General features: G+C 75.3%; 804 protein-coding genes, 11 tRNA genes, 3 rRNA genes, 1 other RNA gene, 5 pseudogenes and 1 riboswitch (1 of these 825 only partly in view). Of the genes and pseudogenes, 293 read left to right on the plus strand and 531 right to left on the minus strand.

The features are described 5' to 3' along the window. The first annotated feature begins 193 nt into the window (after positions 1-193). Genes FBY24_RS00005 through FBY24_RS00030 form a run of 6 tightly spaced genes read left to right on the plus strand, consistent with a single transcriptional unit; the run spans position 194 to position 6,900 of the window. Positions 194-1,033, plus strand: coding sequence for an ABC transporter ATP-binding protein (locus tag FBY24_RS00005; protein WP_142156982.1), 840 nt, complete (start codon positions 194-196; stop codon positions 1,031-1,033). Between the two features lie 51 nt (positions 1,034-1,084). After that, entirely contained in the window at positions 1,085-2,116 is a 1,032-nt protein-coding gene (locus tag FBY24_RS00010) for an aliphatic sulfonate ABC transporter substrate-binding protein (RefSeq protein WP_142156984.1), read from the plus strand. Between the two features lie 2 nt (positions 2,117-2,118). After that, a complete protein-coding gene (locus FBY24_RS00015) occupies positions 2,119-3,021 on the plus strand; it encodes an ABC transporter permease (RefSeq protein WP_174243451.1) in 903 nt (300 codons plus the stop codon). After that, complete coding sequence (acs, locus tag FBY24_RS00020) at positions 3,018-5,057, plus strand: acetate--CoA ligase (protein ID WP_142156986.1); 2,040 nt, start codon at positions 3,018-3,020, stop codon at positions 5,055-5,057. Before FBY24_RS00015 ends, acs begins: the two co-directional genes overlap by 4 nt. A 26-nt stretch (positions 5,058-5,083) precedes the next feature. Next, entirely contained in the window at positions 5,084-6,415 is a 1,332-nt protein-coding gene (locus tag FBY24_RS00025) for an O-acetylhomoserine aminocarboxypropyltransferase/cysteine synthase family protein (protein ID WP_142156988.1), read from the plus strand. After that, entirely contained in the window at positions 6,412-6,900 is a 489-nt protein-coding gene (locus FBY24_RS00030) for a CoA-binding protein (protein WP_142156990.1), read from the plus strand. Before FBY24_RS00025 ends, FBY24_RS00030 begins: the two co-directional genes overlap by 4 nt. Before the next feature lie 45 nt (positions 6,901-6,945). On the opposite strand, the gene FBY24_RS00035 is transcribed toward FBY24_RS00030, so the two are convergent. Then, on the minus strand, positions 6,946-7,275 hold the full coding sequence (locus FBY24_RS00035) for an MGMT family protein (RefSeq protein ID WP_142156992.1): 330 nt from the start codon (positions 7,273-7,275) through the stop codon (positions 6,946-6,948). A gap of 3 nt (positions 7,276-7,278) precedes the next feature. After that, a complete protein-coding gene (locus FBY24_RS00040) occupies positions 7,279-8,361 on the minus strand; it encodes a PP2C family protein-serine/threonine phosphatase (RefSeq protein ID WP_255432124.1) in 1,083 nt (360 codons plus the stop codon). Between the two features lie 96 nt (positions 8,362-8,457). Between FBY24_RS00040 and eis the strand changes: the two genes are divergently transcribed. Continuing rightward, positions 8,458-9,711 carry an enhanced intracellular survival protein Eis gene (gene eis / locus FBY24_RS00045; RefSeq protein ID WP_142156997.1) on the plus strand — a complete coding sequence of 418 codons (1,254 nt, stop codon included), beginning with the start codon at positions 8,458-8,460 and terminating at the stop codon, positions 9,709-9,711. A gap of 18 nt (positions 9,712-9,729) precedes the next feature. Here eis and FBY24_RS00050 read toward each other — a convergent pair whose 3' ends face one another. Next, a complete protein-coding gene (locus FBY24_RS00050) occupies positions 9,730-10,179 on the minus strand; it encodes a ribose-5-phosphate isomerase (protein WP_142156999.1) in 450 nt (149 codons plus the stop codon). A gap of 82 nt (positions 10,180-10,261) precedes the next feature. On the opposite strand from FBY24_RS00050, the gene FBY24_RS00055 reads away from it, so the two are divergent. Further along, on the plus strand, positions 10,262-12,241 hold the full coding sequence (locus FBY24_RS00055; protein ID WP_142157001.1) for a M13 family metallopeptidase: 1,980 nt from the start codon (positions 10,262-10,264) through the stop codon (positions 12,239-12,241). 79 nt (positions 12,242-12,320) lie between these two features. On the opposite strand, the gene FBY24_RS00060 is transcribed toward FBY24_RS00055, so the two are convergent. Together FBY24_RS00060 and FBY24_RS00065 are read right to left on the minus strand one after the other, a co-directional pair. Next, on the minus strand, positions 12,321-12,848 hold the full coding sequence (locus FBY24_RS00060) for a hypothetical protein (protein WP_255432125.1): 528 nt from the start codon (positions 12,846-12,848) through the stop codon (positions 12,321-12,323). A 125-nt stretch (positions 12,849-12,973) separates the two neighbouring features. Next, positions 12,974-13,594 carry a DsbA family protein gene (locus FBY24_RS00065; RefSeq protein WP_142157003.1) on the minus strand — a complete coding sequence of 207 codons (621 nt, stop codon included), beginning with the start codon at positions 13,592-13,594 and terminating at the stop codon, positions 12,974-12,976. 131 nt (positions 13,595-13,725) lie between these two features. On the opposite strand from FBY24_RS00065, the gene pepN reads away from it, so the two are divergent. Together pepN and FBY24_RS00075 are read left to right on the plus strand one after the other, a co-directional pair. Continuing rightward, positions 13,726-16,332 carry an aminopeptidase N gene (gene pepN / locus FBY24_RS00070; RefSeq protein ID WP_142157005.1) on the plus strand — a complete coding sequence of 869 codons (2,607 nt, stop codon included), beginning with the start codon at positions 13,726-13,728 and terminating at the stop codon, positions 16,330-16,332. 269 nt (positions 16,333-16,601) lie between these two features. Then, complete coding sequence (locus FBY24_RS00075) at positions 16,602-17,645, plus strand: YhcG family protein (RefSeq protein WP_142157007.1); 1,044 nt, start codon at positions 16,602-16,604, stop codon at positions 17,643-17,645. Between the two features lie 681 nt (positions 17,646-18,326). On the opposite strand, the gene FBY24_RS00080 is transcribed toward FBY24_RS00075, so the two are convergent. Next, positions 18,327-18,875 (minus strand): AAA family ATPase, encoded by a 549-nt coding sequence (locus tag FBY24_RS00080; RefSeq protein WP_142157009.1) that lies wholly within the window; start codon positions 18,873-18,875, stop codon positions 18,327-18,329. Between the two features lie 28 nt (positions 18,876-18,903). Further along, positions 18,904-21,030 (minus strand): 4-alpha-glucanotransferase, encoded by a 2,127-nt coding sequence (gene malQ, locus FBY24_RS00085; RefSeq protein WP_142157011.1) that lies wholly within the window; start codon positions 21,028-21,030, stop codon positions 18,904-18,906. 112 nt (positions 21,031-21,142) lie between these two features. Here malQ and FBY24_RS00090 point away from each other — a divergent pair, with 112 nt between their 5' ends. Continuing rightward, on the plus strand, positions 21,143-23,332 hold the full coding sequence (locus FBY24_RS00090; protein WP_142157013.1) for a prolyl oligopeptidase family protein: 2,190 nt from the start codon (positions 21,143-21,145) through the stop codon (positions 23,330-23,332). Continuing rightward, positions 23,329-24,558: a mechanosensitive ion channel family protein gene (locus FBY24_RS00095; RefSeq protein WP_255432126.1), complete on the plus strand. Its 1,230-nt coding sequence runs from the start codon at positions 23,329-23,331 to the stop codon at positions 24,556-24,558. Before FBY24_RS00090 ends, FBY24_RS00095 begins: the two co-directional genes overlap by 4 nt. Positions 24,559-24,621: 63 nt before the next feature. Here the strand turns inward: FBY24_RS00095 and FBY24_RS00100 are convergent, their stop codons facing one another. Both FBY24_RS00100 and FBY24_RS00105 read right to left on the minus strand, forming a co-directional pair. Beyond that, positions 24,622-25,086: a PTS glucose transporter subunit IIA gene (locus FBY24_RS00100; protein WP_142157016.1), complete on the minus strand. Its 465-nt coding sequence runs from the start codon at positions 25,084-25,086 to the stop codon at positions 24,622-24,624. A gap of 1 nt (position 25,087) precedes the next feature. Next, positions 25,088-25,318: a glucose PTS transporter subunit EIIB gene (locus tag FBY24_RS00105; protein WP_140460252.1), complete on the minus strand. Its 231-nt coding sequence runs from the start codon at positions 25,316-25,318 to the stop codon at positions 25,088-25,090. Positions 25,319-25,575: 257 nt separating this feature from the next. Between FBY24_RS00105 and ptsP the strand changes: the two genes are divergently transcribed. The 6 genes from ptsP to FBY24_RS00135 all read left to right on the plus strand — a co-directional run bounded on the left by ptsP (position 25,576) and on the right by FBY24_RS00135 (position 32,743). Continuing rightward, entirely contained in the window at positions 25,576-27,258 is a 1,683-nt protein-coding gene (ptsP, locus tag FBY24_RS00110; protein ID WP_255432127.1) for a phosphoenolpyruvate--protein phosphotransferase, read from the plus strand. Positions 27,259-27,357: 99 nt separating this feature from the next. Then, the gene (locus tag FBY24_RS00115; RefSeq protein ID WP_140460250.1) at positions 27,358-27,741 is read left to right on the plus strand and encodes a globin; all 384 of its coding nucleotides are present in this window, start codon (positions 27,358-27,360) and stop codon (positions 27,739-27,741) included. A 45-nt stretch (positions 27,742-27,786) separates the two neighbouring features. Continuing rightward, positions 27,787-28,653: an acyl-CoA thioesterase II gene (locus tag FBY24_RS00120; RefSeq protein WP_142157020.1), complete on the plus strand. Its 867-nt coding sequence runs from the start codon at positions 27,787-27,789 to the stop codon at positions 28,651-28,653. A 21-nt stretch (positions 28,654-28,674) separates the two neighbouring features. Further along, entirely contained in the window at positions 28,675-29,955 is a 1,281-nt protein-coding gene (locus tag FBY24_RS00125; RefSeq protein WP_142157022.1) for a HisS family protein, read from the plus strand. Positions 29,956-30,021: 66 nt separating this feature from the next. Then, complete coding sequence (locus FBY24_RS00130) at positions 30,022-31,017, plus strand: DNA topoisomerase IB (protein WP_142157024.1); 996 nt, start codon at positions 30,022-30,024, stop codon at positions 31,015-31,017. Between the two features lie 43 nt (positions 31,018-31,060). Then, on the plus strand, positions 31,061-32,743 hold the full coding sequence (locus FBY24_RS00135; protein WP_255432128.1) for an SDR family oxidoreductase: 1,683 nt from the start codon (positions 31,061-31,063) through the stop codon (positions 32,741-32,743). Positions 32,744-32,762: 19 nt separating this feature from the next. On the opposite strand, the gene FBY24_RS00140 is transcribed toward FBY24_RS00135, so the two are convergent. The 7 genes from FBY24_RS00140 to FBY24_RS00170 all read right to left on the minus strand — a co-directional run bounded on the left by FBY24_RS00140 (position 32,763) and on the right by FBY24_RS00170 (position 43,141). Next, the gene (locus FBY24_RS00140) at positions 32,763-33,263 is read right to left on the minus strand and encodes a thioesterase family protein (RefSeq protein WP_142157026.1); all 501 of its coding nucleotides are present in this window, start codon (positions 33,261-33,263) and stop codon (positions 32,763-32,765) included. 218 nt (positions 33,264-33,481) lie between these two features. Then, a complete protein-coding gene (locus FBY24_RS00145; RefSeq protein WP_142157028.1) occupies positions 33,482-35,140 on the minus strand; it encodes a GTPase in 1,659 nt (552 codons plus the stop codon). Further along, a complete protein-coding gene (locus FBY24_RS00150; RefSeq protein ID WP_142157030.1) occupies positions 35,137-37,185 on the minus strand; it encodes a GTPase domain-containing protein in 2,049 nt (682 codons plus the stop codon). Before FBY24_RS00150 ends, FBY24_RS00145 begins: the two co-directional genes overlap by 4 nt. Before the next feature lie 19 nt (positions 37,186-37,204). Further along, entirely contained in the window at positions 37,205-38,887 is a 1,683-nt protein-coding gene (gene ettA, locus FBY24_RS00155) for an energy-dependent translational throttle protein EttA (RefSeq protein ID WP_142157032.1), read from the minus strand. A 138-nt stretch (positions 38,888-39,025) separates the two neighbouring features. Next, positions 39,026-39,610 carry a single-stranded DNA-binding protein gene (locus FBY24_RS00160; protein WP_142157034.1) on the minus strand — a complete coding sequence of 195 codons (585 nt, stop codon included), beginning with the start codon at positions 39,608-39,610 and terminating at the stop codon, positions 39,026-39,028. Between the two features lie 145 nt (positions 39,611-39,755). After that, entirely contained in the window at positions 39,756-41,417 is a 1,662-nt protein-coding gene (locus tag FBY24_RS00165; RefSeq protein ID WP_255432129.1) for a GTPase, read from the minus strand. Continuing rightward, positions 41,414-43,141: a GTPase domain-containing protein gene (locus tag FBY24_RS00170; RefSeq protein WP_142157036.1), complete on the minus strand. Its 1,728-nt coding sequence runs from the start codon at positions 43,139-43,141 to the stop codon at positions 41,414-41,416. The genes FBY24_RS00165 and FBY24_RS00170 overlap by 4 nt, the downstream gene beginning before the upstream one ends. A 180-nt stretch (positions 43,142-43,321) precedes the next feature. Here FBY24_RS00170 and FBY24_RS00175 point away from each other — a divergent pair. Beyond that, positions 43,322-43,397: transfer RNA gene (locus tag FBY24_RS00175), tRNA-Arg, on the plus strand. Between the two features lie 35 nt (positions 43,398-43,432). Here the strand turns inward: FBY24_RS00175 and FBY24_RS00180 are convergent. Continuing rightward, complete coding sequence (locus FBY24_RS00180; protein WP_160158388.1) at positions 43,433-45,001, minus strand: DUF2079 domain-containing protein; 1,569 nt, start codon at positions 44,999-45,001, stop codon at positions 43,433-43,435. Between the two features lie 473 nt (positions 45,002-45,474). Between FBY24_RS00180 and FBY24_RS00185 the strand changes: the two genes are divergently transcribed. Then, complete coding sequence (locus tag FBY24_RS00185) at positions 45,475-45,756, plus strand: hypothetical protein (RefSeq protein WP_142157040.1); 282 nt, start codon at positions 45,475-45,477, stop codon at positions 45,754-45,756. 94 nt (positions 45,757-45,850) lie between these two features. After that, a complete protein-coding gene (gene orn / locus FBY24_RS00190) occupies positions 45,851-46,444 on the plus strand; it encodes an oligoribonuclease (protein WP_370511017.1) in 594 nt (197 codons plus the stop codon). A gap of 92 nt (positions 46,445-46,536) precedes the next feature. Here the strand turns inward: orn and FBY24_RS00195 are convergent. From FBY24_RS00195 to FBY24_RS00205, 3 genes are all read right to left on the minus strand, one after another. Further along, positions 46,537-46,609, minus strand: a tRNA-His gene (locus tag FBY24_RS00195). Between the two features lie 154 nt (positions 46,610-46,763). Beyond that, the gene (locus FBY24_RS00200; RefSeq protein ID WP_142157044.1) at positions 46,764-47,687 is read right to left on the minus strand and encodes a RimK family alpha-L-glutamate ligase; all 924 of its coding nucleotides are present in this window, start codon (positions 47,685-47,687) and stop codon (positions 46,764-46,766) included. 47 nt (positions 47,688-47,734) lie between these two features. Beyond that, positions 47,735-48,733, minus strand: coding sequence for an ABC transporter ATP-binding protein (locus FBY24_RS00205; protein WP_174243520.1), 999 nt, complete (start codon positions 48,731-48,733; stop codon positions 47,735-47,737). 227 nt (positions 48,734-48,960) lie between these two features. Here FBY24_RS00205 and FBY24_RS00210 point away from each other — a divergent pair, with 227 nt between their 5' ends. Genes FBY24_RS00210 through FBY24_RS00220 form a run of 3 tightly spaced genes read left to right on the plus strand, consistent with a single transcriptional unit; the run spans position 48,961 to position 51,565 of the window. Then, positions 48,961-49,749, plus strand: coding sequence for an ABC transporter permease (locus FBY24_RS00210; RefSeq protein ID WP_142162962.1), 789 nt, complete (start codon positions 48,961-48,963; stop codon positions 49,747-49,749). Further along, positions 49,737-50,516 carry an ABC transporter permease gene (locus FBY24_RS00215; RefSeq protein WP_142157048.1) on the plus strand — a complete coding sequence of 260 codons (780 nt, stop codon included), beginning with the start codon at positions 49,737-49,739 and terminating at the stop codon, positions 50,514-50,516. Before FBY24_RS00210 ends, FBY24_RS00215 begins: the two co-directional genes overlap by 13 nt. Before the next feature lie 38 nt (positions 50,517-50,554). Beyond that, positions 50,555-51,565, plus strand: coding sequence for a glycine betaine ABC transporter substrate-binding protein (locus FBY24_RS00220; RefSeq protein WP_142157050.1), 1,011 nt, complete (start codon positions 50,555-50,557; stop codon positions 51,563-51,565). A 78-nt stretch (positions 51,566-51,643) separates the two neighbouring features. Here the strand turns inward: FBY24_RS00220 and FBY24_RS00225 are convergent, their stop codons facing one another. The 4 genes from FBY24_RS00225 to FBY24_RS00240 form a co-directional block, all read right to left on the minus strand. After that, complete coding sequence (locus tag FBY24_RS00225) at positions 51,644-53,140, minus strand: NAD(P)/FAD-dependent oxidoreductase (protein WP_160158389.1); 1,497 nt, start codon at positions 53,138-53,140, stop codon at positions 51,644-51,646. A gap of 161 nt (positions 53,141-53,301) precedes the next feature. After that, a tRNA-Lys gene (locus FBY24_RS00230) sits at positions 53,302-53,374 on the minus strand. 84 nt (positions 53,375-53,458) lie between these two features. Beyond that, positions 53,459-53,800 carry a hypothetical protein gene (locus FBY24_RS00235; RefSeq protein WP_142157054.1) on the minus strand — a complete coding sequence of 114 codons (342 nt, stop codon included), beginning with the start codon at positions 53,798-53,800 and terminating at the stop codon, positions 53,459-53,461. Positions 53,801-53,905: 105 nt separating this feature from the next. Next, a complete protein-coding gene (locus FBY24_RS00240; protein WP_142162964.1) occupies positions 53,906-54,202 on the minus strand; it encodes a co-chaperone GroES in 297 nt (98 codons plus the stop codon). Between the two features lie 117 nt (positions 54,203-54,319). On the opposite strand from FBY24_RS00240, the gene FBY24_RS00245 reads away from it, so the two are divergent. Both FBY24_RS00245 and FBY24_RS00250 read left to right on the plus strand, forming a co-directional pair. After that, complete coding sequence (locus FBY24_RS00245; protein ID WP_142157056.1) at positions 54,320-54,787, plus strand: peroxiredoxin; 468 nt, start codon at positions 54,320-54,322, stop codon at positions 54,785-54,787. Positions 54,788-54,854: 67 nt separating this feature from the next. Then, positions 54,855-54,940: transfer RNA gene (locus FBY24_RS00250), tRNA-Leu, on the plus strand. A gap of 84 nt (positions 54,941-55,024) precedes the next feature. On the opposite strand, the gene FBY24_RS00255 is transcribed toward FBY24_RS00250, so the two are convergent. Both FBY24_RS00255 and trxA read right to left on the minus strand, forming a co-directional pair. Then, positions 55,025-58,075, minus strand: a complete 3,051-nt coding sequence (locus FBY24_RS00255) for a glycosyl hydrolase (RefSeq protein WP_142157058.1) — start codon at positions 58,073-58,075, stop codon at positions 55,025-55,027. Between the two features lie 341 nt (positions 58,076-58,416). Beyond that, positions 58,417-58,788 carry a thioredoxin gene (gene trxA, locus FBY24_RS00260; RefSeq protein WP_140460229.1) on the minus strand — a complete coding sequence of 124 codons (372 nt, stop codon included), beginning with the start codon at positions 58,786-58,788 and terminating at the stop codon, positions 58,417-58,419. Positions 58,789-58,913: 125 nt separating this feature from the next. On the opposite strand from trxA, the gene FBY24_RS00265 reads away from it, so the two are divergent. Next, positions 58,914-59,468, plus strand: a complete 555-nt coding sequence (locus FBY24_RS00265) for an NUDIX hydrolase family protein (protein WP_142157060.1) — start codon at positions 58,914-58,916, stop codon at positions 59,466-59,468. After that, entirely contained in the window at positions 59,465-60,121 is a 657-nt protein-coding gene (locus tag FBY24_RS00270; RefSeq protein WP_222117185.1) for a Pr6Pr family membrane protein, read from the plus strand. Before FBY24_RS00265 ends, FBY24_RS00270 begins: the two co-directional genes overlap by 4 nt. 24 nt (positions 60,122-60,145) lie before the next feature. Here the strand turns inward: FBY24_RS00270 and FBY24_RS00275 are convergent, their stop codons facing one another. Genes FBY24_RS00275 through clpS form a run of 8 tightly spaced genes read right to left on the minus strand, consistent with a single transcriptional unit; the run spans position 60,146 to position 66,251 of the window. Next, positions 60,146-61,804: an ABC-F family ATP-binding cassette domain-containing protein gene (locus FBY24_RS00275; protein ID WP_142157064.1), complete on the minus strand. Its 1,659-nt coding sequence runs from the start codon at positions 61,802-61,804 to the stop codon at positions 60,146-60,148. Continuing rightward, a complete protein-coding gene (gene rdgB / locus FBY24_RS00280) occupies positions 61,801-62,448 on the minus strand; it encodes an RdgB/HAM1 family non-canonical purine NTP pyrophosphatase (RefSeq protein ID WP_142157066.1) in 648 nt (215 codons plus the stop codon). The genes FBY24_RS00275 and rdgB overlap by 4 nt, the downstream gene beginning before the upstream one ends. Continuing rightward, a complete protein-coding gene (gene rph, locus FBY24_RS00285; protein ID WP_174243452.1) occupies positions 62,445-63,230 on the minus strand; it encodes a ribonuclease PH in 786 nt (261 codons plus the stop codon). The genes rdgB and rph overlap by 4 nt, the downstream gene beginning before the upstream one ends. A gap of 59 nt (positions 63,231-63,289) precedes the next feature. Further along, complete coding sequence (locus FBY24_RS00290) at positions 63,290-63,727, minus strand: hypothetical protein (RefSeq protein ID WP_142157068.1); 438 nt, start codon at positions 63,725-63,727, stop codon at positions 63,290-63,292. Next, positions 63,724-64,512, minus strand: a complete 789-nt coding sequence (locus FBY24_RS00295) for an MBL fold metallo-hydrolase (protein ID WP_142157070.1) — start codon at positions 64,510-64,512, stop codon at positions 63,724-63,726. The genes FBY24_RS00290 and FBY24_RS00295 overlap by 4 nt, the downstream gene beginning before the upstream one ends. After that, complete coding sequence (gene murI / locus FBY24_RS00300; RefSeq protein WP_140460223.1) at positions 64,509-65,321, minus strand: glutamate racemase; 813 nt, start codon at positions 65,319-65,321, stop codon at positions 64,509-64,511. The genes FBY24_RS00295 and murI overlap by 4 nt, the downstream gene beginning before the upstream one ends. Before the next feature lie 10 nt (positions 65,322-65,331). Then, positions 65,332-65,976, minus strand: coding sequence for a DUF2017 domain-containing protein (locus FBY24_RS00305; protein WP_142157072.1), 645 nt, complete (start codon positions 65,974-65,976; stop codon positions 65,332-65,334). Next, positions 65,976-66,251, minus strand: a complete 276-nt coding sequence (clpS, locus tag FBY24_RS00310) for an ATP-dependent Clp protease adapter ClpS (RefSeq protein ID WP_255432485.1) — start codon at positions 66,249-66,251, stop codon at positions 65,976-65,978. The genes FBY24_RS00305 and clpS overlap by 1 nt, the downstream gene beginning before the upstream one ends. Positions 66,252-66,344: 93 nt before the next feature. Between clpS and FBY24_RS00315 the strand changes: the two genes are divergently transcribed. Next, entirely contained in the window at positions 66,345-67,709 is a 1,365-nt protein-coding gene (locus FBY24_RS00315; RefSeq protein ID WP_142157076.1) for a nicotinate phosphoribosyltransferase, read from the plus strand. Between the two features lie 112 nt (positions 67,710-67,821). On the opposite strand, the gene FBY24_RS18855 is transcribed toward FBY24_RS00315, so the two are convergent. From FBY24_RS18855 to FBY24_RS00360, 9 genes are all read right to left on the minus strand, one after another. Further along, entirely contained in the window at positions 67,822-67,977 is a 156-nt protein-coding gene (locus FBY24_RS18855; protein WP_160158390.1) for a hypothetical protein, read from the minus strand. 318 nt (positions 67,978-68,295) lie between these two features. Beyond that, the gene (locus tag FBY24_RS00325) at positions 68,296-70,113 is read right to left on the minus strand and encodes a DEAD/DEAH box helicase (RefSeq protein ID WP_142157080.1); all 1,818 of its coding nucleotides are present in this window, start codon (positions 70,111-70,113) and stop codon (positions 68,296-68,298) included. Continuing rightward, positions 70,110-70,496 (minus strand): DUF3039 domain-containing protein, encoded by a 387-nt coding sequence (locus tag FBY24_RS00330; protein WP_140460218.1) that lies wholly within the window; start codon positions 70,494-70,496, stop codon positions 70,110-70,112. Before FBY24_RS00330 ends, FBY24_RS00325 begins: the two co-directional genes overlap by 4 nt. Positions 70,497-70,601: 105 nt before the next feature. Beyond that, positions 70,602-71,384, minus strand: coding sequence for a glucosamine-6-phosphate deaminase (gene nagB, locus FBY24_RS00335; RefSeq protein WP_142157082.1), 783 nt, complete (start codon positions 71,382-71,384; stop codon positions 70,602-70,604). Then, on the minus strand, positions 71,384-72,376 hold the full coding sequence (locus FBY24_RS00340; protein WP_142157084.1) for an ROK family protein: 993 nt from the start codon (positions 72,374-72,376) through the stop codon (positions 71,384-71,386). The genes nagB and FBY24_RS00340 overlap by 1 nt, the downstream gene beginning before the upstream one ends. A gap of 3 nt (positions 72,377-72,379) precedes the next feature. After that, the gene (locus FBY24_RS00345; RefSeq protein WP_370510947.1) at positions 72,380-73,306 is read right to left on the minus strand and encodes a carbohydrate ABC transporter permease; all 927 of its coding nucleotides are present in this window, start codon (positions 73,304-73,306) and stop codon (positions 72,380-72,382) included. After that, on the minus strand, positions 73,303-74,259 hold the full coding sequence (locus tag FBY24_RS00350; RefSeq protein WP_142157086.1) for a carbohydrate ABC transporter permease: 957 nt from the start codon (positions 74,257-74,259) through the stop codon (positions 73,303-73,305). Before FBY24_RS00350 ends, FBY24_RS00345 begins: the two co-directional genes overlap by 4 nt. 92 nt (positions 74,260-74,351) lie before the next feature. Beyond that, positions 74,352-75,638 carry an extracellular solute-binding protein gene (locus FBY24_RS00355; RefSeq protein ID WP_142157088.1) on the minus strand — a complete coding sequence of 429 codons (1,287 nt, stop codon included), beginning with the start codon at positions 75,636-75,638 and terminating at the stop codon, positions 74,352-74,354. Positions 75,639-75,711: 73 nt separating this feature from the next. After that, positions 75,712-76,887, minus strand: coding sequence for an ROK family transcriptional regulator (locus FBY24_RS00360; RefSeq protein ID WP_142157090.1), 1,176 nt, complete (start codon positions 76,885-76,887; stop codon positions 75,712-75,714). 397 nt (positions 76,888-77,284) lie between these two features. Between FBY24_RS00360 and FBY24_RS00365 the strand changes: the two genes are divergently transcribed. Then, positions 77,285-78,643 carry a pectate lyase gene (locus FBY24_RS00365; RefSeq protein WP_142157092.1) on the plus strand — a complete coding sequence of 453 codons (1,359 nt, stop codon included), beginning with the start codon at positions 77,285-77,287 and terminating at the stop codon, positions 78,641-78,643. Positions 78,644-78,653: 10 nt separating this feature from the next. Here FBY24_RS00365 and FBY24_RS00370 read toward each other — a convergent pair whose 3' ends face one another. Beyond that, positions 78,654-79,592: a PfkB family carbohydrate kinase gene (locus tag FBY24_RS00370; RefSeq protein ID WP_142157094.1), complete on the minus strand. Its 939-nt coding sequence runs from the start codon at positions 79,590-79,592 to the stop codon at positions 78,654-78,656. Between the two features lie 192 nt (positions 79,593-79,784). Between FBY24_RS00370 and FBY24_RS00375 the strand changes: the two genes are divergently transcribed. Beyond that, a complete protein-coding gene (locus tag FBY24_RS00375; protein ID WP_142157096.1) occupies positions 79,785-81,038 on the plus strand; it encodes a pectate lyase in 1,254 nt (417 codons plus the stop codon). On the opposite strand, the gene FBY24_RS00380 is transcribed toward FBY24_RS00375, so the two are convergent. After that, entirely contained in the window at positions 81,025-81,366 is a 342-nt protein-coding gene (locus tag FBY24_RS00380) for a hypothetical protein (protein ID WP_142157098.1), read from the minus strand. The genes FBY24_RS00375 and FBY24_RS00380 overlap by 14 nt on opposite strands. A 101-nt stretch (positions 81,367-81,467) precedes the next feature. On the opposite strand from FBY24_RS00380, the gene pgi reads away from it, so the two are divergent. Continuing rightward, positions 81,468-83,150, plus strand: a complete 1,683-nt coding sequence (pgi, locus tag FBY24_RS00385; RefSeq protein WP_142157100.1) for a glucose-6-phosphate isomerase — start codon at positions 81,468-81,470, stop codon at positions 83,148-83,150. A gap of 60 nt (positions 83,151-83,210) precedes the next feature. Here pgi and FBY24_RS00390 read toward each other — a convergent pair whose 3' ends face one another. Both FBY24_RS00390 and FBY24_RS00395 read right to left on the minus strand, forming a co-directional pair. Next, positions 83,211-84,446 carry an amidohydrolase gene (locus tag FBY24_RS00390; RefSeq protein WP_142157102.1) on the minus strand — a complete coding sequence of 412 codons (1,236 nt, stop codon included), beginning with the start codon at positions 84,444-84,446 and terminating at the stop codon, positions 83,211-83,213. Positions 84,447-84,547: 101 nt separating this feature from the next. Next, the gene (locus tag FBY24_RS00395; RefSeq protein WP_142157105.1) at positions 84,548-85,762 is read right to left on the minus strand and encodes a GDSL-type esterase/lipase family protein; all 1,215 of its coding nucleotides are present in this window, start codon (positions 85,760-85,762) and stop codon (positions 84,548-84,550) included. Between the two features lie 196 nt (positions 85,763-85,958). On the opposite strand from FBY24_RS00395, the gene FBY24_RS00400 reads away from it, so the two are divergent. From FBY24_RS00400 to FBY24_RS00425, 6 genes are all read left to right on the plus strand, one after another. After that, the gene (locus FBY24_RS00400; RefSeq protein WP_140460301.1) at positions 85,959-86,330 is read left to right on the plus strand and encodes an RNA-binding S4 domain-containing protein; all 372 of its coding nucleotides are present in this window, start codon (positions 85,959-85,961) and stop codon (positions 86,328-86,330) included. Between the two features lie 4 nt (positions 86,331-86,334). After that, positions 86,335-87,252 carry a DNA-3-methyladenine glycosylase gene (locus FBY24_RS18860; protein WP_160158391.1) on the plus strand — a complete coding sequence of 306 codons (918 nt, stop codon included), beginning with the start codon at positions 86,335-86,337 and terminating at the stop codon, positions 87,250-87,252. An 80-nt stretch (positions 87,253-87,332) separates the two neighbouring features. Next, complete coding sequence (locus tag FBY24_RS00410; protein ID WP_142157107.1) at positions 87,333-87,572, plus strand: hypothetical protein; 240 nt, start codon at positions 87,333-87,335, stop codon at positions 87,570-87,572. Positions 87,573-87,657: 85 nt separating this feature from the next. Further along, the gene (locus FBY24_RS00415; protein ID WP_142162969.1) at positions 87,658-88,113 is read left to right on the plus strand and encodes an S-ribosylhomocysteine lyase; all 456 of its coding nucleotides are present in this window, start codon (positions 87,658-87,660) and stop codon (positions 88,111-88,113) included. Continuing rightward, on the plus strand, positions 88,110-88,835 hold the full coding sequence (mtnN, locus tag FBY24_RS00420) for a 5'-methylthioadenosine/S-adenosylhomocysteine nucleosidase (RefSeq protein ID WP_142157109.1): 726 nt from the start codon (positions 88,110-88,112) through the stop codon (positions 88,833-88,835). Before FBY24_RS00415 ends, mtnN begins: the two co-directional genes overlap by 4 nt. Positions 88,836-89,016: 181 nt before the next feature. Beyond that, a complete protein-coding gene (locus tag FBY24_RS00425; RefSeq protein ID WP_370510949.1) occupies positions 89,017-90,516 on the plus strand; it encodes a DHA2 family efflux MFS transporter permease subunit in 1,500 nt (499 codons plus the stop codon). 34 nt (positions 90,517-90,550) lie between these two features. On the opposite strand, the gene FBY24_RS00430 is transcribed toward FBY24_RS00425, so the two are convergent. The 4 genes from FBY24_RS00430 to FBY24_RS00445 all read right to left on the minus strand — a co-directional run bounded on the left by FBY24_RS00430 (position 90,551) and on the right by FBY24_RS00445 (position 94,453). After that, entirely contained in the window at positions 90,551-91,291 is a 741-nt protein-coding gene (locus FBY24_RS00430) for a triacylglycerol lipase (protein WP_255432130.1), read from the minus strand. A gap of 77 nt (positions 91,292-91,368) precedes the next feature. Further along, a complete protein-coding gene (locus FBY24_RS00435; protein WP_142157111.1) occupies positions 91,369-92,172 on the minus strand; it encodes an alpha/beta fold hydrolase in 804 nt (267 codons plus the stop codon). A 98-nt stretch (positions 92,173-92,270) separates the two neighbouring features. Next, on the minus strand, positions 92,271-94,187 hold the full coding sequence (locus tag FBY24_RS00440; RefSeq protein WP_142157113.1) for a threonine/serine exporter ThrE family protein: 1,917 nt from the start codon (positions 94,185-94,187) through the stop codon (positions 92,271-92,273). Beyond that, the gene (locus FBY24_RS00445; RefSeq protein ID WP_142157115.1) at positions 94,184-94,453 is read right to left on the minus strand and encodes an acylphosphatase; all 270 of its coding nucleotides are present in this window, start codon (positions 94,451-94,453) and stop codon (positions 94,184-94,186) included. The genes FBY24_RS00440 and FBY24_RS00445 overlap by 4 nt, the downstream gene beginning before the upstream one ends. A gap of 117 nt (positions 94,454-94,570) precedes the next feature. Between FBY24_RS00445 and FBY24_RS19630 the strand changes: the two genes are divergently transcribed. After that, positions 94,571-95,878, plus strand: a complete 1,308-nt coding sequence (locus FBY24_RS19630) for an NYN domain-containing protein (protein WP_160158392.1) — start codon at positions 94,571-94,573, stop codon at positions 95,876-95,878. A 243-nt stretch (positions 95,879-96,121) separates the two neighbouring features. On the opposite strand, the gene FBY24_RS00455 is transcribed toward FBY24_RS19630, so the two are convergent. Further along, the gene (locus FBY24_RS00455; protein WP_142157119.1) at positions 96,122-96,550 is read right to left on the minus strand and encodes a DUF5684 domain-containing protein; all 429 of its coding nucleotides are present in this window, start codon (positions 96,548-96,550) and stop codon (positions 96,122-96,124) included. A gap of 168 nt (positions 96,551-96,718) precedes the next feature. Here FBY24_RS00455 and FBY24_RS00460 point away from each other — a divergent pair, with 168 nt between their 5' ends. Further along, the gene (locus FBY24_RS00460; RefSeq protein ID WP_370510950.1) at positions 96,719-97,756 is read left to right on the plus strand and encodes an LLM class flavin-dependent oxidoreductase; all 1,038 of its coding nucleotides are present in this window, start codon (positions 96,719-96,721) and stop codon (positions 97,754-97,756) included. A 36-nt stretch (positions 97,757-97,792) separates the two neighbouring features. Here the strand turns inward: FBY24_RS00460 and rlmC are convergent, their stop codons facing one another. Both rlmC and FBY24_RS00470 read right to left on the minus strand, forming a co-directional pair. Beyond that, a complete protein-coding gene (rlmC, locus tag FBY24_RS00465) occupies positions 97,793-98,917 on the minus strand; it encodes a 23S rRNA (uracil(747)-C(5))-methyltransferase RlmC (RefSeq protein WP_142157123.1) in 1,125 nt (374 codons plus the stop codon). A gap of 41 nt (positions 98,918-98,958) precedes the next feature. Beyond that, positions 98,959-99,345: a DUF1304 domain-containing protein gene (locus FBY24_RS00470; protein WP_142157125.1), complete on the minus strand. Its 387-nt coding sequence runs from the start codon at positions 99,343-99,345 to the stop codon at positions 98,959-98,961. A gap of 88 nt (positions 99,346-99,433) precedes the next feature. On the opposite strand from FBY24_RS00470, the gene FBY24_RS00475 reads away from it, so the two are divergent. After that, positions 99,434-100,018: a TetR/AcrR family transcriptional regulator gene (locus FBY24_RS00475; protein WP_160158393.1), complete on the plus strand. Its 585-nt coding sequence runs from the start codon at positions 99,434-99,436 to the stop codon at positions 100,016-100,018. Positions 100,019-100,053: 35 nt separating this feature from the next. On the opposite strand, the gene FBY24_RS00480 is transcribed toward FBY24_RS00475, so the two are convergent. After that, a complete protein-coding gene (locus FBY24_RS00480) occupies positions 100,054-101,679 on the minus strand; it encodes a methyl-accepting chemotaxis protein (protein ID WP_142157129.1) in 1,626 nt (541 codons plus the stop codon). 105 nt (positions 101,680-101,784) lie between these two features. Between FBY24_RS00480 and FBY24_RS00485 the strand changes: the two genes are divergently transcribed. The 4 genes from FBY24_RS00485 to FBY24_RS00500 all read left to right on the plus strand — a co-directional run bounded on the left by FBY24_RS00485 (position 101,785) and on the right by FBY24_RS00500 (position 104,238). Then, positions 101,785-102,609, plus strand: a complete 825-nt coding sequence (locus FBY24_RS00485) for an MBL fold metallo-hydrolase (protein ID WP_255432131.1) — start codon at positions 101,785-101,787, stop codon at positions 102,607-102,609. A gap of 104 nt (positions 102,610-102,713) precedes the next feature. Beyond that, positions 102,714-103,151: an organic hydroperoxide resistance protein gene (locus FBY24_RS00490; RefSeq protein ID WP_142157133.1), complete on the plus strand. Its 438-nt coding sequence runs from the start codon at positions 102,714-102,716 to the stop codon at positions 103,149-103,151. Continuing rightward, positions 103,148-103,618, plus strand: coding sequence for a hypothetical protein (locus FBY24_RS00495; protein WP_142157135.1), 471 nt, complete (start codon positions 103,148-103,150; stop codon positions 103,616-103,618). Before FBY24_RS00490 ends, FBY24_RS00495 begins: the two co-directional genes overlap by 4 nt. Beyond that, complete coding sequence (locus FBY24_RS00500; protein WP_142157137.1) at positions 103,615-104,238, plus strand: TetR/AcrR family transcriptional regulator; 624 nt, start codon at positions 103,615-103,617, stop codon at positions 104,236-104,238. The genes FBY24_RS00495 and FBY24_RS00500 overlap by 4 nt, the downstream gene beginning before the upstream one ends. A 22-nt stretch (positions 104,239-104,260) precedes the next feature. Here the strand turns inward: FBY24_RS00500 and FBY24_RS00505 are convergent, their stop codons facing one another. Both FBY24_RS00505 and FBY24_RS00510 read right to left on the minus strand, forming a co-directional pair. Next, positions 104,261-104,749 carry an SRPBCC domain-containing protein gene (locus tag FBY24_RS00505; RefSeq protein WP_142157139.1) on the minus strand — a complete coding sequence of 163 codons (489 nt, stop codon included), beginning with the start codon at positions 104,747-104,749 and terminating at the stop codon, positions 104,261-104,263. Further along, entirely contained in the window at positions 104,746-105,114 is a 369-nt protein-coding gene (locus tag FBY24_RS00510; protein WP_142157141.1) for a metalloregulator ArsR/SmtB family transcription factor, read from the minus strand. The genes FBY24_RS00505 and FBY24_RS00510 overlap by 4 nt, the downstream gene beginning before the upstream one ends. A 58-nt stretch (positions 105,115-105,172) precedes the next feature. Here FBY24_RS00510 and FBY24_RS00515 point away from each other — a divergent pair, with 58 nt between their 5' ends. Together FBY24_RS00515 and dinB are read left to right on the plus strand one after the other, a co-directional pair. After that, positions 105,173-106,150 (plus strand): DUF2891 family protein, encoded by a 978-nt coding sequence (locus FBY24_RS00515; protein WP_160158394.1) that lies wholly within the window; start codon positions 105,173-105,175, stop codon positions 106,148-106,150. An 80-nt stretch (positions 106,151-106,230) separates the two neighbouring features. After that, positions 106,231-107,442 carry a DNA polymerase IV gene (gene dinB / locus FBY24_RS00520; RefSeq protein ID WP_142157145.1) on the plus strand — a complete coding sequence of 404 codons (1,212 nt, stop codon included), beginning with the start codon at positions 106,231-106,233 and terminating at the stop codon, positions 107,440-107,442. Between the two features lie 38 nt (positions 107,443-107,480). Here dinB and FBY24_RS00525 read toward each other — a convergent pair whose 3' ends face one another. The 7 genes from FBY24_RS00525 to FBY24_RS00560 all read right to left on the minus strand — a co-directional run bounded on the left by FBY24_RS00525 (position 107,481) and on the right by FBY24_RS00560 (position 116,536). Beyond that, positions 107,481-108,047, minus strand: a complete 567-nt coding sequence (locus FBY24_RS00525) for a GNAT family N-acetyltransferase (protein WP_142157147.1) — start codon at positions 108,045-108,047, stop codon at positions 107,481-107,483. 126 nt (positions 108,048-108,173) lie between these two features. Further along, positions 108,174-108,923, minus strand: a complete 750-nt coding sequence (locus FBY24_RS00530; RefSeq protein WP_142157149.1) for a VOC family protein — start codon at positions 108,921-108,923, stop codon at positions 108,174-108,176. A gap of 21 nt (positions 108,924-108,944) precedes the next feature. Beyond that, entirely contained in the window at positions 108,945-110,228 is a 1,284-nt protein-coding gene (locus FBY24_RS00535) for a VWA domain-containing protein (RefSeq protein WP_255432133.1), read from the minus strand. Positions 110,229-110,254: 26 nt separating this feature from the next. Beyond that, positions 110,255-112,687 carry a DUF5682 family protein gene (locus FBY24_RS00540; RefSeq protein WP_142157154.1) on the minus strand — a complete coding sequence of 811 codons (2,433 nt, stop codon included), beginning with the start codon at positions 112,685-112,687 and terminating at the stop codon, positions 110,255-110,257. Continuing rightward, positions 112,684-113,775, minus strand: a complete 1,092-nt coding sequence (locus tag FBY24_RS00545) for an AAA family ATPase (RefSeq protein WP_142157156.1) — start codon at positions 113,773-113,775, stop codon at positions 112,684-112,686. Before FBY24_RS00545 ends, FBY24_RS00540 begins: the two co-directional genes overlap by 4 nt. Continuing rightward, entirely contained in the window at positions 113,772-115,220 is a 1,449-nt protein-coding gene (locus FBY24_RS00550) for a DUF5691 domain-containing protein (protein WP_160158395.1), read from the minus strand. The genes FBY24_RS00545 and FBY24_RS00550 overlap by 4 nt, the downstream gene beginning before the upstream one ends. Then, the gene (locus FBY24_RS00560; protein ID WP_255432134.1) at positions 115,217-116,536 is read right to left on the minus strand and encodes an SWIM zinc finger family protein; all 1,320 of its coding nucleotides are present in this window, start codon (positions 116,534-116,536) and stop codon (positions 115,217-115,219) included. The genes FBY24_RS00550 and FBY24_RS00560 overlap by 4 nt, the downstream gene beginning before the upstream one ends. A gap of 166 nt (positions 116,537-116,702) precedes the next feature. On the opposite strand from FBY24_RS00560, the gene FBY24_RS00565 reads away from it, so the two are divergent. From FBY24_RS00565 to FBY24_RS00585, 5 genes are all read left to right on the plus strand, one after another. Further along, complete coding sequence (locus FBY24_RS00565) at positions 116,703-117,065, plus strand: hypothetical protein (protein ID WP_142157164.1); 363 nt, start codon at positions 116,703-116,705, stop codon at positions 117,063-117,065. A 203-nt stretch (positions 117,066-117,268) separates the two neighbouring features. Then, a complete protein-coding gene (locus tag FBY24_RS00570; protein ID WP_142157166.1) occupies positions 117,269-118,222 on the plus strand; it encodes an ABC transporter ATP-binding protein in 954 nt (317 codons plus the stop codon). Continuing rightward, positions 118,219-119,067, plus strand: coding sequence for an ABC transporter permease subunit (locus FBY24_RS00575; RefSeq protein WP_142157168.1), 849 nt, complete (start codon positions 118,219-118,221; stop codon positions 119,065-119,067). The genes FBY24_RS00570 and FBY24_RS00575 overlap by 4 nt, the downstream gene beginning before the upstream one ends. A 30-nt stretch (positions 119,068-119,097) precedes the next feature. Further along, positions 119,098-120,540 carry a sensor histidine kinase gene (locus FBY24_RS00580; RefSeq protein WP_142157170.1) on the plus strand — a complete coding sequence of 481 codons (1,443 nt, stop codon included), beginning with the start codon at positions 119,098-119,100 and terminating at the stop codon, positions 120,538-120,540. Beyond that, positions 120,537-121,205, plus strand: a complete 669-nt coding sequence (locus tag FBY24_RS00585) for a response regulator transcription factor (protein WP_140460296.1) — start codon at positions 120,537-120,539, stop codon at positions 121,203-121,205. The genes FBY24_RS00580 and FBY24_RS00585 overlap by 4 nt, the downstream gene beginning before the upstream one ends. A gap of 18 nt (positions 121,206-121,223) precedes the next feature. Here the strand turns inward: FBY24_RS00585 and FBY24_RS00590 are convergent, their stop codons facing one another. Further along, positions 121,224-121,727, minus strand: a complete 504-nt coding sequence (locus FBY24_RS00590) for a hypothetical protein (protein WP_142157172.1) — start codon at positions 121,725-121,727, stop codon at positions 121,224-121,226. 170 nt (positions 121,728-121,897) lie between these two features. On the opposite strand from FBY24_RS00590, the gene FBY24_RS00595 reads away from it, so the two are divergent. After that, positions 121,898-122,770, plus strand: coding sequence for an alpha/beta fold hydrolase (locus tag FBY24_RS00595; RefSeq protein ID WP_142157174.1), 873 nt, complete (start codon positions 121,898-121,900; stop codon positions 122,768-122,770). 41 nt (positions 122,771-122,811) lie between these two features. Here the strand turns inward: FBY24_RS00595 and FBY24_RS00600 are convergent, their stop codons facing one another. The 10 genes from FBY24_RS00600 to FBY24_RS00645 all read right to left on the minus strand — a co-directional run bounded on the left by FBY24_RS00600 (position 122,812) and on the right by FBY24_RS00645 (position 134,036). Next, positions 122,812-123,321, minus strand: a complete 510-nt coding sequence (locus FBY24_RS00600; RefSeq protein WP_142157176.1) for an FBP domain-containing protein — start codon at positions 123,319-123,321, stop codon at positions 122,812-122,814. 318 nt (positions 123,322-123,639) lie between these two features. Further along, positions 123,640-125,235, minus strand: a complete 1,596-nt coding sequence (locus FBY24_RS00605) for a DEAD/DEAH box helicase (RefSeq protein WP_174243453.1) — start codon at positions 125,233-125,235, stop codon at positions 123,640-123,642. Positions 125,236-125,614: 379 nt separating this feature from the next. Next, on the minus strand, positions 125,615-128,017 hold the full coding sequence (locus FBY24_RS00610; RefSeq protein ID WP_142157180.1) for an excinuclease ABC subunit UvrA: 2,403 nt from the start codon (positions 128,015-128,017) through the stop codon (positions 125,615-125,617). A 108-nt stretch (positions 128,018-128,125) separates the two neighbouring features. Then, positions 128,126-128,533 (minus strand): VOC family protein, encoded by a 408-nt coding sequence (locus tag FBY24_RS00615; protein WP_142157182.1) that lies wholly within the window; start codon positions 128,531-128,533, stop codon positions 128,126-128,128. A gap of 10 nt (positions 128,534-128,543) precedes the next feature. Then, a complete protein-coding gene (locus FBY24_RS00620) occupies positions 128,544-128,978 on the minus strand; it encodes a helix-turn-helix transcriptional regulator (RefSeq protein WP_142157185.1) in 435 nt (144 codons plus the stop codon). After that, entirely contained in the window at positions 128,975-130,144 is a 1,170-nt protein-coding gene (locus tag FBY24_RS00625; RefSeq protein WP_142157187.1) for a class I SAM-dependent methyltransferase, read from the minus strand. Before FBY24_RS00625 ends, FBY24_RS00620 begins: the two co-directional genes overlap by 4 nt. Before the next feature lie 105 nt (positions 130,145-130,249). Next, positions 130,250-130,822: a hypothetical protein gene (locus FBY24_RS00630; RefSeq protein ID WP_142157189.1), complete on the minus strand. Its 573-nt coding sequence runs from the start codon at positions 130,820-130,822 to the stop codon at positions 130,250-130,252. A 206-nt stretch (positions 130,823-131,028) separates the two neighbouring features. Beyond that, positions 131,029-131,577 carry a hypothetical protein gene (locus tag FBY24_RS00635; protein ID WP_142157191.1) on the minus strand — a complete coding sequence of 183 codons (549 nt, stop codon included), beginning with the start codon at positions 131,575-131,577 and terminating at the stop codon, positions 131,029-131,031. 301 nt (positions 131,578-131,878) lie between these two features. Continuing rightward, positions 131,879-132,721, minus strand: a complete 843-nt coding sequence (locus FBY24_RS00640) for an SMP-30/gluconolactonase/LRE family protein (protein ID WP_174243454.1) — start codon at positions 132,719-132,721, stop codon at positions 131,879-131,881. 94 nt (positions 132,722-132,815) lie between these two features. Next, on the minus strand, positions 132,816-134,036 hold the full coding sequence (locus FBY24_RS00645; protein ID WP_142157193.1) for an ROK family transcriptional regulator: 1,221 nt from the start codon (positions 134,034-134,036) through the stop codon (positions 132,816-132,818). Positions 134,037-134,124: 88 nt separating this feature from the next. On the opposite strand from FBY24_RS00645, the gene FBY24_RS00650 reads away from it, so the two are divergent. The 4 genes from FBY24_RS00650 (at position 134,125) to FBY24_RS00665 (ending at position 139,035) form a co-directional block, all read left to right on the plus strand. Next, positions 134,125-135,795: a glycoside hydrolase family 13 protein gene (locus tag FBY24_RS00650; RefSeq protein WP_142157195.1), complete on the plus strand. Its 1,671-nt coding sequence runs from the start codon at positions 134,125-134,127 to the stop codon at positions 135,793-135,795. An 88-nt stretch (positions 135,796-135,883) separates the two neighbouring features. After that, positions 135,884-137,170 (plus strand): ABC transporter substrate-binding protein, encoded by a 1,287-nt coding sequence (locus FBY24_RS00655; RefSeq protein ID WP_142157197.1) that lies wholly within the window; start codon positions 135,884-135,886, stop codon positions 137,168-137,170. 36 nt (positions 137,171-137,206) lie between these two features. After that, positions 137,207-138,142 (plus strand): carbohydrate ABC transporter permease, encoded by a 936-nt coding sequence (locus FBY24_RS00660; RefSeq protein ID WP_255432135.1) that lies wholly within the window; start codon positions 137,207-137,209, stop codon positions 138,140-138,142. After that, positions 138,139-139,035 carry a carbohydrate ABC transporter permease gene (locus tag FBY24_RS00665; protein ID WP_142157199.1) on the plus strand — a complete coding sequence of 299 codons (897 nt, stop codon included), beginning with the start codon at positions 138,139-138,141 and terminating at the stop codon, positions 139,033-139,035. Before FBY24_RS00660 ends, FBY24_RS00665 begins: the two co-directional genes overlap by 4 nt. Here FBY24_RS00665 and FBY24_RS00670 read toward each other — a convergent pair. After that, on the minus strand, positions 139,028-139,984 hold the full coding sequence (locus FBY24_RS00670) for a pseudouridine synthase (RefSeq protein WP_142157201.1): 957 nt from the start codon (positions 139,982-139,984) through the stop codon (positions 139,028-139,030). The genes FBY24_RS00665 and FBY24_RS00670 overlap by 8 nt on opposite strands. A 152-nt stretch (positions 139,985-140,136) precedes the next feature. Here FBY24_RS00670 and FBY24_RS00675 point away from each other — a divergent pair, with 152 nt between their 5' ends. Both FBY24_RS00675 and FBY24_RS00680 read left to right on the plus strand, forming a co-directional pair. Further along, positions 140,137-141,294: a hypothetical protein gene (locus FBY24_RS00675; protein ID WP_142157203.1), complete on the plus strand. Its 1,158-nt coding sequence runs from the start codon at positions 140,137-140,139 to the stop codon at positions 141,292-141,294. A 128-nt stretch (positions 141,295-141,422) separates the two neighbouring features. Continuing rightward, positions 141,423-142,916 carry a cryptochrome/photolyase family protein gene (locus FBY24_RS00680; RefSeq protein ID WP_255432136.1) on the plus strand — a complete coding sequence of 498 codons (1,494 nt, stop codon included), beginning with the start codon at positions 141,423-141,425 and terminating at the stop codon, positions 142,914-142,916. 292 nt (positions 142,917-143,208) lie between these two features. Here the strand turns inward: FBY24_RS00680 and FBY24_RS00685 are convergent, their stop codons facing one another. From FBY24_RS00685 to FBY24_RS00695, 3 genes are all read right to left on the minus strand, one after another. Beyond that, positions 143,209-143,979: a nucleotidyl transferase AbiEii/AbiGii toxin family protein gene (locus FBY24_RS00685; RefSeq protein WP_142157205.1), complete on the minus strand. Its 771-nt coding sequence runs from the start codon at positions 143,977-143,979 to the stop codon at positions 143,209-143,211. Further along, a complete protein-coding gene (locus tag FBY24_RS00690; protein ID WP_142157207.1) occupies positions 143,976-144,602 on the minus strand; it encodes a hypothetical protein in 627 nt (208 codons plus the stop codon). Before FBY24_RS00690 ends, FBY24_RS00685 begins: the two co-directional genes overlap by 4 nt. Positions 144,603-144,700: 98 nt before the next feature. Continuing rightward, complete coding sequence (locus FBY24_RS00695; protein WP_142157209.1) at positions 144,701-145,570, minus strand: ATP-grasp domain-containing protein; 870 nt, start codon at positions 145,568-145,570, stop codon at positions 144,701-144,703. A gap of 89 nt (positions 145,571-145,659) precedes the next feature. Here FBY24_RS00695 and FBY24_RS00700 point away from each other — a divergent pair, with 89 nt between their 5' ends. Next, a complete protein-coding gene (locus FBY24_RS00700; RefSeq protein WP_142157211.1) occupies positions 145,660-145,941 on the plus strand; it encodes a hypothetical protein in 282 nt (93 codons plus the stop codon). Positions 145,942-146,120: 179 nt separating this feature from the next. On the opposite strand, the gene FBY24_RS00705 is transcribed toward FBY24_RS00700, so the two are convergent. The 4 genes from FBY24_RS00705 to ssrA form a co-directional block, all read right to left on the minus strand. After that, complete coding sequence (locus FBY24_RS00705; protein WP_142157213.1) at positions 146,121-146,774, minus strand: hypothetical protein; 654 nt, start codon at positions 146,772-146,774, stop codon at positions 146,121-146,123. 26 nt (positions 146,775-146,800) lie between these two features. Continuing rightward, entirely contained in the window at positions 146,801-148,132 is a 1,332-nt protein-coding gene (locus FBY24_RS00710; protein ID WP_142157215.1) for a hypothetical protein, read from the minus strand. Beyond that, positions 148,125-148,850, minus strand: coding sequence for an ATP-binding cassette domain-containing protein (locus tag FBY24_RS00715; protein ID WP_142157217.1), 726 nt, complete (start codon positions 148,848-148,850; stop codon positions 148,125-148,127). Before FBY24_RS00715 ends, FBY24_RS00710 begins: the two co-directional genes overlap by 8 nt. A 356-nt stretch (positions 148,851-149,206) precedes the next feature. Beyond that, positions 149,207-149,574: a transfer-messenger RNA gene (gene ssrA, locus FBY24_RS00720) on the minus strand. Positions 149,575-149,719: 145 nt separating this feature from the next. Here ssrA and ddaH (FBY24_RS00725) point away from each other — a divergent pair. Then, positions 149,720-150,496, plus strand: a complete 777-nt coding sequence (gene ddaH, locus FBY24_RS00725; RefSeq protein WP_142157219.1) for a dimethylargininase — start codon at positions 149,720-149,722, stop codon at positions 150,494-150,496. A gap of 24 nt (positions 150,497-150,520) precedes the next feature. On the opposite strand, the gene FBY24_RS00730 is transcribed toward ddaH (FBY24_RS00725), so the two are convergent. From FBY24_RS00730 to FBY24_RS00740, 3 genes are all read right to left on the minus strand, one after another. Beyond that, positions 150,521-151,534, minus strand: a complete 1,014-nt coding sequence (locus tag FBY24_RS00730; RefSeq protein ID WP_160158396.1) for a matrixin family metalloprotease — start codon at positions 151,532-151,534, stop codon at positions 150,521-150,523. A 119-nt stretch (positions 151,535-151,653) separates the two neighbouring features. After that, a complete protein-coding gene (locus FBY24_RS00735) occupies positions 151,654-153,015 on the minus strand; it encodes a S1C family serine protease (protein WP_142157223.1) in 1,362 nt (453 codons plus the stop codon). A gap of 177 nt (positions 153,016-153,192) precedes the next feature. Beyond that, on the minus strand, positions 153,193-153,846 hold the full coding sequence (locus FBY24_RS00740) for a hypothetical protein (protein WP_142157225.1): 654 nt from the start codon (positions 153,844-153,846) through the stop codon (positions 153,193-153,195). A gap of 162 nt (positions 153,847-154,008) precedes the next feature. Here FBY24_RS00740 and FBY24_RS00745 point away from each other — a divergent pair, with 162 nt between their 5' ends. The 4 genes from FBY24_RS00745 to FBY24_RS00760 are packed head-to-tail and all read left to right on the plus strand — an operon-like array spanning position 154,009 to position 158,248. Beyond that, positions 154,009-154,536, plus strand: a complete 528-nt coding sequence (locus FBY24_RS00745) for a PadR family transcriptional regulator (protein WP_142157226.1) — start codon at positions 154,009-154,011, stop codon at positions 154,534-154,536. After that, positions 154,533-155,213, plus strand: a complete 681-nt coding sequence (locus tag FBY24_RS00750) for an ABC transporter ATP-binding protein (protein ID WP_142157228.1) — start codon at positions 154,533-154,535, stop codon at positions 155,211-155,213. The genes FBY24_RS00745 and FBY24_RS00750 overlap by 4 nt, the downstream gene beginning before the upstream one ends. After that, positions 155,210-157,132: an FtsX-like permease family protein gene (locus FBY24_RS00755; RefSeq protein ID WP_142157230.1), complete on the plus strand. Its 1,923-nt coding sequence runs from the start codon at positions 155,210-155,212 to the stop codon at positions 157,130-157,132. The genes FBY24_RS00750 and FBY24_RS00755 overlap by 4 nt, the downstream gene beginning before the upstream one ends. Before the next feature lie 57 nt (positions 157,133-157,189). Then, on the plus strand, positions 157,190-158,248 hold the full coding sequence (locus FBY24_RS00760) for an ATP-dependent DNA ligase (protein WP_142157232.1): 1,059 nt from the start codon (positions 157,190-157,192) through the stop codon (positions 158,246-158,248). A 42-nt stretch (positions 158,249-158,290) separates the two neighbouring features. Here the strand turns inward: FBY24_RS00760 and FBY24_RS00765 are convergent, their stop codons facing one another. Further along, the gene (locus FBY24_RS00765) at positions 158,291-159,088 is read right to left on the minus strand and encodes a YwiC-like family protein (RefSeq protein ID WP_255432137.1); all 798 of its coding nucleotides are present in this window, start codon (positions 159,086-159,088) and stop codon (positions 158,291-158,293) included. A 142-nt stretch (positions 159,089-159,230) separates the two neighbouring features. Here FBY24_RS00765 and FBY24_RS00770 point away from each other — a divergent pair, with 142 nt between their 5' ends. After that, positions 159,231-159,533, plus strand: coding sequence for a DUF427 domain-containing protein (locus FBY24_RS00770; protein ID WP_142157234.1), 303 nt, complete (start codon positions 159,231-159,233; stop codon positions 159,531-159,533). 25 nt (positions 159,534-159,558) lie between these two features. On the opposite strand, the gene smpB is transcribed toward FBY24_RS00770, so the two are convergent. The 5 genes from smpB to prfB all read right to left on the minus strand — a co-directional run bounded on the left by smpB (position 159,559) and on the right by prfB (position 164,445). Continuing rightward, positions 159,559-160,035: an SsrA-binding protein SmpB gene (gene smpB, locus FBY24_RS00775; RefSeq protein ID WP_142157236.1), complete on the minus strand. Its 477-nt coding sequence runs from the start codon at positions 160,033-160,035 to the stop codon at positions 159,559-159,561. A 146-nt stretch (positions 160,036-160,181) separates the two neighbouring features. Further along, positions 160,182-161,522 (minus strand): M23 family metallopeptidase, encoded by a 1,341-nt coding sequence (locus FBY24_RS00780; protein WP_142157238.1) that lies wholly within the window; start codon positions 161,520-161,522, stop codon positions 160,182-160,184. 1 nt (position 161,523) lies between these two features. Continuing rightward, positions 161,524-162,438: a permease-like cell division protein FtsX gene (gene ftsX, locus FBY24_RS00785; protein ID WP_142157240.1), complete on the minus strand. Its 915-nt coding sequence runs from the start codon at positions 162,436-162,438 to the stop codon at positions 161,524-161,526. 9 nt (positions 162,439-162,447) lie between these two features. Continuing rightward, positions 162,448-163,137 carry a cell division ATP-binding protein FtsE gene (gene ftsE, locus FBY24_RS00790; RefSeq protein ID WP_140460134.1) on the minus strand — a complete coding sequence of 230 codons (690 nt, stop codon included), beginning with the start codon at positions 163,135-163,137 and terminating at the stop codon, positions 162,448-162,450. Between the two features lie 189 nt (positions 163,138-163,326). Beyond that, positions 163,327-164,445, minus strand: a complete 1,119-nt coding sequence (gene prfB, locus FBY24_RS00795; RefSeq protein ID WP_142157242.1) for a peptide chain release factor 2 — start codon at positions 164,443-164,445, stop codon at positions 163,327-163,329. A gap of 247 nt (positions 164,446-164,692) precedes the next feature. Here prfB and FBY24_RS00800 point away from each other — a divergent pair, with 247 nt between their 5' ends. The 3 genes from FBY24_RS00800 (at position 164,693) to FBY24_RS00810 (ending at position 167,865) form a co-directional block, all read left to right on the plus strand. Beyond that, positions 164,693-164,941: a hypothetical protein gene (locus FBY24_RS00800; RefSeq protein WP_142157244.1), complete on the plus strand. Its 249-nt coding sequence runs from the start codon at positions 164,693-164,695 to the stop codon at positions 164,939-164,941. Positions 164,942-164,997: 56 nt separating this feature from the next. Beyond that, positions 164,998-166,068 carry a LacI family DNA-binding transcriptional regulator gene (locus FBY24_RS00805; protein WP_255432138.1) on the plus strand — a complete coding sequence of 357 codons (1,071 nt, stop codon included), beginning with the start codon at positions 164,998-165,000 and terminating at the stop codon, positions 166,066-166,068. Positions 166,069-166,254: 186 nt separating this feature from the next. After that, positions 166,255-167,865, plus strand: coding sequence for a methyl-accepting chemotaxis protein (locus tag FBY24_RS00810; protein ID WP_142157249.1), 1,611 nt, complete (start codon positions 166,255-166,257; stop codon positions 167,863-167,865). Between the two features lie 55 nt (positions 167,866-167,920). Here FBY24_RS00810 and FBY24_RS00815 read toward each other — a convergent pair whose 3' ends face one another. The 9 genes from FBY24_RS00815 to FBY24_RS00855 all read right to left on the minus strand — a co-directional run bounded on the left by FBY24_RS00815 (position 167,921) and on the right by FBY24_RS00855 (position 176,917). Further along, positions 167,921-171,655, minus strand: a complete 3,735-nt coding sequence (locus tag FBY24_RS00815) for a choice-of-anchor M domain-containing protein (RefSeq protein WP_160158397.1) — start codon at positions 171,653-171,655, stop codon at positions 167,921-167,923. A 292-nt stretch (positions 171,656-171,947) separates the two neighbouring features. Continuing rightward, positions 171,948-172,163, minus strand: coding sequence for an epoxide hydrolase N-terminal domain-containing protein (locus tag FBY24_RS19710; protein WP_222117187.1), 216 nt, complete (start codon positions 172,161-172,163; stop codon positions 171,948-171,950). A gap of 33 nt (positions 172,164-172,196) precedes the next feature. Then, positions 172,197-172,661: a pilus assembly protein TadG-related protein gene (locus FBY24_RS00825; protein ID WP_255432139.1), complete on the minus strand. Its 465-nt coding sequence runs from the start codon at positions 172,659-172,661 to the stop codon at positions 172,197-172,199. Further along, positions 172,658-173,230 carry a pilus assembly protein gene (locus tag FBY24_RS00830; RefSeq protein WP_370510953.1) on the minus strand — a complete coding sequence of 191 codons (573 nt, stop codon included), beginning with the start codon at positions 173,228-173,230 and terminating at the stop codon, positions 172,658-172,660. Before FBY24_RS00830 ends, FBY24_RS00825 begins: the two co-directional genes overlap by 4 nt. Then, positions 173,227-173,613: a TadE/TadG family type IV pilus assembly protein gene (locus tag FBY24_RS00835; RefSeq protein WP_370510954.1), complete on the minus strand. Its 387-nt coding sequence runs from the start codon at positions 173,611-173,613 to the stop codon at positions 173,227-173,229. The genes FBY24_RS00830 and FBY24_RS00835 overlap by 4 nt, the downstream gene beginning before the upstream one ends. A gap of 11 nt (positions 173,614-173,624) precedes the next feature. Beyond that, on the minus strand, positions 173,625-173,834 hold the full coding sequence (locus tag FBY24_RS00840; protein WP_255432140.1) for a hypothetical protein: 210 nt from the start codon (positions 173,832-173,834) through the stop codon (positions 173,625-173,627). A 63-nt stretch (positions 173,835-173,897) separates the two neighbouring features. After that, entirely contained in the window at positions 173,898-174,827 is a 930-nt protein-coding gene (locus tag FBY24_RS00845; RefSeq protein ID WP_142157253.1) for a type II secretion system F family protein, read from the minus strand. Continuing rightward, positions 174,824-175,684, minus strand: coding sequence for a type II secretion system F family protein (locus FBY24_RS00850; protein ID WP_142157255.1), 861 nt, complete (start codon positions 175,682-175,684; stop codon positions 174,824-174,826). The genes FBY24_RS00845 and FBY24_RS00850 overlap by 4 nt, the downstream gene beginning before the upstream one ends. 3 nt (positions 175,685-175,687) lie before the next feature. Next, on the minus strand, positions 175,688-176,917 hold the full coding sequence (locus tag FBY24_RS00855; protein ID WP_142157257.1) for a CpaF family protein: 1,230 nt from the start codon (positions 176,915-176,917) through the stop codon (positions 175,688-175,690). 239 nt (positions 176,918-177,156) lie between these two features. Between FBY24_RS00855 and FBY24_RS00860 the strand changes: the two genes are divergently transcribed. After that, positions 177,157-178,059 (plus strand): aldose 1-epimerase family protein, encoded by a 903-nt coding sequence (locus FBY24_RS00860; RefSeq protein WP_142162987.1) that lies wholly within the window; start codon positions 177,157-177,159, stop codon positions 178,057-178,059. A 136-nt stretch (positions 178,060-178,195) separates the two neighbouring features. On the opposite strand, the gene FBY24_RS19325 is transcribed toward FBY24_RS00860, so the two are convergent. From FBY24_RS19325 to FBY24_RS00875, 3 genes are all read right to left on the minus strand, one after another. Next, the gene (locus FBY24_RS19325) at positions 178,196-179,590 is read right to left on the minus strand and encodes a D-alanyl-D-alanine carboxypeptidase family protein (protein WP_255432141.1); all 1,395 of its coding nucleotides are present in this window, start codon (positions 179,588-179,590) and stop codon (positions 178,196-178,198) included. Positions 179,591-179,830: 240 nt separating this feature from the next. Continuing rightward, on the minus strand, positions 179,831-180,904 hold the full coding sequence (locus tag FBY24_RS00870) for a hemolysin family protein (RefSeq protein ID WP_142157259.1): 1,074 nt from the start codon (positions 180,902-180,904) through the stop codon (positions 179,831-179,833). After that, entirely contained in the window at positions 180,901-182,223 is a 1,323-nt protein-coding gene (locus FBY24_RS00875; protein WP_142157261.1) for a hemolysin family protein, read from the minus strand. Before FBY24_RS00875 ends, FBY24_RS00870 begins: the two co-directional genes overlap by 4 nt. Positions 182,224-182,549: 326 nt before the next feature. On the opposite strand from FBY24_RS00875, the gene FBY24_RS00880 reads away from it, so the two are divergent. The 3 genes from FBY24_RS00880 to FBY24_RS00890 all read left to right on the plus strand — a co-directional run bounded on the left by FBY24_RS00880 (position 182,550) and on the right by FBY24_RS00890 (position 188,470). After that, a complete protein-coding gene (locus FBY24_RS00880) occupies positions 182,550-183,305 on the plus strand; it encodes a response regulator transcription factor (RefSeq protein WP_142157263.1) in 756 nt (251 codons plus the stop codon). Further along, complete coding sequence (locus tag FBY24_RS00885; protein WP_142157265.1) at positions 183,302-184,423, plus strand: HAMP domain-containing sensor histidine kinase; 1,122 nt, start codon at positions 183,302-183,304, stop codon at positions 184,421-184,423. The genes FBY24_RS00880 and FBY24_RS00885 overlap by 4 nt, the downstream gene beginning before the upstream one ends. 285 nt (positions 184,424-184,708) lie before the next feature. After that, the gene (locus FBY24_RS00890) at positions 184,709-188,470 is read left to right on the plus strand and encodes a multifunctional oxoglutarate decarboxylase/oxoglutarate dehydrogenase thiamine pyrophosphate-binding subunit/dihydrolipoyllysine-residue succinyltransferase subunit (RefSeq protein WP_142157267.1); all 3,762 of its coding nucleotides are present in this window, start codon (positions 184,709-184,711) and stop codon (positions 188,468-188,470) included. A gap of 76 nt (positions 188,471-188,546) precedes the next feature. Here the strand turns inward: FBY24_RS00890 and FBY24_RS00895 are convergent, their stop codons facing one another. The 3 genes from FBY24_RS00895 to FBY24_RS00905 all read right to left on the minus strand — a co-directional run bounded on the left by FBY24_RS00895 (position 188,547) and on the right by FBY24_RS00905 (position 191,055). Continuing rightward, positions 188,547-189,446 carry a methyl-accepting chemotaxis protein gene (locus FBY24_RS00895; RefSeq protein WP_160158398.1) on the minus strand — a complete coding sequence of 300 codons (900 nt, stop codon included), beginning with the start codon at positions 189,444-189,446 and terminating at the stop codon, positions 188,547-188,549. Then, on the minus strand, positions 189,446-189,961 hold the full coding sequence (locus FBY24_RS00900; RefSeq protein WP_255432142.1) for a PAS domain-containing protein: 516 nt from the start codon (positions 189,959-189,961) through the stop codon (positions 189,446-189,448). The genes FBY24_RS00895 and FBY24_RS00900 overlap by 1 nt, the downstream gene beginning before the upstream one ends. Positions 189,962-190,083: 122 nt before the next feature. After that, complete coding sequence (locus FBY24_RS00905; protein WP_142157271.1) at positions 190,084-191,055, minus strand: GlxA family transcriptional regulator; 972 nt, start codon at positions 191,053-191,055, stop codon at positions 190,084-190,086. 93 nt (positions 191,056-191,148) lie between these two features. Between FBY24_RS00905 and FBY24_RS19075 the strand changes: the two genes are divergently transcribed. Together FBY24_RS19075 and FBY24_RS00910 are read left to right on the plus strand one after the other, a co-directional pair. Next, positions 191,149-191,289 carry a hypothetical protein gene (locus tag FBY24_RS19075; RefSeq protein ID WP_174243455.1) on the plus strand — a complete coding sequence of 47 codons (141 nt, stop codon included), beginning with the start codon at positions 191,149-191,151 and terminating at the stop codon, positions 191,287-191,289. A gap of 208 nt (positions 191,290-191,497) precedes the next feature. Continuing rightward, a complete protein-coding gene (locus FBY24_RS00910) occupies positions 191,498-192,100 on the plus strand; it encodes a GDSL-type esterase/lipase family protein (RefSeq protein ID WP_140460073.1) in 603 nt (200 codons plus the stop codon). A gap of 6 nt (positions 192,101-192,106) precedes the next feature. Here the strand turns inward: FBY24_RS00910 and FBY24_RS00915 are convergent, their stop codons facing one another. The 5 genes from FBY24_RS00915 to FBY24_RS00935 form a co-directional block, all read right to left on the minus strand. Next, positions 192,107-192,706 carry a PadR family transcriptional regulator gene (locus FBY24_RS00915; protein WP_142157273.1) on the minus strand — a complete coding sequence of 200 codons (600 nt, stop codon included), beginning with the start codon at positions 192,704-192,706 and terminating at the stop codon, positions 192,107-192,109. After that, a complete protein-coding gene (locus FBY24_RS00920) occupies positions 192,706-193,575 on the minus strand; it encodes a DUF4097 family beta strand repeat-containing protein (RefSeq protein WP_142157275.1) in 870 nt (289 codons plus the stop codon). The genes FBY24_RS00915 and FBY24_RS00920 overlap by 1 nt, the downstream gene beginning before the upstream one ends. A 119-nt stretch (positions 193,576-193,694) precedes the next feature. After that, positions 193,695-194,774, minus strand: a complete 1,080-nt coding sequence (locus FBY24_RS00925) for an SDR family NAD(P)-dependent oxidoreductase (protein ID WP_142157277.1) — start codon at positions 194,772-194,774, stop codon at positions 193,695-193,697. A gap of 140 nt (positions 194,775-194,914) precedes the next feature. Beyond that, positions 194,915-195,460 (minus strand): TetR/AcrR family transcriptional regulator, encoded by a 546-nt coding sequence (locus FBY24_RS00930; RefSeq protein WP_142157279.1) that lies wholly within the window; start codon positions 195,458-195,460, stop codon positions 194,915-194,917. A gap of 36 nt (positions 195,461-195,496) precedes the next feature. Then, positions 195,497-196,585: a type IV pilus twitching motility protein PilT gene (locus FBY24_RS00935; RefSeq protein WP_222117188.1), complete on the minus strand. Its 1,089-nt coding sequence runs from the start codon at positions 196,583-196,585 to the stop codon at positions 195,497-195,499. A gap of 164 nt (positions 196,586-196,749) precedes the next feature. Here FBY24_RS00935 and FBY24_RS19715 point away from each other — a divergent pair, with 164 nt between their 5' ends. Continuing rightward, positions 196,750-196,824: a 50S ribosomal protein bL37 gene (locus tag FBY24_RS19715; RefSeq protein ID WP_099052597.1), complete on the plus strand. Its 75-nt coding sequence runs from the start codon at positions 196,750-196,752 to the stop codon at positions 196,822-196,824. 94 nt (positions 196,825-196,918) lie between these two features. On the opposite strand, the gene rsrA is transcribed toward FBY24_RS19715, so the two are convergent. Both rsrA and FBY24_RS00945 read right to left on the minus strand, forming a co-directional pair. Beyond that, the gene (gene rsrA / locus FBY24_RS00940; protein WP_142157283.1) at positions 196,919-197,236 is read right to left on the minus strand and encodes a mycothiol system anti-sigma-R factor; all 318 of its coding nucleotides are present in this window, start codon (positions 197,234-197,236) and stop codon (positions 196,919-196,921) included. Continuing rightward, positions 197,233-198,072: a sigma-70 family RNA polymerase sigma factor gene (locus FBY24_RS00945; protein WP_370510955.1), complete on the minus strand. Its 840-nt coding sequence runs from the start codon at positions 198,070-198,072 to the stop codon at positions 197,233-197,235. The genes rsrA and FBY24_RS00945 overlap by 4 nt, the downstream gene beginning before the upstream one ends. A gap of 125 nt (positions 198,073-198,197) precedes the next feature. Here FBY24_RS00945 and FBY24_RS00950 point away from each other — a divergent pair, with 125 nt between their 5' ends. The 4 genes from FBY24_RS00950 (at position 198,198) to hisN (ending at position 202,023) form a co-directional block, all read left to right on the plus strand. After that, the gene (locus tag FBY24_RS00950; RefSeq protein WP_142157285.1) at positions 198,198-198,734 is read left to right on the plus strand and encodes a DoxX family membrane protein; all 537 of its coding nucleotides are present in this window, start codon (positions 198,198-198,200) and stop codon (positions 198,732-198,734) included. A gap of 28 nt (positions 198,735-198,762) precedes the next feature. Continuing rightward, positions 198,763-200,073, plus strand: a complete 1,311-nt coding sequence (gene aroA / locus FBY24_RS00955) for a 3-phosphoshikimate 1-carboxyvinyltransferase (RefSeq protein WP_142157287.1) — start codon at positions 198,763-198,765, stop codon at positions 200,071-200,073. Next, the gene (gene rsgA, locus FBY24_RS00960; RefSeq protein ID WP_142157289.1) at positions 200,073-201,137 is read left to right on the plus strand and encodes a ribosome small subunit-dependent GTPase A; all 1,065 of its coding nucleotides are present in this window, start codon (positions 200,073-200,075) and stop codon (positions 201,135-201,137) included. The genes aroA and rsgA overlap by 1 nt, the downstream gene beginning before the upstream one ends. A gap of 91 nt (positions 201,138-201,228) precedes the next feature. Next, positions 201,229-202,023 (plus strand): histidinol-phosphatase, encoded by a 795-nt coding sequence (gene hisN / locus FBY24_RS00965; protein ID WP_142157292.1) that lies wholly within the window; start codon positions 201,229-201,231, stop codon positions 202,021-202,023. Positions 202,024-202,056: 33 nt separating this feature from the next. Here hisN and FBY24_RS00970 read toward each other — a convergent pair whose 3' ends face one another. From FBY24_RS00970 to FBY24_RS01005, 8 genes are all read right to left on the minus strand, one after another. Further along, positions 202,057-202,503 carry a hypothetical protein gene (locus FBY24_RS00970; protein ID WP_142157294.1) on the minus strand — a complete coding sequence of 149 codons (447 nt, stop codon included), beginning with the start codon at positions 202,501-202,503 and terminating at the stop codon, positions 202,057-202,059. Positions 202,504-202,563: 60 nt separating this feature from the next. Continuing rightward, a complete protein-coding gene (locus FBY24_RS00975; RefSeq protein ID WP_142157296.1) occupies positions 202,564-202,998 on the minus strand; it encodes a hypothetical protein in 435 nt (144 codons plus the stop codon). Positions 202,999-203,108: 110 nt separating this feature from the next. Further along, on the minus strand, positions 203,109-203,861 hold the full coding sequence (locus FBY24_RS00980; RefSeq protein WP_142157298.1) for an HAD family hydrolase: 753 nt from the start codon (positions 203,859-203,861) through the stop codon (positions 203,109-203,111). Further along, positions 203,858-205,366 carry a glutamate--tRNA ligase gene (gene gltX / locus FBY24_RS00985; RefSeq protein WP_142157300.1) on the minus strand — a complete coding sequence of 503 codons (1,509 nt, stop codon included), beginning with the start codon at positions 205,364-205,366 and terminating at the stop codon, positions 203,858-203,860. The genes FBY24_RS00980 and gltX overlap by 4 nt, the downstream gene beginning before the upstream one ends. Positions 205,367-205,400: 34 nt before the next feature. Beyond that, positions 205,401-206,864 (minus strand): sodium:alanine symporter family protein, encoded by a 1,464-nt coding sequence (locus tag FBY24_RS00990; RefSeq protein ID WP_142157302.1) that lies wholly within the window; start codon positions 206,862-206,864, stop codon positions 205,401-205,403. Positions 206,865-206,937: 73 nt separating this feature from the next. Beyond that, positions 206,938-207,723, minus strand: a complete 786-nt coding sequence (locus FBY24_RS00995; protein WP_142157304.1) for a fumarylacetoacetate hydrolase family protein — start codon at positions 207,721-207,723, stop codon at positions 206,938-206,940. A 29-nt stretch (positions 207,724-207,752) separates the two neighbouring features. After that, positions 207,753-208,028, minus strand: coding sequence for a hypothetical protein (locus FBY24_RS01000; protein WP_142157306.1), 276 nt, complete (start codon positions 208,026-208,028; stop codon positions 207,753-207,755). A gap of 70 nt (positions 208,029-208,098) precedes the next feature. Continuing rightward, positions 208,099-208,914 carry a methyltransferase domain-containing protein gene (locus FBY24_RS01005; RefSeq protein ID WP_142157308.1) on the minus strand — a complete coding sequence of 272 codons (816 nt, stop codon included), beginning with the start codon at positions 208,912-208,914 and terminating at the stop codon, positions 208,099-208,101. Positions 208,915-209,041: 127 nt separating this feature from the next. Here FBY24_RS01005 and FBY24_RS01010 point away from each other — a divergent pair, with 127 nt between their 5' ends. Next, positions 209,042-210,175 carry a heparan-alpha-glucosaminide N-acetyltransferase domain-containing protein gene (locus tag FBY24_RS01010; RefSeq protein WP_174243457.1) on the plus strand — a complete coding sequence of 378 codons (1,134 nt, stop codon included), beginning with the start codon at positions 209,042-209,044 and terminating at the stop codon, positions 210,173-210,175. A gap of 107 nt (positions 210,176-210,282) precedes the next feature. Here FBY24_RS01010 and FBY24_RS01015 read toward each other — a convergent pair whose 3' ends face one another. Beyond that, the gene (locus FBY24_RS01015) at positions 210,283-210,927 is read right to left on the minus strand and encodes a pyridoxal 5'-phosphate synthase (protein ID WP_255432143.1); all 645 of its coding nucleotides are present in this window, start codon (positions 210,925-210,927) and stop codon (positions 210,283-210,285) included. Between the two features lie 140 nt (positions 210,928-211,067). Here FBY24_RS01015 and FBY24_RS01020 point away from each other — a divergent pair, with 140 nt between their 5' ends. After that, positions 211,068-211,961 (plus strand): 3-methyladenine DNA glycosylase, encoded by an 894-nt coding sequence (locus FBY24_RS01020; protein WP_142157312.1) that lies wholly within the window; start codon positions 211,068-211,070, stop codon positions 211,959-211,961. Here the strand turns inward: FBY24_RS01020 and FBY24_RS01025 are convergent. The 3 genes from FBY24_RS01025 to FBY24_RS01035 form a co-directional block, all read right to left on the minus strand. Then, on the minus strand, positions 211,939-212,688 hold the full coding sequence (locus FBY24_RS01025; protein WP_255432144.1) for an alpha/beta hydrolase: 750 nt from the start codon (positions 212,686-212,688) through the stop codon (positions 211,939-211,941). The two genes, FBY24_RS01020 and FBY24_RS01025, sit on opposite strands and share 23 nt — an antisense overlap. Continuing rightward, the gene (gene rnhA / locus FBY24_RS01030; RefSeq protein WP_140460283.1) at positions 212,685-213,116 is read right to left on the minus strand and encodes a ribonuclease HI; all 432 of its coding nucleotides are present in this window, start codon (positions 213,114-213,116) and stop codon (positions 212,685-212,687) included. Before rnhA ends, FBY24_RS01025 begins: the two co-directional genes overlap by 4 nt. 90 nt (positions 213,117-213,206) lie before the next feature. Next, positions 213,207-214,904 (minus strand): AMP-binding protein, encoded by a 1,698-nt coding sequence (locus FBY24_RS01035; RefSeq protein ID WP_370510956.1) that lies wholly within the window; start codon positions 214,902-214,904, stop codon positions 213,207-213,209. A 101-nt stretch (positions 214,905-215,005) separates the two neighbouring features. Between FBY24_RS01035 and FBY24_RS01040 the strand changes: the two genes are divergently transcribed. The 4 genes from FBY24_RS01040 (at position 215,006) to ybaK (ending at position 219,675) form a co-directional block, all read left to right on the plus strand. Beyond that, positions 215,006-215,815 carry an aminoglycoside 3'-phosphotransferase gene (locus tag FBY24_RS01040; protein WP_255432145.1) on the plus strand — a complete coding sequence of 270 codons (810 nt, stop codon included), beginning with the start codon at positions 215,006-215,008 and terminating at the stop codon, positions 215,813-215,815. Next, entirely contained in the window at positions 215,812-218,370 is a 2,559-nt protein-coding gene (locus FBY24_RS01045; protein WP_255432146.1) for an RNA helicase, read from the plus strand. Before FBY24_RS01040 ends, FBY24_RS01045 begins: the two co-directional genes overlap by 4 nt. 139 nt (positions 218,371-218,509) lie before the next feature. After that, the gene (locus tag FBY24_RS01050) at positions 218,510-219,142 is read left to right on the plus strand and encodes a VIT1/CCC1 transporter family protein (RefSeq protein WP_142157319.1); all 633 of its coding nucleotides are present in this window, start codon (positions 218,510-218,512) and stop codon (positions 219,140-219,142) included. Positions 219,143-219,177: 35 nt separating this feature from the next. Further along, positions 219,178-219,675 carry a Cys-tRNA(Pro) deacylase gene (ybaK, locus tag FBY24_RS01055; RefSeq protein ID WP_142157321.1) on the plus strand — a complete coding sequence of 166 codons (498 nt, stop codon included), beginning with the start codon at positions 219,178-219,180 and terminating at the stop codon, positions 219,673-219,675. Between the two features lie 19 nt (positions 219,676-219,694). On the opposite strand, the gene FBY24_RS01060 is transcribed toward ybaK, so the two are convergent. After that, the gene (locus tag FBY24_RS01060; RefSeq protein ID WP_142157323.1) at positions 219,695-220,093 is read right to left on the minus strand and encodes a YccF domain-containing protein; all 399 of its coding nucleotides are present in this window, start codon (positions 220,091-220,093) and stop codon (positions 219,695-219,697) included. Between the two features lie 162 nt (positions 220,094-220,255). Here FBY24_RS01060 and FBY24_RS01065 point away from each other — a divergent pair, with 162 nt between their 5' ends. The 3 genes from FBY24_RS01065 to FBY24_RS01075 all read left to right on the plus strand — a co-directional run bounded on the left by FBY24_RS01065 (position 220,256) and on the right by FBY24_RS01075 (position 221,959). Continuing rightward, complete coding sequence (locus FBY24_RS01065; protein ID WP_142163001.1) at positions 220,256-220,999, plus strand: YggS family pyridoxal phosphate-dependent enzyme; 744 nt, start codon at positions 220,256-220,258, stop codon at positions 220,997-220,999. Between the two features lie 208 nt (positions 221,000-221,207). Further along, positions 221,208-221,594 carry a YidH family protein gene (locus FBY24_RS01070; protein WP_142157325.1) on the plus strand — a complete coding sequence of 129 codons (387 nt, stop codon included), beginning with the start codon at positions 221,208-221,210 and terminating at the stop codon, positions 221,592-221,594. Next, complete coding sequence (locus FBY24_RS01075; protein ID WP_142157327.1) at positions 221,591-221,959, plus strand: DUF202 domain-containing protein; 369 nt, start codon at positions 221,591-221,593, stop codon at positions 221,957-221,959. The genes FBY24_RS01070 and FBY24_RS01075 overlap by 4 nt, the downstream gene beginning before the upstream one ends. Before the next feature lie 31 nt (positions 221,960-221,990). Here FBY24_RS01075 and FBY24_RS01080 read toward each other — a convergent pair whose 3' ends face one another. From FBY24_RS01080 to FBY24_RS01120, 9 genes and pseudogenes are all read right to left on the minus strand, one after another. Beyond that, positions 221,991-223,067, minus strand: coding sequence for a biotin/lipoate A/B protein ligase family protein (locus FBY24_RS01080; RefSeq protein WP_142157329.1), 1,077 nt, complete (start codon positions 223,065-223,067; stop codon positions 221,991-221,993). Positions 223,068-223,114: 47 nt separating this feature from the next. Further along, positions 223,115-224,074 (minus strand): sensor domain-containing protein, encoded by a 960-nt coding sequence (locus FBY24_RS01085; RefSeq protein ID WP_142157331.1) that lies wholly within the window; start codon positions 224,072-224,074, stop codon positions 223,115-223,117. A gap of 78 nt (positions 224,075-224,152) precedes the next feature. After that, entirely contained in the window at positions 224,153-225,766 is a 1,614-nt protein-coding gene (gene cimA, locus FBY24_RS01090; RefSeq protein WP_255432147.1) for a citramalate synthase, read from the minus strand. 302 nt (positions 225,767-226,068) lie between these two features. Continuing rightward, positions 226,069-227,178, minus strand: coding sequence for a branched-chain amino acid aminotransferase (locus FBY24_RS01095; protein WP_142157335.1), 1,110 nt, complete (start codon positions 227,176-227,178; stop codon positions 226,069-226,071). A gap of 86 nt (positions 227,179-227,264) precedes the next feature. After that, positions 227,265-228,329 (minus strand): 3-isopropylmalate dehydrogenase, encoded by a 1,065-nt coding sequence (locus FBY24_RS01100; protein ID WP_142157337.1) that lies wholly within the window; start codon positions 228,327-228,329, stop codon positions 227,265-227,267. Positions 228,330-228,409: 80 nt separating this feature from the next. Then, positions 228,410-228,937, minus strand: a complete 528-nt coding sequence (locus FBY24_RS01105; protein WP_142157339.1) for an ASCH domain-containing protein — start codon at positions 228,935-228,937, stop codon at positions 228,410-228,412. Positions 228,938-229,008: 71 nt separating this feature from the next. Then, positions 229,009-230,058 (minus strand): annotated as a pseudogene (ilvC, locus tag FBY24_RS01110) (ketol-acid reductoisomerase); the annotation flags it as partial. A 36-nt stretch (positions 230,059-230,094) separates the two neighbouring features. Next, on the minus strand, positions 230,095-230,619 hold the full coding sequence (gene ilvN / locus FBY24_RS01115; protein WP_140460039.1) for an acetolactate synthase small subunit: 525 nt from the start codon (positions 230,617-230,619) through the stop codon (positions 230,095-230,097). A 16-nt stretch (positions 230,620-230,635) separates the two neighbouring features. Next, a complete protein-coding gene (locus tag FBY24_RS01120; RefSeq protein ID WP_142157343.1) occupies positions 230,636-232,504 on the minus strand; it encodes an acetolactate synthase large subunit in 1,869 nt (622 codons plus the stop codon). Between the two features lie 451 nt (positions 232,505-232,955). On the opposite strand from FBY24_RS01120, the gene FBY24_RS01125 reads away from it, so the two are divergent. Then, positions 232,956-233,567 carry a hypothetical protein gene (locus FBY24_RS01125; protein WP_142157345.1) on the plus strand — a complete coding sequence of 204 codons (612 nt, stop codon included), beginning with the start codon at positions 232,956-232,958 and terminating at the stop codon, positions 233,565-233,567. 6 nt (positions 233,568-233,573) lie between these two features. Here FBY24_RS01125 and FBY24_RS01130 read toward each other — a convergent pair whose 3' ends face one another. Together FBY24_RS01130 and FBY24_RS01135 are read right to left on the minus strand one after the other, a co-directional pair. After that, the gene (locus FBY24_RS01130) at positions 233,574-235,295 is read right to left on the minus strand and encodes an alpha-glucosidase (protein ID WP_142157347.1); all 1,722 of its coding nucleotides are present in this window, start codon (positions 235,293-235,295) and stop codon (positions 233,574-233,576) included. Positions 235,296-235,384: 89 nt separating this feature from the next. Next, complete coding sequence (locus tag FBY24_RS01135; protein ID WP_142157349.1) at positions 235,385-236,278, minus strand: UbiA family prenyltransferase; 894 nt, start codon at positions 236,276-236,278, stop codon at positions 235,385-235,387. Positions 236,279-236,364: 86 nt separating this feature from the next. Here FBY24_RS01135 and FBY24_RS01140 point away from each other — a divergent pair, with 86 nt between their 5' ends. The 5 genes from FBY24_RS01140 (at position 236,365) to FBY24_RS01160 (ending at position 240,852) form a co-directional block, all read left to right on the plus strand. Next, positions 236,365-237,441 carry a type III polyketide synthase gene (locus tag FBY24_RS01140; RefSeq protein ID WP_142157351.1) on the plus strand — a complete coding sequence of 359 codons (1,077 nt, stop codon included), beginning with the start codon at positions 236,365-236,367 and terminating at the stop codon, positions 237,439-237,441. Continuing rightward, positions 237,438-237,971: an isoprenylcysteine carboxyl methyltransferase family protein gene (locus FBY24_RS01145; protein WP_142157353.1), complete on the plus strand. Its 534-nt coding sequence runs from the start codon at positions 237,438-237,440 to the stop codon at positions 237,969-237,971. The genes FBY24_RS01140 and FBY24_RS01145 overlap by 4 nt, the downstream gene beginning before the upstream one ends. 29 nt (positions 237,972-238,000) lie before the next feature. Next, a complete protein-coding gene (locus FBY24_RS01150) occupies positions 238,001-239,053 on the plus strand; it encodes an NAD(P)/FAD-dependent oxidoreductase (protein WP_255432148.1) in 1,053 nt (350 codons plus the stop codon). Positions 239,054-239,191: 138 nt separating this feature from the next. Continuing rightward, positions 239,192-239,842: a TetR/AcrR family transcriptional regulator gene (locus FBY24_RS01155; RefSeq protein ID WP_142157357.1), complete on the plus strand. Its 651-nt coding sequence runs from the start codon at positions 239,192-239,194 to the stop codon at positions 239,840-239,842. Positions 239,843-239,871: 29 nt separating this feature from the next. Beyond that, positions 239,872-240,852, plus strand: a complete 981-nt coding sequence (locus FBY24_RS01160) for a DUF5692 family protein (protein WP_222117189.1) — start codon at positions 239,872-239,874, stop codon at positions 240,850-240,852. Between the two features lie 56 nt (positions 240,853-240,908). Here the strand turns inward: FBY24_RS01160 and ilvD (FBY24_RS01165) are convergent, their stop codons facing one another. The 6 genes from ilvD (FBY24_RS01165) to FBY24_RS01190 all read right to left on the minus strand — a co-directional run bounded on the left by ilvD (FBY24_RS01165) (position 240,909) and on the right by FBY24_RS01190 (position 250,261). Further along, positions 240,909-242,618 (minus strand): dihydroxy-acid dehydratase, encoded by a 1,710-nt coding sequence (ilvD, locus tag FBY24_RS01165; protein WP_142157359.1) that lies wholly within the window; start codon positions 242,616-242,618, stop codon positions 240,909-240,911. Between the two features lie 67 nt (positions 242,619-242,685). Then, positions 242,686-244,548, minus strand: coding sequence for a dihydroxy-acid dehydratase (ilvD, locus tag FBY24_RS01170; protein ID WP_142157361.1), 1,863 nt, complete (start codon positions 244,546-244,548; stop codon positions 242,686-242,688). Positions 244,549-244,657: 109 nt separating this feature from the next. Further along, positions 244,658-246,874, minus strand: a complete 2,217-nt coding sequence (locus FBY24_RS01175) for a beta-glucosidase (protein WP_142163003.1) — start codon at positions 246,872-246,874, stop codon at positions 244,658-244,660. A gap of 187 nt (positions 246,875-247,061) precedes the next feature. Continuing rightward, entirely contained in the window at positions 247,062-247,940 is an 879-nt protein-coding gene (locus FBY24_RS01180; protein ID WP_142157363.1) for a carbohydrate ABC transporter permease, read from the minus strand. Continuing rightward, entirely contained in the window at positions 247,940-248,962 is a 1,023-nt protein-coding gene (locus FBY24_RS01185; protein WP_142157365.1) for a carbohydrate ABC transporter permease, read from the minus strand. Before FBY24_RS01185 ends, FBY24_RS01180 begins: the two co-directional genes overlap by 1 nt. 9 nt (positions 248,963-248,971) lie before the next feature. After that, positions 248,972-250,261, minus strand: coding sequence for an extracellular solute-binding protein (locus FBY24_RS01190; protein ID WP_142157367.1), 1,290 nt, complete (start codon positions 250,259-250,261; stop codon positions 248,972-248,974). Between the two features lie 281 nt (positions 250,262-250,542). Between FBY24_RS01190 and FBY24_RS01195 the strand changes: the two genes are divergently transcribed. Beyond that, on the plus strand, positions 250,543-251,520 hold the full coding sequence (locus FBY24_RS01195) for a LacI family DNA-binding transcriptional regulator (RefSeq protein WP_142163005.1): 978 nt from the start codon (positions 250,543-250,545) through the stop codon (positions 251,518-251,520). Between the two features lie 6 nt (positions 251,521-251,526). On the opposite strand, the gene FBY24_RS01200 is transcribed toward FBY24_RS01195, so the two are convergent. Next, positions 251,527-252,723 carry an NAD(P)/FAD-dependent oxidoreductase gene (locus tag FBY24_RS01200; RefSeq protein WP_142157370.1) on the minus strand — a complete coding sequence of 399 codons (1,197 nt, stop codon included), beginning with the start codon at positions 252,721-252,723 and terminating at the stop codon, positions 251,527-251,529. Between the two features lie 108 nt (positions 252,724-252,831). Here FBY24_RS01200 and FBY24_RS01205 point away from each other — a divergent pair, with 108 nt between their 5' ends. Continuing rightward, complete coding sequence (locus FBY24_RS01205; protein WP_142157372.1) at positions 252,832-254,214, plus strand: deoxyribodipyrimidine photo-lyase; 1,383 nt, start codon at positions 252,832-252,834, stop codon at positions 254,212-254,214. A 49-nt stretch (positions 254,215-254,263) separates the two neighbouring features. On the opposite strand, the gene FBY24_RS01210 is transcribed toward FBY24_RS01205, so the two are convergent. From FBY24_RS01210 to FBY24_RS01235, 6 genes are all read right to left on the minus strand, one after another. Continuing rightward, positions 254,264-255,205: a 2-hydroxyacid dehydrogenase gene (locus FBY24_RS01210; protein ID WP_142157375.1), complete on the minus strand. Its 942-nt coding sequence runs from the start codon at positions 255,203-255,205 to the stop codon at positions 254,264-254,266. Positions 255,206-255,283: 78 nt separating this feature from the next. Then, positions 255,284-255,829 (minus strand): GNAT family N-acetyltransferase, encoded by a 546-nt coding sequence (locus FBY24_RS01215; protein WP_142157377.1) that lies wholly within the window; start codon positions 255,827-255,829, stop codon positions 255,284-255,286. A 217-nt stretch (positions 255,830-256,046) separates the two neighbouring features. Next, positions 256,047-257,552: an Asp-tRNA(Asn)/Glu-tRNA(Gln) amidotransferase subunit GatB gene (gatB, locus tag FBY24_RS01220; RefSeq protein ID WP_142157379.1), complete on the minus strand. Its 1,506-nt coding sequence runs from the start codon at positions 257,550-257,552 to the stop codon at positions 256,047-256,049. After that, positions 257,549-259,069, minus strand: coding sequence for an Asp-tRNA(Asn)/Glu-tRNA(Gln) amidotransferase subunit GatA (gene gatA / locus FBY24_RS01225; protein ID WP_142157381.1), 1,521 nt, complete (start codon positions 259,067-259,069; stop codon positions 257,549-257,551). Before gatA ends, gatB begins: the two co-directional genes overlap by 4 nt. Further along, positions 259,066-259,365: an Asp-tRNA(Asn)/Glu-tRNA(Gln) amidotransferase subunit GatC gene (gene gatC / locus FBY24_RS01230; RefSeq protein WP_140460021.1), complete on the minus strand. Its 300-nt coding sequence runs from the start codon at positions 259,363-259,365 to the stop codon at positions 259,066-259,068. The genes gatA and gatC overlap by 4 nt, the downstream gene beginning before the upstream one ends. A gap of 63 nt (positions 259,366-259,428) precedes the next feature. Further along, on the minus strand, positions 259,429-260,019 hold the full coding sequence (locus FBY24_RS01235; RefSeq protein ID WP_142157383.1) for a TetR/AcrR family transcriptional regulator: 591 nt from the start codon (positions 260,017-260,019) through the stop codon (positions 259,429-259,431). A gap of 188 nt (positions 260,020-260,207) precedes the next feature. On the opposite strand from FBY24_RS01235, the gene FBY24_RS01240 reads away from it, so the two are divergent. Next, positions 260,208-261,680: an MFS transporter gene (locus FBY24_RS01240; protein ID WP_142157385.1), complete on the plus strand. Its 1,473-nt coding sequence runs from the start codon at positions 260,208-260,210 to the stop codon at positions 261,678-261,680. A gap of 11 nt (positions 261,681-261,691) precedes the next feature. On the opposite strand, the gene FBY24_RS01245 is transcribed toward FBY24_RS01240, so the two are convergent. The 3 genes from FBY24_RS01245 to ligA form a co-directional block, all read right to left on the minus strand. Further along, the gene (locus tag FBY24_RS01245) at positions 261,692-262,138 is read right to left on the minus strand and encodes a pilus assembly protein CpaE (RefSeq protein WP_142157387.1); all 447 of its coding nucleotides are present in this window, start codon (positions 262,136-262,138) and stop codon (positions 261,692-261,694) included. A 100-nt stretch (positions 262,139-262,238) separates the two neighbouring features. Next, positions 262,239-263,501, minus strand: coding sequence for a GNAT family N-acetyltransferase (locus FBY24_RS01250; protein ID WP_142157389.1), 1,263 nt, complete (start codon positions 263,499-263,501; stop codon positions 262,239-262,241). After that, positions 263,498-265,957 (minus strand): NAD-dependent DNA ligase LigA, encoded by a 2,460-nt coding sequence (gene ligA / locus FBY24_RS01255; protein ID WP_142157391.1) that lies wholly within the window; start codon positions 265,955-265,957, stop codon positions 263,498-263,500. Before ligA ends, FBY24_RS01250 begins: the two co-directional genes overlap by 4 nt. A gap of 125 nt (positions 265,958-266,082) precedes the next feature. On the opposite strand from ligA, the gene FBY24_RS01260 reads away from it, so the two are divergent. Genes FBY24_RS01260 through FBY24_RS01270 form a run of 3 tightly spaced genes read left to right on the plus strand, consistent with a single transcriptional unit; the run spans position 266,083 to position 268,003 of the window. Further along, entirely contained in the window at positions 266,083-266,748 is a 666-nt protein-coding gene (locus FBY24_RS01260) for a hypothetical protein (RefSeq protein ID WP_142157393.1), read from the plus strand. Then, positions 266,745-267,341: a hypothetical protein gene (locus FBY24_RS01265; protein WP_142157395.1), complete on the plus strand. Its 597-nt coding sequence runs from the start codon at positions 266,745-266,747 to the stop codon at positions 267,339-267,341. Before FBY24_RS01260 ends, FBY24_RS01265 begins: the two co-directional genes overlap by 4 nt. Beyond that, positions 267,338-268,003 carry a hypothetical protein gene (locus FBY24_RS01270; RefSeq protein ID WP_142157397.1) on the plus strand — a complete coding sequence of 222 codons (666 nt, stop codon included), beginning with the start codon at positions 267,338-267,340 and terminating at the stop codon, positions 268,001-268,003. Before FBY24_RS01265 ends, FBY24_RS01270 begins: the two co-directional genes overlap by 4 nt. On the opposite strand, the gene FBY24_RS01275 is transcribed toward FBY24_RS01270, so the two are convergent. Genes FBY24_RS01275 through FBY24_RS01295 form a run of 5 tightly spaced genes read right to left on the minus strand, consistent with a single transcriptional unit; the run spans position 267,979 to position 273,050 of the window. Then, positions 267,979-269,364: a hypothetical protein gene (locus FBY24_RS01275; protein ID WP_142157399.1), complete on the minus strand. Its 1,386-nt coding sequence runs from the start codon at positions 269,362-269,364 to the stop codon at positions 267,979-267,981. The two genes, FBY24_RS01270 and FBY24_RS01275, sit on opposite strands and share 25 nt — an antisense overlap. After that, entirely contained in the window at positions 269,361-269,759 is a 399-nt protein-coding gene (locus tag FBY24_RS01280) for a hypothetical protein (RefSeq protein ID WP_142157401.1), read from the minus strand. The genes FBY24_RS01275 and FBY24_RS01280 overlap by 4 nt, the downstream gene beginning before the upstream one ends. Next, positions 269,756-270,778: a hypothetical protein gene (locus tag FBY24_RS01285; protein WP_142157403.1), complete on the minus strand. Its 1,023-nt coding sequence runs from the start codon at positions 270,776-270,778 to the stop codon at positions 269,756-269,758. The genes FBY24_RS01280 and FBY24_RS01285 overlap by 4 nt, the downstream gene beginning before the upstream one ends. After that, a complete protein-coding gene (mnmA, locus tag FBY24_RS01290; protein WP_142157405.1) occupies positions 270,775-271,902 on the minus strand; it encodes a tRNA 2-thiouridine(34) synthase MnmA in 1,128 nt (375 codons plus the stop codon). Before mnmA ends, FBY24_RS01285 begins: the two co-directional genes overlap by 4 nt. After that, a complete protein-coding gene (locus FBY24_RS01295) occupies positions 271,902-273,050 on the minus strand; it encodes a cysteine desulfurase family protein (protein ID WP_255432489.1) in 1,149 nt (382 codons plus the stop codon). Before FBY24_RS01295 ends, mnmA begins: the two co-directional genes overlap by 1 nt. Before the next feature lie 132 nt (positions 273,051-273,182). Between FBY24_RS01295 and FBY24_RS01300 the strand changes: the two genes are divergently transcribed. Continuing rightward, positions 273,183-274,181 (plus strand): phosphotransferase, encoded by a 999-nt coding sequence (locus FBY24_RS01300; RefSeq protein ID WP_255432149.1) that lies wholly within the window; start codon positions 273,183-273,185, stop codon positions 274,179-274,181. 24 nt (positions 274,182-274,205) lie between these two features. On the opposite strand, the gene FBY24_RS01305 is transcribed toward FBY24_RS01300, so the two are convergent. After that, on the minus strand, positions 274,206-275,192 hold the full coding sequence (locus tag FBY24_RS01305; RefSeq protein ID WP_142157412.1) for an electron transfer flavoprotein subunit alpha/FixB family protein: 987 nt from the start codon (positions 275,190-275,192) through the stop codon (positions 274,206-274,208). A gap of 48 nt (positions 275,193-275,240) precedes the next feature. Further along, positions 275,241-276,035: an electron transfer flavoprotein subunit beta/FixA family protein gene (locus FBY24_RS01310; RefSeq protein ID WP_142157414.1), complete on the minus strand. Its 795-nt coding sequence runs from the start codon at positions 276,033-276,035 to the stop codon at positions 275,241-275,243. A 103-nt stretch (positions 276,036-276,138) separates the two neighbouring features. On the opposite strand from FBY24_RS01310, the gene glgX reads away from it, so the two are divergent. Then, positions 276,139-278,328 carry a glycogen debranching protein GlgX gene (glgX, locus tag FBY24_RS01315; RefSeq protein ID WP_255432150.1) on the plus strand — a complete coding sequence of 730 codons (2,190 nt, stop codon included), beginning with the start codon at positions 276,139-276,141 and terminating at the stop codon, positions 278,326-278,328. Between the two features lie 53 nt (positions 278,329-278,381). Further along, on the plus strand, positions 278,382-280,034 hold the full coding sequence (locus FBY24_RS01320) for an FAD-binding dehydrogenase (RefSeq protein ID WP_142157418.1): 1,653 nt from the start codon (positions 278,382-278,384) through the stop codon (positions 280,032-280,034). Between the two features lie 63 nt (positions 280,035-280,097). Here FBY24_RS01320 and glgP read toward each other — a convergent pair whose 3' ends face one another. Beyond that, complete coding sequence (glgP, locus tag FBY24_RS01325; RefSeq protein WP_142157420.1) at positions 280,098-282,671, minus strand: alpha-glucan family phosphorylase; 2,574 nt, start codon at positions 282,669-282,671, stop codon at positions 280,098-280,100. Positions 282,672-282,803: 132 nt separating this feature from the next. Between glgP and FBY24_RS01330 the strand changes: the two genes are divergently transcribed. Genes FBY24_RS01330 through FBY24_RS01340 form a run of 3 tightly spaced genes read left to right on the plus strand, consistent with a single transcriptional unit; the run spans position 282,804 to position 288,243 of the window. Continuing rightward, the gene (locus FBY24_RS01330) at positions 282,804-285,137 is read left to right on the plus strand and encodes a maltotransferase domain-containing protein (protein ID WP_370510958.1); all 2,334 of its coding nucleotides are present in this window, start codon (positions 282,804-282,806) and stop codon (positions 285,135-285,137) included. Beyond that, positions 285,134-286,879 (plus strand): maltose alpha-D-glucosyltransferase, encoded by a 1,746-nt coding sequence (treS, locus tag FBY24_RS01335; RefSeq protein WP_142157422.1) that lies wholly within the window; start codon positions 285,134-285,136, stop codon positions 286,877-286,879. Before FBY24_RS01330 ends, treS begins: the two co-directional genes overlap by 4 nt. Beyond that, positions 286,876-288,243: a phosphotransferase gene (locus tag FBY24_RS01340; RefSeq protein ID WP_142157424.1), complete on the plus strand. Its 1,368-nt coding sequence runs from the start codon at positions 286,876-286,878 to the stop codon at positions 288,241-288,243. The genes treS and FBY24_RS01340 overlap by 4 nt, the downstream gene beginning before the upstream one ends. 51 nt (positions 288,244-288,294) lie before the next feature. Here FBY24_RS01340 and FBY24_RS01345 read toward each other — a convergent pair whose 3' ends face one another. Next, entirely contained in the window at positions 288,295-289,542 is a 1,248-nt protein-coding gene (locus FBY24_RS01345) for an ROK family transcriptional regulator (RefSeq protein ID WP_142157426.1), read from the minus strand. 208 nt (positions 289,543-289,750) lie between these two features. Between FBY24_RS01345 and FBY24_RS01350 the strand changes: the two genes are divergently transcribed. The 3 genes from FBY24_RS01350 to FBY24_RS01360 are packed head-to-tail and all read left to right on the plus strand — an operon-like array spanning position 289,751 to position 292,886. Further along, positions 289,751-291,079: an ABC transporter substrate-binding protein gene (locus FBY24_RS01350; RefSeq protein WP_142157428.1), complete on the plus strand. Its 1,329-nt coding sequence runs from the start codon at positions 289,751-289,753 to the stop codon at positions 291,077-291,079. Positions 291,080-291,096: 17 nt separating this feature from the next. After that, positions 291,097-292,065: a carbohydrate ABC transporter permease gene (locus FBY24_RS01355; protein ID WP_142157430.1), complete on the plus strand. Its 969-nt coding sequence runs from the start codon at positions 291,097-291,099 to the stop codon at positions 292,063-292,065. Then, positions 292,062-292,886, plus strand: coding sequence for a carbohydrate ABC transporter permease (locus FBY24_RS01360; RefSeq protein ID WP_142157432.1), 825 nt, complete (start codon positions 292,062-292,064; stop codon positions 292,884-292,886). Before FBY24_RS01355 ends, FBY24_RS01360 begins: the two co-directional genes overlap by 4 nt. 130 nt (positions 292,887-293,016) lie before the next feature. Here FBY24_RS01360 and FBY24_RS01365 read toward each other — a convergent pair whose 3' ends face one another. Then, positions 293,017-295,152 (minus strand): alpha-galactosidase, encoded by a 2,136-nt coding sequence (locus FBY24_RS01365; RefSeq protein ID WP_255432151.1) that lies wholly within the window; start codon positions 295,150-295,152, stop codon positions 293,017-293,019. Positions 295,153-295,350: 198 nt separating this feature from the next. On the opposite strand from FBY24_RS01365, the gene FBY24_RS01370 reads away from it, so the two are divergent. The 3 genes from FBY24_RS01370 (at position 295,351) to glgB (ending at position 301,188) form a co-directional block, all read left to right on the plus strand. Then, on the plus strand, positions 295,351-297,933 hold the full coding sequence (locus FBY24_RS01370; RefSeq protein ID WP_142157436.1) for a glycoside hydrolase family 2 protein: 2,583 nt from the start codon (positions 295,351-295,353) through the stop codon (positions 297,931-297,933). 88 nt (positions 297,934-298,021) lie between these two features. Beyond that, the gene (locus tag FBY24_RS01375; RefSeq protein ID WP_255432152.1) at positions 298,022-298,879 is read left to right on the plus strand and encodes a LacI family DNA-binding transcriptional regulator; all 858 of its coding nucleotides are present in this window, start codon (positions 298,022-298,024) and stop codon (positions 298,877-298,879) included. A 122-nt stretch (positions 298,880-299,001) separates the two neighbouring features. Further along, entirely contained in the window at positions 299,002-301,188 is a 2,187-nt protein-coding gene (gene glgB, locus FBY24_RS01380) for a 1,4-alpha-glucan branching protein GlgB (protein WP_142157438.1), read from the plus strand. 272 nt (positions 301,189-301,460) lie between these two features. Here glgB and rrf read toward each other — a convergent pair. The 6 genes from rrf to FBY24_RS01410 form a co-directional block, all read right to left on the minus strand. Next, positions 301,461-301,577 (minus strand): 5S ribosomal RNA (gene rrf, locus FBY24_RS01385). An 80-nt stretch (positions 301,578-301,657) separates the two neighbouring features. After that, a 23S ribosomal RNA gene (locus FBY24_RS01390) occupies positions 301,658-304,764 on the minus strand. A 399-nt stretch (positions 304,765-305,163) separates the two neighbouring features. After that, positions 305,164-306,684, minus strand: a 16S ribosomal RNA gene (locus tag FBY24_RS01395). Together the 16S, 23S and 5S rRNA genes form the textbook arrangement of a ribosomal RNA operon. Before the next feature lie 730 nt (positions 306,685-307,414). Further along, positions 307,415-308,359: a tetratricopeptide repeat protein gene (locus FBY24_RS01400; protein ID WP_142157441.1), complete on the minus strand. Its 945-nt coding sequence runs from the start codon at positions 308,357-308,359 to the stop codon at positions 307,415-307,417. A gap of 72 nt (positions 308,360-308,431) precedes the next feature. Beyond that, positions 308,432-309,454: a hypothetical protein gene (locus FBY24_RS01405; protein ID WP_142157443.1), complete on the minus strand. Its 1,023-nt coding sequence runs from the start codon at positions 309,452-309,454 to the stop codon at positions 308,432-308,434. Beyond that, a complete protein-coding gene (locus tag FBY24_RS01410; RefSeq protein ID WP_142157446.1) occupies positions 309,451-311,214 on the minus strand; it encodes a hypothetical protein in 1,764 nt (587 codons plus the stop codon). Before FBY24_RS01410 ends, FBY24_RS01405 begins: the two co-directional genes overlap by 4 nt. A 310-nt stretch (positions 311,215-311,524) precedes the next feature. On the opposite strand from FBY24_RS01410, the gene FBY24_RS01415 reads away from it, so the two are divergent. Continuing rightward, the gene (locus FBY24_RS01415; RefSeq protein WP_255432153.1) at positions 311,525-313,885 is read left to right on the plus strand and encodes a hypothetical protein; all 2,361 of its coding nucleotides are present in this window, start codon (positions 311,525-311,527) and stop codon (positions 313,883-313,885) included. Positions 313,886-313,887: 2 nt separating this feature from the next. Beyond that, the gene (locus tag FBY24_RS01420) at positions 313,888-314,307 is read left to right on the plus strand and encodes a hypothetical protein (protein WP_142157448.1); all 420 of its coding nucleotides are present in this window, start codon (positions 313,888-313,890) and stop codon (positions 314,305-314,307) included. A gap of 104 nt (positions 314,308-314,411) precedes the next feature. On the opposite strand, the gene FBY24_RS01425 is transcribed toward FBY24_RS01420, so the two are convergent. The 7 genes from FBY24_RS01425 to FBY24_RS01455 form a co-directional block, all read right to left on the minus strand. After that, complete coding sequence (locus FBY24_RS01425) at positions 314,412-315,164, minus strand: alpha/beta fold hydrolase (RefSeq protein WP_142157450.1); 753 nt, start codon at positions 315,162-315,164, stop codon at positions 314,412-314,414. Continuing rightward, entirely contained in the window at positions 315,161-315,961 is an 801-nt protein-coding gene (locus FBY24_RS01430; RefSeq protein ID WP_142157452.1) for an alpha/beta hydrolase, read from the minus strand. Before FBY24_RS01430 ends, FBY24_RS01425 begins: the two co-directional genes overlap by 4 nt. A gap of 44 nt (positions 315,962-316,005) precedes the next feature. Continuing rightward, on the minus strand, positions 316,006-316,875 hold the full coding sequence (locus FBY24_RS01435) for an HAD family hydrolase (protein WP_255432154.1): 870 nt from the start codon (positions 316,873-316,875) through the stop codon (positions 316,006-316,008). Then, positions 316,872-317,186 (minus strand): hypothetical protein, encoded by a 315-nt coding sequence (locus FBY24_RS01440; protein ID WP_142157454.1) that lies wholly within the window; start codon positions 317,184-317,186, stop codon positions 316,872-316,874. Before FBY24_RS01440 ends, FBY24_RS01435 begins: the two co-directional genes overlap by 4 nt. 62 nt (positions 317,187-317,248) lie before the next feature. After that, entirely contained in the window at positions 317,249-318,694 is a 1,446-nt protein-coding gene (locus FBY24_RS01445; RefSeq protein ID WP_142157456.1) for a GH1 family beta-glucosidase, read from the minus strand. A 146-nt stretch (positions 318,695-318,840) separates the two neighbouring features. Continuing rightward, positions 318,841-321,117, minus strand: coding sequence for an alpha-xylosidase (gene yicI, locus FBY24_RS01450; protein ID WP_142157458.1), 2,277 nt, complete (start codon positions 321,115-321,117; stop codon positions 318,841-318,843). After that, positions 321,114-323,150, minus strand: coding sequence for a beta-galactosidase (locus FBY24_RS01455; protein WP_142157460.1), 2,037 nt, complete (start codon positions 323,148-323,150; stop codon positions 321,114-321,116). The genes yicI and FBY24_RS01455 overlap by 4 nt, the downstream gene beginning before the upstream one ends. Positions 323,151-323,392: 242 nt before the next feature. Between FBY24_RS01455 and FBY24_RS01460 the strand changes: the two genes are divergently transcribed. Further along, a complete protein-coding gene (locus FBY24_RS01460; RefSeq protein ID WP_140459940.1) occupies positions 323,393-324,400 on the plus strand; it encodes a LacI family DNA-binding transcriptional regulator in 1,008 nt (335 codons plus the stop codon). A 21-nt stretch (positions 324,401-324,421) separates the two neighbouring features. Here the strand turns inward: FBY24_RS01460 and FBY24_RS01465 are convergent, their stop codons facing one another. From FBY24_RS01465 to FBY24_RS01475, 3 genes are read right to left on the minus strand one after another with little or no spacing between them, the layout of a single operon-like run. After that, positions 324,422-325,411, minus strand: a complete 990-nt coding sequence (locus FBY24_RS01465) for a carbohydrate ABC transporter permease (protein WP_142157462.1) — start codon at positions 325,409-325,411, stop codon at positions 324,422-324,424. Continuing rightward, positions 325,408-326,427, minus strand: a complete 1,020-nt coding sequence (locus FBY24_RS01470) for a sugar ABC transporter permease (RefSeq protein WP_142157464.1) — start codon at positions 326,425-326,427, stop codon at positions 325,408-325,410. The genes FBY24_RS01465 and FBY24_RS01470 overlap by 4 nt, the downstream gene beginning before the upstream one ends. Next, entirely contained in the window at positions 326,427-328,085 is a 1,659-nt protein-coding gene (locus tag FBY24_RS01475; protein ID WP_140459937.1) for an extracellular solute-binding protein, read from the minus strand. The genes FBY24_RS01470 and FBY24_RS01475 overlap by 1 nt, the downstream gene beginning before the upstream one ends. 413 nt (positions 328,086-328,498) lie before the next feature. Here FBY24_RS01475 and FBY24_RS01480 point away from each other — a divergent pair, with 413 nt between their 5' ends. After that, entirely contained in the window at positions 328,499-331,405 is a 2,907-nt protein-coding gene (locus FBY24_RS01480) for a glycoside hydrolase family 3 C-terminal domain-containing protein (protein WP_255432155.1), read from the plus strand. Positions 331,406-331,483: 78 nt separating this feature from the next. Here the strand turns inward: FBY24_RS01480 and FBY24_RS01485 are convergent, their stop codons facing one another. Further along, positions 331,484-332,719: an N-acetylglucosamine-6-phosphate deacetylase gene (locus FBY24_RS01485; protein WP_142163015.1), complete on the minus strand. Its 1,236-nt coding sequence runs from the start codon at positions 332,717-332,719 to the stop codon at positions 331,484-331,486. Positions 332,720-332,947: 228 nt separating this feature from the next. On the opposite strand from FBY24_RS01485, the gene FBY24_RS01495 reads away from it, so the two are divergent. Continuing rightward, positions 332,948-333,487, plus strand: a complete 540-nt coding sequence (locus tag FBY24_RS01495) for a hypothetical protein (RefSeq protein ID WP_160158399.1) — start codon at positions 332,948-332,950, stop codon at positions 333,485-333,487. Between the two features lie 177 nt (positions 333,488-333,664). On the opposite strand, the gene nucS is transcribed toward FBY24_RS01495, so the two are convergent. The 20 genes from nucS to FBY24_RS01595 form a co-directional block, all read right to left on the minus strand. Continuing rightward, positions 333,665-334,360 (minus strand): endonuclease NucS, encoded by a 696-nt coding sequence (gene nucS / locus FBY24_RS01500; protein WP_142157470.1) that lies wholly within the window; start codon positions 334,358-334,360, stop codon positions 333,665-333,667. Positions 334,361-334,432: 72 nt separating this feature from the next. Continuing rightward, positions 334,433-334,870 carry a DUF2550 domain-containing protein gene (locus FBY24_RS01505; RefSeq protein ID WP_142157472.1) on the minus strand — a complete coding sequence of 146 codons (438 nt, stop codon included), beginning with the start codon at positions 334,868-334,870 and terminating at the stop codon, positions 334,433-334,435. A 27-nt stretch (positions 334,871-334,897) separates the two neighbouring features. Beyond that, entirely contained in the window at positions 334,898-335,179 is a 282-nt protein-coding gene (locus tag FBY24_RS01510) for a F0F1 ATP synthase subunit epsilon (RefSeq protein ID WP_142157474.1), read from the minus strand. A 41-nt stretch (positions 335,180-335,220) separates the two neighbouring features. Further along, positions 335,221-336,702, minus strand: coding sequence for a F0F1 ATP synthase subunit beta (atpD, locus tag FBY24_RS01515; protein WP_140459930.1), 1,482 nt, complete (start codon positions 336,700-336,702; stop codon positions 335,221-335,223). A gap of 68 nt (positions 336,703-336,770) precedes the next feature. Next, positions 336,771-337,667 (minus strand): F0F1 ATP synthase subunit gamma, encoded by an 897-nt coding sequence (locus FBY24_RS01520; RefSeq protein ID WP_142157476.1) that lies wholly within the window; start codon positions 337,665-337,667, stop codon positions 336,771-336,773. A 2-nt stretch (positions 337,668-337,669) separates the two neighbouring features. Continuing rightward, positions 337,670-339,298 carry a F0F1 ATP synthase subunit alpha gene (atpA, locus tag FBY24_RS01525; protein WP_142157478.1) on the minus strand — a complete coding sequence of 543 codons (1,629 nt, stop codon included), beginning with the start codon at positions 339,296-339,298 and terminating at the stop codon, positions 337,670-337,672. A gap of 68 nt (positions 339,299-339,366) precedes the next feature. Continuing rightward, a complete protein-coding gene (locus FBY24_RS01530) occupies positions 339,367-340,179 on the minus strand; it encodes a F0F1 ATP synthase subunit delta (RefSeq protein ID WP_142157480.1) in 813 nt (270 codons plus the stop codon). Then, positions 340,179-340,760, minus strand: a complete 582-nt coding sequence (locus FBY24_RS01535) for a F0F1 ATP synthase subunit B (RefSeq protein ID WP_142157482.1) — start codon at positions 340,758-340,760, stop codon at positions 340,179-340,181. The genes FBY24_RS01530 and FBY24_RS01535 overlap by 1 nt, the downstream gene beginning before the upstream one ends. Continuing rightward, the gene (gene atpE, locus FBY24_RS01540) at positions 340,757-340,987 is read right to left on the minus strand and encodes an ATP synthase F0 subunit C (protein WP_140459991.1); all 231 of its coding nucleotides are present in this window, start codon (positions 340,985-340,987) and stop codon (positions 340,757-340,759) included. The genes FBY24_RS01535 and atpE overlap by 4 nt, the downstream gene beginning before the upstream one ends. Positions 340,988-341,090: 103 nt before the next feature. After that, a complete protein-coding gene (gene atpB, locus FBY24_RS01545; protein WP_142163017.1) occupies positions 341,091-341,876 on the minus strand; it encodes a F0F1 ATP synthase subunit A in 786 nt (261 codons plus the stop codon). 161 nt (positions 341,877-342,037) lie between these two features. Then, positions 342,038-342,520, minus strand: coding sequence for a hypothetical protein (locus FBY24_RS01550; RefSeq protein WP_255432156.1), 483 nt, complete (start codon positions 342,518-342,520; stop codon positions 342,038-342,040). Then, a complete protein-coding gene (locus FBY24_RS01555; RefSeq protein ID WP_142157484.1) occupies positions 342,517-343,629 on the minus strand; it encodes an MraY family glycosyltransferase in 1,113 nt (370 codons plus the stop codon). The genes FBY24_RS01550 and FBY24_RS01555 overlap by 4 nt, the downstream gene beginning before the upstream one ends. After that, positions 343,626-344,441 carry an L-threonylcarbamoyladenylate synthase gene (locus FBY24_RS01560; RefSeq protein ID WP_142157486.1) on the minus strand — a complete coding sequence of 272 codons (816 nt, stop codon included), beginning with the start codon at positions 344,439-344,441 and terminating at the stop codon, positions 343,626-343,628. Before FBY24_RS01560 ends, FBY24_RS01555 begins: the two co-directional genes overlap by 4 nt. Then, a complete protein-coding gene (gene prmC / locus FBY24_RS01565; RefSeq protein WP_255432157.1) occupies positions 344,438-345,376 on the minus strand; it encodes a peptide chain release factor N(5)-glutamine methyltransferase in 939 nt (312 codons plus the stop codon). The genes FBY24_RS01560 and prmC overlap by 4 nt, the downstream gene beginning before the upstream one ends. Before the next feature lies 1 nt (position 345,377). Further along, positions 345,378-346,487 carry a peptide chain release factor 1 gene (gene prfA / locus FBY24_RS01570; RefSeq protein WP_142157488.1) on the minus strand — a complete coding sequence of 370 codons (1,110 nt, stop codon included), beginning with the start codon at positions 346,485-346,487 and terminating at the stop codon, positions 345,378-345,380. Positions 346,488-346,648: 161 nt separating this feature from the next. Beyond that, complete coding sequence (gene rpmE, locus FBY24_RS01575; protein WP_140459921.1) at positions 346,649-346,864, minus strand: 50S ribosomal protein L31; 216 nt, start codon at positions 346,862-346,864, stop codon at positions 346,649-346,651. A 181-nt stretch (positions 346,865-347,045) separates the two neighbouring features. After that, complete coding sequence (gene rho / locus FBY24_RS01580) at positions 347,046-349,043, minus strand: transcription termination factor Rho (RefSeq protein ID WP_142157490.1); 1,998 nt, start codon at positions 349,041-349,043, stop codon at positions 347,046-347,048. A gap of 313 nt (positions 349,044-349,356) precedes the next feature. After that, positions 349,357-350,325 carry a homoserine kinase gene (thrB, locus tag FBY24_RS01585; RefSeq protein ID WP_142157492.1) on the minus strand — a complete coding sequence of 323 codons (969 nt, stop codon included), beginning with the start codon at positions 350,323-350,325 and terminating at the stop codon, positions 349,357-349,359. Between the two features lie 11 nt (positions 350,326-350,336). Beyond that, positions 350,337-351,428, minus strand: a complete 1,092-nt coding sequence (gene thrC, locus FBY24_RS01590) for a threonine synthase (RefSeq protein ID WP_142157494.1) — start codon at positions 351,426-351,428, stop codon at positions 350,337-350,339. A 58-nt stretch (positions 351,429-351,486) separates the two neighbouring features. Further along, the gene (locus tag FBY24_RS01595; RefSeq protein ID WP_142157496.1) at positions 351,487-352,806 is read right to left on the minus strand and encodes a homoserine dehydrogenase; all 1,320 of its coding nucleotides are present in this window, start codon (positions 352,804-352,806) and stop codon (positions 351,487-351,489) included. Between the two features lie 248 nt (positions 352,807-353,054). On the opposite strand from FBY24_RS01595, the gene FBY24_RS01600 reads away from it, so the two are divergent. Beyond that, positions 353,055-353,729: a heme oxygenase (biliverdin-producing) gene (locus FBY24_RS01600; protein ID WP_142157498.1), complete on the plus strand. Its 675-nt coding sequence runs from the start codon at positions 353,055-353,057 to the stop codon at positions 353,727-353,729. Here the strand turns inward: FBY24_RS01600 and FBY24_RS01605 are convergent. From FBY24_RS01605 to argS, 9 genes are all read right to left on the minus strand, one after another. After that, positions 353,698-354,720, minus strand: a complete 1,023-nt coding sequence (locus FBY24_RS01605; RefSeq protein WP_142157500.1) for a WxL protein peptidoglycan domain-containing protein — start codon at positions 354,718-354,720, stop codon at positions 353,698-353,700. The genes FBY24_RS01600 and FBY24_RS01605 overlap by 32 nt on opposite strands. A gap of 115 nt (positions 354,721-354,835) precedes the next feature. Beyond that, complete coding sequence (locus tag FBY24_RS01610; RefSeq protein WP_142157502.1) at positions 354,836-356,617, minus strand: hypothetical protein; 1,782 nt, start codon at positions 356,615-356,617, stop codon at positions 354,836-354,838. A gap of 96 nt (positions 356,618-356,713) precedes the next feature. Continuing rightward, positions 356,714-357,979: a hypothetical protein gene (locus tag FBY24_RS01615; protein WP_142157504.1), complete on the minus strand. Its 1,266-nt coding sequence runs from the start codon at positions 357,977-357,979 to the stop codon at positions 356,714-356,716. Continuing rightward, positions 357,976-359,109: a hypothetical protein gene (locus tag FBY24_RS01620; protein WP_142157506.1), complete on the minus strand. Its 1,134-nt coding sequence runs from the start codon at positions 359,107-359,109 to the stop codon at positions 357,976-357,978. Before FBY24_RS01620 ends, FBY24_RS01615 begins: the two co-directional genes overlap by 4 nt. Next, positions 359,106-360,011 (minus strand): heme ABC transporter ATP-binding protein, encoded by a 906-nt coding sequence (locus FBY24_RS01625; protein WP_222117191.1) that lies wholly within the window; start codon positions 360,009-360,011, stop codon positions 359,106-359,108. Before FBY24_RS01625 ends, FBY24_RS01620 begins: the two co-directional genes overlap by 4 nt. Next, the gene (locus tag FBY24_RS01630) at positions 360,008-361,048 is read right to left on the minus strand and encodes an iron ABC transporter permease (protein ID WP_142157508.1); all 1,041 of its coding nucleotides are present in this window, start codon (positions 361,046-361,048) and stop codon (positions 360,008-360,010) included. Before FBY24_RS01630 ends, FBY24_RS01625 begins: the two co-directional genes overlap by 4 nt. Further along, a complete protein-coding gene (locus FBY24_RS01635; RefSeq protein WP_174243458.1) occupies positions 361,045-362,151 on the minus strand; it encodes a hemin ABC transporter substrate-binding protein in 1,107 nt (368 codons plus the stop codon). The genes FBY24_RS01630 and FBY24_RS01635 overlap by 4 nt, the downstream gene beginning before the upstream one ends. A gap of 239 nt (positions 362,152-362,390) precedes the next feature. Next, the gene (gene lysA, locus FBY24_RS01640; protein ID WP_142157510.1) at positions 362,391-363,803 is read right to left on the minus strand and encodes a diaminopimelate decarboxylase; all 1,413 of its coding nucleotides are present in this window, start codon (positions 363,801-363,803) and stop codon (positions 362,391-362,393) included. Then, entirely contained in the window at positions 363,800-365,482 is a 1,683-nt protein-coding gene (gene argS, locus FBY24_RS01645) for an arginine--tRNA ligase (protein WP_142157512.1), read from the minus strand. Before argS ends, lysA begins: the two co-directional genes overlap by 4 nt. Before the next feature lie 215 nt (positions 365,483-365,697). On the opposite strand from argS, the gene FBY24_RS01650 reads away from it, so the two are divergent. From FBY24_RS01650 to FBY24_RS01680, 7 genes are all read left to right on the plus strand, one after another. Then, complete coding sequence (locus FBY24_RS01650) at positions 365,698-366,348, plus strand: FadR/GntR family transcriptional regulator (RefSeq protein WP_142157514.1); 651 nt, start codon at positions 365,698-365,700, stop codon at positions 366,346-366,348. Positions 366,349-366,448: 100 nt separating this feature from the next. Beyond that, positions 366,449-366,524: transfer RNA gene (locus FBY24_RS01655), tRNA-Arg, on the plus strand. Between the two features lie 229 nt (positions 366,525-366,753). Beyond that, a complete protein-coding gene (locus tag FBY24_RS01660; RefSeq protein ID WP_142157516.1) occupies positions 366,754-368,160 on the plus strand; it encodes a cellulose binding domain-containing protein in 1,407 nt (468 codons plus the stop codon). A 407-nt stretch (positions 368,161-368,567) separates the two neighbouring features. Further along, positions 368,568-371,309: a bifunctional acetaldehyde-CoA/alcohol dehydrogenase gene (adhE, locus tag FBY24_RS01665; protein WP_370510959.1), complete on the plus strand. Its 2,742-nt coding sequence runs from the start codon at positions 368,568-368,570 to the stop codon at positions 371,307-371,309. A gap of 290 nt (positions 371,310-371,599) precedes the next feature. Further along, complete coding sequence (locus tag FBY24_RS01670) at positions 371,600-372,166, plus strand: hypothetical protein (protein ID WP_142157518.1); 567 nt, start codon at positions 371,600-371,602, stop codon at positions 372,164-372,166. A 121-nt stretch (positions 372,167-372,287) separates the two neighbouring features. After that, a complete protein-coding gene (locus FBY24_RS01675; RefSeq protein ID WP_140459904.1) occupies positions 372,288-372,416 on the plus strand; it encodes a molybdopterin oxidoreductase in 129 nt (42 codons plus the stop codon). A gap of 87 nt (positions 372,417-372,503) precedes the next feature. Beyond that, entirely contained in the window at positions 372,504-373,721 is a 1,218-nt protein-coding gene (locus FBY24_RS01680) for a pyridoxal phosphate-dependent aminotransferase (protein ID WP_142157520.1), read from the plus strand. Positions 373,722-373,734: 13 nt separating this feature from the next. Here FBY24_RS01680 and FBY24_RS01685 read toward each other — a convergent pair whose 3' ends face one another. Continuing rightward, positions 373,735-375,042 carry a multidrug effflux MFS transporter gene (locus FBY24_RS01685; protein ID WP_142157522.1) on the minus strand — a complete coding sequence of 436 codons (1,308 nt, stop codon included), beginning with the start codon at positions 375,040-375,042 and terminating at the stop codon, positions 373,735-373,737. 140 nt (positions 375,043-375,182) lie between these two features. On the opposite strand from FBY24_RS01685, the gene FBY24_RS01690 reads away from it, so the two are divergent. Then, positions 375,183-375,950: an SOS response-associated peptidase gene (locus FBY24_RS01690; RefSeq protein ID WP_142157524.1), complete on the plus strand. Its 768-nt coding sequence runs from the start codon at positions 375,183-375,185 to the stop codon at positions 375,948-375,950. Between the two features lie 30 nt (positions 375,951-375,980). Here FBY24_RS01690 and FBY24_RS01695 read toward each other — a convergent pair whose 3' ends face one another. Together FBY24_RS01695 and FBY24_RS01700 are read right to left on the minus strand one after the other, a co-directional pair. Continuing rightward, on the minus strand, positions 375,981-377,153 hold the full coding sequence (locus FBY24_RS01695; protein WP_142157526.1) for an adenylate/guanylate cyclase domain-containing protein: 1,173 nt from the start codon (positions 377,151-377,153) through the stop codon (positions 375,981-375,983). A gap of 25 nt (positions 377,154-377,178) precedes the next feature. Beyond that, positions 377,179-378,090, minus strand: a complete 912-nt coding sequence (locus FBY24_RS01700; protein ID WP_142157528.1) for a biotin--[acetyl-CoA-carboxylase] ligase — start codon at positions 378,088-378,090, stop codon at positions 377,179-377,181. Between the two features lie 106 nt (positions 378,091-378,196). Here FBY24_RS01700 and FBY24_RS01705 point away from each other — a divergent pair, with 106 nt between their 5' ends. The 4 genes from FBY24_RS01705 to FBY24_RS01715 are packed head-to-tail and all read left to right on the plus strand — an operon-like array spanning position 378,197 to position 382,464. Further along, a complete protein-coding gene (locus FBY24_RS01705) occupies positions 378,197-379,816 on the plus strand; it encodes an acyl-CoA carboxylase subunit beta (protein WP_142157531.1) in 1,620 nt (539 codons plus the stop codon). A gap of 34 nt (positions 379,817-379,850) precedes the next feature. Then, the gene (locus FBY24_RS18865) at positions 379,851-380,480 is read left to right on the plus strand and encodes a hypothetical protein (protein ID WP_160158400.1); all 630 of its coding nucleotides are present in this window, start codon (positions 379,851-379,853) and stop codon (positions 380,478-380,480) included. After that, the gene (locus FBY24_RS18870) at positions 380,477-380,704 is read left to right on the plus strand and encodes an acyl-CoA carboxylase epsilon subunit (RefSeq protein ID WP_160158401.1); all 228 of its coding nucleotides are present in this window, start codon (positions 380,477-380,479) and stop codon (positions 380,702-380,704) included. The genes FBY24_RS18865 and FBY24_RS18870 overlap by 4 nt, the downstream gene beginning before the upstream one ends. 59 nt (positions 380,705-380,763) lie before the next feature. Further along, complete coding sequence (locus FBY24_RS01715; protein ID WP_255432160.1) at positions 380,764-382,464, plus strand: DUF885 domain-containing protein; 1,701 nt, start codon at positions 380,764-380,766, stop codon at positions 382,462-382,464. A gap of 55 nt (positions 382,465-382,519) precedes the next feature. Here the strand turns inward: FBY24_RS01715 and FBY24_RS01720 are convergent, their stop codons facing one another. Then, positions 382,520-383,254 (minus strand): vitamin K epoxide reductase family protein, encoded by a 735-nt coding sequence (locus tag FBY24_RS01720; RefSeq protein ID WP_255432161.1) that lies wholly within the window; start codon positions 383,252-383,254, stop codon positions 382,520-382,522. A 198-nt stretch (positions 383,255-383,452) separates the two neighbouring features. On the opposite strand from FBY24_RS01720, the gene FBY24_RS01725 reads away from it, so the two are divergent. The 4 genes from FBY24_RS01725 (at position 383,453) to FBY24_RS01740 (ending at position 388,626) form a co-directional block, all read left to right on the plus strand. After that, a complete protein-coding gene (locus FBY24_RS01725) occupies positions 383,453-385,315 on the plus strand; it encodes a S8 family peptidase (protein ID WP_142157533.1) in 1,863 nt (620 codons plus the stop codon). Between the two features lie 119 nt (positions 385,316-385,434). After that, entirely contained in the window at positions 385,435-386,130 is a 696-nt protein-coding gene (locus FBY24_RS01730) for a nucleoside triphosphate pyrophosphatase (RefSeq protein WP_142157535.1), read from the plus strand. Between the two features lie 205 nt (positions 386,131-386,335). Next, positions 386,336-388,132, plus strand: coding sequence for a biotin carboxylase N-terminal domain-containing protein (locus FBY24_RS01735; RefSeq protein WP_142157537.1), 1,797 nt, complete (start codon positions 386,336-386,338; stop codon positions 388,130-388,132). Between the two features lie 83 nt (positions 388,133-388,215). Then, positions 388,216-388,626, plus strand: coding sequence for an NUDIX domain-containing protein (locus FBY24_RS01740; protein WP_370511018.1), 411 nt, complete (start codon positions 388,216-388,218; stop codon positions 388,624-388,626). A gap of 48 nt (positions 388,627-388,674) precedes the next feature. Here the strand turns inward: FBY24_RS01740 and FBY24_RS01745 are convergent, their stop codons facing one another. Then, the gene (locus FBY24_RS01745; RefSeq protein ID WP_370510961.1) at positions 388,675-390,213 is read right to left on the minus strand and encodes an NAD(P)H-quinone dehydrogenase; all 1,539 of its coding nucleotides are present in this window, start codon (positions 390,211-390,213) and stop codon (positions 388,675-388,677) included. A gap of 110 nt (positions 390,214-390,323) precedes the next feature. Here FBY24_RS01745 and FBY24_RS01750 point away from each other — a divergent pair, with 110 nt between their 5' ends. Together FBY24_RS01750 and FBY24_RS01755 are read left to right on the plus strand one after the other, a co-directional pair. Next, positions 390,324-391,160, plus strand: coding sequence for a purine-nucleoside phosphorylase (locus FBY24_RS01750; protein WP_142157539.1), 837 nt, complete (start codon positions 390,324-390,326; stop codon positions 391,158-391,160). A gap of 127 nt (positions 391,161-391,287) precedes the next feature. Then, positions 391,288-393,183, plus strand: a complete 1,896-nt coding sequence (locus tag FBY24_RS01755) for a phospho-sugar mutase (protein WP_142157541.1) — start codon at positions 391,288-391,290, stop codon at positions 393,181-393,183. A 51-nt stretch (positions 393,184-393,234) separates the two neighbouring features. Here FBY24_RS01755 and FBY24_RS19150 read toward each other — a convergent pair whose 3' ends face one another. From FBY24_RS19150 to FBY24_RS01815, 12 genes are all read right to left on the minus strand, one after another. Then, positions 393,235-395,571 (minus strand): DUF6055 domain-containing protein, encoded by a 2,337-nt coding sequence (locus tag FBY24_RS19150; protein ID WP_186343250.1) that lies wholly within the window; start codon positions 395,569-395,571, stop codon positions 393,235-393,237. Between the two features lie 245 nt (positions 395,572-395,816). Then, complete coding sequence (gene deoC, locus FBY24_RS01765) at positions 395,817-396,527, minus strand: deoxyribose-phosphate aldolase (protein WP_142157543.1); 711 nt, start codon at positions 396,525-396,527, stop codon at positions 395,817-395,819. Beyond that, positions 396,524-397,666 carry an adenosine deaminase gene (locus FBY24_RS01770; RefSeq protein ID WP_142157545.1) on the minus strand — a complete coding sequence of 381 codons (1,143 nt, stop codon included), beginning with the start codon at positions 397,664-397,666 and terminating at the stop codon, positions 396,524-396,526. The genes deoC and FBY24_RS01770 overlap by 4 nt, the downstream gene beginning before the upstream one ends. 7 nt (positions 397,667-397,673) lie before the next feature. Beyond that, a complete protein-coding gene (locus tag FBY24_RS01775; RefSeq protein WP_142157547.1) occupies positions 397,674-397,898 on the minus strand; it encodes a hypothetical protein in 225 nt (74 codons plus the stop codon). A 126-nt stretch (positions 397,899-398,024) separates the two neighbouring features. Continuing rightward, a complete protein-coding gene (locus FBY24_RS01780) occupies positions 398,025-399,317 on the minus strand; it encodes a thymidine phosphorylase (protein WP_142157549.1) in 1,293 nt (430 codons plus the stop codon). Beyond that, complete coding sequence (locus FBY24_RS01785; protein WP_142157551.1) at positions 399,314-399,757, minus strand: cytidine deaminase; 444 nt, start codon at positions 399,755-399,757, stop codon at positions 399,314-399,316. Before FBY24_RS01785 ends, FBY24_RS01780 begins: the two co-directional genes overlap by 4 nt. After that, positions 399,754-401,031: an ABC transporter permease gene (locus tag FBY24_RS01790; RefSeq protein WP_142157553.1), complete on the minus strand. Its 1,278-nt coding sequence runs from the start codon at positions 401,029-401,031 to the stop codon at positions 399,754-399,756. Before FBY24_RS01790 ends, FBY24_RS01785 begins: the two co-directional genes overlap by 4 nt. Next, positions 401,028-402,266: an ABC transporter permease gene (locus FBY24_RS01795; RefSeq protein ID WP_142157555.1), complete on the minus strand. Its 1,239-nt coding sequence runs from the start codon at positions 402,264-402,266 to the stop codon at positions 401,028-401,030. Before FBY24_RS01795 ends, FBY24_RS01790 begins: the two co-directional genes overlap by 4 nt. Next, positions 402,263-403,882 carry an ABC transporter ATP-binding protein gene (locus FBY24_RS01800; RefSeq protein ID WP_142157557.1) on the minus strand — a complete coding sequence of 540 codons (1,620 nt, stop codon included), beginning with the start codon at positions 403,880-403,882 and terminating at the stop codon, positions 402,263-402,265. The genes FBY24_RS01795 and FBY24_RS01800 overlap by 4 nt, the downstream gene beginning before the upstream one ends. A 237-nt stretch (positions 403,883-404,119) precedes the next feature. After that, positions 404,120-405,205: a BMP family protein gene (locus tag FBY24_RS01805; protein ID WP_160158402.1), complete on the minus strand. Its 1,086-nt coding sequence runs from the start codon at positions 405,203-405,205 to the stop codon at positions 404,120-404,122. A gap of 231 nt (positions 405,206-405,436) precedes the next feature. Continuing rightward, positions 405,437-406,693, minus strand: coding sequence for an amidohydrolase (locus FBY24_RS01810; RefSeq protein ID WP_142163044.1), 1,257 nt, complete (start codon positions 406,691-406,693; stop codon positions 405,437-405,439). Positions 406,694-406,804: 111 nt separating this feature from the next. Next, positions 406,805-407,932: a mannose-1-phosphate guanylyltransferase gene (locus FBY24_RS01815; protein ID WP_142157559.1), complete on the minus strand. Its 1,128-nt coding sequence runs from the start codon at positions 407,930-407,932 to the stop codon at positions 406,805-406,807. A 200-nt stretch (positions 407,933-408,132) separates the two neighbouring features. Between FBY24_RS01815 and sdhC the strand changes: the two genes are divergently transcribed. The 4 genes from sdhC (at position 408,133) to FBY24_RS01835 (ending at position 411,671) form a co-directional block, all read left to right on the plus strand. After that, on the plus strand, positions 408,133-408,531 hold the full coding sequence (gene sdhC / locus FBY24_RS01820; protein WP_142157562.1) for a succinate dehydrogenase, cytochrome b556 subunit: 399 nt from the start codon (positions 408,133-408,135) through the stop codon (positions 408,529-408,531). Further along, positions 408,531-408,989, plus strand: a complete 459-nt coding sequence (gene sdhD, locus FBY24_RS01825) for a succinate dehydrogenase, hydrophobic membrane anchor protein (protein WP_142157564.1) — start codon at positions 408,531-408,533, stop codon at positions 408,987-408,989. Before sdhC ends, sdhD begins: the two co-directional genes overlap by 1 nt. Positions 408,990-409,059: 70 nt before the next feature. Then, a complete protein-coding gene (gene sdhA, locus FBY24_RS01830; RefSeq protein WP_142157566.1) occupies positions 409,060-410,886 on the plus strand; it encodes a succinate dehydrogenase flavoprotein subunit in 1,827 nt (608 codons plus the stop codon). Beyond that, complete coding sequence (locus tag FBY24_RS01835; RefSeq protein ID WP_140459878.1) at positions 410,886-411,671, plus strand: succinate dehydrogenase iron-sulfur subunit; 786 nt, start codon at positions 410,886-410,888, stop codon at positions 411,669-411,671. Before sdhA ends, FBY24_RS01835 begins: the two co-directional genes overlap by 1 nt. 113 nt (positions 411,672-411,784) lie before the next feature. Here FBY24_RS01835 and FBY24_RS01840 read toward each other — a convergent pair whose 3' ends face one another. From FBY24_RS01840 to sigE, 7 genes are all read right to left on the minus strand, one after another. Then, on the minus strand, positions 411,785-412,789 hold the full coding sequence (locus FBY24_RS01840) for a YihY/virulence factor BrkB family protein (protein ID WP_142157568.1): 1,005 nt from the start codon (positions 412,787-412,789) through the stop codon (positions 411,785-411,787). A 21-nt stretch (positions 412,790-412,810) separates the two neighbouring features. Beyond that, positions 412,811-413,446, minus strand: coding sequence for a 2'-5' RNA ligase family protein (locus tag FBY24_RS01845; protein WP_142163046.1), 636 nt, complete (start codon positions 413,444-413,446; stop codon positions 412,811-412,813). Next, positions 413,446-414,504 carry a tryptophan--tRNA ligase gene (trpS, locus tag FBY24_RS01850; protein ID WP_142157570.1) on the minus strand — a complete coding sequence of 353 codons (1,059 nt, stop codon included), beginning with the start codon at positions 414,502-414,504 and terminating at the stop codon, positions 413,446-413,448. Before trpS ends, FBY24_RS01845 begins: the two co-directional genes overlap by 1 nt. A gap of 123 nt (positions 414,505-414,627) precedes the next feature. Next, positions 414,628-415,023: a Sec-independent protein translocase TatB gene (locus tag FBY24_RS01855; RefSeq protein ID WP_142157572.1), complete on the minus strand. Its 396-nt coding sequence runs from the start codon at positions 415,021-415,023 to the stop codon at positions 414,628-414,630. A 129-nt stretch (positions 415,024-415,152) separates the two neighbouring features. Beyond that, a complete protein-coding gene (locus FBY24_RS01860) occupies positions 415,153-416,556 on the minus strand; it encodes a S1C family serine protease (protein WP_255432162.1) in 1,404 nt (467 codons plus the stop codon). Then, entirely contained in the window at positions 416,553-417,476 is a 924-nt protein-coding gene (locus FBY24_RS01865; protein WP_142157574.1) for a zf-HC2 domain-containing protein, read from the minus strand. Before FBY24_RS01865 ends, FBY24_RS01860 begins: the two co-directional genes overlap by 4 nt. Next, positions 417,473-418,069, minus strand: a complete 597-nt coding sequence (gene sigE / locus FBY24_RS01870) for an RNA polymerase sigma factor SigE (protein ID WP_142157576.1) — start codon at positions 418,067-418,069, stop codon at positions 417,473-417,475. Before sigE ends, FBY24_RS01865 begins: the two co-directional genes overlap by 4 nt. A 240-nt stretch (positions 418,070-418,309) precedes the next feature. Here sigE and FBY24_RS01875 point away from each other — a divergent pair, with 240 nt between their 5' ends. After that, the gene (locus FBY24_RS01875; protein ID WP_142163050.1) at positions 418,310-418,942 is read left to right on the plus strand and encodes an O-methyltransferase; all 633 of its coding nucleotides are present in this window, start codon (positions 418,310-418,312) and stop codon (positions 418,940-418,942) included. Positions 418,943-419,017: 75 nt separating this feature from the next. Here the strand turns inward: FBY24_RS01875 and FBY24_RS01880 are convergent, their stop codons facing one another. The 6 genes from FBY24_RS01880 to dapE form a co-directional block, all read right to left on the minus strand. After that, on the minus strand, positions 419,018-420,664 hold the full coding sequence (locus tag FBY24_RS01880; RefSeq protein WP_142157578.1) for a M17 family metallopeptidase: 1,647 nt from the start codon (positions 420,662-420,664) through the stop codon (positions 419,018-419,020). Positions 420,665-420,674: 10 nt separating this feature from the next. Beyond that, positions 420,675-420,842, minus strand: a complete 168-nt coding sequence (locus tag FBY24_RS01885; protein ID WP_013116243.1) for a DUF3117 domain-containing protein — start codon at positions 420,840-420,842, stop codon at positions 420,675-420,677. Between the two features lie 194 nt (positions 420,843-421,036). Next, complete coding sequence (locus FBY24_RS01890; RefSeq protein ID WP_186343251.1) at positions 421,037-422,356, minus strand: hypothetical protein; 1,320 nt, start codon at positions 422,354-422,356, stop codon at positions 421,037-421,039. An 11-nt stretch (positions 422,357-422,367) separates the two neighbouring features. Next, complete coding sequence (folP, locus tag FBY24_RS01895; RefSeq protein ID WP_255432163.1) at positions 422,368-423,309, minus strand: dihydropteroate synthase; 942 nt, start codon at positions 423,307-423,309, stop codon at positions 422,368-422,370. Further along, positions 423,303-424,187, minus strand: a complete 885-nt coding sequence (locus FBY24_RS01900; protein ID WP_142157580.1) for a TIGR00730 family Rossman fold protein — start codon at positions 424,185-424,187, stop codon at positions 423,303-423,305. Before FBY24_RS01900 ends, folP (FBY24_RS01895) begins: the two co-directional genes overlap by 7 nt. A gap of 84 nt (positions 424,188-424,271) precedes the next feature. After that, positions 424,272-425,384, minus strand: a complete 1,113-nt coding sequence (gene dapE / locus FBY24_RS01905; RefSeq protein WP_142157582.1) for a succinyl-diaminopimelate desuccinylase — start codon at positions 425,382-425,384, stop codon at positions 424,272-424,274. 120 nt (positions 425,385-425,504) lie between these two features. On the opposite strand from dapE, the gene dapD reads away from it, so the two are divergent. Both dapD and FBY24_RS01915 read left to right on the plus strand, forming a co-directional pair. Then, on the plus strand, positions 425,505-426,452 hold the full coding sequence (gene dapD, locus FBY24_RS01910; RefSeq protein ID WP_142157583.1) for a 2,3,4,5-tetrahydropyridine-2,6-dicarboxylate N-succinyltransferase: 948 nt from the start codon (positions 425,505-425,507) through the stop codon (positions 426,450-426,452). Between the two features lie 10 nt (positions 426,453-426,462). Further along, the gene (locus FBY24_RS01915) at positions 426,463-427,395 is read left to right on the plus strand and encodes a hypothetical protein (RefSeq protein ID WP_255432164.1); all 933 of its coding nucleotides are present in this window, start codon (positions 426,463-426,465) and stop codon (positions 427,393-427,395) included. Positions 427,396-427,431: 36 nt separating this feature from the next. On the opposite strand, the gene FBY24_RS01920 is transcribed toward FBY24_RS01915, so the two are convergent. From FBY24_RS01920 to fdxA, 3 genes are all read right to left on the minus strand, one after another. After that, complete coding sequence (locus tag FBY24_RS01920) at positions 427,432-428,742, minus strand: citrate synthase (RefSeq protein WP_142157585.1); 1,311 nt, start codon at positions 428,740-428,742, stop codon at positions 427,432-427,434. 189 nt (positions 428,743-428,931) lie between these two features. Then, the gene (gene dapC, locus FBY24_RS01925) at positions 428,932-430,080 is read right to left on the minus strand and encodes a succinyldiaminopimelate transaminase (RefSeq protein ID WP_142157587.1); all 1,149 of its coding nucleotides are present in this window, start codon (positions 430,078-430,080) and stop codon (positions 428,932-428,934) included. A gap of 28 nt (positions 430,081-430,108) precedes the next feature. Further along, positions 430,109-430,435, minus strand: coding sequence for a ferredoxin (gene fdxA / locus FBY24_RS01930; protein WP_140459866.1), 327 nt, complete (start codon positions 430,433-430,435; stop codon positions 430,109-430,111). 45 nt (positions 430,436-430,480) lie between these two features. Here fdxA and FBY24_RS01935 point away from each other — a divergent pair, with 45 nt between their 5' ends. Then, complete coding sequence (locus FBY24_RS01935; protein WP_142157589.1) at positions 430,481-430,801, plus strand: hypothetical protein; 321 nt, start codon at positions 430,481-430,483, stop codon at positions 430,799-430,801. A 76-nt stretch (positions 430,802-430,877) separates the two neighbouring features. On the opposite strand, the gene FBY24_RS18875 is transcribed toward FBY24_RS01935, so the two are convergent. From FBY24_RS18875 to FBY24_RS01980, 7 genes are all read right to left on the minus strand, one after another. Then, positions 430,878-434,468, minus strand: a complete 3,591-nt coding sequence (locus FBY24_RS18875) for a VanW family protein (RefSeq protein ID WP_160158403.1) — start codon at positions 434,466-434,468, stop codon at positions 430,878-430,880. A 140-nt stretch (positions 434,469-434,608) separates the two neighbouring features. Continuing rightward, the gene (locus FBY24_RS01955; RefSeq protein ID WP_142157591.1) at positions 434,609-435,103 is read right to left on the minus strand and encodes a flavin reductase family protein; all 495 of its coding nucleotides are present in this window, start codon (positions 435,101-435,103) and stop codon (positions 434,609-434,611) included. Beyond that, on the minus strand, positions 435,100-435,543 hold the full coding sequence (locus FBY24_RS01960; RefSeq protein ID WP_142157593.1) for a hypothetical protein: 444 nt from the start codon (positions 435,541-435,543) through the stop codon (positions 435,100-435,102). Before FBY24_RS01960 ends, FBY24_RS01955 begins: the two co-directional genes overlap by 4 nt. Positions 435,544-435,547: 4 nt before the next feature. Continuing rightward, a complete protein-coding gene (locus tag FBY24_RS01965) occupies positions 435,548-436,492 on the minus strand; it encodes a PIG-L family deacetylase (RefSeq protein WP_142157595.1) in 945 nt (314 codons plus the stop codon). After that, the gene (gene typA, locus FBY24_RS01970) at positions 436,489-438,420 is read right to left on the minus strand and encodes a translational GTPase TypA (protein WP_142157597.1); all 1,932 of its coding nucleotides are present in this window, start codon (positions 438,418-438,420) and stop codon (positions 436,489-436,491) included. The genes FBY24_RS01965 and typA overlap by 4 nt, the downstream gene beginning before the upstream one ends. 90 nt (positions 438,421-438,510) lie before the next feature. Next, positions 438,511-440,502 (minus strand): ABC transporter substrate-binding protein, encoded by a 1,992-nt coding sequence (locus FBY24_RS01975; protein ID WP_142157599.1) that lies wholly within the window; start codon positions 440,500-440,502, stop codon positions 438,511-438,513. Positions 440,503-440,729: 227 nt separating this feature from the next. Then, positions 440,730-442,535: an ABC transporter ATP-binding protein gene (locus FBY24_RS01980; protein ID WP_142157601.1), complete on the minus strand. Its 1,806-nt coding sequence runs from the start codon at positions 442,533-442,535 to the stop codon at positions 440,730-440,732. An 89-nt stretch (positions 442,536-442,624) separates the two neighbouring features. On the opposite strand from FBY24_RS01980, the gene FBY24_RS01985 reads away from it, so the two are divergent. Then, positions 442,625-443,236, plus strand: a complete 612-nt coding sequence (locus FBY24_RS01985; protein WP_140459857.1) for a PH domain-containing protein — start codon at positions 442,625-442,627, stop codon at positions 443,234-443,236. 28 nt (positions 443,237-443,264) lie between these two features. Here the strand turns inward: FBY24_RS01985 and FBY24_RS01990 are convergent, their stop codons facing one another. The 10 genes from FBY24_RS01990 to FBY24_RS02035 all read right to left on the minus strand — a co-directional run bounded on the left by FBY24_RS01990 (position 443,265) and on the right by FBY24_RS02035 (position 456,211). After that, entirely contained in the window at positions 443,265-444,320 is a 1,056-nt protein-coding gene (locus FBY24_RS01990; protein WP_142157603.1) for an ABC transporter permease, read from the minus strand. Continuing rightward, entirely contained in the window at positions 444,317-445,852 is a 1,536-nt protein-coding gene (locus FBY24_RS01995) for an ABC transporter permease subunit (protein WP_142163058.1), read from the minus strand. The genes FBY24_RS01990 and FBY24_RS01995 overlap by 4 nt, the downstream gene beginning before the upstream one ends. A gap of 313 nt (positions 445,853-446,165) precedes the next feature. After that, positions 446,166-448,037, minus strand: coding sequence for an ABC transporter family substrate-binding protein (locus tag FBY24_RS02000; RefSeq protein WP_142157605.1), 1,872 nt, complete (start codon positions 448,035-448,037; stop codon positions 446,166-446,168). A 310-nt stretch (positions 448,038-448,347) separates the two neighbouring features. After that, positions 448,348-449,019, minus strand: coding sequence for a VOC family protein (locus FBY24_RS02005; RefSeq protein WP_142157607.1), 672 nt, complete (start codon positions 449,017-449,019; stop codon positions 448,348-448,350). A gap of 64 nt (positions 449,020-449,083) precedes the next feature. After that, positions 449,084-449,476, minus strand: a complete 393-nt coding sequence (locus tag FBY24_RS02010) for a type II toxin-antitoxin system VapC family toxin (protein WP_222117193.1) — start codon at positions 449,474-449,476, stop codon at positions 449,084-449,086. A gap of 5 nt (positions 449,477-449,481) precedes the next feature. Then, the gene (locus tag FBY24_RS02015) at positions 449,482-450,786 is read right to left on the minus strand and encodes a restriction endonuclease subunit S (RefSeq protein WP_142157611.1); all 1,305 of its coding nucleotides are present in this window, start codon (positions 450,784-450,786) and stop codon (positions 449,482-449,484) included. Further along, complete coding sequence (locus FBY24_RS02020; protein WP_142157613.1) at positions 450,779-452,641, minus strand: class I SAM-dependent DNA methyltransferase; 1,863 nt, start codon at positions 452,639-452,641, stop codon at positions 450,779-450,781. The genes FBY24_RS02015 and FBY24_RS02020 overlap by 8 nt, the downstream gene beginning before the upstream one ends. A gap of 24 nt (positions 452,642-452,665) precedes the next feature. After that, entirely contained in the window at positions 452,666-453,763 is a 1,098-nt protein-coding gene (gene ychF, locus FBY24_RS02025) for a redox-regulated ATPase YchF (RefSeq protein WP_142157616.1), read from the minus strand. An 85-nt stretch (positions 453,764-453,848) separates the two neighbouring features. Continuing rightward, positions 453,849-455,408 (minus strand): hypothetical protein, encoded by a 1,560-nt coding sequence (locus FBY24_RS02030; RefSeq protein WP_142157618.1) that lies wholly within the window; start codon positions 455,406-455,408, stop codon positions 453,849-453,851. Beyond that, positions 455,384-456,211 carry an ABC transporter ATP-binding protein gene (locus FBY24_RS02035; protein ID WP_142157621.1) on the minus strand — a complete coding sequence of 276 codons (828 nt, stop codon included), beginning with the start codon at positions 456,209-456,211 and terminating at the stop codon, positions 455,384-455,386. The genes FBY24_RS02030 and FBY24_RS02035 overlap by 25 nt, the downstream gene beginning before the upstream one ends. 76 nt (positions 456,212-456,287) lie before the next feature. Here FBY24_RS02035 and FBY24_RS02040 point away from each other — a divergent pair, with 76 nt between their 5' ends. Further along, on the plus strand, positions 456,288-457,631 hold the full coding sequence (locus FBY24_RS02040) for a DNA recombination protein RmuC (protein WP_142157623.1): 1,344 nt from the start codon (positions 456,288-456,290) through the stop codon (positions 457,629-457,631). 68 nt (positions 457,632-457,699) lie between these two features. Here FBY24_RS02040 and FBY24_RS02045 read toward each other — a convergent pair whose 3' ends face one another. Next, entirely contained in the window at positions 457,700-458,755 is a 1,056-nt protein-coding gene (locus FBY24_RS02045) for a 4-hydroxy-3-methylbut-2-enyl diphosphate reductase (protein ID WP_255432165.1), read from the minus strand. Between the two features lie 104 nt (positions 458,756-458,859). Here FBY24_RS02045 and xseA point away from each other — a divergent pair, with 104 nt between their 5' ends. From xseA to FBY24_RS02070, 5 genes are all read left to right on the plus strand, one after another. Continuing rightward, positions 458,860-460,098 carry an exodeoxyribonuclease VII large subunit gene (gene xseA, locus FBY24_RS02050; RefSeq protein WP_174243459.1) on the plus strand — a complete coding sequence of 413 codons (1,239 nt, stop codon included), beginning with the start codon at positions 458,860-458,862 and terminating at the stop codon, positions 460,096-460,098. 39 nt (positions 460,099-460,137) lie between these two features. Further along, entirely contained in the window at positions 460,138-460,434 is a 297-nt protein-coding gene (locus FBY24_RS02055; RefSeq protein ID WP_142157627.1) for an exodeoxyribonuclease VII small subunit, read from the plus strand. After that, the gene (locus tag FBY24_RS02060) at positions 460,431-461,489 is read left to right on the plus strand and encodes a carbohydrate kinase (protein WP_142157629.1); all 1,059 of its coding nucleotides are present in this window, start codon (positions 460,431-460,433) and stop codon (positions 461,487-461,489) included. Before FBY24_RS02055 ends, FBY24_RS02060 begins: the two co-directional genes overlap by 4 nt. Beyond that, entirely contained in the window at positions 461,486-462,166 is a 681-nt protein-coding gene (locus FBY24_RS02065; protein ID WP_142157631.1) for a carbonic anhydrase, read from the plus strand. The genes FBY24_RS02060 and FBY24_RS02065 overlap by 4 nt, the downstream gene beginning before the upstream one ends. 91 nt (positions 462,167-462,257) lie before the next feature. Further along, positions 462,258-463,700 carry an aspartate ammonia-lyase gene (locus FBY24_RS02070; protein WP_142157633.1) on the plus strand — a complete coding sequence of 481 codons (1,443 nt, stop codon included), beginning with the start codon at positions 462,258-462,260 and terminating at the stop codon, positions 463,698-463,700. Positions 463,701-463,781: 81 nt separating this feature from the next. Here FBY24_RS02070 and FBY24_RS02075 read toward each other — a convergent pair whose 3' ends face one another. Further along, on the minus strand, positions 463,782-465,947 hold the full coding sequence (locus tag FBY24_RS02075) for a methyl-accepting chemotaxis protein (RefSeq protein ID WP_142157635.1): 2,166 nt from the start codon (positions 465,945-465,947) through the stop codon (positions 463,782-463,784). 263 nt (positions 465,948-466,210) lie between these two features. Between FBY24_RS02075 and FBY24_RS02080 the strand changes: the two genes are divergently transcribed. The 4 genes from FBY24_RS02080 to FBY24_RS02095 all read left to right on the plus strand — a co-directional run bounded on the left by FBY24_RS02080 (position 466,211) and on the right by FBY24_RS02095 (position 473,941). Continuing rightward, on the plus strand, positions 466,211-469,468 hold the full coding sequence (locus FBY24_RS02080; protein ID WP_142157637.1) for a hypothetical protein: 3,258 nt from the start codon (positions 466,211-466,213) through the stop codon (positions 469,466-469,468). Next, positions 469,465-472,233, plus strand: coding sequence for an FtsX-like permease family protein (locus tag FBY24_RS02085; protein ID WP_142157639.1), 2,769 nt, complete (start codon positions 469,465-469,467; stop codon positions 472,231-472,233). Before FBY24_RS02080 ends, FBY24_RS02085 begins: the two co-directional genes overlap by 4 nt. A gap of 65 nt (positions 472,234-472,298) precedes the next feature. Further along, a complete protein-coding gene (locus tag FBY24_RS02090) occupies positions 472,299-473,246 on the plus strand; it encodes an ABC transporter ATP-binding protein (RefSeq protein WP_142157641.1) in 948 nt (315 codons plus the stop codon). Then, on the plus strand, positions 473,243-473,941 hold the full coding sequence (locus FBY24_RS02095) for an ABC transporter ATP-binding protein (protein WP_222117194.1): 699 nt from the start codon (positions 473,243-473,245) through the stop codon (positions 473,939-473,941). Before FBY24_RS02090 ends, FBY24_RS02095 begins: the two co-directional genes overlap by 4 nt. A 45-nt stretch (positions 473,942-473,986) precedes the next feature. On the opposite strand, the gene FBY24_RS02100 is transcribed toward FBY24_RS02095, so the two are convergent. The 3 genes from FBY24_RS02100 to FBY24_RS02110 all read right to left on the minus strand — a co-directional run bounded on the left by FBY24_RS02100 (position 473,987) and on the right by FBY24_RS02110 (position 478,220). Next, complete coding sequence (locus tag FBY24_RS02100; RefSeq protein ID WP_142157643.1) at positions 473,987-475,588, minus strand: glycosyl hydrolase 53 family protein; 1,602 nt, start codon at positions 475,586-475,588, stop codon at positions 473,987-473,989. Positions 475,589-475,784: 196 nt separating this feature from the next. After that, the gene (locus FBY24_RS02105) at positions 475,785-477,161 is read right to left on the minus strand and encodes a PhoH family protein (protein ID WP_370511019.1); all 1,377 of its coding nucleotides are present in this window, start codon (positions 477,159-477,161) and stop codon (positions 475,785-475,787) included. 297 nt (positions 477,162-477,458) lie between these two features. Continuing rightward, complete coding sequence (locus FBY24_RS02110; protein WP_142157645.1) at positions 477,459-478,220, minus strand: isoprenyl transferase; 762 nt, start codon at positions 478,218-478,220, stop codon at positions 477,459-477,461. Between the two features lie 189 nt (positions 478,221-478,409). Between FBY24_RS02110 and FBY24_RS02115 the strand changes: the two genes are divergently transcribed. Then, complete coding sequence (locus FBY24_RS02115; protein ID WP_142157647.1) at positions 478,410-479,156, plus strand: hemolysin III family protein; 747 nt, start codon at positions 478,410-478,412, stop codon at positions 479,154-479,156. A 16-nt stretch (positions 479,157-479,172) separates the two neighbouring features. On the opposite strand, the gene FBY24_RS02120 is transcribed toward FBY24_RS02115, so the two are convergent. From FBY24_RS02120 to mca, 3 genes are read right to left on the minus strand one after another with little or no spacing between them, the layout of a single operon-like run. Further along, positions 479,173-479,997 carry a carbon-nitrogen hydrolase family protein gene (locus FBY24_RS02120; protein WP_255432166.1) on the minus strand — a complete coding sequence of 275 codons (825 nt, stop codon included), beginning with the start codon at positions 479,995-479,997 and terminating at the stop codon, positions 479,173-479,175. A 46-nt stretch (positions 479,998-480,043) separates the two neighbouring features. Next, on the minus strand, positions 480,044-480,472 hold the full coding sequence (locus FBY24_RS02125) for a hypothetical protein (RefSeq protein WP_142157649.1): 429 nt from the start codon (positions 480,470-480,472) through the stop codon (positions 480,044-480,046). Beyond that, complete coding sequence (mca, locus tag FBY24_RS02130) at positions 480,469-481,332, minus strand: mycothiol conjugate amidase Mca (RefSeq protein ID WP_142163069.1); 864 nt, start codon at positions 481,330-481,332, stop codon at positions 480,469-480,471. The genes FBY24_RS02125 and mca overlap by 4 nt, the downstream gene beginning before the upstream one ends. A gap of 95 nt (positions 481,333-481,427) precedes the next feature. On the opposite strand from mca, the gene FBY24_RS02135 reads away from it, so the two are divergent. Then, complete coding sequence (locus tag FBY24_RS02135) at positions 481,428-481,832, plus strand: DUF4307 domain-containing protein (protein WP_142157651.1); 405 nt, start codon at positions 481,428-481,430, stop codon at positions 481,830-481,832. 204 nt (positions 481,833-482,036) lie between these two features. Then, positions 482,037-482,522, plus strand: a complete 486-nt coding sequence (greA, locus tag FBY24_RS02140) for a transcription elongation factor GreA (protein WP_140459832.1) — start codon at positions 482,037-482,039, stop codon at positions 482,520-482,522. Positions 482,523-482,588: 66 nt separating this feature from the next. On the opposite strand, the gene ilvA is transcribed toward greA, so the two are convergent. Genes ilvA through FBY24_RS02155 form a run of 3 tightly spaced genes read right to left on the minus strand, consistent with a single transcriptional unit; the run spans position 482,589 to position 486,339 of the window. Beyond that, complete coding sequence (ilvA, locus tag FBY24_RS02145; RefSeq protein ID WP_140459831.1) at positions 482,589-483,797, minus strand: threonine ammonia-lyase; 1,209 nt, start codon at positions 483,795-483,797, stop codon at positions 482,589-482,591. Continuing rightward, the gene (locus FBY24_RS02150) at positions 483,794-485,044 is read right to left on the minus strand and encodes an AI-2E family transporter (protein WP_142163071.1); all 1,251 of its coding nucleotides are present in this window, start codon (positions 485,042-485,044) and stop codon (positions 483,794-483,796) included. The genes ilvA and FBY24_RS02150 overlap by 4 nt, the downstream gene beginning before the upstream one ends. Positions 485,045-485,103: 59 nt before the next feature. Further along, positions 485,104-486,339 carry a cystathionine gamma-synthase gene (locus FBY24_RS02155; protein WP_142157653.1) on the minus strand — a complete coding sequence of 412 codons (1,236 nt, stop codon included), beginning with the start codon at positions 486,337-486,339 and terminating at the stop codon, positions 485,104-485,106. 105 nt (positions 486,340-486,444) lie between these two features. On the opposite strand from FBY24_RS02155, the gene msrA reads away from it, so the two are divergent. The 6 genes and pseudogenes from msrA to FBY24_RS02180 all read left to right on the plus strand — a co-directional run bounded on the left by msrA (position 486,445) and on the right by FBY24_RS02180 (position 490,578). Next, entirely contained in the window at positions 486,445-487,122 is a 678-nt protein-coding gene (msrA, locus tag FBY24_RS02160; RefSeq protein WP_142157655.1) for a peptide-methionine (S)-S-oxide reductase MsrA, read from the plus strand. Between the two features lie 406 nt (positions 487,123-487,528). Beyond that, a pseudogene (locus tag FBY24_RS19720) lies at positions 487,529-487,624 on the plus strand (AAC(3) family N-acetyltransferase); the annotation flags it as partial. A gap of 26 nt (positions 487,625-487,650) precedes the next feature. Continuing rightward, positions 487,651-487,872 (plus strand): AAC(3) family N-acetyltransferase, encoded by a 222-nt coding sequence (locus tag FBY24_RS19330; RefSeq protein WP_255432168.1) that lies wholly within the window; start codon positions 487,651-487,653, stop codon positions 487,870-487,872. A gap of 34 nt (positions 487,873-487,906) precedes the next feature. Then, positions 487,907-488,437, plus strand: a complete 531-nt coding sequence (locus FBY24_RS02170; RefSeq protein ID WP_140459828.1) for a GNAT family N-acetyltransferase — start codon at positions 487,907-487,909, stop codon at positions 488,435-488,437. 247 nt (positions 488,438-488,684) lie between these two features. Continuing rightward, a complete protein-coding gene (locus FBY24_RS02175; RefSeq protein ID WP_142157657.1) occupies positions 488,685-490,238 on the plus strand; it encodes an ATP-dependent DNA ligase in 1,554 nt (517 codons plus the stop codon). A 55-nt stretch (positions 490,239-490,293) separates the two neighbouring features. Then, the gene (locus tag FBY24_RS02180; RefSeq protein ID WP_222117195.1) at positions 490,294-490,578 is read left to right on the plus strand and encodes a hypothetical protein; all 285 of its coding nucleotides are present in this window, start codon (positions 490,294-490,296) and stop codon (positions 490,576-490,578) included. Between the two features lie 99 nt (positions 490,579-490,677). Here the strand turns inward: FBY24_RS02180 and FBY24_RS02185 are convergent, their stop codons facing one another. Further along, entirely contained in the window at positions 490,678-491,046 is a 369-nt protein-coding gene (locus tag FBY24_RS02185) for a VOC family protein (protein ID WP_142157662.1), read from the minus strand. 60 nt (positions 491,047-491,106) lie between these two features. Between FBY24_RS02185 and FBY24_RS02190 the strand changes: the two genes are divergently transcribed. From FBY24_RS02190 to FBY24_RS02215, 6 genes are all read left to right on the plus strand, one after another. Then, the gene (locus FBY24_RS02190; protein ID WP_142157664.1) at positions 491,107-491,577 is read left to right on the plus strand and encodes a MarR family winged helix-turn-helix transcriptional regulator; all 471 of its coding nucleotides are present in this window, start codon (positions 491,107-491,109) and stop codon (positions 491,575-491,577) included. A 48-nt stretch (positions 491,578-491,625) separates the two neighbouring features. Next, entirely contained in the window at positions 491,626-492,513 is an 888-nt protein-coding gene (locus tag FBY24_RS02195; protein WP_255432169.1) for a type II CAAX prenyl endopeptidase Rce1 family protein, read from the plus strand. Between the two features lie 57 nt (positions 492,514-492,570). Then, positions 492,571-493,842: an FAD-binding protein gene (locus FBY24_RS02200; protein WP_142157667.1), complete on the plus strand. Its 1,272-nt coding sequence runs from the start codon at positions 492,571-492,573 to the stop codon at positions 493,840-493,842. Positions 493,843-493,954: 112 nt separating this feature from the next. After that, positions 493,955-495,391, plus strand: coding sequence for a ferric reductase-like transmembrane domain-containing protein (locus FBY24_RS02205; RefSeq protein WP_142157669.1), 1,437 nt, complete (start codon positions 493,955-493,957; stop codon positions 495,389-495,391). A gap of 6 nt (positions 495,392-495,397) precedes the next feature. Beyond that, positions 495,398-495,943: an FMN-binding protein gene (locus FBY24_RS02210; protein WP_142157671.1), complete on the plus strand. Its 546-nt coding sequence runs from the start codon at positions 495,398-495,400 to the stop codon at positions 495,941-495,943. Beyond that, entirely contained in the window at positions 495,940-496,767 is an 828-nt protein-coding gene (locus tag FBY24_RS02215) for an FAD:protein FMN transferase (protein ID WP_142157673.1), read from the plus strand. Before FBY24_RS02210 ends, FBY24_RS02215 begins: the two co-directional genes overlap by 4 nt. Positions 496,768-496,821: 54 nt before the next feature. Here FBY24_RS02215 and FBY24_RS02220 read toward each other — a convergent pair whose 3' ends face one another. Continuing rightward, the gene (locus FBY24_RS02220) at positions 496,822-497,226 is read right to left on the minus strand and encodes an FKBP-type peptidyl-prolyl cis-trans isomerase (RefSeq protein ID WP_142157675.1); all 405 of its coding nucleotides are present in this window, start codon (positions 497,224-497,226) and stop codon (positions 496,822-496,824) included. Between the two features lie 239 nt (positions 497,227-497,465). Between FBY24_RS02220 and FBY24_RS02225 the strand changes: the two genes are divergently transcribed. After that, entirely contained in the window at positions 497,466-497,807 is a 342-nt protein-coding gene (locus tag FBY24_RS02225; RefSeq protein WP_142157677.1) for a hypothetical protein, read from the plus strand. A 21-nt stretch (positions 497,808-497,828) separates the two neighbouring features. Here FBY24_RS02225 and FBY24_RS02230 read toward each other — a convergent pair whose 3' ends face one another. Further along, on the minus strand, positions 497,829-498,827 hold the full coding sequence (locus FBY24_RS02230; RefSeq protein WP_142157679.1) for an acetylxylan esterase: 999 nt from the start codon (positions 498,825-498,827) through the stop codon (positions 497,829-497,831). Between the two features lie 322 nt (positions 498,828-499,149). Here FBY24_RS02230 and FBY24_RS02235 point away from each other — a divergent pair, with 322 nt between their 5' ends. The 7 genes from FBY24_RS02235 (at position 499,150) to FBY24_RS02265 (ending at position 511,098) form a co-directional block, all read left to right on the plus strand. Then, positions 499,150-499,743 carry a hypothetical protein gene (locus FBY24_RS02235; protein WP_142157682.1) on the plus strand — a complete coding sequence of 198 codons (594 nt, stop codon included), beginning with the start codon at positions 499,150-499,152 and terminating at the stop codon, positions 499,741-499,743. A gap of 125 nt (positions 499,744-499,868) precedes the next feature. Continuing rightward, a complete protein-coding gene (locus FBY24_RS02240; RefSeq protein WP_142157684.1) occupies positions 499,869-505,841 on the plus strand; it encodes a TIGR03773 family transporter-associated surface protein in 5,973 nt (1,990 codons plus the stop codon). Further along, on the plus strand, positions 505,838-507,466 hold the full coding sequence (locus FBY24_RS02245; protein WP_222117196.1) for an anchored repeat ABC transporter, substrate-binding protein: 1,629 nt from the start codon (positions 505,838-505,840) through the stop codon (positions 507,464-507,466). The genes FBY24_RS02240 and FBY24_RS02245 overlap by 4 nt, the downstream gene beginning before the upstream one ends. 11 nt (positions 507,467-507,477) lie before the next feature. Then, positions 507,478-508,518: a choice-of-anchor M domain-containing protein gene (locus FBY24_RS02250; RefSeq protein WP_255432170.1), complete on the plus strand. Its 1,041-nt coding sequence runs from the start codon at positions 507,478-507,480 to the stop codon at positions 508,516-508,518. After that, a complete protein-coding gene (locus tag FBY24_RS02255) occupies positions 508,515-509,339 on the plus strand; it encodes an anchored repeat-type ABC transporter ATP-binding subunit (RefSeq protein WP_142157687.1) in 825 nt (274 codons plus the stop codon). Before FBY24_RS02250 ends, FBY24_RS02255 begins: the two co-directional genes overlap by 4 nt. Continuing rightward, positions 509,336-510,226, plus strand: a complete 891-nt coding sequence (locus tag FBY24_RS02260) for an anchored repeat-type ABC transporter permease subunit (protein ID WP_142157689.1) — start codon at positions 509,336-509,338, stop codon at positions 510,224-510,226. Before FBY24_RS02255 ends, FBY24_RS02260 begins: the two co-directional genes overlap by 4 nt. Then, positions 510,223-511,098 carry a lytic murein transglycosylase gene (locus FBY24_RS02265; RefSeq protein WP_255432171.1) on the plus strand — a complete coding sequence of 292 codons (876 nt, stop codon included), beginning with the start codon at positions 510,223-510,225 and terminating at the stop codon, positions 511,096-511,098. The genes FBY24_RS02260 and FBY24_RS02265 overlap by 4 nt, the downstream gene beginning before the upstream one ends. A gap of 39 nt (positions 511,099-511,137) precedes the next feature. On the opposite strand, the gene FBY24_RS02270 is transcribed toward FBY24_RS02265, so the two are convergent. From FBY24_RS02270 to FBY24_RS02280, 3 genes are all read right to left on the minus strand, one after another. Next, the gene (locus FBY24_RS02270) at positions 511,138-512,544 is read right to left on the minus strand and encodes a cystathionine beta-synthase (RefSeq protein WP_142157692.1); all 1,407 of its coding nucleotides are present in this window, start codon (positions 512,542-512,544) and stop codon (positions 511,138-511,140) included. Between the two features lie 103 nt (positions 512,545-512,647). After that, positions 512,648-513,472, minus strand: a complete 825-nt coding sequence (locus FBY24_RS02275; RefSeq protein ID WP_142157694.1) for a Bax inhibitor-1/YccA family protein — start codon at positions 513,470-513,472, stop codon at positions 512,648-512,650. Between the two features lie 106 nt (positions 513,473-513,578). Beyond that, positions 513,579-516,731 carry an efflux RND transporter permease subunit gene (locus FBY24_RS02280; RefSeq protein WP_142157697.1) on the minus strand — a complete coding sequence of 1,051 codons (3,153 nt, stop codon included), beginning with the start codon at positions 516,729-516,731 and terminating at the stop codon, positions 513,579-513,581. A 193-nt stretch (positions 516,732-516,924) separates the two neighbouring features. On the opposite strand from FBY24_RS02280, the gene FBY24_RS02285 reads away from it, so the two are divergent. Continuing rightward, the gene (locus tag FBY24_RS02285; protein WP_255432172.1) at positions 516,925-517,800 is read left to right on the plus strand and encodes a siderophore-interacting protein; all 876 of its coding nucleotides are present in this window, start codon (positions 516,925-516,927) and stop codon (positions 517,798-517,800) included. A gap of 21 nt (positions 517,801-517,821) precedes the next feature. Here the strand turns inward: FBY24_RS02285 and FBY24_RS02290 are convergent, their stop codons facing one another. Together FBY24_RS02290 and FBY24_RS02295 are read right to left on the minus strand one after the other, a co-directional pair. Further along, positions 517,822-519,219, minus strand: coding sequence for a TrkH family potassium uptake protein (locus FBY24_RS02290; protein ID WP_255432173.1), 1,398 nt, complete (start codon positions 519,217-519,219; stop codon positions 517,822-517,824). 133 nt (positions 519,220-519,352) lie between these two features. Next, entirely contained in the window at positions 519,353-521,719 is a 2,367-nt protein-coding gene (locus FBY24_RS02295) for a metallophosphoesterase (protein ID WP_142157701.1), read from the minus strand. A 156-nt stretch (positions 521,720-521,875) separates the two neighbouring features. Between FBY24_RS02295 and FBY24_RS02300 the strand changes: the two genes are divergently transcribed. After that, positions 521,876-522,283 carry a hypothetical protein gene (locus FBY24_RS02300; protein WP_142157703.1) on the plus strand — a complete coding sequence of 136 codons (408 nt, stop codon included), beginning with the start codon at positions 521,876-521,878 and terminating at the stop codon, positions 522,281-522,283. A gap of 12 nt (positions 522,284-522,295) precedes the next feature. Here the strand turns inward: FBY24_RS02300 and FBY24_RS02305 are convergent. From FBY24_RS02305 to eno, 9 genes are all read right to left on the minus strand, one after another. Further along, positions 522,296-522,369: transfer RNA gene (locus FBY24_RS02305), tRNA-Leu, on the minus strand. 139 nt (positions 522,370-522,508) lie between these two features. Beyond that, positions 522,509-524,032 carry an NAD(P)/FAD-dependent oxidoreductase gene (locus tag FBY24_RS02310; RefSeq protein ID WP_142157705.1) on the minus strand — a complete coding sequence of 508 codons (1,524 nt, stop codon included), beginning with the start codon at positions 524,030-524,032 and terminating at the stop codon, positions 522,509-522,511. A 101-nt stretch (positions 524,033-524,133) separates the two neighbouring features. After that, on the minus strand, positions 524,134-525,600 hold the full coding sequence (locus FBY24_RS02315; RefSeq protein ID WP_142157707.1) for a hemolysin family protein: 1,467 nt from the start codon (positions 525,598-525,600) through the stop codon (positions 524,134-524,136). A 131-nt stretch (positions 525,601-525,731) separates the two neighbouring features. Further along, positions 525,732-526,832, minus strand: coding sequence for a hypothetical protein (locus tag FBY24_RS02320; protein WP_142157710.1), 1,101 nt, complete (start codon positions 526,830-526,832; stop codon positions 525,732-525,734). Next, a complete protein-coding gene (locus tag FBY24_RS02325) occupies positions 526,829-527,158 on the minus strand; it encodes a PadR family transcriptional regulator (protein WP_140459808.1) in 330 nt (109 codons plus the stop codon). The genes FBY24_RS02320 and FBY24_RS02325 overlap by 4 nt, the downstream gene beginning before the upstream one ends. Positions 527,159-527,416: 258 nt before the next feature. Next, the gene (locus FBY24_RS02330) at positions 527,417-528,367 is read right to left on the minus strand and encodes a Ppx/GppA phosphatase family protein (RefSeq protein WP_142157712.1); all 951 of its coding nucleotides are present in this window, start codon (positions 528,365-528,367) and stop codon (positions 527,417-527,419) included. 82 nt (positions 528,368-528,449) lie between these two features. Next, complete coding sequence (locus FBY24_RS02335) at positions 528,450-528,989, minus strand: DUF501 domain-containing protein (RefSeq protein ID WP_142163085.1); 540 nt, start codon at positions 528,987-528,989, stop codon at positions 528,450-528,452. A 138-nt stretch (positions 528,990-529,127) separates the two neighbouring features. Further along, entirely contained in the window at positions 529,128-529,589 is a 462-nt protein-coding gene (locus FBY24_RS02340) for a septum formation initiator family protein (RefSeq protein WP_142157714.1), read from the minus strand. 653 nt (positions 529,590-530,242) lie between these two features. Continuing rightward, positions 530,243-531,523 carry a phosphopyruvate hydratase gene (gene eno, locus FBY24_RS02345; protein ID WP_142157716.1) on the minus strand — a complete coding sequence of 427 codons (1,281 nt, stop codon included), beginning with the start codon at positions 531,521-531,523 and terminating at the stop codon, positions 530,243-530,245. Between the two features lie 171 nt (positions 531,524-531,694). Here eno and FBY24_RS02350 point away from each other — a divergent pair, with 171 nt between their 5' ends. Beyond that, positions 531,695-532,495, plus strand: a complete 801-nt coding sequence (locus FBY24_RS02350; protein ID WP_255432174.1) for a putative protein N(5)-glutamine methyltransferase — start codon at positions 531,695-531,697, stop codon at positions 532,493-532,495. A gap of 100 nt (positions 532,496-532,595) precedes the next feature. Here the strand turns inward: FBY24_RS02350 and FBY24_RS02355 are convergent, their stop codons facing one another. From FBY24_RS02355 to FBY24_RS02385, 7 genes are all read right to left on the minus strand, one after another. Continuing rightward, entirely contained in the window at positions 532,596-534,764 is a 2,169-nt protein-coding gene (locus FBY24_RS02355) for an endo-1,4-beta-xylanase (protein ID WP_142157718.1), read from the minus strand. Positions 534,765-534,969: 205 nt separating this feature from the next. Further along, the gene (pntB, locus tag FBY24_RS02360; protein WP_142157720.1) at positions 534,970-536,358 is read right to left on the minus strand and encodes a Re/Si-specific NAD(P)(+) transhydrogenase subunit beta; all 1,389 of its coding nucleotides are present in this window, start codon (positions 536,356-536,358) and stop codon (positions 534,970-534,972) included. A 3-nt stretch (positions 536,359-536,361) separates the two neighbouring features. Beyond that, positions 536,362-537,915, minus strand: coding sequence for a Re/Si-specific NAD(P)(+) transhydrogenase subunit alpha (locus tag FBY24_RS02365; protein WP_142157722.1), 1,554 nt, complete (start codon positions 537,913-537,915; stop codon positions 536,362-536,364). Between the two features lie 208 nt (positions 537,916-538,123). After that, positions 538,124-538,939: a MazG family protein gene (locus FBY24_RS02370; RefSeq protein ID WP_255432175.1), complete on the minus strand. Its 816-nt coding sequence runs from the start codon at positions 538,937-538,939 to the stop codon at positions 538,124-538,126. Then, complete coding sequence (locus FBY24_RS02375) at positions 538,936-539,517, minus strand: hypothetical protein (RefSeq protein WP_142157724.1); 582 nt, start codon at positions 539,515-539,517, stop codon at positions 538,936-538,938. The genes FBY24_RS02370 and FBY24_RS02375 overlap by 4 nt, the downstream gene beginning before the upstream one ends. Before the next feature lie 80 nt (positions 539,518-539,597). Further along, entirely contained in the window at positions 539,598-543,260 is a 3,663-nt protein-coding gene (gene mfd / locus FBY24_RS02380; protein ID WP_142157726.1) for a transcription-repair coupling factor, read from the minus strand. Between the two features lie 214 nt (positions 543,261-543,474). Then, positions 543,475-543,924: an adenylyltransferase/cytidyltransferase family protein gene (locus FBY24_RS02385; RefSeq protein ID WP_142157728.1), complete on the minus strand. Its 450-nt coding sequence runs from the start codon at positions 543,922-543,924 to the stop codon at positions 543,475-543,477. A gap of 385 nt (positions 543,925-544,309) precedes the next feature. Here FBY24_RS02385 and FBY24_RS02390 point away from each other — a divergent pair, with 385 nt between their 5' ends. Genes FBY24_RS02390 through FBY24_RS02405 form a run of 4 tightly spaced genes read left to right on the plus strand, consistent with a single transcriptional unit; the run spans position 544,310 to position 549,553 of the window. After that, on the plus strand, positions 544,310-546,142 hold the full coding sequence (locus FBY24_RS02390) for a polysaccharide biosynthesis tyrosine autokinase (RefSeq protein ID WP_142157730.1): 1,833 nt from the start codon (positions 544,310-544,312) through the stop codon (positions 546,140-546,142). Continuing rightward, a complete protein-coding gene (locus FBY24_RS02395) occupies positions 546,139-547,452 on the plus strand; it encodes an O-antigen ligase family protein (protein ID WP_142157732.1) in 1,314 nt (437 codons plus the stop codon). Before FBY24_RS02390 ends, FBY24_RS02395 begins: the two co-directional genes overlap by 4 nt. Next, entirely contained in the window at positions 547,449-548,504 is a 1,056-nt protein-coding gene (locus tag FBY24_RS02400) for a glycosyltransferase (RefSeq protein ID WP_142157734.1), read from the plus strand. The genes FBY24_RS02395 and FBY24_RS02400 overlap by 4 nt, the downstream gene beginning before the upstream one ends. Beyond that, positions 548,501-549,553: a glycosyltransferase family 4 protein gene (locus tag FBY24_RS02405; RefSeq protein WP_142157736.1), complete on the plus strand. Its 1,053-nt coding sequence runs from the start codon at positions 548,501-548,503 to the stop codon at positions 549,551-549,553. The genes FBY24_RS02400 and FBY24_RS02405 overlap by 4 nt, the downstream gene beginning before the upstream one ends. 90 nt (positions 549,554-549,643) lie before the next feature. Here the strand turns inward: FBY24_RS02405 and FBY24_RS02410 are convergent, their stop codons facing one another. The 9 genes from FBY24_RS02410 to FBY24_RS02450 all read right to left on the minus strand — a co-directional run bounded on the left by FBY24_RS02410 (position 549,644) and on the right by FBY24_RS02450 (position 566,146). Beyond that, positions 549,644-550,954, minus strand: coding sequence for an oligosaccharide flippase family protein (locus tag FBY24_RS02410; protein WP_142157738.1), 1,311 nt, complete (start codon positions 550,952-550,954; stop codon positions 549,644-549,646). Between the two features lie 29 nt (positions 550,955-550,983). Further along, on the minus strand, positions 550,984-552,045 hold the full coding sequence (locus FBY24_RS02415) for a glycosyltransferase family 2 protein (RefSeq protein ID WP_255432176.1): 1,062 nt from the start codon (positions 552,043-552,045) through the stop codon (positions 550,984-550,986). 64 nt (positions 552,046-552,109) lie between these two features. After that, entirely contained in the window at positions 552,110-556,552 is a 4,443-nt protein-coding gene (locus tag FBY24_RS02420; RefSeq protein WP_142157740.1) for a PKD domain-containing protein, read from the minus strand. 152 nt (positions 556,553-556,704) lie between these two features. Beyond that, on the minus strand, positions 556,705-560,232 hold the full coding sequence (locus FBY24_RS02425; protein ID WP_142157742.1) for a PKD domain-containing protein: 3,528 nt from the start codon (positions 560,230-560,232) through the stop codon (positions 556,705-556,707). Positions 560,233-560,359: 127 nt separating this feature from the next. Continuing rightward, on the minus strand, positions 560,360-561,103 hold the full coding sequence (locus tag FBY24_RS02430) for a ubiquinol-cytochrome c reductase iron-sulfur subunit N-terminal domain-containing protein (RefSeq protein WP_160158404.1): 744 nt from the start codon (positions 561,101-561,103) through the stop codon (positions 560,360-560,362). After that, positions 561,100-561,876: a CDP-alcohol phosphatidyltransferase family protein gene (locus tag FBY24_RS02435; protein ID WP_142157746.1), complete on the minus strand. Its 777-nt coding sequence runs from the start codon at positions 561,874-561,876 to the stop codon at positions 561,100-561,102. Before FBY24_RS02435 ends, FBY24_RS02430 begins: the two co-directional genes overlap by 4 nt. Before the next feature lie 62 nt (positions 561,877-561,938). Continuing rightward, positions 561,939-563,141 carry a DUF1972 domain-containing protein gene (locus FBY24_RS02440; RefSeq protein ID WP_142157748.1) on the minus strand — a complete coding sequence of 401 codons (1,203 nt, stop codon included), beginning with the start codon at positions 563,139-563,141 and terminating at the stop codon, positions 561,939-561,941. Between the two features lie 181 nt (positions 563,142-563,322). Further along, on the minus strand, positions 563,323-564,861 hold the full coding sequence (locus FBY24_RS02445) for a sugar transferase (protein ID WP_142157750.1): 1,539 nt from the start codon (positions 564,859-564,861) through the stop codon (positions 563,323-563,325). A gap of 148 nt (positions 564,862-565,009) precedes the next feature. Next, positions 565,010-566,146 (minus strand): glycosyltransferase, encoded by a 1,137-nt coding sequence (locus FBY24_RS02450; RefSeq protein ID WP_255432177.1) that lies wholly within the window; start codon positions 566,144-566,146, stop codon positions 565,010-565,012. An 81-nt stretch (positions 566,147-566,227) separates the two neighbouring features. Here FBY24_RS02450 and FBY24_RS02455 point away from each other — a divergent pair, with 81 nt between their 5' ends. The 4 genes from FBY24_RS02455 (at position 566,228) to FBY24_RS02470 (ending at position 572,725) form a co-directional block, all read left to right on the plus strand. Beyond that, positions 566,228-567,154: a glycosyltransferase family 2 protein gene (locus FBY24_RS02455; protein WP_142157752.1), complete on the plus strand. Its 927-nt coding sequence runs from the start codon at positions 566,228-566,230 to the stop codon at positions 567,152-567,154. Then, positions 567,151-568,296, plus strand: a complete 1,146-nt coding sequence (locus FBY24_RS02460) for a glycosyltransferase family 1 protein (RefSeq protein ID WP_160158405.1) — start codon at positions 567,151-567,153, stop codon at positions 568,294-568,296. Before FBY24_RS02455 ends, FBY24_RS02460 begins: the two co-directional genes overlap by 4 nt. 235 nt (positions 568,297-568,531) lie before the next feature. Next, on the plus strand, positions 568,532-570,139 hold the full coding sequence (locus FBY24_RS02465; protein ID WP_142157756.1) for a right-handed parallel beta-helix repeat-containing protein: 1,608 nt from the start codon (positions 568,532-568,534) through the stop codon (positions 570,137-570,139). Positions 570,140-570,490: 351 nt separating this feature from the next. Continuing rightward, positions 570,491-572,725 (plus strand): right-handed parallel beta-helix repeat-containing protein, encoded by a 2,235-nt coding sequence (locus FBY24_RS02470; RefSeq protein ID WP_142157758.1) that lies wholly within the window; start codon positions 570,491-570,493, stop codon positions 572,723-572,725. Between the two features lie 77 nt (positions 572,726-572,802). On the opposite strand, the gene pth is transcribed toward FBY24_RS02470, so the two are convergent. The 10 genes from pth to FBY24_RS02520 form a co-directional block, all read right to left on the minus strand. After that, positions 572,803-573,423: an aminoacyl-tRNA hydrolase gene (pth, locus tag FBY24_RS02475; RefSeq protein ID WP_142157760.1), complete on the minus strand. Its 621-nt coding sequence runs from the start codon at positions 573,421-573,423 to the stop codon at positions 572,803-572,805. A gap of 89 nt (positions 573,424-573,512) precedes the next feature. Continuing rightward, positions 573,513-574,094: a 50S ribosomal protein L25/general stress protein Ctc gene (locus FBY24_RS02480; protein WP_142157762.1), complete on the minus strand. Its 582-nt coding sequence runs from the start codon at positions 574,092-574,094 to the stop codon at positions 573,513-573,515. A gap of 286 nt (positions 574,095-574,380) precedes the next feature. Next, positions 574,381-575,016, minus strand: coding sequence for an SIMPL domain-containing protein (locus tag FBY24_RS02485; RefSeq protein WP_142157764.1), 636 nt, complete (start codon positions 575,014-575,016; stop codon positions 574,381-574,383). Position 575,017: 1 nt separating this feature from the next. Next, positions 575,018-576,001: a ribose-phosphate diphosphokinase gene (locus FBY24_RS02490; RefSeq protein ID WP_142157766.1), complete on the minus strand. Its 984-nt coding sequence runs from the start codon at positions 575,999-576,001 to the stop codon at positions 575,018-575,020. Continuing rightward, complete coding sequence (gene glmU / locus FBY24_RS02495) at positions 575,998-577,680, minus strand: bifunctional UDP-N-acetylglucosamine diphosphorylase/glucosamine-1-phosphate N-acetyltransferase GlmU (protein WP_142157768.1); 1,683 nt, start codon at positions 577,678-577,680, stop codon at positions 575,998-576,000. Before glmU ends, FBY24_RS02490 begins: the two co-directional genes overlap by 4 nt. Positions 577,681-577,822: 142 nt before the next feature. Beyond that, the gene (locus tag FBY24_RS02500) at positions 577,823-579,355 is read right to left on the minus strand and encodes a PQQ-binding-like beta-propeller repeat protein (RefSeq protein WP_142157770.1); all 1,533 of its coding nucleotides are present in this window, start codon (positions 579,353-579,355) and stop codon (positions 577,823-577,825) included. A 27-nt stretch (positions 579,356-579,382) separates the two neighbouring features. Then, positions 579,383-580,864, minus strand: a complete 1,482-nt coding sequence (locus FBY24_RS02505) for a hypothetical protein (RefSeq protein WP_142157772.1) — start codon at positions 580,862-580,864, stop codon at positions 579,383-579,385. A 79-nt stretch (positions 580,865-580,943) separates the two neighbouring features. Continuing rightward, positions 580,944-582,533, minus strand: a complete 1,590-nt coding sequence (locus FBY24_RS02510; protein WP_142157774.1) for a PQQ-binding-like beta-propeller repeat protein — start codon at positions 582,531-582,533, stop codon at positions 580,944-580,946. A gap of 9 nt (positions 582,534-582,542) precedes the next feature. Then, complete coding sequence (locus FBY24_RS02515; protein ID WP_142157776.1) at positions 582,543-583,091, minus strand: GNAT family N-acetyltransferase; 549 nt, start codon at positions 583,089-583,091, stop codon at positions 582,543-582,545. 26 nt (positions 583,092-583,117) lie between these two features. Continuing rightward, positions 583,118-583,192: transfer RNA gene (locus tag FBY24_RS02520), tRNA-Gln, on the minus strand. A 145-nt stretch (positions 583,193-583,337) separates the two neighbouring features. Here FBY24_RS02520 and FBY24_RS02525 point away from each other — a divergent pair. Together FBY24_RS02525 and FBY24_RS02530 are read left to right on the plus strand one after the other, a co-directional pair. Further along, positions 583,338-583,979 (plus strand): TetR/AcrR family transcriptional regulator, encoded by a 642-nt coding sequence (locus FBY24_RS02525; protein WP_140459955.1) that lies wholly within the window; start codon positions 583,338-583,340, stop codon positions 583,977-583,979. Between the two features lie 9 nt (positions 583,980-583,988). Further along, positions 583,989-584,510 (plus strand): MarR family winged helix-turn-helix transcriptional regulator, encoded by a 522-nt coding sequence (locus FBY24_RS02530; RefSeq protein ID WP_140459776.1) that lies wholly within the window; start codon positions 583,989-583,991, stop codon positions 584,508-584,510. A gap of 2 nt (positions 584,511-584,512) precedes the next feature. On the opposite strand, the gene FBY24_RS02535 is transcribed toward FBY24_RS02530, so the two are convergent. Then, a complete protein-coding gene (locus FBY24_RS02535; protein WP_142157780.1) occupies positions 584,513-586,309 on the minus strand; it encodes an ABC-F family ATP-binding cassette domain-containing protein in 1,797 nt (598 codons plus the stop codon). Positions 586,310-586,514: 205 nt separating this feature from the next. On the opposite strand from FBY24_RS02535, the gene FBY24_RS02540 reads away from it, so the two are divergent. Then, the gene (locus tag FBY24_RS02540) at positions 586,515-587,348 is read left to right on the plus strand and encodes a carbonic anhydrase (protein ID WP_160158406.1); all 834 of its coding nucleotides are present in this window, start codon (positions 586,515-586,517) and stop codon (positions 587,346-587,348) included. A gap of 111 nt (positions 587,349-587,459) precedes the next feature. On the opposite strand, the gene FBY24_RS02545 is transcribed toward FBY24_RS02540, so the two are convergent. The 3 genes from FBY24_RS02545 to FBY24_RS02555 form a co-directional block, all read right to left on the minus strand. Then, the gene (locus FBY24_RS02545) at positions 587,460-588,593 is read right to left on the minus strand and encodes an ABC transporter permease (protein ID WP_142157784.1); all 1,134 of its coding nucleotides are present in this window, start codon (positions 588,591-588,593) and stop codon (positions 587,460-587,462) included. Further along, complete coding sequence (locus FBY24_RS02550) at positions 588,590-589,522, minus strand: ABC transporter ATP-binding protein (protein ID WP_142157786.1); 933 nt, start codon at positions 589,520-589,522, stop codon at positions 588,590-588,592. Before FBY24_RS02550 ends, FBY24_RS02545 begins: the two co-directional genes overlap by 4 nt. 198 nt (positions 589,523-589,720) lie before the next feature. Next, positions 589,721-590,395, minus strand: a complete 675-nt coding sequence (locus tag FBY24_RS02555; protein WP_142157788.1) for a hypothetical protein — start codon at positions 590,393-590,395, stop codon at positions 589,721-589,723. Between the two features lie 231 nt (positions 590,396-590,626). Between FBY24_RS02555 and FBY24_RS02560 the strand changes: the two genes are divergently transcribed. After that, a complete protein-coding gene (locus FBY24_RS02560) occupies positions 590,627-591,100 on the plus strand; it encodes a hypothetical protein (protein WP_142157790.1) in 474 nt (157 codons plus the stop codon). A 23-nt stretch (positions 591,101-591,123) separates the two neighbouring features. On the opposite strand, the gene FBY24_RS02565 is transcribed toward FBY24_RS02560, so the two are convergent. The 11 genes from FBY24_RS02565 to FBY24_RS02610 all read right to left on the minus strand — a co-directional run bounded on the left by FBY24_RS02565 (position 591,124) and on the right by FBY24_RS02610 (position 603,377). After that, positions 591,124-591,834 (minus strand): response regulator transcription factor, encoded by a 711-nt coding sequence (locus tag FBY24_RS02565; protein ID WP_142157792.1) that lies wholly within the window; start codon positions 591,832-591,834, stop codon positions 591,124-591,126. After that, positions 591,827-593,203, minus strand: a complete 1,377-nt coding sequence (locus FBY24_RS02570; RefSeq protein ID WP_142157793.1) for a sensor histidine kinase — start codon at positions 593,201-593,203, stop codon at positions 591,827-591,829. Before FBY24_RS02570 ends, FBY24_RS02565 begins: the two co-directional genes overlap by 8 nt. Beyond that, positions 593,196-594,137, minus strand: coding sequence for a 4-(cytidine 5'-diphospho)-2-C-methyl-D-erythritol kinase (locus FBY24_RS02575; RefSeq protein WP_142157795.1), 942 nt, complete (start codon positions 594,135-594,137; stop codon positions 593,196-593,198). Before FBY24_RS02575 ends, FBY24_RS02570 begins: the two co-directional genes overlap by 8 nt. Further along, the gene (gene rsmA, locus FBY24_RS02580) at positions 594,134-595,060 is read right to left on the minus strand and encodes a 16S rRNA (adenine(1518)-N(6)/adenine(1519)-N(6))-dimethyltransferase RsmA (protein WP_142157797.1); all 927 of its coding nucleotides are present in this window, start codon (positions 595,058-595,060) and stop codon (positions 594,134-594,136) included. Before rsmA ends, FBY24_RS02575 begins: the two co-directional genes overlap by 4 nt. A gap of 74 nt (positions 595,061-595,134) precedes the next feature. After that, on the minus strand, positions 595,135-596,421 hold the full coding sequence (locus FBY24_RS02585) for a resuscitation-promoting factor (protein ID WP_255432178.1): 1,287 nt from the start codon (positions 596,419-596,421) through the stop codon (positions 595,135-595,137). A gap of 293 nt (positions 596,422-596,714) precedes the next feature. Beyond that, on the minus strand, positions 596,715-597,824 hold the full coding sequence (locus tag FBY24_RS02590; RefSeq protein ID WP_255432179.1) for a ubiquitin-like domain-containing protein: 1,110 nt from the start codon (positions 597,822-597,824) through the stop codon (positions 596,715-596,717). 172 nt (positions 597,825-597,996) lie between these two features. Continuing rightward, the gene (locus FBY24_RS02595; RefSeq protein ID WP_142157801.1) at positions 597,997-598,932 is read right to left on the minus strand and encodes a TatD family hydrolase; all 936 of its coding nucleotides are present in this window, start codon (positions 598,930-598,932) and stop codon (positions 597,997-597,999) included. Next, positions 598,932-600,725, minus strand: coding sequence for a methionine--tRNA ligase (metG, locus tag FBY24_RS02600; RefSeq protein ID WP_142157803.1), 1,794 nt, complete (start codon positions 600,723-600,725; stop codon positions 598,932-598,934). The genes FBY24_RS02595 and metG overlap by 1 nt, the downstream gene beginning before the upstream one ends. A gap of 10 nt (positions 600,726-600,735) precedes the next feature. Then, the gene (locus FBY24_RS02605) at positions 600,736-601,641 is read right to left on the minus strand and encodes a PH domain-containing protein (protein WP_142157805.1); all 906 of its coding nucleotides are present in this window, start codon (positions 601,639-601,641) and stop codon (positions 600,736-600,738) included. 75 nt (positions 601,642-601,716) lie between these two features. Further along, positions 601,717-601,884, minus strand: a complete 168-nt coding sequence (locus FBY24_RS19085; RefSeq protein WP_170209062.1) for a hypothetical protein — start codon at positions 601,882-601,884, stop codon at positions 601,717-601,719. Positions 601,885-602,114: 230 nt separating this feature from the next. Further along, on the minus strand, positions 602,115-603,377 hold the full coding sequence (locus tag FBY24_RS02610; RefSeq protein WP_142157808.1) for a sorbosone dehydrogenase family protein: 1,263 nt from the start codon (positions 603,375-603,377) through the stop codon (positions 602,115-602,117). Positions 603,378-603,513: 136 nt separating this feature from the next. On the opposite strand from FBY24_RS02610, the gene FBY24_RS02615 reads away from it, so the two are divergent. Beyond that, the gene (locus FBY24_RS02615; RefSeq protein WP_142157810.1) at positions 603,514-604,119 is read left to right on the plus strand and encodes an isochorismatase family protein; all 606 of its coding nucleotides are present in this window, start codon (positions 603,514-603,516) and stop codon (positions 604,117-604,119) included. A 7-nt stretch (positions 604,120-604,126) separates the two neighbouring features. Here the strand turns inward: FBY24_RS02615 and rsmI are convergent, their stop codons facing one another. Continuing rightward, entirely contained in the window at positions 604,127-604,978 is an 852-nt protein-coding gene (rsmI, locus tag FBY24_RS02620) for a 16S rRNA (cytidine(1402)-2'-O)-methyltransferase (protein ID WP_222117197.1), read from the minus strand. A 94-nt stretch (positions 604,979-605,072) separates the two neighbouring features. Here rsmI and FBY24_RS02625 point away from each other — a divergent pair, with 94 nt between their 5' ends. Beyond that, positions 605,073-606,899 (plus strand): dolichyl-phosphate-mannose--protein mannosyltransferase, encoded by a 1,827-nt coding sequence (locus FBY24_RS02625; protein ID WP_142157812.1) that lies wholly within the window; start codon positions 605,073-605,075, stop codon positions 606,897-606,899. A 21-nt stretch (positions 606,900-606,920) separates the two neighbouring features. Here the strand turns inward: FBY24_RS02625 and FBY24_RS02630 are convergent, their stop codons facing one another. Further along, entirely contained in the window at positions 606,921-608,381 is a 1,461-nt protein-coding gene (locus FBY24_RS02630; protein WP_142157814.1) for a family 20 glycosylhydrolase, read from the minus strand. Positions 608,382-608,602: 221 nt separating this feature from the next. On the opposite strand from FBY24_RS02630, the gene FBY24_RS02635 reads away from it, so the two are divergent. Beyond that, positions 608,603-608,869, plus strand: coding sequence for a GlsB/YeaQ/YmgE family stress response membrane protein (locus FBY24_RS02635; RefSeq protein WP_140459759.1), 267 nt, complete (start codon positions 608,603-608,605; stop codon positions 608,867-608,869). Between the two features lie 49 nt (positions 608,870-608,918). Here FBY24_RS02635 and FBY24_RS02640 read toward each other — a convergent pair whose 3' ends face one another. The 5 genes from FBY24_RS02640 to glp all read right to left on the minus strand — a co-directional run bounded on the left by FBY24_RS02640 (position 608,919) and on the right by glp (position 613,246). Further along, positions 608,919-609,563 carry a hypothetical protein gene (locus FBY24_RS02640; RefSeq protein WP_142157816.1) on the minus strand — a complete coding sequence of 215 codons (645 nt, stop codon included), beginning with the start codon at positions 609,561-609,563 and terminating at the stop codon, positions 608,919-608,921. A gap of 248 nt (positions 609,564-609,811) precedes the next feature. Continuing rightward, positions 609,812-609,884, minus strand: a tRNA-Ala gene (locus tag FBY24_RS02645). Positions 609,885-609,965: 81 nt separating this feature from the next. Further along, complete coding sequence (locus tag FBY24_RS02650) at positions 609,966-611,237, minus strand: hypothetical protein (RefSeq protein WP_142157818.1); 1,272 nt, start codon at positions 611,235-611,237, stop codon at positions 609,966-609,968. A gap of 137 nt (positions 611,238-611,374) precedes the next feature. Then, entirely contained in the window at positions 611,375-611,977 is a 603-nt protein-coding gene (locus FBY24_RS02655; RefSeq protein WP_142157821.1) for a GNAT family N-acetyltransferase, read from the minus strand. A 33-nt stretch (positions 611,978-612,010) separates the two neighbouring features. Continuing rightward, positions 612,011-613,246, minus strand: coding sequence for a gephyrin-like molybdotransferase Glp (gene glp / locus FBY24_RS02660; protein ID WP_142157823.1), 1,236 nt, complete (start codon positions 613,244-613,246; stop codon positions 612,011-612,013). A 102-nt stretch (positions 613,247-613,348) separates the two neighbouring features. Here glp and FBY24_RS02665 point away from each other — a divergent pair, with 102 nt between their 5' ends. Beyond that, positions 613,349-613,984 (plus strand): 5-formyltetrahydrofolate cyclo-ligase, encoded by a 636-nt coding sequence (locus tag FBY24_RS02665; protein ID WP_142157825.1) that lies wholly within the window; start codon positions 613,349-613,351, stop codon positions 613,982-613,984. Positions 613,985-614,034: 50 nt separating this feature from the next. Here the strand turns inward: FBY24_RS02665 and FBY24_RS02670 are convergent, their stop codons facing one another. Further along, entirely contained in the window at positions 614,035-616,602 is a 2,568-nt protein-coding gene (locus tag FBY24_RS02670; RefSeq protein ID WP_142157827.1) for a penicillin acylase family protein, read from the minus strand. Between the two features lie 232 nt (positions 616,603-616,834). Here FBY24_RS02670 and FBY24_RS02675 point away from each other — a divergent pair, with 232 nt between their 5' ends. From FBY24_RS02675 to mscL, 3 genes are all read left to right on the plus strand, one after another. Further along, positions 616,835-617,173, plus strand: coding sequence for an FmdB family zinc ribbon protein (locus FBY24_RS02675; RefSeq protein ID WP_142157829.1), 339 nt, complete (start codon positions 616,835-616,837; stop codon positions 617,171-617,173). A gap of 96 nt (positions 617,174-617,269) precedes the next feature. Then, positions 617,270-617,950: an SAF domain-containing protein gene (locus FBY24_RS02680; RefSeq protein ID WP_255432180.1), complete on the plus strand. Its 681-nt coding sequence runs from the start codon at positions 617,270-617,272 to the stop codon at positions 617,948-617,950. A gap of 57 nt (positions 617,951-618,007) precedes the next feature. Continuing rightward, positions 618,008-618,625: a large conductance mechanosensitive channel protein MscL gene (mscL, locus tag FBY24_RS02685; protein WP_142157831.1), complete on the plus strand. Its 618-nt coding sequence runs from the start codon at positions 618,008-618,010 to the stop codon at positions 618,623-618,625. A gap of 474 nt (positions 618,626-619,099) precedes the next feature. Here the strand turns inward: mscL and FBY24_RS02695 are convergent, their stop codons facing one another. Next, entirely contained in the window at positions 619,100-623,629 is a 4,530-nt protein-coding gene (locus FBY24_RS02695) for a hypothetical protein (RefSeq protein WP_142157839.1), read from the minus strand. A gap of 371 nt (positions 623,630-624,000) precedes the next feature. On the opposite strand from FBY24_RS02695, the gene FBY24_RS02700 reads away from it, so the two are divergent. Continuing rightward, positions 624,001-625,305 carry a nitrate/nitrite transporter gene (locus FBY24_RS02700; RefSeq protein ID WP_255432181.1) on the plus strand — a complete coding sequence of 435 codons (1,305 nt, stop codon included), beginning with the start codon at positions 624,001-624,003 and terminating at the stop codon, positions 625,303-625,305. Positions 625,306-625,353: 48 nt separating this feature from the next. Here FBY24_RS02700 and nrdG read toward each other — a convergent pair whose 3' ends face one another. Together nrdG and nrdD are read right to left on the minus strand one after the other, a co-directional pair. Then, positions 625,354-625,923 (minus strand): anaerobic ribonucleoside-triphosphate reductase activating protein, encoded by a 570-nt coding sequence (nrdG, locus tag FBY24_RS02705; RefSeq protein ID WP_142157842.1) that lies wholly within the window; start codon positions 625,921-625,923, stop codon positions 625,354-625,356. Between the two features lie 2 nt (positions 625,924-625,925). After that, positions 625,926-628,157, minus strand: a complete 2,232-nt coding sequence (nrdD, locus tag FBY24_RS02710) for an anaerobic ribonucleoside-triphosphate reductase (protein ID WP_142157844.1) — start codon at positions 628,155-628,157, stop codon at positions 625,926-625,928. Positions 628,158-628,402: 245 nt separating this feature from the next. Here nrdD and FBY24_RS02715 point away from each other — a divergent pair, with 245 nt between their 5' ends. From FBY24_RS02715 to FBY24_RS02730, 4 genes are all read left to right on the plus strand, one after another. Then, positions 628,403-629,248: a DUF4397 domain-containing protein gene (locus FBY24_RS02715; protein ID WP_142157846.1), complete on the plus strand. Its 846-nt coding sequence runs from the start codon at positions 628,403-628,405 to the stop codon at positions 629,246-629,248. A gap of 98 nt (positions 629,249-629,346) precedes the next feature. Further along, positions 629,347-630,006 (plus strand): class F sortase, encoded by a 660-nt coding sequence (locus FBY24_RS02720; RefSeq protein WP_255432182.1) that lies wholly within the window; start codon positions 629,347-629,349, stop codon positions 630,004-630,006. Between the two features lie 4 nt (positions 630,007-630,010). After that, positions 630,011-630,715 (plus strand): RNA polymerase sigma factor, encoded by a 705-nt coding sequence (locus tag FBY24_RS02725; RefSeq protein WP_370510964.1) that lies wholly within the window; start codon positions 630,011-630,013, stop codon positions 630,713-630,715. A 1-nt stretch (position 630,716) separates the two neighbouring features. Next, the gene (locus FBY24_RS02730) at positions 630,717-631,487 is read left to right on the plus strand and encodes an anti-sigma factor (RefSeq protein WP_142157853.1); all 771 of its coding nucleotides are present in this window, start codon (positions 630,717-630,719) and stop codon (positions 631,485-631,487) included. A 19-nt stretch (positions 631,488-631,506) separates the two neighbouring features. On the opposite strand, the gene FBY24_RS02735 is transcribed toward FBY24_RS02730, so the two are convergent. Further along, a complete protein-coding gene (locus FBY24_RS02735; RefSeq protein WP_142157855.1) occupies positions 631,507-632,214 on the minus strand; it encodes an NAD(P)H-dependent oxidoreductase in 708 nt (235 codons plus the stop codon). 89 nt (positions 632,215-632,303) lie between these two features. Further along, positions 632,304-632,750, minus strand: coding sequence for a MarR family winged helix-turn-helix transcriptional regulator (locus tag FBY24_RS02740; protein WP_160158407.1), 447 nt, complete (start codon positions 632,748-632,750; stop codon positions 632,304-632,306). 182 nt (positions 632,751-632,932) lie between these two features. Between FBY24_RS02740 and FBY24_RS02745 the strand changes: the two genes are divergently transcribed. Beyond that, the gene (locus FBY24_RS02745; RefSeq protein ID WP_140459727.1) at positions 632,933-633,145 is read left to right on the plus strand and encodes a hypothetical protein; all 213 of its coding nucleotides are present in this window, start codon (positions 632,933-632,935) and stop codon (positions 633,143-633,145) included. Between the two features lie 77 nt (positions 633,146-633,222). After that, complete coding sequence (locus tag FBY24_RS02750; protein ID WP_142157859.1) at positions 633,223-633,606, plus strand: hypothetical protein; 384 nt, start codon at positions 633,223-633,225, stop codon at positions 633,604-633,606. 5 nt (positions 633,607-633,611) lie between these two features. On the opposite strand, the gene FBY24_RS02755 is transcribed toward FBY24_RS02750, so the two are convergent. Further along, positions 633,612-634,355: a sensor domain-containing protein gene (locus tag FBY24_RS02755; RefSeq protein ID WP_160158408.1), complete on the minus strand. Its 744-nt coding sequence runs from the start codon at positions 634,353-634,355 to the stop codon at positions 633,612-633,614. A gap of 203 nt (positions 634,356-634,558) precedes the next feature. Continuing rightward, a complete protein-coding gene (locus FBY24_RS02760; protein ID WP_142157862.1) occupies positions 634,559-638,140 on the minus strand; it encodes an immunoglobulin domain-containing protein in 3,582 nt (1,193 codons plus the stop codon). 180 nt (positions 638,141-638,320) lie between these two features. Here FBY24_RS02760 and FBY24_RS02765 point away from each other — a divergent pair, with 180 nt between their 5' ends. The 5 genes from FBY24_RS02765 (at position 638,321) to FBY24_RS02785 (ending at position 641,849) form a co-directional block, all read left to right on the plus strand. Continuing rightward, positions 638,321-638,713 carry a hypothetical protein gene (locus FBY24_RS02765; protein ID WP_142157864.1) on the plus strand — a complete coding sequence of 131 codons (393 nt, stop codon included), beginning with the start codon at positions 638,321-638,323 and terminating at the stop codon, positions 638,711-638,713. A gap of 37 nt (positions 638,714-638,750) precedes the next feature. Then, positions 638,751-639,266 (plus strand): phage tail protein, encoded by a 516-nt coding sequence (locus FBY24_RS02770; protein ID WP_142157866.1) that lies wholly within the window; start codon positions 638,751-638,753, stop codon positions 639,264-639,266. Positions 639,267-639,275: 9 nt separating this feature from the next. Continuing rightward, positions 639,276-640,301 (plus strand): phage tail protein, encoded by a 1,026-nt coding sequence (locus FBY24_RS19335; RefSeq protein ID WP_255432184.1) that lies wholly within the window; start codon positions 639,276-639,278, stop codon positions 640,299-640,301. A gap of 62 nt (positions 640,302-640,363) precedes the next feature. Then, complete coding sequence (locus tag FBY24_RS02780; RefSeq protein WP_142157868.1) at positions 640,364-640,702, plus strand: hypothetical protein; 339 nt, start codon at positions 640,364-640,366, stop codon at positions 640,700-640,702. Between the two features lie 121 nt (positions 640,703-640,823). Then, on the plus strand, positions 640,824-641,849 hold the full coding sequence (locus FBY24_RS02785) for an arabinan endo-1,5-alpha-L-arabinosidase (protein WP_142157870.1): 1,026 nt from the start codon (positions 640,824-640,826) through the stop codon (positions 641,847-641,849). Positions 641,850-641,909: 60 nt separating this feature from the next. On the opposite strand, the gene FBY24_RS02790 is transcribed toward FBY24_RS02785, so the two are convergent. Beyond that, positions 641,910-642,251 (minus strand): DUF2200 domain-containing protein, encoded by a 342-nt coding sequence (locus FBY24_RS02790; protein WP_142157872.1) that lies wholly within the window; start codon positions 642,249-642,251, stop codon positions 641,910-641,912. A 93-nt stretch (positions 642,252-642,344) separates the two neighbouring features. Here FBY24_RS02790 and FBY24_RS02795 point away from each other — a divergent pair, with 93 nt between their 5' ends. From FBY24_RS02795 to FBY24_RS02815, 5 genes are all read left to right on the plus strand, one after another. Continuing rightward, on the plus strand, positions 642,345-642,725 hold the full coding sequence (locus FBY24_RS02795; RefSeq protein ID WP_142157874.1) for a hypothetical protein: 381 nt from the start codon (positions 642,345-642,347) through the stop codon (positions 642,723-642,725). A 102-nt stretch (positions 642,726-642,827) separates the two neighbouring features. After that, positions 642,828-644,201, plus strand: a complete 1,374-nt coding sequence (locus FBY24_RS02800) for a CotH kinase family protein (protein WP_142157876.1) — start codon at positions 642,828-642,830, stop codon at positions 644,199-644,201. Between the two features lie 66 nt (positions 644,202-644,267). Further along, entirely contained in the window at positions 644,268-645,059 is a 792-nt protein-coding gene (locus FBY24_RS02805; RefSeq protein WP_370510965.1) for an alpha/beta fold hydrolase, read from the plus strand. Positions 645,060-645,065: 6 nt separating this feature from the next. After that, on the plus strand, positions 645,066-646,238 hold the full coding sequence (locus tag FBY24_RS02810; RefSeq protein ID WP_142157880.1) for a PP2C family protein-serine/threonine phosphatase: 1,173 nt from the start codon (positions 645,066-645,068) through the stop codon (positions 646,236-646,238). 120 nt (positions 646,239-646,358) lie between these two features. Continuing rightward, complete coding sequence (locus tag FBY24_RS02815; RefSeq protein ID WP_142157882.1) at positions 646,359-647,165, plus strand: hypothetical protein; 807 nt, start codon at positions 646,359-646,361, stop codon at positions 647,163-647,165. 490 nt (positions 647,166-647,655) lie between these two features. Here the strand turns inward: FBY24_RS02815 and FBY24_RS02820 are convergent, their stop codons facing one another. After that, the gene (locus FBY24_RS02820; protein ID WP_255432186.1) at positions 647,656-648,204 is read right to left on the minus strand and encodes a PIN domain-containing protein; all 549 of its coding nucleotides are present in this window, start codon (positions 648,202-648,204) and stop codon (positions 647,656-647,658) included. An 11-nt stretch (positions 648,205-648,215) separates the two neighbouring features. Then, positions 648,216-648,707, minus strand: coding sequence for a helix-turn-helix domain-containing protein (locus FBY24_RS02825; protein ID WP_142157886.1), 492 nt, complete (start codon positions 648,705-648,707; stop codon positions 648,216-648,218). 169 nt (positions 648,708-648,876) lie between these two features. Between FBY24_RS02825 and FBY24_RS02830 the strand changes: the two genes are divergently transcribed. Then, positions 648,877-649,248, plus strand: a complete 372-nt coding sequence (locus tag FBY24_RS02830; protein ID WP_142157888.1) for a hypothetical protein — start codon at positions 648,877-648,879, stop codon at positions 649,246-649,248. A 482-nt stretch (positions 649,249-649,730) separates the two neighbouring features. Here FBY24_RS02830 and FBY24_RS02835 read toward each other — a convergent pair whose 3' ends face one another. Further along, entirely contained in the window at positions 649,731-650,303 is a 573-nt protein-coding gene (locus tag FBY24_RS02835) for a DUF664 domain-containing protein (protein ID WP_142157890.1), read from the minus strand. Between the two features lie 152 nt (positions 650,304-650,455). On the opposite strand from FBY24_RS02835, the gene FBY24_RS02840 reads away from it, so the two are divergent. Continuing rightward, complete coding sequence (locus tag FBY24_RS02840) at positions 650,456-652,279, plus strand: ABC transporter ATP-binding protein (protein WP_142157892.1); 1,824 nt, start codon at positions 650,456-650,458, stop codon at positions 652,277-652,279. A 34-nt stretch (positions 652,280-652,313) separates the two neighbouring features. On the opposite strand, the gene FBY24_RS02845 is transcribed toward FBY24_RS02840, so the two are convergent. Next, entirely contained in the window at positions 652,314-654,467 is a 2,154-nt protein-coding gene (locus FBY24_RS02845; RefSeq protein WP_255432187.1) for a DEAD/DEAH box helicase, read from the minus strand. 339 nt (positions 654,468-654,806) lie between these two features. Then, on the minus strand, positions 654,807-656,201 hold the full coding sequence (locus tag FBY24_RS02850; RefSeq protein ID WP_142157896.1) for an endo-1,4-beta-xylanase: 1,395 nt from the start codon (positions 656,199-656,201) through the stop codon (positions 654,807-654,809). Positions 656,202-656,670: 469 nt separating this feature from the next. Here FBY24_RS02850 and FBY24_RS02855 point away from each other — a divergent pair, with 469 nt between their 5' ends. After that, on the plus strand, positions 656,671-656,889 hold the full coding sequence (locus FBY24_RS02855; RefSeq protein ID WP_142157898.1) for a hypothetical protein: 219 nt from the start codon (positions 656,671-656,673) through the stop codon (positions 656,887-656,889). Positions 656,890-657,002: 113 nt separating this feature from the next. Then, a complete protein-coding gene (locus tag FBY24_RS02860) occupies positions 657,003-657,449 on the plus strand; it encodes a hypothetical protein (RefSeq protein WP_142157900.1) in 447 nt (148 codons plus the stop codon). Between the two features lie 214 nt (positions 657,450-657,663). Here the strand turns inward: FBY24_RS02860 and FBY24_RS02865 are convergent, their stop codons facing one another. From FBY24_RS02865 to FBY24_RS19735, 9 genes and pseudogenes are all read right to left on the minus strand, one after another. Beyond that, on the minus strand, positions 657,664-658,380 hold the full coding sequence (locus tag FBY24_RS02865; protein ID WP_142157901.1) for a hypothetical protein: 717 nt from the start codon (positions 658,378-658,380) through the stop codon (positions 657,664-657,666). Positions 658,381-658,585: 205 nt separating this feature from the next. After that, positions 658,586-658,804, minus strand: coding sequence for a hypothetical protein (locus FBY24_RS02870; protein ID WP_142157903.1), 219 nt, complete (start codon positions 658,802-658,804; stop codon positions 658,586-658,588). Between the two features lie 130 nt (positions 658,805-658,934). After that, positions 658,935-659,231 (minus strand): hypothetical protein, encoded by a 297-nt coding sequence (locus FBY24_RS02875; RefSeq protein ID WP_142157905.1) that lies wholly within the window; start codon positions 659,229-659,231, stop codon positions 658,935-658,937. A gap of 440 nt (positions 659,232-659,671) precedes the next feature. Beyond that, positions 659,672-660,196 (minus strand): suppressor of fused domain protein, encoded by a 525-nt coding sequence (locus FBY24_RS02880; RefSeq protein WP_160158409.1) that lies wholly within the window; start codon positions 660,194-660,196, stop codon positions 659,672-659,674. 752 nt (positions 660,197-660,948) lie between these two features. Continuing rightward, positions 660,949-661,686, minus strand: coding sequence for a hypothetical protein (locus tag FBY24_RS02885; RefSeq protein ID WP_142157909.1), 738 nt, complete (start codon positions 661,684-661,686; stop codon positions 660,949-660,951). 39 nt (positions 661,687-661,725) lie between these two features. Further along, entirely contained in the window at positions 661,726-663,816 is a 2,091-nt protein-coding gene (locus tag FBY24_RS02890) for a DUF262 domain-containing protein (RefSeq protein ID WP_142157911.1), read from the minus strand. Between the two features lie 374 nt (positions 663,817-664,190). Beyond that, positions 664,191-664,475, minus strand: a complete 285-nt coding sequence (locus FBY24_RS19725; protein ID WP_370510966.1) for a transposase — start codon at positions 664,473-664,475, stop codon at positions 664,191-664,193. A 2-nt stretch (positions 664,476-664,477) separates the two neighbouring features. Continuing rightward, positions 664,478-665,032, minus strand: a pseudogene (locus FBY24_RS19730) (DDE-type integrase/transposase/recombinase); the annotation flags it as partial. An 82-nt stretch (positions 665,033-665,114) separates the two neighbouring features. Continuing rightward, positions 665,115-665,336: pseudogene (locus tag FBY24_RS19735) on the minus strand (transposase); the annotation flags it as partial. A gap of 78 nt (positions 665,337-665,414) precedes the next feature. Between FBY24_RS19735 and FBY24_RS19740 the strand changes: the two are divergent. The 5 genes and pseudogenes from FBY24_RS19740 to FBY24_RS02920 all read left to right on the plus strand — a co-directional run. After that, positions 665,415-665,609, plus strand: a pseudogene (locus tag FBY24_RS19740) (IS30 family transposase); the annotation flags it as partial. Positions 665,610-665,673: 64 nt separating this feature from the next. Further along, entirely contained in the window at positions 665,674-665,916 is a 243-nt protein-coding gene (locus tag FBY24_RS02905) for a hypothetical protein (protein ID WP_142157913.1), read from the plus strand. A gap of 290 nt (positions 665,917-666,206) precedes the next feature. Next, entirely contained in the window at positions 666,207-667,520 is a 1,314-nt protein-coding gene (locus tag FBY24_RS02910) for a hypothetical protein (protein ID WP_142157915.1), read from the plus strand. Next, a complete protein-coding gene (locus FBY24_RS02915; RefSeq protein ID WP_142157917.1) occupies positions 667,517-669,988 on the plus strand; it encodes a ThiF family adenylyltransferase in 2,472 nt (823 codons plus the stop codon). Before FBY24_RS02910 ends, FBY24_RS02915 begins: the two co-directional genes overlap by 4 nt. Then, positions 669,985-671,058, plus strand: coding sequence for a patatin-like phospholipase family protein (locus FBY24_RS02920; protein ID WP_142157919.1), 1,074 nt, complete (start codon positions 669,985-669,987; stop codon positions 671,056-671,058). Before FBY24_RS02915 ends, FBY24_RS02920 begins: the two co-directional genes overlap by 4 nt. A 199-nt stretch (positions 671,059-671,257) precedes the next feature. On the opposite strand, the gene FBY24_RS02925 is transcribed toward FBY24_RS02920, so the two are convergent. The 4 genes from FBY24_RS02925 to FBY24_RS02940 form a co-directional block, all read right to left on the minus strand. Next, a tRNA-Arg gene (locus tag FBY24_RS02925) sits at positions 671,258-671,330 on the minus strand. Positions 671,331-671,447: 117 nt separating this feature from the next. Continuing rightward, positions 671,448-671,933 carry a hypothetical protein gene (locus tag FBY24_RS02930; RefSeq protein WP_142157921.1) on the minus strand — a complete coding sequence of 162 codons (486 nt, stop codon included), beginning with the start codon at positions 671,931-671,933 and terminating at the stop codon, positions 671,448-671,450. Between the two features lie 160 nt (positions 671,934-672,093). Continuing rightward, on the minus strand, positions 672,094-672,324 hold the full coding sequence (locus FBY24_RS02935) for a hypothetical protein (RefSeq protein ID WP_142157923.1): 231 nt from the start codon (positions 672,322-672,324) through the stop codon (positions 672,094-672,096). Between the two features lie 79 nt (positions 672,325-672,403). Then, positions 672,404-673,435 carry an LD-carboxypeptidase gene (locus FBY24_RS02940; RefSeq protein ID WP_142157925.1) on the minus strand — a complete coding sequence of 344 codons (1,032 nt, stop codon included), beginning with the start codon at positions 673,433-673,435 and terminating at the stop codon, positions 672,404-672,406. A gap of 219 nt (positions 673,436-673,654) precedes the next feature. On the opposite strand from FBY24_RS02940, the gene FBY24_RS02945 reads away from it, so the two are divergent. Then, on the plus strand, positions 673,655-674,560 hold the full coding sequence (locus FBY24_RS02945) for a ribonuclease Z (protein ID WP_142157927.1): 906 nt from the start codon (positions 673,655-673,657) through the stop codon (positions 674,558-674,560). Positions 674,561-674,578: 18 nt separating this feature from the next. On the opposite strand, the gene FBY24_RS02950 is transcribed toward FBY24_RS02945, so the two are convergent. The 8 genes from FBY24_RS02950 to FBY24_RS02985 all read right to left on the minus strand — a co-directional run bounded on the left by FBY24_RS02950 (position 674,579) and on the right by FBY24_RS02985 (position 684,607). Beyond that, positions 674,579-675,034, minus strand: a complete 456-nt coding sequence (locus FBY24_RS02950; protein WP_142157929.1) for a cytotoxic translational repressor of toxin-antitoxin stability system — start codon at positions 675,032-675,034, stop codon at positions 674,579-674,581. Next, a complete protein-coding gene (locus FBY24_RS02955) occupies positions 675,031-675,459 on the minus strand; it encodes a prevent-host-death protein (RefSeq protein ID WP_142157931.1) in 429 nt (142 codons plus the stop codon). The genes FBY24_RS02950 and FBY24_RS02955 overlap by 4 nt, the downstream gene beginning before the upstream one ends. 139 nt (positions 675,460-675,598) lie before the next feature. Further along, a complete protein-coding gene (locus FBY24_RS02960; RefSeq protein WP_140460622.1) occupies positions 675,599-676,267 on the minus strand; it encodes an AIM24 family protein in 669 nt (222 codons plus the stop codon). A gap of 136 nt (positions 676,268-676,403) precedes the next feature. Continuing rightward, positions 676,404-676,703, minus strand: a complete 300-nt coding sequence (locus FBY24_RS02965) for a hypothetical protein (protein ID WP_255432188.1) — start codon at positions 676,701-676,703, stop codon at positions 676,404-676,406. An 83-nt stretch (positions 676,704-676,786) separates the two neighbouring features. Beyond that, positions 676,787-677,194, minus strand: coding sequence for a transferase (locus FBY24_RS02970; RefSeq protein WP_142157933.1), 408 nt, complete (start codon positions 677,192-677,194; stop codon positions 676,787-676,789). Positions 677,195-677,356: 162 nt separating this feature from the next. Then, a complete protein-coding gene (locus FBY24_RS02975; RefSeq protein WP_255432189.1) occupies positions 677,357-679,879 on the minus strand; it encodes a beta-galactosidase in 2,523 nt (840 codons plus the stop codon). Beyond that, positions 679,869-681,140, minus strand: a complete 1,272-nt coding sequence (locus tag FBY24_RS02980) for a cellulase-like family protein (RefSeq protein WP_142157935.1) — start codon at positions 681,138-681,140, stop codon at positions 679,869-679,871. The genes FBY24_RS02975 and FBY24_RS02980 overlap by 11 nt, the downstream gene beginning before the upstream one ends. After that, complete coding sequence (locus tag FBY24_RS02985) at positions 681,137-684,607, minus strand: DUF5107 domain-containing protein (RefSeq protein ID WP_142157937.1); 3,471 nt, start codon at positions 684,605-684,607, stop codon at positions 681,137-681,139. Before FBY24_RS02985 ends, FBY24_RS02980 begins: the two co-directional genes overlap by 4 nt. 97 nt (positions 684,608-684,704) lie before the next feature. Here FBY24_RS02985 and FBY24_RS02990 point away from each other — a divergent pair, with 97 nt between their 5' ends. Continuing rightward, on the plus strand, positions 684,705-685,571 hold the full coding sequence (locus FBY24_RS02990) for an AraC family transcriptional regulator (RefSeq protein WP_142157939.1): 867 nt from the start codon (positions 684,705-684,707) through the stop codon (positions 685,569-685,571). A gap of 70 nt (positions 685,572-685,641) precedes the next feature. Here the strand turns inward: FBY24_RS02990 and FBY24_RS02995 are convergent, their stop codons facing one another. From FBY24_RS02995 to FBY24_RS03000, 5 genes are all read right to left on the minus strand, one after another. Further along, complete coding sequence (locus FBY24_RS02995) at positions 685,642-685,923, minus strand: hypothetical protein (protein ID WP_142157941.1); 282 nt, start codon at positions 685,921-685,923, stop codon at positions 685,642-685,644. Next, positions 685,920-686,081 (minus strand): hypothetical protein, encoded by a 162-nt coding sequence (locus FBY24_RS18880; protein WP_160158410.1) that lies wholly within the window; start codon positions 686,079-686,081, stop codon positions 685,920-685,922. The genes FBY24_RS02995 and FBY24_RS18880 overlap by 4 nt, the downstream gene beginning before the upstream one ends. Before the next feature lie 131 nt (positions 686,082-686,212). Then, entirely contained in the window at positions 686,213-686,380 is a 168-nt protein-coding gene (locus FBY24_RS18885) for a hypothetical protein (protein ID WP_160158411.1), read from the minus strand. Positions 686,381-686,451: 71 nt separating this feature from the next. Beyond that, the gene (locus FBY24_RS19340) at positions 686,452-686,577 is read right to left on the minus strand and encodes a hypothetical protein (RefSeq protein WP_255432190.1); all 126 of its coding nucleotides are present in this window, start codon (positions 686,575-686,577) and stop codon (positions 686,452-686,454) included. A gap of 338 nt (positions 686,578-686,915) precedes the next feature. Next, entirely contained in the window at positions 686,916-688,253 is a 1,338-nt protein-coding gene (locus FBY24_RS03000) for a helix-turn-helix transcriptional regulator (RefSeq protein WP_255432191.1), read from the minus strand. 163 nt (positions 688,254-688,416) lie between these two features. Here FBY24_RS03000 and FBY24_RS03005 point away from each other — a divergent pair, with 163 nt between their 5' ends. Then, a complete protein-coding gene (locus tag FBY24_RS03005) occupies positions 688,417-688,926 on the plus strand; it encodes an OsmC family protein (RefSeq protein WP_142157945.1) in 510 nt (169 codons plus the stop codon). Beyond that, positions 688,926-689,636, plus strand: a complete 711-nt coding sequence (locus FBY24_RS03010) for a hypothetical protein (RefSeq protein ID WP_142157947.1) — start codon at positions 688,926-688,928, stop codon at positions 689,634-689,636. Before FBY24_RS03005 ends, FBY24_RS03010 begins: the two co-directional genes overlap by 1 nt. 81 nt (positions 689,637-689,717) lie before the next feature. Here FBY24_RS03010 and FBY24_RS03015 read toward each other — a convergent pair whose 3' ends face one another. Then, a complete protein-coding gene (locus FBY24_RS03015) occupies positions 689,718-690,710 on the minus strand; it encodes an aldo/keto reductase (RefSeq protein WP_142157949.1) in 993 nt (330 codons plus the stop codon). A gap of 33 nt (positions 690,711-690,743) precedes the next feature. Between FBY24_RS03015 and FBY24_RS03020 the strand changes: the two genes are divergently transcribed. The 3 genes from FBY24_RS03020 to rocD all read left to right on the plus strand — a co-directional run bounded on the left by FBY24_RS03020 (position 690,744) and on the right by rocD (position 693,513). Beyond that, positions 690,744-691,271, plus strand: a complete 528-nt coding sequence (locus FBY24_RS03020) for an SRPBCC family protein (RefSeq protein ID WP_222117199.1) — start codon at positions 690,744-690,746, stop codon at positions 691,269-691,271. 236 nt (positions 691,272-691,507) lie between these two features. After that, positions 691,508-692,293, plus strand: a complete 786-nt coding sequence (ddaH, locus tag FBY24_RS03025; protein WP_142163111.1) for a dimethylargininase — start codon at positions 691,508-691,510, stop codon at positions 692,291-692,293. After that, on the plus strand, positions 692,290-693,513 hold the full coding sequence (gene rocD, locus FBY24_RS03030) for an ornithine--oxo-acid transaminase (RefSeq protein ID WP_142157951.1): 1,224 nt from the start codon (positions 692,290-692,292) through the stop codon (positions 693,511-693,513). Before ddaH (FBY24_RS03025) ends, rocD begins: the two co-directional genes overlap by 4 nt. 63 nt (positions 693,514-693,576) lie before the next feature. Here rocD and FBY24_RS03035 read toward each other — a convergent pair whose 3' ends face one another. Further along, on the minus strand, positions 693,577-694,812 hold the full coding sequence (locus FBY24_RS03035; protein WP_142157953.1) for a hypothetical protein: 1,236 nt from the start codon (positions 694,810-694,812) through the stop codon (positions 693,577-693,579). Between the two features lie 172 nt (positions 694,813-694,984). Between FBY24_RS03035 and FBY24_RS03040 the strand changes: the two genes are divergently transcribed. After that, positions 694,985-695,458 carry an Lrp/AsnC family transcriptional regulator gene (locus tag FBY24_RS03040; protein WP_142157955.1) on the plus strand — a complete coding sequence of 158 codons (474 nt, stop codon included), beginning with the start codon at positions 694,985-694,987 and terminating at the stop codon, positions 695,456-695,458. Positions 695,459-695,480: 22 nt separating this feature from the next. Here the strand turns inward: FBY24_RS03040 and FBY24_RS03045 are convergent, their stop codons facing one another. From FBY24_RS03045 to FBY24_RS03060, 4 genes are all read right to left on the minus strand, one after another. After that, positions 695,481-696,407 (minus strand): universal stress protein, encoded by a 927-nt coding sequence (locus FBY24_RS03045; protein ID WP_142157957.1) that lies wholly within the window; start codon positions 696,405-696,407, stop codon positions 695,481-695,483. Between the two features lie 169 nt (positions 696,408-696,576). Next, complete coding sequence (locus FBY24_RS03050; RefSeq protein WP_142163112.1) at positions 696,577-697,083, minus strand: HNH endonuclease; 507 nt, start codon at positions 697,081-697,083, stop codon at positions 696,577-696,579. 227 nt (positions 697,084-697,310) lie between these two features. Continuing rightward, positions 697,311-698,093 carry a C40 family peptidase gene (locus tag FBY24_RS03055; RefSeq protein WP_142157959.1) on the minus strand — a complete coding sequence of 261 codons (783 nt, stop codon included), beginning with the start codon at positions 698,091-698,093 and terminating at the stop codon, positions 697,311-697,313. Positions 698,094-698,096: 3 nt separating this feature from the next. Further along, a riboswitch (cyclic di-AMP (ydaO/yuaA leader) is annotated at positions 698,097-698,325 on the minus strand. Positions 698,326-698,564: 239 nt separating this feature from the next. After that, entirely contained in the window at positions 698,565-699,254 is a 690-nt protein-coding gene (locus FBY24_RS03060; RefSeq protein WP_142157961.1) for a metal-dependent transcriptional regulator, read from the minus strand. Between the two features lie 112 nt (positions 699,255-699,366). On the opposite strand from FBY24_RS03060, the gene serC reads away from it, so the two are divergent. Next, complete coding sequence (gene serC, locus FBY24_RS03065) at positions 699,367-700,506, plus strand: phosphoserine transaminase (RefSeq protein WP_255432192.1); 1,140 nt, start codon at positions 699,367-699,369, stop codon at positions 700,504-700,506. A gap of 76 nt (positions 700,507-700,582) precedes the next feature. Here serC and FBY24_RS03070 read toward each other — a convergent pair whose 3' ends face one another. The 5 genes from FBY24_RS03070 to FBY24_RS03090 all read right to left on the minus strand — a co-directional run bounded on the left by FBY24_RS03070 (position 700,583) and on the right by FBY24_RS03090 (position 706,498). Beyond that, positions 700,583-701,257, minus strand: coding sequence for an LPXTG cell wall anchor domain-containing protein (locus FBY24_RS03070; protein ID WP_142157964.1), 675 nt, complete (start codon positions 701,255-701,257; stop codon positions 700,583-700,585). Between the two features lie 102 nt (positions 701,258-701,359). Next, a complete protein-coding gene (locus FBY24_RS03075) occupies positions 701,360-703,189 on the minus strand; it encodes a DUF4012 domain-containing protein (RefSeq protein ID WP_160158412.1) in 1,830 nt (609 codons plus the stop codon). Between the two features lie 79 nt (positions 703,190-703,268). Continuing rightward, a complete protein-coding gene (locus tag FBY24_RS03080; protein ID WP_142157968.1) occupies positions 703,269-704,633 on the minus strand; it encodes an MFS transporter in 1,365 nt (454 codons plus the stop codon). Next, a complete protein-coding gene (locus FBY24_RS03085) occupies positions 704,630-705,055 on the minus strand; it encodes a MarR family winged helix-turn-helix transcriptional regulator (protein WP_142157970.1) in 426 nt (141 codons plus the stop codon). The genes FBY24_RS03080 and FBY24_RS03085 overlap by 4 nt, the downstream gene beginning before the upstream one ends. Before the next feature lie 117 nt (positions 705,056-705,172). Beyond that, complete coding sequence (locus tag FBY24_RS03090; RefSeq protein ID WP_140460642.1) at positions 705,173-706,498, minus strand: UDP-glucose/GDP-mannose dehydrogenase family protein; 1,326 nt, start codon at positions 706,496-706,498, stop codon at positions 705,173-705,175. A 200-nt stretch (positions 706,499-706,698) separates the two neighbouring features. Here FBY24_RS03090 and FBY24_RS03095 point away from each other — a divergent pair, with 200 nt between their 5' ends. Further along, positions 706,699-708,024, plus strand: a complete 1,326-nt coding sequence (locus FBY24_RS03095) for an EAL domain-containing protein (protein ID WP_142157972.1) — start codon at positions 706,699-706,701, stop codon at positions 708,022-708,024. 18 nt (positions 708,025-708,042) lie between these two features. Further along, complete coding sequence (locus tag FBY24_RS03100) at positions 708,043-708,561, plus strand: VanZ family protein (RefSeq protein ID WP_142157975.1); 519 nt, start codon at positions 708,043-708,045, stop codon at positions 708,559-708,561. Here the strand turns inward: FBY24_RS03100 and FBY24_RS03105 are convergent. Beyond that, positions 708,519-709,994 (minus strand): NCS2 family permease, encoded by a 1,476-nt coding sequence (locus tag FBY24_RS03105; protein WP_142157977.1) that lies wholly within the window; start codon positions 709,992-709,994, stop codon positions 708,519-708,521. The two genes, FBY24_RS03100 and FBY24_RS03105, sit on opposite strands and share 43 nt — an antisense overlap. An 84-nt stretch (positions 709,995-710,078) precedes the next feature. Between FBY24_RS03105 and FBY24_RS03110 the strand changes: the two genes are divergently transcribed. Both FBY24_RS03110 and FBY24_RS03115 read left to right on the plus strand, forming a co-directional pair. Then, the gene (locus FBY24_RS03110; RefSeq protein ID WP_142157979.1) at positions 710,079-710,780 is read left to right on the plus strand and encodes a low molecular weight phosphatase family protein; all 702 of its coding nucleotides are present in this window, start codon (positions 710,079-710,081) and stop codon (positions 710,778-710,780) included. Between the two features lie 14 nt (positions 710,781-710,794). Next, positions 710,795-711,046 (plus strand): DUF2530 domain-containing protein, encoded by a 252-nt coding sequence (locus FBY24_RS03115; protein WP_160158413.1) that lies wholly within the window; start codon positions 710,795-710,797, stop codon positions 711,044-711,046. Positions 711,047-711,073: 27 nt separating this feature from the next. On the opposite strand, the gene FBY24_RS03120 is transcribed toward FBY24_RS03115, so the two are convergent. The 4 genes from FBY24_RS03120 to FBY24_RS03135 form a co-directional block, all read right to left on the minus strand. After that, on the minus strand, positions 711,074-711,874 hold the full coding sequence (locus FBY24_RS03120; RefSeq protein WP_142157982.1) for a CAP domain-containing protein: 801 nt from the start codon (positions 711,872-711,874) through the stop codon (positions 711,074-711,076). 113 nt (positions 711,875-711,987) lie between these two features. After that, entirely contained in the window at positions 711,988-715,104 is a 3,117-nt protein-coding gene (locus FBY24_RS19640) for a sacsin N-terminal ATP-binding-like domain-containing protein (RefSeq protein WP_142157984.1), read from the minus strand. A 93-nt stretch (positions 715,105-715,197) separates the two neighbouring features. Beyond that, on the minus strand, positions 715,198-716,181 hold the full coding sequence (locus FBY24_RS03130) for a DUF3027 domain-containing protein (RefSeq protein WP_142157986.1): 984 nt from the start codon (positions 716,179-716,181) through the stop codon (positions 715,198-715,200). After that, the gene (locus FBY24_RS03135; RefSeq protein ID WP_140460727.1) at positions 716,178-716,561 is read right to left on the minus strand and encodes a cold-shock protein; all 384 of its coding nucleotides are present in this window, start codon (positions 716,559-716,561) and stop codon (positions 716,178-716,180) included. Before FBY24_RS03135 ends, FBY24_RS03130 begins: the two co-directional genes overlap by 4 nt. A gap of 146 nt (positions 716,562-716,707) precedes the next feature. Between FBY24_RS03135 and FBY24_RS03140 the strand changes: the two genes are divergently transcribed. Then, positions 716,708-717,046, plus strand: a complete 339-nt coding sequence (locus FBY24_RS03140; protein ID WP_142157988.1) for a TraR/DksA C4-type zinc finger protein — start codon at positions 716,708-716,710, stop codon at positions 717,044-717,046. A 12-nt stretch (positions 717,047-717,058) separates the two neighbouring features. Here the strand turns inward: FBY24_RS03140 and FBY24_RS03145 are convergent, their stop codons facing one another. Beyond that, complete coding sequence (locus FBY24_RS03145; RefSeq protein ID WP_142163118.1) at positions 717,059-718,225, minus strand: M20 family metallopeptidase; 1,167 nt, start codon at positions 718,223-718,225, stop codon at positions 717,059-717,061. 184 nt (positions 718,226-718,409) lie between these two features. On the opposite strand from FBY24_RS03145, the gene FBY24_RS03150 reads away from it, so the two are divergent. The 4 genes from FBY24_RS03150 to FBY24_RS03165 all read left to right on the plus strand — a co-directional run bounded on the left by FBY24_RS03150 (position 718,410) and on the right by FBY24_RS03165 (position 725,534). After that, positions 718,410-720,818, plus strand: a complete 2,409-nt coding sequence (locus FBY24_RS03150) for a helicase-associated domain-containing protein (RefSeq protein WP_142157990.1) — start codon at positions 718,410-718,412, stop codon at positions 720,816-720,818. A 58-nt stretch (positions 720,819-720,876) separates the two neighbouring features. After that, entirely contained in the window at positions 720,877-722,526 is a 1,650-nt protein-coding gene (locus FBY24_RS03155) for a DNA repair helicase XPB (protein WP_142157992.1), read from the plus strand. 138 nt (positions 722,527-722,664) lie between these two features. Continuing rightward, complete coding sequence (locus FBY24_RS03160; protein ID WP_160158414.1) at positions 722,665-724,680, plus strand: TPM domain-containing protein; 2,016 nt, start codon at positions 722,665-722,667, stop codon at positions 724,678-724,680. An 89-nt stretch (positions 724,681-724,769) separates the two neighbouring features. Next, entirely contained in the window at positions 724,770-725,534 is a 765-nt protein-coding gene (locus tag FBY24_RS03165) for a PspA/IM30 family protein (RefSeq protein WP_142157996.1), read from the plus strand. 98 nt (positions 725,535-725,632) lie between these two features. Here the strand turns inward: FBY24_RS03165 and FBY24_RS03170 are convergent, their stop codons facing one another. Beyond that, entirely contained in the window at positions 725,633-726,406 is a 774-nt protein-coding gene (locus FBY24_RS03170) for a type 1 glutamine amidotransferase (RefSeq protein WP_255432193.1), read from the minus strand. A gap of 152 nt (positions 726,407-726,558) precedes the next feature. On the opposite strand from FBY24_RS03170, the gene FBY24_RS03175 reads away from it, so the two are divergent. From FBY24_RS03175 to FBY24_RS03190, 4 genes are all read left to right on the plus strand, one after another. After that, positions 726,559-727,287 (plus strand): response regulator transcription factor, encoded by a 729-nt coding sequence (locus FBY24_RS03175; RefSeq protein ID WP_140460654.1) that lies wholly within the window; start codon positions 726,559-726,561, stop codon positions 727,285-727,287. Positions 727,288-727,355: 68 nt separating this feature from the next. Then, the gene (locus tag FBY24_RS03180; protein ID WP_142157998.1) at positions 727,356-728,996 is read left to right on the plus strand and encodes a cell wall metabolism sensor histidine kinase WalK; all 1,641 of its coding nucleotides are present in this window, start codon (positions 727,356-727,358) and stop codon (positions 728,994-728,996) included. Positions 728,997-729,090: 94 nt separating this feature from the next. Beyond that, the gene (locus FBY24_RS03185) at positions 729,091-729,813 is read left to right on the plus strand and encodes a hypothetical protein (RefSeq protein WP_142158000.1); all 723 of its coding nucleotides are present in this window, start codon (positions 729,091-729,093) and stop codon (positions 729,811-729,813) included. A 148-nt stretch (positions 729,814-729,961) separates the two neighbouring features. After that, positions 729,962-730,252 (plus strand): WXG100 family type VII secretion target, encoded by a 291-nt coding sequence (locus FBY24_RS03190; protein WP_140460656.1) that lies wholly within the window; start codon positions 729,962-729,964, stop codon positions 730,250-730,252. Here FBY24_RS03190 and FBY24_RS03195 read toward each other — a convergent pair. Then, positions 730,242-730,808, minus strand: coding sequence for a VanZ family protein (locus FBY24_RS03195; RefSeq protein WP_160158415.1), 567 nt, complete (start codon positions 730,806-730,808; stop codon positions 730,242-730,244). The two genes, FBY24_RS03190 and FBY24_RS03195, sit on opposite strands and share 11 nt — an antisense overlap. Before the next feature lie 213 nt (positions 730,809-731,021). Between FBY24_RS03195 and FBY24_RS03200 the strand changes: the two genes are divergently transcribed. Beyond that, entirely contained in the window at positions 731,022-731,315 is a 294-nt protein-coding gene (locus tag FBY24_RS03200; protein WP_142158005.1) for a DUF4031 domain-containing protein, read from the plus strand. On the opposite strand, the gene atzF is transcribed toward FBY24_RS03200, so the two are convergent. The 8 genes from atzF to urtA all read right to left on the minus strand — a co-directional run bounded on the left by atzF (position 731,266) and on the right by urtA (position 742,560). Next, positions 731,266-733,005: an allophanate hydrolase gene (gene atzF / locus FBY24_RS03205; protein ID WP_142158007.1), complete on the minus strand. Its 1,740-nt coding sequence runs from the start codon at positions 733,003-733,005 to the stop codon at positions 731,266-731,268. The genes FBY24_RS03200 and atzF overlap by 50 nt on opposite strands. After that, positions 733,002-736,631: an urea carboxylase gene (uca, locus tag FBY24_RS03210; RefSeq protein ID WP_142158009.1), complete on the minus strand. Its 3,630-nt coding sequence runs from the start codon at positions 736,629-736,631 to the stop codon at positions 733,002-733,004. The genes atzF and uca overlap by 4 nt, the downstream gene beginning before the upstream one ends. A gap of 138 nt (positions 736,632-736,769) precedes the next feature. Then, a complete protein-coding gene (locus tag FBY24_RS03215) occupies positions 736,770-737,507 on the minus strand; it encodes a GntR family transcriptional regulator (RefSeq protein ID WP_142158011.1) in 738 nt (245 codons plus the stop codon). Positions 737,508-737,574: 67 nt separating this feature from the next. Next, entirely contained in the window at positions 737,575-738,267 is a 693-nt protein-coding gene (gene urtE, locus FBY24_RS03220) for an urea ABC transporter ATP-binding subunit UrtE (RefSeq protein ID WP_142158013.1), read from the minus strand. After that, a complete protein-coding gene (gene urtD / locus FBY24_RS03225; protein ID WP_142158016.1) occupies positions 738,267-739,121 on the minus strand; it encodes an urea ABC transporter ATP-binding protein UrtD in 855 nt (284 codons plus the stop codon). The genes urtE and urtD overlap by 1 nt, the downstream gene beginning before the upstream one ends. Continuing rightward, entirely contained in the window at positions 739,118-740,317 is a 1,200-nt protein-coding gene (gene urtC, locus FBY24_RS03230) for an urea ABC transporter permease subunit UrtC (RefSeq protein ID WP_255432194.1), read from the minus strand. Before urtC ends, urtD begins: the two co-directional genes overlap by 4 nt. After that, on the minus strand, positions 740,314-741,198 hold the full coding sequence (urtB, locus tag FBY24_RS03235) for an urea ABC transporter permease subunit UrtB (protein ID WP_142158018.1): 885 nt from the start codon (positions 741,196-741,198) through the stop codon (positions 740,314-740,316). The genes urtC and urtB overlap by 4 nt, the downstream gene beginning before the upstream one ends. Before the next feature lie 87 nt (positions 741,199-741,285). After that, on the minus strand, positions 741,286-742,560 hold the full coding sequence (gene urtA / locus FBY24_RS03240; RefSeq protein ID WP_142158020.1) for an urea ABC transporter substrate-binding protein: 1,275 nt from the start codon (positions 742,558-742,560) through the stop codon (positions 741,286-741,288). A 266-nt stretch (positions 742,561-742,826) separates the two neighbouring features. On the opposite strand from urtA, the gene FBY24_RS03245 reads away from it, so the two are divergent. After that, on the plus strand, positions 742,827-744,062 hold the full coding sequence (locus FBY24_RS03245) for a pyridoxal phosphate-dependent aminotransferase (protein WP_142158023.1): 1,236 nt from the start codon (positions 742,827-742,829) through the stop codon (positions 744,060-744,062). A gap of 111 nt (positions 744,063-744,173) precedes the next feature. On the opposite strand, the gene FBY24_RS03250 is transcribed toward FBY24_RS03245, so the two are convergent. The 8 genes from FBY24_RS03250 to FBY24_RS03285 all read right to left on the minus strand — a co-directional run bounded on the left by FBY24_RS03250 (position 744,174) and on the right by FBY24_RS03285 (position 751,557). Beyond that, the gene (locus FBY24_RS03250; RefSeq protein ID WP_142158025.1) at positions 744,174-744,668 is read right to left on the minus strand and encodes a hypothetical protein; all 495 of its coding nucleotides are present in this window, start codon (positions 744,666-744,668) and stop codon (positions 744,174-744,176) included. Then, the gene (locus FBY24_RS03255) at positions 744,665-745,027 is read right to left on the minus strand and encodes a response regulator (protein ID WP_203793574.1); all 363 of its coding nucleotides are present in this window, start codon (positions 745,025-745,027) and stop codon (positions 744,665-744,667) included. Before FBY24_RS03255 ends, FBY24_RS03250 begins: the two co-directional genes overlap by 4 nt. 58 nt (positions 745,028-745,085) lie before the next feature. Continuing rightward, positions 745,086-745,538 carry a chemotaxis protein CheX gene (locus tag FBY24_RS03260; protein ID WP_142158027.1) on the minus strand — a complete coding sequence of 151 codons (453 nt, stop codon included), beginning with the start codon at positions 745,536-745,538 and terminating at the stop codon, positions 745,086-745,088. After that, positions 745,535-745,918 carry a response regulator gene (locus FBY24_RS03265; RefSeq protein ID WP_142158029.1) on the minus strand — a complete coding sequence of 128 codons (384 nt, stop codon included), beginning with the start codon at positions 745,916-745,918 and terminating at the stop codon, positions 745,535-745,537. Before FBY24_RS03265 ends, FBY24_RS03260 begins: the two co-directional genes overlap by 4 nt. Then, positions 745,915-746,841, minus strand: a complete 927-nt coding sequence (locus tag FBY24_RS03270) for a protein-glutamate O-methyltransferase CheR (RefSeq protein WP_142158031.1) — start codon at positions 746,839-746,841, stop codon at positions 745,915-745,917. The genes FBY24_RS03265 and FBY24_RS03270 overlap by 4 nt, the downstream gene beginning before the upstream one ends. Beyond that, positions 746,838-747,959: a chemotaxis-specific protein-glutamate methyltransferase CheB gene (gene cheB, locus FBY24_RS03275; protein WP_142158033.1), complete on the minus strand. Its 1,122-nt coding sequence runs from the start codon at positions 747,957-747,959 to the stop codon at positions 746,838-746,840. Before cheB ends, FBY24_RS03270 begins: the two co-directional genes overlap by 4 nt. Positions 747,960-748,234: 275 nt before the next feature. Beyond that, positions 748,235-749,833: a methyl-accepting chemotaxis protein gene (locus tag FBY24_RS03280; protein WP_142158035.1), complete on the minus strand. Its 1,599-nt coding sequence runs from the start codon at positions 749,831-749,833 to the stop codon at positions 748,235-748,237. A gap of 119 nt (positions 749,834-749,952) precedes the next feature. Beyond that, positions 749,953-751,557, minus strand: a complete 1,605-nt coding sequence (locus FBY24_RS03285) for a methyl-accepting chemotaxis protein (protein WP_142158037.1) — start codon at positions 751,555-751,557, stop codon at positions 749,953-749,955. A 255-nt stretch (positions 751,558-751,812) separates the two neighbouring features. On the opposite strand from FBY24_RS03285, the gene FBY24_RS03290 reads away from it, so the two are divergent. Next, positions 751,813-752,712: a cation diffusion facilitator family transporter gene (locus FBY24_RS03290; protein WP_142158039.1), complete on the plus strand. Its 900-nt coding sequence runs from the start codon at positions 751,813-751,815 to the stop codon at positions 752,710-752,712. A gap of 24 nt (positions 752,713-752,736) precedes the next feature. On the opposite strand, the gene FBY24_RS03295 is transcribed toward FBY24_RS03290, so the two are convergent. The 38 genes from FBY24_RS03295 to FBY24_RS03480 form a co-directional block, all read right to left on the minus strand. Beyond that, positions 752,737-754,371: a methyl-accepting chemotaxis protein gene (locus FBY24_RS03295; RefSeq protein WP_142158041.1), complete on the minus strand. Its 1,635-nt coding sequence runs from the start codon at positions 754,369-754,371 to the stop codon at positions 752,737-752,739. A gap of 219 nt (positions 754,372-754,590) precedes the next feature. After that, on the minus strand, positions 754,591-756,192 hold the full coding sequence (locus FBY24_RS03300) for a methyl-accepting chemotaxis protein (RefSeq protein WP_142158043.1): 1,602 nt from the start codon (positions 756,190-756,192) through the stop codon (positions 754,591-754,593). After that, the gene (gene chvE, locus FBY24_RS03305) at positions 756,192-757,250 is read right to left on the minus strand and encodes a multiple monosaccharide ABC transporter substrate-binding protein (RefSeq protein ID WP_370510967.1); all 1,059 of its coding nucleotides are present in this window, start codon (positions 757,248-757,250) and stop codon (positions 756,192-756,194) included. The genes FBY24_RS03300 and chvE overlap by 1 nt, the downstream gene beginning before the upstream one ends. An 85-nt stretch (positions 757,251-757,335) precedes the next feature. After that, entirely contained in the window at positions 757,336-758,955 is a 1,620-nt protein-coding gene (locus FBY24_RS03310) for a methyl-accepting chemotaxis protein (RefSeq protein ID WP_142158047.1), read from the minus strand. Positions 758,956-759,084: 129 nt separating this feature from the next. Next, on the minus strand, positions 759,085-759,501 hold the full coding sequence (locus FBY24_RS03315; protein ID WP_142158049.1) for a chemotaxis protein CheW: 417 nt from the start codon (positions 759,499-759,501) through the stop codon (positions 759,085-759,087). Continuing rightward, positions 759,498-761,921: a chemotaxis protein CheA gene (locus tag FBY24_RS03320; RefSeq protein WP_142158052.1), complete on the minus strand. Its 2,424-nt coding sequence runs from the start codon at positions 761,919-761,921 to the stop codon at positions 759,498-759,500. Before FBY24_RS03320 ends, FBY24_RS03315 begins: the two co-directional genes overlap by 4 nt. Before the next feature lie 145 nt (positions 761,922-762,066). After that, a complete protein-coding gene (csrA, locus tag FBY24_RS03325) occupies positions 762,067-762,369 on the minus strand; it encodes a carbon storage regulator CsrA (protein ID WP_142158054.1) in 303 nt (100 codons plus the stop codon). Between the two features lie 36 nt (positions 762,370-762,405). Further along, positions 762,406-763,599 (minus strand): hypothetical protein, encoded by a 1,194-nt coding sequence (locus tag FBY24_RS03330; RefSeq protein ID WP_142158056.1) that lies wholly within the window; start codon positions 763,597-763,599, stop codon positions 762,406-762,408. Next, a complete protein-coding gene (locus FBY24_RS03335) occupies positions 763,577-765,616 on the minus strand; it encodes a flagellar biosynthesis protein FlhA (RefSeq protein WP_370511020.1) in 2,040 nt (679 codons plus the stop codon). The genes FBY24_RS03330 and FBY24_RS03335 overlap by 23 nt, the downstream gene beginning before the upstream one ends. Before the next feature lie 20 nt (positions 765,617-765,636). Then, entirely contained in the window at positions 765,637-766,776 is a 1,140-nt protein-coding gene (locus tag FBY24_RS03340; RefSeq protein ID WP_142158060.1) for a flagellar biosynthesis protein FlhB, read from the minus strand. Continuing rightward, on the minus strand, positions 766,773-767,492 hold the full coding sequence (locus tag FBY24_RS03345; protein ID WP_142163122.1) for a flagellar biosynthetic protein FliR: 720 nt from the start codon (positions 767,490-767,492) through the stop codon (positions 766,773-766,775). Before FBY24_RS03345 ends, FBY24_RS03340 begins: the two co-directional genes overlap by 4 nt. Positions 767,493-767,547: 55 nt before the next feature. Next, positions 767,548-767,820, minus strand: a complete 273-nt coding sequence (fliQ, locus tag FBY24_RS03350; protein WP_140460676.1) for a flagellar biosynthesis protein FliQ — start codon at positions 767,818-767,820, stop codon at positions 767,548-767,550. Beyond that, positions 767,820-768,671 (minus strand): flagellar type III secretion system pore protein FliP, encoded by an 852-nt coding sequence (gene fliP / locus FBY24_RS03355; protein WP_255432195.1) that lies wholly within the window; start codon positions 768,669-768,671, stop codon positions 767,820-767,822. Before fliP ends, fliQ begins: the two co-directional genes overlap by 1 nt. Further along, on the minus strand, positions 768,668-769,150 hold the full coding sequence (locus FBY24_RS03360; protein ID WP_142158062.1) for a flagellar biosynthetic protein FliO: 483 nt from the start codon (positions 769,148-769,150) through the stop codon (positions 768,668-768,670). Before FBY24_RS03360 ends, fliP begins: the two co-directional genes overlap by 4 nt. After that, positions 769,150-769,857 (minus strand): flagellar motor switch protein FliN, encoded by a 708-nt coding sequence (gene fliN / locus FBY24_RS03365; protein WP_142158065.1) that lies wholly within the window; start codon positions 769,855-769,857, stop codon positions 769,150-769,152. The genes FBY24_RS03360 and fliN overlap by 1 nt, the downstream gene beginning before the upstream one ends. After that, positions 769,854-770,804, minus strand: a complete 951-nt coding sequence (locus FBY24_RS03370; RefSeq protein ID WP_255432196.1) for a flagellar motor switch protein FliM — start codon at positions 770,802-770,804, stop codon at positions 769,854-769,856. Before FBY24_RS03370 ends, fliN begins: the two co-directional genes overlap by 4 nt. 202 nt (positions 770,805-771,006) lie before the next feature. Continuing rightward, positions 771,007-771,540 (minus strand): flagellar basal body-associated protein FliL, encoded by a 534-nt coding sequence (fliL, locus tag FBY24_RS03375; RefSeq protein WP_142158067.1) that lies wholly within the window; start codon positions 771,538-771,540, stop codon positions 771,007-771,009. Between the two features lie 94 nt (positions 771,541-771,634). Then, positions 771,635-772,537, minus strand: a complete 903-nt coding sequence (locus FBY24_RS03380) for a flagellar motor protein MotB (protein ID WP_142158069.1) — start codon at positions 772,535-772,537, stop codon at positions 771,635-771,637. Continuing rightward, positions 772,534-773,310 carry a motility protein A gene (locus FBY24_RS03385; RefSeq protein ID WP_142158071.1) on the minus strand — a complete coding sequence of 259 codons (777 nt, stop codon included), beginning with the start codon at positions 773,308-773,310 and terminating at the stop codon, positions 772,534-772,536. The genes FBY24_RS03380 and FBY24_RS03385 overlap by 4 nt, the downstream gene beginning before the upstream one ends. Further along, complete coding sequence (locus FBY24_RS03390; protein ID WP_142158073.1) at positions 773,310-773,594, minus strand: flagellar FlbD family protein; 285 nt, start codon at positions 773,592-773,594, stop codon at positions 773,310-773,312. Before FBY24_RS03390 ends, FBY24_RS03385 begins: the two co-directional genes overlap by 1 nt. A 136-nt stretch (positions 773,595-773,730) precedes the next feature. Continuing rightward, complete coding sequence (locus FBY24_RS03395; protein ID WP_142158075.1) at positions 773,731-774,348, minus strand: D-alanyl-D-alanine carboxypeptidase family protein; 618 nt, start codon at positions 774,346-774,348, stop codon at positions 773,731-773,733. A gap of 24 nt (positions 774,349-774,372) precedes the next feature. After that, complete coding sequence (locus FBY24_RS03400; protein ID WP_142158077.1) at positions 774,373-775,554, minus strand: flagellar hook protein FlgE; 1,182 nt, start codon at positions 775,552-775,554, stop codon at positions 774,373-774,375. A gap of 27 nt (positions 775,555-775,581) precedes the next feature. Further along, complete coding sequence (locus tag FBY24_RS03405; RefSeq protein ID WP_142158079.1) at positions 775,582-776,067, minus strand: flagellar hook capping FlgD N-terminal domain-containing protein; 486 nt, start codon at positions 776,065-776,067, stop codon at positions 775,582-775,584. Positions 776,068-776,080: 13 nt separating this feature from the next. Beyond that, complete coding sequence (locus tag FBY24_RS19350; RefSeq protein ID WP_142158081.1) at positions 776,081-777,454, minus strand: flagellar hook-length control protein FliK; 1,374 nt, start codon at positions 777,452-777,454, stop codon at positions 776,081-776,083. Beyond that, positions 777,451-778,134, minus strand: a complete 684-nt coding sequence (locus FBY24_RS03415; protein WP_142158083.1) for a C40 family peptidase — start codon at positions 778,132-778,134, stop codon at positions 777,451-777,453. The genes FBY24_RS19350 and FBY24_RS03415 overlap by 4 nt, the downstream gene beginning before the upstream one ends. Further along, positions 778,131-778,577, minus strand: coding sequence for a flagellar export protein FliJ (gene fliJ / locus FBY24_RS03420; RefSeq protein WP_142158085.1), 447 nt, complete (start codon positions 778,575-778,577; stop codon positions 778,131-778,133). Before fliJ ends, FBY24_RS03415 begins: the two co-directional genes overlap by 4 nt. After that, entirely contained in the window at positions 778,574-779,911 is a 1,338-nt protein-coding gene (locus FBY24_RS03425) for a FliI/YscN family ATPase (protein WP_255432197.1), read from the minus strand. Before FBY24_RS03425 ends, fliJ begins: the two co-directional genes overlap by 4 nt. Continuing rightward, entirely contained in the window at positions 779,908-780,576 is a 669-nt protein-coding gene (locus FBY24_RS03430; RefSeq protein WP_142158087.1) for a FliH/SctL family protein, read from the minus strand. The genes FBY24_RS03425 and FBY24_RS03430 overlap by 4 nt, the downstream gene beginning before the upstream one ends. Further along, on the minus strand, positions 780,569-781,564 hold the full coding sequence (gene fliG, locus FBY24_RS03435) for a flagellar motor switch protein FliG (protein ID WP_142163128.1): 996 nt from the start codon (positions 781,562-781,564) through the stop codon (positions 780,569-780,571). Before fliG ends, FBY24_RS03430 begins: the two co-directional genes overlap by 8 nt. Next, entirely contained in the window at positions 781,564-783,156 is a 1,593-nt protein-coding gene (fliF, locus tag FBY24_RS03440; RefSeq protein ID WP_142158089.1) for a flagellar basal-body MS-ring/collar protein FliF, read from the minus strand. Before fliF ends, fliG begins: the two co-directional genes overlap by 1 nt. After that, complete coding sequence (gene fliE, locus FBY24_RS03445) at positions 783,156-783,461, minus strand: flagellar hook-basal body complex protein FliE (protein ID WP_142158092.1); 306 nt, start codon at positions 783,459-783,461, stop codon at positions 783,156-783,158. The genes fliF and fliE overlap by 1 nt, the downstream gene beginning before the upstream one ends. Beyond that, positions 783,461-783,859, minus strand: coding sequence for a flagellar basal body rod protein FlgC (gene flgC / locus FBY24_RS03450; protein WP_140460692.1), 399 nt, complete (start codon positions 783,857-783,859; stop codon positions 783,461-783,463). The genes fliE and flgC overlap by 1 nt, the downstream gene beginning before the upstream one ends. Beyond that, positions 783,859-784,200, minus strand: a complete 342-nt coding sequence (gene flgB / locus FBY24_RS03455) for a flagellar basal body rod protein FlgB (protein ID WP_142163130.1) — start codon at positions 784,198-784,200, stop codon at positions 783,859-783,861. Before flgB ends, flgC begins: the two co-directional genes overlap by 1 nt. A gap of 206 nt (positions 784,201-784,406) precedes the next feature. Continuing rightward, a complete protein-coding gene (locus tag FBY24_RS03460; RefSeq protein WP_255432198.1) occupies positions 784,407-784,742 on the minus strand; it encodes a hypothetical protein in 336 nt (111 codons plus the stop codon). Positions 784,743-784,752: 10 nt separating this feature from the next. Next, on the minus strand, positions 784,753-785,202 hold the full coding sequence (gene fliS / locus FBY24_RS03465) for a flagellar export chaperone FliS (RefSeq protein ID WP_142158096.1): 450 nt from the start codon (positions 785,200-785,202) through the stop codon (positions 784,753-784,755). A gap of 53 nt (positions 785,203-785,255) precedes the next feature. Continuing rightward, on the minus strand, positions 785,256-786,656 hold the full coding sequence (fliD, locus tag FBY24_RS03470; protein ID WP_142158098.1) for a flagellar filament capping protein FliD: 1,401 nt from the start codon (positions 786,654-786,656) through the stop codon (positions 785,256-785,258). 230 nt (positions 786,657-786,886) lie between these two features. Beyond that, positions 786,887-788,083, minus strand: a complete 1,197-nt coding sequence (locus FBY24_RS03475; protein ID WP_142158100.1) for a flagellin — start codon at positions 788,081-788,083, stop codon at positions 786,887-786,889. 138 nt (positions 788,084-788,221) lie between these two features. Continuing rightward, the gene (locus FBY24_RS03480) at positions 788,222-789,121 is read right to left on the minus strand and encodes a sigma-70 family RNA polymerase sigma factor (RefSeq protein WP_142158102.1); all 900 of its coding nucleotides are present in this window, start codon (positions 789,119-789,121) and stop codon (positions 788,222-788,224) included. Between the two features lie 382 nt (positions 789,122-789,503). On the opposite strand from FBY24_RS03480, the gene flgN reads away from it, so the two are divergent. The 5 genes from flgN (at position 789,504) to FBY24_RS03505 (ending at position 794,140) form a co-directional block, all read left to right on the plus strand. Next, positions 789,504-789,995 (plus strand): flagellar export chaperone FlgN, encoded by a 492-nt coding sequence (flgN, locus tag FBY24_RS03485; protein WP_140460697.1) that lies wholly within the window; start codon positions 789,504-789,506, stop codon positions 789,993-789,995. Between the two features lie 11 nt (positions 789,996-790,006). Then, positions 790,007-791,437, plus strand: coding sequence for a flagellar hook-associated protein FlgK (gene flgK / locus FBY24_RS03490; RefSeq protein WP_142158104.1), 1,431 nt, complete (start codon positions 790,007-790,009; stop codon positions 791,435-791,437). Beyond that, positions 791,437-792,333 carry a flagellar hook-associated protein FlgL gene (gene flgL / locus FBY24_RS03495; RefSeq protein ID WP_255432199.1) on the plus strand — a complete coding sequence of 299 codons (897 nt, stop codon included), beginning with the start codon at positions 791,437-791,439 and terminating at the stop codon, positions 792,331-792,333. The genes flgK and flgL overlap by 1 nt, the downstream gene beginning before the upstream one ends. Continuing rightward, positions 792,330-792,788 (plus strand): flagellar assembly protein FliW, encoded by a 459-nt coding sequence (locus FBY24_RS03500; protein WP_142158107.1) that lies wholly within the window; start codon positions 792,330-792,332, stop codon positions 792,786-792,788. Before flgL ends, FBY24_RS03500 begins: the two co-directional genes overlap by 4 nt. Positions 792,789-792,919: 131 nt before the next feature. Then, entirely contained in the window at positions 792,920-794,140 is a 1,221-nt protein-coding gene (locus FBY24_RS03505; protein ID WP_142158110.1) for an EAL and HDOD domain-containing protein, read from the plus strand. 157 nt (positions 794,141-794,297) lie between these two features. On the opposite strand, the gene groL is transcribed toward FBY24_RS03505, so the two are convergent. Further along, complete coding sequence (gene groL, locus FBY24_RS03510) at positions 794,298-795,923, minus strand: chaperonin GroEL (RefSeq protein ID WP_140460702.1); 1,626 nt, start codon at positions 795,921-795,923, stop codon at positions 794,298-794,300. A gap of 267 nt (positions 795,924-796,190) precedes the next feature. On the opposite strand from groL, the gene FBY24_RS03515 reads away from it, so the two are divergent. Further along, positions 796,191-797,687, plus strand: a complete 1,497-nt coding sequence (locus FBY24_RS03515; RefSeq protein ID WP_142158112.1) for a glycoside hydrolase family 15 — start codon at positions 796,191-796,193, stop codon at positions 797,685-797,687. 74 nt (positions 797,688-797,761) lie between these two features. Here the strand turns inward: FBY24_RS03515 and FBY24_RS03520 are convergent, their stop codons facing one another. The 3 genes from FBY24_RS03520 to FBY24_RS03530 form a co-directional block, all read right to left on the minus strand. Then, positions 797,762-797,965, minus strand: coding sequence for a cold-shock protein (locus tag FBY24_RS03520; protein WP_142158114.1), 204 nt, complete (start codon positions 797,963-797,965; stop codon positions 797,762-797,764). Positions 797,966-798,092: 127 nt separating this feature from the next. After that, positions 798,093-798,668, minus strand: a complete 576-nt coding sequence (locus FBY24_RS03525) for a LytR C-terminal domain-containing protein (protein ID WP_142158116.1) — start codon at positions 798,666-798,668, stop codon at positions 798,093-798,095. 117 nt (positions 798,669-798,785) lie between these two features. Then, positions 798,786-799,088, minus strand: a complete 303-nt coding sequence (locus FBY24_RS03530) for a DUF3263 domain-containing protein (protein WP_142158118.1) — start codon at positions 799,086-799,088, stop codon at positions 798,786-798,788. Between the two features lie 148 nt (positions 799,089-799,236). Here FBY24_RS03530 and FBY24_RS03535 point away from each other — a divergent pair, with 148 nt between their 5' ends. Both FBY24_RS03535 and FBY24_RS03540 read left to right on the plus strand, forming a co-directional pair. Then, positions 799,237-799,914 (plus strand): uracil-DNA glycosylase, encoded by a 678-nt coding sequence (locus tag FBY24_RS03535; protein ID WP_142158120.1) that lies wholly within the window; start codon positions 799,237-799,239, stop codon positions 799,912-799,914. A 46-nt stretch (positions 799,915-799,960) separates the two neighbouring features. Continuing rightward, complete coding sequence (locus FBY24_RS03540) at positions 799,961-800,761, plus strand: SGNH/GDSL hydrolase family protein (protein WP_370510968.1); 801 nt, start codon at positions 799,961-799,963, stop codon at positions 800,759-800,761. A 37-nt stretch (positions 800,762-800,798) separates the two neighbouring features. On the opposite strand, the gene FBY24_RS03545 is transcribed toward FBY24_RS03540, so the two are convergent. From FBY24_RS03545 to FBY24_RS03560, 4 genes are all read right to left on the minus strand, one after another. Continuing rightward, on the minus strand, positions 800,799-801,242 hold the full coding sequence (locus tag FBY24_RS03545; RefSeq protein WP_142158124.1) for a hypothetical protein: 444 nt from the start codon (positions 801,240-801,242) through the stop codon (positions 800,799-800,801). A 233-nt stretch (positions 801,243-801,475) separates the two neighbouring features. After that, positions 801,476-801,985: a signal peptidase I gene (locus tag FBY24_RS03550; RefSeq protein ID WP_142158126.1), complete on the minus strand. Its 510-nt coding sequence runs from the start codon at positions 801,983-801,985 to the stop codon at positions 801,476-801,478. Between the two features lie 68 nt (positions 801,986-802,053). Then, complete coding sequence (locus tag FBY24_RS03555; RefSeq protein ID WP_142158128.1) at positions 802,054-802,443, minus strand: hypothetical protein; 390 nt, start codon at positions 802,441-802,443, stop codon at positions 802,054-802,056. Between the two features lie 264 nt (positions 802,444-802,707). Then, the gene (locus FBY24_RS03560) at positions 802,708-803,880 is read right to left on the minus strand and encodes a sensor histidine kinase (protein WP_160158416.1); all 1,173 of its coding nucleotides are present in this window, start codon (positions 803,878-803,880) and stop codon (positions 802,708-802,710) included. Positions 803,881-803,958: 78 nt separating this feature from the next. Here FBY24_RS03560 and FBY24_RS03565 point away from each other — a divergent pair, with 78 nt between their 5' ends. From FBY24_RS03565 to FBY24_RS03575, 3 genes are all read left to right on the plus strand, one after another. Further along, positions 803,959-804,630, plus strand: coding sequence for a response regulator transcription factor (locus FBY24_RS03565; RefSeq protein WP_142158130.1), 672 nt, complete (start codon positions 803,959-803,961; stop codon positions 804,628-804,630). A 150-nt stretch (positions 804,631-804,780) separates the two neighbouring features. After that, positions 804,781-805,689 (plus strand): hypothetical protein, encoded by a 909-nt coding sequence (locus FBY24_RS03570; RefSeq protein ID WP_142158132.1) that lies wholly within the window; start codon positions 804,781-804,783, stop codon positions 805,687-805,689. Between the two features lie 50 nt (positions 805,690-805,739). Continuing rightward, on the plus strand, positions 805,740-806,231 hold the full coding sequence (locus FBY24_RS03575; protein WP_142158134.1) for a heme-degrading domain-containing protein: 492 nt from the start codon (positions 805,740-805,742) through the stop codon (positions 806,229-806,231). A gap of 50 nt (positions 806,232-806,281) precedes the next feature. Here FBY24_RS03575 and FBY24_RS03580 read toward each other — a convergent pair. The 4 genes from FBY24_RS03580 to FBY24_RS03595 all read right to left on the minus strand — a co-directional run bounded on the left by FBY24_RS03580 (position 806,282) and on the right by FBY24_RS03595 (position 809,703). Then, positions 806,282-806,355, minus strand: a tRNA-Thr gene (locus FBY24_RS03580). Positions 806,356-806,435: 80 nt separating this feature from the next. Beyond that, positions 806,436-807,344, minus strand: coding sequence for a thioredoxin domain-containing protein (locus tag FBY24_RS03585; protein ID WP_142158137.1), 909 nt, complete (start codon positions 807,342-807,344; stop codon positions 806,436-806,438). Between the two features lie 37 nt (positions 807,345-807,381). Then, the gene (locus tag FBY24_RS03590) at positions 807,382-807,885 is read right to left on the minus strand and encodes a hypothetical protein (RefSeq protein WP_142158139.1); all 504 of its coding nucleotides are present in this window, start codon (positions 807,883-807,885) and stop codon (positions 807,382-807,384) included. Positions 807,886-807,936: 51 nt separating this feature from the next. Continuing rightward, positions 807,937-809,703, minus strand: coding sequence for a serine/threonine-protein kinase (locus tag FBY24_RS03595; RefSeq protein WP_142158141.1), 1,767 nt, complete (start codon positions 809,701-809,703; stop codon positions 807,937-807,939). Between the two features lie 110 nt (positions 809,704-809,813). On the opposite strand from FBY24_RS03595, the gene FBY24_RS03600 reads away from it, so the two are divergent. From FBY24_RS03600 to FBY24_RS03620, 5 genes are all read left to right on the plus strand, one after another. Further along, entirely contained in the window at positions 809,814-811,247 is a 1,434-nt protein-coding gene (locus FBY24_RS03600) for a trehalose-6-phosphate synthase (RefSeq protein ID WP_142158143.1), read from the plus strand. Beyond that, complete coding sequence (gene otsB, locus FBY24_RS03605; protein WP_142158145.1) at positions 811,244-812,041, plus strand: trehalose-phosphatase; 798 nt, start codon at positions 811,244-811,246, stop codon at positions 812,039-812,041. The genes FBY24_RS03600 and otsB overlap by 4 nt, the downstream gene beginning before the upstream one ends. Before the next feature lie 205 nt (positions 812,042-812,246). Then, positions 812,247-813,374, plus strand: coding sequence for an ABC transporter ATP-binding protein (locus FBY24_RS03610; RefSeq protein WP_142158146.1), 1,128 nt, complete (start codon positions 812,247-812,249; stop codon positions 813,372-813,374). Positions 813,375-813,520: 146 nt separating this feature from the next. Further along, positions 813,521-814,798, plus strand: a complete 1,278-nt coding sequence (locus FBY24_RS03615) for a DUF4032 domain-containing protein (RefSeq protein WP_142158148.1) — start codon at positions 813,521-813,523, stop codon at positions 814,796-814,798. A 124-nt stretch (positions 814,799-814,922) separates the two neighbouring features. Continuing rightward, entirely contained in the window at positions 814,923-816,506 is a 1,584-nt protein-coding gene (locus FBY24_RS03620) for a methyl-accepting chemotaxis protein (protein WP_142158150.1), read from the plus strand. An 86-nt stretch (positions 816,507-816,592) separates the two neighbouring features. Here FBY24_RS03620 and rlmB read toward each other — a convergent pair whose 3' ends face one another. From rlmB to FBY24_RS03640, 4 genes are read right to left on the minus strand one after another with little or no spacing between them, the layout of a single operon-like run. Continuing rightward, a complete protein-coding gene (gene rlmB / locus FBY24_RS03625) occupies positions 816,593-817,594 on the minus strand; it encodes a 23S rRNA (guanosine(2251)-2'-O)-methyltransferase RlmB (protein WP_142158152.1) in 1,002 nt (333 codons plus the stop codon). After that, the gene (gene cysS, locus FBY24_RS03630) at positions 817,594-819,036 is read right to left on the minus strand and encodes a cysteine--tRNA ligase (protein WP_142158154.1); all 1,443 of its coding nucleotides are present in this window, start codon (positions 819,034-819,036) and stop codon (positions 817,594-817,596) included. The genes rlmB and cysS overlap by 1 nt, the downstream gene beginning before the upstream one ends. A gap of 40 nt (positions 819,037-819,076) precedes the next feature. After that, positions 819,077-820,291, minus strand: coding sequence for an alanine racemase (locus tag FBY24_RS03635; RefSeq protein ID WP_142158157.1), 1,215 nt, complete (start codon positions 820,289-820,291; stop codon positions 819,077-819,079). 2 nt (positions 820,292-820,293) lie between these two features. After that, entirely contained in the window at positions 820,294-821,004 is a 711-nt protein-coding gene (locus FBY24_RS03640) for a TetR/AcrR family transcriptional regulator (RefSeq protein ID WP_142158159.1), read from the minus strand. A 142-nt stretch (positions 821,005-821,146) separates the two neighbouring features. On the opposite strand from FBY24_RS03640, the gene FBY24_RS03645 reads away from it, so the two are divergent. Both FBY24_RS03645 and FBY24_RS03650 read left to right on the plus strand, forming a co-directional pair. Beyond that, positions 821,147-822,478, plus strand: coding sequence for a D-arabinono-1,4-lactone oxidase (locus tag FBY24_RS03645; protein WP_174243462.1), 1,332 nt, complete (start codon positions 821,147-821,149; stop codon positions 822,476-822,478). A 120-nt stretch (positions 822,479-822,598) separates the two neighbouring features. Then, positions 822,599-823,540: an NADP-dependent oxidoreductase gene (locus FBY24_RS03650; RefSeq protein ID WP_142158161.1), complete on the plus strand. Its 942-nt coding sequence runs from the start codon at positions 822,599-822,601 to the stop codon at positions 823,538-823,540. A gap of 30 nt (positions 823,541-823,570) precedes the next feature. Here the strand turns inward: FBY24_RS03650 and FBY24_RS03655 are convergent, their stop codons facing one another. Together FBY24_RS03655 and FBY24_RS03660 are read right to left on the minus strand one after the other, a co-directional pair. Next, positions 823,571-823,792 carry a hypothetical protein gene (locus FBY24_RS03655; protein ID WP_142158163.1) on the minus strand — a complete coding sequence of 74 codons (222 nt, stop codon included), beginning with the start codon at positions 823,790-823,792 and terminating at the stop codon, positions 823,571-823,573. 131 nt (positions 823,793-823,923) lie between these two features. Further along, the gene (locus tag FBY24_RS03660) at positions 823,924-824,856 is read right to left on the minus strand and encodes a LysR family transcriptional regulator (RefSeq protein WP_142158165.1); all 933 of its coding nucleotides are present in this window, start codon (positions 824,854-824,856) and stop codon (positions 823,924-823,926) included. A gap of 73 nt (positions 824,857-824,929) precedes the next feature. On the opposite strand from FBY24_RS03660, the gene FBY24_RS03665 reads away from it, so the two are divergent. Beyond that, positions 824,930-825,913: an EamA family transporter gene (locus FBY24_RS03665; protein ID WP_142158167.1), complete on the plus strand. Its 984-nt coding sequence runs from the start codon at positions 824,930-824,932 to the stop codon at positions 825,911-825,913. Here FBY24_RS03665 and ispF read toward each other — a convergent pair. The 3 genes from ispF to FBY24_RS03680 all read right to left on the minus strand — a co-directional run bounded on the left by ispF (position 825,897) and on the right by FBY24_RS03680 (position 827,744). Continuing rightward, entirely contained in the window at positions 825,897-826,427 is a 531-nt protein-coding gene (gene ispF / locus FBY24_RS03670) for a 2-C-methyl-D-erythritol 2,4-cyclodiphosphate synthase (protein ID WP_142158169.1), read from the minus strand. The two genes, FBY24_RS03665 and ispF, sit on opposite strands and share 17 nt — an antisense overlap. Next, complete coding sequence (ispD, locus tag FBY24_RS03675) at positions 826,427-827,185, minus strand: 2-C-methyl-D-erythritol 4-phosphate cytidylyltransferase (RefSeq protein WP_142158171.1); 759 nt, start codon at positions 827,183-827,185, stop codon at positions 826,427-826,429. The genes ispF and ispD overlap by 1 nt, the downstream gene beginning before the upstream one ends. A gap of 76 nt (positions 827,186-827,261) precedes the next feature. Then, positions 827,262-827,744, minus strand: a complete 483-nt coding sequence (locus FBY24_RS03680; RefSeq protein ID WP_135973343.1) for a CarD family transcriptional regulator — start codon at positions 827,742-827,744, stop codon at positions 827,262-827,264. A 453-nt stretch (positions 827,745-828,197) separates the two neighbouring features. Between FBY24_RS03680 and FBY24_RS03685 the strand changes: the two genes are divergently transcribed. Beyond that, a complete protein-coding gene (locus FBY24_RS03685) occupies positions 828,198-828,791 on the plus strand; it encodes a hypothetical protein (protein WP_142158173.1) in 594 nt (197 codons plus the stop codon). Positions 828,792-828,917: 126 nt separating this feature from the next. Here FBY24_RS03685 and pstB read toward each other — a convergent pair whose 3' ends face one another. The 6 genes from pstB to FBY24_RS03715 form a co-directional block, all read right to left on the minus strand. After that, positions 828,918-829,697: a phosphate ABC transporter ATP-binding protein PstB gene (gene pstB / locus FBY24_RS03690; RefSeq protein WP_142158175.1), complete on the minus strand. Its 780-nt coding sequence runs from the start codon at positions 829,695-829,697 to the stop codon at positions 828,918-828,920. A gap of 39 nt (positions 829,698-829,736) precedes the next feature. Continuing rightward, entirely contained in the window at positions 829,737-830,798 is a 1,062-nt protein-coding gene (gene pstA, locus FBY24_RS03695) for a phosphate ABC transporter permease PstA (protein WP_142158177.1), read from the minus strand. Then, a complete protein-coding gene (gene pstC / locus FBY24_RS03700; protein ID WP_142158179.1) occupies positions 830,798-831,796 on the minus strand; it encodes a phosphate ABC transporter permease subunit PstC in 999 nt (332 codons plus the stop codon). Before pstC ends, pstA begins: the two co-directional genes overlap by 1 nt. A 140-nt stretch (positions 831,797-831,936) precedes the next feature. After that, complete coding sequence (gene pstS, locus FBY24_RS03705; RefSeq protein ID WP_142158181.1) at positions 831,937-833,058, minus strand: phosphate ABC transporter substrate-binding protein PstS; 1,122 nt, start codon at positions 833,056-833,058, stop codon at positions 831,937-831,939. A gap of 184 nt (positions 833,059-833,242) precedes the next feature. Beyond that, complete coding sequence (locus tag FBY24_RS03710) at positions 833,243-833,953, minus strand: response regulator transcription factor (RefSeq protein ID WP_142158183.1); 711 nt, start codon at positions 833,951-833,953, stop codon at positions 833,243-833,245. After that, positions 833,950-835,239, minus strand: coding sequence for a cell wall metabolism sensor histidine kinase WalK (locus FBY24_RS03715; protein WP_142158185.1), 1,290 nt, complete (start codon positions 835,237-835,239; stop codon positions 833,950-833,952). Before FBY24_RS03715 ends, FBY24_RS03710 begins: the two co-directional genes overlap by 4 nt. A gap of 146 nt (positions 835,240-835,385) precedes the next feature. Here FBY24_RS03715 and phoU point away from each other — a divergent pair, with 146 nt between their 5' ends. Continuing rightward, entirely contained in the window at positions 835,386-836,060 is a 675-nt protein-coding gene (phoU, locus tag FBY24_RS03720; protein WP_142158187.1) for a phosphate signaling complex protein PhoU, read from the plus strand. An 88-nt stretch (positions 836,061-836,148) separates the two neighbouring features. On the opposite strand, the gene FBY24_RS03725 is transcribed toward phoU, so the two are convergent. The 5 genes from FBY24_RS03725 to FBY24_RS03745 all read right to left on the minus strand — a co-directional run bounded on the left by FBY24_RS03725 (position 836,149) and on the right by FBY24_RS03745 (position 846,110). Further along, positions 836,149-836,889: a phosphoglyceromutase gene (locus FBY24_RS03725; RefSeq protein ID WP_142158189.1), complete on the minus strand. Its 741-nt coding sequence runs from the start codon at positions 836,887-836,889 to the stop codon at positions 836,149-836,151. Between the two features lie 92 nt (positions 836,890-836,981). Beyond that, entirely contained in the window at positions 836,982-838,319 is a 1,338-nt protein-coding gene (locus tag FBY24_RS03730; RefSeq protein WP_255432200.1) for a glycosyltransferase, read from the minus strand. Between the two features lie 97 nt (positions 838,320-838,416). Next, positions 838,417-843,618 (minus strand): glycoside hydrolase family 3 N-terminal domain-containing protein, encoded by a 5,202-nt coding sequence (locus FBY24_RS03735; RefSeq protein ID WP_160158417.1) that lies wholly within the window; start codon positions 843,616-843,618, stop codon positions 838,417-838,419. Positions 843,619-843,803: 185 nt separating this feature from the next. Further along, the gene (locus FBY24_RS03740; RefSeq protein ID WP_142158193.1) at positions 843,804-844,862 is read right to left on the minus strand and encodes a beta-propeller fold lactonase family protein; all 1,059 of its coding nucleotides are present in this window, start codon (positions 844,860-844,862) and stop codon (positions 843,804-843,806) included. A gap of 9 nt (positions 844,863-844,871) precedes the next feature. Continuing rightward, complete coding sequence (locus FBY24_RS03745) at positions 844,872-846,110, minus strand: ROK family protein (RefSeq protein WP_255432201.1); 1,239 nt, start codon at positions 846,108-846,110, stop codon at positions 844,872-844,874. Between the two features lie 96 nt (positions 846,111-846,206). Here FBY24_RS03745 and xylA point away from each other — a divergent pair, with 96 nt between their 5' ends. After that, on the plus strand, positions 846,207-847,397 hold the full coding sequence (xylA, locus tag FBY24_RS03750) for a xylose isomerase (protein ID WP_142158197.1): 1,191 nt from the start codon (positions 846,207-846,209) through the stop codon (positions 847,395-847,397). Positions 847,398-847,484: 87 nt separating this feature from the next. After that, positions 847,485-848,918, plus strand: coding sequence for a xylulokinase (locus tag FBY24_RS03755; protein WP_142158199.1), 1,434 nt, complete (start codon positions 847,485-847,487; stop codon positions 848,916-848,918). Positions 848,919-849,050: 132 nt separating this feature from the next. On the opposite strand, the gene FBY24_RS03760 is transcribed toward FBY24_RS03755, so the two are convergent. The 19 genes from FBY24_RS03760 to dacB form a co-directional block, all read right to left on the minus strand. Continuing rightward, the gene (locus FBY24_RS03760) at positions 849,051-849,386 is read right to left on the minus strand and encodes an Lsr2 family protein (protein ID WP_142158201.1); all 336 of its coding nucleotides are present in this window, start codon (positions 849,384-849,386) and stop codon (positions 849,051-849,053) included. Between the two features lie 100 nt (positions 849,387-849,486). Beyond that, positions 849,487-849,645 (minus strand): hypothetical protein, encoded by a 159-nt coding sequence (locus tag FBY24_RS19090; protein WP_174243463.1) that lies wholly within the window; start codon positions 849,643-849,645, stop codon positions 849,487-849,489. A gap of 10 nt (positions 849,646-849,655) precedes the next feature. Then, positions 849,656-851,188, minus strand: a complete 1,533-nt coding sequence (lysS, locus tag FBY24_RS03765; protein ID WP_142158203.1) for a lysine--tRNA ligase — start codon at positions 851,186-851,188, stop codon at positions 849,656-849,658. A 59-nt stretch (positions 851,189-851,247) separates the two neighbouring features. Beyond that, complete coding sequence (nadC, locus tag FBY24_RS03770) at positions 851,248-852,195, minus strand: carboxylating nicotinate-nucleotide diphosphorylase (protein WP_142158206.1); 948 nt, start codon at positions 852,193-852,195, stop codon at positions 851,248-851,250. Positions 852,196-852,250: 55 nt separating this feature from the next. After that, entirely contained in the window at positions 852,251-853,954 is a 1,704-nt protein-coding gene (locus FBY24_RS03775) for an L-aspartate oxidase (RefSeq protein WP_142158208.1), read from the minus strand. Beyond that, positions 853,951-854,415 carry an aspartate 1-decarboxylase gene (panD, locus tag FBY24_RS03780; protein ID WP_140459593.1) on the minus strand — a complete coding sequence of 155 codons (465 nt, stop codon included), beginning with the start codon at positions 854,413-854,415 and terminating at the stop codon, positions 853,951-853,953. The genes FBY24_RS03775 and panD overlap by 4 nt, the downstream gene beginning before the upstream one ends. After that, positions 854,412-855,383, minus strand: coding sequence for a pantoate--beta-alanine ligase (panC, locus tag FBY24_RS03785; RefSeq protein ID WP_142158210.1), 972 nt, complete (start codon positions 855,381-855,383; stop codon positions 854,412-854,414). The genes panD and panC overlap by 4 nt, the downstream gene beginning before the upstream one ends. Beyond that, entirely contained in the window at positions 855,380-856,411 is a 1,032-nt protein-coding gene (locus tag FBY24_RS03790; protein ID WP_142158213.1) for a Rossmann-like and DUF2520 domain-containing protein, read from the minus strand. Before FBY24_RS03790 ends, panC begins: the two co-directional genes overlap by 4 nt. Then, on the minus strand, positions 856,408-858,186 hold the full coding sequence (locus FBY24_RS03795) for a PH domain-containing protein (protein ID WP_255432202.1): 1,779 nt from the start codon (positions 858,184-858,186) through the stop codon (positions 856,408-856,410). Before FBY24_RS03795 ends, FBY24_RS03790 begins: the two co-directional genes overlap by 4 nt. Next, on the minus strand, positions 858,183-858,686 hold the full coding sequence (locus tag FBY24_RS03800; protein WP_142158215.1) for a PH domain-containing protein: 504 nt from the start codon (positions 858,684-858,686) through the stop codon (positions 858,183-858,185). Before FBY24_RS03800 ends, FBY24_RS03795 begins: the two co-directional genes overlap by 4 nt. A gap of 35 nt (positions 858,687-858,721) precedes the next feature. Then, positions 858,722-859,201: a DUF3180 domain-containing protein gene (locus FBY24_RS03805; protein ID WP_142158217.1), complete on the minus strand. Its 480-nt coding sequence runs from the start codon at positions 859,199-859,201 to the stop codon at positions 858,722-858,724. After that, positions 859,198-860,682: a 2-amino-4-hydroxy-6-hydroxymethyldihydropteridine diphosphokinase gene (gene folK, locus FBY24_RS03810; RefSeq protein ID WP_142158219.1), complete on the minus strand. Its 1,485-nt coding sequence runs from the start codon at positions 860,680-860,682 to the stop codon at positions 859,198-859,200. Before folK ends, FBY24_RS03805 begins: the two co-directional genes overlap by 4 nt. Continuing rightward, positions 860,679-861,542: a dihydropteroate synthase gene (folP, locus tag FBY24_RS03815; RefSeq protein ID WP_142163139.1), complete on the minus strand. Its 864-nt coding sequence runs from the start codon at positions 861,540-861,542 to the stop codon at positions 860,679-860,681. Before folP (FBY24_RS03815) ends, folK begins: the two co-directional genes overlap by 4 nt. Before the next feature lie 131 nt (positions 861,543-861,673). Beyond that, positions 861,674-862,243, minus strand: a complete 570-nt coding sequence (folE, locus tag FBY24_RS03820; protein ID WP_142163141.1) for a GTP cyclohydrolase I FolE — start codon at positions 862,241-862,243, stop codon at positions 861,674-861,676. Between the two features lie 277 nt (positions 862,244-862,520). Then, positions 862,521-864,566 carry an ATP-dependent zinc metalloprotease FtsH gene (ftsH, locus tag FBY24_RS03825; RefSeq protein ID WP_142158221.1) on the minus strand — a complete coding sequence of 682 codons (2,046 nt, stop codon included), beginning with the start codon at positions 864,564-864,566 and terminating at the stop codon, positions 862,521-862,523. A 187-nt stretch (positions 864,567-864,753) separates the two neighbouring features. Further along, complete coding sequence (gene hpt, locus FBY24_RS03830; protein ID WP_140459586.1) at positions 864,754-865,308, minus strand: hypoxanthine phosphoribosyltransferase; 555 nt, start codon at positions 865,306-865,308, stop codon at positions 864,754-864,756. 2 nt (positions 865,309-865,310) lie between these two features. Further along, positions 865,311-866,438, minus strand: coding sequence for a tRNA lysidine(34) synthetase TilS (gene tilS, locus FBY24_RS03835; RefSeq protein WP_142158223.1), 1,128 nt, complete (start codon positions 866,436-866,438; stop codon positions 865,311-865,313). 1 nt (position 866,439) lies between these two features. Then, positions 866,440-867,519, minus strand: coding sequence for a zinc-dependent metalloprotease (locus FBY24_RS03840; protein ID WP_142158225.1), 1,080 nt, complete (start codon positions 867,517-867,519; stop codon positions 866,440-866,442). Positions 867,520-867,547: 28 nt separating this feature from the next. Beyond that, positions 867,548-868,966 (minus strand): D-alanyl-D-alanine carboxypeptidase/D-alanyl-D-alanine-endopeptidase, encoded by a 1,419-nt coding sequence (gene dacB / locus FBY24_RS03845; RefSeq protein WP_142158227.1) that lies wholly within the window; start codon positions 868,964-868,966, stop codon positions 867,548-867,550. Between the two features lie 158 nt (positions 868,967-869,124). Here dacB and FBY24_RS03850 point away from each other — a divergent pair, with 158 nt between their 5' ends. Beyond that, a complete protein-coding gene (locus FBY24_RS03850) occupies positions 869,125-869,622 on the plus strand; it encodes an inorganic diphosphatase (RefSeq protein WP_140459582.1) in 498 nt (165 codons plus the stop codon). A 73-nt stretch (positions 869,623-869,695) separates the two neighbouring features. Here the strand turns inward: FBY24_RS03850 and FBY24_RS03855 are convergent, their stop codons facing one another. Continuing rightward, positions 869,696-871,273, minus strand: a complete 1,578-nt coding sequence (locus FBY24_RS03855) for an NlpC/P60 family protein (protein WP_255432203.1) — start codon at positions 871,271-871,273, stop codon at positions 869,696-869,698. A gap of 481 nt (positions 871,274-871,754) precedes the next feature. Between FBY24_RS03855 and FBY24_RS03860 the strand changes: the two genes are divergently transcribed. Both FBY24_RS03860 and FBY24_RS03865 read left to right on the plus strand, forming a co-directional pair. Further along, on the plus strand, positions 871,755-873,074 hold the full coding sequence (locus tag FBY24_RS03860) for a bifunctional o-acetylhomoserine/o-acetylserine sulfhydrylase (protein WP_142158229.1): 1,320 nt from the start codon (positions 871,755-871,757) through the stop codon (positions 873,072-873,074). 46 nt (positions 873,075-873,120) lie between these two features. Beyond that, positions 873,121-874,422 carry a homoserine O-acetyltransferase gene (locus tag FBY24_RS03865; RefSeq protein ID WP_142158231.1) on the plus strand — a complete coding sequence of 434 codons (1,302 nt, stop codon included), beginning with the start codon at positions 873,121-873,123 and terminating at the stop codon, positions 874,420-874,422. 70 nt (positions 874,423-874,492) lie between these two features. On the opposite strand, the gene FBY24_RS03870 is transcribed toward FBY24_RS03865, so the two are convergent. The 3 genes from FBY24_RS03870 to FBY24_RS03880 all read right to left on the minus strand — a co-directional run bounded on the left by FBY24_RS03870 (position 874,493) and on the right by FBY24_RS03880 (position 876,295). After that, complete coding sequence (locus tag FBY24_RS03870) at positions 874,493-874,957, minus strand: hypothetical protein (RefSeq protein WP_142158233.1); 465 nt, start codon at positions 874,955-874,957, stop codon at positions 874,493-874,495. Positions 874,958-875,057: 100 nt separating this feature from the next. Beyond that, positions 875,058-875,609, minus strand: a complete 552-nt coding sequence (locus FBY24_RS03875; RefSeq protein ID WP_142158235.1) for a hypothetical protein — start codon at positions 875,607-875,609, stop codon at positions 875,058-875,060. Next, positions 875,606-876,295, minus strand: coding sequence for a hypothetical protein (locus tag FBY24_RS03880; protein ID WP_142158237.1), 690 nt, complete (start codon positions 876,293-876,295; stop codon positions 875,606-875,608). The genes FBY24_RS03875 and FBY24_RS03880 overlap by 4 nt, the downstream gene beginning before the upstream one ends. A 60-nt stretch (positions 876,296-876,355) precedes the next feature. On the opposite strand from FBY24_RS03880, the gene FBY24_RS03885 reads away from it, so the two are divergent. Further along, positions 876,356-877,081, plus strand: a complete 726-nt coding sequence (locus tag FBY24_RS03885) for a maleylpyruvate isomerase N-terminal domain-containing protein (protein WP_142158239.1) — start codon at positions 876,356-876,358, stop codon at positions 877,079-877,081. Positions 877,082-877,112: 31 nt separating this feature from the next. On the opposite strand, the gene FBY24_RS03890 is transcribed toward FBY24_RS03885, so the two are convergent. Further along, positions 877,113-877,373, minus strand: coding sequence for a hypothetical protein (locus FBY24_RS03890; RefSeq protein WP_142158241.1), 261 nt, complete (start codon positions 877,371-877,373; stop codon positions 877,113-877,115). Positions 877,374-877,426: 53 nt separating this feature from the next. Between FBY24_RS03890 and FBY24_RS03895 the strand changes: the two genes are divergently transcribed. Together FBY24_RS03895 and FBY24_RS03900 are read left to right on the plus strand one after the other, a co-directional pair. Beyond that, positions 877,427-878,395 (plus strand): zinc-binding dehydrogenase, encoded by a 969-nt coding sequence (locus FBY24_RS03895; RefSeq protein WP_142158243.1) that lies wholly within the window; start codon positions 877,427-877,429, stop codon positions 878,393-878,395. A 48-nt stretch (positions 878,396-878,443) separates the two neighbouring features. Continuing rightward, positions 878,444-879,448 carry an alpha/beta hydrolase gene (locus FBY24_RS03900; protein ID WP_255432204.1) on the plus strand — a complete coding sequence of 335 codons (1,005 nt, stop codon included), beginning with the start codon at positions 878,444-878,446 and terminating at the stop codon, positions 879,446-879,448. A gap of 55 nt (positions 879,449-879,503) precedes the next feature. Here the strand turns inward: FBY24_RS03900 and FBY24_RS19355 are convergent, their stop codons facing one another. The 3 genes from FBY24_RS19355 to FBY24_RS03920 all read right to left on the minus strand — a co-directional run bounded on the left by FBY24_RS19355 (position 879,504) and on the right by FBY24_RS03920 (position 883,605). Continuing rightward, positions 879,504-881,489, minus strand: coding sequence for a hypothetical protein (locus tag FBY24_RS19355; protein ID WP_186343253.1), 1,986 nt, complete (start codon positions 881,487-881,489; stop codon positions 879,504-879,506). 150 nt (positions 881,490-881,639) lie between these two features. Then, complete coding sequence (locus tag FBY24_RS03915) at positions 881,640-881,945, minus strand: MTH1187 family thiamine-binding protein (RefSeq protein ID WP_140459573.1); 306 nt, start codon at positions 881,943-881,945, stop codon at positions 881,640-881,642. A 40-nt stretch (positions 881,946-881,985) separates the two neighbouring features. Further along, positions 881,986-883,605: an MFS transporter gene (locus FBY24_RS03920; RefSeq protein WP_255432205.1), complete on the minus strand. Its 1,620-nt coding sequence runs from the start codon at positions 883,603-883,605 to the stop codon at positions 881,986-881,988. Positions 883,606-883,835: 230 nt separating this feature from the next. On the opposite strand from FBY24_RS03920, the gene FBY24_RS03925 reads away from it, so the two are divergent. Next, on the plus strand, positions 883,836-884,351 hold the full coding sequence (locus tag FBY24_RS03925; protein ID WP_142158245.1) for a TetR/AcrR family transcriptional regulator: 516 nt from the start codon (positions 883,836-883,838) through the stop codon (positions 884,349-884,351). Positions 884,352-884,393: 42 nt separating this feature from the next. Here FBY24_RS03925 and FBY24_RS03930 read toward each other — a convergent pair whose 3' ends face one another. Beyond that, complete coding sequence (locus tag FBY24_RS03930; protein WP_255432206.1) at positions 884,394-885,707, minus strand: hypothetical protein; 1,314 nt, start codon at positions 885,705-885,707, stop codon at positions 884,394-884,396. A 187-nt stretch (positions 885,708-885,894) separates the two neighbouring features. Next, a complete protein-coding gene (locus FBY24_RS03935; protein WP_142158247.1) occupies positions 885,895-886,311 on the minus strand; it encodes a hypothetical protein in 417 nt (138 codons plus the stop codon). A 129-nt stretch (positions 886,312-886,440) separates the two neighbouring features. Here FBY24_RS03935 and FBY24_RS03940 point away from each other — a divergent pair, with 129 nt between their 5' ends. Next, complete coding sequence (locus FBY24_RS03940; protein WP_142158249.1) at positions 886,441-886,770, plus strand: hypothetical protein; 330 nt, start codon at positions 886,441-886,443, stop codon at positions 886,768-886,770. A gap of 178 nt (positions 886,771-886,948) precedes the next feature. On the opposite strand, the gene FBY24_RS03945 is transcribed toward FBY24_RS03940, so the two are convergent. The 8 genes from FBY24_RS03945 to FBY24_RS03980 form a co-directional block, all read right to left on the minus strand. Next, the gene (locus FBY24_RS03945) at positions 886,949-887,389 is read right to left on the minus strand and encodes a hypothetical protein (protein ID WP_142158251.1); all 441 of its coding nucleotides are present in this window, start codon (positions 887,387-887,389) and stop codon (positions 886,949-886,951) included. After that, the gene (locus tag FBY24_RS03950) at positions 887,386-890,361 is read right to left on the minus strand and encodes an FAD-binding and (Fe-S)-binding domain-containing protein (RefSeq protein WP_142158253.1); all 2,976 of its coding nucleotides are present in this window, start codon (positions 890,359-890,361) and stop codon (positions 887,386-887,388) included. Before FBY24_RS03950 ends, FBY24_RS03945 begins: the two co-directional genes overlap by 4 nt. 95 nt (positions 890,362-890,456) lie before the next feature. After that, positions 890,457-890,690, minus strand: coding sequence for a hypothetical protein (locus FBY24_RS03955; RefSeq protein WP_142158255.1), 234 nt, complete (start codon positions 890,688-890,690; stop codon positions 890,457-890,459). Then, a complete protein-coding gene (locus tag FBY24_RS03960; protein WP_142158257.1) occupies positions 890,687-892,669 on the minus strand; it encodes a ferrous iron transporter B in 1,983 nt (660 codons plus the stop codon). Before FBY24_RS03960 ends, FBY24_RS03955 begins: the two co-directional genes overlap by 4 nt. After that, on the minus strand, positions 892,666-892,941 hold the full coding sequence (locus FBY24_RS03965; RefSeq protein WP_142158260.1) for a ferrous iron transport protein A: 276 nt from the start codon (positions 892,939-892,941) through the stop codon (positions 892,666-892,668). Before FBY24_RS03965 ends, FBY24_RS03960 begins: the two co-directional genes overlap by 4 nt. An 87-nt stretch (positions 892,942-893,028) precedes the next feature. Then, on the minus strand, positions 893,029-893,469 hold the full coding sequence (locus FBY24_RS03970; RefSeq protein WP_142158262.1) for an OsmC family peroxiredoxin: 441 nt from the start codon (positions 893,467-893,469) through the stop codon (positions 893,029-893,031). A 100-nt stretch (positions 893,470-893,569) separates the two neighbouring features. Then, positions 893,570-894,733, minus strand: coding sequence for an AAA family ATPase (locus FBY24_RS03975; RefSeq protein ID WP_142158264.1), 1,164 nt, complete (start codon positions 894,731-894,733; stop codon positions 893,570-893,572). Positions 894,734-894,812: 79 nt separating this feature from the next. After that, on the minus strand, positions 894,813-895,967 hold the full coding sequence (locus FBY24_RS03980; RefSeq protein WP_142158266.1) for a D-alanyl-D-alanine carboxypeptidase family protein: 1,155 nt from the start codon (positions 895,965-895,967) through the stop codon (positions 894,813-894,815). 225 nt (positions 895,968-896,192) lie between these two features. Between FBY24_RS03980 and FBY24_RS03985 the strand changes: the two genes are divergently transcribed. The 4 genes from FBY24_RS03985 to FBY24_RS04005 all read left to right on the plus strand — a co-directional run bounded on the left by FBY24_RS03985 (position 896,193) and on the right by FBY24_RS04005 (position 902,514). Then, positions 896,193-896,804 (plus strand): hypothetical protein, encoded by a 612-nt coding sequence (locus FBY24_RS03985; RefSeq protein ID WP_142158268.1) that lies wholly within the window; start codon positions 896,193-896,195, stop codon positions 896,802-896,804. A gap of 210 nt (positions 896,805-897,014) precedes the next feature. After that, positions 897,015-901,133 carry a S8 family serine peptidase gene (locus FBY24_RS19645; protein ID WP_142158270.1) on the plus strand — a complete coding sequence of 1,373 codons (4,119 nt, stop codon included), beginning with the start codon at positions 897,015-897,017 and terminating at the stop codon, positions 901,131-901,133. 101 nt (positions 901,134-901,234) lie between these two features. After that, positions 901,235-901,897 carry a DUF3806 domain-containing protein gene (locus FBY24_RS04000; RefSeq protein WP_160158418.1) on the plus strand — a complete coding sequence of 221 codons (663 nt, stop codon included), beginning with the start codon at positions 901,235-901,237 and terminating at the stop codon, positions 901,895-901,897. Positions 901,898-901,974: 77 nt separating this feature from the next. Beyond that, the gene (locus tag FBY24_RS04005) at positions 901,975-902,514 is read left to right on the plus strand and encodes a hypothetical protein (protein WP_142158276.1); all 540 of its coding nucleotides are present in this window, start codon (positions 901,975-901,977) and stop codon (positions 902,512-902,514) included. Positions 902,515-902,559: 45 nt separating this feature from the next. Here FBY24_RS04005 and FBY24_RS04010 read toward each other — a convergent pair whose 3' ends face one another. The 6 genes from FBY24_RS04010 to FBY24_RS04035 form a co-directional block, all read right to left on the minus strand. Further along, positions 902,560-903,516 (minus strand): 5'-3' exonuclease, encoded by a 957-nt coding sequence (locus FBY24_RS04010; RefSeq protein ID WP_142158278.1) that lies wholly within the window; start codon positions 903,514-903,516, stop codon positions 902,560-902,562. Positions 903,517-903,642: 126 nt separating this feature from the next. Further along, positions 903,643-905,100: a hypothetical protein gene (locus FBY24_RS04015; RefSeq protein ID WP_142158280.1), complete on the minus strand. Its 1,458-nt coding sequence runs from the start codon at positions 905,098-905,100 to the stop codon at positions 903,643-903,645. Between the two features lie 72 nt (positions 905,101-905,172). Beyond that, positions 905,173-905,751 (minus strand): RNA polymerase sigma factor, encoded by a 579-nt coding sequence (locus tag FBY24_RS04020; RefSeq protein ID WP_370510969.1) that lies wholly within the window; start codon positions 905,749-905,751, stop codon positions 905,173-905,175. Between the two features lie 121 nt (positions 905,752-905,872). Beyond that, entirely contained in the window at positions 905,873-907,246 is a 1,374-nt protein-coding gene (locus FBY24_RS04025) for a chromosome partitioning protein (protein WP_255432207.1), read from the minus strand. Positions 907,247-907,493: 247 nt separating this feature from the next. Continuing rightward, on the minus strand, positions 907,494-907,865 hold the full coding sequence (locus FBY24_RS04030) for an ATP-binding protein (RefSeq protein WP_140459555.1): 372 nt from the start codon (positions 907,863-907,865) through the stop codon (positions 907,494-907,496). A 162-nt stretch (positions 907,866-908,027) separates the two neighbouring features. After that, positions 908,028-908,258: a PspC domain-containing protein gene (locus FBY24_RS04035; RefSeq protein ID WP_142158282.1), complete on the minus strand. Its 231-nt coding sequence runs from the start codon at positions 908,256-908,258 to the stop codon at positions 908,028-908,030. A gap of 339 nt (positions 908,259-908,597) precedes the next feature. Between FBY24_RS04035 and FBY24_RS04040 the strand changes: the two genes are divergently transcribed. From FBY24_RS04040 to ligD, 3 genes are read left to right on the plus strand one after another with little or no spacing between them, the layout of a single operon-like run. Next, complete coding sequence (locus FBY24_RS04040; RefSeq protein WP_142158283.1) at positions 908,598-908,846, plus strand: hypothetical protein; 249 nt, start codon at positions 908,598-908,600, stop codon at positions 908,844-908,846. Beyond that, positions 908,828-911,860: a helix-turn-helix transcriptional regulator gene (locus FBY24_RS04045; RefSeq protein WP_255432208.1), complete on the plus strand. Its 3,033-nt coding sequence runs from the start codon at positions 908,828-908,830 to the stop codon at positions 911,858-911,860. Before FBY24_RS04040 ends, FBY24_RS04045 begins: the two co-directional genes overlap by 19 nt. A 3-nt stretch (positions 911,861-911,863) precedes the next feature. After that, on the plus strand, positions 911,864-912,931 hold the full coding sequence (gene ligD / locus FBY24_RS04050) for a non-homologous end-joining DNA ligase (protein WP_142158286.1): 1,068 nt from the start codon (positions 911,864-911,866) through the stop codon (positions 912,929-912,931). 94 nt (positions 912,932-913,025) lie between these two features. Here ligD and FBY24_RS04055 read toward each other — a convergent pair whose 3' ends face one another. Continuing rightward, positions 913,026-914,045, minus strand: coding sequence for a D-alanyl-D-alanine carboxypeptidase family protein (locus FBY24_RS04055; protein WP_255432209.1), 1,020 nt, complete (start codon positions 914,043-914,045; stop codon positions 913,026-913,028). Positions 914,046-914,151: 106 nt separating this feature from the next. Here FBY24_RS04055 and FBY24_RS04060 point away from each other — a divergent pair, with 106 nt between their 5' ends. Beyond that, positions 914,152-915,381 carry a hypothetical protein gene (locus FBY24_RS04060; protein ID WP_142158290.1) on the plus strand — a complete coding sequence of 410 codons (1,230 nt, stop codon included), beginning with the start codon at positions 914,152-914,154 and terminating at the stop codon, positions 915,379-915,381. A 49-nt stretch (positions 915,382-915,430) separates the two neighbouring features. Here FBY24_RS04060 and FBY24_RS04065 read toward each other — a convergent pair whose 3' ends face one another. The 6 genes from FBY24_RS04065 to FBY24_RS04090 form a co-directional block, all read right to left on the minus strand. After that, positions 915,431-915,646, minus strand: a complete 216-nt coding sequence (locus tag FBY24_RS04065; RefSeq protein ID WP_140459548.1) for a hypothetical protein — start codon at positions 915,644-915,646, stop codon at positions 915,431-915,433. A gap of 183 nt (positions 915,647-915,829) precedes the next feature. Then, positions 915,830-915,902, minus strand: a tRNA-Thr gene (locus tag FBY24_RS04070). Positions 915,903-915,988: 86 nt separating this feature from the next. Further along, complete coding sequence (locus FBY24_RS04075; protein ID WP_142158292.1) at positions 915,989-917,506, minus strand: alpha/beta hydrolase; 1,518 nt, start codon at positions 917,504-917,506, stop codon at positions 915,989-915,991. A gap of 68 nt (positions 917,507-917,574) precedes the next feature. Then, on the minus strand, positions 917,575-918,711 hold the full coding sequence (locus tag FBY24_RS04080; protein ID WP_142158294.1) for a DNA polymerase III subunit delta': 1,137 nt from the start codon (positions 918,709-918,711) through the stop codon (positions 917,575-917,577). Further along, positions 918,708-919,337, minus strand: coding sequence for a dTMP kinase (gene tmk, locus FBY24_RS04085; protein WP_142158296.1), 630 nt, complete (start codon positions 919,335-919,337; stop codon positions 918,708-918,710). Before tmk ends, FBY24_RS04080 begins: the two co-directional genes overlap by 4 nt. A gap of 61 nt (positions 919,338-919,398) precedes the next feature. Next, a complete protein-coding gene (locus tag FBY24_RS04090; protein ID WP_140459544.1) occupies positions 919,399-920,403 on the minus strand; it encodes a Gfo/Idh/MocA family protein in 1,005 nt (334 codons plus the stop codon). 191 nt (positions 920,404-920,594) lie between these two features. Between FBY24_RS04090 and FBY24_RS04095 the strand changes: the two genes are divergently transcribed. Next, positions 920,595-921,764 carry a glycerol dehydrogenase gene (locus FBY24_RS04095; RefSeq protein WP_142158298.1) on the plus strand — a complete coding sequence of 390 codons (1,170 nt, stop codon included), beginning with the start codon at positions 920,595-920,597 and terminating at the stop codon, positions 921,762-921,764. Between the two features lie 395 nt (positions 921,765-922,159). Beyond that, on the plus strand, positions 922,160-922,746 hold the 5' portion of the coding sequence (locus FBY24_RS04100) for a hypothetical protein (protein WP_142158300.1). The gene runs 373 nt beyond the window's last position; 587 of the gene's 960 nt are visible here — the first part of the coding sequence; its start codon is at positions 922,160-922,162; its stop codon lies beyond the right edge, outside the window.

Below are 922,746 nucleotides of genomic sequence, written 5' to 3' on the forward strand. Positions count from 1 at the left end.
CCGCCGTGCGCACGTCGCCCTCCCCCGCCGTCATGACCCGGTGCTGTCACATGTGCTGCATGTGCCCCTGCACCGGCCCCTGCTGACCCCAGCACGCCGACCCGGTCACCCCGGGTCCCGCCGGTGCCCACCACCCCCGCGTGGTCGACCGGCGCCGCCGGACGCCCGCGCACGACCCCCCGGGACGTCCCCCATGGCCCTCACCAGCCCCGTCGCCACCGACCGCCGCGCGCACACCGTCGCGCTGCGCGACGTGCGGCGCGCGTTCGCGACGCCCGCCGGCCCGCACACGGTGCTGCGGTCCGTCGACGTCGAGCTGCACGCGGGCGAGATCGTCGCCCTCGTCGGCCCGTCCGGCTGCGGCAAGTCGACCCTCCTGCGCCAGGTCAGCGGGCTCGACACCCCGGACGGCGGCCAGATCCTGCTCGACGGCACCCCCGTCACCGGGGTCGACGCCCGCACTGCCGTCGCCTTCCAGGAGCCGCGCCTGCTGCCGTGGCGCACGCTCGCCCAGAACGTCGCCCTCGGCCTGCGGCCCGGCACCGACAAGGCCGCCGGGCGTGCCCGCGTCGCCGAGCTGCTGCACCTGGTCGGCCTGGAGGCCTCGGCGGGGCTGCGACCCCGGCAGGTGTCCGGCGGCATGGCGCAGCGCGCGTCGCTGGCCCGCGCGCTGGCCCGCAACCCCGGCGTGCTGCTGCTCGACGAGCCCTTCGGCGCGCTCGACGCGCTGACGCGCCTGCGCATGCAGGAGCTGCTGCTCGACGTGCACGCCGCCGAGCCGACCACCGTGCTGCTCGTCACGCACGACGTCGAGGAGGCCCTCTACCTGGCCGACCGGGTGCTGCTGCTGCGCACCCTCGCCGGCACCCCGGACGCCACGCCGAGCATCGCCGAGGTCGTCGACGTGCCCGGCGCCCGACCCCGCGACCGCGCCGACCAGCGCCTGGCCGAGCTGCGCGTGCGGCTGCTCGACGGCCTGGGCGTCGCCACCCACCACGCCGCGACCGACCCGGACGCGCACCACTCCATCTGACCCGCCCCACCCCCTCCCCGGGCACCCGCCCGCCGCACCGAAGGACGCACGATGACCCTGCGCACCGCCGCACCCAGCACCGCCCTGGCCCTCGCCACCGCCCTGGTGCTCACCGGCTGCGTCGCCGGTGAGGACGCCGCCGCCGAGCCCGCCGCCTCCGGCGGCACCTGGAGCACCGACACCCTCGAGATCGACTTCGCCACGTACAACCCGCTGAGCCTCGTCATCAAGGAGCAGGGCTGGCTGGAGGAGGAGCTCGGCGACGACGTCACCGTCACGTGGGTGCAGTCCGCCGGGTCGAACAAGGCCAACGAGGCGCTGCGCGCCGGCGCGATCGACGTCGGGTCGACCGCCGGCTCGGCGGCGCTGCTCGCGCGCTCCAACGGCTCGCCGATCCGCACCATCGACATCTACTCCCAGCCCGAGTGGGCCGCGATCGTCGTGCCCGAGGGCTCGGACATCACCTCGGTGGAGGACCTCGCCGGCCGGTCGGTCGCCGCGACGAAGGGCACCGACCCGTACTTCTTCCTGCTGCAGTCGCTCGACGCGGCCGGCGTCCCGCTCGACGAGGTCGAGGTGCAGAACCTCCAGCACGCCGACGGGCGCACGGCCCTCGAGCAGGGGTCGGTCGACGCGTGGGCGGGGCTCGACCCGATCATGGCCGCCAGCCAGGCCGAGTCGGGCACGGAGCTGGTGTACCGGAACATCGACTTCAACACGTACGGGTTCCTCAACGCCACGGAGGAGTTCCTGACGGCCAGCCCGGACGTCGCGCAGGTGGTCGTGGACGCCTACGAGAAGGCCCGCGCGTACGCCCAGGAGAACCCCGAGGAGGTCGTGGAGATCCTCGCGGAGGTCGCCGGCATCGACCCGGCCGTCGCCGAGACGGTGATCGTCGAGCGCACGAACCTCGACGTCGACCCGGTGCCGGGCGAGGCCCAGCGGGCGGTGCTCGAGGTGGTCGGGCCGATCTTCGTCGAGTCCGGCGACGTGGCCGACCAGGCCGCCATCGACGACGCCCTCGACACGCTGTTCGAGCCGACGTTCGCCGAGGCCGCCGACCCGTCGCGCGTGGCGGGCTGACGATGACCCCGCCACCCGTCCTGGGCAGCCCGGGCACCGGTCCCGTCGTCGACCGCGACGGGCGGCCCGCGCGCGGGCTGAACCCGTTCGACAGCGGTCCGCGCCGACCCGTCGCCCCGTCGGGTGGCAGCCGCGGCGGCGCGCCGTTCTGGTCGCGCCGCCCGGTGCGGGTCGTCGGCGGCGCGCTGCTGCCGGTGCTCGTGCTCACCGCGTGGTGGTGGGTCACCGCCTCCGGGCAGGTGCCCGCCTACCAGCTGCCGTCGCCCGCGTCGGTGTGGCAGGCCGGCGTCGACCTGATCGAGCGCGGCGAGCTGGGTGTGCACATCGCCATCTCGGTGCAGCGCGTCGTGCTGGGCTTCGCGATCGGCTCCGCCGTCGCGCTCGTCCTCGGCGCCGTCGTGGGCCTCTCCCGCGCCGGCGACGTGCTGCTGTCCCCCACGCTGGCGGCGGTGCGCGCCGTGCCGTCGCTGGCGTGGGTGCCGCTGCTGATCCTCTGGATGAAGATCGGCGAGGACTCCAAGATCACGCTCATCGCCATCGGCGCGTTCTTCCCGCTGTTCACCACGCTGGCCGCCGCGCTGCGCCACGTGGACCCCCAGCTCGTCGAGGCGGGGCGCGCGTTCGGGCTGCGGGGCGTGCGGCTGCTGACCACCGTGCAGCTGCCGGCCGTGCTGCCCTCGCTCATGGCCGGGCTGCGGCTCGCGCTCGCCCAGGCGTGGCTCTTCCTCGTCGCCGCCGAGCTCATCGCGTCGTCCATGGGCCTGGGCTTCCTGCTCACCGACTCGGCGAACAACGGCCGGCTCGACCGGATCTTCCTGGCCATCGTGCTGCTGGCCCTGCTCGGCAAGCTGTCCGACTCGATCGTGGCGCTCGCCGAGCGTGCGCTGCTGCGGAGGTACGCATGACCACCCTGACGGCCCTGCAGACCGAGACCCGCACCTACCCGCCGTCGCCCGCGTTCGCCGCGCAGGCCAACCTGGGGCCCGAGGCGTGGGCCGCGGCCGACGCCGACCCCGTGGCCTTCTGGGAGGACGCGGCCCGGCGCCTGGAGTGGGACACGCCGTGGACCGTCGCGCACGAGTGGGAGCCGCCCGTGCCCGTCGCCGGCGGCGCCCCCGACGAGCTGACCGTGCCGCAGGCCCGCTGGTTCGTCGGCGGCCGGCTCAACGTGGCCGTCAACTGCGTCGACCGGCACGTCGCGGCCGGGCGCGGCGACAAGGTCGCGCTGCACGTCGAGGGCGAGCGCGGCGACCGCCGCTCGATCACCTACGCCCAGCTGCAGCGCGAGGTCGCGCAGGCCGCGCACGCGCTCACCGAGCTCGGCGTCGGCCCCGGCGACCGCGTCGTGGTGTACCTGCCGGTGATCGCCGAGACCGTCGTCGTGACCCTCGCCATCGCGCGGATCGGCGCCGTGCACTCCCTCGTCTTCGGCGGGTTCTCCGCCGAGGCCGTGCGGTTCCGCGTCCAGGACACCCGCGCCAAGGTGCTCGTCACGAGCGACGGGCAGGTCCGCCGCGGGCAGGACGTCGAGGTCAAGTCCGCCGCCGACGAGGCCGTCGCGGGCCTCGACCACGTCGAGCACGTGCTCGTCGTGCGCCGCACCGGCCAGGACGTGCCCTGGACGCCCGGGCGCGACGTGTGGTGGGACGACGTCGTCGCCCGCCAGCCCGACGTGCACGAGCCGCAGGCGTTCGACGCCGAGCACCCGCTGTTCGTCATCTACACCTCCGGCACCACCGGCAAGCCCAAGGGCCTGGTGCACACCGCGGGCGGGTACCTCACGCACGCCGCCTGGTCCCACTGGGCGGTGTTCGACGCCAAGGACGACGACGTGCACTGGTGCACCGCCGACCTCGCGTGGGTCACCGCGCACACCTACGAGATCTACGGGCCGCTCGCCAACGGCCTCACGCAGGTGATCTACGAGGGCACCCCCGACGCCCCGCACCGCGAGCGCCACCTGGAGGTCATCGAGCGGTACGGCGTGACGACGTACTACACGGCGCCGACGCTGATCCGCACGTTCATGACCTGGTTCGGGGCGGACCTGCCCGGCGGGCACGACCTGTCGAGCATCCGGCTGCTCGGGACCGTCGGGGAGGCCATCAACCCCGAGGCGTGGGTGTGGTTCCGGCGCACGTTCGGCCGCGACGAGGTGCCCGTGGTCGACACGTGGTGGCAGTCGGAGACGGGTGCGGCGATGATCGCGCCGCTGCCCGGCGCGACCACGCTCAAGCCGGGCTCGGCGACGCGCCCGCTGCCGGGCGTGGCGGCGAAGGTCGTCGGCGAGGACGGCGCCGAGGTGGCGCCGGGGCAGGGCGGCTTCCTCGTCGTCGAGCGCCCCTGGCCGGGCATGGCGCGCACGGTGTGGGGCGACCCGCAGCGGTACCTCGACGCGTACTGGCGCCGGTTCGCCGGGCACGGGGAGCACGGCGGGTACTTCCTCGCCGGCGACGGCGCGTCGTACGACGACGACAAGGACGTGTGGCTGCTGGGGCGGATCGACGACGTCATCAACGTCTCGGGGCACCGGCTGTCGACGATCGAGGTGGAGTCGGCGCTCGTCGCGCACCCGGCGGTCGGCGAGGCCGGTGTCGCGGGCGTCGCGGACCCGGTGACGGGGCAGGCCGTCGCGGCGTTCGTCGTGCCGTCGGTGACGCCCGGGCCCGTGGAGGACGTCGCGGCGTGGCTCGCGGCGGGCGCCGCGCTGCGCGAGGACCTGCGCGCGCACGTGGCGCACGCCATCGGCCCGGTCGCCAAGCCGCGGCACGTGCTGCTGGTCCCGGAGGTCCCCAAGACCCGGTCGGGCAAGATCATGCGGCGGCTGCTCACGCAGCTCGTCGAGGGCACGACGCTCGGCGACACGACGTCGCTGCAGAACCCGTGGGCCGTGGAGCAGGTGGGCGCGCTCGTCGTCGCCGCCGGTCTCGACGCCCGCTGACCACCACCGACCACGACAGGAGACCCGTGAGCGACCACCGCTTCGGCTTCCGCACCCGCGCGCTGCACGCGGGCGGCATCCCCGACGCCGCGACCGGCGCCCGGGCGGTGCCGATCTACCAGACGACGTCGTTCGTGTTCCAGGACACCGACGACGCCGCGAACCTCTTCGCGCTGCAGAAGTACGGGAACATCTACTCCCGGATCGGCAACCCCACGGTCGCCGCGCTGGAGGAGCGGATCGCCTCGCTCGAGGGCGGGATCGGCGCGGTCGCGACCGCGTCGGGCATGGCCGCGGAGTTCGTGACGTTCGCCGCGCTCGTCGGCGCCGGTGACCACGTCGTGGCCTCCGCCCAGCTGTACGGCGGCACGGTCACCCAGCTCGACGTGACGCTGCGCCGGTTCGGCGTCGAGACGACGTTCGTGCGCGGCACCGACCCGGCCGACTACGCGGCGGCGATCCGCCCCGAGACGAAGGTCGTCTACACCGAGGTCGTCGCGAACCCGTCGGGCGAGGTCGCGGACCTCGCGGGCCTGGCGGAGGTCGCGCACGCGGCGGGCGTGCCGCTCGTCGTGGACGCGACCCTGTCGACGCCGTACCTCGTGCGCCCCATCGAGCACGGCGCGGACATCGTCATCCACTCGGTGACGAAGTTCCTCGGCGGGCACGGCACCACCCTCGGCGGCGTCGTCGTGGAGTCGGGGCGGTTCGACTGGGGCAACGGGAAGTTCCCGCAGATGACCGAGCCCGTGGCCTCGTACGGCGGCGTGCAGTGGTGGGGCAACTTCGGCGAGTACGGGTTCCTCACCAAGCTGCGCTCGGAGCAGCTGCGCGACATCGGCCCCGCCCTGTCCGCGCAGTCGGCGTTCCAGCTGCTCCAGGGGGTCGAGACCCTCGCGCAGCGCATGGACGCCCACCTGGCGAACGCCCGGGCCGTGGCGCAGTGGCTCGACGAGGACCCGCGCGTCGGGTACGTGCTGTGGGCCGGGCTCCCGTCGCACCCGCACCACGAGCGCGCGCAGCGGTACCTGCCGCTCGGGCCGGGGTCGGTGTTCGCGTTCGGCGTCGCCGGCACCGACGAGCGCCCGGGCCGCGAGGTCGGACGCCGGTTCATCGAGCAGCTCCAGCTCGCCAGCCACCTGGCCAACGTCGGGGACGCGCGCACGCTCGTCATCCACCCCGCCTCGACCACCCACCAGCAGCTCAGCGGCGAGCAGCTCGAGGCCGCGGGCGTGCCCGAGGACCTCGTGCGCATCAGCGTGGGCCTGGAGGACGTCGAGGACATCCTGTGGGACCTCGACCAGGCCCTGACCGCGGCGACGGGCCGCGACCGCACCGGCACGGAGATGGCCCGATGAGCGAGGCACGCACCTGGCAGGGCCCGAGCGCCCCCGAGCGGCTCGCGCTGCTGCGGCGCACCCGGTCGGTCGCGATCGTCGGCGCGTCGGACAACCCGTCGCGCGCGTCGTACTTCGTCGCGACGTACCTGCTGTCGAGCTCGCCGTTCGACGTCTACCTCGTCAACCCCAGGGCCACGACGATCCTCGGGCAGCCGGTGTACCCGTCGCTGGCGGACCTGCCGGTGGTCCCGGACCTGGTCGACGTGTTCCGCCGCCACGACGACCTGCCGACAGTGCTCGACGAGACCCTCGCGGTCGGCGCGAAGGGGCTGTGGCTGCAGCTCGGCTCCTGGCACGAGGACGTGGCGCGGCGCGCGCAGGCCGCCGGGCTGGACGTCGTCATGGACCGGTGCCTGAAGATCGAGCACGCCAGGTTCCACGGCGGCCTGCACCTGGCGGGCTTCGACACCGGGGTCATCAGCTCCCGGCGCGCGTCGTCCTGACCCGCCCCGCCGACGCCCGTGCCCGGCGCGGGCGTCGGCGGCCGCTCAGGCCTCGGGGAACCACACCCCGGCGCGCAGCGCCACGCGTGTGCCGTCCCCGGTCAGCGGCGTGCCCTCGTCCCGCAGGTGCGCCAGCGCCCGCGCCAGGTGACGTGCCGGCGGCCGCCCGGAGGCGTCCACGACCCGCCACCACGGCACGTCCCGCAGGCCCGCCGCCATGACCTGCCCCACCTGGCGCGGCCCGCCACGGGCCGGGCGCCCGGCAGCCCGCGCCCGGTCCACCAGCACCTCCGCGACCAGGCCGTACGTCATCGCCCGCCCGGGCGGGATCTGCTCGACGAGGTCGAGGACCTCGCCCGCGTACGCGTCGTCCACCCGTCAGCCCCGGCGCACCACGACGACGGCCCGGTCGTCGTCGTCCCCCGCGCGCACCCCCGCGAGGACGTCACGCGCACCGCCCGGCCGCGCGGCCACCGCGCTCTCCACGACACCGAGCAGCCGGTCGATGCCCTGGTCCACGTCACGGCCGCGCTGCTCGACGACCCCGTCGGTGTACAGCACCACCGCGTCCCCGGGGTGCAGGCGCCCCGTCGACGGCACCGGGTCGACGTCGTCCAGGACACCCAGCGCCGGCCCGGCCGTGGTGAGGACCTCGATCCGCCCCGACCCCGCGTGCAGCACCGCGGGCGGCGGGTGGCCGGCCGTCGCCACCCGGTAGTCGCCGGTGCGCAGGTCGATCGTCAGGTGCACGGCCGTCGCGAAGCCCTCGTCCCACGCCTGCCCCACGAGGTACGCGTTCGCCGCGGGCAGGAACCGCTCCGGCGGCATCGCCCCGAGCAGCCCGGAGAACGCCCCCGACAGCTGCAGCGACCGCACCCCGGCGTCCTGCCCCTTGCCGGAGACGTCGACGAGCACGACCTCCAGGCGCCGCCCGCCGTCGACGACGCGCGAGACGAGGAAGTCCCCGGAGAACGCGGCCTCGTGCGCCGAGCGGACGTCGGCGTCGACGACCCAGCCCGACGGCAGCGTGGGCATCCGCCCCGCCGCGGCCAGCCGGTCGCGCAGGTCCACGAGCATCAGCGCCCCCGGCGCGCCCTGCAGCCCCAGGCGCTCGCGCTCGCGGGCGAACACCAGCACGGCGACGCACGCCAGCCCGATCACGGTCAGCACCCCGGGCGCCGGGGCGGCGGGGCCGACGAGCACGAGGACGACGACCAGCACGACGACCTCGGCGACCAGGACCACGAGCGCCCGCCAGCGCAGCAGGAACGCTCCCACGAGCAGGAGCAGGACGAACGCCGACGGCACGAACCACAGCGGCTGGGCGGCCACGGCCAGCCCCAGGGCGACGGCGACGACGTACAGGAGCGCCGCGGTGCGCGGCTGCGAGCGCGCCGCCCGCCCGCGCAGCACCGCCCAGGCGCGCTCCGCGCGGCCGGCCTCGTCCTCGGGCGTGCCCACCAGGCGACCCTACGTGCGTCCGGGACGCCTGACCAAGGTGGACGCACCGGGGATATGCGTGTGCACGACCAGCGGCGCCCGGGCCACGATGGGACCATGCCACCGCTGCCCGACGGGTACCGCCCGCTCGCCCTGCCCGCCGACCGTGCCGACGAGATGCGGGCCGTCAGCCGGCTCGCGTTCGCCGGGACCCTCGACCCCGCGGTCGAGGAGGTCGTCCCTTTCAGCGTGCCGACGGACCGGCTCGGCGCGGTGGAGGCGCCCGACGGGACGCTCGCCGGTGCCCACGGGTCGTTCGCGTTCACGATGCCCGTGCCGGGGGGCACGGTGCCGTGCGCGGGGCTGACCTGGGTGGGCGTGCGTCCCGAGCAGCGGCGGCGGGGCGTCCTGACCGCGATGATCGACCACCACCTGGCCCGCTGCGTCGAGCGCGGCGAGCCCGTCTCGGCCCTGTTCGCCGCCGAGACCGCGATCTACGGCCGGTTCGGGTACGGCTGCGCCGCCGACGACGTGCGGCTGACGCTGCCGCGCCGCGCCGCGCTGCGACCCGTGGCGGGCGCCGACGCCCTCACCGTGCGGCTGACCCACCTGGACGCCGAGGAGCACGCCGACCTCGTCGACGACCTGCACCGCCGGGCCGGTGCGGGGCGCCCCGGCTGGATGACGCGGGACTCCGCGGCGCTGCGCCGGCGCATGGTCGTGGACCCGCCCGCGTGGCGGGGCGGCACCGAGGCGATGCTCCTCGCGACCGTCCACGACGCCGCGGGGGCGGCGCGCGGGTACGCGACGTTCGCCCGCAAGGAGGGCTGGGAGCCCACCGGCCCGGCGTACACGGTGCGGGTGCGCGAGGCGCACGCGCTCGACGCGGCGGCCACGCACGCGCTGTGGTCGTTCCTGCTCGACCTCGACCTGACCACGACGGTCGAGTCGCCGATGCTCCCGGCGGACGACCCGCTGCTGCACCTGCTGGTGGACCCCCGGCCCGCGGGCCCGCGCCTCGCGGACAACCTGTGGGTCCGGCTGGTCGACGTGCCGGCGGCGCTCGCGGCGCGCAGCTACGCCGCGGACGTCGACGTGGTGCTCGACGTCCGCGACGACCGGCTGCCGGCGAACGCGGGCACGTGGCGCGTGCGCGCCGCCGCGCACGGCGACGTCGAGGTCACCCGTGCCGACGGCCCGGGCGACGTGCTGCTCGACGTGCGCGAGCTCGGCGCGGCGTACCTGGGCGGCCGCTCGCTGTCCGCGATGGCGCGCGCGGGCCTCGTCCAGGTGCGCGACGGCTACGACGTCACGGGCGCGGCGGCCGCGTTCGGCTGGCCCGTGGCGCCGGTGTGCTCCTGGGTGTTCTGAGGCCCGCGGCGCGGCGGGTCAGCGCGCGGACTCGTACGCCGCAAGCTGGTCGATGCGGCGCTGGTGGCGCGGGTCCCCGCTGAAGGGCTCCGCCACGAACGCGTCGACCAGCTCGAGCGCCTCGTCCACCGAGTGCTGCCGCGCGCCGATCGCCACGACGTTCGCGTCGTTGTGCTGACGGCCCAGGCGGGCGGTTTCCGCGTTCCACGCGAGCGCGGCCCGCACGCCGGCGACCTTGTTCGCGGCGATCTGCTCGCCGTTGCCGGAGCCGCCGATCACGACCCCGAGCGACCCGGGCTCGGCCACCACGGCCTCCCCGGCGGCGAAGCAGAACGACGGGTAGTCGTCCTGGGCGTCGTACTCGTGGGCACCGTGGTCGACGACCTCGTGGTCGGCGGCGCGCAGGTGCTCGACGAGCGCGACCTTGAGCTCGTACCCGGCATGGTCGGCGGCGACGTGGATGCGCATGGCTCCCATCCTGCCGCAGCGCGCGGGGCCCGCCGTCCGCGCGTCCACGCGCCGGGCGCGGGGCTTTCGTAGGCTGTCGGGCATGACCCGCAGCGGACTGGACCTGACCGACCTCGACCCGGGCGTGCGCCCGGGCGACGACCTGTACGCCCACGTCAACGGCCGGTGGCAGGCGGCGCACGTGATCCCCGCCGACCGCAGCGCGGACGGGGCGTTCCGCGAGCTCTACGACCAGGCCGAGCTGCAGGTCCGCGACATCATCACCGGCGCCGACCCGGAGGGCGGCGAGGAGCAGGCCAAGATCGGCGCGCTGTACGCGAGCTTCATGGACGCCGACGCCGTCGAGGCCGCCGGCCTGGAGCCGCTGCGCGCCGACCTCGCGGGCGTCGACGCGGCGACCACCCCCGCGGAGCTCGTCCACGTGCTCGGTGCGCTGCAGCGCACGGGCGGCGCCGACGCGACGGCGTTCTGGGTCGACAACGACGCGAAGGACCCGACGCGCTACGTCGTGCACCTCACGCAGTCCGGCCTGGGCCTGCCCGACGAGGCGTACTACCGCGACGCCCAGTACGCGGCGGTGCTCGAGGCGTACACCCCGCACGTGGCACGGATGCTCGGCCTGGTCGCGGACGTCTCGGGCGTCGTCGCGGCCGGCGACCCGCAGGACCTCGCGCAGCGGGTCGTCGCGCTGGAGACGCGCCTGGCGGCCGCGCACTGGGACCTCGTCAAGGACCGGGACGCGGACCTCACGTACAACCCGACGACGCTCGCGCAGCTGGCCGTCGACGCCCCGCAGTTCGACTGGGTCGCCTGGGCCGACGCGCTGGGCGCCCCCGCGGCCGCCGTCGAGCAGCTCGTCGTGCGTGAGCCGTCCTACCTGCAGGGCTTCGCGCAGGCCTGGGACGAGGTGCCGCTGGACGACTGGCGCGCGTGGCTGACGTACCACGTGGTCTCCGCGCGGGCCCCGTACCTGACCGACGCGCTCGTGCAGGCGAACTTCGACTTCTACGGCCGCACCCTGACCGGCGCGCAGGAGGTCCGCGAGCGCTGGAAGCGGGGCGTCGGGCTGGTGCAGGGCTGCCTCGGCGAGGCGGTCGGCAAGGTCTACGTGGAGCGGCACTTCCCGCCGGGCCACAAGGCCCGCATGGACGAGCTCGTCGCGAACCTCGTCGAGGCGTACCGCCGCTCGATCTCCGCGCTGGACTGGATGGGCGAGGAGACCCGCGCCAAGGCGCTGGCCAAGCTTGAGGCGTTCACGCCGAAGATCGGCTACCCGGTGCGCTGGCGCGACTACTCGGGCCTGGAGGTGCGCGCCGACGACCTGCTCGGCAACGTCCGCCGGGCGCACGCCTTCGAGCAGGACCGCGAGCTGGGCAAGATCGGCCGGCCGATCGACCGCGACGAGTGGTTCATGACCCCGCAGACCGTCAACGCGTACTACAACCCGGGCATGAACGAGATCGTCTTCCCCGCGGCGATCCTGCAGCCGCCGTTCTTCGACGCCGACGCGGACGACGCGGTGAACTACGGCGGCATCGGTGCGGTCATCGGGCACGAGATCGGGCACGGGTTCGACGACCAGGGCAGCAAGTACGACGGCTCGGGCCGGCTCGAGGACTGGTGGACGGCGGAGGACCGTGCGGAGTTCGAGAAGCGCACGACGGCGCTGGTCGAGCAGTACGGCGGGTACTCCCCCGCGCAGCTCTCCGACGAGCACCGCGTCAACGGTGCGCTGACGGTGGGCGAGAACATCGGCGACCTCGGCGGCCTGGCGATCGCGCTGCAGGCGTACGCGATCGCGCTGGGCGGCCCGCTGGAGGACGCACCGGTGATCGACGGGCGCACGGGCGTGCAGCGGGTGCTGCTGAGCTGGGCGCGGGTGTGGCGCACGAAGATGCGCGACGAGGACCTGGTGCGCCGCCTGGCGACCGACCCGCACTCCCCCGACGAGATCCGCTGCAACGGCGTCGTGCGGAACCTGCCGGAGTTCTACGCGGCGTTCGACGTGCAGCCGGGCGACGCCCTGTGGCTGGACCCGGCCGACCGCGTGCGCATCTGGTAGCTCGGGCGCCCACGGACGCGCGCAGCCCCCGACCCGTCCGGGTCGGGGGCTGCGTCGTCACCGTCGGTGTCGTGCCGGGTCAGGGCACCTCGGTCCACTGCGCGCGGGCTAGCCGGAAGCCCACGCCCTCGGCGTCGGTGCACGTGACGCCGTCGGTGCCGGACCCGCAGGTCCAGCCCCCGACGCTCTCCTGCTCGCCGTACTCCAGGACCGGCACGTCCGACGACGCCACGCCGGGGGTGCCGTCCTCGCACGTGAACCGGAAGCCCTCGGCGTCGAGCGCGACCGCGTGCCCCACGGTGCCCGAGCAGCCCGGGACGGTGGGCGGGGAGTAGGTGTAGCTCGCGATCGTGCACCGGACCCCGCCGGCGCCCATCGTGCAGGCGATGTTCCCCGACGGCAGCGCGAACGCGACGTCGTCGACGTCCTGCGGGTCGGCCGACGCGGTGGAGGTCGCCGCCGGCGTCGACGGCTCGTCCGTCGTGCCGCCGCCCGGGTTCACCCCGATCGTGCCCAGCAGGATGAGGAACGTCAGCACGAGCAGCGCGTCGATCACGATGAACAGCAGCATGGGCCTGCTCAGCCCGCCGCGGGCACCCGAGCCCATCGAAGCCTCCCTCGTCCGCCGCACCGGACCTCGGTCACGGCGGTCATGCATCATCCCAGACCAGCGGGGCGATCTGCGCCTTTCGCCCGGTTCGCCCGCCGGTCACGGGCCGGTCGTGGACGCCGTCAGGCCTGCGGGTCGTCGGTGAGCACGGGACCCTGGGTGCGGGTCCGCTTGAGCTCGTAGAACCCCGGCACGCGGGTCATGAGCACGAGCCCGTCGAACAGGTCGAGGGCGGCCTGGCCGCGCGGGGCGGGGGTGACGACGGGGCCGAAGTACCCGACGCCGTCGATCGCGACGACCGGCGTCCCGACCTCGTCGCCGACCAGGTCGATCGCGCGGGCGTGCGAGGCGCGCAGCAGGTCGTCGACCTCGTCGGTGCCGGCCACGTCCGCGAGGGAGGCCGGCAGCCCCACCTCGGCGAGCGACTCCGCGACGATCGCCGCGGTGTCGGTGCGCCCGCCCGGGTGCCGGCGCGTGCCGAGCGCGTCGTACAGCGGCTTGAGCACCTGGTCGCCGTGGTCACGGGCCGCGGCGACGAGGACGCGCACGGGACCCCACGAGTCGTCCATCAGGTCGCGGTACCGCTCCGGCAGGTCCCGGCCCTCGTTGAGGACGGACAGGCTCATGACGTGCCAGCGCACCTCGACGTCCCGGTGGGCGGCGACCTCGTCCATCCACCGTGACGTCATCCACGCCCACGGGCACGCGGGGTCGAACCAGAAGTCCACGACGGGCACGCTCATCGGCAGCTCTCCTCCTCGTACGGCGGGTCCGCGGGGGCGGACGACCCGAGTCTGCCTGCCGATCCGGCGACGGGCGAAACGGGTGGCATGATCGTCGGCGTCGCCCACATCGTGAAACGGAGCTGCCCGTCGTGCCCGGAGAGAACCTCACCCGTGCGGAGGCCGCCGAGCGCGCCTCGCTGGTCACCACCCGCTCCTACGACGTCGCGCTGGACCTGACGACCAGCCCGAAGACGTTCGTCTCCCGCACGGTGGCGCGGTTCTCCGCGACGCCCGGGGCCAGCACGTTCATCGACCTGATCGCACCGGCCGTGCACGAGGTCGTCCTCAACGGGCGCACGCTCGACCCGGCCGACGTCGTCGCCGACTCCCGCATCCGCCTGGACGGCCTGGCCGAGGAGAACGAGCTCCTCGTCGTCGCCGAGTGCGCGTACATGCACACCGGCGAGGGCCTGCACCGGTTCGTCGACCCGGTCGACGACGAGGTCTACCTGTACTCGCAGTTCGAGGTCGCCGACTCCCGGCGCGTGTTCGCGGTGTTCGAGCAGCCCGACCTCAAGGCGACGTTCACGTTCACCGTGACGGCCCCCGCCCACTGGACCGTGGTGTCGAACTACCCGCAGGTCGGGGAGCCCGAGCCCGTCGAGGGCGGGCGCAACCTCAACGGCGGCAAGGACGCCGGCACGGCCGTGTGGCGGTTCGAGACGACGCCGCGCCTGGCCTCCTACGTCACGGCCGTCGTCGCCGGGCCGTACCACGGCGAGCACCGCGAGCTCACGAGCAGCGACGGCCGCACCATCCCGCTGGGCGTGTACTGCCGGGCGTCGCTGGCCCCGCACCTGGACACGGACGAGATCGTCGACGTGACGCGGCGCGGCTTCGCCTTCTTCGAGGAGGCGTTCGACCACCCGTACCCGTTCGCCAAGTACGACCAGCTCTTCGTGCCGGAGTTCAACGCCGGGGCCATGGAGAACGCCGGGGCGGTGACGTTCCTCGAGTCGTACGTGTTCCGGTCCAAGGTGCCCGACGCGACGGTCGAGCGACGTGCGGTGACGATCCTGCACGAGCTCGCGCACATGTGGTTCGGCGACCTCGTGACGATGCGCTGGTGGGACGACCTGTGGCTGAACGAGTCGTTCGCGGAGTACGCCTCCACGCTCGCGGCGGCCGAGGCCACCCGCTGGTCCACCGCGTGGACGACGTTCTCCTCGCTGGAGAAGTCCTGGGCGTACCGCCAGGACCAGCTGCCGTCGACGCACCCGATCGTCGCGGACATGCGCGACCTGGAGGACGTCGAGGTCAACTTCGACGGCATCACGTACGCCAAGGGCGCGTCGGTGCTCAAGCAGCTGGTCTCGTGGGTCGGGCAGGAGCACTTCTTCGCCGGGGTGCGGCAGTACTTCGCCAAGCACGCGTGGGGCAACACCCAGCTGCGCGACCTGCTGACCGAGCTGGAGGCCACGAGCGGGCGCGACCTGTCCGCGTGGTCGGGCCTGTGGCTGGAGAAGGCCGGCGTCACGCTGCTGCGGCCGGAGATCGCCACGGACGACGCGGGCGTCATCACGTCGTTCGCCGTGCTCCAGGAGGTGCCCGCCGAGCACCCCGTGCAGCGCCCGCACCGCCTGGCGGTCGGCGGGTACGACGTGCACGACGTCGACGGCTCCCCGCGTCTGGTGCGCACGTGGCGCGTCGAGCTCGACGTGGACGGCGACCGCACCGAGGTCCCCGAGCTCGTGGGCCGGCCGCGGCCCGCGCTGGTTCTGGTGAACGACGACGACCTCGCCTACGCCAAGGTCCGCCTCGACGACCGCTCCATGGCCACGGCGATCGCCCACCTCGGCGCGTTCACCGACTCCCTGCCCCGCACGCTCGTGTGGGCTGCAGCGTGGGACGCGACCCGCGACGGCGAGACCCCCGGGCGCGACTTCGTCGACCTGGTGCTGGGCAACGTGGCGCACGAGACCGACTCCTCGGTCGTCCTGGTGCTGCTGCGCCAGCTCGCGTCGACCCTGGACCTGTACGTCGCCCCCGAGCACCGCGCGGCCACGCAGGTCGCGGCCGCCGACCGGCTGCTGGAGCTCGCGCAGGCCGCCCCGGCGGGCTCGGACCAGCAGCTGCAGCTGGTCAAGGCGTTCGCGGGCCGCGCCTCCACCGCGGCCCAGCTCGACGCGGTGGCGGACCTGCTCGACGGGCGCACCGTCCTCGACGGTCTCACGGTCGACACCGACCTGCGGTGGGAGCTGCTGACGTCCCTCGTGGCGGGCGGGCGCGCGGACGAGACGCAGATTGCCGCCCAGCTCTCGACGGACGCGACCGCGACCGGTCAGCGGGCCGCCGCCGCGGCCCGTGCGGCCGTCCCGACGCCGGAGGCCAAGGAGCGCGCCTGGGCGCAGGTCGTGACCGGCGACGAGCTGCCGAACGCGCTGCAGGCGGCGACGATCGCGGGCTTCGGCCGCGTGCACGACACGGCGCTGCTCGTGCCGTGGGTCGCGCCGTACTTCGACGCCCTCGAGGACGTGTGGGCCGGCAAGACCAGCGAGATGGCGCAGAACGTCGTCGTCGGGATGTTCCCGACCGACCTGGCCGGGGACGCGTCCGTGGACGTGCTCGCCGCGACGGACGCGTGGCTGGCCGCGCACCCCGACGCCCCGGCCGCGCTGCGCCGCCTGGTCGCCGAGGCCCGTGACGGCGTGCGCCGCGCCGTCGCCGCCCAGGAGGCGGACCGCGCCCGCGCCTGACCCGCACCGCCGCGACCCCTGACCACCCCGCCGGGCGGTCAGGGGTGGCGGCGGGTCAGCGGTCCGCGGAACCGGGCCGCACAGGCGATGAGGGGACTGCTGGTGGTTCGGTTGACACTCGTGGTGACTGGTACTCGGGCCGCCGTCACGGGCCTCGGCCGCCACCACACCAGCGCCTCCACCCATGGCACTCCCGGGAGGCACGGACACCCAGCTCGCATCCAGTGGGCGGGCACCACGCCCACCCCTGCACAGGGGAGGATGGGCCGGTGAGCAGCGAGGTGACGGTGCCGGACGGGTACGCACGGGTCCTGGACGACCTCAAGGAGCGGGTCCGGCGGGCTCAGGTCCGGGCGCGCCGTGTCGTCAACACCGAGCTCTTGACGCTGTACTGGCACATCGGGTCAGCGATCGCCGAACGGCAGGAGCGCGACGGGTGGGGCGCAGGGACCATCGATCGCCTCGCGCAGGACCTGCGGGCCGCGTTCCCGACCATGACCGGCCTGAGCCGGTCGAACCTGTACCGGATGCGTGCGTTCGCCAGCACGTGGGACCTCGCCGAGGTTGTCCCACAGGCCGTGGGACAACTGCCCTGGGGGCACGTGCAGGTCCTGGTCGAGAAGCTCGACGACCGGGCGACGCAGGACTGGTACGCCGCGGCCGCCGTCGAGCACGGCTGGTCACGTGACGTGCTGATCAACCAGATCAAGGCCACGACGCACGCCCGCGTGGGCGCGGCCCCCTCGAACTTCGCCGAGCGCCTGCCTGCACCGCACGGCGAGCTCGCCCAGCAGATCGCCCGCGACCCGTACGTCTTCGACTTCCTCGACCTGTCCGGGCAGGTCGCCGAACGCGACCTCGAGCAGGCGTTGATGGACAAGCTGGTGTCCACCCTGCGCGAGTTCGGAGCAGGGTTCGCGTTCGTCGACCGCCAGGTCCGCTTCGACGTCGACGGCGACGACTACATCCTCGACCTCCTGCTGTTCCACATCCCCCAGCTCAGGTACGTGGTGATCGAACTCAAGATCGGCGCGTTCCGCCCCGAGTACGCCGGCCAGCTCGGCTTCTACGTGACCCTCGTCGACGAACGCCTCCGCGGACCCCAGCACCACGCCACCGTCGGGATCCTGCTGTGCGCCGACCGTCAGGAGTCCACCGTCCGCTATGCACTGCAGTCCACGACCGCACCCATGGCCGTGGCCACCTACACCTACGCCGACCTCCCCCCCGCCGAACGCGCCACCATGCCCGCCGAACGCATCGTGACCCAGGCACTCACCGACGTCCTCACCCACACCACCGACCCGAGCTGACCACCACTCGACCGCGCACCCCGGTCGACCACGTCACGGCGCTGGCCGGCTCAGCCACGACGTCCGACGCGCGACAGCAGCACCCGACTGCCACACAGCTACCAGGGGGCTCAGCAGGGATGGCTGCTCCTGGCAGGGTGCCCGACTACGCGCCGGACTCGCGGGGAGACTGGGGCACCCACCGCATCGAGGCGAGGGGGAACGCCCAAGGGACTCCGAGGTCGTCTTCCCAGTCGCCGTACAGCCCCGTCGTGACGCGCGGGACGAGCACGAGGCAGCTGGGCGGCTCGTGGCGGGCGGGACGGAGCAGCGCACCATCCGCGCCGCGGACCAGGGGTTCGAGGTGGTAAGACGGGCCGATCCCGTCGCTTCCTGCCTCCACGCTCAGGCGCAGCGCGCCGCGGGCATCACGCTCGGTGCAGGCCGGGAGTCGGAAGATGGCCTTGCGCGTGCCGTCGAGCAACGCCGCGCTGGCGTACGGTCCCGCGTCCGCGACGGGCCTAACGGTGACCAGCACACTCCGCCCCTGGCGCTCGATCGTGACCGACCTGCCGTCGTCGGCGCACCACGTCCCCACCCAGCGGCGAGGCCACCGAGGCTTCATCGTCCGCGCTCGGCATCGACCGTCGGCAGATGTCCGTCAACCATGCCCGGCAGTGTGCCGGACCTGGGCCCGGCGCGTCAGTGGTCCGCGGGCACAGGTGCCAGCGTGCGCAGCCAGGCGCGGGCCTCGCGGGGGCTGCGCAGCCGCACGACCGGATCCCCTGCGGCCGCGCGGGCGGCGTACCGGTGGGCGACGCGGGCGTGGGACGTCCAGGACCAGAGCACGACGTTCTCCTCGGGCTCGGGGCGCAGCAGGTTGCGCAGGTCCTCGCGGTTGCCGTTCCACAGCTCGGTGCGCAGCAGGCCGCGCGCGAGGGTGCGGCGCAGCACCCGGGCCATGACGGTGCGCCGCGGGTAGTCCAGCCACACGAGCGCGTCGGGCGCGGGCATGCCGGGGCCGAGCAGGGTCTCCCAGTTGCCGTCGACGACCCAGCCCTGGGGCGACCCGTCGAGGCGGGTACGCAGGTCGGCGAGGGCCTCGACGGCGTCGCGCTTGACCCAGCCGGGCTGCCACACCACCTCGTCGAGCTCGACGTGCAGCACGCCGAGGCGGCGGGCGGCCTCGCGGGCGAGCGTCGTCTTGCCCGAGCCGGACGTGCCGACGACGCGCAGACGCCGTGCGGTCACGACCGCGGGAACGGCGCGCGGGCTCCGCTCACCGCTGCATGACGCGGGCCAGCGAGCGCAGCCGGGCGTTGCTCGCCAGGTCGTCGAGCAGCACCACGTGGCCGGAGCCGTCGGCGAGCGGGATCTTCCAGTTCGGGTACTCCTGGTCGGTGCCCGGCTGGTTCTGGGCGCGTCGCTCGCCGACGGCGTCGGCGAGGGACACCCCGACCAGGCGTGACGGCGTGGCCAGCACCCACCGGTGCAGGGCCTCGACGACCTCCCGCTCGGAGGCGTCCTCGCCGAGCAGCCCCCGTTGGCGCAGCGCGGCGAGCATGCGGTCGCGCTCGGCGAACGCCTCGGCCCGCACCTCGGGCGCCGGGCGGGTGAGCAGGCCGAGGCGCTCGCGCAGCGCGACGTGCTCACCGGCGAGGTACCCGGCGGTCGGCGGCAGGTCGTGCGTGGTCACGGTCGCCAGCACGAGGGGGCGGTAGTGCTCGGGGGGCAGCGGCGCGCCGTGCACGTCCTGCTCGAACCAGAGCACGGACGTGCCGAGCACGCCCCGGTCGGCCAGGTAGTCGCGCACCCACGGCTCGACGGTGCCGAGGTCCTCGCCGATGACGACGGCACCGGCGCGGTGCGCCTCGAGGGCGAGGATGCCGACGAGGGCCTCGTGGTCGTAGCGCACGTACGCGCCGTCGGCGGCGCCGTTGCCCTGGGGGATCCACCACAGCCGGAACAGGCCGATGACGTGGTCGACGCGCACGGCGCCCGCGTGCCGCAGCACGGTGCGCAGCATGTCGCGGTACGGCCGGTACGCGGCGCGGGCCAGCGCGGTGGGGTCCCACGGCGGCTGCGACCAGTCCTGGCCCTGCTGGTTGTACATGTCGGGCGGGGCGCCGACCGACGCACCGGTGGCCAGCACGTCCTGCAGCGCCCACGCGTCGGAGCCCTCGGGGTGCACGCCGACGGCGAGGTCGTGCATCACGCCGATCGCCATGCCGGCGTCCCTGGCGGCCTGCTGGGCGCGCGCGAGCTGCTCGTCGGCGACCCACTGCAACCACGTCCACAGCTCGACCCGGTCGGCGAGCTCCTCGGCGGCCGCCGCGACGGCGGGCGAGGTCGGGTCGCGCAGCTCCGCGGGCCACCCGGCGACGGGGCCGTACCGCTCCAGCAGCGCGCACCACAGCGCGAAGGTGCGCAGCCCCTCGCCCTGCTCCTCGACGAACGCCTCGAACGCGGCCTGCCGCGCCGGCGAGCGCGGGTGCGCGAACACGACCTCGAGCGCCGCCCGCTTGGCCGCCCAGGCGACGTCGCGGTCGATGGGCCCGGGGTCGGAGTCCAGGGGCAGGACGGGCTCGGCGGCCCACTCGACGAGGGAGCGGTCGGCGGCCGAGAGGTAGCCGGCCTCGCGCACGTCCTCGACCCGCACGTACAGGGGGTTCACGAACCGGCGGGTCGTCGGCAGGTACGGGCTCGGTGTGAGCGGCTCGACGGGTTCGGCGGCGTGCAGCGGGTTGATGAGCACGAAGTCCGCACCCATCTGCTCGCCCGCCAGCCAGCACAGCTCGGCGAGATCGGCGAGGTCGCCGACGCCCCAGGACGCCCGCGAGCGCACCGAGTACAGCTGGGCCATCAGGCCCCACGCCCGGTCGTGCTCGACGGCCTCGGGCAGGTGCAGCCGGTCCGGCGTGACGACGACGGGGCTGTGCGCGGACCCGGACGGGCCCATGGCGTGCATCTCGTGCCAGCCGAGCGGCAGGTCCGCGGGCAGCGTGAAGGTCGCGCGGCCGACGAGGCGTCCGTCGACGGTGCGGGGGTCGACGACGACGTCGGCCTGCGGGACCTCGCGGCGCCCGCCGCCGGCCTCGGGGTCGATCTCGACCCACACGCGCACGGGGTCGCCGTGGGTGACGTGCACGGGCACGTGCGCGTGCCGTCCCTGCCGCACGACGACGACGGGCGGCAGGACCCGGCGCCACGGCATGTTCTCGACGTGCGCGAGCGCGACCTGCACACGTTCGGGGGTCGAGGCGTCGACGCCGAGGGCGGCGAGCACCTTGCGCACGGTGTCCGCGGACGCGCGGTGCTGCAGGCCGTCGTGCCCCCGGTAGTCGGGCTCGACCTGGTGGGCCGCGGCCAGCCGCAGCAGGTCGTCGGGGATGTCGGCGTGGGCCACGTCTCGATCCTGCCAGAGACCGGGGTGACCTGCCCGGACACGGGCGCGCGTCTCGCCGCCCGGTGCCGGGGCACGCCGGGTCGCACGGGTGGTCGACGTAGCCTTGGCGACCGTGACGACCGACGCGCCCGCCGCCGCCAGCCCGTACCCGCCCGCCCCGCGCACCGACCTCGTCGAGGACCTGCACGGCCGCGCCGTGCCGGACCCGTACCGGGCCCTGGAGGACGCGGACGCCCCCGTGACGCAGGAGTGGTCGGCCGCGCAGGACGCCCTGTACGCGGCGTACCGGAGCCGTGCGGTGGCCGCCACGGGCCCGTTCGCGACGAACCGGCTGCGCGACCGCCTCGGCGAGCTGCTGGGCGCGGGGTTCGTGGGGGCGCCGGCGTGGCGCGGGGACCGGCGGTTCGTGTCCCGCCGCAGCGGCGACCAGGAGCACGCGGTCGTCGTCGTCGTCGAGCCCGACGGTGCGGGCGGCGAGCGCGAGCGCGTGCTGGTGGACCCGTTGGTGCTCGACCCGGCGGGCACGACGACGCTCGACGCGTGGCAGCCGTCGAAGGAGGGCGAGCTGCTGGCGTACCAGGTCTCGCACGGCGGCACCGAGGAGAGCGTGCTGCACGTGCTCGACGTCGCCACGGGTGACCTGGTCGACGGCCCGGTCGACCGGGCGCGGTACTCCCCCGTGGCGTGGCTGCCCGGCGGCGAGGCGTTCTGCTACGTGCGCCGCCTGCCGCCGGAGGGCCTGCCGGACGACGAGAAGCAGTACCACCGCCGCGTGTGGCTGCACCGCGTGGGCACCCCGGCCGAGCAGGACGTCGAGCTGTTCGGCGCCGGCCTGGACATGACGAACTACTACGGGGTGTCCGTCAGCCGGGACGGGCGGTGGCTGCTGGTCTCGGCGTCCGCGGGCACCGCACCGCGCACCGACGTGTGGATCGCGGACCTGCACGCGCCGGGCGGGATCACGTCGCCGACGTTCGTCGAGGTGGCCGTGGGGCTGGACGCCGAGGTCGCCGCGTGGGTCGGGCGCGACGGGCGCCTGTACGTGCACACGGACCTGGACGCGCCCCGCGGGCGGCTCGCGGTGACGGACCCCACGACGCCGGGTGTCGCGTCGTGGACGACGCTGATTCCCGAGGACCCCGAGGCGGTGCTCGAGGACGTCGCCCTGGTCGACGACGGCGGCGACGCCACGACGCCCACGCACCTGCTCGCGTCGTGGCGGCGGCACGCGGTCAGCGAGGTCACGGTGCACGACCCGGTCACGGGCGAGCGGCGCGCGGGTGACGCGGGCGTCGTGCCGCTGCCCGGGCTGGGCTCGGTGTCCGGCCTCGTCACGCGCCCCGACGGCGGCCCGTCGGTGTGGTTCTCGTACACCGACCACGTGACCGTCCCGCACGTGCACCGCTACGACGCGACCACCGGCCTGGTCGAGGTGTGGGCGAGCCCGCCCGGGCAGGTGCCGGACCTGCCGGCCGTGCGCACGCAGCAGGTCGAGGTCACGTCGGCCGACGGCACGACGGTCCGGGCGTTCGTGCTCGCGCGCGCCGACCGCGTCGACGCCGACGGCCGGCCGCTCGCCCCGGCGCCGACGGTGCTCTACGGGTACGGCGGCTTCCAGGTCTCGCTGGACCCCGCGTACTCGGCGTCCACGCTCGCGTGGGTCGAGGCCGGCGGGGTGTACGTGGTGGCGAACCTGCGCGGGGGTGGCGAGGAGGGCGAGGAGTGGCACCGCGACGGCATGCGCGGCGCCAAGCAGCACGTCTTCGACGACTTCCACGCCGTCGCCGAGCACCTCGTGGCCCAGGGGTGGACGACGCCGCAGCAGCTGGCGTGCTGGGGCGGGTCCAACGGCGGCCTGCTCGTCGGCGCGGCCGTCACGCAGCGCCCGGACCTGTGGGCGGCGGCGGTGTGCTCGGCGCCGCTGCTCGACATGGTGCGGTACCAGCGGTTCGGCCTGGGCGTGACGTGGACCGAGGAGTACGGCGACGCGGGCGTGCCCGAGGAGCTGGACTGGCTGCTGGGCTACTCCCCCTACCACCGCGTCGTCGAGGGCACCGCGTACCCGGCGGTGCTGTTCACCGTGTTCGAGGGCGACACGCGTGTGGACCCGCTGCACGCCCGCAAGCTCGCGGCGGCGCTGCAGCACGCGACGTCGTCCGACCCCACGACCCGCCCGGTGCTGGTGCGCCGCGAGACGGGCGTCGGGCACGGCGGCCGTTCCCTGTCGCGGACGATCGCCCTGTCGGTCGAGCAGCTGCAGTTCGTCGCGGACCGCACGGGCCTGGCCGGGGGCGCCGCGTGAACCACCCGCTCGTCACCGCCCTCGGCGCGTTGGACGAGCCGAGCGCGTCGTCCTCCCCCGACGTGAACCCGCCGTGGTTGAAGGACACGAACGAGACCACCACCGCGTGGCTCGCCGCGTGGTGGGACTGGTTCGTCGGCATCCCCCTGCGGATCCTCCTGATCGTGCTCATCGGGATGGTGTCCCTGGCGCTGCTGCGCCGCGTGATCGGCACGGTCGCGGACCACATCGCCGAGGGCGAGGCGTTCGGCCTCAAGGACACCGGCGAGGGCGGCACGGCCCGCGGCGGGCCGGACGTGCGCACCGTGCTGCTCAAGGCGTCGCCGCTGGCCACCGCGCGCCGCGCCCAGCGGGCCCGGACCATCGGCTCGGTGCTGCGCTCGACGGCGTCGATCCTCGTCGGGTCGATCACCGTGCTGCTCGTGCTGGACACGCTCGGGGTCAACCTGGCGCCGTTCATCGCGTCGGCGGGCATCGTCGGCGTCGCCGTCGGCTTCGGTGCGCAGAGCCTGGTCAAGGACGTGCTGTCCGGCATGTTCATGCTCATGGAGGACCAGTACGGGGTCGGGGACGTCGTCGATGTCGGCCCCGCCACCGGGACCGTCGAGGCCGTGGGGCTGCGCGTGACGCGGCTGCGGGACGGCGACGGGACGCTCTGGTACGTGCCGAACGGGTCGATGCTGCGCGTGGGCAACAAGACGCAGGGCTTCGGCACGGCCGTCGTCGAGCTCGACGTCGACTACTTCGCGGACCTGGACCGGGTGCGCGACCTGCTGGAGATCGCCGCGTCGCAGGTCGCGGCGGACGACTCCCTCGGCGCCGTGCTCGAGGGCGCACCGACCATCACGACCGCCGAGAACCTCACGGCCGAGGCGGTGCGCGTGCGGCTCAAGGTCCGCACGGTCGCCGGGGAGCACTGGCGCGTGGCGCGGGCGCTGCGCGTCGCCGTCCGGCAGGTGCTCGAGGAGGCGGACGTGCCCCTGGCAGGTCAGCGCGACGCGCTGGAGGCGCACCGCGCACGCGCGGCGGGGGCGGACGCCGACGCGACGACCGCCGTGGTCAGTCCCGCGGAGCCGAGCGACGGCACTGCCGAGGACGCCGCCACGAAGGACGTCACGGCGGGCGCCGACGACGCCCAGGTCGACGGCACCGGTGCCGCCGCCGGCACGCGCGACCCGCGGGACACGCCCGTGCACGGGGCCGTGGAGCCGCCGCCGTCGCGATGAGCGGGCCGTCGGCAGGGCTGACGCCACGGCACGTCGGTCCTGCCGGCCGGCTGCGGTGAGCGGTCAGTCCTGCCAGTCGAGCAGGGGGGCGCCGGCGGCGACGTGCTCGCCCTCGGGCGCCAGCGGCACGAGCACGGCGTCGTCGGCCTGGACGGCCACGACGGGGCAGATCGTCGCCAGGCCCGCGGCCGCGACGTCCACGGGCGACCAGGAGAGCATCCGCTGACCGGTGCGCACGGCCTCGCCGCGCTGCACGTGCAGCTCGAAGCCGAGCCCGGCGAGCCGCACCGTGTCGATGCCGGCGTGCACGAGCACCGAGCGGCCGTCGGCCAGCTCGAGGGCGAACGCGTGCGGGTGCAGGGCACCCACGACGCCGTCGCACGGTGCCAGGACGTCCTGGCGGCCGGTGCGGTCGGGCTCCACGGCGATGCCGGGGCCCACGACCGCCTCGGCGAAGACCACGTCGGGGACCTCCGCCAACGGCCGCACCACCCCGGCGACGGGGCTGTGCAGCCGGACGGCGGTCACCTCAGCGCAGGCTGTCGAGCTCGGCGGCGAGGTTGTCGGCCTCGGGGCCGACGATGACCTGCACGATGTGGCCCGACCGCACGACGCCGAACGCGCCGCTCGCCTTCAGCGCGGTCTCGTCGACCAGCTGGGCGTCGCCCACCTCGACCCGCAGCCGCGTGATGCAGGGCTCGAGGTCGACCACGTTGGCCTCCCCGCCCAGCGCGGCCAGGATCTGCTCTGCCTTGCTCAATGGCACTCCCCGAGGTCACGGACGTCGCCTCGCGGGCGCGGGCTGCCGCGCCCGCCGGCGGACGGTACGGCTCAGGCTACCCCGCACCAGGACCCTCGTCCCACCGCGCCCGGGCACCGTCGTGCTCGTCGGCACCCGACCGTCCCGGACGGCGCGCCGAGGCTGGCGGTCGCGGCGGCGGCGGGCCAGACTCGGGGCGTCCCGACGACGTCGTCGGCACCCCGCCGCCCGACGTCACGACCTCGAGGAGGACCTGCGTGACCGCGACGCGGCTGGTGACCGGCATCGGCGTGAGCCCCGGACGCGTGGTCGGGCCCGCAGCCCTGCTGCCCGACCCGGTGCAGGAGCCCCCCGCGGGCGCGCGGCTGCGGCCGGGTGCGGACGTCGAGGCCGCCGCCGGGCGGGTCGCGGACGCCGCCGAGCGGGTGCGGGCCGCGCTGGACGCCGCCGCGGACGCCGCCACCGGCGAGAGCGCCGAGCTGCTGCACGCGACCGCGACCATGGCGGCCGACCCGTCGCTGCTGTCCGACGCCCAGGCCCGCGTCCGCACCGAGCACCTGGTGCCGGAGCGGGCGGTGTGGGAGGCCGCCGACGAGGTCGCCGCGCAGCTCGCCGCCCTCGGCGGGTACCTCGCCGAGCGGGTGCGGGACGTCACCGACGTGCGCGACCGGCTCGTCGCCGAGCTCACGGGGCGGCCCGTGCCCGGTCTGCCGACCCGGGCGGAGCCGTACGTGCTCGTCGCGCACGACCTCGCCCCGGCCCTCACGGCGACGCTCGACCCGGCACGCGTGCTGGCCGTGGTCACCGTGGCCGGCGGGCCGACGTCGCACACGGCGATCCTGGCCCGCGCGCGCGGCATCCCGGCGGTCGTCGCCGCGGACGTCGCGGACGTCGTCGACGGCGTGGTGCTGCTCGTCGACGGCGCGGCCGGCCGCGTGACCGTCGCGCCTGCCGACGAGGACGTGGCCCGCGCCCTCGCCCCGACCTCCGCGGTGCGCACGTTCGACGGCGACGGGCGCACCGCGGACGGCGTGCGCATCGAGCTGCTCGCCAACGTCGGCGACCCGGCCGAGGCCGAGGCCGCCGCGGCCTCCGGCGCCCAGGGCGTCGGCCTGTTCCGCACCGAGTTCGCCTTCCTGGACCGCACCGAGGCCCCCACCGTCGCGGAGCAGGTGGCGGCGTACGGGCGCGTGCTCGCCGCCTTCGACGGGCGCAAGGTCGTGGTCCGCACCCTCGACGCCGGTGCGGACAAGCCGCTGCCGTTCCTGCACGCGGCGCCGGAGACCAACCCGGCGCTGGGCGTGCGCGGCCTGCGCATCGCCGGCGAGCACCCCGACGTCGTCGAGGACCAGCTCACCGCGATCGCCGCCGCGGCCGCCGCGCACCCCGGCACGACCACGTGGGTGATGGCGCCGATGGTCGCGACCGTCGAGGAGGCCGAGGGGTTCGTCGCGGCGTGCGCGCGGCACGGGCTCGGCACCGCGGGCGTCATGGTGGAGGTGCCGTCGGCCGCGCTGCTGGCCGGGCCGGTGCTCGCGCACGCGGCGTTCGCGAGCATCGGCACCAACGACCTCGTGCAGTACACGATGGCCGCCGACCGGCTGCTCGGTGCCGTCGCGCGGCTGTCGGACGCGTGGCAGCCGGCGGTGCTGCGCCTCGTCGAGGCGACGTGCGCGGGGGGTGCGGCGCAGGGCCGCCCTGTCGGGGTGTGCGGCGAGGCCGCGGCCGACCCGGCACTGGCCGTCGTCCTCGTGGGCCTGGGCGTCACGTCGTTGTCGATGACGCCGCGGGCCCTGCCCGACGTCGCGGCGGTGCTCGCCGCCACGTCGTCGGACGTCTGCCGGCGCCTCGCCCGGCTGGCGGTGGAGTCCTCGTGCGCCGACCACGCCCGGGCCGTCATGCGCGACGCGTTGCCCGTGCTCGCCGAGCTCGGGCTCTGAGGCACGTCCCCGCCCCGACGCCGCCCGGCGGACGTGACGTCCCCCACCCGTGCACCGTCCGCGCGGGGCCGCGGGCGTGCCGCGTGTGAGGATGGCGCCGTGAGGAGCGACGCGTTCTACACCGCCGTCGGGGGCCGCGAGACCTTCGCGCGGCTGGTCGAGAAGTTCTACGAGGGCGTCGCGCAGGACGAGGTGCTGCGCCCGATGTACCCCGAGGAGGACCTCGGCCCGGCCGCCGAGCGGCTGACGATGTTCCTCGAGCAGTACTGGGGCGGGCCCACCACCTACTCCGACCAGCGCGGCCACCCGCGCCTGCGGATGCGGCACGCGCCGTACAAGGTGAACCCCGACGCCCGGGACCGCTGGCTCGCGCACATGCGCGCGGCCGTCGACTCCCTGGACCTGGCGCCCCTGCACCGTGCCGAGCTCTGGGACTACCTGGAGCGGGCCGCGCACTCGCTGCTCAACACCTTCGACGACTGAACCGGGCCACGACGGCCCCGGCCCCGACCGGAACGAGGACGGCGCATGACGACGGACGACCCGACGGCGGCGGTGCTGCGCGTGCTCGACGTGCAGCCCGGCGCGGGTGACGACGAGTTCACCGCGACGAGCCTGGCGCAGCCCGGCGGGCGCGTGTTCGGCGGGCAGGTGCTCGCCCAGGCGCTGCTCGCCGCGGGCCGGACGGTGCCCGGCGGACGCCTGCCGCACTCGCTGCACGGGTACTTCCTGCGGGCGGGCGACGTGCGCAAGCCCATCACGCTGGCCGTCGAGCGGCTCCGCGACGGCCGGTCGTTCACCGCGCGCCGCACGCACGCGCTCCAGGACGGGGCGCCGATCCTGTCGATGATCGCCTCGTTCCAGGAGGAGCAGCCCGGCGTCGACTACGCCGAGACGATGCCGCAGGACGTGCCGGGCCCGGACGACGTCGAGTCCGCGCTGGACCACCTCGGCGGCATCGACCACCCGGTCGCGAAGTTCTGGACCCAGGAGGCCGCGTTCGACCTGCGGCACGTCGGCGGGTCGATCTACCTGCGCCCCGACCGCGAGCCCGCGGAGGGCCGCCAGGCCGTGTGGATCCGCTCGCGCTCCCCGCTGCCCGACGACCAGCTGCTGCACCGCGCGCTGCTCGCGTACGCGTGCGACCAGGTGATGCTCGAGCCGGTGCTGCGCCGGGCCGGGTCGTCGTGGGCCACGCCCGGGCTGTCGATCGCGAGCCTCGACCACGCCATGTGGTGGCACCGCGACGTGCGGGTCGACCAGTGGCTGCTGTACGTGCAGTCCACGCCCAGCGCGCAGGGCGGCCGCGGCCTGGGTGCGGCGCGCGTGTTCGCCCAGGACGGCACCCTCGTCGCGTCGATCGCGCAGGAGGGCATGGTCCGGCTCCCGGACTGACCCGCACTAGGATCGACGCCCATGGCCAGCCCCGTGGTGCCCGCGCGCGGCATGCGCGACGTCCTCCCTGCCGACAAGGCCCGCCGTGACGCGGTGCTCGGCACGATCCGCGACACCTACCGCCGGTTCGGGTTCGCCGAGATCGAGACCCCGGCGGTCGAGCCGCTGACGCGTCTGCGCTCGAACCAGGGCGGCGAGAACGAGTCGATGCTGTTCGAGATCCTGCGCCGCGGGCTGCCCGCCGACGAGGCCGTGCTGCCCGCCGACGCGGCGGACCTCGCGCTGCGCTACGACCTCACGGTGCCGCTGACGCGCTTCTACGCCTCGCACGCCGCGACGCTGCCGACCGTGTTCCGGTCGCTGCAGACCGGGCCCGTGTGGCGGGCCGAGCGGCCGCAGAAGGGCCGCTACCGGCAGTTCACGCAGGTCGACATCGACATCATCGGCGAGCCGGGCATGCTCGCGGAGGTCGACCTGCTGGTCGCGACGCTCTCCGCGTTCGCGGACCTCGGCATGGGCGACGACGTGACCCTGCTGGTCAACGACCGGCGGGTGCTGACCGACCTGCTGACCACCGCGGGCGTCGCGCCCGAGCACGGCGGCGAGGTGCTCGTCGCGCTCGACAAGCTCGCGAAGATCGGCCCCGAGGGCGTCGCGGCCGAGATCACCGGCAAGGGCCTGGCCGATGCCGCGGCCGTCGAGCGGCTGCTCGCCACGACCGCCGCGCTGCGCGGGCAGTCCGGCCCGGACGACGCACCGCTGCGCGACGGCCGCATCGACGTCGCCGGTGCCGGCACCGTCGACCTGCGGGACCTGCCCGCCATCGTGCACGCCGTGCGCACGCTGCTGCCGTGGGCGCGCGTGGAGTTCGACGCGACCCTGGTGCGGGGCATGGGGTACTACACGGGCCCGATCTTCGAGGTCGCGCACGCCCGGTCCGGCGGGTCCGTGGCCGGCGGCGGTCGCTACGACGGCGTCGTGGGCAAGTGGCTGGGCCGTGACGTGCCCGCCGCGGGCTTCTCGATCGGCTTCGAGCGGATCGTCGACCTCGTGCAGGTCCCCGCCCCCGGGCGCCGCCGCGTCGCGCTCCTGTACGGGGAGGGCACCGAGCCCGTCGCGCTGCTGCAGCTGCGCCGCGAGCTGCAGGACGACGGCGCCGACGTCACGCTCGTGCGGGCGCCGCGCAAGGTCAGCGGCAAGCTCTTCGAGCAGCTGCTCGCCGACGGGTTCACGCACAGCGTCGAGGGCCGGCCGGGCACCCCGCAGACGGGCACGCTGCGCGCGCTGACCCCGTCCTCCTGACCCGCGCGCCGGGCGCGCGGCCGCGTCCGGCGCGCGGTCCGGGCGCGGCCGGGTGAGACTGCGTCGGTGGTCAGGCTCCGACGCGTCCGTCTCGACCAGCCCGGGTGGACCCGCCGTCGCGCGGGACGCGGCTGGGTGTACCTCGACGACGCCGGCGCCCGCGTCGTCGACGAGCAGCACCTCGAGAGGATCAGCACGCTCGCGATCCCGCCCGCGTGGCAGGAGGTGTGGATCTGCCCGCTGCCGCACGGGCACATCCAGGCCGCCGGGCTCGACGAGGCCCGGCGGCGGCAGTACCTGTACCACCAGCAGTGGACCGCCCGGCGGGCCCGGCTCAAGCACGAGCACGTGCTCGACGTCGCCCGGCGGCTGCCCGCCGCCCGCCGCCGGGTGCGGGCCGACCTGGCGCGCGACGGCTGGCCCCGCGACAAGGCCCTCGCCCTGGCGTTCCGGCTGCTCGACCGCGCGTACCTGCGCATCGGCAGCGAGGGCTACGCCCGCAGGCACGGCTCGTTCGGGCTGGCCACGCTGCGACGCGAGCACGTGCGGGTCCTGACGCCGCGGGACGGCGACGACCCCGGCGCGGTGCACCTGCTGTTCCCCGCCAAGTCCGGCCAGGTGCGTGACACCGTCGTCGAGGACGAGGTCGTCGCCGCGTGCGTGCGCAGCCTGCTGCGGCGCCGCGACGAGAGCCCCGAGCTGCTGGCGTGGCGCGACGACGCCGGGTGGCACGACGTGACCAGCACCGACGTGTCCGGGTACGTCAAGGACCGGCTCGGCGAGGCCACGCCCAAGGACTTCCGCACGTGGCACGCCACCGTCCTGGCGGCCCGCGGCCTCGCGGACGCCGGGGCGCCGCCGCGCAGCGACCGGGCCCGCCGCCGGGTCGTGGCCGCAGTCGTCGCGGACGTGGCCGCCGAGCTCGGCAACACCCCGGCGGTGGCGCGCGCGTCGTACGTCGACCCCCGCGTCGTCGAGCTGTGGGAGCGCGGCGAGCACATCGCACCGACGCGCTCGCAGCAGGTCGCCGAGCGGCGCACCCTGGACCTGCTCACCGGCTGACGCCCGAGGTGCGGGTCGGGCGCCGCACCCGCAGACTGCCACGGTGACCGACCAGCAGCCCCGCGGCGACGTGACCCTCGACGACGGCGACCTCGACCCCCGACCGGTCGCGCAGACCCTCCCCGGGCTCGTGCCGGGCCTCGGTCCCGACGGACGCCCGCGCCCCGACGCACCGCTCGTCGCCGTCACCGGGGTGACCGGGTACGTGGGCGGACGCCTCGTCCCCGAGCTGCTCGCCGCCGGGTACCGGGTGCGCGCGCTGGCCCGCCACCCCGACCGGCTGCGCGGGCGACCCTGGTACGACGACGTCGAGGTCGTCGCCGCCGACGCGTCCGAGCCCGACCAGGCGCGCGCCGCGCTCGAGGGCGTCGCGGTCGCGTACTACCTCATCCACTCCCTCGGCACCGGCCCGGCGTTCGCGGAGACCGACCGGCGCACCGCCGAGGTCTTCGGCACCGCCGCGCGCGACGCCGGCGTCGGGCGGATCGTCTACCTGGGCGGGCTGTTCCCCGAGGGCGAGGAGCTGTCCCCGCACCTGAGCTCGCGTGCCGAGGTCGGCGACGTGCTGCTCGCGTCCGGCGTACCCACCACCGTGCTGCGCGCGGCCGTGATCCTCGGCTCGGGCTCCGCGTCGTTCGAGATGATGCGCTACCTCACCGAGCGGCTGCCCGCGATGACCGTGCCGAAGTGGGTGCGCAACCGGATCCAGCCGATCGCCGTCCGCGACGTGCTGCGCTACCTCGTGGGCTCCGCGTCCATGCCGGCCCACGTGAGCCGGGCCTTCGACATCGGCGGCCCCGAGGTGCTCACCTACGAGCAGATGATGCAGCGGTACGCCGCGATCGCCGGGCTCCCCCGGCGGCTCATCGTGCCCGTGCCCGTGCTCTCCCCGCGCCTGTCGAGCCTGTGGGTGTCGCTGGTGACGCCCGTCCCCGGCGGGCTGGCGCGCCCGCTGGTGGAGTCGCTCGTGCACGAGGTCGTCTGCGACGAGCACGACGTGGCCGAGCTCGTCCCCGACCCGCCCGACGGGCTCATCGGCTTCGACCGTGCCGTCCGCCTTGCCCTCGCCCGCGTCCGGGACGCCGCCGTGACCACACGCTGGTCGTCGGCCGCGGTGCGCGGGGCGCCGAGCGACCCCCTGCCGTCCGACCCGGACTGGGCCGGCGGCTCCCTCTACGTCGACGAGCGGCGCGTGCAGGTCGAGGCGTCACCGGCCGCGACGTGGCGGGTCGTCGAGGCGGTCGGCGGCGAGCGCGGCTGGTACTCCTGGTCGCTGGCGTGGCGCGTGCGCGGGCTCCTCGACCGGGTCGTCGGCGGTCCCGGCCTGCGCCGCGGGCGCCGCGACCCCGGCCGGCTGCTCGTCGACGACGCCGTGGACTTCTGGCGCGTCGAGGCCATCGAGCCCGGGCACCTGCTGCGGCTGCGCGCCGAGATGCGCCTGCCGGGGCTGGCATGGCTCGAGCTGCGCGTCGAGCCCGTCGACTCGGCCGACGACGACGCCGACGCCCGCACCGAGCCGTGGGACGCCGACGCCTGGCGACGCCCGCCCGTGGTCCTCGCCCAGCGGGCGCTGTTCCACCCGCACGGGCTGGCGGGCCAGCTCTACTGGTGGGCGGTCACCCCGTTCCACGGCGTCGTCTTCGGCGGCATGCAGCGCAACATGGCGCGCGCCGCCGAGGCGGCCGAGCGCGCCCGCACCGACACGGGCCGGACGAGGGTCGGATGACCGCAGGAGGGACGAGCCGTCAGGCCTGCGCCCGGCGGCGGTGCACCAGCGGCGCCTCGACGTAGGGCGCCCACACGGTGCGCTCGTGGTCGCCCCAGCGGCGCGGGGCACCCGTGGCCGGGTCGACGAGCACCAGCGTCGTCGTCGCGCGGGCGAACACCTGCGAGGCGGGTGCTGACGCCGGGGCGTCCCGCACCTCGTAGCAGACGTCGATGCTCGCGCCGCCCAGGTGGCCGAGCCACATCTCGACCACCACCGGGGAGCGCCGGTAGCCGAGGGGACGCAGGTACTCGATCTCCTGCCGCGCGACGAGCGTGGAGACCGTCGCCCCTGGCCCGGCGTCCAGCACGGCCGTGGGCAGGGCGCCGTCCGGGCGTGTGCCGTCGGGGCCCAGGGGGTGGCTCCAGAACGCCTCGATGCGCGCCTCCTCCAGCAGGCGGAGCATCTCGACGTTGTTGACGTGCGCGTACGCGTCCATGTCCGACCAGCGCAGCTGGACCGGCACCTCGAGGCGGGCCATCGGTTCCTCTCGTCCGCGGGCCCGGCGGCCCGCCTTCCCTGCGGGACCAGTCTGCCCGGCCCCGCAGGTCGGGTGTGCAGGACCGTGCGCGACGGTGCCGTGCGACGACGTCGCCGTGCGTGGGAGCCGCCGTGCGCGGGTCGTGCCGTGCGTGGGTGCGGGCGGTGGAATCGGACGGTGGGTGCGGACGGTGGGTGCGGACGGTGGGTGCGGACGGGTCAGCGGGCCGCGCGGGCGCGGGACCGGCACCGGTCCCACCGCGCGACCTCGGCGGCGACCGGCTCGACGACGTGCCGTCGCGCGACCTCGCCGACCGCCGCGTGCAGCCGGCGGCGCGCCCGGGCGGCCCGGCCCCGCGCGTGCACCCCCGCCGCGACCCGGCCGACGACCGCGAGGAGCAGCCCCAGCAGCACGCCGCCGACCGCGAGGACCGTCGGCGCCGGCAACGGCCCCCACACCGGGGTGACCGGCTCGGGCAGGCGCAGGTACGCCGCACCCGCGAGCACGGCGAGCCACAGCAGCCCGGCCACCGCCGCGGTGACGAGCACCCGCTGCACCGCGTCGGTCGCCGCGGCCCACCACGGCGCGCGCTCCGCCAGCAACGGGGTCGCGGCGACCGCGCGGTCCAGGTCGGGGGCCCAGGCGTCGGGCCGCAGGGCACCCCGTGCCGCGAGCACCCAGGCGTCCGGCAGGCCCGCGGTGGCGGCGTCGACGTGGCCGCGGGCGGCCAGTGCGGCACGGGCGTGGGCCTGCGGGCCGGGCGGTGGGAGCGAGGTGCGGTCCACGGCGTCGTCGGTCACCGGCCCGGCGTCGCGACGTCCGGCGGCGCGACCACCGGCGGCGCGACCACCGGCGGCGCCCGGTCCGGCCGTGCCGGTCGTGCCGGGGCCGCGCAGGTGCAGGCGCCGCAGCGGGTCGGCGCGCAGGCGCCCGACCAGGCGCAGCGGGGGCCAGCCGGTCCGGGCGCGGACCTGGCGCGCGGCCGACGCCCGCACGGCGGCCACGACCGTCGGCACGCCCGCGGCGTCCGCGAAGGCCCGCTCGACCGCGGCCACGTCCGCACGCGGCACGCGGGCCTCGCCGGTGCGGGCGAGGACGGCGTCGGCGACGGTGCGCACGTCCGCGCGCAGGCGCTGGGTCGCGGCCCGCCGACGCTCCGCGGCCGCCACGAGCAGGGCGCGCAGACCGTCCACGCCCTCGCCGGTGCGCGCCGAGACCGTCAGCACGGGGACGCCGTGCAGGCCGTCGGCGTCGACCAGGCGGCGGGCGTCGGCCAGCCAGGTGCCGCGCTCGGCGGCGGCGAGCCGGTCGACCTGGTTGAGCGCGACCACCATGACGTCGGCGTGCTGCGCGAGCGGCCGCAGGTAGCGGTCGTGCACGGCGGCGTCGGCGTACTTCTGCGGGTCGAGGACCCACACGAGCAGGTCGACGCGCGCGTAGAGCCGCTCGGCCACGGCCCGGTGCTCGGCGACGACCGAGTCGTGGTCGGGCAGGTCGAGCAGCACCAGGCCCGGCGGGAGCGCCGGTACCGCGCCCGCCGGTGCGGGCACGCGGTGGCGGTCGGCGACGTCCAGCCAGTCCAGCAGGGCGTGCGCGTCGGCGTCGCCGTGCACGACCGCGAGCGGCGCCGACGTCGTGGGCCGCAGGGTCCCCGGCCGGGCGACGTCGGTGCCGACGAGGGCGTTGAGCAGCGACGACTTGCCCGAGCCGGTAGCGCCGGCGAGCGCGACGACCGTCACGTCCCCGGACAGGGCGAGGCGGTCGCGGGCGTGCGCGACGACGGCGTCGCCACGGTCCACGAGCGCGTCGGGCAGCCGTCCCCGGCCGGCGTCCAGGGCGTCGGCGAGGGCGTCGACCGCGTCGAGGGGTGCGCTCACGCGCGCGTCCCGTCGCGGCCGGTCAGCCGCTGCCACCAGCCGCGCCGGTGCGGGGGCGCCGTCGCGCCGTCGGCGCCGTCCGCGGCACGACCGCCCGCACGGTCGGGGGGTGGCACGGCGCCCACGCCGCGCAGGCCGCCCGCGGCCGGGGTGGCACCTGCCGGGGCAGGGCCGGTCGGAGCGGGGCCGGTTCGGCCAGGGCCGGTCGGGGCAGGTGCGGCGACGACGCGCGCCGTCGCCGCCCGCAGCGGCTCTCCCGTCGCCGTGGCGGCCCCGAGGGCGTCGAGCTGCGACGTGAAGCGCGCCGCCTCCGTGTCGAGCACCGAGCGCACCCGCGTGCGCAGCAGGTCGTGCGCGGTCGCGGTGAGCCGCCGGACGGCGTCGTCGCCGAAGACGGCCTCGAGCAGACGCTGGGCGAGCAGCGCGGTGCCGCCGGCGATGCCGACCTCGGCGCCGGTGAGCCCGCCCGTCGAGGCGAACACCACGAGCATCAGCGCCGCACCGAGCCCGTTGACCCCGAACGACAACGCGCGCGCCTGCGTGCGCCGGCCCGCTCCCTCGTCACGGACCAGCGCGAGGACGTCGTCCTGCCACGCGCGGACCTCGTCGGCGACCCGCGCGCGGATGCCGGTCGACGCTCGCGAGAGCGCCAAGCCGTCGAGCAGACCCGCCGCGGCGGGGTCGGCGCGCCACGCGGCGTCCGCGTGCTCGGCCGCCCGCTCGGCGGCGTCGACGACCACGGCGTCGAGGCTGCGGCCGATCGCCTCGGCGAGCGCGGGGTCGTCCGCACGGCGGCCGCGCACGTACGCGGTGAGGCGGTCCCGCCACCGGCCGACGTGCTCCTCGACGGACCGCATGAGCTCCCCCGTGCCGACGACGTCCTGCCAGCGGGCCAGGACCTCCCCGCGCAGCAGCCGCCCGTCGGACGTCGCCCGGGCGACGTCGTCCGCGGCCTGGTCGTACGCGTGCGCGACCGTCGCGCGCAGGCGGGCGTCGGCGTCGCGCTGGGCGTCGACGGCATCAGCGACACGGCCCGCTCGGGTCGCGAGGTCGGCGACGAGACCGTCGCGCGTGCGGCCGACGACACCGGCCCGGGCCTGCGGGTCCGCGGCCAGAGCCGTCAGCCACTCGGCCACCGGTGCCACCGCCCAGGCGGGCAGCAGCCCGTCGACGGGCTGCTCCTCCGGCACCAGCAGGACCGGGGTCCCGGGCAGGCCCTGCTCGTCGAGCATCGCGCGCAGGTGGGTGCGGACAGCGTCCTCCTCGCCCGGGTCGACGCGGTCGAGGACGATCGCGAGCGCCGTGCGGCGTGCGGCGGCGTCGTGGAGCAGCTCCCAGGGCACGGCGTCGGCGTACCGGGCGGCCGTGGTGACGAACAGCCACAGGTCGGCGGCGGCGAGGAGCTGCCGCGCCAGGGTGCGGTTCTCCTCGACGACGGAGTCGACGTCGGGGGCGTCGAGGAGCGCCAGGCCCTGCGGGACGGCCTCCGAGGCGACGAGCGTGAGCCCCGCTCCGCGGCGTCCCGCAGCGCCGACCGCAGGCTGCGCGTCCGGCAGCGGTGCCTGCGTGCCCGGTTCGCCGGCAGGCTGAGCGGTGCCGGCCGGTCCGCCGGCCGCCGGGTCGGGGTCCGCGACCCGCGCCGTCAGCCGTGCCAGACCGGGCAGGACCCGGTCGGTGCTGAACCAGCGCCCGTCGAGCGGGTGGTGGACGAGCACGGGCCACCGGGTCGTCGGACGCAGCACCCCCGCCGCTGAGACCCGCGCGCCGAGCAGCGAGTTCACCAGCGTCGACTTGCCGGCACCCGTGGACCCGCCGAGCACGGCCAGCACCGGGGCGGCCGACGCCCGCAGCCGCGGCAGCAGGTAGTCGTCGAGCTGGTCGAGCGCCTGCCGGCGCAGGGCCCGCGCGTCGTCGGCGCCCGGCGCCTGCAGCGGCAGGACCGCCTGGTCGAGCCGCGTGCGCAGCTGCTCGAGCGCGTCGAGCAGGGCTGCGCCGGACGTGCCCGCGCCGCCGCCCTGCCCCGCGGGGCGGTCGGGCGGCGGCACGGGCGCGTCCGTGACCACGTCAGTCGCGACGCAGCTTGCGGTGGGTCACCCGGTGCGGACGGGCCGCGTCGGCGCCCAGGCGCTGGACCTTGTTCTCCTCGTAGGACGCGAAGTTGCCCTCGAACCAGTACCAGGCCGCCGGGTCCTCCTCCGTGCCCTCGTACGCCAGGATGTGCGTGGCGACGCGGTCGAGGAACCACCGGTCGTGGGAGACGACCACGGCGCAGCCGGGGAACTCCAGCAGCGCGTTCTCCAGCGAACCGAGGGTCTCGACGTCGAGGTCGTTGGTCGGCTCGTCGAGGAGCAGCAGGTTGCCGCCCTGCTTGAGGGTGAGCGCGAGGTTCAGGCGGTTGCGCTCACCGCCGGACAGCACGCCCGCGGGCTTCTGCTGGTCCGGCCCCTTGAAGCCGAACGCGGCCACGTAGGCGCGCGACGGCATCTCGACGTTGCCGACCTTGAGGAAGTCCAGGCCGTCGGAGACGACCTCGAACAGGGTCTTCTTGGGGTCGATGCCGCCGCGGGACTGGTCGACGTACGAGATCGACACCGTCTCGCCGACCTTGAGGTCGCCGCCGTCGAGCGGCTCGAGGCCCACGATGGTCTTGAACAGGGTCGTCTTGCCGACGCCGTTGGGGCCGATGACCCCGACGATGCCGTTGCGCGGCAGCGAGAAGCTCAGGCCGTCGATGAGCGTGCGACCGTCGAAGCCCTTGTTCAGGTCCTTCGCCTCGATGACCACGTTGCCCAGGCGGGGGCCCGGCGGGATCTGGATCTCCTCGAAGTCGAGCTTGCGCGTCCGCTCGGCCTCGGCCGCCATCTCCTCGTAGCGCGCCAGTCGCGACTTGGACTTCGTCTGCCGGCCCTTGGCGTTGGACCGCACCCACTCCAGCTCCTCCTTGAGGCGCTTGGCGAGCTTGACGTCCTTCTTGCCCTGGACCTGCAGGCGCTCCTGCTTCTTCTCCAGGTACGTGGAGTAGTTGCCCTCGTACGGGTAGAGGCGGCCGCGGTCGACCTCGCAGATCCACTCGGCGACGTGGTCGAGGAAGTACCGGTCGTGGGTGACCGCGAGGATCGCCCCGGGGTACGCCTGCAGGTGCTGCTCCAGCCACAGCACCGACTCGGCGTCCAGGTGGTTGGTGGGCTCGTCGAGGAGCAGCAGGTCGGGCTTCTCGAGCAGCAGCTTGCACAGCGCGACGCGGCGGCGCTCACCACCGGAGAGCACCGACACGTCGGCGTCCGGCGGCGGGCAGCGCAGCGCGTCCATGGCCTGCTCGAGCTGGGCGTCGAGGTCCCACGCGTCCGCCGCGTCGATGGCCTCCTGGAGCTGGCCCATCTCGGCGAGCAGCGCGTCGAAGTCCGCGTCGGGCTCCGCCATGAGCGCGGAGATCTCGTTGTAGCGGTCGAGCTTGCCCTTGATCTCGGCGACGCCCTCCTCGACGTTGCCGAGGACCGTCTTCTCCTCGTTCAGCGGCGGCTCCTGCTGGAGGATGCCGACGGTGTAGCCGGGCGAGAGCCGCGCCTCGCCGTTGGAGGGCTGGTCGAGGCCCGCCATGATCTTGAGGATCGTCGACTTGCCCGCACCGTTCGGCCCGACGACGCCGATCTTGGCGCCGGGCAGGAAGTTGAGGGAGACGTCGTCGAGGATGACCTTCTCGCCGTGCGCCTTGCGCGCCTTGTACATGGAGTAGATGAACTCAGCCACTGACTGCTCGTCCGCCTCGGGTCGCTCGGGTGGGTGACGCCGCGGGCCGGTGCGCGCGGGCCGCCGGCTGTGCGCCGGGCAGCGCCGGCAGGACCGACCTGCGGCGTCGTCGGGTTGCCGATCCACCAGCCTAGGCGATCACCCGCGTCCGACCAGTGCGGGCTCGACCTCCTCGACGCCCGGGACGCCCCACGGGCCCGTGTCGGCGCCGTCCTCCGGCAGGACCGGGCCCGCGCCGAGGTCGTCCTGCGGGTCCTCGACCAGGTCGGACACGTCGACGGCGGTGTCCCGCTCACCTGCCCGGCCCTCCCCCGCGTCCCCGGCGGCCGTCCCGTCGTCGGTGCTCGACCGGGTCGTCATCGCGCGCCGGAAGTGCGCCGTGCCGTACGTCAGGTCGTGCCCGACGGCCGTGGCCTCGACGACGACGTCGGTGCGCGGCCCGTCCTGGGCGACCCACTCGCTGGTCGCCAGGCGCCCGACGACCACCACCGGGTCGCCCTTGCGCAGCGAGTGCCCCAGGTTCAGGGCCGTCTGCCGCCACGCCTTGACCGTGTACCAGACCGTCGGTCCGTCGCGGAAAGCCCCGCTCTGCCGGTCGAAGTACCGCCGCGTCGCGCCGAGCCGGAACTGCGCGAACGGGACCCCGCCGTCGTCGGTGTGGAACGAGCGGACCTCCGACCCGATCCAGCCGACGACCGTGACGTCAGGGGTGTGCGTCGCCATGGGATGCCTCCCGTGCCTGGCCCCGCTCCTGCAGGGCGTGAGCCGCCAGCGTCGGGCTGCCGCGCCGAGGCCGGGGTCGGCGCGCTCCGCGACCGCGCCCTGACCGGCCTCCGGCCGGGCTGTGGACGGCTCGGAGCTACGCCCGTCAGTCCCCGGACGACGCCCGAGCGACCAGCTCGCGCACCCGGCGGTGCTCGGCCAGCACGTCCTGCGTCGGCGCGAGCAGCCGCGCCCGGGCGGCCGCCTCGATGACGGCCCGCCCCTCGTCGAGCACCCGCTGCGCGGCACGACGCCCTGCCCGGCGGCGCACCAGCACCGACGACGCCGCCAGCGCCGCGGCCGCCGCGAGGACACCCACCGCGACGAGGGCGAGCCAGCCCGGTGCTGCCCACGCCCCCAGCCGGCCGGCCACGTCCGCCGCCCCCGCGAGGACGCCGAGGCCCAGCACCACCATCGCCGCGACACCGAGCCCGGCCCCCAGCTGCGAGCGCCGGCTCGTCACCGTCACCGCGGCGAGCGCCTCGGTGACGCCCTGCCGCAGCTCACCGGCGGTGGCGACGCGCTCGCGCAGGTCCGCCGCCCAGCGCGGGGGCAGCCCCTGCGTCACGGACGTCAGCCACGCGGACCGGGTCAGCCCCACCCCCTCCGCGTGCACCTGCCCGAGCTCGGGCAGGCGCGCCGAGCCGCCGCGGACGACCGCTCCGACCGCGTCGGCGACCGCCACCAGCCCTGCCGCCTGCGCGAGCCGCTCCACGACGTGCCCGATCGCGAGCTGCGTCGGCGCGGGCTCCCGGGTCGCGACCTGGGTGCCCGCGGTCCGGGCGGCCTGCGCGACCTCCGCCTCGGCGTGCACGGCGGCGACCGACCGGCCCGCGACGGCCTCCGCGAGCGCCGCACGCAGCCGCCCCACGCCCTCGCCGGTGCGCGCCGACACCTCGTGCACGGGCACCTCGGGCAGGCCGTCCTCGGCGAGCAGCCGGGCGACGTCGGCGAGCAGCTCGCGGCGCACGGGCGGCGGGACGGTGTCGATCTGGTTGAGCACGAGCAGCATCGACGCCGAGCGGCCCGTCAGCCGGCGCAGGTACCCCGAGTGCAGGGCGTCGTCGGCGTACTTCTGCGGGTCGACGACCCAGACGGCGAGGTCGACCTGCGGCAGCACCCGGTCGACGACGGCCCGGTGCTCGGGGGCGATCGAGTCGTGGTCGGGCAGGTCCAGCAGCACCAGGCCGCGCAGCGCGGCCTCGGCGTCGCCGTCCAGCTCGCTCTCGCGCTCGATCCGGTGGTCCGGGCCCACGCCGATCCAGTCGAGCAGCGGACCGCCGTCGGCGCCCCAGACGCACGCGGTGACGGTCGACGTGGTCGGGCGGCGCACGCCCACGTCGGCGAACTGCAGGCCGCTGACGGCGTTGAACAGGCTCGACTTGCCGGACCCGGTGCCGCCGACGAGGGCGACGACGGTGTGGTCGACGCCCAGGTCGAGGCGCTCGCGCACCTGGTCGAGCGTGTCGCCGACGGCGGCGACGACCGTGGGGTCGAGCCGGGTCCCGCCGACGGCCAGCGCGGCCTCGAGGGCGTCGACGCGGGCGGCGAGCTCGGCGGTGCGGGCGCCGTGGACCGCACCCGCGGGGGCCTCGTCGGGCGCCTCGTCGGGCGCACCGCCACCCAGGTCCGCCAGGACGTCCGCGACAGGGTGCACCGACGCGGCGGGCACGGGCACGGGCGCCGGCACGTGCTGGTCGGGGAGCATCTCCTCGTCCTCGGGCCCCGTGCCGGTGCTGCGACCCTCGCTGTGCGCGCCTGCGCTCATGTCAGCCCCTTGAGGACGGCCAGCCGTAGCCGCAGGCGCGAGGACGCGTCCTCGGCGAGGTCCGGGTCGGACAGCGTGCTGCCCGCGGCGTCGCGCTCGAGGCCCACCTGGTCGCGCGCCCGGTCGGCGAGGTCGTCGCGCAGGTGCTCGACGAGCGGTTCGGCGTGCGTGCCGATCAGGGCCGCAAGGTCGTCGGTGGCACCGGGAACACCCGCGGCGGCGGTCAGCGCGACCGCGGCGAGGGCGTCGGCGCCGACCGCCCGGGCGGCGGCCCGGACGCGGTCGGACTCGAGCTCGGCCCCCTGGTCGGCCGCGGCGAGCAGCGCCCGCACGGCCCGCGCCCCCTCGGCGGTCCACGCACGGGCTGCACGCTCGGCCGCGGTCGTGCGGCCCGACACCCGCGCGGGCCACGCGGCCAGCACGTCGGCGCCCCCGGGCGGGGCCGTCGGCCCGTCGAGCGCGGCGCGCAGCAGGTCCTCGGCGTGCTCGCCCGCCGACGCCAGGACGGCGGCCGCGGAGTCCACGAGGTCGGCGAGCAGCGGGACGACCGCGACCGTGCGGGCGCGGGCGTGCCGCGGCCCTCCCTTGGCGCGGCCCCGACGGTCGGTGAGCCGGGCCAGCGGGGCACCCGCGGCCGTCAGCTCGGCCCACCGGGCCCGCACGGCGCCGTCGGCGACCGTCCCCGCGCGGATCGCGACCTCGGCGTCCGCGACCGGCAGGGCCGCCGCCTCGTCGAGCACCCGTCCGACGTGCGCGGCGGCGTCGGCCTGCGCCTGCACCGCGTCCGCGAGCTCGTCGACCCACGGGCGCAGCGCCGCGAGCGCGCCGCGCAGCGTCCGCCCCACCACCGTGCGGGCACGGTCCGGCCCGGCGAGCATCGCGAGCCACCGGGCGACCGGTGCGACGAGCGGCGCGTCGAGGGGGCCGGAGTGCGGCCCGACGTCGGGCACCACGAACAGCGGCGAGCCGGCGAGCCCGTGCTCGCGCAGCCGGGCGAGCAGGTCGCCGCGCACCGCGGGCAGCGAGCCCTCGGGCACCCGGTTGAGCACCATGGCGATGGACGTGCCGCGCTCCACGGCGGCCTCGAGCACCTGCCACGGCAGCGCGTCGCCGTACCGGGCGGCCGTCGTCACGAACAGCCACAGGTCGGCGGCCTCGAGCAGGCGGTGCGCGGACTCGCGGTTGGAGTCCAGGACGGAGTCGAGGTCGGGGGCGTCGAGCAGCGCGATCCCGCGCGGCACGGCCTCGTCCTGCGCGACCTCGACGCTCTCGAGCACGGGGTGGTGGGAGATGAGGTCGACGTCGAGCGGGTGGTGCACGAGCACCGGGCGGCGCGTGGTGGGTCGCAGCACGCCGGCGGCGGTGACCTCACGGCCGACGATGGAGTTCACGAGCGTCGACTTGCCGGCGCCGGTCGAGCCGGACACGACGACGACGGCGGGTGCGGACAGCTCGGTCAGCCGGGGCACGAGGTGCTCGCCGAGCTGGTCCACGAGCCGGGCCCGCGACGCGCGCGCGGCGTCGACGCCGGCGATGTCCAGCGGGAACGTCGTGGCGTCCACGTCGCGCCGCAGGTCCTTGACGGCGTCCAGCAGCGACGTCTGGGCGAGCGGGCGCACGAGGACGTCACGCGCCACCGCACGGGCGTCGGTGCCAGCGTCGCGGTCCGGGGCGGACGACGACGGCGCGGGGCGCGCGGGCACAGTGCCGGGGTGCGCGCTCACCCCCCCATTGTTGGGTCGAGACCTGACCAGGCCAAACGCGGCACGCGGGTGACGGCCCTCGGATTCACCCCGTCGCGCCCCGCGTCGTGACGCCCGGGCGGGGTCCGACGACGCCTCGTACCCCCGCCGCGCACCCTGCACCCGGCGCGCCCCGCGACCGCACTACGCTGGTGGCGCACCGCCCCCGTAGCTCAACGGATAGAGCAACGGCCTTCTAATCCGCAGGTTCCGGGTTCGAGTCCCGGCGGGGGCACCATCCCTGACCTGGGACGACGCCGCACGCGTACCCGGTCAGCCCGTGACGCGGCGGGCGACCTCGTAGCCGTCGAGCGCGAGCACCGCCTCGAACGTCGCCTCCGGGTGCAGGATCGCGGCGACCTGCAGGACGTCGCCCCACTCCGCGGGCGTGCCGCCGGCCTGCCGGTCGATCACGAGGTAGTCCGGCACCGGGTTGTCGTTGCCGAGGTAGTAGACGTCGGCGGAGTCGACCAGGTACGACATCAGGCCGACGTCGGTCTCGACGACCACACCGTCGGGCACGACCGCGAGGACCTCGCGGGCCGACGCCTCGCGCGGCGCCGCGAACCACCGCCCCGGGTCGGTGAGCTGCCACAGCGGGAGCTGCGGCAGCAGCATGAGCGACGCCGTCAGCGCCACGGCAGGCGCGTACCGGCTGTAGTGGCGCAGCCACCGCACGCGGCCCCGCCGCGCGAGGTCGATCCCGTCGACCATCGCCAGGAACGCCACCGGCATGAGCACCGCGCTGTAGTGCCAGGTCGGCTCCCAGTACCCCGGCTCGCCGGAGAGGAACCGCCAGCCCAGCGTCGGGGCGGCGACCAGCACGAACGGCGAGCGCAGGGCGATGCCCGCCGTCACGGCGACGAGCAGCCACAGCGTGTACCCCTTGGCGGGGGACCACAGCGCGAGGGGGTCGGCCAGGACGGCACCGAGGTCGAGGCGCGAGCCGTACGCCCACGCGCCGTCCGGGTTGAGGGCGGGCAGCACGACCTGCGTGGCGAGCAGGAAGCCCCCGACGCCGACGGCGCTGACCCACAGCAGCGCCGGACGCCGTGCCCGCCACGCGAGCACCGCCCCGAGGACCGCCGTGGTCAGCCCGAGGTCCTCCTTGACGAGCACGAGCAGCGCACCGGCGATAGCAGCCGTGCGCCACCGCTCCTGCAGGGCCGCCGCGAGGCTGACCGCGAGCAGCGGCACCGCGAACGCGACCTCGTGGAACTGCGCCTCCACGGCGTGCTGCAGGCCCCAGCTCAGCCCGAACGCCAGCCCGAGCAGACCCCCGACGAGCGTGCCGGTCACGCGCGCCGCGGCCCGGGTGACGACGGCCGCCGCGACGCCCAGCAGCACGTTCTGCACGACGAGCAGCGTGAAGGCGCTCGGCGCGAGCGCGTAGACGGGACCGAGCAGCACCAGCAGCGGGTGGAAGTGGTCGCCGAGCAGGTGGTACTCGGGTCCCTTGATGTGCACGACCGGCGCCTCGAGGGCCGCGTACCGCTGCGCGAGCTGGGTGAAGATCCCCAGGTCCCACGACTTGACCACGAAGGCGTCCCACTGGGCGGCGGAGTAGACGGTGTACACGACGGCGACCAGCAGCCCGACCGTCGCGGGCAGCGCCCACGGGCGGAGCCGGGTACGCAGGGCGCTCCCGCGGCCGGCGGGCGCCGACCCGTCCGAGGTGGTGCGGGCTCCCCCGGTGGCGCCGTCCGTCGTGGTGTCGCCCGTCGTCCGGTCGTCGATCGGCACGTCGTCGCTCGTCGCCTCGTCGCTCGTCGCCTCGCCCGTCGTCGGGTCGTCCGACCGGGTCTCGTCCTCGCGTGCCGCGGGTCCGGTGCCGGGAGCCACGGAACCTCCTCGTCGCGTCGCTGTCCCGCCCGCACCGGTCGCGGCGCGGGGCCGGCCCGATCCTTCCACGTCACCCTCGGCAGGGCCCCCGACGCCCGGACGACGGACGGAAAAGGGCGTGACCGCGGGGCCGCCCTCTGGTGGAGTCGGAGGCACCACCCCAGCAGCACACCCGTCACCGCGGGTGCGCTGCGCGCTGCCCAGGAGGCCTGCCGTGCACGCCGTCACCACCTTCGAGGTCGCCCGACGCGACCACGCCGACCGGCTCGCCCGATCCGCCCGTGCGCGGGCGCGGGACGACCGCTCCAGACCCGCGGCCGACGCCGCCGGTCGACCGCCCGACCCGCGCACCCCGCGGGGCCGTCACCGCTGGAACCCCCAGGAGTGGACCCTCAGCAGCTGAGGACGTGCCACCATGACGCCATGCGACCGCCCGCCTGCTGCCCTGCCGCAGCCGGCGGGCGGGGCGTCTGATGGGCCGGCGCGCGGCGCGCAAGGCCGCCGCCGAACCCTGGTACCGCCGCGCCGTGCGGGCTGCGGCCCGGTGGACCGGGCGTGCGCTGCTCGCCCTCGGCGCGGGTGCCGTCGCGTTCGTCGTGCTGCGCTGGTCGGGGGTGTCCCCGTCCGCGAGCCGCTGGCTGACGCTGGCGGTGGTCGCTGTCGTGCTCGTCTCCTCGGCGCTCGCCTCGACGCTCCCCGCACCACCGCCGCCCGCCCCACCAGCGACGCGGGGGCCGCGGCCGGACGGTCGCTGACGGTGCCGCGCCCTACGCTGGCCCGGTGAGCACCTCCTCCCCCGCCCCCGCCCCGCAGACGAGCTCCGACCGCATCGTGTGGGTCGACTGCGAGATGACGGGCCTCGACCTGCAGCACGACGCGCTCGTCGAGGTCGCGGCCGTCGTGACCGACTCCGAGCTCAACGTGCTCGGCGAGGGCGTCGACGTGGTCGTCGCCCCGCCCGCCGCGGCGCTGGAGCAGATGAACGACTTCGTCCGCACGATGCACACGACGTCGGGGCTGCTCGACGTGCTGGCGGAGGGCGTCTCGCTCGCCGACGCGCAGGCGCAGGTGCTCGACTACGTGCGCACGTGGGTGCCCGACGCGGGCCGCGCGCCGCTCGCCGGCAACTCCGTCGGCACCGACAAGGCGTTCCTCGAGCGCGACATGCCCGACCTGGTCGGGCACCTGCACTACCGGATCGTCGACGTGTCCTCGATCAAGGAGCTCGCCCGCCGCTGGTACCCGCGCGTGTACTTCGCCGCTCCCGAGAAGAAGGGTGGCCACCGAGCCCTGGCGGACATCCTCGAGAGCATCGACGAGCTGCGGTACTACCGGGCGGCGCTGCTGCCCGCGCAGCCCGGCCCGGACTCCGCGCACGCCCGGGCGCTCGCCGCCGAGGTCGTGCGGACGAGCGTCAAGCGCGGGATGCTCCCGGGCGCCTGAGCGCCACGTCCCGGTCCGCGGCTGCGACGCCGCAGACCGGGCCCGGGTACGACGCAGGGCGCCGACCTGAGGTCGACGCCCTGCGTCCATCGGGTGGCTAACGGGACTTGAACCCGCGACCCCCTGGACCACAACCAGGTGCTCTACCACCTGAGCTATAGCCACCACTGGGCGACCTCCGACTTCTCGGAGGGCCGACGAAGAGTGTACCGGGTGTCCGGGCCACTACTCGCCACCTTTCACGCCACCGGTCGCACCGCCGCTCCCGCGGCGGCGTCCGGCGGGCCCGGGCGCCCGTCGCCGGGCGCCTGCCCGAGGGCTACACGCGGGCCGCGACCGCGTCCGCGAACCGCTCCACCGAGCCGGGCGCGTGCGCGAAGAAGAACGACGGCTCGGCCAGCTCGACCTCGAGGATCACGGGCTTGTGCTCGTCGTCGGGGATGAGGTCGACCCGGGTGTAGAGCAGCGGGGCACGGTCCGGGAAGACCTCGGCGAGCGCGGCGACCACCGCGTCGCCGACGGCCCGCTCCTCGGGGGACGGGTCGCGCGGGGACATGACCTCCTCGCGGAAGAGCACACCTTCCTGCTCGCCGGCACGGTAGGGGCCCTCGAGCAGGGGCTCCTTGCGCACGGCGTGGCTGAACTGCCCGTCCACGTACACCAGCGCCGTCTCGCCCTCGGCGTCGACGTTGGTCAGGTACCGCTGCAGCATGACGCGGCGACCGACGGCGAGCAGGTTCTTGGCGTGCGTGATCGCCAGGGACCGCGAGGGCGTCTCCCCCGCGTCGTAGCGCCCGGTGTCGCGCGAGCCCGCGCTGACGGTCGGCTTGATGACGAAGTCGCCGAACGCCGGGAAACGGGTGTGGATCGCCCGGGCGTTGAGGTTGCGCTCGGGGTCCAGCCAGATCGTCGGGACGATCGGCAGACCGCGCTGCTCGAGGTCGCGCAGGTACGTCTTGTCGATGTTCCACGCGACGACGTCCGCGGGGTTGAGCAGCGTGGAGTACTGCTCGACGCGGCGGGTCCAGTCCGCGAACTGGGCGGGCCGGTCGGTGTAGTCCCACGTGGAGCGGATGAGCACGTGGGGGTAGGCCGACCAGTCGACCGTGGGGTCGTCCCAGACCACGACGTCCGTGGGGATGCCGCGCTCACGCAGGGCGTCGCGCAGCGGCACGTCGTCGGGGTCGAGGTCGGGCAGCTCGGCGCAGGTCGCGAGGGCGAGGCGTGCAGTCGGCTCGGTCACCCGGGCAGCGTAGCCGGGGCAGGTGTCCTGCGGCGTCGGACACCTGCTCAGCTCGCGGCGCGCTCCGCGGTCAGCCGGTGCAGCGCGCGCAGGACCGTCTGCGCCGTGGCGGTGCCGACGGCCCGTCCGTCGTCGTCGAGCACCGGCACCGCGCCGGGCGCCGTCGCGCCGCCGATCTGCTGCGTGAGCGCCCCGACGACGTCGCCGAGCTCGGCCCCGAGCCGCACGACCCTGTCGGCCGGGGCACGCACGGGCGTGCCGGGAGCGGCCGGCGCCGGGTCGAGGTCGGCCCGCTCCAGCCGCCCGAGGGCGAGGAGGCGGGCGGTGCGCCCACGCCCCACGAGGTCGGCGACCGCCTCGGTCGCGGGCCGCGCGACGACCTCCAGCGGTGTGGCGAGCTGCTCGACGCGGGCGCCACGACTGAGCACGACGACGCGGTCGGCCATGCGCACGGCCTCGTCGATGTCGTGCGTGACCATCATCACGGTGGTGCCGAGCTCGCGCTGCAGCCGGATGAACTCCTGCTGCAGCCGCGCGCGGCCCACCGGGTCGACCGCGCCGAACGGCTCGTCCATGAGCAGCACCGGCGGGTCGGTCGCCAGCGCGCGGGCCACCCCGACGCGCTGGCGCTCACCGCCCGACAGCTCGTGCGGCCAGCGGCGGGCGTACCGTGCCGGGTCGAGGCCCACGAGCGCCAGCAGCTCCTCGACCCGGGCGCGCGTGCGGGCCCGGTCCCACCCGAGCAGGCCCGGGACCGTGCCGACGTTCTGCGCGACCGTGCGGTGCGGGAACAGGCCGACGTGCTGGATGACGTAGCCGATGCGCCGGCGCAGCGCGACGGGGTCGACGTCGGTCACGTCCTCCTCGCCCAGCAGGATGCGCCCGGCGGACGGTTCCACGAGCCGGTTGGCCATCCGCAGCGTCGTCGACTTGCCGCAGCCCGAGGGACCGACGAGCACGAGCAGCTCGCCGCGGCGCACCCGCAGCGTGAGGTCGTCCACGGCGACGGCGCCGGCGTACTCCTTGCGCACCCCTTCGAAGGCGATGGCGGGCGGCTCCGCCGCACCGGCGACGTCCGACGGGGCCGCAGCCGGGGACGCGGCCGGGGACCCGGTGGCGGGGGTGACGAGGTGCTCGCTGCTCACGCGCAGCGACGCTAGCGCCGACCACCGACGCCCGCCCGCCGGCCGGCGTCGCCGCGCGGGTGTGGGTGCCCCTGGGTAGCGTCGACCAGGTGCTGCCGCCCTCCCTGCTCGCCGGCGCGCCCGTGGCCCTGCCCGGGGGCGGCCCGGTCCTCGACGTCGCGGCGTCCCCGCCCCCCAACCCGTGGTTCTCCTGGCAGTACCTGGAGCGCAACGGGCCCGACGTGCTGCGGTACCTGGAGCAGCACGCGACCCTGACCGCCCAGGCGGTGCTCCTGGCGCTCGTCGTCGCGCTGCCGCTGGCGGTGCTCGCGCACCTGCGCCCGCGCTGGTCGGCCCCCGTGCTGGCGGGGACGGGGGTGCTCTACACGATCCCGTCGCTCGCGCTGTTCGCCGTGCTGGCGCCCTACACGGGGATCGGCCGCACCACCGTGCTCATCGGCCTGGTCGTGTACGCGCTCCTCGTGCTGGTGCGCAACGTGCTCGTCGGCCTGCAGGGCGTCGACCCCGCGGTGCGCGACGCCGCCCGCGGCATGGGCTACGGGCGGGCCCGCATGCTGCTGGCCGTGGAGCTGCCGCAGGCCGTCCCCGCCGTGATCACGGGTCTGCGGCTGGCGACCGTCAGCACCGTGGCGCTCGTCACCGTCGGCGTGGTGGTCGGGTACGGCGGGCTGGGGCAGCTGATGTTCCGCGGGTTCCGCAGCAACTACCACGCCGAGATCATGACGGCGACGGTCCTGTGCCTGCTGCTCGCGCTCGTCGCGGACCTCCTGCTCCTGCTCCTCGGGCGCCTGCTGACGCCGTGGCAGCGCGGCTCGCGGCGCGCGGCGCGGGCGGCGGCCGACCCCGACAGTCCCTCCGGGGCGGAGGCGCCCGCCCGGCGCACCACGACCGCCGAGGAGGCCGCGTGGACATCCTGACGGAGGCCTTCGTCTGGCTGAACGACCCGCTGAACTGGACCGGGCGCCGCGGCGTCCTCGAGCTCGCCGGCACCCACCTGGCCATCTCGGCCGTGGCGGTGCTGCTCGCGCTCGTCGTGGCGCTGCCGGCCGGGCTCTGGCTCGGCCACCGCGGGCGCGGGGCGACCGTCGGCGTCGTCGTCGCCAACACCACGCGCGCCCTGCCCACGCTGGCCCTGCTCACGCTGCTCGCCGCCGCCGGGTACTTCGGCAACGGCGCGACGGCCGTGGCGTGCGCGGTGTTCGCCGTGCCGCCGATCCTCGCGAACGCCGTCACGGGCGTCGGCGGGGTGGATCCCGACGTGCGCGACGCCGCCCGTGGTCTGGGCCTGTCGGGCAGCACCCGGCTGTGGACGGTCGAGGTGCCCCTCGCGCTGCCGCTGATCGCGGCGGGCATCCGCACGGGCGCCGTCCAGGTCCTGGCGACCGTGCCGCTCGCGGCCCTCGTCGGCGGCACGAGCCTCGGCACGATCGTCGTCACGGGGTTCAGCACCCAGCGGTACGGCCAGGCGCTCGCCGGCGGGCTGCTGGTCGCCGCGCTGTGCCTGCTCGTCGAGGGCGTCCTCGCCCTCGTCGAGAGGGCCGTGACGCCGCCCGGGCTGCGCGCGCGCGACCGGGCCGGGCAGGACGCGGCGGTGCGACGTGCCTCACGTCGGGGCCGCGCAGCCCGTCCACCGCTTGCCCCCGCGACCCCGAGCGGGTCGAATGGGTCGGCGCCACCGCCCTGACCTGCCCCGTCCTGCCCACCGATCGTCAGGAGCCCCTGATGCGCACCACCACGCGCACCCGCCGCACCCTTGCCGCTGCACTCGCCGGCAGCGCCGCCCTCGTCCTCGCCGCGTGCGGCGCTCCCGGCTCCGGCGGCGGCGAGGCGGAGACCACCGCCACGAGCACGTCCGGACTGGCCGTCTGCGAGCCCGTCGCCGGCGAGAGCCTCGTCGTCCTCGACGACGACCTGGGCCTGCAGAACGCCGACAACGTCATCCCCGCGATCAACGCCGACGTCGCCGCCGAGCACCCCGAGGTTGTCGAGCTCCTCGACGCCGTCTCGGCGTCCCTCGACACCGAGGGCCTCATCGCCCTGAACAAGGCCGTCGACATCGACCGCCGCACGTCGAGCGAGGTCGCGGCCGAGTTCGTCGAGGAGCAGGGCCTGGCCGCCGACGAGCAGACCGGCGAGGGCGTCGAGCTCAGCGTCGGCGCCGCGAACTTCTCCGAGAGCCTCACGCTCGCGGAGATCTACGCCGAGGTGCTGCGCAGCGCCGGCTTCGAGGCCCAGGCGCAGAGCATCGGCTCCCGCGAGACCTACCTGCCCGCGCTGCAGGACGGCACGCTCGCCGCGGTCCCCGAGTACGCGGCGACCCTCGCGGACTTCCTCAACTCGCAGATCAACGGCGCGGACGCCGACCCGGTCGCCTCGAGCGACGTCGACGCCACCGTCGAGGCCCTCACGCCGCTCGCCGAGGAGTCGGGTCTGGCCGTCGGCGCCGCCTCGGCCGCGCAGGACCAGAACGCGTTCGCGGTGACGGCCGAGTTCGCCGAGGCCAACGGCGTCGCGACCCTGTCGGAGCTCGCCGAGACCTGTGGCGGTCTCGTCCTCGCCGGTCCGCCCGAGTGCCCCGAGCGCCCGTTCTGCCAGATCGGCCTCGAGGAGACGTACGGCCTGGAGATCGGCGAGTTCCGGTCCTACGAGTTCGCCCTGATCGGCGAGGCCGTGCGCCAGGGCGACGCGGCCCTCGGGCTCGTCCTCTCGTCGGACGGCTCGCTCGCCGGCTGACGCGGCACCCCCACCCCGACAGCGGCCCGGTCGTCCCCGACCGGGCCGCTGTCGCGCGTCCGCAGGTCGCGCGTGCCGTCAGCGCCCCGCCGCCTCCAGGAGGCGCAGCCACACCTCGCTGACCGTCGGGTACGCCGGGACCGCGTGCCAGAGCCGGTCGAGGGGCACCTCCCCGACCACCGCGACGGTCGCCGCGTGCAGCATCTCCGCCACGTCCGGACCGACGAACGTCGCCCCCACGAGCACGTCACGCTCCCGGTCGACCAGCACCTGCGCGCGGCCGCGGTAGGCGGGGTCGGTCACGGACGCGCCCGCGACGTCACCGATCTCGTAGCCGACGACGTCGACGTCGACACCCGCGCGCGCCGCCTCCTCCTGCGTCATCCCGACCCACGCCACCTGCGGACGGCCGAACACCACCTGCGGGACCGCCGCGACGTCGGCCGTCGCCCGGAACCGGCTCCACGCACCGGCCCCCTCCTCGGCCTCGCGCGTCACGCCCCGCGGCACGCGCGCGGCGTCCACCGGCTTCCCGCCCCGCGCGGCGAACCGGGCCGCGATCACGTCGCCGACGACCCGGGCGTCGTACTTGCCCTGGTGGGTCGTGGCGGTCCGGCCCGTGACGTCGCCGGCCGCGAAGAGCCAGCCACCCGGCACGCCCTGCACCTGCAGCGCGTCGTCGACCTCCACCGGCTCCCCCGGGACGAGCCCGACGTGCTCGACGCCGAGGTCGTCGCTGCGCGGCCGACGTCCGGTCGCGACGAGCACCTCGTCGGCGACGACCTCCCGCGGCGCGACCGCACCCTCCCCCGGTCCGCCGCGGTGCTCGACCCTCAGCCGCACCTCGTCGCCGTGCCGCGCCGCCTGCGTCACCGAGGCACCGGTCGACACCCGCACACCCCGGTCCACCAGCGCGGCCAGCACCGCCTCGCCCGCGAAGGGCTCCGCACGGGGCAGCAGCCGGTCGCCGCGCACCAGCACCTCGACCTGCGCACCGAGGTCCGCGTACGCCGTGGCCATCTCCACGGCCACGACCCCGCCGCCCACGACGGCCAGCCGCGCCGGCACCTGCTGCGCCGAGGTCGCCTCCCGGCTGGTCCACGGGCGGACGTCCGCGAAGGCGTCGGGCACCACGGCCGACGAGCCGGTGGCCAGCACCACCGCGCAGCGCGCGACGACCCGGACGTCGCCCGCCGGGCCGGTGACCTGCAGCTCGCGCTCGCCCGTGAGGCGGGCGTGCCCCCGCAGCAGCGTCAGACCGGCGCCCTCCACCCAGGCCACCTGGCCGGAGTCGTCCCAGTGCGCGGCGACCTCGTCGCGCCGGGCCAGCACGGCCGCCACGTCGAGGCCCTCCACGCCGCGCACGCCCGGCACGGCCCGCGCCGCGGCGAGCACGTCTCCCGGCCGCAGCATCGCCTTGGACGGCATGCACGCCCAGTACGAGCACTCCCCGCCGACGAGCTCGGCGTCGACGAGCGCCACGTCCAGCCCCGTCCGCGAGGCCCGGTCGGCGACGTTCTCGCCCACCGCCCCCGCTCCCACCACGACCACGTCGTACTCCTGCACCGGCTGCACAGCCCACCTCCGTCGTCCGTCGCGTCCGACCATCGTGGCGCGGCGGGTGCGTCGGCGCTGGCCGACGGGCGCGCGCGCTCGAGGACGGGGCGCGCTGGCCCGATGGTCGGCGGGAACGACGAAGCCCCCCGTCCGGAACGGACGGAGGGCTTCGTGCGCTGTACGCCCCCTGGGACTCGAACCCAGAACCCGCTGATTAAGAGTCAGCTGCTCTGCCAGTTGAGCTAGAGGCGCGCGGCTGGAAGAGGTTAGCAGCCCGCGGACGGCAGATGCGAACCGGAGTCCCGCCGACGGCCAGGTTGTGAAGAAGGCCACAGATCAGGGCCGCACGGGCACCTCGGGATCCTCGCCGTCGTCGGTCGGGTCGCGCGGCGGGGGCCCCGCCGGGCCCGGACCCCACCAGGGCGTCGCGGGCAGCCCCTCCTCGTCGGCGAGCTCGGCCGACGCCACGACCGGCGCGACCAGGTCGACCAGGAGCGTGAGCGGCACGTGCTCGGCGAGCAGCCCCTCGGCCCGCCGGGCCACGTCCTCGACCAGCGGCCCGTCGGGCGCGTCATCGGCAGCCCTCTCGACGGCGCCGTCGGCGTCGCCGGCAGGGGGCGGAGACCCGGTCGTCCCCTCGGGCGCACCGAGGCCGGGCGACGGCTGCACGTCAGGCACGCGGCACCCCCGTGGTCGACGACCGGCGGACGGTCGCCCGCCCTCCCATCATGGCGCGCCGGCATGCCCGGGGTCGGGCGGCTCGCCCGACCGCCGGGCGGGCCGTCAGAGGTACAGGCCGGTGCCCTCGCCCGTGCTGCCGGGGGCGGCGACCGCGTGCACGTCCTTCTCCCGCAGCAGCAGGTACGTCCGGCCGGTGAGCTCGACCTCCGCACGGTCCTCGGGGTCGAAGAGCACCCGGTCGCCGAGCTCCACCTGGCGCACGTGCTGCCCGACCGCGACGACCTGCGCCCACGCCAGCCGCTTGCCCATGGCAGCGGTCGGCGGGATGAGGATCCCCGCGGACGATCGCCGCTCGGCGTGCTCCGCGTCGAGCGCGACGAGGAGGCGGTCGTTGAGCATGCGGATGGGCAGGTCGCCGGGCGGCGGGGTGGTCGGAGCGCTCACGCCGCCGACCGTACCCCGCCGACGTAGGGTGGCCGGCGTCGTCGTCCACACCTGAGCACCCGAGGAGATCCCGTGCCCCGCCTCGCCGTCGGTGACCCCGCCCCCGCCCTGACCCTGCCGACCGCCGACGGCGGCACGGTCGACCTGGCCGACCTGCGCGGCCGCTCGGTCGTCGTGTACTTCTACCCCGCCGCAGGCACCCCGGGGTGCACCAAGCAGGCGTGCGACTTCCGCGACTCCCTGGCCTCGCTGCAGGGCGCGGGGTACGCGGTGGTCGGGGTCTCGCCGGACCCGGTGGACAAGCTCGCGGCGTTCGCGCAGGCCGAGCAGCTGACGTTCCCGCTCGCCTCGGACCCGGAGCGCACCACCCTGGAGGCGTGGGGCGCCTGGGGCGAGAAGACGATGTACGGGCGCACCGTGACCGGCGTGATCCGCTCGACCGTCGTCGTCGACCCCGAGGGCGTCGTGTCCCTCGCGCAGTACAACGTGCGCGCCACGGGGCACGTCGCCAAGCTGCGCCGCGACCTCGGGATCGACTGACCGCACCCGCCCCGCCCCCGCTGGCGCAGCGGCGCCCGCGGGTGCCGCTGTGCCAGACTCGGCGCGCGCGGGAGTGGTGAAACGGCAGCCACGCCAGGTTTAGGTCCTGGTGCCCGAGAGGGCGTGCGGGTTCGACTCCCGTCTCCCGCACCACGGACCAGCAGCACGGTTGACCAGCAGCACGGCGGCCACGGCACCCCGGGGTGTCGCGGCCGCCGTGCGTCGTGGTGCGGCGCGTCAGCGCATCGGCAGCACCACCCGGGAGGTGGCGGTGCCGACGGCGGTCGTGCCGGTGCCGATCGCGTTCCAGAGCGCCACGCGCACCGTGCCGCCGCGCAGGTCGCCGAGCGTGCCGGTGGCGCGCTCGAGGCCGACGGACGACGTGTAGCGCTCGTACCCCGGCACCGGGTCGGTGGCGAAGTACCGGTAGACCTCGACGCGGTCCCACGTCCCGTCACCGGTGAGGTCGTACGACACCTGCAGGCGGGTGCCGTTGCCGACCACCGTGCCGGCGTCGAGCGCGACGTCGAACGTCGTGGCGGCGCCCGTCGCGGTGCCGGTGAGCCCGCTCGCGGTGAGCACGAGCGCCCCCGCGGGCTCGGTGGCCGTGTCGACGCCACGTGCCGCCGGGACCGTGAGCGTCGCGGGCGACGTCACCGGCGTGGTCACGAGGCGACCGTCACCGCCGAACGCGAACGTGAAGCCGCTCGTGGGCGGCGCCGTCGGGGTCGGCGTGGGCGTCGGCGTGACGGTTGGCGTCGGCGTCGGGGTCGGCGTGGGCGTCGGCGTGGCAGTCGGCGTGGGCGTCTCCGTCGGCGTGGGGGTCGGTGTCGTCGTCGGGCCGCCCGGCGCGCCGCCCCCGCTCCACGTGTACGCACCCGTCGTGGCGGTGCGGCCGGCGGCCACCCGCAGCGTGGTGCCGTCCGAGAACGTCACCGTGCGGGCCGCGCCCGTCGGGTTCGACGCGACGTAGGTGCGGCGTCCGTCGCGGACGAACACCGCGGACAGCGGGTCGTCCCCGTGCACGGTCGCGTCCACGGTCCCCAGGGCGGCGAGGTTGGCCACCCAGTGGAAGGTGTGCGCGCGGGACTCGCCCTCCTCGACCGGGTAGCCCGGCTGGGCACGCAGCAGCTGCAGGGCCCGCGGGCCGTCGCCGAGCGCCAGGTAGCTCCACAGGATGTCCTGCCAGACGGTGGGCGGGCCGCCGTTGGCCTGCTCCAGCTCGGCGTAGTTGGACCGCACGTCCGCCGGACGCAGGCCGAGGTACAGGTGGGAGCCGGTGATGGGCAGGGTGTTGATGCCCTGGATCATCTCCGCCTCGCCGCTGAACCACGTGGCGTAGGCCCCGCCGTCGCCCCAGATCATCCCGACCGTGGTGTGGCCGAACCCGTCGGGGATCGCCCCCGCCCGGTCGAACCAGTACTCCTGGATGGCGGCGGCCTGCGTGGCGTACAGGTACGCGCCCGCGTCACGGACGGCCCGGTCGCCCGTGGCCTCGCCCCACTGCACGAGGGCACCGGCGAAGTTCATGCCCTCCGAGCTGGACTCCTGGTTGTTGCCGGCGGCGAAGGCGCCGTGGCCCGACGCCCAGTCGTGACCGGCGTACACGTCGAAGTCCCGCATGTACGGGAACAGCTCGTCGTCGCGGTCGTAGCCGTTGGCGTCACGGACGAGCAGGTCGACCATGCCGCCGTAGCGGGCGTCGGACGCCCACTGCGGGTCGAACCGGGCCAGGGTCGCGGCGGCCGCGACGAAGTACCCGTAGTGGAAGTGGTGGTCGTTGAGCTCGGTGTCGGAGCCGTACGACCCCGGGTAGCCGATGAGGGTCCCCCAGCGCTCGTCGTACGCGAAGACCTGACCGGTCTTGCCCGGGGTCGCCGTGAACCAGTCGGTCAGGGTGGTGCGCACGCGCGCCAGGATGCGGTCGCGCAGGTCGGTGCGGCCCAGCTGGTCGGCGATCTCGACGAGCCGCGTCGCGCGTCCCAGGGCCTTGCCGGTCCAGTACGTGTCCGCGCGCAGGATGGGCAGCGGGTCGGCCGCGGCCTCCTCGAGCAGCTGCTCCAGGCGGGTGCGGTCGGCGCCGGAGGACGTCGCGACGGCCGGCACCTCGTGCAGCACCCCGGTGAACGGCGTCGCCGTGGTCACCGAGCGCGTGCCCCGGTAGGCCGTCATGGCGCCGCGCGCCGACGGGTAGGTGGACCCGAGGGCGGTGCCACCGCCGGTCGCGGTCACGTACCGCTGCTGGTGGGGGTACAGCGCGACGACGGTGCCGTCGACGGTGCCCTGCAGGCGGCGCGTGGTCAGGCCGTAGGTGGTGCGCACGACGCCGGCGTCCTCGTCGTAGACGTAGTCGGCGCGGGTGCCCGTGACCTCGGCGAACGCGTACCGGCCGAGGTCGCGTGCCGCGGCCGTGCGGGCCGCGTCGTCGGAGCCCGGTCCGGTCGGCAGCGCGGCCACCGCGAGGTAGCCCTTGCCGGCGAGGGTCGAGCGGAGCGCGTTCGTCTCCCCCGTCCAGCGCGCACCCGCCGGGGCGTAGACGCCGTAGTCGTGCCCGTTGGCGGTCAGGCCGAGCCAGGGCCCGTCGCGCCACCAGACGCGCACCTCCTGCGACGAGCGCAGCAGCGCGTCGCCGCCGGCGACGTGGTACCAGCTGATCGGCAGGCCGTGGCCGATCGTGGCCGTGAGGGAGCGCGTCCCGTCCGACCACGACGGCGTGACCGTCCAGTCCGACCAGTCCGCGACCTTCACCGTCGGGGCGTCGAGGCCCGCGACCGTGACCCGCAGGTCCTCGGCGTACGTGTAGTGGAACTCCCCGATGCCGCCCGTGGTCCCCGACCGGGTCGCGGTGCGGGGCGTCGAGAGCCCGAGGCCGTCGGCCGTGGGCTGGTACGACACCGGGTGCGCGTGCAGCGGTGCGCTGAACCGGCAGTCGAGGCGCTTGTAGAGCAACGAGCTCCACCAGTCGTTGGTGGGCAGCGCCCCGTCGGGCGCGTCGGCGGTGAGCGCGCTGCGCGGGTCGGCCTCGACGGACGCGCAGCCCTCCGGCGTCGGTCCGACCGGCGTGGCCGCGTACGAGCCGGCGCCGACGGGCACGACCCCGTCGGCGGCGGCGGCCCCGGGGACGGCGACCGCGGCGAACGTCAGCGGCAGCGCCAGGGCCGCCAGCGCGGCGATGACGCGTGCGGTGCGCCGACGCGCCGGCCGGGACGACGCGGGTGGCGTGCCGGCCGGTGCGGTGCCGGTGGCGTCGGACGACCCGCGGGCGCGGGTGGGTGAGTGGTGTCGCATGTGCTGTGCCCCCTCGGGCGCGCACCAGCGGTCCGCACGGGTCCCCGCCCGCGCACCGCGAGGAGCGGTCGCGCGGACGTGCTGACCCGGCACGGGCATGCGGCCGGCACGCTGCCCCTGCTGCGACGCGCCGCGTCGTTGCGGCGCACCGTGACCTGCCCCCCGCACGACCCCCGTTGGCCGCGCTGCGATGAGAGCGATCTCACACACGGTAGGCACGGGTGATCGCGCACGGCAACCCGACAGGTCAGCGCGTCCCCCGGACGGACGCACCGGACCGGGACGACGAGGCGCCCGCCACCGGCCGGTGACGGGCGCCTCGTGCGTCGGGCGGGGGTCGGTCAGGCCGACGCGCCCTGCTTCGCGGCGATCTGCGCGCGCACGTCGTCCATGTCGAGCGCCTGGATGCCCTCGACGACCTTCGCCAGCGCCGGGCCGGGCAGAGCGCCGGCCTGGTTGAAGACGAGGACGCCGTCCCGGAACGCCATCAGCGTCGGGATCGCGGTGATCTGCAGCTCGGCGGCGAGCTGCTGCTCGGCCTCGGTGTCGACCTTCGCGTGGACGATCTGCGGGTTCTGCTCCGACGACGCCTCGAACACGGGCGCGAAGCTGCGGCACGGGCCGCACCAGGACGCCCAGAAGTCGACGAGGACGATGTCGTTCTCCTCGATCGTCTGGCGGATCGTGTCGGCGGTCAGCGTGGTGGTGGCCATCGGTCTCCTCCTCGGGTGGTCCGGGGTGTGCAGCGTCGGTACCGGCCGGGGTATTCCCGCCCGTCGGCGGACGCCACGCGGCGGTCGGTTCGGCCACGGCGCGTCGGACGCGGTAGAACTGCACGGTGACCGCCTCCGCCGAGTACCCCGTCGGCCCCGAGCGACCCTCCGGCTGGCTCAGCCCGCAGGACATCGCCACCGCGCGCAGCCAGCTGCCGATCCTCTACGTCGACGCCGTCCCCGTGCGCGTCGACGAGTCCGGCGACGTCGTGGCCGTCGGGCTGCTGCTGCGCGTGACGCCCGAGGGCGTGATGTCCCGGGCGCTGGTCTCGGGCCGCGTCATGCACCACGAGCGGGTGCGCGACGCGCTGCTGCGGCACATCGAGAAGGACCTCGGGCCGATGGCCCTGCCGATGGTCCCGCCGTCGCCGCAGCCCTTCACGGTCGCCGAGTACTTCCCGACCCCCGGCGTCACCCCGTACCACGACCCCCGCCAGCACGCGGTGTCGCTGGCGTACGTCGTGCCCGTCGCCGGGGACTGCCGCCCGCAGCAGGACGCCCTGGACCTGGCCTGGCTGACGCCCGAGGAGGCGTGCACCGAGGCCGTGCAGGTCGAGATGAACGGCGGCCAGGGTCTGCTCCTGCGTCAGGCGATGGCGTGGGTGGGCCGCCTGCCGTGAGCACGGCGGCCGCGGTCCCGGTCACGGTCGCCCGTGCCCTGCACGGACTCGTGGCCGCGGCCGCCGGCTGGGGCGTGGGGCGCGAGGTCGCCCGCCTGCTCGTCGAGGGCGCGGGCGACGCGGGCTCGGTGCTGGAGCGGTGGGTGCGGCTGTTCAGCTACTTCACGATCTGGTCGAACGTGCTGGTGCTGGCCGTGTCGCTGCTCCTCGTGGTGCGACCCCGGCACGACGGACCGGTGTTCCGGGTCCTGCGGCTGGACTCCGTGCTGTGCATCGTGGTGACCTTCGCCGTCTACCACACGGTCCTCACCGGGCAGGTTGAGCTGACGCCGTCGGGTGCGCTGACCAACCTGCTGCTGCACACCGCCGTCCCGGTGGGCGCGGTGCTCGCGTGGCTGCTGGCCGGGCCCCGGCCGCGCACCGACCGGTGGACGCCGGCGTGGGCGCTGGTGCTGCCGGCCGTGTGGCTGGCGTGGACGTTCGTCCGGGGCCACGTCGTGGGCTGGTACCCGTACCCGTTCGTCGACGTCACGCAGATCGGCCTGGGCGCCGCGCTCGGCAACGGTGCGGCCGTCCTCGTCGGCGGTGCGCTGCTGGGCGTCGCCGTGGCCTGGCTCGAGCGGCGGCTGCCGGCGGGCCCCGCACCGGCCTGAGCGCCCGCCGCGCCGTCCCGTCGCTCAGCCCAGCTCGAGCTGCGGCCAGTCCGCCAGGTCGGCGCGCAGCTGGCGGTCGTGGGTCGCGACGACGACCGCCGCGGACGTGCCCCGCAGCGCGGTCGTCAGCTCGTCGACCAGGCCCACCGACAGGTGGTTCGTCGGCTCGTCCAGCACGAGGACGTGCGGGGCCGCCAGCAGGGCGCAGGCCAGGTCGAAGCGGCGGCGCTGCCCCACAGACAGCTCGCCCAGCGGGCGGTCGAGGTCGCCCTCCCCGAGCAGGCCGAGGGCCGCGACGGGCACGAGGTTCCCGGGGTCGAGCAGCCCCTGCTCCAGCAGCCGCAGGGCGTGCCGGGCGTAGGCGTCGAACGCCGACGGCGTCGCCCCGGGCCGCGCGACGGGGGCGGCGTGCTCGGCCGGCCCCTCCTGCGCGAGCACGCCGAGCCGGACACCGGGGCCGAGGGTCCGCGTGCCGCGGTCGAGCCCGACGGTGCCGGTGAGCGCGGCCAGGAGCGTCGACTTGCCCGCGCCGTTCGGCCCTGTCACGAGCAGGCGCGAGGCCGGCATCACGTCGACACGGCGCCCGGGCAGGTCGAGCCGACCGTCGACGCGCGGCGCCCGGACCTCCAGCAGCGGTCCGCCGGCGTAGTCGGCCGGCACCGACGGCAGGTCGGGGAACGCGAGGGCCGGTGGCGGGACCGGGACCTCGACCGCCTGCGCCTCCAGCCGCTGCACGAGGCGGTCCGCGGCCTTCACGTGGATGCGCGCCCGCGTCGCCCGGCGGTTCTTCTGCGAGCCCTTCGGCGGCCGCCACTCGTCCGACAGGCCCTCGTAGGACCTGTCGAGGCGGTCCGCGAGCTGCACCGCCCGCTTGCGCTCGGCGCGGTACCGGGCCCGCCAGCGGCGCAGCATCTGGTCGCGGGCGAACCGGTAGTCGGCGTACCGGGCGGCGCCGTAGAGCACGGGCCGCCCGTCCATCGAGGGGTCGAGGTCGAGGATCGCGGTCATGACGTCGTCGAGGAGCCGGCGGTCGTGCGTGACGATGACCAGCCCGCCCGCCCACCCGCGCAGCTGCGCCGTGAGGTGGTCGACGCCCGCGACGTCGAGGTGGTTCGTCGGCTCGTCCAGGAGGAGCAGGTCGGCGCGCTCGGCGAGCCGGCAGGCCAGGCGGACCCGGTACCGCTCGCCGACGCTCAGGGACGCGAGCGTCCGGTCCCGGTCGCGGGGCGCGCCCAGCCGGCTGAGGGACTCGTCGACGCGGCGGTCCACGTCCCACGCCGCGAGGTGCTCGTACCGGGCGATCGCCCCGGTGAGCCACGCGACGTCGCCGGACTCGTGGTCGAACGCGTCGATGGCGCGCGCCAGGTCGTCGGCCGCTGCCCGCGCCCCCGCGCCCGCCTGCTCTGCGAGCGAGCCGACCGTGTCGCCGGGCGCGACCTCGAGGTCCTGCTCGACGACCGCCATCGAGCCGCGCCGGCGCACCTGCCCCCGCTGCGGCACGAGCCGGCCCGCGAGGACCCCGAGCAGCGTGGACTTGCCCGCGCCGTTCTCCCCCACCAGGCCCACACGGTCGCCGGCGGACACCGTCAGGTCGAGCGCGTCCAGCACCGGCCGGCCCGGGTACCCGAAGGTCACGGCGTCGGCGACGAGCTGGACGTCGCCGGGCCTCGGCGCGTCCGTCATCGGCCCAGCGCCGCCACCACGTGCGGCACGAGCGCCCGGAACGCCTGCCCCCGGTGGCTGATCGCGTTCTTCTCCTGCGGCGACAGCTCCGCGCAGGTGCGCTCCTGCCCCTGCGGCACGAGCACCGGGTCGTACCCGAAGCCGTTGCCGCCCCGCGGCGCGGTCGCGAGGGTGCCCTCCAGCGTGCCGCGCACGACGTGCTCGTGCCCGTCGGGCGTCACCAGGGCCGCCGCGCAGACGAACCGCGCACCCCGGTGCGCGGGGGCGATGTCGGCGAGCTGGGCGAGCAGCAGCGCGAGGTTCGCGGCGTCGTCGCCGTGCCGGCCGGCCCAGCGGGCCGAGAAGATCCCCGGGGCGCCGCCGAGCACGTCGACGGCCAGGCCGGAGTCGTCCGCGACCGCGACCAGACCGGTCGCCGCAGCGAGTGCACGGGCCTTGATCAGCGCGTTCTCCTCGAACGTGACGCCGTCCTCGACGGGCTCGGGCGCGTGCACGTCGCGTGCCCCGACGACCGCGGCCGCGGGCAGGTCCGGCAGCGCCGGGTGCAGGATCGCGCGCAGCTCGCCGACCTTGTGCGCGTTGTGCGTCGCCAGCACGAGCCGTGCGCCCGCGGGCACGACGACGTCGCTCGCCGCACCGCTCACGGGGCCGTGACCTGGGCGCGCGTCGCCGTCCCGTCGGACGCCGGGGCCGCGAGCACCTCGGTCTGCAGGCGCGTCAGCTCGGCGGTGCCGGCGAGCGCCAGGTCGAGCAGCGCGTCGAGCTCGGCGCGGTCGAACGGGGTCTGCTCGGCGGTGCCCTGCACCTCGACGAACCGGCCGGAGCCGGTGACGACGACGTTCATGTCCGTCTCGGCGCGCACGTCCTCGACGTACGGCAGGTCGAGCACGGGCACGCCGTCGACGATGCCGACGCTGACGGCCGCGACGGAGTCCCGCAGCACCTGCCGGCCGGGCTTGACGATGCCCGCGCCCTGCGCCCACGCGACCGCGTCGGCGAGCGCGACGTACGCGCCGGTGATCGCCGCGGTGCGCGTGCCGCCGTCGGCCTGGAGCACGTCGCAGTCCAGGACGACGGTGCTCTCGCCGAGCGCGGCGACGTCGACGACCGCGCGCAGCGAGCGCCCGACGAGGCGCGAGATCTCGTGCGTGCGTCCGCCGACCTTGCCGCGCACCGACTCCCGGTCGGAGCGCGAGCTGGTCGCGCGCGGCAGCATCGCGTACTCCGCGGTGACCCAGCCCTGGCCGGAGCCCTTGCGCCAGCGCGGCACGCCCTCGGTGAACGACGCCACGCACAGCACCTTCGTGCCGCCGAACTCGACCAGCACGCTGCCCTCGCCGGCGTCGAGGAACCGACGGGTGATCGTCACGGGCCGCAGCTGGTCAGGACGGCGCCCGTCGGCGCGCGCAGGGGTGCTCAAGGTCATGCCCCGACCCTACGTGCCGGTGCCCGCCCGCCCGGAACGCGTCCGGTCCTGCGGCGCGGTCAGCGCGGGTCGAGGTGGTCCCCGGCCCGCAGGCGCAGGGAGGAGCGGACGAAGGCGACGCCCAGGGCCGCGCTCACCGCGGCGGCGAGCAGGACGGCCCACAGGTCCGGCTGCCCGGGGGCCCGGAGCACGGCCGAGACGGACTCGACGAGGAAGAGCCCGCCGAGGACGAAGCCGGAGGTGGGGCGGGCGGTCATACGCCACGGGGCGCGGGGCGCGACGACGTCCTCGACGTCGGCGTCACGGAAGGTCCGGACGGCGACGCCTACGACGACGAGCTGCAGCACGATCGCCCCGGGCACAAACGCCCACTCCCCGAGGGCGACGCCCAGGAGGACCGCACCGAGCACCGCGGCGACGGGGGCCAGGAGCAGGTAGGCGAGCTTGCCGGAGGGGGTGAGGACGCGCCACGGCACCCGACCGTCGGGCCCGCTCACAGGGCCAGGACCAGGCCGGGGGTGGCGACGACCACGGGCCCGTCGTAGACGGTGCGGGCCTCGGCCGCTGCGGCCTCGGCGTCGTTCCACGCGGGCACGTGCGTGACGACCAGGCGGCCGGAGCGCCCCCGGGCGGCGGCCTCGCCGGCGCGGCGCCCCGTCAGGTGGACGCCGCGGACGGCGTCGTCGCGGCCCTCGACGAACGCGGCCTCGGACAGCAGCAGGTCGGCGCCGGTGGCGAGGTCGTCCAGGCCCGGGCACGCGTCGGTGTCCCCGGTGTACGCGAGGGTCACGCGGCGGTCCGGGTCGGCGTCCGACGGGCCCGTGACCCGCAGCCCGAACGCGGGCACGGGGTGCAGCACGGGCACGGGCGTGATCTCCAGCGGCCCGACCGGCACGGGCGTCCCGGCCCGCCAGGCGTGCACGTCGAAGACCTCGCCGGTGTCGGTCGCCGGGTCGCGGCCGGTGAGCTCGAGCAGGCGGTCGCGCGTGCCCTCGGGGCCGTGGACGGCCAGCGGGGGCAGCGGGCCCTGCGGGCGGTAGCGGCGCAGCACGCCCAGCACCGCCATGTCGGCGACGTGGTCGGCGTGCAGGTGGCTGAGCGCGACGAGGTCGAGCGCGGCGGGGTCGCCGTACCGCTGCAACGGGCCCAGCGCGCCGTTGCCCAGGTCCAGCAGCACCGACCACGTGCGCCCGTCGGCGTCCTCGGCCTGCACGAGGTACGACGACGCGGCGGAGTCCGGCCCCGGGAACGACCCGGAGCACCCGAGGACGGTGAGCCTCACCGCAGCGCTCCCCGCGGCTCCACCGCCTCGACCTCGGGGCCCAGGAACCGACGCGCGAGCGTCGCGAACCCTGCGGGGTCACCCGTGGCGAGGAAGCGGTGGGTCGCCGGCCCGGCGGCCGGGTCGCGCTCGAGGTCGTGCGCGACGAGCGTGCGGTAGACGTCCTTGGCGGTCTCCTCGGCGCTCGACACCAGGGTGACCTCCTCCCCCATGACGTACGAGATGGCACCGGTCAGCAGCGGGTAGTGCGTGCAGCCCAGCACGAGGGTGTCGACGCCGGCGGCGCGCACCGGGTCGAGGTACTCGTGCGCGACCGCGAGCACGTCGGGGCCCGACGTCACCCCGGCCTCGACGAGCTCGACGAACCGCGGGCACGCCTGCGAGACGAGCTCGACGCCCGCCACGGCGAACGCGTCGTCGTACGCCCGGGACTCGACCGTGGCCCGGGTGCCGATGACCCCGATGCGCCCGTTCCGGGTCGCGGCCACGGCGCGCCGGGCCGCGGGCAGGATCACCTCGACCACGGGCAGGCCGCGGCGCAGCGTGTACCGCTCGCGGGCGTCGCGCAGCATCGCCGCCGACGCGCTGTTGCACGCGATGACGAGCATCTTCACGCCCGCGTCGACGAGGTCGTCCATGATCTCGAGCGCGTGCGCGCGCACCGCGGCGAGCGGCTTGGGCCCGTACGGGCTGTTCAGGGTGTCGCCGATGTACAGCGTGGACTCGGCGGGCAGCTGGTCGAGGATCGCCCGCGCCACCGTGAGCCCCCCGACGCCGGAGTCGAAGATGCCGATCGGGGCGTCGTTCACCCGACGCACACTAGCCCGCCGACCGGCCCCGCCCCGGGTGCTCCGGTCCCGGTGCGGCGAGCATCACAGCGACGAGGGACTCCTGCAGCCACGACAGGGCGTCGTACAGCGCCACGAGGTAGGCGCGGGCGTCGTCGCCGTCGGCCGCGTCCGACGCGTGCAGGGCCTGCGCGTCGGCGTCGGTGCGCACGCCCAGCCGGTCGGCGAGCACCAGGCGCACGTCGGTGAGGGTCGCCGCCACGTCACCGGCCCGGGCGGGGTCGACGACCAGCGCGTCGTCCGGCCACCCGGGCTCCCCGTGCGCGACGACCGTCCACAGCGCGCGCAGCCGGGCGATCTTGCGGGCGCGCAGGTCGTCCTCGGTCAGGCGCCGGAACTCGGCGGCGACCTCGTCGTCGTCGCGCGACGCGTCCGGCAGCAGGCGCCGCACCGCCGGGTCCGTGGGCGGCTCGACCGGGGCGATCCGCACGGTCCACAGCGCGGCGTCGGCACCTGCCGGGCCGTCGGGACCCGCGTCGGGCTCGGCCGGACCGTCCTCAAGCCGGCCCGCGCCGAGCAGCTCGGCGACGTCGGCGAGCACCGACGCCACGACCTCGCGCTCGGTGGCGTCGAGCTCGGCGACGTACCGACCCTGCTGCTCCCGGAACGCGCGCATCACTCGCCGCCCCGCTGGAGCGTCGCCCACAGCCCGAACCCGTGCATGGCCTGCACGTCGACCTCCATCTGCTCGCGCGTGCCCGTCGACACCGCGGCCCGGCCCTCCTCGTGCACCTGGCGCATGAGCTTCTCCGCCTTGGGCCGCGGGTAGCCGAAGTACGACTCGAAGACGTAGGTGACGTACGACATGAGGTTCACGGGGTCGTTCCAGACGAGCGTGACCCAGGCGTCGGCGACGCCGGCCTCCTCGTCGGCGGCCTGGTCCGGGAGCACGTCGGCGGGGGCGACGGAGGCGACGGCGAGCACGGGGCCACTGTAGGTGGGCCGGGCACGACCGGTCCGCCCGGCGCCGTCTACCGTGACGCCATGACCGACACGGCCCGCCCGGCCTCGCCCAGCACCGCGCTGCTGACCGACCGCTACGAGCTGACCATGCTGCAGGCCGCCCTGGCCGACGGCACCGCCGACCGGCGCTGCGTGTTCGAGGTGTTCACGCGCCGCCTGCCCGCCGGCCGCCGGTACGGGGTGCTCGCGGGCACCGGGCGGCTGCTGGAGGTGCTCGAGGACTTCCGGTTCGGCGCCGAGGAGCTCGCGTGGCTGGCCGACGAGCGGGTCGTCGACGACCGCACGCTGGACTACCTGGCCGGCTACCGGTTCGGCGGCGACGTCGTCGGGTACGCCGAGGGCGAGGCGTTCTTCCCGCAGTCGCCGGTGCTCGTCGTCGAGGGCACCTTCGCCGAGGCGGTGCTGCTGGAGACCCTCGTGCTGTCGGTGCTGAACTTCGACTCCGCGGTCGCCTCGGCGGCCTCCCGCATGACCAGCGCGGCCGTCGACCGCCCGTGCCTGGAGATGGGCGCCCGGCGCGCGCACGAGCACGCCGCCGTCGCCGCGGCCCGTGCGGCGGTCGTCGCGGGCTTCGCGGGCACGTCGAACCTTGAGGCGGGACGCCGGTGGGGCCTGCCGACGATCGGCACCGCCGCGCACGCCTTCACGCTGCTGCACGACGACGAGGAGCAGGCGTTCGCGTCGCAGGTCCGCTCGTCCGGCGCGGGCACCACGCTGCTCGTCGACACCTACGACGTGCGCCGCGGCGTGGAGCGGGCGCTCGCGGCCGCGGGCACGGGGCTGGGTGCGGTGCGCCTGGACTCCGGCGACCTGGGCGTGCTGGCCCACGAGGTCCGTGCCCAGCTCGACGCGGCGGGCGCCCACGGCACCCGCATCGTCGTGACGTCGGACCTGGACGAGTACGCGATCGCGGCGCTCGCCGTGGCGCCGGTCGACACGTACGGCGTCGGGACCTCGCTGGTCACCGGCTCGGGCTCGCCCACGTGCGGCATGGTCTACAAGCTCGTCGCCCGCGAGGACGACGCCGGCGTCATGCGGCCCGTGGCCAAGGCGTCCCGGGCCAAGACCAGCGTGGGCGGCCGCAAGGCCGCGGCGCGGCGCCTCGACGAGGACGGGCGTGCCGTGGAGGAGGTGCTGGTCACCGGGCCGGACGACCGGGTCGCGCGGTGGTCGCGGGGCGACGGCGCCGTGCCCGCCGACCTGCGCCCCCTGCACGTGGACCTCGTGCGCGACGGCACGGTGGTCGACGGCCGGACCGGACGTGCGGGCGTCGCCGCGGCCGTCGCCCGGCACCGGGCGTCGCGCGACGAGCTGCCGCGCGGTGCCCGCCGGCTGTCCGCCGACGAGGCCGCCGTGCCGACGACGACCTGGCACCTGGACGCCTGAGCGGCCGGACCTCGCCCGGACCTGGCCGGACACGCCGAGGGCCGGGACGCTGTGCGTCCCGGCCCTCGTGGGCGGTCGACGGGGGGGTGGTCGACCGGCGTCCTTGCGGCGACTAGATCCTGGCGCGCCCGCGGCCGACGAGGCCGAGGATCAGGCTGACGACGAGGACGATGACACCGATCCAGATGAGGAACTGGCCGATGTTCGTCGCGACGCCGAGGACGACGAGGACGACGCCGACGAGGATGAGGATGAGCCAGCTGGGCATGTGCACCTCTCAGGCTGTGAGCACCGACCGGGGTCTGGTCGGTGACCGCTTGCGGCGTCCGGGGGAACCCGGAGCCGGTGTTCGTGACGTGGAAGAGCCTGGCAGCGGGAGGGCCCCTCGGCACGCCGAGAGGCCGAATTGCGCGATCGCCGCGCTTTGCTATGTGGTCGCGCGTCCAGGCCTCTGACCTGCGATCTCATCCAGCTCTCATCGTCCGCATGGTGAGACGGGTGCTGTGGTCGCGGCTGGGAGAGCGCACCCACGACGCAGCGCGACCGCCGGACGGGTGACCCGTCCGACGGTCGCGCAGGGCCCGCCTCAGCGGCGCCCGACGAACCAGCCCCGCAGCATGTCGACCCGCTGCTGGATCTCGTCCGGCGCCGCCAGCGCGACCTCCGGGCCACCGCACCGGCGGCGCAGCTCGGCGTGCACGGTCGCGTGCGGCTGACCGCTGCGCCGCGCCCACGCGCCCACCAGCTGGGCCAGCTCCTTGCGCAGCGCCGCCTGCTGGCGGTGGTCCATCTCCGGCTTCGGCGGCGGCTGCTGCGCCGCCCGGCGCGCGCCCTGCTGGTCGGCCTGGCGCTGGCGCAGCAGCGTCGTCACCTGGTCGGCGTCCAGCAGGCCCGGCAGGCCGAGGAAGTCCAGCTCCTCGTCCGAGCCGACCTCGGCGCCCGTGCCGAACTCGCCGCCGTCGAACAGCACGCGGTCGAACGAGGCCTGCGCCTCGAGCGCCTGGAACGCCCCCACCACGCCGTCCGCACCCACCGCGTCGGCCGTGCGCCGCTCGGTCTGCGCGTCGAGCAGCAGCGACGCCTCGAGGTCGTCGCCCTCCTTCGTCGGGCGGTCCAGCGCGTGGTCGCGCTCGACCTCCATCGTCGAGGCCAGCTCGAGCAGCGTGGGCACGCTCGGCAGGAACACCGACGCCGTCTCCCCGCGCCGCCGCGCCCGGACGAAGCGTCCGACCGCCTGCGCGAAGAACAGGGGCGTCGACGTGCTCGTGGCGTACACGCCCACGGCCAGGCGCGGCACGTCCACACCCTCGGACACCATCCGGACCGCCACGAGCCAGCGCGAGTCGCTCGCGGCGAACTCCTCGATCCGGTCGCTGGCCCCGTCGTCGTCCGACAGCACGACCGTCGGGGACGTGCCCGTGATCCGGGCCAGGTGGCCGGCGTAGGCGCGCGCGTCGGTCTGGTCGGTCGCGATGACCATGGCACCCGCGTCGGGCACCGCCCGCCGGACCTCCGTCAGCCGCCGGTCCGCGGCCTGCAGCACCGACGGGATCCACTCCCCCTCGGGGTTGAGCGCCGTGCGCCACGCCTGCGCCGTCATGTCCTTGGTCAGCGGCTCGCCCAGCCGCGCGGCGATCTCGTCGCCCGCCTTGGTCCGCCAGCGCATCGAGCCCGAGTAGGACAGGAAGATCACCGGACGCACGACGTGGTCCCGCAGCGCCTCGCCGTAGCCGTAGGTGTAGTCCGCCACGGAGCGCCGGATGCCCTGGCCGTCCGGCGCGTACTGCACGAACGGGATCGGGGCGGTGTCCGAGCGGAACGGCGTCCCCGTCAGCGCGAGCCGGCGCGTCGCCCCCTCGAACGCCTCCCGGACCGCGTCGCCCCACGAGAGCGCGTCGCCGCCGTGGTGCACCTCGTCGAGGATCACCAGCGTCGGCTCGGCACCGGTGCGCGCCGCGTGCAGCGCCGGCTTGCTCGCCACCTGCGCGTACGTCACCGCGACGCCGTCGTACCCCGCGCCGTGCCGCCCCTGGGCGTTGGTGAACCGCGGGTCCAGGCGGATGCCCACCCGGGCCGCGGCGTCCGCCCACTGCTTCTTCAGGTGCTCCGTCGGGGCCACGACGGTGACGCGGCGCACCACCCGGGCCTCGAGGAGCTCGGTGGCGATGCGCAGCGCGAACGTCGTCTTGCCCGCGCCCGGGGTGGCGACCGCGAGGAAGTCGCGCGGGGCGCGCGTGCGGTACTGCTCGATGGCCTCCGCCTGCCAGGCCCGCAGGCTCCCAGCCGCACCCCAGGGCGCACGCGCCGGGAACGCCGGCGGCAGCTGCGACGCCGCCGACGACGACGGGTGCTGCGGCGTGTGGGTGGGGGTGGGCAGGGACGCGGGGCGGCGTGCCGCGCTCACGCGCCGCCCGAGCCGGAGCCCTTGCCCCGCCCGAAGCCGAAGAAGCCGCGACCGCCGCCGCCACCGCCCGCCCCGTCGGAGCCGCCCTCGCCGTCCTGCGGCTCGCGCAGACCCTCGTAGATCTCCTTGCAGACCGGGCAGACCGGGAACTTGTTCGGGTCGCGGCCGGGCACCCAGACCTTGCCGCAGAGCGCGACGACCGGCTTGCCGGACATCGCGGACTGCATGATCTTCTCCTTGCGCACGTAGTGCGCGAAGCGCTCGTGGTCGCCAGGCTCGACCTGCTCCTCGGACTCCGTGCGCTCGAGGACGGACGTCCCCGAGCGGGTGTCCGGGCCGAACGGGTCGTCGGGCCCGGAGGGCTGCGGGGTCGGCTCGCTCATGGCCGACATGCTACGTCGCGCCCCGCGCCGGGAGGGTCCACGACCCTCCCGGCGCAGAACCCCCGGCAGCCCCCTGCTCCCCCGGGATCCCGGCAGCCTCTCCCCTCAGATCGTCTGCCAGGACGGCTTGTCGGCCCACGTCTGCCGGTAGTGGTCGGCCAGCTGGAGCCGGCTCGCCGCGGCGTCGTCGACCAGGACGGTCACGTGCGGGTGCATCTGCAGCACCGAGCCCGGCCACAGCGCGGTCACCGGCCCCTCGACGAGCTGGTGCACCGCCTGCGCCTTGTGCCGGCCGGTCGCGACGAGCACCAGGTGCCGGGCCTCCAGCACCGTGCCCAGGCCCTGGGTCAGGCAGTGCGTAGGCACGGCCTCGACGTCGCCGTCGAAGAACCGGGCGTTGTCCTCGCGCGTCTGGCGCGTGAGGGTCTTGATGCGCGTGCGCGAGGCCAGCGACGAGCCCGGCTCGTTGAACGCCACGTGCCCGTCCGTGCCCACGCCGAGCACCTGCAGGTCCACGCCTCCGGCGTCGGCGATGGCGCGCTCGTACGCGGCGCAGGCCGCCGGGAGGTCCGCCGCCAGGCCGTCAGGGCCCTGCACGGCCTCCGACGGCAGGTCGACGCGCGAGACGAGCTCGGCCTCGATCACGGTGCGGTACCGCTGCGGGTGGTCCGCGGGCAGGCCCACGTACTCGTCGAGCAGGAACCCGCGCGCACGGGCGAACGACAGCCCCTGCTCGGCGTGCCGCCGCGCGAGCTCGTCGTACACGGCCAGCGGGCTCGAGCCCGTCGCCAGGCCCAGCACGGCGTCCGGGCGCGCCGCCAGCAGCCGCTCGACCGCGTCCGCCGCGAGCTGCGCCAGCCGCGCCACCGGCGCGATGACGACCTCCATCAGTCCACCTCTCCTCGTCCCACCAGGGCGGCGCCGACGGCGCCGACCGGCACGTCCGGCGGCGCCAGGCGCAGCCGGTCGGCCACGCGCAACGACGCCAGGAACGGCGACGCGCGCGACTCGTCCTCCAGCACGGCGCGCACGGCGCCGAGCAGCGGCTCGCCGAGCCGGGCGACCCCGCCGCCCAGCACGACGCGGTCCACGTCGCAGGTCAGCACGAGCACCCGCACCGCCGAGGCGACGGCCCAGGCGAACCGGTCCCGGACGGCGCGGGCCTGCGCGTCACCCGCCGCAGCGGCCTCGAACACCTCCACGGGCGAGGGCCGGCCCGTGCGGGACGGCCAGGCGGCGTCCAGCGCGCTGCCCGACGCGTACTGCTCGACGCACCCGCGCTGCCCGCACTTGCAGGGCAGCCCGTCGGGCACCAGCGTCAGGTGCCCGACCTCGCCGGCGGCGCGGTGCGCCCCGCGGCGCAGCCGACCGTCCAGCAGCAGACCCGCCGCGACGCCGGTGCCCAGGGCGAGGAACGCCAGGTCGCGCCCCGTCCCGGGCGGGGCGGGCACGGCGTGCTCGGCACCCAGGACGGCCACGTTGAGGTCGTTCTCCAGGTGCACGCGCCCCGGCAGGCCGAGGACCTCGGCGACGGCCTCCGCGAGCGCGAACCGGTGCGTGACGCCGACGTTGACGGCGTGCTCGACGCTGCCCGTGACGGGGTCGACGACGCCGGGCACGCCCACCCCGACGCCGACGAGCGCGGCCGGGGGCACGCCGTGGTCGGCGGCGAGGGTCCGGACGGCGGTGGCGACGGCGTCGACGAGCCCGTCGGGCCCGGGGACGGTGGGCGCGCGGTGGGTGCCGACGAGGGTGGCGTGCGGGTCGAGCAGCGCGGCGAGCACCTTGGTGCCGCCGATGTCGACGCCGACGGACCAGCCCGGGGCGACCGCGGCGGGCGCGGCCGGCGCGCCCTCGTCCGCGAGGGTCGTGGTGCGCATCCCTCAGCCCTTGACCGCTCCGGAGACCAGGCCCCCGGTCATCCGACCCTGCACGAGCAGGAAGAACACGATCACCGGGACGGCGACGAGCACCGAGCCGGCCATGAGCGCGCCCCAGTCGGTGGCGCGGGTGGCCTGCTGGAAGGTCCGCAGCCACACGGGCAGGGTCATCGACTCGGGCCGCTGCATGATGATCAGCGCCATCACGAACTCGTTCCAGGCCTGCAGGAAGGCGAAGACGCCGGTGGCGACGAGCCCGGGGGCCAGCAGCGGGAACGTGATCGCCCAGAACGCCCGGCCGCGCGAGCACCCGTCGATCATCGCGGCCTCCTCGAGCTCGACCGGCACGCCCGCGACGAACCCGCGCAGCGTCCAGATCGTGAAGGGCAGCACCCCGGCGAGGTACACCACGCCGAGGCCGAGCGCCGTGTTCAGCAGCCGCCAGCCGTCGACGAGCTGGAAGACCGAGATCATCATGGCCTCGGCCGGGATCATCTGGACGACGAGGATCGACAGCACGAACGCCCGCCGCCCCCGGAACCGGAACCGGGTGACGGCCAGCGCACCGACGAACGCGAACAGCATGGCGGCGACGAGCACGCCGAAGGTGACCGTCAGGGAGTTGCCGAGCGCCGGGAGGAACGGCGACCGCTCCTGCTGGAAGATCGCGGTCCCGTAGTTGCGCAGCGTCAGCTCGTCGGGCCACAGGTGCAGGCGCGGGCCGATGATCTCGCTCGTCGGCAGCAGCGAGGTGTTGACCATCCAGTACACCGGGAAGGCGAAGGCCGCCGAGACGAGGACGGCGACGACGCCCCACCCCCAGGTCGCGGCACGGCGGCGCAGCGGCGGCCGGCGCAGCGCGACCGGTGCGGCCGACCCGCGGCCGCGCGACGTGGCCGCGGGTGCCGGCGCGGCAGGTGCGAGGCTCACAGCTCCCCCTCGTCCTTGATCGTCGCGCGCACGTAGTACGCCGAGATCACGAGCATGATGATGGTGAAGAGCACGGCGATGGCGCTGGCGGCCCCGTAGTGGCCCTGGGCCATGCCCATCTCGTAGATGTAGACGCCGAGCGTGCTCGTCTCGGCCTTGATCCCGCCGATGCCCTGCAGCACGAAGATCTGCGTGAAGACCTTGAGGTCCCAGATCATCGACAGCACGATCAGCACCGTGTAGATCGCCCGCACGAACGGCACCTGGATGCGGAAGAACCGCGCCGGCCCGCTCGCACCGTCCAGCTGGGCGGCCTCGAGGACCTCGCCGGGGATCTGCGTCAGACCGGCGTAGAGCGTGAACGCCACGAACGGGACGGCACCCCAGACGATGACGAGGCTCGCGACGGCGAAGAACTGCAGGGGGTCGATGAGCCAGGAGTGGCCCATCCAGCTCTCCCCGGTGGCGGACGTGAGCAGGTGGTTCACGACGCCGTACTGGGTGTCGAAGATCCAGCCCCAGACGAGCATCGCGGCGAGCGGCGGCATGGCCCAGGCCAGCAGCAGCCCGACGGACAGCACGAGACGCATCACCCGCCCGAGCCGGACGAGCAGCAGCGCGACGAGCGTCCCGACGGTGATCGTGGCGACGACGCAGGTGAGCATCAGGCCGAAGCTGCGGGCCGTGACGTCCCAGAACCGGGCGTCGGTCAGGGTGCTGGTGTAGTTCTCGAGGCCGACGAACTCGGCCGGGACGCCCATGAGCTGGGCGCGCTCGTACTCGTGGACCGAGAGCCAGAGCATGCGCACCAGCGGGTACCCGGTGACGACGAGGAGCGCCGCGAGGCTGGGTGCCAGCAGGAGCCAGGGCAGCAGACGTCCGGTGCCGATCGCGCGCGACGCGCGCGGCGTGGGGGCGGCGCCCGGGGGCGCGGCCAGTGCGGTGGAGCTCATCGGGATCCTTCGCGTGGGGCGGCCGGAGCGCGTCGGGCCCCGCCGCCGGTGGAGGCGGGGCCCGACGCACGCGGTGGGGTGCGTCGGCTGGGTCAGCCGTTGAGGATCGACTCGATGGTCGCGTCGAGCTCCTCGGCGATCTCGGTGACGTCACCGCCCTGCGCGATCTGCACGAGCGCGTCCTGGATGACCTTCTGCGCCTCGACGTCGCCCCACTTGGGCGAGGCCGGGGTCAGCCGCGAGCTGGCGGCGGCGGTCGCCGCGGCCTGCGTGATCTCGTCGTCGGGCAGGGCCGAGGCGAGCGAGACCCTGGCCGGGATCAGGCCGTTCTCCGCGAGGATCGTCTGGTACTCGTCCGAGAGCATGATCTCCAGCGCGGACGTGGCCAGGTCGGGGTGCGCGGACCTGGCCGCGACGGCGACGTTGGAGCCGCCGGCGAAGACCTCGGCCGCACCGCCGTCGGCACCGGGCAGCGCGAACGCGTGCAGGTCGGAGCCGTAGGTCGAGGCGCAGCCGGGGACCTCGGCGTCCTCCTCGGCGACGATGGACCACTTCATCCAGCTGGGCGCCGAGAGGAACGTGGTCGCGCCCTCGCAGAACGGCACCTGCAGGTTGGTCTCGTCACCGTCCTTGGGTGCGAGCGACGCGTTCTCGAAGAGGTCCTGGACCTGCTCGAGCCCGGCGATGCCGCCCTCCGAGGAGAAGCCCGCCTCCCAGGTGCCGTCCGCGCCCTGCTCGGCGACGAAGCCGCCGTTCTCCCAGACGAACGGGAGCATGTTGTACCAGTCCTGGCCGGGGAACCAGACGCCGGAGTGGTCGTCGGTCGTGGCCGCCTTGGCGGCGTCGACGTACTCGTCGAGCGTGGTGGGGACCTCGGCGTCGCCCAGCAGCTGCTCGCTGTAGAACACGACGCGCGAGCCCGCGTAGTACGGCGCCGCGTAGAGCGTGCCGTCCCACGTGCCGACCTCGACGAAGCCGGGCAGCAGGTCGTCGCCGCCGAGGTCCTCGCGGGCGTCGTCCAGGGGGGCGAAGAAACCGGCGGACGTGAACGTCGGCGCCTGGGTGTTGCCGACCTCGACGACGTCGGGGCTGTCCGAGCCGGACAGCGCGGTGGTGAGCTTGTCGACGAGGCCGTCCCAGGCCTGCTCCTCGATGACGAGGGTCGAGCCGGGGTTCTGCTCCTCGAAGGTCTCGACGAGGAGCTCGCGCGCCGCGTCGGGCGTGTCGGTGCCGACGAGCCAGACGCGGATCTCGGCGCCCTCCGCGTCGTCGGTCGCGCCGCCGCCGGTCGAGCCGGACGAGCACGCCGTGAGCACGAGCGCCGCCGCCGCACCGACGGCCGCGAAACGTAGGATCTTCACGTTGGGGTTTCCTCCCATGAGCGAGGCTGCCGTCGCTGCGACGGTGCCGGGGGGTGCACTTCCGACCTGCAGGACGGCCGGCTCGGGGTCGTCACGTGATCCCGAGCTGGCCCTGGAGGACGAGGACCGCGGCACCTGCCAGTGCCGCGTCCTCGTCCGACGCCGCCGCGCGCACCCGCAGGTCGTGCCCGATCACGGGCATGGTGCGGTCGCGCACGGTGGCGAGCGTCGCCTCCCGCAGGGGTCCGTCGAGCAGCTCCGGCGGGCCGGAGAGCAGGACCTCGGCGAGGTTGAGCGCGCTGACGACGGGTGCCAGGGTCCGCCCCAGCATCCGTCCGACCGACGCCAGCGCGGCGTCGGAGTCCTCGGGGGCCAGACCGGCCGTGCGCCGGCGCAGGGCCGGGGCGCTCAGGACGGTCTCGAGGCAGCCGTGGCGCCCGCACGCGCACGGCTGCGGGGTCTCGCCGGGCGTCGTCTCGTCGACCACGGTGACGTGGCCGATCTCGCCGGCGGCGTGGCCGCGTCCGCGCACGAGGGCGCCGTCCACGACGAGCCCGGCGCCGACGCCCTGCCCGACCGTCACCGTCATGGTGCTGGCCGCCGCTCCCCCGTAGGTGTGCTCGCGCAGGGCCCGGGTGTTCGCGTCGTTCGCCACGTGCACGGGCGCGTCGAGGAGGGCGGCGAGGTGGGCGGCCAGGGGCACCCCGGACCAGCCGCGGTTGGGCGCCTCGAGCACGACCCCGGCGTCGTCGATGACGCCCGGCGAGGCGATCCCGACACCGATCACCGGGCGCTCGGCCGCGGCGACGAGCGCGGCGCACAGCCCCTCGACGGTCGCGACGGCGGCGTCGCCGGTCGCCCCCTGCCAGGGTGCCGAGCGACGCGTGACGACGTCGCCGGTCAGCGTCATGACGGCGCCGCGGGCGGTCTCGTCGTCGGTGAGGTCGACGGCGACGACGGCGTGGTCGGTGCTGCGCAGCCCGACGAGGGTGGCGGGCTTGCCGACCTTGCCCTCGGTGCGCACGCCGAGCTCGGCGACGAGGCCCTCGGCGATGAGTGCCGCGACGAGGTCGGACACGGTCACGCGGGTGAGCCCGGAGCTGCGGGCGACGTCGGCGCGCGACGAGGGGCCGTGGTGGAACAGGTGCCCCAGCACGAGCGAACGGTTGTGCGCGCGGGCGTGCTCGGGCAGCACCTTGGTCGTGGGGCGCAGCGCGCGCCCCACCCCCTGCCTCGGCGCCGCGGCCGGTCTCGTCCCTGTCGTCACGTTTGTTAGTAGACCTTCCTTACAAATCCCCGTCAAGAGCAGAACGTGACCGTGATCACCTTGTGACCGGACGTTCACACCGACGAATCGCCGCCGACCACACCGCGTGACGTGCGAGCGTCGTCGCAGGTCAGAGGCCCGCAGACGTCGACGGCGCACGCGTCGGAGGCGCCCGGCAGCACACCCGGGGGCGGCCCCGCGCAGGAGACCGCTCTCCCCGCTCCCCCTGTGCACGTGCACAGGGGCCGGCCGAACCTCACGCAACTCTCATCGCGCGAACCCCCGCGAACCGGACGAACCGCCCTAGGGTCGCTGCTGGTCACGAGGCGCCCGACGGGCGTCACACGGGGCCGTCCCAGTCCGACGGCGCTCGCCGCCCCCTCCGACGAGAGCAGACATGAGCACACCTGTCGCACGTCCCGCCCGGTTCCGCCCGAGCGCACGACGCCTCCCCAAGCCGGTCGCCGTGGCGATCGCCGTGGCGTTCGCGCTCCTGACCACCGTCGCGGTCGCCCGCGTCACGTTCGCGGCCTCCGACCCGGTCGACACCACCTCCTGGTACACGCTCACCAGCCGCAAGAGCGGCCTCGTGCTCCAGGCGCAGGGCACCGCCGCCGGCTCCGGCCTCACGCAGGCCGCCGCCACGGGTGCCACGTCGCAGCAGTTCCGCTTCGCCACCGGCTCGGGCGGCACCTACCGCCTCGTCAACCGCGCGTCGGGCCTCGCGGTCACCGTGCCGTCGGGCTCGACCGTCACGCAGGCCGCGGACACCGGCGCCACCAACCAGCTGTGGAAGACGGTCGTGCAGAGCGACTACGTGCGCCTGGCGACGACCTCGGGCACCGTCCTGCAGATCACCGGCGCCTCGACCAAGGCCGGCGCCGCGATCCAGACCGGCACCGACGGCAAGTCCTACCACCAGCAGTGGGAGATCACGCGCGTCGGCGCGGCGACCGGCGGCACCACGCCGTCCGCGACGCCGTCCGCGTCCGCCACGCCCAAGCCGAGCGCGTCGGCCACCGCGAGCGCCACGCCCAAGCCGACGGCCACCGCGACGCCCGCCCCCAGCACCGGCGCCTTCGCCAAGTGGCCGACCGCCACGGGCGAGCAGAAGGTCACGGCGACCATCAAGATCTCGGGCACGCGCGACCTGGGCATGGTCCGCTACTACGGCCTGTCGTCGGGCGACCAGTCGGAGAGCCAGCCGCCGATGTTCCAGCTCGAGGACGGCGCCGTGCTCAAGAACGTCATCCTCGGCGAGGGCGCGGCCGACGGCGTGCACTGCCTCGGCACCTGCACGCTCGAGAACGTCTGGTGGGAGAACGTCGGCGAGGACGCCGCGACCTTCAAGGGCACCTCGGCGTCGCAGACCATGACGGTCAACGGCGGCGGCGCGCGCTCGGCGTCGGACAAGACGTTCCAGCACAACGGCCCCGGCACGTTCGTCATCAAGAACTTCCAGCTGCAGGACTTCGGCAAGCTCTACCGCTCGTGCGGCAACTGCTCCAAGCAGTACGCCCGCACGGTCAAGGTCGAGAACGTCCTCATCACCGCCCCCGGCAAGTCGCTGGTCGGCATCAACTCCAACCTGGGCGACAAGGCCACGCTCTCCGGCGTGACCATCGTGGGCGACTCGTCGAAGAAGATCGCGATCTGCGAGGAGTACAAGGGCGTGACCTCCGGCGAGCCGAGCAAGGTCTCGTCGGGCCCGAGCGCCGCGTGCGGCTACACCGCCTCCTCGATCACCTACAAGTGATCGACCCCCGTCACCCGGGGGCGTCGGCCCAGCCGAGCGCACCCGGGTGACGGACGGAGCGCGCTGCGGTCAGCACCGCCGACCGCAGCGCCTCCACCGGGCCGGCACCGCCGGCCAGCGCGGCAGCGACCGCTCCGTGCAGCACGTCGCCGGCCCCGAGCGTGTCGACCACCTCGTCCGCCGGTACCAGCGGCGGCTGCACCTCCTCCCGCACGACCCCCGTCGGGCCGGTCCGGCGCACCCGGACCGGCCCGGCGCCGGCGGAGCGCGCCACCGTCACGGGCCCGAGGCCCGCCACGACGTCGAGCAGCGCGTCCACCGCGGCCGCACCCGCACCCGCTCCGAGGGGCCGCTCCCCCGCCGGGACCGTGAAGACCGCCGACAGCACCGCGTGGTCCACGACCCGGAGCAGCCGGTCGAGACCCGGCTTCCAGCTCCCCCCGTCGAGCAGCACCGGCACGTCGCGCTCCTGCGCGGCGCACGCGACCGGCACCGCGGCGCCCAGGTGGTGCCCGTCGACCAGGACGCACGTGGCCCCCGTGAGCACCCCGGGCAGCACGGCGGCGGCCGACCGGGCGAGCACGTCGGGCGGCAGGCCGGCGCCGTTCGCGGAGGCGACCGCCCGCTCCCCCGTGCCGGCCGTCACGAGCACGGTCGAGACGGGCACCTGCCACGCGCCCGCGCCGCCGTCGAGGAGGTCGACGACCTCGACCCCGCGCGCCGCGAGCCCGGCGCGAGCGGCCGCAGCGACCGCGCCCGCGCCCAGCGCGGTGACCAGCGTGGTGGGGACACCGAGCGCGACCGCGGTCGCGGCGGCGTTCGCCGCCGGACCACCGAACGCCACGTGCCCGGCCAGGGCCACGACCTTCTCGTCGGGGCCCGGGACCCGCTCGACCACCTGGACGACGTCCAGCGTCGTCAGCCCGCAGCACACCAGCCTGGGTTCCACGCGGCCATCCTGCCGCGGGGCACCCCGGCGTCGAACCGTTTCACGGGCTCGCCCGCACCCGCGCCCGGCTGGTGCACTGCGAGAGCAGGGCAAGAAAGCGGTTTCCGACGCCGTCCCGCCCGGGTCCCGGTCGTCCGGCGCGCACCGCACCCCGCGGGCACCCGTCCGCGGGCCGACGGGCGAGGAGGAACCATGCAGGAGAACCCGAGACCGCCGCGCCGCTGGCGCGCGGTCGTCGGCGCTGTCGTCGCCGCCGTCCTGGCCGCCGGCGTCGGCGTCGGCACGGCCGCGGGCGCGCAGGCCGCGACCGTCGACACGAGCACCTGGTACGTGCTCGTCAACCGGCAGAGCACCAAGGCGATGGAGGTCGCCGGCTGGTCCACCGCCGACGGCGCCGTGGTCCAGCAGTGGGCGCGCAACGACGGCGCCTGGCAGCAGTGGCGCTTCGTCGCCGCAGGCGACGGCTGGTACCGCCTGGTCAACCGCCACTCCGGCAAGGCGCTCGACCTGTGGGAGTGGAGCACCGCCGACGGTGCGTCGTTCCGCCAGTTCACGGACCTGAACGCCACCAACCAGCACTTCAGGCTCACCGACTCCGAGGGCGGCCGCGTCCGGCTGCTCAACCGGCACTCCGGGAAGGCCGTCACCGTCACCGACCGGTCCACCGCCGACGGCGCCACGGTCACCCAGCTGACCAACCTCAACCAGTACAACCAGCAGTGGCAGCTCGTGCCGGTCGGGTCGGTGGGCTCGAACCCCGGCACCGGCTTCCCCGCGTGGCCGACCACCACCGGGCAGGTCGACGTCTCGGCGACCATCGCGATCTCCGGCACGCGGGACATGGGCATGGTCCGCTACTACGGGCTCGGCGACGAGGGGCAGGACGAGGGGCAGGACCCGATGTTCCGGCTCGCCGACGGTGCGGTCCTGAAGAACGTCATCCTGGGCACGGGCGCCGCCGACGGCATCCACTGCACGGGCACGTGCACGCTGGAGAACGTCTGGTGGGAGGACGTCGGCGAGGACGCCGCCACGTTCCGCGGGAGCAGCGCCTCGCAGACCATGACGGTCGTCGGCGGCGGCGCGCGCTCGGCGTCGGACAAGGTCTTCCAGCACAACGGCCCCGGCACGTTCGTCATCCGGAACTTCCAGGCCTCGGGCTTCGGCAAGCTCTACCGCTCGTGCGGCAACTGCTCCACGCAGCACGCCCGGACGGTCCGGGTGGAGAACGTCCAGGTCACCACGCCGGCGTCGTCCCTCGTCGGGATCAACTCCAACTACGGCGACCGCGCGACCCTCACCGGCGTCATCATCGTCAACGACGCCTCGCGCAAGGTGGCGGTCTGCGAGGAGTACCGCGGCGTGACGTCCGGGGAGCCGACGAAGATCAGCTCGGGGCCCAGCACCGCCTGCGGGTACTCGACGTCCTCGATCACCTACCGGTGACGGCCCCCTGACCGCTGCCACCGACCCGCGGCCGTGCACGGTCGACGACCCACCAGGTCGTCGCCCCGAGCACGGCCGCGGCCGTCAGCACCGACACCCAGGGGCCGGCCAGGTCGGCAGCCACGTGGGACGCGACGAACGCGGCCAGCGCGACCGCCACGACCAGCACCGTGCGCGCCGGGCCGACCCGCGGCCACGCCCGCACGACGCACCACGCCCCGGCCGCGAGCAGCACCGCACCGCCCAGCCACCGCACCCCCGTGACCTGCGCCGCCGCGAAACCCAGCACCAGCCCTGCCGCCGCCACCACCCACACCGGTCCTCGCACGCCCCCACGGTACGGGTGCCCCGACCGACGTCCCGTGCACGGGGTGCCGCCGGGGTCCTACGGTGAGGCCTGACCGACCGCACCGACCCCCGGAGGCACCTGTGCCCACCCCGCCCATCGACCCGACGACCACGTCCGCGTGGCAGGACCTCTCCGAGCACGAGAGCACGCTGACCCCCGACCTGCGGGGCTGGTTCGCCGAGGACCCGGGCCGCGCGCAGCGCCTGACCCACCAGCTCGGCGACCTCACCGTCGACCTGTCGAAGAACCTCGTCACCGACGAGACGCTGGCCCTGCTGGTCCGGCTCGGCGAGGAGGTGCAGCTCGCCGACCGCTACCAGGCCATGATCCGCGGCGAGCACATCAACGTCACCGAGGACCGCGCGGTCCTGCACACGGCGCTGCGGCGCCCCGCGGACGCTCAGCCGCCGCTGCTCGTCGACGGCCAGGACGTCGACGCCGACGTGCAGCGGGTGCTCGGCGAGGTCTTCGCATTCGCCGAGAAGGTCCGCTCCGGCGAGTGGACCGGGGTGACGGGCGAGCGCGTGCGCACCGTCGTCAACATCGGCATCGGCGGCTCCGACCTCGGCCCCGTCATGGTCTACGAGGCCCTAGAGCCGTACGTGCAGGACGGCCTGGAGGTCCGGTTCGTCTCGAACATCGACCCCACGGACCTCGCGCAGAAGACCGCGGACCTCGACCCGACGACGACGCTGTTCATCGTCGCGTCGAAGACGTTCACGACCCTGGAGACCCTCACCAACGCCCGGCTGGCCCGGACGTGGCTGTGGGAGGGCCTGCTCGCGGGCGGGCACATCGCCGACACCGACGCCGACCGGAAGGGCGCGGTCGCCCAGCACTTCGTCGCCGTCTCCACGGCCCTGGACAAGGTCGCGGACTTCGGCATCGACCCGACCAACGCGTTCGGGTTCTGGGACTGGGTCGGCGGGCGCTACTCCGTCGACTCCGCGATCGGCACGTCGCTCGCGATCGCGATCGGCCCCGACGCGTTCGGCGAGCTGCTGGCCGGCTTCCACACGGTCGACGAGCACACCCGCACGACCCCGCTCGCGCAGAACGTGCCCTTCCTCATGGGCCTGCTCAACGTCTGGTACGTGAACTTCCTCGGGGCGCACACGCACGCCGTGCTGCCCTACGCCCAGCAGCTGCACCGCTTCGCCGCGTACCTGCAGCAGCTGACGATGGAGTCCAACGGCAAGTCGGTGCGCTGGGACGGCACGCCCGTCACGACCGCCACCGGCGAGGTGTTCTGGGGCGAGCCCGGCACCAACGGGCAGCACGCGTTCTACCAGCTCATCCACCAGGGCACCCGCCTCATCCCGGCGGACTTCATCGCCGTGGCCAACCCGGCGTACCCGCTGAAGGACGGCGGCACCGACGTGCACGGCCTGTTCCTGGCGAACTTCTTCGCCCAGACCAAGGCCCTCGCGTTCGGCAAGACCGCCGACGAGGTCCGCGCCGAGGGCACGGCCGAGGCGATCGTCCCGGCCCGGGTGTTCTCGGGGAACCGCCCGACGACGTCGATCCTCGCCCCGGCCCTCACGCCGGCGGTCGTGGGCCAGCTCGTCGCGCTGTACGAGCACATCACGTTCGCCCAGGGCGTCGTGTGGGGCATCGACTCGTTCGACCAGTGGGGCGTCGAGCTCGGCAAGAAGCTCGCCATGGAGATCGCCCCGGCGGTCGAGGGCGACGCCGCCGCGCTCGCGGCGCAGGACCCGTCCACGCAGGCGCTGATCCGGCGCTACCTGGAGCTGCGCGGCTGACGCACCACCGACGGCGCCGTCCCCGGCCGGGGGCGGCGCCGTCGTCGCACGTGCCGCCGGTCAGGCGAAGCGGGCGGACCGTTCTACGACGCGCCCGGCACCGGCCTGCGCGTCCCACGTGTAGACGGTCCGGCCCTCGACGAGCACGTGCTCGACCCGGGACATCACGTCCAGCGGGTCGCCGGACCACAGCACGACGTCCCCGTCGCGCCCCGGCTCGAGCGCCCCCACGCGGCCGTCGAGGCCGAAGAACGACGCGGGGTTCACCGTCAGCGCCTCGAGCGCGGTCTGCGGCGGCAGGCCCTCCTTGACGGCCAGCGACGCCTGGTGCACGAGGAAGTTGATCGGCACCACGGGGTGGTCGGTCGTGATCGCGACCCGCACACCGGCCGCCGCGAGCGTCGCCAGGTGCCCGATCGCCCGGTCCCGCAGCTCGACCTTCGACCGGCTGGTGAGCATCGGGCCGAAGACCACGGGCACGTCCCGCTCGGCCAGCACGTCCGCGATCTTGTGCGCCTCGGTGCCGTGGTTCACCACCAGCCGGTACCCGAACTCGTCCGCGAGCCGCAGGGCGGTGGCGATGTCGTCGTGCCGGTGCACGTGCTGGTCCCAGACCAGCTCGCCGTCGAGGACCCGCGCCAGGGTCTCCAGCGCCAGGTCGGGGGCGAACGGCTCGCCCTTCGTGGCGGCCGCGGCCCGCGCGGCCGCGTAGTGCCGGGCACGGGTGAACGCCTCGCGGATCACCAGGGCCGTGCCCAGCCGCGTCGACGGCATCTGCCGGCGCTCGCCGTAGACGCGCTTCGGGTTCTCCCCCAGCGCGGACTTCACCGACACCGACGCCGAGATCACCTGCTCGTCGACCGTGCGCCCGCCCCACGTCTTCATCGCCACCGACTGCCCGCCGATCGGGTTGCCCGACCCGGGCTTGACCACGACCGACGTCACACCCCCGGACAGCGCGTCGCGGAAGCCCTCGTCGTCGACGTTGACCGCGTCGACCGCCCGGACCGCCGCCGCGTTCGGCGTCGTCATCTCGTTGGTGTCGTCGCCCGCCTTGCCCTCGCCCTCCTCGTGCAGGCCCACGTGCCCGTGCGCCTCGACGAAGCCGGGCAGCACCCAGCGACCGGTCGCGTCGACGACCCGGGCACCCGCGGGCACCTCGACGTCCGTACCGACGGCGGTGATGCGCCCGTCGACGACGAGGACGGTGCCGCCCGGCACGGGCGGGGACGAGACGGGGACGACGTGACCGCCGACGACGGCGACGACCGAGGGGCTGGTGGAGGGGGAGGTCATGACCTCCACCGTACGTCGCACGGCCGACCGCCCCGCCGCGGGAGCGGGACGGCCGGCCGGGGCCCGGAGGGCGACCGGTGCAGGTCAGGGGCCCGTGCGGGTCAGGGGCTGGTGCAGCCCACCGACGGGGCGGTCGGGGCGGTGCCCGTGCCCTGGTAGCCGAGCTCGGTGGACGCGCCCGGGGCGAGCGCGCCGTTCCAGGCCGCGTTCGTCAGGCGCACGCCCGTGCCGTCGGCCGTGAGCACCGAGCTCCAGGAGTTCTGGACGGCCGTGGCCGGCACGCCGAGGCGCACGGTCCAGCCCTGCAGCGGCACCGACCCGGCGGTGACCCGCACGGTCGCGACCCAGCCGCCCGGCCATGCGCTGACGACCGTGTGCGTCGCGGTGCACGGCGCGGGCACCGCCGTGGGCGTCGAGGTCGGGGTCGGGGTGGGGCTCGGGGTCGGGGTCGGTGTGGGGGTCACGGTGGGCGTCGGGGTCACGGTGGGCGTGGGCGTCGGCGTGGGCGTCGCCCCGCCGGGCACGAGCGCCAGCGCCTGGGTCGCGGCCGGGTACCAGGTCGCGGCCATCCGCTGCGTCCCGGCGTCGTTCGGGTGCACGCCGTCACCGGTGTCCCGCGCCGGGTCCCACCCGGTCCAGTGGTCGACGACCCGCACCGGGGACGCCGCGGTCGACGTCGCCGCCGCCCACGCCGGGATCGCCGCGTTCAGGGCCTGCGTGCGCGCGGGGCACTCGGCGCACGACGGCGGGGCCACCGGGATGATCTGCGCCACGACCACGACCACCCGCGGGTCGACGGCGCGCATCTGCCCGACGAGCGTGGTGTACGCGGCGAGGATCTGCTGGGGCGTGCGGGCGCTCCACACGTCGTTCGTGCCGAAGTGCATGAGCACGACCTGGGGCCGGGTCGCGGCGAACCAGCCGGCGGCCTCCCCCGACGCCGCGACGTTCGTCACGAGCAGTCCGCCGTGGCCCTCGTTGTCGCCGTCGTGGGCGATGCCGCAGCCCTGCGGGGGCATGGTGCCCACCATGTCGAGCGCGTGCCCGTCGGCCACCAGCCGCTGGTGCAGCAGGGCGCGCCAGCAGCCGGGGTTGCCCGTGATGGAGTCGCCCAGCGCCATGACGCGGACCGGCTCCGCCACCGCGGCCGGCAGCGCCGACGGGACGGTCCCCGCCGAGGCGACCGCGGGCCCGGCCACCCCGGCCAGCAGGGCGAGGACCAGCGCGGCGAGGGTCGCCAGGGCGGCGCCCCGACGGGACGGTGCGGGCGGGCGGGGCGGCACCCGGTCGGGTGCGGGTCGCGCGGCAGGGCGCATGGTGGTCTCTCCTTCGACGACGGGCCCGCGCACGCGGGACGGGCCGAGCGTCCCGCGGGGCGCTCGGGCGCGGGCAGGGCACGAAGCGTTTCGCCCCGCGGCCGCCGCCCCGCCGCAGCAGCCTTCTCCGGGGCCGGGGCGGGCCCGGGGCAGGGCGTGGCAGGCTGTCGGCGTCGGGTCGGACGCAGGAGGTGGCATGGCCGAGGTGGTGCGCGCACGCGTGGACGCGTGGACGTGGGCGGTGCGGCTGTTCCCCACCCGCTCCGCCGCGGGGGCCGCCTGCCGCGCCGGCCACGTGCGCATCAACGGCGAGCGCGCCAAGCCCGCGACCCTCGTCGTCCCCGGCGACGAGGTGCAGGTGCGCGGCGGGGAGCGCGAGCGCCTCGTCGTGGTCCAGCGCCTGCTGGTCAAGCGCGTCTCGGCCGAGGTCGCCCGGGCCTGCTACCTCGACCGCTCCCCCGCGCCGCTGCCGCGCGAGCACGTGGCGATGGCCGGTCAGCGGGACCGGGGCGCGGGCCGACCCACCAAGCGCGAGCGCCGCGACATCGACCGGCTGCGCGGGCGCTGACGCGGTGGACCCGCGCGCGGCGCCGGACGGGGACGCGGGCGTCGTCGTGGCGGCTCCCGCCGTCGCGCTGCGCACGGCGCTGGGTCTGCGCCGCGGTGCGGGCGACCCGACGTGGCACGCGACGCCCGACGCGGTGTGGCACGCGCGCCCCACGCCGGAGGGGCCCGCGACCCTGCGGCTGCGGGCACGCCCGGACGGTGTCGAGGCGCACGCGTGGGGGCCGGGCGCGCGTGCCGCGCTCGCGGACGTGCCCGGGCTGCTGGGACGGCTCGACGACGTCACGGGCTTCGCCGCGCACCTGCACCCGGCGGTGCACGCCGCGGCCCGGGCGCACCCCGACCTGCGGCTGCCGCGCTCGGGCGAGGTCTGGCCGACCCTGGTGACAGCCGTCCTGGAGCAGCGGGTCGTGGGCCTGGACGCGCACGCGTCGTGGCGGCGGCTGGTCCTGCGGCACGGGGAGCCCGCGCCGGGGCCGGCGCCGGCCGGGCTGCGGGTGTGCCCCGCGCCGGGGGTGTGGGCGTCGCTGCCGGTGTGGGAGTGGCGCGGCGCCGGGGTGGACGCCCAGCGCTCGGGCGCGGTGCAGCGTGCGGCGGTCGTCGCGCACCGGTTCACCGCGGACCTGGAGCCCGGCGAGCTGGCCCGGCGGGTGCGGACGGTGGTCGGCATCGGCCCGTGGACGGCGGCCGAGACGACGGCGCGGGCGCTGGGCGACCCGGACGCCGTGCAGGTCGGCGACGCGCACCTGCCCCACCTGGTGGGCTGGGCGCTGACCGGCCGGCGCGCGGACGACGCCGGGATGCTGCACCTGCTGGCGCCGTGGGCGGGCCACCGCCAGCGGGTGATCGTGCTCCTCGAGCGCGCGTACCGCGGCCGGATGCCGACGTACGGCCCGCGCGCCCCGCGGGCACGCCCCCTGCGCTGAGCGGGGCGCCCCGAGGTGTGCCGCCCCCGGGCCTGTCGCATGATGGCCGTCAGGACGACCCCCCGACCGGAGGAGGACCCGTGGACGACGACCGACGCACGACCGACGGCCAGGTGGCACCCGACCCGGGCCGGGTCGTGGGCGCGGTGCTCGCGTTCGCGGCCTTCGTGGGCGCGTTCGCGCTGCTCACGCTCGGCTTCACGCTGGAGGGGACCACGGGCATGGTGGTGGTCGGGGCGGGGATCCTCCTGTTCGGCCTCGCCTACGCGATCCCGATGGGCGTGATGCCCGCGATCGAGGAGCGGGCCGCTCGAGGCTGACGTCCGGGCCTCGCCGCGACGGGCGTCCGGGACCGCGCGCGCGGTCGTCGTCGTGGCGGATGATGGGGGCGTGGACACACCCCGTATGAACGTCGAGTCCTTCAACCTGGACCACCGCACGGTGGACGCGCCGTACATCCGGCTCGCCGACCTCAAGGTGCTGCCCGCCGGTGACGTGCTGAGCAAGTACGACGTCCGGTTCACGCAGCCCAACGCCGCGCACCTGGAGATGCCGACGGTGCACTCCCTCGAGCACCTGTTCGCCGAGCACTCGCGCAACCACTCCGACCGCGTCCTGGACTTCTCGCCCATGGGCTGCCAGACGGGCTTCTACCTCATGCTGCAGGGCCGGTGGGACGACGCCGAGGTCGCCGACCTGGTCGCCGCGACCCTGACCGACGTGCTCGGCGCGACCGAGGTCCCCGCCGCCAACGAGGTGCAGTGCGGGTGGGGCGCCAACCACACCCTCGCCGGTGCGCAGGAGGCGGCCCGCACGTTCCTCGCCGCGCGGGACGGCTGGGCGCAGGTGACGCGCGCATGACCACCGCAGCGGACGCGGCCGGGTCCGTCGACGCGGTCGTGGTCGTCGCGATGACCGAGGAGTGCGCCCCGTTCCTGGCGCTGGCCCGCGAGGTCGGGCCCGAGGAGGTCGTCGGGCACGCCCGGCAGCGCGTCCTCGACCTGGACGGGGTGCGCGTCCTGCTCGTGCAGTGCGGCATCGGCATGGTGAACTCCGCCGCCGCGGCGGCGGTCGCCCTGCAGCGCGTGCGGCCGCGCGTCCTGGTCAGCGCGGGCAGCGCCGGCGGGCTGGGCGTGGGCGTGCACGTCGGCGACGTCGTCGTGGGCCGGACCTGCGTCAACGCGGGCGCCGACGCGCGCGCCTTCGGGTACGAGCTCGGCCAGGTGCCCGGCATGCCCGCGACCTACCCGGGCGACGAGGCCGTCGTCGCGGCCGCCGGCGCGCTCGGGACCGCGGACCAGCGGGTGCTGGTCGGCACGGTCCTGTCGAACGACGCCTTCGTGCACGCCGGCCTCGTCGACGGGCTGCGGACCGCGTTCCCGGAGGCGCTCGCCACCGACATGGAGTCGGCGGCGCTCGCGCAGACCTGCCACCAGTACGCCGTGCCGTTCGTCACGGTCCGCGGGATCTCCGACCTGTGCGGGCCCGCCGCCGACGACGACTTCCTCACGCACGTCGACGACGCCGCGGACCGCTCGGCGGCCGTGGTCGTGGCCGCTCTGCGGGCCGTCGTCGCCGGCTGAGCGACGCACCCGCGCCGTGACCGCCCGACGAGTCCGGGCGGTCACGGCGGTCTGCCCCTGACGTCGTCCGCGGGAATCACCTTGCCCGTCCCCGGGTTGTCGGGACGAGACTGAGGACGCCCCGGCGGCCGCCCGCGCGGGCGGCGTGCCCGCGTCCCGCACGAGCAGACAGGCAGACCCCGTGACCGACGCCACGCGCCCCCTGACCACCGACGCCCCGCCACCCGTGGCGGACGGCCCGGCCCCCGTGGCCCCGACCTCGATGACCCCGGCCCACCGCCTCGCGATCGGCCTGCTGCTGACGTCGACGTTCGTCGTCATCCTCAACGAGACCACCATGGGCGTCGCGCTGCCGTCGCTGATGGACTCCCTCGGCATCACCGCGGCGACCGGGCAGTGGCTGACCACCGGATTCCTGCTGACGATGGCCGTCGTCATCCCCGTCACCGGGTTCCTGCTGCAGCGCGTCACCACGCGCACCGCGTTCCTCACGGCCATGGGCCTGTTCTCGGCCGGGACGCTGGTGTGCGCGCTCGCGCCCGGGTTCGAGGTGCTGCTCGTCGGGCGCGTCGTGCAGGCCGGCGGCACCGCGATCATGCTGCCGCTGCTGATGACCACAGTCATGACCGTGACCCCCGTCGCGGGGCGGGGACGCACGATGGGCAACATCTCCGTCGTCATCTCCGTCGCGCCGGCCCTCGGCCCGACCCTGTCCGGGCTGGTGCTCAGCACCCTCGAGTGGCGGTGGATCTTCGGCCTCGTGCTGCCGATCGCGCTGGGGTCGCTGGTGCTGGGCGCCCTGCGCCTGACCGACGTCACCACCCCCGGGACGGCACGCATCGACGTGCTGTCCGTCGTGCTGTCCGCGCTCGGGTTCGGCGGGCTCGTGTTCGGCCTGTCGCACCTGGGCGAGGCCGCGACGGGCACCGTCCACGCGAGCACCGTCGTGGCGCTCGTCGTCGGCGGGACCGCCCTGACGCTGTTCGTGGCGCGGCAGCTGCGCCTGCAGCGCACCGACGCGGCCCTGCTGGACCTGCGCACCTTCCGCTCGCGGACCTTCGGCTCCGCCGTCGCCACCATGGCGATCATGATGATGTCGCTGTTCGGCGTGATCATCATGATCCCGATCTACGCGCAGCGGGTGCTGGGCCTCGACACGCTGGCCACCGGCCTGCTGCTGCTGCCCGGGGGCCTCGTCATGGGCCTGCTGGCCCCGGTCGTGGGTCGCGGGTACGACCGGTTCGGTCCCCGCCCGCTCCTGGTCCCGGGCACCGTGGCCGTGTCCGCCGCCGTGTGGGGGCTGACGCTGCTGGGCGAGCAGAGCGCACCGTGGATGCTGGTCGCGGCGCACATGACCATGTCGGTCGGGCTCGCGCTGGTGTTCACGCCGCTGTTCACGTCGGCGCTGGGGTCGTTGGCCCCGGGGCTGTACTCGCACGGCAGCGCCATGATCGGCACCGTGCAGCAGGTCGGTGGTGCCGCCGGCACGGCGGTGTTCGTCACGGTGCTCACCGCCGTGAGCACGAGCGCGACCGTCGGCGGCGCCGACCTCGTCGCCTCGACCGCGGCCGGCACGCACGCGGCGTTCCTCGTGGGCGGTGTGCTCACGCTCGTCGCGATCCCGCTGGCGCTGGGCGTGCGCCCGGCGCCGGCCGATGCCCCGGCCGTCGTCGCGCACTGACGGACGCACCGGCCCGCCCCCGACCGGCACGACCTCACCGGTCGGGGGCGGGGTCGCCCGCCGGTCCCCCGAGCTGCTCGACCGCGTCGAGGACGACCGCGTGCACGCGCGGGTCGTCGAGGACGCGGAAGTGGCCGTCGAGCGGCAGCCGCACGTTGACCGCCCCGGCGAGCCACGACCCGTCGGGCACGTGCGGGTCGAACCGTGCGTGCACCGACCAGACGCGGGCGTGCACGGCCACCTCCCGCGCCAGGGCCAGCACCTGCCGGTCGCGCGGGGACAGCGCACGCACGGCCCGCACCGGGAACCACCGGGCGTAGGCGGAGCCGGCGAACGGGGTGTTGACCGCCACGAGGCCCACGGCCCGCCCGGTGCGCGTCCCGACCGCGGCGGGCGGCCCGTCCGGCGCTCCCAGGACGAGCTTGCCGATGAGCCCGCCCTTGGAGTGCGCCACCAGGACGGCCCCGGTCAGGTCGAGCGACGCCAGCCGCCGGGCGACCAGGCGCGCCGACGCGTCGAGCGGCCGGTGGTTGCGCCCCAGCGCCGGCACCACGTGCACGGGGTGGCCGGCGTCGTGCAACGACCGCGCGAGGGTGGCCATCACGGGCCACGTCTCGTAGATCCCCGGCAGCAGCACCACCGGGGCTCGGTGCCCCGTGACCAGCGTGCGCGGGTCGGGCGGGTGCAGCAGCGCGCGGGCCTGCGCCCCGGCGATCCACGCGTAGTCGCGTCCCCAGGCCGCACCCCGCACGGCGACCTCCCGGGCGCGGGCCACGGCCCGTCCCGGCCCCGGCACCCCCCACGTCCCGCCCACCGCGCCTCCCCTGCGCTCCCGGCACCTGCGCCGTGCTGCTACCGGCCGACGTGCTCGAGCACCAGGTCGGCGACCTGGCGCGAGTGCTCGTAGATCACCGCGTGCGACGCGCCGGGCACCTCGACCCAGCGGCCCCGCGGCGCGAGGTCCGCGAGCTCGGCGACCCACGCGCGCGGCGCGACGTGGTCGTGCTCGCCCCGCACCACCACGACGGGCACGTCGACCGCCGGCAGCCGCTCCTCGATCGGGTACCGCAGCATCCGCGGCAGCACCGAGGCGAACCAGTGCGGCCCGCACTCGACGTACCCCTGGAGCGCGACCGCCCGGGTGCGGGCCGACTCGTGCCACGAGCTCTGCAGCAGGCGGGCGGCCTGCAGCGGCACCGACCGCTCACGGGAGTTCACCGGCGGCCCCACCAGCACCGCGTGCGTGGCGATCCCGGGGTGCGAGGCCAGCACCTCGGTGACGATCTGCGACCCCATCGAGTGCCCGACGAAGGTCGGCCGCTCCAGCCCGGCGTGCTCGACCCAGCGGGCGATCAGCTCGGCGAAGTCCGTGATCTCCAGGTGCCCGTGCGGGCGCGGCACGCCCGCGAACCCCGGCAGGTCCAGCAGGTGCACGGCACCGACGCGCCCCAGCACGACCGCGAGCCGCTCGAAGTACTGCGAGCTCACGCCGAGGCCGTGCACGAGCACGATGTCGTGCCGGTCCTCGAGCGGCACGTCGTGCGTCGCGTCGATCCACGTCGTCCACGTGCGCAGCGCCAGCCCGCCGATCCGCACCCGGTCGATGCGGACGTTCAGCCCGCTCGGTGCCTGCGACCCGCGCACCGTCTGCGGCATCGGCCCTCCCGCTCGCACCGCGACGCGCCGCGGACCGGGCGACCCGGGCGGGGCGCCGGGCCTGATGGTGCCACGGCACGCGCCCCCCGCGCCCGCCGTCACAGGATCGCGGGGGCGTCCGGCGCGAGACGACGCTGCAGGCCCGCACCCAGCGCGAGGCCCGCGAGCACGCCGAGGCTGATCGCGACCATGGTGGTGCCCGTCGTGACGATGGTCGTGACCGCCTGCTCCGTGCCCTGGCCGAGCGCCGACGTGACCCCCACCAGCCCGAGGGCCCCGGGCACGAGCACCCAGAACCCCGGCAGGAACGCGACGAGGAACGCCGGCCCGCGCGCCCGCGAGGCGGCGAGCATCGCCACCGGCGTCATCGCGAGGGCACCGACGAACGCGGAGACCACCGCGCCGAGCAGCAGCCCGCCGACGACCTGCCCGGCGTACGCGGTGAGCAGCACCACCGCGATCCACGGCAGCGACGTGCGGCGGGCGTCGTTGTGCAGCACCACCCCGACCGCGTAGACCAGGACCCCGACCCACGGGCCCGCCCAGCCCAGCGGGTGCGCGCTGGCCGTGCCGACCTCGGTGGCCGGGACGCCGACGAGCCCTGCCGCGGCGGTGATGCCGAGCGCGAGGAGCACGAGCTGCATGACGCCCGCAGCCAGGCGCGCGGACCCGGCGATCATCTGCCGCGTGGCCAGGTCGATCACGCCCGTGGTGAGCTGCGCCCCCGGCAGGAACGTCACGAGCGGCGCGACGAGCGGGGCGAGCAGGCCCACCGGCAGCCCGGTGCGCGCGAGCAGCAGCACCGGCACGGACACGAGGAACGCGCACGCCGCGACGAGCAGCCCCTGGTAGGCGCCCGGCACCCGGCCGGTCAGCAGCACGACGGCCGCCACCGCCCCGCCCAGCACGGTCGCGACCAGCACGTCGGCCCACCCGCCGCCGAGGACCATGGACAGGCCCGCGGCGATCGCGAGGTAGCCAACCAGGCGGACCAGCGGGGTCGACGGCGGCGGCGCGGCGAGCGTCGTGGCGAGCGCCCCCAGCCCGTCGCGCGGGCGCACGTCGCCGCGCACCGCACCGTCGGCGAGGTCGAGGACGTCCTGCACCTGGTCCAGCCGCAGGTTCCGTGACCCCGCGCCGGACACCGCCGTGTGCACGCCGCCCTCCCCCGCGACGGACACGAGCAGCGCGGTCGGGAAGGTCACGACCTGCGTGTCCGGCAGGTCGTTGACGGTGGCGACGCGTTCGAGCGTCCGGTTGACCTGGACGATCGGCGCCGCGGAGTCGACGAGCGCCTGGCCGAGCGCCACGAGGAACCGGACGGTCTCCGCCTGGCGTGCGGCGGGGTGCGGGTCGGCGGCCACGGCGTCGACGGGCGCCCCGGGAGCGGCGTCCGCGTCGTGCGGCGGCGCCGGGTCCCCGGCCGTGAGCACGAGCGTGGCCGGGCCGTCGACGTCGGCGGCCTGCGCGCGCGCACCGGGCTCGACGGCCGGGACCGTCGTGGCTGTCCCGTCGGCAGCGGTCCCGTCGGCAGCGCTCCCGTCGCGCGGTCCGGCCGGGACGCTGCCGGCCCGTCGTGTCGACCGCCACAGGGCCACCACCAGCACGGTCACGGCGAGCAGCACGAGCGCGGCGACGACGAGCGCGCCTGCCGGCAGGCCCGACGCCGTCACGGCGGGCGGCGACGTGAAGGCGGGCACCTCGACCGCCGGCGTGGTCGTGGTCGCGCTCGGCGACTGCCCCGGCGGGGTCACCGGGGCCGACGGCACGGCCGGGGCGGTCGTGGCCGGCGACGTCGGGACGGGCGTGGTGGTGGCTGCGGGGTCCGGGCCGGGGGTGGCGTCGTCGGTCGGGGGCGCCGCCGGAGCCGTCGTGGGGACGGCGGTGGGCGCGGTGGTCGTGGTCGGCGCGGGGGTCGCGGTGGCGGTGGCGGCGCCCGGCACGGCCGGTGCCGTGCCGTCCGGTGCGAGGGCGTCGGCCGGGGCCGGGTCGTCGGCCGGGGCTGCGGCCGTCACGGCTCGACCACGAACCCCGTCGCGCCCGTCGGCTCCTCGTCGGCGACGTCGACCGCACGGACCACCGCACCGGCCGGTCCGTGGCCGAACCAGCGCAGCATGGCCTCGACGTCGCCGACCGGCCCTTCGACGGCGGCCTCGACGGTGCCGTCGGGCCGGTTGCGCACCCAGCCGGCCACACCGAGGCGCGCGGCCTCGCGCGCCGCGGACCAGCGGAACCCGACGCCCTGCACGAGCCCGTGGACGACGGCTCGACGACGGATCACGGGCGTGTCCTCCGGGGTGCGCGGGTAGCGGCGGACCGGCGGCCCGTCCGCGTCGAGGCTACCGACGCGCGTCGTCCCCGCACGTCGTCACGGCCACCGGGCGGGCAGGATGGGTCCGTGACCGTCTCCGAGACCCGTGCGCCCCGCCATCTGCGATCGGCGCTGTTCGTCGACTTCGACAACGTCTACATCGGCCTGACCCGGCTGGACGCCGAGGCGGCGGAGGCGTTCGCGACGGACCCGGGCCACTGGCTGGCCGAGCTGGCGCACGGGTCGGGCACGGACGGGGAGATCACGCGCCGGTTCCTCGTGCTGGCGTGCTACCTCAATCCGTCGGTGTACTCCCGGTACCGGCCCAACTTCACGCGCGCCGGCTTCCAGGTGGTGGACTGCCCGTCGCTGACCCAGCAGGGCAAGTCCAGCGCCGACATCAACCTCGTGCTGGACGCGGTCGACGCCCTCGCGGCGCGCACCCGGTACGACGAGTTCGTCATCGTCTCGGCCGACGCGGACTTCACGCCGCTGGCGCAGCGGTGCCGGGCCGACGACCGCCGGGTCACGATCATCACGGCGAGCCCGGCGGCCAGCGCGTACCGCGCGGTCGCGGACCAGGTGATCGGTGCCGACGCCCTGGCCGACCTCGTGAGCCCGTCGGTGACGCCCCTGGACCAGCCGCCGGTCGCGCCCGTGGTGGTGCCCCCGGCGGCCGCACCGGCGGCGCGCACCGCCGAGCTGCCGGCGCAGCGCAGCACGGAGCCGGAGCCGGACGTCGCCGCCGCGGTGCTGGCGACGTCGGACGCCCGGGCCCGCAAGGCGGTGCTGCGCACGGTGCGCCGCGCGGACCGGCCGATGACGCTGGGGGCGGTGGCGCAGGTCGCGCTCGACGCCGACCCCGCGCTCGGCGGCACGGGCTGGGCCGGTGCGGGCGGGTTCGCCGCGTGGCTGGCCCGGGCGGTGCCCGAGGTCGCGGTCTCGACGCGGCCGCCGGGCCACGTGTGGGACCCGCAGCGCTTCGGCGAGGCGGACCTGCCGGGCGCGGTGGCGGACGCCGACCCCACGGCGCTGCAGCGGCAGGTCATCGCGGTGACCGACACCCCCGGGCTCAGCCAGCGGCACTACCGGGTGCTGCTGGAGACGCTCGCCAAGGACGTCGCGGCGCACCCGTTCGACCGGCAGACGACGACGCGACGGGTCTACGAGGCCTGCCAGTCCGCGGGGGCCATGGTGGGCCGGTCGACGGTGAACTTCGTGCTGTCCGGCGTCCTCTACACGGGCCTGTCGCTCGACGCGCGGCCGGGTGTGGGGCCGATCGCGTCGGCGTGGGCGGACAACGTGGTGGGTCTGTGCCGCGGCGCCCGCATGGACCTCACGGCCGGTGACGTGACGGCGATCCGCACCTGGGTCACGGGCGGCCTCCTGGACTGATCCGCCCGCCGGGTGCCCACCCGGCCCCGGCTCCACCCCGCCGACCCCGTCATCGGTGACGTCGTCTCCCACCGACCCGCCACCGATGACGGGGTCGGCGGTGGGTGTGCGAGCCGACCGGGACGACGACGCCCGCCGCCCCCGTCGTCCGTGGCGGCACCGGGAGGGGTGGCGTCACGGACGACGGGGTCGACGGGCGGGGTGGTCGACGAGGGCGACCGGCGGTGCGGTCGACCGGGCCGGTCAGGCCTGGGCGGGTGCCGCCGTGGGGGCGGTGAGGGCGGCCGGACCGCGGTACGTGCTCGAGTCGAGCCACAGGACGTAGAAGAACACGAGCGAGAGCAGCAGCAGGCCCACGGTGAAGCCGGTGCCGTGGCCGAACGACCGCGACAGGTCGTTCATGAGCAGGATCAGCACCACGACGTTGACGACAGGGACGAAGAGGAGCAGGAACCACCACCACGGACGGCCGACGATCTTGAGCATCACGAACGTGTTGTAGAGCGGGACGAAGCCCTGCCAGCGGGCCTCGCCGGCCTTGACGAAGAACCCGCCGACGGGCAGGCCCACGACGACGAGCGCGATGACGATCGAGATGAGCGAGCCGACGAGGGCACCGGCGGCCGCGGCCGGGTCCACCGTCGTGGTGGTCTGGGACAGAAGCGTGAGCATGGCGCGAAACGTAGCGGTGGCAGGTGCGGCGATGTGCCCGGTTCTCACAGATTTCACCCGTTCTGATCACACGGGACGCACAGGTCGCGCGGGCTCCACGCACCGACAGGCTGCGCCCGTGGCTCTCGTCACGGAATGCCCCGGACGCCGCACCCGGTTGGGACCAGGGTGACGACCCTCTCCGTGCTGGACCTCGTGCCCGTCCGATCCGACCAGAGCACCGCCGACGCGCTGGCGGCCACGCTCACGCTGGCCCGCGTCGCGGACGAGGTCGGCGCGCACCGCTACTGGGTCGCCGAGCACCACAACATGCCCGCGGTCGCGGCCACCAACGCACCCCTGCTCATGGCGATGGTCGCGGCGGCGACGACGCGGGTGCGGGTCGGGTCCGGCGGCGTCATGCTGCCGAACCACGCACCCCTGGTCGTCGCGGAGCAGATCGCCCTGCTCGAGGCGGCGCACCCCGGCCGCATCGACGTGGGCCTGGGGCGCGCCCCGGGCTCGGACCCCGTGACGAGCCACGTGCTGCGGCGCGGTCAGTCCGGCGGCGACGGTGTCGACACCTTCGACGAGGACGTCGAGACCCTCCGCTCGCTGGTCCGGCCCGACGGGGTCGTGGTCCGCGTCGGCACCGGGACCTACCCGCTGCGTGCGACGCCCCGCGCGACGACCGTGCCGCAGGTGTGGCTGCTGGGCTCGTCGTCGTACTCCGCGCAGCTCGCCGGGCGGCTCGGCCTGCCGTACGTGTTCGCCCACCACTTCGCCGGGCGCGGCACCGACGAGGCCGTGGCGCTGTACCGCCGCACCTTCGCGCCCTCGGACGAGCTGGCCGCGCCGCGCACGATCGCCGTGGTGAACGCAGCGGTCGCGCCCACCGCCGAGGAGGCCCACCGGCTCGCGCTGCCGCAGGTGCGCACCATGTGGCGGTTGCGGCAGGGCGTGCGGCTGGAGCCGCAGGAGCTCGTCGAGGACGCGGAGGCCGCTCCCCTGCCGGCGTCGGCGGACGCCGCACTGGCGGCGGTCACGGCGTCGTGGGTGGTCGGCGACCCCGCGGGTGCGGCGGCCCAGGTCCGGGAGCTGGCGGAGCGGCTCGGCACGGACGAGGTGATGGTCACCCCGGTCGCCGGTGCGGTGCGGGGCACGCCGGCCGACCGCTCGCCGGCCCGGGAGGCCACCCTCCGCCTCCTCGCGGACGCGCTCGCCTGACGGCACCGCCCGTCCGGGGCGACGGGCGCGGCCGGATCAGCTGCGGGCGAGGTGGGTGAGGACCTCGTAGTGGCTCGTGTGCGGGAACATGTCGAGCAGCTGCGCGCGGCGCGGGCGCAGCGACGGCATGGCCGCCAGGTCGCGGGCGAGCGAGCCCGCGTGGCACGAGGAGTACAGGACGTGCTCGACCCCGGACGCCTCGAGCCAGCCCGCGAGCTCGGGTCCGATCCCCCGGCGCGGCGGGTTCACCACGACGAGGTCCGGCGGCGTCGACGCGCCCAGCGCCGCAGCGGTGGCGTCGCCGGCCTCGAAGCGCACGTCGACGAGGCCGGCGTCGGCCGCGCTGCGGCGGGCACCGACGACCGCCTCGGCGCTGGTCTCGACGCCGAGGACGTGCCGCCCGGGTGCGGCGAGGTGCAGCGCGAACCCGCCGACGCCGCAGTACAGGTCCCACACGCTCGCCGGCGCGAGCTCGTCGGTCCAGGCGGCGGCCTGCCGGTAGAGCGCCGCGGCGACGTCGGCGCTGGTCTGGAAGAAGCTGCGGGGCCGCAGGTGCAGGTCCAGGTGGTTGACCCGCATGCGCAGCGTGTCGTGCACGGTCAGCACGACCTCGTCCGGCCCCTCGAGCACGGCCGCGTGCGCGGGCTGCACGTTGACGGACGCGACGACAAGACGCGGCAGCGCGTCCTGCAGCCACGGCAGGTGCTTGCGGATGCGGGCGAGCGCCTCGGTGCTGCGCAGCACGAGCCGGACCATGAGCTCGTCGTCGGGCGAGACGGTGACGAGCACGTGCTTGAGCTCGCCCCGCCGCGCGGGGACGTCGTAGGGCTCGATCCGCGCGCGCGTCACGAACGCGGCCAGGGGCGCGAGGGCCGCGGTCAGCGCGGGCGGGTAGAGCGGGCAGCCCTGCAGGTCGACCCCGTGGCCGTCGGCGTCGAGGATTCCGAGGGTGGGGGCGTCGACGGTGCCGGCGACGACCATCTTGGCCTTGTTGCGGAACCCGGACTCGGCGCTGGTGACCGGCGGGAGCCAGTGCAGGTCGGGCGGGTCGCCGAGCAGCGTGCGGACCTGCTGCTGCTTGTCGGCGACCTGCGCGGGGTAGGGGCGCTCGAGGAGCGTGCACGAGCGGCACGTCCCCGCGTCGAAGTACCCGCAGCGCACCGCCCCAGCGTACGGGCCGCCCGACGGGTGACGCGCTGGGCTCAGCCGAGCAGCGCGACCGCGAGCGCGGCCAGCCCGAGCGCGGGCAGGGCGGCCTGCGTGAGGCCGGAGCGCAGCCGCGACGGCGTGCGGGCGACGAGGACGACGCCGGCGAGGACCATGGACCCCGCCCCGGCGAGGACGAGGGCGACTCCCGCGGGGCGGTCACCGGTGGCCACGAGGACGACGCCGACGCCGGCGACGACCGCGAGGAACAGGTTGTAGAAGCCCTGGTTCCAGGCCATCTCGACGGTCGCCTCCGCCTGCTCGGGGGTGCCGCCGAAGGTGCGGCGCGCGACGGGCGCCGTCCACAGCAGCGACTCCAGGACGAAGATCCACACGTGCAGCAGCGCGCCGAGCGCGACGAGCACCAGTCCGAGCGTGAGCACGAGGCCCTCCCTTTTCTGAATCGATCGGTCCACAATGTACTGTACCGATCGATCCAGCACCACCCGTCGACCGCAGACCGGAGGAGTCGTGGGCCGCCCACCCTCGTTCGACCACGCCCAGGCCGTGACCGCCGCCCGCGACGTCTTCTGGGCGCGCGGCTACGACGCGACGTCGCTGGCGGACCTCGAGGACGCCACCGGCCTGTCCCGGTCAAGCCTGTACCACGCGTTCACCAGCAAGCACGGGCTCTTCGACGCAGCCGTCGAGGACTACCTCGCGACGGTGGTGGAACCCCTGCTGCGCCCGCTGCGCGACGACCCCGGCAGGGCAACGCTCCCCCGCCACTTCGAACGCCTCGCCCGCACGGTGGCGGCGCGGGCGGCCGAGGACCCGCGGCAGGGCTGCCTGCTGCTGGGCGTCGCGGCCGGTCTCGCGGGCCGCGACCCGCAGGCGAGGGCCACGGTGTCCGCCTACCGCGAGCGCGTGACCGGGGCGATGGACGCCGCGGTCGGGCACCGCTGGCCCGGGCTGGCCGACGACGAGCGCACGCACCGGGCGCGGGTCCTCACCGGCCTGCAGGTCGCCGGCCTCACGCTGGCCCGGGTCGACCCGCGCTCCGCGGCCGACGTGCTGCGCTCGGGAGCCCGGCAGGTGGAGGCCTGGGACTCCTGAGCGGGCCGGCACGCACCGCGTCGGGCGGGCGCCCCTCAGACGTGGAAGCGCGCGACCATCTGCTTGAGGTCGGCCGACATGCGCGCCACCTCGCTGACGGCCTGGGCGGACTCGACCGCGGCACGCGCGGTGAGCTCGGCGGCGATGGTCACGCCCCCGATGTTCTCGGCGATGTTCCCGGACCCGCTCGCCGCCTCAGTCACGGACCGGCTGATCTCGGCCGTGGTCGCCGTCTGCTCCTCGACGGCCGAGGCGATGGTCGACTGGTGGTCGCTGATCGACCCGATGACCTGCTCGATCGAGCCGATGGCGTCCACGGCGGCCCGGGTGTCCACCTGGATCGACTCGACGCGCTGGGCGATCTCGCCGGTCGCCTTGGCCGTCTCCTGGGCGAGCTCCTTGACCTCGCCGGCCACGACCGCGAACCCCTTGCCGGCCTCGCCCGCCCGGGCGGCCTCGATCGTGGCGTTCAGGGCCAGCAGGTTGGTCTGCTCGGCGATCTGCGTGATGAGCTTGACGACGTTGCCGATCTCCTGGCTCGAGACCCCGAGCCGGTCGATCGTCTCCCCGGCCGAGGACGTGGCCCGCACGGCCTCCTCGGCGACGCGCACGGCACCGGCGGCGCTCGAGGAGATCTCGCGGATCGACGCACCCATCTCCTCGACGCCTGCGGCCACGGCCTGCGTGTTCGCAGACACCTGCGACGCAGCGGCGGAGACGGACGCCGCCTGGACGGAGGTCTCCTCCGCCGTCGAACCGGTCTGGGCGCTGACGGTCGCCAGCTGCTCGGCCGCACCGGCGAGCGCCATGGAGGAGGCGTCGATCTCGACGCAGACGCCGCGCAGCGTCACGACGGCCGCGTCGAGGGCCCTGCCCACGTTCCCGGTCTCGTCCCGCGAGGTCAGGGAGGACGACTGCGTCAGGTCGCCGTCGGCCATGGCACGGGCCACGCGCTCGACGTGCCGGAGCCCGCCGACGATGGAGCCCGAGACCACGAGGGCCACCGCGCTCGCGAGCGTGACACCGGCGAGGAGCAGCACGACCACCTGGAGCCGGTTCGCGGCGACGTCGCGCTCGGCGTCGGCCGCGATCTGCGCCGCGCTGGCCTGGGCGTCGTCGACCATCGCGACGAGGGTGTCGGTCATCGCCGTGATCGTCGGCGCCGCGACCTGGTCGCGCGCCTCGATCCACCCGGCGTCGTCGCCCGCGCGGATCAGCGGGAAGAGCGTGTCCTCCGCCAGGCCGAGGTAGGCGTCGAGCTGGGCACGGTAGTCCTCGACGAGGGCGGTGCGCCCAGGGTCTCCCACGGCCCGGGAGGCGTACCGGTCGGCGGCGGTCGCGGCCTCCTGGGCCGCCGCCCGCGCCGCCTCCTCGTAGCGGTCCCACGCCTCCTCGTCGTCCGAGGCCGCCTGGTTGACGACGTTGAGCCGCATCTCGGTCGTCGCCCGGCGCATGACCGCGGCGTCGAGCAGCGACTGGACGCCGTCGTCGTACATCGTGCGCGTGCCCTGGGCGGTGCTCTGGAGGGCGAGCAGCCCGATCACCCCGACCAGCACCGCCACGAGCAGCGCGACGGTGGCGACCGCGAGGACCTGGACGCGGGTGCTGCGATGGCGCAGCACGTTGATCTTCTCGAGCACGGTGGACCCCCTGGGCGGCACGGCGACTTCTCCGACCGATCGGCGCGCCGGTCGCGCGCGCCGGAGGACGTTCGTCCCGGCGGCGGGTGAGGTGCGGACCGCGCCGGTAGCGTCGACGGGGTGCGGATGACCGAGGTGTCCGACGCTGTGCTCGTGGCGACGAGCAGGACAATGTCGACCACGTCCACGCTGCTGGTCGGCGGCGACCGGGGCGTCCTCGTCGACCCGGCGTGGTGGCCCGACGAGCTGGCCGGGATCGCCGACGACCTGGACGCGCTGGGCGTGCGCGTGACCGCGGGGTTCAGCACGCACGCCCATCACGACCACCTGCTGTGGCACCCCGGGTTGGGCGCGGCGCCACGATGGGCGTCGCCCGGCACGTGCGCGGTGGCGGCCCGGGACCGGGCTGCGCTGCTGGCGGACCTGACCGCCGAAGGCCCGTGGCCCGCCGACCTCGTCGAGCGGTTCGGGGACGTGCGGCCGCTGCCGCGCGGCTCCGCGTCGCCGCAGGGCGGGGCGGGCGGGTCGGGCGACGCGGGCACGGTGCTGCGGGTGCCGGAGCCGTTCGGCGCCGACGGGCCGGACGAGGACCTGCTGGCGGTGGTGCACGACGCGCACGCACCGGGGCACGCGGCGCTGTGGGCGCCTGCGCGCGGCGTGCTGCTGGTCGGGGACATGCTCAGCGACGTCGAGGTGCCGCTGCCGTTCGACCCCGACGACGTCCCGGCGTACCTCGCCGGGCTGGACGCGCTCGCACCGTGGGTCGCGCGCGCCGACGTGCTCGTGCCCGGGCACGGTGCACCGACGCACGACCCCGTGGCGCGCCTGGACGCCGACCGCCGGTACCTCGACGCGGTGCTCGGCGGACGCACCCCGGACGACCCGCGACTGGCCGACCCGGCGGCGCGGGCCGACCACGCCCGCCTGGTCGCGATCGTGGCCGGGCGCTGACGGTCGGACCGCTCGGGGCCGGCGGGCCAGGGACCTGCGGCCTGGTCGCGCCCTCCCCGCCGACGTAAGGTAGACGAACTAGTACGTCTACCTCTGGAGGACCCATGCCCGCCGTCTACACCGCCGTCGCCACCGCCACCGGGGAGGGCCGCGCCGGAGGCCGCGCCCAGTCCGACGACGGCCTGCTCGACGTCACCCTCGCCATCCCCGCCGCCATCGGCGGACCGGGCGGCGGGACCAACCCCGAGCAGCTGTTCGCCGCCGGCTGGGCGTCGTGCTTCCACTCCGCCCTGAAGTCCGTCGCCGCCCGCGAGCGCGTCACGCTGCGCGACTCGGCCGTCGTCGCGCAGATCGGCCTGCTGCCCCTGGAGTCCGGCGCCTACACGATCGAGGCGGCGCTCGAGGTGGAGATCGGCGGGCTGGCCCAGGCCGAGGCCGAGCGTCTCGTCGAGCTCGCGCACCAGGTGTGCCCCTACTCCAACGCGACCCGTGGCAACATCGAGGTGCGCCTGACCACGACGACCGACGGGGACGCCGGATGAGCACGACGAGCACGGCCCCGAGCACGCGCGACGGGGTCGCGCGCACCGTCGGCCGGGTGTGGCTCGGGCTGACGCTCGCGTTCGCCGGCACCACGCACCTGACGGTCGCGCGGCAGGAGTTCCAGGCGCAGGTGCCGTCGTGGGTGCCGCTCGACCACGACCTGGTCGTGCTCGCGTCGGGGGTCGTGGAGATCACGCTGGGCCTGGCGCTGACGTTCGCGCCGCGCCGGTGGCGGCCGTGGGTCGGCGCGGCGGCGGCGCTCTTCTTCGTCGCGATCTTCCCCGGCAACGTCGCCCAGTACCTGGAGCAGAAGGACGGGTTCGGGCTGGACACCGACGCCAAGCGTCTGGCCCGCCTGCCGTTCCAGCTGGTGCTGGTGCTGTGGTCGCTGTGGTCGACCGGCGCGTGGCGCGCGTTCCGCGCGCACCGGGCCGCGCTCGCCGCCCGCCCCGGGGACGGGCGATGACCGCTCCGGTCGGGCTCGACCATCCCGCCGCGCCGGTCGTGGGCCGGCCGCGGCGGGACGGCGGGCAGTCGGACACCGCGCGGCGCATCCTGGCCGCCGCGGGCCCCCGGTTCTACCGCGAGGGGATCCGGGCGGTCAGCGCCGACGCGGTGATGGCCGACGCGGGCGTCACCAAGGCGACGTTCTACCGGCACTTCCCGACCAAGGACGACCTCGTGGCGGCGTACCTCGGCACGGTGGCCGCGGCCGAGCGGGCGGCGGTCGAGGACTGGCGGGCGCACCTCGCGCCGGGCCGGGTGCTGGAGGCGTACGCGGAGCACCTGGCCGCGCAGGCGTGCGGCGAGGGGTTCCGGGGCTGCCCGTTCCTCAACGCCGTCGCCGAGTACCCGGACCCGCAGCACGCGGTCCGCCGCGTCGCCGAGGACCACCGGGCGTGGCTGCGCGCCACGGCCGCGGATCTGCTCGCCGCGCTCGGCGTCCGGGCAGCGGCCGACGTCGCGGTCCAGCTGGTCATGCTGCGGGACGGCGCGATGGCCGCCGGGCCCGGCGTGGACCCGGCGACCGTCGGCCGTGCGCTGCGCACCGCCGGTGAGGCGCTCGTGCGGGGGGCACGCGGCTGATCCCCGCAGGCCCGCCCGCGGCTCAGGCTGCGGCGAGCAGCGCGTCGATCTGGCCGACCGCCTCGGCCATCCCCTCGGCCATGCCCATGGCGACGACCTGCTCCATCTGCTCGGCGCTGGCGAAGCGTGACGTGATCGTCATGGTCGTGCCCGAGCCGCCGGCCTCGAGGAGGACGGCCATGCGGGTCACGGGCATCGCCGCGTCGGGCTCGCCGTCGTCGCCGGCGAAGGCGTCGTCGATCTCGATCGCCCGGGGCTCGTCGACGGCCACGAAGCGCCAGTGGCCGCGCGCGACCTCCCCCTCCGGGCCGGTCATGTGGTACTTCGCCGTCCCGCCGGCGCGCAGGTCGTGGGTGTCGAACGTGGCGGGCCACGTCGGCGGGCCCCACCACCGCTCGAGGCGGCGGGCGTCGGCCCACAGCGCCCACGCCCGCGCGGGCGGTGCGGCCAGGTCGGCGACGAGGGTCAGGGTCAGGGCCTGCGGGTCGGGGGTGGTGCTGACGACGCTCATGCTGCTCCTCCGGTGGGTGGGTGCGGGTCGTCGAGATCGGCCAGGACGGCCTCCATGCGGTCGACGCGGCCGCGCCAGAGCTCCTCGAGCTCGGACAGCAGCCGGGTCGCGGTGCGCAGGGCGTCGACGTCCCCGTGGACGACCTGCTCGCGCCCCCGCCGCTGCTTGACGACGAGGTGCGCCCGCTCCAGGACGGCCACGTGCTTCTGGACCGCCGCGAAGCTCATGGCGTAGCGCCGCGCCAGGGACGAGACGGACGCCTCCTGCTGGAGCACGCGCCGCACGATGTCGCGGCGCGTGGCGTCGGCGAGCGCGTGGAAGAGCCGGTCGACGTCGTCGCTGCTCCGCACCTGATCTACAACCATGTGGTTGTACGTTACGCCGGCACCCCGCCTCCGACAACCCCGTGCGAGGCTGGAAGGCGTGAGTGCACCGAGCGTCAGCGCCGCGACCTGCGCGGAGATCGTCCGCACCAACCTCACGACCCGCTGGCCCTACCACCTGGTGCACCTCGCCGACGGGCCCGAGGACGTGCGCACGCCCGCCGAGCTCTACCCCGCGTTCCACACGTCGTTCGACTGGCACTCGTGCGTGCACATGCACTGGCTCGGCGTCGAGGTCCTCGCCTCCGGGCACCAGGACGACGCCCTGCGCGCCCTGCTCGACCGGACCCTCACCCCTGACGCGATCGCCGGCGAGGTGGCGTACCTGCGCGCACACCCCGCGTTCGAGCGGCCCTACGGCTGGGCCTGGGCGGCCCGGCTCGCCGCCGCCTGCCGCACCGCCGCCGACGCGGGCGACCCCGACGCCGCCCGCTGGGCAGACGCCACCGCCCCGCTGGCCGCCACCGTGCTCGACCTCGCCGCCCCGTGGGTCACCCGCGCCGGGATGCCCGTGCGGCACGGCACGCACGCCTCGACGGCGTTCGGGCTCGCGCTGCTCGTCACCGCCGCCGACGACCTCGGCGCCGACGCGCACGCGGCCGCGCTGCGCACGCAGGCCCGGCGGCTCTTCGTCGACGACACCGCCTGGGCGACACGGTGGGAGACCAGCGGCCACGACTTCCTCTCCCCCGGGCTGTGCGAGGCCGACCTCATGGCCCGCACGCTGCCCGCCGACGAGCTGCCTGCCTGGTTCGACGCCTTCCTGCCCGACCCGCTCACCCTCACCACCCCGGCGAGCGTCGTCGACCCCACCGACGGGCACGCCGTGCACCTCGACGGGCTCAACCTCTCCCGCGCGGGCGCGCTGCACCGCCTCGCCCGCGCCCTGGACCGCCCGGCCCTCGCCGAGGCCGCCGACGCCCTCCTCGCGCACGGCCTGCCCGCCCTCGACCGGCCCGACTTCGTGGCCACGCACTGGCTCGCGTCGTTCGCCTGGGACGCCCAGACCAGCCGCTGAGCCACCCGGTCCCGCACCCCGCCCGGACGTCACGAGGACGTCACCCGGACGAGACCTGGCGCCCGCCGCACCGGCACGCGATGATCGAACACGTGTTCGATCCGACCGGACGGTCCGCCGTGCTGCACGCCGACCTCGACGCCTTCTATGCGGCCGTCGAGCAGCGCGACGACCCCCGGCTGCGCGGCCGACCCGTCGCCGTCGGCGGCGGCGTCGTCCTCGCGTGCTCGTACGAGGCCAAGCGGCGCGGCGTCCGCACCGCCATGGGCGGCCGCCAGGCCCGGCGGCTGTGCCCCGACCTCGTCGTCGTGCCCCCGCGGTTCGACGCGTACGTCGAGGCCAGCCGCGCCGTCTTCGCGATCTTCCGCGACCTCACCCCGCAGGTCCAGGGCGTCTCCATCGACGAGGCGTTCCTCGACGTGCGCGGCCTGCACCGCATCGACGCCCCGCCCGTCGAGCTGGCCGCGCGCCTGCGCGCCCGGGTCGCCGACGAGGTCGGCCTGCCCATCACCGTCGGCGTCGCCCGCACCCCCTTCCTCGCCAAGGTCGCCAGCCGTGTCGCCAAGCCCGACGGCCTGCTGCACGTGCCGCCGGACGGCGAGGACGCCTTCCTGCACCCGCTGCCCGTCGAGATGCTCTGGGGCGTCGGCGACGTCACCGCCGCACGCCTGCGCTCCTACGGGCTGACCACCGCCGGCGACGTCGCCGCACTGCCCGAGCACGTGCTCGTCGGCGTCCTCGGGCCCGCCGCGGGCCGGCACCTGCACGCCGTCGTCCACGGCCGCACCCCCGAGCGCGTCGTCACCGACCGTACGCGCACGTCCGTCGGCGCCCAGCGCGCCCTCGGCCCCGGCCCGCACACCCCCGACGACGTGCGCGCCGCGCTGCAAGGGCTCGTCGACCGTGTCTGCCGGCGGCTGCGCGCCGGGCACCGCACCGCCCGCACCGTCGTGCTGCGGCTGCGGTTCGCCGACTACACGCGCGCCACCCGCTCGCACTCCCTGCCGCACGCCACCGCCTCCGGGGCCGACCTCGGCGCCGTCGCGCTGCGGCTGCTCGCCGACGCCGCCCCCCTGGTCGCCGAGCGCGGCCTCACCCTCGTGGGCGTGTCCGTCACGCAGCTCGGGTCCGACGCCGCCGTGCAGCCCACCCTCGCGCTGACCGGTCCCGACCGCGACGGGCTCGACGGCGCCGTCGACGCGGTCGCCGCCCGGTTCGGCAGCGGCACGCTCACGCGCGCGAGCCTGCTGCGCGTCGGCGAGGGCTTCGCCGCCCCCGAAGCACCCGGCTGACGACCCCGACCGACCGCCGAGCCCGGGGGCGAACGGGCTCAGGTGCCCAGGTCGAGGCGCATCAGCCAGCGCTCGCGGTGCCCGCTGTGCGCCCGCGTCGGCGACGCCCGGACGAAGCCCGCCGCCTCGAACAGCTCGACCGTCCCCACGTAGCCGGAGATCGTGTCCACCCTCGTGCCCCCGGCCTCGACCGGGTACCCCTCGACGGCCGGCGCACCGTGCGCGGCGGCGTGCTCGACGGCCCCGGCGAGCAGCACGTGCATGAGCCCGCGGCGCCGGAACGCCGGCCGGACGACGAAGCACACCACGGACCACGCGTCCCGCTCGTCGACGAACGGGATCGTCCGTGACCGCATGAGCCGCCGGTACGTGCTGCGCGGCGCGACCGAGCACCAGCCGGCGGGCTCGTCGTCGACGTACACCAGGACGCCGGGCCCCGGGTCGCTCGCGCACTGCTCCCGCATGTACGCCGGACGCTCGGCGTTCGGCACCGACGAGTTCCGGTACGCCGTGCACCAGCAGCCGCCCGCGTCCGGGCGCTGCGTGCCCACCACGGTCGCGAAGTCCTCGAACCGCCCCGTCGCGGGCCGCACGTCGGTCACCATGCCCTGCACCGTACGCACGGGCCCCGACACGCGCGCGCCCCGCTCCGCAGGACGGCGCCGGAGGGGTCAGGGACGGACGGTTCGGGCGCGGACGGTTCGGGCGCGGACGGTTCAGGGGCGGACGGTTCAGGGGCGGACGAGACCGGTGACCGGGTCGCGCCCCGTCAGGCAGTACGCGGCCCCGGCGGGGTCGCGCAGGACCGTCCACCCGTGCCCGGGGGCGACCCGCGAGGCCCCGAGCGCGACGTGGTGCGCCGCGACCTGCTCCACCGCCGGGCCGCACGCGAGGTCCAGGTGCGCGGTGACGACCTCCCGCGGGTCGTCCTCCCCGAGCTCGTGCAGCATCAGCCGCAGCGGCATCCCCGCCGGTCGCTCGAGGACCGTCATCTCCGGCCGCGAGCCCGTGCGCGCCGGCCAGCGCGTGAACGCCGACCAGAAGTCCAGCTCGCCCGCACGTCCGCCCGCCGGGACGTCGAGGCTCACCTGGTCGACCAGCACCGCACCGTGCCCGACAGGCACCGGCGCCGGACGGGTGCGCTCCCCGCGGTCCGGGACGAGGCAGAGGACGAACCCGCCCGGGGAGCGCAGCACCACGTGGTCGGCGCGCAGCACGACGTCCGCGCCGAGGGCCACGGCCCGGTCCGCCTCGTGCGCGACGTCGTCGACGTGCAGGTCGAGGTGCACGCGCGGCGCGTCCCCCAGCCGCTGCACCGCCAGGTAGGCGTCGCCGTCGGGCGGCAGCAGCGTCGCGAACTGCTCGTCCTCGCCGCGCGACGGCGACACGGTGCCGCCGGTGACGGTCCGCCAGAACTCGGTCGCCGCCGCGTGCACCGGTGCGGGCAGGTCGAGGAACGCGGTCGTCCACACCACAGCCATGCGCGGACCGTACCGCGCGTCTCACCTGGTCAGCGCGCGCCCCTCCTCGTACCGCTCGACCCATCCCGCGACGTCGCCGCGGGCCAGGGCGACGGCGAGCAGGTCGGGGAACACGTCGGGCGTGCACGCGAACGCCGGCACCCCGAGCGCCGCGAGCGCGGCCGCGTTCTCGCGGTCGTAGGCCGGCGCCCCCGAGTCGCTCAGCGCCAGCAGCACCAGCACCTGCACGCCCGAGGCCACCATCTGCGCGACCCGGCGCAGCAGCTCGTCACGGACCCCGCCCTCGTACAGATCGCTGACCAGCACGAACATCGTGTCCGCCGGGCGGGCGACCAACGACTGGCAGTACGCGACCGCGCGGTTGATGTCCGTCCCGCCGCCCAGCTGCGTGGAGAACAGCACGTCGACGGGATCGGTGAGCTGGTCGGTGAGGTCGACGACGCTCGTGTCGAACACCACCAGCGACGTGCGCAACGACCGCATCGACGCCAGGACCGCGCCGAACACCGCCGAGTACACGACCGACTCGCCCATCGACCCGGACTGGTCGACGGCGAGCACCACGTCCCGGGCGACCATGCTCTGCGCCCGCGAGCGCCCCACGAGCCGGTGCGGGACGACCGTGCGGTGCTCGGGCAGCCAGTGCGCCAGGTTGGCGCGGATCGTGGCGTCCCAGTCGATGTCGCGCGGACGCGGGCGGTGCGTGCGGTCCCCGCGCAACGCGCCCGTGACGGCCGACCGGGTCGAGGTCGCGATGCGCCGCTCGATCTCCGCGACGACCTGCGCGACCACGTGCCGCGCGGTGCTTCGCGTCGTCTCCGGCATCGTGCGGTGCAGCTGCAGGAGCGTGGACACCAGCCCGACGTCGGGCTGCACGGCGGCCAGCAGCTCGGGCTCGAGGAGCAGGCGCCGCAGCCCCAGCCGGTCGACGGCGTCACGCTGCATCACCTCGACCACCGTCGACGGGAAGTACGTGCGGATGTCGCCCAGCCACCGCGCGACCCGCGGCGCCGAGCCGCCCAGCCCCGCGCTGCGCTCGCCGCCGCCCGCACCCGCACCCCGCCCGCCGTCGTCGTAGAGCGCGGCGAGCGCCTCGTCCATGGCCCGCTGGGCGTCGCTCAGCGGCACACCGGCCGCGTCGGGGGTGCCGGCCTCGCCGAGCAGCAGCCGCCAGCGCCGCCGCCGGGTGTCCTCGTCGACCGGCCCCGGGCCCGTGCCCCCGTCCGAGCCCGTTCCCCTCCCCGTGCCCGTTCCCCTCCCCGTGCCCGGCTCCAGGCCGTCCGTCTGGTCCTGCGTCGCCTGCACGTGCGTCCCGCCTCCGTCGCCGACCGTCATGACGCCGCCCCCGCCCTCGCTGCCGCCGGGGCCGCCGCCGCGTCCGGGACCGTCCCGCCGAGCAGCCGCGCGACCGTCGCGAGCGGCCCCGCGGCGAGCGTCGCGTCGATGACGACGTCGTCCGCGACGGCCGCCGCACCCCCCGCCGCCGGACGGCGCACCGCGTCGCCCACGGCCCGCCGCTCCCCCACCGGCATGGCCCCGAAGGTGCGGCGCAGCAGCGGCAGCACGTCGGTGAAGTCCTCCTCGCGCAGGTGCGCCACCCACGCGTCGAGCATGCCCAGCAGCGTCCGGTCCCCCGCCAGGAGCAGACCTCCGCCGTCGAGGAAGCCCTCCGCCCAGGCCGCCGTCGTGCGCGCCGGCGTCCCGCGCGAGAGGGCCCGCCCGAACCGTGCCGCGGCGTCCTCGGCGTCCAGCGCCCGCGCGTCGAGCAGCAGCCGGGTCGCCCGGCCGGCGAGCACCCCGGAGACGTCGGTGCGCCCCGAGAGCCGCTCGAGCGTGGCCTGCCACAGGGTCGTGCCGTCGGTGTGGTCGCGCAGCCGCACGGCGTCGTGCGCCGCGTCGAGGTCCTCTCGCAGGGCCCGCGCGGCGTCGTCGTCCAGGCCCGTCACGGCACCGGGCAGCGCGGCGCAGGCGCGCACCACGAGCGCGTCCGCGACCTGCGCGAGCGCGTCGACGCGCGTGCCGCGCACGTCGGAGTACCGGTGCGCGCGCACCAGCGGGGGCAGCGCGCGCAGCAGGTGCGCGACGTCGCCGTCCCGCGCGGCCCGCTCGTCGAGCACGGGCAGCAGGCGGTCGAGGGCGTCGGGCAGGTCCGCGACGAGCGTCGCCTCGACGAGCGCGGTGACCGTCGGCAGACCTGCGACCTGGGCGTCGGCGACGACCCGGGCGCCGGCGGCCTCGGCCACTCCCGTGCCCCACGTGGACGCCTCGACGAGCGCGACCACCAGCTCGGGGGTCCAGCGCAGCACCCACGTTTCCCGGAACGTGCCCGTGCTCCGGGCCGCCGACCGCTCCCGCACCGCCCACGGCACCTGCAGCAGCGCCAGCCGGTGCAGCAGGCGCGAGCGTGCGAGGTCGGTGTCCTTGCGCAGGTCGAGGTCCAGGGTGCGCGGCGCCGCGTCGAACGCGAGCCGCAGCCGCCGCGCGCTCGCGCGCAGGTCGGCCTCGAGCGGCACGGTCGGCACGTCGTCCGGCACGGTGCCCATGCGCTCGCCGACGACGAGCTCGGCGGTCACGTGCGCGACCAGCGCGTCGTCGCCCTCGCAGAGCACGGCGCGGGTGGCCTCGGTGACCTCGGCGAGCCCGGCCGCGGGCCGGCCGCGCACCACCGCGAGCATCTGGGCCAGCCGGGTCGCCTCGATGACGTGCGCCGACGACACGGGCAGGTCGCGGGCGCGCAGCACGGCCGCGACCTGCACGAGCCAACGGGCCACGACGTCGTCCGGGGTGGTGAACAGGTGGTGGTACCAGCCCGGGGAGTCGACGCCAGCGCCGTAGCCGGACGCGGACGCGAGCCGCGACGCCGTCCACGGGGTCCAGGTCAGCGTGACCTTGCGGCGCGGCAGGCCCGTCAGGAGGCGGGCGTCGGGCGCGGCCGGACCGAGCCGGCCGGTGAGCGCGGGCGCGTGCCACGCGCCGCAGACCACGGCGACCCGCTCGTGCCCCTCGCGCAGCGCGGCCCGCACCTGCTGGCGCATGTGCGCCTCGCGGCGGGCCTCGTGCAGCGCGGCGTGCTCCGCCGCACCCGTGAGCGGGCCGTGCGCCGCCGCGTCGTCGGCGGCCTCGCGCAGCGCCTGCATCGCCTCGGTCAGGACGTCGAACGGTGTGGCGCCGTCGGGCCGGTGCTCGACGACGTCCTCCCACCACCGCTCCGGGTCGTCGTACCCGGCGACGCGCGCGAGCGTCGCGACGGGATCGGTGCGCACCGCGTCGAGCTCGGCCCAGGCCGGCGCAGGGGCCTCGTCGGACGCGGGGTCTCCCGTCGGCGCGGGGTCCTCCGCCGGCGCGACGTCCTCCGCCGGCGGGAGATCCTCCGTCGGTGCACGGTCCTCCGTCGGTGCAGCATGCGCCACGGCCAGCGAGACGGCGGCGGGCAGGTCGACGAACCGTGCGGGCACGTCGTGCTCGGCGGCCCACCGCAGCGCCTGCCACTCGGGCGAGAACACGGCGAACGGCCACCACGCGGCGCGCCGGGGCTCGTCGGCGGTCGTCGCGAGGAGGGCCACGGGCGGCTGCATGGCCTCGTGCCCCACGAAGGTCAGCAGCGGGTCCGCGTCGGCCGGGCCCTCGACGAGCACGACGGTCGGCGCCCACGCGTCGAGCTCGGCTGCGACGGCACGCGCGGAGCCGGGCCCGTGGTGCCGCACCCCGAGCACCCGCACGCGCGGCTCGTCCGCCGGGGCGCGGCGGGCCGGGACGGTCGTCATCCGGTGACCTCGCGGCACGCGCCGTAGAAGTCCAGCCACCCGTCGCGCTCGCGCACCACGGACTCGAGGTACTCCACCCACACCGCGGTGTCGGCGACGGGGTCCTTGACGACCGAGCCGAGGATCCCGGCGGCGACGTCCGAAGGGCGCAGGACGCCGTCGCCGAAGTGCGCGGCCAGGGCGATGCCGTGCGCGACGACGGAGATCGCCTCGGCGGTCGACAGCGTCCCCGACGGGGTCTTCAGCGCCTGCCGGCCGTCGACCGTGCGCCCGGAGCGCAGCTCGCGGAACACCGTGACCACGCGGCGGATCTCGTCGGCGGCGGCCGGCACGGGCGGCAGCTCCAGCGCCACCCCGAGCTGCTCGACGCGGCGGGTCACGATCGCGACCTCCTCCTCGTGCGTCGCGGGCAGCGGCAGCACGACCGTGTTGAACCGGCGTCGCAGCGCGGACGACAGCTCGTTGACGCCGCGGTCGCGGTCGTTGGCGGTCGCGATGACGTTGAAGCCCTTGGCGGCCTGCACCTCGGTGCCCAGCTCGGGCACCGGCAGGGACTTCTCCGACAGCACCGTGATGAGCGCGTCCTGCACGTCCGAGGGGATGCGCGTGAGCTCCTCGATCCGCGCGATCGACGCGGTCCGCATCGCAGTCATCACCGGTGACGGCACGAGCGCGCGCTCGCTCGGCCCCTCGGCGAGCAGCCGCGCGTAGTTCCAGCCGTAGCGGATCGCATCCTCCGAGGTGCCCGACGTGCCCTGCACGACGAGGGTCGAGCTGCCCGAGACCGCCGCCGCCAGGTGCTCGCTGACCCACGTCTTGGCCGTGCCGGGCACGCCCAGCAGCAGCAGCGCGCGGTCCGTGGCGAGGGTCGCGACGGCGACCTCGACGACGCGGCGCGGCCCGACGTACTTGGGGGTGACGACCGTGCCGTCGGGCAGCGTGCCGCCGAGCAGGTAGGTGACGACCGCCCAGGGCGACAGCCGCCACGCGGGCGGGCGGGGCCGGTCGTCGGCGGCGTCGAGCGCGGCCAGCTCGTGCGCGAACGCCTGCTCGGCGTGGGGTCGCAGCAGGGTCTCGACGTCGGTCATGCCAGCTCCTCGAGCATCTGTCGGCGGACGAGCAGGGCGTCGGCGACGTCCTGCAGGGTGGCGGTCGTGGTGCGGTCGGTGGTGCGCACCGCGGCGGCTCGCACGCGTGCCTCGGTGGTCGGGTCGGGGCTCAGGGCGACCGCGAGCCGGTCACCGACGCCGGTGTGCCAGAACGACGGCAGCGGCGGCCCGGTGAGCAACCAGTGCAGCGCGGCGTCCACCACGGCGTCGGGCCAGGGCGTGGGCAGCACGTCCCACAGCTCCTCGACGTCCGTGCTGGACATGGCCCGGGCCGAACGCCGCACGTGCAGCCGGGCGACGACCGCCTCGACCTGCCCGGCGAGGGGCAGCACCCGCAGCAGCGCGGGGTCGGCGCCGTGCCGGGCCACGAGCGCGGCGGCCCACCGGGCGTCGCCGGTGCGCACGGCCGCGGCGCGCCAGCCGGCGTGCAGCTCGCGGTCCCGGTCGCCGTCGACCGTCCGGCCGACCAGCTGGGCCGGTGCGGCACCGAGGTGCTCCTCCCACCGGTGCGGCGGGGTCGCGGCGACGAGCGCCTCCAGCAGGGCGGCACGCCGCCCGCCCGTGGTGCCGGGTCCGAGGAGCGGCGAGGCGTCGTCGGGCTCGGGCAGGTCGACGACGAGCACCTGGCGCAGGGCGCGGCGTTCGCTGCGCACCAGGGCCAGCGCACGGTCCTCGCACTGCCGGGCGAACGCCGACCCCGGAAGGTCGACCAGCGCGCGTGCCGCGGCGTGCCGCACGCTCGCGGCGCGGTCCGTCAGCGCCCGCACGAGCAGCTCCTCGTCGTCGGGGCCGGCGCCGCCCTGCACGAGCGCGGCATGCAGGGCGGCGACCTGCGCGGCACGCTCGGGGGCGGGGCGCCGGGCGAACGCGGGGTCGATGATCGCCCCGCGGGCCTCGTCCGGCCCCGGCTCCGCGGCGGCCTGCCGGGCGGTGCGCCGGGCGAGCGCGTCCGACCACCCGGGGTGCGCCGCCGCGAGCCAGCGCCCGCGTGCACCGAGCACAGGCACGACGTCCGCGACCGTACCCTTCGCGGCCGCGACGAGGTCGAGCAGCCCGGGCAGGACCACCGCGGGCGCGACGACACCCCGCTCCGCCGCGGCGGCGAGCCACGCGGTCAGCAGGGCGCGGCCGCGGGTGTCGGTCCGGGCGAGCAGCGCGGTGAGGCGTGCCGTGGCGGCCGGGCCGGCCACGCGGCCGTCCTCGGGCGGAGCCGCGGCGGCGAAGGCTGCGGGCCGGGGCGGCACGGACGCGGCCCGGCGCGCGACGACGCCGACCGCGAGCGCGTCGAGCAGCGCCGCGGCGGGGTCGGCCGCGGGCAGGGAGCGGACCACGTCACCGACGACGCCGGGCATCCCGTCCGTGCTGACGGGGTGCCGGCGCAGCCCGAGCAGCCCGGCGGTGACGAGGTCGTCGCGGGCGCTCACAGGGCCACCAGCCCGGTGCCGTCCCAGGCGGCGAGGGCGTCGAGGCCCGCCGGGCCCCGGTCGCCGACCACCGTGACCGGCCGGCCCCCGCTGACGGCGAGCAGGCGCCACAGCCGGGGTGACGGCACGAGCGGGAGGCTGCCGGCGTCCACGCCCACGACGGACCAGCCGTCCTCGCCGCCGCCGGGTCCGGGCACCGGGACGAGGCCGTCGACGACCACCGGCGCCGCGGTGCACCACGGGTCGGCCGTCAGCGCCTGCGACCAGGCGCGTTCCGCCGTGTCCAGCGGCACGCCCGTCACGGGGCCGAGCGTCTCGGGCTCACCGTGCCGCGCGCCGACGACCGCACGGGTCGGGTCGCCGGGGTGGACGTGCAGGTCGGCGTCGACGGTCGTGCCGACGAGCAGCGGGACCTCCAGCGGCTGGCCGGACGCGGCGAAGGCGACGACGGTGAGGTCGCGGCCGGTGCGCTCGCCGCGCACGTGGACGCGGCGGAACCGCACCCTCCCGTCCGCACCGTCGCGGGTCGCGAGCACCTGCCAGCGGTCCCGCGCGGGCGGTGCCGCGAGCACGTCCTGGGTGCGGGTCGCCTCGCCGACGCGGCGGCGCACGACCGCCGCGAGCCCGGGGTCGAGCGCGTCGAGCCGTCCGTGGGCACGGACGAGCAGGTGCAGCATCGCGAGCTCGTCGAGCAGGCGGGCGGGCCAGCCCTCGCCGCTCGCCGCGACGGCGGGCAGGCGGCGCACGGCCTCGGCCAGGCCGGGTGCCTGCGCATCGACGAGGCGCGCGGCAACCTGCTCGTACGGCCCGTAGCCCCCGCGGTCGGCCCCGGCGACGCCGTGCTCGACCTGGTCGTGCAGCCACCGCTCGAGGTCCGCGACGCCCTCGCCGACACGACGGGCGCGCGCGGCGGCCCGCCGGGCGGCGGCCTGGGGGTCCGACGGGGACTGGGCCGGGGCGGCCGTGGCCCGGTCCGCCCGGTCGGCACGTGCCGCGAGCCAGGCGGCGGCGTGCTCGGCGGGCTCGGCGACGTCGGGCACGTGGCCGGCCGACCAGAGCAGCAGCAGCCCGAGGGCGTGCTTGCACGGGAACTTCCGGCTCGGGCACGAGCACTTGTACGCGGGGGCGGCGAGGTCGACGACCGTCGCGTAGGGCGTCTTGCCCGAGCCCTGGCACAGACCCCACAGCGCGGCCGGGCGGGTGCTCGCCCCGGTGCTCGACCACGGCCCGGGGCTCGCCAGCTTGTGCCCCGCCTTCGCCGACGACGCGTCGGGGGCGAGCGCGACGACCTGCTCGGCCGACCACCTCTGATCCACGAGCCGGGACGGTAGCGTCCGCCACCGACACCCGGCACCCCGTCCGCGTGCTGGTCCGACAGGTTCACCCGCACGTGCCGGGACCAGCGTCCCTGGCCGTCCCGCGCCGCGACGGCCAGGGTGGTCGTCGCGGCGCCGTCGGGCGCGTCCGACGTGAGGTGGTGGCATGGGCCGGGTCGACGCGGTGGTGCGGGCACTCGTCCGGGGACCTCTGCACGTGCTGCTGCCCGGGGTGCACGAGCTCACGTACGTCGGGCCGGTCAGCGGGCGGGTCGTCCGCCTGCCCGTGCAGGCCGTCGCGCACGACGGCGGCCTGGTCGTGCTGGTCGGCGACGCCGACCGCAAGCAGTGGTGGCGCGCCTTCCGCACGCCGCACCCGGTGACGGCCCGACGGGGCAGCACGAACGTCGCCGCCACAGGTGCGGTGCTGTCCGCCGCCGACCCCCGGCGTGCGCCCGCCGCGGCGGCGTACGCGGCGCGCACGCGCGTCCCCGTGCCGGTGGACGCCGTCCTCGTCCTCGTCGCCTGACCGGTCGCCACGCGCGGCCGCGGCCCCGGCGGCGGGGTGCCACGTCCTGCCGCCCCGTCCCGGGGACGACCGCCTCGCCCCCGGGACGGGGACCTCCACCTTGAGGATGACCGGCCCGGGGTCTCGATCTCCGCTCCGCGACGGTGCCGCGGGCACCACCGCGTCCGTAGCGTCGACACCGACACCGGACCGAGGAGGGACCCATGATCGAGGCCCGAGGACTGACCAAGAGGTACGGCAGCACGACCGCCGTCGACGGCATGACGTTCACCGTGCGCCCGGGGGCCGTGACCGGCTTCCTGGGCCCCAACGGCGCCGGCAAGTCCACGACGATGCGCATGATCGTCGGCCTGGACCGGCCCACCGCCGGCTCCGTGGCCGTCAACGGCCGCCCGTACGCCCAGCACCGCGCGCCCCTGCACGAGGTCGGCGCGCTGCTCGACGCGAAGGGCGTGCACACCGGCCGCACGGCGTACGCGCACCTGCGGGCCCTGGCCGCGACGCACGGCATCGCCCGCAGCCGCGTCGACGACGTCATCACCATGACCGGGCTCGACAGCGTCGCCCGTCGCCGCGTCGGCGGGTTCTCCCTCGGCATGGGCCAGCGCCTGGGCATCGCCGCCGCGATGCTCGGCGACCCGCAGACGCTCGTGCTGGACGAGCCCGTCAACGGCCTCGACCCGGAGGGCGTGCTGTGGGTGCGCACGTTCGTGCGCGCGCTCGCCGCCGAGGGCCGCACGGTGCTGCTGTCCTCCCACCTGATGAGCGAGATGGCGCTGACCGCCGACCACGTCATCGTCGTGGGCCGCGGCCGCGTGATCGCCGACGCCCCCGTCAGCGAGCTCGTCGCGCAGGCCAAGGGCGGTGGACTCGTGCGCGTGCGGACCCCGCAGACCGGCACCTTCGAGGAGGCCCTGCGGCGCGCGGGTGCGCAGGTCACCCAGGTCGAGCACGACCTGCTCGAGGTGGTCGGCGTGACCGCCGCGCAGATCGGCGAGCAGGCCGCCGCGCAGGGCGTCGTCCTGCACGAGCTGGCACCGGTGCGCGGCTCCCTGGAGGACGCGTACCTGGCGCTGACGGCCGACGAGGTCGAGTACCGCACCAGCCCCGCGCCCGCCCCCGCGGGCGCCGTCACGTCCGACGGGAGCGTCCGATGACCACGTCCACCCTCACCTCCCCCGCCCGCGTGCGCGCCGGCGCCCCCGCCCGCCCGGGCGTCACGCCGCTGCGCGTGCTGACCTCGGAGTGGATCAAGTTCCGCACCCTCCGCTCGACCGCGTGGACGCTGGCGGGTGCGGTGCTCGCGATGACCGCGATCGCCGTGATGCTGGCCCTGGTGTCGACGTCGGTCCCCGAGGCCGCCGAGACCAGCGGGATGAGCAACCTCGTGGTCCTGACGGGCGGGGTCCAGGTCGCCCAGCTCGCCCTCGTCGTGCTCGGCGTGCTCGTGATCACCGGTGAGTACTCGACCGGGATGGTGCGCTCCACGTTCGCCGCGGTGCCGTCCCGCCTGCCCGTGCTCGGAGCCAAGGCGGTGGTCACCGCGATCGCCGCGGCGGTCGTCACGGTCCTGGGCCTCGCGCTCGCGTGGGTCGCGACGCTGCCGTTCGACGGCGTCGCACCGCTGGACCTCGGCGACGCCGGGACGGTCCGGGTGCTCGGCGGCACCGTGCTCTACCTCGCCACGCTCACGCTCCTGGCGCTGACGGTCGGCGCGCTCGTGCGGCACTCGGCGGGTGCCATCGCCATCGTGATGGGGCTGCTGCTCGTCGTCGAGCCCGTGCTGTACATCGTCCCGAACCGCATCACCGCGACCATCGGGGCGTTCCTGCCGTCGACGGCCGGCTCGCGGATCATGACGGACCCCGACATGCTCGAGGCGACGCGGGGCATGAACGACGCACCGTTCCTCACCGCCTGGCAGGGGTACGGCGTCCTCCTCGCGTGGGTCGTCGTGCTGGGCACGCTCGCCGCGGTCCTGCTCCGACGCCGCGACGCGTGACCCGACGCGCGACCGTGGCAGGGTGACCTCGTGACCCCCGACCCGCCGACGCCCGGCGACGACGCCCGTCCCACGGGGGCGGGCGTCGCGCCGGGTGCGTTCACCGAGCTCCAGGCGCGGCGGCTCGGTCCGCTGCGCCGGTTCCTCGTGCGGCACCCGCGGGTCATGGACGCCGTCGTCGTGGTCGTGTTCCTCGTCCTCGCGCTGCTGTCGGTGCTGACGACCACGGGCATGGTCCTGGACTCGGGCCTGCTCGCCGACGACGACCGCGCGGTCGGCCTGCTCCTCGCGTGCGGCGTCGGCACGAGCGTCCTGGCGGCCGCGGCGCTGGTGTGGCGCCGGGCCGCACCGGTCGTCGTGACGGCCGCGCTCGCGGTCCTGGCCGTGGCCTCGCTGCTGGTCTCGGGCACCCTCGGGGCGCTCGACCTGGCGCTCGCGTGCGGCCTGTACGCGGTCGCGGCGTCCCGCCCGCCGCGCACGGCGTGGCTGACGTTCGGCGGCACGATGCTCGTGGTCGCGGGTGCCGGGTGGGTGTGGGAGCGCACGGACCTGACGAACCCCGACATCACGGTGATCACGCCCGAGGACCCGGGCGGTGTCGCGCCCGTGCTGTCGACGACGCCCTGGCAGTCGCACGTGCTGAGCACGACAGGGCTGCTCGTGGTGCTGCTCGTCGCGCTGTCGATCGGCACGAGCGTGCGCAACCGCCGCCTGCACGTCGCCGACCTCGTCGAGCGCACCAACGCCCTGGCCCGCGACCGCGACCAGCAGGCGCGCCTGGCGCGTGCCGCGGAGCGCACCCGGATCGCGCGCGAGATGCACGACGTCGTCGCGCACTCCATCACCGTGATGGTCGCGCTGTCCGACGGCGCGAGCGCGGCCCTGACCCGCTCCCCCGACGCCGCGCGCACCGCCCTCGACGAGCTGTCGAGCACCGGCCGCGGGGCCCTGGCGGACATGCGCCGCGTGCTCGGGGTGCTGGACGGCCACGACGCACCGCTGGAGCCGCAGCCCGGCCAGGACGACCTGGGCGGCGTCGTCGAGCGGTTCCGCGCGGCGGGGCTGCCCGTGCACGCCCGCGGGCTCGGCACGCCGCTGCCGGAGGAGACGACGTTCCGGCTGGCCGTGCACCGCATCGTCGCCGAGGCCCTGACCAACGCCCTGCGACACGCCCCGGGCACCACGCGCGTCCTGGTCGACCTGCGCCGCACCGACCGGGCCGTGGAGGTCGAGGTCGTCGACGAGGGCACGTCCCTGCCCGTCGCCGACGCCGGCGGCGCGGGGCGCGGCCTGATCGGCATGCGCGAGCGCGCCGCGGTGTACGGCGGCACCGTCGACGCCGGCCCCACCGTGCGCGGCGGCTGGCGCGTGCACGTCACCCTGCCCTGCGACGCACCGACGCACCCCGACGACCGGCCGACGGCCGGCACCGACCCGGGCCCCGCGCCCGACCCCGAGGAGATCCCTGCATGATCCGCGTCCTGCTGGTCGACGACCAGGCCCTGCTGCGCATGGGCTTCCGGCTCGTGCTCGAGGCGGAGGACGACCTGCAGGTCGTCGGCGAGGCCGGTGACGGGCGTGCCGCGCTCGACCAGGTCGCGGCCCTCGCGCCCGACGTCGTGCTGATGGACGTGCGCATGCCCGGCACGAACGGCATCGAGGCGACGCAGCGGGTCGTGGACGCGCACCCGGGCACGCGCGTGCTCATCCTCACCACGTTCGACCTCGACGAGTACGCGTTCGCGGCGCTGCGCGCCGGGGCGAGCGGGTTCCTGCTCAAGGACGCGCACCCCTCGGACCTGGTGGCGGCCATCCGCTCCGTCGCGTCGGGCGACGCCGTGGTCTCCCCGCGCGTGACCCGCCGGATGCTGGAGATGTTCTCCGACCGGCTGCCCGCCGGCGCCCCCGAGCCCGACGGCCTCGACCCGCGGCTGCGCGCCCTGACCCCGCGCGAGCTCGAGGTGCTCGGGCACGTCGCCGAGGGCCTGTCGAACGCGGAGATCGCCCAGCGCCTGTTCCTGTCGGAGGCGACGGTGAAGACCCACGTGGGCGCGATCCTCGCCAAGTGCGCGGTCCGCGACCGCGTCCAGGCCGTCGTCCTCGCCTACGAGACGGGCCTCGCCGGCCGCACCCGCTGAGACCGCGCACCCGCGCCGTCAGGACGCGGCGTCGCCGACCGGTCGGACGCCCGCCGGGCCGCGGCGCGAGGCGACGAGCAGCACGCCGAGCGCCGCCGCCGCGAGCGCCAGCGCGACGAGGACCACGAGCCGGCCGTCCGCTGCGGGCGGGTCGAGGAGGTCGGGGGTGGCGAGCACCGGGGACAGCTGGTCGGCCGCGGACCGTGCAGCGACGATCCCGGCCCCTCCGACGGCGAGGAGCAGCGAGGCGGCTGCGAGCGCCCACGCGGCACCGACCGCGGCACCGGGCACCGGGCGCGTCCCCCGGGCGCCTGCACCGACGACGACGCCGACCACCCCGAGCCCGAGGAACGCCGCTCCGAGGGCCGCCAGCGTCAGCTCCCGCAGGATGTCGTTGTCCGCACCGGGCAGCTCGACCAGCGTCCAGCCCACGGCACCGACCGCCCACGCGACCGACAGGGTCGCCACCCCGGCGACGACGGCGACGGCCACGACACCCATGACTGCTGTCCTCGTCCTCATCCGGCACATCCTGCCGCCCGCCGGCCGCGGCCCGCGCTCGGCGCCCAGGACGGCGGTCGACGTGCTGCCCCGGCACAGCGCCGGAGGGGAGACACGCCGGTGCCGATGAGTCGTGCCCCCGGCGCGGGTCGAGCAGGGTGGACGTTGCACACCGAGGACGGGAGCCGGAGATGACGGGGACGACGCAGCGGAGCCTGGACGTGCCGGGGGCGGTGCTCGCGTACGACGTGCGGGGACCGCTGCCCCCGACGGGCGGGGAGCCGCCGCTGCTGATGGTGGGTCAGCCGATGGACGCGACCGGGTTCGCCACCCTCGCCGGGCTGCTCCCGGAGCGGACGGTCGTGACGTACGACCCGCGGGGTCTGGGGCGCAGCACCCGCACGGACGGGTCGTCGACGCACGACCCCGTGCAGCAGGCCGAGGACCTGCACGCGCTCGTAGGGGCGCTCGGCGGGGGGCCCGTCGACGTCTTCGGCAGCAGCGGCGGGGCGGTGACGTCGCTGGCGCTGGTGGCCGCGCACCCGCACGACGTGCGCACGCTCGTCGCGCACGAGCCGCCGGCGCTGCCCCTGCTGCCCGACGCCGCGGAGGCGGAGGTGGTGTGGCAGCGGGTGCAGGCCGCGTACCAGGAGAAGGGCTGGGGTGCGGGCATGGCGGCGTTCGTCGCCATGACGTCCGTGCCCGGACCGTTCACCGCGGACAGCCTCGCCGAGCTGCCGGACCCGGCGGCGTTCGGCATGCCCGCCGAGGACGACGGCGCGCGCGACGACCCGCTGCTGTCGGGCGCGTCCACGCCCGTGACGGGCTACCGGCCGGACGTGGACGCGCTCCGCACCGCGCCGACCCGGGTCGTGGTGGCGGCGGGCATCGAGAGCAAGGACCTCATGACGTGGCGGACGAGCGCCGCGCTGGCCGACGCCCTCGGGGTCGAGCTGGCGGTGTTCCCCAGCCACCACGGCGGGTTCATGGGCCCCGAGTACGGCATGCCCGGTGCGCCGGAGGCCTTCGCCGGCCGCCTGCGCGAGGTGCTGGCGGCCGGCTGACGCACGGGGTGGGGCCCGGCGCGACCGGGCCCCACCACCGGTCAGCGGGTGCTGAGGACCTCCCGCACGAACCGCTCGGAGCGCTCGCGCAGCCCCGCGACGCGGCGGGCGACGAGCGCGTCGCGCACCTGCTCGGCGTCGGAGCCGGCCTCGGTGCGGGTCGGCGGGCGCCGCACGTTCGCCGAGCACAGGAAGTGCGTGCAGATCAGCGTGCCGATGGTGTTGCCGCGGCGCCCCGACGCCCCGCCGCGACGGGCCACGTAGAGGGTGACGTCGTCGGTGACGACGACGTCCTCGCACCACGCGCAGACGGTGCGGCGGCGGGCGAGGGTGCCGGCGCGGTCACCGGCGCGCAGCAGCACACCGGTCGGGGCGCCGTCGACCTCGAGGACGACGTACGCGGACAGGGGCGCCTTGCGGTCGCGCCAGCCGAGCAGGTCGAGACGGTCCCAGTCCTGGGCGTCGAGGTCGGGGAGGGTGGCCTGGGTGGCCTCGCGGCGGGACGCGTTGACGAAGCAGGCGCGGATGTCGCGCTCGGTCAGGGGGTTCATGGCGGGTCTGCGCTTCCGGTGGGTCGGCAGGCCGCCGCCGGGCGCACGGGAGCGTGCGCGGCTGCGCGGTGCGTCAGCGGGCCGGGGCGGCCGGGAGGGCGGGTGCCCGCGCCGGGGCCCGGCGACCGGTCGTCGGATGCCGCCCGCACGGTGGCGGGCGTGGGTCAGGACGAGGTCAGCGGGGCGCGACGCGGTCGCGCGGCGTGCCTGAGCAGGCCTGTGCGGCCGCCTCGCAGCCTGCGGTCGGGTTCCGCACCACTCGCTCCTCGTCCTGGGCCTCGACCGGCACCGTGAGGTGCCGGTCGAGGCGATGCTACGTCAGCCGCGGCGCTCGCCGCCCGCGGCGGGGGCGCCGCTCGAGCGGCCGGCCCGGCGCGGGCCCTGGCGGCGGCTCGGCGCGCTGGGGGTGCTCTCCGAGGTCCACGCGAGCGCGGGTGCCCCGGACCGGCGCGCTCCGGCGCCCTGGGTGCGTGCCCCGGCGCCCTGACCGCGCGTCGCGGACCCGTCGCGGCGCGTGCCGGCCGACCCGGCGGAGGCACCACCGCGCCCACGGCCGCCGCCCGAGCCCGCGCCGTGCGCCGCGGACGCGTCGCTGCGCGGGGCGCCGCCGCCCTGCCCGCCGCCGGAGCCGCCCCGGCGTCGGCGCGACGGCTGCGAGCCGCCGGCGGAGGTCGACCTGCCGCCGCCCGACCGGGCCGGGGCCGCCGCGGGTGCGACCGCCGTGGGCGCCACGGGCTCGGCGAGGGTGCCGACGAGCGCCTCGAGCGCGGGCGAGCCGAGGCGCACCGGCTGCGGCGTGACCTTGATGCCGGCCTGGCGCGTGAGGTCCCGCACGTCGCCCATCTGCTCGGGCAGGACGAGCGTGACGACGTCGCCGCCCGAGCCGGCACGCGCGGTGCGGCCCGAACGGTGCAGGTACGCCTTGTGCTCGGCCGGCGGGTCGACGTGGACGACCAGCTCGACGTCGTCGACGTGGATGCCGCGCGCCGCGATGTCCGTGGCCACGAGCACCCGCACGCCGCCGTTGGAGAACGCGTCGAGGTTGCGCTCGCGCGCACCCTGGCTGAGGTTGCCGTGCAGGTCGACGGCGGGCACGCCCGCGCTGGTGAGCTGCTTGGCGAGCTTCTTCGCGGCGTGCTTGGTGCGCATGAACAGCACGCGCCGGCCGGTGCCGGAAGCGAGGTGCTGCACGACGTCACGCTTGACGGTCGCGTCGGCGACGGTCAGCACGTGGTGCGTCATCGCCGAGACGGGCGACTGCGCGGTGTCCACGGAGTGCCGCAGCGGGTTGCGCAGGAACGCGGTGACGAGCTTGTCGACGCCGTTGTCCAGCGTGGCGGAGAACAGCATGCGCTGCCCGCCGGCGGGGGTGGCCGCCATGATGCGCTTGACGCCCGGGAGGAACCCGAGGTCGGCCATGTGGTCGGCCTCGTCGAGGACGGTGATCTGCACGTCCGCGAGCGAGATGACCTTCTGCTTCATGAGGTCCTCGAGCCGGCCGGGGCAGGCCACGACGATGTCGATGCCGCCCTTGAGCGCGGACTCCTGCGGGCGCTGCGAGACGCCGCCGAAGATGGTGGTGACGTGCAGCCCGGCGGCCTTGGCCAGCGGTTCGAGCGTCGCGGCGATCTGGGTGGCGAGCTCGCGCGTCGGGGCGAGCACGAGGCCGCGCGGGCGGCTCGGCACGCGCTTCGGCAGGTGGGTCCCGGGCACCAGGCCCGCGAGACGGGCGACGAGCGGGAGGCTGAACGCGAGGGTCTTGCCGGAGCCGGTGCGGCCGCGGCCGAGGACGTCACGGCCGCCGAGGGTGTCGGCCAGCGTCGCGGCCTGGATGGGGAACGCCTCGGTCTTGCCCTGCGCGGTGAGGGCACGGACGAGGACCTCGGGCACGCCGAGGGAGGAGAAGCTGGTCACAGGGTGGTCGCCTTTCGGGGCGTCGTGGGGGCGCCCACCAGGCAGCCATCGCACCCGGGACGCGGGCCCGCGCAGATCCAGAAGTCGCGCAGAGCCACCCCTAGTCTGCCTCATCGCCCGCCCGACGGCGCTGTCACGCTGCTCACAGGCGTCGAGCGGGCTGCGTGGCGTCGCCCGCGCAGCAGCCCGCTGACCGTCGGGGACCTGCGCCACCTGGCCGGCGGCGCCGGCGAGCGCGCCCGTCTCCCTCGACAGGAGCATGTGCGGGGCGCACGTCCCAGCGTGCGGGCGTCCGGAGCCCCCGGTCGAGCACCTCGTCTGCGTTCACGTCCCACCTCTGTTCATTCAGGATGAACAGCGCCAAGAGATGAACAGGGCGTCAGGCGTCGACGTAGGCGGCCAGGTGCTGGCCCGTGAGCGTCGATCGGGACGCGACCAGGTCCGTGGGCGTGCCCTCGAACACCACGGTGCCGCCGTCGTGCCCGGCCCCGGGGCCGAGGTCGATGATCCAGTCGGCGTGCGCCATCACGGCCTGGTGGTGCTCGATCACGATCACCGAGCGGCCGGACTCGACGAGGCGGTCGAGCAGGCCGAGCAGCTGCTCCACGTCCGCGAGGTGCAGACCGGTCGTGGGCTCGTCGAGCACGTACACGGCGCCCTTCTCCCCCATGCGCGTCGCGAGCTTGAGGCGCTGGCGCTCCCCGCCCGACAGGGTGGTCAGCGGCTGGCCGAGCCCGACGTACCCGAGCCCGACGTCGACGAGGCGTTCCAGCACGGCGTGCGCGGCGGGCGTGCGGGCCTCGCCCTCGGCGAAGAACGCGGCAGCCTGCGTGACGGGCATCGCGAGGACCTCGGCGATGTCCTTGCCGCCGAGCCGGTACTCCAGCACGGACGCCTGGAACCGCCGCCCCTCGCACTCCTCGCAGGTGCTGGCGACGCTCGCCATCATGCCGAGGTCGGTGAACGTGACGCCGGCGCCGTTGCAGGTGGGGCACGCGCCCTCGGAGTTGGCGCTGAACAGCGCGGGCTTGACGCCGTTGGCCTTGGCGAACGCCTTGCGCACGGGCTCGAGCACACCGGTGTACGTGGCGGGGTTGGAGCGGCGCGACCCGCGGATCGCGCCCTGGTCGATCGCGACGACCCCCTCGCGGCCGACGACCGAGCCGTGGATGAGCGAGCTCTTGCCCGACCCGGCCACGCCGGTGACGACGGTGAGCACACCGAGCGGCACGTCCACGTCGACGCCGCGCAGGTTGTGCGTGCTCGCCCCGCGCACCTCCAGCACGCCCGTGGGGGTGCGGACCGTGGGCTTGAGCCGCGCGCGGTCGTCGAGGTGCCGCCCGGTGAGCGTCCCGCTGGTGCGCAGCCCGTCGACGGTGCCCTGGAACACGATCTCGCCGCCCGCGGTCCCGGCCCCGGGGCCGATGTCGACGACCTGGTCCGCGACCGCGATCGCCTCGGGCTTGTGCTCGACGACGAGCACCGTGTTGCCCTTGTCGCGCAGCCGCAGCAGCAGGTCGTTCATCTTCTGGATGTCGTGCGGGTGCAGGCCGATCGTCGGCTCGTCGAAGACGTACGTCACGTCGGTCAACGAGGAGCCGAGGTGCCGGATCATCTTGGTCCGCTGCGCCTCGCCGCCCGACAGGGTGCCCGCGGGCCGGTCCAGCGAGAGGTAGCCGAGGCCGATCTCGACGAACGAGTCGAGCAGGTGCCGCAGCCCCTGCAGCAGCGGGGCGACCGACGGCTCGTCGAGGCCACGCACCCATGCCGCGAGGTCCGTGATCTGCATGGCGCACGCGTCGGCGATCGAGAGGCCGGCGATCCTCGACGACCGCGCCCCCGGCCCCAGCCGGGTGCCCTCGCACTCGGGGCAGGTGGTGAACGTGACGGCACGCTCGACGAACGCGCGCACGTGCGGCTGCAGGGAGTCCACGTCCTTGGAGAGGATCGACTTCTGGATCCGGGGCACCAGGCCCTCGAAGGTCACGTTGATGCCGTCGACCTTGATGCGCCGCGCCTCGCCGTAGAAGAGCTCCTGCCGCTGCTTCGCCGTGAACGACGCGACCGGCTTGTCGCCCGGCACCACCGCGGAGTAGATCCGCCCGTACCAGCCGTCCGCGCTGTACCCGGGCACCGTGATCGCGCCCTCGGCCAGGCTCTTCGAGTCGTCCACGAGCTGGCCGAGGTCCACGTCGTTGACCGCGCCCATGCCCTCGCACCGCGTGCACATGCCGCCCAGGCGCTCGTACTCCGCCCTCACGGCCTTCGACGACGCCGCGTTGCGCTCCACCGTGATCGCGCCGGTGCCGCGCACCGACGCGGTGTTGAACGAGAACGCGGACGGCGGGCCGATGTGCGGGTCCCCCAGGCGGCTGAACAGGATCCGCAGCATCGCGTTCGCGTCGGTGGCCGTGCCGACCGTGGAGCGCGGGTTCCCGCCCATGCGCTCCTGGTCGACGATGATCGCCGTGGTCAGGCCCTCGAGCAGGTCGACGTCGGGCCGCGCCAGCGACGGCATGAACCCCTGCACGAACGCCGAGTAGGTCTCGTTGATGAGCCGCTGGGACTCCGCGGCGATGATGCCGAACACGAGCGAGCTCTTGCCGGAGCCGGACACGCCGGTGAACACCGTCAGCCGCCGCTTGGGCAGGTCGACGCTGACGTCCTTGAGGTTGTTCTCCCGCGCCCCGTGGACGCGGATGAGGTCGTGGGCGTCCGCGACGTGCGCGTCGGCGGCGGCGCTCGTGGCGCTCGGGGCGGGGGATGGCGTGGCCGGGCTCATCGTTCCTCCGTCAGTGAGGCGGCGCGCAGGCAGGGACCCAACGTAACCAGCACGTCCGACACGACGACGGACCCGCGCCGGGCCGCAGAACGCGCGGGCTGCGACCGATCAGACGGCGTTGATCCGCAGCAGGTTGCCCGCCGGGTCCCGCACCGCGGCGTCCCGCACCCCGTACGGCTGGTCGGTGGGCTCCTGGACGACGTCGGCGCCACCGGCCACGAGCGCGTCGAAGGTGCCGTCCAGGTCCGCCGTCGCCAGCGTCAGCGCGCCGTAGCTGCCCTTGGCCATGAGCTCGAGGATGGTGCGCCGCTCGTCGTCGCTGATCCCCGGGTCCACGGCCGGCGGGTGCAGCACGACCGACGTGCCGGCGCCGCCGGGCGGGCCGACGGTGATCCACCGCATGCCCTCGTAGCCGACGTCGTTGCGGACCTCGAGGCCGAGCAGGTCCCGGTAGAAGCGCAGCGACGCCTCGGGGTCGGTGTGGGGCAGGAACGCGTGGTGCACGGTGATGTCCATGCCCGCCACGCTACGAGCGGGCCCCGGCGCGCGCTTCTCGGATCCTGACCGGTCGGGTCGCCTGCCGCGTGTGGCACGACGGCATCTCCCCGCCCGCCTCCCGCCGCCGGTACACGCTCGGCGGCACGCCCATGAGCTCGGTGAACCGGGTGCTGAACGTGCCCAGCGACGAGCACCCCACCGCGAGGCACACGTCCGTCACGGACAGGTCGCCGCGCCGCAGCAGCGCCGCGGCCCGCTCGATGCGCCGCGTCATCAGGTACGCGTAGGGCGGCTCGCCGTACACCCGCCGGAACTCCCGGCTCAGGTGCCCGGCGGACATGTGCGCGCCGCGCGCGAGGGCCTCGACGTCCAGGGGCCGGGCGTACTCCCGGTCGATCCGGTCGCGCACCCGCCGCAGCCGCACCAGGTCCCGCAGCCGCTGCTCCTCGACGTCCGTCGTCACCCGTCGATCGTGCCACGGCCCCCGTCGGCGGCACCCTGACCCCGACGGGTGGAGACCGTGACCGTGAACTTCGGGTCCCGCCCGGCCTGCCGGGTCGGCCCGACGAAAGCCTCCAGCGTGGGCCGGTAGCGCAGGTGGGAGTTCCACACGGCCCAGAGCTCGCCGCCCGGCCGCAGCACGCGTGCGGCCTCGACGAACAACGCCCGGGCGACGCCGGGGTGCACGGCGGCGCCGACGTGGAACGGCGGGTTGAGCAGCACCACGTCGACGGACGCGTCGGGCAGGGCGTCGGCCCCGTCCGCGCGGAGCACCTGCACGCGGTCGGCCACGCCGTTGGCCTCGACGGTCGCCCGCGCCGAGGCGACGGCCGCCGCCGACTCGTCGGTCGCGACGACGCGCATGCCGGGCCGCCGCCGGGCCAGCGCCACGGCGAGGACGCCGGTGCCGCAGCCGAGGTCGAGGGCGGTGCCGTCGGCGGGCGGCAGGTCGTCGAGGTGCGCGAGCAGCGCCCGGGTGCCGATGTCGACACCCGTGCCGGCGAACGCGCCGCCGTGCGCGCACACCGTGAGGCCGACGTCCGGGTGCGTGACGCGCTCCGGCCACCGCGGTGCCGGGCGCTCGGCGGCCGGGCGGGGCTGGGTCGCGACCAGCACCCGCGACTTCTGCCGGGCGAGCCGGGCCCGGACGTCGCCGAGGTGCCGGGCGAGGACGTCGTTCATGTGGGTCGTCATGTGCTTGAGCCGACCCCCGGCCAGGACGACGACGGACGGGTCGGCGTGCACGGCGACCAGCGCCGCGACCTCGTCGAGCGCGTCCAGCGACCGCGGCAGCTGGAGGAGCACGACGCGCGCACCGGCGACGAGCGAGGCGTCGAGCCCGTGCGACGTGAACCCGCCCAGGCCGAGCCGCTCGGCGTTGGCGTGCAGCGCCCGCTCCCCCGTGAGCCGGTCCTGGTGGGTCCGCACCCCGGTGACGCCGTGCCGGGCGACCGCCCCGAGGGTCAGCGCGCCGTACCGGTCGCCGATGACGACGACGGTGCCGTCGGCCGCGCCCGCGAGCGCCGGCGCGGCCTCGTCGAGCAGCAGGCGGTCGGTCGCGTCGACCGCGTGCAGGTTGGGGGCCTCGAGGTCGGGATGACGGCGCAGCGCGTCGAGGACGTCGCTCATCGCGCGGACAGAGGTCGGATCACCGGCCCGAGGCTAGCAACGCCGTCGGAGGACGTCGGCGGGCCCGCCGCGGACCCCGTGCTGCGAGGGACCGACCACGGCGGGTCAGTACGGGAGCCTGTCGAGGCCTGCGGCCGACATCATCTGCTCGTAGTCGCGGAGCAGCCGGGCCGACCTCGGGCCGTCGACGTGGCTCGCGAGGGTGTCGCCCTGGACGAGCAGGCCGGGGAACCGCCGACCGGGCTGCTGCACGAGCTGGACGTTGCCGCCCCAGACCAGCCGCTCGGGCGGCGCCAGCGGTTCCACGTCGGGCGCGCCCGCGTCCCACCAGTCGGCCGAGACGGTAGCGGCACGCAGCCGCTCGACCCGGTCCAGCACGTAGGCCTCGACGGCCCCGGGCAGGCGCACCACGTGCCCGTCCACCACGTGTGCGAGCCCGTCCGGCCACGCCAGCACCCCGTCGGTCCGGACCGCCGTGCCACCGGGCGCAGCGCAGAAGGGGCACGGCGAGGCGTCCGCGTCCTCACGCAGGAGCGCGCCACCACCGAGGTAGGTCGCGACCTCCCGTCGCTCACCCTCGTCCCACTCGTCGTCGACGAGGTCGCGGGGGTCAGGGCGTCCGGGGTGCTCCTCGGACCGCCAGGTTCCGATCAGCCGCAGGACCACGGTGCCCTCCATCAATCAGCTCTCCACGCGCGCGGCGCTCGGCGCCGGGTCCACGTCGATCAGCAGTCGCAGCCGGGCGGGGAAGGGCACCTCCGGCGCACCACAGCCGTCCGTCACGCGAACCCCCGTCGCCCGCCATGGCCCAGATCGTGCCAGACCGCCACGACGCGGCGGCGCACGGCGGTCGTCGACGACCGGCGACGGGTCGCGCAGGCGCCTCAGGCGTCCAGGAACCACGCGACCAGGAAGACCCCCGCGACGACGAGCGGGACGACGACGGACCAGAGCAGGACGGGGCGGCGCTCGAACCGCCCGGTCGAGCCGGGGAACGCGGCCTCGATCTCGGCCGCACGGTTGAGGCGGTGCTCGTGGTCGACTTCGACGCCCGCGCCGCGGAGCGCCGCGATGACATCGTCGCGGCGCCACACCTCACGGTAGGTGCGGAGCACCGCGGCGAGGCTCCCGTCCGGGGCGAAGACGAGAGCCCGACCTGCAGGACCGGCGACCAGCCGGACCTGGTGGCCCGGCCCGAGGCGGACGACGCGACGACGCCACATGCCCTGGTGGACCAGGAGGAGCGACTCCTCGTCGACCCGTGCCAGGTGAAGCCGAGTCCGGGCGAAGAGCAGCGTGAAGGTGACGCCGACGAGTGCGAGCGCGCAGCTGGCCAGCGCAGCCCTCGACGCGGGGTCCGCGAGGACCTCGGTGATCAGGTGGCTGCCGTGCCGCGAGGGCTGCACCAGGAACATGAGGACGAGGGCGGCCACGGTGAGCCGCGGGGCCCGCAGGGTGACGGGCAGACCCGACGAACCGTTCGGCTCGCTGCGCTCCCGGCGGCGTCGGCCTGCTCGACCCGTCGTCTGCCCACCACCTGGGCCCGGCCCGTGGCGGTCGGCACCGCGCTCGTCCACTCTGCACTCCCCCGCGTGGCCGCGTCGCGCGGCCCCTCACGGCCCATCGGTACGCACGCGGCGCGACTGGTGCCGGACGGGACGCAGTCACCCGATCCGACGCCCCAGCCCGTCGCCCTGCTCGACCTGGACTCACGGGCTCGTCGTGGCCCGACGATCAGCCGCCGAAGGGCAGGACGGGGCGGCCGGGCACGTCGACGCGGACGCGGAAGAGGGCGCCGGCCTCGGGCTCGGGGTCGTCGAGGTTCTCGCGGGAGGTGGTGACGTAGAGGTCGCGCAGGTCGGGGCCGCCGAGCGTGCACGCGGTGGTGAGGCGGACGGGCAGCTCGACCTCGGCGATCACGTCGCCGGCGGGCGAGTGGCACCGCACGCGCCCGGCGGTGTTGAGCGCGACCCACACGTTGCCCGCGGCGTCGACGACGAGGCCGTCGGGGCGCTCCCCGGGGCGGCCGGCGAAGGGGCGGCGGTTCGTCAGCCGCCCGCGCACGACGTCGAAGACCGCGGTGCGGCCGGTGGCGGTGTCGTCGTAGTAGGCGCGGGTGCCGTCGGGCGAGAAGTCGAGACCGTTGGAGATCGTCACGTCGTCGAGCACGACCTGCACGTCGAGGTCCGGGGTGATGCGGTAGAGGGTGGCGGCGCCGGGCGCCCGGTCGTACGCCATGGACCCGGCGTAGAGGGCGCCGCGCGGGTCGCAGGCGCCCTCGTTCATGCGCACACCGGGGTCGGTCCACAGCTCGGGCAGGGCGGTGGGCGCTGCGTCGGGGTCGTCGGCCAGGGCGATGCCGCGTTCGAGCCCGACCACGTAGCCGCCGCGGGTGCGGGGCCGCACGAAGGCCGCGACGTCGCCGACGTGCAGGCGGTCGACGGTGCCGTCGTCGCGCAGGGTCAGCAGGTCGCCGGCGAGCATGTCGACCCAGCGCAGCCCGCCCCAGGTCGGCGACCAGCACGGGCCCTCGCCGTGGTAGGCGACGGGGTCGGTGATCTGCTCGGCACGCAGCACGGTGCTCCTCGGGGACGGGGGTGGGGTGGGTGCGAGCCTGGCGCGGATGCGCACCCGGCGCACGTCGAGCCGCTCGGCGGCGGGCGGGTCCGGGTCAGCGCGGGGCGGCGGGCGTGATGACGAGCGCGTGCTCGCGCACGTGGTCCAGAGCCCGCCGGACGGCGCCGAGGGTGACGACGTCCCGGCCCAGGTCGGAGGCGAGCACCTCGACGCCCGGGGGGTCGACGTACCGGTCGAGGTCGCGGCGCACGAGCGCGAGCAGCGGCTCGCAGGACGCGGCGACGGCACCGGCGACGACGACGCGCTCGGGGTCGTAGATGCTCGCGAACGTCGCGACGACGCGGGTGACGCGCGCGGCGGCGTGCTCGACGACCGCGAGCGCGAGGGGGTCGTCGGCGTCGGCGGCGGCGAGGACGTCGGCCGCGTCGAGGGTGGCGGGGTCGACGTCCTGCAGCGCGGACCCGTGGTGGCCGTCGTCCCGGCCCAGGCGGGCGAGCTGGGCGAGGGCGTCGTCGCGGACGAGGGCGGCGATGCCGGTGGCCGAGCCGACGCCGTCGACGAGGTCGAGGTAGCGCATCTCCCCCACGCCGCCGTGGGCGCCGCGCAGCAGCCGACCGTCGTCGACGACGCCGGCACCGAGGCGCTCGCCGGCCAGCAGCGTGACGTGGCACCGCACGTCCCGGCCGTGCCCGAGCCGGTGCTCGGCGAGGGCGGCGAGGTTGGCGTCGTTGTCGACGAGGGTCGTCCAGCCGTGCCGGTCGCGCAGGTGGTCGACGATGCCGGGGTTCATGCGCTCCCAGAAGGGGTTGTCGCGGAACGTCGTGCGCCCGTCGCGGTCGACGGGTGCGGGCACGCCGACGGCCACGGCGAGCACGGTGCCCGGGTCGGCGCCCGCCTCGTCGAGCACCTCCCGCGCCGCCCGCTCGATGCTGGTCAGGCGTGCTGCGCCGAGGTCGTCGGGCGACGACGGCAGCACCGCGCGGGCGAGCGTGGCGCCGCGCAGGTCGGTGGCGGTCGCGCTGATGCGGTGCTGCCCGGCGTCGACGCCGACGACGACGCCGGCACGGGGGTCGAAGGCGTAGCGGCGGGCGGGACGGCCCTTGCCGGGGTCGGTGCCGGTGCGCCGGCTCGCCAGCTCGGTGACCCAGCCGCGGGCGATGAGCTCGTCGCAGACGTCGTGCACGGTGGCGCGCGAGAGCCCGGTGGCCTCGACGAGCGCGGTGCCGGTGACCTCGTCGAGGTCCCACAGCCGGTCGAGCACGAGCCGTGCGCTGGCGTCGCGCAGGTGCCGGGACGACACCGGGGTCCGATCCACCTCTTGACCTCCTCGGGCTTCGCGGTCACTCTAGTGGCAGGTCTTAAATTTAGGTCCTACATCAAGAGCGGCCATCCCGGGGGGACGCATGACGACGGTGACGGGGATCGACCAGGTGCTGGCCGCAGGGTCGGCGCAGGACGCGACCTGGTGGCGGCAGGCCGTCGTCTACCAGATCTACCCGCGCAGCTTCGCCGACTCGAACGGCGACGGCGTCGGCGACCTGCGCGGCATCACCGCCAGGGTCGACCACCTGCGCGACCTCGGCGTCGACGCGGTCTGGCTGAGCCCCTTCTACCCCTCGGCCCTGGCCGACGGCGGCTACGACGTCGACGACCACCGCGCCGTCGACCCCCGCATCGGCACCCTCGACGACCTCGACGCGATGCGCACCGCCCTGCGCGCCGCCGGCATCCGCCTCGTCGTCGACATCGTCCCCAACCACACCTCGAACCGGCACGCCTGGTTCCGCGAGGCCCTCGCCTCCCCGCCCGGATCCCGCGCCCGGCAGCGCTACGTGTTCCGCCGCGGCCGCGGCGCCCACGGCGAGCTGCCGCCCAGCGACTGGACCGCGAGCTTCGGCGGCCCGGCGTGGGAGCCCGTCGGAGACGGCGAGTGGTACCTGCACCTGTTCGCCCCCGAGCAGCCCGACCTCAACTGGGCCGACGACGATGTCCGCGCGGACTTCCTGCGCACGCTCGCGTTCTGGGCCGACCGCGGCGTCGACGGGTTCCGCATCGACGTCGCCCACGCCCTCGTCAAGGACCTCACCGAGCCGCTGCCCTCCCAGGCCGAGCTCGACGCCCACCTCGGCGACGGCACGCACCCGCTGCAGGACCGCGACGAGGTCCACGAGATCTACCGCGAGTGGCGGCGCCTGTTCGACCGCTACGACCCGCCGCGCACCGCGGTCGCCGAGGCCTGGGTGCCCGCGCACCGGCGCGCGCGGTACGCGTCGCCGCAGGGGCTGGGGCAGGCCTTCAACTTCGACCTGCTCGAGTCCCCCTGGGACGCGGCGGCGTTCGCGTCGATCATCGAGAAGAACCTCGCGCTGGCCCACGAGTCCGGGGCGTCGTCGACGTGGGTCCTGTCCAACCACGACGTGGTCCGGCACGCCAGCCGGTACGCCCTGCCCACCGGCACGGACCTGACCGCGTGGCTGAACGCCGACGGCACCGACCCCGCCCCGGACGAGGCGCGCGGCCTGCGCCGGGCGCGCGCCGCGACGCTGCTCATCCTCGCCCTGCCGGGCTCGGCGTACCTGTACCAGGGCGAGGAGCTCGGCCTGCCCGAGGTCGCGGACCTGCCGCGCGACGCGCTCGCGGACCCGACCCACCTGCGGTCCGGCGGTGCGCAGAAGGGCCGCGACGGCTGCCGGGTGCCGCTGCCGTGGACGTCCCACGGCCCGACGCTGGGGTTCGGCGACCAGCACGCGCACCTGCCCGTGCCGGCGTCGTTCGCGCGGTTCGCGGCCGACGCGCAGGCCGCGGACGAGTCCTCGACCCTGGCGCTGTACCGGAAGGCGCTCGCCGAGCGGCGCCGCCGGCAGACCGGGGAGATGCTGGAGTGGCTGACGGACGTCCCGCCGACGGTGGTGGCGTTCCGCCGGCCCGGCGGCTGGACGTCGGTGACGAACTTCGGGACCACGCCGGCACCGCTGCCGGCGGGTCAGGTGGTCCTCGCCAGCGGGCCGCTCGACGGCACCGGGGTGCCGGCCGAGACGACCGTGTGGCTGGAGCAGGGCACGACGGACGCGTGACGCAGGACGGGCGGGTGCACCGACGCACCCGCCCGGCAGGGGGCGCGGCAACGGTGCCGCGGCGACTTCGACCACCGGAGGCGACAGCATGACGTCACCGTCCACCCTGATGCGGGCCGAGCTGAGCCGCCGGGGGTTCCTGCGCGGCCTCGGGGCCGCCGGCGCGGGGCTCGCCCTCGCGTCGTGCTCCAGCGCCTCGGCGTCGTCGGGCACCACGGAGATCGTGTTCTACCAGTCCAAGCCCGAGGTCATCGGGTACTTCGGCGAGCTCATCGAGCAGTTCCACCAGTCCCAGTCCCGGGTGCGGGTGCGGCACGACTCGACGTCGAACCTCGCGGGGTCGTTCGTGCGGGAGCAGCCGCCGGACATCGGGTGCCTCAACTACAACTTCGAGATCTCCCGGTACGTGGAGCGCGGCGCCCTCTCGGACCTGTCGGACATGCCGGAGGCGGGCCGCGTCCTGCCCGAGCTGCAGCCGCTGATCGACGTCACCGCCAGCTACCCGGGCCGCACGAGCGTGATCCCGTACTCGCTCATGGCCGCGGCGGTGCTCTACAACCGCGAGATCTTCGCCGACCTCGACCTGACGCCGCCGACGACCTGGGACGAGCTGCTGACCCTGTGCCGCACGCTGACCGACGCGGGCGTCACGCCGATCTACTCCACGTTCAAGGACCCGTGGACGATCGCGCAGGGCCACTTCGACTACACGGTCGGCGGCCTGGTCGACACCACGGACTTCTTCACGCAGCTCAAGGCGCAGGGCACCGACGTGGGGCCCGGCTCCCCCGTCGCCTTCCAGCAGCAGGTGCTCGAGCCCGTCCAGCGCATGCAGGAGCTCGTCGCGTTCACCAACCCGGACGCCGCCAGCCGCGGCTACGGCGACGGCAACGTGGCGTTCGCACGCGGCGAGGCCGCCATGTACCTGCAGGGGCCGTGGGCGCTCGGGGAGATCGCCAAGACCAACCCCGACCTCGACGTCGGGGCGTTCCCGCTGCCGATGACGGACGACCCGGCGGACCGCCAGGTCCGCGTCAACATCGACCTGGCGCTGTGGATCCCCGAGGGCTCACGGAAGAAGGAGGCGGCCCGGGAGTTCCTGGCGTTCCTCATGCAGCCGGAGGTCATCGACGCGTACAACGCCCACGCGCTCGGCTTCGGCGTCACCCAGGGCGCCGCACCCGTGACGGACCCGACGCTCGTCGAGCTGCGCGAGTACTACGACCGGGCCGCGTTCTACGTGGGCGCGTCCCAGCTGGTGCCGCAGTCGATCCCGCTGCAGAACTACACGCAGTCCCTCGCGGCCGGAGCCGCCCCCGGGCCGGTCCTGGCCACGCTCGACGCCGACTGGCGGCGGCTCGCGTTCCGCTCCTGACGCCGCGCGCCGCCCACCCACGAACGGAGCCACCCGATGGTCACCGCACCCACCACCCGGGCGACGTCCCGGGGCGCCCGCGCCGCGGCACCGACGCCGCCGGCCGGGGACCGCCACCGCCGCGTCCCGGGCACGTTCTACCTGTTCCTCGTGCCCACGCTCGTCGTGTTCACCCTGTCGATCACCCTGCCCGCCGTCATGGGCATCACGTTCAGCTTCACCGACTCCGTCGGGTTCGGAGAGTTCTCGTTCACCGGCCTGACCAACTACGTCGCCCTGTTCTCCGACCCCGCGATCCGCAGCTCCTACCTGTTCACGGTCGGGTTCGCGCTGGTCACGGTGCTGCTGGTCAACGTCGTCGCGTTCCTGCTGGCCGTGGGCCTGACGGCGCGGATCCGGGCCAAGGTCGCGCTGCGCACGGTGTTCGTGCTGCCCATGGTGATCTCGGGCATCGTCATCGCCTACGTCTTCAACTTCCTGTTCTCCAACTCCGTGCCGCAGCTCGGGCAGGCCCTCGGCATCGGACCGCTGGAGCAGAGCCTGCTGGCGAACCCCGACCTGGCGTGGACGACCATCGTGATCGTCACCGCGTGGCAGGCGGTGCCGTCCGCGCTGCTCATCTACATCGCGGGCATCCTGTCGATCCCCGGCGAGGTGTACGAGGCCGCCGCCATGGACGGCGCGTCCGCGCGCCGCCGCCTGGTGTCGATCACGCTGCCGCTGGTCGCCGGGTACGTCGTCATCAACCTCGTCATCGGCTTCAAGAACTTCCTCAACGCCTACGACATCATCGTCGGCCTGACCAACGGCGGTCCCGGCACCGCGACGCGCAGCGTCGCCATGACGATCTTCTCCGGGTTCACCGGCGGCGACTACGCCTACCAGATGGCCAACGCGACGATCTTCTTCCTCATCGCCGTCGTCCTGGCCGTCGCCCAGCTGCGCCTGACCCGCGGAAGGAGCGCCCTGTGACCGCCCAGACCCTGACCACGACCACGCCCGCCCAGGTGCCGGTGACCCGGCGCCGGTTCCGCCGCCGCGGCGGCGAGGACCGCACCAGCTGGGGCACCACGACCATCCTCGCGCTGTGCACGCTGGCGGTGTTCGCCCCGCTGTACGCGACGGTGACGATGGCGTTCAAGACGACGTCGCAGTCCGTGGACGGGCAGGTGTTCTCCCTGCCGTCCCCGGTCAGCGTCGACGGGTTCGTCGAGGCGTGGCGGTTGACCAACTTCCCGCGCGGGTTCGCGATCTCCGTCTTCGTCACCGCCGTGACCGTGGTCGGCACCGTCGCGCTGGCATCGCTGGCCGCGTACGCGATCGCCCGCAACTGGGACCGCCGGTTCTTCCGCTGGTCGTTCTTCTACCTGCTGGCCGCGATGTTCCTGCCGTTCCCCGTGCTGGCGCTCTCGCAGGTCAAGCTCACCGGGATCGTCGGCCTCGCCAACCCCGTGGGCGTGGCGCTGCTGCACGTGATGTTCCAGCTCTCGTTCAGCGTGCTGCTGTTCACCGCGTTCATCCGCGGCCTGCCCGAGGAGCTCGAGGAGAGCGCCCGCCTCGACGGGGCGAGCACCTGGACGGTGTTCCGGCGTGTCGTCTTCCCGATGATGGCGCCCATGAGCGCGACCGTCGCGATCTTCGCGTTCCTCGCGTCGTGGAACGACTTCATGATGCCGTCGCTCATCACCGCCGACTCCACGCTGCAGACCCTGCCGGTGCTGCAGAGCGTGTTCCAGACGCAGTTCAGCAGCAACTACAACGTCGCGTTCGCGTCGTACCTCATGGCGATGGCGCCCGCGATCGTCGTGTACCTGTTCACCCAGCGCTGGGTGATGGCCGGTGTCACCCAGGGGGCGATCAAGTAGCGGCCGTCGGCTGCCCGACCCGCACCCCGCCCTCGGGCGCGAGCGGCAGGGACCGCACGCTGCGGAACTGCCGCTCGCGCCCGTCGACGGGGTCGGTGAACGCGACCTCCGCGGCGAGCAGCTGCAACGGGTGCCGGAAGTCGTCGGTCGGCACGTCCTTGACCACCGGGTACAACGGGTCGTCGACGATCGGCACGCCCAGCCCCCACAGGTGCAGCCGCAGCTGGTGGGTGCGCCCCGTGCGCGGCGACAACCGGTAGACCCCGTGCCCGCCGGCCTCGCCCTCCAGCTCCACGAGCGTCTCGGCGTTGACCCGCGCCCCCGGCACCACCTCGGCCTGCCACGACCCGTTCTGCTTGCGGATGTGGTTGCGCACCACCACCGGCAGCTCCAGGTCCTCGCGCAGCGGCGCCAGCGCCCGGTACGTCTTGGTGACCGCCCGCCGCTCGAACGCCGTCTGGTACGGCCCCCGCCACCGCTGCTCCGTGGCCAGCATCAGCAGCCCCGACGTCACCCGGTCCAGCCGGTGCAGCGGCGAGAGCTCCGGCAGCCCCAGCTCCGCGCGCAGGCGCACGACCACCGACTGCATCACGTGCCGGCCCCGCGGGATCGTCGCCAGGAACGCCGGCTTGTCGACGACGACGAGCCGCTCGTCGCGGTGCACCACCACGACCTCGCCCGGCACGTCCGCCTCCACCGGCAGGTCGCGGTGGAACCACACGAACGACTGCGGCACGTACGGGTCGCCGTCCCGCACCGCCCGCCCGTCGGCGTCGACGAACCGCCCCGCGTCGAGCATCTCCGCGACGTCCACGTGCTCCGGCAGCCGGTGCCGCAGCCACGCGCCCATCGTGGCCCAGCCGTCCGCCCGCCCCCGCACCTTGTTCGGCGTGCAGATCCGCGCGGCGTCCAACCCGTGCCGCGACGGGAGCGGTGAACGAGGAGGCACCGGGCCATGCTACGGATGCCGGACGGGGCCAGAGCATTGCATCGACCCGCCCGTGCACGACGTGGAGCAGCACGATCGAGGCCGGCGGCGCGGCGCGGCCGAACGGGTGAGGCCCGTCGAGCGGTGCGCCCCGAGGTGCGAGCATCGGCGGCGTGGCGCGTCTGACGGGTGAGCTCGACCGGGTCCTCGGGACCGACTTCGGCCTCCTCACCGTCCATCAGAACCCCGCCTTCGGCGACGTCGACTCGAACGCGTACGCGAGCAGCGCCCCCGGCATCGTGGATGTGGTGTGCGGCGGGAGGAACCCCACGATCCATGCACGTCTGGAGGTGTGGGACGACCGGCCGCCCGAGCCAGCCAGCCTGTGGGAGGACTGCGACGTGCTGCCGTGGCGCTCGCTCCCCGGGGCCGGGCCCGCGTACGTCGCCGGCTTCGACCCGCCCGACGGCGAGGGGCTCGACGTCGACGATCTGGTCGATGCCCGGGTGCAGGTGCTGGCTCACGGTCGCCACCAGCCGGACGAGGGTCCGGACGCGACCGTCGAGCGGTACCTGTTCCGGTTCTGGCCGGAGCCGATGCCGGACCCGTTGGATGGTCCACCCCGTCGCATCGCCGGACGCCGTCCCGCCGAGAGGGAGCGCACGCCGTGGTCTGGCGCCGTGCACGGGTGGCATCTCGCCGGATGGGGTGTCGCGCTGTCCTGCATCCCGGCGTTCGACGACCTGCTCCGACGTGTCGAGCTCCACGGCGAACCGTTCTCTGAGGACACGCTCGGCGACGGTCTCGTGCAGCCGACCCAGGCGACGGCGGCAGACCCGTGGGAGAGGGCCGCACTCGGCGAGCCGCCCGGCAGAACCGTTCCCGCGCCCCAGAGCGAGACGCGGCTGGTGGCTGTCGCACGCGCCGCGCGGATGCCGGAGATCGTCACCTACCGTCATGCGCTCGAGGCACTCGTCCGGCTGGGACTCCTCGGCCAGGTGGAGACCGCCCAGGGGCCGCGGATGGTGCCGAACCCGTCGCCGAGGAGAGCAGCCGACGTCCTGCCCGTGCCGGAAGCAGACCGGCACAGGTACGCGACCGCCCCGTTCCTCGACCACACCGTCCTCGCTCACGAGCTGCGGGCGCTCGCCGCCTGGTCTCCCGGCGGCGCTCTGAGGACCACGGTGGGCCGTGTCGCGGTCCGGCTGTCCGTCCCCGCGAGCGATGTCGTCGGGGCGCTGCGGTACACGGCAGCCGACACGCCGTCATGCGCCGAGCTGCCCGACGGAGAGCTCACGGCGGCCTCGACGTTCAGCCTCCTCGCACGATGACCGCAGCCCGCCTCACTCCCTGCACACGCTGACGTGACCGGTGCTCGACGCACGGCCCTCCGCCGCCCGGAGTAGAGCTGACCCGGGCATGACGAGCGCGGCCACGTGACGCGCCCGAGTATTGCCTCGTGACGACCTCGACCCGCGGGCTGCGTCGCCGGTGGCTGTTCGCCGACCAGCTCGGGCCGCACTTCCTCGACCACCCCGACCAGCCCGTGCTGCTCGTGGAGTCGCGGGCGGCGTTCCGGCGCCGGCGCTACCACCGGCAGAAGGCGCACCTGGTGCTGTCCGCGCTGCGGCACCGCGCCGCCGAGCTCGGCGACCAGGCCGTCGTGGTCCGCGCCGACACGTACGGGGAGGCCCTCGCCCAGGTCGACGAGCCCCTCGACGTGTGCGCGCCCACGTCACGCGGCGCGCTGCGCCTCGTCGAGGGCCGACCCGGGCTGGAGGTGCTCCCCCACCGGGGCTTCGTCACCGCCCGCGACGACTTCGAGCGCTGGGCCGGTGCGCAGCGCGGCAGCCTGCGCCTAGAGCACTTCTACCGCACCGCCCGCCGCGTGCACGGCGTGCTCATGGACGGCGACGCCCCGGCGGGCGGCCGGTGGAACTTCGACCAGGAGAACCGCGAGCCCCCGCCCCGCACGCCCCGCCTCGACGTGCCGGCCCCGTGGCTGCCGGAGGAGGACGACATCGACGCCGAGGTCCGCGCCGACCTCGACCGCTGGGAGGCCGACGGCGACGTCACCTTCGTGGGCCGCGACGGCCCGCGCCGGTTCGCCGTCACGCGCGCCGAAGCTGTGGCCGCCCTCGACCGCTTCGTCGAGCACCGCCTGCCGACGTTCGGCCGCTACGAGGACGCCATGCTCGCCGCGGACCCGTGGATGTCCCACTCGATGCTCTCCGCCCCCATGAACCTCGGCCTGATCGACCCCCGCGAGGCCATCGACCGCGCCGAGCACGCCTACCGCACCGGTCACGCCCCGATCGCCGCCGTCGAGGGCTACGTCCGCCAGATCCTCGGCTGGCGCGACTACGTCTGGCACGTCTACTGGCACACCGGCCCCGACTACCGCGAGAGCAACGCCCTGGCCGCCCGCACCCCGCTGCCCACCTGGTTCACCGACCTCGACGCCGACGCCGTCGAGGCCCGCTGCCTGCGCGAGACCCTCGCCCAGGTCCGCGACACCGGCTGGGTCCACCACATCCCCCGCCTCATGGTGCTCGGCAACTGGGCCCTGCAGCGCGGCTACGACCCTGGCGCGCTCACCGACTGGTTCCACGAGTCCTTCGTCGACGGCTACGCCTGGGTCATGGCCGCCAACGTCCTCGGGATGAGCCAGCACGCCGACGGCGGCTTCATGGCCACCAAGCCCTACGCCTCCGGCGGCGCCTACATCAAGCGCATGTCCGACTACTGCGGCGGCTGCCGCTACCGCCCCGACGTCCGCGTCGGCGACGACGCCTGCCCCTTCACCGCCGGCTACTGGTGGTTCCTCCACCGCAACCGCGACACCCTCGCCCCCAACCACCGCATGGCCCAGCCCCTCGCCGGCCTCACCCGCCTCCGCGACCGCGACGCCCTCGTCGACCAGGAACACCGCCGCGGCCCGGAGCCACCCTGAGCCGCACGAGTCCGGTCCGCCCTTGACCCGATCGAACGGATGCTCCGGGTCAACGGGCCGCGAGAGAGTCGGCGTACCGCCGCTCGAGTCGTGCCTCGTCGGGCCGGTCTCGCTTCGACCTCGGGACGACCATCAGCGGCCGGTCGTGGTGATCCTGGATCCCGTGGCGCAGCATCGGCCCATCGACCTCTTCGAGGATGTCCTTCCTGACATGGACCGTCAGGTCTGGCCGGATGCCGAGGATGTTGGCGTCGTACGCACCGTGGTGGATCTTGCACAGCGCGCCGGCGGATCATCCCGCCCACTCGGATCCCGCTCTTTGCGACGCAGCGCGGACGACCACGAGCGCGTGCTCGGCGGTGACCCGTAGCCGTGTCTGATGGCCGAGCGCATACCGCCAGGCGCGCTCGGCCGGAGCGGAGTCGAACACCCACGCCTGCGGTGGGCGACCGAACGGCCCGCGCCGGACGAACACCTCGACGGCGTCCGCGTCGATGAGGCCTCGCTCGGCCAGGGCCCACAGGTCGTACAGATCGCGCGGCGCATGGCGATCGATCCACGTCCCCAGCTTCGCGGCGGCGAATCCGGCACCGGTGAGGGTCCGGAGCCGTGCAGGTGGCGCGTCGGAGTAACGCTGCTCGATCTCACGCACCTCCGTCGGCCACAGGTACCCCGCGCCGCTGAGCAGCTGGACCTGGACGCTCGCCGTGCCGTCCACGACGAGCTCCGCCGGCTGACTCCCTGACGTCTCCGTCAGCGCGGGGCGCCATGCGGGCCGCCCGTGCGACCTCGCCAGCCCGCGCCTGACGGCTGCCGCGACCTGCGCCGCAACAGTCGGTCGGGGTGCCAGGGCGATGAGGTCGATGTCCTCGCTGAGCCTCGCGTCGGCGAGGAAGGTGCGCGACAGGGCCGTCCCTCCGAAGAAGACCAGGTCGTCGGTCGACACGTCCGACGACAGTGCTGCCAGGACGTGAGAGATGAGGTGGTCGCGGCGGACCTGCTCGAGAGCGGCACCGAACCGGTCGGCGACCTCTTCCCACTCCGCCTGCTGCGTGTGACTCATCGACCCGCTGCCACTCGCTCGAACGTGGCGCGCATCCGCTGTCGTCCGGCGATCTCCGCGAGGACGGCGGTGTCGCACTGCGGCCAGAGCGTGCTGATCGCTTCCTGCGCGTCGAGGTCGGCGCCCCGTGGATCGCTGCGGGCCAGATCAAGGACCGTCTGCTCAGTTGTCGTCACCAGCGCCTGCCCGAGGTCGGTCGTCACGAGCACGGCGTCCAGCGCGGCCACGTCCCGTTGCGAGTAGCGGATCTCGGCATCCCGGTCGAGGAGCCGCGTGGGGCGCCGGAACGCGGGCGCCGCGACGTAGCCGGCGCCGATCGCCCGAGGGAGTGCCCGATGCACCCGGGCAGCGCTGAGGCCGATGAGCACGGGAACGCGGTCACCGAAATGGACCGTCGCCACGGCAGCGGTCGCCGCCTCGATGCTCGGACGCCAGGTCGACGGGTCGGCCTCCGGCGGTACGGCGCAGTAGACGCCGTACGCGAGCCGATGCAGGACCCCACGACGCTCGAGCTCACGCACCTCCTTGCGGGGGTGGGCGTAGACCTGCGCGAGATCGGCCACGCGCACCGTGCGCAGCGGCGCGCGGGCGACGAGACGCGTCACGTACGGCGAGGTGTTCACTCTGCAGAGAGTAACCCTGGGGGTTACTCTCTGCAGAATAACCACGCGAGATCGGGCCTAGTGGGGCCACCGATCCGAGGCCGGGCGAACGCGGCGCGTCACGCGCCACCGCCCTGCACGACTCCACCGGGGCGGGCCAGGACCGCGACGAACTCGTCGGGGGTCGTGCTCGACGGGCGGTCGCTGACCTGACCGTCCCCCAGCTCGACGACCCGCCACACGCCGTCCTCCCGGAGCACCATGTCGACGGTCACGAACGGCAGGCCGATGGCGACGACGAGCGGGGCGACGTCGGTGAGATCCGGGGCTGGCGGCAGCATCCCCGGCATGTCGGGGTGAGCGGTGACCAGGCGGCACTCGCCGTCGACCCACCACGTGCGCGCCTCGGCGGACACGAACCTCTCGAACCGTCGCACGACGAGCCCACCGACCAGGTCCTCGCCGCGCAGCTCGACGAAACGCTCGGCGACCCTGCGCGCGGCGGGGATGTCCGCGACGTCCGGGATGTATGCCGCCTCGTCCCAGTGGTGCTTGAGCGACTTCGTGTAGTCACGGAGCACCGCCGGCCCCGGTCCGAGCGCCCGGCAGAAGTCCTCAAGCTCGTCGAGGTCGGGACCGTCCGTCCACAACGACTCCGGCGTCACCGGGGCGAGCGCAGCGAACCAGCCCGGCAGCTCGTGCGCGGTCCGGTACTCGCTCGCAGATGTCCGCAGGTGACGCCCGCGCCCGGCAAGACGCTCCTCGAGCTGCCGATACGCCTCGGAACGGAGCATCCAGCCTCGGTAGACGATGTCGTCGTCCCCGTCGGGGAGCCGGACGAGCGCGTCGTCGGAACGCCCCGCCACCAACGCGTCATGATCCACGAGTCCGACGAGGCAGCCGGCCTCGCGCGCGGCGATCCCCTCGGCCCGGAAGTGCTCGTCGACGCGACGCGGGTCCAGCGGATCAGCCGGCAGAAGGAGCAGCATCCGCCGATCATCCCCTCGGGCGCGCCTCTGGGTGGGGGTACACCGGAGCGAACAGTCCTGCTGAGAGGCTGCGTGCATGCCCGAGCCTCGTGATCGACCTTCAGACGCTGCGGACTGCGATCGCGGTGGCCCTGGACGCGTGCGAGAAGCAGCTGGGCCCTCGCGTACGAGTCAACACCGACTACTACTGGCACCTGCCGGTCGATGCGGCCTTCGACATGACCAAGGAGCCGTCCGAGCTCACCGTCGGCCAGCTCAGCGACGACCTCGACGACATCTCCGTCGCTTCGGGGCGCCCTGGGACCGCTGGGCACGACCTCGCACACGCCATCGGCATACTCCGAGCGCTCGAAAGTCGGCTCCATCCTTGATCGGCGAGTCCCGTCCGATCGCTCGTGTTGCCACCGGGGCCGTTCTCCCGCGAGAGTGCCTGTCGACCTGGAGGGGCCGTGACGAGCAGCTCGGTGAGGTCGGGCTGCTCGACCGGGCCAGCGTGCCCGGGGCGAGCCCGAACCAGCTGGACCCGCAAGTCGTCGAGCAGATCGAACACCTAGCGGCTCCCGCCGACTCTGCGGGTCGACCTCTCGGCCCGCCGCGATCGCCTCGGCAACCTGACGTACCCGCGGCTGGCCACGTCGATGACGGCCACAGCGAGCCCCGCCACGTACACGGAGCACGCGACGACGAGCTGGGACCCGACCGCCTCCCCCGAGAAGATCATCGAGCTCAGACTCAGCGGACTCGTCGACGGCGGTGACAGCACTGCGACGCTGCAGATCACCACCGCGGGGCACCAGGCGAACGCGATCCCGCTGATGGCACCGGCTCCCATGGTCAAGCCGCTGAGCAACAGCAGGCTCCGGACCATGCCCGGGCCCACGGTGGCGTCCGACGCTGCCGCCGCGACGGCCACGACGGCCAGGGAGACCAATGACGCGAGGAGGTACGAACCTGCACGCACGGCAGCGGTCCGCAAGGTACGACGGAGGACAGCTGACGGCCACGTGCCGTGTGCCACGCCCGTGCCCAGTGCCAGCAGGAGCGGGACGACCATCGTCGCCGCGAAGGGCGGCTGGACGGCGATCGGACCGATCCGACTGATGTACTCCTGACGGAAGACGAGCCCGATGACGAGCCCCCCGGCGAAGTAGGGCACCGCCGCCCCGAACCCCGTCGCACTCAGTGCGGCACGTACGGTCGTCACCGCACGTGCCGCACCTTCACCGGGCGTCAGAAGTGCGCGTACGTGCACTGTGCGAACTCCTGCGCCATCACGGACGCCTGCTCCGGCGAGAGGATGTCTCCCTCGAAAGCCACGTCCTCCACCACTCCGGGGTCCGCAAGGCTCACCCACGTGACGACGAGTGCCTGCAGGTCCTCCCAGTATCGCTCCGACGGCGGTAGATCTCCCTTGACCTGCGCGCAGTGGACGGGTTGCACGATGCCGCTCGCGATCTCCCAGAGCGAGGGCTCCTGGCCCTGCAAGTGCTCCGGCATCACGTACACCGCGGCCGTCCCGTCGCGCGCCTCCTGCGGCAGCTCCGTCCGACTCGCTTCGACGAGCCGTCGTGGGACCAGGTCTCCATAACCGTTCTCGCGAGCCACCGAGACGAGAACCCAGAACTGCTCCTGAAAGCCCGTCATGACGCGTTCATGCTGGGGATAGAAGCATGTCGGCACGGTCTGGACCGCGCCGCACAACGATGGCGAGGTCTCCACCGGGACCAGGCGCTCGCCCGGCACGAGGACCGACCCCGCCGCGACAGCCACGAGAGCCGCACCTGCCACGGCGACCTCCGACCGGGAGGGCCGGGGCTTGTGCATCGGATCGACAGGGCGTGGCAGGAGAAGTGCTGCGGTCGTGATCAGCAGCAGGAGCAGCTGGGCACCGAGGTACGTCGGCGAGTAGGCGTACCCGATACGCGGAAGAGTAGCCCCGCCGAACTCCAGCAGCGCCAGCCCATCACCGGGAGCAGACGCGAAGAACAGCAACGCGAAGACCGACAGAGCCCCCAGCGCACCGGCCATCACGACCCCGACGAATCGACCGAGGGTCGTGCCGATGGCAGCAAAGAGGGTGAGCATCGCGAGCTGGACCATGATGGCGAGGACGACCCCGGGATCCCCGACGGGTGGGGCGGACACCACGAGCACGCCGGCGACGACGACGAGGTGCGCAGTTCCGATCACTGCGGCATAGGCGAGGGTGACCGCGAAGGCAGGGGTTCGGGTCACCGGGCGCTTGAAGAGGTGAGACCCGCCCTGCACGGTGAGCGCGGTATCGATCGCTGCGAGACCTGCGACGACAGGACCGACGATGATGAAGGCGACCGGTACCCAGTCGACCGTCCACACCAGGTCGCCGCGCCACTGCATCCCGCGCTGCAGGGCGACCGAGATCTCCGCAGCGATCGTCGCCAGCGCAGCCCACATCACGAGGCCGTTGCGCGCGAAGTACTGGACGACGCGCCATGTCTTCACCGTCGATGCATCCTCTCGAGCAGATGCCGCCGACGAGGACGGCGCAGCACCGTCGAGACCCGACAGCTGCAGATCATGCATGTGCGGTACGCCCCTCGATCAGTGCGATCAGACCTCGCTCGACGGCCTCGGCGGCGGGCCTCTCCGTGGCGCTCCCGCCTGCCAGACCACGCGTCGAGCCGGTGAAGACGACACGGCCGGCGTGCAGGGCCACGACGTGGTCAGCAGTGGAAGCCACGTCTTCCGAGAGGTGCGTCGACAGGAGGACGGACCTGTCCTCGCCGAGCCGCTGCAGCAGCCCTCGGATCTCCCGACGCTGAATCGGGTCCAGTCCGACGGTCGGTTCGTCCAGGATGATGACCGCCGGGTCCCCGAGAAGAGCCTGAGCGATGCCGAGGCGCTTCACCATGCCGCCGGACAGACTCCCGATGCGGGACGCGGACCGCTCGGTGAGGTCGACCAGCGCGAGCGCGTGGTCGATGTCCTTCTCACGGATCTGCTGGCCCTTTCCCGACCGGCACCAGGCCACGAACCTGAGATAGTCCCTCACGCGCGGCCGACGGGGTCCGGCGAAGTCCTGAGGGAGGTACCCGACACCGCCTGCAGCCCCGCGAGGTGGCGCCGTGCACTCGATGGAACCACCGTCAGCCCTGAGGAGCCCGGCCGCGAGCTGCATGAGCGTCGTCTTGCCCGCTCCATTCGCCCCCAGAAGGGCCGACACGCCGACGTCGAGCTCCACGTCCACGGGACCGAGCACGAACTCACCTCGCTTCTTCACGAGGGACGTGGCGACCAACATCGGCGCAGCATGCTGCGCGGTCGGGCGAGTCACTTCATCTCTCCGTTCACCAGCTGTCGGAAGCCGGGCAGGACGGTCCGCTCTCGACATCAGGACGCAGCGGGATGTCGATCGCCATCCTTAGCACCCCCGACCCGCCGCCACCTACACCCTCAAGGACGAAGAGCCCGATATCGGCTGCTCGCGAACGCGATCTCGTCGCAGGAGCGAGGCCCGGGGACACCTGGAGGCCCGTGAGCGCGACAGGCCGCGGCCCCCCGACGCACGAAGGCCGCCGCCCTTCGCAGGGCAGCGGCCTTCGATCCACGACGAACTCGCGGCGGGGCTGTCAACCGAGTTCGACGAACTCGGTTGCACAGTGGAGGTGGCGGGAATCGAACCCGCGTCCGATGACGTGGAACCAGGGATTCTCCGGGTGCAGTCTGCAGTAGATTTTCTCAGCCCCCGCGATCACGCAGACAAGTCGCGGACGGGCTCAGTCAGCTAAGAGTCCCGATGACCTCACTGACGAAGGTCACCAGCAGTGGCTCTCTAGATGACGCCAGGAACTAGACCGAGAGCATGTCTAGGCTGACGGACTTCGAAGGCTCGCTCAGGCGGCGAGGGCGAAGTCGGTGCGCTTGGAATCGGCACCTGTGTGTTGCACGGATCGTTGACGAGATAACCGTGCGTCCTCGACCCGCTTCTCCTGGCTCGACGATCACCGTCGAAACCGATCACCCCCAGGGTGGTGTGCACTTGTCAAGCGCCTGCGCCCCGAGGGGCACCTGCGCGGTCTAGCGTACGTCACAACACCGGGGCCCGTCGTGGGGATTCCCGCACGGGTCACCCGGTCGCCCCTGCCGTCGTCGCCCTGCCGGAGGCTCGTCGTGTCGCGCATCGCCCTGGTCCGCCCCCCCGTCGACGCCCTGGACTCCGGGGTGGTGGACCACATCGAGAAGGTGCCGGTGGACGTGCCGCGGGCGCGGGAGCAGTGGGCGGGGTACGTGGCGGCGCTGCAGGGTGCGGGGTGGCGGACGGTGCAGGTGCCGGCCTCGCCCGCGCACCCGGACTCGGTGTTCGTCGAGGACACGGTGGTGGTCTACGGGCGCACCGCGGTGATCACGCGGCCGGGGCACCCGTCGCGGCGCGGGGAGCAGGACGCGACGGCGGCGGTGGTGGCGGACCTGGGGCTGGACGTGGTGTACCTGCCGGCGGGCACGTTGGACGGCGGGGACGTGCTCAAGGTCGGGTCCACGGTGTTCGTGGGGCGCTCGGACCGCACGGACGACGACGGGGTGCGGGCGCTGCGGCGGGTGCTGACCCCGCTGGGGGCGACGGTCGTGGCGGTGCCGGTGACGACGGTGCTGCACCTGAAGACGGCGGTGACGGCGCTGCCGGACGGCACGGTGATCGGGTACGAGCCGTTCGTGGACGAGCCGCGGCTGTTCGGCCGGTTCTGCCCGGTGCCGGAGCCGGAGGGCGCGGCGGTGATGGTGCTCTCGCCGGACGAGGTGCTGCTCTCCGCGTCGGCGCCGCGCACGGCGCAGCTGCTGACGTCGTTCGGGTACGCGGTGCGCACGGTCGAGGTCGACGAGTTCGAGAAGCTCGAGGGCTGCGTCACGTGCCTGTCGGTGCGGGTGCGGGACCTGCCCGACGGGGCCTGACCGCTGCCCCGGCCGGCCGGGGGATCAGAGGTCGGGGGCGCAGGTGCCCTGGCCGAGCTGGGCCAGGCCGTACCGGTCGCCGTCCTGGAACGTCGTGACGTCCGGGGCGATCTGCGGGTTCATGAGCTGCCCGGGGTCGTCGACGTGCCCCAGGCCGACGAGGTGCCCGACCTCGTGCCGCAGCACGCGCAGGTACCCGGGGTCGCCGGCGGCGTCCTGCGGCTCGTCGAGCAGGGCGGTGTCGAGCACGACGGCGCCGGAGACGTACACGGCGTAGTCGAGGTCGGCGCGGGTCAGCGAGACGGGTGCAGCGAGCCCTGCGACGGCGCCGGCGAGCGACGGCACGGCCTCCTCGTCGGCGAACCCGAGGAGCACGGGCGCCCACCGGTCGCCGTACCGCTCGGGCTGGTGGTGGGAGCGGTCGAGGCTCGCCGGCTCGTCGGTGACGCCGTCGGAGACGACGTGCAGGCCCGTCGCGGCGCTGATCTCGGCCATGACCGCGTCGACCTGGGCGGCGAACCCCGGCGGGGCGTCGTCCCGGGTGATGACGTAGTGCAGGGGGCGGCACGGCGACCACGCCACGGGGGTGGCGGTGCCCTGCGCCCCGTCCTGGGTCTGGCCGAACGCGTATAGGGCGCCGGTGTCCTCGACCGCGGGCGGCTGCCCCAGGGGTGCGGCAGCCTCCTCCAGACCCGGCTCGGGGCCCGTGCTGCCCAGCAGCACCTGACCGCCGATGTCGATGCGGGTGTGCTGCACGGCGTCGACGACCGTCCACCCGGGCTCCCACGTGCCGACCCACCGGACCACCTGGGAGACGAGCAAGGCCCCGCCGACGACCACGGACAGCATGGGCAGGAGGGTCCCGCGGTGGCGGGTGGGCACCGGCGGCGCGGGTGCGGGCGGAGCTGTCAGCTGCTCCGGCGCGAGGCGCTGCTGCGGCACCCCCGCGCTCGCCGGTGCGGACGCGCGCGCAGCGGCCTCGGCCCGCCAGCGTGCGGGGACCTCGGTCGTCGACCGGTCGGTCAGCGGCGCGTCCACGTCCCGCCCATCGGCCGGTGGCCCGGCGCCGCTGAGCGGGCGCGCGACTTCTCACCTGCACGGACGCACCGCGCCCGGGCCCGACGGGGTACGTCGGGCCCGGGCGGCGGGTGCCGGGGTCAGGCCACGGGGCCCTGCGCGAGGGTCACGGTGGCCTCCTGCTGCTCCCCGGTGGTGCCCGAGGTCCAGGTGACCGTCACCTGGTCGTCGGGGTCGTAGCCGGACATGATCGTCGACAGGTCGTCGGCCGAGGTGACGGCCTGCCCGTCGACGGCGGTGATGGTGTCGCCCGCGGCCAGGCCGGCCTCGGCGGCGGGGGTGCCGTCGATGACGCCGCCGATCACCGCGCCCGTGCCCGTCTGCGCGAACGGGTCGCCCTGCCCGCCGGGCCCGAACCCGCTGCCCGTGCCGCTGGCCAGCTGCACCCCCAGGAACCCGGGGTACCCGACGGTGACGGTGTCGGTCTCCTCGCCGGTCTGGATCTGCGTGACGATCGCCAGGGCGTCCTGCACGTCGACCGCGTACGCCACCGTGTAGGTGCCGCCGGTCGACGCGGCGGTCGTCATGCCCACGACCTCGCCCTCGCCGTCGACGAGCGGGCCGCCCGAGTCGCCCGAGACGACGGCCGCCTCGAACTCGATCAGCCCCGACAGCGTCTCGGAGTCCCCGGACGACGACGTCGACGCCGTCATGGTCTGGTCCGTGGCGGTGACGGCCCCGGCCGCCGCGAGCAGCTCGCCCCCGCCGTTCGCGTTGCCGACAGCCGTGACCTCGTCGCCCGTGGTCACGCCGCCGTCGTCGTCGAGCGTGACCGTGTCCAGGCCGCTCGCACCGTCGAGCTGCAGCAGCGCCACGTCGGCGCTCGCGTCGTAACCCAGCACCGTGGCCGTGTACGTCTCGCCGGTGGACTCGATGGTCACGGTGATCTCCGTCGCGCCCTCGATGACGTGGTGGTTGGTCAGCACGAGTCCGTCGGACGTCAGCACCATGCCGGTGCCGGCGGCCTCACCCCCGGAGTATCCGAGGGTGGTGTCGATGACGACGACGCCGACCTGCTGCTCGTCGGTGGCCGCCGTGGTGGTCTGCGTGCTCGACGAGCCGTCCGCCGAGCCGCTCGACCCCGCGTCGGGGAGGGTGCCCTGGCCCGGCAGGGTGCCCTCGGACCAGCCCGGCGGCACCGCCGTGCCGTCGTCGGCCGTGCTGCCGTCGTCCGTCGTCGTGCCGTCGTCGGTCGCCGTGTCCGTCGTCGACGTGGTGCTCGCCGTGACGTCCGGGTGCGTGGCCGCGTACGCGACCCCGCCGCCGGCGACCAGGCCCACCGCGAGCGCGGCGACCGTCGTCAGGACGAGCGGCAGCTGGCCGACCCGTCGCTGCGTGCGCACGGGCGCCGGGGCGCCCTCGTGCGGGACCGGGGCCGCGAGGGCCCCCTGCGCGCCGGGCTCCGCGCCGGGCGCCGTGCTCACGTTCTGCTGCTCCGTCATGCCCCCTACTCCACCCCGCGGACCCGGGAGCGCCCTGACCGGACCCCATGAGCAGCCTGAGAGACGACGCCGTCCCTGTGCGGGCGCCCAGGTGGCGCCGGACGCACGACGGCCCGCCCACCCGTGCTGTCGAGGACGCGGGTGGGCGGGCCGTGGACCGGAGCCCGTCAGGGGTGGTCAGTCGGTGGAGCCCTCCTGCTCCTGCTGGAAGCGCTCGAACGGCACGCGGCCGTCGTCGGACCAGCCGCCGCGCAGCTCCTGCACGGAGGACGTGCGGTCGGCGACGAGGGTCACGAACGACACTGCTCCCCCGCCGGTGACGAACCCGACGAGCAGCGCGGCCGCGGCGGCACCGGCGGCGACGCCGAGCCCGACGGTGCGCTTCGCCCGCGGCGCCGCGGGTGCGGGTGCGGCCGGGTAGGGGGTGCCGTACGCCGCCGCGTACACCGGCCCGGCCGGCGCGGGGGCCGGCGGGGCGTGCTGCGCGGGAGGGGGCGGGGTCGGCTGCGCAGCAGCGGGCGGGGCCGGGCTCGCCGCGGTGGAGGTGGCGGCCGTCGGGGCGGGCGACGCCGGCGCGGGCGGCGCGGGGGCAGGCAGCGGCGCGGGTGCCGCCTGCGCCGTCGCCGCGGCGGGCGTGTACGGCGCGGTGCCGTACGGCAGCGGTGCGGGCGACGCAGCCGGGGCCGGGAGCGCCTGGGTGGCGTCCACGGGCGGGAGCGGCTGGGTCGCGTCGACGGGCGGCAGCGGGGCCGTCGCGTCGGGCGGGGTGCTCGTGGTCTGCGGTGCCGCGGCGCGCTGCGCGGCGCCGGGCGTGATCGTCCCCTCGTCCATCTGAGGTCACCTTCTCGTCCTGGGCGCCCCGGGTGGCGCCGACCGTGCCCCAGACCACCGCACCCGGCCGTGGGCGGGCTGCAAGAAGGGTGGGAGCAGCCTGTGCGGTGCCGCAGGCCGTCTAGCCACTCAGTGCATACACCCGGTGTACAGTCGTGTGTCATGACCGTCCCGATGGCACTGCTCGCCTTCCTCGACGACCACCCGGCGCACGGCTTCGCCCTCAAGCAGCGCTACGACACGCTCCTCGGCCACGGTCGCGAGCTGAGGTCCGGGCAGGTCTACTCCACCCTCGCGCGGCTCGAGCGCGACGGACTGGCGCGGGGCCTCGAGGTCGAGCGGGGCGAGGGGCCGGACCGGCGGGTCTTCGCCATCACCGACGACGGCGTCACCGAGCTCGACCACTGGCTGGTCACCCCCCACTCCCCCGGCGCCCGCGCCAGCGAGCTGTTCACCAAGGTCGTGCTCTCGCTCGTCGCCGGGCGCGACGCGGGCGCCTTCCTGGACGCCCAGCGCGCGACCTACCTCGCCCGCATGCGCGAGCTCACCGCAGCCCGCCACGACGGCGATGTCGTCGACCGACTGGCACGGGACTACGAGATGGCCCACCTGGAGGCCGACCTGCGTTGGGTCGAGGTGGCGACAGCGCGGATGGGCGAGGTCGCGGCACGCATCGGCGCCCGGCGATGACACGGGTCGTGCTGGCGGGCCACGACCTGCGGCTGTCGTTCGGCCCGACGCCGGTGCTGCGTGGGGTGGCCGTGTCGCTCGCCGCGGGTGAGGTCGTCGCGGTCATGGGTCCGTCCGGGTCGGGCAAGTCGACGCTCCTGCACGTCCTGGCCGGGCTCCTGCGGCCGGACGCGGGGACCGTGGAGCTGGACGGGCAGCGGATCGACGACCGGTCCGACGCCGTGCGGTCGGACCTGCGGCTGCGGCAGCTCGGGTTCGTCTTCCAGTTCGGCGACCTGGTCCCCGAGCTCACAGTGGTCGAGAACGTCGAGCTGCCGCTCCGCCTCACGGGCGTCGCCCGCGGGCCGGCGCGAGAGCGGGCGCTGGAGGCTCTCGACGGGCTCGGCGTGGCCGACGTCGGGGGTAAGCGGCTCAGCGAGGTGTCCGGCGGCCAGGCGCAGCGGGCCGCCGTCGCACGGGCCCTGGTCCACCGGCCGGCCGTCGTGCTCGCCGACGAGCCGACCGGTGCGCTCGACACCGTGACCGGCGAGCTGGTCCTGGAGGCGCTGGTGACCGCAGCGACGACGACCGGCACCGCCGTCCTGATGGTCACGCACGAGCCGCGCGTCGCGTCGTGGGCCGGCCGGGAGATCCAGATCCGCGACGGTCGGGTCGCCGGCACGGTGCCGTCACGATGAGCGCCCTGCTGCCCCTGAGCCTGCGACTGGCCCGTGCCGGCGGGCCGCGCCGGTCCTGGGTCGTCGGGGTCGGCACCGCGGTCGCGACGGCGCTGCTGCTCACGACCGCGGCGATCCCTGCCGCGCTCTACCCCGCCGGGCAACCCGTCGACCCCGTGGAGCGGGCGAACGTCGCGGCCGTGCTCGCGTTCAGCCTGCTGCCCGCGACCGTGCTGCTCCTGACCGCGGGCCGCGCGTCGAGCGCCGTGCGCGACCGACGGCTCGCCGCCCTCCGGCTGCTCGGACTGACCCGCGCCCGCACCGCGGTGCTCGCGGCGCTCGAGAACGGCGTCCTCGCACTCGCCGGCGCCCTGGTCGGCCTCGTGGCGTTCCTCGCGGCCGCGCCCCTCGTCGACCGCGTCGTCGCGGCGGGTCCCCGCTGGTTCGGCGCGCCCCTCAGCCCGGCACCCGCGCAGGCAGCGACGGTCGTCCTCGGCGTCGTGCTCGTCTCCGCGGGGCTCGGGGCGGCCACGCAGCACGGGACGACGCGCAGCCCGGCGGCCCGGCGCTCCGAGGCGTCCCGCCGCGACCCCAGCCCGTGGCGGGTCGCGCTCGTGGTCGTCGCCGTCGCGCTGATGGCCACGGTGGCGGCGCCCGGCCCGGCCGCCGCGCTCGTCGACGAGGTCGGCGTGGCGATGCTGCTGGTCGGCGCGATGTCCGGGGCACTGGCCGTCGCGCTCACCACTCCGCTGATCACGACGTGGCTGGCCGAGGCCCTGGTGCGCTCGCGCCCGACGTCGGCCCTGATGGCGGGTCGCGCGCTCCAGGCCGAGCCCGCGGGACCGGCACGGCTCGTCGCCGGCGTCGGGGTGGCGGTCTACCTGGTCCTCGCCGCCCTGGCCGTCCTGAGCGCCTACGAGTCGACCCCCCAGTACCGGTTCGCGCTGCAGACCATCCGGCAGGGACCGCAGAAGATCGTCGTCCAGGATGCCGAAGGACCAGCACCGCTGGCAGCCGACAGCCTCGCGCCGCTCGCCGGCGTGCCCGGGGTCCGCGCCGTCGTCCCGCACGTCGATGCCGCGGTCGAGGGGTGGTGCGACGTCGAGGGTGAGCCGTGCGTCCCCGCCGTCTTCGTCGGCACCTGCGCCGACCTCGCCCAGCTCATGGTGGTCTCCGGCTGCGACGACACCGCAGCCGGTGTGATCGAGCTGCGCAACGTCGCGGGGACGGACAACGGGTGGCGACCGCCCCGTGGCGCGCTCGACACCGTCTCCCACCTGCCGATCCGCTTCGGCGAGGACGGCCCCACCGCCGACGTGCGGCTCGGCGAGCCGCTGGTGCAGGACTCCGGCGCCACCCAGGAGCGGTGGGTCTACCAGTCCCCGTACAACGTGTTCGTCCCCCGCACCGTCGCGGACGCTGCAGGCGCGCACCCCGACGCGGCGGAGGTCGTCGCCGACGGTGGGCTCGACGTGCAGCAGGCCGTCGCCGCCGCGGCAGGCACGTCCCTGACGGTGCGGCCCTACCCGCTCGACGACTACGACGCCGTCGTCCGGGTCCGCGTGGTCGTGACGACGCTGTCTGCGATCGTCGTCGGCGTCGGGCTGCTCAGCCTCGCCGTGACAGCCCTCGACCGTGCGGCCGAGGGGCGCCGTTCGATCGCACGCCACTTGGCGGTGGGCGTGCCGGCACGGGTGCTGCGGACGTCCCAGGTGCTCCAGACCTTCCTCCCGCTGGCGGTCGCGATCACCCTGGCGACCGCCCTCGGCGCGCTCATGGCGCGGGCGTTCGCGGCACTCGCGCAGTGGCCCGCGCTGTCCGACGGGGTGCAGGTGGTCCTCGTCGCACTCGCGTCCATGATCGGCGGCGCGCTCGTCTCGCTCACCACGGTGCCGCTCGTGCGGACCCGCCTCAGCCCGGAGCTCCTGCGACGCGAGTAGGACGCACCCACCGCCGACCACGGTGCGGTGCGGGCACTCGTCCCCCACGATGGGGTGATGGACCTGCCCGTCATGCCGCCGGTCGCGCCGATGCTGGCCAAGGCCGCCCCGCAGATCCCCGACGTGGGGCACGTGGAGCCCAAGTGGGACGGGTTCCGCACGATCGTGTTCCGCGACGGCGACGACGTCGAGCTCGGGTCGCGCAACGGCAAGCCGATGACGCGCTACTTCCCCGAGCTCGTCGAGGCGCTCAAGGCGAACCTGCCGCCGCGGTGCGTGGTCGACGGGGAGATCGTCGTGGTGCAGGGCGACCGGCTCGACTTCGACGCCCTGCAGCAGCGCATCCACCCCGCCGCGTCGCGGGTGCGGCTGCTGGCCGAGCAGACGCCGGCGTCGTTCGTGGCGTTCGACCTGCTCGCGCTCGGCGACGACGACCTCATGGGCGTGCCGTTCGGGCAGCGGCGGGCCCTGCTGGTCGAGGCGCTGGCCGACACGCGCCCGCCGGTGCACGTGACGCCCGCGACAGGCGACATGGCCGAGGCGCAGCGGTGGTTCACGCAGTTCGAGGGCGCGGGTCTCGACGGGGTCGTCGCCAAGCCGCTGGACGGCACCTACCAGCCCGACAAGCGCGTCATGGTCAAGGTCAAGCACGAGCGCACCGCCGACTGCGTCGTCGCCGGGTTCCGGTGGCACAAGTCCGGCGACGTCGTGGGGTCGCTGCTGCTGGGTCTGTGGTCGGGCGACGACCTGCGGCACGTCGGCGTCAGCGCGTCGTTCCCCATGGCCCGCCGCCGCACCCTGCTGGACGACCTCGCGCCGTACCGGGACGTCGCGCTCGCCGACCACCCGTGGGGGTCCTGGGCCGACCAGTCCGCGCACGAGGGCCGGCGCATGCCCGGTGCCGTGAGCCGGTGGAACGGCACCAAGGACCTCTCGTTCGTGCCGCTGCGCCCCGAGCTCGTCGTCGAGGTCGCGTACGACCACATGGAGGGCGACCGGTTCCGCCACACCGCGCAGATGCGCCGCTGGCGGCCCGACCGCGACCCGCGCTCGTGCACGTACGCCCAGCTCGAGGAGCCCGTGCGGTTCGACCTCGCGCAGGTCCTCGGCGTGTGAGCCGGAAGGCCGCGACCCCGGTCGCCGGCACCGGGGGCGGCCTCAGACGACGAGCACGGCCACCGTGACGACGGCCGTCGCGACGATCTCCCCCGCCCCCAGCGCCGCCGGCGTCGCCCCCGGCCAGCGCACCGGCACCAGCGCCGCCCGCACCGTCAGGGCCAGCCCCACCGCGAGGAGCAGCGGGTGCACCACCGCACCGGCCGCCGCGATCCCCGCGTGGTACAGCACCGACGCGCGCCGCACCCGCGGGTCATGGCGCTCGCGGATCATCGACTTCACGTAGACGACCGTGCCGAGCAGGTACGCGAGCAGCACGGCGGTGGCCAGCAGCACGTCGGACGTCAGGCCGGACGACGGTGCGCCGGGCGGGCCGCTCGCCCCGCTGCCCAGCGACGCCGCCACCGGGGTCATCAGACTCGCGGCCAGCACCGTCACCGCGTCGTTCCACCACGACCGGTCGGCACGCCGCACCGACGCCCACAACGACAGTGCGAGCAGCGGGGCGAAGACCGGCGCCCACGCCAGCAGGTGCGGGGCCGTGGCGACCAGCGCGACGCCCAGGATGCATGCGGCGGTGCCGTACGCGACCACGGGCGGCCGGTACCGGGCGCGGCGCCGCGCCTTCAGCCACAGCCCTGCCGCGTGGTACGCCAGGTACGCGACGAGCCACGACACCAGCAGCAGCGCGTGCACCCACCGCCACCCGCCGAGCGTCGCCCCCACCACGGTCGGGACGACGAGCATCGCCCACGCCCCGTGCTGCCGCGGCACCCACCCCGGTCCCGGTCGCCGTCGTGCCGCCGGTCGGGCCGGTGCGGGGGTGACGGGTGCGCTCACCCCGTCACGGTAGGTGGCGTCGCCGAGGGCGGTCGCAGGACCCAGGTCCGTGGCCGCCCGGCGCGCGCCGCGGACCGCTCCCGCCTACGGTCGGCTCGTCGGGTGCGACCGCACCCGCCCCACCCGTCCCCCGGAGGTCGTCATGCCCACCGCCACGCTCCACGGCACGGTCCTCGCCCACGCCGGCGACGACGAGGTCGTCCACATCGAGGGCAACGTCTACTTCAAGCCCTCGACGGTGCGGACCGAGCTGCTCGAGGCGTCCCCCACCCCGTACACGTGCCCCTGGAAGGGCGTGTGCCAGTACTGGTCGGTCCGCGACGGCGACACGCTGCTCGCCGACCGCGCCTGGTCCTACCCCGAGCCGTACCCGGGCGCCATCGAGCGCGTCGGCACGGACTTCGCCGGGTGGGTCGCGTTCTGGAAGGAGGTCGAGGTCTCCTGACCCCGACCGGCCTCGGGGCGCGGCGTCAGCGGTCGCGCTTCTCGCGGATCGCGCGCTGCGCCTCGAGGTTGTCCTGCCGCTCGCGCAGCGCCTGCCGCTTGTCGTAGTCCTTCTTGCCGCGCGCCAGGGCGATCTCGACCTTGGCGCGGCCGTCGAGGAAGTACAGCGCGAGGGGCACGATCGTCTGCCCCTTCTCGCGGGTCTTGGCCGCGAGACGGTCGATCTCCTCGCGGTGCAGCAGCAGCTTGCGCTTGCGGCGCGGCGCGTGGTTGGTCCAGGTGCCCTGCGCGTACTCGGGGATGTGCACGCCGTGGAGCCACGCCTCGCCGCCCTCGACCTCGGCCCAGCCGTCGACCAGCGACGCCCGGCCGGCGCGCAGCGCCTTGACCTCGGTGCCCGTGAGCATGACCCCGGCCTCGAACACGTCCTCGATGACGTAGTCGTGCCTGGCCTTGCGGTTCGCGGCGACGAGCGTGCGCCCGTCCGCCCGGCCCTTGGCCACGACGCACCTCCAGTCCTCGCCCCGCAGGGCGTCGTGGGCGCGCCGCGGACCGGCGCGCGCCGACGGACGAGCCTACCTGCGACCCGTCGCCCCCACCCAGCGGATTCCCGGCCACCCCGGCGGGCCGGCCGCACCGGCCCCGGGCGTCAGAGGCCCAGGTACGAGCGCGGGTTCACGGTGGCGCCGTTGATGTACACCTCGAAGTGCAGGTGGCACGCGGCCGACGTCCCGGTGTTGCCGGCGTACCCGATGAGCTGGCCGGCGCTGACGGTCGAGCCCGCGCCCACCGTGAACACCGACATGTGGTTGTAGCTCGACATGAGCGACGAGCCGTTGACCCAGCCGTGGTCGATCATCACCTGGTTGCCGTACCCGCTGCGGAACCGGGCCCACTGCACCGTGCCGGAGCGGCCGGCGTACACGGGCTCCCCGCACCGGTCGCGCAGGTCGATGCCCGCGTGCATGCGGTAGTACCCGAGCACGGGGTGCAGGCGCATCCCGTACTCCGACGTCACGTAGATCGGGCTGTGCGCGGTCGGGTTGGCGAACATCGCGCCCGCCGGTGCCGCGGGCGGCTGCGCCGAGCCCCCGCCGGACCCGCCCGAGCCGGCGTCGGCAGCGGCCTCGCGCTGCTCCCGCTGCTCCTGGACGATCTTCGCCAGGTCCGACGCGAGGCTCGACCGGGCCCGCTCCTGAGCCTTGACCTGAGCCTCCGCCTCGGCCTTCTGGTCCTCGATCGACGCGAGCTTCGCGGTCTGCTGCTCCTGCAGGTCCTCCAGCTCGGCCTTGGCCTCGGCGGCCTCCTGCTCGCGCTGCTGCGCCTGCGCGAGCGCCGCGTCGGCCTCGGCCTTGAGCTCGGCGACCTTCTCGCGGACGGCCGCGAGCCGGACCTGGGCGTTCTCGTTCTCCGCGACGAGCGTCTGCAGGTCGCCGAGGACCTGCGCCTGCGTGCGCATCGCGGTGGACACCAGCCCGTACCGCTCGACGAACTCCTCCGAGCTCTGCGCGTCGAGCATCACGCTCATGCCGGAGACGTCCCGGCCGCCGCGGTACGCCTCGCGGGCCATCTGCCCGATGGTCGCGCGCACCTCGTCCTCACGGGACCGGTCGACGTCGATCTGCTCGGCGACCTCGACCTCCTCAGCCTCGGCGTCCTGCAGCCGGAGCGCGTACTCGTCCGCCAGGCGCTGGGCCTCCTGCGCAGCGGCGACCGCGGCGTCGAGGCGCTCCTGCGCGGCCGGCATCTGCGCCTCGATCTCGGCGAGCTCGGCCACCGTGTCGGCCAGCTCGCCCTCGAGGTCCTCGAGCGCCGCGGCCAGCTCGCCCGCGCGCTCGTCGGCCTCGGCGATCTTCTGCTCGGTCTGCGTGCGCCTGTTCTCCAGGTCGTCCGCCAGCGCGGGCCCGGCGACGACGGCAGGCAGGACCACGGCCAGAGCGGCGGCCGCGGCGGTGGCGGCCCGGACCAGGCGGTGCGTGCGGTGGCTCATGTCAGACCTTCGTGTAGCGGCTCAGCGTCACGATCGAGGAGACGGCGGCGAGGGCGATCGCCACGACGACGAGCCACGGGGCGACCGCGACCACGTCCGACGTGCCGACGTACGGGATCCAGGTGACGGACTCCCCGAGCCAGTCGGTGACGAGGTACTGCACCCCGAGCCACAGCCCGCCGATGGCGAGCGCGGCACCGACGGTCGCCGCGAGGGCGCCCTCGAGCATGAACGGCAGCTGGATGAACAGGGTCGACGCCCCGACCAGGCGCATGATCCCGGTCTCGCGGCGCCGGCTCATCGCGGACAGGCGGATGGTGGTGGTGATGAGGAGCACCGCGGCCAGCAGCATGATCGCCGCGAGCCCGCCGGCCGCCCACGTGGCCCGGTCCAGCACGAGGAAGAGGTTGTCGAAGAGCCGGCGCTGGTCCTCGACCGCCTCGACGCCGGGCCGCCCGGAGACGACGTCCGCGACCACCTGGTACTGCTCGGGGTCGGTCAGCTTGATGCGGTAGGAGGAGTTCATGTCGTCGGCCGTGGCCGCGGACGCCCAGAACTGGTCGCCGAACTGCTCCTGGAAGGCCTCGTAGGCCTCCTCCTTGCTCTCGGTGTAGATCTGCTCGACGAACGGCGCGACCTCGGGCGCCTCGAGCGCGGCGAGGATCTCCTGCCTCTGGTCCTGCGTGACCTCGCCGCCCGCGCACGTGGGCTCCGGGGAGCCGGCGGGGCACAGGAAGACGGAGACCTCGACCTTGTCGTACCAGTCGTCCTTCATCTTGCCGATCTGCGCCTGCAGGAGCGCGGCCGACCCGAGGAACGTCAGCGAGACGAAGGTGACGAGCACGACTGAGATGGTCATCGACAGGTTCCGGCGCAGGCCGATGCCGATCTCGGAGAGGATGAACTGGAAGCGCACGTCTCCCCCTCAGCGGTCCGAGCCGTACACGCCGCGCGACTGGTCGCGCACCATGCTGCCGGAGTCGAGCTCGATCACGCGCTTGCGCATCTGGTCGACGATCTCGTCGTCGTGCGTGGCCATGACCACGGTGGTGCCGGTGCGGTTGATGCGGTCGAGCAGGCGCATGATCCCCAGGGACGTCGTCGGGTCGAGGTTGCCGGTGGGCTCGTCGGCGAGCAGGATCGACGGCCGGTTCACGAACGCGCGGGCGATGGCGACGCGCTGCTGCTCGCCGCCCGACAGCTCGTGCGGGCGCCGCTTCTCCTTGCCCGCCAGCCCGACCATCTCCAGGGTGTCGGGCACCGTGGTGAGGATGTGGTGGCGCGGCTTGCCGATGACCTGCAGCGCGAACGCCACGTTCTCGAACACCGACTTGTTGGGCAGCAGGCGGAAGTCCTGGAACACCGCGCCGATCTGGCGGCGCAGGTGCGGGACCTTCCAGCTCGACAGCGTGCCGAGCTCCTTGCCGGCCACGAACACGCGCCCCGCGGACGCGCGCTCCTCGCGCAGCACCAGCCGCAGGAAGGTCGACTTGCCCGACCCCGACGCCCCGACGAGGAAGACGAACTCACCGCGCTCGACGTCGAGGCTCACCTGGTCCAGCGCGGGGCGCGCCCCGCGTGCGTAGACCTTCGTGACGTTCTCGAACCGGATCACCGTGCAGACCTCGTCCCCTCGGGCCGAGACCTCGTGCCCCGGCCGCCCACGCTCCGGCGGGCCTGTCCGAGGGTAGGAACGTCGTCGAGGACCCGCGAGCAGGACACGCCGCGGGCGCACCTGTGAATCGAGGTGCGTGACGGACAGGTGTCCACCTCGTCCCGGAACGCCCCCTGCGTCACCGGCACGTCAGGAGTCGGCCGCCGCCTGCAGCCCTCGGCGCCAGCGGATCCCGGCCTCGAGGAAGTCGTCGATGTCGCCGTCGAAGACCGCCGACGGGTTGCCGACCTCGTGCTCGGTGCGCAGGTCCTTGACCATCTGGTACGGCTGGAGCACGTACGAGCGCATCTGGTCGCCCCAGGACGCCTTGATGTCGCCGGCCATCTCCTTCTTGGCCGCGCGCTCCTCCTCCTGGCGCTGCAGCAGCAGCCGGGACTGGAGCACGCGCAGCGCGGCGGCGCGGTTCTGGATCTGCGACTTCTCGTTCTGCATCGACACGACGATGCCGGTGGGGATGTGCGTCATCCGGACCGCGGAGTCGGTGGTGTTGACCGACTGCCCGCCGGGGCCCGACGAGCGGAACACGTCGACCTTGATCTCGGACTCGGGGATCTCGACGGAGTCGGTCTGCTCGATGAGCGGGACCACCTCGACCGCGGCGAACGACGTCTGGCGCCGGCCCTGGTTGTCGAACGGCGAGATCCGGACGAGGCGGTGAGTGCCGGCCTCGACGGACAGGTGCCCGAACGCGTACGGCACCTTGACCTCGAAGGTCGCGCTCTTCAGGCCCGCCTCCTCGGCGTAGCTGGTGTCCATGACGCTGGCCGGGTAGCCGTGGCGCTCGGCCCAGCGCAGGTACATGCGCAGCAGCATCTCGGCGAAGTCGGCGGCGTCGACCCCGCCCGCGCCGGCGCGGATCGTCACGACGGCCTCGCGGGCGTCGTACTCGCCGTTGAGCAGCGTGCGGACCTCGAGCTCGCGCATGTCCTTGCGGATCCCGACGAGCTCGGCGTCGGCCTCCTCGAGCGCGTCCGCGTCGTTCTCCTCCGCGGCCATCTCGACGAGGGTCTCGAGGTCGTCGATGCGCCCGCCGAGCCGGTTGACCCGGTCGAGCTCGGCCTGGGTGGCCGACAGGGCGCTCGTGACCTTCTGCGCGCTGTCCGGGTCGTCCCACAGGTCGGGGGCGGAGGCCTGCTCGGAGAGCAGCGCGATCTTCGCCTCGAGGGCGGTGGGGTCGCTCACGGCCTGGATGGACTCCAGGGTCGTGCGCAGGGCGCGGATCTCGGCGGGGAAGTCGGTGGTGGCCACGACCTCTCAGGCTACCCGCTGCCCGGGCCCTCGCCGCGCCAGGCGGCCGGGACGGGAGCGCGACGGGCCGCGCGCACGTGCGGATGTCGAACCGGGCCGGTACGGGACGTCGTCCTCCCGACGGGCCTCACCGGTCGGTGGGACGACCGGAGCACCCGCCTCTTGACCGGTCCAGAACCCTCTGGCACTGTAGCGGTACAGACGTGGGAGCACCCCGTTCCCGCACCCACGACGAAGGGGGACCACCATGTCCATGGACGCGATGGGGATGAGCATCTTCGCGGCGCGCGCCGCCCAGCTCGAGGCCGAGAGCTCGCGCCCGTGGGCACCCGTCGTGCCCGACGCGCACGACGCCGCCCGGCCGCACCGTGACGCTGCCCCGCACCCGGCCCGCGCGGCCCGGCCGCGGCGCGCGCTGGCGGGCGCGCTGCACCGCGTCGCGGACGCCGTGGCGCCGCGCGAGGGCGTGGCGCACCTGGGCCACCCGGCCCGGTGAGCGCGGCGCCGTCCTACCCTGGGCCCCATGACGACGACGGGGCCGACGTGGGACGCGTGACGCTGCAGACGGTCGCCGACCGTGTCGGCGTCAGCCGCATGACGGTGTCGAACGCGTTCTCCCGGCCCGACCAGCTCTCGGCCGCGCTGCGCGAGCAGGTCCTCGCCGCGGCGGCCGAGCTCGGGTACGTCGGACCAGACCCCGCGGCGCGGGCGCTGGCACGGCGGTCCGTCGGGGCCGTGGGCGTCGTGCTCACGGACTCGCTCGGCGAGGCGTTCCTCGACCCCGTCGCCTCCGCGTTCTTCGGCGCGCTCGCCGAGGAGCTCGCGCCGACCGGGCTGGCCGTGACGCTCATCCCCGCGACGCCCGTCGGCGGGCACGTGCCGGCGCGCGACCTGGCCCTCGACGCCGCGGTGCTCTACGCGTGCGCAGGCGACTCGGAGGCCGTCGAGTGGCTGAGCCGGCGGCGGCTGCCCCTCGTGTTCGTCGACCAGGAGCCGCGCCCCGGCAGCGCGGGCGTGCTGCTCGACGAGCGCAGCGGCGGACGCCTGGCGGTCGAGCACCTGCTCGCGCTGGGGCACCGCGACGTCGTGGTCCTGACGATGAACAGCGAGCGTGCCGCACCCGGCTGGGCCGCCGACCCGCGCACGGCGGGCTCGAACGACGTCGCCCGGCACCGCACGGCCGGGGCGGTGGACGCGCTGGAGGCCGCGGGGCTGGCGGCCCGCGTCTACGAGGTCGTCGACAACCGCGACCACCTCACGCTGCCCGGGGCTCAGGAGATCCTCGCCGACCCGCACCGCCCGACGGCGGTCGTGTGCTTCTCCGACCTGATGGCCGCGACCCTGGTGCGGGCCGCGCAGGACGCTGGCGTCGACGTGCCCGGCGACCTGTCGGTCGTCGGCTTCGACGACACCGTGCTGGCGCAGACGCTGCGCCCCGCGCTGACGACGCTGCGCCAGGACTTCGCCACCAAGGGCCGGCTGGCCGCCCAGGCCCTGACGGCCGCGATCGCCCGCGCCCGCACGGACGCACCCTCGGGCACGCCCGCGCCCGAGCCACCCACGACCGTCACCGTCCCGGTCGAGCTCGTCGTGCGCGACAGCACCGCTCCCCCGCGCCGCTGAGGGCGCTGCCCGCACCGGCCCCGCCCGCACCGCCCCGGGCCAGACGCTCGGGAACGTTCCAGGCCGGCAGGCTCCTCGAATTCATCGGACGTTCACCTGGCGCCTGGTCAGAGCAGTGCTGCGCCGGACGATGGGACCGTCGGCGTCCGGTCGGCGACGCACTGGCCCGACCGAACCGGAGCACCCATGAGCACCTCGCGGCCCCACGACGTCGCACGACGTCGCAACCTGCTGACGGACCGTCCCGTCGCGGTGAAGATCGGGGCTGCGCTCGGCGTGCTGGCGCTCGTGGCCGTCACGATGGCCGTGCTGGCGATCACGAGCGTACGCAGCCTCTCCGCGGGGCAGAACGCCCTCTACACCGAGCACGTCGAGCCCCTGGACCTGCTGTCGGACGTGCAGCGCAACTTCCAGGGCACCCGCAACCGGGTCAACGCCCTCGCGTTCGTCGCCCCCGAGGAGCGTGCCGACAAGGCGGCGGAGATCGCCGAGCGCGAGGCCGACCTCGGGGACCTGCTCACGCAGTACGCGCCCTTCGCCGTCTCGGGCGAGCGCGTCGAGGAGATCCGCGCCGCGTCCGACCGCTACCACGAGATCGCGCTGACGACCTGGCTCGACGCCGTCGTGGAGGCACCCGAGACGCTGCCGACGCTGTACGACGACACGGTCTACCCGGTGTCCGACGAGGTGCTCGAGCTGGTCAGCGCCGAGGCGGGCGAGCACGCCGAGGTGTCCGCCGTCCTCGACGCCGAAGGGACCGCGGCGGCGGCCTCGACGCAGGTCGTCCTGGTCGTCGCCCTCCTCGTGGGGCTCGCGCTGGCCGGTGCGATCGCGACCTTCGTGGTCCGGGGCATCACCGCGACGGTGCGCGAGGTGGGCGCGTCCCTGGCCGCCCTGGGGCGCGGCGACCTGACCGTGGCCCCGCGCGTGCGCAACGACGACGAGCTGGGACGCATGGCCGGCAGCCTGACGACGTCGTTGGCGAACCTTCGCTCGACGATGACCGCCGTCCACGAGACCTCCGACGCGGTCGCCGCGGCCTCGGAGGAGCTCTCCGCGTCGAACGCCCAGGTGGCGAAGGGGTCCGCGGAGACGTCGAGCCAGGCCGACGTGGTCGCGGCGGCGGCCGAGGAGGTGTCGCGCAACGTGCAGGCCGTGGCAGCCGGCGCGGAGCAGATGGGCGCGTCGATCCGGGAGATCGCGCAGAACGCGAACGAGGCGGCGCGCGTGGCCACCCAGGCCACCGGCGTGGTCGCGACGACGAACGACACCGTCGCCCAGCTCGGGACCTCGTCGCAGGAGATCGGGAACGTCGTCAAGGTCATCACGTCGATCGCCGAGCAGACCAACCTGCTGGCCCTCAACGCGACCATCGAGGCCGCGCGCGCCGGGGAGGCCGGCAAGGGCTTCGCGGTCGTCGCCGGCGAGGTCAAGGAGCTCGCCCAGGAGACGGCCCGCGCCACCGAGGACATCGCCCGCCGTGTCGAGGCGATCCAGGGCGACACCCAGAGCGCGGTGGCGGCGATCGGGCAGATCAGCGACATCATCGCCTCGATCAACGACTACCAGATGACCATCGCGTCGGCCGTCGAGGAGCAGACCGCCACGACCAACGAGATGAGCCGCGGCGTCGGCGAGACAGCGGCCGGGTCCGTCGAGATCGCCGTCAACATCACGGGCGTCGCGACCTCTGCGAGCACCACCAGCGAGGTCACCGGTCAGATGGGCTCCGCCACCGTCGACCTGGCCCGCATGGCCCAGGACCTGCGCACCCGCATCGGCTCCTTCACCTTCTGACCCGCACGCGCGGACGGGCCGGCCGGGACGTCCCGACCGGCCCGTCCGTGCCGGGTCACCCCGCGGTCGCGCGCACCCCCGCCCGGCGTCGGTGCAGCACGAGCACCGCACCGACCCCGACCAGGAGCAGCCCCAGACCGGCCCACGCCGCCGCCGGAACCCCACCGGTCTGCGCGAGCGCGGTCGTCGGCGTGGTCCCCGTGGCCGCGGTCACCGTCACCGCCTGCCAGCCGACGAGGGTGCCGTCGGCGGCGAACACCGCGAGCCGGTGCTCGCCCGGCGGCGTGCCTGCGGGGATCCGGACGGCGACCTGACCGGACGCGTTCGCCTGCACCCAGTCCCCGCCCAGCAGGGTCGGGGTGGAGAACAGCCACGTGGCGACCCACGCGTCGGCGTGCTCGGCCCCCAGGTCGACGGTCACGACCTGCCCCTGGCGCACCGGGCCGGCGGCGAGCGTCAGACCACCGGCCGGGCCGGTGAGCTCGGCGCCGGACCGTCCGACGGGCGGCGCGTCCGGCTTCGCCGGAGCCGGTGCCGGGTCCGTCGGCGTCGGCGTGGGACCGGCCGGGTCCGTCGGCGTCGGCGTCGGCTCCGGGTCGGCCGGGTCCGTCGGCGTCGGCGTGGACGTCGGCGTCGGCGTGGGCGTCGGCGTGGGCGTGGGCGTCGGCTCCGGATCGGCCGGGTCCGTCGGCGTCGGCTCCGGATCGGCCGGGTCCGTCGGCGTCGGGCTCGGTGGCTCGGTCGGCGTCGGCGTGCTGCCGGTGCCGACGGTCAGGAGCACGGGCGCGGACTCCACGTAAGGGGTCCCGTCGTCGAACGTCAGTCGCGCGACGAGTGCCGCCCCGTCGAGCGCTGCGGTGGCCGGGAAGCGCAGGCGCGCGCCGTCGGCGTCCGTGACCAGCGCGGGGGTGTCCTCCCCGGCTCGCTGGACGTACCACTCCCAGCGGTCCAGCACCGAGGCCGGCCTGACGCCCGCGTCGAGGGCCACGTCCTCGCCCACCGCGTACCGCGCCGCCAGCCCGGTGACCGTCACCTGCTGCAGCGGAGCGGCACCGTGGTCGTCGACCACGACGGTCCTGGCCGCGGACGTCGCCACGACCTCACCGTCCACAAGCCGCTCCACCGAGACGCGGGCACCGTCGAGCGCCTGCTCGGCTGTGAGCTCCAGCACGGCGTCGGAGGTACCGACGACCACCGGCCGGGGCTGGTCGACGCGCTGCACGGACCACCGGAAGGTGTCGTCGGCGCCCGCGGGCGTCGCGACAGCCGTGAGTGTCACCGGAGAGCCGGAGTGATAGTGGTGCGCGAGGCCGGTGACGTCGACCGTCGGGGCGACCGCGCCGGCGACGGTGAGCGTCACGGGGTCGGACGGCCCGTACGCGAGCCCGCCGTCGGGACGGACGACGGCCACGCTGATCCGCGTGCCGTCCATCGCCTCGTCGGCCGTGACAGCGTACGTCGGTCCGGTCGCACCCGGGACGGGCTCGGCCTCGGCCGCACCCGGCGCCCGGGCGAACCACTGGTAGGTGGTCAGCACGGTGCCGGGCTGGACCCGAGCCGCGAGCTCGACCGGCTGGCCGGCCGCGTACCGGTCGGCGGCGCCCGTGACGCTGACGTGCTGCACCGCGGGCGACCCGTGGTCGTCGACGAGGATCGTGACCGGCTCGGCGACGACCGGCTCGATCCCGGCGATGGTCAGGGTGGCGCGCACCTCGACGCCGTCCAGCGCCTGCTCGGCGGTCAGCACGTGCCGCAGGCCGGAGGCACCGGGGAACGTGACCCACTCGGTGCCGGGCCAGCGCCACTCCCAGTCGATCGTGTCGCCCTGCGCCAGCCCCGGGTCGGCGACGAGCTGCAGGTTGACGTCGTAGCCCTGGTGGTAGTGCTCGCCGAGGTTCTGGAAGAAGAAGAGCTGCTCGCCGGGCGCTGCGGTCGTGACGCTGAGCGGGACGCTCGTCTGGCCGACGTTCGTGCCGGCGGGGTCGAAGGCGAAGAGGTTGAGGTAGCCGCCGTCGAACCGCTGCTCGACGGGCAGCTCGATGCTCAACCCGTCCGGGCCGGCGCCCTTCTTCAGCAGCTCGTAGTCGAAGTCCCCGTTCGAGTCGTTGAAGTACTCCCACTGGTACGTCAGGTCGTCCCGCGGTGGGTAGACCGTGCCGGTCGCGCGCAGCGTGTCACCGGCCCGGTAGACGCCCTGCACGCCCTCGACGAGGACCTCGCGCCCGCGGACGTCGGCCGTGACGGGCTCGGACTGCGCGACGGCGACGCCGCCGCGCATGCGCTGCACGGCGAACACACCGGCGAACGACCACTGGTTCGTGACCGTCATGCGGTCGCCGTCGAGCGTGACGTCCGCGATCGGCGTCCAGAAGGTCGAGCCCGAGTAGCGGTAGACCAGCCGGTACTGCTCGCCGTCGGCGAGCGGTGCGCCGCCGACGCGGATCGCCGGCCGGTCCGGCATGTACTGCGGGACCGGGGTGAGCACCTCGGCCGTCGGCCGCTCGGCCACGACCGTCACCGGCAGCGCGACCCACGGGGACTGCTGCACCAGCGTGGTGCCGGTGCGCAGGCGCACCGAGATCTCGTAGCCGACGTGGGAGGCGTCGAGCGGGAGGGCCAGCGTCCCGGTGGCGGCCGACGCGCTGGTCACGACGCCGCCGGCGACCGTGGACCCGATGGGCCGGGTCCGCCACTGGAAGTTCTGCCCGGCGCCGAGGGTCGCACCGACGACGGACGCCGTGAGCACGTCGCCGGGGGCGTAGGACGCGCCGACGCCCGCGATGCCGAACGGCTGACCGCCGGCCTCCTCGGTGACGACGACGTCGACCGGGGCGGACGTCGAGGGCGTCGCGAGGTTGGTCACGGACGGGACGAACGCGCCGCTCAGCGCGGTCGTGCCGACGGGCAGGTCGGCGACGGTGAACGTCGCCCGGCCGCCTGCGACCGGCTCGTGGCCGAGCAGGCGGTCGCCGGCGCGCAGCTCGACGGCGCCGGTGACCGTCGCGGGGCCGACCTCGACCTCGACGGTCACCGGGGCACCGAGGACCGTCGCCGTCGCGGACGGCCGGAGCGTGGTGGTGGTGGCGACCGGCTCGGGCAGGTCGCCCACGACGAAGGTGTACGTGCCCGACGCTGTCTGGACGGTGCCGTCGACCGTGACGGACGCCTCGACGCCGATGCGGTAGGTGCCCGCGGCCCCGAACGCCCAGTTGGCGTGCATGTGCGTGCGCCCGACGGTGAACGCGCGCAGCGACGCGTCCGCCGAGGACCAGCGACGCTGCGGCTCGCCGAAGCCGCTCGTGGTGAACAGCTCGAACGCCCCGGGACCCTCGACGCCGGTGAGCGTGAAGGTGGTCCGGTCGCCCTCTATGGCGCCGGCCGGCACGGACTCCGTCGAGAAGCCCGGCCACAGCCGACCCGTTCCGGGGTTGGACACGGGCGCGACCCACACCGTCGTCCCGGGCGCCCCGAGGAACGCGTACGCCGCCGCGTCGGGGACCTGCATCTGCGCCTCGTCCTCGAGGTGGAACCACGTGTCCGCGGGATCCATCCGCGTGCCGTTGCCCTCGGGCACGTCCGCCTTCGACCCGAGCACGAGCGTCCCGCCGTCGAGGAAGGTGGACACGGCGTCGGTGTGCACGCCGGCCACGACGCGGTAGGTCGTCGCCGGTGGCGCGGCACCGTCGGCCGCGACCGCCGGGGCGGCGGGCAGCGCGAGCGTGCTGCACGCGACGGCCACTGCGGCGAGGAGCGCCGTCAGGCGCCGCCTCGGTGGGGACAGGGTGGTCACGGTGTGCCTTTCGTCGGTGGTCTCTTCGGCGCACCTGCGCGACGGCCGGCCGGTGACGGGCGGCGCGCGGACGGCAGCCGCAGGCGTCGACCACGCGGGTCGACGCCTGCGGGAAGGCGCGGGAAGCAGCGGGGGCGTGCGCGGTGGCATCTAGTGATACTGAGATGCGTTCGCAATAGTGGAGGGCCGCTGGACGCCTGTCAAACACCGCCGGACAGCCCCGCACCGCGACCGCCCCACCGGTCGCGCACCGCCCGCCACGGGCGTCAGCGGTCGTCGCGCAGCGCCCCGCTCAGGTCCGCGACCACCAGGTCGGGCACCTCCGACGCACAGAAGGCCCCCGGGGCAGCACATCACGGTCGATCGCAGCCTCCGGCGACCCGTGCGCCCGCGGGTCGGCCAACGGGCCGACGACGTCGAGGAGCTCCACCACCGAGCTCGGCCACCCGTGGGTCAGGACGAGCGCGAGCGCGTCAGGCTCGGGTGAGCGCACGTGCAGGAGGTGCACCCGCTGACCGACCGCCCTCGGCGCCCGCCAGCATCACGTCGCGCGGGCCACCGAGGACGCCTCGAGCGCGATGCCGTCCGACCAGGGCGCCAGGACCCAGCTGAGCAGCACCGGGCGGGTGACGGCGCCGAGGCGCACCACCGCGGACGCCCCGTCCGGGGACGACGCCTCGAGAACCACGACGCCGTCCCAGTCCGCCGCGGGGTCCGGGTGGGCGGCCAGGTACTCCTGCACGGCGGCACGCACGGTCGCGTCGCTCAGCGGCACGCCACCCGTGCCCTCGGCACCCGCACCGGGGGCGAAGTACTGCTCGTCGGCCACCGCGTCGGCGGCGGCGAGCGCCGCGAGATCCGTCAGCGCCAGCAGCCGCTTGCGCTCCAGGTGCACGCCCGTGGCGGACACCACGACGGTGACGAGCAGCAGCGCGAGCACCGCGAACCCGAGCGCGAGGACCATGATCTGCCCGTCGTCGCCCTGCGGCCGGCGACGGGCGGTCACCGGCCCACCCGGAACGCGTCGACGGGTGCGGTGCGCTGCGCGCTCACCGGGACCTCCAGGGGCACGACGTCACGGACGAAGGACGGCACGAACGGCAGCGGGACCCGCACGGTCACGGTGGCCTGCACCTGCGCACCGGGCGTCAGGCACGGCGTCGCCGAGCACGCCATCGCGAGGGCGTCGGCGGCGGGGTCGTCGAAGCCCTGGTCGTCGAGGGCCACCCCCACGGCCGTGACCGCGCGCGCCGCACCCGTGGGGGCGTCGGGGGCGGCGACGTAGACGCGGGCGGCCTCCCGGGCGGCACCCTCGACCGCGAACGTCCCGGCCTGGATGCGCCCGAGGACGAGCACGAGGTACACGGTGGGCACGAGCAGCACCAGGGCGACGCCGAGGAACTCCACCACGGCGTTGCCGCCGTCGCCGCGGAGGCGGTCGCGGCGGGCCTCCCACCAGCGACGCAGGCGTCGAGCCGACGACACGGTGCCCGCCGAGCACACCGTGCCCGCCGACGACGCGCCGGGCCGCTCGCCCCCGGCCGCGAGGCTGCGGAGCCCGCCTACCGGTGTCACGGGCCCTCCACGGGTGCGTGACCCTGCAGCTCGAGGACACCGCCCGGTCCGAGCAGCCCCACCAGCGGCACCGGCGCGCGGACGGTGACCTCGACGAGCGCGAGACCACCGGCGTCGACCTGCCGGGCCGTGACGTCCTGCGCGTACGACGGTGCCAGCGACTGGCGCAGCAGCTCGGCCGTGCGCGCGGCGCCGTCGGCCGGGTCCCGGCCCACCTGCGCGGCGTACCGGGCCCCCTCGGCGGCGGCGTCGATGCACGTGTTGCGCACGTGCTGCACGAGCGCGAGCTGCACCACGGCCACGAACATCACCACGAGCAGCCCGCCGACGAGCACGAAGTCGACGATCGCCGACCCCGCGTCGCGGCGGACCCCCACGGGCACCGCCCGGGCGGTCAGAGCCCGGAGCGCGGGGACACCGACGTCACGGCGTCCTGGAAGAGCTGCTGCAGGGCGTTGCCCGCCACGAACCACAGCACCGACACCAGCCCTGCGGTCATCAAGGTCACGAGGACCCAGCCGGGCACGTCGCCGCGGTCGTCCTCCCCCAGCGTGCGCAGCCGCAGCTGCGCCTGCACGGCCCAGGCCTGCATCCGTGCGGTCATGGTCCACCTCCGTCGTCGGCCGGACGGCACCCGCGGGCGCCGCCGGCTGCTTCTGCCAGCGGGTCACAGTCCGACCCGCAGCACCACCACGCTGGGGAAGACGGCGAACAGGACGGTCACCGGCAGGATGAGGAACACCACCGGGACCATCATGAGCACCTCCTTGCGCCCACCGGTCTGCATGAGGGCGCGGCGGCCCTCCTCGCGCACGTCCTGCGCCTGCGCCCGCAGCACGTCGGCCAGCGGCGTGCCGCGCTCCACGGCGACGGCGACGCCCTCGGCGAACCGGGCGAGCGAGGGCAGGCCCGTGCGGTCAGCGAGCCGCTCGAGGGCCTGCACCACCGGGGTGCCGGAGCGGGCGTCGGCGAGGGTGCGCGCCAGCTCGCCGGTCAGCTCCCCGCGGGTCTGCCGCACCACGCGCTCCAGCGCCCCGACCGCCCCCTCGCCCGCGCTGACGGCGAGCGCCAGCAGCTCGGTGACCGTGGCCATCTCGGCGAGCATCCGCTCCTCACGACGCCGCACCTGGCGACCCAGCAGCCAGTCGGGCACGAGCACGGCCACGAAGGTCACGACGGCGACCACCCCGACGAGGGCGACGGTCACGCCGCCGCGCGTCGCGGCCAGCACGAGGGACAGCACGAGGCCGGCGACGAGGCCGAGGACGCCCCAGACGACCTGCTGGGCGCGGAACTGCTCGACGGTCTCCTGCCGGCCCGCGCGCTCGAGGCGGTGCCGCAGGTCGGCGGTCGGTGAGCCGATGCGCGCGACGACGCGCACGAGGTCGCCGAGGAACGGGGCGACGAGCCGCTCGAGCGTGACCAGGGGTCCGCGCGCGTCGGGGGCGCGCAGCAGCGACGACGTGCCGCGGGTGCGCAGGTAGGGGGCGAGGCGCTGGTCCAGGGTGATGCGCCGGGCGCGCAGCCGCACGACCACGAGCACCAGCCCGAGACCGCCGATCAGACCGATGACGGCACCGGTGGCCGCGGGGCTCATCGCAGCACCCGGGGGTCGTCGGGCAGACGGGCGATCCGCAGCATGGCGCGGTAGGCGACGACCGTGCAGCCCAGGCCGACGAGGAGCACGACGGTGCCGGCCGTGGAGTCGTACGCCTCGAGGGCCTCCGGGCGCGACGACAGCATGGCGAGCACGATCCACGGCGCGGCGACAGCGAGGCGGGCGGCGTAGACGGTCCAGCTCTGCCGCGCCTCCAGCTCGCCGCGGGTGCGGATGTCCTCGCGCAGGAAGGTCGACAGGGTCCGCAGCAGGCGGCCGAGGTCGGTGCCGCCGACGTCGCGCGTCATGCGCAGGGCCTCGACGATGCGGTCGGCGACCGGGTCGGCCAGGCGCTCCTTGAGCGTGTCGAGGCTCTCGGTGAAGCGTCCGCTGGCCCGGTAGTCCTCGCCGAACGCCTGGAAGGGGGCCCGCAGCTCGGCGGGTCCGCGCTCGCCGACCTGGGCGACGGCCTCGGGCAGCGACAGGCCGGCCCGCACGCCGGAGGCGAGGTGGTCGACGACGTCGGGCCACAGCTGCCGGGTCCGGGCCAGGCGGCGGCGCGCGCGGCCCTGCACGAGCGCCCAGGGGCCGATGCCGGCGAGCACCCCGAAGCACAGTGCGACGGCGGGTGCAGGGACGATCACCACCGCGGCACCGGCCACCGCGAGCGCCACGGCGCCGCTCGCCAGGGCGAGGCCCTCGGGGCTGACGCCGGTGACCTCGGCCTGCGTGAGCGTGTCGCGCACGGTCGCGCGCCAGCCGGTGCGGCTGGTGCGGGCGTCGTCCGCCATCGGCCAGCACGACCACCACACGCACGCGAGCCCGGCCCCGAGGAGCAGCCCGACGACGACGCCCACGCCTCAGGCCTGCCGCAGGAGGGCGCGCAGGTCGAGGCCTGCCCGGGCGAAGCGCTCGGCGTGCGGCGGGAACCCGTCGGCCCGCACGAGCACGCCGTCGCGCGTGGTGAACAGGTCGGCGGTCTCGACGACACCCTGCTCGACCCGACCGGGCACCGCCACGATCTCGCGGGTCCTTCGCCGCCCGCGCGCGTCGAGGTCGAGGTGCACGACGAGGTCGACGGCCGAGGCGACGGTCGGCACCACGAACCGGTCGGAGATGTTCTCCCCCGCCAGCAGGGGCAGCGTGCACAGCTTGACCAGGGCCTCGCGCGCGGAGTTCGCGTGCAGGGTGCACATCGCGGGGACGCCGGCGTTCAGGGCGATCAGCAGGTCGAGGGCCTCGGCCTCGCGGACCTCCCCGACGAGCAGGCGGCTGGGGCGCATGCGCAGCGCCTCCTTGACCAGGCGCCGCAGCGGGATCTCGCCGTGCCCCTCGAGGTTGGCCTGCCGGGTCTGCAGCGCCACCCAGTCCCGGGCGGACAGGCGCAGCTCGAAGACCTCCTCGCAGCTGATCACGCGCTCGCGCGGCGGGATCGCCCCGCACAGGGCGTTGAGCATGGTCGTCTTGCCGGCCTGGGTGGCGCCGGAGACGAGCACGTTCAGGCCCACGCGGACCGCGGCCTGGAGGAACGCCGCGGCCTGCGGGGTCAGCGAGCCGAGACCCACCATGTCGTCCAGGCCCGTGGCACGCACCACGTACTTGCGGATGTTGACCGACCAGTGCCGCCGCGTGACGTCGGGGATCACGGCATGCAGGCGCTCACCGCCCGGCAGCGTGGCGTCCACGAAGGGCGAGGACAGGTCGAGGCGACGACCGCTGACCTTGAGCATCTGCTCGACCAGGTCGCGCACCTGGGCGTCGGTCAGCATCGTCGTCGTCAGCTCGGGCTCGCCGCGGCGGGCCACGAACACCTGCGACGGGCTGTTGATCCAGATCTCCTCGACCTCGTCGTCGTCGAGGTACTGCTGCAGCGGACCCAGCCCGGCCACCGCGTCGACCACGGCCTTGTGCGCCGCGGTCGTGTCGACCAGCGGCGGGACCGCCCCGAGCACGGACCGCTCGTCGTAGTCGGCCAGGGCGGCGGACACGAGCGAGACGACCCCGGCGCGGTCCCGCACCGGGTCCAGGCCACGACGACGGATGAGCTCGCGGACCTCGGACTCGAGGATCACCAGCCCGTCGACGCTCACCCGGCCCCCTTCATCCGCCGGGCGCCGCGCGCCCGGTTCGTCCTGATCGTCCGTTCCGGCGGCGACGCTAGGCCATGCGCGCTCGTCGCGGGGCGCGTCGTCCACAGACCAGACCCGATGCGCGCGAGATTCCCCCGACCGTGTCGCCGCGCGCACCCGGTCGGGCGACGGCCGCGCCCGGCGTGGGCCGTGGGTCGCGGCCGCCGGTCGCCGGGTGCCACTACCGTGTGAGCGTGAACATGCCCTTCCCCACCGGCGACCAGCACGAGCTGCGGCTCGGCGACCAGGTCGCCGTCGTCGCGTCCGTCGGCGCCTCCGTGCGCGAGTACCGGGTCGGCGACCGCGACGTCCTGCTCCCCTTCCCCGCGCAGTCCCTGGCGCCGGCGTTCTCGGGCGCCGTGCTGGCCCCGTGGCCGAACCGGCTGCGCGACGGCCGGTACGGCTACCGCGGCGCCGCGTACGAGGTCCCGCTGACCGAGCACGAGCGGCAGACCGCGCTGCACGGCCTCGTGGCGTACGCGCGGTTCGACGTCGTCGAGGCGTCCGACGCGTCCGTGACGCTGCGCCACGACCTGGTCCCGACGCCCGGGTACCCGTGGGCGCTGCGCCTCGACGTGACCTACGGGCTCACCGCCGACGGCCTCGCGGTCGAGGTCGTCGCCACGAACCTCTCAGACGCGACGGCGCCGTACGGGGTGGGGTTCCACCCGTGGCTCTCCCCCGGCCCCGGCGGGGTCGACGCGTGCACCCTGCAGGTCGGCGCGGGGCGCCACGTCACGGTGGACCACCGCCTGCTGCCCACGGGCACGGAGGCCGTCTCGGGCCGCCTGGACCTGCGCGAACCCGTCGCGCTGGCCGGGCTGGCGCTCGACGACGCCTGGGTCGACGCCGTCCGGGACACGGACGGCCTGTCGTGGGCCCGCCTGACCGGCGACGACGCGCGCACCGTGGCCGTGTGGATGGACGGCACGCTGCCCGCGTGGCAGGTGTGCACCGGTGACGGGATCCCCGGGATCGAGCGCCGTGGTGTGGCCGTGGAGCCGATGTCGTGCGTCGCGGACGCGTTCCGCACCGGGGAGATGCTCGTCGAGCTCGAGCCCGCCGGCACGCACACCGTGCGCTGGGGCGTGCGCCTCGACTGATCGTGGTGCCGGCGGGAGACCGCCGGCGACGCCCGGTCCGCCGCGTGCGGGCCGGGCGTCCGTGCGTCCACGGCCCCGAGGGCGCGCCGGAGCAGGTCGGCGGGCCACCCGCCGCAGCGGTGAGCCCTGCCGGGCGTCAGCCGTAGTAGGACCCGTCGGCCTTGACGCCCTTGATGTACTCCCAGTGCCACGGCTCGTAGGGGCCGCTGCCGCCGGACTTCGCCCAGGTGGGGTTCTCCCAGCCGTACACGGGGCCGTTGTCGTTCATCCAGGTCCACCGGCTCGTGCCCGGCTGCAGGCCGCAGATGTCCACGGCGAGGCCCCAGCCGTGGTTCGACTTGCCGGGGGTGGCCGCGAGGCCGCCCTTCTGCGCCTTGAGCGTGTACTGCTCGGCGAGCGTCCGGTAGCCGTCGGTCAGGCAGATGTCGGTGCCGAACCGGGCGACGAACGCGTCGTTGAGCTCGGCGAGCGCGACCGCGGCGTCGGCCCGCAGCTGCTGGCGGCCGTCCCACAGCGTGCACAGGTCGGCGGTGGCGAGCTGGCCGTTGCTGCCCGCGGGGCGCGTGGCGCCGTCGCAGCCGGGCAGCGGGTCGCGGTCGGCGGCCCGGGAGACGTCGGAGAGCTCGCGCAGCCGCGTGGTGCCGTCGGCGGACACGAGCGACGTCGGCGGGAGGTCTGACAGCGGGAGGGCGGTGAGCGCGGCGACCGTCGACGGGTAGTCGGGCGCCGTGCTGGGCAGCACCTCGAAGTCGCCCTCGGCCATGCCCTGGGTGACGGGGACGACGACCGTGACGCCGACGAGCGCGGCGAGCACGCCGAGCCGGCCGAGCGTGCGCGGGGCCCGGCGCAGGGGCACGGGGTCGGGCAGCACGTCCGTCGCGTCGACGCGGGGCGCCGCAGCAGCCTCGACGGGCGCGGCGTGCGCCTCCGCACGGGCAGCACGCGACCGCTCGGCGCCGCGGGCCGCTCGCCGGGAGGCGCGGGGCGTCGTGTCGTCCGCGGGGTCGGCCCCGGGCCGGTCGACGGCGTGCGGCGCCGCCAGGTCCGGGCCGGCAGCACCCGGCACGGCGACGTCCGCGACGGCGACGTCGGGCGCGGACGGGGCTGCCGTCCGGGTGCGGGGCCGCGCGGTCCCGGCCCGCGGGTCGTGCGGGACGGGCGCGGCGTGCTCGATCCGCGTGTGCACCGACGGCGTGTGCACCGACGACGCCGCGACCGGGTGCGGCTGCGAGGACGGCGTCCAGCTCGTCGGGCTCGAGACGGCGCGGGCACGCTCCGGCGCGGCGGTGGAGACCGGTGCCGGTGCCGGTGCCGTGAGCGTGGCCGTGGCGCGGGCGGAGCGCGGCTCGGGAGCCGCCTGCTGGGCCCAGGCCGGGGCGCTCGTGCGCGGGGCGCGCTCGGCGGCCGTGGGGGTCGGGATCGGGGGTGCCGAGGTGGGCCGAGCCGTGGTCGCCGGACGGGAGGCCGCAGCGGCTGCCTCGCGGAGCTGGCGTCGCGTGAGGGGCACCGGCTGCTCAGGGTGGGACCCCACGACACCTCCGCTCTGCTCGTGCTGCCAGGCCGTCCTGCTCACCTGTGCGGTCACGGAACCATAACGGCACCGTGACTGGCCGTCCAAGACGCGTTCGGGTGCCGTTGCCCCGTCAAACAGGGCAAAAGCGGCGACACACCGAGCGACGCGCCGCGGAGTTCACCGATCTCTCACGCCCAGGACTCTCGTCCAGGTCGCCCGTCCATGATGGCGGACGTCTGCGGCGCCGTCACCTGACGTTCATCCGTGGTGGGCCGAGGCCCCGCCGCCGCCCCGCAGCTGTCCGCGCTGCATGGCGTCGCGCACCTCACCGACGAGCTCCTCGAGGATGTCCTCGAGGAACACGACGCCGACGGTGCGCCCGTCCTCCTCGACGCGTGCCAGGTGCGACCCGGAGCGCTGCATCGCGGCCAGCGCGGCCTCGACCTCGTCGTCCGGCGCGACCACCGCGAGGGAGCGGACCCGCCAGACCGGCACGGGCAGCCCGCGCGTCGCGTCGTCGGCGTACAGCACGTCCTTGATGTGCAGGTACCCGCCCGGCCGGCCGTCGTCGTCGAGCACGGGGAACCGGCTGAAGCCCGTGCGTGCCACGAGGTGCTCGATGTCGTCCGGGGTGCTGCCCGGCCCGACGGTGACGAGGTCGTCGACGGCGACCATGACCTGCGCGGCGGTCCGGTCGGAGAACTCGATCGCGCCCGCGAGCAGCCCCTGCTCGTCGGCCAGCAGGCCCTCGGCCTGCGAGCGCTCCACGATCGACTGCACCTCCTGCGCCGTGAACGCCGACGCGACCTCGTCCTGCGGCTCGACGCGGAAGGCCCGCAGGACGTGGTTGGCCAGCCAGTTCAGCGCACCGATCACGGGGCGCAGCGCGCGGGCGACCCACACCAGCGGCGGGCCGAACAGCAGCACGGCGCGGTCGGGCCCCGCGACGGCGAGGTTCTTCGGGACCATCTCCCCCAGCACCACGTGCAGGTACACCACGACGAGCAGGGCGACGACGAACGCGATCGGGTGGGTGAGCCCGTCGGGGACGCCCAGGGCGTGCAGGGGCACCTCGAGGGCGTGGGCGATGGCGGGCTCGGCGACCAGCCCGAGGCTGGTGGAGCAGACGGTGATGCCGAGCTGGGCGGCGGCGAGCATGAGCGAGACGTGCTCCATGGCCCACAGCACGGTGGCGGCCCGCCGGTCGCCGGCCTCCGCGAGGGGCTCCACCGAGGAGCGCCGCGCCGACATGAGCGCGAACTCCGCGCCGACGAAGAACGCGTTGAGGCCGAGCAGGACCACGGCGAGCACGAGGGCGACGGTGCTGCTCATCGCGGGCCCCCGTCCTCGGCCTCGGGCACGGCCCGGACCCGGACGCGCTCGACGCGCCGCCCGGACATGCGCGCGACCCGCAGGTGCACGGCGTCGACGACGACCTCGTCGCCCTCGACGGGCACGCGCCCGAGGCGGGCCATGAGCAGGCCGCCGAGGGTCTCGTACGGGCCGTCGTCGGGCACGCGCAGCCCGGTGGCCTCCGCGAGCTCGTCGGGCCGGGTCACGCCGGGCAGCAGCCAGGACCCGTCGGGGCCGCGGGCCGCGGACACCCGGGTGCGGTCGTGCTCGTCGGCGACCTCGCCGACGAGCTCCTCGACGACGTCCTCGAGCGTGACGAGCCCGGAGGTGCCGCCGTACTCGTCGACGACGACGGCCATCTGGAGCCCCTGGGCGCGCAGCTCCACGAGGAGCGGGCCCAGGCCCACGGTCTCGGGCACGCGCGGCGCCTCGACCATGAGCGCGGCCGCCGGGACGTCGGCGCGCTTGTCGTGCGGCACGGCCATGGCCTTGCGCAGGTGGACCAGGCCGACGACGTCGTCGCTGGAGTCGCCGATGACGGGGAACCGGGAGTGGCCGGTGCGCCGGGCGAGCGCCATGACGTCGGCCGCGGTGTCGTCGTCGCGGCGCACGACGTGCAGGCGCGTCCGGTCGGTCATGACGTCGACGGCGGTGAGGTCGGAGAACGCGATGGAGTTGGTGAGCAGCGTGGCGGTCGCGGCGTCGAGGGTGCCCTGCTCGGCGGAGCGACGCACGAGCGACGCGAGCTCGGCGGGCGACCGCGCGCCCGAGAGCTCCTCGACGGGCTCGATCCCCGCGCGGCGCAGGATCGCGTTCGCGGTGCCGTTGGTGACGGTGATGACGGGCGCGAGACCGGTGGTGAACCCGACCTGCAGGGGTGCGACGAGGCGGGCGGTGCCGAGCGGGCGGGCGATCGCGAAGTTCTTGGGGACGAGCTCGCCGAACAGCATCGAGAACCCGTTGACGACGACCAGCGCGAGGACCGCGGAGAGCGCGCCGACGGCCGCGCGGCCCAGCCCGGACGCCTCGAGCGGGACGCCGAGCAGGCGCGCCACCGCGGGCTGGGTGGTGTAGCCGAGCAGCACCGTGGTCAGCGTGATCCCGACCTGCGCGCCGGACAGCTGGGTCGACAGGCGCCGCAGCGCCCGCAGCACGGCCCGCCCGCGGGCGTCGTCGGCCTGCTGCCGCTCGACGAGGCCCGGGTCGAGCGTGACGAGGGAGAACTCGGAGGCCACGAACACCGCGGTGCCGGCCGTGAGCGCGACGCCGAGCAGGACGAGCAGCCACTCGGTCAGCACGGGCGTCCCCGGTCCCGCGCGGCGGCGTCGGCGCCCGGGACGGCGCAGCGCCGCACCCGTGCGGCGCGGTGCGTGCGGCACCGGCGGGTCTCGGAGGAGGAGGTCAGGTGAGGGCCGGCGTCGTCCTGTCGGGGCGCCGCGTCGTCCGCCGGGCCGGCGGAGGAGGTGCGGGGGGCGGGACCAGGACGCCGGCAGCGACTTGAGCTGCTCATGGTGGGCGACATCATACGAGCGCGACCGTCCGGCGGCCGTGCGGCGGGCACCCCCGGCGGGGGTGGTCCACCCCTCGGCAGGGCACCTCCAGCCGGGTGTGCCAAGGTGACCCCATGGTGAACACCGTGTCGCAGCCGGGCGCCACGACCGTCCTCGTGGTCGAGGACGAGCCGGCGATCGCCCAGGCCATCGTGCACCGCCTGTCCGCGGAGGGCTGGCGGGTGGAGTCCGTCGGGGACGGGCACGCCGGCGTGGCCGCGGCCTCGCGGCTGCAGCCCGACGTCGTCGTGCTCGACGTGATGCTGCCGGGCATCGACGGGCTGGAGGTGTGCCGGCAGATCCAGGCCGAACGCCCCGTGCCCGTCCTCATGCTCACGGCCCGTGACGACGAGACGGACATGCTCGTGGGCCTCGGCGTGGGCGCCGACGACTACATGACGAAGCCGTTCTCGATGCGCGAGCTGGTGGCGCGCACGAAGGTCCTGCTGCGGCGGACCGAGCGGGCGGCCCGGGCCGCGGAGATGGCGGCGGCCCACCTGCCGGAGCCGCCGATGGTGGTGGGCGACGTCACGATCGACCGCGCCCAACGCCGCGTGGTGCGCGCGGACGCCGAGGTGCACCTGACGCCCACGGAGTTCGACCTGCTGCTGACCCTGGCGTCGGCCCCGCGGACCGTGCTCACGCGCGAGAAGCTGCTGGCGGACGTGTGGGACTGGGTCGACGCGAGCGGCACCCGCACGGTCGACAGCCACATCAAGGCGCTGCGCCGCAAGCTCGGCGCGGACCTGATCCGCACCGTGCACGGCGTGGGGTACGCGTTCGAGCCGGCCGACGGCACGGCCGACCCCGCGGGGGCGACGTCGCCGTGACCGTCCCCGCCCGACCGCCCGTGCGGCACGCGCGCTCCGACGTGCACCGCGCCCGGCTGCCGGACATCCGCCCGCTCGACCGCTTCCGCACGATCAAGATGAAGCTGGGCGTGCTGGTGGCCGCGAGCGTGACGCTGGCGTCGTTCATCCTGTGGCTGGGCTACGGGCAGGCGCTGGGTCCGAGCCGGACGCTGCCGCTGGCGATCGCGCTGTCGCTGGTGCTGACGCTGCTGCTGGCCCGCGGCATGACGTCGCCGCTGCGGGAGATGACGGCGGCGGCACGGGCCATGGCGGCCGGTGACTACAGCCGCCGGGTCCGCTCGACGAGCCGTGACGAGGTCGGCCAGCTCGCCGAGGCGTTCAACACGATGGCGGACGACCTGCAGCAGCTCGACACGTTCCGTCGCGAGCTGGTCGCGAACGTGTCCCACGAGCTGCGCACGCCCGTGACCGCGCTGCAGGCGCAGCTGGAGAACCTCGTCGACGGCGTCAGCGAGCCCGACCCGGCGACGCTGCAGGCGGCCCTGGCCCAGACGCAGCGCCTGTCGCGGCTGGTGGGCTCGCTCCTCGACCTGTCCCGGGTCGAGGCGGGCGCGGTGCCGCTGGACGCGCAGGAGGTGCCGGTCCAGCGTCTGCTCACCGAGGCCGCCGAGGAGGGGCGCCTCGTCGGGGCGCCGAAGGACCTGACCTTCCCCGTCTCGGTGGAGCCCGCGGACCTGACGGTGCACGCCGACCCCGAGCGGCTGCACCAGGTGCTGGCCAACCTCCTGCAGAACGCGGTCCGGCACTCCCCCGCCGGCGCGGAGGTCCGCCTCGAGGCGCGCCGCGTGGGTCGGTCCGTGCAGATCGACGTGGTCGACAGCGGACCGGGCATCGCCCGGGAGCAGCGGGCCCACGTGTTCGAGCGGTTCGTGCGCGGCAACACGCCGGCGCTGACCGGGCAGGGCTCGACCGGCGGGACGGGCCTGGGCCTGGCCATCGTGCGCTGGGCGGTGGAGCTGCACGGCGGCACGGTGGAGGTCGCCGACAGCGCGTCGGGCACGGTCATGCGGGTGCGCCTGCCGGGCGCCGGCACGGTCGGTCCCGCCGAGCCGCGCCGCGGGTTCCCCCGGCGCTGAGCCGGCACCGACCGGGTCGCGGCGCCGGGCACGTCCGGGACCGGCACGGGCGGCAGCGCCGGGCGTCCGGCGGGGGTGCGCGGGACCGTCTCTTGAGGCCGGTCGGACACGCGCTTTCCCCGTCGTTGACCCGCGCCGCGGGCAGGGGTGAAGACGTCGCGCAGATCGCGCCGGAGCACGTCCGCCGACGCGTGCCAGGGCCCTTCGACCCCTTAGTGTTGTCGTCAACAGAACTGGCGACGTCGCGGTTTGGCGAACCGCGCACCGGAAGTGGGCGATCCCAGCGTGACCCAGAACGCGAAGTCCGACCTCCGTGCCGACTTCGGCGCGAACGAGTGGCTCGTGGACGAGCTCTACGAGCAGTACACGAAGGACCGGAACGCGGTGGACCCCGCGTGGTGGGACTTCTTCGAGGGCTACAAGCCCGGGTCGGGGGCCGCCGAGGCGGCACCGGCCGAGGCGGACCGTGCGCCGGTCGCCGTCAGCACCGGGACGGCGGCCCCCGCCGCCGGGCCGGCCGCGACGACGCCGTCCGCCCCGCCGACACCCGTCGCGCAGCCCCCGGCCCCCGAGCCGGCCGCGACGACGTCGCCGGTCGCCACCGCGCAGCCCGCGACGGCGCCGTACGCGCAGGCCGCCGCCGCGCGCCCCGAGGACGACACGGCCGACGCCCCCGTCGACGAGGTGCAGAAGCTGCGCGGCCCCGCCGCCCGCGTCGTGACGAACATGGAGTCGTCCCTCGAGGTGCCCACGGCCACCTCGGTGCGCGCGATCCCGGCCAAGCTCATGGTCGACAACCGGATCGTCATCAACAACCACCTCGCCCGCGGGCGTGGCGGCAAGGTGTCCTTCACGCACCTCATCGGCTTCGCGCTGGTCGAGGCCCTGCGCGAGATGCCCGCGATGAACGCCGCCTACACGCTCGTCGACGGCAAGCCGGGCGTGCTGCAGCCCGCGCACGTCAACCTCGGCCTGGCCATCGACCTGGCCAAGCCCGACGGCACGCGCCAGCTGCTGGTGCCGTCGATCAAGAAGGCCGAGACCCTCGACTTCGCGCAGTTCTGGACCGCGTACGAGGACGTCGTGCGCCGCGCCCGCAACAACAAGCTCGCGGTCGACGACTTCGCCGGCACCACCATCTCCCTGACCAACCCCGGCACGATCGGCACGGTCCACTCCGTGCCGCGCCTCATGCAGGGCCAGGGCACGATCCTGGGCGTCGGGGCGATGGACTACCCCGCCGAGTTCGCGGGGACGTCCGACGAACAGCTCAACCGCATGGGCGTGTCCAAGGTCCTGACGATCACGTCGACCTACGACCACCGGATCATCCAGGGCGCCCAGTCCGGCGACTTCCTGCGGATCCTCGGCCGCAAGCTGCTGGGCGAGGACGGGTTCTACGACCGCGTCTTCGCCGCGCTGCGCGTGCCCTACGAGCCGGTGCGCTGGGTCCGCGACGCGGGCCACGACCCCGACGTCGAGGCCATCAAGCCCGCGCGGATCGCCGAGCTCATCCACGCGTACCGCTCCCGCGGGCACCTCATGGCGGACACCGACCCGCTCGCGTACCGCCAGCGCAAGCACCCCGACCTCGACGTCCAGAACCACGGCCTGACGCTGTGGGACCTGGACCGCGCGTTCCCCACCGGTGGCTTCACGGGGCGCTCGCGGGCGACGCTGCGCGAGGTGCTCGGCCTGCTGCGCGACTCCTACTGCCGCACGGTCGGCGCCGAGTACATGCACCTGCAGGACCCGCGGCAGCGCCGCTGGCTGCAGGAGCGCCTGGAGTCCGGGTACGCCCGCACCCCGCGCGAGGACCAGCTGCGGATCCTGCGCCGGCTCAACGCCGCCGAGGCGTTCGAGACCTTCCTGCAGACCAAGTACGTCGGGCAGAAGCGGTTCTCGCTCGAGGGCGGCGAGTCGCTCATCCCGCTGCTGGACGCGATCCTGTCGCGCGCCGCGAACGGCGGGCTCGACGAGGTCGGCATCGGCATGGCCCACCGTGGCCGTCTCAACGTCCTGGCGAACATCGCCGGGAAGTCCTACGGGCAGATCTTCAGCGAGTTCGAGGGCAACCAGGACCCGAAGTCGGTCCAGGGCTCGGGCGACGTGAAGTACCACCTGGGCACCGAGGGCGTCTTCACGGCCGAGTCGGGTGCGACCACGCAGGTGTACCTCGCGGCCAACCCGTCGCACCTCGAGGCCGTCGACCCGGTGCTCGAGGGCATCGTGCGCGCCAAGCAGGACCGGATCGACCTCGGCGGCGACGGGTTCTCGGTGCTGCCGATCCTCATCCACGGCGACGCGGCCTTCGCCGGGCAGGGCGTGGTCTTCGAGACGCTGAACCTCGCCCAGCTGCGCGGCTACCGCACGGGCGGCACGATCCACCTGATCGTCAACAACCAGGTCGGGTTCACCACGGGGCCGTCGTCGTCGCGCTCGTCGCAGTACGCGACCGACGTGGCCAAGGGCCTGCAGGTGCCGATCTTCCACGTCAACGGGGACGACCCCGAGGCCGTGGTGCGGGTCGCCGAGCTCGCGTTCGAGTACCGCGAGCAGTTCGACCGCGACGTCATCATCGACATGGTCTGCTACCGCCGTCGCGGGCACAACGAGGGCGACGACCCCTCGATGACGCAGCCGATGATGTACAACCTCATCGAGGCCAAGCGGTCGGTGCGCAAGCTGTACACCGAGACCCTCGTGGCCCGCGGCGACATCACGCTCGACGAGGCCGAGCAGGCGCTGCGGGACTACCAGCAGCAGCTCGAGCGCGTCTTCGCCGAGACCCGCGAGGACGGCTGGACGCCGCCGCCGCCGGAGTCCGAGGCCGTCGCGGGCCTGGAGCGCCCGGAGTCCCAGCTCGAGGACGCCGGGATGATGGTCGGCTGGCAGACCGCGGTGCCCGCGTCGGTGCTCGAGCGCATCGGCCGCGCGCACGTGCAGCCGCCCGAGGGCTTCACCGTCCACCCCAAGCTCGCCCAGCTGCTGGCCCGGCGCGAGCAGATGAGCCGCCAGGGCGGCATCGACTGGGGCTACGGCGAGATCCTCGCGTTCGGGTCCCTGCTCGTCGAGGGCACGCCGGTCCGCCTCGCGGGCCAGGACTCGCGCCGCGGCACCTTCGTGCAGCGGCACGCCGTGCTGCACGACCGGCAGACGGGTGCGGAGTGGACCCCGCTGCTGTACCTGTCGGGCGACCAGGCGAAGTTCTGGGTCTACGACTCCTCCCTGTCGGAGTACGCGGCCCTCGGGTTCGAGTACGGGTACTCCGTCGAGCGGCCCGACGCCCTGGTGCTGTGGGAGGCGCAGTTCGGCGACTTCGTCAACGGCGCGCAGACCGTCATCGACGAGTTCATCTCCTCGGCCGAGCAGAAGTGGGCGCAGCGCTCGTCGGTGGTGCTCCTGCTGCCGCACGGCTACGAGGGCCAGGGCCCGGACCACTCGTCCGCCCGCATCGAGCGGTTCCTGCAGCTCGCGGCGGAGGACAACATGACCGTCGCGCAGCCGTCGACGCCCGCGTCGCACTTCCACCTGCTGCGCCGGCAGGCGTACGACCGCCCCCGCCGACCCCTGGTGGTGTTCACGCCCAAGTCGATGCTGCGGCTGAAGACGGCGACCTCGGCGGTCGAGGACTTCACGACCGGCACGTTCCGCACGGTCATCGGCGACGACCTGGCCTCGGCGAAGGCGGAGCAGGTCACCCGGGTGCTGCTGTGCTCGGGCAAGGTCTACTGGGACCTGCTCGCCCACCGCCTGCAGTCCGGCGACCAGCAGACCGCGATCGTCCGGTTCGAGCAGCTGTACCCGCTGCAGCCCGACGCGATCCGCGAGGCCCTGGCGCCGTTCGACGGCGCCGAGCTCGTGTGGGTCCAGGACGAGCCCCGGAACCAGGGCCCGTGGTCGTACATGTCGATGCACCTTCCGCAGCTGGTCGAGCGTCCCCTGCGGGTCGTCTCGCGCCACGAGTCCGCCTCGCCGGCCGCAGGCTCGGCCAAGAAGCACGCGGCGGAGCAGAAGGAGCTCGTCGAGGCGGCGTTCCGCCGCTGACGCCGCACGGACGAGGCCCCGGTCCCCTCGCGGGGCCGGGGCCTCGTCCGTGGTGGGCGCGCGCCCCTGCGGGGCGTCAGCCCATCTCGGTCAGGTGGGCGACCTCGGCGCTGAGCACCTCGGCCATGCGGGACAGCCCGCCGTCGCCGTCGCCCGCGGCGGTCGCGATGGCACCGACCTCGTCGTCCATGCTGCGGATCGTCGCCACGACGACGTCGATGGCCGCGGCGGCCGCGGTCGCGGACTCCTGCACGGCAGCGACAGCCGCGGCGATGTCGTCGCTGGACGACCCGGCGGAGTCCGCGAGCACCTTGACCTCGTCGGCCACGACCGCGAACCCGCGCCCGGCCTCGCCGGCCCGGGCGGCCTCGATCGTCGCGTTGAGGGCGAGCATGCGGGTGCGGCCCGAGATGAGGCGGATGATCTCGACGGCCTGCGCGATCTGCTGCGAGCTGGCCTCCAGGCCCTGCACGGTCGCGAGCGCCTCGTCAGCCCCGGCGACCCCGCGGCGGGCGTTCTCGGCGAGCGAGCTCACCGACGCCGACAGCTCGGTCGACGCCGCGGCCACGTGGGACGACACCTCGCCGGCGTTCCGGGCGATCCGCTGGCGCGCCTCGGCCTGCGCGGCGTAGTCGCGCGTGAGCGTGCGGTGCACGCTGCCGATGGACCGGGCCGCGACCTTGAACGCACCCGGCAGGCCACGGGTGAGCAGCCGACGGTGGAACCGCCCCTCGGACGCGGCGGCGAGCGAGACGCCGGCCTCGCGCACGAAGGCGTCGGTGACGTCGAGGAGCTGGTGCAGGTGGTCGCGGATGGCCGCGGTGCGGGGGTCGCCGGACAGCAGCCCGACGCGCGGCTCGAGGTCGCCGCCGGCCGCGGCGCTGAGCACCCGGAGGATCTCGTCGAGGTCCGTGCCGATCGCCGCTGCCGCGGCCGAGTCCTGCTGCGCCCGGTGGGCGGTCTGCTGGCGCGCCATCACGCCTCCCCGTCGGTGTCGTTGATGATGCCCCAGACGAACTCGTCGTACGTGGTGCCGGCCTCGGCGAGGACGGTGTCGAGCTCGGCGCGGCCGGCGGCGGTCGCGGCGCGGGCGCCCTGCTCGCGCCGCTCGGCCTGCAGGAGCCGGGCGTACAGCGGCGTGACCCGCGCGATCGCGGCGGGGGCCGGCCAGCGCCGGTTGGAGTGGTACCCGACGATGCGCCCGTCGACCGACGTGGAGGCGGTGACGTGCGCGAGCACCCAGTAGCCGGCGCCGTCGCCCGCGAGGTTGAGGATGTAGGCGAAGATCTCGTCGCCGCGCGCGATGGTCTCCCACAGCAGCGAGAACACGGCCCGCGGCATCTCGGGGTGGCGCAGCTGGGAGTGCGGGGAGCCGAGCAGCTCGCACTCGGAGTAGGCGCTGATGCGCAGGAAGACGTCGTTCGCGTAGGTGATGTGCCCGCGCGGGTCGGTCTTCGACACGATGATCTCGTCGTGCCCGAAGGTCCTCATGACTCCGGTCGGTGCCGGACGGGTCAGCTGCATAGGTCGGTCTCCCCTGACGATGCTCCGTCCCGCCTATCGGCCGCCCGGGGAGGCCTGTGACTCGTCGGCCATGACGAGTTGGTGGGCCGTCATGGCGCCGGGGCGGCTCCGTCGACGTACGCGAACCGGCGACGGTACGCCTGGGGGCTGGTGCGCAGGGTCCGGGCGAAGTGCTCCCGCAGGTGGGCGGCGGTGCGCAGGCCGCACCGGCGGGCGATCTCCTCCACGCCGGCGTCCGTCCGCTCGAGGAGCTCCTGCGCACGCGCCACCCGCTGGCGGGCGACCCACGCGGCCGGCGTGGCGCCCGTCTCGGCCCGGAACCGGCGCGCGAAGGTGCGCTCGGAGAGCAGGGCGCGCGCGGCGAGCGCCGGCACCGACAGGTCCTCGTCGAGGTGCTCGAGCATCCAGGCGAGCAGCGGCGCGAGGGTGTCGGCCCGGGGCGGCAGCGGCGTGTCGATGAACTGGGCCTGCCCGCCGTCGCGCTGCGGCGGCACGATCATGCGCCGGGCGACGGCTGTCGCCATGGCGGCGCCGAGCTCGCGCCGCACGAGGTGCAGGCACGCGTCGATGCCGGCGGCGGTGCCGGCGCTCGTGACGACCGTGCCGTCCTCGACGAAGAGCACGTCGGGGTCGACGACGGCGGCCGGGTGGCGGCGGGCGAGCTCGTCGGCGTGCATCCAGTGGGTGGTGCACCGGCGCCCGTCGAGGAGGCCCGCCTCGCCGAGCGCGAACGCGCCGCTGCAGATGCTCAGGACCCACGCGCCCCGGGCGTGGGCGGCGCGCAGGGCGTCGAGCACGGGGGCCGCCACGGGCCGCGGCGGGGCCCCGTAGGCGGGGACGACGACGAGGTCGACGTCGTCGGCGGCCTCGAGGCCGTGCTCGACCACGAGCGAGAACCCCATCGTCGTGGGCACCCGCACGCCGGGGTCGGGCCCGCACACCCGGAAGTCGAAGGCAGGCCCCCCGGTGTCGGTGCGGTCGAGCCCGAACACCTCGCACGCCACCCCGAGCTCGAAGGGCGCGGCGCCGGGGAGCACGACGACGGCGACGGATCGGAGCACGCCCCCAGGCTCGCACGCGGTTGGCAGAATCTCAACGGGCATCGGCACTCCTGCCACTGGTGGCTGTTTTCCAGTGGATGAAGACTTTCTGCCATGACCTTCCTCGCGCTGATCCTGCTCCTCCTCGTGCTCGCGGCCACCGTCGTCGCGCTCGCCGTGGCCGTGCGCCACGACGGCCTCGGCCACCGCCCGCCCCCGCGCTCGCGCCACGCCTGGGACGACCGCCCCGCCTGACGCGCACCCGATCGGCCGGCCCGCGCCCGGCGCCCCATGACGGCCTGCCCGTGACTCCCGGCACACCGGTCACCCGTGCGGGTGGTCCCCACCGCGACCTGCGCGCCGATCCGCGACAGGGCCGCAGGATCATCGGGCTCCTGGCCCGGCGTGCTGCGACACTGTCGCCAGCACCGGGTGCCCCCGGTGCACGGCACGGGCAGGAGTGATGAGGGTGGGTGAGCTGCCGCTGCGGCTCGCGGTGATCGGCGACGAGCTGGCCGCGGGCGTCGGCGACCCCAAGGGCCTCGGCTGGGTCGGCCGCGTCGCGGCCCGCACGAGCGCCCCGCACCCCCTGACCGTCCTGACCCTGGCCGTCCCGGGCGAGACCAGCACCGAGCTCGGCGGGCGGTGGGACGGCGAGGTGTCGCGGCGCCTCGCGCCCGACGCCGACAACCGCCTGGTCGTCGCCGTCGGGCGCGCGGACGTGCGCGCCGGCCTCTCGCTGGCGCGCAGCCGCCTCAACCTGGCCAACGTGCTCGACGTCGCGGAGCAGCGCCGGATCCCCGCGTTCGTCGTCGGCCCCCCGCCCGGCGACCCGGCCGAGGGCGACCGGCTCGCCGAGCTCTCGGCCGCCCTGGGCGACGTCGCCGCCCGCCGCCGCGTGCCGTACGTCGACACGTACACGCCGCTGGCGCCGCACGACCAGTGGCTCGCCGACATGGCGACGTCGCCGGACCACCTGCCCGGCCAGGCCGGGTACGGGCTGATCGCCTGGCTCGTGCTGCACACCGGCTGGCACGCGTGGCTGGGTCTGCCCCAGGACGACTGAGGACGGTCAGCGCAGCGTCGAGCGGACCGATCGCAGGGCGGTGTCGAGCACGGTCCGCACCGTCTCGACCGTGAGCTCGCCCACGCCGTCGCGCGCGTCGGCGACGCGCAGGTCCGCGCGCACCTCGTCGACGAACCGGCGCACCAGCGCCTCGGCCTCCACACGACGCCGGTGCGAGGCCGCCCGGTCGGGGTCGGGCACGCCCGGCGTCGCCGTGTCGCGCGCACGCTGCGCGGCCGCCGCGAGGTCGGCGCGCAGCCCGCGCATCGCGGTCTGCACGTCGGTGCGCACCTGGGTCGCCTGCCGTCGGACCGTCTCGGCGATCTCCTCCTCGAGGTGCGCCAGGTCGCCGCGGCGCGCGTCGAGCTCGGCCCGGCCCGCGCCGGTCAGCGCGTAGGTGGCCTTGCGGCCCTCGGCGGTGCGGACGACCAGCCCCTCCTCCTCGAGCCGGGACAGCCGCGGGTACACGGTGCCCGCACTCGGCCGGTACGTGCCGCCGAACCGGTCGGACAGGGCCGTGATGAGCTCGTAGCCGTGCCGGGGCCCGTCCTCCAGCAGCGCCAGCAGGTAGAGGCGCAGCTGCCCGTGGGCGAACACCTGCACCATCAGGCGTCACCGCCCGTCGGGACCGGGGCGTCCTGCGGCGCGTCGTCCGGCACCGCGGAGGCCTGCGAGCGGAGCACGGTGACGTGCCCGGTGACGGTCGTGGCCGAGAGGAAGCAGCCACCCTCGCCCGCGTCGACGTCGACCGTGCGCTGCCCGGGCCCGGAGCCCTTGTGCTCGACCCCGTCGACGACGAGGCGCCCGGAGACGGACTGCGCCCGCACCTGCAGGCCCGCGCCCTCGGGCACCCGGACGGTGAGGTCGCCCGCGACGGTCGTGACGGTCAGGGACGAGGTCCCGGCGCCGACGTCGAGCGAGACGGCCCCCGAGACGGCGCTGCCCTGGACGAGCGTGAGGTCGCCGGAGGCCGCGATCTCGCCCGAGACGGTCTGGAAGCGCAGGTCGCCGACGTGCGCGCGCACCACGACCTCCCCGGTGACGGTGTGCACCGTCAGCCGGCCGTGCACGTCGTCGACGACCATCGAGCCCGAGACGGTGGAGACGTGCGCGTCCTCGCGCAGCCCGGCCACGAGCCCGTCGGCGCTGACCGTGCCGATGCGCGCGAGCACCGCGGCGGGCACGGCGACGTGCACGTCCGCCCGGTCCTTGTCCTGGAAGTTGCGGAACTTCTCGACGAAGCCCTCCCAGCCGCCGAGCGTGAACGCGTAGCCGACGCGCAGCTCGCCGTCCGTGAGCCCGACCTCGAGCGGACGCCCGTCGACGCCGTGCACCTCGAGCCGCGCGCCCGTCGCGGCCGGGTCCGCGTGGGCGACGACGTCGACACGCCCGCCCACGAGCCCGACGCGCAGGGAGCGCACGTCCTCGACCTCGATCACCTGCGGGCCGGCGACGACCCAGGACTCCGACGCCATGACGTCCTCCTCATGCGATATGTCGTGTGGTCCACTCACGATATGTCGCGTTGCTCGACCCGGCAAGCCCCGACCACGGCCGGAGCAGCGGGCGACCGCACGGCCGCCCGCCGCGCGCGTCAGGCCACGGACCAGCCGCCGTCGGACGGCAGCACCGCGCCGTTGACGTTCGTGCCGTCGTCGCTCAGCAGGAACGTGATCGACGCCGCCAGCTGGGCCGCCTCGGCCACCGCCGGCATGGCCGCCATCGCCAGCCCGATCCGCTCGCGACCCAGCGGGGAGGCGAAGCGGCTCTCGATCCCGGTGAGCACCGGACCGGGCGCGACCGCGTTGACCCGCACGCCCGACGGCCCGTACATGTGCGCGCTGCTGCGCGTCAGGCCGACGACCGCGTGCTTGGACGCCGTGTACGCCACCCCCGCGGCAGAGCCCCGCAGCGCCGCCTCCGAGGCGACGTTCACGACCGAGCCCCGACCGGCCGCGAGCATGAGCGGCAGCAGCGCCCGGGTGAGGCGGAACGCCCCGTCGACGTTCACCGCGAACACCCGCTCCCACACGGCGTCCTGCACCTCGTGCAGCGGTGTCATGTCGTCCATCACGCCGGCGACGTTCGCCAGCGCGTCCACCCGCCCGTCCGTGGCGGCGACGACCGCCTCGATGCCCGCCGGGTCGGTGATGTCGGCCCGCACGGGCACGACGTCCGCGTCGGGCAGCTCGGCGACGAGGGCCTCCAGCCCGGCCTCGACCAGGTCGACGGCCACGACCCGGCCACCCTCGCGGGCCACCCGCGAGGCGGTCGCCCGGCCGATCCCCGACCCCGCACCGGTGACGACGACCGTCTGCCCGGCGAACCGCCCGGGCGTGGTGCGCTCGACCCACGGCTGCGCGTCGGGGACGGCGGCGCCGGGCGGGTCGGAGCGGGACCCTTCGTCGCGGGACCCGCCGGCCGCCCCCCCGACCTCCGGCGGCACCTCTCCCGCCTCCGCCCGTCGGACGAGGTCGTCGACGACCTCCTGGGTCAGCAGCCCCTTGCTCAGCGCGACGAGCCGCTGGAGGGAGAACATCCGCACGGGGCGCAGGTCGCCGGCGTCCCGCCCGGCCTCGGCGAGCATCGCCCGCAGCAGCGGGCCGCCGACGGGGTGGTCGAGCCAGGTCCCCACCGACGACCTCGCGGTGAGCGCCGTGTCCTTCGTGGCCATCATCGTCCTTCCGACGTGCACGCCGGCCGCGACGCCCGCGGCCGCCGCGTGCCACGCGATCGTCGCCCGCGAGCCCTGCGCAGTCAACTAAGTTGACTCACGCCACCGGCACCCGGGCAGCGGCACGGCGGAGGACCGGGTCAGCCCGCCGGCGTCAGCAGCGCCTGCAGCTGGCCGCCGTAGGTCCGGGCCAGGACGTCACGGTCGGCCGCACGCAGCACCTCGTCCTCGGCGACCCACAGCGCGTAGAGCAGGCCACCCACGAGCGCCGCCGCCAGCCGGGCCCGCAGGTCCGCGTCGGCGCCCTCCAGCCGGGCGCGCAGCGGCGCGACGAACAGGTCCTCGTGCACCGTGCGCAGCCTCGACCCGACGGGCCCCAGCGCGCTCGCCCGCACCAGCGCGAGGAAGACGCCCCGCACGTGGTCGTCGGCGTCGAGCAGGTACCGCACGAACCGCTCGCCCAGCGTCCCGACGGGCCCCTCGTCCAGCGGCTGCCCGAGGTCGAGGTGCATCGTGTCGAGGAACAGCGCCTCCTTCGACGTGAAGTGCCGGATCACCAGCGCCGGGTCGACACCCGCGTCCGCCGCGATCCGGCGCACCGACGTGCCGGCGTACCCGTGCGCGGCGAACAGCCGCGTCGCCGAGCCGTGCACCCGGTCGCGCGTCCGCGCCGCCTCACCCGCCATGCCCGCAGCGTACGAGACGGCGGCGTGGGCAGAGGCTCAGGCGACGAGGCCCGCCCCGCGCAGCTCCACCGTCAGGTCGTGCGGGTTCGACGCGGCCGCGAGCGCGTCGTCGTAGGTGATGACGTCGTCGCGCACGAGCCCGAACAGGTGCTGGTCGAAGGTCTGCATCTTGTAGAAGTCGCCGTCGCGGATGAGGTCCACCAGCGGCGGGTTCTCCTGCGGCTCGACGATCGCCTCGGCGGTCCGGCCCGTGTTGACCATGACCTCGACCGCGGAGCAGCGCCCGTTGCCGTCGGCGCGGCGCACCAGGCGCTGCGACACGATGCCGCGCAGGGACTGCGCGAGGGCGATCCGCACCTGCTTCTGCTCGTGCGGGGGGAAGAAGTCGACGATGCGGTTGATGGTCTCGGCCGCGTCGATCGTGTGCAGCGTCGACAGGACCAGGTGCCCGGTCTCGGCCGCGGACAGGGCCGCGCGGACCGTCTCGACGTCGCGCATCTCGCCCACGAGGATCACGTCCGGGTCCTGGCGCATCGCCGCGCGCAGGGCCACGGTGAAGTCCGCGGTGTCCTGTCGGACCTCGCGCTGGGAGACGATCGCCTTCTTGTCCTTGTGCAGGATCTCGATGGGGTCCTCGATCGTGACGATGTTGACCTCGCGGTACGTGTTGATGAGGTCGACCATCGACGCGAGCGTGGTGGTCTTGCCCGAGCCCGTGGGCCCGGTGACGAGCACGAGGCCGCGCGGCTCGAGCGCGAGCTCGCCGACCACCTCGGGCAGGCCGAGCTCGGTCATCGACTGGGCACCGACCGAGACCCGCCGGAACACCAGCCCGTACGTCCCGCGCGCCTGGTAGGCGTTCACGCGGAAGCGGCCGACGCCGGGCAGCGAGTAGGCGAAGTCCGCCTCCTTGGTCTCGCGGAACGTGTCCACGAGGTCGTGGGGCAGGACCTCCTCGAGCATGCGCGCCGTGTCGTCGGGCGACAGGTCGGGCGACTGGAGGCGGCGCAGGCGGCCGTCGACCCGCACCCGGGGCGCCGAGCCGACCTTGCAGTGCAGGTCGGACCCGTGCGTGCTCACGAGCGCGTGCAGGAAGGGGACGACGGACTGGATCGGCTCGCTCACGACCACAGACATCGGCCGCCGGTGCCCCCGACTTGAGCGGTGCGGGGCCCCGGCGGGCGCCGGGTGTGCGAACGGCGGCCCTGACCTGTGGGACGATGGTCGGCGAGAACCCGGTGCGTCGACGTCTCGCGCGTGCGCACCAGATGAACGAGGAGATCGATCTCATGAGCAAGCGCGGCCGCAAGCGTCGTTCCCGCAAGGGCAACGCTGCCAACCACGGCAAGCGCCCCAACGCCTGAGCGTCGGCGCGCAGCACCCGTCACGAAGGGCCCCGGAGCACGCTCCGGGGCCCTTCGTCGTCCGTCACGCCGGACGGGTGCTGCGGCGCCGCCCTCAGACCTCGTCGGTCGGCACGACCTGCAGGCGCATCACGGTGATCTGCTCGTGGATGCGCAGCCGCAGCCCGGCAGGCGCCTGCTCCTTCTCGCAGCAGCGCCGCACCAGGGCCTTCATGACGACCTCGAGCTGCTCCTCGTGCAGGCACGGCGTGCACTCGGCGAGGTGCTCCTCGACGCGTTGACGGTCCAGCACCTCGAGCTCGGAGTCCACGTACTCCCACAGCCGCGCCACGGCCTCGTCGCAGGGCAGGCCCGCACCGCACGGGTCGGCGGCCTGCTGCTGCTCCCCGTGCCCCTCCCCCGGCGCGCTCACCGCCCGGCCTCCGGCCCCGTCGGCGCGGCGGCCACGAGGCCGCGCTCGCGCGCGTAGTCCGACAGCAGCTCGCGCAGCTGTGCACGTCCGCGGTGCAGACGGGACATCACCGTCCCGATCGGCGTCCCCATGATCTCCGCGATCTCCTTGTAGGCGAAGCCCTCGACGTCGGCGAGGTACACCGCGATGCGGAAGTCCTCGCCGATGCGCTGCAGCGCGTCCTTCACGTCCGAGTCCGGCAGGTGGTCCAGGGCCTCGGCCTCCGCCGAGCGCAGGCCGCGCGACGTGTGCGACTCCGCCCGCGCCAGCTGCCAGTCCTCGATCTCCTCCGACCGCGACTGCTGCGGCTCGCGCTGCTTCTTGCGGTAGGTGTTGATGTAGGTGTTCGTCAGGATCCGGTACAGCCACGCCTTGAGGTTCGTGCCCGGTCGGTACTGGTGGAACGCCGCGAACGCCTTGGTGAAGGCCTCCTGGACGAGGTCCTCGGCGTCGGCCGGGTTCCGGGTCATCCGCAGCGCGGCGCCGTACAGCTGGTCGAGGTAGACCAGCGCCTCGGCCTCGAACCTGTCGGTGCGCGCGGCGTCGTCCTCCGACTCCGGAGCCCTCGTGGTGCCCGTGGGCAGGTCCTCGCTCATCGCCCACGAGCCTAGACCGCTCACCTGAGAGCCACCTGCGGACGCCCTGGGTGCGGCACCGAGGCCCACCGGCACGGCGGCGGCAGACACGTCGATGCGGGTCACGGGCACGCGCAGGGGCGCCGCCACGAGGACGGCAGGGTCGGGGGTGGGGACGACGGACGTCGTCGCGTCGTCCCGGGTCGCCACGGCACAGCTCATGGGGGCCACAACACGGACGCGCCGGTGCCGCATTCCCGCGCCCGACCAGCCGTCCGCGCCGGGCCGCACTAGCGTGGAGGCGATCACCGTGCCCGGTCCTGGTCCGGGACGTCGAGGAGGTTCTCGTGCTGCTGCGCCGCGTCGCCCGTCCGTTGTTCGCCTCGTGGTTCCTCACCCAGGGGCTCGACGCCCTGCGCCACCCGGCCGCGCACGCCCGCCGCGCGCGCGAGGGCGTGGCCGCCGTCGCGGACCGCGTGCCCGCCCAGGCCCGCACCGGCGTGGGCGGGCCCGTCGCCGACGTGCTCGAGGGCCGCCTGACGGACGCGCAGATGGCCACGGCCGTGCAGGCGCACGGCGCCGCGGTCGTCGTCGCGGCCGCGATGCTCGCGGTGGGCCGCGCGCCGCGGACGGCCGCGCTGGCGCTCGCGGGGCTGACGCTGCCCCTCGCGCTCGTCGACCTGCCGGTCGGCGGGCGGCGCACCCTGACGCCGCAGGCCCGTCAGGAGCGCACCGAGCGGTTCGTGCGCGCCGTGGCGTTCACCGGCGGTGCGCTGCTCGCCGGCATCGACCTCGAGGGGCGCCCCGGCGTCTCGTGGCGCCTCCAGCACGCGCGTGCCGACCGCGCGCGCCTCGCCCAGGCCCGCGCGGACGCCACGGCGTGAGCGCGCACGGCCTCGCTAGCCTGGGCGCATGACGACCCCGAGCACCCCCACCTGGTCGGCGCCGCTCGCCGACGGCCCGCTCGACGCGCTGGTGGAGGTGCCCGGCTCGAAGTCGCTGTCGAACCGCTACCTGGTCCTCGCGGCCCTCGGCGACGGCCCGAGCCGGCTGCGCGGGGTCCTGCGCTCGCGCGACACCAGCCTGATGGCGGACGCGCTGCGGGCCCTGGGCTCCCGGGTCGACGAGGACGGCGCCGACTGGGTCGTCACGCCCGGCCCGGTCCGGGGAGACGTCGACGTCGCGTGCGGCCTCGCGGGCACCGTGATGCGGTTCCTGCCCGCCGTCGCCGCGCTGGCGGACGGCCCGGTGCGGTTCGACGGCGACCCGCAGGCGCGGCTGCGCCCCATGGGGCCGGTGCTCGAGGCGCTGCGCGGGCTCGGCGTGCGCGTCGACGAGGACGGCGAGCCGGGGCGGCTGCCGTTCACGGTGCACGGGCGCGGGTCGGTCGCCGGGGGGCACGTCGACGTCGACGCGTCGGGGTCGAGCCAGTTCGTGTCCGGGCTGCTGCTCGCGGCGTCGCGGTTCGAGCACGGGCTGACGGTGCGGCACACCGGTGCGACGCTGCCGAGCCTGCCGCACATCGAGATGACCGTCGCGGTGCTGCGTGCGGCGGGCGTGACGGTCGACGACTCGCGGCCCGAGATCTGGCGCGTCGAGCCCGGCCCCGTCGCGGCGCGGGACCTGCGGGTCGAGCCGGACCTGTCGAACGCGGCACCGTTCCTGTGCGCCGCGATCATCGCCGGCGGCACCGTCCGGGTGCCCGGCTGGCCGGCGAGCACCACCCAGCCGGGCGGCCTGCTGCCCGGCATCCTCGAGCGCTTCGGGGCGTCGGTGAGCCTCGAGGGCGACGTGCTCGCGGTCTCCGGCACCGGTCAGGTGCACGGCGTCGACCTCGACCTGCGTGCCGCCGGCGAGCTCGCCCCGACGCTCGCCGCCCTGGCCGTGCACGCGGGCTCGCCGACCCGGCTGCGCGGGATCGCGCACCTGCGGGGGCACGAGACGGACCGTCTGGCCGCCCTCTCGGCCGAGATCACCCGGCTCGGCGGGCAGGCCGAGCAGACCTCCGACGGGCTCGTCATCACCCCGCGGCCGCTGCGCGCGGGCACGTGGCACTCGTACGCGGACCACCGCATGGCCACCGCCGGGGCGCTCGTGGGTCTGCGGGTGCCCGGGGTGCAGGTCGAGGACGTCGCGACCACGGCCAAGACGCTGCCGGGCTTCGTCGACCTGTGGGCCGCGATGCTCACGCCGGGCGCCGTCCGCGCGGGGGCCGACGCCTGATGCCCGCACGGGCCTTCGACGAGCGCGACGTCCGCATCCGCCCCGGCAAGGGCTCGCGGCCGCGCACCAAGCAGCGGCCCGAGCACGCCGACGCGCGCACCGCGATGGTCGTGGCCGTCGACCGCGGGCGGTACACCGTCCTCGTCGACCCCGGCGGCCCCGACGAGACGCGGGTGCTGGCCATGAAGGCCCGCGAGCTGGGGCGCCAGCGGGTCGTGCCCGGCGACCGCGTCGACGTCGTCGGCGACACCAGCGGCGACGACGGCTCGCTCGCGCGCATCGTGCGGATCGGCGACCGGCGCACCGTGCTGCGCCGCACCGCCGACGACACCGACCCCGTCGAGCGTGTCATCGTCGCCAACGCCGACACCCTCGTGGTGGTCACCGCGCTGGCCGACCCCGAGCCGCGCACCCGCATGATCGACCGGTGCGTCGCCGCGGCGTACGACGCCCGCATGGACGTCGTCCTCGCCCTGACGAAGGCCGACCTGGCGTCCGCCGACGAGCTCACCGCGATGTACGCGCCCATCGGGGTGGAGGTCGTCGTGACCCGCCGCGGCGACGACGGCGCGATCGTCGGCCTCGACGTGCTGCGCGACCGGCTCGACGGCGAGATCTCGGTGCTCGTGGGGCACTCGGGCGTCGGCAAGTCCACGCTCGTCAACGCCCTGGTCCCGGACGCGCGCCGGGCCATCGGGCGGGTCAACGACGTCACCGGCCGCGGCCGGCACACCTCGACGTCAGCCGTGGCCCTGGAGGTCCCCGGCACGCGCGAGCCGACGTGGGTCGTCGACACCCCGGGCGTGCGCTCCTTCGGCCTCGCGCACGTCGACCCCGCGCACCTGCTGCACGCGTTCGCCGACCTGGCCGCCGTGGCCGAGGAGTGCCCCCGCGGCTGCACGCACCTGGAGGGGTCGCCGGACTGCGCGCTCGACGAGTGGGTGGAGGCCGCCGCCGACGACGAGACGCGCGCCGCACGGGCCGCACGGCTCACCTCGTTCCGTCGCCTCCTGCTCAGCCGGCTCGGCACCACCGACGCGGACGCGCCCGACCGGCCCCGCTGACCGCGGCGCGCGTCCCGGCCTGCGCGCCACCACGGCCCCGGGCCTGCCCGCACCGGTACGGTGACCTGCGACGACGGCGACGAGGAGCGAGATGGCCCTGCACACCGGGTACGACGACGACCTGCGGCTGGCGCTCGTGATCGCCGACCAGGTCGACGCCCTGACCATGTCGCGCTTCCGCGCGCTGGACCTGCGCGTGGACACCAAGCCCGACCTGAGCCCCGTCACGGACGCCGACCGGGCCGCCGAGGACTTCATCCGCGGCCAGCTCGCCCGGGCGCGGTCGCGCGACGCCGTGCACGGCGAGGAGGGCGACGACACCGGGCACGGACGTCGCCGCTGGGTGATCGACCCGATCGACGGCACCAAGAACTTCGTGCGGGGCGTGCCCGTGTGGGCCACGCTCATCGCCCTGATGGACGGCCCCGACGTCGTGCTCGGCGTGGTCAGCGCCCCCGCGCTGGGCAGGCGCTGGTGGGCGGCGCAGGGCTCCGGCGCCTGGACCGGACGTTCGCTGTCCGCGGCGACGCGGCTGCACGTGTCGTCCGTCGCCCGCCTGGAGGACGCGTCGCTGTCGTACTCGAGCCTGTCCGGCTGGGACGAGCGTGGGCGCCTCGACGCGTTCGTCGGCCTGACCCGGCGCGTGTGGCGCACCCGGGCGTACGGGGACTTCTGGTCGTACATGCTGCTCGCCGAGGGCGCCGTCGACATCGCCACCGAGCCCGAGCTCGAGCTCTACGACATGGCCGCGCTCGTGCCGGTCGTGGTGGAGGCCGGCGGGCGGTTCACGTCCCTGGACGGCACACCCGGCCCGCACGGCGGCGACGCGCTCGTCACCAACGGCCTCCTGCACGACGAGGTGCAGGCGCTCGTCGGGCGCCGCTGACGTCGTCGCCGCGCCCGGCGCCCGCCGGCACCGTCAGACGCTGACCCAGCAGTACATCCCCGCGCGCGTCTGCCGGGCCTGCCGGGCGAGGTCCGCCAGGCCGCGCACGACCGGCAGCAGGTCGTCGGCCGTCCACGCCGCGAGCTCCTCGGTGCAGGACCAGGCCTGCGCGGCGTCGCGCAGCGCGGCCTCGTCGGCCGCGGCCAGGGCGACCACGAGACGCGGCGAGACGGGGACGACCATGCCCTCGCCGCCGTCCGTCGTCGCCAGCGGGTCCGGGTCGTCGACCTCCTCGTCGAGCCCCCGGACGATCTGCTCGAGCGTCCCTGCCGTGACGAACGGGTCGACGCCCTTCGCCTCGAACGTCGGCCACGCCGGCCCGCCGTCCGCGCCGGGCCGGCCCGGACCCCCGGCACGGTCGAGCGTCGCCACGGCGTCGGCGTCGGACGGGGCCACGAAGTAGTCGCACAGCACTCCCATGGCGCGCATCCTGCCCTGCCCCACCGACAGCGGCCGTCCGGCGCCGGGCGGGCGCGCGGCTCAGGCGGGCACGAGGCCGGCCGGTACGGCGACCGTCGCCCGGGCGCACGTCGGTCCCACGACGGCGCGCCCCGCGGCCGTCCCGGCGGCGTGCGGACGCAGCACCAGCGGGACGCGGTGCACGACCGCGCCCCCGCGGCGGACGACCACGGTCACCCCGCCCCCGGGCACCACGGCCGCGACGCCCTGCCACCGCGGCCCGGGCGCGTGCCCCGGCGTGACGCTCGCACCGCTGCCCGCCGGCCACTCGACGTCCACGGTCAGCGCGGAGCGGTCGGGCCAGGCGTCGTCGAGGCGCACGTCCACGCTCGTCGCCCAGCCGACGGCCGGGTGCCGGGCCGCGCCCGCTGCCGCCCGCACGAAGGCGCTCCACGCCGCGACGGCCACGACGCCGGCGGCGAGCAGCGTGGCGCGGTTCCGGTCTCGGACGTCCATGCGGGCCTCCCGGTGGCGGGCGACGACGGTGGCGCCACCCTGCTGCCCCGTCTGTGTCGTGGGACCGCCGGGCCTTGCACGCGCCCCGGGGCCGGCCGACGCCGCGCCGCTCAGCCGGGCAGGCCGAGCACCTCGGGGAGCTCGTCGAGGGACGTCACGACGTGCACGCCCGCGGCCCGCGCGGCGGCGACGTCCGCGTCGGTGACGGGCACGCGCCGCGGCCCGGGCCGGTCGACCCAGACCCCGACGAGCCCCGCCGCGGCCGCGGCGCGCGCGTCCACGTCGAGCTCGTCGCCCACGTACGCGGTGCGGGCCGGGTCGGTGCCCAGCCGGCGGCACGCCTCGACGAACACCCGCGGGTCGGGCTTGCCGATGCCCAGGGTGTCGACGCCCACCAGCACCTCGAGGTGCTGGTCCAGGCCCGCGCGGACGAGCTTGCTCGTCTGGTAGTCCGTCGCCGCGTTCGTCAGCGAGCCCACCACGAGACCGGCGCCGATCACCCGCCGCAGGGCGTCGTGCGCGTCGGGGTGCGCGGTCCACGCGCCCACGAACCCAGCCTCGAAGACCTCGTCCCACACGTCGTAGGCGTCGTCGTCGAGCACGGGCCCGCCGAACGCGGCGTGCAGCTCGTTGGCGCGGGTCATGCGCTGCGCGCGGTACGTCGTCTCGCCGCGGGTGTACGCCCGGTAGTGCCCACCGGCGTCCGCCCGCCACGCCGCCAGGGCCCGGGCGACGGTCGCCTCGTCGGCACCGGGCACGTACGTGCGCAGCACCTGACCGATGGCGACGGCGAAGGCCGCCCGCGTGTCGACGAGGGTGTCGTCGATGTCGAACAGGACCCCGTCGACGGATGCGCCGGTCACGCCAGGTCCGCGCGGAGCCGGGCGATGCGGGCGAGGGTCGCGTCCTTGCCGAGAAGCTCCATCGACTCGAACAGCGGCGGCGAGACCCGGCGGCCCGTGAGCGCGACCCGCAGCGGCGTGTACGCGAACCGGGGCTTGATGCCCAGACCGGTGTCCCCGTCGACGAGCGCGGCGGCCAGGACGTTCTGCGTGGCCTCGGTCGTGAACGCGTCGGCCGGCAGCTCGCCGAGCACGCGGGCGGCGGCGTCGAGCACCCGGGGCGCCTCCTCGCGCAGGGCGGCGCGGGCGTCCTCGGCGACCTCGACGGCGTCGTCGGCGACGAAGAGGAACCCGAGCATGCCGACCGACTCGCCGAGCAGCGTCATGCGCTCCTGCACGAGCGGCGCCGCCGCGTCGAGCAGCGCCTGCTGGTCGGCGGGCAGCCCCGCGAACGTCGCGGCCGGCACGAGGCCCGCGGCGTGCAGGTACGGCACGAGGCGGTCGCGGAAGTCGGCGGGCGCGAGCAGGCGCACGTGCGCGGCGTTGATCGCCTCGGCCTTCTTCTGGTCGAACCGGGCGGGGTTCGGGTTGACGTCGGCCACGTCGAACGCCCCGACCATCTCCTCGACGGTGAACACGTCGCGGTCCGGGGCGATCGACCAGCCGAGCAGGGCGAGGTAGTTGAGCAGGCCCTCGGGGGTGAAGCCGCGGTCGCGGTGCAGGAAGAGGTTCGACTCGGGGTCCCGCTTGGAGAGCTTCTTGTTGCCCTCGCCCATGACGTACGGCAGGTGCCCGAACTGCGGCACCGCCGTCGCCACGCCGATGTCGACCAGCGCGCGGTACAGCACCACCTGGCGCGGGGTGGACGAGAGCAGGTCCTCGCCGCGCAGCACGTGCGTGATCTGCATGAGCGCGTCGTCGACGGGGTTGACCAGCGTGTACAGGGGCTGGCCGTTGGCGCGCACCACCACGTAGTCGGGCACCGATCCGGCCTTGAACGTGACCTCGCCGCGCACGAGGTCGGTGAACGACACGTCCTCGTCGGGCATGCGCAGGCGCAGCACGGGCTCGCGGCCCTCGGCGCGGTACGCGGCCCTCTGCTCGTCGGTCAGGTCGCGGTCGAACCCGTCGTACCCGAGCTTGGGGTCGCGACCGGCGGCCTTGTGCCGGGCCTCGATCTCCTCCGGCGTCGAGAACGACTCGTACACGTGCCCGCCGGCGACGAGGCGTGCCACGACGTCGGCGTACAGCGCGCCGCGCTGCGACTGCCGGTACGGCTCGTGGGGGCCGCCGACCTCGACGCCCTCGTCCCAGTCCAGGCCGAGCCAGCGCAGCGCGTCGAGGAGCTGGTCGTAGCTCTCCTGCGAGTCGCGGGCCGCGTCGGTGTCCTCGATGCGGAACACGAAGGTGCCGCCCACGTGCCGGGCGTAGGCCCAGTTGAACAGCGCCGTGCGGATGAGCCCGACGTGCGGCGTCCCCGTCGGCGAGGGGCAGAAGCGGACGCGGACGGGACTGCTGGCGGGCACAGGACACCTCGGGGTGGGACGGGGACGGACGCGGTCAGCCTAGCGAGCGCACCGGCTCCTGGCCGTCACGGGCGCCGGCCGCCCAGACGTCCCCGGGCACGTCGCCGGGCAGGTGCGGGTTGCCGTGGCCGACGAAGCGGGCATCGGTCCCCGCGGCCCGGGCGGCCCGCAGGTCGGCGAGCACGCCGAGCGCCCACCGCGACAGCAGCAGGATCGCCACGAGGTTCACGGTGGCCATGAGCGCCATCGCGATGTCGGCCAGGGCCCACACCGTGGTGAGCGCGAGCAGGGAGCCGACGCCGACGGACGCGAGCACGAGGGTGCGCAGCGCGTTCAGCGCCCGGCCGCGCACGCCGAGGAACGTGAGGTTCACCTCCGCGTACGAGTAGTTGCCCAGCACGGAGGAGAACGCGAACGCGAAGACCAGGGCGCTCATGGGCGCGGTGGTCCACCCGCCGAGCTCGTGCGCCACGGCCTGCGCGGTCAGTGCGGCACCCGCGGACTGGTCGGTCTCGCCCGGGGAGTACACCTCGGGCCCGGCCAGCAGGATGAGGAACGCGGTCGCCGAGCACACCAGCATCGTGTCGACGAAGACGCCGAGGGACTGGATGAGCCCCTGCTTGGCCGGGTGGCTGACGGTCGCGGTGGCGGCCGCGTTGGGTGCCGACCCCATGCCGGCCTCGTTGGAGAACAGGCCGCGCTTGGCGCCGTTGAGCACCGCCGCGAGCAGTCCGCCCGCGGTACCCGCCAGCGCGCTGTCGAGCCCGAACGCGCCCCGCAGGATCTGCCCGACGATGTCGGGCACCGCCCCGAGGTTGAGCACGACGACCACGAGGGCGAGCAGCAGGTACGCGGCGGCCATGACGGGCAGGACGACCTCGGCGACACGGGCGACCCGCCGCACGCCGCCGAAGAGCACGGGGGCGGCGAGGACCACGAGGCCCACGGCGGTCCACGCGACGGGTACGCCGTGACCGGCGGCGAAGGTGTCGGCGATGGTGTTGGCCTGGACCATGTTGAAGGCGAAGCCGAAGGTGAGGATGAGCAGCACGGCGAAGACCGCGCCCCAGCGGCGCGAGCCGAGGCCGCGCTCGATGTAGTACGCGGGCCCGCCGCGGTAGGTGCCGTCGGCGACGCGGACCTTGAACACCTGCGCGAGGGTGGCCTCGACGAAGGCCGTGGCCATGCCGACGGCCGCGACGACCCACATCCAGAAGATCGCGCCGGGCCCGCCGAGGGTCAGGGCCACGGCGACCCCGGCGATGTTGCCGGTGCCGACGCGCGAGGCCAGGCCGACCGTGAACGCCTGGAACGAGGAGATGCCGCCCGCGGCGTCCTCGCGCGACGAGGCCACCTGCCGGAGCATCGCGGGGAACAGCCGCACCTGCACGAACCCGGTGCGCAGCGTGAACCACAGCCCCACGCCGACGAGCAGGTAGACGAGCCAGTACGTGTACAGCGCGTTCGTCAGCCAGTCGATCCCGACCTGCAGGTCCATGCGGCCACCCCCCGTGACGCCTGTCCGAGGAGACTAGGGGCGTCGCGGCGGGGCGACCAGCGGGGACGCGCGGTCAGCGCCGCACGACGGGGTTGCGCAGCACCCCGATGTCCTCGACCTCGACCTCGACGACGTCGCGGTGCTCGATGCGGCCCACGCCCGCGGGCGTGCCGGTGAGGATCACGTCGCCCGGCAGGAGGGTGAACACCTCGGACACGTACGAGACGAGGTAGGCGGCGTCGAAGACCATCTGCGACGTGCGGCCGTCCTGACGGGGCTCGCCGTTGACGCGGGCGGTGACGGCGAGGTCGACGACGTCGAGGCCGGGCACGACCCAGGGGCCGAGCGGGCAGGACGTGTCGAAGCCCTTGGCACGGGTCCACTGGTCGTCGGACCGCTGGATGTCGCGGGCCGTGACGTCGTTGGCGACGGTGAAGCCGAAGACGTGGTCGAGCGCGCGCTCGACGGAGACGTCCTTGGTGACCTTGCCGATGACGACGGCGAGCTCGGCCTCGTGCTCGACGTGCTCGGTCCACTCGGGGAGCACGATCGGGTCGTCCGGGCCGATCACCGAGGTGTTGGGCTTGAGGAACAGCAGCGGGCGGGCGGGCACCTCGTTGCCGTGCTCGGCGGCGTGCGCGGCGTAGTTGCGGCCGACGCCGACGATCTTCGACCGCGGGATGACGGGGGCCAGCAGCCGCAGGCCGTCCTGGTCGAGGCGGACCCGCTCGCCCGTGGGCTGCACGGGCGTGTAGATGGGGTCGCCGGTGATGACGACGAGCTCCTCGTGGCCCGGCTCGCCCTCGACGAGCGCGTAGCGGGGGTCGGACCCTGTGGTGATGAACCTGGCGATGCGCACGCCCCCACCCTAGGAGGTGCGCGCGGGGTTCAGCGCAGCACGAAGACGCTGAGCAGGAAGGTCCCGTAGAGCACGCCGGCAGCGACGGCGAGCACCTGGGACAGCCCCGTCCAGCGGCCGGCGACCGCGGCGGCGCCGAGCGCGAGCGCGAGGAGCACCCACACGAGCGTGTGCGCGTGGTCGACGACGACCTTGCGCACCCCGGTGGCGTCGTCGACCGCGACCCCGTCGCCGACCGTCGCGAACACCACCGCGACGACGCCCGCTGCCGCCGCCCCCACCGTGAACCACGTCCTGGCCGTCACGCGACCACCCCCTCCCGGCGCCGAGGATGCCAGAGCGGGCGCCCGTGCGGGAGGCCCGGGCGGCGCGGGCTCAGGCGCGGGCGACGACCTCGCCGTGCAGGATCGAGAACCAGGCGTCCTCGTGGGTGCCCCACTGGTGCCAGGCGTCGGCGAGCTGCTCGAGGCCGACCTCGTCGGCGAGACCGTGCTCGATGGCCTGGGCGGCGAAGTTCGACCGCACGCAGCGGTCGGCCCACAGGTCGGACCACCAGACGCGGTCGTGCGGGGTCGCGTAGCACCAGGCGCTCGCGCCGGGCTGGATGCCGGCGGGGTCGAACCCGGCCTCGCGGACCCAGGAGTGCAGCTTGCGCCCGGCGTCGGCGTCGGCCCGGTTGGCCTGGGTGACCTCGTGGTAGAGGGTCAGCCACTCGTCGAGGCCGGACGACGCGGGGTACCAGGCCATGCCGTCGTAGTCGGCGTCGCGCACCGCGACGATCCCGCCGGGGCGGGTGACGCGGCGCATCTCGCGCAGCGCGGCGACGGGGTCGGACAGGTGCTGCAGGACCTGGTGGGCGTGCACGACGTCGAACGAGTCGTCGGGGACGTCGAGCGCGTAGGCGTCGCCGACGAGGAACGTGACGTTGGTGGTGCCCGCGTCGGCGGCGGCCTTGGCCGCGGCCTCGATCACGCTCGGGGACGCGTCGACGCCGACGACCTCGCCGGGGTCGAGGCGCGCGGCGAGGTCGAGGGTCACGGTCCCCGGCCCGCAGCCCACGTCGAGCAGGCGCAGCCCGGGCCGCAGGTGCGGCAGCAGGTAGGCCGCGGAGTTCTCGGCGGTGCGCCACCGGTGCGAGCGCAGGACGCTCTCGTGGTGCCCGTGCGTGTAGACGTCGGATCGCGAGGTCACAGGGCACTGTAGGGCTGCGGGCGACCCGTTGCCCAGCCAGCGGAACACGGACGCTCACATCCTGGGACGTGCGGTGCTCGGCGCCGGGTTCCGGGCGCGCGCGGCCGCGGCACCCTACCGTGGGCGGGTGCGACGCATCGTGGGCCTGGACACCGCGCGCGGTGTGGCGATCCTCGGCATGCTGACCGCCCACGTCGGCCCCGACGACGGCTGGCGCACCGCACCGCCGGGCGGGTGGAGCCAGCTCGCCGACGGGCGCCCCTCCGCGCTGTTCGTGCTGCTCGCGGGCGTCGGGCTCGCCCTGCTCTCCGGCGGCGACGACCCGGTCCGCGGCACCCGGCTCGTGCAGGCCCGGCTGCGCATCCTCGTCCGCGCGGCCCTGCTCGTCGTGCTCGGCGCCCTGCTCGTGCGGCTCGGCACACCCGTCGTCGTCATCCTCGCCGTGTACGGCGGACTCTTCGCCGCCGGCACCCTCGTGCTGCGCTGGCCCCGGCGCGCCCTGCTGGCGGTCGCCGCCGTGTTCGCGCTGCTCGGCCCGGTCGTCCGCCTCCTGCTCGCCGGCGTGGCCGTCACCGACGCCGAGCCGCTCGACCCCGTCGCCGTGCTGCTCAACGACTACTACCCGGCCGTGGTGTGGATGGCGTACGTGCTCGTGGGCGTCGCGGTAGGGCGCAGCGACCTGCGGGCGGGACGCACCCACCTCCTGCTCGCGGGCTCGGGCGCCGCGCTCGTGCTCCTCGGGCACGGCGGGGCGTGGGCGGTCCGCCCGCTCGGCCTGCCGCCTGCCCTCGTCACCGCCGAGCCGCACTCCTCGACGACCTTCGAGGTGGTCGGCAACACCGGCACCGCCCTGCTCGTGGTCGCCGCCTGCCTGGCCGTCGGGGTGCGCTGGCCCCGGGCCCTGGCGCCGGTGACGGCGACCGGCGCGCTGGCCCTCACCGCGTACTGCGGCCACCTCGTCGTCCTCGCCGCGCTCGGGACCGACCTCGTCTACGCACCGACGCCGTCCACGTGGGCCGCCTTCTGCGTGGTCACGGTCGCCGCATGCTGGGCGTGGCACGCCCTGGTGGGCCGCGGCCCCCTCGAGGCCCTCCTGCACACCGTCTCGACCCGCGCCGCCGACACGGCCCCCGACCCTCTCCCGCCCCGCACCCTCCGCGCCCCCTCCGCCGACCCGGTGGTCGGTGACGCGCCGGAACCCGCCGACGCCACCGATGACGGGGTCGGCGAGGGTCGGGAGCACCGGCCCGCCACGCCGTGACCGTGATCCGTCGCGCGGAACGGGCGGGGTGCGTCGTCGACGACGGGATCGGCGGGGTCCGGGTCGGCGGGGCACGCGCGGGCGCGCGGCGTGGGGTGGGTGGCGGGTCAGGGCCAGGTGAGCGTGTGGGACCAGTCGCCCTGGGTGCGGGTGTAGACGACGCGGACGTGGGCCCGGTCCCGCGAGCCCTGCCAGAACTCCAGGCGGTCCGGCTCGACGCGCCACGCCTGCCACTGCCGCAGCACCAGGCCGGGATCGGCGTCGACGCGCTCGCGGGCGGCCGCCATCGCGTCGCGCATCTGCCGCACGGAACCGAGCCGCTCCCCCGGGCGCACGCCCAGCGCGGCCGCCCGCGACGCGGGTGAGCGCGCCAGGTAGTCGGCGGCGGACGCCTCGTCGCCGAGGTAGCGCGCCACCCCCTCGACCCGGACCTGCCGGACCACCGGCTGCCACCAGAACGTCAGCGCCGCCTGCGGGTTGACCGCCAGGTCGGCCGCCTTGCCGCTGCGCTCGTCGGTCGCGAACGCGAACCCGTCCGGCCCGACGTCCTTGAGCACCAGCACCCGGGACGACGGCCGCCCGCGCGCGTCCGCGGTCGCCAGCGTCACCGCGTGCGGCTCGGGCACCCCGGCGTCGCGCGCGTGGGCGAACCAGTCCGCGAAGAGGTCGTACGGGTCGGCCGGCACCGCCTCGGGGTCGAACTCGGGGGCGTGGCCCGTGAGGGCCGGCAGGGACCGCAGCTCGTGACGCACGACGCCACCCTGCCGCACCGGCGGCGCCCCGGCGAGACGGACCGACCTACCCTGGTCCGGTGACCGCCCCCGCACCGACGAGCCCGCCCGGCGCAGCACCGGCGGGCGCAGCAGGGACAGGCGCGACATCGTCAGGCGCCGTGCCCACGGACGCCGCACCCACGGTCCTGGACCCCGACGCCTGGCGGCCCCTGGCCGACGCCCACGCCGCACGCGCGGACGCCTTCACGGCCGGGCACCGCGAGCGCCGGTCCCGCCACGAGCGGCACGCGATCGAGGACTTCCTCTACGAGTACTACCCGACCCGGCCGGCGCAGCTGCGCCGCTGGCACCCCGGTGCGGGCGTGCGGCTGGCCCCCGGGCCGGACGGCCCGGCGCCGCACGCCGGGTGGCGCTGGTACCGGACGCACGACGACGGCACGGTCGGCCTGGACGTCGAGGCGTTCCTCGCCGACCGCGGCGAGGGGGTGCGCTTCGTCGCCGACCTCGTGTCCCGCACCGCCGCGCGCCCCGCGGCGACGGGGTGCTTCGGGCTGCACGAGTGGGCGATGGTCTACCGGCAGGGCGAGCACCGGCACCCGCTGCCCCTGCGCCTGGGGCAGGACGGCACGGACGCGGTCGTCGAGGCGCACCGGATCCGCTGCACGCACATCGACGCGTTCCGCTTCTTCACCCCGGCCGCAGCCCCCCGCAACACGCTCCAGCCGACGCGCGCGACCCAGCCCGCCCTCGAGCAGCCGGGGTGCCTGCACGCGAACATGGACCTGTACAAGTGGGCCCTCAAGCTCGGGCCGCTGATCCCGGGCGAGCTGCTGCTGGACGCGTTCGACCTCGCCCGGCGCATCCGGGTTCTCGACATGCGGGCGTCGCCGTACGACTGCACCGCGTACGGCCTGCCCCCCGTCGAGATCGACACCCCCGACGGCAAGGCCGAGTACGTCGCGGCCCAGCGCGCGTTCGCCGCCGAGTCCCAGGCCGTGCGCACCCGGCTCCTGTCCGCCGTCGCGACGGTCAGCGCCAGCCGAGCCCGGTGAGCCACTCCGCGCACGCCGTGGTCCAGGTGGCGACGTGGGGGGCGTCGTCGGCCAGGCCGAGGCCGTGCCGCCCGGTGGGGTACACGTGCAGCTCGGCCGAGACGCCCGCGAGCCACAGCGCCTGCGCGTAGCGGACGGCGTTCGAGACGGGGACGGCGTCGTCGTCACCGGTGTGCCACACGAACGCGGGGGGCGTGGACCCGGTGACGCGACGGTCGGCCGAGAGGGCGGACCGCGACGCGGCGTCGGCGGCGGGACCGAGCAGGGCCTCGACCGACCCCTCGTGCGCCTCGGCCTCGAGCGAGACGACCGGGTAGCACAGCACCGTGGCGTCGGGTCGGGCGTCGGCGTCCTCCTCGCCCACGGTCGACAGGGTCGCGGCCAGGTGCCCGCCGGCGGAGAAGCCGAGGACTCCCACGCGGGCGGGGTCGACCGCCAGGCCGGTGCCGCCGGAGCGGACCCAGCGGACCGCGGCGCGCGCGGCGTCGAGAGGGGCGGGGTGCAGCGGCTCGGTCGACCCCTCGGGGGCGACGGGGTAGCGCAGCACGACGGCGTGCACGCCGAGGCCGGCGAGCCACCGCGCGACGGGCTCCGCCTCGTGGTCGGCCGTCATCCGGTACCCGCCGCCCGGCAGGACCAGGACGAGCGGGCGCGGACCGCGGTCGGGGCCGGCCGCGGGGACGACGGTGACCCGTCCGTCGGGCACGGCGGGCGGCGCGGCGGTCACAGCGTCCCCGCGCGGACGGCGTCGACGCCCTTGTTGGCGAGCTGGTCGGCCCGCTCGTTGCCGGGGTCGCCCGCGTGCCCCTTGACCCAGACCCACGTGACCGCGTGCCGGGCCACCTCGGCGTCGAGGGCCTGCCACAGCTCCTTGTTCTTCACCGGCTTCTTGTCACCGGTCAGCCAGCCGTTGCGCTTCCAGCCGTGGATCCACTTCGTCAGCCCGTTCATGACGTAGGTGGAGTCGACGTGGAGCCGGACGTCGCACGGGCGCGTGAGCGCACGCAGCCCCTCGATGACGGCCGTCAGCTCCATGCGGTTGTTCGTGGTGACGGGTTCGCCGCCGAAGAGCTCGCGCTCCCGCCCGGCGGCGCGCATCCACGCGCCCCATCCCCCGACCCCGGGGTTGCCCTTGCAGGCCCCGTCGGTCCACATCTCGACCTGCGGCCGGTCCTCGTGCGTGTCGTCGTGCGTGCTCACGCGCACACCGTACGGCCCGCGGGGAGCGGACCGGGTGCGCGGCCGTCAGGCGGCGTGGGCGACGACCTCGTCGCGGACGACGCGGCGCAGGACCTTGCCGACCTGCGAGCGCGGCAGGTCGGGCAGCACGACGAGCCGGCGCGGCACGGCGTAGCGGGCCAGCCGGGTCTCGCACCACGCGCGCACGGCGGCCAGGTCGATCCCGGAGGCGCCCTCGTCGAGGACGACGGCGGCGACGACGCGCTCGCCCATGTCGCCGGCGGGCTCGCCGACCACGGCGACGTCGCGCACGCCGGGCATGGTGCGCAGGTGGTCCTCGACCTGCGACGGGTACACCTTGAACCCGCCGGTGACGATCATCTCCTTCATGCGGTCGAGCAGGACGACGAACCCGTCGTCCTCGACCTGCACGACGTCGCCGGTGCGCAGCCAGCCGCCGTCGAGGAGCTGGTGGGCGGTCTCCTCGGGCCGGTCCCAGTAGCCGGCGAACACCTGCGGGCCGGCGATCAGCAGCTCGCCGCGCTCCCCCGGCGCCACGTCGCGGGTCGGGTCCTCCTGGTCGACGACGCGGATGCGGGTGGACGGGAACGGCAGGCCGAGCGAGCCGGGGCGCCGGTCGCGGCTCAGGGGGTTGCCGAGCGCGACGGGCGACGTCTCGGTCATCCCGTACCCCTCGGCGACGATCCCGCCCGTGACCTTCTCCCAGCGCTCGGCCGTGGCGCGCGGCAGGGCCATGGCCCCGCTGATCGCGTACCGGAACGACGTGAGGTCGGCACCGGACTCCTCGGCGGCGGCCGCCAGGCGGTCGAGCATGGGCGGCACCGCGGGCAGGAACGTGCCGGGGCGGCGGCGCTGGGCGGCGAGCACGCGCGCGGGGTCGAAGCTCGGCAGGACCACGAGGGTCGCGCCGATGCGGGTGGCGTACGTCAGGCACAGCGTCAGGCCGAACGCGTGGAAGAACGGCAGGACCGCGTAGACGACCTCGGTGCCGGGCTCGGCCTGCGTCCACGCCTGGCCCTGCAGGGCGTTGGCGAGGAGGTTCCGGTGCGTCAGGACCGCGCCCTTGGGGGTGCCGGTGGTGCCGCCGGTGTACTGGATGAGCGCGACGTCGGCGCCGGCAGGCCGGGCGACGTCCTCGGGCAGCGGGCGCGCCCGGCGCAGCAGCCGGTGCCAGTGGGGCACACCCGCCGGGACGGCGCCGCGCATGGCGGCACGGGTGCGCCGCGCGGTCGGCACGGGCAGGCCGAGCGCGAGCCGCGACACGGTGGGCAGGTCGGCGCTCAGGTCGACGGCGACGACGTGCCGCAGCGCGGTGCGGGCCCGCCCGGCGAGCACGCGCGGCACGGCCTGCTCCCAGACGACGGCGACGGTCGCACCGCTGTCGGCGAGCTGGTGCTCGAGCTCGTCGGCGGTGTAGGTGGGGTTGTGCTCGACGACGACGGCGCCGAGGCGCAGCACCGCCCAGAACGCGACGAGATGGGTGGTGCAGTTGGGCAGGACGAGCGCGACGCGGTCGCCGGGGCCCACCCCGAGGTCGCGCAGCACCGCGGCGCCGCGGGAGACCTGGTCGCCGATCTGCGCCCAGGTGGTGGTGCGGCCGAGGAAGTCGACGGCGACGCGCGCGGGGTGCTCGCGCACCGTCCGCTCGAGGGTCGCGCCGAGCGGCTCGTCGGGCACGTCGACCTCGCGGGGGACGCCGTGGGGCCAGGCCGCGGGGACCGGGGCGTCCGGGGTGATCGTCACCGCTCCAGCGTAACTTACGGATGCGTAGGTTACGTGTCCGTAGCCTGTGCGTGCCGCGGGTGAACCGTGGCCCGTGGGAGCCCGCGTGGCAGGATCGTCCGGTGCCCCCGCCGACCGTCCCGCTCGCCCACGCCCCGACGGCGCCCGTGACGGTCCCGGACGCCGTGCGCGCCCTGGCCCCGGGCACCGACCCCGTGGCCGTCTGGGTCAACGCACGGGGCGGCCTGACGTTCCGGCTCGACGCGCACCGCTTCGTCAAGTGGGTCCCGGCCGACGCCGCGGAGCTCGACCTGGCGGCCGAGGCGGCCCGCCTGACCTGGTCCCGCGGCTGGACGTCGGTCCCCGAGGTCCTCGACCTCGGGCGGGACGGCGAGGGCTCGTGGCTCGTCACCGCCGCGCTGCCCGGCCGCAGCGCCGTCGACCCGGCGTGGCGCGACTCCCGCCCCGTCGAGGCCGCGACCGCCGTCGGGCGCGGCCTGCGTGCGCTGCACGACGCCCTCCCGGTCGACCTGTGCCCCTGGGCCTGGTCCGTGCACGAGCGCACCCGCCGCGCGGCCGAGCACCTCGACGCGGGCGACTCCCCCACGTCCTGGTCGGCCGAGCACCAGCACCTGTCCGCCGACGACGCGCGCGCCCGCCTGGCCGCACCGCCCGCGCCCGACGTCCTCGTGGTCTGCCAGGGCGACCCGTGCGCGCCCAACACGCTGCTGGACGACGACGGGACCGTCACCGGCCACGTCGACCTCGGGACCCTCGGCGTGGCCGACCGCTGGGCCGACCTGGCCGTCGCCGGCTGGAGCGCGAACTGGAACTACGGCCCGGGCCACGACGAGCACGTCTACGCCGGCTACGGCGTCGACCCCGACCCGGTCCGCATCGCCTACTACCGCCTCCTGTGGGACGCGTCGTGAGCGGCGGGACGCTCACCGGACGGCTGCCGTCCGGCGAAGACCCCGACGCGCTCGTCGAGGAGTTCACGGCGTGGGCCGGCGACCAGGGGCTCGCGCTGTACCCCCACCAGGAGGAGGCGCTGATCGAGCTCGCGACGGGCTCGCACGTGATCCTGTCGACGCCGACGGGGTCGGGGAAGTCCCTCGCGGGGGTCGCCGCGCACGCGGTCGCGCTCGCGCAGGGCCGGCGCTCGTTCTACACGGCACCGATCAAGGCGCTCGTGAGCGAGAAGTTCTTCGCGCTCGTCGAGGTGTTCGGGTCCGAGAACGTCGGCATGATGACCGGGGACTCGGCGGTGAACGCGTCGGCACCGATCGTGTGCTGCACGGCCGAGATCCTGGCGAACCTGGCGCTGCGCGACGGCCCGGACGCGGACGTGGGCCTGGTCGTCATGGACGAGTTCCACTACTACGCCGACCCGCAGCGCGGCTGGGCGTGGCAGGTGCCGCTGCTGGAGCTGACGCGCACGCAGATGCTGCTGATGTCGGCCACGCTCGGCGACGTGTCCTTCTTCGAGGAGGACCTGCGCCGGCGCACCGGGCGCGAGGTCGCGGTGGTGGCGAACGCCGAGCGGCCCGTGCCGCTGACGTTCTCCTACGTGGTCGAGCCCCTGCACGAGCTGCTCGACGAGCTGGTGCAGACGCAGCGGGCGCCGGTGTACGTCGTGCACTTCACCCAGAAGGAGGCCGTCGAGCGGGCGCAGTCGCTGCTGTCGACGACGCTCGCGAGCCGGGCGCAGCGCGACGCGATCGCCGACGAGCTCGGCGGGTTCCGCTTCGGGCCCGGGTTCGGGCGCACGCTCTCGCGGCTGCTGCGCCACGGCGTCGGGGTGCACCATGCCGGCATGCTGCCCAAGTACCGGCGGGTCGTGGAGCGGCTGACGCAGAAGGGGCTGCTACCCGTGGTCTGCGGCACGGACACCCTCGGGGTCGGCATCAACGTGCCGATCCGCACGGTCGTGCTGACCTCGCTGGTCAAGTACGACGGGCAGCGCATGCGGCACCTGTCGGCGCGCGAGTTCCACCAGATCGCCGGGCGCGCCGGGCGTGCGGGGTACGACACGGTCGGCGAGGTCGTCGTCATGGCCCCCGAGCACGTCATCGAGAACCGCAAGGCCCTGGCCCGCGCCGGGGACGACCCGAAGAAGCTCAAGAAGATCGTCCGCAAGCAGGCCCCCGCGGGTCACGTGAACTGGACGGACAAGACCTTCGAGCGGCTGCGCGACGCCCCGCCGGAGCCGCTGACGTCGAGCTTCCACGTCTCGCACGCGATGGTGCTGCACGTGCTCCAGCGCGGCCGGGACGACGTCACCGACCCCGTCGCCGTGATGACGCACCTGCTGACCGACAACCACGAGCCCGAGGGCGCGCGGGGCCGGCACGTGCGGCGCGCGCTGGACGTGTACCGGTCGCTGCGGGCCGGCGGCGTCGTCGAGCGCGCCTGGGTCGACGACCCGTCCGCACCGCGCGGCCGGCGCCGCACGGTGCGCCTGGTGGCGGACCTGCCGGCGAACTTCGCGCTCGACCAGGCCCTGTCGCCGTTCGCCTACGCCGCGCTGGACCTGCTCGACCCGCTGGACCCGGGGTACGCGCACGACGTGGTCTCGGTGCTGGAGGCCACGCTCGACGACCCCCGCCAGGTGCTGGCGGCGCAGGAGAACAAGGCGCGCGGCGAGGCCGTCGCGGCGATGAAGGCCGAGGGCGTCGAGTACGAGGAGCGCATGGCGCTGCTCGAGGGTGTCACGTACCCGCGGCCGCTGGCCGAGCTGCTCGAGGCGGCGTTCACGGCGTACCGGACGAGCAACCCGTGGGTCGCGGACCTCGTCCTGTCGCCGAAGTCCGTGGTCCGCGAGATGCACGAGCGTGCGGCCACGTTCGCCGAGTACGTCCAGCTGTACTCGCTGGACCGCACCGAGGGCGTCCTGCTGCGCTACCTCGCGGACGCGTACCGGGCGCTGCGGCGCACCGTCCCGGAGGACCGGCGCAGCGAGGAGCTCGAGGAGGTCGTGGCCTGGCTGGGCGACCTCGTGCGGCGCACGGACTCGAGCCTGCTCGACGAGTGGGAGCGGCTCGCCCACCCCGAGGACGAGCCGGCCGTGGAGAACGCCGACGACGTGCCGCCGCCGCCCGTCACGGCGGACCCGCGGGTGCTGCGCTCGCTGGTGCGGGGGGCGATGTTCCGGCGCGTCGAGCTGGTCGCGCGCGAGCGGTGGGGCGCCCTGGCCGCGCTCGGCGACGTCGACGCCGACGGCTCCCCCTGGGACGCCGACCGCTGGGCCGACGCGATCGACCCCTACTGGGACGACCACGACGAGGTCCTCACCGGCCCCGCGGCCCGCGGGCCCGCCCTGTTCCAGGTGCGCGCCGACGACGCGGCGCGGGTGTGGCACGTGCGGCAGGTCCTCGACGACCCGGCCGGCGACCACGACTGGCGGATCGACGCCGTCGTGGACCTGGCCGCGTCGGACGAGGCCGGCGAGATCCGGCTGAGCGTCGTCGCCGTCGGCGCCCTCTGACGGGCCCGCCGACCCTGCCTGCGGGCGCCCCGCGCGCCCGCTGGCGACCCCCGGTGAGGTGAGGCAAACCTGCATCGTCGCAGGTCAGGGCAGGCTTTGCTTCGATGACAGATCGTCAGCACGGGCCTACCGTGGCCGTATGACGACGATCGGCGAGCACCTGCGCACCCCCCTCGGCACCCCCGCCCCGGGGTCGTCGGCACGCGCCGACGACGCCCACCCGGCCCCCCACCACGCCGCGCAGCGCCTCAACTGGCTGCGCGCGGGCGTCCTCGGCGCCAACGACGGCATCGTCTCCATCGCCGCGACGGTCGTCGGCGTGGCCGGCGCCGCCGCGTCGACCGCCACGATCGGCCTGGCCGGTGGCGCGGCCCTGCTGGCCGGTGCGCTGTCGATGGCCGCGGGCGAGTACGTGTCCGTCAGCAGCCAGCGCGACGCCGAACGTGTCGCCGCCGCGGCCGGGCGCCCCATCGGCGGCGCCGACTCCGAGGAGGCGTTCACCAACCCCTGGCACGCCGCCCTCGCCTCGCTTCTGGCGTTCACCGCGGGAGGCCTCGTGCCGCTCCTCGTCGTGCTCGCGCCCTGGGCCGTGGCCTGGCGCGTGCCGGTGACCTTCGCCGCCGTGCTCGTCGCGCTCGTCCTCACCGGCTGGGCCTCGGCACGCTTCACCGGCGCCTCGCACCGCCGCGCGGTCACCCGCAACGTCCTCGGCGGCTCCGTCGCGATGGCCGTGACCTACGGCATCGGGACGCTCGTGGGCACGGCGGTCTGACGCCGCACAGGGCCCCGCGGGCCTAGCCTGGGCCCGTGGTCAGGAAGGACACCCGCGCGAGCGCGGGCACGCCGGCGCTCGCCGCGCTCGTCGCCGCCGGGGTCGCGCACACCGCGCACGCGTACACGCACGACCCCGCGTCGGACGTCGGGTACGGCCTGGAGGCGGCGCACCTGCTCGGGTTCCCGCCCGAGCAGGTGTTCAAGACCCTCGTCGCGGACGTCGAGGGCACGCTGACGGTCGCGGTCGTGCCCGTGACGGGCCGGCTCGACCTCAAGGCGCTCGCGCAGGCGGTCGGCGCCAAGCGCGCCGCCATGGCCAACCCGCGGGCCGCCGAGCGCGCCACGGGGTACGTGGTCGGGGGCATCTCCCCGCTCGGCCAGCGCACCCGGCTGCGCACCGTCGTCGACGAGACCGTCTGGCTGTTCGACACCGTGCTGGTCTCGGGCGGGCGCCGCGGCCTGGACGTCGAGCTCGCGCCCGACGCCCTCGTGACGCTCACGTCCGCCGTCGTGGCCGACGTCGCCGCCTGAGCGCAGGGCCGGCGCGGCGTCAGCGCCCGTAGGCGGCGAACGCGCGGTCGGTCGGCACGATCTGCTTGCCCAGCGGCAGCAGCGACACCGGGATGAGCTTGAGGTTCGCGATGCCCATCGGGATGCCGATGATCGACACGAACAGCGGGATCGCCGTGGCGACGTGGCCGATCGCCAGCCACACCCCGGCGACGACCACCCAGACGACGTTGCCGATCGTCGACCACGCGCCCGCAGTGGGCTTGTCGACGATCGTGCGGCCGAACGGCCACAGCACGTAGCTGGCGATGCGGAACGAGGCGATGCCGAAGGGGATCGTCACCACGAGCAGGCAGCACACGATGCCGGCGGCGACGTAGCCGAGCGCGAGCCAGGCGCCGGCGAGCACGAGCCAGATGATGTTGAGCAGGGTCTTCACGTCTTCACGGTGCCACGTGCGGGGGCCGTGCGGGATCCGGGACGGCCCTGAGCGGACCCTGGTCCTGCGGGTACCGTCGGGGACGTGCCCGACACCCCGCCCCCCGCCGACGTCACCGTCCCCGGGCCCGGTGACGGGGTCGACGGCCAGGACGCCGCGCAGGTGGCGCAGCGGCTGGCGACGGTGCGGGCACGCGTCGCCGGCGCGTGCCGGGCCGCGGGCCGCCCGCTCGACGCCGTGCAGGTGCTGCTCGCGTCGAAGACCATGACGGCCGACGCCGTGCGGGCCGCGCTGCACGCCGACGCCGAGGCCCGCGCGGCCGGATCCGGCACCGCCCCCGTGCTGCTCGGGGAGAACCGCGTGCAGGAGCTCGTCGCCAAGGCCCCCGTCCTGGCGGACCTGGCCCCGCGGTGGCACGTGATCGGGCCGCTGCAGTCCAACAAGGTGAACGCGGCCCTGCGGTGGGCGGCCGCCGTCGAGTCCGTCGCCGACGAGGACCTCGCGCGCCGCCTGTCGGACCGCGTCGCCGGCCGCGCCGAGCCGCTGGACGTCTGGGTGCAGGTCAACGTGTCCGGCGAGCCGACGAAGCACGGCACGACGCCCGAGGACGCCGTCGACGTCGCCGTGGGGGTCGCCGCGCTGCCCGGGCTGCGGCTCGCCGGGCTGATGACCGTCGGCGCGCGCTCGCCGGACGCCGCCGTGGTGCGCGCCGGCTACCGGCTGCTGGCCGGGCTGCGGGACGCGGTCGTCGCGTCGGGCGCACCCGGGACCACCCAGGCCCGGGGGCTGTCGATGGGCATGAGCGGCGACCTGGAGCTCGCGGTGGCGGAGGGGGCGACCGTCGTGCGCGTCGGCACCGCCGTGTTCGGCGCACGGCCCACGCCCACCAGCACCGCGGCGGCGTAGGCGCGGGCCGCGGCGCGGCGGCGCAGCAGCGGCACGCGCAGGGCCTCGCGACGCTCGATCAGCACGACCCGGCGCAGCGCACGGTCCTCCTCGGGCACGACCCACCCCCCGGCAGACGAAGGTGCCGGCCCGGGCCCCTCCGCCCTGGCCGGCGCAGGTGAGGAGACGCCGGGACGCGCCGTGATACATCGGGTGCGAAGATGCCGCCATGCCCTCCCCCGCCGTGCCCGACCCGTCCGACGGCCGACGGCCCCGGTGGGTGTACGCCGCCGGCGCCGAGCCGGACGCCCGGTTCTCGCTCGCCAACGAGCGCACGTTCCTCGCGTGGGCCCGCACGGCCCTCGCGCTGCTCGCCGCGGGCGTCGCGCTCGAGGCCCTCGCGCTGCCGATCCAGCCGGGGCTGCGCCTGGCGGCCGCCCTGGTCCTCGTCACCCTGGGGACGGTGTCCGCGCCGGCCGCGTGGATCGGCTGGGCGCGGGCCGAGCGGGCCATGCGCCGCGGCGACGCCCTGCCGGCACCCACGTCGTTCGCGGTGCTCGTCGTCGGGGTCGCGCTCGCCGGGGTGCTCGTGCTGCTCGGGGTGCTCCTGGCATGAGCGACGGCGAGGCCGGGCGTGCGCCGGGGCGACCCGCCGGGCCCGCCGCCGACCCGCTGGCCGCCGAGCGGACCGCACTCGCGTGGCGGCGGACGGCGCTCGCGCTGCTGGGCGGGTCGCTGGCCGCGGGTCGTCTGCTGCAGCCCACGCTCGGCGGGGCCGCGTGGGGCGTCGCCGGCGTCGGCGTGGTCCTGGCGGTGCTCGTGCTCGCGGTCGCGCACCGGCGCCGGGTCCTGGCGCGGGCCGACGTCCGCGACCCCGCGCACCCGCACGGCGTCGTGGGAGGGGGCCGGCTCGTCACCGTGACGGCCGCGGGCACCGCGCTGCTGGGGCTGTGCGGCGTCCTCCTGGTCGCACGCGGCTGAGCGACCGCCACGACCGGCGCGGCAGCGCCCGTCAGGGCACGCGCGCCGTCCACACCGGGTCGTCGAACTTGGTCGCGACGAGCTCGAGGGACCGGGCGACCTCCGCGGGACGCAACGCGTCGTCGACCGTGCGGAACCGCGTGCGGAAGTGCGCGACGAACGCGTCGATGACCTGCTCGCGCGGCATCTGCGTCTGCGAGCGCACCGGGTCGACGCGCTTGTTGGCCGAGCGGGTGCCCTTGTCCGACAGCTTCTCGCGGCCGATGCGCAGCACCTCGAGCATCTTGTCGGCGTCGATGTCGTACGACATGGTCACGTGGTGCAGCACCGCGCCGCCGGCGAGGCGCTTCTGCGCGGACCCGGCGAGCTTGCCCGCGGGCGAGGCGATGTCGTTCAGGCCGGTGAGGCTCGCGGCGACGCCGACGTCGGCGAGCGCCCCCAGCACCCACTGGTTGAGGAACGCGTACGACGCCTCGAACGTCATGCCGTCCACGAGGGACGCGGGCACGACGAGGGAGAACGTGATGCAGTTGCCCGCCTCCATGAACATCGCCCCGCCGCCGGAGATCCGTCGGACGACGGTCACGCCGTGCCGCTGGGCGGCCTCGAGGTCGACCTCGTTGCGCAGCGACTGGAACGAGCCGATGACCACGGCCGGCTCCTCCCACTCCCAGAACCGCAGCGTGGCGCCGCGCCGGCCCGCGGCGAGCTCCTCGGCGAGCACCTGGTCGAGGGCGGCGTGCTGCGCGGGCGGCATGGGCCCGGGCAGCAGCAGGGCGAACTCGTGGTCGTCCCACGACGTCGACAGGCCCAGCGCGCGGCGCACCGCGACGGCGACCGCCCGGGTGTCGAACCCGACCATCGCGACGGGCGCGGCGAGACGGCCCTGGTCCTGCGCGAGCGTCAGGGCGTCGTCGAGGACCTGGGCGAGCTGGCCGACCGTCGCGTCCGCGGCCACGCCGTCGAGCGCCGCGGCGAGCACGTCCAGCGCCTCGTCCGGCTCGAGGAAGAAGTCCCCGCTCAGCGCCACGTCGCGCAGCCGGCCGTCGACCACGTCGACGTCGACCACGACCATCTTGCCCTCGGGGACCTTGTACGCACCGTGCACGCCCCCACCCTAGGCGCGTGCGGCCCCGGGACGCCGGGACCGTCGCCTCAGCCCGTCGGCGCGGGCGTGGCGGTGGCGACCTGGGCCGCGACCGCGCTGCGCGCCCGCTCCTGGACGACGGCGCTGACCTCGACGGGGTCGCCCAGCACGGCGGACGGTTCCTCGACGGCCCGCGGGTCCAGGGCCGTCGCCGTCCAGGCCACCAGGGCGTCGCCGACGAGGACGTAGCCGCGGTACTGGGCCCGCACGTCGTCGCCGTCGTCGACGGTGGCCTCCTGCACGATGCCGGGGTAGACGCCGCGGCCCTCGATCGCCGGCTCGGTGGTCCACACGGTCCGCCGCGTCCCGGTGCCCGCCGTCGGGCTGGGGCTGGCGCCCGACGGGGCCTCGTCGGGCGCGTCCGCCAGCACGTACCGGGGGCAGGCGTCGACCGCGGTGACGAGCTCGCGGAACGCGTCCCGGGCCGACTGCTGGGAGTCGAGCACGACGACCTCCTGGGTCACGTCCAGCGCGTCGTTCTCCCACCGCTGCGCGTCGTACGCGTCCGGGGCACGGCCGACGACGGTGAGCGCGACGGTGCAGGCGGGCGGCGTCACCGCGGCGCCGTCCGGCAGCCCCCAGGCGAGGCCGCCGGGCTCGACGGTGGGCCGTACGCCGTCGGCGGCGCCGGGGAGCGCGTCCTCGACGTCACGGCGCGTGAGCAGCAGGGAGCCGAGCGTCTCCTCGTCGAAGGACGCGCTGTCGCCGGGCAGCGTGGCGGCCGGCGTGGGGGTGGCCGTGGACGGGTCGGGCGCGGTCGCCGTGGTCACCGGCGGCGGGGCCGCGTCGCCGGTGTTCCAGGGCTGCGTCACGCCCACCCCGAGGACCAGCAGCGCGAGGAGCACCAGCACGAGGGCCCACGTGCCGCCCCGGCTGTGGGCCCGCCACCCGTGCGCCGGCCAGTCGTCGTCCTCCGGCGCCCAGCGCGCTGGCTCGAGGCTGGACGGGCCGGGGTCCGTGCCGGACACGGGGTGCTCCTCTCGCGGTGGGCGGGTCGCCACCCGCTGAAGGCTAGGCCGTCCGACGGGCCGACGCGCGGTCCGCGCTCAGCGCGGCGCCACCCCGCGGTGGCGCAGGCCCCAGATGGTCGAGTCGGTCAGCGCCTCCCACGAGGCCTCGATGAGGTTGGGCCCCACCCCGACGGTGCTCCACGACGTCTCGCCGTCGGTCGTCTCGATGAGGACCCGCGTGACCGCGTCGGTGCCGTGCATCTGGTCGAGGATGCGGACCTTGAAGTCGATGAGCTCGAACTCGGCGAGCTCGGGGTACACGCGCAGCAGGGCCTGCCGCAGGGCGTGGTCCAGGGCGTTGACGGGCCCGTTGCCCTCCCCCGTGCTGACGATCCGCTCGCCGCCGGCGTGCAGCTTGACGGTCGCCTCGGCCGTGGCGGGCGTGCCGCGCCCGCCGTTGCGCTCGACGATCGCCCGCCACGACTCGACCCGGAAGTACGCCGGGCGCCGGCCCTCGACCTCCTCGACGAGCAGCAGCTCGAACGAGGCGTCGGCGGCCTCGAACGTGTAGCCGTTGGCCTCGGAGTCCTTGACGCGGTGGGTCAGGCGGGCCAGGACGTCGGGGTGCTCGGCGAGGTCGTACCCGAGCTGGCGGCCCTTGAGCTCGATGGACGCGCGCCCGGCCATGTCCGACACCAGCATCCTCATGTCGTTGCCGACCAGGCCGGGGTCGGTGTGCTGGTAGAGGTCCGGGTCGACCTTGATCGCGGAGGCGTGCAGCCCGGCCTTGTGCGCGAACGCGCTCGCCCCGACGTACGGCTGGCGGGCGAACGGCGAGATGTTGGTGAGCTCGCTGATGGCGTGCGCGATACGCGTGAGCTCGGCGAGCCCGCCGGGGACGCCGTCGGTGCGGGCCAGCACGGGGCGCCCGAGCTTGAGCTCGAGGTTGGCGACCACGGAGAGCAGGTCGGCGTTGCCGGTGCGCTCGCCGTAGCCGTTGACGGTGCCCTGCACGTGCGCGCAGCCGGCCTCGACGGCGGCGAGGGTGTTGGCGACCGCGCAGCCGGAGTCGTTGTGGGCGTGCATGCCGAGCACGGCGTGGGGGCCGACGTGCCGCCGCAGGTCGAGGACGACGTCGCGGACCTGGTCGGGCAGCATCCCGCCGTTGGTGTCGCACAGCGCGACGACCTCGGCGCCCGCCTCGAACGCGGCCAGCACGGCGGCGCGCGCGTACGCGGCGTCGACGGCGAACCCGTCGAAGAAGTGCTCGGCGTCCACGACCACGCGCCGGCCCTCGCGGCGCAGGAACGCCACCGTGTCGGTGATCATGGCGAGGTTCTCGTCCGGCGTGGTGCGCAGCGCGCGCTCCACGTGCCGCACGTCGGACTTGGCGACGACGGTCACGACCGGCGCCTCGGAGTCGACCAGGGCCCGGACCTGCGGGTCGTCGACGGCCCGGGTGCCCGGCTTGCGGGTCGCGCCGAACGCCGCGAGCTCCGCGTTGCGCAGGTCGAGCTCCTTGGCGGCCCGCTTGAAGAACTCGGTGTCCTTGGGGACGGCGCCCGGCCAGCCGCCCTCGATGAACCCCACGCCGAGCTCGTCGAGCAGCGGGGCGATCGCGAGCTTGTCCGCGACGGAGAGGTTGATGCCCTCCTGCTGGGCGCCGTCGCGCAGCGTGGTGTCGTAGACGTGGAAGGTCGGGTCGGTCACGGCGTGCTCCTCGGGGGCGTGCGGCGCGGGTGTCGACGTCGGCGGCCGGCGGGGGTGTGCCGGTCCCGTCGCGACGGCTCCGACCGGCGGGGGTGGTGCCGGGCGGACCATCGTGTCCCAACAAAAAGACCCCCCGGGGTACGGGAGGTCGGCGCGTCGGACATCGTGTCCGACGCGCTACACGATGATGAGCGTGAAGCGGGTCACAGCGCGATGGTCGCACACGGTGCGAGGCCCCGGCACGTCGTCCAGCTGGTGGGACGGGTGTCCGTGGGGCGGGCGGTCCCGCCCCACGGAGCACGTCAGACGAGCCGGTGCATCCAGCCGTGCCGGTCGGTCGCCCGGCCGTACTGGATGTCGGTCAGCTCGGCGCGCACACGCATCGTCACCGGCCCGGCGGCTCCGTCCCCGACGGTGTGGTCGAAGCCCTCGCCGGCGAGCCGGCCGATCGGGGTCACGACCGCGGCCGTGCCGCACGCGAACACCTCCGTCACGGACCCGTCCGCGAGGCCCGCCAGCAGCGTCGTCAGCGGCACGTCGGCCTCGGAGACCTCGTGGCCGGCGTCGGTGAGGATCTGCACGATCGACGAGCGCGTGACGCCCTCGAGGATCGAGCCGGACAGGGCGGGCGTGACCACGCGGCCGTCGGCGTGCACGACGAACACGTTCATGCCGCCGAGCTCCTCGAGGAGCGTGTTGGTCGACGCGTCGAGGAAGCAGACCTGCTCGAAGCCCTTGGCGTAGGCCTCCTGCTGGGGCAGCAGGCTCGCGGCGTAGTTGCCGCCGCACTTGGCCGCACCCGTGCCGCCGGCGCCGGCGCGGTGGTGCTCCTGCGAGACCCAGATCGCGACGGGCTGCACGCCGCCCGCGAAGTACGGGCCGACGGGCGAGGCGATGACGAGGAACTCGGCCTCGAGCGACGGGCGGACCCCGAGGAAGCTCTCGGAGGCGTACATGAACGGCCGCAGGTAGAGGCTGGTCTCCTCCCCCGACGGCACCCACGGCTCGTCGACGCCGACGAGGGCGGCGATCGCACCGAGGAAGTCGTCGGTGGCGAGCTCGGGCAGCGCGAGCCGGCGGGCGGAGCGCTGGAACCGCTCGGCGTTGGCCTGCGGGCGGAACGTCCAGACGCTGCCGTCGGGGTACCGGTACGCCTTGAGACCCTCGAAGATCTCCTGCGCGTAGTGCAGCACCGCGGTCGCGGGGTCCAGCTGGAGGGGGCCGTAGGGCTCGACCCGCCGGCCGTGCCAGCCCTCGGCCTGCGACCAGCTGATGCGGGACATGTGCTCGGTGAACACCGTGCCGAACCGCGGGGCGGCGAGCGCGGCGGCCCGCTCCGCCTCGGGGACGGGGGTGGTCGTACGGGTGACCGCGAACGCCGGGGCGGACGTGGGGGACGCGAGAGTGCTCATCAGGGGGCCTTTCACCAGGGTCGACGTCGACGGTACCGGTGCGGACGGCCGGGTGGACAGGTGCGGCGCGCGGGCGCCGGCGGCGGTCAGCCGGCGACGCGGGCGGCCAGCTCGGCACCCACCTCGGCCGTCGACCGTACTCGCCCGGCCGTGCCGCGCTCGGCGAGGTCGGCGGCGACCGCGGCCTCCACGCGCGCGGCGGCGTCGGCGAGGCCGAGGTGGTCGAGCAGCATCGCGACCGAGAGGACGGTTGCCGTGGGGTCGGCCTTGCCCTGGCCCGCGATGTCGGGGGCCGAGCCGTGCACGGGCTCGAACATGCTGGGCGCCGTGCGGTCGGGGTTGATGTTGGCGGACGCGGCGAGGCCGATCCCGCCGGTGATGGCCGCGGCGAGGTCGGTGAGGATGTCGCCGAAGAGATTGTCGGTGACGATCACGTCGAACCGGGACGGATTCGTGACGAGGAAGATCGTCGCGGCGTCGACGTGCAGGTAGTCCACGGTCACGTCGGGGAACTCGGCGTTCACGGCATCGACGGTGCGCCGCCACAGGTGACCGGCGTGCACGAGCACGTTGTGCTTGTGCACCAGCGTGAGCTTCTTGCGCGGACGGGCCGCGGCGCGGGCGAACGCGTCGCGCACGACCCGCTCCACGCCGAACGCGGTGTTGACGCTGACCTCGTTGGCCACCTCGTACGGGGTGCCGACCCGGATGGCGCCGCCGTTGCCGACGTACGGGCCCTCGGTGCCCTCGCGCACGACGACGAAGTCGACGTCGCCGGGCGCGGCCAGCGGGGAGGTGACGCCCGGGAAGAGCTTGCTCGGGCGCAGGTTGACGTAGTGGTCCAGCGCGAACCGCAGCCGCAGCAGCAGACCGCGCTCGAGGACGCCCGACGGGACGCCGGGGTCGCCGATCGCGCCGAGCAGGATGGCGTCGTGGCCCCGGATCGCGGCGAGGTCCTCGTCCGTGAGGGTCTGACCCGTGGCGTGCCAGCGACGTGCGCCGAGGTCGAAGTCCGTGGTGGTCACGGTCGTGCCGGTGCCGCGCAGGGCCTGCTCCAGCACGAGCAGCCCCTGCTCGACGACCTCGGTCCCGATGCCGTCGCCGGGCACCACGGCCAGCCGCAGGGACGGGGGGACGACGCGGTCGCTCATGCCGACCACCCTAGCGACGCGTCCACGCACCGGACATCTCGTCTCATCTGACGGTCACCTCTCCGCCGCCGCGCAGCGCGTCACCGCCGCGGGTACACCACCTCGAACCGCTCGGTCACCACCGGCATCGTCGCGACGAACCGGTCGTCGCCCAGCACCCGGCGCCAGTAGCGCTCGTGCTCGACGCGCCACGACGCGAGCGACAGGTCGTCCTCGCCCTCCGCGGCGGCGAACGCCTCGTCGACCTGGTCGAACGGGACCACGACGACCTCGGTGGTGCGCAGCAGCGCCCGGGGCTCGCCGGCACCGTCCGTGACGATCGACAGCTCCCCGCGCCGCGGGAGCGCCACACCCTCGTCCTCGATCTCGGCCAGCGCGGTCGACGTGCCGGTCTTGCGCCCCTCGAGCACGAGCGCCAGCAGCTGGTCGGCCAGGGCCGGCGAGTCCCCGAAGGACCACGACGGCGGCGGGACCACGTCGCGCACGAGCTCCCCCAGCACGCTGTCGAGCTTGCCCTGGCCGAGGTGGCCCCGGGCGGCCTCCCAGAAGGCCTGGATGCGGGTGTCCTCGACGCCGTCGGGGGTGTGGTCCGTGCTCGGTCCGCTCATGGGCCCATCCTCGCGGAAACGGCCGCGGCGCACCCGGTCGGACGACCGGGTGCGCCGCGGCGGCGTCGGGCTCAGCGCGCCGCCGAGCCCTCCGTGTAGTCGGAGTCCGACGGCTTGACCCACGCGAACAGCTTGCGCAGCTCCTGGCCGACCGGCTCGATCGGGTGGTTCTGGCCCTTCGCGCGCAGCGCGGCGAACTCGGGCGCACCGGCGTCCTGGTCGTCGATGAACCGCTGCGCGAACGCGCCGTTCTGGATGTCGGCGAGCACGGCCTGCATGTTCGCCTTGACGTCCGGCGTGATGACCCGCGGGCCCGAGACGTAGTCGCCGTACTCGGCCGTGTCGGAGACCGACCAGCGCTGCTTGGTGATGCCGCCCTCGAAGATGAGGTCGACGATGAGCTTCAGCTCGTGCAGCACCTCGAAGTACGCGACCTCGGGCTGGTAGCCGGCCTCGGTGAGGGTCTCGAACCCGTACTGGATCAGCTGGGACACGCCGCCGCACAGCACGGCCTGCTCGCCGAAGAGGTCGGTCTCCGTCTCCTCGGTGAACGTCGTCTTGATCCCGGCCGCACGCAGGCCGCCGATGGCCTTCGCGTACGACAGCGCGAGCGCCCACGCCGCGCCCGACGCGTCCTGCTCGACGGCGACGATCACGGGCACGCCGCGACCGTCGACGTACTCGCGGCGCACGAGGTGGCCCGGGCCCTTGGGGGCGACCATCAGCACGTCGTGACCCGCGGCGGGCTTGATGTAGCCGAAGCGGATGTTGAAGCCGTGGCCGAACACCAGGGCGGCGCCCTCGGCGAGGTTCGGCTCGATCTCGTCGCGGTACACGTGCCGCTGGACCTGGTCGGGCGCGAGGATCACGACGACGTCGGCGCCTGCGACAGCCTCGGCGACGGTCGCGACCTTCAGGCCCTCGTTCTCGGCCTTGGCGCGCGACGCGGAGCCCTCGCGCAGGCCCACGGTGACGTCGACGCCGGAGTCGCGCAGGTTCAGCGAGTGCGCGTGCCCCTGGCTGCCGTAGCCGATGACGGCGACCTTCTTGGACTGGATGACCGACAGGTCAGCGTCGTCGTCGTAGAACAGCTCAGCCACGGTGGTTCTCCTCGGTTCTCTGGCGTTACGGGTGTGCGGGGAAACGGGTGGGGGTCGTCAGGCCGAGCGGCCGACGCGCTCGAGCGCACGGTCGGTGATGGACCGCGAGCCGCGGCCGATGGCGACGGTGCCGGACTGCACGATCTCACGGATGCCGAACGGCTCGAGCGCCGCGAGCAGCGCCTCGAGCTTGCCCGGACCGCCGGTCGCCTCGACGACGACCGTGTCGGGCACGACGTCGACGACGTGCGCCCGGAACAGCTGGACGACCTCGAGCACGTGCGTGCGCTGGGAGACGTCGGCCTTGACCTTGACGAGCAGCAGCTCGCGCTGCACGGACGCGGCGTCCTCGAGCTCGACGATCTTGATGACGTTGATCAGCTTGTTGAGCTGCTTGGTCACCTGCTCCAGCGGCAGCGCGTCGACGTCGACGACGACGGTGATGCGGCTGATCTCGTCGTGCTCCGTGGGGCCCACGGCCAGGGAGTGGATGTTGAACGAGCGGCGCGCGAACAGGCCGGCGACGCGCGTGAGCACGCCGGGCTTGTTCTCGACGAGGACGGACAGGGTGTGGCGGGTCATGGCTCGGCTTCCTTCCTCAGTCCTCGCGGTCCCACGCGGGGCTGATGCCCCGCGCGTACTGGATGTCGTCGTTGCTCACGCCGGCGGCGACCATCGGCCACACCATCGCGTCGCGCGACACCGTGAAGTCCACGACGACGGGCTGGTCGTCGATCTCCATGGCCCGGCGGATCGTCGCGTCCACGTCCGCCTTGGTCTCGCAGCGCAGGCCCACCGCGCCGTACGCGTCGGCGAGCTTGACGAAGTCGGGGACGCGGGCGGTGCCGTGGCCGGTGTGGAGGTCGGTGTTGGAGTAGCGGGACTCGTAGAACAGGGTCTGCCACTGCCGCACCATGCCGAGCGAGCTGTTGTTGATCACCGCGACCTTGATGGGGATCTCGTTGATCGTGCAGGTGGCGAGCTCCTGGTTGGTCATCTGGAAGCAGCCGTCGCCGTCGATCGCCCACACCGTGCGCGAGGGGTCGCCCACCTTGGCGCCCATGGCGGCGGGCACCGCGAAGCCCATGGTGCCCAGGCCGCCGGAGTTGATCCACGACGCGGGCCGCTCGTAGCGGATGAACTGCGACGCCCACATCTGGTGCTGGCCGACGCCGGCGACGAACACCGACTCCGGGCCGGAGATCTCGCCGATGCGCGAGATCACGTGCTGCGGTGCGAGCAGACCGTCGGTGGGCTCGTCGTAGCCCAGCGGGAACGTCTCGCGCCACGCGTCCAGCTGGCGCCACCAGGCCTCGAGGTCGGGGCGGCCGTGCTGGGCGTGCTCGCGCTCGAGCTCGGGCAGCAGGTCGCCGATCACCTCGCGCAGGTCGCCGACGATCGGCACGTCGACGCGGCGGTTCTTGCCGATCTCGGCGGGGTCGATGTCGGCGTGGACGACGGCGGCGTTCGGCGCGAAGCTCGACAGCTTGCCGGTGACGCGGTCGTCGAACCGCGCCCCGAGCGCCACCACGAGGTCCGCCTTCTGCAGCGCGGCGACCGCGGCGACGGTGCCGTGCATGCCGGGCATGCCCAGGTGCTGCGGGTGCGAGTCGGGCAGCGCGCCGCGGGCCATCAGCGTGGTCACGGCAGGGGCGCCCGACAGGTCCGTGAGCCGGCGCAGCAGGTCCGACGCCCCGGCGCGGATCACGCCGCCGCCGACGTACAGCACCGGTCGGCGCGCGGTCGCCAGCAGGCGGGCCGCCTCGCGGATCTGCTTGCTGTGCGGCTTGCTGACCGGCCGGTAGCCGGGCAGCGCGATCTCCTGCGGCCACGTGAACGTGGTGCGCGACTGCATGGCGGACTTGGCGATGTCGACCAGCACGGGGCCGGGACGCCCGGTGGAGGCGATGTGGAACGCCTCGGCGATCGTGCGGGCGATGTCGTCGGGGTCCGTGACGAGGTAGTTGTGCTTGGTGACCGGCAGCGTGATGCCGAGGATGTCGGCCTCCTGGAACGCGTCCGTGCCGATGAGCGACGCACCCACCTGCCCGGTGATCGCCACCAGCGGGACCGAGTCCATGTGCGCGTCCGCGATCGCGGTGACCAGGTTGGTCGCGCCGGGGCCGGAGGTGGCCATGGTCACGCCGACCTTGCCGGAGGTGTAGGCGTAGCCGGCCGCCGCGTGGCCGCCGCCCTGCTCGTGCCGCACGAGCACGTGGCGCAGGCGGGTGGAGTCCATCAGCGGGTCGTACGTGGGCAGGATCGCGCCGCCGGGGATGCCGAAGACGACCTCGACCCCGGCCTCCTCGAGCGAGCGGACGATCGCCTGGGCGCCCGTGACGTCCTCGGGGCCGATGCGCTGGGTGACCACGGGGACGGCGTCCGTCGTGGGTCGGGCCGTGGTGTCGGCGGGCCGCACGGGGCGGGCCGCCGTGCGCGGCGGTGCGGGGTGGGGACCCTGGACCATCGTCGTCTCCTGCGGGTCGGTGGCGGGTGGGGGCTGGGCCCGTGGTGGTGCGGGCCCGGACACGACAAAGCCCCTCGGCCCCGGGCACCGGGGCGGACGAGGGGCGAGCGCGCGGACAGCAGACCTGGGTCGGACGGCGTCAGCCGGCGCGCTCCGGGGCTACTACGAGGATCGTCTGCACGTCGGCGACACTACGCCGCTCCCCGCGCGCTGTCACATCCCTCGGGTGTCGTCTCACATCGTGGTTCACCGTTTCGCATGTCGAACGCGAGAAGGTCGCGGCGCGCTCCGTCCGCAGCATCCGGGTGATGCCTGCCGGGTCACGGCACCACGGCGCGCGCCTGCGCGCCGACCGTGACCGTCCGACCTAGTGTGGGTGGCACGACGACGGCTCCGGCGACTGCCGGGACCGGGACGGGGGTGGCACGTGACCAGGACAGCAGGACGTGGCATGACGGGCACCGCAGCGGTGCTCGCGCTCGGCACGGCCCTCGCCGGGTGCGCGGGGCAGGCCGAGCCGGCCGCCCCGGTGACCGGTCAGGCCACGAGCCCCGCGCCGGCTCCGACGACCCCGGCCCCGTCTCCTGACAACACCGCCGCACCCGACGACGACGACGAGGTCGGCACCGACTTCTCGGCCCCCGGCGACCAGCTCACGGCCGAGCCCGCCCCAGACTCGTTCCTGACCGTCGTCGACGTCCGCACCGGGGAGCACGACGGGTACGACCGCGTCGTGTACGAGCTCGCGGGCGAGGGCCTGCCGGGCTGGCGGGTCGGCTACGTCGACGAGGCCGTCGAGGACCCCTCGGGCGAGGTCGTCGACGTCGACGGCGACGCCACCCTCGAGGTGTGGGTCACCGGGACCGGGTACCCGACCGACACGGGCCACGAGGAGTTCGCCGACGACCTGCGCCCCGGCACGGGCGACCTCGAGCACGTCACCCGGCCGCTGACGTTCGAGGGCATGACCCAGTCGTTCGTCGGCCTCGACGAGCAGCGCCCGTTCCGGGTCACCCTGCTGGAGGACCCGGTGCGGGTCGTCGTCGACGTCCAGGACGACTGACCGGCGTCAGGCGCGCCGGAGCACCAGCGCCTCCCAGGGGGCCAGGATGACGACGCCGTCGCGCACGACGGCCGGGTCCGGCACGTTGCCGAGCACCCGCTCCCCCCAGCCGTCGCCCACCTCGGCCCGCTGCTCCTCGCCGGAGAAGTTGCCGAGCACCAGCAGCGCGTCGTCGCCGAGCGCACGGGTGAACGCGTAGACGTGCGGGTGGTCGGGCAGCAGCAGCGTGAAGTCCCCCAGCCGCACCACCTCGTCCTCGTGCCGCAGCGCGTGCAGGCGCCGGTAGTGGTGCAGCACCGACGCGGGGTCCGCGCGCTCGGCCTCCGCGTTGACGTGGGTGTGGTTCGCGGTCACCGGCAGCCACGGCTCGCCGGTCGTGAAGCCCGCGTGGGGCCCCGCGTCCCACTGCACCGGTGTGCGCGCGTTGTCGCGGCTCGCCGCGGCCAGGCCGGCCAGCAGCTGCTCGTCGCTCACGTGGCCCCCCGCACGGGCGTCGTGGACGTGCCGCAGGGACTCGATGTCACGGTAGTCGTCCAGGGACGTGAACCCCGCGTTCGTCATCCCGAGCTCCTCGCCCTGGTAGACGTACGGCGTCCCCCGGTGGAGGTGCAGCACGGTCGCGAGCATGGTCGCGGACTCGCGGCGGTAGGCACCGTCGTCGCCGAACCGGGACACGACGCGCGGCTGGTCGTGGTTGTCCCAGTACAGCGCGTTCCAGCCGACGTCCTGCAGGCCGGTCTGCCAGCGGGCCATCGTGGCCTTCAGCTCGCGCAGGTCCAGGGGCACGGGGTCGAACTTGCCGCCGGGCCCGTGGTCGAGCCCGACGTGCTCGAACGTGAAGATCATGTCCAGCTCTCCGCGGGCCGGGTCCGAGAACAGCACGGCGTCGTCGACCGTCGCCCCCGGCGTCTCCCCGACGAGGAGGAGCCCGTCGCGCCGGCCCGCGAAGACCTCGCGGTGCATCTCCTGGAGGAACTCGTGCAGGCGCGGGCCGTTGGTCGAGCCAGACCCCTGCGGGGCGAGACGTCCGTCGCCCGCAGGCGCGTCCGACAGGCCGCCGTGCTCGTCCACGTGCTTGGAGATCAGGTTGATGACGTCCATCCGGAAGCCGTCGACCCCCCGGTCGAGCCACCAGCGCATCATCGCGTGGACGGCCTCGCGGACCTGCGGGTTCTCCCAGTTCAGGTCGGGCTGCTTGCGGCTGAACAGGTGCAGGTAGTACTCGCCCGTGGCCTCGTCGAGCTCCCAGGCGGGCCCGGAGAAGAACGAGCCCCAGTTCGTCGGCTCGGCGCCGGGCGTCCCGGGCGTCATGCCCGCACGGGCGGGCCGCCACCAGTACCAGTCGCGCTTCGGGCTGTCGACGGACGAGCGCGACTCGACGAACCACGGGTGCTCGTCGCTCGTGTGGTTGACGACGAGGTCCATGACGACCTTGATGCCGCGGGCGTGCAGGGCCGCGACCACCTCGTCGAGGTCGTCCAGCGTGCCGAACACCGGGTCGACGTCCTGGTAGTCGCTGATGTCGTACCCGTTGTCGTCCTGCGGGCTGCGGTACAGCGGGGAGAACCAGACCACGTCGACGCCGAGCCACGCGAGGTGGTCGACACGCTGCAGCACCCCGCGCAGGTCGCCGACGCCGTCGCCGTCGCTGTCCTGGAACGACCGCGGGTAGATCTGGTAGACGACCGCGCCCGTCCACCAGGGTGCGTCCTCGCGCGTGAAGGTCATGCCGGTTCCTCCCGGGGTCCGATGGCTGACGCCTCGACCCTTCCAGCCGAGGCGTCGGCCCGCACCCGGTGCGCGCCGGAGGCGGACGCTCAGGTCGTGGCACCCCGGGTGCCGGACAGGACCAGCGCGGCCACGCAGAGGAGGGCCACGACCATCGCCAGCGTGAAGGGCAGCCGGCTGCGCTCCCGCCGCAGCCCGACGACGCCTGCCGCCACGGCGGTCAGCACCGCGGCGACGCCGACCACCGCACCGGGCGGCGCGGGCGGGCCGGGCGGGCCGAGCACGGCCACGAGCACCGCGAGCGCCAGCACCGCCGGCGCCAGCACGCCGGTGGCGCGACGGCCCAGCCGGTGGGGCAGGCCACGGACGCCCGTCGCGGCGTCGTCCTCCAGGTCGGGCAGCACGTTGGCGAGGTGCGCGCCGACGCCGAGCAGCGCGCCGACGGCGAGCAGCCAGGCGGCCGGGAGCGCCGGCCCGGGCAGCGCGAGCACGACGAACCCGGGCAGGAGCGCGAACGCCAGCGCGTAGGGCACCCAGGACGCCGCCGTGGCCTTCAGGCGGAGGTTGTACGCCCAGCCCATCGCCACCACGCCCAGGTGCGCGACGGCGGCGGCCGGACCGGCGAGCGCCGACGCGGCGACGGACACGACGAGGGCCCCGACGGCTGCGGCGCGCAGCGTCGCGGCCGTGACCGCACCCTGCACGACGGGCTTGTCGGTGCGCCCCGCCGCACGGTCGCGCGCGGCGTCGACCCAGTCGTTGGACCAGCCGATCGACAGCTGGCCGGTCAGCACGACGAGCAGCACGAGCAGCACCGTCGGGGCGGCGGCGCCGAGCCCGACGGCCAGCGCCGTGCTGAGCGCGGTGACCACCACGGTCGGGCCGAGGTGGCAGGCGCGGGCCAGCGCCGCGGCGGTCGCGGCGCGCGCACGTCCGCCCGACGCCGGCCGCCGACGCGGCGGGGAGGTCGACGACCGGGGCACAGGGTGACGGTATCCCCCGCGGGCGGGCGGCGGCGGTCGCCGGGCCCCGCCGGGCGGGCCGGGGCTGCCGGTGCGACGATGCCGGGATGTCCCAGGTCCTCGCCGTCGCCACCGCCCTGCCGGGGCCGGCGCACGCCCAGGCCGACATCACGCGGGTCACCGCGCCGCTGGTCGCCGGGGACGACGCGCGGGCCGCGACGCTGCTGCGGCGCCTGCACGCCGGCTGCGGGGTCGACACCCGGCACACCGTGCTCCCGCTCGACCGGTACCCGCACGTGCGGGGCTTCAGCGAGGCCAACGACCTGTACCTGGAGCTCGGCACCGCGCTGGCGGCGCAGGCGGTCGCGGCCGCGCTGGGGCGGGCGGGCGTCGACCCGGCCGACGTCGACCTCGTGCTGCTCACCTCGGTCACGGGCATCGGCGCCCCCTCGGTCGACGCGGCGCTGGTCGGGCTGCTGGGGATGCGCAGCGACGTGCGTCGCGTGCCGACGTTCGGGCTGGGCTGCGCCGGAGGGGCGGCCGGGCTGGCGCGCGTGCACGACCACCTGGTCGGCCACCCGCAGGACGTCGCCCTGCTCGTCAGCCTCGAGCTGTGCTCGTTGACGCTGCAGCACGGTGACACCGACCCGGCGAACCTCGTCGCGAGCGGCCTGTTCGGCGACGGCGCGGCAGCGGCCGTCGTCGTGGGTCGGGACCACCCGCGGGCGGCCGGTGCGGCGGGGCCCACGGTCGTCGGGTCGCGCAGCCGGCTCTACCCGGGGACGGGCGGGGACCTCGGGTGGCGGGTCGGGTCGTCCGGTTTCCGCATCGTGCTGTCGCCCGGGCTGCCCGACGTGGTCCGCGCCGGGCTCGCGCCCGACGTCGAGGGCCTGCTCGCGACGCACGGGCTCAAGACGGGAGACGTGACGCGCTGGGTCGTGCACGCGGGCGGGCCCCGCATCCTCGACGCCGTGCAGGACGCGCTCGGCCTGCCCGCCGACGCCCTGGCCACGAGCCGTGCGTCCCTCGCCGCCGTGGGCAACCTGTCGTCGGCGTCCGTCCTGGACGTGCTGGACCGCACCCTCGCCGCCGGCACCCCGCCGGGGTCTCCCGGGGTCCTGCTGGCGTTCGGGCCGGGGGTGAGCGCCGAGGTGGTGCTCCTGCGCTGGTCCACGGGAGGATGACGACCGTGCTCACCCTGTACCTGGTCGTGGTCGGCCTCACGGCCGTCGAGCGCCTCGCCGAGCTCGTCGTGTCCACGCGGCACGCGCGCTGGTCGTTCGCCCGGGGCGGGGTCGAGAGCGGCCGCGGGCACTTCCCGGCCATGGTGGCGCTGCACACCGGGCTGCTCGTCGCGTGCGTCGTCGAGGTGCTCGTCGCGGACCGCCCGTTCCTGCCCTGGCTGGGCTGGCCCGCGCTGGTCCTCGTGGTCGCGAGCCAGGCGCTGCGGTGGTGGTGCATCGGCACGCTCGGCGAGCGGTGGAACACCCGCGTGATCGTGGTGCCCGGGCTGCCGCTGGTCGACCGGGGCCCGTACCGCTGGCTGCGCCACCCGAACTACGTCGCGGTGGTCGTCGAGGGTCTGGCGCTGCCGCTCGTGCACACGGCATGGGTGACGGCGGTCGCGTTCACGGTGCTCAACGCGGTCCTGCTGCTGCGGTTCCGCATCCCCGCCGAGGAGCGGGCGCTGCAGGCCGTGCACGAGCCGGTCTGAGGCCGGTGCCCGGCGCGCCGCCCGGACGGGTGCCCGCACGTGCGCCCGACACCGACGTGCTCGTCGTCGGCGGGGGCCCGGTCGGTCTGGCGGCCGCCGTGGAGGCGCGTCTGCGGGGCCTCGAGGTCGTCGTGCTCGAGCCACGGCCCGGACCGGTCGACAAGGCGTGCGGGGAAGGGCTCATGCCGGGCGCGCTGCGGCTGCTGCAGTCCTGGGACGTCGACCCGCCCGGGCACGTGCTCGCGGGCATCAGCTACCGGTCGCCCGCCGGGCACGTCGACCACCGGTTCCGCGTCGCGGCCGGGCGCGGCGTGCGCCGGACCGTCCTGCACGACGCCCTGCACGGGCGCGCGGTGGACCTCGGCGCGGTCGTCGTCCCCGCCCGGGCGTCCGCCGTGCACCTGACCGCGCAGGGCGTGGAGGTCGACGGCCGGACCGCTCGGCACCTGCTCGTGTGCGACGGGCTGCACTCCCCGACGCGGCGGCGGCTGGGGCTGGAGCCCGCGGCCCCGACCCGTCGCGGTCCCCCGGCCGACGACCGTCGGCGCTACGGCCTGCGCCGGCACTACCGGGTCGCGTCGTGGACGGACCTCGTCGAGGTGCACTGGGCCGCCCGCGCGGAGGTGTACGTGACACCCGTCGGCCCGGACCTGGTCGGCGTGGCCGTGCTCGGGCCGCGGGGGACGGAGCTGGACGCGACCGTCGCGGCGCTGCCCGAGCTGGCCGCGCACCTCGGCGACGCGGCCCCGGACGGACCCGTGCGCGGGGCGGGCCCGCTGCGCGCCCGCAGCACGCACCGCACCGCGGGCGCCGCGCGGCTGGTCGGCGACGCGTCCGGGTACGTCGACGCCCTCACCGGCGAGGGGCTGCGGGTGGGGTTCGCGCAGGCACGCGCCGCCGTCGCGACGCTCGACGACCCGGACGCCTACGAGCGCGCCTGGCGGTCGGCCACCCGCGACTACCGGGTGCTCACGTCCGCCCTCGTGGCCTGGGCGACGTCCCCGCTGCGACCGGCCGTCGTGCCGCTCGCCCGCCGCGCACCCGCCCTGTTCGGCGCGGTGGTGGAGCGGCTGGCCCGCTGAGGCCCCGACGGGCCCTCACCCGTCCGGGTGATCCAGGGCGCCCGGAGCGCTCCTGGACAGGTGTCCGCACACCCGTCCGGGCGATCCCGGGACCTCCGTCCCCGGGGCCGTTGACACATCGTCAATAGCGTCCTCGCCATGGCCGAGACGCAGCGCAGGGTCGTCAAGACCCCCGACGCCCGACGCGACGAGATCGTCCGCGCCGCCCGCGCGCTGTTCGCCGAGCAGGGCGTGCGGGCCACCACGATCACGCACGTCGCCGACCGCGTCGGCGTCACCCGCGGGCTCGTCTACCACTACGTCGACGACATGGAGACGCTCGTCGAGCAGGTCCTCGACGCGTGCATCGACGACTTCGTCGCCGACCTGCGCGCGTGGGACGCCGCCCGCCGCCCGGGCGACGTCGACGGCGCCGTGGTCAGCGCCGTCGCGCTGCTGCGCCACCACGTGCCGACCCGCCGCGACCCCGACGCGCCGCAGGGCGGCCCGCACAGCGGGCCGGCGGTGCCCCGGCTCGACGACGCCGCCCTCGCGGTGCGGTTCCTCGACCGGGCCGTCGAGGCCCTCGTCGACACCCTCGAGACCACGACGATCCCCGCGTACGCCGCCCGCCACACCATCGAGATCACGCACGTGCGCGCGACGTTCGTCGTCCTCGTGCACGGGCTCATCGCGCTCGTCCGCTCCCGGCCCGGCACGCCCGACGACGTGCTCGTCGCGCTCGTGCGGCAGACCCTGCGGCTCGCCCCGACCGACGCGCCCGCCACCGACGACCCCGCCGCACCGTAGCGGCCGGGGCTCACCTCGAAGGAGAGACCATGTTCCTGTTCGAGAGCATCACGCCGCTGCAGGCGCTGATGTTCGTCGTCGTCCTCGCCGCGCTCATCGGGCTCAACGAGATCTCGCGCCGCGGCAAGGTCGCCGGGCTCTTGCTGTTCGTCGCCCTGCCCCTCGTCCTGACCGTCCTCGTCTGGCCGCACACCGCCGGCGAGGGCTCGTCGACGGGCTCGTGGTTCCACTGGGTCAAGGTCTACTCGGCGCTCGCCGGGTGCATCGGCTTCATGCTCATCCGGTACGTGCCCCGCCTGGCGGCGCACCGCTGGATGCTGCTGTTCCCGCCGGCGATCCTCGCGCTGAACATCGCCGAGGCCGTCGTCCGTGACTTCCAGGTCGCGGGCATGGACGCCGGGGTCGTCGACGGCGTGACGATGGTGCCCGGCCCGTGGAACGTCATGAACGGCGTCGCGGGGATCCTCAACATCCTCACGATCTGCGGCTGGGTCGGCATCTACGTCAGCCGCGACCGGACCAAGGACATGATCTGGCCGGACATGCTCTGGTTCTGGATCGTCGCGTACGACCTGTGGAACTTCGCCTACGTGTACAACTGCGTCGGCGACCACGCCTTCTACGCCGGCGCCGCGCTGCTGCTGTCGTGCACGATCCCCGCGTTCTGGCTGCGCCGCGGCGCGTGGCTGCAGCACCGTGCGCACACCCTGGCGTTCTGGATGATGTTCACGATGGCGTTCCCGGCGTTCGTGTCGGACTCGCCGTTCGCGGTGCAGTCCGCGCACTCCCCCGCCGCGCTCATGACCGCGTCCGCGCTGTCGCTGGCGGCCAACGTCGCGGTCGTCGTCTACCAGGTGCACCGCCTGCGCACCCGCCGCCTGCACCCGCTGCGCGACGAGCTGTGGACCGACCTGCCGGCGTACCGCCGGGTCGTCGAGCGCATCCCGGGCCACCGGGCCGACGTCGAGGGCACGACCCCCGGCCGGCCCGCGCCCGCGCTGCAGGGCTGACCGGCAGACCGACCGGGACCGCGGGGCGTCGCCGGGGCGACGCCCCGCACCCGCGCTCAGCCCAGCACCGCGCCCTTCGACGCGGACTGCACGAGCTTCTGGTACTTGCCCAGCACGCCGCGGGTGTAGCGGGGCGCGAGCGGCGTCCAGCCCTGCCGACGGGCGACGAGCTCGTCGTCGTCGACGAGCAGGTCGAGCCGGGCGTGCGCGACGTCGAGCCGGACCCGGTCGCCGTCCCGGACGAAGGCGATGGGGCCTGCGTCGACGGCCTCGGGCGCGATGTGCCCCACGCACAGACCCGTCGTGCCGCCCGAGAACCGGCCGTCGGTGACGAGCAGCACGTCCTTGCCGAGCCCCGCGCCCTTGATGGCGCCGGTGATCGCGAGCATCTCGCGCATGCCCGGCCCGCCCTTGGGGCCCTCGTACCGGATGACGACGACGTCGCCGGCGCGGATCGTGCCGTCCTCCAGCGCGTCCAGCGCCGCGCGCTCCCGCTCGAACACCCGCGCGGTGCCCTCGAAGACGTCGGAGTCGAAGCCCGCGGACTTCACCACGGCCCCCTCGGGCGCGAGCGAGCCGGACAGGATCGTGATGCCACCGGTGCGGTGGATCGGGTCGTCCATCGCCCGCAGGATCTTGCCGTCCGGGTCGGGCGGGGCGATCTCCGCGAGGTTCTCCGCCACGGTCCGGCCGGTCACCGTGAGGCAGTCGCCGTGCAGGAGCCCGGCGTCGAGCAGCGCCTTCATGACCACGGGCACCCCGCCGACCCGGTCGACGTCGTTCATCACGTACCGGCCGAACGGCTTGAGGTCGCCCAGGTGCGGCACGCGCGCCGCGACGCGGCTGAAGTCGTCGAGCGTGAGGTCGACCTCGGCCTCGTGCGCGATGGCCAGCAGGTGCAGCACCGCGTTCGTCGACCCGCCGAACGCCATGACCACGGCGATGGCGTTCTCGAACGCCTCCTTGGTCATGATCTGCCGCGCGGTGATCCCGCGGCGCAGCAGCTCGACCACGGCCTCGCCGGACCGGTGCGCGAACTGGTCGCGGCGCCGGTCGGCCGACGGCGGCGCCGCCGACCCGGGCAGCGACATGCCCATGGCCTCGGCCACCGACGCCATCGTGTTGGCCGTGTACATGCCCCCGCACGCACCCTCGCCGGGGCAGATCGCCCGCTCGATGCGGTCGACGTCCTCACGGCTCATCAGCCCGCGCGCGCACGCGCCGACGGCCTCGAACGCGTCGATGATCGTCACGTCCTTCTCGGTGCCGTCGGACAGCTTCACCCAGCCCGGCATGATCGAGCCCGCGTAGAGGAACACGCTCGCCAGGTCCAGGCGCGCGGCGGCCATGAGCATGCCCGGCAGCGACTTGTCGCACCCAGCCAGCAGCACCGACCCGTCGAGCCGCTCGGCCATCATCACCGTCTCGACGGAGTCGGCGATGATGTCGCGGCTGACGAGGGAGTAGTGCATGCCCTCGTGGCCCATCGAGATACCGTCGGACACCGAGATCGTGCCGAACTCCAGCGGGTACCCGCCGCCGGCGTGCACCCCGCCCTTGACGGCCTTGGCCAGCCGGTCGAGCGAGAGGTTGCACGGCGTGATCTCGTTCCACGAGCTCGCGACGCCGATCTGCGGCTTCGCGAAGTCCTCGTCCCCGAGGCCGACCGCGCGCAGCATGCCGCGCGCCGCCGTCGCCTCCAGCCCGTCGGTGACCTGCCGCGACCGCGGCTTGATGTCGACACCCGCCTGCTGCACGTCCGTCATGAGCCGAGACTAGGCAGCGCCCCTGCGCGGAGCATCCCGTCGGGCGCCGACACGCCCGAGCCGCGCCTCAGACGCGCCGGATGCGGCTCACGTCGCGGACGGCGCCGCGGTCGGCGGAGGTCGCCATGGCGGCGTACGCCTGCAGGGCCGGGGAGACGTAGCGGTCGCGGGCGACCGGCTGCCAGGGGTTCTCGCGCGCCTCCATCTTGGCGCGGCGCTCGGCGAGCACCTCGTCGGGCACGTTGACGCGGATGAGGCGGGTCTCGACGTCGATCTCGATCTCGTCGCCGTCCTCGACCAGGGCGATCGTGCCGCCCGCGGCCGCCTCGGGGCTGACGTGGCCCACGGAGATGCCGCTCGAGCCGCCGGAGAACCGGCCGTCGGTGATGAGCGCGCAGACCTTGCCCAGGCCGCGGCCCTTGATGAACGACGTCGGGTACAGCATCTCCTGCATGCCGGGGCCGCCCGAGGGGCCCTCGTAGCGGACGACCACGACGTGGCCGGGCTCGACCTGCTTGGTGAGGATCTTCTCGACGGCCTCGTCCTGGGACTCGCAGACCAGGGCCCGGCCGACGAAGTGGAAGACGTCGGGGTCGATGCCGGCGGTCTTGATGATCGCGCCGTCCTCGGCGAGGTTGCCGCGCAGCACGGCCAGGCCGCCCTCGACGGTGTAGGCGTGGGCGACGTCGCGGATGCAGCCCTGGGCGGCGTCCGTGTCGAGGGAGTCCCACACGTTCTGCGTGGAGAACGCCTGCGTGGTGCGCACGCCGCCGGGGGCCGCGTGGAACAGGGCGGTGGCGCGCTCGGTGGCCCGGCCGCCGCGCACGTCCCAGTCGTCGAGCCAGGCGCGCAGCGTCGGGGTGTGCACGCTCGTCACGTCGTGGTCGAGGAGGCCGGCGCGGTCGAGCTCGCCCAGCAGCGCGGGGATGCCGCCGGCGCGGTGCACGTCCTCCATGTGGAAGTCGGGGTGGTTCGGGGCGACCTTGGCCAGGCAGGGCACACGGCGGCTGATCTCGTCGATGTCGGCGAGCGTGAAGTCGACCTCGGCCTCCTGCGCGGCGGCCAGCACGTGCAGCACCGTGTTGGTGGACCCGCCCATGGCGACGTCGAGGGCCATGGCGTTGCTGAACGCGGCGCGCGTCGCGATGCCCCGGGGCGCCGCGGTGTCGTCCTCGTCGTCGTAGTAGCGGTGCGCGAGCTCGACGACCGTGCGGCCGGCCTCGAGGAACAGCTCGCGGCGCGCGGCGTGCGTGGCGAGCGTCGACCCGTTGCCGGGCAGCGACAGGCCGAGTGCCTCGGTCAGGCAGTTCATCGAGTTGGCGGTGAACATGCCCGAGCACGAGCCGCAGGTGGGGCAGGCGTTCTCCTCGACCTTGGCCAGCGCCTCGTCGTCGACGGCGTCGTCCGCCGAGTAGTTGATCGCGTTGATGAGGTTGAGCGGCGTGCGCGCGACCCCGTCCGCCACGACGGCCTTGCCGGCCTCCATCGGCCCGCCGGAGACGAACACGACGGGGATGTTCAGCCGCAGCGCGGCGTTGAGCATGCCGGGCGTGATCTTGTCGCAGTTGGAGATGCACACGAGCGCGTCCGCGGTGTGCGCGTTGACCATGTACTCGACCGAGTCGGCGATGAGGTCGCGGCTGGGCAGCGAGTAGAGCATCCCCGCGTGGCCCATCGCGATGCCGTCGTCGACGGCGATGGTGTTGAACTCCTTGGGCACGCCGCCGGCCTCGCGCACGGCCGACGCGACGAGGTCGCCCATGTCCTTGAGGTGCACGTGCCCCGGGACGAACTGCGTGTAGGAGTTGGCGATCGCGACGATCGGCTTGCCGAAGTCCCCGGCCTGCGTGCCCGTGGCGCGCCAGAGCGCGCGGGCGCCGGCCATGTTGCGGCCGTGGGTCGAGGTCCGTGAGCGCAGCGGACGGCTCATCGCGGGTCTCCTTCGCAGGTGCGGGGCGCCACCTCGCGGTAGCGCCCCGTCACCCTACGTCCGTCCGAGGCGTGGGACGCCCGGCGTCCACCAGGCAGACGTCCGTGCGTCAGCGCACGTGCGCCGCCGTGAGGCGCGGGTCCGCCGTGGTCACCACGTGCACGTCGCCCGTCAGGGTCGTGCGGCACGTCGTCTCCCGGACCGCGCACGACGGCCCGACCCACAGGTCCACGTCACCGGGCTCGACGACACGACGCCCGGACCGGTCGGTGAACGCCAGCCGGACCGTCGGCACCACCAGCTCGACCTCGACGGACTGCCCCGGCTCCAGCTCGACCCGGTGGTAGCCGACGAGCTGGGCGACCGGACGCGTGACGGGGGCCAGGACGTCGTGGGCGTACAGTTGCACGACGTCGGCGCCCGCGCGCGTGCCCGTGTTGGTGACCCGCACGCGGGCGGTGACCGTGCCGTCGGTGCGCGGGTCCGGGTCCACCGTCAGGCCCGTACGCGTGAACGACGTGTACGACAGGCCGTGGCCGAACGGCAGCACGGGCGTGCTCGCCAGGTTGGTCACGTCGCCGTCGCCGCCGAGCAGCGGGTGCAGGTACGAGAACGGCTGGGCGCCGGCCGAGCGCGGCAGGCTCACCGGCAGCCGGCCGGACGGGTTGACACGGCCCGACAGCACGCCGGCGACCGCCTGCCCGCCCTCCTCGCCGGGGAAGAACGCCTGCACGACCGCGGCGCACGCGTCCAGCGCCCAGCCGATCGCGTACGGCCGCCCCGTGAGCAGCACCAGCACGACCGGGGTGCCGGTGGCCACGACGGCCTCGACGAGCGCGCGCTGCACGCCGGGCAGCTCCAGGTCGTCCCGGTCGCAGCCCTCCCCCACCGTCCCGCGGCCGAACAGCCCGGCCTGGTCGCCGACGACCACGACCGCGACGTCGGCGGCCGCGGCGAGCGCGACGGCCTCGGCGACACCCGACGTGTCGGCGTCGTCGACCGCGCACCCGGGCGCGTACGTCACGACCGCGTCGGGCAGCTCGGCGGCCAGGGCCGCGCGGACCGTGGGCGCCTCGAGCCGCTGCTCGACGTCCGGGTGGTGCGCGAGCACGTGGTTGACGAACGAGTAGCAGCCGAACAGCGCGGCGGACCGGTCGGCGTTCGGCCCGAGCACGGCCACCCGCGCCGGCGCGGCCAGCGGCAGCGTGCCGTCGTTGCCCAGGAGCACCACCGACTGCTCGGCCAGGCGGGCGGCGACCCGCCGGTGCGCGGGGCTGTCGAGGTCGACGTCCGTCGGCGGCTCGTCCTCGAAGGTCGCGTCCAGCAGGCCCAGCTCCGCCTTCTGCTCCAGCGCGCGCAGCACCGCCCGGTCGACGAGCGCCTCGTCGACCCGGCCCGCGCGGACCGCGTCGGCCAGCGGGTCGAGGTACGCGTCGCCCGTGGGCAGCTCCACGTCCACCCCGGCGGCGAGCGCCTGCCCGGCGGCGTCGCCGAGGTCGGCGGCCACCCGGTGCAGCAGGTGCAGGAACGCGACGCCGAAGTAGTCGGCCACGACCGTGCCGTCGAAGCCCCACCGGTCGCGGAGCACCCCGGTGAGCAGCGTCGGGTCGGCCGCGACGGGCACGCCGTCAATCTCGGCGTAGGAGTGCATGACGGAGCGGACCCCGCCGTCGAGCACGGCCATCTCGAACGGCACGAGCAGCACGTCCTCGACCTCGCGGGGCCCGGCGTGCACGGGCGCGAAGTTGCGGCCGGCCTGCGAGGCGGAGTAGCCGACGAAGTGCTTGAGGGTGGCGTGCACCCCGGCGCCCTGCAGCCCGCGCACGTACGCGGTGCCGAGCGTGCCGATGAGGTAGGGGTCCTCGGCGATGCACTCGTCGACCCGCCCCCAGCGGGGGTCGCGGATGACGTCGAGGACGGGGGCCAGCCCCTGGTGCACGCCGAGGGTGCGCATGGACTGCCCGACCAGCGCCGCCATCTGCTCCACCAGCGCGGGGTCCCACGCGGCGCCCCAGGCCAGCGGCGTCGGGAAGGTCGCGGCCGTCCAGGCCGCCAGGCCCGTGAGGCACTCCTCGTGCACGAGCGCGGGGATGCCCAGGCGGGTCTCGCGCACCAGCCGACGCTGCTCGGCCCACAGCCAACGGGCCCGCTCGACGGGGTCGACCGGCCGGGTGCCGTACACGCGGGTCAGGTGCCCGAGCCCGTGGCGGGTCACGTCGGCGTAGCCGCGGGCGACGGTGAACTCGCCCTGCAGCGGCGCGACGGCCTCGCCGTCCTCCTTCTCCCAGAAGCCGACGATCTGGGCGAGCTTCTCCTCGAGCGTCATCTGCGCGAGGAGGGCACGGGCACGTCCCGCGCCGGTGGGCGCGGCGGGTGCGGCGGGCTGCACGGGCGCAGCCTGCTGGAGGTCGGTCACTGTTCACGCTCCAAGGACGAGGAGGGCCCGGCGGGCCCGGGAGATGCAGGGCCGGGCGGGCGCCGACGCACAGGGAGGGGTGCGTCGGCGACCCGCGTCAGCCCTTCACGGCACCGGTGAGCCCACCGACGATGCGCCGCTCGAAGAGGCTGAAGAACACCAGGGCCGGCAGCATCGACAGCGACGTGAACGCCAGCACCCGAGCGGTGTCGACGGAGTACTGCGACGCGAACGCCTGCACCCCGAGCGGCAGCGTGTACGACGCCTCGTTGCTGAGGATGAACAGCGGCAGCAGGTAGCTGTTCCAGCTCGCCACGAAGGCGAGGATCCCGACGGTCACGACACCCGGCACGGCCAGGCGCACCACCATCCGGAAGAAGAACCCGAGCTTGCCGCAGCCGTCGAGCGCGGCGGCCTCCTCGATCTCGTCGGGGATGGCCCGCAGGAACGGCACGAGGATGATGATCGTCGTCGGCAGCGCGAACGCGATCTGCGGGAGGATGATCCCGCCGAGGGACCCCATGAGCCCCAGGCTCCGCACCAGGATGTAGAGCGGCGTGATCGCGACGGTCATGGGGAACATCAGACCCGCGGCGAAGACCGCGTACATCGCGCCCCGCCCCCGGAACCGGTACCGCGCGAGCACGTAGCTGGCCATCAGGCCGAGCGCGACGACCCCGAGGGTGGTGGCGACCGCCGCGACCGTGGAGTTGCCCGCCTGCTGCCAGAAGAGGCTGCCGCCGAGCACGTCCAGGTAGTTGCCGACCTGCCAGGGGCCCGGCAGGCCCGACGGGTCGGTGGTGATCTGGGAGTTGGTGCGGAACCCGCCCAGCACGATGTAGACGACCGGGGCGAGGACCGCCGCGACCAGCAGCCCGGCGACGACGTAGACGAGCGCGTTGGAGCGGCGGGTGCCGGCGCTCGCACCGCGGCGGGCCCGCGCACGCGCGCGGGTGTCGAGCGTGGTGGCGGCCATCAGCTCTTCCCTCCGGTGAGGGCGCCGTCGGTGTCGCGGCGCAGGACGAACCGCTGGTACAGCAGCGCGATGACGAGCGAGACGACGAACAGCACGACGGCGACGGCGTTGCCGTACCCGTAGCTGCCCGCGTTGCGCCCGTTGACGACCATGTACGTCGCCATCGTCGAGGTGCCGGCGGTCGAGGCCACGTACTGGCCCCAGATGATGTAGACGAGGTCGAACAGCTGCAGCGACCCGATGATCGACAGGAAGGCCCAGATGCGGACCGTCGGGCCGAGCAGCGGCAGCGTGATGCGCCGCTGCACCTGCCAGTACGACGCACCGTCGATCGCGGCGGCCTCGGACAGCTCCTCGGGGATGCCCTGGAGCCCGGCGAGGAAGAGGATCACGGCGAACCCGACGTACTTCCAGGTGATGATCCCCATGAGGGTCCAGATCGCCACGCCCGGGTCGGACAGCCACTCCTGGGCCAGGCCGTCGAGGCCGACCTTCGCGAGCAGGTCGTTGAGCGCGCCGTTGGTGGCGAGCATCAGGCTCCAGCCCGTGCCGACCACGACCTCGGAGATCACGTACGGCACGAAGATGAGCACCCGGATGACCGAGCGTCCGCGCAGCGGCCGGTTGAGCAGCAGCGCGAGCAGCACCGCGACGGGGCCCTGCAGGACCAGCGACATCACGACGATGAACGCGTTGTGCCGCAGGGCGTCGTGGAACGTGGGGTCGGTCAGGATCGTCACGTAGTTGCGCAGACCCACGAACTCCGTCGGCGGGCCGTAGCCCTGCCAGCTGAAGAAGCCGTAGTACGCGGCCATGACGACCGGGAAGATCACGAACGCCAGGAAGACGCCCAGCGCGGGCCCGGCGAGCAGGGCGATCTCGGCCCGCGTCCGCCACCCGACGCCCGCGGTGCGGCGTCGGGCCGGCGGCCCGGCCGGGGGCGCCGCGACGGGCGCGGCACCCCCGGCCTGGTCCACGGGCGAGCGGTGCGCGCGACGCGCGTCCTCGCTGATGGATGCCATGGTGGAAGGTCAGCCCTTCGCTGCCGCGGCGTTGACGGCCTCGACGATGGCCTCGGGCGAGCCCTGGCCGGCGAGCATGTCGACGACGCCGACGTTCAGCGCGTTGCCGATGTTCTGGCCGAACAGCGTGTCGAGCCAGACGGAGACGTACGCGGCCTCGTTGTAGGCCTCGAGGACCTGCTGCAGCGCCGGCTCGGTGACGACGCCCTGGGCCTCCTGGCTGGCGGGCAGGGTGTGGAACGCGTTGGCGTAGCCCTCCTGGTGCTCCTTCTGCATGAAGAAGTTGAGGAACGCGGTGCACTGCTCCTTCGGGGCCTGGGCCCAGCAGGAGAACCCGTCGACGCCGCCCATCATGGCGCTGGGGTCGCCCTCGCCGCCCTCGACGGCCGGGAAGGGGAACCACTCGAGGTCGGCGAGCGGCTGCTCGTCGGGCGTCAGGGACGCGACGACGCCGGGCTGCCAGGCGCCCATGAGCTCCATCGCGGCCTGGCCGTTGGCGAGCAGGCCGGCCGACGAGCCGGCGCCCTGCTGGGCCGACGTGGTGAGGAAGCCCTCGTTGAACGGCTCCGTCTCGGCGAACGCCTGCAGGTCCTCGCCCGCGCGGGTCCAGCACTCGTCGTCGAACATGCGGGTGTCGGCCGCCTCGGCCATGACCTCCTGCGAGCACTCGCGCAGCGCGAAGAAGTAGTACCAGTGCGCGGCGGGCCACGCGTCCTTCGCCCCGAGGGCGATGGGCTGCGTGCCGATGCCCTTGAGGGCCTCGACCGCGTCGCCGAGCTCGGCCATGGTCGTCGGCGGCGTGTCGATGCCGGCCTCGGCGAACTGGTCGCCGCTGTAGTAGATGCCGCCCGGCAGGATCGCCGTCGGCATGCCGTAGACCTTGTCGTCGATCGTGAACGCCGAGAAGCCCGCGTCGCCGACCGCGGTGCGGGTGGCGTCGTCGATCGAGTCCGTCAGGTCCATGACCTGGCCCGCCGCGACGACGTCGGCGAGCTTGCCGCCGCCGCGCGCCATGAAGATGTCGGGGGCGTCGCCGGAGTTCAGCGCGGTCTGGAGCTTGCCGTCCATCTCCTCGTTCTGGACGGCCTGGATCTCGATGGTCACACCGGGGTTGGCCTCCTCGAAGGCCGCGACCGTCTCCTCCCAGTACGCCTTGCCCTCGCCCGTGGTCGAGTTGTGCCAGAAGGTCATCGTCACGTCGCCGTCGGCGTCGCCGCCCGGGCTGTCCGCCGCGCAGGCGGTGAGGCCCGCGGCGAGCGCCAGGGCCGACGTGAGCGCCAGGGTCTTCCTGATGTTCATGAACCCGTCCTCATCGTTGAGTCGATCCGTGCAGAGCCGTCGGTGGCGCCGCCGAGTCCGCCGTCGTCGGCGCACGTCCGCGGTGCCCTGACCGGGCGGCGGGGGTCACCGACCGGTCTCGCCCTCCCGCGCACCGACGCTCCGTCGCACTGCGCCGCGGGTGGGACGGGGTGAGTCTTGTCCGATCGTCCAACCGGTGTCAACCGATATCGATAACGTTATCGACACGGGGCTATGATCGGCGCGTGCAGCCACCGACCCGCCTGAGCACGCGCGTGAAGATGTCCGACGTCGCGCATGCGGCGGGGGTGTCGGTCGCCACCGTGTCCAAGGTCGTCAACGGCCGGTACGGCGTCTCCGCCAGCACCCTCGCCCGGGTCCAGGAGGTCATCGCCGAGATGGGCTACGAGACCTCCCTCGGCGCCCGGTCCCTGCGCAGCCACCGCACCAACGTCCTCGGCATCCTCGTCGCCGAGTTCGAGCCGTTCAGCACCGAGCTGCTCAAGGGCGCGTCGGCCGCCGTCGCGGCGACGGGCTACGAGCTGCTCGCGTACTCCGGCGGCGGCGGCAGCGCGGACCCCGGCTGGGAGCGGCGCTACCTCTCGCGCCTGTCCGGCACGCTCGTCGACGGCGCGATCATCGTCACCCCCACCGTCATGGACGCAGACCCCGGCATCCCGGTCGTGGCCGTCGACCCCCACACCGGCCCGTCCGGGCTGCCGACCGTCGACTCGGACAACACCGCCGGCGCGTTCATGGCGACCGAGCACCTGCTCGGCCTCGGCCACCGGCGCATCGCCTTCCTCGGGGGGCGGCCCGACCTGGAGTCGGCACGCCTGCGCGAGCAGGGCTTCCGCCAGGCCATGGCCCGCGCCGGCGTCCCTGTCGACGAGGAGCTCGTCGCGGTCGGCGGCTACCGGCCCGACTCGACCGCGGGCCCGGCACGCGCGCTGCTCACCGCCGCCGAGCCGCCCACCGCGGTGTTCGCGGCCAACGACCTGTCCGCGATCACGGTCGTCGACGTGGCCCGCGACCTCGGGCTGCGCGTGCCCCAGGACCTGTCGGTGATCGGCTTCGACAACGTGCCCGAGTCCGCGCTCGCGTCACCGCCACTGACCACGATCAGCCAGCCGCTGCAGGAGATGGGCGCCCAGGCGCTGCTCCTGCTCGTGGACCTCGTCGCGGGGCGGGACACCCCGACGCACCTGCGCCTGCCGACCGAGCTGGTGGTCCGCTCGTCCTGCGCCCCGCCCCGCTGACACCGGTCAGGGCAGCCCCACCAGCCCGCGCCGCATCTTCGCGATCGAGTACTTCTCGAACGCCAGCTTCGCGAGGTGGTTCTGCGGGCCCGGGACCATCGCCGCGAAGCGGCGAGGCGGCAGCATCTTGTCCGCGACCATCGCGACACCGTTGTTGCCCGCGTCCATGACGCACAGCGCCGGGATGTCGGCGAACTCCTTCTCGTGCGACGGCGCGTCGCCGCGGACCTGCGCGACGATGTTCGCCGCCGCGACGTGCGCCTGCTGCTCCGTCGGGAACCCCGTCTTGGGGATGCTCACCGGGACCTGCGTGACCCACGGCACCGGCACGGCCGCGGCGATGCCGACCGCGTACACGTCGTCCCACCGCACCGTCTGGTACGTCGGGCGCACCGGCACGTAGCCGCCCGCGTCGACCAGACCCGGCGTGCCGGCCAGGAAGTCCTGCCCGTGGAACGGCGGCACGACCATCGCGAACCGGTAGGGCAGCACCGTGCCGTCGTCGAGCTCGACGGCGTCGGGGCGGATCTCGCTCATCTGCGCACCGGTGACCACCTCGATGCCCTCCTTGCGCGCGAACATCCCCATGAGGGTGCGCGCACCGGGCATGCCGTCGATGCCGAAGTGCCCGGCGTACGGCTCGGACGTCACGTACGTCAGCCGGACCTTGCCGTGCAGCCCCGCACGCCGCAGCTGGTACGAGGTGTTGAACAGGAACTCGTACGCGGCCCCGAAGCAGCTCGCCCGCTGGGTCGCGCCGACCACGACGTCGCCGGGCTCGTCGAGGAAGCGCCGCCACGCGTCGCCCGTCCGCTCGGCGTCCGCGAGCGTCGTGATCGTCGGCACGTCGCGCAGGCCCGGGACCACGTCCAGGTCGTTGCGGTAGCCCGTCGCGATGACGAGGTAGTCGTACCCGAACGTGCCCGCCGTGGTCTCGACCTCGTGGGCGTCCGGGTCGACGCGCACCGCGGACGCGTGGACGAACCGCACTCCCCGACGGGTGAACGTGGGCTCGAGCAGGAACGACACGTCGGTGCGCCCCCGGCGCCCGAACGGCAGCCAGATGAGCGACGGGTTGAAGACGAACCGGTCGGACGCACCGACCACGGTCACCTCGACCTCGTCCCCCAGTCGGGACCTGACCGACAGCGCCGCGGTCATCCCCGCGAAGCTGCCTCCCAGCACGAGCACTCGGGTACGCATGACGACTCCTTTGTCGGACGTCCTCCAGTGATACCCCCACGGGTATGCCCGGCGACCGGGACCTGGGTCCCGGTCGCCGGGTGAGGTCTCCCGGGCTAACGTGCGCCCGTGCCGACGATCTGCTGGTTCCGCCGCGACCTGCGGCTCGCCGACCACCCCGCGCTCGCCGCGGCCGTGGCCCAGGCCCGCGACGCGGACGACGAGGTCGTCCCGCTGTTCGTGCTCGACCCCGCGCTGTGGTCCGACGCGACCGGCGCCCCCCGGCGCGCCTACCTCGCCGCGTCCCTGCGGGCCCTCGACGAGGCCACCGGCGGACGCCTCGTCGTGCGGCACGGGCGGCCCGTCGACGTCGTCCCCGCGCTCGTCCGCGAGACCGGCGCGGACGCCGTGCACGTCACCGCCGCGACGGAGCCCTACGGGCGACGGCGCGACGACGCCGTCGAGGCCGCGCTCGGCGCCGTCCCGCTCGTGCGGACCGGATCCCCGTACGCGGTCGGCCCCGGACGCGTCCGCACCGGCGACGACCGGGCCTACCAGGTGTTCACCCCGTTCCGCCGGGCCTGGCTCGACCACGGCTGGCACGACCCCGCGCCGGCGCCGCGCGACGCCCCCTGGGCCGACGTCCGCGGCGACGGCGTCCCGGACGCCCCCGCGACCGACGTCCCGCTGCCCGACGCGGGTGAGCGCGCCGCGCACGCCCGGTGGCGCGCGTTCGTCGCCGACGACCTCGCCGGCTACGGCACCGACCGCGACCGCCCCGACCTCGACGTCACCTCGTGGATGTCCGTGCACCTCAAGTACGGCGAGATCCACCCCCGCACCATGCTCGCCGACCTGGCGGCCGTCGCCCGCGACGCCGAGCCCGCCCTGGCCGCGTCCCTCGCCACCTACCGGTCCGAGCTGGCCTGGCGCGAGTTCCACGCCGACGTGCTGTGGCACCACCCCGGGGCCGCCACGCGGTCGCTGCGGCCCGTGGTGCCCGAGGACGCGTGGGTCACCGGGCGCGCCGAGGACGAGGCGTTCGACGTCTGGGCCCACGGACGCACCGGCTACCCGCTCGTCGACGCCGGCATGCGCCAGCTGCGCGCCACCGGGTGGATGCACAACCGCGTCCGCATGGTCGTCGCGTCGTTCCTCGTCAAGGACCTGCACGTGCGCTGGCAGCGCGGCGCCGAGCACTTCATGCGCTGGCTGCTCGACGGCGACGTCTCGCAGAACCAGCTCAACTGGCAGTGGGTCGCCGGCACCGGCCGGGACGCGGCGCCGTTCTTCCGGATCTTCAACCCCGTGACGCAGGGCCGGAAGTTCGACCCCGACGGGCAGTACGTGCGCCGGTGGGTGCCCGAGCTGCGGGACGTGCCGGCGCCCGCCGTGCACGAGCCCTGGACCCTGGGGCTGCAGGCCCCCGAGGACTACCCGCCGCCCGTCGTCGACCACAAGCACGAGCGCGAGGTCGCGCTCGCCGACCACAAGCGGCGCCCCACCGGCTGACCGGCACCGCGGCGGTCCGGGCCGGGCACCCCGCCCGGACCGCGGTCGGTCAGGTGCGCGCGACCTCGTTGACGGCCGGCGCCCCCGCCAGCAGCGCCTCGAGCTGGCGGCGGACCAGCGCCGCCACCCGGGGGAACGTCGCGTCCGTGTTGCCGCCCTGGTGCGCCGTCACCAGCACGTTCGGCGCCGACCACAGCGGGTGGCCCGGCGGGAGCGGCTCGGGGTCCGTGACGTCGAGCGCCGCCCGCAGCCGGCCGGCCGTCAGCTCGGCCAGCAGCGCGTCGGTGTCGACGACCTTGCCGCGCGCGACGTTGACGAGCAGCGCACCGTCGCGCATCCGCGCCAGCATGCCCGCGTCCATCAGGTGGTACGACGCCCGCGACAGCGGGATCGCCAGGACCACGACGTCGACGTCCGGCAGCAGGTCGCCCAGCTCGTCCACGCCGTGCACGTGCCCGTGCACGTCGTCACGGGCCGTGCTCGCCACCCGCACCAGCTCGACCTCGAAGGGGCGGAACCGCGCGCAGATCGCCGCCCCCACCGACCCCTGGCCGACGACCAGCACCCGGCGGTCCGCGAGCGAGGGCCCGAAGGGGTTCGCCCAGCGCCCCTCCCCCATGGCCCGCACCGCACCCGGCAGGTCGCGCTGCACCGCGAGGGTCAGCGCCAGCGCGAGCTCGGCCGTGCCCGCGTCGTGCACGCCCCGGCCGTTGCACAGCGTCACGCCCGGCGGCAGGTGCGGCAGCGCGTGCTCGTAGCCCGCGCTCGGCAGCTGCACGTACCGCAGCCGCGGCAGGTCGGCCAGCACGTCGAACCCCCCGGGGCGCACGAAGTAGTGCGGCACGACCACGAGATCGACGTCGCGCGCCAGGGCGGGGTCCAGCGGCCCGGCCAGGTCCCACGGCACGAGGCGCAGGTCGTCCGGGTGCGCGGCGGCCAGGTCCGTCAGGCGGTGCAGCAGGTCTTCGTCGGGGATGGTGGCGGTGAGCATGGGCAGTACGGGTCCTGACGTCGGCGGTGGGCGGTACGGGCCTGGCCGGGCCGGTCGGGCCGGGCAGATCGGGCAGGCTCAGCCCGGGCGGCCGGCCCGGAACTCGTCCTCGAGCATCGACATCACGACCGCGTCGCACCACCCGGCGCCGTCCCGGTAGGCGTCGCGCCGGCGCCCCTCCTGCCGGAAGCCGATGTTCTCGTACAACGACAGCGCACGGGTGTTGATGCTCAGCACGTCGAGCTCGACCCGGTGCAGGTCGAGCCCGTCGAACGCGAACCCCAGGACCAGCTCGATCGCCTCCGTCCCGTAGCCCCGGCCCCGGTAGGCCGGCCGCATCGCCAGCCGCATGCCGGCGCTGCGCAGGTCCTCGTCGACGTCGTTCAGCACGATCTCGCCGCGGTACTCGTCGTCGCCGTGCGACGTCACCGCGAAGTCGAACCGCCCCTCGGCGAGCTCGCGGCTGGCGCACCACGCGTCGACCTCGGCGCGGGAGAACGCCCGCACGGTGCCCGTGAGCCGGTTGCCCTCCGCGTCGTCGAGCATGTCCCACATGGCGTCGGCGTCGTCGGCCCGCACGGGGCGCAGCACCAGCATCTCGCCCTGCAGCGTCGGCTTCTGCATCGAGGTCCTTCCGTCGCGTCGTCGCCGGTCCCACCCGCCGGTGGGCGTCGCGGCGGAGGTGCGTCGCGGCCGGGCCGTGCGCCCGTGAGCGTAGGCACGGCGTGTGACGGGGGTGTTGCCACGCCGCGACGGCCGGGTTGTGGCCTGCGACGTCCGGGCGCGGAGCACCCGGTGCCGGACCGCCGCGGCAGGTCGGTGCCGCGGCGGTCCGGCGGGGTCAGGCCTGGACGCGCTCCAGCACGAGCTCGCGCACGCGCCCCGCGTCGGCCTGGCCCCGGGTGGCCTTCATGACCGCGCCGATGATCGCACCGACCGGCCCGAGGTTGCCCGAGCGGATCTTGTCCGCCACGTCGGGCTGCGCGGCCAGCGCGGCGTCGATCGCCTCGAGGAGCGGCCCGTCGTCCGAGACGACCTCCAGGCCGCGGGCGACGACGACCTGCTCGGGGTCGCCCTCGCCGGCCAGCACGCCCTCGAGCACCTGCCGGGCCAGCTTGTCGTTGATCCGCCCGGCGTCGACGAGCTGCTGCAGCGCGCCGATCTGCGCGGGCGTGATCGGCAGGTCCGCGAGCTCGACCTCCTGCTGCTTGGCGGTGCGGGCGAGCTCGCCCATCCACCACTTGCGCGCCGCGGCCGGCGTGGCACCCGCGGCGACGGTGGCCTCGATGAGCTCGACGGCCCCGGCGTTGACCACGTCACGCATCTCCGCGTCCGCGAAGCCCCACTCCGTGAGCAGGCGCCGACGCCGGGCCGCGGGCAGCTCCGGCAGCGAGGCGCGGATCTCCTCGACCCACGCGGGGTCGGGGACGATCGGCACGAGGTCCGGCTCGGGGAAGTACCGGTAGTCCTCGGCGTCGGACTTCACGCGGCCCGACGTCGTGGAGCCCGTGTCCTCGTGCCAGTGCCGGGTCTCCTGCACGACCGTGCCGCCGGCGTCGAGGACCGCGGCCTGCCGGCTGATCTCGTACCGCACCGACCGCTCGACGGAACGGAACGAGTTGACGTTCTTCGTCTCCGTGCGGGTGCCCAGCGCCGACTCCGGCGTCGGGCGCAGCGAGACGTTCACGTCGGCGCGGACGTTGCCGCGCTCCATGCGGGCCTCGGAGACGCCGAGGGCACGGAACATGTCGCGCAGCGTCTGCACGTACGCCCGCGCGACCTCCGGGGCCCGCGCACCGGCACCCGTGATCGGCCGCGTGACGATCTCGACCAGCGGCACGCCGGCACGGTTGTAGTCGACGAGCGAGTACTCCGCGCCGTGGATGCGCCCGGTCGAGCCGCCCACGTGCGTGTTCTTGCCCGCGTCCTCCTCCATGTGCGCGCGCTCGACCTCGACGCGGAAGACCGTGCCGTCCTCCAGCTCGACGTCGACCCAGCCGTCGTGCGCGATCGGCTCGTCGTACTGCGACGTCTGGAAGTTCTTCGGCACGTCCGGGTAGAAGTAGTTCTTCCGCGCGAACCGGCAGCTCTCGGCGATCTGGCAGTTCAGCGCCAGGCCGATGCGGATCGCGTACTCCACCGCGGTGCCGTTGACCGCGGGCAGCGCCCCCGGCAGGCCCAGGCTCACCGGCGTCACGTGGGTGTTCGGCTCCTCGCCGAACGTCTGCTCCGCGCCGTCGAACATCTTCGTGCGGGTGCCCAGCTCGACGTGCACCTCGATCCCGATCACGGGGTCGAACCGCGCGATCGCGTCGTCGTAGTCGACCAGGTCGACGCCAGTGCTCATCGCGCGGCCCCTCCGTCCAGCTCCGGGGCGCGACCCAGCAGCGGGCCGTCCCAGCTCGTCTCCAGCAGCGCCTCGAGCGCGGCGCCCACGCGGTACAGCCGGGCGTCCTCGCGGGCCGGGGCCAGGATCTGGAACCCGGCCGGCAGCCCGTCGTCCGACAGCCCGCTCGGCAGCGACATGCCCGGCACGCCCGCGAGGTTGGCCGGGATGGTCGCGACGTCGTTGAGGTACATCGCCAGCGGGTCGTCCAGCTTCTCGCCGAGCTTGAACGCCGTCGTGGGCGCCGTCGGCGACACGAGCACGTCCGCCGCCTCGAACGCCGCGGCGAAGTCCCGCTGGATCAGCGTGCGGACCTTCTGCGCCGACCCGTAGTACGCGTCGTAGTAGCCCGCGCTCAGCGCGTACGTGCCGAGGATGATCCGGCGCTTGACCTCGTCTCCGAAGCCCTGCCCGCGGGTGGCGGCCATGACGCGCTCGGCGGTCACCGGCCCCTCGGTCGGCTCGACCCGCAGGCCGAAGCGCATGCCGTCGAACTTCGCCAGGTTGCTCGACGCCTCCGCCGGCAGGATCAGGTAGTACGCCGCCAGCGCGTACGTGAAGTGCGGGCAGGAGACCTCGACGATCTCGGCGCCCGCGCCGCGCAGCAGCTCCAGCGACTCCTCGAACCGCGCGAGGACGCCGGGCTGGTAGCCCTCGCCCTGCAGCTCGCGGACCACGCCGACCCGCACGCCGGTCAGGTGGCCGGTCGCACCCGCCCGGGCCGCGTCGACGTAGCCCGTGGCGGGGTCGGGCAGGCTCGTCGCGTCACGCGGGTCGTGCCCGCCGATGAGCTCGTGCAGCAGCGCCGCGTCCAGCACGGTGCGCGTGCAGGGGCCCGCCTGGTCGAGCGAGGACGCGAGCGCCACCAGCCCGTACCGCGAGACCGACCCGTACGTCGGCTTCACGCCGACCGTGCCGGTGACGGCGGCCGGCTGGCGGATCGACCCGCCGGTGTCGGTGCCGATCGCCAGCGGTGCCTCGTACGCGGCGACCGCGGCCGCGCTGCCGCCGCCCGACCCGCCCGGGATCCGCTCGAGGTCCCACGGGTTGTGGGTGTTGCCGTATGCGGAGTGCTCCGTCGAGGAGCCCATCGCGAACTCGTCCATGTTGGTCTTGCCGAGGATCGGCAGGCCCGCGGCCTTGATCTTCTCCACCAGGGTCGCGTCGTACGGCGGCACCCAGCCCTTGAGGATCTTCGACCCGACCGTCGTGGGCACGCCCCGCGTGACGACGACGTCCTTGACCGCGATCGGCACGCCCGCGAGCGCGTGCAGGTCCTCGCCGGCGGCGCGGCGCGCGTCGACGTCCGCGGCCGTGGCCAGGGCGGACTCCGCGGACACGTGCAGGTAGGCGTGCACGGCCGGCTCGACGGCGGCCATGCGGTCCAGGTGCGCCTGGGTCGCCTCGACGCTGGTCACCTCGCGCGTGCGCAGCTGCTCGGCGAGGGCGGCGGCGCTCAGCCGCGTCAGGTCGCTCACGCCTCCTCCCCCAGGATCTGCGGGACGAGGAACTTGCCGTCCTGCGCCGCGGGCGCCGCCGCGAGCACCTCGTCGCGGTCGAGCGGGGCGACGGGCTCGTCGGTGCGGAACACGTTCGTCAGCGGGAGCGGGTGGCTCGTGGCGGGCACGTCGGGCGTGGCGACCTCGGACACCCGGGCGACCGACTCGACGATGACGTCGAGCTCGCCCGCGAGCCGGTCCAGCTCGTCGGGCGTCAGGTCGATCCGGGCGAGCGCTGCCACGCGCGCGACCTCGTCGCGGGAGAGGGTGGACATGGCGCCGAGTCTAGACGGGCGCGTCCGGCCGACGCAGGGACGCGCGGCCGGGCCGACCGGCGGTCACGACGGTGCGTCGGCGGACCAGCGCAGGCCGTCGAGCACGATGCGCAGGACCCGCGTCGTGCGCTCCCGGTCGACCGCACCCGCGCCCGCGAGGCACACGCCCGACACGGCCCGCAGGACGTCGAGCGCCTCCACGTCCGTGCGGATCGCCCCGTCGGCCTGGGCCGCCGCGACGAGCCGGGCGGCAGCGGCCTCGAGGTTGGCGCGGCTGGTGGCGAAGATCTCCCCCGCCTCGTCGCCGAGGCCCGCCCGCAGGGCGGCCGCCATGCCCTTCTTCCGCACGACGTAGTCGACGAACCCCATGACCCACGCGTCGAGCGCCTCGCCGGCCGGCTCGCGGTCGAGGAGCAGGTCGGCCTGCGCGACGAACTGCTCGACGCTGTCGCGGTAGGCGGCCTCGACGAGGTCCAGGCGGGTCGGGAAGTGGCGGTAGAGGGTGCCGACGCCGACGCCGGCGGCGCGGGCGACGTCCTCGAGCGAGACGTCGGTGCCGTGCGCGTCGAAGGCCTCACGGGCGGCGTCGAGGACCCGGCGGCGGTTGCGTGCGGCGTCGGCGCGCAGCGGACGGGTGGTCGTCGCGTCCGCCATGCCGGTGCACCTCACGTCCCTGGGCACCCGTCCGGGCCGTGGGCCGTCCGGGTGGTCGTCGTCGCGCGGGCAGCGCGGCGTTGCCAAAACGGAGGATGCCTCCATATAGTTCAAGCGGAGGCTCCTTCCACTTCGGCCAGCGTACCCGAGCCAGCCTCCCCTCACCCACCAGACTCGCGGAGGCCCGCATGCCCGCGCCCACGTCCGCCCGGACGGCCCCACCGGCCCTCGTCCTGGCCGCCATCCTCACCACCCAGCTCATGCTCGTGCTGGACACGACGATCGTGAACGTCGCCCTGCCCGACCTCCAGCGCGACCTGGGGTTCACCCCCACGTCGCTGTCGTGGGTGCTGAACGCCTACACGCTCGCCTTCGGCGGTCTCCTCCTGCTCGGCGCCCGCGCCGGCGACCTCCTCGGCCGCCGCCGCGTCCTGCTCGCCGGGATTGTGGCGTTCACCGCCGCCTCCCTCGTCGGGGGCTTCGCCACGAGCGCCGGCACGCTGCTGGCCGCCCGGGCCGTCCAGGGGGTCGGGGGCGCGCTCGCCGCACCCTCCGCCCTCGCCCTGCTCATGGGCCGGTTCCCCGAGGGCGGCGAGCGGGCCCGCGCGCTCGGCTGGTTCTCCGCCGTCTCCGTCGGCGGGTCCGCGATCGGGCTGCTGGCCGGCGGGATGCTGACCGAGTGGGCCTCGTGGCGGTGGGTCATGTTCGTCAACGTGCCGATCGGCGTCGGGCTCGTCCTGCTCGCCCGCGCCGTGCTGACCGAGACCCCGCGCCACAGCGGGCGCTTCGACCTCGCCGGGGCGGCGACGTCGACGATCGGCATGACCGCGCTCGTCTACGGGTTCGTCCGCGCCGCCGAGAGCTCGTGGGGCGACCCCGTCGCGGTCGCGGCCTTCGCGGTGGCGGTGCTCCTGCTCACGGCGTTCGTCCTCGTCGAGCTGCGTGCCGCCTCGCCGATCACCCCGTTGCGCCTGCTCGCCGACCGCACCCGCTCGGCCGCGCTGGTGGGCCGCCTCCTGCTGATGGCGGCCATGACCGGGCTGTTCTTCTTCCTCACGCAGTTCCTGCAGGGCGTGCTGGGCTACTCGCCGCTGTCCACCGGCCTGGCCTTCCTGCCCATCACCGTCATGCTGCTCGTCTTCTCCCAGGTCAGCGCGCGGGCCATGGGTCGGGTGGGCACGCGCCCGCTCATGGTCGTCGGGCTCACGTCGACGACGGTGGCCCTCCTGCTGCTGTCCCGGTTGGACGCAGGCTCCGGATACCCGCAGGTCCTCCTCGCCCTGCTGCTCTTCGGGCTCGGCAACGGCCTCGCGTTCGTCCCGCTGACCGCCGCCGGCCTCGCCGGGGTCGACCCGCGCGACTCGGGGGCCGCGTCCGGCCTGCTCAACGCCGCCCAGCAGATCGGCGGGGCGCTCGGGCTCGCCGTGCTCGTCACGGTCGCCGAGCGGGCAGCCGCTGCGGCGCCCGCCGTCGGCTCCACGGCCGCCGAGGTCGCGCAGCACGCGTTCGTCGTCGGGGCCGAGCGGGCCTTCCTCGTCGGCGCCGGTCTCATCGCGACGACCGTCGTGCTGCTCGCGACCCTCGTGCGCGACCGGCGCCCGGCCGCGGGCGGCGACGCCCCGGCCGCACAGCGCACCGAGACGTCGCTGGTCGGGGGCTGAGCGGCCCGGGCTCAGCGGGCGGGTCGGTGCCCCTCCGGGACCGGCCCGCCCACCGCGGCCGTGACCAGCGCCAGCAGCGCCTCGCCGTAGGCGTCCTCGGCGGAGTCGGCCGTGAACACCCGCGGCGGCTGCCCGCCGACCTCGATGAGCACCTGGAACCGGCCGTCGGTCGACCGCGCGAGGCTGCGGAACGTCCCGCCCAGCAGGTCGCGCAGCTGGTCCTCGCGGGGCAGCCACAGCGCGTCGTCCTGCCGCAGCGAGTCCAGGGCCCACTCGGTGGTGCCGTTGAAGCCCAGCACCGTGCCGGTCGGGTGCTCGTGCGCCTCGACGACCATCTCGGAGATCGTGAAGACCTCGCCGCCCATGTCGGCCCGGACGACCGAGAACCGGTCCCCGGGACGCGGCTGCCAGCGCAGCCCGGCCGCCTGGAGCGCCACCGCGAGGTCCGTGGAGATCATGCGGCCAGTATCGGCCGCCGGGGCCGCATCGGCACCCGAAGCGGGACGCCCGCACCCGGGCGGGGTGCGGGCGTGCGCCACGCCGGTCGGCGAGGTCCGGTCAGCAGGACCCGGGCACCGCACCGGACGACGGCTGGACGCGGTACGCGTACCGGTGCGCGAGCGCGAACCCGAGCTGCTCGTACAGCCGCCGCGCCGGCACGTTCTCCGCCTCCACCTGCAGGAACGCCCGCCGTGCGCCCTGCCGTGCGGCCACTGCCAGTGCGGCGTCGGTCAGGGTGCGCCCCAGCCCGTGCCGGCGCGCGGACGGCGCGACCTGCAGGCAGGACAGCGCGACCCACCCGTCGACCGTCGCGGCGCGGATCACCGCGACGTCCGAGCCGTCCGGCCCGGGCGCAGCGAGGTACGTGGCCGGTGCACCGGCGACCAGCGCGCGGGAGACCTCGCGGTCCCCGCCCTTGCCGGCGAGCCAGGCCGTGAGCCACGCGTCGTCGGGGGCGTCGAGCACCCGCAGCCCGTGGGCGGTGCGCGGCTGCCCGCGCTCGGCGGCGTCGGGCCCGACGTCGCAGACGAGGACGTCGGTGACCGAGCCCAGGACGTAGCCCCGCGCGTCCAGCTCGGCGACGAGACCGGCGGGTGTGCCAGGGTCGCCGGTGCGGAACACGGCGGGCGCGCCGTCGGCGGCCGACAGCCGTTCCACCTCGTCGACCGCCGCCGCGAGGTCGGCCGGCTCGGCCAGCGGCACGGTCGAGTGCGCGCGGCGGGTCACACCCCGCGAGAGTCCCACCCGCCAGCCCTGCACGTCCTCGACGCGCAGGGGCGGCCACGTCGCGGTCTCGACGAGGACGCCCGGCGGCTCGGGGGCGCGCCAGGCGTGCACGCGCAGGTCGACCTCGGTGCCCCAGTCGCGCTCGGGCCGGGGGGTGAACCCGAGCCGGGCGTACAGCCGGTGGGCGGCGCGCATGGTGTCGAGCGTGCAGAGCACCACGTCACGACGGCCACGGCCGACCGCGTCGGCCAGCGCCGCCCGGACGAGCTGCTCGGCGACGCCGCGCCCGCGGGCGGCCGGGTCGACAGCGAGCATGCGCAGCTCGACCTCGTCGCCCGTCGCGAACTCGGCGTACGGCGTGCCCGCGTCGGCGAGGGTGATCGTCCCGACGACGGCACCCGCGCCGGCGGCGCCCGGGTCGACGGCGACGAGCACGGTCGCGCGTCGCGCCCGGTCGGTCGCGTCGCGCAGCTCCTCGACGTAGGAGTGGTCGGCGGGGAGGAGCCCGTCGGCCAGGTACGCGGCGGCGGTCAGCTCGCCGACGCGGGGCAGCTCGTCGTCGAGCGCGGGACGGACCTCGACCGCGGCGCTCACGCGTCCTCCTGCGCCGGCGCCGCCTCCTGCGCGCCCGACCCGTCCTGCCCGTCGGCCCCCTCCGGGGACGTGTCGTCGTCCGGCCCGTCGCCCACCGCCGCCGGGCCACCGGCGAGGAGGGCGACGAACCCCGCCTCGTCGAGCACGCGCAGCCCCAGCTCGCGGGCCTTCGTCTCCTTGGACCCGGCGTTCTCGCCGACGACCACGTAGTCCGTCTTCTTCGACACGCTCCCCGACGCCTTGCCACCACGGACGATGACGGCCTCCTTGGCGCCGTCGCGGCTGAAGCCCTCGAGCGACCCGGTGACCACGACGGTGAGCCCCTCGAGCGTCCGCTCGACGGCGGCGTCGCGCTCGTCGCGCATCACGACGCCCGCGCGCGCCCACCGGTCGACGATGTCGACGTGCCAGTCGGCCTCGTCGCCGGTGAACCACCGCACGAGGGACTCGGCGATGACCGGCCCGACGCCCTCGACCTGGGCGAGGTCCGCGACCGCCTGCTCGGGGTCGCCCTCGACGACGGCCCGCAGGTCGGCCATCGACCCGAAGCGTGTCGCCAGCGCCCGGGCCGCGCTGGGCCCGACGTTGCGGATCGACAGCGACACCAGGACCCGCCAGAGGTCCTTCGTCTTGGCGGCGTCGAGCTGGTCGAGCAGGGTGCGGGCCGCCTCCGACGGCTCCCAGTCGGGCAGCACCCGGCCCTCGGCCTCGGCCGCGGCGAGCGCGGCCCGCGTGTGCTTGAGCGTGCGGCGGAAGGGCGCGCGACGGCGCACCTGCCCGTTCTCGTCCTGCCGGGGCAGGCCCGTCTCGGGGTCCCGGACGACGACCTCGACCTGCGCGAGCCGGGCGAGGCTGTCGGCGCGCACGGCCTCGACCACGTCCGCGGACGCGTCGAGGCGGTAGCCGACGAGGTCGAAGAGGAACGCCTCGTTCGGCACGGGCGGGTCCGCGGGGACCTCGGGCTGGGTGAGCGCGGCCGCGGTGACCTCGCCGAGGGCCTCGACGTCGAGGCCGCCGCGCGAGCCGATGTGCTCGACGCGACCCCGGACCTGCGCCGGGCAGGTGCGCGCGTTGGGGCAGCGCAGGTCGATGTCGCCCTCGCGCATGGGGCGCAGGGGTGTCCCGCACTCCGGGCAGTCGGCGGGCATCCGCCACGTGGTGCGCGGCACGTCGTCCCCCGGGCCGGCCGGGGCGGGTCCGACGATCTCCGGGATCACGTCACCGGCCTTGCGGAGCACCACCATGTCGCCGATGCGCACGCCCTTGGCGGCGACGACCTCCTGGTTGTGCAGGGTGGCCTGCCGGACGGTCGACCCGGCCACGACCACGGGCTCCATGACGCCGAACGGCGTGGCGCGCCCCGTGCGGCCGATCCCGACCTCGATCGCGACGAGCCGGGTGTTGACCTCCTCGGGCGGGTACTTGTAGGCGATCGCCCACCGCGGCGCGCGGCTCGTCGCCCCGAGCCGACGCTGCAGCGACCGCTCGTCGACCTTGACCACGGCCCCGTCGATCTCGTGCTCGACGTCGTGCCGGTGCTCGCCGTGGTGCGCGACGAAGGCGCTGACCTCCGCCAGCGTGCCCACCACCCGCCAGTGCGGCGACGTCGGCACGCCCCAGCCCTGCAGCAGCCCGTAGACCTGCGACTGACGGGTGATCTCGGGCCCGCCGCGCAGCGCCCCGACGCCGTGGGCGTAGACCCGCAGGCCCCGCGACGCCGTGACCCGCGGGTCCTTCTGCCGCAGCGACCCCGCGGCGGCGTTGCGCGGGTTCGCGAACGGGGGCCGGCCCGCGGCGACCTGGGCCGCGTTGAGCGCGGCGAACGCCTCGGCGGGGAAGAAGATCTCGCCACGCACCTCGATGAGGTCCGGGTGGGTGGCCGGGTCGCCCGCGAGGACGGCGGGCACGCCCGCGATCGTGCGCACGTTCAGGGTGACGTCCTCGCCGGTGCGCCCGTCGCCGCGGGTCGCGGCCCGGACCAGCCGCCCGCCCTCGTAGACGAGGGAGATCGCGAGCCCGTCGATCTTCGGCTCGCACAGCCAGTGCGGGGCGTCGCTGCCCTCGAGGTCGCGCACCACCCGCTCGGCCCACGCCGTGAGCTCCTCGGCGGAGAACACGTTGTCGAGCGAGAGCATGCGCTCCACGTGGTCGACCGGGGAGAACGCCGTGGAGAACGCGCCGCCGACCCGCTGCGTCGGGGAGTCGGGCGTGCGCAGGTCCGGGTACCGGTCCTCGAGCGCGGCGAGGTCGCGCAGCCGCGCGTCGTAGTCGGCGTCGGACGCCGTCGGCGCGTCGTTCACGTAGTACGCGAACTGGTCCGCCTCGATGCCGGCCGCGAGGTCGGCCCAGAGACGGCGGGCCTCCTCGGGCGCGGGCTCGGGGACCGCCTCGGCCGCGGGCGCGGCAGCCGGGGTGCCGGGGGCGGGGACGTCGGTGGGGCTCGGGGCGTCGCTCACCGGGCCATCCTGGCGCACGACGCCGACACTCCCCACCGCCGGGCCCTCCCCGCGCGGGCCTGCTGCGCGACGGCCGTCCCCGGACGGCCGGCACCTCCCCCGGCCCGACGCACTACGATCCGCGGGTGCCCGGACCCGCAGCCCCGCCCGCGCTGCGCGCCCGGGTCCGCGCGTCCGGCAGCAGGCTCGCCCGGCGGCTCGTGGACCGGCCGCTGCGCCACCTCGGCGTCGCTGGCGCGTGCGTGCTGGTCGCGGCCACGGCGGGCGCGGGCGGGCTCGAGCCGCAGGAGCAGGACGGCCCGGAGGTCGTGACGGCCGGCACCGCGGTCGACGCCGCGCCGTTCGAGATCACCGTCCAGCGGGCCCGGTGGGCGGACGACCTCGGCATCCCGACGCCGCAGGACGGCGACCGCTGGGTGGCCGTCGTCGCCACCGTCCGCAACACCAGCGACGCGAGCGTGCTGTCCAGCCACCTGACCCACGCGCTGACCCTCGAGCCGTTCACCGGCGCCCGCGCCGCGGCAGGCGAGCACGGCCTGGCCGCGTCGTCGACGGCGCTCCTCGACGACGGGTCGACGCCGAACCCGGTGCAGCCCGGCCTCACCCACGACGTCGTGCTGCTCTTCGACCAGGACGGCGGGACGGCACCGCCCGACGAGGTCGTCGTGCACCTGCAGCGCAGCACGTGGCGCGAGGGCAGCCTCGACCGCAGCCTGGCCTGGTGGGAGCCGACCACCGTCGCCGAGGTGCCGCTGCCCGTCGAGGCCGCCCCCGAGGAGGACGACGCGTGAGCGCCGCCGCGGCACGCCGGGCCGGTGCCGGCGCACTCGTCCTCGCGGCGCTCGTCGTCGGCCACCTGGTCACCGACGCCGTCGGCGTCTCGTCCGGCGTCGAGGCCCCGTTCGTCCGGGCGGGCGCCGTCGGCGAGACCGTCACGCTCCGGTACGCGCACGTCACGGCGGGCGAGCCCGACGGCTCCACGGTCCTCGACCCGCAGGACGGCACCCTGCTCAGCACGCCGGGCGTCTGGCTGACGGTCCCGCTGGAGGTCGAGGTCCGCGACGAGCCGCGCTCGCTCGGTCACGCCGAGGTCGTCGGGGGCGACGGGCGCACCTACGGCACGTCCGTCAGCGGCAGGAGCGTGTTCTCGACCGGGACGATGCAGCCCGGGGTCCCCCGGTGGACGACCGTGCGGGTCGAGCTGCCCGTCGGTGCCGTGCCCGGAGCGCGGCTGCGCGTCGCGCTGAGCGGCAACGACCAGCGCGCGGACGACCTCGCCGAGATCGACCTGGGCCTGACGGCGCAGGACGCGCAGGAGTGGGGGGCCGACGAGACCCCGGTCGTCGCCGGCTGGTCCACCGACGTCCCGCCGGAGCAGCAGTGACCCCGCCCCCGCCCGACGTCCCCGCCGACGACGTCGCGGCCCCCGCGCCTCCCGGGTGGTGGCGCCGCAACCGGTGGGCGCTGGCGGCGCTGCCGCTCGCGCTCGTCCTCGCGCTGCTGGCGTCGTCCGACCGCGTCGTCTCGTGGTGGTGGACCCAGGGCCTGCACCACCCGACGACGGCGGCACCGGGCACCGAGCTCGTCTTCCGTGACGTGCTCACCGACGCGGACGGCGACCACGACGTCGCGGTCACCCTGCACCTCGACGGCGTCGAGGAGACGACCGTGGCCTGGGAGGACGGCACACCGCTCGACCTGCCCCCGGGGACGCGCGCGCTGCGCGTCGACCTGACGCTCGGCGCCGCGCCCGACGCCGCGCTGCGGGTGTGCGGCCTGGCGCTGCGCGGGCCCGACGGCACGCGGTACGAGTACGTCCCGCAGACGGCGGGGGCCTTCCAGCCGTCGTCGCCGTGCGTGCCGCCGGACGCCCCGGGTCCGTGGCCCGCGTCGGGGTGGTCGGCCCCGGAGCCGGACCCGGCCGAGCGCGACCGGCCGGCGACGTGGAGCGTCTCCCCCGTCGTCGTCCTGCCCGACGGCGTCGAGCCGGACGCCGTGCTGGTGTGGTGGCAGATGCCCGACTACGCGGTGCTGCCGCTGGGCTGAGCGGCCTGCGCGTGCAGCACGCGGTCGACGCCCGCCGCGAGCAGCGCGACGACGACCGTCAGGCCGACCGCGTGCGCCACGACCTCCAGGTGCGGGGCGAAGGCCAGGTACGTCGCGGTGTCGAGCGGCCCCGTGGCGGCGCGCATCGCCCACCGCACGCCCTCCTCGGCGCGCGTCGCCAGCAGGAACGCGAGCGCGAACACCAGCATCGGGGCCAGGCCCGCGACCGCGAGCTGGCGCAGCCCGCCGACGAGCGCCGAGAGCCGGGCGCGCACGTCGCCGACGACGGGCGCGACCGCGTCGGTGGTCCAGCGCCGCACGGGCGCGGGCAGCCGCTGCCACGCGGCGGGCGCGACCCGCGGCGGCGGGGGCGGCGTGAGCCGGTGGCCGTACACGACGGCGCCGACGGTCAGCCACGCGAGCGGCAGCACCACCAGGTCGTCGAGGTCGCCGAGCGTCCCGGCGAGGGTGTCGACGACGAGGTCGACCGGCCCCGCCACGGGACCGAGCGCGTCGAGGAGGTCGAGCCACCGCTCCAGGACGATCGCGACGGCCTGCCGGCTCTCGAGCCACGCCCACGCCGCCTGCGTGCGCACCCCGATCCACGCGGCCGCGACGAGGAGCCAGAACGCCTCGACGTACGCGCCGAGGAAGCCCAGCACGCGGGCGTCGCGCCGCCCGGCGGTCCCGCCCTCGAGGCGGCCCTCCAGCCGGCCCAGCGCCCACCGCACGACGAGGGCGACGAGCACGACGGCCGCGGCGACCCACCCGTCGCCGATCCAGTACCGCTCGCCGTCGAAGGTGTCGGTGCCGTCGAGGATCCCCGCGTTCGAGAGCAGCTCCCGGTCGACGGTGACGGTGTTGACGAACCGGAACCTGTCCTCGGCGAGGTACCCGTAGGTGGCGTAGACGGCGAGGAACGGCACGAACACCGAGGCCAGCACGTCGACCAGGCGGCGCTCGCGACCTGCGGCGGGATCGGTGGGGCCGGGCGCCGCGGCGATCCCCGCCAGGCCGGGCAGTGCCGGGCGCAGCGCGACGAGCATGGCGACGACGGCGGCGACGGCGGACAGCGGGGCGAGCGCGAGCAGCGCCCACGCGCCGACCGTCGAGTGCTCGGACACCTCGACGGCGAGCCACAGGGCCGCCGCGCGCCCGGCACCGCCGAGCAGCGCGAGGACCAGCAGGACCGGCCAGTACCCGACCCACAGCCGCAGCCCGTGGACGAGGACACCGGTCAGGTCGGCGAACCACGCCCGGGCCCGGCGGGCGGCGGGCCCGGTGGCCGACGGCACGTCCGGGCGGTCCGGCGCCGGCGACAGGTCCGGTGGCGTGGCCGGGGTCGAGGACGGGGTCGTCACGGCCGGTCCCCGGCGGCGCGCCGGCGGGGCCGGGTCACGACGCCCACGGTCGCGACCGCACCGACGACCGCGAGCACGAGACCGCCGACCAGCACGGGTGCGGCGACCTCGGCGACGACGACCTCCACCTCCTCGCCGTCGACGACCGCCGAGCACAGGCTGCGCGGGGGCAGCAGCTCGTACCGCACGCCGACGGCCGGGTCGTCGGCCGCCGCAAGGCACGCCGCGGCAGGGCCGTCCCCGGGCTCGGCGGCCGCCGTGAGGGTGCGCACCCCGAGGCCGAGGTACACGACGGCGACGGTGAGCACCCCGACGAGCGCGAGACCGCTCGCCAGGAGCAGCTGCAGGGCGCGGCGGCGGTCGGGGACGCCACGGACGGGCGGGCGGGCGCTCACGCGTCCGCCGCCCGCTCGGCCACGATCCCCGCGGCGCGCACGAGACCCGCGAGCGCCGCACGGGCCTCGTCGGGTCCGGCGCCGTCGGGCGGTGCTGCCGCGAGCAGCGTGACCGCGGCGAGGTCGCGCAGCGGCAGCCCGACGGTGCGCCACGGGCGGGTCAGGGCGTCGGCCTGCCCGACGACGTCGGGGCCGGCGCACTGCGACGTCGCCTGCGGCGGGAGCTGGGCGGCGAACCCCTTGCCGGCCTCGACGAGCGTCGCGACCTCCTCCCAGCCACGCTCGCCGATGCCGGCGATCTCGAGGGCGGCGCCGTCCGCGGTGGACGCGCGCACCGCCGTCAGCGCGGACCACGCGCTGCCGCCGTGCACGTCGAGCCCCGTCGCGCCGGCGCCCCGTGCGGCGTCGGCGACGGCGGACAGCCCGTCGGCGACGACCGGTCCGTGGACGCGCCGCAGCCGGTCGCGCCCGGAGAAGCTCGGGACGGCGCCGGCCATGACGGGGGCGAGGAGCGGCTCGTGCAGCAGCACGCGGACGCGGGCGCCGGGCACGGCGCGCACGACGTCGCCGATCCGCTGCACGAGCCCCTCGGCGAGCGACCCGACGACGGCGCGCACGGCCCCGGGGTCGGACAGCACGCGGTCGCCGCGGGCCAGGTACACCTGCGCGGCGAGGGAGAACGGGCCGAGGACCGGCAGGACGAGCGGGCCGTCGTACCCGTGGGCGGCGACCGCGAGCGCGTCGCGGTCCTCGCGGGCGAACGCCCGGGCACGGCCCAGGTCGACCCCGGGGTGGTCGGCGAGCTTCCAGCCGTGGGGGCCGAGCTCGGCCGGCATCTCCTCCAGCAGCGCGAGCGCGGCGCCCGTGGCGTCGCCCCACGGGCCGCGCGCGGGCAGCAGCACCGCGAACGGCACGCCGTCGACCTCGTCGGGGGTGTCGACGAGGTCGCCGACGACGACCTGCTGGGCGTCGAGCACGTCGGCACCGGGCCAGGGCCCGACGCCGGAGACCGCGGTCACCGGGCTCCCGCCGCGGTCCCGGGACCGACCTGCGCGGGCGTGCGCGTGGCGGTGACGGTCGCCTGGCCGAGCACGCGCGTGCCGGCGTAGAGCACGAGCGACTGGCCGGGGGCGACGCCGTGCAGCCCCTGCCCGGCGACGTCGACGCCGACCTCCCCGCCGGTGGTGCCCGGCAGGACGACGGCGGGCACGGGCGTGCCGTGGGCGCGGACCTGCACGGTGCACGCGGCGCCGGGGTCGGGCGGGGCCGTGAACCACACGGCACGGTCGGCGAGCACGTGCGCCACCTCCAGGTCCTGCACGGGTCCGACGACGACGCGCCGCCGGACGGGTTCGACGGACAGCACGTACCGGGGCCGCCCGTCGGGCGCGGGACGCCCCAGGTGCAGGCCGCGGCGCTGGCCGACGGTGTACGCGTACGCGCCGTCGTGGGTGCCGAGGACCGTGCCGTCGGCGTCGACCACGTCCCCGGGCTGGGAGCCCAGGTGCGAGCGCAGGAACCCCTGCGTGTCGCCGTCGGCGACGAAGCAGATGTCGTAGGAGTCGGGCTTGGCCGAGACGGCCAGGCCGCGGGCGGCGGCCTCGGCCCGCACGTCGGCCTTCGAGGCCACGTCGCCGAGGGGGAAGACCGCGCGGGCCAGGCGCTCGGGGCCCATGACGGCCAGCACGTAGGACTGGTCCTTGGCGGCGTCCGCGGCGCGGTGCAGCTCGCGGGTGCCGTCGGGGTGCTCGACGACGCGCGCGTAGTGCCCGGTGCAGACCGCGTCGAAGCCGAGCGCGAGCGCCTTGTCGAGCAGCGCCGCGAACTTCACGTGCTCGTTGCAGCGGACGCAGGGGTTAGGGGTGCGGCCGGCGGCGTACTCGGCGAGGAAGTCCGTGACGACCGTCTGCTCGAACCGCTCGGACATGTCCCACACGTAGTAGGGCACACCCAGGACGTCGGCGGCGCGGCGCGCGTCGGACGCGTCCTCGATCGAGCAGCACCCGCGCGAGCCCTCGCGCCGCTGCGCGGGCGTGCGCGACAGCGCCATGTGCACGCCGACGACGTCGTGGCCCGCGTCGACGGCCCGGGCCGCGGCCACCGCGGAGTCGACGCCCCCGGACAGGGCGGCCAGGACCCGCATCAGACGCCCACCGACGTCAGGCCGGCGGCCCGGGCGCGCTGCACCGCACCGGGCAGCACCTCCAGCACCCGGTCCACGTCCGCGTCGGTGGTGGTGCGCCCCAGGCTGAACCGCAGCGCCCCGCGCGCGTCGTGCTCGTCCACCCCCATCGCGAGCAGCACGTGCGACGGGCGGGGCACCCCGGCCTGGCACGCCGAGCCGGTGGACGCCTCGACGCCGGCGGCGTCCAGCAGGTAGAGCAGGGAGTCGCCCTCGCAGCCCTCGAACGTCAGGTGCGCGTTCGCGGGCAGGCGGCGCGCCCCGTCGGCCGGGCCGCGCAGCAGCGCGCCGGGCACGGCGGCCAGCACCCGGGCCACCAGGTCGTCGCGCAGCGCGGCGACGCGTGCCGCGAACGCCTCCCGTCCGGCGACGGCCGCGTCGACGGCCACGGCCAGCGACGCCAGCAGCGGCGCGTCGAGCGTGCCGGACCGCACGCCGCGCTCCTGGCCGCCGCCGTGCAGCACGGGGGTCAGCTCCAGGCCCCGACGCACCAGCAGCGCACCCGCACCCCCGGGCCCGCCGAGCTTGTGCCCGGTGATCGTCATCGCGTCCAGGCCCGACGCGGCGAAGTCGACCGGCACCTGCCCGACCGCCTGCACCGCGTCGGCGTGCACCGGCACCCCGTGCCGTCGCGCGAGCTGCACGACCTCGTCGAGCGGCTGCAGCGCCCCGACCTCGTTGTTCGCCCACATGACCGACACGAGCGCGACCTGCTCGCCGTTCGCCTCGAGCTCGGCCCGCAGGGCGTCGACGTCGACGACCCCGTCCGCGTCGACCGGCAGCAGGACGAGCTCGGCGCCCGCGTGCTCCGCCATCCAGAACGCCGGGTCCAGCACCGCGTGGTGCTCGACGGCCGAGACCAGCAGCCGCCGCCGGGCCGGGGCCTGCGAGCGCCGCGCCCAGAACAGCCCCTTGACGGCGAGGTTGTCGGCCTCGGTGCCGCCGGACGTCCACACGACCTCGCTCGGCCGCGCACCCAGCGCCGCGGCCAGCCGTTCGCGCGCCTCCTCGACGGTGCGCCGCGCCGTGCGCCCCGCCGTGTGCAAGGACGACGGGTTGCCGGTCCGGGCGAGCTCCGCCGTCAGGGTCTCGAGCGCGGCCGGCAGCATCGGCGCCGTCGCCGCGTGGTCGAGGTAGACGGGTCGGGGGGCGCTCACCGCCCCAGTCTACGAACGCCCGCGGCGCCCGAGGCCGCCCACGGGACGGGCGTCGCCGACGGGTCCCCGGGTGCACCTGGCAGGATGAGCGTCGTGAGTGCCGACGACGTCATCGCGCTGCCGCTCGCCTTCGGCGGCCAGCGGCTCGACTGGCGCGACCTGCCGACGTCGGTCCGCGAGCGCATCCAGACCCGTGCCGGCGCCCGCGTGAGCGCCGAGACCACCCCGACGAGCGGGTTCTCGCCGGGGTTCGTCGCCGTGCTCGAGCTCGGCGACGGGCACGACGTCTTCGTCAAGGCCGTCTCCGCGGACCAGAACCCGCAGGCCCCCGAGCTCGCCCGTGCCGAGGTCCGCGCCGCCCGCGCCCTGCCCCCGCAGGTGCCCGCGCCGCGCCTGCTGTGGTCGGACGACGACGGGCAGTGGGTGCTGCTCGGCTTCGAGGCCGTGCACGGCAGCTCGCCGGAGCTCCCGTGGCGCCCGGACGACCTGGAGCGGGTCCTCGCGGCGGTCGACGCGCTCGCGGACGCCGAGCCCGTGCCGGGCCACGAGCTGCCCCGCACCGACGACCTGCTGGCGGAGGACTTCCAGGGCTGGCGGCACCTGCTCGCGGCCGACGACGCGGCCCGCGAGGCGATGGCCGCGGCCGTGGGCGAGCCGGGCCGCTGGGCTCTCGACCGGCTCGAGGACCTCGTGCTGTGGGAGCAGGACGCGCTGCGGGTGTGCGCGGGCGACAGCCTCGTGCACGGCGACCTGCGGGCCGACAACGTGATGATCGAGGAGTCGCACGGCCGGGTGTGGCTCATCGACTGGCCGCACGCGAGCGTGGGTGCGCCGTGGCTGGACCTGGCGTTCATGCTGCCGAGCGTGGCGCTGCAGGGCGGCGGCGACCCGGCGCGGCTCTTCGCGCAGCGGCCCGTCGCGGACGGTGTGACGCGCGAGGAGCTGCGGGCGTTCCTCACCGGGCTCGCCGGCTGGTACGCGTGGTCGTCGACCAGGCCCGCGCCCGTGGGCATCCCGAACCTGCGCCCGTTCCAGGCCGCGCAGGCCGCCGCGACGCTGCGGTGGCTGCGCGACCTGTCCTGACGGGTCCGGTCGCGACCCGGGGGTTCAGCCCTGCGCGCGCAGGCGGCGCACCTCGGCGGCCGCCTGGGGCAGGACGGTGAACAGGTCGCCGACGATGCCGTAGTCGGCGATCTCGAAGATGGGCGCGTCGGCGTCGGCGTTGACCGCGACGATCGTTCCGGAGGCCTGCATGCCGCCGCGGTGGTGCACCGCGCCGGAGACGCCGGCGCCGACGTACAGGCGCGGCGCGACGGTCACGCCGGTCTGGCCGATCTGGGCGTCGTGGCCGATCCACCCCTCGTCGGTGGCGACGCGGGTGGCGCCCACGGCGCCGCCGAGGGCGTCGGCGAGGTCCTCGACGGGCGAGAAGTCGCCCTCGGTGCCGCGTCCGCCGACCACGACGACGTGCGCCGAGCCGAGGTCGGGTCGCCCGGACGCGGGCCGCTCGGTGCGCTCGACGAGCTGGACGCGACGCGACGCGGCGGACACCTGCACCGGTGCGTCGACGACCGTGGGCTCGGTGGCCGCGGGGGCGTCGGCGGCGGGCACGGCGTTGGCCTTGACCGTGACGAGGGCCACCGGCGTGGTGATCGCGCAGCGCGTCGTCCACGTGCCGGCGAGCACGGTCTTGCGGGCCACGAGGCGACCGTCGGCGACCTCGAGGCCGTCCGCGTCGGTCACGACGCCGGCGCCGGTCCGCACCGCCAGGCGCGCGGCGACCTCCTTGGACTCGAACGACGACACGAGCAGCAGCAGCCCGGCTCCGGTCGCGTCGAGGAGCTGCCCGAGACCGTCCGCGACGACGGACGACAGGTGCAGGTCCGCGTCGGCGACGAGCCGGTGCACGGCCGCGACGCCCTGCGCGGCCAGCACGGGCAGGGCGGGCGCGACGTCGGCGGTGCCGGCCCACACGCCGTGCACGGGGGCGCCGTCGGCGACGGTGCGCGCGAGGGTGAGCAGCTCGCGCACGGGCGGGCGCAGCGTCCCGTCGGCGGCGTGGTCGAGCAGGACGAGCACGGGGGTGGCGGTCACGTCGGGTCCTCCGGGGTGGTGGTCAGCGCGGCACGGGGACGGCGCGGCTCAGACGAGCTTCTGCTCGACGAGCCAGGCGGCCAGGCGGGTGCCCGCGTCGCCGGTGTCCTGGACGAGCACGCGGTCCTCGCGGGGCGGGCGCGGCGCCGCGGCGAGCACCTGGGTGCGGGCCCCGGCGGTGCCGACCGTCGCGGGGTCGACGCCGAGGTCCGCGAGCGTGAGGGTCGTGACGGGCTTCTTCTTGGCCGCCATGATCCCCTTGAAGTTGGGGTACCGCGGGGCGTTCGCCTGGTCGGTGACCGACACGACCGCGGGCAGCGCCGCGGTGAGCGTCTCGCTCGCGTGGTCGAGCCGCCGCTCGACGGTGACGGTGCCGGCGCCCGGGTCCACCGTGAGGCGGGCGGCCAGGGGCAGGGACGGCAGGTCGAGCAGCTCCCCGAGCGCGGTCGGCAGCAGCGACGTCAGCCCGTCGAGGCCGGCCATGCCGGTGACCACGAGGTCGACGGGCTCGGCCGCGTGGAGGTGCCGCACGGCGGCGGCGAGCACGGTGGCGGTGCCGATCGCGTCGGACCCGGCGACGTCGTCGTCGAGCACGTGCACGGCCTGCGCCGCGCCCATCTGCAGGCCCTTGCGCACGGCGTCGACGGCGTCGTCCGGCCCGACGGTGAGCACGACGACCTCGCCGTCGTGCTCCTCGGCGAGCGTCAGCGCCGCCTCGACGGCGTTCTCGTCGAGCTCGTTCAGCGTGCCGTCGCCGAGGTCGCGCACCACGCGCCCGTCGGGACCGAGCTGCCGGTCGGACTGGATGTCGGGGACGAACTTCACGCAGACGACGATCCTCACCGGCCGAACGTTACCTCCCGCGGGGGCCGGGCCGGGCCTGCGTGTTCGTCAGGTGGAAACACCGGTGACACCTGCAGGTCGCGCGTCCTGCCACCATGAGGGCGTGACCGCCAGCCCTCGCCCCCTCTCCCTCGGCGTGCACGTCACCGGCACGGGCGTCGACGTGGCCGTGCTCGCCCCCCACGCGAGCGCCGTCGAGCTGTGCCTGCTCGACGGGCCGCACGACGCCCCGACCGAGCGCCGCGTGCCGCTGGACGGACCGCGCCTGGGCGTGTGGTCGGCGTCGGTGCCGGGCGTGCGGCCGGGGCAGCGGTACGGGTTCCGCGCGCACGGGACGTGGGAGCCCGCGTACGGCATGCGGTACAACCCCGCCAAGCTGCTCGTCGACCCCTACGCGCGCGGGCTGGTCGGGGAGCTGGCGCACGGTCCGCAGACGTACGGCCACGTCGTCGACGACGACCTCCGGGGCGACCCCTACGGCCCCGCCGACGACCGCGACTCCGCGCCGCACGTGCCGCACGGCGTCGTCGTCGACACCACGGACCTGCCCGGGCCGGACCCGGCGGCGAACCGCCCGTACCACCCGTGGTCGCGCACGGTCGTGTACGAGGCGCACGTGCGCGGGCTGACGCGCCTGCACCCGGGCGTCCCGTCCGAGCTGCGGGGCACCTACGCCGGCCTGGCGCACCCGGCCGTCGTGGACCACCTGCTGGGCCTGGGTGTCACGACGCTCGAGCTGCTGCCGGTGCACGCGTTCGCCTCCGAGCCGCACCTCGTCGCCAAGGGCCTGACGAACTACTGGGGCTACTCGACGCTCGGGTTCTTCGCCCCGCACGCCGCGTACGCCACGGCGACGGCGCGCGCCACGGGGGCGGCCGCCGTGCTCGCCGAGCTGCGCGGCGCGGTGCACGCGCTGCACGAGGCGGGCATCGAGGTGGTCCTCGACGTGGTCTACAACCACACGTGCGAGGGCGGGCTGCCGGGCCAGCACGTGTCGTGGCGGGGGCTGGACCACGCGTTCTACTACCTGCACGACGGCGCGGTGCCGGCGACGCCCGTCGACGTGACCGGCACGGGGAACTCGCTGGACTTCCGCCGGCCCCAGGTCGTGCAGATGACCATGGACTCCCTGCGGTACTGGGCGCAGGTCGTCGGCGTGGACGGCTTCCGCTTCGACCTGGCCGTCACCCTGGGCCGCGGGCACGACGGGTTCCGGCCGGACCACGCGACGCTCGTCGCCGCCGCGACGGACCCCGTGCTGCACGGGCTCAAGCTCGTGGCCGAGCCGTGGGACGTCGGCCCGGGCGGGTGGCGCACCGGGCAGTTCCCGCCGCCGTTCGCCGAGTGGAACGACCGGTTCCGCAACGCGGTGCGCTCGTTCTGGCTCGCCGACCCCGCGCGTGCGGCGCACGGGCTGCCCGGGCACCGCATGCGCGACCTCGCCACGCGTCTGTCGGGGTCGGTCGACCTGTTCGGGCACGGCTCGCCGCCGCTCGTGCGGGGCCCGCGGGCGTCGGTGAACTACGTCACGGCCCACGACGGGTTCACGATGGCCGACCTGGTGGCGTACGACCACAAGCACAACGCCGCCAACGGGGAGCAGAACCGGGACGGCACGGACGACAACCGGTCGTGGAACCACGGTGTCGAGGGGCCGGTCGACGAGGCGTCGCCGGCCGTCGACGTCGCCCCGCTGCGCCGCCGGTCGGTGCGCAACCTGTTCGCGACGCTGGTCATGTCGGCCGGCACCCCGATGATCACGGCGGGCGACGAGACGGGGCGCACGCAGCGCGGGAACAACAACGCGTACTGCCAGGACAACGAGATCTCCTGGGTCCGCTGGGACCTGTCGCCGTGGCGGGCCAACCAGCTCGCGACCGCCCGGCACCTGCTGGCGCTGCGCCGCGACCACCCCGCGCTGCGCACCGACCGGTTCTACAGCGGGGCGCCGCGCGTGCCGGGCGGGCAGAAGGACCTCGCCTGGTATGTCGCCGACGGCACGGAGTTCGACCACGGCCGGTGGCACGACGCGTCGGTGCGGACGTTCCAGATGCTGCGGGTGGCCCCGCCCCCGGACGCCGACCAGGTGCTGCTCGTCGTCAACGGCGCGCTCGACGCGGTCGACGTGACGCTGCCGTCGGTGCCCGGCGGCCCGTGGGAGCTGGCGTGGGACTCGGTGTGGGAGCACCCCGCGGAGATCCGCACGAGCGCCATCACCGGTGCCCTGCACCTGGAGCCGGGCACCACGACCCCGCTGGAGCCGCTGTCGATGCGGGTGTACGTCCGCAGCTGAGCCGCCCGCCCGTCCCCCTCCCGCCGTGCTGGCCCGGTGCGTAGGGTCGCCCCATGGGATCCCACGACGTCGTGGTCGTCGGTGCCGGGCTCGCGGGCCTGGTCGCCACCGCCGAGCTCCTGGACGCCGGGCGGCGCGTCCTGCTGCTCGACGCGGAGCCCGCCGCGAGCCTCGGCGGGCAGGCGTGGTGGTCGTTCGGCGGGCTGTTCCTCGTCGGGACGCCCGAGCAGCGTCGCCTCGGGGTGCACGACTCCGCCGAGCTGGCCCTGGCCGACTGGTACGGCTCGGCCGCGTTCGCCGACGACGGCACGGACCGGTGGGGCCGCGCGTGGGCCGAGGCGTTCGTGCACTTCGCCGCCGGCGAGATGCGCGCCTGGCTGCACGCGCGCGGCGTGCGGTGGTTCCCGCTGGTGCAGTGGGCCGAGCGCGGCGGGTACCTGGCCGACGGGCACGGCAACTCCGTGCCCCGGTTCCACATCACCTGGGGCACGGGCCCCGCCGTCCTCGAGCCGTTCGTGCGGACCCTGCTCGACGCGCACGCCGACGGGCGCGTCGAGGTGCGGACCCGGCACCGGGTCACCGCGCTGGTGACGACCGACGGACACGTCACCGGCGTCCGGGGCGACGACCTCGCCCCCGACCCGGCCCCGCGGGGGGCGCCGAGCACCCGGCGCGCGGTGCGGGCGTTCGAGGTCGCAGCACCCGCGGTCGTCGTCGCGACGGGCGGCATCGGCGCCGACCACGACCTCGTGCGCGCGGCGTGGCCCGCGGGCGCCGGGCGCCTGCCGGACCGGATGCTCCAGGGCGTGCCGGACCACGTCGACGGCTCGGGCATCGCCGCCGCGCGCGACGCGGGGGCGCACGTCGCGCACGCGGACCGCATGTGGCACTACCCGGAGGGTGTGGCGGACCCGTCGCCGGTGTGGTCGCGGCACGGCGTGCGGATCCTGCCGGGCCCCAGCGCGCTGTGGCTCGACGCCGACGGGCACCGTCTGCCGCCGCCGTTGTTCCCGGGCTTCGACTCCCTGGGCGCGCTGCGGCACGTCACGGGCCGGGGTGACGACCACTCGTGGTTCGTGCTGGACCGGACGGTCCTCGGTGCCGAGCTCGCGCTGTCCGGGTCGGACCAGAACCCGGACCTGACCGGCCGCAGCGTGCCCGCGCTGGCGCAGCGCGTCCTGCCCGGTGCCGTCGGGCCCGTCGAGGAGTTCGCACGCCGCTCCCCGGACTTCGTCACCGCCGGCACCCCGGCGGGGCTCGCGGCGGCGATGAACGCGCTGACCGGGACCGACCGCGTCGACGGCGAGCGGCTGGCCCGCACGATCGAGGCCCGCGACGCGCAGGTCGCGACCGGGCTGGGCAAGGACCTGCAGGTCACCGCGACGGCGATGGCGCGCCGGTACGTCGTCGACCGGCTCGTGCGCGTCGCGCCCCCGCACCGGATGCTCGACCCCGCGCACGGCCCGTTGCACGCGGTCCGGCTGCAGGTGCTCACGCGCAAGACCCTCGGCGGCGTCGCGACCGACCTGGAGGGCAGGGTCCTGCGCCCGGACGGCGAGGTGCTGCCGGGGCTGTGGGCCGTGGGCGAGGCCGCCGGGTTCGGGGGCGGGGGCGTGCACGGGCACCGGGCGCTGGAGGGCACGTTCCTCGGTGGCTGCCTGTTCACGGGCCGCACCGCGGGGCGCGCGCTCGCCGCCACGCTCTGAGCCCGCGCGCCCGGGCGTCACGACACCGGTGGGCCCGCGCGTCGGGGCGCGGGCCCACCGGTGTCAGTCGCCCGCGGTCGCGACCAGCCCCAGGTCGGTGGCCGACGTCAGCGCCTCGTGGCGGGGCACGACGCGCACGGTGTAGCCGAAGTGGCCGGTGCCGGTGAGCCCGATCTGCGTGCCGAACACCCAGCGCCCGGCCTCGAGCTCCTCGGTGACCGTGAGGGCCCGGACGGTGTGGTCGGCGAGCTGCTCGTCGTCGTCGACCGTGCCGTGCAGCACCTGCACCTCGACGTCCTGCGGCCGCAGCCCGCCGAGGGAGACCCACGCGTGCACGGCGAGGGTGTCCCCGACCTGCGGGGCGTCGCCGACGCCGGAGGAGTCCACGTGGTCGACCCGCACGTCCGACCACGCCGCGCGCACGCGGGCCTTCCACGCGGCGAGCTCGCGCGCCCCGGCGGCGTCGTCGGCCGCGAGGGTCGCCCCCGCACGGGCCGCCGGCTCGTACATGTGCGCCACGTAGTCGGCGACCATGCGCGTGGCCTGCACCTTCGGCCCGAGCGTCGCGAGCGTCTGACGGACCATGGCGAGCCACGGCACGGGCACGCCACGCTCGTCGCGGTCGTAGAACGTGGGCGCGACCTGGTGCTCGAGGAGGTCGTACAGCGCGGCCGCCTCGACCCGGTCCCGCTCCGCCGGGTCGTCCACGTCGTCCGCGGTGGGGATCACCCAGCCGTGGCGCACGTCGTGCCACTCGTCCCACCACCCGTCGCGCACGGACAGGTGCAGGCCGCCGTTGAGCGCGACCTTCATGCCCGACGTCCCGCACGCCTCGCGCGTGCGCACGGGGGTGTTCAGCCACACGTCGCAGCCGGGGTACAGCGTCGCGGCCATCCGCATGTCGTAGTCGGGCAGGAACACGATCCGGTGCCGCACGTCGTGCGCGTCCGCGAAGGCCACGAGGTCGGCGATCAGGCGCTTGCCGCCGTCGTCGTCGGGGTGGGCCTTGCCCGCGACGACCACCTGCACGGGCCGCTCGGGGTGCAGCAGCAGGGCCCGGAACCGCTCGGGGTCCGCGAGCATGAGTGTGAGCCGCTTGTACGTGGCCGCGCGCCGCGCGAAGCCGATCGTCAGGACGTCGGGCGACAGCGCGTCGTCCACCCACCCGAGCTCGGACTCGGCGGCACCCCGGGCCTGCCACGACGCGCGCACGCGGCGGCGGGCGTCCTGCACGAGGCGTGTGCGCAGACCGGTCCGCAGCTCCCACAGCTCGACGTCGTCGACGAGGTCGCGCCGGACCCAGCCGGCGCCCGTCGCCGAGTCGTGCGGCTTCATGCGGCGCGTGGCCAGGTCGGTGACCTCGCGCGCGACCCAGGTCGGGGCGTGCACGCCGTTCGTGATCGAGCCGATCGGCACCTCGACCGGGTCGAAGCCCGGCCACAGCGGCCCGAACATCTCGCGGGAGACCTTGCCGTGCAGGCGCGAGACACCGTTGGCCCGCCCGGACAGCCGCAGCCCCATGAGGGCCATGTTGAACACCAGCGGGTCGCCGCCCGCGTGCTCCTCGGCGCCCAGCGCCAGCACACGGTCGGTCTCGAGGTGGCCCCCCGTGTCGAGCGCCTCGACGTACGCGCCGACCAGCGCACGGTCGAACCGGTCGATGCCCGCGGGCACCGGCGTGTGCGTGGTGAAGACCGTGGTCGTGCGGACCAGCTCGAGCGCGGCGTCGGCGTCGACCCCCTCCTCGACCAGCTCGCGGACCCGCTCCACCCCGAGGAACCCGGCGTGCCCCTCGTTCGTGTGGAACACCGCGGGGTCCTGCGCGCCCGTGAGCTCCGACCACAGCCGCAGCGCCCGCACGCCGCCGACGCCCAGCAGCAGCTCCTGCTGCAGCCGGTGCTCGCCCGAGCCGGCGTACAGCCGGTCCGTGACCGCGCGGGCCTCGTCGTCGTTGCCCGGCACGTCCGAGTCCAGCAGCAGCAGCGGCACCCGGCCGACCTGCGCCACCCACACGTGGGCCCGCAGCGTCCGGCCGCCCGGCATCCCCAGCGTCACCGCCGCGGGCTCGCCCGTCCGGTCGCGCAGCAGGGCCACCGGCAGGCCGTCGGGGTCGTGCACGGGCAGGTGCTCGACCTGCCAGCCGTCCCGGGTCAGCCCCTGCCGGAAGTACCCCGAGCGGTACAGCAGCCCGACCCCCACGAGCGGCACTCCGAGGTCCGACGCGCTCTTGAGGTGGTCGCCGGCCAGGACGCCGAGACCGCCCGAGTACTGCGGCAGCGTGGGCGCGACGCCGAACTCCGGGGAGAAGTACGCGACCGCGTCGGGCAGGTGCTCGCCGGTCTGGCGCTGGTACCAGCGGGGGCGCTCGCGGTACGCGGCCAGGTCCGCCGAGGCCGCGCGCACCTTCGCCACGACGTCGTCGTCGGCCGCGAGCTCGGCGAGCCGTGCGCGCGAGAGCGCCCCGAGCAGCGCCACCGGGTCCTGCCCGACCTGCTCCCACACCTGCGGGTCGAGCCCGGCGAACAGGTCGCGCGTGCCCGCGTGCCACGACCAGCGCAGGTTGCGCGCCAGCACGTCGAGCTCGGCCAGCGGTTCGGGCAGCACGGTGCGGACGGTGAACCGTCGGATCGCTCTCACGGCCGAAGACTACGCATTCCGGGCGTATCCCACAGCCCTCCGGACGGACGAGGTGCGACCGGTGCCGGACGACCGTCCGGGTGACGACCTCCCAGGTGCCGCGACCCCGGGTCGGCCGATAGGTTCGTCACCGTGACCTCCCCGCGCCCACGACGCACCCCCGCGGCCGACGCGACCCCGCCCCGCACGGCCACCTCCGCCGCCGTCCCGGGGGGTGCACCGACCGGTCCGACGGCTGCACCGGCCCCCGCGCCGCGCGCCCTGCCCTCCTCCAGCAGCCCCGCGACCGAGGCGATCCCGATCGTCCGCGCACCCCAGGACGCCGGTGCCGCACCGGCCGCCGACCCCTCGGCCACCCCCCAGCGCCGCCGCCGGCCACGCCCGTCCACCCCCCGTCGGTCCGTCGCCCGCAAGGTCGCCGCCCGCCCCCGCCGGCGCGGTGCCGCCCCCGCCCGCGCGCTGCCCGTGGGGCGCATCCCGATCATCGACGTCGACCCCGTCACCGAGGAGGGGCGCTTCCCCGCCAAGGCCGTGGTCGGCGAGGCCGTGCCCGTGCGCGCGACGGTCTTCCGCGAGGGCCACGACGCGGTGGGCGCGACCGCCGTGCTGGTCCGTCCCGACGGCACCGACCACTCGTGGGCGCGGATGGTCGACGTCGCCCCCGGGCTGGACCGGCTCGAGGCCCGCCTCGTCCCCGACGCCGAGGGCGACTGGTCGTTCCGCGTCGAGGCGTGGTCCGACCCGTACGGCACCTGGTCGCACGACGCCGCGATCAAGGTCGACGCGGGCGTCGACGTCGAGCTGATGCTCACCGAGGGCGCGCTGCTGCTGCACCGCGCGGCCGAGCGCCGCGGCGCCGCGGCCATGCCGCCCACCGACGCCCAGGTGCTGCGCGACGCGGTGACCGCGCTGCGCGACACGCACCGCCCGCCGCAGGCCCGCCTCGCCGCGGGCCTGTCCGCGCCCGTGCAGTCCGCGCTGGCCCGCACGCCGCTGCGCGACATGGTGACGCTGTCGCGGCGCTACCCCCTCGTCGTGCACCGCGAGCTCGCGCTCGCCGGCTCGTGGTACGAGCTGTTCCCGCGCTCGCACGGCGCGCACCGCGACCCTCAGACGGGCGAGTGGCGCTCGGGCACGCTGCGCACCGCGGCGCAGGAGCTGCCGCGCATCGCGTCGATGGGCTTCGACGTCGTGTACCTCACGCCGATCCACCCGATCGGCCGGACCCATCGCAAGGGCCGCAACAACTCGCTGACGGCCGTCCCGGGCGACCCGGGCTCGCCGTACGCGATCGGTTCCGCCGACGGCGGGCACGACGCGATCGAGCCGTCCCTGGGCACGTTCGAGGACTTCGACGCGTTCGTGGCCCGCGCCAAGGAGCTCGGCATGGAGGTCGCGCTCGACGTGGCCCTGCAGGCGTCCCCGGACCACCCGTGGGTGACCGAGCACCCGGAGTGGTTCACGACGCGCGCGGACGGCACGATCGCGTACGCGGAGAACCCGCCGAAGAAGTACCAGGACATCTACCCGCTGAACTTCGACAACGACCCCGAGGGGATCTACGCCGAGGTCCGCCGCGTCCTGCAGGTGTGGATCGACCACGGGGTGACCGCGTTCCGCGTGGACAACCCGCACACCAAGCCGCTGTCGTTCTGGCAGCGCCTGCTGGCGGACGTGCGCTCGGATCACCCCGACGTGCTCTTCCTGTCGGAGGCGTTCACGCGCCCGGCGATGATGCTCACGCTCGGCAAGGTGGGCTTCCACCAGTCGTACACGTACTTCACGTGGCGCAACACGAAGGCCGAGCTGGAGGAGTACCTGGCGCGCGTCGGCGGACCGGAGGCGGCGTGGATGCGCCCGAGCTTCTGGCCGACGACGCACGACATCCTGCCGCCGTACCTGCAGCACGGCGGCACCACGGGCTTCGCGGTCCGCGCGGTGCTCGCGGCGCTGGGCGCCCCGACGTGGGGCGTGTACTCCGGCTACGAGCTCGTCGAGAACGTGCCGCGCCCGGGTGTCGAGGAGCAGATCGACAACGAGAAGTACGAGTTCCGCCCGCGCGACTGGGCGCGCGCCGACGACCTCGGCATCGCGCTGCTGGTCGGCCGGCTCAACGAGATCCGCCGCGAGCACCCGGCCCTGCGCCGGCTGCGCAACGTGCGGGTGCACGCGACGTCGGACGACTCCCTGGTGGCGTTCTCCCGCCACGTGGACGCCGCGCACTCCCCCACCGGTCGCCCGGACACCGTGGTCGTGGTGGTCAACCTCGACCCGCACCAGCCGCACGAGGGCGTGGTCGAGCTCGACCTGACGGCGTTCGGCCTGCCCGCGGGGCGCGCCGTGGTCGCCCACGACGTGCTCGCCGGCGAGAGCTACGCGTGGTCGGACCGCGTGTGGGTGCGGCTGGACCCGCAGGTCCGCGTCGCGCACGTCGTGCACCTCGAGCACCCCGGCGCGCCGTCGTGAGCCACGTCGAGCCGCCCCCGTCGACCGCGGCCCTGGCGCTCGGCGGGCTGCCGGGGCGCCGCCAGCCCGCCGTGCCCGCGGCGCCGCCCCGCGGTCCCGTGGAGAACGACCCGGACTGGTACCGCACCGCGGTGTTCTACGAGGTCATGCTGCGCACGTTCTCGGACTCGGCCGGCAACGGGTCGGGCGACCTGCGCGGCCTCATCGACCGGCTGGACTACCTGCACTGGCTCGGGATCGACTGCCTGTGGCTGCCGCCGTTCTACCCGTCGCCGCTGCGCGACGGCGGCTACGACGTGTCGGACTACACCGCGGTGGCGTCGCAGTACGGCACGCTCGAGGACTTCCAGGCCCTCGTCGCCGAGTGCCACCGGCGCGGCATGCGCATCGTCGTCGACCTCGTGATGAACCACACGAGCGACCAGCACCCGTGGTTCCAGGCGTCGCGCTCGGACCCGGAGGGCCCGTACGGCGACTTCTACGTGTGGGACGACGACAACACGCGCTACCCCGACGCGCGCATCATCTTCGTCGACACCGAGACGTCGAACTGGACCTTCGACCCCGTGCGCCGGCAGTACTTCTGGCACCGGTTCTTCTCGCACCAGCCCGACCTGAACTTCGAGAACCCGCGGGTCGTCGAGGCCATGATGGACGTCGCGCGGTTCTGGCTGCGGCTGGGGGTCGACGGGTTCCGGCTCGACGCGGTCCCCTACCTGTTCGAGGCCGAGGGGACGAACTGCGAGAACCTGCCGCAGACGCACGAGTTCCTGCGCGACATGCGTCGGATGATCGACACGGAGTTCCCGGGCCGGATCGCGCTCGCCGAGGCCAACCAGTGGCCCGAGGACGTCGTGCACTACTTCGGCACGGACGATGAGCCCGAGTGCCACATGTGCTTCCACTTCCCCGTGATGCCGCGCATCTACTACGCGCTGCGCGACCAGCGGGCCACGCAGATCGTCGACATCCTCGCCGACACGCCCCCCATCCCGGCGGGCGGGCAGTGGAGCACGTTCCTGCGCAACCACGACGAGCTCACGCTCGAGATGGTCTCGACGGAGGAGCGCGCGTCGATGTACGGGTGGTACGCGCCCGACTCGCGCATGCGCGCGAACGTCGGCATCCGCCGCCGCCTGGCGCCGCTGCTGGACAACTCCCGCAAGGAGATCGAGCTCGCGCACGCCCTGCTGCTGTCGCTGCCGGGCAGCCCGTGCCTGTACTACGGCGACGAGATCGGCATGGGCGACAACATCTGGCTGCCCGACCGGGACGCCGTGCGCACCCCGATGCAGTGGACCCCGGACCGCAACGCGGGGTTCTCGACCGCCGACCCCGGCAAGCTGTACCTGCCGCTGAACCAGTCGCTGGTCTACCACTACGGCAACGTCAACGTGGAGTCCCAGCTCGCCCAGCCGACGTCGCTGCTGCACTGGGTGCACGGCATGCTCGCGGTCCGCCGCCGGCACCCGTCCCTGGGCCGGGGCACGTTCGAGGTCGTGGCGTCCGACAACGACGCGGTGCTGACGTTCCTGCGCCGCACGGCCGACGAGACGATCCTGTGCGTCGCGAACCTCGCGGCGACCCCGCGTGCCACGACCGTGCACATGCCGACCATGGCGGGCATGCACGCGCGCGACGTGTTCGGGGGCGCGCACTTCCCCGACGTGGGCCCCGACGGCTCGATGACCTTCACGATGGGGTCCCGGGAGTTCTACTGGCTGGAGCTGACGCGCCCGTGACCCTCGACGCCCGCGCCCCCGACGACCGCGACCGGCAGGTCCTGGACCTGCTGCGCGGGTGGCTGCCCGGACGCCGGTGGTACCCGGCCAAGGGTGCGTCCGCGGACCTGTCGCTCGTGGGCACGCTCGTCCTGCCGGGCGGCCTGTCCGACGGTGCCCAGGTGCGCGTGCTGCTCGTGCGCGCGCACGCGGGCTCGGTCGACGTCGTCCTGCAGGTCCCGGTCGTGCTCGAGCCGGTCGCCCCCGTCCCTGCGGGGCCGGCGGACGCGTCCGACGACGGGGTGCTGGGCCGGGCCGGTGGCGTCCTCGTGCGCGACGGTGCGGGCGACCCGCGGTTCCTGCGGGCGTGGCTCGCGGCCGCCGAGGGCCCCGGGGCGGACGTCGACGTCGCGGCGGCGCGCGTCGTCACGGGCGAGCAGTCCAACACGTCCGTCGTGCTGCCGGGCACGGACGGTGCGCCCGCCGGCATCCTCAAGGTGCTGCGGACCGTCGCCGCGGGCGAGAACCCGGACATCGACGTGCCCCGGCACCTGGTCGGCGCGGGCTGGGACGGCGTCCCGGCTCCGCTGGCGTGGGCGACGGCGCGCTGGACCGCCCCGGACGGCACGCCGTCGACCGGCTACCTCGGGGTGCTGAGCGCGTTCGTCCCGGGCGCACGGGACGGCTTCGAGCTGGCCTGCGAGGCCGCGCGGACGGGCACCGACCTGGGTGCGCTGGCCCACGAGCTCGGTGCGACGGTCGCCGGCATGCACGCCGCGCTCGTCGACGCGTACGGCACGGACGCGGGCACGTCCCCGGCCGCGGACGCCCCGGCCGGGGTGCCGCCGGTGCCCGCCACGGGCCCGGCCGCGGTCGCGGTCGCCCTCACGACGCGCCTGGCGTGGGCGACCGCCGCGGTGCCCGCGCTGGCGGCCCGTGCGGCCGGCGTCCGCGAGGTGGTGGACCGGGTGGCCGCGCTGGGCTCGACCCCGCCCCGGCAGCGCGTGCACGGCGACCTGCACCTGGGTCAGGTGCTGCGCTCGGGCGACCGCTGGTTCGTGATCGACTTCGAGGGTGAGCCGCTGGCCCCGCTGGAGGCCCGGACCCGCCCGGACCTGGCGCTGCGGGACGTCGCGGGCCTGCTGCGCTCGTTCGACTACGCCGCGGCGGTCGGTGGTCTGGGCGGCGCCGCGGCCGACGCGTGGACGGCGTCCGCGCGCGCCGGTCTGCTGCGCGGGTACGGCGTGCAGGACGACCCGGGCCAGGCGCTGCTGCTGCGCGCGCTCGAGCTCGACAAGACCCTGTACGAGGTCGTGTACGAGGCCCGCAACCGTCCGGCGTGGGCGCCGATCCCCCAGGCGGGCCTGGACCGGCTCCTCGGCTGAGGACGGTCCCGGCCGGGGCGACCCGCCGGGCTCCCCGGTGCGGCGGCCCGCTCAGGCGACCCCGGAGCCGGCGACGGGCACGGCGCCGCTCTCGCCGAGGACCACCCGCATGCCCTGCTGCCGCGGCGCGAGCTCGCTCTGCAGCACGAGGGCCGCACCACCGACGGCGGCGGCCTCGGAGGCGTGCGCCGAGATGCGCACGTCCACCGCGTGGGCCCCGCGGGCGAAGAAGCCCGCGGCGAGCCGCTCCTGCACGACCGGCAGGTACAGCGACCCGGCGAGCGCGAACGCCGGCCCGGTGAGCACGACGGTGTCGAGGTCGAGCAGGTTCGCCAGGGTGTGCGCGGCGACGGCGACGTACTCGGCGGACTCGCGCAGGATCGCCATCGGGGCGGCGTCGCCGCGCGCGGCGGCCCGGGCGAGGGTCGCGAAGTCCTCGGAGACGGTCCGTCCGGGCAGGGCCAGGCCGACCTGGGCGGCGTGGGCGACGACCGCCGCGGGCCCGGCGAACGCCTCGACGCACCCGCGCGCGCCGCACCAGCAGCGCGGGCCGTCGAGGTCGACGCACACGTGCCCGACCTCGCCGGCGTTGGAGGAGCGGCCGCGGAACACGGTGCCGTCGACGACGATGCCCGCGCCGATCCCGGTCCCCATGTAGAGCGCGGCGCAGGCCGTGCCGGTACCGATCCCGCCGGACCAGTACTCCCCGACCGCGGCCGCGGTCGCGTCGTTGTCGAGGAGGACGGGCAGGCCGACGGCGTCCTCGATGGCGTCGGCGAGCGGGAAGTCGGCCCAGTGCTGCATGACGGGCGGGGTGAGCGTCATGCCGGTGCCCGACGCGATGGGCCCGGGCGAGACGACGCCGACGCCGACGAGCCGGGCCGGGTCCACGCCGATGCGGTCGACGGTGGTCGCGATCTCGGCGGCGATGCGGGCGACCACGTCGCGGGGGTCGTCGGCGCCGGCGCCGGGGCGCCGCCAGCGGGCGACGACCGCACCGCCGAGGTTGGCGACGACGTAGGTGATCCCGGCGTGGTCGAGGTGGACCCCGACGGCGTAGCGCGCGGTCGGCTCGAGCTGCAGGAGCATGCGCGGCTTGCCGCCCGTGGACTCGGCGCGCCCGGCCTCGACGACGAGGCCGTCGTCGATGAGGCGCCGCACGACCGTGGAGACGGTCGCGGCGGTGAGCCCGGTGACGCGGGTGAGCTCGACGCGGCTGATGGTGCCGGCAGCGCGGATGACGTCGAGGATCGCCGCACCGCTGCTGGTGTGCGCGGCTCCGAGCCCGGCCCCGTTCACGTGTCCTCCGTCGGTCGGTGGTGCCGCGTGGCGCGGCGCCGTCCCGGACAACGATAGGGACACGGTCCGCACCTGCTGACGACACGCCGTTGACTTACTTTGTTCGGCGGCCTAAGAATCTACCAGGCGCACGCGTCACCCCCGGGAGAGCGCACCCGCCACCCGCAGCCGGCACACCGAGGTGCCGGCGACGACGAGAGGATCAACGATGTTCCTTCACCAGCGACGTGCTCGCCTGGCGGTGGCGTCGACGGCCGTCGGCGTGCTCGCGCTCGTCGGCGCGTGCTCGAGCGACGGAGCCGGCGACGCCGAGGAGAGCCAGAGCGGTGAGCCGTCGGGCGAGATCACCGTGCTGACCTGGCGCACGGACCTCGTCGAGGACGGCACGTTCGACGAGTACGTCGAGACCTTCAAGGCCGCGTACCCCGAGGTCACCGACGTCAAGGTCGAGGGCATCACCGACTACGAGGGCGAGGTGCGCACGCGCATGAACACCTCGAACTACGGCGACGTGCTCGCGATCCCCGGCTCCGTCACGCCCGACCAGCTCGGCCAGTTCTTCGAGCCGCTCGGCGAGTTCGACGAGATGTCGCAGGAGTACCGCTGGATCGCCGACAAGACCTACGAGGGCCTGTCCTACGGCATCCCGGTCGTCGGCAACGTGCAGGGCATCGTCTACAACACCGCCGTCTGGGAGGCCGCGGGCATCGAGGACTTCCCCACCACCCCGGACGAGTTCCTCGACGACCTGCAGACCATCAAGGACTCCGCCGACGGCGTCGTGCCGCTGTACACGAACTACAAGGACGCCTGGCCGCTGTCGCAGTGGGACGGCGCCCGCGGCGCCGTGACCGCCAACCCCGACTACGTCAACGAGATGACGGGGACGGACGCCCCCTGGTCGGAGGACACCGACACCGGCGTGATCGACGGGCTCATCTACGACGTCGTCGCGCAGGGCCTCACGGAGGCCGACCCCACGACCACGAACTGGGAGGAGTCCAAGCGGCTGCTCGGCACCGGCGAGGTCGCCACGATGGTGCTGGGGTCGTGGGCGATCCCGCAGATGCAGGACGCCGCGGAGGCCGCGGGCGCCAGCCGTGAGGACATCGGCTACATGCCGTTCCCCGCGCAGGTCGACGGCACGTTCCACGCGGTGGCCGGCGGGGACTACAACCTCGGCATCAACGTGAACTCGGAGAACAAGGTCACCGCGCGGGCGTGGATCGACTGGTTCAACAACGAGTCGGGCTTCTCGGAGTCGCAGGTCGGCCTGTCCCCCCGGGTCGACGGCGAGGTGCCCGAGGCGCTCGCGTCGTTCGTCGACGAGGTCGAGCTCATCACGATGAACCCGGCGCCCGAGGGCAAGGAGTCGCTGTTCGCCGACATCGACACCGCGTCGGGCATCGTCACGACCGACCCCAAGTACCGCCAGCAGATCGTCGACGACGCCCGTTCGGGCGACCGCACCAAGCAGCAGGTGTTCGACGACCTGAACGAGGCGTGGGCCGCCGGCCGCGCCGACGTCGGCGCCTGAGGAGCGAGGGCACCGTCATGACCACCGCACCGTCGCCGCTGCGCAGCGGGACGGCGGCGCGTCAGGCACCCGGTGCCGGTGCCGCCCGGGGGACCACCCCGGGCGGCACCGGCCGCGGGCCCTGGCTGCGCCGCCTGACGCCGTACCTGTTCCTGCTCGTCCCCGTCGCGCTGCTGCTGGTGCTGACCTACCTGCCCGTGGCGAACATGTTCTGGTACTCGGTCACCGACTGGGACGGCCTGGACAAGGTCAAGAACTTCGTCGGGCCGGACAACTACGTCGAGGTCTTCACCGAGCCGGACAACCTGCGGGTCTTCTACGTCTCGCTGTACTACTTCGTCGCCTCGTTCGTGCAGATGGCGCTCGCCCTGTACTTCGCGACGATCCTGTCGTTCAAGGTCCGCCTGAAGAACCTGTGGAAGGGGATCCTCTTCTTCCCGTACCTCATCAACGGGGTCGCGATCGGGCTGATCTTCCTCAACTTCCTCAAGCCCGGCGGCGGCCTGGACACCGTCCTGCTCGCCACCGGCCTGGACGCGCTCGTGCAGCAGTGGACGGGCGACCCCGACGTCGCGAACTACTCGCTCGCCGCGGTCTCGGTGTGGCGGTACATGGGCCTGAACTTCGTGATGTTCCTCGGCGCGATCCAGTCCATCGACGGGCAGATCTACGAGGCGGCCGAGCTCGACGGCGCCAACCGCTGGCACCAGTTCCGGCACATCATCGCGCCGTCCATCAAGCCGATCCTCGGCCTGTCGTTCATCCTCGCCATCTCCGGCTCGCTGTCGGTCTTCGAGATCCCGTACGTGATGACGGGCGGGGGCAACGGCACCGAGACCTTCGTGATCCGCACCGTGTGGATGGCCTTCAACCGCGGGATGGTCGGGCTGGCGTCGGCCATGGCCGTGATCCTGCTGATCATCGTGCTGCTCGTGACCTGGGTCCAGCGCAGGGTGGTCCCCGACGAGGAGGTCGACCTCACATGACGCGCGCCGTCACCTCGACGTTCAAGTACGTCTCGCTCGTCCTCGCCTCGATCGCGATGCTCCTGCCCATCGGGCTGATCGTGTTCGGCTCGTTCAAGACGAACCAGGAGTTCCTCGCGACCAACCCGTTCACGCTCCCCGCGAGCTGGACCAACCTGGAGAACTACGCGACGGCGTGGACCCGCGGGGGCATGGGCCTGGGTTTCGTCAACACGTTCGTCGTGTTCGCCGCCGCGATCGTCGGCACCATCCTCATCGGGGCGGCCGCGGCGTACGCGCTCGACCGGTTCCGGTTCCACGGCCGGCGCGGCGTGCTCAACATGTTCCTGCTCGCCACGCTGGTGCCCGGCGTCACCACGCAGGTCGCCACGTTCCAGATCATCAACGCCCTCGGGCTCTACAACACCCGCTGGGCGCTGATCGTGCTGTTCATGGGCACCGACATCATCTCGATCTACATCTTCCTGCAGTTCATGCGGTCGATCCCCCGCTCGCTGGACGAGGCCGCGATGATCGAGGGCGCGGGCCACCTGCGGATCTTCTTCCAGATCATCCTGCCGAACCTCAAGCCCGCGATCGCCACGGTCGTGATCATCAAGGGCATCGGCATCTACAACGAGTTCTACCTGCCGTTCCTGTACCTGCCCGACTCGGACCTGCGGCCGGTGTCGACGGCGCTGTTCGCCTTCAAGGGCCCGTACGGGTCGGAGTGGGAGATCATCTCGGCGGCCGTGGTCATCACGATCATCCCGATCCTGGTGCTGTTCCTGTTCCTGCAGCGGTACATCTACAACGGCTTCACGTCGGGCGCCACGAAGTAGCGCCACGACCCGGCCGCGCCACCGCAGGCCGCACCACCACCAGCCGCGCACGACGGCGGCGCCGCCCCCGCCCGGGGCCCGGCGCCGCCGTCGTCGTCCGCCCGGGCACGGACCGTCCCGGGCCCGCCCGTCACACGCGCGTCGCGCGCACCAGCACCAGCCGCTCGGAGGACAGCACGGGGGCGCGCACGCCGACCTCGGCGAGCGCCCGCCCGGGCAGGCGCAGGCCCGCGGGCGTCCACCACGGGCACGCCAGGCCGTGCGTCACGACGTCGCCCGGCGCCTGGGGGCGCACGTGGTACACGGCGTCCGGGTCGAGCCCCGGCAGAGGCACGCGGTCCGCGGGCAGCTGGGCCGACATCGCGGTCGTCGCGATCGCGAACAGCGCGTCGGACCCGTCCTGGGCGACGACACCGTGCACGCGCACCGCCGGGTCGGGCACGTCCGCGTGCACGCTCACGCCCGTGTGCAGCAGCGGGCGCACGTCCTTGTAGAGGGCGACCCACGCGGCGAGCTCGGCGAGCTGGTCGGCGTCGGCCTCGCGCAGGTCCCACTCGATGCCGAGGTGGCCGAACAGCGCGGTCCCGGCCCGGAACCCGAGCGTGTGCGCCCGCCCCGTGCTGTGCGCGGTGCCCGACCCGATGTGCGCGCCGATCATCTCCAGCGGCACGAGCAGGTTGGTCCACGGCTGGATCTGCTGGCGCTCGAGCGCGTCGATGCAGTCGGACGCCCACACCCGGTCGGTGCGCTGCAGGATCTCCAGGTCCACACGGGCCCCGCCCGACGAGCAGGACTCGATCTCGACGTCGGGGTGCCGCGCGCGCAGCGCGTCGAGGAGCCGGTACGCGGCCAGGGTCTGCTCGTGCACCCCCGGCACCCCGAGCTCGCCGTGGCCCGCGTCGACGAGGTCGCGGTTGTGGTCCCACTTGAGGTACGCGATGTCGTGCTCGGTCAGGAGCGCGTCGAGCCGGTCGAGGACGTGCGCGAACGCCTCGGGGCGGGCCAGGTCGAGCACGTGCTGCTGCCGCGCCGGCCGGGGCAGCCGGGACGGCAGCCGCAGCAGCCAGTCCGGGTGCGCCCGGGCGAGGTCGGAGTCGAGGTTGACCATCTCGGGCTCGACCCACAGCCCGAACTCCATGCCGAGGCCCGTCACGTGCCGGACCAGGGGGTTCAGGCCGTCGGGCCAGACGTCGCGCGAGACCGTCCAGTCGCCCAGCCCGCTCGTGTCGTCGCGGCGCGAGCCGAACCAGCCGTCGTCCAGGACGAACCGCTCGACACCCACCTGCGCCGCGGTGTCCGCGAGCGCGGTGAGCGTGCCGAGGTCGTGCGCGAAGTAGACGGCCTCCCACGTGTTGAGGGTGACCGGCCGGGGTCGGCGGGGGTGCTGGGGGCGGGCCCGCAGCCAGGTGTGCACGCGCGCGGCGAGGTCGTCGAGCCCGGCGCCCGCGTAGAGGCCGTAGACCCAGGGGGTCGTGTACGCCTCCCCCGGGTGCAGGCGCACCTCGCCGGGCAGCAGCAGCTCGCCGCCGCCGAGAAGGCCCTCGTGGTGGTGGGACCGCTCGGCGAGGCTGCGGTGGTTGCCCGACCAGGCGACGTGCACGCCCCAGCCCTCGCCGCGGCGGTGCCCGAGGTCGGCGGTGCCGGCGACGAGCACGAACGCCGCGTCGTAGCCGGTGCGCCCGCGCCGGTTCTCCCGCACGCGCGCGCCGTGCGTGAAGGCGGTCCGCAGGGGGGTGCGCTCGCGGGCCCAGTGACCGCCGAGGTCGAGCAGCTCGACGGCGCGGGCGGGCACCGGGAGCGTGAGGGTGACCTGGCCGACCTCGTAGGTGTCGTCGGCGGTGTTCGTCAGGGTGGCGCGCTGCCGCACGAGGCCCTGGGGCGTGAGCTCCAGGTGCAGCGCGAGGGTGAGCCCTGCGGCGTCGTCGACGGCCTGGACGGTCACGACGCCCCCTGCGCCACCGGCGTGGTGTCCCGCACGGTCGGCCTCGTGGTCGGTGCCGCGCACGTCGGCGGACGTGGTGCGGAACGACGTGGACCAGTCGCGGCCGCCCCGGCTGCCGACCAGCCCGGGTGTGCCCACCCAGCCGGCGGAGTGCTCGGGAAGCACGGCGACGTCGACCTCGCCGTCGACCGCGAAGCCGCGGGGCGCGGGCCGTCCTGCGGTGCGCAGGTCGGCGAGCAGGTCGGTGCCGAGCGGGCCGAGGTCGGCGCCCCAGTGCAGGACCCGCGGCAGGGTCCCCCCGGAGAGGTCGAGCACGAGGCTCACCCCTGCGGCTCGTAGGTGCAGGACCTCGGGCGCATCGGCACGCACGGCAACCTCCGTCGGCTGGTCGGACGGCCCCACTGTAGGGCGTTGACTTACTTAGTTCAGTTGTCTAAGAATGATCGAGCCCCACACGGTGCTCGACGCCCGTGCGCCCGACGACGCGCGACCGGGGCCGAGCACCACCCGGGAGCAGCACCCATGCACCGCACGGACCACCAGCCCAGCACGCACGTCCTCGACGACGGCTGGACGTTCACCGCCACCGCGGGCGACCTGCCCGACGCGCTCGCCGAGCGCCTGCGCGCGGGGCTGCCCGCCACCGTCCCCGGGACGTCCCACACCCACCTGCTCGACGCCGGCCTGATCCCGGACCCGTACCTGGACGACAACGAGCAGCGCCTCGCCTGGATGAAGCGGGCCGCGTGGGCCTACGACCGCACCCTCGACGAGTCCCCCGCCGACGAGGACGAGCGCGTCGACCTCGTCCTCGAAGGGGTCGACACGGTGGCCACCGTCCTCCTCGACGGTGACGTGGTGCTGCGCTCCGCGAACATGCACCGCACCTACCGCGTCGACGTCCGCGACCGTGTCGGCCACGGGCCGTCGAGGCTGCGGGTCGAGATCGCCTCCGCGCTGGAGCACGCCGAGCGGGAGGCCGAGCGGCTCGGCGCCCGCCCCCTCGCCTACCCCCAGCCCTTCAACATGGTCCGCAAGATGGCCTGCTCGTTCGGCTGGGACTGGGGCCCCGACCTGCAGACCGCCGGCCTGTGGAAGCCCGTGCTGGTGCACCGGTGGCGCGTCGCGCGCCTCGCGTCGGTCCGGCCCCTCGTCCGCGTGGAGCCCGACGGGACGGGCACGGTCGAGGTCGTCGTCGACGTGGAGCGCTCGGGCCTGCCCGGCGGCGACGTCGCCCTCGCGGTCCGCGCCCGGGTCGCGGGCGTCGAGGCGGTCGGCGTCGTCCCCGCCGGCGGGTCCCGCACCCACGTGCACCTGGAGGTGCCGCACGCCCCGCTGTGGTGGCCCGTCGGGCACGGGTCGCAGCCGCTGCACGACCTCGTCGTGGAGCTGCACGTCCTCGACGCGGACGCCTCGGCACCGCACGGCCGCGGGCCCGCCCTGGGGACGTGGCAGCGGCGCATCGGCTTCCGCACCGTCGAGCTCGACACCGAGCCCGACGACCACGGCTCGGCCTTCACGCTCCGGGTCAACGGCAGGCCGGTGTTCGTCAAGGGCGCCAACTGGATCCCCGACGACCACCTGCTCACCCGGCTGACCCGGGACCGGTACGCGACCGCCGTCGACCACGCGCTCGGCGCCCACCTGAACCTCCTGCGGGTCTGGGGCGGCGGGATCTACGAGTCCGACGACTTCTACGAGCTGTGCGACGAGCGGGGTCTGCTCGTGTGGCAGGACGCCCTCCTCGCGTGCGCCGCGTACCCGGAGGAGGAGCCCCTCGCGGGCGAGATCGAGGCCGAGCTGCGCGAGCACGTCGCCCGGCTGACGCCGCACCCCTCGCTGGTCCTGTGGAACGGCGGGAACGAGAACCTCTGGGGCTTCCTCGACTGGGGCTGGCGCGACGAGCTCGACGGCCGCACCTGGGGCCTGCGCTACGCGACCGAGCTGCTCCCCGCCGTCGTGGCCGAGCTCGACCCGACCCGGCCGTGGTGCGCCAACAGCCCGTGCGCCCCGGGGGCGGCCCTCGACGAGGTCCACCCCAACGACCCGGACCACGGCTCGCACCACCAGTGGGAGGTGTGGAACCGCATCGACTACACCGCGTACAGGGACGAGGTCCCCCGGTTCTGCTCGGAGTTCGGCTTCCAGGGCCCGCCCGCGTGGGCGACGCTCGCCCGCGCGGTCCGCGACGACGACGGCACGGTCGCCGGCAAGGAGCACCCCACCTTCCTCCTGCACCAGAAGGCCGAGGACGGCAACGGCAAGCTCGACCGCGGGATGGCCCCCCACGTCGGGGTCCCGGAGGACTTCACGGACTGGCTCTGGGCGGCCCAGCTCAACCAGGCCCGCGCGATCCGCTTCGCCGTCGAGCACTACCGGTCCTGGTGGCCGGTGACGGCCGGCGCGATCGTCTGGCAGCTCAACGACTGCTGGCCCGTGACGTCGTGGGCCGCGGTCGACGGCGACGGCCGCCGCAAGCCGCTGTGGTTCGCGATGCGTGCCGCCTTCGCCCAGCGCACCGTCACCGTCCAGCCCCGGGACGGCCGCGAGACCCTCGTCGTCGCCAACGACACGGCGAACCTCTGGCAGGGCGTCGCCCGTCTGGAGCGGCAGCGCCTCGACGGCACGGTCCGCGCGTCGGCCGACCTGCCCCTGACCGTCGGCGCGTGGTCCACGGGCTCCTTCGCCCTGCCGGCCGACCTGCGCGTGCCGGCGGACCCGCGCGAGGAGGTGCTGGTCGTCCGCCTCGACCACGCCCGGGCCGTGCACTGCTGGGTCGAGGACGTCGACCTCGCGCTCGACCCCGAGCCGGTCGTGGCGCGCGTGCAGCCCGTGGCCGGCGGCTACGACGTCGAGGTCACCGCGACGACGCTCGCGAAGGACGTCACGCTGCTCGTCGACCGTCTCGACCCGGACGCGCGCGTCGACGACGCCCTCGTGACGCTGCCGGCCGGGGCACGCGCGACGTTCCGCGTCAGCACCACGCAGCCGCTCGACGTCGCCGCCCTCGTCCGGTCGCCGGTCCTGCGGACCGCCAACGACCTGCGCCGGCCCGTCGGCGCCGTGGACGCCACGACGTCGGGTGCCGCGGCCGCGCGCGGCTGACCCCCGCGCCGCCGCGGGGGTCGCGGCGGCCGCGGGGGTCATGGCGGCTGCGGGGGTCGCGGGCCGGCGCACCGGTACGCTGGCCCGCGTGACGCAGGGCACGGACGCCATCGGCCTGGTCCTCGCCCGCCCGGCGCGGATGCTCGGCCTCGAGCCGTTCTTCATGGAGCTCATCGGCGGCATCGAGGAGACGTTGTCCGTCGACGGCCGCTCGCTGCTGCTGCACGTCGTCCCGGACCACGAGGCCGAGATCGCCGCCTACCGACGCTGGGGTGCCGGTGGCATGGTCGACGCGGTCGTGCTCGTCAACCTCGTCGTCGACGACCCGCGGCTCGACGTCCTGCGGGAGCTCGCGATCCCGACGGTCGTGGTCGGCGGCCCGGAACGCGCCGTGCCGGGCGTCGCCCACGTCTGGATCGACAACGACCAGGCCATGCGCGACGCCGTCGGCTACCTCGTCGGGCTGGGCCACACCACCGTCGGGCGCGTCTCGGGCCCGCGCCGCCTGGCCCACACCGTCGCCCGCACCGCGGCGTTCGTCGAGGAGTGCGCGGCGCTCGGCGTGCACGGCGTGGTCGTCGAGGGCGACTACGCGGAGGAGTCCGGCACCCGTGCCGCCCGCACCCTCCTGGGGCGGGGCGGCCCGCCGTCGGCCATCGTGTTCGACAACGACGTCATGGCCCTGGCCGCCCTCGGGGTGGCGAACGAGCTGAACCTCGACGTGCCGCGCGACGTGTCGCTGCTGGCGTGGGACGACTCGGCGCTGTGCCGTCTCGCCCACCCCCCGCTGTCGGCCATGAGCCTCGACGTCCATGCCCTGGGCACCCAGGTCGCGACCGCCGTCCTGAACCTGCTCGCGTCCGGGCGGCCGACCACGTCGACGGCGCCGCTCCCCCGCCTCGTCGCCCGCGGGAGCACCGCCCGCCCCGCACGACCGGCGACCTGAGCGCCCGACCACCGACGGGTCGGACGTGCGAGTCGCCTCCCGACGACGCCCACCGGGGTCCGACGGGCCGCCACGGGCCGCGATCACCTGCGCGGACGCCCGGGCAGTGGTTGGGTAGGCACATGAATGCGGACGCGCCGTCTCCTGTGCACGTCGACGCCGACACCCTGGGTGCCGTCGCGGCCGGCACGCACTTCGACCCGCACGCGGTGCTCGGACCGCACCCCGGCCCCGGGGGGGTGACGGTCCGCACGCTGCGCCCCTTCGCCGAGCGCGTGGTCGTGGTCACCGACGGCGGCCGCACGGACGCCGTCCACGAGCAGCACGGCATCTGGGCCGCGGTCCTGCCGGGCACCACGGTGCCCGACTACCGCGTCGAGGTCACCTACGACGGCTGGGCGTCGCTCGTCGACGACCCGTACCGCTTCCTGCCGACCGTCCAGGAGCTGGACCGCCACCTCGTCCGCGAGGGCCGGCACGAACAGCTGTGGGAGGTCCTCGGCGCCAACGTGCGGACGTACCCGAGCGTGCTCGGCGACGTCACCGGCACGTCCTTCGCCGTATGGGCGCCGAACGCCCGCGCGGTGCGCGTGGTCGGCGACTTCAACCACTGGCAGGGCGCGACCCACGCCATGCGCTCGCTCGGGGACAGCGGCATCTGGGAGGTCTTCGCACCCGGTGTCCGCGCCGGCGCACGCTACAAGTTCGAGATCCTCGGCCCGGACGGGTCCTGGCGGCAGAAGGCCGATCCCGTCGCGAAGGGCACCGAGATCCCGCCCGCGACCGCGTCGGTCGTCGTGGAGTCCGCGTACACGTGGGGCGACCGCGCCTGGATGGACGCACGCGCGTCGACCGACCCGCACCGCCGGCCCGTCAGCGTCTACGAGGTGCACCTCGGGTCGTGGCGCCAGGGCCTGTCGTACCGGGACCTCGCGCACCAGCTGACCGCGTACGTCACCGAGCTGGGGTTCACCCACGTCGAGCTGCTCCCCGTCGCGGAGCACCCCTTCGGCGGGTCGTGGGGCTACCAGGTCTCCTCGTACTACGCGCCCACGTCACGCTTCGGCCACCCCGACGACTTCCGGTACCTCGTGGACTGCCTCCACCGCGCCGGCGTCGGCGTCATCGTCGACTGGGTGCCCGCCCACTTCCCCAAGGACGAGTGGTCGCTCGCGCAGTTCGACGGCACGCCCCTGTACGAGCACCCGGACCCGCTCCTCGGCGAGCACCCCGACTGGGGCACGTACGTGTTCAACTTCGGGCGCAACGAGGTGCGCAACTTCCTCGTCGCCAACGCCGTCTACTGGCTGCAGGAGTTCCACGTCGACGGGCTGCGCGTGGACGCCGTCGCCTCCATGCTCTACCTCGACTACTCCCGCCAGCCGGGGCAGTGGCGCCCCAACGCGTACGGCGGCCGCGAGAACCTCGAGGCGATCGCGTTCCTCCAGGAGACCAACGCCACGGCGTACCGCCGCGCGCCCGGCACCATGATGATCGCCGAGGAGTCGACCGCCTGGCCGGGCGTCACCGCCCCCACGAGCGCGGACGGGCTCGGGTTCGGTCTCAAGTGGAACATGGGGTGGATGAACGACACCCTGCGCTACCTGCGCGAGGAGCCCATCAACCGCCGCTACCACCACCACGAGGTCACGTTCTCGATGGTGTACGCGTACTCGGAGCACTACGTGCTCCCCATCAGCCACGACGAGGTCGTGCACGGCAAGGGCTCCCTGTACGAGCGCATGCCCGGGGACGCGTGGCAGAAGGTCGCCGGCGTCCGGAGCCTCCTGGCCTACCAGTGGACGCACCCCGGCAAGCAGCTGCTCTTCATGGGCCAGGAGTTCGCGCAGCGCACCGAGTGGGCCGAGGCGCGGTCCCTCGACTGGGGCAGCACGCAGGACCCGCTGCACAGCGGCGTGCAGAAGCTGGTCGCCGACCTCAACGCCCTCTACACGTCCACCCCGGCGCTCTGGGAGCTCGATCACACCCCCGACGGCTTCGAGTGGATCGCCTCGGACGAGGCCGACCTCAACCTGCTCGCCTACCTGCGCAAGGGGCAAGAGGGAAACCCCGACGTCGTGGTCGTCGTGAACTTCGCCGGCGTCCCGCACGAGGGCTACCGACTCGCGCTCCCCCGCGGCGGCCGATGGGTCGAGGCGCTCAACACCGACGCCGCACGGTACGGCGGATCAGGTGTCGACAACGCCGGTGTCGTCCACGCCGAGGCCCAGCCGCACTACTCGCGCCCGTGGTCAGCCGCGGTCCGCGTCCCCCCGCTCGGGGCACTGGTCCTGGTCCACGAGGACTGACGCGACGGCAGGACGTGCTCCCGGGGCAGCATCCGGCGGCCTCGGGAGCACCGCCCTCTCGCGCCCCGACTCAGCGCAGCCTGCTGCTCGCCCCCAGCAGCACTGGACTGGGCCCGGTCCTGCCCCGGCGCCGTGCACTCATCCGCGCGACCATGAGGCGCACAAGCACGAACCGGATCTCCCCACCACGAACCAGGACACACCCCCACACGCATCCCCAACCCAACACAGAAAGGCCCACCCGCGAACGGGTGGGCCTTCCTGGGAAAATTGTCCGGCGGCGTCCTACTCTCCCACACCCTGGCGGGTGCAGTACCATCGGCGCTGAAGGGCTTAGCTTCCGGGTTCGGAATGGGACCGGGCGTTTCCCCTTCGCTATGACCGCCGTAACACTGTCGAGCTCAACCACAGGCAATGAAGCCGTTGGTGACCCGGGAACCGCACAGTGGACGCGTCGCAAAGAATGATGATAGTCAAGTCATCGGCTTATTAGTACCGGTCAGCTACGGCAGTCGTTAGTCCTGCCTTCCACGTCCGGCCTATCAACCCAGTGTTCTGCTGGGAGCCTCTCACCCACAAGGGGCATGGAAACCTCATCTTGAAGCAGGCTTCCCGCTTAGATGCTTTCAGCGGTTATCCCTCCCGAACGTAGCCAACCAGCCGTGCTCCTGGCGGAACAACTGGCACACCAGAGGTTCGTCCGTCCCGGTCCTCTCGTACTAGGGACAGCCCTTCTCAAGTTTCCTGCGCGCGCAGCGGATAGGGACCGAACTGTCTCACGACGTTCTAAACCCAGCTCGCGTACCGCTTTAATGGGCGAACAGCCCAACCCTTGGGACCTACTCCAGCCCCAGGATGCGACGAGCCGACATCGAGGTGCCAAACCATGCCGTCGATATGGACTCTTGGGCAAGATCAGCCTGTTATCCCCGGGGTACCTTTTATCCGTTGAGCGACGGCGCTTCCACAAGCCACCGCCGGATCACTAGTTCCGACTTTCGTCCCTGCTCGACCTGTCAGTCTCACAGTCAAGCTCCCTTGTGCACTTGCACTCGCCACCTGATTGCCAACCAGGCTGAGGGAACCTTTGAGCGCCTCCGTTACATTTTAGGAGGCAACCGCCCCAGTTAAACTACCCACCAGGCACTGTCCCTGATCCGGATCACGGACCGAGGTTAGATATCCAGAGCGACCAGAGTGGTATTTCAACGATGACTCCACCGACACTGGCGTGCCGACTTCACAGTCTCCCACCTATCCTACACAAGCCGCACCGAACACCAATACCAAGCTATAGTAAAGGTCCCGGGGTCTTTCCGTCCTGCTGCGCGTAACGAGCATCTTTACTCGTAGTGCAATTTCGCCGAGTTCGCGGTTGAGACAGCGGAGAAGTCGTTACGCCATTCGTGCAGGTCGGAACTTACCCGACAAGGAATTTCGCTACCTTAGGATGGTTATAGTTACCACCGCCGTTTACTGGGGCTTAAATTCTGAGCTTCGCCTTGCGGCTAACCCGTCCTCTTAACCTTCCAGCACCGGGCAGGCGTCAGTCCGTATACATCGTCTTGCGACTTCGCACGGACCTGTGTTTTTAGTAAACAGTCGCTTCTCCCTGGTCTCTGCGGCCATCCACGCTGCCCCGGGCAAGCCGGTTCACGCTTCAGGCCCCCCTTCTCCCGAAGTTACGGGGGCATTTTGCCGAGTTCCTTAACCACGATTCTCTCGATCGCCTTGGTATTCTCTACCTGACCACCTGAGTCGGTTTGGGGTACGGGCGGCTAGAACCTCGCGTCGAGGCTTTTCTTGGCAGCATAGGATCACCCATTTCCCGCATACGCGGTACCCGTCAGTTCTCAGGCATACAAGGTGCGGATTTGCCTACACCTCGCCCTACAACCTTGGACGTGGACTACCATCGCCACGCTGGGCTACCTTCCTGCGTCACCCCTGTTAATACGCTTACCTACTACGGGATCGGGTCCCGTGCTCCCTGGCTCGGTGTCCCCGAAGGAACGATGAACCAGCTCGGACGGTTAGCATCACCGGGCTCGGTATGGGCGGTTCTTCGCCGGTACGGGAATATCAACCCGTTGTCCATCGACTACGCCTGTCGGCCTCGCCTTAGGTCCCGACTTACCCAGGGCGGATTAGCCTGGCCCTGGAACCCTTGGTCATTCGGCGGACGGGTTTCTCACCCGTCATTCGCTACTCATGCCTGCATTCTCACTCGTGTAGGCTCCACCACTGGGTCACCCCGCAGCTTCACTGCCCACACGACGCTCCCCTACCCATCCACACGACTGAACCACGAAGGCTTGTCACGAGTGTGAATGCCACAGCTTCGGCGGTGTGCTTGAGCCCCGCTACATTGTCGGCGCGGAATCACTTGACCAGTGAGCTATTACGCACTCTTTCAAGGGTGGCTGCTTCTAAGCCAACCTCCTGGTTGTCTGTGCAACTCCACATCCTTTCCCACTTAGCACACGCTTAGGGGCCTTAGCTGGTGGTCTGGGCTGTTTCCCTCTCGACTACGGAGCTTATCCCCCGCAGTCTCACTGCCACGCTCTGGCTTACCGGCATTCGGAGTTTGGCTAACGTCAGTAACCTGGTGGGGCCCATCGGCTATCCAGTAGCTCTACCTCCGGCAAGAAACGCGTGACGCTGCACCTAAATGCATTTCGGGGAGAACCAGCTATCACGAAGTTTGATTGGCCTTTCACCCCTAACCACAGGTCATCCCCCAGGTTTTCAACCCTGGTGGGTTCGGGCCTCCACGCGGTCTTACCCGCGCTTCACCCTGCCCATGGCTAGATCACTTCGCTTCGGGTCTAGAGCACGCGACTACAAACGCCCTATTCGGACTCGCTTTCGCTACGGCTTCCCCACACGGGTTAACCTTGCCACGTACCACTAACTCGCAGGCTCATTCTTCAAAAGGCACGCCGTCACCCCTGCTAGGGAGGCTCCGACGGATTGTAGGCACACGGTTTCAGGTACTATTTCACTCCCCTCCCGGGGTACTTTTCACCTTTCCCTCACGGTACTTGTCCGCTATCGGTCACCAGGTAGTATTTAGGCTTACACAGTGGTCTGTGCAGATTCACTCCGGGTTTCTCGGGCCCGGAGCTACTTGGGATCCCCTTCAGGAGACCACGCCATTTCGTCTACGGGGGTACCACCCTCTATGCCGGGCCTTTCAATGCCCTTCGACTATGACGCGATTTTCTGACTCCTCGCCAGCTCGGCAGAGCTGACCGAAAGGTCCCACAACCCCGTACGCGCAACGCCTGCCGGCTATCACACACGCACGGTTTGGCCTGATCCGCTTTCGCTCGCCACTACTCACGGAATATCTCTTCCTGCCGGTACTGAGATGTTTCACTTCCCGGCGTTCCCTCCACTCACCCTATATATTCAGGTGAGGGTCACCGCACATGACTGCGGCGGGGTTTCCCCATTCGGACATCCTCGGATCACGGTTCGTTTGCCAACTCCCCGAGGCTTATCGCAGGCTACTACGTCCTTCTTCGGCTCCTGGTGCCAAGGCATCCACCCTGTGCCCTTATAAACTTGACCACAAAGATCATTCAAAGATGCTCGCGTCCACTGTGCAGTTCTCAAGCAACCACCGGTCACCACCCAGACCCCGGCGCCTACCCACCCCCCGAAGGAGACAAGCGGTTCATCCGGACCAGACAGTCCCGACCTGAAAGACACAACCACAACGGCTGCTCCCTCAGGACCCAACAGCGTGCCAGGCCGACCCCACCAGCAGAACCTCACCTTTCCCTCCCCACCACCCGCACCCCGAAGGACACGAACAGCAGGCGTACTCAGCAGCCCCACCAGCACAAAGCCGGCCGTAGTCGATGTTCCACCCGTGAGCACCACCCCTGACACGAACGGCCAGGGCATGGGCCTGGACAACCACCCGCACCCCACGACAGGGCACGCCAGCTGCCAGATGCTCCTTAGAAAGGAGGTGATCCAGCCGCACCTTCCGGTACGGCTACCTTGTTACGACTTAGTCCTAATCGCCAGTCCCACCTTCGACGGCTCCCCCCACAAGGGTTGGGCCACCGGCTTCGGGTGTTACCGACTTTCATGACTTGACGGGCGGTGTGTACAAGGCCCGGGAACGTATTCACCGCAGCGTTGCTGATCTGCGATTACTAGCGACTCCGACTTCATGGGGTCGAGTTGCAGACCCCAATCCGAACTGAGACCGGCTTTTTGGGATTCGCTCCACCTCGCGGTATCGCAGCCCTTTGTACCGGCCATTGTAGCATGCGTGAAGCCCAAGACATAAGGGGCATGATGATTTGACGTCATCCCCACCTTCCTCCGAGTTGACCCCGGCAGTCTCCCATGAGTCCCCGGCATAACCCGCTGGCAACATGGGACGAGGGTTGCGCTCGTTGCGGGACTTAACCCAACATCTCACGACACGAGCTGACGACAACCATGCACCACCTGTACACCGACCTTGCGGGGCACCCATCTCTGAGTGTTACCGGTGCATGTCAAGCCTTGGTAAGGTTCTTCGCGTTGCATCGAATTAATCCGCATGCTCCGCCGCTTGTGCGGGCCCCCGTCAATTTCTTTGAGTTTTAGCCTTGCGGCCGTACTCCCCAGGCGGGGCACTTAATGCGTTTGCTGCGGCACGGAACTCGTGGAATGAGCCCCACACCTAGTGCCCAACGTTTACGGCATGGACTACCAGGGTATCTAATCCTGTTCGCTCCCCATGCTTTCGCTCCTCAGCGTCAGTTGCGGCCCAGTGACCTGCCTTCGCCATCGGTGTTCCTCCTGATATCTGCGCATTCCACCGCTACACCAGGAATTCCAGTCACCCCTACCGCACTCTAGTCTGCCCGTACCCACTGCAAGCCCCAGGTTGAGCCTGAGGATTTCACAGCAGACGCGACAAACCGCCTACGAGCTCTTTACGCCCAATAATTCCGGACAACGCTTGCGCCCTACGTATTACCGCGGCTGCTGGCACGTAGTTAGCCGGCGCTTCTTCTGCAGGTACCGTCACTTGCGCTTCTTCCCTGCTGAAAGAGGTTTACAACCCGAAGGCCGTCATCCCTCACGCGGCGTCGCTGCATCAGGCTTGCGCCCATTGTGCAATATTCCCCACTGCTGCCTCCCGTAGGAGTCTGGGCCGTGTCTCAGTCCCAGTGTGGCCGGTCGCCCTCTCAGGCCGGCTACCCGTCGTCGCCTTGGTAGGCCATCACCCCACCAACAAGCTGATAGGCCGCGAGCCCATCCCTCACCGATAAATCTTTCCAGACACTACCGATGCCGGTGCGTCTCATATCCGGTATTAGACCTCGTTTCCAAGGCTTATCCCAGAGTGAAGGGCAGGTTGCTCACGTGTTACTCACCCGTTCGCCACTGATCAGACCAGCAAGCTGGTCGTCACCGTTCGACTTGCATGTGTTAAGCACGCCGCCAGCGTTCGTCCTGAGCCAGAATCAAACTCTCCGTTAATGTCAAACAGCCACCCACCAGGCGAACCCAGCGAGCAACAGACACCACAAAGAAGCCCCAGCCATACAGCCAGGGCCAGAAACTGGCACCTACCTGAGCCACTCACACGGGGGTGCGAGCTGACCCAGATTCGATACCACAATCATGGCATCGACTACTTGGCACACTGTTGAGTTCTCAAGGAACAGACGCGCATCCACTCAAACCTTGCGGCTCTCACTGGAGGCTTCTCTTCGTTCGTGCTCCACCCTACCAGACCGACTCGCATTCCCGAACCAGGCATTCACCCGATCCAGAACCACTCATCCGCCCTTCCGGCGTCGTTCTCAACCCTACACCATTCATTTCCCCGCCCCAGCCTCACAGCCGAACCAGAAAAACAAACCAGCGAGAATCTCGAACAAAAACTACCCCACAACCCGGAACCCACCGAACCACCGAAGCGACCCGACAACCACCGAACTGCGGCCCCGCACACTACACCCCGACGCACACAGCGCCAAGATGACCAACACACGGGATGGCCCTGCTCCGCGGGACCGACCACCGAAGATCACCTCGGTGTCCGTTCCTCCCTGCCGGGCGGGCCTGGAGAACATTACCCACGGGCTGCCGGACGTGCAAACCGCGAGGTGCGTGACCGTGGTCACGCACCTCGCGGTCCGTCCCAGCGACGTCCGAGCGCCTCGCGAAGCGTCTGGTCAGCGCCCCGAGGAGACGTCGAGGACGGTCAGAAGAGAGCACCCGCGAGGGCACGGCGGGCGGCAGCGACCCGGGGGTCGTCGGTGCCGACGACCTCGAACAGCTGCACCAGCCGCTCCCGGACCCGCTCGCGCTCCGGCCCCGCCGTGCGGCGGACGACCTCGATCAGCCGCGCGAACCCGTCCTCCACGGCGCCGGCGAAGACGTCGAGGTCGGCGACCGCGAGCTGCGCGTCGACGTCGTCCGGGAGAGCGGCACCCGCGTCACGGACGGCGCGCGGGTCGGCAGCCGCGGTACGGATCATGAGCTCGACCTGGGCCAGACCGGCCCGCGCCATCGCGTCGCGCGGGTTCTCGCGCAACGCCTGCTCGTACGCCTCGCGTGCCGCCGGCAGGTCGTCCCGCTCGATCGCGTCGTACGCGGCCTGGTGCAGGGGCGGGAGCGCGGGCTCCTGCGGCTCCGGGTCGGTGGGCGCGGCGGGAGCCGCTGCCACGCGGCCGGTGATGCCGTTGGCCTCGGCAGCGGCGAGCAGCTGGTCGAGCACACCACGGACCTGCTCGGCCGCCGGCTGCCCCTGGAAGAGCGGGAGCGGCTGACCGGCGAGCACCGCGACGACCGTCGGCACGGACTGCGACTGGAAGGCCGCCGCGACCTGCGGGTTGGCGTCGGCGTCCACGCGTGCGAGCAGCCACCGGCCGGCGTCCGCCTCCGCCTCACGAGCCAGCTGGGCGGCGACCTGCTGGCTCGCCTCGCTCCACGGGGCCCAGAGGACCACCACCACGGGGTGCTCGGTCGAGGCCTGGACGACCTCGCCGAACGACGACTGGTCCACGTCGCGCACGTACCCGCCGGCTGCACCCAGCCCGCCCGGCTCCCCGGGTGCCGGTGTGCTGGGACGGGCGAGCGTGGACAGGTCCACGGCGCCGCGCACGTCCAGCCGGGGGCCCTGCGGGGGCGACGACTGCTGCGACATCACGAGCTCCTCCTGGTCAGACGATGACGCGGGCGACGCCCGCGCGTGCTGCTCCGGCGACGGACCGCCGGATCACTGGGCCTCGGCGTCCGTGACGGCGTGCTCGGCGGCGAGGACCTGGACCTGGGCGTCGCTCCCCGCCGGGGGGACGTACATCACGAGGACGTCGGTGAACTTGCGCGTGAAGCTCGTCGACGCCTCGGTGGCTCCGGCGAGCTCCGCGTAGAACGGCTCGATGGGGATCGTCCCGCCGTCGACCGTGAGGGTGACGGTCGACGTCGTCGACATCTCCTGGACCACGAGGGCGCCCCCGTCGACGGTCCCGAGCGCGACCACCGGGGCCTCGGACGGGGTGTACGTCTCGGTGAGCGTCCCCGCACCGTCGACCGCACCCTGCGTCGCGGTCCTCGCCTCCTGCACAGCCTCGCGGAACCCGTCAGCCGCGAAGGACGCCGCGTACTCCGACTCGTCCCCCTTCGACAGGACGTCCGCGTACCGGGCGCCGACCTCGGCCGGGGGCACGAGGAGCGAGTCGTCGTCGCCCGCGAGGACAGGGCTGCCCTCCTCGGTCGCCGCGGTCAGCGGCATCTGTGCGCCCGGGAGCAGGCGCGCCCAGCCCCACAGCCGGTACTGCGTCCGCGGCTCCGACTGGTGGAGGACCAGGATGCGAGGGGCCTGCAGGTCGTCCGGCTGCTCGGTGACGACCAGCTGCGTCCGCGGCCAGGTGTCGGACTCCGGAGTGATCACCGCCTGACCCTCGACGGGCAGCGAGGTCGGGGTCCGCTCGCCGTTCGACGCCGTCTGCCACACGTACTCCGCGCGGCGGATCGCCTTGGCCGGACCGAAGACCCTCGCGTCGAGGGCGGCGGCGTCGCGACTCTCGTCCGCCGTCGCCAGGACCTCGCCCAAGGAGGTCAGCACGCGTTCTGTCTGGGCGGCGCCCAGCACCGGCGGGGGGACCGCGCCGACCGGGTCCGGAGCGGGCGCCGGCAGCGGCGCGCCGCAGCCCGCGACGAGCGCGACCGCACCGGCGGCCGCGACGAACGCGGTCGCGCCCCGGCGAACACGTCGGGGCTGTCGGGTCGTGGTGCTCATCGGTCCTCCTCACGGGTGTCGTCGGTGCCGGGGACGGGCGGCATGCCCCACGCGCGACGCCACGCGTCGGCCCGCGAGCCCGCGTCACCGTCGGCGTCCTCGCCGCGCGACCACGCCGGGCGCGGACGTCCACCCGGAGGGGGACCGTCCACGTCGGGGCGCGGGGCGCGGCCCGACGCGTCCGGCGCCGGGGGCGTCGGGGCCCAGCCGGGACGTGCCTGGCTCCCCGCCCGGCCGGCAGGCGTGCCGGGACCGGCCGGACCACCGGGGGACCGCGCTCCCGAGGGACCCGGGCCCGCCGGCGGGACCGTCCCCACCGGCGCACCGGGCCGGGGTGGGACGGCGCGGCCGGGCGCCGCGGGACCGGGGCCCCGCGTCGGTCCCGCGGCCGTGGGGGCCTGCGAGGAGGTCGACGGACGAGGCCCCCACGCCGAGGTCGTCGGACCCTGTCCACGGCCGGGAGCCGGGTCACCCGGTGCGGAGGCGGAGGGGTGCGCCGGGCCGGGCGACGGGGCGGGACCACGGTCCGCGAGCCACGCAGGCCGAGGTCCGGAGCCGGTCGGCGCACCGGGGGTCGACGGCACGCGCTCCTCGCCACGCCCCCGGGAGGGCGACGGCGTCCCCGCCGTGCCACGTGGTCCTGGCGCGCCCGCAGCCGCGGCGGGCGGGGCCTCGGAGGCCGGGGCGGGCTGCTCGGGCGTCGCGCCACGGCGGCCCAGCGACCGCAGGCCCGGACGACGCGGGGGCGCGTCCCCCTGCCCGGACGCGCGCCGGCTCCGACGCCCGCCCGCGCCCGCGGCGTCCGGTGCGTCGGACGCCGCGGCGCGATCGGGAGCCGACGAGCCCGCGTCGGAACGGCCGGGCACGACCACCGGCTCGGGGGCGGCACGGACGACGGTCGGGACGACGGGCAGGGACTGGGTGCCCGGGCGGCCGCCGGCTTGCAGCTCACGCATCTGGCGGCGGGTCAGGCCGGCGGGCACGGCACCGGCCTCGACCACGGGCGTCGAGCCCGTCGCCACGGCGGTCCACCCCGAGCCGTCGCCCCGACGCGCCCGCAGCACGTCCCGCATGAGGAGAAGGAGGCTCAGCGCGACCAGCAGCGCACCGGCTCCCGCGGCCGGCCACAGCCAGGGGGTCGTCACCGTCTGCGGCCAGGCCAGCGAGATCGTCGGCGGGGTCGCACCGGTGCTGACCGCCATGACGCTCCAGCGGCCCTCGGCCTGGACCGTCCACTCGAGCTCGGCGGACCCCTCCCCCGTCGCCTCGAGGACCCACATGTCGGAACCCGCCGGGTCGACGGCCGTGGGCTCGTCCGCGGCCTCGCCCTCGGCGGCCTCGTCGGCGGCCGCCGTCGCGTCCTCGGCCGGGGGCTGGGTGGCCCCGTCGGTGGCGGCAGCCGTGGCGGCGTCGGTGGCGGCAGCGGTCGGGTCGGCCGCGGGCGTGTCGAGCCGCAGCTCGTGCCACCCGTCGAGGCCGGACACCCGCTGGTGGGGGTCCTCGCCCACCCAGCCGAGCACGTCGGTGTCACGGCCGACGACCAGCGTCACGGGGTCGGCGGACCCCGCGGTGGCCCGGACGGTGACGGCGTCACCGGCCATCTCGAGCACGCCCGCGTCGGTGATCACGGTGTGCTCGTCGGCGGTGGCGGTGGCCACGAGCACGTCGTCGGCCCGCCACACGGTCGCCGAGGCGACGCCCAGGGCGGCGAGGACGAGCCCGACCACCCCGATCGCGGCGTAGAGCAGTCGCTTGCGCACGCAGAGTCCTCTCGGGAGCGAACGACCCAGGATAGGCAGAGGTGTCCGTGCCGTCCGAACCGGGTCGGTCGTCGGACGGCACGGTGAAGGGTGCCAGGCTGCCCGCCCGCCCGGGGTCCGTCCGCACGGATACGTCGAGGTCGCAGGACCTGCACGGGTCGGACCCGACGCCGCCACACCCCGTGCGTCGCACCCTCACGGCGGGGCTGCGTGCGTATCCTGTCGAGCGGGGCACCGACGTCGAGACCACCTCGTCCACCGCCTGCCGCACCCCGGGCGGACGGGCCCCCCGACGAGGAGGACTGCCCCCGTGCCCGAAGCCCGGCCCCCGTTCCCCGTGGTCAACTTCCGCGGGTACGACCGTGACGCCGTCGACGCCAGGATCTCCTCGCTCGAGCAGGCCCTCGCCGACACCCGGGCCAAGGTCGAGGCGCTCGACTCGGAGAAGATGCAGGCCTCCGTCGAGCTGTCCGAGGCGCAGCGCCTCCTGCGGGAGGCCGAGCGCCCCACCTACTCGGGGCTGGGATCACGGATCGAGCAGCTCCTGCGGTCTGCCGAGGAGCAGTCCTCCGACGTCGTCACCCAGGCGAACACCCAGGCCGCCGACGCGCTCGCCCGGGCCAAGCTCGCCGCGGGCCAGCTGCGCGCCCGGGCGGAGAGCGAGGTGTCCGAGCTGCTCGCCAACGCCCGGCGCGAGGCCGAGGAGGTGCGCAGCACCGCCCACGCCGAGGCCGAGAGCTCGCTGCTGGCCGCGCAGCGCCGCGCCGAGGAGCTCGTCGGCTCCGCCGAGCGCGAGGCCGCCCGGATCCAGAGCGCCGTGCAGACCGAGGAGAGCGAGCGCCGCACCTCGCTCGAGCGCGAGCTGGGCACGCTGCGCGCGACCGTCGAGCACGAGGCGACGCAGCTGCGGATCGCGACCGAGCGCACGGCCAGCGATCTGCGGGCCCGCACCGAGGCCGAGACGACCGCGCTGCGCGAGGAGGTCGAGCGCTACGCGCAGGACCTGCGCCAGAGCGTCGACCGCGACACCACCGAGCTGCGGACGCGTGCCGAGCACGAGGCGGCCCAGCTGCGGACCGACGCCGACCGGTACGCGCACCGGGTGCGCTCGGAGGCTGCGGCCGAGGCCGCCGCGCTGCGCCAGGCCGCCGTCGAGGAGGCCACCGCGCAGCGGTCGGCGGCCGCCGACTACGCCGACGCGACCCGCTCCGCCGCCGAGCGCGACGCGACGTCCCTGCAGCAGCGGGTCGCCGCCGAGGTCACGGCGCTGCGGACCGAGTCCGAGCAGTACGCCGCGTACGTGCGGTCCACCGCGGAGCGGGAGACCGGCGAGATGCGGGCTGCCGTCGCCGACGAGGTCGCCCGCCTGCGCGCCGACTCGGAGGCGTCCGTCGCGGCGCTGCGCACCGAGGCCGAGCAGTACGCGACCGAGCTGCGGGCGGACGCAGAGCGCGTGAGCACGCAGCTGCGCGAGCGCACGGCCTACGAGGCCGCGCACCTGCGCGAGTCGACGGTGCGCGAGACCGACGAGCTGCGCGAGACCACCGAGCGCGAGACCGCCGAGCAGCGGGCCGCGGCCGACCGCGACACGGCGGAGCTGCGCGAGCGCACCCGCCTGGAGATCGAGCACCTGCACACCGAGGCACGACGCGCGGTCGGCGAGATCGTCGGCCAGGCGCGCGCCCACGCGGAGGAGATCGTGCGCCGCGCCGAGCAGCAGCTCGCCGACGCCGAGCTCGCGATCGCGTCCCAGCACGAGGCCGCCGAGCGCCAGGACGCCGAGCGGCACGACGCCGCACGCCTCGAGACCGAGGCGCTCGTCCGGGACGCGGAGGCGCACGCGGCGGAGGCCGAGGAGCGGGTCGCGAAGGCGCTCGCGCACGCCGAGCGGGTGCGCACCGACGCCGAGCGGCACGCCGCCGAGCTCGTCGCCACCGCCCGCCGCACGGCCGACCGGGTGGTCGCCGAGGCGCGCGAGCACGCCGAGAAGCAGATCGCGGACGCCACGACCGAGGCCGAGCGCGAGCGGACGAACGCGACCCGCCAGGTCGAGGACCTGCACCGCCAGCGCGAGTCGATCACGTCCTACCTCGACGAGCTGCGGCACCTGCTCGGCCCCAACCCCGACCGGGCCGCGCTGGAGAAGGCCGGCCGCATCGAGGCCGCCTTCGAGAAGACGCAGGCGTCCGCGCCGGCCCAGGAGAACCCGGTGCGGGAGAACCCGGTGCAGGAGACCGGCGTGCGGGAGGCCACCGCGCAGCAGCGCCCGGCGCAGGAGGACCCGGCTCAGGAGGAGCAGGACCGCCCGGCACCCACCCCGGCCGCCCAGCCCGCCGCCGCCAAGCGGCCCCCGGCGCGACCGGCCCGCCCGGCCGCACGGGCCGGCAAGGCGCGGCCCGCACCGGTGTCCGCCGCGGTCGCGGTGGTGCCCTCCCCCGCCGTGGAGCAGCAGCAGGGCCCGGCCGAGCAGCCCACGACCACGACGGACGCGGACGCCGAGCCCGACGAGGCCCGGACCGCGACCGACGGGACCGACGGTGCCGACACCGCGGCGACCACGCCCCCGGCTGACGGCGGGACGCCCGAGGCAGCTGCCACCGGGACCGACGACGGCCCCACAGGTCACGACGCGACCGACGAGCAGCCGTCGACCAGCGGCACCGCACGCTGACCGTGGCCGAGGACACGTCGGCGTGGCGTGAGCGGCGCCGCGAGGCGGCCGTCGCCCACGCCGACGCGCTCGCCGCCCGGCAGCGCGCCGAGTCGGACCGTGCCCGCGCGCTCATCCTGGCGTTCCTGGACGACGCACGCGCGGCGGGCGTCGCCCCCGAGCCGCTGCATGCCCGCAGCTACGACGGCAGGGCACGCTTCCGGACCCCGTTGCACGGGTGGTACCTGCGCCGGGACCGCACCGTGGCGGTCGGCACCGACGGGGAGTTCTACGTGCTGACCGCGCCCTCGAGCCTCGCCGCCCGCCTGCGTGGCGTGCAGCCGGCGCCGCAGGAGCCGCCCCTGGTCATCGGGGCCGGCGGCAAGGACGGCGAGTCCATCGACATGGCTGACGCGCTCGCCCGGGTGCTCGCGGGCGGCTGACGGTCGGCCCGGCGGCCGCGACGGTCGGCGCACGGCCGCGGCCGGGGTGCGGCCGGGGCACCGCCACGTCGGCGGCGGGGCGCACGACCAGCCGGGCCGTGAGGTCAGCGAGGCGGGGTCGCGTCGGTGCGCGCGACGAGCTCGGCGAGCGCCGCGGCGACCGGCGCCGGGGCCTCGACCGCGGTCAGGTGGCCCGCCCCCGGCACGACCACGAGCCGCGCCGTCGCGGACGCCGCCGCCATGTGCTGCGCGTGCTCGGGGCCGGTCACCTCGTCCTCGGCGCCGACGACGACGAGCACCGGGCCCGCGAAGGCCCGCAGCACCGGCGTGCGGTCGGGGCGAGACGCCATGGCCCGCTGCGACCAGGCCACCCGCGCCGGCGGCTGCTCGTCGACCCAGGCGCCGACGCGCTCCTCGACCTGCGGGCGACCGGTCCGGGTGGTGCCGCCGAGCAGCCCGGCGACCGCGCCGCGCACCGGGTCGACGGAGCCGGCGGCGTCGACGGCGTCGGCCGTCGCCAGCCGGCGGGCGGCCGCCTCGGGCGCGTCCGCCGTCGAGCGGGTGTCCAGCAGCCCCAGCCCGGCGACGAGCCCCGGGTGACGCTCCGCGAGGGCGAGGGCGACGTACCCGCCCATCGACAGCCCGGCCACGACGACGCGCGCGTGGCCCGCCGCGTGCAGCTGCGCCGCCACGCGGTCGGCGGCGTCCTCGAGCGAGGGCCGGCCGCCGAGCACGTCCGCGTCGGGGACGTCGGGGGCGACCACCGGCTGCCCGGGCGGCAGCGCCGCGACGACGTCGTCCCACAGCCGGTGGTCGAGCGGGAAGGCGTGCAGGAGGAGCAGCGGGGTGGGGGTCATGCGTCGTCCTCCGTGGTGTCGCGCCCGGTGGCGGCCGTCGTCGACGGACCGTCCCACGTGGTCGGCAGGGGCAGGGGGTGGCCGGGGGCGACGCGCGCCACGATCTCGTCGAGGACGCGCCGCACCGCCGTCTCCCCGACCCACAGGTGCTTGGCGCCGTCGACGCCGACGACCTGCGCCTGCGGGACCCGGGCGAAGCGACGGCGCGCCTCGTCCGGGCGCAGGTAGTCGTCCAGCTCCGGCACGAGCACGAGCAGCGGCTTGCCGAAGGCCGCCCACGCGTCGAGGTCGGCGTCCGTCGCGCGGTGCAGGGGCGGCGAGAGCAGGATCGCGCCCTCGACCGACGGGTCGCGACCGTGCATGAGCGCCAGCTCGGTCCCGAACGACCAGCCCACCAGCCAGCGCCGGGGCAGGTCGCGGAACTCCGCGAGCTCGATCGCGGCGTGCACGTCGAACCGCTCGCCGTCCCCGCCGTCGAACGCGCCGTCGCTCGTGCCGCGCGGGCTCGACGTCCCCCGCGTGTTGAAGCGGAGCACGGCCAGGCCCGCGAGCGCCGGCAGGCGCCAGGCGGCCTTGCGGTAGACGTGGGAGTCCATGTAGCCGCCGTGCGTGGGCAGGGGGTGCAGCGTGACGAGCGTGGCCACGGGCGGCACCGGGGCCCCGGCCTCGTCGACCGGGAGGGCGAGCTCGCCGACGAGGGTGAGCCCGTCCGCGGTGTGCAGCTCGACGTCCTCGCGGTGGGCGGGCAGGACGGTGAGGGATCGGATCGGTTCGGCGGGGTCCGCGTGGGTGCTCATCGGTGCCGAGCCTAGGCCGCGGACGGGCGCCGCCGCAGGTCGGGTCAGCGGGGGTCGCGGGAGGCGGCGGGCGCGGCGAGCGAGGCGGCGTGCTCGAGGAGCACGGCCACGCCGTCGTCGTCGTTCGCGGGCAGGTGGTGGTCGGCGGCGGCGAGGACGGGTGCGTGGGCGTTGCGCACCGCGAACGCGACGCCGGCCCAGGCAAGCATCGGCAGGTCGTTGGGGGCGTCCCCGACGGCCCACACGTCGGCGGCGGGCACGTCCCGGTCCGCGGCGAAGCGGGCGAGGCCTGCGGCCTTGGTGACGCCCGGGCCGCTGATCTCGCCGAGGCCGTGGGCGCCGGAGTCCGCGACGACCGCGAGGTCGCCGACGGCCGCGGTGAGACCGGCGACGAACTCCCACCCCGCGGTGGGCTCGGTGTCGGTGCGCACGAGCAGCTTGAGCACGGGCGCGTCGAGGAGGTCCTCGACGCGGGCGGCGGTCCGTGCGTCGCGGGGGCGCGGGTGGTTGTCGACGAACCCCTGCTCGGCGGCGAAGCCGTCGGCGCGCTCGACGGCGAGGTGCACGTGGTCCGCCCCCCAGCGCGCCCGCAGGGCGGCGGCGACGGCACGGACCACGTCGGGGCCCATGCCGTGCTGCTCGAGCACCCGCAGCGTGGCCACGTCGACGACGGACGCCCCGTTGGCGCACAGCGCGACGCCGTGACCGGCGACGTGCGGCGCGAGGTCGGCGAGCCAGCGGTGCGGGCGGGCGGTGACGAAGACGACGTGGACGCCGGCGGCCTCGGCCCGCGCGAGGGCGCGGGCCGTGCGTGCCGAGACGGTGCCGTCGGTGCGCAGGAGGGTGCCGTCGAGGTCGGTGGCGACGAGCCGGGGCGCGCGGGGCAGGTCGAGGGGGCCCGGTGCGGCGCTCACGGGCCGGCCCTGCGGGTGGGTGACCGCCGGCCGCGCGCCTGCCAGCAGGAGGTGTGCCAGTGGCGGCGCTCGTCGAGCCCGTCGCCGCGCCAGGAGTCGGTGCGCCACGCGACGACGTGCCCGGTGCCGGGGGCGAGGAGCTGGTCGCAGCCGGGGCAGCGGTACTCGCGGTCCGAGCCGCGGACGGCCTGGACGATCCACTCCCCGTCGGGGCCGGACTCCCAGCGGCGGCCGCCGGTGGCCCGGTCGACCTCGAGGGGGACGTGCTCGGCCGACCAGGGGCGCTTGGTGGAGCGTCGGCTGCGGGGCACGGCACCATCTTCCCCCGGCGGCGGGCCCCGGGACGCGCGGGTGCGCGTCCCGGGGCCGGCGGTCACAGGTCGGCCGCGGACTCCACGGTCGGGATGGTGCGGGTGCGGACGAGCTCGCGGTACCAGCGGGCGGAGTCCTTGACCGTGCGGACCTGGGTGTCGTAGTCGACGTGCACGACGCCGAAGCGGCGGTCGTACCCGTAGGCCCACTCGAAGTTGTCGAAGAGCGACCACACGAAGTAGGCGCCGACGTCGACGCCCTTGTCCATGGCCTCGCCGACGGCGTCGATGTGGTCGTGCAAGTAGGCGACGCGGTCGGGGTCGTGGACGCGGCCGTCGTCGGTGACGGTGTCGTAGAACGCGGCGCCGTTCTCCGTAATGGCCAGCGGCAGCCCCGGGTAGCGCTCGTGGAGCTCGAGGAGGAGGTCGACGAGGCCCTGCGGCTCGATGTTCCAGCCCATGGCTGTGTAGGGGCCGGGCTGGGGCAGCCACTCGACCTGGTCGGCGCCGACCCAGGGGCTCACGACGGACGAGCGGTGGCCGTCGGGGCCGGGGGTGCCGTCGCCGACGGGCGGGGTGCCGTGCTGGACGCGGCCGGTCGAGTAGTAGTTGACGCCGAGCAGCGCGAGCGGCTGGCGGATGGTCTCGAGGTCCCCGTCCTGCACGAAGGACCAGTCGCTGATGCCGGCGGTGTCGGTGCGCACCCGTGCGGGGTACGCACCCTCGAGCAGGGGGCCCAGGAAGACCTCGTTGGCGATCGTGTCGATGCGCTCCTTGGCCTCGACGTCCACCGGGGCCGGCGACGCGGCGCGGGTGACGTGCAGGTTCAGGGTGATCGAGACGGGGGTGTCCTCGCCCAGCTCCTCGCGGATCGCGCGGGCGGCGAGACCGTGCGCGAGGTTGAGGTGGTGCACGGCGGCGAGCGCGGCGGCCGGGTCGGTGACGCCGGGGGCGTGCACGCCGGACGCGTAGCCGAGGAAGGCCGAGCACCACGGCTCGTTGAGCGTGGTCCACAGGTGGATGCGGTCGCCGAGGGCGCGGGCGACGATGCGCGCGTACTGCTCGAAGGCCACCGCGGTCGCGCGGTTCGTCCAGCCGCCCGCGTCCTCGAGCGCCTGCGGCAGGTCCCAGTGGTAGAGCGTCACCACGGGCCGGATGCCGGCCGCGACGAGCCGGTCGACGAGGTCGGAGTAGAACGCCAGACCGGCGGCGTTGGGCTCGCCGGTGCCGGTCGGCTGGATGCGCGACCAGGCGATCGAGAACCGGTAGGCCTGCAGGCCGAGGTCGGCCATGATCGCGACGTCGGGCTCGACGCGGTGGTAGTGGTCGACGGCGACGTCGCCCGTGTCGCCGTTGAGCACCTTGCCGGGGGTGCGGGAGAACGTGTCCCAGATCGACGGGCCGCGGCCGTCGGCGTCGACGGCTCCCTCGATCTGGTAGGACGCGGTCGCCGACCCCCAGAGGAAGTCCGCGGGGAACGTGCGTCCGGACGGTCGCGAGCTGGTCATCGTCGGCCCTTCGAGCGGGTGCTGGTGGGAGGCGTCGGCGCGTCCGACGCTCGGTCGAATCGATACGATACCCGGTGTGGGACCGCTCCCGCACCCGGGTCCCGGCGCGCCGGCGGCCCCCTCCCCCACCACCGGCGCACCGGCTCCTACAGGTCGATCTCGACCACGCCGTCCCCGCGGTGCTCGACGCGCACGCCGCCCCGCGGCTGCACCGCCCACGCACCCGGGGCGCCGACGGCCTCGACGCGCACGCGCACGCCCGTGCGCTCCACCGTGAACAGCGCGTCGTCCTCACCCGACCCCGCGGCCACCCGCGTCACCGAGCGGTGGCCGTCCTCCAGCTCGACGAGGTGCAGGGTCACCCCGTCCGCGTGCACGTAGTCCGGCCTGTCGTCGACCGCCCCCACGGGCAGGACCGTGCCGGGACGCACGTACAGCGGCACCGAGTCGAAGCCGTGACGCTCGCGCACCCAGCGCGGGCCGACCACCTGCTCCCCCGTCAGCCACGACGTCCACGTGCCCTCCGGCACGTACACGTCGACGTCGCCCTCCGCCGAGAACACCGGCGCCACGAGCAGGTGCTCGCCCAGCATGTACTGCGTGTCCACCGACGCCGCGCCCCGGTCGTCCGGGAACTCCAGCACCATCGGCCGCATCACCGGCAGACCCTCGGTGTGCGCACGCCGGCCCACCTGCGACAGGTACGGCATGAGGGACAGCTTCAGCCGGGTGAACAGGCGCGTGACCTCCACGGCCTCCTCGTCGAACGCCCACGGCACCCGGTACGAGCTCGACCCGTGCAGCCGGCTGTGCGACGACAGCAGCCCGAACGCCAGCCACCGCTTGAACACCGCCGCGTCCGGCGTGCCCTCGAACCCGCCGATGTCGTGGCTCCAGTAGCCGAACCCCGACAGCGCCAGCGACAGCCCGCCGCGCAGCGACTCGGCCATCGAGACGAACGTCGACTCGCAGTCCCCGCCCCAGTGCACCGGGAACTGCTGGCCGCCCGCGGTCGCCGAGCGGGCGAACAGCACCGCCTCCCCCTCGCCGCGCTCCGCCTCCAGCAGCTCGAACACCGCCGCGTTGTACAGGTGCGTGTAGTAGTTGTGCATGCGCTGCGGGTCCGACCCGTCGTGCCACACCACGTCCGTGGGGATGCGCTCGCCGAAGTCCGTCTTGAAGCAGTCGACGCCCTGGTCGAGCAGCACCCGCAGCTTGTCCTGGTACCAGGCCACCGCGTCCGGGTTGGTGAAGTCGACGAGCGCCATGCCCGCCTGCCACATGTTCCACTGCCACACCGTGCCGTCGGCCTCGGTGACCAGGTAGCCGCGCTCCTTGCCCTCGTCGAACAGGGCCGAGCGCTGCGCGACGTACGGGTTGATCCACACGCAGATGCGCAGCCCCTTGGCCTTCAGACGCGCGAGCATGCCCTCCGGGTCGGGGAACGTCGCCGGGTCCCAGACGAAGTCGCTCCAGTGGAACTGCCGCATCCAGAAGCAGTCGAAGTGGAACACCGACAGCGGCAGGCCGCGCTCGGCCATCCCGTCGACGAAGTGCGTCACCGTCGCCTCGTCGTAGTCCGTGGTGAACGACGTCGACAGCCACAGCCCGTACGACCAGTCCGGCACGCGCGCCGGCCGGCCCGTCAGCGCCGTGAAGCGCCGCAGCACGTCCTTGGGCGTCGGGCCCGCCACGACGTAGTACGTCAGCGACTGCCCCTCGACCGAGAACTGCGTGCGCGAGACCACCTCCGTGCCGATCTCGAACGACACCCGCTCGGGCTGGTCGACGAAGACGCCGTAGCCCGCGTCGGACAGGTAGAACGGCACGTTCTTGTACGCCTGGTCGCTGGCCGTGCCGCCGTCGGCGTTCCAGATGTCGACGGTCTGGCCGTTCTTCACGAACGCCCCGAACCGCTCCCCCAGCCCGTACAGGTGCTCGCCGACACCCGTCGTCAGCTGCTCGCGCACGAAGTGCCGCCCCTCGGCGTCCGTGAGGACCCCCACGCTGCGCGCGGTCGACGAGGTCAGCGTGCGGCCGTCCGCGACGAACTCCACGGACCAGTCGCCGTCGGTCGCGACCCGCGCCTCGAGCGGGCCCGAGCGGAACGTCGCGAGCGGGGCGCCGTTGAGCTGCGGCGTCGTGATCTTGACGTCCGCGACCTCGCGCCGCAGGCCGAAGCGCGGCCCGCGCTCCAGACCGCCCCGGAAGTGCTCGATCGTGACGCCCACGACGCCGTCCATCGGCGAGTGGAACGACACCGTGACCAGCGGGCGGTTCAGCGTGTCGCCGCGGTGCTCGATCTTCGCGGTCGACGCGTAGACGGTCAGGGTGTCGTCGCCGGCGACGACCTCGTCGACCTGACGCGGACGCAGCTCGGTGACCCCGGGCAGCAGCTGCCAGTAGCCGTCGGTGAACTTCATGAGGTCCTCTCCGTCAGCGCCACCGCGTCGTGCGGGGCGAGCAGCACGTGGTCGGCGACGTCGGCGCCGGTGAGCAGGTCGTGCCAGGCGCCGTCGAGCGGGACGGTGCGCGGCTCGTCGGTCGCGTTGAGGCAGAACAGGACGTCGCCGCGGCGGACGACCTCCACGCCGTCGGGCGGGCGAACCGCGAGCGCCCCCGTCACGCCGGCGGCGCGCAGGCACGCGTCCACGACGGCGTCGACGACCTCCTGCGGCGGGGTCGTCGCGACGTACCAGCCCTCGCCGCCGGACGGGTGGGCCCGGCGGACGACGAGCGCGGCACCGTCGAGGTCGCCGCCGTCGACGGTCGCGACCGCCTCGCCGTCGTCGACCCGCACGCGCTCGGCCCAGTCGTGCGCCGTGAAGTCCCCCAGCAGCCCCGAGCGGACCGCGACGCCCGGGTCGCCCAGGGGCACGTGCTCCTCGCCCGAGCCGCCGACCAGGTCGGCGAACGGCACCGGGAACCGCCCCGTGCGCACGTGCCCGTCCCGGTCGGCGACCCCCGAGAACGGCCCGAGGAGCAGCACGCCGCCGTGCTCGACGACCCCGCGCAGGTGCTGCACGTGGTCGTCCTCGACGAGGTAGAGCTGCGGCGCCACGACGAGGTCGTACCCGGACAGGTCGGCGTCCGGGCCCACCACGTCGACCGCGACCCCCGCGCGCCAGAGGGGTGCGTAGTAGGCGAGCACCTGCGGCAGCACGCGCAGACGGTCGGACGGCTGCGCCGGCTCCTCGGCGGCCCACCAGCTGGGCCAGTCGAAGACGAGCGCGACCCGCGCGGGCACCCGGGTGCCGACGACCTGGCGCAGACGGGTCAGCTCGGCGCCGTGCTCGACCACCGCCCGGTGCAGGCGCGTGCCCGGCCCGGCGTGCGGGACGAGGGCGGAGTGGAACCGCTCGGCCCCGAACACCGAGGCCCGCCACTGGAAGAAGCAGGAGCCGTCGGCGCCGCGCGCGACCGCGCGCAGGGAGTCCAGCCGCATCTGCGCGACCGTCTTGGGCACGTTGTGCGGGCGCCAGTTCACCGCGCCCGCGGCCTGCTCCATCACGATCCACGGCGCGCCGCCTGCCAGGCCGCGCACGAGGTCGTGGGTCAGCGCCACCCGCACCGGCGAGTCCGGGTCCGCGGGGTCGCCGTAGACGTCGTCGGCGACCACGTCGACGTGGGGCGCCCAGCGCCGGTAGTCGGTCAGCCCGTGGAACCCCATGAAGTTGGTCGTCACCGGCGTGCCCGGGTCCCGCTCGCGCAGCAGGTCGCGCTGCTCGAGGTACAGGTCGAGCAGCAGGTCCGAGGCGAACCGGCGGTGGTCGAGCACCTGCGTCGGGTTGAGCAGGTAGGGCGCGGCGCGCGGCGGCACGACCTCGCCCCAGTCGCCGTAGCGCTGGCTCCAGAACGTCGTCCCCCAGGCCCGGTTGAGCTCGTCGAGCGTGCCGTGGCGCTCGCGCAGCCACGTGCGGAACCGGGCGGCGCAGTGCTCGCAGTAGCAGACCTGGCCGTACTCGTTGCCGACGTGCCACATCCGCACCGCCGGGTGCCCGGCGTACCGGTCGACGAGCGCCCGGACCACCGCGAGCGCGCGCTCGCGGTAGTGCGGCGAGGACGGGCAGAAGTGGTTGCGCGAGCCGTGGGAGAGCCGCACGCCGTCGGCGGTGACGGCGCGCGCGCCGGGCCAGCGCACGCCCAGCCACGGGGGCGGCGACGCGGTGGGCGTGGCGAGGTCGACCATGACGCCGTGGGCGTCGGCGAGCGCGAGGACCTGGTCGAGCCAGTCGGTGTCGTACCGGCCGGGTGCGGGTTCGAGCCGGGCCCAGCTGAAGACGCCGACGGTGACGAGGTTGACGCCGGCCGCCTGCATGAGGGCGACGTCCTCGCGCCAGACGTCGGGCCCCCACTGCTCGGGGTTCCAGTCGGCGCCGTAGAGCAGGCCCGCGTCGTCGGTGAGCGCGGACAGGGCCGGCCGGGACGCCGGGGCGTCGGGTGCGGGCGCGGTCATCGCGGCGGGCCTCCTCGTCGAGTGGCGTCGATCGGTCGTCGAAGCGCTTCGCTGATCGTAGGTCGCGGGCCACCTCGATCGTCAACGGACACGCACCACCGCGCGGTGCCACTCGTGGCGAAGCGCTTCGCCTGCAGCACCGGCCGGCCGCACCGATCGGCGCCCGCGGCACGACGCGCGGACGCTAGGGTGGGCGTCGGCGGCGGGTCGCCGCAGACCGGCCGCGACACGAACGGAGCACCGTGGCCACCACGATCGACGACGTCGCGCGGGCGGCCGGGGTCTCCACCTCGACCGTGTCGTACGTGCTGTCCGGCAAGCGCCCCATCTCCGCACCGACCCGTCAGCGGGTCGAGCGCGCCATCCGCGACCTCGGCTACCGGCCGCACGCCGGCGCCCGCGCGCTCGCCTCGGCCCGCACGCACGTGCTCGGTCTCATGGCGCCGCTGCGCGTGGACGTCAACGTCAACGTCATCATGCAGTTCGTGACCGGCGTGGTCACCGCCGCGCGCAGCTACGACCACGACGTGCTCCTGCTCACCGCCGACGAGACCGCCGGGCTGGAGCGGGTCGCCAGCGGGTCGATGGTCGACGCCCTCGTGATGATGGACGTCGAGGCCGACGACCCGCGCGTGCCCGTCCTCGTCGGGCTGCGCCAGCCCGCCGTGCTCATCGGGCTGCCGCGCGACCCCGAGGGCCTGTCGTGCGTCGACCTGGACTTCGAGGCGGCCGGCCGCCTCGCCGTCCGGCACCTCGCCCGGCTCGGGCACCGCCGCGTCGCCCTCGTCGGATCCCCGCGCGCCGTGCTCGAGCGGCACACCTCGTACGCCGAGCGGATGATGCGCGGCTTCACGGCCGAGGCGGCCGAGGCCGGGCTCGCCGCCGTCGTCGAGCCCTGCGAGTCGTCCATGGCCGGCGCCGTCGGCGCCGTCGACCGCGTGCTCGAACGGCTGCCCGACGTCACGGGGGTCGTCGTGCACAACGAGGTCGCGCTGCCGTGGGTCGTCGCCACGTTCGCCGACCGCGGCCGGCACGTGCCCGAGGACGTGTCGGTCGTGGCCGTGTGCCCGCCCGACGTCGCCGTCGGGCAGCCCCTGCCCCTCACGGGCGTGGACATCCCCGCCCACGCGATCGGCCGCGTGGCCGTCGAGATGGCCATGGCCCGGGTGGGGCACGACGAGCCGGCCGAGACCCGCCTGCTGGCCCCCGTGCTCGTCGAGCGGGCGAGCACCCGCCCCGCGCTGCGCTGACCCGCCCGGCCGCACCGTGCCTCAGCCCTTGATGGCGCCGAAGATGACGCCCTTGGTGAAGTGCCGCTGCACGAACGGGTACACGACGAGGATGGGCACGATGGCCAGCACCATGACCGCCATCTTGATGGGCAGGCCCGTGACCGCGCCGCTGGCGACGTCGACCTGACCCACCCCGCTGCCCGGCAGGGTCACGCCCTGCAGGACGTACGAGCGCAGCACCAGCTGCAGCGGCCACTTCGCGTTGTCGTTGATGTACAGGATCGCGTTGAAGAACGCGTTCCAGTACCCGACGCCGTAGAACAGCGCCACGACCGCGGTCACGGCCCGCGACATCGGCAGCACGATGGCCCCGAGGATCCGCCAGTCGCCCGCGCCGTCGATGCGCGCCGCGTCGAGGATCGCGTTGTCGATACCCATGAAGAAGTTCCGCAGGATGAGCACGTTGAAGGCCGAGACCGCCCCGGGCAGGATCAGCGCCCAGTACGAGTTGATCAGACCCAGGCCGCTCACCAGCAGGTACGTCGGGATCATCCCCGCGCCGAAGAACATGGTGATGAGGAAGACGAACAGGATCGGCCGGTGCCACAGGGACGACGGGCGCGAGAGCCCGAACGCCGCGAGGACCGAGACCACGGTCGACAGCAGCGTGCCCACGGCCGTGACGCCCGTGCTCACGAGGGCGGCGCGCGTCACGATGCCGCCCGAGAGGATCTGGCGATACGCGTTGAGCGTCAGCTCCCCGGGGACCGTCACGAGCCCCCCGACGCGGATCGTCTCCGCCTGCGTCGAGAGACTGGTGACGACCACGGTCCACAGCGGGAACACGACCGCCAGGACCACGCCCGCGAGGACCACGAACTTCACGACCGCGCCGACCCGGCTCGGCGGCTCCTCCCACGCGGGGCGGTGCCGGGACCGCCGCCGGCGCGGCAGACGCTGCACACCCGGTGCCAGGTCGCGCGGGACGAGCGCGACGTCGCTGCTGATCTCCGGTGCCTGTCCGCTCATGACTTCTGGTACACCCCCGACTCGCCGAACACGTGGGCGAGCTTGTTGGCGCCGAGCACCAGCAGCAGGCTCACCACACCCTTGACCAGCCCCGCGGCCGCCGCGAAGCTCCAGTCGCCGTAGATGACGCCCTGGTAGTACACGAACGTGTCGATGACCTCGGCCACGTCCGCCCCGACCGCACCGCGCTGCAGGATGAGCTGCTCGAACCCGACCGTCAGGGCGTCGCCCAGGCGCAGGATGAGCAGCAGGATGATCACCGGGCGCAGCGCCGGCAGCGTCACGTGCCACATGCGCCGCCAGCGGCCGGCACCGTCGCACGCGGCCGCCTCGTACTGCTCGGGCGGCACGGTCGACAGCGCGGCGAGGAAGATGATGATCCCCCAGCCGGCGTCCTTCCAGACCGACTGCATGGTGATCAGCACCAGGAACGTGTCGGGGTTGGTCATCAGGTCGAAGCCCGTGCCCATCCCGGCGTCGCGCAACGTCTGGTTGACCAGTCCAGCGCCGCCGAAGATCTGCTGGAAGATCGTCACCACCAGCACCCACGAGAAGAAGTGCGGCAGGTACACGATCGACTGGATCGTCGTGCGGATCCGGGGCGTCACGACGCTGTTGAGCAGCAGCGCGAGGATGATCGGCACCGGGAAGAAGAACACCAGCTGGAACGCCGTGATGACGAGGGTGTTCTCGACCGAGTCGAGGAACAGCGGGTTGCTGAACACCCGTTCGAAGTTCGCCCACCCGATGAACGGGCTGTTCACGAACCCCGTGTACGGCGAGTACTGCTGCCACGCGATGACGTTGCCCAGCATGGGCACGTACGCGAAGACGGCCAGGAGCACCACCGCCGGGAGGACCATCACCAGCAGCGCGCCGTCGCGACGCAGCCGGGCGGCGAACGAGACCTTGCGCACCGGGATCTTGCCCCGGGCCGAGGGGGCGGGCGCACCCGCCCCCTCGGCGACGGGGTCAGGGACCTCGCCGCGACGACGCACGACCTGACCGATGCTCATCACTGCGCGTCCAGGATCTCCTGGTAGAACGTCCGCAGCTCCTCGCCGCCGGAGCTGCGCCACGTCTCGACCGCGGCGTCGAGGTCGTCCAGGCTCTTGCGACCGCGCGAGATGTCCTTCTCGAGGTCGACGAACGGCTGGCCGATCGACGCGAACTGCGCGGGCTCGACGATCTGCTGGGCGTAGAACAGCGGCTCCTGCAGGTACTCCGCGGCCGTGGTCTGCCACTCCGAGGACGCGCGCACGAAGCCGGGGTACTGCACCCGGGTGTTCGCGATCGGCGGGTCCACGAGGAAGATGTACGTCGGCTGCAGCTCGGTGGCCGCGAGCTCGGTGGGCACGGGCAGACCGTCGTCGTCGCGCGTGAAGTGCACACCCTCGACGCCGTTGTTGATGACGTCGAACTCCGTGGTGCCGAAGGGCGCCGCGAGCACGTTGGCGATCGCCAGCAGCTCGGTGATCCGGGCCTCGTCGTCGGTCTTCTTCAGGAACGAGAAGATGTTCGCCGGGTTGCCCTTCCACAGCACCGGCGTGCCGCCGTCGGCCGCGAACGGCTCGAACGGCTGCTGCCAGTAGTCGGGGTTGCTCGCCAGGTTGTCGCGCAGGGCCTCGTGCCAGGCACCGAGCCCGTCGTTCATGATGAGCGAGGCGCCGGACTGGAAGCGCGTCTTGGCCTCGCCCGACTGGTCGGCGACCGCGTCGGGGTGCACGGCACCGCTGGCGAACAGCTCCGCGTTCCACGCGAGCGCGGCGCGGTACTGCTCGGTCTCGACCCGGTGCACCAGGCGGTCGCCGTCCAGGAGCCACTTCGGGGGCACGCCGTGGATGATCGCGGAGGTGTTCCACAGGTCCTCCGCGCCCCAGCGGTTGCCGCCGGTGAGCTCGACGGCGAGGTCGAGCAGGTCCTGGGCGGAGCGGACGTCCGGCGTGATGCCGAGCTCGTCCAGGACGTCCTTGCGGTAGAAGATCGCGTCGGTGATGACCTCGCCGGGGAACGGCAGGCCGTACAGGCGCCCGCCGAAGACGCAGAACTTCCACGCGTCGGTCGGGATGTTCGCGAGGTTCGGGTACGCGGCGATCTTGTCGCCGCCGAGGTGGTCCGTGAGGTCCTGGAAGATGTTGGGGACGATCTCGGAGCCGAAGCGCGGCGGGATGTTCCACGACGGGACGCTCACCCAGTCCGGGACGTCGCGCGCCGAGGCCAGCACCGTCGCGAGCTTGTCGCCGTAGACGTTGCCGTCGGTGATCTGGAACGTGATCGTCGAGCCAAGCAGGCCGTTGACGGCCTCGTAGTACTGGTTGCCGTCCGTCGGCGGGATGGTGCCCCACAGCGGCGTCATGGCCGTGAACTCGGTCCCGCTGCCGGGGGGCTCGGGCACCGACTGGACGAGCTCCGCCGGGATCGTCTCGAAGCCGGGCGTCGAGCCGTTGACGCTCGGGAAGTCGGGCTCGACGTAGTCGACGGGGATGTACGACGGCAGGATGCCGGCGCCGATCGTGGCGCCCGGCGTGGACACGGAGACGGCCTCGCCGGTCCCGCAGGCCGTCAGCAGCGACGGCACGCCCGCGACGGCGGCACCGGCGGCGACCATGCCGAGGAACGAGCGACGTCGTACCTGCACGTCGCCGATCCGGTGGGTGGATGTGGTGGTGTTCATCAGCGCCCTTCACTCCCTCGTGGTGCGGACGTGCTGCTCGGACCTGCGTGCTGGTCGGGCGTGCGGCGCGCCCTGCGCGGGTCCGCCCGGTGGTCGTGCTCGTGGCCGCGGGCCGGGCGGCCCTCGGTCGCTGCTGCCGGCCCGGGGTCCTCGGCGACCCGGCGTCCGGCTCGTGCCGCCCCGGCGAGCGACGGTGATCGACGGCGATCACAGTCGAAGCGGTTCGACGCGGGTGAATCTAGGACACGGGGCCGGTGTGAGGCAAGCCACGTCTCAGGCGGGACGCGTCCTTGCCAGACGCACCGATCTGGTCCACCATGGCGGCCCGAGGCGCCCTGGGCGCCACCCGACGCCCGGCTGTGATCGTCGAAACGGTTCGACCAGACGACGACCGAACACCCTGCAGGAGCACCGTGGTCGACGACGACCGAGCACGACCCGCCACCCCGAGCCCCCTCCTCGTCGAGGACCGCGCCCCGTACCTCGACCCCGGCCTGCCGGTCGAGAAGCGCGCCCGTGACCTGCTCGGCCGGCTGACCCGCACCGAGAAGGTCGCGCTCCTGCACCAGCACTCCCCGGCCGTCGAGCGGCTCGGGCTCGCCCCGTTCCACACCGGCGCGGAGGCCCTGCACGGCGTCGCCTGGCTCGGCACCGCGACCGTCTTCCCCCAGCCCGTCGGCCTCGCCTGCACCTGGGACGCGGACCTCGTCCGCCGCGTCGGCGAGGTCGTCGGCACCGAGGTCCGCGCCAAGCACGCCGCCGACTCCAGCGTCTCGCTCAACGTGTGGGCCCCCGTCGTCAACCCGCTGCGCCACCCCGCGTGGGGCCGGCACGAGGAGGGCTGGTCGCAGGACCCGCACGTCACCACGTGGCTGGCGACCGCCTACGCCCGCGGGCTGCGCGGCGACCACCCCGTGTACTGGCGGACCGTGCCCACGCTCAAGCACTACCTCGCCTACGGCAACGAGACCGACCGCGCCGTCACGAGCTCGCAGCTGCGACCCCGCGTGCTGCACGAGTACGAGCTGCCCGCCTACCTGCACCCGGCCGCCGCAGGCGTCGTCGGCGCCGTGATGCCGTCGTACAACCTCGTCAACGGCCGTCCGAACCACGTGGCCGGCGAGCTGCTCGACCTGCTGCAGGCGCACGCCGCGCACCCGCTGCTCGTCGTCTCCGACGCCGCCGCGCCCGGCAACGTCGTGACGTTCGAGCGGTACTACGACGACCACGTCGAGTCGCACGCCGCGATGCTGCGCGCCGGCATCGACTCCTTCACCGACAACGACGCCGACGCACGCCCCACCGTCGAACGGATCACCGCCGCGCTCGAGCGCGGGCTCCTCGACGAGGACGTCGTCGACCGCGCCGTGCTGCGCCAGCTCGAGCTGCGCCTGCGCACCGGCGAGCTCGACCCCGAGCACGACCCGTGGGTCGTGGGCCCCGACGCGATCGACCTGCCCGCGCACCGTGCGCTCGCCCGCGAGTCCGTCGCCCGCTCGGTCGTCGTGCTCGAGAACGACGGCGTCCTGCCCCTCGCGCCCGAGGCCGTCGTCGCCGTGGTCGGGCCGCACGCCGACCGCGTGCTGCACGACTGGTACTCCGGCACCCCGCCGTACCTCACCGGCCTGGCGACCGCGCTGCGCGACCGCCTCGGCGCCGCGCAGGTCCGGGTGGCCGACGGCGCCGCACGCGTGACGCTGACCTGCACGACCACCGGCGGCACGGTCCGGGCGCTGCCCGACGGGACCCTCGTGGCCGACGGGACGCCCGGTGACGACACCGGCCTCGTCGACGTGACCGACTGGGGCGACGGGCTGCTCACGCTGCGGCAGGTCGCCACCGACCTGCTGTGGAGCGGAGCCGGCTGGGTCGTGCGCGCCGACGCGGGCCGCGTCGGCGGCTGGGTCGCCCAGGAGTCGTTCCGCACCCACCGGCACCCCGACGGCACCTGGTCGGTGCAGCACGTCGGCTCCGGCCGCTGGGTGCGCGTGCAGCACGACGCCCCGGGCACGCTCGTCGCCGAGGCGCACACGCCCGACGCCGCCGCGCGCTTCACCGTCGACGTCGTGCGCAGCGGCGCGCAGGCCGTGGCGCAGGCCGTCGCCGACGCCGACGTCGTGCTCGTCACCGCCGGCAACGACCCGCACCTGCACGGCCGCGAGACCGAGGACCGCCCGCACCTCGACCTGCCCGCGAGCCAGCTCGCGCTGTGGCGGTCCGCGGCCGCGGGCACCGCCCGACCCGTGCTCGTCGTCGTCTCGTCCTACCCCTACGTCCTCCCCGACGACCTCGGTGCCGCAGCCGTGGTGTGGACGTCGCACGGCGGGCAGGAGCTCGGCCCCGGACTCGTCGACGTGCTCACCGGGGACGTCGAGCCGACCGGCCGCCTCGCCCACCCCTGGCCCGCCGACGCCGCGCAGGCCGGGGACCTCCTGGACTACGACGTCATCGCCGCCCGGACGACCGACTGGTACGCCCCGGCACCGCCGCGGTACGGGCTCGGGCACGGGCTCACCTACGGCGACGTGCGGTGCACCTCCCTCGCCGTGGACGACGCCGGCGCCGTGGCCGGCCCGCAGGACGCCGCACCCGGGGACCCGACGGCACCGGCCGGGCCGGCCCTCGTCGCGCACCTCCGGATCACCAACACCGGCCCCCGTACGGCGCACGAGCTCGTGCAGGTGTACGTCGACGCCCCCGGGCACCGCCTGCCGTACCCGCACCGCCTGGTGGCCCACACCCGCACCACGCTCGCGCCGGGCGAGGACGCCGAGGTCACGCTCACCGTGCCGGTGCGCGAGCTCGCCGTGCGGGACGTGACCCGCGACCTGTGGGTCGTCGAGCCCGGCGAGTACGTGCTCAGCACCGGCCCGTCGAGCGCGCACGCCACCCACCGGGCCGTCGTCCGCCTCGACGGCGAGGCCGTCCCGCCGCGCGAGCTGCTCGGCCGGCGCGTGCCCGCCGCGTCCTTCGACACCGCGACCGGCATCGACCTGGTGGACCGCACCCGCACCGCGGGGGACGCCGTGCAGGTGCGCCGCGGCAGCGCCCAGGGCACGCTCGTCCTGCGCGACTGCCGCACGACCGGCGCACGCACGCTCACGCTCGACGTGGCGCGCACCGCGCCCGGACCCGCGTCCGTCGAGGTGCACGACGCGACGGCAGACGTGCTGCTCGCCGCCGTCGACGTCCCCGACGGCGGCGGCCGCTACGACTGGCACGAACGGACCGCCGCCCTGGTCGGACCGGTCGGGGACGTCGTCGACCTGCGCATCACCCTTCGCGGGGTCGCCCGGCTCGCGAGCGTGCGCGCCGACTGAGCCGGGCCGTCCGGGCCCGCACGGTGCCGGCCGGTGCCCTGCCGGCCGGTGCGGGCCGGACGCGCGGGTCGTGCGGCCTCAGGGCCGACCGACGACCCAGGAGCCCGCCCGCATCACCGCGACCGGCTCCAGCGCGTCCGTCGTCACCAGGACGTCCGCGCGACGGCCCGCGACCAGCGCACCGAGGTCCGCGCGGCCCAGCACCGTCGCCGGCGTCGTCGCCGCCGACCGCACCGCGTCCACGAGCGGCACCCCGGCCTCCACCGCGGACCGGACCACGTCGAGCAGGTGCGCCACCCCGCCCGCGATGGCACCTGCCGTGCCGTCGTCGCCGAGCAGCCGCGCCACACCGTCCGCCACCCGCACGGCCAGAGGACCCAGCCGGTAGTCGCCGTCCGGCATGCCGGCCGCCGCCATCGCGTCCGTGACGAGCACGACCGCGTCCGCACCCACGAGCTCCAGCACCGTCCGGACCGTCGCGGGCGCCAGGTGCGTGCCGTCGGCGACGAGCTCCACGACGAGCCGGCCCGCCGCCGCCGCGGCCAGGCAGGCCGCCACCGGGCCCGGGTCACGGTGGTGCAGCGGGCGCATGCCGTTGAACAGGTGCGTCGCCGTCGGACGGCCCGACCGCGCGGAGGCGGTGGTCGCCAGCAGGTCGAACGCCCGGTCGGCGGCCTGCTCGGTGACCTCGGCGCTCGCGTCCGTGTGCCCGAGCGACGGCAGCGCCCCGCACGCGGCGAGCGCGCGCAGCACGTCGTCCTCCCCCGCGTCCGCGACACCCGGCACCTCGGGTGCCACCGTCATGGTCACCAGGTGCCCGCGCGCGACCCGGGCGACCTCGCGCACCAGACCCGGGTCGCCGGGCAGCATGTCGTGCAGGTTCTGCGCGCCGCAGCGCACGGCCGACAGGAACGGCCCCTCCAGGTGCACCCCCACGAGGTGCCCGGCGTCGACCGCGTCGGCGAGCAGCGCCGTGCGGGCGAGCAGCACGTCGGGCGGTGCGGTCACCAGCGACGCGACCAGGCTCGTCGTGCCGTGCCGCAGGTGCTCGTGCGCACCCGTCGCCACCTCGTCGGGCGTGGTCGCGTCGGGGAAGCTCGCGCCGCCGCCGCCGTGGCAGTGCAGGTCGACCAGGCCCGGCAGGACGAGCGTGCCGGGCGGCGGGGGCGCGGGCAGCAGATCGGGGTCGAGCAGGGCCGACGGTCCGACCCACACCAGCACACCGTCCGCGACCGCGACGACCCCGTCCGCGAGCACGCCCGTGGGGAGCACGACGGCGCCCCGCACCAGCTCGGCGCCCGCCGGGAGCCGCACCGCGCCCGGGTCGGGCCGGCCCGCGGTCCGGGGCGAGAGGGACGGGTCGGGGACGCTGCGCTGGGGGCCGCTCACCTCGCCATCCTCCCGCACCGCCCGGTGGCCGTGGGCTCAGATCGACGCCTCGGTGGTCGATGAGCGGGGCGTCGCACCACGACCGACACAGAGAGGCGAGGCATGGAGGGGATCGCTGCTGTCCAGGCACGGGTCGCTGCGATCCAGAGCACCATGAGCCAGCTGGCGCCCGCGCGCACCGCCCCGGCCCTTGCCACGTCCCCGGCGGCGGCCGGTGCCGACTTCGCGGCCGCGCTCACCCAGGCCGCGGGGACGACCACTCTGCCCGCCGTCGACGGGTTCACGCCCGAGCAGGTGTCCAACGCGGCCGCCGTCGTCGAGGCCGGGCGCGGGATGGGCCTGTCGCTGCGGGACCAGGCCATCGGCGTGATGACCGCGATCGGCGAGTCGTCGTTGCGCGTCGTCGACCACGGCGACGCCGCCGGGCCCGACAGCCGCGGGCTGTTCCAGCAGCGCGACAACGGTGCGTGGGGCACCTACGCCGACCGGATGGACCCCACCCGCAGCGCCCAGAGCTTCTACCGCGTGCTCGCCACCGTCGACGGGCGCGAGCGGATGGAGCCGACGATCGTGGCGCACACCGTGCAGCGCAACGCCGACCCCCAGCACTACGCCCGCTCGTGGGACGCGGCCGTCCGGCTCGTCGCGCGGATCACCGGGAGCACGCCCGCCCAGGTCACCGCGACGCGCTGACGCCCGGCCGGGTCGGCTCCGAGCAGGCGCCCCGCCGCCGAGGGGGAGGCCGACATCAGTCGGTGCGGCGAGGCACCTGCCGGTCCGGCGAGGTCGCTCAGCCGCCGTCGGACGTCCTCACGCTAGGTGCGCCGTCCACGAGCCGAGGTAGGACCGAGGTCCCGGACGGCACCGGCGTCAGAACAGCCGGGAGTCGACGTCGTCGACGCCGCGCATGGCGTCGTAGTCCAGGACCAGGCAGCTGATCCCCCGGTCGGTGGCCAGCACCCTCGCCTGGGGGCGGATCTCCTGCGCCGCGAACACCCCGCGCACCGGCGCCAGGTGCGGGTCCCGGTTCAGCAGCTCGAGGTAGCGGGTCAGCTGCTCGACGCCGTCGATGTCGCCGCGCCGCTTGATCTCCACGGCGACCGTGCCGCCGTCGGGCGACTTCGCCAGGATGTCCACGGGGCCGATCGCCGTGGGGTACTCCCGCCGGACGAGCGTGTGACCGGAGCCGAGCAGCGCGATCTGCGCCGCCAGGAGCTCCTGCAGGTGCGCCTCCACGCCGTCCTTGACGAGCCCCGGGTCCACGCCCAGGTCGTGCGTGGACTCGTGGTGGACCGTGAACAGGTCGATCACCAGGCGGTCGTCGGACTTGGCGTGCTGCACCGTCCACACCGCCGTGACGCCGGCCGCGACCTGGTCGGCGTCGGGCTCGCCGACCACCAGCGAGCACGGCGGGCTCATCCAGTTCAGCGGCTTGTACGAGCCGCCGTCGGAGTGCAGGAGCACCGAACCGTCCGCCTTGACGACGAGCAGCCGGACGGCACGGGGCAGGTGGGCCGACAGGCGCCCGGTGTAGCGGGCGGCGCAGTCGGCGACGACGAGACGCAACAGGACCTCACGACGACGAGACGGGACGGGCGACGGACCCGCCGCGGCGGAGCGTGCCCCGGGGGCGGCGGGTCAGATGACGGTGCCCACGCGCGAGGGCGTGGCCTCGATCCACGACGTGAAGCCCGCGTACGCGTCGTCCGACATGTGCAGGTGGACCGACCGGACGCCGCGGCGGACGTCCCGCACCTCGCAGTGCACCACGACCGCCTGCACCGACCCGTCGGCCGAGGGCAGCCGACGGCGCTCGAGGACCCGGATCCCGCTCCGCGCCCAGGTGGACGCGGGCCGCGGGACGAGCGACGCACGACGCCACCAGTACAACGAGGTGGCCCCGTACTGCGCGACGCCGCGGGCCCACGGGCCGTCGGGCCCGTCCGCCACCGCGCACGAGAACGACCCGACCCGGTGGGACAGCGCACGGGTGCGCGACGCCCACAGGGCCACGACGAGCAGGCCGACCAGCGCCACGACGGACGCGACGACGATCGGGACCCACGTGCCGGTCATCGACCCCCCGCCCCGCCCGACGCCGTGTCAGTGACCCGCGCGGCCGGGCTCGGCCGTCGCGGCGTCGACGACGACCGTGACCTGGTCGTCGTCGACGGACAGGAAGCCGCCGTCGACACGCCAGCTCAGCGTCGCACCGCCGCCGGCGGGCTCCACCCGGACGCTGCCGGGGCGCAGCACCGACAGGATCGGCGTGTGGCCGGCCAGGATGCCGATGTCACCGTCGGCCGCGGGCGCCGACACCAGCCTCGCGGCGCCGGACCAGACCTTGCCGTCCGCCGCCACGAGGTCCACCTCGAGCTGTGCCACATGTCCTCCTGAAGAGCCGGTTCCGGGGTCGTACGACGTCGTCAGACGCCGTACTCCTTCTGGATCCGCGCCCAGTTGCGCTCGAGGTCCTCGAGACCGCCGATGTTGAAGAACGCCTGCTCGGAGATGTGGTCGAACTCGCCGTCCGCGATCTTCTCGAACGCCTCGACCGTCTCGGACACCGGCACCGTCGACCCGACGACACCCGTGAACTTCTCGGCCATGTAGGTGTTCTGCGAGAGGAACTGCTGGATGCGGCGCGCACGCGCGACGATCGTCTTGTCCTCCTCGCTGAGCTCGTCGACACCGAGGATCGCGATGATGTCCTGGAGCTCCTTGTTGCGCTGCAGGATCGACTTCACGCGCGTGGCGACGTCGTAGTGCTTCTGGCCCACGTAGCGCGGGTCCAGGATGCGGCTGGTCGAGGCCAGCGGGTCGACCGCGGGGTACAGACCGCGCGAGGCGATCTCACGGCTGAGCTCCGTCGTCGCGTCGAGGTGCGCGAACGTCGTGGCCGGGGCCGGGTCGGTGTAGTCGTCGGCGGGCACGTAGATGGCCTGGAGCGACGTGATGGAGTGGCCGCGCGTCGACGTGATGCGCTCCTGGAGCAGACCCATCTCGTCGGCGAGGTTGGGCTGGTAGCCCACCGCGGAGGGCATGCGGCCCAGCAGCGTCGACACCTCGGAGCCCGCCTGCGTGAAGCGGAAGATGTTGTCGATGAAGAGCAGCACGTCCTGCTTCTGCACGTCGCGGAAGTACTCCGCCATCGTCAGCGCCGACAGGGCGACGCGCAGACGCGTGCCCGGCGGCTCGTCCATCTGGCCGAAGACGAGGGCGGTCTTGTCGAAGACGCCCGCCTCCTCCATCTCGACGATGAGGTCGTTGCCCTCACGGGTGCGCTCACCGACACCGGCGAACACCGACACACCGCCGTGGTCCTGCGCGACGCGCTGGATCATCTCCTGGATGAGGACGGTCTTGCCGACGCCGGCACCACCGAACAGGCCGATCTTCCCGCCCTGCACGTACGGCGTGAGCAGGTCGATGACCTTGATGCCCGTCTCGAACATCTGCGTCTTCGACTCGAGCTGGTCGAAGGCCGGGGGCTTGCGGTGGATCGGCCAGCGCTCGGTGATCTCGAGGGTCTCGCCCTCGGCCAGGTTGAGCACGTTGCCGGTCACGTCGAAGACGTGGCCCTTGGTCACGTCGCCGACCGGCACCGAGATCGCGGCACCGGTGTCGGTGACGACCGCCCCGCGGACGAGGCCGTCGGTGGGCTTGAGCGCGATCGCACGGACCAGCGAGTCGCCCAGGTGCTGGGCGACCTCGAGCGTCATCGTGAACGACTTCTCGCCCTCGCCCTGCGACGACAGGTCGATGTCGACGGTCAGCGCGTTGTAGATCTCGGGGATCTGGTCCGGCGGGAACTCGATGTCCACGACGGGCCCGATGACCCGCGCGACCCGACCGACGCCGGGCGTGCCGGCGGCGGCGGCCGTCGCGTCGACGGTGGTGGCGGTCATGTCTGCCTCGCTTCGCTCGGCCGGGCGGGTCCGTGCCCGGCTGGGTGGTCGTGCGGTCGGTGTCGGGGTCAGGAGGCGGCGAGCGCGTCGGCGCCCGACACGATCTCGCTGATCTCCTGGGTGATCTCGCTCTGACGCGCCTGGTTGGCCAGTCGCGTGTAGGTGCGGATGAGGTCCTCGGCGTTCTCCGTGGCCGTGTGCATGGCCCGCTGGCGCGCGGCCAGCTCCGACGCGGCCGCCTGCAGGAGGTTCGCGTAGATCCGGGTGCGCACGTACCGCGGCAGGAGCTCGTCGAGCACCTCCTCGGGTCCGGGCTCGAACTCGTAGAGCGGGAGCGCCTCGTGCTCGTCGACGGCGGCGACACCCTCGACGACCTCGAGCGGCAGCATCCGCACGACGCGCGGGCGCTGGGTCACCATGTTGACGAACTGCGTGTACACGATGTGCAGCTCGCCGACGCCACCCTCGTCGGCGGGCGCCTGGAAGGCCGCCAGCAGACGCTCGGCGATCTCGTCGGCGACCTCCGGGGTCGGTGCGTCCGAGAAGCCCGACCACTGCCCCGCGAGCTCGCGCTTGCGGAAGGTGTAGTAGGCCACGGCCCGGCGGCCCGAGACGTAGAGGGCGACCTGCTTGCCCTCACCCTCGAGCCGCTGGACCAGACGCTCGGTCTCCCGGATGACGCTCGCCGAGTAGGCGCCCGCCATGCCGCGGTCCGACGCGATGAGCAGCACGGCCACGCGGTTCGTGTCCTCGCGCTCGACGAGGAACGGGTGCCGCACGTCCGAGTGGGTCGCGACCGCCGAGACGGCGCGGGTGATGGCCCGGGCGTACGGCGCGGCCATGGCCACCCGGTCGCGGGCACGCCCGATGCGGGACGCCGCGATGAGCTCCTGCGCACGGAACATCTTCTTGAGCGACTGGGTGCTCTTGATCCGCTGCTTGTAGACGCGCTGCTGACCGGCCATGCTCAGGCCCTCTTCTGGCGGACGATCTGCTCCTGCTCGACCTCGACCGCGGCGTCCTCCTCGGCAGCGCCGACCAGCGGCGTCCCGTCGAACTTCAGGAAGCCCAGGCGGAACTCGTCGATCGCGGCGCCGAGCGCCTCGACCGTCGAGTCCTCGAGCTTGCCGGTGGACGCGATGGTCGCCAGCACCTCGGTGTTGCGGCGCAGGTGGTCCAGCAGCTCGGTCTCGAAGCGGCGCACGTCCTCGACCGGGACGTCGTCCAGCTTGCCCTTGGTGCCGGCCCAGATGGACGCGACCTGGTCCTCGACCGGGAACGGCGAGTACTGGCCCTGCTTGAGCAGCTCCATGAGGCGGGCACCACGCGTGAGCTGGGCGCGCGACGCCGGGTCGAGGTCGGACGCGAACATCGCGAACGCCTCGAGGGACCGGTACTGCGCGAGGTCGAGCTTCAGCGTGCCCGAGACCTGCTTCATCGCCTTGACCTGCGCGGCACCACCGACACGGGAGACGGAGATGCCGACGTCGACGGCCGGCCGCTGGTCGGCGTTGAACAGGTCGGACTGCAGGAAGATCTGCCCGTCGGTGATGGAGATGACGTTGGTCGGGATGTACGCCGAGACGTCGTTCGCCTTGGTCTCGATGACGGGCAGACCCGTCATGGACCCGGCGCCGAGCTCGTCGGACAGCTTGGCGCAACGCTCCAGCAGGCGGGAGTGCAGGTAGAAGACGTCACCGGGGTACGCCTCGCGGCCCGGCGGGCGGCGCAGCAGCAGCGACACGGCACGGTACGCCTCGGCCTGCTTGGACAGGTCGTCGAAGACGATGAGGACGTGCTTGCCCTGGTACATCCAGTGCTGGCCGATGGCCGAGCCGGTGTAGGGCGCGAGGTACTTGAAGCCGGCCGGGTCCGAGGCGGGAGCCGCGACGATCGTCGTGTACTCCAGCGCGCCGGCCTCCTCGAGCGCGCCACGCACCGCGGCGATGGTCGAGCCCTTCTGGCCGATCGCGACGTAGATGCAGCGGACCTGCTTGGTCGGGTCGCCCGTCTCCCAGTTGGCCTTCTGGTTGATGATCGTGTCGATCGCGATGGCCGTCTTGCCGGTCTGACGGTCGCCGATGATCAGCTGACGCTGGCCACGGCCGATCGGGATCATCGAGTCGATGGCCTTCAGGCCGGTCTGGAGCGGCTCGTGGACCGACTTGCGGGCCATGACGCCGGGCGCCTGGAGCTCGAGGGCGCGGCGGGCGTCGGTCTCGACCTCGCCCAGCCCGTCGATCGGGTGGCCGAGCGGGTCGACGACGCGCCCGAGGTAGCCGTCACCGACGGCGACCGAGAGCACCTCGCCGGTGCGGCGGACCTCCTGGCCCTCCTCGATGCCGGTGAACTCGCCGAGCACGACGACGCCGATCTCGCGGACGTCGAGGTTCAGCGCCAGGCCCAGCGTGCCGTCCTCGAACTGCAGCAGCTCGTTCGCCATCGCCCCGGGCAGGCCCTCGACCTGGGCGATGCCGTCGCCGGCGAGCGTCACGCGTCCGACCTCTTCGGTCGCGGCGCCCTTCGGCTCGTACGTCTTCACGAAGCTGTCCAGCGCGGCCCGGATGTCCTCCGGCCGGATCGTCAGCTCAGCCATGGGTTCTCCTCATCTGACGCACGCGTCACGCGTGCGGTGTGTCGTGGTCCGGTGACCGGAGCGGTAGGTCAGCCGGCGAGCTGTCGGCGTGCGTCGGCGAGACGGGCGAGGACGGTCGCGTCGATGACGTCGGGACCGGACTGCACACGCAGCCCCCCGACGACGTCCGAGTCGACGACCACGTTGAGCTGGACCGGCCGGCCCAGCGCCCGGCCCACGAGGTCGGTCAGGCGGGCCCGCTGCGTGTCGGACAGGGGCGAGGCCGTCGTGACGGTCGCGACCTGGCGGCTGCGCAGCTCGGCGATCAGGTCGACCACGTGCAGCAGCGTCGTCACGTACCGACGCCCGCGGGGCGCGACGGCCGCGCGGCGCGCCACCACGGCGGTGACGGGCGCGGCCCGCCCCCCGAGCAGCGCGTCGACGAGCTCGCCGCGCGCCTGCGCGGGGTACGACGGCTCGAGCAGGTACCGCCGGACCTCACGCTGGCCGGCGAGGGCCCGCGTGATGCGGAAGAGCTCGTCCTCGACCCGCTCGAGGGCGCCGTCCGACTCGGCCGTCGCGAGCACGGCGAGCAGCGCGAGCCGCTCGACCGCCTCGGTCAGGTCGGCGTCCGCCGACCAGCGGCCACGGACGAGCGCCTGCGCGACCTCGACCGTGCGCGGGTCCGCACCGTCGAGCAGGCGTCCGACGAGGCCCGCCTTGGCGTCCGGCTCGACCGACGGGTCGGCCAGCGTGCGCCGCAGCGAGCCGGACGCGTCGAGCGCGTCCACGAGGGCGAACAGCTCCTGCCCCAGCGTGAGCGCCTGAGGACCGGCCTCGCGCAGCACCGGGGACCACAGTCCCTGGGCTGCGACGAGAGAGGCCCGACTGGTGCCGCGCATCAGCTCCCCTTGCTCGCGCTCGTGCCGACGGTGCTGGTCTCGAGCTCGTCGAGGAAGCGGTCGACGACGCGCGAGCGCCGGGCCTCGTCCTCGAGCGACTCGCCCACGATCTTCGACGCGAGCTGCGTCGCGAGGGCACCGACGTCGGCGCGCAGCGACACGGAGGCCTGCTGGCGCTCGGCGTCGATCTGCTTCTGGGCGTTCTCGAGGACCCGATGGGCCTCCTCCTGCGCCCGGACGCGTGCCTCGGCGACGATCTGCCCGGCCTCGGTGCGCGCGTCCTCGCGGATGCGCGCGGCCTCGGCACGGGCCTCGCCCAGCTGGCGCTGGTTCTCGGCCAGGGCCTGCGCGGCCTCGGCCTGCGCGGTCTCGGCGAGCGCGAGCCCGCCCTCGATCTTCGCGGTGCGCTCGTCGAGGACGGCCTGGAACTTCGGCAGCACGTAGCGGTAGAACGCGAGGCCGATCACCACGAGGACGACCGTCGACCAGACGAGGTCGTACGCGGCCGGCAGGAGCAGAGCGATGCCCTCCGGCGCCTCTTCGGCGGCCGTCACGACGGCCGCCACAGCGGCCGTGCTCACGTGAAGAGGAAGCCGGTGATGAGGCCGAGGAGGCCGAGGACCTCGACGAACCCGATGCCGATGAACATGGTGGTGCGCAGCTGGCCGGCGACCTCGGGCTGGCGCGCCATGCCCTCGACGGTCTTGCCGATGAGGATGCCCAGACCGATGCCCGGGCCGAGCACCGCGAGGCCGTAGCCGACGGTCGCGATGTTCCCGGAGACGGCGTCAGCGGCGGCGAGGATCATGCTGGTGTCTGCCACGGTGGCTCGTTCCTTCCGTTGGGTCCCCGGCCGGTCGGCCGGGGGCTCGTGGGACCGCCGGGCACGAGGCCCTGCGGTGGTCGGTGGGTCAGTGCTCGTCCGAGATGGACAGGCTGATGTAGACGGCGGTGAGGACCACGAAGATGTACGCCTGGAGAGCGGCGACGAAGACCTCGAAGAGCGTGATCGCGAACCCGCCGAGCAGGCTCGGCACGGCGAAGACGGACATCGCCGAGGCCGAGCGCACGAAGTAGTCCGTGGCGGCGAAGCACAGCACGAGCATGAGGTGCCCGGCGACCATGTTCGCCATGAGTCGCAGCGCCAGCGTGGCCGGCCGCAGGATGAAGACCGTGAGGAACTCGACCGGCGTCAGCAGCACGTAGAGGAAGGGCGGCACGCCGGGCGGGAACAGGCTCGCCCTGAGGAAGCCGCCCAGCCCGTGGGCCCGCACGCCGGCGCCGAGGTACATCACGTACACCCACAGGGCGAGCATGACCGGCAGACCGATGAGGGACGTGCCGGCGATGTTCAGTCCCGGGATGATGCCGGTGATGTTGAACGCCAGGATCGCGAAGAACAGCGTGGTCAGGAGCGCGACGTACTTGTGCGCCTTCTCCTTGCCGATGATGTCCTCGGCGACGTTGACCCGGACGAAGTCCAGGAGCATCTCGATCGCGTTCTGCCCGCGGCTCGGCACGAGGCGCGCACGACGGGCGCCGACGACCATGATCGTCACGAGGACGGCCACGGCGACGAAGCGCACGAGCTGGAGACGGTTGATCTCGAAGAACGTGCCTTCGAGGAGGATCGGCGCCGGGAAGAAGTCCGCGATGGTGGGCACGTGGAACGTGTTCTCATCCGCGGCGAGCGGCAGGATCGTCGCGATGCTGGACAGTGCGGTCTCCCATGGTCGTGATGCCGCGCCGCGCGTCGTCGCGGGCACGCTGGTGGCACCTGGCCGTCGTGGATGAGTGGAAGCCTAACCCATGGATCGGGCGGTTCCGGACGGTCGTGGGGGTCCGTCCGGGTGAGCGGTCAACGGACCTGGGTCCCCGGCTCGACGTACGGCACGCGCCCCCCGCTGACCGCCCGGTAGTCCAGCAGCGCCGAGCCGACGACGCCGAGCGCGAGCACGGCCGCGAGCACCCCGCGGTGGTAGAAGTCCAGGTCGCGGATCAGCGCGAGCACGACGATCACCACGAGCACCTTGGCCAGCCAGGTGCCCATGACGACGGCCGCCATGGTCGCGGGCGCCGCGTGCAGCGTCCGCAGCATCGCCACGACCGTCGTCGCGGAGAAGACGAGCGCGAGACCGACCGCGACGAGCGCCCCCCACACGCCCGGCAGCCCCGCCACGAACCAGCCCACGCCGACGCCGAGCACCGCCAGGGCGCCCAGCAGCACGAGGGTGTCGCGCAGGGCGCGGCGCAGCACGGCGGCCGTCGCGTCCCCCGCACGGGGGGCGGTGGTGGCCGGGGGCGCCTCGCCGTCGGCGGGCTGCTGCGGGTCGGTGGTCACGGGGTGGCCTCCACGGAGGTCGGGGTGCGCCCGCGCAGCGGGCCGAGGGTCAGGGCGACGGCCGCGAGCATGCCCGCACCGGTGACGACCAGCACGGTCGTCGTCGAGAAGACCGCCAGGCCGGCCACGCCGAACGCGAGCACGGCCGTCCACACGTACATGATGCCCACCGCGCGCCGGTGCGAGTGCCCCAGCGCGAGCAGACGGTGGTGCAGGTGCATGCGGTCGGGGTGGAACGGGCTCTTGCCGCTGCCGATCCGGCGGACGATCGCGAGCGTCATGTCCAGCAGCGGCAGGACCAGCACGGCGACGGGCAGCAGGATCGGCATGTAGGCGGGGAACTGCACGCGCTCGACGACGGCGGCGGGGTCGATCTGGCCGGTCACGACGATCGCGCCGGCCGCCATGACGAAGCCGAGCAGCATGGAGCCGGAGTCACCCATGAAGATCCGGGCCGGGTACACGTTGTGGGGCAGGAAACCCAGGCAGATGCCGACCAGCACCGCGACGATGAGCGCCGCGAGCGAGGAGTAGTCCTCGCTGCTCGTGCCGCGGGTCAGCAGGTACGTGTAGAGGAAGAACGCCGCCCCGCCGATCGCGATGACCCCGGCCGCCAGCCCGTCGAGCCCGTCGACGAAGTTCACGGCGTTCATGGCGACGACCACGGAGACCACCGTGACGAAGATCCAGGTCCGGGGCGAGCTCACCAGCACACCGCCGATCGGCAGCTGGTAGAGCAGCACGCCCTGCCAGGCCAGGAACCCGGCCGCGAGGACCTGCCCCATGAGCTTGGTCAGCCAGTCGAGGTCCCAGATGTCGTCCGCGACGCCGAGCGCGACCACGAGCCCCGCCCCGCCGACGATCCCGACGATCGGCCGGGAGTTGTCGAAGACACCGTCGAGGAAGGTGATCTGGCTGGCCATGACGAAGGCGACGAGCAGACCCGCGAACATGGCCAGCCCGCCGAGGCGCGGCGTCGGGATGGCGTGCACGTCACGGTCGCGCACCGCCGTGATCGCGCCCCAGCGCAGGGCGCACCACCGGGCGACCGGGGTCGCGAGGTAGGCGACCGCCGCGGCGATCGCCATGACGAGGAGGTAGACCCTCACCGGTCGCCGTCCACCCTCTCGTCGTCGCCCGCGGGCGCCGGGGCGGCGGCCGGGCCGTCGGACGGCGTCACGTCGGGCTGCGCCGCCCCGGCCGCGGGTTGCGCGGTCCCGGGTTCCGTCGCACCGGGCCCGGTGCCCGGCGCGTCAGCAGTCTCCTGCGGGGGCAGCGGGGCCTCGACGGGCGTCACGGCGTTCAGCGCCTCGAGGTCGAGCGCCCCGAGCCGGACCACGCGCAGCACGTCCCCGGTGGCGTCGACGATCGTCGAGGCCACCCCGCCGGGCGCCGTCCCGCCGTCGAGGAGGACGGGCACGCTCGCGCCGAGCTGGCGGTACGCCTCCTGCACGGTCGTGGCCGCGGGACGGCCCGTGCGGTTGGCGCTGGAGACCGCGAGCGGCCCCGTGCGGCGCAGCAGCGCCAGGGCGACGCGGTGGTCGGGCACCCGCAGCGCGACCGTGCCCCGGGTCTCCCCCAGGTCCCACGCGAGCGACGGCTGCGCCCGCAGGATGATCGTCAGGGGCCCGGGCCAGAACGCGTCCGCCAGGGCGCGCACCCCGTCGGGCACGCTCGTGGCCAGGCCGTCGAGCGTGCGCACGTCGGGGATGAGGACCGGCGGGGGCATGTGCCGCCCGCGGCCCTTGGCGTCGAGGAGGGCCTGCACGGCCCGCGGGTCGAAGGCGTCGGCGCCGATCCCGTACACGGTGTCCGTCGGCAGGACGACGAGCTCGCCGCGCGAGACCGCGTTCACCGCCTCGTCGATCGCGGGGCCCCACGTGCCCGGGTCGGTCGCGTCCTTGATGCGCACGAGACTCACGCGGGTGAGTCTCCCACGCCCGCGGGCGCGACCCGCCGTGCGACGAGGGTCCGGGGCCGCCCGGTGAGGTCGGGCACCGTCCGCACGTCCGTGAACGCCCCCGTCGCCCGGGCCGCGGCCCGGGCGGCGGCGTCCTGCACCTCCGCGTGCTCCATGACGAGGAGCCCGCCGGGGGCGAGCAGCCGGGCCGCGGCCACGAGCACGGCCCGCGGCACGTCGAGACCGTCGGCGCCCCCGCCGTACAGGGCCAGGTCGGGGTCGTGGTCACGGACCTCGGGATCGGTCGGCACGGCGTCGGGCGGGATGTACGGCGGGTTGGAGACGACGACGTCGACGCGGCCGTCGAGCTCGGCCAGCAGCGCCGGGTCCCGCACGTCGCCCTGCACGACCCGCGTGCCGGGGGGTGCGACGGCGCCGGCGTTGTGCCGGGCCAGGCCGACGGCCTCGTCGGACAGGTCGACGGCGACGACCTCGCTGCCCGCGACCTCCGTCGCGACCGACAGCGCGATGGCGCCCGTCCCGGTGCACAGGTCGACCACGCGCGGGGCTCGTCCCGCCGCGACGAGGCGGGCGGCCTCGTCGACGGCCAGCTGCGCGACCGTCTCCGTCTCGGGCCGCGGCACGAACACGCCCGGCTCGACGCGCAGGGTGAGGTGCCGGAAGACCGTGTGCCCGGTGATGTGCTGCAGCGGCTCGCGGGAACGACGCCGCTCGACGAGCGCGGCGTACTCGGCCGCGAACCCCTCGGGCAGCGGCGGGGGCAGCACGAGCTCCACGCGGGGCAGGCCGAGGGCGTAGGCCGCCAGGGCCGTGGCGTCGTGCCGCGGCGACCCCACGCCGGCCTCGGCGAGCACGCGCGTCGCGCCCTCGACGTACGCGCGCAGGCCGGGGGCGGCACCGGTGTGCCGGAGCCCGTCGGGCACCCGTCCGGTCACGTCAGACCACCGGCCCGTCCGCGCCGGCCGCAGCCAGGCGCGCGGCCTCGTCCGCCGCGACCGCCGACGCCAGCACCGGGCCGAGGTCGCCGTCCAGCACCTGGTCGAGGTTGTAGGCCTTGTACCCGGTGCGGTGGTCGGCGATGCGGTTCTCGGGGAAGTTGTAGGTGCGGATGCGCTCGGACCGGTCGACGGTGCGCACCTGGGAGCGGCGGGCCTCGCTGGCGGCCGCGGCCGCCTCCTCCTGCCGGGCGGCCAGCAACCGGGCGCGCAGGACCCGCATCGCCTGCTCACGGTTCTGCAGCTGGGACTTCTCGTTCTGCATCGACACGACGATCCCCGTGGGCAGGTGCGTGATCCGCACCGCCGAGTCGGTCGTGTTGACCGACTGCCCGCCGGGGCCGGACGAGCGGAACACGTCGATGCGCAGGTCGTTGGCGTCGATCTCGACGTCGCCCTCGTCGTCGGCCTCGGGGAAGACCATGACACCCGCCGCCGAGGTGTGGATGCGCCCCTGGGACTCCGTGACGGGGACGCGCTGCACCCGGTGGACACCGCCCTCGTACTTCAGGTGGGCCCAGACCCCGTCCTCGGGCGCACCCGCGCTGCGGGCCTTGACCGCGACCTGCGCGTCCTTGACGCCGCCGAGGTCCGACGGGGTCGCGTCGAGCACCTGCACGCTCCAGCCCTGCCGCTCGGCGTACCGGGTGTACATGCGCAGCAGGTCGCCCGCGAACAGCGCGGACTCCTCGCCGCCCTCCCCCGCCTTGACCTCGAGGATGACGTCACGGCCGTCGTCCGGGTCCCGTGGCACGAGCACGCGGCGCAGCCGCTCGGCGGCCGCGTCGGCCGCGGCGCGCAGGTCGGGCAGCTCGGCCGCGAACGCGGCGTCCTCCCCCGCGAGCTCCGCGGCCGCCTGCGCGTCGTCGGCCGCCGCCCGCCACGCCCGGTACGCCTGGACGACCCGACCCAGCTCGGCGTACCGCCGGCCGAGCCGACGGGCGCGACCCGCGTCCGCGTGCACCGCCGGGTCGGCGAGCTGCTGCTCGATCTCGGCGTGCTCGGCGAGCAGCGGGGCGACGGCGGGTGGTGCGCCGACGGTCTGGCTCACGCGGGGCTCCTCGGGTCAGGGCACGGACGGGCGGGCACGGCGGTCGGGCACGCACCGGTCCCCCGGCGGCGCGCCCCCGCAACGACGCAGCGCCGGTGCGCGGGCGGACACGACCATGGAGGGCCGTCGTCCGCGCCACGCACCGGCGCTGGACGCAGGTGCTACTTGCCGGCCTTCTTGCCGTAGCGCGCCTCGAAGCGGGCGACGCGGCCACCGGTGTCGAGGATCTTCTGCTTGCCCGTGTAGAACGGGTGGCAGGCGCTGCACACGTCGGCGTGGATCTTGCCGGTCGTCACGGTCGAGCGCGTGACGAAGGTGCTGCCGCAGGTGCACGTCACCTCGGTGACGACGTACTCCGGGTGGATGTCAGACTTCACGATGATCTCCTCGGTGGGGAGCCCCCGGGTCCGGACGCGCTGCTCGCGCCGGTGAACCGCAGGCCAGCAGACGATTGTGCCAGAACAGCGGGCGGTGCCGGAAACTTCCCTGGTCGGGCGGGCTCCCGGCACCGGCGCTGCCGCGACGGCCCGCCCGGCGGGGACGGGCCGTCGCGGTGGGTCAGACCGTGCGGGCGACGCCCTCCTCGAGGGCGGGCGCGTGGGTGCCCGGCGTCGTCTTCTGCACCTGGAGCAGGAACTCGACGTTCGAGCGGGTCTCGCGCAGCTTGCCGAGCAGCAGCTCGATCGCCTGCTGCTGGTCGAGCGCGCCCAGCACACGACGCAGCTTGTAGACGATCTTCAGCTCGTCGTTGCTCATGAGCACCTCCTCGCGGCGGGTGCCCGAGGCGTTGACGTCGACGGCCGGGAAGATCCGCTTGTCGGCCAGGGAGCGGGACAGGCGCAGCTCCATGTTCCCGGTGCCCTTGAACTCCTCGAAGATGACCTCGTCCATCTTCGAGCCCGTCTCCACCAGCGCGGAGGCGAGGATCGTCAGCGAGCCGCCGTTCTCGATGTTGCGCGCGGCGCCGAAGAACCGCTTGGGCGGGTACAGCGCGGACGCGTCGACGCCGCCGGACAGGATGCGGCCCGACGCCGGCGCGGCCAGGTTGTACGCGCGCGACAGGCGGGTCAGCGAGTCGAGCAGCACGACGACGTCCTGGCCGAGCTCGACCAGCCGCTTGGCGCGCTCGATCGCGAGCTCGGCGACGATCGTGTGGTCGGATGCGGGACGGTCGAACGTCGAGGCGATGACCTCGCCCTTGACCGTCCGCTCCATGTCCGTGACCTCCTCGGGGCGCTCGTCGACGAGCACGACCATGAGGTGGACCTCGGGGTTGTTCGCGGTGATCGCGTTGGCGATCTGCTGCATGACGATCGTCTTGCCCGCCTTCGGGGGCGCCACGATCAGGCCGCGCTGGCCCTTGCCGATGGGCGCGACGATGTCGATGACGCGCGGGGTGAGCCGGCCGGGCTCGGTCTCCAGGCGCAGCCGCTCCTGCGGGTAGAGGGGCGTCAGCTTGGTGAACTCCGGGCGCTGGCGGGCCTCCTCCGGGTCCATGCCGTTGACCGTGTCGAGCCGCACCAGCGCGTTGAACTTGCTGGGGCGGCTGCCCTGCGCGGCCGGGGGCTGCTCGCCCTCGCGCGGCTGGCGCACCGCGCCGGTGATCGCGTCGCCGCGGCGCAGCCCGCTCTTCTTCACCTGGTTGAGCGAGACGTAGACGTCGTTCGCCCCGGGAAGGTAGCCGGACGTGCGGACGAACGCGTACGACTCCAGCACGTCGAGGATGCCCGCGACGGGCAGCAGGACGTCGTCGTCGGCGACCTCGACGTCGTCCGGCCCCGCGAGCTCGCCCTGCGTGCCGCGACCGCGCCCGCGCTTGCGGTCGCGGTCGCGGTACCGGTCGCGCGAGCGGCGACGGCGTCCGCCGCGCTCGTCGCCGTCGTCGAGCCGGTCCGCCTGCTGACGGTCGGCCGTGGCGTCGGCGACCTCGACCTGGCCGCGGTCGGCGGCCGCGCGCTCCGCCTGGCCGCGCTCGGCGCCGCCACGGGCCGCACCGCGCGCGGGCGCCTGCTCCTCGCGGGCGGGGCGCTCGGCGTCACCGGTCGGTGCACCCGCCCCGCGGCCGGCACGGCGCGACCGGCGCTCGCCGGCCTCCGGCGCGGGGCGCTCGTCGCCCGGGGCGAGGCGGGCGTCGAGCGCCGCCTCCAACCCGGCGAGCGCGTCGCGCCGCGGGGCTCCGGACGTGCGCTCGGTCCGCGCCGCGGGCACCTCCGGGGTCTCGACGACCGGTGCGTCGGACGGCACGGCCGTCACCGGTCCGGCGGAACGTGCCCGTCGCGCCCGGGTCGGACGCTCGGCCGCGACCGGGGCGTCGCTGCGCCCGGCGGACCGGTCCTCGAGGGGCTGGGCCCGCTCCGGCGCGGGCTCGGCGGCCCGGGGGGCGCCGGAACGGGCCGCGGAGATCGCCTGCACGAGGTCGCCCTTGCGCATCTTGCTCGTGCCCTTGACGCCGAGCTGGGACGCGAGGGCCTGGAGCTCGGGGAGCCGCATCGTCGAGATGCTGCCCCCGGCCGAGCCGCCCGCGGTGCTCGTGGTGGCGTCGATGGTGTCTGTCACGAAGGATCCTTCCCCCTCGTCGGGGCCCGCCCGCGGTCGGGCGGGGCCAGCGCCCGGACGGCATGACCGGGCGGGGTGTGCGGGCCGCGCGCGAGGCGTACCACGACGACTGCTCGCGCGGGCTGGACGGCCCCCTCGTCGTCGACTCGTGTGACCGTCCGGCGTGACCGACAGGGGACGCCCGACGCGCGGCGCGAGGTCGCACGGGGATTTTCGGGGGTCCTGTGGATCCACAGGGGGCCGGAGGACGAGGTCCGGGGAACGTGCCGATGCTACCACCGCGCACGTCACGGCCGGGCAGAACGCCCGTCGTTCACCCCGCCGTGGGACCGGGCCGTCGGCCCGCGGCGTCGGTCACGACCGTCGCCGACGCACCCGCACCGTCGACGGGCAGCGCACGGACCCTCCAGCCGTCGGCGTCCGCGCCCACGGCCTGCGCGAGGGCCGCGTCCGCGTCCGTGGCGCCGGGACCGGTCCGTCGGGCCAGGGCGAGCACCGTCGGTCCGGCGCCCGAGACGACGGCGGCGACACCCGCGTCGCGCAGCGCGTCGACCAGCGCGAGCGACCGCGGCATGACGGGGCGTCGGTGGTCCTGGTGCAGCAGGTCCCGCGTGGCGGGCAGCAGCAGGTCGGGCCGCCGCCCGAGGGCCTCCACGAGGAGCGCGGCGCGCGCGGCCTGCGCGGCGGCGTCGGCGTGCGGCACGTGGGACGGGAGCACGCCGCGCGCCTTCGCCGTCGACAGGTGCTGGGCGGGCACGGCGACGACGGGGACGACGTCGGGGTGCACGGGCAGCCGCACCGCCCGCACGTCACCGGCGTCGGTCCACGCCAGGGTCAGGCCGCCGAGGAGCGCGGGCGCGGCGTTGTCGGGGTGGCCCTCGATCTGCGTCGCCAGCGCGAGGACCGCGTCGTCGTCGAGCGCGTCCGGCTCGGCGAGCAGCGCCCGGGCGGCGAGGAGGCCCGCGACGACGGCCGCCGCCGACGAGCCGAGTCCGCGACCGTGCGGCACCCGGTTGCGGCACACGAGGTGCAGCCCCGGCTGGGGTGCGCCGACGGCGTCGAGCGCGGTGCGCAGCGCGCGCACCACGAGGTGCCGCTCGTCGTCGGGCACGACGCCCGCGCCCTCGCCCTCCACGTCGACCCGCACGCCGGGGGCGCCGAGCACGTGCACCTCGAGCTCGTCGTGCAGCGCGAGGGCCAGGCCCAGCGCGTCGAACCCGGGCCCGAGGTTGGCCGAGGTCGCGGGCACACGGACGCGCACGTGCGCGGCCCCGAGGTGCATGCCGGTGCCCCTCAGGCCAGGCCGAGCGCGTCGGCGATCGACACGACGTCGGTGCTGACGCGCCGGGGTCGCACCTCGTCGCCGTCGGCGGTGCGCAGCGCCCACTGCGGGTCCTTCAGGCCGTGGCCGGTGACCGTGACGACGATGCGCGCCCCCGCGGGCACACGCCCCTCCTCGGCGAGCGCGAGCAGCCCGGCGACGCCCGCGGCCGACGCGGGCTCGACGAAGACGCCGGCCTCGGCGGACAGCACACGGTGCGCGGCGAGGATCTGGGCGTCGGTCACGGAGCCGATGAGCCCGCCGGACACGTCGCGGGCCTCCTCGGCCTGCTGCCAGGACGCGGGGTTGCCGATGCGGATGGCGGTCGCGATCGTCTCGGGCGCGTCCACCGGGTGGCCGAGCACGATCGGCGCGGCGCCGGCGGCCTGGAAGCCCCACATGACCGGGGTCCGGGTGGCCACCGCGGGGTGCGCGTCGCCCGCGTCCAGGCCCGCGTACTCGCGGTAGCCCTTCCAGTAGGCCGTGATGTTGCCCGCGTTGCCGACGGGCAGCACGTGCACGTCCGGGGCGTCGCCGAGGGCGTCGACGACCTCGAACGAGGCGGTCTTCTGCCCCTCGATGCGGTCGGGGTTGACCGAGTTGACGAGCTCGACGGGGTACGCCTCGGCGAGCTTGCGCGCGGCGACGAGGCAGTCGTCGAAGTTGCCGTCGACCTGCAGCAGGAGCGCGCCGTGCGCGACGGCCTGGCTGAGCTTGCCCATGGCGATCTTGCCGTCGGGGACGAGCACGGCGCAGACCATCCCGGCGCGGGTCGCGTACGCGGCGGCCGAGGCCGACGTGTTGCCCGTGGACGCGCAGACCACGGCCCGGGCGCCGCGGGCGGCCGCCGCGGAGATCGCGGTGGTCATGCCGCGGTCCTTGAACGAGCCCGTGGGGTTCATGCCCTCGACCTTGAGGTGCACGTCGGCGCCGGTGCGGGCCGACAGCGCGGGGGCGGGCACGAGCGGCGTGCCGCCCTCCCCCAGCGTGACGACGTGCTCCTGCACGTGCGCGGGCAGACGGTCGGCGTACTCGGCGATGATGCCGCGCCACTGGTGGGCCATCGGTGGGTCCTCGGGGTCGGTGCTGCGCGCTGGTTCGGGGTCCTGCGGGGCGTGCGGGTCAGAGCACCGGCAGCACCTGCACGACGCGGTGCACGGCGTCGAGCGCGTCGACGACGTCCACGGTCGCGCGCAGGGCGCGCTCGGTGGCGGTGTGGGTGGTGATGACGAGGGTGGCGACGGGCCGGCCGTCGGCGTCGAGCGCGGTCGTCTGGCGGACGGCCTCGACGGAGACGCCCTGGTCGGCGAGCGCGCCGGCGACGGCGGCGAGCACGCCCGGCCGGTCGGCCACCTCGAGGCGGACCTGGTAGCGGGACCGGGCGTCGCCGGCGGGCAGCACGGGCAGCGCGGCGTAGGACGACTCGACCGGCCCCTTGCCGCCGAGGACCCGGTGGCGGGCGACCTGGACGAGGTCGCCGAGCACCGCGGACGAGGTCGGCGCACCGCCGGCGCCGCGCCCGTAGAACATGAGCTCGCCGGCGGCCTCGGCCTCGACGAAGACGGCGTTGAACGCGCCGCGGACGCTCGCGAGCGGGTGGTCGGCGGTGACCAGGACGGGCTGGACCCGCACGAGCACGCCGGCGGTGCCGTCCTGCCCGGTGGCGCGCTCGGCGACCGCGAGGAGCTTGAGCACGTGGCCGGTGCGGGCCGCCCAGGCCACGTCGTCGGCGGTGAGCCCGGTGATGCCGGTGCGGTCGACGTCGTCGAGGGCGACCCGGGTGTGGAACGCCAGCGACGCGAGGATCGCCGCCTTCGCGGCGGCGTCGTAGCCCTCGACGTCGGCGGTCGGGTCGGCCTCGGCGTACCCGAGGCGCTGGGCCTCGGCGACGACCTCGTCGAGGCCCAGCCCCTGGGTGGTCATGGTGTCGAGGACGTAGTTCGTGGTGCCGTTGACGATGCCGAGCACGCGCTGGACGGTGTCCCCCGCGAGCTGCTCGCGCACGGGCCGCACGATCGGGATGGCCCCGGCGACGGCGGCCTCGTAGTAGAGGTCGACGCCCGCGGCGTCGGCGGCGGCGTACAGCGTCGGGCCGTCCTGGGCGAGCAGGGCCTTGTTGGCGGTGACGACGCCGGCGCCGTGCGCGACCGCGTGCAGCAGCAGCGTGCGCGCGGGCTCGATCCCGCCCATCACCTCGACGACGACGTCGGCCTTCTCGACCAGGGAGGCCGCGTCGGTGGTGAGCAGCGCGCGGTCCACGACGGGGTCGCGCTCGACGTCGGCGTCGCGCACCCCGATCCCGACGAGCTCGAGACGCGCACCCACGCGGGCCGCGAGCTCGTCGCCGTCCGTGACGAGCCGGCGCACGACCTCCGTGCCGACGACGCCGCAGCCGAGGACGGCGACGCGCAGGGGCGGATGGGTGTCGGGCGACGGGACCACGGGGGTGCCTTCCTCGGGACGGGCGGCGGGCGCACCGCCGTCCCGGGGGACGGCGGTCTGGCCAGGATAGGGCGGGGGCAGGGGCGGGCGGACCCGCGTCCGGCCCGCGGGCGCGTCGGGCCCGTCCACCCCCGGACACCCCTTGTGAGGTGAGCCTTACCTCATCTAGGCTGGGACGTGACACACTGTCAGAACGACGGCACCCGCCGTGCGTCCGGCACCTCCCCCCTCCCCCAGGAGCAGCCCCGATGAGCGCAGCCACGCCCACCACGCTCGACGCGGACCCCGTCGCCACGGTCCCGCTCTCCGCCGCGCTGCGCGCCGGCACCCGGCAGGAGCACAGCGAGGCCGAGCGCTCCTCGTTCGTCGAGCGCCTCGTCGCCGGCGAGCTCGACGTGGCCGCGTACACCGACCTGGCCGCGCAGCAGCACGCCGTCTACACCGCCCTCGAGGCGGCCGGTGCCCGGCTGCGCGCCGCCGATGCCGACGGCGGCCTCGTCTTCGACGAGCTCGAGCGCGTCCCCGCGATCGAGGCCGACCTCGCCGCGCTGCTCGGCGAGGGCTGGCGCGCGCAGGTCCGGGTGCTGCCCGCCACGGCCGCCTACGCGACCCGGCTGCAGGCCGTGGGCGACGACCTCGTGCTCTACGCGGCCCACGCCTACACCCGCTACCTCGGCGACCTGTCCGGCGGGCAGGTGCTGCAGCGGATGATCGCCCGGCACTACGGGCTGACCACCGGCCTGTCGTTCTACGACTTCCCGCAGATCCACCGCCTCAAGCCGTTCAAGGACGTGTACCGCGAGCGCCTGGACGCCCTGCCGCTCACCCCGGCCCAGCAGGCCGGCGTCGTGGCGGAGGCGCAGCTGGCGTTCCGCCTCAACCGCGCGATGTTCACGGACCTGGGCGCGGTGCACGTGCGCTGAGCCTCGGCAGCACCAGGCCGAGCCCGACGGCGGCGCCGAGCAGGAGGAGCTGCGCCCACGGGACGGCCCACGTCGCGGCCGTGAGCGACCGCGGCTCGGCCGAGCCCGCCCCCAGGCCGACGCCCTCGACGAGCACGTCGACGTCGGCGCGGGCCCGCCCCAGCGGCCACACGCCGTCGACCTGGACCTGGCGCACGAGGACGTCGCCGGGCAGGAGCTCGGGCAGCTCGTCGACGACCTCGACGGCGGCCGCTCCCCCGGGGCCCGCGACGCGCACCGCGGCCGTGCCCGCCAGCCGGGTGCCGCCCGTGTTCTCCACCGTGTAGGTCACGAGCGCCGCGGCCGGGGCGAACGGGTTCGCCGAGCCGGCGACCTCGACCGCGCCGTCGCGCGCGGCGACCGCGGAGACGGCCTCGCCGGCGACGCGCACGTGCACGCGCGCGCCCATCCGCCGGTCGACCTGCACGGTCTGCCCCGGCTGGGACGTGCGCAGCGACGTGACGACCCCGCCGGCGTGGTCCCCGGGGCGCGCGTCGGCAGGCACCTCGACGACGAACGGCACCTCGACCTCGGCTCCCGGCGCCAGCTCGACGGACGCCCGGTCGACGCGGACCCACGTGCCGAGGCCGGTCGACGGCGTGCCGGGGGCGAGGAGGTCGAGGGCCCCGGACGGCGTGGTGAAGGCGTCGGCGGCGTAGACGTCGAGGGTCAGCGGGTCGGCGCCGTGGTTCGTGACGACGAGGACGTCGTCCACGACGTCGCCCGGCTCGACCTCGTAGACGAAGTTCGCCCGCGCCGTGCCGTCGGCGGCCACCGCAGGCCGCACGCCCCACGAGACGGCGCCGTCGACCGCCGTGGTCGTGGTCGCGCTCGCGCTCGCGGGGACGGTCGCCGCGGCTGCGGGGACGGCGAGGGCGAGCGCTGACGCGAGGGCCGCGGTCGCGGCGACGAGCAGCGCCCGGACCGGGGCGGGCAGGGACGTTCGGGGCACGGTGGTTCTCCCGGGGGGCGAGGAGGGACGCGCCGGACGACCCGGACCGCGGGGGGCCGGGTCGTCCGGTGGTGAGGGCCGGCGGAGGGGAGGTCCGGCCCCGGTCGGGACGCCGTCAGGACAGCGCGGTGAGGACGAGCGTCGTGCTGTAGCTGCCCGGCTCGGTCGTCAGGGGCGCGAGCAGGCTCAGGCCGGCGTCGACCGCGACGGAGCCCGCCGCGTGCCCGGCGGGCGCCGAGACCAGCGTGCGCGACGAGCGCAGGCCGTCCGACGCGGCCGTCCCCGGGGCGACGGTGGCGCCGGCGACCGCACCGACGGTGTTCGTGCCGAGGGCGGGGCTCCAGCCGAGCGACTGGCCGCCGAACGTGAGCGCACCGTCGGCGGTGGCGAAGTCCCCGACCTGACCGCTGAGCGACCACGCGGGCGCACCGGCGCGGGTGTCGGTGACCGTGACGGTGCGCAGGGCGCCGGACGCGCCGAACCCGGCGGCCGTCGGCTGGGCGACGCCCAGGCTGACCGCGGACGTGCCGCCGTCGATCGCCCAGACGAACTCGCCCGGCCCGGGCTCCTCGGGGTCGACCTCCTCCGGGATGTCGACGACGACGGGCAGCCCGTCCGCGTCGACGAACGTCAGCGGCGTGACGGTGTCCAGGCCGCGGTACGGGGAGGCCTGCGCCGCGAAGGTGACGACGTTGAGCGGGGTGACCGACGCGTCGTAGGTGGTCGCGCCCTTCGTGTAGACCGGCTTGACGTCGGTGAAGTGCACGACGAAGGAGCCGTCGGCGCCGAGCGTGGCGCCGGTCGACGTCTCCGCACCCGCGAACGACGTCCGCACCCACTTCGCGTACTGGAACGGTGCGGGGCTCAGGTGCCAGTCGTCACCGACGAGCGGACCGACGGCGACGTAGACGCCCGCCGAGGTGCCGTCGGTGGCCGCCGTGAAGCCGGTGCCGGTGACGGTGATGTCGGTCGTGCCGTCGAGCGCGAGCGTCGTCGTGGAGACCGCGACCTGCGGGGTCGCCGGTGCCGGGACGTCCTCGGCGACCGTGAACGCGACGTCCACGGGCAGCGCGGGCTTGTTGTCCTGCATGCCGCCGCAGCCGGTCGAGTAGAAGTGCGGGCGGACCGAGGCCGGGACGGCGCCGACGAACCCTGGCGCCCAGGAGCCCCACCAGCCGGTGGCGCCGCCGGTCGCGGTGCACGTCGTGGTCTGCGCGGCGCTGTCGGTCGTCGTCACGGTCACGCCCTGGTAGTCGGGCGAGAACCGGACCTCGCCGTCACCGGTCACGTCGATCGACCCCTCGTCGAACGTGAGCACGGTGATCCGGCCGTAGGCCGTCTCGGCGACGGGGTTGCCGCTCATGTCGGTGCCCGCCCCGAGCGTGAAGTCGAACGACAGCTCGCCCGAGCCGTCGGCCGCGACCTCCAGGCGCGGGTCGGAGTAGACCTCGTTCGGGGCGTTGAACTGGGCCGGGTAGGCGTTCACGGTGTAGCTGCCGTCCCAGGCGAGGTCGACGGCGCCCGTCACGGGGTCGGCGGTGCCGGTGCCGCCCGTGAAGCGCACCGCGTTGGGCGTCTGGCCGGCCTTGCTCGTCGGGAACGACGTGGCGGGCACGGGGTCGACCAGGTACTCCTGCTGGGTGCCGCCCGAGACGCTGCCGGTGAGCACCGTCGCGGCGCCCGTCAGGTCCTTGAAGGTCCAGGCCCCGAAGATGCCGACCTGGGCGTAGCCGCTCAGGCCCCAGGTGAACGTCGCGTCGTCCACGTCCTGCACGGCCGCGCTCGCGGGGGCGGCGGCGACGAGGGTCGCCGTCCCGCCGAGCACGAGCGCACCGAGGCCGGCCATCGTGCGCGTGCGCCACGTGGCGCCGCGTCGACCGGTCGCTGCAGTGAACATCGATGTCCTTTCGTCAGCCTCCCCGCGGAACGCGGGGTGGATGATAGTTAGGTTAGCCTTACCTAATTAGGACGACAAGTCCCGTTCGGGTGGCCCTCACCGCGCCCACGGCAGCACGAGCCAGCCCTTGACGAACCCCACGACCGCCACCGACGCCGCCCCGAGCAGCCCCGCGACGGACCACGCCAGCGCCTGGCCCTCGAGCACGAACCACCCCGTCACGGCCGCCGCCGCGGGGATCAGCGAGGCCGCCGCCAGCACCGTCGACGCCTGCAGCGCGGCCACCGCCGCGGCGGGCCCGGCCGACGCGACGTCGGAGGCCGCCGCCACGGCGCGCGCCACGGGGGACGACGCGCCGCCCGACGCCGCGGACCCGCCCGACGCCCCGGCCACCGGGACCGCCGGGACGGCCGCGCCCGGGGGCGCGACCGGCGCAGGGACCGGCGACGACGCGTCCCAGCTGACCGCCACCGGCGTCGCCGGCTTGGCCGCGTCCCGCGCCCCGCCGCTCGTGTACCAGTACGACGCCTGCCCCGTCCGGGCCTGGAAGCGCACGAGGTCCTGCGGGAACGCTCCCCAGAAGGCGGCGTTCGACGCGTCCCGCGCCGCCTGCGCCGTCCCGCCGGCCGGCACGTCGACCCGCACCCCGAGGTACTCGGGCGTGACCGTGAACCCGTCCGGCCCCAGCTCCACGCCGCGCAGCGTCGCGAGCGTGACCGACGTCGGCGGGACCGGCGCCCACTCGCCCGCGTCGGCCATGCTCGCCGCGTACCCCGACGCCGTGGCCGTCAGCGTGCCCGTGCCGTCCGCCTCGACGGTCAGCACCGGGTCCGACGCCGACCAGTACGTCATGCCGCCGTAGAAGGCCACGGTGAAGGACCCCGTCCACCGGACCGTCGCGGTCCCCTCGTCGAGGTCCACCGAGCCGACCCCGCCGTCGAGCACCACCTGGTTCTCGGACGCGCTCGCGGGCGACGACGCCTGCACCGGCCGCCCGTCGCGGTCCAGGCAGCGGCCCGCCCAGGTGGCGGTGCGCCACGCGCCGGTCGCGTCCGGCTTCTCGACCCTGACGTCGCCGTCGGTCGCGGCCCACAGCCCGTCGTCCTGCGTCCACACGCGCGAGGAGCCCGCGTCGCCGGCACGGCCCGCCGACAGGAAGTTGCACCCGCCGGCGTAGGCCCCGCCGCCGACCTCGAGGTTGAGCCCCCAGCGCAGCTGGGCGTCCGTGACCTCAAGACCGCCGACGTCGGGGATGACCACCTCGACCTCGACGTCGTCGGCCACCGCGGCAGGAGCCGCCGCCAGCACGGCCCCCAGGGCGAGCACGGCCGCCGACGCGGCGCGCAGCAGGCGCGCGCTCATCGCACCGCTCCCGACGGCAGCACCGCGACCGCACCGGCCCGCCGCCGACGGCGGGCGGTCACCGCCGACGACACGACGAGGACGACGAGGAGCAGGGCCGCGACGCCGACGGCGACGGTCGCGGGCGTCGTCACGGGGGGCTCGGCGGCGGCCCCCGCGGCCGCGGCCGCCACGACGGGGTCCGCGACCACGGTCAGCTCGACCTCGGCCACCGCGCCCGACGCCGCGGCGGTCAGGCCCAGCACGTGCGTGCCCGGGCGCAGGTCCGCGGGCAGCTGGAGGACGCCCGCCACCTCGCCGTGCGCGCCGGCGACGAGCGGACCCAGCGCCGCCAGGCCGCCCGCGAGCGCCGCCACGACCTGCTCCCCCGGGGTGAAGCCCTGCCCGGTGAAGCCCACGACACGCCCCTGCACGACCGTGGTCGAGTCGACGCCGACGCGCACCGCGCCCGGGGTCGGGGCGGCCGCGGTGGTCGGTGCGCCGCTGGTGGCGGGGGCCGGGGCGGCGGCGGGCTCATCGCTCGCGGGCGCGGGTACGACGGCGGCCCCCCGGGGCACCACGTCGACGGGCGTGAACGTCTCGTTGGTGGCGTTCTTCACGCCGTGCGCGCCGATCGTGATGACGCCGCACGTGACCTGCGTGCAGTCGACCTCGGTCGGCGCTCCCGAGCGGTCCGTCGCGGTGAACCGGGCGCCGGGGACGAGGAGGGTCGTGCTCCACGTGCCGCCGGCGTCGACGACCCCACCGTTGGCCGCGGCCGCGGTGTCGGACCCCGGGAACGCGACGAACCGCTGGTGACCGGCGTTGTCGGCGCTCTCGCTGTCGGGGACGTAGCGCAGGTCCTGCCCGGTCAGGCCGCCCTGCGAGGGGCGCCAGGAGCCGGTGGTGTCGACCCAGCCGAACAGCACGTAGATGCCGCCGTGGGCGGACGGCACCGACTGGAAGCCCGTCCCGGTCAGCGTCAGCGTCGTCGTGCCGTCCGCCGCGACGGCCGCGCGGCCGTCCAGACCCACCACGTCGACGCGTGCCGCGGCGGCCGCGGGGCCTGCCGGGGCCACGAGCCCGAGGGCGACGAGGACCAGCAGCACGGTGAGCGCCGGCACGGTCCGGTTCCGGAGGGCTGCGGTCACGGGACGACCTCGCAGGGACGGGCGGCGGCGGCCGCAGGGTGGTCGGCGGGATGGTCGGCGGGCTGGTCCGCGCCGTGGTGCGCGGACGGGGCGGGGTCGCCGACGGGGCGGGGCCTGCGCACCGGGAGGATCACGACCTCGTCGGTCCCGGCGCGCGGCACGACCTCGAGCGGGTGGCCGTACACCTCGGTGAGCAGGGCCGACGTGAGGACGGCGCGCGGCGGGCCGTCGGCCGCGACCCGGCCGCCGGCCAGGACGACGACGCGGTCCGCGTACGCGGCGGCGAGCGTGAGGTCGTGCAGCACGACGACGACCGCGCAGCCGTCGCCGGCCGCGGCACGGGCGCGGGCGAGGACGGCCTCCTGGTGCCGCACGTCGAGCGCGGCCGTCGGCTCGTCGAGGAGCAGGACCCGGCCGTCCTGGGCGAGCACCCGGGCGAACGCGGCGCGGGCCCGCTCCCCGCCGGACAGCGTCGGGAACGTGCGGTCGGCGAGGGGGACGACGTCGGCCGCGACGAGCGCGCGGTCCACGACGGCGTCGTCGTCGGCCTCCTGCGGGGTCCCGCGCCACGGGTGCCGTCCCATGGCGACGACCTCGCGGACCCGGAACGGGAAGGACACCCGGACCTCCTGGAGCATGACGGCCCGCTGTCTCGCCAGGTCCGTCAGGGGCAGGTCGCGCACGTCGACGCCGTCGAGGAGCACCCGCCCCGCGTCGGGGTGCGGCTCGCCGGCCAGGACGCCGAGGAGGGTGGACTTGCCGGCGCCGTTGGGTCCGACGAGGGCGACGAGCTCGCCCCCGCGCACGTCGAGGTCGATGCCGTCGAGCACCCGGTGCGCGCCGTACGCGACGTGGACGCCCCGCGCGGCGAGGACGACGCCGCCGGGCGCCGTCGCGGTCACGCCCAGCCTCCCGCGGTCCGGCGGGTCCGGCGGATGAGCCAGAAGAAGAACGGGCCGCCGACGAGCGCGGTGAGCATGCCGATCGGCAGGTCGGCGTAGGGCACGGCGGTGCGGGCCACGAGGTCGGCTCCGAGGAGCAGCACGGCACCGCCGAGCGCGGACGCGGGCACGAGGACCGCGTGCCCGGGGCCGACGACCATGCGCACCACGTGCGGCACGACGAGCCCGACGAAGGCGATCACGCCGACGAACGCGACGGCGGCGGCGGTGAGCACGGCCACGACGACGACGGCGGTGAGCCGCAGCCGCTCGACGTCGACACCGAGGTGCCGGGCGTTGCGCTCGCCGAGCGCGAGCAGGTCGAGGCGGCGGGCCAGCAGGAGGGCGGCCACGACGCCCAGCGCGACGAGCGGCGCGACGACGCCGACGTACGCCCACCGGGTGCCGTTGAGGCTGCCGAGCTGCCAGAACACGATCTGCTCCCGGGCCTGGGTGTCGCCGAGGAAGGTGAGGAACGCGACCGCGGCACCGCCGACGGCGTTGACGGCGACGCCGGTCAGGACGAGCGTGACGACCTCGGTGCGCCCGCCGGCGCGGGCGGTGGCGTAGACCACGAGCGTGGCGACGAGGCCGCCGACGAAGGCGAGCAGCGCCACGGTCCAGGGCCCGGCGAACGCCCACCCGGTGACGATGACGAGGCAGGCCCCCACGGCGGCGCCCGACGAGACGCCGACGACGCCCGGGTCCGCGAGGGGGTTGCCGAACACCCCCTGCATGACCGCACCGCCGGTGGCCAGCGCGGCGCCGACGAGCAGGGCCATGGCGACCCGCGGGAACCGGACGGTCCACAGGGCCGCGTCACCGTGGGGGTGGGTCGGCACCGGACCCACGTCGAGGCCGACGCGGTGCAGCAACGAGCCGAGCACCTCGGCGGGCGGCACGTGGAGCTGCCCGGTGCCGGCCGAGACCAGGGTGAGCACGACGACGGCGACCCCGAGGCCCCCGAGGAGCAGCGCCCGGGCGGGTGCCGGGCTCACGCGTCGTCCTGGCCCGGTGCGTACAGCGCGACCGCGAGCGCGTCGAGCACGTCCGCCGTCGCCGGCCCGAAGCTCAGCACCTGGGAGTCGGCCATGTCGACGACGCGGCGCCGCTCGCCGGCCGGGGTGCTCGCCACCGCCGGCAGGCGCTCGAGCAGCCCGTCGACCCCCCCGACGGACTCGAGGCCGTCGGTCATCATGAGGATCACGTCGGGTGCGGCGGTGACGAGGCCCTCGTCGTTGAGCGGGCGCATGCCCTCCCAGCCGATCTCGCCGGCGACGTCGACGCCGCCGACCGCCTCCACGAGCGAGTCGGCGCCGGACCCCTCGCCGAACAGGTAGTAGACGCCGGCCTGGCCGCGGGCGTAGAGGAACATGATCCGCAGCCGGTCGGCCGGGTCCGCGGGGGCGACGGCCGCGATCTCGGCGATCTTCGCGTCGATCTCGGTCCTGGCCCGCTGGGCGAGCTCCTCGCCCTGGTCGGGGACGCCGAGCGCGTCGGCGACCTGCTGGACGAGGTCGCCGACGGTCGTCACGTCGCGGCGGGAGTCGACGACGACGACGGGGACGCCCGCGTCGCGGACCTGGAGCACCGCGTCCCAGGGACCGAGGGTGGTGTCGGTGACGACCACGGTGGGGGCGAGCTCGAGGATCGCCTCGGCGGACAGGTCGTGCCCCCCGGTGGTGACCAGGGGCCGGTCGGCGATCTCGGCGAACCCCGAGGAGACGTCCCGGCCCACGACGTTGTCGCCGAGACCGAGCTCGAAGACCGTGCGCGAGAGCGTGCCGTACACGTCGAGCGCCAGGATGCGGCTGACGTCCGTGACCGTGACGGACGTGCCCTGCACGTCGACGACGCTCGCGGGCAGCTGCGGCTGCGGGTCGTCGGCGACGGGGCGCACGGCGGCGTCGGCGACGACCGCGGTGCTCGGCCCCTCGAGCGCGCGGGGGTCGGCGACCGGCGCGACGTCGGCCAGGCGGGCACCGCCGTCGGCGACGGGCCCGGCCGCGCCCCCGAGCGTGCTGCACGCGGCCAGCGCCGCCGTCGCCGTCAGGGCGGCGGCCGTCCTCGCCAGCCGCCGCCAGGTCGCTGCCGCGCGCACGCCGCCCACCGCCTTCGTCGTGGAGGTGCGACGCGCCCGCGTCGCAGAGGTGAGCCTAACCTCAGTGAGGTTTGCCTATCCAACCCTCCGCGCGGTGGTGTGCGCCACACCTCCCGCGCACGACGACGGCCGCCGCCCGGGCGGGGCGGCGGCCGTCGGGGCCGGGCCAGGAGCACGTCCGGGCCGTCACGCGTCGTGACGGGCCGGGTGACGGGACCGGGCGAGGGACGGGACGGGCGTCAGGCGTCGCCGACGTCGAGGGCGAGGAGGTCGGCGAGCGTCTCGCGGCGCACGAGCACGCGCGACGCACCCGCGCGGACCGCCACGACCGGCGGCCGGGTCAGCAGGTTGTAGCCCGACGCCATCGACCGGCCGTACGCGCCCGTCGCCGCCACGGCGAGCAGGTCCCCGGCGCGCACGTCGCCCGGCAGCTGCACCTCGTGCACCACCACGTCGCCGCTCTCGCAGTGCTTGCCGACCACACGGGCCAGCACCGGCGCCGCGTCGGACGCCCGGCCGACCAGCTCGGCGTGGTACCGCGCGCCGTACAGCGCGGGACGGATGTTGTCGCTCATGCCGCCGTCGACCGAGACGTACGTGCGCACGCGCCCGTCGTCCAGCCGCACCGGCTTGACCGTGCCCACCGTGTAGAGCGTCAGCCCCGCGGGGCCGACGATCGCCCGGCCCGGCTCGACCGACAGGCGCGGCAGCGGGGTGCCGAGCGCGCGGCAGGCGTCCGCGACCGCGTGCACGACCTCCTTGGCCGCGCGGTCCGGGTCGAGCGCGACCTCGCCGGGCAGGTACGCGATGCCGTAGCCGCCGCCGAGGTCGACCTCCTCGACCAGCACCCCCGTGCGCGCGGCCAGCGCGGCGCGCAGCGCGAGGACCTTCTCGGCGGCCGCGCCGAACCCGGCCGGGTCGAGGATCTGCGAGCCGATGTGCGAGTGCAGGCCGAGCAGCCGCAGCTCGGGGCGCTCCAGCACGCGCAGCAGCGCCGTGACGGCAGGGCTGTCACCGCCGGCGGGCCCGGCGGCCAGCGAGAGCCCGAACTTCTGGTCCTCGTGGGCGGTGGCGATGAACTCGTGCCCGCCCGCGTGCACGCCCGTCGTCAGCCGGACCATCACCGGGGCGGCGTCCGTGGGTGTCCCCGCGGCGCGGCGGGCGGCCACGAGGTCCGCGAGCCGGTCCACCTCGACGAGGGAGTCGACGATGATCCGCCCGACGCCCGCGTCCAGGGCCGCGTGCAGCTCGGCGTCGGACTTGTTGTTGCCGTGCAGGCCGATGTCGGCACCCGGCACGCCGCCCGCGAGGGCGACCGCGAGCTCGCCGCCGCTGGCCGTGTCGACGCGCAGCCCCTCCTCGTGCACCCAGCGGGCGACCGCGCGCGTGAGCAGCGCCTTGCCGGCGTAGTACACGTCGGCACCCGTGCCGACCTGCGCGCACGCGGCCTCGAAGGCCTCCCGGAAGGCCCGGGCCCGCGCGCGCAGGTCGGCCTCGTCGAGCACGTAGGCGGGCGTGCCGTGCTCCGCCGCGAGGGTGTGCACGTCGGCGCCCGCCACGCGGACGACGCCGTCCGCGCCGCGCACGACGCCGGTGGACCACGGCACCCCGGCCGGGACGCCCGCGGCGTGCCCGGCCGGCGCGTCGGTCACTTGCGGTCGGGCGCCGTGACGCCCAGCAGGCCGAGCCCGTTGGCGAGCACCTGCCGCGTCGCGTCGTTGAGCCACAGGCGCGTGCGGTGCACGTCCGTGACCTCCTCGTCGCCGAACGGCATCACGCGGCGCTTCTGGTCGTACCACTTGTGGTACGCGCCGGCGAGGTCCTCGAGGTAGCGGGCCACGCGGTGCGGCTCGCGCAGGTCAGCCGCCTGGGCCACGACGCGCGGGAAGTCCGCGATGTGCCCGAGCAGCACGGCCTCCGACGGGTGGTCGAGCAGCGAGCCGTCGAACCCGTCCTCGCGGTGCACGCCCGCCTCGCCCGCGTTGCGGGCCACCGACGCCGTGCGCGCGTGCGCGTACTGCACGTAGTGCACGGGGTTCTCGTTCGACGCCCGCGTCAGCAGGTCGAGGTCCAGGTCGATGGCCTGGTCGCTGGACGAGCGCGCGAGGGCGTACCGCGCGGCGTCGACGCCGATCGCGTCGACCAGGTCCACGATCGTCAGGACCGTCCCGGCGCGCTTCGACATCCGGACGGGCTGACCGTCCTTGAGGAGGTTGACCATCTGCCCGATGAGGAGCTCGAGGTTCACGTGCGGGGTGTCCCCGAACGCCGCGCAGACGGCCATCATGCGGCCCACGTACCCGTGGTGGTCCGAGCCGAGCATGATGACGACGCGGTCGAACCCGCGCTCGCGCTTGTCGAGGTAGTAGGCGATGTCGCCGGCGATGTACGCGGCCTGCCCGTCGGACTTGATGACGACGCGGTCCTTGTCGTCGCCGAAGTCCGTGGTCCGCAGCCACGTCGCCCCGTCGGCCTCGAACATGTGCCCGGACTCGCGCAGCCGGGCGACGGCGCGGTCCACGGCGCCGGACTCGTGCAGCGAGTCCTCGTGGAAGTACACGTCGAACTCGACGCCGAAGTCGCGCAGCGACGCCTTGATCTCGGCGAACATCAGGTCGACGCCCCGCACGCGGAACGCCTCGGTGGCCTCCGCCGTGCCCAGCGTGCGCGGGTCGGGCTCGCCCGCGGCGATCGCGTCGGCGACGACCTGCTCGGCGATCTCGGCGATGTACTCCCCGCCGTAGCCGTCCTCCGGGGCCTCCTGCCCGAGGGCGCGGGCCAGCAGCGAGCGCGCGAACCGGTCGATCTGCGCACCGTGGTCGTTGAAGTAGTACTCGCGCGTCACCTGCGCGCCGGACGCCTCGAGCACGCGGGCCAGGGAGTCCCCCACCGCGGCCCAGCGCACACCGCCGATGTGGATCGGCCCCGTCGGGTTCGCCGAGACGAACTCGAGGTTCACCTTGACCCCGGCGAACGTCTCGTTGCGGCCGTACGCCTCGCGCTGCTCGACGACCGTGCGGGCGAGCTCGCCCGCGGCCGACGCCTCGAGGCGGATGTTGAGGAACCCGGGACCGGCGACGTCGACAGCGGCGACGCCCGGGACGTCGGCGAGCCGGCGCGCGAGCTCCTCGGCGAAGGCGCGCGGGTTCGTGCCGGCCTTCTTGGCCAGCTGCATCGCCACGTTCGTCGCCCAGTCGCCGTGGTCGCGCTGGCGGGGTCGCTCGATGTGCACGCGGGCCGGGACGGCGGCCGGGTCGAGGGCGAACGTGCCGTCGTCGACGGCGTGCACGAGAGCGCCGCGCAGGGCGTCGGCGAGCTGGTCGGGAGTCACCGGGCGATCGTACCGAGCGCGACCGCCCCCTCCGGGCGCCGCCCACGGTCCGGTCGGGCGACGCGCCGCGCCCGACAGGCGTCCAGGTCTGGCACGGAGGGCGTCGGTACGTGTTGACTGCACCGGACGCGCACCGCGCGGCGGGCGACGACGCCGGCCACGGGCCCGCGCCCCGCCCGCCCACCCCCGCAGCACGTCCAGGAGGACCGCACCCGATGGCGAGACGTACCGGCCTGATCGACGTCGCCGTCGAGGCGCTGCGCGCGCGCATCTCGTCCGGGGAGTGGCCCGTCGGCTCGCGCATCCCGCCCGAGCCCGCGCTGGTCGAGCTGCTGGGCGTCGGCCGCAACACCGTCCGCGAGGCCGTGCAGTCGCTCGTGCACGCCGGGCTGCTGGAGCGCCGCCAGGGCTCGGGCACGTACGTGCTGTCCGCGTCCGAGATGGCCGTGTCCATGGGTCGGCAGATCGCCGACGCCCGCCAGCGCGACGTCGTCGAGGTGCGCCGGGCCCTGGAGATGGAGGCCGCCCGGCTCGCCGCGCGGCGGCGCACGTCGACCGACGTCGCCGAGCTGCTCGCGCACCGCGACGCCCGCGCCGAGGCGTACCGCCGCAACGACCTGGACGCCATGGTCAGCACCGACCTGACCCTGCACCGGGCCGTCGTGCGGACGGCCGCCAACCCTGTGCTGGCGTCGATGTACGAGAACCTGCTCGACGCGATCGGGGAGAACATCCGCTTCAACTTCGTCACGGACGTGCACGCGCACGACCAGCACGACGGGCTCGTCGACGCGATCGTCTCGGGCGACGCCCGGCGCGCGGCGGAGGAGACGAGCCTGTACCTGTCGGCGCTCCTCGACGACTGAGGACCGGCGCCGCGCCACGACGCACCGCGCGTCCGTGGGCCGAGGCGTCACCCGCCCGCGGGCTGGTAGTCTCGGGCATCGCGTCCCCCGGGACGCCCGCGCGCCCGTAGCTCAGCGGATAGAGCGTCTGCCTCCGGAGCAGAAGGTCGAAGGTTCGAATCCTTTCGGGCGCACCAGTCGAACGGCCCACGGCCCGGTCCCTCAGGGGACCGGGCCGTCGTCGTTCCCGCCGCGTCGACGGTCCACGACCGGTCGCGGACGCCGCAGCGGGCGGCGGCAGCCGGTCCGGCCGCCCGTGAGAATCGTTTCATCCAGGCCCCACACCCCCCGCCGGGTGGCTAGCGTGCCCAGCGCGCCCGACCGTCCCGGGACGCACGTCCGCTGCCGCACGTCGTCAGGAGCGCCATGCCCTCCCCCACCCCTGCCACCCACCGACCACGCCGGGCCCGCACCGCGCGCCTCGCCGCCGGTGCCGCCGCCGTCGCGCTGCTCGCCGGCGCGCTCGTCGCGTCCCCGGCCGGGCCCGCCCAGGCCGCCGGGTGCACGGCCACCTACACCGTCGCCGCGTCGTGGGGCTCCGGCTTCACGGGCAACCTCGCGTTCACGGTGGACGCCCCCGTCGACGGGTGGGAGGTGAGCTGGGACTTCGCGGCCGGTGAGTACCTGCTGCAGGGCTGGCACGCCGACACCACCACGACCGGCACCACGGTCACCGCGCGCAACCCCGCCTGGAAGCGGACGCTCGCGCGGGGCGAGACCTGGACGGTCGGGTTCAACGCGACGCACACGGGCCGCACCCCGGTGCCGAGCGCCGTGCGGGTCAACGGGGTGGCGTGCACGCTGCCCGGCGCGTCGTCGCCGACCGCGACGCCCACGGCGTCCGCCACGCCCACGCCGTCCGCCACGCCCACGCGCACGGCGACCCCCACGCCGACACCCACCCCCACCCGGACCGCGACACCGACGCCGACACCCACGCGGACCGCTGCGCCGACCCCCACGCCGACGCCGACGCGCACGCCGACGCCCACCCCCACGCCGAGCGCGACCCCGGCACCGGCCGTGTGGAACCCGCCGGCCTCGTTGGCGCCCGCGCTCGCCGAGGTCTGGGCCCACCAGGAGCAGACCTACAACAACGGCAACCTCTACGCCTTCAGGAACTACGGCTGGGACCAGGTGATCGCCAACGGCGGCTACCTCAACGTCTGCGTCCGCTGGGACTCGACGAAGCCGGTGAGCGCGGCGCTGCGCGACAAGATCGAGCGGGTCTACGCCGAGCAGTACCAGGCCTGGTTCGACCACCTCCTGAACGCCGACGGCTCGACGTGGAACAGCTGGCCGTACCGCGAGGTCGACGTCAAGGTCGTCGGCTGGGCGGTGCGCGACCGGTCGCTGCTGCAGTGGGACGACGCGGCGATGCCGGTGTACGTGGGCGACATCCGTGAGGACGCCCCGCAGTGCCCCGAGGACCTCGGGCGGTTCTTCCACCAGGACGGCCGGTACCCGGGCGGCGAGGAGCTGCACTACGACCAGTCGCTGTGGCTGACCGACGGGTTCGGCGGCGGCGCCGGCGGCGACTGGGGCCAGCGGATGGGCACCGAGTACTTCCTCGGGGCGATCGACAGCCCGTCGATCACGATCCTGCAGCACGAGATGGGTCACACGTTCGGGCTGGACGACTTCTACGACTGGACGCCGACGGGGGTCTCGAAGTTCGTCATGCGCGCCGGGTCGTCGGCGTCGATCACGGAGTTCGACGGCTGGATGCTGCGCGACTGGTGGCGCCACCTCAAGCCCCGCTACGGCCTGTGACCTGACCCGGCCGGACCACCCGACGGGCCGCCCCGCGCACCTCGCGCAGGGCGGCCCGTCGCCGTCCCCCCTGCCCCTTGCCCCCCTGCCCCCTGCCCCGCCCGACCCCGTCATGCCTGGCGACCCTCGCGCGCCGAGCCCGTCATCGGTGCCGGCGCCCCGCGCGGTCGCGTCGCCGATGACGGGGTCGGCGGGGAAGGCCCCGGGGGCGACGCGGGGCGGGGGGCCGGGGACGGTGGAGTAGGACGGACGTCCCGCTGCGGGCCCCGCGGGGGGCGCCGGGAGACCCCCGTCACAGCCCTCAGGACTTTCATCCCACGTTTCTGGGACCCCCTGTTCCTAGCGTCGGTACCAGCGACGGACGACTCCAGCGTCCGCCCCCCACCACCGCTACCAGGGGAGTCCTCGTGACCGAGACCACCAGCAAGAAGAGCCCCCGCGCGAAGGCGGCACCTGCCGCGCAGGAGGCTCCCGCCGGCACCGCGCTGGGCGTGGCAGAGCCCGACGCCGTCGCGGCCGCCATCGACCAGCTCGTCGCCAACGCCACCAAGGCGCTCGCCGAGTTCGAGAAGATGACGCAGGACGACGTCGACCGCTTCGTCAAGAAGGGTGCGGTTGCCGCCCTCGACCAGCACGGTCAGCTCGCCAAGCTCGCGGTCGAGGAGACCGGCCGCGGCGTCTTCGAGGACAAGGCCGTCAAGAACATCTTCGCGTGCGAGCACGTGACGAACTCGATGGCGAACCTCAAGACCGTGGGCGTGGTCAACGTCGACGAGATCAACGGCATCACCGAGATCGCCGAGCCCGTCGGCGTCATCGCGGGCATCACCCCGGTGACCAACCCGACGTCGACCGCGATCTTCAAGTCGCTCATCTCGCTCAAGACGCGCAACCCGATCATCTTCGCGTTCCACCCGAGCGCGCAGCAGTCGTCGATCGCCGCGGCCCGCGTGGTCCGCGACGCGGCCGTGGCGGCCGGTGCGCCCGAGCACTGCGTGCAGTGGGTCGAGGCCCCGTCGCTGGCCGCCACGAGCGCCCTCATGAACCACCCCGGCGTCGCGACCATCCTCGCCACCGGCGGCAACGCGATGGTCAAGGCCGCGTACTCCTGCGGGAAGCCGGCGCTCGGCGTCGGTGCGGGCAACGTCCCGGCGTACGTCGAGAAGACCGCCAAGCTCGCCCGGGCGATCAACGACATCGTCCTGTCGAAGGCCTTCGACAACGGCGTCATCTGCGCCTCGGAGCAGGCCGCGATCCTCGACACCGAGATCTACGACGCCGCGATGGCCGAGTTCACCAAGCTGCACGCCTACCGCACCACCCCCGCGGAGAAGGCCCAGCTCGAGCAGTTCATCTTCGGCGTCGAGGCCGGCGGCGAGAACTGCGCCGGTGCCAAGCTCAACCCCGCCGTCGTCGGCAAGTCGCCGGTGTGGATCGCCCAGCAGGCCGGCTTCACGGTCCCCGCGGACACCTCGATCATCCTCGCCGAGGTCTCCGAGGTCGGCCCGTCCGAGCCGCTGACCCGCGAGAAGCTCTGCCCCGTCCTGGCGGTGCTGCGCGCCACCTCGACCGAGGAGGGCATGTCCCTGGCCGAGCAGATGGTGGAGTTCGACGGCCTGGGCCACTCGGCCGCCATCCACACGCAGGACGAGGCGCTGACCGTCGAGTACGGCAAGCGCGTCAAGGCGATCCGCGTGATCTGCAACGCGCCCTCGTCGCTCGGCGGCATCGGCGACATCTACAACGCGTTCATCCCGTCGCTGACGCTGGGCTGCGGCTCCTACGGCCACAACTCCGTGTCGAACAACGTCTCGGCGATCAACCTCGTCAACATCAAGCGCGTGGGCCGGAGGAACAACAACTTGCAGTGGTTCAAGGTCCCCGCCAAGACGTACTTCGAGCCGAACGCGATCCGCTACCTCGCGGACATGCCCGACGTCGAGCGGGTCACGATCGTCACCGACGCCACGATGACCACCCTCGGCTTCGTCGACAAGGTCATCGACGTGCTCAACCGCCGCGGCAACCGCGTCGCGCTGCAGATCATCGACCAGGTCGAGCCCGAGCCCTCGGTCAAGACCGTCCAGGCCGGTGCCGCGCAGATGCGCCACTTCCGCCCCGACACGATCATCGCGCTCGGCGGCGGCTCGCCGATGGACGCCGCGAAGGTCATGTGGCTGCTGTACGAGCACCCCGAGATCGTCTTCTCGGACCTCAAGCAGAAGTTCTTCGACGTGCGCAAGCGTGCGTTCAAGTTCCCGACGCTGGGCGACCTGGCCAAGCTCGTGTGCATCCCGACCACCTCGGGCACCGGCGCCGAGGTCACGCCGTTCGCGGTCATCTCGGACCCCGACGCGGGCAAGAAGTACCCGCTGGCGGACTACGCGCTGACCCCGACCGTCGCGATCATCGACCCGGTCCTGACGTCCAAGATGCCGCGGTCGCTGGCCGCCGACTCGGGCTTCGACGCCCTGACGCACGCCACCGAGGCGTTCGTGTCGGTCTACGCCAACGACTTCACCGACGGCATGGCGCTGCAGGCCATCCGCCTGATCTTCGACAACCTGTCGCAGTCGGTGAACGGCGAGCCCACGGACCCGGCGACCAAGGACGCCCGCGAGAAGATGCACAACGCGGGAACGATCGCCGGCATGGCCTTCGGGAACGCGTTCCTGGGCATCGTGCACGCGATGGCGCACGTCATCGGCTCCACGTACCACCTGGTGCACGGCCGCACGAACGCCACCCTGCTCCCGCACGTGATCCGCTACAACGGCACCGTCCCGACCAAGCTCACGAGCTGGCCGAAGTACGAGTCCTACGTGGCTCCCGAGCGGTTCCAGCAGATCGCGCAGATGCTCGGCCTGCCGGCGGCCACCCCCGCCGAGGGCGTCGAGTCCTACGCGCAGGCCGTGGAGTCGCTGCGGGCGAAGGTCGGCATCCCGTCGTCCTTCCAGGCGCAGGGCGTCGCCGAGCAGGAGTTCATGGCGCGCCTCGACGAGGTCGCCATGGGCGCCTACGAGGACCAGTGCGCACCGGCGAACCCGCGCATGCCGATGATCGCCGACATGAAGGACCTCATGACCGCGGCCTACTACGGAACGTCGCTGGAGGACGTCCGGGGCCGCCGCGAGCAGACGGAGGGCTGACCGACTCCCCGACGGTCGCCCGGCTCCGCCCCACGGAGCGCTGGAAGCCGTCCTGCTCGCAGACGACGCCCCCGCCCGGCCCGCCACCGGGCGGGGGCGTCGCCCGTCTCGCCCCCGCCCGGTCCTGGACCGGGCGGGGGCGACGTGCGTCCCACCCCTGCGACCTGGGCAGATGAGAGCTCGATGAGCCGCTCGGGCGACCTGGACGAGCGCACGGCAGACTGGGCGCCCGACGCGCCGACCGGCGCGCACCCGTCCCCGCACGACGGGGCGACGACCAGGAGGACCTCGTGGCCGCCACCGCAGCACCCGTGACGCACCCCCGTTCCCGCGCCGCCCGCACCCGCCCCGCACGCACCCTCGGTGCCGCCGCCGCGACGGCCGCCCTGCTCGTCGGCCTGACCGCGTGCACCGACGGCGACGTGCAGCAGGCCGCCGACGAGGTCGCCTCCGCCGCGCAGGGCGCCGCCGACGAGCTCACGGAGGCCGGCGACGCGATCCAGGGCGCGCTCGCCGACGCCGACGCCCGCGCCCAGGCCGCCGGCGACCTCGTGGCCGACGCCCGCGCCCAGCTCGAGTCGCTCGACGCGGACGCCCGCGCGCAGGTCGACGAGGCCCTCACCTCGTCCGAGCAGGCCGTCGACGAGGCGACCGCGGCGCTCGAGCAGGTCCGTGACCAGGGCGCCGCGGCGTCGCAGGAGGCGATCGCCGAGGCGCAGCAGAAGGTCGCGGACGCCGAGGCCGAGCTGGAGTCCGCGCAGGCCGCCGCCGGCTCGGAGGCCGGGGGCGCGCTGACGTCGCTCGGCGAGGAGCTCGCGGGCCTCGGGGCCGACCTGGAGCAGGCCGCCCAGGGCTGACCGCCTGCCCGGGCCCGCCCCGACCCGGGCGCACCCGGGCAGGGTCGGGCGTCCGGGTGAACTTGGACGTCCACCCCGCCGCGTCGGTGCGTTCGGCGCCGGAGCTGCCGATCTTCGGGGTATGACCTCCCGAGAGCCGACGCGCGAGCTGCGACGACACCACGCCGAGTGGTGGGTCGTCGCGGCGTGGTCGTCGCTCGTGCTCCTCGTGGTCAGCGGACTGCTCGCCGCCGCAGGCGTCGCGCACTGAACCGGGTCCCGACGGCAGACAACCCCCCTGGTCTGCCGTCGGGCACCCGCCCTCCCCGCCGGTCCGGGTCCTGCGTATCCTCGGCCCGTGAGCACCCCGCCCCGGTGGCAGCAGGTCGCGGCCGCGTCCGGCCTCCTGGACGCCGACGGGGCCGTGCGCGCCACGGTCTTCGCCGAGATGTCGGCGCTCGCCGCCCGCACCGGTGCGCTGAACCTCGGGCAGGGCTTCCCCGACGTGGACGGCCCGCCGGCCGTCGCGCGCGCCGCGGCCGACGCGATCCTCGCCGGCGTCAACCAGTACCCGCCCGGTCCCGGGACGCCCGCGCTGCGCGAGGCCGTCGCCGCGCACCAGGAGGCGCGGTACGGCCTGCGGGTCGACCCGGACCGCGAGGTCCTGGTCACGACCGGGGCGACGGAGGCCCTGGCGGCGGCCGTCCTCGCGCTCGTCGGACCCAGCGACGAGGTTCTCACGCTTGAGCCGTTCTACGACTCGTACGCCGCCGTCGTCGCCCTGGCCGGCGCCCGTCACACGACGGCGCCCCTGCGTGCGACCCCGGACGGCTTCCGCCTCGACGTCGAGGCCCTGGAGCGCGCCGTGACACCGGCGACGCGCATGCTCCTGCTGAACTCCCCGCACAACCCGACCGGTGCGGTGCTGGACGCGGACGAGCTCGCCGCCGTCGCCCGGGTCGCGGTCGCGCACGACCTGCTCGTGGTCACCGACGAGGTCTACGAGCACCTGGTCTACGGGGTGCCGCACGTGCCGATCGCCACGCTGCCGGGCATGGCCGGGCGGACGCTGACCGTCTCGTCGAGCGGCAAGACGTTCTCGTTCACGGGCTGGAAGATCGGCTGGGTCACCGGGCCCGAGGCGCTGGTCACCGCGGTGCGCACGGTGAAGCAGTTCCTCACGTACGTCTCGGGCGCCCCGTTCCAGCCCGCCGTGGCGGGTGCGCTGACCGACCCCGCGGCCCTCGCGTGGGTCGACGGGCTCGTCGCGTCGCTGGCCGCGCGGCGGGACCTGCTGTGCGCGGGCCTGACGGCCGCGGGCTTCGACGTCGTGCGCCCGGACGGCACGTACTTCGTGCTGGCCGACCCGCGCCCGCTGGGGTTCGACGACGGGGTCGCGTTCACGCGCGAGCTCCCGGCGCGCGCGGGCGTCGTGGGGGTCCCCGTCTCCGCGTTCACGCACGACGGGTCGGACGCCGGCCGGGCGCTGCGGCCCTTCGTGCGGTTCACGTTCGTCAAGCGCCAGGACGTGCTGGAGCAGGCGGTCGAGCGGCTCGCGGCGCTGCGCCCCCGGTGACGGACGGCTCCCGTCAGAGCCGGGTCCAGGCACCCCCGCGGCGGAACGCCGGCGTGGCCAGGGCGAGCACGAGCAGACCGACGACGGCGGCGGCGAACATCACCACGGCCATCGCGACCGCGTCGCCGCCGAGCAGCCCCGAGACGGGGCTGACGACGCCGGCGACCCCGGCCTGCAGGGAGCCGATGAAGGCCGCGGCCGTGCCGGCGACGGCGCCGTGACGGCTCAGCGCGACCGCGGACGCGTTCGGCGGCGCGAGGTTGACCAGGGTGAGCACGAGCCACAGGACCACGAGCAGCCCCCACATGCCGCCGGCCCCCGTGAGGGCGACGACCAGCAGCACCCCGGTGAGCACGACGGTGACCACCTGCGCGACCCGCAGGATCCGGATGGGCGCGACCCGTCGCACGAGCGCGGCGTTGACCTGCGCCCCGAGCACGAGCCCGACGCCGTTGACCGCGAAGACGACCGCGAACTCCTGCTCGCTGAGGCCGTAGCCCTGGCGCAGCACGAAGGGCGAGGCGACCACGTAGCTCATGAGGACGGCCATCGCCAGGCCGGGCATGACGGCCAGCGCGACGAAGTGCCGGTCGCGCAGCAGCGCCGCGTACCCCGCGAGCGCGGTCCGCACCCCGCCGGGGCGGCGGCGCTCGGGCGGCAACGTCTCGGGCATCTTGACCAGCACGAGCACCCACAGGGCGACGCCGAAGACGGCGAGGGCGACGAAGACGGCCCGCCAGCCGGCCTGCCCGGCGATGAGCCCGCCGAGGGACGGGGCGAACAGGGGTGCGACGCCGATGACGAGCATGAGGCGCGACATGAGACGGGACGCGTCGGAGCCCACGAACCGGTCGCGGATCAGCGCCATGGCCACGACCGTGGCGGACGCGTTGAAGAAGCCCTGGGCCACGCGCAGCGCGATCAGCGGGCCGATCGCCCCGACCAGCGCGCACAGCAGCGACGTGACGACGTGCAGGGCCACGCCCACGAGCACGGGCCGGCGGCGGCCGAACCGGTCGGACAGCGGGCCGACGACGAGCTGGCCGACGGCGCCGCCGACGAGCATGCCCGTCATGGTGAGCTGGGCGGCGGTCGCCGAGGTGCCGAGGTCCGCGGCGACCTCGGGCAGCGACGGCAGGTAGATGTCGGTGGACACCGCGGGCAGGGCCGCCATCGTGCCGAGCAGGAGCACGTACCGGGCGTCGGGGCGGTAGGTGGCGCGGGGTGCGTCCGCGGCGGTCGCGGGGGGCGTCACGGAGGCGGCGGCCGGGTCGACGGCCGTCGGGTCGGGGCGTGCTGAGGGGGGTGGTGCGCTCGTCATCCCCGCCATCGTCGCACCGCGTCCGACCGCCCCGCGAATCGATTCGACGTGCCGCCGGTCACGGTCGCGCCGCGCCCTGCCCCGCGGACCTCCACCGCGACCCGGGGCACCGCGTCGGTGCCCCGTGAGAGCGTGGCGGCATGTGCGGTCGCTACGCGTCGTTCCGGGAGGACCAGGCCCTCGCCGACGAGTTCGCCGTCGCCGTGGTCGCGGACGACGTGCGGCTGCTGCCGCCGTCGTGGAACGTGGCACCGACCGACGGCGTGCGGATCGTCGTCGAGCGCGCCGACCAGGCGACGGGCGAGATCACGCGCCAGCTGCGCGTGGCCCGCTGGGGCCTCGTGCCGTCGTGGGCGAAGGACCCGTCGGTGGGGGCCCGGATGATCAACGCCCGCGTCGAGACGCTGGCGCAGAAGTCGGCGTTCGCCCGGCCGCTGGCGACGCGACGGGCCCTGCTGCCGGCGGACGGCTACTACGAGTGGCAGGCCGCTCCCCCGCCGGCGACGGGCGCGAAGGGCCGCACGCCGAAGCAGCCGTTCTTCCTCACGCCCGCGGACGGCTCGGTCGCGGCGCTCGCCGGGCTCTACGAGTTCTGGCGCGACCCCTCCAAGGATGACGACGACCCGGCGCGCTGGCTGGTCTCGGCGACGGTCGTGACCCGCGCGTCGACGGGGCCGCTCGCCGCGATCCACGACCGCCGTCCGGTGCTGCTGCCGCACGACGTGCACGACGCGTGGCTCGACCCGGCGACCGGTGCGGACGCGGCCCGGGCGATCCTCGACGTCCCGCCCCCCGCGCTGGTGGCCACGCCCGTCTCGACGCGGGTCAATGCGGTCGCGAACGACGGCCCCGAGCTGCTCGACCCGGTCGAGCCCGCTCCCTGGGCGTACGGCGGCCCCGACGCCTGACGTCCCCGCCGCTCAGGACCGACGGCCGTCTCAGCGGCCGCCGGCCAGCGGGGGGCGCAGGGACCAGGTCAGGCCCTCGAGCTCGTGGGGCACGCCGGGGGCGCGCTCGAGGCGGTAGGGCTCCAGGCGTCCGACGCCGGCGAGGTCGCGCTCGCCCTGCGCGGTCAGCGTGAAGCGCGGGTCGTGGGCGAGCACCTGCGCCGTCGCGGGGTCCGTCAGCACCGAGCTCGGCTCGGCGGTGTCCGTCAGGCGCGCGGCGACGTTGACGCTGGGGCCGAACACGTCGCCGAAGCGGGACAGCACGCGCCCCCACACCAGCCCGACGCGCACCGGGGTGACCCCGCGGGCGCCCTCCACGAGGCCGCCGGGTGCGCTCTCGGCCTCGAGGTCGATGGACCCGCCGAACGCGTCGGCCAGGCCCACGGCGATGAGCGCACCGGTCGCGGCGTCGTCGGCGATGAACAGCACGGCGTCGCCGATGGTCTTCACGACGCGCCCGCCGAGCCCGGCGACGACGTCGCGCGCCGCGGCCTCGAAGCGCTGCACGAAGTCCGACAGGTCGGTGGACCCGAGGCCCGCGGTGCGGCGCGTGAAGGAGACCATGTCGGCGAACCCGACGGCGCGGGCCAGCGGCAGCCGCGCGGGGTCGGTGGCGGTGCCGCGCACGTCGCCGAACTCGGCGCCGTAGCGGGCGGCGATCGACGCGAGCTGACGGCGCCAGGAGTGCACGAGCTGGGCCTCGAGCACGGGGGCGAGCTCCTCGAGCCGGTCGAGGACGAGGAGCCGGGCGGTGGTGTCGTCGAGCTCGTAGCGCACGGCCATGTCCTCGACGAGGGCCTCGACCTGCCACAGCGCGAGCCGGTCGGAGGTGTGCCCGAGCGCGCGGGTCAGGCTGACGACCGTGCCCAGGTCGAGGCCGTGCTCGCGCGAGAGGTCCACGGACCGCGCGAACGCGTGCGCGTCGGCCTCGGTGAAGTTGCGGACGTCGGGGTCCACGGCAGGCAGCCCGAGGGTGCGCCAGTACAGCAGGACCCGGTCGACCTCGACGCCGTGGCGGGCGGCGACGTCGCGCGCCGTGAGCGTGCGCGGGCCGCCGAGCAGCGCCGTGTCGAGGTCGTCCTGCGTGCCGGACGCGGGGGCTCCGGACGTGTCGGCGGCGCCGGTCCCGGGCCTGCCGAGGGGCTCGTCGTCGCTTCCAGGCACGGCGGCAGGGTAGTCCACGTCCCCGTCAGGCACCCGGGACCTGCTGCTCGTCGCGGGAGGGCGCACCCGCGCCCGCGGGCGGGCCGGAGCGGACGTGGCGGACGTCGCCGGCGTGCACGGTGCGCACGGTGCCGTCGACCTCGACCTCGAGGGCGCCGTCGTCGGCCAGCCCGCGGGCCGTCCCCGTCAGCGTGGACCCGTCCGGCAGCTCGACGGCGACCTCGCGGCCGAGCGTCGCGCACACGGCCGCGACGTCGTCGGCGAGGCCCGAGCCGACGGCGTCGCCCTCCGCCTGGGCCCAGCGGCGCGCGACGTCGTCGAGCGCGGAGACCAGGGCGACGAGCACGGTGGTCCGGTCGACGTCGTGGGCGCCCGCGAGCGCGAGCGACGTGGCGGTCGGCACGGGCAGCTCGTCGGCGCGCTGGTCGACGTTGACGCCGATCCCGACGGCCACGGCGGGACCGTCGGCGTCGACGGCCTCGGCGAGGATCCCGGCGACCTTGCGCGCGGTGCCCCAGCCGGGCAGGTCGTCGACCCCGGGGCCGAGGTCGACGAGGACGTCGTTGGGCCACTTGAGCACGGCGGGCACGCCGACGGTGGCGCGCAGGGCCCGGACGGCCCCGAGCCCGGCGAGCAGCGGGAGCCAGCCGAAGGTGGCGGGGGCGGAGCGGGGGCGGGCGACGAACGTGCAGGTCAGCGCGGCCCGCGGCGGGGTGCTCCAGCCGCGGCCGACGCGTCCGCGACCGGCGGTCTGGTGCTCGGCGACCAGCACGGACCCGTGCGGCCACGACGCGGGGTCGGCGCGCAGGGCGGCGACGACGTCGGCGTTGGTCGAGGCCGTCGCGTCGACCACGTCGAGCCGGGCCAGGGGGCCGGCGGGTGCGAGCAGCATCGCCCGCAGCGCCGCGACCTCGAGGGGCGCTCGCTCGCTCGTCATCGGGCCATCATCCCCCGGGGCTTGTCGGATGCCCACACCCGCGGCCGGGCAACACGGTCCGGGGTGTGCACGCGGCCGGGGGCGGGTGCCGTCTAGCCTCGGTCGGGTGACCCCGACCGACCCCGTGCCCCCGACCTCCGCGCCGCAGGCCGTCGCGCGCACGACCGCCGCACGGCTGGCGGACCTGCACGCACGCCGCGCGGCCGCCGTGGACGCCGCCGAGGAGGTGGCCGCGGCCAAGCAGCACGCGCGCGGCAAGAAGACCGCGCGCGAGCGGATCGACCAGCTGCTCGACCCGGGCTCGTTCACGGAGATCGACGCGTTCGTGCAGCACCGCTCGACGAACTTCGGGCTGGAGAAGAAGCGGGTCGCGGGCGACGGGGTCGTCGTCGGGCACGGCACGGTCGACGGCCGGCCGGTGGCCGTGCACGCGCAGGACTTCACGGTCTTCGGCGGCAGCCTGGGCGAGGTGCACGGGCAGAAGATCGCCAAGGTCATGGACCTCGCGCTGCGCACGGGCGTGCCGCTCGTGGGCATCAGCGACGGCGGCGGCGCGCGCATCCAGGAGGGTGTCGCGGGGCTGACGCAGTTCGCGGAGATCTTCCGGCGCAACGTGGCCGCGTCGGGCGTGATCCCGCAGATCAGCCTGATCCTCGGCCCGTCGGCGGGCGGCGCGGTGTACTCCCCCGCGCTGACGGACTTCATCGTCATGGCCGACGGCACGTCGAACATGTTCATCACGGGACCGGACGTGATCCGCACGGTCACCGGCGAGGACGTGGGCTTCGAGGAGCTCGGCGGGGCGACGACGCACAGCACCCGCTCGGGCGTCGCGCACTACATGGCCAGCGACGAGGACGACGCGATCGACTGGGTGCGCACGCTGCTGGCGTACCTGCCGTCGAACAACATGGCCGAGCCGCCGTCGTACCACCACGACGTGGAGCCGGAGGTCACCGAGGACGACCTGGTGCTGGACACGCTGGTGCCGGACTCGGACAACCAGCCGTACGACATGCACACCGTGCTGGAGCAGGTGCTCGACGACGGGAGCCTGCTCGAGGTGCAGGCCCTGTACGCGCAGAACGTCGTCGTCGGGTTCGGGCACGTCGAGGGCCACCCGGTGGGCGTGGTCGCCAACCAGCCGACGCACATGGCGGGCACGCTCGACATCAACGCGGCCGAGAAGGCGGCGCGGTTCGTGCGCACGTGCGACGCGTTCGGCATCCCGGTGCTGACGTTCGTCGACGTGCCGGGGTTCCTGCCGGGCACGGACCAGGAGTGGAACGGCATCATCCGGCGCGGCGCCAAGCTCATCTACGCGTACGCCGAGGCCACGGTCCCGCTGGTCACGGTGATCACGCGCAAGGCGTACGGCGGCGCGTACATCGTCATGGGCTCCAAGCAGCTGGGTGCCGACGTGAACCTGGCGTGGCCGACCGCGCAGATCGCGGTGATGGGTGCGGGCGGGGCGGTGAACATCCTGCAGCGCGGGGCGCTCAAGGCCGTCGCGGAGGCCGGCGGGGACGTCGAGGCCGAGCGCGCGCGCCTGACCGCGGAGTACGAGGACGCGATCGTGCACCCGTGGGAGGCCGCCGAGCGCGGGTACGTGGACGCGGTCATCGCCCCCTCGGAGACGCGCGTGCAGATCGTGCGGGCGCTGCGGCTGCTGCGCACCAAGCGGGCGGCGCTGCCCCCGAAGAAGCACGGGAACATCCCGCTGTGACCCGGTGCGGCCCGACGTCGGGCAGGCTGGGCGGGTGCCCGGCGACGGGCGCGACCGGCAGGACCAGGACGAGCACGCGCGGGTCCCGCGCGACGAGGACGGTGGCACGGTGAGCGAGCACGAGCACGACCCCGACGAGCACGACCCCGCCTCGCACGGGCGCGACCCGCTGACCGGTGTCGACGCGGGCGAGCTGCACGCGGCGGTCGACGAGCTGGCCGCGACGCTGCACGCGTACGTCGAGACGGCTGTCGGGGTGCGCGCGGAGTTCTCCGCGACGGAGTCCGACGAGGACCCGCGGGTGCTGGCGATCGAGCAGCGCGTCGGTGCGCTCAACGCCCAGCTGTACGACCTGCTGCACGCGCGGCTGGGCCTGCACGCGGACCTCACAGGCATGACGTGGGACGACCGGGAGGACGAGGACCACGCCCCGGCCGGGCCGGGCGAGCGGGACACGTTCCACCTGGGCTTCGTCGTCGAGCTGCCCGCCACGGTCACCGACCTCACGCTCGACGCGGTGCTCGACCTGGTCGACGACGGCGGCGGTGCCATCACCGAGCGCCTCGCCGGGCTGGGCTACGTGGTCGGCGAGTGGAGCGCGGCCCGGGGCGGCCCGGTCATGCTCGACGGCGAGGACGACGACGAGGACGAGGACGAGGAGTGAGCGAGCAGCCGCACGTGCACGTCGTGCGCGGGGCGCCGGACGACGTCGAGCTCGCGGCGCTCGTCGCGGGCCTGGTCGCGGCCTCGCACGGGCGCACCCCGGCCGAGGACGACGGGCCGCCGGACCGCTCGGCCCGGGCCCGCTGGGTCGCGCCCGGCCGCCTGCGGGGCACCGCCCCGCTGCCCCGTGGCCGGGACGCGTGGCGCTGGTCGCTGCACCCCTGACGGCACGTCGGGGCGCCCGCGGCGGCGGGGGCCCGGTGCGCGCCGAGTAGGGTCTGCCGGTGACCATCCTCCCCTCCACCCCCGTGCGGCAGGCCACCCCGGTCGACGCCGTCGCCGACGCCCACGTCGCCGCCGCCGCCCGTCTCAACCCCGTCGAGGCCACCCACGCCGGCGTGCCGGGCCACGACCGCGAGCTGCCCGACCACTCGCCCGACGGCTGGGCCGCGCGCGACGACCAGCGCCGCTCCACGCTCCTGGCGCTGGAGGGTCTGAGCCCGGCGGACGAGGTCGACGAGGTCACGCTCGCGGCGATGCGGTTCGCGCTGCGCACGGAGATCGACCTGCACGCGGCCGGCGAGGACGAGCGCCGGCTGAACAACATCTCGTCCCCGTCGCAGCAGGTCGCGTCGGTGTTCGACCTGATGCCGACGGCCACGGCGCAGGACTGGGACGACATCGCCGCCCGTCTGCGCGCGGTGCCGGCGTCGCTGGGCGGCTACGTCACGTCGCTGCGCGAGTCCGCCGCGCGCGGCCGCACCGCGGCGGTCCGGCAGGTGCGTGCCGTCGCGGAGCAGGCCCGCGAGCTGGCCGACCCGCAGGCGTCCGCGTTCACGCGGCTGGTGGCGGGCAGCACGGGCGTGGTGGGCGACGACGGCGCGCTGCGCACGGACCTGGACCGGGCCGCGGCGGGGGCGCGCGAGGCGTACGGCGAGCTCGCCCGGTTCCTCGAGCAGGAGCTGGCGCCGCTGGCACCGGTCGAGGACGCGGTCGGCCGGGACCGGTACACGCTGTGGTCCCGGCACTTCCTCGGGGCGGGCGTCGACCTCGACGAGACGTACGCGTGGGGCCTGGCCGAGCTGGAGCGGGTCGTGGCCGAGCAGCGCGAGCTCGCCGCGCAGATCGCCGGCCCGGGGGCGAGCGTCGCCGACGCCGTGGCGGCCCTCGACGCGGACCCGGCGCGACGCCTGACGGGGACGGCGGCGCTGCAGGCGTGGATGCAGGCGACGTCGGACGAGGCCGTCGCGGCCCTCGACGGCACGCACTTCGCGATCCCCGAGCCCGTGCGCACCCTGGAGTGCCGGATCGCCCCGTCGAGCTCGGGCGCGATCTACTACACGGGCCCGTCGGACGACTTCAGCCGCCCGGGCCGCATGTGGTGGTCGGTGCCCGCGGACGTGACGGAGTTCAGCACGTGGCGCGAGCGCACGACCGTCTACCACGAGGGCGTCCCGGGCCACCACCTGCAGATCGCGCAGGCGGTGCACGAGCGCGGCACGCTGAACGCGTGGCGCCGGCTGGGTGCGTGGACGTCGGGCCACGGCGAGGGCTGGGCGCTGTACGCCGAGCGGCTCATGGCCGACCTCGGGTTCCTCGACGACCCGGGCGACCGGCTCGGCATGCTCGACGGGCAGGCGCTGCGCGCGGCCCGTGTGGTCTTCGACATCGGCATCCACCTGGGCCTGCCGGCGCCGGCGGCGTGGGGCGGGACGTGGACGCCGGAGAGCGGCTGGGACTTCCTGCGGGCGCACGTGAACATGGCGGAGTCGTTCGTGCGGTTCGAGCACACGCGGTACCTGGGCTGGCCGGGGCAGGCGCCGTCGTACAAGGTCGGGCAGCGGCTGTGGGAGCAGGCCCGCGACGCCGCGGCCGCGTCGGCGGCTGCGGCCGGGCAGCCGTTCGACCTGCGGGACTTCCACGCCCGCGCGCTGCGGCTGGGGTCGGTGCCGCTCGAGGTGCTGCCCTCCGCGCTGGGCGTCTGACGACGACGGCCCGGCACCCCTGCGCGGGTGCCGGGCCGTCCTGCGTCGGGGACGCTCAGAGCAGCGTCCACCCGTACCGGGCGAACACCACCCCGGCGAGCAGCACGAGCGCGGCGACGGTGACGTACCAGTCGTTGCCGGCCGCGACGAAGCGGCGGGCCCACGGCCCGGCGGCACCGGGCAGCACGATGTTCCCCTCGCGCACGTTGATGCGCGTGAGGCCCGCCCACACGAGGGTCGTGGTGACGGTGATGAGCAGGCACCAGGGGCACAGGGCGCCGATGACGGTGTACGCCTGCTGGAAGAGCCACAGCGCGAAGAGCAGGCCGAGGGTGTAGACGACCTGCGCGGACAGCATGAACCAGCGGGGGAAGCGGACGCCGCCGATGAGCGCGACGGCGAGCGTGAGCACCACTGCCTCGGCCGCGATGCCGAGGAACGCGTTGGGGAAGCCGAACAGCTCGGCCTGCCACGACCTCGCGACGGTCCCGCAGCTGATGACGGCGTTGAGGTCGCAGGACAGCGTGGCGTTCTGGTTCTCGGCCAGCACGAGGGCCTCGATCGAGAGCACGAAGCTCGCGTACAGCCCGATCAGGCCGGAGACGACCATCTCGATCGCGGTGCGCCGCACCCAGGGCAGCGGTGCCGGGCGCAGCAGCTCGGGGTCGGGGTCGGGCGGGAGGTCCGTGCCGTCGAGGTCGTCGAGGTCGTCGTCGAGGCCGTCGTCCGGCCCGTCGTGGTCCTCGGCGACCTCCGAGGTCGTCCCCCTGCGCGCGGTCACGTCCTTCACATGCCCTCCTCGACGAGTGGTGCGGCCATTGTGCCCCGCCCACCTGGACGACGGCTGGGACCTGGCGGACCGGGAAGCCGAGACATCCGCACGGACATCGTGTCACTTTCACTCTTGACCCGCGTCATTGTTCAGCAATACGGTGCGACGGCCAGGCCACCCACCCGCCAGGAGCGCACCAGAGAGAGAAGGCTGACGATGACCCTGCACACACCCGCGCGGACCACGACGGCGATCGCCGTCGGGATCGCGCTCGCCTGCGCCGGAGGGATCGGCGCCGCAGCCGCCGCCCCGACGCAGGCCCCGGCGGCCGCACCCGCCGCCGCCCCGGCCGCCGCACCCGCCGAGACCGGGACCACGGACCGCCTCATCGTGAAGTACCGCGGCGAGCGGGCCGGCACCACCCCCAGCGGCACGACGCAGTCGAAGCGCCGCGACCGCATCCAGGCCGCCGCCGCCCCGCTCGGCGGCGCCGCCGAGCACGTGCGCGCCACCGCCCAGGGCGCCCAGGTCTGGTCGCTGGGCACGGACCTGGAGGTCGCCGACGTCGAGGCGATCGCCGCGCAGGTCGAGGCCGACCCGGCCGTCGAGTACGCCGAGCCCGACCGGCTGATGCAGCCGCTCGCCGCCGCGCCGAACGACACCCGCTGGGCCGAGCAGTGGGACCTGCAGACCACCTCCGTCGGCATCGACGTGCGCACCGCCTGGGACACCACGCGGGGGGCGGGCGTCAACGTCGCCGTCATCGACACCGGCTACCGCCCGCACGCCGACCTGGCCGCCAACATCGTCGGCGGCTACGACCTCATCGCCGACACCGCGGTCGCCAACGACGGCAACGGCCGGGACGCCGACGCCGCCGACCCCGGCGACTGGACCACCACCAACCAGTGCGCGACCGGGTGGACCGCGCGCGGCTCGAGCTGGCACGGCACCCACGTGGCCGGCACCATCAGCGCCGTCACCAACAACGGCGTCGGTGTCGCAGGCATCGCGCCGGAGTCCAAGGTCGTGCCCGTGCGCGTCCTCGGCCGCTGCGGCGGGTACACCTCGGACATCGCCGACGCCATGATCTGGGCCTCGGGCGGCACCGTCAGCGGCGTGCCCGCGAACGCGAACCCCGCCAAGGTCCTCAACCTCTCCCTCGGCGGGTCCGGCACCTGCGACACCACCAGCCAGAACGCCATCACCAGCGCCCGCTCGCGCGGCACGGTCGTGGTCGTCGCCGCCGGCAACTCGAACACCAACGTCTCGAGCTCGAGCCCCGCCAACTGCTCCGGCGTCGTCGCCGTCGCCGCGTACGGCCCCACGGGCGCACGGGCGTACTACTCCAACTACGGCACCCTCGTCGACATCGCGGCCCCCGGCGGCGACACCTCGGGCGGGTCCGCCAACGGGATCCTCTCGACTCTCAACACCGGCACCAGCACGCCCGGGTCGGACTCCTACGCCTTCTACCAGGGCACGTCGATGGCCGCCCCGCACGTGGCCGCCGTCGCGGCGCTCATGCTGTCCGCCAACCCGTCCCTGACGCCCGACCAGGTCGAGTCCCTGCTCAAGTCCAGCGCGCAGCCCTTCGTCGCGACCTGCTCCAGCTGCGGCGCCGGCATGCTCGACGCGGCGACGGCCGTGGCCGCGGCCACCGGCGGCACCACGCCGACGCCCACCCCGACCCCCACCCCGACGCCCACGCCCCCCGCGGGCAGCATCGCGGAGTCGGAGTCGAACAACACCCGGGCGACCGCCGACCCCGCGCCGCGGCCGTCGACGTTCACCGGCACCATCGGCTCCACGAGCGACACGGACTACGTGTCCGTCGTCGTCCCCGCCGGGGCCACGCTCACCGTCAGCCTCACCGCGGGCGTCGCGAGCGCCGACTACGACCTGTACCTGTACAACGCCGCGGGCACCCGGGTCGCGAGCAGCACGCGCGGCGCCGGCCTCGTCGACACCGTCACGTACACCAACAGCGGCACCGCGAGCGCCACGTTCTACCCCCGCGTCCTGTACTACTCGGGCACCACGGGCACGAGCGGGACGTACACGCTGGCCATCAGCTGACGTCACGCGGCACCGGCGGCGCCCGTCCCTCGCGCAGGGACGGGCGCCGTCGTGCGCCCCGGCAGCCGGGCCACGACGACCGGCACGGCAGCGGCCGCCGCGCGGGCTAGGGTCGGGCCGTGACCACGGCACCCTCCTCCCCCCGGCTGCTCCTCGCCTCGGCGTCCCCCGCCCGCCGCGCCACGCTCGTGCGCGCCGGCGTCGACCCGCTCGTCGCCGTCTCGTCGGTCGACGAGGACGCCGCGCTGGCCGCGGCCCGTGAGCGCTTCGGCGACCTCGAGCCCGCGGACGCGGTCCTGGTGCTCGCGCAGGCGAAGGTCGAGGACGTCGCGCGTCGCCTGGTGGACGACCCCGACCTCGACGTGCCGGGATGGGACGGCGAGGACCTGCTGCTCCTGGGCTGCGACTCGATGCTCGAGCTCGACGGGCAGATCCTCGGCAAGCCCGCCGACGCGGACGACGCCGTCGCGCGGTGGGCGGCGATGCGCGGGCGCTCCGGCGTGCTGCACACCGGGCACTGGCTGGTCGACGACCGCCCGTCCGGGGCGGACGGCCCGGGCACGGGCGGCACCCTCGGCGCCACCGCGTCGACGGTCGTGCACTTCGCGGACGTGTCCGACGCGGAGGTCGCGGCGTACGTGGCGACCGGCGAGCCGATGCTCGTGGCCGGCGCGTTCACCGTCGACGGCCTCGGCGGCCCGTTCGTGGAGCGCATCGAGGGCGACCACCACAACGTGGTCGGCCTGAGCCTGCCGCTGCTGCGCCACCTGCTGGGCGAGGTGGGACTGACGCTGCCCGACCTCTGGCGCCGCTGACCCACCGCCGGGCAGGCACACCCGGGCGCGCCCGGCCCTCGTTGTCCCCGGACGACAACCGCGCGTGCCCTGGTGCACGATGCGCCGGGAGCGCGTTGGTCAGATCCTCCAAGAGGGGGGCGGACCCGTGCAGGGTTCGGCCAATGTTGTCCCGGGGCGCGGATGCGCACCCGGGCGTCGCCCGGATCCCGCGCTACCGTGAGCCGTGCCCGACATCACCAAGGTGCTCATCGCCAACCGCGGAGAGATCGCCGTCCGCGTCGCCCGTGCCTGCCGGGACGCGCAGATCGCGTCCGTCGCCGTGTACTCCGACACGGACCGCGGCGCCCTGCACGTCACGGTCGCGGACGAGGCGTTCGCGCTCGACGGCGCCCGTGCGGCCGAGACCTACCTCGACATCGCCAAGCTCCTCGACGTGGCCCGCCGGTCCGGCGCGGACGCCGTGCACCCCGGCTACGGCTTCCTGTCCGAGAACGCCGAGTTCGCGCGCGCCGTCGCCGCGGCCGGCCTGGTGTGGATCGGCCCGCCGCCGGCGGCCATCGAGTCGCTGGGCGACAAGGTCAGCGCGCGGCACATCGCGCAGCGCGCCGGCGCCCCGCTGGTCGCGGGCACGCCCGACCCGGTGGCGTCGGTCGACGAGATCCACGCCTTCGCGGCCGAGCACGGCCTGCCGATCGCGATCAAGGCGGCGTTCGGCGGTGGCGGCCGCGGCCTGAAGGTCGCCCGCACGGTCGACGAGATCGACGAGATGTACGAGTCCGCGGTCCGCGAGGCCGTCGCGGCCTTCGGGCGCGGGGAGTGCTTCGTCGAGCGGTACCTCGACCGGCCGCGGCACGTGGAGACGCAGTGCCTCGCCGACGAGCACGGCACCGTGGTCGTCGTCTCGACCCGCGACTGCTCGCTGCAGCGCCGCCACCAGAAGCTCGTCGAGGAGGCCCCGGCGCCGTACCTGAGCGACGAGCAGCGGCGCCTGCTGGTCGACGCGAGCGTGGCCATCCTGCGCGAGGCCCGCTACGTCGGGGCCGGCACGTGCGAGTTCCTCGTCGGGCAGGACGGGACGGTCTCGTTCCTCGAGGTCAACACCCGCCTGCAGGTGGAGCACCCGGTCACCGAGGAGATCAGCGGCATCGACCTGGTCCGCGAGCAGCTGCGGATCGCGGCGGGCGAGCCGCTGGGGTACGACCACGTCGAGACCCGCGGCCACTCCCTCGAGTTCCGTCTCAACGGCGAGGACCCGGCCGCCGGGTTCCTGCCCGCACCCGGTCGCCTGTCGCGGCTGCGGTTCCCCTCGGGCCCGGGCGTGCGCGTGGACTCCGGCGTCGTCGAGGGCGACACCGTCTCCGGCGCGTTCGACTCGATGATCGCCAAGCTCATCGTCACCGGCGCGACCCGGCGGCAGGCCCTGGAGCGGGCCCGGCGCGCGCTCGCCGAGCTCGAGGTCGTCGGCATCCCCACCGTCGTCCCCTTCCACCGGGCGGTGCTCGAGGACGAGGCCTTCGCCCCGGCCGACGACGCGACGCCGTTCCGCGTGCACACCCGGTGGATCGAGACGGAGTTCGCCCCGACGCTCGCGACGCTGGGCCGCACGCCGGCGCCCGCCGCGGACGACGAGGACGAGGACCCGGCCCTGGAGCGCGTCGTCGTCGAGGTCGGCGGCAAGCGCCTCGAGGTCGTGCTTCCCGCCGCGCTCGGCCTGGGCCGGCCCGGCACCGGCGGTCGGGCGCAGCGCCCCGGCGCGGCACCGCGCCGCAGCGCCCGCGCCCGGGCGACGCGCCCGTCGGCCAACGGCACGACCCTCGCGTCGCCGATGCAGGGCACGATCGTCAAGGTCGCGGTCGCGGAGGGCGCCACGGTCGCCGAGGGCGACCTCGTCGTGGTGCTCGAGGCCATGAAGATGGAGCAGCCGCTGGTCGCGCACCGCGCCGGCACCGTCACGCGGCTGTCCGCCGGCGTCGGTGCGAGCGTCAGCGCCGGCAGCGCGATCTGCGAGATCGTCGGCTGACCGGCGCACCGGTCCCGCCGGGCCGTCCCCGCACCCCGGGCGACGGCTGGACGTCCTGCGCGTGCGGCCGCCGGCACTGGGGGCTGCACGGCGCCGCGGGCCTGCTGCTCGTGCGCCGGGACGGCACCGGGCGCGCCACGCACGTCGTGCTGCAGCACCGGGCGCCGTGGTCCGACGCGGGGGGCACCTGGGGCGTGCCGGGCGGCGCCCGCGCGCCCGGGGAGGACGCCGTGGCCGCCGCGCTGCGCGAGTCGCACGAGGAGGCCGGCATCGACCCGCGGGCCGTCGCGGTGCGCAGCACGCACGTGCTCGCGCACCCCGACTGGTCGTACACCACCGTGGTGGCCGACGAGGTCGGCACCGTGGAGCCCCGCCCCACCGACGACGAGTCGGTCGAGGTCGCGTGGGTCGCGCTCGACGACGTGCCGGCCCGGCCGCTGCTGCCCGCGTTCGCCGACGCGTGGCCGGTGCTGCGCGCCGCCCTCGACGACTGACCCGACGACGACCCAGCCGCCCCGCGGCGACCGGCCCGTGGCCGGCGCTCAGTCCTCGGTGCGCTGGTGCAGCATGCGCGCGACCTCGGCCACGGTGCCCGACATCGACGGGTACACGGTCGAGGCGTCCGCCACGTCGTCGGTCGTGAGCCGGTGCGTGACCGCCAGGGTCAGCGGGAACACCGCCTCGCTGGCCCGCGGGCCCACGACCACGGCCCCCAGGACCGTGCCCGTGCCGGTGCGGGCGAAGATCTTCACGAACCCGTCGCGCACGCCCAGCATCTTCGCGCGCGGGTTGCGGGCCAGCGGCAGCATGCTCGTGGAGTACGCGATGCCGCGCTCGCGCAGCCGCGCCTCCGACAGGCCGACCGTCGCGATCTCCGGGGCGGTGAAGATGTTCGCCGCGACCCCCGTCAGCGACAGCGGCCGCACCGCGTCGCCGAGGGCGTGCGCCATCGCGATCCGCCCCTGCGTGGCCGCGACCGACGCCAGCGGCAGCACCCCCGTGCAGTCGCCCGCCGCGTAGACGCCCCGCACCGACGTCCGCGAGACCTTGTCGACCTCCACGTGCCCCGACGGCGTCAGCCGCACGCCGGCCTCCTCCAGGCCCAGCCCGCGGGTCGTCGGCACGGACCCCACGGCCAGCAGCACGTGCGAGCCCTCGACGGTGCGCCCGTCCTCCAGGGTCACGACCACGCCGTCGGCCGTCCGGCGGGCCGACGTCGCCCGCGAGCGCCCCATGACGGTCATGCCGCGCTGGGTGAACACGCGCTCGATGAGCTCCGCGGCGTCCGCGTCCTCGCCGGGCAGCACCCGGTGCCGGCTCGACACGAGGACCACGTCGGCGCCCAGCGACGTGTACGCGCCCGCGAACTCGGCGCCCGTGACGCCCGAGCCGACGACGACGAGGCGCTGCGGCAGCTCGTCGAGGTCGTACATCTGCGTCCAGGTGAGGATGCGCTCGCCGTCCGGCTGGGCGTCGGGCAGCACGCGGGGCGTCGCCCCCGTGGCGACCAGCACCACGTCCGCCGGCAGCACGCGCTCGTCGCCCTCGGCCGTGCGGACCGCGACGTGCTCGGCGTCGAGCAGGCGCCCGTCGCCCGCGACGACCTCGACGCCCTCGCGCTGCAGGCGCGCCCGGATGTCCGCGGACTGCGCCGCCGCGAGGGCCTTGACGCGCGTGTTGACCGCACCCAGGTCGATCGTGTGCCGCAGCGCGTCGCGCACCGCGTCGGCCGTGCCCGTGACGCCCGCGAGCCGGATGCCCAGCTCGGGCGCCCGGTCGGCGATCGTCATCCACTCCGCCGTCGCGATGAGCGTCTTGGACGGCACGACGTCCGTCAGCACCGCGGACCCGCCCAGCCCGCTGCGCTCGACGACCGTGACCTGCGCGCCGAGGCGCCGCGCGACCAGCGCCGCCTCGTACCCGCCGGGTCCGCCGCCGACCACGACCACCCGGCTGACGGGGCGACCGTCCGACGAGGACGGGCTGACGGTCGACGCGGCCGCCGCACGTGCCACCTGGGGCTCGTCCGGCGCGGCGGGGGCGGGCTGCTGCGGGCTGGCGTCCGGGGTCTGCTGGCTCACGCGCCCATCCTGCCCGACCCCGCGCGCGTCGGGCGGGCAGGGCGCGGCGGAGCGGGTGGCGCGGTGCAGCCGGCGCGGGACGCGCACGCCCGGCCGGATAGCCTTCGACCATGACCGATCACGCCGCCCCCGAGCTGGACGACCCCACGACCGACCCCTTCGACGTCGCCCGCCGCGCGGCGCAGGTGATCGCCGAGCGCACCGGCGTCGAGCGCCACGACATCGCCCTCGTGCTGGGCTCGGGCTGGGGCGGCGCCGCCGACCTCATCGGCGAGACCGTCGCCGAGATCCCGAGCCACGAGATCCCCGGCTTCGCCCGCCCCGCGGTCGTCGGCCACGTCGGCACGTTGCGGTCCGTCCGGATCGGCGGCACCGACCGGCACGCGCTCGTGCTGGGCTCGCGCACCCACCTGTACGAGGGTCGCGGCGTGCGTCGCGTCGTGCACGGCGTGCGGACCGCCGCCGCGACCGGTGCCTCCACGGTCGTCCTCACCAACGGCTGCGGCGGCCTGAACCCCGCCTGGGCGCCCGGCACGCCGGTCCTCATCAACGACCACATCAACCTCACGGCGACGTCGCCGCTCGAGGGCGCGACCTTCGTGGACCTGACCGACCTGTACTCCGCGCGGCTGCGCGCCGTCGCCCGCGAGGTCGACGCGAGCCTCGACGAGGGCGTGTACGTGCAGTTCCCCGGACCGCACTACGAGACCCCCGCGGAGGTGCGGATGGCCGGGGTGCTCGGCGGCGACCTCGTCGGCATGTCGACGACGCTCGAGGCCATCGCCGCCCGGCACGCCGGGATGGAGGTCCTCGGGGTGTCGCTCGTCACGAACCTCGCGGCCGGCATCGGCACCGAGGCGCTCTCGCACGCCGAGGTCATCGAGGCCGGCCAGGCCGCGGGCCCGCGGATCAGCGACCTGCTCGCCCGCGTCGTCCAGCGGCTCTGACGCCCGCCGGCCCCGTCCGTCGCTCCGTGCACCGGGCGACGGGCGGGGCCGCACGCAGCCCCCGGACGGCCCGCGACCACCCGGGCCGGGTTCGTCGCCGCGCCCGTGCCCCACTAGCGTGGGCCCCGTGAGTGCCGACGCGACGCAGACCCCGCAGGACGACGACGCCCCCGGGCGCTGGGACGCGCTGGCCGCGCAGGTCGAGGCCTGGGTCGCCGACGACCCGGACCCGCAGACCGCCGACGAGCTGCGCACGCTCCTGGCCACCGCCACCCGCACCCCGGAGGACCTCGCCCCCGGCGCCGCCCCCGACCCGACGCAGCAGCTGGTCCTCGACGCCGCGTCGCGGGCCCGCGCCGACCTCGCCGACCGGTTCTCCGGCCTCCTGCAGTTCGGCACCGCCGGTCTGCGCGGCGAGCTCGCCGGCGGCCCGCACCGCATGAACCGGGCCGTGGTCATCCGCGCCGCCGCCGGTCTCGCGGACTTCCTGCTCGGCGAGCTCGAGGGCCGGACGCCCGCGCCGCGGGTCGTCGTCGGGTACGACGCCCGGCACAACTCACACCGCTTCGCCCTCGACACCGCCGCCGTCATGACCGCCGTCGGCATCGAGGTGCACCTGCTGCCCGCCCCGCTGCCCACCCCCGTCCTCGCCTTCGCCGTGCGGCACCTGCACGCCGACGCCGGCGTCATGGTCACCGCCTCGCACAACCCGCCGCGCGACAACGGCTACAAGGTCTACCTCGGCGGGCGCGTCGTCACCGACGGCGGCCAGGGCGCGCAGATCGTCCCGCCCACCGACGCCGCCATCGCCGCCGAGATCCACCGCGTCCCGTCCGTCGCGTCGGTGCCCCGCGCCGAGCAGGGCTGGACCGTCGTCGGCCCGGAGATCGTCGAGGAGTACACCCGCACCGCGGTGGCGCTCGCCGCCGACGACGACGCCGCGCGCGAGCGCGCCGCCCGTCTGAAGGTCGTCCTGACCCCGCTGCACGGCGTGGGCGGCGCCGTCGCGCAGGACGTGCTCGCGCGTGCCGGCTTCACCGACGTCACGCTCGTGCCCGAGCAGGCCGAGCCGGACCCGGACTTCCCGACGGTCGCGTTCCCGAACCCCGAGGAGCCGGGGGCGATGGACCTCGCGCTGGCCCTGGCGTCGGCGACGCGCGCGGACCTCGTCGTCGCGCTCGACCCCGACGCGGACCGCTGCGCCGTGGCGGTCGTCGACACGCGGCACCACGTCAAGGGTGCGCCGCAGTCGCCGCAGGCCGACGGCTGGCGGATGCTGCACGGCGACGAGGTCGGGGCGCTGCTGGGCGCCGACGCCGTGGCCCGGGCCGGCGCCGCCGACCCCGCGACGCTGCCCGCGCACCCCGCGGTCGCCTGCTCCATCGTGTCCTCGCGGCTGCTCGGCAAGATCGCCGCGTCCGCGGGGCTGGGCTTCGCTCCGACGCTGACCGGCTTCAAGTGGATCAGCCGCACCGAGGGCCTGGTGTTCGGGTACGAGGAGGCGCTCGGCTACTGCGTCGACCCCGCGCACGTGCGCGACAAGGACGGCATCTCGGCGGCCGTGCGCGTCGTCGACCTGGCGGCCCGGCTCGCCGCGGAGGGGCGCACGCTCGTCGACGCGCTCGACGACCTGGCGCGCGCGCACGGGCTGCACGTGTCCGACCAGGTCTCGGCCCGGTTCACCGACCTCGGCCGCATCGCCTCGACCGTGCAGGCGCTGCGCGCAGCCCCGCCGACGTCCCTGGGCGGCTCCGGGGTCGTGCAGGTCGTCGACCTGGCCACCGGCACCGAGGAGGACCGCGACGGCCTGCCGCCGACCGACGGCATCCGCCTGCTCACCGCGGACGGCACGCGCGTCGTCGTCCGCCCGTCCGGCACCGAGCCGAAGGTGAAGTGCTACCTCGAGGTGGTCGTGCCGGTGGCGCCCGACGCCGACCGCCACGCGCTGGATGCGGCGCACCGCACCGCCCGTGGCCGCCTGGCCGCCGTCGCCGCCGACGTGCGCACGACGCTCGGGCTGTAGCAGCCCTGTGCCACCGGCCCCGCGTGCGGCGGGCCGGTGGCACCGTCCGGGTCAGCCGCGGCGGCTGCAGCTCAGGGACGGCTCGCGCAGGTCGCCGTCGCCGTCCGCGCTGCCCTGGAACGCGAACACCACCGACTCGCCCTCGGGCACCCAGCCGTTCCAGCCGACGTCCTCGGCGCGCAGGGACCCGCCGCTGCTGGTGAGCGTCGCCCCCCAGACCTCGGTCGGGGCGCCCACACCGTCCGGCTGGGTCCAGGAGACGGCCCAGCCCTCGACACCGTCGGTCGTCGCCGTCACCGTCACCTCGGCCTGGTAACCGCCCGGCCAGCGGTTCGTCACGCGGTACCGGGCGGTGCAGGCACCCGCGGGCACCGGTGCGGGCGGCGCCACGTCCTGCGACGTCGGGTCGTCCGCCGGCGACGGGGCGGCGTCCGCCGACGGGCTGCCCGTGGGGCTCGGCGTCGGCGAGGGCGTCGGGGTCGGCGTGGGTGTGGGGCTCGGCGTCGGCGTGGCCTGCGGGCTGAGGGCCGTCTCCCCCGCGGTGAAGGGCGTGACCGTGGCGTTGACGTCGGAGTCCTGCCCCGCGGCGTCGCACGTGGCACCCGCACGGTAGGACGTGTAGACGCCGGCGTCGCAGGTGAAGCCGACGACGGCGTCGCCGCCGACCACGAGGTCGCCGGTCAGCCGTGCGGTGCCCTGCACGACCGCGCTGTCACGGACGATGACGGACCCGGTGACCTCGGCACCGGCCTCGACCCAGGCCCGGCCCTCGAGCCGGACCTTCGCGCCGACGGTCGCGTCGCCCCGCACCACCGCGTCCGGCCCGACCCACGCCCCCGGGTCCACGCGCGCGTCGTCGTCGACCCATCCGCCGCCGTTCGGGTGCGCGTGCCCGCCCTCGACCACGTCGCGCGTCGTGACGACCTGCGCGCCCTCGACCCGCAGCTCGTACGGGAACCGCGGGGTCGCGGCGAACCCCTGGCCGGCAGCCGGCTGGCTGACCTGCCCGGGCGCCGCCACGACCACGAGGTGCACCTGGGCGTCGCCCTCGCGGGGGATCATCTCGACCTCGCCGTCGGCCGTCTGCGTGACCGGCGAGTAGCGGATGCCGTCGGCGCCGTGGACGACGAACCCGACGGCCCACGCGGCGTCGGCCGGCGCGGCCTCGACGTGGCCCCGCAGCCGGACGCGCACGGGCGTGCCGACCGCGGCCGGGGCGAGCTCGACGACGTTGTACCCGTACGCGGCGGGCGCGAAGGCCCCGAGCACGCGGTAGTGCCCGGGGTCGTCCGCGACGGCGTCCAGGGGCGTGGTGATCCGCGTCCGCAGCACCGGGTCCACGTCGGTCAGGACGGCCCCGGGACCGCCGGTGCCCGCGACGTCGGCGGCGACGGCCCGCAGGGCGTACTGCGCGACGCGTCCGTTGACGACCGTGCCGCTCGACGAGGTGAGCCGGGCGTACGCGGCCAGCGGCTGCTCGTCGGGCATCGCCTCGGTCCACAGGCGGCGCACCAGGGACACGTCGTGCTGGCCGGCCAGGTGCTGCAGCAGCAGCCACGAGCCGACGTCCTGCCGGGCGCTGCCCCACGCGAGCTGCGAGCCGTGCAGCAGGTCGGAGACGTCGGCGTGCTCGCCGGGCACGGCCAGGGAGGCGAGGTACGCGGCGGAGGCGGACCAGAACGTCGCGGCGGAGGGGTCCGTGAGCCCACGACCGCCCGCACCGGACACGAGCAGGTGCTGCACGACCTCGCCGAACCCGCGCGCGAGCTCCCAGGGGGTGCCGGCGACGACCTCGGTGGGCGGGGTGACCAGGGTCGGGTCCTCGCGCAGCGACGTGGGCTCGGCCGGGACGGCGGGCTCGGGCGGGTCCTCGAGGGACGAGGCGAGGACCTGCGGCGCGACCCGCAGCAGGCCGACCCCGTCGACGACCGCGCCCTGGGTCAGCGCGGGCGCGCCCGCCCCGTCCGCGAGGCCTCCGCCGACGGCGTTGAGCACGCCGCTGCCGGCCGCGCCGGGTCCCTGCGACCAGGTGCCGTCGACGACGACGAGGATCTTGCGCCCGGCCGCCTGACCGCCCTCGGGCTCGAGGCCGAGCACGTCGACGTCGTAGTCGTGCAGCGCCTGCAGCTGGTCGAGCACACGGTCGGGGTCGAAGCGGATCTCCTCCGGCGCGTCGAGGGGGTCGTCGCCGGCGAGGTCGCCCCAGGCGAGCGCCACGTCGTCGTCCTCGACGACCGTCGCGTCCTCCCAGACCGCCCGCCAGCCCTCGGGCACGTGCAGGGTCTTCGTCCCCGAGGCGGGCAGACCGATCGCCCCGGCGAGCACGGCGCCGAGCACGAACGGCACGACGAGGACGGCGATCAGGGTGCCGCGACCGAACCGGCCCATCGCGCGTGCGTCTCCTCCTGTGGTGCGCACGCCGTCCGCGGGTCGGGGTGAGGCCGTGCACTGCTGCTCGTCGCCCGCACGGTGCTGGACGACGGTCCACCATCGTGCGCGCAGGTGTGCCGAGTCAACGCCCGAGGGGTGCCGAAGATGTCCCGATCGTCCCCTCCGGGGCGAACTCTCACGCGGCTCTCATCGCACCCGCGGGCTGACACGTACCAGCGGCCCGCGGGTGCGACGACCGTCCGTCAGTAGCCCGCGTCGGCCGTGACGCCCGCGAGCACCGCCGCGGTGCCGGACAGCCCGAGGCGGGTCGCCCCGGCCTCGACCATGGCCAGCGCGTCGGCCGCGGACCGGACCCCGCCCGACGCCTTCACGCCGAGACGCCCGCCGACGGTCTGCGCCATCAGACGCACGGCGTGCACCGAGGCACCGCCCGCGGGGTGGAACCCCGTGGACGTCTTGACGAAGTCCGCGCCCGCCGCCTCGGCGGCGCGGCACACGGCGACGATCTCCTCGTCGCTGAGCGCGGCCGACTCGATGATGACCTTGAGGACCGTCGGCGCCGGCACCGCGGCGCGCACGGCGGCGATGTCCGCCTCCACGTCCGCGAAGCGCCCCTCCTTGGCCGCGCCGACGTCGATGACCATGTCGACCTCGTGCGCACCGTCGCGGACGGCGGCAGCCGCCTCGGCGGCCTTGACCTCGCTGCGGTGCTTGCCCGACGGGAACCCGCACACGGTCGCGACGAGCAGCGCCGGGGCGCCGTCCAGGCCCACGGGCACCTCGACGGGCAGGAACGACGGCGAGATGCACACCGAGTACACGCCGAGCGCGACGCCCTCGGCGACCAGCGCCTCGACGTCCGCGCGGGTGGCCTCCGGCTTGAGCAGGGTGTGGTCGACGTACCGGGCCAGGCCCGCGGCGTCGTGGGGTGCGGTGGTGGTGTCGTCGCTCATGCGCGGTGCCTCCCGGCGTCTGGGCCGGCGGCCGCCGGCAGGATCACGTCGTGGACGAGGCTCTCGCGCTCGTCGTGGTGCACGAACGCGGCGCGGGCGGCCGTGACGGTCGCCTCCACCACGTCCGCGAAGGTCCAGCCGGCCTCGTGCACGAGCAGCGCGAGCTCGCGCGACAGGCTCGTGCCGGACTGCAGGCGGTTGTCGGTGCTGATCGTCACCGCGAACCCGGCACGCAGCAGGGGTGTCGCGGGGTGCTCGGCGACGCTCGTCGCCGCGCGGGTCTGCACGTTCGACGACGGGCACATCTCGAGCGTGATGCGCCGGTCGCGGATCCAGTGCGCGAGCCGACCCAGGCGCCACCCGCCGTCGGGCGTGGCGTGCACGTCGTCGATGACGCGCGCACCGTGGCCCAGGCGGCACGCGCCCGCGACGTGCACGGCCTCGGCGACGGACGCCAGCCCGGCGTCCTCGCCGGCGTGCACGGTCACCGGCATGCTCGCGTCCCGCAGCACGCGGAACGCCCCGGCCAGCCGCGAGGGCGCGAACCCGTCCTCCGGCCCGGCGATGTCGAACCCGAGCACGCCGGCATCGCGGTGCGCGAGCGTCAGCGCGGCGATCTCCTCGCCGCGGTCCAGGTGCCGCATCGCGCACAGCAGCGCACCCGCACGGATCGTGCGCCCCTCCGCGGCGGCCTCGGCCACGCCCGCGTCGATGCCCTCGCGCACCGCGCCGACGACCTCGTCGAGGGTCAGCCCGGCGCGCAGGTGCTGCTCGGGGGCGTACCGCAGCTCGGCGTGCACGACGCCGTCGCGGGCCAGGTCGACCACGGCCTCGCGGGCGACCCGGCGCAGCGCGTCGGCGGTCTGCATGACCGCCACGGTGTGCTCGAACGTGCTGAGGTACTCCACGAGCGACCCCGAGCTGGCTGCGCGGACGAACCACGCGCCCAGCGCGTCGGGGTCCGTCTCCGGCAGCTCGTGCCCGACGGCGGCGGCGAGCTCGACGACCGTCGCCGGCCGCAGGCCCCCGTCGAGGTGGTCGTGCAGGAGGACCTTCGGCAGCGCGCGGATGCGCGCCTCCACGTCCTGCCGGTCGAGGGCGGCGCCGTCGTGCGGCGCACCCGCGGTGCTCGTGCTCATGGCCTGCTCATCCCTGGTCGTCGTCCTCCTCGAGGGGCTCCTCGGCCGCCTGGTCGGCGACGTCGGCCTCCTCCGCGAGCCCGTCCCGGTCGGCGCGCGCGGCGCCCGGCCGGTACTCCTCGGCGTCGAGGGCCTCGACGTCGGGCTCGTCCGTCAGCCGCACCGGCTGCTCGGGCTCGACGGGGACCAGCCCTGCGTCGCGCCACGCCTCGGCCCCGGGAACGGTGCTCATGGCTCCTCCTTGTCGTCGGCTGCGGGTCGCCACCATCGTGGCCCTCCCCCGCCGACGCTGCCAGGCGGCCCCGCGCCCGTGACCCCGCCGTCGGGTCACGGGCGCGGACGCCCGGCACGGTCCTGCTCAGTCCGCGGCGATCCGGCCCAGCAGCAGCGGGCGGGCGCCCGCGACGCCGTCCGGCTCGACGACCACGCCGCCGGCGAGGGCGTCGTGCGCGCGCGCGAACCGCTCGGGGGTGTCGGTGTGCAGCGTGAGCAGCGGCTGCCCCGCACGCACCCGGTCACCCGGCTTGACGTGCATCTCGACGCCCGCGCCGGCCTGCACGGGGTCCTCCTTGCGTGCGCGACCGGCGCCGAGGCGCCACGCGGCGACGCCGACGGCGTACGCGTCGAGCGTCGTCAGCACGCCGTCGGACTCCGCGAGCACCTGCTCGCTCTCGCGCGCGACCGGCAGGGTCGCGTCCGGGTCGCCGCCCTGCGCCGCGATCATGGCCCGCCACCGGTCCATGGCCCGCCCGTCGGCCAGCGCCGCGGCCGGGTCGGCGTCGTGGACGCCCGCCGCGGCGAGCATCTCCTGCGCGAGGGCGACCGTGAGCTCGACGACGTCCGCGGGGCCGCCGCCGGCGAGCACCTCGACCGACTCGCGGACCTCGAGCGCGTTGCCCGCGGTCAGGCCGAGCGGCGTCGACATGTCGGTCAGCAGGGCGATGGTGGTGACGCCCGCGTCGGTGCCAAGCTCGACCATGGTGCGGGCCAGCTCGGTGGCCCGGTCGAGGTCCTTCATGAAGGCGCCCGAGCCGACCTTGACGTCGAGCACCAGCGAGCCCGTGCCCTCGGCGATCTTCTTGCTCATGATCGAGCTCGCGATGAGCGGGATCGCCTCGACGGTGCCGGTGACGTCGCGCAGCGAGTAGAGCTTGCGGTCCGCGGGGGCCAGCCCCGAGCCGGCGGCGCAGATGACGGCGCCGACGTCCTCGAGCTGGCGCATCATCTCGTCGTTGGTCAGCGCGGCGCGCCAGCCGGGGATCGACTCGAGCTTGTCGAGCGTGCCGCCGGTGTGGCCGAGGCCGCGGCCGGACAGCTGCGGCACGGCCACGCCGAACACGGCGACCAGGGGCGCGAGCGGCAGCGTGATCTTGTCGCCGACGCCGCCGGTGGAGTGCTTGTCCGACGTCGGGCGCGACAGGCCCGAGAAGTCCATGCGCTCCCCGGACGCGATCATCGCCGCCGTCCAGCGCGCGATCTCCTCGCGGTCCATGCCGTTGAGCAGGATCGCCATGGCCAGGGCGGACATCTGCTCGTCGGCCACCACGCCGCGCGTGTACGCGTCGAGCACCCAGTCGATCTGGGCGTCGGGCAGCCGGCGGCCGTCCCGCTTGGCGACGATGACGTCGACGGCGTCGAAGGGCTCGGTCACTGTGCTTCTCCTCGCTCGACGAGGTCCACCGGCCCGAAGGCGTCGGGCAGGACCTCGTGCATGGGGCGGATGCCCCGGACGGTCTCGACCAGCAGGTCCGGGCCGCCGTGCTCGAAGAGCAGCTGACGGCACCGGCCGCAGGGGGCGAGCACGTTGCCGTGCCCGTCCACGCACGTGAACGCCACGAGGCGCCCACCACCGGTCACGTGCAGCATCGACACGAGGCTGCACTCGGCGCAGAGCGTCACGCCGTACGACGCGTTCTCCACGTTGCACCCGACGACGACGCGGCCGTCGTCGACGAGCGCGGCGACACCCACGGGGAACCGGGAGTACGGGACGTAGGCCCGGGTCATGACGTCACGGGCGGCGGCCCGCAGGCCGTCCCAGTCGATCTCGACGGGACGGCCCGCGGCCGCACCGGGTGCGGGGGCGCTCACTTGACGTACGGGATGCCCTCGGCCGCGGGGGCGCGCACGCGACCCGCGAAGCCGGCGACAGCCAGGATCGTGACGACGTACGGCACCATCAGCAGGAACTGCGGCGGCACCTCGGACCCGAGCGTGCCCAGGACCGTGCGCAGGTTCTCGGCGAACCCGAACAGCAGGGCCGCGGCGACCGCACCCTTGGGGCTCCACCGGCCGAGGATCACGGCGGCCAGGGCGATGAAGCCCCGCCCACCCGTCATCTCCTTGCCGAAGGCCAGGCCGGACGCGACCGTGAAGAACGCGCCGCCCAGGCCCGCGATCGCGGAGGCGAGCACCGTGGTGCGCGTCCGCGTGCGGTTGACGTCGATGCCCACGGTGTCGGCGGCCTTGGGGTGCTCGCCGACCGCGCGCACCCGCAGGCCCCACCGGCTGCGGAACAGGTACACCTGCAGCGCGATGACGATGACGTACATGAGGTACACGAGCAGGGTCTGGCGGAACAGGATCGGCCCGAGCACGGGGATCTGCGAGAGCACCGGGATCGGCAGCACGGGCAGCTGGGTCCGCGAGTTCCAGGTTCCCGGGTCCTCGGCGAGCACGGTCGAGAACAGGAAGCTCGTCAGGCCGACGACCAGCACGTTGAGCACCACACCGACGATGACCTGGTTGACGTGGTACTTCACCGAGAAGAACACCAGCAGCATGCCGACGAGGGCACCCGCGACCGGCGCGGCGACGAGGCCGAGGTACGCCGAGGTGGTGACCGAGCCGATCACCGCGGCCAGGAAGGCGCCGGCGAGCAGCTGACCCTCGATCGCGATGTTGACGATGCCGACGCGCTCGGAGAGCACGCCGGCCAGCGCACCGAAGATCAGCGGCGTGGCCAGGAACAGGCTGCCCGTCGCGATCGAGGTGAGCGGGATGACCGACGCGTTGCCCGCACCGACGAACGTGAGGAACGCCAGCACCAGGGCGACGGCGAAGACGACCGGGAGCCACAGCCCGACGCGCTTCTCGGCGCGCGTGAGCCAGAACGACAGGGCGGCGAGGGCGACGGCCACGAGGACCAGCACCCAGACGACCGGGGCCGCGGCGAGCGCGAACTGCGGGATCTGGAAGAAGTCGTCCGCGGACGAGAGCCGGAACGTGGTGTCGCCGGCCGGGGTGCGCAGCGGCATCCACAGCAGGGCGAGCAGGGCGACGACGCCGTAGGCGATCGGTGCCTTGTAGCTGGTGCGCGCCTTGACCGCCGCGGCGGGGGCGAGGGTGGGAGCGGCGAGGCTCATGCTGCGGCCTCCACGGCGGAGCGGCGGCGCTGGCCCGGGGCGGGCAGCCGGAAGACGGCCCGCACGAGCGGCGGCGCGGCGATGAACAGGACGATGAGCGACTGCAGCACGAGCACGATGTCGATCGGCGTGCCCGTGCGGGTCTGCATGAGGCGCCCGCCGGCGGCGAACGCGCCGAACAGGAGGCCGGCGAGCACGGTGCCGAGCGGCTTGGACCGGCCGAGCAGCGCGACCGTGATCGCGTCGAACCCGATGCTGCCGGCGATGGCCGCGGTGAGGTTGCGCTCGGTGCCCAGCAGCTGCGTGGCGCCGGCCAGGCCGGTCAGCGCCCCGGAGACCACCATGACCAGCACGGTGGTCGTCGCGACGGAGATGCCCGCGGTGCGCGCGGCGTGCGGGTTGGACCCGACGGCGCGGAACCGGAAGCCGAGGGTCGACCGCTCCATCAGCCACCAGACCCCCGCGGCCGCGGCCAGCGCGAGCACGAAGCCCAGGTGCAGGCGGAACGGCTCGCCGAACAGGTTCGGCAGCATCGCGGTGTCGGCGACCGGCTTGGCGACCTGCGGCGTCGGCGAGGCGAAGACGCTCGTCGTGATCAGGTACAGCGTGGCGTAGACCGCGATGTAGTTGAGCATGATCGTGACGATCACCTCGTGCGCACCGGTGCGGGCCTTGAGCACGCCGGCGATCGCGGCCCAGACCGCACCGCCGACGGCACCGCCGACGAGGGCGAGGACCAGGTGCAGGCCGACCGGCAGGTTCCAGCTGAAGCCGATCCATGCCGCCAGGACCGCGCCGAGCGTGATCTGGCCCTGACCACCGATGTTGAACAGCCCGGCGCGGAAGCCGACGCCGACGCCCAGGCCGGCGAGGATCAGGGGCGCCGAGATGGTCAGCGTCTCGGTCAGCGGGCGGATCGCCCGCTCCGGGCTGCTGGCGTCCCAGTCGAAGACCGCGCCCTGGAAGAGGGCGACGTACGCGCTGGAGACGCTGGTCCAGATCGCTCCGAACGTGTCCAGGGGCCGGGCGAAGAAGTACGTGGCGGCCGCCTGCACGTCGGGGTCGGCGAACGCGATGAGCACCCCGCCGAAGAGGAGGGCCAGCACCAGGGCGGCGAGCGTCATGAGCCACGTCGAGGACAGCATGTCCTGCAGCACGGAGCTCTGCGACGGGGCCGCGCCCCGGCTCGTGCGGTCCTTCGGCTGCGCCGGCGGCATCGTGCCGGGGTCGCTCATCGCCCCTCCTCCTGGTGCCGGGCGTCCTGGGAGCGCGGCGGCGTGCCCGGGCGGGCCGTGCGCTGGTCGGCCTGGCCGAGCGTGGTGTGGTGGGTGGCGGCCTGCGCGGTCGCCTCCTCGAGCGGGACGCCGGCCATCATGAGGCCGAGCACGTCGCGGTCGGTGCTGCCGGGGACGACCCCGACGACGCGGCCGCGGTACATGACGGCGACCCGGTCGGCGAGCGCCGCGACCTCGTCGAGCTCGGTCGAGACGATGACGACGGCGGTGCCCTTGTCGCGCTCGGCGACGACGCGCTTGTGCACGAACTCGATCGAGCCGACGTCGAGGCCGCGGGTGGGCTGCGACGCGACGAGCAGGCGCAGCGGGCGGGACAGCTCGCGGGCGAGCACGACCTTCTGCTGGTTGCCGCCGGAGAGCTGGCCCAGGGTCGAGTCGACCGACGTGGCGCGCACGTCGAACTCGGCGACGCGCTGCTCGGCGTTGGCACGCAGGACCTTGCGGTCGATCGCGCCGCGCCGCGAGTAGGGCGCGGTGTCGACGAGGTCGAGGACCAGGTTCTCCTGGATGGTGAAGTCGGCGATGACGCCGTCGGTGCTGCGGTCCTCGGGCACGAAGCCCAGACCCGCGGCGAGCCGGTCGCGCACCGACAGCCCGTCGAGCGCCATGCCGTCGAGGGAGACGGAGCCGGACGTGGGCGTGACCAGCCCGAGCAGGGTCTCGGCGAGCTCGGTCTGCCCGTTGCCCTGCACACCGGCGACGGCCAGGATCTCGCCGGCGCGGACCTCGAGGTCGACGCGGTCGACCACGGCGGTGCCCGCGGCGTCGAGGACCGTGAGGTCGTCGACGCGCAGCACGACGCCGCCGGGGCGGGCGGGCGCCTTCTCGACCCCGAGCTCGACGGCCCGGCCGACCATGAGGGACGCGAGCTCGGTCTCGGACGCGGAGGGGTCGGCGGAGCCGACGACCTGACCGCGGCGGATGACCGTGATCTTGTCGGCGACCGCACGGACCTCGCGCAGCTTGTGCGTGATGAAGAGGATCGAGGTGCCCTGCGCGCGCAGCTGGCGCATGATCTCGATGAGCTCGTCGGTCTCCTGCGGCGTCAGCACCGCGGTCGGCTCGTCGAGGATGAGGACCTGGGCGTCGCGGGCGAGCGCCTTGATGATCTCGACGCGCTGCTGGACCCCGACGGGCAGGTCCTCGACGGTGGCGTCGGGGTCGACCTCGAACCCGAACCGCTGCGCGACCTCGCGCACGGCGCTGCGGGCGCGGGCGACGTCGATGAGCCCGCCGGCCGCCGTGGGCTCGTGCCCCAGCGCGACGTTCTCGGCGACGGTGAACACGGGCACGAGCATGAAGTGCTGGTGCACCATGCCGATGCCGGCGGCCATGGCCTGCCCGGGGCCGTCGAACTCGACGGGACGGCCGTCCAGGAGGATCTGCCCCTCGTCGGGCGTGTAGAGCCCGTAGAGCGTGTTCATGAGCGTGCTCTTGCCGGCGCCGTTCTCGCCCAGCAACGCATGGATCTGTCCGGGCTCGACGACGAGGTCGATCGAGTCGTTCGCGGTGAACGAGCCGAACCTCTTCGTGATGCCGCGCAGCTCGAGCCTCATCCGACCTGCTTCCTGTCTTCGTTCGTCGTGTGCCCGGCGCCCCCGTCGGACGCGCACCGCGCGTCCGCCGCGAGCGAACCGTACCCTGCCCCGGACGTCCCGGGCGTGGGCCTCCTCGTGGGCCCCTGCCCCCGTCCCGACCACCCGTGGGGGGCGGCCTGCGGAGGCTGCGTGACGGGCCCGTCACGGACGACGGCCCGGGCGATGCACGCCCGGGCCGTCGTCGTCAGGCTGGTGTCACGGGGAGTTCGGCGACTCGATGACGAGCTCGCCGGCCGCGATCTGGGCGTACAGCTCCTCGACGCGCTCGCTGACCTCGGCCGGGACCTCGGTCTCGAAGTCGTGGAACGGGGCGATGCCGACGCCGCCGTTCTCGATCGTGCCGACGTACGGCTCGTTGGTGAACTCACCGGCGGACGCCTCGCGGACGACCTCGAACACGGCGTCGCCGATCTGCTTCATCACCGAGGTGAGCATGAGCGAGCCGTACTCGGTCGTGTTGTAGCCGTCGTTGTCGACCCAGATGAGCTTGGTGCCCTCGACGCCGGAGGCGGCGGCGGCCGCACCCAGGCCCACGGGACCGGCGACGGGCATGATGACGTCCGCGCCCTGGTCGATGAAGCCCTGGGCGGTGTTCTGCCCGTTGGCCTGGGTCTCGAAGTCACCGGTGAAGGAGCCGTCCTGGGCCTCCTTGTCCCAGCCGAGCACGCGGACGTTCTCGCCCGACTCCTCGTTCCAGGCGGCGACGCCGTCGACGAAGCCGTCCATGAAGATCTGGACCGACGGGATCGGCAGACCGCCGAAGGTGCCGACGACGTCGGACTCCGACATGGCGGCGCCGACGTAGCCCGCGAGGTAGGAGGCCTCGGCCGTGTTGAAGAGGATCGGCTTGGCGTTGTCCAGCTCGATCGTGTTGAACTCGTCGTCCGAGAACGTCGAGTCGATCAGCGCGAACTCGATGTCGGGGTTCGCCGTCGCGCCGTCCTCGATCGCCTGCTCGAGCAGGAAGCCGACGCCGATGATCAGCGTGCAGCCGTCCTGGACGAGGTTGTCGATGTTGGGGCCGTAGTCGGAGTCGCCGGAGGACTCGAGCGCGTTGATCTGGATGCCCAGCTCCTCGCCCGCGCGCACCAGGCCCTCGTACCCGGACTGGTTGAACGACTGGTCGTCGTACCCGCCCTGGTCGGAGACCATGCACGCCTTGAAGTCCGAGGCGGTGTCGCCGCCAGCGGTCTCCTCGGCCTCGTCGGGGGCACTGCCGCACGCGGCCAGGGCGAGCGCCACGGCCCCGCCGAGGGCCGCAGCCCGCATCACATTCTTCACGCCGGTTTCTCCACTTCTCGTCGTCGCGCCGGTCGGTCGGTCCGCGGTTCACGGGGTGCGCCGTTGCACCCCAGGCCTACGTGACCGTCCGGCATGAGCACTGCGGAGACTAGGCACCGTCAGGTCACAGGCGGGTTACCAGAGGGTCTCCGGCCTGGTTCCGTGACCAATCCGCAATCTGGTCCCGCCTGCTGGATGGCTTGTCCGGATGTCGGGACGGCGTGTCCGCCGTCACGCGTGCCGCAGGTCCGCGGGGTCGAGCGGTGCGCGGCCCGCGATCTGGGCCACCCGGGCGAGCAGCAGCGCCCCCGCCTCCACCGCCCGCTCGTCGACCTGGAGGTCGCCCTGGTGGATGTCGAAGGTGCGCCCGCCCGGCGTGCGCGTGCCGAGCCGCGCCATCGCACCCGGCACCCGCTGCAGGTACCAGGCGAAGTCCTCGCCGCCGAGCGACTGCTCGGTCAGCCGCACCGACTCCGGCCCCAGCACGTCGTGCGCGGCGCGCTCCAGCAGGCCCGTCGCCCCCGCCGTGTTCTGCACCGGCGGGACGCCGCGGGCGTGCTTCACCTCGGCCTCGACGCCCAGCGGCCGCACGACGTCCAGGACCGCCTGCTCGAACACCTGCGACGCGCGCTCCCACGCCCGCTCGTCCAGGCAGCGCAGCGTGCCCATCACGGAGCCGGTCGACGGGATCGCGTTGTGCGCCTTGCCCGCGTGCACCGCGCCCCACGTGAGGTTGACGCCGCTGCGCGGGTCGAGACGCCGCCCGAGGACCGCGGGCACCTGCGTGATCACCTGACCGAGCGCGAACACCACGTCCCCGGTCAGGTGCGGGCGCGACGTGTGCCCGCCGTCGCCGGAGAGCGTCACGTGGACCTCGTCCGACGCCGACGTGATCGGGCCGATCCGGGTGCCGAGCAGTCCCACGTCGAGCTTGGGGTCGCAGTGCACCGCGAAGATCTGGCCGATGCCGTCCATCCCGCCGGCCGCGATGACGTCGATCGAGCCGCCCGGCTGCACCTCCTCGGCCGGCTGCAGCACCAGCCGCACGCCGGCGTCGAGCCGCCCGCGGCGGTGCAGCTCGGCCAGCGCGAGGCCGGCGCCGAGCACGGCGGTGGTGTGCACGTCGTGGCCGCAGGCGTGCGCCACGCCCCGCGAGCGCGACGCCCAGGGCAGCCGGCACGAGTCGGGCACCGGCAGGGCGTCGAGGTCGGCCCGCAGCGCGACCCGGCGCACGCCGTTCGCCCCGACCGCGGGGCCGATGTCGCACCACAGGCCGGAGGTCGGCAGCACGTGCGGCTCGAGGCCCGCCGCGCGCAGCCGGTCGGCGACCACGCGGGTGGTGCGCTCCTCGGTGCGCGCGAGCTCCGGGTGCGCGTGCAGGTCGCGGCGGATCTCGACGAGCTCGGCGCGCAGCCCGGCCACGACCTGCGCGAGCTCGACGGCCTCGTCCCCGGTGGGCACCGCCCCGAGGGAGCTCAGGGCAGGCACGTCCGCGGCCGCCGGTGCTGCTGCCGCGCCACCTCCGTGGTGGTCGTCGGCGGGGCCAGGGGTCACGGCGGGCAGGTCGGGCACCGTTCGAGGGTAGCCCCGCGCCGCGCGTCAGAGCAGGTCGTCCCGGCCCCTGGCCCGCCAGCCGTCGACGGCGGCCTTCACCTGCTGCGCGTGCGCGCGGCTCGTGACGAGCACCCCGTGGGGGGTGTCGACCACCACCGCGTCGGGCAGCCCGACGACGCTCACCGGCCGGCCGCCGGTGACGACGAGCGCGCCGTCGGCGTCGACGCGCAGGACGTCGGCGTCGTCCCCGAGCGTCGTCGCGCGCCCGTCGGCCGCGAGCAGCCCGGCGAGCGAGGCGAAGTCGCCGACGTCGTCCCAGCCGAACGAGCCGGGCACGACGGCCACGCCGCCGGCGGCCGCGACCGGCTCGGCGATCGCGTGGTCGATCGCGATCTTGGTCAGGCCGGGCCAGGTGTCGGCGAGGCGGGCGTCGCGGTCGGGGCCGTCCCACGCGGCGGCGATCGTGCGCAGGCCGTCGTGCAGGGCGGGCATCCGGGCCGCGAGGTGGTCGAGCAGGACCTGCGCGCGGACCACGAACATGCCGGCGTTCCAGCTGTAGGCGCCGGTCGCGAGGTACTCCGCGGCGGTCTGCGCGTCGGGCTTCTCGGTGAAGCCGAGCACGTGCCGGGCCGACGGCGCGCCGTCGACGCCCAGGTCGTCGCCCGCGCGCACGTAGCCGAACGCGGTCGACGGCTCGGTCGCGGCGATCCCGACCGTGACGACGTAGCCCTCGCGGGCGGCGGCGACGGCCTCGCGGACGGTCTGCTCGAACAGGTCGGACCCGGTGACGACGTGGTCGGCGGCGAACGAGCCGAGGACCACGTCGGGCCCGTGCCGCTCCAGCAGGACGGCGGCGGCGAGGCCGATGGCGGCCATGGAGTCGCGCGGGCTGGGCTCGGCGAGCACCTGCGCGGCGCCGAGCTCGGGCAGCTGCTCGGCCACGGCGGCGGCGTGCCGGGTGCCTGTGACCACGAGCACCCGCTCGTGCCCCGTCAGGGGGGCGAGACGGTCGACGGTGGCCTGGAGCATCGTCCGCCCGGTGCCCGTGAGGTCGAGCAGGAACTTCGGCCGCCCGGCCCGCGAGAGCGGCCACAGCCGGGTGCCGGCTCCGCCGGCGGGGACGACGGCGTGGAAGTCGGCGAGGGCGCCGTCGGCGGCGGGGGTCGCAGGCATGGCGACACCGTAGCGGCGGCCGCGCGCCCGGGGCTCGCCCGGGGCCGCGACCGGCGGCACCCGCTGTGGCCTTCGTCACATACCGACCCGGCCGCACCCCGGTCGGCGGCCCGCGCGGGCCAGGCGCCGCGACGTGTCACTACAGTGAGGGTCACCCAGGACATCGCCGTCCACACACTCGCCACAGGAGGCCCCCCACCGTGTCCTCAGCGCCCACCGCGCCAGCGCGGCCGGCCGGAACGCTCTACCGCGGGCGCGAAGGCATGTGGTCGTGGGTCGCGCACCGCGTCACCGGCTTCGCGATCTTCTTCTTCCTGCTCGTGCACGTGCTCGACACGTCGCTCGTGCGCGTCTCCCCGGAGGCGTACAACGCCGTCATCGGCACCTACAAGAACCCGGTCATGGGCATCGGCGAGGCGGGCCTCGTCGCCGCCGTCGTGTTCCACGCGTTCAACGGGATCCGCATCATCCTGGTCGACTTCTGGGCCAAGGGTCCGCGCTACCAGCGGGTCATGCTCTGGGTCGTCCTCGGCCTGCTCGTCGTGACCATGGCCGGCTTCCTCCCCCGCCACCTCATGCACGTGTTCGGAGGCGAGTGATGAGCACGATCGCCGACCCCAAGGCCCCGCGTCCCTCGCGGCCCGGCCCCACCCGCCGCACCACGAGCGGCAACACCGAGCTGTACGGCTGGGTGTTCATGCGCGCCTCGGGCGTCATCCTCGTCGTGCTGATCTTCGGGCACCTGTTCGTCAACCTCATGCTGGGCGAGGGCATCTCGGCCATCGACTTCGGCTTCGTCGCCGGCAAGTGGGCCTCGCCGTTCTGGCAGATCTGGGACCTGCTCATGCTGTGGCTCGCGATGATCCACGGCACCAACGGGGTCCGCACGATCATCAACGACTACGCCGAGAAGGACAGCACGCGCCTGGTGCTCACCGGCGCGCTCTTCTTCGCCTCGATGGTGGTCATCGTGCTCGGGACCCTCGTGATCTTCACGTTCGACCCGTGCCCCCCGAACAGCCCGGCCGACCTGCTGCCGTCGTTCTGCACCGCGTGAGCGCGCACGCCCCGAGCCCCGCGCTGCGTCCCTGACGCGCCCCACCCCCCGAAGGAAGGCATCGCCCCCGATGCAGACCCACCAGTACGACGTCGTCATCGTCGGCGCGGGCGGCGCCGGCATGCGCGCCGCCCTCGAGTCCTCGACGCGCGTCCGCACCGCCGTCATCTCCAAGCTCTACCCCACGCGCTCCCACACAGGCGCGGCGCAGGGCGGCATGTGCGCCGCCCTCGCCAACGTCGAGGAGGACAACTGGGAGTGGCACACCTTCGACACGGTCAAGGGCGGCGACTACCTCGTCGACCAGGACGCCGCCGAGGTGATGGCCAAGGAGGCCATCGAGGCCGTCCTCGATCTGGAGAAGATGGGCCTGCCGTTCAACCGCACGCCCGAGGGCCGGATCGACCAGCGCCGGTTCGGCGGCCACACGCGCAACCACGGCGAGGCCGCCGTGCGCCGCTCGTGCTACGCCGCGGACCGCACCGGGCACATGATCCTGCAGACCCTGTACCAGCAGTGCGTGAAGAACGACGTCGAGTTCTTCAACGAGTTCTACGTCCTCGACCTGCTCGTCGACCACGACCTGGCCGCCGCCGACGTCCCCGAGGGCGAGGCCGTCAACGTCTCCGGCGTCGTCGCGTACGAGCTCGCCACCGGCGAGATCCACGTGTTCCAGGCCAAGTCGGTGGTGCTCGCCACCGGCGGCGCGGGCAAGATCTACAAGACGACGTCGAACGCGCACACCCTCACCGGCGACGGCATGGCGCTGGCGTACCGGCGCGGCATCCCGCTCGAGGACATGGAGTTCTTCCAGTTCCACCCGACCGGCCTCGCGGGCCTGGGCATCCTGCTCTCGGAGGCCGCGCGCGGCGAGGGCGGGATCCTGCGCAACGGCGACGGCGAGCGCTTCATGGAGCGGTACGCCCCCACCATCAAGGACCTCGCACCGCGCGACATCGTCGCCCGGTCGATGGCCAACGAGGTCCGCGAGGGCCGCGGCGCCGGCCCGAACAAGGACTACGTCCTGCTCGACCTCACCCACCTGGAGCCGGCGCACATCGACGCCAAGCTCCCGGACATCACCGAGTTCGCGCGGACGTACCTCGGCATCGAGCCGTACACCGAGCCCGTGCCCGTGTACCCCACGGCGCACTACGCGATGGGCGGCATCCCGACGAACATCGAGGGCGAGGTCCTGCGCAACTCGACCGACGTCATCCGCGGCCTGTACGCCGCCGGCGAGGTCGCCTGCGTCTCGGTGCACGGCTCCAACCGCCTGGGCACCAACTCGCTGCTCGACATCAACGTCTTCGGCAAGCGCTCCGGGCGGGCCGCGGCGGCCTACGCGGCCACCGCGTCGTTCGTGGACCTGCCCGAGCAGCCGGCGGCGGACGTCGTGGCCGGGCTCGAGGAGATCCGCACCCGCGCCGACGGCGAGCGGGTGGCGGACATCCGCCGCGAGCTGCAGGAGACCATGGACGCCAACGCCCAGGTCTTCCGCACCGAGCAGACCCTGCAGACCTCGCTCGACGCGATCCGGGCGCTGCAGAAGCGGTTCCGGGCGGTGAGCGTGCAGGACAAGTCCCGCACGTTCAACACCGACCTGCTCGAGGCCGTCGAGCTGGGCTTCCTGCTCGACATCGCCGAGACCGTCGTCGTCGGGGCGCTCAACCGGCGCGAGTCGCGCGGCGGGCACTTCCGCGAGGACTTCCCCGACCGCGACGACGCGCAGTTCATGCACCACACGATGGCCTACCGCCGCCCGCAGTCCTCCACGGCGGCCGCGGAGCCCGGCAGCGCGTTCTCCCACGTCGAGGAGTTCGACGGCTACCGGCTCGTCCTGGGCTCCAAGCCCGTGACCGTGACCCGCTACCAGCCGATGGAGCGCAAGTACTGATGACCACCACCGTCGACGCACCCGAGGCGAAGGTCGGCGCCGTGCCGTCCTTCCAGGTCACGCTCAAGGTCCGCCGGTTCCTGCCGGCGGACGAGGACCTGCCGACGTTCGGCGAGGCCTTCACGGCCGAGCCCCGGTGGGACGAGTTCACGGTCACCGTGCACGGCACGGACCGCGTCCTCGACGCCCTGCACAAGATCAAGTGGGACCAGGACGGCTCGCTGACGTTCCGTCGCTCCTGCGCGCACGGGATCTGCGGGTCGGACGCCATGCGCATCAACGGGCGCAACCGCCTGGCCTGCAAGACCCTGCTCAAGGACCTCGACCCGTCCAAGCCCATCACCGTCGAGCCCATCAAGGGCCTGCCGGTGATCAAGGACCTCGTGGTCGACATGGAGCCGTTCTTCGCGTCGTACCGCGAGATCATGCCGTTCCTCATCACCACGGGCACCGAGCCGACGAAGGAGCGCCTGCAGTCGGCGGCCCAGCGCGAGCGGTTCGACGACACGACCAAGTGCATCCTGTGCGCCGCGTGCACGTCGTCCTGCCCTGTGTTCTGGACGGACGGGCAGTACTTCGGCCCGGCCGCGATCGTCAACGCGCACCGGTTCATCTTCGACAGCCGGGACGAGGGCGGTGCGCAGCGCCTGGAGATCCTCAACGACAAGGAGGGCGTGTGGCGGTGCCGCACGACCTTCAACTGCACCGAGGCCTGCCCGCGCGGCATCGAGGTCACCAAGGCGATCCAGGAGGTCAAGCGCGCGATGATCACCCGCGCGTTCTGACCTGCACGGCTGCGGCGGCGTCCCGGGCTCCGGCCCGCGGCGCCGCCGTCGTCGTCCCCGACCCGGGTGCCCGTCGCGTCCCGGCCGCGGCCGTCCCGCCGGGACGCGGTGCGTCAGGCGGCGGCGTCGTCCTGCGGGTCGACGTACGGCGGGTCGGCCGTCCACGCGGCGGCGAGCAGCACGACGCGGGCGATGAGGTTGATCCACAGCAGCAGCACCACGATCGCGGCGAACGAGCCGAGCACCGGGTTGCCCTCGACCGACCCGGACACCGCCGACGTCCCCAGCAGCCGGACCGCACCCAGCCCCGCGCCGGCGAGGCACGCCCCGACCAGCAGGTCACGGCGCGGCGGGTCCTGGCCGGCCAGGACCCGCACCACGAGCACGAACACCGCGGCGTCCACCACGAAGGCGACCAGCACGCCCACGCCCTGCAGCACCACCGTCGACGCCGCCGACCAGCCCGCGGCGTCGAGCAGCCAGCCCGTCGCGGCGGTCGCGACGATGCCGAGCACGGCCGAGAGCAGCACCGCCACGCCGAGCCCGACGAAGCCGGCCAGCTCGCGGGCCTTGCCCACCACCGCGCTGCCGACGACCGGGGCGTCGAACATCGCGCGGACCGCCCGCCGCAGCGCCGACACGGCCGAGGTCGCGCTGACGAGCAGGACCACCGCCGCGACGACCCCGGCGACGCTGAGACCCGTCGACATCACGAGCGCGTCCGGCGAGACCAGGCCCTTCTCCTCCGACGTCGTCAGCAGCCCGGGCAGGGCGTCGGCGACCGTGTCGAGGACGGTCGCGCGCAGCTCGGCGTTGCCGCCGAGGACCGCCATGAACACCGTCCAGCCGATGGTCAGGGCCGCGAAGACGGAGAACAGGCTCGCGTACGCGATGCCCCCGGTGAGCACGGGCCCGCCGCCCTGGCCGAACCGGGCCAGGGCCCGTGCCGCCCGCGTGCGCTGCCAGCGGTCCAGCAGCGCCTTCGCCCGTTCGACCGGCGTCCGCGACGGCTCGTCCGTGTCCGGGTCGGGCGCCGCGGCCGCCGCCCGGGTGTGCGCGCGCCCCGCGCCCGCGGGCGGGGCGGCGACGGACGGGCCGAGGTCGGGCGTGCGGGTCATGCGCCCGAATCTAGGTGCGGGTCAGCGGGGCGGCATCCCGGGCGCGACGGCCCCGGCGTCCACCGCGGCCGCCCCGCGCGGCATGCCCGGCACCGCGTCCTCGGGCGGCGCGTCGGGGCAGACCACCGGCTCCCCCGTGCCGAGCAGGAACGTCCGGACGGGCTGCCAGGCCGTCCCGTCGTGCACGAAACGGAAGAGCCGGTCCACCTCGATGCGGACGTCGACGTCGCCGGCCGCAGCCTGCGCGGCGTCGAGGGCCTCGTCGTCGACGCCGTGGGCGACGGTGACGTGGGGGTGGAACGGGAAGCGCGCCGGCACGTCGAGCGGCCCGGTGCGCAGGTCCGCCTCGAGCGCGGCGCACGCGTCCGCGCCGTCGGCCAGCGCGACGAAGACCACCGGCGACACCGGCCGGAACGTGCCGGTGCCGCGCAGGTGCACGGCGAAGGGACGGTGCGTGCCCGCGACCCGGGACAGGTGCGCGTCGACCGCCCCGACGTCCGGCACGCACGTCGGCCCGACGAGCGTCACGTGCGGCGGGATGTCGGCCTCCGGGTCGCCGGCCGCCGCACGCACGGCCCGCAGCCGGGACGCCAGCGGCTCGGGCACGGCGACGACGACGCCGACGAGCGCCTCGCCGGCACCGCACCCGGGCAGCATCACGACCGGGGACGCCGCGGCAGGAGCCCGGACCGGTCGTAGAGGCGCTCGAGCGTGGGCACGGCGAGCGCCCGGGCCCGCTCGGCCCCCTCGGCGAGGACGTCGTCGAGGGCCGTCGGGTCGGCCAGGTAGTGGTGCACGCGCTCCTGGAAGGGCGTGAGGAAGCCCACCACGACCTCGGCGAGGTCCTTCTTCAGGTCGCCGTAGCCCTTGCCCGCGTAGTCCGCCTCCAGGGCCGCGACCGGGCGGTCGGTCAGCGCCGAGAAGATCGTCAGCAGGTTCGACACGCCCGGCTTGGCGACCGGGTCGTAGCGGATCTCGCGCTCGGCGTCGGTGACCGCGGAGCGGATCCGCTTGGCCACGACCTTGGGGTCGTCGAGGAGCTCGATGAGGCCGTTCGGGCTCTCGGCGGACTTGCTCATCTTCGCCGTCGGGTCCTGCAGGTCGAAGATCTTGGCGGTCGCCTTGACGATGTGCGCCTCGGGGACGACGGCGGTGCCGGGGCCGAACCGGGCGTTCATGCGCTGCGCCAGGTCGCGGGTGAGCTCGAGGTGCTGGCGCTGGTCCTCGCCGACGGGGACGAGGGTCGTGTCGTACAGCAGGATGTCCGCGGCCATGAGCACCGGGTACGTGAACAGGCCGACCGTCGTGCCGTCGGTGCCCTGCTTGGCGGACTTGTCCTTGAACTGCGTCATCCGCGACGCCTCGCCGAAGCCCGTGTGGCACGACAGCAGCCACGCGAGCTCGGCGTGCTCGGGCACGTGGGACTGCACGAACAGGATCGAGCGGGCCGGGTCGACGCCCGCGGCCAGGTACTGCGCGGCCGTGCGGCGGGTGCGCTCGCGCAGCACGGCCGGGTCGGGGCCCACCGTGAGGGCGTGCAGGTCGACCACGCAGTAGATCGCGTCGTGGACCTCCTGCAGCGCGACCCACTGCGTGAGGGCCCCCAGGTAGTTGCCGAGCTGCAGCGAGTCCGACGTCGGCTGCATGCCCGAGAAGATGCGTCCCCGGCCCGGCGTCGTGGCGGACGGCTGCGCGGCGGGCAGCTCCTGGGTCATGCGGGCCTCCTCGTGCGGACCGGTCCGGTCCGGTGCGGTGCGCGGGTGTGCGCGGGTCGTGGTCGGGGTGACGCGGCGGGACGACGGTGCGCGGGCACCGGCGGAGTCCCCTCGCCGGTACGGTCAGGTCGCCTCGTCGTCGTACGGCGCCGGGCCGTCGTCGCGCACGGCGGCACGGGCTCCGGCGGCCGTGGCGCCCGCGGCACCTGCCGCGGCGGCCGCGCGCCCGGGGCGCGGGACCGACGGGCGCGACCGGGCGGGTGCGGGGTCGTCGAGCAGCGCGTCGCGCACGATGCGGCGGGGGTCGTAGCGGCGGGGGTCGAGGGCCGCCCAGTCGACGTCGGCAGCCGTGTCGCCGAGCTCGTCGTCGATCCGGGCGCGGGCGTCTCGGGCGACGTCGCGCAGGCGGCGCACCCAGCCGGCCAGCTGCTCGGCGTACGTCGGCAGCCGCTCGGGCCCGATGACCAGCGCGGCGACGAGGAGCAGCACGAGCAGCTCGCCACCGTTGATCCCCAGCACGCGCCAAGGTTACCCCCGGCGGCACCCGCCCGAACCGGTGCCCGTCGGCGGCTCGCCGGGCGCACGCCCACCCGCACGGCGCGTCCTGCGCGGCGCGCGGGACCGCGTCGCGCAGCGCCGGCGCAGCACCTACTGCGCGGCGCGCTCCTGGAGCTCGACGCGGACGTCCCGCTCGTCCTCGCCGGTCCGGACGCGCAGCACGACCGTGTCGCCCGGCTCGCGCGCGCGGATCGCGACGATGAGCTCGGCCGGGGCGGTGACGGGTCGTCCGTCGATCGCGAGGATCACGTCGCCGCGGCGGACGCCCGCGAGGTCCGCTGGCCCGCCGGCGACGACCGCCTCGGTGTCCGGCGGGTCCTCGACGTACACCTGCACGCCCTCGCCGGAGTACCGCTCGTCGAGGAGCACGCCGATGACCGGGTACGTCGCCGCGCCCGTCTCGATGAGCTGCTCGGCGGTGCGCCGGGCCTGGTTCGACGGGATCGCGAACCCCAGGCCGATGCTCCCCGACGCGCCCGACAGGCGGCCCGGCGGCTGGGCGATCGCGGAGTTGATGCCCACGACCTCCCCCACCGCGTTGACCAGCGGGCCGCCCGAGTTGCCGGGGTTGATCGCCGCGTCGGTCTGGATGGCGTTGATGAACGCCTGCGAGCTGTCGTCACCGGCCACCACGGGCCGGTTGAGCGCGCTGACGATGCCCGTGGTGACGGTCCCGACCAGCCCGAGGGGCGCGCCGACCGCCACGACCGGGTCGCCCACGACGATCGCGTCCGAGTCGCCGAGCGCGAGCGGCACGAGGCCGGCGACGTCGATCTTGAGGACGGCGAGGTCGTACTCGGCCGTCGCCCCGACGACGCGCGCCGCGTGCTCCGACCCGTCGGAGAGCAGGACGACGACCTCGTCGTCGCCCGCGCCGGACACGACGTGGTTGTTGGTGAGCACGTACCCGTCCTGGCGCAGCACGAACCCGGAGCCGGAGCCGACGCCGTCGGCCGTCTCGACCTCGATCGACACGACGGACGGCAGCACGCCGGAGGCGACGCCGGCGACGGACTCCGGGGACCGGTCGACGGGCTGCGCCGACGTGCCCGCCGTCGGCAGGCCCGCGTCGGGGATCCGGTCGTCGGACGCGGACCGGGCGCCGAGCACGCCGCCGGCGAACCCGGCACCGAGCGAGGCGAGCACGATCGGCACCACCCACGCGACCGACAGGTGCCGTCGCCGCCGGCGCCGCACGGCCGGACGGACCGGCACGCCCGGTGCCGCGGGCGGGACCGCGACCGGTACCGGGCCGGCGGTCGGCACGGGCGCGCCCGCCGCCGGGGGCGTCGGGGCGTCGGGGCCCGGCGGGGCCGGCACGTCGGGGGTCGCGCCCGGGGGAACCTGCCGGGACGTGCCGTCGTCCGCGCCCGTCACGGGTGCGTCGTCGCCCGACGGGCGGTACGCGGACGGCGGGGCGAAGAGCGGCGGGGGCGGCGGCCCGCCGGCCGGCCCGGCGGCGTCCGGGTCCGCGGCGTTCGGGTCCTGCGTCACCGGTCTCCCCACGCACCCGTCACGGTCTGCCAGCCACGGCCGATGCGGCCGGGCACGGTGTCGTCGTACTCCCCGGTGCCGAAGGCCGCCACGACGGCTGCCACCTCGTCCTCCCCGGCCGTCGAGACGACCTGCACGACGGTGCCGTCGGCCTGCCACACGCCCTGCCACGGCTCGTAGGACAGCACGTGCACGTCGCGCCCGCCGACGGTCTCGACGGGGACGCCCGCGAGTGCCGACGCGTCCAGCACGCCCTGCTGCTCGGTCACGACCACGGTGCCCCCCGGGCCGACCAGGTCGACCTCGAGGACCTCGGCGTCGTCGCCCGTCCAGCGCACGGCGGAGACCTCCCAGCCGCCCGGCAGCCCGGTCGGCAGCGCCCAGCCCTGCGCGGACAGCCGGCTGACGGCGGTCTGCGTGAGCGCCTGCCCGGGCTCGGCGGTGCGGTCGGCCTCGGCGAGCAGCCCCAGCGCGAGCGCCGGGCTCGTCGTCGGCTGGACGACCGGGCGCGCCCCGAGCACGAAGAGCATCGCCGCGACCGCGCCGACCCCGGCGACGGACCCTGCGACCAGCCGCACCGGGCTGCGGCGCGAGACCACGTCGCCGCGCAGCGTCCCGGCGACCCGGGGCAGGGCGTGGGCACGCACGTGGTGGCCCGCGAGCGGCACCGCGAACGGGTCCCGGGCGGTCGGGGGCGGCACCGGGCGGCACGAGCCGCCCAACGACAGCAGCCGGGCGGTGAGGTCCTCGGTGGGCTGCACGGGGTCCGCCCCGGCGAGCGCGCGCCGGGCGGCCCGGGCGGCCTCCAGCTCGTCGGCGCACTGGCGGCAGACCGCCACGTGCGCGAGCGCCCGCTCGGTCGCGGCCGGGTCGAGCTGGCCGTCGACGAGCGCGCTGATCCACGAGCCGAGGTGCGTCACCCGCGCACCTCCGCGGGGACGGGCACCGGGGCGCCCGGGTCCGGGGCGGCGGCGAGCGCCGCGGGCGACCGGTGCGCGAGCGACTCGCGCAGGCGGGCCCGCGCACGGTGGATGCGGGAGCGCACGGTGCCGAGCTTGATGCCCAGCGTGACGGCGATCTCCTCGTACGACAGCCCCTCGATGTCGCACAGCACGACCGCGGCCCGGTACTCGGGCGGGAGCTCGTCGAGGGCCCGCTGCACGTCGTGGTCGAGGTTGCCGGCCTCGAAGGCCCGCTCGGGCGTGCTCAGCGCGTCGGGCGACGACCAGCGCTCGGTGTCGTCGCCGATGGACTCGATGCGCACGCGCTGACGGCGTCGGGCGCCGTCGAGGAAGAGGTTCGTGGTGATGCGGTGCAGCCAGCCCTCGAAGGTGCCGGGGCTGTAGGTGTGCAGCGAGCGGAACACGCGGACGAACGTCTCCTGCGTGAGGTCCTCGGCGTCGTGCCGGTTGCCCGTCAGCCGGTACGCGAGGCGGTACACGCGTGCGGAGTGCTCGCGGACGATCTCCTCCCACGACGGTGCCTGCCACTCGGTGGTGGGCGGCTGGGTCATCGGTGCGTGCTCTCCTCGTCTCGTGCACGGTGCGCGTGCGCGCCCGTGCGCGTCCAGTCTCGCACCGCGGCGCGGACGGCTCGACCTGACGCACGTCCGGCTCAACGCACCGGCACGGCCCGACGTTCCCCGGGGCGGCGTTCCCCGGGGCGGCGGGTGGGCGGCGATACGCTGGGCCCGGCGTGCCAGGCGGTCCGCCCGGCACGCCGCCGACGCACGGGGGACCCCTGGGAGGTCGTCATCTCCACCGACAAGGCCCAGAGCTGGGTCTACTGCGAGGAGTTCCTCGCCGAGGACGACGTGCTCCTCGACGCGCGCGAGCGCGCGTCGCACCTGGGCTGCACGCCCGTCCTGCCGGGCACGGGAGCCGCGCTGAGCGTCCTCGCCGCGGCCGCTCAGGCCCGGGCGGTCGTCGAGATCGGCACGGGTGCGGGCGTGAGCTCGCTGTACCTGCTGCGCGGCATGCCGGCCGACGGCGTGCTGACCACGATCGACGTCGAGCTGGAGCACCAGCGGGCGGCGAAGGAGGCGTTCGTCGCCGAGCGGGTCCGCCCGACGCGTACGCGCGCGATCTCGGGGCGCGCGCTCGACGTGCTGCCGCGCCTGACCGACAGCGGCTACGACATGGTGTTCGTCGACGCGGACGCCGACGGGTACCCCGGGTACGTCGAGGAGGCCGTGCGGCTGCTGCGTCCCGGCGGCGTGCTGGCGGTCGACGACGCGCTGTGGCACGACCGGGTGGCGGACCCGGCCCGCCGCGACGAGGCGACGACGACGATCCGCGACGTGGGCCGTCAGGTGCGTGCCGACGACCGGCTGATCCCCGCGCTGCTGCCGACCGGGGACGGGCTGCTCGTCGCCGCCCGGCGCTGACCGCCCGGCACCCGCCGCACGCGGGCGGCACGGCGGGACCGCACCCGGCCCGGGCACGGTCCCGCTGCGGTGCCGTCAGGCCTCGAGGTGGTCGAGGTAGTCCAGCAGGAGGCGCGCGCCGTAGCCGGTCGCACCCTCGGTGACCTCGTGCTTGTCGGACGTCGAGCGCGCCGGACCGGCGACGTCGAGGTGCGCCCAGGCCCGCGTGCCGACGAACCGGCGCAGGAACAGCGCCGCCGTGATGGATCCACCGCCGATGGCGCGGTCCGACGGCACGTGCCGCAGGTCGGCGACGGAGGAGCGGACCGCGTCCTCGTAGTCGTCGACGAGGGGCATGTGCCACGCGGCCTCGCCGCTGCGGTCCGCGGCCGCGAGCAGGGCGGCGACCGTGGCGTCGTCGGTGCCGTAGAGCGCGGCGTGCTGCTTGCCCAGGCCGAGGCTCGCGGCACCGGTGAGGGTCGCGACGTCGACGAGGACGTCCGGGTCGAGCGTCGCGTCGGCCCAGGCGAGGGCGTCGGCGAGCACGAGGCGCCCCTCGGCGTCGGTGTTCGCGATCTCGACCGTCGTGCCGCCGTGCAGCGTGAGCACGTCGCCCGGCCGGTAGGAGGCGGCACCGACGTGGTTCTCGGCGAGCGGCAGCACGGCCGTCACGCGGTGCGCGCAGCCCAGGGCGGCCGCACCGAGCACGGTCGCGAGCGCCACCGCGGCGCCCGCCATGTCCGTCTTCATCGGCACCATGGCCTCGCGCGGCTTGATGCTCAGCCCGCCGGTGTCGTAGGTGATGCCCTTGCCGACGACCACGACGTGCCGGCCGGTCGCCTGCGACGGCGTGTACGTGAGCCGGACGAGCCGCGGGGGCGACGCCGAGCCCGCGCCGACGGCCAGGATGCCGCCGAACCCGCCGTCGGCGAGCTCGCGGGGTCCGAGCACCTCGACGTCGAGGCCGGCCGCGGCGCCCAGGCGTCGGGCGTGGTCGGCGACCCACTCGGGGTTCTTGGTGCTCGACGGGGTGTTCGTCAGGTCGCGCACGAGCCACGTCGCCGACGCGGCGGTGCGGGCGGCGGCGACGGCGGCCTCGACGCGCGGACCGTCCCGGCCGAGCAGCACGAGGTCGGCGGGGGCCGGCGCGGCGGGGGCCGTGCCCGTGCGGGGGGTCGTGTACGCCGCGAGGAGGTACCCCTCCGTGACGGCCCGGGCCGCGTCGGCGGCGCCCGACGCGTCGTGGTGGGTCTGCGCGCCGACGGTCGCGGCGACGACGCCGAGGCCGCGGGTGGCACGGGCCAGCGCGGCGCCGGCGCGCCGCAGGTCGGTCGGGCTCTCGTCGCCGACACCCACGAGCACGAGGCGCGGGGGCAGGCCGGACCAGGGCAGCACGACCGAGGAGCCGACGGGCCGCGGCAGGTGCACGGTGAAGGCCTCGCCCGCGGCACCGGTGAGGCCGGCCCGCTCGGCGAGCTCGGCGAGGTCGATCCCGTAGCGGGCGGCCGCCTGCGGCGTGCCCGACCGCGGGGCGAGCGCGTCGTCCCCCTCGCGCCCGGGGGCCACCTGCACGGCGACCGCGTCGACGGTCCCGTCGGTGAGGAGGGGCGAGTCGCCGACGGCGCCGCTGTGCGGCGTCACCTCGGGCAGGTCGCGGGGCAGGTCGCGCGGCAGCGGGTCGGTGCGCGGGGCGTCGGTCCGACGCCCCGCGGCACGCCCGGGCCCGGTGGTCCGTGGGCTCATCGAAGCCCGGTCAGCCCACGACGGAGGTGAGCGCCTCGCCCAGCTCGGCGGCCTCGGTCGCGTTGAGCTCGACCACCAGCCGTCCGCCGCCCTCGAGGGGCACGCGCATGACGATGCCGCGGCCCTCCTTGGTCACCTCGAGCGGTCCGTCGCCGGTCCTCGGCTTCATCGCGGCCATGCGGCCTCTCCTTCGCCTCGTGCGTCGCCCGGCCGCACGGCGTCGGGCGGGCCCGACAACACGCTGAGCAGCCGGTTGTCCGTCGGCCATCTTAGGTCACCGGGACCCCACGGGTCCGTCGGTGCGTACGATCCGGTCACGCGTCCGGCTCGGCGGGGCGCCCGCGGCACGCGCGCGCGGGTGCGCGGGACCCGTCACGGGGGCCAGTCGCCGCCCGGGTTGAACTCCCACATCTGCCGGATCCACAGCACGTGCAGCCCCAGCATGAGGACGAGCACCGCACCGAACCACGCGCGCCGCGCCCACGTCGGCCGGGTGACCACCCCCGCCGTGACGGCCGCCAGCGGGAACGCCAGCAGCAGGAACCGCGCGAGGCTCGACCCCGGCTCGATGACGGCGACGATGTAGAGCAGGTAGGCCGCGGACCACGCGTGCAGCTCCGGCTCCAGGCGCCACGCCGCCGGCACCACGAGAACGGCGACGACGAGCGCCGCACCCGCCACGACCAGCCAGGGCCCCCACGCGCCGAACCAGAACTGCGGCACGTACGTCCACCCGAAGAACGGCGTGGTCTCCCGCACGCCGCGCCACGCCTCCTGCGTCTGCAGGTAGCCGTCCGGCACGCCCGTGAACCAGCCGCACAGCAGCGGCCACGCGACGCCCGACACGAGCGAGGCCAGCAGCAGACCCCCCACGCCGAGGCCGTCCCGGACCGTGAACGTCTCGGTGCCGCGGCGGGCGCGCCACAGCCGCACGATCCCGTGCACCCCGACGACCACGGCCATCGGCAGCGCGACCGCCCGGGCGAACCCCAGCAGCACGACGACGACCACGGCCCAGCCGTACCGGCGCCGGACGACCAGCAGCAGCGACGACGCCACCAGCAGCAGCGCGAGCGACTCGGTGTAGGCCACCTGCAGCACCGCGGCGGTGGGGAACACGCTCACCAGCGCGACGGTCGCCAGCGGCAGGCCCGGGCGGGCGGCGACGGCGCGCGGGGCCCCGTGCACGACCACCTGGTGCACCACCAGCACCGCCGCGGTGGCCAGCGCGAGCGACACGACCGGCGCCGCGAGGACCCAGCCCGCCCCCGTGATCTCCATGACGCCGCGCACGAGCGCCGGGTACAGCGGGAAGAACGCCCACGCGTTCTGCTGCACGAGCCCGTCGGGCCCGACGGGCAGGGTGTCCGGGTACCCGCTCTCGGCGATCTGCCGGTACCAGCTGCCGTCGTAGAACAGCGCGACGAACGTGGCGTACCCCGGGTTCGCCCCCGCCCAGTGGCTGGCCTCCTGCACGCCGGACGTCCACACGAAGACGACGGCGGACAGCGTGCGGGCGGCCGCGTGGACCAGCAGCACGTGGACCCACCACGGCCACGCGGCCACGCGCGCCCACCACGCGGCACTCCCCTCGGCGGCAGCCTCCGGCGCACCGCCCTCCGACGCAGCGCCCTCCAGCGCGGCGCCCTCCGCACCCGGCCCCTCGGCGCGCGCCGCGTCGTCCCGCGTCACGCCGTCCCGCGTCACGCCGTGCCCCGCACCGACGACCAGGGGGCGAGCTCGCCCCGGACGGCCGCGACCATGTCGAGCGTGCGCCGGGTGGCGGCCACGTCGTGCGCGCGGAACACCCGGGCGCCCAGCCACGCCGCGACGGCCGTCGCGGCGAGGGTCCCCTCGAGACGCTCGTCGGGCGGCAGCCCGAGGGTCTCGCCGACGACGTCCTTGCGGCTCAGTGCCATGAGGACAGGGTGCCCGATCTCGACGACCTGCGGGGTCGTCCGCAGCAGGTGCAGCGAGTGCCAGGTCGTCTTGCCGAAGTCGAGGGTCGCGTCGACCAGCACCGAGGCGGGGTCGACCCCGAGGGCGACGGCCCGGGCCGCGGCGGCCCTGAGGGTCGCGACCACGTCCTGCACGACACCGTCGAGGGGGTCGGTGCCGTCGGCGGCGGCGTACGTGGTGCGCCACGGGTCCGTCCGCGGGGTCGCACCGCCGGTGTGCGAGCACACGACCCCGAGGCCGCGCTCGGCCGCGACCTCGACCAGGCCCGGGTCGTGCCCCGCCCACGTGTCGTTGAGCAGGTCGGCGCCGGCGTCGGCCGCCGCGCGCGCGACGGTCGCCCGCCACGTGTCGACGCTGACCAGCAGGTCCGGGTGGCGGCGGCGCACGCGCTCGACGACGGGCACGACCCGCGCGATCTCCTCGGCCTCGTCGACCGTAGGCCCACGCCCGGCGCGCACGCCGCCGACGTCGAGCAGGTCCGCACCGTCCGCCACGGCACGGTCGACGGCGGCGTCGACCGTGCCGTCGGAGAACCGGGCGGCGGCGTAGAACGAGTCCGGGGTGCGGTTCACGACGGCCATGACCACGGGCCGGTCGGGGCCGAAGGTGCGCCCCCGCAGCCGCAGCGGCGCCGCCCCGGCGGGCACGCCCGGCAGGCCCGGCCCGGGCACCGCGGCGGTCACCACCCCGACGCCTCGTCGGCGGGCGACGCCGCAGCCGCGGCCGCACGGTCCGCGGCAGCGCGCGCGGCCGCGGCCTCCTCCTCGGCGCGCAGCTCTGCGCCGCGGGTGACCACCGCCTCGACGGCCTCGGCGGGGCTGTCGACGACCTGCAGCAGGTCGACGTCGGGGGCCGCGATCATCCCCTCGTCGTGCACCGTGGTGCGCAGCCAGTCCAGCAGGCCCGACCAGTACCCGCGCCCCAGCAGGACGATGGGGAACCGGGTGACCTTGTGCGTCTGCACGAGCGTCAGCGCCTCGAAGAGCTCGTCGAAGGTGCCGAAGCCGCCGGGCAGCACCACGAACCCCTCGGAGTACTTGACGAACATCGTCTTGCGGGCGAAGAAGTAGCGGAAGTTCACGCCCAGGTCGACCCACCGGTTCATGCCCTGCTCGAACGGCAGCTCGATGCCGAGGCCGACGGACAGCCCGCCCGCCTCCGCCGCACCGCGGTTGGCGGCCTCCATGATCCCCGGGCCGCCGCCGGTGATCACGGCGTACCCCGCCTCGACGAGACCACGGGCCACCGCCTGCGCGTCGTCGTAGTACGGGCTGCCGGGGCGCACCCGGGCGGAGCCGAACACGCTCACGGCGGGGCCGACCTCCGCGAGCGCCCCGAACCCCTCGACGAACTCCGACTGGATGCGCATGACCCGCCACGGGTCGGCGTGCAGCCACGCGGTGCCCTCGTTGCGGGCGAGCAGCCCCTGGTCGGACGTCGTGGTGGGGATCTGGTCGCGGCGCAGCAGCACGGGCCCGCGGCGGTACTCGGCCGGGGGCGGCTGCGGCACGGGCCCGGCGGTGGGGTCCGTGGGTGCCGTCCGGGCGTCGTCGTCCTGGCTCATGGCGCCGACTCTAGGCGGAGGCCCGGGCCGCCCGCGCGCACCCCGGCGCGTCGCGGGCGGCCCGACACCGGCGCGGACGCGGGGTCAGGACGAGCCGAGGGGCAGCCCTTCCGGCCGCCGGCCGGTCAGCCAGCCGCGCAGCGCGGCGAGGCACGCGTGGATCTGGTCGACGGGGCAGCGCTCGTCCTGCGTGTGGGCGAGCAGCGGGTCGCCGGGGCCGAAGTTCACGGCCGGGATGCCGAGCGCGGAGAAGCGCGCGACGTCGGTCCAGCCCTGCTTGGCCGACGGCCGACCGCCCGTGACCTCCAGGACCGCGGCGGCGAAGTCCTGCGCCGTCGCGTCGTCCAGGCCGGGGCGGGCGCCGGGGGCCGCGTCGACGACGACGACGTCGTAGCCGGGCAGGACCTCGCGCACGTGGGCCTGCGCCTCCTCGACCGTGCGGGACGGCGCGAAGCGGTAGTTCACGGTCACGACGCACGCGTCGGGGATCACGTTCGTCGCGGTGCCGCCGGACACGAGCACGGCGTTGAGGCCCTCGCGGAACACCAGGCCCTCGACCTCGACGTCGGCGGGCCGGTACGCCGCCAGCCGCGTGAGCACGTCGCCGGCCGCGTGCACCGCGTTGACGCCGGTCCAGGAGCGGGCCGAGTGCGCCGCGACGCCGCGCAGCCGGACCTCGGCGCGCAGCGTCCCGTTGCACCCGCCCTCCAGGCCCGCGGCGGTCGGCTCGCACAGCACCGCGAAGTCGCCCTCGACCCAGTCGGGGTGGTGGCGCACCACGCGCCCGAGCCCGCTGAGCGAGGCGTCGACCTCCTCGTGGTCGTAGAACACCCACGTGACGTCGTGCACCGGGTCGGTCAGCGTCGCGGCGAGGACGAGCTGGACCGCGACCCCGGACTTCATGTCGACCGTGCCGCGCCCCCACAGCACGCCGTCCTCGAGCCGCGTCGGGAGGTTGCCGGTGACCGGCACCGTGTCGAGGTGGCCGGCGACGACGACCCGCCGCGGCCGCCCCAGGTGCGTGCGCGCCACGACCGTGTCGCCGTCGCGCAGGACCTCCAGGTGCGGGTGCTCGCGCAGCGCGGCCTCGACCGCGTCGGCCAGCGGCGTCTCGTCGCCCGAGACGGAGGGCAGGTCGCACAGCTCGCGCGCGAGCGTCACGACGTCGGCGGACAGGTCCAGGGTGCGGGCGGCCACGTCGCCGACCCTACGCCGCCGGCGCGTCGCGGCGTCCACGACGTCTGCACACCGACGCGCCCGACCCTGCACCGGACCGCCACGCCGTGCGCCCGGGTGCGCGCCGTAGGCTGTCGGGCCATGACCGACCGCACCGCGTGGGGCCACGGCCTGGCCACGACGACCCTCGACGGCACGACGCTCGACGTCTGGTACCCCGCCCCCGCGCTGGGCGCACCGCCCGCCGGCGCGACGCCCGACGCGGCGCTGCTCGCGGCCGAGCGCGACGACGAGGCCCGCCGCGTGCGGGTGCACGTCGTGACGACGGTCGTGGACCTGGACGCCCCGCCCGCGGGCACCGCCGACGCCTACCTGCGCCTGCACCTGCTCTCGCACCGCCTCGTCGCCCCGCACGGGCAGAACCTCGACGGGATCTTCGGCGTGCTGCCGAACGTCGTGTGGACCGACCGCGGCCCCTGCGCGGCCGAGCACTTCGAGGAGACCCGGCTGCGGCTGCGCGCCGTCACCGGGACGCCCGTCACCGTCTACGGCGTGGACAAGTTCCCCCGCATGGTCGACTACGTCGTCCCGTCCGGCGTGCGGGTCGCCGACGCGGACCGGGTGCGCCTCGGCGCGCACCTGGCACCCGGCACCACGGTGATGCACGAGGGCTTCGTGAACTTCAACGCCGGGACGCTCGGCACGTCGATGGTCGAGGGGCGCATCTCGGCGGGCGTCGTCGTGGGCGACGGCTCCGACGTCGGCGGCGGCGCGTCGATCATGGGCACGCTGTCGGGCGGGGGCCGCGAGGTCGTGCGGCTCGGCCGCCGCTCGCTGCTCGGCGCGAACTCCGGCCTCGGCATCCCCCTCGGGGACGACTGCGTCGTCGAGGCCGGCCTCTACGTGACGGCCGGCACGAAGGTGACGCTCGTCGGGTTCGAGGGCGAGGGGTCCCGGGTGGTCAAGGCCCGCGAGCTCGCGGGGGCCGACGGCGTGCTCTTCCGCCGCAACTCCCAGACGGGTGCGGTCGAGGCCGTCGCCCGCTCCGGCGCCGGGGTCGCCCTGAACGCCGTCCTGCACAGCAACTGAGCCCGACCGGATGAGCACGCGACGCCCACCCCGCGGCTCCCGGCGCGCCCGCGGGTCGCGGCGCACGCCCCTCGCGGGGTGCCTCGGCGTCGCGGGGGCGGTGCTCGGCGGTGTCGCCCTGGTCGCCGTCGGGGCGACGGCGGTGGTCGCCCTGCTCGACGAGGTGCGCCCCGCGGCCGTCGCCGAGCCGCGGTGCACCGCGCACCTCGACGGCACGGACTGGACGCTCACCCCCGACCAGGCGCAGAACGCCGCGCTCATCGCGGCGCTGGGCGTGCGCCGCGACCTGCCCGCGCGGGCCGTGACCATCGCGCTGGCGACCGCGCTGCAGGAGTCTCGCCTGGAGAACATCGACTACGGCGACCGGGACTCCGTGGGGCTGTTCCAGCAGCGGCCGTCGCAGGGCTGGGGCACGGTCGAGCAGATCATGGACCCGGTGTACTCGACGACCCGGTTCTACGACGGGCTCGTCGAGGTGCCCGGGTACGAGGACCTGGAGGTCACCGTGGCCGCGCAGGCCGTGCAGCGCTCGGGGTTCCCCGACGCGTACGCCCAGCACGAGGTGCGCTCGCGCGCGTGGGCGTCCGCGCTGACCGGGCACTCCCCCGCCGCGGTGACGTGCGTGCTGCCGGGCGCTGCGTCCGCGACGGAGGACGTGGCGGCCCGCCTGGCACGGGACCTCGGCGACCTGCCGACCACGGCCGTGCCCGGCTCCGAGGGTGGGGCGGCGACGGTCGACGTCGACGCCACGTCCCTCGACCCGGCCGACGCGGTCCGCGCCGGCTGGGCCGCCGCCCAGTGGGCGGTCGCCGTCGCCCAGCCGACCGGTGTCGACCTGGTCGCGGTGGGCGACCATGTGTGGGACCGCACCGCGGGCGCGTGGTCCACCGTCGAGGACGGCGCGCTGCCCCCGGGGCAAGTCCGGCTCACGCTCGCCGGCTGACGCGCGAGCGGGCCGCGACCGACCCGCCCCGGCCCGTCAGCGCTCGGCGACGCCCACGTAGTCGCGGGCGACCGCACCCGTGTACACCTGCCGCGGTCGGCCGATCTTGGTCTGCGGGTCGTTGATCATCTCGCGCCACTGCGCGATCCACCCCGGCATGCGGCCCAGCGCGAACAGCGGCGTGAACATCTTCTCGTCGAAGCCCATGGCCTTGTAGATCAGGCCCGTGTAGAAGTCGACGTTCGGGTACAGCTTGCGGGAGATGAAGTACTCGTCGGACAGGGCGATCTCCTCCAGGGACATCGCGATGTCGAGGAGCTCGTCGTTGCTGCCCAGGGCCTGCAGGACCTCGTGCGCGCTCTTCTTGACGATCGCCGCGCGGGGGTCGTAGTTCTTGTAGACGCGGTGCCCGAAGCCCATGAGCCGGACACCGTCCTCCTTGTCCTTGACCCGGCGCATGAAGTCCGAGCCGTCGCCGCCGTTGGCCTTGATCTGGTCGAGCATGGTCAGCACGGCCTCGTTGGCGCCGCCGTGCAGCGGGCCCGAGAGCGCGTTGATGCCCGCCGCGACGGAGGCGTAGATGTTCGCGTGGCTCGACCCGACGATCCGCACGGTCGACGTCGAGCAGTTCTGCTCGTGGTCCGCGTGCAGGATGAGGAGCTTGTCGAGGGCGTTGACGACGACCGGGTCCGGGTCCCACTGCTGGTACGGCACGGCGAACGTCATGCGCAGGAAGTCCTCGACGTACCCGCGCGAGTAGTCCGGGTACAGCAGCGGCTCGCCCTTGGACGTGCGGTGCACGTACGACGTGATGGTGCGCGTCTTGGCGAGGATCAGCACCGTCGCCAGCTCGACCGTCTCGGGGTCGAACGGGTCGAGCGACTCGGGGTAGAACGTCGACAGCGCGTTCAGCGCGGACGCCATGACCGTCATCGGGTGCGCCCCGCGCGGGAACGAGCCGAGGAACGTGCGGAAGTCCTCGTGCACGAGCGTGTGGCGGTTGACCCGCTCCTCGAACGCGTGCAGCTGCTCGGCGTCGGGGAGCTCGCCGTGCACGAGCAGGTAGGCGACCTCGAGGAACGAGGAGTGCTCCGCGAGCTGCTCGATCGGGTACCCGCGGTAGCGCAGGATCCCCGCGTCGCCGTCGATGTACGTGATCTGGGACTCGCACGAGGCGGTGTTCATGAAGCCCGGGTCGACGGTGACCATGCCGGTGTCGCGCAGCAGCGACGACACCACGATCCCGTCGTTGCCCTCGGTGGCCTGCACGACCGGCAGGTCACGGGCCTGCCCGTCGACCACGAGCTGGACGGGGGCCTGGACCGGTGCGGTCACGACGTCCGACATGGGGGTTTCCTTCCTGCGCCGACCAAGGGGGGCAGCCGACGCCGGTGCGGTCCACCGTGCGCGCTGCGGCGACCGACGGCCGGTGAGATGACCCCCGTCGGTCCGCTGAGACGGTACCTGGCACCGGCACCCCGTGACGAATGTCCTGCCCGGACTTGACCTGCGTGTGACATTCATCACACTCTGGGGTCAGGCGTCCCGGAGCCGCTCCGCCGCCTGCCCGACGCGCTCGTCCGACGCGGTCAGCGCCACCCGCACGTGCCCCGCCGCGGCGGCACCGTAGAACGCGCCCGGCGCCACCAGCACGCCCAGCCCCGCGAGGTGGTCGACCGTCTCCCAGCAGTCCCGCGGCGGACCGTCCGGACGGACCCACAGGTACAGGCCCGCCGCCGACCGGTCGACCACGTACCCGGACGCCTCGAACGCCGCGCGCAGCGTCGACCGACGGTGCGCGTACCTCGCCCGCTGCTCGGCCACGTGCGCGTCGTCGCCCAGCGCCGTCGTCATCGCGGCCTGCACCGGGGCCGGCACGATCATCCCCGCGTGCTTGCGCGTCTCCAGCAGGCCCGCGACCACGGCACCGTCGCCGGCGACGAACGCGGCCCGGTACCCCGCGAGGTTCGACTGCTTGGACAGCGAGTACACGGCGAGCAGGCCCGTGAGGTCCCCGCCGGTCACCCGCGGGTCCAGCACGCTCGGCACGCCGGCCCGCACCCACGGCTCGTCCCACGCCAGCTCGGCGTAGCACTCGTCCGACGCCACCACGACCGGCCGGCCCGTCCGCGCCGACGCCGCCCGCGCCGCCCCGACCACCGCCGCCAGCTCCTCCACGCCCAGCACCGAGCCGTCGGGGTTGCCCGGGGAGTTCAGCCACACCAGGCGCACGTCGTCACCGGCGGCCAGCCGGGCGGCCGGGTCCGCGCACGGCTCCGGCGTCGCACCCGCCAGCCGCGCCCCCACGTCGTACGTCGGGTACGCGACCGCGGGGTGCAGCACGACGTCGCCGGCACCGAGGCCCAGCAGCGACGGCAGCAGCGCGACGAGCTCCTTCGAGCCCACCGTCGGCAGCACCGCGTCCGGGTCGAGGCCCGGCACGCCACGGCGACGGGCGAACCACGCCACGACCGCCTCGCGCAGCGCCGCGGTGCCGTGCGTCGTCGGGTAGCCCGGGGCGTCCGACGCCGCGACGAGCGCCTCGCGCACCACCGCCGGCGTCGGGTCCACCGGGGTGCCCACCGACAGGTCGACGATGCCGCCCGGGTGCCGGCGCGCACGCTGCGCGTACGGCACCAGCGCGTCCCACGGGAAGTCGGGCAGCGCGCCCGTCAGCAGCCCCATCGGTCCCCCGACCGGGTGCCCGCGGCGGTCACTCGCCGTGGACGCGCAGCGGCAGCGTGGCGATGACGGGGTGGTCGCGGTCGATCTGCCCCATCTTGGCCGCACCGCCCGGCGAGCCCAGCTCGTCGAAGAAGTGCACGTTGGCCTCGTAGTACTGGCCCCACTGCTCCGGGACGTCGTCCTCGTAGTAGATGGCCTCGACGGGGCACACCGGCTCGCAGGCGCCGCAGTCGACGCACTCGTCCGGGTGGATGTACAAGGAGCGCTTGCCCTCGTAGATGCAGTCGACCGGACACTCCTCGATGCACGCCTTGTCCTTGACGTCCACGCAGGGTTCGGCGATCACATACGTCACGGTCGGTTCCTCCACGAGTGCAGGGGTCGACCTAGTATCCCCCACGTGCACGGTCCTTCGAGCCCGAACCCGCCCGGCAGCACCCCGCAGGCCCCCGCAGGGCCCTGGCGGGAGTGGTCCGTGGGCGACCGCGTCGTCGTCCGCCGGCGCCGTGACCTGCCGCCGGACGCCCCCGCGGGCGAGCCCCGGCACACCGACGTCCTCGGGCACGTCGTCGAGATCGACGGCGACGGCGTGACGCTGCGCACCCGCCACGGCGACGTCGTGCACGTCCCGGCGGACGTCATCGCGCTGGGCAAGCGCGTCCCGCCCCCGCCCGCGCCGCGCACCCGCCGGCACCGCGAGGACGACCGCCCGGACCCCTGACCCCCGGCGGACGCGCCCCGGCAGCACGGAGGGCGGCCGAGGCAGAGCCACGACTGCCCTCCGGGCACGACCCGGGTCAGCCCTCGGGCGCACCCGCCGCCGGCGCGCTGCCGCACACCACGCGGTTCTGCGGCTTGTAGCGCCACGTCGTCGACGTCGTGTCCACCAGCTCGCCCTCGAGGTACACCCGGCGGGTGTTCGTCACCGTGAAGCCCGGGTTCCCCGCGCTCTGCGGCTCGCACGTCGCCGACTGCGAGTACACCGTCGACGGCTGCACCACGCCCGACCGGCCGCTCTTCTCGGTCTCGACCGTGAAGTGCTTCGTGCCCCAGATCTGCACGTGCACCCGCCCGTCCGCGACCCAGGCCTGCACCAGCGCGCCGTACGGGGTGTTGTTCTTCCACCTCATGTCGATGACACCGGTGAAGATCGTGGCCTCGCGCCCCTCGGGGTAGCGCTGGAACCACTCGCTGTGCGGCTGGTGCTCGACGTCCTCGAAGCCGGCGAAGTACGCCGCGTTGAACGTCGTCGTCGAGATCTGCGACAGGCCGCCGCCCCATGCGTCCCGGTGCTCGCCGTTGATGATCGCGCCCGCCTGCACGTACCCGTGCGCGCCGTCCACCGGACCGAGCGCCTCGGTCAGGCTGAACGTCTCGCCAGGCTTGATCAGGGTGCCGGAGATCTTGGCGGCGCCGTTCGCGATGTTCTGCGTGCGGCGCGGCTCGCTCGTCAGCGGCGTGGAGAACTCCGAGACGACCTCCTTGACGCCGAGGGCCTCCAGCGCCTCCGTCGTCTGCGCCGGGTCCGTCTCGACCAGCTCGATGCGCGCGGCCCGGTCGTCGGCCGTCGCGGCCGCCAGCACGGAGTCCGCGAGCTGCGCGGGGTCGATGCTCGTGCCCGCCGCACCCGGCACGATCACCGGCGCACCGTCCTGGAACTCGAAGTGCGCGTCCGACGCCGGGGTCAGCAGGTCGGGCAGCTGCTCGAGGACCTTCGCACCCAGCGCCTCGCCGTCGAGCTGGGCGACGAGCTCGCCCTCCTCCGGCACGAAGGCGGTGTTCGCGGTGATCGTCGCGACGTCGAGCGTCGCCTGCCGGTCGCCGACCTGCACCGTGACCGGTGCCGCCGCGAGCCGCTCCGCGATCTCGTCGAGCACCCGCTCCGTCTCGGCCTGCGTGACGTCGGGCTCCGTGACGACCGTCGGCAGCGCCAGCGGGCGCTCCCCCGAGAGCCACTCGTCGCGGACCGTCGTGGCCGCCGCGTCGAGGTCGAGCTCCCAGCCGTCGACCGCGTCGGTCATGTGCGCCGCACCGTCGGCGAACACGACCGTCCCGTCGACCGGTGCCAGCCGCACCGTCTCCGACAGCCCGTCGAGGGCCGCGTCGAGCGCGTCGTCGTCGACCTGCGTCACCGGCGTGACGTCCCCGACGCCCACCAGGTGCTCCCACAGCCGCACGGGCTGGGCCAGGTCGACGCCGGTCAGGGAGTCGACCGTCGCCTCCGGGTCGAACGTCAGTCCCGCGGCGACCGGGTCGAGCTCGGCCTGCGCGTCCTCCGCGACGACCGGCACCGCCTCCCCCGTGCGGTCCGCGAGACCGTCGGTGAGAGCTGTCACGGCCTCCGTGCTCGCCATGCCGCCGATCTCGACGCCCGCGACGGTGGCGCCGCGCGGGACCGTGTCACCGAGCGCGTACGACGCGCCCGCGTACACGCCGCCCAGGATCAGCACCGCGCCACCGACGACCGCCAGGACCCGGGGCCAGCGCCGTCGCCCGTCGTCCGGCTCGAAGACGTCGAGCGGCGACGGGTCCTCCGGTGCGGCCACCTCCGCCGACCCGGGAGCCGGTGCCGGAGGCGGAGCCGGAGCCGCGACCGCAGCGGCGGACGGACCGGCCGCCGTCTCGTCGCCGGCCTCGGTGGGCTGCGCCGGGACGGCCGCCGCGGCGGCCGGGAGGACCGTCGGGACGGCGCGCGTCGAGTCGTCGTCGCCGTCGTCCGCCGGGGGCACGGCCGGCCCGGCGGGCTGACCTGTGGTGCTCCCGGGGTCCGTCCCGGCGTCCTGGCGGGCCGTCGGCTCCGCCTCCGGCGCGGTCGCGGTGCCGGCCGTGCCCGACGTCGCGGCCGCGGCCGCAGCGGCGGCGAGCACCGGGATCGCCCGCGTCGAGTCGTCCTCGTCGCCGGGCTGCACCGGGCCCTCGGGACCGGCGGCGGCCGACGAGGGCGGCGACGGCGGGACCGCGGCAGGAGGGGCCGCCGGGGCCGGCACGGCCGCCGGGGCCACGGGCTCCCGCGTGACCGGTGGCGCGGCGACGGACGGCGTCGCGGCGCCCGCCTGCGGTGCACCCGCGCCCCGGGGCGCGTCCGTCGTCGCAGCGGCTGCGGCCGGAGGGACGGCTGCGGTGCCGGCACCGGCCGGGCGGGTCGGGGCGGCGGGGGCGGCGGTCGCGCCCGCAGCGGTGCCGGAGGCCGGCGCGGCGGGGGCCGCAGGCGCGGCTGCCGCCGCGGGCCCGTCGGCGGCGCCGGGCACCGATCCGCCCGCGGGAGCGGCGGGAGCCTCGTCACCGGCGGACGGTGCCGCCGTCACGGGCGGCTCAGAGGGCCGGTCAGGGGTCGACCCGTCGCCGTCCGCGGTCGCCGGGCGGCCGGAGAAGGACGACGTGAGCGCGGCCTGGGCGAGCGCCGAGAGCCCGCCGGACGTGAGCGCCACCGGGGCGGCGGGTGCGCCGCGCACCGGGGCCGGCGGAGCGGCGGCAGGCGCAGCGCCCGCCGTCGGCGGGACTGCCGCGGGCGGGGTGGCCGCAGCCGGCGGGGTCACGGCGGACGGCGCGGCCGCCCCTGCCGCCGCCGGAGGGACCGTCGGTGGCGTGGCTGCGGGCGGTGTCGCGGCGGACGGCGCTGCGGCGGACGGTGCTGCGGCGGACGCCGTCGGAGCGGGCGGTGTCGCGGCGGGGGTCGTCGCCGCGGGCGGTGTCGCGGCGGGGGTCGTCGCCGCGGGCGGTGTCGTCGCCGCGGGCGGGGTCAGCGGCGACTCGGGCGCAGGCCCGCCGGAGGCGTCCGCCTCGGGCGCCGTGCCCGCCCGGGTCGCGTCCGCGGGGGTCGTGGTGATCGCCACGTCCTCCCACGTCGGCCAGCTCGACCCGGGGTCGACGGGCGGCGGAGCCGGCGACCGGGGTGCACCGAGCACACGACCGGCCGGCCGGGTCGGTGCGACGGCGGAGGGTCGCGGCTGCTCGGCAGACGCGGGCGGCACGGCCACGGGTGCGGGGTCCGGCACCGTGGGGGCAGGCGTCACGCCCGCGCTGGACCGCTCACCGTGGGTCACCCCTGCCGGCGGCTGGTCGTCCTCGGTCGTGCCGGCCGGGGTCGCCTCGACCGGTGCCGCGGACTCCGGTGCCCGCTCGACCGGTGCCGCGGACTCCGGAGCCCGCTCGGCCGGTGCCGCGTCGGCCGGCACCTGCTCGGCCGGCTCGTCGGCTGCGGGCGTCGTCGGGTCGCCGTCGTCCTCGCCCGGAGCGTCGGCGGGCTGCTCGGCGACCGCCTCCGGGCCGCCACGCTCCTCGCGCTCGTCGGCCGGCGCGGCGCTCACGCCGTCGGTGCCGTCGGCGGGGGGCTCGACGCCGCCCTCGTGCGTGTGCTGCCCGGCCGGCGTGCCTGTGCCCTGCGTCATCGATCCCCCGAGGGTGCTCCCTGCGCGCGTCCTCTGCGCCCGGGCGATTCTACGTGCGGATGCCTCGCCGCCGGGTCCGTCCCGGACCTCGTGACCCGATCGTCACCGCACGTCCACGCCACCCGCCCGACGGCCCGCGCTCAGCGCAGGGCACGGACGCGACCCCGCAGGTGCACCAGCCCGCCGAGCGCGGGCTCCCCCTGCGACACCGCCAGGACCTCGCCGACCACCACGTCGTGGTCGCCCGCCTCGTGCACGGCGACGGTGCGGCAGTCGAACCAGGAGGCGGCGCCGTCGACCCACGGCGCCCCCGACACGGGCGCCGCACGGTGCGGGACGCGGTCGAGCTGCCCGACGACCGGCCGGCCGGGCGAGGCCAGCCAGTCCGCGACGTCGGCCTGGGTGTCGGCGAGCACGGAGACGGCCCAGCCGTCGACGTCGTCGAGCAGGTCGCGGAAGCGGGCGTCCCGGTGCACGCAGAAGAGCAGCAGCGCGGGGTCGAGCGAGACCGAGGCGACGGAGCTCGCCGTCATGGCGTGCGCGGCTCCCCGCACGAGCGCGGTGACCACGACGACGCCGGAGGCGAGCCGGCCGACGGCGCTGCGGAACGCGTCGGCGTCGACGGGTCCGCTCACCGCTCGTCCAGGGTCCCGCCGGCCGTCGTCGGCGCGGCCGGGTCGAGGCCGGGCGTGGCGGGGCCGGCGGCGTCGAGGGGCGGGTCGACGAAGAGCCGGCGGGGCAGCAGGGCCGGGACGGCGCACGTCGCGATCGCGCCGAGCACCCACGCCCAGCCCCAGGCGTCGGTCCCGGGCACGAGGACGTCACCGCCGGGACCGCCCGACGTCAACGTCTGCACGGCCAGGAAGAGACCGCCGGCGAACCCGACGAACGTGGGCCAGCGCCCCCAGGCGCGGCTCGTCAGCGCGGCCACCAGCACGAGCGTCAGGGACAGCACGAGCCCCCAGGGCTGGACGGCCCGGTGCATGACCGTGCCGAGGGCGCCGACGCCGAGCCCGAGCGCGAACGCACCGGCCGCGCGGCCGAACGCGGCCACGGTGAGGGGCTGAGGTTGCACCGCGTCAGGCTACCCGTCGGACACCGGCGGGCCACGCGACGCCCGCGGGCCCGCCCGCACCGGCGGGCGCGGGCGCCACGCGGTACTGCTCCGACGGCAGGAGCGGCGCGAGGACGCCGTTGCTCAGCGCGTAGACGCCCACGAGGGTGCCCTCGTCGAGGGCAGCGACGGCCTGGACCTGGGTGGCGTGCGCACGCAGCGCCGCCAGCACGCGCGCCCGCACGGGTCGCACGTCGACGTGCAGGTCGACGTCGGCGTCGGGCACCGCGACCGAGGGCAGGGGGTCGTCGGCGCCGGGCAGCGCGAGGTCCCCACCGGTCCCGGGCGCACGGTGCAGCGCGGCGCGGGCTGCCCGCAGGTCGGACTCGCCCTGGACGGCCCACAGCACCACGTCGACCACGTGCGCGCCGTGCACGTCGTCGCCGTGTGCCGCCGCCTGCGCCACGGCACGCACGGTCACCTCGTGCACGCGCACGTGGTCGGGGTGGCCGTAGCCACCGCCGGGCTCGTACGTCGCGACGACGGCGGGGCGCCGGTCGCGCAGCACGCGGGCCAGCGCGTCCACCGCCTGCTCGACGGGGGCCCGGACGAACGCCCCGGCCGGGACGTCGTCCGCGGCGCCCGCCCGGCCGGAGGCGACCCAGGCCATGCCCGAGTCCTCCAGCCGGTCGCCCGGGCCGTGGGGCGCGACCCGGTCGAGGAAGACGTGGTCACGGACGCCGAGCGCCTCGAGGGCGCCCGCGAGCTCACGCTCCCGGTGCGCCGCCAGAGCGGGACCGTCGCCCTCGAGGTGCGCGAGCCGCTCGCCGATGACCTCGCCGCGCTCGCCACGGGTGGCCGTGACCACCGTGACGGGCGCGCCGGTCGCCGCCCAGGTGGCGAGCAGCGCGCCCGTGGCGAGCGTCTCGTCGTCCGGGTGGGCGTGGACGGCGAGCAGCCCGCCCGTCACGCCTTCTTGTTGCGCGCCGTCTGCCGGGCGCGCTCGGTCTGGTCGAGCACCACCTTGCGGATGCGCACGACCTGCGGCGTCACCTCGACGCACTCGTCCTCGCGCGCGAACTCGAGCGACTCCTCGAGCGTCAGCCTGCGCGGCGGCACGAGGTTCTCGAACGACTCCGACGTCGACGACCGGATGTTGTTGAGCTTCTTCTCCTTGGTGATGTTGACGTCCATGTCCTCGTTGCGTGCGTTCTCGCCGACGACCATGCCCTCGTACACCTCGGACGTCGGCTCCACGAAGAACGTGCCGCGGTCCTGCAGGTTGAGCATGGCGAACGGCGTCGCGACGCCCGCGCGGTCCGCGACCAGCGAACCGTTGACGCGCGTCTCGATCTGGCCCGCCCAGGGCTCGTGCCCCTCGGAGATCGACGAGGCGATGCCCGTGCCGCGCGTGTCGGTGAGGAAGCGCGTGCGGAAGCCGATGAGGCCGCGCGCCGGCACGAGGAACTCCATGCGGACCCAGCCGGTGCCGTGGTTCGACATGGTCTCCATGCGGCCCTTGCGCTGCGCGAGGAGCTGCGTGACCGCACCGAGGTACTCCTCGGGGACGTCGATCGTCATGCGCTCGACGGGCTCGTGCACCTTGCCGTCGACCTTCTTGGTCACGACCTGCGGCTTGCCGACGGTCAGCTCGAAGCCCTCGCGGCGCATCTGCTCGACGAGGATCGCCAGCGCCAGCTCGCCGCGGCCCTGCACCTCCCACGCGTCGGGACGCTCGGTGGGCAGCACGCGCAGCGACACGTTGCCGATGAGCTCGCGGTCGAGGCGGTCCTTGACCTGGCGGGCGGTGACCTTGTGGCCCTTGCCGCCCTTGCCGGCCAGCGGGCTCGTGTTGATGCCGATGGTCATCGAGATCGCGGGGTCGTCGACCGTGATGAGCGGCAGGGGCCGCGGGTCGTCGGGGTCGGTGAGGGTCTCGCCGATGGTGATGTCCTCGATGCCGGCCACCGCGACGATGTCACCCGGTGCGGCCGAGTCCGTGGGGACCCGCTCGAGCGCCTTCGTCTCCAGCAGCTCGGTGATCCTCACGTTCTGCAGCGAGCCGTCCTGGCGCGCCCACGCGACGGTCTGCCCCTTGCGCAGGGTGCCGTTGTGGATGCGCAGCAGCGCCAGGCGCCCGAGGAACGGCGACGCGTCGAGGTTCGTCACGTGGGCCTGCAGCGGCGCGGCCGGGTCGTACGTCGGCGCGGGGATCTTCTCGAGGATCGTCTTGAACAGCGGCTCGAGGTCCGGGCTGTCGGGCAGGCCGCCGTCGGCGGGCTGCTCCAGCGACGCCCGGCCGACCTTCGCCGCGGCGTACACGACGGGGACGTCGAGGATCGCGTCGAGGTCGAGGTCCGGCACGTCCTCGTGCAGGTCCGACGCCAGGCCGAGCAGCAGGTCGGTCGCCTCGTGCACGACCTCCTCGATGCGCGCGTCCGGCCGGTCGACCTTGTTGACCACGAGGATCACGGGCAGCTTGGCCGCGAGGGCCTTGCGCAGCACGAACCGCGTCTGCGGCAGCGGGCCCTCCGACGCGTCGACGAGCAGCACGACGCCGTCCACCATCGACAGCCCGCGCTCCACCTCGCCGCCGAAGTCCGCGTGCCCGGGGGTGTCGATGACGTTGATCGTCACACCCTCGGGCTGGCCGATCGCCGCGGCCGCCGGGCCGGAGTACCGGACCGCGGTGTTCTTCGCGAGGATCGTGATGCCCTTCTCGCGCTCGAGGTCACCGGAGTCCATCGCCCGCTCGTCGATGTGGTCGTGCGCGCCGAACGCGCCCGACTGCCAGAGCATGGCGTCGACGAGGGTGGTCTTGCCGTGGTCGACGTGCGCGACGATCGCGACGTTGCGCAGGTCGCCGCGAACGGCGGCCGCCTGGTCGGTGGCGGGCATACGGGTACTCACTTCACGAGGGGGTGGGGGACGCGCCGGCGACGGCGCCAGCGTCAGATCCTACCCGCCCCGTCCAGACCGGTCCCGGCGTCAGCCGCGGACCCACCCCCACCAGGACGTGAGGTCGGCGCGGGCGGGCACCAGCAGGGGCACCCCGGCGGGCGTCGGCAGGCCGGCCACGGGGACGTCGCGCACGAGCGTGAGCGCCGGGGTGCGGACGAGCGGCAGCACCGCGCCGGACGCGCGCAGCCCCTCGGCCGCGGCCACGAGCGCCTCGGCCCGGGCGTCCGCGTCGACCGTGCGGTCGAGGGCGTCGAGCGCCTCGTCCAGGTCCGCGTCCGCGTGGCCCGTGACGTTGGTCGCGCCGCCCGTGCGCCAGCGGGCCACCGCCGCGGACACCCCGAAGGGCTCCTGCGCGACCGGGACGAGCGCCGCGTCCCACGCCTCGGGCTCGGACCGGAGCGCAGCCACGGGGTCGTCGACCTCGGCGACGACGACCGCGATCCCCGCGTCCGCGGCCGCCGAGGTGACGACCTCGACCGCCTCGGCACGGACCGGGTCGTCGGTGTTGGCCAGGACGCGCACGACGAGTCCGTCGGCGGCACCCGCGACGGCCGGGGCCCGCGTGGTCGTCGCCGAACCGGTCGGCCGGGTGCCGGTCGGCGGCGTGCCGGTCGGGGCAGCGCCCGTCGGGGCGGCCGTCGCGTCCGTGCCGGCCACCTGCGCGAGCGGACCGAGGGCGACCTCGGCGAGGACGTCGTCGGAGACCGTCGCGTCACCCCAGAGCGGCTCCACCGCCCGCGTGAGCACCTCCTCGCGGGGGACCGCGGCGACGAACGCGGCGCGCGCGGCCGTCGCCTCCTCGGCGGACGAGGACGCGGCGTCGAACACCCCTCCCCCGCCCTCCTGGAGCACCAGCTGCAGGACGGCGTCCACGCCGGTGAGCGCCGTGGCGCCCTCGACCTGCGCCGCGGCGGCGAGCACGTCACCCGTGCTCAGCGGTGCCGCGACGTCGACGTCGCCCGCGGCCACCGCGTCGACCTGCGCGAGCGGGTCGAGGTCCGTCCGGACCCGCACGCTCGCGTACGCGGCCGGTGCGGCGCCGGTGTAGGCGTCGTTCGGGACTGCTACCACCCCGTCCTCGTCGACCTGGGCGAGGACGTACGGTCCGGTCGTCGTCGTCAGCACCGGGTCGGTGGCGACGTCGCCCGCCGTGCCCGCCGAGCGCCACACGCGCGACACGTCGACCAGGGCGTCGCGGTCCTGCTCCTCGACCGCGGTCCGCACCGCCCCGGCCCACCGTGCGGCGTCGGCGGCGACCGCCGTGGGGTCGGCGGCGGGGTCGGCGGTGGAGCCGGTCGTGGCTCCGCCCGACGCCGCCGCCGTGGTGGCGGGGGTCGGGGTGCCGGTCGGCGCGACGCTGCCCGTCGCGGTCGGCGCGGGGCCGGCCTCCGTCCGCGCGGCCGGGTCGAGGGCCAGCCGCCCGACGACGTGCGCGGGAAGGTTGACGTCGAGGGCCACCTGCCAGTCCGCGACGCGGCGGTCGTGGACGACGGTGACGGTGGCGCCGTCGACGCGCGGCACGGCCGTGGCGTGCACGAGGGCGGGCGAGGTCGCCGCGAACGCGACGACGTCGTCGAGCGCCGCGGGGTCGACGGGCAGGCCGTCCGCGCCGGTCTCCGGCACCACCTCGTCGAGCTGGCCCGAGCGCGCGGCCCACTCCAGCAGCAGGTCCGCGGGCGTCACCGGCACGCCGTCCGACCAGCGGGCCGTCTCGGCGATCGTGTACCGCACGGTGAACGGCTCGTCGTCGACGACCTCGACCGTGCCGAACGACGGGTCGGCGACGACGCTGCCGTCCTGCTCGAGGGACGTGAACCCGGACTGGACGAGCCCGCGCACCAGCGTGCTGCCGGGCGCGAGCCCTGCCGCGGTACCCGCGTTCAGCGAGAGGAAGGGCGAGCCGGCCGCGACCACGACGTCGTCGGCCCGGTCGTGCTCCGGCTCCGTCGACGTGCACGCCACCAGCGCCAGCAGCACCGCCCCGGCCGCGGCCGCACCCCGCACCGTCCGTCCCTGCACGTCCACGATCGCCCCCGCTCCACCCGGCCGCGCCCGGACCCTGCCGCCGGCCGCCCACGGCCACCGCTGCGGCCCGCCGCACGGACGATGCCACGCGACGGGCGCCCGGCGCGCGGGGCGCGCGGAAGGGCGCCGGGTCCCGCCACGGCGCGCCGCGCAGGACCGCGCCCGGACGTGCGACGGCCCCGGCGGTCAGGTGCCCGCCGGGGCCGTCGTCGCGTCGGTCGTCAGACGCCCGGGACGTCCCCGCCCACCGCGGGCACGGCCGGGGCCGCGGGGCGCGGGGCGGTGCCGTCGCCGCCGCCGGCGATCAGGCGGTCCCGCTCCTCGCGGCGCAGGCGCTGCTCCGCGGGGTTGGGCACGGGCACCGCGGCGAGCAGCCGGCGCGTGTAGTCCTCCTGCGGCTCGCGCAGGATCCGCTGGCGGTCCCCGACCTCGACGAGCCGGCCCTTGTTCAGCACCGCGATCCGGCTGGACAGGATCTCGACGACGGCGAGGTCGTGGCTGATGAACAGGCACGCGAAGCCGTACTCGCGCTGCAGCTCCTGGAACAGGTCCAGCACGCGGGCCTGCACCGAGACGTCGAGCGCCGACGTGGGCTCGTCGGCGATGAGCAGCTGCGGCGACAGCGCGAGCGCACGGGCGATCCCGACGCGCTGGCGCTGACCGCCGGACAGCTCGTGCGGGTACCGGTTGCGCATGGCCCGCGGCAGGTTGACCGCGTCCAGCAGCTCCTCGACCCGGTTGCTCAGGGCCTTGCCCTCGGCGACCTTGTGCAGCTTGAGCGGCTCGCCGATGGACTCGCCGATCGGCAGGCGCGGGTTCAGCGAGGAGCCCGGGTCCTGGAACACGATCGAGACGTCCTGGCGCACCGCGCGCAGCGCCTTGCGGGAGATGCCGTTCATCTCGACGCCGTTGATCTTCAGCGAGCCCGCGGCGACGGGCAGCAGACCCACCGCGGCACGGCCGACGGTCGTCTTGCCCGAGCCCGACTCGCCGACGAGCCCGAGCACCTCGCCGCGCCGGATGTGCAGGTCGAGGTCGCTGACCGCACGGAACGCGGGCATCCGCCCCCGGGCGGGGTACTCGATGGCCAGGCCCGTGGCCTCGAGCGCGAAGTCCTGCGCGGTCGCCACGACCGGGGCCGCCACGTCCGCCACGTGCGCGTGGGCGTCGGCGTGCCCGCCGGGGGCGGCGGCCTTCGACGAGCCCAGGTGCGGCACGGCGTCGAGGAGCTCGATGGTGTACGGGTGCGTCGGGGCGTTGAAGATCTGCTCCGCGGTGCCCTGCTCGACGATCCGGCCGTTCTTCATCACCAGGACCCGGTCGGCGAGGTCGGCGACGACGCCCATGTCGTGGGTGATGAGCACGATGCCGGAGTCGATGCGCGAGCGCAGGTCCCGCATGAGCTTGAGGATCTCCGCCTGCACCGTCACGTCGAGCGCGGTGGTCGGCTCGTCGGCGATGAGCAGCTTGGGGTCGCACGCGAGGGCCTGCGCGATCATCGCGCGCTGACGCTGACCGCCCGAGAGCTGGTGCGGGTACTTGTCGACCGACGTCTCCGGGTCGGGCAGGTCGACCATGCGCAGCAGCTCGACCGCGCGCTCCCGGGCCTCCTTCGGCCCGATGGAGAAGTGCGTGCGCAGCGTCTCGACGATCTGGAACCCGACCGTGTAGACGGGGTTCAGGGCCGTCATCGGCTCCTGGAAGATGACGGCGACGTCGTTGCCGCGCACGCGCGAGAGCTGCTTGTGGGACAGGCCCAGCAGCTCGGTGCCGGCCAGCTTGGCCGAGCCCGTCGAGCGGCCGTTCTGCGGCAGCAGGCCGATGAGGGACATCGACGACTGGGTCTTGCCCGAGCCGGACTCGCCGACGATGGCCAGGACCTCGCCGGGCCGGACGTCGTAGGAGACGTCGACGGCGGCGGGGTACCACTGGCCGTCGACGAAGAACTCGACCGTGAGGTCGCGGACCTCCAGGATCGGCGTGGCCGTCGGTGCGCCCGGGGTGGGGGCGAGGGTGTCGGTGCTCACGGTCGAGCGTCTCCTTCCGTGCGGCGCGCGCCTGCGGCGAGGCCGTCGCGCCGGTCCTGCCGGCGTGAGGGGTCTGGGACGATGGCCGCATGGATGCGGAGGTCGTCGTGGTCCGACCGGGTTTCGGTCGTGCTCTGGCTGTGGTGGTCGTCGTGCTGTGCACGGCCGGGGCCGTGAGCGGACTCGTCGCGGACGTCGCGGCGACCCTCCCCTGGCTGCCCGTGCTGGCCCTGGCGGGCCTCGGCGCGTGGGCCGCGTACTGGCGCCCCGCCGTCGTGGTCACACCGGCCGGTGTGGAGCTGGTCAACGTGACCCGCACCGTCGAGGTGCCCTGGACCGCCGTGGAGGCGGTCGAGACCCGGTACGCGCTGGCCCTGCAGACCCCCTACGGCACCTACGCCGCGTGGGCCGCGCCCGCACCGAGCGCGGTGCGGACGGGGCGTGCGCGGCCCGAGGACTACGCGCACCTGCCGTCCAGCACCTACGGCACCGGTGGCGGGGTCCGGGCCGGCGACCTGGCCGGCACCGACTCCGGTGCGGCGGCGCTGGTGGTGCGCCGCCGCTGGGAGCAGCTGGTCGAGGCCGGCGTGCTGGACGACCCGCGGCTCGAGCGCCCGACGCCCGTCGTGCGGTGGCACGTCGGGACGCTCGTCGCCGCGGGGGTCCTGCTGGCCCTCGCGGTGGTCGGACTCACGCGCTGACGCGCGGGAGGTCACGAGCGGCACGGTCTCAGACCGTCGCGGTCGCCGGACGGGCCTTGGCCGCGCGACGGTCCGCACGGGCCAGGGCACGACGCGTCGGGATGCGGCGCTGACGCGGGTCGAACGCGTCCCGCAGCCCGTCGCCCAGGAAGTTGATGCACAGGGCGATGGTCACGATGAACAGGCCCGGCCACCAGAACAGCCACGGTCGCGTCGCGAACGCGGACTGGTAGTCGTTGATCAGCGTGCCCAGCGAGGTGTTCGGGAAGCTGATGCCGAACCCGAGGTAGCTCAGAGCGGTCTCCAGCAGGATCGCCGAGGCCATGAGCAGCGTCGCGTTGACGATCATGACGCCGATCGCGTTCGGCAGGATGTGCTTGAACATGATCCGCACGTCGCTGGCGCCGGCCACGCGGGCGGCGTCGACGAACTCCCGCTCGCGCAGCGCGAGGAACTCCCCGCGGACGAGCCGCGCCATCGTGGTCCACGTGACCATCGACAGGGCGATGGCGAGGAGCACCGGCGTGGCGCCGCCGACCCAGCGGCCGAGGATCGCGCCGATCATGATGACCGGGATCGTGATGATCATGTCGGTGAAGCGCATGATCACGTTGTCCAGGCGCCCGCGGAAGTAGCCGGCCACGGCCCCCACGGCGATGCCGATGGCCGAGGACAGGATCCCGACGATGAACATCACGAGCAGCGACGTCTGCGTGCCACGCATGACCAGCGCGAACACGTCACGACCGACGTTGTCCTGGCCGAGCGGGTGCTCGCCGATGGACAGGCCGCCCGAGAACGACAGCGTCGGCGCGCCGCCGGCGTTGGCGATGGGCGACAGGTCGTTCGGCTGGTACTTCCACCAGCCGGGCAGCGGGCCCACGCCGATCGACGTGTAGGCGAGCAGGACGACCGCCGTCAGCACGAACGCGGCGACCATGGCACCGCGGTGGCGCAGGAAGCGGCGCACGACGATGCGGCCCTGCGAGAGGCCCTCGACGTCCTTGAGCTCGATCGCGTTCTCGACGGCGTCGTGGTGCTGGCCGTCGAGGTTCTGCGGGGAGATGGGGGCGGGGGAGGTCATGCGTTCACCCTGATCCTCGGGTCGAGCCCGGCGTAGACGAAGTCGACGACGATGTTGGCGAGCACGAGCATCGAGCCGATGACGAGGAAGTACCCCATGATCGGGTCGGCGTCGGACGTCTGCAGGGACTTCAGGAACAGGGTCCCCATGCCGCTCCAGCCGAAGATGCGCTCGGTGATGATGGCGCCGCCGAACAGCGCGGCGAGGTCCAGCGGGATGATCGTCGCGAGCGGGATGAGCGCGTTGCGGAAGGCGTGCCGCATCGTCACCAGCCGCTCGGGCAGGCCCTTGGACCGCGCGGTGCGGATGTAGTCCTGGTTCATCACCTCGAGCAGGCTGGCGCGCGAGTACCGCGTGTACGACGCGAACGAGATGAGGATCAGCGCCAGCGTCGGCAGCAGCAGGTGCGTGAACGTGTCGAGCGTCGACACCCAGAAGTCGCCCGACAGGCCCGGCGTCTGCGAACCGATGGTCGCGATCGGCCGGCCGTTGATGCGGCTGGAGTTCGAGTACGCCTCCCACACCTGCATCACCCGGTCGGTGAAGACGAGGATCGCGACCACGAGCGCCGTCAGCGCACCGTTGCGCATCTGCTGCCCGCGGTCCGGACCGCCGAAGAGCCAGCCGACGAGCAGACCGACGCCGATCGCGACGACCGCCAGGCCGAAGATGAGCAGACCGGTCGCGCCGACGAAGACGTACTGCAGCGGGAACCACAGCAGGACGCCGATCGCGACGACCGTGAGCGACGTGTACAGCGCACGCCGGTCGCGCAGACCCGTGGTGAGCGCCGTCAGGCCGACGGCCGCGCCGCCGCCCAGGACCGCGATGCCGATCTGCCCGAGCCGCGGGTCCAGGAGCCAGCCGGTCGCCGTCGCGCCCCAGAGGACCGCCGCCGTCGCGAGCGTGGCGAGCAGGAACGTCGACAGTCGTCGACGCAGGTCGCCGCCGACGAGCACCTGGAACACCAGGCCGCCGACGAGGCCGATCCCGGCCACCGTCCACCACTGCAGCGTGGGATCGGCGAGGAAGTCGTTGAAGCCGATCGCGCCCCAGAGCTTGAGCAGCACCGCCACCCAGAACGACGGGAGGGAGTACAGCACGAACGACAGGAACGTCACCGAGTAGTCGAAGCCCGTGTACTGGCGCAGGGCCGACGCGATGCCGACGGCGATGCCGAGCACGATCGCGAGCACGGTCGACATGGCGATGAGCTGCACCGTCGACGGGATCGCGACCGCGAGCATGTGGGTCACGTCCTGGCCGGTGATCCAGCTGGTGCCCAGGGTGCCGCGGCCGACGAGGTACCCGAGCACGCCCAGGAGCCACTTGAGGTAGCGGATCGCCGGCGGGGTGTCGAGGTCGAGCGCGCGGATGCGCGACTCGATCAGCTGCTCCTTGTTCGGGGCGGTGCTGGCGTAGAGGTCCTCGAGGGGGTCGAGGGCGTACGCGAGCAGCATGTAGACGATGAACGTCGCCCCGAGCAGCACGACACCGGACGACAGCAGTCGTCGGCCGATGAACGTGAGCATCGGGGCACGGTCGCCGAGGCGTCGGCGCCGCGGGGCGGCACCGGTCGACGGGGCGACCGCGTCAGGGCTCGCCGCAGCGAGCTCCTTCTCGGAGGTGGTCATGGATCCAGACCTCAGGGGTGCGAGGGCGATGAGGGGGTCGAGTCTACGACCGCGCCGGCGCTCCCCCCGCGGTCGGGGGTCACGGGGCTCCCGCCCGTCTTGTGGTACTGCGGGTGCCGGGGGCGCGTCGAGGACGTGCGCTCACACGGCGGGGGTGCCGCGGCCGATGACGACCGCGGCACCCCCGTGCCGTGTGGCTACTGCTGCTGGGTCACTCCTCGGTGTCCTCGGCCGGAGCCTCGGTCGCCGTCGGGCCGTCGAGCACGTCGGCGGCCGCGATCTCCCACTCCCAGTAGTTCCAGAAGATGGTCGGGGACAGCGGGATCGTCGAGACGCCCTTGAGCACCTCACGGTTCGCGACCACGCCCGGGAACTGGAAGATCGGGATGCCGAACGCGTCCTCGTAGAGCTGCGCCTCGATCTGGGTCGTCAGCGCCTGCTCCTCCTCGGCGTCGGCCGTCGCCATGTCCTTGTACCACTTGTCGACGTCGTCGTTGGAGTACCCGCCGAAGTTGTTCAGACCACCGGTGACGTAGTTCGCCTCGGAGTTCAGGGCGAAGGTGTTGGTGGACTGCCAGCCGAACAGGGAGGCGTCGTAGGTGTCCGTCTGCGTGAGCAGCGAGCCCCAGTTGTCGTCGCCGCCGTCGATCAGGTTGAAGCCGACCTGCTCGACCGAGGCCGCGATGAGCTGGTACTCGTTGGCGCGGCGGACGTTCGACTTGCCGTAGAGGAAGCGCACGTCGATCGGGGTGGAGACGCCGGCCTCCTCGAGGAGCGCCTTGGCGCCGTCGATGTCGACCTCGGCGAAGGCGTCGGAGCCGTTGTTGGCCACGACGTCGTCGTAGGTCGGCGAGCCCGGGACCACGGTGAAGGAGTCACGCGTCGTGGCGTCCTCCTGCAGCGGGGTGATGAGCTTCTCGATGATCTCGTCGCGCGGGACGGCCTTGAGGAAGGCCTCACGGACGAGGCGCGCCTTCTCCGCGTCGCCGCCGTAGGTGGCCGGGTCGAACGGGCCGCCGTTGTTCATGATGAGGTCGACGTGCTCGAACGTGCCCTCGGGCGCCGCCGTGTACGTGATGCCCGAGTCCGTCAGACCCTCGAGGGTCTCGATGACGTCGACCGACGACTGCGGCTGGATGAGGTCGACCTCACCGTTCTGCAGGGCGGTGACCGACGCCAGCGGGTCCTCGCTGTAGCGGATCGTGATCGACTCGACCTTGGGCTTGGGGCCCCAGGTGTAGTCGTCGCGCGCCGTGAGGGTCATGTACTGGTTCTCGACGTACTCCGACATCACGTACGCGCCGGAGGAGAGGTAGAGCTCCTCGTCCTCGGGCAGCGCGGTGAAGTTGAAGTCGTTGTTCCAGACCCTCGCGATGTCCGACAGCGCCTCGGTGTCGTTGTTCGTGAAGGCGTCGATGATGGCCTGCTTGCCCTCCGCGGCGTCCTCGATGCCGAGAGCACGCTTGGCGACCGCGTGCGCGGCGACGGGCGACGGCTGGAAGGAGACCTCCCAGTCGGAGCGGGGCTCGGTGTAGACCAGGGTGACCGACCGGCCGTCGTCGGAGACCTCGGGGGCCTCCTCGACCAGGGTCATCGCGACGGAGGAGCCGTCGAAGTAGACGCCCGCGTCGATGGCGTCCTGGTTGGTGATGTTGCCCTCTTCGTCGTACTCGGGCTCGACGTTGTCGAAGGCGTCGTTCTGGGGGCCCCAGTAGAGGATCATGTCGGCCGCGTCGACGGCGGTGCCGTCGGACCAGGTGACGCCCTCGTTGATCGTGTACTTCACCGTCAGCGGGTCGTCGGAGACCTTCTCGTACGTGCCGAAGTCCGAGAACTGCTGCAGCGCGAGGTCACCGTCGTAGTAGTTGAACGCCGCGTTCGTCAGGTACAGGACGTTCGCGTTGGTGGTCGCGTTGCCGGTCGACGTCAGGTTGTTCTGCGAGTAGAACGGCTGGTTCCACCCGACGTTGACCGCGGTGTCCTCCTCGATCTCCGAGGCCGTGTCCGGCCCGGAGCATGCGGAGATCACGAGGGCGCCGGCCGCAAGGACGGCCGTCGCGGCGCTGATTCGCCTGATCTTCAAGGTTCCTCCTGTGACGGTGGAGGGCGATCGACGACCGCGCCGCGGCAGGAGCGCCAGGGGCGCTGCACCGGGTGGCGCGGGCAGGGTCGCCCGCCGTGAGTTGGGGCCAACCTAGCGGCGCAGCACCGGGGTCGACGAACACCGGATCACGGCAGCGGGTGATCGTTACCTGATCGATACTGGTGGGTACCGTCCAGCATGCGAGACGTACCGAGCGGTAACCAAGGTGAAACATGCACGACACAGACGACGGAGGGGCCGAACCGGACCCGTGGCCACCCGCGTGGAGGCGATCTGTGGTAAACGCCGGTCAGTCCGCCGGGCCGTCGGCGCCCGCGTCGCGGGACTGCCAGGTGCACAGGCACGAGCGGTTGCCCTCGGGGTCGGCCAGCACCCAGAACGAGGGCGCCGCGGTGTCGTCGACGAGCGTCCCCCCGGCAGCCGTCGCCGCCTCGACCCGACCGGCCACCGCGGACGGGTCGACCCACACGTCCAGGTGCCAGCGCTGCCGCGGCTCCCCGGCCCCGGACTCCTGGAACCACACGGCAGGCAGACCGCCCGCGGGGTCCCGCACCTCGTCGTCCTGCCCCGGCGTGTCCTCGTAGCCGAGCAGCGCCCGCCAGAACGGCTGCACGCCCGCCCGCTCCGGGGTGTCGAGCGCCAGGTCGAACCGCTGCACCGCGGCACCGTCGAGCGCGGCCCCCATGCGCGCGACCAGGTCGGTGACGGTGCGCGCCAGCGCGACGTCCCGCGCGGTCACCCCGCCGGCGTCGTGGCTGACCAGGCGCACGTCGAGGAACGCGTAGCGCAGGTCGAGGTCGGGGTGGTGCTGGACCTCCTCCGCCACCGCGCCGATCGCCTCGACGAGCGCCAGCCCCGTCGCGAAGTCCCCCGTGCGCACCCGCGTGCGCAACCCGTCCCCGAGGTTCACCCAGCCGGTGAGGCGTGCGTCCGCGATCTGCTGCGCCGTGAGCGTCGTCATGGCCCCATCGTGACCCGCACCACCCACACCTGCGCGCGGGACCGCGGCCGGACCGGGTGCCCCGTCACGCGACCACCTGCACCGGGCAGCGGGCGACCCCGGCCCGAGCGATCCGCGCATCCGCCGTGACGAGGGTGACCGCGTGCGCCTCGGCGACAGCGACGTAGGCGGCGTCGTACATCGACAGGTTCGACCGCAGCTCCCACATCCTGCGCAGGTGCGGCCCCGTCGGCGTCACAGCGACCGTCACCTCCGCGAGGGCCGCGACAGCGCGGTCCGCCCGGCCGGCGTCGATCTTGCCTCCCCGCCACAACCCGCGCAGGGCGCTGAGCACCTCGGTGCGCCAGTGCTCCGGGACCGCCCACGCCGGGTCGTGACGGAGAGCGCGATGGGCCGCGAGGACACGAGGCTCCTCGTCGGGGTCGGCGAAGGCCAGTGCCATGACGGATGCGTCCACGACGATCACCCGGCCGATCCCGCCCTCTCCTCGTCACGGGCGGTCAGGACGTCGTCGAGCGTCGCGCCCGACCCCCGGTTCCAGCCCGCGATGCCGTCGAGGACCGCGACATTGCCCGCGAAGCCGGGGTCGCCGACATCGTCGTCCGGTGGGACAGAGACCGCCACTTTGCGAGTGAGCAGTGCGTCCAGGAGTGCGGCGCGTGCGGCCTGCGCGCGCACAGATTCCTCCGCAGTCGCGGCGATCCGACGGTCGAGGGCGGCCATCGCGTCAGCAATCGTCTCCTGAACGTCTCGAGGCGGGATCGGCAGGGTCAGTCGTTCGAGATTGTCCTTGGAGACCCGAACGACCTTCGTGTCCGAGAAGACACGCTGGATCTGTGCGCGAAACGCCGGAGATGCGAACAGGTAGGAGGCGAACCGAGGCTCCAGCGAGTGCTTCCAGATGTACGCGTCGTCATGCACCGCGACAGGCTCGCTTCCGAGCCAGGCGACCGCCTTCAGCACGCCATCGACGTTCTCGCTCGTCCCGGCGATCACGAGGTCCCCCGGCTCCGCGTAACGCAGCTTGGGCCGCATCGCCTCCGGCAGCCAAGAATGCACATCGTCCGTCAGCGCTCCGAAATCGGTGTGGATCTGCGAGTAGTGGATGCATCCGATGCCGCTGTCGACGTAGTCGGACTTGATGAACCGCTTGCCACGCGTCAGCGTGCCAATCTCGCCGACTGGCGCCTCGGTCCAAGAGTCATCCCGCCGCTGGAGCATCTCGGCCAGGATCGCGGGCCGAGCCGCCTGCACCGCCGCAACCTCGGCTTCGAGAGCCTCGCGCATGGCGTCAAAGGAGGCCATGATCTCGATGATCCGGCCTTGCACGCGTCGAGGCGGGAACGGGATGACGTGGGCCTCGAATTGATCCGGCTTCCATTCGGAACGCCCTTCGGCCCCCTGGCGTGCCGCTCCGATGGACTCAAGCGTCGCACGGCGCTGGAAGGTAAGCTTCAAAAACTCGGGCAACAGGTCGGGGCCGACCTCATAGGTCGGGAACTTGTTCGTGATGATCGCGCCATCCAGCTCCTCTGGCACGACGTCGAAGGGGCCTCGCTGGGAGTCCAGGATGCAGTAGATGAACTGCCCCGCACCAGCCCGGTACATCCTCGTCCGGAGTTGTCGTCCGAACTTCACGCTGCGGACGTAGATTCCGCTCCCGTAGCGGATGCCCAGCGAAGAATACTCGCGATCGGGCTCGAGCCGGACAGGCTCCACGACGCGCTTGACATGCTCGCCGATCCTCGCGGTCGGCCACTCAGGCATCGAAGCCGCCAATCCCCGCTTCCGACAGGATCTGCATCAATCGCTCCTGCGCCGCTTCGCGCTCGGCGCGAGCCTCCTGCCAGTTTGAGATCGCGGCGTCGAGGTCGTGCGACTCGGCCGGCGGCCAGGGGTTGCGCTTCACGCCCCGTGCGACGAGCCCACCGTCGTCGGCGAAGATCGGGGAACGCCAAGACCGCGCTTCCGCGTCCTCGAGGCCATCACGGATTACCGATAGCGCCCTCGCGGCGATGGCGCCCCATCGCCCAGTATCCCTTCGGCCGTGCGCGACCTGAACCTCGTGGCCGTCGTCTTCCATGTCCATGAAGGTCACCAGTGCATCGCGCTCGTGGCCGTTCGCAGTCTTCGTAAAACCGAAGACCGAGGTCTTGACGCCGCGCTTCTGCTCAAAGAAGAGCTGCTGAGGCATGTCGATTACAAAATCGAGCCTCGCGCGACCCAAGATCGCCAACGCGGCCTTCTGGTTCGAGGTCTTGGTCAGGGTGTTGTTCGGCATGATGATAATGAGCCGCCCACCCTCTTCGAGGTACTCGATCGCCGACATCGTGAAGTTGATCGGGCTGTCGTTCTCGTAGGGCGGATTAATGACGCACTTCGTGGGCCTCAAGCTCTTCACGTAATCTCGGAGCTTCTCATCGCTCTTGGCCACCGCAAACGACTTCCCATGCGTCACGAGGGAGTCTCGGTACAGCAGATTCGACCGACCGTCTCCGTGCAGGAACATGTTCGAGCAGGCGAGGGCAAACAGGATTGCATCGAGTTCAAACCCGATCAACTGGTTCTCATGGATGTGCTCGATTCGCTGCTCATCGCCGTGAGCCTTGTCGACGAGCTGCTCCATCGCGTCCATGAGGAAACCGCCGGAGCCCATGCAGGTGTCGAGCACGACGTCGTCACGCTCGAGCCTCGCGAGGTTGACCATAAATGTCTTGATATGGTCGGGCGTCAGGATGATGTTCTTGTTGTCCATCTTGCCGGCGCGCGACAGGAAGATCTTGTACGCCCGGCCCAGGATATCGCGCTTCACCGCGCTCTTCGAGGGCTGGTGCACCCTCTGGTCGATGTCGTCAATGATCTGCTTGTACTCGTCGAGCGGGATGTCGACAGTCTTAACGAATGCGAAGCGGTCCCGCCAGTCGATTAGCTTCGACTCAGAGTTGGCCCTCTTGTCGAGCTGACGCTTGACCGCCTCGACGATCTGGTCGTTGAGGTAGCGAGCCTCGACAAGCCGGGTATCCTCCGGGATCACCTGCGACTTGTAGACCGCGCGGAACTGCGCGTCGTCCAGGGCGATCATGAGCGCGGAGAAGAACAGCGAGCGCTCGGTGTCGCGCACGCGGGAGTCCTTATGGAACCGCTCGTTGAGCCGGACGAGGAAGCGTCGCAGCTGGGCATCCGAGAACGGGTCACCGTGGGCCGCCGCCTCGTAGTGCTTGGTCAGCGTCGTCAGGCTGACCAAGGAGCGGGGCTCGTCGAGTTCCTCGATCTCTTCGCTATCACCCTTGCGGAGGAAGTGGGTCACCCGGAGTGAACCCTGCGTCTGCCCCGAGACGGCGATGCCGATGATGTCCGAGTGCGGCACAGCGTTGTTTGTCATGTAGCCGCGGACGTCGGCCTCAGCGGCGGCATGATCAGACTTCAGCCCCGGCACACCTGACTTCGCCTCGACAACGATGAGCCATTCGCCCATATCCTTGAAGAAGTCGGGGTACCCGTCGACCTCCGAGTCTGCCCGCTTGGAGCGGAACCCGAACTTCTTGGGGATATCGCGCTTCTCGACGAACGTCGACGCTCCGTAGAACTCACGGAAGAGGTTCTCAGTCGTGCTCTCTGCCATCGTTCACCTCCTTCGCTCGTCGCTCTACTTCTTTCCCGCGCCTGATGTTCCTCCGTGGCGGAACTCCACGACGTCGCCGTCGACCATGACGTAGTCCTTGCCCTCGATGCGGGCCTTGCCAGCGGCCCGGGCCGCGGCCACCGACCCGGCCTCGACGAGGTCGGCGAACGAGATGACCTCCGCCTTGATGAAGCCCTTCTGGAAGTCCGTGTGGATGACGCCCGCCGCCTGCGGGGCCGTCCAGCCCTGCCGGATCGTCCAGGCTCGCGACTCCTTGGGCCCGGCCGTCAGGTACGTCTGCAGGCCGAGCGTGCGGAAGCCCACGCGCGCGAGCTGGTCCAGGCCTGCCTCGGTCTGGCCGTTGGCCTCGAGCATCTCGCGCGCCTCGTCCTCCTCGAGCTCGACGAGCTCGGACTCGAACTTCGCGTCGAGGAAGATCGCGTCGGCCGGCGCGACCAGGGCGCGCAGCCGCTCCTGCATGGCCGTGTCGGACAGGCCCGCGTCGTCGGTGTTGAAGACGTAGATGAACGGCTTGGCCGTCATGAGCTGCAGGGCGCGGACGTGCTCGTCGTCGCCCAGCCCGGCGGCGAACAGCGTCCGCCCCGTCTCCAGGACGGCGAGGGCGCGCTTCGCGGCGTCCAGCACCTCGGGCTCGGTCTTCTTGCCGCGGACCTCCTTCTCGAGCCGCGGGATCGCGTTCTCGAGGGTCTGCAGGTCCGCGAGGACGAGCTCGGTGGCGATGATCTCGATGTCGCCCTCGGGGTCGACCTTGCCGCTCACGTGGACCACGTCGGGGTCGGCGAACGCACGGGTGACCTGGCAGATCGCGTCGGCCTCGCGGATGTTCGCGAGGAACTTGTTGCCCAGGCCCTCGCCCTCGCTCGCGCCCTTGACGATGCCGGCGATGTCGACGAACGACACCGTGGCGGGCAGGATCCGCTCGGAGCCGAAGATCCCCGCGAGCGTCGCCAGGCGCGGGTCGGGCAGCGGCACGACGCCCACGTTCGGCTCGATCGTGGCGAACGGGTAGTTCGCCGCGAGGACCTGCGCACGGGTCAGCGCGTTGAAGAGGGTGGACTTGCCGACGTTGGGCAGTCCGACGATGCCGATGGTGAGAGCCACGTCGGCCGAGTCTACGGGCGTGCGGCCGGGACGCCCGGCACGGTCGCCCCGTGACCAGGGGCCGGCCGTGCCGCGCGACCGCCGCTCAGGCGAAGGCCCGCATGCGCGCCAGGAGCTCGGGCCCGGTGCGCTCCAGCGTCCGCCCGCCCAGCAGCACGCCCCCGACCAGCACGCCCGCACCCAGCAGCAGGCCCACGACGAGCGCCACCCAGCCCAGCACGGCCGAGCCCTGGACCACCGCGAGCACCGTGAGCACCAGGGTCGGCGTGGCGAGCAGCACCACGACCGTGCCGCCGACGAGCTGGGACGTGAACGCCGCGGCGCTCGCGCCCTGCTTCGTCGAGAACGGGTTGTCGCCCGGCTGCTGCACCGGGTAGACGACCATCGCGGAGACGACGCTCGCCGTGCCCAGGGCCGTGAGCAGCAGACCGAGGCCCGCGCCCAGGAGGGCGGGCAGCAGCGCCAGCCGGTCGGCGTACGCGGCGGTCCCGACGGTGATCGCGACGGTCACGAGCAGCCCGAGGGAGCCGGCCACGACCACCCTCCCCCACCGGTCGGCCGTGCCGCGCAGGGGCGCCGCCAGGTGCGACCAGAACGACGTGCCGTCGTAGGCGACGTCGGCGGAGATCGTCCAGCCGACGAGGACGCCCGTGAGGGGCCCGGCGACCAGCACGGCGGTGCTGCCGCCGCCGAAGCCGAGCACGAACGGCAGCAGCGGGACGATCGCGACGGCGATCGCGTACCGGGGGTCGCGCAGCCAGTACGTGGCCGCGCGGGCCGCGATCGCCCCGGTCGGCGTGGCCGGCAACCGGTCGAACCAGCCGAGGCCGCGCGCACGGACCTCGTGCGAGGCGGTCGCCGGCTGTGCGAGCGAGCGCCGCAGCGCACCGTCCCAGACGACGTACGCGAGCCCGACGGTCGCCAGCGCGAGGACGAGCCGGGCCAGGGCGCCGAGCAGGTCGCCGCGCACGACGGCCGGGGCGAGGGCCCACGGCGCGCCGAACGGCGTCCAGGACAGCACGCCGGCGACCACGCCCAGCCCGTCCGTGCCGAGCGTCACGACACCGTCCGAGACGGTGCTCATGATCGGTCCCAGGAGCACCAGCGGCACGATGGCCAGCAGCGCGACGAGCTCGCGCACGCGGCGCCGACCCAGGACGGGCGCCATCGCCGCGGTGACCGCGCGCGCGCCGACCAGGCACGCCGCGACGCCCAGGAGCGCCCCGACGACGCCGACGAGCGCGGCGAGCGGCTCGCGCCACCACACGCCGGCCGTGCCGAGCCCCACCAGCACCGTGACGACCCCGGGCACGCCCACGGCCCCCGCGAGGGTCAGCCCGACGAGCAGGTCGCGGCGGGGCACCCCGAACGTGACGAAGCGGCGCGGGTCGAGGGTCGCGTCGACGCCGAACGCGACGAGCGGCACCACCCACCACCCGAGGACCAGCAGCGCCCCCGCGACCACGACCACGTGCGAGCGCAGCGCCGTGCCCTGGAACGACAGGCCCACCAGGCCCGCCGCCACGACCACGAGCAGCCCCAGCCCGTACAGCGCGGCGAGCGCCATGCCGACGACCTGCCACGGGCTGCGCCGCAGGCCGTTGCGCAGCAGCGCCAGCTTCAGCCGGACGAGGTGCCCAACCATGCGAGCCCCTCCCCTCCGACGCGCCCGCCGACGAGCTCGACGAAGCGCTCCTCGAGCGACCGCCCGGCCCGCACCTCGTCGACGGTGCCCGCGGCGAGCACGTGCCCGCCGGCGATGACGGCGACGTGGTCGCACATGCGCTGGACGAGGTCCATGACGTGCGAGGACACGACCACGGTGCCGCCCCCGGCGACGTAGCGGGCGAGAATGTCGCGGATGTTCGCGGCCGAGACGGGGTCGACGGCCTCGAACGGCTCGTCGAGCACGAGCAGGCGGGGTGCGTGCACGAGCGCGCAGGCCAGCGCGACCTTCTTCGTCATGCCCGCGGAGTAGTCGACGACGAGGGTGTCCTTGTCGCCCGCGAGGTCCATCGCCGTGAGCAGGTCGGCGGTGCGGGCCGTGACGGTCGGCCGGTCCAGGCCCTGGAGCAGGCCCGCGTAGGTGATGAGCTGGGCTCCGGTCAGACGGTCGAACAGGCGGACGCCGTCGGGCAGCACGCCGAGGCTGCGCTTGACCTGCTCGGGGTGCGCCCACAGGTCCACGCCGTGCACGAGCACGGTGCCGTGGTCGGGGCGCAGGAGCCCGGTCGCCATTGACAGGGTGGTGGTCTTGCCCGCGCCGTTGGGGCCGACGAGCCCGTAGAACGAGCCGGCGGGGATGGTCAGGTCGACGCCGGCGACCGCGACCTTGTCACCGAACCGCCGCCACAGGCCGTGCAGCGCGAGGGCCGGCGTCGGGGCGGGCGGCTCGCCGGGCGGGGCCACGGGTGGCAGGGACGGGTCGGGCCGGGTCTCGGACGACATCGCGCCAGCATAGGAGGCAGCGACGACGCGGGGTGTCGGCCGGGCGTGTGGGTCGGGGCTGGCATGCTCGCGCCCCATGGAGACCTCGGTGGGCACGTTCGTCCTCGCCCTGCTGGCCGCGCTGGTGGTCGGCGCCCTGCTCGGCGGGGGTGCGGCCTGGGTGGCGGCGGGGGCGCGGGCGGCGCGGCGCGCGGAGGCCAGGGTCCGGGCCGCGGAGATCGACGCGGCGCGCGCCCGGGCGACGCTCGACGCCGAGCGCGCGGGCGCCGGCGACCGGTTCCGCGCGGTGGCGGACGAGGCGCTGGGGGCCAGCAGCGAGCAGTTCCTCGCCCTGGCGCACCAGCGGCTCGCGGCCGAGCACCAGACGCAGGTCGGTGAGCTGACGCAGCGGGAGCAGGCCGTGCGGGCCATGGTCGAGCCGATCGCCCGCACCCTGGAGCAGGTGCGCGGCGAGCTGGCGACCGCGCAGCAGGCCCGGGCGGCCGGCGAGGCGGCGATCGGCGAGCAGGTGCGCGCCATGCGCGAGCAGTCCGAGCAGCTGCGGTCGCAGACGTCGCAGCTGGTCAGCGCGCTGCGCGCGTCGCACGTGCGGGGCCGGTGGGGCGAGGTGCAGCTGCGCCGGGTCGTGGAGGCCGCGGGGATGCTCGCGCACGTCGACTTCGTCGAGCAGGCGTCGGTGCGCACCGACGACGGCGTGCAGCGCCCCGACATGGTGGTGCGGCTCGCGGGCGGCAAGAGCGTGGTGGTCGACGCCAAGGTCGCGTTCGTCGGGTTCCTCGAGGCGACGGAGGCCGAGGACCCGCGCGTGCGGGCCGAGCGGATGGCCGCGCACGCCCGGCACATGCGCGCGCACGTCGACGCGCTGGCCGCGAAGCGCTACTGGGACCAGTTCGCCCCGGCCCCGGAGTTCGTCGTGATGTTCGTCCCGGCGGAGTCGTTCCTGCACGCGGCCGTGGACCAGGACCCGGCGGTCGTGGAGTACGCGTTCGAGCGCAACGTGGTGCTCGCGACGCCGACGACGCTGCTGGCGCTGCTGCGCACGGTCGCGTACGCCTGGAAGCAGGACGCGCTCGCGGCGAACGCGCAGCAGGTGCTCACGCTCGGCAAGGAGCTGCACGGACGGCTGGCCACGATGGGCGGGCACCTGACGCGCCTGGGCCGGGCGATCGACGCGGCGGCCGGCGCGTACAACCAGACGGTGGCCTCGCTCGAGACCCGGGTGCTGGTCAGCGCCCGTCGGTTCGCGGACCTGCACGTGGTCTCGGACGAGCTGCCGGCACCCCCGCCCGCGGACCCGCGCCTGGCCGCCGTGACGGCCCCGGAGCTGGTGGCGTTCGCGAGCGAGCACGCCGTGTCGCTGGAGGACCGCGTGCCCGCGGCGCGCCCCGCGGACGAGGACGCCGCGGTCGGCAGCCGGTGAGGCGGGGCCAGGACGGTCGGGCCTGCGCCCGGCGGTCCTGACGGGCCGTCGGCGTCGGACGCCCGGGCTCAGACGGGCTGGACGTCCAGCGAGCGGCGGCCCTCGCGGCGCGGGCGGGCGTCCGGCGCCCCGGCGGCACGCAGGTCGGTGCGCAGCTCGCGCGGCAGCGAGAACATCAGGTCCTCCGTCGCGGTGCGGACCTCCTCGACGTCTCCGAAGCCGAGCCCGGCCAGGCGGGCGAGCAGCTCGTCGACCAGCACCTCCGGCACCGACGCGCCCGACGTCACGCCGACCGTCGTCGCGCCCTCGAGCCACGCCGGGTCGAGCTCCTCGGCCCGGTCGATGCGGTACGACGTGCGCGCACCGGCGTCCAGCGCGACCTCGACGAGCCGCACCGAGTTCGACGAGTTCAGCGAGCCGACCGTGATGACGACGTCGCAGGCCGGGGCCATCTTCTTCACCGCGACCTGTCGGTTCTGCGTGGCGTAGCAGATGTCGTCGCTCGGCGGGTCCTGCAGGTGCGGGAACTTCTCGCGGAGCCGGCGCACGGTCTCCATCGTCTCGTCGACCGACAGCGTGGTCTGCGAGATCCACACGACGCGCTCGGGGTCGCGGACCTCGATGCCGTCGACGGCGTCCGGGGAGTTCACCACCTGGATGTGCTCGGGCGCCTCGCCCTGGGTGCCCTCGACCTCCTCGTGCCCGTCGTGCCCGATGAGCAGGATGTCCATGTCGTCGGCCGCGAACCGCACGGCCTCCTTGTGGACCTTCGTGACGAGCGGGCAGGTCGCGTCGATGGTCTGCAGGCCGCGCGCGTCGGCCGCGGAGCGCACCGCCGGGGAGACGCCGTGCGCGGAGAACACCAGCCGGGCGCCCTCGGGCACCTCGTCGGTCTCGTCGACGAACACGGCGCCGCGGGCCGCGAGGGTCTCCACGACGTGCTTGTTGTGGACGATCTCCTTGCGCACGTAGACGGGGGCGCCGTAGTGCTCGAGGGCCTTCTCGACGGCGACGACGGCGCGGTCGACGCCGGCGCAGTAGCCGCGGGGGGCGGCGAGGAGCACGCGACCGCGACGAGGGGCGGAGGCGTCCACGGAGGGGCGGTCGACGGCGGCAGAGGTCACGTGTCCAGTCTAGGTGGCCCCGGGAGCGGCACACGTGGAGAGGTGCACCCGCCCGGTGCGGACCGTGTGCAGAGGCGGTGGGTGCCGTGGGGCAGGCTGGGGGCGTGGACGCCGACGCACCCCTCCCCCTGCCGCTCAAGGCGGCCGAGACGACCGCCGAGCGCCCGTGGCCCGTGCGTCACCTGGCCCCCAAGGTCGCCGAGTACGTGGCCCGGATGCCACCGGTGTGGGTCGAGGGGCAGGTGCTCAACCTCAAGAGGTGGAACTCCCTCCTGTTCCTCACGCTGCGGGACACGGACCTCGACATGTCGCTGTCGGTGACGCTGCCCGCGGTGGCCGCGATGTCGTTGGGCGAGCGGTTCGCCGACGGCGCCCACGTGGTGGTGCACGCCCGCCCGCAGTTCCAGCCGAAGAAGGGCTCGCTCGGGTTCTCCGCGGACCGCGTCCGGCTGGTGGGGCTCGGCGAGCTGCTCGCCCGGATCGAGCACCTCAAGGGCGTGCTCGCGGCGGAAGGGCTGTTCGACGACGCCCGCAAGGTGCCGCTGCCGTTCCTGCCCGGCGTCGTGGGCCTGGTGTGCGCCCAGCAGGGCGACGCCGAGCACGACGTGGTGTCCAACGCCCGCGCGCGCTGGCCCGCCGTGCAGTTCGAGATCCGCCGCGTCACCGTGCAGGGGCCGAGCGCCGTGCCCGAGGTCACCGCGGCGATCGCGGAGCTCGACGCCGACCCGCGGGTCGACGTCGTCGTGGTCGCGCGCGGCGGCGGGTCGTTCGAGGACCTGCTGCCGTTCAGCAACGAGACGCTCGTGCGCGCCGCCGCGGCCTGCCGCACGCCCCTGGTGAGCGCGATCGGCCACCACATGGACGCGCCCCTGCTGGACCTCGTGGCGGACCTGCGCGCGTCGACGCCGACGGACGCCGCCAAGCGGGTCGTGCCCGACGTCACCGAGGAGCGGGCCCGGGTGGTGCAGGCCCGTGCCCGGGCGCGGGCCGCGGTGACGCAGCGCGTGGCCCGCGAGGCCGCGATGCTCGAGCACTGGCGGGGCCGGCCCGTGCTGGCCCGCCCGACGACGCTGCTCGACCCGCACGAGCAGGGCCTGCACCGCGCGCGCGACCGGGGGCGCACGCTCCTCGACGCGGCGGTCCAGCGGGCGGCGACGCAGGTCGTCGGGCTCGCGGCGCAGGTGCGGGCGCTGTCCCCCGCCGCGACGCTGGAGCGAGGGTACGCGGTCGTGCAGGGCCCGGACGGCCGCGTGGTGCGCGCCCCGGACGACGTGGCGGCGGGCGACCGCCTGCGGGTGCGCGTCGCGACGGGCGAGCTCGCGGCGGACGTCGTCGCCCCCTGACGTGGGCACGGCGTCGGTCGGCCCTGGTTGACTGTGCCCGTGGCCGGCACCCGACAGACCCTCCCCGCGGACCCGACGCAGGACGACGCGCGCCCCGACCCCGCCTCCCTGGGCTACGAGGAGGCGCGCGACGAGCTCGTCGCGATCGTCGGCCGGCTGGAGTCCGGTGCGGGGACCCTCGAGGAGTCCCTGGCGCTGTGGGAGCGCGGCGAGGCCCTCGCGGCCCGCTGCCAGGAGTGGCTGGACGGCGCGCGGGAGCGGCTGGCGGCCGCGCGCGGCGAGGAGCGCACCGGCACCGGCCGGGACGCGACGACGGACGAGGAGGTCCACGGGTGAGCAGCACGGACGCACGGGCGCTGGTCGTCGGCGAGGCACTGGTCGACGCGGTCGTCCGCCCGGACGGGTCGCGCGCGACGTACCCCGGGGGCAGCCCCGCCAACGTCGCGCTCGGCCTGGGCCGCCTGGGCCGGCGCGTCGACCTGCTCACCTGGCTCGGCGACGACGACGACGGCGACGCGGTCCGCGCCCACCTGGAGGCTTCGGGCGTGCGGGTGCTGCGGGGCACGACCCGGCCGGCGCGCACCCCGGTGGCGACGGCGCACCTGGACGCCGCGGGCGTCGCCACGTACGCGTTCGACCTGACGTGGGACCTGCCGGACGCGTGGGACGAGGACCCGGGCGACCCGCTCGTCGTGCACACCGGGTCGATCGGCTCCGTCCTGGTGCCGGGCGGCGCGAAGGTCGCGGACCTGCTGCGGGCGCGGCGGGCGACGTCGACGGTCACGTACGACCCGAACCTGCGGCCCGCGCTCATGGGCGACCCCGCGGACGTGCGGCCCCTCGTCGAGGCGCTCGTCGAGCTGTCCGACGTCGTCAAGCTCAGCGACGAGGACCTGGCCTGGCTGCTGCCGGGCGAGGACCCGGCCGACGTGGCCGCCCGGTGGGCGACGCGCGGGCCCGGCCTCGTCGTCGTGACGCTCGGCGGCGAGGGGGCCCTCGCGGTGACGTCCTCGGGCGCGCGGCTGACGGTGCCGGCGCCGCGTGTGGAGGTCGCCGACACCGTCGGCGCGGGCGACTCGTTCATGGGCGGCCTCGTCGACGGGCTGTGGTCGGCCGGCCTGCTGGGCGCGGACCGCCGGGACGCCCTGCGGGGCGCGGACTCCGCGACCCTCGAGCACGTGCTGGCGCGGTGCGTGCGCATCGCGGCGATCACCGTGTCCCGCCCGGGCGCGAACCCGCCCGGGACGGCGGAGCTGGAGCCGCCGACGGACGCGGAGCACCAGGAGACCGCGGTCCGCACGGGCGCGGACGGCACCGTCGTCGACACGACCCCCCAGGACCCGGGCACGCACGGCACGGTGCGGCAGGCCACGGGCGGAGGCGACGCGTGAGCGGCACCACGAGCGCGGCACCGGGCCGCCCGACGACCCCGGCCCAGGCGTGGGCCGAGCTGCGCGACGGCAACGTGCGCTTCGTCGACGGGCGCATGGAGCACCCCTCGCAGGGCGTCGACCACCGCGCCGGGCTGAGCGTCGCCCAGCACCCGTTCGCGGTCGTGTTCGGCTGCTCCGACAGCCGGGTCGCGGCCGAGATCATCTTCGACCAGGGCCTGGGCGACGTGTTCGTGGTCCGGACCGCCGGGCACGTGCTCGACACCACGGTGATCGGCTCGATCGAGTACGGCGTCGAGGTGCTCGGTGCGCCGCTGGTCATCGTCCTGGCGCACGACAGCTGCGGCGCCGTGGCCGCCGCGACGGAGGCGATCAGCGGCGGCCAGGTGATCCCCGGCTTCGTGCAGGCGGTCGTCGACCGGGTGATCCCGTCGATCATCGGCCTGACGGCCTCGGGCCGGCCGCTGGACTCGTTCGACGCGGCGACGCTCGGGCACGAGCACGTGCTGCACACGGCGCGCCAGCTGCACTCCTACTCGGTGTCGCTCGCGGACAGCGTCGCGGCGGGCCGGTGCGCGATCGTGGCCGTGGAGTACACGCTCGCCGACGGTCGCGCGCGGCTGTCCCACGTGATCGGCGACATCGGCGCCGGCCCGGGCGTCGTGCCCGAGGCCTGACCGCCGCCCGGGCGGCGCCCGACCAGGACCACGACCGCGGGCGGGTGCCCGGCGGCGCCCGTCCGCGGCGGTGCTGGGGCAGGATGTCGCCATGACTTCCACGACCGGTCCCGACGTCGCGACCACGTCCGGCGAGGACGCTGCCGAGTACCGCACCGAGCACGACACGATGGGCGAGGTCCGCGTGCCCGTCCACGCCCTGTACCGCGCGCAGACGCAGCGCGCGGTCGAGAACTTCCCGATCTCCGGCTCCACGCTGGAGCGGGGGCACGTCGAGGCCCTCGCGCGCATCAAGAAGGCCGCCGCGCTGGCCAACGCCGAGCTCGGCGTGCTGGAGCGCGACGTGGCCGATGCGATCGCGGCGGCCGCCGACGAGGTCGCGTCCGGCGTGCACGACGCGCACTTCCCCGTCGACGTGTACCAGACGGGCTCGGGCACGAGCTCGAACATGAACACCAACGAGGTCCTGGCGACGCTCGCCACGCGATCCCTGGGCCGCGAGGTCCACCCCAACGACCACGTCAACGCGTCGCAGTCGTCCAACGACGTGTTCCCGACCTCGGTGCACGTCGCGGCCACGGCGGGCGTCGTGCGCGACCTGGTGCCCGCCCTGGAGCACCTCGCCGGCGCGCTGGAGGAGAAGTCGGCGGCGTGGGCGCACGTGGTCAAGGCCGGTCGCACGCACCTCATGGACGCGACCCCGGTGACGCTCGGGCAGGAGATGGGCGGCTACGCCGCCGCGGTGCGGTACGGCGTCGAGCGCCTGCAGGCGGCGCTCCCCCGGGCCGCGGAGGTGCCGCTCGGCGGCACGGCGGTCGGGACCGGCATCAACACCCCCGCGGGCTTCCCGCAGCGGGTGATCGCCCTGCTGGTCGAGGACACGGGCCTGCCGCTGACGGAGGCGCGCGACCACTTCGAGGCGCAGTCCTCGCGCGACGGTCTCGTCGAGCTGTCGGGTGCGCTGCGCACGATCGCGGTGTCGCTGACGAAGATCTGCAACGACCTGCGCTGGATGGGCTCCGGCCCCAACACCGGGCTGGGCGAGATCGCGATCCCGGACCTGCAGCCGGGCTCGTCGATCATGCCGGGCAAGGTCAACCCCGTGGTGCCGGAGGCGGTGCTCATGGTGTGCTCCCGGGTCGTCGGCAACGACGCGACCGTGGCGTGGGCCGGGGCGAGCGGATCGTTCGAGCTCAACGTGCAGATCCCCGTGATCGCGTCGGCCGTGCTGGAGTCCGTGCGGCTGCTGGCGAACGCCTCGCGGGTGCTCGCGGACCGCACCGTGGCCGGGCTCGTCGCGAACGAGGAGCGGGCGCGCGCCCTGGCGGAGTCCTCGCCGTCGATCGTCACGCCCCTGAACCGGGTGATCGGCTACGAGGCGGCCGCCAAGATCGCCAAGCACGCGGTCAAGCACCAGGTCACGGTGCGCCAGGCGACGATCGACCTGGGGCACGTGGCGCGGGGCGAGCTGACGCTCGAGCAGCTCGACGCGGCCCTCGACGTGCTGGCGATGACCCGGCCTCCGCAGGCCTGAGGACGCACGACGGGCGGTGCGCGGGAGGAGTCCCGCGCACCGCCCGTGGCGTGCCCGGCGTGGCGTCAGCCGGCGGCGCCGTCAGCCGTCGAGGCGGAAGCGCTCGACCTCCTCGCGCAGCCCGTCGGCGACGCGGGACAGGTCGCCGACCGCGTCGTGCACGCCGTCGGCCTCGGTGCGCGAGCGGGCGACGTCCTGCGCGACCTGGTGCATGGACGTGGCGATGTCCTGGGTGCCGACCGACGCGACGACGAGGTTGCGCTCGACCTCCGCCGTGGTGGCCGACTGCTCCTCGATCACCGCGGAGATCGACGACTGGTGCTCGTCGACGGAGCTGATGGCCTCGGCGATGCGGGCGACGGCGTCGGACACGTCGGCGGCGTCCTTCTCGACGGCCGTCAGGACGGGTGCGATGGTCTCCAGCGCGACCGACGTCTGCTGCGCGAGCTCCTTGACCTCGCCGGCGACGACCGCGAACCCGCGGCCCGCCTCGCCGGCGCGGGCGGCCTCGATGGTCGCGTTGAGCGCGAGCAGGTGCGTCTGCCCGGCGATCGCGGAGACGGCGGACACGACGTCCTTGATCTGCGAGGACGACGCGCCCAGCCGGCTGGCGGCGCCCGCGGCCTCGCCGGTGATGCCGACGGCGTCGCCGGTCCGCCGCTGCACGGACGTGACGTCGCGGGACACGGACTGGATCGTCGTCTGCATCTCGGTCATCGCGGCGGTGACCGCCCCGACCTCGGACGACACGACGTTCGCGCTGTCGGACACACCCGACGCGCGGTGCGCCGACTCCGACGCGACGGTCACCAGGGCGGTGCTGGACTCGTCGAGGCGGACCGCGGTGGCGCGCAGGTCGCCCGCGCCGTCGCGCATGCGGGTCACGGCGCCGCGCATGCCCTCGACGGCCTGCGCGAGCGCGACGCCCATGGCCCCGACCTCGTCCGTGCCCTCGGGCCGGACCTGGACGGCGAGGTCGCGCTGCGCGACACGCTGCAGGGCCTGCGTGAGCCGCCCGATCCGACGCACGAGGCGCCCGGTGTAGGCGGCCACGCCGGTCACGGCGACGAGCGCGACACCCGCCCCGACGGCCAGCAGCGTGAGCGCCAGCTGCCGGGACCCGGCGCGCAGCTCGTCGGCGACGGCGGTGACCTCGGCCTGCGGGGCCCAGGCCACGACGGTCCAGCCCCAGGCGGCCGAGCGGGTGACGACGGCGGCGGCGGGTGCGCCCTGGACGTCGACGGTGCGCTCGAGGCGCGCGCCGGGCTCGAGGGCGGCGGCGGCCTCGACGAGCTCGGCGGCCACGTCGTCGGCGAGCACCGGTGCCTGCGGCACGACCGTGGACGCGTCCGACGCGAGCACGGTCAGGGCGCCGCCGGTGCCGACCGTCACGCCGGCGAGGGACTCGCGCACGGGGGCGTCGACCTCGGCCTGCGGGACGCCGACGAACAGGGCGCCGACGACCTCGTCGTCGACGACGACCGGCGAGTACGCCGTGACGTAGGGGACGCCGACGACGGCCGCGACACCGCTGAACGTCTCGCCCCGCAGGAGGGTGTCGACGACGGGGGTCGGTGAGCCGTCGGCCGCGACGGCGGGGATGTACGTGCCGATGGCGCGGGCACCGTCCGCGTTGGGCACGGTGGTGGCGACGCGCAGCATGTCGCCGTCGTCGTTCATCCGCTGGAAGACGGTGACCGCGGCGCCGCTGAGCAGGTCGGTGACGCCGTCGACCACGGGGGTCGGGGTGTCGACGTCGGCGTTCTGGCCGAGCCAGGTGCCGCCGATCTGGAGCGCGGGCAGCGTGACGTCCTGCGCGTCGCCCGTGACCTGGTTCGTGGCGGACCAGCGCACGGGCGCCCCGAACGTGACGGCACCGGCCTCGGCGACGACCTGCTCGGCGACCCGCAGGTCGCCCCGGACCTGCGCGCCGACGGTGTCGACCTGGGTGTCGACGAGCGTGACGGCGTGGTCCGCCGAACCGGTCAGGGCGGAGTCGACGAGGGTCGCGACCTCGTCGACGGCCTGGTCGGCCAGGCCGGCGCTGAGGACCCCGCCGACGGCCGAGAGGGCGAGCGCTGTCGCCACGACGGCCCCGCCGCCGGCGAGGACCAGCCGGGTCCTTAGGCCGCCACGGCCGCGCGCGGGGGCGGCGGCCGGCGCCGGGGCGCGCTCGGCCCCGGGTGCGGGGTGCGGACGTGGCACGTCGGCCGGCGCGGTGCGCGGGAGGGGGGTGCGTGTGGTCACGGGTGTGCTCCGGGTGGTGGGGAGGCGCCCGGGAGCCACCCCGGGACCGTCGGTGGCTTCACCCGGTCGATCGGCACCTCACCCGGGACCTTGAACCCTCGTCCAGGTTCTCACCCCGTGCTAAGCCGCCCGGGTGAGCCGTCAGGGGCCCGACATCACGGACCGTCACCGACCCGTGACATGGAAGCGTTCCCAAAGCAGCGCCCCGGCGGCTACGGTCGGTCCGCGGACGGGCGCCGGGGCCCGCAGGACGAGGAGGTCACGTGGGCTGGAGGGTGCGCCTGCTCGCCGCGCGCGTGCGCGACCAGCCCGGCGCGCTGCTCGGCGTCCTGGCCGTCATGCTGCTCGCCACCACGCTGCTGGGTACCTTCGCGCAGCTGCTCACCCTCGTCGGCACACCCGCCGTGGCGTCCGAGCTGGACCGGCTCGACCCCCGCACGACGGCCCTCGACGTCCGGGTGCGGATGGGCCGGGCCGACCCCGACGAGGCGCTCGCCACCGCCGGGGCCGTGGTCGACGACCTGGTGGGCCCGCTGCCCAGCACCCGGACCACCTGGGTCACCGGCCGCATCCAGACGCTGCCCTCGACGGCCTCGGGGCGCGTCGCGCTCGGGTACGCCGCCAGCACCCCGGCCGTGCCCGGGCACGCCCGGCTCCTCGCCGGCGACTGGCCCACGCAGGCCCGCGACGACGACGGCCACCTGCTCGTCGCCGCCCCCGCGAGCGCCGCGGAGGCGCACGGCTGGGAGGTCGGCGACGTGGTCGCCGTGCAGGCACGCGACAGCGCCCGCACCGACGCGTGGCGTGTCGTCGGGGTCTACGAGGCCACCGGGCCGGCGTCCGCATGGAGCCGCGACCTGCTGGGCGGTGCGGGCCACGACCCGGCGTTCCCGGCGCCGGGGACGTTCGGCGGGCTGATCACCGACGCCTGGGGGCCGTTCGTCGTCGTGCCGGGCGCCCTCACCGGCGCGGGCACCGTGGACTCCGCGTCGCTCGTGGTGCAGCCGACCTTCGCGCAGGCAGCCCCGGGTGCGCTCGCGGGGCTGCGGCAGCGGCTGCCCGACGCGCAGGTGGCGCTGACGGCGTCGATGGGCGACTCCGGTGCGGGTGCGGTCCTGACGACGCGGCTGGGCGGTGCCGTCGAGGCGGCGTCGCGCGAGCTCGCGGTGACCCGGGTCGGCGTCGTCGTGGTCGGGCTGCTCCTGACGCTCGTCGCGACGACCGTGGTGCTGCTGGGGGCGCGGCTCCTGGGCGAGCGGCGCACCGGCGAGGACGAGCTGCTCGTGGCACGGGGCGCGGCACCGGCCCAGCTGCGCACGGTCGCGGTCGTCGAGGCCGGGGTGCTGGCGGCGGTGGTCGCCGCGGCGGCGCCGCTGCTGGTCGCGGCCGTCAGCCGGGCGGGGTCGGGCGTCGGGTCGCTGCAGCGGGCGGGGCTGGTGGCCACGGGTGCCCCGTCCGCGACCGTGTGGCTGACCTGCGCCGGTGCGGCCGCGCTGCTCGCGGCGGGCCTCGTGGTGCCGGCGTGGCGGTCCGCCGGGGCGTCGCGGCACGCGCACGCGGGGCTGGTGCGGGCCGGGGCCGACGTCGCGCTGCTCGCGCTGGGTGCCGTGGGCGTGGCCCAGCTGCTGCAGCACGGCCCCGCGGTCGGTGCCGGTGCGCCCGACGTCGTGCTGGTCGTGGCGCCCGCGCTGGTCGCGCTGGCCGCGGCGGTGCTGGCCGTGCGGCTGGTCGGGCCGCTGGCCGCGGGCGCCGACGTCGTCGCACGTCGGGCGCGGGGCCTGGTGGCGCCCTGGGCGGCGTGGCAGGTGGCCCGGCGCCCGGGCTCGGCGGCGGGGGCGACGGTGCTGCTCGTCCTCGGGGCGACCGTGCTCTCGTTCACCCTGACGTTCGGTGCGACGTGGCGGACCTCCCAGCTGGAGCAGGCGGACCTGACGGTCGGCACGGACGTGCGGGGTGCGTCGGGCCTGGCGGACGCGGTGGCACGCTCGCAGGAGGTCGCCGCGGCGGCGGTGGCCGTGGGCGCCCCGGTGCCGGTGCCGGTGGTCGACCGCGACGTGCGGATGGCCCGCGCCGAGTCCGGCGACCGCGGGCAGAGCGCCCGGCAGGTGCGGCTGCTCGCGATGCCCCTGACCGACCCGGACGCGCTGCTGCGCGGTCGCACGGAGGACGGCTGGGCCGCGGCGACCGCCGACGTGCGCCCCGCCGACCGGGACGCGCTGCGCGCCGGCGTGCCGCTGCCCGCCGGTGCGACCTGGCTCTCGGCCCGGGTGCAGGTCGGGTCGACCCCGTCCGCGGAGGGCTCGGGCGAGCTGCACGTGGTGGTCGAGGACGCGCGGGGCGTGCGCGCGTCCCTGCCGTCGGCGCTGCCGCGGCTGACCGGTGCGCACGACGTGCGCGTCACGCTGCCCGGCACGGACGACGGCCTGCGGGTCGTGGGGCTCACCACGCACCTGCGGCTCGAGGAGACGGGTGCGACGGACGGCTCGGCGGGCGCACCCGCGGGCGACCTGGTGGTGGTGCAGATGACGGTCGGGCAGGTGCGTGCGGGCACGGACGACGGCACGACGGGCGACGAGGACGTGGACCTCGGGGGCACGACGTGGTCGGGCACCGTGGCGGCGGAGGGCCTGCCCCGGTCGACCGCGCAGGCCGCGCCGGGCGGTCTGCGCGTGACGCTGCCGGTGTCGCGCATGCAGGCCGCTGCCGACGGGTCCGTGCTGGGGGTCGCGACCGGCCCGGAGGTGGAGCTTCTCCCCGTGGCCGTGACGCAGCGCCTGCGCACGGAGGGCGACGTGCAGGAGGGCGACCTGCTGCACCTCGAGGTCGGCGGCGTCGGGGTGCAGGCCGTCGTCGCGACCGTGCTGCCCTGGGCACCGGGGGCCCCGCACACGCCCGCCGTGCTGGTCGACCGGGACGGGCTGCAGCACGCCGCGGCGGCCGCGGGCACCGGCGACGCGCTCGTGGACGCGTGGTGGGGGCCCGCGGACGCGTCCACGGCCCCCGCGCTGGCCGCGGCCCTGGTCCAGGCGGGTCTCGACGACGTCGTCACCCGCGCCGACGCCCGCACGCAGGCGCTCGAAGGCCCGCTGCGGGTCGGGGTGCCGGCGGCGCTCGTCCTCGTGCTGGGGGCGACCGGCGTGCTCCTGCTCGTCGGCCTCGCGAACGACGCGGCGGTCGGGGTGCGTGTGCGGCGGCTGGAGCTCGCGCGGCTGCAGGCGCTGGGCCTGGGCCGGGGGGCGGTCGTGGTCGCGCTGCTGCTCGAGCGGACGCTGCTGCTGGTCGTGGGCCTGGGCGCGGGCGTCGCGGCGGGCCTGGGCCTGGGCCGCCTGCTCGGACCCGTCCTGACCGTCTCGGCCGACGGCGGGCCGCCGGTGCCCGACGCCCGCGTCGACTGGGCGTGGGGCACGCAGCTGCCGGTGCTTCTGACCGTCGCGGTGGCGTGCACCCTCGTCGTGGTGGTGGTGTGCGCGGTCCTGGTGCGCCGCACGTCCGGCGCCCTGCTGCGGATGGGCGACCGGTGAGCGCGCCGGCGGCCGTGGCGACGGCGGTGCGCGCCACCACGGGCGAGGCCGCGCTCGTGGCCCGCCGGCGCGCACGCCGGGACGCCGGGCTGCTCGCGGCCACCGCCGTCCTGCTGCTGCTGACCCTCGTCGTCGCGCTCGCCCTGCCGCGGATCGCGTCGCGCACCGCGGACGTCGCCGTGCGCGACGCCGTGCGGGCCGCGGGTGCCGAGGCCGACCTGGTGGTGCGGGGCCTGCCCCCGGCGGCGACGTACGGCGCGCCGGACCACCTGTCGCAGGCGGCGTCGGACCTGCGCTGGCTGGAGGCGCGCGTCGGCGACGTGGGCCCGGACGTCGTCACGCTCGAGACGCCGGGGTTCGTGACGGGCACGCCGCGCGGCCCTGTCCTGGCCCGCTTCGTGCACACCGGCCGCCCGGACGTCGACGACGCGGACGGCGGGGTCCGCTGGACGAGCGGCGCGGCACCGCAGACCCGTCCGGAGCCGGCCGAGGACGAGGAGGACGCCGCGACGTCGCCGCCCGAGCCGCGCGTCGTCGAGGTCGGTGTCGCCGAGCGGACCGCCGCCGAGACGGGGCTGGCGGTCGGCGACGAGATCGTCGTGACGACCGCGACGACGAGCGGCGGTGCGCGTGCGGTCGTCACCGGGCTGTACACGCCGGTCGACCCCGCCGACCCGCGGTGGCGCACGGTGCCCGACGCCCTCGGCCCCGTGCGTGCCCCGCCGGCCGCCCGCGCGGAGAGCTCCGTCGCGCTCCTGGTACCCGAGCCGGCCGTGCGCGGACTGATGGCGGCGAGCGCCCCGGCGGCGGTCCGGGCGTCGGCGCGCACGGTCGTGACCACCGAGGGGATGTCGCTCGCCGACGCGCTCGCGCTGCGGGACGACCTGGCGCCGCACGTCGGGCAGGGCGGCCGGGTCGAGACCGCGCTCGTCGACGTGCTCGCCGCGACCGGCGCACGGCTCGCCGCGGCGCGCGCGCAGGCGTCGGTGCTCGTGGCGGGGCTCGGGACCGTCGGGGCGCTCTGCCTGGTGCTCGCGGCCGGGCTGCTCGTGGACCGCCGGCGCACGCACCTGGTCGCGGAGCGGGCCCGGGGTGCGGGCCTCGCCGGCGTCGCGCTGCGGGCCGCGCTGGAGAGCGTGCCGACCGCGGTGCTGGCGCTCGGCGTCGCGCTCGCCGTCGTCCTGCCCGTCGGCGGGACGGGGGCACCCGGGGTCGCGCTGCTGGTGGCGCTCGTCGCGGCCGCCGCCCCACCGGTGCTCGCCGTCGCGGCCGCCGCCCGGGCGTGGTCGCCGCGGCGCGTGCCGGCCGACCGTCGCGAGCGGGCCCGGCACGCCGCGCTCGTCGCGGCCCGGCGCGTCGTCGCCGAGCTCACGGTGGCGCTGCTGGCCGCGGGTGCGGTCGTCGCGGTGCGCCAGCGCGGGCTGGTCCCCGCCGCCGGCGGCGAGGTCGACCCGCTGCTGGCCGCGGCCCCGGTGCTGCTGGCGGCGGCCGCCGCGGTCGTCGTCGTGCGCGCGACCCCGGCGGCCGTCGGCGCGCTGCGCGGCGTCGCCGACCGCACCCGCGGCCTCGGCGCGACTCTCGCGCTCGCCCGCGCGCAGGGCGCGACCACGGGCGTCGTCGCCGTGCTCGCCGGCACGGTCGCCGTGGCTCTCGTGGTGCTCGCGGGCACCGTCCTGCACACCGTGCGCGTCGGGCAGCGGGACGCCGCGGCTGCGCTCGTCGTCGGCGACGTCCGCGTGGACGGCACCCTGCCGGCCGGCCTCGCCGACGACCTGCGGGCCCGAGCCGGCGTCACGCACGTCGCCCAGGGCGCGCAGCTGCCCGGCCGGTCGCTCGGCTCCCGCACGGGCGCCACCGCGACGCTCCTCGTGGTCGACGCCGCCGAGCTCGCCGCGGTGCGCACGGCCGCCGGGCTGCCCGTCGACCCCGACCTGGCCGCTCTCGCCGACGCCGGAGCCGGTGCCGGTGCCGGTGCCGTGCCCGCCCTGCTCAGCCCGGACCTGGCCGACCGGCTGGCGGGCCTGCCCCTGCGCCTGGGGGTGCTCGACGGCTCCGTGGACCTCGAGCTGCGGGGCACGACCACGCTGACCCCCGACCCCGGGGCCCCCGCCACCGACGGCCGCGCGGCCCCGCCCGACGGCGGGGACGACGACGGGCTCGTCGTCGTCGACCGGGCCGCGCTCGCCGCGACGACCACCGCACCCGCGGCGGACCGGCTCTGGGCCGCGGGGCCCGGTGCAGGTGCCGCCGTCACGGACACGGGCGTCGACGCGCAGGAGGGTGTCGACGTCACGACGCGCGACGGCTGGTGGCGCGCCTGGTCGGGGTCCGCGCTCACCGCGGGGCTGACGTCGCTGCTGGGCGCCGGCACCGCGCTGCTGCTGCTCGACCTCGTGCTCGTGCTCGTCCTCGTCGCGGTCGCGTCCGCCCCCGCACGCGGTCGCACCCTGTCCGCGCTGCGCACCCTGGGCCTGGACGCCCGCACCGCGGCCTGGGCCACGGCGGGCGAGCTCGCGCCCCTCGCCGCGGGCGCCCTCGTCGGCGGCACGCTCATCGGCCTGGCCCTGCCCCTGCTCGTCGGCGACGCCCTCGGGCTCACGCTGCTGACGGGCGAGCCGCAGACCGCCGCCGTCCGGTGGACGGCCTGGCCCGTGGCGCTCGCGGCGGCCGCCAGCCTGGCGGCGCTGGCCGTGGCCGTGGTCGCCGAGCAGGCGGTGCGCCGGCGCGACCGCCTCGGCGAGGTCCTGCGGGTGGGCGAACGATGACCGGCCGCCACGCCGCCCCGTCGGCACCCGACGCACCGCCGCCCCCGCCCGAGAAGGAGCCCCCCATGACGACGACGGGACCGACGCTCACCGCGCTCGAGGAGCGGGCCCGGGCCCGCCCGGCACCGGTGGGCGAGGGTGCGCTCGTCGCGTGCGAGCAGCTCGTGCGCATCTACCAGTCCGAGGGCGTCGAGGTGCAGGCGCTGCAGGGCCTGGACCTGGCCGTCGGCACCGGCGAGCTCGTGGCGGTGGTCGGTGCGTCGGGCTCCGGCAAGTCCACGCTGCTGGCGATCCTGTCGGGCCTGGACGTGCCCACGGCGGGCCGCGTGCGCGTCGGGCCGTGGGACCTGATGACGATGACGCCGCGGGAGCGGGTCGCGTACCGGCGCTCCATGGTGGGCTTCGTCTGGCAGCAGACGGCCCGCAATCTCGTGCCCTACCTCAGCGCGCAGGAGAACGTGGCCCTGCCGATGGCCCTGGCGGGCGTGCCGCGCCGGGAGCGACGGACCCGCACCGCCGAGCTGCTCGACGTGCTCGGCGTGGGGTACTGCGCCGGCCGGCGGCCGCACGAGACGTCGGGCGGCGAGCAGCAGCGCGTCGCGATCGCCGTCGCGCTGGCCAACCGCCCGCGGCTGCTGCTCGCGGACGAGCCCACGGGCGAGCTCGACACCGCGACGTCGGCGGACGTGCTGGGCGCGGTCCGCGCGGTCAACGCCGAGCTCGGCACCACGGTGGTCGTCGTCACCCACGACGCGGGGGTCAGCGAGCACGTGAGCCGCACGGTCGCGATCCGGGACGGCCGCACGAGCACCGAGGTGCTGCGCCGCACCACCACCCACGACGACGGGAGCGAGCACGTGGTCGCCGAGGAGTACGCCGTGCTGGACCGGGCGGGCCGCGTGCAGCTGCCGCGGGAGTACCGGGACGCGCTCGACCTGGTGGGGCGGGTGCGGCTGACGCTCGAGGACTCCCACGTCGCCGTGCGCCCCGGCACGGCCGAGGGGCACCGGTGAGCGCGGGGACCGCCGTGGCCGCACCGCTCGTGCGCGTCGAGGGCGTGCGCCGCTCGTACGGGCACGGTGCCGCCGCGGTCCACGCCCTGCAGGACGTGCACCTCGAGCTCGCCGCCGGGGAGCTCGTCGCCCTCGTCGGACGCTCCGGGTCCGGCAAGACGACCCTGCTCAACGCGATCGGGGGCCTCGACCGCCCCGACGCGGGTCGCGTCGTGGTCGACGGCCACGACGTGACGTCCCTGGACGAGCGCGGGCTGGTGCGCCTGCGCCGCGACGTCGTCGCGTTCGTCTTCCAGACCTTCGGGCTGGTCCCGGTGCTCACGGCCGCCGAGAACGTGGGTGTGCCGCTGCGGATGCGTCGGATGCCCGTCGCGGAGCGGGAGGCCCGGGTCGAGCTGCTGCTCGACCTCGTGGGCCTGGGCGGGCACGCGCGCCAGCGGCCCGGGCAGCTGTCGGGCGGGCAGCAGCAGCGGGTCGCGATCGCCCGGGCGCTGGCCGGGTCGCCCCGCCTGCTCGTCGCCGACGAGCCGACGGGGCAGCTCGACACGGAGACGGGCCGCGACGTCATGGCGCTCATCCGCGCCGTGGTCGAGGCCGAGGGCATGACCGCCATCGTCTCGACGCACGACCCGCTGATGGTCGCGCTGGCGGACCGCACGCTGCACCTCGTGGACGGGCGCCTCGTCGACGCGTGACGCGCCCCGCGCGGCCGGGGCGGGCCGGTCGCGCGGGGCGCGGCGTCAGGCCGCCGGGTCGGGGGCGAACTCCCACCGGACCTGCAGCAGCCGGTCGTGGAAGTCGAACACGGCCTGGTTCTCCCAGCCGTTGCCCGACGCCGGGTCGGCGGGGTCCCACCCGCTGCCGGCGACGGCCGTCCACGTGCCCTCCCAGTAGAAGACGCCCAGGCCCCGGTTGCCCGGCAGGCCGGCGACGACGTTCTGCACGGCCCGCAGGTAGGACGCCTGCCCGGCCGCGGTCGCCGGGAAGCCCGGGACCACGGACGCGCTGCTGAAGATGTTGGCGTGCGCGTCGTCCTGCGCGGTCGTGAAGCCGTAGGCCGTCTCGACCACCGCGAGCTGCTTGCCCGGGAACGCCGCGAGCAGCGTGGTCGCGGCGGCCTGCAGGTCGGCGAGGCTGCCGTGCCAGTACCCGTAGAACGACAGGCCGATGACGTCGAACGGCACGCCCTGGGCCTGCGCCTGGGAGTACCACCACTGCAGGGTGCTGACGCCGGAGTCGAGGTTGGTCAGGTGCAGCACGATCTTCGCGTCGGGCTGGACGGCGCGGGTCGCGTTCGCCCCGGCCTTCAGCAGCGTGCCGAGGTTCGACCAGCTGGACACCGCGCCCGACGCCGCCCCGCCGGTGACGAGCATCCCGGGGTTGATCTCGTTGCCGATCTGCACCATGTCCGCGGGCGTGCCCTGGTTCTTCAGGGCGGTCAGCACGTCGGTCGTGTGCGCCGCGACGGCGTTCGCCAGGCGCGCCAGGTCGTACGACGCCCACGCCGCAGGGACCTTCTGCGCCCCGGGGTCGGCCCACGTGTCGGAGTAGTGGAAGTCGACGAGCAGGCCCATCCCGGCGGCGTCGACGCGCCGCGCCATGGCGAGGACGCGCGCCTTGTCGTTGAAGCCGTCGGCGGGGTTCACCCAGACCTTGAGCCGCGCGTAGTTCACGCCGGCGTCGCGCAGGATCGTCACGGGGTCGCCGGCCACGTCGCCCGCGGTGCGGTACACCGCGCCGAACGCCTCGTTCTTGGGGACGGACGACATGTCCATGCCGCGCACGGGCCGGGTGATGCGCCCCGCGGTGAGCGTGACGTCGTCGAAGTGCGCCCACGCGCCGCCGACCGTGGTGGCGGTGCGCAGCGACACGGTGCAGCTCGACCCGGTGGCGTACGCGGAGACGGCGACCTGCACCCAGCCGTCGTCCTGCTCGGTGCTGGGCACGGTCTGGTACCGCCAGGCGGCCCCGCAGCCCTCGAGGCCGATGCGGGTGACGTCGAGCGCCTGGCCGGGCGTCGCCGACCCGGAGCGCGCCCAGACGCGCAGCGTCCACCAGCCCGCGCTCAGGCCGGTGACGGTCTGCCGCAGCTCGGTCGTGTACGCCCCGGACGACCACAGGTTGGCCCGGCGCGTGCCGCCGTGCGCACCGCTGGCGGCGACGGTGGCGGCGGACGTGGTGCCGGTGACGGTCCAGCCGGTCAGGGCGGACCCGCTGGACTCGAAGCCGGGGTTGGTGATCGTGGGCGCCGCCTGCGCGGGGCCGGCGAGGGTCGTGCCGATCAGCACGACCCCCAGGGCGGTGGCGACGGCTCGTGCCAGTCGCCGGGTGCTCGTCCTCATGCGTCCTCCTCGACGCGCCGGGCCGCGAGCGTGTGCGGTCGTCGTCGACCCCCTGTGACCGCTCACAGCCACAGCCTGCGAGGCGGGACACTATCGGGTGAACGCACCGCGCGGAAGAGCACCGTCACGCGGGCGGCCCGCCCTGGGACCGATCCCAGGACAGGCCGCGGACGTCCGGCGCCAGGGCACCCGCCGGTCAGGCCTCGATGCCCTCGAAGAGCTCGGTGACCAGGGCCGCGACGGGCGAGCGCTCCGACCGCGTGAGCGTCACGTGCGCGAACAGCGGGTGACCCTTGAGCGCCTCGATGACGGCCGCGACGCCGTCGTGCCGGCCGACGCGCAGGTTGTCGCGCTGGGCGACGTCGTGCGTGAGCACCACCCGCGACGACTGCCCGATCCGCGAGAGCACCGTCAGCAGGACGTTCCGCTCCAGCGACTGGGCCTCGTCGACGATGACGAACGCGTCGTGCAGGGAGCGCCCGCGGATGTGCGTCAGGGGCAGCACCTCCAGCAGGTCCCGGTCGAGGACCTCCTCGACGACCTCCTTGCTGACCAGCGCCCCGAGGGTGTCGAAGACGGCCTGCGCCCACGGGTTCATCTTCTCGGCCTCGGAACCGGGCAGATAGCCGAGGTCCTGGCCGCCGACGGCGTACAGGGGCCGGAACACCATGACCTTGCGGTGCTGGCGCCGCTCGAGCACGGCCTCCAGGCCCGCGCACAGCGCCAGCGCGGACTTGCCCGTCCCGGCGCGGCCGCCGAGCGAGAGGATGCCGATCGACTCGTCCAGCAGCAGGTCGATCGCGACACGCTGCTCCGCGGAGCGCCCGTGCACCCCGAAGACGTCGCGGTCGCCGCGCACGAGCTGCACGTGCTTGTCGGGCGTCACCCGCCCGAGCGCCGAGCCGCGGGGGCTGTGCAGCACCAGGCCGGTGTGGCACGGCAGGTCGCCGGGGCTGCCCGCGAGCGCCGACGCGGGCGCCGGCACCTCCGCGAGCGGCACGGACTCGTGCTCCCACAGGTCGGCCATCTGCTGCTCGGTGAGGTCGATCGCGTCCATGCCGGTCCACCCGGAGTCCACGGCGAGCTCGTGGCGGTACTCGTCGGCGCGCAGGCCCACCGCGGACGCCTTGATGCGCATCGGCAGGTCCTTCGACACGACCGTGACCACGTGGCCCTCGCGGGCGAGGTTGGCCGCGACCGCGAGGATCCGGGTGTCGTTGTCGCCGAGCCGGAAGCCGGAGGGCAGGACCTGGTCGTCGACGTGGTTGAGCTCGACGCGCAGGGTGCCGCCGACGTCGGTCACGGGGACGGGGGCGTCGAGGCGGCCGTGCTGCACGCGCAGCTCGTCGAGCATCCGCAGCGCCGACCGGGCGAAGTAGCCGAGCTCGGCGTGGTGCCGCTTGGCCTCGAGCTCGGTGATGACGACGACGGGCAGGACGACGTCGTGCTCGGCGAACCGGCGCAGCGCGCGGGGGTCGGACAGCAGGACGGAGGTGTCGAGGACGAAGGTCTGGCGCACGTCGTCGGGGACCGGGGACGGGGCCGTGCCGGCGGGCGTCCGCCCGGTCGCCACGTCGGCTGCGGGTGCGTGCTGCTGGGTCTGGTCCACGGCGAGCTCCCTCCGGCGCGTCAGCGCCGAGTCGGGCGTCTCCTGCCGGCTCGGCGGCACGCGCCGGGGCCGGCATCAGGCGACGGGACGAGGTCGGCCGGCCGAGGGCCGGTCCGGCCCTCCTCCCGGAGCAGGTGCTCCATGGGCTGGCCTCCCGGGACGACGGGGCGTCGTCCTCGGGGCGACGGTAACCCGGCGCACCGACAGCGGGTGTTACGCGCGCCACGCGTCATCAAGATGTCACACGCTGTTCACGCGGGCTCAGCGGCCGAGGCGACGCTCGCGCTGGGCGTAGGAGCGCAGGGCCCGCAGGAAGTCCACGCGACGGAAGTCCGGCCAGTAGGCCTCGCAGAAGTAGAACTCCGACTGCGCGCTCTGCCACATGAGGAACCCGCCGAGCCGCTGCTCGCCGGACGTGCGGATGACGAGCTCGGGGTCGGGCTGCCCCTTGGTGTACAGGTGCTCGGCGATGTGCTCGACGTCGAAGATCTCCGCCAGGTCGTCCAGGCTCGAGCCGGTGCCGGCGTGGTGGCGCAGGAACGACCGGACCGCGTCCGCGATCTCGTGCCGGCCGCCGTACCCGACGGCCGCGTTGACGTGCAGCCCCTGCACGTCGGCGGTCGCGGCCTGCGCGGCGCGCAGCGCGTCACGCGTGCGCTCGGGGAGCATCTCGAGCGCACCGACGGGCTGGATGCGCCACCGCTGGGCCTGCGCGAGCTCCCCGACGACGTCCTCGATGACGGTCAGCAGGTGGCCGAGCTCGACCTTGTCCCGCTCGAGGTTGTCGGTCGAGAGCATCCAGAGGGTCACGACCTCGACGCCCACGTCCTCGGACCACTCGAGCAGCTCGGCGATCTTGTCCGCCCCGCGCCGGTGCCCGTGCGCCGAGGAGACCCCGCTGCTGCGCGCCCACCGCCGGTTGCCGTCGAGGATGACGCCGATGTGCCGCGGCAGCTGCTCGGGGGGCAGCGAGGCGGCGAGCCGGCGCTCGTACAGGCCGTACAAGGGGTGCGGGAGACGCACGCGTGCCCCTCCTGGTCGTGGGTGCGGTGGACGTCGCTCACCGTACCCGTGCCCGGTGTGTGGTGGGGCCGGGTCGGTCCTGCGAGGATCGGGCGCAGGAGGCCCGACCCGGGACGATGGCCGCTTGCCCGTCACCTGCGCTCGCATAACCTACGGTGACGTAGGTTTCCTCACGAAGGACGGCACCGCATGAGCTCGACACCCGCACGACGCGACGGCGGCGGCCTGCGCCGCGGCGTGGAGGACGGCCTGTCGCGGGTCGGCGACAAGGTCGGCGAGGCCGCCGGCGCCGTCGTGGAGAACGTCAAGCCGCTCCTGCGCGGGTGGATCCACGCAGGGATCAGCCCGTTCGTGCTGGCCGCGGGCATCGTGCTGGTCACGCTGTCCCCCACCGCGGCCGCCCGCTGGTCCAACGCGGTGTTCGCCCTCTCGGCGGTCATGCTGTTCGGCACGTCCGCGGTCTACCACCGCGGGACGTGGTCGCCGAAGGTCGCGGGCGTCCTGCGCCGCCTCGACCACACCAACATCTTCCTCATCATCGCCGGCTCCTACACGCCGCTGGCGGTCCTGCTGCTGCCCGCCTCGACCGCGCGCACGCTGCTGGTCGTCGTGTGGACCGGGGCGATCCTCGGGCTGCTGGCGCGGGTGTTCTGGCTCAACGCCCCGCGGTGGTTCTACGTGCCGATCTACGTCGCGCTGGGCTGGGTCGCGGTCGGCTTCATGCCCCAGTTCTGGCAGACCGGCGGGCCGGCCGTCGTCTGGCTCGTCGCGGGCGGCGGGCTGGCGTACACCCTCGGCGCCGTGGTGTACGGCCTCAAGCGGCCCAACCCGTCCCCGCGCTGGTTCGGGTTCCACGAGATCTTCCACGCGCTGACCGTCGTCGGGTTCACGTGCCACTACATCTCGGTGTCCATCGCGACGTACGCGCTGCGCTGACCGGCGTGCCCCGCCCTCAGGGGCGGGGCACGACCGCGTACCGGCGGTTGGCCAGCGACGGGTTCTGCGCGCGCACCTCGTCGAGCGCGACGACGTCCAGGTCCACGGTCCGCACCTGCGGCTGGTCGTCGAGCTCGAGCCCCACCACCCCGTCGGGGCCCACCACGAGCGAGCGCCCCACGACACCGCGCCCCGCCTGCCCCACCGCGACGACGACGCTCGTGCACTCGATGGCGCGGGCGACCGCGAGGGTCCGCCAGTGCATGGCCTTGAGCCGCCCGTCCGCCCACGCGGCCGGCACCACGAGCGCCCGCGCACCGGCGTCGACCAGCCGGCGCGCCGACTCCGGGAACCGCAGGTCGTAGCAGGTCATGACGCCGAGCCGCAGGCCCGCGACGTCCAGCACCAGCGGGTCCGCGTCCGCAGGCCCGGGCGCGAGGCGGTCGGACTCCCGCTGGCCGAAGGCGTCGTACAGGTGCACCTTGCGGTACACCCCGGCCAGGGCACCCGTGCCGTCGACGGCGACGACGGCGTTGACCGCGCGCGGGTCGTCACCGTCGGCGGGCAGGGTCGTGCCCGCGAGGACCGCGGCACCCGAGCGGGCCGCCTCCTCGCGCAGCATCGTGACGAACGGCCCGTCCAGGGGCTCGGCGAGGGCGGCGCCCACGCCGTGCGTGTCGTACGCGCTCGCGTACTCGGGCAGCACCACGAGGTCGGCGTGCACCCGGGCCGCGCGGCGCAGCACGTCGCGCGCCACGTCGCGGTTCGCGCGCCGGTCGGCGCCGACGACGAGCTGGCCCAGCGTGACCCGCACCGCGGGCCGCTCGGGGGGCGCGCTCACCGGCCGCCCGCCGACCACGCGTCGCCGGCCCGGCCGCAGCGCGGCATCAGTCGCCGCCCCCGCCGCCACCACCGTCGGACCCGCCGGACGACCCGCCGTCCGACGAGCCGCCGGACGCCCCCGCGTCGGCCGACGGCGACGCGTCGGGCGTCGCGGCCCCGCCGTGCCCGTGGTCGGACCCGTGCAGCGCCGGGCCGTCGCCCGACGTCGCGTCGGCCGCCGTCGTCGCGGCCGCCGGCCCGCCGACCACCGACGCGCCGCCGTCCCCCTGCTGCTCACGCTGCTGCCAGCGGTGCTGCGAGCGACGCATGCGCCGGCTCATCGAGACCGCCAGCGCGATCACGGCCAGCGCGAGCGCGAACGTCGCGACGAAGCCGATGAACCCGGGCGACCCCTCGCCCGTGGGCGTGACGGTGGGCCCGGGCAGGACGTCCGCGGGCAGCAGCACGTGCGGGGCCAGGTGCAGCAGGTTCATCGGGCGTGCTCCGTCCCGCGGATCCCCGCGAAGAGGTCGTCCTCGGGCAGGGTGCTCGCCACGCGGGACTGCGCGAGCTCGAAGTCCTCGGTGCGCCACGTGGCCAGCTCGACCTCGCGCGGCACGGCGAAGAACCAGCCGTCGGGGTCGATCTGCGTCGCGTGCGCGCGCAGCGCCGCGTCCCGGGCGGCGAAGTAGTCGGCGCACTCCACGCGCGTCGTCACCGGGCGCTCCGGCACCTCACGGGCCTGGCGCGAGTCGATCCAGTCGCTGAACGGCGACTCGACGCCCGCCGCGACCAGCGCGTCGTGCACCGCCCGCATGCGCACGAGGGAGAACCCGTGGTTGTAATACAGCTTCAGCGGCGTCCAGGGCTCGCCCCGGCCGCGGTAGCGCTCGGGGTCGCCCGCGGCGGCGAACGCCTCGACCGAGACCCGGTGGCACATGATGTGGTCGGGGTGCGGGTACCCGCCGGAGGGGTCGTACGTCGTGATGACGTGCGGGCGGAACGCGCGCACGGCCTCCACCAGCGGCGCGGACGCCTCCTCCAGCGGGACCAGGGAGAACGAGCCGTCCGGCACGGGCGGCAGCGGGTCGCCCTCGGGCAGCCCCGAGTCGACGAACCCGAGCCACTGCTGCCGCACGCCGAGCGCCGCGGCTGCGGCCGCCATCTCCTGCCGGCGGACCGCCCGCATGGCTTCGAGCCCCTCGGGGGCCGGGCCGTAGCCGGGGTTGAGCACGTCGCCGCGCTCGCCGCCCGTGCAGGTCACGACGAGGACCTCGACGCCCTCGGCCGCGTAGCGGGCCGTCGTGGCGGCCCCCTTGCTCGACTCGTCGTCGGGGTGCGCGTGCACCGCCATGAGGCGCAGCCTGTCCGAGCTCACGTGGGGCCTTCCGTCGCAGGTCGGGGGACGAGAGACAATGATCCCTCACACCGGCTGCACCTGGAGGACCCGTGACCGTCCCGGCCCCACGCCCGCCCGCGGGGCGCTACGGCCCGGAGCCGACCGACGCCCGCCGCCGGCTCCAGCGCGTGGCGCTCGCCCTGCTCGTCGCGGCGGCGATGGTCGTGGTCGCCTGGATGGGCCGCGGCGTGCTCACCGACCCCGTGCAGTGGCGCGACGTCGGCTTCTCGGTCGACTCGGCGACGTCCGTGCAGGTGACGTTCGAGGTGACGACGCGGGACGGTGCCGCGGCCACGTGCCGGGTGCAGGCCCTGTCGCAGTCCTACGCGCAGGTCGGGGTGCTGGACGTCGACGTGCCCACGTCGCCGACGTCGACGCGGCGCGTCACCGTGACCGTGCCGACCGTGGAGCAGGCCGTCACGGGCACCCTCGACGGGTGCGACCCCGCACCCTGAGGCCCCGCACGGCCGGTGCCGACGGCCCCGCCTTGGTAGGGTCGTCGTTTACGCCGCCCCGGTCCGGCGTCGTACGACTGGTCGACGCGACCGCGCCGTGACACCCGCTCCCGTCCGCGCACCCGCCACCGCCCGCCGTCCGCGCCACCGGGGTTCCTGCCGCCGGGAGACCGGCGGCGACCCCTGTGCGAGAAAGGAGCGATCGTGACAGACACCACCGCGGCCACGTGGCTGACCCAGGAGGCGCACGACCGCCTCAAGGAGGAGCTGACGCACCTCGAGTCCGTCGGGCGCAAGGAGATCGCGGACCGCATCGCGGCGGCCCGCGACGAGGGCGACCTGAAGGAGAACGGCGGCTACCACGCCGCGCGCGAGGAGCAGGCCAAGCAGGAGGCCCGCATCCGCGAGCTGCAGGCCAAGCTGCGCAACGTGCAGATCGGCACGCCCCCGGACGACGGCGTCGTCGAGCCCGGCATGGTCGTCACGGCGGTCGTCGCGGGCGACGAGATGACGTTCCTGCTGGGCTCGCGCGAGATCGCGGGCACGGCGGACATCGACGTCTTCTCCCCCACGTCGCCGCTGGGCTCGGCGATCAACGGCCGCAAGGTCGGCGAGAAGACCTCCTACGAGGCGCCGAACGGCAAGCAGATCCCGGTCGAGATCACGGCGGCCAGCCCGTTCCACGGCTGACGCACCGACCCACGACGGCGCCGCACCCCTCGGGGGCGGCGCCGTCGTCGTGCGGGACGCGCGGGGTCAGGCCTCGCGGATGGTGTAGCCGGCGCTGCGCAGCCCGTGCAGGAGCGTGCCGCAGTGCTCGGGCCCCTTCGTCTCGATCTGCAGGTCGATCGCGACCTCGCTGAGCGCCAGGTCGCCGCCCGTGCGGGTGTGGGCGACGTGCATGACGTTGCCGCCCATGGCCGCGACGTCCTGCAGCAGCCCCGCCAGGGCGCCCGGTGCGTCCTCGACGCGCACGTGCACGTGCAGGTACCGGCCGGCCGACGCCAGGCCGTGCCGCACGACGCGCAGCAGCACGAGCGGGTCGATGTTGCCGCCGGACAGCACGCACACCACGGGACGCCCGTCGCCGGCCCAGGCGCCCGGGTCGGCCATGAGGGCCGCGACGGCCGCGGCGCCCGACGGCTCGACGACGAGCTTGGCCCGCTCGGCCACGAGCAGCAGGGCCCGGGACAGGTCCTCCTCCGAGACGGTCCGCACCGGCACGCGGTGGCTCGCGAGCACCTCGAACGGCACGTCGCCCGGCAGGCCCACGGCGATGCCGTCGGCCATGGTCCGCAGCTCGGGCGCCCGCAGCGGCCGGCCGGCGGCCAGCGAGGCCGGGTAGGCGGCCGCCCGCGCGGCCTGCACGCCCACGACCCGCACGTCGGGCCGGTCGTGCAGCGCGGCGGTGATGCCGGCGGCCAGCCCTCCCCCGCCGACGGGCACGACGACGGTGCCGACGTCGGGCACCTGGTCCAGCACCTCGAGCGCGACGGTGCCCTGCCCGGCGTCGATGTCGGGGTGGTCGAACGGGTGGATCAGCACCGCGCCGGTGCGCTCGGCGTGCTCGCGGGCGCTGACGAGGGCCTCGTCGACGGACGTGCCCACCAGCTCGACGTGCGCGCCGTACCCGCGGGTCGCGGCGATCTTCGGCAGGGCCGCGTCGACGGGCATGAACACGACCGCGTCGATGCCGAGCAGCCCGGCGGCCAGGGCCACGCCCTGCGCGTGGTTGCCCGCGCTGGCCGCGACGACACCGCGCGCCTTCTCCTCCGGCGACAGGCGCGACATGCGCACGTAGGCGCCGCGGATCTTGAACGACCCGGCGCGCTGCAGGTTCTCGCACTTGAGCCACACGTCGACGCCCACGAGGTCGGACAGGGCACGGCTGCGCTGCACGGGCGTGGGCTCGGCGACGCCCGCGAGCAGGGCGGCCGCGTCGAGGACGTCCTGGGGGCCGATCACGCGGTCACCTGCCCCGTGCCGGTCGCGGGCGGGGTCGACGGGCCGGTCGCGGCGGGCGCGTCCGTCGTCGCCCGGTCGGCCGAGGCCTCCTCCGCGGCGGCGGCGAGCGCGCGGTCCAGCACGGGGTGGCGTCGTGGTCGGACGTCGACGTGGTCGTCGGTGCCCAGCTGCGGGAACTTGTCGTGCCCGTGCAGGTACAGCACGACCGTGTTGACGACGGCGGCCAGCGGCACCGCGAACAGCGCCCCGACGATGCCCGCGACGAGCGAGCCGCCGGCCACGACGAGCAGCACCGCCACGGGGTGCAGCGACACCGCGTGCCCCATGAGGAACGGCTGGAGCACGTGCCCCTCGATCTGCTGCACGACCAGCACGATCGCCAGCATGATCAGCGCCGAGACCCAGCCCTGCGTGACCAGGGCGACGAGCACCGCGACGGAGCCTGTGACGATCGCCCCGACGAACGGGATGAACGAGCCGAAGAACACGATGACGGCCAGCGGCACCGCCAGCGGCAGCTGCAGCAGCGCCGCCCCGGCACCGATGCCGATGGCGTCGACGCCCGCGACGAGGATCTGCGTGCGCGTGTACGCGCCGAGCGTGACCCACCCGCGCCGACCCGCCTGGTGCACGCGCTCGCGCGAGCCGCGCGGCAGCAGGCCCACGGTCCAGGCCCAGATGCCCCGGCCGTCGAACAGGAAGAACAGGGTGCAGAAGACCGCGATGAGCGCACCGGCGAACACGTGCCCGACGGTCACGCCGACCGACAGGGCACCGGCCGCGAGCTGGTCGCTGCTGCCGACGATCGCGTCCTGCGCGCTGCTCAGGTAGGTCTCGATGTCGCTCGTCGACAGGTGCAGCGGCGCCCCGGCGAGCCACGCGAGGAGCTGCCCGACGCCCTCCTCGGCCTGGTCCCACAGCTCGGCGATGCCCTGGACCATCTGCCCGCCCGCGAGCGCGAGCAGGCCGCCGACGAGGACGAGCAGCGAGACCACCGCGACCGCGGCCGCGGCGGGCCGCGGCAGGCGCAGCACCCGGTGCAGGGCGTCGACGACGGGCGCGAGGAGCACGGTCAGCAGCAGGGCGATCGCCACGGGGATGACGATGACCTTGAGCACGGTGACGAGCCACAGGCCCACGGCGACGGCCGCGAGGATGACGAGGGTCCGCCAGGACCACGCGGCGGCGGCCCGCACGGACGGCGGCACGGGGTCGGTCGGGGCCGGCGGGACCGTGGGGGCGGGCAGAGGGGTGCCCTGCGGCTGCGGCTCGTCGGTGAGGTCCTGCGCGGGGGTGGTCGGGGTGCTCACCGGCCGAGCCCGGCGGCGGCGAGCGCCTGCTCCAGGTCGGCGAGCAGGTCCTCGACGTCCTCGATGCCGACGGACAGGCGCACGAGGTCGGCGGGGACCTCGAGCGCGGTGCCGGCGACGGAGCCGTGGGTCATGCGGCCGGGGTGCTCGACGAGGGACTCGACGCCGCCGAGGGACTCGGCGAGCGTGAACACGCGGGTGGCGCCGCAGACCGCGACGGCGGACTCCTCCGAGCCGGTACGGAAGGCGACCATGCCGCCGAACCCGCGCATCTGCCGGGCGGCGACCTCGTGCCCGGGGTGGTCGGGCAGCCCGGGCCACAGGACGTGCGTGACGCCGGGGTGGTCGACGAGCATCTGCGCGACCGCGGCGGCGTTGGTCTGGTGCCGGTCCATGCGGACGGCGAGGGTCTTCAGGCCGCGCAGGGTCAGCCACGCGTCGAACGGGCCGGCGACGGCACCCGACGCGTTCTGCCCGAAGGCCACGGCGTCCAGCAGTGCGGTGGTGCCGGTGGGGCCGACGAGGCCCGCGGGCAGCTGGGCGCCGTCCGCGACGACGACCGCACCGCCGACGACGTCGGAGTGCCCGCCGACGTACTTGGTGGTGGAGTGCACGACCGCGTCGGCGCCGAGCGCGAGGGGGCTCTGCAGGTACGGGGTGGCGAACGTGTTGTCGACGACGAGCACGGCGCCGACGGACCGGGCGTGCACGGCGATCGCCTCGATGTCGGCGATGCCGAGCAGGGGGTTGGTGGGCGTCTCGACCCAGATCGCCTTGGTCCGGCCCGGCACGATGGCCGCGAGCACGGCGTCGGGGTCGGACAGGTCGACGGGCGTGTGGTCGATCCCCCACGGGCCGAGCACGCGCGCGATCAGCCGGTACGTGCCGCCGTACGCGTCGTCCGGCACCACGACGTGGTCGCCGGGCCGCAGCACGGCGCGCAGCAGCGTGTCCTCGGCCGCGAGGCCCGAGGAGAACGCGAAGCCGGCCGCGCCGCCCTCGACGGCCGCGAGGGCCTCCTCCAGGGCGTGCCGCGTGGGGTTGCCCGAGCGCGAGTACTCGTACCCGTCGCGCAGGCCGCCCACGCCGTCCTGCTTGTAGGTCGAGACCTGGTGGATCGGCGGCACCACGGCCCCGGTGCGGGGGTCGGGGTCCTGACCTGCGTGGATGGCACGCGTCGAGAACCCTGCGGTGGTCCAGTCGTGGGCGGCGTCGAACGGGTCGGTCGTCACGGGTCAAGGCTAGGTGCTGCGGGGGTGTGCTGCGCCGCCGCACGCGCGGAACACGGCGGCCGTGCGCACGGTTGGAGCGGGTGGACGAGGGGAAGGAGAGCCACGATGGCCTCGCTGTACGACCTGCTCATCGGATCGTCGGCCCGCACGCAGATGGTCGACGCCGACCGCGCGCTCAAGGGCCGCGACGACTACGCCTACGAGGTGCCCGCCACCCACACGGTGCTCGGCACCCCCCTCCAGGGCCCCTGGCCCGAGGGCACCCGCGTGCTGTACCTGGCCTCCGGCTGCTTCTGGGGCGCCGAGAAGGAGGCTTGGCAGCTGCCGGGCGTCGTCACCACCGCCGTCGGGTACATGGGCGGCTTCACGACGTACCCCACGTACGAGGAGACCTGCACCGCCCGCACCGGGCACACCGAGACCGTGATGGTCGCGTACGACCCGACCCGCCTCTCGGACGTCGACCTGCTCCGCCACTTCTGGGAGGAGCACGACCCCACGCAGGGCTTCCGCCAGGGCAACGACGTCGGCACCCAGTACCGCTCCGCGGTGTTCACCACGACGCCCGAGCAGCTCGACGCCGCCCGCGCCACCCGCGAGCAGTACGCCCCGCGGCTGAAGGCCAACGGCTACGGCGACATCACCACGGAGATCCGCAGCGCCGACGAGGCCGGCCCGTTCTACTACGCCGAGGCCTACCACCAGCAGTACCTCGACAAGAACCCGGGCGGCTACTGCCCGGTCAACTCCACCGGCGTCGCCTGCCCGGCCCCGCCGGCCTGACCCTGCCCTCGCGTGCCCGGGACCTCCCGCTGAGGTCCCGGGCGCGCTCGGCGTGAAGATCGATGGCCATGCCGCTGGCGCGCGGCGCGAAGGCAAGAAGAAGCCCCAGGCGCTTGAATCAGAGGCGACACTGGGGCGTTCACCAGCCAGGCTAGCGTCCTCAGGCTTCAGGCTGGCAGGGCCAGCCGCCTTGTGGCAGCGCCAGGCTTTTGTCGAGGGGCACGAGATCGTCTCCGGTGTCGAGCACCACGCTCTCGTCCGCGGCCGGGGCCCTGCCGCCCGGGGCGACGCTCGGCCCCGCGGACCCTCGCCCTGCGCGTCGAGGGACCGGCGGTCACGGACGGGCAGCAGGTGGTGACATCGGCCGCTCGGCCGGCTCTGGGACCTGGACGCGCAGGTCCTGACGATCGGGACCTCGTGGTCCACCTGCACCGCGCTCCACCTCGCCGAGTACCGTGTGCACTACCCCGGACGCAGGTACGGTCGGTGGCCCGTCCCGGTCGGCCGCCGTCCGGACGGAGGCACACGGTGGGCGCAGGTTCCGGAGTTCGTCGCCTGGAAGGCGACGTCGACGAGCTCGGCGAGAGCAGCGGGTCGACGGTCCGCGTCATGTCTGGCATGGCCGGTCGGGCCCCGTGCCGCCTGGTCCCGTTCCGGGAGCTCGTCGACCACGCCACCCGGTGGCTGCCGGAGCACCGCGAGCTGACGCGGTTCACGGACCCGCACCGGCAGACGACGGACTGCCGGTGACGAACAGCATCGACGACGACCGGAGAGCGAGAAGTTGACTACCGAGGTACAGCTGCGTGCTGTTGTGGAGCAGGACCTGGCCACCTTCGAGGCGGCGCTCAGCTCCCGGGAGGGGACCGGTGAGTTCCAGTGGTTCGGCTTCACGTCGTTCCACGGGGTCCGGCGCCGGTTCGCCGAGGACGGCCTCATCGGGCCGGACGGCGGCGTCCTGACCGTCACGTGCGGCGGCGACTGCGCCGGTCGGGTGGAGTGGTTCCCGAGCGCCTGGGGGCGCCCGGCCACGTCCACCTGCTGGACGCTCGCGATCGCCATCCTCCCGGTGTGGCGCGGCCAGGGGATCGGCACCGCCGCGCAGGCGCTGCTCGTCGACCACCTCTTCAGCAGCACGAGGGTGGAACGGGTGCAGGCGTTCACGGACGTCGACAACGTGCCGGAGCGTCGCGCACTGGAGCGTTGCGGCTTCACGCTCGAAGGAGTTCTGCGGCGCGCGCAGTGGCGCGACGGCGGGTGGCACGACCAGGCGCTCTACTCGGTGCTGCGCCCCAAGGATCCGCAGGTGCCGTGACGCAGGTTCCGTCCGCGCTCCGCGGAGCCGCCGAGGAGATCACCCGCTCCCGCTTGGACGATGGTCTCGACGCCCAGGTGCGCACCCAACGACGTGCCGGTGGGGCAGCGACGGCCTGGACGAGCACTGGCCGGACCGCCGCCCCGCGTGAGCACAGGTGATCGCGGTGGAGGACCGGGCGGCCCGGCCCTGACGTACGCCGCTCGTCGCGGTCGCCGGTGTCGGTGGGGCGGCGCAGGATGGCGGGGTGCTGCTCGTCAAGGTCGCCGCTGCGTCCACCGCCGTCGCCGCGACGCGGTCGCGGCTGGCGAAGCGGGCCGTGCTGACCGGGGCGCTGCGGGCCGCGGCGGCGGACGGGCCGGAGACGGTCGCGGTGGTCTCGCGGTACCTGGGCGGGGAGCTGCGGCAGCGGCGCACCGGGCTGGGGTGGCGGTCGCTGACGACGCTGCCACCGGCCGCGGCGGAGGCGTCGCTCGACGTGCTCGACGTGGACCGGACGTTCGCGGGCATGGCCGCGCTGTCCGGGCCGGGGTCGGCCGGGGCGCGGCAGTCGGCCGCCGACGCGCTGCTGCGGGCCGCGACACCGGACGAGCAGCGGCTGCTCGTCGGACTGGTGACCGGTGAGGTGCGGCAGGGGGCGCTCGACGCGCTGCTGCTGGACGCGGTCGCCGAGGCCTCCGGCGTCGAGGCGGACGTGGTACGGCGGGCCGCGATGCTCGCCGGCGAGACCGAGGCGGTGGCCGTCGCAGCGCTCGGGGCGCCCTCCCCGGACGACGCGCGGCTCGCGCTGGGCGGGTTCGCGCTGACCGTGGGGCGGCCGGTCCGGCCGATGCTCGCGCAGTCGGCGCCCGACGTCCCCACCGCGGTCGCCCGCCTGGCCGAGGCCGGCGCGGACGTCGTCGTCGACACCAAGCTCGACGGCATCCGCATCCAGGTGCACCGGAACGGGGACGACGTGCGCGTGTGGACGCGCAGCCTCGACGAGATCACGGCCCGCGTGCCCGAGGTCGTCGCAGCGGTGCGCGCCCTGCCCGCGCGGGCGCTCGTGCTCGACGGGGAGGCGCTGGCCCTCGACGCCGAGGGACGGCCCCGCCCGTTCCAGGAGACCGCGTCGCGCAGCGCGACCCGTGACGCCGACGTCGCCGCGACGACCACCCTGACGCCGTTCTTCTTCGACGTCCTGCACGTCGACGGCCACGACCTGCTGGACGCCCCGCTGCGCGAACGCCTGAAGGCCCTCAACGCGGTGGCCGCCCCGCACGTCGTGCGGCGCGTCGTGACGTCCGACCCGGACGTGGCCGCCGCGCACCTCGCCGACGTCGTCGCCGCCGGGCAGGAGGGTGTCGTCGTCAAGGCCGCGGACGCCCCTTACGAGGCCGGGCGCCGCGGTGCCGCGTGGGTCAAGGTCAAGCCCCGGCACACCCTCGACCTGGTCGTCCTGGCCGTCGAGCGCGGGTCCGGGCGCCGCACCGGCGTGCTCTCGAACATCCACCTGGGCGCCCGCGACCCGGCGACCGGCGGGTTCGTCATGCTCGGCAAGACGTTCAAGGGCATGACCGACGAGATGCTGGCCTGGCAGACGCAGCGGTTCCGCGAGCTCGAGGTCGCCGACGACGGGTGGACCGTCACCCTGCGACCCGAGCAGGTCGTCGAGACCGCGTTCGACGGCCTGCAGCGCTCCACCCGCTACCCCGGCGGCGTCGCCCTGCGCTTCGCCCGCGTGCTCCGCTACCGCGACGACAAGACGCCCGCCGAGGCCGACACCATCGGCACGGTGCGGGCGATGCTGCCCCACGGCTGACCGCACGCCGACGTCCCGGCGCTGTCGCACGCGGGCGGCTGACACCATGGGTGTCGTGGACGAGCGGGACGCCGAGGTGGAGCAGAGCGAGGTCCGCGCGCTGCTCATGACATGGGACGCGATCGGCGTCGCCGAGTGGCCCGAGGCTGCCGACGAGTACGACTGCATGATCCGTCCGCTCCTGGAGCGGGTCCGACGAGGTGCCGACGTCGACGCGCTGCACGGGTGGGTCGCACGCGAACGCGTCGACCACTTCGGCCTGGACCCCGACCCCGCTGCCGACCTCGCGCTCGCCGCCGCCCTCCACCGCTGGTGGGGGGACCGGCAGGGGCACCGCTGACAGCACGGGTCGCCGTCCCGGGCCGAGGACACGTCGGCGGCCCGGGACCTGGCGGTACGGCGCACGGGTGCGACCGGACGTCCGGGGTCGGCGGCGCGGTCAGGTGCGGTCGTGGAGGGTGACGTGGTAGCCGTCGGGGTCGGCGAACGTGAACGTCCGGCCGAAGGGTCCGTCCACCGGTGCGGAGACGATCGTGCGCCCGTCGGCGGCCAGGGCGTCGTGGATCTCCTGGACGTCCGTTGCGTGCAGCCAGACGGCGACGCCGGTCCCGGGCCGGGAGACGGAGGCGAGGTCGGTGCCCGGCACGACGTCGCGGAGCGCGAAGGCGATGGGTGCGGTGTCGAAGACGACGGCGTGGGGCGGCCCGGCGGGTGAGCGCACGAGGCCGAGGTACCGCTCGTAGAAGGCCTGGGAGGCGGCGAGGTCGCGCACCTGGAGGGAGATGAAGTCGGGGCCGGTCGCGGGCATGGTGCTCCTCAGATAGATGTCAGGGACCTGACATGCACCACTCTATGTCAGGATGCTGACATGCAGCGCCATGGCACCGGGATCGACCTCGACACCTCGCTGGGCTACGTGCTCAAGGAGGCGGCCAGCGCACTGCGCTCCGCCATGGAGGACGCGCTGCGCCCCCTCGCCCTGGGGGTCACCCAGTACGCGTGCCTCGAGCTGCTGGACCAGCGACCCGGGCTGTCGGCCTCCGCCCTGGCGCGGGGCGTGTTCGTCACCCGCCAGACGATGAACGTGCTGCTCCAGGCCCTCGAGCGCGACGGCCTGGTGTCCCGGGACGCGGGCGCCGTCGTCGGGCGGTCGCTCCCCGCCCGGCTGACGCCCCAGGGGCGGGCCGCGCTGCAGGACGCCACCGCGGCCGTGCGCGCCGTGGAGGTGAGGATGCTGGCCGGGCTGACCGAGGCCGAGCAGGCCGACGCGTTCCGGGTCCTGACCGGCATGGCCCGCGCGCTGCGCGGCCCGGCGCCGACCGGGCCGGACGATGCGTGACACCGGCGCGCGGTGGTGAGACCCCCAGGCTGCTGGCAAGGTGTGCGGATGGGTGAGCCGGCGCACGGGCAGAGCACCGACGCGGCCGTGGCGGCACGCCCCGAGACCACCACGCCGCGCCCCGCAGGGGTGCCGGTGTCCGTGTGGCGGGTGCTGTCGGCGGCGCTGGTGTGCGGGTCGGCGGTGCTGCTGTTCGCCGTGCACGTACGGCCCGTGGGGTACGTGCCGCTGCTGGTCGGCGTCGCGCTGGCCTGGGCGGTCGACCGGGTGCTCGGTGCGGACCTGATGATCATCGCGGCGGGCATGGGGATCGTCAGCACGATCCCGCTGGGTGCGGACCTGTCCGACGCGGGCATGGTGCGGTTCACGATCGCGCTCGCACTGGCGGTGGTCGTGCCGTTCGTGCTGTCGCGGCACGTGCTCGGGGACGACGTCATCCGGTTCCCGTGGCGCACCGGCAAGCGGTGGACGCGCACGCAGTGGGTCTACCTCGTCAGCGTCGTCGGGGTGGCGTACCTGCTGCTGCCGTTCTACTTCCTGTCGTCCGGGGCCTACCAGAACTGGCCGACGGTCGTCACGGGCGACGAGGTCGCGCGGCTGTTCGTGGGCGTGAACGCCGTCGGCACGTGGGACGAGCTGTTCTTCATCTGCACGGTCTTCGCGCTGCTGCGCCGGCACTTCGGGCTGCGGACGGCGAACGTGCTGCAGGCGACGGTGTTCGTGTCGTTCCTGTGGGAGCTGGGGTACCGCGAGTGGGGGCCGCTGCTGACGATCCCGTTCGCGCTGATCCAGGGGTTCACGTTCTCGCTGACCAAGTCGCTGACGTACGTGCTGGTGGTGCACCTGCTGTTCGACGCGCTCGTGTTCATGGTCCTCGTGCACGCGCACACCCCCGAGCTGTTCGACATCTTCGTCACCGCGCCCGCACGCCCGTGACCACCCGTCCGTGACACCACGCCGGCACCGCCGCCGGACATCGCCAGGAGGCTCCCGATGACGCACGCCCTGACCACCTGGGCCGGGTCCCACACGTTCACCGGCGGGCCGGTCGTCCACCCGCGGACCGTCGAGGAGGTCGCCCAGGTCGTGGCGGGGGCACGGCACGTGCGGGCGCTGGGGTCGCGGCACTCGTTCAGCGACCTCGCGGACTCCCCCGGCACGCTCGTCGTGCTCGACCGGCTCGACGTGCCGACGGTCGTCGACGCCGCCGCGCGCACCGTCACGGTCGGCGGGGGCGTGCGGTACGGCGACCTCGCCCGCGACCTGCACGCGCAGGGCTGGGCCCTGCACACGATGGCGTCGCTGCCGCACATCGCCGTCGCCGGGACGGTGGCCACCGCGACGCACGGCTCGGGCGACACGACCGTCAACCTCGCGGCCGCCGTGCGGGGCCTGGAGCTCGTCGGCGCGGGCGGCCAGGTGCGCACGCTCACGGCGGACGACCCCGAGCTGGCCGGGTCGGTCGTCGCGCTCGGCGCGCTCGGCGTCGTCACCCGCGTCACGCTCGCGGTCGAGCCGGCGTACGACGTCGCGCAGGAGGTCTGGCTGGACCTGCCGTGGTCGACGGCGCTGGAGCGGTTCGACGCCCTGACGTCGTCGGCGGCGTCGGTCAGCCTGTTCACGGACTGGCGGGGCGACCGGGTGGGGCAGGTGTGGCGCAAGCACCGCGTGCCCCCGGGCGTGACGTGGCGGCTGCCGGAGCCGGGCGACGAGCTGGCCGGCGCGCGCCGCGCACCGGGCCCCGTGCACCCCGTGCCGGGCGCCGACCCGGCGGCGTGCACCACGCAGGGCGGCGCGCCCGGGCCGTGGCACGAGCGGCTGCCGCACTTCCGCCTCGACCACACCCCGAGCGCGGGGCAGGAGCTGCAGTCGGAGTGGCTCGTGCCCCGGGCGCACGCCGTCGCGGCGATCGGCGCCGTCCGCGACCTGGCCCCCCTCGTGCAGCCGCTGCTGCAGGTCAGCGAGGTCCGCACGGTCGCCGGCGACGACCTGTGGCTGTCCACGGCCGCGGGCGGGGACCGTGTGGCCCTGCACTTCACGTGGCACCCGCGCCGGGCCGAGGTCGACGCCGCGCTGCCCGTCCTCGAGGCCGCGCTCGCACCGTTCGACGCACGCCCGCACTGGGGCAAGCTCTTCGCCGCCACCGGGGACGCGCTGCGCGCCGTGCACCCGCGGTGGGACGACGCCCGTGCGCTGATGGCCCGCCGCGACCCCGAGGGGGTCTTCACCAACGCCTTCCTGCGGCGCACGGGGCTGCGCGACTGATCGACGGGGCGGGTGATCTCTGCCGCCCACAGGCTCTTCTCAGGCGGTCTCCAGCGGGACGCCGGGCTCCGCGCCGATCCTCAGATCGTCGCCCCGCCCCCCAGGAGCCCCCATGACCGCCACGCACGCCCCCCGCGCCGGCTCGCCCGACGTGCTGCCCGCGCCCCGCCCGCCCACCACCTCCGCACGGCTGCGCCCGCCGGTCCGACGCCGGTGGTGGTACGACGCGGTCGCCGTGGTCGTCGTCGCCCACCTCGCCGTGGTGACGACGCTGTGGTCGACCTCCGGCGGCCTCGACGTCAGCACGCCCGCCGCTGCCCTGTCGTCGACGGGCCGGCTGACCGGGCTGTGGGCGAGCGCGCTCCTGCTCCTGCAGGTGCTGGGCATGGCCCGCGTGCCGTGGGTCGAGCGGGCCGTCGGCCAGGACCGGCTCACCGCCTGGCACCGGTGGTCGGGCTTCACGTCGTTCTGGCTGATGATCGCCCACCTCGGCCTCATCACCGGCGCCTACGCGCTGCTCGAGGGCCGCGGCTACGTCGCCGAGCTCGTCTCGATGACCCTGACCCTGCCCGGCATGCTGCTGGCCGCCGTCGGCACCGCGCTGCTCGTCGCGGTCGTCGTGCTGTCGGTGCGCGCCGCGCGGCGCCGGGTCCGGTACGAGTCCTGGCACCTGCTGCACCTGTACGCGTACCTCGGCGTGGGCCTGGCCCTGCCGCACCAGCTGTGGACCGGCACGAGCTTCCTCACCCACCCGTGGGCCGCGACGTACTGGTGGGGCCTGTACGTGCTGACCCTCGGCGCCGTGCTCGTGCACCGGGTCGCCGTCCCGCTGGTCACGTCGTGGCGGCACGACCTGCGCGTGCTCGACGTGCGCCCCGACGGCGCCGGCGTCGTCTCCGTGGTCGTCGGGGGGCGCCACCTGGACCGGTTGCGCGTCGAGGCCGGGCAGTTCTTCGTGTGGCGCTTCGTCACCGGGCCCGGCTGGACGCGGGGGCACCCGCTGAGCATCTCCGCGGTGCCCACCGCGGCGGGCCTGCGCACCACCATGGACGTCACCGGCGACGACGGTGCACGCATCGCGGCGATGCGCCCCGGCACCCGGGTGCTCCTCGAGGGCCCCTACGGGCGGACCACCACGAGCACCCGCACCCGCCCCCGCATCGCCGGGATCGCCGCGGGCGCCGGCGTCGCACCGCTCGTCGGGCTGCTGCAGGACAACGCGGGCACGCCCGGCTCGGACACGCTGCTCGTGCGGGTCGGGCGGGACGACGAGCTCGCGCTGCGCGCCGACCTCGACGACCTCGTGCGCCACGCCGGGCTGCGCCTGCTGACCCTGCCGGGCCCGCGGTCCCGCACCGGCACCCCGTGGCTGCCGGGCAACCTCGGCCACCACCGTGGTCCCGCGGCGCTGCGCGAGCTCGTGCCCGGGCTCGTCGACCACGACGTCTTCGTCTGCGGGCCGCCCGCGTGGTCCGCCCACGTGGTCGACGACCTGCGCACCGCCGGCGTGCCGTCCGCACGCATCCACGTCGAGAGCTACGTCTGGTAGGCCACCGTGCGACGCATCGTCCTGAGCATCCTCGCCACCCTCTCGGGCCTCGTGGCCCTCTTCACCTACCCCACCAGCCTCGACCGGCCCCTCGCCACCGACGCGACCGCGGGCACCGCCGCCGGCACGTCGACGACGGAGCCGACCGCCGACCCGTCCGCCACCAGCGACGTCACCCCGGAGCCGTCGGCAGGCACGACGACCGCGCCCGCCGACGGCACGTCCGACACCACCACCGCACCGGCCGACGCCACGACCTCCGGCAGCGGCCTCGCCGACGGCACGTACACGGCGTCGACGACCATGCGGTACGGCGCGGTCACCGTCACCGTGACCGTCACCGGCGGCGCGGTCACCGGCGTCAGCGGGGCCCAGGCCTCGAACGACGGCAAGTCGCAGCAGATCGCGGCGGGAGCCATGCCCACGCTCGACCAGGAGGCCGTCGCCGCGGCCGGGGACGCAGGGATCGCGATGGTCTCCCACGCCACGTACACCAGCCAGGCGTACGCGCAGTCCCTGCAGGCCGCGCTCGACCAGGCGGCGCAGGCGTGAGCGCGGCCACCGACATCCCGGTCGCGCTGCTCGCCGACGACGCGCGCCGCGCGGAGGCCGACACCCTGGCGCGGCGGGCGGCGGACCTGCCGGCCCGCGGCTGGGTGGAGCACCGCATGGCGATGCCGTGGAGCCTGCGGGTCCGCGGCCCGCACGCCCACGACGAGGCCACCGCGCAGGTGGTGGCCCGGGCGTACGCGCTCGTCGCGGAGATCGACGAGCAGCTCAGCCCGTTCCGACCCGGGTCGGCCCTGGAGCGGTACCGCCGCGGCGAGCTCGCCCTCGCCGACGCCCCCTGGTCGCTGCGCGAGGTGCACCGCCGCTGCCTGCTGGCGCGCGAGGAGACCGACGGGGCGTTCGACGCGTGGGGGTGGCGCGACGGGTTCGACCCGACGGGCCTGACCAAGAGCTGGGCGGTCGCGCAGGTGCTGGACGTGCTGGCCGAGGTCGACGGCGACGTCGCGGTGGGGGCCGGCGGCGACGTCGCGGTCCTCTCGCGCACGGGCCTGCCCTGGCGGGTGGGCGTCGAGGACCCCGAGGACCGGTCCCGCCTGCTCGGCCACGTGGACCTGCGCGACGGCGCGGTGGCGACGTCCGGCACCGCGGCCCGCGGCGAGCACGTGCGCATCCCGGGCGGCGGTGCGGCGACGGGGCTGCGGCAGGCGACGGTCGTCGCGTCGTCGGTGGTGCGCGCCGACGTGTGGGCCACCACCGCCCTGGTCCTCGGCGCGGCACGGGCGCGCGAGCGGCTGCACGCGCTGCCCGGCACGTCGGGCCTGCTGGTCGAGCCGGACGGCACCGTGCACCGCTGGGCGACGCCCTGACGCACGTCGGCGGCCGTCCCCGCGGGTGCGGGGCGGCCGCCGACGTGACGGGTGTCAGCTGACGCCGACGATGTCCACGACGAACACGAGGGTGTCGCCACCCTTGATGCCGGCCTGCGGGACGCCACGGTCGCCGTAGCCCAGGTGGGACGGGATCGACAGCAGCACGCGCGAGCCGACCTGCTGGCCGACGAGGCCCTCGTCCCAGCCGGCGATGACCTGGCCGACGCCGATGCCGAAGCTGATCGACGAGCCGCGGTCGTAGGAGTTGTCGAAGACGTTCCCCTGCCAGGACTGGCCGAGGTAGTGGACCTCGATGTCCTGGCCGGCCTCGACGATCGCGCCGTCGCCACGGCTCAGGACGACGACCTCGAGCTCGCCCGACGGCGCGCCGTCGGGGAACGTGAGGACGGGCTTGGTGCCGTAGGGGCCCGAGACCTCGGGCAGGGCTGCAGCCATGTCGACTACTCCTTCGATGGATGACAGTGCCGGACCATCCTGCCGTGCCGCGGGCGGTGCGGCGTGCGCTCGCGGACCCGGGCCACGTCGTGCCGCCCCTCGCCCCCGCTGCCACCCAGCGCTGGCGCCGGACCTGCACACGATCGTCACCGGGCGCACCGTCGCGGCCACGCCGTCCCGCGTACGGTCGTGACCAGGCGGTCCTGGACCGGGACCGCGGGGGCGGGGGGGACACCACGATGGCAGCAGCACCTCGGACGACAGCGTTCCTGGCGGTCGCGATCGGCCTCCTGGCCCTCACCGGCTGCACGTCCGGCGACTCCGTCGACGTCACCAACGACGCCGCGGACGACGTGACGGTCCGGCTCGGTCCCGAGGACACGGCGAGCACGGTGACGGCCGACGGCGGCGTGAGCCTCCTCGACGTCACCACCTGCTACGCCGGCCCGGTCGTCGTCACCTACGCCGACGGCCGCACGGTCGAGATCGACGGGCGGACGTGCCCGGGCGACCTCGTGGCGGTCTCCGACGACGGGGCACGTCTCGTGCCCGCGGCCGACCGCCCGGGCGCCACGGGCTGACGCCGACGGGGCGGCGCCCCGTCAGCGGCCGAGCACCTGCCCGAGCCAGCGGAGCTGGACCTCGAGCTGCACGGTCTGGCCGCCCTCGTGCCGGTTGTAGGGGTACACCTGCATCGTCCGCTCCGGCCGGGCGGGGGCCAGGGTCCCGTAGTGGTTGTGCGCCGCGAACACGGTCGACGGCGGGCAGACCGTGTCGCGCAGCGCCACGGAGAACAGGGCCGGTGCGGTGGCCCGGCGGCCCAGGTGCACGGCGTCGACGTACGACAGGGTCCGCAGGACCTGCGCCTCGTGGTCGCGGTGCACGGACAGGTACCGCACGACCTCGCCGTACGGGTCGTCGTCGGTGATCGCGAACGCCCGGGGGAAGTGGCACAGGAACGGCACGTCGGGCATGACGGCGGCCAGCCCCTCGGACAGGCCCGCCACGGCCAGCGCCAGCCCGCCGCCCTGGCTGCCGCCGGTGACGGCGACCTGGGTCGGGTCGACGCCGGGCAGGGCGCGAGCCGCGTCGACGGCGCGCACGCCGTCGGTGACCAGCCGCCGGTAGTAGTACGTGGCGGGGTCGAGGATGCCGCGCGTCATGACGCCGGAGGTCGCGGGGCCCGAGCCGTGCGGGTCGGGCGTGTCGCCGCCGGTGCCCCAGCCCGACCCCTGCCCGCGGGAGTCGACGAGCACGTGCACGTACCCGGCGGCCGCCCAGGCCAGGCGCTCGTGGGGGCGACCACGTCCGCCGCCGTAGCCGACCATCTCGACGACCACCGGCAGGGTGCTGCCGTCGTCGGCCGAGCCCGCGGGGCGCGTGACCCACGCACGCACCGGGTCGCCGTCGAACCCGGGGAACGTGAGGTCCTCGACGTCGATGAGCCGCAGCCCGGCCTCGACCGGCTCGCGCCGCAGCTCCAGCGGGTGGCGGCGCGCCTGCGCGAGCGTGGACGCCCAGAACGCGTCGAGGTCGTCGGGCTCGTCGAGCGCGGGCAGGTAGCGCTCGAGCTCGGGCAGGGGCAGGTCGAACAGCGCCATCGCAGGTCCTCCGGGTTCCGGCCCGGCCGCGCGTCGCCGGGCGCGGTGATCCTAGCGACCCGCGGCAGGCCCTTGACGTGCGCGGACGGAGTCAGCAGGATGACGTCCGGCGGTAATGAGAATCATTCTGACCACGACTCCGGCGACGCCGGTAGGAGCGAGGGATCGACGCCCGGGCGCTGGTCCGACCCCACGGGGCGGCACCGCCACCAGCTCGCAGCGCGCGTCCGCACCTGACCGAGACGACCCATCAGCGCCCGCGAGCACGCCGGCGCCCACCGCCCGCGGCACCGCGCCACGGGCCCCGCACGAGGAGAACCGCATGAGCACCACCCTCACGCCCACCACGCGCCGCCGCTCCGTCCTGGCGGTCGTCGCCGCGCTCGCCACCGCCGTCTCGCTCGCCGTCGCGACGCCCGCGTCCGCGGCGACCGGCGCGCAGACCGGCGAGTGGGACGTCGTCGCCACGTCGAACGCCGTCTCGCCGAAGATCCAGAGCTACAACCACACGTCCGAGGTCTTCGACACGGTCACGCCCTCGGGCGCCTGGTTCGCCGTGGGCTCCGGCAAGGTCATCAGCGAGGACGAGGACGGCACCACCCCCGTCAAGGGCGGCGGCATCCACTTCGAGAACACCGCCACGACGGCGAAGCAGGCGACCTTCCGGTTCACGGTCCCGGCGAACGTCGGCCTCGTCGTGAAGAACGGCACCCGCACGGTCGTCTCCTCCGCGGCGACGTCCTCCGCGCGGCAGGTCACGTGGACCACGCCGTCGGTGCCGGCCGGTGGGGAGTTCCACGAGCACTTCACGTGGACGTTCTCCGGCTCCGCGTCGGCCGCCAACGTCGGCGTCGCGGTGAGCGTGCCCGGCTCCGGCGGGTACAGCGCGTCGACGACGTACCGCTTCACCTTCTGACACCCCGGTCGGTGCCCCACGGCGCCGACCGGTCGACCCCGCGTGCCGGTGGGCGCTTCCGTGCCCGGCCCACCGGCACGCGGCCGCGCGCGCCCTCCCCCACCGCCCCTGCCCCGAGAGACACCGTGCCGTCCCCACGCCTGCTCGTGCCCGCGCTCGTCGCCGCCCTCCTCCTGCCGTCCCCCGCCACGGCGTCCGCCGCGACCGGCGCGCCGGTGCCGCTCGCCGGCACGTCGTTCCCCGTGCTCGTCGCCGGGCCCGACGGCCCCGCCCTGCGCGCGGTGCGCGAGGCGACCGCGCTCGAGGACGGCACCGTGCTCACCGCCACCGCCGACGAGCAGGTGACGACCGGCGCAGCCGCCGACCCCGCGCTCGGGACGGCTGCGCTGACGTGGCACGCCCCCGACGCACCCGGCCCCGTCGAGGTCGCCGTCATGCAGGACGGCACCGACCCGGCCGCGTGGCCGGCCGACGAGCCGCTCGCCGTCGAGGCGTCCGCGACGCTGTCCTGGCGGTTCCCCGCGGCAGGCACCTACGCGCTCGTCGTGGACGCCGTCGTCGAGGGCACCGACGCGCCGGTCACGGCGACCTGGACCGTCGAGGTCGCCCCCGGGGCGCCCGCGCCCGCACCGTCCGACGCACCGGCCGACCCGGGCGCACCGGCGCCCCCCTCGCCCCCCGTCGCCCCGGGGGACGAGGACGCGCCGGCTGCGGCAGGCGGCCCGACGTCGGACGACGAGCCCGCCCCCGGCGCGCAGGAGCCGGACGCGGCACCGCAGGAGCCGGCAGCCGCCGGACCCGTGCACGTCGTGGACGCCGGCGACCTGCGCCTGCAGCCGCGCCTGGGCGCCGACGGGCTGACCGTCGCGCTGCTCGACGCCGGGACCGGCGAGGACCTCGACCTCGCCGCCACCGTGCTGGCGCTGCCCGACGCCGAGGCCTGGCCCGGCGGCACCGAAGACCCCGCGACCTGGGAGTCCGTGGCGCCCGGGCGCGGTGCCGTGCACCGCACGTCCGCGGCCGGCGTCGGCACGTCGCCGCTGTCGCTGACCCTCGACGCCCACGCCCTCGACCCGGCCGCCGTCTCGGGCGCCGACCGGTGGAGCGAGGCGTCCGGCGGGGTGTTCACCCGCCTGGGGTCGGCCGACGGCCCGGGCACGGTCGCGCTGCTCGGCCACGGCACCGACCTGGCCGGTACGTCGACGGACCCCGGCGCCGCACGGTGGCTGGAGACGTCGCCGCCGGGCGGGTTCTTCACCGAACCCGAGCTGCCCGTCGCCGTCGCGATCACCGCCCCCGGCCGCCACTGCGTGACCGTCGCGACCATGCTGCAGACCGCCGACGACGGCACGGTGCACAACCGCGACGTGACCCTCACCTTCGCGGTCGGCGGCACCGACCCCGCCGCCACGGCGCCGTGCGCGCAGCCCGACGCCGTCCCGGCCCAGGCCCCCGCGCCCGTGCCGGCCGACGCCCCGGGCACCACCGTGCTCGACGAGGGCCTCGCGCTGCTGGCCACGACCGTCGACGCCGACGGCGAGCTGCGGCTCGACGTCGTCACGTCCGACCGGGGCCGCACCCGCTCCTACGACGCGGAGCGCGTCGTGCTGGCCGTGCCGGCGCACGACGCGGCCTGGCCGTGGGACGGCAAGGACCCGTCGAGCCCGTCGCACGCGGTGTGGCAGCAGGTAGCCGCACCCGGCACCCGGCTGTGGCGCACGCCCGGCACGACGCACGACCTCGGCGTGGACGAGCGCGCGAACGACCTGGTGCTGGCGTTCGAGGGCGGCTTCCTCGACGCGTCCGCGCTCGACCCGGACGGCGACCTCGGGGTGACGTGGTCGATGACGGCGGCGACCACCCCGGACGACGGCTACCTGGCCACCTACACCGCGGTCAACGGCACCCCGGAGTACCCGGAGGACGCGGCGCAGTGGGACACCCGCCCCGGCGGGGCGCGCGAGACGTTCTGGGACGCGGCCGCGTCGCCGGACGCCGGGTTCTGGCCGTTCTGGTCCGAGCGGACCCTGTGGGCGAACGAGGGCGTGACGGGCTTCGCCTTCACCGCCCCCGGCGTGCACTGCGTGAAGGTGCAGGCGGACGCGGCCCTGGCCGGCGGCGCGGCGAGCACCGCCACGACCCTGACGTTCGCGGTGGGCGTCGACCCGGACGGCGTCACGCCGTGCGCACCGCTCGACGACGACGAGGGCGACGGCGGCGGCCCCGGCGACGGGGAGGACCTCGACCCGTCCGTGGCGTGGCTGACGAAGGGTCACGTGGACGTCGGCCCGCGGGTCGGCGACGACGGCGGGCTCGAGCTCGTCACCGGTGACGAGGGCACCGTAGGCCTGCACCCGCTGGCGGACGCCGTGTGGGTGGCCCGCGGCACGTGGGCGACGTTCACGGTGACCGAGCCCGACGAGTACCAGGACCGCACCTTCCTCGGCCCGCCCGGCACCGTCTACCACGGCTTCACGCAGGGCAACTCGTACCAGAACCAGACCCTGTGGCCGGGGCTGAACACGCAGCTGCTCCCCGGGGACCCCGCCCCCTTCGACCGGGACACGACGTGGACGCTGGAGAAGGCCTCGGGCCCGGGCGACGTCGTCGTGTGGGACACGAACCGCCTCTACCTGGACTCCCGCGACGCCACGACCGGCCAGTTCCCGGTGCCGTTCACGCACAAGCACGTGAGCTGGGCGTTCACCGCACCCGGCGTCTACTGCCTCGCGCTGGGGACCTCGATGCGCGACTCGCAGGACGACGCGACGGACCGCGACGCCCGGGGGCTGCTCACGGTCGTCGCCGGTGACGTCGACCTCACGCAGGTGCAGCCCTGCGAGCGCACGCAGGACGTGCCGGGGCCCGTGGCGGCGCCCCGGGACGCGGGGACGGGTGCGACCGACGTGGCGCCGACCTCCCCCGTCCGGGTGCTGGACCTCGTGGCGACGGGCACCGGCGTCGACGCCGTGGCGCGCACCCGGGCGGCGCTCGGTGCGGGGACGGAGGTCGTGGGCGTCGAGCACGCGGTGCACCGGCTCACGGGCGGGTCGGGCGCGTGGGCGCTGCCCGCGTGGGACTGGACGACGTTCGGCCGCGCCGGCTCGTCGGCGGACGTGCGGGTGACGCTCGGCGCCGTCGACGGGCCGGGGCAGGTGTGGTTCGACGGGGCTGCGCGCCTGTCGGACGACGCGCTGCTGGGCACGCGCGCCGGTGACGCGCGGGCCGCGACGCTGTGGTCGGGGCACGTGCTGGGCTCGGCGGCGTTCGTCGACGCCGCCGGCGTGTACTGCGTGCCGCTCACGTGGTCCGGCACCGCCCCGGACGGCAGCCGGTTCACGCTGTCCCGGACCCTGACCCTGGCCGCGGGCGTCACGGGCGACGTCGTGCCGTGCGCCGACGGGGGCGAGGGCAACGACCCGGGCGACGGCGACCCCGACCCGGGCGGGGAGCCCGTGTGGGACGTCCCGCAGCACGCGACCACGCGCTCGGGCGCGACCGTGGTGACCTCGGGCCACGTGGACCTCGCGGTGCGGGTGGTCGACGGGCGACTGGCCAGCGCGGTCAAGGACGACTCCGGGCCGACGACGGTGCTGCGCGACCCCGCGGGCACGGTGCTGCAGGTGCGGCCCGAGGCCGCGACGACCGTCCCGGCGGCGGGCGCGTACGGGTTCCTCGGCGAGCCCGGGGAACCCGTGTGGATGCTGCCCGAGACCCAGCAGGAGGGGCTGCTGTGGCCGGGATGGTCGAGCGAGCTCGTCCCGTCGGGCGCGCTGGACGGCGACGTGCGCTGGACGCTGGCGGACCTGGCGGGCCCGGGCGAGCTGGCGCTGTTCCAGACGTCGGCGTTCGGCCTGCCGACGGTCCTGATGGCGAGCCGCGACGGTCTGACCACGGCGGACACGGTGGTGATCGGGCCGCGCGTGCACGCGCACGGCACCTGGGCGTTCAGCGCGGAGGGCGTGTACTGCGCGGCGTTCACGCGGACCGCGACGCGCGCCGACGGCCAGGCGCTCGACGAGCGGTTCGTCGTGGCGTTCGCGGTCGGGCGCACCGACGTGCTGGGCGTCGACCCCGGCGCGTGCTTCGGCGACGAGGGCGCCCCGGACGACGTCGACACCACGCCGCACCCCGTGGGCGCGCTGACGCCCGAGGACGGCGGCGGCGTGCAGGTGCTCGACGGCGACGCCGGGGTCGTGGCGGGCCAGCTCGTCACCGTGCAGGTGGGCGCGGACCGCGCCGGGACGTGGGTGTCGGTGTGGTTCGACGACACCCGGTGGCTCGGCTGGGTGCGCGTGGGGGCGTCGGGCGCCGTGCAGGTGCGGGTGCCGACGTCCGCGACGCCGGGCGCGCACGCGCTGGTCGTGGAGGACCGTGACGGCGCGCTGGTCGGCTGGGACTCCCTGGGGGTCCGCGCGTCCGACGGCACGCCGCCCGACGACGGCGGCAGCGACGGCGGCGACGGCGGCGACGGCGGGGAGCCGCCCGCTCCCGGGATCTGGGACGTCCCGCACGGCACCGTCAACGCCGCGGGGGCGACCGTGCTGAGCGACGGGCACGTCGACGTCGCGTCCGTGCTCACCGGCGGGCGTCTGGACACCCGCGTCAAGGACTCCACGCGCTCGACCCTGCCCGTGTGGCGCGACCCCGCGCGCACCGTGCTGCAGCTGCGCCCGTCGTCGCGCGCCACGGTGCCGGCGGCCGGCTTCGGCTTCCTCGGCGCCGCCGGGGCGACCGTCTACCAGGTGACGCAGAACCAGCAGCCGGGCCTGCTGTGGCCCGGCTGGTCGACGGAGGCGATCCCCGCCGACGCCACCCGCACCGGGGTCGCGTGGGCCCTGACGGACGCCTCCGGCCCGGGCGACTTCGTGCTGTACCGCAGCTCGGCGACCACGCTGGGGTCGTCGGAGGTGCTGATGAGCACGCGCGACGGCGTCACGGCGGCCGACCGGTTCACCATCCCGAAGGCCGCGCACGCGCACGGCACGTGGGCGTTCACCGCGGCGGGCACGTACTGCCTGGCGTTCGAGCGGGTCGCACGCCTGGCGTCGGGCGCGGTGTCGTCGGACGCGTTCGTCCTCGCCGTCGCGGTCGGCACGGCCGACGTCATGCGCCTCGACCCCGCCCGCTGCGGCGAGCAGGTCGACGGCGGTCCGGGCTCGACCCCGGTGGACGACTCCGCCGCCGGGGCGGGCACGACGACCACGGACGGCACGACGGCGGCCCGGACGGTCGCACCCGCGCAGTGCGTGGCCGGGGGCGTCGTGCTCTCGTCCGGCCACGTCGACTGGGCTGCCCGCCTGGTGGGCGGCCGGATCCAGCAGCTCGTCGGCGACGACTCCTCGGGCGCGAAGACGTACCGCGAGCCCGGCAGCGTGGTGCTGTGGGTCAAGCCGTCGGCACGGGTGGGCCTGCCTGCCGGGTACGAGCGCGTCGCCCCCGCGGGATCCACGGTCTGGCAGGTGCCGCAGACGCAGGCCCCGGGCCTGGTGTGGCTCGGGTGGAGCTCGGAGGCGCTGAGCCCGGCGCAGGTCACCGGCCCCGTCCGGTGGACGCTGGACGCGGTCGCCGGCCCGGGCGACGTGGTCGTCTACCAGTCCGGGGCGTTCGGCGGTGTGCAGGACGTCGTGCTCGACGGTGCCGGCTCGGCGTACGACGTGCCGCTGGGCGTGCACGCGCACGCGTCGTGGGCGTTCACCCGCCCGGGCGTGTACCGGCTGACGATGACGCAGGCCGCGACCCTCGCGGACGGCACGCGCTCGTCCGACACCGAGGTGCTGACCGTCGCGGTCGGCGACGTCGACCCGACCACGGCCCTGCGCCGGGGCAGCGGGTGCGGCACCGTGAGCAACGCGGCGCTGACGGCCGACGACGACGCCGCGCTCCTGCAGGCCGACCAGGCCGCGGCGGCCGCCGCGCGGGCGGCCCGGCTCGCCCTGCCGGGCGCCCTCGCCGCGGGGTCGACGACCACGGCCGGCGCGCTCGCCGACGCCGTCCGGGACCCCCGCGTCCCGGCCCTGCTGGCGGCCCTCGGTGCCCTGCTCCTGCTGGGCGGCGCCGGGGCGGGCGTCCTCGCCCGGCGCCGGAGGTCCGTGTGAGCGCGGGTCGGCGCCGGCCGGCGCGGCCCGTCGCCGGTGCCGTCGCGGCGCTGGCGGTGCCCGTCCTGGCGCTGGCGGGCTGCACCGCCCCGCCGGCGCTCGACCCGGGCGGCGAGGGCCTGCGCGTCGTGACCACCACGACGCTGCTCGCGGACCTCGTGCGGCAGGTCGGCGGTGACCGGGTGCAGGTCGTCCCGATCGTCCCCGAGGGCGCCGACCCGCACACGTACGAGCCGACGCTGCGCGACGCGCGCGACGTGGTGTACGCGGACGTGGCGTTCAGCAACTACGCGCTGCTCGAGGAGCACGCGGTGATCACCACCCTCGACGCGAACCTGCGCGACGACGCCGTGCAGGTGTCCCTGGCGGAGGAGTCGGTGAAGTACGCGGCCGAGATCATCCCCCTCGTCGAGGACGTGGGGCTGGACTCCCTGTGGCTGGGCCTGCGGGTGCAGGGCGACGGTGCGGAGCTCGGCGCGACCCGCGCGTCCCAGGTGCTCGTGCAGGCCACGGGCGCCGACGGGCCCGGGCAGGTGTACGCGTACCTCACGGGCACCTTCGGCGACACGGACGTGTACGTCGACTCCTCGGACGGCTTCGACGCCGCCGACGGGTACCGCCACGACACGTTCACCCTGCCGGTCGACGCGCACACCCACCTGTCGTGGGCGTTCACCGCGCCGGGCGTGTACCGGCTCGACCTGCGCGCCCGCCTCCAGACCGAGCCCACCGCCCGCCCCGTCGACGTCGGCGCCGGCACGCTCACCGTCGCGGTGGGCGTGCCGCCGTCGGCCGCCGGGGTCGACGACCCGGTCGTCCTCGACGCCGGGCACGCCGACGTCACCGCCGACCTGGCCACGGGCACCCTGCTCGTGCGGCACGAGCCGGAGACGTCCGGCGCCGCGCCGACGTCCGACCCCGGTCACGCCCACGACCACGTGCACGAGCACGCGCTCGACGACGTCGTCGTGGTCGTCCCCACCACGTCGCTCGCCGAGGTGCCCGCCGGGCCCGCGCACCGGTTCCTCGGCCGCCCGGGCACGCTCGTGCACCAGCTCCCGCAGGCGGTGCTCGGCAAGCACGTGCACGGCGAGATCGACCCGCACCTGTGGCAGGACGTCGGCAACGCGATGGCGTACGCGCAGCTCGTGCGCGACACCCTGACCTCCGCCGACCCGGACGGCGCCCGCCACTACCGCGACACCACCGCCGCGTACCTCGACGAGCTCGCCGCGGCCGACGCGTACGTGCAGGCGCAGGTCGACGCGATCCCGCCCGACCGCCGGTACCTGGTGACCACGCACGACGCGTTCGGGTACCTCGCGCACGCCTACGGCCTGACCGTGGCGGGGTTCGTCAGCCCGAACCCCGCGGTCGAGCCGTCGCTGGCCGACCGGCGCCGCCTCACGCAGACCCTGCGCAGCCTGCAGGTGCCCGCCGTGTTCCTCGAGCCGAACCTCGTCGCGCGCTCCTCGACGCTCACCCAGGTGGCCGACGAGGTCGGCGTGCAGGTCTGCGCCCTGTACGGCGACACCTTCGACGAGCACGTGAGCACCTACGTCCAGATGGTCCGCGCCAACGCCGACTCCCTGCGCCGGTGCCTGTCCCCCGCACCCACCCCGTGAAGGACCCCGCCGTGCACCCCACCCCCACCCCCGCCCGCCGCGTCCTGACCGCGCTCGCGGCCGTCGTCCTGCTCGCCTGGCCGGCCGGCGCCGCGACCGCCGCCACCGACGGCCCCGCGCCCGGCGACCCGGCCCTCGACCAGACCCTCGGCGCCGACCTGCGGGTCGTCGACGAGCCCGGCGTCCTGGAGGCGGGCCACGTCGACATGGGCCCACGGTTCGTCGACGGCACGTGGCGGCTGCTCGTGCACGACGACGCCGCCCGCACCGACCCGTCCGCGCCGAGCGTGTGGCGCGCGCCGGAGCGCACCGTGCTGCGCGTCGTCGACGCCGCCGTGCAGCAGGTCCCCGACGACCCCGCGTACGCCTTCGTCGGCGCCGAGCCGGGCGTCGACGTGTGGGTCGTCCCGCAGACGCAGGACCCGGACGTCGTCTGGCTCGGCTGGAACACGCAGGACCCCGAGGTGATGGCGTCGGTCGACCGGGGCGTGACCCTCGGCCTGCGGGGTGTGCAGGGCCCCGGCACGATGACGGTCTACCTGCAGTCCGGCACGTTCGGCGCCCCGCAGGTGCTGTGGGACTCCCGGGCCGCCGAGGCGCAGGACGTGTGGGTCGACGTGAACACGCACACGCACGCGAGCTGGGTGTTCACCGCCCCCGGCGTCTACCTCGTGCAGGTGGAGGTCGCCGCCGACCTGCTGGACGGCTCACGCGTCACCGACACCCAGGTGCTGCGGGTCGCCGTGGGTTCCGCGACGTCCACCGACGAGGCCGCCGCGGCGGCCTGGCAGGGCGCGGCGCCCACCGCCACGGCCGCCGCGGCGCCGTCGGGCGCCGCCGACGCGGGGGCCGCGGGCCCGGGCGGCACCGCCGCGGGTGCGGCCGGGGACGACCCGCTCGTCCCGCTGCTGGTCGGCGCGGTCGCGGTCGTCGGCGCCGGCCTGCTCGTGGGCGTCCTCGTCGTGGCCACCCGCGCCGCCCGTGACCGCCGCCGCGCGTTCGCCGCGGCGGGGACGCCGGGCGCCGACGCCCCGACCGGGGGTGCGGCATGAGCACCACGACCACCCCGGCGACGGGTCACCCGCCCGCCGCGCGGCAGAGCGCCCCGGGCACACCCCCCGCCCCGACGGCCCTCGACGTCCGCGGGCTCGCGGTCGAGCTCGGCGGCCGCCGCGTCCTGCACGACGCCGACCTCACCGTCGGGCGCGGCGAGCTCGTCGGCCTGCTCGGGTCCAACGGCGCGGGCAAGACGACCCTGCTGCGCGCCGTCCTCGGCCTGGTCCGGCCCGCCGCCGGCACCGTCCTCGTCGACGGCTCGACCGCCCGCGCCGGGCGCACCGCCGTGGGGTACGTGCCGCAACGCCACGACGTCGCGTGGGACCTGCCCGTCAGCGTCGCCGACGCCGTGCTCACGGGCCTGACCGCGCGCCTGCAGCCCGGGCGGCGCGCGCGGCGCGAGCACTGGGACACCGTCGCCCGGTCGCTCGCACGCGTCCAGCTCACCGGCCTCGCCGAGCGGCCCGTCGGGCAGCTGTCCGGCGGGCAGCGCCAGCGCGTGCTCGTCGCCCGCGCGCTCGTGCAGGACCCCGCCCTGCTGCTCCTCGACGAGCCCTGCACGGCGCTGGACCTGCCCACGCAGGAGGTCCTCGTCGACCTGTTCCGCTCCCTGGCCCGCGAGGGGCGCGCCGTGCTCATGACCACCCACGACGTGCCGTCCGCGCTCGACACGTGCGACCGCCTGGCGCTGCTGCACGGCACCGTCGTGGCCACCGGCACCCCGGCCGCGCTCGCCGCCCGCCCCGACGCGTGGACGACGACGTTCGGCGTCGGCCCGGGCTCGACCCTGCACCGCCTGCTGGAGGCCGTCCGATGACCCCCGCCGACTTCCTGGCCGACCTGCTCAACCCCGACCTGTCGTTCCTGCCCAAGGCCCTGCTCGTCGCCGTGCTGTCCGCCCTCGTGTGCGGTGTCGTCGGCACGTACGTCGTGCTGCGCGGCATGGCGTTCATCGGCGACGCCGTCGCGCACGCCGTGTTCCCCGGCCTCGCGGTGGCGTTCGTGCTCGGCGGCAACCTCGTGCTCGGCGGGGCCGTCGCGGGCGTGCTCACCGCCGTGCTCGTCGCGCTGCTCTCGCAGGACCGGCGGCTGCGCGAGGACTCCGTCATCGGCGTGCTGTTCGTCGCCGCGTTCGCGCTCGGCGTCGTCGTCATCTCCCGCGCCCCCGGGTACGCGGGCAGCCTCCAGCAGTTCCTCTTCGGCTCGCTGACGGGCGTACCCGACGAGGACGTCGCCGTCGTCGCCGTCACGGGCGTCGTCGTGCTCGTCGCCGTGGCGCTGGCGCACCGGCACCTCGTCGCCGTCAGCCTGGACCGGGAGTTCGCCCGGGCCGCGGGCGTGCGGGTCCTGGCCTGGGACGTGCTGCTGTACGTGCTCGTCGCGCTGGCCGTGGTCATCAGCGTGCAGACCGTGGGCAACGTGCTCGTGCTCGCGCTGCTCGTCACGCCCGCGGCCACCGCCCGCCTCCTGACCGACCGGATCGGCGTGATGATGGCGCTCGGCCCGGCCATCGGCGCCGGCAGCGCCCTCGTCGGCCTGTACGTGTCCTGGTCGTGGGACCTGCCGACCGGCGGAACCGTCGTCCTCGTCCTGACCGCCGCGTTCGTGCTGGCGTGGGTCGCCGCACCACGCCGTGGCCTGCTCGCCCGCACGGCTCGCCCTGCCCGCACCCCGGCCCGCACCCCCGCAGGAGCCACCGCATGAACGCCGCCGACTCGTCCCCGGCACAGTCGTCCCTGGCACCGCCGTCCCCGGCACCGTCGTCCCCGGCCCGCAGACCGGGGCGTGCCGGGCGCCGTGCCTGGCTCGCCACGAGCCTGGCGCTGGCCCTGCTCGGCGCCGCGGCGGTGGTCGGCGCGGCCGTCACCGCGGCGGACGCCCGCACCGGGGCCGCCGACGCCGGGGCACCGACGGCAGGCAGCACGCCGGGCAGCATGTCGGGCAGCGCGCCGGGGACCGCGTCCGTCGCCGGGCCGGCGCGCACGGCGGACGACCTGCCTGCGGGTGCCCTCGCCGACGCCACCTGGATCGCCACGACCGCGGCGACGACCGAGGTCCCCGAGCGCGCGCTGCGCGCCTACGCGGGCGCCGCGCTCGCGGTCGGCGCCAGCCACCCCGGGTGCGGCCTGGGGTGGAACGGGCTCGCGGCGGTCGGGCTCGTCGAGTCCGTGCACGGCACGATCGACGGCGGGGTCCTGCTCGACGACGGCACGTCGCGCCCGCGGGTGGTCGGCGTGCCCCTCGACGGCGACGGGGTCGCCGCGATCGGCGACACCGACGGCGGCCGGTGGGACGGTGACACCACGTGGGACCGCGCGGTCGGCCCGCTGCAGGTGATCCCGACGACGTGGGTCGAGCACGGCACGGACGGCGACGGCGACGGCGTCGCCGACCCGTTCCAGGTGGACGACGCGGCGCTGACCGCCGCGCGCTACCTGTGCGACGCGGGCGGCGACCTGACCACCCCGGAGGGCTGGACCGCTGCGCTGGCCGCGTACAACGCCGACGCCGACTACGCGCGACGCGTCACGCAGGCCGCGCAGGACTACGCCCAGGGCCGGCCGGCGACCGGCTGACCGGCCGCCCCGGGTCGCGTCAGCCGGCCCCGGGCGCCGTCAGCGGGCCAGGTACCCCAGCAGGTCGTGCCGGGTCAGCACGCCGACGGGCTGGCCGTCGTCGACGACCATGAGCGCGTCGGCCTTCTCCAGGGCGGCGCGCGCCTGGTCCACGGACTCCCCCGAGCCGATGAGCGGGAGCGCGGGGTCCATGTGCCGGTCGACCCGGTCGGTGAGCGTGGCCGCGCCGGAGAACACCGCGTCGAGCAGCGCGCGCTCGGAGACGGCTCCCTGGACCTCGCCGATCTTCACGGGCGGCTCGGCGCCGACGACGGGCATCTGCGAGACGCCGTACTCGTGGAGGATCTCGATGGCGTCGCGGACAGTCTCGGTGGGGTGGGTGTGCACGAGGGCGGGAAGCTCGCCGGTCTTGGTGCGCAGCACGTCGGCCACCGAGGCGCCCTGGCTGGCGGCGAGGAACCCGTACGAGCGCATCCACGCGTCGTTGAAGATCTTCGACATGTAGCCACGGCCGCTGTCGGGGAGGATCACCACATACACGGCCTGCGCGGCGGCCTCGGGGTCGGTGTCCTGCAGGGCGCGGGCGTGCCGCAGCGCCGCCTGGACGGCCATGCCGCAGGAGCCGCCGACGAGCAGCCCCTCCTCCTGCGCGAGCCGGCGGGTCATCGAGAACGAGTCCGCGTCGGTCACGGGGATGATCGCGTCCGGCACGCTCGGGTCGTACGCGGTCGGCCAGAAGTCCTCGCCGACACCCTCGACGAGGTAGGGCCGGCCGTCCCCGCCGGAGTACACGGAGCCCGCCGGGTCGGCGCCGACCACCACGACGCGGCCGCCGTCGGCCGCGGGGCGGTCCGCCGAGACGTCGTGCAGGTACCGGCCGGTGCCCGTGATCGTGCCGCCGGTGCCGACGCCGGCGACGAGGTGCGTGATCCGCCCCTCGGTGTCGGCCCAGATCTCCGGGCCGGTGCTGGCGTAGTGGCTCGCGGGCCCGTTGGGGTTGGCGTACTGGTTGGGCTTCCACGCGCCGGGGATCTCGGCGGCGAGCCGGTCGGAGACGGAGTAGTACGAGTCCGGGTGGTCCGGCGGCACCGCGGTCGGGGTGACGACGACCTCGGCCCCGTACGCGCGCAGCACGTCCCGCTTGTCCTGGCTGACCTTGTCGGGGCAGACGAACACGCAGCGGTACCCCTTGCGCTGGGCGACCAGCGCGAGCCCGACACCGGTGTTGCCCGACGTGGGCTCGACGATCGTGCCGCCCGGCTGCAGCTCGCCCGAGGCCTCGGCGGCCTCGATCATGCGCAGCGCGATGCGGTCCTTCACGGAGCCGCCGGGGTTGAGGTACTCGACCTTGGCCAGCACGGTCGCGGTCAGACCGGCGGTCACGGACGTCAGCTGCACCAGCGGGGTGCCGCCGACCAGCTCGGAGATGTGGCGCGCGTACTTCACGGGGCAGATCCTCTCATCGGTCGCCGCACCGGGCGGGGCCGTCGGCGGGCCGGGACGCGACGAGGCCCCCGCCGGGCGGGCGGGGGCCTCGTCGTGGCTGGGGCTAGTTGTCGCCGCGCAGGATCGCGAGCAGGCGCAGCAGCTCGAGGTAGAGCCACACGAGCGTGACGATGAGCCCGAAGGCGGCCGCCCAGGCCATCTTCGCGGGCGCACCCTGCTCGACGCCGCGCTTGATCGCGTCGAAGTCGATGACGAGGCTGGCCGCAGCGAGCGCCACGGCCACCAGGCCGACGGCGACACCGATCCACCCGCCCCGCAGCGGACCGAAGCCCGACGACGGGATGAAGAACGAGAGCGCGAAGTTGGTCAGCGAGAACACCAGGTAGCCGACCATGCCGATGAGCACCATGCGCTGGAACTTCGGCGTGACGCGCACCTTGCCCGACCGGAACAGCACGAGGGAGGTCGCGAACACCGCGACGGTGGCGAGCACCGCCTGGCCCACGATGCCGTCGTACGCCGTCTCGTAGATCGCGCTGATGCCGCCGAGGAACACACCCTGCGCGATCGCGTAGAGCGTGATGAGGACGGGGCTCGGGTTCTTCTTGAACGCGTTGACCAGGCCGAGCACGAGGCCGACCACGGCACCGATGATCCACAGCCCGGGTGCGAGCACCCAGGTGGCGGCCGCGGTGGCGACGAGCACGACGAGCAGGCCACCGGTCTTGACGATGACGTCGTCGTACGTGAGGCGTCCGGTGTCCCGCGTGGTGGCGGACGGGGAGCCGTACATCTGCTCGAGGGTCGCGGCGTCGGCCGTCTGCGCCCCCGCGGTGCCGTAGGACACGGCGGTGGCGCCCTGGCCGCGGCGGCGCTTGTCGTTCGGGTCCCCGAAGAGGGGACTGTTGGAGAACACGGGGTTGGTCATTGCTGCTCCTGGTCGTGACCGGCCGGGATGGCACGGGCGGTCGCCCGTGCCGCTGTCGTCAACGTACCGAACGCGGCGGGTATCCGCTTCGTTCCCACGACGGCGCTCAGTCCGTCGTCTCCGTGGCGGCGCCGGCCTTCCGGGCCGCGCGGCGGTCGGCGCGGGCCTGACGGCGGGCGGCGCGACGGTCGGCCGCCCGCAGCTGCGCGCCCTCGGTGAGGGTGTACAGCACGGGCACGACGACCAGCGTGAGCAGCGTCGAGGTCAGCAGTCCGCCGATGACGACGATCGCCAGCGGCTGGGAGATGAACACCCCGCCGCCGGTGAGGCCGAACGCCATGGGCACGAGCGCGAAGATCGTGGCCGCCGCGGTCATGACGATGGGCCGCAGCCGCTTGCGCGAGCCCTCGGTGACGGCCTCCGCCAGGTCGCGCCCGCGGGCCCGGTACTGGTTGACCAGGTCGATGAGCACGATCGCGTTGGTCACCACGATGCCGACGAGCATGAGCACGCCGATCAGCGCGGGCACGCCCAGCGGGGTGCCGGTGAGCAGCAGGCCGAGCAGCGCACCGGTCGCCGCGAACGGCACGGAGACCATGAGCACCAGCGGCTGCAGCAGCGACCGGAACGTCGCGACCATGACGACGTAGACGATGAGGACCGCGGCGAGGAGCGCGAGGCCGAGGTCGGCGAACGCGTCCTGCTGGTCGGCCGCGACGCCGCCGACCTCGATGCTCGCCCCGGCGGGCACCTCGATCGCGTCGAGGGCCTCCTGCAGGCGGGTCGTCAGCGCGCCGAGGTCCTGGTCGGCCGGCGTCGCCGAGACGGTCGCCGCGCGGTGCCCGTCGATGCGGGTGACCTGCACGGGGACGTCGACCGTCGCGACCTCCGCCACCTGGGTGAGCGGCACGAGGCCGGTGGCCGTGGGCAGCACGACCGCCTCGAGGTCCGCGACCGTGGCCGGAACCTCGCCGGCCTCGACCGTCACGTCGACCGGGCCGGTGCCCAGGTCGACCGTGCCGACCGGCTGCGGGCTCATGAGCCCGGCGACGGTGCCGACGACCGCGGTCTCGGTCAGCCCCACGGCGGCGGCCGCCTCGCGGTCGACCGTGACCTGCACGGTCGGCTGCGCGGACGCCAGGTCGTTGGTGACGTCGGTCGTGCCCTCGACCCCCTCGACGGCCTCCTGCACACGGGACGCGAGGTCCTCGAGCTCGTCGGGGTCGTCGGACTGCACGACGACGTCCACCGTGGAGGACCCGAAGGCCGCGTCGCCGCCGGAGACGACGATCCCCTCCACGCCCTCGACGGCCGCGCGCACGTCGTCCTGGACGACCTCGGGGTCGGCGTCCTCGGCGAGGGTCAGCGCGTACGACGCGCTCGGCGCGCCCCCGCCGCCGCCGAACGCCGCCTCGGCACCGCCGGCCGATCCGACGGTCGTCTGCACCGTCTCGACGCCGGCGACGTCGAGCAGCGCCTGCTCGCGCTCGCGCGCGGCCTCGTCCTGCACGGCCAGCGACGTGCCGGGGGCGAACTCCTCGGTCACGGTCAGCGTGTCCTGCCCGGAGTCGCCGAGGAAGTTGGTCTCCAGCCGGGTGGTGAGCCCGAGCGTGCCGACGAACACGAGCACGGCGGCGAGCAGCGTGAGCACCGGGTGCGCGAGCGCGCCGCGCAGCGTGGCCAGGTAGGAGCGCTGCAGCACGCCACGCCGCTCCTTCTCCTCGGCCGCCGCCCGCGCCGCGGCACCGGCCTCGTCGGCCGCGTGGTCGCCGCGGATGAACCAGTACGCGAGCACCGGCACGATCGTCAGCGAGACGAGCAGCGACGCGGCGAGCGCGACGGCCGTGGTGATGGCGAACGGCCGGAACAGCTCGCCGACCACGCCGCCGACGATCGCCAGCGGGGCGAACACGGCGATGGTCGCGACCGTCGAGGACGTGACGGCCGACGCCACCTCGCGGACCGCGGTGAGGATCGCGTCGCGCTTGGCCTCGCCGTAGGACAGGTGCCGCTTGATGTTCTCGATGACGACGATCGAGTCGTCGACGACCCGCCCGATCGCGATGGTCATGGCGCCGAGCGTGAGGATGTTCAGCGAGTAGCCGCTCAGCCGCAGGCCGATGAACGTCACGAGCAGCGACAGCGGGATGGAGATCGCGGAGACCAGCGTCGAGCGGACCGAGCCGAGGAACAGCAGGATCACCACGACCGCGAACACCAGGCCGAGCCCGCCCTCGGTGGCCAGGCCCTCGATGGACTCCTCGATGAACGGCGCCTGGTCGAACACGACCGCCACGTCGACGTCCCCGCCGAGCTGGTCGGCGAGCTCGGCGACCGCGTCCTGCGCGCCGTGCGAGACGTCGACGGTGTTGCCGTCGGGCGTCTTGGTCAGGCCGACGGCGAGCGCGGGCTCCCCGTCGAGCCGGGAGTACGACGTCGCGGGCACGGGGGCCAGCACGACGTCGGCGACGTCGCCGAGGACGACCTGCGCACCGGTCGCGGAGCCGAGCAGCGGGAGGGCCTCGAGGTCGGCGACCGTGCTGATCTCGGACCCGGCCTGGACGGACAGCGTCAGGTCGCCGTCGTCGACGGTGCCGGTGGGCAGGACGACGCCGTTGTCCTGCAGGAGCGTCTGCACGGCCGCGGGGCTCAGGCCGGCGGCGGTGAGCGCCGGCAGGTCGAGGGAGACGGTCACGGCCTGCTCGGCCACGCCCGTGACGGACACGTCGCGCACGCCCTCGACCTGCTCGAGGCGGGGCACGACGACCTCCTCGACGGCGCGGGCGAGGGCCGCGTCGGCGTCCTCGCCGTCGGCGACGTCGGCCGGGGTGCCGGCGATCGCGAGCTGCACGACGGGGAAGTCGTCGATGGAGCCGCGCACGACGGTCGGCTCGACGCCCTCGGGCAGGCTCGCGCGCCCGACGGCCTGCTCGAGGTCCTGCGCGGCGGCGTCGAGGTCGATCCCGTAGGTCAGCTCGACGACGGTGGTCGAGACGGACGTCGAGGACGTCGACGTCACGGACTCGACACCGTCGATCCCGCTCACGGCCTGCTCGATCGGCTCGCTGACCTGGGACTCGACGAGCTGCGGCGACGCGCCGGGGTCGACGGCGACGACCACGGCCGTGGGGATCTGCAGCGACGGGATGAGCTCCTGCTTGAGGGAGCCGAGGCTGTTCCAGCCGAAGAGGACGATGCCGACGGTCAGCAGCGCGACGACCGAGCGGTTGGCGAGCGAGAGCCGGGCGAGCCGGGACATGGATCCTCCGCGTGGGGTGCCGTGCGGCACGGGGGGTGGCCGGTGGGACGGCGGTGACGCTGGGGCAACGCCCGCCGGTCTCAGCGGGTTCCCGCGCCCCGCACAGCAGCCTGACAGGTGCCGCCCACGGTGGCGAGACCCGCCCGAGCGCCCCGCGGCGCCGACCCGGCGGCGTGAGGTTAGGCTTCCCTTCGTGACTTCCGGACCGACGCTCCCCCTCGTCCCGCCGCGACGCCGGCCGGCGCCGCTCCTCGCGCGGGTGCTGCGCACGCAGCGGCTCACGCCGCACCTGGTGCGCGTGGTCCTCGGCGGGCCGGGCATGGCACCGTTCGGCACCCCGGAGCACGCGGACTCCTACGTCAAGCTGGGCTTCGCACCGTCGGGGCCGCGACCGCTCGGCGCCGACGGGCGGATCGACGTCGAGGCGCTGCGGGCGGCGCTGCCGGAGGGGGCGCAGGTGCGCCAGCGGGCGTACACGGTGCGGGCCTGGGACGCCGCGGCCCTCGAGCTGACGCTGGACCTCGTGGTGCACGGCGACGAGGGCCTCGCGGGGCCCTGGGCGGTGACCACGCAACCCGGTGACGAGGTCCTGGTCTACGGGCCCGGCGGGGCCTGGTCCCCGGACCCGGGCGCCGACGCGCACCTGCTGGCGGGGGACGCGAGCGCGCTGCCGGCCATCGCGGTCGGCCTGGAGCGCCTGCCGCGGGACGCGGCGGGGCTCGTGGTGGTCGAGGTGCACGGGCCTGCCGACGAGGTCGTGCTGGACGCCCCGGCGGGGGTGCGGGTGCTGTGGGTGCACCAGGGCGCTGCGGCCCCGGGCGCGGGCCTGGTCGCGGCGGTGCGCGCGTGGCCGTGGCCGGAGGGGCGGGTGGGCGCGTTCGTGCACGGCGAGGCGGGCGCGGTGAAGGACCTGCGTGGGTACCTGCGCGCCGAGCGGCAGGTCGCGCGCGCGGACCTGTCGATCTCCGGGTACTGGCGCCTCGGGGTCGACGACGAGGGCTGGCGCCGCACCAAGCGGGATTGGGCGCAGCAGATCGAGGACGCGGAGCAGGCCGCCGGCCTGGACTGAGGTCTCACCCGGACCGGGCGCTCAGCCGACGAGCGGCGCGCCCTCGGGGTGCCGGAAGAGCCGGCGCCGCTCCCGCAGCGCGAGCGCGGTGCCGAACGTGATCGGGCCGAGGCGCCCCACGAACATGAGCGCGACGAGCATGAGCTGGTGCGTGCCGTCGAGCTGGGCGGTGATGCCCGTCGACAGCCCGACGGTCGCGAACGCGGACACCACCTCGAAGAGGATGTCGGAGACGCCGAAGTCCGAGGTGGTCGACATGACGATCGTCGGGACCATGACGAGCGCGACGCCCAGCAGCGCGACCGCGAGCGCCTGCCGCTGCGACGTCGGTGTGATGCGCCGGTCGAAGACGGTGACGTCGGGGTCGCCGCGCAGCTCGGCCCAGATGACCGCGAGCAGCACCGCGAACGTCGTCATCTTGATGCCGCCCGCGGTGCCGGCGCTGCCGCCGCCGATGAACATGAGGACGTCGGTGGTCAGCAGGGTGCCCTCGTCGAGGGACGCCATGTCGAGGGAGTTGAACCCGGCGGTGCGGGGCATGACGCCGTGCACGAGCGCGTTGAGCAGCTTCTCCGAGAACGGCATGGGGCCGAGGGTGCCGGGGTTGCCCCACTCCCCCGCGAGCACGGCCAGGGTGCCGACGGGCACGAGCACGGCGGTCATCACGAGGGTGATGCGCGTGTGCAGGGACCAGCGCGACACGCGGCGGCGGGTGCGGAACAGCTCGAGCAGCACGGGGAAGCCGATCCCGCCGACGAGGACGGCGAGGACGAGCGGCAGGCACACCCACGGGTCGGCCTGGTACTGCACGAGGCTGTCGGCCGCGAGCCCGAACCCGGCGTTGTTGAACGCTGACGTCGCGTGGAACACGCCCCACCAGGTCGCGTCGCCGAGGTCCGCGCCGTAGGTGAGGACCTGCCGCGCGACGAGCACGAGCGCGACGCCCGTCTGCGTGAGGATCGTGATGACGCCCGCGCCGAGCAGGACGGTGCGCACGTCGCCCAGCCCGTCGCTGCGGGTGGCGACGGCCGCGGTGAGGCGGGACCGCAGGTCGAGCCGCCGCGAGAGCAGCAGGCCCAGCAGGGTGGCGAGGGTCATGATGCCGAAACCGCCGACCTGGATGAGCGCGAGGATCACGACCTGCCCGAAGCCGGACCACGCGGTGCCGGTGTCGACGACGACGAGCCCGGTGACGCACACCGCGGACGTCGCGGTGAACAGGGCCGCGAGCGGGCTGATCGTGACACCGTCGGCGTGCGCCGCGGGCAGCATGAGCAGCCCGGTGCCGATCAGCACGGCGAGGGCGAACCCGCCGACGACGAGACGTCCGGGTCGCCGCTGCCAGTCCCCGCGGGGGCGCCCGGCGGGCTGGCGCAGCGCGGGCAGGCGGGCCGCGGTGAAGCCGGGTCCGACCGTCACGTGCGCACCTCCGCCCGGGCGCACGGTGCGCACCGCCGCCCGGCAGTATGCGGTTCGCGACACCCCTCGGCCCGGTCCTGTCACCCGTCCGGGCGGAATCCTGACGGAACCCGGACGGGCGGCCGGTCCCGGCTCAGTCCGGTGGGGTCACGAGCAGGTCGTCCCAGCGGACGGTGGCGGGCCCGGTCGTGGTCGACGAGCTGAGGTAGGTCGTGAGCCGCACGCCGCCGGCCTGCTGGAGGCCTGCGGCGGTGTCGCTCGAGGTCCCCGACCAGGTGGTCGGCTCGGGCGTGCCGTCGAGCCACGCCCGGGTGCGCACCTGGGTGGGCGCGGTGCCCTGCACCTGGACGCGCACGCGCAGCCGGGCTCCCGGTGCGAGCGTCACGCCGGGGAGCGTGCCGCCGGCCAGGACGGTGCCGGACCGCTCGGTGTGCAGCTGCACGCCGCCGCCGGCGAGGAGCTTGACGCGTGCGCCGTAGTCCGCCAAGCCGACCACCCGGCCGGAGACGGTCGCGTACAGCGGGCCGTCCGAGGCCGCCGCGGGGGCGAGCACCACCTGCACGTCCGTGGCCGTCGCACCGGTGGACGCGAGCGTCGCGGTCAGCGTGGACCCCGCGGGGACCTGGACGACGCCCGCCCCGCCGTCGACCCCGAAGCGTGCGGCCGCGCCGCCGAGCGCCCACGGGCCGCCGACGTCGGCGGCGCCCCACCCGCCGACGAGGGTGCGCCCGAAGGCGTCCGCGGCCAGCGGCTGGTCCACCGGCGGCGGGGGCGGCGGGGGCGGAGGCGGAGGCGGGGGCGGCGGGGGTGTCCCGCCGACGGTCGTCACGACGAGGTCGTCCCAGTGCACCGTCAGCGCACCGCCGGTCGTCGCCGAGCCCGCGTACCCCGTGAGCCGGACCGTGCCGCCGGTCTGGAGCGCGGCGGTGGAGTCCGTCGACGTGCGCCACCACGTGGTCGGCTCGGCGGTGCCGACCTCCCACGCACGGACCCGCACGGTCGTGGGCGCGGTGCCCTCGACCTGCACGCGCACCCGCAGCCGCTCGCCCGCGGTCAGCGTGACCCCCGGCAGGGTGCCGCCGGCCAGCACCGTGCCCGACCGTGCCGTGTGCAGCTGCACGGCACCGGTGGGCAGCACCTTGACGCGCGCCGCGTAGTCCGCGGAGCCGACGACCCGCCCCGCCGCCGTGGCGTACACCGAGCCGGCCGCGAGCCGGTCCGCCGCGAACGTCGCGGTCAGGTCCGTGGACGTGGCGGACAGCCCGCCGAGCGTGGCGGTGACGGTGCCGCCGGGCGGCAGGCTCTGCCGCCCCGTGCCGGCGGCGACCGACGACCGGGCGGCCCCGCCCCCGACCGTCCAGGTCCCGCCGACGTCGGCGGTTCCCCACCCGCCGGTGACGGTCCGGCCGAAGGCGTCCGCGGCCAGCGGGCCGTCCGGCGGCGGGTCGCCCGTCATCGGGTAGGGCAGCGCGAACCGGCTGTCCGCGTCGGTCTCGTACCGGCCGAGCGTCGGGGAGTACGTGACGGCGCGGATCTCGTCGGCCGCCGGGTCGAACGTGTAGTACCGCAGCCAGCCGTCGCCGCCCCGCGCACGGTCCTGGTAGTCGGTGAGGACCGCGTGGACCGGCTGCCCGCACGCGTTGGTGTCGGTGCGACGGGCCTCGCCGAGGTCGCCCTCGCTGAAGTGGCCGCTGACGACGAGGAACACCGAGCAGCTCGGGCGCACGAGCTCGTCCCACAGGTCCTGACCGCTGTTGCCGCCGTCGGCGCGGGCCACCTGCCGGCTCAGCCCGCCGGCGAGGTCCGTGTAGGAGTGCGTCGCGAGGATCGCCCGACGGTCGGGGTACGCCGCCAGCACCCGACGCGCCCAGTCGACGGCCGCGTCGGACGGGTTGAGCTCGAGGCTGAGCAGCAGCAGGTCCATGCCGCCCGCGGTGAAGAGCGCGTAGGAGTCCATGTTCTGGCGGTCGACGGCGTCCGGCCCGTGGTTGCCCTGCCCCAGGTACCCGCCGTACGACGCCGCCGGACCGTTCCACGACGCCCCCGCGTACCGGCTCACCGGGAAGTGCTGCTGGTACAGCGGCGCCTGGCCGGTCGTGAGGTCCATGTCGTGGTTGCCCGGCAGGACGGCGTTCGGCACGCCCGCCGCGTCGAGCACCGCCATGTGCGTCGACGCCCGCTGCCACTGCACCGCGACCGTCTCGTCGCCGACGAGGTCACCCAGGTGTGCGACGAAGGCGATGTCCAGCGCGTCGCGCTGGTCCACCACCCACTGCGTCTGCGCACCCATGATCGCCTGGTTCGCCGACGTGCTCACGTAGTTCTGCGTGTCGGGGATCACCACGAACGTGAACGGCTCGGGGTCCGCGGCCGCCGCCGGGGCGACCGCGCCGAGGGGGACGAGCAGGAGCGCCGCCAGGACGGCTCCGACCCTCCGGGGCCTGCGTCGTCGGTCGCGCCGGGCGACCGTCGGTGCGACGGTGACGGGATGTGACGGCATGGCGCCTCCTCGCGTCACCGTCCAGTGGAACCCCGGGGACAAACCCTGTCAATCACCCGCAGACCCGGCACCCGCCGAGCGGGTGGCCGGCACACCGGGACGAGAACCCCGCCGTTCCCCGGACACGGCGCGCCCGCCGCCGCTATGGTCCCGTCCATGGGGGCCCCGCGACGTCGTCGCGCAGCGGTGCTGGTCGCTGCGCTCGTCCTGATCACCGGCTGCACGACGGGTGCGCCCGAGCCGCCGGACGTCACGTGCACCACCGATCCCGCGGAGCCCGTCGGCGCCGAGGAGGCCGCGGTGTGCCTGTACGAGGGGTGGGTCGCCACGGACGCCGCCCTCGTCGACGCGTACGGCGCGCCCGGCGTCACCGAGGAGCTGCCCGTGGCCGTGGACGACCCGCAGATGCGCTGGGGCGGCTGCGCGCAGCCCGGCGAGACGCCCGAGCCTGTCGTGTGCACGTGGACCGGTGCGTTCGGCAACGGCCAGGTGACGCTCGAGATGGCCGTGCAGGGCACCGACGCCGACGGCTACCGCGTCACCGAGGTGACCGTCGTCCGCTGAGCGGCCCCGCGGTGCCCCCGCCGGGGTTCGAACCCGGACTGGACCGGGTTTAAGCCGGTTGCCTCTGCCGGTTGGGCTACGGGGGCGCGGCGCCATCGTGCCAGGGCATGGCACCGCGCGGCCACGCCTCGCACCGGCCGTGGGCGGGGACGGCGACGGCGACGGCGACAGCCCCGCACCGGACCAGCTGGGCTGGTGGTGCGGGGCCGTCGGGCGTCGTGCGGGTCAGTCCTTCTTCGCGTGCGCGTCGGACTTCTCGGCGGGCGAGCCGGCCTCGGCCTTCTGCGGGGGCAGGGCCTCCTGCTTCGCGTCGGCCTTCGGCGCGGCGGCGGCCTGCTCGGCGGGCTTGTCCTCGCGCGGCTTCGGCGGCACGGACGCGGCGCGGAACTCCGCGCGCGGGTCGTGCAGCGAACCGAGCGCGACGACCTCGCGGCGCAGCAGCACCGACCCGGTCCAGCCGGCCATGATGCGCAGCTTGCGGTTCACCGTCGGCATCGCGAACACGTGGTACGTGCGGTGCAGGACCCAGGCGAAGAAGCCGCGGACCTTGATCTTGCCGAACATCTGCGCCACGCCCTTGTACATGCCGAGGGACGCGACGGCACCGACGTTGCGGTGCTTGTACTCGGTCGGCTCGGCCGAGCGCATGACGCGCGCCAGGTTGTCGCCGATGTGGTTGCCCTCGCGCAGCGCGTGCTGGGCGTTGGGCGGGCAGGTCATGCCCGGGTTGTACAGGTCGGGCACGGCGGCGCAGTCACCGGCGGCGAACACGTCGGGGACGACCTCGCCGTCCGCCGTGGTGACCTGCAGCTTGGCGTTGCAGATGACACGGCCCATCTTGTCCAGCGGCAGGTCCGAGTCCTGCAGCACCGGGTTGGCCTTGACGCCGGCGGTCCACACGATCGTCTCGGCGTCGAACTCCACACCGGTCGACAGGACGACGTGGCCGTCGACGCACGACGACAGGAACGTCGAGAGGTGGATCTCGATGTCGCGCTTGCGCAGGGTCTCGAGCGTGTAGCCGCCGAGCTCCTCCGACACCTCGGGGAGGATGCGCCGGCTGCCCTCGACGAGGACGAAGCGCATCTCCTCCTGCTCGATCTGCTTGTAGTGCCGCACGGCGTACCGGGCCATGTCCTCGACCTCGGCGAGGGCCTCGATGCCCGCGAAGCCACCGCCGACGAAGACGAACGTCAGCATCTTCTTGCGCAGCTCGGGGTCCCACGTGCTCGAGGCGACGTCGATGCGCCCGAGGATGTGGTTGCGGACGGCGATGGCCTCCTCGACGTTCTTGAAGCCGATCGCCTGCTCCGCCAGGCCCGGGATGGGCAGCGTGCGAGCCACCGAGCCGAGGCCGACCACGAGGTGGTCGTACGTCACCCAGTACGCCTCGCCCTCGATGGGCGTGATCTGCACGCGGCGCTTGGCGTGCTCGATCTGCGAGACGTGGCCCTGCAGCACGTCGACGCCCTTGAGCGCGCGACGGTGCGGGGCGACGACGTTGCGCGGGTCGATGGACCCGGCCGCGGCCTCGGGCAGGAACGGGGCGTACGTCATGTACGGCCGCGGGTCGACGACGACGATGGCCGCCTCGCGCTTGCCGAGCCGCTTGCGCAGCCGGCGCGCGGAGTACAGGCCGACCGTGCCGCCGCCGAGGACGAGCACGCGGGGGACCTTGCGCGGCTTGCCGGCGGGTGCCGGGGCGCTCGCTGCGGGGGCGTCGACCGACGCCGAGGACGACTGAGGCATGCCTCATACGGTAGACGCGCACGGGCGCGCGCGCCGCCCCCGGAGGCCGTGACGGCCAGCACACCGGGACCCCGTCCGCACCCGCGCAGGTCAGGGGGACGTCAGTCCTGCGGGGCCGGTCCCGCCTCGGCGTCCGCGAGCGCGACGGGCCGCCCCTCGACCCCGGCGTCGTCCCCGGGCGCCGGTGCGGGCAGCACGTGCGCGACCCGGACGGCGGTGATGCGCCGACGGTCGACCTCGCGCACCTCGATCCGCACGCGGGTCGCGGGCGGGCCGTCGTGCTCGTCGGCGACCTCGGTCGCCACGTCGACGCTGTCCCCGGGGCCGGGGATGCGGCCGAGCCGGGCCAGCACGTACCCGGCGACCGTCTCGTACGGCCCGTCGGGCAGCTCGACGCCGGTGCGGTCGCGGAACTCCTCGAGGGTGAGCCCCGCGTCGAGGTCCTCCTCGGTGCCGACCAGCGGTACGGGCACCACGTCGTACTCGTCGACGATGTCGCCGACGAGCTCCTCCAGCAGGTCCTCGAGGGTGACGATGCCGTCGGTGCCGCCGTACTCGTCGACGACGACGGCGATGTGCGCGCCCGTCCGGCGCATCGTCGACAGGGTGGGCAGCACCGCGTTGGTGCCGGGCAGCGACAGGATCGGGCGCGTCACGTCACCGACCGTCGTGCCGGAGACCTGCACGATGGCCTCGACGACGCCGCCCCCGCCGCGCGTGTCGGGGTCCGCGTCCGCGTCGGCCACGGCGGTGGCCACGGGGGCGATGAGGTCGCGCACGTGCACGAACCCGACGATGTCGTCGAAGTCCTCGCCCGTGACGGGGTACCGCGAGTACGGCAGCGTGCCGACGAGCCGCGCGGCCGTCGCGATCGGCGACGACGCCTCGAGGAACTGCACGTCGGCGCGCGGGCGCATGACCTCGACGAGCGACCGCTCCCCCGCGGAGAACACGTCGGCGATGAGCCGGCGCTCGTCCTCCGGCAGGTCCGGGTGGGTGCGCACGAGGTCGCGCAGCTCCTCGTCGCTGATCTGCTCGCCCGTGGCGCGCGGGTCGAGCCCGAGCAGGCGCACCACGCCGTCGGTGGAGACGGACAGCAGCCACACCACCGGGCGCATGAGCGCCGCGAACCTGTCCAGCGGCGGCGCGACCCACAGCGCGACCCGCGCCGACTGCTGCATCGCGATGCGCTTGGGCGCGAGCTCGCCGAGCACCAGCGACAGGTACGCGATGACGAGCGTCAGCAGCACCAGCGCCACGCCCTCGGCCGTGCCCTGCGCGAGCCCGAGGTCGACGAGCAGCGGCGCGACCGACGGTGCGAGCGTCGACGCGCCGAACGCCGCGGAGAAGAACCCCGCGACGGTCACGCCGATCTGCACGGCGGCCAGGAACCGGTTGGGGTTCCGCGCGACCGAGGCGACCCGGGCACCACGGGTGGACTGCTTCTCGATCTGCACGAGCTGGGACTCGCGCAGCGACACCAGCGCGAGCTCGGTGCCGGCGAACACGCCGCCGACGAGGATGAACAGCAGGACGAGGCCGATGTCGGCCCAGATGTCGGCGGTCATGGATCGTGTCCTCACAAGGATCGCGGTCCACCAGATCCTAAGCGTCTGCCCGGACACCCGCCCGGCAGCGCCCGGGACGAGAGGCAGCCCCGGCCGCACGCCTCAGGGGCGGACGGCCGGGGCTGCGTCGTTCAGGGGGCGACCTGCGCGCCGCCGTCGGCCTGCGCGTCCGCGTCAGCGGTCCCGTCCGGGCCGGCCGCGCCGGTGGCCGGGACGATGCTGGGCGCCTTCTCGAACGGGAACGGCGGCGTGCGCGGCGCCCACTCGGGCGGGGCCTCGCCGAGGAGGTCGGGGACGAGCTCGTCGCTCGGCCAGCCCGTCAGCGGGTAGACGTTCCACCGCTCGCGCCCCTCGACGTCCGTCGCGCCGGAGAACCGCCAGGCCTCGGCCAGATCGGGGCGGGACCACAGCGTCTCGGTGTCGAAGACGGTCCGCACCGGACGGCCCCGGTCGTCGTAGATCTGCACGTCCTCCAGAGGGAACCCGTCGGAGTCGTAGACGAAGAGGTTGCTCACCGGCATTCCGTCGACGACCACGCCGTCCATCGGCTCGGGATCCGAGCGCACGGTGACGACGGTGGTGCCGACGTCAGCGGCGGCGAGCCGCTCCTGGTAGCGGTTGACGTACCCCGCGACGGGGTACGAGACGACGAGGGTCACGACCGTCAGCATCGCGACGAGCGGCGCAGCGCGACGTCCGGACAACCACCGGCCGCGCCCCACCTGCACACTCGCCCCCACGCAGAGGAGCACCATCACGGCGCCCAGCCCCGTCGTCGGCCACCAACCGGGCGTCACCACGGCCGGCCCCAGCGCCCATCCGGTCACCTGGAAGACCACCCAGCCCCGCACGACCCACATCAGAGGCCGCAGAGCCGCCGAGGTCTCGGCGACGGCGGGCCACCAGGGCCGACGACGCACCCCTGCCAGGTCCTGCCTCACCGCGGCACGCAGCGCACCGAACCGGGCCTTCGCTCCCCCGCGGCGCGGGACGGCATCCACACCCGCTGCGGCGCGCAGCTCGGCGGCGTAGGCGGCCGGCTCGCCGAACTCCTCGACGAGGTCCGCACCGTGGGGGCGCAGGTCGTCGGCGAGCGCGTCGGTCAGGTTGGCCTCGAGCCCGTCGGTCAGCTCCTCGACCTGCTCGGGCCCGAGATCGGCCAGCTCGGCGCGGACGGCGGCGGCGTAGGCCGCCACGCTCCGCGCGACCGGCACGTCCGTGGTGCTGCTCACTGCGCTCCCCCTTCGCCGAGCAGGCGCGCCATGGTGCCGGCGAACTCCTGCCAGTCCTTGCGCTGCGTGGCCAGCACGGCCCGCCCCTGCGCGTTGATGCCGTAGTACTTGCGGTGCGGGCCCTCGTCGCTGGGCACGACGTACGACGTCAGGGCCCCCGACGCGTACAGGCGGCGCAGCGTGCCGTACACGGACGCGTCACCCACCTCCTCGATGCCGGCGGCGCGCAGCCGCCGGACCACGTCGTACCCGTACCCGTCCTCGCGCTCGACGACCGCGAGGACGGCGAGGTCGAGCACCCCCTTGAGCAGCTGCGTGGTGTCCATGCGCCCTCCCGGCGTCGGCGCCCGGCCCGGGCGCGGCCAGGACGCCGGTGCCCGCCACGCTCCCGCGCCGGGCACCGGTGCCACCGGCGGAGCGGTCACCCCTCCAGCGACCGCACGGTGCACACTACTCCGCACTCCGCACTACCGTCCAGAGCGGAATGCCTGTCCGCAGAGAGCACGCCTCGGACGACGAAGGTGCGCGTGCTCCCGCGGCTCGCAGGACCACGCGCACCTCGTCGGGAGCGCGACAGGGGTGGGTCAGGCGGTGAGGCTCCAGGCGATGCCGTCGAGGATGTCGTGCTCGCTCGTCACCACGTACGTCAGCTCCCCGCCCGACGCGGCGACCTCGGCCCGCACGCGCGCGACCACCTCGTGCCACACCAGGGCACCGGCGCCGATGACGTCGACCCGCCCCGGGTGCAGGTACGGCATCGCGGCGCGGCGCTCGCGGGACGCCGCGAGCATGTCGGTGCACGACGCGAGGACCTCGTCGACCGTCAGCACCGCCCCGTCGATGCGCTCGCGCTGGTAGGCCGGCAGGCCGAGGGCGTGCGCGGTCAGCGTCGTGACCGAACCGGCGAGGCCGACGAGCGTCACCGTGCGGCCCAGCGGGACGACCGCCGCCGCCGCGTCGAGCGCCGTCCGCACGTCGGCCGTCGCAGCCTCGACCTGTGCGGCCGTGGGCGGGTCGTCGTGCAGGTGCCGCTCCGTCAGGCGCACCGACCCGACGTCCATCGACACCGCCGCGTCCGGCGCCTGCGTGCCCAGCACCAGCTCGGTCGAGCCGCCGCCGAGGTCCACGACGAGGAACGGGCCCGGCAGGCGCGCCGCGAGCACGCCCGTGGCGCCGCGGAACGACAGCCGCGCCTCCTCCTCGCCGTCGACGACCTCGGGCTCCACACCCAGCGCGGCCCGCACGCCGTCGACGAAGACGTCCCGGTTCTGCGCGTCGCGCGTCGCCGACGTGGCGACGAACCGGACGGCCTCGACGCCCAGCTCCTGGCAGGTCGCGTGGTACTCGCGCGCCATGGCGAGGGTGCGCTCCAGCGCCTCCGGGGCCAACCGCCCCGTGCGGTCGACGCCCTGGCCCAGCCGCACCACGTCGGCGCGCCGCACGTGGTCGACGAGCGTGCCGCTCGCGGGGTCGACGTCCGCGACGAGCAGACGGATGGAGTTGGTCCCGCAGTCGATGGCAGCCACACGCGTCACCGGCACATCGTGCCATCGCCGGCCCCCGCCTCCCGCCCGCGGTCCGCCGCCGCGCCCGGTGCCCGGCCCGCCGAGCGCCTCGTCAGCAGGTGCAGCGGTCGGGGCTCCACCGGTCCGCGACCAGCGCCAGCGTCTCGTCGCCGAACGGGCTGACGCCGGGCCCCGCGGCCAGCGCGTGCGCGACCAGCACGTGCAGGCACTTGACCCGGTGCGGCATGCCGCCGGCCGAGATGCCCGCGATCTCCGGCACGTCGCCGAGCTCGGCCCGGTCCGCCAGGTACGCCTCGTGCGCGCGCCGGTGCGCGTCCGCGAGCGCGGGGTCCTCGGCCAGCCGTGCCGTCATCTCCTTCATCGCCCCGGTCGCCTCGACCGAGCTGACGGCCGCGACGGCCTGCGGCGACGTGAGGTAGTACGTCGTCGGGAAGGGCGTGCCGTCGTCGAGGCGCGGCGCCGTGCGCACCACGAGCGGCCGCCCGCACACGCACCGGGCCGCCACGGCCACCAGCCCGCGCGGCACCCGGCCGAGCTGCTCGGCCAGGACCGCCCGGTCGGCATCGGTCACGGCCGCGGGCCCGTCGGTCGCGGGCACGACCGGCGGCGGCGTCCGGTCGGCGGCCGTCAGTCCGGGGGTGTCACGGTGCGCGGTCGGGTCGGCGACGGGCGGCACGGCGGCAGGCGTGGGGTCGGGCACGTGCCCATTGTCGCAAGGGCGGACCGGGACGGCGGACGCCGGCAGGCCCTGCCGGGCCGAGGGCAGGACTCAGCCGTCGGACGCGGGCGCCGTGGCGTCCGGGTCCTCGCCCGTCGTCGGGCCCGTCGGGTCGGCCGTGTCCTGCCCGACCTCCATCTCCCCCGCCATCTCGACCGACTCCCACACCGTGGCGTACCAGGGCGACGTCGAGCCGCCGGCCTCGGGCGTCACCGCGCCCTCGGCGGCCGGCTCCTCCTCGACGACGGCGTCGGGGTCGACGACGAGGAACGCCGTCTCGCCCGGCATGACGAACGACAGCCGCTCGCGCGCCTGCGCCGTCACGTACGCGGGGTCGTCCCAGCGCTCGAGCTCGGCGCGCAGGTCCTCGTTGGTCTCCACCGCCGCGGCGTGCTCGCTGCGCAGCGCCTGCAGCTCGGCCCGGTGCTGCAGGTACGTGGTCAGCGTGGGGTAGACCAGCACGAACGCGAGCAGCACGACGAGCGTGAGCACCATCGCGCGGACCGTGAACATGCGCGGCACCCGCACCTGCGAGCGCTCGGCACGCGGGGTGCCGCGCGGCGGCGTGGGCGTGCGCGAGCCCGACCGTCCCGCCGGACGCGCCGACGCAGCCCGGCCGCGCTCCCCCGGCACCGCCTGCGGCACGGCACCCGAGCGCGGCGCGGGCGGGCGTCCGGCGCGAGCCGCCGGGCCGGACGCCGGGGTGCGGGACGTCGACGTGCGGGGCGTGGCACCGGTGCGGGGGGCCGAGGACGTCCGCGGCGCGGCCGGGGTGCGCGGTGCGGCGGCGGGGGTCCGCGGTGCCGCCGGGGTCCCCGACGTCGGAGTGCGGGGTGCGGGCGTCCGCGGCGCCGCGGGGCGCTTGCCGGCCGGGCGCCCGCCACGGCCCGTCTGCGGGGTGCCGGACGCGGGGGTCGCGTCGCGCCCCGGTCGTCGACCGGACGCCCCGGGCGAGGGCGGGCGGCGCGCGGCGGACGACATGGCGTCGATTCTGCCCGCCAGGTGCACGATCGGCGCGGACGACGGGGCCGCGCGCGTCGGTCTGCACAAGGTCGTCACGACCCCCGCCGGCCGCCGGCGCGAGCCCGGGCGCGCCGACGCCCGGCCCACCAGGGGTGGACCGGGCGTCGGTGGCGGTCAGGCGCGGGGCCCGACCGGCAGGCGTGTCAGGCCTGGAAGCGCGGGAAGGCGCTCGCACCGGCGTAGATGCCGGCGTCGTCGAGCTCCTCCTCGATCCGCAGGAGCTGGTTGTACTTGTTGATGCGCTCGCCACGGGCGGGGGCACCGGTCTTGATCTGGCCGGCGTTCGTCGCGACCGACAGGTCGGCGATCGTCGTGTCCTCGGTCTCGCCGGAGCGGTGCGAGGTCATCGTCGTGAAGCCGGAGCGCTGCGCGAGCGTCACCGCGTCGAGCGTCTCGGTGAGCGTGCCGATCTGGTTGAGCTTGACCAGCAGCGAGTTGGCCGACTTCAGGGCGATGCCCTTGGCGAGGCGCTCGGGGTTGGTGACGAACAGGTCGTCACCGACGATCTGCACCTTGTCGCCGACCTTGCCGACGAGCGAGGACCACGAGTCCCACTCGTCCTCGGACAGCGGGTCCTCGATGGAGACCAGCGGGTAGTCCGCCACGAGCTGCTCGTAGAACGCGATCATCTCCTCGGGCGTCTTGGCGACACCCTCGAACTGGTACGCGCCGTCCTTGAAGAACTCGGTCGCGGCCACGTCGAGCGCCAGCGCGACGTCGGTGCCGGGCACGAAGCCGGCCTTCTCGATCGCGATGAGGATGAGGTCGAGCGCCTCACGGTTGGAGCCGAGGTTCGGCGCGAAGCCGCCCTCGTCGCCCAGACCGGTCGCCAGGCCCTTGCTCTTCAGCACGGACTTCAGCGAGTGGTAGACCTCGGTGCCGGTGCGCAGCGCCTCGCGGAACGTCGTGGCGCCGATGGGGGCGACCATGAACTCCTGGATGTCGACGTTCGAGTCCGCGTGCGACCCGCCGTTGAGGATGTTCATCATCGGCACGGGCAGCACGTGCGCGTTGGGGCCGCCGACGTAGCGGAACAGCGGCAGGTCGGCCGAGTCGGCCGCGGCCTTGGCGACCGCGAGCGAGACGCCCAGGATCGCGTTGGCGCCGAGCTTGCCCTTGTTCGGCGTGCCGTCGAGCTCGATGAGCGCGGCGTCGACGAGACGCTGGTCGCTGGCCTCGAAGCCGATGAGCTCGGGGGCGATCTCGTCGATGACGGCGTTGACCGCGCCCTCGACGCCCTTGCCGCCGTAGCGGGGCTTGTCGGAGTCGCGACGCTCGACGGCCTCGAACGCACCGGTGGACGCGCCCGAGGGGACGGCCGCACGGGCGATCGTGCCGTCGTCGAGGGCGACCTCGACCTCAACGGTGGGGTTGCCGCGCGAGTCCAGGATCTCGCGGGCGCCGACGGCCTCGATGGTGGCCATGGTGCTCCTTCGACAGACGGGTGGGTATGCACCCACAGCCTAGACCGGTCCCGACCCCCGGGCCGGGGGACCTTCGACCAGCGGACGGACGCCGGTGATCAGGCACGACAGCACCCGGACCCGTGGCGCTCCCCCGGCCGCGCGGGCAGCGCGGCGTGGCACGATGCGGACGTGCGCGTGCTCGGTCCGGCGGCCCTCGACGTGCTGGTCGCGCGCCTGCGCGCCGCCGGCTGCGTGTTCGCCGAGGAGGAGGCCGCGCTGCTCGTCGACGAGGCCGCCCACCCGGACGCGCTCGAGGCGATGACGGTGCGGCGCGTCGGCGGCGAGCCGCTGGAGACCGTCCTGGGCTGGGTCGCGTTCTGCCGGCGGCGGGTGGGCGTCGGGCCGGGCGTGTTCGTGCCGCGGAGGCGCACCGAGCTGCTGGCGCGCACGGCCGTCGACCTCGCGCGCGCCGCCGGCCGGGACGGCCGCTCCCCCGTCGTCGTCGAGCTGTGCTGCGGCGTCGGCGCGGTCGCGGCCGTCATGGCGCAGGACGTGCCCGGCGCCCTCGTGCACGCCGCCGACGTCGACCCCGTCGCGGTCGCGTGGGCGGCCCGCAACCTCGGCCGTGCGGGCCACGCGCACGTCGGGGACCTGTTCGGGGCGCTGCCCGCGGCGCTGCGGGGCCGGGTGGACGTGCTGGTCGCCAACGCCCCGTACGTGCCCACGGCCGCGGTGGCGACCATGCCCGTGGAGTCCCGCGCGCACGAGCCGCTCGTCGCCGTCGACGGCGGTGCCGACGGGCTGGACGTGCAGCGCCGCCTGCTCGCCGGGGCGCCGGCGTGGGTGCGGCCCGGCGGCTGCGTCGTCGTCGAGACCAGCCTCGACCAGTCGCCCCGGACCGCGGCCGCCTGCCCGCCGGGGTGGACCACGCGGGTGCTGCGGGACGACGACGTCGACGGCACGGCGGTCGTGGCGACGCGGCCGGCCTGACGCGGACGGGACCGGCCGAGCCGGGACGGGACCGGCCGGAGCCGGACGCGGCCGTGCCCGGACCCCGCGGGAGGGCCCGGGCACGAGGGAGGTGGCCGCGTCAGCCGGTCGTGCAGGTGGTGCCGTTCAGCGTGAACGCCGTGGGCCGGGGGTTGGTGCCGGGGTGGGCGCCGTTGAAGCCGACGTCGACGCTCGCGCCCGCGGCCAGGCGGGCGTTCCACGGCGCGTGGGTCGCGGTGACGACCGCGCCCTGCTGCGACCACGTCGCACTCCACCCCTGGGTGAGGGTCTGGCCGCCGGGGAACGTGAACCGCAGCGTCCAGCCGTCCAGCGGCGCGGCGCCCGTGTTGGTGACGCGCACGCCGGCGGTGAAGCCGGTGTTCCAGTCGCTCGTCGTGTAGACGACCCGGCAGGCGGCGCCCACGGTGGGCGTCGGGCTCGGCGTGGGCGTCGGCGTCACCGTCGGCGTGGGCGTCGGCGTCACCGTCGGCGTGGGCGTCGGCGTCACCGTCGGCGTGGGCGTCGGGGGCACGGTCGGCGTCGGCGTGACAGTCGGTGTTGGGGTCGGCGTCACCGTCGGGGTCGGCGTCGGGGTCGTCCCGATGCGCGACGGGTCGACGACGCCCCAGAACGCGGGCTTGGCCTGCAGCTGCCCGTCGAACAGCAGCGGTGCGGCACCGGCGCGCAGCCACGTGCGCGAGTCCTCCAGCCCCCACACCGTCACGGACTCCAGCGACGACGCGTGCCGCTCGAGCATCGCGAACATGTCGCGGTAGTAGTACGCCTGCTGCAGCAGCCGGTCGGCGGGCGGCGCCGTCCAGGACTCCCCCGCGTTCAGGTACGTCGAGACGTCGAGCTCGGTGACGGCCTGCGTCACGGGCAGCGCCTCGAACGCGGTGATCGTGGCCTCGGCCATCGAGATCGAGCGCCCCACCTCGACGTGCAGCTGGTGCCCCACCCCGTCGACGGGCACGCCCTGCGCGAGCAGGTCGGTCACCAGCCGCAGGTACGGGGCGCGCTTGTTCGGGTACTCGGTGTTGTAGTCGTTGATGAACAGCAGCACCTCGGGGCCGAACGCGTCGCGGGCGTAACGGAACGCGTCGGCGATGTACGACGGGCCGAGCACGCGGTACCACTCAGAGCGCCGCAGGCCGTCGGCCTGCCCCTCGTCGATGACCTCGTTGACCACGTCGAACGCGAAGATCGGGTTGCCGGGCGTGCCGAACTCGCCGTACTGCGTGCGGTAGTGGGTGGCGACGGCCTCGATGTGGGTGCGCAGCCGCTGCCGCAGCAGGGCCTGGTCGGCGGCGCTCGTCGTCAGGGCCGTGCCGTCGGCGCGCCGGAAGAACCACGCCGGGGTCTGCTGGTGCCACAGCAGCGTGTGGCCGTAGACGCGCATGTCGTGCTCGAGCGCCCAGTCGACGAGCCCGTCGGCGGCCGCGAACGTGAACGTGCCCTCGGTGGGCTGCACGGCGTCGGGCTTCATCTGGTTGCCGGGCGTGATCTGCACCGCGTGGTGCGCGAGCAGCTCGCCGCGGCCCGCGAGGGTGTCGGGCGGCTCGACGGCGATGCCGAACGGGAACGACCCGGCCAGGTGCTGCGCGAGCGACGGCAGGGTGAGGTCGGGGGTGTGCCGCACGCCGGTGACGCGCACGTCGTCGACGAGCAGGTCGGTCAGGGACGTCGTGGACTCGACGTAGAGCTGCACCGTGTCGAACGGCCCGGGCGTGTACGTCGCGACGACCTGCCGCCATGCGCCGTTCGTCACGCCGGTGACGGTCGCGATCGTCTCGTAGGACGCCACGCCGGCGTTGTCGCGCTGCGCGGAGACCCGCAGGTCGGCGTACCCGGAGCCCGTCGACGGGAGCTTCAGCCAGAGCTCGACCGTGTACGTGGTGCCCGGCTCGACGACGTCCGTCAGCGGGACCGTCGCACCGTTCCAGGACGCGGTGCGCCCGGTGACGAGCAGGCTCCGGGTGCCGCGCGGACCGTCGGCGGTGGTGAGCGTCGCCTGCGCGGCTCCCCGGGGCCCCCAGCCGCCGAGGCCGGTCTCGAAGTCGCTGCTGTGCACCAGCACGGGCTCGGCGCCCCGGGCCGGGGCCGCCGTCGGGACCACGAGGGCGACGGTGACGACGAGCGCTGCGACGAGCAGCGCCGCGAGCACGGCCCGCGGGGCGGCGGCGACCGACCGCCCTCCGCGCGACGGTGCGGGCGGCAGGGCGGGCCGCAGGGCGGCAGGTGCGGCCGACGGCCGGGTGGGACGAGGCATGGCGCCAGCGCTCCTTCGCGACGGGCAGGGCCGGCCACGTCGGCCGCCCGGCCGCACGCTAGGGGTGTCGCCCGCGGGCCGACCACGGGTGAAGCGTTTCGGATGCCGGGCCGCCCGGACCGACGGACCGGCTGGTGGCCCCGGCCACGCACGACGACGCCCGCCGCACCTGCCCCCAGGGGCGGTGCGGCGGGCGCGGGCGGGGTCAGGCGCCGAGCGGGGCGACGATGTGCTCGACCTGCTCCTTCGCGTCGCCGAACAGCATGGCGGTGTTCTCGCGGAAGAACAGCGGGTTCTGCACGCCGGCGTACCCGGTGGCCATCGACCGCTTGAACACGATCACCTGCTTGGCGTTCCAGACCTCCAGCACGGGCATGCCGGCGATCGGCGAGGACGGGTCGTCCAGCGCGGCGGGGTTCACGGTGTCGTTCGCGCCGATGACGAGGACGACGTCGGTCTGCGCGAAGTCCGCGTTGATCTCGTCCATCTCGAGCACGATGTCGTACGGCACCTTGGCCTCGGCGAGCAGCACGTTCATGTGCCCGGGCAGGCGGCCGGCGACGGGGTGCACGGCGAACCGCACGTCGACGCCCTGCGCACGGAGCTTGGCGGTGAGGTCGGCGACGGGGTACTGGGCCTTGGCGACCGCCATGCCGTAGCCGGGCGTGATGATGACCGTGCGGGCGCCGCGGAGCATCTCGGCGACCTCGGCGGCCTGCACCTCGCGGTGCTCGCCGTAGTCGTGGTCGCCGGCGGCCACCGTGCCGCCCTCGGCGCCGAAGCCGCCGAGGATGACCGAGACGAACGAGCGGTTCATGGCCCGGCACATGATGTACGACAGGATCGCGCCGGAGGACCCGACGAGGGCGCCGACGATGATGAGCAGGTCGTTGCTCAGCATGAAGCCCGCCGCGGCCGCCGCCCACCCGGAGTACGAGTTGAGCATCGACACCACGACCGGCATGTCGCCGCCGCCGATCGAGGCGACGAGGTGCCAGCCCAGCGCCAGCGCGACCACGGTCATGAGCACGAGCGGCACGACGGAGTGCGCGGCGAGGAACCACGCGAGCAGACCGCCGGACGCGACGACGGCGCCGAGGTTCAGCCAGTTGCGGCCGGGCAGCATGAGCGGGGCCGACCGCAGGCGGGCGGACAGCTTGAGGAACGCCACGATCGAGCCCGTGAACGTCACGGCCCCGATGAGGACGCCGAGGAACACCTCGACGAGGTGCACCGCGTCGGGCTCCTCGGTGAGGAACGAGTTGTAGCCGACTAGCACGGCGGCCAGTCCGACGAACGAGTGCAGGATCGCGATCATCTCGGGCATCTGCGTCATCTCGACGGACCGTGCCCGCCAGATGCCGGCGACCGCGCCGATCGCCAGGGCCATGGCGATGAGCAGCAGCGTCACCACGGGGCTGCGCTCGGACAGGTCGGTCGCGAGCGCGACCGTCGCCAGCAGGGCCAGGCCCATGCCCGCCATCCCGAAGAGGTTGCCGCGGCGGGCGGTCTCCTGCTTGCTCAGCCCCGCGAGGCTGAGGATGAACAGCACGGCGGCGACCAGGTACACGGCCTGCGCCAGGGACGTCAGCACGGCTCAGGCCTCCTTGCGGAACATGGTGATCATGCGGTTGGCGACGAGGAAGCCGCCGAAGATGTTGATCGCGGCCACCGTCGCGGCGACGAACGCGAGCGACGTGACCAGCCACGACGCGTCGCCGATCTGGAGGAGCGCACCGACGAGGATGATCCCGCTGATGGCGTTGGTGGTGGCCATGAGCGGCGTGTGCAGCGAGTGGCTGACGTTGGAGATCACGTAGTAGCCCACGACCACGGCCAGCGCGAACACCGTGAAGTGCCCGAGGAACTCCGGCGGCGACAGCGTGATCCCGAGCGCGACGACCACGGCGCCCAGCGCGTAGAGCACCGACCGGCGCCGTGCGCGGCGCTGCGCCGCGTCGGCCTCGGCGGCCTGCCGCGCGGCGACCTCCTCGGGCGTCTCGACGGGCGCGGACGGGGCGGCGGGCGCCGCGGAGACCGCGACGGGCGGCGGCGGCCACAGGACCTCGCCGTCGTGCGCGACGGCCATGCCGCGCTGCACGGGGTCGTCGAGGTCGAGCACGAGCTGCCCGTCCTTGCCGGGCGTGAGCAGCGCCATGAGGTGCACGACGTTCGTGCCGAACAGCTGGGACGTGTGCTGCGGCATGCGGCTCGGCAGGTCGGTCCAGCCGAGCACCACGACGCCGTTGTCGGTGACGACGCGCTCGCCGGGGACGGTGAGCTCGCAGTTGCCGCCGCCGGACGCGGCGAGGTCGACGATCACCGAGCCGGGCTTCATCGCGGCGACCATGGCCGCGGTGATGGTGCGCGGGGCACGGCCGCGGACCAGCGCGGTGGTCACGACGATGTCGGCCCACGCGGTCTGCTCGGCGTACATCTGCTCGGTCAGGCGCTCCTGCTCGGCCGTGAGCTCGCGCGCGTAGCCGTCGGTGGAGACCTCCTGCGCGGCGCCGGCGGCCTGGACGAACTGCGCGCCCATGGACTCGATCTGCTCGCCGACCTCGGGGCGCACGTCGAAGGCCCGCACCTGCGCACCGAGGCTGCTGGCGGTGCCGATCGCGGCGAGCCCGGCCACGCCGGCGCCGATGACGAACACGTTGGCGGGGGCGGTCTTGCCGGCGGCCGTCACCTGGCCGGTGAACATGCCGCCGAACTCCTCGGCGGACTCGATCACGGCGCGGTAGCCGGCCACGTTGGAGAGCGTGGACAGCACGTCGAGGGCCTGCGCCCGCGAGATGCGCGGCACGGCGTCGAGCGCGAGGCCCGTGACCCGCTGCGCGGCGAGGCGCTCGGCGAGCGCCTCGTCCCCGTGCGGGGACATCATCGCCACGAGCGTCGCGCCCGGGGCGAGAGCGGACGTGTCGGCGGGCAGCGTCACGGTGGTGACCACGTCGCAGCCGAGCGCGTCGGCCCGGTCCGCGACGGTCGCGCCCGCCGCCTCGTAGGCCGCGTCGGTGAACGTCGCGGCCGCACCGGCCCCGCGTTCGACCACGACGTCGTACCCCAGGTCGCGCAGCTTGGCGACGGTGCGCGGCGTGGCCGCGACCAGCCGTTCGCCGGCGCGGTCCTCACGTGGGACGCCGATCCTCATCCGGGCCTCCTCGGGCCTGCTGTCGTCTGCCGGGCCGGTCCCGACGTCGTGCTGGTGCCGGACCGGCGGTCAGGCGGGACGTGCGTCCCGCCACCTGCGCCCATCGTCGTCGGACGCGGGTGCGGCCAGTCCGGACCTTAGGCCTAGAAAGCGCTTTCCGCTATCGGGTGACCGTGATCACGCCGTCCGAGGGGCGAGACCGCTCGTGTCACAGGGCGTCCGGCCCGCGGAGCCCCGACGCGCCCGCGGCCCCGGCGGTCTCCGCCGACCGCAGCCGCTCCTCCCAGGCCGCCGACGCGCGCCGCAGCGCCCCCTCGGCGTCGACGCCCCGCGCGTCCGCCTCGAGCACGAGCGCGAGCAGCCGCTCCCCGAGGCCGCCCGCCCCGGCTGCCGATGCGTCGGACGACGACCCGTCGGGCAACGACCCGTCGGGCAGCGGCGCCGGACGGACCTCGGGCCCGGCCGGGGCGGCGGCGTCGAGCCCGGCGCGGCGCGCCCGTGAGGCGAGCTTCTGGCTGCGGGCCAGCGCCCCCAGCGTCGCGGGCACCCCGTCGAGCGCCGACGTCCGCGCCGGCTTCTCCGCGCGCTTGAGCCGGTCCCACCGCCGGTGCTGCCCGTCGACGTCGTCGGCCGCCGCCGTGGCGTCCACGGAGGACCCCGGCCCGGCCGCGAAGACGTGCGGGTGCCGGCGGACGAGCTTGTCGGCCACACCCTCGGCGACGTCGTCGAGGTCGAACGGGTCCTGCGGGTGCTCCTGCGCGAGACGGGCGTGGAACACGACCTGGAGCAGCACGTCGCCGAGCTCCTCGCGCAGGTCGCCGCGATCGCCGTGCTCCACGGCCTCGACCAGCTCGTGGACCTCCTCGAGGGCGTACGGCAGCAGGGACTCGTGCGTCTGCTGCGCGTCCCACGGGCACCCGCCGGGCGAGCGCAGCCGGTCCATCACGGCGACGAGCCGCGCGACGCCCGCACCGTCCGGCGCGGCGGACGCGCCGCCCGGCCGGTCGGGCGTCGGTGCCGTCACGGCGTGGGCGCCGGGGACGACCCGTCCGTCACACCCTCGTCACCCGCCGCGTCGGCCAGCCCGCCCGCGGGCACGACCCACTCCGGTGCGGTCGGGGCCACGACCCCGAGGTCCGCGAACGACCCGAAGCGCGGGTTGATCTCGATGTCCGCCTCCTCGACCCGGGCCTGGAAGTCCGCGATCGCCCCCTCGGGGTCCGCGACCTCCTGCAGCCCGGACGCCGCCAGCGAGTAGCGGCCCACCGCGAGCGCCGTCTCCGACAGCTCCAGCCCGGCCGCGGCCTCCTCGCCGAGCTGCTGCGCGGCGACACCCTCGAGCAGCGCGCGGGCCTCCTCGTCGCTGGGGCCGACCCCGTTGTCCTGCGCGACCTCGCGCACGAACGGCTCCAGCACGAGGACGCCGAGCACCTCCTGCGCGCTGACCTCGGGGAACAGGGGCGTCAGCTCGTCCGTGGCCGCTGCGAGCCGGGCCGTGCTGATCTCCTGCCCGTCCACGAGCGCGGCCGCCCCGGGCTGGCCGGCGCACCCGGCGAGGAGCGCACCCCCCGCCAGCACCGTCGCCACTGCCTGCACCCGCACGCGCCGTGTGCCTCGTCGCACCACCGTCACCTCGACCTCCCGCGTCGTCGACGCCGCCATCGTAGGGCCCGCCGCGCCCGTCAGCGGGTGCCGACCGTCGCGGCGGCCGAGACGTCGCCGCGCACGACCGCGTCGATGAGCTGGGTGGCCCACGCGAGCACCGCGTCGCCGTGCAGCGGCTTGCCGCCGACGCGCGCGGTCGTGGGGAACGGGACCAGCACGGTGCGGGTCGCGGGCTTGAGCACCGAGCCCGGGTACAGGCGCTTGAGGCGCAGCTGCGCGGACTCCGGCAGCTCCAGCGGCGCGAACCGCACGAACCGGCCCTGCGCGGTGACGTCCGCGAGGCCCGCGGCACGAGCGTGCAGGCGGAAGCCGGCGACGGCGAAGAGGTTCTCCACCGCCTGCGGCACGGGGCCGTACCGGTCGACGAGCTCGGCACGGACCTCGTCGAGCGCCGCCTGCGTGGTCGCGGCCGCGAGCTTGCGGTACGCCTCGAGCCGCAGCCGCTCGTGCGCGATGTACGTGTGCGGGATGTGCGCGTCGACGGGCAGCTCGATCGTGACCTCGGGCTGCTCCTCGGGCTCCTCGCCGCGGAACCCGGCGACGGCCTCGCCGACCATGCGGATGTACAGGTCGAAGCCCACGCCCTCGATGTGCCCGGACTGCTCGCCGCCGAGCAGGTTGCCCGCGCCGCGGATCTCCAGGTCCTTCATGGCGACGGCCATGCCCGCGCCGAGGTCGGTGTGCGCGGCGATGGTGCGCAGCCGGTCGTGGGCCGTCTCGGTCAGGGGCGCCTCGGGCGGGTAGAGGAAGTACGCGTACGCGCGCTCGCGCCCGCGGCCCACGCGTCCGCGCAGCTGGTGCAGCTGCGACAGCCCCAGGCGGTCGGCCCGTTCGAGGATCAGGGTGTTGGCGTTGGAGATGTCCAGGCCCGTCTCGACGATGGTCGTGCAGACCAGCACGTCGAACCGCTTCTCCCAGAAGTCGACGATGACCTGCTCGAGCTGGTGCTCGCCCATCTTCCCGTGCGCGACCGCGATGCGGGCCTCGGGCACCAGCTCGTTGAGCCGGGACGCGGTGCGCTCGATGGACTCGACGCGGTTGTGCACGAAGAAGACCTGGCCCTCGCGCAGCAGCTCGCGCCGGATCGCGGCCGCGATCTGCCGCTCCTCGTACGGGCCGACGAACGTCAGCACGGGGTGCCGCTCCTCCGGGGGCGTGGCCAGCGTCGACATCTCGCGGATGCCCGTGACGGCCATCTCCAGGGTGCGCGGGATCGGGGTCGCGCTCATCGCCAGGACGTCGACGTTGGTGCGCAGCGCCTTGAGGGTCTCCTTGTGCTCGACGCCGAAGCGCTGCTCCTCGTCGATGATCACCAGCCCGAGGTCCTTGAACCGGACGCTGCCCGTGATGAGCCGGTGCGTGCCGATCACCACGTCGACGGAGCCGTCCGCGAGCCCGTCGACGACCTCCTTGCTCTCGGCCGGGGTCTGGAAGCGCGAGAGCGCCTTCACCGTGACGGGGAAGGCCGAGTAGCGCTCGGTGAACGTGTCGAGGTGCTGCTGCACCAGGAGCGTCGTCGGCACGAGCACGGCGACCTGCTTGCCGTCCTGCACGGCCTTGAACGCCGCCCGGACCGCGATCTCCGTCTTGCCGTAGCCGACGTCGCCGCAGACGAGCCGGTCCATGGGGACGGACTTCTCCATGTCGGCCTTGACCTCGTCGATCGTCGCGAGCTGGTCGGGCGTCTCGACGTACGCGAACGCGTCCTCCAGCTCGCGCTGCCACGGGGTGTCCGGGCCGAACGCGTGCCCGGGCGTGGCCATGCGCGCCGAGTACAGGCGGATGAGCTCGGCTGCGATCTCCTTGACGGCCTTGCGCGCCCGGCCCTTGGTCTTCTGCCAGTCCGAGCCGCCCATCCGGTTGAGGGTGGGTGCCTCGCCGCCGACGTACTTGGTCACCTGGTCGAGCTGGTCCGTGGGCACGAAGAGCCGGTCCCCCGGCTGGCCCCGCTTGCTCGACGCGTACTCCACGAGCATGTACTCGCGCGTCGCGGCGTTGGCTCCCGTGCCGATGGTCCGCTGCACGAGCTCGACGAACCGCCCGACGCCGTGCTGCTCGTGCACGACGAAGTCGCCCGGCCGCAGCTGCAGGGGGTCGACGACGTTGCGGCGCCTGCTCGGCATGCGGCGCATGTCCCGCGTGCTCGTGCCCGCCCGGCCCGTCAGGTCGGCCTCGCTGAAGACCGCCAGGCGCAGGCGCTCGTGGACGAACCCCGGGCCGAGGGGCGCCGGGGTGACCAGCACCACGCCACCCTCCGGCTCCTGCGCCACCTCGGTGACCAGACGGGCCGGGACGTCCGCCGCGCGCAGCTGCTCGGTCATGCGCTGCGCGGGGCCGTGCCCCTCCGTGGCCAGCACCAGCCGCCAGCCGTCCTGCTGCAGGCGGCGCACGTCGGCCACCGCCCGGTCGACCTCGCCGCGGTACCGCTCGACGTCGCGGGCCGCGAGCACGAGCGTGCGCACGGCGTCGACGTGCCCCGGGCCCTCGTCGGGCTCCGCCGTCGCACCCGACGGCACGGTCGTCTGCTCGTCGGCCGCCCCCGCGGCGTCCGCGTCGAGGGTGAACGGCGACAGCGTCCACCAGCCCAGACCGCGCACCTCCGCCAGGCCGCGGACCTGCGCGAACGTCGAGAACGACGCCGACGACAGGTCCAGCGGCACCTGGGCGCCGGCCGCCGCGGAGGTCCACGCCGCCGCGAGGAACTCCTCCGTGGTCGCCACCAGGTCGTGCGCGCGGCGCCGCACGCGCTCGGGGTCGACGAGCACCAGCAGGCTGTCGTCCGGCACGAGGTCCAGGACGGGGACCATCCGGTCGACCAGCACGGGCGCCAGGGACTCCATGCCCTCGACCGCGATGCCCTGCGCGAGGCGGTCGAGCATGTCGACCGCGCCCGGCAGGCGCTCCACCAGCGACGCCGCCCGCGCCCGCACCGCGTCGGTCAGCAGGATCTCCCGGCACGGCGGCGCCCACACGCCGTGGTCGGCGACCTCGAGCGAGCGCTGGTCGGCGACGGAGAACCAACGGATCTCCTCGACGTCCTCGCCCCACAGCTCGACGCGCAGCGGGTGGTCCTCGGTGGGCGGGAAGACGTCGAGGATCCCGCCGCGCACCGCGAACTCCCCGCGCCGCTCGACCATGTCGACGCGGGTGTACGCCGCGTCGACGAGCCGGGCCGCGACGTCCGCCAGGTCCACCCTGTCGCCGGGCCCGATCTCCACGGGGCGCAGCTCGCCCAGCCCGTCGACGACCGGCTGCAGCAGCGCGCGCACCGGCATGACGAGGACCCGCACCGGACCGGCGGGGCCCGCCTGCTCGGTGGGGTGCGCCAGGCGGCGGAACACGGCCAGGCGCCGGGCCACCGTGTCCGAGCGGGGGCTCAGCCGCTCGTGCGGGAGCGTCTCCCAGCTCGGCAGCACCGCGACGTCGTCGGCGCCGAGGTAGCAGCGCAGCGCGGACGCGAGCTCGTCGGCGTCGCGCCCCGTGGCCGTGACCACGACGAGCGGCCGCCCGGCGGACGCCGTGCCGCCGGGGGCCGTGGCGCCCGCGAGCGCCGCGAGCAGCGGGGGGCGTGCGCCGGCGGGGCCGACGACGTCGAGCGCGCCGCGGGCCCGCACCGAGGCGAGGGCCTCGGCAGCGGCGGGGTCGGCGAGGAGCGCGGGCAGCAGTCCGGTGAGGTCCATGTCTTCCTTCACGTGTCCGGAGTGCCGGGCCGCGCACCGACGCGAGGGCGTGCGGGTGCGCAGACGCAGCACGGACGCCCCGGATCCGTGCGGACCGGGGTGCGTGACGAGTCTACGAGCCGCCCCCGACACCGGCCCTGCGGGGCGCGGGGCCGGACGGACCGCGAGGGTGGGCGGCCGGACGGAGCTGCCGGACGGAGCCGTCCGGCCGGGGTCAGCCGACCTCGGCCGCGCGCGTGTCGGCCCCGTCGAGCGCCGCGAGCGCGCGGCGCAGCGCCGTGCTGGACGTGTGCATCGTGTACGGGAAGTAGATGACCTCGACGCCCACCGCGGCGAAGTCGCGCTCGAGGCGGTCGCCCTTCGGCGTCCCGCGCCAGTCGTCGCCCTTGAAGATGACGTCGAAGCCGACCTCGCGCCACGTCTCGACCTTGTCGGGCTGGGTCTCGGCCACGACCTCGTCGACGTAGGAGATGTGCCGGACGATCTCCATGCGCTCGGCGAGCGGGACCATCGGGCGGCGCCCCTTGGTCGTCTCGAGCACCTCGTCGGCCACGACGCCGGCGATGAGGTAGTCGCACCGGCGCTTGGCGTGGCGCAGGATGTTGAGGTGCCCGACGTGGAACAGGTCGTACGCCCCCGGTGCGTACCCGACGATCCGTGCCATGGCGCCCTCCCGACGACGTCCTTCCTGCGCGGCCCGCCCCGTCGAGGACCGTGACACCGCGTCGTGCGGCGCCCGTGGGACGACACTAGGCAAACCGGACGGGTCAGACATAGCGCTCCGGCCCCTCGTCACCCGGTCGGCACCGCATTTCACCCGCCGGGGCCGGCGGTGAGGGCGCCGGACGGCGCGACGCCCGCGATGCTGGTCCGGACGGGCGTCGCGCGTTGGACCGACCGGGCGAAATCCGGCAGGTTTTCACAATTCGCCCACCTGCTGCGGGGCGAGGTCGGGCGAGGATCGTCGAGAATCGAACGCACCGATCCGCGGTGGGACTCCGGCGCGTCGGGCGCCCGCCGTCCCGGGCCGCCACCGAAGGGACCTCTTGATGGAGCCGGCCGAGTACCTCGCCGCACTGCGCAAGCACTGGTTGGTCGTCGCCGTGCTGGCCGTGCTGGGCTTCGGCGCGGCCTACGCCTGGTCCCAGACCCTGCCCCCGAGCTACCGCACGACGTCGAGCGTGTACGTCACGGTGCCGCAGACGACGTCGGTCGGCGAGCTCGTGCAGGGGTCCACGTACGCGCAGGCGAGCATCGAGTCCTACGCCCAGCTGGCGACGAAGCCGTACGTGCTGGACCCGGTGATCGACCGGCTCGACCTCGACACCGACGCCCGGTCGCTCGCGCGGTCCGTCACGGCGACGAGCCCGCTGAACTCCAAGATCCTGGAGATCTCGGCGGTCGCGGGCGACCCGGACAAGGCTGCCTCGATCGCGAACGCCGTGAGCACCCAGCTCGCCACGGCCGTCGAGGACCTCGAGGGCGAGGGCGCCGACGGTGCGCCGAACGTCGAGATCACCGTGGTCGCGCAGGCCGCGCCGCCGTCGTACGCGTTCTCGCCGAACACGAAGCTCAACGCGGCCACGGGGATGGCCGTCGGGCTGGTCCTCGGCGTGGTCCTCGCGCTGGCCCGCACGGTCCTGGACACCCGCGTGCGCTCGCTGCGCGACGTGCGCCGGGTGACCGGCACCGCCGTGCTGTCGACCGTGCGCTTCGACCGCAAGCGCCGCAAGGCGCCGCTCGCGATGGTCGACGACCCCTTCGGCGACCGCGCGGAGGCGTACCGCAAGCTGCGGACCAACCTGCGCTTCCTCACCGTCGCCGGCCCGAGCCGCTCGATGGTCGTCACGTCGTCCCTGCCGACCGAGGGCAAGAGCACGGCGGCGATCAACCTCGCGATCGCCATGGCCGAGGGCGGGGCGCGCGTCGTGCTCGTCGACGCCGACCTGCGCCGCCCGTCCGTCGCCCGGTACCTGGGCCTGGAGGGGTCGGTGGGCCTGACGACCACGCTCATCGGCGAGGCGCGGTTCGAGGACGTCGTGCAGCCCTGGGGCGACGGGACGCTCCACGTGCTCCCCGCGGGGCAGGTCCCGCCGAACCCCAGCGAGCTGCTGGACTCCCCCGCGATGGCGGACCTGCTGCGCGACCTCGGCGAGCGGTACGACGTCGTGGTCCTCGACTCGGCGCCGCTGCTGCCCGTGACCGACGCGGCCGTGCTGTCGCGCATGACCGACGGTGCGCTCGTCGTCGTCGGGTGCCGGCGGGTGCACCGGGCACAGCTGCAGGACGCGCTGACCTCGCTCGCGGCCGTCGAGGCGCGCGTCCTCGGGCTCCTGCTCAACCAGGTGTCGTCCAAGGACTCGGGCGCCGCGGTGACGTACGGCTCGACGCCGCAGTCGACGGCCCGGGCGTGGCCGACCACGCGCCGCACCGCCCGGCGCGGCACCGCCTCGCACGCCGCGCCCCCGCGCCCGGTCGCGCCCGCGGCGGCGGGACCGGCCGGGTCGTCCGTCCGCCGGCTGCCCGACGAGGGTGAGATGCCCACCGTCGCGGTCCCGATCGTCACCCTCGGCCAGCGCGTCGCGGCCGGTGCCTCCGCACCGGTGCCGGACGCCGGCCCGGTCCGCCTCTTCATCGGTCCGCCACCGCCGCCCGCGCCGGCCCCGGCGCCCGAGGTGCCAGGGCCCGTCCGGGTCGCGTCCGCGCCGGACGAGCCCGACGAGCCGGGCCGTCGCGGCCCGGCGAGCGCGCCCACCCCGGCGGCGCCCGCCGAGCACCCCGCCGACGACGAGCCGTCGTCCGACGCGCTCGGGCCGCTGCTCGGGCCGCTGTCCGACACCCGGCTGCGCGACACGCAGGCCGGCGCGACCACGTCGTCGTGAGCGTCGTGACGGCGGCGACGACGGCGCCCGCCGGGGACGCCCCCGGGTCCGGCGTCGTCGGGCCGCCCGCCGGCACGGCCACCACCCCCGCGCGGGTGCGCGTCTCGACCCGGCTCGTCGCGGTCGGTGCCGTCGCCGCGCTGACGCTGGAGATGCCGCTCGTCGACGCGTTCACCACGGCCGTGATCGTGCCGCTCGCGCTGACACCCGTGTGGTGGTCCGCGACGCGCCGGTTCGTCGGGGCCCGCACGCTGCTCGCGCTCACGGGCCTGGCGCTCGTCACCGGGCTGTGGCTGTCGGCGTCCACGTCCGCGACGCACACCGTCGACCCGACGCTGCTGCGTGCGCACGTGCTGCTGATGCTCGGCGGGGTCGCGGGGATCGGCCTGCTGCTGTGGGCCCGGACGGTCGTGCCCGTGCGGGTCGTGGCGCTCAGCGCCGCCGCGGGCCTCGTGATGCGCCTCGCCCTGGAGCCGATCAACCCGGCCAACCCGTGGAAGTACAACTTCTCGTACGCGCTGACGGTGCTGGCGCTCGCGCTCGTCGTGCGGCGGCGCCCACGGCCCGCGGAGATCGCGCTGCTGCTGGTCATCGCCGCCGTGAGCATGCTCAACGACTCCCGCTCGGCGTTCGCCACGCTCGTGCTGGCCGCGCTGCTGGTGCTGTGGCAGCTGCGCCCGCGCACCCTGGGGCGGCGCGCCAGCGCGATCACCACGCTGGCGTTCTTCGGTGCCGTGACGGCCTGCGTGTACTCCGTCGGGACCAACCTCATCCTCGAGGGCTACCTCGGCGAGGAGACGCAGCAGCGGTCGATCGCGCAGGTCGAGGCGTCCGGGTCGCTGCTGCTGGGCGGGCGGCCCGAGTGGGGGGCGAGCGTCGCCCTCTTCACCGAGCAGCCGGCGGGGTACGGGATCGGGGTCGTCGCGAACCTCGACGACATCCTCGTCGCGAAGTCCGGCATGGCCGCGCTCAACTACGACCCGAACAACGGCTACGTCGAGAACTACATGTTCGGCGGGGAGATCAAGCTGCACTCGGTGCTCGCGGACCTGTGGTCGCGGCACGGCCCCGTCGGCCTGGTGCTGGCCGGCTGGATGCTGGGGCTGGCGGTGTGGTCGCTGGCGAGCGCGGTCGCCCGCCGCGTCGCGACGGGCCTGGTCATCTACCTCACGTGCCTCATGCTGTGGAACTTCGCGTTCGGCCCCATCTACAGCGCCATGCCCATCCTCGTGCTGGCGTTCGGCATGCTCCTGCTGCCCCGCCGCGGCGTCGACGCCGGGCACGCCACCCTCGACGAGAGGCCCGCATGACCACGGACCCGACCGCGCCGGTGACCGTCCTGGAGTCGTTCCCCGCGCCCCGGCGCACCACCAACCCGTACCTGGCGCGGCTGCCCGCCGAGCTCCCGCCGGACGTGCGGGCCGTGACCTTCAGCTGGCGCACCGCGCTCGTCGGCCGGTACGACGTGTTCCACGTGCACTGGCCGGAGAAGCTCATGCGGGCCTCCACCCGCCCCCGCACGCTGGTCAAGCAGCTGGCCGCCGCCGCGCTGCTGGCCCGGCTCGCGCTGACCCGCACGCCCGTGGTGCGCACCCTGCACAACACCGACCCGCACGAGCCCGGCGGGCGCGTCGAACGGCTGCTGCTGCGTGCCGTCGACCGGCGCACCGCGACGTGGATCATGCTCACGCCCGACACCGTGCGCCCGGCGACGGCGAGCCCCGGCTCGACGGCCGTGACGATCCCCCACCCGCACTACCGGGACTGGTACGCGACCGCCGCGCGCACGGCGCCGCGGCCCGGCCGGCTGCTCTACTTCGGCCTGGTCCGCCCCTACAAGGGCGTCGAGGACCTGCTGGCGGCGTTCGCGGACGTCGACGACGACGACCTGACCCTGCACGTCGTCGGGAGCCCCGAGTCCCCGGCGCTGCGCGACGCGATCGCCGCGCAGGCCGCGACCGACGCCCGGGTCGGCCTGCGCCTGGAGTACGCCGACGACGACGTGCTGGCCGCCGAGGTCGGCGCGGCGCAGGTCGTGGTGCTGCCCTACCGGCGCCTGCAGAACTCCGGCGCCGCGCTGCTCGCGCTGTCGCTGGACCGCCCCGTGCTGGTGCCCGCCGGCGCGACCGCGACGCGTCTCGCGGCGGAGACCGGCCCGGGCTGGGTCACCACCTTCGACGGCACGCTGACCCCCGCCGACCTCATGCGCGCGCTCGACGCCGCGGCCGCGCTCGACCTGGGGACCGCCCGGCCCGACCTGAGCACCCGTGACTGGCCCGGCGTCGCCGCCGCCCACGCCGCCGTGTTCCGCGCGTGCGCCCGCCCCGCCCCGCACCCGATGCCCGCAGGAGCCGCCCGATGACGACGCCCGCCGCCCCGACGACGTCCGTCGAGGTCGTGTTCCGCGCGGAGCGGGACGTCACCACCTGGAGCGGGCGCCACGCGCGCGGGGAGGTGCCGGGGCGCTGGCCGTACGGCCTCGACCTGCTCGAACGCTCGGGCGTGCCCGTCACCACGGCGAGCCTGACCGAGCCGGGGCGCGCCGCGGTGCTCCGGGCCCGGGTGCGCGACCTGCTGCACCGCGGGCCGCGCACCGGCACCGACCTGGGCATCGCGTGGGACGAGAACCTCGCCCGGCGCATGCTCGTGCTCGCGCCGCACGCCCGCATGCACGCCGGGGCGATCTGGCTCACCGACGCCCACGCCGCCGACCCCACGTCGGACCGCGTGCGACGCACCGTCGCGCTGCTGCGCCGCATGGACGGGGTGTTCGTCAACAGCCGCGCCCAGGTCGAGCCGCTGCGGCACGCGCTCGGCGCGGACGGGCCGCCGGTGTCGTTCTTCACGTTCGGCGTCGACGCGGACTTCTTCCCCGCGCGACCGCCCGCCGAGCGCCCGCTGGTCGTGAGCATCGGCGGCGACCGCGACCGGGACCCGACCACGCTCTTCGCCGCCCTCGAGGCCGTGCACGCCGCCCGCCCCGACGTCGAGATCGTCGTGCAGAACGCGTCGGACGTGCCGCCGCCCGCGGGCGTCACCAAGATCCCCCGGCTCACGCACGTCGAGCTGCGGGACCTGTACGCGCGGGCGAGCGTCGTCGCCGTCGCGACCCGGCCCAACCTCCACATGTCGGGCCTGACGGTGTCGCTGGAGTCCATGGCGACGGCGCGGCCGGTCGTCCTCACGGCCACCCCCGGCGTCGAGGACTACGTCGAGGACGGCGTCAACGGGCTGCTCGTGCCGCCGCGCGACCCGCGGGCGCTGGCCGGTCGCGTGCTCGACCTGCTGGCCGACCCCGACGCGGCGGCCGCCACGGGCGTGCGGGCGCGGGCGCGCCTGGAGGAGCGGTTCACGTCCGCGCACATGGTCGCGGCGATGGCCGCGGCCGTGGGCCTGCCCCCGGCACCCTGACGGCGCGACCCGTCGCCGCACGGGGTGCGGCCCGGTGCTCGGGCCTGTGCTCGGGCCTGTGCTCGGCCCGACGGTCGGTCGCGGTCCGGGTCAGGCGCGCGAGCGGCGCCGGGGCCGCAGCCGGCGGCCCAGGCCGCGGACGAGGCTGCGGCCGTAGTCGCGCAGCGTCACCAGGTCCGAGCGGCGCACGCCGTGGAAGTCCCGCATGCGCACACCGAACAGGCGGCCCAGGAGCACCTCGTTGAGGGCGCTGGAGATGACGTACCCGACGAGCGTCGCGACCGCCGCACCCATCGCCCCCCAGACGGGCACCAGCAGCACGAGCAGGCCGATGTTCACCACGCACGCGACGACCAGCGCGAGGCTGCGCAGGCCCGGACGACCACGGGCGCTGAGGCCGGCGCCCGCGATGGAGCCCGGTGTGCTGACCAGCACGGCCACGAGCAGGAGCCACGCCACGGGCACGGCCCCGGCGAAGTCCGCGCCGAACAGCGCCGGCAGCCACCATGCCATCGTCACGCCGAGCCCGAGGGCGACGACCGCGCAGATCAGCGTCGAGATGCGGGCCGCGGCGGCGAGGCGCGCGTCCTCGCTGCGGTGGGCGTCGGTCACGAACGTCACGTCGCGGACGGCCCGGTGGATCACGAGCGGCAGCTCGCTGACGTTGACCGCGACCACGTACAGGCCGAGCTCGTACGCGCTGCTCAGCGGCGTCATCAGCGTCTGGTCGATCCGCGAGAGCAGGATGCCGCTGATCGTGCCGATCCACAGGCGCAGCCCGTAGCCGGTGAGGGCCTTCGTCGAGGCGAGGCCGCCGTCGTCGTCGGGCGCGGCCTCGGGCAGCCGGCGCGGCAGCACCAGGTAGGCGATCGCGCCCATCACCGGCATCGCGGCGAGCACCACGGTCGCGGTGAACGGCGTCAGGTGGTCCGTCAGCCACAGCGGCACGAGCACGAGCAGCCGCAGGCCCGACGCCAGGACCTTCTCCCACGCGACGAGCGCCCACAGCTGCAGCCCGGACGCGATGCCCCGCAGGACGCCGAGCAGCAGCGTCGGCAGCACCGCGAGCGACGCCACGGCCATGAGGTGCTGGATGCCGATGTCCCCGCCGCTCAGCCATGGCCGCGCGAGCAGCACCGCGGCCGTCGCGAGGAGGCCGGCCAGGACGACGATGAGGGCGCCGTTGCGCGCCGCGAGCCGCACGAGCCGGGGGTGGCGCGCGACGGCGTACGACACGGCCTCCGGCACGCCGAACGTCATGAGGGCGATCGCCAGGCCCAGCGGGGCGGTGGCCGCCGCGACCTCGCCACGACCCGCGACGCCCAGCGCCTGGGCGAGGATCGGCCCGCTGGCGAGCGCGACCACCGGCGGGAAGAGGTTGCCGACGAGCGTGATCGTCATCGAGCGCGCGGTCCCCCCGCGCGCGGCGCTCACCGGGCCCCCGGCACGTGCGCGGCACGCACCGTGCGGTTGCCGTCCCGGGCGTACTCCACGTACACCGTGCCGTAGGCCCCCGCGAGCATGCCGGTGCCCCGGGCCAGCGTGCGCCGGCCGCGGGCGTGCTGCGCCGCGGAGCCCGTCAGACGCCCCACCACCACGCGGGCCGCACCGCCGAGGGTCCGCACCAGGCCCTCGCCCGTCAGGCGCAGGCGCACGAGGGCCCGCCCGAGCGGCCCCGGCGCCAGCACGACGGAGGTGCGCGCCCACGTGTTGCCGGAGCGGAACGCCCGGGCGAGCACCCACGTGCGGGTCACGCGGTCCGGGGGCACGACGTCGACGACGACGGCCTCGTCGCACCACACGATCCGCCCGCCGGCCCCGGACAGCTGGCGGGTGATGAGCATGTCCGAGCCGCCCGACAGGCCGAACGCCTCGTCGAACCGCAGCCCGAGGGCGCGCAGACGGTCCAGGTCGAGCAGCAGGTTGTTGGTCGCCGCGACGTCCGTCGTGGTGCCCGTGCGCAGACGGCGCCGGTCGAAGAACCGCCCCGCCCGCACCCACGCGTCGGGCTCCTGCACGAACTCGCTGACGACCGGGCCGACGACGGCCTCGGGCCGGTCGACGAGGTACGTGTCGACGAGCAGCCGCAGCCACCGGTCGACCGGGCGCTCGTCGTCGTCGACGAAGACGACCACGCGGGCGTCGCCGACCTCGTCGAGCGCACGGTTGCGGGCCGCGGCGATGCCGGGGCGCGGCTCGTGCACGTGCACGACGTCCACGCCGACGGCGTCCTGCGCCGCCCGTGCGACGACGTCCTGCGCCCCGCCGTCGGGGTCGTTGTCCACGACGAGGACCCGTGCCGGCGGGTCGAGCGTGCGGGCCTGCGCCACGAGCATCGGCAGCACGGCCCGCAGGTCGTCGGGGCGCCGGTAGGTCAGCACCGCGACGACCGTGCGCGGGTCCGCCCCTGCGGCCGGGACGCCCGTCGAGGCGCCCGCCCCCGCCGGACCGGTCGGCCCGGCGCCCCCCGCGTCGGTCACGTCCTCGGTCACCGCTGCCCTGCCCCCCGTGCTCGCGCGCCACCCGGAGCCGTGGGGTCCGAGGTCGTGCCGCCGATCATGGCACGACCGGGCGGGCCGTCAGGTCGGTCCACCGCACCGTGAGCGGCAGCACGGTGCTCGACGCGGACGTGTACACCGACACACCCACCCCGCCCTCGCCCTGCAGGGCCGCCACCGTGCTCGACGAGGTCAGCGTCCAGGCGGCCGGCTCATCGGTGCCGGCACGCCAGACCTTGGCGCGCAGCGCCGTGGTGCCGCTCCCGTCGACCTGCAGGCGGACCCGCAGCTCCTCGCCCGCGGCGTACGTGATCCCCGGCACGTTGACCTGCGTCAGCGTGGTCGTCGTGGTCCCGGTCGTCGAGATCAACGACGCCCGGACGACGCCCGTGGCGAGCATCTTCAGCCGCAGGCGGTACCCCTCGGTGGCCGACGTCGACCGGCCGACGAGCTCGACGTCCGTCCCCGCGCCCGACGGCATCGCGTCGAGCGTGAAGCCGCCGGTCAGGTCGGTGCTGGTCGACGCGACGGGCAGGAACGACGAGAGCCGGAAGCCGGCACCCGTGACCCGCACCGCGCCGGCTCCGTCCGCGACGGAGAAGTTCGCCGCGCCCCCGGAGACGGTCCACGCGCCGCCCGTGCCGGCCTCGCCCCAGCCGCCGGTCGTCGACCGGTCGAAGGCGTCCTCGGCGAACGGGGTGTCCGCCGGAGGGGTCACGACCGTGACCTCGTCGGTCGCGGACGCGGTCGCGCCACGGTCGTCGGTCACGGTGAGCGTCACCGTGTAGGTGCCGTCGGCCGCGTAGGTGTGCGTCGCGGTCGCGCCCTCACCGGTACCGCCGTCGCCGAAGTCCCACGCGTACGTGACCAGCTCGCCGTCCGGGTCCGCCGATCCGGCCGCGTCCACGGAGACGTCCAGCCCGGTGGCCGTCGCCTCGAAGGCGGCGGTCGGTTCGACGTTCGGGGCCACGGCCGTGACCGTGCGCTCGGCCGTGGCGCTGCCGCCCCGGTCGTCGGTCACCGTGAGCGTCACGGTGTACGTGCCGCCCGCGGCGTACGTGTGCGCGGCGGTCGCGCCCTCGCCGGTGCTGCCGTCGCCGAAGTCCCAGGCGTAGGTGACGAGCGTGCCGTCCGGGTCCGCCGAGGCGGAGCCGTCGACCGTGAGGCCGAGGCCGTCCGCGGTCGCCTCGAGAGCGGCGGTCGGCAGCTGGTTCGGCGCCACGACCGTCACCTGCTCCGTCGCGACCGCGCTGGCGCCGCCGTCGTCGGTGACTGTGAGACGGACCGTGTACGTGCCGGCCTCGGCGTAGGTGTGCGACGCGGTCGCGCCCTCACCCGTGCTGCCGTCGCCGAAGTCCCACGCGTACGTCGCGACGGTCCCGTCCTCGTCGGTCGACCCGGAACCGTCGACCGCGACCGTCAGGTCCGTCGCCGTGACGACCGCGTGCGCCACCGGCGCCACGTTCGGCGGGGCGCCGGTCGTGCCGAGCGCGTGGTGCAGCGCCACCGTGGCCGGGTCGAGCACCGAGGAGTAGACCGCGACCTCGTCGATCGTGCCCGCGAACCACGGCTGCGGGCCCCACGTCGTGTCGCCGAAGATCCGCCAGTACCCGGTGTAGCTCTGCGCGGCGGTCTGCGGGTGGGTGCCGACGAGCGCGCCGTCGACGTACAGGCGCATGCCGTCGGGGCCCTGCGTGGCGACCATGTGGTGCCACGCGCCGTCGTTGTACGCGGACGGCGACGTGATCGTGCTCGCCGTCCCCGTCCACACCCCGAAGGTGAGGCGGCCGTTCGTCTCCATGTACACGTGCCGGTCGTGGCTGCCGGACGTGCCCGACGCCGTGCTGGCGAAGCCGATGAGCTTGCCGCCCTCCGTCGTGGTCGTGCGGAACCAGAGCTCCTCGGAGTACGTCGTCGGGTTGGTGAACGCCTGGTCGCTGGACACCGTGGTCCCGGTCAGCCCGGCGCTGCGCACCGCGGTGTCGCCGACGCCGACCAGGGCGCCCTCCTGGCCCCGGGTGTACACGCCGCGGTAGGTGCCGGTCACGCCGTTGCGCCCGGAGTCGGCCGCGACGGTGCCGGTCGTCTCCGACAGGCGCCAGTACAGGTCGGGGTCGGCGGCGTGCACGGCGGCGCCGTACGCGTCGGCCGGGGCGGGCGTCACGGTGGAGGTCCGCCCGGACGCCGTCCAGTGGCTGCTCACCTGCGCGGCCGTCAGCGGCGCCGGGTAGACGGCGACGTCGTCGATCGAGCCGGCGAGGTACCCGCTGGTCGGGGCGTTGGGCCAGCCGCTGACGCTGTCGCCGCCGACCCGCCAGTACCCGGTGTAGGCCTGGCCGGACACCGTGTCGGTCCGCTGGCCGACGCGTCGGCCGTCGACGTACAGGCGCATGCCGCTCGCGCCGAGCGTCGCGACCACGTGGTGCCACGCACCGTCGTTGTAGGCGGTCGTCGTGGTCAGCGAGCGCACCGCGCCCGGGTACACGCCGAACGTGATCCGCCCGGCGTTGTCCATGTACACGTGCCGGTCGTAGCTGGTCGAGGTGCCGGTGGAGGCCGAGCCGAACCCGACGATCTTGCCGCCGCGGGTCGAGGTCGTGCGGACCCACGCCTCGACGGAGAGCGAGTCGCTCGCCTGCTCGGCGAGGGCGGTCGAGGCCAGGCCGGTGGACGTGCCGCCGAAGGTCGCGGCCGCGTCGTCGCCGATCGCGCCCTCGGTGCCGCGTGTCACGCCGGAGCCCGTGGTCAGGTCGGCGGGGCCGGCCCAGTCGTACGCAGTGGTGCCGGAGTCCTCGCCGAGCGGCCAGTAGTGCACCGCACCGTCCTCGAGCACGTCCCGGCTGTAGGCGGAGATGTCGCCGTCGGTCACGGTGACGGTGATCTGGTTGGTGATCGCCGTGTTCCCGAACGGGTCGGTCGCCCGGACCCGGTACGTGTACGTCTGGCCCGGCGTCAGCCCGGTGTCGAGGAAACGCATCGCGGGGCGGTCCCAGACCACCGACGACGCGACCTCGGTGTGCACGACCGTGCCGTTGCGGGTGACGGTGTAGGTGAGGTCCTCGTTGTCCCGGTCGTAGTTGGCGCCCCAGCTGAGCCGCGCGGTGCCCGCCTGGTAGGAGACGCCCGTCAGCGGCCAGGTGTCCGAGGCCAGGCGCGGGCCCTGCTTGTTCGGCGCCGTCTCGGTGCGGGCGAAGCGGGCCAGGCCCTGCTGGCCCTTGTTGTTGACGATCGTGAACTCGCCGCCGTAGAGCAGGTACTCGTCGTCGCCGGTGACGGTCCACGGTCCCTGCCCCTGCCCGGTGTACGAGCCGGAGTTGATCTCGGGGTACCAGTTCAGCAGGGTCGGCGCGGGGTTGCCCGCCCAGTTGAAGTACCCGTGCGGGTCCTTGGTGACCGTGCCGGTCGCCTCCTTGGAGAAGGCGAGGGCGCGGTAGAAGGTCCACTGCGGCTCCGTCTGGGGGAAGCCGCCGATGTTCCCGCAGTAGTGCGGGTGGCCCGCCACGTACAGCGCGTCCCCCTGCGGCCAGGCCGCGTAGGTGTCGCCGTGGCAGTCCTCGACCCACACGAGCGCGCCGGTCGACCAGCTGCCGCGCGCCGCGCCCTCGAGGTTGCCCGTGCTGCCGAACACGTAGCCGGTCACGTAGAAGCTGTCCCCGTCGGTCGACAGGCTCGTGATCGAGGCCTGCGTCGACCCGTTGCGGACGAGTGCGTTGAGCGGCAGCGGGAGCGACGCACCGCTGACCGCGTCGACGCGCGCCAGGCCGTAGCCGGGGTTGTTGGAGCCGTTGACCGCGGTGAAGCTCCCGCCGATCAGCACCTGGGAGCCGTCGGGCGAGACGGTCAGCGCGCTCACCGACCCGTCGGCGACCTCGGGCGCCCACGGCAGGACCGCACCGGTGGCCGCGTCGAACGCCGCGACCCGGTTGCGCGCCTCGCCGCCGGCGTTGGTGAAGACCCCGCCCACGTACACCGTGGTGTCCGTCGCCACGATCGCCCGCACCTGGGCGTCGACGCCCGGTGCGAACGAGGACAGCAGCGCCCCGGTGGCCGCGTCGAACGCGGCGATGCGGTAGCGGGCCTCCCCGGCGATCGACGTGAAGTTGCCGCCGACGTACACGCGGCTGCCGTCCGGCGACGCCGCGACCGCCCGCACCTGCGCGTTCGGGTTCGGGGCCCACGACGCGTCGAGCACCCCGGTCTCGAGGTCGTACGCCAGCAGGTTCGCCCGTGCGACGTTCTCGGTGCCGGCCTTCGCCCCCGCCGGCCGGGCGTTGGCGAAGTCCCCGCCGGCGAACACCCGCGAGCCCGCGATCGCCTGCTGCCACGCCACCCCGTCGATCTGCACGGTCGGCAGGGAGTCCGCCGCGGCGGTCTGCGCGACGCCCTCGGCCGGGCGGGTGTCGGCGACGGCGGCGGGTGCCGCGACGGCCGTCGCCGCCGCGACGAGCGCGGTGGCGACGAGGGCCGAGATCGTGCGGGAGAGTCCGCGGGGAGCACGCATGAGGGCCACCTCGTGATCGGTGCGCGGGCGGGGGTGCCGCGCGCACCGATCGTATGGGCCCAGATCCCCATGAACCCGGTCCAAACCGGGTGAACTGGACAAGCATCCGGGTGAAACGGAGCACGTCCGGCACGGGACGTGCCCCGTGGACGTCAGGGCTGGACGGCCGTGGCCCGCACGCCGCTCCACCGCACCGTCTGCGGCAGGGTGGTGGTGGTCGCCGACGTGTACGCCGAGAGGCCCACGCCGCCGGCGACCTGGAGCGCCGCCGTACTGCTGGTGCCCTGCACCGTCCACGCGGTCGGCTCGGCGGTGCCCGCGGGCCACACCTTGAGCCGCAGCTGCGTCGGGGCGGTCCCGTCCACCTGGAACCGCACCGAGAGCGCCTGGCCGGCCGTGTAGGTCAGGCCGGGGACGTTCATCTGCGCGACCGTCGTGGTGGTGCCGGCCGAGGTGCCGATGATCGACGCGCGCACGACGCCCGTCGGCAGCATCTTCAGCCGGGCCCGGTAGCCGTCGGATGCCGTCACCGAGCGACCGGCGACCTCGAGGTCCGTCCCGGCGCCCGACGGCATGACGTCCATGGCGACGTCGACGCGCACGTCCGCGCTCGTCCGCTGCACCGGCAACGACGACGTCAGCCGGAACCCTGCCCCGGTGGCACGCATCGCGCCCGAGCCGGACCCGACCGAGAAGTTCGCGGCGCCGCCCGCCAGGGCCCAGCTGCCGCCGACGTCGGCCGTGCCCCAGCCACCGGTCACGGTGCGCGTGAACGCGTCGGCCGCGAACGGCTCGTCGCCCGCGGGCGCCGTGACGGTCACCTGCCGCTCGGCCGTGGCCGTCGCGCCGTCGTCGTCGGTCACGGTCAGCGTGACGGTGTACGTGCCGGCTGCCGCGTAGGTGTGCGACGCGGTCGGCCCGGTCGCGGTACCGCCGTCCCCGAACGTCCACGCGTACCCCTCGACCGTCCCGTCGGGGTCGCTCGAGCCCGAGCCGTCGACGTCCACGCGCAGCCCCGCCGTGGTCGCCGCGACCTGCGCCGCGGGCGACTGGTTCGGCGGCGGTGCGGTCACGGTGACCTGCCGGACGGTCTCGCCCGTGTCACCGTCGTCGTCCGTGACCGTGAGCGCCACCGTGTACGTCCCGCCGGCGGCGTACGTGTGGCTGGCCGTCCGGCCGGTGGCCGTGGTGCCGTCCCCGAGGTCCCACGCGTAGGACTCGACGGTGCCGTCGGCGTCCGACGACGCGGACGCGTCGAGCGCGACCTCGAGCCCGGTCGCCACGGCCTCGAACGACGCGACGGGCGCCTGCGCGCCGAGCGTGCCCGTGGTCCCGAGCACGTGGTGGGACGCGACCTTGGCGGCCGTGAGGGCGAACGGGTACACGGCGACCTCGTCGACCGCGCCGCTGAGGCTGCCCGAGGCCGGCTGGTTGGGCCAGCCGTTGAGGCTGTCTCCGCCGATGCGCCAGAACCCGCTCATGTTGCGCCCCGACGCGTTGTCGCTGCGCTGCGCGACCAGCTCGCCGTCCACGTACAGCCGCATGCCCGAGGTGCTCATCGTGCCGACCACGTGGTGCCACTGGCCGTCGTTGACGCGGGCGGGCGACCGGACGGTGCGGTTCTGCCCGGGGCTGGCGCCGAACTGCACGCGGCCGGCGCTGTCGACGTAGAGCTGGCGGTCACGGCTGCTGCTCGTGCCGGTCAGGCTCGCGCTCCCGCCGAAGCCCGCGATCCAGCCGCCCGCGGTGGAGGTGGTGCGGACCCACGCCTCGACGCTCAGCTCGTTCATGCCCTGCTGGCGGGCGGGCGCGACCACCCGGCCGTTGGTGCCGCCGAGCGTGTAGGCGCCGGTGGTGTCGCCGGCGATCGCGCCGGCGGTACCGCGGGTCACTGCGGTGCCGACCGCCGCGTCGTTCGTCCCTGCGGAGTCGCGGGCGTCGCCGGACGTCTCGCCGAACCGCCAGTAGTGCGACGCGCCGTCCGCCATGACCGCCAGAGCGTACGGGCTGACCGCGCCCGTGCCGTTCGCCACGACCTGCACGGAGGGGCTGGTCACGGAGTTGCCGTCGGGGTCGGTGACACGGACCGCGTAGGTGTAGGTCGCACCCGCGGTCAGGCCGGTGTCGGTGTGCCCCTGCTCGGGCCGCTTCCACACGACGGACTGCTTGACGCCGGACCACACCGGGCTGCCGTTGCGCAGCACCGTGTACGTGAGGTCCTGGTTGTCGAAGTCGGCGTTGGCCGTCCAGGACACCCGGACCGCCCCGGCCCCCACGGGCCGCGCCGTCGGCGTGAAGTCCGCCGCGGTGAAGCGCGGTCCCGCGTCGCGCGGGGCGAGGTCGGCGACCGCGAACCGGGCCAGGCCCTGCTGGCGGCGGAGGTTGACGTTGAGGAACTCGCCGCCCATGACGATGTACCGGCTGTCGCCCGTCACGGCCCAGGGGCCCTGGTTCTGCCCCGTGTACAGGCCGGTGTCGAGGTCCGGGTACCAGTTGAGGACGGTCGGGGCGGGCGTGCCCTCGAAGTTCGTGTAGCCGAGGTGCTCGCGCCCGACCGTCTGCGTGGCGGCCTTGGTCAGCGCGTTGGCCCGGTAGAACTGCCACTCGTCGAACTGCGGGGTGCCGCCGATGTTGCCGCAGTAGTGGGAGTGGCTCGCCGAGTACACGACGTCGCCCTGCGGGTGCACCGCGTAGGTGTCGCCGTGGCAGTCCGCCACCCAGGTGATCGCGCCGGTGTCCCAGTCGGCGGCGAAGACGCCCTCGAGGGTGCCGCCGCCGCGACCGAAGGTGTACCCGACGCCGTACATGTTGTCGGCGTCCCCGGACAGGTTGAGGATCGAGCCCGCCGAGCCGCCGTTGCGGATCTGCGAGGTCGCCGGGAACGGCAGGGCGGCGCCGGTGACGGCGTCGACGCGGGCCAGCCCGTCCGGGGCGTCGGTGCTGCCGTTGAAGGACAGGAAGTTGCCGCCGACGATCACCGTCGCGCCGTCGGGCGACACCGTCAGCGCGCTGACCGAGCCGTCGTCGACCGTGGGGTTCCAGGGCAGCAGCGCACCGTTCGCGGCGTTGAACGCGGCCAGGCGGGTGCGGGGCGAGCTGCCGGCCTGCGTGAAGATGCCGCCCACGTAGACGGTGGTGTTGGTGGCCGCGATCGCACGGACCTGGCCGTTGGTGCCGGCGTTGAAGCTGGTGATGAGGTTCCCGGTCGCGGCGTCGAAGGCGGCGATGCGGTAGCGGTTCTGCCCGGCGACGGTGGTGAAGTTGCCGCCGATGTACACGCGCGCCCCGTCCGGGGACCTCACGACCGCACGGACCTGGGCGTTCGGGTTCGGCGCCCAGCTGCTGTCGAGCACGCCCGTGCGGACGTCGAACCGCAGGAGGTTGGTGCGGACGACCTCGTTGCTGCCGGCTGCGGCGCCGGCGGGACGGGCCCGCGTGAACTCGCCGCCGGCGTAGACGGTGTTCCCGGTGAGGGTCTGCTGCCAGACCACGCCGTTGTGCTGCACGGTCGGCAGGGAGTCGGCCGTGACGGTGGCCGGCTGCCCCGCGGGGGGTGCGGTGTCCGCCGCCGCGCCGGTCGCGCCGACGGCCACCAGACCGGTGGCGGTGACGACGGAGGCGGTCAGCGCGGCGATCGCGCGGGACCACCACGGACGGGCGTGGACTCGACGGACGGACATGCTGCACCCCGGGCGCTCGGACGGAAGGACCGTTCGAGCGTACGAGCGCAAAGCCCCGCAAAACCGGACAGGTCGGGTGAAACACGTGCCCGGACGGGTGATCTCTGGGCGGGCGTCCAGCCCCCGCTCAGGCGCCCGGGCCCGTCCCCTCGAAGAGGACCGTGGTCACGGTCGGGTCGTGGCTGACCGTGACCTGCAGCGGGTCGCGCAGGTCGGCGTCGAGCCCGAAGACGTACGTCCCGGTGGCGGTCTCCCCCGGGGCCAGCGACCCGGCCAGCACGTCGACGCCGGGACCGCTGAGCGGCTCGCCGGGCACCCGGTCGGCACCGCCGTAGACGTTGACGACGCTCGTGCCGAGGTCCAAGGGCTCGTCGGTCCCGTTCGTGACCTCGACGGTCACGCGCACGGCGGGACCGGCGACCTCGCCGGGCCCCTGCGCCTCGCCCTCGACGGCCTCGACGGCCTCGAGGCGGGCCGTGACGCCGCTGTCGAAGGTGGCGGTCGCGTCGAGCCCGACGGCGTCCTCGGTGGTCGGGTCGAAGCCCTGCTCGGGGTCGGGGTCGTCGGTCGCGCCGCCGCCCGGCTCCCCGGGGGCGGGCGTCGTGGGGTCGGGCACGGGGGCGCCGGACGCGTCGGGCCCGGCGGTCGCCGTCGGGCCCGCCGTGACGGACGTGGTGGCCGTGGGGCTCGCGGTGGCAGCGACGTCACCACCGCCGGCGACGACCGCCCAGGCCGTCGCGCCGACGGCGACCGCGGCGACGGCCCCGGCGGCGATCACGAGGACGCGGCGCCGGCGGTCGTCGGGGCTCTGCGGCGGGCGGGCGACGAGCTCGCCGCCCGGGGGCCGGACGGGCCCGACCTCGCCGGTCACGACTCGCCGCCGAGCGCCTGGCCGGTCGGGCGGCGCAGCCCGCGCATCTCCCGGAACCAGGAGCCCATCGCCAGCGCGAGGTACCCCGCGGTGGCCAGACCCAGCAGGCCGTAGACCACGAGGAAGGGCAGCGTGGCGCCGTAGAGGACGAAGGCCAGGCAGAGCACGCCGTAGTCGGTCGGGGCGACGACGAGGGAGCGCAGCACCGACGGGCGCGACCCGTCGGCCGTGGCGCGCATCGTCTGCCCGGCCTGGCGGCGCAGCTGGTCGTTGAGGATCATCGTGAAGAACAGCACGGACCACACGGCCGAGTACGCCAGGGGCACGAGCAGCCACCCGTCGGGCACCACGTCGGCGCGGAACAGCCCGACGAGCAGCGCCAGGTGCAGGCTCGACACCTTGACGGCGTCGATGACGTGGTCCAGCCACTCCCCCGCGATGCTGCCGCCGCCGCGCAGGCGGGCGACCTGCCCGTCGGCGGAGTCGAACGCGTACCCGACGAGCAGCAGCACGGCCACGAGGACGCCCGTCCACCAGGCCGGCGGCGCGAGGGCGAGCAGCGCGATCGCGGAGAACGTCCACGCGGCGCTGACGAGCGTCACCTGGTTCGGCGTCAGGCCGGCCCGGTACGCCCACGCCGCGAGCACCCGCCCGGCGCGCCGGTTGACGAAGCGCGAGTACGCGGGGGCGCCCTTGGCGCCCTTCTGCACGCCGCCGAGGCGCTGCAGGGTCTGCGCGAACGTCTCGTCGGGCCGGACGGCGGTGGCGGTCACGGGTGGGTCCTCCTGGGGGGTCGGCCGAGGTGTCGGCTCGGGTGTCGGGGCGGCGGGCGGCGTCACCGCTGCGTCCCTGCGGTCGCGGGGCGGGCGGTGGCGGACGGCCCGGGGCGGCGCCGTCCGCTCGGGCGGCGCCGGCCCCGCGCCTCGCCGGCGGCCAGGCGACGGCACAGGTCCTCGTAGCGGTCGGCGACGTCGTCCCAGTCGTAGTCGTCCGCACGGCGGCGCAGCGCCTGCCCCCGGGCGACGGCGGCGGCCGGGTCGGCCTCGGCGGCCACGACCTCGCGCGCGACGTCGTCGGGCGTGGCGAACCAGCAGCCCGCGGCGCCGAGCACCTCGCGGTTGAACCCGACGTCGAAGGCGACGGTGGGCGCGGAGGCACCGATGGCGCGCAGCAGCGAGGGGTTGGTACCGCCGACGCTGTGCCCGTGCAGGTAGGTGAGCGTGTTCGCGTAGAGCTCGTCGAGCAGCTCGGCGTCCCAGACGCCGCCGAGCAGACGCACCCGGTCGTCGGCCGCGGCCTGCACGCGGGCGGTGTACTCGTCGGCGTACGGCGCGGAGCCGACGACCACCAGCGGGAGGGTCGCGGACGAGCGCCGGTACCCCTCGACGATCTGCTCGACGTGGTTCTCCGGCTCGAACCGGGCCACGACGAGGTGGTACCCGTGCCGCTGGAGGCCCAGCTCGGCGATGCGTCCGGACCCCGCACCGTCGAGCACGGGCGCCCCGTAGGCGATCAGCTCGGTGGGGGCGCCGAACTCGGCGGTGTAGTAGTCGGCGATGCCCTGGGCGTCGGCGATCAGCGCGTCCGACCAGCGCACCGCGAGCCCCTCGGCGGCACGGTAGTAGCGCCGCCCGGTGCCGCCCCACTTGGCGCGGCGCCACTCGAGGCCGTCGACGTGCGTGGCCACGGGCACCCGGCGCGCGCGCAGCGCGGGCAGCAGGGGCGCGTTCGCGGCGTTGAACAGGACCGCGGCGTCCGCGGGCCGGCGCAGCTGGTGGCCGACGGACAGCGTCGTGTGGCTGAGGGTCTCGAGCGACCGGCGGCGCAGGGCGGGCAGGTGCACGAGCCGCATGCCGCGGTAGGCGGGGACGCGCTCCTGCGGGTCGGGCGTGCGGCAGTACACCAGCACGTCGTGGCCGCGGTCGGCCAGGCGGGACCCGACCTCCTCGACGCAGGTCTCGAAGCCGCCGTAGCGGGCGGGGACCCCTCGGGTGCCGATGAGCGCGATGCGCAGCGGGCGGGCCGGCGCGGTCGTCATCGGCGTCCTCTCGTCGTGGTGGTGGTCGTGCTCGTCCAGCCTGCCCGCGCGCGGGCGGGAAGACCAGGGTGACGCGCGCGGCCGGCGGCGGGGCGGGCGGCGAGGGCTGCGGCCGGGCAGGACGAGGGCCCGGCCGGTGGCCGGGCCGTCGTCACCCCGCGCGCGGGGCGGTGCCGGGGGCTCAGTACGCCCCCGCGCCGCTGACGACCGCGCGGAAGGTCTTCCACAGGATCATCAGGTCCATCGTCACGGACCAGTTGTCGACGTAGCGCAGGTCGAGGCGGATCGACTCGTCCCACGGCAGGTCCGACCGGCCGCTGACCTGCCACAGGCCGGTGATGCCGGGCTTGACGTTGAGCCGCTGGTGCACCGCGTCGTGGTACGCGCTGACCTCCTCGCGCAGCGGCGGGCGCGGCCCGACGAGCGACATGTCCCCGCGCACGACGTTCCAGAACTGCGGGAGCTCGTCGAACGACAGACGGCGCAGCACCCGGCCCACGGGCGTGATGCGCGGGTCGGCGGCCATCTTGAACATCAGTCCGTCGCGGTCGCTGCGGTCGAGGAGCTCGGCGCGGCGCCGGTCGGCGTCGACGTACATGCTCCGCAGCTTCCAGATCCGGAACTCGCGGCCGTCCACCCCGACACGGGTCTGGGTGTAGAACGCCGGGCCGGGCGACGTGAGCCGCACCGCGAGGGCGCCGGCGGCGATGACGGGCGAGAGCAGGACCAGCGCGACCAGGCCCAGCACGCGGTCGAGGACCGCCTTGGCCATGAGGCGACGCCGGGGCGGCTCGATCTCCAGGCGCAGCAGGGACAGCCCGGCGGTCGGGTGCACGGTGACGCGCTCCTGCGCGACCTCGACGAGGCCGGGGGCGACGACGAGCTCGGCACCGGCGCGCCGCAGGGCCCACGAGAGCCGGCGCAGGGCGGGCCCGCCGAGGGCGTCCCCGGCGACGACGACGACCTGCACCGCGTGGTCGTGCACGACCTGCGGGATGTCGGACAGCGCTCCCAGCGTGGGCAGCGGCACCTGGGCGGCCTCGTCGTCGACGACGTCGGCGAGGCAGGTGCCGATGACGAGGTAGCCGTGGTGCGGGGCGGTGCCGAGGTCGCGGACCAGGTCGCGCACGGAGACGGTGGATCCGACGACGATCGTGCGCATCATGGCCTGGCCCCGGGCCCGCGAGGCGTGCAGCACGCGACGGTGCACGTAGCGCCCGGCGCAGGCCAGCGTCATGAGCACGGGCAGCCCGACGAGGACCGTCCCGCGCGGCACGTGGACGGGCGTGAGGAACGCGACGGCCATGAGGACCGCGCCGACCACGACGGCCGAGCGCAGGACGACCTGGAACTCGGCGGGACCGTCGCCGAGGTTGTGGCGCTCGTACCCGCGCAGGGCGGCGACGAAGGACACGTGCGTGCCCGTGGCGAGCAGGCCGAGCAGGCCCGCGGTCAGCCAGCCGGCGCCGCCGAGCACGGCCGCGGCGACCACGGCGCCGAGGGCGACCGCGACGTCGATCGCGACGGTGATCCGCTGGTAGCCGCTCGCGCTGCGCGTCCAGGGCATCGCGCCGAGCACGTCCTCGCCCGAGTTGTGCTCGGTGGCGCGCCGGACGAAGGGCTCCGGCGACGCCCACGAGCGCCGCGGGTGCAGTGCCGGGCGCCGTCGCTCCACCCACGTCTCGGCCCGGTCGGCACCGGAGTCGGCCGTCAGCGTCATGAACACGCACCCCCCTCGAAAGCGAACTGCGCATGAACGTAGTGCCGGAGGTATGTCCAGATCCTCCCCTCTCGACCGTTTTCACCCGCGCGGCCCGTGCAGTTCACCCGTCCCGGTGGACGGGTGGCACGCGCGACGCCGGAGCAGGTCAGGGGGTCGGCAGCAGCCAGGCGTCGGCGGCGCGGCGCCCGTCGACCGCGGGCAGGTCGGCCCGCACGGCGGCGGCCTGCCGCCCGGCGTCGAGGAGCGCGACCACGGCGGCGGCGACGTCGGCCGCGGGGGCGGCGGGGTCGAGGGCGCGGTGCCCGTGCTCCTCGAGCCACCCCGCCAGGCCGCCCTCGGTCGTCGTCACGACGGCGCACCCGTGGGCCAGGCCCTCGACGACGGGCAGGCCGACCTGCTCGCGCCAGGTACGCGTGCGCTGGGACAGCAGGACCGCCACGGCGTGGGTGCGCTGCAGGGCGTGCACCTGCTCGCGCGGCGGGTCGACGACCAGCGTGACCTCGTCGCGGGGCGCGACGAAGGCCCGGACCTCCTCGAGCAGGGGCCCGGTGCCCACGAGCGTGAGCCGGGCGTCGGGCCGCTGCGCGACGACCAGCGGCCAGGCCGCGAGCAGCTCGGGCACGCCCTTGCGCGCCTCGAACGCGCCGACGAACAGCACGCTGCCGGGCACGGGGGCGGGCGGTCCGCACGGGCAGGGGGCGGGCAGCGCGGGCACGAGGGCGTGCGCGGCCCGCTCCAGCAGGGCGGGGGTGAGCCGGCGGTACAGGTCGAGGGAGGCCTGCGTCCCGTGCACGACCCGGTCGACACGGCGGGCGACGTGCCCGACGAGCCACCGGTCGAGCGCGCGCCGGGCACGGCCGCGCAGCCCGGGCCGCGCGGGCGGGCGCCACGGGTCGTCGTTGGCGATCGCGTACGTCACGACGACGGGCCGCGGCCGGCGCCGCACGCGGGCCGCAGCGTCGACGGCGGCGAGCGCGAGCGCGGTGCGGCGCAGGCTCGAGACCATGAGCGGCTCGTTGACCTCGAGCTCGCGCACGTCGGAGCGGCCCAGCACCCAGGCGGCCCGCAGCGGGCCGGCCTCGACGAGGTCGAGCCCGGCGGCGAGGTCCGCGTCGAAGTCGTACCGCCGGCGCCGGTAGACGATCGAGGCGGGCGCGAGCTCGTGGGCGCGCTCCAGGTGGGCGGTGCGGACGGTCTCGTAGAGCCGCACGCGCGGCAGGCGCACGGTGCTCGGGCGGACGGTGCGGGTCGGGGCGCCGGCCCCGGTGGTCCCCTGCGGCACGGGCACCCCTCTCGCTCGTCGTCGGCGGTCTCACCCGCGGTCCGGCCGTCGCCCGGGTGCTCGACAAGATAGCGTTCGAGCGTGCTGGGGATCGTCGTCGTGAGCTTCGGCTCCGCACCGCTGCTGCGGGAGAACCTCGCCACCGTCGACCTGTCCGCCCTGCGGACGCCGCACCGGGTCGTGGTCGTCGACAACCTGCGGGACGCGCGCTCGCGCGCCGAGGTCCGCGAGTGCGCGCAGGAGCACGGCTGGGACCTGGTCGCGCAGGACGCGAACCCGGGCTTCGGCGCCGCGGCCGACGCCGGGGTGCGCCGGGCGGCCGCGCTCGGGTGCACGGCCGTCGTCCTGGTGAACCCGGACGCCCGCGTCGACGCCCCGACGCTGGACGCGCTGGCCGAGCAGGTCGACCGCACGCCCCGCACGCTCGTCTCGCCGCGCGTGGACCGCGCCGACGGCAGGCCGTGGTTCACGGGCGGCGAGATCGACGTGGCCGCGGGGCGGACCCGCAACGTCGTCACGGACGGCACGCCGCAGGCGCACGGCTGGGTCTCGGGGGCGTGCCTGGCGGCGTCGGTGGCGTGGTGGGACGAGCTGGGCGGCTTCGACGACGACTACTTCCTCTACTGGGAGGACGTCGACCTGTCGTACCGGTGCACGGCCGCCGGCGGAACCGTGCTGGTGCGGCAGGACCTCGTGGCGGTGCACGACGTGGGCGGCACGCAGGACGCGGGGACCGCGGGCGCGAAGTCGGCCACGTACTACCGCTGGAACACCCGCAACCGGCTGGTGTTCGCCGCCAAGCACCTGCCCGCGGCCGACGTGCGGCGGTGGCTGTGGCGCACGCCGGGGTACGCGCGCGCCGTGCTGCTGCGCGGGGGGCGGCGCCAGCTGCTGCGCCCGTGGGGCCCGGTGTGGGCGGTGACCCGCGGGTCGGTCGAGGGCGCCGGCTGGGCGGTCCGGGCGCTCGTGCGCCGCCCGCGCGGGGCGCGGACGGCGGTGGCGGCGTGAGCGCCGGCGCACCGGCGGGCGGTGCGAGCGGCACGGGCGGGCGGGTCGGGGTCGACGCGCACGTGCTCGACGGCAAGTTCCAGGGTTCACGCACCTGGGTGCTGGAGATCCTGCGCCGCGCCCCCGCCCTGGCCCCGGACCTGACCTTCGTCGTCTACACGGGCGACCCCGTGGCGGCGGCGGCCCTGCTCGGCCCGGCGCCGAACGTCGAGCACCGGCTGCTGCCGCCGCAGGGCGCGGTCGTCCGCAACCTGGCCTTCTGGCCGGCGGCCGTGCGCGACGACCGGCTCGACGTGCTGGTGACGCAGTACTTCAGCCCTCCGCGCCACCCGCGCCGCCAGCTCGTGGTCGTGCACGACGTGCTGTTCCACACCCATCCCGAGTTCTTCGACGTGCGCACCCGCTGGCGCAACAGGCTGCTCGTCGGGTGGTCGGCGCGACGCGCGGGGACCGTGGCGACCGTGTCGGAGTACTCGCGCCGCGAGATCGCCCGCGCGTACGGACGCGACGAGGACGACGTGCTGCTGGTGCGCAACGGCGCGGACGTCTCGGCGGCGACGGGGACGGGCACCCTCCCGGCGGCCGTCCCCGCGGGGACGCGGTACGCCCTGATGGTGGGCCGGCTCGAGCCCCGCAAGAACCTGCGCCTGGCCCTGGACGCCCTGGCGCTGGTCGACGACCCCGACGTGCGGCTCGTCGTGGTGGGTCGCGACGACTTCGAGGACCCGCAGACCCTGGCGCGCCTCGCGGCCGAGCCGCGGGCGGTGCACCTGCAGGACGTGCCGCAGGACGCGCTGTGGGAGCTGTACCGCCGGGCGACCGTGCTGGCCTTCCCCTCGCTGGGCGAGGGCTGGGGGATCCCCGTGCTGGAGGCGCTGGCGGCGGGCACGCCCGTGATCGCGTCGGACGCGACGGCGATCCCGGAGGCCGGCGGCGACGTCTGCTCGTACGTGGACCCGACGGCCCCCGGCGCCGCCGAGGCTCTCGCGGCGCGGCTGCGCGAGGCGTTCGAGGGGCGCCTCCCGTTCGACCCGGAGGCCGCCCGGCGCCACGTCGGACGGTTCACATGGGACGATTCTGCTGTGACCTTCGTCACATCAGCGCGAGTCGCACTGGAACGTGCCGGTAGTCACACTCGATAGTCACCCGAATGGCGGTGCTGGTCACCGGTAGGCCCCCCGATCGGGGTGCGGGCTTTGACCGATTCGTTTCACCCGCCTGTCGGACGTTCGTCCAGACAGGTCCCCGAAGGTCCCGTTAACGACCTCCCCCTTCCAGCCGAATGGCTCCTCGTCGGGCCGCTCCCAGGCTCGACGGCGCTAGACCGGATCACCCCCGCGGTCCGGACGGCGCCCACCCGCCTGAAGGAGCCCGACCATGTCCGCTGCGCCCCACAGCGCCTCGTTCGCCCGCCGCGCCCTCGCCGTCACCGCCGCGTCCGCGCTCGGCACCACCCTCCTGCTGACCCTCCCGGCCCAGGCCGCGACCGAGCCCGGCTACGTCAGCCAGGCCCAGTCCGCCGCCGCGCTCCCGCCGGTGGCCGTGGACGCGTTCGGGCGCACCACGACGGGCGGCTGGGGCAGCGCGACGACGGGTGGCGCGTGGACGACGACCGGTGGCACGGCGACCGACTTCTCCGTCGCCGGGGGCGTCGCGGCCATGAAGGTCCGCGGCGCCGGGTGGCACCTGGGTGCGCAGCTGGCGGGCGCCAGCACCTCCGAGGCGGAGGTGCAGGCCCAGGTCGGCCTCGACAAGCTGCCGTCCGCCGGCAGCGTCGACCTCGACGTCACGGGCCGCGCCGTGGACGCGTCGAAGGGCTACAAGCTCCGCACCAAGGTGATGGCCGACGGGTCGGTGCGGCTCTCGCTCGTGGCGGCCGGCGCCACGACCACCACGATCGCCAGCCAGACGACGACGGGCCTGCGCCTGGCCCCCGGCGGCCAGCTCGAGGTGCGCCTGCAGGTGACCGGCACCAGCCCGACCGCGCTGCAGGCCAAGGCGTGGCCGGTCGGCACCGCCGAGCCCGCCGCCTGGAACCTCGCCGTGAGCGACTCCACCACGGGCCTGCAGGTGCCCGGCGGCCTGGCGCTGTCGACGTACACGTCGGGCTCCGCGACCAACGTGCCGATCACCTCGCGGTTCTCCGACGTGTGGGTCGGCACCGCGCCCGCCGAGGCCGTCGCCCCCGGGGTCATGGCGAGCACCGCCGAGGCGTACGGCCCGACCGAGCTCACCACGGGCACGCCGGTCGGCACGCGCCTGACGGTCCACCAGGGCAACCTGACGCTGAGCACGCCCGGCCAGGTCGTGAGCGGCCTCGACGTCCGCGGCTTCGTCCGGGTGACGGCGCCGAACGTCACGATCAAGAACTCGATCATCCGAGGCGCGGCGACGTCCACCCAGACCGCGCTCATCACCAACACCACGGTCGGCGCGTCGGTGAAGGTGGTCGACACCGAGCTGTACAACTCCGCCCCCGGCCCCTGGGTCGACGGCCTGCGCGGCTCGAACTTCACGCTCACCCGGGTCAACGTGCACGACGTCATCGACATGGCGCACGTCTACGGCGACAACGTCGTGATCGAGGACTCGTACCTGCACGACAACCTGCACTACGAGGTCGACCCCGCGCAGAACAACACCCCGAGCCACGACGACAGCATCCAGATCCAGAAGGGCACGAACATCAAGATCACGGGCAACCGGATCGAGGGCGCCTTCAACACGGGCATCCAGTTCACCCAGGACCAGGGCATCGTCTCCAACGTCACGGTCGACCAGAACTACCTCGACGGCGGCGGCTGCACGATCAACCTGGCGGAGAAGGGCAAGGGCCCGTTCCAGGGGATCACGATCACGAACAACACGTTCGGGCGCACCACCAAGCACTACAACTGCGCGATCATCTCGCCCACCACGACGAAGCCGGTCACGGCGAACAACTACTTCGTCGACGGTGTGGTCGCCACCGTCCGCAAGGGCTGACCACCACGCAGCAGCACCCGAGCCCGCCCCTCGCACGAGGGGCGGGCTCGCGCGCGCCCGGGGCCGGCCCCCCGCGGGCGCGGTTTTGTCTCACGATGCGGACAGGGTGAACGAGGGTCTTCCCGCAGGTCACGAACCGGTAACGGCGCGTCCAGGTGGCGTCCACGGCGACGGCGGTAGGCCGAACGGGTGTTCCTTCCTATGCTCCAACCAGCGCGGCGAGCCCGGTCCTCCCCACGTGTCCACGACGCACCCGGGCTCCTCGGGCCCGGTGGCGCTCACACGCAGGACGCCTGCAGGCACCTCCGGATCGCCGCACGACGCCCTGGCCCCCACCCTTGGAGACCGCCCGTGCGAGGACGACCCGCCACGACAGCCCGCCGCCCGCGACGCACCCGCCACGCCCACCGCTCCGGCAACCCCGGACGTCGGACCGCGGCCGCGCTCGCCACCACCGCCGGCCTCGTCGTCGCGCTCGTCGTCGCGGTGATCGCCCCCGCGTCGTCCACCCCCGCCCCCGCGTACCGCCCGCTCTCGCCCGCCCGGGTGCTGACCGGGACCACGCTCGAGGCGGGCGGCTCCGCCACCGTGACGCTGCCGTCCGTCCCGGCGGGCGCCACCTCCGCCACGCTCCAGGTCACCACCGGCCAGACCACCGCGCGGAGCACCGCCGTCACGGTCTGCCCCGCGGACGAGGCCACGTGCTCCGGCCCGACGGCCCTCACCGTGCCCGCGGGCGAGCCGGGGTCCGCCACGGTCACCGTCCCCGTGTCCCAGGGCCGCCCGACCGTCGTCGTGCGCGCCAGCGCCGCCGCACGCGTGTTCGTCGACCTGCACGGCTACGGCGTCGACGCCACGCAGTCGCCCGCCGCCACGGACTCCCTCTACGTGCCCGTCGACCCGCGGCGCGCCGTCGAGACGACGCTCGCGGGCCGCGGCTCGACGACCGTCACGATCCCCGGCGCCCCTGCGGGTGCCACCGCCGTCGCCGTGCGGCTGTCGTCCACCGCGGCGAGCAGCGAGTCCTCGTACGTCGCGGTGTGCCCCGCCGACCAGGCCGCGGCGGGCTGCGCGACCACGTCGACGCTCAACCCGCTGCCCGGCCGGGCCCGGCAGGCCTCGACGGTCGTGCGCCTGTCACCCGGTGCGCGCCTGCAGCTGTTCAACCTGCAGGGCACCCACGACGTCGCGCTCGACGTCGACGGTTTCTGGGTTCCCGCGACCGCGGGGGCGGCCGGCGGCACGCTCGAGACGCTGGACTCCCCCGAGACGCTCGCCGACACCGTCGTGCGGTCCGGGGCCACCGCGACGCTCACGCTCGACGACGTGCCGACCGACGCGACGGCCGTGCAGGTGCGGCTGCGCGCGACGGGAGCGTGGCGGCCCACGACCGTCGCCGCCTGCCCGGGGGTCACGGCCTCCGACGGCTGCCGGGAGACGTCGTTCCTCGTCGCGTCGCCGGACGTGCCGGCGCTCAACCAGGCGCTGATCCCGCTCGTGGGCGACGAGCAGCACGCGATCACGCTGACGTCGTCGTCGGCGAGCGTGCGCCTGACGCCGGAGATCGTCGGCTGGGTCGTCGGCACCGGCGGCGCCACCGTCGCACCGCCGACGCGGACGGCGACGCCCACCCCGACGGCCAGCGCCACGCCGAAGCCGACGCCGACGCCGACGGCCAGCGCCACGCCGAAGCCGTCCCCGACGCCGACCGTGACGCCCACGCCGAAGCCGACGCCGACCGCGTCCCCCACGCCGAAGCCGACCGCCGCCCCGACGCCGGCGCCCACCGCCGCCCCGGCACCCGGCGCCGTCAAGCCCGGGCCGGGCAACACGGGCGTGCCGGCCGGGACCAAGCTGACCGTGCACCAGGGAGACCTCACGCTCAGCACACCCGGGCAGGTCGTCGAGGGGCTGGACGTGCGCGGGTTCGTCAAGGTCACCGCGCCGGGCGTGACGATCCGCAAGTCGATCGTCCGCGGCACGGCGACGACGATCCAGCGGTCCCTGGTCTCGACGTCGGCGGGTGCCAGCGTCACGGTCGAGGACAGCGAGCTGTACGCCCAGAGCCCCTCCGCGCACATCGACGGGTTCCGCGGCCAGGACATCACGGTCCGCCGCAGCAACATCCACCACGTCATCGACCACTTCCACCTCACCGGTGGCAACGTCACGGTCGAGTCCTCGTGGCTGCACGACAACCTGCACTACGAGAACGACCCGCTGCAGGGCGGGACCCCGAGCCACGACGACAGCATCCAGATCCAGGTGGGGTCGAACATCCGGATCACCGGCAACACGATCGAGGACGCCACGAACAGCGGCATCCAGTTCACGCAGGACCGCGGCACCGTCTCCGACGTCCGCATCACCAAGAACTGGCTCGACGGCGGCGGGTGCACGGTCAACCTGGCCGAGAAGGGCAAGGGCGCGTTCCAGGGCGTCGTCATCACCGACAACGTGTTCGGGCGCGACACCCGGGTCGCGAACTGCGCGATCATCGCCCCGAGCACCACGATGGCGGTCATGACGACGGCGCGGAACACGTTCACCGACGGCACCGCGGTGAAGGTCTCCCGCGGGGACTGAGACCGGGCGCCGCCACGCAGCGGGGGCCCGTGACCGGTCGGTCACGGGCCCCCGCTGCGCCTCCGCCCCCGTGGCGCCTACGCCTTGGTGTGGAACCGCAGCTGGGCGGCCTCGAGACCCTCGAGCAGCACGGCCTCCACGGCGTCGGCCGCACGGTCGAGCAGCCAGGGCAGGTCCTTCTTCTCGGTCGTCGAGAAGTCCTTGAGGACGAAGTCCGCCGGGTCCTGCCGCCCGGGCGGGCGGCCCACGCCGACGCGGACGCGGACGTAGTCCTTGGTGCCGAGCGCCTTGGTCGTGTCACGCAGCCCGTTGTGCCCGCCCTCGCCTCCGCCGCGCTTGAGGCGCACGACGGCGAACGGGATGTCGAGCTCGTCGTGCACCATGACGACCCGCTCGGCCGGCACGTCGTGGTAGCGCGCGAGGGCCGCCACGGGCCCGCCGGAGACGTTCATGTACGTGGTGGGCTTGGCCAGGACCACCCGGGGACCGGGCACGCCGCCCGGAAGGGTGCCGAGCCGGGCGTCGGCGGTCGCGGCCTGCGGTCGCCGGCCGAGCAGGCCCGCGCCGCGGCTGCCGAAGGTGACGCCGCACCGCTGCGCGAGCTCGTCGAGCACCATCTGCCCGACGTTGTGCCGGTTGCCGGCGTACTGGGGGCCGGGGTTGCCGAGCCCGACGACCAACCAGGGTCCGTCGCTCATCGATCCTCCGTCGGTCTGCGGGGTGTGCCCACGACGACGCCCGGCACCGTGGGGACGGTACCGGGCGTCGGGGTGGTGCGAGGTGCGGATCAGGCCTCGGCGGCCGCGGCGGCCTCGGCGTCGGCGTCCACCGCGCCCTGCGGGATGCTGATCATGACGACCACGTGCTCGGGCTCGGTGACGAGCGTCGAGCCCTCGGGCAGGGTGATCTCGCCGGCCGTGACCGACGCCCCGGCCTCGAGGCCCTCGATCGAGACCTGGACCTCGGTGGGCAGCTGCGTGGCGTCGGCCTCGAGCACGAGCGTCTGCGTCTCGACGACGTGGATCGTGCCGGGCGCCGACTCGCCGACGATCGTGACGGGGATGTCGACGGAGACCTTCTCGCCCTTGGTGACGATGAGCAGGTCGATGTGCTCGATGATCTGCCGCACGACGTCGCGCTGGACGTCCTTGGTGATCGCGAGGGTCGTCGTGCCGTCGAGCTCGATGGCGAAGAGGGCGTTGGCCTGCTTCACGGCGAGCATCGTCTCGTGGCCCGGCAGCGCGACGTGCACCGGCTGCGTGCCGTGCCCGTAGAGGACCGCGGGGATCTGGTGCGCGCGGCGCAGACGACGGGCGGCACCCTTGCCGAACTCGGTGCGGGCGGTGGCGGTGAGCTTGATCTCGGACACGACAGACTCCTCGGAGATGACGGTGGGCGCCTGATGGGTGGCGCGCGGCGTGCTGGCGGACGGGTGGGCCCCAGGGGGCGTCGGACACGCTGGTCCGGTGGCCTCGACGCGGGACGCAGGACGGGCAGGGGCGCACGCGGAGGCACCACCCAGTCGATCACGGAGCCGGTGGGCGTCCCGGAGATGGTGCATCCAGGTCGACCGTCCGTCGTCCCTCGCCGAGGCAACCTGGTCATGTTACCCGCTGCGCGCCCCGGTCCCCAACCGCGGCCCTGGGGCCCCGGGGTCAGTCGGCCCAGGCCCAGCGTGCGGTCAGGGCGGCCCGCACCGCCTGCTCCCCCGGCTCGACCGGCATCGCGCCCGCCACCCGGGCGAACGCGGGCGCGGCGCCGCCCGACGGGTCGTCCTCGTGCACCCACAGCACCGGGCCCAGGCCGCGGCCGGCGAGGTGCGCGAGGTGCTCGGCGCTCGCCCGCGCGTCCTGCCACGCGAGCTCGCGGGCCTGCCCGCGCGCCGGGCCCGGGTCGGCCACGACCAGCCGCAGCCCGCCGAGCCGGACCTCGTCTCCGCCCGCCGCGAGCGCCGCGGTGACGACGTCGCCCGCCGACGGCACGTGGCGCAGCGTCACGACGAGGCCGAGGTGCGCGACCACGCGCAGGCGGTCCTCGACCTGCTCGGTCCACGTGGACGTGGTGCCGGTGCGCACGTCGGCGTCGGGCACGCCCGCGGTGCGCAGCGCGGCCCGGACCGCGGCGAGCGCCGCCGTCGCGGACGACAGCGCCTGCCCGACGTCGCCGGCGCGAGCCTCGGTCGCCAGGTCGGCGACCACGACGTCGGGCGTCACGTCGACCGCGCCCGCGCCGCGCACGGTCACCCCGCCGCGCGGACCGCGGTGCTCGCGGTGCTCGTCGGCGGGGTGCACGTCAGGCGTTCCCGTCGAACAGGCTCGTGACGGAGCCGTCGTCGAAGACCTCGCGGATCGCCCGGGCCAGCAGCGGCGCGATCGACAGGACCGTCAGCTGCGGGAACCGGCGCTCCTCGGGGATCGGGAGGGTGTCGGTGATGATGACCTCGCGGGCGCCGCACGCCTGCAGGCGCTCGGCCGCGGGGTCGGACAGCACGCCGTGCGTCGCGGCGACGATGACGTCCTTGGCGCCGGCCTCGAGCACGACGCGCACGGCGCCCGCGATCGTCCCGGCGGTGTCGATGAGGTCGTCGACGATCACGCAGGTGCGGCCCTCGACGTCGCCGACGACGCGGTTGGCGACGGCCTTGTTGGCGGCGCGGATGTCGCGGGTCTTGTGCACGAACGCGAGCGGGCAGTCGCCCAGCTTGGCGGCCCACTGCTCCGCGACCCGGATGCGGCCGGCGTCCGGGGAGACCACCGCGACGTTCGACAGGTCGACGCGCGTGCGGACGTACTCCACGAGGATCGGCTGCGCCCACAGGTGGTCGACCGGTCCGTCGAAGTACCCCTGGGTCTGCGCGGCGTGCAGGTCCACGCTCATGAGCCGGTCGGCGCCGGCGGTGAGGAACAGGTCGGCCATGAGGCGGGCCGAGATGGGCTCGCGCCCGCGGTGCTTCTTGTCCTGGCGCGCGTACCCGTAGAACGGGGCGACGACGGTGATCGTCTTGGCGGACGCCCGCTTGAGGGCGTCGACCATGAGCAGCTGCTCCATGATCCACTGGTTGATCGGCGAGCCGTGCGACTGCAGGACGAACGCGTCCGCGCCGCGCACCGACTCCCCGAAGCGCACGTAGATCTCGCCGTTCGCGAAGTCGTACGCGTCGGTCGGGACCAGCTCGACGCCCAGGTTCTCGGCGACCTCGACCGCGAGCTCGGGGTGCGCGCGCCCCGAGACGAGGACCAGCCGCTTGGCGCCGTCGGTGCTGATGATGCCGGTCATCGGGTGGTGTCCTCGCTCGTGGTGCGCGCGCCGTCGGACGCGTCGGTGGGGTCGGGCAGCGCCTCGGGCTGCCCGGGCAGGTGCGGCGGCGGCGTGACGGGCGACGACGCGCGGGACGCGCGCTCCCGCTCGGCGCGGGCCTGGGGCGACAGGTCTCCGTCGGCCCGGGCACCGCGGGCGCGGGCCGCGGCCTCGGCGGCCGGGGTGCCCGCCCGCGAGCGCTGCACCCAGCTCTCGATGGTGCGCTGCGAGCCGGCGCTGACGGCGAGCGCGCCGGGGGGCACGTCGCGGCGCACGACCGTGCCGGCACCGGTGTAGGCGCCGTCGCCGACCTCGACGGGGGCGACGAACATGTTGTCCGCGCCGGTGCGGGCGTAGGACCCGATCACGGTGCGGTGCTTGTTCACGCCGTCGTAGTTGACGGTCACCGACGCGGCACCGATGTTCGTGTGCTCGCCGATCGTGGCGTCGCCGACGTAGGACAGGTGCGGGATCTTCGAGCCCTCGCCGATCGTGGCGTTCTTCGTCTCGACGAACGTGCCGATCTTGCCGCGCTCGCCCAGCACGGTGCCGGGGCGCAGGTAGGCGAACGGGCCGACGGTGGCGCCGGGGCCGACGACGGCGAGGTCGCCGTGGGTGCGCACGACGCGGGCGCCGGCACCGACCTCGACGTCGGTGAGCGTGGTGTCGGGGCCGACGGTGGCGCCCTCGCCGACGCTCGTGGCGCCGTGCAGCTGGGTGCCGGGCAGCAGCGTGACGTCGCGGGCCAGGTCCACGTCGACGTCGACCCAGGTGGTGAGGGGGTCGACGACGGTGACGCCCTCGCGCATCCAGTCCTCGAGGATGCGGCGGTTGAGCTCGGCGCGCAGGGCGGCGAGCTGGACGCGGTCGTTGACGCCCTCGACGCTCAGGGGGTCGTCGGTGCGCAGCGCGCGCACGTGCCCGCCGTCGCCGCGGGCGATCGCCAGCACGTCGGTCAGGTACACCTCGCCCTGCGCGTTGTCGCGGCCGAGACGGGCCAGGCCGGCGCGCAGCACGGCGGCGTCGAACACGTACACCGAGGTGTTGATCTCGGCGACGAGCCGCTGCTCGTCGGTCGCGTCCTTCTCCTCCACGACGCCGAGGACGTCGCCGGTGCCGGGCTCGCGCAGCACGCGGCCGTAACCCGTGGGGTCGGGCACCTCGGTGGTCAGCACGGTGACGGCGTTGCCGTCCTCGGTGTGCGCCACCAGCAGCTCGGTGAGCGTGCCCGCGTCGAGCAGCGGGACGTCGCCGGCGAGCACGACGACCGCGCCCTCGAGGAGCGCGTCGGCCGCGGAGCCGCCGTGGGCGTCGTGGTCGGCCGCGGCGTCCGCCGAGGCGTCGGCGACCGCGGCCTGCGCGGCGGCGTCGAGGGCCGACATCGCGACCTGCACGGCGCGGCCGGTGCCGGGCACGTCGTCCTGGTCGACCAGCAGGGCGGCGGGGTCGACCTCGCCGACGTGCGCGGCGACGCGCTCGCGCTCGTGGCGCACCACGACGGCGACCCGCTCGGGCTCGAGGGCGCGCGCGGCGGCGAGCGCGTGCCCGACCATGCTGCGCCCGGCGAGCGTGTGCAGGACCTTGGGGGTCGCCGACCGCATGCGGGTGCCCTCACCTGCTGCGAGGACGATGACGGCGGCTGGGCGTGGGACGCTCACCAGTGGGTGCTCCTCGCGGTCTGCCCGCGCGACGGCGGGCCCGGCGGATCGTGCGTCCCGACTCTACCGCCGGACCTGCGGCCCCCCGCGCGCCGCAGGTCCCCGGCGCGGCCCGGTGTGACGACGCCGACACCCGCCCGGCTCAGCCGAGGTCCACGGTCGACCCGTCCGTGCGGTCGCCGACGAGGCGCCCGTCGAGGCTGCGGACGCCCGCCACGCCGTCGAGGGTCGTGCGCCACAGCTCGCGGCCGTCGGCGAGGTCGAACGCGGCCAGGTCGACGCTCGGGTCCGTGTCGAGCACCCCGCCCAGGAGCAGCGCGCTCTCGTGCAGCAGGACGGCGCGTCCGTCGGTCGCGACGACCGTCGCGCCGTCCTCGACGTCGCGCGTCCACCGCACGGCGCCGGTGCGGGCGTCGAGGCCGCGCAGCGTGTCACGGTCGAGGACGGCGAGGTGCCCGCCGACGACCACGGCGTCCCACGCGTCGGCGTCGGCCGTGCGCCACCGCCGGGTGCCGTCGCGGTCGGAGGCGACCAGGTCGTGCCCCGCGGAGGTGAGCACGAGGTCGCCGAGCGACCCGTCGTCGACGGACGGGGTGAGCATCTGCCCGTCGACCTCGACCTGCTGCTCGGGGCTCCAGAGCAGGGTGCCGCCGTCGGCGCCGAACGCGAGCAGGTCGACGTCGTCGCCCGGCGCCCCGCCGATCCACCCGGTGACCGCGGACCCGTCGGGCTCGCGGAGCAGGGCCCCGTCGTCCGCGGCCAGCACGGTGACGGCGACGACGCCGTCCACGACGACGTACCGCGACGACGTGCGCAGCGTGGGCGACCCGGTGAACCCGTGCTCGGCGCCCGGCACGGGCACGGGGGTGCTCCACCGCTCGTCCCAGGTCACGGGGTCGCGCGCGGTGACGACGTCGACCGGCGTCGTGCCGTCGGGGTGCCGGACCACCTCGACGACCAGGCTGCCGGTCGCCGCGAGCGTGCGGGGCGCCGGGAGGTCGAGGTCCCGCTCACGGACGACGTGCCCGTCGGCGACGGCCACGACCAGCACCCGCGCCCAGGTCTGCACGTGCTCCTCGCCGGTGTCCCTCCACCGGGTCGCCGCGTCCCCGGTCAGGCACGTGACCGTGGCGGGGTCGCCGGGCGTCGGCAGGCAGGACGGGTGCTCCGCCCACCAGCCGTCGCCGCGCGCGGACCCGTCGGGCAGCACACGGGACCAGACCACGGTGCCGCCGTCGAGGCCGACCAGCGTGGTCCGTGACGAGGACACGCCCAGCACCTCCGCCGACGCCGAGGACCGCAGCGCGACCCGCACCCCGTCCGCACCGGGCGGGGTGACGTCGAGGTCGACCGAGCCCAGACCCGTGCTGCCCGCCGCGGCCGGCTCGACCGGGCCCGGCGCCACGGAGAGGTCCGCCACCACGCCCGGCAGCCCCACGAGCGCCGCGAGCCGGTCCCGCTCCCGGGCGTCGGCGACCGCCTGCGCGCCGACGAGGCCGAGCAGCACGGCGGCGGCGACACCGAGCGCGACGACCTGCGCGCGGGTGGGCCCCGACCGGCGGGGCGGCGGGGCCTCGCCGGCTCCCCCGGGCGGGTACGCACCGGGGCGGGGGCCGGTGGGCGCGGCAGCGTCGTCCTCGTCGAGCACGACCTCGAGCCGCTGCTTCGCCCCCACGGCGACGACCGTAGCGCGCGGCGTGCCTCACCCGAGCGGGACCGGCGTCCCGTCGTCCCGCTGCCCCACGAGGCGACCGTCGGCGACGCTGACCCAGCTGACGTCGTCGACCGTGGTGCGCCAGACCTCGTGGCCGTCCGTCAGCCCGACGGCCGTGAGGGGGACCTCGTCCTGCGCGCCGAGCCCTTCCTGCACCACGACGACGCGCCCGTCGGTCGCGACGATGCTCATGTCCGTGCGTGCGGTGTGCTCCCAGAGCGCGCGGCCCGTGCGGCCGTCAACCGCGTGCAGCGTCGTGTCGTCGTCGACGAGGACCCGCCCGTCGACGACCATCACGCTCCACCCCGTCACCCCCTCGGCGGTCCACCGGGCCGTCCCGTCGCGGTCCCAGGCCCGCAGGTCCGTGCCGTCGGTGGTGAGGACGACGTCCCCCAGCGACCCGTCGTCGAGGTGGACGCCCAGCACGTCGCCCGGGAAGACGGTCATCCCGTCCGCGGTCCAGAGCTCGGTCTCCTGCACGCGGCGCTGACCGTCCGCCGGCTGGGCGGACAGGGCGAGGGCCACGACGTCCTCCTGGGCGCGGTCCATCACCCACCCGCTGACGGCCACCCCGTCGGCGGCGCGCAGCACGGAGCCGTCGACCGCGGCGAGCAGGGTCGCGCCCTGGCCGGCGTCCACCGCGACGAGGTCGGGCACCGTCTCGGTGAACACCTGGGTGCTGTAACCCGCCGGGCGGGCGCCCGTCGGCACGCGCGTGCGCCACAGGACGTCCCAGGTGGCGGGGTCGTGCGCCGTGACGACGACGGGCGACGCGTCACCACCCCCCTCCCGCTCGGCCAGCACGATCCGGTCACCGGCTTCGCCCAGCGTGCGGGAGAGGTTCGGCTCGAGGACGTGCTCGTGGACCACCCGCCCGTCGGCGAGCGCGACGACGAGCACGACCGCCGAGGTCTGCGGGACGTCCTCGTGCTGGTCGGCCCACCGTTCCCCGCCGTCGCCGACCAGGCAGGTCGCCGTGGTCTCGTCGCCCGGGGTGACGGTGCACTGCGGCGGGTAGGGGTTCCAGCCGTCGGCGGGCGGGTCGACCGTGCGCAGCGGGACCGACCAGACCACGTCACCGTCACGCACGCCGTCGAGCGTGATCGCGTCGTCGCCCGTGCGCCGCACGACCGACGGGAGGCCGTCCTGCTCGGGCCGGAGCACCTGGTACTCCCACCCGGGCAGCGGCTCGTCGAGCTCCCCGGCGACGACGCGCGGCGGGGAGCTCAGGTCCGTGACCACGGCGGGCAGGCCCGCGAGGTCGGCGATCCGGGCGCGCCCGCGCGCGTCGAGCACGAGCTGCGCCCCGACGAGCGCGAGCACCACGGCACCGGCCGCGGCGAGCACCCGCACCTGCACCCGGGTCAGCCGCCGGCTGCGTGCGACCGCCGCGTCTGCGGGCGGAAGACCGACGCCCTCCGGCCCGTCGACGTCCTCGAGCTCGACCTCGAGCCGCTGCTTCGCCCCCATCCCGTCGACGGTAGCCGGAGAGCGACGGCCAGGGGACGGGTTCACCGACCGGTCCCGCGGATGCCGCCCGGTGACGGGGCTACCGCACCGGTCGACCGTCGGCGCCGAAGGTCAGGACCGCCCCGTCGTCCGCGAACGCCAGGAGGCGCCCGCCGACCACGTCGACCCAGCCGACGCCCGCGAGGGTCGTGCGCCACGCCTCGTCACCGTCGGCGAGGTCGACCGCCACGAGCTCCGTCGCCGTCGCACCGTCGACCTGGCTGCTCACCCAGCCCGCCTGCTGCAGCACGACGCGGCGGCCGTCCGTCAGGGAGAGCAGCATGCCCTCGTCGACGGGGACCTCCCACAGCACGCGCCCCGAGTCCCCGTCGACGCACCGCAGCGTGGTGCCGACCATCACCACGACCCGCCCGTCCACGACCATGCCGCTCTCCCCGTCGACGCCGGGCGCCCGCCAGCGCGGGGTACCGTCCCGCTCCCACCCGTGCAGGTCCCCGTCCTGCGTGGTGAGCACGAGGCCGTCCGCGGAGCCGTCGTCGACGCTCGGCACCACGGCCTGACCGCCGACCACGACCTCGCCGTCCGGCGACCAGAGGGTCGTCCTCGCGCTGGCTCCGGTCCCCGTGCCGAGCACGAGCAGCTCGGCGTCGTCGGGGCGTCCCGGCGACGCGAGCACCCCGTCGAGGCGGGCACCGTCGGGACCGCGCAGGACCGTGCCGTCCGCGGTCGACAGGACCGTCACCTCGGCGGTGCCGCGCACCGCGACCACGTCCGGGGTGACCGCCAGCTCGGCCTGGCCGACGTACCCGTCGAGCACGTCGGGGACCGGCACCCGCGCGACCCACCGCTCGGCGCCCGTCGCGGCGTCGAAGGCCGTGACCACGTCGACCGGGTCGCCGTCGTCCCCGTCGGGGACCCGGGTGCCGCCGACGAGCACGCCGCCCGCACCCTGCAGCCGGGCCGGCGCCGGCAGGTCGAGGTCACGCTCGTACCGGGTCGCCCCGTCGACGACATCGACAGCCAGGAGGCGGGCCCAGGTCTGCGGAACGTCGGTCCCGTCGCCGTCCAGGGACACCGCACCGTCACCGATCAGGCACGTGACGATCGAGGCGTCGTCAGGTGTCGGCACGCACGACGGCTGGAACGGCACCCACCCGTCGGTGTCCTCCGCGGGTGGATCGCCCGCCGCCCACAGGACGACGGTCCACCCGGGCGAGCCGTCGGGGTCGTCGCCGTCGAGGCGCACGACGTCCTGCGACGCGCGGAGGACGACCCGCGGCCCGGTCCCGTCGTCCGCGACCAGCTCCTGCTCGACGACAGGCTCGCCGGCGTCGCGCAGGTCGTCCGGCGTGAGACGCGGCGGTGCGGCGAGGTCGTGGACCACACCCGGCAGGCCGGCGAGCGCCGCGAGGCGGGCACGCTCACCGGAGTCGACGACGAGCTGCGCGCCGACCAGCAGCAGCCCGACCACCGCGACGGCCCCCACACCCCCGAGCAGCCGGCGCCGGGAGGTCCACCGCCGCGCACGACCCGCCTGCGGAGCACCGTGCCCCGGCACCCCCCGCCCTCCCGGGGCGTCGTCGTCGGGCTCGTCGTCGAACGGGTCGTCGCCGCCCTCGTCGTCCGGGCCCTCGTCGAGCTCGACCTCGTGCCGCTGCTTCGCCCCCACCCCTCGACGCTAGCGTCCGGCGCGCGCGGCGTCCGGCCGTTCGTGGGCCAGCTGGGCGTACAGGTAGGCGTCGTGCCACACGGGGTCGCCGTGCGCGTCGTCGGTGAAGCTCGCCGCCTCGCGCTCGTGGCCCTCACGGCGCATGCCGACGCGCTCCAGCAGCCGCCACGACCGGTCGTTGCGCGGGTCGCAGCGGGCCGTCAGGCGGCGGGCACCGTCGCGCACCAGGGCGTCGAGCAGCGCGTCGAGGGCCTCCGTGGCGTACCCGCGGCCACCGTGCTCGGGGGCGAAGACGTACCCGACCGTCCACGTCCGCCACGCGTGCGGCTCGATCCGCGCGGCGTACAGGTGGCCCACCAGCGGCCCGTCGGGCAGTCGCACGGCCACGAACCGCGGGTCGGTCACCCGACGGGTGGCCTCCGCGTCGCAGTCGGCGCGCTGCAGGGGCCCGTAGGGCTCGAACCGCACGACGTCCGCCCGGCCGAGGTACCCGTGCAGGGCGGCCCCGTCGTCGGGCGAGAACGGGCCGAGCTCGAGCCGGGGCGTGGTCAGCTGCACGTTCCCGGACGCTACGCCGCGCCGGGTGGCTCCGCCCCCAGGATTCGAACCCGGACCTCGAGGCACCAAAGGCCTGTGTGCTGCCGTTACACCAGGGCGGACCGGCGCACCAGTCTGCCAGGACCGGCGCCCCGCACGGGCGTCGTGCCGCCGCGCAGCCCGGCGGCCGACGTCCCCCGCCGGCGGGGTCCCGCACGGCACAATGTCCGGATGTCCTCGGAGAGCAAGCGCGCGCCACGGTCGCGGATGACCGGCACCCAGCGGCGCGAGCAGCTGCTCGACGTGTCGCGGCGGCTGTTCGCCGAGAAGGGCTTCGACACCACGAGCGTCGAGGAGATCGCGTCCCGCGCCGGGGTGTCCAAGCCCGTGGTGTACGAGCACTTCGGCGGCAAGGAGGGCGTCTACGCGGTCGTCGTCGACCGGGAGATCCAGGCGCTGACCGGGGCCCTCACGGGGGCGCTCGAGGCGGGCGGCCACCCCAAGGTCATGGTCGAGCGGTCCGCTCTCGCGCTCCTGTCGTACATCGAGGCGTCCGAGGACGGGTTCCGCATCCTCGTGCGCGACTCCCCCGTGGCGCAGGCCACCGGCACGTTCTCCAGCCTGATCGGCGACGTCGCCACGCAGGTGGAGCACCTGCTGGGCAACCAGTTCAAGAAGCAGGGCCTCGACCCGCGGACCGCGCCGATCTACGCGCAGATGCTCGTGGGCATGGTCGCGCTGACCGGCCAGTGGTGGCTCGACGCGCGCAGCCCCAAGAAGCAGGAGGTCGCCGCGCACCTGGTGAACCTCGCGTGGAACGGCCTGTCCGCGATCGAGCGGCGCCCGTCGCTCGACCCCGACGGCGAGCGCCACGCGCGGCGGTCGAGCAGGTCTGTCGACGACGAGTAACCTCAGCCCATGGCGGAGACCGACGTGGGCCGCCCGCCCCGGGACGAGGTCGACCGCATCGTCGTCGCGTGGCAGCGGGAGCGGCCCGACCTGGACGTGCGACCCCTCACCGTGCTCTCGCGCGTGAGCCGGCTGGCCCGGCACCTGGACCTGGCCCGCCGCAGCGCGTTCGCCCGGCACGGGCTGGAGACGTGGGAGTTCGACGTGCTCTCGGCGCTGCGCCGCGCCGGTGCGCCGTACCGCCTGTCCCCCGGTGCGCTGCTCACGCAGACCCTCGTCACGTCGGGCACGATGACGAACCGGATCGACCGGCTCGTCGAGCACGGCCTCGTCGAGCGCCAGCCGTCCCCGGACGACCGTCGCGGCGTGCTGGTCCAGCTCACCGCGCTCGGCCTGACGCGGGTCGACCAGGCGTTCGCCGACCTGCTCGACGTCGAGCGCGCGCTGCTCGGCGACCTGACGCCGGAGGACCGCGAGCGCCTCGCGGACCTGCTCCGCGAGGTGCTCACCCCCTTCGACGACGCGCGCTGACCTCAGCCGGCCGTCTCGGCGGCCTCGAGCCAGGCGGCCTCGAGCTCGTCGCGCTCGGCGGCCAGGGCGCGCAGCTCGGCGTCGAGGGCCGTGACCGCGGCGTGGTCGGTGGCCTGCGCGGCCATCCGGTCGTGCAGGCCGGACTCGAGCGCGGCGATCTTCTCCAGGCGTCGCTCGATGCGGGTGACCTCCTTGCGGGCGGCGCGGACCTGCGCGGCGCTCGGCCCGTCCGCGGGCGGCGCGACGGGCGCTGGCGCTGCCGAGGCCCCGACCTGGGCCATCGCCGTGGGGGCCGTGGTCGCGCGCAGCGCCAGGTACTCCTCCACGCCGCCGGGCAGGTCGCGCAGGGCGCCGTCGCCGAGCAGGGCGACCTGCCGGTCGCAGACCCGCTCGAGCAGGTACCGGTCGTGGGAGACGACGACGAGCGTGCCGGGCCACCCGTCGAGGAGGTCCTCGACCGCGGCGAGGGTGTCGGTGTCGAGGTCGTTGGTCGGCTCGTCGAGGAGCAGCACGTTGGGCTCGCCGACGAGCAGGCGCAGGAGCTGCAGGCGGCGGCGCTCGCCGCCGGACAGGTCGCGCACCAGGGTGCGGGAGCGCTCGCGGGTGAACCCGAGGCGCTCGACGAGCTGGGCGGCGGTGAGCTCCTTGCCGCCGATGACGATGGTGCCGCGCTCGCGCTCGACGGCCGCGACGACGTGCAGGTCGGCGACCTCGTCGAGGTCCTCGACGTCCTGGCGCAGCTCGGCCACGCGCACGGTCTTGCCGCGGCGGACCCGGCCCGTGGTGGGGGTGGCGCGGCCGGTGAGCAGGCGCAGCAGCGTGGACTTGCCGGCGCCGTTGACGCCGACGAGCCCGTACCGGTCGCCGGGGCCCAGGCGCCACGTGACGTCCTGGAGGAGGCTGCGCCCGTCGGGCAGCGTGTACGTGACGTCCTCGAGGTCGAGCACGTCCTTGCCGAGCCGGGCCGTAGCGGTGCGCGCGAGCTCGAGGCTGTCGCGCGGCGGCGGCTCGTCGGCGATCAGCGCGGCGGCGGCGTCGAGCCGGAACCGGGGCTTGGACGTGCGGGCGGGCGCGCCGCGGCGCAGCCACGCGAGCTCCTTGCGCAGCAGGTTCTGCCGCTTGGCCTCGGTGGTCGCGGCGTGCTGGGCGCGCTCGGCGCGGGCCAGGACGTAGGCGGCGTACCCGCCCTCGTACTGGTCGACGACGCCGTCGTGGACCTCCCAGGTACGCGTGCAGACCGCGTCGAGGAACCAGCGGTCGTGGGTGACGACGACGAGCGCGCCCGACGAGCGCGCGTACCGCTCGACGAGGTACCCGGCGAGCCAGGCGACGCCCTCGACGTCGAGGTGGTTGGTGGGCTCGTCGAGCACGAGCACCTCGTCGTCGCGCACCAGCAGGGCCGCGAGCGCGACGCGGCGGCGCTGCCCGCCGGAGAGGGTCGAGACGTCGGCGTCGAGCTCGACGTCGGCGAGCAGGCCGGCGTGCACGGCGCGCACGCGGGCGTCCGACGCCCACTCGTGCGCGTCGGCGGAGCCGTGCACGGCGTCGAGGACGGTGCCGGTGCCGAGCTCGTCGCGCTGGTCGAGCAGGGCGACGCGGGTGCCGCCGGCGCGGGTCACGCGGCCCTCGTCGGGCGGCTGCACACCGGCCAGGACGCGCAGGAGGGTGGACTTGCCGGCGCCGTTGGGGCCGACGACGCCGATCCGCTGCCCGTCGTCGACGCCGAGGCTGACGTGGTCGAGGAGGGTGCGGGTGCCGAGCGTGAGGTGGACGCGGTCAGCGCCGAGGAGGTGGGCCATCGGCGGTCAGCCTGCCAGGTGCGGGGGCCGGACGCGAAGCGCGACCGCGCGGCGGCCGCCCGGCGCACGGCCGCCCGCGCGCCGGGAGGGCCGTGGACACATGGGACGAAAGGTGTGAGTTGCCTCAGGAAACCGTGATGGGATGCCTGACGCACCCGACGACGCCGCCAGGTGCTCCCACCCGATCGACCCCAGGGAGCCCCCCATGTCCCGTCCCCGTCCCCTCGTCCTCGTGCTCACCGCGGGCGTGCTCGCCCTGACGGGCTGCACGTCTGCCGACCCGGCGCAGCCCTCGGCCGAGGCCTCGACCGCAGCCGCCTCGGCCGGCGCCGCGGCCGGCGCCGCGGCCGGCACGGAGCACGTCGAGTTCACGTACGCCGGGGCCGAGGGCCCCGAGCACTGGGGTGAGCTGGCCGACGACTTCGCGACCTGCGCCGACGGCACCGCCCAGTCCCCCATCGACCTGACGGACGCCACTGCGATCCAGGTGCCCGACCTGGCGCTCGACTACGGCACCGCCGGGGTCGTGCTGACCGACAACGGGCACACCGTGCAGGCCGACGAGGAGCCCGGCGCGGCGGCGCTGACGGTCGACGGGCACGTGTACGAGCTCGCGCAGTTCCACCTGCACGAGCCCGCCGAGCACACGGTCGACGGCACCACCTACGACGCCGAGCTGCACCTCGTGCACAAGGACGCGGACGGCGCGATCGCCGTGGTCGGCGTGCTGCTCACCGTGGGCGCGGAGAACGAGGCGCTCGCCCCGTACTTCGACGCGCTGCCCACGCAGGTCGGGGAGACCGCCGAGGTGCCGGCGCTGGACCTCGCGGCCGTGCTGCCGACGGACCGCTCGTCCTACCGGTACAGCGGCTCGCTGACCACGCCGCCGTGCACGGAGGGCGTCAGCTGGTTCGTGCTGGCCACGCCCGTCGAGGTGTCCGCCGACCAGCTCGCGGCGTTCCGCTCGGTGATCGAGCCGAACAACCGGCCGGTGCAGGACGGCCACGGTCGCGACCTCGTGCTCGACGCGACCGACTGACGCTCCCCGCACGGCCCCGGACGCGACGACGGGCTGCCGCACCCCTCCGGTGCTGCAGCCCGTCGTGGTCTGCTCCCTGCCCGACCTGCGCCCTGCCCGACCTGCGAGGGGTCAGGCGTCGCCGCCGGCCGCGAGGGCCTCACGGAACCCGACGCGCCCGCCCATCCGCAGCACCGACCGCTCGTACATGCGGGCCGCCACGGCGATGACGCCGAACGTCGAGACCACCAGCACGGCGAGCGCCGCGATCGGCTCCCACCATGCCGCGTCGCCGAGGAACAGCCGCACCGGCATGCCCACCGGCGCGGTGAACGGCACGAACGACATGATCCGCAGCACCAGGTCGTTGTCGTTGAAGAAGACGACCAGGAAGTACGGCACCATCGTCAGCCAGATCGCCGGCTGCAGCACCGCCCCGGTGTCCTCGACCCGCGAGACCAGGGACGCGCTGGCCGCGAAGATCGCCGCCAGCAGCACGAACCCGACCGCGAAGAACAGCACGAACCAGGCCATCGGCGCCCCCACGAGGGTCAGCAGGTCGTCCTGGCCGGTGACCACGAGCCCGATGACGGACATCGCGACGATCGCCGCGGTCTGCGCCAGGGCGAGCGCGCTGTTGCCGAGGATCTTGCCCGCGAGCAGCGCCCGTGCCGGGACGGCGGACAGCAGGATCTCTACGATGCGGGTCTGCTTCTCGGTGACGGTGTTCTGCGCGATCGTCGAGCCGAACCCGATGGCCGACATCATGAACACCAGGCCGAACGCGAAGGTGATGAGGTAGCGCACGCCGCCCTCGGCCGCGGCCGGGTCGAGCAGCTCGACCTCCGGGGTCACCGTGAGGGCACCCATCACCGCGTCGGGCGCGGAGTCCAGGGCGAGCACCGCCACGCCCAGCGGCTCGGGGCCGGGCACGACCGCGGCGTCGACGTCGCCGGAGCGCACGGCCTCCTCGGCGGCCTGCCGGTCGGCGACCTCGGTGACGTCGAGCCCCTCGACGCCCGCCAGCGACGACGCGACCGACGCGACCACGGCGACCGGGGCGTCGTCGGTGTCCCGGCCCGAGAGGACCGCGGACACGACGATCGCGACGAGGATGCCGACCAGCAGCACCGCGGTCGAGATGAGGAACGACTTGCTGCGGACCTGCGAGGTGATCTCCCGCTCGGCGACCAGCAGCGCCGCGCGGGCGCTGGACGGCGGACGGGGGGCGGTGCGGGCCTGCGCGGCCGGCTCGGGCGTGCTCATCGGGCCACCTCCACGGGGGTGCCGGTCGCGGCGGCGACGTCGGCGGGGTCGGGTTCGTCGGCGATGACCTCGCGGAAGATCTCCGCGAGCGTCGGGCGGACCGGGGCGAAGGTGCGCACGGGGCCTGCGGCGAAGGCGGCGCGCAGCACCTCCTGCGCGGTCGCGGCGTCGGCCTCGAACGTCGCCGCGCCGCCGGCGAGCTCGTCGACCCGCACCCCGGGCCGGTCGCGCAGCCAGCCGAGGTCGCCGTCGACGACGAGCTCGTGCCGCTCGGTGCCGTGCGCGCGCCGCAGCTCCTCGCGCGGGCCCGCCGCGCGGACCTTCCCGCCGGCGATGATGACGAGGTCATCGCACAGCCGCTCGACGACGTCGAGCTGGTGCGAGGAGAACAGCACGGGCACGCCCTGCGCGGCCCGCTCCGACAGCACGCCCTGCACGACCTCGACGGCCATGGGGTCGAGCCCGGAGAACGGCTCGTCGAGCACCAGCACCTCGGGGTCGTGGACCAGCGCCGCGGCGACCTGCGCGCGCTGCTGGTTGCCCAGCGACAGGTTCTCCACCGGGTCGTCGGCGCGCTCGGCCAGGCCGAGGCGGTCGATCAGCGCGTGCGCCTTGCCCGACGCGACGTGCTTGTCGAACCCGTGCAGCCGCGCCAGGTACGTCAGGTGCTCGGCCAGCTTCATCTTCGGGTACAGGCCCCGCTCCTCGGGCATGTACCCGAACCGCGACGCGTCCACCGGCCGCCCGTCGAACGTCACGGTCCCCGAGTGCGCGGCCAGCACGCCCAGGATGATCCGCATCGTCGTCGTCTTGCCGGCGCCGTTGCCCCCGACGAACCCCGTCAGCCGCCCCCGGCCGACCGTGAAGCTCACGTCGTCGAGCACGCGCCGGTCGCCGAACGAGCGCCCGATCCCTCGCAGCTCGAGCATCGAGCCACCTCCTCCACCGCTGGTGCCGACCCCGTGCCGGCACACCACGACGCTAGGCGCCCGCCCCACCCGGGCACCTCGGGCCCGGGACGGAACCTCACCCTCCGCCCCGCGGCCGACCCGCCCCCGCCCTCATCCCCGCGACCGAGTCCACGGCCCCGGCAGCACCGGCCGGGTCGGTCGCGGCGTGCGTCCAGGTCAGCGGGCGTCGCGCTCGGCGAGGTACTCGTCGCACGGCACCCGGTTCTCCACCGGGCACATCACCAGGATCGTGCGGGTGCGCTCGCGGTAGACCCGCCCGCCGGCCTCGTACTCCACGGTGAACCCGTCGAGGAACCCGATCCCGGCCTCGACGCTCGGCACCTCGATCGGGACCATCACCTCGAGGGCGTCGCGACTCCCGGCCGGGAGCGTCGCCCCGGCGACCGGCTCGAGCCTCAGCCCGGGGAAGTCCCGGGGCGGCCACCCGGGCTCGACCACGATCATCCCGAACCCGAGCGCGTCGACCCGGTCGGGTCCCGCGATCATCGGCTCCCCCAGCGCCCTGACGGGCGGGTCGCCGACGTCGAGGGTCACCTCGCGCAGCACCAGGTCGTGGTCCGGGCGCGAGTGGACGAGGACCTGCAGCCCCCACGTGACCGTCGACCCGGCCGGGCGGCTGTCGATCACGACCCCCGTCTCCCCGCTCGCGTCGAGCGGCCCGTCGGTGCCGGGGACCACCGCTGGCCACAGGACGACGCCCACGAGCCCGACGGGCACGACGAGCAGAGCGGCCAGCGTGGCCAGCGCCGACCGGGATCGGCCATCACCCCGCTCGTCGGAGGTCGGCGGCTCCTGCCCGGTCCGGCCCTCGACGGTCTTCCCCCCGGTCATGGCGCCACCTCAGCGGTGACGACGTGCCCGGGTCAACGTCCCGACGGCGCGTCGCCTCGACGCGCCGTCAGCGGTCGACGAGCACGTCGTCGTCGAGTCCCGACGCCCACGCCGGACGAGCCGGACGGGTCGGACTCCCACGCGACCGTGAGCACCCGGTCAAGTCCTGCCCCGCTCCTGCCGAAGCCCGGAGGACGCCCCCACGACAGGCACGACCACCGGAGGTCACCCATGCGCACGAGTGCCCACGTCTGGGTCGAGGACCAGACGATCTGGCTGCACGGAGCACGCGACCTCACCGACCCGTCCGATGCCCAGCCCTTCCTCCTGGAGATGCTGGACGCGGACATGGTCGGCATCAGCACCGGCCTGAGCATGGGTCGACTCGTTGTCACGACCGAGCGGCGGGCCGGCCCTCCTCCTCGTCCCGAGGCCGGGTGGCAGATCGTCCTGGAGATCTCCGTCCTCGTGAGCGACGAGCGCCCCCTGCAGGTGGGCTCCTTCTTCGAGCTGCCGGACGGGCTGGACCTGCTCAGCGAGGACGAGCCCGAGTGGTGGAGGGTGCGGATCCACATGCGGGGGCGCCTGGAGAGGTGGGACCTGACCGGCACCAGCGACGGCGAGTCGTACCTCCTGGTCTCCTGGCGTCAGCCGCCCTCCCCCGGAGCGCTGCTCCGGATGGAGGAGCCGCCGTGGGTCCCCTGAGCGATGCCCGGATGCACAGGACGTCAGCCGACGGCGCCGTGCTCGTGGGCCCAGACGACGGCCTGGACGCGGTCGCGCAGGCCGAGCTTGGCCAGGACGGCGGAGACGTGGGTCTTGACGGTGGCGCGGCTGACGACGAGCTCGGCGGCGATCTCGTCGTTGCTCAGGCCCCGGGCCACCAGGCCGAGGACCTCCGCCTCGCGCTCGGTCAGCGGGGTGAGCGGTCCCGGGGACGCGGGACGGGCCGGCGGGGCGGACGCCGCAGGAGCGGTCGCGGCGCGCTCGGCGACGGCGCGCTCGATGACGGCGCGGGTGACCTCGGGGGCGAGCAGCGCGTCGCCCGCGGCGGCGCTGAGCACGGCCTCGGTGAGCTGCTCGGGGCGGGACGTCTTGAGCAGGTAGCCCACGGCACCGGCCTGGAGCGCCTCCAGGAGGTAGTCCTCGCGGTTGAAGGTCGTCAGGACGACGACGGCGGCGTCGACGGCCGGGTCGGCGACGATGCGGCGGGTGGCCTCCAGTCCGTCCATGTCGGGCATCTGCACGTCCATGCAGACCACGTCGGGGCGTGTGGTGCGCACGAGGTCGACGGCCTCGGCACCCGTGCCGGCCTCGCCGACCACCTCGATGCGCGGGTGCGCGGACAGGATCGTGCCGATCCCCGCGCGCAGCAGCGCCTGGTCGTCGGCCAGGACGACGCGGACCGTGCCCGCTGCCCCTCGGTCTGCGTCAGCCATCGTTCCCCTCGTCCGTCCGTCCCGCGCGCAGCGGCAGCCGCGCACGCACCACGAAGCCGCCGCGGCGCAGCGGCCCTGCCTCGAACGTGCCGCCGTCGGCGGCCACCCGCTCGCGCATGCCGACCAGGCCCATGCCGGTCGACGGCACGAGACCCTGACGGCGGCCGGACCCGCCGTCGTCCGACACCTCGAGCTCCACGGCGCCCGCGAGCCAGCGCACCCGCACGTCGACGCGCGCGCCGGTGCCCGCGTGCTTGCGGGCGTTGGTCAGCGCCTCCTGGGCGATCCGGTACAGGTTGAGCGACGCGAGCGGCGCCAGCCGGGCCGGCTCGCCGACGACCTCGTGGTGCACGTCCAGGCCGGCGTCCCGGGCCTTGCGCACCAGGTCGTCCAGCCGGTCCAGGCCCAGCGAACCCAGGGCCCGGGTCGCGTCGGCGTCCCCGTCCACGGTGGTGCCGTCGCCGCCGTCGCGGAGCATGCCGAGGATCCCGTGCAGCTCGTGCACGGCCTCGCGGGCGGCGTCCTCGACGTGCCCGAGGGCGTCCGCGGCGCGGTCCGCGTCGGACGTCAGCAGCATCCGCGCGGCCGCGGCCTGCACCCCCATGAGGGACACGTGGTGGGCCACCGCGTCGTGCAGCTCCCGGGCCAGGCGCAGCCGCTCCAGCGCGACCGCCTGCGCCTCGGCGCGCACCCGCTCGACCTGCAGCAGCCGCGTGCGCCACGCCGTGCGGGCGCGGTCGCGGGCCGCGACCCACGCGTGCTCGCCGAACCACCACGCGCCGCCGAAGTACAGCACGTTGGTCAGCAGCTGCAGCAGCATGTACGCGGCGAACGGCGAGAACGCGCCCGCCCGGCTCAAGGCCTCGTCCGGGTCGGGGTCCGTCGACGACCGGTAGATCGCGACGAGCAGCCACACGAACATGCCCAGCACGACGGCACCGCGCACCCACGCCGCGCGCGAGCGCGAGGTCTCCCACGCACCGACCGTGTAGAGGGCCATGAACAGGGCGATGTTCGAGACGAGGGACTCGGGCACCGACAGGCCCTGGCCGAAGCCGAACACCACGGCCACGACGAGCGCCACCGCCGACGGGTAGCGGCGACGCAGCGCCAGCGGCAGCGTCGTGGCCGCGAGCAGCAGCACCGACAGCCACCCCGCCGCCGGATCCTCGTAGAACCCCGACGTGCGCAGCAGCACCATCGACAGCACGGCACCCACGAACAGGCAGCCGGCACCGAGGGCGTCCCACCGCAGCCCGTCCGCGGTCGGCCCCGGCCGCTGCCAGCCCGCGACGTCCGGGTCCTCCGCGAGCACCTGCACGAGGTTGGTGCGCACCGGCCCGACCACGGACACGGACCCCTCAGTCACCGTGCTGGACCACCCGGGCACCGGCCACCGGCCCTGTGGCCGTCAGGACGCGGTCCGCGACGCCCGCGGCCGTGAACGCCGCCGCCAGCGCCGTCGCGTGCTGCCGGCTGCGGCCGAGGGCGGCCACCGTCGGCCCGGAGCCCGACACCACCACACCGAGCGCCCCCGCGTCCTGCGCCACCGCGAGCGGCTCCGCGAGGGCCGGGTCGAGCTCCAGGGCCGCGTGCTGCAGGTCGTTGTGCAGGGCCTTGCCGAGCGCGACCGCGTCGCCCGCGAGCAGCGCCTGCATCAGCGGGACGTCGTCGCGCTCCGTCGGGTGCGGCGCGGTGTCGCCGTGCAGGTCGTCGTACGCGGCGTAGACGGCCGCCGTCGACAGGCCACGGTCCTGGACGGCGAACGCCCAGTGGAACTCGCCGCGGGCGAGCGCCGGGGTCAGCAGGTGCCCGCGGCCCTGGCCGACGGCGGTGTGCCCGAGCAGCGCGAACGGCACGTCCGAGCCGAGCGCCGCCGCGAGCTCGTGCAGGTCGTCGCGCGACAGGCCGGTGCCCCACAGCGCGTCGCACGCCACGAGCGCGGCGGCCGCGTCGGCGGACCCGCCGGCCATGCCGCCGGCCACCGGCACACCCTTGACGAGCTCGAGGTGCACGCCGTCGTCGACGCCCGCGCGCTCGGCCACCAGACGCGCCGCGCGGACCGCGAGGTTCGAGGAGTCGGTCGGCACCAGCTCGGCCTGCGGGCCGCTCGCCGTCACGACGATCCCGTCGCCGGGCCGCGCGACGACCTCCTCGTGCACCGACACCGCCTGGAACACGGTGATCAGCGGGTGGTAGCCGTCGTCCTGCACCGGGCCGACCCGCAGCGAGAGGTTGACCTTGCCGGGCGCGCGCACGCGCACCAGCCGCTCGGGCACGTCGTCGACTCCGCTCCAGGTCACGGGGCCACTGTGCCAGGTCGGGCGGCCACGAGCCGCTCGGCGATGGCCGCGAAGCCGTCCACGTCGACCTGCTCGCCGCGGGCCTGCGGGTCGAGCCCGGCGGCCAGCACGGCCTCCTGCGCGGCCGTCGACGACCCCGCGAGCTGGGCCAGCGCGGACCGCAGCATCTTGCGCCGCTGCGAGAACGCCGCGTCGACCACGGCGAACACGTCCTCACGCGCCGCGGTGGTGCGCGGCGGCTCGCGGCGGTCCAGGCGCACGAGCGCGGAGTCGACGTTCGGCGCCGGCCAGAACACCGCGCGTCCCACCGTGGCGGTCCGCCGCGCGGCGGCGTACCAGGCGACCTTGGCCGACGGCACGCCGTACGTGCGGCTGCCCGGCGGGGCGGCGAGCCGGTCGGCGACCTCCGCCTGCACCATGACGAGCCCGCGCTCCAGGCTCGCGAACCGCTCGAGGAACGTCAGCAGCACCGGCACCGACACGTTGTACGGCAGGTTCGCCACCAGCGCGGTCGGCTGCGGGTCGGGCAGCGCCCGCACGTCGAGCGCGTCGGCGAGCACCACGGTCAGCCGCACGCGCCCGTCGCCGTCGCGCAGCACCATCCGCTCGCGGTCCGCGTCGTCCACGACGAGGCCCGGCACGTGCGCCGCGACCGTCCCGGGCAGCAGGCGCGCGAGCACGGGGTCGATCTCGACGGCCGTGACGTCGGCGTCGGCCTCCAGCAGCCCGAGCGTGAGCGACCCCAGGCCGGGACCGACCTCCACGACGGACTCCCCCGCCCGCACGTCGGCCTGGCGGACGATCTTGCGCACGGTGCCGGCGTCGAGCACGAAGTTCTGCCCGAGCGTCTTGGTGGGGCGCACGCCGGCCCGCTCGGCGAGCGCCCGGATCTCCGACGGGCCGAGCAGGGTGGTGGTCGCCATGACGCCGAGCCTAACGAGCAGCGGCCCGCCGGACCGACGAGGGTCCGACGGGCCGCGTCACGCGGGTGCGTGCGTCAGCTGAACAGCCGCGGGCCGCAGTGCGGCCACTGGCCGGCGCCGGAGCGGTTGTAGAGCATCTTCGCGCGGGCCGTCTGCTCGTCGGCGGACGCCGCCGAGGGCAGGCCGGCACCGCCGACGCTCTGCCACGTCGCGACCGAGAACTGGTACAGCCCGTGGTACTTGCCGGACGCCGAGACGGCGCCGACGCGGCCGCCGGACTCGCACTGGGCGAGCGCGGCCCAGTTGAGGGAGTCCGCGCTCCCGCCCGGGGCGACCGGCGTGGAGGTGGCGGCACCGGAGGACGAGGACGCGGCGGGTGCCGGCGCGGGCGCGACGGGGCGCGCCTTCGTGCCGACGGCGACGACCTCCTCGACGGGCTCGCGCGTGACGTCGTCGGAGACCTTCTCGCGTGCCGTCTCCTTGCCGTCGACCGTCGTGACCCGCTCGACGACCGTGCGCACACCCGGCTGACCCTCCTGGGCCACGGCGCGGGTGCCGACGTAGCGGCCGGCGTCCTCCTGCTCGCGGGACGTGAAGGCCACCTCGTGCTCGGTGGTGACGTTCTCCACGGCGACGCGGCTGACCACGACCTGCACGGTGCCGTCGTCCGCGTGCCGCACGGCGACGCGGTCGAGGGGACCGAGCTCGATGCCGAGCTCGCCCAGCACGCTCGCGACCGTGGCGTCGGCCTCCGGGACCGCGTGGGTCTCGCCGTCGACGAGCACCTCGGCGGCCCCGGTCAGCGCCAGGTCGAGGGGCAGCTCGGCCCGGCCACCGGCGGCGGAGCGGGACGCGACGAGCGCGACGCGGTCCGATCGGGTGGCGAGGGTCTCGAGCGCCTCGTCGGCGGTGAGCGCGGTGGTCCAGACGACCTGCTCCTCGCCGTCGAGCTGCACGGTGACCGCCTGCGCGTGGCGCACGACGAGCGCGCTGCCGTCCTGCAGCGACCCCGACGCCGAGACGGTGTCGCGGGCGCCGACGACGACGCCCTCGGCCTCGAGGAGGCCCTCGACCGACCCGGCGAAGGTCTGCACGGTGCGCAGCTCGCCGTCGACGTCGAGCTCGACCGTCTTGTGCGCGTGGGCGTAGGCGGCGGTGCCGCCCGCCAGCACGGGCACGAGCGCGGCGGCGGTGATCCACGGCCAGCGGCGCCGCCGGCGGGCGGGCGCGCCGGACGGTGCGCCGTCGGCGACGTGCTCGACGGCGGGACCCGGCTCCGGTCCGGACGAGGGGTCGGTGCGGTGCGGCTGCTCGCCTGCTCCGCCGTGCTGCGGACCGAGGGGACGGGTCGTGAAGGTCACGGTGCTCCTGGCGTCGTGCAACCCGGGCACGGGGAGCGGTGCGCCGGTGCGGCGCCCGGTGCGGCGCTGACGCGCTCGACGGGGTCGGACGACCCCCCACCGGTCCCGGATCCCCGATCCGGCCGTCGTGGTGACGCCCGCGAGCGCCTCCGTCGTCGAGATCGACCACGCGGCTCGCGGGTCAATAGCGACACGCGACCGTAACGGAATCGTGACCCTGGTGCCAACCCCCGCGGAACGAGAGACACGTCACGCAGGCGCGACAGGAAGCCCGTGCTGTCGTGCGGTGCGGCTCAGTACCAGCCCACGTCCTGGGAGTGCGCCCACGCGCCGCAGGGCGTGCCGTAGCGGGCGGCGATGTAGCCCAGGCCCCACTCGATCTGCGTCGCGGGGTTGGTGCGCCAGTCGGCGCCGGCCGTGGCCATCTTCGAGCCCGGCAGCGACTGCGGGATGCCGTACGCGCCCGAGGACGCGTTCTCGGCGTTCCACCGCCAGCCCGACTCCTTGTTCCACAGCGCCAGCAGGCAGGCGAACTGGTCGTCGCCCCAGCCGCGCTGCGCGGCCATCGAGCGGCCCAGCGCCTGCGCGCTGCCCGGGTCCACCGCACCCACGGGCGGCAGGTCCGCGGTGCCCACGCGCACGACCTGCTTCACCGGCGGGGTCGTGACGACGGACGCCACGACCGTGCGGCCCACGACGACGCCGCCGACCACGTCGAGCCGGTACGTCGTGGTGCGGACCCCGGCGCGACCCGCCTGGCTGACGAGCTCGGTGCCCTTGGTGAGCGTGTCGTCCTCGACGCGCTCCTCCTCGAACGGCATGGCCTCGGTGACCGTCTCGCCGCCGGACGCCGCGCGCGTGACCAGCACGACGAGCCCGTCGACCGCGGCCGCGTCGAGCGGCACGGAGACCTGGTCGCCCTCCTGGAGCACCAGGCCGATGTCCTTGAGCGCCTCGCGGACGGTGGCGCCGCTGCTCACGCCGTCGATGACCTGGCCGTCGACGACCAGGTGGATCGACTTCTGCGTCGAGACCCGCAGCACGTCGCGGCCGACCTCCGCCGACCGGGACGCGGACAGCCGCACGCCCTCGCGCAGCCCGAGGGCGTCCACCGCCTCGCCGACCGTCAGCGCAGTCGTCCAGACCGTCTGCTCCTCGCCGTCGAGCTCGAGCTCCAGCTCGCGCCCGTGGCGCACCACGACCAGCCCGGAGCGCGAGACCGGGGCGTCCAGCGACGGGGCCACGAGGTCCCCCTCGCCGACCTGGACGTCCGCGGCGGAGAGCACGTCAGCGACCGTCCGGCCGAACGCCTGGACCTGCACCTCCTGGCCGTCGACGTCGACCGTGACGTCCTTGTGCATGGCGGTGAAGGCGGAGGTCCCGCCCACGACGACGGCGAGCACGGCAGCCTGCGCAACGGCTCGGGGAAGTCGGCCACGGCGCGGCTGGCCACGGCCCGGGTCGTCGTCGTGACGGCTCACGGTGTCCTTCGGGTCGGCGGGAGGGACGCTGTTCCCGGCCCGACCGTAACCGATCCGTGACCGTCAGGGGAACCCGACGGCGGCAGCGTCACCCTCACCAGGTGCCGTAGACGGCCTCGGCGGTGGCGGACAGGTCGGCGCAGACGCGCTCCAGCGGGCGGGCGGTCACCTCGGCGACCGTGCGCACCGTGCCGGGCAGCAGGTACGGCGCGTTGGGGCGTCCCCGGTACGGGTGCACGGTGAGGTACGGGGCGTCGGTCTCGACGAGCACCAGCTCGGGCGGCAGCACGCGCAGGGCCGCGCGCAGCTCCTCGTTCGCGGGGAACGACACCGGGCCGGCGAAGGAGCAGAACCACCCGTGCTCGGCCGCGGTGCGCGCCAGGTCCACGCCGCCGGAGAAGCAGTGGAACACCGTGCGCTCGGGCGCACCGTCGGCCAGCAGGACCTCGACGACCTCGGCGTGGGCGTCCCGGTCGTGGATCTGCAGGGCCAGCCCCAGCTCCTTGGCCAGCGCGACGTGCGCCCGGAACGCCTCCCGCTGCACCGCCCGCCCCCGTTCGCCGGCGCGGAAGAAGTCCAGGCCCGTCTCCCCGACGGCCCGCACGCGCGGGTTGGCGCGCGCGACCTCCGCCACGCGGCCGATCGCGTCGTCCAGGCCCACCTCGTGCCGCGGCTGCGGGTCGGGGTCCAGCCCGTCGGGGGCGACCTCGTGGACACCCGCGTGCAGGACGGCCTCGTTGGGGTGGATCGCGACGGCCCCCAGCAGCTGCGGGTGCAGGCGCACCGCCACGTCGGTCCACGCCACGGCCTCCAGGTCGCACCCGACCTGCACCATGCGCGGCACCCCGACCGCCGCCGCGCGCTCCAGGTGCGCGACCAGGTCGGGGGACGCCTCCGGCGCGCCCGCCCCGTCCCAGCCGTCGGCCGCCACGTCGACGACCGCGTCCAGGTGGGTGTGGTCGTCGACGACGGGCAGCGGCAGCGGCTCGGGCGGGGCCGGCCAGCCGCGCTCGCGCTGCTTGCGTCCCATCAGCCCTGCCGCAGCCGCTCGAGCTCCTCCTCGACGATCGCGTCGTCGAGCTTGGTGAACACCGGCGTCGGCTTCCCGACGGGCGTGCCCGGCACGACCTCGCGCGGCTGCCACGCCGCGACGGTCTCGCCGAGGCGGTAGTCGCCCGTGATCACCGGGTAGTGCCGCGAGGCGTCGTCGAGGTCGTCGACCTCGTCGATGCGCGGCGCGGGCGAGAACGTGCCGGTGCCGCCGAGGGTCTCGTGCACCTTCTGCGCGGCGAACGGCAGGAACGGCGCGAGCATCGTGTTGAGGTCGCTGACCGCCTGCGTCGTGGTGTGCAGCACGGTCGCGAGCCGGTCGGGGTCGGACTTGAGCTTCCACGGCTCGGTCTCCGAGACGTACCGGTTGGCCTCCTGCACCGCGCGCATCGCCTCGCCCAGAGCGGCCCGCTGCCGGTGCGTGCCGACGAGCTCGCCGACGGTGCCGAACGCGCCGCGCACGTGCGCGAGCAGCGCGTCGTCCACGGGCTGGCGCTCGCCCGGCGTCGGGATCTGCCCGAAGCTCTTGTGCACCATGCTCGCGGTCCGGTTGACGAGGTTGCCCCACCCGGCGACGAGCTCGTCGTTGGTGCGACGCTTGAACTCCGCCCACGTGAAGTCGACGTCCTGCGTCTCCGGCCCGGCCGCGGAGATGTAGTACCGCAGCGCGTCCGGCTGGTAGCGCGCCAGCATGTCGCGCACGTAGATGACCACCCCGCGCGACGACGAGAACTGCCGTCCCTCGACGTTGAGGAACTCGCTGGAGACGACCTCGGTCGGCAGGTTCAGCGAGCCGAAGACGCCCGGCTCGCCCCCGCGCGCGCCCTTGCCGTCGTAGCCCAGCAGCTCGGCGGGCCAGATCTGGGAGTGGAACGTGATGTTGTCCTTGCCCATGAAGTAGTACGACAGGGCCTGCGGGTCGTTCCACCACTGCCGCCACGCGTCCGGGTCGCCCGTGCGCCGCGCCCACTCCACCGACGCCGACAGGTACCCGATCACCGCGTCGAACCACACGTACAGCCGCTTGGAGGAGTTCTCCTCCCAGCCGGGCAGCGGCACCGGGATGCCCCAGTCGATGTCCCGGGTCATCGCGCGCGGGCGCACGTCCTCGAGCAGGTTCTGCGAGAACTTCAGCACGTTGGGGCGCCACGCGCTGCGCGTGCCGAGCCACTGCGACAACGCGTCCACGAACGCCGGCAGGTCGAGGAAGAAGTGCTCGGACTCGACGAACCGCGGCGTCTCGCCGTTGATCTTGCTGCGGGGGTTCTTCAGCTCGATCGCGTCGAGCTGGTTGCCGCAGTTGTCGCACTGGTCGCCGCGGGCGCCGTCGTACCCGCAGATCGGGCAGGTGCCCTCGATGTAGCGGTCCGGCAGCGTGCGCCCCGTCGACGGGCTGACCGCACCCATCGTCGTGCGCTCGACCATGTACCCGTTCTTGTGGACCGTGCGGAACATCTCCTGCACGACCGCGTAGTGGTTGCGCGTCGTGGTCCGCGTGAACAGGTCGTACGACAGCCCCAGCGCCGTGAGGTCCTCGACGATGACCCGGTTGTAGCGGTCGGCGAGCTCCTGGGCGCTGACACCCTCCTTGTCGGCCTGCACGAGGATGGGCGTCCCGTGCTCGTCGGTGCCCGAGACCATCAGCACGTCGTGGCCCGCCATGCGCATGTACCGGCTGAACACGTCCGAGGGGACGCCGAAGCCGGCGACGTGACCGATGTGACGGGGGCCGTTGGCGTAGGGCCACGCGACGGCGGACAGGATGCGGGACATGGGCCCGATCCTAGGTGCGCGGGCCGCCGGACCCGTCGTCGTCCCGCCGCTCGTGCCGACCCGCCTCGCGCGCGCCCAGCCGGACGAAGGTCGACGGCTCGGACGAGTCCCACACCGGGCCCGAGTCGTCGTCGGGCACGATCAGGGCCCGCGCCGGTGCCGCCGGACGGGCAGGGGCGTCGCGCTCGACGGCCGACGGCCGCAGCGGCTGCGTCGGCGCGGCCGGGCGCGGCGCGGCAGCACGCGGCGACGGGCCGGGCCCCGCGAGGGGCGCGGCGTCCGAGGGCGGCGCAGGCGAGGGCCCCGCCGGGGGCAGGCTCGGCGGTGCGTGCACCGCGGGCGGCTCCGTCCCCGCGTCGGGGTCGCCGTCCTCGGGGTCGGCCGCGCGCGGGGCCGTCGGCGTGAAGATGGTCGCGCACAGGTCCCGGTAGGTCTCGTCGGGGTGGTCGACCCACGCGATCCGTCGCAGCGCCTGGTCCTGCCCCGCGGTCTCGAGGAGGAACTCCCCGTAGCCGAGCACCTGCCCGAGGATCGACCGCGAGTACCGCATGTCGGTGACCTTGATCATCGGCATCATCGCGACCTGGTGGGTGATCAGCCCGGTGAGCAGCAGCATGCGCTTGTCGGTCGCGACGAACCACTCCACGCGCCACAGCAGCACGTACCAGCCCAGCCGGGCCAGCGCGACGATCGCCACCCACCACAGCACGCCGACGCCGTCACCGAGGCGCGGCGACAGGACGAGGACGACCCAGCCGACGACGACCACGACGAGCGCGGTGCTGACGATCGGCTCGAAGAGCTTGGCCCAGTGCCGGCGCGTGGCCAGCACGACGCGCTCGTCGGCCAGGACGTAGCGCCGCAGCTGGCGGTGGCCGGCGACGATCCGCTCGGCGCGGTCCTGCGTCATCGACATCGTCTCACCTGCTCCCCTGCTGGCTCCCGTGGCCCGCGCGCCGTCCGCCGTCCGGCCGTCACCGGCCGGGCGGCCTCAGGAAGCGAGGTAGCTGAAGAACTGCGCGAACCCGCTCAGCGCGCCGAACACCAGGTCCCACAGCGAGCGGACGACCTCGGCGGCGCGGTCGGGGTTCGTCGCGACGGCGTAGACGAGGAAGATGACGACGAGCCACATCAGGACGCTCTTGGCCTTGGCGGGCATGGCGGCTCCTCGTGGTCGCGCGAGGGCGCGACGGACGGCGTCGGACCGGGCGGGCCGGCCCGTGCGACGGTCGGACGTGCGGTCGGGGGTGAACAGTACCTATCCGGACGATCCGGTCGCGCAGGCACGCCGCTGCGCCCCGGCTCCGCGGCGTGGCGTCCGGCGTGTCCGCGCCACGCGTCCCACTCTCCGGGCGCCCGGCCCCGCACCGACCTGGGCGACCGACCAGGTCAGCCGACCTCGACGCGCAGCACCCGGTCGTCGCCCGGCGCGGGGTCGCCCCGGCCGTCGGTGTTGCCCGTGAGGACCCACAGGGACCCGTCGGGCGCGACCTCCACCGCCCGCAGCCGCCCGTGCTCGCCCGCCAGCAGCGGCTGCGGCTCGCCGAACCCCGCGGCGTCCGCCGCCGGGTCGTCGAGCGTGCCCGCCGGCACGGGTCGCAGGGGCACCCGCCACAGGGTGCGCCCGCGCAGCCCCGCGAGGTACACACCCTCGTCCGTCACCGCGAGCCCGCTCGGCGACGCCTCGTCGGTGGACCACACCGCGACGGGGTCGACGAACCCGGACGCCGCGCCGCCGGTGCCCTCGACGGCCGGCCACCCGTAGTCGGCGCCCGCGTGCAGCACGTTGAGCTCGTCCCACGTGTCCTGGCCGAACTCCGAGGCGACCACGCGCCCGTCGGGGGCCCAGCCGATGCCCTGCACGTTGCGGTGCCCGCGGGTCCACACGGGCGAGGACGGGTCGGGGTTCCCCGGCGCGGGCGCGCCGTCGGCGGTCACCCGCAGGACCTTCCCGCCCAGGCTCGCCGGGTCGGGGGCCAGCCCGGTCGCGTACGTGTCGCCCGTCGTGACGTAGAGGTGACCGTCAGGGCCGAACGCGAGCCGCCCGCCGTTGTGGTTCGCCCCCTTCGGGATGCCCTCGACCAGCACCCGGGTGGGCCCGAGCACCGCACCGTCGAGCGTGGCGCGCAGCACCCGGTTGTCCTGCGCGGCCGTCAGGTGGAGCACCACGTCGACCGGCCCGCCCGGCTCGGCGCCGGGCACCACGGCCACGCCCAGCAGCCCGCCCTCGGAGCGCGGCACCGTGGCCGCCGCGACCTCGTCGGCCCCGGGGCCGGTGACGTCCGTGACGGTGCCGTCGGCCGCGACGAGCACCAGGCGGGCGGCGTCCCGCAGGGTCACGACCGCGCGGCCGTCCGGCAGGAACGCCAGCCCCCAGGGCACGGCCAGCCCCGAGGCGACCTCCTCGACGGACCGGACCTGGACGGTCGGCACGTCCCGGACCGTGGGGGCCGGGCTCGGCGTGGGGTCCGGCGTCCGGGTCGCCGGGGACGTCGGCGTCCCGGTGGACGGGGTCGCGGACCCGGACGCCACGGCCGTCGGCCCGGGCGCCGGTGCGGCGCACCCGGCCGCGAGCGCCAGGACCAGGAGCACCGGGACGAGGGCCGCACGGCCCCCGGGTGCTGCCCGGCGCGGTCCTCCACGTGCGCGCATCACGCCTCCTCGTCGCCGTCGCCGGTCCGGCGCGGACCCGACCGGCGGGTCGGCACCCGCCCCGACCAGGGTGCCCCGGGGTGCTGCTCCCCGCGCGGCATGACGACCCGGTGACGGGCGGTGGCAGGATCGGCCCATGACCGAGGTGAAGAGCGAGCAGAGCACCCCCGCCGGCCGCGCGCTGGTGGTCGTCGACGTCCAGCCCACGTTCTGCGAGGGCGGTGCGCTGGCCGTGGCCGGCGGTGACGCCGTGGCCGCCGCGATCGCCCGCTACGCGGCCGCGCACCGTGACCGGTACGCGCTCGTGGTGACGACGCAGGACTGGCACGTCGACCCGGGCGAGCACTTCTCCGACACCCCGGACTACGTGGACACGTGGCCGCCGCACGCCGTCGTCGGCACGGCCGAGGCCGAGCTGCACCCCGCCCTGGCGGACCTGCGGGCCGACGTCGGCGTGAAGAAGGGCGAGTACGCGGCGGCGTACTCGGGGTTCGAGGGCCTCGCGCCCGACGGCCGGACGCTGGCAGCCGTGCTCGCCGACGCGGGCGTGACGGACGTCGACGTGGTGGGCATCGCCGAGTCCCACTGCGTGCGCGCCACGGCGCTCGACGCCCTGGCCCTGGGCCTGCGCACGCGGGTGCTGACGGACCTCACGGTGCCGGTGACGCCCGAGCAGGGCGCGGCCGCGCGCGAGGCGATGGCGGCGGCGGGCGCGGTGCTGGTGGACTCGACGCGGGCGTAGGCCGCCGTCAGCGGGTGCGGGCCGCGAGCGCGGCGGCGTACAGGTCCCGCTTGGGCACGCCGGCGATCTCGGCGACCTCCGCGACGACCGCCTTGAGCCGTTCGCCGCCGTCGACGCGTGCCAGCACCTCGGGCACCAGGTCGGGCACGGTCGCACCGGTGGGGGCGGGCGCCCCGCCGACGACGAGCACGACCTCGCCGCGCACCTCGCCGGCGTGCGCCCACGCGGCCAGCTCGGCGAGCGGTCCGCGCCGGACCTCCTCGTACGTCTTGGTCAGCTCGCGGCACACGGCCGCGGGCCGGTCGGCGCCGTAGGCCTGGACCATCGCGTCGAGGGTCTCCGCGACCCGGTGCGGGGCCTCGAAGAAGACGGCCGTCCGGCGCTCGTCGGCCAGCGCGGCCAGTGCGCGCGCCCGGTCGCCGGGCCGGCGGGGCAGGAACCCCTCGAAGCAGAACCGGTCGGTGGGCAGCCCGGACAGCGCGAGCGCGGTGAGGACCGCGCTGGGCCCCGGCGCGACCGTGACCTGCAGCCCCGCGGCCACCGCCGCCTGCACCACGCGGAAGCCGGGGTCGGACACGGCGGGCATGCCGGCGTCGCTGACGACGAGGACGGTGCCGCCGCCCGCGACGACCTCGAGGAGCTCGGCGGTGCGGCCCTCCTCGTTGTGCTCGTGGTGGCTCACCACCCGTCCGCCGATGGTCAGGCCGAGCCGGGCGGCCAGGGCGCGGGTGCGGCGGGTGTCCTCGGCGGCCACGACGTCGGCCTCGACGAGGAGGCGGCGCAGGCGGGCGGAGGCGTCCTCGACGTCGCCGATGGGGGTGGCGGCCAGCACGAGGCGGCCCCGGGTCTCGACGGTCACCGCCCCAGCCTGCCACCCGGCCGGGCCGGCACCGCACGGCACGGCACGCTGCGTGCTCCTCGGCACGCACGGCCTTCACCCCTACCATGGCCGGGTGCCGCCCACCGATGCCGAGCGCGAGCCGGAGCGCCCCGCGCCGGCCGGCGCGGAACCGACGAGCCCTGCCCCGCACCCGGGGGACGCCCCCGCGCCCGGAGGGCCGGCCGAGCCGGGACGTCCCGGCGCCGGCGGCTCCCCCGTCGACGTCCTCGACCCGCCGACCGGTCCGACGCCGGACGGGTCGGCCGCCGGGGCCGACACCGACGAGCCCGAGCCGGTCACGCGCACGAACCTGCTGCGCCGCCTGCTGGGCGAGGACGCGCTGACCCTCGACGCGACGCCCCGCGCCCGGCTGACGGGGTGGCTGTGGGCGCTGGCCGTCACGGTGCTGGCCGGTGTCCTGCGGTTCTGGGACCTCGCGCGCCCGCACGAGCTGGTGTTCGACGAGACGTACTACGTCAAGCAGGCGTTCTCGCTGCTCACCCTCGGGTACGAGGGCGCGTGGGGCGAGGACGCGAACCCGGCGTTCGCCGCGGGCGACACGAGCCTGCTCGGCACCGACCCCGAGTACGTGGTCCACCCGCCGGTGGGCAAGTGGATGATCGCGCTCGGCATCCGGCTGGGCGGCGGGGTGGAGTCCTCGTTCGCGTGGCGGTTCGCCGCGGCGGTGTGCGGGACCCTCGCGGTGCTGATGGTCGCCCGGATCGGGCGGCGGCTGTTCGCGTCGACGGCGTTGGGCGCCACGGCCGGCCTGCTGCTCGCCGTCGACGGGCAGGCCATCGTGCACTCGCGGATCAGCCTGCTCGACCCGTTCCTCATGTTCTTCGTCCTGGCCGCCTTCGGCGCGCTCGTGCTCGACCGGGACCAGGCGCGCCGACGGCTCGCGGCCCGCACGGCCGACGCCCTGGCCGCCGCGCCGGGCGTGCTCGCGTGGGGCCCCGGGCTCGGCCTGCGGTGGTGGCGCCTGGCCGCCGGCGTGCTGCTGGGCCTGGCGATCGGCACGAAGTGGTCGGGGATGTACTTCCTCGCGGTGTTCGGCGTCATGGTCGTCGTCTGGGACGTCGCGGCGCGCCGCACGGCCGGCACCCGGCACTGGTTCTGGTCGGGGGTGCTGCGCGACGGCGTGCCCGCGTTCGTCACGATGGTCGGCACCGCCGCCGTCGTCTACGTGGGCACGTGGTGGTCGTGGTTCGCGTCGCCGCAGGCGTGGGGCCGGCAGTGGGCGGTGGAGAACCCCGACCAGGGCGTGCCGTGGCTCCCCCCGGCGCTGCGGTCGCTGTGGCACTACCACGAGGACATGTGGCGCTTCCACAACGGCCTGGAGACCCCGCACTCGTACGCGGCGCACCCGCTGGGGTGGATCGTGCAGTGGCGGCCCACGTCGTACTTCTACCCGTCCGAGGTGTCGTCGCTCACCGGTGAGGCCGCGCAGCAGGCCTGCGGGGCGGACGCGTGCTCGCAGGCGATCCTCGCCCTCGGCAACCCGCTGCTGTGGTGGGCGGGGGCCGCCGCGGTGCTGGTGGCGCTGTTCTGGCTGGTCCGCTACCGCGACTGGCGCGCCGCCGCGGTGCTGTCCGGCATCGTCGCCGGGTGGGCGCCGTGGTTCCTGTACGCGCACCGCACGATCTTCACGTTCTACTCCGTGGCGTTCGTGCCGTGGGTGGTGCTCACGCTCGTCTACGTGCTGGGCCTGCTCATCGGCCCGCGACCCGACCCGGCGCGGCGGCACGAGGTGCGTGCGCACCGGCGGGCCGTCGTCGCCGTCGGGGTGTTCGTGGCCGTCGTGGTCGCGGTCAGCGCGTTCTTCTACCCCGTCTGGGCCGGCTGGGTCGTGCCGTGGCAGCAGTGGCACATCCGCATGTGGCTGCCGACGTGGATCTGACGGGGCGCTGAGCCTCCCGGCTCACCACCGACCCTGCGGGGAGCGGTGCCAGCGGAAGCCCAGCTGGTCCCAGTGCCGCCCGTGGGCGGAGAGCCGGTCGAGGAAGCCCTCCGTGCCCCGCCGCTCCGGCGCGCTCCACGCGACCTCGGCGACGGCCGCCAGCCGCGGCAGCAGCATCGTCGTCAGGTCGTCCAGCGAACGCAGCGTCTCCGTCCACACCGCTGCTTCGACGCCCTCGACGGCCTCCGGCGGCAGGCCCTCGACGAGGGTGGCCGGCTCCCAGTCGTAGGCGTCGAGGAGCTCGACGTGCCCCGCCCACTCCAGCCCCAGCGGGTACCCCGGGTGGTACTTCATGTCCAGGTACACCCGCGACCCCGGCGAGAGCAGGATGCGCGCACCCCGCCGGGCGGCCTCGACGAACGGCGCGGGGTCCTCGCGCGTGTCCCAGTACTGCACGACCGTGCCCGGCGGCAGCCCCTCGACGCCCGCGACCTCCTGCCAGCCGACGACCGTCTTGCCGTGCGCCGTCACCGCCGCCGCGGCGGCCCGCACCAGCCGCCCGTACTCGTCGTGGTCCATGGTGAGGACCTCGTCGCCGCCGATGTGCACGTGCTCGCCCGGCGTCATCTGCGCGAGGTCGCCGAACACGTCCGCGAGGAACGCGTGCGTGGCGGGCAGGTCGTCGTGCAGGCGGCTGAACCCGACGTCGATGCCGAGGTACTCCTCGGCCGGCTCCCCCGACGGCGTCAGCTCGCCGTACGCGTGCAGGGCGGCGTTCACGTGCCCCGGCACGTCGATCTCCGGCACCACGCGCACGCCGCGGGCCTCGGCGTACGCCAGCACGTCGTCCCAGTCGGCGCGCGTGTAGTGCCCGCCCGGGTCGCCACCCACCGACCACGACGACGACCGGCGCACGAGCTCGGGGCGCGACGGCAGGTCGATGCGCCACGCCTGGTCGTCCGTGAGGTGCAGGTGCAGCACGTTGAGCTTGTAGTGCGTCATCATCCCGAGCAGCACCTTGAGGTCCGCGACGGGCACGAAGTGGCGGGCCACGTCCAGCGAGAGCCCCCGCCAGCCGTACCGGGGCGCGTCCTCGACCCGCACGGCCGGCACCTCGATCCCGCCGTCAGGCAGCTCCACGACGAGCTGCCGCAGCGTCACCACCGCGCGGACCAGCGCCTGCGGCGTGCGGCCCTCGAGCAGCACGCGCCCGGAGCCGACGACGACCCGGTAGGCCTCGTCGCCGTCCGGCAGGTCGTCCGCCAGCCGCATCCGCACGACCCCCGGGGCGTCGAGCTCGGCGTACCGCACCTCGACCGCGTGACCGGTCACCCGGCCGAGCAGGTCGGCCGTGAGGACCGCGTTGGGCAGCAGCTCGGCGTCGGCGTCGACGACCACCGTCGTCGTCGGTGTCACCAGGAACGGCGCCTGCGCCAGCTCCTCGACGACGAGCGGTGCGGGCACGACCGGGACGACTGGCACGAGGCTCCTCGCGAGGGACGGGACGGGGTCCGCGAGGGGTGCGGACCTGGCACGCGCAGGGCGACAGCGCCCGGCACGCAACCTACTCGTCGGACAACTCCCGCGGGCGTGTTCCGTGGGCCTGTCGTCCTTCTCGACGCGCGGACCTGCCCGAACTGCCCTAGTTTTCTTCACCGCGGGGCCCTCACCCTCCGGGCCCACGGACAAGGAGCAACGGACACATGACCGTCAGCGGCATCATCAGCGCCATCATCGTCGGCGCGATCATCGGCGCCCTCGGCCGCCTGCTCGTCAAGGGCAAGCAGAAGATCTCGATCATCGTGACCATCCTGCTCGGCATCGTCGCGGCCCTCATCGGCACCTGGCTCGCCCAGATCGTCGGTGTCGCGACGACCGACGGGATCGACTGGATCGAGATCGTCCTCCAGGTCGCGCTCGCCGCCGTCCTCGTGGTCGTCTACACCAGCGTCGCGGGCCGTCGTTCCTGACGACGCGACGCACGCACCGGGCCAGTCCCGGCACGACGAAGGGCCCCTCTCACGAGGGGCCCTTCGTCGTGGGGCGGCTCAGCTCGTTCCAGCCGGCCAGCGCCCAGGTCTCGAGCGCGTCCCGCCGGTCCATCAGCTCGTCGTCACCGCCGTCGTCCGCGCCCTCGGCCAACGAGGTGGGGCTGCCTCCGGCGCGTGCCAGCTCGTGCCACGCCGTCCGCAGGTGCGCCGGGAGCTGATCGGTGAGCTCCGGGTACGTCGCCAGGTCGTCGGGGAATGCCGAGGCGAGCAGGAGCAGCGCCCGCTGGACGAGCGCGGGCTGCTGCTGCCAGGCCTGGAGGAGGGGGGACAGCGCCTCCCCGACCGCCACCCGGACCCGCGGGGCGAACGTGCCGTCACCGACGGCGACCTCGCGGAGGAACGACAGCGCGTTCACCCGGTCGGGGTGGTCCAGGTCCGCAGCGATCCGGGCGAGGAACGGGACGCAGGCGGGCGTGGCCTCGTAGACGGTGCCCTGGTGGTGGACGTTGCCCCACAGCTCCCACCAGGCCTCGAGCCGCACCGGGTCGGTCCCGAGACTCACGGCGAGCAGCAGCGACGGCACGTCCGCCGCCGGGCCGTACGCGTGGTGGAGATCGCCCCACGGGACGGAGCCCAGGCTCCGCGCGAGCTCATGCCGGGTGGCCGCGCTCACCCCTGGACGGGCCGCGAACCGGATCGTGCGGGCCTCACCGCGGCGTCGGCTCACGAAACGTTCGAAGCCATCAGGTCGTGGTGGGTGCTGCCCCAGGTCCATGGCGTCGCCTCTCGGGTGATCGGCTCGGCCGGCGCGACCGACTCCGCCGGAGGCTACCGATGTTCGCGACGAACCCCGACAACGCCTCAGGCCGGACCCCTGGGGGATCCGGCCTGAGGTCGATGTCCTGCGACATCGCTTTGCGGTGGAGCTGAGGGGATTCGAACCCCTGACCTTCTCGATGCGAACGAGACGCGCTACCAACTGCGCCACAGCCCCGCGAGCGGGGTTCACACTAGCAGGCTCAGAGCCGTGTCGACGAACCGGTCCGCGGGCGCCGCTCCTCGGCCCGCGTGCAGGTCACTGGCCCGCGGCGCGACGCCGGGCGAGGACCGCGTTGAGGTCGATGCTGCCCGTCGTCTCGGCGAGCGGCTCCGCGGGTGCCGAGGCCCGCGCGTCGGGCTCCTCCTGCGTCGGGCGCTCGGCCGTGGACGCCGCCACGTCCTGCTCGTCCATCGGGCGGGGCTCGCGCCGTGGCGCGGGCGCCTTCATGGTGTACGTGGGGCGCGGCACGGGGACCGGCGACCACGCCTCGGCGTCGTCCTCGGTCGTGGCGGCGTCGGCCCGGGCCTGCACCGGGTCCGGGACCGCCGGGGTCGGGGCCGACAGCACCGAGCGGCGCACCACCGGGGTCTCGCCCGTCGCGTGCCGCACGGGCCCGCCGCGCTCGCCGCGGTCGGTGACGATGCGCGCGAACACCTCCGTGCGGTCCTCCGAGGGACGCACGGCGTGCCCGGTGACCAGGGGGACGGGCGCCTCGTCGTCGGGAGCGACCTCCGGCTCGGCCGGCTCCGCCGTGCGCGTGCGCTGCACCACCGGGGTGGCACCGCTGCGCGGGCCCTTCCGGCGCGTGTCCTTGCCGGTGCGCTCGTCCGTCGCGCGCGTGACGGCGGCCGTCGCGCCCGAGCTCGTCGCCACGGCGGGGATCGCCCCCGTGCGGGGACGCACCACCGGCACGGCGCCCGTGCGCGGCCGCGTCGCCCGCTCCTCCTCGCGGGCGATCGTGGCGGCCCAGCCCGCGTCCGCCGCGCGCCCGGCGACCACGGCACGACGGCCCAGCCCCAGGACCGCCGCGAGCAGGCCGGTCGGCACCGCACCGGCGGGCCAGCCCAGCGACGGCACGGCGACGGCGGCGACCCAGCCGACGACGGACGCGATGCCGAGCAGGGTGGCGAGCAGGCCGCGGCGCCGCGCGGCGGCACCCCGGCGCGCCGCGGCGGCGGCCCGTGCGGCACGGGCCTGGGCGAGGCGGCGCGCCGCCTCGGCGGAGATGCGCTCCTCGGTGGCGTGCGGTCGGTCCACGGTCGTGCCTCCTGTCCCCTCGCCGGCGCCGAGCGCCGGCAGCCCTGCCCGCAGCGCCAGCAGCGCAGCGGTGCTCGCCCCCGACGCACGGGCGGCCTCCGCGGAGCGCTCCTGACGCCCCGTGACGGCCACCACGCGCAGACCCGCCGAGAACCGGTCGTCCGCCCGTGCCTCCACCAGCTGCTGCCGGTGCCGCAGCCGGTGCGGCACCAGGTAGGCGACCCACAGCACCGCCAGCGCCAGGGCGCCGAAGCCTGCGGTACCGTCCACGACACGACGGTAGGGTTCCGGTGCCCTCACGCGCCGCAGGACACCGGCGTGTCGGACTCGACACGCCCGTCATGCCCGGATGCTCCACACCTCCCCCGCGCACGGGCCCCGCGGCGGCAGCCCCGCAGGACGCGGCGTCACGCCGACGCGCGGCGCGCGTGCCACCGGGCGACGAGCCCCTCGGGGACCTCCTCGGCGGTCAGGGCGAACGACCGGTGGTCGCACCAGCGGCCCTGGATGTGCAGGTAGCGCTCCCGCAGCCCCTCGTCGCGGAAGCCCAGCTTCTCGACGACCCGCAGCGACGGGCCGTTCTCGGGCCGCACGTTGATCTCGACCCGGTGCAGCGCCAGCGGGCCGAAGCAGTGGTCGGTCGCCAGCGCGACGGCCGTGGGCGTGATCCCGCGCCCCGCGACGTGCTGGGAGACCCAGTAGCCGATCGCCGCCGAGCGCAGCGACCCCATCTGGATCGAGGACACCGTCAGCTGCCCCACGAGCGCACCGGCGTGCTCCACCGCGAACGGCAGCGCCGAGCCGTCCCGCGCCTGCGCGGACAGCGCCCGCACGAACTGCCCGAACGTCGGCCGCGGGCCGCGCACCGGCTCCGGGCTCGTCGCGTCCCACGGCTCGAGCCACGCCGCGTTCACCGCGCGCAGGTGCATCCACGCGTCCTGGTCGCGCCGTTTGAGCGGGCGCAGCCGCACGTCACCGTCGACCAGCTCGACCGGCCACCCCAGCGCCACGTCAGTCCTCTCCGTCCCGTCCCCGCGACCACGTCAGCCCTCGAGCACGAGGCACGGCACCGGCTGCCCCGGGTGCACCGTCAGCTCCTGCTCGCCGACCACCGCCAGGGCGTTGGCGTGCGCCAGCGCCGTCGTCGACGGCGCACCCGCATCACCCAGGGGGGTCAGACGGTATCCCTCGTCGGGCGAGCCAACGACCTGCACCGGGACGAACTGCCGCAGCCCCGGCGGCGAGATCCAGCCGGCGTCCGCGACGGCCGTCACGGACGGGCGGAACAGCTCGACGTGACCGGCCATCGACCGCAGGGCAGGACGCACGAACACCTCGAACGCGACCTGCGCCGCCACCGGGTGGCCGGGCAGGGCGAGCACCGGCACCCGCCGCTCGTCGTCACGACCCACCGCACCCAGGGTGCCGAACCCGTGCCGCAGGCCCGGGGTCATCGCGACCTGGTCCAGGCGGACCGCACCGAGCGGGCCCAGCACGTCCTTGACGGTGTCCTGCGCCAGCTCCGACAGCCCCCCGGTCAGCACGAGCAGGTCCGCGCGGACGAGCTGGTCCTCGACGGCCTCGCGCAGCGTGGCGCGGTCGTCGGGCACGATCCCGACGCGCACCGGCACGGCGCCCGCGTCGCGCACCGCCGACTCCAGGGCGTGACCGTCGGCCTCGAACACCGCACCGGGGCGGCCCCCGGACGTGGGCTCGACGAGCTCGTCGCCGACGGACAGGATCACCACGCGCGGGGTCGGGTGCACCGGCAGCCGCCCGCGGCCCATCGCGGCGGCGAGCGCGACCTGCCGGGCGCCCAGGCGCGTGCCCGCCGTGAGCACGACCTCCCCCGCGCGCACGTCCGCACCCGCACCGCGCACGTGCTGCCCCGGCACCGCCGACCGCTGCAGGTGGACCCGGGCCGCCCCGCGGTCCGTCTCCTCCACCGGCACGACCGCGTCGGCCCCGAGCGGCAGGGGGGCACCCGACGCCACGAGCACCGCGGTGCCCGGCACGTGCCGCAGACCGGGGGCGTCGCCGGCGTGCACGTCGTGCGCCACGGGCAGGGCGGGCGGCCCGGCGCTGCCGCCGCCGGACGTGTCGTGCGCGAGGACCGCGTAGCCGTCTCGGGCAGCCACCGCCACGTCCGGCACGTCACGCGGGGCGACGACGTCGGCAGCCAGCACGCACCCCGTCGCGTCGTGCAGCACGACGTCCAGCGGGGCGACGGGACCGACGGCCGCCAGCACCGCGGCCAGGTGGTCCTGCACCGATCTCATGGGCGCATTCTGCCTGCACGGGGGCGTGCGACCAGGTGAACGGCGCGCGGTGCAGGACCGACGGCCGAGACCCGGGCCCGACGGGTGCGTCAGACTGGGGGCATGAGCGACGGCGCCCACCTCTCGTGGCACACCCCTGACGACGAGCAGGTGGCGGAGGCCAAGGACGCCTTGCGCCGCGAGGTCCGCGCCCGCCGCGGGCACGTCTCGCCCCGGTGCCGCGACGAGCTCGCGCACCGCCTCGCCGCCGTGGTGCTGACCATCCCCCAGGTCCAGGCCGCCGGCTGCGCGAGCGTGTACGCCTCGCGCCCCACCGAGCCGGGCACCGGTCCGCTGCTCGACGCGCTGGCCGCCCGGGGCGTGCGGCTGCTGCTCCCCGTGCTGGGCAGCGGCCTGCAGCGGGACTGGGCCGTGTACACGGGCCCGGACGACCTGCGCGAGCGGGCGCCGGGCCGGCCGCCGGAGCCCGGTGGCGACGCGCTGGGTGCGGCGGCGCTCGCGCAGGCGGACGTGGTCCTCGTCCCGGCGCTGTCGGTGGACCGCTCGGGCGTGCGCCTCGGGCAGGGCGGCGGCTGGTACGACCGGGTGCTCGAGCACGCGCGGCCCGACGCGCCCCTGGTGGCGCTGCTCTACGCCGACGAGGTCCTCGACGGCCTGCTGCCGCGCTCCGCGCACGACCGGCCCGTCACGCACGTCGCGACGCCCGAGGGCTGGCACGCGGTCGCCGACGCCTCCTGAGCACGACGGGTGGGCCCGGCCCGCGGGACGGGCCCACCCGTCGTGCGACGTCAGGGCGTCAGGGTGAGCCGGTCCTCGGCCGCCGCGTCGACGGCCGCCGCGGTGAACGGCCACGCGAGCTGCTCGCCGCGCGCCCACCGGGGCAGCTGGTCGTCGTAGTGCTGGCTGCCCGGGTGCCCGGACGTGCCGGTCAGGGCCACCCACGTGGAGGCGTCGAGGTCCCCCAGGTCGACGACCATGCGCATGGACGGCGCCGCGGTCACGGTGTACGAGCCCGAGGACGCGTCCCACGCGGTGGCGTCGACGATCGAGGACCCGCCGCCGACCTGCTGCGGCCGGGGGTTGGCGAACCAGCGGACCGCGGCCGGCACCTGCTCGCCGCCGAGCACGGGGTGCGCGGGCGCGGCCTGGTGCAGCAGCCCCCAGCGCCAGTCGGCGGGGCGCGAGCCGATCTGCGCGGTCAGCTCGAGGCGGGCCTCGGCCATCGCGCGGCTGAGGATCTCGTCGCGGCCCTCGACGACGCCGGGCGTCGAGCGGTCGTCCCACCAGGGCGACGTGGGCTGGTCGAGCAGGCGGGTGACGACCTCCAGCCAGCGTGAGCCGCCCGTGGGCTCGTGCCCGTCCGGGAGGTCGTCGGCGAACGTCTGCTCGAGCAGCTCCGCCCACACCGCGGCGACGTACGCCGCGGCCGGGGAGTCGGCCGAGGCGACCTGGTCCCAGTCGCGCAGCAGCTCCTGGCCGCCCGCGTCGAAGGCGTCGTCGAGCTCGACCTCGAGCAGCACGGGCACCAGCACCCGGGCGTACGGGTCCTGCTGGTCGACCTGCAGGGCCTGGGTCGTGGCGACGTCGACGGGCTCGCCGGCGGCGATCTGCTCGGTCAGCAGGTCGCGGATGCGCTGCGAGCGGTAGCCGTAGTCGGTGCCGTCGCCGAGGCGGGGGCCGGTGCCCCCGGGGGTGACCTGCTGGTTGGCGGCGACCACGAAACCCTCGGCTGGGTCGAGCGCGCGGGGCATCGCCGCGTCCTCGACGTACCCCTGCCAGTCGTAGCGCGAGTCCCAGCCCGGCCGCGGCCACGTGCCGTCGCTCGGCACCGGCGAGCCCGGCACGTCGGCACGCACCGGCACCCGCCCGGGCGCCTGGTAGCCGATGTGCCCGTCGACCGTGGCGAACACGATGTTCTGCGCCGGGACGTCGAACAGCGCCGCGGCGGCCGCGATCTCGGTGGCGTCGCCGGCCGTCATCATCGCGAAGATGGCGTCGCCCGTGGTGCCGGGCTCCAGGGCGGTCCACGACAGCGCGACCTCGAACCGGCTGCCGGGGGCGCCGTCGGGCACGGGCGCCTGACCGGCGTCGGCGACGTCCGTGAGGACCTCGGACACGATCGGGCCGTGCCGCGTGCTGCGGACCGTCAGCTCGACGGGGTCGCCGCCCGCCACCTCGATGGTCTCGGTGCGGACCGTGAGCGGCTCCGTCACGCCGTCGACGCGGACCTGGTCGCCCTCGACGCGCTCGAGGAAGAAGTCGGTGACGTCGGCACCCATGTTGGTCAGGCCCCACGCGAGCTCGGCGTTGTGGCCGATCACGACGCCCGGCAGGCCGGCCATGGAGAACCCGGTCACGTCGAACGGGCAGGCGTCGGTGACCTCGGTGCACCGCAGGCCGACCTGGCTCCAGATCCCCGGCGCCGAGATGCCCAGGTGCGGGTCGTTGGCCAGCAGCGGGCTGCCCGACGCGGTGTGCTCGCCCGCGACCACCCAGGAGTTGGACCCGGTGCCGTCCCCCTCGCCGAGGAGCACCGGCACCGCGGCGAGCGCCCGGTCGGCCGACGCGAGCGCGTCCTGCAGGGCGGCGTCGTCGACGTCGAGGACGACGTCCGCGGCCGGCGCGACCGGGGCGGGCGCCACGTCGGCGGCGTCGAGGATCGTCGCGTGCCGGTCCTGCGGGTACGCGGGGAAGAGCTCCTCGACGCGGCCCACGTCCTCCACCACGGGGTAGGTGAGGGCGCGGTCGAGCTCGGCGTCGTAGTTGCTGCGCAGGTCCCAGGCCATCGCCTTGAGCCAGGCGAGGGAGTCGACGGGGTCCCAGGGCTCCGGCGCCTCCTGGGGCACCTGCAGGCCGAGGACGGTGTACTCGACGGCGATCTCGCCTACCTCGCGGCCCGCGAGGTAGGCGTTGACGCCGTCCGCGTACGCCTGCAGGTACCGGCGGGTGTCCTCGCCGACCAGGTCCCACTCCTGCTCGGCGACGCGGCGCCAGCCGAGCGTGCGGACCACCTTGTCCGCGGCGATCGCGTCCGGCTCGTCGCCGACGAGCTCGGCCAGCCGCCCGGACGTCACGTGCCGGCGGTAGTCCATCTCGAAGAACCGGTCCTGCGCGGCGACGTAGCCCTGCGCCATGAACAGGTCCTCGGCGGTGGCGGCGGCGACGGTCGGCACGCCCTGCGCGTCGCGCGTGACCTCGACGGGGGCGCTCAGGCCCTCGACCACGATCTCGCCGGAGACCTGCGGCAGGGGCCGGCGCAGCACGAAGGCGCCGAGCAGGGTGACCGCGACGAGCGCGAGGAGGACGAGGGACGCGACGACGACGAGCGCGGTGCGCAGGCGGGGGCGACGGGGCACGCCTCGCAGGGTAGTCCCCGCGGCGGCCCCGCCTCGCGCGGTCGCGGTGCGTCCGTGCTGGTGGAGGTGCGGCGGCGGACGACCCCCGGGCGTCCTTGACGCGGGGCGTTACAGTTGGCACTCGGACCGTGGGAGTGCCAGCTCACGCACGGGCGCACCCGCGGGTCGCGCCCGGCGCAGCCGGACCCCGCGCGCCAGCCGGAGCACCCCCGAAGCACCCAGGAGTCGACCAGTGCCCACCTACGCCTACCGCTGCACGGCGTGCGAGCACGCCTTCGAGGTCCAGCAGTCGTTCACCGACGACGCGCTCACCGTCTGCCCCGCGTGCGAGGGCCGGCTGCGCAAGGTCTTCTCGGCCGTCGGCGTCGTCTTCAAGGGCTCGGGCTTCTACCGCAACGACGCGCGCTCGGGCGGCAAGACGACCTCGCGCAGCTCCGGCAGCAGCACGTCGGGCGGCAGCACGTCGACCACGACGTCCTCGGACAGCGGCACGAGCACGAGCACGTCGTCGAGCACGTCGGGCGCCGCCACGGCCACGAAGGCGACGACGCCCGCACCCGCCGGCGCCTGAGCGAGCCGTCCCCAGCCCTGCCGCGGACGGCTGCACCCCGACCGGGGTGACCCCCGCCGGGGCGGGCGGGCCCGACCGGCGCCTAGCGTGCCGGCCGTGCCCCCGACGCCACGCCGCACCCCACCGCCCCTGCCGCCCGCCCGGCGGCCCGTGCGGCTCGCCGCGCGCGCCTGGGCGTGGCGGCTGCGGCACCTGCTCGCCGCCACGTGCCTGGCCCTGGCGGCCGGCGCGGTCGTGCACGCGCTGCAGCCCCCGCCGCCCGTGACCGTCGCCGCCGTGGTCGCCGCCCGCGACGTGGCCGCGGGGTCGACGATCGGCAGCGACGACGTGCGGGTCGAGCGCGTGGCGCCCGGCGCGGTGCCCGCCGGGGCGCTCGCCGGCACCGAGGCCGCGGTCGGCGCCACGGCGGCGGTGGACCTCCCCGCGGGGCTGCCGCTCGTCCCGTCGCTGCTCGCGACCGGGGAGGCGGCCGGCCCGCCGGGCACCGTCGTCACCGCCGTGCGGCTCGCCGACGCCGCCGTGGCCGACCTCGTCGGGCCCGGCAGCCGCGTCGACCTCCTCGGCGCCCGCCCCGAGGGTGGCCCGGGCACGACCCTCGCGACCCGCGCGCTCGTGCTGCCCGCCCCGGCCCGGGGCGACGCCGCGACGGGGGTCCTCGGCTCCGTCGACGGCTCCGAGGACCCGCCTCCGCTGCTCGTCGCCGTGCAGCCGGCCGAGGCGCTGGCCCTCGCCGAGGCGTCCGCTTCGTCCCGGATCAGCGCGGTCGTCGTGCCATGATCGCCCCGCACGGGACGAGCGCGACAGGGCACGACAGGGCACGAAGAAGGAGGCCACGTGAGCGACAGCAGGCAGCAGGGGCTGCGCGGTGCCAGCGACAGGCTGAAGGCGCTGGGCGAGACCGAGCACGTCAAGGGGGCCGCCAAGGTCCTGCAGGGGTTCAAGGACTTCATCTCCCGCGGCAACGCGATCGAGCTCGCCGTCGGTGTCGTCATCGGCGCGGCGTTCACCGCTGTGGTCGGTGCGCTGCAGACCGGGTTCATCAGCCCGCTCATCGGGTGGATCTTCGGTCAGCCGAACCTGGAGAACGTCTGGAACATCGGCCCCTACACGTGGCGGGACCCCGGACCGGGCGAGCCGCCGATCGACCCCATCCAGGTGGGCGTCATCCTCAACGCGCTGATCCAGTTCCTCATCACGGCCGCGGCGATCTACTTCCTCATCGTGCTGCCGCTCAACGCGCTGGCTGCCCGCCGCAAGAAGGGTCAGGAGGCCGAGCCGAAGGCGCCGGCCGAGGACATCCTGCTGCTGCAGGAGATCCGCGACCTGCTCGCGCAGCGCATCACGCCGGCGGTCGCCAACGACGCACCGGGCGCGTCCCCGGCACCGCCCGCACCGGGCCGGGCACCGGGCGACGGCCCGCCGAGCATCCCGCCGGGCACCCCCACCGCCTGACACCGCACGAGGTCCCGCCGCCTGGTCGTCACGGCCGGGCCGCCCGGAAGCTCGCACCGGCCGGCGGAACGGCTCACCAGTGCGGCGGGACCTCGCGGCGCAGGTGCTCGTCGTCGTCGCCGGGGCGCTCGCCCCAGCCGACGTCTGCGTCGTCGGCCGAGCGCACGGCGCGCAGCAGGTCCTCCACGACGGGTCCGGACGCCGGGACACCGCGCACCGGAGCCGCCTCGGCCGGGGTCCGGACCGGCGACGGACCGGTCTGTGCCGGTGCCGGTGCCGGTGCCGGTGCCGGTGCCGGTGCCGGTGCGCGGGAACGCAGCACGGACTCGTCGCCGCCCACCGTGCCGGCGGGACGCGAGGCGCGCCGGGAGGCACGGCGTGGTCGGGGGTCGCTCACGGCACGATCGTGCCAGCCCGCGAGGGCCTGCTGCCCCCGGGCCCCGGCGGCGCCGGTCCCCGCCGGGGCCCGGGTCCTCAGGAGAAGGCGCGGCTCACCGCGTCGCGCACCACACCGTCGACACGGTGACCCCGCCGCGTGAGCGCCAGCTCGGCGCGCAGCGCGTCCGCGAGCTGCTCGCGCGTGCGCTCCAGCCCGTCAGACCGCAGCCACCGCACCAGGTCGTCGAGCTGGTCGTCGCTGTAGGCGCCGATCGGCAGGCCCGGCCGCACGTCGGGACGCGGACCCGGCCGCACGGGCAGGGCCAGCTGCTCCCCGGTCACCGGTGCCGGCTCGGGGGCAGCCGGCGTCGCGCCCGTGGCCGGGCGGACCGCCCGCGTCGCACCCGTCGACGGCGCCACCGCGGGGGTGGCACCGGTCGCCGGCCACACGGGCGTCGCAGCGGTCCCCGGCCCGACGGCAGGCGTCGCCCCCGTGGCAGGCCGGACCGCGGGCGTCGCCCCCGTCGCCGGGCGGACCACCGGGGTCGCACCCGTCGCCGCGCGCACCACCGGCGTCACACCCGTGGGGTTCCGCACCACGGGCGTCGCGCCCGTCGGCTCCCGCACCACGGGCACCTGCCCCGTGGCCGGGGCGGACGTCGCCCACGACGGCACGCCGGGCGCCGTCACGGGCGTCAGGTCGGCCGCCGGCGCCTCGACGACCAGCGGCACCGGCACGCTCGGCGGCACGGCCACGTGCGGCGCGCGCTGGGCCAGCCGTGCGTGCAGCGCGCGCCGGATCCGGTCGACCTCGGCCTGCGGGTCGAGGAAGGCCGCCGCCGACCACACCCGCACGACCGACCATCCCAGCCGTTCGAGCCGGTCGGCGGCGAGGCGGTCGCGCACCCGCACGCTGGGCTCCCCGACGTACGTGTCGTCGTCGGTGAGGACCGCCACGAGCATCTCGTCGGGCAGGTCCGGGTGGCCCACCACCAGCGGGATCCGGGCCCCGCCGGGGACGCCGTGGTCGACGTCGACGAGCAGCCCGTGCTGCCACAGCCGCTCCGCCAGGTCGAGCACCAGCCGGTCGGGGTCGGAGCCCGGCTCGGGCCGGTGCGAGGTGCCCGTGGGTCCGCGCTGGGCGCCGCGGTCCGCGGCGAACAGCAGCAGGTCGGCCAGCACCTGCGGGCCGGGGCCGCGCAGCCGCTCCGGGTCCAGGTCCTCGCCGGCGAAGCAGGAGACGACCGTGAGGCGGTGGCGGGTCGCACCGAGCGCGTCCAGCAGCAGCGCGTCGCCGCCCGGGCGGCTCACGGCGCCGAAGGAGTGCAGCACCCGGCGGTGCGGCGTGCGTCCGAGGCCGAGCGAGAGGATCACGGCCTCGCGGCGCAGCCCCGCCACGTTGCCGACGTCGACGACGACGAAGTGCTCGGGACGGGCCGCGTCGAAGAACGCCGACAGCGCCGGGTTGTCCCGCACCTCGCCGAGGACGACCTCGCGGACCGCGTCCGCGTGCCGGGGCGTGAGGGTGACCACCGCGAGGGACTCGTCGGGGTGCATGAGCACGTGGTCGACGACCAGCTCGAGGACGCGTTCGACCTCGGCGCGCGTCGAGTCGACCATGCCCGACGCGGGGTCGGGCATGCCCGTGCCGTCGACGAGGTCGAGGCGCACCAGCGGCGCCGAGCCGGGCAACGGCGTCGGCACCAGCACGCCGTGGTAGCCGTGCGCCGCGAGGAACGACGTCAGGTACGGGTCGCGGCGCGAGGAGTCGGCGTGCAGCGCCACCACGGGCAGCGCGTCGGCGAGGTCGCGCACCGCGGTGCCGGACGCGCAGCGGGCGTCCCCCACCACGACGACCTGGCGGCCGCGCGCCACCGCCGCGAGCGCCGCCTCGAGGGGCAGGTGCGCGGCGGCGTCGACGACCACGAGGTCGACGGTCCGCGCCGCGGGCAGCACCTGCGGCACCAGCATCGGCCCGGCGACGAGCACCGGTCGCAGCCGCGGCGCGACCTCGGGGTAGCGCGCCATCGTGTCCCGCACCGACGTCAGCCGGTCGTCGACGAGCTCGGCGAACAGCTGCTCGGCCTGCGCCCGGTGCGCGGCGACGGCCGTCGCGGCGTGCGCGTGCACCGCGGCCCGCACGGGGCCGGGCAGGCTCGCCACGTGGGCGCGGTCCAGCTCCGCGTACGCCGCCGACAGCGCGCCCAGGGCGGCCCCGTCGTACCCGGCGAGCGCGGGGTCGGCCGCCAGCACCTGCTCGAACACGGTGCTCCACCAGGCCAGGTCCAGCTCGGCGGGGGCGCCGGCGGGGTCGGCGCGGCGCTCGGTCAGCTCGTCGACCAGGGCGCCGAGGCCCGCGTCGCGCGCACCCTGCACGAGCTGGGTGCGCTCGGGCAGGGTGCGCAGCGCGTCAGCGGTGTCGCGCAGCCGCTCCAGCCGGGTGCGCAGCGCGTCGAAGGGCGTCGTCAGCAGCCCCGCACCGCCGGGGGTGCCCGCGAGCACCTCGTCGAGCGCCTCGAGGTCGGCCCGCACCGCGGCGTGCTCCTCCTCGATGAGCTCCAGGCCGTCGGGCAGCCGCGGCCACCCGCCCGCGGGGCAGTGCGCCTGCCACACCTCGCGGCGCGCCTGCACCTCGAGCAGGGCCGCGTGCAGGTCGGCGACCGGGCGTCCGGGGCGCACCATGTCCTTGGCCTGCCGGCGCAGCCGTCGGCGCACCCAGAAGCCCATGGTGACGCCCTGCTCCTCGCGCCACTGCGGCGTCGCGGTCGCGGCGACGAGGTCGGCGGCCGTGCGCTCGAACACCAGGGGCAGGAACACGTCGAGCGAGCTGCGCACCCCGTCGAGCATGCGCAGCTGCTCGGCCCACGCGGCGGGCGACACGGCCCGGGTCAGACCCGTCTCGGACGCGACCTGCGCGACCCGGTCCGTGAGCACGGGCAGCGTGACGTCGAGCAGCCGGTCGAGGCGGCGGCGCACGACCTGCGCGTCGGCCGAGGTCCGCACCGCGGCGCCGAACCACGGGGTGTCCTGCGGGCGCAGCGTGAACGCCCCCAGCTCGCCGGCGCGCACCAGGTCCGCGCCGAGACGGGCCCGGGCCGCGCCGTCCAGCGCACGCACCGTCGCGGCGTCCAGGCGCACGGTCGTGCGCGGCGCCGGGCGGGCGGACGTCAGCCGGGCGAGCTCCTGCAGCGCGTCGTACGCCGAGACGCCCCACGGGTCGCGCACGGTGTGCAGCGCGTCGACGTACCCGCGCAGCCGCTCCCGGTGCTCGACGAGGCGCCCGCGCACCGCGGCGGTCCGGGCGGCGTCGGGGACGGGCGCCTCCAGGGTCATCGCGGACAGCAGCCGGCGGCCGGCGGCGGTGCGCCAGCCGGCGTGCGGCTCGACGTCGAGCACGAGGTCGCCGAGGCCTAGGCCGGTCATCCGCTCGACGAGGGACGTGGCCGCGCGCCGGTGCCCGGGCACGTACAGGACGGTGCGGCCGGACGCCGCCGCGTCCGCGACGAGCGCGGCGAGGGTCCCGGTGACGTCGGCGCCGGTGGGTGCGTCGACGAACACGTGGGCGCCGGTCGCCACGACGTCGAGCACGTGCTGCTGCGCGGGGTCGAGGTCACCCACGCCGCGCTCCGCATCGGGGTCCCGGTCGCCGACGTGCGGCGCGGGCAGCGCCACGTCGAGCTCACGGTGCGCCTCCTCCACGCCCGCGAGCGCGCGCACGACCTCGTGCTGCTCGAGCGTGCCGGCGAGCTGGTCGAGGTCGTCGACGAGCACCTGCCCGGGGTGCACGAAGGTGCCGACGACGACGCGGTCGACGAGCGTGAAGTCCTCCAGCACGGCCTCGCCGAGGGACGCGAGGCGCTGCAGGGCGCCGCGCGGGTCGAACCCGGCGGCGGTGAAGGTGCCGCGGGCGACGGCGCCGGGGTCGAGGAGCGCGCCGTGGCTGCGCAGCGCCCGGGCCAGGACGGGGTTGACCTCGAGGGACGGCTCGAGGTCGAGCTCGAGGTCGCCCTCGCCGGCGCCGCGCTGGCGCAGCGTGACGGGGCGCAGCAGCACGGGGGCGCGGACGGTGCGCACGGCGGCGCCGCGCTGCGTGGAGGGCTGGTCCTGCGCGCGGTGGCTGGTGACGGACGCCAGGGCGCCGACGTCGTCGGACGCGAGCTGGGCGCTCGACCGGTCGGTCCAGGTGGCGACGCCGATGGCCAGCGACGTCGGGGCGATGCCGTACCGCTGGGTGTACAGGGCGGCGCGGGCGGCGACGGTGCGGGCGCGGCGGCGCGCTGCGGACGCGGCACCGGCCTCGCGCACGAGGTTGGACAGGCGCGTGGGCCGCCCGGCGAAGAGCTGGGCCATGCCCGACGGGTGCGCGGACGACAGGTCGAGGGCCGCGTCGCCGAGCTGGTCGACGTCGCTGAGCGTGGACGCGCCGGCGGCCTCGGCGAGGGCGTCGCGCCACCGGCCGACGGCACGGGCGAGCACGTCGGCGGGCGAGGGGGTCTCGACGAGGGTCACGCCGGGCGGGGACGGCGCGGGGGCGTCGGCGCCCGGGTCGGTGCCGTCGGGAGCGGTGGTCGGGGGCGTCCCGGCAGGAGCAGGTCCCGTGCCGGGAGTGCGTGCGGGGGCGGTCACGCTGGCACGGTAGACCGACGGTGCGCCGATGCGGCGGCGGGCACGCCGGGGACGCCGGATCGGGGCGTGAGATCGCCCCGGGCAGGCGGCCGTCGACGCAGCGGGGGACGCACCGACCCGACCGTCCGACAACGCAGGAGCGGGACGGGCCCGGGGCCCGTCCCGCTCCAGGACGTGAGTGACGGTGCGTACCGCGCAGGGGGCAGGCGATACGCACCGTCGAGTACGAGTGTGCGCCATCGCCGGGCGCTGGTCAAACGTCCAGGGCAACCGACCTGGACTTTCGCCCGGATGGGCGAACGTGCCGCGGGCCTAGGCTGGTGGAGCCCGTGCAGACGCACGGACGACGCGATCGAGACGGGGTGCGTGGCGTGCCGGTGCAGGGTCGTCGAGCGGCACCGGTGGTCTACACGGTGGCCGTGCTGGCCTACCTCGTCGCGGTCGTGCACCGCACGGCCCTGGGGGTCGCGGGGGTCGACGCGACGGCCCGGTTCGACCTGGCGGCGACCACCCTGTCGTCGTTCGTCGTCGTCCAGCTGGTGATGTACGCGGGGCTGCAGATCCCCGCCGGGCAGCTCCTCGACCGGTACGGCGCGCGCGCCGTCATCACCGCCGGCTCTGTCGTGATGGCCGCCGGGCAGGGCCTGCTGGCGGTCGCGGACACGGTGCCGCTCGCGCTGGTGGCGCGCCTGCTCATCGGCGCCGGCGACGCGGGCATCTTCATCAGCGCGTGCCGCCTGGTCGCGCAGTGGTTCCCGCCGCGCCGCGTACCCGTGCTGGTGCAGGTCACCGGTCTGATCGGGCAGAGCGGCCAGCTGGTCTCCGCGATCGGCGTCGCGTGGCTGCTGCACGCGCGCGGGTGGGGCACGACCTTCGGCACGCTGGCCGTGGTCGGTGCCGTCACGTCCGTGGCCGCGTGGCTGTGGCTGTCCGCTCCCCCGCCGACGCGCACGACCGTGGTCGCCGACGCGGCCCGCGAGCGCTTCCTGCACGCCGTGCGGGCAGCCGCCCGCCCGGCCGGGACCCGGCTGGGGTTCTGGTCGCACTTCCTGCCGCCGTTCAGCGCGAACGTGCTGGCGCTGCTGTGGGGCGTGCCGTTCTTCGTCACCGCGCAGGGCCGCTCGCCGGCGGAGGCCAGCGCGCTGCTCACGCTCCTCACGCTGTCGGCGATGGTCGCCGGGCCGGTGGTGGGGCGGTTCACGGCCCGGCACCCGCTGCGCCGCTCGTGGGCGGTGCTGGCCTCGGCGGTCGCGACGCTCGTGGCGTGGGTGCTGCTGCTCGCGCCGTCGACGCCGCGGCCGATGTGGCAGCTCGCGGTGTTCGCGGTCGTGGTCGGTGCGGGCGGTCCGGTGTCGCTGGTCGGCATCGACTTCGCCCGGTCGTTCACGGCCGCGGACCGGCTCGGCACGGCCACGGGGTTCGTCAACATGGGCGGGTTCACGTCGTCGGTCGTGGGGGTGCTCGCGGTGGGCGTGGTGCTGCAGGCCGTGTCCCCGCCGGGCGCGGTCACGTACTCGCTCGACGCGTACCGGCTGGCGTTCGCGGTGCTGCTCGTGCCGTGGCTGGTGGGTGTCGCCGGGGTGCTGCACAGCCGCCGCCGGGCCCGGGCGCAGATGCGCGACGAGGGCACGGTGGTGCCGCGGCTGCGCGACGCGCTCCGGCGGCCGCGCGCCTGAGCCACCGGCTCCCGCGGAGCCCCGGCGGCGGGCCGCACCGCCGACCGCTCAGCCGTCGCCCCAGGGCACGGCCCGCCCGGCGGCCAGGGAGCGCGGCACGTCGAGGACGCGCTGGTTGCGGCTGCCCCGGAACGCGAGGGTCAGGTCCCGCTCGGCGATCTCGAACCGGCCGTCGACGAGCACGTCGAGCTCGGCGAGCAGCTCGGCCTTGTCGTCCTGCCCGGCGGCGACCTCGGCCAGCAGCTCCTCGAACGTGTAGCCGGACCAGCACCACACGTCCTTGGTGCGCCCGTGCGCGGCCCGCAGCCGGCCCACCACGTCGAGGCACACGCCGGTGGCGAGGAACGGCTCGCCACCGAGCAGCGACAGCCCCTGCACGGCCTCGTGCCCGAGGTCGGCGAGGATCCGGTCGGCGAGCGCCTCGTCGTACGGCTCGCCGTAGCGGAAGCTCCACGCGGCCTCGTTGAAGCACCCGTCGCACGCGAACGGGCAGCCGCTGACGTACAGGGAGCACCGCACGCCCTCGCCGTCGACCATGACGAACGGCTGGTAGCGGGCGACGCGCCCCTGGCTCAGGCGGGCCGCCCGCCACTGGCCGGGGCGGGGCGTGCGGGTCACCGTCACGCGTCCGCGGGCGCCGCCGGGACGCTGCCCGTGCTGCCGGCCAGGTGCTTGACGCGCGAGGAGATCTCCACGTGCCGCCCGTGCACCATGGGCCGCTGCTGGGGGTTGCCCAGGTAGCCGCAGGTGCGCTTGACGACGTCGCACGTGCGCGGGTCCTCGTTGCCGCAGCCCGGGCACGCGAACCCGCGGGCGGTGGGCGTGAAGTCGCCGGAGAACCCGCACTCCAGGCACCGGTCGATGGGGGTGTTCGTGCCGAGGTACCCGACCCGGTCGTAGGCGTAGTCCCACACGGCCTCCAGCGCCCGGGGGTTCTGCTGCAGCACCGGGTACTCGCAGTAGTGGATGAACCCGCCCGACGTGTACGGGGCGTACTCGGACTCGAAGTCGAGCTTCTCGAACGGCGTGGGGCTCTTGCGCACGTCGTAGTGGAAGCTGTTCGTGTAGTAGTCCTTGTCGGTGATGTCGGGCACCGCGCCGAACTTGGCGCGGTCGAGCCGGCAGAACCGGTCGGTCAGGCTCTCGCTGGGCGTCGAGTAGACCGAGAACTTGTACCCGTGCTCGTCGGTCCACGCCTGGGCGTGCGCAGCGAGGGTGCGCAGGACGCGCAGCGTGAACTCCTTGGCCTGCGGGTCCTGCTCCCACGCACCGCCGTAGAACGCCGCGGCCGCCTCGTACAGGCCGATGTACCCCAGCGACACGGTCGCGCGGCCGTCGCGGAACAGGGCGTCGACCTCGTCGCCGGGCTGCAGGCGCCGCCCGAAGGCGCCGTGCACGTAGAGGATCGGGGCGTTGGCCGGCACGGCCTCCTTGCACCGCTCGACGCGGTACAGCAGCGCGTCGCGCACCGTGACGAGCCGCTCGGCGAGCAGCGCCCAGAACGCGTCCACGTCGCCACGGGCCTCCAGGGCGATCCGCGGCACGTTGAGCGTCACCACACCGAGGTTCATGCGGCCCTCGACGACGTCCTCGCCGTCCTCGTCGGTCCAGCCCTGCAGGAACGAGCGGCACCCCATGGGGACCTTGAACGAGCCCGTGATCTCCACGATCTTGTCGTAGCTGAGCACGTCGGGGTACATGCGCTTCGTGGCGCACTCCACGGCCAGCTGCTTGAGGTCGTAGTTCGGGTCCCCGGGGTCGAGGTTGACCCCGCGGCGCAGCGTGAAGATCAGCTTCGGGAAGATCGCCGTGCGCCGCTCCTTGCCGAGCCCCAGGATGCGGATCTGCAGGATCGCCCGCTGGATCTCCCGCTCGAACCAGCCCGTGCCGAGCCCGAACCCGACCGACGTGAACGGCGTCTGCCCGTTGGACGTGAACAGGGTGTTGATCTCGTACTCGAGGCTCTGCATCGCGTCGTCGATGTCCTTGCGCGTGCGCTCGCGGGCGTAGTCCTCCCGGCGCGCGGGGTCGTCGACCCACCGCTGCGCCTCGTCGAGGTGCTTGGCGAAGTTGCGCCGCGCGTACGGCGCGAGGAGCTCGTCGATGCGGTTGACCGAGCACCCGCCGTACTGGCTGGACGACACGTTGGCGATGATCTGGGAGATCTGCGCGGTCGCGGTCTGGATGGACCGGGGCGGGTCGACCTGGGCGTTGCCGATGCGGAACCCGTCGCGCAGCATCGTGCGGAAGTCGATGAGGCAGCAGTTCGTCATCGGCGCGTAGGGGTGGTAGTCGAGGTCGTGGTAGTGCAGGTCGCCCTTGGCGTGCGCGTTGGCCACGTGCGGCGGGAGCATCCGCAGGCCGATGGCCTTGCTGACCGCACCGGCGGTGAGGTCGCGCTGGGTGTTGAAGACGTCGCTGTCCTTGTTGGCGTTCTCGTTGACGACCGCCTGCTCCTTGGCCACGAGCTGGCCGACGGAGTGGTTGATGTCCAGCGACCGGCTGCGCGCGAGGTCGCGCTGCACGCGGTAGTCGATGTACGCCTTCGCGACGTCGTACTCGTGGGCCTCGAGCAGGGTGTGCTCGACGACGTTCTGGATCTCGTAGATCCGCACCTCGCCGGTGTACCGCTCGGCGAGCTCGGCGCACACGCGCGCGAGGAGGTCCGCGATCGACAGCTGGTCCAGCGGGCCGATCTCGCCGTGCACCTCGACGAACGCCTTGGCCAGGGCCGCCCGGATGCGGGCCGCGTCGAACGGCAGGGCCCGGCCGTCGCGCTTGCGCACCACGAGGCCGGTGGGCGTGACGGCGGCGGCGCGCCCCTCGGGCAGACCCGTGTCGATCGTGGTCACCGGACATTCCTCCTCATCCACGCACTACATCTAGTGCGAATTACACGCTTGTGACACTAGATCTAGCGATCGGCGCGTCATGGGCCCTAGGTCCCGCGACCCCGCCGCCCGGCGTGCCGGACCTGGGCCGGGACATCCGTGGAAAAAAACCTCGCCGCAGGTGCATCCGCGCGCGCCCCTCGACCGGAAGTAGGGGTGCAAGCACGTCAGCGCCCGCACCGGCGGGCCACAACCAGGAGGACGACATGCGCGCACGACTCATCGCCGGCACCGCCGCCGGATCGCTCGCACTCGCGGCCGTCACGCTCGCCGCGGTGCCCGCCTCGGCCGCCACGGACGACGCCGCCAGCCTCTCCGTCCTGCACGGGGTGCCGGACCTGACGGTCGACGTGTGGGTGAACGGCGAGCGCACCCTCGACGACTTCGAGCCCGGCGACCTGGCCGGCCCGCTCGAGCTGCCCGCGGGCACCTACACCGTCGCGATCACCGCCGCGGACGCCGAGGACGACTCCGAGCCGGCCATCGGCCCCGTGGACCTCCCGCTCGAGGCGGGGACGAGCTACACCGCCGCCGCGCACCTGGACGCGGACGGCGAGCCCACCGCCACGCTGTTCACCAACGACACGTCGGCCACCGCCGCCGGCGAGGGCCGCCTCACGGTCCGCCACATCGCCGCGGCCCCGGCCGTCGACGTGCTCGCGGGCGGCACGGCCGTGATCTCCGGCCTGGAGAACCCCGACGAGCAGGTCCTCGACCTGCCGGCCGGCACCGTCTCCGCGAGCGTCGTGGCCGCCGGCACCACCGAGCCGGCGCTGCTCGGCCCGGCCGACGTCCCCGTCACCGAGGGCACCAGCACCATCGTCTACGCGTGGGGCTCGGCGAGCTCGGACCCGGCCACGCTGGCCCTGGCCACGCAGACCATCGACGGCCTGCACTCCTCGCCGTCCGGCGTCCAGGCCGGCCAGACCGGCGCCGCGGCCGCGCAGGGCACCTCGACCGGCACGTGGGCGCTGCTCGCCGGCGGCCTGGCCGCCATGGCCGCGCTCGGCCTCGGCGTCGCCCGCCGGGCGACCGTGAAGGCGGAGCGCTGACGCCGCACCGCGCGGCGCACCACCACGTGGCCCGGGGGCGGACGGCGGCACGATCCGCCCGCTCCCGGGCCGCGGCCCTCTCCCCCCGGGGCGGGCGGGTGCGCGCCGCGCTCACCGCCCTCGTCGCCGGCGGGGTGCTCGTCCTGACCGGCTGCACGGGGCCCGCGCCCGACGCACCGGCCGCCGCACCCACGGCCACCGCCACGGCGTCCCCCGCGCCGGGCCGGACCGACGACGCGGCCCCGGCCGCCGTCCCGGACGTCCCCGTGCAGGACGCGTCCCTGGCGGCGCTGCAGGTGGCCGCACCCCCGGCCCCCGTCCGGGTCCGGGTGCCCGACCTCGACATCGACATGCCGGTCGACCCCGTGGGCGTCCGGCCGGAGGGCGACATGGAGCTGCCCGAGGGCGCGGACCGCGCCGCCTGGTACCGCTTCGGCCCCGCCCCGGCCTCCCCCGCCGGCTCCACGCTGATCGCCGCGCACGTCGACTCGTGGACCACGGGCGTCGGCCCGTTCTCCCGGCTGCGGGACGTGCAGCCGGGAGCCCTGGTGGAGGTCGACGCGCAGGACGGTACGGTGCACACGTACCGGGTCAGCGACGTCGTCGCGGTGCCGAAGGACACCGCACCCGTCGGCGAGTGGTTCGACCGCGAGGGTTCGCGCCGCCTCGTCCTCGTGACCTGCGGAGGCGAGTTCCGCGAGGACGTCGGACACTATGCCGACAACGTCGTCGTCACCGCCGACCCGGTCGAGGGGTGACACCGTGCTGCAGGCCCTGCCCACGGTGGACCGGGCGACGGGTGAGGAGTGGTTCGTGACGGTGGCAGGTCCGCCCGCCGGGCTGCCGGGAGTGCCCGGCCCGCCCCCGGACGCCCCGCGCCCCGGCGCCACGGGCACCTCGACAGGTACCGCCACCGCCGACGGCGAGGGAGTCACCGAGCTGGGCCTGGCATTCGCCGCCGGGGACGAGGACGCGGTCCGGGAGGCGTACCGGCGCTGGGCGACCCTCGTCCACACGGTCGCGCTGCGCTCGCTGGGCACGGTCGCGGAGGCGGAGGACGTCACCCAGCACGTGTTCGTCGAGGCGTGGCGGGGCAGGCACCGGTTCGACCCGCACCGCTCGCGACTGCCGGCGTGGCTGCTCGGCATCACGCGCAACGCGGTGGCCGACGCCCACGAGCGACGGGCCCGTGACGGGCGGCTGCGGGTGGCGACCGCGGCGGCCGAGCCGGAGCGGCTCGCCCCCGGGGTCGACACGAAGGTGGTGGACCGTGTGGTCGTGCGGGACGCCCTCGACCGGCTCGGGGACCCGCAGCGTACGATCCTGCGGCTCGCGTTCTACGACGACCTGACGCACGACCAGATCGCACGACGGATGGACCTGCCGATAGGCACCGTGAAGAGCCACGTCCGGCGGAGCCTGGCGCGACTGAGGACCGGATGGGAGGTGGAGGGTGTCGTCGAGTGACATGCACATGCACGTGGACGACGAGGTGATCGCCCTCGTCGCCCTCGGGGAGGACGTCGCGTCGGACGCCGACCTGGCGCACCTGGCCTCGTGCCCGCGCTGCGCGCAGGAGGTCTCCGCCCTGCGCGGGGTCGTCGACCTGGCGCGCGAGGAGCGCGACGCACCCGCGCTCGTGGCCCCCGCGCCGCAGGTGTGGGACCGCGTCGCCGCCGAGCTCGGGCTCGCACCGACGGGCACCGGCCCGGCTGCCGCACCGGCCACGGCCGACCCGCCCGCGACGACCGGCGCCGCCGACCCCGCACCCCCCGCCCTGGCACCCGTGGTGCCCCTGCGGCGCCGGCGCACGTGGGCGTGGGTCGCCGGCGCCGCGGCCGCAGGGCTCGTCGTCGGCGGGACCGGCGCCTGGTGGGCCGCACGGCCGACGGACCCGGCCCAGGAGGTCGTCGCCCGGGCCACGCTCGACGCGCTGCCCGGCTGGGACGCGTCCGGCACGGCCGTCGTCGAGACGTCCGCGGACGGCTCGCGCGTCCTCGTCGTCGACCTGGACGACGCGACCCCGGACGAGGACGGCTACCGCGAGGTGTGGCTGCTGCGCCCGGACCTGAGCGGCCTGGTCAGCCTGGGGCCGCTCAGCGGCGCCTCGGCCCGGGTGCCGCTGCCGGCCGACCTCGACCTCGACGACTTCTCGGTCGTCGACGTCTCGCTCGAACCCCTCGACGGGGACCCCGCCCACTCGGGCGACTCGATCGTGCGGGGCCCGCTCGGCGCCTGACACCCCCGGCCGGCCGCACTCAGACCGCGGCCGGCCGGGGGCTCCCGTCGTGCTCGACGCGCGGGGCCCGGGGCCGCCGGGCGTCCTGCGCGCCGAGCCGGGCGGCCGTGCGCAGCCACGCCTCGCGCGTCGCCGCGTCCTGGTGGCGGACCTCGGCGAACCGGGTCACGCCCGTGACGCGGACGCCGCAGTACGCGAGGACGGCGTGGCGCAGGGAGGTCTCGGCGGCGTTGCGGTAGCGCAGGCGGTTCCACCAGCGCGGGGAGTCCATGGTCATGACGATCCGCGCGGTGCGCCCGCGCAGCAGCCGCTCCCACCGACGCCCGGGCCCGTACCGGAACGCCGAGCCGGACAGGAACGTGCGGTCGACCCACGCCTTGAGCACCGCCGGGTAGGTGCCCCACCACTGCGGGAAGAGCAGCACGACGTGGTCGGCCCACCGCAGGTCGGCGACGTACCGGACGACGTCGGCCCCCAGGTGGGCGGTGCTGCCGTCGCGGGCCGCGCGCAGCTCGTCGATCGACGCCGGGTGGGCGGGGACGGGGTCGACGGCGAGGTCGACGACCCGGACCTGCGCGTCGGACGCGCCCTCGACGTAGGCGGCGGCGAGCGCGTGCACGAGGCTGCCGGCCAGCGGGTGGCCGACGACGACGAGGACACGCAGCGGCTCGCCGTCGACGTCCGCGGGACGGGTGCGGGGGTGGGTGCGGGGACGGGTTCCGGGCATGGCGGAGCTCCTCGGGGTGCGGAGGGACGCTGCGCGGCGGTCGCCGAGCAGGAGGACGGGCGAGGCGGGAGCGCGCGGCGCGCCCCCGTTCAGCGCGGCGGCGGGCCGCCGAGCTTCTCCTGGACGCGGACGACGGCGGTGCGCAGCCCGGCGTGCAGGGCGTCGAGGTCGAGCGGGGGGTGGCCGCCGGTGAACGTGGCGGCGAAGTCGGCGTCGAGGCGCCCGCCGGCCTCGTCGACGACGCGCACCCCCGCGGGGGTCAGCCCGACGACGACGCGGCGTCCGTGGGCCGGGTCGGCGGACCGTTCGACCCACCCGCGCGCCTCCAGCGACGGCAGGTGCTTGCTGACGGCGGCCTTGGTGAGCATGAGGCAGCGGGCGAGCTCGGTGATGTCGGGCCGGTCGAGCTCGGCGAGCGTGGCGAGGTAGCGGTAGTCGCCGAAGGTGATGGCGTGCTCGGCGCGCAGCACGTCGTCGGCGTAGGCGTCGAGCAGGGCGACGAGCTCGTGCAGGGTCACGGTGATGCGATCGGCCACGCGAAGAGTCAACCGGTTGACACTCTAGAAGTCAACCGGTTGACCAAACGAGGATCGCCCGGTCGGCCCGCGACCGCCGCCCGGAGCACACCGCCCCCGTCCGTGACCCCGCCCTGACCCGTCCTTCATCCTTTCGGGGCACCAGGGCCGGGTCCCCGCCCGGGCGGGGTTAGCGTTCCGCCATGAACCCCCACGACCCGGCCAACGGCGTCCGCGCGTACCTGGACCAGCTCGACGGCAGCGTCGTGCGCGTGCGCACCGTCTCCGGCGGGGTCTACGAGGGCACGCTGCAGTGCCTCATGTCGGGCAACGTCGTGTTCGTCGGGCAGCCCGGCGCCGCCCCGTGCATCCGCATCGACGTCGTCGAGTCCGTCCAGCTCCTCCAGCGCCGCTGACCGCACCCCCGCCCCGGGGCGAGGGGCCGCGCCCGAAACCGCTGGGCACCGCGGCAGGCGTGCGGCAGCATCGACGGATGACGTCCGAGGACTGGGTCGAGCACCGCCGCGCCGGCGACCGCGAGCTGCTGGGCTGGGTGCGACCGCACGGCGACGACGTCGTCGCCGTCGACCGCCTCGGCCGTGACGCGTCCGCGCCCGGGGACTGGCTCGCCGCCGAGGAGGCGCTCGAGGACCGCGGCCTGGGCTGGCTGGCCGACCTGTGGGAGCTCGAGCTCGACGACGGCACCGTCGCCCGCGTCCGGCTCGTCGAGGTCGACCCGACGCGCATCGTCGTCAAGGCCGACGACCTCGGCTCCGTGGACGTCCCGCTGACCACCTGGACCCTGCCGTTCCCGGCGCCGCCCGCGCTGCGACCCTTCGCGGGCGACGCCGGACGGCTCGACGGCCTGCCCGGCTGAGCGCCTCAGCAGCCGTCCTCGCTGTACCGGCACAGCCGCAGCCACGCCTGCTGCGCCAGGTTGGTCACGACCCGCCGCGCCTCGCCCACGGGCGTGCGGTGCCCCGTCGTGGCCACGACCGTCACGGCCGTGCCCCGCCGGCTGAGCACGGTGTACGTGCCGAGGGCCTCGTCACCGGGCTCCGCCGCGGTCACGAACCCGTGACCCTGCGCCCCCACGGCCACGTCCTCCAGCGCCGACTCCGCCGGGGCGTCGGCGCTCCCCGCGCAGTCCTCGAGCGCGGCGACGATCTCGGCGACCACGTCGACCGCCGTCTGCGCGTCGGGCAGCACGACGACCTGCTGCACACCCTGCTCGGTGCCGTCGTCGCCGTCGCCGTAGACCTGCGCACCCGTCGCGGTGAGCGAGTCCGGCAGCGCCAGCGCCCCGCACGCCGGGGGCAGCTGCCAGGTGGTCGCCTCCAGCGGGGCGACGCCGGCCGCCACGCCGGTGAAGATGCCGTCGGGCAGCAGCACGTCCGCCGTGAGGTCCGTCGGCACGCCCGGCTCGACCAGGCCCGTGCCGGCCGCCGACGCCGACGCCGTGGGTACGACCACCTCGACCGCACCGGTGCCGCCGCCTGTGCACCCGGCGAGCAGCACCAGGGGCACCACCAGCGCCGCCCCGACGGGCGTCGCGCGCCGTCGCGCAGCGGGGAAGGACATCGTCGGCGCGGACGCCGGACGGACGGGACGGGACGTGCGGACCATGGGGTCTCCTCCGGGGTCGGGACGCGGCATCACGGCCGACCGCCGTCGTGCACCTCGCACGCCGCGGACCCCCCTCGGACACCGCACCTGGTCCGTATTGTCCCGCTTCGTGCGGGTGCGCCGCACCGCCCGACCGCGGGACAGGCCCGCCCGACGCGCGCCCGCCGCCCCTCACCAGGCACGGCGCGAGCCGCGCGACGGCGTCAGGCCGTGCGGCGGCCCGCCCGCGCGACCCGCACGGCGGCCGCCCCGCCCAGGGTGAGTAGCGCCCCCAGCGCGAGGACGGCGAGCACGTCGGCCCCGGTGTCCGGCAGCCGGCCGGGTCCGGCGGAGGAGCCACCTGGCAGGCCCCCGCCGGTCCCGTCCCCACCCGGCGCGGCCGGGTCGGGGTCCGTCGGGCTGGGCTCGGTCGGGTCGGGATCCGTGGGCGCCGCGGCGACGTCGACGGCCGACGTCAGGGTCACCAACCCGCCGGCCGTCGTCACCTGCAGGCGCACGACGAGCCCGTCGTCCGCCGCCGTCGGGGTGAACGTGGCGGCGTGCACCGTCCGCACGGGCACGGCCGCGGCGGCCACGCCCAGCACGTCGGCACCGGGGGTGGCGGTCAGGGTCCAGCCGAGCGGCGTGGGTCCCCAGGTCGTGCCGTCGTCGCGCGAGACCGACCAGGCCACGGTCGCGTCGGCGGCGAGGACCTCCCACGCGAGCGTGACGGGCAACCCCGCGCGGGCGGCGACCACGGGCGGCGCGGGGTCCACGACCTGCGGCGGCTCGGCGACCCGCACGATCGCCGTGCCGGAGGTGACGGAGACCGGCCCGCCGACGAGCGTGGCCGTGGCGGTGGCCCGCACGAGGAGCCCGTCGTCCTCGGCCGTCGGGGTCAGGGTGAGCCTAGGACCGGAGCCGGCCGCGTCCCACGTGACGCCGTCAGCCGAGGTCTGCCATGTGACGCCCAGCACGTCACCGTCCCGCCCCCGGCCTGTCACGTCGACGCCCAACAAGACGTCGCGACCTGGGGCCGTGCCGATCTCCCCCGGTGCGGCGCCTGGCGGAGCGTGGATGTCGCGGGGTGTCGACACCGTCGGCGGCACGAGCACCGTGAGCGTCGCCGGCGCGCTGGTCGCGGTGCCGTGCACGTTGGCCGCCACGGCCCGGTAGCGCACGCCGTGCAGCTGGTCGGCACCGGTCACGGTCAGGCTCGTCCCGGTCGCCCCGACCACGTCGGCCCAGGCGCCGTCCGCGTCGTGCTGCCAGCGCAGCGCGGGCGTCGGCGTCCCGGTGACGGTCACGGTGAAGGTCGCGTCGTCCCCGGCGTCGACGGTCGCGCCCTGCGGGTCCACGGTGACCGCGGGGACCTCGTCGAGGGTGACGACGGCGGCCGCGGTGGCGACCTCCCCGGTCGCGCCGGTGTGGACCGCCCGCACCCGCAGGCCGTCGTCGCCCGGGCCCAGCGTGCGCGTGTAGGTCGCCGAGGTCGCGCCGGCGACGGGCGTCCACGCGGTGCCGTCCGGCGACGTCTCCCAGCGGACCGTCGGCGCGGGGTTCCCCGCCGACGACGTCGTGAAGGTCACGTCGTCGCCGGCCAGCCCGCGGACGTCGTCGGGGTCGGTGACGGACGACGGCCCGTGGTGCACCGTGAGCGTCGCCGGGGCGCTCGTCGCGGCACCCACGGCGTTGGTGGCGACGACCCGCACCTGCGTCCCGTCGTCGCCGGGCGCGACCCCGGCCAGGGCGAGGCTCGTGCCCGTCTCGCCCGTGCTGACCCACGGGGACGTCGGCGTCGCCCGGCGCTGCCAGTCGAGCGTCGGCGCGGGCGCGCCGGTGACCGTCACGGTGAAGGTCGCGTCGTCCCCGGCGTCGACGGTCGCGCCCTGCGGGTCCACGGTGACCGCGGGGACCTCGTCGAGGGTGACGACGGCGGCCGCGGTGGCGACCTCCCCGGTCGCGCCGGTGTGGACCGCCCGCACCCGCAGGCCGTCGTCGCCCGGGCCCAGCGTGCGCGTGTAGGTCGCCGAGGTCGCGCCGTCCACCGGCGTCCACGTCGTACCGTCCGGCGAGCTCTCCCAGCGGACCGTCGGCGCGGGGTTCCCCACCGCGGAGGTCGTGAACGTGACCTCGTCGCCCGCGAGGCCGCGGACGTCGTCGGGGTCGGTGACGGACGACGGCCCGTGGTGCACCGTCAGGGTCGCCGGCGCGCTCGTCGCGGAGCCGACGGCGTTGGTCGCGACGACCCGGACCTGCACCCCGTCGTCGCCCGGGCTCACGCCCGCCAGCGTGAGGCCCGCCCCCGTCTCGCCCGTGCTGACCCACGGGGACGTCGGCGTCGCCCGGCGCTGCCAGTCGAGCGTCGGCGCGGGCGCGCCGGTGACCGTCACGGTGAAGGTCGCGTCGTCCCCGGCGTCGACGGTCACGCTCTGCGGGGCGACGGTGACCGCCGGCGGCGTCTGCAGCTGCACGGACGCGCCGGCCGCGGCACCGTCGACCGCGCCGGTCAGCGTGACGTCCGAGGCCGGCATCGTGAACGTGGCGGCCGCGGACCCGGTCGCGTCGAGCGTCGCGTCGGCCACGGTGGTCGCGGCGCCACCCCACGCGACGGGTGCGTCGACGAAGGTGCCGAGGAGGGCCGCGGTCGGTGCCGCGCCGTCGGTCAGCGCGAGGCCGACCGTCACGTCGACGCCGGCGCCCGCGACCGCGGTCGACGGGTCGGCCGCGGCGACGAGGGTCGCGGCGGGCAGGATCGTGGCGCCTCCGGCGGCGTCGCAGCCTGTGCCCACGGCCGGTTCGGTGCAGCCCCACCAGGTGCGCAGCGCGGACGCGGCGCCGTGCAGGCCGTCGCGGACGCCGTTGGTGAGGTTGCCCGCGACGCGCGAGTCGGCGACCGTGCCGGCCGCCAGCCACAGCGCGGCGGCCGAGCCCGCGGGCCCGGTGACGACGTTGTCCAGCACGGCGGTGCCGGTGATCGTGGCCGTGCCGGCAGCCACGCGCAGCGCGGCACCCTGCGCCGGGGAGCCGGACGTCGACGTCACGGTGTTGCCGACGAACCGGGAGCCGTCGACGGTGACGGTCGGCGTCCCCCACGACACGTCGACCGCCCCGCCGACGACCCCCGACCCGCCGGTGGCCGTGCTGCCCTGCACCACCGAGTCGCGGACGGTGACGGTGTCCGCGCCGCCGTCGACGCCGGTGAACGCGATCGCCGCGCCCCCCGCGCCGTGGGAGGTGTTGCCGGTGAACGTGCAGCGCTCCACGAGGAGCACGCCGCCCGTCATCGAGACGGCACCGCCCGCGTCCGTGGGCCCGCCGGTGGTGCCGTTGCCCTCCAGCACGCAGTCGCGCAGCGTGAGCGAGTCGGGGCTGCCGGCGTCGCCGCTGCCGGCGATGACGGCGCCGCCGCCGAGCTCGTCGGGCCCCGCGGCGCCGCCGGTGAGGGTGAGCCCCTCGACCGTGACGTCGAGGCCTCCGGTGAGCGTCGGGTCGAGGTCGAGGACGCGCGACGCACCGCCCGCGTCGACGACCGCCCCGACACCCTGCACGGTCAGGTCGAGGGGGGCCTGCGGGTCGACGGTCAGCGCCCCGGCGGTCAGCAGGTGCGTCCCGGCCGGGACGCGCACGAGCACGGGGCCGGGTGCGAGGCCCTCCGCCTGGCACAGGGCCTCGCGCAGCGAGGTGCCCCCGGCGCCGTCGTCGCACCCCGCCAGCGGGGCGTCGGTCGTGACGGTGACGTCGACGACCACGGGGTCGGCCGCGCGGGCGGGACCCACGAGCGGCGCGGCCACCATTCCCGACATGAATCCGACAAATGCGGCGACAAGTGCGGCGGAATGCCGCAGAACGGACTGCGGGACCGGTGGCACGAACGACACAGTAGGAGTTTCACCCGCTCGCGAGGACATTTGTCCCGGGTGAATCCTCGTAGGCTCGCCCCGCTCACGAGCCCTTTTCCGACCTGCCACGAGAGGCGGTTCCCGGTGCCCCACCGCACGAGCGTCGTCGCACCCCGCACGGTCTCGCGACGCACGGTGCTGACCGCCGGCGCCGGTGCTGCGGGTGCCGTCGCGCTGGCCGCCGCCGTCGGGGTGCCGGTGCTCGTGCGCCGGTCGCTGCCGCTGACCGTCGCCGCGCTCGCCCCGCTGGTCGGGACGGCGTTCGTCGAGGACGGGACGGGGCGGCGCCTCGAGCTCGCGGCGGTCGACGCCGCCGACGACGCCCGGTTCACGCTGCGGTTCGCCGTCGACGGCACCGACGACCTGCCGTCGGCGACCCGCACCCTGCACCACGCCGACGGCGAGCTGCTGGTCCACCTGGGACCGGTCGGCCCCGAGGGACGCACGCTCGAGGCCGTCGTGGACCGGTCCGCGTGACCGCCCGACGCGCCCGCACCTGCCACGGAGGTCCCGCATGACGCCGTACCTCGGCGAGATCCGCATGTTCGCCGGCGTGTTCGTCCCGGCGGGCTGGGCGCCGTGCGACGGGCGCCTGCTGGCGATCAGCGAGCACGACGCGCTGTACACGCTCCTCGGCACCACGTTCGGCGGGGACGGGCTGGAGTCCTTCGCCCTGCCCGACCTGCGCGGGCGCACGCCCGTCGGCACCGGCACGTCCACCAGCAGCGGCCAGACGTACGTGCTGGGCCAGACCGGCGGGCAGGAGGAGGTCACGCTGACGGTCCAGCAGATGCCCTCCCACCGGCACACGGCGCTCGGGTCCGTCGCGGCCGCGACCAGCGGCGACCCCGCGGGAGGCACGTGGGCCGCGGCCGACGGGACCGCGTTCGGCGACGGGTCGGGCGACGCGTCGATGGCGCCCGGCGCGCTCGCGCAGGCGGGTGGCTCCCAGCCCCACGAGAACCGCTCCCCGGTGCTCGCGGTGCAGATGATGATCTCGTTGTCCGGGGTCTTCCCGGCCCCGGCCTGAGGAGTCCCGTTGGAACCGCTGCTCGCCGAGATCCGTCTCTTCCCGCTGTCGTACGTGCCCGAGGGCTGGCTGGCCTGCCAGGGGCAGATCCTGTCGATCCAGCAGAACCAGGCGCTGTTCGCGCTGCTCGGGACCACCTACGGGGGCAACGGGCAGACGGTCTTCGCCCTGCCCGACCTGCGCGGCCGCGTCCCGCTGCACGCGGGTGCGGGCCGCACGACGGGCACGCAGGGCGGCACGGAGTCGGTGCAGCTCTCGAGCGGGCAGCTGCCGGCGCACTCGCACGCACCCCGCGCGGCCGCCCCGGCGACGGCCGCCGCCCCGGGCGGCGCCCTCTGGGCCGCGACCACGCAGCCGCACTACGGCCCCTCCGCGCAGGTCGCTCTCGCACCGGACGCCGTCGCCGCGGTCGGCGGCGGGCAGGCCCACGACAACATGCCGCCGTACCTGACGATGACGTACGCGATCGCCACGCAGGGCGTCTTCCCCTCCCACGAGGGTGGTGCGGGCGGCGAGCCGTTCGTCGGGGAGATCCGCATGTTCGCGGGGACGTTCACCCCGGGCGGCTGGGCCTTCTGCGACGGCCAGCTCGTGCCGCTGTCGCAGAACACCGCCCTGTTCTCGCTGCTCGGCACGAGCTTCGGCGGCAACGGCAGCTCGACGTTCGCGCTCCCCGACCTGCGGGGCGCCAGCCCCGTGGGCGTCGGGCAGGGCGCGGGTCTGTCGTCGTTCGCGGTCGGCGACCGGGCTGGCGCCGAGACCGTCACGCTCACGGCCGACCAGATGCCCGCGCACACCCACACGCCGCAGGCGACGGCCTCCGCCGGGACGACCGGCAACCCCTCGGGGGCACGGTGGGCGGTCTCGCGGCGCGGGCGCGCGACCGAGCGCCTCTACGGCACGGGCCAGGCGTCGACGATGTCCGGCGCCGCGGTGGCGCCCGCGGGCGACGGCGCCCCGCACCCCAACATGCCCCCGTACACGACGGTGAGCTTCATCATCGCCCTGCAGGGCACCTACCCCCAGCGGCCCTGACGCCGGGTGGCACCCGCGCGGTGCCGCACGGCAGGCTGGGACCTCGCGCACCAGGAGGTCCTGTGAGCACCACCGTACGGACGGCCCTCGTCGGCGCCGTCGCCCTGGCCCTGCTGACGGCGTGCGGGGCCGACGTCGACCTCGGCGGGCCCGACGTGACCGGCACGGTCGAGCGCGCCGGGGCGGTCGGCACGCTCGTGGACGCGTCGGACGACTACTACGAGGGCATGGACCTGCTGCTCGACGAGGCGGAGCTCGTCGACGAGGACGGCGCGGAGCTGGCGCCGCAGGACGTCCTCGACGGCGCGCAGGTCGAGGTGTGGACGTCCGACGCCTGCGCCGAGTCCTTCCCGGTGCAGTGCGGGATCGAGCGCGTGCGCGTCGTCGGCACGTCGGGCTGAGCGTCACGCGGGCCGGATGAGGGTCTGGTGATGAAGCGATTTACATCGTTGACAAGGCCTCTGACGTGCCGTTACGCATGAGCCAGCGCCCACGGCGGGCGCCCGGCTGAAGGGACCACCCATGCAGGCCCACCCCACCTTCGCACCCCGGCCACGCCCTCGCGGGCTGCGCGCCACGGTCGTCGCCGTCGCGCTCGCCGCCCTGGCTGTGACCGGCGCCGGCACGGCACCCGCGGTCGCCGCGACGTACCCCGGCCCCGGTGCCGTCACCGGCAGCGTCAGCCCGGTGCACGACCCGACGATGGTCAAGCGGCCCGACGGCACGTACGTCGTGATCTCCACGGGGCAGAACCTCGACGTCCGCACGTCGACCGACCGCACGCGCTTCACGCACGTGGGCAAGGTGTTCCCGACCGGCGCGTCCTGGACGCTGCCGTACACCGACCCGTCGGACCCCACGGCGCTGTGGGCGCCCGACCTGTCGTACCGCAACGGCCAGTACTACCTGTACTACTCGGCGTCGTCGTTCGGCTCCAACCGGTCGGCGATCTTCCTCGCCACCAGCCCCACGGCGATGCCCGGCACGTGGACGCACCGCGGCAGGATCATCGAGACGTCGACGTCCAGCACGTACAACGCGATCGACCCGAGCCTGACGGTCGACGCGTCCGGCGCCTGGTGGCTGTCGTTCGGCTCGTTCTGGACCGGCATCAAGATGATCCGGCTCAACTCCGAGACGGGGCTGCGCTCCACCACCCAGACGACCGTGCACTCCCTCGCGAGCCGGCCCACCGCGGGCGGGTCGATCGAGGCGCCCACGGTCTTCCGCCACGGCGGCTACTACTACCTGTTCGTCTCGTTCGACCTGTGCTGCCGCGGCGCCGACAGCACGTACCGCACGATGGTCGGCCGGTCGACGTCCATCACCGGCCCGTACCGCGACCGCGCGGGCACCTTGATGACCGCAGGCGGCGGCACGGAGATCCTGGCGAGCCACGGCAGCGTCTACGGCCCCGGGCACCCGGGGGTCGTCACCGACGCGGACGCCGACGTCCTGACGTACCACTACTACACGTCGACGGGCACGCCGCGGCTCGGCCTGAACCTGCTGGGCTGGGACTCCAGCGCCTGGCCGTACGTGTACTGACCGGTGCGGCCGGCCCGTCCGCGGACGGGCCGGCCGCCCGCGGGTCGCGGGCGACCCGCCTCAGCCGCGCAGCACCTTGACCATCGGGCGGCCCTTGGCCAGCTCGTCGACGAGCTTGTCGAGGTACCGGATCTTCTGCATCAGGGAGTCCTCGACGTCCTCGACCCGCACCCCGCAGACCACCCCGGTGATCCGGTCGACCGCCGGGTTGAGCCGCGCGGCCGCGAAGAAGTCCGCGAACGTCGTCCCCGCCGCCAGGTGCCCCGCCAGCTCGGCGTCGTCGAAGCCCGTCAGCCAGCGCAGGACCTCGTCGACCTCGGCCCGCGTGCGCCCCTTGCGCTCCGCCTTGGTCACGTACAGCGGGTACACCGAGCTGACCGGCGTCCCGAAGATCCTGTGCACCCTGCCGAGGGTAGCCACGGCCACCGACGCAAGACGACGGCTCCCCGGCACACAGTCGGGGAAGAGGGCACGACGTGCCCAGGAGGAGGCACCGTGGCACGGACCGGCACGACGCGCAGCCCGGGCGTGATCGCGCTCGTCGCACTCGCCCTCCTGGCCGGCTGCGCCTCCTCCCCCGGCGCGGCCGCGGAGGTACCCGCCTTGCGGGGCGGCGCGCCCGACCTGACCGGCACGGTCGACCGGACGACCGACCCCGACGACGCCCTGCTCGCCGACGCCTCCGACGACGGCCACGACGGCATGTCCCTGCACCTCGACGACACGGCGCTGGTCGACGCCGACGGGCACCCCGTGGACCCCGCGGCCGTGCCCGACGGGGCCGCCGTCGAGGTGTGGGTCGACGAGTGCGCCGAGTCTCTCCCGCCGCTGTGCACCGTCGACGTGGTCCGCGTGACGTCCGCCCTGGCCCCCTGACCGGCCCGCGTTCGCACGCACAGGTCCGGCACAGCCGGCACCGGGCCGGCGTCCGGGTGGTGCGCGCACGATGGTGCGCCCCTCGACGCCCCGGAGCCCGCCGTGCCATCTCGCACCCCCCGCGCGACCACCGCGCTCGTCCTTGCCGTCGCCCTGACCCTCGCGGGGTGCGCACCCTCCGACGGGTCGTCGGCGACCCAGGCCACGACCGACGGGTTCTTCGACACCTCGCGCGTCCACGAGATCGACCTCGTCCTCACCGACGACGCGCTGGACGAGGCCCTCGACGGGTACCTCACGGACGGCGAGAAGGTCTGGGTGCACGGTGACGTGACCATCGACGGGACGACGTTCGAGGACGTCGGCCTGCGCCTCAAGGGCAACTCGACGCTGCGCGAGGTCACGGCGGACACCCCGGCGCAGGACCTGCCGTGGCTCGTCCGCCTCGACAAGTGGGTCGAGGGCCAGGAGCTCGACGGCGTCACGCGCCTGGCGGTGCGGTCCAGCACCACGCAGACCTCGATCAACGAGCTCGTCGCGATGACGCTGCTCGCCGAGGCCGACCTGGAGACGTCCCGCGTCACCGCGACGCGCGTGAGCGCGAACGGCGGCGACGCGTCGCTGCACGCCGTCGTCGAGGTCATGGACGAGCAGTGGGCCGAGGCCACGTTCGACGGCGAGACCATCCTCTACAAGTCCGACGCGGACGGGGACTGGTCGAACCGCGGCACCGACCCGGCCGCCTACACCGAGGCGTTCGACGTCGAGGCCGGCGAGGAGGACTGGCAGCCCGTCGCCGACCTCATGGTCTTCCTCGACGAGGCCACCGACGCCGAGCTCGAGGCCGAGCTGGACGAGCACGTCGACGTCGACCAGCTCGCCCGGTACCTGGCGCTGGAGGACCTCATGGACAACTTCGACGACATCGACGGCCCCGGCAACAACTCCTACCTGGCCTACGACGTCGGGACAGGGGTGTTCACGGTGGTCGCGTGGGACCACAACCTGACGTTCGGGGTGCAGAACGGCGGGCCGGGCGGCGGGGGCGGCGGGGCGCCGGAGGGGATGCAGCCTCCGACCGACGGCGAACGCCCCGAGGGGTTCCCCACCGACATGCCCACGGACCTGCCCGAGGGCTTCCCCACCGACATGCCGACCGACCTGCCCGACGGTGCCGGACGCCCGGGTGACCGGGGCGCGGGCGGCGACGCCGCAGGCGGCGGCCCGGGGGGCGGGTTCGGCGGGGCGTCGAACCCCCTCGCCGAGCGGTTCCACTCCATCGAGACGTTCGAGGCGCTGTACGACGAGGCCACCGAGGACCTGCGCGCCGACCTGTTCACGTCGGGCACGCTCGAGGACGTCGTCGACGCCTGGACCACGACCCTGGGCGAGGGCGCCGCCGACCTGGTCGACGCCGACACCCTCGCCGACGAGGCCGCGCAGGTCGCCGCGTACGCCGACGGCGCGGACGGCTGAGCGGCGTCCCGGCGCGTCGTCGGTGGCTGCGCGCGCACGTCGAGTCGGTAGCCTCCTCGGGTGGGCGTGGTGAGCAGGCACGACGTGCGGGTCTCGGGCGTGCCGGGGGCGCAGCCGCTGGTGCTCGCGCACGGGTTCGGGTGCGACCAGCACATGTGGCGGCTCGTCGCCCCGCACTTCGAGGACGCGTTCACCGTGGTGACGTTCGACCACGTCGGGGCGGGCGGCTCGGACGCCTCCGCGTACGACCCCGTGCGGCACGGCTCGCTGCAGGGCTACGCGGACGACGTCCTGGCGATCGTCCGCGAGCTCGACCTGCGCGACGTGGTGCTCGTGGGGCACTCCGTCTCGGCGATGGTCGCGGTGCTGGCGGCCGTGGCCGAGCCCGACCGGTTCGCCAAGCTCGTCCTCGTCGCCCCGTCGCCGCGGTACGTCGACGACGACGGGTACACCGGCGGGTTCACCGAGGCGGACATCGCCGAGCTGCTGGACTCCCTCGACAGCAACTACCTGGGCTGGTCGAGCACGATGGCGCCCGTGATCATGGGCAACCCCGACCGTCCCGAGCTGGGCGCGGAGCTCACGGCGAGCTTCTGCCGCGCCGACCCCGAGATCGCCCGCCGGTTCGCGCGCGTGACGTTCCTGTCCGACAACCGCGCCGACCTGGCCGCCGTCACGACGCCGACGCTGGTGCTGCAGTGCACGGACGACGTCATCGCCCCGGTGTCCGTCGGCGAGCACGTGCGCGACGCGATCCCGGGCGCGCAGATGGTGCTCCTGGACGCCACCGGGCACTGCCCGCACCTGAGCGCGCCCGAGGCCACGACGGCCGCGATCGCGGCGTTCCTGCGCGACTGAGCCCCGATGCGCGGACCCGAGGACCCCGCCTTCCAGGAGGCGCTGCACCGCGACGACCCGGGTCTCCTCGACGACCACGCCCCGATCGGGTACCTCTCGACCACGCCCGACGGCCTGATCGTGCGCGTCAACGCCACGTTCCTCGCGTGGACCGGGCACCGCCGGGAGGACCTCGTGGGGCGGCGCCGCTTCGTCGACCTGCTGCCCGTCGGCGGCCGGCTCTACCACGAGACCCACTACGCGCCCACGCTGCGCATGCAGGGCACGGCGCGGGAGATCGCCCTGGAGATCCTCTGCGCCGACGGCCGCCGCCTGCCCGTGCTCGTGAACTCGGTGCTCGACCGCGACGCGGACGGCACCGCGCGGGTCGTCCGCACCGCGGTGCTCGACGCCACCGAGCGCCGCCGGTACGAGCAGGAGCTGCTGGCCGCCCGGCGCCGCGCCGAGGAGTCCGAGGCGCGGGCCGTCGAGCTCGCGCAGACCCTGCAGCAGACCCTCATCCCGCCGACCCCGCCGCACGTCCCCGGCCTCGACGTCGCCGCCGCGTACCGGCCCGCGGGCGACGGCCGGCACGTCGGCGGGGACTTCTACGACGTCTTCCAGGTCGCCACCGACGACTGGGTGGTGGTGCTCGGCGACGTGCAGGGCAAGGGCGCCGAGGCGGCCGTCGTCACGGCCCTCGCCCGGTACACCGTGCGCGCCGCGTCGGTCGACCACGACGAACCCAGCGCCGTGCTGCGCACCCTCGACCGTGTGCTGCGCCAGGCGGAGACCGACCGCTTCTGCACCGTCGCCCTCGTCCGCCTGCGCCGCACGGACGGGCGCTGGCGGGCGACGATCGCGTGCGGCGGCCACCCCCTGCCTCTGCTGCGCCGCGCCGGCCTCCCGCCCGGACCGGTCGGCACCTACGGCCCGCTCGTCGGCATCCTGCCCCGGGCCACGTTCACCGACACCGACGTCGACCTCGTCCCCGGCGACGCCCTGGTGCTCTTCACCGACGGCGTCCCCGAGGCCCGGCGCGGCGGTGACTTCTACGGGCCCGACCGGCTCCTGGCCGTCGTCGACACGCACCGCGGCCCGGCGGCAGACGTCACGGACGCGATCCTCGCCGACGCCATCGCCTTCCAGTCCGACGACCCCCGCGACGACATCGCCGTCGTCACCATCGCGGTCGACTGACGCACACGACGTCCCCGCGGGCGGCAGAGGGGCGACGATCCTGCCGCGCATCCTGCGGTACCGGGCTCGCGGCTGGGGCACGATGGGACGGCCCCACCCGGTCGGACGACGAGGAGTGCCGTGACCGCCGCGCGACCTGGGAAGCGCCCGTCCATGGCGCCGGAGGAGGCCGCACCGCGCGGGCGCGGCTGGGTGCTCGAGACCAGCGACCGACGACCAGGCGCGTGGGTCGTGCGGTGCGAGCACGACCGGCCCCTCGTGGTGATCTACGCACGACGGAGCGCCGACCCGCTCCCTCCGGACGACGAGCTCGCTGCGCTCACGCGCGATGCCGTGGGGGCTCTGCTGAGGGACGCCGGGGTCCCCGACGTCGTCGGGTGGACGACCCGGAACGTCACGAACGCCCTGATGATCGCGGCCAGAGACGTCGCCTCGTGGGAGGGCGACGAGTGGCAGGTCGAGCCCGGCGGCGACCCCGCGACATCGTGGGCGACGCCGGCCGACGGCCGGACCCCGTTCGCCTGGCTGCGCGCACGGGGCTCGTCGGACACGCGGATCGGCACCTACCAGGACGACGGCGCGTTCGGGCTCAGCTTCGTCGACGTCCCCGACATCGACGTCATGGCGATCGCCGCGGGCGAGCTCCGCCCCCGGACCGGACTCGATCTCGCCAGGGGCCGCATCCATGGCGCGGACGTCGTCCTCGAGACCGGTGTGGAGGGCGCCCGCGCGGCGACGCTCCTGACGGAGGTCCTCCTGCACGGCGACTCGGGGACGACACTGCTGGTCGCCGCTGAGGCGTACTCACGCAGCGAGTGGCGTCGTCATGACGAGTCGGTCGTCGCGGTCCGCGACCTGTCCGCTGCGGACGTCCTCCCCTGGTCGCCTCCTCGACCTCCATGGCGACCGCCGCCCGTGCCGACCTGAGCACGGTGCGCGGCGACGCCGGCGGGGTCAGGGCACGACCGGTGACCCACCGACGGTCCGACCGATCCCGCAGGAATGGGCGCCGGGGCGCCGGACACCCACCAGTCGACCGAGGAACCCGTCGCGTCGAGGCGGTCGGCCGCCTCGAGCACGTGCCGCTCGACAGCCGGCGGCAGGCGGACGCCATGCTCCTCGACGTAGTGCGCCAGGCCCTCGGGCCACGCCAGCACTCCGTCGGTCAGCTCGCCGGAACCGTTGTTCCGCCCGCACATGCGGCAGGGCGACAGCCCCATCCAGCCCCTGTAGTAGGTCCCGTGGCGGAGGTATCCGACCACGCCGAAGCGGTCGTCCTCGTCCCACTCCTCGTCGACGAGGTCGTGCGGATCCGGGAGCTCGGGATGTGTCGCGTTGCGCCAGTACCCGATCATGTGCAGCGTGGGCGCGGGGCCGCTCGGCGCTCCGGTCGCCTCCACGCCGCGCGTGCTCTCGGTCATCCGACCTTCGCCTGCATGTGCGCGGCGAACCCCACCGCCCCGGCACGGTGCAGCGCGCGGAGGACCTGCGTCGGCGTGGTCGGAGGACGCGTCTTCGCCGCCGCCCTCGACCAGACGACGTGGACCATCGCCGACTCGTCGAGATCCACGAGGTCGAGCAGGAACTCGTCCGCGCTGAGGGCGTGGAGGCCGAGTTCCGCCATGGGCGCCGGCGGGAAGTCGCTGAGGTTCGCGGTGACGACCGCCTCGGCCCCGCCGCGGATCGCGGCCGCCACGACGTGCCGGTCGTCGGGATCGCCGCCCAGGACGATCCCGTCGACGAGCGCTTCCCACCCGTGGACGAGGGCATCGTCGAACGCCGAGTTCATCGCGTGCAGGCGTGCGTCCACCCGGGACGGGTCCAGATGTGGGCGGACACGCACCACCGCCGCGCGCACCTCGTCAAGGATGCGGGCCGACCACAGCGGGCGGTAGAGGCCGGCCTCTGCTGCTCCCAGCAGCACATCGGCGAGCGCGACGGGCACGAGTACGTTCGCGTCGAGCACCGCACCGAACGTCACTCGGACGCCCCGGCGCGGCGCGCCTCACGGAGTGCCTCCGTGTAGTCGGCGGCCGAGTCCTCGTAGAGACCGTCTTCGATCGCCTGGCGGGTCATCTCGTCGAGGATCGCGCGACGGGTCACGCTTCGGCGCTCGCGGTACGCCAGGACGTCGTCGAGGCGAACACGCCGGTGCCGCGTGGTCTTCTCGAAGGGGATCTCATGACTCTCGAGGAGCTTCACGAGGGTCGGCCTGGATATCCCGAGGAGGTCGGCCGCCTGGCTGGTGGTCAACCGCGTCGCCACGGGCGCGACCATGATGGCTTGACCGTTGCGCATGGCGTCGAGCACCTGCTCGAGCACGTCGTGCACCTCACCGGGCAGGACGATCTCCGTACCGTCTTGCCCCCGCAGACGCGCGGAAGGCTGCCGGAGGACGGCGGCGAGCGCGTCGATGACGCCGCCGTCGGCGACAGGAAACGTCACGGGACTCGCGGCAGTGGCGCTCATGGCTTCATGATCCGAACAAGACGAAAAAATCGCAAGTCCCGGCTCCATGTCGCGGCGCCCTTGCGGACCCGCGCCGCCACGCCTGTCGTGAGAGGTGCCCTGAGAGAGATGCACTGCGCCGCGGCAGTCCCCGCGACGACGGGGACGCGGCGCGGCTAGGTTCGCCCGCATGACGCAGAGCCGGGACGACGTGGTCACGCTGTGGCGGCCGACGGGGCCGAACGAGCTCGCGCTCGTCGAGGCCACGGGGTTCCGCCGCTGGCCGCCGCGGCTGCCCGACCAGCCGATCTTCTACCCCGTCCTGAACGAGGACTACGCCGTGCGCATCGCCCGCGACTGGAACGTGCCCGCCTCGGGCGCCGGGTTCGTCACGCGGTTCGACGTGCGGCGCGCGTTCCTCGACCGCTACGACGTCCAGCAGGTCGGCGGCCAGACGATCCTGGAGTACTGGATCCCGGCCGAGGACCTGGAAGAGCTGAACGACAACATCGTCGGCACGATCGACGTCGTCCAGCGCTTCGGTGCGGACCGCCCGCGCTGACCTCGGCTACCGCGTCCGGTCGCCCGTACTCCCGCTGAGCCTGGCCCGACGGAGGTCCCGGACTGTGAACAGTGCGGACGCGGCGCACGCCAGGAGCATGGTCATCAGCCACCAGTCGAACACCCGGGCGGCCACTGCGGCGCCGGCGATCTCCAACGCGGCGACACCGGGCAGCACCTTCTCGCGCGTCGTCATTCGAGTGGCCCCCTTGCGTCGTGACCGCGAGGCGCGGTGCGCCGCACAGCCTGCGTCGTGACCGTCGGGCCACCCCTCAGGTCTACCGCACGGCGAGCACAGCACGCAGTCCTTTCGCGGGTGTTCTGGCTGATCACCCGTGCGTAGGCCGTGCCAGGGCACAGACGTCCGCCGGGGCGTCCGGGTCCTCGTGCTCGATCTCGTACGCGCACTCCCCGCAGCCGTCGCCGGGCTCGTGCTCGCGCCACTCGTGGCCGCACGCAGCGCAGGTCGGGCGAGGCGGGCGCCTACGCATGCGGCCTGCTTGGCGGGAGCATCGGCCAGTCGGCGGGCGGGTCCTCGCCGACGCGGCCGTCGATCGCCTCGCGCAGCAGGTCCATGTGACCGGTGTGGCGGCCGTACTCCTCGACGAGGTCGTGCAGGTGGCGGCGGATGCTGGGGCGGGCGCCGTCGAGCTCCAGGTGGCCGGGCCGGTCGAGGCCGCCGGCGTCCACGAGCTCGCGCATCGTCGCGCGCGACCGGCCCACGGCTGCCGCCCAGATCCCGTAGACCTGGTCCGCGGTCTCGTCGGGGTCGACCGTGAACTGCCACCGGGCCACGTCGTCCTCGGGCACCAGCCTCCACGTCACCGGCGGGCGCCCGCCGATGCGCCAGCTGAACACGTCGTCCTCGCACACCGCCAGGTGCTTGAGCAGCCCGCCGACGCTGAGCTCGGACGTCGGCACGGGGCGCCGGCGCAGCTGCTCGACGTCGAGGTCGTCGGCCTTCCAGCGGAACGTCGCACGCAGCCGTTCCAGCGTGCCCGTCAGGTGCTCGACGTCGGTGCCGGCCAGCGGCGGCTCCCACAGCGGATCGGTCATGGCACTCCCCCTGACGACGACGTCCCACGGTGCGGTTCGCACCCTACGCCCGGGCACCGACGTCGTCCGGCCCGGGGCCGGCCTCGTGCGCCGTCGGCGAAACCGGCGGCAAAGGCGACGACACGCCTTGCCCCCGGTGCTCCAATCGGGTGATGAGCACCGACGCCGCCGACGCTCCCCCGCCCGTCCCGCTGCGCTGGCAGAACATCGCGGTGCTGTGGGGGTTCGTGCGCCCGCACATGCGCACGGTCGTGATCGGCACGGTGCTGGGCCTGGGGGCGACCGCCACGGCGCTGACCATGCCGATGGCGACCAAGTGGGTGCTCGACACCCTCGGCACGGGCGTGTCGCTGCGGGGGCCGGTCGCGCTGCTTGTGGGGCTGCTGGTGCTCGGCTCGATCACGGGGATGATCCAGTGGATCGTGCTGGGGCGGCTGGCCGAGAACATCGTGCTCGACGCCCGCCTGGCACTGGTCGGGCGGATGCTGCGGGGTCGGCTGGGCGACGTGCAGCGCCGCACCCCCGGCGAGCTCGTCACCCGCGTCACCTCGGACACGGTGCTGCTGCGCGAGGCCGCGTCGTCGAGCATCGTCCAGCTCGTCAACGGGCTGGTGTCGCTGGCCGGGACGATCATCCTCATGGCAGTGCTGGACGTGCCGCTGCTGCTGTCGACGCTCGGGGCGATCGTCGTCGTCGCCGTGCTCATGGGGCTGCTGCTGCCGCAGATCGGGGTCGCGCAGCGCAAGGCGCAGGAGTCCATCGGCAACGTCGGCTCGACCCTGGAGGGTGCGCTGCGGGCGCTGCGGACCGTCAAGGCCAGCGGCGCCGAGGACCGGCAGGCCGAGCAGGTGACCGTGCAGGCCCGCGAGTCCGCCCGGCACAGCATCCGCGCGGTGTACGTCACGGCGTTCGCGTGGACCATCGCCGGCGGCGGCATCCAGCTCGCGATCATCGTGATCCTCGGCGTCGGGGCGTGGCGCGTCGACGCCGGGACGCTCCAGGTGTCGACGCTCATCGCGTTCCTGCTCTACGCGTTCAACATCGTCGACCCCATCACCACCCTCACGGGGGTGTTCACGCAGCTGCAGTCGGGCGTCGCGGCGGCCGCGCGCATCCGCGAGACCGAGTCCATCCACATCGAGGACCTCACGGCCGGCCGCGACCACCCCGAGCCCACCGGCACGGGCGACGCCCCGCCCGTCCTCGCCCTGGAGGGCGTGCGCCTCACGTACCCCGGGGCTACCGGACCTGCCGTCGACGGGGTCGACCTGGCCGTCCCGCGCCGCGGCCACACCGCCCTCGTCGGCCCGTCGGGCGCCGGCAAGACCTCCGTCATCTCGTTGCTGCTGCGCTTCCTCGAGCCCGACACCGGCACCCTGCGCCTGGACGGCGTGCCGTACGACGAGCTGAGCATCGCCACGGTGCGCGCCCGGTTCGCGTACGTCGAGCAGGAGACCCCGCTGCTGTCCGGCACGGTCCGCGACAACCTCACGTTCCGGTACCCCGAGGCCACCGACGACGAGATCTGGGACGCCCTGCGCGCCGTGCGCCTGGAGGCCACGGTCCGCGCGCTGCCCGAGGGCCTCGACACCCCCGTGCAGGCCACCGACCTGTCCGGCGGCGAGCGTCAGCGCGTCGCCCTCGCTCGCGCCGTCGTCCGCCGCCCCGCGGTGCTGCTGCTCGACGAGGCGACCGCCCAGCTCGACGGCCTCACCGAGGTCGCCGTGCAGGACGTCATCCGCCGCACCGCACGCGACGGCGCCGTCCTGACCATCGCGCACCGCCTGTCCACGGTGGTCGACGCCGACCAGATCGTCGTCCTCGAGTCCGGCCGCGTCCGCGCGCGCGGCACCCACGCCGAGCTCCTCGCCACCGACGACCTCTACCGCGAGCTCGTCGCCGCCCTCCGCATCGCCGAGCAGGAGGAAGCCTCTGCCGAGCCGCTCCCCGAGCCCGAGACCGCACCCCTGACCTGACGGTCCCGCGGCGCGCGACCGGCGGGCCCGGTGCTCAGACCACGCCCTCCGGGGCGAGGGCGTCGGTGAGGAGGCTGACGAGCGCGTCGAGCTGGACGTTCGTCGACGAGTCGGTCTCGTCCTCCTCGGCGCCGTCGAGCGCACGGGCTGCCAGGCCGGACTTGCTGTCGATGAGCTCGGCGATCTTCGAGTCGATGGTCTGCGCGGCGATGATGCGCCACGCGGTGACGGGCTCGGACTGGCCGATGCGGTGGATGCGGTCGATGGCCTGGGTCTGCTCGGCGTCGGTCCAGGAGAGCTCGGCGAGCACCAGGTTGGACGCGACCTGCAGGTTCAGGCCCACACCGGCGGCCATGAGCGAGCACACCGCGATCGAGACCTCGGGGTCCTCGGTGAACGCGGTGATGTTCTTCTCGCGGGCCTTGGGGGTCTGGTCGCCGCGGATCGACGCGTAGCGGATGCCCCGCTCGGCGAACGTCTGCTCGGCGGTGTCCATGACGTCGACGTGCTTGGCGAAGAACACGACCTTGCCGACGTTGCGGGCCAGCTGGGCGGCGTAGTCCGCGGCGAGCCCGGCCTTGGCCTGGCCGATGCGCCGGACCATCGTGAAGACGTTCTCGCCCTTGGCCTTGGAGCTGGAGTCCTTGAGCTCGGCGGCCGCGACCCGGCGGGCGAGCTCGAGGTCCACACCGGCGACGGCGGACTCGCCGCGCGCCTCCAGGGCGGCCTGGTAGCGCTGGACAAGACGGCGCGTGAGCACCTCCTCCGCGGCACGGATGGACCGGCCCACGGCCCCGTCGAGCTCGACGGGCAGGTCCGCGACGCGGCGGGCCGGGATGTCGTCGACCACGTCGACCTTGCGCCGACGCACGACGCCCATGTCGATCACGGCCGAGCGCGCGGCCGCCGCGAAGCCGCGGTCGGCGGGCGTCAGACCGGTGTCCTCCAGCGCGTTCATCAGCGGGCCGAGCGGCTGGGTGTCGTCGATCCAGCCGAGGAACTGCCAGATCGCCCGGAAGTCCTCGATGTCGTTGATCAGCGGCGTGCCGGTCAGCGCCATGAGCAACGGCCGGGCGGTGCGCTCGCGGATCCGCTCGGAGATCGCCAGCACGTGCTGGGACCGCTGCGAGGACTTGTTCTTGATGAAGTGCGCCTCGTCGACGACCATGCCGCGGAACCCGTGCTCGCCGAGCCACCCGACGTGCCGGTCGAGGATCTCGTAGTTCACGATGATGACGTCGGCGAACCCGTCGACCTTCTCGCCGTCGCCGTGCACGACCGTCGCCCGGCGCAGCGGCATCCACATGCCCACCTCGTGCGCCCAGTTGGTCTTGACCACGTTCGGCGCGACGACGAGCAGCGGGAACGCGTCGGCGGCCTGCGCGGCGAGCAGCGCCTGCGCGGTCTTGCCGAGCCCCGGCTCGTCGGCGAGCAGGAAGGTGCGGTGCCCGCGGGTGGTCGCGGCGACGACCTGCGACTGGTGCGGCATGAGCTCACGGCCCAGCAGGCCGGGCACGGGGCGCGGGTCGGGCAGCGGCATGCACGCCGGCGCCCCGGGGCCGGCCTGCTCGAACGAGCGGAACAGCGGCTCCAGCAGCTCCCACCCGGCCAGCCGGCGCGGCTTGGCGGCGACCCGCTGGGCGGCGGCCTCGAAGTCCGGGGCGAGGAACGGGTTGGCGAGCTGGCGCGAGAGCACCGACCGCGGCACCACCCGCTTGTCCGCGCCCGGCGCTGGCGTCGGGGCCGGTCGGGCGGGCTCCGGGTCTTCGGTGGGCTCCAGCCCGCCGGCGCGCATCACCGTGGCCTTGTAGGTGCGGGCGGCGTCGGAGACGCGGGCGTCCTCGGCCAGCAGCTCCAGCAGCGACGTGTCGCGCGCCGCGATGCGGGCGAGCTGCGTGGCGACCCCGTCGAGCCGCTTGAGCTGCTCGGCCCTGCGCCCCTGCGTCAGCGTGGCGTCGCCCATCACGCGGGCGCGCTCCTCGCGCACGATCAGCGCGACCACCTGGAACTTGGTGCGCGTGCCCGGCTTCATCGGCGGCCGGGAGACGGCGTTCTCCACCTCGCGGGCGATGTCGGCGAGCACCGGCACGATCCCGCGCTCGGCGGGGCGCTGGGCCCGTCCGCCCGCGGGTCGCCGACCGGGCTCGGCGCTCGCGCGACCGGTCCGACGCTGCCCTGCTCGCGCCACATCTCCTCCTTCTGCCTCCCCCGGCACGGACGCAGCGCGCCGTGCGACGGGCATGCCCGAGCGGGACGGGCGCGGGGTCCTCGGGCAGCGTCCTGCTGCCGTCGCCTGCCGCGACGCGCTCGGGTACGACGGGCGTCGACCGGCCGGCGGTGCCTGGTGCCCACACGCCGCGGTCCGCTTCCGTGACCCCGGCACACCTTCTCACGGCGAGGCCCTCACGGGCACGGGTGACGGGGCACGCGCCGTGAGACGTGCGCCGCAGGCACGACGACGGCGCCGCACCCGGAGGGGGGTGCGGCGCCGTCGTCCTGCGCGGCGTGGAGCCGGGGTCGGATCAGGTCAGCTGCAGGACAGGGCTCCCGGGGCGGGTGCGCTGCCGTTGCCGATGAACCCGAAGGTGGTGGTCTGGCCGGCGGCGACCGACCCGTTGTAGGCGGCGTTGCTCACGACGCCGTTGGCGAGGACGCCGTTCCACACGTTGCTGGTCGACACCCCGCCGGGCAGGGTGACGCGCCAGCCGTTGATCGACGACGTGCCGGCCCGGACCGTGACGGTGGCCTGGTAGCCGCCACCCCAGCTGTTCGCGATCGCCAGGCTCGCCGAGCACGTGCCCGTCGGGGGCGGCGTCGTGGGCGTGGGCGTCGGGGTGGGGGTGGGCGTCGGCGTCCCGGTGGGCGTCGGGGTGGGGGTCGGCGTCGGGGTGCCCGTGCCGCCCGCGTTCAGGGTGTTGAGGGTGCTCGTGTACGCGGCCTTCTTGTTGCCCGAGCCGTCGAACAGCAGCGGCGTGCCCGAGGCACGCCACGAGTCGGTGTCCCGCACGCCCCACACGGTGATGCCCGTGCAGCGCGCCACGTTGAGGCAGGCCTGCACCACGCGGCGGTAGTTCTCCGCCTGCGCGGCGCCCGAACCCTCGATGTCGAGCTCGGTGATCTGCACGTCCACACCCAGCGCCGCGAAGGACGAGAGGGTGGTCTGGTAGTTGCTGGGCACCGGGCTCTGGGCGTTGAAGTGCGACTGCAGGCCCACGCAGTCGATCGGCACGCCCCGCGCCTTGAAGTCCCGGACCATGGTGTAGACCGCCTGCGTCTTCGCGTGGGTCCAGTCGTCGGTGTTGTAGTCGTTGTAGCAGAGCTTGGCGTTCGGGTCGGCGGCGCGGGCGGCGCGGAACGCGGCCTCGATCCAGTCGTTGCCCGTGCGCTGCAGGTTCGAGTCGCGCCGGGCACCGGAGGACCCGTCGGCGAAGGCCTCGTTCACCACGTCCCAGGCGTAGATCTTGCCCCGGTAGTACGTGGCGACCTGGGTGACGTGGTTGAGCATCGCGTTGCGCAGCGCGGTCCCGGACATGTTCTGCATCCAGCCCGGCTGCTGGGAGTGCCACGCCAGCGCGTGCCCGCGGACCTGCTTGCCGTTCTGCCGGGCCCAGTTCACGATCCGGTCGCCCTGGGTGTAGCTGAACTGCCCCTGGGACGGCTCGGTCGCGTCCATCTTCATCTCGTTCTCGGCCGTGATCATGTTGAACTCACGGTTCGCGATCGTCGAGTACGTCGAGTCCGACAGCCGGCTCGCCGCGATCGCGGTGCCGAAGTACCGCCCGCTCTCGCCCGCAGCCGCCTGCAACGTGCTGCCCGCAGCAGCAGCCGGCAACGCCATCGTCACCGCCAGTGCAGTAGCGGCCAGGCCGCCCACGAACGCGCCCAGCCGGCGACGTCGGGCCCTCAGGTCGGGGTTCGTCATCGATCCCTCCTCAGTGGTCGAAGCGCCGGCAGCAGCCGGCGCCCCACCCTGAGCGCGCGACCTGGAGGGGGTCAACAGACGGACGTCTTCCAGATAGTTTCGATCGTCGACCCGAAACGCTTATTCACCCTTCCGGGTGACACTTGGGTCGGTTTAGCCGCCCTCCGGGGACGCGAGGACCACGCGCCCGAACAGGCCAGAGGCATGGTCCGTGGCCATCTGCCGACACTTTCGACGGCCACGACGCGCCGGCGGATCGACAGCGACGTGCGGCACCCTCCCGCGAGGTCCGAGCGCGGTTCCAGCGCGGCGGCCCGGTAGTGTCGCCGCGTCCGTTCAGACGCCGCAGCCCGGCGCCCCGTGGGCACATGTCGGGACGTCGTCCTGGTTCGCGGGACGGCGACTCCTCTCGTGCACGGAGGTGCAGACCATGCAGGTGACGCTCCATGTGCTGGCAGCGGTGTCGGGCATGGCACTGATGACTCTCGCCGGCGCCCGCACGTCGTCACGTGCGGCGGTGCCGTGGCAGATCGCCGCGTGCGTGGGGTACATCGCCGTCGGCGTCGGTGGCCTCCTCGGCTCGGACGGCCTGCCGACGTGGTCCGTGTACTTCCTGATCGGAGGCGGGTTCGGCGTCCTCGCCTCCGTCGTGCTCCACGGGGCGAAGCGGCGCACGCTCCAGCAGTAGTTGCGGCCGCGACCGCCCGCGGCACATGCGCGTCCGGCGACGCGGCACTGACCTTCTCGCACCGCGGCACCTGACGAGATCCCCGATGCCGTCGGCCCTCCTAGGCTGGTCCCATGCGCCTGACGGAGCCAGCACACACGGACACGCTCCTTCTGCGAACCGACTACTCCGACGACGCCGCCTGGCGCGCTGTGGTTGCCGCCGTATCGGAGTCGTACGACGACGGCGACACCGAGCGACTCGGGCCGCTGATGCAGCCTGTCGAGTCGCCGGAGCTGGACGGCCTGACGCCACGCGACCTGGTCGAGCTGCCCCGCGACGGGTACATGTCGTGCCTGGGGGTGGCCGACGCCCAGTCGATGAGGGACCTCACCATCGTGCTCGTCGACCTCAACCCGTACAACGAACAGGTCGGACGTACCTTCCGCGTCGTCCCGGAGCAGATCGAGCCCATCCTGGTGAACCTGTCGATCGGCAACATGGACTTCTTCGAGTTCGCCGACTCCGCAGGCCCGGACGGCGTGTTTCGCGGGTTCGGACGATCGGCGACCACCGGCTGACGCCAGCACGCGGGGCGAGCGGGCCTGGCCCGCGCAGCGACGAACCAGGTCCGCTCCCCGCCCCCTTCACTACCCCGTCCTGGCCTCCCGGACTTCGGTCATGCCACGACGAACAGCGAAGCCAGTCGGCCCGACGCAGTGACGGGGAGCGTGGCTTTGTGGGAAGACCGGCGCGCCGGACGGCGTGCAGGACCGCGACTCCCCTGGCCGGCGCTCAGTCCAGTGCGTCGGCGATCCGGAACGACGCCCCGCACAGCGAGCACGTCGCACGACCGAACAGCTGCCGCAGCTCGCGGGCGACCTCACCGTGCCCGTGCTCCCGGCACAGCTCCAGCAGCCGCACCTCGGCCGGCCCCAGGTCGCCGGGCTCAGCCTCTCGCACGGCGATGCCGTCGGTCTCCCCCTCCTCGTCCACGATGACAAGCACGCCGTCGACCACCTCCACGCACACGGCCTCCGCGCACGACGGACAGTCGGCTTCGATCTCCCCGTCGACCAGCGCCTCGAGGTGCGACGACCACGCACCCAGGTCCTCGACGGCGGCCACGGCCAGCAGCGTCCAGATCACGTCGGTGCGCGCCTCGACGAGACCGACCTTGCGCGATGCAAGCTGCCGCAGCGCGGCGATCTCCTCTGCGTGCTCGTCCCGCTCCGAGCCCGCACCCGCCGGCACGTCCATCGCCCCGATGATCGCCGCCGCGAGGTGCAGCGCCGGGTCCACCGCCACGTCGGGCCGCGACCGCGCCATCTGCACCAGCGCAGGCAGCGCCGCATAACTCGCCGGCGCCACCGACCCCTGGTGGCACAGTCGCGACCACAGCTCGTCCCAGACCGGCGCCCGCATGTCCGTCACCTCGGCGGCCCGGGCCAGGAGCCGCGGCATCTCGTCCGCGCTCCCGTACACGTCCAGCACGTCAGCCCACTCCGTCACGGCTCCGAGCCAACCACCCCGCCCGTCCGCTCGGGCCGGATCAGGCCACCCGATACCCCGCGCACCACGGCGCACATGTGTGCCCCGTTCGTCAGCGCTCAACGACGCGGCCCAGCGACGTGATGAGCGTTCCTGGCGGGACGTCGGCCCGTTCGAGCGCGAACAGGAAGAGCATGAACTCGGTCTCGTCGACGAGATCCGGATCTTAGGGGTGGTTGAGGTTCGCCTCGGCGATCAGCTCGTCCCCATCCGGGCGCAGGCACCTGGCGTGGAACGCGTGCACGGCGAAAGGCCGCCAGCGCGGGCCGCTCTGCAACTCCCCGAAGACCACGATGAAGTCACCGGCCCTGCGGCCGACGGGCTCGTAGAAGCGCCCGTCCGTGAGGAACCGGATCTCGGCACTCAGCTGGTGCTCGAAGGCCACGGGCGGAGCATAGGTGTCACCGCGTCCGGAACACCCCTGTCTCGGGGATACGCAAGGGTGGACGTGCCGACCGCGGCCAGCAGATCCGTCGTCGACGGGCCACAAGTCTGCTCGTGATGCTCGAGACGGCTCAGGACTCGGCAGGGACCCGAGCCTGCCGCGACCGCATGGCAACGACTCCGAGGCCCGCGCCCGCCACCACGGCGATCAGCCACGCGCCGAGCCATGGACGTGTCAGCGGGATGAACCACCCCGCCATCGTGAACGCGAGGCCTACCGCGCCAGCGAGGTCGAACCAGCGCCCGACCCGGGGCGAGATGAAGGAGTCCCACGTCGTGAGAGCGACGCCGTAGAAGGGACGAACGGCGATGAATGCGGCCGCGAACGTCGTCACGCACGCCAGCACTGCGGTGAGCGCGCTCGGCATGGACGATTCCCCCTCTGAGTCCCCGGTCGACGCGACCGTCGATGCACCGCGAGCACGCTGTCAATCCCGGCGCGCTGAACGTAGCAGCGCCCTGCGGCAGAACCTGAGGACCCTGGCCGAGCGACTCGACCTCGATCGTCCACCGAGTCAACGGCCTCGACGGCGACTACCCGCTGCGCGCGTCGGATCACGTCGGCCACGTCCGGATGGCTCGCATCGAGCCTGGACCATGACGACCCGCCCTTCACGTGCACGCGCGAAATCTCCTCGCCTGTGCATCTCCCGCTCCGTACGGTGAGCGCCAGCCCGCCCAAGGCGTGTCTAGCCGGTAACGGCACGCTCTGCCCGCAGTCGGAGAAGGTGGCTGCCCGTTCGAGCCGGGCCGGGTCCGGGGCCCTCCTCGCACTGCGGGTGCGATGGAGGGCCCGCCCCCGGCGGCGTCAGCCGCCGACGACCGTCACCAGCAGCGCGTCCTCCTGGCGCATCTGGTCGGTCACGGCAGCCGCGTCCGCCTCGAGGCGCGCGAAGGTCTCAGGGCCGATGCCGACGAGCTGGAGGAACTGGACCCGGCCGTTGGGTGTGTGGATCTCGCCCAGCTCAGGGTCGGCGACGAGGAGGACACCGTTCAGCGGAGTCTCCGGGCCATCCGAGTGAGGGTGCCCGGTGATCGAGCTGCCGATCGTGAAGAAGCTCCCGTCGGCGAGCAGGACTCCCGCGTCGGACGCCCACTTCGCCACCCGCTGCAGCACCGTGAACGGCCACCCGGGCGCCTCCCCCTCAGCACCCGCGTCCCGCACACGCCACGTCAGCTCGTAGCCCCAGCCGCTGAACCCGTCGTTGTCGCCCTCGTCGTCGTCGAAGAGGTTGCTCAGCCCATACGTCACGTAGTGCCAGTGGTCGCCGGCCCGGTACGCGCTGCACCCCTGCAGCACCGAGCCGAACGCGCGCCCAGGGGCATAGGCCACGTGCCGCGGCGGCTGGTCGCCGTACAGCCGCCGACAGGCCGCATCGATCGCGTCCCATCCCGCAGCAGTCACTTCCCCGGACTCTGCAGCGACGCCCTCCGTGCCGTCAGCACCCGACGGACCCATCCCCGCGCCGTCGCCCTCAGGTCGGCCGCTCGTCTCGGACACCCGTGCGCTCCTCGCCCTCGTCACCGAACTGATGCCGGTGAAGCCTGCCACGCCGGAGGTCGGCGGACTCGCCGCTCGCTCCCTGACCAGCACGAGTGCGCCTCGTGAGGCCCGTCAATCGGATCGTCCGAAGTCCCGACACCCGCTATAGGAGTTCGATCCTGGATTGTGGATAACGCTCTGACCTGCGGAAATACATGCGGGCAGTTCGCGTGATGACCCCGTTCCGGGTTGCTCGCTGACCACACGTTGACCACGGATGACCTGACTCTCAGTGTTGGCACCTTGGGCCATTGCGCACGCGACGATCGGTACGGAAGCGACCGCTGGGTAGTCGCCCTGACACGTTCTACGCCGCGCGACCAGAGCGCGTAGCAGTGCGCACGACGGCGGGCTCGACGCCCGCGACGTTTGGCGGTCAAGCGTCGGGCTTGCGAGACGCTCCGCACTCGGCAACCCATCACCCGACGCCGCCGTGCCCCAACCGCGTCGCGAGCCGAGCAGATGGGGCGTCGTCCTCCGGACGTCCTCGGAACCACGTACGTCCCGAGCACCCTAAGCCACCCGGCCGAGCGCAGGGCCGTTCAGGATAGGTCGGAAGTCCGGTCGGTTGGGCCGCCCGTCACGCGCCCGTACGAGGGATCGAGCTCGACGACTCGGTGGATGAGCGAGAGCAGGTTCGGCCCAACGTGTCGCTCGACTAGGCCTGGCTTGACTCCCAATGGCTTCTCGGACTCGGCGACGAGCCCCACGTCAATGGATGTCCCCGACACGTCGTGCACCCGAGCGACGACGCAGGCGTACGCGCGGCTTCTCATGCGAAGCCTTTCCGTCACATCCCTCGGGACTGCTCGGCCCTCCTGGAACCTCAAGTACTTGTCCCACTCCTCGCCAGGGTCTGGGAGGTCCAGCAACTGGTCTGCGTTGCCGAACTTCGCTGCCCATGCAAGCGTCCCCTGATCGGCCGGCAAGACCGTCCTGCCAGAGTCGGCGTACGGCTTGAAGTTCGAGTCGCGAGCCACCCGTCGCCATCCAGAAGGCGAAAGGACGTACAGCGTCAACCGCCAAGGAGCCTCAAGCTCGAGTTCGACGGCCAGGGTGCCGAGGAAGTCCTGAATCCGCGTCCCTGCTTTGAGGCGGGCCTTGATTGCTGCTAGCTCGTTCGCCTCGGACCTCTCCTCGAGCATCGCGCCCCACGACGCGTACCCGTACAGGATGAGCGAGATGATGAGCAGCCCGAGGGCAAGCCACGGACTCGCAAGTGTCGCGACGCCCGTGACGAGCCCGGCGACGCCAAGGACCTCGCCACGAGAGCGAGCCACACGGCGTGCGTTCTCGCGCAATGTCGACATCCCGATCACCTACCGGGAAGCGCCGTCCGCTTCCCAGCGCCCGGCATCGATCGCTCTGAGCTGGGCAACGGTGAGCGCAGGTGTCTCGTAGATCGGGGCTTGTGCCTGGTAGCCGGCCGCAGCGAGTTGTGCGACGAGCTCTTCGCTTCTGTCCTTGGGGAGGGCCTCCAGCAGTCGCCCTCCGGGCTCAAGGACCTTCACCGCGAGGACGGGCGGCAGCGACGACAGCTCGTCCCACACCGCCTCCAAGGGCACTCCGTAGTACTCCGCAAGCACACCCAGAGTTGTCCACGCATCCTCGGGCAGCGACGTCAGCAGTTCGGCGAGGCCCGCCCGCGTGACGGGACTGCCCTCCGTCTCGTCATTCGCAAGCGCGGGGCGAGTCCAGATCCGAAGGGCGACCTCGGCCAGCTCTCGGGATCGGGCTAATATCTCTCTTTCGGTCCACTGATCGTGTTTGGTAAGGTCAACCGACAACCGAACAAGGGAGTCGAGGTAGAGGGCGCGCTTCTGCGGAAATATGCGCCGACCCAGCTCCGGATTGTATCCTGTTAGCGTCAGATTTCCAAGCGTATGGACGCGGGCGTACGTTCTTTCCGGGATGTCGCCCAGTTCCATCAAGTAGTCGCGCCAGTCGTCGCTGATTCTCTGAGGCATGACGTGCTCGACCTGAAGATCCCGAGTGTCGACTAGCTCCGAGCCCGCGGTTGCCCATTCGATCCGCTCAAGAATGAACTTGACCTGCGTAGTTTGCGCCGTCGCATAAAGCGGCGTCGAGATGGCACGTTCACGAACCTCTTCATCGGTCGGCCAATAGCGTTGGTCAGCGGCGAGCAGCCTCGCGAGCTGGGGTGCTAGCGGCCCGTCGTTGAGCAACGGAGGAATGCCCGTCAGGATGCGGTTGAGATTGTTTGTAGGAATGGCACAGATTGCGCGCCTTACCATGAAGGATAGAACATGATCCAGCGCCTCGGCTACATCGCCGGTCTCCGCCAAGTCACCCGCGTGACGGCTGAGGAGCTCAAGCGTTAGCGAAATATGGGTGGAGCTACCCCAAGCCGCCAAGTCGTGGAGGCGCCGCAGTACCGCCGCGGGCAATGCTGCATTCTCAGGGTCCGCGAAGGCTGCGCTCTGTAGTGGGGGTGGGTCGATCACGGCAGCATAAAGCCAGGACTCTCGGTGGAGTCGCTCGAGCTCCCGGGCGATCGTCGCCGACCCGGTCCGGCTTGAGGAGCCGGACAGCCGGTCGAGCCGCCGCTCGTAGGCAGGGTAAAGATCCTTCTGGGTGGCCTTCGCGTCAGTCCTGGCTACCTGAGCCCACAGGTACCGTTGTGCTTCCGTTTCGCCAAGCTTGACTTCCATAGGCTGCCACAGTTCCGTGTGCGCCTCTTCGACTATGTCTGGATTGAGCGACATGAAGAAGCGGTTTCGAACGAGGTCAAGCGGCGACAGCTTCTGCCCTGCGTGATTCAGCGTGTGGAAGATGTGATTCACGTTGTCGCCAGGCGAGGTCGTGATATCCACGATCAGCAGGCGGAGCAGGATGGCGATCTCGAGGCGACCGAAATCGACCTGACCGTCCCGCCGCGCGAGGCCTCTGATCGCTGATGTGAAGTATGAGTACGCACGTCCTGGCTGCCCCGTCGGCTCGCCTTCAAAGAGGGTCTTCCTAAAGGCTTCCCGATCGCGTGCCGTCGGGACCAGCTTGTGCAACTGCTCAGGGTTGTAGGGATTTGTGAGGAACTGATGGTCATAAGCCTCCGACCTCCACAGGGGGTCGGCCCTTCTTCGCTCGTCTCGCACGACTGCAAGCAGAAGCATCAGTGTGGTTAGGCGCTGCTGCCCGTCAATAACGAGGTAGCGCGTGACTGTGGAGGCCGGCCCGGGGGCCGGATGCAGGACGATGCTCCCGAGGAAGTGGCCCTCTCCATCGCGCATGGTACCGGCAACAACATCCACGTTGTCGTACTGCTCAACCAGGTCCTCCCAGAGCTCCTTCCAGTCGTCACCTCCCCACTTATAGCGGCGCTGAAAGAGCGGCACGAGAAACACCTTCGTGCCCGAAAGCATCTTCTGGACCGTAGTCTCCTTGGCCTGCACGCCATTTCCTCCCTCTCAGAAGCTCTGGGTCAGGCTAGTACCCTTCGCACTCTTGTGTTAGGGGTTGCCGGGTGAGGTTCGGAGCCGACGGAGCAGAGCCCATGACGTGCGCCGACCTGCATCCCCGGCACACGAAGCATCGAGAATCGACTGCCGTCTTCTGCCCCTGCGTCGGACGGGGGCGTGCTGGGGAGCACCGGGAGCTTGCGGCCAGCCGGGCGACGGCCCGATGCCTAGGCGAAACCTCATGCCGAACCCGGGTCGGCATGAGTGCCTGCGAACCCGGAGGGGCGTCTCCCAGCGCAAGTGAACCGCCCCGGCTTCCGTGGAGGCTCTGGGCTGTGCCGGGTTTCGTAGAGTCGGGTTGCTGGACGCTAGGCCACGGTGATCGGTTGTCTCGCCTCGAACTCTAGGGGTGTGAGCCAGCCCAAGGCGGAGTGTCGGCGCTGGCGGTTGTGGAAGATCTCGAGGTACTCGAAGATCGCGTTCGCCAGCTCCACGCGGGTCCACCAGTGCCTGCGGTCCAGGAGCTCGACCTGCATGCGGGACCAGAACGACTCGATGACGGCGTTGTCGTAGCAGTCCCCGATTGATCCCATCGAGGGCACCAGGCCCGAGTCCTTGGCGCGGCGGGTGAACGCCCAGGATCCGAACTGCACTCCATGATCGGAATGTATGACTGTGCCGGGCGGCGTCGCCGGCTGTCGATCGCCATGCCCAGGGCGTTGGTGACCAGGGCCGCGGTCGGCGATGAGTCGATCGACCAACCAACGACCCGGCGCGAGCAGACGTCCAGAACCACGGCGCAGCAGATCTTGCCCTCACGAGTGTGGTGCTCGGTGATGTCGGTGACCCACAGCTGGTCGAGCCCTTCGCGGCGGAACTGCCGGTCGACCAGGTCGGTGGAGATCAGGTCCGGGTGGGGCCGGCGCCACTTCGCCCGCCCACCGATGCCCTTGAGCCCGGCCTGTCTCATCAGCATCGACACAGTCCCATGCCAGACCGTCAGGCCACGCCCGATCGTCAGCTCGGCGTGGACCCGTCGGACCCCGTAGACCCCGCGCGAGGTGGCGTGGATCTCGCGGATCGCGTCGGTGCGGATCACGTGACGTATCGACCGCTGCGACGGGGCGCGGGTGCGCCAGGCGTAGAAGCCCGACTCCGAGGTCGCCAGCGCGCGCATGGCGACCTGCACGGGCAGGCCCTCCTCGGCCATCACCGCGATGGCCTCGAACCGCCTTTGGTGGGCACCACCTTGCGAGCAGGTCACTGGCCCGTCGGTGCACCGCCAACTCAGCCTCGAGCTCGGCGATCCTGCGCTTGGCTGCGGTCAGCTCGGACTTCTCTGCCGACGTCAGCCCCGGCGCCACACCGCGGTCGATGCGGTCCTGGCGGCGCCAGGTGTAGATCGACTCCTCGCTGATCCCCAGATCACGTGCGACATCGGCGACGCTGCGCCCGCTCGCGACCAGATCCAGCACCCTGCGCCGGAACTCCGGCGGATACCCACGTCGTCCCACAAGGCTCTCCCTTAAGGGTCAAGTGGCACCAGAGTCCAGGAACTCGACTCCACCGAACGCGGGACACACCACGAACGGCTCGCTACCGACCTGGGCCTGCGGGTTTACTTCTGCAACCCCAAGAGCCCCTGGCAGAGCGGGAGCAACGAGAACACCAATCGGCTGATGCGTCAGTACCTACCCCGCGGTGCCGACCTCAGTTCGCTGTCCGTTGAGCACCTGGACGAGCTAGCGGAACGGATCAACACCCGGCCACGACGGGTTCTGGACTGGGACACCGCAGCGTCTAGCTTCCGAGCCAGTCTGAGCGCCGCGGCAGGAACGTGGACGGATCGTCGTGCGCACCTTGCCGGGAGGGTTGATCTGGCTGGGTCGAGACCCGCAGGCACCCTCTGCCGCGCTGCTGATGTGTGACGTGCGAGCGGGACGCGACCGTGCCGTCCGGCACGAGCTCGCCGCCGCCCTGGTCGACCTCGTCGAGGAGCACACCGGCGTGGTGAAGATGAATGCGAAGGTCGAGTTCACCCAGCACACCGGCGACGAGATGTACCACCCGCTTCTGGGGGGGCCTCAACCGTGACTGGGACACGACCGAGGCCCTGGCGCCCGACCGAACACCCGTGAGGGCCCCTTGGCCGGGTCGTGATCCCGGCCCGGCCATTCGGACGCTGCGGCCCGTCACGGGCCCGGGCGTCTGCGCTGGTCCGCTCCCCCGGCAACGACGGCTGCTCCCGGATGTACTGGCTCGTGACGGCCTTCGCGGTCGGTGGCCAGCGTGGAAGAGCCCCCGTCAGAATGTCGGTGCCCACAGCTAGCCTCGACGGAGGCCTGGTGTCGCGCCCGACGACCGGCGGCTAGAGAGGCGATCGCATGGTCCAGTCTGAGGGGCTCCCTGCCCGCGGTGTGGTGTTCTGGCCGGTCGGTACCGGCGACAGCACGACGGTCGTGGTTGACGACCTCGTGGTGCTGCAGGTCGATCTGCACGACATGGCGAAGGCCGATGACGAGGCCACGCCTGAGGTCGCGGTGGTCGACCGGCTGATCGAGGCGCTGCCTCTGGTGGACGGCGTGCCCTACCTGGCGACCTTCGCGCTGACGCATGCCGACAAGGACCACTGTCTGGGGTTCGCGGACCTGCTGGACCGGGTCAGGATCGGTGAGCTGTGGTCCACGCCCCGGTTGTGGCGCGAGTACAACGACCCTGACGCTCCGGCGCTGTGCGCCGACGCGGTTGCGTTCCGGGAGGAGTCCGAGCGGCGCATCGCGGCAACGATGGAGGCGGTGAAGGCCGCAGAGGCCCCAGCCAGTGGGGATCGTATCCGGGTCATCGGATACGACGACGACCACGGCTCCCACGCCTACGACGAGCTGCCGGATGAGTACCTGGCGTGGCCGGGACAGTCGCTGACGGTGCTGGACGGTCACGAGCGGGCGGGGGTGTTCGAGGCGTTCATCCACGCCCCGTTCAAGGACGACGCCGCATCGGCGCGAAACGAGACGTCGCTGTCGATGCAGGTCACCCTGACCGACGAGACCGGTGTGGACGGCAAGGTGCTGCTGTTCGGTGACCTGGCCCACGACACGATCATGAAGATCTTCGACTACAGCGAGTACTACGACCGTGAGCAGTACCTGGCGTGGGACCTGCTGCTTGCCCCGCACCACTGCTCCAAGCGCGTGATGTATCAGAAGGACAGCGACGGCAACGAACGGCTCCAGCTGGACGTCCTCAACGCGTTCGAGCGCAACGCCCGCCCGAACGGGATCATCGTGTCCAGCAGCGGGGTGTTCCCCGACGTGGACGTCGATGGGCACAACCCGCCCCACCGGATGGCGGCAGACCGGTACGCGGAGATCGCGGACGAGGTCATCTGCACGATGTCCTGGGTCGATGAAGCAGCACCGTCCCCGGTCGTGTTCGGCGTTGACGCGACCGGCGCGCGCGTCATCCGTGGCGACCTCGTGCACAGTGCCGCGACCGAGGCCAAGAGTGAACTGGCTGCCTCAGCGACGGGTCGCCGGTTCGCTGCCATCACGGCAGCCGCCGTCGCCGTCGGTAACGCGATCCCCACCGCTGCTGTCGCCGCGCCGTCGGGAGCGGGTCCGGAGCGTGTCGATGCGGCGGTGGCGGCCGACCGGGGCGGCAGCAGTGCCCCAGAGACTCCGGTCGGGTTCGGTCGTTGAGCAACCTGGCCCACCGTCAGCTGTCCGACCTCGCCGACGTCAGCGGCGGCGCGATCCAGCTCCTGGGAGTGGAGCAGGACGACAAGGGCCAGACCACGTTCACCGTCTCCCTCGACACCTCCGGGATCATCACGAGCGGGCCAGGCATCCGGGTGCGCGCACGGGAACGATTCGAGATCCTCGTCGGGCCCTCCTTCCCGTTGGCGCACCCGGATGTCTACGTCATGCACCGCCGATGGGCGGGGACTCCCCACGTGCAGTGGGGACGCCTGCTGTGCCTGTACGCGGCTCCCTCGGTGGAGTGGAACCCGGCGGACGGGATGCGCGGCCTGATCGGTCGGCTCAACCTCTGGTTGCAGCGTGCTGCGGTCGGAGAACTTGACCCAGCCGGTCAACCGCTGCACCCGCCGGTCGCCTACAGCTCCTACAAGAACGGCTGGGTCGTGGTACGACCAGACGTGGGCGAGCTCGCCCCCTGGAGGGACACCGAACCCGACTCTGCTCCGGTACGCCTGCTGTACGCCTGGTGCGCTCAGCGAGGCAAACGGATCGACGCGTTGGAGTGGCTGACCGGACAACAGGTCCACCAGCGGCTGGTGGCTGACGAACTGCCGGCCCGCGACGAGGCCGGCACGGCGCTGTTCGCCGCCCCGCTCATACTCATCAGCGACACCCTCGATATGGAGTACCCCAGCACTGCCGACGCCCTCGCGGGCTCGCTCGAGACCTACGGGTACAGCCGCGACGAGCTGCTACGGGCCTTCGTGACCGCCCGCACCATCAACAAGGCAGTCGGTGTCGCGCTCGAAGGGGATGGCGCCGTCCCCGCCATGATGCTGCTCGGCACGCCCGCACGCCGCCTCGAGCCCGGACAGGCGCTGGCTCACATCACGGCGTGGCATCTGGATGACCTGGGGGCGCAGATCACCGATCTACTGCAGGACGTCAGCGCCGAACACGTCGAACTCACCAAGCGCGTGCGCGATCTCGCGGAGAGCTGGTTGGGCTTCGCCAAGATCCAGTGGATGGTCATCCACGAAGCGCGCTCGGAGGTGACCCGACGCCGCGACTCCGGATCACCCGCCCAGTGGCTCACGGGGCGCAAGGTACTGATCCTGGGCTGCGGTGCTCTCGGCGCACCGATCGCGGAACACTGCGTCCGCGCCGGAGTCGCACAGCTGCACCTGGTCGACAAGGGCGTCGTTACGCCCGGAATACTGGTCCGGCAACCCTATGAGGACGCCGACATCGGCTACAACAAAGCCGAACGACTCGCGCAGCGGCTCTCTCTCATCCGAGGAGACCTCACCGTCACCAGCGCCCGAGGTGACATCGTGACCGGCACGCTCGCCGATCCGGCACCGCTGCTGGAGTACGACCTCCTCATCGACGCGACGGCGGACATCGGAGTGCGGGTCGGGATCGAACGCGTACGCGCCGCCGCGCGCGAGAACTGGCCACCGATCATCAGCGCGCTGTTCGGTCACACCGCGCAGCGAGGCATCGCCACGGTCTCGATGACCGGGGCCACCGGCAGCGGCCACGACATCCTGCGTCGCCTTGCCATCGACACTGTCACCAACCCGCCCCCCGGGTGGAGAACGATCACAGAAGACCTGTTCCCGAACCCGCCGCGCACGGACCGGTTCTTCCCCGAGCCAGGCTGCTCAGCCCCCACCTTCACCGGCGCCGCAGCCGAGGTCACGGCACTGGCATCCGCCCTGTTCTCCAACGCCCTGGCCACCCTGGCCGACGCGGAGGCGGCGCCGATGTCCGCGATCGGCTGCGACCTGGCGCCGACAGCATCAGCTGCCCGACCCGTGCCGTTGACCTGGACGAACGATCACACCCTCATCGACCACACCGGTGAGTACGAGGTGCGCATCAGCAGACGGGCGCTGGCCGAGATGCGCACCGAGACGCGCCGAGGACAACGGGTGCGCGGGGCACGCGTCGAGACCGGAGGGATGCTCCTGGGCAGCCTCGACGAAGCCACCCAGACCGTCTACATCGACGGCGCGAGCGGCCCCTCGCCCGACAGTCACCTGTCGGCGGCGCACTTCGATCACGGCGTCGAGGGCACCCAGGAAATCGTCATGAGCATTCGCACCGCCACGGTCGACCGGGTCGGATTCGTTGGCATGTGGCACACCCACCCGCACGGGATCGCCTCACCGAGCCGCACCGACGAGGCCGGTATGGCTGACATCGTCGCGCCAGACGGCACGGGGCGCAGGGCCGTCATGCTCATCCTCGGCGGACACGGAACCTCCTGGCAGGCATGGCTGGAGACAGGCACACCGCCCGATCTTTACGTGCGTGTGGTCGACCGCACGACCCAGTCCCGACCGGAGGGTCCCGTCGCGCTCCACCTCATCTCGGCCAGCGCATGGTTCCCGGGCGGCTACGCCTACCCGAGCCACCGAGCCCCCGAGGACGATCACGAGCACTCGGGTGAGCACCAATGACCGCAAGAATCGGCCTCGCCCTGTCCGGCGGCGGGTTTCGCGCCACAGCCTTCGGCCTCGGGGCGCTGCGAGCCCTCCACGACCGCGACGTCCTGGACAAGGTCAGCGTCGTCTCCGGCATCAGCGGCGGCAGCCTCCTGACCGCCCTGTGGGCCTACGGGCCCCGACGGTTCCAGGAGTTCGACGACACCGTCACCGCCCTGCTCCGAGGCGGCCTGCAGAACGAACTCGTGCGCCGCGCCTTCGCCCCACACGCCGCCTTGCGCTCAACGTTCAGCGCGATGCGTGCCCTCAGCACACGGCAGGGGCGCTCCTACTCCCGCACCGACGCGCTGGTCGAGGCGCTGGCCGCGCGCCCCTTCGGCGCCGTGCCGATGGCCGAGGTCACGCACGCCGGCCTGGACACGATCATCTCCGCCACCGACATGCGCACCGGCAACGCCGTCAGGTTCGGCAGCGCCCTGAGCGCGTCCTCACCCTACGGACGCATCGTCGATGAAGTGCGCGTCGCGGAGGCCGTCGCCGCCTCAGCAGCGTTCCCCGTCCTGCTCCCCGCCCTCCACCGGCATTACGCATTCGAACGGACCGACGGCACCCGCCACGAGGACACGCTCGTCATGACTGACGGCGGCGTCTACGACAACCTGGGCCTTACCCCACTACTGCCCGGCAGATCCCCCCAGCACAGCCCTCACGTCTACAACCTGGACTACATCATCGCCGTCGACGCTGGTCGAGGACGCGGAGCACGAACGGCATCGCGCTTTCTCACCGGGCGACTCGCGCAAAGCTTCGACATCACGCACACCAGGTCCCAAGACGCGGCCCGCAACCGCATCCATCTCGTCGGCGAGCGAGCCGAGATCACAGGGTTCATCCACGTCTACCTCGGCATGCAAGACCAGCGGCTCCCGACCCCCGTGGCCGACCTCGTCCCACGCAGCGCCGTGCACGCCTACCCCACCAACTTCGCGGCCATGACCCAATCAGACCTTCAAGCGCTCGCCCTGAGGGGCGAGCAGCTCACCCGCACACTCATCACCGCGTACACGCCGGACCTCGGCTGGTAGGTAGTCCTGCAGATGCCCCCCGCCACACTGTGTTGAGCGTTCCGCGCGACGTGCGCCCTGGCTTGCGCGATGCACCCACTCCGTCCACGTCCTGAGACAAGTCGCTGACCACACGCTGACCAATGCCCGACATATCGGACACATTCCAAAAGGGCGGCGGCGGCGGCGATACCGCACCTGACCTGCAATAACACCTCTGTGCGCCTGGGCAGATTCGAACTGCCGACACCCGCTTTAGGAGAGCGGTGCTCTATCCCCTGAGCTACAGGCGCGAGGACCTGGGCCAGCCTAGCGGGCGGGGGCGGGTGGGGCCGAGTCGCTGGTGGGGGACGTGGAACGCGCCCGCGGACGCGCCTCGGGGCGGCGTCCGCGGGCGCGGGATCGGGGGGTCAGGCCAGCTCGGTGAGGAGGGCGGCGTAGAGGGCGTCGACGTCGTGCTCGGTGCCGGCCTTGGTGATGGCGAGCTCGGCGCTGAAGCCCGTGTACTTGAGGATGATGCGGGCCGAGGGGGCGAGGGCGCCGACGGAGACGTCGTAGGCGCTGTCGTGGTTGGTCTGGTAGATGATCGACAGCGACGTCAGGGCGGTGCGTCGGGCGACCTCGACGGTGAAGGGGCCGACGGCGTCGGTGTCGGCGTCGTTGCCGGGCATGCGGGCGAAGGTCACGTGGGCGACGAGGGAGTCGGTGAAGACGACGAGGAGGCCGTTGGCGCGCGGGGGCGTCGAGTCGTCGAGGTTGGCGACGAGGCTGACGAAGCGGGGCACGGCACCGCGCAGGGCGGAGTGGATCTGGGAGAGCACCGCGTCGGGCGGGCAGTAGCCCGAGTCGGACGCCATGAGGACGGCGTCGCGGTAGGCGGTGATGGCAGTCGACATGGTTCGTCCTTCGTCGCGCGCGGCGGCCGTCGCGGACGGCCTCGTTCACCGGTTCTGATCGGCTGACCAGGCGCCGGTATGCGCGATCCGGGGGCAGGCTCACCCGCTGGGTGCGGGTGAGCGCTGCGGGCGCCCGGGCGGGACGGACGAGGGGCGGGGGTCAGTCCTCGTCGTGCTCCTGGTGGGGGCGGGTGCCGCCGAGGAAGACGTACATGGCGCGGCCGACGACGTAGCCGATGAGGGCACCGGTGACGAGGCCGAGCCACGAGCCCGACCACAGGGACCCGATCGCGGCGCCGACGATCGCGGCGGCGACGCCCACGCCCGTCTCGACGAGGGTGCCCAGGAGCGTGCGCCACCAGGCGGCGCGGGAGACGACGGTGCGGTGCATGCGCACATCGTCCCTGATCAGGGGCGGGTCAGGGGACGACTCGGACGCGCCGGGGCGGTGCCGGGGCGTGGTGTGCGCCTCAGGCGAGCACCTGCGTGATCGTCGAGCCGTCGGGGCCGTGGTCGACGGTGGCGAGGGCGCCGTTGACGAGGGCGAGGTGCGGGGGCACGTGCCCGCAGTCGACGTCGGCGAGCACGGGGATGCCGAGGTCGCCGAGCGCGTGCCGGGCGGCGTCGTGGTGCGTCCACCCGGCGGTCTCGGCGCCGGTCGTGCGGCCGATCAGCACGGCGGTGGCGTGGTCGAACCAGCCGGCGTACCGCAGGCCGAGCAGGCGGCGGGTCACGTCGGCGGAGCCCGACTCCGCGGACTCCAGGTACACGACCAGCCCCTCGGGCGCGTGCTCGCGGGCGAACCGGTTGACGTCGCCGTACGGGGTGCCGGCCAGGTGCGCAACGGTCTCCAGGCACCCGCCGACCAGCCGCCCGGTCGCGTGCACGGGGGCGTCCGGGCCGGCGGCGTCGACGCGCGTCCAGCCGCCGGGGGCGTCGAGCACGTACGCGTCGACGGCGGGGTGGTCGACGTAGTCCGCGAACGGGCCGCCGCGGTAGCGGGGTGCGGCGCCCTGCACGACCGTCGCGCCCGGGGCCGCACGCACCAGGTCGAGCCAGTGCACCATCGGCGCCGGCACCCGGTACGGGGTGTCCATGAGGTTCTGCCCGTGCAGGGTCGCGACGCCGGTGCGCAGCGTGAGCGGCAGCAGCAGCGTCGAGATGTCGGAGAAACCGACCAGCCAGGTGGGGTCGGCGCCGAGCGCGTCGAGGTCCAGGTGCCCGAGCAGGTCCAGCGCGAGCTCCCCGCCCCACGGCGGCACCACGGCCCTCACCGCAGGGTCGGTCATCAGGCCCGTCAGCTCGTCGACGCGCTCGCGCACGGTGCCGCTGACGATCCCGCCGCGCCGCACCAGCGGCCCCTCGCGCACCACGAGCCCGCGGTCGCGCACATGCTGCTCCGCGACGTCGAGGCGCGCCCACATCGCCTCGGCCGCACCGGACGAGGGCGCGGCCACCCCCACGACGTCTCCACCGACCAGGGGCTGCGGGTACCGGATCACCCCCGCACCCTGCCACCCGCCGCCGTTGGCCGTCCTGGTCAATCCGCCAGACGCCCGGGTGCTCGTCCATCGCGGAATGTCGGAGCACCGTGACATTCCCCCATGTCACGGTGCTCCGACATCTGCCGCTGCTCCGGCACTTTCCCCGTGCCCTCGTGCGGCCGTCACGCCTAGGGTGACGCCGGACCGGGCCGGGCGGGCCGGCGGTGGAGGTGGGTCGTGCGCGAGCTCGTGGTGCTGGGGACGTCGTCGCAGGTGCCGACGCGGGTGCGCAACCACAACGGGTACCTGCTGCGCTGGGACGGCGAGGGGCTGCTCTTCGACCCCGGCGAGGGCACGCAGCGGCAGATGATCCACGCCGGGGTGCCGTCGACGGCGGTCACGCGGATCTGCCTGACGCACGTGCACGGGGACCACTGCTACGGGCTGCCGGGGGTGCTCTCACGGATGGTGCTCGACGGGGTGCAGCACCCGGTGCACCTGCACTACCCGGCGTCGGGCGAGCCGGTGGTGCGCGCGCTGGTGGGCCTGGCCACGCCCGGCCTGGACCTGCGGCTGCACCCGCACGGGGCGTCCGGGCCGGTGGCCGACGGCCTGGACGTGGTGGCGCTGCGGCACCGGGTCGAGACGTACGGGTACCGCCTGACCGAGCCCGACGGCCGCACGTTCCTGCCGGAGCGGCTGGCGGCGGCGGGCGTCGTCGGGCCGGACGTGGCGCGGCTGGCCCGCGAGGGGCGGGTGGGCGACGTGCGCGTCGAGGACGTCAGCGTGCCGCGCCCGGGTCAGCGCTTCGCGATCGTGATGGACACGGCCGTGTGCGACGGGGCGGCCGCGCTCGCCGACGGTGCGGACCTGCTGCTCGCGGAGTCGACGTTCGCCGACGAGGACGCGGCGCTCGCGGCGGAGCACCTGCACCTCACGGCCGGGCAGGCCGGTGGGCTGGCGGCGGCCGGTGGCGTCGGCACGCTGGTGCTCAGCCACTTCTCGTCGCGGTACACCGACCTCGGGCCCCTGCGCGCGCAGGCGGAGGACGCCGTGTGGACCGCGGGCACCTCGACGACCGTGCACGCGGCGTCGGACGGCGACCGCATCGCCCTGCCGCCACGCCGCGTCGCGCCGCACTGACCCGACGAGGTGGGCCCGTCAGGGCGCGTGGACCTGGGGATCCGTGCCTTCTGACCAGTGGGCGTGGAGACGTGCCACCGCCTCGTCCTTCGTCATGGACCCGATCTCGGAGTCCGTCAGGCCGAGGTGCTGCTGGAGCTGCAGCGCCAGGCCGAGCGGTACCGCGTCGGCGGGAGGGACGGGAAGCACGGGCCCGCGCGCGGGAAGGACACCGTCACCCACGCATGCCCAGAACTCGTCAGCCGTCACCTCGAGCTGATCACGCAGGATCGCTGACCACAGGCTCGGGCCGTACGCGTCCTTGGTCACCGGCCTGCTGATCCGCGTCCTGAGCACTCGCCCGTCGTCGAGCACCAGCTCGTACGTCCGGTGGTGCCGCACCGGCTGCCCGGTCGCGCCACGCACCAGCACCCACCTCTCGACGACGCAGAACCGGTCGTGGTCAGCCCGGGTGGCAGCGGGGTACCGGCTCACGCCGTCTCGCGCGTCAGCCAGGCGCGCAGCTGGCGGTCGTCGGAGAGGCCGACGAGCTGGACGAAGCCCCAGGCGTCCGCGTGGTTGGGGGCTGCGTAGAGGCGCGCGTTCCAGTCGTCGGCGTACTCGCGCACGGCGAGCACGAGGTCGTCGACGACCGCCTCGAGAGTGGCGCCGGTCGCGGAGATCGGCAGCCCGGGGAGGTAGGCGTCCCACTCGCCGCCCTCGCGGACGACCACCGGGGCAACCGTCACGAGGAGCTCGAGCGTGCGGCGGAGCCGCTCGGAGTCCACCAGTGCGACACCCTGCGACTCGCGGCGGATCGTCGCTGTCCGGCCGTCCCTCGCGGCGTCGAGCAGCAGCTTGATCTGCTGGCGCGCCCGCGCGGCGGTGGGAGCGTGGACGGCACCGAGCGCCTGTGTCATCAGAGAACCTCCGTCGGCGAATGTACGGAGCGTACGTCATGTACATGAGCGCGGCGACGAGCCCGCACACGACCGCCCCGGTGCCGTGACAGGCACCGGGGCGGCACCGGGCTCTCGGCCCGGAGGGACATCTGCGGCGTCAGCCCTGGACGGGGGTCGGGAAGCCCTCGGACGGCTGGACGACGACGAAGCCCGGGCCGTGGAACTTGTACTGGAACGCCTCGCCGGAGCCGCCGCGCAGCAGCGACGACATGTTCATGCTGGACACCACGTCGGGCACGAGGTTGGCGGACCAGCAGACGGCCGCGTTCGGGTCGACGAACGTGGGCTGCTGCGAGCAGTCGAGGATGACGGGCTTGCCGTCCGACGTCAGGGCGACGTTGCCGTGGCCCTGGATGAGGGTGTTGAACATGCCGCCGGTCATCATCCCGGCGCCGCGGGTGCGGTGCAGGTCCCACTGCAGGTTCGCGTCGAACGCGAGGAGCGACTGGCCGCCGACGCTGATGGCGTCGCCCTCGAGCTGGATGACGAAGACGTCCTCGGCGAACCGCGCGAAGAACACGTCGCCCTGGCCGGAGACGGTCATGAGCGACTGGTCGTCGGAGCTGATCGCGCGCTTCATGAACTGCGTGATCGAGTCCGAACCCTTGTGGTGGAACTGCACGGCACCCTGGTAGGCGACCATGGCGCCCTTGGCCGCGAGCACGGGCTCACCGAGGGTGACCTTGAGCATCTTGGGGTTCTGGAGGGTGAACCGCTCCGTCGCGGGGACCTCGAGGTTGGCCTGGTCGAAGATGGGGCTGCGCATGGGCCACATCCTCCCGCGAGCGCCGCGGTGCGGCGGACCCCCGTGCGGGTGAGATGCCGTGACGGCGGGTCAGCCTCGGGGTGGAGCCGGCGCCGGCGCCGGTCAGGGTGTGCGGCGGGTCAGCGGGCGCCGCAGATCAGGGGGCGGGCGTCGTGCCGGCCGTGGTGCGGGGGCGGCGCGTGGCGTACAGGTACGCGAGCGGGCCGACGACGGGCACGCACAGGATGACGAGCGCGCCGACGACGGCGCTGCCCGCGTCCTCGCGGCGGTGCCGCCACCGCTCCAGGGCGACGATCGCCAGCACCAGGGCCAGCACGATGCTGCCGACGGCGACGATCGACCAGACGATGTCGTAGGTCGCAGGCAGCAGCAGGTCGACGCCGTCCGTGGTGCCCTCGATCACGCGGCTCGACGTCTCGTCCAGGGAGGTGCGCACGGGACCACCGTACGCACCGCGGCGCCGCCCGTCAGCAGGTCGGACGGCCTGCTGACGGGTCGATCACGCGGTCCTGGTGCCGGTCAGGCCGCCAGGACGTGCGGGGCGAACCCGCGGCGGGCGACCTGCGCGCCGGCGGGCACGTGCGCCTCGGGCTCGACGACGACGCCCCGGGCGAGCTGCGCGCCGGCGCCGACGTCGACGCGGGCACCCAGCCGGGCGGCGGACCCGACGAGCGCGTCGCGCCCGACGTGCACGTGCGAGCCCAGGCGGGCACCGGAGGCGACGACGGCCCCGGGTTCGACCCAGCCGTGCGGGCCGATGTGCGCGCCGGCCTCGACGTGCGCGCCGGGGTCGATCCAGGCGGTGTCGGCCACGAAGGCGTCGGGGTCGACGCTCGCTCCGGCGGCGACGAGCCCGCCCCCGTTCTCGTGGCGGCGGTAGCGGACGACCTTGCCGTCCTCGGTCTCGAGATCCTCGTATCGCTTCATCGTCCGGCAGAACGAGCGTCCCGGGCCCGGTGTTCCCCGCGCACAGGGCCTGCACACGGTGTTCGCGCACGGCGCACACACCCCCGCCGACGGGCGCAGATCCGCATGCTCAGGCGGCACACAGGCCCGGCACAGGGTTCACCCGTGCCGGGCCTGCGGGCGTCAGCGCAGCGGCGCACGCCACGTCGTCGTGCGGGCCACGGTGACGGCGTCGAGGGCGCCGAGCGGGCCGTGCACGGACCGGCGCCGGTCGGCCGCGGCGGCGGGCAGCCACACCTGCGCGTCGGGGTGCAGGGGCAGCACGCGCAGGCTCACCCGGTCGGCCTGGGCGCCGTCGAGGACGTCGAGGTCGACGTGCCACGGGGTGCCGTCGCCGAACCGGTCGGCGACCACGCGCCCGTCGACGAGGAGCTGGGCGACGTCCCCCGCCCAGTCGACGCGCAGCAGGCGCGTGGTGCCGGGCACGGGCTCCCCCACGTCCGCGAGCCGGTGCTCGGCCGCGAGCGCGGCCACGGTCGCGTCGTCGGGGGCGGCGGCGCGGCGCTCGCGCTCGCCGTAGCCGGCGGGGACGTCGCCGGCGGGACGGACGAGGGCGGTGGGCACGGTCCACGACGCCGGTGCCGCGTCCGGGGCGAGGTCGAGGGCGGTCCACTTGTCCCCGGTCCAGCGGTGCACGTGCGGGTGGTCGGCGGCGCGGACGACGAGGTCGTCGCCGTCGGTCCACAGCGGGGCGTCGGCGAGCAGGAGCTCGCGGCGGACCGTGCCGTCAGGGCCGGTGGGGCCGTCGACGACCCAGACGCGGTCGGCGTCACGCGAGCCGACGACGAGCACGCGAGGCCCGACGGTGCCGTCCTCGACGGACGTGGCGGGCCTGGACGCACCATCGGCACCGGTGGTGTCGGGCGCACCGGCAGCACCCGCGGTGACGTGCAGGAGGCCGCCGGTGCGGGGGTCGACGCGGTGCACGCCGGGGGCGACGGTGGTCCAGCCGGCGCCGTGGGCGGGGACGTCGGGGTCGAGGACGACCTCGGCGGGGACGCCGTCGTGCGCGAGGAGGACGAGGGTGCCGTCGGGCAGGGTGGTCAGCGCGGACGCGGTGGCCCAGTGCAGGCGGACGGGGTCCTGGACGTCCGGGGCGTCGGCGGTGCTGCGCGAGTCGGCGGCGCCGAGGGCGTCGGAGGTGGCGAGGGGGTCGGGCGTGCCGAGGTCGAGGCCCACGGGCCAGCGGGCGAGGGTGCCGGGCGGCACGTCGACCCCCGTGGACGGGAGCAGCAGGGGGGCGTCGTCGGCGCGGTCGACCTGCAGGCGGACGCCGCGCAGCGTGGGCAGCGGCACGTGGGGCTGGTGCCAGGCGAGGAGCACGAACCCGCGGCCCTGCTCGTCGAGGCGGGCGGCCCAGCGCAGCGTCGTGGCGTCCTCGACGCCGGCCGGCAGGGCGTCGGGCAGCGTGGACGGTCGCGTCGCCAGGTGCGGGCCGAACGCGGCGAGGAACGCGTGCTGCCCGCGCAGCGCGGCGTGCGAGGGTGCGAGGACCCCGGCGGCGCCGACCGGGGCGTGGAAGTCGTAGTCGAACGTCGGCAGGTCGTTGGGGTACCCGGTGGCCTGGGACTCCTGCACGCCCGCGACGGGGTTCAGCCCGCCCGCGTACATGTAGTACCCCTGCCAGGCGGACCCGGCGGCGAGCTTGGTCTGGGCGACCGCGGCGACGTCGAGCGGGCCGGGCGCGTGCCGGCGGTGGTAGGCGGTGGCCATGCCGCCGCCGAGCTCGCACGTCGCGGGCGGGAACTGCTCGTCGCGCTCGGTGGTGGCGGCGGCGGGCTCCTCGCCGCGCACGTCGGCGCCGATGCCCGGGTCGTCCCAGGTGTGCGAGACCAGGTAGTGCGCGCGGAACGACGGGTGCCAGGCCGCGTCGGCGTCGACCCAGAACCCGTCGCCGTACCCGCCGTACAGGGGCAGGACCTCGCCGGCGGGCAGCTGGGCGCCGCCCCACGCGGTCGCGGTCCACAGCGGGGCGACGATCCCGGCGTCGCGGGCCAGCCGCTTGAGGGTGGCCAGGTGCTCGGGCTGGTCGTACAGCTCGTTGTCGACCTGCACGGCGATGACCGGCCCGTCGGGGCCGCACACGTCGGCGACCTGCGCGCCCAGGTGCGCGAACCAGGTGCGGACCAGGTCGAGGTACGCGGGGTCGTCGGTGCGGTGCCGCACGGGCAGGGCCTGCACCCAGTCGGGGAACCCGCCGTTGCGGGCCTCGCCGTGCGCCCACGGGCCGATGCGCAGCACCACGTGCAGGCCGAGCTCGTGGGCCAGGCGCACGAACGCGGCGACGTCGAGGCCGTCGTCGAACCGCACCTGCCCGCGCTCGGGCTCGTGGTGGATCCAGAACACGTACGTCGAGACGACGTCGACGCCCCCGGACCGCAGCAGCGCCAGGCGCTCGCGCCACCGGGCGCGCGGGACGCGGGAGTAGTGGACCTCGCCGGAGACGGGCACCCAGGGGCGGCCGTCGCGCAGCAGGGAGCGCGACGTCAGGTCCAGGCCGGGGCGGGCGTCGGGGCCGTCGGCCATGGCCGGGCGGGTCAGGGGGCGCGACCAGCCGCGGGGGCGCACGCGCAGGTGCGGCGGCAGGTCGCCCGGCCCGGGCACGGCGGCGGGAACGGACGTCGGGGCGGCGGACTCAGGAACCACGGAACTCCTCGTTGACGCGCCGCAGCCACGCGGCGTCGGACCACATCGGGTGGTGCGGGGCGGCGTTGGAGCACGCGACCACGCCCCACACCCCCTCCTGCGCGGCGGTGCGCATGCCGTGCTCCGCCAGCGACCGGCCGACCGGCCCCTCCTCGAACGTCCCCTCCAGCGGGGTGTACCCGACCCATCCTTCCCCGACGACGGTGGGGACGCCGCGCCACGCACCCCAGCGGGCCAGGGCGGTGACGCGGGACGCGATCTCGCGGTGCATGACCTCGCGGTGCTCGCCGTAGTGCTCGTACAGCCACGTGTCCCAGCGGTCGGCGTCGATGGTGTCGTAGCCGTAGAGCATCTGGTCGGTGACCACGGTGGCGGCGAGCTTCCACGCGGCGGGACGGCCGTACGCGGCGAACGACGGGGCGCCGGGCACCTGCAGCGCGCGCAGGGCGGCGTTGGGGAACCCGTCGGTGCCGCTCGCGCGGATGTCGATGCGGCGCTGGAGCGCGTCGAGCACGCCGTAGGAGTAGACGTGGCACTGGCCGACGTCCAGACCCGCGGGCAGCTCGTGCATCGCCAGGTGCGGGGGCCGGCCGAGGCTGACCGTGACGCGGTGGCGCGGGTGCGCGGCCCGCAGCGCGGCGCAGGCCCGCACGGCCGCGTCGCCGTCGTCCGGCCCGACGCCGGGTGTCATCGAGAAGTCGACCTCGTTGTGCAGCTCGACGAACGCGACCGCGTCGTCCAGCCCTGCGTCGTGCACCTGGTCCAGCAGCCGCGCGAACGCCGCCGCCAGGGCGTCGAGCCGGGCCGCGTGCGGCACGGCGTGGACCGCCCGCGCCCACCGCGGGTCGGCCGCGAACGCCGGGGACTGCTGGTACTCCCAGCTGGCCAGGACCACGCTCATGCCGCGGCGGTGCGCCCCGGCGAGCAGGTCGAAGAACCGGGTGCGCAGCGGCACGGTGAACCCGCCGGGCACGTCGTACCAGCGCGTCCGCCGCCCGTAGTACCCGCCGGTCGGTGCGGGGCCGAGGCCCTCGACGGGCAGGGCGTCGGCGAGGTCGTCCAGGCCCAGGCCCCCGGCCAGCAGCAGCGGCGCGGCGCAGATGCGGATCGTCGTGTGCCCGCGCGCGACCGTCGCGTCGAGCGCGGCGTCGAGGTCCGCGTACGGCTCCCCCGCCCCGGCGCGGGTGTACCAGGAGAAGTCCCACAGGCAGATCGTCAGCCGGTCGGGCAGGTGCTCGGGCACCCCCACGGGCCGGGTCACCGGGCACCGCCGGACGTCGCGGCGGCGCGGGCGCTCGGCCGGTCGTCGACCTCGCGCACGCTCGTGCCCCGACCGCGGGCCGCCGCCGCCCGCAACCGCGCCACCCGCTGCGCCCGGCCGCGCGCGTCGTCGGCCGGCAGGAGCAGCAGCTCCGGCAGCGACGTCGCGAAGTAGTCGACCTGCGCGCCGCGGGCCTCGAGGTCGTCGGCCGTCGCCTCCAGCGCCTCCCACACCGCGCGGGCCTGCTCGGCCTCCCCGAGGCGCTCGTGCGCGGTGCCGACCGCCAGGTCGTCCTCGCGCGCCGGGCGCGGCGCCACCGCGAGCAGCCCGCCGCCGTCCCGGGCGCGGGCCCACCGGTCCAGCGCGGCCCGCACGTCGCCGGCGGCCACGTGGGCGTCGCCCGCCGCGAGCAGCCGGGTCGCCACCGGGGCCGCGGGGTGGCGGCCCTCCCCCAGCGTCGCCGGCGGGTCCCACGTCGCGTCGAGGAACGCCGCCGCCTCCGCCGGGGGCAGGGCTGCGGCCGCCGCGACGCACGCCCGGTCCCACGCGGCCAGCACCTGGCCCTCACCGCCCTCGAACGGCTGGAACGCGCGCGTGCGCAGCAGGTGCAGGGCCTCGTCCACCCGCCCGACGTCGAGCAGCAGGTGCACGGTCGTCACCGCCAGGTCGTCCCGGGCGCCCAGGTCCGCGCCCGACGCCTCCAGGGCCGCCAGCCGCTCGGCCGGCCCCGCGCCGCGCAGGCGCGCCACCTGGTCCGCCTCGTGCACCAGCCGCGGCAGCGGCCCCGCCACGGCCACCGCCGCCGCCAGGTGCTCCGCGGCCCGCGCCAGGGCGTCCGACGCCGTTCCGTCGGCGCCCGGTCCGTCGGCGCCCAGGCCGGCAGGGCTCGATCCGTCGGTGCTCGATCCGTCGGCGCTGGACTCGTCCGCACGCAGGCCGTCCGCGGCGACGGCGGCCTCCACCACCGCGATCGCCGCGTCCCGGTGCACCACCGCGTCCCGCGCCCCCGCGGCGACGGCCTCCTCCAGCACCGCGAGCGCGTCGGCGGCCCGGCCGGCGGCCAGCAGCCAGTCACCGAGCAGGCCCAGCGCCACCGGGTCCGGGGTGCCCGCGGCCCGGGCGGCGTCGACGGTCGCGACGAGGACGTCGTGGTCGTCCAGGCCCGAGGGGAACGCCAGGGTGCGGTCCGCGCGCGCGGCCACGGCGCGGGCGTCCGCTGCGGCCACCGGGTCGCCGGCGCGGTCCGCGAGGCGGGCGTGCAGCAGGTGCGCGACGGGGGCGGCGTTGCCGAACGGTGTCGGACCGGCCGCCGCCGCGCGGTCGGCCCACGCGAGCGCGCCGACCACGTCGCCCAGCGCGGCGAGGTCGTGCGCCACCAGCAGCAGCGTGCGCGGGTCCGGGGTGCTCAGCGCACCGGCCAGGGCGGCGAGCAGCGGGTCGAGGGGGTCCTCGGCACGGCCGTCCGCGAGCACCCGTGCCGCGGCGTCCTCGTCGCCGGTGCCCCGCAGCGCCACGACCAGGGCGGCCCGGGCGCCGGGGTGCGCGGGGTCGGCGGCGTGCGCGGCCCGGGCGTGCCGCAGCCCGCCCGGGACGTCACCGAGCCGCAGCAGCGCCCGCGCGGCCCCGAGGTGCGCGGGCAGCGTGACGGTCCCGTCCCACGCGGCCTTCGTGAACGCCTCGACCGCGTCGGCGTCGCGGCCCAGACGTGCCAGGGTCAGGCCGCGCTGGAGGGAGAGCTCGCCGCTGCGGGGGTGGAGGTTGCGGTGCAGCAGACGGCCCGCGGCGCGGTCGAGGTGCGCGAGCGACTCCGCGTACCGGCCGCGGGCGCGCTCGCGGGCCGCCAGGGCGAGGTGGGCGTTCGAGTCGTCGGGGTCGATCGCCAGGACGCGGCGCAGGTACGGCTCGGGGTCGCGCGTGGGGTGGCGGTACTGCTGCAGGTGCGCGGCGGTGAGCAGGAGCTCGTCGACGGAGGTGAGGTCCGCGGCGTGCGGCGGCACGGTGGCGGTCGCGGGCTCCGCGCCGTCGCCGGGGTGGGCGTGCCAGACGACGACGGTGCGGCCGGTGGTGTCCTCGACGCGCACGACCACGTCGTCCCGCGAGGTGGCTCCGGGGGCGTCGGCGGTGACGACGCACGGCGCACCGGGGGCGACGGGGGCTGCCCAGTCGCCGAGCGCGACGCCGACCGGCACGGGCACGCCGGGCTCCGCGGCACCGTCGGGGTCGGCCGCCCAGGCCCGCACCCGCCACGCGGCGGCCCGCACCCCGGCGACGGCGATCCGCAGGCGCCCGTCGGCCACGTCGACCGCGACCGCGGCCTCGTCGGTGGCCTGGTGCACGGGACCGGTGCCGTGCACGGGCCACCAGCACTGCGTGAAGCGCCGCGTCTCGCCGGGCGCGAGGTGGCTGAAGTCCGGCTGGTTGTCGGTGAACACCCCGGCCATGAGCTCGGCGTACGGACCGTTCGTGTCGGTCAGGTGCCGGTCCCAGGCCCGGCCGGTGGCGCCCGAGCCCCACGTCCACAGCTTCTTGCCCGGGGCGATCTGCCGGTCGGCGTGGTGGACGAGGCCGACGCCGGTGCGGTGGTCGTACGCGCCGAAGAACGCGTCGGCGGTGCCGGTGACCATGTACGACGTCGGCACGGGGATGCGCGTGGGCCGGTCGAGCCGGTCGGCACCGGGGGTGCGCGCGGCCAGGGCCGGGTAGTCGACCCCGTAGTACGGGCGGTCCGCGTGCGGGTACGCCACGACGGCGCGGCGGGCGTGGTCGGCGACGTGCGTGACGTCGGTGGGGAAGAACACCTCGACGTCGTCGTGCACCGCGACGGCGGCGTTGGCCCACCACAGGAACGTCTGCGGCTCGTCCGTGCGGTTGTGCAGGCGCACGTCGAGCTCGAGGCGCGCGACGTCGGGGCGCAGCCGCACCCCGTGGTCGCCGCGCATGCGCTGCAACGGGTCGACGTCGCCCTGCCAGACCGTCACCGCACCGTCGTCGGACCGCACGACGTGCGTGGACACCGGCAGGAACGTGCCGGGGCGGTGGTGCTGCGGCCAGTTGAGCTCGATGCCACCGGACAGCCACGGCCCCGCGAGCCCCACGAGGGCGGGCTTGACCACGTCGTTGCGGTAGACGAGGTCGGTGCCGGTGACCTTGTCGAGCACGACGTGGACGCGTCCGCCGACCTCCGGCAGCAGCACGACCCGCAGCCACCGGTTCTCCAGGTGGACGGCCCGCCACGCGCGGGTGCGCGGCTCGGCAGCGATGCGGTCGACCAGCGGCAGCGGGTGCACGGCACCCGAGGAGCCCTGGTAGACGCGGCGGCGCAGGTGCTGCGGGAACGGGTCCGGGGCGGCGGGCTCGTACGTGCGGATCAGCACGTCCTGCTCCCAGCACGCGACGCCGCCCGCGTCGAGCACCGCCTGCTGGTCGGGCGGTGCGGCGGGGAGCACGAGGCGAGCGTCGTCGGTCACGGCGTCGACGCTAGGCGCCGGCCACGGACGGGCATAGGGTCGCACCGCGCATCGGCATGGACGATCCGACGACGACGTCGAGACGAGGGGGCGGGCCGTGGGACGCGCCGACGGGTTCGCCGGCCAGCGGCTGTGCGTGGTGCCGCGGCCCCGGGTCGCCGCCGCGCTGACCCGCGCACCGACCCGCCGGCTGCTCGTCACCGACGCCGGCGTGTTCACCCGGGCCCGCGACCACCTGCGACGACGCCCCTCCGGCACCCCGGAGGCGGTGTGGCTGCTGTGCACCGCCGGCGCCGGCTGGGTCGACGTCGACGGCACGCGCACCGACGTCACCGCGGGCACGTGCGTCGTCCTGCCGCCGGGCGTGCCGCACGCGTACGGCGCCGACCGTGCCGACCCCTGGACGATCTGGTGGTGGCACACCCGCGGCTCCGACGTCGGCGACCTCGTGCGCGGCCTCGACGCGCCGCCCGGCCGGGCCGGGTCCGTCGCCGTGCGGACCCCCGAGCGGGCGGTGGCACTGGTGGACGAGATCGTCACCACCCTCGAGCGCGGGCAGCAGCCCGCGCACCTGGCGGCCGCCGCGGGGGTCGCGTGGCACCTGGCCACCTGGCTGGCCGCGCAGCGCACCGCCCCCGACCGCGGCACCCCCGTGGACCGGGCGCTGCGGCACCTCGACGAGCGCCTCGACCGCGACGTGGGGGTGGCCGAGCTCGCCGCGCTCGTCGGCGTCTCCCCCTCCCACCTGGGCGCGCTGGTGCGGGCCGCGACGGGCGGCGGCGTGCTCGCGTACCGCACGGCGGCACGCATGGCCCGCGCCCGGCACCTGCTCGACACCACCGACGCCCCGGTCGCCGAGGTCGCGCGCGCGGTCGGGTACGACGACCCCCTGTACTTCTCGCGCCGGTTCCGGCGCACGCACGGCACCAGCCCCACCGCGTACCGCGCGGAGCACAAGGGCTGACGCCTCTCGCCGGCCGCCCGGTACCGCCCGCACGAGGGCGGCACCGGGCGGGCGCGCGCGCACGGGGCGCTCAGCGGATCGCCGACTTGCAGCAGGGCGACAGCACGACGACCGACCCCGCGGCAGGCACGGCGGGGCCGGCGGCCGCGGCCGGAGCGGCCGCGGCGGGAACCGCGGCGCCGAGGACGGCGAGCGTGGCGACGGCGAGGGAGACGAGGGACTTGCGCATGACGACCTCCGGAAGGGCGGGACGGGCGGGGACGGGGCGAGCGGCGAGGGGACGGGCGGGGACGGGACGGGCGCCGGCGGGACGGGCGCCGGCGGGACGGGCGGTCGTGGGCACGACCGTCATCGGATCGCCTGCTTGCAGCACGGGGACGCGAGGACGACGCCCGTCACCGGTGCGACCACGGACGTCCCGGACGGGGCCGGCGCGGACGCGGCGGCGGGGGCGGCAGCACCCAGCACGGCGAGCGTGGCGACGGCGAGCGAGACGAGGGACTTGCGCATGACGACCTCCGGAAGGACGGGACGAGCAGGGACGGGGCGAGCAAGGACGGGAGCGCCGTGGCGACCCGCGGGGGTGGGACGGGCTGTCGCGCGACGGGAGCCGGTGCGAGGTGCGCTCGTGGTCGCGACCGTCACCGGATCGCCTGCTTGCAGCACGGCGAGGCGAGGACGGCACCCGTGACCGGTGCGACCACGGACGGGCCGGACGCGGGCGCGGCGGGCGACGCCGCGGCGGCGGGAGCGCCGGCACCCAGGACGGCGAGAGCGACGACGGCGAACGAGACGAGGGACTTGCGCATGACGACCTCCGGGAGAACGGGACGAACCGGGACGGGACGGGCAGCGGCAGCGGTGCTGCGCGGGGCGGGGATCACTGCCCGGCGGACTTGCAGCACGGGCTCGCCAGCACCTGCTCGGGGGCGTGCGAGACGACGCCCCCGGCGAGGCCGAGGGCGGTGACGGTGGCGACGAGCACGGCGACGACGGACGACTTCATGGGGATCTCCTTCGGGCGGGCCGGACGTTCCGGCTCCTCCCGCATGGTCCCCAGGGCATCTCATGGGTGCAATGACTGTGGCCAGAGGCCTCTAGACATCACTCGGGCGCACCTGTGCAGGCGGACGACTGACCGCATCGTGGGCACGGGACGACCCCCGCCGCCCGGCCGCGGGCACGACGACGCACCCGCCCGGGCATCGCCCGGACGGGTGCGTGGAAGGGGGCACGTGCGTCCGCGTCGGCGGACGGCACGACGCGGGGGCCCGCGCGCATCGGTGCGCGCGGGCCCCCGCGGGACTGCTCAGCGCCGGGTCCGGCGCACGGGTCGGCGCCGGGTCAGCGCACGGGGTGGAACGCGCTCACGGGCGTCGGGCCGAGCAGCGTCGGGCGCACCCCCACACGGGCCGCCGTCAGCGCCCGCCGGTACGCCAGCGCGACCTCCTGCGCGTCGTCGCCCGCCTCGCGCAGCGTGTCCCCGAGCCGGCGCCACAGCGCCGCCGCGGGCCGCCCCGTGGCCACCGTGTCGAGCAGGTCCGCCGAGACGCGCAGCGCCTTGATCGCCCCGGGCCCGTCACCGGACGCCGCCAGCGCGGCCCCGAGCGCCGCGTGCGCGGACGCCGCGTCCCGCCGCTGACCGCCGGCCAGCAGCTCCGCCGCGTCCTGCGCAGCCGTGACCGCCTCGTCGACGCGCCCCAGCGCGAGCAGCGCCCGCGAGCGCACCGTGGCCGCGCGGGCCAGCTCGACGCGGGACTCGTCCAGCTCCAGGGCGGCGCGGGACGCGTCGAGGTCGGCGAGCGCCGCCTCGGGGCGCGGCGGCTCGACCGCGAGCAGCAGGTGCGCACGGTCCAGGCGCAGACGCGGCACGTCACGGTCGACCTCGTCGGCGCCCGAGAGCGCCAGGGCGGCGTCGATCTGCTCGACGGCCTCCTGCGGGCGCCCCACGGCCTCCAGCACGAACGCGAGGTTCCAGCGCACGGACGACAGGCCGCGCGCCGACCCGTGGGCGGCGGCCCGCTCCAGCAGCGTCCGGGACCGCACGAGGGCGTAGGTGACGTCGCCACGGGTGACGTAGGCCCACACGAGCGTGGACTCCAGGCGCAGCAGGGCGTCGGTCGCGTCGGCACCGTCGGCGACGGCCGCCAGCAGCTCCTCCCCGCGCGCGACGGCCCGGTGCGGCTCCCCCGCCTCGGTGAGGGCCATGACCAGGCGCGTGGCGGCGTACGCGGCGTCCGCGAACCGGCGGGCCGCGACGAGGTCGGCCGCGGTGCGCTCGAGCAGGCCGCACGACGCCTCGAGCTCGCCGGCCAGGTCGAGGGCCTCGGCGTGCGCGAGCCGCACGCGGGCGGCCGCGTCGACGTCCAGCGGGGCCAGGTCGACCTGCGCGAGCACCTGGGCGGCCGCGGCGGGCTGCCCGACGCGGTGCAGGCGACGGGCGTGGTCGAGGGCGGCGCGCACGACCCGGGCCGACGCGGACTCCTCGCCCTCGAGCAGGTGGTCGACGGTCACGCCGAGCGCACCGGCGACGCGGGACAGCGCGAGACGGCCCGGGGCTCGGGAGCCGCGCTCGAGGTGGGAGACGTAGCTGGCGTGCACGCCCGAGGCGCGGGCGAGCTCGGCCTGGCTCAGGCCCGCGCGCTCGCGGGCATCACGAAGTCGACGACTGACAGGGTGCACGAGCACACAGTAAGCAACACCCATGTCACACGGAAAGAGGGGCCTGACACCTCCACCCGTCCGCCGCCCGGTCTGCGCAGGTCCTCCCGGTCCCGGGCGCGGTCCCGCCGGACGGCCCGTGCTCGCCAGGACCGTGACGGACCGCCGTGCGAGGATCGGGCGCATGACGACCGAGCACGAGACCGTCGCCCCCGCCGCTGCCGCCCCGGCCGGGGCCGACGCGCCCGCCGAGGCGGCCCCGGACCCCCTGGCCAACGCCGGTGACACGCTCCTGTGGCTCGAGCGGACGGGCACGCGCCGCTACACCGGGCGCTCGTCGCGCGGGGCCGAGGTGCTGATCGGGTCGGTCGGCGACGAGGGCGCGTTCAGCCCGGGCGAGCTGCTGAAGATCGCGCTGGGCGCGTGCACGGGTCTGTCGTCGGACGCGGCGCTGGCCCGTCGCCTCGGCGACGACGTGACCGTGACGATCCGCGTGGGCGGCCTGGCGCACCCCACCGAGGACCGGTACCCGGCGCTGACGGAGGAGCTCGAGGTCGACCTGTCCTCGCTCGAGCCCGACGCGCGCGAGCGGCTGCTGACGGTGGTGCACCGCGCGGTCGACCAGCACTGCACCGTGGGGCGCACGCTCGAGCACGGTGCGACCACCACGCTCACGGTGACCGGGGAGCGCTGATGCCGGCCCTCGTGCAGCAGGCGCTCGACCGGGCCGTGCGCATCCCGTCGGCCACGATCCACGCCCACGTGGAGAGCGTGCGGCGCCGCAACCCCGAGGCCGACCCGGCGCGGATCGTGGCGCTGCTCGAGCGGGAGTACCTGCTCGTCGTCGCCGGTGCGGGCGGTGCGGTCGGCGCGGCCGCCGCGGCACCGGTGGTGGGCACGGGTGTGGCGACAGCGCTGACGATCGGGGACGTCGCGACGTTCTTCGGCGCGTCGGCGGCGTTCTCGCTCGCGGTGGCGTCGGTGCACGGGATCGACGTCGCGGACACCGAGCGCCGCAAGGCGCTGCTCCTGGCGACGCTGCTCGGGGAGTCCGGCGCCAAGGTCGTCGGCGACGCCGCGGAGATCTCGACGCTGCGCCTGGGGCGGGTGCTGCTCACGCGCATGCCGCGCTCGACGGTGAAGAAGGTCAACAACGCCCTGACGCGCAAGCTGCTGCGCACGCAGATGGTCCGGGTGGGCGGCCTGGCCGTCGGGCGGCTCGTGCCCTACGGGATCGGTGCCGCGGTCGGGTACGCGGGCGGGCGGGCGCTGGGCCAGACGGTCGTCAAGGGTGCACGGCTGGCGTTCGGCCCGCCGCCGGCGGGGTTCTCGGACGTGTTCGAGATCGCCCCGGCGGACGCCCCGGCACGGACGATCGAGGCGCCGCCCGGCACGCGTCGCTGACGTCGGCCCGGCACGCGTCGCCGACGTCCGCACCCCGAGGCTCGCCGCACCTCGCAGCACGCGGCGCCCCGGGAGCGGGTGTCACCAGCGGGCGTGCACGTGGGCGCGGATGCGCTGCTCGTAGACGTCGCGCAGCGCGGCGCGGGTCGCGTCGTCCAGCGGCGCCAGGTCGTCCGCGGCCGCGTTGCCGCGCGCCTGGTCGGGGGTGCGCGCCCCGGGGATGACCACCGAGACGCCGGGCTGGTCGACGACCCAGCGCAGCGCGAGCTGGGCGGTGGTGGCGCCCTCGGGCGTCAACGCGGCGACCTCGCGGGCCGCCTCGACGCCGACCTCGTAGGGCACGCCCGAGAACGTCTCGCCGACGTCGAACGCCTCGCCGTGCCGGTTGTAGGCGCGGTGGTCGTCGGCGGCGAACTGCGTGCTCGCGTCGTACCGGCCCGACAGCAGGCCGCTGGCCAGCGGGACGCGGGCGATGATGCCCACGCCCGCGTCGACCGCGGCGGGCAGCACGCGCGCCAGGGGCTTGCGGCGGAAGACGTTGAGGATGATCTGGACCGTCGCGACGTTCGGGCGCGCGATCGCCGCGAGCGCCTCCTCGACGGTCTCGACCGAGACGCCGTACGCCGCGGTGCGCCCGTCCTCGACGAGCCGGTCCAGGGCGTCGTACACGGAGCTGCGCGCGAACACCCCGGTGGGCGGGCAGTGCAGCTGGACGAGGTCGAGCGTGTCGGTGCCGAGGTTCTCGCGGGAACAGTCGGTCCAGCGGCGGAACGCGTCGTAGGTGTAGGCGTCGGCCACGTGCGGGTCGGCCCGGCGGCCCATCTTGGTGGCGACGGTGACCTTGCCCGCCAGCTCGGGGCGGTCCGCGAGGAACGCGCCGATGACGCGCTCGGAGCGTCCGTCCCCGTACACGTCCGCGGTGTCGAGGAAGGTGACCCCGGAGCCGACGGCCGCGTCGAGGACCTCGACCGCCGTCTCGTCCGACACCGTGCCCCAGTCGGCCCCGAGCTGCCAGCAGCCCAGACCCACGACCCCGACCTGGCGTCCCGTGCGCCCCAACGTCCTCGTCCGCATGCGCACGACCGTACCGCCCGTCAGCATGGTCCTGTGCCGACCCCGCCGAACGTGCCCGCCCCGCCCGCCGACGCCGCGCTGCCCTCGGGGCCCGGCACCGTGCTGCACACCCGCGAGATGTCCGTGGACGCCGCGACCGCGTGGGCGGCGCTGACGGACGCGCGCCGGCACGGCGCGTGGGTGCCGCTGACCCGGGTGGAGACCGACGGCGACCCTGCGGTCGGCACGCGGGTCGTGGCGGTCTCGGGGCCCGGTGCCCGCGGCGGGGCGGGCGGGTTCGTCGACCGGATGGTCGTGACCCGGCTCGACCCGCCCGGCGACGGCACGCCCGGGATCGCGGTGTTCGCCAAGCGCGGCCCGTGGCTGACGGGCAGCGCCGCGGTGGTGGTGACGCCGACGGGCGCGGGCCGGTGCCGCGTGACGTGGTCGGAGCACGTGCCGCTGCTGGGGCCCCTGCCGCCGGCGCTCACGGCGCGCCTGACCGCGCTGCCGCTGCTCGTCATGCTCCGGGTGGTGCTGGCCCGCGCGGCCCGCGAGCTCGAGGGCCGCGCGGCGCGCTGAGACCGGCCGCACCCGGCCCGGCCGCCGCTACGCAGGGCATCGGTGTTACGGGAGGGTTTCGACACAACAGATCGCCTGTCATCCCCGATCCGTCGCAACGGATCGCCGCGGAGCCGCAACGCGACCGGTCGGGTCCTGCGTCGGCGCGCTCGTACGCTCGTGCCGACCCGCAACCCCGACCGACGAGGAGCACCGTGCCCGCCGTCCAGCGCCAGGCCACCGCCCGCCACTACCTCATGTGCGAGCCCGTGCACTACACGGTCTCGTACGAGATCAACCCGTGGATGGACAAGACCCGGTACACCGACGTCGAGCTCGCGCTGCGCCAGTGGCGCACGCTGCGCGACACGTACCTCGAGCTCGGTCACACGGTCGACACCATCGACCCGCTGCCGGGCCTGCCCGACATGGTCTACGCGGCCAACGGTGCGACCGTCGTCGACGGCGTCGTCTACTCCGCCGCGTTCCGCCACCCGGAGCGCCAGCCCGAGGGCCCCGCGTACGAGAAGTGGTTCGCCGACCGCGGGTTCGTCACGCACACCGCCGAGCGCACCAACGAGGGCGAGGGCGACCTGCTGACGGTCGGCGACGTCGTCCTGGCCGGCACCGGGTTCCGCACCGAGCGGGCCGCGCACGCCGAGGCGCAGGAGCTCTTCGGCCGCCCCGTGGTCTCGCTGCACCTGGTGGACCCGCGGTACTACCACCTCGACACCGCGCTGGCCGTGCTCTCGTCCGACGCGGGCGACCCGCAGATCGCCTACTACCCGCCGGCGTTCTCGCCCGGCTCGCGCGCGGTGCTGCGCACGATGTTCCCCGACGCGGTCATCGCGACCGACACCGACGCCGCCGCCCTGGGGCTCAACGCGGTGTCGGACGGCAAGAACGTCGTCGTCGCCCCCGGGGCCACCGACCTGGCCGCGCAGCTGCGCGAGCGCGGCTGGGAGCCGATCCCCGTCGACACCAGCGAGCTCCTCAAGGGCGGCGGCGGCGCCAAGTGCTGCACCCTCGAGATCCGCCGATGACCACCGCCGCGCACCCCGTCTCGGCCCTCGCGCCGAACTACCACCCGCTGCCGGTCACGGTCGCGCACGGCGAGGGGTCCTGGGTCACGGACACCGCGGGGCGGCGGTACCTCGACCTGCTCTCGGCGTACTCCGCCCTGAACTTCGGGCACCGGCACCCGGCGCTCGTCGCGGCCGCGCACGCCCAGCTCGACCGGCTCACGCTCACCTCACGGGCGTTCGACCACGACCTGCTCGAGCCGTTCGCGAGCCGGCTGGCCGGCCTCGTGGGCCCGCTGCTGGCCGGGACGTCCCACCTGGTGCTGCCGATGAACACCGGCGCCGAGGCCGTCGAGACCGCGATCAAGGCCGCCCGCAAGTGGGGCTACGAGGTCAAGGGCGTGCCCGCCGACCGTGCGACCATCGTCGTCGCCGACGGCAACTTCCACGGCCGCACCACGACGATCGTCTCGTTCTCGACCGACCCGGACGCGCGCCGCGGCTTCGGCCCGTTCACCCCGGGGTTCGTCAGCGTGCCCTACGGCGACACGGACGCGCTGGCCGCCGCGATCGACGACACGGTCGTGGCGGTCCTGCTGGAGCCCGTGCAGGGCGAGCAGGGCGTCGTCGTCCCGCCCGACGACTACCTGCCCGCCGTGCGGGCCCTGTGCGACCGGGCGGACGTGCTCCTCGTCGCGGACGAGATCCAGTCGGGACTGGGCCGGACCGGCTCGACGCTCGCGTGCGAGCGCTGGGACGTGCGCCCCGACCTGGTCACCCTCGGCAAGGCGCTCGGCGGCGGGGTCGTGCCCGTCTCCGCGGTCGTGGGCCGGGCCGACGTGCTCGAGGTGCTGACCGCCGGCACGCACGGGTCGACCTTCGGCGGCAACCCCATGGCCTGCGCGGTCGGGCTCGCCGTGATCGACCTGCTGGCGCCCGGCACCCTGCAGGCCCGTGCCCGCACCCTCGGCGAGCGGATGGGCGAGCGGCTCGGCCCCCTCGTCGACGACGAGCGCCTGCGCGGGCTGCGCACCATCGGCCTGTGGGCCGGCCTGGACGTCGCCCCCTCCGCCCCGGGCGGACCCGCGACCGGGCGCGAGCTGTGCGAACGGCTGCTCGCCCGCGGCGTGCTGGCCAAGGACACGCACGGCGCCACGATCCGCCTCGCACCGCCCCTGACGATCGACGTCGAGGACCTCGACCAGGCCCTCGACCACGTCGTCGACGCCGTCCGCGGCTGACGCCGGACGCACTCGCCCCGTCCCCCGGCCGTCACCGGTCCGGGGCGGCGGGGCGGGAGCGTGTCAGCCGAACGTGATGGACGTGTACAGCCAGCCGTCGTACGAGACGGCGCCGATGTACGCGACCGAGTAGCTGCCGCGCATCACGGCGTCGTGGCTGGGCGAGTTGGCGTAGGCGTTGATCATGCCGGAGTACGACAGCGGCAGGACGCGGCCGACGATCTCGGGCGTCGCCCCGGAGTGCCAGATGCTGTTCGACGCGGCCATCTGCCGCGCGTGGTCCACGCGGGCGCCCGACCGCACGATGCTCAGGGCCCCCAGGCCGCGGCTGGCCCGGTAGGCGTTGAGCGCCGCCCCGACCGACCCGGCGGAGGCCTCCGCACCGACGACGGGCGCCGCCGCGGGCGCAGCGGCCGGCGCCGCCTGCCCGCCCGACGACCCCGACGACGCGGGCGCGGACCCGCCCCCGGGGGCGCGCCCCGTGCCGGCCGACGCGCGGGCCGCCGCGGCAGCCGCGGCGGCGGCCTGCTCGGCGGCGATGCGCTCCTGCTCGGCCCTCTGCCACTCCTGCTCGGCGACGGTGACCCGGCGGGTCGGCACCGCGACGGCGGCCGCGGCCGCGCGCAGCGCCACGGGGGACACGACCGCGGCGTCGGCGGCCTGCTCGGCCCCGGCGACCGCGTCGTCGAGGGCGCTCCGCAGCTCGGCGGAGGCGTGCGGCGAGGCGTCCAGGGCGTCCTGCCCCGTCTGCGCGGCCCGGGAGGCCGCGTCCGTGAGCTGCTCGCGCTGGGCGACGAGGACGGCCGCGCCCGCCGTCACCGCGCCGGTCCGCGCGGCCGACGCGTCGACCTGCGCCCCGAGCGAGGCGGCGGCCACACGGTCCTGCGCCTCCCGCACGGACCGGGCCTGCGCGGCGCGGTCCTGCCGGACGGCCCACCCCGCTCCCCCGGCCGCCACGAGCGCCACGGCGGCGACGACGGCGGCGACCCGCATCCGCCGGGGGCGCGGGCGCACCGGTGGCACGGGCCCGGCGGCCGTGCGGGGCTGCGGGACGTGGTCCAGCCCGCCGACGCGACGGGAGGCGGGGTGCGACGGCGCCGGGAGCGGGTGCGCGACGGCCCGCGGCCCGGGGGCGACGTCCTCGCCCGACAGCGGCCCGGCCTGCTGCGGGAACCCCACCTGGTGCGGGTGCGCGGCCTGCGCGGGGAAGGGCGTCTGCGGCGGCAGCGGCGTCCCGGTGGGGGGCGTCAGCACGTCGGTGGCCGGCGCGTCGGCCCCGTCCTCGTCGTGCGCGGGCACGCGTGGGTCCTGCCGTTCGCTCATCGGTTCCCCCCCGTTGGCGGCGTGGTCGGACGTCCGTCATGACCATCGGCAGGTGAAGCGTCCGACGTGAGCGCTTCTGTCGCAAATCGGCGCACGGACGTGCGGGGCGGGTGAACCGACGTGCGCCCCGGACCGTCATGATGGGATCGTGGACGGCACCCCCCTCGACGACCTCGACACGGCGATCCTCGCGGCCCTCGCGGACGACGCCCGGGCCACGTTCGCGCAGATCGGGGCACGGGTCGCGCTGTCGGCGCCGGCCGTCAAGCGCCGCGTCGACCGGCTGCGCGAGCGCGGCGTCATCCGCGGGTACACGGTCCGGCTCGACCCCGCGGCGCTCGGCTGGACCACCGAGGCGTTCGTCGAGCTGTTCTGCCAGGGATCGACCAGCCCCACGACCATGCGCACCGCCGTGGAGCGCTACCCCGAGGTCGTCGCCGCGAGCACCGTCACGGGCGACGTCGACGTCGTCGTCCAGGTGCGCGCCCGCGACATGCGGCACCTCGAGCAGGTCGTCGAGCGGCTCGCCGCCGAGCCCTTCGTGCACCGCACCCGCTCCACCGTCGTCCTCTCGGCGCTGGTCCGCCGCCCCGACGTCCCCGCGCTGCCCGGCGAGCCCTGACCCCTCGGCGGGGCCCCGCCCGTCAGGCCTCGACGTCGGCGCAGCGCTGGGTGACCACCATGACGGGGCACTGCGCGTGGTGCAGCACCGCCTGGCTCGTCGAGCCCAGCAGCAGCCCCGCGAAGCCGCCCCGGCCCCGGGAGCCGACCACCACGAGGTCCGACGCGGTCGAGAACTCCGTCAGCAGCTCGGCACCCGTGCCGTCGAGCGTGTGGCGCTTGACCACCGTGCCCGGGTGCGCGGCGACCGCCTGGTCGACGACGACGTCGAGCCCCTCCGCGACGTCACGCAGCACCTGCTCGTGGTCCACCGACGCCGGCAGCCAGGCCAGCACACCCGTCATGGACCCCACCGGCACGCCCGCGACCGCGTGCACCTCCGCACCCCAGGCCTGCCCCTCCCGGATCGCGTGCGCCAGCGCCACGGCCGCCTGCGGCGACCCGTCCACGCCCACGACGATCCGCTGGACGGGGGTGACGGGAGGCAGCGGCTCCCCCTCGGGGAGCGGGTGCCCGTCGACGCGCAGCGGCACCACGACCGTCGGGCAGTGCGCGTGCGCGGGCAGCGCCGACGACACCGTGCCGAGCAGCCGGTCCGCGAACCCGCCGCGCCCGCGGGTCCCCACCACGGCGAGCTCGACCTCGCGCGACATGTCGACCAGCGCCGCGGCGGCGTCACCCGTGACGACCCGCCCCGAGACCGCCACCCGGTCGCCGACGCGCAGCAGCGCCTCGTCGAGCACGGCCCGGGCACCGGCGCGGATGGTCTCGTCGTCGATCGCCGCGTAGCCGCCGTCGAGGGACGCCGCCGTGAACGACGGCAGCGAGTAGGCCACGACGAGCCGGAGCCCGAGGCCGCGCGCCAGCGCCTCCGCGACCGCCCAGTCGAGCGCGTGCAGGCTGGCCGCCGACCCGTCGACCCCCACGAGGACCTCGTGCTCGCGCGTCATGCCGTCCTCCTGGTGGTCCCGCGCGCCTCGTCGCGCACGGTGTCGGTGCCCCTGCACCACCCATGCTGGCACAGGCCCCGCGCACGACGAGGGCCGGAGGGCCCGGCCGGCCCGCCCGTGCGGACCGGCCGGCCGGCGTCGGACGCCCCCCGGGACCGAATGCCCGGTGTCAGGCGACCTCGGCGCGACCCTCCCCGAACCACTCCAGGTACGGCTCCCAGGCCGCCTCGTGCCGGTGGTGGCCCGAGGCGCCCAGCACCGTCGCCCGCGGCTGCGCGGGTGTGAACGCCAGCGTCCAGCCGAGCTCGGACAGCAGGTGGTCGGCCTTGCGGTGGTTGCACCGCCGGCACGCGGCCACGACGTTCTCCCACGCGTGCGGGCCGGACCGGCTCCGGGGCACCACGTGGTCGATCGTGTCGGCCCTGCCCGCGCAGTACGCGCAGCGCTCACGGTCGCGGTCGAGCACCGCCCGACGCGTGACGGGCACCCGGGAGCGGCGCGGGACGCGGACGTACCGGTGCAGGCGGACCACCGACGGGGCCTCGAGCACCAGGTGCTCGGAGTGCATGACGGCGTCCCAGGCCTCCTCGAGCACCGCCTTGTCGAGGAGGAGCAGCAGCACCGCGCGACGTACCGGGACGATGCACAGGGGTTCGTACGAGGCGTTCAGCAGCAGCGTCCGCGACGGCGCGCTCGCAGCGCGGTCGGGACCGGTGGTGGCGGGCGGGGCGGTCGTCAGCACGTGCACTCCTCGAGGTCGGACCGGCTGGCTGCCGGTCTGGGCGAAGAAGATCAGCGTGGGTGCGGGACCAGGGTACGCGCACCCCCATTTCCTGCGGCGACGCCTGCAGACGCGACGAGGCCCCGACGACGTGGTGTCGTCGGGGCCTCGTGGACATCTGCTCAGCCGATCCGGATGAAGACCGGGTTGCTCTGCCAGATCGTGCGGAACTGGACCGTCTTGCCGGGCCGCGGCGCGTCGATCATCTGGTTGCCGCCCGCGTAGATCGCGATGTGGCCGGGGCTCCACATGAGGTCGCCCGGCTGGGCCTCGGCCCGCGACACCACGGTGCCCGCGTAGCGCTGCGCCGACGACGTGCGCGGCAGGGAGACGCCGAGCTGCGCGTAGACGTACGAGGTGAAGCCCGAGCAGTCGAAGCCGGCGGGCGTGGTGCCGCCGGAGACGTACGGGACGCCGACCAGGCGGGCCGCGACCTCGAGGACCGCGTTGCCGGAGACCGACTGCGGGACCGCGGCGGCGGGGGCCGTCGAGACAGCCGCAGCGGTGTCGGTCGAGGTGGCGGCCTCGGCGCGCTCGGCGGTGCGCGAGGCGGCGACCGGGGTCTCCACGACCACGACGGGCGCGGGCTTCTCGGCCTTGACGACCGGGGCGTCGACCGTGAACTCCAGGTCGGCGGGGGCCGAGACCACGGGAGAGGTGTTCAGCACGGCACGGGCCGACGCGGTGAGCGCGGCGGTGTCGACCGAGGCGAGGGTCCCGGACGCCTGCGTGGCGGCGTTCGACGGGATGGCCATCATCGTGATCATCAGACCGGACGACGCGACGACGGCGGTGCGGCGACCCGCGGTGCCCATCTGCTCGGACGCCGCGTGGGCGAGGTCGGTGAGCGGCGTCGACGGGCGACGCGCCGAGCGGTGCCGCGCCTTCGTGATGCTGTCGGACAAGAGCTGGCCTCTCCTGTCGCCTACGAGGTGAGCTGTCGGGTTCGGGTGGGAGAACACCCGGCCGCGTCGGCCGCCGTCACCGTCCTGCACGTGGGTCGTGCAGAGCGTCACGTCGTCCGCCGCGGCTTCACCCCAAGGGCACCGTCTCCGGTACCCACGATTTGGGTCCCCCGCCCCTGCCGGCGAGTCGTACGGACCTGCGAGCGGTGGCAGGGTTCGGCGTGCCGCTCGAGGGCTCCCCGGAGGAGGGTTCCGGTGAAGCAGGACCGAACGTACCGCCCCTCGCAGGCATTGTCACGCTCCGGTCACGAACATCTCGGGGAGGTCATGGACGGCCGTCCGGTGCGGGCGCGCGACACGCCGTGCCGACCTGCGCCGACACAGGGCACGGCCGAGCGGGTGACAGGGCGGGTGACTTTCCGCGCGACGCGCCGGGAGCCGGTCGCCCGGCGTCCCACGGTGGGCTAGGAGTCAGACCGCCCCGACGAAGATGTGACGGGCCACGTCGTCGGGCAGGTCCAGCACGGTCGCAGCGCCCGGGGCCCCCACGGTCACGAAGCCCGCGGTGCGCTCCACGGTGACCTTCTCCCCCGGGCGCACGCCAGCCGCGGCGAGCCGGCCGAGCAGCTCGACGTCGACCTGGAGCGGCTCGGCGATGCGGGCCACGACGACGTCGCGGCCCAGCCCCTCCGCCCCCGTCAGCGGCACCACACCGTCGAGGAACCGCACGGGGGTGCGCTCCTCGCCGATCTCGTCCAGGCCCGGGATGGGGTTGCCGTAGGGGTCGAAGTGCGGGTGGTCGAGCAGGGCCGCGAGCCGGCGCTCGACGCGCTCGCTCATGACGTGCTCCCAGCGGCACGCCTCCTCGTGCACGTGCGGCCAGTCCAGCCCGATGACGTCCGTGAGCAGGCGCTCGGCGAGGCGGTGCTTGCGCATGACCCGGACGGCCTTGGCGTGCCCCGCCTCCGTGAGCTCGAGGTGACGGTCGCCCGTGACGACCACCAGGCCGTCGCGCTCCATGCGCGCCACCGTCTGGGAGACCGTGGGGCCCGAGTGGCCCAGGCGCTCCGCGATGCGCGCCCGCAGCGGCGTGATGCCCTCCTCGGTCAGCTCGTAGACCGTCTTGAGGTACATCTCCGTCGTGTCGATCAGGTCGCTCACCGGTCGGCCTCCTGCGTCGTGCTCGGGCGGCAGGGCGTGGCCCGCCGCGTGCTCGTCCCAGGGTAGTTGGTCCCACCCACGCGCCGCGGGCGCCGCGGCCTATCCTCGGCTCGTGCCCGCCGACGCCCTCGCCGCCCTGACGATCCCCGCCGACCTGCTGCCGCGCGACGGCCGCTTCGGGTCCGGGCCGTCGAAGGTCCGCACCGCCCAGCTCGACGCCCTCGTGGCCTCGGGGACCTCCGTGCTCGGGACCTCCCACCGGCAGGCGCCGGTGCGCGCGGTCGTCGGCCGGGTCCGCGCCGGCCTGGCCGCCCTGTTCGACCTGCCCGACGGGTACGAGGTCGTGCTCGGCAACGGCGGCGCGTCCGCCTTCTGGGACGTCGCCACCCTCTGCCTCGTCCAGGAGCGCTCCGCGCACGCCCGGTTCGGGGAGTTCGGCGCCAAGTTCGCCGCCGCGACGACGCGCGCACCGTTCCTCGCCGAGCCCCACGTCGTGACCGCACCCGCCGGCGGCGTGGCCGTCCCGACGCACGTCGACGGCGTCGACGCCTACGCCTGGCCGCACAACGAGACGTCCACCGGCGTCCTGGCCCCGGTGCGCCGCGTCGCCGGCTCGCGCGAGGACGGCGCCCTCGTGCTCGTGGACGGCACGTCCGCCGCGGGCGGGGCACCCGTCGACGTGGCGCAGACCGACGTCTACTACTTCGCGCCGCAGAAGTCGTTCGCGTCCGACGGCGGCCTGTGGCTCGCGCTCGCGTCGCCGGCCGCGGTCGAGCGGGCGGCCCACGTCGAGGCGTCGGGCCGGTGGGTGCCGGAGTTCTTGTCGTTCACGACCGCGGTGACGAACTCGCGGCTCGACCAGACGCTCAACACCCCCGCCGTGGCCACCCTGCTCCTGCTCGCGGAGCAGGTCGAGTGGATGCTCGCGCAGGGCGGGCTCGCGTGGGCGTCGGAGCGGACCGCCACGTCGTCCGGCCACCTGTACTCCTGGGCGCAGGCCCGCGACTGGGCGACGCCGTTCGTCACCGACCCGGCGCTGCGCTCCCCCGTCGTCGCGACGATCGACCTCGACCCCGCGGTCGAGGCCACCACGGTCACCGCCGTGCTGCGCCGGCACGGCGTCGTCGACATCGAGCCCTACCGCAAGCTCGGCCGCAACCAGCTGCGCGTCGGCGTGTACCCGGCCGTGGAGCCGGACGACGTGCTCGCCCTGACGGCGTGCGTCGACCACGTCGTCGACCGCATGGGCTGAGCCCCCGCCCGCCGACAGCACGAGAGCCCGCGACCAGCAGGTCGCGGGCTCTCGTGCGTGCAGCGTGCCGTGCGGGTCAGGCGTCCTGACGACGGCGGCGGGCGACCAGGAGCGCGGCGGCACCCGCGGCGAGCAGGGCCGCACCGCCCGCGGCGAGCGGCAGGGCCTGCGACCCCGTCGCGGCCAGCACGTCGGACCGCGACGTCGACGTCGGGCCCGCGGCGAGCACGTCGCTGCCCGAGGGGCTGGTGGCGCACTGCGGGGTCGACGGCGGGTACGCCACGTCGACCGTCGCGGTCGGGTTCACCTCGAACTGCACGGTGACGGTCGGGCGGACCCAGTCGTACTCGTCGCCCTCGACCCACTCGCCGTCCACGAGGCTCCAGCCGGGCCAGTCGACGCCCACGCCGTCCTCCTCGACCGCACCGGGCCACAGGACCGTGCCGTTCAGGGGCTGGTCGGGGTAGACGACCGTCGGGACGCCGTCCTTGAGGAACGAGATCGTCACCGTGGTGTTCGGCGTGCCCACCGGGTCGACCGCGTACTGCAGCTTCGGCACGTCGTTGTCGCAGATCGGCGAGATGACCGTGAGCTCGAGCTCGCACGGCAGCGGGTCGCCGTACTCGTCGGTGCCGCCCTCGCACCCGGGAGCGGTGGGGTTCGGGGTGGCGGCGGACGCCACGGCGGGGACGCCGAGGGCGAGGAGAGGGGCGAGGGCCGCGACGGCGACGGCCCGACGGAAGGCGCGCATGGCAGGCTCCGCTCGGAGATTCGGACGATTCCCCCTTATCGTCCCGGACCGGACGCGCGGAACCAAGCCGCCGAGCGGGTGATACCTCCCCACATGTCCGTTTCACCCGCTCGCGCAGGCGAACGCGTGCTCGCCCGGGGACGTGAGCGTCGGGGTCGTGCGGACCGTGGCCGCGCCGTCGTGCAGCGGCACCTCGACGGTGACCCGCTGGTCCTGGCCGGGCGCCAGCACCGACGAGATCCGCTGCACCGTGCGGCCGTCCACCTCGTCCCGGTCGCCGCCGACGACCGTCCCGTCGCGCCGCAGGGTCGGCGCGGGGTCCCCGGACGCGGACCACACCGAGACGACGGTCGCGAGCGACCCTGCCGGCACCCCGTCGGCGGTCCCCGTCACGACGAGCGGGAACGACGCCACGTCGGCCGGCGGGTCGTACGCGAGGTCCAGCACCACGGTCACGGCCGGCCGGTCGCCCGTGCACCGGGCGTCGGTGAACGTCACGTCCGTGGCGAGGTACGCCCCGACCTTGCCCTGCGTCGCGTCGTTGAGGAACACCCCGACCACGTCGTCGTGCGCCGGGTCGAGGAACGTGCCGCCGACGACGGTGCCCGCGAGCACCTCCTGCTCGGCCGGGCGCGCCGACCACACGCGCACGCGCCGCTCGTCGACCGTGCGCCGGACCGCGTCGAGCAGCGCGGGCGCGTCGCCGCGCCCGCTGGTGACGGCGTCGAGCACGGACGCGGCGACGGTCGCGAAGTACGCGTCCGCCGCGACGCCGTCGGGGTGGGTCAGGTACGCCTCCCGCAGCAGAGCACCGACGAGCCCGTCGCCGGACAGCTCTCCCCCGTCGGGGTCGTCGACGCCGCCGAGCGCCCCGACGAGGGTGCCGACGGCCACCGGGTCGGTGGCCACGACGCCGTCGACGGCGCCGCCCACGTCCCGCGCCCAGCGGGCGGCGACGAGCTCGGCGGTGCGGGGGAACTCGGGGGTCGCGGTCGCGTTCTGGACCCAGCGGCCGAGCGCGTCCGTGTGCACGGCGACCTCCTGCTCCGTGAGCGGGAGGACCGGCTCGTCGAGCGGGGGCAGGTCGGCCGTGGACCGCTGCGCCACCACCTCGAGCGCCCCCGCGTCGGCCCGCACCGCGGTGACCGACCCCACGATGCCGCCGGCGGTGCGCAGCTCGGCGGTGTTCAGGGCGAGGACGAGGTACGTGCGCGGCTCGTCGGCGCCGAGCATCGGCGGCAGCAGCGCCAGGGCGCCGGCCGCGGGTGCCAGCCGCTCGTCGGCCTGCGCCAGCGTCGCCCCGACGTCGCCGACCGGCCCGGCCAGCGCCCCGACGAGCCCGTCCGGGTCGAGGGCGTCCACCTGCGCGCGGGCCCGCGCGGTCGTGGCGGCGGCGGCCCCGACCTCGTCGGCCGCGACCTGCAGCGCGTCGACGTCCACCTGGCCGTCCGGGGTGCGCAGCGCACCGTCGAGCAGCGTGCCCACGGCGTCGAGGGCGGGCAGGGCGTCGGTGGCGAGGTCGTCGACGGCCACGGCGACCACGCGGACCGCCTCGAGCTGGGCGCCGACCCACGGGACGTGCTCCGCGAGCGCCCACACCGGGTCGTCGGTCGCCGCCCGGGCACGGGCCGTGCGCTCGCGGACCGCGACGAGGTCGGCGGACAGGTCGGTGGCGGCGGCGCCGGCGTCCGCCGGGTCGAGGTCGACGTCGGCCAGCAGGTCGCGCGCGTCCTGCAGCGCGGTGGCGGCCTGGTAGCCGCGCCAGGCCACCCAGCCGGCGAACGCGAGGAGCACGACGAGCAGGACCGCGACGACCACGCCGGCGCGGCGGGCGGTGCGGGCACGGCGCGGCCCGGCCGGGGCACCGGGCGCCCGCTCGTCGTCCGCGCCGGTGCTCGCGGCCGTTGGCGCGGCGTCGTCGCGTGTGCTCACCGGGCGATGGTCGCACGACGGACGAACCGGGCATCGGGCCCGGCGGCACATTCACCCGCGGGGGCGGCGGCGCGGACCGTCAGGCCGCGGACTGCGCGTCGGCGGCGTCCTGGGCCCCGACCCGGGCGGGGGCGGTGCGGGCGCGCTCGTTACCGGGGCGGGTGGGGTCGGGGCGGTGTGCGGCGTCGGCCAGGTGCACGACCTCCACGTGGGGGCGGCCGGCCACGTGGTAGCGCACCCGGACGTTCCAGTGGGTCCGGGCCCACCACGCGGCGCCGAGCGAGACCGCGAGGGCGCTGATCGAGCCGACGCCGATCGCCCAGCGGGCGCCGAACGTCTCCCCGATCCAGCCGACGACGGGTGAGCCCACGGGCGTGGCCCCGAGGAAGACCACCATGTAGAGGGACATGACGCGCCCGCGCATGGCCGGGTCGGTGCTCATCTGGATCGCGGAGCTGGCGGCGGTCATCATCGTCAGCGAGGCGAGGCCGACGGGGATGCACGCGATCGCGAACGTCAGGTAGGTGGGCATGAGCGCGAGCACGCCCGTGGCGACGCCGAAGGCGAAGGCCGCGCCGATGACCAGCCGCACGCGGGGCCGGTCGCGGCGCGCGGCGAGCAGCGCACCGGTGAGCGAGCCGATCGCCAGCACGGACCCGAGCACGCCGTACTCCTGGGCGCCGCGGCCGAACTCGGTGCGGGCCATGAGGGCGCTGGTGAGCTGGAAGTTCAGGCCGAACGTGGAGACGACGCCGACGACGACCATGATGACGACGATGTCGGTGCGGCTGCGGACGTAGGCGACGCCCTCGCGGATCTGCCCCTTGGCGCGCGGCGCGGACGGCATCGGGTAGAGCTCCGCGCGGCGCATCGCGGTGATCGAGACGATCGTCGCGGCGAACGAGACGGCGTTGATCACGAACACCCAGCCGGTGCCGACGGCAGCGATGAGGAGCCCGGCGAGCCCGGGACCGACGAGGCGCGCGGCGTTGAACGACGCGCTGTTGAGACCGACGGCGTTGGACAGCCGCCCCGCCGGCACGAGCTCGGCGACGAAGGTCTGGCGCACGGGCTGGTCGATGGCGGACACGCAGCCGAGCAGCCCGGCGAAGGCGTAGACCTGCCAGAGCTGGGCGTGGCCGGACAGCACGAGCACGCCGAGGCCCGCGGCGAGCAGGCCCTGCGCGACCTGGGTGGCGACGAGCAGCCGGCGCCGGTCGAACCGGTCGGCGAGCAGCCCGGCCCAGGCGGACAGGACGAGGGTGGGGCCGAACTGGAGCGCGGTGGTGATGCCGACGGCGACGCCGGAGTCGTCGGTCAGCTCGGTCAGGACGAGCCAGTCCTGCCCGACGCGCTGCATCCAGGTGCCGATGTTGGCGACGAGCGCGCCGGCGAACCAGAGCCGGTAGTTGCGGAAGGTCAGCGAGGAGAAGGTGGCGCTCACGCGGTGGTGATCCTCCTGAGGAGCTCGGCGGCGTCCCGCAGCGTGCGGCGCTCGTCGTCGTCGAGCTCGTCGAGGCGGGCGGCGAGCCAGGCGTCGCGGCGGCGGCGGGTCTCGTGGACCTCGGCCTCGCCCTCGGGGGTGAGGCTGACGACGACCTGCCGGCCGTCGGTGGGGTGCTCGTCCTTGCGGACGAGGCCGCGGTCGGCGAGGCAGCTGACGGTCCGCGTCATGGCGGGGGGCTGGATGCGCTCGGCGTCGGCCAGCTGGCCGGGCGACATGGGTCCGTCGCGGTGCAGGATCGCGAGGACGTTGAACTGGGGGTCGGACAGGCCGGCGTCGCCGCGCTCGGCCTTGAGGCGGCGGGTGGCCCGGCCCAGGGAGACGCGCAGCTCGGCGGCGAGGGTGAGGGCGGTGGTCGGCACGTGTCGTTACCCTACATCATTACCTCGGTTCACGACATTCGGTCACCCGGACGGCGCACGACGACGGCCCGCCAACCCCGGCAGGGGCGGACGGGCCGTCGAGGTCCGTACGGCGCGTCAGGGGCGGCCGAGCGCGCGGTACGTCCAGCCCGCCGCGCGCCACGACGCCGGGTCGAGCACGTTGCGGCCGTCGACCACGGCCTTCTGCGCCACCAGGGCGCCCACCGTCTGCGGGTCCAGCGCGCGGTACTGCTCCCACTCCGTGGCCAGCACCACGACGTCCGCACCGGCGACCGCGTCCTCGACCGTCGCGGCGTAGCGCAGGTCGGGCCACTTGGCGCGGGCGTTCGCCACGGCCTGCGGGTCCGTCACCGTGACGTGCGCACCCTGCAGCTGCATCTGCGCGGCCACCGACAGCGCCGGCGAGTCACGGATGTCGTCGGACTCCGGCTTGAACGCGGCACCGAGCACCGCCACGCGCTTGCCCACGATCGAGCCGTTGCAGACCTCGCGCACCAGGTCGACCACGCGCACGCGGCGGCGCATGTTGATCGAGTCGACCTCCTTGAGGAACGACAGCGCCTGGTCCACGCCGAGCTCGCCGGCCCGCGCCATGAACGCGCGGATGTCCTTGGGCAGGCAGCCGCCGCCGAAGCCCAGGCCCGCGTTGAGGAAGCGCCGCCCGATGCGCGCGTCGTAGCCGATCGCGTCGGCGAGGCGCGTGACGTCGGCCCCCGTGGCCTCGCACAGCTCGGCCATCGCGTTGATGAACGAGATCTTCGTCGCCAGGAACGAGTTGGCCGCGACCTTCACCAGCTGCGCGGTCGCGTAGTCCGTGACCACCAGCGGGGTGTCGTCGGCCAGCGGCGTCGCGTAGACCTCGTCGAGGACCTCGCGCGCCCGCACACCCTCGGCGGTCGGCTCGCCGTCGCCGTCCGTCGGCAGGCCGTAGACGAGGCGGTCGGGGTGCAGCGTGTCCTGCACGGCGAAGCCCTCGCGCAGGAACTCGGGGTTCCACACCAGCGTCGCACCCGTGCCCTCGAGGCGGGCCGCGAGGTCCTCGGCCGTGCCGACCGGCACGGTCGACTTGCCGACGACGAGGTCGCCCGGCTGCACGAACGGCAGCAGCGCCGTGAACGCGGCGTCGACGTACGACAGGTCGGCCCGGAACTCGCCGTGCTTCTGCGGGGTGCCCACGCACAGGAAGTGCACGCGGGCGCCGGCGGCCGCGGACATCTCCGTGCTGAAGGTCAGCCGGCCCGTGCCCTGGACGTCCGTGAGCAGCTCGGGCAGGCCCGGCTCGTAGAACGGTGCCGTCCCCGACGCGAGCTGCTCGACCTTGCGGGCGTCGACGTCGACACCCACGACCTCGTGCCCGAGGTGGGCCATGCTCGCGGCGTGGACGGCTCCGAGGTAGCCGCAGCCGATGACGGAGAGCCGCACGTCGTCCTCCTAGGTATGACGGAACCAGCGCAGACTACCGGGCCCGGCACGGCCCCCGGTGCGCCGACGGTCCCGCGCGCGGCACGCCGACGACGTGCGTGGCCGCGGCCCTGACGCGGGGTGATCCTTGGGGCGTCCGGGTGAGCAGGCCTGGCGTGTCCCCCGCGCAGGCGGCAGAGTCAGGTCATGGGGGAGGACGAGTGACGAACGACGAGCACCGGCGCGACGGCCCGCCCGTGGACCTCCTGCAGGTCGAACGACGCCGCAGCGGCACGACGGACCCGGTCACGGGGCGACCCAACCTGCCCGGGATCACCCCGTCGTGCACGGCCGGGATGGGCGAGGACCAGGTGCTCACCGTGGTCGCCGCCGCGACCGGGCCCCGCACGCTCGACGCCCTGCCGGGCCGCGGCGACGGCCTCGACGACGCCGAGCGGCTGCTCGCCGACCAGCTCGACGTGTGGGGCGACGGTCTGCCGGGCTCCGTGGTCAGCCCCGCGGACGGCACGGCCGTGTACCTCGCGCGCACGACCCACGCCGAGGCCCGCACCCTGCGCGCGCACCTGCCGCTGCTCGTCGAGCAGCTCGACCGCGGCGCGGGCCGCTCGCCGCTGCTCGCCGAGGCCCAGGGCGCCGCCGCCGAGTCCCCCGCGGTCGTCACCCGGGCCCTGTCCCGCCTCGCTCTGCCGCAGGGCCGTCTGCCGCAGCCGCACACCGAGGCGACCACGGTCGCGCGGACCCCGCTCTTCGACGCGTGGACGGGCACCCGGGTCGCGTCCCAGGTGCGCCACCACCCCAGCACCGTCGGCCCCCGGGACGCGCCCCGCGTGGAGCAGCTGCTGTCGATCACCCGACCCGCACCGTTCCTGGACACCGCGCGCGCCGTCATGGCGGCCACCGCCCGGTTCACCGACCCCCTGCGCGGTCACGGGCCGCTGCTGTGGGACGCGACCTGCGTGCTCGCGGCCGCCGGCCCCCAGCGCGCGCCCCTCGCCGAGCTGCTGGTCGAGCACTGCCCCGCGCACGTGTGGGTCGGCGTCGCGGCGTCGCTGCTCGACGGGCCGCCCGACGTGCTCGAGGCGCTCACGCTGCTGCGCGCCCGCGGGTCCACGATCGTGCTCACCGGGTACGGCTCGGGCCGCGAGACCCCCGAGGCGCTCGACGAGCTCCCCGTCGACGCGGTCGTCGTGGACCCGTGGCTCGAGCGCGGCGCGACCACCGCGTCCGGGGACCGCGCCGCCCACTGGGCGGTGCTCGAGCACGCGCGCCGGCACGGGGTCACCGCGCTGAGCCACACCCGCGCCACCGCGACCCTCATGCAGCAGGCCCCGGTCGACGCGCAGGACGTGCCGTGGCCGGTCGGCGGCGTCGACGTCGCCGCGCTCGCCCTCGTGTCCGACGCGCGCACCGCGGGCCTGTCCCTGCGCGAGACGACCGTGCTGGTCAACGGCGCCGGGCGCCGCACCCCCGCGGGGCGGCGCTGGTCGCGCTACGACGTCGCCCGCGTGTGGGCCTCGTTCGCGTGACCCGCCCGCACCCGACCCGTGGCTGAGCGCCGGGCCCGGCCACGACCCGTGCGGGCCGTGCGCGTGCTGCTCGTCGTCTACCTCGGGGCCGTCGCCGCGGTCACGCTGGGGCCGGCACCCGCCGACGCCGGCACGCTCTCGCGCGTCGAGCAGCTCGTGGCGTGGCTCTCGGGCCACGGCCTGCCCGTCACGTACCTCGGGGTCGAGGCGATCGCCAACGTCGTCATGTTCGTGCCGTTCGGCGTGCTCGTCAGCCTCGCCCTGCCGGCCGGCACCCGCGGGGGCGACCGGGTCGTGGTGCCGCTGGCCCTCGCCACGTCGGCGGGCATCGAGACCGTCCAGCGCTGGCTGCCGACCCGGGTGCCCACGCTGCAGGACGTCGTGCTCAACACCCTCGGCGCCGCGCTGGGCCTCCTGGCGCTGCGGGTGCTGCTCGCCCGGCGCCGGCGCCACGACGGGGTCGCCGCCCGCGCGGCAGGCGACGACCCCGGACGTCAGACGCCCAGCGCCTCGCGGATCGGGCCGAGCGTGAAGTAGACGACGAACGCCGCCGCCGCGACCCACATCAGCGGGTGCACGGTGCGCGCCTTGCGCACGGCCACCTTGATGACGACGTAGGCGATGAAGCCCGCGCCGATCCCCGCGGTGATCGAGTAGGTGAACGGCATCAGCACCATGGTGAGGAACACCGGCACGCCGACCTCGTACGAGCGCCAGTCGATGCCCGCGACCTGGACGACCATGAGGAAGCCTACGACGACCAGGACGGGCGCCGCGGCCTCGGACGGGACCATCGCGACCAGCGGGGACAGGAACGTGGCCAGCAGGAACGCCACGCCCGTGACGACCGAGGCCAGTCCCGTGCGCGCCCCGTCGCCGACCCCGGACGCCGACTCGATGTACGCCGTGTTCGACGAGACCGACCCCGCCCCGCCCGCGATCGCGCCGAGCGAGTCCACGACGAGGATGCGCTGCGCCCCGGGCGGGCTGCCCTCCGCGTCGAGGAGCTTGGCCTCGCCGCCGACCGCGACCATCGTGCCCATCGTGTCGAAGAAGTCCGCGAGCAGCAGGGAGAACACCAGCAGCAGCACCGACAGGGCGCCGATCTTGGCGAACGAGCCGAGCAGCGAGAACTGGCCGAGCAGCGACAGGTCCGGCAGCTGCACGAGCTGGTCGGGCAGCGCCGGCACGTTCTGGTGCCACCCCGTCGGGTTGTCCGCGCCGCCGGCACCCACGCCCGTGAGGGCCTGCACGACCACCGCCAGGACGGTCGTGCCGACCACCGCGATGAGCAGCCCGCCGCGCACCTGACGGACCTGCAGCACGATCGCGACGAGCAGGCCGACGACGAACACCGCGATGGGCCAGCCGGCCAGCGACCCGCCCACGCCCAGCTCGAGCGGCGTGCCGGCGCCGGGGCGGACGAAGCCTGCGTTGACGAAGCCGATGAGCGCGATGAACAGGCCGATGCCCACGCTGATCGCGGTCTTCAGCTCCAGCGGGACCGCGCGGAACACCGCCGTCCGGAACCCCGTGAGCACCAGGACCAGGATGATCAGGCCCTCGAGGACGACGACTCCCATCGCGTCGGCCCACGTCATGCCCGGCAGCGCCGCGATCGTGTACGCCACGACCGCGTTCAGGCCCAGCCCCGCGGCCAGCGCGATCGGGAAGTTCGCCACGACCCCCATGAGGATCGACAGGACACCCGCCACCAGCGCCGTCGCTGCCGCGATGGCCGGCAGGTTCGAGCCGTCGCCCGGGCCGCCGCCCAGGAACGCCCCCGTGCCGTCGGGCGCGAACCCGAGGATGAGCGGGTTGAGCACGACGATGTAGCTCATCGTGAAGAACGTGACGAGACCGCCACGGATCTCGGTGCCGACGGTCGAGCCGCGCTCGCTGATCTTGAAGAACCGGTCGACGGCGTTGCGGGGCGCCGTGCGCGTCTCCTCGTCCGAAGTGGTCGCCATGGGCGGAAGTCTGGCAGAGGACACGCGCACCCCCGGACGACCGCCGTCCCGGCGCGGGGCGCGCCCGGGTGGGATCATGCGCCGATGGACCCGCACCCCCGCCCCGTCACCGCGCCCGCACGGCGACCGGCGACGGTGCTGCTGGTGTGCACCGGCAACGTGTGCCGGTCCCCCGCGGCCGAGCGGGTGCTCGCCGCACGCCTGGCGGGCACGGGCGTGCGGGTCGTGTCCGCCGGGACCCGCGCGGTCGTCGGCGCCCCCGCGAGCGGGCCGATGGCCCCGCTCGTCGAGGCCGCCGGCGGGACGCTCGACGGGTTCGTCGCCCGGCAGCTGACCGCCGAGCTGGTCGACGCCGCGGACCTCGTGCTCACCATGACGCGCGAGCACCGCTCCGCGGTGAGCGTGCTCTCCCCCGCCGCCGTGCGGCGCACCACGACCCTGCGCGAGGCCGCGCACCTGCTGCGGGCGGCGGGCCGGGTGCCCGGCGGGTGGGTCGTCGACCGGGTGCGGGCCGTCCCGGACACGCTCGCGGCGACCCGCGGCCGCGTCGCGCCGCTCGAGCCCGACCCCTCGGGCTGGTGGCGCCGCGGCTCCGCGGCGCGCCGGGGCGCGGTGCACGCCGACGACGTGGTCGACCCCATCGGCGGCTCGGACGCGCTCTACCGGCGGTCGTTCGGGCAGATCCTGCCCGCCGTGGACGCGCTCGCCGCCGTGCTGCTGGCCCGGCCCGTGGGTGATCGTCCGGGCGGTCGGGCCCGCACCGGGCCGGCCGGGACGCCCGGCTGACTAGGCTCCCCCTCGTGCGTTCGATCTTCGACACCCTGCTGCACCCGCGGCGTACCCCGCCGCCGCCGCTCGAGGTCGACCTGGCGCACGTCATGGGGGTCGGTACCGCGCTGTGGGTCCTGGGCCTCGTGGCGTCGGCCGTCGGCTGGCTCGTGGGACGCGACACGAGCATCGCGGTCGCCATCTGCGCCGCCGGTGCGGTCATCGGCGTCGGGGCCACCACCTGGGCGCTGCGCCACGACGTGCGGGTGCCGCCGACCGACTGACCCGGGCGCCCCGCCCCGGGACGGGCCTCAGCCCAGGAAGACCTGCGCGCAGAGCATGCCGTTCGGACCCTCGGTGCAGCCGACGCCGATCTGCTGGAACGAGGACCGCAGGATGTTCTCGCGGTGGCCCTCGGAGTTCATCCAGCCCTCGACGGTCGACGCCGCGTCGGGGTAGCCGAGCGAGAGGTTCTCCCCGACGATCCCCGACCCGCACGCCGCGGTGATCGGGTCGAGCGGGTCGTGCTCGAAGCGACCCTCGGCGACGAGGACGGCCGTGCGGGACACCGCCTGACCGGTGGCGCAGGACGAGACAGTGAACGCGGGCAGGCCCGCGGCGGTGCGCTCGGCGTTCGTCGCCTCGACGATCTGGTCGGCGAGCGACGCCTCGGCGCTGGTGGACGCGGCGAGCACCGCCTCCTCGGGTGCCGGTTCGGGCGCAGGCGCGGGCTCGGGGGCCGGCTCGGGCGCCGGCTCGGGCTCGGGCTCCGGCGTCGGCTCCGGGGTGGGCTCGGGCGTCGGCTCCGGCTCGGGCGAGGCGGCCGGGGTCGCGGTGGGGCTGGTGCTGGGCCCGCCGCCGGACGTCGTCGTCGCGGACGGCGTGCGGGTCGCGTTCCGGCTGGCCATCTCGAGCGTGCGGGTGACGAGGTCGGCCCCCGCGGCGACCTCCCCCGTCGGGGCCTGCGCACCCGGCGCGGCCCCGACGACGAAGGCGGCGGTGCCCGCGAGGACGACGACCGGTGCGACGACGCGGGCCACGCGCAGGCCCACCCCCGGTCGCGCGCGCTCCTGGCGGCGGAGGTCGCGGCGGCTCGGCGTGGTGGACGACATGCCGGGGACGTTACCTCTTCGTGACCTTTGTCCGGTCTGTGCGGGTCTGTCTCTCACCGACCTCTCACGGACCTCTCATGATGCCGCCGGGCACCGCACGCACCCGGACGACGTCAGCCGAGCGCGACGTCCAGCACCGCGTCCGGTCCGCCGTCGCCCGCGAGCAGGGCCTCGAGGGCGGCCCGCAGGTGCCACCGCCCGGCGGCGACCGCGAGGCCGGCCGCGAGGCCCGCCACGTGCACGGCGTGCACCACCGCGCCCGGGCCCGAGCCCTCGACCCACCACTCGACCTCGACCCCGTCGACGCGCAGCTCGTCGTGCCGCCACCACGTCGCCGGTGCGCCCGGCAGCAGGGCGGCGACGTCGTCGGGCACCGGCTCGACCTCGCCCTGCCCGTCGACGGCACCTGCGCACGCCGCCGACGCGAGCGGCAGGTCCAGACCCGCCGCCAGCCGCGCCGCCGCACCCGAGCCACCGGCACCGCCGGGGCCCGCCGGGGGCACCGGCACGACCGGCCCGAGGTCCGTGCGCTGCCACCACTGCGGACCGTCCGCGACCACCGCGTCCTCGGCGTCGACGACCACCGCACCGGCGCCCGCCAGCGCGACGACCGACGAGGGCGGGTCCGCGGGCAGCGCACCGGCCGCCCACGCGCGCCACAGCGCCGCCGCCACGTCCAGCGGGACGCGCGCCCCCGGCCGGCCGACGCGGTCGAGCACGTGCGGCCAGTCCGCCGGCGGGAGCTCGTCGAGGGAGCCGGCACCGCCGAGCGCCCGCAGCGCGCCGGCGTCGAGCCCGGCCAGGACCGCCGGGACGGGCGGCACGAGCTGCGCCGGCAGCCCCTCGGCCCCGGGCAGCGCGAACACCCCCGGCACGGGCAGCTCGGCGCGCGTGCGCACCCACCACGCCGTGTAGGACGGCGCCGTCGCCCCCGTCTGCTCGCCACGGACCGGGGTCAGCAGCGCGGACCGCAGGCGGGGGTCCGCGGCGACGTGCGCGAGGACGGCCGGCCACGCGTCCTCGTCGACCGCGTCGAGGTCCGCGACCGCCACGAGGTCGCCGACGTACGTGCCGTCGCCGAGCAGGTCGGCGAGGTCGTCGAGGTACTCCGTCCAGCCGTCGAGCGACGCGGCGGCCAGCGCCGCGGGGTCGTCCCCGTCGTCGTCGGGCCCCACGCCCGCGACGACGTCGGGCACCGGGGTGACGACGAGGTCGGCCCGGACGCCGACGGCCAGGAGCGCGCCCGGCCCCCACCGGTCGACCGCGGCCTCCGCGACGGGGGCGACGACGCGCGGGTCGAGCAGGTCCGCCGCGACGGACCCCGGGAGGACCAGCCCGTGCGCCGGGGTGGGCTCGCCGTCGGCGGCGGGCAGCGTGAGGAGCCCGAGCCACGAGGCCGCGTCCGCCGGCAGACCGGGCACCCCGTCCGGGCCGGTCGGCAGCCCCGCGACGAGGTCGAGGACGGTCGCGGTGACGTCCGCGGCCCGGTCGAGGTCGTCGTCGTCGGCCTGGCCCAGGACGGCCTGCCGCACCGCGGGGTGGGCGAGCAGGGCGGCGCCGTCGAGGGTCTGCGCGCCGAGCCGGCCCAGCAGCGGGTGCGCGGCCGCGGGGTCGACGACCCGCAGCCCCCACGCGCGCAGCGTGCCGAGGGTCTGCGGGTCGAGCGCCGCCACGAGCGCGCCGTCGAGCACGACCGTGCCGCGCGGCCCGCGGACCACCCGGCCGTCGAGCAGCGGCACCGGCAGGGCCGCGAGCTGCTCGCGCACGCGCGCGTCGTGCCCCACCGCGTCGAGCGCGCCGTACAGCCCCGCCCAGTCCAGGCCCGCGGTCGCCGGGAGCTCCTCGACGAGGTCGGCCAGGCCGCGCTCCTCCACACCCAGGGTCCGGGCCGCCGCCGCACCGCCCGGCGGCACCCGGACCATGCCGGCGACGAGCGCGCCGAGCACCGCGAGCGCGGCGTCGTCCGTCAGGTCGCGCACGGCCGTCGCGCGGGCCGGGGCGACGAGCTCGTCGCCGACCGCCGGCGCCAGCAGCGGCGTCCGGGCCATCGCCTCGACGGCCGCGGCCCGCAGCTCGCCGTCGAGCCACCCGTCGGCCAGGCCCGTGGGCACCAGCGCGAGCGCGTCGCCGCCGTCCGTCGCGACGTCGCGCGCCAGGGCGGCCCACGTGTCGGCCGCGGCGGCGAGGACGATGTCCGTCAGCGGCCCGCGCACGACGTGCCGGCGGGCCGGGTCGAGCGGCAGCGTGGCGACGAGCAGACCGGGCAGGGTGCACGGCTCGTCGGTGGGCGTCGGGGCGTGCACGACGGGCGACCACCGGCCCCCGGCCGGCCCCGGGCCGCCGACGGCGTCGACCGGCGCCCCGGGCCGGGGCAGCGCCCAGGTGACGCGCCAGGCGCGGGCGGCACGCTCCTCGACGGGCCGGTCGGCGACCGCGGCGAGCGGCACCTCTCCGTGCGCGGTGCGGACGCGCCAGCGCCGGCCGACGTCCGAGACGCGGCGCGACGGCGCGTCGACGTCCTCGACGACCACCTCGACCAGGCCGGGCAGCGCCAGCAGCAGGGCGTCGCCGACCTCGGCGAGCAGGGCCCGGACCTCGTCGAGCGCGACCTCGTCGCGCAGCGTCAGCACCACGGCCGTGTCGTAGCCGCCGGGCGGGCGGCCCGTCGCAGGCCACGGCAGCCGCAGCGCCGGCAGGGAGCCGTCACGGCGGCGGACCTCCTCCGCGAGCGCGGGCACGTCCGCGGACGCCTGCTCGAGCGCGGCACGGGTGTCCGCGAGCGAGAACCGCACCGCGCCGGACGTCGAGCAGACGGCGACCTCGTCGGCGACGGCGCGGACCGCGGCGAACCCGACCCCGAACCGGCCGACGAGCCCCACGCCGTGCCCGTCCCGCTTGGCGGAGGCCCGCAGCGTCGCGAGCGAGGCGACGCCCGCGGCGTCGAGGGGCGCCCCGGTGTTCGCGGCGACGAGCACCGCGCCGCCGTCGGGGTCGCGGGCCACGCGCAGCAGCAGCCGGCCGGGCACGCCGGCCCGGACGGCGGCGTCCGCGGCGTTCTGGGCGAGCTCGACGAGGACGCGGTCGCGGTAGTACCCGCGGGCGTGGTCCTCCTCGGCGTTGGCGTCCTCGCGCAGCCGCGCGGGGGACGCGCGCCACGCCCCGAGGACCGCGGCACGCAGCGCGGCCGTGCCGAAGTCGTCGTCGCCCGCCGCGCCCCAGCCGCCGGTCACCGCGCCTCCCGCTCCCCCGCACCTGCCTCGCGGATCACCGTAGCGGTGGCGCGCCCCCGTGCACCCCGACGCACCGGGAGCGCGCGGACGGGGTCAGGCGGTGGGGTCGGACGCCTCGGTCACCTCGGGCTCGGACGCGACGTCCTCGGGCACGCCGGCCGCGGTGCCGGGCGCCGGCGCGACGTCCGCGAGCGGCGCCTCCTGCTCGGCGACGACCGTGCCGTCCGTCCCCGCGGCGACCTCCGCGGCGTCCCCGTCCACGGGCTCCTCGGCAGGCGCCGGGGCGACGTCCGTGCCGGCGGCCTCCGGCTCGGGCACCGGCGGCGTGCGGAGGGTGACGAGCTCGACGCTCGTCTCGTCGATGAGGGGGTCGGGTGCGGGCCAGTCCGTCGGCACCGGGTCGACGTCGGTCTCGGAGTGCGCACCGCAGCCGTGGTCGAGGCTGACGACCTTGCCGTCGTCGGGCGACCACTCGTTGGCGCACACGCCGAAGACCGTGCCGAGCGAGCCCTGCAGCGGCACGAGGAACCCGCACGACCCGCACGCGGCGGCGGACGCGACGGCCCCGGGCGTCGTCGGCCCGCGGGACCCGCGGTACCAGCGCTCGGCGGCCTCGTCGCGCCCCTGCGGCGCGAGCACCCGCACGCGGGCCAGGGCGAGCTCGTCGATGGCGACGGCGTCGAGCTCGGGGTCGCCGGACGGCGTCCACCCGGGCTCCAGGCGCGGGTCGTCGGCACGGAACGGCACGACGTCGCCGGGCCCGATGTCGCCGGGGCGCAGCCGCTCGGACCAGGGCACCCACGGAGCACCCAGCACGGCGTCCTGGCCGGGCAGCAGCTCGGCCTCGCAGACCGTGGCGGTGCGCCCGCGCGGCACGCGGGCGACCGTGACGGTCCACTCCCACCCGCGGTAGCCGCGCGCGGTGCACGCGAACCGGTGCGAGACCAGGCGCTCGCCCTCGTGCACGGCGCCGAGGTAGTCCCCGACGTCGGTGGGCTCGTGCGCGATCTCCAGCGCGACCTCGCGCGCGAGGTCCACGGCCCGGTCGAGGACGGCGTCCTTGGCGGCCACGCTCAGGCCTCGAGCTTGTCCGCGACGGCCCGCAGCAGGCTCGCGTACTGGGTCGAGCGCGAGCCCTCGGGGTACCGCCCGCGGCGCAGGTCGTTGCCGATGTTGTCGAGCACCTTGATGAGGTCCTCCACGACGACGGCCATCTCGTCGGCCGGCGGCCGCTTGGCCTTGACCACGGACGGCACCGGGTCGAGGAACGTCACGGACAGGGCCTGCGGGCCGCGGCGGCCGTCAGCGACGCCGAAGTCCACCTTGGTGCCCGGCTTGGGCGCCGTGACCCCGGCGGGCAGCGCGGACGCGTGCAGGAAGACCTCGCCACCGTCGTCGGTGGCGATGAAGCCGAAGCCGCGCTCGCTGTCGAACCACTTGACCTTGCCGGTGGGCACGTCGGACCCCTTGCTGCTGTCGGGTGCTGCTGATGTCGGTGCTGCCAGTGCTGGCGGCCCCAGGCTACCGGGCCGGGCACGCGCATTCTCGCCCGGCCCCTGCGCCGCGCCGGGCGGCGCCGCCGGCCGCATGGTGGACTGCCCGGGTGGAGGCCGACCGGGCACGCGCCCTGCTGCACGCGCTGCGCGCCGAGGTGCTCGACCGTCTCGACGGGCTCGGCGCGGCCCGGACGGACGTGGTCGAGGCCGCCCGCGGGGCCAACGTCGACGACGAGCACGACCCGGAGGGCACGACGATCGCGTTCGAGCGCGCCCAGCTGGAGGCGCTGGCCGCCGACGCCCGCCGACGCCTGGTCGAGGTCGACGCGGCCCTCGACCGGGTCGCGGCGGGTACCTGGGGGCGGTGCGAGGTCGACGGCGCGCCGATCGACGACGCCCGGCTGGCCGCACGCCCGACGGCGACGCGCTGCGTCCGGCACGCCTGAGCCGGGCGGCGCTCAGCCCTCGGCGAGCCGGTCCAGCGCCAGCGCCGCGAGCAGCGCGGGCCCGACGGCGAGCGCGTCGTCGGTGAACCGCGCCTGCGGGCTGTGGTTGTACGGGGCCGTGGCCGGGTCCTCGCCCGCGGGCGTGGCGCCGACGAACACGAACGCGCCCGGCACCTCCTGCAGCACGTACGAGAAGTCCTCGGCGCCCGGCACCGGCTCGGCGGCGTCGACCCAGGCGTCGGCGCCGAACGTCGCGCGCGTCAGGGCCGCGGCGCGGGCGACCTCGTGCGCGTCGTTGGCCGTCACGGGGTAGCCGCGCTGGTAGTCGACGGTGGCGGTCAGCCCGTGCGCGGCGGCCACGTGGTGCGCGACGCGGGCGATCCGCTCGGGCACGGCCGCGTGGGTCGCCTCGCTGAAGGTCCGCACGGTCGCGTCGAGGTACGCGACCTCGGGGATGATGTTGTCCTTCGTCCCTGCCTCGACGCGCCCGACGGTCACGACGACGGGGTCGAACACGTCGAGCTGGCGCGTGACCATCGTCTGCAGCGCCAGGACGATCTCCGCGGCGACGGGCACGGGGTCGAGCGCGAGGTACGGCTTGGAGCCGTGCCCGCCGCGCCCGTGGACGGTGACGTGCACCGTGTCGGACGCCGCCATGAGCGTGCCGGGGCGGGACGCGACGACCCCCGCGGGCAGCGTGGAGGACATGACGTGCAGCCCGTAGGCGGCCACGACCCGGTCCCCCGCGGCGTCGAGCACGCCCTCCTCGATCATGAGGCGCGCACCCCCGAGCCCCTCCTCGCCGGGCTGGAACATCAGCACGACGGAGCCGGCGATCTCGTCGCGGCGCGCGGCCAGCAGCCGTGCCGCGGCGACGAGCCCGGCCACGTGCTGGTCGTGGCCGCACGCGTGCATGACGCCCTCGTGGCCGGACGTGAAGGGCTCGCCGGTGTCCTCGGTGACGGGCAGCGCGTCCATGTCCCCCCGCAGCAGCACCGCGGGTCCGGGCCGGGCGCCGCGCAGCACCGCGACGACGGACGACAGGGCGGTGCCGGTGCGGACCTCCAGGCCGAGCGGCTCGAGCGCGTCGAGCACGAGGCGCTGCGTGCGCGGCAGGTCCAGCCCGATCTCGGGCACCCGGTGCAGCGCGTGCCGCAGCGCGGCCGTCTCGTCGAGCATCGTCGCCGCGTCGGCGCGCAGCGCCTCCAGGACCTCGGCCGCCAGTGCCACGTCGTACCCTCCCGCTCCGCGACGGACCGGCCCGCCGCCCGACCACCCTGGCACAGGCGCACCGCGGCGCAGAAGGTCCCGCACGTCCCGGCGCCCGGGGCGGGTCCGGGCGGCCCTGCGTATCGTGAGGACGATGCCCTCGTTCTCCGGCTGGTTGCGCGCGTGCGACGACGACGCGCTCGTCGCGCTGCTCGCCGCCCGCCCGGACCTGGCGTCGCCGTCGCCCGCGACGCTGGCGTCGCTGGCCGCGCGCGCCACGAGCCGTGCCAGCCTGGAGCGGGCGCTGGCCGGGCTGGACGCCCTGGTGCTGCAGGTCCTGGAGTCGGTCGTCGTGCTCGACGACGCACCCCCGACGCCCGACGACGTCGCCCGCGCTGTGGGCGCGGGGGCCGCGGACACCCCGACGGTCGCCGAGGCCGTGGGCACCGCCGTGCGGCTGGCGCTGCTGCACCCCGACGAGGACGGGCGCCTGCACGCGGCCCCCGGCCTCGCGGACGTGCTCGGCCCCCACGTCGCCGGCCTCGCCCCGGCGGACCCGGCGTCCGACGCGGCGGTCCCGGCCGACCCGTCGGCGGTGCTGTCCGACGCGCCCGCAGGTGCTGCCCAGGTGCTCGACGCGCTGACATGGGGACCGCCCGTGGGGCGGGTGCCCCCGGCCGGGTCCCCTGGTGCGCAGGCCGTGCGGACCCTCGTCGACCAGGGCCTGCTGGTCCGCCCGGACGCCGAGCACGTGGTGCTGCCGCGGACGCTCGCGCTGCGCCTGCGCGACGGACGCACGCACCGCGCCCCCGCCACCGCGCCGGCCCCCGCCGCCCCCGTCCGCCCGGCGGCCACCGTGGCCGCGGAGTCCACCGCCGCCGCCGAGCGCACCGTGCGCCAGGTCCGGCGCCTGCTCCAGTCCTGGGAGGACGCCCCGCCGGCCGTGCTGCGCGCCGGCGGCCTCGGCGTGCGCGACCTGCGCCGCACCGCGCAGACCCTCGAGGTCGACGAGCCGCACGCGGCGTGGCTCGTCGAGCTCGCCGCCGCCGCGGGCCTGCTCGCCGACGACGGCGAGGAGCGGCCGACGTTCGTGCCCACCGTCGACGCGGACGTGTGGGCCGCGGGCGACGTGCCGCGACGGTGGGCGCTGCTCGCCCGGGCGTGGCTGGTGTCCCCCCGCACGCCGTGGCAGGTCGGCACGCGCGACGAGAAGGGCGGGGTGCGGGCCGCGCTCGACCCCGAGACCGCCCGGCCGTGGGTGCCGCGGCTGCGCCGGGCCGTGCTGGACGTGCTCGCCGCCGGGGCGCAGCCCGGTGCCGCGCCCGACGCCGACGCGGTCCTCGAGGTCCTCGCGTGGCGCACCCCGCGCGCGGTGCCGCCGCGCGGCGCGGTGCAGGCGCTCGTCGCCGAGGCCGAGCGGCTCGGCGTCACCGGCGCCGGGGCGCTGTCCCGTGCCGGCCGCGCGCTGCTGGACGCGCCGGACGACGCCGGGCGCGACGACGCGGTCGCGGCCGCGCTCGCCGCCGACCTGCCCGCACCGGTCGACGAGATCCTGCTGCAGGGCGACCTGACCGGGGTCGTGCCGGGGCGCCCCGGGGACGCCCTGGAGGAGCTGCTGGAGACCGCGGCGCAGGTCGAGTCGCGCGGCGGCGCGGTGACCGTGCGGTTCACGCCCGCGTCGGTGCTGGCCGCGCTCGACGGCGGGCTGGGCGCCGACGCGCTGCTCGACCGGCTCGCGGCCGTGGCCCGCGGCGGCGTGCCGCAGCCCCTGGAGTACCTGGTCCGGGACGTCGCCCGCCGCCACGGGCGCGTCCGCGCGGGGGCGGCGTCGGCGTACGTGCGGGCCGACGACCCCGCGCTGCTGGCCGGGCTGCCCGACGACCCGCGGCTGGCCGGGCTCGGGCTGCGGCTGCTCGCGCCCACGGTGCTCGTGGCGCAGGCCGGGCCCGCGGAGGTGCTCGACGCCCTCCGCCGGCACGGCCTGGCGCCGGTCGCGGAGGACGGCCACGGCGTCGTCGTGCCCACCGGCACCGCGCCGCGCCGGGTGCGCGGACGGGCGGCGACGCGGGCGCGGCGTCGCGTGCAGGACGGCACCGTGCGCGAGGCCGCCGCGGGCACGCGGGCCGTCGCGGTGGTCCGCGCCCTGCGCGACGCCGAGCAGCGCGCGGTGCGCGACGTCGAGCGGCGCGCGACGCACGACGCCGGGGCCCGCGGCACGGACGGCACGGGTCCCGCGCGCGGCGCCGCCCCGACGCCGGCCCGGCCCCGCCGGTCGGGCCGGTCCGACGGCGCGCCCCCGCCGGACGGGCCCGGGGCCGGGGGCGGAACACGCGAGCCCGCGGACGCGTTGGTGCTCCTGCGCGAGGCGGCCTCGTCCCGCACGGACGTGTGGGTCGAGATGGTCGGCCCCGACGGGCGGCCGACGCGCCGGCTCCTGCGGCCGCTGCGCGTCGAGGGCGGCCGGCTGCGGGCGCTCGACCCGCGCCGCGAGGCCGAGCTCACCGTGGCGGTGCACCGCATCGCGGGCGTCCACGCGGCCGGGCCGGCCGACGCCGGACCCTGAGGCACCACCCGCCCGGCACCACCTGATCTCCACCCGCACCCCACCCGAGGAGGGCGCCGTGCCCGACGGCCCGCTCATCGTCCAGAGCGACAAGACGCTGCTGCTCGAGGTCGACCACGACCAGGCGGCCGCGTGCCGCCGCGCCATCGCGCCGTTCGCCGAGCTCGAGCGGGCGCCCGAGCACGTGCACACGTACCGGCTGACCCCGCTGGGCCTGTGGAACGCGCGCGCCGCGGGCCACGACGCCGAGCAGGTCGTCGACGTGCTGCTGCAGTACAGCCGGTACCCGGTGCCGCACGCGCTGCTGGTCGACGTCGCCGACACGATGTCCCGGTACGGGCGGCTGCAGCTCGTGCAGCACCCGGTGCACGGCCTGGTCCTGCACGCGCTCGACCCGGCGGTGCTGGCCGAGGTCGCCCGGTCGAAGAAGACGGCGGGGCTGCTGGGCGCGCGCATCGACGAGACCGACGTGGTCGTGCACCCGTCCGAGCGTGGGCACCTCAAGCAGGTGCTGGTCAAGCTGGGCTGGCCCGCGGAGGACCTCGCGGGGTACGTCGACGGCGAGGCCCACGCGATCGAGCTGGCGCAGGACGGCTGGACGCTGCGGCCCTACCAGGACCAGGCGGTCGAGGGGTTCTGGCACGGCGGCTCGGGCGTCGTGGTGCTGCCGTGCGGTGCGGGCAAGACGATCGTGGGCGCCGCGGCGATGGCGAAGAGCTCGACGACGACGCTCATCCTCGTGACCAACACCGTCAGCGCGCGGCAGTGGCGCGACGAGCTGGTGCGGCGCACCAGCCTCACCGAGGACGAGATCGGCGAGTACTCGGGCACCCGCAAGGAGGTCCGCCCGGTGACGATCGCGACGTACCAGGTGCTGACGACGAAGCGGAAGGGCGTCTACACGCACCTCGAGCTGCTCGACGCCCGCGACTGGGGCCTGGTCGTCTACGACGAGGTGCACCTGCTGCCCGCGCCGATCTTCCGCATGACGGCCGACCTGCAGGCCCGCCGGCGCCTGGGTCTGACGGCCACGCTCGTGCGCGAGGACGGCCGCGAGGACGAGGTGTTCAGCCTCATCGGCCCCAAGCGGTTCGACGCGCCGTGGAAGGACATCGAGGCGCAGGGGTACATCGCGCCCGCGGACTGCACCGAGGTGCGCCTGACGCTGCCCGACGCGGACCGGATGGCGTACGCGACGTCGGAGCCGGAGGACCGGTACCGGCTGGCCGCGACCGCGTCGGGCAAGAACGCGGTGGTCGACGCCCTGGTGGCGCGGCACGCGGGCGAGCCGACGCTGATCATCGGCCAGTACCTGGACCAGCTGCACGAGATCGCCGAGCACGTGGGCGCGGACGTCATCACCGGCGAGACGCCGGTGCGCGAGCGGCAGCGGCTGTTCGACGCGTTCCGCACCGGGGAGATCAGCCGGCTCGTGGTGTCGAAGGTCGCGAACTTCTCGATCGACCTGCCGGAGGCGTCGGTGGCGATCCAGGTGTCGGGGTCGTTCGGCTCGCGGCAGGAGGAGGCGCAGCGCCTCGGGCGGATCATGCGGCCCAAGGCGTCGGGGAAGACCGCGCACTTCTACACGGTGGTCGCGCGCGACACGGTGGACCAGGAGTTCGCGGCGCACCGGCAGCGGTTCCTCGCCGAGCAGGGCTACGCGTACACGATCCTGGACGCCGAGGACCTGGACTCCCAGCCCGCCTGACCCTCCGCCGCGGTCCCGTGCGTACGCGGGGCCGCGGAACCTGCGGGAGGGTTGGTCCGTTGCGACGGGTGCCGGTGCGCGCGCAGCGGTCCGTTGCGACGCGCGCTGGCAGGGAGAGAGGATCGTCAGGTGCGTGCGGTGCGAGGTCGGGTCGTCGCCGGGGTGGTCGCGCTGGGCGCGTCCCTCGTGCTGCTGGGTGCTCCCGCGGCGTCGGCGGTGGAGCCACCGACGCTGGCGGGTGAGCTGACCGACTCCTCGGGGGTCCTGTCGTCCGGCGAGACGGCGGAGGTCGAGGCGGCGCTGGACGAGCTCGCGCAGGCGACCGACCACCAGCTCTACGTGGTCTACGTGCCGGAGTTCACCGACCCCGCCGAGGGCGTGGCGTGGGCGCAGGCCACCGCCGACGCCAGCGGGCTGGGCACCGACGACGTGGTCCTCGCCGTCGCGACCGAGGCGCGCCGCTTCGCGCTCGCGCCGCAGGAGACGACGTCGATCACGACCGACGAGATGCAGGCGCTGTCCGCGCAGGTCGAGGACCAGCTGCGCGACGACGCGTGGGCGGGTGCGGCCGTCACGGCGGCCGAGGGCGTGCAGGCCGCGGCGACGGGCGACACCACGTCGTCCGGCGGCGGCGGGTTCGTCACCCTGCTGCTGGTCGGCCTCGTCGCCATCGGTGCGGTCTTCCTCGTCGTCACCCTGCGCCGCCGCAAGAACTCCCCGGCCGTCACCGCGGGCGCACCCGGCGCACCGCAGGCCGCCGCGGCCGACGAGTTCGCCGCCGTGCCGACCCCCGAGCTGGACCGGCGCTCCGCGCAGGCGCTCGTGCGCCTCGACGACGCGCTGCGCTCGTCCGAGGAGGAGCTGGGCTTCGCGCAGGCGCAGTTCGGGCCCGAGCGCACCCGCGAGTTCGAGACCGTGCTCGCCGGCGGCAAGGAGCGGCTCACCGAGGCGTTCCGGCTGCGCCAGACCCTCGACGACGACATCCCCGACACCGAGCCGCAGGTCCGCGCGACGTCCGCGCAGATCCTGCGCCTGTGCCGCGACGTGGCCCTGCAGCTCGAGGCGCAGAAGGAGGCGTTCGACCGGCTCCGGGCCGTCGAGGAGCGCGTCGACGACGCCCTCGACGCGCACGAGCGGGAGGCCGCCGCGCTGCGCGACCGCCTCGACCCGGCCCGCGCCCAGCTCGCGACGCTCTCCGCCCGGTACCCCGCGACGGCCCTGGCGTCGGTCGCGGGCAACCCCGACCAGGCCGCGCTGCTCCTCGACGAGGCCACCGACGCCGTGACGCAGGGGCGCGCCCGGGCCACCGCGGGCGACCGGTCGACCGCCGTCGGGTACGCGCGGGCCGCCGAGGAGGCCGTGGGGCAGGCCCGGCGCCTGCTCGACGCGGTCGACGGCGCCGGCGCCGACCTCGCAGCCGCGGGCGTGCGCCTGGAGGCCGCGATCGCGTCGATCACGAGCGACCTCGCGGACGCCGCCCGGCTCGCCGCGGGGAACCCGCAGGTCGCCCCGCGCGAGATCGAGGCGCGCGCCGCCGTGGAGGTCGCGCAGGCGGCCCGGCAGGGCACGGGCGACCCGCTCGGGGCGCTGACCCGCATCGCCGCCGCCGAGGCCGCGATCGACGCGGCGCTGGCGCCGATGCGCGAGCAGGCCGAGCGCAGCCGTCGCGCGCAGGCGCTGCTCGACGAGAACCTCGGCCGGCTGGACTCCGCGGTGCGCGCGACCGCGGACTACGTGAGCACCCGCCGCGGCGCCGTCGGCCCGCAGGCCCGCACGCGGCTCGCCGAGGCCGACCGGCTGCGCATGCGCGCGATCGACCAGCGGGCCACCGACCCCGAGGCCGCGCTGCGCACCGCCCAGGACGGCGAGCGCCTGGTCGGCGAGGCGCAGCGCCTCGCGCAGGCGGACGTCGACCACGCCGAGCAGCAGGCCGCGTACGGCGGCGGCTGGGGCGCCCCCGGGTACGGCGGGCACCGCGGGCACCGCGGCTCGGACACCGCGTCGACGGTCGGCGGGATGGTGCTCGGCGGGATCCTGCTGGACTCGATCCTGCGCGGCGGCGGCGGGTTCGGCGGCGGCGACTGGGGCGGCGGCGACGGCGGCGGGTTCGACGGCGGGGGCTTCGGCGACGGCGGCTTCGGCGGTGGGTTCTGAGCGCGCTGCGGCGTCTGCTGGGCGGGCGCGGACGGGGCGGGGCAGGCAACGGTTTCCAGGCAGGCAGCGACACGAGAGGCACGAGTGCGATGACCGAGAAGCAGTCGATCTTCGGACGGATCGGGCAGCTGGCGCGGGCGAACATCAACGCCCTCATCGACCAGGCCGAGGACCCGCAGAAGATGCTGGACCAGCTGGTGCGGGACTACACGGGCTCGATCGCCGACGCGGAGAAGGCGATCGCGCAGGCGATCGGCAACCTGCGCCTGGCCGAGCAGGACTACAACGAGGACGTGCGCGCCGCCCGCGAGTGGGGCCAGAAGGCCCTCGCCGCGTCGGCCCGGGCCGACCAGTACCGCCAGGCCGGCGACGGCGCGAACGCCGACAAGTTCGACGCCCTGGCCCGGGTGGCGATCGGCAAGCAGATCACCTCCGAGCAGGAGGTGCGCGACGCCGAGCCCGTGATCGCGTCGCAGCGCGAGACGGTCGAGAAGCTGAAGACCGGCCTCACCCAGATGAAGGACAAGCTGGGTCAGCTCAAGCAGCGCCGCGACACCCTGGTCGCCCGGCAGAAGTCGGCCGAGGCGCAGCGCCGCGTGCAGGAGGCCATCGGCTCGATCAACGTGCTGGACCCGACGAGCGAGATCGCGCGCTTCGAGGAGAAGGTCCGCCGCGAGGAGGCCATGGCGATGGGCCAGGCCGAGCTCGCCGCGTCGTCGTTCGACGCGCAGTTCGCCGAGCTGGAGTCGGCGGGCGCCCAGCTCGAGGTCGAGGCGCGCCTCGCCGCGCTCAAGCAGGGCTCGACGCCGCTGCAGCTCGACGCGACCCCGGTGACGCCCGAGATCGAGCGCTGAGCCGACGCGGCGACGCCCCCCGGTCGAGCGGACCGGGGGGCGTCGCTGCGTGCGGGCACCCGGCCGTCGGCGGGACGGACGACCGGCGCCGCTGCGGGTCAGGCGACGGCGGGCGCCCCGGCGCGGGCCCGGACGCGGTCCGCGAAGGCGCGGGCGACGGCCTCGCCGGTGGCCGCGACCTCGGCGTCGTGCTCGTGCGCCGAGGCTGCGACCGCGTCGGCGTCGGTGTCGTCGTGCGTGCGCGCCCAGGCCACGAGGGTCTGCGGGCCGGCCTCGGGGTGGAACTGCACGCCCCACGCCGAGCCGATGCGGAACGCCTGGAACGGGTAGGTCGCGGACGACGCGAGCCACACGGCGCCGCGGGGCAGGTCCACGACCGCGTCGGCGTGCATCGCCGGCAGCCGGGAGCTGCGGCCGGCCCGGGCCACGACGGCGCCGAGCAGCGCGTCCTGCTCGGCCTCGGGCCGCCACCGGATCTCGACGACGCCGGCCTCGCGCCCGGGAGGGGCGTCGACCTCGACCCGGCCGCCGCGCGCGACCGCGAGCAGCTGCGCGCCGAGGCAGATGCCGAGCGCCGGCACGTCCGTGGCGGAGACCACGGCGAGCAGGTCGCGCAGGCCCGGCAGCCAGGGGGCGGTGGCGTCGTCGTGCGCGGACATCTGCCCGCCGAGGACGACGAGGCCGTCGCCGACCTCGGTGGGGCCGGGCAGCGGCTCGCCCAGGTCGGCGCGCACGACGCGCACGTCCAGGTCGGCCAGCCAGCCGGCGAAGCGGTCGAGCCCGACGTCGGGCGAGCTCTGCACGACGGTCACCCGGGGGGTCCTGCCGGACCCCGCGAGGTCGTCGACGCGGTCGAGGATGTCAGCGCTCACACGTTCCACGGTAGCGGCGTGCGGCGCCGTTGCCGAAGGCGCTGGTCACATGTCCATCACGATCGTCCGGGCGCCCGGTTCGGCCCGCGGAGCCCGTTTTCCACCCGCCCCGCGCCCAGCGAACTCCCAGGGTCGGGGCGGATGATCGGACCATGAGCACCGCGACCGGCACGCCCGAGGCCCGGCTCCTCGTCGTCGACGACGAGCCGAACATCCGCGAGCTGCTCGCGACGTCCCTGCGCTTCGCCGGGTTCGAGGTGCACGCCGCGGCCGACGGCGGGTCCGCGCTGCGCCTGGCCCGCGACACCGAGCCCGACCTCGTGGTGCTCGACGTCATGCTCCCCGACATGGACGGCTTCACCGTCACGCGCCGCCTGCGCGAGAAGGGGCAGCACGTGCCCGTGCTGTTCCTCACGGCCCGCGACGACACGTCCGACAAGGTGCAGGGCCTGACCGTGGGCGGCGACGACTACGTCACCAAGCCGTTCAGCCTCGAGGAGGTCGTCGCGCGGATCCGGGCGATCCTGCGGCGCACGGCCCCCGACGACGGCGTGAGCTCGTCCGTGCTGACGTACGCGGACCTCGAGCTCGACGACGACACGCACGAGGTGCGCCGGGCCGGGCAGCCCGTCGAGCTGTCCCCCACCGAGTTCAAGCTGCTGCGGTACCTCATGCTCAACCCGCACCGCGTGCTGTCCAAGGCGCAGATCCTCGACCACGTGTGGCAGTACGACTGGGGCGGCGACGCGAACATCGTCGAGTCCTACATCTCGTACCTGCGCCGCAAGATCGACCAGCTCGACGACGGCGACGGGAACCGGCTGCCGCCGCTGATCCACACCAAGCGCGGCGTCGGGTACCTGCTGCGCGCGTCGACGTGAGCACCGGCCCCGTCCCGCACGTGCGCGGCAGCCGCGCGGGCGACCCACGCACGTGGGGGCAGCCGACGGTGACGGACGAGCCGCCCGACGCGAGGGGTCCCGCCTGGTCGCCGGAGCCGCCCGACGCGGGCACCGGGCCCGGCCGGCCCGACGACGCACCGCGCCCGCGCGGGGCCCTGGCCGCGCGGTGGGACGCGGTGCCGCTGCGCGCGCGCCTCGTCGCCGTCATCGTCGTGCTGCTCGGTGCGGGCCTGACCCTGGCGGGCGCGACGAGCGCGACGCTGCTGGGGGACGTGCTGGTCCGGCAGATCGACGACAAGCTGCTGAACGAGGGGGCCCAGCAGGTCAGCGCCTACCTCCGGGAGGCTCAGGAGGACTGGGAGGACTACACGAAGACCCCCCCGTCCGACTACTACGCCGTCATCCGGAGCGCCGGCCGGCAGGACACCCCGCTCCTGGCCAACGAGTACACGCTGGCCGAGTACGGCACACCCGCGATCCCGACGCTGACGATGGACGAGGTCCTCGAGCGCAGCACGGTGCCGTACACGATCGCCTCGGACCGGCACCGGTCGACGTGGCGCGCCGTGACGTTCCCCATGACGTACGGGGAGTCCGGACCGCTCGTCCAGGACGCCTACGTCACCGTGGCGCTGCCGCTGCGGGACAACGTCCAGGCGATCCGCGGGCTCGCGCTCACGCTGGTGAGCAGCGGTGCCGCGCTGGTGCTGCTCGGGGCGATCGTCGGCGGGTGGGCCGTGCAGCGGTCGCTGCGGCCGCTGCGCGAGATCGAGGGCACGGCCGCCGCGATCGCCGCCGGCGACCTGTCCCGCCGGGTGCCCGAGGCGCCCGAGCAGACCGAGGTGGGGCGGCTGGGCGCCGCGCTGAACGGCATGCTCGCCCAGATCGAGCAGGCGTTCGACGCGCGCACGGCGTCCGAGGCGCGGATGCGCCGGTTCGTCGCCGACGCGTCGCACGAGCTGCGCACGCCGCTGGCCGCGATCCGCGGGTACGCCGAGCTGTACCGGATGGGTGCGCTGACCACCAAGGAGCAGGTCGACGACACGATCCGGCGGATCGAGGGATCGGCCACCCGGATGGGCTCGCTCGTCGAGGACCTGCTGGCCCTGGCCCGCCTGGACGAGGGCCGGCGCGGCGAGCGCGCACCCGTGGACCTGACGGTGCTGGCCGTCGACGCGCTCAACGACCTGCGCGCCCTGGACCCCACGCGGACGCTGCGGCTGGTGCGGCTCGACACCGGCGGCCCGTGCATCGTGCACGGCGACGACCGGCAGCTGCGGCAGGTGCTGGCCAACCTCGTCGGCAACGCCGCGCGGCACACCCCGGCCGGGTCCCCCGTCGAGGTCGCGGTGGGGCGCGCCGACGGCGAGGGCGGGCCGTGCGGCGTGGTGGAGGTCCGCGACCACGGGCCGGGCATCGACGCCGAGCACGTGGCGCGCGTGTTCGAGCGGTTCTACCGCGTGGACGCGTCCCGCACGCGCGACTCCGGCGGGTCCGGGCTGGGCATGGCGATCGTCGCGGCGATCGTCGACGCGCACGGCGGCACGGTGGGGATCGAGCAGACGCCCGGCGGTGGGGCGACGGTCCGCGTGCAGCTGCCGTGCGACCCGGCGGATCCGCTCGACGAGGACGCGCAGGACCCGGGCCCGGAGGACGAGGGTGCGACCGGGGACCACGGCGCGCGGTAGGCCGTCGGGACGAAGGTCCGGGAGACCGGTGCACGGGCGGGCCGGGACGTGGCTACGATGGCGCGTCCGTCGTCACCGTCGTGAGGCTTGATCCATGGGCGTCCATGACGCACCTGCCTGGCTGCTGCCGGCCTTCGTCCGTAGCGTCGCCGGAGCGGGCGGCACCGCCGCCCCCGACGACGTCCGTCGTACCGGGGAGGACCTCCTCGACCGCTGGACCCGTCCCGACCGGCACTTCCACAACCTCAAGCACCTCGTGGACGTGCTCGCCCGGGTCGACGAGCTCGACGAGGAGGCCCACGAGCCGGACCTCGTCCGGCTGGCCGCCTGGTACCACGGTGCGGTGTTCGACTCCGCGGAGCGCAAGGCGTACGCCAACAAGGGCGGCGAGGACGAGACGGCCTCCGCACGCCTGGCCGTCGAGCAGCTCGGTGCGCTCGGCGTGCCGGAGCAGCGCGCGCAGCGCGTGGGGGAGCTCGTGTCGGCGCTGGTGCGGCACGTGCCCGACCCGAACGACAGCGACTGCGCGGTGCTGTGCGACGCCGACCTGGCGATGCTCGCGACCGAGCCGCAGAAGTACAAGCAGTACGTGCTGGGGCTGCGTGCGGAGTACTCGCACCTGCCCGTCGAGGACTATGTGCGGGCCCGCGTGCGGATCCTGCGCAAGCTGCTGGCCCGCCCGTCGCTGTTCGTGAGCCCGCTCGCGCAGACGTGGGAGGAGCCGGCGCGGCAGAACGTCTCGGCCGAGCTGCAGCGGCTGGAGAAGGAGCTCGCGAAGATCGAGGCCGGTCAGGCCACGGGCACGTCCTCGGCCTGACCCACGAGCCGCCCACAGCCGGCGCCCTGCGGCGTCCGGTCCCGGGTCGGCGCTGTGGACCGACCCGGGCCCGGGCCGGGCTCGTAGCGTCCTCGTCACCCGCCGTCACGTGCCGCTCCCCCGCGGCCCGGCGGGCCGAGGGAGGGCCATGAGCCGGTACGAGGTCGACAGCACCCAGCTCGACGGGTCGGCGTCCGCGGTGCTCGCGCGCGCGGCGACGATCCAGCAGGAGGTCGCGGCGATGCAGCGCCAGCTCGCGGACCTGCAGGCCGGCTGGCGCGGCGGTGCTGCGGGCGCGTTCGGCGCGGTGGTCGCCGAGTGGTCGGGCACGCAGGCGCGGGTCGAGCAGTCGCTCGCGCAGATCGCGGCCGCCATGCAGGCCGCCGCGCGCACCTACGCGGACGCCGAGCAGCACGCCTCCCGCCTGTTCACGTCCTGACGGGGTCCACCGGGGCCGGGTGCCGGACGGTGCGCGCGAGCGCCCGGCCGGCCCAGGCGCCCAGGGCGCCGCCGAGCACGCACAGGAGGACGTCGTCGAGCACCGCCGACCGGCCCCCGACGATCAGCTGCCACGTCTCGATGCCGACGCCGACCGCCAGGAACGTCAGCACCGCGCGGCCCGCGCCCAGCCCGTGCCGGAGGCCGAGGAGCAGGCCGCCCGCCGCGAAGAGCACGAGGTTGCCGCCGATCTGCACGAACGGCACCTCCCAGTGCACGGCGTCCGTGAGCAGGGGCACGAGGTCGCCGAACGGGACCAGCTCCACGCTCGGGCCCCGCCCCGCGGACGGGCTCGCCCCCGGGACGAGGGTGATCAGCGCGACCGCGACCCCCCACAGGGCGACCAGCCCGTCGAGGAGCGCCTGCCGCGCGGCGGGCCACGACCGCTCGTGGCCGGTCCGCGACCAGCTCAGGTACGCGGTGAGCAGCAGCGCACCCCCGCCGAGCACCGCGACCACGGGGATCACCCAGGAGAAGTTCCGCCAGAGCTGGACCACGACCGACCACCCGTCCCACCACGTCTGCCGCGGCACCCCGCCGCGACATCCGTAGCCTGGACGACGGGCACCCGGCCACGGGCACGGTCCCGACGGCAGACCCGGCCCGCTGCGTCACGCACGGCGTGTCGTCGGGCGAGTCGTCCGGCGGGACGCCCGCTCGAGCTCCCGCAGCGGGCCGTCCACGCACCGACCCGGCCGTAGGCTCGGGGCGTGACCGTGCTCGTCGATCCTCCGCTGTGGCCGCGGCACGGCACCGTGTGGGGGCACCTCGTCAGCGACGCGTCGTACGAGGAGCTGCACGCGTTCGCGGAGCGCGCCGGGATCCCGCGGCGGGCGTTCGACCACGACCACTACGACGTGCCCGTCGAGCGGTGGGACGCGGTCGTGGCGCTGGGCGCCGAGCCGGTGGGCACGCGCGAGCTGGTCCGCCGGCTGCGCGCGTCGGGGCTGCGCGTCACGCACGAAGAGCGGCGAGCGCGGCCACCCAGCCGCCCGCGTCCGTGAGGTCGACCCCGCGCCCCGCGGCCTCGGCCGTGCAGCCGAAGCCCGTGACCCAGGTGCCGTCGCCCAGCTCGACGGGGCCGAGCTGCATGGGGGCGGGCAGGGCTGCGAGGAACCGGCCGAGGGCTCCCGTGGACAGCCGCCACACCTCCCCGACGATCGGCGCCCCGCCCCCCGGGCCGACCCGGACGAGGCCCGGCTTGCGCGGCGTGGTGTCGAGGCCGACCAGGCGGTAGGCGTCCGACGTCGTCACCGTGCGCTCGAACCGGGCGCCGAGGTCGACGAGCTGGCCCTGCAGGGGCTGCCCGCGCAGGTGCGCGCCGACCACGAGCAGCTCGACGCCGCCGTCGACCAGCAGCGGGGGTGCCCCGGTGCCGCCGAGCAGGCGGTGCGCGAGGTCGACCGCGAGCTGGTCGTCGAACGCCCGGGCGACGAGCGTGACGCCGAACGGCCCGTCCGCGGCCTGCCCCGCGGGGACGGCGACGGCGGCGAGGTCGAGCAGGTTGACGAAGTTCGTGTACGTGCCGAGGCGGGCGTTGACCTCGACGGGCTCGGCCTGCACGGCGGCGACGGTCGGGTGCTCCGTGGTCGTCGGGAGCAGGAGCAGGTCGCACCCGTCGAGCACCGCGTCGGCGGCGGCGCGGGCCGCGAGCAGTCGCCCGCGGTCGAGCACGTAGTCCGCGGCGGCGACGTCCGCGCCGGCCAGGATGATCCCGGCCACCGTGGGGTCGGCGTCCGCGGGGCCCGTCGCCAGGAAGTCCCCCACGGCCGCGTACCGCTCGGCCACGATCGCGCCGTCGTAGAGCAGACGCGCGGCGGCGAGCATGCCGGACACGTCGACCTCGACGACGCGCGCGCCCGTGCGGCGGACGGCGTCGACGGCCGTGTCGAACGCCGCCCGCCACCCCGGCTCCAGCGGTGCGAGGTCCGCGGCGCGCGGCACGGCCACGACGGGCTCCTCGCGCAGCGCGAGCCGGACCTCGGCGGGCCACGCCCGCGCCCGGGGGTCGTCCTGCCCGGCGCCGACCATGAGCCGCGTGGCCCGCACGCCCGTCGCCAGGTCGCGCGTGAACGTGGTCACGACGTCGTAGGACGGGCACGCGGGGACGACGCCGCCGGTGGGGACGAGGCCCACCGTCGTCTTGATCCCCACCAGGCCGTGGAAGGCGGCCGGCACCCGGCCGGAGCCGGCGGTGTCCGTGCCGACGCCGACGTCCGCGATCCCGAGCGCGACGGCCACCGCCGACCCGGACGAGGACCCGCCGGCCACGCGGCCGCGCAGCCACGCGTGCTCGACCGCGCCGTACGGGCTGCGGGTGCCGACCAGGCCGGTCGCGAACTGGTCGAGGTTGGTCTTGCCGAGCACGACCCCGCCCGCGTCGACGAGGGCCTGGACGGCGGGTGCCGTGGCCGTGGCGAGGCCTGGCCGGCCCGCCGGGTCGGTGGCGTACGACGGGCACGCCGCCGTGGTGGGCAGCCCGGCCACGTCGACGTTGTCCTTGACGGCCAGGGTCGTGCCGGCCAGGGGCAGGTCCTCCCCCGCGGCGAGCCGGGCGTCGACGGCGTCCGCGTCGGCCAGCGCCTGCTCGCGCGGGCGCAGGGTGATCCACACGTCGGGCCGGGCGACCTGGGCGATCCGGTCGTACGCGGCCTCGACGCGCGCGCGGGCCGCACCCGGCGCGACGGCGCTCACGCGTCCACCGCCAGCACGGCCAGGGGAGCACCGGGGCCGACGTGCTGGCCGGGCTCCACGAGCACGCGCACGACCCTGCCGTCGGCGGGGGCGGGCACCGCGAGCTCGAGCTTCATGGCCTCGAGCGCGACCAGCAGGTCGCCGGCGCGCACGTCGGCGCCCGCGAGCGCCTCGACGCGCCACACGGACCCGACCATCGGCGCCTCGACGAGCACGTGGCCGTCGGCCAGCTCGACCTCGGCGCCCGCGGCGGCCGGGGGTGGGACGACCTCGTCCTCGGCCGCGTCGAGCTCGCCCGCGGCGGCCCACGCATCGCGCTCGAGCGCGAAGGCGGCGGCGCGGGCGGCACGGGTGGCCTCGATCTCGTCCGCGTGCTCGGCCAGGACGGCGAGGTGCTCGCGGTAGGAGAACGTGCCCTCCTCGACGGTGAGCGCGAGCCGGCCGGCGGCGAACGCGGCGCGCTGCGCGGTGAGCTCCTCGGGGTCGACGAGGTCCCAGACGATCCGGTCGAAGAAGCGCAGCAGCCAGGGCACCCCCGGCTCGAAGGCGCCGTGCTGGCGGTGGCCGGACCAGATGGGCACGGTGCGCCCGACGAGCTGGTAGCCGCCCGGGGAGTCCATGCCGTACACGCACAGGTACTGCCCGCCGAGGCCGACGGTGTCGGCGGCGGTCCAGGTGCGCGCGGGGTTGTACTTGGTGGTCAGGAGGCGGTGGCGGGGGTCGAGCGGCACGGCGAGCGGGGCGCCGAGGTACACGTCGCCGAGGCCGAGCACGAGGTACTCGGCCGCGGCCATGGTGGCGCGGACGTCGTCGGTGGACCCGAGCCCGTTGACGCGGCGCACGAACTCGGCGTTCGACGGCAGCCACGGCGCGCGGGGGCGCACGCCGACCTGGTACCGCTCGACGGCCTCGGCGACGACGGGGTCGTCGAACGACAGCGGCAGGTGCACGCGGCGGGAGGGGACGACGAGGTCCTCGGTGGGCGGCAGGCCGTGCTCGAGGTCGACGAGCACGTCGACGAGCGCGCGGACCGGGAGGAGGGCGGGCTCGACGTGCACGTGCAGCGACCGGACGCCGGGGGTGATGTCGACGACGCCGGGCAGCGCGCGGGCACGCAGGGCCTCGCCGAGCGCGTGGACGCGCATGCGCAGGCCGAGGTCGAGCACCATCGGCCCGTACTCGACGAGCACGTTGTCGTCACCGCCGCGCAGGTAGACCACCTCGGGGCGGGTGACGGGGTCGCCCGGGTCGCCGGGGACGCGGGCCAGCACGCCGTCGTCGCCGTCGGGCCCGGTGGCCAGGCCGTCGAGGGCGCCGCGGGCCCGCGCCGGGGTCGAGGTGCGCAGGGTGTCGGCGGTGCCCTCCGGCACGGGGACGAGCCGCACGGTGTCGCCGGGGCGGATCTGCCCGAGCTTCCACCGGTGGCCGACCACGACGGTCACGGGGCACGCGAACCCGCCGAGGGACGGGCCGTCGGGGCCGAGCAGGATCGGGGTGTCGCCGGAGACGTTGAGGGCGCCGACGGAGTACGGGTTGTCGTGGAGGTTGGACGGGTGCAGCCCGGCCTCGCCGCCGTCGGGACGGGCCCAGCGCGGGCGCGGTCCGGCGAGGCGGATGCCGGTGCGGTTGGCGTGGGACTGCACCTGCCAGGTGGCGTCGTAGAGCATCGCCATGTCCTCGCGCGTGAAGTACGTGGGCGCGGGCTGCGGGCCCTCCTGCACGGCGAGCTCCCAGGCGTGCACGAGCGCGGGCCGGTGGTCGGCGGGGACGGGGGCCGGTGCCGGGGCGTCGTCGGGGACCGGCGCGGGCACGAGGGCGTCGCCGAGCGCGAGGGCGCGGCCGGTCTCGCCGCCGAAGCCGCCGAGGGAGAAGGTCGCGGCGGACCCGAGGTACTGCGGCACGTCGAGCCCGCCGCGGACGAGCACGTAGGTGCGCAGGCCGGGGCCGGGGGGCGCGCCGACGTCGAGGACGCCGCCGGCGGGGACGGCGACGGGCTCCCACTGCGGGACGGGTGCACCGTCGAGCGTCACGGGGGCCGCGGCGCCGGTGACGCAGACGACGGCGGGGTGGCTGAACCGCAGGCGCGGGCCGAGGAGCGTGCACTCGAGGCCGGGGGCGCCCTCGGGGTTGCCGAGCGCGACGTTGCCCGCCCGGAACGACAGGTCGTCCATGGGGCCGGAGGGGCTGATGCCGACGTCCCAGTGCCCGAGCCGCCCGGGCCAGTCCTGGACGGTGGTCATGACGCCGGGTCGCAGCACCTCGACCCACGGCTCGTCGTCGACGACGCCCGCGAGCGTGGACGTCGTGTGCTCCGCGGCGAGCACGGCGTCGTCGGCGACGGCGGCGCGCAGCAGCGGCAGGTTGGTGCTGACGCCGTGCACGGCGGTCGCGGCGAGGGCGCGGGCCGCGGCGGCGAGGGCGTCGGCGCGGTCGTGGCCGTGCACGACGACCTTGGCGAGCATGGGGTCGTAGTGGCTGGTGACCTCCTGCCCGGTCTCGGCCCAGCCGTCGACGCGCACGTCGGGCGGCAGGACCACCTGGGTGAGGACGCCGGCGCTGGGGCGGTGCCCGCGGCGGGGGTCCTCGGCGTAGACGCGGGCCTCGACGGCGTGCCCGTGGCGGGGCGGCCCGTCGTCGGGCAGCGCGGCGAGCTCGGTGCGCAGGTCGGCGTCGCCGCGGGCCAGGCGCAGCATCCAGCCGACGAGGTCGACGCCGGTGATCTCCTCGGTGACGGGGTGCTCGACCTGGAGCCGGGTGTTGACCTCGAGGAACGACACCTCCTCGCGGTCGACGTCGTAGACGTACTCGACGGTGCCGGCGGAGCGGTAGCGGACCGAGGACGTCAGGGCGCGGGCGGAGGACGCGAGCTGCTCGCGCAGGGCGGGGGCGAGCCCGGGTGCGGGGGCCTCCTCGACGACCTTCTGGTGGCGGCGCTGCAGGGAGCAGTCGCGGTCGCCGAGGCTGACGACGCGCCCGTCGCCGTCGCCGAACACCTGCACCTCGAGGTGCCGGGCCCGGCGCACGTACCGCTCGAGGAACACCCCGCCGCTGGCGAAGCTCGCGGACGCGAGCCGCTGGACGCGGGCGTAGGCCTCGCGCAGCTCGTCGGGGTCGGCGCAGGCCTGCATGCCGATGCCGCCGCCGCCGGCGACGGCCTTGACCATCACGGGGTAGCCGACGGTCTCGGCGGCGGCGAGCGCGGCGTCGACGTCGTCGAGGAGGCCGGAGCCCGCGACGAGCGGGACCCCGGCCCGGGCGGCGGCCTCGCGGGCGCTGTGCTTGTCGCCGAAGACGGCCAGGTGCTCGGGCGTGGGCCCGACGAACGCGAGGCCGGCGTCCTCGACGGCGCGGGCGAACACGGCGTTCTCGGAGAGGAACCCGTACCCGGGGTGGACGGCGCCCGCCCCGGTGGCCAGGGCGGCCTCGAGCACGGCGTCGTGGCGCAGGTACGACTCGACGGCCGGTGCGGGGCCGAGGCGGACGGCGACGTCGGCGAGGCGGACGTGCGGCGCGGCCGCGTCGGCGTCGGAGTGCACCGCGACGGTGCGCAGCCCGAGGGCGGCGGCGGAGCGGATGATGCGGACGGCGATCTCGCCGCGGTTGGCAACGAGCACGGTGTCGAACACGGCGGGCCCCTCGGTCGTCGGCCGACAGCGGCGTTCCGCCGGGCTGTCGACGGGGCTGTATACACCCCGGTATCCGGACCGTAGGAACCGTGTGTTTCGCCGCCGCCGCCGCGGGGTAAACCGTGCGTTACGCCCGGGTCAGCCGGCGACGGCCATCCGCGCCATGGCCGTCGAGGCCCGCTCCATGACGACCTCGAGGGACTCCCCCACGTGCTTGTGCAGGGCCGTCAGGGCGTCGGGCAGCTCGCGCGCGAGCACCAGGCCGAGGATCGCCAGGTGCTCCTCGATCGTCGCGGTGATCCGCTCCTCCTCGACGAAGTCGTGCATGCGCACCGCGCGGATCTTCTGGTTCACCGTCACCAGGGCCCCGGTCAGCTGGCCGTTGCCCGACGCGCGCGACAGCGTCTGGTGGAAGCCCTCGTCGACCACGACGAAGCTCGCGTCCGGGACCGGCACGTCGTCGCGCAGCTCCTGCCAGCGCTCGAGCTCGGCGCGCAGCAGCACCTCGTCGTGCCGCACCTGCGGGTTCTCGATCGCGCGCGCGATGCCCCGCAGCTCGAGCGCGATGCGCAGCTCGTACAGGTCGCGCAGGTCCGCCAGGGACGGCACGACCACCGCGTACCCGAAGTCCGTGCGCTCGACGAGACCGTCCGAGAGCAGCCGCGACAGCGCCTCGCGCACCGGCGTGCGGGAGACCTCGAAGGCCTTCGACAGCTTGGGCTCGGTGAGCCGCTCGCGGGGCGAGACCCGGCCGTTGAGGATCTCGTCGCGCAGCCGGTGGTACACCACCTCGCGCAACGACCCACCACCTGCTGCGGCCCCGGTCGTCGACGTGTCGTTCGCGTCGACGACGCCGGCCTCCAGGCCAGTTCCCATGCTCACGAAGCGTAGACCTCTCTGCTGGACGGGCCGTACGCCGGCCCGTGCGACCACCCGACCGGCGCTACAGGGCCATCGCCGCGCGCACCCGCCCCTCCTGCTCGGCACCGCCGGCGCCCGAGGCGCCCACCCGCCCCGACTCGAGCACCACGAACCGCACGCACGCGGCGAGCGCGAACCCCACGTGCTGCTCGACGAGCAGCACGCCGAGCCCGCCCGCGGCCAGCTGCACCACGGCGTCCTCGATCTCGGCGACCACCGACGGCTGGATGCCCTCGGTGGGCTCGTCCAGCACCATCACCCGCGGCCCGGTGACCAGCGCCCGCGCGATCGCGAGCTGCTGGCGCTGACCGCCGGAGAGCAGCCCGGCACGCCGGCCCAGCACCTCGCGCAGCGCCGGGAAGAGGTCCAGGGCCTCGGCCGTGCGCCGGGCGCCCTCGCGGCCCGCGACGTCGGCGACCAGCCGCAGGTTCTCGCGCGCCGTGAGCTGGCCGAACGCCTGCTGCCCCTGCGGCACGTACGCCAGCCCCCGGCGCACCCGCTGGTGCGGGCGGGTGCGGCTGACGTCCTGCCCGTCGAGCAGCACCTGCCCGGTGCGCAGCGGCAGCAGGCCGACGGCGGCCCGCAGCAGCGTGGTCTTGCCGGCCCCGTTGTGCCCGAGCACGGCGACGACCTCGCCCGCGCCGACCTCCAGGTCGACGCCGTGCACGACCGTCGTGCGCCCGTACCCGGCGTGCACGTCCTGCAGCCGCAGCATCACTCCACCTCCGTCGACGTGGTGCGCGGGCCGCGCCCGTGCGCACCCGTGCCCAGGTACACCTCGACCACCCGCGGGTCCGCCTGGACCTGGGCCACGCTGCCCTCGGCGAGCACGCGGCCCTGGTGCAGCACCGTCACCGACGAGGCGAAGGCCCGCAGGAACTCCATGTCGTGCTCGACGACGACGACGGTGCGCTGCTCGCCGATGCGCTGCAGCAGCAGCCCCGTCGCCTCGCGCTCGGCCTGGCTCATGCCGGCGACCGGCTCGTCCAGCAGCAGGAGACGGGCGTCCTGCACGAGCAGCATGCCGATCTCCAGCCACTGCTTCTGCCCGTGCGCCAGGACGCCGGCCGGCAGGTCGCGCGCACCGGTCAGCCCCACCGTCTCCAGGGCCGCCTCGACCTCCTCGGGCACCTCGCGCCGGGCGCGCAGCAGGCTCAGCGGCCGGCGGCGCGCACCGGCGGCGATGTCGAGGTTCTGCAGCACGCTCAGCTCGTCGAACACGCTCGCGGTCTGGAACGTGCGGCCCACGCCCGCGCGGGCGACACGGTGCGAGGGCCGGCCGAGGAGCTCCGTCCCGCCGAACCGCACCGAGCCGCTCGCCGGCGCGAGGCCGGTGATCGCGTCGACGACCGTCGTCTTGCCCGCACCGTTGGGGCCGATGAGGAAGCGCAGGTCGCCCTGCGTCACGGTGAGGTCGACGCCGTCGACGGCGACGAAGCCGTCGAAGACCACCCGCAGGTCGCGCACCTCGAGGTAGTCGTGCCGGAACCGGGCCGCGGGGGCGGCGATGACCTGCTCGAGCGCCTGGGGGTCCAGGTGCGCGACCGGGTCGGGCTCGGACGTGCTCATGCGGTCCTCCCAGCGGGGTCGGGGGCGCCGGCCGGGTGGGCGGCACCGGTCGCGGCCGGCTCGGGCGCGCCGGCTCCCGCGCCGTCCCGGGCGGGCGGCGCGGGGTCGCCGGCCGCTCCCCCGGGCCCGCCGCGGCGGCGTCGGCGACCGAGGGTCGCCAGGCCGTCGGGCAGGAACGCGACGACGAGGATGAACAGCGCACCCTGGAAGTAGGTCCAGAAGGACGGGAACTGCTCCGACAGCGACGTCTCGGCCCACGACACCGCGACCGAGCCGAGCACGGGGCCGAGCAGCGTCGCGCGCCCGCCGATCGCGACGCCCACGAGCAGGCCGATGGACGGCACGACGCCCACGTCGGCCGGCGAGATGATGCCGACGACCGGGGCGAACAGGGCCCCGCCGACCGCAGCGAACGCGGCCGCGACCGCGTACGCCACGACCTTGACGACCGCCGGGTCGTAGCCGAGGAACCGGACGCGGTTCTCCTGGTCGCGGACCGCGACGAGGAGCTCGCCGAACCGCGAGCGCATGAGCGCCCCGACGGCCACGACCATGGCGATGAGCACGCTCGCGGCGATGTAGTAGAGCATCCGCTTGTTCACGGGGTCGGCCAGGTCGTACCCGAAGAACGAGCGGAACCCGTTGAGGCCGTTGGTGCCGCCGGTGACCTTCTGCTGGCCGACGAGGAGGATCGCGAACGCGGCGGCCAGGGCCTGGGACAGGATCGCGAAGTACGCGCCGCGCACCCGCCGGCGGAACACCGCCAGGCCGAGGACGACGGCCAGCCCGGCGGGCAGCAGGAGGATCGCGAGCACGGTGACGACCGGGGAGCGCAGCGGCTCCCACCACCCGGGGACGACGCCGTCGCCGTACAGGAGCATGAAGTCGGGCACGCCGCCGGGGCCGGCGTCGGCGAGCTTCATGTGCATCGCCATGAGGTACCCGCCGAGGCCGAAGAACACGCCCTGGCCGAGCACGAGCATGCCGCCGCGGCCCCAGGCCAGGCCGATGCCGACGGCCACCATGGCCAGGCAGAGGAACTTGGCGAGCAGGTTGAGGCGGAAGTCCGACAGGACGGCGGGGGCGACGCCGAGCAGCAGGACCGCGGCCAGCGCGACCCCGCCCCAGGTGCGCGCGGCCGGGCGGCGCCACCAGACGGCGGCGGTCCCGGCGGCGGGTGCGGGTGGGGCGCTCATGCCAGGCTCCGCGTGCGGACGGCGACCAGGCCCTGCGGCCGCAGCTGCAGGAAGGCCACGACGACGACGAAGACCAGCACCTTGGCCAGGCTCGCGGTGGTCGAGTACTCGAACGTGGCCTGGATCAGCCCGAGCCCGAACGCGGCGATCACCGCGCCCTTGAGCTGGCCGATGCCGCCGACGACGACGACGAGGAACGCGTCGACGACGTAGGCGGTGCCGAGCGTCGGCCCGATCGACCCGAGCAGGGTCAGCGCGACCCCCGCCACCCCGGCGATGCCGGAGCCGAGGAAGAACGTCAGCCGGTCGGTGGCGCGGGTGGAGACGCCGGACGTCTCGGCCAGGTCGCGGTGCTGCACGGTCGCGCGGATGCGCCGCCCGAGCGGGGTCAGCCGCAGCACGAGCGCGAGCGCGACGACCGCGAGCACGGCCAGGGCGAGGATGAACAGGCGCGTGCGCGGCAGGTCGAGGCCGAGCACGGGCACGGCCCCCTGCAGCCAGGCGGGGGCGCGGACGTCGACGTTGGGGGCGCCGAACACGTCGCGCGCGAGCTGCTGGAGCACGAGCGCGACGCCGAAGGTGACGAGGAGGGTGTCCAGGGGTCTGCGGTACATGCGCGAGAGCAGGGTGACCTCGAGCAGCAGGCCGAGCAGGCCGCCGACGAGGAACCCGAGCGGCAGGGACACGAGCAGCGAGACCCCGGCGTCGGCGACGACCTGCTGCACGACGAACGCGGTGTACGCGCCGGCCATCATGAGCTCGCCGTGCGCCATGTTGATCACGCCCATCTGCCCGAAGGTCAGGGCGAGGCCGAGCGCGGCGAGCAGCAGGACCGAGCCGAGGCTCAGGCCGGCGAAGAGCTGGGAGAGCAGGGCGTCCATGCGGCGCCGCCTTCCGTGGTCGGCGGCCGGCGCCGGGCCCGGTGCGCACACGCGGCGCGCACCGGGCCCGGCGGCCGGCCGGGCGGGTCAGGACAGGCCCTCGGCCCAGTCGTAGCCCTCGAGGAACGGGTCGGGCTCGATGGGGCCGTCGGACTCCCACACCGGGTAGATGAGGCCGTCCTCGGCGATCTCGCCGATGTAGGCGGTCTTGGCGATGTGGTGGTTCTCGCCGTTCACGGTCACGGTGCCCTCGGGGGCGTCGAAGGTGACCCCGCCGGCGGCCTCCTGGATCGCGGCGACGTCGAAGGACCCGGCCTTCTCGACCATGCCCTTCCACAGGTGCAGCGAGGTGTAGGCGGCCTCCATCGGGTCGGACGTGGGCCGGTCCTCGCCGTACCGCTCCTTGAACGCGGCGACGAACGCCTCGTTCTCGGGCGACTCGACGGTCTGGTAGTAGTTCCACGCGGTGAGCTGCCCGACGACGTTCTCGACGCCGATGCCGCCGACCTCCTCCTCGGCGATGGACACCGAGACGACCGGCACGTCCTGCGCGGTGAGGCCGACGTTCTTGTACTCCTTGAAGAACGCGACGTTGGAGTCGCCGTTGAGCGTGTTGAACACCGCGTCGGCGCCCGAGGCCTTGAGCTTGTTGACGATCGTCGCGAAGTCGGTGTGCCCGAGCGGGGCGTACTCCTCGCCGACGATCTCGATGCCGTTCGCCTCGGCGTAGGCGTTGATGATCTTGTTCGCGGTCTGCGGGAAGACGTAGTCGGAGCCGACGAGGAAGACCTTGGTCTTGCCCTGCTCGGCGAGGTAGTCCATGCCGGGGATGATCTGCTGGTTCGTGGTGGCGCCGGTGTAGAAGATGTTCGGCGACGCCTCGAGGCCCTCGTACTGCACGGGGTAGAACAGCAGGGCGTCGCGCTGCTCGAAGACGGGCAGCATGGCCTTGCGGGACGAGGAGGTCCAGCCGCCGAAGACCGCGGCGACGCAGTCGGAGCTGATGAGCTTCTCGGCCTTCTCGGCGAACACGGTGGGCTCGGACGCGCCGTCCTCGCCGACGACCTCGAGCTGCTTGCCGAGCACGCCGCCGTCGGCGTTGATCTCCTCGGCGGCCAGGTCGAGGGCGTCGCGGACGGTCTGCTCGGAGATGGCCATGGTGCCGGACAGGGAGTTGAGGAAGCCGATCTTCACGGTGTCGCCGGAGGTGTCGACGCAGGAGGAGGCGGCGGTGCCGGCGGCGGCCTCGCCGGTGGCCGAGGTGCGCGCGCCGCACGCGGTGAGCACGAGCGCGGCGGCGAGGGCGGCGGCGGGCAGGGCGACGGCCCGGGTCCTGGCCGCGCGGGTCGGGGCTGTGGTCAACGGAGTGCCTTTCGCTGGGCGGTGCTGACGGGCGGTGCCGGACGCGGGCCGACCGCTGCGCCCCGGGCTGTGTCCCGCGGCGTATACAGGTCGCTTCCCATGGGCCGAGACGCTAGGGACGCCGTGTTTCGGCCGTCCGCCACCCGGTGTAAACACTCCGTTTCGCGTGTATACACACCTGGACACAGGCGCGCGCCACCGGTCGCCGGCGCAGGTCGGGGCCGTGGCTAGGGTGGAGGGGTCCGCCGCTCGACCCAGGAGCACCCATGCCGCTGCGCCCGCTCGACCAGTCCGCCAAGCTCAAGGACGTCCTCTACGAGATCCGCGGCAAGGCGCTCGACGCCGCCGCGCGCCTCGAGGCCGAGGGGCGCACCGTGCTCAAGCTCAACACCGGCAACCCGGCGGCGTTCGGGTTCGACGCGCCGCACCAGATCGTCGCCGACGTCATCGCCGCCGTGCCGCACGCGCACGGGTACACCGACTCGCGCGGGATCCTCTCGGCGCGGCGCGCCATCGTCACGAGGTACGAGACGGTGCCGGGGTTCCCGCTCTTCGACGTCGACGACGTGTACCTGGGCAACGGCGTGTCCGAGCTCATCACCATGGTGCTGCAGGCGCTGCTCGACGAGGGCGACGAGGTGCTCGTCCCGTCCCCCGACTACCCGCTGTGGACGGCCATGACCAGCCTCTCCGACGGGCGGCCCGTGCACTACCGGTGCGACGAGTCCGCCGGCTGGCAGCCCGACGTGGAGCACATCCGCTCGCTGATCACCCCGCGCACCAAGGCGATCGTCGTCATCAACCCGAACAACCCGACCGGCGCGGTCTACAGCCGCGAGGTGCTCGAGCAGATCGCCGCGGTCGCGCGCGAGCACAGCCTGCTGGTGCTCGCCGACGAGATCTACGACCGCATCCTCTTCGACGGTGCGCAGCACGTCCCCATGGCGAGCGTGGCCCCCGACCTGCTCTGCCTGACGTTCAACGGGCTGTCGAAGACGTACCGGGTGGCCGGGTTCCGCTCGGGCTGGGTCGTCGTCACCGGCCCCACCGACCACGCGCGCGGCTTCCTCGAGGGCATCACGCTGCTGGCGTCGACCCGCCTGTGCCCCAACGTGCCGGCGCAGCACGCCATCCAGGCGGCCCTCGGCGGCGTGCAGTCCATCGAGGCGCTCGTCGCGCCGGGCGGGCGGCTGCACGAGCAGCGGCAGGTCGCGTGGGAGGGGCTGACGTCGATCCCCGGGGTCACGTGCGTCAAGCCCGACGGCGCGCTCTACCTGTTCCCGCGGCTCGACCCGGAGGTGTTCGGCATCGTCGACGACGCCCAGCTCGTCTACGACCTGCTGGTCGCCGAGCAGATCCTGCTCGTGCAGGGCACGGGCTTCAACTGGCCGACGCCCGACCACCTGCGGGTCGTCACGCTGCCCGAGGCGCGGGTGCTGGCCGACGCGGTCGAGCGCATCGGCAACTTCCTGTCGTCGTACCGCCAGGTGCCCGTGGGCTGAGCCGGCGCACGACGCACGACGCGTCCGCTGCTCTCCCCTCCGGCGAGCAGCGGACGCGTGGCGTGACGCCCCGCGACGCCCGGGGCACGGGCGGCGCTGGGCGGGTCGGTGTCAGAGCACCAGCAGGGAGAAGCACCCCTTGCCGTACCCGGCGACCTCGATGGTGAGGTCCTGACGACGCACGTAGGACTTGACCCACGGCGCGACGTCCGCGGGCACGTCCTCGCGCGGGGAGTACGCCCGGTCGAGCTTGACGTGCGGGACGTCCTCGGCGTTCATGAGCGACGCGAGCACGTTGAGCACCTCCCGCGCGTTCTCCTCCAGCGCCGGGTCGAGCATGTCGCTCTCGACCGACTCCTTGGCGACGGGCGCCGGGATGAGGCCGATCGCCCCGCCCGCGTACGCCGCGAGGGGCAGGTCGAACAGGCAGATGGCCTTGAGCTTGAGGAAGGGGTCGACGTAGGTGCCGACGAGCGCACCCGCCGGCTCCGACGGGTCCACCATGATGCCGCCGGTGTGCACGACGACCTCACGGCCGAGGAGGCCCTCGAACAGGTCGCGGACGTCCTTGGCGGTGGGCAGCGGGTTCTCGGTCTGGACGCTCATGCGAGCACCGGCTCGATGACCTCGCGGAAGGACTCCGCGGTGAACGGCTTGGCGATGAGGAACAGCGCACCGGCCTGCTCGGCCAGCTCGCGCATCTCGGGCGAGCCCTCGGACGTGACGAACCCGAACGGCGTCTCGTACCCCTCGGCACGCAGCCGACGGAGCAGGTCGATGCCGGTCATCTCGGGCATGTTCCAGTCGGACAGCACGACGTCCGGCTCGTCGGCGCGCACGGCCTCCAGGGCCTGCGCCCCGTCGGCCGCCTCGCGGACGTCCCAGTCGTACCCCGCCTGACGCAGGGTGCGGATGACGATCTGCCGCATGACGCGGCTGTCGTCCGCGACAAGCACGCGGATCATGGGTTCCTCCTCAGACGTGCGCCGTGGGTCGACGGCGCGGTTCGGTGGCAGGGGGTCGTCACGGCACGCCGTGGACGATGAGCGTGAGCGGCCGGCCCTTCCAGGACAGGCGCAGCTCGGCGACCTCGACCGCGCCGGCGAGGACCGGCTCGGAGTCGGCGACCTGGGGCAGGCTGAGCTTGCCCGTGGTCGGCAGCAGCGACTTGATGTTGCCGCCGACGACGTTGACGATCTCGCCGAACGCGTCGACGAGGTCCTCGTCCGAGACCGGCGAGCCCGAGGGCAGGCCGAGCAGCGCGCGCGCGAGGTCGTGCGCGGTCTCGGTCTCGGTGGTCAGGGCGGCACGGCCGTCCCAGTCGCCCGAGAGGTCGACCCAGGCGACGAGCGGTGCGCCCCACGCGGGGACCTCGCCGTCCCACGGGAAGAGCGTGTCGGTCTCGCCGTCGATCATGGCGGAGAAGACGTCCTGGGCGATGGCGTACACGTCCTCGCCCGCGATCGCGGTGGTCATGCCGGCTCCCCTACTGCGACGAGGCCGAGCAGGTCGAGCTTGTCGCGGATGGCGTCGGTGGTGAAGGGCTTGATCAGGTACTCGTGGGCCCCGGCCGCGAGCGCGCGCACGATCTGGTTGTGCTCGCTCTCCGTCGTGACCATCATGAGCGTCACGCCACGCCACGCGGGGTTCGCCCGGACGTTGGTGACGAAGGTCAGCCCGTCCATCACGGGCATGTTCCAGTCGATGCAGGCGAGGTCGGGGACGTCGCCGGACTCGAGGACGTCGAGGGCGGCCTGGCCGTCCTCGGCCTCGACGGTCTCGAACCCGAGGTCGCTCAGGGTGCGCGAGACGATCTTCCGCATGGTGCGGGAGTCGTCGATGACGAGTGCTCTCACTTCAGACCAGCTCCTCGGGACAGGACGGGGGATGACAGCGCCGCCGGACGGACCGGGTGGCGCAACGACTCCACGGTGGACGGGGGTGCCTGGTGCGGCAGGGTGGGGCCGTTGGTGGCCCGGTAGACGGCGCCCCGACCCACGACGACACGCTCGTAGCCCTCGTGGACGCCGATGGTGGTCTCGGCAGCCCCGAGGACGAGGAAGCCGCCGGGTCGCAGGGCACCGCGCACCCGGTCGAGGACCGCGCGCTTGGTCGCGAGGTCGAAGTAGATGAGCACGTTGCGCAGGAACACCACGTCGAAGGGCCCGCCCAGCGGCGGGGACTCGAGCAGGTTGGCCCGGCGGAACGTGATCTTGCGCCGCAGCTCGTCGGCGACCTGCCAGTGCGACCCGTTGCGCTTCATGTACTTGACGAGCAGCGGGGCGGGCAGGCCGCGGTTGACCTCGAGCTGGCTGTACTCGCCGGTGCGGGCGCGGGACAGCACCTGCTCCGACAGGTCGGTCGCGGTGATCTCGAGCGGCAGGCCGGGCATGGCCTCGCTGAGGATCATCGCGATCGAGTAGGGCTCTTGGCCGGTCGAGCACGCGCCCGACCACAGCCGCAGCCGGGGCAGCCCGCCGGGGGCGGCCTGGAGCGCCGGCAGGATGTGCTGGCGCAGCGCGTCGAACGGGGTGACGTCGCGGAACCACGACGTCTCGTTCGTCGTGAGCGCCTCGACGACGTCCTCGAGCCCGCGGGCCGCCGTCGGCCCGCTGCGCAGGGTCGCCACGTAGGAGTCGACGTCGGTCAGGCCGGCGGCCCGGGCGAGCGGCAGCAGCCGGCTCTCGACGAGGTACTCCTTCCCGGCGTCGAGCTGGATCGCGCTCTTGCGGCGGACGTGGTCCGCCACGAACGCGAACGTCTGAGCTGAGATCGTCATGACGCACCTCCCACGGTCGCGGTCCGGCTTTCGTTCACGGTGCGGGCCACGGCCCCGGCCACCTCGTTGATCGGGTAGACGGCGTGCGCCCACCCGGCGGTCGCGACGGCGCCGGGCATGCCCCACACCACGCTGGTCTGCTCGTCCTGCACGAGGACGGTGCCGCCTCCGGCGACCACGGCCTCGCAGCCGGCCCGTCCGTCCGCCCCCATGCCCGTGAGCACGACGGCGAGGATCTCGCCGCGCACCGCGGGGACGGCGGCACGGAACAGCACGTCCACGGCCGGCCGGCAGAAGTTCACCGGCGGCCCGTTCTCGAGGACCGCGTGCAGGGTGGCGACCCTGGTCCGGACGGTCAGGTGCTTGTCACCGGGCGCGATGTACACGTGGCCGGGCAGCAGCGGCTCCCCGTCGACGGCCTCGCTGACCGTCGACGGCCCGAGGCGGTCGAGGCGGGCGGCGAGCTGCCGGGTGAAGACGGGCGGCATGTGCTGGACCACGGCGACGGGCACGGGCAGCGCCGGCAGCGCCGAGATCACCTTCGACAGCGCCTCCGGCCCGCCGGTGGACGAGCCGATCACCACGAGGCGCACGGGGTGCGTCGCGCGCGGCGGCTGGAGGCGGACCGGGCCGCGCGGGCTCGGCGTCGCCGCCGCGGCGGCACCGGCGGAGACGCCTGCGCGCGGGTGGGGCAGCGCCCCGCCCCGGCCGCCGGGCGCGAGCGCCAGGATCCGCGGGATGAGCTCGTCGGCCACCCGCTGCAGCGACTGCTGGACGCTGCCGACGTTGGCCGGCTTGGTGACGTAGTCGGTGGCACCGGCGGCGAGGGCGTCCAGGGTGGCCGCCGCACCGCGCTCGGTGAGCGTGGAGAACATGATGACCGGCTGCTTGTGGCCGGCCTTGCGCATCGCGCGCACCGTCTCGATGCCGTTCATCTCCGGCATCTCGATGTCCATCGTCACCACGTCGGGTGCGAGCTGGTCCAGCTTGGACATCGCGATGCGGCCGTTCGCGGCGACGCCGACGACGTCGATGCGCGGCTCGCGGGAGAGCGCGTCGGTGACGAGCCGGCGCACGACGACGGAGTCGTCGACGACCAGCACCCGGGTTCGCGTCACACCGTGCTCCTGTGGCTCGTGGGGAGGGCGGCCGTCGGCCGCCACGTGCTGCCTATCGGCACCCCCGGGCCGGCGGTGAGCGTTCGGCCGGGCAGTCGGCCCGGGTGAACGTGCCGGGACCAAGGTCCCCAGGTCCCGCGACGGGGCGGACGTGCGCCGGGGCCACGACGACGGCCCCGGACGCGCCCGTGCGGGCGGTCCGGGGCCGTGCTGGACGGATGTCCCGTCGGCACCCCGCGGGCCCTGAGGGGCCCGTGGGAGTGCGACGGCGTGCGTCAGTAGCGGAAGGCCGACAGGCCCTCGCGCAGGCGCTCGGCGAGGCGAGCGAGCTCGGTGACGTTGTCGCCCATCTGCCCGAGCGTGTGCGTCGACGACTGGGCGGCCGAGGCGACGCCGACGATGTTCGTGGCGATCTCGCCCGACCCGGTCGCGGCCTCCCCGACGGAGCGGGACATCTCGTTGGTCGTCGCGGTCTGCTCCTCGACGGCCGACGCGATGGTCATCTGGTAGTCGTTGATCGAGGCGATGATGTCCCCGATCCGCCCGATGGCCTGCACCGCACCCGTGGTGTCCTGCTGGATCGCCTCGACCCGCTGCGCGATGTCCTCCGTCGCACGCGCCGTCTCCTGCGCGAGCTCCTTGACCTCGCCGGCCACGACCGCGAAGCCCTTGCCCGCCTCCCCCGCGCGCGCCGCCTCGATCGTCGCGTTCAGCGCCAGCAGGTTCGTCTGCTCCGCGATCGACGTGATCAGCTTGACCACGTTCCCGATCTCCGCCGACGACGTGCCCAGGCGGGACACCGTGTCGTTCGCGTCCTGCGCGGCGGTCGTCGCGGCCTGCGCGACGCGCGTCGCCTCGGTCGCGTTCTGCGCGATCTCGCGGATCGACGCGCCCATCTCCTCCGCACCCGCGGCCACGGCCTGCACGTTGCGGCTGACCTGCTCCGCGGCCGCGGCCACGACACCGGCCTGCGCGGAGGTCTCCTCCGAGCCGGTGGCGACCTGGCTCGACGCGGCCGTGAGCTCCTCGGCGGCGGCAGCGACGGTCTGGGCGGTCTCGCCGACACCGGACAGCACGCCCCGCAGGCGGACCTGCGTGGAGCCGAGCGCGGCGACCATGCGGCCGACCTCGTCCTTGCCGTCGACCTCGACGGTCTCGCGCAGGTCGCCCTCGCCGAGCGCCTCGAGACCGGCGACGGCGCGGTCCAGGCGGCGGCGCAGCGAGCGGGCCACGAACCAGGCGATCGACAGCGACAGGATCCCGCCGATCGCGATCGCGAGCGAGACGGTCAGCTGGGACGAGGCGACGAGCGTCCGGGTGTCCTCGACGCGGAGCGCGGCCGCCTCCTCCTGCGCGGTCGTCTCGGCCTGGATGGCGTCCATGACACCCGTCGTCAGCGGCCGGATGGTCTCCTGGAAGAGCGTCGCGAACGCCTCGTCGTCACCGGCGTCGCGCAGCGGGAACAGCTCCTCGTGCGCGGCGGTGTAGTAGGCGTCGAACGCCGCGACCATCGCGTCGACCGCGGCGGGGTCGACGGCGCCCGGGCGGTACGCCTCGACCTGGGCGTCGAGGTCGACCCGGCGCTCCTCGAGCTCGGTGGCGAGCTCGGCGCGGGTCTCCTCGTCGGCGATGCCGTACTGGATGACCCGGGCACGGTCGCCCTGGTAGGCGCGCTGGATCTCGGTCAGCTGCGTGAGGGGCACGACCGCCCCGTCGTACAGGGCGTCGACGTCGGCGCGCAGCGCGCCGAACGCGCGCAGCGCGAGGCCGGCGGCGAGGAGCGCGGTGAGCGCCATCACCGCGACGGCGGCGAGGACCTTGGTGCGGACGGACACGTCGGCCCACGTCCGACGTCCTGACTGGTGCTGGCTCATCTGCGGACGACCCCGATCACGTCGAAGGGCGGGCCGTCCGACGACGACCCGCCCTCCGATCGGCACCCGCGGCGCCCGCGATAGGACTTCGTCCCCACGAGCGGGGCCGGGCCGTGCGGTCAGTAGGTGAAACGCGCCACCCGTCCGCGCAGCTCCTCCGACAGCCGGGCGAGCTCGGCGACGTTGTCCCCCATCTGCGTGAGCGTCTGGGTCGACGCCTGGGCCGCCGACGCGACGCCGGTGATGTTGGCGGCGATCTGCCCCGAGCTGTTCGCGGCCTCGGCGACGCCGCGCGACATCTCGCTCGTGGTGGCGGTCTGCTCCTCGACGGCCGACGCGATGGTCATCTGGTAGTCGTTGATCGAGGCGATGATGTCCCCGATCCGCCCGATGGCCTGCACCGCACCCGTGGTGTCCTGCTGGATCGCCTCGACGCGCTGCGCGATGTCCTCCGTCGCACGCGCCGTCTCCTGCGCGAGCTCCTTGACCTCGCCGGCGACGACCGCGAAGCCCTTGCCGGCCTCCCCCGCGCGCGCCGCCTCGATCGTCGCGTTCAGCGCCAGCAGGTTCGTCTGCTCCGCGATCGACGTGATCAGCTTGACCACGTTCCCGATCTCCGCCGACGACGCCCCGAGACGGGCGACCGTGCCGTTCGCGTCGTCCGCGGCGACGGTGGCGGACTGGGCCACCCGCGTCGCCTCAGCCGCGTTCTGCGAGATCTCGCGGATCGCAGCCCCCATCTGCTCGGCGCCGGCGGCCACCGCCTGCACGTTCGACGACACCTCGCCGGCGGCGGACGAGACGACGTCGGCCTGCACGCTCGTCTCCTCCGCGCCCGCCGCGACCTGGCCGGACGCGGCGGCGAGCTCCACGGCCGCCGCCGAGACCGTCGCGGCCGACTCGACGACGCCCGCCATGGTCTCCCGCAGCGACGTCTGCGCCCGGTCGAGCGCCCCGGCCATGGCGCCGAGCTCGTCACGGGACGTCACGGTCGCGGCGACCGTGAGGTCGCCGTCGGCCAGCGCGTCGAGCGACCGCTGGACGAGGTGCAGGTCGGCGACGATGCGCCGGGCCACGACCACGCCGAGCGCGAGCGCCGCGAGGACGCCCACGACCAGCACGCCCAGCAGCGCCGTCCGGGTGCTGGTGTACGACGCCTCGGCCTCGAGGGCGCTCTCGGCCGCCTCGGCGGCCTGCGCGGACGTGACCTCCTGGAGCGCGGTGACGATCTCCTGGGCGAGGGGGCCGACCTGCTCGGTCCGGATCTCGTTGAACTCGTCCATGCGCCCGGCGCCGGCCAGCGCGTCGAGCTGGTCGGACAGGTCGAAGTAGGTCGTCAGGTCGGTCAGCACGGTGCCGACGGTCGCCTGCAGGTCGCCCTCGAGCTCCATGCCCTGGAGCTCGACCGACGCGGCCTCGAGCGCGTCCCGCGCCTCGACCCGCTGCTGCGCGTACTGGTCCGCGAGCTCCTCGGTGGGCGCCGTCGTCCTGTTGAGCGACGCGAACCGGAACGCGAGGAGCTGGTAGCGCACCTCCTGCGTGAGCTGCACGCCGACCGTGTCGGTCGCGTAGAGGCTCTCGGTGCGGTCGGCCGACGTGCGCAGCGCGACCAGCCCCACGACGCCGACGACCACGGCGGACAAGGCTCCCACGGCGACGGCCGCCGTGATCTTGGTCAGCACGCCTGCTCGGGCCGTGGCCCGGCCTGCAGCGGTCTGGCTCATGAGGCTCCCTCCGGTCGACGCGCCGGGGCACGGTGCGCAGGTGCCAGGACAGTCCTGGACTGCCACCTCATCGGCCCGCGCCGAGCCCGGTCGCACGGTCGAGGGGGATGGAGTCGGGGCCCGCTGGTGCCTCCCGCCGCGGGGCACCTACGATCGCCGGGTGCCCCGGGACGTAGCGACAGGTCGTCGGTCCGCACCGGCGCGCACGGCGGGCCGGTGACGCACGGCGGGCACGGCCACGGCCACGGCCACGCGGTGCCGCGGGGGCCCGCGTCCGCCCGGCACCGCCGGCGGCTCGGCGTCGTGCTGGCCATCACGCTCGGCGTCGTCGGCGTGCAGGTCGTCGGCGGGCTGGTGTCCGGGTCGCTGGCGCTGCTCGCCGACGCCGGGCACATGCTCACCGACGCGGCCGGGATCGCGGTGGCGCTCGTCGCGTCCACGCTGGCGGGCCGGCCGGCCACCGGGACGCGGACGTTCGGGCTGCAGCGGGCCGAGGTGCTCGCCGCGCTGGCCAACGCGCTCCTGCTCGGCACGCTCGCGGTGTGGGTCGTGGTGGAGGCGGTGCGCCGGTGGGACGACCCGCCGGACGTCGCAGCGGGTCTGATGATCGGGGTCGCGCTCGTCGGCGCCGCCGCCAACGTCGTCGGCCTGCTCCTGCTGCGCGGCCCCCAGCAGGAGAGCCTCAACGTGCGCGGCGCGTACCTGGAGGTCCTGGGCGACCTCGTCGGGTCGGTGGCCGTGGTCGTCGCGGGCGTCGTGGTCGCGGCCACCGGCTGGGCGCGGGCCGACGTCGTGGCGTCGCTCGCGATCGGCGTGCTCATCCTGCCGCGCGCGTGGTCGCTGCTGCGCGACGTCGTCGACGTGCTCCTCGAGGCGGCGCCGCGCGGGATGGACCTCGAGGAGGTGCGCGCGCACATGGCCCGCGTCCCCGGTGTGGTCGACGTGCACGACCTGCACGCGTGGACCATCACCAGCGGGGTGCCGGTGCTGTCCGCGCACGTCGTGGTCGACGCCCGCTGCCTCGCCGAGGACCGGTCGGGCGAGGTGCTCGACGCCCTCGGCGCGTGCTTGGGCGAGCACTTCGACACGGACCACTGCACGTTCCAGATCGAGCCCGTCGGGCACGACGCCCACGAGGTGCACCAGCACCCCTGACCGGTGCACCGGCCCTGCGACGGGTCAGTACGTGAAGCGGGCGACCCGCTCGCGCAGGTCCACCGAGAGCCGCGCGAGCTCGGCGACGGAGTCGCCGACCTGCGTGAGGGTCTGCGTGGACGACTGCGCCGCCGCGGCGACACCGGTGATGTTCGCGGCGATCTGCCCCGAGCCGTTCGCGGCCTCCGCGACCGAGCGGGACATCTCGTTGGTGGTGGCGGTCTGCTCCTCGACGGCCGACGCGATCGTCAGCTGGTAGTCGTGGATGGACGCGATGATCGTGCCGATCTCGCCGATCGCGTGCACGGCGCCCTGGGTGTCGCCCTGGATGGCGTCGACGCGACGGGCGATGTCCTCCGTGGCCCGGGCGGTCTCCTGCGCGAGCTCCTTGACCTCGCCGGCGACGACCGCGAACCCCTTGCCCAGCTCGCCGGCGCGGGCGGCCTCGATGGTCGCGTTGAGCGCCAGCAGGTTGGTCTGCTCGGCGATGGAGGTGATGAGCTTGACGACGTTGCCGATCTCCGCGGACGACGTGCCCAGGCGGGCGACGGTGTCGTTGGCCCCCTCGGCCGCGACCGTCGCCGACTGCGCGACGCGGGTCGCCTCGGTGGCGTTCTGCGCGATCTCGCGGATCGCGGCACCCATCTGCTCGGCACCGGCGGCCACGGCCTGCACGTTCGACGACACCTCGTCGGCCGCCTGCGCGACGACGCCGGCCTGCACGCTCGTCTCCTCGGCACCGGCCGCGACCTGCCCGGACGCGGCCGTCAGCTCCTCCGCGGCGGCCGCGACCGTCGCGGCGGACTCGACGACGCCCGCCATGGTGGCCCGCAGCGAACGCTGCGCACCGGCGAGGGCGTCCGCCATCTCGCCCACCTCGTCGGCGCTGCGCACCTCGGGCACGACCGTCAGGTCGCCGTCCTCCATGGCGTGGATCGAGCGCTGCAGCGACCGGATGGCGCGTCCGGTGCGGGTCGCGACGACCCAGCCCAGGCCGAGGGCCAGGACGGAGCCGAGCAGCACCGCGACCACGGTGGCGACGCGCGCGGTCCCGGCCGCGGACGCCGCGGCGGCCGTCGCCGCGGCGGTGCGGTCCTGGAGCATCGTCTGCAGGGCGACCGTGCCCTCGCCGATCCCGTAGTAGATCTCGTACCCGTCCCCGGTGACCAGGGCGTCGCCCGCGTCGAGCTCGCCGGCCGCGTACGCCTCGACGACCTGGTCGTCGACCGCGAAGAAGTCCTGCCAGAGGGTGGCGACCTCGTCGACGAGCGCGGCCTCCTCGTCGGTCATCTCGGCCGAGAGCGCGTCGAGCGCGACGAGCTGGTCCTGCAGCGCCGCGGCGGACGCGAGGTACCCGGCGCGGTTGACGGCGTCGTCGGCGACGGCCTCGGGTCCACCGATGATGCGGGTGTCCCACGCGTACGCGACCTGCCAGCCGGTGACGTCGCTGTTGAACATGCGGACCTCGCCGACGGCGGTCGAGAGCTCCTGGAGCTCGGCGAGCTCGGCGTTGGCCGCGGTGACGGAGCTGAGCGCGGTGAACGCGACGCCCCCGACGACGACGGAGGTGAGCACGCCGGCGGCGGCGCTGGCGAGGATCTTCGTGCGCAGCGGGACCGTGCGCCGGGTGGGGACGCGCTCGTGGGTGCTGGGGGACATCGCAGGCTCCTCGACGTGCGGGCCCGCCCGGGCAGAGCGGGCCTCCGTCCCTCCGATCGGCCGGCCGCGCCCTGACCTGAGCGTTCGTCCAGCCGCCGGGCCGGGTGAGGCACCACGGCCGGGCGGTGCGGCCGGCCGCACGACGCCCGCAGGGGCGGGTCGCGGTGGGCGACCCGCCCCTGCGGGCGTGCGGTCCCGGGCGCCGGCCCGGGTACCGCGTCAGAACCGGAAGGTGGACACCCGCGTGCGCAGGTCCTCCGAGAGGCGGGCCAGCTCGCCGACCGACGCCTCCATCTGCCCGAGCACGTGCGCCGACGACGACGCGGTCTCGGCGACCCCCGTCATGCGGTGCGCGATGTCGCCCGAGCCGCTGGCGGCCTCGGCGACGCCGCGGGACATCTCGTTGGTCGTCGCGGTCTGCTCCTCGACGGCCGACGCGATCGACGTCTGGTAGTCGTTGATCGACGCGATGATCTCGCCGATCTGCCCGATGACGCCGACAGCACCCTGCGTGTCGCCCTGGATGGCCTCGACGCGGCGGGCGATGTCCTCCGTGGCGCGCGCGGTCTCCTGCGCGAGCTCCTTGACCTCGCCGGCCACGACCGCGAACCCCTTGCCGGCCTCCCCCGCGCGGGCCGCCTCGATCGTCGCGTTGAGCGCCAGCAGGTTCGTCTGCTCGGCGATCGACGTGATCAGCTTGACCACGTTGCCGATCTCGGTGGACGACGTGCCCAGGCGGGCGATGGTGTCGTTCGCGTCGTTCGCGGCGGTCGTCGCGGCCTGCGCGACCTTGGCGGCCTCGGTCGCGTTGTGCGCGATCTCCTGGATCGAGGCGCCCATCTGCTCGGCACCCGCGGCCACCGCCTGCACGCTGCGGCTGACCTCCTCCGCGGCCTGCGCGGCGACGCCCGACTGCGCGCTCGTCTCCTGCGAGCCCGACACGACCTGCGCGGACGCCGCCGACAGCTCCTCCGCGGAGGCGGCGACGGTGGCCGACGCCTCGGCGACGCCCCGCAGCGTGTCACGCAGGTGCTCCTGCGCGGTGCTGAGCGCCTCGACCATGCGACCGAGCTCGTCCTTGCCGTAGGCCTGCGCCTCGACGGTGAGGTCGCCGTCGGCGAGCGCGTCGATCGACGCGTGCACCGAGTCCAGCGACCGCGCCATGCGGCGCAGCACCGCGGCGGCCACGGACACGGCCAGGGTCATCGAGACGACGAACGCGATCGCCAGGGCGATCACCGTGGTGCGGACCTCGGCCTGCGAGCGGGCGAGGATCGCCTCGACGGACGCGTCGATCTGGCCGGTCGCCAGCGACAGCGCCCGGCCGGCCCACTCGGGGTCGGCGGCGACGTCCGCGGCGACGGCCGCCTCGAACGCCTCGTGGTCGTTCGCCTCGACGGCCGGCATGAGCTCGGCGTCGCGGTAGGCGACCCACGCGTCCCAGCGGGTGACGAAGTCCGCCCACTGCACGGTGTCGGACTCGGGGAACGCCTCGACGACCGCGATCTTCGCCGCGATGTCCTGGTCGATCCACTCCGCGGACGTGAGCAGCTGGGCCTGCAGCGTCGGGTCGGCCTCGGCCGCCCGGTGCAGCAGCAGGTGCGAGCGCACCTGGTCGGCCCGCAGGTCGGTCAGCGCCGCCTGCAGCTCCTGGCTCAGGCTCGCCATCTGGTCGAGGTTCTGCCCGGCGCGGACCAGGACGAACGCCCCGGTGCCGCCGACGAGGACGAACGCGGACCCCATGATGAGCAGGACCGCCGTGAACTTGGTGCGCAGGGAGCGGTCCCAGAACCATGCCCCGCGGGTGCGTGCCGTGGCCATCAGCCGATCTCCTGTGCCGTGTAGTAGCCGCCGTCGACGAGGACCCGATCGTAGTTGTCCTGCGTCACCAGGGCGGGGGTCAGGAGGTAGGACGGGACGACCTGCACGCCGTTGTCGTACGACGTGGTGTCGTTGACCTCGGGGGTGCCGCCGTCGAGCAGCTCGCGGACCATCGAGACGGTGACCTCGGCGAGCTGGCGGGTGTCCTTGTAGACGGTCGAGTGCTGCGTGCCGTCCTTCACGAGCTTGACCGAGTCGACCTCGGCGTCCTGGCCGGTGACGACCGGCAGCTCCGGCTGGTCGATGCCCGACGCGACGTCGAGGATCGCGCGCGAGATGCCGTCGTAGGGCGACAGCACGCCGTCGAGCGTGCGCCCGGCGCCGTACGCGCCGACGAGCGTCTGCATGCGCTCCCCCGCGACGTCGCCGCTCCACCCCTGGGTGGCGATCTCGTCGAACTCCGTCTGCCCCGACGGGACGACGAGCACCCCGGAGTCGAGGTAGGGCTGCAGGACCGACATCGCGCCCGCGAAGAACACGTGCGCGTTGTTGTCGTCCGAGGAGCCGGCGAACAGCTCGACGGCGAACGGTCCGGCGGCCGACGTGCGCGCCCCGGCGTCGTCGAGCACGCCGAGCCCGGTCAGCAGGGCCTGCGCCTGCAGGACCCCGACACGGAAGTTGTCGAACGACGCGTAGTACGCGACGTCGGACGAGTCACGGATGAGACGGTCGTACGCGATCACCGGGATGTCGGCGGCGCCGGCCTCGGCCAGCACCGACTTCAGCGCGACGCCGTCGATGGACCCGACGACGAGCGCGTCCGCACCGGCCGCGATCATCTCCTCGAGCTGAGCGACCTGGGTCGGGACGTCGTCCTCGGCGTACTCGAGGCTCACGTCGTACCCCAGCCCCTCGAGCTGGGCCTGCAGGTTCTCCCCGTCGGCGATCCAGCGTGCGGAGGTCGTCGTCGGCAGGGCCACGCCGACCAGCGGTGCATCGCCACCGCCCTCGCCGGCTGCGGAGCAGCCGGCGAGGGCGAGGGCGACGGTGCCGGTCAACGCTGCGGACAGTGTCCATCGTGTGCGTCGTCGCATCGTCTTCATCCTGTGCGAGGGGTGCCGGACGGGCCGCCGGCGGGCTGGTCTAGTACGTGAAGGCCTGGACCCGGCGGCGCAGGTCCTCGGACATCTGCGCCAGCTCGGAGACCGCGGTCCCCATCTGGCCCAGCACCTGCGTGGAGGTCTGCGCCGACGACGCGACACCCACGATGTTCGTGGCGATCTCGCCCGAGCCGGTCGCGGCCTCCGCGACGGAGCGGGACATCTCGTTGGTCGTGGCGGTCTGCTCCTCGACCGCGGAGGCGATGGTGAGCTGGTAGTCGTTGATCGAGGCGATGATCGTGCCGATCTCCCCGATCGCGCCGACGGCACCGGTGGTGTCGTGCTGGATCGCCTCGACGCGGCGGGCGATGTCCTCGGTGGCGCGCGCGGTCTCCTGCGCGAGCTCCTTGACCTCGCCGGCCACGACCGCGAAGCCCTTGCCTGCCTCGCCGGCGCGGGCGGCCTCGATGGTCGCGTTGAGGGCGAGCAGGTTCGTCTGCTCGGCGATCGTGGTGATGAGCTTGACGACGTTGCCGATCTCCGCGGACGACGCACCCAGGCGGGACACCGTCTCGTTGGCGGTGTCGGCGGCGGCGGTGGCGGCCTGGGCGACGCGGGTCGCCTCGGTCGCGTTCTGGGCGATCTCACGGATGGAGGCGCCCATCTGCTCGGCGCCGGCGGCGGCGGCCGAGACGTTGCGGCTGACCTCGTCGGCCGCGGCGGCGACCACACCGGCCTGCGCGGAGGTCTCCTCCGAGCCGGCGGCGACCTGCGACGACGACGCGGAGAGCTCCTCGGCGGCGGCGGCCACGGTCTGCGCGGACTCGGCGACCTGGGCGAGGGTCTGACGGACGGCGTTCTGCGCCTCGGTCAGCGAGTGCGCCATCTTGCCGACCTCGTCCTCCTGGTCGACGTCGGCCACGACCGTGAAGTTGCCGTGCGCCATGGCGTCGAGCGAGTCGCGGACCTTCGTCACCGAGCCACGGATGCCGCGGGCGATGACCACGGCGAGGCCGATCGCGGCGATCAGGGCGATCGCGAGCGAGACGACGAGCGTCGTGACCGACGCCGCGGCACGCGCCTCGGCCGCGTCCGCGACACCGTTCATGTAGTCCGAGATCTCGACCGTGATGGCGTCGAGGTCGGCCACGTAGACGTCGATCAGCGGCTGGCTGACCTCCTCCAGCGCGACCCCGTACGCCACCGGGTCGTCGCCCAGCGCGACCGGCATGAGCTGCTCGTCACGCGCGGTCTTCCACGCCGAGTAGCCCTCGAGGAACGAGGCCCACAGCTCGGACTCGCCGGCGGGGGTGGCGGCGTACTGCTCGATGAGCGCGTCCATGTCGGCGTCGTTGGACGCCTGCTTCTCGATCCAGATCTCCTGCTCCTCGCCGGTCGTCGCGGCGATCTGCGCGAGCGACATGCGGGCCTTCATCTGGGTGATGTGGATCTCGGACCGGACGGCCGCGATCGTCTCCTGGATGTCGGCGAGCTGCGCGGTGTCGTCGGCGGTGCGCTGCAGCGACGTCGCGGAGTACACGCCGAGGGCGACGGCGACGGCCGCCAGCACACCGACGGCGGACAGGATCTTGGTCTGGACGGACAGGTTGCGCAGGAACGTCCCGCGCCGGCCCTGCGGCTCCTCGAGGGTCTTGGTGCTCATGGTGATGCGTCTCCTTGCCGGCGGACCGGCGTGCTGGGGGGTCGGCGGGGGCGCCGACGGTCGGGTGGTACGACGGGTAGAGGTCGCCGGCCTTGGCGGGGCCGGGAGGTCGACGCAGGGGTGGCGGGGTCAGGCCGCCACGGCCTGGTCGACGTCCAGGACGAGCAGGAGGCGCCCGTCCAGCTTGTGCGCGCCACGGATGACGGCGCGCATCTCGGGGTCGAGGGTGTCCGGCGGGGCCGCGAACGACTCGGGGCCGACCTCGACGACGTCGCCGATCTCGTCCACGAGCAGGCTGACGACCTCGCCGCCGGTCTTGACAACGACCATCATCGGCTCCCGCTCGCCGAGCCGGTCGGCGATGCCGAGGCGGGTGCGCAGGTCGACCGTGAGGACGACCTGGCCGCGCAGGTTCACCAGCCCGGCCACGTCGCCCGCCGCCAGCGGCACCCGCGTGCGGGTGTGCGAGCGGAGGGCCTCCTGGACGCGCAGCACGTCGATGCCGTACAGCGTCCCGTCGAGGGTGAAGGTCACGTACTGGCTCATCGTCCGGCTCCCACCAGGTCGTCGATGCCGGACCAGGCCGCGTCCGGGGCGGTGCCGGCCTCGGGCCGGTCGTCGAAGAACACCGGGTCGGCGGCGAGGATCGCGGTCCGCACGTCGAGGCGCTCGGTGACGCGCTCGCCGAGCACCGTGGACCCGACCAGGCCGGAGTCGTCGATGTCGGAGTGCTGCTCGCTGTGGTCCTCGAGGATGTCGACGATCTCGTGCACCACGAGGCCGACGCTGCGGCCGCGGCGCGTGAGCACCACGACGACGAGCTCCTCGTCCATCGCCTCGCCGTACGAGCCGAGGACGCGGTCGAGCCGGGCCAGGGGCAGGATCGTGCCGCGGTAGCGCACGACCTCGCGGCCGCCGACGTGCTCGACCTGGTCGAGGCGCACCTGCTCCAGGCGGGTGACCGACTGCAGCGGCATCGCCACGCGGCGCCCGCCGCCGATCCCCACGACGAGGACCTGCTCGGCCGCACCGGAGTGCGCCGTGTCGAACCCGCCGACGTCCTTGCGGGCCATCGCGTCGAGCTCGCCGATGAGGGCGCGCCGGCCGAGGGCCTGCACGTCGAGGATGAGCGAGACGCGGCCGTCGCCGAGCACCGTGGCACCGGCGTACGTGCCGATCGCCTTCAGGCGCGGGGACAGCGGCTTGACCACGATCTCCTCGGTGTTGAGGACGCGGTCGACCAGCAGGCCGAAGCGGTGGTGGTCGGCCTGGACGACGGCGATGACCGAGCTGGTGTCGCCGTCGGTGGCGACGACCGACCCGTCGCGGCCCTCGGCCACGCCGAGGACCTCGGCGAGCGAGACCAGCGGCAGGAGGTCGCCGCGCAGGCGGTACACCGGGGCGGCGTGCACGTACTCGATCGCGGACCGGCCGCGCTGGGCGTCGAGGGCCACGAGCTCGAGCAGGTTGACCTGCGGCACGGCGTACACGTCGTCGCGGCACTCGACCGTGAGCGCGGGCATGATCGCCAGCGTCAGCGGGATCCGCAGGCGCCAGATCGTGCCCTTGCCGGGCGTCGACTCGACGTCGACGGTGCCGCCGACGTTCTCGACCTTGGTGCGCACGACGTCCATGCCCACGCCGCGGCCGGACACGTTCGTCACGGTCGCCGCGGTGGAGAACCCGGGCAGGAACAGCAGCTGCAGCAGGTCCGCGGTGCTGGCCGTGTCGACCTGGGCCTGCGTGCGCAGGCCCCGCTCGACGGCCTTCGCCGCGACCTTGACGGTGTCGACGCCGCGACCGTCGTCCGAGACCTCGACGACGACCTGGCCGCCCGCGTGGTACGCGCGCAGGGCCAGCAGGCCCTTGGGCGACTTGCCCGCGGCGACGCGCTCGGCCGACGGCTCGATGCCGTGGTCGACCGCGTTGCGCACGAGGTGCGTCAGCGGGTCCTTGACGGCCTCGAGCAGGCCGCGGTCGAGCTCGGTGTCGCCGCCGGAGACCTCGAGGGCGACCTCGCGGCCGCACGCCGTCGCCAGGTCCCGCACGATGCGCGGCATCTTGGCGAACACGTTGTCGATGGGCTGCATGCGCGTCTTCATGACGCCCTCCTGCAGCTCGCCGGCGATGAGGTTGAGGCGCTGCGCCGAGCGGACGAGGTCCACCTGGGCGGTCGCCGACGCCAGCCGGCTGATCTGGTTGCGGGCCAGGACCAGCTCGCCGACCTGACGCATGAGGGCGTCCAGCAGGTCGACGTCCACGCGGATCGCGGAGTCTCCGACGCCGCGCAGGGCGCCGAGCTCCTCGGTCGGCGGGTGCTCCTCGACGCGCTCGGCCGCGGGCGCCGGGTGCTGGGCGGGGACCGTCGCCTCGGGGGCCGCGGGGGCGGCCGGTGCCGCGGGCGCGGGCGCCGGCTGTGCTGCGGGGGCCGCAGGGGCGGGCGCGGCGGCTCCGGCGGCCGCGGCCACCAGCTCCGCAGGTGCCTCGACCTGCTGCACGTGCTCGTCGTCCACCTGCTCCACCTCGTCCTGCGTCGTCGCCTCCTGCGAGGCGGGCTCGGGCGCCGGGGCCTCCAGCGGCACGCCGGCGTGCACGGCCTCGACGCGGGCGACGACGTCGTCGATGGCCACGTCGCCCTCGGTGCCGGTCGCCTCGATGGCGCCCAGCAGCATGCGGATGCGGTCCACCATGGCCAGCAGCACGTCGGTGACGGGCTTGTCCATGGACCGGGTGCCGTCCCGCAGGTCCACCAGCAGGTTCTCGCCGACGTGGGCGAGCCGCTCGAGCTTGGACAGCGCGAGGAACCCGCTGGTGCCCTTGATCGTGTGGATCGTGCGGAAGATGCTGCTCAGCAGCGGGCGCGAGCCGGGCTGCTCCTCGAGCGCCACGAGGTCGGAGTCCAGCTGGTCGAGATTCTCGTGGCTCTCCACCAGGAACTCGCGGACGATGTCGTCCAGGCCGTCCATGCACCCTCCCACAGCCGAAGTCCCGGGCGTGTCCGGGACAGTCGGCTCATCGGCCGGGGTGCAGGGGTGCTGAGAGAAAGTCGCGGGTGGTCCCGGACGAAGGTCCGGGTGCGTGCCGCCCCGTCACGGGGACCGGCGGCGCGGGTCAGGCCTGCGGGGTGCCCTCGTCGCCCTCGGGCGCGGGGGCCGGGGCCGCCGCTGCGGGTGCCGCGGCCGGGGCGTCGACGGCCACCAGGCCGCGCAGCGCGGCCGCCGCCGCGTCGCCGGCCGCCACGGACGACGCGTTCGCGTCGGACACCGCCTCGAGCACCTCGGCGCGGTGCACGCGCACGTGCCGGGGGGCGTCGATCCCGATGCGCACGCCGTCGTTGCGCACCTCGATGACGGTGATGACGATGTCACCGCCGATGACGAGGCGCTCGCCGGCGCGTCGGGTCAGCACGAGCATGCGGCGACACTACCCCGCCGCGCGCCCGGACCGGCGTCAGGCGCCGCCGAGGGCCGCGTCGAGCTCCTGGCCGAGGGCCGCGGCCCACAGCAGCCGGGACGCGGGCAGCCCGTCGACCCACGCCACCGGCAGGTCGAGCCCGAGCACGGTGCCCGGGGCGGTGGTGTCGAGCAGGCCGTGCACGGCCAGCGCGTCCGCGGGGCGCAGCGCCGTGACGGCGCCCGTCCACGCAGCCGCGTCGGCGGGCTTGGTGCGCGCGTCCACCACGGCCCACACCTGGTCGGGGCGCACGTCGCGCAGCAGCGCCGCCGCGAGGGTGCGGTCGCGCCCCTCGGGCCCGACCCGCAGGGCGAGGACGCGCGGAGCGGCGGGGTCGCGGACGGCGGCGGCAGCCCCGGGGGCGGCGGGCGCGTCGAGCTCGACGACGGCGGTCGGCGGCAGGTGCCAGCGGGCCGCGAGCGACCGGGCGACGAGCACGGCGTCGTCGCCGGTGCCGACGACGGCGAGCACGGTGCCGGGGCCGCGGGGCCGCTCGGGGGCCGTGGGGATCCGGCCGAGCACGGCCGACAGCGTGACGGGCCCGGAGTCCAGCACCGTCGCGGGCACGCCGAGCCGTGCGAGCTCGGCCCGCAGCTGCGGCGAGCCCGGGGCGGGCACGTCGGGCGCCCGTGGCGGGGCGGCGGGCGCCCGTGGCGGGGCGGCGGGCGCCGACGCGGTCTTGGCGGCGGGCTCGTCCGTCACGGTGGTGGGCGGGTCGACGACCTCGGGCTCGGGCGTGCCGACGAGCGAGCGGACCTGGCGCAGCACGTCGGCGAAGCTCTCCGAGCCGGTCGACACGCTGGTCGGGGCGGGGTCGGCCGGCGGGGGCAGGGCCGCGGCGGTGCGGGGGTCGCGCGGCGCCTCGTCGTGGCCGGGGCCGACGTCGTCACGGTCCGCGGCGGCGAGCAGCGCCTCGATGCCCGTCGGGCCGGGCGCGGCCGGCGCGGGGACCGGGGCGGGGGCGGGGGCGATCGCTCGCTGGGGGCGGCGGGCGAACTTCTTCGGCGCCGCCTCGGGCTCGTCGGGCACGTCGACGGTGACCTCGAACCGCTCGGTGGCGAAGAACCCGGCGAACCCGCCGGAGCGGATCCGCTCGGCCTGCACGATGCGGGCGCGGGGGCCGAACGTCTCCCGCACGTGCGCGACGAGCTCGCCGAGGTCGGTGCCCTCAAGCAGCAATCGCGTGGTCACCGCTCACCATCCCCACGGTCTCGACGTCCACCCCCGCGGACGTCACCTCCGTGTAGGAGAGCACAGGCAGGCGGGCGGTGCCCAGCGCGACGAGCCGGCGCAGGGCGGGACGGATCGCGGGGGCGCACGCCAGGACGACGCCGCGGCCGTCCTGCTCGGCCCGCTGCACGGCCAGCCGCAGCTGGGTGAGCATCGAGTCCAGGCGCTGGGGGTCGACGAGCAGCTGGGTGCCGCCGTCGCCGGGGCGCAGCTGCTCGGCGAGGTGGTGCTCGAGGGTCGGCTCGAGGGTGAGCACGCGCAGCACGCCGTCCTGCACGTAGGGCGCGGCCAGGGCCGGGCCGAGCGCGAGCCGGGCGGCCTCGACGAGCCCCTCGGGGTCGGTGCTGACCTTGGCGCGCAGCGACAGCGCCTCGTAGATCCGGCCGAGGTCGCGGATGGGGACCTCCTCGACGAGCAGGCCCTGCAGCACGCGCTGCACCTCGCCCAGCGACATGAGGGTGGGCACGAGCTCCTCGACGACGGAGGGGTTGACGCGCTTGACGCCCTCGGTGAGCACGCGCACGTCCTCGCGGCCGAGCAGGCGCGCGGCGTTCTGGGTGACCAGCGCGCCGAGGTGGGTGATGAGCACCGAGACGCGGTCGACGACGGTCGCGCCGTGCAGCTCGGCGGTGTGCCGGAGCTCGGCGGGCACCCACTTGCCGGGCAGCCCGAACACCGGCTCGGACACGGACGTGCCGGGCAGCGCCGCGAGGTCGTCGCCGAGCGCGAGCACGCGGCCCGCGGGGGCCTGCCCGCGGCCGACCTCGACGCCGGCGATCCGCACCGCGTACGTCGACGCGGGCAGGTCGACGCTGTCGCGGGTCCGCACGGGCGGCACGACGATGCCCAGGTCCATGGCGACCTTCTTGCGCAGGCCCCGCACGCGCGCCAGCAGGTCCTGCTCGGGGCCGGTGCCGACGAGGTCGACGAGGTCGGGGGCGAGCAGCACCTCGAGGGTGTGCACGCGCATCTGCTCGATGATCTGCTCCGGGGTGTCGCCCGCGGGGGCGCCGGTGACCTGCGCCTGCTCCTGCTCGGCCTGCGCGGCGGCCTCCTCGGCCTTCGCGGCGCTCTTGGCCCGCTGCCCCAGCAGCACCAGCCCGGAGCCGACGAGCAGGAACGGCAGCTTGGGCATGCCGGGCAGCAGCGCGAGCGCGATGGCCGCGCCGCCCGCGATGAGCAGCGCCGAGCGGGACTGCGTGAGCTGCTTGGCCGCCGCGGTGCCCATGTCGCCCTCGGCGGTGGCGCGCGTGACGACGATGCCGGTGGCCACGGACAGCAGCAGGGCGGGGATCTGGGTGACCAGGCCGTCGCCGATGGTCAGCAGCGAGAACCGCTCGATGGCCTCGCCCGCGGACATGCCCATCTGGGTCATGCCGATGACGAACCCGCCGACCAGGTTGATGACCGTGATGATGATGCCGGCGATCGCGTCGCCCTTGACGAACTTCGAGCCGCCGTCCATCGCGCCGTAGAAGTCCGCCTCGGCGCTGATCTCCGCGCGGCGGCGGCGGGCCTGCTCCTCGTCGATGAGGCCGGAGTTGAGGTCGGCGTCGATGGCCATCTGCTTGCCGGGCATCGCGTCCAGCGTGAACCGGGCCCCGACCTCGGCGACGCGGCCGGCACCGTTGGTGATCACGGTGAACTGGATGACCACGAGGATGAGGAAGATCACCAGGCCGATGACGAGCGACCCGCCGACCACGAAGTGCCCGAACGCGTCGATCACGTCGCCCGCGTACCCGTCGCCGAGCACGAGGCGCGTCGAGGCGACGTTCAGGCCCAGCCGGAACAGCGTGAACACCAGGATCAGCGACGGGAAGATCGAGAAGTCCAGCGGCTTCTGCACGTACATGCTGGTCAGCAGGATCACCAGGGACGCGGTGATGTTGACGACGATGAGCAGGTCGAGCACCTGCGGGGGCAGGGGCACCACGAGCAGCAGGACGACGCCGACCACCCCGGCGGGCACGGCCATCTGCGCGACGTTGGCGTTCTTCACGGTCGTCTCCTCGGGGTGCGGCGCACGTCGGGCGCGCCGTCGGGCAGGGTCGTGCCGGTCGGCAGGCGGTGCTGACCGGCTCCGGCTCCGCGCCGGCGCAGGGCCATCACGAACGCGAGGACGCGGGCGACGGCGGTGAACAGCTGCTCGGGGACCTCGGCGCCCAGCTCGCACGCGGCGTGCAGGGCCCGGGCCAGGGGGACGTCCTCGACGAGCGGGACGCGGTTCTCGGTGGCGAGGGCGCGGATGCGGGTGGCGACGGCCCCCTGGCCCTTGGCGATGACGCGGGGCGCGCCGCGGCCGGGCTCGTAGCGCAGCGCGACGGCCACGTGGGTGGGGTTGACGAGCACGACGTCGGCCTTGGCGACCTCGGACATCATGCGGTTGCGGCTCATGCGCGCCTGGCGGGCCCGGATCTGCCCCTTGACCATCGGGTCGCCCTCGGTGCGCTTGTTCTCCTCCTTGATCTCCTGCTTGGTCATGCGCGTCTGCTTGCGGTTGCGCCGCACGACCACGACGACGTCGGCGACGGCCATGAGGACGCCCGCCGCGATCCCGAACCGCAGCAGCTGCGCGGCCCCGGAGCCGGCGAGGTCGAGCAGGCCCTGCAGGGGCATCCGCCCCGACGTCATGAGCACGGGCACCAGGCCCTGCACGACGAGGACCATGACGACCGCGACCGCGCCCGTCTTGAGCACCGTCTTGACGGCCTCCCACCAGACCTGGCCGCCGACGAGCTTCTTGGCCATCGACGCCGGCTTGAGGTGGTCGAACTTGGGCTTCATGCTGCGGAACCGGATGCCGCCCTGGGCCGCCGCGACCGCGATCGAGACGACCACGAGCACCACGAACATCGGCGCCAGCGTGCTGACGACCGAGCCGAGGCCCACGCCCAGCACGTCGAGGGCGGCCTGCGGGGTGGGGGTGCGGGCCACGTCGCGCACGTGCGCCATCTGGTCGAGCGCCGCGTCGCCGGCGTTGGAGACGACGGTCGGCAGCATGAGGGCGGCCGCGCCCAGGCCGAGCCAGGCCGACAGGTCCTGCGAGCGCCCGAGCTGCCCCTTGCGGTGCACCTCCTTCATGCGCTGCGCGGTGGCCTTCTCGGTGCGCTCGCCGCCGCCCTCCCCGCCGCTCATCGCAGCACCTCCGGGACCAGGGTGAGCGTCTGCCCGCTGAGGGTGGAGACCACGCCGGGCAGCGCGAGGACGGCGAACCCGCCGAGCGTGAGGGTCAGCAGGATCTTCAGGGGGAAGCCGAGCGCGAACGCGTTGAGCGCGGGCGACACGCGGGTGAGCAGGCCGAGGCCGACGTCGGCGAGGAACAGCACGACGAGCAGAGGGCCCGCGATCTGCAGCGCGGCGACGAACATGCCGGTGAGGCCGTCGGTGAGGGTGCTCGCGAGCTCGGCGGGCGCGAACGACAGGCCCAGGGGCAGCGCGTCGAAGGTGCGCACCAGGCCGGTGAGGACCATGTGGTGCCCGTCGGAGGCGAACAGCAGCACGATCGCCAGCAGCTGGTACAGGCGGGAGAACTGCGCACCGCTGGACATGCTCAGGGGGTCGAACGCGGCGGCGATCTGGAACCCGCCGAACAGGTCGATGAGCGAGCCGGCGGCCTGCACGGCCGAGAACAGCAGGTAGACGAGGAACCCGGTGGCCGCGCCGATGGTCGCCTGCAGCACGAGCGCGCCGACGAACCCGGCGGTGCTGTCCTGCTCGACCTGGTCCATGCCGGGCGCCACGGCCAGGGCCAGGCCCGTGGCGAGCGCGACCTTGACGCCCGCGGGGATCGCCCGCTGGGAGAACGGCGGGGCGATCACGAGGAACGCGACCATGCGGACCGCCACGAGCATCGTCGTCTGGACGGCGCCCAGCGGCAGCGTCAGCGCGGTGCCCGGGAAGTCCACGTCAGCCCCCGACCAGCGCGGGGATGCGGTCGAACAGCTCGGTGGTGAAGCTCGTCAGCTCGGTGATCATCCAGTGCCCGGAGATCAGCAGCGCCGCGGCGACCGCGACGGCCTTGGGCACGAACGAGAGCGTGACCTCCTGGATCTGCGTCACGGACTGCACGAGGGACACGGCGAACCCGACGACGAGGGCCGTGACGAGCACGGGGGCGGAGAGCTTGGCGGTCAGGACGAGCGCGTCGAGGGCGACGTCGAGGACGGCGGTGGTGTCCATCAGCCCGCCCCGGTGTAGGAGCCGACCAGCGACGTGACGATCAGTCCCCACCCGTCGACGAGGACGAACAGCAGGAGCTTGAAGGGCAGCGACACCATGATGGGCGGGAGCATCATCATGCCCATCGACATCAGCGCGGCCGAGACGACCAGGTCGATGACGAGGAACGGCACGAAGATGACGAAGCCCATGATGAACGCGGCGCGCAGCTCGGACAGCAGGAACGCCGGCGCGAGGACCGTGAACGGCACGTCGTCGGGGGTCGCGGGGTTCGGGCGGTCGGCGGCGCGGGTGAGCAGGGCGATGTCCTGCTCCCGGGTGTGCCCGAGCATGAACTCGCGCAGCGGCTCCTGGCCGGCGTCGACGGCCTGCGTGAACGTCAGGGAGCCGTCGAGGTAGGGCTGCACGCCGGCGTCGTTGATGCCGCCCAGCACCGGCGCCATGACGAACAGCGACAGGAACAGCGCGATCCCGGCGAGCACCTGGTTGGGCGGGACGCCCTGCAGGCCGAGCGCGTTGCGGGTCAGCGACAGCACCACGACGATCTTGGTGAAGCTCGTCGTCAGCAGCAGCAGCGACGGCGCGACCGACAGCAGCGTGATGCCCAGCAGCACGACGATCGAGCTGCTCGGCGTGCCGTTGACGCCGTTGACGTCGACGCTCACGGTGCCCTGGCCGGGGTCGGCGGGGGCCTGCGGCTGCGCGGGGGCGGCCGGCGGGGCGGGCTCGACCGCGGCGTGGGCGCCGGACGCACCCGTCACGGACAGCACGACGACGAGGGCGGCGACCGCCGCGAGGAGCAGCAGGACCCGGGGCAGCGCACGGCGGGCCGTGGCGCGGGCCGCGCTCACCGGCGCACCGTGCGGTCCTGGAGCGCGCGCACCGTGTCGCGCCAGGTCCGCGGGGACAGCAGGGAGCCCGCGAGCGGGTCGGGGCGCAGGGAGATGACCTCGGCGTCGCCCAGCTCGCGCCGGTCGACGACGGACGGGCGGGCGCCCGGGGTGCGCGGCGCACCGGAGACGGCGTCCTCGACGGACGGGCGGGGCGTGGGCAGCGACGCCACCGGCGGCAGGTCCGCCACGGGCGCGATCTCCGTGAGCATCGTGACGTGCTGCTCGCCGTAGCCGACGAGCAGGCGCCGGTTGCCGACGGCGACGACCGCGACGCCCGCGTGCCGGCCGAGGGCCTGCCGGGTGACGAGGTGCAGCTGGGCCTCGCGCGAGGTGTCGGAGACCCGGGCCCGCCCGAACCGACGGGCCAGGTACCAGACGAGCCCCACGACGCACGCGAGCGCCAGCAGCACCCGCGCGGCGAGCAGGACGCCGTCCATCAGCCGACCGGGTCCGCGCCGGCGACGATCTCGGTGACGCGCACGCCGTAGTCCTCGTCGACGACGACGACCTCGCCGCGGGCGATGAGGCGGCCGTTGACGACGATGTCGGCGGGGCTGCCGGCGGTGCGGTCCAGCTCGAGCACGGTGCCGGGCGTGAGGTCGAGGACCTGGCGCAGCGGCAGCCGCGTGCGGCCGATCTCCGCGGTCAGGGTCATCTCGACGTCGTAGAGGACGCGCAGGGTGCTGCCCGCGCCGGAGGCCGCGGCCGCGGGGGTGCGCTGCGTGGGCACCGCGGCGGCCGCGCCCTGCACGCGCACGGCGCACCACGCGGCGGGTGCGCCGTCGACGGACAGCGCGAAGACCTGGGAGTCGGCACCGACGACCTCGCCGGCCGTCGAGGAGCGGGTCGGTTCGAGGACGCCCGTGCCGAGCGCGGCCGCGGCGGCCTCGAGGGCGGGGCGCAGCGCGTCGGCGGGCTCGACGCCGCCCGCGGCGAGCGCCGCGACGACGTCCGGGCCGAGGACGAGCGCGACCTCGGCGGTGACGGGCCCGATGACGGACGCGACGAGCGCGGGGGTGCCGGCGCCGGGGCGGTCCGCGCCGGCCGGGGCGACGGTCAGCGGACCGGCGGCCGGGACGAGCGCTGCGGCGGCCTCCGCGGCCTGCAGGACGGTCGCGTCGGTGGGGGTGGCGATGGTGCTCATGCGGGGTTCTCCTCGACGCTGACGACCTGGCAGGCGAGCCGCGAGCCGTGGCTCCCGGCGGCGGCACGGGCGAGCACGATCCCGTCGACGACGACCTCGAGGGGCCGGCTCGCCGGGTGGTGCAGGGGCAGGAGGTCGCCGACGGCGAGGCCGGCGACGTCCCGCGGGTGGACGATCTGGGGCTCGCAGCGCACGACGACCTCGACGGGCACCTCGCGGGACGCGCGCTCCAGGTCGGCGCGGGCCGCCGCGAGGGCGCGCTGCTCGTCCTCGTCGCCGGCGGGTCCGCCGTCGGCGGCGCGCAGGGCGCCGAGCACGACGTCCGCCGGCAGCATGAGCGTGGCGGGGTCGGTCCGCTCGCCGACCCGCAGCGCGAACGACCCGACGAGCACGCCGTCGGACGCGGCGACCGCCTGGACGAACTGCGGGTTGTACTGGACCTGCTTGAGCGTGAGCTTCAGCGGCAGGACCGCCGCGAACGCGTACCCGAGGTCGTCGAGGGCGTGCTGGAGGATCTCGCGGACCACGGTGGTCTCGATCTCGGTGAGCTCGCGCTCCTCGCGCTCGTCGCCGATGCCCGTGCCGCCGAAGAGGTAGTCGACCCACACCAGCGCGGTCGCGACCGGCAGCTGCAGGATCGCGGTGCTGCGCGGGGTGTCGATCTGGCACAGGAACACCGCGGTGGGCGTGGGCAGGCCGCCGACGTACTCGTCGTACGTCATGAGGGCCAGGTCCTCGTTGGTCGCCTGGGCGGGTGTGCGCAGGCGGGCCGTGAGCTGCGTGCCCCAGAGGCGGGCGAAGCGCTGCAGGGCCATCTCGAGGTGGCGGGCGTGCTCGCGCGAGAGCGTCAGGGGACGCCGGAAGTCGTACGGCACCGGTTCGGTGCTGCGGCTGCGACGACGCGTGGGCGCGACGGGGCGTGCCGGCTGCGTGGGGGCTGGTGTCACGTGCTGCTCATCGGCGAGCGCGCACGGGTGTTGAGCAACCCGAACGGAGCAATCTCGGACGCGTGGTGCTCCTCGCCGCACCCGTCCTGGGCGCGGTGCCGGACCCGTCCGAGGGGGTCCGGCCCGAGGCGTGACCCGGCACCCTCCCTGGCGCCGGCGTTCCTGCCCCGCGTGCGCGACCGTCGGACGGCCGCGCACGCGGTCACTGCGTGACGTAGTTGGTCAGGTAGAGATCCATCACCTCTCCGTGGTAGGCCTCCTCGACCTGGTGCAGGAGCTCGCTCTTGAGCTCCTGACGGCCCTCGCTGCTCGACACCTCGGCCAGCTCGCGGCCCGAGTACAGGGCGATCGCGAGGTCGACGGCCTTCGAGCCGTCGATCGTGCCGTGCCCCTCGGCGCCGGCGTCGGCGGTCAGCTGGAGCGTCATGCCGAAGCGCAGGTAGTGCCCGTCGGCGAGGTTGAGGCTGATGGGCTCGATGAGGAGCACCTCGCCCGGCTCGTGGGTGGGCTCCGGCTCGGGGGCGGCGTCCGCGCCGCCCTTGCCGAGCAGCAGGAACGCGGCGACCCCGCCGCCGACCAGCACCACGACCGCACCGATGATGATGAAGAGCAGCTTCTTGCTCTTCTTCTTCGGCTCCGGCTCGGGCTCGGGGGTCTTGTCCCGCGCACCGATGGAGCCCCCGGGCTTGCTGCCCCCGATCTTCCCACTCGACACCACACGCTGCTCGACAGCCATGCTCACCCCTCCTTCGTCCGCGGGTCGTGGTCCGTCCCGTCCCTGCCCACGTGCCGGGAGGCTCCCCGCACGTGCCGTTCCTGCCCTGCGCCGGTCAGCCCCGGGTGAGGCCCGGCAGCAGCTCGCGCACCGTCTCCGGCGCCCCGCTGAGCACCACGAGGTCCACCCGGCGGTTCGCCGCGAGCGACGCGTCGTCCATGCCGTAGGCGATCGGACGGGCGTCGCCGTACCCGATCGCCGAGATCCGCGATCCCGGCATCCCGTCGCGCTCGACGAGGTGCCGCAGCACCTGCGTCGCGCGGTCCGCCGACAGCTCCCAGTTGGTCGCGTACCGCGAGCCCGCGGGCAGCACGTTGGCGTGCCCCTCGATCGCGATCTGCTCCGACAGGCCCACGAGCGTCGGCGCCGCCGCGTCGAGCACCCGCTGCGCCGTGGGCGTCAGCTCGGCCCGGGCGGGGGCGAAGAACACGTCGTTGGCGACCAGCCCCATGACCAGGCCCCGCTCGTCGATCCGGAACTTGACGAACGAGTCCAGCCCCTGCGACTGCAGCTGGGTCGCGATCTCGTCGCGGATCTCCTCCAGGTGACCGGCCTCCTGCTTCGCGAGCGCGAGGAGCTGCTCCTCGGCGTCGGTCGTCGGCTGCGGCTGCGGGTCGATGACGTTGGTGCCCTGCTGGCCGAGGCCCTCGTCCGCGGACACCAGGTCGGACGACCCGGACGCGTCCTGCTCCGTCAGGGAGCTCACGCCGTCGAGGACCGCCGGGTTGCCGTCGAGCACCGCGACCGACTGGCTGGCGTCGCCGAAGCCGGCGGCGAGCGACTGCCGCAGCTCGACGTACTTCTGCTGGTCGACCTGGCTGATCGCGAAGAGCACGATGAACAGGGCCATGAGGACCGTGATCATGTCGGAGTAGGAGACGAGCCAGCGTTCGTGGTTGACGTGCTCCTCGTCGTGGCCGCCCTTGCTGCGCCGCCCCTTGGGGGCGTGGCCGCTCATGCGGCCTCCTTCTCGGCGGCCTTCTCCGCGCCCGGCGGCAGGAGGCTGCGCAGCCGCTCGCCGACCGTGCGCGGGTTCGCGCCGGCCTGCACGGCCAGCAGCCCCTCGAGCGTGACCTCCATCTGCGCGCACTCCATGTCGGAGATGCGCTTGATGCGGGCGCCGATCGGCAGCCAGATGACGTTGGCCGAGAGGATGCCCCACAGGGTCGCGACGAACGCCGCGGCGATGGAGTGGCCCAGCGACGCGGGGTCGGAGAGGTTCTCGAGCACGTGCACCAGCGAGATGACCGTGCCGATGATGCCGACGGTCGGGGCGTACCCGCCCATGTCGGCGAAGTACTTGGCGTTCATGCGCTCGTGCGTGCGCTTCGAGGCGATCTTGTCCTCGAGGATGATCCGCAGGTCCTCGGGGTCGGTGCCGTCGATCGCGGCCTGCAGGCCCTGGCGCAGGAACGGGTCGTCGATGTCGCGCGCCGCGTCCTCCAGCGCCAGCAGACCCTCGCGGCGGGCCCGCTCGGCGAGGCCGACGACGGTCTCGACGGTCTTGCCCGGCTCGGGCGCCTTGCTGCGCATCGCCCGCGGGATCGCCGCGTAGGAGCTGATGACGTCCTTCATCGTGTGCCCGGCCACGCCGACGCCGATCGTGCCGACCCACACCAGCAGCAGCGGGGCGGGCAGGAAGATCGACATGGGGTCGGCGCCCTCGAGGAGCAGCGCGCCGAAGATGGCCCCGAGCGCGACGACGATGCCGATGATGCCGGCGGGATCCATCACACGCTCCTCGGTCGCAGGGGGACGGGCGGGGTGGGCTCGGTCTCGGCCTCGGGAGCGGGGACGAGCTCCATGCGGGGGCCTCGGTCGACCTCGCGGGACCGGGCCAGCAGGCCGGCGCGGTACGCGGTGACCAGCTCGATCACCTCGTCGAGGGACTCGCGGACGATGAACTTCGTGCCGTCGATGAGCGTGAGGATCGTGTCGGGCGCACGGTCCACGCGCTGGATGAGGTCCGGGTTCACCCCGAACTGGCCCCCGTTGAGGCGCGTCACGACGATCACGGCTGGTCCCGTCCCTGGTCACCTGGTGCCTGCGGCGGCGGTGTGCCGCCTGACCCCTCCGTGGGTCCTGGCACCCGTCCCATCGGCGCTCTTCCCGCGCTGTTGAGGGGTCGCGCGGGCGGACGGCGACGGGTCGTCACGTCTGGAACGCCCAGTGCCACGGCTCGCGCGGCGTGTCCTCGGCGAACCCGTACGCCCCGGCGTTCTGGCGCATCCACGCCTGCGCCTTGGCGTCGAGGTCGAGGTCCACGGCCATGCCCCACCCGTGGTCGGACGTGCCCGGGGCGGCCGCGAGACCGCCCTGGGAGTACAGGCCCTTGCGCCGCACCAGGTCCACCTGGGTCTCGTACGTGCGGTACGAGTCGGTGATGCCGATGTCGACGCCCTGGGCCTGCGCGGCCGCGAGGAGCTTCTCGAGCTGACGGGCGGCGGGCTCGAACAGACGGTGCCCGGTGTCACCGACCGCGGACACCGCGGAGTCGGGCAGCCGGCCGTTCTCGTACCCGGCGAGCGCCACGGGCAGGGGGTCGCCGTTGATGCGGGTCTCCCCCGACGGCGCGAGGTCGGCCGCCGACAGCGTCGACGTGCCCGTGCCCGTGCCCGTGCCCACCTGCTCCGCGAGCACCGAGGCGAACGCCGTCCCGGCGGCCGTCGACGTGGTGCCCGACGCACCCGTGACGGCCGCCGACGACGCGCCCGCGACCAGCTGCTCGATCTGCGAGACGCGCGCCGCGAGCGCGGCGATCCCCTCCATGCCGTCCCCCCGTCAGCCCGCGCGTCAGCGCTTGAGGTTGACGAGCTCCTGCAGGAGCTCGTCGGAGGTCGTGATGACGCGGGAGTTCGCCTGGAAGCCGCGCTGGGCGACGATCAGGTTGGTGAACTCGCTGGACAGGTCGACGTTCGACATCTCCAGCGCACCGCCGGCCAGCGTGCCGCGGCCGCCCTGCCCGGCCGCGCCGAGCGCCGGCTCGCCGGAGTTGACGGTCGTGCGGAACAGGGATCCGCCGGCCTTCTCCAGGCCCGCCGGGTTGGTGAACGAGCCCAGCGCGATGCGTCCGACGACCTGCTTGAGCGAGTTCGAGAACGACCCGACGATGGTGCCGTCCGCGTTGAGCGAGAACGACTGCAGCACACCGGCGGCCTGGCCGTCCTGCGAGACGGCCTGCGTCGTCTCCAGGCCGGCGAACCCGGTCATGGCCGACAGGTCCACGTCGACGCCGCCGACGGTGAGGGTCGTCGGGGCCGTGATCGCGCCCGTCGTCGCGTCGAACGTCATGGCCGTGGGCGCGACGGTCGCGGCGCCGTCGGTCGCACCGACGTCCCAGCCGGTGGCCGTCTTGGTGAACGTCAGCTCGAGCTCGCGCTCGTTGCCCGTGGCGTCGTACACCGAGATGGCCCGGGTCAGCACGGTGCCGGTGTCCTCGGCCTGGTCGAGGTTGCCGCTGAACACGGCGTTCTGCGTGGCGACGGCCGCCATGAGCGTGCCGGCCGGGACCCGCATGTCCGTCAGCGGACCGTTGGTGTCGACGACGCCGTTCACAGCCGCCCAGCCCTGCACGAGCGCACCGTCGCCGGGCAGCACCATCTGGCCCGTGGCGTCGAAGTCGAACGACCCCGCGCGGGTGTAGAACTGCTCGGCGCCCTTGCGGACGACGAAGAAGCCGTCGCCCTGGATCATCATGTCGGTGCTGCGGCCCGTGAGCTGCGACGCACCCTGCGTGAAGCTCGTGGTGATGCCCGCGACGCGCACGCCGAGGCCCACCTGCGCGGGGTTGGTGCCGCCGACGCCCGCCTGGGCGCCGCCCGCGTTCTGGACGACCTGGCTGAGGGTGTCCTGGAACTGGATCTGCGAGGACTTGAAGCCCGTGGTGTTCACGTTGGCGATGTTGTTGCCGGTGACGTCGAGCATCGTCTGGTGGCTGCGCAGGCCGGAGATGCCGGAGTAGAGCGAACGGAGCATGGTCGGTTCCTTTCGAGGGTGACCGCGTCAGGCGGTCGTCGTGGAGGAGCCGGTGCCCGCGGAGGCGTCGGCGTCGGGGGTGGTCGTGGAGGGCGTGCGGGTCACGGAGGACACGGCGTCGAGCGGCAGCTCGGTCCCGCCGATGCGGACGACCGGGACGGCGCCGGAGTAGGAGACGGAGTCGACGAGGCCGGTCTGCGTCGCACCGGCGTCGTCGACCCAGGTGACCTGCTGGCCGACGAGCTGGGCGGCGTTCGACCGCATCTGCAGGGCGAAGGCCTCGCGCTGGGTGTCGGCCAGCTCGACCAGCGCCTCCATCATCGACATCTGCGACGTCTGGGTCATGAGCTGCGAGGAGTCCATGGGGGCGCTCGGGTCCTGGTTGCGCAGCTGCGTGACGAGCAGCTCGAGGAACGCCTGCTTGTCGAGCTCCCCGTTGGAGGCGGTCGTCGACGCGGTCGTCGACGCCGCCGCCGTGCGGTCGGTGGTCAGGTAGGACACGTCGATGCTCACGTCAGCCTCCGGCTCACAGGACGAGGTCGAGGCCGCCACGGCGGGCGGTCGCGGGATCGGGTGCCGGGGTGGTCGGCACGGTGCCGGCCCGGTCGGTGGTGCCGCCGCCGGGGCGGTGCCCCGCGGCGGACCGGTCGGCGGTGCCGCGCCCGGTGGACGCGTCATCCGCCTGCTGCTGGGCCCGCCCGGCGTCGCCGCCGGACAGCCCCACGTCGGCCTTGAGGCCGGCGGCCTGCAGGTCGCGGCGCAGGTCCGCGAGCGAGCCCTTGAGGGCCTCGCGCGCCGCCTCCGACGCACCCGCGAGCTCGAGCCGCACCCCGTCGCCGGAGATGTGGGCGACGACCCGCACGGGGCCGAGGTTCTCCGGGTCGACCGGGACGGTCAGCACGTGCTTGCCGTGGTCGAGGCCGCCCACGTGGCGCAGCCGCGCACCGAGCTGCTCGGCGAGCGGGACGGGGACCGTCGCCGCCGCGGGCGCCGGGGCGGCGGCGGGCGCCGGCCCCTGCGCCGACGGCGCCGCGGAGGTCGCGGGCACGACGACCGGCGCGGCGTCGACCCGCACCGTCGCGTCGGGCACGGCCGGGGCCGTCGCGGCCGGCGCCTGGGCCGGCCGGGCGGTCTCGTCCGCCGCGACCGGTGCCGGCGCGACCGGGGTCGTCGCGGGGGTCGTGGCCGCCGCGGGCGCGGTCCCTGCCGTCGGGGCGGTGCCCGGCGCCGCGGTGGTGCCCGGCGCCGTGCCGTCCGCCGCGGGGACAGGCCCGGCGGTCTCCGGCGCGGTCGCCGGGACGGTTGCCGCGGCCGCCGGGGTCGTGGTCGTCGGCGCGGCACCTGCCGGCAGGGGCGCCGTCGGGGCGGCCGTGCCGTCGGCGAGGGCCGTCGCGTCGCCCGCGGGGGCCGCCGGCCCGACGGGCTGCCCCGTGGCCTGGCCCGCGAGCTGCCCCGCGGCCACCTGCTGGGCCGTGAGCTGCTGCGCGGTCAGCTGCGCCGCGGTCAGCGGCACCGCGGTCAGCGGCACCGCGGTCAGCGGCAGCGTCGCGGGGGCCGCAGCCGCGCCGTTGCCGTCGGCCGGGGACCCGGGGGTCGCGCCGTCGGTCGTGACCTCGGCCGCAGCGTCGGTCGCAGGGGCCGTCGTGGCATCGTCCGCCGCACCGGCGTCCGTCGTCGACCCGGCGCCGTCGGCGGGCCGGTCCGCGGACGGTCGTGCACCGGTGCCGGACGCCCGCTCGGAGGCGCGGTCGTGCGGGCGGGGCGCGGACGACCGGTCGGCGGCGGGGCCCATCTCGGCCTGCAGGACGTCGGCGAACCCGCCCTGCGACGAGCGCGACGACCCGGCGGCCGGCGTGCGCACCGGGGTCGGCGCGGACACGGGCAGGAGCATCGTGGTCATGAGGTCACCCCCGCGAAGGAGGCGAGCGCGCGGGCCTGGGCGGAGGCCGCCGCAGCCGTCGGCGCCGCGTCCGGCAGCAGGCGGCGGATCGTCGTCGGCTCCGCGTACACGTCGCGGACCGTCACGGTCCTCCCCGGGCGTGGTGCGTCGATCATCTTGCCCTCCCCCACGTAGATGCCGATGTGCGAGCCGCCACCGAGGACCACGAGGTCCCCGGGCCGGGCGTCGTCCAGCGACGGGACCTCGGTGCCTGTCGTCATCTGCTCGCGGGCCGTGCGCGGCACGCCCGTGACGCCGATGTCGGCGAGCGAGCGCTGCACCAGGCCCGAGCAGTCGAAGCCGCCCTCGGCGAGCGACTCCCCGCCCCACACGTACGGCTGCCCCAGGTAGGCGCTCGCGGCCGCGACGAGCGCGTCCCCGGTGGCACCGCCGGCGGCGGTCACGGGTGCCGCTGCCGTCGTCGGTGCTGCGGTCGTCGGTGCCGACGTCGTGGGCACGGTCGTGGCTGCACCCGTCACGGTCGGGGCTGCGGTCGCGCCCGTGGCCAGGCCGAGGGCCGCGGCGAACGCCTCCGTGGACGCGGGGGCCGTCGCGGCGGACCGCACGGACGTCGGCGCCGGCGCCTGCACGAACGCGCGGATCTCCGCGACCCGGCTCAGCATCGCCACGACCCCGCTCACGACGCACCCCCGTCACCGGGAGGCGCCGTCGGGTCGCCCCGACGGCCCGCGACCTCGTCGAGCGCCGCCTGCTCGGCGCGCCCCTCCTCGGTCGCGACCTGCTCGACGTGCTTCTCCTCGAGGCGCTCGACGGCGCGGGTCCGGGTCCGCGCGGCCGTCCAGCGCTGCTGCTTGTCGGCCACCACGTGGTCGGCGCGGTCCACGTCGTCGGTGTGCTCGACGAGCAGCGACGACAGCGCGACGCGGGCCGCGACGGCCGCCTGCCAGGCGGCAAGGTCCGCGGCGGCCGGCGGCTGCCACGAGCCGAGACGCTCGGCCGTGCGGCCGGCGCGCTCGGCGGCGCTGCGCTGGTCGCGGCGGGCGGCGGCGAGCTCGCCGACGGCCTGGTCCTCGGCCATCGCCCGCAGGCGCAGCAGGCCGGCGAGCGGGAACGGGCGGCTCATGACTCTCCCATCGCGTGCACGAGGGCACGCAGGTGCTGCCAGGACGCGGCCGCGGGTGCGGCCTCGTCCATGCCCTGGCGCAGGAACGCGTCGATCGCGTCGGCGTGCGCCACGGCCGTGTCGACCTTCGGGTTCGAGCCGGCGACGTACGCGCCGACGTCGAGCAGGTCCTGGGCCTGGCGGCGTGCCGCCATGACCGCGCGCAGCCGGGCGGCGTCGGCCCGCTGCTCGGGCGTCGAGACGCGGCCCGCCACGCGGGACACCGAGCCGAGGGCGTCGACCGACGGGAAGTGCCCGGACACCGCCAGGCGGCGGTCCAGCACGACGTGCCCGTCGAGGATGGAGCGCGCGGCGTCGGCGATGGGCTCGTTGTGGTCGTCACCGTCGACCAGGACCGTGTACAGGCCGGTCACGGAGCCGGTCGGCCCGGTGCCGGCGCGCTCCAGCAGCTGCGCGAGCAGCGAGAACGTGCTCGGCGGGTACCCGCGGGTGGCGGGGGGCTCGCCGACGGACAGGCCGATCTCGCGCTGCGCCATGGCCACGCGGGTCAGGGAGTCCATCATCAGCACCGCGTGCGAGCCCTGGTCGCGCAGGTGCTCGGCGATGCGGGTCGCCACGAACGCCGAGCGCAGCCGCACCAGCGGGGGCTGGTCGGACGTCGCGACGACCACGACGGACCGCTCCAGGCCCTCGGGGCCCAGGTCGTCCTCGAGGAACTCGCGGACCTCACGGCCACGCTCGCCGACGAGGGCGATCACGGAGACCTCGGCCTCCGTGCCCCGGGCGATCATCGACAGCAGGCTCGACTTGCCGACGCCGGAGCCGGCGAACAGGCCGAGGCGCTGGCCGCGGCCGGCGCTGACGAGGGTGTCCAGGACGCGCACGCCGAGCGGCATGGGGGTGTCGACGCGGGCGCGGTCCAGCGGGTGCGGCGCGGCGCCGTCCATCGGGGCCCACGCCTCGACGTCGAGCGGACCCTTGCCGTCGATGGGGCGGCCCAGGCCGTCGAGCACGCGACCGAGCAGGCCGCGGCCCACCGGCACGCGCAGCCCGGTGCCGTGCCCGCGGACCGGAAGACCGGCGCGCAGGCCGTGCGTGGCGGCCAGCGGCATGCAGCGCGACGTGCCGCCGGCGGTCGCGACGACCTCGGCCGGCACGGCGTCGGCGCCCTCGCCGATGGTCACGAGGTCACCCACGGCGGCGTCGGCGCCCGCGACCTCGACGGCCAGGCCGACGACGGCGCGGACGGTGCCGACGACCTCGGGGCGGGCGGCGTCGACCGCGCGGCCCCAGCGGGGGGTCGCGACGGCGCGGGTCAGGGTCGGGGTGCTCACAGGTCCCCCAGCGCGGCCCGGGCGCGCTCGACGGCGGCGGTGAGCCGCGCGTCGACGTGGCCGTCGGCGTGCTCGGCGACCGCGTCGCCCGGGGCGAGGGTCGGGTCGGCGACGACGCGGACGTCCTCGCCGAGGTCGGTGCCGGCCAACGCCTGCGCGTCGCGCGGGTGCAGGTGGACCACGACGGGCCCGGCGGGGGTGCGGGCGGCCAGCGCACGGCCGAGCGCGGCCTGCGCGGAGCGGCCCGCGTCGGACAGCTCGACGCCCAGCAGGGCGACGGCGAGCTCGACGGCGGCGGCGTGCACGGCGTCGAGGCAGTCGGTGAGCACCGGCTCCTCGCGGCGCTGCGCGGCCTGCGCGGCGACGGTCAGCGCGGCCACCGCGGCGGCGTGCTGCGCGGCCCGGGCGGCCTCGGCGGACGCGGCCCGGCCGGCGGTCAGCGCGGCCTCCGCGGCGGCCTGCGTGGCGGCACGGCGCGCACCGGCCGCGTAGCCTGCGGAGTACCCCGCGGCGAACCCGGCCGCGCGACCGGCGGTCGCCCCCGGGGCCTCGGGGTCGCCCGGCGCCGTGAGCGCGACGAGGCGCGTCGCACGCTCGGCGGGCACGGCCACGGCCACGGGGGACGGCGCGGTCCGCGGCATCGGCACGAAGTCGAGGTCAGGCAACGTACTCGTCCTCTCCCTCGCGGCGCACGACGATCTGGCCGTTCTCCTCCAGGCGGCGGATGACCTGCACGATCGCCGCGCGGGCCTCCTCGACCTGCGAGAGGCGGACGGGGCCGAGCATGTCGATCTCCTCGACGAGGTTCTCGCTGGCCCGCTCGGACATGTTGCGCAGGATCTTGTCGCGCACGTCCTCGCCGACGCCCTTGAGCGCGACCGACAGCGACGACGTCTCGACCTCGCGCAGCACGAGCTGCACGGCGCGGTCCTCGAGCAGCGTGACGTCCGCGAACACGAACATCAGGCTGCGGACCTCCTCGGCGAGCGCCTGGTCGCGCTCGGACAGGCCCTCGAGGATCGCCTTCTCCGTGCCGGGGTCGGCGCGGTTGATGATCTCGACGAGGGGCTTGACGCCGCCGACGGCGGACATCTCGCGCGGCGTCAGCACGGTCGAGGCCTTGCGCTGCAAGGACTCCGCGACGACGCTGACGACGTCCGGCGAGGCCCGCTCCATGAGGGCGATGCGGTGCGCGACGTCACCGCGCATCTCGCCCGGCAGGCCGGCGAGGATGGCCGACGCGTGCTCGGGGCGCAGGTGGGCGAGGACGAGCGCGACCGTCTGCGGGTGCTCGCCGTCCAGGAGCGACGCGATCTGGCGGGCGTCGGCCTGCTGCAGGAACTCGAACGAGCTGCCCGCGAGCGAGGACTGCAGGCGCTCCATCATCGAGCTGGCGCGCTCGGCGCCCATGGACGCCTCGAGCAGGTGCTGGGCCAGCGGCATGCCGCCGCCGAGCGCCGGACCGATCGAGGTCGCGTCGTAGAACTCCTCGATGACCTGGTCGGCCATCGACTGCTCGACGCGCTCCATGCGCATGATCTCGGACGTGAGGTCCTCGATCTCCTGCTCCTCGAGGCGCGACATGATCCGCGCGGCCCGCTCCTTGCCGAGCTGCATGAGCACGACGGCGGCCTTCTGCGTACCGGTGAGCATCAGCGGCGTCCCGTCGGCGTCATCCACCCGCGCAGGAGGTCCGCGACCTCGCCCGGGTCGTCGTCGGCGAGCGCGGTGAGCTCGGCCCGCTTGATGGCGGCGGTGTCGGGCACGACCGGCTCGGGCGCCGGCGGGAGCACCGGCAGCGCGTCCTCGGAGGGTCCGTCGAGCGGGACGACCGGCAGGGCGGCGGCCGCGTCGAGCTGGCCCAGGTCGACCGCCTCGCGGCGGGCCTTGCGCGACCGCCGGGCCAGCACGATCGCGATGATGATGACCGCGAGGAGCACGAGCCCGCCGATGGCGCCCTGACGGATGAGGTCCTGCTGGGCGGCGGCGGCCTCGGCGGCCTCGGCGGCGGCGAGCGCCTCCTCGGCGGCCTGCGCGGTCGCGGTGTCGAACTGCAGGCGCTGGACCGAGAGCTGGTCGCCGCGGGCGGTGTCGATCCCGACGGCGGCGGCGACGGCGGCCTCGAGGGCCGGCATGTCGACGGCGGCACCGGCGACCTCGTCGATCAGCACCGAGACGGACTGGCGCTGCACGACGCCCGCGGGCTGCTGCGTGACCTCGGTGGTCTTGTTGATCGAGTTCGTGACGTCCTCGGACTCGGTCCGGTAGGTGCCCGTGCCGCCGGCGGCACCGTCGGGCACGGCGATGTTGTCGGGCCCGAGGATCCCCGTGGCGCTGCCGCCGGTGCCCTCGTACTCCTCGACGGTCGTCGACGACGCGAGCGGCGGGACGTCCTCCGGCTGGGAGAACTCCTCCGTGGTGCGCTCGGTGGTGGCCGTGTCGAGCTCGGCGGAGACGTTGACCGTCGCGTTGCCGACCCCGACGAGCGGGTCGAGCATCGCCTGGACGGCGAGGCGCGTGCGCTCCTCGTACTCGGCGGTCTTGCTGTCGGCCAGTCCGGCGGTGACGCCCTCGCCGACCGCGGACAGCACGGCACCGGTGGAGTCGATCACGGCGACGTCGGTCGGCTCCATGCCGTCGACGCCGGCGGACACGAGGTGCACGATCGACTGCACCTGGTCGGCGGTGAGGGTCTGGCCGGCGCGGGTGCGGACGAACACCGACGCCGTGGGCGTCTGCTGCTCCTCGACGAACACCGTCTCCTCGGGGATCGCGAGCTTGACGGTCGCGGTCTCGACGCCGTCGATGGCGCCGACGGTGCGGGCGAGCTCGCCCTCCATCGCGCGCTGGTAGGTGGTCTGCTGCTGGAACTCCGAGGCCGTCATCGGCATGGAGTCGAGCAGCGAGTACCCGGCGCCGTCCGCGTCGGCCGGCAGGCCCGCGGCCGCCATGGCGATGCGCTGCTCGTACACGGCCTCGGCCGGCACGAGGACCGTGGACCCGCCGTCGCCGAGCTCGTAGGGCACGCCCGCGGCGTTGAGCTGCTCGACCACGGCCGACGCGTCGGTGCCGGACAGGCCCGAGAACAGCGGCGTGAGGGTCGGGCGCGCCATCCAGCTCGACAGCGCGACCCCGCCGAGCACCAGCACGGCGACCCCGATGAGCGCGAGCGTGCGCTGCGCGAGCGAGAACCCCTGGACCGCCCCGGACAGGCGGCCCATCAGCGACTTGACCTGCTCGGCCATCAGACCTGCATCCTCATGATCTCGGTGAACGCCTCGACGGCCTTGTTGCGCACGGTGGCGGTGAGCTCGAGCGCGAGCGACGACTGCGCGGACGCGACCGTGTAGTCGTGCACGTCGTCGAGGTCACCGGTGACGGCCTGCACGGCCAGCTGCTGGGACGTCGACTGCATCTGCTGGAGCTGGTCGACCGAGCCGAGCACCGACGCGAAGTCGACACCGGTCGACGCGGGCGTGGTGGGCGCGACCTGGCCGAGCATCGCGGCGGGCTGGACGCCGGTCACGCCGGCGACGGGGGCGATGGCCATCAGGAGCGTCCGATCTGGAGGGCGGCCTCGTACGTGGCCTTGGCACGGTCGACCACGGCGGCGTTCGCCTGGTACCCGCGCTGGGCCATGATCAGCTGCGTCATCTGCGAGGACATGTCGATGTCGGGGTAGCGCACGTAGCCCTCCTCGTCGGCCAGGGGGTGGTCGGGCTCGTAGACCATCCGGCCCTCCGCGCTGCCGAGGGCGATGCCGGCGACCTGCACGCCGCCGTCGCCACCGGTCATCTCCTGCGCGACGACGTAGCGCGCCTGGAAGGCGGCCTCGTCGCTGGAGCGGACGGTGTTCGCGTTCGAGAGGTTGTCGGACACGGCGTCCAGCCACTTGCGGTGGACGGTCATGCCGGTGCTCGCGATGCCGATGGCACCGAAGATCGTCATCAGGAGGTCCTCATCGCGGTGCGGACGGAGGAGAAGGTGCCGGACACGGCCTGCGTGGCCAGCTGGTAGCGCAGGTTGGTGTCGACGTTGAGGAGCGTCTCGGCGTCGAGGTTGACGTTGTTGCCGTCCTCGCGCGTGGGCTCCAGGGAGCGGGACACGCTGGCCTGCGCGGCCCCGTCGCCCCGCCCCACGGCGGCGGCGAGCGCGTCCTCGAACTGCACCCGCTGGGCGTGGTAGCCCGGGGTCTGCAGGTTCGCGACGTTGTCCGCGATGACGCGCTGGCGCAGCGCCAGCCCGTCGAGCGCGCTGTTGAGCGCGACGTAGCTCACGGAGTCGAACATGCCCATGGCAGGGACCACCTCACCGACGACGGTGCTTCGGGGGGCGGCCGATCCGTGGCCTGGGGTGTGAGCGATCCGTGCTCCCCCCGCCCATCGGACGGGGCACCGGGGGTCTGAGCGGTTCGTGCGCCGCGTCGTGGGTGAGGCGGTCCTTTCACCCGGGTGGACCAGCGCGGGTGCCCGGGTCGTCCCCGGACGCCCGGTTCTCAGCCCTGGGTGTCGAGGTAGACGGGCACCGCGGGGGTGCGCGCCTCGATCGTGCGGGTCGCGTGCAGGTGCCGGCGGCTGACGACGACGGCCTGCGCGATGCGCGCGGCGGCGTCGAGCTGGCGGTCGAGCAGCGCCTGGGCGCGGTCGCGCAGCGGCAGCGGCAGGGCGCCCAGGCCCGACGGCGGGCGCCACGCGGCGGCGCGGGCGACGTCGGCCACGTCGGGCAGGTGGGCGGCCTCGAGCAGCCGCTCGGCGGACTCGACGTCGAGCTCCATCTCGTGCAGCGCCTGCTCCCAGCGCGCGTGCCAGACGTCCTCGTCGGGCGCGGCCACGGCCAGCACCTCAGCCGACCCCGAGCAGGCCCGTGCCGGTGCTCTGCGCGAGGGGTGCGGCGGGGGTGACGGGGGCGGCCGGGGCCTGGGCGCGCGCGACGGAGTCGGCGGCCTCGTGCCACGTCCGCGCGAGCGGCTCGACGATCTCGCGGCACCCGACGACGCGGGCGACGTCCCCGGTGCCGGCGGCACCGATGAGCTCGGTCAGCAGGTACGTGTAGATCGACAGGAGGCGGTCGCCGCCGTCCCACTCGCCGGTGTCGAGGCTGGCGACGAGCTCGGCGACGATCTCCTGGGCGTGCGCGAGGTGCTGCGTCGCGTCGGGCCGGCGCCCCTCCTCGAGGGCCAGCCGGGCACGGTCGACGTCGAGGAGCAGCCGGTCGTAGAGCATCGTCAGCAGGCGCGCCGGGCTGGCCGTCTCGACGGCGGCGGCGACGTACCGGGTGCGTGCGTCGTACATGGCTCCTCCGGTGGTTCAGCGGGTCGCCCGGGGGCGGACCCCGGGCCGTGCCGTCAGGACGACGACGACGACCCGGTCAGTGCGGCCAGCTGGCTCGCGAGGTACGAGGACTGCGACTGCAGGTTCGACAGCGTGACCTCGAGGGCCGCGTACTGCCGCTCCAGGGACGTGCGACGCATGGCGAGGCGGTCGTCCCAGTCGTCGATGCGCGCGCCGAGGTCCTTGACGGTGTCCTGCTGGGACTTCACGGCCTGCGTGATCGTGCCGTTCTGCGCGTCCGAGGCGCTCTTCGCGGTCTGCGCGAGCCGGTCGGCGACGCCCTGGACGACCTTCTGGACCTTCTCCGGGTCGGCGGCCATCGCGGTGGTGAACTTCGCGTCGTCGAACGTGAAGGTGCCGTCGCGGCCGATGACGATGCCGACGTCCGCGGGCGAGACGCCGTCGACGGGCAGCGAGCCCTCCGAGAGCATCCGCTGCTGGAGCAGCCGGACCGTCGCGTCGCCCGACAGCGGTCCGCCGGAGACGACGGTGCGGCCGTCGGAGTCGGTCGTGGTCGTGCTGCGCGTGCGGGACGTGATCTCGGTCAGGACCGTGTTGAGGTTCGACACCAGCCCGGACGCGAGCGACTTCACCGCGGCCTGGTCGCGGGCGACCGTGACCGTCAGGGGCGCGGCGTCGACGGCGGTCGCCTCGGTGACCGTGAGGTCGACGCCCGTCATGACGCCCTCGAAGGTGTTCGACGACGACGTCAGCGTCTGCTGGGCGGCGGTGCCGGGGAACAGGACGAGGGAGGCGTCCGAGGCTGCGCGGACCTGGTCGAGCGTCAGCGCGGTCGTGCCCGAGGTGCCCTCGTAGCTGACGGTGAAGGCGTTGTCGGCCCCGGTCTCCCGGCCCGTCAGCTGCAGGCGGTACGTGGTGTCGCCGGTCGGATCGCCGTTGCCGTCGAGCACGTTGACCTTGACGGCCGTGGCCGTCACGCCGGTGCCGGAGGCGTTGAACGCGTCGACGACGTCGGCCACGGAGGTGCTGGCCGCGGTGACGGTGGTGGTCGCGCCGTCGCGGGTGATGGTGAACGTGGGGGTGCCCGACGCGTACGCGGCGTCGGCCGGCAGCGTGGTCAGGGAGGCCTGCGAGGCGGCCACCGCACCGACGCGGAACGACAGCGTCCCGGGGGTGGCGGTCGCCGAGGTGGAGACGGTCGCACCGGGCGCCGTGACGCCGGTCTGCGTGATCGTGCCCTTGACGGCCTGCCAGGACTCGTCCTTGGCGGCCTTGGTCGAGTGCTCCGCGAGCGACGAGACCTTCGTGTTGAGGGACTGCAGGATGGTCACGAGCGACGACGCCGTCGACTGCTTGGTCTTGAGCAGGGACTGGTTGCCCGACTCGAGGGTGAGCAGGCTGTCGATCAGCGCGGCCGTGTCCAGCCCGCTGACGATCCCGTCGATCGCTGCCATCCGTGCCTCTCCCTGGTCCGGCACCGGGCCGTGCCCGGTGCTGCGGGTCCTGCTGCCCTGCGGGTCCTGCTGCCTGCGTCGCGGCCGCGGGCCGGCCCCGTGGTGCGGGGCCGGCCGGCGACGCAGCAGCGGCGGTGGCCAGGACGGGTGCGTCCTGCCCACCGCCGCTGCGTCGTGCGGGTGCTGCTGGTCGTGCGGTCCTGCGTGCGGCGGTCACGGACCGCCCGTGCTCACTGGAGGAGCGAGAGCACCGACTGCGGCAGGTTCTTCGCCTGGGCGAGCATCGCGGTGCCGGCCTGGGAGAGGATCTGCGAGCGGGTGAACTGCACCATCTCCTGCGCCATGTCGGTGTCGCGGATGCGGCTCTCCGACGCGGACAGGTTCTCGACCGACACGTTGAGGTTGTTGATGGTGTGGTCGAACCGGTTCTGCACGGCACCGAGCTGCGAACGGACCGAGGAGACCTCGGTGATCGCGGCGTCGATCAGGTCGATCGCCTCGGTGGCACCGGACGCCTGGGCGAAGCTGGGCTCCGTCAGGGCGGCCTCGGCGGCCGACGCGGTCGCACCCGGGGTGGCGCCCGTGAAGGTCAGGCCCGTGGCGGTGTCCGCGACGGTCAGCGCACCGGCGCCGAAGACCTCGGTCGCCTTCGCCTGGATGGCGGCGACGGCCGTGGCCGAGTCGGTGGCGGCCGAGAAGTCGACCGACGCCAGGTCGAGGGACTTCGAGCCGATGGAGATCGTGCCGTTGAGCGCCGCGAACTTGGTCACGTCGTCGTCGGTGTAGTCCGTCGCGGCGTCGACCGTGAGCTCGGCGGCCGTGCTGGCGGCGGCGGCCGTCGTGAGCGTGGCGGTCTTGGCGTTGGACGCCGCGGCCGTCACGTCGACACCGTCGACGCCCAGGCCGACGGCCGACAGGCCCTGGTCGCTCGCGGTCGTGATGTTGACCGTGATCTTGTCCTGCGCGTCGGTGTTCGCGCCGACCTGGAAGACACCGGAGTAGTTGCCGTCGAGCAGCTTGGTGCCGTTGAACTGCGTGGTGTCGGAGATGCGGGTCAGCTCGGTCTTGAGCTGGTCCATCTCGTCCTGGATGTTCGACTTCGCGGAGGTCGACAGACCGCCGTCGTTCGCGGCCTGCACCGACAGCGTGCGCATGCGCTGCAGGATCGAGTGCGTCTCGGTGAGCGCGCCCTCAGCGGTCTGGACGACGGAGATGCCGTCCTGGGCGTTGCGGACGGCCTGCTTGGTGCCGCCGATCTGCGAACGCAGACCCTCGGAGATCGCGAGGCCCGCGGCGTCGTCGGCCGCGCGGTTGATGCGGAGGCCGCTGGAGAGCTTCTCGAGCGACTTCGACAGGTCGTTCTGGGTCGTGCCCAGGTTGCGGTACGCGTTGAGAGCGGCGACGTTGGTGTTGATCGAGAGAGCCATCGTTCTTCTCCTCCTTGAGGGGGTTCAGGGCCGGCCCGTCCATGGGCACACCCCGCCTATCGGGACCCCGCCACCGGTTGTGAGGAGTCGGGGCACGAAGTTTTTCCGCACCTCGTCCGCACCGTCGGCGGGGGTGGTTCAGGCGACGCCGCGCACCACGGGGGCGGCTGCCGTCGCCGGGCGCTGGGTGGGCACGGTGCCCTCGGGGGCGGCCGGCGCGAGGGCGGCGCGGGCGGCGATCGCGGCGAAGTAGCCCTGGCGGCGGCGCTCGGCCACACCGTCGGGCCGCTCGGGCGCCGGCACGAGGTCCGGGTCGAACGCGGTATTGAGGCCGTCGCGCAGGAGCGTGAGCGCCTCGGTGCGCAGCTGGCTGATCCGGGACTGCGTGACGCCGAGCTCGGCGGCGACGTCGGCGACGGTGCGGTCCTCGAGGTAGAGGCCGGCGACCACGACGCGCAGGCGCTCGGGCAGGACCTCGACGGCGGTGCGCAGCCAGTGCACGCGCTCGGACGCGATCAGCGACTCCTCGGGGGTCTGCTGGTCGTCGCGGACGGTCTCGGCCACGCCGCTGTCGGGCAGGTCGAGGGACAGGACGCGGCGCTCGGCGGCGGCGCGCGTGGCGTCGACGGTCGAGACGTCGGTGCCGAGTGCGGCGGCGAGCTCGTCGCGGGTGGGCGTGCGGCCGAGGGTCGCGTGCAGGCGCTCGGCGGCCTGGTCGAGCTCGCGCCCGCGGCGGCGGGTGCCGCGGCTGGCCCAGTCCATGGAGCGCAGCTCGTCGAGCAGCGCGCCCTTGATCCGCAGCGACGCGTACCGCGCGAACGGCACGTTGGTCGACGGGTCGTAGGCACGCGCGGCCTGCACCAGCGCGAGGTAGCCGGCGGACGCCAGCTCGTCCCTCGACACGCTGGGCGGGACGCGGTGCAGCATCTCGGTGACGTTGTAGCCGACGAGCGCCATGTGTGCGAGGGCGAGGTCGTCGGCGGAGGTGTGCGTGCTCACGGTGGTCCGGTCGGTGGACGCGTTGCTCCGCTTGAGCATGGACGTCCGTCCAGTTCGGGAGCGGGCACGGTGGTCCATTTCGGTCGAGCCCCGACGTGTCCGGACGATCCGCGACGGGCGCACCGGGACGATGCGGACGAGTCCCTTCACCCACCGCCACCCGGGTGTGATGCACCTCACACCATTGCCCCGGGCGATCTCCTCATCGGCGGGGACCGGGGGCCGACACCGCTGGTCACGGCGCCGCCGCAGGCCAGGGCCCCGCCCGCCCCGGCCGCACCCCGTGGGAGCGCGTCCGCGCGCACCGCGCCCTCTCACCCGAAAGGGCGCCCGAAACCGTCACACCCCACGCCCCGACGCCGATAAGCAGGAGACGCCGCACCCCGCGGCACCGCCCGAGACGACCGGAGGTACCCCCGCGATGGCGACCGTCGCCCTCGAACGGCTGTCCGAGGTGCTCTGGCGAGAGCGGCACCTGCTCGAGCTCCTCCTGTTCAAGCTCGAGGAGGAGCAGCTGGTGCTCACCGCCGGGCGCACCCGGTGGCTCGGCTACGCCACGCGCGAGGTCGAGACCGTCCTCGACGAGATCCGCACCGCCGAGCTCGGCCGCGCCGTCGAGGTGGACGAGGTCGCCCGCACGCTCGGGCTCGACCCCGGAGCCAGCCTCGCCGAGCTCGCCGAGCACGCCCCCGCCCCGTGGGACGACATCCTGCGCTCGCACCGCGACGCGTTCGCCTCGCTCACGTCGGAGATCTCCACCCTCGCCGACGGCAACCGCGAGCTCCTCGCGGTCTCCCACCGCGCCGCGCAGGAGACCCTCGCGTCCCTGCAGGACACCGTGCAGACGTACGACGGCCACGGCCACCGCACGTCGGACACCCACACCGCCCACCTGCTCGACCAGTCGATCTAGGGACACCGCGCGTGAGCACCTTCTCCGGACTCGGGACCGCCCTCAGCTCCCTCATCGCCCAGCGCACCGCGCTGGACGTCTCGGCCAACAACGTCGCCAACGCCAACACCGTCGGGTACACGCGCCAGCGCGCGCTGCTGGGCGCCCTGCCGTCGGCCACCGTGCCGTCGATGTTCGCGACCTCGGACGGCGTCGGCCTCGGCACCCAGGTGTCGAACATCCAGCGCCTCGGCGACGTGTTCGTCGACAACCGGCTGCGCGCCGCGAGCGGCACGTCGGGCTACCTCACCGCCCAGGCCGAGGCCTACACCGCCCTGGAGAAGGGCATCGGCGAGCCCGCGAAGACGGCCATGGCGAACCAGCTCTCGGACTTCTGGGCCGGCTGGGCCGACGTGTCCAACGGCAGCGACCAGGACGCCGCCCGCGCGGTGCTGCTCGAGCGCGGCGTCGCCGTCGCCGACAGCCTGCACACCCTCTACTCGACCGCCCGGACCCAGTGGGACCAGACCCGGTTCGAGACCGGCGCGCTCGTCGAGCGCGCCAACGTCGCGGCCGCGTCGGTCGCCGACCTCAACGAGCGGATCCTGGCGATCACCAACTCCGGCGCCACCGCGCACGAGCTGTCCGACCAGCGCGACCAGCTCGTCACCGAGCTCGCGGGCCTCGTCGGCACCACCGCCCAGGTCCGCCAGGACGGGCAGGTCGACCTGTTCGTCGGCGGCAACGCCATGGTCCGCGGCGACAAGGTCTCCGCGCTCGCCGTCTCGGGCGCCACCGCCTTCAGCCAGGCGACGACCGGCACGCCCGTGCAGGTCGTCTGGGCCGACAAGCCCACGCAGGTCGTCGGCATCGAGAGCGGGCGCGTCGGCGGGCTGCTGTCCGTGCTCGCCCCGCCCGACGGGTCCGGCACCGGGGGGCTGCTGACCGAGGCCGCGGCGCGCTACGACGCGCTCGCCACCAGCATCGCCGGCCAGCTCAACGCGATCCACCAGACCGGCTACGCCCGCGACGAGACCACCACCGGCGTCGACTTCTTCAGCTTCGACGCCGGCCAGCCCGCCGCCCTCGGCATCCGGGTCGCGCTGACGTCGGCCGACCAGGTCGCCGCCGGCGCCGCCGGGCAGGGCGCGTTCGACGGCACGGTCGCCCTCGCGATCAGCCGCCTCGGCTCGTCGTCCACGGGACCCGACGCCCAGTGGCGCTCGGTCGTCACCGACGTCGGCGTCAAGACCGCCAGCGCCACGTCCCGCTCGTCGGTCGCGCAGACCGCGCTGGCCACGGCGCAGTCCCAGCAGCTCGCCCAGACCTCGGTCGACGTCGACGAGGAGACCGTCAACATGCTCGCGTACCAGCGCGCGTACGAAGGTGCCGCTCGCGTCCTGACCGCGATCGACGAGATGCTGGACACCCTGATCAACCGCACCGGCGTCGTCGGAAGGTGATGGCAGTGATCACACGAGTCACCCAGGCCACGGTCCAGCGCTCCACGCTGGCCAACCTGCAGATGAACCTCGCGACGGCCTCGAAGCTGCAGGCCCAGATGTCGTCGGGCAAGAAGATCCAGGTGCCGTCGGACGACCCGTCCGGCGCGCAGGACATGCTCCGGCTGCGGGCCGACCAGCGGCAGAACGCCCAGCTCCAGCGGAACACCGCCGACGGCGACGCCTGGCTCAGCACGGTCGACACGGCGCTGACGTCCTCGCTGTCGATCGTCCGCGCCACCCGCGACCTGGTGGTGCGCGCCGGCTCGGGCGCCCTGAACGCCGAGTCCCGCGAGGCCCTCGCGGCCGAGGTCGAGGCGCTGCGCGACGAGCTGCTCGCGCAGGCCAACACCACCTACGGCGGCCGGTCGGTGTTCGCCGGCACCTCGTCGGCGCCCCAGGCGTTCGGTGCGACCACGCCCTACGCCTACCAGGGCGTCGCGGGGGCGAGCGTCACGCGGCAGGTCGGGCCCGAGACGACCGTGCGGGTCGACGGCGACGGGCAGTCCGTCTTCGGCGACACCGGCACCGGCACCGTCTTCGAGCTGTTCGACACGATCGCCGCGTCGATGCGTGCCGGCACCGACCTGACGGCCGAGCAGGACGCCCTCGACGTGCGCATGCAGGGCATGCTGCGCGAGGTCGCGTCGGTCGGCGCCCGGCACAACCACGTGCTCAACGCCAAGAGCACGCTGCAGGACGGTGCGCTGACGCTCACCACGCAGCTCGGCGCGATCGAGGACGTCGACCTGGCCGAGATCATCCTGCAGGTGCAGCAGCAGGAGGTCGCCTACCAGGGAGCCCTGGCCGCGACCTCGAAGGTCCTGCAGCCCACGCTCCTGGACTTCCTGCGATGAGCGTCGGCGTGGGCACCACCGTGCGCGTCGCGACGCCGCAGGGCGACCGGGACGTCCCGTCCGTGCTGCACCTGGCGGCCGAGCTGCCGGGGCTGCCCGGGCGCACCGAGTACGCGCTGGAGCCGATCGAGGACTCCGGCACGCTGTTCTCGCTGCGCAGCGCGCCGGGCGGTGCGCACCCCGTGCGGCTGTTCGTCGCGGCGCCGCACGCGTTCTTCCCCGAGTACGCGCCGCGGATCGGGCAGGACCTGCTCGCCGACGCCATGCGGGCCGAGGACGCGGGCGGCACGGGCTCGGGCGCCACCCTGCTGCTGGTCGTCGTGCACCCCGCGGGCGACGACCGCGACCAGCACACCGCGAACCTGCTCGCACCGATCCTCGTCGACCCCGCGCGGGGCCTGGCCCAGCAGGTCGTGCTGGACGAGGACCTGCCCCTGCGTGCCCCGATCGGCTGAGCCGGACGGCGTTTACCACACGCCACGCCGCAGGTCAGCGGGATCACCCGGGTGGAACGGCCCCCCGAACCTCTCACACCGGGCACCCCGGTGCCGATGGACCGGGTGAGCACGACTACCTGGAGGCCACCGTGACCGCGCAGCCCATCGAGCGTCACCCCCGCGTACGCCCGAACCTGAGCATCCAGCGCCAGCCCGTGGTCCACCCGGACCGCAGCGTCTTCGCCTACGCGGTGCGCGCCCTGGCCCTGGGGCCCGACGGCGGGCCCGTCTCGGACGCGACCGTGGAGCACCTCGTCGACGCTGCGTACCGCATGCTCGACATCGCCGCCGTCGCCGGCGAGCGCCCGCTCCTGCTGCGCGCCACGAGCCGCCTGCTCAGCGGCGCCGAGCCGCTGCCCGAGTCGCCGCACGGCGTGGGCCTGGAGATCGGCCGCGGCCTGGCGGGCCGCGAGGACGTGCGGCACCTGCTCGACCGGCTGCACCAGGCCGACGTGCGGCTCGCGCTGGCGGACTACGTGGGCGAGCGCGTCCAGGACGTGCTGCTGCCGTACGTGCAGTTCGTCAAGGTCGACGCCGGGCTCCCGCAGGACGTGCTGACCCGGCTCGTGCAGCGCGCGTCCGACAGCGGCGCCGTGGTGATCGCCGAGCGCGCGACGACCCGCGAGCGTATCGGCTCGGCCCTGGAGTCCGGTGCCGAGCTGCTGCAGGGCCCGCTCGTGCTGCGCCGCCCCGAGATCGACCAGCACCGCGAGCTGGGCGTCGGCGAGATCCAGTGCCTGGAGCTGCTGCGGCTGCTCTCCCGCGAGAGCTTCGACCAGCCGGCGATCATCAAGCTCGTCGAGTCCGACCCCGCGCTGTCGATGCGCGTGCTGCACCTGGTGAACTCCTCGGCCTTCGGCGTGCGGCACAAGGTCGACTCGGTGCGGCAGGCCGTCATCATGGTCGGTCCGCGCCAGCTCGGCGCGCTGGCCACCGCCTCGCTCGTGGGTGCCCAGCCGGCGACCGTCGACAGCCTGTGGTTCCTGCTCACCCGCGCCCACGCGTGCGCGACGCTCGCGGGCGACGAGGTCGGCTACACGGTCGGGCTGCTCTCGGCCGTGGCGTCGTACCTGCGGGTGCCCGTCGAGGCGATGGTGGCCCGCACGGGGGTGTCCGCGGACCTCGCCGAGGCCCTGGTGCACCAGCGCGGCCGCCTCGGCACGGTGCTGGCCGCGGTCCTGGCGCACGAGGAGAACGACCCGGCGGCCCTGGCCGGCACCGGCCTGGACGACTACGAGGTCGCGCACGCGTACCTCGACGCGGTCCCCCTGGCCCTCGGCCTGGCGATGCAGATGGCCTCCGCCGCCTGACACCCGCTCCCCCGGCGCCGCCGGGCGTGGCACCCGCCGGGGACGCCCGCACCAGGAGGTCCGCCCGCACGCAGCAGGGCCGGTCACCCCGCGAGGGGTGACCGGCCCTGTCGTCTACGGCGTGGTCGTCGTGCGACGACCAGGACGCGTCAGCGGATCAGAAGCCGCCGCCGAAGTCGTCGCCGCCACCGGCCGGGGCGGCGGGTGCCTTCTCCGGCTTGTCGGCCACGACGGCCTCGGTGGTGAGGAACAGCGCGGCGATCGACGCGGCGTTCTGCAGCGCCGAGCGCGTGACCTTGACCGGGTCGTTGACGCCCGCGGCGAGCAGGTCCTCGTACACGCCGGTCGCGGCGTTGAGGCCCTGGCCGGCCGGGAGGTTGCGGACCTTCTCCGCCACGACGCCGCCCTCGAGGCCGGCGTTGATCGCGATCTGCTTGAGCGGGGCCTCGATCGCGTACTTCACGATGTTGGCACCGGTCGCCTCGTCGCCCTCGAGCTTGAGGGTCGCGAAGGCCTGCGCACCGGCCTGGATGAGCGCGACGCCACCACCGGCGACGATGCCCTCCTCGACGGCCGCCTTGGCGTTGCGCACGGCGTCCTCGATGCGGTGCTTGCGCTCCTTGAGCTCGACCTCGGTGGCCGCGCCCGCCTTGATGACGGCGACGCCGCCGGCGAGCTTGGCGAGGCGCTCCTGGAGCTTCTCGCGGTCGTAGTCCGAGTCCGAGTTGTCGATCTCGGCGCGGATCTGCGCGACGCGACCGGCGATCTGGGCCGCGTCGCCGCCGCCCTCGACGATCGTGGTCTCGTCCTTGGTGACGACGACCTTGCGGGCCGTGCCGAGGACCTCGAGGCCGACGTTCTCGAGCTTGAGGCCGACGGTCTCGGAGACGACCTGGCCACCGGTGAGGACGGCCATGTCCTGCAGCATCGCCTTGCGGCGGTCGCCGAAGCCGGGCGCCTTGACGGCGATCGACTTGAAGATGCCACGGATCTTGTTCACGACGAGCGTCGCGAGCGCCTCGGACTCGACGTCCTCGGCCACGATGAACAGCGGCTTGCCGGCCTGGATGACCTTCTCCAGCAGCGGCAGCAGGTCCTTGACGTTCGAGATCTTCGACTCGACGAGCAGGACGTACGCGTCCTCCAGGACGGCCTCCTGACGCTCGGGGTCGGAGACGAAGTACGCCGACAGGAAGCCCTTGTCGAACCGCATGCCCTCGGTGAGCTCGAGCTCCAGGCCCAGCGCCGAGGACTCCTCGACGGTGATGACGCCTTCCTTGCCGACCTTGTCCAGGGCCTCGGCGATGAGCTCGCCGATCGCGGGGTCGCCGGCCGAGATCGCGGCCGTGGCGGCGATCTCCTCCTTGGTCTCGACCTCCTTGGCCTGGACCAGGAGCTGCTCGGTGACGGCCTCGACGGCCTTCTCGATGCCCTTCTTCAGCGCGATGGGGTTCGCGCCGGCGGCCACGTTGCGCAGACCCTCGCGCACGAGGGCCTGGGCCAGGACGGTCGCGGTCGTCGTGCCGTCACCGGCGACGTCGTCCGTCTTCTTGGCGACCTCCTTGACGAGCTCGGCGCCGATGCGCTCGAAGGGCTCCTCGAGCTCGATGTCCTTGGCGATGGAGACGCCGTCGTTGGTGATCGTCGGCGCGCCCCACTTCTTGTCGAGCACGACGTTGCGACCCTTGGGGCCCAGGGTGACCTTGACGGTGTCGGCGAGCGTGTTGAGCCCGCGCTCCATGCTCCGCCGGGCCTCCTCGTTGAAGGCGATGATCTTGGCCATGGGGCTGTGATCCTTCTTCCGGTTCGTGGGGTGGCCGGTCGGTGCCCGCGACGGACGGGTCCTGCGCGCGGTCACGTCCCGCGCGCGGGCACCCTCACCTGACGGCCGGGATGCTGCTGTCACTCTCCACCGGAGAGTGCTAAGTCCAATGGTTAGCACTCGACCCCGGAGAGTGCAAGCAGCGCCCCGCCCGCGCGGGGCCCGTCAGGCTCCACCACGGGCCGACGTCCCTCCCGCCGGGCGACCGGCACGCACTAGGGTGCGCGTGTGCCACGTCACACCGCCGAGCGGTCGGCGCCCGCGGTGCGGCGGGCGCGCGCCGCCGTCGGCCTGCTCGTCGCCGGCTGCCTCGCCGTGACGGGTGCAGCCGGCGGACCGCCGCCGGACCGCACCGCCACCACGACGGCGGTCTCGCCGGAGACCGGGGCCGCCGCCGGTGGCGGTGCCGTCGCCGCAGCGGTCCCCGCCCCGGCCGTCGCGGGGGGCGCACCGGCCGCCCCCGGCGGGTACGCCGTGGTCGCGCTCGACCAGCAGGCGGTGGCCGTGCTCGCCGACGGCACGCGGGCGGGCGTCCCGGCCGACGCGCTGGCCGTCTACCTGCCCGGCACGCGCGTGCCCGACCCGGTGGCCGCCCGCCTCGCCACGACGCTCGGCTCGACGCCTGCCACCGACCGCGCGGCGACCCCCGGCGCCGCGCGCAGGGCCGGGGCCGCCCAGGAGGCCTGGCTCGCCGCCGGCACCGTGCCCGGCACGGGCGGGCCCTACGAGGACATGGCCCGCGCCGCGCTCCTCGACCTGCACGCCCTCGACCTCGGCGACGGTGCGGTCGTCGCCGGCTGGTCGGCGATGTGGCGCTACGTGTGGCCGCGCGACGCGGCGTTCGTCGCGGTGGCGCTGGCCCGCACCGGGCACGTCGAGGACGCCCTCGAGGTGCTCGGCTTCCTCGCCCGCGTCCAGGAGGACGACGGGTCGTTCCAGGCCCGGTACCTGCCCGACGCGTCGGGCCCGCCGGACGACCGCGGCACCCAGACCGACGGCACGGGCTGGTCGATGTGGGCGGCCGGCCTCGTGCTGGAGCAGGTGCCCGCCGCGGAGCGCGCCCCGGTGGCCGCCGCCCTCGCGCCCCAGGTCCGCGCGTCGCTCGCGCACGCGACGGCCCTGCTCGGGGCGGACGGGCTGCCGCCGGCGTCGCCCGACTACTGGGAGGTCCCCGAGGACGAGCTGACCCTCGGCACCGCGGCACCGCTGGTCGCGGGGCTCGAGCAGGCCGCCACGGTGCTCGCCGCCGCCGGGGACGCTGACGGCGCCGACGCGGCGACGACGCTCGCCGCGACCAGCCGCAGCGCGGTCGAGGCGACCTTCGCCCCCGTGGGCTGGACCCGGCACGCCGACGGCGCGGCCCTCGACGCCGCGTCGACGTTCGCGCTCCCGCCGTTCTGGTCGGCGCCCGGGGACGGCGCCGCGGCGGCGTGGCAGGCGTCCGTGCCCGCCATGCTGCGCCCCACGGGCGGGCTCGCGCCCGGTGCGGGCTGGCGTCAGGACGGCGTCACGTGGACCCCGCAGACGGCCCTGTACGCGTGGGTCGCGGCCGAGCAGGGCGACGCGGCGCAGGCCCGCCGCTGGCTCGACGTGCTCGACGCGCACCGCACGCCGAGCGGCTCGATCCCCGAGAAGATCCTCGCCGACGGCTCACCCGCCGCCGTGGCACCGCTGGGGTGGAGCGCCGCCTGCGCCCTCCTGGCGCTCGACGCCCTCGAGCCCTGACGCGCGCACGCCGGCGCCCGGACGCGCGACGGCGGCCCGTCCGCGACACGCGCGTCGGGCCGCCGGTCCTGCGGTCAGAGGGGACGGACCTGCTCGGCCTGGGGGCCCTTCGAGCCCTGGCCGACCTCGAAGTCCACGGCCTGCCCCTCCTCGAGACTGCGGTAGCCGTCGGCCTGGATCGCGCTGTAGTGCACGAACAGGTCCTGACCTCCGCCGTCCGGGGTGATGAAGCCGTACCCCTTCTCCGCGTTGAACCACTTCACGGTGCCCTGGGCCATGCCTTGCTCCTCGACGTCCGGTGCCCCGGGAAGATCCGCCGTCCCCCGGTGCGTGGAGCCTAGTGGGGCGGATCCTTCACCCACCAGGGTCCGGACGGGTGCCGTGATGACGTCGTGACCTGCGGGGTCAGCCGGCGGCGGGGTCCGTCACGAGCACGAGGACGATGCCGGCGGGCGCGGCACCGATGTTCACCTCGACCGTGGGGACGCCCAGCGTCGTCGCCACGAGGTCGGCCGTGACCCGCAGGTCCTCGGAGCCGATGTAGATCGTGGAGGCCGCCGGCAGCGGGGCCGACGCGTTCCCGGCCGTGACGGAGGTGAAGCCGACCCCGTTGAGCTGACCGGTGACGCGGGTGGCGAGGCCCTCGATGCCGGCGCCGTTCAGCACCTGCACGGGCGTGTCGAGCGCCGGGGCCGCGGGCACCTCCTCGGCGGGCGGCTCCGTCTGCGCGGCCGTCTCGGTCGGCGCGGGGGTCTGCGACGCGCCACCGCCTGCGCCGTCGGTGCCGCCGATCGGCGAGTCGCCGCCCGCGGTCAGGTAGCTGACGGCGGCGAAGGCGAGGGCGGGGACCACGACGAGGACCGCCAGGAACGGCCACCACCTGCTCCACGCCGAGCGCGGCGCGCGGTGCACGCCACGGGGCGAGTCCGGCGACGAGACGTCGAACTCGTCCTCCGGGTACGGGTAGTCGGCCTTGCTCACGGCGGCAAGGCTAACGGGTCGGGGTGTGCGAACCGTGCAGGTCGCGCACCCGGGTGCGGCGCGGGCCCCGCCCGCCTGTCCGGTCCACCCCGGTCCGCCGCATCCGCCCGCCGCCCCTCAGGCCTCGGAGCCGAGGCGGCGGGCGGTGCGCGCGCGCTGGCGGGAGGACCGCATCCGGCGCAGGCGCTTGACGAGCATCGGGTCGTACGCGAGGGCCGCGGGCTCGTCGATCAGGGCGTTGAGGACCTGGTAGTACCGGGTCGCGGACATGTCGAACAGCTCGCGGACCGCCTGCTCCTTGGCCCCGGCGAACTTCCACCACTGGCGCTCGAACTCCAGGACCTTCCGGTCCCGCTCGGACAGGCCGTCGGCGGCGTCGTCGACGTCGTCCACCGGGGTGAGCGCCACCGTGGTGTCCATCGCGTCGTCTCCTCCTCCTCGACCGTCCCGCCGGGCGAAGCCCCGACCTGGGCGTGCGACCCGATGCTACGGCGGGAATCACAGGGGTGTCATTCGACCGGCCGCGAACCCGCCCGCGCCGCCCGTCCGGGCGGTAGCGTGCGGCGCCGTGACCGCCGCCCCGCTCGACCAGCTCGTCGCGCCCGACTGGGCCGCCGCCCTCGCCCCCGTAGAGCCCGCGCTGCGCGCCGCCGGGGCGTTCCTGCGCGAGGAGGTCGCGGCCGGCCGGCCGTACCTGCCCGCCGGCGACGCCGTCCTGCACGCCTTCCGCCGACCGCTCGCCGACGTGCGGGTGCTCGTGGTCGGCCAGGACCCGTACCCGACGCCGGGCCACCCCATGGGCCTGTCGTTCTCGGTGCAGCCCCAGGTGCGCCCGGTGCCCCGCTCGCTGGCGAACATCTTCCGCGAGCTCGTGGCCGACGTGGGCGTCCCTGTCCCGTCGTCCGGCGACCTCACCCCGTGGGCGGACCAGGGCGTGATGCTGCTCAACCGCGTGCTCACCGTGCGCCCCGGCGCACCGGCCTCGCACCGCGGCAAGGGCTGGGAGCAGGTGACCGACCGGGCCATCGCGGCGCTCGTCGAGCGCGGCGGCCCGCTCGTCGCGGTGCTGTGGGGGCGCGACGCGCAGTCCCTGGCGCCCGCGCTGGGCGACGTGCCCGTCGTCGCGAGCCCGCACCCGTCACCGCTGTCCGCGAGCCGCGGGTTCTTCGGGTCGCGGCCGTTCTCGCGCGTGAACGCCCTCCTCGTCGAGCAGGGCGCCGAGCCCGTGGACTGGACGCTGCCGTGACCCCCGCACCTGGGCAGGCGGCGGGCCGGGGGTGATGATGGGGGCCATGCCTCCCGCACCCGCACCCCGCTGGTCCCGCTACGTCGCCGTCGGCGACTCCTTCACCGAGGGGCTGTGGGACGGCCCGGAGGACGGCTCGGCACCGCTGCGCGGGTGGGCCGACCAGCTCGCGTCGCACCTGTCGGCCCGGCGCACGGCCGCCGGCGAGCCCGCGCTGGAGTACGCGAACCTCGCGATCCGCGGGCGGCTCGTGCGGTCGATCCTCGACGAGCAGCTCCCCGCCGCGCTCGAGCTCGGGCCCGACCTGGTGAGCCTCGTCGGCGGCGGCAACGACATCCTGCGCCCGTCGGTGGACGTCGACACGGTCGCGGCCTCCCTCGACCACGCCGTCGCACGGCTGCGCGCCGCGGGGGTCGACGTGCTGATGTCCACCGGGTTCGACACCGGGCAGAGCCCGCTCGTGCGCGTCACCCGCAGCCGCGTCGGTGTCTTCAACGCGCACGTGTGGTCCATCGCGCGGCGCCGGGGCGCGTACGTGCTCGACGTGTGGGGCATGCGCAGCCTGCGCGACTGGCGCATGTGGGCCCCCGACCGGATCCACCTGACGCCGGACGGCCACTCCCGGGTCTCGCAGGCCGCGCTCGTCGGCCTCGGCCTGGAGCCCGACCAGCCCGACTGGGACGACCCGTTGGCCCCGCTGCCGCCGGCCCCGCCGCTGGACCAGGCGCGCGCGAACGCCCGCTGGGTGCGCGAGCACGCCTACCCCTGGATGACCCGGCGCCTGCGCCGCGTCTCCTCGGGCGACCTGCTGACCCCCAAGCGCCCGGTGCCCGCACCGCTGGAGTGAGCGCGGGCCTCCGCACGCCGAACCCGGGCCGGAGGCGTCAGCCGGGTACGACCACCCAGCGCGCGCCCACGGCCGCGGGCGCGCCCGGCGGGGCCTCGAGCACGTCCCGCACCCCCGTCCACAGCCGCACGGTGGTGCGTGCCACGGGGAGCCCGTCGGCGTCGACGTAGGTCACCTCGGCGAGGCGGCCCGTGCAGTCCGGCGGCACCTCGGCGAACGCGAGACCGACGACGGCCGGCCCGGCGGGCACCGGGCCGCGGGGCACGCCGGCGGGGGGCGCCGGTCCGTCGACGTCGTACGCCCACCGCACGTCGCGCACGGTGCACGGCACGGACGTCGCGGGCAGCCCGTCGCCCGCGGCGTGGGAGGAGGACCACAGGCCGGCCGCGCCGACCGCCGCGAGCGCCGCCGCCCAGCGTGCCCGGCGCGCGTCGGTGCCGCGCCGTCGCACGGGACGGCCCTGCGGGCGTGGGCGGTCCACGACCCCTCCCCTCCGTGGGTGGGTCCGACGACGCCGGCATCCTGCTCGGCGCCGTGCGCGACGCCGCCCGCCGCCGCCCGGGAGGGCGGGCGGCGGGCGGCACCACCGGGGCACTGTGAGCACGCCCCGCGCACGTCCCACCCATCGGCCCGCGCCCGCGCCGGTCGCAGGTCTGCGCGGGGTGTTCACCCGTGCGCCACGCGCGAGCCGTGGCGGTCCGCATCGCTCCGGCGTCAGACCCGGCGGGGGCCGGGCCAGGCGAGCAGCAGCACCGAGAGCAGCACGAGGGCCGACCACGGCCCGGGGTGGGTGAGGAACGCGGTCGCCGCGCCCAGGTGCGGCACCGTGAGGCGGGCGACGCCCACGACCTCCGCGTCGGCCGGCGTGAAGGGGTCGACGACGTCGTTGTTGTCGCCCTGCAGCACCCACCCGGACGGCCCGCCGCCGACGACCCGGTGGATGATCTGGGTGCCGTCGTACCCCGCGGGGGCGTAGACGACGACGTCGTCGACCTCGGGGCGGCCGCAGCGGGCCAGGACGACGTCGCCGTCGTGCAGCGTCGGCTCCATCGACTGCCCGCGCACCACCGTGAGCGTGGTGCAGCCGCCGAGGCTCGACGGCCACAGCAGCACCACGGCGACCGCGGCGAGCGCGTACACCAGGCCCGAGACGAGCGAGGACGCGACGGCACGACGCACCCGCGGCGCGCGCGGGCGCCCGGGGGGAGGCGGTCCGTCGGTCATGACGACCCCATCGGCCGGCCCGGCCCCGTCGGGCACGGTTCCGTGCCGCACGGGTCGTCGACGCACGGTCAGGAGAGGGTGACGACGATCCTCGCGACGTCGCCGGCACCGGCCGCGACGTCCACGACGACGTCCTCGACGGGCACGCCGGTCAGCGCGCCCTCGACGTCGGCGAGCGGCGCGCCGGTGCCGTCGAGGACCTGCACGCGGTAGGCCTGCCCGGCACACGCCTGCGCGAAGCCCGCGAGGGTGACGGCGGCGGCGTCGACTCCGGGCTCCTGCGCGAACGAGGCGCTCAGCGGCAGGTCCTGGCAGGCGCCCGTGGTCTGGACGGCGGCGGGCACGCCCGGGGCGGTCGCCATCGTCAGCTCCGCCGCGGACGCGACGGACAGACCGGCCACGCCGACCACCGCGACGGCGACGGCGACGGCCTTGCGGCGGTGCTGGGCGGCGGGCATGACGTGCTCCTCGGACAGGCGTTCAGGAAGGGGGCCGACCCACCCTGACGTGGCGCTCCGCCGGCCGTCTGGGTGCTGGCACCTGGGTGATCCGAGATGTCCGGCTCTTTCACCCGGGGCAGAACGGACGTTCGGCGCAGACCGTGTCGCCCGTCCGGCCGCACGGTGGCCGGACGGGGGTCGCCCGTCCGGCCGGGACCCGCGCGCACCGCCGGGAGCGGGCGCGGCCGACCTGGGACCGGTCCCGCGCCGCCGAGGCGCCGGTCAGGCGCGGCGCAGCGCCTCGACCGGGAGCCGTGCCTCCACCGTGGTCCCGTCCCCCGGTGCGGTGACGACCGCCAGGGTGCCCCCCACCAGATGGACGCGCTCGCGCAGCCGGGTGGTCCCCGACGGGGTGACGGCGGCGGGGTCGAAGCCGCCCCCGTCGTCGCGCACGCGCACCACGAGGTCGACGCCGTCGAGGTCGAGGTCGACCTCGAGCCGTGTCGGCGCCGCGTGCTTGAGCGCGTTCGTCAGGGCCTCCTCGACGACCCGCACGGCCAGCAGCCGCTCCGCCATCGTCAGGCGCGGGTCGGCGGGGTCGTCCGCGGCCCGCAGGGCCGGGGACGCCCCGACGCGGACGGCGATGATCGGCGGCAGGCGGCGCACGATCGCGCGGATCGCGGGCACGACACCGATCTCGAGCTGCTCGGGGAACAGCAGCCGGCTCATCTCGCGGACGTCCTGCGCGCGGACCGTCTCGACCTCGCCGCGCACCGCGCGCAGCTCGGGGACGTCCCCGGCGGCGACGGTGCCCGTGGCCTCCAGCCGGTCGGCGAGCCGGTCGATGCGGCCGGTGAGCAGCACGAGGCGCTGCTGCAGGCTGGCGTGCAGCCCTTCGGCGACGGCCCGCCGCAGGCGCACCTCCTCGTTCTCCAGGGCGCGCAGCGCGTCCTGGACGAGCCGGGTCTCCCGCTCCGCGGCGCGCGCCTGGGCGCGGAGCGTGCGCCGGGCGGCGGCGGCCCACACGCCCGCACCGGCCGAGACGCTCCCGATGACCAGACCGGCGGCGACCTCCGCGTCGACGGTCGACCGGTCCGGCTCGGTGTACACGCCGAGGGCGACCTGGCAGGCCAGGCGGACCGCCGACAGCACGACGGCCCCGGCGACGATCCCGCCCGTGATCGCCCACGGCCCGCGCCAGCGCTGCACCTGCAGCGCCCCGAGCGTCACGAGCAGCGCACCGATCGCCACGAAGTTGGCCAGCAGCCGCGAGACGACGGGCACGCCCTGCCATCCCGGGACGAGGTTGGCGTACACGTAGGCGGACTGCAGCACCGCGCCGATCGCGTAGACGCTGGCGAGCAGGGCGGCCGCGCCGAGCATGGCGCGGCGGTCCCCGGCGTCGTCCCGGGCGCGGCCGCGCGCCTCGACCGGGTCCTCGGCGTGCACGTCCACGGGCCCCGCACCGCCCTCCCGGGATCCGCGGGCATGTCGCTCCTGGTCCGGCCCGCCCTCGCGACCATACTGGGGACCATGACTGCGGCCACCTCCCCGCCGCTGCGTGTCGCCCTCGTCGAGGACCAGCCCCTCTTCCTGACGATGCTCCAGCGTGTCCTCGACGACGCGCCGGGGCTGCACGTGGTGGCCACCGCCCGCTCGCACGCGGAGGCGTCCCGGGTGCTGCGGCCCGGGCTCGCGCAGGTCGTGGTGCTCGACATCGACCTGCCCGACGGCAACGGGATCTCCCTGGGCGTGCGGCTGCGACGCGCGCAGCCCGACCTGGGGGTGCTCCTGCTGTCCGCGCACGACGCGATGGACCTGCTGCTCGACCTGCCGCCGGACGTCGCGCACGGCTGGTGCTACCTGTCGAAGACCAGCTCGACCAGCGAGGAGTCCCTCGTCGGCGCGATCCGGGCGGCGGCGCGGGGCGAGACGGTGCTCGACCCGGCGCTGCTGGACCGCATGACCCCGCGGGCGGGGTCGAGCGTCGCCCAGCTGACGCAGCGGCAGTACGAGGTGCTGCGCCTGCTCGCCGAGGGGCTGTCGAACGCGGGCATCGGCGAGCGCATGGGCATCACGGAGAAGTCCGTGCAGAACCACGTGCACGCCGTCTACGCGACGCTCGGCATCGACGCCGACCCCGTGCGCAACCCGCGGGTGAGCGCGGCGCTGCGGCTGCTGGAGGAGACCGGCCCGGCCTCCTGAGGCACCCCGTCCGGCGGCACGCCGGGCAGGCGCCCGGACGGGGGACGCGGGTCCGCCGTCCGGGTGGACGTGTCCGTTCCGTCCGGCTGCGCCCGGATCCGCGTGCGACCCTGGGTGCCGAGCACCCGTGCCGGCACGCGAGGAGGACCCGTGGTCTACACCCTGTCGTCCCCCACCGCGCTGGCCGTCGACGCGGCCTGCCACCCGCACGCCCGTGAGCTCCTGCCGATGCTGCGCACGGCCTTCGCCCTCGACGACGCGGCCCGCGTGGCGCTGACCGCGGCGGCCGCGGAGCAGCCCGTCGAGGAGCGCGCGGTCGCCTGGGGCGTCGTCGAGCTGCTCGGGGCGGGGCAGGGCACGACGTTCGACGTGCTGCGGGCCGCGGGCGAGGGCGCTCCCCTGCCGCCGCCGCCCGTGCTGGCCCGCACCCGCCTGGGCGCGGCCCGCGACGTGGCCCGCCTCCTGCTGCTGGAGACCGGCCCCTGGCCCACGGGCGTCACCGCTGCGGTCCCCGGCCTGGGGCGGCACCCCGCGGGTGCGGTCGCGCTCGCCGCCGCGGCGGTCGGGCGGTGGGCCGGGCCGGACCTGCCCGACGAGCACGCCACGACCCTCGCCGCCCCCTGGCAGGCCGTCACCTGCCCCGGGGACTCGCCCGCGGGCGCGGCGCCGGACGACGAGGACGGTGCCGACCAGGTCCTCGGCGACCGGGCCACCGCCGTGCACGACGCGCTGGACGCCCTGCGCGGCGCCCGCGTCACGGACCTGGCCCGCATCGGCTGGCCCGCCAACGCGTGGGTGCGCGCCATGCACGAGGCCGCGTGGACGGCCTTCGCCCGGGGACGCCTGCACGCCCAGGTGGTCGCCGTCCTGGACGCGACGACCGTCGTGGTCGACCGCGCCGCCGCCGACGCCGGGCACGGGCCCGAGGGGACCGGCGACCCCGTGACGGTGCGGTCCGCGCTGCGCACCGCGCACGCCCTGGTCGTCGGAGCCCTCATGGGCGACGCCCTCGACCCGGACGCCCGCGACTGCCTGCGCCTGTCGGACGCCGGGCTCTGACCACCGCCCCCACGTACGCTGCCGGGACACCCACGACGACGGGAGACCCGGTGCCTGACCACGACGAGCTCGACGCGCTCATCGCCCGCCTGGAGGCGGAGGAGGCCGAGCTCGTGCTCGACCGCTTCACCGACGACGACGCCTGGACCCTCGGCACCTGGCTGCGCACCGCCGCCGTCGAGCGCGGCCTGTCCGTGACGATCGACGTGCAGCGCGGCGAGCACCGCCTGTTCCACGCCGCCCTGCCCGGCACGTCCGCCGACAACGACGCGTGGATCGAGCGCAAGACGCGCCTGGTCCGACGCCTCGGCCACCCGTCCTACCTCGTCGGGCGCCGCCTGGCCCGCTCCGGCACGAGCCTGGCCGACCTGGGCATGGACCCGTACCTGTTCGTCGCCGCGGGCGGCTGCGTGCCCGTGGTGGTCCGTGGCGTCGGCATGGTCGCCACCGTCACGGTCTCGGGCCTGCCCCAGGCGCAGGACCACGCCCTCGTGGTCGAGGCCCTGCACGCCCTGCGGGACGCGGTCACCGCCGCGCGCTGAGCCGCCGCGCGTCCCGCCGGTCGACCGGCGGGACGTGCGGCCCGCGTCGGAGCCCCCTGTCGGATTCGAACCGACGACCTGCTGTTTACAAGACAGCTGCTCTGGCCAGCTGAGCTAAGGAGGCGAGGCGCCCAGCGTACCGACGCGGGGCGCGCGCGGGTGCCGCCCGGTCACCGGGCGGCACCCGCGTCGGGTGCTGCGGCGTCAGCCCTGCGCGGCGACGGCCTCCTCGATCGCGGCCGTCAGCGGGCCGGTCGAGTAGAGGTCGCCCTCCCACTTGGTGCCGTCGATCAGCACGGTCGGGGTGCCGAGGGAGCCGCCGAGCTCGGTGCTGGCCTGGGCCGTGGCGGCGGCGACGAACGGGGCGAACGTGCGCCAGGTGCCCGTCTGCTCGCCGTCGGCGGTCTCGTAGGTGCCCTCGACGGTCGTCGTGAAGCCCTCGGTGACGGACTCCGGGACGCCGACCTCGACCGCGACGTCGGCGATCTCGGCGTCGCTCAGGCCGGTGGTGCCCTCCTCGGGCTGGTTCTCGTAGAGGGCGGTGAGGAACGCGACCGCGTTGTCGGGGTCCTCGTCGGCGACGACCGCGAACGCGTTGGCGGCACGGGTCGAGTACGCCGCACCCTTGGAGGTCCCGTCGAGGAACGACAGCGGCTTGTAGAGGACGGTCACGCCCTCCTCCGCGGACAGCCGCTCGAGCTCGGCTCCGTTCGCCGCGTCGAACTGGCCGCAGTAGGGGCACATGAAGTCGAAGTAGACGGAGACGACGACGTCGTCCTCGCCCGCCGTGCCGATGCCGGCGGCGGAGACGGGGATGCCGCCGGTCTCGTCGGCGACGGACGGGGACGTGACGTCCGCGAGCGCGGGCGCGGTCACCTCGGCGTCGGCGGAGCCGTAGACGACGTCGCCGTACATGGCGGCGGTCTCCTGGCCCTGCCGGACCACGCCGACGACCACGGCGACGAGGGCGACCACGGCGACGGCGAGGCCGCTGATGGCGACGATCCGGTTGCGCCGGGCGCGGCGCTCCTGCTCCTGCTTGAGGGCGAGGGCCTTGGCTCGGGCCTCCTCGCGGCGCTGGTTCTTGGTGGGACGGGGGTCGGTGCTGGGCACGGGTGCTCCTGGGTGGTGGGTCCGGGTGGTCGGGTGGTCAGACCACCGCGGGCGGACCCCGGCGCGGTCGCACGAGCACGAGGCCCCGGTCGTGGCGCACCCGCACGCGCGGGGCGGGCGGGGCGGGGCGGGCGGGGACGACGAGGGGCCCGGGGGTGCTCGTGCGCACCGGCAGGCCGGTGCGGAGCAGGGCGCGGGCGGCGCGCAGGGCCCGGCGCACCCAGGCCCCGAGGCCGAGGCCGGTGCCGGCGAGCAGCACGTGCGCGAGGAGCACGGGGACGACGACGCCGAGCACGACGACGGCGCCGCGCGACACGTCGCCCAGCGCCCAGGCGCCGTCGGGGCAGTCGGCCCCGGACTCCAGCACCGCGAGGCGGACGCCGGCCAGCGCGAGCGGCCCGTCCGCGCGCACGCAGTGGTGCAGGACCACGCGGCCCTGCGCCGACAGCGCGATCCCGGCGGCGAGCGCGGCCACGGGGGCGAGCAGCAGGAGCAGACGGGCGCGCGCGAGCACCCCGGCGGGTGTCCTCGGCGCGCGCACGAGGCCACCCTAGGCGCTCGGCCTGGGAGGCGGCAGGGCCTTGCGGTCCGCCTACGGGCTGGGCAGGCGCGGTGCGGTGTACGGGTCCCAGGTGGTGGCCGTGCCCTGCTCCAGGTGGGCGACGAGCACGGCGGCGGCGGCGAGCGCGAGGATCACCACGACCGCGGCGCCCGGCCGGCCGGGGGCGACGAGCGCGAGGGTGCGGCGCGCACCGGTGCGGGTCATGCGGGAGAGGGGCCCGAACCACAGCACGAGCACGCCGAGCAGCACGGTGGCGCCGACGAGGAGCTGCGCGGTCAGGCCGGTGGGCTCGTCGCCGAGCTCGACGCCGTCGGGCTGCCACGTGCCGGAGCCGATCAGCCACCAGACGACGCCGAGCACGATGACGACGACGCTGGCGGCGACGACGAGCGAGGGCACTAGCCCCACGAGGGAGCGCAGCAGGTACCAGGGCGAGCTCGCGACGGCGATCGGCACGTCCGAGCCGCGCACCCCGCGCCGCTCGCGGCGGTCGTGCATGGCCTCGACGGTCGTCCCGACGGTGCGGGCGAGCACGACGAGCACGAGCACGACGGCGAGCGTCACGACCGGTGCGAGGGCCCCGGCGCCGAGGACCACGAGCGCGAGCGCGAGCAGGCCGCCCCAGCGGCGGGCGGCGGCGGGGCGCTCGTACCCGGAGCCGTCGGGCTGCTCGGGCTCCGAGGCGTCGAGGTCGTCGGAGATCCAGTCCACGCGGTCGGGGTCGACGGGGTCGTGCTGCGCGGTCGCGTCGTCGTCCCACACCTCGGTCGGCGCCTCGTCGACGGCGGGCGGGACGGGCGGCGGGACCGACGCGGGCATGACGGGCACGGCCACGGTGTGCCCGTCGTTGGCCGCGGGCGGCGCGGGCACGGACGGCGCGGGTGCGGGGGCGTCGGCACCGGGCGCGGCGAGCGCCTCGGTGGGGGCGGCCGGGGGCGGCGGTGCGGGCACGGCGACGGTCGCGACGTCGTCGGGCGGCAGGTCGCCCTCGGCGGCGACGGCGGTCAGCGCGGCGACGACGTCGGCGGGGTCGGTGCGGTCGGCGGGGTCGGGGCGCAGCGCCCCGCTGATCGCGGCAGCCGTCAGCGGGCCCACGCCCGCGAGGTCGACGTCACCGGCGCGGGCCCGGGTGAGCACGGTCTCGAGGGGGCGGGAGCCGAACGGGTCGCGGCCGCTCGCGGCGAACGCGAGCAGCGCCGCCCAGCCCCACATGTCGGTGGTGGGCCCGGGCTCGCCGCCGTCGAGCATCTCGGGGGCGAGGTACCCGGGGGTGCCCATGACCAGGCCGGTCGAGGTGAGGTCGGCGTCGTCGTCGACGCCCTGCGCCAGCCCGAAGTCGATGAGCACGGGGCCGTGGTCGGTGAGCAGCACGTTCGAGGGCTTGAGGTCGCGGTGCACGACCCCGGCGGCGTGCACCGCGTCGAGCGCGTCGCGCAGGCCGGAGGCGAGCTCCAGCAGGGCGTCGGCGTCGAGGGGGCCGTCGTCGCGGACCCGCTCGGCCAGGGTGGGCCCGGCGACGAGCTCGGTGACGAGGAACGCCTCGGTGGAGTCGGCCTCGGCGTCGAGGACCGCGGCGACGGCGGGGTGCCGCAGCTTCTGCAGCGCCTGCACCTCCCGCATCAGGCGGGCCCGCGCCGCGGCGTCGGAGCCCACGTGGGGGTGCAGCAGCTTGAGCGCGACGACCGTGCCGCCGCCGTCGGTGGCGCGGTAGACCGTGCCCATGCCGCCCGAGCCGAGCGGGGCCACGACGGTGTACCCCCCGACCTCGGTCCCCGGTTCCAGGCCGATCCGCTCCATGCCCCGAACCGTATCCGGCGGTGACCTGCCGCACAGCGCAGCGACACCCAGGGCGGGGTGCGGCACCTGCGGCTAGGGTCGTGACCAGCCATCCGAGGAGTTGATCCACCGTGCCCGAGCAGGTGCCGACCGACGGCCAGGACCTGGTCGTCGTCGCCAACCGCCTCCCCGTCGACGTGAGCGTCGGCGAGGACGGCCAGACCACGTGGACCCGGTCCCCGGGCGGTCTGGTGACCGCCCTGGCCCCCGTCATGGCCCAGGCCGACGGCGCCTGGGTGGGCTGGGGCGGCTCGCCCGGGCTCGAGCTGGAGCCCTTCGACGTCGACGGGACCCGGCTGGTGCCGGTGATGCTCACGTCCGACGAGGTGGAGCGGTACTACGAGGGCTTCTCCAACGACTCCCTGTGGCCGCTTTACCACGACGTCATCGCCCCACCGACCTTCCACCGGCAGTGGTGGGACGCGTACCAGCGCGTGAACCGGCGGTTCGCGCAGGCCGCGGCGTCGCAGGCCGCGTACGGGGCCACCGTCTGGGTGCACGACTACCAGCTGCAGCTCGTGCCGGCGTTCCTGCGCGAGCTGCGGCCCGACCTGCGGATCGGGTACTTCCACCACATCCCGTTCCCCCCGCTGGAGATCTTCGCCCAGCTGCCGTGGCGGCGGCAGGTCGTCGAGGGGCTGCTGGGTGCGGACCTCGTGGGCTTCCAGCGCGGCGGGGACGCGTCGAACTTCGTGCGCGTCGTGCGCCGGTTCACCGACCTGACCACGCGCGGGCAGGTCGTGACGATCGGCGAGGGCACCGACGCGCAGCGGCACGTGCGCGCGGCGGCGTTCCCCATCTCGATCGACTCGACCGCCTTCGACACCCTGGCCCGCACCCCGGCCGTGCAGCAGCGCGCCATGGAGATCCGCAAGGAGCTCGGCGACCCGGAGGTCCTGCTGCTCGGCGTCGACCGGCTCGACTACACCAAGGGCATCCGGCACCGCATCAAGGCGTACGGCGAGCTCCTCGAGGACGGGCGGCTGTCGCCCACCACGACGACGCTCGTGCAGGTCGCCAGCCCCAGCCGGGAGAACGTCGGCGCGTACCAGCAGCTGCGCGACGAGGTCGAGCTCCTCGTGGGCCGCATCAACGGCGACTACGGCCAGGTCGGGCACGCGCCCGTGCAGTACCTGCACCAGTCGTTCCCGATGGAGGAGATGGCGGCCCTGTACCTCGCGGCCGACGTCATGCTCGTCACGGCGCTGCGCGACGGCATGAACCTCGTCGCCAAGGAGTACGTCGCGGCCCGCTCGGACGACCGCGGGGCCCTCGTGCTCAGCGAGTTCACCGGCGCCGCCGACGAGCTGCAGGGCGCGATCCTCGTCAACCCGCACGACATCGCCGGCACCAAGGACGCGATCACGTACGCCGCGCACCTGGACCCCCGCGAGTCCCGCAAGCGCATGCGCCGCCTGCGCCGCCGCGTGCTCTCGCACGACGTGCGCGCGTGGTCCGAGCAGTTCCTCGCGGTGCTGGCCGCCGTCCCGAGGAGCGGCGAGTGAGCGCCGAGCAGCGCGACGCCCGCGCGCTGACCGAGCGGCTGCACGCCCTCGCGGCCGACCCCGGCGCGCACCCGCTGCTCGTCGCGCTGGACTTCGACGGCACCCTCGCGCCGCTTCAGGACGACCCGTCGGCCTCGCGCATCCTGCCCGCCGGCGTCGACGCCCTGGCCACGCTCGCCGGGCGCACCGGCCTGGAGCTGGCGCTGGTGTCGGGCCGGTCGATGGCCGACCTGCAGGCCCTCGCTCAGGTGCCCGCGGGCACGTTCCTCATCGGCAGCCACGGCGCCGAGCGTGCCCGCGTGACGACCTTCGGCCTGGACCGCGACGTCGTCGAGCTCACGCACGCGCAGGCCGACCGGCTCGCGGCCCTGGGCGCCCGGGCCGCCGCCGTGGCCCGCGGCCGCGACGGGGTGTGGGTCGAGACCAAGCCCACGGCCGTCGTCGTGCACACCCGCCTCGCCGAGCCCGACGTCGGCGCCGAGGCCGAGGCGCAGGCCCTGGCGCTGGGCACCGAGCTGGGCTGCGGCACGCTGCACGGCAAGGACGTCGTCGAGCTCACGGTGCTGCCCGCCGACAAGGGCACGGCCCTGCAGGCGCTGCGCGGCGAGCTCGGCGCACCCGTGGTGCTCTACGCGGGCGACGACGTCACCGACGAGCACGCGTTCGCCGCGCTCGGCGCCACCGACGTCACGGTCAAGGTGGGCGCCGGGCCGACCGCGGCCGCGTACCGCGTCGGGTCCCCCGACGAGGTCGTCGCGGTCCTCGCCGACCTCGCCGCCACCTGGGGACGGTGACCTCCCCGGGCACCACGGTCCCGCCGGGTGGCAGGGTGATCTGTGCCATACTGACCACGACCGAGAGGGGACTCCCCGGAGCCCGCTCTCGATCCGTGTCAGCGGAGACACAGGGCTCGAGCACGGTCCCTCCACCGACCGTGCGTTGACACTCTTCACGACGGATCGTCCGGCACGTACCTGCCGGTGAAGGGATTGATCGCTCATGGCCACGGTCACTTTCGACCACGCGACCCGGGTGTACCCGGGCACCGAGCGTCCCGCGGTGGACGCCCTCAACCTCCACATCGAGGACGGCGAGTTCCTCGTCCTCGTCGGCCCCTCGGGCTGCGGCAAGTCGACCTCGCTGCGCATGCTCGCCGGCCTGGAGGACGTCAACGCCGGCCGCATCCTCATCGGCGACCGCGACGTCACGGACGTCCAGCCGAAGGACCGCGACATCGCGATGGTCTTCCAGAACTACGCGCTGTACCCGCACATGACGGTCGCGGACAACATGGGCTTCGCCCTGAAGATCGCCGGCACGCCGAAGGCGGAGATCCGCCAGCGCGTCGAGGAGGCGGCCAAGATCCTCGACCTGTCGCAGTACCTCGACCGCAAGCCCAAGGCCCTGTCCGGCGGCCAGCGCCAGCGCGTCGCCATGGGCCGCGCGATCGTGCGTCAGCCGCAGGTGTTCCTCATGGACGAGCCGCTGTCGAACCTCGACGCCAAGCTCCGCGTGCAGACGCGTACGCAGATCGCCTCGCTGCAGCGCCGCCTCGGCGTCACCACGGTCTACGTCACGCACGACCAGACCGAGGCCCTGACGATGGGCGACCGCATCGCGGTCCTCAAGGACGGCATCCTCCAGCAGGTCGGCACGCCGCGGGACATGTACGACACGCCCGCCAACGTGTTCGTCGCCGGCTTCATCGGCTCCCCGGCCATGAACATCGGCACCTTCGCGGTGTCCGAGGGTGCCGCGGCCGTCGGCCGCTCGCGGATGGCGCTGCCCCGCGACGTCGTCGCAGGCCTCACCGAGGACGACAAGGGCCACATCACGGTCGGCTTCCGGCCCGAGTCGCTCGACGTCGTGCCCGCCGGCACGCCCGACTCGTTCCCGGTCGTCGTGAACATCGTCGAGGAGCTCGGCTCCGACGCGTTCGTCTACGGCGAGCTCACCAACGAGTTCGGCCAGGCCGCCGAGGTCCACTCCGGCGCCGGCGACGCGCAGGTCATCGTGCGCGTCGACCCCCGCCAGGTCCCCGGCAAGGGCGAGACGATCCACGTCCGCATCCGCCCCAACGAGCAGCACCTGTTCCACGCCGGCTCGGGCGAGCGCATCCCCGCCTGACGCACCGGTACGACCACGCACGAGGCGGGTCCGGGGTCATCCCGGGCCCGCCTCGTCGTCTGCCCGCCGGGCCCCCGCGGACCCGCACGGTGGCTCCGCGGAGGCCCGGCGCGCAGGTCCTACGGCCGACCTGAGAGGATCGACGCATGAGCGGCACGGCACAGCGCCTCCAGATCACGGCGGCCAACCCCGACCCGGCGCTCCTCGACCTCCCGTGGCACGTGCCGCTGGAGGACTGGCCGGCCGAGACGCTCGCGGCGCTGCCGCGGGGCATCTCCCGGCACGTGGTGCGGTTCGCCCGCATGTCGGGGCGTGTGGTGGCCATCAAGGAGATCGGCGAGACCGTCGCGTACCGCGAGTACGAGCTGCTGCGGCAGCTGCGCAAGCTCGAGGTCCCGAGCGTCGAGCCGGTCGGCGTCATCACGGGACGCCGGTCCCCCGAGGGCGAGCCCCTCGAGGCGGTGCTCATCACGCAGCACCTGCAGTTCTCGCTGCCGTACCGCGCCCTGTTCAGCCAGTCGCTGCGGCCGGACACCGCGACCCGCCTCATCGACGCCCTCGCGGTCCTGCTGGTCCGGCTGCACCTGGGCGGCTTCTACTGGGGCGACGTGTCGTTGTCGAACACGCTGTTCCGCCGCGACGCGGAGACGTTCGCCGCCTACCTCGTCGACGCCGAGACGGGCGACCTGCACGACCGGCTGACGGACGGGCAGCGCTCGTACGACCTCGAGGTCGCCCGGGTCAACATCATCGGCGAGCTCATGGACCTGCAGGCCGGGGAGTTCCTCGACGAGGACGAGGACGCCGTCGCGATCGGCGACGCCCTCGCGGCCCGGTACGGCGAGCTGTGGCGTGCCCTGACCGAGACGGAGTCCTTCGGGTTCGGCGAGCGGTGGCGCGTGCAGGCCCGCATCGACCGGCTCAACGACCTGGGTTTCGACGTCGGCGAGCTCGACATCCTCACCGACCTCGACGGCACGACCGTGCGCATCCAGCCGAAGGTCGTCGACGCCGGGCACCACTCGCGCCGGCTCATGCGCCTCACGGGCCTGGACGTGGGCGAGAACCAGGCCCGCCGGCTGCTCAACGACCTCGACGAGTTCCGGGCCACGACGGACCGGCAGGCCGAGGACGAGGCGTTCGTCGCGCACGACTGGCTGACCGACGTGTTCGAGCCCGCGGTGCGGGCGGTGCCCCGGGACCTGCGCCGCAAGCTCGAGCCCGCGCAGGTGTACCACGAGCTCCTCGACCACCGGTGGTACATGTCGCAGCAGCAGCACCGCGACGTGCCGATGGTCGAGGTCGCGCGCAGCTACGTGCAGGACATCCTGCCGACCCGACCCGACGAGCAGGCCGTGCTCGGCACGCGCCCGGAGGACCTGCGCGACGACGACGGGTACGACCCGGACCAGATGATCGGCTGACCGCAGGGCACCTGGACGGTCGTTCACCCGGTGCGCGGTTCACCCGCGGGTGACGGTGGCCGATGGGAGGGACGCAGGGGCGTCGACCGGCGTCCCCGTGCGATCCCGTGGAGGTCCTCCCGCCATGCCTGCCCCCCGTCGTCGGTTCGCCGACCTGTCCCTCCTGGTGCGCATCGGGCTGGCGTTCGCCGTGACGCTGGCCGCGCTCGTCGCCGTGTCGGCCGTGGGCGTCAACCGCCTCGGCGCGCTGGCGTCGGAGATCGAGGCCCTCGAGGAGAACGCGGTCACCCCGCAGACCTACCTGCAGAACACGCAGCGGTGGTTCCAGGCGAGCCGGGCGCGCGTGCTCGAGTACGGCATGGTCCTCGAGGAGGACCGCGCCGGTATCGACGAGGAGCGCGCCGGGTTCGACGCGCAGGCGATGGAGAACATCACCGCCTACGAGCCGTACGTGCTCGACGAGGCCGCGTACACGGCCCTGCTCGACGCGGTGGCCCGGTACCAGGACGCGTCGACCGCGATCCAGCCGACCGTCGAGGACGGGGCGATCGCCTACCACGACGCGTACGTCGAGCAGGTGCGACCCATCACCAGCGAGGTGTCCGACGCCCTGCAGGCGCTCATCGACTCGGTGTCCGCCGACGCGACCGCCCGCGTGGCCGCCGACAAGGCGACCGTCGCGGAGGCGACCGTCACGACCGTCGTCGTCGGGCTGGCGGGCGCCGGCCTGGCCGCCATCATCATCACCGTGGTCATGCGCCGCACGCGCCGCGACCTCGCGCTGGTCCGCCGGACCGCCGGTGCCATGCGCGACCGTGACCTGACGGTCGACGTGCCGATCGACACGCGCGACGAGCTCGGCCTGCTGGCGGCCGACCTCAACAGCGCGCAGGCCTCGCTGCGGGAGGCGATCTCGGGCGTGGTCTCGACGTCGCAGACCGTCGCGGCCGCCGCCGAGGAGCTCTCCGCGTCGTCGTCGCAGGTCGCGGCCGGCTCGGAGGAGACGTCGGTCCAGGCCGGTGTGGTGGCCGCGGCCGCGGAGCAGGTCAGCCGCAACGTGCAGGCCGTGGCCGCGGGTGCGGAGGAGATGGGCGCGTCGATCCGCGAGATCGCGCAGAACGCGACCGAGGCGACCCGCGTCGCCCAGTCGGCGACGGCTGCCGCGGAGACCGCCAACGAGTCGGTGGCGCGCCTGGGCACGTCGTCCGCGGAGATCGGCAACGTGGTCAAGCTCATCACGTCGATCGCCGAGCAGACGAACCTGCTGGCCCTCAACGCGACCATCGAGGCCGCCCGCGCCGGCGAGGCAGGCAAGGGCTTCGCGGTCGTCGCCGGGGAGGTCAAGGAGCTCGCGCAGGAGACCGCCAAGGCGACCGAGGACATCGCGCAGCGGGTCGAGGCGATCCAGCACGACACCACCGGTGCCGTCGGCGCGATCGGGGAGATCGGCACGATCATCGCCTCGATCAACGACTACCAGCTCACCATCGCCTCCGCGGTGGAGGAGCAGACCGCCACCACGAACGAGATGTCCCGCTCCGTCGCGGAGGCCGCGACCGGATCCGGCGAGATCGCCACGAACATCGTGGGCGTCGCCACCGCCTCCCAGACGTCCTCGCACGTGCTGGGGCAGATGGGCGCCGCGGTCAACGAGCTCGCCCAGATGTCGGAGGACCTGCGGGCCCGCGTCTCGGAGTTCCGCTTCTGAGCGGCGTCCGCCCGACCTGACAGCACGACGCCCGCCACCGGACCGGTGGCGGGCGTCGTGCGTCGGTGCTCCGCGTGCGTCGGCGCTCAGGCCGTGCGCTGCCGGGCGACCTCGTAGAGCGCGATGCCGGCCGCGACGCCGGCGTTGAGGGACTCCACGGCGGCGGCGATGGGGATCGAGGCGATCGCGTCGCACCGCTCGCGCACGAGCCGCGAGAGCCCCTTGCCCTCGGAGCCGACGACGATGACCAGGGGGTCGCCCGCGTACGGCAGCTCGCCGAGCGGCACGTCGCCACCGGCGTCGAGCCCGACGACGAACATGCCGGCCTGCTGGTACTCCCCGAGGGTGCGCGCCAGGTTCGTCGCCCGCGCGACCGGCACCCGGGCCGCGGCACCCGCGGAGACCTTCCACGCCGCGGCCGTGACGCCCGCCGCGCGCCGCTCGGGAACGAGCACCCCGTGCGCGCCGAACGCCCCGGCGGACCGCAGCACGGCGCCGAGGTTGCGCGGGTCGGTGACGCCGTCGAGGGCGACGACGAGCGGCGGCACGTCGGCCGCGTGGGCCGCGTCGAGCAGGTCGTCGGGCTCCGCGTACGCGTAGGGCGGCACCTGGATCGCGACGCCCTGGTGCACGGAGCCGTCCGTGAGGCGGTCGATCTCCGCGCGGCCGACCTCGAGCAGCGGGTAGCCGGCGTCCGCGGCGAGGCTGATGATCTCGCGCGTGCGGTCGTCGGCCTCCAGGCGGGCCGCCAGGTACACGGTCGAGACGGGGATGCCGGCGCGCAGCGCCTCGAGCACCGAGTTGCGCCCGCTGACGATCTCGTGGGTCGCGCTCGTGCGCCCGCCCCGCGAGCCGGCCGCGCTGCGCGACGCCCCCGCCGACGGCCGGCCCGAGCCGCCGGGGCGGGCCGCGACGCGCTCGGCGGCGATCTTCTTCTTGTGCGCCACGTGGTACGGGCGGTCCTCGGCCTTGGGGGTCGGCCCCTTGCCCTCGAGGGCCCGGCGGCCGTTGCCGCCGGTGCCGACGCGGGCACCCTTCTTCGAACCCGGGTTGCGGGTCGCCCCGCGCCGCTGGGAGTTGCCGGCCATCAGTCCTCCGTGCCGTCGGTGGTGGGCGCCGCCAGGGTCCAGCGGGCGCCCGTCGGGGAGTCCTCGACCACGACGCCGGCCGCCGTGAGGCGGTCCCGGATCGCGTCGGCGGTGGACCAGTCCCGGGAGGCGCGCGCGGCGGCGCGCGCCTCGATCTCGGCCTGCACGAGGGCGGCGAGCGCCCGCGCGGTGCGGTCGTCCCCGTCCGTACCGGCCCACTGCTCGCTCGTCGGGTCGAGCCCGAGCACGTCGAGCATCGCACGGACGGCGACCATCGCGCCGCGCGCGGCGGTGTCGTCGCCCGCGGCGAGCGCGCTGTTGCCCGCGCGCAGGGTCTCGTGCACGACCGCGAGCGCGGCCGGCACGTTGAGGTCGTCGTCCATCGCGGCGGCGAAGGCCGCGGGCAGCGCGACCGTGGCGACCTCGTCGGGCGTCGCGGCACCGGTGCGCTCGGCGGCGCGCTGCACGAAGCCCGCGAGCCGCTCCCAGGTCGCCTCGGACTCGCGGAGGGTGTCCTCGGTCCACTCGAGCATGGAGCGGTACTGCACGGCGGTCAGGGCGTACCGCAGCACGACGGGGCGGACCTTCTCGAGCACGGCGGTGACGAGCAGCCCGTTGCCGAGCGACTTGCTCATCTTGGCCCCGCCCTGCGTGACCCAGCCGTTGTGCAGCCAGTACCGGGCGAACCCGTACCCGGCGGCGCGGGACTGGGCCTGCTCGTTCTCGTGGTGCGGGAAGCGCAGGTCGAGCCCGCCGCCGTGGATGTCGAACTCCTCGCCGAGGTACCGGTGCGCCATCGCGGAGCACTCGAGGTGCCAGCCGGGACGGCCGCGGCCGAAGGGCGTGTCCCAGGCGGCCGTGGCGGGCTCGCCGGGCTTGGCGGCCTTCCAGAGCGCGAAGTCGTGCGGGTCGCGCTTGTCGCCGGGGTGCGCGTCGTCGGGGGCGTCGACCATGGCCTCGACGCGCTGGTTGGTCAGCGAGCCGTACGCGGGCCAGGAGCCGACGTCGAAGTACACGTCGCCGGGGCCCGCGACGTACGCGTGGCCGCGCTCGACGAGGCGCTCCATGAGCTCGACCATCGCGGGCACGTGCCCCGTCGCGCGAGGCTCGTAGGTGGGGGGCAGCACGCCGAGCGCGTCGTAGGCGGCCGTGAAGGCCCGCTCGTGCGTCATGGCCCACGCCCACCACGGCTCGCCCGCGGCGGCGGCCTTGGCGAGGATCTTGTCGTCCACGTCCGTCACGTTGCGCACGAGCGTGACCTGCGTGCCGCCGCGACGCAGCCAGCGCACCAGCACGTCGAACGCGATCACGGGGCGCAGGTGGCCGACGTGCGGGGGTGCCTGGACGGTGGCGCCGCACAGGTACACGCCGACGCGCCCCTCGTGGAGGGGGACGAAGTCGCGCACCGTCTGGGTGCCGCTGTCGAACAGCCGCAGGGTCACCGGCCCAGGCTACCGGGGCGCCGGGGCCCGCCCGGACGTGTCAGCCGATGCCGACGCCCTCGCCGCGGTACGTGGGGACGGTGGCCTCGACGCGGTCGCCCCGCACGAGGTGCACGTGGTCGACGTGCTCCATGACCTCGCCGGCCTTGGCGTGCCGGAACCAGACGCGGTCGCCGACGCGCAGGTCGGCGCCCGTGGGCACGCGCAGCGGGGTCTGGACCTCGCCGGCGCCCTCCCGGCCGGCCAGGCGCAGGCCGGCGGGCGCGACGGGTCGGGGCAGGCGGCTGCGGGCCGCCGGGCCGGACGCCACCCAGCCGCCGCCGGTCACGGTCGCCCACCCCGGACCGGGCACGCGGACGACGTCGAGGCCGACGAACGCGGCGGGGCGGGGCGTGAAGGCCCGGTAGTCGTCGAAGAGCGTGGGGGCGAGCAGCCCGGAGCCGGCGGTGACCTCGGTGACCCGGGCCGCCGGCGCGCTGGTCTCGAGCGAGCCCGTGCCGCCGGAGTTCACGAGCGGCAGGGCCCGGCCCAGCTCCTGCTCGACGGCGTCGACGACGTCGCGGCGCCGGTGCGCGAGCTCGGCGACCGAGGCGCGCTTGACGAGGCGCACGAGGGGGTCGGTGTCGGGCATCCCGGCGACCTGGGCCTCGTAGAGCATGACGCCGCGCACCGCCAGCCCGTCACGGGCCGTGAGGGCGCGCACGAGCGCGACCGCGTCGGCGGGCGTGCGCACGGGTGAGCGGCGCACGCCCAGGTGCAGCGCCAGCGGGCCGCGTCCGACCCGCAGCGAGGCGTCGACGTCGAGGCAGACGCCCAGCGTCCCGCCGTGCCGCCGCGCGGCGTCGGCGAGCGGGGCGGCCTGGGCGTCGTCGTCGACCATGAACGTCACGGCGGACGCGGCGGCGGGCGAGGACGCGACCGCGGCGATGCCCGCCCGGTCGACGGTCGGGTAGCCGAGCAGGACGTCGTCGACGCCGTGGTCGACGAGGTGGCGGGCCTCGGCGGGCGAGTAGGCCATGACGCCCGCGGTGCCGGGGTGCGCGAGCGCCCGGTCCAGGAGGGCCCGCACGCGCACCGACTTCGTGGCGACGCGCACGGGCACGCCGCCCGCACGCCGCACGAGGTCGTCCGCGTTGGCGTCGAACGCGTCGAGGTCGACGACGACGAGCGGTGCGGCGAGGCCGGCCGTGGCGGCACCGAGCCGCGCGCCGAGGGTCCCGGCGGCTGCCGGGCGGCGTGCGGCGTCGGCGCCCACGCTCACACGAGGGCCGGCCGGTCCCCCGCCTCGTCGTCCGCGTCGGGCACGGCGACCAGGTGGTGGCCGGCCGCCGGCTCGGCCGCGGGCGTCCCGCTCTCGCCCGGGGCCGTGCTGCCGGCGGGCGCCGTCTGGGACGCGAGGAACTGCGCGAACAGGTGCAGGCCGTCGAGGGCCGCCTCCTCGTCGTCGTCCACGAGCCAGGCGAGCGAGAACCCGTCGATGGCGGCGATGATCGACCGGGCGAGGCGTTCGCGCGGCGCCGTCCAGACGATGCCGGCGGCCTGCTCGATCTCGCTGAGGAACAGGTCGGCGGCCCCCCAGCTCAGCCGGTACTGCTCGGCCCCGACCTGCTTGAGCTCGGCGTGCCGCAACGAGACCGTGGTGAGCTCGTAGGTGAGCAGCTGCGGCCCCCGGGTGCTGCGGATGTTGTGCCACAGCGTCTCGACGACGCGGCGCATGAGGACGCCGACGTCGTTGGAGTCGGGCATCTCCGCCACGCCGCGGACCATGTTGCGCTCGGTGATGGTGTGGGCCATCGCGCGCAGCAGCTCGTCCTTGTCCTGGAAGCAGTAGTGCACGACCCCCAGCGACACGCCTGCCTCGGCAGCCACGGCACGCACGGTGGCGGCTTCGATCCCGTCGCGCGTGGCGACGGTCAGTGCTGCCTCGACGAGCTGCTCACGGCGTTCGGCCACCGGCAGTCGGTTCACGGGCCCCTCCTTGCGACGAACGGCGACGCGTACCCCCCCGGCCGCGTGCTCGGTGGACATCATCTCATCTGTCGTCATGACATTGGTCAAGTCGTTCGAACACTTGACCTGGACAACCGACCACGTCGATCCTGGCATCGCGATGGTCCGTCCGGCTGCCACGACGACGTGGGAGAACTGGGCACGCACGGCGTGCGCCGCTCCCGTCAGGGTCGTGCGCCCGCGCGACGAGGACGAGGTCGTCGCGGCCGTCCTGGCCGCACGGCGCGACGGTCTGCGGGTGCGGGTGGTCGGCGCCGGGCACTCCTTCACACCCGCCGCCGCGACCGACGGCGTCCTGCTCCGGCTCGACGCGCTGCGCGCCGTGGAGCGCGTGCGCACCCGCCCCGACGGCACCGCGCGGGTGACCGTCGGCGCCGGCGTCCGGCTGCGCGAGCTCAACGCGACGCTCGCGGCCCGCGGCCTGGCCATGCCCAACCTCGGCGACATCGACCACCAGAGCCTGGCGGGTGCCGTGAGCACCGGCACGCACGGCACCGGCGGCCGGCTGCCCGGCCTCGCGGCCCAGGTCGTCGGCGCACGGCTGGTCACGGCGCGCGGCGACCTGGTCGACGTCGACGCCGGCACCGACCGGGGGCTGCTCGAGCTCGCGCGCCTCGGCCTGGGCACCGCGGGCGTCCTCGTGGCGCTGACCGTCGAGGTGGTCCCCGCGTTCCGCCTGCTGGCGACCGAGCGCCCGGCCCGCCTGCCCGCGGTGCTCGAGAGCCTCCAGGAGGACGTCGACGCCCACGACCACCTGGAGTTCTACTGGTTCCCGCACACCGACCGCGCGCTGGTCAAGGTCGACGACCGCGCGCCCGACGACGTCGACCTGCCGCTGCCGCGCCTGCGCCGCCTCGTCGACGACGAGCTGCTCGCCAACGGCGCGTTCGGGCTCGTCTGCGCCGTCGCCGGGGCGCGTCCCTCGCTCGCACCCCGGCTCAACGCCGTCGCCGCGCGCGGGCTCGCCGCCCGCCGGTACACCGCCCGCTCCGACCGCGTCCTCGTCTCGCCCCGCCGCGTCCGGTTCCGCGAGGCCGAGCACGCCGTGCCCCGCGAGCACGTCGCCGACGTCGTGCGGGAGGTCGACGCCTGGGTCCGCCGCACCGGGGAGCCGGTGCCGTTCCCGGTGGAGGTGCGCTTCGCGGCCGCCGACGACGTGTGGCTCTCGACCGCCCACGGCCGCCCGACCGCGTACGTCGCGGTGCACCAGAACGTCCGGCTGCCGCACACCCGGTACTTCGACGCCGTCGAGCGGATCGTCGCCGAGGTCGGCGGCCGGCCGCACTGGGGCAAGCTCCATGGCCTCGACGCGGCCCGGCTGGCACCGCTGTACCCCCGGTTCGCCGACGCCGTCGCGGTGCGGCGGCGCGTCGACCCGGACGGGCTGTTCGCCAACCCCTACGTGGACCGCGTCCTGGGCCCGGTGGCCTGAGACACCGCCGCCGGCGGGCCGCCGCGGCACGCAGCAGGTCCCACGACGGTGCGGATCTCCGCCTTTCGGGTGACCGCCGCACCCGTGGCGCGCCGGCCCCGACCGGTCCAGGGTGGCGGGGTGCCGCACAGGAGCAGGGCCGTCGTCGCGCACGCGCCGGGAGGGCCCGAGGTGCTGCGGGTCGTCGAGGTGGACGTGCCGGACCCGGGGCCCGACGAGGTGCTCGTCGAGGTGCACGCCGCGGGCGTCGGCCACGGCGACCTGGACGCCCACCGACCCGGCCCGGGCCCCGGCGGGACCGTGCGCCTCGGCGTGGAGGTCGCGGGCGTCGTGCGGGCCGTGGGGTCCGCGGTCCGGTGGTTCTCCACCGGCGACGAGGTCGTCGCCTGGCCCGTCGTCGGTGGCTGCGCCGACCTCGTCGTGGCCCCCGAGCGGGTGCTGGTGCGCCGCCCGCCGGGCCTGCCGGCGCCCGCCGCGGCGGGTCTGCTGGCCGCGGGTGCGGCAGCGCTGCACGCCGTCGACGTGACCGGCGTCGGCGCGCACGACGTGGTGCTCGTGCACGGCGGGTCGGGCGGCGTGGGACGCATGGCCGTCCAGCTGTGCGCGCTGCGCGGCGCTCGCGTCGTGACGACGGTCTCGCCGCAGCACGTGACGTGCCTCGACCGGTACGGCGCCGTCCCGATCCCCTCCGGGCCGGGCCTGCTCGACCGGGTCCGGGCCGCCGCGGCCCCCGACGACCGCGTCGACGTGGCGATCGACACCACGGGCACCGTCGAGGCGCTGGACGCCTCGGTCGCCCTCGTCGCGGACCGCACCCGCGTCGTCACCTTCCCGGCCTCCGCAGGCGCCGCCGCGCTGGGGGTGCGCGCCCTCGGGCCGGACGCGGGGCGCGGGGCGGGCCTGCAGGAGGCCGCGCGGGCTCACCTGTCGGCGCTCGCCGCGGACGGGGCGCTGGACGTGCACGTCGCCGCGACGTTCCCGCTCGCCGACGTCGCCGACGCCCACCGGCTCCTGGGCACGCGCCGCGCCGGCGGGAAGGTCGTCCTGCTCACCGGCCCCTGAGCCCCGGCGGGCGGGCCGGTGCGGGCCGGGTCAGCGCCGGCCGGGGATCGGCGGCTCGCCGCCGGCCGGGGGGCTCACGACGTCGACGGGGCGCTGGTGCTCGTCGACGGTGCGCAGGCCACGGACCGTGGCCTCGAGCGTCTCGAACGACACCCGCACCCGCGGTCGCACCGGCAGCACGGCGCGACGCTGCGGGAGTCCGTCGGCGCGGACCTCCACGTCCGCGTCACCGCGCACGGTCGAGCTCGTCATGCGCACACCACCCACCGGAGTCACGTCGTCGGACGGTACCGGGGATTCGTCCGGTTTGCGAGGAGAGTCCCCTGCCGGATCAGCCGTGGCCCACGATCACGCGGGTCGGGGCGGCGGCGCCGTGGGGATCGTCACGCACGGCGGCCTGCGCCCTCCGGGCCCGCGGCACCGATCCCCGCCGCGTGCGCCGCCAGCTCGTCGACGACCGTGCGCACGACGAGGCGCTCGGCGCGGTCGGCACGCACCAGGGCGTCGATGCGCCGCCCGGCGCGCACCCCGACGAGCGGCAGCAGCCGCAGCCGCACGCCGTCCGCCGCCCGGGTCGTCCACCGCGGCAGCAGGCTGACCCCGTGACCGGCCTCCACGAGCGCCTCGGCCACGTGGAAGTCGTTGATGCGGTGCACGACCGTGGGTGCGGCGCCCGTGCCCGCCGCGACGGCAGCCAGCACCGTCGCCACCGGGAACCCCTCCCGCACGGCGATCCACCGCGCGTCGGCCAGGTCGGCCGGCGCCACGTGGTCGCGGTCCGCGAGCGGGTGGTCCAGCGGCACGGCGACGTCCAGCGGCTCGCGCAGCAGCGGCACCACCCGTACGCCCGGGCCCCAGTCGTGGCTGCGGTCGGGGCGGTGCGCGACCACCACGTCGATCCGGTCCGTCAGCGCCGCGAACGCGTCCTGCGCGACGTCCTCGTCGACGCACCGGACCTCGACCCCGTCGAGCCGTGCCACCCGGGTCAGCAGGCCCGGGAGGAGCATCTGCGCGCCGCTCGCGAACGCCGAGACGGTCACCGTGCCCTGCGGGCGGGCGGCGAACGCGTCGCAGGCCGCCCGGGCCCGCTCGAGGGCGACCGCCACGTCCAGGGCGGCGTCGGCGAGCGCGTCGCCCGCGGGGGTCAGCCGCAGGCCGCGTCCCACCCGCTGCGTCAGGGGCACACCCACCTCGCGCTGCAGGACCGCGATCTGCTGGGACACTGCGGACGGCGTCAGGTGCCGCACGGCGGCGGCGGCGGTGACCCCGCCGTGGGTGCGCACCGCGCGCAGCGTCGCCAACGCCTGCGGATCCATGCAGCGACGCTACACGGACGATGCAGCACTGTGCGATGGTGCTGCATCGTCGCGCTGCCGCAGACTGCCAGGCATGCCGCTGACCCACCGCCTGCTCGCTCTCGTCGTCGCGGTGACGTGGGGCCTGAACTTCCTCGCGATCCACGCGACGCTCGCGCAGATGCCGCCCTTCCTGGCGGGCTCGGTGCGGTTCGCCGTCATCGCCGTCCCCACCCTGCTCCTCGTGCCCCGCCCGGCCGTCGCCTGGCGCTGGCTGCTCGGGTACGGGCTCGGGTTCGGCGTGCTGCAGTTCGCGTTCCTCTACCTGGCCATGGACAGCGGCATGCCCACGGGTCTCGCGTCGCTCGTGCTGCAGTCGTCCGCGCCGTTCACCGTGCTGCTCGCCGCGGTCCTGCTGCGCGAGCGCCTGACCGGCCGGCAGGGGCTCGGCGTCGCGGTGGCCGTCGCCGGGCTGGCGGGCATCGCGGTGCACCGCGCGCAGCTCGACGGCGGCGCCACCCTGCTGCCGGTGCTGCTCACGCTGTGCGGCGGGCTGGGCTGGGCCCTGGGCAACCTCGCCAACCGGCAGGCCCGCCCCGACTCCTCGTTCCGGCTCATGCTCTGGATGTCGGTCGTGCCGCCGCTGCCCATGCTCGCGCTGTCCCTCGTCGTCGAGGGGCCCGGGCGCATCGCCGACGCGTTCACCGGGCTCACCAGCCCCACGGGGCTGCTCGCGCTCGCCGGGCTGGCCTACACCGTGCTGGTCGCCACCCTCGTCGGCACGGGCGTGTGGACGTGGCTCATGGCGCGCCACCCGTCCAGCGTCGTGGCGCCGTTCTCGATGCTCGTGCCCGTCGTCGGCATCGGGGCGTCGTGGCTCGTGCTGCGCGAGCCCACCGAGCCGGTCGAGCTGGCCCTGGGTGCGCTGGTCGTGGGCGGCGTCCTGCTGGGCAGCAGCCGCCCCCGGTCCCGCACGACGCCCCCGGCGCCCGGGGCTCCGTCCGCTCCCCCGCCGGCCGACCCGGCGACCGGGCGCCCTCTCGACGGGCCTGCCGTCGCGGTCAGCCCGCTGCGCTGACGCCGTCCGCCGCGCCCGGCGGGACCGCCGGACCGGTCGCCACGAGGAGCGCCGTGGCGACCGCCGCGACGCCCTCGCCACGGCCCGTCAGTCCCAGCCCGTCCGTCGTGGTGCCCGAGACGGAGACCGGGGCCCCCACGGCCGCGGAGAGGGCCTCCTGCGCCTCCGCCCGGCGCGTGCCGACCTTGGGCCGGTTGCCCACCACCTGCACGGCCACGTTGCCGACCGAGAAGCCCGCGGCCCGCACGAGCCGGGCCGCCTCCGCGAGGATCGCCGTGCCCGCCGCCCCCGCCCAGCGCGGGTCCGACGTGCCGAACTGCGCACCGAGGTCGCCCAGGCCCGCCGCGGACAGCAGCGCGTCGGCCGCGGCGTGCGCGGCGACGTCCGCGTCGGAGTGCCCCGCGAGCGGGCGCTCGCCCGGCCACGCCAGGCCGGCCACGTGCAGCACCGCCCCCGGCGCCGGGTCGGGGTCGAAGGCGTGCACGTCCACGCCGATGCCGGTCCGCACGTCCATCAGGCCTCCTCGTCGGCACGGGCGCCCGACCGGGCGCCGTGCAGCAGCTCCGCGACCGCGACGTCCCGCGGCGTGGTGATCTTGGCGGCGGCCTCCTCGCCGGCGACGACCCACACGGCCGCGCCCGCGTCCTCGACGAGCCCCGCGTCGTCGGACGCCGCCGTGGCCTCGTCGCCCGCGCGCCCGGCCCCGTCGGCGTGGGCGCGCACGAGGACGTCGCGGCGGAAGCCCTGCGGCGTCTGCACGGCTCGCAGCTGCGCCCGGGGCACCGTCTCGACCACCGGCCACCCCGCGTCGCCGTGCGGGTCCCCCACGCGCTTGACCGTGTCGACCACCGCGAGCCCCGGGACGACCGCGTCGTGCCCGGCGCGCACGGCGTCGATCACGCGCGCCACGAGACCGGCGGTCGCGAACGCGCGCGCGGCGTCGTGCACGAGGACCACGTCGACGTCGTCGCCGAGCGCCGCGAGGCCCGCCGCCACGGACTCCTGCCGCGTGCGCCCGCCGACCACCACGTCGACACGCGCGTCGCCCGTGCCGACCACCTGCAGCGCCCGCAGGAGGTCCGCCCGGTGCTGCGCGGGAGCCGTGACCACGAGGTGCACGACCCGGGAGCCGTCCGCGCCGCGCGCCGCGAGCAGCGCGCGGGCGGCGTGGACGACCAGCGGCGCCCCGGCGACGGGCACGAGGGCCTTCGGCAGGGCGTGCCCGAGGCGGGACCCGCTGCCCGCGGCGGTCAGGACGGCGGCGACGCTCATCGGTGCTCGGGTGCCCCTCGGGTGGTGTCCGGACATGACGACGGCCCGGGTCGCCCCGGGCCGTCGGTCAGGTGTGTCAGGAGGCGAGGACCTCGTCGAGGATGGCCTCGGCCTTGTCCTCCTCGGTGTGCTCGGCCAGCGCGAGCTCCGAGACGAGGATCTGACGGGCCTTCGCCAGCATGCGCTTCTCGCCGGCGGAGAGCCCGCGGTCGGCGTCGCGGCGCGACAGGTCGCGCACGACCTCGGCGACCTTGATGACGTCGCCCGACTGGAGCTTCTCGAGGTTCGCCTTGTAGCGGCGCGACCAGTTGGTGGGCTCCTCGGTGTACGGCGCCCGGAGGACCTCGAACACGCGGTCCAGACCCTCCTGGCCGACGACGTCGCGGACACCCACGAGATCGACGTTCTCCGCCGGGACCTCGATGGTGAGGTCACCGTGCGCGACCTTGAGCTTGAGGTAGATCTTGTCCTCGCCCCGGATGGTCCTCGTCTTGATCTCTTCGATCTTGGCTGCACCGTGGTGCGGGTAGACGACGGTCTCCCCAACAGTGAAAGTCATCTGCAGGTGTCCCCTTTCGCAGACGACTATGCTAACACGCTCCCATCGGGCCGAACCGGGCCAGACCCCCGCAGAACCGCATCAACACGCTGGTCAGCGCGCCCGGGTGCCACCCGCTCAGCCGTCGGCGGACCCCCTCCGGGCAGCCTTCCGGCCCGCGACGGTCACCCGGACGGGTGTACCGACGACCCGTCCGACGCCTCGTCCGACGCCCGGCCCGGGGCGCCCGACGACTCCCCGCCGCCCCCGTCCGGGCCGCCTGCGGCACATCGCGCGACCCGGGACCCACGTCCCGTACGGACGCACCGAGGACGTGCACGGGGCCGGTACTGTGGGGACGGCGTGCGGTGCGTCGTCGACGTCGCCGCGCACCGGCTGGACACCGTCGAAGACACCGGCACCGCACCGCGGTGCCCGCGCGCCCGCCGCGCGAGACCGCGAGCAGGAGATGCCGTGAACCCGCCCCGCACCCGCCGCCCCGCCCGCCTCGCGAGCGCCCTCGTCGGCATGGTCGCCGCCACGGCGCTCGCCGGCTGCTCGGCGACCAACCCGATCACGACGATCGGCGACTACGAGGCCTCCGACGGCCTGGGTGTCACGCTCGGCGACGTCCGCGCGGTCAACCTCCTCGTCGTCACCGCCGAGGAGGGCGGCCCCGGCACCCTCGCCGGTGCGCTCGCCAACGGCGGCTCCGAGGACGTCACGGTCACGCTGCAGCTCGCGGGCGCCGAGCCCGTGGACGTCGACGTCCCCGCCGAGCAGACCGTGCTCATGGGGGCCACCGGCGCGCCGGAGCGCTACCTGCTCGCCGAGGTCACCACCGACGCCGTCGACGGGCGCCCGGGCGGCACCACGACCCTGAACCTGGCCACGGACGCCGACGGCGACGTGTCGGTCGCGATCCCCGTGGTCGACGGCACCCTCCCCGAGTACGCCGACCTCGTGCCGACGGCCGAGCCGACGCCGGAGCCGACCGAGGAGCCCGCGCCGGAGCCCACGGACGCACCGACCGAGGAGCCCGCGCCGACCGCCGAGCCCACCTCCTGACACCCGGCGCCCCGCACCCCGCGCACCCGCGCCCACGCACGAGGGCCGGGCAGGTCTGGTGACCTGCCCGGCCCTCGTCGTCGGTGGGCGCGCCCGCTCAGGCGGCGCGGCGCGCCCGCCCGCCGGTCACCCGAAGCGGCCCGAGATGTAGTCCTCGGTCGCCTTCTCGCGCGGCGAGGAGAACATCGTCGCCGTGTCGTCCATCTCGATGAGCCGGCCCGGCTTGCCCGTGCCCGCGATGTTGAAGAACCCCGTGCGGTCGGACACGCGCGCCGCCTGCTGCATGTTGTGCGTGACGATGACGATCGTGTAGTCCGACTTCAGCTCGGCGATGAGGTCCTCGATCGCGAGCGTGGAGATCGGGTCGAGGGCCGAGCACGGCTCGTCCATGAGCAGGACCTGCGGGCGCACCGCGATCGCGCGCGCGATGCACAGGCGCTGCTGCTGCCCGCCCGACAGGCTCGACCCCGGGCGCTCCAGGCGGTCCTTGACCTCGTTCCACAGGTTCGCGCCGCGCAGCGAGGCCTCGACCAGGTCCTGCTGGTCGCCCTTGGCCATGCGGCGGTTGTTGAGCTTGACGCCCGCGAGCACGTTGTCGGCGATCGACATGGTGGGGAACGGGTTGGGCCGCTGGAAGACCATGCCGATCTGGCGGCGCACGGTCACCGGGTCCACGTCCTGGCCGTAGAGGTCCTGGCCGTCCATGAGGGCCTTGCCGGTCACGCGCGCACCGGGGATCACCTCGTGCATGCGGTTGAGGGTGCGCAGGAACGTGGACTTGCCGCAGCCCGACGGGCCGATGAGGGCCGTGGCCTGCCGGGGCTCGATGGCCATCGTGACGCCCTCGACGGCGAGGAAGTCGCCGTAGTAGACGTCGAGGTCAGAGACGTCGATCCGCTTCGACATGGGTGGAGTCCTTCCTGGGGGCCGGCTCGCGCCGACGGGTCAGCGGGCGCCCTTGGGCGCGAACCAGCGGCTGATCAACCGGGCGAGCAGGTTGAGCGCCATGACGACGAGGATGAGGGTGAGGGCGGCGGCCCACGCGCGGTCGATGCCCGTGCCGCCGGACTCGTACTGGCGGTACGCGAACACCGGCAGGGTCGCCATGCGGCCCTCGAACAGGTCCCAGTTGACCTGCGTGACGAGACCGACCGTGAGCAGCAGCGGGGCGGTCTCGCCGATGACGCGCGCGACGGAGAGCATGATGCCGGTGACGATGCCCGCGGCGGCCGTGCGCAGCACGACCTTGACGATCGTCAGCCACTTCGGCACGCCCAGCGCGTACGACGCCTCGCGCAGCTCGTTCGGCACGAGGCGCAGCATCTCCTCGACCGAGCGGATCACGACGGGCGTCATGAGCAGCGCGAGAGCCACGGCACCCATGATGCCCGCACGGAACGCCGGGCCCAGGATGAGAGTGAACAGCGCGAACGCGAACAGGCCGGCGACGATCGACGGGATGCCCGTCATGACGTCGACGAGGAACGTGATCGCGCGCGCCAGCGGTCCGCGGCCGTACTCGACGAGGTAGATCGCCGTGAGCAGGCCGATCGGCACGGAGATGACCGCCGCGGCCAGCGTGATCACCAGGGTGCCGACGAGCGCGTGCTGGATGCCGCCCTCGGTCATCGCGCCGAAGACGCCGACCATGTCGGTGGTGAGGAACTCCCACGAGAAGGCCGCGGCACCCCGGGTGACGACGAGCAGCACCAGGGAGACCAGCGGGATCAGCGCGAGCAGGAACGCCCCGGTCACGAGGGTCGTGGCGAGCCGGTCGGCGGCGCGCCGCGGCCCCTCGACGATGCGCGAGGTGACCGTGAGCCCGATCGCGAAGAGCACCGCGCCGAGCGCGACCACGCCCGCGACGGTCGGCGTGCCCAGCACCAGCAGCAGCACGAGGGCCACGCCCAGGGCGGCGACCGCCGCGACCGGCGTCGCCCAGCGGGGCAGCCGGCCGTGCGACGTGTCGACGAGCTGCACGGGGGCGGGGACCATGTCGACGGCCATCAGTTCGCTCCGGAGAACTCGGCGCGGCGCGCGATGATCCAGCGCGCGGCGAAGTTGACGACGAACGTGATGACGAACAGCGCGAGACCGGTCGCCACCAGCGCGCTCACGGACAGGCCGCTCGCCTCGGGGAACTTCGACGCGATGTTCGCCGCGATCGTCTGGTGCTGGCCCGGCTGCAGCAGGGCGAAGGAGTACAGGAACCCGGGCGAGATCACCATGAGCACCGCCATCGTCTCGCCGAGCGCACGACCCAGGCCGAGCATCGAGGCGGAGATGACGCCCGAGCGCCCGAACGGCAGGACGGCCTGGCGGACCATCTCCCAGCGGGTGGCGCCCAGCGCGAGCGACGCCTCCTCGTGCAGGCGCGGCGTCTGGAGGAACACCTCGCGCGAGACCGCCGTGATGATCGGCAGGATCATCACCGCCAGGACGATCCCGGCCGACATGATGTTCTTGGCCGGCGCCGTGTAGTCCGCGAGCAGCGGGATGAAGCCGAGCGTGCCCGACAGCCACTCGAAGAACGGGCCGACGACGTCGAGCAGCCACAGGGCGCCCCACAGGCCGTACACGACCGACGGGATCGCGGCGAGCAGGTCGATGAGGTAGCCCAGGCCCTGCGCGAGCCGGCGCGGCGCGTAGTGCGAGATGAAGAGCGCGATGCCCACCGACACCGGCACGGCCAGCACGAGCGCCAGCACCGACGCGAGCAGGGTGCCGAAGACCAGGGGCCCGACGTACTCGAGCATCGAGTCGCCGTTGAACCAGGAGATCTCGCCGAGCTCCTCGGCGGACGCCGTCAGGGCCGGCCACGCCTCGATGACGAGGAACACCGCGACGGCGGCGAGGGTGACGAGGATGAGGACGCCGGCGGTGGTCGACAGGCCGGCGAAGACCTTGCTCGCGACGCGTCCGGTGGACACGTCGGCGCGCTCGAGCCCGGCGTCCTCGGTCGGGGGCGAGGAGGTCCCGTGCGGGGGGGTGGCGGTGACGGCCACGGCTGCTCCGGAGGGTGCGGGGGGCGGGGAGGGTGGGGGCGTGACCGCGTGCGCGGCGTCGCCGGGCAGGGCGGAAGCCGCCCCGGGGCGCTGGGCCCCGGGACGGCTCCCGTCGGTGGCGGTCACAGGTGGGCCGGTTCTCAGCCCGCCAGCGCGATCGCGTCGATCGCGGCCATGACCTCGGTGCGCAGGTCGTCCGAGATCGGCGCCGAGCCGGCGACCGTCGGGTCGGCGGCGCGCTCCTGGCCCTCGGGGCTGGCGACGTAGGTCAGGTACGCCTTGACGTTGTCCACGTCGGCCTGGTCCTCGTACACCGAGCAGGCGATCGAGTAGGACATGAGGACCAGCGGGTAGGCGCCCGCGGCGGTCGTGGTGCGGTCGAGCTCGACGACCAGGCGGTTCGCCGTGGCGTCCTCGGCGCGCGGGGACGCGTCCACGACGGCGGCGGCGGCCTCGGCGGAGAACGGCACGTACTCCTCGCCGACCTTCAGCGCGACCGTGCCCAGGTCACCGGCGCGCGAGGCGTCGGCGTAGCCGATCGCACCCTCGGCACCCGTCACCGTGTCGATGACGCCCTGCGTGCCCTGGCCGGACTGCGTGCCGGTGATCGGCCAGTCGCCGCTGGCCTCGTGCGGCCACGCGCCGTCCGAGGCGGCCTCGAGGTACTCCGTGAAGTTCTCCGTGGTGCCGGACTCGTCGGACCGGTTCACGGGGATGATGTCGATCGCCGGGAGCTCGACGTCCGGGTTCTCGGCCGCGATGGCCGCGTCGTCCCAGGACGTGATGTCGCCGTTGAAGACCTTCGCGATCGTCTCGGCCGACATGTTGATGTGCTCGGCGTCGACGTCGGGCAGGTTGTAGACGACGGCGATCGGGGAGATGTAGAGCGGGACCTCGATGGCCTCGCCGCCGTAGCAGCGCTCCGTGGCCTGGGCCAGCTCCTCCTCGTCGAGCGCCGCGTCGGACCCGGCGAGCTGGACGGCACCGGCGAGGAACTGCTCGCGGCCGCCGCCCGAGCCGATGGCGTCGTAGCTGACCGCGACGCCCGGCTGCTGCTCGTTGAAGCCGGCGATCCAGCCGGCGACCGCGTTCTCCTGCGACGTCGCACCGGCCGCGGCGAGCGAGCCCGAGAGCTCGGCTGCGGCGCCGTCACCGGTCGCGCCCGGCTCCTCGGACGAGCCCGAGGAGCACGCGGCGAGAGTCAGGGCGAGCGCGCCCGTGAGGGCCACGGCGCCGAGACGGCTGTGGGGGGTGAGCTTCACTGTGTCCCATCCTGTCGGTCCGCGCGCACCGGTCGGTGCGCGGCCGTGACCGACGCTAGGGAGGGCAGGTGACCGGATCGGCGGCCCTCGGTGAACCCCGGATGAACGCTGGTCGACCAGACACCGGTCCAGGTCCGTCCGGACCCCCGCGAGGCCCGTCAGGGTCGCAGGCGTGTGAGCGCGCTCACTCCTCCGAGCCGTCGGACAGCTTGTAGCCCAGCCCGCGCACCGTGGTCAGCAGCGCCGGCGTCGACGGGTCCGGCTCGATCTTCGCCCGGATGCGCTTGACGTGGACGTCGAGGGTCTTGGTGTCCCCCACGTAGTCCGACCCCCACACCCGGTCGATGAGCTGGCCGCGGGTCAGCACGCGCCCCGGGTTGCGCAGCAGGATCTCGAGCAGCTCGAACTCCTTGAGCGGGAACGCCACCTGGTGCCCGTCGACGTGCACGGTGTGCCGGTCCACGTCCATGCGGACCGGGCCGACCTCGAGCGTGCCGTCGTCCTCCAGGTCGTCCGCCGTCGCGGGGCGCCCCGCGGACCGTCGGCGCAGCACCGCCCGGATGCGGGCCAGCAGCTCGCGCGACGAGTACGGCTTCGTCACGTAGTCGTCCGCGCCGAGCTCCAGGCCCACGACCTTGTCGATCTCGTCGTCCTTGGCCGTGAGCATGATGACGGGCACGTCGGAGTCCTGCCGCAGGCGACGGCAGACCTCCGTGCCGGGCAGGCCCGGCAGCATGAGGTCGAGCAGCACGAGGTCCGCGCCGTGCTCGGCGAACCGGTCGAGCGCCTCGGGGCCCGTCGCGGCGGTCACCACGTCGTACCCCTCACGGGCCAGCAGGTACGACAGGGGGTCGCGGTAGGACTCTTCGTCCTCCACGAGAAGGATGCGGGTCACACGGTGCTCCTGGTCGCTGGCCGGCCGTCGGCCGGTCGGTCGGTGCCGCGCGGGGCGGCGGGGGTGGTCGTCGCGGCGGCCCCGTCGGGGGGCGGCGCGTCGGGGGTCGCAGGTGCCTCGCGGACGTCGGCCGCGGGCGCGTCCGCCGGGTCGTCGCCCTGGTCGGCCACGGGCAGGCGCAGCGTGAACGTCGAGCCGCGGCCCGGCTGCGACCACACGCTCACGTCACCGCCGTGGTCGGCCGCGACGTGCTTGACGATCGACAGGCCCAGCCCGGTGCCGCCGGTGTCCCGCGAGCGCGCGGGGTCGACCCGGTAGAACCGCTCGAAGACGCGCTCCTGGTCGGCCGCGGCGATGCCGATGCCCTCGTCGACGACCGCGACCTCCACGAGGTGGCCGCGGCGCTTGACGCCGACGCCGACGGACGTGCCGTCCGGCGAGTACGCCACGGCGTTGTCCAGCAGGTTGCGCACCGCGGTGACCAGCAGCGCGTGGTCGCCGAAGACGACGACGCCGGTGTCCCCGCCGGCGCTGAGCCGGACCTGCTTGGCGTCCGCGCCGGTGCGGGCCCGGTCGAGGGCCTCGGCGACGACGGCGTCGACGCTCACGGGCGCGACGTCCTCCAGGGCGCCCGCGACCTGGAGGCGGGACAGCTCGATGATCTCGTGCACGAGGGCCGACAGCCGCGTCGCCTCCGCCTGCATGCGCCCGGCGAACCGGCGCACCGCGGGCGGGTCGTCCGCGGCGTCCTCGACGGTCTCGGCCAGCAGCGACAGGGCGCCGATCGGGGTCTTCAGCTCGTGCGAGACGTTGACGACGAAGTCCCGGCGGATCGCCTCGACGCGGCGCGCCTGCGTGAGGTCCTCGGCCAGGACGAGCAGCAGGTCGGGCGTCACCTGGGCGACCCGCACCTGCAGGAGCAGCCGCCCCTGGCCGACGGGGCCGCGGGGCACGTCGAGCTCCTCGTCGAGGATCACGCCGTCGCGGCGCACCTCGGCGACCATGTCCCGCATCGAGGCGTGCACGAGCCGGCCGTCGCGCACCAGGCCGAGGGCGTGGGCCGGGGCGCTGGCCCGCAGCACCTCGTCCTGGGCGTCCAGCACCACCGCCGCCGAGCGCAGCACCGCGAGCGTGCGCACCAGACCCTCGTCGACCTCGGGCTCGGGCAGCGGGGGCATGCGCGTCTGCACGCGCTCGCTCCACCGGAACGCGCCGACGGCGACGGCGCCGACCAGCACGCCCAGCGCACCGGCGACCAGGGGGACGACACCCTCGAACAGCTCCACAGCGTCACACTAGGACGACGGTGGGGCACGGTCGCACCACCCGGGGCCGTGGTCGCCGTCCTGCCACGGGCTGTTCACCTGCCCGCGGCGTCGCGTTCACCGCGACCTGCGACCGTGGGGCGGCACACGCGCACGAGAGGGAGCACATGCGGGACATCTTCGACGCCGAGCTCAAGCAGCTCGGCGACGACCTGGAGGCCATGAGCGCCCGGGTCGAGCAGGCCGTGACCAACGCCGGCCGGGCACTGCTGACGGCCGACCTGACCCTCGCGGAGTCGGTGATCGCCGACGACCTGGCGATCGACGCGCTCGAGCGGGACCTCGACGAGCGGTGCGTGCGGCTGCTCGCGCAGCAGCAGCCCGTCGCGACCGACCTGCGGGTCGTCGTCTCGGCGCTGCGCATGAGCGCGTCGCTGGAGCGCATGGGCGACCTGGCCCGGCACGTCGCCCAGGTGACACGCGCCCGGTACCCGGAGGTCGCCGTGCCGGCGGGCCTGGAGGAGACCTTCACGCAGATGCAGGACGCCGCGGTGCGCGTCGCCCGGCGCGTCACCACGCTGCTCGGCACGCGCGACCTCGCGCTGGCCGAGAGCATCGAGCAGGACGACGACCTGCTCGACGAGCTGCACTCCGACACGTTCGCCGCGATGCTCGGCGGCGAGTGGGAGCACGGCCCGCAGGCGACCGTCGACGTGACGCTGCTGAGCCGGTACTACGAGCGGTTCGGCGACCACGGCGTGTCCGTGGCGCGGCGCATCGTGTACCTGGTCACGGGCGCGACCGCCGAGGCCCTGGACCCCGCCGCGGTGCGCGGGTCCTGACCCGCGCAGCACGACCACCGGGGGCGACCCCGGCACGCGAGAGGCGCCCGTCCCGGGGAGGGGGCGGGCGCCTCTGTCGTGCGCGGAGTCAGCGGCCCTGGTTGGCCACGGCCGCGATGGCGGCCTGCGCGGCCTCGGGGTCGAGGTACGTGCCGCCCTTCGTGACGGGCTTGAGGGTCTCCTCGTCCAACTCGTACAGCAGCGGGATGCCCGTGGGGATGTTGATCCCGGCGATGGTCTGCTCGTCGACGTCGTCGAGGTACTTGACGATCGAGCGGATCGAGTTGCCGTGCGCCGCCACGAGGACCGTCTTGCGGGCCTGGAGGTCGGGGACGATCTCGGCGTCCCAGTAGGGCAGCGCCCGGTCGAGGACCTGCGCGAGGGCCTCGGTGCGCGGGATCGGCTCGCCCGCGTAGCGCGGGTCCGCGTCCTGCGAGTACTGCGTGCCGAGCTCGATCTCCGGCGGCGGGACGTCGTACGAGCGGCGCCAGAGCATGAACTGCTCCTCGCCGTACTCGTCGAGGGTCTCCTTCTTGTTCTTGCCCTGCAGCGCGCCGTAGTGGCGCTCGTTGAGGCGCCAGGAGCGCTTCACGGGGATCCACAGGCGGTCCGCGGCGTCGAGCGCGTAGTTCGCGGTCGTGATCGCGCGGCGCAGCAGCGACGTGTGCACGACGTCCGGCAGCACGCCGGCGTCGGTCAGCAGCGTCCCGCCGCGCTTGGCCTCCGCGACGCCCTTCTCGGAGAGGGGGACGTCGACCCAGCCCGTGAACAGGTTCTTGGCGTTCCACTCGCTCTCGCCGTGGCGGAGCAGCACGAGGGTGTAGGTCATGGCGCCATCCTGCCGCAGGGCGCGACCCGGTGCGCAGGGACGTCCGTCCCCCGGCCGGCCGGCGACGTCCGTCCACCGGCCGGCCACCGCGGTCAGGTCCGGCGGTGCTCCGCGGCCACGCGGTACACCTTGAGCACCTGCTCGGCGGCGGCCTCCCAGCCGAACCGCTCGGCGACCCCGCGGGCGGACGCGGCCCACCGGGCCCGGCGCGCGTCGTCGGCGAGGGCGTCGGCGAGGACGTCGGCCCACACGGCCGGGTCGTGGCCGGGCACGAGGCGGCCGGAGACCTCGTCCTCGACGACCGTGCGCAGGCCGCCGACGGCGGCGGCGAGCACGGGCACGCCGGTGGCCTGGGCCTCGGCGGCGACCAGCCCGAACGACTCCGAGCGCGAGGGCATCGCCACCACGTCGGCGGCCCGGTACCACTCGGGCAGCTCGGTGCGGGGCGCGGGCGGGCGGACCACCACGTCGTCGGCGACGCCGCACGTGGACGCGAGCGCGAGCAGCTCGCGCACGGCGGTGGGGCGGCCGCTGGGGCCGCCGAGCACCAGCAGCAGGGGCACGGGACGGCCGGTGGCGCGCAGCACGCCGAGGGCGCGGACCAGCACGTCCGGGGCCTTGAGGGCCTGCACGCGCCCGGCGAACAGCACGACCTGCCGGTCCGCGGGCAGCCCCAGCCGGGCACGGGCCGCGCGCGCGGCCCCCGGGCCGGCCGGGCGGAACCGGTCGAGGTCGACGCCCGGCTCGACGACGTGCACGCGCTGGGGGTCGGCGCCGTACATCTCGACGAGCTCGCGGGCCTCGACGGCCGTCGAGGCGACGAGCGCGTCGGCCCCCGCGACGACCTGCTCCTCCCCCATGACGCGGCCCGTGGGCTCCGGGGTGTCCCCCGGGCCGAGGTTCGCGTTCTTCACCCGGGCGAGCGTGTGCGCGGTGTGCACGAGCGGCACCTCCCAGCGCTGGGCGGCGATCGCACCGACCTGGCCGGACAGCCAGTAGTGGGAGTGCACGACGTCGTACCAGCCGGGCCGGCGGGCGGCCTCGGAGCGCAGCACCCCGGCGGCCATGCCGCACAGCACGCCGGGCAGGTCGTTCTTGTCGAGCACCTCGAACGGACCGGCGGGCACGTGGTGCACGAGCACGGGCGGGGTCACGCCGGGGTCGACGTCGCACGCGAGCAGCACGTCGCGGGCGTCGGTGGGGGCGAGGGGGCGGCCGTCGGCGTCGGCGCCGTCGAGCACCACCGTCTCGGGCAGGTCGGACGACGTGGCCCGGGTGAACACCTCGACACGGGAGCCGCGGGCCGCGAGGGCGCGCGCGAGCTCGAGGACGTACACGTTCATGCCGCCCGCGTCGCCGGTGCCGGGCTGGTCGAGCGGGGACGTGTGCACCGAGAGCATGGCGACGCGGGGCGCTCGCTCTGCGGTCACCGCCCCATTCTCACCGATCGTCGGCGTCCCGCCACCACCCGACGTCCCGGCGCGGGGCGCGACGGTCGCCGGGCGGCGGGGCGGCGGGTGCGGGGCGTCACCGGACGATCAGCAGGCGGGGCGGGGCCACGGCGGGCAGGTAGGACGGGTCGCCGCGGTAGACGACGAGCACCAGGCCCGTGCGCGTCGAGCGCGGCAGGGTCACCGCGACGGTGCCGTCCGGCGGCAGGTCCACGGTCACGCTGCGGCGGCCGTTCACCCAGACCTCCACGTCACCGGTCGGCGGGACGCCCTCGACGCCGCGCACCTGCACCTCGACGACCTTCGGGTCGGCGCGGCCGACGGACCAGTCCGTCCCGTCGGTGCGCACCCGCGCCAGGCCCGGCAGCACCCGCCACGTGGTCGGCGCCGACGTCGAGCCGGCCACCGCGGCGCTGCCCAGGGACGTCGCCGTCACCTCGTGCGTCCCGGCGGCCGTGCCCCGCGGCAGCGTCACGCGCACCTGCGCGCGCCCCGCGCCGACGGGCTCGAGCGTCCCGGTCGCGACGACGACGTCGTCGACCCGCACCTCGACGTCGCCCGCGGGCGTCGCGCCGTCCGCCCGCACGGTGACCACGGCGGTCGTGCGGGCGCCGAGGGCGGTGACCCGCGGGGTCAGGTGCAGCGTCGTCGTCGAGGGCACCGGGTCGGTGGTCGGCACGCCGGCGACCTGCGCGAGCAGCGCGACCGCCGCCGCGGGGTCGCCCGAGACCAGGGCGTGCTCGGCGTCGGCCGTCAGCGCGACGGCGTCGGCGGGCAGCCCGTCCGCCGCCGCCACGACCGCAGCCTGCGCGAGGTCGCGGACGCCGCTGACGACGAGGTCGGCCGCCCGGGCGACGTCCCGCGCCGCACGGTCGCTCGTGCCCGGGTCGTGGTCGAGCTGCGCGGCCGCGCGGGCGAGCAGGGGCACGAGCGTCGCGGTCGCGTCGGGGTCGACCGCGTCGCCGTCCCACACCGGGGCGTCGAGGACGGCCTGCACGGCGGCGCGGGCCGGGCCCGCGTCGAGCAGGTCGACGGCCGTGACCAGGCGCGCACGGAGGGCGTCGGTGCGCAGCCCCCAGCCGTACGCGTACAGCGGCGCGTAGACGTCGTCGCCGACGTTCACGGGCACCTGCTCGGCCGTCGCGGGCCACGAGACCGGCAGGCGCCCCGTGAAGGGCGCGTCGCCCAGCAGCACGTCGACGACCCCGGCGCCCTCCGTGCCGGGCAGCCACGACGCGACGAGGGCGTCCACGTCGTCGAGGTGCTCGGTCACCAGCTGGGGACGCCCCGCGACGACGAGGACGACGCACTCCACCGCCCCGCAGACGGTGTCGATCGCGGCCCGGTCGGCGGCCGGCAGCGTGAGGCTGCGGCCGTTGTTGCCGACGTCGCCGACGCCCTCCGCGTACGGGGGCTCGCCGACCACGACCACGCCGACCTCGGCCCCGTCGAGCGGCGCCGACGCGTCCTTCGAGTACGTGACGGTGGCGTCGGGCGCCGCGGCGCGCAGGGCCTCCAGCACGGTCGTGCCCTGCGTGATGTCGCCCGAGCCGCCCTGCCACTGGACGGTCCACCCGCCGGCCTGGTGGCCGAGGTCGTCGGCGTTGGACCCCGCGACGTAGACGTGCGCGTCACGGGCCAGGGGCAGCACGCCGTCGTCCTTGAGCAGCACCTGCGACGCCGCGACGGCCTCGCGCGCGACCGCCCGGTGCGCGTCCGAGCCCACCGCGTCCGCCTGCGAGCGGTCCGCGAACGGCTCCTCGAACAGGCCCAGCGCCACCTTCTGCGTGAGGATGCGCCGCACCGCGTCGTCGACGCGCGCCTCGTCGACGTCGCCGTCCTCGACCGCACCGGTGAGCGCCTCGACGAACGCGGCGAAGTTGTACGGCGCCATCGCCATGTCGAGACCGGCGTCGACGGCCCGCACGACCTTCTCGCGGTAGGTGCCGCCGGGCAGCTTGTCGATGCCCTCCCAGTCGCTGATCAGGAACCCGTCGAAGCCCAGCTCGCCCTTGAGCAGGTCGGTGTTGAGCTCGCGGTGCTCGTGCATGCGCAGCGGCTGCGCACCGCCGACCGCGACCGCCGAGTACGACGGCATGACGGACCCGACGCCGGCGTCGACCGCCGGCACGTACGGGTCGACGTGCAGGCGCCGCAGCTCGTCGAGGTCGGCCACGTGCGTGACGCCCTGGTCGATCGGGTACCCCGACCCGGCCTGCGCCGGCTCGTACCGGGTGCCGCCGTCGCCGACCCAGTGCTTGGCGGTGGCCAGCACCTTCTCCGGCCCCGACAGGTCGGCCGGGTCGGTGCCCTGCAGCCCCTGCACCGCGGGCGCGGCCAGCGCGGCCACGAGCGCCGGGTCCTCGCCGAACGCCTCGTACGAGCGGCCCCAGCGCTCGTCGCGCGTGACGCACAGGCACGGCGCGAACGTCCACGGCACACCGGTCGCCCGGGTCTCGACGGCCGTGGCGCGCGCCGCGGCCTCGACCAGGTCGGGGTCGCGCGTGGCCCCCAGGCCCTGGTTGTGCGGGAAGATCGTCGCGCCGACCACGTTGTTGTGGCCGTGCACGGCGTCCACGCCGTAGACGAGCGGCACCTGCAGGCGCGTCGAGAGCGCCTGGCGCTGGAACCCGTCGACCATGTCCGCCCAGCCGGCGGCCGTGTTCGGGCGCGGGACCGAGCCGCCGCCGGACAGCACCGACCCCAGGCCCAGGTCGGCGACCTGCACGGGCGACGCGAGCCCGAGACGCTCGGCCTGCGTCATCTGGCCGACCTTCTCCGCGAGCGTCATGCGACCGAGCAGGTCGTCGACCCGCTCGGCGGCCGGCAGCGACGGGTCGAGGTACGGGTGCCCGACAGCGTTGAGGACCACCCGCGGGTCCGGCCCGAGCGCCGCGTCCGCGGACGCGAGGTCGAGCGTGAGGCTCCGCGCGTCGTCCGCCGGTGCGGCCGCCAGCGTGGTCACCGTGACCGTCGTCGTCGCGCCCGACGCCGTGCCCGCGGCGAACACCGCGTCACCCTGCACCGGCGCGTAGTGCGTGCCGCGCTCCGCGGTGCCGGGGGCGTCCTGCCAGCTGACCGCCACGTCGTCGGCCAGCGGCTCGCCGTCCGTGGTCGTCAGCCGCAGCGTCACCTGCGCCTCGTCGCCCGGGTCGACCAGCACCACGTCGTCCGCGTCGACCCGCGCGGCCGCGGGCGGCACCGCCGAGCCGTACAGCCCGACGTCGTCGACGGACCAGGCCTGGGCCTGCGCACCGCCGGGCACGAAGGTGATCGCGTACCCCCACGCCGCCGTGAGGTCCAGCGTGCCGTTGCGCGTGGCCTCGTCGCCCGGCTGGTAGCCGGAGAGCGTGAACGCGTCGAACGGGATCTCCACGAGCTTCCAGCGGCTGCCGTCGGCGGACCAGGAGTCCTTGAACGTCGCCGCCCACACCTCCGAGCGCTCGCCGTCCGGGCCGCCGTCCTTGAGCTCGACCTTGATGTCGGCACCGGCCGTCGGGGACGCGGGACGGGTCTCCTGCGACGCGTACCAGAGCAGGCGGATCCCGCGGTACGCGCTCCAGTCCTGCGAGGCCGCGAGGTTCTGGGAGAACCCGCCCCAGCCGCCGCCGGGCACGAGGTACTCCCCGCCGAGCACGTGGTTGCCGGCCGGTGCACCGTCGCGGTCCTGCTGCTGCACGCCCAGCGACACCTGCGCGCCGTCCGAGCCCCACGTGAACAGGCCGACCGTGGTGCCGGGCTCGGCCAGCGGCACGTCGCCCTCCGCGTCCTCCAGCAGCGTCAGCCGGTCGTACAGGCCGACGTCGTCGAGGGCCCACGCGCCGGCGCCCAGGTCGGTGAGGGTGATCGCCCAGCCCGTCGAGGCCGCCGGGTCGAACCGGGCGTCCGAGGCCGGGTCGCCCTTGAGCCGCAGCTGCGCGAACGGCACGCTGACGCGCCGCCACCCGGCCGCGTCGTCCACGACGGACGTCTCGAAGAGCTGCCCGCCGCTCTTCAGCTCGTACCGCAGCAGCCCGCCGCCGCCCGTGCCCCGGAACCGGAACGTGAACCCGTCCCGCGCCGACCAGTCCGTGGCCGCCGTGTCGTGCGTCAGCCCGAACCAGTCGCCGGCGACGGGCTCGGCCCCGACCGTCGCGAGCAGCACCTGGTCGCCCGCCGGTGCCCCGTCGCGGTCGGACGGCCCCGTGCCGAGCACCGGCGTGACCTCCGTGCGGCTCCCCCAGGCGGTGAAGCCGGCAGGCACGCCGTCGGCGAAGTCGTGCAGCACCTCGACGTCACCGACGTCCGGCAGGTCGCCGTGCGGCGCGAGGGTCACCGTGGTGGCGGTGCGGCCGCCCAGGACGAGGCCGTCGGACGGGTCGTCGAGGGTCAGGGCGACGGTCGTGGCCGGTGCCAGCGGGCCGCCGTCGACGGTCGCGACCGCGACCTGCGCGGTGCGCTCCCCCGCGGCGAACGTGACCCGCTCGTCGACGGCCGTGTAGTGCGTGCCCGGCACCGCCGAGCCCCCGGTCGAGCGGACCCGGACCGAGACCTCCGCCGCGGCCGGGGCGCCCAGCAGCACCTCGACCTGGGCCGTGGTGCCCGCGGGCACGGTCTGCGCCGGCCGGGCGAACGCCGCCGTCGCGACCGTGGGCGTGCCGTGCACCTCGAGCGCGAACAGCGAGTAGCCGTACCAGTGGGGGCGGGCGGGGTCCCAGTCGAACGACGTGCGCTCGAGCATGAGCACCCGCACGTACCGGGCCTGCACCGGGTCGAGGACGATCTCGTCGGTGCCGCCGTCCCCGGCGACCTGCGCGTGCACGGTCGTCCACGCGGCGGCGTCGGCCGGGTCCGCGGTGGCGACCTGGACCTCGTACCGGCGCGCGAACGCCGCCTCCCACGCCAGCACCACGCGGTCGACCGTCGCGGTCGCCCCCAGGTCCGCCTGGAGCCACGCGGTGAGCTCGACGTCCTCGTCGGGGCCGTTGCCGCTGGCCCACCGCGTCGACGGGTCGCCGTCGACGGCCGCCTCCGGCGGGAACGCGCCGTCGACGTCGTCCTGGGACCGGTCGGCCGACGCGGTGCCCACGCGCGCGAGGTCGCCGCCCGCCGCGGACCCGTCGACCGGGGCGGCCGCCGCCGGGGCGACGACGGCCGTGAGCAGCGGCACCACGAGCGCGAGCGCGGCGACGGCTGCGGCGGCGCGGTGCAGGGCCCCGCCCGGCGTGCGCGGACGGGGTGGTGGCGGTGCGGAGACGGCGACGACGCGGGCAGGACGGGACGCGGACGGTCGGTGCACCGGGTCACTCCTTCGTGACGTGTGCGGCCGCACCCCCCAGCGCGACCGCGCCCCGGACGACGGCGGGCGACGCTGCCCGTCACGCCGTCCGCGACCCCGTCAGTCGACCACGGGGACCGGGTGAGGCGTCACCCGAGCCGGGTCACGATTCGGTCACAGAGGGCCGTCACCTGCGATGTGACCGCTCACACGGCCGTCACGGGCACGATGCACGCCGGGGACGGGAGGTCGAGACGCCCGACCTCGGCCCCGGCGGGGTCGAGCACCACGAGCAGGTGCTCCTCCTGGAGCGCCACGACCGTCCAGCCCGCCACGACCTCGTGGTGGCGGGGCGTGCGGCCGGGCAGGGGGGCGACCGCGGGCGTGCCGGGCGTCCCGTCGGGCCCGAGCGGCCAGGTGGTGAGGACGTCGACGCCGCGCACGCCCATCAGCAACCGGTCGCCGTCGCGCAGCACGTGGGCGGGCGCCCCGCCGTCGTGGCCGGGCGCGGCGGGCAGCACCGCCCGGGCCGTGCCGGTGGCGGTGGCGGCGTCCCACGCGAGCACGTGCAGCGTCGCGTCGAGCTCGCCCGCGACGTGCAGCAGCGTGCCGTCGGCGGAGAAGGCGAGGTGCCGCGGGCCGGTGCCCGGGGGGAGCGTCGCCGCCACGCCCGCGTCGGCGAGGGAGCCGTCGGCGGCGCGCGCGTACCGGCGCAGCTCGTCGGTGCCCAGGTCTGCGACGAGCAGGTGCCGGCCGTCGGGCGTGAGCGCCGCGAAGTGGGCGTGCGGCCCGCCCTGCCGGTCGGCGACCGGCCCCGACCCCGCGTGCTCGAACCGCTGGACGGCACCGCCGGCGGCCAGCACCTCGGGGGCGAACCCGCCGTCCGCGGCCAGCGGCAGCACCCCGAGGGCACCGTCGGAGTAGTTGGCCACGTACAGCGCCTGCGGCGTGCGCAGCAGGTGGCACGGGTGCGCGCCGCCCGAGCCGACCGTCGCGCGCGGGGCGAGCCCGCCGTCGGCGGTGACGTCCCACGCCGTGACGGTCCCGGCCGCGCTCTCGTCCACGCCGAGCAGCACGCGCCCGCCCGGGTCGGCCGCGAGGAACGTCGGGGCGGGGGTCCGCACGACGAGCCGCCCGTCCAGCAGCCGGCCCGTGGCCGGGTCGAGGTCCACGCGCCAGACGCCCTCGCCGAGCCCGGCGGGGGTGCCGATGCCGGCGTGCGGGTAGGTGCCGATCCAGAGCGGGACGGGTGCGTGGGTGGTCACGGCACGACCCTACGGACGCGGGGCGCCGCGCGGCACGCCCGTGAGCAGCGCGTCCGGGGCGGCCACGGCCTGCCGGAGCACCGCGAGCGCCCCGCCGGACAGCGCGGGGTAGTCGCCCGCGACGGCCGCCACGACCTGCGGCGCCGACCAGGGCGCGAAGATCACGTGCGCGTCCAGCGCGTCCTGCACCGGCCCGCGCACGTGCGGGGCCAGGCGGGCGAACGAGCCGCCGAGCACGACGTGCGCGACGTCGACGACGTTGGCGACCGACGCGACGGCCAGCCCGAGCCAGCTCCCTGCGCCGTGCGCGGCGGCCACGGCGCGGGGCTCGCCGGCCGCGGCGGCGGCCACGACGTCCGCGAACGGCCGGCCGGACAGGCCGGCGGCCGACGCGATGGCGTCCTGACCGGCGAGGGCCTCCAGGGTGCCGTCGCGGCCGGGGGCGCGGCCGTCGACGACGACGTGGCCGATCTCGCCGCTCCACCCGTGCCGCCCGGTGAACAGCTCGCCGTCGAGCACGACGGCGCCGCCGATGCCGACCTCGCCCGAGACGTAGAGGAACGACGCGGGGCCGGTCGCACGGCGGGCGTGGGCCTCGGCGCGGGCGGCGAGGTTCGCCTCGTTGGCCAGCCGCGGGACGAGGCCGCCGAGCGTGCCGGTGGCGGCGAGCACGGCGAGGACGTCGACGTCGCGCCAGCCGAGGTTGGGGGCGACGCGCAGGGGGCCGGTGACGCGGTCGACGAGGCCGGGCAGCGCGAGCGCGGCGCCGGCGAGGTGCACCCGGTCGGCGGCCAGCCGCTCGAGCAGGGGGGCGGCGAGCTCCCCGAGGCGGTCGAGGGCGTCGGCGGGTGCGCTGCCGCGCAGGTCGACGTGCTCGACGTGCTCGCCGAGCACGCCGCCGGCGAGGTCCACGGCACGCACGCCGAGGTAGTCGACGTTGACCTCGAGGCCGACGCCCGCGACGCGCCCCGCGACGGGCGCCAGGGGCACGGCGGGCCGCCCGGCGCGCGCGAGGGCGACGGGGTCGAGCTCGCGGACGAGGCCGGCCTCGACGAGCAGGTCGGTCAGGCCGGTGACGGCGCCGCGGGAGAGGCCGGTGGCGGCGGCGATCTGGGCGCGCGACGGCGGGGTGACGGCGTCGACGACGTGCCCGAGGACGACCGCGAGGTTGTGGGCGCGCAGGTGCTCCTGGCGGCTCGCGCGCACCGGCCGGGGCAGCGGGTGCGGTGCGGGGGCGGTGTCGGGCACGGGGTTGACCCTACCGACCTGACGGCATAAATTCATCGCACGAACAAATCCGCCGGGCATCGCCGCCCGGACGCCGCTCGACGTGGAGACGTGCTCATGACCCGCAAGCCCACCCCTGCCGACCGCTTCTCCTTCGGACTGTGGACCGTCGGCTGGAACGCCGCCGACCCCTTCGGCGCCGCCACCCGCGCCTGGCTCGACCCCGTGGAGTCCGTGCACCGCCTCGCCGAGCTCGGCGCCGCGCACGTGACCTTCCACGACGACGACGTCGTGCCCTTCGGCTCGTCCGACGCCGAGCGCGAGAAGGTCCTCGACGGGTTCCGTGCCGCGCTCGCCGAGACCGGCATCACCGTCGAGATGGTCACGACGAACACGTTCACGCACCCGGTGTTCAAGGACGGCGCGTTCACGTCCAACGACCGCCGCGTGCGCCGCTACGCGCTGCGCAAGATCCTGCGCAACGTCGACCTCGCCGCCTCGCTCGGCGCCGACACGTTCGTCATGTGGGGCGGGCGCGAGGGCGCCGAGTACGACTCCGCCAAGGACCTGTACGCCGCGCACCAGGCGTACGCCGACGGCATCGACACCGTCGCGTCGTACATCAAGGAGAAGGGCTACGGCCTGCGCATCGCGCTCGAGCCCAAGCCCAACGAGCCCCGCGGCGACATCCTGCTCCCGACGATCGGCCACGCGCTCGGCCTCATCGCGAAGCTCGAGCACGGCGACATCGTCGGCCTCAACCCGGAGACCGGGCACGAGCAGATGGCCGGCCTGAACTACACCACCGGTCTCGCGCAGGCGCTGTGGGCGGACAAGCTCTTCCACATCGACCTCAACGGCCAGCGCGGCATCAAGTACGACCAGGACCTCGTGTTCGGCCACGGCGACCTGTTCTCCGCGTTCGCGACCGTCGACCTCCTCGTCAACGGGTTCCCCGGCGGCGGCCCCCGCTACGACGGCCCAATCCACTTCGACTACAAGCCGTCGCGCACCGAGGACGCCGAAGGCGTGTGGGTCTCGGCCGCGGCCAACATGTCGACCTTCCTCCTCCTCAAGGAGCGGGCGCAGGCGTTCCGCGCCGACCCCGAGGTGCAGGAGGCCCTCGAGGCCGCCGGCGTGCTCGAGCTCTCGCAGCCGACGCTCGACGAGGGCGAGACCCTCGCCGACCTGCTCGCCGACCGGTCCGCGTTCGAGGACTTCGACGTCGACGCCGTCGCCGCCCGCGGCTTCGGGTTCGTGCGCCTCAACCAGCTCGCGCTCGAGCACGCCCTCGGCGCGCGCGGCTGACACCCCGCCGACGCCCGGGCGCCGCGCGCGCCCGGGCGTCCGCACGTCGCCGCACCGGCGACGCCCCGACGAGAAGGAGCACGGACGATGACGCTCGTGGCGGGCGTGGACTCCTCCACGCAGTCCTGCAAGGTGGTCGTGCGCGACGCGCAGACCGGGGCCCTCGTGCGGTTCGGCCGCGCCGGGCACCCCGACGGCACGGAGGTCCACCCGGACCGGTGGTGGGAGGCGCTGCAGCAGGCGATCACCGCCGCGGGCGGGCTCGACGACGTCGAGGCCGTGTCCGTCGGCGGCCAGCAGCACGGCATGGTCGCGCTCGACGCCGACGGCCGCGTCGTGCGTGACGCGCTGCTCTGGAACGACACCCGGTCCGCCCCCGCCGCCGCCGACCTCGTGCGCGAGCTCGGCGACGGGGACGCCGAGGCCGGCGCGCAGGCGTGGGCCGACGCGATCGGCTCCGTGCCCGTCGCGTCCCTGACCGTCACCAAGCTGCGGTGGCTGCGGGACGCCGAGCCCGAGAACGCCGCCCGCGTGGCCGCCGTCGCGCTCCCCCACGACTGGCTCACCTGGCGCCTGGCCGGCGGCGGCGACACCCTCGGGATCGACGCCCTCGTCACCGACCGGTCCGACGCGTCCGGCACCGGGTACTGGTCGCCCGCCACCGGCGGGTACCGGACCGACCTGCTCGAGCGCGCCCTCGGCTCGGTGCCCGTGCTGCCCCGCGTGCTCGGCCCCCGCGAGACCGGCCCGCAGGCCCTCCTGGGCGCCCGCCCCGTGCTCGGCCCCGGAGCCGGCGACAACGCCGCCGCCGCGCTCGCGCTCGGCCTGGGCCCCGGCGACGTCGCGGTGTCGATCGGCACGTCCGGCGTCGTCTCCGCGATCTCCGCCACCCCCACCGCCGACGGCAGCGGCCTGGTCACCGGCTTCGCCGACGCGACGGGCGCGTTCCTGCCGCTGGCGTGCACGCTCAACGCCTCGCGGGTGCTCGACGCCGCGGGACGCATGCTCGGCGTCGACCACGCCGGGCTGTCCGAGCTCGCGCTGTCCGCGCCCGCCGGCGCCGACGGCCTCGTCCTCGTGCCGTACCTGGAGGGCGAGCGCACCCCCAACCGGCCCGACGCGACCGGGTCCCTGCACGGGATGACCCTGGGCACCACGACCCCCGCGCACCTGGCCCGCGCCGCCGTCGAGGGCATGCTCTGCTCGCTGGCCGACGGCATCGACGCCCTGCGGGCCGTCGGCGTGCCCGTGCAGCGGCTGTTCCTCATCGGCGGCGGCGCCCAGTCCGCCGCGGTGCGGGCGCTGGCCCCCACGGTGCTCGGGCTCGACGTGCACGTGCCCACGCCGGGCGAGTACGTCGCCGACGGGGCGGCCCGCCAGGCCGCCTGGGTCCTCTCGGGCCAGGACGCCGCCCCGTCGTGGTCGGCCGCCGCCGACGCGCAGGTCGTCAGCGCACCCGCCGTGCCCGAGGTCCGCGCCCGCTACGCCGCCGCGCGCGACCTGACCCTGACGCGGGCCTGAGCCCCCGCACCCACGACGCCACCCGGGCGGACGCCGAGGGGCCCGGCACCATGACGGTGCCGGGCCCCTCGTGCCGTTCCCCCCGCTGCGTGCGGCCCGACGCGTGCGACGCGTCAGTGCCGTCGGCGCACGTCAGTGCGCGTCGTCGTACGCCTTCTTGACCTCGGCCGAGATGCGGCCGCGCTCCGAGACGTGGAAGCCGTTGGCCTTGGCCCACTCGCGGATCTCCTGCGCGTCGCTCGAGCGCGGTGCGCGCGCCCGGGCCGGCGCCGTGGAACGGGCCGACGTGCGGCCCGACACCTTGCGCGCGTGACCGACCCACGTGGCGAGCCCGTCGCGCAGCTTCGCGGCGTTCTCCGTCGTGAGGTCGATCTCGTAGGTCACGCCGTCGAGGCCGAACGTGACCGTCTCGTCAGCGCTTCCGCCGTCGACGTCGTCGACCAGCAGGACCTGGACCTTCTGAGCCATTGTGTACTCCGGTGCATTCGTGAGGGGGATATCCGGGACGGCGTCAGGATGTCACCCGATGAATGCATCGTCAAACCATGGGCCGCGGGTGCGGCACATTTCACAGGTCGCCGGACTCCCGCGCCTGCGCATCCATGCGTGCCATCTCCTCGCGCTCACGACGGTCCGCATTCACCAGTGCGCGCATCGCATACCAGAAGATCAGCCCGACGCCGATCGACGGCAGCACCGCCGCCGCCACCGCACCCCATCCGTCCATCATCGGCTCCTCACGCCTGCGGCTTCACGAGCGGGAAAAGGATCGTGTCGCGGATGCCCTGGCCCGTCATCGCGATGATCAGCCGGTCCACGCCCATCCCCATGCCGCCCGACGGGGGCATCGCGTGCTCCATCGCCGTGAGGAAGTCCTCGTCGATGCGCATGGCCTCGTCGTCGCCACCGGCCGCGAGCAGCGCCTGCGCCTCGAACCGCTGCCGCTGCACGACCGGGTCGACCAGCTCGGAGTACGCGGTCGCCAGCTCCAGGCCGCGCACGTACAGGTCCCACTTCTCGACCAGACCGTCGTGCGTGCGGTGGTCACGCGTCAACGGCGACGTCTCCACCGGGAAGTCCCGCACGAACGTCGGCGCCCACAGCGTCGAGCCCACGTGGTGCTCCCACAGCTCCTCGACGAGCTTGCCGTGGTTGCGCCGCGCCGGCGCCAGGTCGATCTCCGCCTTCTCCAGCAGCGCCACGAGCACCGCGTCCGGGGTGTCGTGCGTGATCTCCTCGCCGAGGGCCTGCGACAACGACCCGTACATCGTCAGCTGCGCCCATTCCCCGCCCAGTTCGTACTCCGAACCGTCGGCGAGCGTCACCGTCGTGGTGCCGAACGCGTCCAGCGCAGCCGTCTGCACGAGGTCCTGCGTGAGCACCGCCATCGTGTCGTAGTCGCCGTAGGCCTCGTACGCCTCCAGCATCGCGAACTCCGGCGAATGCGTCGCGTCGACGCCCTCGTTGCGGAAGTTCCGGTTGATCTCGAAGACCTTCTCGACACCGCCGACCGCCGCCCTCTTGAGGAACAGCTCGGGCGCGATCCGCAGGAACAGGTCGATGTCGAACGCGTTCATGTGCGTCTCGAACTGCCGGGCCGCGGCGCCCTCCGCCCGCGTCGTCAGCATCGGGGTCTCGACCTCGAGGTACCCGCGACGGTGGAAGTTCTCGCGCAGGGAACGCACCACGGCCGCGCGCGTGCGCACCATGTCCCGCGCCCCGGGCCGCACGACCAGGTCGACGTAGCGCTGCCGGACCCGGGTCTCCTCGGACATCTCGGTGCCCTCGTAGAGGTTCGGCAGCGGCCGGATCGCCTTCGCGGCCATGCGCCACTCGTCGGCCATGACGCTGAGCTCGCCGGTGCGCGAGCAGATCACCCGCCCGTGCACGAACACGTGGTCGCCGAGGTCGACGTCCGCCTTGAACGACGCGAGCGCGTCCGCGCCCACCTCCTTCTGGCTGAGCATCGCCTGCAGCCGGTTGCCCGCCCCGTCCTGCAGCATCGCGAAGACCAGCCGGCCCGTGACCCGCAGGAACACCACGCGTCCCGCGACGCCGACGACGTCGTCGGTCTCCGCACCCGGCTCGAGGTCCGCGTGCGCCGCGCGCACCTCCTCGACCGTGTGCGTGCGCGGCACGCCCACCGGGTACGGCGCCACCCCCGCGGCCAGCAGCCGCTCGCGCTTCTCGCGCCGGACCCGGATCTGCTCGGGGACGTCGTCGACGACGGCGGCGGGCTCGACGGGCTCGGCGGAGGGCGTGGAGGTCACCGCGCAATCCTACGGTCGGGCCCGGGGCGCACCGGCACGGTCGCGCACCCGTGACGGGCTCAGGACGCGCGCAGGTCCAGCGCCACGTCGAGGATCGGCGAGGAGTGCGTCAGCGCCCCCACCGACAGGAAGTCCACCCCCGTGCCCGCGACCTCCGCGGCACGGTCCAGCGTGAGCGTCCCCGTCGCCTCGAGGTCCACGTGCCCCGTCTCCTGCTCGCGGGCGCGCACCCGCGCGACCGTCGCCGCCAGCACCGGCGTCGGCATGTTGTCGAGCAGCAGGAAGTCCGCGCCCGCGTCGAGGGCCTCGTCCGCCTGCTCCGGGGTGTCGACCTCGACCTGCACCGCGACGTCGGGGAACCGGGCCCGCACCGCCGCGATCGCCCCGGCGACCGAGCCCGCGGCCACCACGTGGTTGTCCTTGACCATCGCCACGTCGTGCAGGCCCATGCGCTTGTTCGTGCCGCCGCCGCACCGCACCGCGTACTTCTCCACCGCCCGCAGCCCCGGCGTCGTCTTGCGGGTGTCGAGCACCTGCGCGCCCGTGCCCGCGAGCGCGTCCGTCCACCGGCGCGCGTGCGTCGCCACGCCCGAGGCGCGCGAGACGAGGTTGAGCAGCGTGCGCTCGGCGACGAGCAGCACCTGGACGGGGCCGGTGACGGTCGCGACGACGTCGCCCGGCGCGACCGCCGAGCCGTCGGGCCGCAGCACCTCGACGGCCGCCGCGGGCAGGCCCAGGCGGTCGGCGACCTCGTCGAGCACCACCGGCAGCACCACGAGCCCGGCGACGACGCCCGGCGCGCGGGCCACGACGTCGGCCGTGCCGGTGGCGTCCGCCGGGACCGTCGCCTGCGTCGTCACGTCGCGGCCGAGCGGGCCGAGGTCCTCGTCGAGCGCCGCGGCGACCACGCGGGCCACGTCGGCGGCGTCGGGTCCGGCGTCCCCGGGCAGGACCCCGGGGCGGGGGGTGGTCGACGCGGGACGGGGCGCGGGGCTCGTGGCGGGCACGCGCCCAACCTACCGACCGTGCACCGGTGCCCCGGTACGCGCCCGGGCGGTGGGGTCAGCGCAGCCCCGTGATCGGGCTGCGGCTCACCGTCAGCGCGCCGTCCGGGTCGAGCGCGGCCTCCAGGCGCACGCGCCACGCGTCGTCGGTCGCGGGGAAGTCCGTGCGGGCGTGCCCGCCGCGGGACTCCTCGCGCGCCAGGGCGGCGTCCGTCAGCACCGAGGCGACCTGGTGCACGTTCGTCGTCTCCCACTCCGCGACCTGGGGGGCGGCGAGCGTGCGGCCGTCGTCGGACCGCCGGTGCGCGTCGGTCGGGACGGCGGCCAGGCGTGCGGCCGCGGCCGTCAGGCCCTCGCCCGAGCGCAGCACGCCGGGGCCGTCGGTGGCGACCCGCTGGATGCGGGCGCGCGCGGCGGCCGCGACGAGGGTCGCGGGGCCCGGCCGCTCGACGGGGTCGCCGGGCACGAGGAACCCGCCGTCGAGGCGGGCCACGACGTCGCGCGCGGCCCGGTGCGCGAACACCAGGCCCTCCAGCAGCGAGTTCGACGCGAGCCGGTTGGCGCCGTGCACGCCCGTGCACGCGACCTCCCCGACCGCGTACAGCCCGGGCACGGACGTGCGCCCGTCGAGGTCGGTGACGACCCCGCCGGAGTGGTAGTGCTGGGCGGGCGCCACCGGCACGAGGTCCGTCGTGAGGTCGATGCCGTGCTCGCGCAGCCGCTCGTGGATCGTCGGGAAGCGGCGGCGCAGGAAGTCCGCGCCCAGGTGGCGGGCGTCCAGCCACACGTGGTCCGCGCCCGTGGACGTCATCTGCCGCACGATCGCGTGCGCCACGACGTCGCGGGGCGCGAGCTCGGCCAGCGGGTGCACGTCCGGCATGAACCGCACGCCGTCGGTGTCGAGCAGCAGCGCGCCCTCGCCGCGGACCGCCTCCGAGACCAGCGTGAGCTGGCCCTTCACGCCGCTGCCCAGCCACAGCACGGTGGGATGGAACTGCACGAACTCCATGTCGCCGAGGCGGGCGCCGGCCCGCAGGGCCGCGGCGATGCCGTCGCCCGTGGCCTGCGCGGGGTTCGTCGACGAGCGGTACACCTGGCCGATGCCGCCCGTGGCCAGCACGACCACCGGGGCCAGGACGGCGCCGACGCCGTCGCGCTGGCCCTCGCCGATGACGTGCAGCGTGACGCCGCGCACCGGCCCGGGCCGCCCGTCCGCGTCGGGGGCGCCCGTGAGCACGTCCAGCACGAGGGCGTGCTCGACGACCTCGATGCCCGGGTCGTCGCGGACCGCCTCGATCTGCGCGACCAGGGCGCGGGAGATCTCCGCGCCGGTCGCGTCGCCGCCCGCGTGGGCGATCCGGTCGGCCAGGTGCCCGCCCTCACGGGTCAGGGCGATGCCGCCGTCGGGGCCCGTGTCGAACACCGCGCCGCGGCCGACGAGCTCGCGCACGCGCGCCGGGCCCTCCGTCACCAGCGTCTCCACCGCGCGGGGGTCGCACAGCCCGCCGCCGGCGACGAGCGTGTCGTGCAGGTGCGCCGCCGGGGAGTCCGACGGGTCGAGGGCCGCCGCGACACCGCCCTGCGCCCACACCGTCGACCCGCTGACCAGCACGCCCTTGGTCACCAGCAGCACGCGCCGCACCCGGGTGCGCAGCTCGAGCGCCGCCGTCAGGCCCGCGATCCCGGAGCCCACGACGACCGCGTCGGCGTGCGTCGTCCAGCCCGGCGCGGGCGCCGCGAGCCGGGTCGCCAGCCGCGTCACCGCCGGGCGACCGCGTCGCGGCCGTCGGCGAGCGACAGGCCGCTCGGCTCCAGCCCCGTCGCCGCGGACCAGTCCGCCGGCACGCCGCCCGGGTCCTCGCCCGTGGCGACCGCGCGGTTGTCCGCGTCGACGAGCACCACGTGCGGGGAGTACGTGCGGGCCTCGGCGTCCGACATCGTGCCGTAGGCGATGACGATGACGACGTCGCCCGGGTGCACGAGGTGCGCCGCGGCACCGTTGACGCAGACCTGCCCCGACCCGGGCTCCCCCGCGATCGCGTACGTCGTCAGCCGGGCGCCGTTGGTCACGTCGACGACGTCGACCTGCTGCCCGGGCAGCACGTCCGCGGCCGCGAGCAGGTCCGCGTCGATCGTGATCGACCCGACGTAGTGCAGGTCCGCCGCCGTGACCGTCGCCCGGTGGATCTTGCCCGTCATCATCGTGCGGTGCAGCGTGGTCATGCGTCAGCCCCGTCCCCGTGGCCCGTGCGCGCCGCGGCGGCGACCGCCCCGCGCAGCACCACCGTCGCGTTGTCGATGAGGCGGGTCGCGCCGACCCGCACCGCGAGCAGCAGCAGCGCCCGCTCCGTGCCCGGCCCCGCGTCCGCGAACGTCGCGGGGTCGACGAGCGCCACGTAGTCCACCGCGTCGTCCGCGGTCAGGTGCGCGTCGAGGACGCCGCGGGCCGCCGCCAGCACGCCCGCCGGTCCCGCACCGTCGTCGGCCGCCGCCGCACCCGCGGCGAGGGCCGCCGCCAGCGCCCGGGCCCGCGCCCGCTCGTCCGCCGCGAGGTACGCGTTGCGGCTCGACCGGGCCAGCCCGTCGTCCTCCCGCACCGTCGGGTGCGCGACCACGTCGACCCGCACGTCCAGGTCGTGCACCATGCGCCGCACCGCCGCGAGCTGCTGGGCGTCCTTGGCGCCGAACACCGCCACGTCGGGCTGCGTCAGGTGCAGCAGCTTGAGCACGACCGTGAGCACGCCGTCGAGGTGCCCGGGCCGCGACGCGCCCTCGAGCACGTCGCCCAGGGCACCGGCACCCACCCGCACCGTCGGGTCGCCGTCGGGGTACACCACGTCGACCGTCGGGGCGAAGACCACGTCCGACGGGCCCAGCAGGCCCGGCCCGGCGAGCAGGCGCAGGTCGCCGTCGAGGTCGCGCGGGTAGCGGGCCAGGTCCTCCGACGGCCCGAACTGCAGCGGGTTGACGAAGATCGTCACCACGACGACCTCCGCGAGCCGCTTCGCCTCCGCCACGAGCGCGAGGTGCCCGTCGTGCAGGGCCCCCATCGTCATGACGACGGCACGCCGGTACCGGCGCCCGCGGTCCGGCGCACCCTCGGTGCGCGGCAGCGTCGTCGCGTCCTGCGCGGCCAGCGCCGCGGCGAGCTCGCCGCGGTCGCGCACCAGCGCGGGCGTCGTGGTGGTCATGCGTCCTCCTGCGGCGCGCCGGGCGTGGACCCGTCGTCGTCGGTGGTCGGCCCGGTGGCCGTCCCGTCCGTCCCCAACACCGGCGGGGCGCCGGTGATGCCCGCCAGGGCGTCCAGCACGTGCTGGGCGTCCTCGGCCGTGACGACGCCCGCGGCCAGCGCACGGGCCGCGGCCGCCCGGGCCAGGGCACCGTACCCCGTCGGCACGTCGACGGCCCCGGTGCGGGCGCCCAGTGCGGCCAGGGTCACAGCGTGCTCGTGCACCGTGCCGGCGTCGCCGCGGCGCACGGGGCCGGTGAGCGCGCCGATGGCCCCCGTACCGTCGGGGCCCGCCGCGTCCTCCGCCCGCAGCGCGCCGTCGAGGGCCGCGTCCAGCAGCGGCCGCAGCACGCGGCCGGGCTCGGCGACACCGGCCTCGCGCAGCACCTGCGCGGCCTGCGCGACGAGCACCACGAGGTGGTTCGCGCCGTGCGCGAGGCCCGCGTGGTACAGCCCCCGCGCCTGCTCGGCGACGACGACGGGCTCGCCCCCGACCTCCACGACGAGCGCCTGCCCGATCGGCAGCACCGGGCCCGGGGCCGTCACGGCGAACGCGCAGCCCACCAGGCGCGAGAGGTCCAGCGAGGTGCCCGTGAACGTCATCGCCGGGTGCAGCGCCAGCGGGATGACGCCCGCCGCGCGCGCCGGGGCCAGCACGTCCACGCCGTAGCGGCCCGACGTGTGCACGACGATCTGCCCCGCCTGCCACGCACCCGTCTCCGCGAGCCCGCGGACCAGTCCCGCGAGCGCGTCGTCGGGCACGGCCAGCAGCACCAGCTCGGCACGGCGCACGACCTCCGGGACCTCCACGACGGGCACGCCTGGCAGGAGCGCCGCGGCCCGCTCGCGGGACGCCTCGGACACCGCGCTGACCGCGACGACCGGGTGGCCCGCAGCCTGCAGCGCGCTGCCCAGGACGGCACCGACGCGCCCGGCGCCGACCACGCCGACGCCGAGCCGACCGGGACGTGCCGGGGGCTCGGCCGTCACCGCGGGCCCTCGGGGACGTCGGCCCCCTCGGCGGCGCGCGGTGCGTCGGCGGCGCGCGGTGCGTCGGCCGCGCCCGTCCCGCCGCCCGGCGCGCCCGCCGCCTGCGCCGTGGGCACGTCCAGCGGCGGCTCGGCGCCCGCGACCCCCGGCAGGTCCGCGGTCGCGGCCCGCATCCACAGCTCCGGGCCGGCGACGCGGCGGGCCTGCCGCGCCCGGGCGGACTGCTCGTCGAGGAGGGCGCGCACGGCCGCCGCGTCGAGGTGCTCGACGGTCGGGACGATGGGTCCGGGCGTCGAGTGCGCCTCGAAGGTGGCCAGGCCGAGGCGGCGCTGGAGGGGCCCCTGGCCGACGCCGAGGCTCTGCGTGCGCTCGTGCGGCACCACCACGACCGTGCGCCAGAACCGGCCCGAGCGCAGGATCAGCGCCGTCCGGGTCACCAGGACGCCGTGGCGGCGCCAGCTCACGGGGTCGACCCAGCGGGCCCGCCGGGGCGCCGGCGTGAAGCCGCCGTCGTCGCCCGTGCCGTCCAGCGCGGCGTCGAGCGCCGCGAGGGGGTCGTCCACGCCGAGGTCCGGCAGCACCAGCCACAGGGCGGTGGCCGCCTCCGCGCGGGTCGCGACGGGGTGCAGCACGGTGCCCTGGTCGGCGGACGTGCCCTCGCCCGTGCCGTAGCCGGCCACGTTCATCTCCACGGTCCACCAGTCGGACCGGCGCCACAGCGGGCCCTGCGTCAGGCGCACGGCCTGCACGCGGCCCGGGGGCACGGTCTGCGTGCGGGTCTCGGTCAGCCCGTGGCGCAGCCGGATCCCGTCCGGCGACGTCGCGGCCCGGAACGTCGCGGCCGTGTTGACGCGCCCCCACACGTACCCGCCGACGCCGAGCACCGCCGGCACGGCGAAGAACACGCCGCCGACGTCCCGGGTGACGGCCACGACGACCCCGCCGGCGACGAGACCCACGAGCAGCAGCCACGGTGCCACCGAGCGGACGAGCGAGCCGACGAGCCGGCCCGTCGGCAGGTCGTACACCTGCCGCTCGGGGGCCTCGGCGAAGACGGGGACCGGCGACGTCGCGGCGGCCGGCGCGGGGTGCGCCGCGCCCTCGACGCCCGCGCCGCCGTCGGGGCCGGGGGCACCCGTACCGTCGGGCACGGGCGCACCGGGTGCGTCGGCGGCCGGGGCCGCAGGCCCGGCCGCGGGTGCGTCGGGCACCTGCCGGACGCCCGCGGCCAGCGCGAGGATCTGCGCACGCAGCTCGGTCGCCTCCTGCTCGCGCAGGAACGCCAGCTCGACGGCCGACCCGCTGCCGCCGGCGACCTCCAGGGTCAGCTGCGAGAGCCCGAACAGCCGCGCGAGCAGCGGCTGGACCACGTCGACGGCCTGCAGCCGGTCCAGCCGGGCCTGCCGCTGCTGGCGGAACAGGATGCCGTGACGCAGGTGGACCGCCTCGGCCGTGACCGCGAAGCGCGTCGCCCGCCACGCGAGCAGCGAGTACAGGAACCCGACGACGCCGACGAGCACCAGCGCACCCAGCAGCACCAGCCACGCCGTGCCCTCGTCGAGCAGCTCGGCCGCCCGGCGCAGGTCGTCCGCCGCCTGGTAGCTGACGATCGCGACGACCGCGACGAGCACCTTCCAGCCGCGCAGCGCCGGCGTCACCGGGTGCATGCGGCGCCACGCGTCGGCGGGGACCTCGCCGGCGCGCGCGGCCTGCTCGGGCGGCACGCCCGCGTCCGGCCGGGGTGCGGGTGCCGGGCCGTCGACCGACGCGCTCACAGCCCCGCCAGCCGGGCCTCGCCGCGCGAGGCCAGCCGGTCGCGCAGGCGTGCGGCCTCCTCCGGCGGCAGGCCCTCGATCGACGCGTTCGTCGTCGGGGCGGCCGTGTGCAGCTGCACCGAGGCGATGCGGAACCGGCGCGCGAGCGGCCCGGCGGACACGTCGACGTACTGCATGCGGCCGTACGGCACGACGACGAGCTGGCGGAACATGATGCCGCGGCGGATCAGCAGGTCGTCGTCGCGCTCGGCGTACGCGAGCGCCCGCACCTGACGCGGCACGAGCAGCGCCGCCCACAGCAGCAGCGCCGCGACCACCGCGGGCAGGGCCCACAGCCACGCCACGCCGACGAGCGCGGCGACGCCCCCTGTGATCGCGAGCAGCAGCACCCCCCACAGGGCGAGGAGAAGGAGCCGCACGCGCGCGAGCCGGGTCGACACCGGCGTCCACACGACGTCGGCGGGGTCGAACGGGCCGGTGGCCGGCAGGTCGGACGTCATGACGCCCATCCTTGCACCGGCGCACCTCCCCCCGGTCAGGACGCCGCGGGGTCCGTGCCGCGCAGGTCCTGCTCGGCCTCCGGCGGCGGGATGCGGCAGAAGTGCTCGACGACGAGCCCGACGACGACCATGACGACCGCACCGAGGGCCGCGACGCCCGCCGCGGCGGCCCGCTCCCCGTTGCCCGGCACGTCGCCGTCCATCAGCAGGGACAGCGCCTGCCCGCCGTACCAGCCCGCGAGCAGCGCCCCGGTGTAGCACGACGCCTTCGCCAGCACCGCGGTGCGCGCGGCCCGCATCGGGTCCAGCGTCGGGCGCCGCCCCTGCTGGTACTGCCGCACCGCCCAGCCCATCGCCAGCACGACCGCCGCGATCAGCACCTCGACGGCCACGACGAGCCACGGCACCTCCGGCGGCGTGCCGCCGCGCGTGACCAGCACCCGCAGGAGCGACCACGTCACCGCCGTCGCCCCGACGGCGGTGAGCAGGAGCGTCTGCCAGCGGGTCGCGGTCATGGCTGCTGCGCGTCCGGCCCGTGCTCGTCGTCGGGCTCCGGGCTGGCCGCGGGCACGGGGGCCGTGAGCCAGTCCAGGGCCATCCAGCGCACGCCCTCGCGGTCGGGCGCCGTGGCGGCCAGCTGCGCGACCGGCCCGCCCCCGAGCCCGGGCAGCACGGCCTCCGGGTCGACCTGCGCCCACGGCGCGAGCACGAAGGCCCGCTCGTGCGCCCGCGGGTGGGGCAGCTCCAGGTCGTCCGTCACGGCCGTCGTGGAGCCGTACACGACGATGTCGACGTCGAGCGTGCGCGGGCCCCACCGCTCGGTGCGCTCGCGCCCGTGGCGCTGCTCGACCGCGTGCACGGCCCGCAGCAGGTCCCGGGGGCCGAGCGACGTGCGGGCCAGCAGCACCGCGTTGAGGTAGTCGGGCTGCTCGGGACCCACCGCGGCCGTGCGGGCGAGGGGCGAGACCGCGACGATCTCGACGCCCGGCACCGCGGCCAGGTCGGCGACGGCGTGCCGCAGCGTCTCCTGCGCGGGGCCGACGTTGGCGCCGAGCGCCAGGACCACGTCGACGGGGGCGGGGGGCGCCTGGTCGAGCTCGTCGACGACCAGCTCACCGGTCACGGGCGACGTCGGCGGCTCGTCCTCCCACCGCACCGGCGGCATGAGCGCGGTGCGCGCGGCGGGCGGCTCGTCGTCGGGCGCGGACGGCGCCGGCCGCTGCTCGAGCCCGCCGCCGTGCGGCCCGGCGTGCGTGCCCGCGTAGACACCCGGGTGACCGCCCGGCGGGGTCGACGGCACGGGCATTGCCGCGGCGGCAGGCCCCGGGGGCGGCAGCGGCCCGGTCGGGGACGGCGGTGCGGGCAGCGTGCCCGACGGCGCGGGCAGCGGCGCCAGGTGCCCGGACGGCAGCACCGACTCCCGCACCGGGTGCCCGTCGTGCAGCTCGTTCCCCTCGGCGCGGGCACCGTCGCCGCGCGCCGGCGCGGTCAGCGGCATCGGCGCCGTCGGGGGGTGCGTGCGGGCCGGGTCGGCGGGCGCCGCGCGCCGCCCCGACGCCGGCGGCCCCTGGTACGGCTCCGCCGCGGGCAGCTTGGACCGGTCGCGGCGGATCGAGACGACGACGTCGCCGAACGGCACGGTGATCGGCGCCTGCGGCTTGTGCACCGCCACGTCCACGGCCTGGACGAGCGGGTGCGCGAGCACGGTCGCGGCGATCCGCTCGGCCACCGTCTCGACGAGGTCGACCGGGTCGCCGGACAGCACCGCGGCCACCTGCTCGGCCACCACGCCGTAGTGCACGGTGTGCACCAGGTCGTCGCCGGCCGCGGCCCGCCGCGTGTCGACGTGCAGCACGACGTCCGCGAGGAACGTCTGCCCGTCCCGTCTCTCGTGGTCCAGGACCCCGTGGTACCCGTACGCGCTGATGCCCTGGAGCCGGATCTGGTCGAGCCGCCGGCCCGAGCCGTCGCTGACGTCGTCGTCGTGCACGTTCACCGCGCCTCCTCTCCCCCGTGCGGGCCTGCGCCCGCACCCGTCGTCGCCCGTGGACCGGGCCCGTCCTGCGCGGCGCCCCAGGCCGCGGCCACCCGCACGGCGTCCGCCGACGCCGCGACCTCGTGCACCCGGACCGCCCACGCCCCGGCGTGCGCCGCCAGCGCCGTGACCGCGGCCGTGGCCCGGTCGCGCTGCAAGGGCGGGGCCGGCCGGCCGTCGGACCCGGCGAGCAGGTGCCCGAGGAACCGCTTGCGGCTCGCGCCCACGAGCACCGGGAACCCGTCGGCGACCAGCGCCGGCAGGTGCGCGAGCAGCGGCCAGTTGCTCGCTCCCGACTTGGCGAAGCCCAGCCCCGGGTCCAGCACCACCTGCTCGTCGCGCACCCCGGCGGCGCGCATCTGCGCGACCCGCTCGGCGAGCTCGCGCCGGACGTCCGCGACGACGTCGTCGTACACGTCGTGCTCGTCCATGACGTCGGCGTGCCCGCGCCAGTGCATGGCCACGTACGCGACCCCGGTGCGCGCCACGACGGCGTGCATGCCCGGGTCGGCCAGGCCGCCCGAGACGTCGTTGACGAGGACCGCGCCCCGCTCGACCGCCGCCTGCGCGACCGCGGCCCGCGTGGTGTCCACGCTCACCACGGCACCGGCCGCCACGAGCCGTTCGACGACCGGCAGCACCCGGGCCAGCTCGTCCTCCACCGGCACGCGCGCCGACCCGGGACGGGTGGACTCGCCGCCGACGTCGAGCAGGTCCGCGCCCTGCGCGAGCAGCTCCAGGCCGTGCGCGACCGCGGCGCCGGGCTCGTACCACCGCCCGCCGTCCGAGAACGAGTCGGGCGTGACGTTGACGACGCCCATGACCAGCGTGCGACCCGCGTCGCGCAGCGTGGTGGGGATCCCGGGCAGGCGGGAGCCGGCCGGTGCCGTGCTGCGTGCGCTGCGGTCCACGTCGCGAGCCTAGGGGGTCGGCCGGGAGACGAGGGACGCGGTCAGCGGCCGAGCACGAGGCTCATGGCCTCGGCCCGGGTGGCGGCGTCCCGCATCTGCCCGCGCACGGCCGACGTCGTGGTGCGCGAGCCGGGCTTGCGCACGCCGCGCATCGACATGCACAGGTGCTCGCACTCGACGACCACGATCACGCCGCGCGGCTCGAGCACCTCGACCATGGCGTCCGCGATCTGCGTCGTGAGGCGCTCCTGCACCTGGGGCCGGCGGGCGTAGACGTCCACCAGGCGCGCGATCTTCGACAGGCCCGTCACGCGACCGTCGGCGCCCGGGATGTACCCGACGTGCGCGACGCCGTGGAACGGCACGAGGTGGTGCTCGCAGGTGGAGTACACCTCGATGTCGCGCACGAGCACCATCTCCCCGTGCCCGACGTCGAACGTCGCGGTGAGCGCGTCGCGGGGGTCCATCGTCAGGCCCGCGAACACCTCGCGGTAGGCGCGGGCGACGCGCGCCGGCGTCTCGCGCAGCCCCTCGCGGTCGGGGTCCTCGCCGACGGCAGACAGCAGCTCGCGCACCGCGCGCTGCACGCGGGCCTCGTCGTACGGTCGCACCGACCGGCCCGACCGGGTGGTCGGGCCCGCAGCCGTGGGGGCCGCTGCCGCGGGCGTGGTCGCCGCGGGCCCGGACACGGTGGTCCCAGACGCGGTGGTGCCGGACGGCGCGGGGCCGGAGGGTGCGGGGCCGGACGGCGCAGCGCCGGACGGCGCGACCGGGGTCGGCGTGGACGGTGCCGCGGGCGCCGACGTCGCCGGGGCGACGGGCGGGGGCGGCAGCAGGCCCGGGGCCTCGGCGGCCGGGCGTCCGTCGGGGGTGGTCGGTGAGGTCATGTCATCCCTGCCCGTCGGTGTCGGGGGTCTGGCCCGGCGGCACCTCCACGACGACGGTGGCCGGGTTCTCGGACCGCGCGGCGGCGGCCTCGTCCTGCGGCACGACGGGAGCGCCGTCGAGGGCGGCGAGCTCGGCGGGCGTCATCACGGGACCGCGCTCGGAGACCGCGCGCTCGTCGCCGGAGATCCACACGTCGCGCGGCTCGCGCTTGACCACCGAGGCGAACACCTCGGTGAGCTGCTCCTGGTTGAGCGTCTCCTTCTCGAGCAGCTCCAGGACCAGGGCGTCGAGCACGTCGCGGTACTCCACGAGGATCGCGCGCGCCTCGTCGTGCGCCCGCTCGATGAGGGCCCGGACCTCGACGTCGATGGCACCGGCGACGGCCTCGGAGTAGTCGCGCTGGTGGCCGACGTCGCGCCCGAGGAAGACCTCGCTGGACTCCTGCCCGAGCTTGATCGCCCCGAGCTGGGCGCTCATGCCGAACTGCGTGACCATCTTCCGGGCGATCGACGTGGCCTTCTCGATGTCGTTGCTCGCCCCGGTGGTCGGGTCGTGGAAGACCAGCTCCTCGGCCACGCGCCCGCCCATGGCGTACGCGAGCTGGTCGAGCAGCTCGTTGCGCGTCGTGGAGTACTTGTCCTCCGTCGGCATGACCATCGTGTAGCCGAGGGCCCGGCCGCGCGGCAGGATCGTCACCTTCGTCACGGGGTCCGTGTACCGCAGGGCCCACGCCACGAGCGCGTGACCGCCCTCGTGGTACGCGGTGATCTTCAGCTCCTTGACGTTCATGACGCGCGTCCGCTTCTGCGGGCCGGCGATGACACGGTCGATCGCCTCGTCCAGCGCGGCGTCGTCGATGACCTGCGCGCCACGGCGTGCGGTGAGCAGCGCGGCCTCGTTGAGCACGTTCGCCAGGTCCGCGCCGGTGAAGCCCGGGGTACGGCGGGCCACGACGCCGAGGTCGACGCCCGGCGCCATGGGCTTGCCCATCGAGTGGACCGTGAGGATCTTCTCGCGCCCCTTGAGGTCGGGCGGCTCGACGGCGACCTGCCGGTCGAACCGGCCCGGCCGCAGCAGGGCGGGGTCGAGGATGTCGGGGCGGTTCGTCGCCGCGATGAGGATGACGTTCGTCTTGACGTCGAACCCGTCCATCTCGACGAGCATCTGGTTGAGCGTCTGCTCGCGCTCGTCGTGCCCGCCGCCGAGCCCCGCGCCACGGTGCCGGCCGACCGCGTCGATCTCGTCGACGAAGATGATCGCCGGCGAGTTCTCCTTGGCCTGCTGGAACAGGTCGCGCACGCGGCTGGCACCGACGCCGACGAACATCTCGACGAAGTCCGAGCCGGAGATCGAGTAGAACGGCACGCCCGCCTCGCCGGCGACCGCGCGCGCCAGCAGCGTCTTGCCGGTGCCGGGGGGGCCGTAGAGCAGCACACCCTTGGGGATCTTCGCGCCGACGGCCTGGAACTTGCCGGGCTCGGAGAGGAACTCCTTGATCTCCTGGAGCTCCTCGAGGGCCTCGTCCACGCCCGCGACGTCGGCGAAGGTGACCTTCGGCGACTCCTTGGAGACCAGCTTGGCCTTGGACTTGCCGAAGCTCATGACCCGCGAGCCGCCGCCCTGCATGTTCGACATGAGGAACCAGAACAGCGCCAGGATGATGATGAACGGCAGCACCAGCCCGAGCAGGCTGCTCCACCAGGAGACCTGCGGGACCTCGGAGTTCCACCCGCCCGCCGGGTCGGCCTCGGCGACGGCCGCCGCCACGTCGTCGCCCTGCGGCGTGACGTAGAAGAAGTACAGCTGCGTGCCGAGGTCGTTGCCGTCCTCGTCCTTGTAGGCGTCCTCGAGCGTCAGGTCGACGCGCTGCGTGCCCTCGGTGATGAGGACCTGGTCGACCTTCCCCCCGGACAGCAGCTCGAGGCCCGTCGAGGTGTCGACCCGCTGGGCGGACGGGGTCCGCAGCAGGCTCGTGGCGACGAGGGCGATCAGGACGGCCAGCGCGATCCACAGCAGCGGACCACGGGCGAGACGCTTGAGGTTCATGGGCGATCGGGGCGCGGGCCCCTCATCCTCCGGTCGCAGGGTTCCTGGCTGGAAGTTTTACACGGCGGCTCTGAGAGCACCCTGGGTGTTCGCCCAGGGCACAGCCCGTGCCACCGGCCGGGCGAGGCTCGCCCGACGTGCCCCGCGCCCCCCGCCCGGCGTGCGCCGGAACCGCGTGGCGGTCCGGTCAGACGGAGTACACGTGCGGCGCGAGCGTCGCGACGAACGGCAGGTTGCGGTACTTCTCGGCGTAGTCCAGCCCGTACCCGACGACGAACTCGGTGGGGATGTCGAAGCCGACGTACCGCACGGGCACCTCGACCTTCGCGGCCTCCGGCTTGCGCAGCATGGTCGCGATCTCGACCGACTCCGGCCCGCGCGAGCGCAGGTTCGACAGCAGCCACGACAGGGTCAGGCCCGAGTCGATGATGTCCTCGGCGATGAGCACGTGCTTGCCCGTCAGGTCCGTGTCGAGGTCCTTGAGGATCCGCACGACGCCCGAGGACTTGGTCCCGGAGCCGTACGACGAGACCGCCATCCAGTCCATCGCGAGCGGGGTGTGCAGGCGGCGCGCGAGGTCCGCCATCACCATGACCGCGCCCTTGAGCACGCCGACCAGGAGCAGGTCCTTGCCGGCGTAGTCGGCGTCGATCTGCGCCGCCATCTCGTCGAGCCGGGTGTGCAGCTGCTCCTCGCTGAGGAGGACCTTCTCGAGGTCGTCGCCCATGTCCGACGCGTCCACGCCTACTCCTGCCCGTCGTGCCCGTGGTCGGCGTGCGCGCCGACGTGGTCCGGCCCCGTCGGCCGGCCGAGGTAGAGCCTGCCACACGCCCGGCGCGCGACGACCCGTCCGGGCAGGTGCGCGGGCCCCTGGCCGTGCCAGCCCACCACGAGGGCGTCGAGCGCCAGGACGTGGGACCGCGCGACCGACCCGGACGGGGCCCCCGCGCGCACCGCGGCGGCACGCAGCGCCCGGCGCCGCACGGCGACGGGGCCGCCGCCGAGCACGTCGACGTCGACCACCACCGCGGCACCCGCCCCCGGCGCCGCGTCCCCCGCCACCAGCGCCGCCCGCAGCAGGGCGTCGGCCGCCGCGTCCAGGGCGTCCGCGTCCTCGGCGAGCTGCGCGGCCGTGCGCGCGAGGGCCTGGGCGACGCCGGGGCCGAGCACGTCCTCGAGCACCGGCAGCACCTCCGCGCGCACCCGGCTGCGCAGCGGAAGGCTCGCGGGAACGTCGTCCGCCCCGTCGCCCACCGGCTCGTCGGGGGGCGTCTCGGGCGCCCCGGGGCGGCCGTTGGTCGGGTCGTGCCACGGCACGAGGCCCAGCGCGGCGCACACCGCCTCGGTGTCGGCACGCCGCAGCCCCAGCAGCGGCCGGCGCAGGCGTCCGCGCACGGGCCGCATGCCGGCCAGCGCGCGGGCGCCCGAGCCGCGGGCCAGCGCCAGCAGCACCTGCTCGGCCTGGTCGTCGAGGGTGTGGCCGAGCAGCACCGCGGCTGCCCCGACCTCGTCCGCGACGGCGTCGAGGGCGCCGTACCGGGCGGTGCGCGCCGCCGCCTCGGCCCCCCCGCTCCCCTGCACCTCGACGGTCACCACCCGCACGGGGTCGAGCCCCAGGCCCCGGCACGCGGCGGCGGCGGCCCGCGCCACGTCGGCCGAGCCGGGCTGCAGGCCGTGGTCGACGACGACGGCACCGGCGGGCCGGGCCGGGGCCGGACCGTGCACGCAGACGTGCGCGACGGCCGCCGCCAGGGCCAGGGAGTCCGCACCGCCGGAGCACGCCACGAGCACGGGCGCACCGGTCGGCAGGTCCGCGAGCGCGGCGCGCACGGCGACGCGCACCGCGGCGACGGCGGGCGGCGGTCCGCCCACGTCAGCCGTGCACGCGGCGCACCCAGGCGCCGGGGTCGGCGACCTCGGCGGGCGTCGGCAGTGCCGCGGGTGCCGACCAGACGGCGTTGAGCCCGTCCAGCCCGACCCGGCCGCGCACGGCGCGCACGAACGCGGCGCCCTCGCGGTACTGGGCGAGCTTGAGGTCGAGGCCGAGCAGCCGGCGCAGCACGCGGGCGGGGCCGCGGGCGCGGGTGACGGCGTCGCGGCGGGCCTCGAACGCGCGGCGGATCCGCCGCACGGTGGGCACGACGCGGGGGCCGACCTCGTCCATCATCACGTCGGCGTGCCCCTCGAGCAGGGCCATCACGGCGCCGACCTCCTCGAAGACGTCCCGCTGGCCGGGCGTGAGCATCGCGGTCAGGCCGTCGCCGGTGCTCCGCGCGGCGTGCACGAGCGACTCGACGAGCTCGTCGAGCGACGGAGCCAGGGCCGCCCCCGGGCCGCCGGGCGAGAGGTCCGCCAGGTCGGCCAGGAGCCGGCCCGCGCGGGTGCGGACGTGGTCGGCGAGCCAGGGCGCGGCGGCGAACTGCAGCGCGTGGGTCTGCTCGTGCAGCGCGACCCAGAGCCGGAAGTGCCCGGGGTCGACGCGCAGGGCCCGCTCGGTCGCCAGCACGTTCGGCGCGACGAGCAGCAGCCGGCCCGGAGCCCCCGGACCGGCCGTGAACGGGTCGAACTGCCCGAGGACCTTGCCCGAGAGCAGCGCGAGGACCGCCGCGACCTCGGCGGCCGCGGCCAGGCGTGCGGCGTCGGGCACCTGCACCGGCGTGCCGTCGGACCGGGTGGCCAGGGGTGCGGCCATGACGGCGAACGTCTGCGCGTTGGCCCGCGCCCACCCGGCCCGGTCGACGACGAGCACCCGCGAGAGGGCCTGCCCCGGGTCCGCGGGCGTCAGGCCGGTGATGTCGACGACGTGCCCGGCGGCCCGGCCGGCGGCGTCGCGCAGGTCGGCGACCAGCGCCTCGAGCTCGTCGCGCGGGGCGGGAGGTCCGGGCGGCGCCAGCCGGCCCGCGAGCCGTGCGGCCGCGGGCCAGTCGACGGGTCCTGCCGGGGCGGGGTCCATCCGCCCCACGGTAGCCGCGGCCCGGGCGTCAGCGGCAGCCGCAGGCCGCGAGCGCGGTGACGAACCCGTCGAGGGCCTGCCGCGGCGCCCACTGCCCGCCGGCGGGGGTCGCGTCGGCCATCAGCGCGAACACGAGCTGGCGGCGCTGGGCGTCGAGGACGGTGCCGGTCAGCGACGTGACGCCGGTGAGGCTGCCGGTCTTGGCGCGCACGAGCCCGCGGGCGTCCGTCGCGGTGTACCGGTCGGCGAGCGTGCCGGTCAGCCCGCCGATCGGCATGCCCGTCGCGACGTCGCGCAGCAGCGGGTACGCCGGGTCGGTGGTGAGGCGGACCAGGTCGACGAGCAGGCGGGGGCTGAGCTGCGAGCCGTCGGCCAGCCCCGACGCGTCCGCCAGCCGGGCGCCGGAGACGTCGACGCCGAGGTTGCCGATCTCGCGCAGCACGGCCTGCGTGCCGCCGTCGAAGCTGGCGGGCAGCCCGGCGTCGATCGCGACGAGCCGGGAGACCACCTCGGTGATGGTGTTGTCGGAGGTGTCGAGGAAGTGGTGGATGACGTCGACCAGGGGTGCGGACTCGACCCGGGCGAGCTCGGTGCCCTCGGCCGGCGAGCTGCGCCGCACGGGGTCGCCCTCGACGGTGACGCCCGCGTCGGCGAGGCGCTGCACGAAGACGTCGGCGGCCGCCATGGACGGGTCCGTGTGGCGGGGCACGTACTCCCCGTCGGTGGTCTTGGCGATGTCCACGGCCAGCGCGGTCACGGGGGCGACGTACCCGCCGGTGAGGTCGGTGGCCGCCCACGACGGGTTGACGGTGGGCCCGGTGAACAGGGTGTCGTCGACCTCGAGGCGCACGCTCGTCACGCCCTGCAGCGCGAGCGCGGCGGCGGTGGCGCGGGCCAGGTCGGCGAGCCCGGCGTGGCCGACGGTCGCGTCGGGGTCGCCGTCGCCCGCCGCGAGCATCATGTCGCCGCCGCCGACCAGCGCGAGCGTGCGGTCCCCGGAGACGAGGACGCGGGTGGGGAGCGTCGCGGCCGGGTCCAGCGCGGTGAGCGCGGCGACGCCCGTGAGGACCTTGGCCGTCGAGGCGGGTGTCCGGGCGTCGTCGGCCTGGTGCTCGCCGAGCACCTCGCCGGTGAGCTGGTCGACGACGAGCACGCCGACGTCGGCGGCCGAGCCGAGGCGGGCGTCGCCGACGAGGCCGTCGACGAGCGCCTGCACGGCGGCGGCGTCCGGCAGGGGCACCTGGTCGTCGAGCTCGGCCATGACGGGGACCACGGCCGCCGGCTCGGCCGCACCCGGCGCCGTGGGGAACGGCGAGGGGTCCGGCACGGGTGGGGCGAGCGTCACCATCCCGGGGACGACGTCGTAGGCGTCGGCCGTCACGTAGGCCCCGCCCGCCAGCACCAGCACCAGCGCGGTCGTCAGTCCGACACGCAGGCCTGTGGTCATCGTCACGCTCCGCCCCGGGCGGGGTCCGGTCGTGCCCCGCCGGTGCGTCAGACTACTGTCCCGAGACAACGGCGCCCCGGGGAGACGACGCGTCCTGCCGACACCCTCCCCGAGCCCACCCGGGCAGGGGCGGGCGCGCGGGACGTAGGAGGAGCAGCATGGAGTTCGACGTCACGATCGAGATCCCCAAGGGTCAGCGCAACAAGTACGAGGTGGACCACGCCACCGGGCGCATCCGCCTCGACCGGATGCTGTTCACGTCGACCCGCTACCCGGACGACTACGGGTTCATCGACGGGACTCTCGGCGAGGACGGCGACCCGCTGGACGCGCTCGTGCTCCTGGAGGAGCCGACGTTCCCCGGGTGCCTGATCCGCTGCCGCGCGCTCGGCATGTTCCGCATGCGCGACGAGGCCGGCGGCGACGACAAGGTCCTGTGCGTCCCGACGGGCGACCAGCGCGCCGCGTGGCGCCAGGACATCGACGACGTGTCGGACTTCCACCGGCTGGAGATCCAGCACTTCTTCGAGGTCTACAAGGACCTCGAGCCGGGCAAGTCCGTCGAGGGCGCCCACTGGGTGGGTCGCGCCGAGGCGGAGGCCGAGATCGAGCGGTCCCGCCAGCGCGCGATCGACTCCGGGTACTACGCGCACTGAGCACCTGCGACGACGCCCGCCGACGCCCTGCGCGCGGCGGGCGTCGTCGTGCGTGACGACTGGTGGCCCGCCGTCAGGGACGGCCGGCGTAGGGCATCGTCCCGGACCAGCGCATGGGCACCACGCGCAGGGGGACGCCCGGCCGTGACGCCTCGACGATCTGCCCGCCGCCGGCCCACATGGCCACGTGGTAGATCGTGCTCGGGTCGTTCGGGTTCGACGCCCAGAACACCAGGTCGCCGGGGCGCAGCTGGTCGTAGGAGATCTTCAGGACGCCCTTGTACTGGTCGCGCGACGTGCGGTTGATGCCGACGCCGGCGTTGCGCCAGGCCGTCATCGTCAGGCCGGAGCAGTCGTACCCGGACGGGCCGGTGCCGCCCCAGACGTAGGGAAGGCCGACCTGCGTACGCGCCCAGGCGACGGCTGCGGCACCCGCGGACGCGGACCCCCGCGACGAGCCCGTGCCCAGGCCGTAGGCACCGCCGGAGGACGAGCCGCCGCCGGACGACCCACCGGACGACGAGCCACCGCCGGACGACCCACCGGACGAGGACCCACCGCCGGACGACCCACCGGACGAGGACCCACCACCGGACGACCCACCCGAGGAACCGCCGGACGAGCCACCGCTGCTCCCGCCGGACGACGACCCGCCCGAGGAACCGCCGGACGACGAGCCTCCCGAGGACGAGCCGCCGCCGCCGGCCGAGGAGCCGCCGCCCGAGGACGACCCGCCGGAGGACCCACCCGTCGAGCCGCCGGACGACGACCCGCCGCCCGAGCCGCCGGACGAGGGGGCCGGCGCCGCGGGCTCGAGCCGGTCGGCGCGCGCGGCGGCGTCGGCGCGGGCGCGACGGTCCGCGTCGAGGGCGTCCTGGCGGGCGCGCTCCACCTCGGCGCTGGTCTGCCGCGCGGCGGCGAGCGCCACGATGAGGGAGTCGCGCTCGGCCTGGCCGGCGCTGAGCTGGGCGTCGGCGTCGGTCTGCGCCTGCTCGGCCGCGTCGAGCGCGTCCTGCGCGGCGGCCTCGGCCGCCTCGGCGTCGGCCGCGGACCGGTCGGCGCGCTCGCGGAGGGTCGCGGCGACCATCTGGGCGGCGCGGTACTCCTGCACGGACCGGTCGGCCCGGTCGGTGGCCCGGTTGAGCGCGGTGGTCCGGCGCTGCACGTCGGCGAACCCGTCGGAGGACAGCACGGCCTCGATGGCCTCGACGGAGCCGCCGCTGCGGGCGAGCTGGCGGGCGACGGCGAGCAGCGCCTGACGGGCCTCCTCGGCGTCGGCGTCGGCGGCCTCCGCAGCCTCGGCGGCGGAGGTGGCGGCCGCGCGGGCGTCGTCGGCGTCGGCGACGGCCTGGGTGTAGGCCTCGCCGGCCTGCTGGACGCCGAGCTGCGCGGCCTCGCTGGCCACGGCGAGCTCGGCGAGGCGGACCTCCATGCCCGCGACGGACGAGGCGGCGTCCGCGACCGCGGCCCGGGCGTCGTCGACGTCGTCCTGGGAGGGCGCGGCCTGGGCGGCCGCGAGCGGCCCCGCACCGAGCGCGGCGGCGAGGGTGAGGGCGACGAGGGGCAGCGTCCGGCGCGGCTGCGCACCGCCGTCCGGGACCTCGTCCCGTGCGTCGCGCGACCGTCGTCCACCCCACCCGTTGCCCAGCACGTCTTGCACGCTACCTAGAGAGTTCCCACAAATGAACACCCGTCACACGCGTCTCACGAGTCACATGGTTGTGGTTCGGGACCAAACCGGACAGACCTCCTCGGCCATCCGGGTGACGCGCCCGACGGGGCCGCCGCGAGGGAGGACGCGCGGCCGCCGGACCCGTGCAGACGGAGGTCCGGGGCCGCCGCGACCGCACCGCGGGACGCCGGTCTCAGTGGGTGGGACACGTGTTCCGGGTCGTGGGAACGTCGACCTACCCTGACGGGCATGACCTGCCGAATGTGTCGCTGACCCAGCGCACCCTCGGCTGTGCCCGCGGGCCGGTCCGCCGTCCGGCGACCGGCCCCGCACGAGCCCCGGCTCGACAGTGCGCGCACCCCAGACCCCCCGCGGGGCGGGCGACGCCGCACGCTCCTCGGGTGACGTCCCCACCCGCAGCCCGACCGCCGCCCCGGCGCCACCGACGAGGAGCCACACCATGAGCAACGAGAGCTGGAGCTTCGAGACCCGCCAGATCCACGCGGGCCAGACGCCCGACGCCGCCACCGGCGCGCGGGCCCTGCCGATCTACCAGACGACGTCGTACGTGTTCGACTCCGCGCAGCAGGCGGCGGACCGGTTCGCGCTCAAGGAGCTCGGACCCATCTACACGCGGATCAACAACCCCACCCAGGAGGTCGTCGAGAACCGCATCGCCGACCTCGAGGGCGGCGTCGGCGCGCTGCTGCTCGCGTCGGGCCAGGCCGCCGAGACCTACGCGATCCTCAACATCGCCGAGGCCGGCGACCACGTCGTGGCCTCCCCCAGCCTGTACGGCGGCACGTACAACCTGCTGCACTACACGCTGCCCAAGCTCGGCATCGAGACGACGTTCGTCACCGACCCGCACGACGCGCAGGCGTGGCGCGACGCGATCCGGCCCAACACCAAGCTGTTCTTCGCCGAGACCATCCCCAACCCGAAGTCCGACGTGCTCGACATCGAGCTCGTCGCCGGGGTCGCGCACGAGCACGGCGTCCCGCTGGTCGTCGACAACACCGTCGCCACGCCGTACCTGGTCAACCCGCTGCAGTGGGGTGCCGACGTCGTCGTGCACTCGGCGACCAAGTACCTCGGCGGGCACGGCTCCGCAGTCGGCGGCGTGATCGTCGACGGCGGCACGTTCGACTACGCCCAGCACCCGGAGCGCTTCCCGAACTACAACACCCCCGACCCGTCGTACAACGGGCTGGTCTTCGCCCGCGACCTGGGCGTCGGCGGCGCGTTCGGCGTGAACCTCGCGTTCATCCTCAAGGCCCGCGTGCAGCTGCTGCGCGACCTCGGTGCGGCCATCAGCCCGTTCAACGCGTTCCTCATCGCCCAGGGCATCGAGACCCTGTCGCTGCGCGTCGAGCGCCACGTCGCCAACGCCCAGAAGGTCGCCGAGTGGCTCGAGGCCCGCGAGGAGGTCCGGCACGTGCACTACGCCGGGCTCGCGTCCAGCCCGTGGCACGCCAACCAGCTCAAGTACGCCCCGCGGGGCGCCGGCGCCGTCCTGGCGTTCGAGATCGACGGCGGGGCCGCAGCCGGGCAGGCGTTCGTGTCCGCGCTCGAGCTGCACTCCAACGTCGCGAACATCGGCGACGTCCGCTCGCTCGTCATCCACCCCGCGTCGACGACGCACAGCCAGCTCACGCCCGAGCAGCAGGCGCTCTCCGGCGTCACGCCCGGGCTCGTGCGCCTGGCCGTGGGCATCGAGCACGTCGACGACATCATCGCCGACCTGGAGGCCGGGTTCCGCGCCGCCAAGGGCGCCTGAGCGCACCGCGCACCCGCCCGACCGGCACGGACGAGAGGCACGACCCATGGAGCACCCCACCCGCCCGACGCCGCCCGAGCGCGGCGCCGGCCCCGCGGACGCGTCCGACGCGACCCGCCCGGCCGGCGCGCAGCCGCCGGCCGGGTGGGGTGCCACCCGGGCGCGCCGCCGCCCCGCGACCCTCGGCAGCCGCCGCCCCCTGCCGGAGCGGCCGCCCGTGCGCGCGTCCGCCGCGTGGCGCGACGGCGACCCCGTCGGCCGCCGGCAGTTCGCCGACCTCGGGCCGTTCGCGCTGGAGTCCGGGGGCCGGCTGCCCGCCGTGCGGCTGGCCTACGAGACGTGGGGCGAGCTCGACGAGGACGGGTCCAACGCCGTCCTCGTGCTGCACGCCCTCACCGGCGACTCCCACGTCACCGGCCCCGCCGGGCCCGGGCACCCCACGCCCGGCTGGTGGTCGTCGATGATCGGCCCCGGCGCCCCCATCGACACCGACCGCTGGTTCGTCGTCGCGCCCAACGTGCTCGGCGGCTGCCAGGGCTCCACCGGGCCCGCGTCGACCGCCCCCGACGGGCGCCCCTGGGGCAGCCGGTTCCCCCTGCTGACCGTGCGCGACCAGGTCGCCGCCGAGATCCGCCTCGCCGACCTGCTCGGCATCGACACGTGGGCGCTCGTCGTGGGCGCGTCCCTCGGCGGGCACCGCGTGCTGGAGTGGGCCGTCACCGCTCCCGAGCGCGTGGAGTCGCTCGTGGCCGTCGCCACCACGGCGCAGACGTCGGGCGACCAGATCGCCGGGTTCCACACCCAGCTCGCCGCGATCCGCGCCGACCCCCGCTACCGCGACGGCGACTACTACGACGCCCCCGACGGCGAGGGCCCGCACGTGGGCCTGGGCATCGCCCGGCAGATCGCGCACCAGACCTACCGCTCGGCCGCCGAGCTCGACCAGCGGTTCGGCCGCATCCCGCAGGGCGCCGAGGACCCGCTCGAGGGCGGCCGCTTCGCCGTGCAGTCCTACCTCGACCACCACGGCGACAAGCTCGCCCGCCGGTTCGACGCGAACACCTACGTGACGCTCACGCACACGATGATCACGCACGACCTCGGCCGCGACCGTGGCGGCGTCGAGGCCGCGCTCGCGCAGGTCAGCGCCCGGTCGCTGGTCGTCGCCGTCGACTCCGACCGGCTGTTCACCCCCGCCCAGTCCGAGCGCGTCGCCGCCGCGATCCCCCGCTCCGGGCCCGTGCGGTACGTGCGCTCCGAGTACGGCCACGACGGGTTCCTCGTCGAGGAGGACCAGGTCGGCACCCTCGTGCGCGACTTCCTCGCGGAGGACGTCCGCACCGTCTGACCGGAGCGCGCCCCGGCCCACCGTCACCGACCGGCCGGAGCACGCCGGCGCGTCGCACCGGGGTCGGCGCCTAGTACTCCTGGGGCGCCTCGTCGTCGACCGCCACCGTGACCGTGCCGATCCCGGCGTCGGCGACGGCCTGCGCGACCGCCTCCTGCACCCGCTCCAGCTCGCCGTCGCTCAGCGGCTCGCCGTCGAGGAAGACCGTCACCCGCAGGAGGTCCTGCCGGGGCTCCCACGCCGCACCCCCGGCGCGACCGAGGGCCTCGAGCGCACCGACCGCCGCGAGCTCCACCTCGGTGCGCTCCTCGCCGCTGACCTCGGCGGAGATCACGGCGTCCTGGGCCTCGGCCAGGCGCCCCGCGCTCGCGACGACGTCGTCCCGGCCGCCGGCCGCCCCCGTGCTCGCGCAGCCGCCGACCGCGAGCACGCCGACCACGAGCGCCGCGAGGAGCGCGCTCCGGGCCCGGCGCGTCGTCGGCCGGCCCGTCGTCTGACGTCCACCTACGACCCGACCGTCGTCGACCGCCCGCATCGCGCCCTCCCCGGCGTCACCTTCTGCGCCCACCGTAGCGACACCGAGCCGCCCGGGGACGAGATCCGTACGGTGCACCCGGACCCGCAGCCGAACCGCGTCAGGACCAGCCGGACACGAGGTCGGTGAACAGGCCGATGCCGACGGGGATGCGGTCGGCCACGGCGTGCCGGGTCAGGGCGACGAGCAGGAGCATCGGGCGGCCCGGCACCGCGCCCGGCCCGAACGTCATCGTGATCGTGTGACGGCCCACGCCGCGGGCGCGCACGTCCGCGACCACCCGTCCGTCGGCATCCGTCCACCGGCCGTCGCGCGTCCACACCCCCGCGGGGCGCCAGTGCACGGCCGTGCCCTCGACGTGCCCGCGCCGCGCGCGCCGCGTCAGCCGCGTGTCGGCCACCGCGAGCTCGGTGCCGCCGGCGTCCAGCAGCCGTACGCCGTCCCGCCACGACGTCTCGACGGTCCAGGGCCCGTCGGCCGTGAGCACCTGGTGCCCGTCCTCGCCGTCGACGATGCGCGCGACCGCCTCGCCGTCGATCACCACGTCGAGCTCGGTGGTCGCCCGCCACTGCGGTCCGACGACGACGACCTGGCCGGGCGCTCCCAGCGGGCCGATCGGGACGAGGGGTGCGGGCGCGGTCTCGGCGGTCACGCCCCGATGGTGGCAGCCCGCCCGCCCCTCCCGCTGCCCCCGTCCGGGTACGGCGTGCTCGCGCGGACCAGCCCGCCCACGAGCACGACGAGCAGCGCGACCACGAACGCCTCGACGTGGTGCGGCGGCGACGCCGAGAGCCCGTGGAGGTCGTCGAACCGCGCGAGGACAGACGCCGTGGCCAGCCACGGCAGCAGCGGGGCGGCATAGGCACCGAGCACCACGCACACCGCCACCACGTGCACGCGCCGGTCGTGCCCCGGGCGGAACGACGCGCCGCGGGCGACGGCGGCGAGCACCGGGCGCAGGGCCAGCGCGGCGACGAGCAGAGCGATGCCGCGCACCAGGAGGTCCGCCCGGGCCAGCACGCGCTCGACGGGGGTCGCACCCCGCGTGTGCAGCTCGGCGACGCCCAGCCCGAACCCGTACGGGTCCGCCGCAGGCAGGCCGCCGGTGGGCACCCCGCTCACCCAGACCCCGGAGGCGGGCCGCCCCTCCACCTCGAGCTGCAGCCAGGCACCCCGACCGTCCGAGGCGTGCAGGTGGACGGGGACGGCGACGTCGTCCTCCTGCAGCACGGCGACGCAGTGCGCCACGCCGACCAGCAGCGCCACCGCCCCTACGACGACGAGGAACGGGCCGAGGACCGCTGCCAGCCGGCGTGACCGAGGACCGAGCGACGTCATGGGACACCTCCGCGACGGACGCTAGCGCGACGCCCACCGGCCGCGGGGCAGGATGGCGGCATGCACGTCGACGTCACGACCGCCGCCACCGCCCTGCACGACCAGTGGGACCGTCTGCGGGAGTGGGTGGGGCAGGTCTCCGACCCCGACCTCGTGCCGGAGCCCTCGGTGCTGGACGGCTGGACCGTCGGGGAGCTGTGGGCGCACCTGGGCCGGGCCATGGACGCCCTGGCCGTGTGCACGCCGCTGCCGGCGGGGACGGTGCCGCTCTCGCTCGCCGAGTACCTGGGCACGTACGCGGACCGCGCCGCGGACATCGCGGAGACGACCCGGCGGCTCGCGGCCGAGCAGGCGGGCGACCCGGTCGGCGCGGTCGAGGCCCGGGCCGCCGCCGCCTTCGCGCGGCTCGACGAGCTGCGGGCCTCCGGCGACCCCGTCGTCCAGGCACGGCGCGGGCCGGTGCTGCTGTCGACGATGGTCGTCTCGCGCGTCCTCGAGCTCGTCGTGCACGGCGACGACCTCTACCGCTCGGTGCGGCGCGCCCGCGGTGCAGACCTCGTCGAGGACCCGGTGCTGCCCGCCGCGCTGGACCTCGTCGCCGACGCGCTGCTCACGATCGTGCGCCAGCGCGGTGGCTGGGACCTCGAGGTCGCCGACGCCCGCACGTGGGTGCGGCTCGCCGCGGGACGTACCCCGTACGACGTCGACGTGCTCGCGGTCGGTCTCGCGCCGCGCTGGACGTCCGAGGCCGTCCCCGACCTGGGCCGCATGCTCCCCCTGCTCTGACCCGCCCGCCGACGTCCGCACCTGCGACCGGTCAGCGAGGACCGGGTGCTTCGGGGCGGGGGCGGTGCCGCAGGAGCACGGCCCCGACGATCGCCAGGGCGCCGGCGGTCAGCCAGCCCGCGAGGGTGATGCCGACGAGGTCCTCGGGCACGGGGCACCCCGCGGAGGAGTCGTCGACCGTGCACTGCACCCAGGGCTGGAGGTACAGCAGGAACCCCAGCACCAGGCCGAGGGCCACCAGCACCCCGCCGACGGCGCGACGGGCACCGCTCGGCGCGGGGACCTCACTCACGGCTGCCGCTCCACGGCGCGAACGTAGCACCGGCTGCCGCTAGCGTGGCGGGCATGCTCGCCGCACGCGTGACCGCGTTCTCCGCCGACGACCCGTTGCAGGGGCTGGAGGTCGGGGACGCCCCGGCGCCCGACGCGGGTGCGCTGCCGGCGGGCTGGGAGGTCGTGGACGTGCGGGCCGCGTCGCTCAACCACCACGACCTGTGGTCGCTGCGGGGCGTGGGGCTGCGCGCCGAGCAGCTGCCGATGGTGCTGGGCACCGACGCCGCGGGCGTGACGGCCGACGGGCGCGAGGTGGTGGTGCACGCCGTCGTGGGCGGGCCGGACGCGCGCGGGGCCGCGGCGGACGAGCCGCGCACGCTGCTCTCGGAGAAGCACCCGGGCACGCTGGCCGAGCAGGTCGCGGTGCCGTCGTGGAACCTCGTCGACAAGCCCGCCGGGCTGTCCTGGGTGGACGCGGCGTGCGTGCCGACGGCGTTCCTCACCGCGTACCGGATGCTGTTCCGCTCCGGCGGGGCGCAGCCGGGCCAGCGGGTGCTGGTGCAGGGCGCGGGTGGGGGCCTCGCGACCGCGGCGGTCCAGATCGGTGCCGCGTCCGGGCTGGAGATGGTCGTGACCAGCCGCGACGCCGGGCGTCGCGAGCGGGCGCTGGCGCTGGGGGCCGCGCAGGCCGTGGAGCCGGGGGCGCGGGTGGGGCGCGTCGACGTCGTCCTGGACTCCGTGGGCCGGGCCACGTGGGAGCACTCCGTGCGCTCGGTGCGGCCGGGCGGGCGCATCGTCGTGGCGGGGCTGACGTCCGGCGACCCGACGCCGGCGTCGCTGACGCGCGTGTTCTTCCAGGAGATCATCGTCGTGGGCGCCACCATGGGCACCCGCGACGAGCTCGCGCAGGTGCTCGCGCTGCTCGCGCGCACCGGGGTGCGGCCCGTCGTCGACCAGGTGCTGCCGCTGGCGCGCGTCGGCGAGGGGCTCGCGCGGATGTGGCGGGGCGAGCAGTTCGGCAAGATCGTCCTCGAGGTCTGACGACCCGTCCGGACGGACGGCGCAGGCGACGCACGACGAGGAGGACCGGTGGAGCCGACGGCGGTGCCGGAGTGGTCCGCCGACGCCCTCACGACCGCGTCGTGGCAGCCCGACGTGCTGGGCCCCGGCTTCGAGGCGCGCCTGCTGCGGCTGGCCGACGACGACGAGGGGCCCGTGGTCGCGACCCTCGTGCGGTGCCTGCCGCCGGGCGCCGTGGGCGCCGCACGCGTCGTGCTGTACGTGCACGGGTGGTCCGACTACTTCTTCCAGACCGGCCTCGCCGAGTACTTCCGCGACCAGGGCGTCGCGTTCTACGCGCTGGACCTGCGCAAGTACGGGCGGTCGCTGCGCCCGCACCAGACGCCCGGCTACGTCGACGACCTGCGCACCTACGACGAGGAGATCGGCGCCGCCCTGGCCCGGGTGCGCGCCGAGCACGGCCCGCACGCGCGGGTGCTGCTCATGGGTCACTCCACCGGCGGCCTGGTGCTCAGCCTGTGGGCCGAGCGCAACCCGGGGCAGTCGTGCGGGCTGGTGCTCAACAGCCCGTGGCTGGAGCTGCAGGGGTCGTCGGTGATGCGGCACGTCAGCGGCCCGGCGATCAGCCGCATCGCGCGGTTCCAGCCCAAGGCGCCGCTGCCGAACATCGACCCCGGCTACTACTCGCGCACCATCGACGTCTCCACCGGCGGCGAGTGGACCGTCGACGCCCGGTGGCGGCCGACCCCGTCGTTCCCCGTGCGGGCCGGGTGGCTGCGCGCCGTCATGGTGGGGCACGCGACCGTCGCCCGCGGGCTGACCCTCGACGTGCCGGTGCTGGTGGCGCTCTCCGCGCGCACGCTCATCAGCGCCCGCTGGCACGAGGACATGCGTGCCGCCGACGTGGTGCTCGACACCGAGGTGATCGCCCGACGGGCGGTGCAGGTCGGGCACGTGACGACCATCGTGCGGATCCCGCGGGGCATGCACGACCTGACGCTCTCGGAGCGCCCCGCGCGCGAGCGCTTCTACGCCGAGCTGACCCGCTGGCTCGTGGGGTACGGCTGGGCCTGACGCCGGTCGCGCCGAGGCCAGGGCCCGGTCCGGCGCGCGCGGTCAGGGTGGCCGGTCAGGGGTGGCCGGTGGCCTCGGCGAGGGTCGGACCGCCGTCGCCGAGCCGCCACGAGCGCCACCCGTCGACGAGACCCTCGGCCCCGGAGACCACCGCGGCCGCCGCGTCGGGGTCCGCGTGCACGGAGCCGTCCTCGAGCTCGATGAGGCCGTCGGTGCGCAGCATCGCCGTGAAGCGCTGGTTGCGGCGCTCACGCGCCCACACGAGCGTGGTCACGGCGCGGCGCCGCTTGGCGAGGGTCGCGAGCTCCGGGCGGGCCCAGCCCGGGTCGCCACCCGTGCCGGGCTCGTCGGCGGAGGGCAGGCCGGGCGAGCCGGACTCGATCCGCAGGGGCTCGTAGGGGGCGACCTCGTACGCCGACGGGTCGTAGGCCGGGCGCTCGTCGTACGACGAGGAGTACGCGGAGGCGCCGTACGAAGAGCCGGCGTCGAGCGCCGTCGGCTCGTACGAGGACGACGTGGAGGACGACGACAGCGTGTACGGCGTCGTGTCGTACGACGACGGGCCGGCGGAGGACGCGTCGTAGGACGTCGGCTCGTACGGCGTGGGCTCGTACGACGACAGCGCCGACGACAGCGGGTCGTACGACGAGGACGTGCCGGACGTGGAGCCGTAGGACGACGTGCGGTCGTCCGGCGACGTCCGGTCGTACGACGAGGAGCGGTCGGCCGCGGGACCGGCGGACCGGTTCTCGCCGTACGCGGACGTGCGGCGCTCGGGCTCGGGCCGCGGTGCCGGCTCGGCCGCGGGCGTCGACGAGCGCCGCTCGGGGACGTAGGCACGCGGGCCCTCGGGGCTCGCGTCGTCCGGCGGGTCGAGCGGTGCCATGACGTCGGTCGACGACGGGTCGGAACGACGACCGGTCGCCCGGCCCTCGCGCCGCACGGTCGGCTCCGCGGGCGCGCTCGCGCGCGACGTCGAGGCACGCGGGTCGGCGGGGCGGCCGTCCGCGGGGCGGGCGCCCTGCTCGATGGCCATGCGCAGCCCGGCGATGGGCGTCAGGGTCGGCGGGCCGGCGAAGGTGCTGGCCGGCGGGGGCGACTGGGTGTCGCGCGGCCACTCGGTGACGTCGGGCCGCCCGGGCCCGCCGGGACGCGGGGCCTCACCGGGGCCGGGGGTGTGCGGAACGTGCTCGGCCGGCGGCTCCGACGCCGTCGGGCCGGCCGTGCGGAACGGCAGGGGCGTGGGCTCCGTGGCGGTGCCGCGGCGGCCGATGGGGGTGGCGCCGGTCAGCGCCGAGCGCCGGGGCGGCGCGGACACGGACTTCAGCTCGCCCGTGAGGCGGCCCTCGACGATCGCGTTGGCCGACGTGCGCGGGCGCGACCGGTCCACGTCGAACGAGACGGCGTTGGCCCCGGCCTCGCTGGAGCGCACCAGCCGGAGGGCCGTCGGCTCGACCGTGCGGCGAGCGCCCTCGTGCAGCGCGAGCGCCGAGACCTCCAGCAGCCGCCGCTCGTCGCCGCGCACCACACCGACCTGCAGCACGTCGACCTGCCGGCCGTAGCCGCGCAGGAACCCCAGGCTGTCGGTCGCCTCGGCCGCGACCTCGGCGCACAGCAGCACCAGACGCACGCCGTCGCGGCTGTCGGCCTGCGCCCCGGTGTACGGCACGTGCTCGCGGAACGCCGCGTAGTCGACCGCGAACCGGCCGGGGTCGGCGTGGTAGGCGCGCGAGAGGTCCGTCGTCGTCATCCGCGACGCCGCACCCCCGTGCCGCAGGGCGGTGATGATCGCGTCGTCGTCGAGCACCTGAGCGACGTCCACGACGACCGTGCGGCCGCGGGCGTCGAGCGCGAGGATCTCGGGCAGGTCGGACCGGTCGGACGCGGTGCCGCGTGTGCGGACCACGAACAGCGGCTCACCGGCGATGGCGGCCAGGTGGTGCGTCAGCAGCGCGCTGACCTCCTGCGCGAACGACCCGGCGAGGGGCTGCATCGGCTGGACGAGGCGGGGACGACCGTCGTCGAGCTCGAAGATCGGCATGTCGCGTCGGAGCCTTCCTGAGCGGTCGGGGGCGCCGGCCGCTCCGTCGTCGCAGGGAGGCGCGGACCCGCGGTCGGGTGCGTGCAGGGCTAGGGTCCCACAGCAGCCGGAGCACGTCAGCCCGTCGAACAGGTGGACGTGCCGGCGGGGTCAGCCGGTGGCGTCCTGGGCGAGGATCGCCTCGACGCGGTCGACCTTGGCCTGCATCTCACCGGTGTGACCAGGGCGGATGTCGGCCTTGATGACCAGGCTGACCCGGTGCCCGTGCCGGCCGACGGCCTCGGTGGCGCGGCGCACGACGTCCATGACCTCGTCCCACTCACCCTCGAGGGTGGTGAACATGGAGTCGAGGCGGTGCGGCAGGCCGGAGTCGCGGACGACGCGCACGGCGTCGGCGACGGCCTCGGACACGGACTCGCCCGCACCGAGCGGGGCGACGGAGAAGGCGACGAGCATGACCCCACCCTCGCCCGCCGCGCCCGCCCGCGTCCAGGTGTCAGCGTGTCGGCTGCGCGCGCACCGCGTCGACGAGCTCGGGACGGGCCTCGTCGAGGACCGGCGCGGGTGCCACGGCGCGATCGGCACGGCGCAGGACCCGGCCGACCAGCAGCGCCACGCCGGCCAGCACGACCGCCGCCACCGCGGAGGTGACGCCGACACCGTGGCTGAACGCGTCCTGCGCGGCGGTGAGCACCTGCGCGCCGAGCGCGTCGGGCAGGCCGTCGGCGACCGCGACCGCGCCGCCGAGCGTCTGCCGGGCCACGTCGGCCTGCGCGGCGTCGAGGGTCCCGGGCAGCGTGAGGTCCGCGCGGTAGACGGCGGCGACGACGGACCCGAGCACGGCCACGCCGAGCGACGCGCCGAGCTCGTACGACGTCTCGGAGATGCCGGACGCCGCCCCGGCGCGCTCCGGCGGCACGGACGCGAGGATCGCGTCGTTGGTCAGCGTCTCGGCCAGGCCCACGCCGGCGCCGACGAGCGCGAACACCGCGACGATCCCGCCCACGCGGGCGTCGCCGGCCACGAGGGCGCCCAGCCCGTAGCCCGCGGCGGCCAGCAGCATGCCGACGGGCACGAGCAGGTGCCGGGGCACCACGCGCACGAGCCGCACGGCCACGAGCCCTGCGGTGATCGACGCGACCGCACCGGGCAGCAGGGCCGTGCCGGCGGCGCGCGGGGAGAGCCCGACGACGAGCTGGAGCACCTGCGAGACGACCAGCACCAGACCCGCGAGCGCGAACGAGGCGGTGAAGTTGGCGCCGACGGACGCGGCGAACACGGGCCGGCGGAACAGCTCGACGTCGAGCAGCGGCTCGGCGAGCCGCAGCTGGCGGCGCACGAACACCACGACGAGCGCGGCGCCGGTGGCGAGCGCGCCGAGGCCGAGGGCGCCGGGGCCGTGCCCGACGGTCGTCTTGATGCCGTAGACGAGCGGGAGCATGCCGACGACGGCGAGCACGACGCTGGGCACGTCGAGGCGCCCGGCGGCGGGGTTGCGGGACTCGGGCAGCAGGAACGGCGCGGCGACGAGCAGCACGACGAGCACCGGGACGTTGAGCAGGAAGATCGAGCCCCACCAGAAGTGCTCGAGCAGCCACCCGCCGACGACGGGACCGAGCACGGACCCGCCGGCGAACCCGGACGCCCAGATCGCGATGGCGAGGCGGCGCTGGTCGTCGTCGAGGAAGAGGTTGCGCAGCAGCGAGAGCGTGGACGGCATGAGGGTGGCGCCGAAGACGCCGAGCAGGGCGCGGGCGGCGACGAGCTGGCCCGCGTCGGTGGCGAAGGCCGCGAGGACGCTGACGAGCCCGAACCCGGCGGCGCCGACGAGCAGCAGGCGGCGCCGGCCGAGGCGGTCGCCGAGGACGCCCATGGTGACGAGCAGCCCGGCGAGCATGAGCGGGTAGACGTCGACGACCCACAGGAGCTGGTCGGCGGTGGGCGTCAGCGCGACGGAGATCTGCGGCAGCGCGAACGAGAGCACCGTGGTGTCGATGGAGACGAGCAGCACGGGCAGCATGAGGACGACGAGGCCGAGCCACTGGCGGGGTCCTGCGGTGGCGGGCACGGGGCGCCGCGACGCGGGTGTGCGGGGGGTGGGGAGGTGCGTGAGCACGGGGTGTACCTCGTCCTGGTCTCCCGCGTGACCGGGCGGGGTTCCGGGGGACGCAGCGCGCGGCGCGGGTCCCTTCCCGCGCGCCGGGCGGGGGTCGTGCGACCCACCACGGCTATACCGTCCGGTCGGTACAGTAGCAACGGGCGGCCGGTCCCGCCAGGGTGTCCTCCGTCACCGCCCGGCCCCGGGTCCGTCATGGGGCGCCGCCACGGTCACTACGCTGGTCGCCCATGGCCTCGACGCGCGACCGCATCCTCGACGCGCTCCAGGACGTCCTCCTCGAGTCCGGCCCCGCCGGCGCCACCCTCGACGGCGTCGCCCAGCGCGCCGGCGTCTCCAAGGGCGGGCTGCTGTACCACTTCCGCTCCAAGGACGACTTGTTCACCGGCCTGCTGGACCGCCTGAGCGCGGGCGCCGCCGCCGCGGACGCCGCCACTCCCCCGGAGCCCGAGGCCGCCGCCCGGTTCTTCCTCGAGGGCTCGCAGTCCGCCGACAGCCCCGAGGAGCGCACCCTGCTGGCCGCGCTGCGCCTGCTCGGCACCCACCCCCCGGCCCGCGCCCGCCTGGCCTCCTACCTCGACGACTGGGCCGCCGGTCTGCGCCGCACGATCGACGACCCCCTGGCGTCCCGCCTCGTCCAGCTCGTCGGCGACGGCCTCTTCCTGCACGCCCTCCTCGGCGCCGGCGACCCCGACCTCGACGCCCGCGTCATCGCACTCGTCCTGGCCCGCACCCGCCCCGAATGACGGAGCCTGGACAGGCGAGGGCCTGACGACACCCACGCGCTCCTACGGCACGGAAGCGGACTCAGCCTCAGGGATCTCCTCCGGTACCGGCTCCTCTGCGTCCTCGACGGACGGCACAGGGTCGTCCTGCGAGGACAACGCGGTCGAGACCAGCGCCGTCGGGACTCCGGCCGTGTCGCCAGCACCCGCCTCGGGCTCGGCACGCAGCTTGGGGGGCGCGGCGGACCACGCCTTCAGGTGCTGGAGGACGTCGACGTAGAACGCGTCGACCGTGCCGATCACGCTGTCGATGAAGGTCCCCCGTCCACGCCCGCGCTTGGACCCCATCGGTGCGGTGAGCGCGACCTGGAAGGAACGCAGCTCCTTCGTCGCGTCGGCGACGAGGAGCGCGGGATTCTCACGCACGTTGCGCAGCAGATCGGCGGCACCGGCTCCGCGCGCATGAGCGGCGTGAGCCTCGCACCTGATGGTCTCGGGGGCGTTCTTCAGCTGCCGCACGAGCCAGTTGACCCGCGTGGTCGGGCGGCCGTCGCGCGGGGCGTCCACGTCGACGTGGCAGGTGATGGTCCCCGCCCGCAGGTCGGCGGTCACGACGATGTCGCCGACGGTCGACGGGACGCGGATGGCACCGCTGAGCGTGCCCGTGTCGGCGAGCATGGCGACGAGCGCCTGGGTGCGCAGCGCGGGCTCCAGGACCTCCTTGCGTGCCAGCACGGGCGTGACCTCGGTCCCCAGCTGACGCCCCAGTGAGAGGCTCGTGAAGCGCAGCAGCGCGTCGAACCGTGCGGCGACCTCCGAGACGCCTTTGTCGCCGGCTCGGAGTGTGCCGGCGCGCACGGTGTCGCGGACGCTCACCCAGTGCTCACCCATGTCCTCGAACTCCATGGCACCGGAGCGCGGGTGCTCCAGGTACCGGATCAGCTCGCCGAGGATCCACGCCTGGTCCGGGTCGGCGACGCCGCGAAACTCCTTCTGCAGCACCGCTTCGGCCAGGATCTGGGTCCACGACAGGTGGTGCAGCGCGACCCGCCTGAGCTTGCGCTTGTCCACCTTCGTCGGGTGCTGACCGGCGACGGCAGGGATCTCGTTGGAGATCGTGAGGACCGCGTCGTAGCCCTGCTCGCGGGCGATGTCGAGGTAGTTCTCCAGCTGCTCGGTCGTCAACGCGTTGCTGCCGGTCTTCACCTCCACCAGCGCCGTCCAGGACTTCTGCCCACGGGCCACACGGATGAGCCCGTCGGGGCGCACCGTGCTGTCCCCGAACGGGAACGGCACCTCGATGTACGTCTGCACGGGCCCGGCCGGTGCGCCGTACGGCTTCGTCAACGCCCGCCCGAACTCCCGCACCGCCGACATCACCGCCAGCAGTGCGGACGTCGCCCGCCGCTCCTGCTCCTCCGCGCCGTTGATCCCGACGTCGGGATCAGACGTGCCTCATGCCAGCTCTCCTCAGCCATGACTCCCCCTTGACCAGCAAGTCTGCCGACACGAGAGCTGCCGGTGCGGGACCTCACGGGTGAATTGTGAGCAGGGAGTCGAGCGATCAGGCCGGGGCCAACGCGGTCGAGGTCGTGGCCCGCTGACCGGTAGCCACCCCCGACGAACGGGCTGCGGCGGCGAACCCGGCTGTCGCCAGCACGGCGGCGGCGGTCCACCCGCCGACGATCGCGCGAGCACGGCCGGTGCACTCGAGCCGGTCCTCGAGCGGGACGTCGGCCGTTGCCATCGTGGGGCCGTCGACCACGTCGTCCACGGCCATGGGAGCCATGCACTGGGTGCCCCGGACGACGACCGTCGCCGACGAGTACCACGCCGCCGCCAGCAGCGTGGCGGCGCACACCGCGGTCACGGCCAGCAGCCTGCGCGACGCGCGTCTGCGCGACACCAGGACGACGCCCACGACCAGCACCACGAGCGCCAGGACCAGGAACAGCACCGGGAGCAGCGCGATCGCTCTCACCGGGGACTCCGCGCGCGAATCACCTCGGCAACGTACAGGTGCGACCGCGGTGCCGTCGTCCTTGCCTCGAGCCGCATGTGGCTGCGACCGCCCGTACCCACGGACGAGACGCGGCCCTACGGTCGATGCGTGACCACCTCGTTCCCGCTCCTGCGTGATGCCCTGACGAACCTGGCACTGCCGCCGGAACGACAGCGGCAGGCGCTTGCCGGGACCGTCGTCCCGGACGAGCTCGCCCTCGATCTCGACAACGCTGTGCGCAGCCTCGACGACGCCATGGAGCGCGCCGGCATCCAGCTCGCGCCCGCGGTCGTGGCAGCCGTCGAGGAGCTCAACGACAGTCTTGCGGCGCCACCCGCGGATGACCTCTGGAACGACGTAGCCCTCGCCCAGCACCCTGCGTGGATCGCAGCCCGCCGGCGCGCCGCCGAACTCCTCGCGCAGATCCCTCCTGCATGACGAGGCCGCACACCGTGCCAGCAGTCTCCGAGGCCGACGCACGGCAGTTCCGGCGCTCAGGGCCTGGCAGTTTCGGAACTCGTGACCCGGCAGTCTCGGAACTCGGGTCGCTGTCCCGTCCCCTCGGCGTCCCTCGGCGGCTCCGCCACCGTCAGAGTCGACTGCTCCAGCCCTGCGCTCAGGCTCCGCGTCGCAGCAGGGCCCCGATCAGCGTGAGTCCTCCGAGCGGCACGACGGGGACCACGACGAACAGGCGCACCCAGACGGGCACGGCCGCGCACTCCTCGGTGAGGCATCCCCCCGCCACCACGCGCCAGAGCATCGCGATCCAGACGCCGACCAGCACCGCGGCGACGACCTTCGCGAGGGTGTCCCACCATCGTCTGCCCCGGGCGCGACGGGCCGCCACGACGTCGACGATCACCGCGACGTACGCCGCAGCGAGCAGGAGACCCTCGGCGGGGATCACCCAGGCCCACGTGCGCACGACCGCGCTGAGGAACATCAGCACGTAGTCCGCGACGGCGAGCAGCACCACGGCGGCGAACACCAGCCAGACGGATGCCCAGAGCCGCGCGCTCGCGACCGTCAGGCGGTGCACGCCGACGTCGGTGCTCACGCCATGGGCCCGGCCGTGTCCGCGCGGTGCAGGTGGGAGGCCAGGAGCTCGGCGAGGTGGACGCCCTGGACGCCGGCGAGCTGCTCGGCCTGGGTGCGGCAGGAGTAGCCGTCGGCCAGGTAGACGTCGCCGGGGGCGGCGTCGCGCAGGGCCGGCAGGAGGGCACCCTCGGCTACGGCCACGGAGACGTCGTAGTGGCCCTTCTCCATGCCGAAATTGCCGGCGAGCCCGCAGCAGCCCGCGAGCGCGGAGAACGTGGCGCCGGCGGCGGTGAGGAGCTGGCGGTCGGGGGTGAAGGTCATGACCGAGTGGTGGTGGCAGTGGGGCTGGACGACGGCGGTGACGTCGGACAGGTCGGGCAGCTGCCAGCGGTCGCCGGGGCCGATCGGGGCGGGGGCGGTGAGGAGCTCGGCGAGGGTGCGGGTCTCGCGGGCGACGGCGACGGCGCGGGGGTCGTCGGGCAGCAGGTCGAGCAGGTCGCTGCGCAGCACGGCGGTGCAGGAGGGCTCGAGGCCGACGATCGGGATGCCGTTGACGGCGAACGGGCCGAGGACCTCGAGCAGGTGGGTGAGCTGGTGGCGGGCGCCGTCGAGCTGGCCGGTGCTGATCCAGGTGAGACCGCAGCAGGCGTCGTGGTCGGGCACGAGGACGTCGTAGCCGGCGTCGCGGAGCACGGCGACGGCGGCGTGCGGGACGGTCGGGGCGAGCGTGTCGCTGAAGGAGTCGGTCCACAGCAGCACGGGCGGGCGGGCCTGCGTGCCGGTCGTGGCCGGGGTCCCGTCGGTGCCGGTGGTGGTGGCGGGCAGCTCGACGGTGGTGGCGTCGCGGGCGCCGACGACGCGCACGTCGCCGGAGCGGCGGCCGGTCTGGCGGGCCCAGGCGCGGAACGGCACGGGGGCGAACCGGACCATCTTGCGGCGGGTGTCCATGCCGCCGAGGGCGAGGACGGCCTTGGCGACGGGGCGGATGCCGAGCACGGTGTTGGCGAGGGCGGCGAGGCCGGGCACGCCAGTGACGAGGCGCGCCCAGCGGGGCAGCCACCCGAGGGCGTAGTGGTTCACGGGGCGCAGGCGGCCCTGGTAGGTGCGGTGCAGGACCTCGGACTTGTACTGGGCCATGTCGACGCCCGCGGGGCAGTCCGAGGAGCAGGCCTTGCAGCTCAGGCACAGGTCGAGGGCGTCGTGGACCTCGGGCGAGGACCAGCCGCGCGAGACGAGCGTGCCGTTGGCCATCTCCTGCAGCACGCGGGCGCGGCCGCGGGTGGAGTCCTTCTCGTCCTTGGTGGCCTGGTACGACGGGCACATGAACCCGCCGGTGGCGCGGGTGTCGGCGCGGCACTTGCCGACGCCGACGCAGCGGTGCACGGCCGTGGTCATGTCGCCGCCGTCGTGGCCGAACGAGAAGCCGGTCGACGCGAGCAGGGACCTCGCGGCGGGGCGGCGCAGGTCCGCGTCGAGGGGCGCGGGGCGCACGAGGACGCCGGGGTTGAGCAGGTCGCGCGGGTCGAACAGGTCCTTGACCGCGCCGAACAGGTCGATGGTGCGGGCGGAGTACATGACGGGCAGCAGCTCGGAGCGGGCGCGGCCGTCGCCGTGCTCGCCGGACAGGGAGCCGCCGTGCGAGGCGACCAGGCGGGCGGCGTCCTCCATGAACGCGCGCAGCGGGTCGCCGGAGCGCTCCATCGGCATGTCGATGCGCAGGTGCACGCACCCGTCGCCGAAGTGCCCGTACGCGAGGCCGTCGACGCGGTGGTCGGCCATGAGTGCCTCGAGCTCGCGCAGGTACCCGCCGAGGCGCGCGGGCGGCACGGCGGAGTCCTCGAACCCGGGCCACGCCTGCGCGCCGGACGGGGTGCGGCCGCCGAGCCCGGCGCCGTCCTCGCGGATCCGCCACATGGCTGCGGCCTGCGGCCCGGGCGGGAACACCCCGACGGCGTCGGTGCCGGCGTCGGCGGCGAGCGCGCGGGCCGTGGCGAGGGCGTCGTCGAGGGTCTCGCCCCCGACCTCGACCATCAGCCAGCCCGCCCCGGGCGGCAGGTCCGGCACGGCGGACGCGCCCTTGACGCGGCGGACCACGTCGACGAGCCGGGCGTCCATGCCCTCGATGGCCAGGGGCCGGTGCGCGAGCAGCGCGGGCACCGCGTCGGCAGCCGCCGGCATGTCGGGGTAGCCCAGGACGACGAGCACGGGCGCCGCCGGCACGGGAACGAGCCGCACGGTCGCACCCAGCAGCGTGACGAGGGTGCCCTCGGTGCCGACGAGGGCCTTGGCCAGGTCGCTGCCGCCCTCGGGCGTCAGGTGCTCCAGGGAGTACCCGGACACCTGCCGGGTGAACCGGCCCAGCTCGGTGCGGATCACGTCGAGGTGCGAGCGCACGAGGGCGTCGAGGCCGGGCAGGACGTCGAGCGCACCCGCGCCGGCGCGGGCGGTGAACCGCCGCCCGGTGCCGTCGACGACGTCGAGGTCGACCACGTTGTCCGCGGTGCGCCCGAACGCGACGGCGCGCGGCCCGCACGCGTTGTTGCCGATCATGCCGCCGAGGGTCGCGCGCGCCTGCGTCGACGGGTCGGGCCCGAAGCGCAGCCCGTGCGGTGCCGCGGCGGCCTGCAGGTGGGACATGACGACGCCGGGCTCGACGCGGGCCGTGCGGGCCTCGGGGTCGATCTCCAGCACCCGGTTGACGTGCCGGGAGAAGTCGAGCACCACGCCCGGGCCCACCGCGTTGCCCGCCACGGACGTGCCGCCGCCGCGCGACGTCAGCGGCGTCCCGGTCTCCCGGGCGACCGCGAGCGCGGCCAGCACGTCGTCGGTGTCCCGCGGGAACACCACGACCTGCGGGACGACGCGGTAGTTGGACGCGTCGGTCGAGTACTCCGCGCGTCGGCGCGTGGAGTCGTCGACGTCCCCGCGCACGGCGTCGCGCAACGCGTGCACGACGTCCCGGACGTCGGTGGTCCCTGTCGTCACAGCCACGTGGGCAGTCTCGCACCACCGCCCTGGGACCCCGGCACCCCGTCCACGTGGCGTCGTCGCGCGCGGGGCTCGCCGTGCGCGGCTGGCGGCGCAGGTCAGGCCGGGCGCGACGCCACCGGGCAGCCGGCGCACGCGGGCCGGGGCGTGCAGGTGCCGCAGGTCGCGCCGACGGGGGCGAGCGGGAGGCGGCCGGTGCGGGCGGCGTGGTCGAGGACGACCTCGACGAGGCCGACGTCGACGCCCAGCGACCGGGCGACGCGGGCGGGGCCCTCGCCGGCGGCGGTGCGGGCGAGGACCGCGTCGAGCAGGGCCCCTCCCCCGCGGGTCACAGCAGCGCCCCGACCTGGAAGACGACGACGGCGAGCACCCACGCGACGGCGAGCTGCACGCCGACGCCGCCGAGGGTCCACCGCAGCCCGAAGAGGCGGCGCTGCTCGGCGACGGTGGCCAGGCACGGGGTGTACGCGAGGGTGAAGACCATGAACGCAGCGGCTGCGGCGCCGGGGTGGCCGCCGGAGGTGCGCTCCAGCGTGGCGCGCAGCTGAGCGCCGAGGTCGCCGGGGTGCGCGGGGTCGGCCGGTTCGGCGACGGCGTAGGACTGCGCGAACGAGCCGACGACGACCTCCTTGGCGACGAACCCGGTGACGAGCGCGGCGGCGGCGTGCCAGTCGCCGAACCCGGCAGGGGCGAACGCCGGGGCCATCGCCGCGGAGACGCGCCCGTACGCGGAGTCCTCCACCGGCACGTCCCCGAACGCGTGCCCGCCCGCCACCGGCACGGCCAGCAGCAGCCACATGGCGGTGAGGGTGACGACGACGACGCGCCCGGCCCGCGTGACGAACGACCGCACGCGCGCCCACGCGGCGGCGGCGATCGCCCGGGCGCGCGGGCGCTGGTAGGCGGGCAGGGCGAGCACGAGCGGCTCGCGGCGCAGGTCGCGGAACGCGGTGCGACGCATCACGAGGCCGCCGAGCACGACGAGCAGCACGCTGGCGAGGTACATGACGAACACGGCGGTGCCCGCCCGCCCGGGGAAGAACACGCTCCCCATCAGCACGTACACGGTCAGGCGGGCCGGGCACGACGTCCACGGCACGAGCATCCCGACGAGGAGGCGCTGGCGGGCGTGCGGGAGGGTGCGGGTGGCGGCCAGTGCGGGCAGGTTGCAGCCGAACCCGACGACGAACGGCAGCACGGCGCGCCCGTCGAGGCCGATGGCGCGCATGGCGCGGTCGGCGACGAACGCGGCGCGGGCCAGGTACCCGGAGTCCTCGAGCAGCGCGACCGCCACGAACATCAGGGCCATGAGCGGCACGAACGTCAGGACCGTGCCCACGCCGGCGAGGACGCCGTCGACGAGCAGCCCGGTGACCCACGCGGGGGCGTGCGCGACGCCGAGCAGCCACGTGACGGCGGGGGCGAGGCCCTGGCCGACCAGCACGTCGACCGCGTCCATCAGCGGTGCGGCGGCCGCGGTGGAGAGCTGGAACAGCGCCCACAGCACGGCGAGCAGCACGGGTACGCCCGCGGCCGGGTGCAGCAGCACGCGGTCGGCACGGTCGGACCAGGTCAGGACGGGCTCGGGCGGCGGGCCCGCGACGGCGTGGGTGACGTCGTCGACCCACGCGAACAGCGCCTCGACGTCGTCGGGGTCGCGGGGCGGGCCGTCGGGCACCGGTCCCCGGGCCTCGCGGTCCCCTGCGACGGGCCGGGGCGCGGCCGCCGAGGCGAGGCGGGCTGCGACGACGTCGCGCAGCGCCTCGACGCCCCGGCCGCTGCGCGGGTGCACCGGCACGACGGGCACGCCCAGCCGGGCGGCCAGCACCTCGACGTCCGCGACGACTCCGCGGTCGGCGGCGACGTCGACGAGCGTGAGCGCGGCGACCACGGGCACCCCGCGGGCGACGACCTGGGCGTACAGGGAGAGCGACCGGGCGAGGGCGCCGGCCTCGAGCAGCACCACCACGAGGTCGGGGCGGCGCAGGCCCTGCGCGCCCGTGACCGCGGCGGCCGCGACCTCCTCGTCCGGCGTGCGGGCCAGCAGCGAGTACGTGCCGGGCAGGTCGACGACCTGGGCCGCCCGCCCGCCCGGGGCCACGCCCCGCCACGAGCCGACCTCGAGCTCGACGGTGGTGCCGGGGGCGTTGACGACGCGCTGCCGCCCGCCGGTGACGGTGTTGAACAGCGACGACTTGCCGACGTTGGGGCAGCCGACGAGGACGACGAGCGGCTCGTCGAGCGTCGCGACGGCACCCGTCGGGGTGGCGGAGCCCGTCGGCGCCGGGCCGCCCGGCTCGTGGCAGCTCACGAGGCGTCCGTCGTCGCCGGGGACGTCGTCGTGGACGGCGCGGCGGCGGGCTGCGTGGCCTCCACCTCGACCCGCCGCGCCGTCGCCGCGTCCAGCCCGAACCGGTCGGCGCCGAGCGCGACGACGAGACCGCCGGCGACCGTGCGCTGCACGACCCGCACCCGCGCACCGGGCCGCAGCCCCAGCTCGTGCATGCGGTGCCGCACGGCGTCGTCGAGGTCGACCGAGACGACGCGGGCGTCGGCGCCCGGCCCGCAGGTGCACAGGTCCATGGGTCGACCGTAGGAGAGGCAAGCCTCACCTCATGGGACCGAGGTCCCGCCACCGGGGCGCGCGACCGGCGCGCGCCCCGGCAGGACTCAGGACTCGAGCGCGGCGTCGAGCATGATCTGCGTGCCGGTCAGGGCCTTGCTCACCGGGCACGTCGCCTTCGCGGCCTCGGCGGCCTCCGCGAACCCGGCGGCGTCGATCCCCTCGACCTCGCCGCGGACCGTCAGCGCGATGCCGCTGATCCGGAACCCGCCGGCCGGGTCGGGCTCGAGCGTGACGTCGGCCGAGACCTCGAGGGACTGCGGCACGCCGCCCTTCTCGCCCAGCAGGGCCGAGAGCTGCATGGCGTAGCAGGACGAGTGCGCGGCCGCGATCAGCTCCTCGGGGCTGGTGACGCCGCCGGCCTCGTCGGCCGCGCGGCGCGGGAACGAGACCTCGTACGTGCCGACCTTCGAGCTGGTGAGCTCGACCTGGCCGGACCCCTCCTGCAGCGTGCCGTTCCAGGCGGTGCGAGCGGTACGCGTGGGCATGGCGCCTCCAAGGTTGTCGTCCAACGGGGTGCACCCGCCGACGCGGGCGCACGTCCCAACCTAGGCGCCCTCCCCCACGCGCGCGCCCGGTGCGGGAGCGTCAGCGCGCGCGCTCCAGGTGGGCGGCCACCACGAACGACGGGGCGCCGGCCTCGCGCAGGGCCCACGCGGCGCGGGCGTGCAGGGCGCGGCGCGCGGTCGGCTCGAGGCCGCCGTACAGCCCGGTGCGCACCAGGTCGTGCCGGAAGACGAGGCGGTCGCCGCGGGCGTGCACGACGCCCGCCGCCAGCCCGTGCCGCAGCGTGCGCCAGCAGTCCGCCAGCGGCAGCCCGGTCAGCGCGGCGAGGTCCCCGACCACGAAGGACGTGCCGAGCACGGACGCCTGACCGAGCACGTGCCGCACCGCGGGGTCGAGGTCCTGCACGTGCGAGCGGCCGACCCGGTCGAGCTCGTCGTTCCAGGCCTCGCCGACGAGGTCGAGGCCGCCGCCGCGCGGCTCGAGGGCCCCGCACGCCTGCACCGCGTGCACGACGTCGACGACGAGTCGCGGGTTGCCGCCCGTGGTGGCCAGGACCCCGCGCAGCGCGGGCCCGACGGGCGCGCCGACCAGGTGCTGGGCCAGCTCGACGCACGCCGACGTGCTCAGCGGGCGCACCTCGTGGTAGCGCGCACCGGCCCGCGTCCAGGCCGCGACGAGCGCGGCGAGCTCGGGCCGGGGCGCGGGGCGCAGCGTCATGACCGTCAGGGCGTGCGGGAGCACGCCGTCGCCCGCGAGGTGCGCGAGCAGGGCGAGCGACGGGGCGTCGGCCAGGTGCAGGTCGTCGAGCACGAGCGCCCACGGGCCGTCGTCGCCGTGCCGGCGGACCAGGGCGGTGAACAGCTCCTCGGCGCGGGCGTGCCGCGCGGGCGCCCCCGACGGCCCGGCCGGCACCCGGTCGAGGAGCGCGGTCAGCTCGGCCACGACCGGTCCGCGCGCGTGGGGCCCGGCCGGCCCGCCGTCGCGGCGCAGCAGCGCGTCGGCGAGCAGCGCGTACGGCGTGCGGGGGTCGTGGCCGCGGGCGCTGACGACGTCGACGCCCAGCAGCCGTGCCGAGCCCTGCAGGGCCTCGACGAGCCGGGACCGGCCGACGCCCGGCTCGCCCTCCAGCAGCACCGTCGCCCCGGCGCCGGTGGTGACGGTCGACAGCACCTCGTCGAGGTCGTCGAGCTCGGCCGCACGGCCGACGAGCGGCTCGCGCCGGCCCGCGGACGAGGACGCGCTCATGCGTCGATCGTAGGACCGACCACCCGTCCGGGTGACGCCGGTGGTCGGCGTGGCGGGGACGACCGTGGCGGACGTCGGGTCAGCCGATGTACTCCCAGTGCCACGGCTCGGGCTTGCTGCCCGTGACCCGCGCCCAGGTCGGCAGCTCCCAGTCGTACGCCGACGCGTTCGCGAGCATCCAGTCGTGCTGCGCGGTGCCGAAGCTCTGCACGTTGCCGCCCAGGTCGACGGCCAGGCCCATGCCGTGGTTCGACGTGCCGGGCAGCGCGCACAGCGAGCCCTTGGCCGCGCGGCACGCGACCTGCGCCGCGTAGGACCGGTAGGAGTCCGTGACCTTCAGGTGCGTGCCGAACCGGGCGAAGAACGCGGCGTCGAGGGCGTCGAGCGCCTCGGCGGCGTCGCAGCGCAGCCGCACCGAGCCGTCGAACGACGGCGAGCACAGGGCGGAGTCGGGGATGGCGCCGTTGTCGTAGCCGAGCAGCGAGGCCTTCCAGGCGGCGCGCTGGGCCGCGGCGGCCTCCTCGGCGGCCTTCTGCGCGGCAGCCTCCTCCGCGGCCTTCTTGGCGGCGGCCTCCTCGGCCGCCTTCTGCGCCGCGGCGGCCTCGACGGCCTCCTGCGTGGAGACGCGGACCTCGGCGGCGGCCTGGGTGACACGGTCGAGAGCGGCGAGCAGCTCGGACGTCTCGGGGTCCTCGACGGTCGACGGCAGGGCCACGGCGGTGGCGGCGTCGGAGGTGACCGCCCCGGTCGCGGCGGCGGCCGGGGCGGCGGGGGCGTCCGCGAGCGTCGTGCCGGCGGGGTCCGCCGCGGCGGTGGGCTCGGCCGCGGGAGCGTCGGCGGACCGGTCGACCGAGCGCGAGGCGCTGGCGGTGCGGTCCACGACCTCGTCGAGGGTGCTCGTGGCGCCGACGGCCGCGAGCGCGGCCTCGAGCTCGGCGGTGGCGGCGTCGAGCTCGGCCAGGGCGTCCGCGGGGACGGCGGCCTCCTCGGCGTCCGCGCGCACGTCGCTGGCGGTGACGATCACGCTGGAGGCGGCGTCGACCGCGCGGTTCTGCAGCATGGCGATGTAGGCGTCGCCCTGGTTCTGGGCGACGGCACGCGCGAGGGTCTCGACGCTCTCGGGGGCGACGGTGGTCGTCTCGTCCGCGTCGGCGGTCACCACGACGGCGCCGGTGCTCAGCATCAGCCCGAGGGCGACGCCTCCCTGCGCGACGCGGGTCGGGACACGGGTCATCTTGCCCAGGTAGGGCAGGACGACGGCGGCGGGGGTCGGACGGGGGGCAGCGTGCCTGCCGCCCGACCGACGCCGGGCGCTCGGCAATCTGTCACTCACGCGATACACGTTATGTGAGTCGGACGGGCGCCCAGTGCACTTGAGCGTTTCCACAGGCGAAGATGTTGTGGACATCTGTCACGCGTTCGTCACACGTGGGGGGTCCGGAGCCACTACGCTGACGCCGTGCCCGGACCGTACGAGCCCGCCACGTCCCCGTCCTTCGACCTCGCCGCCGCGCCGCCCACGCCGGTGGCTCCTGCGCTGCCCGCGCCGGCCGCGGCCTTCACGGACGCCGACGACCCCGACGACGGCGGCAGCCTGCCCGACCTCTACGACATCGCGCGGCTCGCCCGCCGCCTGGGGGTCGAGCACGCGACGATCCGCGTCTGGCTCTCGCGCAAGGTGCCGTGGCTGCCCCCGCCGGACGGCCGGCTCAACGGCGGCGCCGTGTGGCGCGCCAGCACCCTCGAGGGCGTCGAGGAGCGACGGTTCCGCCGCCGCCCCGGCCGCAAGCCCCGCTATGCCGCGCCCCCGGGCGAGCTGGCGCGGACCGGGTCGCTCCCCGTGGTGCCGTCGCACCTCGCGCCGGCCGCGTCCGGCGGCACGCTCCCCGTCGGCACCGCCACCGGTCAGCTCCCGCTCGTCGCGAGCACCGCCACGGGCCAGCTGCCCGTGGTCGCCTCGCACCAGCCGTCGATGGCGGCCGCGACCGGTCAGATCCCGGTCGTGCCGTCGCCCGACCGGGTGCGCGGCCGTCATGCCGCGCCGTCCGCGGAGCCCCTGCCCCCGGCCTGACACCGGCCGGGCGGGGTCGGCGCAGCCCCTTATCACCCCATTCGCCCCGACCGGGACAGGGTCGACGAAAAGGACGAGCGACGGATTCGCGCCCAAGGGGTGACGAATGACCTACTGCTCAGTACCGTTCACCGGGCGACCGTCCGACTGTGACATGCGGCACGGATGGCCGTGACAGATCCGCGCGTCCGTCGACCCCGGGATGAGCCCATGCCACGTCGTGCTCTCGCTTCTCTCGCTGCCGTCTCCGTCGCCCTCGCCACCGCGGTGGTGGGCTCGACGTCGGCCACGGCAGCCCCACCCACCAGCGACCTGGCCGACCAGGTCCTCGCCACCGCCGAGCTCGACGTCGAGGGGGCCGCGCCCGTCACCGACGCCCTCGCCGAGGCCACCGGCACCGTCACCGCGTTCGTGCAGCTCGACACCCCCGCGGGTGTCGAGGTCGCGGACGACGGCGGTGACGCGGCGCAGGTGCTGGCCGCGGCCGAGGAGACCGCTGCGGTCGCGGAGGACGTCGTCCCCCAGGAGCTGACGTCCGCCAACGCGCGCAGCGCGGCCCCCAAGCGCATCGCCACGACGACGAACCTCGTCTCCGGCGCGCTGGTCGTCGGCGACGCCGCCCAGATCCGGGCGCTGGCCGAGCAGGACGGCGTCGTCTCCGTGCGACGCGTCGCCGAGCGCACGATCGACAACGCCGCGCAGGACGAGTTCACGCGCGCGCTGGCCACCTGGCAGGACACCGGGATCCTCGGCGAGGACGTCACGGTCGGCATCATCGACACCGGCCTGGACTACACGCACGCGGACTTCGGCGGCCCCGGCACCACCGAGGCGTACGAGGCCGCGTACGGCGAGAACGGCACCGGCCCCGTGCCGGCCGACGCGTTCGACCCCGACAAGTACATCGGCGGCTACGACTTCGCCGGCACCACCTACGACGCGGGCGGCGAGGGCGCGCAGCTCGTGCCCGTGCCCGACGAGAACCCGATCGACGTCAACGGGCACGGCACGCACGTGGCCGGCACGACCGCCGGGTTCGGCGTCACCGAGGACGGCGAGACCTTCCGGGGCGACTACTCCGAGCTCGAGTCGGTCCTCGACTGGCCGATCGGCCCGGGCGTGGCCCCGCTCGCCCAGCTCTACGCCCTCAAGGTGTTCGGCGACGTCGCCGGCTCGACCAACCTGACGGGCCTCGCGCTCGACCACGCGGCCGACCCGAACGGCGACGGCGACTTCTCCGACCGCCTCGACGTGCTCAACCTCTCCCTCGGCGCCTCGGGCTCCCCCGCGGACGACCCGGAGAGCCTGCAGATCCAGGAGCTGACGGACCTCGGCACGATCGTCGTGCTGTCGGCCGGCAACGAGGGCGACGTCGAGGACATCGGCGGCTCGCCCGGCAACGGCCCGGCCGGCCTGACGGTCGCCGCGTCCGTCGGGGCGAACATCGCGTTCGACGCGGTCGAGGTCACCGAGGCGTCCGACGCCGACCTGGTCGGCCTGCAGGCCGCGCAGAACTCGATCTCCTACGCGGGCACGGCCGACGTCACGGCCCCGGTCGCGTACGTCGGCGCCACGTTCGACGGCTGCACCGCGTTCACCGCGGAGCAGGCGGCCGTCGTCGCCGGCAAGATCGCCTACCTGTGGTGGGACGACGACGACGCCTCGCGGCGCTGCGGCTCGGGCGCCCGGTTCAACAACGCGGCGGCCGCCGGTGCGGTCGGCGTGCTGCTGCCGACCGAGGAGACCATCTTCGCCGCCGGGATCGCCGGCAACGCGGCCATCCCCGGCGCGCAGATGACCGCCGCCACCACCGACGCCCTGCTGCCGGAGATCGAGGCCGGCACGCTGTCGGTGAAGATCGGCCCGTCGCTGGCCATCGCCACCCGTCAGGACGTCGCCCCCGACACGCTCGCGTCGTTCTCCTCGCGCGGCGCGCACGGCTCGCTCGGCTGGGCCAAGCCCGACGTCGCCGCGCCGGGTCAGCAGATCGTCTCGGCGAACGTCGGCTCGGGCACGGGCGGGCAGTCCAACAACGGCACGTCCATGGCGTCGCCGCACGTGGCGGGCATCGCCGCCCTCGTGCGCGCCGCGCACCCGGGCTGGTCGTCGTCGCAGGTCAAGGCCGCGATCGTGAACACCGCGACCCACGACGTCACCACCGAGCCCGGCGGCGACCTCGCCTACGGCCCGCAGCGCGTCGGCTCCGGCCGCGTCGACACCCTCGCCGCCGTCACCACCGACACGCTGGTCTACAACAGCGCCTCGCCGGTGCAGACGTCCGTGAGCTTCGGCGTCGTGCCGCTGGCCGACAAGCCCGTGACCGTGCGCAAGACCGTCACGGTGCAGAACACCGGCTCCACCACGCGCACCTACCGCACGTCCGTGACCACCAGCACCACGGCGGGCGGCGCGACCATCACCGCGTCCCCGGCGACGCTGCGGGTGCGGGCAGGCGGCACGGGCCTGGTCACGCTGACGTTCACCGCCGACCCGGCGACCGTCGCCCGTGACATGGACCCGACGCAGGAGGCCACGAACTCCGGCGTGCCGCGCGACTACGTGTCGCAGGTCGCCGGCCGGCTCGTGCTCACCTCCGGCGACGCCGAGTGGCGGGTGCCCGTGCAGGGCACGCCGCGCCCGACGACCGACCTCGAGGCGGCCGCGCCGCTGACCCTCGGCGCCGACGGCACCGGCACGCTCGCCCTCGAGGGCCGCGACGTCGTCTCCGACGGCTGGTTCGGCCTCGTCACGCCGCTGGTGCACGCCGCGGACTCCCCGAAGCTCGAGGAGATCCCCGGCTTCCAGACGTCCGCGTCGACGCTGCGCGCCGGGGACATCCGGCACGTCGGCTGGGCCTCGACCGCACCCGAGGTCACGGCCGCGGGCGGCGACCCGAAGAAGACGGGCACCCTGGCCGTCGGCATCGCGACCGACGGGGACTGGGCGGCGCTCGGGCTCAACCTCTACCCGACGGCGTACGTCGACGTGGACAGCGACGGCACCCCGGACGTCGGGGCGCAGGCGTACAAGCTCGCCGACACCGACCTCAGCGTGTTCGTCACGTACGACGTCGAGACCGGCGACACCATCGGCGGCCCGTACCTGCTGACCCCGTTCGCGGGGAACGTCGAGACGGGCGTGTTCGACAGCAGCACCGTCGTGCTCCCCGTGCCGCTCGCCGACCTCGGCGTCGACCCGGGCACGAAGGTCGACGTGTGGGCCGCCACGGTCAGCTCGTACGCGTTCTCCGGGCAGACCGTCGACCAGGTCGGGCCGTTCACGGTCGACCCGTACGACCCGCCCGTGTGGTTCGAGTCGAACATCGGCCAGGAGACCTGGTCGGAGGCGTACGACGGTGCGACCGTCGCCGCCCACGCCGGGCCCGGTGCCGACGACGCGTCGGTCCTGCTGCTGCACCACCTCAACCCGACGGCGGGCGAGCGCGCCCAGGTCGTCGACGTCGAGGCCGCCACGCCCACCGCGACGACCACGACCCTCGAGGTCGAGGCCGGCAAGCGGGCCGGCGAGGAGGTCGTGCTCACCGCGACGGTCACCCCGGCGGACGTCGCCGGCACCGTGACCTTCCTCGACGGCGACGCCGAGCTCGGCACCGCCGACGTCGAGGACGGCACGGCGACCCTCACCACGACGAAGGTCGGGGCCGGGGAGCACGCCCTCACGGCACGGTTCGCGCCCGAGGGCTCGGCCGCGGCCGCGTCGACGTCCGAGGCGGTGACGGTGACGCTCGCGCAGAGCCGCTCCGAGGCGGACGTCGAGCTCGACCCGACCAAGGCGTCGTACGGCTCGGCCGTCGCGGCGACCGTCACGGTCGAGGGCGGCACGTGGGCGCCCGAGGGCGCCGTCGAGCTCCGCGAGGGCAGCACGGTGCTCGCCACCGGTGAGCTCACCGTCGACGGGCTCGTCGGCACCGCGCAGCTCGAGCTGCCGCGGGACCTTGCCGTCGGGCGGCACGCCCTCAAGGCCGTGTACGTCGGGTCCGCCGACGTGAAGGGCTCGAGCGCGACCACCGCGGTCCGCATCACGCCCGCCACGACGACGGTCGCGCTGACGACGGAGTCCTGGCGGGTCGACAAGGGCGCCACGCCCGAGGTCACGGTGACCGTCACCGGCACCGACGGCGGCCCGGCACCCACCGGGAAGGTGAAGGTCCTCGTCGGCACGAAGAAGGTCGCGGACGTCGAGCTCACCGACGGCGTCGGCACCCTGACCCTGCCGAAGGCGACGTCGACCACGGTCGTCAGCGCCCTCTACCAGGGCAAGGGCGGCTACCTGCCGGCCGCGACGACGCAGACGCTGCGCGTGCGCTGACGCCACCGCGGCCGACGGAGGCCGGTGCCGCCCGGGACCGTCCGGGCGACACCGGCCTCCGTGCTGTCAAGGGACGGCCCCTGACGGCCGATGAGGTCCGCATGGCTGAGTTCGAGGGCAAGGGCGAGGGTGACGTCGTGCCGCGCCCCCACGGACCCGTGGACGGCGAGGTGCTGCCCGACGGGGACCCGGGGGCGGCACCGTCGGACGAGGACGCCGACGCGCCCCGCGACGGCACGGACATCGACGGCACCGACGCCGACAGCACCGACGCCGAGAGCACCGAGCCCTCCGCCCCGACCACGCCCGAGGCCGCGCACGACGCGGAGCCGGTGGCGTCCCCCGACTGGCGGACCGTCGAGCCGCTGAACGCGGCCGAGCAGGTGTGGCTCGCGCAGCAGCGCACCCTCCTGCACGACCTGTGCGACGCGCCGCTCGACGCCGACGCCGTGGCCGCGCTGTTCGACCGCGTGCACGCGCAGTGGTCCTCGGCGGACGACCGGCCCGACCCGGAGCCGCTCGGCAAGGCGTTCGGCGTCGCGATGGGCGACCTCATCGCCTCCCACCTGCCCGGGCTGCGCTGGTGCGTGCGCAGCGACCAGTACGGCACCGACATCGTGCTCGTCCACGACGAGCCCGAGGTCGTCGTGTACCCCCTCGCCGCTGTCACCCAGCAGTGGGAGAGCGCCGCGCCCGGCTGGTTCGCGGCGCACCTGGAGCGCGTGGAGCGCGGCGTCCGCGACGTCCTCGCGCCCCACGCGTGAGCGCTCCGACGCGAGCTCGCACGATCCGACACGCGCACGGAGCCCCCGACACGGCCCCGAGGCCCGATACTGGCCGGGTGACCACGTACGACGACACCGACCTGTTCGGGCAGATCGAGGACCCGCCGCCCGGGGGACGCAGCAGCCGCCCCGTCCGCGCCGGCAGGGTGCTCGTCGTCGCCGCGGCCCTCGTGGTCGCCGGCGTGGCCTGGTTGCTCCTCGCCAACGGCGGCGGTGACGACGCCCAGGACGCGACGATGACCGTCGCGATCCTCGACCGGGAGCAGCAGAGCACCGACGAGCTCGACCCCGACGACCTCACGCTCACGGGCGTCGACCCGCTGACCACGCGGTTCGCGGTGCGGACCGAGGCCGGCCGCCACTTCGTCGCGCTGCGCGGCGACGGCAGCCTGTGCGTCGTCCGCGTGCCCGACGGCGACACGACGCAGTTCATGTGCGCCGCCGCGGCCCCCGACGCGACCGTCACGGTGACGGCCGAGGACGGGTCGCGGGTGCTCGTGGGTGCAGACGGCGCGCAGGCCCCGCCCGCGGACGAGGGCTGGAGCGAGGCCGGTGCGAACGTGTGGGTCGCCGCGTCCCCCGCACCCACGTCCTGACCGGACCGGGCTGCCCGGGACGCCCAGGACGACGGGTGGACCGGGTCAGCCGAGGTCGGTGAACGCGTCGACGACGCGCTGCACGCTCGACGCCAGCCCCCACCGCTGCGCCAGCGCGACCAGCGCGTCGGGGTCGGCGGGGGTGCGCGGCACCGTGTCGTCGACGTCGCCGACCGGGGCGTCCTGCGCGACGCGCACCACGACGGGCGCCGCCGCGAGGTAGTCCGCCGACTCCCGCAGCCGGCGCAGCTGGGTGGCCGTCAGGCCCGGGTCGGCGGCGTCGCGCGCCGCGAGCACCCCGGCGAGCGAGCCGTACCGGCGCACCAGCGCGGCTGCGGTCTTCTCGCCCACGCCCGGCACGCCCGGCAGGCCGTCGCTCGGGTCGCCGCGCAGCGCCGCCATGTCCACGTACCCGGGCCCGTCGGGCACGCCGTACCGCTCGGCGAGGACCGCCTGGTCCACGACCAGCAGGTCCTTGAAGCCCTTGACGGTGGACAGCACACGCACGGGCGCCGCGTCGTCGACGAGCTGGTAGAGGTCGCGGTCGCCGGTGACGACCTCGACGGGCGACCGCTCCCCCGCCGGGCGTGCGACCTCGCGTGCCGTGAGGGTGCCGATCACGTCGTCCGCCTCGTACCCCGGCGCCCCGACCCGCGCGACGCCGAGCGCCGCGAGCACCTCGACGATGAGCGGGACCTGCGCCGCGAGCGCCTCGGGCACCTCCTCCTCACCGGTCGTGCCCGGCACCTCCCGGGCCACCCGGTGGGCCTTGTACGAGGGGATGGCGGCGACGCGGAACGCGGGGCGCCAGTCGTCGTCCCAGCACGCCACCAGGCGAGCGGGCCGCCGGTCGACGACGAGCCGGGCGATCATGTCGAGCAGCCCGCGCACCGCGTTGACGGGTGTGCCGTCGGGCGCCCGCACGGAGTCCGGCACCCCGAAGAACGCTCGGAAGTACAGGGACGCGGAGTCGAGCAGCAGCAACGGCCGGGCGTCGGTCATGGGGCCACCGTACGGGCGGGGCCCGACACCGGCACCGGCGCCGGGACGGACGAGAGGGACGGCCGCGGCCCTCCACCGCGTCCGTCCCTCCGCCCTGCTCGGTGCCGGGGCCCGCCCCGGCCCGCGTCAGCCCACCGGGCTGAGGTCCAGCTGGTCGTCGGCCACCGCGACGACGCTCCACGGCGTGCCCTCGGCGTCGGTCAGCTCCCACGCCGGGACGAGCACGGCCGCGCCGTCGGGCAGCGTGACCAGCGAGACGCCGAGGCGGGCGTCGACGAGCTCGACCTGCTGCACCGGCCACGCGACCGCGGACCCGGGCTCGGGCGTCGTCGGCACGGTGGGCTCGGCCTCGGGGTCGACGGCCGGCTCGTCCGCCATCTCCTGCAGGGCCTGGTCGGCCGTCGCGAGCCCGCGCGCCGCGAGCGGCACCACGCCGCCGTAGGACGCGCCGAACCGCGGGTCGTTGAGCCGCTCGACCGCCGCGGCCGGGCTGATCACGGCGTACTCGCCGAGGTCGACCAGCGGCGCGAGGGCACCCCACACGGACTGCACGCCGGTACCGGCGAGGGACACCGACCAGGCGACGCCGGTCTGGGTGCCGTCGACCACCTGCGCCGCCTGCACGGAGACCAGGCCCTCGACGCCGGTGTCCTCGAACACCTCGAAGGCGTACCCGGCGGGGTCGACGCCGAGGTCGGCCAGGAGCGTGCGCACCCGCTCGACGGCCGCGTCGCCCGTCGGCGTGGTGGCCGGGTCGCAGACGCTCGGGTCGGCGGGGTCCGGCTCGACCGGGTCGACGGGCATCGGTGCGGCGTCGGACCCGGGCTCGGCGGCGCCGTCCTCGGTCAGCGAGTCGTCGGCGGACGCGGTGCACACCGTCGGGTCCCAGGCCCGGTCGTAGAAGCCCACCGACGCCTGGCCGTCGACGGAGAGCGTCACGGTCGCGCCCGTCCCGTCGTTCGGGCCGACGACCCACTGCCCCCACTCCAGGCGCGGCTCGCCGTCGACGCCCAGGGTCTCGGCGACGCGTGCCGCGGTCTCGGCGCCGACCACGGCCGCCGCGTCGAACGCCCAGGCGTGCGCCGACGCGCCCTCGGTGCCGAGCCCGTCGCCGGAGAACACGGTGCGCCCGCCGAACCCGGGGGCGATCATGCGCGCGTCCTCGGTGGCCGCGCCCGAGAGGGCCTCCGGGGCGCCCTCCGCCGCACCGCCCGCGCCGGGCAGCGTGATGGGCGCCGCGGCGCCGACCGTGTCGTACGCCGTGTCGGACGCCGTGCCGGGTGCGCCCGACGCACCCACGGCGTACCCGCCGCCGCCGACGACCGCGAACGCGGCGGCGGCGGCAGCGACCTGGAGCCACCGGGTCCGGCCCCGCCGCCGGGCACGTGCCGCGGCGAGCTCGTCGACGGGCGTCGTCCCGTCCGCCGCCGGCGTGCCCGCCGCGAGCGGGACGCCGGTCTGCTCGGCGAGGCGGGCGTGGACCCGGTCGAGGTCCGGCGTCGCGTCGGCCGCCGGGTCGGCGGCGCGCAGCCGGGCGACGAGCTCGTCGTCGCCCCGGCCGCTCGGGGTGCGGGTGTCGTCCATGGTCGTCCTTCCGGCGTGGTGGCCCCTGCTACCCCTCCTGTGTGCCGGGGCCCCGGGGTCTTGCACGCGCGGTCAGCGCTCCTCGTGCGCCGCCCAGGCCTCGCGCAGGCGGGCGCGGGCGCGGGACAGCGCGGCGTCCGCCCCGCCGCGGCCCACCCCGAGGGCCGTGGCCAGCGCGTCGCCCGTCAGCCCCTCCCACGCGTGCAGCAGCAGCACGTGGCGGTCGCGCGCGGACAGCCGGCCCAGCACCGTGCGCACCGTCTCGTCGCGCACGGCCCGCACGGCGGGGTCGTCGGTGTCGACGTCCTCGGGCAGGTGCTCGACGGGCACGGGGCGGCCCTTGCGGCGGTGGTTCGCGACGACGAAGCCCGCGGTGCGGAACAGCCACGGCAGCTCGGCGCCGTCCGGGACGTCGTCGCGGCGGCGCCAGGCCACGGCCAGGACGTCGGCCGTGAGGTCGTCGGCGTCGACCGCGGCGGCGCGGCGGCGCACGTACCGGTGGACGGCGGTCGCGTGGGCGCGCACGACACCCTCGAACCAGGCGGCGTCGTGGGGCACCTGCGCGGCGGGGGCGTCGGCGACGAGCACCTCGGGGCCGACGTCGGGTGCCTCCGGCCGCACGGCGGTGTCCTGCGGGGGGTACGACGGCACGAGGCCTCCCGGGGTCGTCGGCGTGCTCACGGGGCGGGGCGCGGTCGCGCCCCCACCCTCGTGGTGTCGCGACCCGCGCGGATCTTGCACGCCCGCACGACCCGGTGCCCCGAGCCCGGGGTCAGAGCCCTTCGGCGACCATCGCGGTGGCCCGCAGCCAGGCGTCCCGCGTGGCGGGGCGCAGGGCGGCGTGCTCGATCGGGCCGCCCGCGACGAGGGCCTTGTCGTGCGGCACCTCGACGACGGCGCGCGTGAGGGCGCCGAAGTGCGAGACCAGGCGCAGCCGCAGGTCCTTGTCGACCTTGGGCTCCGGGGCGGACAGGATCGTCACCGCCTCGCGCACCAGGTCCTCGTGCCCCGTGGCGCGCAGCGCGTCCAGGGCCCAGGCGGCCGACTGGGCCGTGTCCTCACGGACCGTGGACACCACGACGAGCTGGTCCGCGGCGTCCACCGCGGCCCGCCAGTTCGACGCGCGCATGTTGTTGCCCGTGTCGACGACGAGCACCCGGTAGAACTGCGAGAGCACACCGTGCAGCGACCGGAACGACTCCGCGTCGACGCTCGACGCCGAGGCCGCGTTCTCGTCGGACGCCAGCACGTCGAACTGCTCCTCGCGCTGCGTGCGGACGAACGCGTCGAGGTCGCCGATGCGCAGCGTCCCGCGGCGCTGCAGGTGCGGCAGCGCACGCAGCAGGTCGACGGCCGTGCTCGTGTGGTCGCCGTGCTGGGACCGCCAGCCGAGGGTGCCGCGGGTCTCGTTGTTGTCCCACGCGAGGGTGTAGCCGCCGCGCTCGAGGCCGAAGGTCGCGGCGAGCAGCATCGTGGCGGTCGTCTTGTGCGCGCCGCCCTTGGGGTTGACCACGACGACGGTGCGCGGGCCGTCGAAGGTGCGCCGCACCGCGGACGACGCCGACCGGCGCCGGCGCTCCGCCTTGCCCGGCTGGGGCTTGACGGCGCCGAACGTCACGCGACGCACGGCCCGCTGCCAGCCGTGCTCGGCCGGGCCCGTGTGACCGGGGTGCCGCGCGGCGAGCAGGTCGTCGAGCGTGGGCAGCGACGTGCCGCCCGTGCCGGTCGGCGGCTCGGCGGAGGCGCGCGACGCGGGGGTCGTGACAGGCGTCGCCGGTGCCGCGCCCGCCGGGACGGGGCCGCGCGTCGTCGGCGTCGCCCCCGTGACCGCGTCGGCGTCGGGGGCCTCGTCGACCCTGCCGTCGGGGTGGATGAGCAGCGACCAGAGGCCGTCGGGGTCGCGCACCTCGACGGGCAGGGCCTGGCCCGCGTCCGTCGCGATCGCGGCGATCCGCGCCGTCATGGTCGCCCCGGCCTCGGCGAGGTCGCGGGCGGCGATCTTCTGCACGACGCCGTCGACCGAGATCTGCCCGGTGCCGTCCTCGCGGACCTCCGCGGTGATCCGCGGGAGCTGGTCCGCCCCGCCCGTCCCGGTACCCGCCGCCGTCGCCGGCGTGCGCGTGGCCACGCTGCCGCTGTCGGTCATCGCCTGCCACCCCCTGTCGTCTCGCCGCCCGTCGTCCCCGCGCGTCGCGCAGCCGGACCGCGCGTCGCACGACGCACCGGGCGGACCTCGCCATCGTCCGGGTCGAACGTATCGCCCGGTCCCGGGGGACGCACATCGGACATGCCGGTCGGACCCGCGTGAAGACGCAGGCCACGCCCCGGCCGTGGGGCAGGTCACGCCGCTCCCGGGCTCGGCCCGCGGCCGCCGGCGCACGCGGCCCCGCCCCTCAGGCGTCGGTGTCGACCTCGAACCAGACCGTGGTGCCGCCGCCGGGCCGCCGGGCCGAGCCCCAGGCCGACGCCAGCGCCGCCACGAGGGCCATGCCGCGCCCGCTGGGGGCCGTCGGCTCCGGGTGCTGCAGCCGGGGCGTGCCCTCGCCCTCGTCCGTGACGGCCACCCGCACCACGGCGCCGTCGACGCGCACGTCCACCTGCACCGGTGCCGCCGCGGGCCCGTGGGTCACAGCGTTCGTGACCAGCTCGCCCGTCAGCAGCTCGATGACCTGGTTGGACGCCCCTCCGACGCCCACGCCCGCCACGGAGCGCATCACCCAGTGCCGTGCGGCGCGGGGCGCGCTGCGCTCCGCGGTCACCACCATGCTGTCGTCCAGGAGCGGCGGCGGTGCACCCCGCCTGCCGCTCCTGATGTCCCGGACCTCACCCACCGGTCCAGGGTGCCCGAAGGCGGGCCGGCCCGCCGCTCGGACCCACGGACCGGACGTCGCCGTGGACGACGGTGCCCACGGCGACGGGGCCGTCGGTCAGCGCCGCACGGGCGGCACCCACGACGAGTCCGGCATGCACAGCCACAGGGCCGCGTAGACGAGCAGCGCGCTGCCCGGCAGGACCGTGAGCAGCACGAGGACGAGCCGCGGCGCCCACGCCGGCAGGCCCGTCCTCTCGGCCACGCCGGCGCACACGCCGGCGACCCAGCGCCCGGCGAACGGCCGGACCAGCCCGGCGCGTGCGAAAGCTGACCTGATGGCGTCCATGCGTCCTCCTCGTGCCGTCCGGCGACCTGCTCGGCGGCGTCGTCCTCGGGACCCGCCCGTCCGGCAGGCCTCCCGACGCCAGTCTCGCCGGGGCCCGGGGCCGCGCGCCTCCGGGAACGCCCCTGGTCCTCCCCCGGTCAGCCCCCTGGTCGGCCCCTGACCTCGCCGGCCTGAGGTGCCTCAGGCCCACGGGGCACCACCTCAGGCCGCACCGGGCGCCAGCGCCCGCCGCAGCACCGTCGTCCGCCCGATCCGCCGCGCCCCGCCTCACGCGCACCGTAGGTCCCGTGCCCGTGCGTCGACCCGCGGACGGGCCCGGGGCAGGACGAGGAGGACACCATGAGCACCCTGTGGGGGCCGGCGCTGGACGCCGAGATCAGCTACCGCCGCGAGCGCCTGACGGCGGCCGCCCGCGGACGCCGTCGCACCGACGCCGGGGAGCGCGCCTCGCGGCTCGCCGCCGACGCGGTCGCCCGGGCGGCCAGCGCCGCACGGGCCGTCGCGCCCGCCGCCGCACCGGCGCGCGGCGACGCCACCCGCCGTGGGTGGCGCCTGCGAGGATCGGGGGCGTGGCACGCGGCCCGATGAGCACACCCTTCGTCGCGCGCGAGACCCAGGTCCGGCAGCTGCTCGACGCGCTGGACCGGGCCCGCGCGGGCGCTCCCACCTGCGTCGTCGTCGGCGGGGACGCGGGCGTCGGCAAGACCCGGCTGCTGCACCGCGCGGGCACCGTCGCCGCCGCGGCGGGAGCGCTCGTCGTCACCGGCCACTGCGTCGACCTCGGCGAGATCGGGCTGCCCTACCTGCCGTTCGCCGAGGCCCTCGGCGCGCTGCGCACGCAGGTGCCCGGCACGGTCGACGACGTCGTCGCGGCCCGCCCGGCGCTCGCGCGGCTGGTCGACGGGGCACCCGCGGGAGCGGGCGACGCGGGGGCCGACCGGCTCCAGCTGTTCGAGGGCGTCGCCGAGGTGCTCGCGACCGCCGGCACGGCCGAGCACCCGCTCGTCGTGGTGCTGGAGGACCTGCACTGGGCCGACGCGTCGAGCCGCGACCTGCTGCGGTTCCTCGTGTCGCGGCTCGCCGGGCAGCACCTGCTGCTCGTGGCCAGCTACCGCGCCGACGACGTGCACCGCCGCCACCCGTGGCGGGGCGTCCTGGCCGAGCTGTCCCGGCACCCGCACGTCGAGCGGCTCACGCTCGAGGCGTTCACCGAGGAGGAGCTGCGGGCCTTCACCACCGCGGCGCTGGGCCGGCCGCTGCCCGACGGCGTGCTGCGGCGCGTGCGCGAGCGCGCCGAGGGCAACGCGTACTTCACCGAGGAGCTCCTCGAGGCCGGTGCGGAGAGCGGCGACCTCCCCTGGTCGCTCGCCGACGTGCTGCGGGCCCGGGTCGAGCAGCTCGACCCGGCCGCGCTGCGCCTCGTGCAGCTCGCGTCCGCCGCGGGGCGCCGGGTCGACGAGCCGCTGCTGCGCGCCGCCGCGCAGGCGGACGCCGGCGGGGCGCTCGCCGCGCCGGGTGCCGTGGACGCCGCTCTGCGCGAGGCGGTCGCGCACCACGTGCTCGTCGGCGAGGACGGACGCATCGCGTTCCGGCACGCGCTGCTGGCCGAGGCCGTGCACGCCGACCTGCTCCCCGGCGAGGCCGCCGCCGCGCACCGCGCGTACCTGGACGCGACGCGCGCCGCCCCCGACCTGGCGTCGCACGCCGAGCGCGCGGCCCACGCGCTGGCGGTGCCCGACGTGGCCGTCGCCCTGGCGGAGTCGTGGGCCGCTGCGCAGGACGCGCGCCGGCTGCTGGCCCCGACGGAGGAGCTGCGGCACCTCGAGGTGGCGCTGCGGCTGTGGGACGCCGTCCCGGGCGGCGCGCGACCGGGGGCACGTCCCGTCGGCGCGCCCGACGGGACGGACGGGTCGAGGGACGAGGTCGACCCCGCGGGGGCGCCCGACCGGGCGGAGGTGCTGCGGCAGGCGTCCTGGGCCGCGAGCCGTGCCGGCGCCCCGGAGCGGGCCGTGCTGCTCGCGCGCGCCGCGCTCGACGAGACCGGGCTGACGCCCCGCCGCCGTGCCGCCCTGCACACCGTCGTGGCCCGGCACCTGCTGGCCGTCGACCGTGGGCGGGAGGCCATGGCGGAGGCGTCGGCGGCGCTGGCCCAGGTCGACCACCTCGCCGGCGGGCCGACGCCGGAGCGGGCGTGGGCGCTGGCGACGTACGCGCGCGCCGCCGTGAACGCGGGCCGGGACGAGGAGGCCGAGCAGACCGCGGAGCAGGCCGCGCAGGTGGCCCGGGCGGTGGCCGACGCGGGCGCCGAGTCGGACGCCATGACGACGCTCGCGGTGCTGGACCGCCTCGACCACGCGCAGTCCGCCGGGCTGCTGGAGCAGGCGCTCGCCCGCGCGGTGGAGTCGCAGGACCTGGCCACGGAGCTGCGGACCCGGTACAACCTGACGTCCGCGCACTGGTCGGCGGGCGACCTGGCCAGCGCCGGCCGGCACGCGGCCGAGGGCGTGCGCGTGGCGCGGCGGGTCGGCATGGCGTGGGCCCCGCACGGGGTGGACCTGCACATGTTCCGCGCCCTCGTCGCCTACGCCACCGGCGACCTGGCGCCCGTCCCGCACCCGCCCGCGGACCGCGAGGCACCCGCGGGTGCGCAGGCGCTGCTGCGTGCCGTCGACCTGTACGCCGCGACGGCCCGGGGCGACACCGACGTCCTCGACCGTGCGCGGTCCCTGCGCCCGTGGTGGTCGCGGGACCCGCTGGTGACGCTGATCGCCGGCACGAACGAGGCGGACGCGCTGACGTGGGCCGGGCAGGGGCGTGCGGCCGAGCAGGTCGCCGCCGAGGTCCTCGACGGTGTGACGGCGTGGTGGTCGGACAGGCTGCTGGGCGCCATCCGGATCGGTGCGCTCGCCCTGGCGGGGCTCGCCGAGGAGACCACCGCGCCGGGCCCGGCCCCGGCCGACCGCGACGAGCTGCTGGCGCGGGCCGACGCGTGGCTGGTCCGGGCGGAACGGGCCGCCCGGGAGGGGCGGCCGCACGGCGGCGTCCTGGGCCCCGAGGGGCGGGCGTGGCTGCTGCGGGCGCGCGCCGAGCACGCCCGCGCGCACGGCGACGCCGACCCCGACGCGTGGGCGCAGGCCGTCGAGGCCTTCGGGTACGGGCACCGCTACGAGGCCGCGCGCTCCCGGGCCCGGCTGGCGGAGGCGGCGCTCGGGGTCGGCGACCGCGCCGGGGCCGCGCGGGAGGCGGGCGCGGCGCTGGCGGAGGCGGTCGCGCTGGGCGCGGAGCCCCTGGCCGAGCAGGTGCGCGCGCTCGTGCGGCGCGGCCGCCTTGCGGTCGACGACGTCCGGCTGCCGGGCACCGACGTGCTCACGGCGCGCGAGGCGGAGGTCCTCGCCCTCGTCGCGCAGGGCCTGTCGAACCGGCAGGTCGGGGAGCGGCTGTTCATCTCGGGCAAGACCGTCTCCGTGCACGTCTCGAACGTGCTGGCCAAGCTCGGGGCGTCCGGCCGCACCGAGGCCGTGTCGATCGCGCACCGGCGCGGCCTGCTCGTCGCCGAGGCGGACGCCGCCGTGCCGGCACCGACGACCCGCCCTAGCGTGTGACCCATGACACCTTCGGCGCCCGCGGTCGAGCTCGACGTGCGCGGTCGCACGGTGCGGGTCAGCAGTCCCGACCGCGTGGTGCTCCCGCAGCGCGGGTTCACCAAGCTCGACGTCGTGCAGCACTTCCTGGCCGTCGGCGACGGCATCCTCGGAGCGCTGCTGCACCGGCCGACGACCCTGGAGCGGTGGCCGAAGGGCGTCGTCGAGGGTGCTCGCATGTCGACGCGCCAGGACTCCTCGGGCGACGCGTTCTACCAGAAGCGGGTCCCGCAGGGCGCTCCGGACTGGGTCGAGACGTCCCGCATCGCGTTCCCCAGCGGACGGACCGCCGACGAGGTCGCCCCCACCGAGCTGGCCGTCGTCGCGTGGGCCGCGAACCTCGGGACCCTGACGTTCCACCCCTGGCCGGTGGTCCGCGACGACGTGGAGCGGCCCGACCAGCTGCGGATCGACCTCGACCCGCAGCCCGGCACGGACTTCTCCGACGCCGTGCGCGTGGCCCCCCACGTGCGCGAGCTGCTCGCCGAGCACGGCCTGACGGGGTACCCCAAGACGTCCGGCGGGCGGGGCGTGCACGTGTTCGTGCCGATCGAGCCGCGGTGGACGTTCGTCGACGCGCGCCGGGCCACCATCGCGCTGGGCCGCGAGCTCGAACGACGCCTGCCCGACCAGGTCACGATGCGCTGGTGGAAGGAGGAGCGCGGCGCCACGATCTTCGTCGACTACAACCAGATGGCGCGCGACCGCACCATCGCGTCGGCGTACTCGGTGCGCGCCAACGCCCGCGGCACCGTGTCCGCCCCGGTCACGTGGGACGAGCTGCCCGACGTGCACCCCGACGACTTCGACGTCGGCACCATGGCCGCGCGGTTCGCGCAGGTCGGGGACCTGTTCGCGCCGCTCGTGGCGCACGCCGCGCCGCGGTTCTCGATCGAGCCGCTGCTCGAGCTGGCCGACCGGCAGGAGCGGGACGAGGGCCACGGCGACCTGCCGTACCCGCCGGAGTACCCGAAGATGCCCGGCGAGCCCAAGCGCGTGCAGCCGTCACGCGACCGCGACCGCCCGCACTGAGACGACCCGCACGGAGGCCACCCGCACCGCGCCGCCCGACCGGACTGCCTGCACGGACGAGCGGCCCGCCGACGCGGCCGACGGCGGCGCCTGGTCAGCCGCGGAACTCGTAGTGCCAGTACTCCGGGTTGGAGCCGCCGCGCTGCGCCCACGACGGCGACACCCACCCGTACGCGGGCCCGTTCGCCACGAGCCACGCCCGCGCCGGGGAGTCCCACCCGTACGTGCACGGCAGCTCCGGCACGTCGAGCGCCAGCCCCGTGCCGTGCGACGACGTGCCGGGCACCGCCGCCACCGACCCGAGCGCGGCGCGCATCGCCACCTGCGTGTCGTAGTCGCGGTACGCGAGGTCGAGCGCCAGGTCGTGCCCCAGCGCCGCCCGGAACGCGACGTTGAGCCGCTCGAGCGCGGCGGTCGCGTCGGCCCGCAGGTAGAACGGCGTGCCGCGGGAGTCGGTCGTCCACGAGACCGCGGACAGCATCTGCGGCGTCAGCCGACCGTTGGAGCCGTCCCCGCCCTCCGTCGGCGTGGACGTGTAGAACGCCGGGCCGGAGTACGTCGTCCCGCAGCCGGCCGCCGGCGCGTCCCCGTCCCCGTCCGTGCCGGCCCCCGGGGCTGCTGCGGCCGCGGCGGCAGCGGCCGCAGCTGCTGCGGCAGCGGCCTCGTCGGCCTCGCGCCGCGCACCCACGGCCTCCTCCACGGCCGTCCGGGCCTCCACGAGGCGTGCCGTCGCGGCACGCATGGCCGCCGCCGACGCCGGCCCGCCGGGGACCGCGTCGATCGCGGCCGCCAGCGCGAGACGGGCCGTGTCGTCGGCCACCTGGCCGTCGCTCTCGTCGAGCACGGTGCGCGACGCCTCGACCTCCGCCTCCAGCGCGGGGCGTGCGGCGGCGAGCACCCCGTCGGTGCCCGACGCCCCGAGAACGCCCACCGCGAGCCCCGCCGCGGCGGCCTCCGCGTGCGCGGCGCCGACGGCCTCGTCGACCCGCTCCTGCGCCTGCAGCCGCGCGTCCGCGGCCTCGCGGTGCTGCGCGACCGACCACGCCCACGCCCCGGCGCCGCCGCCCAGGGCGAACGAGGCGGCGGTCACGGCGGCGACAGCAGCACGACGCACGGTCGGACCCCCCGGTCGGCTCGGCGGCGCCGCACCCGCGGCACCCGTCGCGGCCACGGTAGCCGAGGACGCCCGCGCGGTGCCCGACGGGTGAGAACGTGGGCGCATGCACGCGACACCGGCGCCCCGCCTCAAGGCCCGCACCGCGCCGACCGATGCCTCCGGCATGGACAGCGCCACCACCACCCTCGGGCGCACCCCGTCCGACCCGTCCGCCCCCGTCGGCGACGCCGCGGACGAGACCGCCGCCCCGACCGCTGACCAGCCCGTCGGCGCTCGCGACCACGGCACCGACGTCCCCGCCGGGGACCCTGCCGACCCCGCGGCCACGACGCGCGCGCTGAGCCCGGTGGAGAACCTGCACCTCGACCGCCTGCGCGTGTGGCTGCGCGAGGACGGCGTCGACACCGCCGACCCCGCGTCGCTGGCGGCCCGGTGGGCGGACCTGCTCGCCCGGCACGCCGCCGACGCCCCCGCGCCGACCGGTGCGGTGGCCGCCCTCGGCATCGCCGTCGGCGACGTGCTCGTGTCCCGCGCACCCGGCGCCACCTGGGTGATGTGCGCGGGGCCTGACGGGGCGACGCCCGGCGTCGTGCACCCCGACCGGCCGTCCGCACCCGTCCTCGCCGTGCTCGACGCGCACGCCCGGTGGCGGGCCCGCGCGCAGGACTGGGTGCCGGGCTACGTCGACCGCGCGGTGGCGCACCTCACGGGCCCGTCGACGGCAGTCACGTCGGCCGCCGGTCCCGTCCCGAGCCCCGTCCCCGCGGCGCACGTGCCCGCTCCCGCCGACGCGGCGGGCGCAGTGCCTGCGGCCGCCGACGCGGCCGACCCCGCTCCCGTGGCCCAGGCGACACCGGCTCCCGCGCCGACCGCGCTCCCCTCCCGCCGTCGGGCACGTCCCGACACCGGGCCCGCCACCTCCCCGGCCGTCGAAGGCGCCCTGCCCGGCCCCGACGCGCTCCCCCACCGTCCGTCGGAGACGGTGCTCGACCTCGCACTGCGCTCTCTCGAGCGCGCACTCGCGCGCGCCGTCGCCGACCCCGCCGGCGTGGGCGCGTTCGTCAGCGTGCGGGACGCCTCCGGGCTGCGCACCACCGACCTCGACGGGCCCGACGCCCTGGCCCAGGCGCGCGAGCAGGCGCGCCGCAGCGGTGCCGACGAGGCCGCGGTGGCGTGGGCGGAGCCGCACGACGGCGGGTCCCGCGTGGTCGTCGACGCCTCCGCCGCGGGCGAGGTCGGCATTCGGGTCGCCCACGCGTTCGCAGCCGACGCGGACGGCGGCCGCGAGGTCGGTGGCCCGCTCGTGCTGGGCCAGGCGGCACCGCTGCTCTGACGCACCGCGGCCCCGCCCCGGCCCACCGGTCGGGGCGGGGCCGCGCGCGTCAGGACGCGTGCCGGTAGCGGAAGTCCTCGGCGATCTGCTGCGCCTGCATCATCACGAGCCCGCGGTAGGACTCGTAGAGCTGCGTGATCCGCAGGTCGGTGGCGCCGCGGTCACGCGCGCACATCCACGCCAGCCGCGCGACCCGGATGTCCTCGTCGGTCACGTCGACCAGCCACTCGTCGTCAGCCCCCCCGGGCCGGATCTGCTCCGCCATGGCGCCATGCTGGACCCGGCAAGCGGATTCCGGCCCGGCGACGCGCACATCTCACCCGGGACCTCACTCCCTGGTGGGGCACTGAATCGTGTGGTCACCCGACGGCCACGACTGCGGTCGGGCGGACGTGTGACCCGGGCATGACGAAGGCCCGGCACCTGGGGTGCCGGGCCTTCGTCGCGGAGCCGCCTAAGGGAATCGAACCCTTGACCTTCTCATTACGAGTGAGACGCTCTGCCGACTGAGCTAAGGCGGCGTCGTCGTCACCGACCGCCCCTCACGGGACCGGGCGGAGCACGGCGAGCGCGCCCACTGTACCCGGCACCGGCCGGGTCACCAAAGTCAGCAGCGGGTGCCGTCCTGCGGGGCCTCGCCCGTGAGGAGGTACTGGTCGACGGCGTCGGCGATGCAGTCGTTCGAGCGGCCGTACGCGGTGTGCCCCTCGCCCTCGTAGGTCAGCAGCACGCCCGAGCTGAGGATGTCCGCGAGCTCCTCGGCCCACACGTACGGGGTCGCCGGGTCGTTGGTCGTGCCGATGACGACGATCGGGGCCGCGCCCTCGGCGGCGTACGAGTCGAGGGGGCCGACCTCCGGCACGGGCCACCGCGCGCACGACGCGCCGCCGTACGAGAAGAACTGCCCCACGGTCGGTGCGACCGCGCTGATCTGCTCGGCGGCCGCGCGCATGTCCGCCACGTCCGAGGACGGACGCGCGTCGAGGCACGTGATGGCCGCGAACGCCTCGTTCTGGTTCGAGTCGTACGAGCCGTCCTCCAGCCGCCCCAGGTACTGGTCCGCGAGCTGCAGCAGCACCGAGCCGTCCGCCTGCTGGGTGGCCGCGGCCAGCGCCTGCGTCAGCGCGGGCCACAGCTGCTCCGCGTAGAGGGGCATCGCCACGCCGTAGAACGCCAGGGACTGCGTCAGCGGGCGACCCTGGTCCGTGGGCAGCGGGCTGTCGCCGACCCGGTCCAGCAGCGCGCGGATCTGCCCCATGCCGGCGTCGACGTCACCGGTCAGCGGGCAGCCCGCCCCGGCCTGGCAGTCGGCGACGTACGCGCGCAGCGCGCTCTCGAACCCCTCCGCCTGGCCCGCGGCCAGCTCACCGGAGTCGATCGTCGGGTTGAGCGCACCGTCGAGCACCATCCGCCCGACCCGCTCCGGGAACAGCGCCGCGTACGTCGCCCCCAGGTCCGTGCCGTAGGAGTACCCGAGGTACGTCAGGGCGTCGTCGCCCAGCACCGCGCGCACCACGTCCATGTCGCGCGCCGAGGACGCCGTGTCGACGTGCCCCAGCACGGGACCCGTCTGCTCCAGGCACGCCTCGCCGAACGCCCCGTTGCGCGCCATGGCCTCCTCGAGGCCCTCGTCCGTGCTCAGGTCGCCCGACCACGCGAAGAACTCGTCGAGCTCGGTCGGCCCCACGCACGTCACGGGTGCGGACGCCTCGACGCCGCGGGGGTCGACGGCCACCAGGTCGTACTCGGCCAGCACCTCCGCGCTCACGAGCAGCTGGAACGACGAGAGGAACGAGATCGCGCTCACGCCCGGCCCGCCCGGGTTGACCAGCAGCGATCCGACCGGGTCGCCGTCGGTGGCCGGCGCGCGCTCGACGGCGACGGTGATCGTCTCCCCCGCGGGGTCGGACCAGTCGAGCGGGACGACGACGTCGGTGCACTCGTTGTCGCCGCAGACCGTCCACTCCGGCGTCTGCCCGTAGTACGTCGCCAGCTCGGGCGGCACGTCGGCCGCGGCGGACGACGTCGGCGCCGTGGCCTGGTGCTTGGGCGCGGCGCAGCCTGTGGCGGCGAGGAGGAGGACGACGACGAGGGCGCACCGTCGCAGGACGGCGGGGGTCGGCATGGCGCCTACCGTAACCTGCACGGCGCGCACGTCTCGCGCGCTGCCCGCCCCCGCACCCGGGTGCCGGCTCAGGCCTGCGGCCGGAGCGCGATCGCCATCGCCTCCACCGCCAGCAGCGGTGCCACGTTGCCCGCCAGCCGCGTGCGCGCCTGGCCCACGGCGTCCATGCGGCGCAGCGTCTGCTCGGGCGTGCTCGCCGCTGCCAGGGCCCGCACGTCCGGCTCCTGCTCGACGTTCACCAGGTCGACGCCCGCGCCGAGCTGCACGACGAGCACGTCGCGGTACAGCGAGAGCAGGTCGACCATGGCGCGGTCGAGCACGTCGCGCTGCGCACGGGTCGCCCGCCGCTTCTGCTCCTCCTCGAGCTGACGCACCTGGGCACGCAGCGCCGGCGGCAGCGTCGCGGCCCCCTCGGCGCCCAGCTGGCGCAGCAGCTCGTTCTTCTCCTGCGCGTCGCGCTCCTCCGTCGCCGCCTTCGCGTCGGCCTGCGCCGTCTCGACCAGCTCGCCGGCCGCGAGCACCGCGTCGCCGACGCCCCGCACGCGCGACGCGAGGCCCAGCACCTGCGCGCGACGCTCACGGGCCTGCTCGTCGCGGGCCAGGCGCCGGGCCACACCGATGTGGGACTGCGCCGCGCGGGCCGCCACCGCCGCCGTGCGCGGGTCGATCCCGTCCCGGCGCACCAGCAGCTCGACGACCGCCTCGACCGGCGGCACCCGGAGCGCGACCGAGCGGCTGCGCGAGCGGATCGTGACCAGCACGTCCTCGGGGCTCGGTGCGCACAGCAGCCACACCGTGCGCGCCGGCGGCTCCTCCACCGCCTTGAGCAGGACGTTCGCGCTCTGGTCGTTGAACCGGTCGGCGTCCTCGACCACGATGACGCGCCACCGCCCCTGCGACGGGGAGCGCTGCGCGAGCTCGACCAGCGGACGCGTCGCGTCCACGCGGATGAAGACGCCCTCGGTGGCGACGAGCGTCACGTCCGGGTGCGTGCCGCCCAGCACGGTCGTGCACGCGTGGCAGTGCCCGCAGCCGCCCTGCTCGCACTGCAGCGCGGCCGCGAACGCGCGGGCCGCGTTCGACCGTCCGGACCCCGGCGGGCCCGTGAGCAGCCACGCGTGCGTCATCGCGGCAGGGTCGTCGACCGCCCGCCGCAGCACCTCGACCGCGGGCTCCTGCCCGACGAGGTCGTCCCAGACGCTCACGCGCCCGCGCCGGCCCGGGGCAGCGCCGCGAGCCGCTGCTGCACCTGCGCGGCCACGACCTCCGGGGGCTGCGCCGCGTCGATGACGACCCACCGGCCCGGGTCGGCCGCGGCACGGTCGAGGAACGCCTGCCGCGTCCGGCGGTGGAACTCGTCGCCCGCGGACTCCAGCCGGTCCGGGTCGCCCGTCAGCCGCGCGAGACCCACCACGGGGTCGAGGTCGAGCAGGACCGTCAGGTCGGGCAGCAGCCCGTCGACCGCCCAGAGGTTGAGCCGCTCCACCTCGTCGGCACCCAGGTCGCGCCCCGTGCCCTGGTACGCGACCGACGAGTCCAGGTACCGGTCCGTCACGACCGCCGCGCCCCGGGCGAGCGCCGGTCGCACGACCGACGCCACGTGGTGGGCGCGGTCGGTGGCGTACAGCAGCGCCTCGGTCCGGGGGTCCAGGTCGTCGCCGTGCAGCACGGCCTGCCGCAGCTCGAGGCCCAGGGGCGTGCCCCCGGGCTCGCGCGTCACCACGACCTCGTGCCCCTGCGCGGTCAGGTGCCGGGCCAGCAGGACGACCTGCGTCGACTTGCCGACACCGTCCCCGCCCTCGAACGAGACGAACACTCCACGGGCGGTCACGGCGCCAGGCTAGCGGCAGCCGCCGACGCGCGACGTCCCCGGACGGCGGGCGTCGCGCGCGTCACTCGCCCGGGTACGCCACCCCGACCTGCCGGCGCACCTCGTCCATCGTGCGCATGACGTCCAGCGTCTGCTGCCACGTCAGGCGCGGGCTCTCGGTGTCCCCGTCGGCGATCCGGCGGGCGACCTCGGCGGCCTCGTACTGCAGGCCGCGCGCGAAGGGCTGCTCGAACGTCCACTGCCGCCCGTCGCGGCGCGCCACGCGGAACGACGTCGGCCCGTAGAAGCTGCCGGCGACGCGCACGTACCCCTCGGTGCCGGAGATCGACGACGTCGTCGGCGTCTTCGACCACAGCGTCGTGTGCAGGGTCGCCTGCACCTGCTCGCCGTACTCCAGCACCATCGACACCTGGCCGTCGACGCCCGTCTGCGTCTTCTGGCCGAAGGCGTGCACGCCCGTCGGCACGCCGAGGAAGTCGTGCGCCCACGCGACGGGGTACACACCCAGGTCGAGCAGCGCGCCGCCCGCCAGCTCGGGCGCGTACAGCCGGCTCGCCGGGTCGTACGCGAAGTACTGGCCGTGGTCGGCCCGGACCGCGACGACCTCGCCGATCTCACCGTTGTCGATCACCTGGTGCAGCGCGGCCACGTGCGGCAGGAACCGCGTCCACATGGCCTCCATGACGAAGACCCCGGCCGCGCGGGCCGCGGCGAAGACCTCCTCCGCCTCGGCGGCGTTGCGCGTGAAGGCCTTCTCCACCAGCACGTGCTTGCCGGCGGCGATGGCGAGGAGCGCGTGCTCCTTGTGCTCGGAGTGCGGCGTGGCGACGTACACGACGTCGACCTGCGGGTCCTCGACGAGCTGGCGGTAGCCCAGGTGCGTGGTCGGGATGCCGTGCGCCGTGGCGAACCGCTCGGCGCGGTCACGGTGCCGCGAGCCCACCGCCACGAGCTGCGCGCGGGTGAACTCGCGCACCGAGTGCGCGAACGTGCTGGCGATGTTGCCGGCGCCGAGGATGCCCCAGCGGATCGGCGGTGCGGTGCGCGGGTCCTCGGTGCGTGCCATGCACCCAACCTAGCGCCCGGCGCGGCACCCGACAGTCCGTCCGCCGGTCGGCCCGCGCGCCGGGCCCGCCGGCCGCGGGGCAGGGACCCAGGTCCCCCGGCGCGGCGCGCACGGCAGGCCTAGCGTGGGGCGCAGGTCGGCGGTCGTCCCGACCCCCGGGACCGCCCCCGCCGACCGGGAGGGTGCCCACCATGTCCACGCCCAGCGAGACCGCCCCGGCAGGTCCCGGAGCCGTCCGCACGCTCATCGCCCCGCTGCGCTACGTGCAGGGACGCGGTGCGCTCGCCCGCGTCGGCGAGTTCGTCGCCCCGCTCGGCCGCACCCCGCTCGTCGTCGCGGACGACGCCGTCTGGGGGTTCACCGAGGACACCGTGCGGGCGTCGTTCGCCGCCGCGGGCCTGCCGCTCGTGCGGGACGGTTTCGGCACGTACGCCACCGCGGCGGCCGTGGAGGCCATCGCCGCCCGCATCGGCGAGACCGGGGCCGACGTGGTCGTCGGCGTCGGGGGCGGATCGACGATCGACGCCGTCAAGGCCGCCGGGCACCTCGCGGGCGTCCGCTGGGCGTCCGTCCCCACCCTCGCCTCGACGGACGCCCCGTGCTCCGCGCTGTCGGTGATCTACACCGAGGAGGGCGCGTTCGAGGAGTACCGGTTCTTCCCCCGCAACCCCGACCTCGTGCTCGTCGACACCCAGGTGGTCGCGAACGCCCCCGTGCGGTTCCTCGTCGCGGGCGTCGGCGACGCGCTCGCCACGTGGGTCGAGGCACGCGCGGTCGCCCGGACGGACTCCGAGACGATGGCCGGCGGGGTCCCGACCCTCACGGGGACCGCCCTGGCCCGGCTCTCGTGGGACGTGCTGTGGGAGAACGCGGAGTCGGCGGTCGAGGCCGTCCGGCACCACCTGGTCACACCCGCCGTCGAGAAGGTCGTCGAGGCGAACACGCTGCTGTCGGGCCTGGGCTTCGAGTCCGGCGGGCTGGCCGCGGCGCACGCGATCCACAACGGGCTCACCGCCGTGCCGCACACGCACGGGCTCACGCACGGCGAGAAGGTGAACATCGGCACGCTGACCCAGCTGGTCCTCGAGGGCGCGCCGCGGGCGGAGATCGTCGCGTTCGTGGAGCTGACGACGCGCCTCGGCCTGCCGAACACCCTCACCGAGGTGGGGCTGGGCGTCGACGACGTGGACGCGCTGACGACCGTGGCGCGCGCCGCCACCGCCGAGGGCGAGACGATCCACGCGATGCCGTTCGCCGTCCGCGTCCCGGACCTCGTGGACGCCCTGCGCTCCCTGGAGACCCTCTCCACCACGATCCGCACCCGAGCCGCCCTCCCGGCCCCCACCCCCCACCACCCCTGACCCCGACCTCCTGCCCCGTCCCCCCGACCCGACCCTCGCCACCACCCGCCGACCCCGTCATCTCTGCCGCTCCACCCCGCGCGGACGCGGCAGATGACGGTGTCGACGGGCGCCCCGCTCACCCCCCCGCCGACCCCGTGGTCGGTGGCGGCACCCGGGGCTGCATCGGACCGGATGACGGGTTCGGCACCCGCAGGTCCCGTCATCCGGCGACCTGGCCCGGTCCCAGCGCGTCGCGACCCCGTCATCCGTGGCGGGGTCCGGTCGCGGAGCGGCACGGATGACGGGGTCGGCGGGTGGTCAGCGAGCGGTCCACAGGTGGGGAGATGAGCGGGGCGCGCACAGGTCGGGCCCGCCGGGGCCCGGGGCAGGGGCGGGGGCGGTGGGGTGCGGGGGTGCGACCGTCACCGCCCCTCCCGCCCGACCTGCTGGCCCTGGCCGCCCAGCAGGAGGGCCTCGTCTCGGCCCGGCAGTGCGACGCGGCCGGGCTCGACGCGCACCGGCGCATGCGCCACGTGCGGGCCGGCACGGTCACCGCGCCGGCCCGCGGGGTCCTGGACCTGGTGCCGGCACGGCCCGCACCCGACGACCCCGCCGCAGCCCGCCGGCGGACGGCGTGGTTCGGGCTCCTCGCGTACGGGGAGCAGCAGGCCGTGGCCGTCGGGGCCTGCGCACTCGCCCTCCACGGCGTCGCCGGGCTGCCCACCGTCATCCGTCCGGAGGTCGCACTGCCCGGCGCCGACCACCGACGACCGCGTGCCGGCGCACGGGTCCGCTGCTTCGAGGCTGGCATGCGCGTCGAGACGGTCGGCACGGCACGGGTCGCCGACCCCGTCACCGCCCTGGCGCAGGCCGTCTGCGAGCTCTCGCGCCGCCACGCGGTCGCGGTCCTCGACAGCGCCCTGGAACGCGGGCTGGTGGACGCGGACGCCCTCGCCCGGACGCGCCGTGCTGCGCGCGGCCGTCGGGGCGCCGCCCGGCT

The organism is Cellulomonas sp. SLBN-39, from assembly GCF_006715865.1.
In the GTDB taxonomy this organism is placed as follows: domain Bacteria; phylum Actinomycetota; class Actinomycetes; order Actinomycetales; family Cellulomonadaceae; genus Cellulomonas.

What these genes read in the sequence shown, in the direction of transcription:
- FBY24_RS00005 (WP_142156982.1), top strand. Translation starts at nt 194, where the DNA reads ATGGCCCTCACCAGCCCCGTCGCCACCGACCGCCGCGCGCACACCGTC.
- FBY24_RS00010 (WP_142156984.1), top strand. Translation starts at nt 1,085, where the DNA reads ATGACCCTGCGCACCGCCGCACCCAGCACCGCCCTGGCCCTCGCCACC.
- FBY24_RS00015 (WP_174243451.1), top strand. Translation starts at nt 2,119, where the DNA reads ATGACCCCGCCACCCGTCCTGGGCAGCCCGGGCACCGGTCCCGTCGTC.
- acs (WP_142156986.1), top strand. Translation starts at nt 3,018, where the DNA reads ATGACCACCCTGACGGCCCTGCAGACCGAGACCCGCACCTACCCGCCG.
- FBY24_RS00030 (WP_142156990.1), top strand. Translation starts at nt 6,412, where the DNA reads ATGAGCGAGGCACGCACCTGGCAGGGCCCGAGCGCCCCCGAGCGGCTC.
- eis (WP_142156997.1), top strand. Translation starts at nt 8,458, where the DNA reads ATGCCACCGCTGCCCGACGGGTACCGCCCGCTCGCCCTGCCCGCCGAC.
- FBY24_RS00050 (WP_142156999.1), bottom strand. Translation starts at nt 10,179, where the DNA reads ATGCGCATCCACGTCGCCGCCGACCATGCCGGGTACGAGCTCAAGGTC.
- FBY24_RS00055 (WP_142157001.1), top strand. Translation starts at nt 10,262, where the DNA reads ATGACCCGCAGCGGACTGGACCTGACCGACCTCGACCCGGGCGTGCGC.
- FBY24_RS00060 (WP_255432125.1), bottom strand. Translation starts at nt 12,848, where the DNA reads ATGGGCTCGGGTGCCCGCGGCGGGCTGAGCAGGCCCATGCTGCTGTTC.
- FBY24_RS00065 (WP_142157003.1), bottom strand. Translation starts at nt 13,594, where the DNA reads ATGAGCGTGCCCGTCGTGGACTTCTGGTTCGACCCCGCGTGCCCGTGG.
- FBY24_RS00120 (WP_142157020.1), top strand. Translation starts at nt 27,787, where the DNA reads ATGACGACGGACGACCCGACGGCGGCGGTGCTGCGCGTGCTCGACGTG.
- FBY24_RS00125 (WP_142157022.1), top strand. Translation starts at nt 28,675, where the DNA reads ATGGCCAGCCCCGTGGTGCCCGCGCGCGGCATGCGCGACGTCCTCCCT.
- FBY24_RS00140 (WP_142157026.1), bottom strand. Translation starts at nt 33,263, where the DNA reads ATGGCCCGCCTCGAGGTGCCGGTCCAGCTGCGCTGGTCGGACATGGAC.
- FBY24_RS00160 (WP_142157034.1), bottom strand. Translation starts at nt 39,610, where the DNA reads ATGGCGACGCACACCCCTGACGTCACGGTCGTCGGCTGGATCGGGTCG.
- FBY24_RS00165 (WP_255432129.1), bottom strand. Translation starts at nt 41,417, where the DNA reads ATGAGCGCAGGCGCGCACAGCGAGGGTCGCAGCACCGGCACGGGGCCC.
- FBY24_RS00185 (WP_142157040.1), top strand. Translation starts at nt 45,475, where the DNA reads ATGGGCCGGCGCGCGGCGCGCAAGGCCGCCGCCGAACCCTGGTACCGC.
- orn (WP_370511017.1), top strand. Translation starts at nt 45,851, where the DNA reads ATGACGGGCCTCGACCTGCAGCACGACGCGCTCGTCGAGGTCGCGGCC.
- FBY24_RS00220 (WP_142157050.1), top strand. Translation starts at nt 50,555, where the DNA reads ATGCGCACCACCACGCGCACCCGCCGCACCCTTGCCGCTGCACTCGCC.
- FBY24_RS00240 (WP_142162964.1), bottom strand. Translation starts at nt 54,202, where the DNA reads ATGCTCAACGACCGCCTCCTCGTCGCGCTCGACGCGGAGCACGCCGAG.
- FBY24_RS00255 (WP_142157058.1), bottom strand. Translation starts at nt 58,075, where the DNA reads ATGCGACACCACTCACCCACCCGCGCCCGCGGGTCGTCCGACGCCACC.
- trxA (WP_140460229.1), bottom strand. Translation starts at nt 58,788, where the DNA reads ATGGCCACCACCACGCTGACCGCCGACACGATCCGCCAGACGATCGAG.
- FBY24_RS00275 (WP_142157064.1), bottom strand. Translation starts at nt 61,804, where the DNA reads ATGACGGACGCGCCGAGGCCCGGCGACGTCCAGCTCGTCGCCGACGCC.
- rph (WP_174243452.1), bottom strand. Translation starts at nt 63,230, where the DNA reads ATGACCTTGAGCACCCCTGCGCGCGCCGACGGGCGCCGTCCTGACCAG.
- FBY24_RS00305 (WP_142157072.1), bottom strand. Translation starts at nt 65,976, where the DNA reads ATGCGCGCGTTCCGGGAGCAGCAGGGTCGGTACGTCGCCGAGCTCGAC.
- FBY24_RS00315 (WP_142157076.1), top strand. Translation starts at nt 66,345, where the DNA reads ATGACCGACACGGCCCGCCCGGCCTCGCCCAGCACCGCGCTGCTGACC.
- FBY24_RS18855 (WP_160158390.1), bottom strand. Translation starts at nt 67,977, where the DNA reads ATGCCCAGCTGGCTCATCCTCATCCTCGTCGGCGTCGTCCTCGTCGTC.
- FBY24_RS00330 (WP_140460218.1), bottom strand. Translation starts at nt 70,496, where the DNA reads ATGAGCGAGCCGACCCCGCAGCCCTCCGGGCCCGACGACCCGTTCGGC.
- nagB (WP_142157082.1), bottom strand. Translation starts at nt 71,384, where the DNA reads ATGGAGGTCGTCATCGCGCCGGTGGCGCGGCTGGCGCAGCTCGCGGCG.
- FBY24_RS00340 (WP_142157084.1), bottom strand. Translation starts at nt 72,376, where the DNA reads ATGCGCACCACGACCCTCGCGGACGAGGGCGCGCCGGCCGCGCCCGCC.
- FBY24_RS00350 (WP_142157086.1), bottom strand. Translation starts at nt 74,259, where the DNA reads ATGAGCTCCACCGCACTGGCCGCGCCCCCGGGCGCCGCCCCCACGCCG.
- FBY24_RS00355 (WP_142157088.1), bottom strand. Translation starts at nt 75,638, where the DNA reads ATGGGAGGAAACCCCAACGTGAAGATCCTACGTTTCGCGGCCGTCGGT.
- FBY24_RS00365 (WP_142157092.1), top strand. Translation starts at nt 77,285, where the DNA reads ATGAGCACACCTGTCGCACGTCCCGCCCGGTTCCGCCCGAGCGCACGA.
- FBY24_RS00375 (WP_142157096.1), top strand. Translation starts at nt 79,785, where the DNA reads ATGCAGGAGAACCCGAGACCGCCGCGCCGCTGGCGCGCGGTCGTCGGC.
- FBY24_RS00390 (WP_142157102.1), bottom strand. Translation starts at nt 84,446, where the DNA reads ATGACCTCCCCCTCCACCAGCCCCTCGGTCGTCGCCGTCGTCGGCGGT.
- FBY24_RS00395 (WP_142157105.1), bottom strand. Translation starts at nt 85,762, where the DNA reads ATGCGCCCTGCCGCGCGACCCGCACCCGACCGGGTGCCGCCCCGCCCG.
- FBY24_RS00400 (WP_140460301.1), top strand. Translation starts at nt 85,959, where the DNA reads ATGGCCGAGGTGGTGCGCGCACGCGTGGACGCGTGGACGTGGGCGGTG.
- FBY24_RS00415 (WP_142162969.1), top strand. Translation starts at nt 87,658, where the DNA reads ATGAACGTCGAGTCCTTCAACCTGGACCACCGCACGGTGGACGCGCCG.
- mtnN (WP_142157109.1), top strand. Translation starts at nt 88,110, where the DNA reads ATGACCACCGCAGCGGACGCGGCCGGGTCCGTCGACGCGGTCGTGGTC.
- FBY24_RS00435 (WP_142157111.1), bottom strand. Translation starts at nt 92,172, where the DNA reads ATGCCGCAGACGGTGCGCGGGTCGCAGGCACCGAGCGGGCTGAACGTC.
- FBY24_RS00455 (WP_142157119.1), bottom strand. Translation starts at nt 96,550, where the DNA reads ATGCTCACGCTTCTGTCCCAGACCACCACGACGGTGGACCCGGCCGCG.
- FBY24_RS00485 (WP_255432131.1), top strand. Translation starts at nt 101,785, where the DNA reads ATGACCGAGGTGTCCGACGCTGTGCTCGTGGCGACGAGCAGGACAATG.
- FBY24_RS00490 (WP_142157133.1), top strand. Translation starts at nt 102,714, where the DNA reads ATGCCCGCCGTCTACACCGCCGTCGCCACCGCCACCGGGGAGGGCCGC.
- FBY24_RS00495 (WP_142157135.1), top strand. Translation starts at nt 103,148, where the DNA reads ATGAGCACGACGAGCACGGCCCCGAGCACGCGCGACGGGGTCGCGCGC.
- FBY24_RS00500 (WP_142157137.1), top strand. Translation starts at nt 103,615, where the DNA reads ATGACCGCTCCGGTCGGGCTCGACCATCCCGCCGCGCCGGTCGTGGGC.
- FBY24_RS00505 (WP_142157139.1), bottom strand. Translation starts at nt 104,749, where the DNA reads ATGAGCGTCGTCAGCACCACCCCCGACCCGCAGGCCCTGACCCTGACC.
- FBY24_RS00510 (WP_142157141.1), bottom strand. Translation starts at nt 105,114, where the DNA reads ATGGTTGTAGATCAGGTGCGGAGCAGCGACGACGTCGACCGGCTCTTC.
- dinB (WP_142157145.1), top strand. Translation starts at nt 106,231, where the DNA reads ATGATCGAACACGTGTTCGATCCGACCGGACGGTCCGCCGTGCTGCAC.
- FBY24_RS00525 (WP_142157147.1), bottom strand. Translation starts at nt 108,047, where the DNA reads ATGGTGACCGACGTGCGGCCCGCGACGGGGCGGTTCGAGGACTTCGCG.
- FBY24_RS00530 (WP_142157149.1), bottom strand. Translation starts at nt 108,923, where the DNA reads ATGGCTGTGGTGTGGACGACCGCGTTCCTCGACCTGCCCGCACCGGTG.
- FBY24_RS00540 (WP_142157154.1), bottom strand. Translation starts at nt 112,687, where the DNA reads ATGACGACCGTCCCGGCCCGCCGCGCCCCGGCGGACGAGCCGCGCGTG.
- FBY24_RS00545 (WP_142157156.1), bottom strand. Translation starts at nt 113,775, where the DNA reads ATGACCGACGTCGAGACCCTGCTGCGACCCCACGCCGAGCAGGCGTTC.
- FBY24_RS00565 (WP_142157164.1), top strand. Translation starts at nt 116,703, where the DNA reads ATGGGCCGGGTCGACGCGGTGGTGCGGGCACTCGTCCGGGGACCTCTG.
- FBY24_RS00570 (WP_142157166.1), top strand. Translation starts at nt 117,269, where the DNA reads ATGATCGAGGCCCGAGGACTGACCAAGAGGTACGGCAGCACGACCGCC.
- FBY24_RS00575 (WP_142157168.1), top strand. Translation starts at nt 118,219, where the DNA reads ATGACCACGTCCACCCTCACCTCCCCCGCCCGCGTGCGCGCCGGCGCC.
- FBY24_RS00585 (WP_140460296.1), top strand. Translation starts at nt 120,537, where the DNA reads ATGATCCGCGTCCTGCTGGTCGACGACCAGGCCCTGCTGCGCATGGGC.
- FBY24_RS00590 (WP_142157172.1), bottom strand. Translation starts at nt 121,727, where the DNA reads ATGAGGACGAGGACAGCAGTCATGGGTGTCGTGGCCGTCGCCGTCGTC.
- FBY24_RS00595 (WP_142157174.1), top strand. Translation starts at nt 121,898, where the DNA reads ATGACGGGGACGACGCAGCGGAGCCTGGACGTGCCGGGGGCGGTGCTC.
- FBY24_RS00600 (WP_142157176.1), bottom strand. Translation starts at nt 123,321, where the DNA reads ATGAACCCCCTGACCGAGCGCGACATCCGCGCCTGCTTCGTCAACGCG.
- FBY24_RS00610 (WP_142157180.1), bottom strand. Translation starts at nt 128,017, where the DNA reads ATGAGCCCGGCCACGCCATCCCCCGCCCCGAGCGCCACGAGCGCCGCC.
- FBY24_RS00615 (WP_142157182.1), bottom strand. Translation starts at nt 128,533, where the DNA reads ATGGACATCACCGTGCACCACGCGTTCCTGCCCCACACCGACCCCGAG.
- FBY24_RS00625 (WP_142157187.1), bottom strand. Translation starts at nt 130,144, where the DNA reads ATGAGCGACGTCCTCGACGCGCTGCGCCGTCATCCCGACCTCGAGGCC.
- FBY24_RS00630 (WP_142157189.1), bottom strand. Translation starts at nt 130,822, where the DNA reads ATGGAGGGCACCGTGGTCCTGCGGCTGATCGGAACCTGGCGGTCCGAG.
- FBY24_RS00650 (WP_142157195.1), top strand. Translation starts at nt 134,125, where the DNA reads ATGACGACGGTGACGGGGATCGACCAGGTGCTGGCCGCAGGGTCGGCG.
- FBY24_RS00655 (WP_142157197.1), top strand. Translation starts at nt 135,884, where the DNA reads ATGACGTCACCGTCCACCCTGATGCGGGCCGAGCTGAGCCGCCGGGGG.
- FBY24_RS00660 (WP_255432135.1), top strand. Translation starts at nt 137,207, where the DNA reads ATGGTCACCGCACCCACCACCCGGGCGACGTCCCGGGGCGCCCGCGCC.
- FBY24_RS00685 (WP_142157205.1), bottom strand. Translation starts at nt 143,979, where the DNA reads ATGAGTCACACGCAGCAGGCGGAGTGGGAAGAGGTCGCCGACCGGTTC.
- FBY24_RS00695 (WP_142157209.1), bottom strand. Translation starts at nt 145,570, where the DNA reads ATGCTGCTCCTTCTGCCGGCTGATCCGCTGGACCCGCGTCGCGTCGAC.
- FBY24_RS00710 (WP_142157215.1), bottom strand. Translation starts at nt 148,132, where the DNA reads ATGCATGATCTGCAGCTGTCGGGTCTCGACGGTGCTGCGCCGTCCTCG.
- FBY24_RS00715 (WP_142157217.1), bottom strand. Translation starts at nt 148,850, where the DNA reads ATGTTGGTCGCCACGTCCCTCGTGAAGAAGCGAGGTGAGTTCGTGCTC.
- FBY24_RS00735 (WP_142157223.1), bottom strand. Translation starts at nt 153,015, where the DNA reads ATGACGGAGCAGCAGAACGTGAGCACGGCGCCCGGCGCGGAGCCCGGC.
- FBY24_RS00740 (WP_142157225.1), bottom strand. Translation starts at nt 153,846, where the DNA reads ATGGACGAGGGGACGATCACGCCCGGCGCCGCGCAGCGCGCCGCGGCA.
- FBY24_RS00745 (WP_142157226.1), top strand. Translation starts at nt 154,009, where the DNA reads ATGACCGTCCCGATGGCACTGCTCGCCTTCCTCGACGACCACCCGGCG.
- FBY24_RS00750 (WP_142157228.1), top strand. Translation starts at nt 154,533, where the DNA reads ATGACACGGGTCGTGCTGGCGGGCCACGACCTGCGGCTGTCGTTCGGC.
- FBY24_RS00755 (WP_142157230.1), top strand. Translation starts at nt 155,210, where the DNA reads ATGAGCGCCCTGCTGCCCCTGAGCCTGCGACTGGCCCGTGCCGGCGGG.
- FBY24_RS00760 (WP_142157232.1), top strand. Translation starts at nt 157,190, where the DNA reads ATGGACCTGCCCGTCATGCCGCCGGTCGCGCCGATGCTGGCCAAGGCC.
- FBY24_RS00770 (WP_142157234.1), top strand. Translation starts at nt 159,231, where the DNA reads ATGCCCACCGCCACGCTCCACGGCACGGTCCTCGCCCACGCCGGCGAC.
- FBY24_RS00780 (WP_142157238.1), bottom strand. Translation starts at nt 161,522, where the DNA reads ATGAGCCACCGCACGCACCGCCTGGTCCGGGCCGCCACCGCCGCGGCC.
- FBY24_RS00800 (WP_142157244.1), top strand. Translation starts at nt 164,693, where the DNA reads ATGTCCATGGACGCGATGGGGATGAGCATCTTCGCGGCGCGCGCCGCC.
- FBY24_RS00810 (WP_142157249.1), top strand. Translation starts at nt 166,255, where the DNA reads ATGAGCACCTCGCGGCCCCACGACGTCGCACGACGTCGCAACCTGCTG.
- FBY24_RS00840 (WP_255432140.1), bottom strand. Translation starts at nt 173,834, where the DNA reads ATGACCGCACGGATGCAGGCCTGGGCCGTGCAGGCGCAGCTGCGGCTG.
- FBY24_RS00845 (WP_142157253.1), bottom strand. Translation starts at nt 174,827, where the DNA reads ATGAGCCCCGCGGCCACCGGTGCCGTCATCGGTCTGATCGGCGGTCTC.
- FBY24_RS00860 (WP_142162987.1), top strand. Translation starts at nt 177,157, where the DNA reads ATGCCCTTCCCCACCGGCGACCAGCACGAGCTGCGGCTCGGCGACCAG.
- FBY24_RS00870 (WP_142157259.1), bottom strand. Translation starts at nt 180,904, where the DNA reads ATGAGCAGCACCGTCGCCCTCGTGCTCGCCGTGGTCCTGCTCGGCCTC.
- FBY24_RS00880 (WP_142157263.1), top strand. Translation starts at nt 182,550, where the DNA reads ATGGTGAACACCGTGTCGCAGCCGGGCGCCACGACCGTCCTCGTGGTC.
- FBY24_RS00895 (WP_160158398.1), bottom strand. Translation starts at nt 189,446, where the DNA reads ATGGCGCGCCAGCAGACCGCCCACCGGGCGCAGCAGGACTCGGCCGCG.
- FBY24_RS00900 (WP_255432142.1), bottom strand. Translation starts at nt 189,961, where the DNA reads ATGAGGACCTTCGGGCACGACGAGATCATCGTGTCGAAGACCGACCCG.
- FBY24_RS19075 (WP_174243455.1), top strand. Translation starts at nt 191,149, where the DNA reads ATGACCTTCCTCGCGCTGATCCTGCTCCTCCTCGTGCTCGCGGCCACC.
- FBY24_RS00910 (WP_140460073.1), top strand. Translation starts at nt 191,498, where the DNA reads ATGAGGGTGGGTGAGCTGCCGCTGCGGCTCGCGGTGATCGGCGACGAG.
- FBY24_RS00915 (WP_142157273.1), bottom strand. Translation starts at nt 192,706, where the DNA reads ATGGTGCAGGTGTTCGCCCACGGGCAGCTGCGCCTCTACCTGCTGGCG.
- FBY24_RS00920 (WP_142157275.1), bottom strand. Translation starts at nt 193,575, where the DNA reads ATGGCGTCGGAGTCCTGGGTCGTCGCCGGCCCGCAGGTGATCGAGGTC.
- FBY24_RS00925 (WP_142157277.1), bottom strand. Translation starts at nt 194,774, where the DNA reads ATGGCCACGAAGGACACGGCGCTCACCGCGAGGTCGTCGGTGGGGACC.
- FBY24_RS00930 (WP_142157279.1), bottom strand. Translation starts at nt 195,460, where the DNA reads ATGGCGGGTGAGGCGGCGCGGACGCGCGACCGGGTGCACGGCTCGGCG.
- FBY24_RS00945 (WP_370510955.1), bottom strand. Translation starts at nt 198,072, where the DNA reads ATGAGCTGTGCCGTGGCGACCCGGGACGACGCGACGACGTCCGTCGTC.
- aroA (WP_142157287.1), top strand. Translation starts at nt 198,763, where the DNA reads ATGACGACCCCGAGCACCCCCACCTGGTCGGCGCCGCTCGCCGACGGC.
- rsgA (WP_142157289.1), top strand. Translation starts at nt 200,073, where the DNA reads ATGCCCGCACGGGCCTTCGACGAGCGCGACGTCCGCATCCGCCCCGGC.
- hisN (WP_142157292.1), top strand. Translation starts at nt 201,229, where the DNA reads ATGGCCCTGCACACCGGGTACGACGACGACCTGCGGCTGGCGCTCGTG.
- FBY24_RS00970 (WP_142157294.1), bottom strand. Translation starts at nt 202,503, where the DNA reads ATGGGAGTGCTGTGCGACTACTTCGTGGCCCCGTCCGACGCCGACGCC.
- FBY24_RS00975 (WP_142157296.1), bottom strand. Translation starts at nt 202,998, where the DNA reads ATGGACGTCCGAGACCGGAACCGCGCCACGCTGCTCGCCGCCGGCGTC.
- FBY24_RS00990 (WP_142157302.1), bottom strand. Translation starts at nt 206,864, where the DNA reads ATGGACCTGCAGGTCGGGATCGACTGGCTGACGAACGCGCTGTACACG.
- rnhA (WP_140460283.1), bottom strand. Translation starts at nt 213,116, where the DNA reads ATGTGGACCGACGGGGCCTGCAAGGGCAACCCCGGGGTCGGGGGATGG.
- FBY24_RS01050 (WP_142157319.1), top strand. Translation starts at nt 218,510, where the DNA reads ATGACGACGATCGGCGAGCACCTGCGCACCCCCCTCGGCACCCCCGCC.
- FBY24_RS01070 (WP_142157325.1), top strand. Translation starts at nt 221,208, where the DNA reads ATGCCCTCCCCCGCCGTGCCCGACCCGTCCGACGGCCGACGGCCCCGG.
- FBY24_RS01075 (WP_142157327.1), top strand. Translation starts at nt 221,591, where the DNA reads ATGAGCGACGGCGAGGCCGGGCGTGCGCCGGGGCGACCCGCCGGGCCC.
- FBY24_RS01095 (WP_142157335.1), bottom strand. Translation starts at nt 227,178, where the DNA reads ATGAGCACTCTCGCGTCCCCCACGTCCGCCCCGGCGTTCGCGGTCACC.
- FBY24_RS01100 (WP_142157337.1), bottom strand. Translation starts at nt 228,329, where the DNA reads ATGAGCGACCGCGTCGTCCCCCCGTCCCTGCGGCTGGCCGTGGTGCCC.
- FBY24_RS01105 (WP_142157339.1), bottom strand. Translation starts at nt 228,937, where the DNA reads ATGAGCGGACCGAGCACGGACCACACCCCCGACGGCGTCGAGGACACC.
- ilvN (WP_140460039.1), bottom strand. Translation starts at nt 230,619, where the DNA reads ATGACCCGCCACACCCTGTCCGTCCTCGTCGAGAACAAGCCCGGCGTG.
- FBY24_RS01120 (WP_142157343.1), bottom strand. Translation starts at nt 232,504, where the DNA reads ATGGTCCAGGGTCCCCACCCCGCACCGCCGCGCACGGCGGCCCGCCCC.
- FBY24_RS01125 (WP_142157345.1), top strand. Translation starts at nt 232,956, where the DNA reads ATGACGGGCACCGCAGCGGTGCTCGCGCTCGGCACGGCCCTCGCCGGG.
- FBY24_RS01130 (WP_142157347.1), bottom strand. Translation starts at nt 235,295, where the DNA reads ATGACCTTCACGCGCGAGGACGCACCCTGGTGGACGGGCGCGGTCGTC.
- FBY24_RS01140 (WP_142157351.1), top strand. Translation starts at nt 236,365, where the DNA reads ATGTCCCAGGTCCTCGCCGTCGCCACCGCCCTGCCGGGGCCGGCGCAC.
- FBY24_RS01145 (WP_142157353.1), top strand. Translation starts at nt 237,438, where the DNA reads ATGACGACCGTGCTCACCCTGTACCTGGTCGTGGTCGGCCTCACGGCC.
- FBY24_RS01155 (WP_142157357.1), top strand. Translation starts at nt 239,192, where the DNA reads ATGGCCGAGACGCAGCGCAGGGTCGTCAAGACCCCCGACGCCCGACGC.
- FBY24_RS01160 (WP_222117189.1), top strand. Translation starts at nt 239,872, where the DNA reads ATGTTCCTGTTCGAGAGCATCACGCCGCTGCAGGCGCTGATGTTCGTC.
- ilvD (WP_142157359.1), bottom strand. Translation starts at nt 242,618, where the DNA reads ATGACGGACGTGCAGCAGGCGGGTGTCGACATCAAGCCGCGGTCGCGG.
- ilvD (WP_142157361.1), bottom strand. Translation starts at nt 244,548, where the DNA reads ATGAGCCGTCCGCTGCGCTCACGGACCTCGACCCACGGCCGCAACATG.
- FBY24_RS01175 (WP_142163003.1), bottom strand. Translation starts at nt 246,874, where the DNA reads ATGACGCTCGAGGAGAAGCTCGCCCAGATCGTCGGCTTCTGGGAGAAG.
- FBY24_RS01180 (WP_142157363.1), bottom strand. Translation starts at nt 247,940, where the DNA reads ATGGCCGCCACCACGCTCGACACCCGCGCGCGTGCGCGGGCCCGCCGC.
- FBY24_RS01185 (WP_142157365.1), bottom strand. Translation starts at nt 248,962, where the DNA reads ATGGCATCCATCAGCGAGGACGCGCGTCGCGCGCACCGCTCGCCCGTG.
- FBY24_RS01190 (WP_142157367.1), bottom strand. Translation starts at nt 250,261, where the DNA reads ATGAACATCAGGAAGACCCTGGCGCTCACGTCGGCCCTGGCGCTCGCC.
- FBY24_RS01195 (WP_142163005.1), top strand. Translation starts at nt 250,543, where the DNA reads ATGTCCGACGTCGCGCATGCGGCGGGGGTGTCGGTCGCCACCGTGTCC.
- FBY24_RS01200 (WP_142157370.1), bottom strand. Translation starts at nt 252,723, where the DNA reads ATGCGTACCCGAGTGCTCGTGCTGGGAGGCAGCTTCGCGGGGATGACC.
- FBY24_RS01210 (WP_142157375.1), bottom strand. Translation starts at nt 255,205, where the DNA reads ATGCTCACCGCCACCATCCCCGACGAAGACCTGCTGCACCGCCTGACG.
- FBY24_RS01215 (WP_142157377.1), bottom strand. Translation starts at nt 255,829, where the DNA reads ATGCAGAAGCCGACGCTGCAGGGCGAGATGCTGGTGCTGCGCCCCGTG.
- gatB (WP_142157379.1), bottom strand. Translation starts at nt 257,552, where the DNA reads ATGAGCACTGGCGTCGACCTGGTCGACTACGACGACGCGATCGCGCGG.
- gatC (WP_140460021.1), bottom strand. Translation starts at nt 259,365, where the DNA reads ATGTCCACCCTCTCCCGCGACGAGGTCGCGCGCGTGGCAGCGCTCGCC.
- FBY24_RS01235 (WP_142157383.1), bottom strand. Translation starts at nt 260,019, where the DNA reads ATGGCGGACGCGACGACCACCCGTCCGCTGCGCGCCGACGCCGCACGC.
- FBY24_RS01240 (WP_142157385.1), top strand. Translation starts at nt 260,208, where the DNA reads ATGCCCGCGCCCACGTCCGCCCGGACGGCCCCACCGGCCCTCGTCCTG.
- FBY24_RS01245 (WP_142157387.1), bottom strand. Translation starts at nt 262,138, where the DNA reads ATGATCTCCACGGACCTCGCGGTGGCGCTCCAGGCGGCCGGGCTGCGC.
- mnmA (WP_142157405.1), bottom strand. Translation starts at nt 271,902, where the DNA reads ATGCGGGTCCTGGCCGCCCTGTCCGGGGGCGTCGACTCCGCGGTGGCC.
- FBY24_RS01295 (WP_255432489.1), bottom strand. Translation starts at nt 273,050, where the DNA reads ATGCTGCCGGCCGCGCTCGAGACCCTGACGGCGGAGCTCGCCCGGACC.
- FBY24_RS01300 (WP_255432149.1), top strand. Translation starts at nt 273,183, where the DNA reads ATGAGCGTCGTGAGTGCCGACGACGTCATCGCGCTGCCGCTCGCCTTC.
- FBY24_RS01320 (WP_142157418.1), top strand. Translation starts at nt 278,382, where the DNA reads ATGGGATCCCACGACGTCGTGGTCGTCGGTGCCGGGCTCGCGGGCCTG.
- FBY24_RS01350 (WP_142157428.1), top strand. Translation starts at nt 289,751, where the DNA reads ATGTTCCTTCACCAGCGACGTGCTCGCCTGGCGGTGGCGTCGACGGCC.
- FBY24_RS01355 (WP_142157430.1), top strand. Translation starts at nt 291,097, where the DNA reads ATGACCACCGCACCGTCGCCGCTGCGCAGCGGGACGGCGGCGCGTCAG.
- FBY24_RS01360 (WP_142157432.1), top strand. Translation starts at nt 292,062, where the DNA reads ATGACGCGCGCCGTCACCTCGACGTTCAAGTACGTCTCGCTCGTCCTC.
- FBY24_RS01370 (WP_142157436.1), top strand. Translation starts at nt 295,351, where the DNA reads ATGCACCGCACGGACCACCAGCCCAGCACGCACGTCCTCGACGACGGC.
- glgB (WP_142157438.1), top strand. Translation starts at nt 299,002, where the DNA reads ATGAATGCGGACGCGCCGTCTCCTGTGCACGTCGACGCCGACACCCTG.
- FBY24_RS01400 (WP_142157441.1), bottom strand. Translation starts at nt 308,359, where the DNA reads ATGTCGCAGCAGTCGTCGCCCCCGCAGGGCCCCCGGCTGGACGTGCGC.
- FBY24_RS01405 (WP_142157443.1), bottom strand. Translation starts at nt 309,454, where the DNA reads ATGAGCACCACGACCCGACAGCCCCGACGTGTTCGCCGGGGCGCGACC.
- FBY24_RS01425 (WP_142157450.1), bottom strand. Translation starts at nt 315,164, where the DNA reads ATGACCCCCACCCCGCTGCTCCTCCTGCACGCCTTCCCGCTCGACCAC.
- FBY24_RS01430 (WP_142157452.1), bottom strand. Translation starts at nt 315,961, where the DNA reads ATGAGCACCCACGCGGACCCCGCCGAACCGATCCGATCCCTCACCGTC.
- FBY24_RS01445 (WP_142157456.1), bottom strand. Translation starts at nt 318,694, where the DNA reads ATGACCAGCTCGCGACCGTCCGGACGCACGTTCCCCGCGGACTTCCTC.
- yicI (WP_142157458.1), bottom strand. Translation starts at nt 321,117, where the DNA reads ATGAAGTTCACCGACGGCTACTGGCAGCTGCTGCCCGGGGTCACCGAG.
- FBY24_RS01455 (WP_142157460.1), bottom strand. Translation starts at nt 323,150, where the DNA reads ATGACCGCGCCCGCACCCGACGCCCCGGCGTCCCGGCCGGCCCTGTCC.
- FBY24_RS01465 (WP_142157462.1), bottom strand. Translation starts at nt 325,411, where the DNA reads ATGAGCGGACAGGCACCGGAGATCAGCAGCGACGTCGCGCTCGTCCCG.
- FBY24_RS01470 (WP_142157464.1), bottom strand. Translation starts at nt 326,427, where the DNA reads ATGAGCATCGGTCAGGTCGTGCGTCGTCGCGGCGAGGTCCCTGACCCC.
- FBY24_RS01475 (WP_140459937.1), bottom strand. Translation starts at nt 328,085, where the DNA reads ATGAACACCACCACATCCACCCACCGGATCGGCGACGTGCAGGTACGA.
- FBY24_RS01495 (WP_160158399.1), top strand. Translation starts at nt 332,948, where the DNA reads ATGAGCCAGCTGGCGCCCGCGCGCACCGCCCCGGCCCTTGCCACGTCC.
- FBY24_RS01505 (WP_142157472.1), bottom strand. Translation starts at nt 334,870, where the DNA reads ATGACCGGCACGTGGGTCCCGATCGTCGTCGCGTCCGTCGTGGCGCTG.
- atpD (WP_140459930.1), bottom strand. Translation starts at nt 336,702, where the DNA reads ATGACCGCCACCACCGTCGACGCGACGGCCGCCGCCGCCGGCACGCCC.
- FBY24_RS01520 (WP_142157476.1), bottom strand. Translation starts at nt 337,667, where the DNA reads ATGGCCGGTCAGCAGCGCGTCTACAAGCAGCGGATCAAGAGCACCCAG.
- atpA (WP_142157478.1), bottom strand. Translation starts at nt 339,298, where the DNA reads ATGGCTGAGCTGACGATCCGGCCGGAGGACATCCGGGCCGCGCTGGAC.
- FBY24_RS01530 (WP_142157480.1), bottom strand. Translation starts at nt 340,179, where the DNA reads ATGCGCGGCACCAGTCGGGCCTCTCTCGTCGCAGCCCAGGGACTGTGG.
- atpE (WP_140459991.1), bottom strand. Translation starts at nt 340,987, where the DNA reads ATGATCCTCGCCGCCGCTGACGCCGTCTCCGGGAACATCGCGACCGTC.
- thrB (WP_142157492.1), bottom strand. Translation starts at nt 350,325, where the DNA reads ATGCACCTCGGGGCCGCGCACGTGCGCGTCCGTGTGCCCGCGACCTCG.
- thrC (WP_142157494.1), bottom strand. Translation starts at nt 351,428, where the DNA reads ATGGCCCACCAGTGGCGCGGCATCATCGCCGAGTACGCCGACCGTCTG.
- FBY24_RS01600 (WP_142157498.1), top strand. Translation starts at nt 353,055, where the DNA reads ATGAGCGCAGCCACGCCCACCACGCTCGACGCGGACCCCGTCGCCACG.
- FBY24_RS01610 (WP_142157502.1), bottom strand. Translation starts at nt 356,617, where the DNA reads ATGTTCACTGCAGCGACCGGTCGACGCGGCGCCACGTGGCGCACGCGC.
- FBY24_RS01615 (WP_142157504.1), bottom strand. Translation starts at nt 357,979, where the DNA reads ATGAGCGCGCGCCTGCTGCGCGCCGCGTCGGCGGCCGTGCTCGCCCTG.
- FBY24_RS01650 (WP_142157514.1), top strand. Translation starts at nt 365,698, where the DNA reads ATGGCGAGACGTACCGGCCTGATCGACGTCGCCGTCGAGGCGCTGCGC.
- FBY24_RS01660 (WP_142157516.1), top strand. Translation starts at nt 366,754, where the DNA reads ATGCCCTCCCCCACCCCTGCCACCCACCGACCACGCCGGGCCCGCACC.
- FBY24_RS01675 (WP_140459904.1), top strand. Translation starts at nt 372,288, where the DNA reads ATGACCTCCCGAGAGCCGACGCGCGAGCTGCGACGACACCACGCCGAG.
- FBY24_RS01685 (WP_142157522.1), bottom strand. Translation starts at nt 375,042, where the DNA reads ATGACGAGCGCACCACCCCCCTCAGCACGCCCCGACCCGACGGCCGTC.
- FBY24_RS01690 (WP_142157524.1), top strand. Translation starts at nt 375,183, where the DNA reads ATGTGCGGTCGCTACGCGTCGTTCCGGGAGGACCAGGCCCTCGCCGAC.
- FBY24_RS01700 (WP_142157528.1), bottom strand. Translation starts at nt 378,090, where the DNA reads ATGACGAGCGAGCGAGCGCCCCTCGAGGTCGCGGCGCTGCGGGCGATG.
- FBY24_RS01725 (WP_142157533.1), top strand. Translation starts at nt 383,453, where the DNA reads ATGACCCTGCACACACCCGCGCGGACCACGACGGCGATCGCCGTCGGG.
- FBY24_RS01750 (WP_142157539.1), top strand. Translation starts at nt 390,324, where the DNA reads ATGACCGATCACGCCGCCCCCGAGCTGGACGACCCCACGACCGACCCC.
- FBY24_RS19150 (WP_186343250.1), bottom strand. Translation starts at nt 395,571, where the DNA reads ATGGGCCGGTTCGGTCGCGGCACCCTGATCGCCGTCCTCGTCGTGCCG.
- deoC (WP_142157543.1), bottom strand. Translation starts at nt 396,527, where the DNA reads ATGAGCGACGACACCACCACCGCACCCCACGACGCCGCGGGCCTGGCC.
- FBY24_RS01770 (WP_142157545.1), bottom strand. Translation starts at nt 397,666, where the DNA reads ATGAGCACGAGCACCGCGGGTGCGCCGCACGACGGCGCCGCCCTCGAC.
- FBY24_RS01775 (WP_142157547.1), bottom strand. Translation starts at nt 397,898, where the DNA reads ATGAGCACCGTTCCCGGGGCCGAGGCGTGGCGCGACGCAGGGCTGGTC.
- FBY24_RS01790 (WP_142157553.1), bottom strand. Translation starts at nt 401,031, where the DNA reads ATGAGCCTCGCCGCTCCCACCCTCGCCCCCGCCGCGGCGGTCAAGGCG.
- FBY24_RS01795 (WP_142157555.1), bottom strand. Translation starts at nt 402,266, where the DNA reads ATGAGCGACCCCGGCACGATGCCGCCGGCGCAGCCGAAGGACCGCACG.
- FBY24_RS01800 (WP_142157557.1), bottom strand. Translation starts at nt 403,882, where the DNA reads ATGAGGCTCGAGCTGCGCGGCATCACGAAGAGGTTCGGCTCGTTCACC.
- FBY24_RS01815 (WP_142157559.1), bottom strand. Translation starts at nt 407,932, where the DNA reads ATGCCTGCGACCCCCGCCGCCGACGGCGCCCTCGCCGACTTCCACGCC.
- sdhD (WP_142157564.1), top strand. Translation starts at nt 408,531, where the DNA reads ATGAGCACGATCGCCGACCCCAAGGCCCCGCGTCCCTCGCGGCCCGGC.
- sdhA (WP_142157566.1), top strand. Translation starts at nt 409,060, where the DNA reads ATGCAGACCCACCAGTACGACGTCGTCATCGTCGGCGCGGGCGGCGCC.
- FBY24_RS01835 (WP_140459878.1), top strand. Translation starts at nt 410,886, where the DNA reads ATGACCACCACCGTCGACGCACCCGAGGCGAAGGTCGGCGCCGTGCCG.
- FBY24_RS01840 (WP_142157568.1), bottom strand. Translation starts at nt 412,789, where the DNA reads ATGACCCGCACGCCCGACCTCGGCCCGTCCGTCGCCGCCCCGCCCGCG.
- FBY24_RS01845 (WP_142163046.1), bottom strand. Translation starts at nt 413,446, where the DNA reads ATGCTGCCCGGGTGCGGTGCCGGCGAGGCGCTCGTCGGCGTCGTCGTC.
- trpS (WP_142157570.1), bottom strand. Translation starts at nt 414,504, where the DNA reads ATGACCCAGGAGCTGCCCGCCGCGCAGCCGTCCGCCACGACGCCGGGC.
- sigE (WP_142157576.1), bottom strand. Translation starts at nt 418,069, where the DNA reads ATGACCCAGCCGCCCACCACCGAGTGGCAGGCACCGTCGTGGGAGGAG.
- FBY24_RS01880 (WP_142157578.1), bottom strand. Translation starts at nt 420,664, where the DNA reads ATGAGCCCACGGACCACCGGGCCCGGGCGTGCCGCGGGGCGTCGGACC.
- FBY24_RS01885 (WP_013116243.1), bottom strand. Translation starts at nt 420,842, where the DNA reads ATGGCCGCGATGAAGCCGAGGACCGGCGACGGACCGCTCGAGGTGACC.
- FBY24_RS01900 (WP_142157580.1), bottom strand. Translation starts at nt 424,187, where the DNA reads ATGAGCCAGGACGACGACGCCCGGACGGCACCCACGGACCCCACCGCC.
- dapD (WP_142157583.1), top strand. Translation starts at nt 425,505, where the DNA reads ATGACCGACCGCACCGCGTGGGGCCACGGCCTGGCCACGACGACCCTC.
- FBY24_RS01915 (WP_255432164.1), top strand. Translation starts at nt 426,463, where the DNA reads ATGAGCACGCGACGCCCACCCCGCGGCTCCCGGCGCGCCCGCGGGTCG.
- FBY24_RS01920 (WP_142157585.1), bottom strand. Translation starts at nt 428,742, where the DNA reads ATGTCGGACGTCGTGACCGCACCGGTCCAGGCCCCCGTCCAGCTCGTG.
- dapC (WP_142157587.1), bottom strand. Translation starts at nt 430,080, where the DNA reads ATGGGGCTGCTGACGGGCGCGCTGCCCGACTTCCCGTGGGACGCGCTG.
- FBY24_RS18875 (WP_160158403.1), bottom strand. Translation starts at nt 434,468, where the DNA reads ATGACGCAGGGCACAGGCACGCCGGCCGGGCAGCACACGCACGAGGGC.
- typA (WP_142157597.1), bottom strand. Translation starts at nt 438,420, where the DNA reads ATGCCCGCCACCGACCAGGCGGCCGCCGTTCGCGGCGACCTGCGCAAC.
- FBY24_RS01985 (WP_140459857.1), top strand. Translation starts at nt 442,625, where the DNA reads ATGGATGCGGAGGTCGTCGTGGTCCGACCGGGTTTCGGTCGTGCTCTG.
- FBY24_RS01990 (WP_142157603.1), bottom strand. Translation starts at nt 444,320, where the DNA reads ATGACCTCCCCCGCCCCCATCTCCCCGCAGAACCTCGACGGCCAGCAC.
- FBY24_RS01995 (WP_142163058.1), bottom strand. Translation starts at nt 445,852, where the DNA reads ATGCTCACGTTCATCGGCCGACGACTGCTGTCGTCCGGTGTCGTGCTG.
- FBY24_RS02005 (WP_142157607.1), bottom strand. Translation starts at nt 449,019, where the DNA reads ATGACGACGCTCACGGCGCAGCAGATCGCGGACGCACGCCTCACCGGC.
- FBY24_RS02015 (WP_142157611.1), bottom strand. Translation starts at nt 450,786, where the DNA reads ATGCCTGAGTGGCCGACCGCGAGGATCGGCGAGCATGTCAAGCGCGTC.
- FBY24_RS02020 (WP_142157613.1), bottom strand. Translation starts at nt 452,641, where the DNA reads ATGGCAGAGAGCACGACTGAGAACCTCTTCCGTGAGTTCTACGGAGCG.
- FBY24_RS02030 (WP_142157618.1), bottom strand. Translation starts at nt 455,408, where the DNA reads ATGGTTGGGCACCTCGTCCGGCTGAAGCTGGCGCTGCTGCGCAACGGC.
- FBY24_RS02035 (WP_142157621.1), bottom strand. Translation starts at nt 456,211, where the DNA reads ATGTCGTCCGAGACCCGGCCCGACCCGTCCCTGCCACCCGTGGCCCCG.
- FBY24_RS02040 (WP_142157623.1), top strand. Translation starts at nt 456,288, where the DNA reads ATGGAGACCTCGGTGGGCACGTTCGTCCTCGCCCTGCTGGCCGCGCTG.
- FBY24_RS02070 (WP_142157633.1), top strand. Translation starts at nt 462,258, where the DNA reads ATGACTTCCACGACCGGTCCCGACGTCGCGACCACGTCCGGCGAGGAC.
- FBY24_RS02090 (WP_142157641.1), top strand. Translation starts at nt 472,299, where the DNA reads ATGACGACGACGGGACCGACGCTCACCGCGCTCGAGGAGCGGGCCCGG.
- FBY24_RS02100 (WP_142157643.1), bottom strand. Translation starts at nt 475,588, where the DNA reads ATGAGGACGAGCACCCGGCGACTGGCACGAGCCGTCGCCACCGCCCTG.
- FBY24_RS02115 (WP_142157647.1), top strand. Translation starts at nt 478,410, where the DNA reads ATGAGCTCGACACCCGCACGACGCGACGGCGGCGGCCTGCGCCGCGGC.
- FBY24_RS02125 (WP_142157649.1), bottom strand. Translation starts at nt 480,472, where the DNA reads ATGAACCTGCTGCACCTGGCCCCGCACGTGCTGCTGCCCGCGGACGTC.
- mca (WP_142163069.1), bottom strand. Translation starts at nt 481,332, where the DNA reads ATGGCGGTGCACGCGCACCCCGACGACGAGTCGAGCAAGGGGGCCGCC.
- msrA (WP_142157655.1), top strand. Translation starts at nt 486,445, where the DNA reads ATGGCCTCGCTGTACGACCTGCTCATCGGATCGTCGGCCCGCACGCAG.
- FBY24_RS02185 (WP_142157662.1), bottom strand. Translation starts at nt 491,046, where the DNA reads ATGCCCGCGACCGGCCCCGACTTCATCTCCCTCCAGGTGCGCGACCTC.
- FBY24_RS02190 (WP_142157664.1), top strand. Translation starts at nt 491,107, where the DNA reads ATGCAGCGCCATGGCACCGGGATCGACCTCGACACCTCGCTGGGCTAC.
- FBY24_RS02195 (WP_255432169.1), top strand. Translation starts at nt 491,626, where the DNA reads ATGGGTGAGCCGGCGCACGGGCAGAGCACCGACGCGGCCGTGGCGGCA.
- FBY24_RS02200 (WP_142157667.1), top strand. Translation starts at nt 492,571, where the DNA reads ATGACGCACGCCCTGACCACCTGGGCCGGGTCCCACACGTTCACCGGC.
- FBY24_RS02205 (WP_142157669.1), top strand. Translation starts at nt 493,955, where the DNA reads ATGACCGCCACGCACGCCCCCCGCGCCGGCTCGCCCGACGTGCTGCCC.
- FBY24_RS02220 (WP_142157675.1), bottom strand. Translation starts at nt 497,226, where the DNA reads ATGGCTGCAGCCCTGCCCGAGGTCTCGGGCCCCTACGGCACCAAGCCC.
- FBY24_RS02225 (WP_142157677.1), top strand. Translation starts at nt 497,466, where the DNA reads ATGGCAGCAGCACCTCGGACGACAGCGTTCCTGGCGGTCGCGATCGGC.
- FBY24_RS02230 (WP_142157679.1), bottom strand. Translation starts at nt 498,827, where the DNA reads ATGGCGCTGTTCGACCTGCCCCTGCCCGAGCTCGAGCGCTACCTGCCC.
- FBY24_RS02235 (WP_142157682.1), top strand. Translation starts at nt 499,150, where the DNA reads ATGAGCACCACCCTCACGCCCACCACGCGCCGCCGCTCCGTCCTGGCG.
- FBY24_RS02255 (WP_142157687.1), top strand. Translation starts at nt 508,515, where the DNA reads ATGAGCACCACGACCACCCCGGCGACGGGTCACCCGCCCGCCGCGCGG.
- FBY24_RS02260 (WP_142157689.1), top strand. Translation starts at nt 509,336, where the DNA reads ATGACCCCCGCCGACTTCCTGGCCGACCTGCTCAACCCCGACCTGTCG.
- FBY24_RS02265 (WP_255432171.1), top strand. Translation starts at nt 510,223, where the DNA reads ATGAACGCCGCCGACTCGTCCCCGGCACAGTCGTCCCTGGCACCGCCG.
- FBY24_RS02275 (WP_142157694.1), bottom strand. Translation starts at nt 513,472, where the DNA reads ATGACCAACCCCGTGTTCTCCAACAGTCCCCTCTTCGGGGACCCGAAC.
- FBY24_RS02280 (WP_142157697.1), bottom strand. Translation starts at nt 516,731, where the DNA reads ATGTCCCGGCTCGCCCGGCTCTCGCTCGCCAACCGCTCGGTCGTCGCG.
- FBY24_RS02295 (WP_142157701.1), bottom strand. Translation starts at nt 521,719, where the DNA reads ATGCCGTCACATCCCGTCACCGTCGCACCGACGGTCGCCCGGCGCGAC.
- FBY24_RS02300 (WP_142157703.1), top strand. Translation starts at nt 521,876, where the DNA reads ATGGGGGCCCCGCGACGTCGTCGCGCAGCGGTGCTGGTCGCTGCGCTC.
- FBY24_RS02310 (WP_142157705.1), bottom strand. Translation starts at nt 524,032, where the DNA reads ATGCCTCAGTCGTCCTCGGCGTCGGTCGACGCCCCCGCAGCGAGCGCC.
- FBY24_RS02315 (WP_142157707.1), bottom strand. Translation starts at nt 525,600, where the DNA reads ATGACCGCCGACATCTGGGCCGACATCGGCCTCGTCCTGCTGTTCATC.
- FBY24_RS02325 (WP_140459808.1), bottom strand. Translation starts at nt 527,158, where the DNA reads ATGGACACCACGCAGCTGCTCAAGGGGGTGCTCGACCTCGCCGTCCTC.
- FBY24_RS02340 (WP_142157714.1), bottom strand. Translation starts at nt 529,589, where the DNA reads ATGTTCACGGTCCGCGCGATGGTGCTCACGCTCGTCGTGCTGCTCGCG.
- eno (WP_142157716.1), bottom strand. Translation starts at nt 531,523, where the DNA reads ATGGCCACCATCGAGGCCGTCGGCGCCCGCGAGATCCTGGACTCGCGC.
- FBY24_RS02355 (WP_142157718.1), bottom strand. Translation starts at nt 534,764, where the DNA reads ATGCCTCGTCCCACCCGGCCGTCGGCCGCACCTGCCGCCCTGCGGCCC.
- FBY24_RS02365 (WP_142157722.1), bottom strand. Translation starts at nt 537,915, where the DNA reads ATGAGGATCGGCGTCCCACGTGAGGACCGCGCCGGCGAACGGCTGGTC.
- mfd (WP_142157726.1), bottom strand. Translation starts at nt 543,260, where the DNA reads ATGGACCTCACCGGACTGCTGCCCGCGCTCCTCGCCGACCCCGCCGCT.
- FBY24_RS02385 (WP_142157728.1), bottom strand. Translation starts at nt 543,924, where the DNA reads ATGGCACGGATCGTCGGGTACGCACCGGGGGCGTACGACCTGTTCCAC.
- FBY24_RS02390 (WP_142157730.1), top strand. Translation starts at nt 544,310, where the DNA reads ATGGAGCCGGCCGAGTACCTCGCCGCACTGCGCAAGCACTGGTTGGTC.
- FBY24_RS02400 (WP_142157734.1), top strand. Translation starts at nt 547,449, where the DNA reads ATGACCACGGACCCGACCGCGCCGGTGACCGTCCTGGAGTCGTTCCCC.
- FBY24_RS02405 (WP_142157736.1), top strand. Translation starts at nt 548,501, where the DNA reads ATGACGACGCCCGCCGCCCCGACGACGTCCGTCGAGGTCGTGTTCCGC.
- FBY24_RS02410 (WP_142157738.1), bottom strand. Translation starts at nt 550,954, where the DNA reads ATGACGATCACGCTCGTCGGCAACCTCTTCCCGCCGGTGGTCGCGCTC.
- FBY24_RS02420 (WP_142157740.1), bottom strand. Translation starts at nt 556,552, where the DNA reads ATGCGTGCTCCCCGCGGACTCTCCCGCACGATCTCGGCCCTCGTCGCC.
- FBY24_RS02425 (WP_142157742.1), bottom strand. Translation starts at nt 560,232, where the DNA reads ATGTCCGTCCGTCGAGTCCACGCCCGTCCGTGGTGGTCCCGCGCGATC.
- FBY24_RS02440 (WP_142157748.1), bottom strand. Translation starts at nt 563,141, where the DNA reads ATGACGACCGCGCCGGCCCGCCCGCTGCGCATCGCGCTCATCGGCACC.
- FBY24_RS02445 (WP_142157750.1), bottom strand. Translation starts at nt 564,861, where the DNA reads ATGACGCTGACGGCCGACTCCGGTGCCGACCGGGCCGAGACGTGGGTG.
- FBY24_RS02465 (WP_142157756.1), top strand. Translation starts at nt 568,532, where the DNA reads ATGTCCGCTGCGCCCCACAGCGCCTCGTTCGCCCGCCGCGCCCTCGCC.
- pth (WP_142157760.1), bottom strand. Translation starts at nt 573,423, where the DNA reads ATGAGCGACGGACCCTGGTTGGTCGTCGGGCTCGGCAACCCCGGCCCC.
- FBY24_RS02490 (WP_142157766.1), bottom strand. Translation starts at nt 576,001, where the DNA reads ATGACCGGCATCATCAGCACCGACGGCGCCAAGCGGCTGGTCCTCGTC.
- FBY24_RS02505 (WP_142157772.1), bottom strand. Translation starts at nt 580,864, where the DNA reads ATGGGGGCGAAGCAGCGGCTCGAGGTCGAGCTCGAGGACGTCGACGGG.
- FBY24_RS02525 (WP_140459955.1), top strand. Translation starts at nt 583,338, where the DNA reads ATGACCGGCACCCAGCGGCGCGAGCAGCTGCTCGACGTGTCGCGGCGG.
- FBY24_RS02530 (WP_140459776.1), top strand. Translation starts at nt 583,989, where the DNA reads ATGGCGGAGACCGACGTGGGCCGCCCGCCCCGGGACGAGGTCGACCGC.
- FBY24_RS02535 (WP_142157780.1), bottom strand. Translation starts at nt 586,309, where the DNA reads ATGGCCCACCTCCTCGGCGCTGACCGCGTCCACCTCACGCTCGGCACC.
- FBY24_RS02540 (WP_160158406.1), top strand. Translation starts at nt 586,515, where the DNA reads ATGTCCCGTCCCCGTCCCCTCGTCCTCGTGCTCACCGCGGGCGTGCTC.
- FBY24_RS02545 (WP_142157784.1), bottom strand. Translation starts at nt 588,593, where the DNA reads ATGAGCACGCCCGAGCCGGCCGCGCAGGCCCGCACCGCCCCCCGTCCG.
- FBY24_RS02550 (WP_142157786.1), bottom strand. Translation starts at nt 589,522, where the DNA reads ATGCTCGAGCTGCGAGGGATCGGGCGCTCGTTCGGCGACCGGCGCGTG.
- FBY24_RS02555 (WP_142157788.1), bottom strand. Translation starts at nt 590,395, where the DNA reads ATGACCGGGGGGAAGACCGTCGAGGGCCGGACCGGGCAGGAGCCGCCG.
- FBY24_RS02560 (WP_142157790.1), top strand. Translation starts at nt 590,627, where the DNA reads ATGCGCACGAGTGCCCACGTCTGGGTCGAGGACCAGACGATCTGGCTG.
- FBY24_RS02565 (WP_142157792.1), bottom strand. Translation starts at nt 591,834, where the DNA reads ATGGCTGACGCAGACCGAGGGGCAGCGGGCACGGTCCGCGTCGTCCTG.
- rsmA (WP_142157797.1), bottom strand. Translation starts at nt 595,060, where the DNA reads ATGGCGACCACCACCCTGCTCGGCCCGTCGGAGATCCGGGCGCTCGCC.
- FBY24_RS02595 (WP_142157801.1), bottom strand. Translation starts at nt 598,932, where the DNA reads ATGGGACGCAAGCAGCGCGAGCGCGGCTGGCCGGCCCCGCCCGAGCCG.
- metG (WP_142157803.1), bottom strand. Translation starts at nt 600,725, where the DNA reads ATGTCCCGCATCCTGTCCGCCGTCGCGTGGCCCTACGCCAACGGCCCC.
- FBY24_RS02605 (WP_142157805.1), bottom strand. Translation starts at nt 601,641, where the DNA reads ATGTCGATGACGCAGGACCGCGCCGAGCGGATCGTCGCCGGCCACCGC.
- FBY24_RS19085 (WP_170209062.1), bottom strand. Translation starts at nt 601,884, where the DNA reads ATGCCCGCCAAGGCCAAGAGCGTCCTGATGTGGCTCGTCGTCATCTTC.
- FBY24_RS02610 (WP_142157808.1), bottom strand. Translation starts at nt 603,377, where the DNA reads ATGCGCGCACGTGGAGGACCGCGCCGGGCAGCACCCGGGGGCCGTGCG.
- FBY24_RS02615 (WP_142157810.1), top strand. Translation starts at nt 603,514, where the DNA reads ATGACCGAGGTGAAGAGCGAGCAGAGCACCCCCGCCGGCCGCGCGCTG.
- FBY24_RS02635 (WP_140459759.1), top strand. Translation starts at nt 608,603, where the DNA reads ATGACCGTCAGCGGCATCATCAGCGCCATCATCGTCGGCGCGATCATC.
- glp (WP_142157823.1), bottom strand. Translation starts at nt 613,246, where the DNA reads ATGAGATCGGTGCAGGACCACCTGGCCGCGGTGCTGGCGGCCGTCGGT.
- FBY24_RS02665 (WP_142157825.1), top strand. Translation starts at nt 613,349, where the DNA reads ATGAGCGACGGCGCCCACCTCTCGTGGCACACCCCTGACGACGAGCAG.
- FBY24_RS02715 (WP_142157846.1), top strand. Translation starts at nt 628,403, where the DNA reads ATGCGCGCACGACTCATCGCCGGCACCGCCGCCGGATCGCTCGCACTC.
- FBY24_RS02730 (WP_142157853.1), top strand. Translation starts at nt 630,717, where the DNA reads ATGCACATGCACGTGGACGACGAGGTGATCGCCCTCGTCGCCCTCGGG.
- FBY24_RS02735 (WP_142157855.1), bottom strand. Translation starts at nt 632,214, where the DNA reads ATGCCCGGAACCCGTCCCCGCACCCACCCCCGCACCCGTCCCGCGGAC.
- FBY24_RS02745 (WP_140459727.1), top strand. Translation starts at nt 632,933, where the DNA reads ATGAACCCCCACGACCCGGCCAACGGCGTCCGCGCGTACCTGGACCAG.
- FBY24_RS02750 (WP_142157859.1), top strand. Translation starts at nt 633,223, where the DNA reads ATGACGTCCGAGGACTGGGTCGAGCACCGCCGCGCCGGCGACCGCGAG.
- FBY24_RS02755 (WP_160158408.1), bottom strand. Translation starts at nt 634,355, where the DNA reads ATGGTCCGCACGTCCCGTCCCGTCCGTCCGGCGTCCGCGCCGACGATG.
- FBY24_RS02760 (WP_142157862.1), bottom strand. Translation starts at nt 638,140, where the DNA reads ATGTCGGGAATGGTGGCCGCGCCGCTCGTGGGTCCCGCCCGCGCGGCC.
- FBY24_RS02770 (WP_142157866.1), top strand. Translation starts at nt 638,751, where the DNA reads ATGACGCCGTACCTCGGCGAGATCCGCATGTTCGCCGGCGTGTTCGTC.
- FBY24_RS02785 (WP_142157870.1), top strand. Translation starts at nt 640,824, where the DNA reads ATGCAGGCCCACCCCACCTTCGCACCCCGGCCACGCCCTCGCGGGCTG.
- FBY24_RS02810 (WP_142157880.1), top strand. Translation starts at nt 645,066, where the DNA reads ATGCGCGGACCCGAGGACCCCGCCTTCCAGGAGGCGCTGCACCGCGAC.
- FBY24_RS02825 (WP_142157886.1), bottom strand. Translation starts at nt 648,707, where the DNA reads ATGAGCGCCACTGCCGCGAGTCCCGTGACGTTTCCTGTCGCCGACGGC.
- FBY24_RS02830 (WP_142157888.1), top strand. Translation starts at nt 648,877, where the DNA reads ATGACGCAGAGCCGGGACGACGTGGTCACGCTGTGGCGGCCGACGGGG.
- FBY24_RS02835 (WP_142157890.1), bottom strand. Translation starts at nt 650,303, where the DNA reads ATGACCGATCCGCTGTGGGAGCCGCCGCTGGCCGGCACCGACGTCGAG.
- FBY24_RS02840 (WP_142157892.1), top strand. Translation starts at nt 650,456, where the DNA reads ATGAGCACCGACGCCGCCGACGCTCCCCCGCCCGTCCCGCTGCGCTGG.
- FBY24_RS02850 (WP_142157896.1), bottom strand. Translation starts at nt 656,201, where the DNA reads ATGACGAACCCCGACCTGAGGGCCCGACGTCGCCGGCTGGGCGCGTTC.
- FBY24_RS02855 (WP_142157898.1), top strand. Translation starts at nt 656,671, where the DNA reads ATGGCACTGATGACTCTCGCCGGCGCCCGCACGTCGTCACGTGCGGCG.
- FBY24_RS02860 (WP_142157900.1), top strand. Translation starts at nt 657,003, where the DNA reads ATGCGCCTGACGGAGCCAGCACACACGGACACGCTCCTTCTGCGAACC.
- FBY24_RS02875 (WP_142157905.1), bottom strand. Translation starts at nt 659,231, where the DNA reads ATGCCGAGCGCGCTCACCGCAGTGCTGGCGTGCGTGACGACGTTCGCG.
- FBY24_RS02910 (WP_142157915.1), top strand. Translation starts at nt 666,207, where the DNA reads ATGGTCCAGTCTGAGGGGCTCCCTGCCCGCGGTGTGGTGTTCTGGCCG.
- FBY24_RS02920 (WP_142157919.1), top strand. Translation starts at nt 669,985, where the DNA reads ATGACCGCAAGAATCGGCCTCGCCCTGTCCGGCGGCGGGTTTCGCGCC.
- FBY24_RS02930 (WP_142157921.1), bottom strand. Translation starts at nt 671,933, where the DNA reads ATGTCGACTGCCATCACCGCCTACCGCGACGCCGTCCTCATGGCGTCC.
- FBY24_RS02935 (WP_142157923.1), bottom strand. Translation starts at nt 672,324, where the DNA reads ATGCACCGCACCGTCGTCTCCCGCGCCGCCTGGTGGCGCACGCTCCTG.
- FBY24_RS02955 (WP_142157931.1), bottom strand. Translation starts at nt 675,459, where the DNA reads ATGACACAGGCGCTCGGTGCCGTCCACGCTCCCACCGCCGCGCGGGCG.
- FBY24_RS02960 (WP_140460622.1), bottom strand. Translation starts at nt 676,267, where the DNA reads ATGCGCAGCCCCATCTTCGACCAGGCCAACCTCGAGGTCCCCGCGACG.
- FBY24_RS02970 (WP_142157933.1), bottom strand. Translation starts at nt 677,194, where the DNA reads ATGAAGCGATACGAGGATCTCGAGACCGAGGACGGCAAGGTCGTCCGC.
- FBY24_RS02995 (WP_142157941.1), bottom strand. Translation starts at nt 685,923, where the DNA reads ATGACGGTCGTGCCCACGACCGCCCGTCCCGCCGGCGCCCGTCCCGCC.
- FBY24_RS18880 (WP_160158410.1), bottom strand. Translation starts at nt 686,081, where the DNA reads ATGCGCAAGTCCCTCGTCTCGCTCGCCGTCGCCACGCTCGCCGTGCTG.
- FBY24_RS18885 (WP_160158411.1), bottom strand. Translation starts at nt 686,380, where the DNA reads ATGCGCAAGTCCCTCGTCTCGTTCGCCGTCGTCGCTCTCGCCGTCCTG.
- FBY24_RS19340 (WP_255432190.1), bottom strand. Translation starts at nt 686,577, where the DNA reads ATGAAGTCGTCCGTCGTCGCCGTGCTCGTCGCCACCGTCACCGCCCTC.
- FBY24_RS03005 (WP_142157945.1), top strand. Translation starts at nt 688,417, where the DNA reads ATGACGACCGAGCACGAGACCGTCGCCCCCGCCGCTGCCGCCCCGGCC.
- FBY24_RS03010 (WP_142157947.1), top strand. Translation starts at nt 688,926, where the DNA reads ATGCCGGCCCTCGTGCAGCAGGCGCTCGACCGGGCCGTGCGCATCCCG.
- FBY24_RS03015 (WP_142157949.1), bottom strand. Translation starts at nt 690,710, where the DNA reads ATGCGGACGAGGACGTTGGGGCGCACGGGACGCCAGGTCGGGGTCGTG.
- ddaH (WP_142163111.1), top strand. Translation starts at nt 691,508, where the DNA reads ATGTGCGAGCCCGTGCACTACACGGTCTCGTACGAGATCAACCCGTGG.
- rocD (WP_142157951.1), top strand. Translation starts at nt 692,290, where the DNA reads ATGACCACCGCCGCGCACCCCGTCTCGGCCCTCGCGCCGAACTACCAC.
- FBY24_RS03045 (WP_142157957.1), bottom strand. Translation starts at nt 696,407, where the DNA reads ATGACGCGCGAGCACGAGGTCCTCGTGGGGGTCGACGGGTCGGCGGCC.
- FBY24_RS03070 (WP_142157964.1), bottom strand. Translation starts at nt 701,257, where the DNA reads ATGCGCGCCTTCCGTCGGGCCGTCGCCGTCGCGGCCCTCGCCCCTCTC.
- FBY24_RS03105 (WP_142157977.1), bottom strand. Translation starts at nt 709,994, where the DNA reads ATGGCGACCACTTCGGACGAGGAGACGCGCACGGCGCCCCGCAACGCC.
- FBY24_RS03110 (WP_142157979.1), top strand. Translation starts at nt 710,079, where the DNA reads ATGGACCCGCACCCCCGCCCCGTCACCGCGCCCGCACGGCGACCGGCG.
- FBY24_RS03120 (WP_142157982.1), bottom strand. Translation starts at nt 711,874, where the DNA reads ATGTCGTCCACCACGCCGAGCCGCCGCGACCTCCGCCGCCAGGAGCGC.
- FBY24_RS03145 (WP_142163118.1), bottom strand. Translation starts at nt 718,225, where the DNA reads ATGCTCGACGAGACGGCCGCGCTGCGGCACGCGCTGCACCGGGTGCCC.
- FBY24_RS03150 (WP_142157990.1), top strand. Translation starts at nt 718,410, where the DNA reads ATGCCCTCGTTCTCCGGCTGGTTGCGCGCGTGCGACGACGACGCGCTC.
- FBY24_RS03165 (WP_142157996.1), top strand. Translation starts at nt 724,770, where the DNA reads ATGACCGAGAAGCAGTCGATCTTCGGACGGATCGGGCAGCTGGCGCGG.
- FBY24_RS03175 (WP_140460654.1), top strand. Translation starts at nt 726,559, where the DNA reads ATGAGCACCGCGACCGGCACGCCCGAGGCCCGGCTCCTCGTCGTCGAC.
- FBY24_RS03185 (WP_142158000.1), top strand. Translation starts at nt 729,091, where the DNA reads ATGGGCGTCCATGACGCACCTGCCTGGCTGCTGCCGGCCTTCGTCCGT.
- FBY24_RS03190 (WP_140460656.1), top strand. Translation starts at nt 729,962, where the DNA reads ATGAGCCGGTACGAGGTCGACAGCACCCAGCTCGACGGGTCGGCGTCC.
- FBY24_RS03215 (WP_142158011.1), bottom strand. Translation starts at nt 737,507, where the DNA reads ATGGGAACTGGCCTGGAGGCCGGCGTCGTCGACGCGAACGACACGTCG.
- urtE (WP_142158013.1), bottom strand. Translation starts at nt 738,267, where the DNA reads ATGCTGCGGCTGCAGGACGTGCACGCCGGGTACGGGCGCACGACGGTC.
- urtD (WP_142158016.1), bottom strand. Translation starts at nt 739,121, where the DNA reads ATGAGCACGTCCGAGCCCGACCCGGTCGCGCACCTGGACCCCCAGGCG.
- urtC (WP_255432194.1), bottom strand. Translation starts at nt 740,317, where the DNA reads ATGAGCGCCCCACCCGCACCCGCCGCCGGGACCGCCGCCGTCTGGTGG.
- urtB (WP_142158018.1), bottom strand. Translation starts at nt 741,198, where the DNA reads ATGGACGCCCTGCTCTCCCAGCTCTTCGCCGGCCTGAGCCTCGGCTCG.
- FBY24_RS03245 (WP_142158023.1), top strand. Translation starts at nt 742,827, where the DNA reads ATGCCGCTGCGCCCGCTCGACCAGTCCGCCAAGCTCAAGGACGTCCTC.
- FBY24_RS03250 (WP_142158025.1), bottom strand. Translation starts at nt 744,668, where the DNA reads ATGAGCGTCCAGACCGAGAACCCGCTGCCCACCGCCAAGGACGTCCGC.
- FBY24_RS03255 (WP_203793574.1), bottom strand. Translation starts at nt 745,027, where the DNA reads ATGATCCGCGTGCTTGTCGCGGACGACAGCCGCGTCATGCGGCAGATC.
- FBY24_RS03260 (WP_142158027.1), bottom strand. Translation starts at nt 745,538, where the DNA reads ATGACCACCGCGATCGCGGGCGAGGACGTGTACGCCATCGCCCAGGAC.
- FBY24_RS03270 (WP_142158031.1), bottom strand. Translation starts at nt 746,841, where the DNA reads ATGACGATCTCAGCTCAGACGTTCGCGTTCGTGGCGGACCACGTCCGC.
- FBY24_RS03280 (WP_142158035.1), bottom strand. Translation starts at nt 749,833, where the DNA reads ATGAGCCAGCACCAGTCAGGACGTCGGACGTGGGCCGACGTGTCCGTC.
- FBY24_RS03285 (WP_142158037.1), bottom strand. Translation starts at nt 751,557, where the DNA reads ATGAGCCAGACCGCTGCAGGCCGGGCCACGGCCCGAGCAGGCGTGCTG.
- FBY24_RS03295 (WP_142158041.1), bottom strand. Translation starts at nt 754,371, where the DNA reads ATGTCCCCCAGCACCCACGAGCGCGTCCCCACCCGGCGCACGGTCCCG.
- FBY24_RS03300 (WP_142158043.1), bottom strand. Translation starts at nt 756,192, where the DNA reads ATGGCCACGGCACGCACCCGCGGGGCATGGTTCTGGGACCGCTCCCTG.
- FBY24_RS03310 (WP_142158047.1), bottom strand. Translation starts at nt 758,955, where the DNA reads ATGAGCACCAAGACCCTCGAGGAGCCGCAGGGCCGGCGCGGGACGTTC.
- FBY24_RS03315 (WP_142158049.1), bottom strand. Translation starts at nt 759,501, where the DNA reads ATGAGCCAGTACGTGACCTTCACCCTCGACGGGACGCTGTACGGCATC.
- FBY24_RS03320 (WP_142158052.1), bottom strand. Translation starts at nt 761,921, where the DNA reads ATGGACGGCCTGGACGACATCGTCCGCGAGTTCCTGGTGGAGAGCCAC.
- csrA (WP_142158054.1), bottom strand. Translation starts at nt 762,369, where the DNA reads ATGCTCGTGCTGACCCGACGCGCCGGCGAGCGCCTCGTCATCGGCGGT.
- FBY24_RS03335 (WP_370511020.1), bottom strand. Translation starts at nt 765,616, where the DNA reads ATGGCCGTGCCCGCCGGGGTGGTCGGCGTCGTCCTGCTGCTCGTGGTG.
- FBY24_RS03340 (WP_142158060.1), bottom strand. Translation starts at nt 766,776, where the DNA reads ATGAGCGGCGGGGAGGGCGGCGGCGAGCGCACCGAGAAGGCCACCGCG.
- FBY24_RS03345 (WP_142163122.1), bottom strand. Translation starts at nt 767,492, where the DNA reads ATGCTCGTGGCGGTCCGCATGGTCGCGTTCCTCGTGATCGCCCCGCCG.
- fliQ (WP_140460676.1), bottom strand. Translation starts at nt 767,820, where the DNA reads ATGGACACCACCGCCGTCCTCGACGTCGCCCTCGACGCGCTCGTCCTG.
- FBY24_RS03360 (WP_142158062.1), bottom strand. Translation starts at nt 769,150, where the DNA reads ATGGACGGCGTCCTGCTCGCCGCGCGGGTGCTGCTGGCGCTCGCGTGC.
- fliN (WP_142158065.1), bottom strand. Translation starts at nt 769,857, where the DNA reads ATGAGCACCATCGCCACCCCCACCGACGCGACCGTCCTGCAGGCCGCG.
- fliL (WP_142158067.1), bottom strand. Translation starts at nt 771,540, where the DNA reads ATGGCTGTCGAGCAGCGTGTGGTGTCGAGTGGGAAGATCGGGGGCAGC.
- FBY24_RS03380 (WP_142158069.1), bottom strand. Translation starts at nt 772,537, where the DNA reads ATGAGCGGCCACGCCCCCAAGGGGCGGCGCAGCAAGGGCGGCCACGAC.
- FBY24_RS03385 (WP_142158071.1), bottom strand. Translation starts at nt 773,310, where the DNA reads ATGGATCCCGCCGGCATCATCGGCATCGTCGTCGCGCTCGGGGCCATC.
- FBY24_RS03395 (WP_142158075.1), bottom strand. Translation starts at nt 774,348, where the DNA reads ATGGAGGGGATCGCCGCGCTCGCGGCGCGCGTCTCGCAGATCGAGCAG.
- FBY24_RS03400 (WP_142158077.1), bottom strand. Translation starts at nt 775,554, where the DNA reads ATGCTCCGTTCGCTCTACTCCGGCATCTCCGGCCTGCGCAGCCACCAG.
- FBY24_RS19350 (WP_142158081.1), bottom strand. Translation starts at nt 777,454, where the DNA reads ATGACCACGATGCTCCTGCCCGTGTCCGCGCCGACCCCGGTGCGCACG.
- fliJ (WP_142158085.1), bottom strand. Translation starts at nt 778,577, where the DNA reads ATGAGCCGCCCGTTCCCGCTCGCCGGCCTGCTGCGCCTGCGGGCGATG.
- fliG (WP_142163128.1), bottom strand. Translation starts at nt 781,564, where the DNA reads ATGCTCACCGGTACGCAGAAGGCCGCCGTCGTGCTCATGCAGCTCGGC.
- fliF (WP_142158089.1), bottom strand. Translation starts at nt 783,156, where the DNA reads ATGGCCGAGCAGGTCAAGTCGCTGATGGGCCGCCTGTCCGGGGCGGTC.
- fliE (WP_142158092.1), bottom strand. Translation starts at nt 783,461, where the DNA reads ATGGCCATCGCCCCCGTCGCCGGCGTGACCGGCGTCCAGCCCGCCGCG.
- flgC (WP_140460692.1), bottom strand. Translation starts at nt 783,859, where the DNA reads ATGACGATCTTCGGTGCCATCGGCATCGCGAGCACCGGCATGACCGTC.
- flgB (WP_142163130.1), bottom strand. Translation starts at nt 784,200, where the DNA reads ATGTTCGACTCCGTGAGCTACGTCGCGCTCAACAGCGCGCTCGACGGG.
- fliS (WP_142158096.1), bottom strand. Translation starts at nt 785,202, where the DNA reads ATGTACGACGCACGCACCCGGTACGTCGCCGCCGCCGTCGAGACGGCC.
- fliD (WP_142158098.1), bottom strand. Translation starts at nt 786,656, where the DNA reads ATGGCAGCGATCGACGGGATCGTCAGCGGGCTGGACACGGCCGCGCTG.
- FBY24_RS03475 (WP_142158100.1), bottom strand. Translation starts at nt 788,083, where the DNA reads ATGGCTCTCTCGATCAACACCAACGTCGCCGCTCTCAACGCGTACCGC.
- FBY24_RS03480 (WP_142158102.1), bottom strand. Translation starts at nt 789,121, where the DNA reads ATGCTCAAGCGGAGCAACGCGTCCACCGACCGGACCACCGTGAGCACG.
- flgN (WP_140460697.1), top strand. Translation starts at nt 789,504, where the DNA reads ATGGCGACCGTCGCCCTCGAACGGCTGTCCGAGGTGCTCTGGCGAGAG.
- flgL (WP_255432199.1), top strand. Translation starts at nt 791,437, where the DNA reads ATGGCAGTGATCACACGAGTCACCCAGGCCACGGTCCAGCGCTCCACG.
- FBY24_RS03500 (WP_142158107.1), top strand. Translation starts at nt 792,330, where the DNA reads ATGAGCGTCGGCGTGGGCACCACCGTGCGCGTCGCGACGCCGCAGGGC.
- groL (WP_140460702.1), bottom strand. Translation starts at nt 795,923, where the DNA reads ATGGCCAAGATCATCGCCTTCAACGAGGAGGCCCGGCGGAGCATGGAG.
- FBY24_RS03520 (WP_142158114.1), bottom strand. Translation starts at nt 797,965, where the DNA reads ATGGCCCAGGGCACCGTGAAGTGGTTCAACGCGGAGAAGGGGTACGGC.
- FBY24_RS03530 (WP_142158118.1), bottom strand. Translation starts at nt 799,088, where the DNA reads ATGGACACCACGGTGGCGCTCACCCCGGTGGACGACGTCGACGACGCC.
- FBY24_RS03540 (WP_370510968.1), top strand. Translation starts at nt 799,961, where the DNA reads ATGCCTCCCGCACCCGCACCCCGCTGGTCCCGCTACGTCGCCGTCGGC.
- FBY24_RS03550 (WP_142158126.1), bottom strand. Translation starts at nt 801,985, where the DNA reads ATGACCGACGGACCGCCTCCCCCCGGGCGCCCGCGCGCGCCGCGGGTG.
- FBY24_RS03555 (WP_142158128.1), bottom strand. Translation starts at nt 802,443, where the DNA reads ATGCCCGCCGCCCAGCACCGCCGCAAGGCCGTCGCCGTCGCCGTCGCG.
- FBY24_RS03565 (WP_142158130.1), top strand. Translation starts at nt 803,959, where the DNA reads ATGACTGCGGCCACCTCCCCGCCGCTGCGTGTCGCCCTCGTCGAGGAC.
- FBY24_RS03595 (WP_142158141.1), bottom strand. Translation starts at nt 809,703, where the DNA reads ATGGAGCGGATCGGCCTGGAACCGGGGACCGAGGTCGGGGGGTACACC.
- FBY24_RS03610 (WP_142158146.1), top strand. Translation starts at nt 812,247, where the DNA reads ATGGCCACGGTCACTTTCGACCACGCGACCCGGGTGTACCCGGGCACC.
- FBY24_RS03615 (WP_142158148.1), top strand. Translation starts at nt 813,521, where the DNA reads ATGAGCGGCACGGCACAGCGCCTCCAGATCACGGCGGCCAACCCCGAC.
- FBY24_RS03620 (WP_142158150.1), top strand. Translation starts at nt 814,923, where the DNA reads ATGCCTGCCCCCCGTCGTCGGTTCGCCGACCTGTCCCTCCTGGTGCGC.
- rlmB (WP_142158152.1), bottom strand. Translation starts at nt 817,594, where the DNA reads ATGGCCGGCAACTCCCAGCGGCGCGGGGCGACCCGCAACCCGGGTTCG.
- FBY24_RS03645 (WP_174243462.1), top strand. Translation starts at nt 821,147, where the DNA reads ATGGTCCGTCCGGCTGCCACGACGACGTGGGAGAACTGGGCACGCACG.
- FBY24_RS03655 (WP_142158163.1), bottom strand. Translation starts at nt 823,792, where the DNA reads ATGACGAGCTCGACCGTGCGCGGTGACGCGGACGTGGAGGTCCGCGCC.
- FBY24_RS03660 (WP_142158165.1), bottom strand. Translation starts at nt 824,856, where the DNA reads ATGGATCCGCAGGCGTTGGCGACGCTGCGCGCGGTGCGCACCCACGGC.
- FBY24_RS03665 (WP_142158167.1), top strand. Translation starts at nt 824,930, where the DNA reads ATGCCGCTGACCCACCGCCTGCTCGCTCTCGTCGTCGCGGTGACGTGG.
- ispF (WP_142158169.1), bottom strand. Translation starts at nt 826,427, where the DNA reads ATGGACGTGCGGACCGGCATCGGCGTGGACGTGCACGCCTTCGACCCC.
- ispD (WP_142158171.1), bottom strand. Translation starts at nt 827,185, where the DNA reads ATGAGCGTCGCCGCCGTCCTGACCGCCGCGGGCAGCGGGTCCCGCCTC.
- FBY24_RS03680 (WP_135973343.1), bottom strand. Translation starts at nt 827,744, where the DNA reads ATGACTTTCACTGTTGGGGAGACCGTCGTCTACCCGCACCACGGTGCA.
- pstB (WP_142158175.1), bottom strand. Translation starts at nt 829,697, where the DNA reads ATGTCGAAGCGGATCGACGTCTCTGACCTCGACGTCTACTACGGCGAC.
- pstA (WP_142158177.1), bottom strand. Translation starts at nt 830,798, where the DNA reads ATGGCCGTCGACATGGTCCCCGCCCCCGTGCAGCTCGTCGACACGTCG.
- phoU (WP_142158187.1), top strand. Translation starts at nt 835,386, where the DNA reads ATGCGGGACATCTTCGACGCCGAGCTCAAGCAGCTCGGCGACGACCTG.
- FBY24_RS03725 (WP_142158189.1), bottom strand. Translation starts at nt 836,889, where the DNA reads ATGACCTACACCCTCGTGCTGCTCCGCCACGGCGAGAGCGAGTGGAAC.
- xylA (WP_142158197.1), top strand. Translation starts at nt 846,207, where the DNA reads ATGACCCGCAAGCCCACCCCTGCCGACCGCTTCTCCTTCGGACTGTGG.
- FBY24_RS03755 (WP_142158199.1), top strand. Translation starts at nt 847,485, where the DNA reads ATGACGCTCGTGGCGGGCGTGGACTCCTCCACGCAGTCCTGCAAGGTG.
- FBY24_RS03760 (WP_142158201.1), bottom strand. Translation starts at nt 849,386, where the DNA reads ATGGCTCAGAAGGTCCAGGTCCTGCTGGTCGACGACGTCGACGGCGGA.
- FBY24_RS19090 (WP_174243463.1), bottom strand. Translation starts at nt 849,645, where the DNA reads ATGGACGGATGGGGTGCGGTGGCGGCGGCGGTGCTGCCGTCGATCGGC.
- panD (WP_140459593.1), bottom strand. Translation starts at nt 854,415, where the DNA reads ATGACCACGCTGCACCGCACGATGATGACGGGCAAGATCCACCGGGCG.
- panC (WP_142158210.1), bottom strand. Translation starts at nt 855,383, where the DNA reads ATGACCACCACGACGCCCGCGCTGGTGCGCGACCGCGGCGAGCTCGCC.
- FBY24_RS03800 (WP_142158215.1), bottom strand. Translation starts at nt 858,686, where the DNA reads ATGACGTCCGACCTGCCGGCCACCGGCCCGTTCGACCCCGCCGACGTC.
- FBY24_RS03805 (WP_142158217.1), bottom strand. Translation starts at nt 859,201, where the DNA reads ATGACCGCGACCCGCTGGCAGACGCTCCTGCTCACCGCCGTCGGGGCG.
- folP (WP_142163139.1), bottom strand. Translation starts at nt 861,542, where the DNA reads ATGGGCGTCGTCAACGTCACGCCCGACTCGTTCTCGGACGGCGGGCGG.
- ftsH (WP_142158221.1), bottom strand. Translation starts at nt 864,566, where the DNA reads ATGAACCTCAAGCGTCTCGCCCGTGGTCCGCTGCTGTGGATCGCGCTG.
- FBY24_RS03840 (WP_142158225.1), bottom strand. Translation starts at nt 867,519, where the DNA reads ATGGACCCCGCCCCGGCAGGACCCGTCGACTGGCCCGCGGCCGCACGG.
- dacB (WP_142158227.1), bottom strand. Translation starts at nt 868,966, where the DNA reads ATGACCACAGGCCTGCGTGTCGGACTGACGACCGCGCTGGTGCTGGTG.
- FBY24_RS03850 (WP_140459582.1), top strand. Translation starts at nt 869,125, where the DNA reads ATGGAGTTCGACGTCACGATCGAGATCCCCAAGGGTCAGCGCAACAAG.
- FBY24_RS03860 (WP_142158229.1), top strand. Translation starts at nt 871,755, where the DNA reads ATGAGCAACGAGAGCTGGAGCTTCGAGACCCGCCAGATCCACGCGGGC.
- FBY24_RS03865 (WP_142158231.1), top strand. Translation starts at nt 873,121, where the DNA reads ATGGAGCACCCCACCCGCCCGACGCCGCCCGAGCGCGGCGCCGGCCCC.
- FBY24_RS03870 (WP_142158233.1), bottom strand. Translation starts at nt 874,957, where the DNA reads ATGCGGGCGGTCGACGACGGTCGGGTCGTAGGTGGACGTCAGACGACG.
- FBY24_RS03880 (WP_142158237.1), bottom strand. Translation starts at nt 876,295, where the DNA reads ATGACGTCGCTCGGTCCTCGGTCACGCCGGCTGGCAGCGGTCCTCGGC.
- FBY24_RS03885 (WP_142158239.1), top strand. Translation starts at nt 876,356, where the DNA reads ATGCACGTCGACGTCACGACCGCCGCCACCGCCCTGCACGACCAGTGG.
- FBY24_RS03895 (WP_142158243.1), top strand. Translation starts at nt 877,427, where the DNA reads ATGCTCGCCGCACGCGTGACCGCGTTCTCCGCCGACGACCCGTTGCAG.
- FBY24_RS19355 (WP_186343253.1), bottom strand. Translation starts at nt 881,489, where the DNA reads ATGCCGATCTTCGAGCTCGACGACGGTCGTCCCCGCCTCGTCCAGCCG.
- FBY24_RS03915 (WP_140459573.1), bottom strand. Translation starts at nt 881,945, where the DNA reads ATGCTCGTCGCCTTCTCCGTCGCCCCGCTCGGTGCGGGCGAGTCCGTG.
- FBY24_RS03925 (WP_142158245.1), top strand. Translation starts at nt 883,836, where the DNA reads ATGGCCTCGACGCGCGACCGCATCCTCGACGCGCTCCAGGACGTCCTC.
- FBY24_RS03930 (WP_255432206.1), bottom strand. Translation starts at nt 885,707, where the DNA reads ATGTCGGCGGTGCGGGAGTTCGGGCGGGCGTTGACGAAGCCGTACGGC.
- FBY24_RS03965 (WP_142158260.1), bottom strand. Translation starts at nt 892,941, where the DNA reads ATGGACCTGTGCACCTGCGGGCCGGGCGCCGACGCCCGCGTCGTCTCG.
- FBY24_RS03970 (WP_142158262.1), bottom strand. Translation starts at nt 893,469, where the DNA reads ATGCCCACGCGTACCGCTCGCACCGCCTGGAACGGCACGCTGCAGGAG.
- FBY24_RS03975 (WP_142158264.1), bottom strand. Translation starts at nt 894,733, where the DNA reads ATGAGCGCGTCCTCGTCCGCGGGCCGGCGCGAGCCGCTCGTCGGCCGT.
- FBY24_RS03980 (WP_142158266.1), bottom strand. Translation starts at nt 895,967, where the DNA reads ATGACCCGTGTCCCGACCCGCGTCGCGCAGGGAGGCGTCGCCCTCGGG.
- FBY24_RS19645 (WP_142158270.1), top strand. Translation starts at nt 897,015, where the DNA reads ATGCCACGTCGTGCTCTCGCTTCTCTCGCTGCCGTCTCCGTCGCCCTC.
- FBY24_RS04000 (WP_160158418.1), top strand. Translation starts at nt 901,235, where the DNA reads ATGGCTGAGTTCGAGGGCAAGGGCGAGGGTGACGTCGTGCCGCGCCCC.
- FBY24_RS04010 (WP_142158278.1), bottom strand. Translation starts at nt 903,516, where the DNA reads ATGACCGACGCCCGGCCGTTGCTGCTGCTCGACTCCGCGTCCCTGTAC.
- FBY24_RS04015 (WP_142158280.1), bottom strand. Translation starts at nt 905,100, where the DNA reads ATGGACGACACCCGCACCCCGAGCGGCCGGGGCGACGACGAGCTCGTC.
- FBY24_RS04025 (WP_255432207.1), bottom strand. Translation starts at nt 907,246, where the DNA reads ATGACCGACAGCGGCAGCGTGGCCACGCGCACGCCGGCGACGGCGGCG.
- FBY24_RS04030 (WP_140459555.1), bottom strand. Translation starts at nt 907,865, where the DNA reads ATGGTGGTGACCGCGGAGCGCAGCGCGCCCCGCGCCGCACGGCACTGG.
- FBY24_RS04035 (WP_142158282.1), bottom strand. Translation starts at nt 908,258, where the DNA reads ATGGACGCCATCAGGTCAGCTTTCGCACGCGCCGGGCTGGTCCGGCCG.
- FBY24_RS04040 (WP_142158283.1), top strand. Translation starts at nt 908,598, where the DNA reads ATGAGCACCCTGTGGGGGCCGGCGCTGGACGCCGAGATCAGCTACCGC.
- ligD (WP_142158286.1), top strand. Translation starts at nt 911,864, where the DNA reads ATGACACCTTCGGCGCCCGCGGTCGAGCTCGACGTGCGCGGTCGCACG.
- FBY24_RS04060 (WP_142158290.1), top strand. Translation starts at nt 914,152, where the DNA reads ATGCACGCGACACCGGCGCCCCGCCTCAAGGCCCGCACCGCGCCGACC.
- FBY24_RS04065 (WP_140459548.1), bottom strand. Translation starts at nt 915,646, where the DNA reads ATGGCGGAGCAGATCCGGCCCGGGGGGGCTGACGACGAGTGGCTGGTC.
- FBY24_RS04075 (WP_142158292.1), bottom strand. Translation starts at nt 917,506, where the DNA reads ATGCCGACCCCCGCCGTCCTGCGACGGTGCGCCCTCGTCGTCGTCCTC.
- FBY24_RS04090 (WP_140459544.1), bottom strand. Translation starts at nt 920,403, where the DNA reads ATGGCACGCACCGAGGACCCGCGCACCGCACCGCCGATCCGCTGGGGC.
- FBY24_RS04095 (WP_142158298.1), top strand. Translation starts at nt 920,595, where the DNA reads ATGTCCACGCCCAGCGAGACCGCCCCGGCAGGTCCCGGAGCCGTCCGC.